The 922,746-nt window shown below is 41.3% G+C and carries 955 protein-coding genes, 1 tRNA gene, 2 other RNA genes, 7 pseudogenes, 5 riboswitches and 1 other annotated feature (2 of these 971 running past the window's edge); of the genes and pseudogenes, 567 read left to right on the top strand and 398 right to left on the bottom strand.

Going from position 1 to position 922,746, the window contains the following annotated elements; all coding sequences use genetic code 11:
- The 4 genes in view from MHB41_RS12165 to udk are tightly spaced (at most 20 nt apart) and all read left to right on the top strand, a layout consistent with a single transcriptional unit that may run on beyond the window.
- Nucleotides 1-146, top strand: partial view of an O-methyltransferase gene (locus tag MHB41_RS12165; RefSeq protein WP_024423109.1) — the 3' end only. Its footprint begins 520 nt before the window's first position; only the last 146 of its 666 coding nucleotides appear in the window; its start codon lies beyond the left edge, outside the window; its stop codon occupies nt 144-146.
- Nucleotides 143-1,072, top strand: coding sequence for a peptidase U32 family protein (locus MHB41_RS12160; RefSeq protein ID WP_034622436.1), 930 nt, complete (start codon nt 143-145; stop codon nt 1,070-1,072). The genes MHB41_RS12165 and MHB41_RS12160 overlap by 4 nt, the downstream gene beginning before the upstream one ends.
- A 20-nt stretch (nt 1,073-1,092) precedes the next feature.
- Nucleotides 1,093-2,361: a U32 family peptidase gene (locus MHB41_RS12155; RefSeq protein WP_216099715.1), complete on the top strand. Its 1,269-nt coding sequence runs from the start codon at nt 1,093-1,095 to the stop codon at nt 2,359-2,361.
- Between the two features lie 7 nt (nt 2,362-2,368).
- Complete coding sequence (gene udk, locus MHB41_RS12150; RefSeq protein ID WP_024423106.1) at nt 2,369-3,001, top strand: uridine kinase; 633 nt, start codon at nt 2,369-2,371, stop codon at nt 2,999-3,001.
- A 52-nt stretch (nt 3,002-3,053) separates the two neighbouring features.
- On the opposite strand, the gene MHB41_RS12145 is transcribed toward udk, so the two are convergent.
- Nucleotides 3,054-3,401, bottom strand: a complete 348-nt coding sequence (locus MHB41_RS12145; protein ID WP_061109401.1) for an Ig-like domain-containing protein — start codon at nt 3,399-3,401, stop codon at nt 3,054-3,056.
- Nucleotides 3,402-4,024: 623 nt separating this feature from the next.
- On the opposite strand from MHB41_RS12145, the gene greA reads away from it, so the two are divergent.
- From greA to MHB41_RS12130, 3 genes are all read left to right on the top strand, one after another.
- Nucleotides 4,025-4,498 carry a transcription elongation factor GreA gene (greA, locus tag MHB41_RS12140; protein ID WP_008358505.1) on the top strand — a complete coding sequence of 158 codons (474 nt, stop codon included), beginning with the start codon at nt 4,025-4,027 and terminating at the stop codon, nt 4,496-4,498.
- Between the two features lie 50 nt (nt 4,499-4,548).
- A complete protein-coding gene (locus MHB41_RS12135) occupies nt 4,549-6,291 on the top strand; it encodes a penicillin-binding protein 2 (protein WP_061109400.1) in 1,743 nt (580 codons plus the stop codon).
- A gap of 67 nt (nt 6,292-6,358) precedes the next feature.
- The gene (locus tag MHB41_RS12130; RefSeq protein WP_025092411.1) at nt 6,359-7,024 is read left to right on the top strand and encodes a YrrS family protein; all 666 of its coding nucleotides are present in this window, start codon (nt 6,359-6,361) and stop codon (nt 7,022-7,024) included.
- Between the two features lie 38 nt (nt 7,025-7,062).
- Here MHB41_RS12130 and MHB41_RS12125 read toward each other — a convergent pair whose 3' ends face one another.
- Nucleotides 7,063-7,266, bottom strand: coding sequence for a YrzA family protein (locus MHB41_RS12125; RefSeq protein ID WP_024423103.1), 204 nt, complete (start codon nt 7,264-7,266; stop codon nt 7,063-7,065).
- A gap of 186 nt (nt 7,267-7,452) precedes the next feature.
- Here MHB41_RS12125 and MHB41_RS12120 point away from each other — a divergent pair, with 186 nt between their 5' ends.
- The 7 genes from MHB41_RS12120 (at nt 7,453) to MHB41_RS12090 (ending at nt 12,135) form a co-directional block, all read left to right on the top strand.
- Nucleotides 7,453-8,094, top strand: a complete 642-nt coding sequence (locus MHB41_RS12120; protein WP_046311888.1) for a class I SAM-dependent methyltransferase — start codon at nt 7,453-7,455, stop codon at nt 8,092-8,094.
- Between the two features lie 15 nt (nt 8,095-8,109).
- On the top strand, nt 8,110-8,805 hold the full coding sequence (mtnN, locus tag MHB41_RS12115; RefSeq protein WP_024423101.1) for a 5'-methylthioadenosine/S-adenosylhomocysteine nucleosidase: 696 nt from the start codon (nt 8,110-8,112) through the stop codon (nt 8,803-8,805).
- Between the two features lie 46 nt (nt 8,806-8,851).
- Nucleotides 8,852-9,775: a cysteine synthase family protein gene (locus MHB41_RS12110; RefSeq protein WP_061109398.1), complete on the top strand. Its 924-nt coding sequence runs from the start codon at nt 8,852-8,854 to the stop codon at nt 9,773-9,775.
- A gap of 1 nt (nt 9,776) precedes the next feature.
- A complete protein-coding gene (locus MHB41_RS12105; protein WP_024423100.1) occupies nt 9,777-10,925 on the top strand; it encodes a bifunctional cystathionine gamma-lyase/homocysteine desulfhydrase in 1,149 nt (382 codons plus the stop codon).
- Between the two features lie 72 nt (nt 10,926-10,997).
- Nucleotides 10,998-11,228, top strand: a complete 231-nt coding sequence (locus MHB41_RS12100) for a YrhC family protein (RefSeq protein WP_034624035.1) — start codon at nt 10,998-11,000, stop codon at nt 11,226-11,228.
- A 451-nt stretch (nt 11,229-11,679) separates the two neighbouring features.
- Nucleotides 11,680-11,814, top strand: a complete 135-nt coding sequence (locus MHB41_RS12095) for a YrzI family small protein (protein ID WP_065214597.1) — start codon at nt 11,680-11,682, stop codon at nt 11,812-11,814.
- A 165-nt stretch (nt 11,815-11,979) separates the two neighbouring features.
- The gene (locus MHB41_RS12090) at nt 11,980-12,135 is read left to right on the top strand and encodes a hypothetical protein (protein ID WP_223251019.1); all 156 of its coding nucleotides are present in this window, start codon (nt 11,980-11,982) and stop codon (nt 12,133-12,135) included.
- A gap of 43 nt (nt 12,136-12,178) precedes the next feature.
- On the opposite strand, the pseudogene MHB41_RS12085 reads toward MHB41_RS12090, so the two are convergent.
- Nucleotides 12,179-12,253, bottom strand: a pseudogene (locus MHB41_RS12085) (YjcZ family sporulation protein); the annotation flags it as partial.
- A 319-nt stretch (nt 12,254-12,572) separates the two neighbouring features.
- Between MHB41_RS12085 and MHB41_RS12080 the strand changes: the two are divergent.
- From MHB41_RS12080 to MHB41_RS12050, 7 genes are all read left to right on the top strand, one after another.
- The gene (locus tag MHB41_RS12080) at nt 12,573-13,175 is read left to right on the top strand and encodes a methyltransferase domain-containing protein (protein ID WP_024427897.1); all 603 of its coding nucleotides are present in this window, start codon (nt 12,573-12,575) and stop codon (nt 13,173-13,175) included.
- A 401-nt stretch (nt 13,176-13,576) separates the two neighbouring features.
- Nucleotides 13,577-14,791: a formaldehyde dehydrogenase, glutathione-independent gene (fdhA, locus tag MHB41_RS12075; protein WP_024423097.1), complete on the top strand. Its 1,215-nt coding sequence runs from the start codon at nt 13,577-13,579 to the stop codon at nt 14,789-14,791.
- 99 nt (nt 14,792-14,890) lie between these two features.
- Complete coding sequence (locus MHB41_RS12070; RefSeq protein ID WP_061109397.1) at nt 14,891-15,664, top strand: class I SAM-dependent methyltransferase; 774 nt, start codon at nt 14,891-14,893, stop codon at nt 15,662-15,664.
- Nucleotides 15,665-15,705: 41 nt separating this feature from the next.
- On the top strand, nt 15,706-16,458 hold the full coding sequence (locus tag MHB41_RS12065) for a glucose 1-dehydrogenase (RefSeq protein ID WP_061109396.1): 753 nt from the start codon (nt 15,706-15,708) through the stop codon (nt 16,456-16,458).
- Nucleotides 16,459-16,829: 371 nt separating this feature from the next.
- Nucleotides 16,830-18,050 (top strand): MFS transporter, encoded by a 1,221-nt coding sequence (locus MHB41_RS12060; RefSeq protein WP_024427902.1) that lies wholly within the window; start codon nt 16,830-16,832, stop codon nt 18,048-18,050.
- Nucleotides 18,051-18,120: 70 nt separating this feature from the next.
- Entirely contained in the window at nt 18,121-19,161 is a 1,041-nt protein-coding gene (locus MHB41_RS12055) for a 2,3-butanediol dehydrogenase (protein WP_024427903.1), read from the top strand.
- Nucleotides 19,162-19,286: 125 nt separating this feature from the next.
- Entirely contained in the window at nt 19,287-20,117 is an 831-nt protein-coding gene (locus tag MHB41_RS12050) for a manganese catalase family protein (RefSeq protein WP_024427904.1), read from the top strand.
- A 35-nt stretch (nt 20,118-20,152) separates the two neighbouring features.
- On the opposite strand, the gene MHB41_RS12045 is transcribed toward MHB41_RS12050, so the two are convergent.
- From MHB41_RS12045 to MHB41_RS12030, 4 genes are read right to left on the bottom strand one after another with little or no spacing between them, the layout of a single operon-like run.
- Nucleotides 20,153-20,866 (bottom strand): amino acid ABC transporter permease, encoded by a 714-nt coding sequence (locus MHB41_RS12045; protein ID WP_024427905.1) that lies wholly within the window; start codon nt 20,864-20,866, stop codon nt 20,153-20,155.
- Nucleotides 20,867-20,878: 12 nt separating this feature from the next.
- Complete coding sequence (locus MHB41_RS12040) at nt 20,879-21,577, bottom strand: amino acid ABC transporter permease (RefSeq protein ID WP_024427906.1); 699 nt, start codon at nt 21,575-21,577, stop codon at nt 20,879-20,881.
- On the bottom strand, nt 21,574-22,434 hold the full coding sequence (locus tag MHB41_RS12035) for an amino acid ABC transporter substrate-binding protein (RefSeq protein ID WP_024427907.1): 861 nt from the start codon (nt 22,432-22,434) through the stop codon (nt 21,574-21,576). Before MHB41_RS12035 ends, MHB41_RS12040 begins: the two co-directional genes overlap by 4 nt.
- The gene (locus MHB41_RS12030) at nt 22,431-23,195 is read right to left on the bottom strand and encodes an amino acid ABC transporter ATP-binding protein (protein ID WP_024427908.1); all 765 of its coding nucleotides are present in this window, start codon (nt 23,193-23,195) and stop codon (nt 22,431-22,433) included. Before MHB41_RS12030 ends, MHB41_RS12035 begins: the two co-directional genes overlap by 4 nt.
- A gap of 144 nt (nt 23,196-23,339) precedes the next feature.
- On the opposite strand from MHB41_RS12030, the gene MHB41_RS12025 reads away from it, so the two are divergent.
- From MHB41_RS12025 to MHB41_RS11920, 22 genes are all read left to right on the top strand, one after another.
- Complete coding sequence (locus MHB41_RS12025) at nt 23,340-24,503, top strand: acyl-CoA dehydrogenase family protein (RefSeq protein WP_034280002.1); 1,164 nt, start codon at nt 23,340-23,342, stop codon at nt 24,501-24,503.
- Nucleotides 24,504-24,628: 125 nt separating this feature from the next.
- Nucleotides 24,629-25,417 (top strand): BPU family class D beta-lactamase, encoded by a 789-nt coding sequence (blaBPU, locus tag MHB41_RS12020; RefSeq protein ID WP_098677047.1) that lies wholly within the window; start codon nt 24,629-24,631, stop codon nt 25,415-25,417.
- A gap of 167 nt (nt 25,418-25,584) precedes the next feature.
- Entirely contained in the window at nt 25,585-32,589 is a 7,005-nt protein-coding gene (locus tag MHB41_RS12015; protein ID WP_098676978.1) for a DNRLRE domain-containing protein, read from the top strand.
- A 12-nt stretch (nt 32,590-32,601) separates the two neighbouring features.
- Nucleotides 32,602-33,450 carry a hypothetical protein gene (locus MHB41_RS12010; RefSeq protein WP_098676977.1) on the top strand — a complete coding sequence of 283 codons (849 nt, stop codon included), beginning with the start codon at nt 32,602-32,604 and terminating at the stop codon, nt 33,448-33,450.
- An 84-nt stretch (nt 33,451-33,534) separates the two neighbouring features.
- Nucleotides 33,535-33,978, top strand: coding sequence for a hypothetical protein (locus tag MHB41_RS12005; RefSeq protein WP_255290961.1), 444 nt, complete (start codon nt 33,535-33,537; stop codon nt 33,976-33,978).
- A 162-nt stretch (nt 33,979-34,140) separates the two neighbouring features.
- On the top strand, nt 34,141-34,800 hold the full coding sequence (locus tag MHB41_RS12000; RefSeq protein WP_098676976.1) for a hypothetical protein: 660 nt from the start codon (nt 34,141-34,143) through the stop codon (nt 34,798-34,800).
- A 69-nt stretch (nt 34,801-34,869) separates the two neighbouring features.
- Entirely contained in the window at nt 34,870-35,226 is a 357-nt protein-coding gene (locus MHB41_RS11995) for a hypothetical protein (RefSeq protein ID WP_255290960.1), read from the top strand.
- Nucleotides 35,219-35,629, top strand: coding sequence for a hypothetical protein (locus MHB41_RS11990; RefSeq protein WP_255290959.1), 411 nt, complete (start codon nt 35,219-35,221; stop codon nt 35,627-35,629). Before MHB41_RS11995 ends, MHB41_RS11990 begins: the two co-directional genes overlap by 8 nt.
- Nucleotides 35,630-35,686: 57 nt before the next feature.
- The gene (locus tag MHB41_RS11985) at nt 35,687-35,863 is read left to right on the top strand and encodes a DNA-binding protein (RefSeq protein ID WP_255290958.1); all 177 of its coding nucleotides are present in this window, start codon (nt 35,687-35,689) and stop codon (nt 35,861-35,863) included.
- A gap of 356 nt (nt 35,864-36,219) precedes the next feature.
- Nucleotides 36,220-36,678: a hypothetical protein gene (locus MHB41_RS11980; RefSeq protein WP_098676975.1), complete on the top strand. Its 459-nt coding sequence runs from the start codon at nt 36,220-36,222 to the stop codon at nt 36,676-36,678.
- Nucleotides 36,679-36,713: 35 nt separating this feature from the next.
- A complete protein-coding gene (locus MHB41_RS11975; protein WP_098676974.1) occupies nt 36,714-37,343 on the top strand; it encodes a hypothetical protein in 630 nt (209 codons plus the stop codon).
- 43 nt (nt 37,344-37,386) lie between these two features.
- On the top strand, nt 37,387-37,992 hold the full coding sequence (locus MHB41_RS11970) for a hypothetical protein (protein ID WP_098676973.1): 606 nt from the start codon (nt 37,387-37,389) through the stop codon (nt 37,990-37,992).
- A 162-nt stretch (nt 37,993-38,154) separates the two neighbouring features.
- The gene (locus MHB41_RS11965; RefSeq protein ID WP_098676972.1) at nt 38,155-38,631 is read left to right on the top strand and encodes a hypothetical protein; all 477 of its coding nucleotides are present in this window, start codon (nt 38,155-38,157) and stop codon (nt 38,629-38,631) included.
- A 191-nt stretch (nt 38,632-38,822) separates the two neighbouring features.
- Nucleotides 38,823-39,170: a YxiJ family protein gene (locus MHB41_RS11960; protein ID WP_098676971.1), complete on the top strand. Its 348-nt coding sequence runs from the start codon at nt 38,823-38,825 to the stop codon at nt 39,168-39,170.
- A gap of 18 nt (nt 39,171-39,188) precedes the next feature.
- Nucleotides 39,189-39,563, top strand: coding sequence for a hypothetical protein (locus tag MHB41_RS11955; RefSeq protein ID WP_098676970.1), 375 nt, complete (start codon nt 39,189-39,191; stop codon nt 39,561-39,563).
- Between the two features lie 55 nt (nt 39,564-39,618).
- The gene (locus tag MHB41_RS11950) at nt 39,619-40,488 is read left to right on the top strand and encodes an alpha/beta hydrolase (RefSeq protein WP_098676969.1); all 870 of its coding nucleotides are present in this window, start codon (nt 39,619-39,621) and stop codon (nt 40,486-40,488) included.
- Between the two features lie 76 nt (nt 40,489-40,564).
- A complete protein-coding gene (locus tag MHB41_RS11945) occupies nt 40,565-40,921 on the top strand; it encodes a winged helix-turn-helix transcriptional regulator (protein ID WP_029708013.1) in 357 nt (118 codons plus the stop codon).
- A gap of 238 nt (nt 40,922-41,159) precedes the next feature.
- On the top strand, nt 41,160-41,792 hold the full coding sequence (gene hxlA / locus MHB41_RS11940) for a 3-hexulose-6-phosphate synthase (RefSeq protein WP_061109390.1): 633 nt from the start codon (nt 41,160-41,162) through the stop codon (nt 41,790-41,792).
- Nucleotides 41,789-42,346: a 6-phospho-3-hexuloisomerase gene (gene hxlB / locus MHB41_RS11935; protein ID WP_034280016.1), complete on the top strand. Its 558-nt coding sequence runs from the start codon at nt 41,789-41,791 to the stop codon at nt 42,344-42,346. Before hxlA ends, hxlB begins: the two co-directional genes overlap by 4 nt.
- Before the next feature lie 140 nt (nt 42,347-42,486).
- Nucleotides 42,487-43,212 carry a DsbA family oxidoreductase gene (locus tag MHB41_RS11930; protein WP_061109389.1) on the top strand — a complete coding sequence of 242 codons (726 nt, stop codon included), beginning with the start codon at nt 42,487-42,489 and terminating at the stop codon, nt 43,210-43,212.
- A gap of 100 nt (nt 43,213-43,312) precedes the next feature.
- A complete protein-coding gene (locus MHB41_RS11925) occupies nt 43,313-43,762 on the top strand; it encodes a MarR family transcriptional regulator (protein ID WP_052470354.1) in 450 nt (149 codons plus the stop codon).
- 6 nt (nt 43,763-43,768) lie between these two features.
- Nucleotides 43,769-44,779 carry a serine hydrolase gene (locus MHB41_RS11920; RefSeq protein WP_061109388.1) on the top strand — a complete coding sequence of 337 codons (1,011 nt, stop codon included), beginning with the start codon at nt 43,769-43,771 and terminating at the stop codon, nt 44,777-44,779.
- A gap of 18 nt (nt 44,780-44,797) precedes the next feature.
- Here the strand turns inward: MHB41_RS11920 and MHB41_RS11915 are convergent, their stop codons facing one another.
- Nucleotides 44,798-45,886 (bottom strand): GntR family transcriptional regulator, encoded by a 1,089-nt coding sequence (locus MHB41_RS11915; RefSeq protein WP_041118056.1) that lies wholly within the window; start codon nt 45,884-45,886, stop codon nt 44,798-44,800.
- 273 nt (nt 45,887-46,159) lie between these two features.
- Between MHB41_RS11915 and MHB41_RS11910 the strand changes: the two genes are divergently transcribed.
- The 4 genes from MHB41_RS11910 (at nt 46,160) to MHB41_RS11895 (ending at nt 51,344) form a co-directional block, all read left to right on the top strand.
- Nucleotides 46,160-47,785, top strand: a complete 1,626-nt coding sequence (locus MHB41_RS11910; protein ID WP_041118055.1) for an FGGY-family carbohydrate kinase — start codon at nt 46,160-46,162, stop codon at nt 47,783-47,785.
- Nucleotides 47,779-48,483, top strand: coding sequence for an L-ribulose-5-phosphate 4-epimerase (locus MHB41_RS11905; protein ID WP_034280028.1), 705 nt, complete (start codon nt 47,779-47,781; stop codon nt 48,481-48,483). Before MHB41_RS11910 ends, MHB41_RS11905 begins: the two co-directional genes overlap by 7 nt.
- A 17-nt stretch (nt 48,484-48,500) precedes the next feature.
- Entirely contained in the window at nt 48,501-49,922 is a 1,422-nt protein-coding gene (gene araA, locus MHB41_RS11900; RefSeq protein WP_061109387.1) for an L-arabinose isomerase, read from the top strand.
- Between the two features lie 81 nt (nt 49,923-50,003).
- Nucleotides 50,004-51,344, top strand: a complete 1,341-nt coding sequence (locus MHB41_RS11895) for a sugar porter family MFS transporter (protein ID WP_034280034.1) — start codon at nt 50,004-50,006, stop codon at nt 51,342-51,344.
- Nucleotides 51,345-51,384: 40 nt separating this feature from the next.
- On the opposite strand, the gene MHB41_RS11890 is transcribed toward MHB41_RS11895, so the two are convergent.
- Nucleotides 51,385-51,597: a hypothetical protein gene (locus tag MHB41_RS11890; RefSeq protein ID WP_024427922.1), complete on the bottom strand. Its 213-nt coding sequence runs from the start codon at nt 51,595-51,597 to the stop codon at nt 51,385-51,387.
- 250 nt (nt 51,598-51,847) lie between these two features.
- On the opposite strand from MHB41_RS11890, the gene MHB41_RS11885 reads away from it, so the two are divergent.
- From MHB41_RS11885 to MHB41_RS11850, 8 genes are all read left to right on the top strand, one after another.
- Nucleotides 51,848-52,141 carry a spore coat protein gene (locus MHB41_RS11885; RefSeq protein ID WP_024423071.1) on the top strand — a complete coding sequence of 98 codons (294 nt, stop codon included), beginning with the start codon at nt 51,848-51,850 and terminating at the stop codon, nt 52,139-52,141.
- Nucleotides 52,142-52,159: 18 nt separating this feature from the next.
- The gene (locus MHB41_RS11880; protein WP_120208245.1) at nt 52,160-52,759 is read left to right on the top strand and encodes a GNAT family N-acetyltransferase; all 600 of its coding nucleotides are present in this window, start codon (nt 52,160-52,162) and stop codon (nt 52,757-52,759) included.
- 16 nt (nt 52,760-52,775) lie between these two features.
- The gene (locus MHB41_RS11875) at nt 52,776-53,330 is read left to right on the top strand and encodes a hypothetical protein (RefSeq protein WP_034280049.1); all 555 of its coding nucleotides are present in this window, start codon (nt 52,776-52,778) and stop codon (nt 53,328-53,330) included.
- 159 nt (nt 53,331-53,489) lie between these two features.
- Nucleotides 53,490-54,884 (top strand): polysaccharide deacetylase family protein, encoded by a 1,395-nt coding sequence (locus tag MHB41_RS11870; protein ID WP_061109386.1) that lies wholly within the window; start codon nt 53,490-53,492, stop codon nt 54,882-54,884.
- A gap of 256 nt (nt 54,885-55,140) precedes the next feature.
- Nucleotides 55,141-55,695 carry a hypothetical protein gene (locus MHB41_RS11865; protein WP_061109385.1) on the top strand — a complete coding sequence of 185 codons (555 nt, stop codon included), beginning with the start codon at nt 55,141-55,143 and terminating at the stop codon, nt 55,693-55,695.
- Nucleotides 55,696-56,502: 807 nt separating this feature from the next.
- On the top strand, nt 56,503-56,694 hold the full coding sequence (locus MHB41_RS11860) for a hypothetical protein (protein WP_061109383.1): 192 nt from the start codon (nt 56,503-56,505) through the stop codon (nt 56,692-56,694).
- A 35-nt stretch (nt 56,695-56,729) separates the two neighbouring features.
- Nucleotides 56,730-57,158, top strand: a complete 429-nt coding sequence (locus MHB41_RS11855; RefSeq protein ID WP_342502600.1) for a hypothetical protein — start codon at nt 56,730-56,732, stop codon at nt 57,156-57,158.
- 2 nt (nt 57,159-57,160) lie between these two features.
- Complete coding sequence (locus MHB41_RS11850) at nt 57,161-57,451, top strand: DUF3986 family protein (RefSeq protein ID WP_227001671.1); 291 nt, start codon at nt 57,161-57,163, stop codon at nt 57,449-57,451.
- 22 nt (nt 57,452-57,473) lie between these two features.
- Here the strand turns inward: MHB41_RS11850 and MHB41_RS11845 are convergent, their stop codons facing one another.
- Both MHB41_RS11845 and sigK read right to left on the bottom strand, forming a co-directional pair.
- Entirely contained in the window at nt 57,474-57,956 is a 483-nt protein-coding gene (locus tag MHB41_RS11845; RefSeq protein ID WP_034280063.1) for a DinB family protein, read from the bottom strand.
- Nucleotides 57,957-58,619: 663 nt separating this feature from the next.
- Complete coding sequence (sigK, locus tag MHB41_RS11840) at nt 58,620-59,348, bottom strand: RNA polymerase sporulation sigma factor SigK (RefSeq protein ID WP_034738387.1); 729 nt, start codon at nt 59,346-59,348, stop codon at nt 58,620-58,622.
- Between the two features lie 221 nt (nt 59,349-59,569).
- Here sigK and MHB41_RS11835 point away from each other — a divergent pair, with 221 nt between their 5' ends.
- The 4 genes from MHB41_RS11835 to MHB41_RS11820 all read left to right on the top strand — a co-directional run bounded on the left by MHB41_RS11835 (nt 59,570) and on the right by MHB41_RS11820 (nt 62,629).
- Nucleotides 59,570-60,691 (top strand): tetratricopeptide repeat protein, encoded by a 1,122-nt coding sequence (locus tag MHB41_RS11835; RefSeq protein WP_061109381.1) that lies wholly within the window; start codon nt 59,570-59,572, stop codon nt 60,689-60,691.
- A 156-nt stretch (nt 60,692-60,847) separates the two neighbouring features.
- Nucleotides 60,848-61,588 carry a polysaccharide deacetylase family protein gene (locus MHB41_RS11830; protein WP_061109380.1) on the top strand — a complete coding sequence of 247 codons (741 nt, stop codon included), beginning with the start codon at nt 60,848-60,850 and terminating at the stop codon, nt 61,586-61,588.
- Nucleotides 61,589-61,672: 84 nt separating this feature from the next.
- A complete protein-coding gene (locus tag MHB41_RS11825; protein ID WP_267542838.1) occupies nt 61,673-62,401 on the top strand; it encodes a GDSL-type esterase/lipase family protein in 729 nt (242 codons plus the stop codon).
- Between the two features lie 78 nt (nt 62,402-62,479).
- The gene (locus MHB41_RS11820) at nt 62,480-62,629 is read left to right on the top strand and encodes a hypothetical protein (RefSeq protein ID WP_162842499.1); all 150 of its coding nucleotides are present in this window, start codon (nt 62,480-62,482) and stop codon (nt 62,627-62,629) included.
- A gap of 135 nt (nt 62,630-62,764) precedes the next feature.
- On the opposite strand, the gene MHB41_RS11815 is transcribed toward MHB41_RS11820, so the two are convergent.
- Nucleotides 62,765-62,905 carry a sporulation histidine kinase inhibitor Sda gene (locus MHB41_RS11815; RefSeq protein WP_003217327.1) on the bottom strand — a complete coding sequence of 47 codons (141 nt, stop codon included), beginning with the start codon at nt 62,903-62,905 and terminating at the stop codon, nt 62,765-62,767.
- A 361-nt stretch (nt 62,906-63,266) separates the two neighbouring features.
- Between MHB41_RS11815 and MHB41_RS11810 the strand changes: the two genes are divergently transcribed.
- The 8 genes from MHB41_RS11810 to MHB41_RS11775 are packed head-to-tail and all read left to right on the top strand — an operon-like array spanning nt 63,267 to nt 68,285.
- Nucleotides 63,267-63,788 (top strand): YqeG family HAD IIIA-type phosphatase, encoded by a 522-nt coding sequence (locus MHB41_RS11810; protein ID WP_008356191.1) that lies wholly within the window; start codon nt 63,267-63,269, stop codon nt 63,786-63,788.
- Nucleotides 63,789-63,790: 2 nt separating this feature from the next.
- A complete protein-coding gene (yqeH, locus tag MHB41_RS11805) occupies nt 63,791-64,891 on the top strand; it encodes a ribosome biogenesis GTPase YqeH (RefSeq protein ID WP_267542839.1) in 1,101 nt (366 codons plus the stop codon).
- Between the two features lie 21 nt (nt 64,892-64,912).
- Entirely contained in the window at nt 64,913-65,755 is an 843-nt protein-coding gene (gene aroE / locus MHB41_RS11800) for a shikimate dehydrogenase (protein WP_217008793.1), read from the top strand.
- The gene (gene yhbY / locus MHB41_RS11795; protein ID WP_008342507.1) at nt 65,749-66,039 is read left to right on the top strand and encodes a ribosome assembly RNA-binding protein YhbY; all 291 of its coding nucleotides are present in this window, start codon (nt 65,749-65,751) and stop codon (nt 66,037-66,039) included. Before aroE ends, yhbY begins: the two co-directional genes overlap by 7 nt.
- A gap of 13 nt (nt 66,040-66,052) precedes the next feature.
- Nucleotides 66,053-66,622: a nicotinate-nucleotide adenylyltransferase gene (locus MHB41_RS11790; protein ID WP_034622820.1), complete on the top strand. Its 570-nt coding sequence runs from the start codon at nt 66,053-66,055 to the stop codon at nt 66,620-66,622.
- Nucleotides 66,612-67,175, top strand: a complete 564-nt coding sequence (gene yqeK, locus MHB41_RS11785) for a bis(5'-nucleosyl)-tetraphosphatase (symmetrical) YqeK (RefSeq protein WP_087975784.1) — start codon at nt 66,612-66,614, stop codon at nt 67,173-67,175. The genes MHB41_RS11790 and yqeK overlap by 11 nt, the downstream gene beginning before the upstream one ends.
- Before the next feature lie 13 nt (nt 67,176-67,188).
- Complete coding sequence (gene rsfS / locus MHB41_RS11780; protein ID WP_003217467.1) at nt 67,189-67,545, top strand: ribosome silencing factor; 357 nt, start codon at nt 67,189-67,191, stop codon at nt 67,543-67,545.
- Nucleotides 67,542-68,285, top strand: coding sequence for a class I SAM-dependent methyltransferase (locus MHB41_RS11775; RefSeq protein ID WP_041106941.1), 744 nt, complete (start codon nt 67,542-67,544; stop codon nt 68,283-68,285). Before rsfS ends, MHB41_RS11775 begins: the two co-directional genes overlap by 4 nt.
- Nucleotides 68,286-68,333: 48 nt before the next feature.
- Here the strand turns inward: MHB41_RS11775 and comER are convergent, their stop codons facing one another.
- Nucleotides 68,334-69,182, bottom strand: coding sequence for a late competence protein ComER (gene comER, locus MHB41_RS11770; RefSeq protein WP_217008794.1), 849 nt, complete (start codon nt 69,180-69,182; stop codon nt 68,334-68,336).
- A 90-nt stretch (nt 69,183-69,272) separates the two neighbouring features.
- On the opposite strand from comER, the gene MHB41_RS11765 reads away from it, so the two are divergent.
- From MHB41_RS11765 to MHB41_RS11755, 3 genes are all read left to right on the top strand, one after another.
- Nucleotides 69,273-69,902, top strand: a complete 630-nt coding sequence (locus MHB41_RS11765) for a helix-hairpin-helix domain-containing protein (protein WP_197172655.1) — start codon at nt 69,273-69,275, stop codon at nt 69,900-69,902.
- Between the two features lie 65 nt (nt 69,903-69,967).
- Nucleotides 69,968-70,537: a ComE operon protein 2 gene (locus MHB41_RS11760; RefSeq protein WP_024423045.1), complete on the top strand. Its 570-nt coding sequence runs from the start codon at nt 69,968-69,970 to the stop codon at nt 70,535-70,537.
- Nucleotides 70,530-72,857 carry a DNA internalization-related competence protein ComEC/Rec2 gene (locus MHB41_RS11755; RefSeq protein ID WP_061109373.1) on the top strand — a complete coding sequence of 776 codons (2,328 nt, stop codon included), beginning with the start codon at nt 70,530-70,532 and terminating at the stop codon, nt 72,855-72,857. Before MHB41_RS11760 ends, MHB41_RS11755 begins: the two co-directional genes overlap by 8 nt.
- Before the next feature lie 39 nt (nt 72,858-72,896).
- On the opposite strand, the gene MHB41_RS11750 is transcribed toward MHB41_RS11755, so the two are convergent.
- Nucleotides 72,897-73,031, bottom strand: a complete 135-nt coding sequence (locus tag MHB41_RS11750) for a YqzM family protein (protein ID WP_012010638.1) — start codon at nt 73,029-73,031, stop codon at nt 72,897-72,899.
- Nucleotides 73,032-73,267: 236 nt separating this feature from the next.
- Between MHB41_RS11750 and holA the strand changes: the two genes are divergently transcribed.
- Nucleotides 73,268-74,287 (top strand): DNA polymerase III subunit delta, encoded by a 1,020-nt coding sequence (gene holA, locus MHB41_RS11745; RefSeq protein WP_034622828.1) that lies wholly within the window; start codon nt 73,268-73,270, stop codon nt 74,285-74,287.
- A gap of 134 nt (nt 74,288-74,421) precedes the next feature.
- On the opposite strand, the gene rpsT is transcribed toward holA, so the two are convergent.
- Nucleotides 74,422-74,688 (bottom strand): 30S ribosomal protein S20, encoded by a 267-nt coding sequence (rpsT, locus tag MHB41_RS11740; RefSeq protein WP_024423042.1) that lies wholly within the window; start codon nt 74,686-74,688, stop codon nt 74,422-74,424.
- A 198-nt stretch (nt 74,689-74,886) separates the two neighbouring features.
- Between rpsT and gpr the strand changes: the two genes are divergently transcribed.
- The 12 genes from gpr (at nt 74,887) to mtaB (ending at nt 88,863) form a co-directional block, all read left to right on the top strand.
- Entirely contained in the window at nt 74,887-76,002 is a 1,116-nt protein-coding gene (gene gpr, locus MHB41_RS11735) for a GPR endopeptidase (RefSeq protein WP_024427949.1), read from the top strand.
- Between the two features lie 66 nt (nt 76,003-76,068).
- Entirely contained in the window at nt 76,069-77,277 is a 1,209-nt protein-coding gene (locus MHB41_RS11730) for a stage II sporulation protein P (RefSeq protein WP_025092944.1), read from the top strand.
- 13 nt (nt 77,278-77,290) lie between these two features.
- On the top strand, nt 77,291-77,623 hold the full coding sequence (locus MHB41_RS11725; RefSeq protein WP_340900143.1) for a YqxA family protein: 333 nt from the start codon (nt 77,291-77,293) through the stop codon (nt 77,621-77,623).
- Between the two features lie 141 nt (nt 77,624-77,764).
- Nucleotides 77,765-79,603, top strand: a complete 1,839-nt coding sequence (gene lepA, locus MHB41_RS11720) for a translation elongation factor 4 (RefSeq protein WP_024423038.1) — start codon at nt 77,765-77,767, stop codon at nt 79,601-79,603.
- Nucleotides 79,604-79,717: 114 nt separating this feature from the next.
- Nucleotides 79,718-80,857, top strand: coding sequence for a radical SAM family heme chaperone HemW (gene hemW, locus MHB41_RS11715; protein ID WP_061109372.1), 1,140 nt, complete (start codon nt 79,718-79,720; stop codon nt 80,855-80,857).
- Between the two features lie 81 nt (nt 80,858-80,938).
- On the top strand, nt 80,939-81,970 hold the full coding sequence (hrcA, locus tag MHB41_RS11710) for a heat-inducible transcriptional repressor HrcA (protein WP_340900145.1): 1,032 nt from the start codon (nt 80,939-80,941) through the stop codon (nt 81,968-81,970).
- Nucleotides 81,971-82,033: 63 nt separating this feature from the next.
- Nucleotides 82,034-82,591 carry a nucleotide exchange factor GrpE gene (gene grpE / locus MHB41_RS11705; RefSeq protein ID WP_024423035.1) on the top strand — a complete coding sequence of 186 codons (558 nt, stop codon included), beginning with the start codon at nt 82,034-82,036 and terminating at the stop codon, nt 82,589-82,591.
- A gap of 24 nt (nt 82,592-82,615) precedes the next feature.
- Nucleotides 82,616-84,454 carry a molecular chaperone DnaK gene (dnaK, locus tag MHB41_RS11700; protein ID WP_041086261.1) on the top strand — a complete coding sequence of 613 codons (1,839 nt, stop codon included), beginning with the start codon at nt 82,616-82,618 and terminating at the stop codon, nt 84,452-84,454.
- A 165-nt stretch (nt 84,455-84,619) separates the two neighbouring features.
- Nucleotides 84,620-85,753 (top strand): molecular chaperone DnaJ, encoded by a 1,134-nt coding sequence (gene dnaJ / locus MHB41_RS11695; protein ID WP_024427952.1) that lies wholly within the window; start codon nt 84,620-84,622, stop codon nt 85,751-85,753.
- Nucleotides 85,754-85,775: 22 nt separating this feature from the next.
- Entirely contained in the window at nt 85,776-86,711 is a 936-nt protein-coding gene (gene prmA, locus MHB41_RS11690; RefSeq protein WP_024423032.1) for a 50S ribosomal protein L11 methyltransferase, read from the top strand.
- A gap of 23 nt (nt 86,712-86,734) precedes the next feature.
- The gene (locus MHB41_RS11685; protein WP_061109370.1) at nt 86,735-87,505 is read left to right on the top strand and encodes a 16S rRNA (uracil(1498)-N(3))-methyltransferase; all 771 of its coding nucleotides are present in this window, start codon (nt 86,735-86,737) and stop codon (nt 87,503-87,505) included.
- Nucleotides 87,505-88,863 (top strand): tRNA (N(6)-L-threonylcarbamoyladenosine(37)-C(2))-methylthiotransferase MtaB, encoded by a 1,359-nt coding sequence (mtaB, locus tag MHB41_RS11680; protein ID WP_061109369.1) that lies wholly within the window; start codon nt 87,505-87,507, stop codon nt 88,861-88,863. The genes MHB41_RS11685 and mtaB overlap by 1 nt, the downstream gene beginning before the upstream one ends.
- A 42-nt stretch (nt 88,864-88,905) precedes the next feature.
- Here mtaB and MHB41_RS11675 read toward each other — a convergent pair whose 3' ends face one another.
- Nucleotides 88,906-89,835: a Na/Pi symporter gene (locus tag MHB41_RS11675; RefSeq protein WP_061109368.1), complete on the bottom strand. Its 930-nt coding sequence runs from the start codon at nt 89,833-89,835 to the stop codon at nt 88,906-88,908.
- 182 nt (nt 89,836-90,017) lie between these two features.
- Between MHB41_RS11675 and rpsU the strand changes: the two genes are divergently transcribed.
- The 25 genes from rpsU (at nt 90,018) to MHB41_RS11550 (ending at nt 113,368) form a co-directional block, all read left to right on the top strand.
- Complete coding sequence (rpsU, locus tag MHB41_RS11670; RefSeq protein WP_003152957.1) at nt 90,018-90,191, top strand: 30S ribosomal protein S21; 174 nt, start codon at nt 90,018-90,020, stop codon at nt 90,189-90,191.
- A gap of 14 nt (nt 90,192-90,205) precedes the next feature.
- Entirely contained in the window at nt 90,206-90,655 is a 450-nt protein-coding gene (locus tag MHB41_RS11665) for a GatB/YqeY domain-containing protein (protein WP_024423028.1), read from the top strand.
- Between the two features lie 141 nt (nt 90,656-90,796).
- Entirely contained in the window at nt 90,797-92,110 is a 1,314-nt protein-coding gene (locus MHB41_RS11660) for a nodulation protein NfeD (protein ID WP_061109367.1), read from the top strand.
- 27 nt (nt 92,111-92,137) lie between these two features.
- A complete protein-coding gene (floA, locus tag MHB41_RS11655; protein ID WP_024423026.1) occupies nt 92,138-93,130 on the top strand; it encodes a flotillin-like protein FloA in 993 nt (330 codons plus the stop codon).
- A gap of 31 nt (nt 93,131-93,161) precedes the next feature.
- Entirely contained in the window at nt 93,162-93,659 is a 498-nt protein-coding gene (locus MHB41_RS11650; protein WP_061109366.1) for a hypothetical protein, read from the top strand.
- A 205-nt stretch (nt 93,660-93,864) separates the two neighbouring features.
- Nucleotides 93,865-94,146, top strand: a complete 282-nt coding sequence (gene yqfC, locus MHB41_RS11645; RefSeq protein ID WP_012010618.1) for a sporulation protein YqfC — start codon at nt 93,865-93,867, stop codon at nt 94,144-94,146.
- 18 nt (nt 94,147-94,164) lie between these two features.
- Nucleotides 94,165-95,355: a sporulation protein YqfD gene (gene yqfD / locus MHB41_RS11640; protein ID WP_041118008.1), complete on the top strand. Its 1,191-nt coding sequence runs from the start codon at nt 94,165-94,167 to the stop codon at nt 95,353-95,355.
- Nucleotides 95,356-95,358: 3 nt separating this feature from the next.
- Entirely contained in the window at nt 95,359-96,318 is a 960-nt protein-coding gene (locus MHB41_RS11635; protein ID WP_046311804.1) for a PhoH family protein, read from the top strand.
- A 138-nt stretch (nt 96,319-96,456) separates the two neighbouring features.
- The gene (locus tag MHB41_RS11630; protein ID WP_170825875.1) at nt 96,457-98,544 is read left to right on the top strand and encodes an HD family phosphohydrolase; all 2,088 of its coding nucleotides are present in this window, start codon (nt 96,457-96,459) and stop codon (nt 98,542-98,544) included.
- The gene (ybeY, locus tag MHB41_RS11625; RefSeq protein ID WP_041106915.1) at nt 98,545-99,024 is read left to right on the top strand and encodes an rRNA maturation RNase YbeY; all 480 of its coding nucleotides are present in this window, start codon (nt 98,545-98,547) and stop codon (nt 99,022-99,024) included.
- Nucleotides 99,002-99,388, top strand: coding sequence for a diacylglycerol kinase family protein (locus MHB41_RS11620; RefSeq protein WP_024423020.1), 387 nt, complete (start codon nt 99,002-99,004; stop codon nt 99,386-99,388). The genes ybeY and MHB41_RS11620 overlap by 23 nt, the downstream gene beginning before the upstream one ends.
- Nucleotides 99,389-99,501: 113 nt before the next feature.
- Nucleotides 99,502-99,900, top strand: coding sequence for a cytidine deaminase (locus MHB41_RS11615; protein WP_008356263.1), 399 nt, complete (start codon nt 99,502-99,504; stop codon nt 99,898-99,900).
- Nucleotides 99,893-100,798, top strand: a complete 906-nt coding sequence (gene era, locus MHB41_RS11610; protein WP_007501305.1) for a GTPase Era — start codon at nt 99,893-99,895, stop codon at nt 100,796-100,798. The genes MHB41_RS11615 and era overlap by 8 nt, the downstream gene beginning before the upstream one ends.
- Before the next feature lie 148 nt (nt 100,799-100,946).
- Nucleotides 100,947-101,090 (top strand): YqzL family protein, encoded by a 144-nt coding sequence (locus MHB41_RS11605; protein ID WP_003217288.1) that lies wholly within the window; start codon nt 100,947-100,949, stop codon nt 101,088-101,090.
- Nucleotides 101,091-101,125: 35 nt separating this feature from the next.
- Nucleotides 101,126-101,896 carry a DNA repair protein RecO gene (gene recO / locus MHB41_RS11600; protein WP_034280128.1) on the top strand — a complete coding sequence of 257 codons (771 nt, stop codon included), beginning with the start codon at nt 101,126-101,128 and terminating at the stop codon, nt 101,894-101,896.
- Nucleotides 101,897-102,224: 328 nt separating this feature from the next.
- Nucleotides 102,225-103,112 carry a glycine--tRNA ligase subunit alpha gene (gene glyQ / locus MHB41_RS11595; RefSeq protein ID WP_012010611.1) on the top strand — a complete coding sequence of 296 codons (888 nt, stop codon included), beginning with the start codon at nt 102,225-102,227 and terminating at the stop codon, nt 103,110-103,112.
- A complete protein-coding gene (gene glyS, locus MHB41_RS11590; RefSeq protein ID WP_034280130.1) occupies nt 103,105-105,150 on the top strand; it encodes a glycine--tRNA ligase subunit beta in 2,046 nt (681 codons plus the stop codon). Before glyQ ends, glyS begins: the two co-directional genes overlap by 8 nt.
- A gap of 167 nt (nt 105,151-105,317) precedes the next feature.
- Nucleotides 105,318-105,956, top strand: coding sequence for a helix-turn-helix transcriptional regulator (locus MHB41_RS11585; RefSeq protein WP_024423017.1), 639 nt, complete (start codon nt 105,318-105,320; stop codon nt 105,954-105,956).
- Nucleotides 105,957-105,981: 25 nt separating this feature from the next.
- Nucleotides 105,982-106,803 (top strand): pyruvate, water dikinase regulatory protein, encoded by an 822-nt coding sequence (locus MHB41_RS11580; RefSeq protein WP_008342399.1) that lies wholly within the window; start codon nt 105,982-105,984, stop codon nt 106,801-106,803.
- Nucleotides 106,804-107,064: 261 nt separating this feature from the next.
- Nucleotides 107,065-107,565 (top strand): YaiI/YqxD family protein, encoded by a 501-nt coding sequence (locus tag MHB41_RS11575; protein WP_034280132.1) that lies wholly within the window; start codon nt 107,065-107,067, stop codon nt 107,563-107,565.
- Between the two features lie 33 nt (nt 107,566-107,598).
- Complete coding sequence (dnaG, locus tag MHB41_RS11570; RefSeq protein ID WP_024423015.1) at nt 107,599-109,428, top strand: DNA primase; 1,830 nt, start codon at nt 107,599-107,601, stop codon at nt 109,426-109,428.
- Nucleotides 109,429-109,634: 206 nt separating this feature from the next.
- Nucleotides 109,635-110,756, top strand: a complete 1,122-nt coding sequence (rpoD, locus tag MHB41_RS11565) for an RNA polymerase sigma factor RpoD (RefSeq protein ID WP_008342392.1) — start codon at nt 109,635-109,637, stop codon at nt 110,754-110,756.
- A 301-nt stretch (nt 110,757-111,057) separates the two neighbouring features.
- Nucleotides 111,058-111,417 (top strand): cytochrome c550, encoded by a 360-nt coding sequence (gene cccA / locus MHB41_RS11560; RefSeq protein WP_034280134.1) that lies wholly within the window; start codon nt 111,058-111,060, stop codon nt 111,415-111,417.
- A 120-nt stretch (nt 111,418-111,537) separates the two neighbouring features.
- Nucleotides 111,538-112,254 carry a tRNA (adenine(22)-N(1))-methyltransferase TrmK gene (locus MHB41_RS11555; protein WP_041118000.1) on the top strand — a complete coding sequence of 239 codons (717 nt, stop codon included), beginning with the start codon at nt 111,538-111,540 and terminating at the stop codon, nt 112,252-112,254.
- Nucleotides 112,247-113,368, top strand: coding sequence for a Nif3-like dinuclear metal center hexameric protein (locus MHB41_RS11550; RefSeq protein ID WP_041117999.1), 1,122 nt, complete (start codon nt 112,247-112,249; stop codon nt 113,366-113,368). Before MHB41_RS11555 ends, MHB41_RS11550 begins: the two co-directional genes overlap by 8 nt.
- 37 nt (nt 113,369-113,405) lie before the next feature.
- On the opposite strand, the gene MHB41_RS11545 is transcribed toward MHB41_RS11550, so the two are convergent.
- Both MHB41_RS11545 and vrrA read right to left on the bottom strand, forming a co-directional pair.
- Nucleotides 113,406-114,350: a 4-hydroxy-3-methylbut-2-enyl diphosphate reductase gene (locus tag MHB41_RS11545; protein WP_034280141.1), complete on the bottom strand. Its 945-nt coding sequence runs from the start codon at nt 114,348-114,350 to the stop codon at nt 113,406-113,408.
- 157 nt (nt 114,351-114,507) lie between these two features.
- Nucleotides 114,508-115,212: a VrrA/YqfQ family protein gene (gene vrrA / locus MHB41_RS11540; protein WP_041117998.1), complete on the bottom strand. Its 705-nt coding sequence runs from the start codon at nt 115,210-115,212 to the stop codon at nt 114,508-114,510.
- A gap of 155 nt (nt 115,213-115,367) precedes the next feature.
- Here vrrA and MHB41_RS11535 point away from each other — a divergent pair, with 155 nt between their 5' ends.
- On the top strand, nt 115,368-116,687 hold the full coding sequence (locus tag MHB41_RS11535; protein ID WP_034280145.1) for a DEAD/DEAH box helicase: 1,320 nt from the start codon (nt 115,368-115,370) through the stop codon (nt 116,685-116,687).
- A 9-nt stretch (nt 116,688-116,696) separates the two neighbouring features.
- Nucleotides 116,697-117,590, top strand: a complete 894-nt coding sequence (locus MHB41_RS11530; RefSeq protein WP_041117997.1) for a deoxyribonuclease IV — start codon at nt 116,697-116,699, stop codon at nt 117,588-117,590.
- Nucleotides 117,591-117,637: 47 nt separating this feature from the next.
- On the opposite strand, the gene MHB41_RS11525 is transcribed toward MHB41_RS11530, so the two are convergent.
- The gene (locus MHB41_RS11525; protein ID WP_024423008.1) at nt 117,638-117,892 is read right to left on the bottom strand and encodes a DUF2624 domain-containing protein; all 255 of its coding nucleotides are present in this window, start codon (nt 117,890-117,892) and stop codon (nt 117,638-117,640) included.
- Between the two features lie 140 nt (nt 117,893-118,032).
- Between MHB41_RS11525 and MHB41_RS11520 the strand changes: the two genes are divergently transcribed.
- The 5 genes from MHB41_RS11520 (at nt 118,033) to MHB41_RS11500 (ending at nt 122,129) form a co-directional block, all read left to right on the top strand.
- On the top strand, nt 118,033-118,914 hold the full coding sequence (locus MHB41_RS11520) for a YitT family protein (protein ID WP_024427967.1): 882 nt from the start codon (nt 118,033-118,035) through the stop codon (nt 118,912-118,914).
- A 135-nt stretch (nt 118,915-119,049) separates the two neighbouring features.
- A complete protein-coding gene (locus MHB41_RS11515) occupies nt 119,050-119,826 on the top strand; it encodes a metal ABC transporter ATP-binding protein (RefSeq protein ID WP_024423006.1) in 777 nt (258 codons plus the stop codon).
- Nucleotides 119,826-120,686, top strand: coding sequence for a metal ABC transporter permease (locus tag MHB41_RS11510; RefSeq protein ID WP_034280150.1), 861 nt, complete (start codon nt 119,826-119,828; stop codon nt 120,684-120,686). Before MHB41_RS11515 ends, MHB41_RS11510 begins: the two co-directional genes overlap by 1 nt.
- The gene (locus tag MHB41_RS11505) at nt 120,664-121,092 is read left to right on the top strand and encodes a Fur family transcriptional regulator (RefSeq protein WP_003217433.1); all 429 of its coding nucleotides are present in this window, start codon (nt 120,664-120,666) and stop codon (nt 121,090-121,092) included. Before MHB41_RS11510 ends, MHB41_RS11505 begins: the two co-directional genes overlap by 23 nt.
- A 119-nt stretch (nt 121,093-121,211) precedes the next feature.
- The gene (locus tag MHB41_RS11500) at nt 121,212-122,129 is read left to right on the top strand and encodes an ROK family protein (RefSeq protein ID WP_254001368.1); all 918 of its coding nucleotides are present in this window, start codon (nt 121,212-121,214) and stop codon (nt 122,127-122,129) included.
- Nucleotides 122,130-122,195: 66 nt separating this feature from the next.
- On the opposite strand, the gene MHB41_RS11495 is transcribed toward MHB41_RS11500, so the two are convergent.
- Nucleotides 122,196-122,774 carry a nucleotidase gene (locus tag MHB41_RS11495; protein WP_041117995.1) on the bottom strand — a complete coding sequence of 193 codons (579 nt, stop codon included), beginning with the start codon at nt 122,772-122,774 and terminating at the stop codon, nt 122,196-122,198.
- 139 nt (nt 122,775-122,913) lie between these two features.
- Here MHB41_RS11495 and MHB41_RS11490 point away from each other — a divergent pair, with 139 nt between their 5' ends.
- Nucleotides 122,914-123,276, top strand: a complete 363-nt coding sequence (locus MHB41_RS11490; protein ID WP_024423002.1) for a DUF308 domain-containing protein — start codon at nt 122,914-122,916, stop codon at nt 123,274-123,276.
- Nucleotides 123,277-123,319: 43 nt separating this feature from the next.
- Here the strand turns inward: MHB41_RS11490 and ispG are convergent, their stop codons facing one another.
- Together ispG and MHB41_RS11480 are read right to left on the bottom strand one after the other, a co-directional pair.
- A complete protein-coding gene (gene ispG / locus MHB41_RS11485) occupies nt 123,320-124,435 on the bottom strand; it encodes a flavodoxin-dependent (E)-4-hydroxy-3-methylbut-2-enyl-diphosphate synthase (RefSeq protein ID WP_024423001.1) in 1,116 nt (371 codons plus the stop codon).
- 105 nt (nt 124,436-124,540) lie between these two features.
- On the bottom strand, nt 124,541-124,843 hold the full coding sequence (locus MHB41_RS11480) for a hypothetical protein (protein ID WP_039180007.1): 303 nt from the start codon (nt 124,841-124,843) through the stop codon (nt 124,541-124,543).
- Nucleotides 124,844-125,043: 200 nt separating this feature from the next.
- On the opposite strand from MHB41_RS11480, the gene MHB41_RS11475 reads away from it, so the two are divergent.
- Complete coding sequence (locus MHB41_RS11475) at nt 125,044-125,589, top strand: GNAT family protein (RefSeq protein ID WP_034280160.1); 546 nt, start codon at nt 125,044-125,046, stop codon at nt 125,587-125,589.
- Nucleotides 125,590-125,661: 72 nt separating this feature from the next.
- Here the strand turns inward: MHB41_RS11475 and MHB41_RS11470 are convergent, their stop codons facing one another.
- Nucleotides 125,662-126,420 (bottom strand): DUF1189 domain-containing protein, encoded by a 759-nt coding sequence (locus MHB41_RS11470; RefSeq protein WP_176966986.1) that lies wholly within the window; start codon nt 126,418-126,420, stop codon nt 125,662-125,664.
- Nucleotides 126,421-126,564: 144 nt separating this feature from the next.
- Here MHB41_RS11470 and MHB41_RS11465 point away from each other — a divergent pair, with 144 nt between their 5' ends.
- The 9 genes from MHB41_RS11465 to pstB (MHB41_RS11425) all read left to right on the top strand — a co-directional run bounded on the left by MHB41_RS11465 (nt 126,565) and on the right by pstB (MHB41_RS11425) (nt 136,164).
- On the top strand, nt 126,565-127,050 hold the full coding sequence (locus MHB41_RS11465) for a DUF456 domain-containing protein (RefSeq protein WP_024427974.1): 486 nt from the start codon (nt 126,565-126,567) through the stop codon (nt 127,048-127,050).
- Nucleotides 127,051-127,232: 182 nt separating this feature from the next.
- Entirely contained in the window at nt 127,233-127,841 is a 609-nt protein-coding gene (sodA, locus tag MHB41_RS11460; protein ID WP_007501264.1) for a superoxide dismutase SodA, read from the top strand.
- A 122-nt stretch (nt 127,842-127,963) separates the two neighbouring features.
- Entirely contained in the window at nt 127,964-129,250 is a 1,287-nt protein-coding gene (locus MHB41_RS11455) for an MFS transporter (RefSeq protein WP_034280166.1), read from the top strand.
- Between the two features lie 122 nt (nt 129,251-129,372).
- Complete coding sequence (locus MHB41_RS11450) at nt 129,373-131,508, top strand: penicillin-binding protein 2 (protein WP_081124582.1); 2,136 nt, start codon at nt 129,373-129,375, stop codon at nt 131,506-131,508.
- 214 nt (nt 131,509-131,722) lie between these two features.
- Nucleotides 131,723-132,640, top strand: a complete 918-nt coding sequence (locus MHB41_RS11445) for a phosphate ABC transporter substrate-binding protein (protein ID WP_075623509.1) — start codon at nt 131,723-131,725, stop codon at nt 132,638-132,640.
- Between the two features lie 79 nt (nt 132,641-132,719).
- Complete coding sequence (gene pstC / locus MHB41_RS11440; RefSeq protein ID WP_024422994.1) at nt 132,720-133,646, top strand: phosphate ABC transporter permease subunit PstC; 927 nt, start codon at nt 132,720-132,722, stop codon at nt 133,644-133,646.
- Nucleotides 133,646-134,530, top strand: a complete 885-nt coding sequence (gene pstA / locus MHB41_RS11435; RefSeq protein WP_046311778.1) for a phosphate ABC transporter permease PstA — start codon at nt 133,646-133,648, stop codon at nt 134,528-134,530. The genes pstC and pstA overlap by 1 nt, the downstream gene beginning before the upstream one ends.
- A 32-nt stretch (nt 134,531-134,562) precedes the next feature.
- Nucleotides 134,563-135,366: a phosphate ABC transporter ATP-binding protein PstB gene (gene pstB / locus MHB41_RS11430; protein ID WP_170825867.1), complete on the top strand. Its 804-nt coding sequence runs from the start codon at nt 134,563-134,565 to the stop codon at nt 135,364-135,366.
- Nucleotides 135,367-135,381: 15 nt separating this feature from the next.
- Complete coding sequence (pstB, locus tag MHB41_RS11425; RefSeq protein ID WP_034280173.1) at nt 135,382-136,164, top strand: phosphate ABC transporter ATP-binding protein PstB; 783 nt, start codon at nt 135,382-135,384, stop codon at nt 136,162-136,164.
- Nucleotides 136,165-136,207: 43 nt separating this feature from the next.
- Here pstB (MHB41_RS11425) and MHB41_RS11420 read toward each other — a convergent pair whose 3' ends face one another.
- Together MHB41_RS11420 and MHB41_RS11415 are read right to left on the bottom strand one after the other, a co-directional pair.
- On the bottom strand, nt 136,208-136,708 hold the full coding sequence (locus MHB41_RS11420) for an endolytic transglycosylase MltG (RefSeq protein ID WP_268413857.1): 501 nt from the start codon (nt 136,706-136,708) through the stop codon (nt 136,208-136,210).
- Entirely contained in the window at nt 136,705-137,052 is a 348-nt protein-coding gene (locus MHB41_RS11415) for a hypothetical protein (RefSeq protein WP_024422989.1), read from the bottom strand. Before MHB41_RS11415 ends, MHB41_RS11420 begins: the two co-directional genes overlap by 4 nt.
- A gap of 413 nt (nt 137,053-137,465) precedes the next feature.
- Here MHB41_RS11415 and rpmG point away from each other — a divergent pair, with 413 nt between their 5' ends.
- The 11 genes from rpmG to MHB41_RS11360 all read left to right on the top strand — a co-directional run bounded on the left by rpmG (nt 137,466) and on the right by MHB41_RS11360 (nt 147,106).
- Nucleotides 137,466-137,615 carry a 50S ribosomal protein L33 gene (gene rpmG / locus MHB41_RS11410; RefSeq protein WP_008360061.1) on the top strand — a complete coding sequence of 50 codons (150 nt, stop codon included), beginning with the start codon at nt 137,466-137,468 and terminating at the stop codon, nt 137,613-137,615.
- A 48-nt stretch (nt 137,616-137,663) separates the two neighbouring features.
- Nucleotides 137,664-138,224, top strand: a complete 561-nt coding sequence (locus tag MHB41_RS11405; RefSeq protein ID WP_034280180.1) for a 5-formyltetrahydrofolate cyclo-ligase — start codon at nt 137,664-137,666, stop codon at nt 138,222-138,224.
- Nucleotides 138,225-138,280: 56 nt separating this feature from the next.
- Nucleotides 138,281-138,613: a hypothetical protein gene (locus MHB41_RS11400; protein ID WP_231294004.1), complete on the top strand. Its 333-nt coding sequence runs from the start codon at nt 138,281-138,283 to the stop codon at nt 138,611-138,613.
- Nucleotides 138,614-138,921: 308 nt separating this feature from the next.
- Nucleotides 138,922-139,095, top strand: coding sequence for a hypothetical protein (locus MHB41_RS11395; RefSeq protein ID WP_162176177.1), 174 nt, complete (start codon nt 138,922-138,924; stop codon nt 139,093-139,095).
- 86 nt (nt 139,096-139,181) lie between these two features.
- Complete coding sequence (locus MHB41_RS11390) at nt 139,182-140,720, top strand: rhomboid family intramembrane serine protease (protein WP_327827632.1); 1,539 nt, start codon at nt 139,182-139,184, stop codon at nt 140,718-140,720.
- Nucleotides 140,721-140,790: 70 nt separating this feature from the next.
- Complete coding sequence (locus MHB41_RS11385; RefSeq protein ID WP_008342322.1) at nt 140,791-140,994, top strand: YqgQ family protein; 204 nt, start codon at nt 140,791-140,793, stop codon at nt 140,992-140,994.
- A gap of 13 nt (nt 140,995-141,007) precedes the next feature.
- Nucleotides 141,008-141,961, top strand: coding sequence for an ROK family glucokinase (locus tag MHB41_RS11380; protein WP_025092968.1), 954 nt, complete (start codon nt 141,008-141,010; stop codon nt 141,959-141,961).
- Nucleotides 141,962-142,174: 213 nt separating this feature from the next.
- Entirely contained in the window at nt 142,175-144,094 is a 1,920-nt protein-coding gene (locus tag MHB41_RS11375; RefSeq protein ID WP_176966988.1) for an LTA synthase family protein, read from the top strand.
- Nucleotides 144,095-144,180: 86 nt separating this feature from the next.
- Nucleotides 144,181-145,305: a M14 family zinc carboxypeptidase gene (locus tag MHB41_RS11370; protein ID WP_340900159.1), complete on the top strand. Its 1,125-nt coding sequence runs from the start codon at nt 144,181-144,183 to the stop codon at nt 145,303-145,305.
- 156 nt (nt 145,306-145,461) lie between these two features.
- Nucleotides 145,462-146,715, top strand: a complete 1,254-nt coding sequence (locus tag MHB41_RS11365) for an MFS transporter (RefSeq protein ID WP_061109350.1) — start codon at nt 145,462-145,464, stop codon at nt 146,713-146,715.
- A 76-nt stretch (nt 146,716-146,791) separates the two neighbouring features.
- A complete protein-coding gene (locus MHB41_RS11360; RefSeq protein ID WP_034280193.1) occupies nt 146,792-147,106 on the top strand; it encodes an MTH1187 family thiamine-binding protein in 315 nt (104 codons plus the stop codon).
- A gap of 23 nt (nt 147,107-147,129) precedes the next feature.
- Here MHB41_RS11360 and MHB41_RS11355 read toward each other — a convergent pair whose 3' ends face one another.
- The gene (locus MHB41_RS11355) at nt 147,130-147,303 is read right to left on the bottom strand and encodes a DUF2759 domain-containing protein (protein ID WP_003217333.1); all 174 of its coding nucleotides are present in this window, start codon (nt 147,301-147,303) and stop codon (nt 147,130-147,132) included.
- 157 nt (nt 147,304-147,460) lie between these two features.
- Here MHB41_RS11355 and MHB41_RS11350 point away from each other — a divergent pair, with 157 nt between their 5' ends.
- The gene (locus tag MHB41_RS11350; RefSeq protein ID WP_024422981.1) at nt 147,461-148,099 is read left to right on the top strand and encodes an MBL fold metallo-hydrolase; all 639 of its coding nucleotides are present in this window, start codon (nt 147,461-147,463) and stop codon (nt 148,097-148,099) included.
- Between the two features lie 45 nt (nt 148,100-148,144).
- Here the strand turns inward: MHB41_RS11350 and MHB41_RS11345 are convergent, their stop codons facing one another.
- Nucleotides 148,145-148,387 (bottom strand): DUF2626 domain-containing protein, encoded by a 243-nt coding sequence (locus MHB41_RS11345; protein WP_003217440.1) that lies wholly within the window; start codon nt 148,385-148,387, stop codon nt 148,145-148,147.
- A 212-nt stretch (nt 148,388-148,599) separates the two neighbouring features.
- Here MHB41_RS11345 and MHB41_RS11340 point away from each other — a divergent pair, with 212 nt between their 5' ends.
- Nucleotides 148,600-148,980: a Spx/MgsR family RNA polymerase-binding regulatory protein gene (locus tag MHB41_RS11340; RefSeq protein WP_007501232.1), complete on the top strand. Its 381-nt coding sequence runs from the start codon at nt 148,600-148,602 to the stop codon at nt 148,978-148,980.
- Between the two features lie 55 nt (nt 148,981-149,035).
- On the opposite strand, the gene MHB41_RS11335 is transcribed toward MHB41_RS11340, so the two are convergent.
- Nucleotides 149,036-149,106, bottom strand: a tRNA-Gln gene (locus tag MHB41_RS11335).
- Between the two features lie 97 nt (nt 149,107-149,203).
- Between MHB41_RS11335 and MHB41_RS11330 the strand changes: the two genes are divergently transcribed.
- The 9 genes from MHB41_RS11330 (at nt 149,204) to MHB41_RS11290 (ending at nt 154,468) form a co-directional block, all read left to right on the top strand.
- Complete coding sequence (locus MHB41_RS11330) at nt 149,204-150,079, top strand: STAS domain-containing protein (RefSeq protein WP_024422979.1); 876 nt, start codon at nt 149,204-149,206, stop codon at nt 150,077-150,079.
- A 177-nt stretch (nt 150,080-150,256) separates the two neighbouring features.
- Nucleotides 150,257-151,327, top strand: coding sequence for a competence type IV pilus ATPase ComGA (comGA, locus tag MHB41_RS11325; RefSeq protein WP_041117979.1), 1,071 nt, complete (start codon nt 150,257-150,259; stop codon nt 151,325-151,327).
- Nucleotides 151,308-152,348 carry a competence type IV pilus assembly protein ComGB gene (gene comGB / locus MHB41_RS11320; protein ID WP_061109349.1) on the top strand — a complete coding sequence of 347 codons (1,041 nt, stop codon included), beginning with the start codon at nt 151,308-151,310 and terminating at the stop codon, nt 152,346-152,348. Before comGA ends, comGB begins: the two co-directional genes overlap by 20 nt.
- Nucleotides 152,349-152,364: 16 nt before the next feature.
- Complete coding sequence (gene comGC, locus MHB41_RS11315; RefSeq protein ID WP_061109348.1) at nt 152,365-152,658, top strand: competence type IV pilus major pilin ComGC; 294 nt, start codon at nt 152,365-152,367, stop codon at nt 152,656-152,658.
- The gene (comGD, locus tag MHB41_RS11310; protein ID WP_046311754.1) at nt 152,651-153,097 is read left to right on the top strand and encodes a competence type IV pilus minor pilin ComGD; all 447 of its coding nucleotides are present in this window, start codon (nt 152,651-152,653) and stop codon (nt 153,095-153,097) included. Before comGC ends, comGD begins: the two co-directional genes overlap by 8 nt.
- Nucleotides 153,081-153,395, top strand: a complete 315-nt coding sequence (gene comGE, locus MHB41_RS11305; RefSeq protein WP_041106865.1) for a competence type IV pilus minor pilin ComGE — start codon at nt 153,081-153,083, stop codon at nt 153,393-153,395. The genes comGD and comGE overlap by 17 nt, the downstream gene beginning before the upstream one ends.
- A complete protein-coding gene (gene comGF / locus MHB41_RS11300; protein WP_259407219.1) occupies nt 153,307-153,834 on the top strand; it encodes a competence type IV pilus minor pilin ComGF in 528 nt (175 codons plus the stop codon). The genes comGE and comGF overlap by 89 nt, the downstream gene beginning before the upstream one ends.
- Nucleotides 153,831-154,214, top strand: a complete 384-nt coding sequence (gene comGG, locus MHB41_RS11295) for a competence type IV pilus minor pilin ComGG (RefSeq protein ID WP_041117969.1) — start codon at nt 153,831-153,833, stop codon at nt 154,212-154,214. Before comGF ends, comGG begins: the two co-directional genes overlap by 4 nt.
- A gap of 59 nt (nt 154,215-154,273) precedes the next feature.
- Nucleotides 154,274-154,468: a YqzE family protein gene (locus tag MHB41_RS11290; protein WP_046311750.1), complete on the top strand. Its 195-nt coding sequence runs from the start codon at nt 154,274-154,276 to the stop codon at nt 154,466-154,468.
- Nucleotides 154,469-154,502: 34 nt separating this feature from the next.
- Here the strand turns inward: MHB41_RS11290 and MHB41_RS11285 are convergent, their stop codons facing one another.
- The gene (locus MHB41_RS11285) at nt 154,503-154,781 is read right to left on the bottom strand and encodes a DUF3889 domain-containing protein (protein ID WP_061109527.1); all 279 of its coding nucleotides are present in this window, start codon (nt 154,779-154,781) and stop codon (nt 154,503-154,505) included.
- 299 nt (nt 154,782-155,080) lie between these two features.
- On the opposite strand from MHB41_RS11285, the gene tapA reads away from it, so the two are divergent.
- Genes tapA through MHB41_RS11270 form a run of 3 tightly spaced genes read left to right on the top strand, consistent with a single transcriptional unit; the run spans nt 155,081 to nt 157,091 of the window.
- Nucleotides 155,081-155,608: an amyloid fiber anchoring/assembly protein TapA gene (gene tapA / locus MHB41_RS11280; RefSeq protein ID WP_061109347.1), complete on the top strand. Its 528-nt coding sequence runs from the start codon at nt 155,081-155,083 to the stop codon at nt 155,606-155,608.
- 52 nt (nt 155,609-155,660) lie between these two features.
- On the top strand, nt 155,661-156,233 hold the full coding sequence (locus MHB41_RS11275; RefSeq protein WP_034280218.1) for a signal peptidase I: 573 nt from the start codon (nt 155,661-155,663) through the stop codon (nt 156,231-156,233).
- A gap of 57 nt (nt 156,234-156,290) precedes the next feature.
- Complete coding sequence (locus tag MHB41_RS11270) at nt 156,291-157,091, top strand: TasA family protein (protein WP_034280222.1); 801 nt, start codon at nt 156,291-156,293, stop codon at nt 157,089-157,091.
- Nucleotides 157,092-157,158: 67 nt separating this feature from the next.
- On the opposite strand, the gene sinR is transcribed toward MHB41_RS11270, so the two are convergent.
- From sinR to MHB41_RS11250, 4 genes are all read right to left on the bottom strand, one after another.
- Entirely contained in the window at nt 157,159-157,494 is a 336-nt protein-coding gene (gene sinR / locus MHB41_RS11265) for a transcriptional regulator SinR (RefSeq protein ID WP_024422969.1), read from the bottom strand.
- A 33-nt stretch (nt 157,495-157,527) separates the two neighbouring features.
- A complete protein-coding gene (locus MHB41_RS11260) occupies nt 157,528-157,692 on the bottom strand; it encodes an anti-repressor SinI family protein (RefSeq protein WP_217008802.1) in 165 nt (54 codons plus the stop codon).
- Between the two features lie 183 nt (nt 157,693-157,875).
- Nucleotides 157,876-158,673, bottom strand: a complete 798-nt coding sequence (locus MHB41_RS11255) for a YqhG family protein (RefSeq protein ID WP_034280228.1) — start codon at nt 158,671-158,673, stop codon at nt 157,876-157,878.
- Between the two features lie 14 nt (nt 158,674-158,687).
- Entirely contained in the window at nt 158,688-160,358 is a 1,671-nt protein-coding gene (locus MHB41_RS11250) for an SNF2-related protein (RefSeq protein ID WP_034280230.1), read from the bottom strand.
- A 253-nt stretch (nt 160,359-160,611) separates the two neighbouring features.
- A riboswitch (glycine riboswitch) is annotated at nt 160,612-160,718 on the top strand.
- A 201-nt stretch (nt 160,719-160,919) separates the two neighbouring features.
- Here MHB41_RS11250 and gcvT point away from each other — a divergent pair.
- Genes gcvT through gcvPB form a run of 3 tightly spaced genes read left to right on the top strand, consistent with a single transcriptional unit; the run spans nt 160,920 to nt 164,836 of the window.
- Nucleotides 160,920-162,020 carry a glycine cleavage system aminomethyltransferase GcvT gene (gene gcvT, locus MHB41_RS11245; RefSeq protein WP_340900162.1) on the top strand — a complete coding sequence of 367 codons (1,101 nt, stop codon included), beginning with the start codon at nt 160,920-160,922 and terminating at the stop codon, nt 162,018-162,020.
- Nucleotides 162,021-162,036: 16 nt separating this feature from the next.
- Nucleotides 162,037-163,383, top strand: a complete 1,347-nt coding sequence (gcvPA, locus tag MHB41_RS11240; protein ID WP_176966993.1) for an aminomethyl-transferring glycine dehydrogenase subunit GcvPA — start codon at nt 162,037-162,039, stop codon at nt 163,381-163,383.
- On the top strand, nt 163,376-164,836 hold the full coding sequence (gene gcvPB, locus MHB41_RS11235) for an aminomethyl-transferring glycine dehydrogenase subunit GcvPB (protein WP_034280236.1): 1,461 nt from the start codon (nt 163,376-163,378) through the stop codon (nt 164,834-164,836). The genes gcvPA and gcvPB overlap by 8 nt, the downstream gene beginning before the upstream one ends.
- A gap of 44 nt (nt 164,837-164,880) precedes the next feature.
- Here gcvPB and MHB41_RS11230 read toward each other — a convergent pair whose 3' ends face one another.
- Nucleotides 164,881-165,261, bottom strand: a complete 381-nt coding sequence (locus MHB41_RS11230) for a rhodanese-like domain-containing protein (RefSeq protein WP_024422963.1) — start codon at nt 165,259-165,261, stop codon at nt 164,881-164,883.
- A 219-nt stretch (nt 165,262-165,480) separates the two neighbouring features.
- On the opposite strand from MHB41_RS11230, the gene MHB41_RS11225 reads away from it, so the two are divergent.
- The 3 genes from MHB41_RS11225 to MHB41_RS11215 all read left to right on the top strand — a co-directional run bounded on the left by MHB41_RS11225 (nt 165,481) and on the right by MHB41_RS11215 (nt 167,817).
- On the top strand, nt 165,481-166,317 hold the full coding sequence (locus MHB41_RS11225; RefSeq protein WP_048239227.1) for a biotin/lipoate A/B protein ligase family protein: 837 nt from the start codon (nt 165,481-165,483) through the stop codon (nt 166,315-166,317).
- 85 nt (nt 166,318-166,402) lie between these two features.
- Entirely contained in the window at nt 166,403-166,837 is a 435-nt protein-coding gene (gene mntR / locus MHB41_RS11220) for a transcriptional regulator MntR (RefSeq protein WP_024422961.1), read from the top strand.
- A 104-nt stretch (nt 166,838-166,941) separates the two neighbouring features.
- Entirely contained in the window at nt 166,942-167,817 is an 876-nt protein-coding gene (locus MHB41_RS11215) for a patatin-like phospholipase family protein (protein WP_061109345.1), read from the top strand.
- On the opposite strand, the gene MHB41_RS11210 is transcribed toward MHB41_RS11215, so the two are convergent.
- Complete coding sequence (locus MHB41_RS11210; protein ID WP_034280242.1) at nt 167,814-168,209, bottom strand: SA1362 family protein; 396 nt, start codon at nt 168,207-168,209, stop codon at nt 167,814-167,816. The two genes, MHB41_RS11215 and MHB41_RS11210, sit on opposite strands and share 4 nt — an antisense overlap.
- Before the next feature lie 38 nt (nt 168,210-168,247).
- Entirely contained in the window at nt 168,248-169,204 is a 957-nt protein-coding gene (locus MHB41_RS11205) for a DUF1385 domain-containing protein (protein WP_041117957.1), read from the bottom strand.
- 223 nt (nt 169,205-169,427) lie between these two features.
- On the opposite strand from MHB41_RS11205, the gene MHB41_RS11200 reads away from it, so the two are divergent.
- The 30 genes from MHB41_RS11200 (at nt 169,428) to MHB41_RS11055 (ending at nt 194,757) form a co-directional block, all read left to right on the top strand.
- A complete protein-coding gene (locus MHB41_RS11200) occupies nt 169,428-169,955 on the top strand; it encodes a YqhR family membrane protein (RefSeq protein ID WP_034280245.1) in 528 nt (175 codons plus the stop codon).
- A gap of 108 nt (nt 169,956-170,063) precedes the next feature.
- The gene (aroQ, locus tag MHB41_RS11195) at nt 170,064-170,507 is read left to right on the top strand and encodes a type II 3-dehydroquinate dehydratase (RefSeq protein WP_034280247.1); all 444 of its coding nucleotides are present in this window, start codon (nt 170,064-170,066) and stop codon (nt 170,505-170,507) included.
- A complete protein-coding gene (locus MHB41_RS11190; RefSeq protein ID WP_041117955.1) occupies nt 170,504-171,565 on the top strand; it encodes a Xaa-Pro peptidase family protein in 1,062 nt (353 codons plus the stop codon). The genes aroQ and MHB41_RS11190 overlap by 4 nt, the downstream gene beginning before the upstream one ends.
- A gap of 25 nt (nt 171,566-171,590) precedes the next feature.
- Nucleotides 171,591-172,148, top strand: a complete 558-nt coding sequence (gene efp, locus MHB41_RS11185) for an elongation factor P (protein ID WP_007501192.1) — start codon at nt 171,591-171,593, stop codon at nt 172,146-172,148.
- A gap of 170 nt (nt 172,149-172,318) precedes the next feature.
- Nucleotides 172,319-172,600, top strand: coding sequence for a YqhV family protein (locus MHB41_RS11180; protein ID WP_024422953.1), 282 nt, complete (start codon nt 172,319-172,321; stop codon nt 172,598-172,600).
- Nucleotides 172,601-172,666: 66 nt separating this feature from the next.
- Nucleotides 172,667-173,590 carry a stage III sporulation protein AA gene (spoIIIAA, locus tag MHB41_RS11175; protein ID WP_034280251.1) on the top strand — a complete coding sequence of 308 codons (924 nt, stop codon included), beginning with the start codon at nt 172,667-172,669 and terminating at the stop codon, nt 173,588-173,590.
- Entirely contained in the window at nt 173,584-174,099 is a 516-nt protein-coding gene (gene spoIIIAB, locus MHB41_RS11170) for a stage III sporulation protein SpoIIIAB (protein WP_024428003.1), read from the top strand. The genes spoIIIAA and spoIIIAB overlap by 7 nt, the downstream gene beginning before the upstream one ends.
- A 19-nt stretch (nt 174,100-174,118) precedes the next feature.
- The gene (gene spoIIIAC / locus MHB41_RS11165; RefSeq protein WP_003153142.1) at nt 174,119-174,325 is read left to right on the top strand and encodes a stage III sporulation protein AC; all 207 of its coding nucleotides are present in this window, start codon (nt 174,119-174,121) and stop codon (nt 174,323-174,325) included.
- A complete protein-coding gene (gene spoIIIAD / locus MHB41_RS11160; protein WP_101676878.1) occupies nt 174,322-174,735 on the top strand; it encodes a stage III sporulation protein AD in 414 nt (137 codons plus the stop codon). Before spoIIIAC ends, spoIIIAD begins: the two co-directional genes overlap by 4 nt.
- Before the next feature lie 19 nt (nt 174,736-174,754).
- The gene (spoIIIAE, locus tag MHB41_RS11155) at nt 174,755-175,948 is read left to right on the top strand and encodes a stage III sporulation protein AE (protein ID WP_061109344.1); all 1,194 of its coding nucleotides are present in this window, start codon (nt 174,755-174,757) and stop codon (nt 175,946-175,948) included.
- A gap of 14 nt (nt 175,949-175,962) precedes the next feature.
- Nucleotides 175,963-176,595, top strand: a complete 633-nt coding sequence (spoIIIAF, locus tag MHB41_RS11150) for a stage III sporulation protein AF (RefSeq protein ID WP_024422949.1) — start codon at nt 175,963-175,965, stop codon at nt 176,593-176,595.
- Nucleotides 176,588-177,259, top strand: coding sequence for a stage III sporulation protein AG (spoIIIAG, locus tag MHB41_RS11145; RefSeq protein ID WP_024428005.1), 672 nt, complete (start codon nt 176,588-176,590; stop codon nt 177,257-177,259). The genes spoIIIAF and spoIIIAG overlap by 8 nt, the downstream gene beginning before the upstream one ends.
- Nucleotides 177,259-177,891, top strand: a complete 633-nt coding sequence (locus MHB41_RS11140; protein WP_024428006.1) for a SpoIIIAH-like family protein — start codon at nt 177,259-177,261, stop codon at nt 177,889-177,891. Before spoIIIAG ends, MHB41_RS11140 begins: the two co-directional genes overlap by 1 nt.
- Before the next feature lie 194 nt (nt 177,892-178,085).
- Nucleotides 178,086-178,568: an acetyl-CoA carboxylase biotin carboxyl carrier protein gene (gene accB, locus MHB41_RS11135; RefSeq protein ID WP_024428007.1), complete on the top strand. Its 483-nt coding sequence runs from the start codon at nt 178,086-178,088 to the stop codon at nt 178,566-178,568.
- Nucleotides 178,569-178,579: 11 nt separating this feature from the next.
- Nucleotides 178,580-179,929, top strand: a complete 1,350-nt coding sequence (gene accC / locus MHB41_RS11130; RefSeq protein WP_024422945.1) for an acetyl-CoA carboxylase biotin carboxylase subunit — start codon at nt 178,580-178,582, stop codon at nt 179,927-179,929.
- Between the two features lie 25 nt (nt 179,930-179,954).
- A complete protein-coding gene (locus MHB41_RS11125; protein WP_034280262.1) occupies nt 179,955-180,362 on the top strand; it encodes an Asp23/Gls24 family envelope stress response protein in 408 nt (135 codons plus the stop codon).
- Between the two features lie 210 nt (nt 180,363-180,572).
- On the top strand, nt 180,573-180,968 hold the full coding sequence (gene nusB, locus MHB41_RS11120; RefSeq protein ID WP_012010530.1) for a transcription antitermination factor NusB: 396 nt from the start codon (nt 180,573-180,575) through the stop codon (nt 180,966-180,968).
- Between the two features lie 11 nt (nt 180,969-180,979).
- Nucleotides 180,980-181,831, top strand: coding sequence for a bifunctional methylenetetrahydrofolate dehydrogenase/methenyltetrahydrofolate cyclohydrolase FolD (gene folD, locus MHB41_RS11115; RefSeq protein ID WP_024422943.1), 852 nt, complete (start codon nt 180,980-180,982; stop codon nt 181,829-181,831).
- A 70-nt stretch (nt 181,832-181,901) separates the two neighbouring features.
- Nucleotides 181,902-183,248 carry an exodeoxyribonuclease VII large subunit gene (gene xseA / locus MHB41_RS11110; protein WP_061109342.1) on the top strand — a complete coding sequence of 449 codons (1,347 nt, stop codon included), beginning with the start codon at nt 181,902-181,904 and terminating at the stop codon, nt 183,246-183,248.
- Nucleotides 183,245-183,505: an exodeoxyribonuclease VII small subunit gene (locus tag MHB41_RS11105; RefSeq protein WP_003215880.1), complete on the top strand. Its 261-nt coding sequence runs from the start codon at nt 183,245-183,247 to the stop codon at nt 183,503-183,505. Before xseA ends, MHB41_RS11105 begins: the two co-directional genes overlap by 4 nt.
- Nucleotides 183,495-184,385, top strand: coding sequence for a polyprenyl synthetase family protein (locus tag MHB41_RS11100; protein WP_061109341.1), 891 nt, complete (start codon nt 183,495-183,497; stop codon nt 184,383-184,385). The genes MHB41_RS11105 and MHB41_RS11100 overlap by 11 nt, the downstream gene beginning before the upstream one ends.
- A gap of 150 nt (nt 184,386-184,535) precedes the next feature.
- The gene (dxs, locus tag MHB41_RS11095; RefSeq protein WP_098677434.1) at nt 184,536-186,437 is read left to right on the top strand and encodes a 1-deoxy-D-xylulose-5-phosphate synthase; all 1,902 of its coding nucleotides are present in this window, start codon (nt 184,536-184,538) and stop codon (nt 186,435-186,437) included.
- Complete coding sequence (locus MHB41_RS11090; RefSeq protein WP_034280266.1) at nt 186,434-187,288, top strand: TlyA family RNA methyltransferase; 855 nt, start codon at nt 186,434-186,436, stop codon at nt 187,286-187,288. The genes dxs and MHB41_RS11090 overlap by 4 nt, the downstream gene beginning before the upstream one ends.
- 163 nt (nt 187,289-187,451) lie before the next feature.
- Nucleotides 187,452-187,901 (top strand): transcriptional regulator ArgR, encoded by a 450-nt coding sequence (argR, locus tag MHB41_RS11085; protein ID WP_024422938.1) that lies wholly within the window; start codon nt 187,452-187,454, stop codon nt 187,899-187,901.
- Between the two features lie 33 nt (nt 187,902-187,934).
- The gene (gene recN, locus MHB41_RS11080) at nt 187,935-189,668 is read left to right on the top strand and encodes a DNA repair protein RecN (protein WP_340900163.1); all 1,734 of its coding nucleotides are present in this window, start codon (nt 187,935-187,937) and stop codon (nt 189,666-189,668) included.
- A 200-nt stretch (nt 189,669-189,868) separates the two neighbouring features.
- The gene (gene spoIVB / locus MHB41_RS11075) at nt 189,869-191,146 is read left to right on the top strand and encodes a SpoIVB peptidase (protein ID WP_120208199.1); all 1,278 of its coding nucleotides are present in this window, start codon (nt 189,869-189,871) and stop codon (nt 191,144-191,146) included.
- Nucleotides 191,147-191,431: 285 nt separating this feature from the next.
- Nucleotides 191,432-192,235 (top strand): sporulation transcription factor Spo0A, encoded by an 804-nt coding sequence (gene spo0A / locus MHB41_RS11070; RefSeq protein ID WP_024422935.1) that lies wholly within the window; start codon nt 191,432-191,434, stop codon nt 192,233-192,235.
- 271 nt (nt 192,236-192,506) lie between these two features.
- Entirely contained in the window at nt 192,507-192,704 is a 198-nt protein-coding gene (locus MHB41_RS11065) for a hypothetical protein (protein ID WP_024422934.1), read from the top strand.
- Nucleotides 192,692-193,792, top strand: coding sequence for a Rap family tetratricopeptide repeat protein (locus tag MHB41_RS11060; protein WP_024422933.1), 1,101 nt, complete (start codon nt 192,692-192,694; stop codon nt 193,790-193,792). The genes MHB41_RS11065 and MHB41_RS11060 overlap by 13 nt, the downstream gene beginning before the upstream one ends.
- 227 nt (nt 193,793-194,019) lie before the next feature.
- Nucleotides 194,020-194,757, top strand: coding sequence for a glycerophosphodiester phosphodiesterase (locus MHB41_RS11055; RefSeq protein ID WP_024422932.1), 738 nt, complete (start codon nt 194,020-194,022; stop codon nt 194,755-194,757).
- A 36-nt stretch (nt 194,758-194,793) separates the two neighbouring features.
- Here the strand turns inward: MHB41_RS11055 and MHB41_RS11050 are convergent, their stop codons facing one another.
- Entirely contained in the window at nt 194,794-195,030 is a 237-nt protein-coding gene (locus MHB41_RS11050) for a DUF2627 domain-containing protein (protein WP_024422931.1), read from the bottom strand.
- Nucleotides 195,031-195,179: 149 nt separating this feature from the next.
- Here MHB41_RS11050 and MHB41_RS11045 point away from each other — a divergent pair, with 149 nt between their 5' ends.
- From MHB41_RS11045 to MHB41_RS11005, 9 genes are all read left to right on the top strand, one after another.
- Complete coding sequence (locus tag MHB41_RS11045) at nt 195,180-197,252, top strand: sigma-54-dependent Fis family transcriptional regulator (RefSeq protein WP_024428014.1); 2,073 nt, start codon at nt 195,180-195,182, stop codon at nt 197,250-197,252.
- A 124-nt stretch (nt 197,253-197,376) separates the two neighbouring features.
- Nucleotides 197,377-198,270, top strand: coding sequence for a phosphate butyryltransferase (yqiS, locus tag MHB41_RS11040; protein ID WP_024422929.1), 894 nt, complete (start codon nt 197,377-197,379; stop codon nt 198,268-198,270).
- A gap of 26 nt (nt 198,271-198,296) precedes the next feature.
- The gene (bcd, locus tag MHB41_RS11035; RefSeq protein WP_003215658.1) at nt 198,297-199,391 is read left to right on the top strand and encodes a branched-chain amino acid dehydrogenase; all 1,095 of its coding nucleotides are present in this window, start codon (nt 198,297-198,299) and stop codon (nt 199,389-199,391) included.
- Between the two features lie 27 nt (nt 199,392-199,418).
- Nucleotides 199,419-200,546, top strand: coding sequence for a butyrate kinase (gene buk, locus MHB41_RS11030; RefSeq protein ID WP_029708028.1), 1,128 nt, complete (start codon nt 199,419-199,421; stop codon nt 200,544-200,546).
- A complete protein-coding gene (gene lpdA, locus MHB41_RS11025) occupies nt 200,536-201,960 on the top strand; it encodes a dihydrolipoyl dehydrogenase (RefSeq protein WP_098677436.1) in 1,425 nt (474 codons plus the stop codon). Before buk ends, lpdA begins: the two co-directional genes overlap by 11 nt.
- Nucleotides 201,961-201,977: 17 nt before the next feature.
- Entirely contained in the window at nt 201,978-202,970 is a 993-nt protein-coding gene (locus MHB41_RS11020) for a thiamine pyrophosphate-dependent dehydrogenase E1 component subunit alpha (RefSeq protein ID WP_024422926.1), read from the top strand.
- A 12-nt stretch (nt 202,971-202,982) separates the two neighbouring features.
- On the top strand, nt 202,983-203,966 hold the full coding sequence (locus tag MHB41_RS11015; protein ID WP_024422925.1) for an alpha-ketoacid dehydrogenase subunit beta: 984 nt from the start codon (nt 202,983-202,985) through the stop codon (nt 203,964-203,966).
- Nucleotides 203,967-203,985: 19 nt separating this feature from the next.
- Nucleotides 203,986-205,242: a dihydrolipoamide acetyltransferase family protein gene (locus MHB41_RS11010; RefSeq protein WP_327831506.1), complete on the top strand. Its 1,257-nt coding sequence runs from the start codon at nt 203,986-203,988 to the stop codon at nt 205,240-205,242.
- A 65-nt stretch (nt 205,243-205,307) separates the two neighbouring features.
- A complete protein-coding gene (locus MHB41_RS11005; RefSeq protein WP_024428019.1) occupies nt 205,308-205,601 on the top strand; it encodes a YesK-like family protein in 294 nt (97 codons plus the stop codon).
- Nucleotides 205,602-205,615: 14 nt separating this feature from the next.
- Here MHB41_RS11005 and MHB41_RS11000 read toward each other — a convergent pair whose 3' ends face one another.
- Nucleotides 205,616-206,509, bottom strand: coding sequence for a YegS/Rv2252/BmrU family lipid kinase (locus MHB41_RS11000; protein ID WP_340900165.1), 894 nt, complete (start codon nt 206,507-206,509; stop codon nt 205,616-205,618).
- A 169-nt stretch (nt 206,510-206,678) separates the two neighbouring features.
- Between MHB41_RS11000 and MHB41_RS10995 the strand changes: the two genes are divergently transcribed.
- From MHB41_RS10995 to MHB41_RS10970, 6 genes are all read left to right on the top strand, one after another.
- Nucleotides 206,679-207,116 (top strand): BrxA/BrxB family bacilliredoxin, encoded by a 438-nt coding sequence (locus MHB41_RS10995; RefSeq protein WP_024428021.1) that lies wholly within the window; start codon nt 206,679-206,681, stop codon nt 207,114-207,116.
- 195 nt (nt 207,117-207,311) lie between these two features.
- A complete protein-coding gene (locus MHB41_RS10990) occupies nt 207,312-208,076 on the top strand; it encodes a transporter substrate-binding domain-containing protein (RefSeq protein ID WP_024422920.1) in 765 nt (254 codons plus the stop codon).
- A 114-nt stretch (nt 208,077-208,190) separates the two neighbouring features.
- The gene (locus tag MHB41_RS10985; RefSeq protein WP_024422919.1) at nt 208,191-208,847 is read left to right on the top strand and encodes an amino acid ABC transporter permease; all 657 of its coding nucleotides are present in this window, start codon (nt 208,191-208,193) and stop codon (nt 208,845-208,847) included.
- The gene (locus tag MHB41_RS10980; protein WP_034280282.1) at nt 208,840-209,562 is read left to right on the top strand and encodes an amino acid ABC transporter ATP-binding protein; all 723 of its coding nucleotides are present in this window, start codon (nt 208,840-208,842) and stop codon (nt 209,560-209,562) included. The genes MHB41_RS10985 and MHB41_RS10980 overlap by 8 nt, the downstream gene beginning before the upstream one ends.
- Nucleotides 209,563-209,682: 120 nt before the next feature.
- The gene (locus MHB41_RS10975) at nt 209,683-210,636 is read left to right on the top strand and encodes an aromatic acid exporter family protein (protein WP_024422917.1); all 954 of its coding nucleotides are present in this window, start codon (nt 209,683-209,685) and stop codon (nt 210,634-210,636) included.
- Nucleotides 210,637-210,688: 52 nt separating this feature from the next.
- Nucleotides 210,689-211,198 carry a L,D-transpeptidase gene (locus MHB41_RS10970; protein ID WP_034280283.1) on the top strand — a complete coding sequence of 170 codons (510 nt, stop codon included), beginning with the start codon at nt 210,689-210,691 and terminating at the stop codon, nt 211,196-211,198.
- A gap of 38 nt (nt 211,199-211,236) precedes the next feature.
- On the opposite strand, the gene prli42 is transcribed toward MHB41_RS10970, so the two are convergent.
- On the bottom strand, nt 211,237-211,329 hold the full coding sequence (prli42, locus tag MHB41_RS10965) for a stressosome-associated protein Prli42 (RefSeq protein WP_149126490.1): 93 nt from the start codon (nt 211,327-211,329) through the stop codon (nt 211,237-211,239).
- A 101-nt stretch (nt 211,330-211,430) separates the two neighbouring features.
- Between prli42 and mce the strand changes: the two genes are divergently transcribed.
- From mce to MHB41_RS10945, 4 genes are read left to right on the top strand one after another with little or no spacing between them, the layout of a single operon-like run.
- Complete coding sequence (gene mce / locus MHB41_RS10960) at nt 211,431-211,853, top strand: methylmalonyl-CoA epimerase (protein ID WP_340900166.1); 423 nt, start codon at nt 211,431-211,433, stop codon at nt 211,851-211,853.
- The gene (locus tag MHB41_RS10955) at nt 211,846-213,309 is read left to right on the top strand and encodes an acyl-CoA carboxylase subunit beta (protein ID WP_101676889.1); all 1,464 of its coding nucleotides are present in this window, start codon (nt 211,846-211,848) and stop codon (nt 213,307-213,309) included. Before mce ends, MHB41_RS10955 begins: the two co-directional genes overlap by 8 nt.
- A gap of 16 nt (nt 213,310-213,325) precedes the next feature.
- A complete protein-coding gene (locus MHB41_RS10950; RefSeq protein ID WP_061109329.1) occupies nt 213,326-214,447 on the top strand; it encodes a tripeptidase T in 1,122 nt (373 codons plus the stop codon).
- 14 nt (nt 214,448-214,461) lie between these two features.
- Nucleotides 214,462-214,926: a chemotaxis protein CheW gene (locus MHB41_RS10945; RefSeq protein WP_024422912.1), complete on the top strand. Its 465-nt coding sequence runs from the start codon at nt 214,462-214,464 to the stop codon at nt 214,924-214,926.
- Nucleotides 214,927-214,962: 36 nt separating this feature from the next.
- Here MHB41_RS10945 and MHB41_RS10940 read toward each other — a convergent pair whose 3' ends face one another.
- Nucleotides 214,963-215,742 carry a membrane protein insertase YidC gene (locus MHB41_RS10940; protein WP_046312291.1) on the bottom strand — a complete coding sequence of 260 codons (780 nt, stop codon included), beginning with the start codon at nt 215,740-215,742 and terminating at the stop codon, nt 214,963-214,965.
- Nucleotides 215,743-215,808: 66 nt separating this feature from the next.
- Nucleotides 215,809-216,090, bottom strand: a complete 282-nt coding sequence (locus MHB41_RS10935; protein ID WP_024422910.1) for a hypothetical protein — start codon at nt 216,088-216,090, stop codon at nt 215,809-215,811.
- Nucleotides 216,091-216,270: 180 nt separating this feature from the next.
- Between MHB41_RS10935 and MHB41_RS10930 the strand changes: the two genes are divergently transcribed.
- The 10 genes from MHB41_RS10930 to MHB41_RS10885 all read left to right on the top strand — a co-directional run bounded on the left by MHB41_RS10930 (nt 216,271) and on the right by MHB41_RS10885 (nt 226,716).
- Complete coding sequence (locus MHB41_RS10930) at nt 216,271-217,263, top strand: carbon-nitrogen hydrolase family protein (RefSeq protein WP_034280773.1); 993 nt, start codon at nt 216,271-216,273, stop codon at nt 217,261-217,263.
- Between the two features lie 298 nt (nt 217,264-217,561).
- The gene (locus tag MHB41_RS10925) at nt 217,562-218,806 is read left to right on the top strand and encodes a DNA polymerase IV (protein ID WP_217008850.1); all 1,245 of its coding nucleotides are present in this window, start codon (nt 217,562-217,564) and stop codon (nt 218,804-218,806) included.
- A 98-nt stretch (nt 218,807-218,904) separates the two neighbouring features.
- Nucleotides 218,905-220,314 (top strand): NADP-dependent phosphogluconate dehydrogenase, encoded by a 1,410-nt coding sequence (gene gndA / locus MHB41_RS10920; RefSeq protein ID WP_034280291.1) that lies wholly within the window; start codon nt 218,905-218,907, stop codon nt 220,312-220,314.
- Between the two features lie 116 nt (nt 220,315-220,430).
- On the top strand, nt 220,431-221,279 hold the full coding sequence (locus tag MHB41_RS10915; protein ID WP_034280777.1) for a GRP family sugar transporter: 849 nt from the start codon (nt 220,431-220,433) through the stop codon (nt 221,277-221,279).
- Between the two features lie 12 nt (nt 221,280-221,291).
- Nucleotides 221,292-222,077 carry an SDR family oxidoreductase gene (locus MHB41_RS10910; protein WP_034280292.1) on the top strand — a complete coding sequence of 262 codons (786 nt, stop codon included), beginning with the start codon at nt 221,292-221,294 and terminating at the stop codon, nt 222,075-222,077.
- Nucleotides 222,078-222,395: 318 nt separating this feature from the next.
- Nucleotides 222,396-222,707 carry a PTS sugar transporter subunit IIB gene (locus MHB41_RS10905; RefSeq protein ID WP_024422905.1) on the top strand — a complete coding sequence of 104 codons (312 nt, stop codon included), beginning with the start codon at nt 222,396-222,398 and terminating at the stop codon, nt 222,705-222,707.
- A 2-nt stretch (nt 222,708-222,709) separates the two neighbouring features.
- Nucleotides 222,710-223,042: a PTS lactose/cellobiose transporter subunit IIA gene (locus MHB41_RS10900; protein WP_041109730.1), complete on the top strand. Its 333-nt coding sequence runs from the start codon at nt 222,710-222,712 to the stop codon at nt 223,040-223,042.
- Nucleotides 223,043-223,067: 25 nt separating this feature from the next.
- On the top strand, nt 223,068-224,414 hold the full coding sequence (gene celB / locus MHB41_RS10895; protein ID WP_034280299.1) for a PTS cellobiose transporter subunit IIC: 1,347 nt from the start codon (nt 223,068-223,070) through the stop codon (nt 224,412-224,414).
- Nucleotides 224,398-225,804, top strand: a complete 1,407-nt coding sequence (locus MHB41_RS10890; protein WP_034280300.1) for a glycoside hydrolase family 1 protein — start codon at nt 224,398-224,400, stop codon at nt 225,802-225,804. The genes celB and MHB41_RS10890 overlap by 17 nt, the downstream gene beginning before the upstream one ends.
- 189 nt (nt 225,805-225,993) lie before the next feature.
- A complete protein-coding gene (locus MHB41_RS10885) occupies nt 225,994-226,716 on the top strand; it encodes a GntR family transcriptional regulator (protein ID WP_034280302.1) in 723 nt (240 codons plus the stop codon).
- Between the two features lie 47 nt (nt 226,717-226,763).
- Here the strand turns inward: MHB41_RS10885 and zwf are convergent, their stop codons facing one another.
- Complete coding sequence (zwf, locus tag MHB41_RS10880; RefSeq protein ID WP_034280304.1) at nt 226,764-228,239, bottom strand: glucose-6-phosphate dehydrogenase; 1,476 nt, start codon at nt 228,237-228,239, stop codon at nt 226,764-226,766.
- A gap of 221 nt (nt 228,240-228,460) precedes the next feature.
- On the opposite strand from zwf, the gene rnz reads away from it, so the two are divergent.
- Together rnz and MHB41_RS10870 are read left to right on the top strand one after the other, a co-directional pair.
- Complete coding sequence (gene rnz, locus MHB41_RS10875; RefSeq protein WP_061109327.1) at nt 228,461-229,390, top strand: ribonuclease Z; 930 nt, start codon at nt 228,461-228,463, stop codon at nt 229,388-229,390.
- Between the two features lie 139 nt (nt 229,391-229,529).
- On the top strand, nt 229,530-230,837 hold the full coding sequence (locus MHB41_RS10870) for an aminotransferase class I/II-fold pyridoxal phosphate-dependent enzyme (RefSeq protein WP_034280307.1): 1,308 nt from the start codon (nt 229,530-229,532) through the stop codon (nt 230,835-230,837).
- Between the two features lie 46 nt (nt 230,838-230,883).
- Here MHB41_RS10870 and MHB41_RS10865 read toward each other — a convergent pair whose 3' ends face one another.
- Nucleotides 230,884-231,648, bottom strand: a complete 765-nt coding sequence (locus MHB41_RS10865) for an alpha/beta hydrolase (protein WP_061109326.1) — start codon at nt 231,646-231,648, stop codon at nt 230,884-230,886.
- Nucleotides 231,649-231,768: 120 nt separating this feature from the next.
- Entirely contained in the window at nt 231,769-232,785 is a 1,017-nt protein-coding gene (gene namA, locus MHB41_RS10860) for an NADPH dehydrogenase NamA (RefSeq protein WP_081124558.1), read from the bottom strand.
- Between the two features lie 140 nt (nt 232,786-232,925).
- Here namA and MHB41_RS10855 point away from each other — a divergent pair, with 140 nt between their 5' ends.
- The 5 genes from MHB41_RS10855 to MHB41_RS10835 all read left to right on the top strand — a co-directional run bounded on the left by MHB41_RS10855 (nt 232,926) and on the right by MHB41_RS10835 (nt 238,176).
- Nucleotides 232,926-234,542, top strand: coding sequence for a M20/M25/M40 family metallo-hydrolase (locus tag MHB41_RS10855; RefSeq protein WP_061109325.1), 1,617 nt, complete (start codon nt 232,926-232,928; stop codon nt 234,540-234,542).
- A gap of 364 nt (nt 234,543-234,906) precedes the next feature.
- Nucleotides 234,907-236,256 carry a radical SAM protein gene (locus MHB41_RS10850; RefSeq protein ID WP_034280314.1) on the top strand — a complete coding sequence of 450 codons (1,350 nt, stop codon included), beginning with the start codon at nt 234,907-234,909 and terminating at the stop codon, nt 236,254-236,256.
- On the top strand, nt 236,256-237,512 hold the full coding sequence (locus MHB41_RS10845; RefSeq protein ID WP_061109324.1) for an MFS transporter: 1,257 nt from the start codon (nt 236,256-236,258) through the stop codon (nt 237,510-237,512). The genes MHB41_RS10850 and MHB41_RS10845 overlap by 1 nt, the downstream gene beginning before the upstream one ends.
- 19 nt (nt 237,513-237,531) lie before the next feature.
- Nucleotides 237,532-238,020 carry a DinB family protein gene (locus tag MHB41_RS10840; RefSeq protein ID WP_061109323.1) on the top strand — a complete coding sequence of 163 codons (489 nt, stop codon included), beginning with the start codon at nt 237,532-237,534 and terminating at the stop codon, nt 238,018-238,020.
- A 12-nt stretch (nt 238,021-238,032) separates the two neighbouring features.
- Nucleotides 238,033-238,176, top strand: coding sequence for a hypothetical protein (locus MHB41_RS10835; protein ID WP_155267113.1), 144 nt, complete (start codon nt 238,033-238,035; stop codon nt 238,174-238,176).
- A gap of 50 nt (nt 238,177-238,226) precedes the next feature.
- Here MHB41_RS10835 and proC (MHB41_RS10830) read toward each other — a convergent pair whose 3' ends face one another.
- Nucleotides 238,227-239,054, bottom strand: coding sequence for a pyrroline-5-carboxylate reductase (gene proC / locus MHB41_RS10830; protein ID WP_061109322.1), 828 nt, complete (start codon nt 239,052-239,054; stop codon nt 238,227-238,229).
- 41 nt (nt 239,055-239,095) lie between these two features.
- Nucleotides 239,096-239,307 (bottom strand) — a binding site (T-box leader).
- 168 nt (nt 239,308-239,475) lie between these two features.
- On the opposite strand from proC (MHB41_RS10830), the gene MHB41_RS10825 reads away from it, so the two are divergent.
- Together MHB41_RS10825 and MHB41_RS10820 are read left to right on the top strand one after the other, a co-directional pair.
- Entirely contained in the window at nt 239,476-240,426 is a 951-nt protein-coding gene (locus MHB41_RS10825; protein ID WP_061109321.1) for an MBL fold metallo-hydrolase, read from the top strand.
- A 12-nt stretch (nt 240,427-240,438) separates the two neighbouring features.
- Entirely contained in the window at nt 240,439-241,215 is a 777-nt protein-coding gene (locus MHB41_RS10820; RefSeq protein WP_061109320.1) for an SDR family oxidoreductase, read from the top strand.
- A 63-nt stretch (nt 241,216-241,278) separates the two neighbouring features.
- Here the strand turns inward: MHB41_RS10820 and MHB41_RS10815 are convergent, their stop codons facing one another.
- A complete protein-coding gene (locus tag MHB41_RS10815) occupies nt 241,279-242,607 on the bottom strand; it encodes a CoA-disulfide reductase (protein WP_061109319.1) in 1,329 nt (442 codons plus the stop codon).
- Nucleotides 242,608-242,795: 188 nt separating this feature from the next.
- Here MHB41_RS10815 and coaA point away from each other — a divergent pair, with 188 nt between their 5' ends.
- Nucleotides 242,796-243,755, top strand: coding sequence for a type I pantothenate kinase (coaA, locus tag MHB41_RS10810; protein ID WP_024428044.1), 960 nt, complete (start codon nt 242,796-242,798; stop codon nt 243,753-243,755).
- A gap of 33 nt (nt 243,756-243,788) precedes the next feature.
- Here the strand turns inward: coaA and MHB41_RS10805 are convergent, their stop codons facing one another.
- The 4 genes from MHB41_RS10805 to MHB41_RS10790 all read right to left on the bottom strand — a co-directional run bounded on the left by MHB41_RS10805 (nt 243,789) and on the right by MHB41_RS10790 (nt 247,419).
- A complete protein-coding gene (locus tag MHB41_RS10805; RefSeq protein ID WP_024428045.1) occupies nt 243,789-245,024 on the bottom strand; it encodes an MFS transporter in 1,236 nt (411 codons plus the stop codon).
- Between the two features lie 200 nt (nt 245,025-245,224).
- Nucleotides 245,225-245,569, bottom strand: a complete 345-nt coding sequence (locus MHB41_RS10800) for a YolD-like family protein (protein ID WP_061109318.1) — start codon at nt 245,567-245,569, stop codon at nt 245,225-245,227.
- A 15-nt stretch (nt 245,570-245,584) separates the two neighbouring features.
- The gene (locus MHB41_RS10795; RefSeq protein WP_061109317.1) at nt 245,585-246,817 is read right to left on the bottom strand and encodes a DNA polymerase IV; all 1,233 of its coding nucleotides are present in this window, start codon (nt 246,815-246,817) and stop codon (nt 245,585-245,587) included.
- Between the two features lie 152 nt (nt 246,818-246,969).
- Nucleotides 246,970-247,419 carry a YfmQ family protein gene (locus MHB41_RS10790; protein ID WP_024422888.1) on the bottom strand — a complete coding sequence of 150 codons (450 nt, stop codon included), beginning with the start codon at nt 247,417-247,419 and terminating at the stop codon, nt 246,970-246,972.
- A gap of 279 nt (nt 247,420-247,698) precedes the next feature.
- Between MHB41_RS10790 and MHB41_RS10785 the strand changes: the two genes are divergently transcribed.
- The 5 genes from MHB41_RS10785 (at nt 247,699) to MHB41_RS10765 (ending at nt 251,372) form a co-directional block, all read left to right on the top strand.
- Nucleotides 247,699-248,178, top strand: coding sequence for a GNAT family N-acetyltransferase (locus MHB41_RS10785; protein WP_024428048.1), 480 nt, complete (start codon nt 247,699-247,701; stop codon nt 248,176-248,178).
- Entirely contained in the window at nt 248,175-249,149 is a 975-nt protein-coding gene (locus tag MHB41_RS10780; RefSeq protein ID WP_061109316.1) for a GNAT family N-acetyltransferase, read from the top strand. Before MHB41_RS10785 ends, MHB41_RS10780 begins: the two co-directional genes overlap by 4 nt.
- Before the next feature lie 79 nt (nt 249,150-249,228).
- Nucleotides 249,229-249,555 carry an iron-sulfur cluster biosynthesis family protein gene (locus MHB41_RS10775; RefSeq protein ID WP_024428050.1) on the top strand — a complete coding sequence of 109 codons (327 nt, stop codon included), beginning with the start codon at nt 249,229-249,231 and terminating at the stop codon, nt 249,553-249,555.
- A 12-nt stretch (nt 249,556-249,567) separates the two neighbouring features.
- Nucleotides 249,568-249,807, top strand: a complete 240-nt coding sequence (locus MHB41_RS10770; protein ID WP_061109315.1) for a YqkC family protein — start codon at nt 249,568-249,570, stop codon at nt 249,805-249,807.
- A gap of 302 nt (nt 249,808-250,109) precedes the next feature.
- Entirely contained in the window at nt 250,110-251,372 is a 1,263-nt protein-coding gene (locus tag MHB41_RS10765; protein WP_061109314.1) for a tetratricopeptide repeat protein, read from the top strand.
- Between the two features lie 26 nt (nt 251,373-251,398).
- Here the strand turns inward: MHB41_RS10765 and MHB41_RS10760 are convergent, their stop codons facing one another.
- On the bottom strand, nt 251,399-252,325 hold the full coding sequence (locus tag MHB41_RS10760; RefSeq protein WP_061109313.1) for an alpha/beta hydrolase: 927 nt from the start codon (nt 252,323-252,325) through the stop codon (nt 251,399-251,401).
- A 123-nt stretch (nt 252,326-252,448) separates the two neighbouring features.
- Here MHB41_RS10760 and MHB41_RS10755 point away from each other — a divergent pair, with 123 nt between their 5' ends.
- Entirely contained in the window at nt 252,449-252,673 is a 225-nt protein-coding gene (locus tag MHB41_RS10755) for a YqkE family protein (RefSeq protein ID WP_061109312.1), read from the top strand.
- 184 nt (nt 252,674-252,857) lie between these two features.
- Nucleotides 252,858-253,265, top strand: a complete 408-nt coding sequence (locus tag MHB41_RS10750) for an antimicrobial peptide LCI (protein WP_267542842.1) — start codon at nt 252,858-252,860, stop codon at nt 253,263-253,265.
- A 118-nt stretch (nt 253,266-253,383) separates the two neighbouring features.
- On the opposite strand, the gene MHB41_RS10745 is transcribed toward MHB41_RS10750, so the two are convergent.
- Nucleotides 253,384-254,307, bottom strand: coding sequence for an aldo/keto reductase (locus tag MHB41_RS10745; RefSeq protein WP_024422879.1), 924 nt, complete (start codon nt 254,305-254,307; stop codon nt 253,384-253,386).
- A 168-nt stretch (nt 254,308-254,475) separates the two neighbouring features.
- On the opposite strand from MHB41_RS10745, the gene MHB41_RS10740 reads away from it, so the two are divergent.
- From MHB41_RS10740 to lysA, 23 genes are all read left to right on the top strand, one after another.
- Entirely contained in the window at nt 254,476-255,033 is a 558-nt protein-coding gene (locus MHB41_RS10740) for an NUDIX hydrolase (protein ID WP_046311676.1), read from the top strand.
- Nucleotides 255,030-256,211: a TIGR00375 family protein gene (locus MHB41_RS10735; RefSeq protein WP_061109311.1), complete on the top strand. Its 1,182-nt coding sequence runs from the start codon at nt 255,030-255,032 to the stop codon at nt 256,209-256,211. Before MHB41_RS10740 ends, MHB41_RS10735 begins: the two co-directional genes overlap by 4 nt.
- Nucleotides 256,198-256,650, top strand: a complete 453-nt coding sequence (locus MHB41_RS10730; protein WP_034280347.1) for a GNAT family N-acetyltransferase — start codon at nt 256,198-256,200, stop codon at nt 256,648-256,650. Before MHB41_RS10735 ends, MHB41_RS10730 begins: the two co-directional genes overlap by 14 nt.
- A gap of 68 nt (nt 256,651-256,718) precedes the next feature.
- Entirely contained in the window at nt 256,719-256,940 is a 222-nt protein-coding gene (locus MHB41_RS10725) for a hypothetical protein (protein ID WP_034280349.1), read from the top strand.
- 110 nt (nt 256,941-257,050) lie between these two features.
- Entirely contained in the window at nt 257,051-258,181 is a 1,131-nt protein-coding gene (locus MHB41_RS10720; RefSeq protein ID WP_081279475.1) for a S8 family peptidase, read from the top strand.
- A 116-nt stretch (nt 258,182-258,297) separates the two neighbouring features.
- Nucleotides 258,298-258,942, top strand: coding sequence for a stage II sporulation protein M (gene spoIIM / locus MHB41_RS10715; protein ID WP_061109310.1), 645 nt, complete (start codon nt 258,298-258,300; stop codon nt 258,940-258,942).
- Between the two features lie 110 nt (nt 258,943-259,052).
- Nucleotides 259,053-259,505 (top strand): ferric iron uptake transcriptional regulator, encoded by a 453-nt coding sequence (gene fur, locus MHB41_RS10710; protein WP_003215577.1) that lies wholly within the window; start codon nt 259,053-259,055, stop codon nt 259,503-259,505.
- Nucleotides 259,506-259,622: 117 nt separating this feature from the next.
- Entirely contained in the window at nt 259,623-259,850 is a 228-nt protein-coding gene (locus MHB41_RS10705; protein ID WP_034280782.1) for a YqzK family protein, read from the top strand.
- A 6-nt stretch (nt 259,851-259,856) separates the two neighbouring features.
- A complete protein-coding gene (gene xerD / locus MHB41_RS10700) occupies nt 259,857-260,747 on the top strand; it encodes a site-specific tyrosine recombinase XerD (protein WP_061109309.1) in 891 nt (296 codons plus the stop codon).
- A gap of 153 nt (nt 260,748-260,900) precedes the next feature.
- Entirely contained in the window at nt 260,901-262,085 is a 1,185-nt protein-coding gene (gene deoB / locus MHB41_RS10695) for a phosphopentomutase (RefSeq protein ID WP_041117869.1), read from the top strand.
- Nucleotides 262,086-262,096: 11 nt separating this feature from the next.
- Entirely contained in the window at nt 262,097-262,909 is an 813-nt protein-coding gene (locus MHB41_RS10690; RefSeq protein WP_041117867.1) for a purine-nucleoside phosphorylase, read from the top strand.
- Between the two features lie 126 nt (nt 262,910-263,035).
- The gene (locus MHB41_RS10685) at nt 263,036-264,223 is read left to right on the top strand and encodes a D-alanyl-D-alanine carboxypeptidase family protein (RefSeq protein ID WP_034280356.1); all 1,188 of its coding nucleotides are present in this window, start codon (nt 263,036-263,038) and stop codon (nt 264,221-264,223) included.
- Between the two features lie 161 nt (nt 264,224-264,384).
- Nucleotides 264,385-264,738 (top strand): anti-sigma F factor antagonist, encoded by a 354-nt coding sequence (gene spoIIAA / locus MHB41_RS10680; RefSeq protein WP_024422866.1) that lies wholly within the window; start codon nt 264,385-264,387, stop codon nt 264,736-264,738.
- The gene (gene spoIIAB / locus MHB41_RS10675) at nt 264,735-265,175 is read left to right on the top strand and encodes an anti-sigma F factor (RefSeq protein ID WP_024422865.1); all 441 of its coding nucleotides are present in this window, start codon (nt 264,735-264,737) and stop codon (nt 265,173-265,175) included. The genes spoIIAA and spoIIAB overlap by 4 nt, the downstream gene beginning before the upstream one ends.
- Nucleotides 265,176-265,188: 13 nt before the next feature.
- Nucleotides 265,189-265,956: an RNA polymerase sporulation sigma factor SigF gene (gene sigF, locus MHB41_RS10670; protein ID WP_024422864.1), complete on the top strand. Its 768-nt coding sequence runs from the start codon at nt 265,189-265,191 to the stop codon at nt 265,954-265,956.
- 114 nt (nt 265,957-266,070) lie between these two features.
- Nucleotides 266,071-266,691, top strand: coding sequence for a stage V sporulation protein AA (locus MHB41_RS10665; RefSeq protein ID WP_034280357.1), 621 nt, complete (start codon nt 266,071-266,073; stop codon nt 266,689-266,691).
- Nucleotides 266,681-267,097, top strand: a complete 417-nt coding sequence (locus tag MHB41_RS10660) for a stage V sporulation protein AB (RefSeq protein WP_034280358.1) — start codon at nt 266,681-266,683, stop codon at nt 267,095-267,097. Before MHB41_RS10665 ends, MHB41_RS10660 begins: the two co-directional genes overlap by 11 nt.
- A 20-nt stretch (nt 267,098-267,117) precedes the next feature.
- Nucleotides 267,118-267,570, top strand: a complete 453-nt coding sequence (gene spoVAC / locus MHB41_RS10655; RefSeq protein ID WP_034280360.1) for a stage V sporulation protein AC — start codon at nt 267,118-267,120, stop codon at nt 267,568-267,570.
- Between the two features lie 12 nt (nt 267,571-267,582).
- Complete coding sequence (gene spoVAD / locus MHB41_RS10650; RefSeq protein WP_034280361.1) at nt 267,583-268,599, top strand: stage V sporulation protein AD; 1,017 nt, start codon at nt 267,583-267,585, stop codon at nt 268,597-268,599.
- Complete coding sequence (spoVAE, locus tag MHB41_RS10645; RefSeq protein ID WP_024422860.1) at nt 268,599-268,949, top strand: stage V sporulation protein AE; 351 nt, start codon at nt 268,599-268,601, stop codon at nt 268,947-268,949. Before spoVAD ends, spoVAE begins: the two co-directional genes overlap by 1 nt.
- A gap of 6 nt (nt 268,950-268,955) precedes the next feature.
- On the top strand, nt 268,956-269,564 hold the full coding sequence (locus MHB41_RS10640; protein WP_034280363.1) for a stage V sporulation protein AE: 609 nt from the start codon (nt 268,956-268,958) through the stop codon (nt 269,562-269,564).
- A complete protein-coding gene (locus tag MHB41_RS10635; RefSeq protein WP_087975842.1) occupies nt 269,509-270,990 on the top strand; it encodes a spore germination protein in 1,482 nt (493 codons plus the stop codon). Before MHB41_RS10640 ends, MHB41_RS10635 begins: the two co-directional genes overlap by 56 nt.
- Before the next feature lie 115 nt (nt 270,991-271,105).
- Complete coding sequence (gene lysA, locus MHB41_RS10630) at nt 271,106-272,431, top strand: diaminopimelate decarboxylase (protein WP_034280367.1); 1,326 nt, start codon at nt 271,106-271,108, stop codon at nt 272,429-272,431.
- A gap of 38 nt (nt 272,432-272,469) precedes the next feature.
- On the opposite strand, the gene MHB41_RS10625 is transcribed toward lysA, so the two are convergent.
- Nucleotides 272,470-273,354, bottom strand: a complete 885-nt coding sequence (locus MHB41_RS10625) for a DUF1002 domain-containing protein (RefSeq protein WP_061109308.1) — start codon at nt 273,352-273,354, stop codon at nt 272,470-272,472.
- A 321-nt stretch (nt 273,355-273,675) separates the two neighbouring features.
- On the opposite strand from MHB41_RS10625, the gene MHB41_RS10620 reads away from it, so the two are divergent.
- Nucleotides 273,676-274,113: a peptidylprolyl isomerase gene (locus tag MHB41_RS10620; RefSeq protein ID WP_008359679.1), complete on the top strand. Its 438-nt coding sequence runs from the start codon at nt 273,676-273,678 to the stop codon at nt 274,111-274,113.
- A 30-nt stretch (nt 274,114-274,143) separates the two neighbouring features.
- Here MHB41_RS10620 and MHB41_RS10615 read toward each other — a convergent pair whose 3' ends face one another.
- Nucleotides 274,144-275,367 (bottom strand): MFS transporter, encoded by a 1,224-nt coding sequence (locus tag MHB41_RS10615; protein WP_240491082.1) that lies wholly within the window; start codon nt 275,365-275,367, stop codon nt 274,144-274,146.
- 320 nt (nt 275,368-275,687) lie between these two features.
- Here MHB41_RS10615 and MHB41_RS10610 point away from each other — a divergent pair, with 320 nt between their 5' ends.
- The 7 genes and pseudogenes from MHB41_RS10610 to MHB41_RS10580 all read left to right on the top strand — a co-directional run bounded on the left by MHB41_RS10610 (nt 275,688) and on the right by MHB41_RS10580 (nt 280,043).
- Nucleotides 275,688-276,269 carry a TetR/AcrR family transcriptional regulator gene (locus MHB41_RS10610; protein ID WP_061109306.1) on the top strand — a complete coding sequence of 194 codons (582 nt, stop codon included), beginning with the start codon at nt 275,688-275,690 and terminating at the stop codon, nt 276,267-276,269.
- A 215-nt stretch (nt 276,270-276,484) separates the two neighbouring features.
- Nucleotides 276,485-276,721: a DUF2164 domain-containing protein gene (locus MHB41_RS10605; protein ID WP_061109305.1), complete on the top strand. Its 237-nt coding sequence runs from the start codon at nt 276,485-276,487 to the stop codon at nt 276,719-276,721.
- Between the two features lie 229 nt (nt 276,722-276,950).
- Nucleotides 276,951-277,295, top strand: coding sequence for a hypothetical protein (locus MHB41_RS10600; protein ID WP_008344451.1), 345 nt, complete (start codon nt 276,951-276,953; stop codon nt 277,293-277,295).
- A 106-nt stretch (nt 277,296-277,401) separates the two neighbouring features.
- Nucleotides 277,402-277,543, top strand: a riboswitch (FMN riboswitch).
- Nucleotides 277,544-277,796: 253 nt separating this feature from the next.
- Nucleotides 277,797-278,447: a riboflavin synthase gene (gene ribE / locus MHB41_RS10595; RefSeq protein WP_024422851.1), complete on the top strand. Its 651-nt coding sequence runs from the start codon at nt 277,797-277,799 to the stop codon at nt 278,445-278,447.
- Nucleotides 278,448-278,458: 11 nt separating this feature from the next.
- Nucleotides 278,459-279,037, top strand: a pseudogene (gene ribB / locus MHB41_RS10590) (3,4-dihydroxy-2-butanone-4-phosphate synthase); the annotation flags it as partial.
- A gap of 74 nt (nt 279,038-279,111) precedes the next feature.
- Complete coding sequence (gene ribE / locus MHB41_RS10585) at nt 279,112-279,576, top strand: 6,7-dimethyl-8-ribityllumazine synthase (protein ID WP_029706184.1); 465 nt, start codon at nt 279,112-279,114, stop codon at nt 279,574-279,576.
- Nucleotides 279,577-279,689: 113 nt separating this feature from the next.
- A complete protein-coding gene (locus MHB41_RS10580) occupies nt 279,690-280,043 on the top strand; it encodes a GNAT family N-acetyltransferase (RefSeq protein WP_024422850.1) in 354 nt (117 codons plus the stop codon).
- 24 nt (nt 280,044-280,067) lie between these two features.
- On the opposite strand, the gene MHB41_RS10575 is transcribed toward MHB41_RS10580, so the two are convergent.
- Both MHB41_RS10575 and MHB41_RS10570 read right to left on the bottom strand, forming a co-directional pair.
- Nucleotides 280,068-280,592 (bottom strand): DUF309 domain-containing protein, encoded by a 525-nt coding sequence (locus tag MHB41_RS10575; RefSeq protein WP_034280377.1) that lies wholly within the window; start codon nt 280,590-280,592, stop codon nt 280,068-280,070.
- 90 nt (nt 280,593-280,682) lie between these two features.
- Complete coding sequence (locus tag MHB41_RS10570) at nt 280,683-280,775, bottom strand: YjcZ family sporulation protein (protein WP_012010430.1); 93 nt, start codon at nt 280,773-280,775, stop codon at nt 280,683-280,685.
- A 209-nt stretch (nt 280,776-280,984) separates the two neighbouring features.
- Between MHB41_RS10570 and MHB41_RS10565 the strand changes: the two genes are divergently transcribed.
- From MHB41_RS10565 to MHB41_RS10495, 15 genes are all read left to right on the top strand, one after another.
- Nucleotides 280,985-281,743 carry a segregation/condensation protein A gene (locus MHB41_RS10565; RefSeq protein WP_034280379.1) on the top strand — a complete coding sequence of 253 codons (759 nt, stop codon included), beginning with the start codon at nt 280,985-280,987 and terminating at the stop codon, nt 281,741-281,743.
- Complete coding sequence (gene scpB / locus MHB41_RS10560) at nt 281,733-282,326, top strand: SMC-Scp complex subunit ScpB (RefSeq protein WP_024422847.1); 594 nt, start codon at nt 281,733-281,735, stop codon at nt 282,324-282,326. Before MHB41_RS10565 ends, scpB begins: the two co-directional genes overlap by 11 nt.
- 113 nt (nt 282,327-282,439) lie before the next feature.
- Nucleotides 282,440-282,919 (top strand): YpuI family protein, encoded by a 480-nt coding sequence (locus MHB41_RS10555; RefSeq protein WP_041117855.1) that lies wholly within the window; start codon nt 282,440-282,442, stop codon nt 282,917-282,919.
- 113 nt (nt 282,920-283,032) lie between these two features.
- Nucleotides 283,033-284,184 carry a D-alanyl-D-alanine carboxypeptidase family protein gene (locus MHB41_RS10550; protein WP_034280381.1) on the top strand — a complete coding sequence of 384 codons (1,152 nt, stop codon included), beginning with the start codon at nt 283,033-283,035 and terminating at the stop codon, nt 284,182-284,184.
- Entirely contained in the window at nt 284,172-284,759 is a 588-nt protein-coding gene (locus tag MHB41_RS10545; protein WP_034280382.1) for a nucleoside recognition domain-containing protein, read from the top strand. The genes MHB41_RS10550 and MHB41_RS10545 overlap by 13 nt, the downstream gene beginning before the upstream one ends.
- A 4-nt stretch (nt 284,760-284,763) precedes the next feature.
- Entirely contained in the window at nt 284,764-285,300 is a 537-nt protein-coding gene (locus tag MHB41_RS10540) for a spore maturation protein (protein WP_024422843.1), read from the top strand.
- Between the two features lie 135 nt (nt 285,301-285,435).
- Complete coding sequence (gene rluB / locus MHB41_RS10535) at nt 285,436-286,170, top strand: 23S rRNA pseudouridine(2605) synthase RluB (RefSeq protein ID WP_024422842.1); 735 nt, start codon at nt 285,436-285,438, stop codon at nt 286,168-286,170.
- 90 nt (nt 286,171-286,260) lie between these two features.
- Nucleotides 286,261-286,791, top strand: coding sequence for a thiol-disulfide oxidoreductase ResA (locus tag MHB41_RS10530; RefSeq protein WP_041085967.1), 531 nt, complete (start codon nt 286,261-286,263; stop codon nt 286,789-286,791).
- Nucleotide 286,792: 1 nt separating this feature from the next.
- Complete coding sequence (locus tag MHB41_RS10525) at nt 286,793-288,472, top strand: cytochrome c biogenesis protein ResB (protein ID WP_061109304.1); 1,680 nt, start codon at nt 286,793-286,795, stop codon at nt 288,470-288,472.
- The gene (gene ccsB, locus MHB41_RS10520; RefSeq protein WP_024428071.1) at nt 288,456-289,634 is read left to right on the top strand and encodes a c-type cytochrome biogenesis protein CcsB; all 1,179 of its coding nucleotides are present in this window, start codon (nt 288,456-288,458) and stop codon (nt 289,632-289,634) included. Before MHB41_RS10525 ends, ccsB begins: the two co-directional genes overlap by 17 nt.
- An 84-nt stretch (nt 289,635-289,718) precedes the next feature.
- Nucleotides 289,719-290,441: a response regulator transcription factor gene (locus tag MHB41_RS10515; RefSeq protein WP_003215596.1), complete on the top strand. Its 723-nt coding sequence runs from the start codon at nt 289,719-289,721 to the stop codon at nt 290,439-290,441.
- Entirely contained in the window at nt 290,438-292,219 is a 1,782-nt protein-coding gene (locus tag MHB41_RS10510; protein ID WP_034280386.1) for an ATP-binding protein, read from the top strand. The genes MHB41_RS10515 and MHB41_RS10510 overlap by 4 nt, the downstream gene beginning before the upstream one ends.
- 203 nt (nt 292,220-292,422) lie before the next feature.
- Nucleotides 292,423-293,031: an RNA polymerase sigma factor SigX gene (sigX, locus tag MHB41_RS10505; protein WP_024422837.1), complete on the top strand. Its 609-nt coding sequence runs from the start codon at nt 292,423-292,425 to the stop codon at nt 293,029-293,031.
- Nucleotides 292,943-294,049: a sigma X negative regulator gene (locus MHB41_RS10500; RefSeq protein WP_144496196.1), complete on the top strand. Its 1,107-nt coding sequence runs from the start codon at nt 292,943-292,945 to the stop codon at nt 294,047-294,049. Before sigX ends, MHB41_RS10500 begins: the two co-directional genes overlap by 89 nt.
- Before the next feature lie 104 nt (nt 294,050-294,153).
- Nucleotides 294,154-294,801 carry a M23 family metallopeptidase gene (locus MHB41_RS10495; RefSeq protein WP_061109302.1) on the top strand — a complete coding sequence of 216 codons (648 nt, stop codon included), beginning with the start codon at nt 294,154-294,156 and terminating at the stop codon, nt 294,799-294,801.
- Between the two features lie 34 nt (nt 294,802-294,835).
- Here the strand turns inward: MHB41_RS10495 and serA are convergent, their stop codons facing one another.
- Nucleotides 294,836-296,410 (bottom strand): phosphoglycerate dehydrogenase, encoded by a 1,575-nt coding sequence (gene serA / locus MHB41_RS10490; RefSeq protein WP_024422834.1) that lies wholly within the window; start codon nt 296,408-296,410, stop codon nt 294,836-294,838.
- Nucleotides 296,411-296,696: 286 nt separating this feature from the next.
- Nucleotides 296,697-296,827: riboswitch (FMN riboswitch) on the top strand.
- Nucleotides 296,828-296,971: 144 nt separating this feature from the next.
- Here serA and MHB41_RS10485 point away from each other — a divergent pair.
- On the top strand, nt 296,972-297,553 hold the full coding sequence (locus MHB41_RS10485; RefSeq protein WP_034280389.1) for an ECF transporter S component: 582 nt from the start codon (nt 296,972-296,974) through the stop codon (nt 297,551-297,553).
- A gap of 34 nt (nt 297,554-297,587) precedes the next feature.
- On the opposite strand, the gene MHB41_RS10480 is transcribed toward MHB41_RS10485, so the two are convergent.
- Complete coding sequence (locus MHB41_RS10480) at nt 297,588-297,836, bottom strand: ferredoxin (RefSeq protein WP_008361239.1); 249 nt, start codon at nt 297,834-297,836, stop codon at nt 297,588-297,590.
- 267 nt (nt 297,837-298,103) lie between these two features.
- Between MHB41_RS10480 and MHB41_RS10475 the strand changes: the two genes are divergently transcribed.
- From MHB41_RS10475 to fni, 17 genes are all read left to right on the top strand, one after another.
- Nucleotides 298,104-299,156, top strand: a complete 1,053-nt coding sequence (locus MHB41_RS10475) for a helix-turn-helix domain-containing protein (RefSeq protein ID WP_034280391.1) — start codon at nt 298,104-298,106, stop codon at nt 299,154-299,156.
- Nucleotides 299,149-300,657 (top strand): ATP-dependent DNA helicase RecQ, encoded by a 1,509-nt coding sequence (locus tag MHB41_RS10470; RefSeq protein ID WP_340900171.1) that lies wholly within the window; start codon nt 299,149-299,151, stop codon nt 300,655-300,657. The genes MHB41_RS10475 and MHB41_RS10470 overlap by 8 nt, the downstream gene beginning before the upstream one ends.
- On the top strand, nt 300,654-301,295 hold the full coding sequence (locus MHB41_RS10465) for a CPBP family intramembrane glutamic endopeptidase (protein WP_340900172.1): 642 nt from the start codon (nt 300,654-300,656) through the stop codon (nt 301,293-301,295). The genes MHB41_RS10470 and MHB41_RS10465 overlap by 4 nt, the downstream gene beginning before the upstream one ends.
- Complete coding sequence (locus MHB41_RS10460) at nt 301,240-302,025, top strand: LysM peptidoglycan-binding domain-containing protein (RefSeq protein ID WP_340900173.1); 786 nt, start codon at nt 301,240-301,242, stop codon at nt 302,023-302,025. The genes MHB41_RS10465 and MHB41_RS10460 overlap by 56 nt, the downstream gene beginning before the upstream one ends.
- A gap of 64 nt (nt 302,026-302,089) precedes the next feature.
- The gene (locus MHB41_RS10455) at nt 302,090-302,545 is read left to right on the top strand and encodes a DUF2663 family protein (protein ID WP_025093048.1); all 456 of its coding nucleotides are present in this window, start codon (nt 302,090-302,092) and stop codon (nt 302,543-302,545) included.
- 87 nt (nt 302,546-302,632) lie between these two features.
- Entirely contained in the window at nt 302,633-303,421 is a 789-nt protein-coding gene (locus MHB41_RS10450; protein WP_034280400.1) for a metallophosphoesterase, read from the top strand.
- Nucleotides 303,422-303,586: 165 nt separating this feature from the next.
- Nucleotides 303,587-304,165, top strand: coding sequence for a genetic competence negative regulator (locus tag MHB41_RS10445; protein ID WP_024428080.1), 579 nt, complete (start codon nt 303,587-303,589; stop codon nt 304,163-304,165).
- 196 nt (nt 304,166-304,361) lie between these two features.
- Nucleotides 304,362-305,636, top strand: a complete 1,275-nt coding sequence (locus tag MHB41_RS10440) for a Glu/Leu/Phe/Val dehydrogenase (protein WP_007500982.1) — start codon at nt 304,362-304,364, stop codon at nt 305,634-305,636.
- 124 nt (nt 305,637-305,760) lie between these two features.
- Nucleotides 305,761-306,732 (top strand): YpdA family putative bacillithiol disulfide reductase, encoded by a 972-nt coding sequence (locus MHB41_RS10435; RefSeq protein WP_034280402.1) that lies wholly within the window; start codon nt 305,761-305,763, stop codon nt 306,730-306,732.
- 155 nt (nt 306,733-306,887) lie between these two features.
- Nucleotides 306,888-307,544: a glutamic-type intramembrane protease PrsW gene (prsW, locus tag MHB41_RS10430; protein WP_024422824.1), complete on the top strand. Its 657-nt coding sequence runs from the start codon at nt 306,888-306,890 to the stop codon at nt 307,542-307,544.
- Nucleotides 307,545-307,677: 133 nt separating this feature from the next.
- Complete coding sequence (sleB, locus tag MHB41_RS10425) at nt 307,678-308,589, top strand: spore cortex-lytic enzyme (protein ID WP_101676905.1); 912 nt, start codon at nt 307,678-307,680, stop codon at nt 308,587-308,589.
- Between the two features lie 16 nt (nt 308,590-308,605).
- Complete coding sequence (gene ypeB, locus MHB41_RS10420) at nt 308,606-309,955, top strand: germination protein YpeB (RefSeq protein WP_340900174.1); 1,350 nt, start codon at nt 308,606-308,608, stop codon at nt 309,953-309,955.
- A 102-nt stretch (nt 309,956-310,057) separates the two neighbouring features.
- A complete protein-coding gene (locus tag MHB41_RS10415; protein ID WP_024422821.1) occupies nt 310,058-310,705 on the top strand; it encodes a flagellar brake domain-containing protein in 648 nt (215 codons plus the stop codon).
- A gap of 63 nt (nt 310,706-310,768) precedes the next feature.
- Nucleotides 310,769-310,951: a DUF5359 family protein gene (locus tag MHB41_RS10410; RefSeq protein WP_024422820.1), complete on the top strand. Its 183-nt coding sequence runs from the start codon at nt 310,769-310,771 to the stop codon at nt 310,949-310,951.
- Nucleotides 310,952-311,022: 71 nt separating this feature from the next.
- Nucleotides 311,023-311,700 carry a (d)CMP kinase gene (cmk, locus tag MHB41_RS10405; protein WP_024428083.1) on the top strand — a complete coding sequence of 226 codons (678 nt, stop codon included), beginning with the start codon at nt 311,023-311,025 and terminating at the stop codon, nt 311,698-311,700.
- A 223-nt stretch (nt 311,701-311,923) separates the two neighbouring features.
- A complete protein-coding gene (rpsA, locus tag MHB41_RS10400; RefSeq protein ID WP_024422818.1) occupies nt 311,924-313,075 on the top strand; it encodes a 30S ribosomal protein S1 in 1,152 nt (383 codons plus the stop codon).
- Between the two features lie 14 nt (nt 313,076-313,089).
- Nucleotides 313,090-314,145: a type 2 isopentenyl-diphosphate Delta-isomerase gene (gene fni, locus MHB41_RS10395; protein ID WP_252049540.1), complete on the top strand. Its 1,056-nt coding sequence runs from the start codon at nt 313,090-313,092 to the stop codon at nt 314,143-314,145.
- A 16-nt stretch (nt 314,146-314,161) separates the two neighbouring features.
- Here the strand turns inward: fni and MHB41_RS10390 are convergent, their stop codons facing one another.
- Nucleotides 314,162-314,293, bottom strand: coding sequence for a YpzI family protein (locus MHB41_RS10390; RefSeq protein ID WP_064497540.1), 132 nt, complete (start codon nt 314,291-314,293; stop codon nt 314,162-314,164).
- A gap of 180 nt (nt 314,294-314,473) precedes the next feature.
- Between MHB41_RS10390 and MHB41_RS10385 the strand changes: the two genes are divergently transcribed.
- The 36 genes from MHB41_RS10385 (at nt 314,474) to ypjB (ending at nt 346,154) form a co-directional block, all read left to right on the top strand.
- Nucleotides 314,474-315,016 carry a hypothetical protein gene (locus tag MHB41_RS10385; protein WP_034280415.1) on the top strand — a complete coding sequence of 181 codons (543 nt, stop codon included), beginning with the start codon at nt 314,474-314,476 and terminating at the stop codon, nt 315,014-315,016.
- The gene (locus MHB41_RS10380) at nt 315,013-315,897 is read left to right on the top strand and encodes a YIEGIA family protein (RefSeq protein ID WP_024422816.1); all 885 of its coding nucleotides are present in this window, start codon (nt 315,013-315,015) and stop codon (nt 315,895-315,897) included. The genes MHB41_RS10385 and MHB41_RS10380 overlap by 4 nt, the downstream gene beginning before the upstream one ends.
- Before the next feature lie 6 nt (nt 315,898-315,903).
- Nucleotides 315,904-316,098, top strand: coding sequence for a hypothetical protein (locus tag MHB41_RS10375; protein WP_008344527.1), 195 nt, complete (start codon nt 315,904-315,906; stop codon nt 316,096-316,098).
- A 159-nt stretch (nt 316,099-316,257) separates the two neighbouring features.
- Nucleotides 316,258-317,568, top strand: coding sequence for a ribosome biogenesis GTPase Der (gene der / locus MHB41_RS10370; RefSeq protein ID WP_034280419.1), 1,311 nt, complete (start codon nt 316,258-316,260; stop codon nt 317,566-317,568).
- A 14-nt stretch (nt 317,569-317,582) separates the two neighbouring features.
- Entirely contained in the window at nt 317,583-318,620 is a 1,038-nt protein-coding gene (locus MHB41_RS10365; protein ID WP_024428086.1) for an NAD(P)H-dependent glycerol-3-phosphate dehydrogenase, read from the top strand.
- A 266-nt stretch (nt 318,621-318,886) separates the two neighbouring features.
- Nucleotides 318,887-319,090 (top strand): DUF2768 domain-containing protein, encoded by a 204-nt coding sequence (locus MHB41_RS10360; RefSeq protein ID WP_041117835.1) that lies wholly within the window; start codon nt 318,887-318,889, stop codon nt 319,088-319,090.
- Between the two features lie 18 nt (nt 319,091-319,108).
- Nucleotides 319,109-319,834, top strand: a complete 726-nt coding sequence (locus tag MHB41_RS10355) for a hypothetical protein (protein ID WP_340900175.1) — start codon at nt 319,109-319,111, stop codon at nt 319,832-319,834.
- 204 nt (nt 319,835-320,038) lie between these two features.
- Entirely contained in the window at nt 320,039-321,517 is a 1,479-nt protein-coding gene (gene spoIVA / locus MHB41_RS10350) for a stage IV sporulation protein A (protein WP_008344534.1), read from the top strand.
- Between the two features lie 374 nt (nt 321,518-321,891).
- Nucleotides 321,892-322,170 (top strand): non-specific DNA-binding protein Hbs, encoded by a 279-nt coding sequence (gene hbs / locus MHB41_RS10345; RefSeq protein ID WP_003215863.1) that lies wholly within the window; start codon nt 321,892-321,894, stop codon nt 322,168-322,170.
- A 190-nt stretch (nt 322,171-322,360) separates the two neighbouring features.
- The gene (gene folE, locus MHB41_RS10340; protein ID WP_003215789.1) at nt 322,361-322,930 is read left to right on the top strand and encodes a GTP cyclohydrolase I FolE; all 570 of its coding nucleotides are present in this window, start codon (nt 322,361-322,363) and stop codon (nt 322,928-322,930) included.
- Between the two features lie 24 nt (nt 322,931-322,954).
- Nucleotides 322,955-323,185 (top strand): trp RNA-binding attenuation protein MtrB, encoded by a 231-nt coding sequence (mtrB, locus tag MHB41_RS10335; protein ID WP_008344541.1) that lies wholly within the window; start codon nt 322,955-322,957, stop codon nt 323,183-323,185.
- Between the two features lie 114 nt (nt 323,186-323,299).
- Nucleotides 323,300-324,067: a heptaprenyl diphosphate synthase component 1 gene (locus MHB41_RS10330; RefSeq protein ID WP_061109295.1), complete on the top strand. Its 768-nt coding sequence runs from the start codon at nt 323,300-323,302 to the stop codon at nt 324,065-324,067.
- A 3-nt stretch (nt 324,068-324,070) separates the two neighbouring features.
- On the top strand, nt 324,071-324,775 hold the full coding sequence (locus MHB41_RS10325; protein ID WP_340900176.1) for a demethylmenaquinone methyltransferase: 705 nt from the start codon (nt 324,071-324,073) through the stop codon (nt 324,773-324,775).
- 24 nt (nt 324,776-324,799) lie between these two features.
- Entirely contained in the window at nt 324,800-325,762 is a 963-nt protein-coding gene (hepT, locus tag MHB41_RS10320) for a heptaprenyl diphosphate synthase component II (protein WP_024422809.1), read from the top strand.
- 129 nt (nt 325,763-325,891) lie between these two features.
- A complete protein-coding gene (gene ndk, locus MHB41_RS10315) occupies nt 325,892-326,338 on the top strand; it encodes a nucleoside-diphosphate kinase (RefSeq protein ID WP_024422808.1) in 447 nt (148 codons plus the stop codon).
- 145 nt (nt 326,339-326,483) lie between these two features.
- Nucleotides 326,484-327,263, top strand: a complete 780-nt coding sequence (locus MHB41_RS10310; protein ID WP_024428089.1) for a protein-glutamate O-methyltransferase CheR — start codon at nt 326,484-326,486, stop codon at nt 327,261-327,263.
- A 73-nt stretch (nt 327,264-327,336) separates the two neighbouring features.
- A complete protein-coding gene (aroC, locus tag MHB41_RS10305; RefSeq protein WP_024422806.1) occupies nt 327,337-328,509 on the top strand; it encodes a chorismate synthase in 1,173 nt (390 codons plus the stop codon).
- Complete coding sequence (gene aroB, locus MHB41_RS10300; RefSeq protein ID WP_340900177.1) at nt 328,509-329,600, top strand: 3-dehydroquinate synthase; 1,092 nt, start codon at nt 328,509-328,511, stop codon at nt 329,598-329,600. Before aroC ends, aroB begins: the two co-directional genes overlap by 1 nt.
- Nucleotides 329,597-329,980, top strand: a complete 384-nt coding sequence (gene aroH / locus MHB41_RS10295; protein ID WP_024422804.1) for a chorismate mutase — start codon at nt 329,597-329,599, stop codon at nt 329,978-329,980. Before aroB ends, aroH begins: the two co-directional genes overlap by 4 nt.
- Before the next feature lie 231 nt (nt 329,981-330,211).
- Complete coding sequence (gene trpE, locus MHB41_RS10290; protein ID WP_340900178.1) at nt 330,212-331,759, top strand: anthranilate synthase component I; 1,548 nt, start codon at nt 330,212-330,214, stop codon at nt 331,757-331,759.
- Nucleotides 331,731-332,753 carry an anthranilate phosphoribosyltransferase gene (gene trpD / locus MHB41_RS10285; RefSeq protein WP_340900179.1) on the top strand — a complete coding sequence of 341 codons (1,023 nt, stop codon included), beginning with the start codon at nt 331,731-331,733 and terminating at the stop codon, nt 332,751-332,753. The genes trpE and trpD overlap by 29 nt, the downstream gene beginning before the upstream one ends.
- Complete coding sequence (gene trpC / locus MHB41_RS10280) at nt 332,746-333,498, top strand: indole-3-glycerol phosphate synthase TrpC (RefSeq protein WP_340900180.1); 753 nt, start codon at nt 332,746-332,748, stop codon at nt 333,496-333,498. Before trpD ends, trpC begins: the two co-directional genes overlap by 8 nt.
- A complete protein-coding gene (locus MHB41_RS10275; protein WP_120208143.1) occupies nt 333,495-334,163 on the top strand; it encodes a phosphoribosylanthranilate isomerase in 669 nt (222 codons plus the stop codon). Before trpC ends, MHB41_RS10275 begins: the two co-directional genes overlap by 4 nt.
- Entirely contained in the window at nt 334,144-335,343 is a 1,200-nt protein-coding gene (trpB, locus tag MHB41_RS10270; protein ID WP_120208141.1) for a tryptophan synthase subunit beta, read from the top strand. Before MHB41_RS10275 ends, trpB begins: the two co-directional genes overlap by 20 nt.
- Nucleotides 335,340-336,143 (top strand): tryptophan synthase subunit alpha, encoded by an 804-nt coding sequence (trpA, locus tag MHB41_RS10265; RefSeq protein ID WP_046311603.1) that lies wholly within the window; start codon nt 335,340-335,342, stop codon nt 336,141-336,143. Before trpB ends, trpA begins: the two co-directional genes overlap by 4 nt.
- Before the next feature lie 11 nt (nt 336,144-336,154).
- Nucleotides 336,155-337,252 carry a histidinol-phosphate transaminase gene (gene hisC, locus MHB41_RS10260; protein WP_024422797.1) on the top strand — a complete coding sequence of 366 codons (1,098 nt, stop codon included), beginning with the start codon at nt 336,155-336,157 and terminating at the stop codon, nt 337,250-337,252.
- 114 nt (nt 337,253-337,366) lie between these two features.
- Nucleotides 337,367-338,482 (top strand): prephenate dehydrogenase, encoded by a 1,116-nt coding sequence (locus tag MHB41_RS10255; protein WP_034280434.1) that lies wholly within the window; start codon nt 337,367-337,369, stop codon nt 338,480-338,482.
- Nucleotides 338,483-338,492: 10 nt separating this feature from the next.
- Nucleotides 338,493-339,779, top strand: coding sequence for a 3-phosphoshikimate 1-carboxyvinyltransferase (gene aroA, locus MHB41_RS10250; RefSeq protein ID WP_340900181.1), 1,287 nt, complete (start codon nt 338,493-338,495; stop codon nt 339,777-339,779).
- Nucleotides 339,780-340,059: 280 nt separating this feature from the next.
- On the top strand, nt 340,060-341,331 hold the full coding sequence (locus MHB41_RS10245) for a tetratricopeptide repeat protein (RefSeq protein WP_267542847.1): 1,272 nt from the start codon (nt 340,060-340,062) through the stop codon (nt 341,329-341,331).
- 75 nt (nt 341,332-341,406) lie between these two features.
- On the top strand, nt 341,407-341,946 hold the full coding sequence (locus MHB41_RS10240; protein ID WP_008344562.1) for a ReoY family proteolytic degradation factor: 540 nt from the start codon (nt 341,407-341,409) through the stop codon (nt 341,944-341,946).
- Between the two features lie 61 nt (nt 341,947-342,007).
- Nucleotides 342,008-342,454, top strand: coding sequence for a YpiF family protein (locus tag MHB41_RS10235; protein ID WP_268481325.1), 447 nt, complete (start codon nt 342,008-342,010; stop codon nt 342,452-342,454).
- 144 nt (nt 342,455-342,598) lie between these two features.
- Nucleotides 342,599-343,105 (top strand): ubiquinol-cytochrome c reductase iron-sulfur subunit, encoded by a 507-nt coding sequence (locus tag MHB41_RS10230; RefSeq protein WP_007500911.1) that lies wholly within the window; start codon nt 342,599-342,601, stop codon nt 343,103-343,105.
- 2 nt (nt 343,106-343,107) lie between these two features.
- Entirely contained in the window at nt 343,108-343,782 is a 675-nt protein-coding gene (qcrB, locus tag MHB41_RS10225; RefSeq protein ID WP_003215804.1) for a menaquinol-cytochrome c reductase cytochrome b subunit, read from the top strand.
- 41 nt (nt 343,783-343,823) lie between these two features.
- Nucleotides 343,824-344,591, top strand: coding sequence for a menaquinol-cytochrome c reductase cytochrome b/c subunit (locus tag MHB41_RS10220; RefSeq protein ID WP_024422792.1), 768 nt, complete (start codon nt 343,824-343,826; stop codon nt 344,589-344,591).
- 100 nt (nt 344,592-344,691) lie between these two features.
- Nucleotides 344,692-345,285 (top strand): DUF1405 domain-containing protein, encoded by a 594-nt coding sequence (locus tag MHB41_RS10215; protein ID WP_024428102.1) that lies wholly within the window; start codon nt 344,692-344,694, stop codon nt 345,283-345,285.
- A 65-nt stretch (nt 345,286-345,350) separates the two neighbouring features.
- Nucleotides 345,351-346,154: a sporulation protein YpjB gene (gene ypjB / locus MHB41_RS10210; RefSeq protein ID WP_024422790.1), complete on the top strand. Its 804-nt coding sequence runs from the start codon at nt 345,351-345,353 to the stop codon at nt 346,152-346,154.
- A gap of 30 nt (nt 346,155-346,184) precedes the next feature.
- Here ypjB and MHB41_RS10205 read toward each other — a convergent pair whose 3' ends face one another.
- Entirely contained in the window at nt 346,185-347,057 is an 873-nt protein-coding gene (locus MHB41_RS10205) for a YitT family protein (RefSeq protein ID WP_024422789.1), read from the bottom strand.
- Between the two features lie 137 nt (nt 347,058-347,194).
- Here MHB41_RS10205 and MHB41_RS10200 point away from each other — a divergent pair, with 137 nt between their 5' ends.
- From MHB41_RS10200 to MHB41_RS10120, 17 genes are all read left to right on the top strand, one after another.
- Nucleotides 347,195-347,530 (top strand): nucleotide pyrophosphohydrolase, encoded by a 336-nt coding sequence (locus tag MHB41_RS10200; RefSeq protein WP_024422788.1) that lies wholly within the window; start codon nt 347,195-347,197, stop codon nt 347,528-347,530.
- Between the two features lie 5 nt (nt 347,531-347,535).
- On the top strand, nt 347,536-348,339 hold the full coding sequence (dapB, locus tag MHB41_RS10195) for a 4-hydroxy-tetrahydrodipicolinate reductase (protein ID WP_034280443.1): 804 nt from the start codon (nt 347,536-347,538) through the stop codon (nt 348,337-348,339).
- A gap of 17 nt (nt 348,340-348,356) precedes the next feature.
- Nucleotides 348,357-348,776, top strand: coding sequence for a methylglyoxal synthase (gene mgsA, locus MHB41_RS10190; protein WP_034280445.1), 420 nt, complete (start codon nt 348,357-348,359; stop codon nt 348,774-348,776).
- The gene (gene bshB1, locus MHB41_RS10185; protein WP_046311596.1) at nt 348,763-349,467 is read left to right on the top strand and encodes a bacillithiol biosynthesis deacetylase BshB1; all 705 of its coding nucleotides are present in this window, start codon (nt 348,763-348,765) and stop codon (nt 349,465-349,467) included. The genes mgsA and bshB1 overlap by 14 nt, the downstream gene beginning before the upstream one ends.
- Before the next feature lie 2 nt (nt 349,468-349,469).
- A complete protein-coding gene (gene bshA / locus MHB41_RS10180; protein WP_081124530.1) occupies nt 349,470-350,615 on the top strand; it encodes an N-acetyl-alpha-D-glucosaminyl L-malate synthase BshA in 1,146 nt (381 codons plus the stop codon).
- Nucleotides 350,608-351,810, top strand: coding sequence for a CCA tRNA nucleotidyltransferase (locus MHB41_RS10175; protein WP_176967033.1), 1,203 nt, complete (start codon nt 350,608-350,610; stop codon nt 351,808-351,810). The genes bshA and MHB41_RS10175 overlap by 8 nt, the downstream gene beginning before the upstream one ends.
- Nucleotides 351,783-352,766, top strand: coding sequence for a biotin--[acetyl-CoA-carboxylase] ligase (locus MHB41_RS10170; protein ID WP_268481320.1), 984 nt, complete (start codon nt 351,783-351,785; stop codon nt 352,764-352,766). Before MHB41_RS10175 ends, MHB41_RS10170 begins: the two co-directional genes overlap by 28 nt.
- A 197-nt stretch (nt 352,767-352,963) precedes the next feature.
- Nucleotides 352,964-353,803 carry a 3-methyl-2-oxobutanoate hydroxymethyltransferase gene (gene panB, locus MHB41_RS10165; protein ID WP_024422781.1) on the top strand — a complete coding sequence of 280 codons (840 nt, stop codon included), beginning with the start codon at nt 352,964-352,966 and terminating at the stop codon, nt 353,801-353,803.
- Complete coding sequence (panC, locus tag MHB41_RS10160; protein WP_065214696.1) at nt 353,800-354,666, top strand: pantoate--beta-alanine ligase; 867 nt, start codon at nt 353,800-353,802, stop codon at nt 354,664-354,666. The genes panB and panC overlap by 4 nt, the downstream gene beginning before the upstream one ends.
- Nucleotides 354,659-355,042 (top strand): aspartate 1-decarboxylase, encoded by a 384-nt coding sequence (gene panD, locus MHB41_RS10155; protein ID WP_230030318.1) that lies wholly within the window; start codon nt 354,659-354,661, stop codon nt 355,040-355,042. The genes panC and panD overlap by 8 nt, the downstream gene beginning before the upstream one ends.
- A gap of 113 nt (nt 355,043-355,155) precedes the next feature.
- Nucleotides 355,156-357,948, top strand: a complete 2,793-nt coding sequence (gene dinG, locus MHB41_RS10150) for an ATP-dependent DNA helicase DinG (protein WP_268481317.1) — start codon at nt 355,156-355,158, stop codon at nt 357,946-357,948.
- A gap of 132 nt (nt 357,949-358,080) precedes the next feature.
- On the top strand, nt 358,081-358,251 hold the full coding sequence (locus tag MHB41_RS10145) for a YpmA family protein (protein ID WP_065214698.1): 171 nt from the start codon (nt 358,081-358,083) through the stop codon (nt 358,249-358,251).
- Nucleotides 358,252-358,263: 12 nt separating this feature from the next.
- Nucleotides 358,264-358,749 carry a cell wall elongation/penicillin-binding protein regulator TseB gene (gene tseB / locus MHB41_RS10140; RefSeq protein ID WP_024422779.1) on the top strand — a complete coding sequence of 162 codons (486 nt, stop codon included), beginning with the start codon at nt 358,264-358,266 and terminating at the stop codon, nt 358,747-358,749.
- A gap of 114 nt (nt 358,750-358,863) precedes the next feature.
- Nucleotides 358,864-360,156 (top strand): asparagine--tRNA ligase, encoded by a 1,293-nt coding sequence (asnS, locus tag MHB41_RS10135; RefSeq protein ID WP_024428109.1) that lies wholly within the window; start codon nt 358,864-358,866, stop codon nt 360,154-360,156.
- Nucleotides 360,157-360,255: 99 nt separating this feature from the next.
- A complete protein-coding gene (locus MHB41_RS10130; protein ID WP_034280461.1) occupies nt 360,256-360,960 on the top strand; it encodes a DnaD domain-containing protein in 705 nt (234 codons plus the stop codon).
- A 17-nt stretch (nt 360,961-360,977) separates the two neighbouring features.
- On the top strand, nt 360,978-361,640 hold the full coding sequence (gene nth / locus MHB41_RS10125) for an endonuclease III (RefSeq protein WP_034280464.1): 663 nt from the start codon (nt 360,978-360,980) through the stop codon (nt 361,638-361,640).
- A complete protein-coding gene (locus tag MHB41_RS10120) occupies nt 361,637-362,146 on the top strand; it encodes a YpoC family protein (RefSeq protein WP_268481316.1) in 510 nt (169 codons plus the stop codon). Before nth ends, MHB41_RS10120 begins: the two co-directional genes overlap by 4 nt.
- Nucleotides 362,147-362,182: 36 nt before the next feature.
- Here MHB41_RS10120 and MHB41_RS10115 read toward each other — a convergent pair whose 3' ends face one another.
- Both MHB41_RS10115 and recU read right to left on the bottom strand, forming a co-directional pair.
- Nucleotides 362,183-364,897: a PBP1A family penicillin-binding protein gene (locus tag MHB41_RS10115; protein ID WP_061109279.1), complete on the bottom strand. Its 2,715-nt coding sequence runs from the start codon at nt 364,895-364,897 to the stop codon at nt 362,183-362,185.
- A gap of 19 nt (nt 364,898-364,916) precedes the next feature.
- Nucleotides 364,917-365,552: a Holliday junction resolvase RecU gene (gene recU, locus MHB41_RS10110; RefSeq protein WP_034280474.1), complete on the bottom strand. Its 636-nt coding sequence runs from the start codon at nt 365,550-365,552 to the stop codon at nt 364,917-364,919.
- Nucleotides 365,553-365,598: 46 nt separating this feature from the next.
- Between recU and MHB41_RS10105 the strand changes: the two genes are divergently transcribed.
- Nucleotides 365,599-366,555: a DUF2515 domain-containing protein gene (locus tag MHB41_RS10105; protein WP_061109278.1), complete on the top strand. Its 957-nt coding sequence runs from the start codon at nt 365,599-365,601 to the stop codon at nt 366,553-366,555.
- Nucleotides 366,556-366,578: 23 nt separating this feature from the next.
- On the opposite strand, the gene sspM is transcribed toward MHB41_RS10105, so the two are convergent.
- Nucleotides 366,579-366,683 carry an acid-soluble spore protein SspM gene (gene sspM, locus MHB41_RS10100; protein WP_024422772.1) on the bottom strand — a complete coding sequence of 35 codons (105 nt, stop codon included), beginning with the start codon at nt 366,681-366,683 and terminating at the stop codon, nt 366,579-366,581.
- 197 nt (nt 366,684-366,880) lie between these two features.
- Here sspM and MHB41_RS10095 point away from each other — a divergent pair, with 197 nt between their 5' ends.
- From MHB41_RS10095 to MHB41_RS10085, 3 genes are all read left to right on the top strand, one after another.
- The gene (locus tag MHB41_RS10095) at nt 366,881-367,114 is read left to right on the top strand and encodes a DUF5446 family protein (RefSeq protein WP_224426684.1); all 234 of its coding nucleotides are present in this window, start codon (nt 366,881-366,883) and stop codon (nt 367,112-367,114) included.
- Between the two features lie 49 nt (nt 367,115-367,163).
- Complete coding sequence (locus tag MHB41_RS10090) at nt 367,164-367,544, top strand: YppE family protein (RefSeq protein WP_224426683.1); 381 nt, start codon at nt 367,164-367,166, stop codon at nt 367,542-367,544.
- Nucleotides 367,545-367,651: 107 nt separating this feature from the next.
- Entirely contained in the window at nt 367,652-368,113 is a 462-nt protein-coding gene (locus tag MHB41_RS10085) for a YppG family protein (RefSeq protein WP_034280480.1), read from the top strand.
- Nucleotides 368,114-368,133: 20 nt separating this feature from the next.
- Here MHB41_RS10085 and MHB41_RS10080 read toward each other — a convergent pair whose 3' ends face one another.
- Nucleotides 368,134-368,553: an Hsp20/alpha crystallin family protein gene (locus tag MHB41_RS10080; RefSeq protein WP_120208132.1), complete on the bottom strand. Its 420-nt coding sequence runs from the start codon at nt 368,551-368,553 to the stop codon at nt 368,134-368,136.
- 169 nt (nt 368,554-368,722) lie between these two features.
- Here MHB41_RS10080 and MHB41_RS10075 point away from each other — a divergent pair, with 169 nt between their 5' ends.
- Nucleotides 368,723-369,229, top strand: a complete 507-nt coding sequence (locus MHB41_RS10075; RefSeq protein ID WP_120208331.1) for a PTS glucose transporter subunit IIA — start codon at nt 368,723-368,725, stop codon at nt 369,227-369,229.
- A gap of 57 nt (nt 369,230-369,286) precedes the next feature.
- Here the strand turns inward: MHB41_RS10075 and MHB41_RS10070 are convergent, their stop codons facing one another.
- Nucleotides 369,287-370,405 (bottom strand): NADH-dependent flavin oxidoreductase, encoded by a 1,119-nt coding sequence (locus tag MHB41_RS10070; protein ID WP_024428115.1) that lies wholly within the window; start codon nt 370,403-370,405, stop codon nt 369,287-369,289.
- Between the two features lie 159 nt (nt 370,406-370,564).
- Between MHB41_RS10070 and MHB41_RS10065 the strand changes: the two genes are divergently transcribed.
- The 12 genes from MHB41_RS10065 to pbuX all read left to right on the top strand — a co-directional run bounded on the left by MHB41_RS10065 (nt 370,565) and on the right by pbuX (nt 383,519).
- Nucleotides 370,565-372,811, top strand: a complete 2,247-nt coding sequence (locus MHB41_RS10065) for a DEAD/DEAH box helicase (protein ID WP_268481314.1) — start codon at nt 370,565-370,567, stop codon at nt 372,809-372,811.
- Nucleotides 372,812-372,835: 24 nt separating this feature from the next.
- The gene (locus MHB41_RS10060) at nt 372,836-374,083 is read left to right on the top strand and encodes a ribonuclease H-like domain-containing protein (protein ID WP_120208128.1); all 1,248 of its coding nucleotides are present in this window, start codon (nt 372,836-372,838) and stop codon (nt 374,081-374,083) included.
- A gap of 316 nt (nt 374,084-374,399) precedes the next feature.
- Nucleotides 374,400-374,636 carry a CotD family spore coat protein gene (locus MHB41_RS10055; RefSeq protein WP_080652975.1) on the top strand — a complete coding sequence of 79 codons (237 nt, stop codon included), beginning with the start codon at nt 374,400-374,402 and terminating at the stop codon, nt 374,634-374,636.
- Between the two features lie 48 nt (nt 374,637-374,684).
- Entirely contained in the window at nt 374,685-375,227 is a 543-nt protein-coding gene (locus tag MHB41_RS10050; RefSeq protein WP_029706022.1) for a DUF1273 domain-containing protein, read from the top strand.
- A 75-nt stretch (nt 375,228-375,302) separates the two neighbouring features.
- The gene (gpsB, locus tag MHB41_RS10045) at nt 375,303-375,608 is read left to right on the top strand and encodes a cell division regulator GpsB (RefSeq protein ID WP_012010336.1); all 306 of its coding nucleotides are present in this window, start codon (nt 375,303-375,305) and stop codon (nt 375,606-375,608) included.
- A gap of 60 nt (nt 375,609-375,668) precedes the next feature.
- An RNA gene (gene rnpB, locus MHB41_RS10040) (RNase P RNA component class B) lies at nt 375,669-376,055 on the top strand.
- Nucleotides 376,056-376,163: 108 nt separating this feature from the next.
- A complete protein-coding gene (locus tag MHB41_RS10035; protein WP_024428118.1) occupies nt 376,164-377,318 on the top strand; it encodes a class I SAM-dependent RNA methyltransferase in 1,155 nt (384 codons plus the stop codon).
- Between the two features lie 105 nt (nt 377,319-377,423).
- Nucleotides 377,424-377,621 carry a hypothetical protein gene (locus MHB41_RS10030; protein WP_024428119.1) on the top strand — a complete coding sequence of 66 codons (198 nt, stop codon included), beginning with the start codon at nt 377,424-377,426 and terminating at the stop codon, nt 377,619-377,621.
- Between the two features lie 75 nt (nt 377,622-377,696).
- Complete coding sequence (locus tag MHB41_RS10025; protein ID WP_061109273.1) at nt 377,697-379,634, top strand: ATP-dependent DNA helicase; 1,938 nt, start codon at nt 377,697-377,699, stop codon at nt 379,632-379,634.
- 125 nt (nt 379,635-379,759) lie between these two features.
- Complete coding sequence (locus MHB41_RS10020; protein WP_024428121.1) at nt 379,760-381,265, top strand: carboxypeptidase M32; 1,506 nt, start codon at nt 379,760-379,762, stop codon at nt 381,263-381,265.
- Between the two features lie 136 nt (nt 381,266-381,401).
- Nucleotides 381,402-381,501: riboswitch (purine riboswitch) on the top strand.
- A gap of 117 nt (nt 381,502-381,618) precedes the next feature.
- Nucleotides 381,619-382,203, top strand: a complete 585-nt coding sequence (gene xpt / locus MHB41_RS10015; protein ID WP_024422759.1) for a xanthine phosphoribosyltransferase — start codon at nt 381,619-381,621, stop codon at nt 382,201-382,203.
- Nucleotides 382,200-383,519, top strand: coding sequence for a xanthine permease PbuX (gene pbuX / locus MHB41_RS10010; protein ID WP_327827564.1), 1,320 nt, complete (start codon nt 382,200-382,202; stop codon nt 383,517-383,519). Before xpt ends, pbuX begins: the two co-directional genes overlap by 4 nt.
- A 190-nt stretch (nt 383,520-383,709) precedes the next feature.
- Here the strand turns inward: pbuX and MHB41_RS10005 are convergent, their stop codons facing one another.
- Nucleotides 383,710-384,564 carry a polysaccharide deacetylase family protein gene (locus tag MHB41_RS10005; protein WP_340900184.1) on the bottom strand — a complete coding sequence of 285 codons (855 nt, stop codon included), beginning with the start codon at nt 384,562-384,564 and terminating at the stop codon, nt 383,710-383,712.
- 573 nt (nt 384,565-385,137) lie between these two features.
- Between MHB41_RS10005 and MHB41_RS10000 the strand changes: the two genes are divergently transcribed.
- The 6 genes from MHB41_RS10000 to MHB41_RS09975 all read left to right on the top strand — a co-directional run bounded on the left by MHB41_RS10000 (nt 385,138) and on the right by MHB41_RS09975 (nt 392,117).
- Entirely contained in the window at nt 385,138-386,232 is a 1,095-nt protein-coding gene (locus MHB41_RS10000; RefSeq protein ID WP_267542851.1) for a 3-oxoacyl-[acyl-carrier-protein] synthase III C-terminal domain-containing protein, read from the top strand.
- A 2-nt stretch (nt 386,233-386,234) separates the two neighbouring features.
- Nucleotides 386,235-386,744: an isoprenylcysteine carboxylmethyltransferase family protein gene (locus MHB41_RS09995; protein WP_061109269.1), complete on the top strand. Its 510-nt coding sequence runs from the start codon at nt 386,235-386,237 to the stop codon at nt 386,742-386,744.
- A 64-nt stretch (nt 386,745-386,808) separates the two neighbouring features.
- A complete protein-coding gene (gene fbpC / locus MHB41_RS09990; RefSeq protein ID WP_306299200.1) occupies nt 386,809-386,916 on the top strand; it encodes a Fur-regulated basic protein FbpC in 108 nt (35 codons plus the stop codon).
- A gap of 134 nt (nt 386,917-387,050) precedes the next feature.
- Nucleotides 387,051-390,647, top strand: a complete 3,597-nt coding sequence (locus MHB41_RS09985; RefSeq protein ID WP_267542852.1) for a dynamin family protein — start codon at nt 387,051-387,053, stop codon at nt 390,645-390,647.
- Nucleotides 390,648-390,688: 41 nt separating this feature from the next.
- On the top strand, nt 390,689-390,952 hold the full coding sequence (locus MHB41_RS09980) for a YpbS family protein (RefSeq protein ID WP_024422753.1): 264 nt from the start codon (nt 390,689-390,691) through the stop codon (nt 390,950-390,952).
- Between the two features lie 277 nt (nt 390,953-391,229).
- Nucleotides 391,230-392,117 carry a 5'-3' exonuclease gene (locus MHB41_RS09975; RefSeq protein ID WP_144496170.1) on the top strand — a complete coding sequence of 296 codons (888 nt, stop codon included), beginning with the start codon at nt 391,230-391,232 and terminating at the stop codon, nt 392,115-392,117.
- Nucleotides 392,118-392,131: 14 nt separating this feature from the next.
- Here the strand turns inward: MHB41_RS09975 and MHB41_RS09970 are convergent, their stop codons facing one another.
- The 3 genes from MHB41_RS09970 to MHB41_RS09960 are packed head-to-tail and all read right to left on the bottom strand — an operon-like array spanning nt 392,132 to nt 393,386.
- Nucleotides 392,132-392,257, bottom strand: a complete 126-nt coding sequence (locus MHB41_RS09970; RefSeq protein WP_003215584.1) for a hypothetical protein — start codon at nt 392,255-392,257, stop codon at nt 392,132-392,134.
- A 42-nt stretch (nt 392,258-392,299) separates the two neighbouring features.
- Nucleotides 392,300-392,695 (bottom strand): reverse transcriptase-like protein, encoded by a 396-nt coding sequence (locus tag MHB41_RS09965; protein ID WP_024428129.1) that lies wholly within the window; start codon nt 392,693-392,695, stop codon nt 392,300-392,302.
- A gap of 1 nt (nt 392,696) precedes the next feature.
- Nucleotides 392,697-393,386 (bottom strand): queuosine precursor transporter, encoded by a 690-nt coding sequence (locus MHB41_RS09960; RefSeq protein WP_024422750.1) that lies wholly within the window; start codon nt 393,384-393,386, stop codon nt 392,697-392,699.
- Between the two features lie 94 nt (nt 393,387-393,480).
- Between MHB41_RS09960 and MHB41_RS09955 the strand changes: the two genes are divergently transcribed.
- From MHB41_RS09955 to MHB41_RS09945, 3 genes are all read left to right on the top strand, one after another.
- On the top strand, nt 393,481-394,152 hold the full coding sequence (locus tag MHB41_RS09955; RefSeq protein WP_120208118.1) for a ribonuclease H family protein: 672 nt from the start codon (nt 393,481-393,483) through the stop codon (nt 394,150-394,152).
- Between the two features lies 1 nt (nt 394,153).
- Nucleotides 394,154-394,336 (top strand): zinc-finger domain-containing protein, encoded by a 183-nt coding sequence (locus tag MHB41_RS09950; protein WP_024422748.1) that lies wholly within the window; start codon nt 394,154-394,156, stop codon nt 394,334-394,336.
- 172 nt (nt 394,337-394,508) lie between these two features.
- A complete protein-coding gene (locus MHB41_RS09945) occupies nt 394,509-394,691 on the top strand; it encodes a hypothetical protein (protein ID WP_008346368.1) in 183 nt (60 codons plus the stop codon).
- A gap of 51 nt (nt 394,692-394,742) precedes the next feature.
- Here the strand turns inward: MHB41_RS09945 and cspD are convergent, their stop codons facing one another.
- On the bottom strand, nt 394,743-394,943 hold the full coding sequence (gene cspD, locus MHB41_RS09940) for a cold-shock protein CspD (RefSeq protein ID WP_003215784.1): 201 nt from the start codon (nt 394,941-394,943) through the stop codon (nt 394,743-394,745).
- Between the two features lie 259 nt (nt 394,944-395,202).
- Here cspD and MHB41_RS09935 point away from each other — a divergent pair, with 259 nt between their 5' ends.
- Nucleotides 395,203-395,904 carry an AIM24 family protein gene (locus tag MHB41_RS09935; protein WP_024428131.1) on the top strand — a complete coding sequence of 234 codons (702 nt, stop codon included), beginning with the start codon at nt 395,203-395,205 and terminating at the stop codon, nt 395,902-395,904.
- A gap of 33 nt (nt 395,905-395,937) precedes the next feature.
- Here MHB41_RS09935 and MHB41_RS09930 read toward each other — a convergent pair whose 3' ends face one another.
- Complete coding sequence (locus MHB41_RS09930) at nt 395,938-397,089, bottom strand: diglucosyl diacylglycerol synthase (protein WP_024428132.1); 1,152 nt, start codon at nt 397,087-397,089, stop codon at nt 395,938-395,940.
- Nucleotides 397,090-397,317: 228 nt separating this feature from the next.
- On the bottom strand, nt 397,318-398,226 hold the full coding sequence (metA, locus tag MHB41_RS09925) for a homoserine O-succinyltransferase (RefSeq protein WP_024428133.1): 909 nt from the start codon (nt 398,224-398,226) through the stop codon (nt 397,318-397,320).
- Between the two features lie 139 nt (nt 398,227-398,365).
- Here metA and MHB41_RS09920 point away from each other — a divergent pair, with 139 nt between their 5' ends.
- The 12 genes from MHB41_RS09920 to MHB41_RS09865 all read left to right on the top strand — a co-directional run bounded on the left by MHB41_RS09920 (nt 398,366) and on the right by MHB41_RS09865 (nt 409,237).
- Entirely contained in the window at nt 398,366-400,048 is a 1,683-nt protein-coding gene (locus MHB41_RS09920; protein ID WP_065214712.1) for a formate--tetrahydrofolate ligase, read from the top strand.
- A 74-nt stretch (nt 400,049-400,122) separates the two neighbouring features.
- A complete protein-coding gene (locus MHB41_RS09915; RefSeq protein WP_024428135.1) occupies nt 400,123-400,605 on the top strand; it encodes a glutathione peroxidase in 483 nt (160 codons plus the stop codon).
- 13 nt (nt 400,606-400,618) lie between these two features.
- Nucleotides 400,619-401,230, top strand: a complete 612-nt coding sequence (locus MHB41_RS09910; RefSeq protein WP_231122788.1) for an HD domain-containing protein — start codon at nt 400,619-400,621, stop codon at nt 401,228-401,230.
- 30 nt (nt 401,231-401,260) lie between these two features.
- Nucleotides 401,261-402,397: a conserved virulence factor C family protein gene (locus MHB41_RS09905; RefSeq protein WP_065214714.1), complete on the top strand. Its 1,137-nt coding sequence runs from the start codon at nt 401,261-401,263 to the stop codon at nt 402,395-402,397.
- Between the two features lie 307 nt (nt 402,398-402,704).
- On the top strand, nt 402,705-404,381 hold the full coding sequence (gene ilvD / locus MHB41_RS09900; protein WP_024422739.1) for a dihydroxy-acid dehydratase: 1,677 nt from the start codon (nt 402,705-402,707) through the stop codon (nt 404,379-404,381).
- 81 nt (nt 404,382-404,462) lie between these two features.
- Nucleotides 404,463-404,897 carry a BrxA/BrxB family bacilliredoxin gene (locus MHB41_RS09895; RefSeq protein WP_024422738.1) on the top strand — a complete coding sequence of 145 codons (435 nt, stop codon included), beginning with the start codon at nt 404,463-404,465 and terminating at the stop codon, nt 404,895-404,897.
- Nucleotides 404,898-404,963: 66 nt separating this feature from the next.
- Complete coding sequence (locus MHB41_RS09890) at nt 404,964-405,752, top strand: class I SAM-dependent methyltransferase (protein WP_211043327.1); 789 nt, start codon at nt 404,964-404,966, stop codon at nt 405,750-405,752.
- 298 nt (nt 405,753-406,050) lie between these two features.
- Entirely contained in the window at nt 406,051-406,668 is a 618-nt protein-coding gene (locus MHB41_RS09885) for a YpjP family protein (RefSeq protein ID WP_267542854.1), read from the top strand.
- A gap of 18 nt (nt 406,669-406,686) precedes the next feature.
- Entirely contained in the window at nt 406,687-407,214 is a 528-nt protein-coding gene (locus tag MHB41_RS09880) for a phosphatidylglycerophosphatase A (protein WP_024428140.1), read from the top strand.
- 103 nt (nt 407,215-407,317) lie between these two features.
- Entirely contained in the window at nt 407,318-408,112 is a 795-nt protein-coding gene (locus tag MHB41_RS09875; RefSeq protein ID WP_024428141.1) for a thymidylate synthase, read from the top strand.
- Entirely contained in the window at nt 408,109-408,594 is a 486-nt protein-coding gene (folA, locus tag MHB41_RS09870; RefSeq protein ID WP_098677482.1) for a type 3 dihydrofolate reductase, read from the top strand. The genes MHB41_RS09875 and folA overlap by 4 nt, the downstream gene beginning before the upstream one ends.
- 19 nt (nt 408,595-408,613) lie before the next feature.
- Nucleotides 408,614-409,237, top strand: coding sequence for an acyltransferase (locus MHB41_RS09865; protein ID WP_034280522.1), 624 nt, complete (start codon nt 408,614-408,616; stop codon nt 409,235-409,237).
- Between the two features lie 41 nt (nt 409,238-409,278).
- On the opposite strand, the gene MHB41_RS09860 is transcribed toward MHB41_RS09865, so the two are convergent.
- Together MHB41_RS09860 and MHB41_RS09855 are read right to left on the bottom strand one after the other, a co-directional pair.
- Entirely contained in the window at nt 409,279-409,917 is a 639-nt protein-coding gene (locus MHB41_RS09860) for a hemolysin III family protein (RefSeq protein ID WP_024428144.1), read from the bottom strand.
- A 14-nt stretch (nt 409,918-409,931) separates the two neighbouring features.
- A complete protein-coding gene (locus MHB41_RS09855) occupies nt 409,932-410,900 on the bottom strand; it encodes a sigma 54-interacting transcriptional regulator (RefSeq protein WP_208946494.1) in 969 nt (322 codons plus the stop codon).
- Nucleotides 410,901-411,080: 180 nt separating this feature from the next.
- Between MHB41_RS09855 and ilvA the strand changes: the two genes are divergently transcribed.
- From ilvA to ypmT, 7 genes are all read left to right on the top strand, one after another.
- Entirely contained in the window at nt 411,081-412,349 is a 1,269-nt protein-coding gene (gene ilvA / locus MHB41_RS09850; protein ID WP_025093104.1) for a threonine ammonia-lyase IlvA, read from the top strand.
- 36 nt (nt 412,350-412,385) lie between these two features.
- Nucleotides 412,386-412,637: a YpmP family protein gene (locus tag MHB41_RS09845; RefSeq protein ID WP_217008837.1), complete on the top strand. Its 252-nt coding sequence runs from the start codon at nt 412,386-412,388 to the stop codon at nt 412,635-412,637.
- A 187-nt stretch (nt 412,638-412,824) separates the two neighbouring features.
- Nucleotides 412,825-413,667, top strand: coding sequence for a DegV family protein (locus MHB41_RS09840; protein WP_024422727.1), 843 nt, complete (start codon nt 412,825-412,827; stop codon nt 413,665-413,667).
- A 59-nt stretch (nt 413,668-413,726) separates the two neighbouring features.
- Nucleotides 413,727-414,281, top strand: a complete 555-nt coding sequence (locus tag MHB41_RS09835) for an SCO family protein (RefSeq protein ID WP_232624221.1) — start codon at nt 413,727-413,729, stop codon at nt 414,279-414,281.
- 69 nt (nt 414,282-414,350) lie between these two features.
- Nucleotides 414,351-415,112, top strand: a complete 762-nt coding sequence (locus MHB41_RS09830; protein ID WP_224426673.1) for an SGNH/GDSL hydrolase family protein — start codon at nt 414,351-414,353, stop codon at nt 415,110-415,112.
- Between the two features lie 10 nt (nt 415,113-415,122).
- The gene (locus tag MHB41_RS09825; protein ID WP_024422724.1) at nt 415,123-415,689 is read left to right on the top strand and encodes a YpmS family protein; all 567 of its coding nucleotides are present in this window, start codon (nt 415,123-415,125) and stop codon (nt 415,687-415,689) included.
- A gap of 24 nt (nt 415,690-415,713) precedes the next feature.
- Complete coding sequence (ypmT, locus tag MHB41_RS09820) at nt 415,714-415,911, top strand: protein YpmT (RefSeq protein ID WP_024422723.1); 198 nt, start codon at nt 415,714-415,716, stop codon at nt 415,909-415,911.
- Between the two features lie 32 nt (nt 415,912-415,943).
- Here the strand turns inward: ypmT and MHB41_RS09815 are convergent, their stop codons facing one another.
- The 3 genes from MHB41_RS09815 to MHB41_RS09805 form a co-directional block, all read right to left on the bottom strand.
- Nucleotides 415,944-416,660, bottom strand: a complete 717-nt coding sequence (locus tag MHB41_RS09815) for a DUF4397 domain-containing protein (protein ID WP_235354762.1) — start codon at nt 416,658-416,660, stop codon at nt 415,944-415,946.
- A gap of 69 nt (nt 416,661-416,729) precedes the next feature.
- Nucleotides 416,730-416,990 carry a hypothetical protein gene (locus MHB41_RS09810; protein ID WP_024422721.1) on the bottom strand — a complete coding sequence of 87 codons (261 nt, stop codon included), beginning with the start codon at nt 416,988-416,990 and terminating at the stop codon, nt 416,730-416,732.
- A 54-nt stretch (nt 416,991-417,044) separates the two neighbouring features.
- Complete coding sequence (locus tag MHB41_RS09805) at nt 417,045-417,476, bottom strand: MarR family transcriptional regulator (protein WP_007500780.1); 432 nt, start codon at nt 417,474-417,476, stop codon at nt 417,045-417,047.
- A gap of 137 nt (nt 417,477-417,613) precedes the next feature.
- Here MHB41_RS09805 and msrA point away from each other — a divergent pair, with 137 nt between their 5' ends.
- On the top strand, nt 417,614-418,147 hold the full coding sequence (msrA, locus tag MHB41_RS09800) for a peptide-methionine (S)-S-oxide reductase MsrA (RefSeq protein ID WP_024422720.1): 534 nt from the start codon (nt 417,614-417,616) through the stop codon (nt 418,145-418,147).
- Nucleotides 418,147-418,578, top strand: a complete 432-nt coding sequence (gene msrB / locus MHB41_RS09795; RefSeq protein WP_024422719.1) for a peptide-methionine (R)-S-oxide reductase MsrB — start codon at nt 418,147-418,149, stop codon at nt 418,576-418,578. The genes msrA and msrB overlap by 1 nt, the downstream gene beginning before the upstream one ends.
- 51 nt (nt 418,579-418,629) lie before the next feature.
- On the opposite strand, the gene MHB41_RS09790 is transcribed toward msrB, so the two are convergent.
- Nucleotides 418,630-419,658, bottom strand: a complete 1,029-nt coding sequence (locus MHB41_RS09790) for an SDR family NAD(P)-dependent oxidoreductase (protein ID WP_217008838.1) — start codon at nt 419,656-419,658, stop codon at nt 418,630-418,632.
- 250 nt (nt 419,659-419,908) lie between these two features.
- Here MHB41_RS09790 and MHB41_RS09785 point away from each other — a divergent pair, with 250 nt between their 5' ends.
- A complete protein-coding gene (locus MHB41_RS09785) occupies nt 419,909-420,631 on the top strand; it encodes an acylneuraminate cytidylyltransferase (RefSeq protein WP_217008839.1) in 723 nt (240 codons plus the stop codon).
- Nucleotides 420,632-420,860: 229 nt separating this feature from the next.
- On the opposite strand, the gene MHB41_RS09780 is transcribed toward MHB41_RS09785, so the two are convergent.
- Entirely contained in the window at nt 420,861-421,823 is a 963-nt protein-coding gene (locus MHB41_RS09780) for a DUF3880 domain-containing protein (RefSeq protein WP_217008840.1), read from the bottom strand.
- Between the two features lie 15 nt (nt 421,824-421,838).
- Entirely contained in the window at nt 421,839-422,240 is a 402-nt protein-coding gene (locus MHB41_RS09775; RefSeq protein WP_024422714.1) for a hypothetical protein, read from the bottom strand.
- 206 nt (nt 422,241-422,446) lie between these two features.
- Here MHB41_RS09775 and cgeC point away from each other — a divergent pair, with 206 nt between their 5' ends.
- From cgeC to MHB41_RS09715, 12 genes are all read left to right on the top strand, one after another.
- On the top strand, nt 422,447-422,767 hold the full coding sequence (cgeC, locus tag MHB41_RS09770) for a spore maturation protein CgeC (protein ID WP_061109256.1): 321 nt from the start codon (nt 422,447-422,449) through the stop codon (nt 422,765-422,767).
- A 17-nt stretch (nt 422,768-422,784) separates the two neighbouring features.
- A complete protein-coding gene (locus MHB41_RS09765; protein ID WP_034280538.1) occupies nt 422,785-424,080 on the top strand; it encodes a glycosyltransferase family A protein in 1,296 nt (431 codons plus the stop codon).
- 146 nt (nt 424,081-424,226) lie between these two features.
- Nucleotides 424,227-425,603, top strand: coding sequence for a sigma 54-interacting transcriptional regulator (locus tag MHB41_RS09760; RefSeq protein WP_217008841.1), 1,377 nt, complete (start codon nt 424,227-424,229; stop codon nt 425,601-425,603).
- Nucleotides 425,604-425,721: 118 nt separating this feature from the next.
- Nucleotides 425,722-427,122, top strand: a complete 1,401-nt coding sequence (gene ablA, locus MHB41_RS09755) for a lysine 2,3-aminomutase (RefSeq protein WP_034280543.1) — start codon at nt 425,722-425,724, stop codon at nt 427,120-427,122.
- A 2-nt stretch (nt 427,123-427,124) separates the two neighbouring features.
- Nucleotides 427,125-427,406, top strand: coding sequence for a YokU family protein (locus tag MHB41_RS09750; protein WP_012010281.1), 282 nt, complete (start codon nt 427,125-427,127; stop codon nt 427,404-427,406).
- Between the two features lie 79 nt (nt 427,407-427,485).
- Entirely contained in the window at nt 427,486-427,710 is a 225-nt protein-coding gene (locus tag MHB41_RS09745; RefSeq protein WP_024422709.1) for a YozE family protein, read from the top strand.
- Nucleotides 427,711-427,852: 142 nt separating this feature from the next.
- Nucleotides 427,853-428,533 carry a hypothetical protein gene (locus MHB41_RS09740; protein WP_024422708.1) on the top strand — a complete coding sequence of 227 codons (681 nt, stop codon included), beginning with the start codon at nt 427,853-427,855 and terminating at the stop codon, nt 428,531-428,533.
- A 250-nt stretch (nt 428,534-428,783) separates the two neighbouring features.
- Nucleotides 428,784-428,954, top strand: a complete 171-nt coding sequence (locus tag MHB41_RS09735; RefSeq protein ID WP_065214722.1) for a YozD family protein — start codon at nt 428,784-428,786, stop codon at nt 428,952-428,954.
- 50 nt (nt 428,955-429,004) lie between these two features.
- Nucleotides 429,005-429,613, top strand: coding sequence for a phosphatase PAP2 family protein (locus MHB41_RS09730; RefSeq protein ID WP_034280546.1), 609 nt, complete (start codon nt 429,005-429,007; stop codon nt 429,611-429,613).
- Nucleotides 429,614-429,667: 54 nt separating this feature from the next.
- On the top strand, nt 429,668-429,985 hold the full coding sequence (locus MHB41_RS09725; protein ID WP_034280548.1) for a hypothetical protein: 318 nt from the start codon (nt 429,668-429,670) through the stop codon (nt 429,983-429,985).
- A 112-nt stretch (nt 429,986-430,097) separates the two neighbouring features.
- Nucleotides 430,098-430,793, top strand: coding sequence for a purine-nucleoside phosphorylase (deoD, locus tag MHB41_RS09720; protein ID WP_012010274.1), 696 nt, complete (start codon nt 430,098-430,100; stop codon nt 430,791-430,793).
- A gap of 68 nt (nt 430,794-430,861) precedes the next feature.
- The gene (locus MHB41_RS09715) at nt 430,862-431,692 is read left to right on the top strand and encodes a M15 family metallopeptidase (protein WP_024422705.1); all 831 of its coding nucleotides are present in this window, start codon (nt 430,862-430,864) and stop codon (nt 431,690-431,692) included.
- A 54-nt stretch (nt 431,693-431,746) separates the two neighbouring features.
- Here the strand turns inward: MHB41_RS09715 and MHB41_RS09710 are convergent, their stop codons facing one another.
- Both MHB41_RS09710 and MHB41_RS09705 read right to left on the bottom strand, forming a co-directional pair.
- Entirely contained in the window at nt 431,747-431,998 is a 252-nt protein-coding gene (locus tag MHB41_RS09710) for a hypothetical protein (protein WP_024422704.1), read from the bottom strand.
- Between the two features lie 92 nt (nt 431,999-432,090).
- Nucleotides 432,091-432,789 carry a class I SAM-dependent methyltransferase gene (locus tag MHB41_RS09705; protein WP_041117718.1) on the bottom strand — a complete coding sequence of 233 codons (699 nt, stop codon included), beginning with the start codon at nt 432,787-432,789 and terminating at the stop codon, nt 432,091-432,093.
- Nucleotides 432,790-432,939: 150 nt separating this feature from the next.
- On the opposite strand from MHB41_RS09705, the gene MHB41_RS09700 reads away from it, so the two are divergent.
- Nucleotides 432,940-434,325, top strand: coding sequence for a S41 family peptidase (locus MHB41_RS09700; protein ID WP_024428321.1), 1,386 nt, complete (start codon nt 432,940-432,942; stop codon nt 434,323-434,325).
- A gap of 40 nt (nt 434,326-434,365) precedes the next feature.
- On the opposite strand, the gene MHB41_RS09695 is transcribed toward MHB41_RS09700, so the two are convergent.
- From MHB41_RS09695 to MHB41_RS09685, 3 genes are all read right to left on the bottom strand, one after another.
- Nucleotides 434,366-435,859: a sodium:solute symporter gene (locus MHB41_RS09695; RefSeq protein ID WP_254001350.1), complete on the bottom strand. Its 1,494-nt coding sequence runs from the start codon at nt 435,857-435,859 to the stop codon at nt 434,366-434,368.
- The gene (locus tag MHB41_RS09690) at nt 435,859-436,062 is read right to left on the bottom strand and encodes a DUF3311 domain-containing protein (protein WP_024422700.1); all 204 of its coding nucleotides are present in this window, start codon (nt 436,060-436,062) and stop codon (nt 435,859-435,861) included. The genes MHB41_RS09695 and MHB41_RS09690 overlap by 1 nt, the downstream gene beginning before the upstream one ends.
- A 238-nt stretch (nt 436,063-436,300) precedes the next feature.
- Nucleotides 436,301-436,918 (bottom strand): nitroreductase family protein, encoded by a 618-nt coding sequence (locus MHB41_RS09685; RefSeq protein WP_024428323.1) that lies wholly within the window; start codon nt 436,916-436,918, stop codon nt 436,301-436,303.
- Between the two features lie 138 nt (nt 436,919-437,056).
- Here MHB41_RS09685 and MHB41_RS09680 point away from each other — a divergent pair, with 138 nt between their 5' ends.
- The gene (locus tag MHB41_RS09680; protein ID WP_024428324.1) at nt 437,057-437,389 is read left to right on the top strand and encodes a winged helix-turn-helix transcriptional regulator; all 333 of its coding nucleotides are present in this window, start codon (nt 437,057-437,059) and stop codon (nt 437,387-437,389) included.
- A gap of 75 nt (nt 437,390-437,464) precedes the next feature.
- Complete coding sequence (locus tag MHB41_RS09675; RefSeq protein ID WP_024422697.1) at nt 437,465-437,683, top strand: hypothetical protein; 219 nt, start codon at nt 437,465-437,467, stop codon at nt 437,681-437,683.
- Between the two features lie 41 nt (nt 437,684-437,724).
- Here the strand turns inward: MHB41_RS09675 and MHB41_RS09670 are convergent, their stop codons facing one another.
- Nucleotides 437,725-438,198 carry an Hsp20/alpha crystallin family protein gene (locus MHB41_RS09670; protein ID WP_034280567.1) on the bottom strand — a complete coding sequence of 158 codons (474 nt, stop codon included), beginning with the start codon at nt 438,196-438,198 and terminating at the stop codon, nt 437,725-437,727.
- A gap of 86 nt (nt 438,199-438,284) precedes the next feature.
- On the opposite strand from MHB41_RS09670, the gene rarD reads away from it, so the two are divergent.
- The 4 genes from rarD (at nt 438,285) to bshB2 (ending at nt 440,587) form a co-directional block, all read left to right on the top strand.
- A complete protein-coding gene (gene rarD, locus MHB41_RS09665) occupies nt 438,285-439,196 on the top strand; it encodes an EamA family transporter RarD (protein ID WP_029705997.1) in 912 nt (303 codons plus the stop codon).
- 78 nt (nt 439,197-439,274) lie between these two features.
- Nucleotides 439,275-439,556 carry a hypothetical protein gene (locus MHB41_RS09660; RefSeq protein WP_024428326.1) on the top strand — a complete coding sequence of 94 codons (282 nt, stop codon included), beginning with the start codon at nt 439,275-439,277 and terminating at the stop codon, nt 439,554-439,556.
- On the top strand, nt 439,553-439,903 hold the full coding sequence (locus MHB41_RS09655) for a YojF family protein (RefSeq protein ID WP_024428327.1): 351 nt from the start codon (nt 439,553-439,555) through the stop codon (nt 439,901-439,903). Before MHB41_RS09660 ends, MHB41_RS09655 begins: the two co-directional genes overlap by 4 nt.
- 18 nt (nt 439,904-439,921) lie before the next feature.
- Nucleotides 439,922-440,587 (top strand): bacillithiol biosynthesis deacetylase BshB2, encoded by a 666-nt coding sequence (bshB2, locus tag MHB41_RS09650; protein ID WP_340900202.1) that lies wholly within the window; start codon nt 439,922-439,924, stop codon nt 440,585-440,587.
- A 45-nt stretch (nt 440,588-440,632) separates the two neighbouring features.
- Here bshB2 and MHB41_RS09645 read toward each other — a convergent pair whose 3' ends face one another.
- Both MHB41_RS09645 and MHB41_RS09640 read right to left on the bottom strand, forming a co-directional pair.
- Nucleotides 440,633-441,994, bottom strand: a complete 1,362-nt coding sequence (locus MHB41_RS09645; protein ID WP_024428329.1) for an MATE family efflux transporter — start codon at nt 441,992-441,994, stop codon at nt 440,633-440,635.
- A 59-nt stretch (nt 441,995-442,053) separates the two neighbouring features.
- On the bottom strand, nt 442,054-442,179 hold the full coding sequence (locus MHB41_RS09640; RefSeq protein WP_008359993.1) for a hypothetical protein: 126 nt from the start codon (nt 442,177-442,179) through the stop codon (nt 442,054-442,056).
- Nucleotides 442,180-442,261: 82 nt separating this feature from the next.
- On the opposite strand from MHB41_RS09640, the gene cdaS reads away from it, so the two are divergent.
- From cdaS to odhB, 7 genes are all read left to right on the top strand, one after another.
- Nucleotides 442,262-442,888, top strand: coding sequence for a sporulation-specific diadenylate cyclase CdaS (cdaS, locus tag MHB41_RS09635; RefSeq protein ID WP_340900204.1), 627 nt, complete (start codon nt 442,262-442,264; stop codon nt 442,886-442,888).
- Nucleotides 442,889-443,290: 402 nt separating this feature from the next.
- Nucleotides 443,291-444,610 carry a peptidoglycan endopeptidase gene (locus MHB41_RS09630; RefSeq protein WP_041117706.1) on the top strand — a complete coding sequence of 440 codons (1,320 nt, stop codon included), beginning with the start codon at nt 443,291-443,293 and terminating at the stop codon, nt 444,608-444,610.
- Between the two features lie 78 nt (nt 444,611-444,688).
- A complete protein-coding gene (locus MHB41_RS09625; RefSeq protein WP_340900205.1) occupies nt 444,689-445,267 on the top strand; it encodes a superoxide dismutase family protein in 579 nt (192 codons plus the stop codon).
- 89 nt (nt 445,268-445,356) lie between these two features.
- Complete coding sequence (locus MHB41_RS09620) at nt 445,357-446,235, top strand: MoxR family ATPase (protein ID WP_034280579.1); 879 nt, start codon at nt 445,357-445,359, stop codon at nt 446,233-446,235.
- An 11-nt stretch (nt 446,236-446,246) separates the two neighbouring features.
- Entirely contained in the window at nt 446,247-448,163 is a 1,917-nt protein-coding gene (locus MHB41_RS09615; protein ID WP_340900206.1) for a VWA domain-containing protein, read from the top strand.
- Nucleotides 448,164-448,387: 224 nt separating this feature from the next.
- A complete protein-coding gene (sucA, locus tag MHB41_RS09610) occupies nt 448,388-451,222 on the top strand; it encodes a 2-oxoglutarate dehydrogenase E1 component (protein ID WP_034280582.1) in 2,835 nt (944 codons plus the stop codon).
- 14 nt (nt 451,223-451,236) lie between these two features.
- Entirely contained in the window at nt 451,237-452,493 is a 1,257-nt protein-coding gene (gene odhB, locus MHB41_RS09605) for a 2-oxoglutarate dehydrogenase complex dihydrolipoyllysine-residue succinyltransferase (protein WP_024422686.1), read from the top strand.
- Nucleotides 452,494-452,528: 35 nt separating this feature from the next.
- Here odhB and MHB41_RS09600 read toward each other — a convergent pair whose 3' ends face one another.
- The 4 genes from MHB41_RS09600 to MHB41_RS09585 form a co-directional block, all read right to left on the bottom strand.
- Nucleotides 452,529-453,479 carry a bile acid:sodium symporter family protein gene (locus MHB41_RS09600; protein ID WP_327826345.1) on the bottom strand — a complete coding sequence of 317 codons (951 nt, stop codon included), beginning with the start codon at nt 453,477-453,479 and terminating at the stop codon, nt 452,529-452,531.
- Between the two features lie 149 nt (nt 453,480-453,628).
- On the bottom strand, nt 453,629-454,450 hold the full coding sequence (locus MHB41_RS09595; protein ID WP_327826347.1) for a superoxide dismutase: 822 nt from the start codon (nt 454,448-454,450) through the stop codon (nt 453,629-453,631).
- Entirely contained in the window at nt 454,443-456,317 is a 1,875-nt protein-coding gene (locus MHB41_RS09590; protein WP_034280590.1) for a prenyltransferase/squalene oxidase repeat-containing protein, read from the bottom strand. Before MHB41_RS09590 ends, MHB41_RS09595 begins: the two co-directional genes overlap by 8 nt.
- Nucleotides 456,318-456,419: 102 nt before the next feature.
- Nucleotides 456,420-457,904 carry an aldehyde dehydrogenase family protein gene (locus MHB41_RS09585; RefSeq protein WP_034280593.1) on the bottom strand — a complete coding sequence of 495 codons (1,485 nt, stop codon included), beginning with the start codon at nt 457,902-457,904 and terminating at the stop codon, nt 456,420-456,422.
- Nucleotides 457,905-458,116: 212 nt separating this feature from the next.
- Here MHB41_RS09585 and MHB41_RS09580 point away from each other — a divergent pair, with 212 nt between their 5' ends.
- The 8 genes from MHB41_RS09580 to MHB41_RS09545 all read left to right on the top strand — a co-directional run bounded on the left by MHB41_RS09580 (nt 458,117) and on the right by MHB41_RS09545 (nt 463,857).
- Nucleotides 458,117-458,329 carry a DUF6501 family protein gene (locus MHB41_RS09580; RefSeq protein ID WP_024422683.1) on the top strand — a complete coding sequence of 71 codons (213 nt, stop codon included), beginning with the start codon at nt 458,117-458,119 and terminating at the stop codon, nt 458,327-458,329.
- Between the two features lie 49 nt (nt 458,330-458,378).
- A complete protein-coding gene (locus MHB41_RS09575) occupies nt 458,379-458,516 on the top strand; it encodes a DUF4025 domain-containing protein (RefSeq protein ID WP_080701155.1) in 138 nt (45 codons plus the stop codon).
- Between the two features lie 278 nt (nt 458,517-458,794).
- Nucleotides 458,795-459,133, top strand: a complete 339-nt coding sequence (locus tag MHB41_RS09570) for a PH domain-containing protein (protein ID WP_024422682.1) — start codon at nt 458,795-458,797, stop codon at nt 459,131-459,133.
- A 175-nt stretch (nt 459,134-459,308) separates the two neighbouring features.
- Nucleotides 459,309-459,956, top strand: a complete 648-nt coding sequence (locus MHB41_RS09565; protein ID WP_046311467.1) for an SDR family oxidoreductase — start codon at nt 459,309-459,311, stop codon at nt 459,954-459,956.
- Between the two features lie 91 nt (nt 459,957-460,047).
- Nucleotides 460,048-460,548 carry a TraR/DksA family transcriptional regulator gene (locus MHB41_RS09560; protein ID WP_111926555.1) on the top strand — a complete coding sequence of 167 codons (501 nt, stop codon included), beginning with the start codon at nt 460,048-460,050 and terminating at the stop codon, nt 460,546-460,548.
- 131 nt (nt 460,549-460,679) lie between these two features.
- Nucleotides 460,680-460,865, top strand: a non-coding RNA gene (gene ssrS, locus MHB41_RS09555) — 6S RNA.
- Nucleotides 460,866-460,998: 133 nt separating this feature from the next.
- A complete protein-coding gene (gene recQ / locus MHB41_RS09550; RefSeq protein ID WP_340900210.1) occupies nt 460,999-462,801 on the top strand; it encodes a DNA helicase RecQ in 1,803 nt (600 codons plus the stop codon).
- 234 nt (nt 462,802-463,035) lie between these two features.
- Nucleotides 463,036-463,857, top strand: coding sequence for a 3D domain-containing protein (locus tag MHB41_RS09545; protein WP_024422678.1), 822 nt, complete (start codon nt 463,036-463,038; stop codon nt 463,855-463,857).
- Between the two features lie 153 nt (nt 463,858-464,010).
- Here the strand turns inward: MHB41_RS09545 and MHB41_RS09540 are convergent, their stop codons facing one another.
- Nucleotides 464,011-464,517 carry a GNAT family N-acetyltransferase gene (locus MHB41_RS09540; protein WP_081338918.1) on the bottom strand — a complete coding sequence of 169 codons (507 nt, stop codon included), beginning with the start codon at nt 464,515-464,517 and terminating at the stop codon, nt 464,011-464,013.
- A 204-nt stretch (nt 464,518-464,721) separates the two neighbouring features.
- Between MHB41_RS09540 and MHB41_RS09535 the strand changes: the two genes are divergently transcribed.
- The 4 genes from MHB41_RS09535 (at nt 464,722) to prpB (ending at nt 468,941) form a co-directional block, all read left to right on the top strand.
- Entirely contained in the window at nt 464,722-465,261 is a 540-nt protein-coding gene (locus MHB41_RS09535) for a DUF420 domain-containing protein (RefSeq protein ID WP_024422676.1), read from the top strand.
- Between the two features lie 168 nt (nt 465,262-465,429).
- Nucleotides 465,430-466,572 carry a citrate synthase gene (gene mmgD / locus MHB41_RS09530; protein WP_061109246.1) on the top strand — a complete coding sequence of 381 codons (1,143 nt, stop codon included), beginning with the start codon at nt 465,430-465,432 and terminating at the stop codon, nt 466,570-466,572.
- 2 nt (nt 466,573-466,574) lie between these two features.
- The gene (locus MHB41_RS09525; RefSeq protein WP_024422674.1) at nt 466,575-468,011 is read left to right on the top strand and encodes a bifunctional 2-methylcitrate dehydratase/aconitate hydratase; all 1,437 of its coding nucleotides are present in this window, start codon (nt 466,575-466,577) and stop codon (nt 468,009-468,011) included.
- A 12-nt stretch (nt 468,012-468,023) separates the two neighbouring features.
- Nucleotides 468,024-468,941 carry a methylisocitrate lyase gene (prpB, locus tag MHB41_RS09520; protein WP_046311457.1) on the top strand — a complete coding sequence of 306 codons (918 nt, stop codon included), beginning with the start codon at nt 468,024-468,026 and terminating at the stop codon, nt 468,939-468,941.
- 232 nt (nt 468,942-469,173) lie between these two features.
- Here prpB and MHB41_RS09515 read toward each other — a convergent pair whose 3' ends face one another.
- Together MHB41_RS09515 and MHB41_RS09510 are read right to left on the bottom strand one after the other, a co-directional pair.
- Complete coding sequence (locus MHB41_RS09515) at nt 469,174-469,836, bottom strand: lysozyme family protein (RefSeq protein WP_041117684.1); 663 nt, start codon at nt 469,834-469,836, stop codon at nt 469,174-469,176.
- A gap of 97 nt (nt 469,837-469,933) precedes the next feature.
- Entirely contained in the window at nt 469,934-471,259 is a 1,326-nt protein-coding gene (locus MHB41_RS09510; RefSeq protein WP_034280617.1) for an APC family permease, read from the bottom strand.
- Between the two features lie 186 nt (nt 471,260-471,445).
- Between MHB41_RS09510 and czrA the strand changes: the two genes are divergently transcribed.
- Complete coding sequence (gene czrA, locus MHB41_RS09505; protein ID WP_024422670.1) at nt 471,446-471,775, top strand: Zn(II)-responsive metalloregulatory transcriptional repressor CzrA; 330 nt, start codon at nt 471,446-471,448, stop codon at nt 471,773-471,775.
- Nucleotides 471,776-471,806: 31 nt separating this feature from the next.
- Here the strand turns inward: czrA and MHB41_RS09500 are convergent, their stop codons facing one another.
- Nucleotides 471,807-472,331, bottom strand: a complete 525-nt coding sequence (locus tag MHB41_RS09500) for a hypothetical protein (protein WP_034280620.1) — start codon at nt 472,329-472,331, stop codon at nt 471,807-471,809.
- 117 nt (nt 472,332-472,448) lie between these two features.
- On the opposite strand from MHB41_RS09500, the gene MHB41_RS09495 reads away from it, so the two are divergent.
- The 7 genes from MHB41_RS09495 to MHB41_RS09465 all read left to right on the top strand — a co-directional run bounded on the left by MHB41_RS09495 (nt 472,449) and on the right by MHB41_RS09465 (nt 478,461).
- On the top strand, nt 472,449-473,381 hold the full coding sequence (locus tag MHB41_RS09495; RefSeq protein WP_061109244.1) for a YafY family protein: 933 nt from the start codon (nt 472,449-472,451) through the stop codon (nt 473,379-473,381).
- A 54-nt stretch (nt 473,382-473,435) separates the two neighbouring features.
- A complete protein-coding gene (locus MHB41_RS09490; protein ID WP_034280626.1) occupies nt 473,436-473,909 on the top strand; it encodes a GyrI-like domain-containing protein in 474 nt (157 codons plus the stop codon).
- 36 nt (nt 473,910-473,945) lie between these two features.
- Nucleotides 473,946-474,665, top strand: a complete 720-nt coding sequence (locus MHB41_RS09485) for an MBL fold metallo-hydrolase (protein ID WP_340900214.1) — start codon at nt 473,946-473,948, stop codon at nt 474,663-474,665.
- 3 nt (nt 474,666-474,668) lie between these two features.
- Nucleotides 474,669-475,241 carry a TetR/AcrR family transcriptional regulator gene (locus MHB41_RS09480; protein WP_041117675.1) on the top strand — a complete coding sequence of 191 codons (573 nt, stop codon included), beginning with the start codon at nt 474,669-474,671 and terminating at the stop codon, nt 475,239-475,241.
- 149 nt (nt 475,242-475,390) lie between these two features.
- Nucleotides 475,391-476,272 carry a hypothetical protein gene (locus MHB41_RS09475; protein WP_340900215.1) on the top strand — a complete coding sequence of 294 codons (882 nt, stop codon included), beginning with the start codon at nt 475,391-475,393 and terminating at the stop codon, nt 476,270-476,272.
- The gene (locus tag MHB41_RS09470; protein WP_034280637.1) at nt 476,235-476,843 is read left to right on the top strand and encodes a DUF4166 domain-containing protein; all 609 of its coding nucleotides are present in this window, start codon (nt 476,235-476,237) and stop codon (nt 476,841-476,843) included. The genes MHB41_RS09475 and MHB41_RS09470 overlap by 38 nt, the downstream gene beginning before the upstream one ends.
- Nucleotides 476,836-478,461, top strand: coding sequence for a YndJ family protein (locus tag MHB41_RS09465; protein WP_340900297.1), 1,626 nt, complete (start codon nt 476,836-476,838; stop codon nt 478,459-478,461). The genes MHB41_RS09470 and MHB41_RS09465 overlap by 8 nt, the downstream gene beginning before the upstream one ends.
- Here the strand turns inward: MHB41_RS09465 and MHB41_RS09460 are convergent.
- Nucleotides 478,458-478,937, bottom strand: coding sequence for a hypothetical protein (locus tag MHB41_RS09460; RefSeq protein WP_024422662.1), 480 nt, complete (start codon nt 478,935-478,937; stop codon nt 478,458-478,460). The two genes, MHB41_RS09465 and MHB41_RS09460, sit on opposite strands and share 4 nt — an antisense overlap.
- A gap of 245 nt (nt 478,938-479,182) precedes the next feature.
- Here MHB41_RS09460 and csaA point away from each other — a divergent pair, with 245 nt between their 5' ends.
- The 3 genes from csaA to MHB41_RS09445 all read left to right on the top strand — a co-directional run bounded on the left by csaA (nt 479,183) and on the right by MHB41_RS09445 (nt 483,051).
- Nucleotides 479,183-479,515, top strand: coding sequence for a chaperone CsaA (csaA, locus tag MHB41_RS09455; RefSeq protein WP_034280640.1), 333 nt, complete (start codon nt 479,183-479,185; stop codon nt 479,513-479,515).
- Nucleotides 479,516-480,027: 512 nt separating this feature from the next.
- Nucleotides 480,028-481,419 (top strand): MFS transporter, encoded by a 1,392-nt coding sequence (locus MHB41_RS09450; RefSeq protein WP_061109241.1) that lies wholly within the window; start codon nt 480,028-480,030, stop codon nt 481,417-481,419.
- Nucleotides 481,420-481,443: 24 nt separating this feature from the next.
- Nucleotides 481,444-483,051, top strand: a complete 1,608-nt coding sequence (locus tag MHB41_RS09445; protein ID WP_061109240.1) for a glycoside hydrolase family 43 protein — start codon at nt 481,444-481,446, stop codon at nt 483,049-483,051.
- A gap of 46 nt (nt 483,052-483,097) precedes the next feature.
- Here the strand turns inward: MHB41_RS09445 and MHB41_RS09440 are convergent, their stop codons facing one another.
- Nucleotides 483,098-484,258: an ROK family transcriptional regulator gene (locus tag MHB41_RS09440; RefSeq protein ID WP_041117672.1), complete on the bottom strand. Its 1,161-nt coding sequence runs from the start codon at nt 484,256-484,258 to the stop codon at nt 483,098-483,100.
- Between the two features lie 210 nt (nt 484,259-484,468).
- Between MHB41_RS09440 and xylA the strand changes: the two genes are divergently transcribed.
- The 3 genes from xylA (at nt 484,469) to MHB41_RS09425 (ending at nt 488,112) form a co-directional block, all read left to right on the top strand.
- Entirely contained in the window at nt 484,469-485,806 is a 1,338-nt protein-coding gene (xylA, locus tag MHB41_RS09435) for a xylose isomerase (RefSeq protein WP_340900216.1), read from the top strand.
- Between the two features lie 35 nt (nt 485,807-485,841).
- Nucleotides 485,842-487,341: a xylulokinase gene (xylB, locus tag MHB41_RS09430; RefSeq protein ID WP_061109239.1), complete on the top strand. Its 1,500-nt coding sequence runs from the start codon at nt 485,842-485,844 to the stop codon at nt 487,339-487,341.
- Between the two features lie 87 nt (nt 487,342-487,428).
- Nucleotides 487,429-488,112 (top strand): glycoside hydrolase family 11 protein, encoded by a 684-nt coding sequence (locus tag MHB41_RS09425; RefSeq protein WP_034280656.1) that lies wholly within the window; start codon nt 487,429-487,431, stop codon nt 488,110-488,112.
- A gap of 41 nt (nt 488,113-488,153) precedes the next feature.
- On the opposite strand, the gene MHB41_RS09420 is transcribed toward MHB41_RS09425, so the two are convergent.
- Nucleotides 488,154-490,196 carry a molybdopterin oxidoreductase family protein gene (locus MHB41_RS09420; RefSeq protein ID WP_075623310.1) on the bottom strand — a complete coding sequence of 681 codons (2,043 nt, stop codon included), beginning with the start codon at nt 490,194-490,196 and terminating at the stop codon, nt 488,154-488,156.
- Between the two features lie 130 nt (nt 490,197-490,326).
- Complete coding sequence (locus MHB41_RS09415; RefSeq protein ID WP_024428362.1) at nt 490,327-491,523, bottom strand: cytochrome P450; 1,197 nt, start codon at nt 491,521-491,523, stop codon at nt 490,327-490,329.
- A 422-nt stretch (nt 491,524-491,945) separates the two neighbouring features.
- Here MHB41_RS09415 and proC (MHB41_RS09410) point away from each other — a divergent pair, with 422 nt between their 5' ends.
- Genes proC (MHB41_RS09410) through MHB41_RS09400 form a run of 3 tightly spaced genes read left to right on the top strand, consistent with a single transcriptional unit; the run spans nt 491,946 to nt 495,224 of the window.
- Nucleotides 491,946-492,791: a pyrroline-5-carboxylate reductase gene (gene proC, locus MHB41_RS09410; RefSeq protein ID WP_080652983.1), complete on the top strand. Its 846-nt coding sequence runs from the start codon at nt 491,946-491,948 to the stop codon at nt 492,789-492,791.
- 27 nt (nt 492,792-492,818) lie between these two features.
- Nucleotides 492,819-493,937 (top strand): glutamate 5-kinase, encoded by a 1,119-nt coding sequence (gene proB / locus MHB41_RS09405; protein WP_024428364.1) that lies wholly within the window; start codon nt 492,819-492,821, stop codon nt 493,935-493,937.
- An 18-nt stretch (nt 493,938-493,955) separates the two neighbouring features.
- Complete coding sequence (locus MHB41_RS09400) at nt 493,956-495,224, top strand: glutamate-5-semialdehyde dehydrogenase (RefSeq protein ID WP_101676945.1); 1,269 nt, start codon at nt 493,956-493,958, stop codon at nt 495,222-495,224.
- Between the two features lie 66 nt (nt 495,225-495,290).
- On the opposite strand, the gene MHB41_RS09395 is transcribed toward MHB41_RS09400, so the two are convergent.
- Nucleotides 495,291-495,863, bottom strand: a complete 573-nt coding sequence (locus tag MHB41_RS09395) for a GNAT family N-acetyltransferase (protein WP_046311408.1) — start codon at nt 495,861-495,863, stop codon at nt 495,291-495,293.
- A gap of 87 nt (nt 495,864-495,950) precedes the next feature.
- Here MHB41_RS09395 and MHB41_RS09390 point away from each other — a divergent pair, with 87 nt between their 5' ends.
- The gene (locus tag MHB41_RS09390) at nt 495,951-496,778 is read left to right on the top strand and encodes a MerR family transcriptional regulator (RefSeq protein ID WP_101676946.1); all 828 of its coding nucleotides are present in this window, start codon (nt 495,951-495,953) and stop codon (nt 496,776-496,778) included.
- A 49-nt stretch (nt 496,779-496,827) separates the two neighbouring features.
- On the opposite strand, the gene MHB41_RS09385 is transcribed toward MHB41_RS09390, so the two are convergent.
- The 3 genes from MHB41_RS09385 to MHB41_RS09375 form a co-directional block, all read right to left on the bottom strand.
- Nucleotides 496,828-498,657 carry an ABC transporter ATP-binding protein gene (locus MHB41_RS09385; protein ID WP_340900219.1) on the bottom strand — a complete coding sequence of 610 codons (1,830 nt, stop codon included), beginning with the start codon at nt 498,655-498,657 and terminating at the stop codon, nt 496,828-496,830.
- Entirely contained in the window at nt 498,650-500,386 is a 1,737-nt protein-coding gene (locus tag MHB41_RS09380) for an ABC transporter ATP-binding protein (protein ID WP_340900221.1), read from the bottom strand. The genes MHB41_RS09385 and MHB41_RS09380 overlap by 8 nt, the downstream gene beginning before the upstream one ends.
- Before the next feature lie 94 nt (nt 500,387-500,480).
- The gene (locus MHB41_RS09375) at nt 500,481-501,383 is read right to left on the bottom strand and encodes a LysR family transcriptional regulator (protein WP_340900222.1); all 903 of its coding nucleotides are present in this window, start codon (nt 501,381-501,383) and stop codon (nt 500,481-500,483) included.
- Between the two features lie 153 nt (nt 501,384-501,536).
- Here MHB41_RS09375 and gltB point away from each other — a divergent pair, with 153 nt between their 5' ends.
- The gene (gene gltB / locus MHB41_RS09370; protein ID WP_034280680.1) at nt 501,537-506,108 is read left to right on the top strand and encodes a glutamate synthase large subunit; all 4,572 of its coding nucleotides are present in this window, start codon (nt 501,537-501,539) and stop codon (nt 506,106-506,108) included.
- A 16-nt stretch (nt 506,109-506,124) separates the two neighbouring features.
- Nucleotides 506,125-507,609 carry a glutamate synthase small subunit gene (gene gltD / locus MHB41_RS09365; protein WP_024428371.1) on the top strand — a complete coding sequence of 495 codons (1,485 nt, stop codon included), beginning with the start codon at nt 506,125-506,127 and terminating at the stop codon, nt 507,607-507,609.
- A gap of 60 nt (nt 507,610-507,669) precedes the next feature.
- On the opposite strand, the gene MHB41_RS09360 is transcribed toward gltD, so the two are convergent.
- Entirely contained in the window at nt 507,670-508,872 is a 1,203-nt protein-coding gene (locus MHB41_RS09360; RefSeq protein ID WP_340900223.1) for a nitrate/nitrite transporter, read from the bottom strand.
- A 168-nt stretch (nt 508,873-509,040) separates the two neighbouring features.
- Between MHB41_RS09360 and MHB41_RS09355 the strand changes: the two genes are divergently transcribed.
- The 9 genes from MHB41_RS09355 (at nt 509,041) to MHB41_RS09315 (ending at nt 521,734) form a co-directional block, all read left to right on the top strand.
- Nucleotides 509,041-511,290, top strand: coding sequence for an FAD-dependent oxidoreductase (locus tag MHB41_RS09355; RefSeq protein ID WP_101676950.1), 2,250 nt, complete (start codon nt 509,041-509,043; stop codon nt 511,288-511,290).
- Nucleotides 511,287-513,446, top strand: coding sequence for a molybdopterin oxidoreductase family protein (locus MHB41_RS09350; protein WP_101676951.1), 2,160 nt, complete (start codon nt 511,287-511,289; stop codon nt 513,444-513,446). The genes MHB41_RS09355 and MHB41_RS09350 overlap by 4 nt, the downstream gene beginning before the upstream one ends.
- A gap of 69 nt (nt 513,447-513,515) precedes the next feature.
- A complete protein-coding gene (gene nirB, locus MHB41_RS09345; RefSeq protein WP_081124488.1) occupies nt 513,516-515,927 on the top strand; it encodes a nitrite reductase large subunit NirB in 2,412 nt (803 codons plus the stop codon).
- Between the two features lie 23 nt (nt 515,928-515,950).
- A complete protein-coding gene (gene nirD, locus MHB41_RS09340) occupies nt 515,951-516,274 on the top strand; it encodes a nitrite reductase small subunit NirD (protein WP_024422642.1) in 324 nt (107 codons plus the stop codon).
- A 66-nt stretch (nt 516,275-516,340) separates the two neighbouring features.
- Nucleotides 516,341-517,042 carry a DUF421 domain-containing protein gene (locus tag MHB41_RS09335; RefSeq protein WP_101676952.1) on the top strand — a complete coding sequence of 234 codons (702 nt, stop codon included), beginning with the start codon at nt 516,341-516,343 and terminating at the stop codon, nt 517,040-517,042.
- An 88-nt stretch (nt 517,043-517,130) separates the two neighbouring features.
- Nucleotides 517,131-518,105, top strand: a complete 975-nt coding sequence (locus MHB41_RS09330; RefSeq protein WP_034280701.1) for a pectinesterase family protein — start codon at nt 517,131-517,133, stop codon at nt 518,103-518,105.
- 126 nt (nt 518,106-518,231) lie between these two features.
- Nucleotides 518,232-519,716, top strand: a complete 1,485-nt coding sequence (dacB, locus tag MHB41_RS09325) for a D-alanyl-D-alanine carboxypeptidase/D-alanyl-D-alanine-endopeptidase (protein ID WP_034280704.1) — start codon at nt 518,232-518,234, stop codon at nt 519,714-519,716.
- 25 nt (nt 519,717-519,741) lie between these two features.
- Nucleotides 519,742-521,109 (top strand): MATE family efflux transporter, encoded by a 1,368-nt coding sequence (locus tag MHB41_RS09320; RefSeq protein WP_029708164.1) that lies wholly within the window; start codon nt 519,742-519,744, stop codon nt 521,107-521,109.
- Between the two features lie 64 nt (nt 521,110-521,173).
- Complete coding sequence (locus MHB41_RS09315) at nt 521,174-521,734, top strand: CatB-related O-acetyltransferase (protein ID WP_034280709.1); 561 nt, start codon at nt 521,174-521,176, stop codon at nt 521,732-521,734.
- A 21-nt stretch (nt 521,735-521,755) separates the two neighbouring features.
- Here MHB41_RS09315 and MHB41_RS09310 read toward each other — a convergent pair whose 3' ends face one another.
- A complete protein-coding gene (locus MHB41_RS09310) occupies nt 521,756-523,714 on the bottom strand; it encodes a collagen-like protein (RefSeq protein ID WP_342502612.1) in 1,959 nt (652 codons plus the stop codon).
- 173 nt (nt 523,715-523,887) lie between these two features.
- Between MHB41_RS09310 and MHB41_RS09305 the strand changes: the two genes are divergently transcribed.
- Nucleotides 523,888-524,907: an LLM class flavin-dependent oxidoreductase gene (locus MHB41_RS09305; protein ID WP_024427753.1), complete on the top strand. Its 1,020-nt coding sequence runs from the start codon at nt 523,888-523,890 to the stop codon at nt 524,905-524,907.
- A 38-nt stretch (nt 524,908-524,945) separates the two neighbouring features.
- On the opposite strand, the gene MHB41_RS09300 is transcribed toward MHB41_RS09305, so the two are convergent.
- Nucleotides 524,946-525,566, bottom strand: coding sequence for a GPR1/FUN34/YaaH family transporter (locus MHB41_RS09300; RefSeq protein WP_024425703.1), 621 nt, complete (start codon nt 525,564-525,566; stop codon nt 524,946-524,948).
- Between the two features lie 142 nt (nt 525,567-525,708).
- On the opposite strand from MHB41_RS09300, the gene MHB41_RS09295 reads away from it, so the two are divergent.
- A complete protein-coding gene (locus MHB41_RS09295) occupies nt 525,709-526,530 on the top strand; it encodes a uroporphyrinogen-III synthase (protein WP_046311372.1) in 822 nt (273 codons plus the stop codon).
- Between the two features lie 38 nt (nt 526,531-526,568).
- On the opposite strand, the gene MHB41_RS09290 is transcribed toward MHB41_RS09295, so the two are convergent.
- Nucleotides 526,569-527,171 (bottom strand): DedA family protein, encoded by a 603-nt coding sequence (locus MHB41_RS09290; protein ID WP_034284052.1) that lies wholly within the window; start codon nt 527,169-527,171, stop codon nt 526,569-526,571.
- Nucleotides 527,172-527,493: 322 nt separating this feature from the next.
- On the opposite strand from MHB41_RS09290, the gene MHB41_RS09285 reads away from it, so the two are divergent.
- Both MHB41_RS09285 and MHB41_RS09280 read left to right on the top strand, forming a co-directional pair.
- Nucleotides 527,494-527,724, top strand: coding sequence for an excisionase family DNA-binding protein (locus MHB41_RS09285; RefSeq protein WP_034284049.1), 231 nt, complete (start codon nt 527,494-527,496; stop codon nt 527,722-527,724).
- A gap of 501 nt (nt 527,725-528,225) precedes the next feature.
- Nucleotides 528,226-528,789 (top strand): hypothetical protein, encoded by a 564-nt coding sequence (locus tag MHB41_RS09280; RefSeq protein ID WP_255290974.1) that lies wholly within the window; start codon nt 528,226-528,228, stop codon nt 528,787-528,789.
- A gap of 6 nt (nt 528,790-528,795) precedes the next feature.
- Here the strand turns inward: MHB41_RS09280 and MHB41_RS09275 are convergent, their stop codons facing one another.
- From MHB41_RS09275 to MHB41_RS09250, 6 genes are all read right to left on the bottom strand, one after another.
- Nucleotides 528,796-529,896 carry a Ger(x)C family spore germination protein gene (locus MHB41_RS09275; protein ID WP_046311370.1) on the bottom strand — a complete coding sequence of 367 codons (1,101 nt, stop codon included), beginning with the start codon at nt 529,894-529,896 and terminating at the stop codon, nt 528,796-528,798.
- A complete protein-coding gene (locus MHB41_RS09270; RefSeq protein ID WP_041117651.1) occupies nt 529,893-530,993 on the bottom strand; it encodes a GerAB/ArcD/ProY family transporter in 1,101 nt (366 codons plus the stop codon). The genes MHB41_RS09275 and MHB41_RS09270 overlap by 4 nt, the downstream gene beginning before the upstream one ends.
- A gap of 12 nt (nt 530,994-531,005) precedes the next feature.
- Nucleotides 531,006-532,490 carry a spore germination protein gene (locus tag MHB41_RS09265; RefSeq protein WP_251232081.1) on the bottom strand — a complete coding sequence of 495 codons (1,485 nt, stop codon included), beginning with the start codon at nt 532,488-532,490 and terminating at the stop codon, nt 531,006-531,008.
- A 72-nt stretch (nt 532,491-532,562) separates the two neighbouring features.
- Entirely contained in the window at nt 532,563-533,903 is a 1,341-nt protein-coding gene (locus MHB41_RS09260; RefSeq protein ID WP_268437421.1) for a (Fe-S)-binding protein, read from the bottom strand.
- Nucleotides 533,900-535,309, bottom strand: a complete 1,410-nt coding sequence (gene glcD, locus MHB41_RS09255; RefSeq protein ID WP_268437433.1) for a glycolate oxidase subunit GlcD — start codon at nt 535,307-535,309, stop codon at nt 533,900-533,902. Before glcD ends, MHB41_RS09260 begins: the two co-directional genes overlap by 4 nt.
- A gap of 78 nt (nt 535,310-535,387) precedes the next feature.
- Nucleotides 535,388-536,521 (bottom strand): sugar diacid recognition domain-containing protein, encoded by a 1,134-nt coding sequence (locus MHB41_RS09250; RefSeq protein WP_326847906.1) that lies wholly within the window; start codon nt 536,519-536,521, stop codon nt 535,388-535,390.
- A gap of 125 nt (nt 536,522-536,646) precedes the next feature.
- On the opposite strand from MHB41_RS09250, the gene MHB41_RS09245 reads away from it, so the two are divergent.
- Nucleotides 536,647-537,225 (top strand): branched-chain amino acid aminotransferase, encoded by a 579-nt coding sequence (locus tag MHB41_RS09245; protein ID WP_224426465.1) that lies wholly within the window; start codon nt 536,647-536,649, stop codon nt 537,223-537,225.
- 17 nt (nt 537,226-537,242) lie between these two features.
- Here the strand turns inward: MHB41_RS09245 and MHB41_RS09240 are convergent, their stop codons facing one another.
- Nucleotides 537,243-538,007 carry a DeoR/GlpR family DNA-binding transcription regulator gene (locus tag MHB41_RS09240; RefSeq protein ID WP_120206904.1) on the bottom strand — a complete coding sequence of 255 codons (765 nt, stop codon included), beginning with the start codon at nt 538,005-538,007 and terminating at the stop codon, nt 537,243-537,245.
- 150 nt (nt 538,008-538,157) lie between these two features.
- Here MHB41_RS09240 and MHB41_RS09235 point away from each other — a divergent pair, with 150 nt between their 5' ends.
- The 10 genes from MHB41_RS09235 (at nt 538,158) to MHB41_RS09190 (ending at nt 550,264) form a co-directional block, all read left to right on the top strand.
- Nucleotides 538,158-538,964 carry a tyrosine-protein phosphatase gene (locus MHB41_RS09235; protein WP_025093168.1) on the top strand — a complete coding sequence of 269 codons (807 nt, stop codon included), beginning with the start codon at nt 538,158-538,160 and terminating at the stop codon, nt 538,962-538,964.
- A gap of 24 nt (nt 538,965-538,988) precedes the next feature.
- Entirely contained in the window at nt 538,989-540,530 is a 1,542-nt protein-coding gene (locus tag MHB41_RS09230; protein ID WP_111927476.1) for a family 10 glycosylhydrolase, read from the top strand.
- A gap of 136 nt (nt 540,531-540,666) precedes the next feature.
- Complete coding sequence (locus MHB41_RS09225; RefSeq protein WP_111927475.1) at nt 540,667-541,809, top strand: acyl-CoA dehydrogenase family protein; 1,143 nt, start codon at nt 540,667-540,669, stop codon at nt 541,807-541,809.
- 42 nt (nt 541,810-541,851) lie between these two features.
- Nucleotides 541,852-543,489 carry an AMP-binding protein gene (locus MHB41_RS09220; protein ID WP_268437423.1) on the top strand — a complete coding sequence of 546 codons (1,638 nt, stop codon included), beginning with the start codon at nt 541,852-541,854 and terminating at the stop codon, nt 543,487-543,489.
- A gap of 8 nt (nt 543,490-543,497) precedes the next feature.
- The gene (locus MHB41_RS09215; RefSeq protein WP_252049464.1) at nt 543,498-544,847 is read left to right on the top strand and encodes an acetyl-CoA carboxylase biotin carboxylase subunit; all 1,350 of its coding nucleotides are present in this window, start codon (nt 543,498-543,500) and stop codon (nt 544,845-544,847) included.
- Entirely contained in the window at nt 544,844-545,059 is a 216-nt protein-coding gene (locus MHB41_RS09210) for an acetyl-CoA carboxylase biotin carboxyl carrier protein subunit (RefSeq protein ID WP_024425681.1), read from the top strand. The genes MHB41_RS09215 and MHB41_RS09210 overlap by 4 nt, the downstream gene beginning before the upstream one ends.
- Nucleotides 545,060-545,070: 11 nt before the next feature.
- Nucleotides 545,071-545,979 (top strand): hydroxymethylglutaryl-CoA lyase, encoded by a 909-nt coding sequence (locus tag MHB41_RS09205; RefSeq protein ID WP_024427768.1) that lies wholly within the window; start codon nt 545,071-545,073, stop codon nt 545,977-545,979.
- Nucleotides 545,980-545,991: 12 nt separating this feature from the next.
- Complete coding sequence (locus MHB41_RS09200; RefSeq protein ID WP_125587023.1) at nt 545,992-546,774, top strand: enoyl-CoA hydratase; 783 nt, start codon at nt 545,992-545,994, stop codon at nt 546,772-546,774.
- Nucleotides 546,775-546,792: 18 nt separating this feature from the next.
- On the top strand, nt 546,793-548,316 hold the full coding sequence (locus MHB41_RS09195) for an acyl-CoA carboxylase subunit beta (protein WP_197172901.1): 1,524 nt from the start codon (nt 546,793-546,795) through the stop codon (nt 548,314-548,316).
- A gap of 13 nt (nt 548,317-548,329) precedes the next feature.
- On the top strand, nt 548,330-550,264 hold the full coding sequence (locus MHB41_RS09190) for an AMP-binding protein (RefSeq protein WP_340900233.1): 1,935 nt from the start codon (nt 548,330-548,332) through the stop codon (nt 550,262-550,264).
- Between the two features lie 28 nt (nt 550,265-550,292).
- Here MHB41_RS09190 and cysI read toward each other — a convergent pair whose 3' ends face one another.
- Nucleotides 550,293-552,011 carry an assimilatory sulfite reductase (NADPH) hemoprotein subunit gene (cysI, locus tag MHB41_RS09185; RefSeq protein WP_252050493.1) on the bottom strand — a complete coding sequence of 573 codons (1,719 nt, stop codon included), beginning with the start codon at nt 552,009-552,011 and terminating at the stop codon, nt 550,293-550,295.
- A gap of 33 nt (nt 552,012-552,044) precedes the next feature.
- A complete protein-coding gene (locus MHB41_RS09180) occupies nt 552,045-553,862 on the bottom strand; it encodes an assimilatory sulfite reductase (NADPH) flavoprotein subunit (RefSeq protein ID WP_252050492.1) in 1,818 nt (605 codons plus the stop codon).
- Nucleotides 553,863-554,122: 260 nt separating this feature from the next.
- Here MHB41_RS09180 and MHB41_RS09175 point away from each other — a divergent pair, with 260 nt between their 5' ends.
- Nucleotides 554,123-554,521 (top strand): DUF3221 domain-containing protein, encoded by a 399-nt coding sequence (locus tag MHB41_RS09175; RefSeq protein ID WP_157834346.1) that lies wholly within the window; start codon nt 554,123-554,125, stop codon nt 554,519-554,521.
- A 71-nt stretch (nt 554,522-554,592) separates the two neighbouring features.
- Here MHB41_RS09175 and MHB41_RS09170 read toward each other — a convergent pair whose 3' ends face one another.
- On the bottom strand, nt 554,593-556,020 hold the full coding sequence (locus MHB41_RS09170) for an aldehyde dehydrogenase family protein (protein ID WP_024427775.1): 1,428 nt from the start codon (nt 556,018-556,020) through the stop codon (nt 554,593-554,595).
- A gap of 211 nt (nt 556,021-556,231) precedes the next feature.
- On the opposite strand from MHB41_RS09170, the gene MHB41_RS09165 reads away from it, so the two are divergent.
- From MHB41_RS09165 to MHB41_RS09155, 3 genes are read left to right on the top strand one after another with little or no spacing between them, the layout of a single operon-like run.
- Nucleotides 556,232-556,657, top strand: coding sequence for a DMT family transporter (locus tag MHB41_RS09165; protein ID WP_024425673.1), 426 nt, complete (start codon nt 556,232-556,234; stop codon nt 556,655-556,657).
- 13 nt (nt 556,658-556,670) lie between these two features.
- Complete coding sequence (locus MHB41_RS09160; RefSeq protein ID WP_024425672.1) at nt 556,671-557,351, top strand: cyclic nucleotide-binding domain-containing protein; 681 nt, start codon at nt 556,671-556,673, stop codon at nt 557,349-557,351.
- 21 nt (nt 557,352-557,372) lie between these two features.
- Nucleotides 557,373-557,858, top strand: coding sequence for a DMT family transporter (locus MHB41_RS09155; protein ID WP_025093180.1), 486 nt, complete (start codon nt 557,373-557,375; stop codon nt 557,856-557,858).
- An 8-nt stretch (nt 557,859-557,866) separates the two neighbouring features.
- On the opposite strand, the gene MHB41_RS09150 is transcribed toward MHB41_RS09155, so the two are convergent.
- The gene (locus MHB41_RS09150) at nt 557,867-559,273 is read right to left on the bottom strand and encodes a phospholipase D family protein (RefSeq protein ID WP_340900235.1); all 1,407 of its coding nucleotides are present in this window, start codon (nt 559,271-559,273) and stop codon (nt 557,867-557,869) included.
- 159 nt (nt 559,274-559,432) lie between these two features.
- Between MHB41_RS09150 and MHB41_RS09145 the strand changes: the two genes are divergently transcribed.
- The 5 genes from MHB41_RS09145 (at nt 559,433) to MHB41_RS09125 (ending at nt 564,029) form a co-directional block, all read left to right on the top strand.
- On the top strand, nt 559,433-560,209 hold the full coding sequence (locus MHB41_RS09145; protein ID WP_024425669.1) for a MurR/RpiR family transcriptional regulator: 777 nt from the start codon (nt 559,433-559,435) through the stop codon (nt 560,207-560,209).
- Nucleotides 560,210-560,339: 130 nt separating this feature from the next.
- Complete coding sequence (gene pfkB / locus MHB41_RS09140) at nt 560,340-561,254, top strand: 1-phosphofructokinase (protein ID WP_098677258.1); 915 nt, start codon at nt 560,340-560,342, stop codon at nt 561,252-561,254.
- Between the two features lie 13 nt (nt 561,255-561,267).
- A complete protein-coding gene (locus MHB41_RS09135) occupies nt 561,268-562,683 on the top strand; it encodes a PTS fructose transporter subunit IIBC (RefSeq protein ID WP_268414592.1) in 1,416 nt (471 codons plus the stop codon).
- 15 nt (nt 562,684-562,698) lie between these two features.
- The gene (locus MHB41_RS09130) at nt 562,699-563,157 is read left to right on the top strand and encodes a fructose PTS transporter subunit IIA (RefSeq protein ID WP_024427781.1); all 459 of its coding nucleotides are present in this window, start codon (nt 562,699-562,701) and stop codon (nt 563,155-563,157) included.
- Between the two features lie 2 nt (nt 563,158-563,159).
- Nucleotides 563,160-564,029 (top strand): class II fructose-bisphosphate aldolase, encoded by an 870-nt coding sequence (locus MHB41_RS09125; RefSeq protein WP_268414591.1) that lies wholly within the window; start codon nt 563,160-563,162, stop codon nt 564,027-564,029.
- Nucleotides 564,030-564,067: 38 nt separating this feature from the next.
- Here MHB41_RS09125 and MHB41_RS09120 read toward each other — a convergent pair whose 3' ends face one another.
- Entirely contained in the window at nt 564,068-565,588 is a 1,521-nt protein-coding gene (locus MHB41_RS09120) for an MDR family MFS transporter (RefSeq protein ID WP_197172895.1), read from the bottom strand.
- A 170-nt stretch (nt 565,589-565,758) separates the two neighbouring features.
- Here MHB41_RS09120 and MHB41_RS09115 point away from each other — a divergent pair, with 170 nt between their 5' ends.
- From MHB41_RS09115 to MHB41_RS09095, 5 genes are all read left to right on the top strand, one after another.
- Nucleotides 565,759-566,178: a MarR family transcriptional regulator gene (locus MHB41_RS09115; protein WP_046312274.1), complete on the top strand. Its 420-nt coding sequence runs from the start codon at nt 565,759-565,761 to the stop codon at nt 566,176-566,178.
- A 318-nt stretch (nt 566,179-566,496) separates the two neighbouring features.
- Nucleotides 566,497-568,167 carry a T7SS effector LXG polymorphic toxin gene (locus MHB41_RS09110; RefSeq protein ID WP_275816964.1) on the top strand — a complete coding sequence of 557 codons (1,671 nt, stop codon included), beginning with the start codon at nt 566,497-566,499 and terminating at the stop codon, nt 568,165-568,167.
- A 19-nt stretch (nt 568,168-568,186) separates the two neighbouring features.
- Nucleotides 568,187-568,546 carry a ribonuclease toxin immunity protein CdiI gene (cdiI, locus tag MHB41_RS09105; RefSeq protein WP_235362245.1) on the top strand — a complete coding sequence of 120 codons (360 nt, stop codon included), beginning with the start codon at nt 568,187-568,189 and terminating at the stop codon, nt 568,544-568,546.
- 143 nt (nt 568,547-568,689) lie between these two features.
- A complete protein-coding gene (locus MHB41_RS09100; protein ID WP_034283531.1) occupies nt 568,690-569,052 on the top strand; it encodes a hypothetical protein in 363 nt (120 codons plus the stop codon).
- 131 nt (nt 569,053-569,183) lie between these two features.
- Nucleotides 569,184-569,603, top strand: a complete 420-nt coding sequence (locus MHB41_RS09095) for a hypothetical protein (protein WP_034283530.1) — start codon at nt 569,184-569,186, stop codon at nt 569,601-569,603.
- A 253-nt stretch (nt 569,604-569,856) separates the two neighbouring features.
- Here the strand turns inward: MHB41_RS09095 and MHB41_RS09090 are convergent, their stop codons facing one another.
- Entirely contained in the window at nt 569,857-570,321 is a 465-nt protein-coding gene (locus tag MHB41_RS09090) for a hypothetical protein (protein WP_061109960.1), read from the bottom strand.
- A 21-nt stretch (nt 570,322-570,342) separates the two neighbouring features.
- The gene (locus MHB41_RS09085) at nt 570,343-570,822 is read right to left on the bottom strand and encodes a GyrI-like domain-containing protein (protein ID WP_061109959.1); all 480 of its coding nucleotides are present in this window, start codon (nt 570,820-570,822) and stop codon (nt 570,343-570,345) included.
- A 107-nt stretch (nt 570,823-570,929) separates the two neighbouring features.
- Between MHB41_RS09085 and MHB41_RS09080 the strand changes: the two genes are divergently transcribed.
- The 16 genes from MHB41_RS09080 to MHB41_RS09005 all read left to right on the top strand — a co-directional run bounded on the left by MHB41_RS09080 (nt 570,930) and on the right by MHB41_RS09005 (nt 590,015).
- Nucleotides 570,930-571,892 (top strand): HTH domain-containing protein, encoded by a 963-nt coding sequence (locus MHB41_RS09080; RefSeq protein ID WP_061109958.1) that lies wholly within the window; start codon nt 570,930-570,932, stop codon nt 571,890-571,892.
- Nucleotides 571,893-571,981: 89 nt separating this feature from the next.
- A complete protein-coding gene (locus MHB41_RS09075) occupies nt 571,982-572,422 on the top strand; it encodes a rhs-associated protein (RefSeq protein ID WP_340900323.1) in 441 nt (146 codons plus the stop codon).
- A 269-nt stretch (nt 572,423-572,691) separates the two neighbouring features.
- A complete protein-coding gene (locus tag MHB41_RS09070) occupies nt 572,692-574,764 on the top strand; it encodes a BglG family transcription antiterminator (RefSeq protein ID WP_340900381.1) in 2,073 nt (690 codons plus the stop codon).
- 15 nt (nt 574,765-574,779) lie between these two features.
- A complete protein-coding gene (locus MHB41_RS09065) occupies nt 574,780-575,046 on the top strand; it encodes a PTS sugar transporter subunit IIB (protein ID WP_024425192.1) in 267 nt (88 codons plus the stop codon).
- A gap of 25 nt (nt 575,047-575,071) precedes the next feature.
- A complete protein-coding gene (locus tag MHB41_RS09060) occupies nt 575,072-576,334 on the top strand; it encodes a PTS ascorbate transporter subunit IIC (protein WP_046311308.1) in 1,263 nt (420 codons plus the stop codon).
- Between the two features lie 17 nt (nt 576,335-576,351).
- A complete protein-coding gene (gene alsE, locus MHB41_RS09055) occupies nt 576,352-577,044 on the top strand; it encodes a D-allulose 6-phosphate 3-epimerase (protein ID WP_034283513.1) in 693 nt (230 codons plus the stop codon).
- A 185-nt stretch (nt 577,045-577,229) separates the two neighbouring features.
- Nucleotides 577,230-578,270 carry a LacI family DNA-binding transcriptional regulator gene (locus tag MHB41_RS09050; RefSeq protein WP_061109954.1) on the top strand — a complete coding sequence of 347 codons (1,041 nt, stop codon included), beginning with the start codon at nt 577,230-577,232 and terminating at the stop codon, nt 578,268-578,270.
- A gap of 218 nt (nt 578,271-578,488) precedes the next feature.
- A complete protein-coding gene (locus MHB41_RS09045; protein WP_061109953.1) occupies nt 578,489-579,745 on the top strand; it encodes an extracellular solute-binding protein in 1,257 nt (418 codons plus the stop codon).
- 30 nt (nt 579,746-579,775) lie between these two features.
- Nucleotides 579,776-580,708 carry a sugar ABC transporter permease gene (locus MHB41_RS09040; protein ID WP_061109981.1) on the top strand — a complete coding sequence of 311 codons (933 nt, stop codon included), beginning with the start codon at nt 579,776-579,778 and terminating at the stop codon, nt 580,706-580,708.
- The gene (locus tag MHB41_RS09035) at nt 580,708-581,538 is read left to right on the top strand and encodes a carbohydrate ABC transporter permease (RefSeq protein WP_340900329.1); all 831 of its coding nucleotides are present in this window, start codon (nt 580,708-580,710) and stop codon (nt 581,536-581,538) included. Before MHB41_RS09040 ends, MHB41_RS09035 begins: the two co-directional genes overlap by 1 nt.
- Before the next feature lie 31 nt (nt 581,539-581,569).
- Nucleotides 581,570-582,910: an alpha-glucosidase/alpha-galactosidase gene (locus MHB41_RS09030; RefSeq protein WP_061109951.1), complete on the top strand. Its 1,341-nt coding sequence runs from the start codon at nt 581,570-581,572 to the stop codon at nt 582,908-582,910.
- A 327-nt stretch (nt 582,911-583,237) separates the two neighbouring features.
- Nucleotides 583,238-584,698 carry a CoA-acylating methylmalonate-semialdehyde dehydrogenase gene (locus MHB41_RS09025; protein ID WP_061109950.1) on the top strand — a complete coding sequence of 487 codons (1,461 nt, stop codon included), beginning with the start codon at nt 583,238-583,240 and terminating at the stop codon, nt 584,696-584,698.
- A 223-nt stretch (nt 584,699-584,921) separates the two neighbouring features.
- Nucleotides 584,922-586,460 carry a glycoside hydrolase family 43 protein gene (locus tag MHB41_RS09020; RefSeq protein WP_061109949.1) on the top strand — a complete coding sequence of 513 codons (1,539 nt, stop codon included), beginning with the start codon at nt 584,922-584,924 and terminating at the stop codon, nt 586,458-586,460.
- 35 nt (nt 586,461-586,495) lie between these two features.
- The gene (locus tag MHB41_RS09015) at nt 586,496-587,761 is read left to right on the top strand and encodes a glucuronoxylanase (RefSeq protein WP_046311292.1); all 1,266 of its coding nucleotides are present in this window, start codon (nt 586,496-586,498) and stop codon (nt 587,759-587,761) included.
- Nucleotides 587,762-587,901: 140 nt separating this feature from the next.
- The gene (locus MHB41_RS09010) at nt 587,902-588,609 is read left to right on the top strand and encodes a response regulator transcription factor (RefSeq protein WP_061109948.1); all 708 of its coding nucleotides are present in this window, start codon (nt 587,902-587,904) and stop codon (nt 588,607-588,609) included.
- 2 nt (nt 588,610-588,611) lie between these two features.
- Nucleotides 588,612-590,015, top strand: a complete 1,404-nt coding sequence (locus MHB41_RS09005) for a HAMP domain-containing sensor histidine kinase (protein ID WP_061109947.1) — start codon at nt 588,612-588,614, stop codon at nt 590,013-590,015.
- 55 nt (nt 590,016-590,070) lie between these two features.
- On the opposite strand, the gene MHB41_RS09000 is transcribed toward MHB41_RS09005, so the two are convergent.
- Complete coding sequence (locus MHB41_RS09000) at nt 590,071-590,379, bottom strand: DUF4870 domain-containing protein (protein WP_034283494.1); 309 nt, start codon at nt 590,377-590,379, stop codon at nt 590,071-590,073.
- A gap of 263 nt (nt 590,380-590,642) precedes the next feature.
- Here MHB41_RS09000 and MHB41_RS08995 point away from each other — a divergent pair.
- The 14 genes and pseudogenes from MHB41_RS08995 to MHB41_RS08930 all read left to right on the top strand — a co-directional run.
- Nucleotides 590,643-590,774: pseudogene (locus tag MHB41_RS08995) on the top strand (MerR family DNA-binding transcriptional regulator); the annotation flags it as partial.
- A gap of 55 nt (nt 590,775-590,829) precedes the next feature.
- Nucleotides 590,830-591,170: pseudogene (locus tag MHB41_RS08990) on the top strand (alpha/beta hydrolase); the annotation flags it as partial.
- A gap of 686 nt (nt 591,171-591,856) precedes the next feature.
- Nucleotides 591,857-592,753, top strand: coding sequence for a myo-inosose-2 dehydratase (gene iolE / locus MHB41_RS08985; protein ID WP_061109946.1), 897 nt, complete (start codon nt 591,857-591,859; stop codon nt 592,751-592,753).
- Nucleotides 592,754-592,775: 22 nt separating this feature from the next.
- The gene (locus tag MHB41_RS08980; RefSeq protein ID WP_024427120.1) at nt 592,776-594,197 is read left to right on the top strand and encodes a sugar porter family MFS transporter; all 1,422 of its coding nucleotides are present in this window, start codon (nt 592,776-592,778) and stop codon (nt 594,195-594,197) included.
- Between the two features lie 16 nt (nt 594,198-594,213).
- The gene (locus MHB41_RS08975; RefSeq protein ID WP_061109944.1) at nt 594,214-595,047 is read left to right on the top strand and encodes a sugar phosphate isomerase/epimerase; all 834 of its coding nucleotides are present in this window, start codon (nt 594,214-594,216) and stop codon (nt 595,045-595,047) included.
- A gap of 37 nt (nt 595,048-595,084) precedes the next feature.
- On the top strand, nt 595,085-595,942 hold the full coding sequence (fba, locus tag MHB41_RS08970; protein ID WP_024427118.1) for a class II fructose-1,6-bisphosphate aldolase: 858 nt from the start codon (nt 595,085-595,087) through the stop codon (nt 595,940-595,942).
- 60 nt (nt 595,943-596,002) lie between these two features.
- A complete protein-coding gene (locus MHB41_RS08965; RefSeq protein WP_061109943.1) occupies nt 596,003-596,767 on the top strand; it encodes a DeoR/GlpR family DNA-binding transcription regulator in 765 nt (254 codons plus the stop codon).
- A gap of 104 nt (nt 596,768-596,871) precedes the next feature.
- Nucleotides 596,872-598,797, top strand: coding sequence for a 3D-(3,5/4)-trihydroxycyclohexane-1,2-dione acylhydrolase (decyclizing) (gene iolD, locus MHB41_RS08960; RefSeq protein WP_024427116.1), 1,926 nt, complete (start codon nt 596,872-596,874; stop codon nt 598,795-598,797).
- Between the two features lie 30 nt (nt 598,798-598,827).
- Nucleotides 598,828-599,655 carry a 5-deoxy-glucuronate isomerase gene (gene iolB, locus MHB41_RS08955; RefSeq protein ID WP_024427115.1) on the top strand — a complete coding sequence of 276 codons (828 nt, stop codon included), beginning with the start codon at nt 598,828-598,830 and terminating at the stop codon, nt 599,653-599,655.
- A 2-nt stretch (nt 599,656-599,657) separates the two neighbouring features.
- On the top strand, nt 599,658-600,668 hold the full coding sequence (iolC, locus tag MHB41_RS08950; RefSeq protein WP_061109942.1) for a 5-dehydro-2-deoxygluconokinase: 1,011 nt from the start codon (nt 599,658-599,660) through the stop codon (nt 600,666-600,668).
- A 25-nt stretch (nt 600,669-600,693) separates the two neighbouring features.
- Nucleotides 600,694-602,154 (top strand): CoA-acylating methylmalonate-semialdehyde dehydrogenase, encoded by a 1,461-nt coding sequence (locus MHB41_RS08945; protein WP_024427113.1) that lies wholly within the window; start codon nt 600,694-600,696, stop codon nt 602,152-602,154.
- A 49-nt stretch (nt 602,155-602,203) separates the two neighbouring features.
- Nucleotides 602,204-603,394: an MFS transporter gene (locus MHB41_RS08940; protein WP_267542740.1), complete on the top strand. Its 1,191-nt coding sequence runs from the start codon at nt 602,204-602,206 to the stop codon at nt 603,392-603,394.
- 28 nt (nt 603,395-603,422) lie between these two features.
- Nucleotides 603,423-604,457 carry a Gfo/Idh/MocA family oxidoreductase gene (locus MHB41_RS08935; RefSeq protein ID WP_061109940.1) on the top strand — a complete coding sequence of 345 codons (1,035 nt, stop codon included), beginning with the start codon at nt 603,423-603,425 and terminating at the stop codon, nt 604,455-604,457.
- Nucleotides 604,458-604,489: 32 nt separating this feature from the next.
- Complete coding sequence (locus tag MHB41_RS08930; RefSeq protein ID WP_061109939.1) at nt 604,490-605,356, top strand: sugar phosphate isomerase/epimerase; 867 nt, start codon at nt 604,490-604,492, stop codon at nt 605,354-605,356.
- An 882-nt stretch (nt 605,357-606,238) separates the two neighbouring features.
- On the opposite strand, the pseudogene MHB41_RS08925 reads toward MHB41_RS08930, so the two are convergent.
- Both MHB41_RS08925 and MHB41_RS08920 read right to left on the bottom strand, forming a co-directional pair.
- Nucleotides 606,239-606,385 (bottom strand): annotated as a pseudogene (locus MHB41_RS08925) (YdhR family protein); the annotation flags it as partial.
- Nucleotides 606,386-606,553: 168 nt separating this feature from the next.
- Nucleotides 606,554-606,742, bottom strand: a complete 189-nt coding sequence (locus tag MHB41_RS08920) for a hypothetical protein (protein ID WP_061109938.1) — start codon at nt 606,740-606,742, stop codon at nt 606,554-606,556.
- Nucleotides 606,743-607,234: 492 nt separating this feature from the next.
- On the opposite strand from MHB41_RS08920, the gene MHB41_RS08915 reads away from it, so the two are divergent.
- The 7 genes from MHB41_RS08915 (at nt 607,235) to MHB41_RS08885 (ending at nt 614,092) form a co-directional block, all read left to right on the top strand.
- Nucleotides 607,235-607,888: a helix-turn-helix transcriptional regulator gene (locus tag MHB41_RS08915; protein ID WP_267542741.1), complete on the top strand. Its 654-nt coding sequence runs from the start codon at nt 607,235-607,237 to the stop codon at nt 607,886-607,888.
- Nucleotides 607,885-608,259, top strand: a complete 375-nt coding sequence (locus tag MHB41_RS08910) for a RidA family protein (RefSeq protein WP_024427108.1) — start codon at nt 607,885-607,887, stop codon at nt 608,257-608,259. Before MHB41_RS08915 ends, MHB41_RS08910 begins: the two co-directional genes overlap by 4 nt.
- Before the next feature lie 72 nt (nt 608,260-608,331).
- Complete coding sequence (locus MHB41_RS08905; protein ID WP_267542742.1) at nt 608,332-609,435, top strand: threonine synthase; 1,104 nt, start codon at nt 608,332-608,334, stop codon at nt 609,433-609,435.
- Nucleotides 609,436-609,463: 28 nt separating this feature from the next.
- Nucleotides 609,464-609,805: a hypothetical protein gene (locus tag MHB41_RS08900; protein WP_176967399.1), complete on the top strand. Its 342-nt coding sequence runs from the start codon at nt 609,464-609,466 to the stop codon at nt 609,803-609,805.
- A gap of 182 nt (nt 609,806-609,987) precedes the next feature.
- Entirely contained in the window at nt 609,988-612,150 is a 2,163-nt protein-coding gene (locus tag MHB41_RS08895; protein WP_267542743.1) for an MMPL family transporter, read from the top strand.
- 101 nt (nt 612,151-612,251) lie between these two features.
- The gene (locus MHB41_RS08890) at nt 612,252-613,436 is read left to right on the top strand and encodes a sensor histidine kinase (RefSeq protein ID WP_267542744.1); all 1,185 of its coding nucleotides are present in this window, start codon (nt 612,252-612,254) and stop codon (nt 613,434-613,436) included.
- A gap of 5 nt (nt 613,437-613,441) precedes the next feature.
- On the top strand, nt 613,442-614,092 hold the full coding sequence (locus MHB41_RS08885) for a response regulator transcription factor (protein WP_034283472.1): 651 nt from the start codon (nt 613,442-613,444) through the stop codon (nt 614,090-614,092).
- A gap of 568 nt (nt 614,093-614,660) precedes the next feature.
- Here MHB41_RS08885 and MHB41_RS08880 read toward each other — a convergent pair.
- A complete protein-coding gene (locus MHB41_RS08880) occupies nt 614,661-615,005 on the bottom strand; it encodes a helix-turn-helix domain-containing protein (RefSeq protein WP_267542745.1) in 345 nt (114 codons plus the stop codon).
- Between the two features lie 122 nt (nt 615,006-615,127).
- Here MHB41_RS08880 and MHB41_RS08875 point away from each other — a divergent pair, with 122 nt between their 5' ends.
- Entirely contained in the window at nt 615,128-615,709 is a 582-nt protein-coding gene (locus MHB41_RS08875) for an NAD(P)H-dependent oxidoreductase (RefSeq protein ID WP_267542746.1), read from the top strand.
- 448 nt (nt 615,710-616,157) lie between these two features.
- On the opposite strand, the gene MHB41_RS08870 is transcribed toward MHB41_RS08875, so the two are convergent.
- A complete protein-coding gene (locus tag MHB41_RS08870; protein WP_034283465.1) occupies nt 616,158-616,745 on the bottom strand; it encodes a TetR/AcrR family transcriptional regulator in 588 nt (195 codons plus the stop codon).
- A 226-nt stretch (nt 616,746-616,971) separates the two neighbouring features.
- On the opposite strand from MHB41_RS08870, the gene MHB41_RS08865 reads away from it, so the two are divergent.
- The 4 genes from MHB41_RS08865 to MHB41_RS08850 all read left to right on the top strand — a co-directional run bounded on the left by MHB41_RS08865 (nt 616,972) and on the right by MHB41_RS08850 (nt 619,808).
- Entirely contained in the window at nt 616,972-617,616 is a 645-nt protein-coding gene (locus tag MHB41_RS08865; protein WP_267542747.1) for an NAD(P)H-binding protein, read from the top strand.
- Nucleotides 617,617-617,770: 154 nt separating this feature from the next.
- Nucleotides 617,771-618,391, top strand: a complete 621-nt coding sequence (locus MHB41_RS08860) for an NAD(P)H-dependent oxidoreductase (protein ID WP_061109931.1) — start codon at nt 617,771-617,773, stop codon at nt 618,389-618,391.
- 89 nt (nt 618,392-618,480) lie between these two features.
- On the top strand, nt 618,481-619,194 hold the full coding sequence (locus MHB41_RS08855; RefSeq protein WP_070325877.1) for a DsbA family oxidoreductase: 714 nt from the start codon (nt 618,481-618,483) through the stop codon (nt 619,192-619,194).
- A gap of 179 nt (nt 619,195-619,373) precedes the next feature.
- Entirely contained in the window at nt 619,374-619,808 is a 435-nt protein-coding gene (locus MHB41_RS08850; RefSeq protein ID WP_046311224.1) for a VOC family protein, read from the top strand.
- 136 nt (nt 619,809-619,944) lie between these two features.
- Here MHB41_RS08850 and MHB41_RS08845 read toward each other — a convergent pair.
- Nucleotides 619,945-620,464: pseudogene (locus MHB41_RS08845) on the bottom strand (sugar O-acetyltransferase).
- A 224-nt stretch (nt 620,465-620,688) separates the two neighbouring features.
- Between MHB41_RS08845 and MHB41_RS08840 the strand changes: the two are divergent.
- The 3 genes from MHB41_RS08840 (at nt 620,689) to MHB41_RS08830 (ending at nt 622,560) form a co-directional block, all read left to right on the top strand.
- A complete protein-coding gene (locus MHB41_RS08840) occupies nt 620,689-621,861 on the top strand; it encodes an MFS transporter (protein ID WP_340900338.1) in 1,173 nt (390 codons plus the stop codon).
- 194 nt (nt 621,862-622,055) lie between these two features.
- Nucleotides 622,056-622,391, top strand: coding sequence for a hypothetical protein (locus tag MHB41_RS08835; RefSeq protein WP_034283456.1), 336 nt, complete (start codon nt 622,056-622,058; stop codon nt 622,389-622,391).
- A 43-nt stretch (nt 622,392-622,434) separates the two neighbouring features.
- Nucleotides 622,435-622,560, top strand: coding sequence for a hypothetical protein (locus MHB41_RS08830; RefSeq protein ID WP_255222231.1), 126 nt, complete (start codon nt 622,435-622,437; stop codon nt 622,558-622,560).
- Between the two features lie 53 nt (nt 622,561-622,613).
- Here the strand turns inward: MHB41_RS08830 and parC are convergent, their stop codons facing one another.
- From parC to MHB41_RS08815, 3 genes are all read right to left on the bottom strand, one after another.
- Entirely contained in the window at nt 622,614-625,052 is a 2,439-nt protein-coding gene (gene parC / locus MHB41_RS08825; RefSeq protein WP_340900339.1) for a DNA topoisomerase IV subunit A, read from the bottom strand.
- Between the two features lie 2 nt (nt 625,053-625,054).
- Nucleotides 625,055-627,022, bottom strand: coding sequence for a DNA topoisomerase IV subunit B (gene parE, locus MHB41_RS08820; RefSeq protein WP_034283454.1), 1,968 nt, complete (start codon nt 627,020-627,022; stop codon nt 625,055-625,057).
- A 417-nt stretch (nt 627,023-627,439) separates the two neighbouring features.
- Complete coding sequence (locus tag MHB41_RS08815; RefSeq protein ID WP_267542750.1) at nt 627,440-627,853, bottom strand: CoA-binding protein; 414 nt, start codon at nt 627,851-627,853, stop codon at nt 627,440-627,442.
- A gap of 154 nt (nt 627,854-628,007) precedes the next feature.
- Here MHB41_RS08815 and plsY point away from each other — a divergent pair, with 154 nt between their 5' ends.
- Both plsY and MHB41_RS08805 read left to right on the top strand, forming a co-directional pair.
- The gene (gene plsY, locus MHB41_RS08810) at nt 628,008-628,589 is read left to right on the top strand and encodes a glycerol-3-phosphate 1-O-acyltransferase PlsY (protein ID WP_024425146.1); all 582 of its coding nucleotides are present in this window, start codon (nt 628,008-628,010) and stop codon (nt 628,587-628,589) included.
- Between the two features lie 97 nt (nt 628,590-628,686).
- Entirely contained in the window at nt 628,687-628,974 is a 288-nt protein-coding gene (locus tag MHB41_RS08805) for a HesB/YadR/YfhF family protein (RefSeq protein WP_024425145.1), read from the top strand.
- A 39-nt stretch (nt 628,975-629,013) separates the two neighbouring features.
- Here the strand turns inward: MHB41_RS08805 and MHB41_RS08800 are convergent, their stop codons facing one another.
- The 7 genes from MHB41_RS08800 to acnA form a co-directional block, all read right to left on the bottom strand.
- Entirely contained in the window at nt 629,014-629,325 is a 312-nt protein-coding gene (locus MHB41_RS08800) for a hypothetical protein (RefSeq protein ID WP_061109916.1), read from the bottom strand.
- Nucleotides 629,326-629,328: 3 nt separating this feature from the next.
- Nucleotides 629,329-629,751, bottom strand: coding sequence for a thioesterase family protein (locus MHB41_RS08795; RefSeq protein WP_061109915.1), 423 nt, complete (start codon nt 629,749-629,751; stop codon nt 629,329-629,331).
- A 107-nt stretch (nt 629,752-629,858) separates the two neighbouring features.
- Nucleotides 629,859-630,101: a small acid-soluble spore protein Tlp gene (tlp, locus tag MHB41_RS08790; RefSeq protein WP_024427090.1), complete on the bottom strand. Its 243-nt coding sequence runs from the start codon at nt 630,099-630,101 to the stop codon at nt 629,859-629,861.
- 14 nt (nt 630,102-630,115) lie between these two features.
- A complete protein-coding gene (locus MHB41_RS08785; RefSeq protein ID WP_008357830.1) occupies nt 630,116-630,259 on the bottom strand; it encodes an acid-soluble spore protein N in 144 nt (47 codons plus the stop codon).
- A 50-nt stretch (nt 630,260-630,309) separates the two neighbouring features.
- Nucleotides 630,310-630,435, bottom strand: coding sequence for an FbpB family small basic protein (locus MHB41_RS08780; protein WP_003211002.1), 126 nt, complete (start codon nt 630,433-630,435; stop codon nt 630,310-630,312).
- A 73-nt stretch (nt 630,436-630,508) separates the two neighbouring features.
- A complete protein-coding gene (locus tag MHB41_RS08775; protein ID WP_024425141.1) occupies nt 630,509-631,012 on the bottom strand; it encodes a TlpA disulfide reductase family protein in 504 nt (167 codons plus the stop codon).
- A gap of 66 nt (nt 631,013-631,078) precedes the next feature.
- Entirely contained in the window at nt 631,079-633,808 is a 2,730-nt protein-coding gene (acnA, locus tag MHB41_RS08770; protein WP_340900341.1) for an aconitate hydratase AcnA, read from the bottom strand.
- A gap of 220 nt (nt 633,809-634,028) precedes the next feature.
- On the opposite strand from acnA, the gene sspO reads away from it, so the two are divergent.
- The 4 genes from sspO (at nt 634,029) to MHB41_RS08750 (ending at nt 635,538) form a co-directional block, all read left to right on the top strand.
- Nucleotides 634,029-634,175 (top strand): small acid-soluble spore protein O, encoded by a 147-nt coding sequence (gene sspO / locus MHB41_RS08765; protein ID WP_034283440.1) that lies wholly within the window; start codon nt 634,029-634,031, stop codon nt 634,173-634,175.
- Between the two features lie 21 nt (nt 634,176-634,196).
- Nucleotides 634,197-634,343 carry a small acid-soluble spore protein P gene (locus MHB41_RS08760; RefSeq protein WP_003211331.1) on the top strand — a complete coding sequence of 49 codons (147 nt, stop codon included), beginning with the start codon at nt 634,197-634,199 and terminating at the stop codon, nt 634,341-634,343.
- A 102-nt stretch (nt 634,344-634,445) separates the two neighbouring features.
- Nucleotides 634,446-634,847, top strand: coding sequence for an Hsp20/alpha crystallin family protein (locus tag MHB41_RS08755; RefSeq protein WP_327831968.1), 402 nt, complete (start codon nt 634,446-634,448; stop codon nt 634,845-634,847).
- Between the two features lie 262 nt (nt 634,848-635,109).
- A complete protein-coding gene (locus MHB41_RS08750; protein WP_024427086.1) occupies nt 635,110-635,538 on the top strand; it encodes a DUF2621 domain-containing protein in 429 nt (142 codons plus the stop codon).
- A 222-nt stretch (nt 635,539-635,760) separates the two neighbouring features.
- Here the strand turns inward: MHB41_RS08750 and MHB41_RS08745 are convergent, their stop codons facing one another.
- Both MHB41_RS08745 and MHB41_RS08740 read right to left on the bottom strand, forming a co-directional pair.
- Entirely contained in the window at nt 635,761-636,243 is a 483-nt protein-coding gene (locus tag MHB41_RS08745) for a CcdC protein domain-containing protein (RefSeq protein WP_024425136.1), read from the bottom strand.
- A 94-nt stretch (nt 636,244-636,337) separates the two neighbouring features.
- Complete coding sequence (locus MHB41_RS08740; RefSeq protein WP_267542751.1) at nt 636,338-637,045, bottom strand: cytochrome c biogenesis protein CcdA; 708 nt, start codon at nt 637,043-637,045, stop codon at nt 636,338-636,340.
- A 214-nt stretch (nt 637,046-637,259) separates the two neighbouring features.
- Here MHB41_RS08740 and MHB41_RS08735 point away from each other — a divergent pair, with 214 nt between their 5' ends.
- A complete protein-coding gene (locus MHB41_RS08735; RefSeq protein WP_008343814.1) occupies nt 637,260-637,427 on the top strand; it encodes an aspartyl-phosphate phosphatase Spo0E family protein in 168 nt (55 codons plus the stop codon).
- 261 nt (nt 637,428-637,688) lie between these two features.
- On the opposite strand, the gene MHB41_RS08730 is transcribed toward MHB41_RS08735, so the two are convergent.
- The 6 genes from MHB41_RS08730 to yneA all read right to left on the bottom strand — a co-directional run bounded on the left by MHB41_RS08730 (nt 637,689) and on the right by yneA (nt 642,104).
- Nucleotides 637,689-637,907, bottom strand: coding sequence for a YneF family protein (locus MHB41_RS08730; protein ID WP_003212379.1), 219 nt, complete (start codon nt 637,905-637,907; stop codon nt 637,689-637,691).
- A gap of 84 nt (nt 637,908-637,991) precedes the next feature.
- On the bottom strand, nt 637,992-638,438 hold the full coding sequence (sirA, locus tag MHB41_RS08725) for a sporulation inhibitor of replication protein SirA (protein ID WP_024425134.1): 447 nt from the start codon (nt 638,436-638,438) through the stop codon (nt 637,992-637,994).
- 198 nt (nt 638,439-638,636) lie between these two features.
- Nucleotides 638,637-640,640: a transketolase gene (gene tkt, locus MHB41_RS08720; protein ID WP_217008612.1), complete on the bottom strand. Its 2,004-nt coding sequence runs from the start codon at nt 640,638-640,640 to the stop codon at nt 638,637-638,639.
- Between the two features lie 187 nt (nt 640,641-640,827).
- Entirely contained in the window at nt 640,828-641,058 is a 231-nt protein-coding gene (locus tag MHB41_RS08715) for a DUF896 domain-containing protein (protein WP_024425132.1), read from the bottom strand.
- A 69-nt stretch (nt 641,059-641,127) separates the two neighbouring features.
- Entirely contained in the window at nt 641,128-641,775 is a 648-nt protein-coding gene (locus MHB41_RS08710) for a recombinase family protein (protein WP_034283427.1), read from the bottom strand.
- 17 nt (nt 641,776-641,792) lie between these two features.
- Nucleotides 641,793-642,104: a cell division suppressor protein YneA gene (gene yneA / locus MHB41_RS08705; RefSeq protein ID WP_024425130.1), complete on the bottom strand. Its 312-nt coding sequence runs from the start codon at nt 642,102-642,104 to the stop codon at nt 641,793-641,795.
- Nucleotides 642,105-642,262: 158 nt separating this feature from the next.
- Between yneA and lexA the strand changes: the two genes are divergently transcribed.
- A complete protein-coding gene (gene lexA, locus MHB41_RS08700; protein WP_034283422.1) occupies nt 642,263-642,883 on the top strand; it encodes a transcriptional repressor LexA in 621 nt (206 codons plus the stop codon).
- Nucleotides 642,884-642,928: 45 nt separating this feature from the next.
- Here lexA and MHB41_RS08695 read toward each other — a convergent pair whose 3' ends face one another.
- Nucleotides 642,929-643,378, bottom strand: a complete 450-nt coding sequence (locus MHB41_RS08695) for a hypothetical protein (protein ID WP_041109226.1) — start codon at nt 643,376-643,378, stop codon at nt 642,929-642,931.
- Between the two features lie 295 nt (nt 643,379-643,673).
- Here MHB41_RS08695 and MHB41_RS08690 point away from each other — a divergent pair, with 295 nt between their 5' ends.
- Nucleotides 643,674-644,216 carry an IseA DL-endopeptidase inhibitor family protein gene (locus MHB41_RS08690; RefSeq protein ID WP_061109912.1) on the top strand — a complete coding sequence of 181 codons (543 nt, stop codon included), beginning with the start codon at nt 643,674-643,676 and terminating at the stop codon, nt 644,214-644,216.
- Between the two features lie 32 nt (nt 644,217-644,248).
- Here the strand turns inward: MHB41_RS08690 and MHB41_RS08685 are convergent, their stop codons facing one another.
- The 7 genes from MHB41_RS08685 to MHB41_RS08655 all read right to left on the bottom strand — a co-directional run bounded on the left by MHB41_RS08685 (nt 644,249) and on the right by MHB41_RS08655 (nt 653,948).
- Nucleotides 644,249-645,097 (bottom strand): STAS domain-containing protein, encoded by an 849-nt coding sequence (locus MHB41_RS08685; RefSeq protein ID WP_061109911.1) that lies wholly within the window; start codon nt 645,095-645,097, stop codon nt 644,249-644,251.
- Nucleotides 645,098-645,242: 145 nt separating this feature from the next.
- Nucleotides 645,243-645,671 (bottom strand): NucA/NucB deoxyribonuclease domain-containing protein, encoded by a 429-nt coding sequence (locus MHB41_RS08680; RefSeq protein WP_034283541.1) that lies wholly within the window; start codon nt 645,669-645,671, stop codon nt 645,243-645,245.
- A 211-nt stretch (nt 645,672-645,882) separates the two neighbouring features.
- A complete protein-coding gene (locus MHB41_RS08675; protein WP_024425124.1) occupies nt 645,883-646,791 on the bottom strand; it encodes a trypsin-like serine protease in 909 nt (302 codons plus the stop codon).
- Nucleotides 646,792-646,984: 193 nt separating this feature from the next.
- Nucleotides 646,985-650,128, bottom strand: a complete 3,144-nt coding sequence (locus tag MHB41_RS08670; RefSeq protein WP_267542752.1) for a bifunctional cytochrome P450/NADPH--P450 reductase — start codon at nt 650,126-650,128, stop codon at nt 646,985-646,987.
- Between the two features lie 21 nt (nt 650,129-650,149).
- Nucleotides 650,150-650,728: a TetR/AcrR family transcriptional regulator gene (locus MHB41_RS08665; RefSeq protein WP_034283407.1), complete on the bottom strand. Its 579-nt coding sequence runs from the start codon at nt 650,726-650,728 to the stop codon at nt 650,150-650,152.
- Between the two features lie 228 nt (nt 650,729-650,956).
- The gene (locus tag MHB41_RS08660) at nt 650,957-651,667 is read right to left on the bottom strand and encodes a DUF421 domain-containing protein (RefSeq protein ID WP_061109909.1); all 711 of its coding nucleotides are present in this window, start codon (nt 651,665-651,667) and stop codon (nt 650,957-650,959) included.
- 64 nt (nt 651,668-651,731) lie between these two features.
- A complete protein-coding gene (locus MHB41_RS08655; RefSeq protein WP_061109908.1) occupies nt 651,732-653,948 on the bottom strand; it encodes an RNA ligase in 2,217 nt (738 codons plus the stop codon).
- Between the two features lie 110 nt (nt 653,949-654,058).
- Between MHB41_RS08655 and MHB41_RS08650 the strand changes: the two genes are divergently transcribed.
- Nucleotides 654,059-654,250 carry a hypothetical protein gene (locus tag MHB41_RS08650; protein ID WP_034283400.1) on the top strand — a complete coding sequence of 64 codons (192 nt, stop codon included), beginning with the start codon at nt 654,059-654,061 and terminating at the stop codon, nt 654,248-654,250.
- A 12-nt stretch (nt 654,251-654,262) separates the two neighbouring features.
- Here MHB41_RS08650 and MHB41_RS08645 read toward each other — a convergent pair whose 3' ends face one another.
- From MHB41_RS08645 to MHB41_RS08615, 7 genes are all read right to left on the bottom strand, one after another.
- Complete coding sequence (locus MHB41_RS08645) at nt 654,263-655,171, bottom strand: DMT family transporter (protein WP_034283398.1); 909 nt, start codon at nt 655,169-655,171, stop codon at nt 654,263-654,265.
- 145 nt (nt 655,172-655,316) lie between these two features.
- Entirely contained in the window at nt 655,317-656,039 is a 723-nt protein-coding gene (locus tag MHB41_RS08640; RefSeq protein ID WP_061109907.1) for a lactate utilization protein C, read from the bottom strand.
- Nucleotides 656,039-657,460, bottom strand: coding sequence for a LutB/LldF family L-lactate oxidation iron-sulfur protein (locus MHB41_RS08635; RefSeq protein WP_061109906.1), 1,422 nt, complete (start codon nt 657,458-657,460; stop codon nt 656,039-656,041). Before MHB41_RS08635 ends, MHB41_RS08640 begins: the two co-directional genes overlap by 1 nt.
- Before the next feature lie 15 nt (nt 657,461-657,475).
- Nucleotides 657,476-658,198, bottom strand: coding sequence for a (Fe-S)-binding protein (locus MHB41_RS08630; RefSeq protein WP_061109905.1), 723 nt, complete (start codon nt 658,196-658,198; stop codon nt 657,476-657,478).
- 190 nt (nt 658,199-658,388) lie between these two features.
- A complete protein-coding gene (locus MHB41_RS08625) occupies nt 658,389-659,240 on the bottom strand; it encodes an SDR family oxidoreductase (RefSeq protein ID WP_061109904.1) in 852 nt (283 codons plus the stop codon).
- 99 nt (nt 659,241-659,339) lie between these two features.
- Nucleotides 659,340-659,753 (bottom strand): Rrf2 family transcriptional regulator, encoded by a 414-nt coding sequence (locus MHB41_RS08620; protein ID WP_034283385.1) that lies wholly within the window; start codon nt 659,751-659,753, stop codon nt 659,340-659,342.
- A gap of 48 nt (nt 659,754-659,801) precedes the next feature.
- A complete protein-coding gene (locus MHB41_RS08615; protein WP_081124435.1) occupies nt 659,802-660,275 on the bottom strand; it encodes a glutathione transferase in 474 nt (157 codons plus the stop codon).
- 160 nt (nt 660,276-660,435) lie between these two features.
- On the opposite strand from MHB41_RS08615, the gene MHB41_RS08610 reads away from it, so the two are divergent.
- Nucleotides 660,436-660,879, top strand: a complete 444-nt coding sequence (locus tag MHB41_RS08610; RefSeq protein ID WP_041117496.1) for a DUF2188 domain-containing protein — start codon at nt 660,436-660,438, stop codon at nt 660,877-660,879.
- 22 nt (nt 660,880-660,901) lie between these two features.
- On the opposite strand, the gene MHB41_RS08605 is transcribed toward MHB41_RS08610, so the two are convergent.
- Nucleotides 660,902-661,750 carry a Ku protein gene (locus tag MHB41_RS08605; RefSeq protein WP_041117494.1) on the bottom strand — a complete coding sequence of 283 codons (849 nt, stop codon included), beginning with the start codon at nt 661,748-661,750 and terminating at the stop codon, nt 660,902-660,904.
- Nucleotides 661,751-661,865: 115 nt separating this feature from the next.
- Between MHB41_RS08605 and MHB41_RS08600 the strand changes: the two genes are divergently transcribed.
- Both MHB41_RS08600 and MHB41_RS08595 read left to right on the top strand, forming a co-directional pair.
- A complete protein-coding gene (locus MHB41_RS08600; protein ID WP_061109902.1) occupies nt 661,866-663,698 on the top strand; it encodes a DNA ligase D in 1,833 nt (610 codons plus the stop codon).
- A gap of 67 nt (nt 663,699-663,765) precedes the next feature.
- Nucleotides 663,766-664,461, top strand: coding sequence for a YoaK family protein (locus MHB41_RS08595; protein WP_061109901.1), 696 nt, complete (start codon nt 663,766-663,768; stop codon nt 664,459-664,461).
- Nucleotides 664,462-664,495: 34 nt separating this feature from the next.
- On the opposite strand, the gene MHB41_RS08590 is transcribed toward MHB41_RS08595, so the two are convergent.
- Together MHB41_RS08590 and MHB41_RS08585 are read right to left on the bottom strand one after the other, a co-directional pair.
- On the bottom strand, nt 664,496-664,729 hold the full coding sequence (locus MHB41_RS08590) for a hypothetical protein (RefSeq protein WP_041117487.1): 234 nt from the start codon (nt 664,727-664,729) through the stop codon (nt 664,496-664,498).
- Nucleotides 664,730-665,184: 455 nt separating this feature from the next.
- Complete coding sequence (locus MHB41_RS08585) at nt 665,185-666,297, bottom strand: tetratricopeptide repeat protein (RefSeq protein WP_061109900.1); 1,113 nt, start codon at nt 666,295-666,297, stop codon at nt 665,185-665,187.
- A 570-nt stretch (nt 666,298-666,867) separates the two neighbouring features.
- Between MHB41_RS08585 and MHB41_RS08580 the strand changes: the two genes are divergently transcribed.
- The gene (locus tag MHB41_RS08580; protein ID WP_024427060.1) at nt 666,868-667,239 is read left to right on the top strand and encodes an iron chaperone; all 372 of its coding nucleotides are present in this window, start codon (nt 666,868-666,870) and stop codon (nt 667,237-667,239) included.
- A gap of 51 nt (nt 667,240-667,290) precedes the next feature.
- Here MHB41_RS08580 and MHB41_RS08575 read toward each other — a convergent pair whose 3' ends face one another.
- On the bottom strand, nt 667,291-667,872 hold the full coding sequence (locus MHB41_RS08575) for an undecaprenyl-diphosphatase (RefSeq protein WP_024427059.1): 582 nt from the start codon (nt 667,870-667,872) through the stop codon (nt 667,291-667,293).
- A gap of 227 nt (nt 667,873-668,099) precedes the next feature.
- On the opposite strand from MHB41_RS08575, the gene MHB41_RS08570 reads away from it, so the two are divergent.
- On the top strand, nt 668,100-668,561 hold the full coding sequence (locus MHB41_RS08570; protein WP_024427058.1) for a macro domain-containing protein: 462 nt from the start codon (nt 668,100-668,102) through the stop codon (nt 668,559-668,561).
- A gap of 64 nt (nt 668,562-668,625) precedes the next feature.
- Here MHB41_RS08570 and MHB41_RS08565 read toward each other — a convergent pair whose 3' ends face one another.
- From MHB41_RS08565 to MHB41_RS08530, 8 genes are all read right to left on the bottom strand, one after another.
- On the bottom strand, nt 668,626-669,108 hold the full coding sequence (locus MHB41_RS08565) for an antitoxin YezG family protein (RefSeq protein WP_024427057.1): 483 nt from the start codon (nt 669,106-669,108) through the stop codon (nt 668,626-668,628).
- Between the two features lie 4 nt (nt 669,109-669,112).
- On the bottom strand, nt 669,113-671,044 hold the full coding sequence (locus MHB41_RS08560; RefSeq protein ID WP_061109899.1) for a T7SS effector LXG polymorphic toxin: 1,932 nt from the start codon (nt 671,042-671,044) through the stop codon (nt 669,113-669,115).
- A 191-nt stretch (nt 671,045-671,235) separates the two neighbouring features.
- Nucleotides 671,236-672,384: an MFS transporter gene (locus MHB41_RS08555; protein WP_051149977.1), complete on the bottom strand. Its 1,149-nt coding sequence runs from the start codon at nt 672,382-672,384 to the stop codon at nt 671,236-671,238.
- 314 nt (nt 672,385-672,698) lie between these two features.
- The gene (locus tag MHB41_RS08550; RefSeq protein WP_024427054.1) at nt 672,699-673,265 is read right to left on the bottom strand and encodes a flavin reductase family protein; all 567 of its coding nucleotides are present in this window, start codon (nt 673,263-673,265) and stop codon (nt 672,699-672,701) included.
- Nucleotides 673,266-673,609: 344 nt separating this feature from the next.
- A complete protein-coding gene (locus MHB41_RS08545) occupies nt 673,610-673,891 on the bottom strand; it encodes a metalloregulator ArsR/SmtB family transcription factor (RefSeq protein ID WP_024427053.1) in 282 nt (93 codons plus the stop codon).
- Nucleotides 673,892-673,959: 68 nt separating this feature from the next.
- The gene (locus MHB41_RS08540; RefSeq protein ID WP_051149976.1) at nt 673,960-675,141 is read right to left on the bottom strand and encodes an MFS transporter; all 1,182 of its coding nucleotides are present in this window, start codon (nt 675,139-675,141) and stop codon (nt 673,960-673,962) included.
- A gap of 193 nt (nt 675,142-675,334) precedes the next feature.
- Entirely contained in the window at nt 675,335-677,671 is a 2,337-nt protein-coding gene (locus tag MHB41_RS08535; protein ID WP_061109898.1) for a molybdopterin-dependent oxidoreductase, read from the bottom strand.
- Between the two features lie 101 nt (nt 677,672-677,772).
- Nucleotides 677,773-678,330, bottom strand: a complete 558-nt coding sequence (locus MHB41_RS08530; protein WP_024427050.1) for an NAD(P)H-dependent oxidoreductase — start codon at nt 678,328-678,330, stop codon at nt 677,773-677,775.
- Between the two features lie 184 nt (nt 678,331-678,514).
- Between MHB41_RS08530 and MHB41_RS08525 the strand changes: the two genes are divergently transcribed.
- Complete coding sequence (locus tag MHB41_RS08525) at nt 678,515-679,393, top strand: LysR family transcriptional regulator (RefSeq protein ID WP_061109897.1); 879 nt, start codon at nt 678,515-678,517, stop codon at nt 679,391-679,393.
- Nucleotides 679,394-679,413: 20 nt separating this feature from the next.
- On the opposite strand, the pseudogene MHB41_RS08520 reads toward MHB41_RS08525, so the two are convergent.
- Nucleotides 679,414-679,698: pseudogene (locus tag MHB41_RS08520) on the bottom strand (aspartate phosphatase); the annotation flags it as partial.
- 152 nt (nt 679,699-679,850) lie between these two features.
- The gene (locus MHB41_RS08515; RefSeq protein WP_024427048.1) at nt 679,851-680,270 is read right to left on the bottom strand and encodes a MarR family transcriptional regulator; all 420 of its coding nucleotides are present in this window, start codon (nt 680,268-680,270) and stop codon (nt 679,851-679,853) included.
- A gap of 112 nt (nt 680,271-680,382) precedes the next feature.
- On the opposite strand from MHB41_RS08515, the gene MHB41_RS08510 reads away from it, so the two are divergent.
- On the top strand, nt 680,383-681,369 hold the full coding sequence (locus tag MHB41_RS08510) for a YhdH/YhfP family quinone oxidoreductase (protein WP_061109896.1): 987 nt from the start codon (nt 680,383-680,385) through the stop codon (nt 681,367-681,369).
- Nucleotides 681,370-681,797: 428 nt separating this feature from the next.
- On the opposite strand, the gene glnA is transcribed toward MHB41_RS08510, so the two are convergent.
- The 5 genes from glnA to spoVK form a co-directional block, all read right to left on the bottom strand.
- The gene (glnA, locus tag MHB41_RS08505) at nt 681,798-683,132 is read right to left on the bottom strand and encodes a type I glutamate--ammonia ligase (protein ID WP_024427046.1); all 1,335 of its coding nucleotides are present in this window, start codon (nt 683,130-683,132) and stop codon (nt 681,798-681,800) included.
- A gap of 60 nt (nt 683,133-683,192) precedes the next feature.
- Nucleotides 683,193-683,603, bottom strand: coding sequence for a MerR family transcriptional regulator (locus MHB41_RS08500; protein ID WP_024427045.1), 411 nt, complete (start codon nt 683,601-683,603; stop codon nt 683,193-683,195).
- 91 nt (nt 683,604-683,694) lie between these two features.
- Complete coding sequence (locus tag MHB41_RS08495; RefSeq protein WP_267542753.1) at nt 683,695-684,975, bottom strand: aminotransferase class I/II-fold pyridoxal phosphate-dependent enzyme; 1,281 nt, start codon at nt 684,973-684,975, stop codon at nt 683,695-683,697.
- A gap of 6 nt (nt 684,976-684,981) precedes the next feature.
- Complete coding sequence (gene hflX / locus MHB41_RS08490) at nt 684,982-686,253, bottom strand: GTPase HflX (protein WP_024427043.1); 1,272 nt, start codon at nt 686,251-686,253, stop codon at nt 684,982-684,984.
- Between the two features lie 121 nt (nt 686,254-686,374).
- Nucleotides 686,375-687,334 carry a stage V sporulation protein K gene (spoVK, locus tag MHB41_RS08485; RefSeq protein WP_024424083.1) on the bottom strand — a complete coding sequence of 320 codons (960 nt, stop codon included), beginning with the start codon at nt 687,332-687,334 and terminating at the stop codon, nt 686,375-686,377.
- A gap of 320 nt (nt 687,335-687,654) precedes the next feature.
- On the opposite strand from spoVK, the gene MHB41_RS08480 reads away from it, so the two are divergent.
- On the top strand, nt 687,655-688,413 hold the full coding sequence (locus MHB41_RS08480; RefSeq protein WP_061109893.1) for an N-acetylmuramoyl-L-alanine amidase: 759 nt from the start codon (nt 687,655-687,657) through the stop codon (nt 688,411-688,413).
- Nucleotides 688,414-688,480: 67 nt separating this feature from the next.
- Here the strand turns inward: MHB41_RS08480 and MHB41_RS08475 are convergent, their stop codons facing one another.
- The 9 genes from MHB41_RS08475 to MHB41_RS08435 form a co-directional block, all read right to left on the bottom strand.
- Nucleotides 688,481-689,098, bottom strand: coding sequence for a hypothetical protein (locus MHB41_RS08475; RefSeq protein WP_024424084.1), 618 nt, complete (start codon nt 689,096-689,098; stop codon nt 688,481-688,483).
- Between the two features lie 88 nt (nt 689,099-689,186).
- Nucleotides 689,187-690,167, bottom strand: coding sequence for a class 1b ribonucleoside-diphosphate reductase subunit beta (gene nrdF, locus MHB41_RS08470; RefSeq protein WP_024424085.1), 981 nt, complete (start codon nt 690,165-690,167; stop codon nt 689,187-689,189).
- Between the two features lie 17 nt (nt 690,168-690,184).
- The gene (nrdE, locus tag MHB41_RS08465) at nt 690,185-692,287 is read right to left on the bottom strand and encodes a class 1b ribonucleoside-diphosphate reductase subunit alpha (protein WP_024424086.1); all 2,103 of its coding nucleotides are present in this window, start codon (nt 692,285-692,287) and stop codon (nt 690,185-690,187) included.
- Nucleotides 692,247-692,639 (bottom strand): class Ib ribonucleoside-diphosphate reductase assembly flavoprotein NrdI, encoded by a 393-nt coding sequence (nrdI, locus tag MHB41_RS08460; protein ID WP_008360380.1) that lies wholly within the window; start codon nt 692,637-692,639, stop codon nt 692,247-692,249. Before nrdI ends, nrdE begins: the two co-directional genes overlap by 41 nt.
- 265 nt (nt 692,640-692,904) lie before the next feature.
- Nucleotides 692,905-693,117 carry a hypothetical protein gene (locus MHB41_RS08455; protein WP_034281933.1) on the bottom strand — a complete coding sequence of 71 codons (213 nt, stop codon included), beginning with the start codon at nt 693,115-693,117 and terminating at the stop codon, nt 692,905-692,907.
- 79 nt (nt 693,118-693,196) lie between these two features.
- Nucleotides 693,197-693,517, bottom strand: coding sequence for a YmzC family protein (locus MHB41_RS08450; RefSeq protein WP_024424087.1), 321 nt, complete (start codon nt 693,515-693,517; stop codon nt 693,197-693,199).
- A 162-nt stretch (nt 693,518-693,679) separates the two neighbouring features.
- Nucleotides 693,680-693,901, bottom strand: a complete 222-nt coding sequence (gene hfq, locus MHB41_RS08445) for an RNA chaperone Hfq (RefSeq protein WP_024424088.1) — start codon at nt 693,899-693,901, stop codon at nt 693,680-693,682.
- A 25-nt stretch (nt 693,902-693,926) separates the two neighbouring features.
- Nucleotides 693,927-694,883: a tRNA (adenosine(37)-N6)-dimethylallyltransferase MiaA gene (gene miaA / locus MHB41_RS08440; RefSeq protein WP_034281931.1), complete on the bottom strand. Its 957-nt coding sequence runs from the start codon at nt 694,881-694,883 to the stop codon at nt 693,927-693,929.
- A gap of 70 nt (nt 694,884-694,953) precedes the next feature.
- Entirely contained in the window at nt 694,954-695,355 is a 402-nt protein-coding gene (locus MHB41_RS08435) for a YmaF family protein (protein ID WP_034281930.1), read from the bottom strand.
- Between the two features lie 104 nt (nt 695,356-695,459).
- Between MHB41_RS08435 and MHB41_RS08430 the strand changes: the two genes are divergently transcribed.
- The 4 genes from MHB41_RS08430 (at nt 695,460) to MHB41_RS08415 (ending at nt 697,082) form a co-directional block, all read left to right on the top strand.
- Entirely contained in the window at nt 695,460-695,723 is a 264-nt protein-coding gene (locus tag MHB41_RS08430; protein WP_025093279.1) for a hypothetical protein, read from the top strand.
- A gap of 112 nt (nt 695,724-695,835) precedes the next feature.
- Nucleotides 695,836-696,378 carry a TetR/AcrR family transcriptional regulator gene (locus MHB41_RS08425; RefSeq protein WP_034281929.1) on the top strand — a complete coding sequence of 181 codons (543 nt, stop codon included), beginning with the start codon at nt 695,836-695,838 and terminating at the stop codon, nt 696,376-696,378.
- Between the two features lie 2 nt (nt 696,379-696,380).
- Nucleotides 696,381-696,698 (top strand): multidrug efflux SMR transporter, encoded by a 318-nt coding sequence (locus MHB41_RS08420; RefSeq protein WP_034281927.1) that lies wholly within the window; start codon nt 696,381-696,383, stop codon nt 696,696-696,698.
- A gap of 15 nt (nt 696,699-696,713) precedes the next feature.
- Complete coding sequence (locus MHB41_RS08415; RefSeq protein ID WP_034281925.1) at nt 696,714-697,082, top strand: multidrug efflux SMR transporter; 369 nt, start codon at nt 696,714-696,716, stop codon at nt 697,080-697,082.
- A gap of 47 nt (nt 697,083-697,129) precedes the next feature.
- On the opposite strand, the gene MHB41_RS08410 is transcribed toward MHB41_RS08415, so the two are convergent.
- Both MHB41_RS08410 and MHB41_RS08405 read right to left on the bottom strand, forming a co-directional pair.
- Nucleotides 697,130-697,579 (bottom strand): OsmC family protein, encoded by a 450-nt coding sequence (locus MHB41_RS08410; protein WP_034281924.1) that lies wholly within the window; start codon nt 697,577-697,579, stop codon nt 697,130-697,132.
- A 76-nt stretch (nt 697,580-697,655) separates the two neighbouring features.
- Nucleotides 697,656-698,390: a poly-gamma-glutamate hydrolase family protein gene (locus MHB41_RS08405; protein ID WP_024427035.1), complete on the bottom strand. Its 735-nt coding sequence runs from the start codon at nt 698,388-698,390 to the stop codon at nt 697,656-697,658.
- A 584-nt stretch (nt 698,391-698,974) separates the two neighbouring features.
- Between MHB41_RS08405 and MHB41_RS08400 the strand changes: the two genes are divergently transcribed.
- Nucleotides 698,975-700,300, top strand: coding sequence for a S8 family peptidase (locus MHB41_RS08400; protein ID WP_340900354.1), 1,326 nt, complete (start codon nt 698,975-698,977; stop codon nt 700,298-700,300).
- 89 nt (nt 700,301-700,389) lie between these two features.
- On the opposite strand, the gene MHB41_RS08395 is transcribed toward MHB41_RS08400, so the two are convergent.
- From MHB41_RS08395 to MHB41_RS08385, 3 genes are all read right to left on the bottom strand, one after another.
- Nucleotides 700,390-701,538: a Rap family tetratricopeptide repeat protein gene (locus MHB41_RS08395; RefSeq protein WP_034281920.1), complete on the bottom strand. Its 1,149-nt coding sequence runs from the start codon at nt 701,536-701,538 to the stop codon at nt 700,390-700,392.
- Nucleotides 701,539-701,700: 162 nt separating this feature from the next.
- A complete protein-coding gene (locus MHB41_RS08390; protein ID WP_034281917.1) occupies nt 701,701-702,450 on the bottom strand; it encodes a poly-gamma-glutamate hydrolase family protein in 750 nt (249 codons plus the stop codon).
- 309 nt (nt 702,451-702,759) lie between these two features.
- Complete coding sequence (locus tag MHB41_RS08385; protein WP_024424099.1) at nt 702,760-703,233, bottom strand: CarD family transcriptional regulator; 474 nt, start codon at nt 703,231-703,233, stop codon at nt 702,760-702,762.
- A gap of 572 nt (nt 703,234-703,805) precedes the next feature.
- On the opposite strand from MHB41_RS08385, the gene MHB41_RS08380 reads away from it, so the two are divergent.
- Nucleotides 703,806-704,210 carry a hypothetical protein gene (locus MHB41_RS08380; RefSeq protein WP_034281914.1) on the top strand — a complete coding sequence of 135 codons (405 nt, stop codon included), beginning with the start codon at nt 703,806-703,808 and terminating at the stop codon, nt 704,208-704,210.
- 123 nt (nt 704,211-704,333) lie between these two features.
- Nucleotides 704,334-704,858, top strand: a complete 525-nt coding sequence (gene bslA, locus MHB41_RS08375; RefSeq protein ID WP_024424102.1) for a biofilm surface layer hydrophobin BslA — start codon at nt 704,334-704,336, stop codon at nt 704,856-704,858.
- Nucleotides 704,859-704,894: 36 nt separating this feature from the next.
- Here the strand turns inward: bslA and mutL are convergent, their stop codons facing one another.
- The 141 genes from mutL to MHB41_RS07670 all read right to left on the bottom strand — a co-directional run bounded on the left by mutL (nt 704,895) and on the right by MHB41_RS07670 (nt 856,975).
- Nucleotides 704,895-706,796, bottom strand: coding sequence for a DNA mismatch repair endonuclease MutL (gene mutL / locus MHB41_RS08370; protein WP_034281912.1), 1,902 nt, complete (start codon nt 706,794-706,796; stop codon nt 704,895-704,897).
- A gap of 21 nt (nt 706,797-706,817) precedes the next feature.
- Entirely contained in the window at nt 706,818-709,394 is a 2,577-nt protein-coding gene (gene mutS, locus MHB41_RS08365; protein ID WP_034281909.1) for a DNA mismatch repair protein MutS, read from the bottom strand.
- 124 nt (nt 709,395-709,518) lie between these two features.
- Nucleotides 709,519-710,064 carry an outer spore coat protein CotE gene (cotE, locus tag MHB41_RS08360; RefSeq protein ID WP_034281908.1) on the bottom strand — a complete coding sequence of 182 codons (546 nt, stop codon included), beginning with the start codon at nt 710,062-710,064 and terminating at the stop codon, nt 709,519-709,521.
- Nucleotides 710,065-710,319: 255 nt separating this feature from the next.
- Complete coding sequence (locus tag MHB41_RS08355) at nt 710,320-710,754, bottom strand: RicAFT regulatory complex protein RicA family protein (RefSeq protein ID WP_217008608.1); 435 nt, start codon at nt 710,752-710,754, stop codon at nt 710,320-710,322.
- Between the two features lies 1 nt (nt 710,755).
- Nucleotides 710,756-712,282, bottom strand: coding sequence for a tRNA (N6-isopentenyl adenosine(37)-C2)-methylthiotransferase MiaB (gene miaB / locus MHB41_RS08350; RefSeq protein WP_024427027.1), 1,527 nt, complete (start codon nt 712,280-712,282; stop codon nt 710,756-710,758).
- Nucleotides 712,283-712,371: 89 nt separating this feature from the next.
- A complete protein-coding gene (locus tag MHB41_RS08345) occupies nt 712,372-713,487 on the bottom strand; it encodes a DUF3578 domain-containing protein (RefSeq protein WP_242026058.1) in 1,116 nt (371 codons plus the stop codon).
- A 103-nt stretch (nt 713,488-713,590) separates the two neighbouring features.
- Nucleotides 713,591-714,769 (bottom strand): glycine C-acetyltransferase, encoded by a 1,179-nt coding sequence (locus MHB41_RS08340; protein ID WP_034281904.1) that lies wholly within the window; start codon nt 714,767-714,769, stop codon nt 713,591-713,593.
- Complete coding sequence (tdh, locus tag MHB41_RS08335) at nt 714,769-715,833, bottom strand: L-threonine 3-dehydrogenase (protein WP_034281903.1); 1,065 nt, start codon at nt 715,831-715,833, stop codon at nt 714,769-714,771. Before tdh ends, MHB41_RS08340 begins: the two co-directional genes overlap by 1 nt.
- A gap of 175 nt (nt 715,834-716,008) precedes the next feature.
- On the bottom strand, nt 716,009-719,056 hold the full coding sequence (locus MHB41_RS08330; protein ID WP_340900356.1) for an efflux RND transporter permease subunit: 3,048 nt from the start codon (nt 719,054-719,056) through the stop codon (nt 716,009-716,011).
- A gap of 202 nt (nt 719,057-719,258) precedes the next feature.
- Nucleotides 719,259-719,519 (bottom strand): stage V sporulation protein SpoVS, encoded by a 261-nt coding sequence (gene spoVS / locus MHB41_RS08325; RefSeq protein ID WP_003211281.1) that lies wholly within the window; start codon nt 719,517-719,519, stop codon nt 719,259-719,261.
- Nucleotides 719,520-719,721: 202 nt separating this feature from the next.
- Nucleotides 719,722-720,516 (bottom strand): TIGR00282 family metallophosphoesterase, encoded by a 795-nt coding sequence (locus MHB41_RS08320; protein WP_024424109.1) that lies wholly within the window; start codon nt 720,514-720,516, stop codon nt 719,722-719,724.
- A 90-nt stretch (nt 720,517-720,606) separates the two neighbouring features.
- Nucleotides 720,607-722,169 carry a ribonuclease Y gene (rny, locus tag MHB41_RS08315; RefSeq protein WP_003211958.1) on the bottom strand — a complete coding sequence of 521 codons (1,563 nt, stop codon included), beginning with the start codon at nt 722,167-722,169 and terminating at the stop codon, nt 720,607-720,609.
- 308 nt (nt 722,170-722,477) lie between these two features.
- Nucleotides 722,478-723,521 carry a recombinase RecA gene (recA, locus tag MHB41_RS08310; RefSeq protein WP_034281901.1) on the bottom strand — a complete coding sequence of 348 codons (1,044 nt, stop codon included), beginning with the start codon at nt 723,519-723,521 and terminating at the stop codon, nt 722,478-722,480.
- Nucleotides 723,522-723,698: 177 nt separating this feature from the next.
- Nucleotides 723,699-724,949, bottom strand: a complete 1,251-nt coding sequence (locus tag MHB41_RS08305; protein ID WP_061109886.1) for a competence/damage-inducible protein A — start codon at nt 724,947-724,949, stop codon at nt 723,699-723,701.
- A 16-nt stretch (nt 724,950-724,965) separates the two neighbouring features.
- Nucleotides 724,966-725,547, bottom strand: coding sequence for a CDP-diacylglycerol--glycerol-3-phosphate 3-phosphatidyltransferase (gene pgsA / locus MHB41_RS08300; RefSeq protein WP_008358030.1), 582 nt, complete (start codon nt 725,545-725,547; stop codon nt 724,966-724,968).
- A gap of 73 nt (nt 725,548-725,620) precedes the next feature.
- Entirely contained in the window at nt 725,621-726,520 is a 900-nt protein-coding gene (locus tag MHB41_RS08295; protein ID WP_061109885.1) for a helix-turn-helix domain-containing protein, read from the bottom strand.
- A 23-nt stretch (nt 726,521-726,543) separates the two neighbouring features.
- A complete protein-coding gene (locus MHB41_RS08290) occupies nt 726,544-727,335 on the bottom strand; it encodes a DUF3388 domain-containing protein (protein ID WP_003211480.1) in 792 nt (263 codons plus the stop codon).
- A gap of 131 nt (nt 727,336-727,466) precedes the next feature.
- On the bottom strand, nt 727,467-727,724 hold the full coding sequence (locus tag MHB41_RS08285) for a DUF3243 domain-containing protein (RefSeq protein ID WP_024424114.1): 258 nt from the start codon (nt 727,722-727,724) through the stop codon (nt 727,467-727,469).
- Between the two features lie 73 nt (nt 727,725-727,797).
- Entirely contained in the window at nt 727,798-728,529 is a 732-nt protein-coding gene (locus tag MHB41_RS08280) for an SDR family oxidoreductase (protein WP_051627347.1), read from the bottom strand.
- 28 nt (nt 728,530-728,557) lie between these two features.
- A complete protein-coding gene (locus MHB41_RS08275; RefSeq protein ID WP_061109884.1) occupies nt 728,558-731,677 on the bottom strand; it encodes an MMPL family transporter in 3,120 nt (1,039 codons plus the stop codon).
- The gene (locus tag MHB41_RS08270; RefSeq protein WP_046311014.1) at nt 731,655-732,131 is read right to left on the bottom strand and encodes a MarR family transcriptional regulator; all 477 of its coding nucleotides are present in this window, start codon (nt 732,129-732,131) and stop codon (nt 731,655-731,657) included. Before MHB41_RS08270 ends, MHB41_RS08275 begins: the two co-directional genes overlap by 23 nt.
- Before the next feature lie 151 nt (nt 732,132-732,282).
- Nucleotides 732,283-733,575, bottom strand: a complete 1,293-nt coding sequence (locus tag MHB41_RS08265) for a pitrilysin family protein (RefSeq protein ID WP_025092606.1) — start codon at nt 733,573-733,575, stop codon at nt 732,283-732,285.
- The gene (locus tag MHB41_RS08260) at nt 733,572-734,852 is read right to left on the bottom strand and encodes a pitrilysin family protein (protein ID WP_061109883.1); all 1,281 of its coding nucleotides are present in this window, start codon (nt 734,850-734,852) and stop codon (nt 733,572-733,574) included. The genes MHB41_RS08265 and MHB41_RS08260 overlap by 4 nt, the downstream gene beginning before the upstream one ends.
- 145 nt (nt 734,853-734,997) lie before the next feature.
- A complete protein-coding gene (locus MHB41_RS08255) occupies nt 734,998-738,114 on the bottom strand; it encodes an MMPL family transporter (RefSeq protein ID WP_081124406.1) in 3,117 nt (1,038 codons plus the stop codon).
- Nucleotides 738,115-738,425: 311 nt separating this feature from the next.
- A complete protein-coding gene (locus MHB41_RS08250; protein WP_170825840.1) occupies nt 738,426-739,658 on the bottom strand; it encodes an MFS transporter in 1,233 nt (410 codons plus the stop codon).
- Nucleotides 739,659-739,757: 99 nt separating this feature from the next.
- Complete coding sequence (locus MHB41_RS08245; protein WP_024424122.1) at nt 739,758-740,483, bottom strand: GntR family transcriptional regulator; 726 nt, start codon at nt 740,481-740,483, stop codon at nt 739,758-739,760.
- A 164-nt stretch (nt 740,484-740,647) separates the two neighbouring features.
- Complete coding sequence (locus MHB41_RS08240; RefSeq protein ID WP_141545648.1) at nt 740,648-743,020, bottom strand: DNA translocase FtsK; 2,373 nt, start codon at nt 743,018-743,020, stop codon at nt 740,648-740,650.
- A 110-nt stretch (nt 743,021-743,130) separates the two neighbouring features.
- Nucleotides 743,131-743,367, bottom strand: a complete 237-nt coding sequence (locus tag MHB41_RS08235) for a YlzJ-like family protein (protein WP_008344712.1) — start codon at nt 743,365-743,367, stop codon at nt 743,131-743,133.
- Nucleotides 743,364-744,092, bottom strand: a complete 729-nt coding sequence (locus tag MHB41_RS08230) for a ClpP family protease (RefSeq protein ID WP_024424124.1) — start codon at nt 744,090-744,092, stop codon at nt 743,364-743,366. The genes MHB41_RS08235 and MHB41_RS08230 overlap by 4 nt, the downstream gene beginning before the upstream one ends.
- A gap of 324 nt (nt 744,093-744,416) precedes the next feature.
- Entirely contained in the window at nt 744,417-746,084 is a 1,668-nt protein-coding gene (rnjB, locus tag MHB41_RS08225; protein ID WP_012010007.1) for a ribonuclease J2, read from the bottom strand.
- 171 nt (nt 746,085-746,255) lie between these two features.
- The gene (gene dapA / locus MHB41_RS08220; RefSeq protein WP_024427012.1) at nt 746,256-747,122 is read right to left on the bottom strand and encodes a 4-hydroxy-tetrahydrodipicolinate synthase; all 867 of its coding nucleotides are present in this window, start codon (nt 747,120-747,122) and stop codon (nt 746,256-746,258) included.
- Nucleotides 747,123-747,152: 30 nt separating this feature from the next.
- Nucleotides 747,153-748,367 carry an aspartate kinase gene (gene dapG, locus MHB41_RS08215; protein WP_024427011.1) on the bottom strand — a complete coding sequence of 405 codons (1,215 nt, stop codon included), beginning with the start codon at nt 748,365-748,367 and terminating at the stop codon, nt 747,153-747,155.
- A 92-nt stretch (nt 748,368-748,459) separates the two neighbouring features.
- Nucleotides 748,460-749,479, bottom strand: coding sequence for an aspartate-semialdehyde dehydrogenase (gene asd, locus MHB41_RS08210; RefSeq protein WP_024427010.1), 1,020 nt, complete (start codon nt 749,477-749,479; stop codon nt 748,460-748,462).
- Nucleotides 749,480-749,618: 139 nt separating this feature from the next.
- A complete protein-coding gene (gene dpaB / locus MHB41_RS08205) occupies nt 749,619-750,212 on the bottom strand; it encodes a dipicolinate synthase subunit B (protein WP_025092602.1) in 594 nt (197 codons plus the stop codon).
- Nucleotides 750,209-751,111 carry a dipicolinic acid synthetase subunit A gene (gene dpaA, locus MHB41_RS08200; RefSeq protein ID WP_340900358.1) on the bottom strand — a complete coding sequence of 301 codons (903 nt, stop codon included), beginning with the start codon at nt 751,109-751,111 and terminating at the stop codon, nt 750,209-750,211. Before dpaA ends, dpaB begins: the two co-directional genes overlap by 4 nt.
- Nucleotides 751,112-751,236: 125 nt before the next feature.
- Nucleotides 751,237-751,506: a YlmC/YmxH family sporulation protein gene (locus tag MHB41_RS08195; protein ID WP_073205208.1), complete on the bottom strand. Its 270-nt coding sequence runs from the start codon at nt 751,504-751,506 to the stop codon at nt 751,237-751,239.
- Nucleotides 751,507-751,577: 71 nt separating this feature from the next.
- Complete coding sequence (locus MHB41_RS08190; protein WP_034623581.1) at nt 751,578-752,498, bottom strand: aminoglycoside phosphotransferase family protein; 921 nt, start codon at nt 752,496-752,498, stop codon at nt 751,578-751,580.
- A 72-nt stretch (nt 752,499-752,570) separates the two neighbouring features.
- Entirely contained in the window at nt 752,571-753,800 is a 1,230-nt protein-coding gene (locus MHB41_RS08185; protein ID WP_025092599.1) for a pitrilysin family protein, read from the bottom strand.
- Between the two features lie 33 nt (nt 753,801-753,833).
- Entirely contained in the window at nt 753,834-754,787 is a 954-nt protein-coding gene (locus MHB41_RS08180) for a polysaccharide deacetylase family protein (RefSeq protein WP_098676889.1), read from the bottom strand.
- Nucleotides 754,788-754,911: 124 nt separating this feature from the next.
- Nucleotides 754,912-757,029 carry a polyribonucleotide nucleotidyltransferase gene (pnp, locus tag MHB41_RS08175; RefSeq protein WP_024424134.1) on the bottom strand — a complete coding sequence of 706 codons (2,118 nt, stop codon included), beginning with the start codon at nt 757,027-757,029 and terminating at the stop codon, nt 754,912-754,914.
- A 181-nt stretch (nt 757,030-757,210) separates the two neighbouring features.
- Complete coding sequence (rpsO, locus tag MHB41_RS08170; protein ID WP_008354438.1) at nt 757,211-757,480, bottom strand: 30S ribosomal protein S15; 270 nt, start codon at nt 757,478-757,480, stop codon at nt 757,211-757,213.
- 140 nt (nt 757,481-757,620) lie between these two features.
- On the bottom strand, nt 757,621-758,586 hold the full coding sequence (gene ribF / locus MHB41_RS08165) for a bifunctional riboflavin kinase/FAD synthetase (protein ID WP_034281843.1): 966 nt from the start codon (nt 758,584-758,586) through the stop codon (nt 757,621-757,623).
- Between the two features lie 17 nt (nt 758,587-758,603).
- Nucleotides 758,604-759,533 (bottom strand): tRNA pseudouridine(55) synthase TruB, encoded by a 930-nt coding sequence (gene truB, locus MHB41_RS08160; protein ID WP_061109858.1) that lies wholly within the window; start codon nt 759,531-759,533, stop codon nt 758,604-758,606.
- 68 nt (nt 759,534-759,601) lie between these two features.
- Nucleotides 759,602-759,952 (bottom strand): 30S ribosome-binding factor RbfA, encoded by a 351-nt coding sequence (rbfA, locus tag MHB41_RS08155; protein ID WP_007499525.1) that lies wholly within the window; start codon nt 759,950-759,952, stop codon nt 759,602-759,604.
- 17 nt (nt 759,953-759,969) lie between these two features.
- Entirely contained in the window at nt 759,970-760,248 is a 279-nt protein-coding gene (locus MHB41_RS08150) for a DUF503 domain-containing protein (RefSeq protein WP_061109857.1), read from the bottom strand.
- Nucleotides 760,245-762,365, bottom strand: a complete 2,121-nt coding sequence (gene infB / locus MHB41_RS08145; RefSeq protein WP_034281840.1) for a translation initiation factor IF-2 — start codon at nt 762,363-762,365, stop codon at nt 760,245-760,247. Before infB ends, MHB41_RS08150 begins: the two co-directional genes overlap by 4 nt.
- A gap of 19 nt (nt 762,366-762,384) precedes the next feature.
- The gene (locus tag MHB41_RS08140) at nt 762,385-762,687 is read right to left on the bottom strand and encodes a YlxQ family RNA-binding protein (RefSeq protein WP_024424138.1); all 303 of its coding nucleotides are present in this window, start codon (nt 762,685-762,687) and stop codon (nt 762,385-762,387) included.
- Nucleotides 762,680-762,964 (bottom strand): YlxR family protein, encoded by a 285-nt coding sequence (locus MHB41_RS08135; protein WP_024424139.1) that lies wholly within the window; start codon nt 762,962-762,964, stop codon nt 762,680-762,682. The genes MHB41_RS08140 and MHB41_RS08135 overlap by 8 nt, the downstream gene beginning before the upstream one ends.
- 15 nt (nt 762,965-762,979) lie before the next feature.
- Nucleotides 762,980-764,095, bottom strand: a complete 1,116-nt coding sequence (gene nusA / locus MHB41_RS08130; RefSeq protein ID WP_024424140.1) for a transcription termination factor NusA — start codon at nt 764,093-764,095, stop codon at nt 762,980-762,982.
- Between the two features lie 32 nt (nt 764,096-764,127).
- On the bottom strand, nt 764,128-764,601 hold the full coding sequence (gene rimP, locus MHB41_RS08125) for a ribosome maturation factor RimP (protein ID WP_003211398.1): 474 nt from the start codon (nt 764,599-764,601) through the stop codon (nt 764,128-764,130).
- A 701-nt stretch (nt 764,602-765,302) separates the two neighbouring features.
- On the bottom strand, nt 765,303-766,124 hold the full coding sequence (locus MHB41_RS08120) for a class I SAM-dependent methyltransferase (RefSeq protein WP_141545647.1): 822 nt from the start codon (nt 766,122-766,124) through the stop codon (nt 765,303-765,305).
- A gap of 25 nt (nt 766,125-766,149) precedes the next feature.
- Nucleotides 766,150-766,824, bottom strand: a complete 675-nt coding sequence (locus tag MHB41_RS08115) for a CPBP family intramembrane glutamic endopeptidase (RefSeq protein WP_081124381.1) — start codon at nt 766,822-766,824, stop codon at nt 766,150-766,152.
- A gap of 4 nt (nt 766,825-766,828) precedes the next feature.
- Nucleotides 766,829-767,638: a SagB/ThcOx family dehydrogenase gene (locus MHB41_RS08110; protein WP_034281835.1), complete on the bottom strand. Its 810-nt coding sequence runs from the start codon at nt 767,636-767,638 to the stop codon at nt 766,829-766,831.
- Between the two features lie 24 nt (nt 767,639-767,662).
- Nucleotides 767,663-769,009, bottom strand: a complete 1,347-nt coding sequence (locus tag MHB41_RS08105) for a YcaO-like family protein (RefSeq protein WP_065214363.1) — start codon at nt 769,007-769,009, stop codon at nt 767,663-767,665.
- Between the two features lie 2 nt (nt 769,010-769,011).
- Nucleotides 769,012-769,992: a TOMM precursor leader peptide-binding protein gene (locus MHB41_RS08100; protein ID WP_034281831.1), complete on the bottom strand. Its 981-nt coding sequence runs from the start codon at nt 769,990-769,992 to the stop codon at nt 769,012-769,014.
- 14 nt (nt 769,993-770,006) lie between these two features.
- Entirely contained in the window at nt 770,007-770,714 is a 708-nt protein-coding gene (locus tag MHB41_RS08095) for a hypothetical protein (protein WP_098676884.1), read from the bottom strand.
- 779 nt (nt 770,715-771,493) lie between these two features.
- Nucleotides 771,494-772,213 (bottom strand): pentapeptide repeat-containing protein, encoded by a 720-nt coding sequence (locus tag MHB41_RS08090; RefSeq protein ID WP_176544436.1) that lies wholly within the window; start codon nt 772,211-772,213, stop codon nt 771,494-771,496.
- A 78-nt stretch (nt 772,214-772,291) separates the two neighbouring features.
- On the bottom strand, nt 772,292-773,062 hold the full coding sequence (locus tag MHB41_RS08085; protein WP_227001718.1) for an ABC transporter permease: 771 nt from the start codon (nt 773,060-773,062) through the stop codon (nt 772,292-772,294).
- A gap of 233 nt (nt 773,063-773,295) precedes the next feature.
- Nucleotides 773,296-774,189, bottom strand: a complete 894-nt coding sequence (locus MHB41_RS08080) for an ABC transporter ATP-binding protein (protein ID WP_034281828.1) — start codon at nt 774,187-774,189, stop codon at nt 773,296-773,298.
- A gap of 21 nt (nt 774,190-774,210) precedes the next feature.
- A complete protein-coding gene (locus MHB41_RS08075; RefSeq protein ID WP_034281826.1) occupies nt 774,211-774,504 on the bottom strand; it encodes a transcriptional regulator in 294 nt (97 codons plus the stop codon).
- On the bottom strand, nt 774,497-775,090 hold the full coding sequence (locus MHB41_RS08070; protein WP_305933642.1) for a hypothetical protein: 594 nt from the start codon (nt 775,088-775,090) through the stop codon (nt 774,497-774,499). The genes MHB41_RS08075 and MHB41_RS08070 overlap by 8 nt, the downstream gene beginning before the upstream one ends.
- 298 nt (nt 775,091-775,388) lie before the next feature.
- Entirely contained in the window at nt 775,389-776,522 is a 1,134-nt protein-coding gene (locus tag MHB41_RS08065; RefSeq protein WP_342502611.1) for a cellulase family glycosylhydrolase, read from the bottom strand.
- Between the two features lie 24 nt (nt 776,523-776,546).
- Entirely contained in the window at nt 776,547-777,776 is a 1,230-nt protein-coding gene (locus tag MHB41_RS08060; protein WP_340900360.1) for an endo-1,4-beta-xylanase, read from the bottom strand.
- 81 nt (nt 777,777-777,857) lie between these two features.
- The gene (locus tag MHB41_RS08055; protein ID WP_211042762.1) at nt 777,858-779,963 is read right to left on the bottom strand and encodes a glycoside hydrolase family 48 protein; all 2,106 of its coding nucleotides are present in this window, start codon (nt 779,961-779,963) and stop codon (nt 777,858-777,860) included.
- A 33-nt stretch (nt 779,964-779,996) separates the two neighbouring features.
- Nucleotides 779,997-781,847, bottom strand: coding sequence for a glycoside hydrolase family 9 protein (locus MHB41_RS08050; protein WP_061109850.1), 1,851 nt, complete (start codon nt 781,845-781,847; stop codon nt 779,997-779,999).
- A gap of 425 nt (nt 781,848-782,272) precedes the next feature.
- Nucleotides 782,273-786,526 (bottom strand): PolC-type DNA polymerase III, encoded by a 4,254-nt coding sequence (locus MHB41_RS08045; protein WP_254114514.1) that lies wholly within the window; start codon nt 786,524-786,526, stop codon nt 782,273-782,275.
- 133 nt (nt 786,527-786,659) lie between these two features.
- Nucleotides 786,660-788,357 carry a proline--tRNA ligase gene (locus tag MHB41_RS08040; protein ID WP_061109848.1) on the bottom strand — a complete coding sequence of 566 codons (1,698 nt, stop codon included), beginning with the start codon at nt 788,355-788,357 and terminating at the stop codon, nt 786,660-786,662.
- Between the two features lie 80 nt (nt 788,358-788,437).
- Nucleotides 788,438-789,703, bottom strand: a complete 1,266-nt coding sequence (gene rseP, locus MHB41_RS08035) for an RIP metalloprotease RseP (RefSeq protein ID WP_101677204.1) — start codon at nt 789,701-789,703, stop codon at nt 788,438-788,440.
- A 6-nt stretch (nt 789,704-789,709) separates the two neighbouring features.
- Nucleotides 789,710-790,861: a 1-deoxy-D-xylulose-5-phosphate reductoisomerase gene (dxr, locus tag MHB41_RS08030; RefSeq protein ID WP_120207043.1), complete on the bottom strand. Its 1,152-nt coding sequence runs from the start codon at nt 790,859-790,861 to the stop codon at nt 789,710-789,712.
- Nucleotides 790,862-790,900: 39 nt separating this feature from the next.
- Nucleotides 790,901-791,695 (bottom strand): phosphatidate cytidylyltransferase, encoded by a 795-nt coding sequence (locus MHB41_RS08025; protein WP_024424148.1) that lies wholly within the window; start codon nt 791,693-791,695, stop codon nt 790,901-790,903.
- Between the two features lie 12 nt (nt 791,696-791,707).
- Nucleotides 791,708-792,490, bottom strand: coding sequence for an isoprenyl transferase (locus MHB41_RS08020; RefSeq protein WP_034281803.1), 783 nt, complete (start codon nt 792,488-792,490; stop codon nt 791,708-791,710).
- Between the two features lie 130 nt (nt 792,491-792,620).
- Entirely contained in the window at nt 792,621-793,178 is a 558-nt protein-coding gene (frr, locus tag MHB41_RS08015) for a ribosome recycling factor (RefSeq protein WP_024424150.1), read from the bottom strand.
- Nucleotide 793,179: 1 nt separating this feature from the next.
- Nucleotides 793,180-793,902, bottom strand: a complete 723-nt coding sequence (gene pyrH / locus MHB41_RS08010) for a UMP kinase (RefSeq protein ID WP_008344767.1) — start codon at nt 793,900-793,902, stop codon at nt 793,180-793,182.
- 134 nt (nt 793,903-794,036) lie between these two features.
- Nucleotides 794,037-794,918, bottom strand: coding sequence for a translation elongation factor Ts (tsf, locus tag MHB41_RS08005; RefSeq protein ID WP_034281801.1), 882 nt, complete (start codon nt 794,916-794,918; stop codon nt 794,037-794,039).
- A 91-nt stretch (nt 794,919-795,009) separates the two neighbouring features.
- A complete protein-coding gene (rpsB, locus tag MHB41_RS08000) occupies nt 795,010-795,744 on the bottom strand; it encodes a 30S ribosomal protein S2 (RefSeq protein WP_024426991.1) in 735 nt (244 codons plus the stop codon).
- Nucleotides 795,745-795,899: 155 nt separating this feature from the next.
- On the bottom strand, nt 795,900-796,439 hold the full coding sequence (locus MHB41_RS07995) for a hypothetical protein (RefSeq protein WP_024426990.1): 540 nt from the start codon (nt 796,437-796,439) through the stop codon (nt 795,900-795,902).
- A 21-nt stretch (nt 796,440-796,460) separates the two neighbouring features.
- On the bottom strand, nt 796,461-797,228 hold the full coding sequence (locus MHB41_RS07990) for a FliA/WhiG family RNA polymerase sigma factor (RefSeq protein ID WP_024424154.1): 768 nt from the start codon (nt 797,226-797,228) through the stop codon (nt 796,461-796,463).
- Nucleotides 797,229-797,252: 24 nt separating this feature from the next.
- On the bottom strand, nt 797,253-797,753 hold the full coding sequence (locus MHB41_RS07985) for a chemotaxis protein CheD (RefSeq protein ID WP_024426989.1): 501 nt from the start codon (nt 797,751-797,753) through the stop codon (nt 797,253-797,255).
- Nucleotides 797,753-798,379 (bottom strand): chemotaxis protein CheC, encoded by a 627-nt coding sequence (locus MHB41_RS07980; protein WP_024424156.1) that lies wholly within the window; start codon nt 798,377-798,379, stop codon nt 797,753-797,755. Before MHB41_RS07980 ends, MHB41_RS07985 begins: the two co-directional genes overlap by 1 nt.
- 12 nt (nt 798,380-798,391) lie before the next feature.
- The gene (locus MHB41_RS07975) at nt 798,392-798,853 is read right to left on the bottom strand and encodes a chemotaxis protein CheW (protein WP_024424157.1); all 462 of its coding nucleotides are present in this window, start codon (nt 798,851-798,853) and stop codon (nt 798,392-798,394) included.
- A gap of 24 nt (nt 798,854-798,877) precedes the next feature.
- Nucleotides 798,878-800,905, bottom strand: a complete 2,028-nt coding sequence (locus MHB41_RS07970) for a chemotaxis protein CheA (RefSeq protein ID WP_041117392.1) — start codon at nt 800,903-800,905, stop codon at nt 798,878-798,880.
- A gap of 5 nt (nt 800,906-800,910) precedes the next feature.
- Complete coding sequence (locus MHB41_RS07965) at nt 800,911-801,984, bottom strand: chemotaxis response regulator protein-glutamate methylesterase (RefSeq protein WP_034281797.1); 1,074 nt, start codon at nt 801,982-801,984, stop codon at nt 800,911-800,913.
- The gene (locus MHB41_RS07960; protein ID WP_217008620.1) at nt 801,981-802,886 is read right to left on the bottom strand and encodes a MinD/ParA family protein; all 906 of its coding nucleotides are present in this window, start codon (nt 802,884-802,886) and stop codon (nt 801,981-801,983) included. Before MHB41_RS07960 ends, MHB41_RS07965 begins: the two co-directional genes overlap by 4 nt.
- The gene (gene flhF / locus MHB41_RS07955) at nt 802,880-803,989 is read right to left on the bottom strand and encodes a flagellar biosynthesis protein FlhF (RefSeq protein WP_046310940.1); all 1,110 of its coding nucleotides are present in this window, start codon (nt 803,987-803,989) and stop codon (nt 802,880-802,882) included. Before flhF ends, MHB41_RS07960 begins: the two co-directional genes overlap by 7 nt.
- Complete coding sequence (gene flhA / locus MHB41_RS07950) at nt 803,989-806,022, bottom strand: flagellar biosynthesis protein FlhA (protein WP_034281791.1); 2,034 nt, start codon at nt 806,020-806,022, stop codon at nt 803,989-803,991. The genes flhF and flhA overlap by 1 nt, the downstream gene beginning before the upstream one ends.
- Nucleotides 806,023-806,051: 29 nt before the next feature.
- Nucleotides 806,052-807,140, bottom strand: coding sequence for a flagellar biosynthesis protein FlhB (flhB, locus tag MHB41_RS07945; protein ID WP_029707677.1), 1,089 nt, complete (start codon nt 807,138-807,140; stop codon nt 806,052-806,054).
- On the bottom strand, nt 807,137-807,916 hold the full coding sequence (fliR, locus tag MHB41_RS07940; RefSeq protein ID WP_024426982.1) for a flagellar biosynthetic protein FliR: 780 nt from the start codon (nt 807,914-807,916) through the stop codon (nt 807,137-807,139). Before fliR ends, flhB begins: the two co-directional genes overlap by 4 nt.
- 6 nt (nt 807,917-807,922) lie before the next feature.
- A complete protein-coding gene (gene fliQ / locus MHB41_RS07935) occupies nt 807,923-808,192 on the bottom strand; it encodes a flagellar biosynthesis protein FliQ (protein WP_003211206.1) in 270 nt (89 codons plus the stop codon).
- Nucleotides 808,193-808,208: 16 nt separating this feature from the next.
- On the bottom strand, nt 808,209-808,874 hold the full coding sequence (fliP, locus tag MHB41_RS07930) for a flagellar type III secretion system pore protein FliP (RefSeq protein ID WP_008354479.1): 666 nt from the start codon (nt 808,872-808,874) through the stop codon (nt 808,209-808,211).
- Entirely contained in the window at nt 808,867-809,487 is a 621-nt protein-coding gene (gene fliZ, locus MHB41_RS07925; protein WP_231293995.1) for a flagella biosynthesis regulatory protein FliZ, read from the bottom strand. Before fliZ ends, fliP begins: the two co-directional genes overlap by 8 nt.
- Before the next feature lie 57 nt (nt 809,488-809,544).
- Nucleotides 809,545-809,907 carry a response regulator gene (locus MHB41_RS07920; protein ID WP_007499584.1) on the bottom strand — a complete coding sequence of 121 codons (363 nt, stop codon included), beginning with the start codon at nt 809,905-809,907 and terminating at the stop codon, nt 809,545-809,547.
- 27 nt (nt 809,908-809,934) lie between these two features.
- Nucleotides 809,935-811,056, bottom strand: coding sequence for a flagellar motor switch phosphatase FliY (gene fliY / locus MHB41_RS07915; protein WP_024426980.1), 1,122 nt, complete (start codon nt 811,054-811,056; stop codon nt 809,935-809,937).
- Nucleotides 811,046-812,044, bottom strand: a complete 999-nt coding sequence (gene fliM / locus MHB41_RS07910) for a flagellar motor switch protein FliM (protein WP_024424167.1) — start codon at nt 812,042-812,044, stop codon at nt 811,046-811,048. Before fliM ends, fliY begins: the two co-directional genes overlap by 11 nt.
- Nucleotides 812,045-812,076: 32 nt before the next feature.
- Nucleotides 812,077-812,505 carry a flagellar basal body-associated protein FliL gene (fliL, locus tag MHB41_RS07905; protein ID WP_024424168.1) on the bottom strand — a complete coding sequence of 143 codons (429 nt, stop codon included), beginning with the start codon at nt 812,503-812,505 and terminating at the stop codon, nt 812,077-812,079.
- The gene (locus MHB41_RS07900; RefSeq protein WP_008344794.1) at nt 812,502-812,717 is read right to left on the bottom strand and encodes a flagellar FlbD family protein; all 216 of its coding nucleotides are present in this window, start codon (nt 812,715-812,717) and stop codon (nt 812,502-812,504) included. The genes fliL and MHB41_RS07900 overlap by 4 nt, the downstream gene beginning before the upstream one ends.
- Nucleotides 812,718-812,754: 37 nt before the next feature.
- Entirely contained in the window at nt 812,755-813,546 is a 792-nt protein-coding gene (flgG, locus tag MHB41_RS07895; RefSeq protein ID WP_024426979.1) for a flagellar basal body rod protein FlgG, read from the bottom strand.
- Between the two features lie 17 nt (nt 813,547-813,563).
- On the bottom strand, nt 813,564-814,010 hold the full coding sequence (gene flgD, locus MHB41_RS07890; RefSeq protein ID WP_024426978.1) for a flagellar hook assembly protein FlgD: 447 nt from the start codon (nt 814,008-814,010) through the stop codon (nt 813,564-813,566).
- Nucleotides 814,010-815,335 carry a flagellar hook-length control protein FliK gene (locus MHB41_RS07885; protein WP_024426977.1) on the bottom strand — a complete coding sequence of 442 codons (1,326 nt, stop codon included), beginning with the start codon at nt 815,333-815,335 and terminating at the stop codon, nt 814,010-814,012. The genes flgD and MHB41_RS07885 overlap by 1 nt, the downstream gene beginning before the upstream one ends.
- The gene (locus tag MHB41_RS07880) at nt 815,336-816,037 is read right to left on the bottom strand and encodes a MotE family protein (RefSeq protein ID WP_024426976.1); all 702 of its coding nucleotides are present in this window, start codon (nt 816,035-816,037) and stop codon (nt 815,336-815,338) included. It abuts the gene before it with no gap.
- Between the two features lie 12 nt (nt 816,038-816,049).
- Complete coding sequence (gene fliJ / locus MHB41_RS07875) at nt 816,050-816,493, bottom strand: flagellar export protein FliJ (protein ID WP_024426975.1); 444 nt, start codon at nt 816,491-816,493, stop codon at nt 816,050-816,052.
- Nucleotides 816,494-816,501: 8 nt separating this feature from the next.
- Entirely contained in the window at nt 816,502-817,818 is a 1,317-nt protein-coding gene (fliI, locus tag MHB41_RS07870; RefSeq protein WP_098676874.1) for a flagellar protein export ATPase FliI, read from the bottom strand.
- A complete protein-coding gene (gene fliH, locus MHB41_RS07865; RefSeq protein ID WP_217008593.1) occupies nt 817,815-818,579 on the bottom strand; it encodes a flagellar assembly protein FliH in 765 nt (254 codons plus the stop codon). The genes fliI and fliH overlap by 4 nt, the downstream gene beginning before the upstream one ends.
- Nucleotides 818,572-819,588: a flagellar motor switch protein FliG gene (gene fliG, locus MHB41_RS07860; protein WP_217008592.1), complete on the bottom strand. Its 1,017-nt coding sequence runs from the start codon at nt 819,586-819,588 to the stop codon at nt 818,572-818,574. The genes fliH and fliG overlap by 8 nt, the downstream gene beginning before the upstream one ends.
- 11 nt (nt 819,589-819,599) lie before the next feature.
- A complete protein-coding gene (fliF, locus tag MHB41_RS07855) occupies nt 819,600-821,192 on the bottom strand; it encodes a flagellar basal-body MS-ring/collar protein FliF (protein WP_024424177.1) in 1,593 nt (530 codons plus the stop codon).
- Between the two features lie 49 nt (nt 821,193-821,241).
- Nucleotides 821,242-821,559, bottom strand: a complete 318-nt coding sequence (gene fliE, locus MHB41_RS07850; RefSeq protein ID WP_340900365.1) for a flagellar hook-basal body complex protein FliE — start codon at nt 821,557-821,559, stop codon at nt 821,242-821,244.
- Between the two features lie 11 nt (nt 821,560-821,570).
- On the bottom strand, nt 821,571-822,023 hold the full coding sequence (flgC, locus tag MHB41_RS07845; protein ID WP_024424179.1) for a flagellar basal body rod protein FlgC: 453 nt from the start codon (nt 822,021-822,023) through the stop codon (nt 821,571-821,573).
- Nucleotides 822,023-822,412 carry a flagellar basal body rod protein FlgB gene (gene flgB / locus MHB41_RS07840; RefSeq protein ID WP_012009952.1) on the bottom strand — a complete coding sequence of 130 codons (390 nt, stop codon included), beginning with the start codon at nt 822,410-822,412 and terminating at the stop codon, nt 822,023-822,025. The genes flgC and flgB overlap by 1 nt, the downstream gene beginning before the upstream one ends.
- A gap of 288 nt (nt 822,413-822,700) precedes the next feature.
- The gene (gene codY, locus MHB41_RS07835; RefSeq protein ID WP_007499612.1) at nt 822,701-823,480 is read right to left on the bottom strand and encodes a GTP-sensing pleiotropic transcriptional regulator CodY; all 780 of its coding nucleotides are present in this window, start codon (nt 823,478-823,480) and stop codon (nt 822,701-822,703) included.
- A 34-nt stretch (nt 823,481-823,514) separates the two neighbouring features.
- Nucleotides 823,515-824,915 carry an HslU--HslV peptidase ATPase subunit gene (gene hslU, locus MHB41_RS07830; RefSeq protein WP_024424180.1) on the bottom strand — a complete coding sequence of 467 codons (1,401 nt, stop codon included), beginning with the start codon at nt 824,913-824,915 and terminating at the stop codon, nt 823,515-823,517.
- A gap of 16 nt (nt 824,916-824,931) precedes the next feature.
- Nucleotides 824,932-825,477: an ATP-dependent protease subunit HslV gene (gene hslV / locus MHB41_RS07825; protein ID WP_034281773.1), complete on the bottom strand. Its 546-nt coding sequence runs from the start codon at nt 825,475-825,477 to the stop codon at nt 824,932-824,934.
- Between the two features lie 14 nt (nt 825,478-825,491).
- Nucleotides 825,492-826,409: a tyrosine recombinase XerC gene (xerC, locus tag MHB41_RS07820; protein ID WP_034281771.1), complete on the bottom strand. Its 918-nt coding sequence runs from the start codon at nt 826,407-826,409 to the stop codon at nt 825,492-825,494.
- Nucleotides 826,410-826,471: 62 nt separating this feature from the next.
- Nucleotides 826,472-827,776 (bottom strand): FADH(2)-oxidizing methylenetetrahydrofolate--tRNA-(uracil(54)-C(5))-methyltransferase TrmFO, encoded by a 1,305-nt coding sequence (gene trmFO, locus MHB41_RS07815; protein ID WP_024424183.1) that lies wholly within the window; start codon nt 827,774-827,776, stop codon nt 826,472-826,474.
- A gap of 70 nt (nt 827,777-827,846) precedes the next feature.
- Complete coding sequence (topA, locus tag MHB41_RS07810; RefSeq protein ID WP_340900368.1) at nt 827,847-829,922, bottom strand: type I DNA topoisomerase; 2,076 nt, start codon at nt 829,920-829,922, stop codon at nt 827,847-827,849.
- A gap of 193 nt (nt 829,923-830,115) precedes the next feature.
- The gene (gene dprA, locus MHB41_RS07805; protein WP_025092576.1) at nt 830,116-831,018 is read right to left on the bottom strand and encodes a DNA-processing protein DprA; all 903 of its coding nucleotides are present in this window, start codon (nt 831,016-831,018) and stop codon (nt 830,116-830,118) included.
- A 63-nt stretch (nt 831,019-831,081) separates the two neighbouring features.
- Nucleotides 831,082-831,984: a succinate--CoA ligase subunit alpha gene (gene sucD, locus MHB41_RS07800; protein ID WP_007499624.1), complete on the bottom strand. Its 903-nt coding sequence runs from the start codon at nt 831,982-831,984 to the stop codon at nt 831,082-831,084.
- Nucleotides 831,985-832,006: 22 nt separating this feature from the next.
- A complete protein-coding gene (gene sucC, locus MHB41_RS07795; protein WP_024426972.1) occupies nt 832,007-833,167 on the bottom strand; it encodes an ADP-forming succinate--CoA ligase subunit beta in 1,161 nt (386 codons plus the stop codon).
- Between the two features lie 176 nt (nt 833,168-833,343).
- On the bottom strand, nt 833,344-833,619 hold the full coding sequence (locus MHB41_RS07790; RefSeq protein WP_003211418.1) for a FlhB-like flagellar biosynthesis protein: 276 nt from the start codon (nt 833,617-833,619) through the stop codon (nt 833,344-833,346).
- Nucleotides 833,616-835,355 (bottom strand): glycosyltransferase, encoded by a 1,740-nt coding sequence (locus tag MHB41_RS07785; protein WP_340900370.1) that lies wholly within the window; start codon nt 835,353-835,355, stop codon nt 833,616-833,618. The genes MHB41_RS07790 and MHB41_RS07785 overlap by 4 nt, the downstream gene beginning before the upstream one ends.
- A 26-nt stretch (nt 835,356-835,381) precedes the next feature.
- Entirely contained in the window at nt 835,382-836,146 is a 765-nt protein-coding gene (locus tag MHB41_RS07780; protein ID WP_340900371.1) for a ribonuclease HII, read from the bottom strand.
- 76 nt (nt 836,147-836,222) lie between these two features.
- On the bottom strand, nt 836,223-837,071 hold the full coding sequence (gene ylqF / locus MHB41_RS07775; RefSeq protein ID WP_024424188.1) for a ribosome biogenesis GTPase YlqF: 849 nt from the start codon (nt 837,069-837,071) through the stop codon (nt 836,223-836,225).
- An 89-nt stretch (nt 837,072-837,160) separates the two neighbouring features.
- On the bottom strand, nt 837,161-837,508 hold the full coding sequence (rplS, locus tag MHB41_RS07770) for a 50S ribosomal protein L19 (RefSeq protein ID WP_008354510.1): 348 nt from the start codon (nt 837,506-837,508) through the stop codon (nt 837,161-837,163).
- Nucleotides 837,509-837,645: 137 nt separating this feature from the next.
- The gene (trmD, locus tag MHB41_RS07765) at nt 837,646-838,380 is read right to left on the bottom strand and encodes a tRNA (guanosine(37)-N1)-methyltransferase TrmD (protein ID WP_024424189.1); all 735 of its coding nucleotides are present in this window, start codon (nt 838,378-838,380) and stop codon (nt 837,646-837,648) included.
- Nucleotides 838,377-838,901, bottom strand: coding sequence for a ribosome maturation factor RimM (rimM, locus tag MHB41_RS07760; protein WP_024424190.1), 525 nt, complete (start codon nt 838,899-838,901; stop codon nt 838,377-838,379). Before rimM ends, trmD begins: the two co-directional genes overlap by 4 nt.
- Nucleotides 838,902-838,909: 8 nt before the next feature.
- The gene (locus tag MHB41_RS07755; RefSeq protein ID WP_024424191.1) at nt 838,910-839,296 is read right to left on the bottom strand and encodes a YlqD family protein; all 387 of its coding nucleotides are present in this window, start codon (nt 839,294-839,296) and stop codon (nt 838,910-838,912) included.
- Between the two features lie 103 nt (nt 839,297-839,399).
- On the bottom strand, nt 839,400-839,645 hold the full coding sequence (locus tag MHB41_RS07750) for a KH domain-containing protein (protein ID WP_024424192.1): 246 nt from the start codon (nt 839,643-839,645) through the stop codon (nt 839,400-839,402).
- Entirely contained in the window at nt 839,645-839,917 is a 273-nt protein-coding gene (gene rpsP / locus MHB41_RS07745) for a 30S ribosomal protein S16 (protein ID WP_008344841.1), read from the bottom strand. The genes MHB41_RS07750 and rpsP overlap by 1 nt, the downstream gene beginning before the upstream one ends.
- A gap of 105 nt (nt 839,918-840,022) precedes the next feature.
- A complete protein-coding gene (gene ffh, locus MHB41_RS07740; RefSeq protein WP_024424193.1) occupies nt 840,023-841,363 on the bottom strand; it encodes a signal recognition particle protein in 1,341 nt (446 codons plus the stop codon).
- Nucleotides 841,364-841,376: 13 nt separating this feature from the next.
- Nucleotides 841,377-841,709 (bottom strand): putative DNA-binding protein, encoded by a 333-nt coding sequence (locus MHB41_RS07735; protein WP_012009935.1) that lies wholly within the window; start codon nt 841,707-841,709, stop codon nt 841,377-841,379.
- A gap of 143 nt (nt 841,710-841,852) precedes the next feature.
- Nucleotides 841,853-842,839, bottom strand: coding sequence for a signal recognition particle-docking protein FtsY (ftsY, locus tag MHB41_RS07730; RefSeq protein ID WP_024424194.1), 987 nt, complete (start codon nt 842,837-842,839; stop codon nt 841,853-841,855).
- 21 nt (nt 842,840-842,860) lie between these two features.
- Nucleotides 842,861-846,421 (bottom strand): chromosome segregation protein SMC, encoded by a 3,561-nt coding sequence (gene smc / locus MHB41_RS07725; RefSeq protein ID WP_340900373.1) that lies wholly within the window; start codon nt 846,419-846,421, stop codon nt 842,861-842,863.
- A gap of 105 nt (nt 846,422-846,526) precedes the next feature.
- Nucleotides 846,527-847,270, bottom strand: a complete 744-nt coding sequence (rnc, locus tag MHB41_RS07720; protein WP_008344850.1) for a ribonuclease III — start codon at nt 847,268-847,270, stop codon at nt 846,527-846,529.
- 181 nt (nt 847,271-847,451) lie between these two features.
- Nucleotides 847,452-847,685, bottom strand: coding sequence for an acyl carrier protein (acpP, locus tag MHB41_RS07715; protein WP_003212028.1), 234 nt, complete (start codon nt 847,683-847,685; stop codon nt 847,452-847,454).
- Nucleotides 847,686-847,766: 81 nt separating this feature from the next.
- A complete protein-coding gene (gene fabG / locus MHB41_RS07710) occupies nt 847,767-848,510 on the bottom strand; it encodes a 3-oxoacyl-[acyl-carrier-protein] reductase (protein ID WP_024424196.1) in 744 nt (247 codons plus the stop codon).
- Nucleotides 848,510-849,454, bottom strand: a complete 945-nt coding sequence (gene fabD / locus MHB41_RS07705) for an ACP S-malonyltransferase (RefSeq protein WP_024424197.1) — start codon at nt 849,452-849,454, stop codon at nt 848,510-848,512. The genes fabG and fabD overlap by 1 nt, the downstream gene beginning before the upstream one ends.
- 16 nt (nt 849,455-849,470) lie before the next feature.
- The gene (gene plsX, locus MHB41_RS07700; protein WP_024426965.1) at nt 849,471-850,469 is read right to left on the bottom strand and encodes a phosphate acyltransferase PlsX; all 999 of its coding nucleotides are present in this window, start codon (nt 850,467-850,469) and stop codon (nt 849,471-849,473) included.
- A gap of 15 nt (nt 850,470-850,484) precedes the next feature.
- On the bottom strand, nt 850,485-851,051 hold the full coding sequence (gene fapR / locus MHB41_RS07695) for a transcription factor FapR (protein ID WP_024424199.1): 567 nt from the start codon (nt 851,049-851,051) through the stop codon (nt 850,485-850,487).
- Between the two features lie 112 nt (nt 851,052-851,163).
- Nucleotides 851,164-853,212 carry an ATP-dependent DNA helicase RecG gene (recG, locus tag MHB41_RS07690; protein WP_024426964.1) on the bottom strand — a complete coding sequence of 683 codons (2,049 nt, stop codon included), beginning with the start codon at nt 853,210-853,212 and terminating at the stop codon, nt 851,164-851,166.
- Nucleotides 853,190-854,092, bottom strand: a complete 903-nt coding sequence (gene sdaAA, locus MHB41_RS07685; RefSeq protein WP_024424200.1) for an L-serine ammonia-lyase, iron-sulfur-dependent, subunit alpha — start codon at nt 854,090-854,092, stop codon at nt 853,190-853,192. Before sdaAA ends, recG begins: the two co-directional genes overlap by 23 nt.
- A 20-nt stretch (nt 854,093-854,112) precedes the next feature.
- Nucleotides 854,113-854,775 carry an L-serine ammonia-lyase, iron-sulfur-dependent subunit beta gene (sdaAB, locus tag MHB41_RS07680; protein WP_024424201.1) on the bottom strand — a complete coding sequence of 221 codons (663 nt, stop codon included), beginning with the start codon at nt 854,773-854,775 and terminating at the stop codon, nt 854,113-854,115.
- 148 nt (nt 854,776-854,923) lie between these two features.
- A complete protein-coding gene (locus MHB41_RS07675; protein WP_120207064.1) occupies nt 854,924-856,597 on the bottom strand; it encodes a DAK2 domain-containing protein in 1,674 nt (557 codons plus the stop codon).
- A 15-nt stretch (nt 856,598-856,612) separates the two neighbouring features.
- Entirely contained in the window at nt 856,613-856,975 is a 363-nt protein-coding gene (locus MHB41_RS07670) for an Asp23/Gls24 family envelope stress response protein (protein WP_008344871.1), read from the bottom strand.
- Nucleotides 856,976-857,246: 271 nt separating this feature from the next.
- On the opposite strand from MHB41_RS07670, the gene rpmB reads away from it, so the two are divergent.
- Nucleotides 857,247-857,435: a 50S ribosomal protein L28 gene (gene rpmB / locus MHB41_RS07665; RefSeq protein WP_003212514.1), complete on the top strand. Its 189-nt coding sequence runs from the start codon at nt 857,247-857,249 to the stop codon at nt 857,433-857,435.
- A gap of 72 nt (nt 857,436-857,507) precedes the next feature.
- Here the strand turns inward: rpmB and spoVM are convergent, their stop codons facing one another.
- The 17 genes from spoVM to MHB41_RS07580 form a co-directional block, all read right to left on the bottom strand.
- Nucleotides 857,508-857,588, bottom strand: coding sequence for a stage V sporulation protein SpoVM (gene spoVM / locus MHB41_RS07660; protein WP_008354550.1), 81 nt, complete (start codon nt 857,586-857,588; stop codon nt 857,508-857,510).
- Between the two features lie 71 nt (nt 857,589-857,659).
- On the bottom strand, nt 857,660-858,304 hold the full coding sequence (locus MHB41_RS07655) for a thiamine diphosphokinase (protein ID WP_034281751.1): 645 nt from the start codon (nt 858,302-858,304) through the stop codon (nt 857,660-857,662).
- Between the two features lie 60 nt (nt 858,305-858,364).
- Nucleotides 858,365-859,015, bottom strand: a complete 651-nt coding sequence (gene rpe / locus MHB41_RS07650) for a ribulose-phosphate 3-epimerase (protein WP_120207066.1) — start codon at nt 859,013-859,015, stop codon at nt 858,365-858,367.
- A 3-nt stretch (nt 859,016-859,018) separates the two neighbouring features.
- The gene (gene rsgA / locus MHB41_RS07645) at nt 859,019-859,915 is read right to left on the bottom strand and encodes a ribosome small subunit-dependent GTPase A (RefSeq protein WP_120207068.1); all 897 of its coding nucleotides are present in this window, start codon (nt 859,913-859,915) and stop codon (nt 859,019-859,021) included.
- Nucleotides 859,916-859,927: 12 nt separating this feature from the next.
- Nucleotides 859,928-861,883: a Stk1 family PASTA domain-containing Ser/Thr kinase gene (gene pknB, locus MHB41_RS07640; RefSeq protein WP_081124366.1), complete on the bottom strand. Its 1,956-nt coding sequence runs from the start codon at nt 861,881-861,883 to the stop codon at nt 859,928-859,930.
- Nucleotides 861,877-862,647 (bottom strand): Stp1/IreP family PP2C-type Ser/Thr phosphatase, encoded by a 771-nt coding sequence (locus MHB41_RS07635; protein ID WP_034281746.1) that lies wholly within the window; start codon nt 862,645-862,647, stop codon nt 861,877-861,879. The genes pknB and MHB41_RS07635 overlap by 7 nt, the downstream gene beginning before the upstream one ends.
- 3 nt (nt 862,648-862,650) lie before the next feature.
- On the bottom strand, nt 862,651-863,733 hold the full coding sequence (rlmN, locus tag MHB41_RS07630) for a 23S rRNA (adenine(2503)-C(2))-methyltransferase RlmN (protein ID WP_024424208.1): 1,083 nt from the start codon (nt 863,731-863,733) through the stop codon (nt 862,651-862,653).
- A gap of 3 nt (nt 863,734-863,736) precedes the next feature.
- Nucleotides 863,737-865,080 (bottom strand): 16S rRNA (cytosine(967)-C(5))-methyltransferase RsmB, encoded by a 1,344-nt coding sequence (gene rsmB / locus MHB41_RS07625; protein WP_120207070.1) that lies wholly within the window; start codon nt 865,078-865,080, stop codon nt 863,737-863,739.
- Nucleotides 865,067-866,020: a methionyl-tRNA formyltransferase gene (gene fmt, locus MHB41_RS07620; protein ID WP_034281743.1), complete on the bottom strand. Its 954-nt coding sequence runs from the start codon at nt 866,018-866,020 to the stop codon at nt 865,067-865,069. The genes rsmB and fmt overlap by 14 nt, the downstream gene beginning before the upstream one ends.
- Nucleotides 866,021-866,025: 5 nt before the next feature.
- On the bottom strand, nt 866,026-866,508 hold the full coding sequence (gene def / locus MHB41_RS07615) for a peptide deformylase (RefSeq protein WP_217008588.1): 483 nt from the start codon (nt 866,506-866,508) through the stop codon (nt 866,026-866,028).
- Nucleotides 866,509-866,523: 15 nt separating this feature from the next.
- On the bottom strand, nt 866,524-868,932 hold the full coding sequence (priA, locus tag MHB41_RS07610; RefSeq protein ID WP_217008587.1) for a primosomal protein N': 2,409 nt from the start codon (nt 868,930-868,932) through the stop codon (nt 866,524-866,526).
- The gene (gene coaBC, locus MHB41_RS07605; RefSeq protein WP_217008586.1) at nt 868,929-870,146 is read right to left on the bottom strand and encodes a bifunctional phosphopantothenoylcysteine decarboxylase/phosphopantothenate--cysteine ligase CoaBC; all 1,218 of its coding nucleotides are present in this window, start codon (nt 870,144-870,146) and stop codon (nt 868,929-868,931) included. Before coaBC ends, priA begins: the two co-directional genes overlap by 4 nt.
- Before the next feature lie 117 nt (nt 870,147-870,263).
- Nucleotides 870,264-870,467: a DNA-directed RNA polymerase subunit omega gene (gene rpoZ / locus MHB41_RS07600; RefSeq protein WP_003211647.1), complete on the bottom strand. Its 204-nt coding sequence runs from the start codon at nt 870,465-870,467 to the stop codon at nt 870,264-870,266.
- A gap of 3 nt (nt 870,468-870,470) precedes the next feature.
- Nucleotides 870,471-871,085, bottom strand: a complete 615-nt coding sequence (gene gmk / locus MHB41_RS07595) for a guanylate kinase (RefSeq protein ID WP_024424214.1) — start codon at nt 871,083-871,085, stop codon at nt 870,471-870,473.
- Nucleotides 871,086-871,094: 9 nt separating this feature from the next.
- Nucleotides 871,095-871,364 (bottom strand): extracellular matrix/biofilm regulator RemA, encoded by a 270-nt coding sequence (gene remA, locus MHB41_RS07590; protein WP_008344898.1) that lies wholly within the window; start codon nt 871,362-871,364, stop codon nt 871,095-871,097.
- A gap of 76 nt (nt 871,365-871,440) precedes the next feature.
- Nucleotides 871,441-872,316: a YicC/YloC family endoribonuclease gene (locus MHB41_RS07585; RefSeq protein WP_034281735.1), complete on the bottom strand. Its 876-nt coding sequence runs from the start codon at nt 872,314-872,316 to the stop codon at nt 871,441-871,443.
- 83 nt (nt 872,317-872,399) lie between these two features.
- On the bottom strand, nt 872,400-875,075 hold the full coding sequence (locus tag MHB41_RS07580; RefSeq protein ID WP_340898729.1) for a calcium-translocating P-type ATPase, SERCA-type: 2,676 nt from the start codon (nt 875,073-875,075) through the stop codon (nt 872,400-872,402).
- A 164-nt stretch (nt 875,076-875,239) separates the two neighbouring features.
- On the opposite strand from MHB41_RS07580, the gene MHB41_RS07575 reads away from it, so the two are divergent.
- Nucleotides 875,240-876,949 (top strand): NFACT RNA binding domain-containing protein, encoded by a 1,710-nt coding sequence (locus tag MHB41_RS07575; RefSeq protein ID WP_024426952.1) that lies wholly within the window; start codon nt 875,240-875,242, stop codon nt 876,947-876,949.
- A gap of 34 nt (nt 876,950-876,983) precedes the next feature.
- On the opposite strand, the gene MHB41_RS07570 is transcribed toward MHB41_RS07575, so the two are convergent.
- The 46 genes from MHB41_RS07570 to MHB41_RS07345 all read right to left on the bottom strand — a co-directional run.
- Complete coding sequence (locus MHB41_RS07570) at nt 876,984-877,487, bottom strand: bifunctional precorrin-2 dehydrogenase/sirohydrochlorin ferrochelatase (RefSeq protein WP_268423187.1); 504 nt, start codon at nt 877,485-877,487, stop codon at nt 876,984-876,986.
- Nucleotides 877,468-878,253, bottom strand: coding sequence for a sirohydrochlorin chelatase (locus MHB41_RS07565; protein WP_056766396.1), 786 nt, complete (start codon nt 878,251-878,253; stop codon nt 877,468-877,470). Before MHB41_RS07565 ends, MHB41_RS07570 begins: the two co-directional genes overlap by 20 nt.
- A 74-nt stretch (nt 878,254-878,327) precedes the next feature.
- A complete protein-coding gene (cobA, locus tag MHB41_RS07560) occupies nt 878,328-879,083 on the bottom strand; it encodes a uroporphyrinogen-III C-methyltransferase (RefSeq protein WP_041108928.1) in 756 nt (251 codons plus the stop codon).
- 29 nt (nt 879,084-879,112) lie between these two features.
- Nucleotides 879,113-879,706 carry an adenylyl-sulfate kinase gene (gene cysC / locus MHB41_RS07555; protein ID WP_024424221.1) on the bottom strand — a complete coding sequence of 198 codons (594 nt, stop codon included), beginning with the start codon at nt 879,704-879,706 and terminating at the stop codon, nt 879,113-879,115.
- Nucleotides 879,707-879,720: 14 nt separating this feature from the next.
- Nucleotides 879,721-880,857 carry a sulfate adenylyltransferase gene (gene sat, locus MHB41_RS07550; RefSeq protein WP_125586826.1) on the bottom strand — a complete coding sequence of 379 codons (1,137 nt, stop codon included), beginning with the start codon at nt 880,855-880,857 and terminating at the stop codon, nt 879,721-879,723.
- Nucleotides 880,858-880,914: 57 nt separating this feature from the next.
- A complete protein-coding gene (locus MHB41_RS07545) occupies nt 880,915-881,979 on the bottom strand; it encodes an inorganic phosphate transporter (protein WP_025092551.1) in 1,065 nt (354 codons plus the stop codon).
- Nucleotides 881,980-881,992: 13 nt separating this feature from the next.
- Nucleotides 881,993-882,694, bottom strand: a complete 702-nt coding sequence (locus MHB41_RS07540) for a phosphoadenylyl-sulfate reductase (protein ID WP_024424224.1) — start codon at nt 882,692-882,694, stop codon at nt 881,993-881,995.
- Between the two features lie 45 nt (nt 882,695-882,739).
- Nucleotides 882,740-882,886 (bottom strand): YezD family protein, encoded by a 147-nt coding sequence (locus MHB41_RS07535; protein WP_073205135.1) that lies wholly within the window; start codon nt 882,884-882,886, stop codon nt 882,740-882,742.
- A gap of 74 nt (nt 882,887-882,960) precedes the next feature.
- Nucleotides 882,961-883,063, bottom strand: a riboswitch (SAM riboswitch).
- A gap of 167 nt (nt 883,064-883,230) precedes the next feature.
- Nucleotides 883,231-883,869 carry an orotate phosphoribosyltransferase gene (gene pyrE, locus MHB41_RS07530; protein ID WP_024424225.1) on the bottom strand — a complete coding sequence of 213 codons (639 nt, stop codon included), beginning with the start codon at nt 883,867-883,869 and terminating at the stop codon, nt 883,231-883,233.
- A 7-nt stretch (nt 883,870-883,876) separates the two neighbouring features.
- A complete protein-coding gene (gene pyrF, locus MHB41_RS07525; RefSeq protein ID WP_340898738.1) occupies nt 883,877-884,581 on the bottom strand; it encodes an orotidine-5'-phosphate decarboxylase in 705 nt (234 codons plus the stop codon).
- The gene (locus MHB41_RS07520) at nt 884,553-885,485 is read right to left on the bottom strand and encodes a dihydroorotate dehydrogenase (protein ID WP_163115164.1); all 933 of its coding nucleotides are present in this window, start codon (nt 885,483-885,485) and stop codon (nt 884,553-884,555) included. Before MHB41_RS07520 ends, pyrF begins: the two co-directional genes overlap by 29 nt.
- Nucleotides 885,479-886,255: a dihydroorotate dehydrogenase electron transfer subunit gene (locus MHB41_RS07515; RefSeq protein WP_328699070.1), complete on the bottom strand. Its 777-nt coding sequence runs from the start codon at nt 886,253-886,255 to the stop codon at nt 885,479-885,481. Before MHB41_RS07515 ends, MHB41_RS07520 begins: the two co-directional genes overlap by 7 nt.
- Nucleotides 886,252-889,467, bottom strand: a complete 3,216-nt coding sequence (gene carB / locus MHB41_RS07510) for a carbamoyl-phosphate synthase (glutamine-hydrolyzing) large subunit (RefSeq protein ID WP_340898747.1) — start codon at nt 889,465-889,467, stop codon at nt 886,252-886,254. Before carB ends, MHB41_RS07515 begins: the two co-directional genes overlap by 4 nt.
- Nucleotides 889,452-890,546, bottom strand: coding sequence for a carbamoyl phosphate synthase small subunit (locus MHB41_RS07505; protein ID WP_340898749.1), 1,095 nt, complete (start codon nt 890,544-890,546; stop codon nt 889,452-889,454). Before MHB41_RS07505 ends, carB begins: the two co-directional genes overlap by 16 nt.
- Nucleotides 890,543-891,829: a dihydroorotase gene (locus tag MHB41_RS07500; protein ID WP_024424231.1), complete on the bottom strand. Its 1,287-nt coding sequence runs from the start codon at nt 891,827-891,829 to the stop codon at nt 890,543-890,545. The genes MHB41_RS07505 and MHB41_RS07500 overlap by 4 nt, the downstream gene beginning before the upstream one ends.
- The gene (locus MHB41_RS07495; protein WP_144496627.1) at nt 891,813-892,736 is read right to left on the bottom strand and encodes an aspartate carbamoyltransferase catalytic subunit; all 924 of its coding nucleotides are present in this window, start codon (nt 892,734-892,736) and stop codon (nt 891,813-891,815) included. The genes MHB41_RS07500 and MHB41_RS07495 overlap by 17 nt, the downstream gene beginning before the upstream one ends.
- Before the next feature lie 130 nt (nt 892,737-892,866).
- On the bottom strand, nt 892,867-894,195 hold the full coding sequence (locus MHB41_RS07490) for a solute carrier family 23 protein (protein WP_025092549.1): 1,329 nt from the start codon (nt 894,193-894,195) through the stop codon (nt 892,867-892,869).
- Between the two features lie 155 nt (nt 894,196-894,350).
- Complete coding sequence (gene pyrR / locus MHB41_RS07485) at nt 894,351-894,893, bottom strand: bifunctional pyr operon transcriptional regulator/uracil phosphoribosyltransferase PyrR (RefSeq protein ID WP_024424234.1); 543 nt, start codon at nt 894,891-894,893, stop codon at nt 894,351-894,353.
- Nucleotides 894,894-895,063: 170 nt separating this feature from the next.
- Nucleotides 895,064-895,978: an RluA family pseudouridine synthase gene (locus tag MHB41_RS07480; protein ID WP_061109813.1), complete on the bottom strand. Its 915-nt coding sequence runs from the start codon at nt 895,976-895,978 to the stop codon at nt 895,064-895,066.
- Nucleotides 895,975-896,442, bottom strand: a complete 468-nt coding sequence (gene lspA / locus MHB41_RS07475; protein ID WP_024424236.1) for a signal peptidase II — start codon at nt 896,440-896,442, stop codon at nt 895,975-895,977. Before lspA ends, MHB41_RS07480 begins: the two co-directional genes overlap by 4 nt.
- A gap of 94 nt (nt 896,443-896,536) precedes the next feature.
- Nucleotides 896,537-896,911, bottom strand: a complete 375-nt coding sequence (locus MHB41_RS07470; RefSeq protein WP_024424237.1) for a hypothetical protein — start codon at nt 896,909-896,911, stop codon at nt 896,537-896,539.
- A gap of 160 nt (nt 896,912-897,071) precedes the next feature.
- A complete protein-coding gene (ileS, locus tag MHB41_RS07465; protein WP_061109812.1) occupies nt 897,072-899,837 on the bottom strand; it encodes an isoleucine--tRNA ligase in 2,766 nt (921 codons plus the stop codon).
- A gap of 355 nt (nt 899,838-900,192) precedes the next feature.
- The gene (locus MHB41_RS07460; RefSeq protein ID WP_008344947.1) at nt 900,193-900,687 is read right to left on the bottom strand and encodes a DivIVA domain-containing protein; all 495 of its coding nucleotides are present in this window, start codon (nt 900,685-900,687) and stop codon (nt 900,193-900,195) included.
- 26 nt (nt 900,688-900,713) lie between these two features.
- Nucleotides 900,714-901,490, bottom strand: coding sequence for an RNA-binding protein (locus MHB41_RS07455; RefSeq protein ID WP_340898752.1), 777 nt, complete (start codon nt 901,488-901,490; stop codon nt 900,714-900,716).
- 53 nt (nt 901,491-901,543) lie between these two features.
- The gene (locus MHB41_RS07450) at nt 901,544-901,825 is read right to left on the bottom strand and encodes a YggT family protein (protein WP_073205111.1); all 282 of its coding nucleotides are present in this window, start codon (nt 901,823-901,825) and stop codon (nt 901,544-901,546) included.
- A 6-nt stretch (nt 901,826-901,831) separates the two neighbouring features.
- Nucleotides 901,832-902,290 carry a cell division protein SepF gene (gene sepF, locus MHB41_RS07445; RefSeq protein ID WP_024424241.1) on the bottom strand — a complete coding sequence of 153 codons (459 nt, stop codon included), beginning with the start codon at nt 902,288-902,290 and terminating at the stop codon, nt 901,832-901,834.
- 1 nt (nt 902,291) lies between these two features.
- Nucleotides 902,292-902,981, bottom strand: a complete 690-nt coding sequence (locus MHB41_RS07440) for a YggS family pyridoxal phosphate-dependent enzyme (protein ID WP_277722989.1) — start codon at nt 902,979-902,981, stop codon at nt 902,292-902,294.
- Nucleotides 902,982-902,987: 6 nt separating this feature from the next.
- Nucleotides 902,988-903,827 carry a peptidoglycan editing factor PgeF gene (pgeF, locus tag MHB41_RS07435; protein ID WP_340898755.1) on the bottom strand — a complete coding sequence of 280 codons (840 nt, stop codon included), beginning with the start codon at nt 903,825-903,827 and terminating at the stop codon, nt 902,988-902,990.
- A gap of 235 nt (nt 903,828-904,062) precedes the next feature.
- Entirely contained in the window at nt 904,063-904,299 is a 237-nt protein-coding gene (locus MHB41_RS07430; RefSeq protein WP_008344958.1) for a YlmC/YmxH family sporulation protein, read from the bottom strand.
- A gap of 79 nt (nt 904,300-904,378) precedes the next feature.
- Nucleotides 904,379-905,155, bottom strand: a complete 777-nt coding sequence (locus MHB41_RS07425; RefSeq protein WP_024424244.1) for an ABC transporter ATP-binding protein — start codon at nt 905,153-905,155, stop codon at nt 904,379-904,381.
- A gap of 129 nt (nt 905,156-905,284) precedes the next feature.
- Nucleotides 905,285-905,641, bottom strand: coding sequence for a PTS glucitol/sorbitol transporter subunit IIA (locus MHB41_RS07420; protein ID WP_224426544.1), 357 nt, complete (start codon nt 905,639-905,641; stop codon nt 905,285-905,287).
- Between the two features lie 26 nt (nt 905,642-905,667).
- Complete coding sequence (locus MHB41_RS07415; RefSeq protein WP_024426936.1) at nt 905,668-906,678, bottom strand: PTS glucitol/sorbitol transporter subunit IIB; 1,011 nt, start codon at nt 906,676-906,678, stop codon at nt 905,668-905,670.
- 13 nt (nt 906,679-906,691) lie between these two features.
- Nucleotides 906,692-907,222, bottom strand: a complete 531-nt coding sequence (locus MHB41_RS07410; RefSeq protein WP_024424246.1) for a PTS glucitol/sorbitol transporter subunit IIC — start codon at nt 907,220-907,222, stop codon at nt 906,692-906,694.
- An 18-nt stretch (nt 907,223-907,240) separates the two neighbouring features.
- Nucleotides 907,241-907,672 (bottom strand): transcriptional regulator GutM, encoded by a 432-nt coding sequence (locus tag MHB41_RS07405; RefSeq protein WP_024424247.1) that lies wholly within the window; start codon nt 907,670-907,672, stop codon nt 907,241-907,243.
- A gap of 12 nt (nt 907,673-907,684) precedes the next feature.
- Nucleotides 907,685-908,929 carry an SAF domain-containing protein gene (locus MHB41_RS07400; protein ID WP_061109810.1) on the bottom strand — a complete coding sequence of 415 codons (1,245 nt, stop codon included), beginning with the start codon at nt 908,927-908,929 and terminating at the stop codon, nt 907,685-907,687.
- Nucleotides 908,930-909,173: 244 nt separating this feature from the next.
- Nucleotides 909,174-910,112, bottom strand: a complete 939-nt coding sequence (locus MHB41_RS07395) for a sugar-binding transcriptional regulator (protein WP_061109809.1) — start codon at nt 910,110-910,112, stop codon at nt 909,174-909,176.
- A 150-nt stretch (nt 910,113-910,262) separates the two neighbouring features.
- On the bottom strand, nt 910,263-911,042 hold the full coding sequence (gene sigG / locus MHB41_RS07390; RefSeq protein ID WP_034317964.1) for an RNA polymerase sporulation sigma factor SigG: 780 nt from the start codon (nt 911,040-911,042) through the stop codon (nt 910,263-910,265).
- Nucleotides 911,043-911,185: 143 nt separating this feature from the next.
- Nucleotides 911,186-911,905: an RNA polymerase sporulation sigma factor SigE gene (sigE, locus tag MHB41_RS07385; RefSeq protein WP_007499746.1), complete on the bottom strand. Its 720-nt coding sequence runs from the start codon at nt 911,903-911,905 to the stop codon at nt 911,186-911,188.
- 58 nt (nt 911,906-911,963) lie between these two features.
- Nucleotides 911,964-912,893: a sigma-E processing peptidase SpoIIGA gene (gene spoIIGA, locus MHB41_RS07380; RefSeq protein ID WP_061109808.1), complete on the bottom strand. Its 930-nt coding sequence runs from the start codon at nt 912,891-912,893 to the stop codon at nt 911,964-911,966.
- A 250-nt stretch (nt 912,894-913,143) separates the two neighbouring features.
- Entirely contained in the window at nt 913,144-917,454 is a 4,311-nt protein-coding gene (locus tag MHB41_RS07375) for a S8 family peptidase (protein ID WP_267542788.1), read from the bottom strand.
- A 308-nt stretch (nt 917,455-917,762) separates the two neighbouring features.
- Complete coding sequence (ftsZ, locus tag MHB41_RS07370; RefSeq protein ID WP_024426931.1) at nt 917,763-918,908, bottom strand: cell division protein FtsZ; 1,146 nt, start codon at nt 918,906-918,908, stop codon at nt 917,763-917,765.
- A 33-nt stretch (nt 918,909-918,941) separates the two neighbouring features.
- Nucleotides 918,942-920,264: a cell division protein FtsA gene (gene ftsA / locus MHB41_RS07365; protein ID WP_034281692.1), complete on the bottom strand. Its 1,323-nt coding sequence runs from the start codon at nt 920,262-920,264 to the stop codon at nt 918,942-918,944.
- Between the two features lie 159 nt (nt 920,265-920,423).
- Nucleotides 920,424-920,792 carry a small basic family protein gene (locus MHB41_RS07360; protein ID WP_003210988.1) on the bottom strand — a complete coding sequence of 123 codons (369 nt, stop codon included), beginning with the start codon at nt 920,790-920,792 and terminating at the stop codon, nt 920,424-920,426.
- Nucleotides 920,792-921,517 carry a DUF881 domain-containing protein gene (locus MHB41_RS07355; RefSeq protein WP_041117315.1) on the bottom strand — a complete coding sequence of 242 codons (726 nt, stop codon included), beginning with the start codon at nt 921,515-921,517 and terminating at the stop codon, nt 920,792-920,794. The genes MHB41_RS07360 and MHB41_RS07355 overlap by 1 nt, the downstream gene beginning before the upstream one ends.
- A 20-nt stretch (nt 921,518-921,537) precedes the next feature.
- Complete coding sequence (locus tag MHB41_RS07350; RefSeq protein WP_024424255.1) at nt 921,538-922,227, bottom strand: DUF881 domain-containing protein; 690 nt, start codon at nt 922,225-922,227, stop codon at nt 921,538-921,540.
- A protein-coding gene (locus tag MHB41_RS07345) for a cell division protein FtsQ/DivIB (protein WP_024424256.1) crosses the window boundary here: on the bottom strand, nt 922,224-922,746 show its 3' portion. The gene runs 257 nt beyond the window's last position; 523 of the gene's 780 nt are visible here — the last part of the coding sequence; the start codon falls outside the window, past its right edge; its stop codon occupies nt 922,224-922,226. The genes MHB41_RS07350 and MHB41_RS07345 overlap by 4 nt, the downstream gene beginning before the upstream one ends.

Raw genomic sequence — 922,746 nt, 5'->3', positions numbered from 1 at the left:
AAATTGAAGATAAACGAAAAAAACAATTAATTGGAAAAATTGATCGATACAATCAATGGCTCATGTCAAACCCTGATTTCCAAACGTGCATTATTCCAGTTGGAGACGGGATCGCCATTAGTACAAAAAGAGGTGACCAATCATGAAGAAACCAGAATTGCTTGTGACGCCAAGCAGCGTGTCAGACGTACTGCCATTAATTGAGGCAGGAGCTGATGCATTCTTAATAGGCGAACAAACATACGGTATTCGTCTTGCAGGTGAGTTTTCAAGAGAAGATGTGAAACAAACGGCTTTGCTTGCACATGCCCATCACAAAAAAGTGTATGTAGCGATGAATGCGATTTTTCATAATGACCGCGTGCAGCTGCTTGGAGATTATTTAACCTTTCTCGATTCATTAAGCGTGGACGGCGTCGTCTTTGGAGACCCAGCCGTGATCATGGCAGCAAAGGAAACAGGAGTGAACCTGAATCTTCACTGGAGTACAGAAACGACTGGGACAAACTATTACACTTGTAACTACTGGGGCAGAAAAGGCGCATCGCGTGCTGTTCTTGCAAAAGAGCTGAATATGGACAGTGTGATCGACATCAAAGAAAATGCTGAGGTGGAGATTGAAATTCAAGTCCATGGCATGACATGTATGTTTCAATCGAAACGTACGCTCATCGGCAACTACTTTGAATACCAGGGCAAACAAATGGATGTCGTAGGCAGAAACATGGAGGAAGGGCTATTCCTGCATGACCAAGAGCGTCAAAACAAATATCCTATTTTCGAGGATGCAAACGGAACACATATTATGAGTCCAAATGATGTGTGTATGATTGACGAATTAGAAGAGTTTGTTGACGCAGGCATTGACTCATTTAAAATTGACGGAATTTTAAAGTCACTTTCTTATATGACAGAGGTGACATCACTTTATAGAAAAGCAATTGATTTACTAACGACTGACAAAGACGCGTATGAAGATCAGAAAGAGGACTGGGTGAAGCGGATTGAAGAGATTCAGCCAGTGAATCGTTCGATTGATACAGGGTTCTTCTTTAAAGAAACGGTTTATTAAGATAAGAGGAGGCAGAGGAAATGGCATTATTGAAAGATGGTATTTCTGAAATGATTGATGGGAAACGTGTCATTACAAAAAAACCAGAACTGCTTGCACCCGCAGGAAACTTGGAAAAACTGAAAATTGCTGTACATTACGGAGCTGACGCTGTTTTTATTGGCGGGAAAGAATTTGGACTTCGCTCAAATGCAGATAACTTTTCAATTGAAGAAATGGCAGAAGGTGTCGCATTTGCAAACAAATATGGCGCACGCATTTATGTGACAACAAATATCTTCGCCCACAATGAAAACATGAACGGGCTGGAGGAATACCTTCAAGGGATCGAAGGCGCTGGAGTAGCAGGCATTATCGTAGCTGATCCATTGATCATTGAAACATGTAAACGTGTTGCACCGAAGCTTGAAGTCCATTTAAGCACACAGCAATCTCTTTCAAATTGGAAAGCTGTTCAGTTTTGGAAGGAAGAAGGGCTTGAGCGTGTGGTGCTCGCACGTGAAACTAGTGCGCTAGAAATTAGAGAAATGAAAGAAAAGGTCGATATTGAAATCGAAACATTCATTCACGGTGCGATGTGTATCGCATACTCTGGCCGCTGCGTGCTCAGTAACCATATGACGGCAAGAGATTCTAACCGCGGAGGCTGCTGTCAGTCCTGCCGCTGGGATTATGATCTTTATAAACTAGAAGGTTCTGAGGAAGCGCCTTTATTTGGTGAGGAAGATGCGCCATTTGCAATGAGTCCAAAAGATTTGAAGCTTGTTGAATCCATTCCTCAAATGATCGAAATGGGAATTGACAGCTTAAAAATCGAAGGACGGATGAAATCCATTCATTATGTTGCCACTGTTGTAAGTGTATATCGCAAAGTGATTGATGCGTATTGTGCTGACCCAGACAATTTTGTTATTCAGCAGGAATGGTTAGATGAATTAGATAAATGCGCAAACCGTGACACAGCACCAGCCTTTTTCGAAGGCGTACCAGGAACGGATGAACAAATGTTTGGCATCCATGGGAAGAAAACGACATTTGATTTCGCAGGTCTTGTTCTTCATTATGATGAAAAAGAACAAATCGTGACATTGCAGCAGCGTAACTTCTTTAAGCAAGGCGACGAAGTCGAATTCTTCGGACCAGAAATTGAGAATTTCACATGCAAAATTGAGACGATTTGGGATGAAAAAGGAAATGAACTAGATGCTGCTCGTCATCCGCTGCAAATCGTCAAATTCAAGCTTGATCAAAAAGTATACCCTAGCAACATGATGAGAAAGGGGAAATAACAGCCACATGAGGAGTAAACCAGTTGTCATTGGTATTGCTGGCGGCTCGGGTTCGGGTAAAACGAGCGTCACCAATTCAATCTATGAAAAATTTAAAGGACATTCCATCCTCATGCTTCAGCAAGATCTATATTACAAAAATCAAAGTCATATGCCATTTGAAGAGCGCCTGCTCACGAACTATGATCATCCGCTTGCATTCGACAATGACCTGATGTTTGAGCATTTGGAACAGCTCTTAAGGTATGAATCCATTGAAAAACCAATATATGATTTTAAACTAAACACACGTTCAGAAGAGACGGTTCATGTTGAGCCGAAGGATGTCATTATCGTTGAAGGTATCTTTGCGCTCGAAGACGAACGTTTGAGAGATTTAATGGATATTAAACTGTATGTTGATACAGATGCAGACCTTCGCATCATCCGCCGTATTTTACGCGATACGAAGGAAAGAGGCCGGTCGATCGATTCTGTGATTGAACAATATGTATCTGTTGTCAGACCGATGCATAATCAATTCATTGAACCGACGAAACGATACGCCGATATCATCATCCCAGAAGGCGGCCAAAACCATGTGGCGATAGACTTAATGGTGACAAAAATTCAAACGATTCTTCAAAACCGAGCAGAGTAAATGGTGGAGAAGAAAAAGACCTTTACAGTGTAAAGGTCTTTTCAGCATCATATTAATAAACAGTCACGAAAACTTGTCCTAAGACAGACGTCCCTTTATAAAGAGTGATAGTGGCTTTGCCAGGTGAATGAGCGGTCACTATTCCATTAGAGCTAACAGAAGCTACACTCTGTTTATCTGTCCAATAACGTGTAGCTGCAGAATTATAGACCGAGTATTGCTCACCAACTCTTAAAGATACACTGTAATCTTGAATCGAAATCACATCTAAAGTTTGAAATCCAGAAGAGCTGCTATTGACTGTGAAATCCGCTGTTTCTTTGGCTGAAGCCATGCCCATTAGTGAAAAAGATAAGGTAGTGATGGATAGAACAGAAACAATTGTTTTCTTCATGTTCATTTAAAACACTCCCTAGCGTGTATTTGGTCTTGCATTGATAAAATTCAATAAAAACCAAATATTTCCTTGTTAATATTTGTTAATTATATGTGAACATTTATTAAAGCAGCATTCTCGGAAAAAATCTTAAGGGTTTGATATGATAAGAAAACAATGAAGAAAAGAAGAGATGGAGAAATCACTACCACATAGCGAAAGAATGAAGTTGAAAAAGTATATTAAAAAAACGACAAACAAATCATCACAAATTTTCAAACAATTCTTGATCAAAATGCAATTTTGTAATAATATAGCATAGACATATCGTACACTGACCATATTATGTATTGGAAGATGGAGAATGGATAAGCTATTCTTCTACATATGATCGAAATGGCCGAACGAGGTACAGGAGCTTCCTGTGCCTTTCCACAGTTTGTGCGATTTTAGACCGCTGCGAGTGGTCCTGTCTAATAAAAGGCATAATAGTTGCATCTAAAAGGGACGCCATGTAAGATGGACTTTTACGAATATGGTACAGAAGGAATGAGGGCCTGAACATGTCCTCATTCTTGTATATTTCAGTCGTCACTCACGTGCAGAAAGTTTGTATGATGAGGATTAATAGAAGGAGTGAATGATTCATGGCACAAGAGAAAGTATTTCCAATGACAGAAGAAGGAAAACGTAAATTAGAAGAAGAGCTTGAATATTTGAAAACGGTTAAACGTAAAGAGGTTGTAGAGCGTATTAAAATCGCTAGAAGTTTTGGAGACCTCTCTGAAAACTCGGAATATGATTCTGCTAAAGAAGAGCAGGCGTTTGTAGAAGGCCGTATTACAACGCTTGATAATATGATTCGTAATGCTAAAATTATCGAAGATGAAGGAAACTCAAATGTGGTTTCACTTGGTAAAACGGTGACATTCGTTGAATTACCAGACGGGGAAGAAGAGTCTTACACAATTGTTGGAAGTGCAGAAGCTGATCCGTTCGAAGGCAAGATTTCAAACGATTCACCTATTGCAAAAAGCCTTTTAGGTAAACAAGTAGACGACAAAGTAACCGTTCAAACACCTGGCGGAGAAATGTTCGTCCAAATTGTAAAAATTTCATAATCACGTTTATCAGGTAAACACCTCGTCCACAATAGGGACGAGGTGTTTTTATGCGCAAAAAAAGAAGAATTCAATGGACAGGTGCGATTATTTTTATACTATTGCTCGGTCTTCTGATGAGACTGGCAGAAATTCAGCTGTTCTTCACAGAATCGTTTTCAAAGCTTGATATCAATTTAATACAAGAAAGTGTCAAACAGCGAACAGAAGAAGTCGTTATTTCAGACGGGCGCGGTGAGTTTTTAGATCGAAACGGCCAAGCACTTCTTACAAAAGAACAGCCTGCGGTTATCTTATTTCCTTTCCTGCAATATGATCTTCCACGCTTGCAGCAAACCGCCTCTATTCTTGAGATGGAAGAGGATGAACTCAAAAAACAGTTAACAGAAACGAAAAAACCTCTCATTTTAAAAGATGACATCACGAAAAAAAAACTGAAAGACATCAATGATATGAAATATTCAGGTGTGTACGGCGTATATATGAAAGAGAAGGACAAAAAAAGACTTGCCCTCCACACATTAGGTTTCACAAGCGAAAATCCAGAACTACTCAGAAAGCGTTATCCTGACAAAAAAGAGCTTTCCATACGTACTGAAATCGGCACATTTGGGCTGGAAAGCACCTTTGACGAATTTCTATTACCCGAGCAAGACACAAAATTGTTATATCATGTGGACGGAAGGGGAAACCCTTTGTTCGGTATGGACGTCAAATATACAGCAGAAGCTCATTCCTTTTATCCACTTCAGGTACAGACAACGATAGATGAAGACATGCAGGCTGAAATGGAGAAGGTGCTCAAAGACCAAGGCGTTGAAAAAGGCGGTGCCGTTCTGCTCGACATTGAAAGCAGCAGTGTACTGGCAATGGCAAGTACCCCAAATGTCACAAGCAAAAATCGGCATGAGGCAAGAAATTACATGCTGACAGCGATTGCTCCAGGCTCTGTCTTTAAAACAGCTGTACTTGCCGCAGCAATCGAAAAAAACCTTGACCAGCCACAAACCATGTATGACTGTCGAAAGAATTTATATGGAGAGCCTGAAGGAAAACAGGAAGTGCTGAATCTGACGGACAGTTTCTCGCAGAGCTGCAATTATACCTTTGCGGCACTTGCTGAAAAGCTCATTCAAACAGATGATCAAATCATCGAAAAGACGGCTGCAAAGCTTGGACTCATAGATCGAGCTGGCTGGGAAGGGGATGTCTATCATAAGCATCACTTCAAACAGTTTGATCGTGAAGAAACAGGCAGTGTGTGGGGAGATAAAAGAGACAAGCATGTCAAAAAAGCCATTGCACAAACCGCAATAGGACAAAAAAATGTCAAAACGACACCTCTGCAAATCGCGAATATGATGGCTGCGATCGCAAGAGGAGGAGAACGAAAAGAAGTGAAAATCGCAGAAAAAGTGCTGTATCAAAACGGAACAACGATGCTGTCCTTTCAAAACAAACGGCCTGAAGGGGGCAGCATTGACCGCTATACAGCTCAAAAGCTGCAAAAATTCTTAAGGCAGGTGGTGACCTCTGACAAGGGAACAGGAAGAAGGTTTCAAGATTTGCCATTCGATGTAGCGGGAAAATCAGGTACTGCCCAAACCGGCAATCAAGACAAAAAGGGGAATCCGCTTTATCATAAGTGGTTTGCAGGATACTTTCCGGTAGAAAAACCAAAATACGCCCTTGTCGTTGTTCACCTTGACGAGACAAGTGGCCGGGCTAAGACAAATGATGCGTTTTATGATATTGTAAAAAAGGTCAATGAAATTGAAAAGAAACAGACATAGAACATCCCTTCATGACATGTTAGAATAGTAACGACTTAGGGAACAGAGGCAAAGGAGTGCAGAGATTTTGAGTAGAAATTCTCGATTTGAACATCGTGATAAGCGCAGAAAGGCAAATATGGTGCTTAACATATTAATTGGTATCGTTGTGGTGCTTATTTTGGTTGTCGCATCGAGTTTGTTAATTTTTAATAAGCCGAAAGATCCTGATGTAGCGGATGCGCCATCAAAAACGGCACCTGCAACAAGTGAAAATAAACAAAACTCACAAGAAGATGTGAAAGATCCAAAGAAAGACACATCCGATGATTCAGATGCAAAAAAAGATGATTCATCTGATCAAGACGACGAAACGAAGAAGACAGATGATGAAGAAAAACCTAATAAAGATGCGTTAAAAGACGCCAAAGAAACAGATGGCGGCAAAACGAGTGATGTAGACAAAACATACGAAAATGATGACTGGGAGCCTGTAGGAACAGAGCAATCCGGTTCACATACAGCAACCTATGATTCCAGCTCAAAAGACTGGAAAGAAATGATCAAAGCCATGTCCTATGCGACAGGAATTTCAGAAGATCAAATGACCGTTCTTTGGTTAGGAAATAACGGAGGTCCTCAAGATGCAAAAGGAACCATCCGTGATAAATCAACAGGTGAACGCTACCGTGTGGAAATTACATGGGTAGATGAAAAAGGCTGGAAACCTGTGAAGGTTGAAAAATTAAGATGAACATGAAAAAAAGATAGCAGATATGCTATCTTTTTTGTTTAAACATTTGCTTTAAAATGAACAACTGCTGTATACAAAATCCGCTCATCGATCACAGTCGTTTGATGACTGACAGAATGAACGGTCAGCAGAATCGCCTGATTATGTTCAATTTGTTTTTGGATCTTTTGTTCAAGTTCTTTTAAAGATGTAGCTTCAAAAAATTCTATTTTATCCTTTAAAAAATCCAGCTGAAAATCCATTTGATTCACCTCTCTATACTCTTCATTCATCTTAATCTCTCTCCCTCAGAAGGGCAAATGTTTTTCTGTCTCTCCCAGTATTTTTTAGTAGGAAAGAAACAGAAGTTGTGGTAGGATAGGAACTGTTCGACGGAATAAAACATACTATACGCATAGGAATAAATAGATAAAGTGGAGGGAAAGAAAATGGGACGCGAATTTCTTTCTTTATTTGATCATTGGGCCGACTCTTATGACGACACGGTAAGTGGTCATGACGAGCAGTATAGAGAAGTGTTTCGCCGGTATCCGGCTATTTTAAAAGAAATTGCCCGCCGTTCAGGCCAAGATGTTCTTGAGTTTGGAAGCGGTACGGGGAATCTAACAGCGCTGCTCCTTGCAGCTGATAAAAACGTGTTTGGTGTTGAACCATCAGATGCCATGAAGAAAGCGGCTCTTCAAAAAGGACTGCCAGATCTATTTCATGATGGGGATTTTTTATCATTTCCAGCGCCGCCTTTTGAGCCAGATACGATCGTCAGCTCATATGCATTCCACCATTTAACGGATGAAGAAAAAAAACAAGCCATTCACACCTATAGCAACATCCTTCACTCAGATGGTAAAATAGTCTTTGCTGATACAATGTTTCAAAATCAAGCAGCACATCAAGCTCAGATCGACAAAGCGAGAGCCGCAGGGTTCGATCAGCTTGCAGAGGATTTAGAAACGGAATATTATCCATCCATTGATGTGCTAAAGCAAATCTTTGAAGAAGAAGGTTTTAGCACGTCCTTTCATCAAATGAATGATTTTGTTTGGATCGTAGAAGCGAAGAAAAGGGAATGAAAGGATGTTTTTGATTTGAAAATCGCAGTTATAGGTGCAATGGAAGAAGAAGTGACGATTTTAAGAGATCAACTAAAAAATGCTACACAAGAAAACATCGCTGGGTGTGAATTTACAACAGGTGTTTATGAAGATAAAGAAGTGATTTTATTAAAATCAGGGATTGGAAAAGTAAATGCAGCGGTCAGCACAACATTACTGCTTGACCGCTTTCAGCCAGATTATGTGATCAATACAGGATCTGCTGGCGGTTTTCACCACTCATTAAATGTAGGTGATATTGTCATCTCTACTGATGTGAGACATCATGATGTAGATGTGACCATCTTTGATTACGAATATGGACAAGTGCCGGGACTTCCAGCTGCTTTCATTGCAGATGAAAAGCTTGTGAAGCTGGCAGAAGAATCTGCTTTAGAAATTGATCATATTCAAGTGGCAAAAGGAACGATTGCAACAGGAGATTCGTTTATGAATGATCCGGATCGTGTAGCGTTTGTGAGAGAGAAGTTTCCAGAGCTGTATGCGGTGGAAATGGAAGCCGCAGCCGTTGCACAGGTCTGCCAGCTCTTTGGTACGCCATTTGTTGTCGTTCGTGCGCTATCGGATATTGCAGGGAAAGAATCCAATATCTCCTTTGATCAATTCCTTGAGCAAGCAGCGATTCACTCAACCGACCTTGTCTTGCGTATGATAAAGCAAACACAATAAAAGAAGGGGTTTCCCCCTTCTTTTCCATGCAAAGGAAGGGAATCATATGGCTGTCATAAAGGATATTACTGAATTAATTGGCCGCACACCGCTTTTAAAGCTGTCAGGGATTGGCGTCCCAAAAGGCGTTGAGGTGTATGCAAAGCTTGAGATGATGAATCCAGGTGGAAGTATTAAGGATCGTTTAGGTGACATGCTCATCAGAGAAGCATTAGCATCTGGCAAACTGCGTCCAGGCGGAACTATTATTGAAGCAACTGCTGGAAACACAGGAATTGGGCTTGCCCTAAGTGCAAGAAAGCAGCAATTGCATACCATTTTTTGTGTACCAGAACATTTTAGTCAAGAAAAACAACAGCTGATGAAGGCGCTCGGTGCAGAAATTATTCATACGCCGAGAAAAGAAGGCATGAAGGGTGCGATTGATCGAGCCCTTGAACTAGAGGCAAGCCTTGACAATGCCTATTGTGTTTTACAATTTAAAAACCAAGTAAATCCATTGACTTACTACAGAACACTCGGTCCCGAATTATGGTCCGACTTAAAAGGGAATATCGATGTATTCGTGGCTGGAGCAGGATCTGGCGGGACTTTTCAAGGGTGTGCCGCCTATTTAAAAGAGCAGCATCAGGCGTTAAAAACAGTGGTTGTGGAGCCTGAAGGATCAATTTTAAATGGAGGGGACCCGGGCCCGCATAGAACGGAAGGAATTGGCCTTGAATTTATCCCAGACTATATGGAGCAGGCTTTATTCGATGAGATTTACACTGTCAGTGATGATGATGCGTTTCGAATGGTGAAAGAAGCAGCTGAAAAAGAAGGTGTTCTCATCGGCAGCTCTTCTGGTGCCGCTTTATTTGCCGCTTTAGAGGAAGCAAAGAAAGCAGCACCTGGGACAGTCATTGTCACCATTTTTCCTGACAGCAGTGAGCGATATTTAAGTAAAGGAATTTATGAGGGAGGAAAATAGCATGAAACCAAAAACAATGATGATTCACAGCGGAACAACGGGTGATGAAAGAACAGGCGCCGTGTCTGTGCCGATTTATCAAGTGAGTACTTATAAGCAGCCGAAAGCAGGCGAACATACGGGGTATGAATACTCCAGAACAGCAAATCCAACAAGAACTGCACTGGAAACAGTCATTCGTGATCTTGAAGGAGGAGCAAGCGGCTACGCATTTGGTTCAGGGATGGCAGCCATTACGGCTGTGATGATGCTGTTTAACAGCGGAGATCATATTGTCCTGACAGATGACGTGTACGGCGGAACCTACCGCGTCATCACAAAGGTGCTAAACCGTATTGGCATTACTGCAACCTTTGTTGACACAAGTGATCCTGAAGCAGTGAAAAAAGCCATTTTACCTGAAACAAAAGCCGTTTACATTGAATCACCAACCAATCCTTTACTCAAAATGACGGATCTAAAAGCCATCGGCGAATTGACAAAGGAAGCCAACATCTTGATGATTGTCGACAATACATTTTTCACACCGTATTTCCAAAAGCCGATTGAATATGGCGCAGACATTGTCTTGCACAGTGCGACTAAGTATTTAGGCGGCCATAGTGATGTTGTAGGCGGGCTTGTCGTCACAGCGACGAAAGAGCTTGGAGAAGAACTGCACTTTGTTCAAAACTCGACAGGCGGAATTCTTGGACCGCAGGATTCATGGCTTCTCATGAGAGGGATGAAAACGCTTGGACTACGAATGGAAGCACATCAACAAAATGCACAGAAAATCGCTGAGTTTTTAAAGCAACATGCAGCCGTCACACGTGTTTATTATCCAGGTCTCGATACACACCCTGGACATGAACTTGCGAAAACACAAGCATCCGGCTTCGGCGGCATGATCTCTTTTGATATTGGAAAAGAAGAACATGTCGATGTATTTTTGAGCCAGCTTAAGCTGTTTACAATCGCAGAAAGCCTTGGAGCGGTTGAAAGCTTAATTTCTGTCCCTGCCCGGATGACCCATGCGTCCATTCCAAAAGACCGCCGGGAGGAGCTTGGCATCACAGATGGTTTAATTCGTATTTCCGTCGGAATTGAAGATGTGGATGATTTACTACATGATATCAAGCAAGGACTAAGCGCACTGGCGAATGGATAGATTTACATGCTCCTCGCTTTCTCTCACTATGTTAAGCTATGAATAGACATTGATAACTGGAAGGTGAAACAAGTGAAGAAAAAGTGGAGTGATTTAGTGACAGATTACAAGCAGTACGCTTTTATTTTGCTTGCTGTCAGCACCTTTTTATATATTGGTACGATCTTACCGAACCAGCACATCGAAGCATCTCCAAAAATGCTGATGATGGGAATAGATTGTGTTTTCTTATTAGCAGCTTTTATTTGTGTTAAACGCGCGATTTTCTTTCAAAAGAAACTGCAAGAATTAGACGAAGATTAATTCGAAAGCCTCCTCATTTGCCTGAGGAGGCTTTTTTTATTGTATTGGATAAATGGACAAGAATAACAGTAGAAATTTAGTCAAAAACACAAAATTCATCTATATTACTAAAAACAGGTTTACAAAATGGTGCTTGCTGGATATACTTACAAAGTAATTAAAAAAAAAACGTAAAGGAGGCTGAAGAATATGTTATTCGTATCTACTTGTGATCAATTCAACCAACAATTTCATCATGTCATCAGCCTGTGGAAGAGTTCGTGTCCTTCCTTTGCCTTATACGGTGCACGCTTCAAAACTGTTTAAGTAAACGAGGATTTCACACGTATCATCCATTGCAGGTTGGAAGACACTGTCTTTTGATCTGCATTTTTGTGTGCCCGCAGGTCAACTGATAAAGAAGATCTGCGGGCTATTTCGCGTGCTGCGAACTGAAGGGAGGTGAGCGTATATGACAATCCATTTATTTTTTATTACTTTGACGATTAAGCGGAAATACAAGGACATTGAGACCGTTCTTTACGAACAAGAAGTCGAAACAATTTATGAAGAAATGAAACAGAAACAACTAAAGTATATGAACTAAAACAGGAAATGAAAAATGTGAAAAGGAGGAGATTGACATGTTTATGATGCTTGCCATGCTTGATTGTTATACGATGGAGAAGGACCAGGTTTAGACACGCTCCACATTGATCACCTGCACATATGATACCGTAAAAGGTGATTGTGAGGTGATCAATGAATGTCGATGTCACCATATATGAGATTTCCGTCTGTGGGGCACGGGTATGCATCTATTCCGCATTCCTTAAAGCACGGATACGGCAATCCATACCGCATGCAAAGAGAGCAAGAGGAAATGCTCAGACGTTATATGTACCAGTACCGGACTTATTGGTATTAAAGAAAAGGAGCAGGAAACCATGACGTTTCCTGCTCCTTTTACGTTAGCAAATCCAGCTTGCACCAATGATGATCAACAAAATGAACAGTACAACAAGCAATGCGAATCCGCCTGCAAAACCGCCACCGTAGCCACCGCAGTAGCCTCCAGAATAACCGCCAAAGCCCATAATCTAGCACCACCTTTATCTAATCAAGATACATTTATAAATTATGCAGCTCATGCAGAAAACGAAATCAATCTGAGCACAAATAATGAAAACGCCTATTCAGGTTAAAAAAATTTTCACTTTCTGCGAAACATTTTCTGAAAAGGAGCGTCTTATAAGAGACAAATAAATTAGGACTAGGTCTTAATTTTTGTAAGGTGAGAGCCGATATGAAAAGTAAGGAAATTTGTAAATAGTTTTATTTACTGGTGAAAAGCAGGTGTTAACATTGATTCAAAGCTGGATTGGAAAACAAATGAGGGAACCAAAAGGCTTGTTCTCAAAATGGGTTGCCCGCTATATGGAAAAAAATCATCATAATATCAATGAATGGACGATTCAACTCTTAAATATACAAGAAAATGACCGAATTTTAGAAATTGGGACTGGAAGAGGCATCACCTTATCAAAGGTAGCTGAAAAACTTGACCGCGGAAAAGTATATGGAGTGGATGCCTCTCGCCATATGATTAAATATGCAAAAAGAAAACATAAGAAGCTTGCGGAACAGGACAAAGCCGTCATTACGCTTGGTAAGGCTGAGCAATTACCTTTTGAAGACAGATCATTCAATAAATTATTTACGGTGCAGACGATCTATTACTTGAAGGATATTGAGCAAGTCATGAAGGAAGTGTACCGCGTCCTTCAAGTGGATGGAGAAGTATTTTTATCTTTCCAAAAGCAGGAGCTGATCAACGAACAAAAACGGTCAACATCTTTTTCATCGTACAGTGAAGAAGAGATCAGCCGTCTGTTTTCAGCATATCACTTTAGAGAAGTCTCGGTTTATCACTATGATACATACATCTGTATCAAAGCCTTAAAATGATGAAAATATTTCCCAGGTAATGAACAAGCACTCAAAAAAGAGGCTCTTCGTCAGAGGAGCCTCTTTGCCTGCTATAAAAAAAGGTTCTTCATCAGAAGAGCCTTTTGTATGTGATATAGGCGCCAGCCAGGTGTGTAAGGAATGATAGTATATATAAGGAATTTGTTTGTCGATTAAGGATACCTGTCTGGCTTATTTCTTATATCGACACCGTTCTGCAAAAGTTTAGCTTTTTTTTCAATATTTTCTTTTTTATTTCGCTGAAAGACACATTTTTCTTTCTCACATAGACATGTGACTCCCTCTTTTTCACATAATGTGCTGTTTGAAGAAGGAAATTGCTTAAGAAATAGAGAAAATTGTAGAGACTTCATTTTTAAACAAAAGGGAGGAATGAAATCATGTCGGGAAACAAAGGTGTCGTTTATAAAGGAGCAGGAAAAGTAGCAGTTGAGGATATTGGATACCCTGATTTGGTCTTAAAAGACGGCCCGGGTGTACCTAAAGCCAATGTGGGGCGCAAATGTGAGCATGGCGTCATTTTAAAAGTAGTGACGACGAATATTTGCGGAAGTGATCAGCACATGGTGAGAGGGCGTACGACTGCACCTGAAGGACTTGTCCTTGGTCATGAAATTACAGGTGAAGTCGTGGAAGTTGGGCGAGATGTAGAGTTTATTCAAAAAGGAGATCTCGTGTCCGTTCCGTTTAATATTGCATGCGGACGCTGCGTCATGTGTAAGGAACAAAAAACCCATGTGTGCTTAAATGTAAACCCGGACCGCCCTGGCTCTGCCTATGGATATGTAGATATGGGCGGATGGGTTGGCGGCCAATCCGAGTATGTCATGGTTCCATATGCAGATTTTCAACTGCTCAAATTTCCAGACAAAGATCAAGCGATGGAAAAAATACTTGATCTCACGATGCTTTCCGATATTTTCCCGACAGGTTTTCATGGTGCTTATACGGCTGGAGTAAAGCCTGGTTCGACCGTATATATTGCAGGTGCTGGGCCAGTAGGTCTTGCAGCAGCACATTCGGCTCAGCTTCTTGGCGCATCTGCTGTGATTGTTGGAGATCTGAATGAGCAAAGACTGGAACAGGCAAGAAGCTTCGGCTGTGAGACGATCAATCTACGAAAACATGATCGAATCGGCGAACAAATCACGAATATTTTAGGGGAGCCAGAAGTTGATTGTGCCGTCGATTGTGTCGGCTTTGAAGCTTCGGGTCATGGAGACCAGGGAGAAGCTCCAGCAACTGTTTTAAATACGATTATGGATATTACCAAAGTTGGAGGCAAGCTTGGAATTCCAGGGCTTTATGTCACAGAAGATCCAGGAGCAGTGGATGCCGATGCAAAAGTCGGTTCTCTGAAAGTGCGAATTGGACTTGGCTGGGCGAAAGCTCATACCTTTGTGACAGGTCAAACCCCTGTTATGCAATATCATCGCAGTCTAATGAAATCCATTTTAAGCGGCAGAGCACAGATCGCCAAAGCCGTCAATGCGACCGTCATTGACCTTGATCAAGCCCCTAAAGGATATAGTGACTTTGATTCGGGTGTGGCGAAGAAATTTGTCATTGACCCGCACGGGATGCTTTCTCGATAATTTTTAACATGAAAGGAGCCGCTCAATAAAATGGGACGGCTCTTTATTGTGGAAAAATCACATAGAATATACAAATCCATTTCAAAGGGGAGGAATCAGATGAATTCAGATCAGGCCAAAAGAAGAGTAGTAGAACAATTTGGAAGAAATGCAGAAAAGTATGTGACGAGTCAAACTCACGCAAAGGGAGCAGACCTTGATCTAATTGTTGAATGGGCAGCCCCAGAAGAGAGCTGGGTCGTACTCGATATAGCAACTGGTGGCGGGCATACCGCAAAAGCACTGGCTCCATATGTGAATCAAGTGTTTGCGACGGATTTAACGAAAGAGATGCTTTCTCATACATCACTTCATTTAAAAGCGTATCCCCAAATTTTTTATGTAGTAGCGGATGCAGAGAGCCTTCCTTTTTTAGATGGCACATTTGATATGGTCACATGCCGAATTGCAGCACACCATTTCCCGCACCCTGAACAGTTTGCCAAAGAGGCATCTCGTGTATTAAAGTCTAATGGTCTGTTTTTCTTTATTGATAATGTTTCGCCAAATGATGAAGAGCTTGCACTATTTATCAATGAGCTGGAAAGATTGAGAGACCCAAGTCATGTGTCCTGTCTATCTACAGAACAATGGCGGGAATTGTTTTATAAAGAGGGAATAAAAGAAGTAAGATCAATGGAACGAAAAAAACGTTACCCTTTTCAAGAATGGGTCAAGCGAACAACGAAAACTTTAAAGGAAGAAGAGATCGTTACAAAATACATGTTAGATGCTAACGAGAAAATAAAGCAATATTATAGATTGAACATGACAGAGGATCAGATAGAATCAATAGAGGTGGATGACTGGATTGCTCTTTTCAGGAAAGAATAAAAATAAATTATTCATACCAGTCATAGAAAGGAATCAATCATATGCTACATTTTCAAGGAAAAACCGTCATCATCACAGGCGCAGCCAATGGTATTGGTGAAGCGATCGCCTGCGGTTATGCAAAAGAAGGGGCGCGTGTGGTGCTTGCGGATATAGATGAAGAGAAGGGGAAGCGTTTGGAGGAGCAGCTGAGAAAGGAGTCCTATGAAGTTTATTTCATTAAAACGGATGTGAAACGGGAGAAGGATATTCAGCGCTTAATGTCGTTTGCTGCGGAGCACTGCAAAACGATTGATATTCTCATCAACAATGCTGGCGTCATGTGCACAGTATCGCCTTATGAGTTAACGGTCGATGAGTGGGATCATGTGCTGCATACAAATGTAAGAGGGGCTTTTTTATGCGCTAGAGAAGCAGCACGTTATATCAAAGAGAATCCAAACGGCGGTTCCATTGTGAACATTTCCTCTACCCGTGCGGCCATGTCAGAGCCTCATACGGAAGCATATGCTGCATCAAAAGGCGGGATTTCCGCGCTTACTCATGCCTTGGCGGTTTCTTTTAGTCAGGATCACATTACGGTGAATAGCATTTCCCCTGGATGGATTGAAACGAAAGATGAGAAAAGTCTTCGAGAAATTGACCATCAGCAGCATCTTTCCAATCGAGTGGGTACGCCAAAGGATATTGTGAAAGCCTGTTTTTATTTAACTGATGAAGACAATCAATTTGTGACCGGCACAGATTTGGTTGTTGATGGCGGCATGACTAGAAAAATGATTTATGCGGATTAACATGAAAAAAATATTGACGCTTTGATCGAGGCGCAGTACAATATGTAACAATTCAGCTGAAGATCGTGATGAAAAAAAGACACAGCGCAAATAGAGAAGAGTACATCATAGCTGCCCCACACAGAGAACTCCGTCAAGCTGAGAAGGAGCTGGGAAGCATGATGGAACCAAGCCTCTTAGCTCTGCACCGGATTCCCTCGGATGGTGGTGCAGCGAACTTCTCCCGTTACAGAGAAGGGTGAATGATCACCCGCTAAGGTTCATCTGGCAACAGATGAATGAACTGAGGTGGCAACGCGGAGTAAATCCCGTCCTCAAGACAGACATGTCTTGGGGGCGGGATTTTTTTATGACAAATAGGGGGGATCATGATGAAAAAACATTGGCGGGATATGAGTATTTTACTTGGAGCCATCGGGATTGCGAACATAGGAGAATGGATTTATATGATTGCCCTCCATTTGCTTATTTTTCAAGAAACGGGCTCTGTACTTGCTGTAACAGCAGTTTATTTGCTAAGACCGGCTGCTGCTCTTTTGACCAATAGCTGGTCCGGCAGTTTGATTGACAGGCTGAATCAGCGGAATGTGATGATCAGTTTAGATATTACCCGTGCTCTGCTCATTGCATGCATCCCTTTTGCCTTATTTTCAGGACATCTGATCATCCTGTATGTCATGGTGTTTTTCATACAGATGGCACAAGCGATGTTTCATCCAGCGTCGATGGTGTATATGACAGGACTAATCCCGGCGGATAACCGAAAACGGTTTAATGCCATTCGCTCTTTATTACAATCCGGTGGATTTTTACTTGGGCCCGCAGCAGCAGGTCTGCTCTTTCTCATCGGGACTCCTGTGCTTTCAATTTATGTAAATGCGATCTGCCTGTTGATATCTGCTTTGTTAACGATGTGTTTACCGAATTTGGTCAAAACAGATGCTGCCCAAAAGCGGTTTTCCCTTTCAATGTTAAAAGAGGATGCAAAGCTTGTTCTGCGTTTTAGTCTGACGTCACGCCAGATCATGACGGTATATTTATTATTTAGTGCCGCAATATCGGTCCTTCCTACGGCCATAGACTCACTTGAAACAGCCTTTGCAAAAGAAGTATTGATGCTGACTGATACACAATATGGCCTTCTTGTCAGTATAGCTGGAGCGGGTATTATCGCAGGGGCAAGTCTTAATTCGGTCATTGTCGAAAGGCTGTCAGTTTCGCTGATGCTTGGAATCGGCAGTTTGTTTGTGGCGTTTGGCTATCTTATTTATGCATTTTCCAGCAGTCTAGTTGCAGCCGCCGGTGGATTTTTTATATTAGCCTTCTTTTTAGCATTTGCGAATACAGGTTTTATGACGTTCTATCAAACAAATATCCCCGTAGAGGTGATGGGGAGGGTAGCCAGCTTTTATGCTTTGGTTGAAGCCATTCTGACGATGACCATGACAGGAATATTCGGCGGACTCGCTCATATTCTATCGATCAGAATTTCCGTCATCATCGGGTGTCTATGTATGCTTCTTATCTGTCTATTGCTATGTTTTGTCATCTTTCGTCCATTGACTGCCAAAAAAATAGTGCATCCTACTTAGAAAATTAAAAAAATTATGTTATCATTATTTAAGTAAGTTAATTAAATTGATGAGAAAAGGAGTCTTACAAATGAAAGCACTACGCTGGCACGATCAAAAGGACATTCGACTAGAGGAAATTGATGAACCAACAGTTGCTCCAGGAAAAGTGAAACTGAAAGTAAAATGGTGCGGCATTTGCGGTAGTGATTTACATGAATATTTAGGCGGACCGATCTTCATTCCTGTGAATGAACCTCATCCACTTACAAAAGAAAAAGCACCCGTTACACTGGGACACGAGTTCTCTGGTGAAGTTGTTGAAGTAGGAGAAGGCGTGAGCAATTACAAAGTAGGCGACCGAGTGGTTGTTGAACCTATTTTTGCAACTCACGGACATCAAGGTGCTTATAACTTAGATGAAAACATGGGCTTTTTAGGGCTTGCCGGAGGCGGCGGTGGATTCTCTGAATATGTATCAGTCGATGAAGAATTACTTCATTTATTACCAGACGAAATCTCATATGAGCAAGGCGCGCTTGTCGAGCCTTCTGCAGTTGCTTTATATGCGGTTCGTTCTAGTAAAGTACAAGCTGGGGATACAGCGGCTGTGTTTGGCTGCGGACCAATCGGTTTACTTGTCATTGAAGCATTAAAAGCAGCTGGTGCTACTGATATTTATGCAGTTGAATTATCAAAAGAGCGCCAAGTGAAAGCAAAAGAGCTTGGAGCGATCATTGTTGATCCATCTCAGTATGAAGATGTTGTTCAAGAAATTGCTCGCCGTACAAACGGTGGCGTCGATGTTTCTTTTGAAGTGACAGGTGTACCTGTTGTATTGAAGCAAGCAATCCAATCAACTAGAATTTCAGGCGAAACAGTGATTGTAAGCATTTGGGAAAAAGGCGCGGAAATTATGCCGAATGACATTGTCATTAAAGAACGTACAGTAAAAGGAATTATCGGCTACAGAGACGTATTCCCATCTGTATTAAACTTAATGAGAAAAGGCTATTTCTCTGCAGACACACTCGTCACGAAAAAAATCAAGCTGGACGATGTGATCGAGGATGGCTTCCATGCATTAATCAATGAAAAAGATCAAGTGAAAATTTTAGTCAGTGCTGAATAAGTAAGATAACAAAGAGGATGGCATAAGCCATTCTCTTTTTTATGTATTCATATCATTTTCATAAAGAGAGCTGCGGTTGAATAGTGATAATTGAAAAGATGTTTAATGATAAGGGAGATGACATCATGTTTTATCACATCAAAGAATTGCAATATGAAGCAAAGCCCTCAAAGCCTGATCCGGTGTATGCAAAGAAATTACAAGAAGTATTAGGCGGTCAATATGGTGAAATCAGCGTGATGATGCAATATTTATTTCAAGGCTTTAATTGCCGGGCAGATCAAAAATATAGGGATTTATTATTTGACGTGGGAACAGAGGAAATTGGTCATGTCGAAATGCTGGCAACGATGATTGCGCGTTTACTTGATAATGCACCAGTTAAGGAACAAGAAGAGGCGTACCAAAGTGATCCTGCACTTGCAGCTGTCATGGGCGGAATGAACCCGCAGCATGCGATTGTTGCAGGTTTAGGGGCAATGGCAGCGGATAGTCAAGGATACCCGTGGAATGCCAAATACATCATTTCAAGCGGAAATTTAATGGCGGATTTCAGAGCCAATTTAAATGCAGAGGCCCAGGGCCGCCTTCAGGTCACAAGACTTTACGAAATGACAGATGACCGCGGCGTCAAAGATATGCTCTCCTTCCTCATTGCTCGTGATACATACCATCAAAATATGTGGCTTGCCGCAATTAAAGAATTAGAAGAGCGAGAAGGGGATGTCGTCGTACCAACCACCTTCCCTCGTTCACTAGAAAAACAGCAAGTATCCTATGACTTGTTTAACTTCTCAAGAGGGGAAGAAAGTAAGCAAGGCAGATGGGCACATGGCCGCAGCATGGATGGAAAAGGAGAGTTCAGATATATTTCTGCACCTGTCGTATTCGGCTCTGCACCAAAGCTCAAACCCGCACCAAAAGAACTATTTAACACACCAAAAAAGGGTGAATAAAAAAGTCGATCAGGTTTTTGGGCCTGATCGACTTTTTAACGTCCGAGAGTTCTTCCGTATACACTGACACGTTTCTCTAATAATGCAAAGGCTAATTCAAAGACAATGCTCAGCAGCCAATAGATCAAAGCAGAGACGAGATAAGTTTCTAAAAACTGATAGCCGTCATTTGCAATGATCCGGGAAATACCCATGATTTCGAGTACCCCAATTGTAAACGCAAGAGATGTCGCTTTTAATAACTGAACGAGCTGATTGCCTAGGTTTGGTAAGGCCACAACAAATGCCTGCGGCAAAATAATGCGTATCATCGCCTGACGTGTGGTCATGCCTACAATTTTTGCCGCTTCAAGCTGCCCTTTGTCTACTGCCAGAAGTGCACTTCGGACCACCTCTGTTAAATGAGCGGCTGAATGCAGGCTGAAGGTAATAAGAGCCACAGCTAAAGGGGAGACCATATCCGGATGAAAGGTCAGTCCGAATGTGCCGCTCATACTGGTTAGAAGAAAAGGGAGCCCATAAAAGAAAGCGAACAGTTGAACAATAAGCGGCGTTCCTCTAAAAAAGGAGACGTATAGCGTAACGAGCTGTCTGAGTACAGGGATGCGAAAGAGGCGAATGAAAGCAAAAACAGATCCGATCACAAGACTCACAGCCATGGAAACAAGAGCAATTAATAAGGTGAGAGGAACACCTTTTAGAATATGTGGTACTTGGTCAATCGCAAATGGAATATCAATGGTTTGCATCAAATCGCCTCCTTAACGTGACAGGCTGGTACGGCCTTTTACAAATTTCTTTTCAAGCAGCATGGTGATTAGTTCAATGCTCATACAAATGAGCCAGTACACAATCGCAATGATCACATACACTTCAAACATGCCGATTCCATAGTTATTTCCTAAGATGATCTTCACCTGTCCCATAATATCGATGAGTCCGATCGTAAAGGCAATCGCCGTGTCTTTCACAAGATCAATGGTGTAATTTCCGAGGTTTGGCAGGGCAATGAGAAAGGCCTGCGGGATAATGATCCTGATCAAGGCCTGTGTATCTGTCATCCCCACAATGTAGGCGGCTTCCAGCTGATCCTTCCCAACAGACGAATACGCACTGCGAAAAACTTCAGATAAATAAGCCCCCGTATGTAAAGAGAACGTCATCATCACAAATAACACACGATCCCAATGATTGATTTGAATTCCTGCCACAAGTAAAAGCTGAGGAAGTCCAAAATAAATTAAGAATAACTGAACAATTAATGGCGTACTTCGTGTAAAAGATAAATAGATAACAGCCAATTGCTTCAGCACTGGGATTTGTTTTATACGAATGCATGCAAATAAGAGCCCTATTATGATGGCGAAAAACAATGACACCGCAATAATGAGAAAAGTGAGTGGCAGGCGTTCAAGCACCTGTAAAAAAATTCGCAGCCAATCTCCAGCTGTAAACGTCATGACGCTTCCTTCCTTTCTTCATATTGATAGCCTTGCTCTGAGATGTAGTCAATATCTTGAAAGAAATCAACCCCAAACCACTTTTTCGCAAGCTTAGGTAGTGTTCCATCATCAATCATCTCTTGTGTGACCCGGTCCAAATCTGCTGCAAGCTGCTTCTCACTCGGCTGTAAGACAAGATAAATCGGCTCCTTTGACACAATGCCGCCAACTTTGACCTTTAGGTTGAGATGCTTTTGTATGGTATCGAAGGTCGAAATATTCATAAAAGCCGCATCAGACCGTCCGCTTTCAACGCGCTTTAAGTTGAGTTCATTTGAAGGGCTTTCAATGGTTGTCAGCGGAATATCTGGATCATGTTCTTCATTATATTGATTTAATATGGAACGCAATCCGCCGCTGGGACTGACAGGAGCGAGCTTTTTTGATGTCATATCATCAAGCGATTGAATATCCCGGTTTGATTCATTCACAATTAATCCTGTCATCGAATAGCCGTACGGAACTTGAGGGTAAAGAAACCGTTTTTCGCGTTCAGGGTTACTGAAAAACCAATTAGCTGCCATTTCAAACTTCCCTGCGCCAACACCAATTAAATTGGATTCTTCCTCGCCAAAGATGTAATCAAAATGTATGTGTGGAAGTCTCTTTTCCACTTCATTTAAATAATCAATGTTATAGCCAATCGGTTCGTTTCGGTCATTTGTGGCTAAAAAAGGTGGATTGACCTCTGCACTCAGTGCGACTTTCACAATTTGTTTTCCATCATCTGTTGTTGTTTTCACACTGCTGCAGCCAATCAGGGAGAGGAGAATCAGAAGGACACCAGCTGTCATGAATGCTGTCTTTTGCTTCATATGTCTTCCTCCGATCCTTGCCACATTCCGCGATGAATCCTAGATAAAAATTGTTTCGTTCGTTCATGCTGAGGCTTCATCAGGACGTCTTCTGGGGAGCCTTTTTCAACGATTTCCCCATCTGCCATAAAGATCACGGTATCCGCTACGTCCTTTGCAAACGAAATTTCATGCGTCACAATGACCATCGTCATCCCTTGGCTCGCAATATCTTTGATCATTTCAAGGATTTCTCCGACCATCTCTGGGTCCAGTGCGGACGTTGGTTCATCAAACAAAAGCACCGCAGGATTCATCGCAAGAGCGCGGGCAATTCCAATCCGCTGCTGCTGACCGCCAGATAATTCACTCGGAAATGCATCCTTTTTATGAAGCAGTCCAATCCGCGCTAAAAATTGCTCTCCAACCTTTTCAGCTTCTTTTTTAGACATGTTTTGGGACACAATCAATCCCTCTGTAATATTTTCAAGTGCTCGTTTATTTTGAAACAAGTGATAATGCTGAAATACCATGGAAGATTGCTGCCTTAGTTTTAAAAGATCTTTTTTATGATATCGTTCAAATTGAATCGTGGCTTCTCCAACAGTCAGCTCTCCTTTGTCTGGAATGTCGAGGCTGTTTAAACTGCGGAGAAGTGTTGTTTTTCCTGATCCGCTCGGTCCAATAATTGCGACCACTTCACCTTCTTGTACGGTGAAATCAATGCCTTTTAACACATGGGTCTGCCCATAAGATTTATGTAGATTAGTAGCTGAGATCATAAAAGCATCACGTTCCTTTGACAGATGTACTTAATATTGATAAAATTTAACACATTAAATCCTATAAGTAAAGTGTGTTTTATTCATTCCGATTGGAAAAATGAGATATCATAGATTGTGAGAAACAGAGGAGTTGGATACGTTTTGTCTAAAGCATTATTTGTCGATACCGATTTTCAAAAAACATGGCTTAATCAGCTGGAATCTCTTCGTGAAACGATTGAACAAAACGCAAAAAAACATGATGAAGGCGCTTATTTTCCTAAACAGAATATCGAATCATTAGTAAACATGGGATATACAGCCCTGTCTCTTCCCGCTGAATATGGAGGCGGGGGTCAATCTGTAACAGATATGGTTCTATTTCAAGAAACGCTTGGCAGCATGGACGGAGCGACTGCCTTATCGATTGGCTGGCACCAAGGAGTTGTTGGTGAAATTTATGAAAAGAAACTATGGAATGAGAAGCAGCTGCAATTTTTTGCGGAAGAAGTGAAGAAGGGGGCCCTTGTCAACCGCGCTGTGAGTGAGGCGCAGACAGGCAGCCCAACAAGAGGCGGCAAGCCTGGGACAACAGCGATGAAATCAGGTGATCGCTGGGTGATCAATGGACGTAAAATTTTCACAACAATGTCACCAGCTCTCACATACTTTTTAGTCGGCGTATGGATCGAAGAAAAAGAGGCGATGGGATTCTTCTTAATTCACCGTGACACAGAAGGTGTTTCTATAGAAGAAACATGGGATGTTGTCGGCATGAGAGGAACAGAAAGCCATGATTTAATCTTAGATCAAGTTGTGGTATCAGATGATATGCTTGTTGAAGTGCAAAAAGGACCTCGGGGCGGTACGTTAAACCCTTGGATCGCCCATATTCCTTCCTGCTATTTAGGAATTGCACAAGCGGCAAGAGACTATGCTGTACAGTATGCCATCACACATTCACCGAACAGTATCAGCGGAACGATTAGTGACCTGCCGAATGTCCAAACACTGATTGGCGAAATTGATTTACTACTAAAGCAAGCACGCCACGTCATCTATTCAACGACAACATTGTATGAAAAGCCTGAGAAAAGAGAGCTGTTAATCAATGAATTCGGTGCTGTGAAGCATACAGTCGTTAATCATAGTCTGCAAGTGGTCGATAAAGCCATGCGTTTAGTCGGTGCAAAAAGCTTAAGCCTCGGCTGTCCGCTTCAGCGTTACTATCGAGATATCCGGGCTGGGCTCCATAACCCGCCAATGGATGATATGACGATTTCAAAAATTGCGAAGCAGGCCATTGAAGAGAAAAAAGAAAGCTAATATGATCAAAAAGCCGGATGAAACCGGCTTTTTTTATTTGGCAGAAAAGAGGACAAGCGTACCTTATGTCTCATCACTCAGGCATGCTACAATCGATACAAATCATAGGAAAAGGAGCGATTTTTTTGAAGAAAAAGCATATGAAATGGCTGTTTTGCACCATCATGCTGATGGCATTTTGTATCGGCCAGCCTTCATCAAGTGAGGGAACATCTCCAGCGTGGTCAGTAGATGAATTCATGAAAGACCGGGAAGGCACATTTGTGATTCAAGAAGTAAAAGAAAAATCGCCATGGGTGTATAACAAAAAAAGAGCGAACAAGCGCTTTGCCCCACAATCGACATTTAAAGTGGCAAATGCCCTCATCGGACTCCAAACAGGCGCAGTGAGAGATGAATACGACATTAAATATTGGGACGGAGTGAAAAGAGAGATTGATAACTGGAATAAGGATCATACACTGGGCTCTGGTATGAGAGATTCAGTCGTCTGGTACTATCAAGCCATGGCGCGTGACATCGGAGAAGAACGCATGAGTCATTGGGTGAAAGCCATTCATTATGGGAACGAAGACATATCAGGCGGAATCGATCAATTTTGGTTAAGCAGTTCGTTGAAAATTTCTCCAGTAGAACAAGTCCATTTTCTCAAACAGCTATATGAAGAAAGTCTTCCATTTGACCTGTCTGTCATGAGAACCGTCAAACGAATGATGATACAAGAAGAAGAGAAACATGCCACCCTATACGGAAAAACAGGCTCCGGTTCAGGCATCGGCTGGTACGCAGGCTTCATCAAACATGAAAACAAAACCTACATTTTCGTCACAAATATCGAAGGCACCGGGCTAGAAGCAAAAGAAATTACCTATCGTATTTTGAAAAAATATCATTTGATTGAAGCATCCGTTTAGGGTGCTTTTTTTATATGAAAAAGGGGATATATTGATAAGTTGATGATATATGGGTTAGTTTGAAAGAATGATATATTTATAGAAATATATTGAAGTATCATTTCAAATGCATTATTATATATGGCGTAATGTTACAAATGTTACAAATATATGATAAGGAGATTAATATGAATCTAAAAAGAAAAGTAAAATGGAAAAGGAATATCGCGGCACTATTAGCCTTTGTGATGCTTTTATCAATGTTTCCTTCTGATATTTTTGCAGAAGAACATGACGAAAATACAAAATCAAGTCATAATCGCTTAGAAGAATTAGATGATTCAAAAGCCCTAGAAATGGCAGGCATTGACGAAGATGAAATTGGAAAAGACGGAGAAGTTCTTTCAGAAAGAACAGAAAACAGTAAGCTTTTTTATGAAGGAGAGGGTGTATTTACACAAGAGGTATATCCTGACCCTATTCATATAAAAGATGCATCAGACGCTGAGTGGGAGGATATCTCTCCTGAATTAAAGACGATCTCGAAAAAAGAAATAGAGACAGAAAATGCAAGATTAGAATCAACTTTTCAAAAGCAAATGAAACAAGGACTATATGCTACATTTGAACACAAGAAGCATCAAATTGAATTTTCAATTTTAAAAGCTTCAGGGAAAAACAAATCAGAAATCAATTCCAAGGATACCTCAGCACAATTTAAAGAGAACACCAATGAGCTTACATATGAAGAGGTATTTCCAAATATAGATTTACGATCATTTACCTTTAATGAAAACATCAAAGAAGATATTGTACTCAATCGATATGATGGCTACAATTCTTTTACATTTAAAATAAAAACAGATCTAACTGGGGAAATTGAGGAAGACGGTTCTATTACATTTTATGATCAGAAAAAGCGGACCATTTTTCAAGTCCCAAAACCATTTATGACCGATTCCAATTTAGATGAAAAGTCAGGTGAAGTGGCTCGCTCAGAAGATGTGAGTTTTAAACTAGAAAAAGAAGACGATGGTTATTTACTTCGTGTGACAGCAGATGAAAAATGGCTCAAAGATCCTGAACGAGTTTATCCTGTGTCTATCGATCCTTCGACTTCTTTGTCTGTGTCAGCAGACACATTTATCATGAGTGCATACCCAACAACAAATTATTCATCCTCTACGCAAAAATGGGATGCTAAACTTAAAAGTTATGTACTGAAAACAGGTTATTATGATAAAACAACTGGGACTAACTATGCGTTTATGAAGTTTAATTCATTCAAGCCAATTCAAAATATGAATGTAACGAAAGCAACGCTCAAAACGTATGTTGCTCATTCATATTACGGGACGAAAGTTACTGGTCTCTGGCTGGATACAGTCAATGCTAACTATGATCATACAAAGCTAACATGGAACAATAAACCAAGCTCAAAAAACATCGGTAAAGCCAATGTATATAAAGGACAATGGGCGACCTATGATGTGACATCGACCATCAAAGCTTGGAATAGTGGAACAGCTAACTATGGATTTAAATTACATGCAAATGGAAATGGGCAAGACCATTGGAAAAAAATAATCTCATCAACAAACTCAACTAATAAACCAGTCATTGAAGTAACATATACAATTCCACAGGCAAATGCACCGACTGTAAAAGGTTTTAGTAATGGGAATGGTACAGGTTACTTAAATTTAAGTTGGGAAAAGGTGTCTGGCGCAAAAGGCTACAAAGTGTGGCTATACAACGGAAAAGAGTATGAAGCCATTTCAGTTGGAAATGTAGCATCATGGAGTACAAAAGGAAAGAATATATGGCCAACAGCGAGTGAGATAGCAGCAAAAAAATATAAACTCCATTTAGATGGGAAAGGTGGCACTGAATTAGCAGTTGATCCTTCTCCAGTTTACAAAAATTCAGGCGGCAATTATGCGACAAGTAAAAATTATTGGGTAGCTGTAAGTGCGATTTTTGACCAAGGTGAAGGCGCAATGTCAGCAAAAGTAAAACCTGTCGTGCCGAATGTTGCTAGAGCAAAAGCACCTAGTACAAAAGGATTCAATAATAATAACGCAACTGGTTACTTTGATCTTTCTTGGAATTCGGTTTCCGGTGCAACCGGTTATAAAATACAAATGTTTAATGGGAAAAGCTATGAGACATTGGATCTTGGGAATCAAACATCATGGTCAACAAAAGGGAAAAAAGTATGGCCGACAGCTGCTGAGATCAAAGCAGGTAAATATGCATTGCACCTCCAAGATGGAAAAGGTGCGGAGCTTCCAATTCATCCAGGTGCGACTTACAAAAATGCTGGAGGAGATGCGGCTCAAAAACACTATTCCTTCAGAGTGATTGCCTACAATAAAGATGGAGAAGCCATTGCTTCACCGCCAGCTGGACCAACTTTACCTGATTTATCTAGACCGAAAGCTTTATCTGGATATGCTTATACCAATACAAAAGAGAGCCAAACAGGTTATATCAATTTACATTGGGACAAAGTGAAAAATGCAAAAGGGTATAAAATTAACATTTATAATGGTAAGGCATATCAATCATTTGATGTGGGTGATGTCGATCATTGGACAACACAAAACAAGAATATTTGGCCAACTCCTGATGAAATTAAAAGTGGGAAATATGTGCTTCATACAGATAGTAAGGGCGGGGAATTAGCGCTAGACCCATCACCAGTATATGAAAATGCGAATGGAAATTATAAAGGACGTAAGAACTACTCCTTTACCCTTTCCGCCTATGATGCAAATGGAGAAACCATTCCGACACCAGCCTTTAACCCGACATTCCATGAAGGGGCCGAATTCCTTGGAACAGAGGATTACTGGTCGATTATTGATATACCAGACGGTCAGCTTAATGGTGCAACTGGGAATGTCATTGTCAGCGAAGAAGAAATGTCAATTGATGGAAGAGGGCCAGGACTTGGAATTGGTCGCACGTACAACAGTCTAGATGCAGCTGACCATTTGTTTGGTCAAGGGTGGTACGCAGATGTAGAAACTAGTATTACGCCAACAAAAGAAGGTGCCATCTATATTGATGAGGATGCCACAACTCATGTTTTTACAAAAAAAGCAGATGGTACGTACCAACCACCAACAGGTATTTTCCTTGAATTAACGGAATCAAATGATGAATACATGTTAAAAACGAAGGATCAAACCTTTGCGCACTTTAGTAAAAACGGTGGGAAGATCACTAAGGTTGTAGATGGACATAAAAATACAACGACATATAAATATAACGAAAACAATCAGCTCACATCAATGGAAGATGCGTCTGGCCGAAAAATAACAATGGAATATGATGAAGATGGTCATATCATCTCCGTTCAAGGACCAAAAGGGAAAAAGCTTTCATATGAGTATGATGCAGGCTTACTAGTGAAAGTCATTGACCCAGATGGAACGAGCATCTCATATGAATACGATAAAGAAGGCAGATTGATTAAACAATTCTCTCAAAACAGCACAGAAGATCAGCCTGTTTTTACAGAATACCAATATGAAAATCACCGTTTAGTTAAGGCAATCAATGCCAAAAAAGAAACCTTTGAGTATGCATATGATATGTCTAAAAAGACACTCATGATGACGCAGCCAAACGGTCGAAAAATACAGTATACGTATAACGAAGCAGCCAATCCAATTCAAGTTGTAGATGATGCGGAAGGTTTGAAGATTACGACCAAAACCAAATATGAAGGAAATCAAATTGTTGAAGAAGCTGACCCGAATGATGTAGAAAAAGGGAAAGCTACAGAAAGCTATTCTTATGATAAGAATGGTAATGTTATTCAAGCAAAAGATGCTTATGGTACAGAAACCTATGAGTATAACAAAAACAATGATGTCACTAAAGTGAAAGATACAGAAGGAGATATCACAGATATCGCCTATGATGGATTAGATGCTGTATCTGAAACGGATCAAAGTGGAAATATGTCTTCAGCAAGTATTTATGATTCTTACGGGAATTTGATACAAACGAGTAAAGAACTTGCTGCAGGCGCGAGTATTTTGAAAAATGGCAGTTTTGAAGATACGCTAACTGGCTGGAAGCTTACAGCATCTAAGGATGACGGGAAATTAGCGCAAATAGCTGGGAAAAGTGGTGCGTTATCGGGAGGCCGAGTATTAGAGATCAGTTCACAATCGACAACTGAAGGAACAGAACTTGGCTATTCTTCTGCTACTCAAGAAGTGACACTAGATCCAAATACGACGTATACACTGAGTGGGAAAATAAAGACAGATCTAACGAAAGCAAGAGCATTTTTTAACATCGATTTAAGAGATACAAACAACAAGCGAATTCAATGGATCAGCAACGGCTACAGCACATTATCAGGCAAAAACGATTGGACAAAACGCCAAGTCACGTTTACGACGCCATCCCATGCAGGCAAAGCTGTGATCTATATGGAAGTGGATCATCGAGATAAGGCTGGAAAAGGAAAAGCCTGGTTCGATGAAATTCAGCTAGAAAAAGGCGAAGTTTCATCAAGTTATAATCCAGTCAAAAATAATTCTTTTACGGATAAAACAACAAGCTGGAGCGGAACAGGTGGTTCATTAGATAATGAAGAAGGCTTTAACGATGACGTTTCGTTAAAAATGACCAGAACATCTTCATCTCAAGCGAATGCCATCTATAAACAATCTGTCCCGATTGAACAAAGTGCAAATGATCAATCTGTGTATGTCACATTGACTGGGATGTCTAAGGCTGAAAATGTCAAAGCTTCAAATGAAAATGACTACTCACTTCAAGCGTCCGTTACGTATACAGATGGCACAACAGGAACGTTTAATGCGAAATTCCCAACCGGTACACAGGAGTGGAACCGAGCGGCGGTTGTCATACCAAAAACAAAACCATTGAAAAAAGTCGATGTACAGATCGTTTTCCAAAAAAGCGCGACTGGAACGGTTTGGTTTGACGATATCCGTCTAGTAGAAGGTAGTCTTTTAACGAGAACGACTTACGACGGAAAAGGGAACTATGCAGTTAAAGAAGAGGATGAGCTTGGTTACTCATCTCAATCTGCCTACGACGAAACAGGCAATAAGCTTTCTGAAACAGATGCGAAAGACGAAAAAACAACATTCGAATACGACCAGGCCGATCAGCTGAAGAAGATCACTTTATCTAACGGTACATCCATTGTGAGAACCTATGATAAAGAGGGCAATGAACGGTCGAAAACCATTCGTGCTGATTCAGATCAGACGTATCAATTTGAATACGACCTGATGGGCAAATTGACAAAAACCATTGATCCATTAGGAAATGTGTTGAAAAGTGAATATGATGCAAATAGCAACTTAATCAAAACCATTTCTGCAAATGGACATGAAGTGTCTCTCACGTATGATGGAACAGACCGAGTGAAATCCAAGTCATACAATGGGACAGAAAAATATAACTTTAGCTATGATAAAAACGGAAACGAAACAACGGTTGTCAACAAAGAACAAAACACAACCAAAAATCGAACGTTTGACCAACAAAACCGCATCACAAAGTTAACAGAGCGTGGCAGCAGCCAAACTTGGACGTATCCAACCGATTCAGATAAACTGAAATCCTTTGAATGGACACACGGAAATCAAAAAGGGACGAACCAATTCAGTTATAATAAGCTTGATCAAATGACGCAGATGAAGGATTCGAGTTCTACGTATTCGTTTGATTATGATGAAAACGGAAATGTCCAGTCCTTTATTACAGGTAACGGCAGTGGTGCTAGCTTTGCTTATGATGAGCGCAATTTAATCAATGATTTGCATATTGGAACAAACCAAGGCACAACGATCTTAAACGAAGCTTATGAATATGATCAAAATGGAAACAGAATAACGGTTGATCAAGGAAGCAACGGGAAGATTCGTTATGAGTATGGAAAATTAGATCAATTGATCAAAGAAACTCATCCAGATGGCACGGTCATTGAGTACACATATGATGGGTTTGGAAACAGAAAAACCGTCACGACTGACAAAAATGGCACTAAAAAAACAATCAACGCATCATTCAACATCATGAACCAACTGACAAAGGTAAATGATGAGACTTTAACTTATGACAAAAATGGCAACCGAACGTCTGACGGGCAATTCCTTTATGAATGGGATGCAGAAGATAACATAACGGCTATCACAAAAAAAGGGGAAGACAAGCCATTTGTCACTTACAAATATGATGAGCGTGGATATAGAATTCAAAAAACAGTGAATGGAAAAGTCACCAATTACTTTTATGACGGCGACAGCCTGAATGTTTTATACGAAACAGATGGAGACAACGAAGTCACAAAAGCATACACATACGGTGAGAGTGGACAACTCCTTGCATTCACGCAAAATGGAAACAAATATTTCTATCACTACAATGCACACGGTGATGTCATAGCCATCACAAATAGTGCAGGAAAAATCGTTGCTGAGTACGAATACGATACATGGGGCGTTCCAACTAAAGTAAAAGAAGATGAAGAAGTAAAAGGAAACCCATATCGCTATGCAGGTTACCGCTTTGACGAAGAAACAGGATTGTACTATTTAATCGCACGCTACTATGAACCAAGAAACGGCGTATTCCTATCACTTGACCCAGACCCAGGAAGCGATGGAGAAGCACTAGATCAAAACGGATATACCTATGGAAACAACAACCCAGTCATGAATGTGGACCCAGACGGCCATTGGGTATGGTTTGTTGTCAATGCAGGATTTGCGGTATATGATGGATACAAAGCACATAAATCAGGAAAAGATTGGAAAGGTGTGGCAGTTGCAACCGTATCAGGATTTTTGGGTGGTGGAAAGTTAAAGGGAGCGAAAAGAGCTTATAATTTTGCGAAAAGTAGCGGGAAACGAAAAGTAAAAAGTGTTGATTGGGATCATATTAAATCAGGTCATTCTGCAAAATCTAAAAAGAAAAATAAGGGAAAATTTAGAAGTAATAAAACATTAAAAAGAACTACACGGGATACCTTGAGGACTGGAAAGCCTAGAGCTGGGAATAAACCTGGATCAATAGTTTATGAGAAAACTTATAAAAAACATGTTGGTGTCAATGGGAAAGGAAAAAAAACAAAGAGAGTTAGAGTGGTAGTCCAAAAAGATGGTACTCTAAGAACAAGCTTTCCATATTAGGAGTTGAGATTATTGATAAGTAAAATAACTACAGAAAAAGTAATTGATTTTCCAAAAGAAGATTTAATTTATTTTAATGTTGGAAGAGATGAGAAAATATATATGGTATTTCTTATTGATGATCAACTAATACTTCAAGTAGTCAAGGATCATAGTATTATAATGAATAAATCATTAAATGAACTTGATTCTGATAGCTATATTTATTTAATACAAGAAATAAACGATACCATTGTCATTGTGTTTGAACAAGAATATATATGTAAAATAAATTTTTTAGATTTAAAACAAAATAATATGGTAGAAATATGTTCTTTTTTACTAAGTGTTAATACACTTCATCTGGATGAAAACGGATTATTATGGATTGGTATGTCAGAAGAGGGGATATTTGATGAATTAAATCCTAAGGGTAAAGGAATTTACTGTATTAACTTAATTATAGGAGAAATGTTATTTGAGGAAGAATTTAAAGGGATAATGTATGAATGTTCTTCAATACAAACTCTAGGTTCAGAACTATACACTAGCTATGAAGAAGAGCAAACAATTGTTATTTCAACTTTTTCTTACGATTTAAACCCTGAAAATCAGTCATGTCAAAAAAAGAAAATGTACCACCTAGATAGAAAAGATTACAGGTACTGTGACCAACTATATGTTTCTGAGAGTCAAATCTTGTTATTTAATAATATGGAAAATAAACAGTATGCTTTTAAAATAGTTGACGATGAAACGTTTATAATGAAATTATTTTTAGATGGGATTGATCCTTCACAGTGTGATCCTACTTACAAAGTAGTTGGAGAATATCTTTATATTTTGGTAGAAAATAAGCTATATAGAAGTAAATTATTGTAGTAGTAAGAATGTCATGAATTACTTTTAGTATTAGATATAAAACCCTCTCTAGGAATTAGGGAGGGTTTTATACTGGAGGAAAAGTTGAAGAAAGTTAAATTAAACACGATGACCAAAGGATCTATCGCAAATATCGAAAAAGAAATAACAAATACCGCACTGAATCTAGTGAATGAAAAACAAGCAAAATTTAAAGATTTAGTTTTAACGATCAAAGCTGAATTTGGACGATTCGTATATGGGAAAAAATCTAGAGGGAGAGAAATTCAAGTCTCAGATTGTTTTACAGCAGGTTATTATTCATCCATATATTTTTCAGTAAATTATCTAAATGGCGAAGAGTTTCATGATGGTGAAGAAGGGGATCAAGGTTATTTTATAGATCATCTCGATATATGGATTTGTGTATCGAATAATCTCGTGAGCAAAAAAGGATATTTAATAGCATTTGAAAATGAATCAGATTTGCGGAGAATGTTTATACCATTAATTGATGAATTGAAGCAACAGAAATTCTTCAAATCCTAGGGAGCTAGAATTTTTTTCAACCGGTCATATCAATTAAATATAAAGAGAGAAAGGGTGTTTCGATGGGAACGAGATAGAATTTTTGTGTTTAAGAAAGCAAAAAAGGAAAAAGAATGAGCAAATATGGATCAACAGGTCATTTAATAAGGAGGAAAATAAGAGGTGTATTTAAAGTATATACAATTAATGTCAGATGAAGGTAGAGGAATATTAGCTAGCCAATCCCTTTGTATAACTGAAATGTTTTTATGGGAATTAGGGAAAAGAATTCAAACAAAGGATTGTGAGGCTATTGTTTTTATATGTGGATCTTTTAAAGACTACAAATTAATTAGTACCTCAAAAGAAGAACCTAACATGTTATTTTTAAAAAATACGTATGAGCTAGAAGTACCCTTTTGTTACAGTGAATTTGAACATGCAATAAATAAGAAAAAGATCTTAGCTGATACTTTAGAAAAAGCGATGCTCTATCTGTGTGAATTAAAAAGCTGGGACAGTCAGCTAGTCAAAGTGGCATTTCAAAAAATGAAAGAAAAGGAATATAAAGCGGAAATAAAAGGAAAACAAACAAAATTAAGTCCTGATAAAACAAAGAAAGCATATCCTCTGATTGAATTAGATTTAAAGCAGTTTACTCTTTATCTTGTAGTTGAAGACAATAAAAGAAATATCTTAGATAAAAAATTAATTGCTGAAACCGATACCTACTTAGAAGACATTTCGTATCACATGAGAGAGCTTAAATGGTTAACGGATAATGAAGTGGCACTTTTCAAACGTGCAAATAAAACAGTTTACACAAGTATACGGTTATCATAATAAAGCAAAATGAGACTAGCATATTACTTGTCGAAATCTAGAAAACATAAATAAGGAGTGTGCTTTCAAATGGGTTTTTGGGAAGAAGAACATAAGAAAAAGAATATCATGATTGGTGATGATGGATTAGATATTTTTGAAGAAGCGATCGAACAATTTTATGAAATGACTGAGGAACATTTGGAAAGAAAGCCAACGATTGATGAGATGCTTTTGACAATCATGACAGTCCTAAACAATGGAGGCAGTCACTATTTTGATGATTTAAATGAGAAAGAAGTAACGGATATTAAAGTAACAACTAAAAAAGCAAAAACTTTAGGTAAAATAGAACCGGGAGCTATTATTGAACTCCCATTAAAAGAAGTTGGAAAATTGAGCTATGCTTTGATCATTTCAGGTGAGGGAAGAAATCAATATGAATGAAATTTTAATCCAATACTATGATTTGTTTGTTGATGAAAGAATTGAAAAAAGAGAGTTAAAACAATTGATGAAAAAAGAGAATGGGCTATTTGTTGCAAGTACAGGTTTGACAGGCTTTTTAAGTGGTTCATGGAAAGTCATCACAAAAATAAATAAAGATTTTATAAAAGAAGAGGATCTTCAAAATCTGAAATTCGTGACATATAGAGATGAAAATTATTACGTAAGCGAGGGAAAAGAAGGTTCCATTGCACCTGTTATGGACTTAGAGGTTGCTGACCCAAAAACGGCTAAAATGATATTTAACCCGATTGGTATACTTGGTGAATACACTATTTTAAGCATTCTTTCTTTATATTTTAAAGGGATGTCAATGGAGGATATTATCAAATATAAAATATAAGCAGTTTACAGCGTGAAGTAAGTTTTGAGAAAAACTTATATAGGAATGATGTAATTAATGGACGAACCAAAAATGCTAGACTGTTTACATAAAATACGAAAAGTCTTAAAGGGGATGATCACCAGAGAACAAGTTTCTGATTGGGCTGAAAATTACGTTTCTGCAGACGATCCAGAAATAGATGATGATCAAGTTTGGGATATGTTGGTTCTTTTGAGTGGAATTGATTTGTAAGATTCATCTAATTCTTACTTACATTCTGTAGATGATTTGAATGACTGGTTAGAAAAATACAAATAGTTCCTATAGATCACCTTGTTATTTTCTTATGGTTGAGCCTCAATCTAAATAAAAGGAGTGAATTTTATGCCTGAAACAGTAATCGCAATTCCATGATTTTGGTCACATCATTTAAAAGAACTTGAAGAATTGAATGATTATATATTTGTTAAATCGAATCATACATAAACTAACTGGAACTTATTACGACCTTGAAGTAGTTGATCATATTGATCAGTTAAGCGAGACTTTCCTTCCAAAAGAACTTCAATTTAGAAAAACTTAAACAAATAAATAAGCATCAAACATGCTTGTATATCATTGGGATGACTGAATCCTTAGAAGAAATAAACGCTCTTGTACAATTTACTACGGATTTACTAAAGATTGATGGCATTGCAATAAAAGTTGAATCATCAGGTCGTTCTTTTATGAAGAAGTCATGGCTAAGTTTAATTGAAGAGTTCAACACTTATCAATATATGACTTCTATTGTTCAAGAAAGTGATGTTGTGTATGTCACCAGTGGTTTTCAACAATTTGGAGAGCCTGAAATGATGTTTGAAGGGTTTCATGCTGACGAAATAGAGCTGCACTTTTTAAATTGGATAAACAAATCTATTCAAGAAAAAAGAGAAACTTTAGAAGAAAAGGTTATCTATGATGAAGGCCAGCAATTAAAGTTAGATCTTATTGAATATGATTTTTATCCTGAATATGATTTGTTTTACAATCCATATGGAGTCGTCGTATTCAAGAGGAAGAATTAAAAAACTATTAGTTCAACAAGAGTGGAGGTAGTTGTTTGAAACGGCTTGAAGACTTATTTATTCGTTCAGAAAAAGAATTCAAATCCTATCATAATTTAGTGGACAATGTGTTTGACCAAAATAAAACGCTGCCACAACAAGTCTTCTGTAAGAATTTTGATTGTTTTTTGTTTCAAGAGTTTGATTGGGCATTGAGTGATGATATTTTACCAACAATAAAAGAGTTATCAAATGTTACACTAGATAGAGAATTTTTGACTGCAGTCCTTCAACCAGATCCAACCGAATACTATTTGAAGGAATTTGGTTATTATAATTGGCTGAAAACGAGTGTGAACATTTCAAATGAGGACTATGTAAATGCACTATGGACGCACCCAAAAGGTTCCATAGCGGATGATATAATCACGAATTCGAACATAGTGGTCTGGTTATCTCATTCTTTACAGTGGGCGATTTGGGGAGATAGAGATATGGAAATTTGTATCATAGGTATGGTGTCAACAAAAGATTCTGTGAAAAATAGGTTATTAAAAGAAGAGTGGAAGCCACTAAACCACCCTGTTTTAGCAAATTGGCTAGAACTAATATTGAAGGATCAAAAAACATTTAATGACTATTTCACTCAAATGCTATCTCATTATGCGTCATGTTACAAGCAATGATGACTGATGATAGACTCACCCAAAGATATGAAAGGAGCATAAAGTGAAAAATTTGTTTATATCCGATCCAAAAGAATTTGAACATGTTCAATCGTTTATACATACGCTCGTTCACAGTACAAAGACATTCCCTGATCAAGTGTTGAAAACAAAAACACCTTATTACTTATTCGAAGAGTTTCATTGGTTGTTATCAGACGATAGCTGGGAGACACTAAGAGATTTAGCTTTGAGCCACAGAGATAAATATATACTAATGGCAGTATTAGATGAGCAGAAGACGATGGATGATTATTATCATGATTTTGGTTATTATCCTTGGGTGAAAATCCCGTTAAACCTCACACCAAGTGATTACCTTGATCTCTTAACGGATTATCCGATAGAGAGTGTAAATGATAGCATGATGGATATTGCTTCACGTGTGGTATGGTTTTCCCCTTCTGCGAAATGGATCATTTATGGCGAAAGAGGTTATGAAATAGGAGTATTAGCGATTCATCAATTAGAACATATGAATAAACAATTGTTAAAAACGTGGAGAACTTTAGATGAGGTTGTATTAGGTTGGATTTCAGTTGTATTTCCGAATCAAAAACTTCCTGATGATTTTAAAAAAGAACTGATTCGAAATTATAAAACTAAATAATAAATTTTACATATATCTACATGTTCTGTGTATTTCAAGATAAGGTTATTCATTGTAAATATAAACACAAATACTGACTGGAAATTATGGTCAGACTTTGATACTGTAGAATATTTTTAAATTAGTAGTCTAATGTTTTAAATTGATGAGGTGGAGCAAGTAATGAGAATCGTATTAGCAAAAGAAATAGATTTATTCGAAGCAAATGAGTTAATAAAGAAAATCAATTTAAACGTAGAAGACTACAACTGGGTCATAAGCGATGTGACACTCACAATGCTTCATGATCGTAAAAATCAATTCCATTCAGAAGTAATGCCAGATTATACGGATTTTTTATTTCTGAAAGGTGAACATTTCAAAAAATTCTTAAATGACTATTCTTATTCATTTATATTCGCTGTTTTGACCGCATTGCCTCGTCATGTAGATCATTTGAATATCAGTTCAATACCTCAAATTGAAGATAATGAACGATATTGGAACATGAATTATACACCCGTTATTCCTCAAGCTGTGTTTGAAATCGGTTTTTTTGATTCGACAGATGTTATTTTTACAGGAGATCAGAAAATCTTAAGCGTATTTCGAAAAAAAGCGGACTTTATATCATTTGAAGAATATATACAAACTCCGTGACATGATTCGTTAGGAGAATGAATGTGATGTTTAGTAGTTTAGAAAGATGAATCTAATGCAGTTACCATCCTCATGGGATATGGCATTTGAACAATGAAATACTTGAAGAATCTGATGCAAATGCAAATTTTCTATTTAACATAAAAGTCTAAATGAGAATTGAGAAACAATGAGAGAAAGGGGAAAGGTCCATGAAGTTCAGCCAAGATAAACAAGGCTTAATCAATGATTTGAAGCAGCGCTATCAATACTTGTTAGATTCCACTTATCCAGATGATATCGTCTCTTTTGAAGAAGAAACTGGTATGCCCTCAGATGATTTTTATTTATTTTTTTCACTTGTTGCAGGCAGTTTGAGTTATGTGGTTGTTCATAAACGAATACCGAAAAAACAGTTAAACGTGTTACGTCAGTCATTTGGAGAGCAATCCCCTCAAATCAAATCGTTTCAACATATCCTTGAATCGTATCCTTTATTGCATTCCTACGTTCAATACCATGAAGAAACAAGAAAACGAATCATTGCATTTATACAATAACGTCTTGGAGGACAAACAATGACATGGTTTCTTGATGGAAAAATCCAGAAGCAAATCCCTGATTTCGATATCAGTCATCTAAAGCAAATCAATGAATTCCACTACTTTAAAGAGTATAATGAACATTACGACTTGATCAATTGTATTGTTCTGCACATCCCATATGAATCCCCGAATCTACAAGCAGACATTCATCTGAAATTCACCAATGTCTCTTCTGTTCAAATCAAAGATTTGGAGTTAACAAACGATGACTATCTTTTCTTGGACATTCAGCTTTTAGATAGGGGATGGGAAAATTTGAATTACTTTGTCGAAGACTTTGAAGAACAATATTTTTCTTTTTATTGTGAAACGGTTCAAGTCATACAAGTAATATCAAATGAATCGTGATAGTCTGCCAACATATGCCCAAATATACTTCCCCATCCCAACATAGAAAGGTGCAATGACATTGAATCGAATCATGAAATGGCTCTCATTTGCGGCGGTCATCGCTGGTTTATTGGTATGCGCATTCTTTGTGTTCCGTTTCAACCAGCCTAAGCCGACAACCAATATCCATTATGCAGACACACAAAACAAACAGCAAACACTCGATATGTATATGCCAAAGGGCAAAGATGAAGACAAAAAGAAGAAGCATCCTGTGATGATCTATCTCCATGGCGGCGGCTGGACAGGTGGCGATAAGAATAGAGTCGCTTCAAAGGCTGATTATTTTACTGGTCAAGGGTATGTGTTTGTTTCAATGAATTACAGGCTTCACCCTGATGCCAACTATGAGCAGATGGCAGATGATACAGCAAACGCCATTAAATGGGTCAAGGATCATGCGGATGAATATCAAATCGATTCATCAAAAATCAACGTCATGGGTCACTCAGCGGGCGGTCATTTGACGGCGCTGGTTGCTACAGATTCGACTTACTTAAAACGTGTGGGGCTGTCGCCAAAATCGATCAATTCCATTGTTGTTCTAGACGGACCGTTAAACCTCAATCAATTTATACAAGCCATCCCATCGTATAAAAAAGTCTTTGGCAAACAAGAGAAAAATTGGACAAAGGCATCACCTGTCACTTATATGAATCAAGCGAATGTACCTCCTGTCTATTTGGTCACGGGCTGGGAAAATCCTGAGGTGTACCGATTTGCAGAAAAACTGAACCATGATAAAGGCTCTCGGTTTGTTTTTCGGGTTCATACGTTAAGCCATAGTGATCTGAACAAATGGTTTGGATCAGACAGAGCGCCAAAAGAAGCACAAAAAATGACAGAGGCTGTGATGGCTTTTGTCAAAAAACAAAATCAATAACGAAGACCGTATGCTTGGCTATTCATTTTGCCGCAGTATATGATAAAGCGTAAATGGTTTGAAATTAAAGGAGTGTATGTTGTTGTCATCACGAATGGAAAATAAAGTGTTCAATTGCGAAAAAGAGCTGACGCTGAATATTATCGGCGGTAAGTGGAAAATGCTGATTTTATGGCACCTTGGCAGAGAAGGGACAAAACGTTTTGGTGAGTTAAAGTCGTTAATGCCTGGGATTACGCAAAGAATGCTTGTCAATCAGCTAAGAGAATTAGAGGAAGATCACATTGTGCACCGGGAGGTTTATCCTGTCGTCCCGCCAAAGGTTGAGTATTCTCTCACAGAACTAGGAGAAAGCTTAATGCCGATTTTAGAGGCGATGTATGATTGGGGAAAACAATATCTCGACAGCAATTTTTTAAAGGATGATAAATAAAGATGACCGATTGTAGGCAAAGGGCTAAAATAACTTTATTTTAGCTCTTTGTCTTTACGCTGAGATACTGGCCAAAAGACAGTATCTTTTTTGTAACCATATGCGGAAAAGTATAGTATGTAAAAAAAAAGTGCGTACTTGGATTGCGTCCATCCTGTTGTTATACTCATTTCATCGTTCAAGAAGCCCTATCCACGGAGCTCTTGAAGATGAGATGAAAAAACGGGAGTGAACGTTCATGAAATTACAATTAGCATTAGATTTAGTGAATATACCAGAGGCAATTGAGCTGATCAAAGAAGTAGAAGCATCCATTGATGTGGTCGAAATTGGGACACCTGTTGTGATTAACGAAGGGCTTCGTGCTGTAAAAGAAGTCAAGAAGGCTTTTCCGAATTTACGTGTACTCGCTGATCTGAAGATTATGGATGCTGCCGGCTATGAAGTGCAGCAGGCATCCGAAGCAGGAGCAGATATCGTCACCATTCTTGCAGCGGCAGAAGATATGTCCATTCAAGGAGCGGTGAAAGAAGCGAAAGCAAGAGGAAAACAAATTTTAGTTGATATGATTGGCATCAAAGATATCGCAGGCCGGGCAAAAGAGCTGGATGCGCTTGGAGTCGATTATATTTGTGTGCATACAGGCTATGACCTGCAAGCGGTTGGTCAAAACTCATTTGCTGACCTTATGACAATTAAACAAGTCGTCAAGCAGGCAAAAACAGCGATTGCAGGCGGAATTAAGCTTGATACGTTACCTGAAGTCGTGAAATTAAACCCGGATTTAATCATTGTCGGCGGCGGTATCGCAAGCCAGGACAATAAAGCAGAAGTAGCGGCAAAAATGAAGCAGATGATCGCACAATCATGAAGACCAGCGACTATGTGAAGGCCATTTTAAATGAGCTTTCTGAGCATTCGCCAGCCATTCAAGACGAACAAGCAGAGCGCCTGGTCACAAGTATTTTATCTGCACAAAAAGTCTTTGTGGCAGGTGCAGGCAGGTCTGGTTTGATGGGAAAATCGTTTGCGATGAGACTTACGCATATTGGCGTCAAGGCTTATGTCATTGGAGAAACGAATACGCCTTCTTTTACCAAAAAGGATCTCTTGATTGTGGGGAGCGGCTCTGGCCGCACAGAGTCTTTGCTTGTCCTTGCAAAAAAGGCAAAAGCAATTGGCGGAAAAGTGGCAGCGTTCACGCTTTCTGCTGAGTCACCTTTAGCTGATCTATCGGATGAAGTCATCTTATTGTCAGGTGCACCGAAGGATCAACAGGAAGGAAGTCATCATACCATTCAGCCAATGGGTTCACTATTTGAGCAGCTACTTCTTTTGACTTACGATGGGGTCATTTTGCGGTTAATGGAAATGAAAGAGCTCGATACACATACAATGTACGGTCACCATGCAAATTTAGAATAGTCATTTTCAACGCCTTTCCTTTCTTAAAAGGAGAGGCTTTTTCATTTCAATCAAGCCCAGAATCTTGACATAACCGATTTGATGTAACTATAATAGTTACATCGTTAAAGAAAAAGCGTAAACACGGAAGGAAGATGAACATGAAAGTACAAATTTGGTCAGATATCGCCTGTCCTTTTTGTTATATAGGAAAAAAACAGCTGGAAACAGCGCTAGAACAATTCCCAGAGAAGGACCAGGTAGAGATAGAGTTTAAAAGCTTTGAGCTTGATCCACATGCACCTGCTCAAGTCGATTATGACGTTCATGATATGCTCGTCAAAAAATATGGCATGAGCCGCAGCCAGGCCATGGCGATGAATGAGCAGGTGAAGCAGGCCGGCAAAGAGAAAGGAATCGATTTTCAATTTGATCCGCTCGTGTTGACAAACACCTTTGATGCTCATCGATTGGCGCAATATGCTGGTCAAATGGGGAAAGGCGATTTTGTCATGGGAGAACTGTTTCAAGCATATTTTACAGATGGAAAGCATGTTGGTGATCGTCAAACCCTTTTACAAATTGCAGAAAAAGCAGGTCTTGATGAGAAGGAAGTACAGCAAGTTTTGGGCAGCGAAGCATTTGCCGATCATGTCCGAAAAGATGAACAAGAAGCGAGACAGCTTGGTATCAATGCTGTTCCGTTTTTCTTGATCAATGACAAGTATTCAGTTGCAGGTGCGCAGCCGGCCGATACGTTCCTGCGCGCACTTGAAACAGCTTGGACAGAGGAAGCAGCTCAAGCAGAGAAAGCGTCTGCCAATTCATTTGAAGCAGCATGTGCAGATGGCGTATGTGCGGTGCCTACCCCTAAAGAAGAAGTGTAATAGGCAAGTTCCCTATCTTTCTAAAAGATGGGGATTTTTTCTTGTTTTAATATAAAGGTTGCTTTATACTTAAGTTATCTTAATTATGAAGGTGATAAAAGTGACATCCAAAACAGCTATGATTCAAGAGCTAAACAATATCGAAGCCCGCATCCATCAAAAGCTCCGATTAGAGTTTGAAGAATTATTTGTAGATGAGTTAACCGATAAGCAGCATATTGTACTGAATTTTATTGAGCAGAAAGGGGGAAGTTCTCCTATTCAAATTGCCCAGCAATTAGGCATCACTCAAAGTGCAGTGAGTCAATTGTTAAACACGCTTGAAAAAAAAGAATGGATTCGCCGCAGCATTAACCCGAATAACCGGAGGGAATTGCATGTTGAACTTTCTGAGAAGGCAAAAACGTACCTTGAGAATATGCGAAAGGTAGAGCTTGCGATTATTGAAAAATATTATTCAGCATTATCCTTCGATGAGATCTCCACATTGACATCGATTTATGAAAAGCTTGATCAATTGATCCCACATCAAAATGAAGAGAAAGGATGAGAATGAATGACGCTCAAACAAGAAGTACAGAGAATCGCTTCCTCTTATACAAAGAAAAAGAAGGAGGCGCTGCTTGTGATCGGACTGATTCATCAAGGGGAAACGCATGTCTTTCATTTCGGGGATCACCCTATACAAAAGCGAGTGCAGCCAGAGGATGTCATTTTTGAGATTGGCTCGATTTCAAAAGTCTTTACGACAAGTATATTGGCAAGCATGATGCAAAAAGGGCAGATGAAACTCGATAATTCGATTTCTCTGTATTGTCCTCACATTCGAAAGAATCACCCCATTCAAATAGAGCAGCTGGCAACCCATACGTCTGGTCTTCCTCCGCATCGTCTTCTTAGAGATTTGCAGCTATGCTTCCTTCCTAAAGTGAGAAGAGATATGTTCTGTCAGTATTCACTCGATGAATTAATGAAACTGTTAAATTCGAAAAAGTGGAATCAGCCAAAAAGCTTTCCATCTCGTTATTCCAATGTGGGTATGGGTCTGCTTGGTTTAATCATGGGCTGGTCTCGTCACAAAACATATGAACAGCTATTGATGGAATATATCGTGGATGAGCTTCATCTATCAAGTACCTTTATTACGATTAAGGATAATGTAGAAGCAAAGATGATCTTAGGGCATCGGGAAAATGGAAAAGAGGTTCCGCCGCTTCATATGCTTGACTATCAAGGAGCTGGCGCTATTCGCTCGACCATCACAGATTTATTGTCATTTCTCTCTAGCCATCTACACGCAGATGCGGATTCTTTTTGGAAAATCACGCATGAACCAAGACGGGATATGGGCAGGAACATGTCAATGGGACTCGGCTGGGTCATCGATGACACAGGACTCATTTGCCATAATGGGGCGACGTCTGGATTCTCCAGTTTCATGGGCTTCCGCCCGCATTCAAAAACAGGCGTGGTCGTTTTATCCAACTACCGTAATCGAATCACGCAAGACTCTCCCGATCGTATAGCGTATGATCTGCTGGATATGCTGGAATCTAAAATAAAATGAGCCACTTGGAGTAGGGGCTCATTTTATTCGTTTGATCGTTTCACCTGGAACCAATTCAGGCTCGTAAAACGTTTGATCAGGGAGATTCTTTTTCCCTTGAACTTTTTTAATCATCCAGTCAGCTGCATCCCGGCCCATTTGCTCCTGAGGATGGGTCAGTGTTGTCAGCTTCACATGGGCATTTTTCTGGGCGATATATGAATTATCCTGTCCAATAATCGAGAGATCATCTGGAATGGACAGCCCGATTTCGCTGCATACGCTGGCTACTTCTAAACCCACCTCATCGTTATAGCAAACAAGGGCGGTCAGCTCATGTCTGTGCGCCATCAGGAATGTGTTAATTTGCTCCCCTAAATGCTGCTTCGATTCTGTATCGAAAAAAAGCACATGCTCAGGCAGGAAATTAAGCTTCGCTTCACCTAGCGCCTGAATATAGCCCTTCATCCGATATTTTCCCTGTAAATCATCTGTTTTTGAAATAAGCCCAATTTGCTGATGTCCAGAGGTGATCAGCTCTTTTGTGGCTAAATAGCTGGATTTTACATCATCCAAACAGAGAAAAGGAACCTCTAACTGCTCATAATAGGCATTGATCATAATGAGCGGTACATCCTGTTCTTTAAAGGATAAATAGTACGAGATGTTTGGGTTATATAAATTGCTTTTCGTCGGCTCGACGATAAGTCCGTCCACACCAAACGACAGCATCATTTCCAGCGCTTTTTTCTCCTGCTCAACATCGTTATTTGTGCTTGCCAGTAATAAAGAATAGTTCTCTTCGTTTAAACGGCTTTCAATGCCTCGAATGATAGAAGGAAAAATGTAATCGGATATGTATGTTGTAATGACACCAATCGTTTTCATATGTGCATGTCCCGCAGGTTTTGTTTGATATTGATTGGTCACAAATGTGCCTGAACCTTTTTCGCTGCGCAAAAATCCTTCGCTGGACAATTCCAAAATGGCTTTTCGAACTGTATGTCTGCTTACTTGATACATGTCTTGCAGGCTTGATTCGGTTGGAATACGCTCCCCGATCCGATAATCCCCTGTGAGTATTTTGCTTTTTATATCATCAATAATGATCTGGTACTTCTTTTTCATCGTTTCACTTCTTTCTCAGTTGATCATCTACTCGGATTGAGAAGAAATTGTATGGACATATTTTAACATGGTTGTCGGATCAAAAACAGGCGCTTCCCTTTTCTGTTATGACCCCTTCAGAAAAAATGAAAGTTTTTGTCGCATTATGTATGTACAACTATATTTATTATTGACATATGTACGTACAAATATTATATTGTGATTGTACCAGAGAATCAATGAATCTAGAAAAAGAAAATTGAAACCGCTATCAAAAATGGGGGTGAACGTAGAGTGGATCACAAAGAGACGGCCAAAGCCTTGAAAGAAGGACGGACATCTTTAGGCATTGAATTTGGCTCAACACGAATTAAAGCGATTTTAATAGATGAGGAATTTCAGCCAATTGCACAAGGTGCATATGAATGGGAAAGTTTTCTCGAGGATGGAATATGGACGTACAACTTAATTGATATCATTACAGGTCTGCAAGTGGCGTATCGAGAGATGAAAGAACAGGCCGAGCAAAAGTATGGTGTGACCATTCAAACCATTGGCTCAATCGGGGTATCAGCGATGATGCATGGCTATGTGGCATGTGATCATACAGGAGAGGTTCTCGTTCCGTTCCGAACATGGCGGAACGGAACGACCATCGAGGCGAGTCAAAAGCTGACAGACGTATTTCAATTTCATATTCCAGAAAGATGGAGCATAGCCCATTTGTATCAAGCGGTATTAGAAGAAGAAAAACATCTATCCCGATTAGAATATATGACCACTTTGTCTGGATATATTCACTGGCTGTTAACCGGAAAGCAGGCCATTGGTATTGGCGATGCGTCAGGGATGTTTCCAATTGATGAACAAACGAAGGACTACAATGAAGAAATGCTCCAGCAATTTGAAGCATTGATTGCAGAAAAAGGCTATCCGTGGAAGCTTCGGCACCTTCTGCCGCGTGTTTATTTAGCAGGCGAAGAGGCAGGCATGTTAACGGCAGCAGGGGCAGCCATTTTGGATCAAGGAAAACATTTGCAGCCAGGCATTCCATTTTGCCCGCCGGAAGGTGACGCTGGAACGGGAATGGTGGCGACAAACAGTGTAGAAAGACGGACCGGGAATATTTCTGTTGGGACGTCGGTTTTTGCCATGATTGTGCTGGAGCAGGATCTAAAAGGTGTGTATCCAGAAGTGGATCTTGTCACGACGCCGGATGGACTGCCAGTTGCCATGGTTCATGCGAATAACTGTACAAGTGACCTAAACGCTTGGATGAATATATTCAGAGAGGCATTTGAAGCACTTGGCCTGCAAGTGGAGTCAGAAAGGTTATACGAATCCTTATTGCAGCAAGCTTTAAAAGCAGATCGAGATGGCGGCGGTCTCTTAAGCTATGGCTATTACTCTGGTGAAAATATTACGAGACTGCCAGAAGGAAGACCTCTTTTTGTCAGGTCTCCTGAAAGCCGCTTTAACCTCGCTAATTTCATGCGAACCCATTTGTTCTCTGCTTTTGGTGCTATGAAAATAGGTATGGACCGGTTAAAGGAACAGGAACATGTAGTGATCGACCGCTTACTAGGGCATGGGGGATTATTTAAAACACCGCTCGTTGGACAAAAAATGGTTGCCGCAGCACTGAATACACCTGTATCAGTCGTTTCAACAGCCGGAGAAGGCGGTGCGTTTGGGATGGCTGTCCTTGCTTCGTATATGGTCCATCAGCAGCAGCAAACATTGGCTGAATTTCTCACCCATCGCGTATTTGCCCATACATCAGAAGAACTCATGGAGCCCGATCCACTCGATGTCAAAGGCTTTAACGAATTTTTAAAGCGCTATCAAAATGGTCTTGCGATTGAAGAAGCAGCGGTAGCGCATCTCATGCCAAAGAAAGGAGTGACGACGGTATGCTAGATCGCTTAAAAGAAGAAGTGTATCAAGCAAATTTAGATTTGCCAAAATACGGACTTGTGAAATTTACATGGGGTAATGTCAGTGCATGTGATCGTGACAGTGGTTTGTTTGTGATTAAGCCGAGTGGCATAGCGTATGACCAACTATCAGCAAAAGATATGGTCGTGGTGAACTTTGATGGTGAAGTGGTGGAAGGAGAATTGAGCCCTTCGTCAGATACAGCTACACATGCAGTTCTTTACAAACACTTTGAGGAAATTGGCGGCATTTCACATAGCCATTCCATGTGGGCAACCGTTTGGGCGCAGGCAGGACTTGATTTACCAGCAATGGGCACAACACATGCCGATACATTTTACGGCGCCGTTCCGTGCGCTCGTTTTCTAACAGAAGAAGAAGTCAATCGGGGTTATGAGGTAGAAACGGGCAAGCTGATCATCGAAACGTTTGAGAAAAGAAACCTAGATGTGATGGCGGTGCCGGGTGTATTGCTTCAAGGGCATGGTCCATTTACATGGGGGAAGGATGCTAAAAGTGCGGTCACAAACAGTGTGATTTTAGATGAAGTCGCCAAGATGAATCTTTTTGCCAAGCAATTGAACGAATTTGCTGAGCCATTGCCGCAGCGAATTTTAGATAAACATTACTTAAGAAAACATGGAAAGCATGCGTATTACGGACAAAAACCTTCAAGATAAAGAAACGAGGGATATTTATGTTAACAAGCCTGAAAAAAGAGTTTTGGTTTATCGTTGGGTCACAGCATTTATATGGTGATGAAGCACTGCAAAAAGTAAAAGCAGATGCACAAAAAATGACGGATGCTTTAAATGAGAGCGGTTTACTTCCTTATCCAGTGATCTTGCAGGACCTGGCTGTCAGTGCCGATCAAATCACAAAGCTTATGAAAGAGGTCAATTATCGCGATGAAGTTGTCGGTGTGATGACGTGGATGCATACTTTTTCTCCAGCAAAAATGTGGATACGCGGCACCAGTCTTTTGCAAAAGCCTCTTTTGCATCTTGCTACACAATATTATGAAAAGATTCCATGGGACACGATCGACATGGACTATATGAATCTCCATCAATCCGCACATGGAGACAGAGAATATGGCTATATTAATGCACGTTTAAATAAACAAAACCAAATTGTGACCGGTCATTGGTCAAAGCCGGAAGTGCAGCAGCAAATTGCGGATTGGATGGATGTTGCGGCTGCCTATCATGAGAGCTTTCACATCAAAGTAGCCCGGTTTGGTGACAACATGCGGCATGTGGCTGTGACAGAAGGCGATAAAATCGAAGCACAGATTCAATTAGGATGGACCGTTGACTACTTTGGAATAGGCGATCTCGTCGAATATGTAAATGCAGTAGATGACGAAGAGGTAGATGCATTATTTGCTGAGTATTTAACGCAATATGATGTGAATTATGGAACGTATTCAGTTGAAGAGTGGGAAAAAAGTGTCAAGGTGCAGGCGCGATATGAGATCGCCATCAAACGTTTCTTAGATGAAGGCGGCTATAATGCCTTTACAACAAACTTTGAAGATTTACATGGGATGAAGCAGCTGCCTGGACTTGCGGTACAGCGACTGATGGCAAAGGGCTACGGCTTTGCTGGGGAAGGTGATTGGAAAACGGCCGCACTGGACCGCTTATTAAAAGTGATGAGCCATCATCAATCCACTGGTTTTATGGAGGACTACACATATGAAATGACGTTTGGAGAGGAAGCAGTGCTGCAATCTCATATGCTGGAAGTAGATCCAGCGCTCGCCCATACAAAACCTGTCATTGTCGTGTCTCCACTTGGAATTGGAAACCGGGAAGATCCAGCACGTCTTGTGTTTGATGGAAAAGCAGGCGAGGGTGTCGTTGTCTCTATAGCGGATTTTGGAACACATTTCAAATGGCTCATACAAGAAGTCGAAGCCTTTGAGCCAGAGGAAGCAGCACCTCATTTACCAGTTGCGCGTGTATTGTGGAAAATCAAACCGAATTTTCAGGATGGCGTCAAAGCATGGATTAAAGAAGGCGGGGGCCATCATACAGTCGTGTCTCTCAATTTAAAGGTTGATCAAATTGTTCACTTTGCAAAGCTAGCCAATGCAGAATATGTGGTTTTATAGAAGGGGGAAAGGTCTTCTACTGGTTACAGTAGAAGCATCGGGTGAAATGAAAGCGGTTAATTAAGTGAGGGGGTCATCCACTTGGAGAAAAAAGTGTCAAGCAAATTTATCTTCTTTTTCGGGTCCTTTGCAGGCATCTTATTTGGATATGATATTGGGATTATTGCAGGGGCAGAGGGACATATTCAGGAAGAATTTCAGCTCAGCCCATTATGGCTTGGAATCGTTGTCTCTTCATTAATGGGCGGGGCCATCATTGGCTCCATCTTAAGCGGTCTCTTAGGGGATAAATTTGGCCGCAGAAAACTCATTTTGGTCTCATCCGTGATCTTTTTTGTCGGGGCGATCGGATCAGCTGTCGCACCAGAAGAGATTTCACTCACCATCGCTCGAATCTTTTTAGGGACAGCAGTAGGAACAGCTTCATCTTTGGTTCCTGCTTACATGTCTGAAATCGCTCCTGCTAAAATCCGCGGGAAATTATCTGGGCTCAATCAGCTCATGATTGTAACGGGTCTATTGCTCAGCTATATTGTTGCGTTTGTGTTTGAGCCCATCCCGGACAGCTGGCGCTGGATGCTGGGAAGTGCCGCTTTATTTGCGATCGTGCTTTATATTGGCATGCTGAAGCTTCCTGAATCTCCGAGATATTTGATTAAACACGGAATGGCTCATAAAGCACGGGAAGTATTAGGATCACTGCGTTCTTCCCGTGAAGAAATCGAATCAGAAATGCAGGAAATTTTAGAAGTCGCCAAAGAAGAACGCTCGGGGATTCGTGAATTGTTTCAAAAGAAATTCCGAATGGCTCTTTTCATTGGGGTTGGAATGGCAACCCTTCAGCAAATTCAAGGCGCGAACTCCATTGTCTATTATGCAACGAGTATCGCTCGGAATGTAGGTCTTGCGCCGCAGGTCGCCGCAGGTTTTACAGTCATTGTCGGTGTCATTTTCGTCGTCACGACCGTGATCTTTTTACAATTTGTTGACCGCTTCGACCGCCGAACGATTCTCACCGTAGGGGGATCGGGCATGGCCCTTTCTTTCTTTGCTCCAGCCGCATTAGGGGCACTTGGCGTTAGTGAAGGAATTTTAAACTGGGTGACATTGATTTCACTTTGCTGCTTTATTTTGTGCTATGCCTTCTCGTGGGCACCGATCACTTGGATCATCATCGGCGAAATCTTCCCGCTTTCTGTCAGAGGCATCGGAGCAGGTATCTCTTCTGCCTTTAACTGGACCGGATCATTAGCAGTTGGACTTGTTTTCCCTATTCTGGCTGATCAATTCAGCTTTGGGGTCATTTTCTCCTCATTCGGAGTCATCTGCTTAATCGGGCTGTTATTCACCCGATTTGTGCTAGTCGAGACAAAGGGAAGAAGTTTAGAGCAAATCGAAACCGATATGGCTGCACGTGTATAAATTTAAGAAAACCATCTATCCCATGTGGGTAGATGGTTTTTTACTCAAGCGTCTGTTTGAGCTCATTTGGCAGTAAATCAATCAATTGATCATAGGAAGACAAATCCAGCACTTCAAGCAGTGCGTAATATTTCGCGTAAATTTCACTCAGCTGATCAGGATGGTTTGTTTGATATTGATTCAGATGTAATTGAGTTAGTTCAAGTGCAATGTCTAGCTTGTTTCGTTCGAATGGCTGTGTCGTGTTGATCATATCGTTCACCTCTTATTTGATAATGAGTGGAAAAAATGCATTGAATAAAAAGAGCTGATGTTTTGTTTTCATGGATGACCTGTCTTCGTAAGATATCATTTGTATAATATGTTAAAATTGTCCTTTTGTAAAGAAAGAGAAAAATAGATAGAAAGTGGATTTTTTTAAAAATAGACATGCATCTAATCACGAAAGGTGCCTCTGACATACGATAGAGTGTAAGTGAAAGACAACTTGAAGGGGTGTTGAGATGAGCCGAAATCGATTAGATGATTTCTTCTTTGGACCTCGCAGAGGAAACCAAGGAGGAGACGAAACGGTTGTTTTCCCCACACGTCAAATTGTCAACACAAGAACGAATGAACAAACGATCAGAAAAATTCATCCAACGCATATCACAAACGTCAATAAAAACATCAAAAGAATCGAAAACTACTATCCGGTCACTGAATCGACTCACAACGAGTATATTGTAGAAGAATACGATTGCGGCAGTGATATTAAAAACCCTTGCTGCCGTCCGGTGAAGCGCTGTAAGTGGTAATGAAGGGGGCATCCTTTTATGGGATGCCTTTTTATATTCAGAAATAAAATTTTGATCAAAATCTCCTTTCAAGATAAAATTAGAAGTATCCATCATTCTTTTGGAGGCGGTTTTCTGAATATTCGATTGTTAACACCAGATGATGCTGAAGAATATGCAGCACTCAGACTAGAAGCACTGCGATTAAATCCAGAGGGTTTTGCGATGAGCTATGAGGAAGAGCAAATCAATACAAAGGACAAATATAAAGCGCGTTTTGCTTCGGCCCAATCTATGTGGACTTTTGGCGCTTTTCATCAAGGGCAGCTTGTGGGGGCAGTCACGCTCATCCAAGAAACCTTGCAGAAGTTAAAGCACCGAGCGAATCTGACAGCGATGTATGTAACACCTAGTGCCCGCGGAGAAGGAGCAGGCCAGGCCTTGATGACAAAAGCTCTTTCCTTTGCGCGAGAACGGCAGGATATCGAGCAAATGTATTTATCAGTGGTGACAACTAATCACTCAGCCAAGCGCCTCTATCGCTCCGTTGGATTTGAGTCGTACGCTGTCGAAGAAAAAGCGCTAAAATGGGCTGATACATATGCAGATGAGGAAAAAATGGTTTTATTTTTATCATAGTCTGGAGGAGATAGAAGTGGATCAACAGGCCATGCGTATCATATTAGCAGCAGGACCCAATAGTGAGCTGGAATCTTTTGCCCTGCGTGCAGCACTTGAAAACTTCGGCGTGAAAGTCGATATGCATTGGATCGGAAGACCGAATGATCTGATTCATGTGTTATCTGGTAGAGCTAGAGGTGAAATAGATTACCTTCTTTTATCGTTTCACGGTGAAGAAGGAGCATTTATCATGCCTGAATTAGGGGAAGATGTTTACGAAGATGAGGAGCCTAGAGATACTGCCTTTGGAGTGGATGAAATCAAGCGGTATGCCTCCTTAAAAGGAGTTCATGTCATCTCTACAGGCTGCACACTAGGAGAGAAAAATTTAGCAGATGCTTTCTTAGAGTCAGGAGCTACATCTTATACGGCACCGGACGATTACATCGATGGGAATGCAGCATTTATTTTTGTGCTGACCATGCTGTACGAGCTCATGAACAATACAAAGACGGTCAGAGCGGCATTTGATCGAGCGCGTTCCATTGATGAAGAAACGAAATTATTTCAACTATATATGCAAAAGTAATCAAAGGACTGAGAAATCAAGTCCTTTTTTTATTCCTCTCTAAAAATGTGTCGAAAATGTGACAGTTATGTGATTTGCAAACTAAAAAGGGTGCATGCAAAGTCTATCCTACAAACACACGTCATTCAGGCATGACGGCATCACGAGAGGAGAATCATTGTGTCAATGAAATGGAAAGTCAGTCTCGTCCTATGCGGACTTGCGATGATCATCGGAATCGCTGCGTTTTATCATAATCAGCAGGCAAGCGGGACAGAGAAGAAGAAGGTAGAACCAGATGCGAGCTATAAAGAAGTTGAAATTGTGACCCTCGTGAATGACGGGAGATACTTGAGATATGCTGTGAACTATCCTGTGTTTCATCAAAAAAAGCTAGATCAAGAGATGAAAAGATTTGCAGAAACAGCGCTGGACAAATTCAAAACATCGTTTAGTGAAGCAAGTGATGTCGATGAAGATCATCGATACGAATTAAACATAGATTACGAGATTACTCATTATGCCAAACAAACTGCTGCGATCAAATTCAATACATATGAATTGAAAGGCGGAGTAAAAGGCGCACAAGAAACGAAGATATTCAATTTTGATTTCAAGAAACAGCAGTTTTTATCAATTGATGATCTATTTTTATCAAAGAAAAAAAGTCTGCAAAAACTGTCTCAAATGACATTTGAGGAGTTGAAAAAAGATCGCTCTCTTACTGAAAACGAGCATTTGCTCAAACAAGGAACGTCTCCTAAGGCAGAGCATTATCAGTATTTTGCCATCAAAGATCGTTTTATTGAATTTTACTTTCCAGCAGGGCAAATTGCACCAGTCAATCAAGGCCCTCAAGTGCTGGCGATTAAGAAAACACTGCTTAAAGGCATGTTAAAGCCAGAATACATCAATAAAGAAAAGAACAAAAACGAGAAAAAAGAACCGATCGCAAAAAGAAAGATCGTAAAACTGCCAAAACAGGGAGTATTCAACCCAAATCAAAAAGCCATTGCCCTTACATTTGATGATGGACCAAATCCATCAACGACCTCAAAAATCTTAACAGCTTTAAAAGAAAACAAAGGACATGCGACATTTTTTGTATTAGGAAGCAGGGTTCAATATTATCCTGATATGCTGGGTGAAATCAGAAAAGGTGGAAATGAAATCGGAAATCATTCCTATAACCACCCTTTACTCACAAGACTGCCATTAAAACAAGCTATCAAACAAGTAGAAGATACACAGCAAATCATTGAAAAAGCAGGCGGGTTCACACCGACTCACTTTAGACCGCCATATGGTGGAACAAACAGTCAGATCAACGCGGCTGTCAACATGAAAGTCACACTTTGGGACGTAGATCCTGAAGACTGGAAATATCGAAACAGCCAATACGTCGCCAACTACATTCTCACACATGCGTCTAGTGGAGAAACCGTCTTAATGCACGATATCTATGACACTTCTGCAAACGCGGCTGTCACGATCATCAAGGAATTGACCAAACAAGGATATCAATTACTAACAGTATCGGAGCTTGAGCAGTGGAAGGAAGCACAAACTGATTAATTTGGAATAAAAATTAGCATTTTTGATGTTTATTAGCTTATATGATTTTGTGCTTAATTATATTTAGTTCAAAAGTTTCTATCAATTAGAACTCCTTTTGAAATAAAATATACTTGTATAAATAAATTTTAAAGATTTATTTTATTCTTACTTTTTTACTTAGAAAACATTTCTAAATTTTGTGTTGTAATTTCATTATAAGATATGTTAAATTGTAATTATATTGAAAAAAATATAAAATATGGGAGTGTTTTCAGTGTTTAAAAAGTTTTTACTTATTTCTTTGAGTTTGTTTATTATGTTTAGTGTTTTTTCTAGTTCACTAGAAGCGAAAAACACTTCAACAAAGACAGTAAATGAACTTTGGGAAGAAAAAGATTTCAAAGCAGCAGAAGTAATTATGAAACACCTAGATACTTATACTGATAAGAATGGATATAAGATTATAAGAGTTTTAAAGAAGAAGACTTTAGACAAAGAACTTGCTAATTTAGATTATCCGATGACTTCTTCTCAATTAGTGTCTTATGTTGAAAATTTCAATGAATTAATTAATGATGATAAAAAATTATCAGAGTTCACTAAGAATGTATCTAATGAACTTTCTAGTTTAATAAATAAAGATACAAATAGCGAAATTAGTGTTAAAGGTGCTATTTCATGCAGTAATGTACTAGGGGCTATTGGATTAATTCATGCAGGCTCATATACTGCTGCTGCTCTTGCTCTAGGAATTACAGGTGGACTTTCTGCTTCTATTCCGTTTATCATATCTACTGCATATTATTTAGGAAGCACGCTTTGTAAATAATATTAAAATTAAAAAAGGGATTGGATATAATGAATTATCTTAAGAAGTTTTATTTTTCTTATATTTTTTTAGGTATAACTATTATATTATTTTCCCGTGCATTCAGTGGTGAAGATAATGGAATGTATTTAACTATTATTTTTCTGTTTCTTGCAAATTTCACATGTTTTGCGTCAGAATATCTTTTAATTAAATATTTTGAAGAAAAAAAACAATTTAAATTTCAAAAACGAAATGAATTTCTGCAACATAAACAAGTGCGGAAAGGGTATGTAATATTTATTGGAAGTCAAATATTCGCTACATTAGTTATATTCTTTGCTTTTAAAATGGTATTCTAAATATGGGTAATAGAGGGGGCTTTTGCCCCTTTTTATTATCTAAATTTTCGATTTAATTTCACTGAAAATTAATAGATTAAAACTCTTTTGTTTTTTCAATGCTTTCCTTCAAACTTTTCCTCATTTTTTCTCCCTCTATAATGACATGAAATATTTCTATAAGCTTAGTTACACAATCGGGTACACATCTTCAAGTTGTCCCAATCTCTTTTCTTTAATTCAAGTGCATATAGGATGTAGATTTATAGCTCAATATTGATTTTGTTTTTCTCAATTCTTCATTTTACTTATCTAAAAAATTTAATTAATTGAAATTAAGTTGCCTCTAAAGTATGACTGAAAGGGTAGAGTATTTGAGGCAGAGGAGCATCCATTTTTTGAGTATTTAAATGTATCAGGTTTGGTTTTCATTATTGTTGTTGGGATCCATGAGGTGAGTGAGAAGCATTAAAAGTATCATAGGCCTATGATGACCTTCTTTGCCGAAATCATTGACGGCCAGATGAACATTCTAGATCCGGATCAGGATATTGAAGAAGTAAAATGGGTCAGCACTCAAACCTTTCAAAAGCTAAACCCAAAGCTATCTCACATGCTAAAATTAAACCAGCAAACACAAGCTTTTTATGATTTTGAGGGGAATAGAACAATTGGTTAAATCCAAATTGATATAGGCATGAAGGAGCGATATTGATGTTTTTATACTACGGGCCTACAGAAGCTCCAGTAGAAAATCCGGGAGGAGAATTCATGAAAAAGATCTTCTTTCAGGAGGGTGAAGAGTATTGGAAACAAGGTAACGGGGAATCTTCCATTGAGATAGAGGAAGATTGGGAATGCGAGACTCTAGTTTTCTTTTATACTGAGCCGTATGGATTCTTTATCATCAGATATCCAGATTGTTTAGTCCCTTTTCAAAAGGTAGAAAAGATCGAAACGATCGAGCATTTCATAGCAGGATCACCATTGCATGTGCCATCATGCAGCTATGTCGACCGTCATCAGGCTTATCAAATCGTCCAATACTTTTTGACGACAAAAACGGTACCTGATTTTGTTGATTGGGTTGAGTTGAGGAATATTGATTTTCAGCAAGATATGAAAGTTAAGGGAGCAAGATAAAAGTGTGTACAGATGAAAGAATACATAGGTTAGATGAGAGTATGCATGTACATGTAGGATATTATGAACAAGGTTGTGATTATGAAGGCGTGTTTTTTAAGAGTTTAGAAACAGGAAAATGGTTATTGTTTTTTGATCAAAAAAGTTACGGGTTGAATCTCTTAAAGAGTTATGAGGAATACAATCATTTAGGCTTATTCATTGGGGAATATCCCATTGAAGATGATCAAATCGAAGAGAAAGGTCAGCAATTATTTGAGTGCTTTTTAAAAGAAAATGGCATTGTGGAATAAATGAATGGATCTTTAACTGACCTTACTTTTCATAAGAATGTACTGATTTTAACTTTCTACCGATAAAATTAGCAGATACAGGTGTTAATTCTTTTTCTCTTGCCCAAACAGAAAGTTGACCGATATGGTGAATTTCGTGGGCAATTATATGATGTAATATTTCATTTTTAGTGTATTCATCTTCATCCCAAGGAACTGTTACTATTCGATCTTGTTTTTCATCTAAATGAAACTTTAAAATTTCAACGATTTCATGTCGTAAAGTAGATGAGAGAGTTTTTACCTTCGTCAGAGACTTGTAATCATCAAAATTCAATACCACGTCTTCTTTACCCTGAATACCACGGAGCCAACTATATTCAACATCGATAATGTGAAAAAGAGTGTATAAAATACTCCCCACTCCACCTATGCGGTCTTGTAACAACTCTTCTGTTGTTAGTTGATGACACCAGTTAACCCATTCGTCTCTAACCTGCCAGTTGTACTCAAAAAACTTAATCATTATGATCACTCCAAAGTTAAATTGTTTCTTTAAGTACTGCTATTTCTTAAAGATATTCTTGTAGAATTAAACGACACAATGTACATGATCTGGTGTCAGTTTAGAACCAATCATACTATCAACCTTGTTTTCATAACATGACCCTTGGAAACTGTTACGTTTATAGGGTCTCTTGCAGCAAGTTGTTCTTTTGGGTAAGCGGTAGTTTATCAATGTGTTTTAACAAATTACTAAACGCCTTCCTCATACTTCTAATATCCCGAATGTTTGTTCCTGTATTGATTATACTAAGCTTTCTGACAGGTATCAAATATCAACATTTACTTTTAACAGAGCCTTTTTCTCTTCAAAAAAATTGATTAGCAAGAATACACGAAGCATCATATTTTATTTTTTCGTATTTAAATTTTTTAAGCATTAATGCAGAATACAATACTTATATGCAAATCGCTTTGCCATCATTTCCTGCAGTACTCTAAATAGTGGAGCATAATAAATTGATTTCCTTCATGCCTTAGTTCATGACCAAAATCTTGCCATTGTTCTTGAGGGCTAAGGCGGCAGCTATTATCAAAAGAAATGCAGAGTGACAGTAGCTTAGCGCCGAAATAAAAAACAGACCTCATGAGGTCTGTTTTTGTTAGAAGTTAGGAAAATTCATTTTCACTTCCCCTTCTCCCGCTTTCGTTTCTCCTTCTCCGCCCGGTAAAACTCATGAAACATCTTCATCAGCGCGCGCTTCTCAATCCGGGATACATAGCTCCGCGATATCCCAAGCTCTTTGGCTATTTCCCGCTGCGTTTTTTCTTTCTTTAAATCAAGGCCAAACCGGCCGACGATCACTTCTTTTTCTCGGCCGTCGAGAATGTCGATATACTCCTTTACTTTTTCAAGCTCCATGTTGAGCTGAATGGTATCAATTACATCTTCATTTTCGGATTTTAAGACATCAATTAATGAAATTTCGTTGCCTTCTTTATCCTGACCGATGGGATCATGCAAGGAGACATCTTTTTTCGTTTTTTTGAGCGCGCGTAAATGCATGAGAATTTCATTTTCAATACACCGCGCCGCATACGTTGCCAGCTTTGTTCCTTTTCCAGAGGAATAGCTTTCGATGGCTTTAATGAGTCCGATCGTCCCGATGGAGATGAGGTCTTCAGCGTCTTCCCCGGTATTTTCAAATTTCTTTACAATATGGGCGACGAGCCGAAGGTTATGTTCAATCAGCATGTTTCTTGCATGTTCATCGCCCTGTGCCATGAGGGCTAAGTATTTTTTTTCATCATCTCCCGAAAGGGGCTGTGGAAAGGCATTGTTTTTGACATAGGACACTAAAAACACCAATTCTTTGACCATCAATCCCATCGCTGTAAATACTCCTGCCACGATTTTCACCTCCACCATGTTTAGGCCGCTGCCTATATCCTCAAATGTATGTGAAGGGGGGATTGTCTGTGTCTGTACGATGAAAAAATCATGTTTTTCGAAAAATGTTCGTCTCTTTTTACAGCTCCCCTCATATGTTTGCGGTTTCTTTGCGGTGCTTGGCGGTCAAGAAGCGTGCTAAAATATGTAATATTAGACCGAAAAGGAAGGGGTTTTTTCGGAACATGGGGAAGGTTCTATCTTCACATGTAGGTATGAAAATTAATGAATGGTATCGAATGATACGGCAGTTCAGTGTTCCAGATGCGGAAATCTTGAAAGCGGAAGTTGAAGCGGAAATTGAACAGATGGAAGAGGACCAGCATTTACTGATTTATTATCAGCTCATGTGTTTTCGGCACCAAATCATGCTTGACTATATACACCCTTCAAAATATCAACCTTTCTCAGTATCTAATCTAGTCGATAAAATCGAAAACTCCAATCATGAGTTATCTGATATGCTGCATTATTACCATGCATTTTTTCGTGGCATGCATGAATTTAGTCAAAAAGAATATTTAGAAGCCGTCAAATATTATCGAGTCGCAGAAAAGCAGCTGTCCATGGTATTTGATGATATTGAGCAGGCAGAGTTTCATTTTAAAGTGGCAGAAGCCTACTATATCATGAAACAAACACATGTCTCCATGCACCATATTTTAAAGGCGCTGGAAATATACGATCAGCATGATGCGTATACCATTCGCATCATTCAATGTCTCTTTGTCATCTCAGGAAATTATCAAGATTTAAAACGAAAAGACCGGGCACTGCCTCATTTAAAAAAGGCAAAACAGCTCGCATCTCAAATTGATCACCCGCGCATATACAGTTCAGCGCTCTATAATTTAGGAAAATGTTATGGTGAGCTTGGCTATAGAGAGGAAGCGGAACGATATTTAACGGAATCTGCTGATCTTGCCCGCAAAGAGCTGCTTCCAACGCTTCCGCATACGCTCTATACGCTGGCGAAGCTGCTTTTTAGACAGAATGAACAAGCGGATGCCCTGCGCATATTAGAAGATGGGAAATTGGCTGCAAAGAAGCATGAAGACCAGCTGTTCTGTCATATGTTTGAGTACCTGGATGCTTTATATGTTCAGGAAATCAATGAAGACCAACTGCAAAAAACCATTGATCATTTGGAAAAACTTAGCCTATACTCTTATATAGAGGATATCTCACTAGAAATTGCGACAGCCTTAGAAGCCTCTCAACAATACAAGAAGTCCAACCAGTATTATCAGAAATTATTATGGGCTCAAAATCAAATCCAAGAAGGAGAGTGTCTGTATGAATTCTAAGCAACGTTCGACAGTTGAAGAGAGAAACCAAACGTGAAACAAAGAGCGGGCCAATATGGCCGGCTTTTTTTATTTAAAAAAAAGCGGATATGAGCATGAATTGATGAGAAAGCGGGCAATTTATCGGTAATGATGTTCGGTGGAGGAGGCGGTCGAATGAGAGAGCTGCATATCTTGATGTGTATATGGCTGCTATGTGCTTTTATTCCTAATAAAATAGAGGCACGTACATTAAAACGAGTCGATCTTGAAAAAACGGGACGTGCCTTTTGGGATGTGAGAGCGGAACGGAAAAAGATTGCGATCACCTTTGATGATGGACCTCATCCAGTGTATACAAATCAAATATTGGATGTGCTGAAGGACCATCAAGTGAATGCAAGCTTTTTTGTGATAGGGAGCCGAATTCATACATATCCAATGATCGCAGAACGGATTGTGGACGAGGGGAATGAACTCGGCAATCATACGATGAATCATACGTATTTTGACCTTTTGTCGTCAAAGGAGATCAAGCGGGAATTAAAAGAATCAGCGGCTCATATCGCTTCACTCCAGCCTGGCGGTCCCTTATTATTTCGCCCTCCTGGTGGACGCTTAACAATGAAATCATTCCGCATTCTATCAAAGCAAGGGTACGATGTGGTCATGTGGTCCTTTACGCAAGATCCGAAGGACTGGTCAAGACCAGGCGCACGTAAAATTGCAAGCCGAATCATTGATCATATTCAAGGCGGCGATATCATCCTTTTACATGATGGCGGAGGAAATCGCAAGCAAACGGTAGAAGCATTGAAACAAGTGATTCCTGAGTTGAAGAAGAGGGGCTATGAATTTGTAAAAGTAAGTGAACTGCTGCACCATGACAAAGCATATATGCCTGTTCAGCTGCAATAGGCAGCATTCGTCAAAAACATTCATTCATTGAAACCAAAAGTCTTGTCGTTTACTATATGAAGAGGGCTTTTGGAGGTGAATGTTGTGAAGAAATATGTTTTCCTTTTTATCCTACTATGTGTTGCTGCTGGGTGCTCAAAGCCAGTACAAGAAAGCGTCATTGCATTTGGTGACAGCAATACAAGAGGATCAAACTGGGACTTTCGAGATTATCCAACATCTGAAAAATGGGTGAATCTCATGAAAAACGTCGAGCGCGGCCAAATTCAAGTGAAGAATGCAGGTATTGGCGGGCAGACGACTGAAGACGCGAAACTTCGCTTTGAGCAGGATATTTTAAAACAGAAACCAACTTACGTCCTCATCATGTTCGGCACGAATGATGCGGCGATTTTAGACGGGAAACATCCCCGAGTGACGAAAAAACGGTTTAAAGAAAATTTAATCTACTTTGTTTCTGAAAGTAGAAAAGAAGGCATAACCCCGATTCTCATGACCTGTGTGCCTGTTGTAGAAGGCGGGAAAAATGGCTTGTATTATTACTCTAGATATAAGTCATCTTATTTTGCCGGGAGAGGCGGGGCAAGAGCCTGGCAAAACTCTTATAATGATATCACCAGAGAAGTAGCGAAGGATGAGCAGGTGCCGCTTGTCGACAACTGGAAAGCTTTCATCCGAGAAGCTGGAGAAGATAGTGATCATGCCCTGATTCAGTCAGGTTTGATCGACCCTTCTGGCAATCATATGACACCAAAAGGGGCGAGAATTATTTATAACGAAATCAAAGAGCGTGATGTCATCAAACATTTTTAAATGATGGCCATCTGCCTAAACAAGACCATCCATCCAGCATATTCTAACAGTATATCTTCCTAGAAGGAGGTAACTGATATGTGGGGATGTCCTTATCCTTACCCTGCGTGTTCGCCTTATCCAGCACAAGGAGCAGGAATCGGTTACGCTTTTCTTGTTGTGTTCCTTGTGGTCATTTTAGTCGTAGGCGGAGGGTTATGGTTTTGGAATGAACAGCCTTGCAATTAAGACACCTCTTCTTTCATCAGAAGGGGTGTTTTTTACGGAAAATAGTAGTAAGCCTATAGCGCAAGTGATATAATATCAGTCACCTGAGTTTAAAAAAGGAGAGTGCTCGGGAGGCATGGTTCCTGTGATATGGAATTAAGAGGAAACAGAGAGCATATGCCCGAGCGAACGTCTTTTCATTTCTGTCTCAATTAATTCAATGAAGTCGCGATTTAAGTTCATTTCATTTGCTTTATAATACGATTCTATAAGTAAATCATCTGACAGCTTTTTCATACTAGAAACCCATATGATGGGAAAAACACCTCCCCTGAAAAAGTTGGCATAAAATTTGAGGAAAAGACATATCATCATAGGTTGATCGACTGTCTTTGAAGTACCTTTAATCTACCATGAATGGGAAACAAGAACAATCGTTCTGTTATCCACATGGTTAAGTGGATAACTTGTGGGTAGAGTGTTTATAATTGAATGAAAGCGTGATGGAATATAGGTGGATAATGTGTGTAAAATTATCCACACCTGTTGAAGGTCCTCATCATATGTCGAAAACTTTTTCATTGTATTCGATAGACAGACAAATTGTGATTTGATTCGACACAATCGCTGAAAACCAATGGAAGAAAGGGTGCAAATTGTGCTAAAGAAGTATTTCTTACCGGATGAATTTGTGAAAAGTATTTTCCACATTTCACCGCAAAAATTAAAAGAACGAAATGTAAAAGGAATTATTACCGATCTAGATAACACACTAGTAGAATGGGACCGTCCAAGTGCGACACCGCGCTTAATTGAATGGTTTCAAGAAATGAAAGATCACGGGATACAAGTGACGATTGTATCGAACAATAATGAAAAAAGGGTCAAGCTTTTTTCTGAACCGGTTCATATTCCGTTTATTTATAAAGCGAGAAAGCCTATGGGAAGAGCCTTTAATAAGGCAGTCGCTGATATGCAGTTGAAAAAAGAAGATGTGGTTGTCATTGGAGATCAGCTCATGACAGATGTTCTTGGCGGGAATCGTCATGGCTTCCATACGATTTTGGTCGTTCCTGTTGCTGCCTCGGACGGATTTTTCACAAAGTTTAACAGGCAGATTGAACGCAGAATTTTAGGAGCCTTAAAGCGTAAGGGCCACATTCAGTGGGAGGAAGAGTAATAATGGAAAAGGTTGTTTGTATTGGCTGCGGTGTAGCCATTCAGACGGAAGATAAAGATCAATTAGGATATGCGCCGGCAGCATCTCTATTGAAAGAAGATGTGATCTGTCAGCGCTGTTTTAGGTTAAAGAACTACAATGAGATTCAAGATGTTTCTTTAACAGAGGACGACTTTTTAAATATATTGCACAGCATTGGAGAGACAGATTCTCTCATTGTGAAGGTCGTTGATATTTTTGACTTTAACGGAAGCTGGATCAATGGACTGAGCCGTATTGTCGGCGGTAATCCGATTTTACTTGTCGGCAACAAAGTGGATATTTTACCGAAATCCGTGAAAAAAGATCGTCTGATTCATTGGATGAAACGGGAAGCAAAGGAAAACGGATTAAATCCTATCGATGTTTTCTTAATCAGTGCAAGCAGAGGCCAGGGTGTGCCTGAGGTGATGGAAGCGATCGATCATTACCGCGAGGGAAGAAATGTCTATGTCGTCGGCTGTACGAATGTTGGAAAATCAACATTTATCAATCGAATCATCAAAGAAGTATCTGGCGAAGAGAACGTTATTACTACATCCCAATATCCAGGTACTACACTTGATGCGATTGAAATTCCGCTTGATGACGGGTCTGCTTTATTTGATACGCCGGGCATCATCAACCGCCATCAAATGGCGCACTATGTCAGCAAAAATGACTTGAAGATTTTAACGCCGAAAAAAGAATTGAAACCGAGAACGTTCCAATTAAATGAAGCACAAACGCTTTATTTTGGCGGACTGGCTCGATTTGATTACGTAAAAGGCGGCAGAACATCATTTGTCTGCTATATGCCAAATGAGCTGAACATTCACCGGACAAAGCTGGAGAACGCAGATGATTTATATGAAAAACATGCAGGGGAACTCTTGTCACCGCCATCAAAAGAGGGAATGGATGATTTCCCGCCGCTCGTTCCGCATACCTTTACCATTGATCAGCCAAAAATGGACATCGTCTTTTCAGGTTTAGGCTGGGTCACTGCAAATGATGCGGGCAAGCAAATCAAAGTTTATGCGCCAAAAGGCGTTCATGTGTTTATGAGACGTTCGTTAATTTAAATGTTCAAAGGGGGAGAGACCTTGAAACCTTTATACGGAGTAATCGGTAACCCTGTTGGCCACTCAATGTCTCCGGATATTCATAATGCAGCATTAAAGGATGCTGGAATTGATGGACATTATCATGGCTTTCAAGTAGCAAATGATGACCTGAAAGATGCGATTAACGGCATGAAGGCGTTAGGAATCAGCGGCATTAACGTCACTGTTCCTCACAAGGTAGAAATCATGCAGTACCTCGACAAAATTGATGTGACAGCTGAACGCCTCGGTGCCGTCAATACGGTGAGGCTCGAAGGGGATCAGCTCGTTGGGTACAATACAGATGGAGAAGGCTTCCTTCATTCATTGCTTGAAGCCTTGGATCAGCCGCTATCAGAGCTGTCATTTCTCTTGATTGGTGCTGGCGGAGCGGCAAGAGCGATTTATACGACAATTGCTCAGTATGCACCGAAGAGCTTTGATATTACGAACCGCACCATTGAAAAAGCTGAAGCTTTAATTGAAAGTGCAGAGGGGAAAATCACATCTCAAGCAATCACATTAAATGCAGCGGAAGAGCGGCTTGGGGAATATGATGTCATCATCCATACGACCTCGATCGGCATGTATCCGAATATTGAAGAAACCCCGATTTCTTTAGCGAACGCAAAAAAAACAGCGGTCGTTTGTGATATTGTGTATAATCCAATAGAAACAAAACTGCTCAGTGAAGCAGCAGGTTTAGGCTTGAAAACAGTGGATGGGGTTGGCATGTTTGTTGGACAAGCAGTAAGAGCCTTTGAACTGTGGACAGGCATTACGCCTGACGCCGGAAAAATGAAGTCAATTGTCATAGAGAAATTAGGAGGAACACCATGTTAAAAGGTAAGCAAAAACGTTTTTTACGTGCACAAGCACATCATTTATCACCTATTTTTCAAGTTGGAAAAGGCGGGGTGAATGACAATATGGTCAAGCAAATTTCCGAGGCGCTTGAAGCAAGAGAACTGTTAAAGGTCAGCGTATTGCAAAATTGCGACGAGGACAAAACGGAAGTTGCGAAAGCACTTGTAAAAGGTGCAAAGGCTGAGCTCGTTCAAACGATCGGAAATGTGATTGTCCTTTACAAAGAATCTAAGGAAAATAAACAAATTAAGCTGCCGTAAAGGTGGATGCGATATGAAAAAAATAGGGTTGTTCGGCGGTACGTTTGATCCTCCCCATAACGGGCATTTGCTGATGGCAAGTGAGGTGCGGATTCAAGTGGGGCTTGATGAAATTTGGTTTATCCCAAACCATATGCCTCCTCATAAAACTGGACGGAAACGAGCAGATAGTCATCACCGCATAAAAATGGTGGAGGCGGCGATTCAATCAAATCCATATTTTCGGCTCGAGCTTATTGAAATGGAGCGGGAGGGTCCGTCTTATACGGTAGATACAGTGAATCTGTTAAAGAAGCGTCATCCAGAAGATCAGTTCTTTTTTATGATAGGAGCAGACATGGTCGAGTATTTGCCAAAATGGCATCGGATCGATGATTTGCTTCAAATGATCACCTTTATTGGGATGAAAAGGCCGGGTTACGTTGGAAGTACGGCATATCCTCTTTTATTTGCAGATGTTCCAGCTTTTGATGTATCATCGACATTGATTAGGCAGCGAATAGAGCAGGGGAACCCTGTCGATTATTTGATTCCGAAAGCTGTTGAGCGTTATATAAAGGAGCATCATTTATATGAATCGTGAAGAAGCATTGAACTGTGTCAAAGAGCAGTTAACAGAGCATAGATATACACATACACTCGGGGTCATGGAGACAGCCATTTCATTAGCGGAACGGTTCGGTGCAGATGTGAAAAAAGCAGAGATCGCCGCTATTTTTCATGATTATGCGAAATTTAGACCAAAAGAAGAAATGAAAGGGATTATCCAAAAAGAACAGATGAACCCTTTATTGCTTGAATATTCGCCCGAGCTTTGGCACGCCCCGGTTGGTGCCTATTTGGTCAAAAAAGAAGCTGGAATTGACGATCAAGATGTGTTAACAGCTATTGAATTTCATACTTCCGGCAGACCAGACATGACCTTACTTGAAAAAGTCATTTATGTCGCAGATTATATTGAACCAGGACGTCATTTCCCTGGTGTCGAAGAAGTAAGGGAATTAGCAGAAAATGATCTAGATCGTGCACTGATCCAATCATTAAAAAACACCATCAGTTTTCTAATGAAAAAGAATCAGCCAGTCTTTCCAGATACGCTTGCTACTTACAATTCGCTTGTGCATAAGAACAACTAAGGAGGAATTTTGGATGGATTCATCATCAATTTTAAACGTCGCAGCAGGAGCATGCGATGATAAACGGGCTGAGGATATTATTGCCCTTAATATGCAAGGAATCTCACTTGTTGCAGATTATTTTCTCATTTGTCACGGAAATTCTGATAAACAAGTGCAAGCCATTGCAAGAGAAGTAAAACATCTTGCAGAGGAAAGCGGAATCGAAGTGAAGAAGATGGAAGGCTTTGATGAAGCAAGATGGGTATTGATTGACCTGGGTGATGTCATTGCCCATGTGTTCCACAAAGAAGAAAGAGGATACTACAATCTAGAAAAGCTATGGGGAGATGCGCCGAGAGAAACGCTTTCACTTGGCATTAACTCATGATTTATCAAGGGTTTGCAGGTGTGTATGACGAGCTCATGACACATGCACCTTATGATGAATGGGTTCAGTGGATCCAGCAGTATATGAAGCCGAATGCTGCCATCATCGATGTAGGCTGTGGAACTGGAGAGATTTCTCTTCGGTTAGCTGAAAAGGGCCACAAGGTCACAGGAATTGACCTCAGTGAAGAAATGCTGGCCTTTGCGCAGCAAAAAGCGCAGGCGAAAAAGCAGTCGATTCAATTTTTACATCAAGATATGAGAGAGGTTACGGGCTTTGAGCAAGCCTTCCAGGCAGCCGTTATTTGCTGTGATTCCTTGAATTACTTAAAAAACGAAAATGACGTCAAAAAAACCTTTAAAAACATGTTTCAGCTTTTAGAGGCAGATGGGGTTTTACTTTTTGATGTTCATACGCCTTATAAAATGGAAGAGGTATTCCCAGGTTCGACTTATGCAGATCAAGATGAAGAGATCAGCTATATTTGGCAGAGTGATAAAGGGGATGACATGTATTCGGTCATACATGATTTAAGCTTTTTTGTAAAAGACGGAGACATGTATCAGCGTTATGATGAGACACATGAACAGCGCACATTTCCATTTGAAACATATGCAGCGTTCCTTGAGTCCGCTGGCTTTGAACAAATAGAAGTGACTGCTGATTTTACAAATGAAGCCCCCGGTGAATTCGCCGAAAGATATTTCATCTCAGCTAAGAAACCAAAAACCATCGTTTAATAGAACGATGGTTTTTTAAAACCCTTTTTTCGTTTGTTGCAAAGATGATTAATTTCTGCGATCATCAGTGAACACACTTGGCGGATATTGATGCGCAACCGCTTCTAGATCTTCATCGAATTTTTCATGGGTATTTTGAAAGAGACGGTGAAACATATCTTGCACACCTGCTTCAAGTGCTTTAATGCCTTCACCAGTGACGCCGCCTTTCACACATACTTTGTCTTGCAGTGTCGGAAGGGTATAGACTCTTTTTTCAATCAAACGGCCAAGACCAACAAGCATATCCTCTGATAAGGTGGTGGCTTCTTCTTTGGAAATATCCGTTTCTTCTACGGCTGCTTCAATCATTTTCTGAACGAGAAAACTGATAAAAGCAGGTCCGCAGCTGACAATATCGGAAGCCGCTCTAGTAATTGAATGATGGATCTCGATAGGTGTTGAAATGCACGAAGCTAACTGTCTTAACGCAGTTTTCATCGCGGCATTGCATGATGAACCAAAAGTTAAAAGTGATGCGCCTGATAAAGCGCGGTTTGTAATGCTTGGGATCAGCCTGGCTGTTTGACAAGGAACGATATCCTGAAGCTGTTCAGGATGAACCGGACTTGTAATGATGACAATGGTTTGCTGCTCCGTTAAAAGAGGGCTCAGTTCTTTTAAAAGTGGATAAATATCAAGTGGCTTGACACAAACAAAAATGAAATCTTTATTCGTGACAGCCCCTGAAAGCTGTTTCGTTACTTCAAGCTCTGGATGGTTCTTTTTTATATTGAACGCTTTTTCAATGGTTCGGTTTGTAATGGTAATCGATGAGGGATTGACTGCCTTTGATTCAATAAATGCCTCAGTAAGTATGGTACCCATGTTTCCTGTACCGATTAACCCTATATTCAAACGTTCTCCCTCCTTAGACGCATAGGATCTGTTATCTTCTAAACAGTATGTTGAGCAGTAGAAAAATATGATTGAAAGAAGCGTGAGTAAGTGAAACGACTCATTTCATTAAAAAAATACAGTCTTTATATCGCCGCTGGACTCATAGTCGTGATCATCTTCAGTTTCTTCTTTTTCACTGGAAAAGGAGAGGGCAGCAGAGAGCCAAGTGTATTGAAGGAAAATAAAGACATACAAGTCACATTAGAAGACAAACAAGAAAAGACAAAAAAAGAGCCATCGACGATTTTTGTAGAGGTCAAAGGAGCTGTAAGGAAGCCAGGTGTTTATACGTTTCAATCTGATGCTCGGGTAGAGGAAGCGATTCAAAGGGCAGGAGGCTTTACCAGCAAAGCAGACTCGATTGAAATCAACCAAGCAGCTAAATTAGAGGATAGTATGATGATTTATGTTCGGAAGCAGGGGGAAGCGGAAAGAGAGAGGCAAACAGCATCAGCTGACGCATCAACGGGCGTTGAAAAGAGTGAAGGTGTGAATGTCAATCAGGCCGATGCAGCCGAATTGCAAACCATTAACGGCATAGGACCAGCTAAAGCCGAAGCTATCATTACGTATAGAGAGGAACACGGAGAATTTCAACAAATTGAAGACTTGCGGAACATTTCAGGTTTTGGGGAAAAGACGATTGAACGGCTGAAAAGTCAATTGACCGTGAAGTAGAATTGACGGTAGAGAAGAAAGGCATGTACACTTAATATCAACCATCATTCTGGAGGGATCAGCTCGTGGAAAGAATTTCATGGAATCAATATTTTATGGCACAAAGCCATTTGCTTGCTTTACGAAGCACTTGTGAGCGGTTAGCTGTTGGGGCGACCATCGTAAGGGACAAGCGCATCATTGCAGGGGGGTATAATGGCTCCATTGCCGGTGATGTTCATTGTGCGGATGTAGGGTGCTATGTCATTGATCATCACTGTGTTCGCACCATCCATGCGGAAATGAATGCTATTTTACAATGTGCCAAATTTGGTGCACCTACAGCTGATGCTGAAATATATGTCACACATTTTCCTTGTTTACAGTGCTGTAAAGCCATCATTCAAGCGGGCATACGAACAGTGTACTATGCAAAGGATTATAAAAATCATCCATATGCGATTGATTTATTCGAGCAGGCGGGTGTTCAAACAGAGCAAGTTGAATTAGATGAAATGATCATCGACTTAAAAAATCAAGAAAAATTGGCCTTTGTTGCAGATTTAATTGGGAAGCTGAGTGAATCAGGACTTAGCGAAACAGAAATTCGCGATATGCATGAGAAGGCAAATCAATTATTTACTTCCTATGTTTAAATATTTGCCGTTTGGGGCAATTTCAGCAGCTGTTGGAATTGCTCTGGCTGCATATCATCTTCATATGTATTTCCTTCTCTTTCTTCTCATCATATTACTTCTAAGCCTACTGAAAAAAATGCCTCAGCTCTTTTTAATGGTCAGCCTATGCGGTGCTGTCTATATACTCATTTTTATGATTCATGAGTCTCTTGAAACGGATCAACCCGTACTAGAAAAATTCCTATCTGGTTCCGTTGTGATTGAAAGTATTCCGAAAACAGATGGCAATCGTTTTTCAGCGACTGTTTCAACAGACCATGAACAACTAGCCACTTTTTATACAATCCAAACAGAGCGTGAAAAGGAGGCATTAAAAGAGGTAGAACCTGGTATGAGCTGTCACATGACAGGTGATGTTCGTCCAGCAAAGCACGCAACCATTCCTAACGGGTTTCAATACGATCAATTTTTAAAATCAAAAGGCATTGACGCCATTTTTCTGCCACAGTCGATCAAAAACTGTACAAAAAAAGACAGTTCTTCCTATTATCTTCAAGTGATAAGGCAAAAGGGGTTGAAATTTTTAGAAGATCATGTGCCTAAACACTCTGTTGGCATTGTACAGGCACTTATTTTTGGCGATCGTGAGTTGATAGACCCTGACACATTAAGAGATTATCAAATGCTTGGGATTATTCATTTACTAGCGATCTCAGGATTGCATGTACAAACGCTTCTTGCATGTTTATTTTGGTGTCTCCTTCGTGCGGGCGTGACAAGAGAGACAGCACGTATTCTTCTATTATGCTTTCTTCCTATTTATGCTTGTTTGACAGGTGCTGCACCATCTGTTTTAAGAGCTTGCCTCATGGCAGGAATCTATTTAGTGATGACTAGTTTGCCAAAAGAAATGAAACAGCCTTCTGCTGTAGTATTAAGTGCAACGTTTTTACTCTTATTAGCAATTCATCCTCTTTATTTATTTGATATTGGATTTCAGCTTTCATTCGCGGTCACGTTTTTTATTTTGTTATCGACTAGGATTTTATCAAAAGCAAAAAGTTCAGTCATGCAATTATTCCTGATTTCCTTTATTGCACAGCTTGCTTCACTTCCTGTTCTTTTATATCATTTTCACCAATTCTCTTTACTGAGCGTACCTTTGAACATGATATTTGTTCCTTTATATACGACGGTCGTTATGCCGCTATCCTTACTCTTTTTTATTCTCACTACTATTTATCTTCCGCTTGGACAAACATTGTTTCAGCTGCTTGATTCGGTGATTCAGCTTAGTCATCAATTGTCAGCCTATATGGCTGTTTTTGATGAATTCAACTTGATTTTTATGAAGTCTGCTTGGTGGCATATTCTTCTTGAGGTGAGCGCGTTAATTGTTCTGTTATTTGTGATGGAGTGCAAAACTTCTGTGAAATCCTATGCACTGCCGATCCTTTTTCTTATTGGTGTCTTGAGTGCACACTATTTCACCCCGAATTTTTTCGAAAAAGGGGAAGTGACGATGCTGGATGTAGGACAGGGGGATAGTTTGTTTATTCAGCTGCCCTATCGAAAGGGGCACCTGCTTGTGGATACAGGAGGCAGACTTTCTTTTGAAGAAGAACCGTGGAAGAAAAGGCGTAAAGTGTCTTCGATCGGTGATCAAACGCTGATCCCGTTTCTGCATTCTAAAGGTATAGCAAAACTTGATGTTCTTATTCTTACACATGCGGATCAAGACCATATGGGAGAAGCAGCTCGTTTAATCAAACGAAATAAAGTAAAGCGGCTGGCTATTCCAAAAGGCTTTGCACGGAGTCCAGAGGATGCGGAGCTGTTAAAAGAAGCAGCTGATCAAGGGATCATGATTGATGAATTAGAGAGAGGAGATCAGCTTCAGATTGGAGAGCAAATATTTAAGGTCCTTCATCCATCGCGTGATCGGGTAACAACTAAGAATAATGATTCACTCGTTTTGACATTTACTCTAGGCGGGAAACGGTTTATGCTCACTGGAGATCTTGAACAAGAAGGGGAGCGAGACATTATAGAAGCCTTTCCTCATCTGCGGGCAGATATCTTAAAGGTTGGACATCACGGGAGTAAAGGGTCAACAAGTGAAGAATGGCTTCAGCATCTCAAGCCCTCACATGCACTCATTTCAGCAGGTGAACGCAATCGTTATCAGCATCCACATCAGGAAGTTTTGAAAAAATTAAAAGACCAGCAAATGAAGGTGTATCGAACAGATACCGACGGGAGCGTGACGTATGAATTTCTCGATGAGGAAGGAACGTTTTATACTCACCCTCCATATGATATCTTACAAACTCAATAAAAAAACTGCCAAAACGGCAGTCATGTAACCTTCATGAAGTTAAGATCCAACGAGGTGTATAATGGTTGCCAAAATAAACATTGAGGCGAAAAATCCGAATGTGACGATAAAACCAACGGCTGAGTCGGTCACATCATTCCGCTTGCTTTGAACATTTTTTTCAAATTCATTCATTTTCATCCCTCCTGGCTAATTTTAGTATACTTGAACTCATTTGGAATTGCTAGAAGGTAAAGTAACCGTTTTCCATTTTATGATCATTTTATGAATATCGTCTGACAGCAGGCTGACCCGGGAGCTTGCGCCGGACGTTTACTATAAATGAGGAGGCGGCACTTTCAGCTTCCTCTTTACTAATGTCTTCACACACTTTAGGATAGAGGAGGAAGTGAAAGAGAGGGATTCAATTGATGGTCTTTGATGTATGGAACAATTTAAAACGAGGGGATATCCATCCCGTTTATTGCTTATATGGGAAAGAAACATATTTACTGCAAGAAACCGCTGCTAAATTGAGACAAGCTGTAGTAGACGAAGAAACGAAGGATTTTAATTACTCCGTCTTCGATATGGAAGAAGTGCCGCTTGAACAGGCTGTAACGGATGCAGAAACATTTCCATTTATGGGAGAAAGACGTCTCGTCGTGATCAAGAATCCTTATTTTCTTACAGCAGAAAAGAAAAAGGAAAAGATTGAGCATGAGCTTTCTGTATTAGAAGCTTATTTAGAAAAGCCAGCGCCCTATACCATTCTCGTGTTATTGGCACCATATGAAAAGCTGGATGAGCGTAAAAAAATCACCAAATTGCTAAAAAAGAAAGCTGCTGTCGTTGAGGCGAAAGAGTTAAACCCAAAAGAAACAACTGATTTCACCATCACACTGGTGAAGACAGAAGGGAAGACGATTACATCTAAAGCGGCTGAGCAGCTTGTGATGCTATGCGGCGGGAGTCTCTCCTCTCTATTCCAAGAGGTTCGGAAGCTAAGTACATATATTGGAGAGCGGGAGGAAATTGAGTTAGCGGATGTCAATCAGCTCGTTGCAAGAAGCTTAGAGCAAAATATTTTCGAGCTGATTAATCAAATTGTAAACAGACGCCGCTCTGAGGCCATGCAGATGTTTTATGACCTGCTGAAGCAAAATGAGGAACCCATTAAAATATTAGCACTCATTTCAACTCAATTTCGATTGATTTTGCAGACGAAGTACTTCGCTCAGCAAGGCTATGGACAAAAACAAATTGCTTCAAATCTAAAAGTCCATCCATTCCGGGTCAAACTTGCGATGGATCAGGCAAGACTGTTTTCAGAAGAAGAGCTTAAGCAGATCGTCAAAGAGCTTTCAACGATTGATTACGAAATGAAAACGGGTAAAAAGGACAAGCAGCTGCTGTTAGAATTGTTCCTGCTTCGTTTGTTAGGCGCTTGAATATAAAAAAACGACCTTCTAAAAAGAGGGTCGTTTTTGTTTAGATGTATAATTGCCAGTCTGTCCTTAAGGCTCGGCCGGTCAGGACGGACGTACAGTTAAACAGGTGCCTCATCACTGAGGCGTTGCAAGCATTATGCAGAAAGTCCGTTTACTTGTTTAGCAAGTCTTGATTTGTAACGCGCAGCTGCGTTTTTGTGTACAAGACCAGTTTTAACGGCTTTGTCAATGCGTTTTGCAGCAGAAGCAAGAGCAGCTTTTGCTTGCTCAGCATCGTTGTTAGCTACAGAAACTTCAACTTGTTTAATCGCAGTACGCATCGCAGACTTGATTGTTACGTTATGTGCACGGCGTTCGTTATTCGTTTTTGTACGTTTGATCGCTGATTTAATATTTGGCATGTGTTTCACCTCCTAAGATACAACCTAAACACAATTGTCTTAAGGTTAAATCTTCACAATAGAACAAATTGTATTCTATCAAACACACCTTTAGAATGCAATATAAATGTAAAGTATTTTTCATTGATGACGTGCTCGAATGTTTCTTTCAAGAGATGGAAAGACTACTGTTAATTACTTGGTGGAAGGAGTCTTTTTATGGAGAAACAGAAACTCGATTTAAGCGTTTATCAAATCCGGACAGACCTCGCTGTTGAAACAAAAGAGATACTAGAACAAGAGAACGATCCGAATGTCGTCAAAAAGGACGGGATCCAAGGGATTGTCGAAAAGGAAAAAGAAGAGCAAGGCATCCGCATACGTACTGTGGAAATCACGAAAGAAGGGGAGGAGCTGACCGGCAAAAAGTCAGGGACATACTTGACGTTTGAGGCACAAGGCATTCGGGAGAAAGACTCTGAGATGCAAGAAAAAGTCGTTGAAGTCTTTGCCCATCATTTTGCTCAGTTTCTAAAAGACAGAGGCATTCAGGCTGATGCAAGCTGCCTTGTAGTAGGGCTGGGAAACTGGAATGTTACGCCAGATGCATTAGGTCCTCTCACAGTTGAAAACCTGCTTGTAACCCGCCATCTCTTTGAATTGCAGCCGGAAAATGTTCAGGAAGGCTATCGCCCGGTTTCCTCTTTGTCTCCAGGGGTGATGGGACTGACCGGTATTGAAACAAGTGACATTATCCAAGGCGTGATCGAGCGGTCTAAGCCTGATTTTGTCATCGCGGTCGATGCCCTTGCTGCTCGTGCGGTGGAACGAGTGAATACAACCATTCAAATTTCTGATACAGGTATCCATCCCGGCTCTGGTGTAGGGAATAAGCGAAAAGAATTAAGCAAAGAAACATTGGGAATTCCAGTGATTGCGATTGGCGTTCCGACAGTGGTGGATGCAGTAACCATTGCAAGTGACACAATTGATTATGTCTTAAAGCATTTTGGTAGAGAACTAAAAGATGATAGACCATCCCGCTCTCTTGTGCCGGCTGGTTTGACATTCGGGAAGAAAAAAGTGCTTAACGAAGAGGACTTGCCAGATGAAGAAACGCGTCAATCATTCTTAGGCATCGTAGGAACCCTTCCTGAAGAAGAGAAAAGGCAGCTGATCCACGAAGTGCTTGCGCCCCTGGGGCAAAATTTAATGGTCACGCCTAAGGAAGTCGATACATTCATTGATGATATGGCAAACGTACTTGCCAACGGATTAAACACAGCGCTTCATCAAAAAATCACTCAAGATAATATGGGTTCATATAATCATTAATCGGTTCTACTTTCTCTAGCTCGCTCATAGTGTAATTACTAGAAAGCGTGCTGGAGGGAGTAAATCATGAAAAAAAGACCCCGCCGTCCTCGACAGTTGGTCGTTGCGATTAATGGAACGAAAGTAGTAAAAAGCATCTTCTTATTTATTGCCTCTCTTGTTGTGGTGTTTGTGATGTCAGGGGCTTTGACCTCTTTAAAACCCGAGCTGAGGCCGCAAGCCTCGTTATATGGTGTAGCAGATGAGCTCTCTGGCGCATTTTTTGCCACATTAATGGGCATGGAAAACCAATATTTCGCCTCAGCAGTTCCAGAAGATCAAAAAGGATTTCATTTCTCTGGGCTGTCATTGAAGCTTGCAACAAGTATTAATTTAGAAGACCCGCGCAGTTTCCTAGGAAGAGAGCTCCCAGGCTTTGAACATTTTGATACAAAAATCATCTTAGCGGGTGAAGGAACAGACTATACCAATATGCCGATGGAATCGCCGCCGCCTAGTGAAGTGATCCAAGATGAAAAAGAAGCAAATTTGGCTGAGCTGGACAAGCTCGATGATGATACGCCGAAAAAGCCTGCCAAAGAACCGGACCGGTCAACAGGAAAACGAAAAGCTGTGTACATTTACCACACACATAATACGGAATCATATTTACCATTTTTAAAAGGAGAAACGAATCCAAATAATGCACGGCACTCAAAAGTGAATGTCACCCTTGTCGGCGACATGTTTGGAAAGGCGCTTGATCAGCAAGGAATCGGCAATACAGTCGACAAAACGGAAATTGAAAAAAGACTGGTGAAAAAAGGATTAAAATATCCGCAGTCTTATAATGAATCAAGATTGGTCGTGAAAGAAGCCTTAGCGAAAAATGATGACCTCGATTATTTAATTGATATTCACCGGGACTCAAGAAGAAAGAAAGATACGACTGTCGAAATCAAAGGGAAGAAATATGCGAGAATTGCGTTTGTTGTTGGGAAGAAGAATCAAAGCTATGAGAAAAACTTAAAGCTTGCGACAGAGTTCCACCATTTGATGGAGAAAAAATATAAAGGTCTTAGTGTCGGTGTGTTTGCCAAAGGAGAAATTGGCGATAATGGAATCTATAATCAAGATTTATCCGACAAAGCCCTTCTTTTAGAATTTGGTGGAGTAGATAATAATATGGAAGAATTAAGAAATGCATCCAATGCGGCAGCTGATGTATTCAGCGACATTTTCTGGGACGCGGAAAAGGTGGACGGCAAAGCAAAGGATGAGAAAAAACGCTCTTAAGGTGGTGACGGGGATGGGCTCATTTATTGGAAAAATCATTATTTTAGGATTGGTCTTGCTGTTTGGTGTCTTTTTAGGAATGCAGCAAGCGAATAATGGCATGCTGCAAATGAAGGGCTACCATGATCCGCAATTAAAAGGAGCTTTCTCCATTCAAATAAACGACAATGAAGAGAAGGAAGCTTCTATCTTAGGAACGGCTGTTACAGAAAAGGATCTTGCCGAAAAACAAAAACAGCTGGAGGAAATAGAGGGCTTTAATGCCTTTTCCAAGGCAGGAAAAGCCCTGTCTGATGGCATGACACATGCAGCCCGTTCTCTTTATGATTGGGTGAATGGGAAATAAACGATTTTCATGAGATATCATCCTTTTGATCAAAGCCGCTGACCGATAAGCGGCTTTTCTTGATTTCGATTGAATCTTTACAGCCCTATTGATATAATCTAACCTAGCGCAACCCGCGTTTTATAGTAGGAGTGATAGATTGTGACAGATAAAGAAAAACGATTAGAGCGGCAATCAAGAATTCGAAATTTCTCCATTATCGCCCATATTGACCATGGGAAATCCACATTGGCAGACCGTATTTTGGAAAAAACAGCGGCGATTACTCAACGGGAAATGAAAGAACAATTGCTTGATTCCATGGATTTAGAGCGTGAACGCGGCATAACGATTAAATTAAACTCTGTCCAGCTGAAGTATAAGGCGAAGGATGGGGAAGAATATATCATGCACCTGATTGATACTCCAGGGCATGTCGACTTCACCTATGAGGTATCTCGAAGCCTAGCTGCCTGTGAGGGTGCGATTCTTGTAGTAGATGCAGCACAAGGAATTGAAGCACAGACACTTGCGAACGTTTATTTAGCTCTTGATAACAACTTAGAAATTCTTCCGATTATCAACAAAATCGATCTGCCAAGTGCAGAGCCTGAGCGTGTAAGAGAAGAAATTGAAGATGTCATCGGGTTGGATGCGTCTGAAGCTGTTCTCACCTCTGCTAAGGCGGGTATTGGAATCGAGGATATTTTAGAACAAATCGTTGAAAAGGTGCCGGCTCCCGCTGGAGATCCAGAAGCACCACTTCAAGCCCTTATTTTTGATTCTCTTTACGATGCGTATCGCGGCGTTATTGCGTACATACGAATTGTCGAAGGAACCGTCAGACCTGGTCAGAAAATTAAAATGATGGCGACGGGGAAAGAATTTGAAGTACTTGAAGTTGGCGTTTTCACACCAAAAGCCATGCCAACAGACGAACTCACCGTTGGAGATGTTGGCTACTTAACCGCTGCGATTAAAAATGTCGGTGATACACGTGTAGGGGATACGATCACAAGCGCGGAAAACCCTGCGAAAGAAGCACTTCCAGGATACAGAAAGCTAAACCCAATGGTATACTGCGGACTTTATCCAATTGATACAGCGAAATACAACGACTTACGTGAAGCGTTAGAAAAGCTTGAATTAAATGATTCTTCACTTCAATATGAGGCAGAGACATCCCAAGCACTTGGCTTCGGTTTCCGCTGCGGCTTCCTTGGAATGCTTCATATGGAAATCATCCAAGAACGGATTGAACGTGAATTTAAAATTGATCTGATTACGACAGCGCCAAGTGTTATTTATGATGTATATATGACAGATGGAGAAAAAATTGTCGTAGATAACCCGTCCAATCTGCCTGATCCGCAAAAGATTGAGCGAATTGAAGAACCGTATGTAAAAGCAACAATGATGGTGCCGAATGACTATGTAGGCTCTGTGATGGAGCTTTGCCAAGGAAAACGCGGGAATTTCATTGATATGCAGTATCTTGATGCGAACCGCGTGAGCATTGTGTACGAAATTCCTTTGGCAGAGATCGTATACGAATTCTTTGATCAGCTAAAGTCCAACACAAAAGGCTATGCGTCCTTTGATTATGAGCTGATTGGCTATCGTCCTTCGACGCTGGTGAAGATGGATATCATGCTGAATGGTGAAAAAATCGATGCCCTTTCCTTTATTGTTCACCGCGATTATGCATATGAACGAGGCAAGATCATCGTAGAAAAGCTAAAAGAACTGATTCCACGCCAGCACTTTGAAGTGCCGGTTCAAGCAGCGATCGGTCAAAAAATCGTTGCTCGTTCCACCATTAAAGCGATGCGTAAAAACGTACTTGCTAAATGTTATGGTGGAGACATTTCCCGGAAAAGAAAGCTTCTTGAGAAGCAAAAAGAAGGGAAAAAGCGCATGAAGCAAGTGGGCTCTGTTGAAGTCCCGCAAGAAGCATTTATGGCTGTGCTGAAGATGGACGACAGCACACCAAAAAAATAACATCCTCAAGGCTACCTGCTTTACAATGTCTGCCTTGACGTTTATAGTCGATAACAAACAAAGACGCCGCAGCGATAAACTGCGGCTCTTTACCTGTAAAGAAGGTGTCATCTAATGAAAGCAGCATACATTCACATTCCATTTTGTGAGCATATTTGCCACTATTGTGATTTCAATAAATTTTTCATCAAAACGCAGCCAGTCGACGAATACTTAGCGGCTCTTGAGAAAGAGATGCAGCACACGCTCGAGCAAAAAGGCGAGCAGGAACTAAAGACAATTTTTATTGGCGGGGGAACCCCGACATCACTGACTGTCAGTCAGCTAGACAAGCTCATGAACAGCATTCACAGCGTATTAAAGCCGACAAAAAACCTGATTGAATTTGCAGTAGAAGCAAACCCAGATGAATTATCGCTTGAGAAGTTGCATGTGCTTAAAGCAGCCGGCGTGAATCGGCTGAGCTTTGGCGTTCAAACTTTTGAAGACGATTTGCTCAAGAAAATTGGACGAGTTCATCAAAAGAAGGATGTCCTTACATCCTTTGAGCGAGCTAGAGCGGTTGGATTTGACAATATTAGCCTTGATCTCATGTTTGGCTTGCCGCATCAAGAAAAGCATCATGTGATGAATTCACTTGAGACGGCTTTCTCACTGGGGGCAGAGCATTATTCGGTTTACTCACTCATCGTCGAGCCGAAAACCGTTTTTTACAACTTAATGCAAAAAGGAAAACTTCATTTACCGCCGCAAGAACGTGAGGCTGAAATGTATGAGCTTGTGATGGATGAAATGGAGCGCCATGGATTAAAGCAGTACGAAATTAGCAATTACGCCAAACCTGGCTTTGAAAGCCAGCATAACCTGACCTATTGGAGCAATGAAGATTACTTCGGTTTTGGTGCAGGCGCACACGGGTATGTAGATGGCATCCGAAATGTGAATGCAGGGCCGGTGAAACATTATTTGGAGCTGATTGACCAAACAGGGTTCCCGTATAAGGAAACACATCAGGTCACAAAAGCAGAGCAAATAGAAGAAGAAATGTTTTTAGGTCTTCGAAAAATCGATGGGGTGAAAAGCGCTGATTTCCAAGCAAAATATGGTGCTGCACCAGAAGCACTTTTTTTCACTGTTCTTGAAGATTTAGAAGAAAAAGGCCTCATTGTAAAAGATGACAAGGGGATACGTTTAACAAGAAAAGGAAAATTGTTAGGCAATGAAGTATTTCAAGCGTTTCTCGGTGAGTTATAATTGACATTTTAATTTGAGTTTGGTAATTTTGTTTATACAATTAGCACTCGTTGAAAGAGAGTGCTAACAGGGGTGATGATGATGTTAACAAATCGTCAGCTTTTGATTCTGCAAGTCATCATTAATGACTTTATTCGTTCGGCGCAGCCAGTTGGATCAAGGACTCTTTCTAAAAAAGAAGACATTACATTCAGCTCTGCGACGATTAGAAACGAAATGGCTGATTTGGAGGAACTTGGTTTTATTGAAAAGACCCATTCTTCATCAGGAAGAATTCCTTCCGAAAAAGGATATCGTTATTATGTAGATCATTTGCTCTCTCCGCGAAAACTGTCGTCTAAAGAGCTTGTGCTCATCCAGTCGGCCTTTCAGGAGAAAATTTTTGAGCTGGAAAAGACAGTTCAAAAATCGGCGGAAATTTTATCAGATCTCACAAACTATACATCGATTGTGCTTGGTCCAAAGCTAAGTGAAAATCGATTAAAGAAAATTCAGCTTGTCCCTGTTCAGCCAAACAAAGCAGTGGCGATCATGATTACAGACAGCGGACATGTTGAAAACAAAACCATTACCTTCTCTGAGCATCTCGATGTCTCCGATATTGAGAAGCTGATGAATATTTTAAACAGCCGCCTAGCCGGAGTCCCGATGGATCAGCTGAAGGACAGAATGTATAAAGAAGTTGTGATACTTCTTCGTACGCATTTAAAAGATTATGATCATATTTTAGATGCGCTCGGCAATACATTTACATCGACTCAAAATGAATCAAAACTTTTCTTTGGCGGGAAGATTAATATGTTGAATCAGCCGGAGTTTCATGACATTGACCGCATCCGTTCACTCATGATGCTTATTGAGCAAAAGAATGATGTCATGCAGCTGTTTCATCCAAATCAGCAAGGAATCACCATTAAAATCGGTTCAGAAAACAATTTGGAAGCGATGGAGAACTGTAGCCTAATCACAGCCACTTATTCGATTGATCAAAAATCACTCGGCTCCATTGCCGTCATTGGTCCAACCCGTATGGATTACGGGCGGGTTGTCAGTCTCTTGCATCATGTATCAAAAGACTTGTCAAACGCACTTTCCAATTTGTATGATGAGTAGGGTGATAAAAGATAGGGGCACAGCCCCTTCGTATTTTTGAATCTTTTGAGGGAGGTGAACACAATGTCAGAAGAAAAACAGACACCTGAGCAAGAAGCAGAGGTTGAAGCACAAGAAGAAGCAGTTCAAGCAGATACTGAGGAAGTAACAAATGATGAACAGTCTGCCTTCCAAGAAAAAATCGATGAATTGCAGCAGCTTCTAGATGAAAAAGAAAACAAAATTCTGCGTGTTCAAGCAGATTTTGAAAACTATAAACGCCGTGCTCGAACTGAAGTGGAGACCGTGCAAAAATATCGTTCTCAACATGTTGTCAGTGATCTTCTCCCAGCTCTTGATAACTTTGAAAGAGCGCTTGGAATTGATCCAGACAATGAGCAGACGAAAAGTTTGTTAGAAGGAATGCAAATGGTTTACCGCCAGCTGGTAGAAGCGTTGAAAAATGAAGGCGTTGAACCAATTGAAGCTGTCGGCAAAGAGTTCGATCCAAACCTTCATCAAGCCGTCATGCAAGTTGAAGATGAAAACTACGATTCAAATATCGTTGTAGAAGAATTGCAAAAGGGCTATAAACTCAAAGACCGAGTTATTCGTCCATCAATGGTAAAAGTAAATCAATAACTACATAATGGGAGGTCATCGAATATGAGTAAAATCATTGGGATTGACTTAGGAACAACAAACTCATGTGTTGCAGTACTTGAAGGCGGCGAGCCAAAAGTCATTGCTAACGCTGAAGGAGCACGTACAACACCATCTGTTGTCGCTTTTAAAAACGGAGAGCGCCAAGTGGGTGAAGTAGCAAAACGTCAATCAATTACAAACCCGAACACGATCATGTCTGTTAAAAGACATATGGGTACTGATTATAAAGTAGAAGTTGAAGGCAAGAACTACACGCCGCAGGAAATCTCTGCGATTATTCTTCAGCATCTTAAATCATACGCTGAAGGCTATCTTGGCGAAGAAGTAACAAAAGCTGTTATCACAGTTCCTGCTTACTTCAACGATGCAGAACGTCAAGCAACGAAAGATGCTGGTAAAATTGCTGGTCTTGAAGTAGAACGTATCATCAACGAACCAACAGCAGCTGCACTTGCATATGGTTTAGATAAAACAGAAGAAGATCAAACGATTCTTGTATACGACCTTGGCGGCGGTACATTTGACGTATCGATCCTTGAGCTTGGAGACGGCGTCTTTGAAGTGCGCTCAACTGCTGGGGACAACCGTCTAGGTGGAGACGATTTTGACCAAGTCATCATTGATCACCTAGTGGCTGAATTCAAAAAAGAAAATGGCATTGATCTTTCTAAAGATAAAATGGCGCTTCAGCGTTTAAAAGATGCTGCTGAAAAAGCGAAAAAAGATCTTTCTGGTGTATCTTCTACACAAATCTCACTGCCATTTATCACAGCTGGAGAAGCAGGACCTCTTCACCTTGAATTAACGTTAACACGTGCTAAATTCGAAGAGCTTTCTGCAGATCTTGTAGAGCGTACAATGACACCTGTACGTCAATCACTGAAAGATGCTGGTTTATCTGCTAGCGAGATTGATAAAGTCATCCTTGTAGGTGGATCAACTCGTATTCCTGCAGTACAAGAAGCAATCAAAAAAGAAACAGGCAAAGAGCCTCATAAAGGTGTAAACCCTGATGAAGTTGTTGCACTTGGTGCAGCGATCCAAGGTGGAGTGATCACAGGAGATGTCAAAGACGTTGTTCTTCTTGACGTAACACCACTTTCTTTAGGAATTGAAACAATGGGCGGCGTATTCACGAAGCTGATTGAACGCAATACAACAATTCCAACAAGTAAATCTCAAGTATTCTCAACAGCTGCTGACAACCAAACAGCTGTAGATATCCATGTCCTGCAAGGTGAGCGCCCAATGGCTGCAGATAACAAAACATTAGGCCGCTTCCAATTGACTGATATCCCGCCGGCACCACGCGGCGTACCGCAAATCGAAGTATCTTTTGATATCGATAAAAACGGTATTGTCAACGTACGTGCGAAAGATATGGGTACAGGCAAAGAGCAAAACATCACAATCAAATCTTCTTCAGGTCTTTCTGATGATGAGATCGAAAAAATGGTCAAAGAAGCAGAAGAAAATGCTGAAGCAGATGCGAAGAAAAAAGAAGAAATCGAAGTGCGCAACGAAGCAGATCAATTAGTGTTTACAACTGAAAAAACATTAAAAGATCTAGAAGGCAAAATCGATGAAGAGCAAGTGAAAAAAGCAAATGACGCGAAAGATGCGCTAAAAGCTGCGATCGAAAAAGGCGAGTTTGAAGACATCAAAGCGAAAAAAGATGAGCTGCAAACAATCGTTCAAGAATTAACGACAAAGCTCTATGAAGAAGCTGCAAAACAAGCACAAGCTCAGCAAGAAGGCGCTGAAGGTGCTCAAAAAGCAGATGACAATGTAGTGGATGCAGAATACGAAGAAGTAAACGACGATCAAGAGAAAAAATAATCACCTTTACTTTTGAAAAAGACTGCTGAAACGTACTCGTCAGAAAGTCAAAGTCAGGATCTCTTGGCTTTGACTTTTTTTCTTTTCAACGCTGAAAGGAATTGAAAAAGGTTAAATCAAAATGATACAATCGTATTTATGTGAGAAAATCGGGAGTGTGAAGAGATGAGTAAGCGTGATTACTATGAAGTGCTTGGCGTAAGTAAGAGCGCCTCAAAGGACGAAATCAAAAAGGCATACCGCAAGCTTTCAAAAAAGTATCACCCTGATATTAATAAAGAAGCTGGCTCAGATGAGAAATTCAAAGAAGTAAAAGAAGCCTATGAAACCCTTTCTGATGATCAAAAACGTTCGCATTATGACCAGTTCGGTCATACCGATCCAAACCAAGGCTTTGGCGGCGGCGGTTTTGGCGGAGGAGGAGACTTTGGCGGCTTCGGCGGCTTTGATGACATCTTCTCTAGTATTTTTGGCGGCGGAGCCAGAAGAAGAGATCCAAATGCACCGCGCCAAGGAGCGGACCTGCAATATACAATGACGCTTTCGTTTGAAGAAGCGGCATTTGGAAAAGAAGCAACCATTGAAATCCCTCGTGAAGAATCTTGCGAGACATGTCATGGATCAGGTGCAAAGCCTGGTACGCAGGCAAAAACCTGTTCACATTGCGGCGGTTCTGGTCAATTAAATGTTGAGCAATCCACTCCGTTTGGTAAAGTGGTCAACCGCAGAGTATGTAACTACTGCAGCGGAACAGGGAAACAAATTGATCATAAATGTTCAACATGCGGCGGCTCTGGCAAAGTGCGTAAGCGTAAGAAAATTAACGTGACGATCCCTGCAGGTGTTGATGATGGCCAGCAGCTCAGAGTGTCTGGGCAAGGTGAACCAGGCGTAAATGGAGGACCTCCAGGCGATCTATTCGTTGTATTCCATGTGCGTGCGCATGAATTCTTCGAACGTGATGGAGATGACATTTACTGCGAGATGCCGCTTACCTTTGCGCAGGCTGCATTAGGTGACGAAATTGAAGTGCCGACATTACACGGAAAAGTAAAATTAAAAGTTCCTGCTGGCACTCAAACTGGCACGAAGTTTAGACTCAAAGGAAAAGGTGTGAAAAATGTACGCGGCTACGGCCAAGGCGATCAGCATATCGTTGTACGTGTCGTCACACCGACAAATTTAACAGACAATCAAAAAGATATCATTAGAAAATTTGCTGAAGTGAGCGGAAATAAACCAGACGAACAAGAAATGAGCTTTTTCGACAAGGTAAAACGCGCATTTAAAGGCGAGTAAGACGGATAAGGAGTTGGTAGTATTGAAGTGGTCAGAAATTAGCGTCCATACAACAAATGAAGCGGTGGAACCGATCACCAATATTTTGCATGAAGCAGGTGCAAGTGGTGTCGTGATTGAGGACCCGCTTGATTTAGTCAAGGAACGTGAAAATGTATACGGTGAGATCTACCAGCTCGATCCGAATGACTATCCAGATGAAGGTGTCATTGTGAAAGCCTATCTTCCAATGAACAGCTTTTTGATGGAAACGGTAGATGAGATCAAAGAAGCCATCAACAACCTTCTTCTATACGATATTGACCTTGGACGCAATACACTGTCAATTTGTGAAGTAAATGAAGAAGAATGGGCCACCGCATGGAAGAAATACTATCATCCTGTGAAAATCTCTGAAAAATTCACCATCGTTCCAACGTGGGAAGAATATACACCCGTTCATTCTGATGAACTGATTATTGAAATGGACCCTGGAATGGCATTTGGAACAGGTACGCATCCAACAACCGTCCTTTGCATTCAGGCGCTTGAGCGCTACGTGAAGGAAAACGATACGGTGATTGATGTTGGAACAGGCTCTGGAATTCTAAGTGTGGCAGCAGCGATGCTTGGTGCAAAGGACATTCAAGCCTTTGATCTCGACACCGTTGCGGTAGAAAGTGCGAAGCAAAACATCGAATTAAATGGTGTAAGTGACCAAGTGACGGTCAAACAAAACAATTTGCTTGATGGAATTTCAGGTGAGCGTGATGTGATTGTCGCCAACATTCTGGCAGAAGTGATTTTGCGCTTTACAGATCAAGCCTATGACCTATTGAAGAAAGATGGCTATTTCATTACATCAGGCATCATTGGACAAAAGAAATTACAGGTCAAAACAGCATTAGAAGAGGCGGGTTTTGACATTGTTGAAGTGCTGTCAATGGAAGATTGGGTCAGCATTATAGCGAAAAAATAAAGCGAGTAGGTGTCAGGACACGTATGCAACGATATTTTATCGACCTCACGAAAGAAGAAGTGACGTTAAAGGGAGCCATCGTTATAAAAGGTGAAGATGTACATCATCTTTCCAATGTCATGCGGATGAAAGCAGGACAGGAAATCCTTTGTCTAACGACAGACGGCTTTGAAGCGCTCAGTAAAATTGATACAATAACAAAGGAAGAAGTGATTTGTCACCTTGAAAGCTGGACAAATCAGGACAGAGAACTTCCGATTAGGGTGACGATTGCAAGCGGTCTTCCAAAAGGAGATAAGCTTGAGCTCATTATCCAAAAAGGCACAGAGCTTGGCGCAAGTGCTTTTATCCCGTTTCAAGCGGCTCGTTCTATTACAAAGCTTGACCAAAAAAAATCCCATAAAAAACGAGAGCGCTGGGAGAAAATCGCGAAAGAAGCAGCCGAGCAGTCCTACCGGAATATCATTCCGCGTGTTTATTCAGTATCAACGTTTAAAGAGCTGACGCAAATAGCTGGTGAATTCGATAAATGTGTCGTTGCATACGAAGAATCATCGAAAGAAGGAGAGCAAAGCCGCTTTCAAACTGTGCTTCAACAGATGAAAGGCGGACAAACCTTGCTAGTGGTTTTTGGCCCTGAAGGCGGTTTGGCAGAAAAGGAGATTGAAGAGCTTGAAACGCTTGGTGCAGTCATTTGCGGGCTTGGACCACGCATTTTAAGAACAGAAACTGCTCCTTTATATGCGCTTTCCGCTATATCTTATCAAACAGAGTTATTAAGAGGTGAATCATGATGGGAACAGTAGCGTTCCATACACTTGGCTGTAAGGTCAACCACTATGAGACAGAGGCGATCTGGCAGCTGTTTAAAGAAGCTGGCTATGAAAGAAAAGATTATGAATCAAAAGCAGACGTATATGTCATTAATACATGTACGGTCACGAATACAGGCGATAAGAAAAGCCGCCAAGTCATTAGAAGAGCCATTCGCCATAACCCGGATGGTGTCATTTGTGTAACAGGCTGCTATGCGCAAACATCACCAGCAGAAATCATGGCGATTCCTGGTGTTGATATTGTGGTTGGAACGCAGGACAGACATAAATTACTAGGCTATATTGAAGAATACCGCAGAGAAAGACAGCCGATCAACGGGGTTGGCAATATCATGAAAGCACGTGTGTTTGAAGAACTTGATGTTCCTGCCTTCACAGACAGAACGCGCGCTTCATTAAAAATCCAAGAAGGCTGTAACAATTTCTGTACATTCTGCATTATTCCTTGGGCGCGCGGACTTCTTCGTTCTCGTGATCCAGAAGAGGTCATCAATCAAGCGCAGCAGCTTGTTGATGCGGGCTATAAAGAAATTGTGCTGACAGGTATTCACACAGGCGGATACGGAGAAGACTTAAAGGATTATAACTTTGCAAAGCTTCTGAGAGAATTAGATGAACGTGTTATTGGCTTAAAACGAATCCGTATTTCATCTATTGAAGCAAGTCAAATTACAGATGAAGTGATTGAAGTGCTTGATCAGTCAGATAAAATTGTCAGACACTTACACATCCCGCTTCAATCTGGCTCAAATACTGTGCTGAAAAGAATGCGCCGTAAATATACGATGGAATTCTTTGCAGAGCGTTTAACAAAGCTGAAAAAAGCATTGCCGGGACTTGCTGTCACCTCTGATGTAATCGTTGGATTCCCTGGGGAAACAGAAGAAGAGTTCTTGGAAACGTACAATTTTGTCAAAGATCATCAATTCTCTGAGTTGCACGTCTTCCCTTACAGCAAACGTACAGGTACCCCTGCTGCAAGAATGGAAGATCAAGTTGATGAGAATGTGAAAAACGAACGTGTCCACCGTTTGATCGCTCTTTCTGACCAGCTTGCGAAAGAGTACGCATCAGCATATGAAGGTGATGTGCTAGAGATTATTCCGGAAGAATCCTTCAAAGAACAAGAAGGAAACCACAATCTTTATGTTGGTTATACCGATAACTACATGAAAGTTGTTTTTGAAGGGACAGAGGACATGATCGGCCGTCTGGTCAAAGTGAAAATTACGAAAGCGGGCTATCCTTATAACGAAGGACAATTCGTTCGCATCAGCGATGATGTGCAGCCAGACAAAGTGAGAATGACCTCATAATAGATAAAAAAACCGGCAGCCAAAAGAGCAAGCCGGTTTCTTTTATTTTGACTGATTCGGCATGAGACACAAGATCAATGCGTGAAAAGGGCGAATGAACGGAAAGAAGAGGAGAGAGCTTGCCACATTAAACAGCAGGCTGAAATGCGCAATCTGCTGGGCAGGAGAGCTTGCGAGAAGGGCGACAACCTCTGTGATCAGGGCGAGAAACGGCAGGCATAAAAGAACCCCAAGCACATTAAACACGACGTGTGCATAAGCCGTTTGACGTGCTGCGTAGCCGCCGGATATCGCAGCCATCACAGCCGTAATACATGTCCCAATATTGGACCCCAACACAAAGCTGATGCCTTCCTGAAGTGCCACAGTTCCTTCATTCATAAATCCCATTAAAATACCGATACAGACTGAGCTCGAATGAACAATTGCTGTGAAAATGGTACCCGAAATCAGCGCTGTCCAGTCTGAATGGTGCATCATTTCAAGAAAACGCAATGTCTCAGGCTGGCTTGTCATCATCCCTGCAATTTTTGAAAAGCCTTGTATGCAAAAAAAGATCATCCCGAGCCCAAATAAACTTTTTCCTGCATGTCTAAAAGATGTCCTGCCAAAAAGAATGCATACAAGACCGGCTATGATCAAAACCCACATGAATACGTCCATTTTAATGGCGATAAATTCTGTCGTAAACGTTGAGCCGATATTGGTTCCAAGAATCATTGGGATCGATTTTTTAAAAGAGAGAATGCCAGTACTGACAAAGCCAATGACGATGACCATAAACGCCGAACTGCTTTGTAGAACCCCTGTAAACACAATGCTGACCAAGAATGCTTTGACCGGGTGATCTGTAAAGAGAAGAAGTGATTTCTCAATACGAGACGACGCAAGCGCCATTAATCCTTTTCTCAGCAAACCCATTGACCATAAAAAAATGAAAATAAGTGCACAAAAATAAATGATCGCCATCATAGAAAAGTCCTCCTCTTACCAATGAATATATGGACTTGTCTACCTGCTCATGACGAAAATATATTTCCAAATCACTTAGTTGACCTCACACTAGGCTTATATTATAATGTCTAGGTACATGTTTTGCATGTATATCTTTTTTTAATGCAGTCGATTGGTGTATTCGGAGGGAGGGAAAGAGAATGTCAAAAACGGTCGTTAGAAAAAACGAATCGCTTGAAGATGCTCTTCGTCGCTTTAAACGCAGTGTATCCAAAACTGGAACATTGCAAGAAGCAAGAAAGCGTGAATTTTATGAAAAGCCTAGCGTAAAGCGTAAGAAAAAGTCTGAAGCTGCTAGAAAACGTAAATTCTAAAGAGGGTGGATTTTATGAGTCTTCTTGAGCAATTAAATTCTGATATGAAGCTTATGATGAAAAACCGTGAGAAAGACAAGCTTGTTGTCATTCGTATGGTAAAGGCTTCGCTGCAAAATGAAGCAATTAAGCTTAAGAAAGACAGTTTGACCGGCGATGAGGAACTAACCGTCCTTTCCCGCGAGATTAAGCAACGTAAAGACTCCCTCCATGAATTTTCGAAAGCTAATCGCTTAGATTTAGTAGATAAAGTTCAAAAAGAGATTGACATATTAGACGTTTATTTACCTGAACAGCTTTCTGAAGAAGAACTGCAAACGATCGTGAAAGAAACGATTACTGAAACAGGTGCTTCCTCGAAGGCTGATATGGGTAAAGTCATGAGCGCTATTATGCCAAAAGTAAAAGGTAAAGCTGATGGAGCTGTCATTAACAGACTTGTCAGCGAGCAGCTATCTCAATAAAAAAGTATCCTTCTATTGTTAGAAGGGTACTTTTTTTATGCCCTCGTGATTCTGTCATATAAAAATGAAACCTATGATACATTTGTAACGTATGTAAAGGAACAGTAAAATGGAAGAAAGAGAGGAGGGATCACCAAATAGATGAAAAAAATAAAAATTTCTATTGCTCTCTTCAGTTGTTTTATAATATGCTTGTTATTAGGGGTTCAATTGACCGCGAAATCAGCAGATCAGAAAGTTCATGTTATCCCAATTGAAGATACAGTAGAAAAAGGACTTTCTAAATTCATTGAACGATCGTTTGAGCAGGCAAAGTCGGAACGGGCGAAGCATATTATTCTCGACATCAATACACCGGGTGGTGCAGTTGATGCAGCGCTTAAAATCGCAGATACGATTCGTGCTTCCGATATCCCAGTGACAGCGTTTGTCAATCATAGAGCGCTTTCAGCCGGGGCCTTCATCGCGCTAAATGCCGATCAAATTTATATGACCCCGAATGGAAAAATGGGGGCTGCTGCGATCATTGATGGAGAAGGCAATGCTGCCGATCAAAAATCTGAATCTCTATGGCTTGCTGAAATGAGTGATGCTGCCGAAAAGCAGGGGCGTGATCCAAAGTATGCTCTTGCCATGGCGGATGTAGATATAGACGCAAAAGAAGCCGGTGCACCAAAAGGAGAATTGCTCACCTTCAATACAGACCGTGCGCTTCAATTCGGGTATGCAGAAGGGGAAGCAAAAAATATGGATGACTTGCTTCAGAAGCTGAAATTACAAGACGCTTCTGTTCAATACGATGAAGTGAGCTTTGCTGAAAAGGTTGCGCGTTTTCTTACGCACCCAATTGTCATTCCAATCCTTTTATCCATTGCAAGCTTAGGGTTAGTTGTTGAGCTCTATTCTCCTGGCTTTGGGGTCCCAGGCACCATGGGAGTGACAGCGCTTCTGCTCTTCTTTTATGGTCATCTCGTGGCAGGTTTTGCAGGATATGAGACGTTATTCCTGTTTTTAGCAGGGATTGCACTCATCATTCTGGAATTGTTTTTGCCAGGGGGAATCGTAGGTGTCATTGGACTGATCTGTGTCGTTGTCAGCTTATTTTTAGCAGCTGGAAGCTTTACAGAAATGGCGATTTCCATCTTGATTGCCACTGCTGTTTCAACCATAGCAGTTATTTTATTGACAAAGGTGTTGGGGAAACGTATGAAATTCTTTAAAAAGTTCATTTTAACCGATTCAACCAATAAGGAAAGCGGTTATGTCTCAAATGAAACAAGAGAGGATCTTGTTGGACAAATCGCAGTGACAGCCACTGCACTTCGTCCATCTGGTACGATCGTACTCGGAGATGAGCGCATTGATGTTGTGTCAGAAGGTGCATTTATCGATAAAGATGAACAAGTAAAAATTGTGAAAGCGGAAGGCTCACGCATTGTCGTGAGGAAAGTATAGATATACTGATTTTAGAGGAGGAATAAAATGGATCCATCTACTTTACTATTATTTGTGATTATCGCAGCAGGTTTGATTGTTCTATCGATCTTTTTCACTTTTGTACCGGTGATGCTGTGGATTTCTGCCCTAGCGGCTGGCGTAAAAGTGAGCATTTTTACACTTGTCGGAATGAGACTGCGCCGAGTGATTCCAAACCGAGTGGTCAACCCGCTCATCAAAGCACATAAAGCAGGTCTTGATGTGACGATTAACCAGCTGGAGAGCCACTATCTTGCAGGTGGTAACGTGGACCGAGTTGTGAACGCATTAATTGCAGCTCAACGCGCCAATATCGAATTGAACTTTGCTCGCTGTGCAGCCATCGACCTAGCAGGCCGTGATGTACTTGAAGCAGTTCAAATGAGTGTAAACCCTAAAGTCATTGAAACACCATTTATCTCTGGTGTTGCGATGGACGGGATTGAAGTCAAAGCAAAAGCACGTATTACAGTTCGTGCAAACATCGACCGACTTGTCGGTGGTGCAGGGGAAGAAACAATTATTGCCCGTGTAGGTGAAGGGATTGTCTCTACAATCGGTTCATCAGATAATCATAAAAAGGTTCTTGAGAACCCTGATATGATTTCTCAAACGGTTCTTGGTAAAGGATTAGATTCAGGTACTGCATTTGAAATTCTCTCGATTGATATCGCAGATGTTGATATCGGTAAGAACATCGGGGCGATCCTGCAAACAGACCAAGCAGAAGCAGACAAAAACATTGCACAGGCGAAAGCAGAAGAACGCCGCGCAATGGCTGTTGCACAAGAACAAGAGATGCGTGCGAAAGTTGAAGAAATGCGCGCGAAAGTCGTAGAAGCAGAGGCTGAAGTACCACTTGCAATGGCTGAAGCATTACGTGAAGGCAATATTGGTGTCATGGACTACATGAACATTAAGAATATCGATGCTGATACGGATATGAGAGATTCATTTGGCAAAATGACAAAAGGTCCATCTGATAATGAAAACAAATAAGCATCCTCTCACGCTTTAAGGAGGGAGCCCATTGGACATTCTATTTGAAAATCCGCTACTAATTGCGATTATCATCGGTATCATCTCTGCCGTCTTTGGGAAGATCGGCAAACAAGAGGAGAACGAAGAGCAGAATCAGCAAAAGAAGCCCGCTCCTCAGCGTAAGCAGGTGCCCCCAAAGCAAACAAAGCAAACAAGTCCAGATCCAGTCGTGACGGATCAGCTGGACGATTTCGGTGATGTACATGATCATGGCGGGATGAAGAAAAAAACTTCTCCGTCCTTACAAGATCGCTATACGGCTACACTTGCCGAAATGGAAGAAAGAAAAAACGAGCTGAACAAAGAGTTCCAATCGCTTGAAAGAGAGCTGACAAGGCCAAAGGCTGCATCTGCTGAAATGAGGCCAAAATTCATTGAGAAGCTGAACCAAGATACAATTGTTCAAGGAATGATCCTTGGAGAAGTATTTGGAGAGCCGCGCGCGAAAAAGCCGCACAGAACGATGAAACGGCCATATAAAAGATAAAGAAGAAAGCCCCCTTTATGAAAAAGGGGGCTTTTTTTGCCTGATGACATTTTTTCTTAAAGAAAATGCTGAAACAGCTGTTTTACAGGATTCATTAGCATGATATGAACCCCTGAGGAATAGGATGATATAGAGGCTTTCTCATCAGTCTCACCATCTTTCAGTTTGATCTCATACACATGAGGTGGGAAGGGGTTCTTATTGAATGGGAAAAAGAAAAAATCGACTTAAAGCATGGCTGACAAGAACACTTGAAATCCCTCCAGACGTGATGATGGATCTTCCCCGTATTACGATGGTTGGCAGACTCCACATTTACATAGAGAACCATAAAGGGCTTTTGCTTTTCAGTGATCAAGAGGTAAGGCTGATGCTCAAACAGGGACAATGCATTATTTCAGGGAAAGATTTTGTGATTAAAACGATTTTGCCAGAAGAGATTTTATTGGAAGGGAAAATCGATGAGGTCCGTTATATTGATTCTTAACTGACGGAGGGGAGAAGCGTGAAGAATAAATGGTTCGCCTATTTTATTGGCAGAGTGGAAGTGGAGATCAAAGGAAATGGCATTGAGCGGCTCATTAATGAGTGCACGAGGCAGGGGATCACAATGTTTCAAGTGAGCCGCCGTCAAGACAGCGTGCGCTTATTTATTCGCTTATCAGATGTACATGCCTTCAGAAAGGTACGCAGACATCATGACGTGACATGTTCATTTCATCAAAAAAAGGGCTTTCCATTTCTACTCCTATGGTCAAGGAAGAATATCGGATTTACCCTTGGGATTGTATGCTTTCTAGTGACGATATTGGCGCTTTCAAACATGGTATGGAAAATCGATATTAAAGGAGCCAATCCAGAAACTGAACATCAAATGAGAAAGCATTTAGACGACATTGGGGTGCAAAAAGGACGTTTTCAGTTTCTAATGGGAACACCTGAAAAAATTCAAAAATCCCTGACAACCAATATTCAAAGCATCACATGGGTCGGCGTAGAACTAAACGGCACAACCTTTCAAATGAAAGTTGTGGAAAAAAATGAACCTGAAAAAGAAAAATACACGAGTCCTCAGCATATCGTCGCCAAGAAAAAGGCTGTCATCACGAGAATGTATGTAGAAAAAGGGGAGCCGCTTGCCGCGGTTGATGAACATGTAAAGAAAGGACAGATGCTTGTCTCTGGACTCATTGGCAGTGAAGATCAGCAAAAAACGGTAGGAGCCAAAGCGAAAATCTATGGTGAAACGTGGTATCGTTCAGAAGTTTCTGTCCCTCTTCGAACATCTTTTGACGTTTTTACGGGTAAAATGAAGACAAAGCACAAGCTCTCCGCATTTGGAGGCTCACTGCCATTTTGGGGCTTTTCTTTTAAAAAGGATGATTTTAAGCAGCCAAAAACAGAAACAGAAGTTCATCCGCTTCATTTCTTAAACATGCAGCTCCCATTCTCTTATGAAAAGGAAATTACACGCGAAAGTGAGAAAATAAATCGCGAATACACAAATAAAGAAGCGGTTCAAGCAGGGATTAAAATGGGTAAAAAAGAATTAGAAGAGAAGCTAGGTCAAACAGGAGAGGTGAAAAGTGAAAAAGTTTTGCACGAGACAACAGGGAATGGTAAAGTTAAGTTAATCATCCTTTACCAAGTAATAGAAGATATTGTTCAACCAACACCTATTGTTCAGGGAGACTAGAGAATGACAGAACATTTACTTGAGATTCAACAAAAATTGGATAGCCCAAACGAAGCGATTGCTTTATTTGGCAATCAAGATGCTTATCTGAAACTAATGGAAAACGAGCTGAACGTCTCCATTATTACGCGTGGAGAAAAAGTGTATGTTTCTGGTGAGGAAGCATCGAGAGATACAGTAAGCCGTTTGATCACATCTCTTTTACATCTCATCCGTAAAGGAATTGAGATATCTGAACGGGATGTCGTCTATGCCATTAAAATGGCGCAAAAAAACAAGCTGAATTATTTTGAAAATATGTATGAAGATGAAATTACGAAAAATGCCAAAGGAAAGTCGATCAGGGTGAAAACAATCGGCCAGCGTGAATATGCTGCGGCGATGAAAAAAGATGACCTGGTCTTTGGAATTGGACCTGCTGGTACAGGGAAGACGTATTTGGCAGTCGTCAATGCGGTACATTCGCTGAAAAATGGACATGTGAAACGGATAATCCTGACAAGACCAGCTGTTGAAGCAGGAGAGAGTCTTGGCTTTTTACCAGGCGATTTAAAGGAAAAAGTAGATCCTTATTTAAGACCACTATATGATGCCCTGCATGATGTGCTTGGCAGTGATCATACGGAACGACTAATCGAGCGCGGCGTGATTGAAATAGCGCCCCTTGCCTATATGAGAGGCCGGACGCTTGATGATGCATTTGTGATTTTAGATGAAGCGCAGAATACAACACCTGCCCAAATGAAAATGTTTTTGACGAGACTTGGGTTTGGCTCTAAAATGGTCATTACAGGAGATATTACACAGATTGATCTGCCAAAGGGCATGCAGTCAGGTCTTGCAGCTGCAAAGGACATGCTTGCAGAGATCAGGGGCATCTCATTTATTGAATTAGACCAGACAGATGTGGTCAGACACCCGCTTGTGGCGAAGATCATTGGCGCATACGAAAAGCAAAAATGAACTGAGTGACCCGATCGTCTTCATCGGGTCATTTTGTTTCGATCGTGGTTTAAAGTAAAAAAGGAGGTACTTTCCTTGAGAAAGAATCAAAAAGGCAGTAAGCGCAAAAGACTGCTGTCTAAAAAAGAACCTCAGAAAATGGAGCGCTCACGTTATTTAAATGTTTTGCTGTACGCTGGTTTAGCAGCCATTTTATTCGTGGTGCTCTTCTTCCATGTAAAGCCTGAATCGCTCGACTTAGATTTATTTTCAGTGAGCGAACAGACCATCTATTCTCCGTCAACCGTTGATGATCAAGAAGCGACAGAAGAAAAGAAACAAGAAGCAACAGATCAGGTAGAAGATCAATATACGCTCAAAAAAGCGTATTCTGATAATCGCGTAGACCTCATCTCATCCCTCTTTGAAGCCATTAAAGAAGAGAAGAAAGCAGCTGATGATAAAGAGAACGCGCCATCAGATCAAGAAATGGTCAAGCGTGTCAAAGAAAAGCTCACAACAGATATGCAGGAAGCTGTTTCGGATCAATCCATCAAAGCACTGCTCCAAGCAAGTGATGAAAATCTCTCATTTACTAAGGATTCCATCATCACAGTGGTGAATTCACTGATGAGTAAAGAAATCACAGCAGCGAAATTACAAGATGAGAAAAAACAAGTCAAAACAGAGCTTAAAAACAATTCGATTCCATCAAAATACTTAAATGCGGCGAAAGAAATCGGTGAATTTGCGATCATTCCAAACTATGTATTTGACCCAGTGGCAACAGAGAAGAAAAGACAGGAAGCGGCTGACAATATTCAGCCTGTGCAAATTAAGCAGGGGCAAATCTTAGTTGAAGAAGGAGAGCTCATTGACCGGGAAGTTTATCGCAAATTAGAACTCACGGGTCTGTTAAACAGCTCAAATTTATTTAAGCCTGTAAGTGGTCTTCTCATATTAATTGGACTTTTCTTAGCAGCGATTGTTCATTCCCTTGAATCGAGGAAAAAATCGCTTGTCCATAAGAATAAGTCGTTACTGCTTTACTCGCTTATTTTCACGATTATATTAATTATCATGGAAGTGTTCAGCCTCTTCCAGGAAACGAAGTATACGACGATAGGCTATGTCGTGCCAGTGGCACTTGGCACGATGCTGATCAAGCTGCTTATTAATGAGCGGCTGGCGATCTTCTCCGGTCTTGTATTTGCTCTTTGCGGCAGTATGATGTTTAATCAAGGAGTAACCGGCGTCTTTAACTATGTGATCTGCGCTTATTATCTGATGAGCGGGATGGCGGGTATTTTATTTTTAAGAAAACATAATGCAAGATCAAAAATATTGCAGGCTGGGCTTTTGGTTGCTTTGGTGAATGTACTTGTGGTTTTATCCATTACACTCATCCAAAACTCTTCACCATCAGGGCTTGAAATCGGTGTGAACCTCATGATGGCGATTGTGTCAGGGTTTGCATCATCTATCTTGGTCATTGGGTTAATGCCTGTTTTTGAGAGCATGTTTGGTATTCTTTCCACAATGAAACTGATTGAATTATCCAATCCAAATCATCCGCTGCTCAAAAAGATTTTAACCGAGACACCAGGTACATATCATCATAGTGTTATGGTGGCGAATTTAGCGGATGCTGCATGTGAAGCAGTCGGCGCAAATGGTCTTTTAGCAAGGGTCGGTGCTTATTATCATGACATTGGGAAAACGAAAAGACCGCAGTACTTTATCGAAAACCAAATGAACATTGATAATCCGCATGACAAGCTTTCTCCTCAGCTGAGTAAAAATATTATTATTGCCCATACGACAGATGGCGCTGATATGCTGAGAGAAAAGAAGTTTCCTGAAGAACTTGTCGACATTGCCGAACAGCATCACGGGAAGTCTCTTTTAAAGTTTTTTTACTATAAGGCGAAAGAGCGTGATGATCAGGTGACAGAAGAAGAATTCCGTTACCCTGGTCCAAAGCCGCAATCAAAAGAAGCAGCGATTATTTCTGTGGCTGACAGCGTTGAAGCGGCGGTTCGTTCGATGCATAATCCAAATCCAGAGCGGATTGAAAAGCTTGTCAAAGGCATTATTTCAGATAAAATGCAGGACGGGCAATTTAGTGAATGTGACCTCACATTTAAAGAATTAAATATTATCAGCCAAACGATTTGTACAACATTAAAGGGGATTTTCCATTCTCGGATTGAATATCCAGATGCCCCGAAGCAGAAGGTGAAGTAAATGACATTGTTAATCGATTTAATAGATGAAACAGGACAAGTATCAAAAGAGCAGCTTGAAGAAGTGGAAAAGCTTCTTCAGTTTGCTGCAGACGAACTTGAGGTCAAGGATCAAGCGGAAGTATCAGTGACGATTGTTTCGAATGAAGAGATTCATCAAATCAATAAAGAATACCGCGGAAAAGACGCACCAACGGATGTGATCTCCTTTGCACTTGAGGAAGAAGGAGAAGGGGAGATTGAAATCATTGGAGCAGATGATATCCCGCCTGTACTTGGTGACATTATCATTAGTGTGGATCGAACGAAAGAGCAGGCAGAGGAATATGGACATTCCTTTATGAGAGAGCTTGGATTCTTAACGATTCATGGCTTCCTCCATTTGCTTGGGTACGATCATATGACAGAGGAAGAGGAAAAAGAAATGTTCGCCAAACAGACAAAAATCCTGGATGATTATGGCCTTTCGAGATCATCGTAAGAAGAGAAGGCCGCTCGCCCGTTTTTTTCGGAGTTTTTACTATGCATTTAGAGGAATATGGCGAACTTTCTTGAATGAACGGAATTTTCGATTTCACACAGTCGCAGCCATCATCGTGGTGATCTGCGGCTTTTGGTTCCGCATAGACCCATTTGAATGGCTGATCGTTCTTCTTCTTTGCGGGGGGATGTTTGCACTTGAACTTGTCAATACAGCCATTGAACATACAGTGGATCTGATGACAGAAGAAAGGCACCCGCTTGCAGAGAGAGCGAAGGACGCTGCGGCAGGCGCTGTTTGCGTTTACGCCGCGATTTCGGTTATGATTGGGTTGATCATCTTCTTACCGAAGATCATGCAATAGAACAATATTACTATTTATTAACATTTTTAGAAATGGGCGTGAAAATGTCACGTGAATTATGTAAAATATAAATGTGACAGTGGTACCATTTCTTCTGAAAGTGGGAACTAGGAATGAACAAACAAGAGTTGATTTCAGAAGCAATCAAAGCAAGAGATTTTGCATATGTACCCTATTCTAAATTCAAAGTCGGTGCAGCATTACTGTCGAATGATGGAAAAGTGTATGGCGGCTGCAACATTGAAAATGCAGCATATGGTATGTGTAATTGTGCGGAAAGAACAGCACTTTTTAAAGCCTATTCAGAAGGCATTACATCTTTTCAAATGTTAGCAGTGGTGGCCGATACAGACCGTCCTGTTTCGCCGTGCGGCGCATGCAGACAGGTCATTTCAGAGCTATGTGCACCTGATATGCCAGTGATTCTAACGAACTTAAAAGGACATATATACGAAACAACAGTAAACGAACTATTGCCAGGCGCATTTTCACCGGAGGATTTAAATGACTAACGAAAGCTTCAAATCAGGATTTGTATCAATTATTGGAAGACCAAATGTAGGGAAATCAACCTTTCTTAATCGTGTCATTGGACAAAAGATCGCCATCATGAGCGATAAGCCCCAAACGACGCGAAACAAAGTGCAAGGTGTTCTAACAACAAACACATCACAAACGATCTTTATCGATACACCGGGGATTCATAAACCTAAGCATAAGCTTGGTGATTTTATGATGAGGGTGGCTCAAAATACACTGAAGGAAGTCGACCTGATCTTGTTTATGATTAACGCACAGGAAGGCTATGGCAAAGGTGATGAATTCATCATTGAACGACTAAAGCAAACATCTACGCCGGTGTTCCTAGTCGTTAATAAAATTGACCAAATTCATCCAGATGAACTATTCCTTTTAATTGATGAATACCGCACACGTTACCCATTCAAGGAAATTGTGCCAATTTCAGCTCTTGAAGGAAACAATATCGACACGCTTCTTCAGCAGATTGAAGGTTATCTTCCAGAGGGCCCTCAATTTTATCCGGCAGATCAAGTAACAGATCATCCAGAACGGTTTATTATTTCTGAATTAATTCGTGAAAAAGTGCTGCATTTAACGAGAGAAGAGATTCCGCACAGTATTGCGGTTGCGATTGAATCGATTAAGCCAGATGAAAATGGCAAGATCCATGTCGCGGCGACCATTGTCGTAGAACGTGATTCGCAAAAAGGGATCGTCATTGGTAAACGTGGCAGCTTGTTAAAAGAAGTGGGACAAAAAGCGCGCAGAGATATTGAAGCACTTCTAGGCTCAAAAGTGTATTTAGAGCTTTGGGTCAAAGTTCAGAAGGACTGGCGTAATAAATCCACTCACCTGCGTGATTTTGGATTTAGAGAAGACGAATATTAAAAAATCGCTGCATTTGTCAGTAAATCTGACAATGGTGCGGTTCGATTAGTAAAAATTGTTTATCATGAAATGGAGGTAGCCTGGTCAAGATAAAATTAATATGTTGGATGTAGCGTTGCTGCTTCTAATAAAGAAAGGTGGGGTTTTTATGTTGAATTTTACATGGAACGTATTTTCACAAACAGGAAGCGTTGACACGTATCTGCTTTTCAAAGAGTTAGAAAAGGAGAACCTGGAAAGACCCGATGTACTTGAAGAAGAAATAGCACGATTTGATTTTCCAATCTTATAATTCTTGACCCCCTCCAGCGCTCGGAGTGTAGACAAATGCTCATTAAAAGTGAAGGAATCGTCCTTAGAACAACAGATTATGGCGAAACAAACAAAATTGTCACGCTGCTCACTAGAGAACATGGGAAAATTGGTGTCATGGCAAGAGGCGCAAAAAAATCAAACAGCCGCCTGTCAGCCATAAGCCAGCCGTTTTTATACGGAACCTTCCTGATCCAATCATCAACAGGACTTGGAACGCTCCAGCAAGGCGAAATGATTGAAAGTATGCGGGCCATTCGGGAAGACTTATTTCTGACCGCATATGCCGCATATATGACGGAATTGATGGATAAAGGGACAGAAGAAAAAAAGCCAAACCCTTATTTGTTTGAGCTTCTGCTTCAATCTCTGCGTCATCTCAACGAAGGTACAGATGCTGATATTATTTTATTTATCGTAGAGGTCAAAATGTTATCAGTGATGGGGATGAAGCCTGAACTTGATCAATGTGTGCACTGTGGTCAAAAAGAAGGGCAGTTCCATTTCTCAATAAGAGATAACGGCTTCATTTGCCAAAATTGTTTTTCGAAAGATCCATATAAACTGCCCTTATCCCCCGCAGCTGCAAGGCTGCTCCGTTTGTTTCATTATTTTGATTTATCAAGGCTTGGTCAGGTTGATGTGAAACAGCAGACGAAACAAGAAATTCGTCAAGTGCTTGATCACTACTATGACGAATATTCCGGCCTCTATTTAAAATCAAAAAAATTCATGAATCAGATGGAATCCATGAAAAAGCTAATGGGCGGGGAAAACAAAAGTTGACATCTCCCATGACTTTTTGTAAGATCATCTAAGATAAAATATGTTGCATTGACAGAAAGAAGTACTTACGTAAAATCCATAAAAGCGACCTTAGGGCGGTGTGAGCTAAGGATGGAGGCGTAACGAAAGGCATTCTTGAGCAACGTAAAACAAAGCGGCTGGGTGCTACTACACCAGCAAATAGGGTGGAACCGCGGGAAAAACTCTCGTCCCTATGTTTGCAAGAACCTTGCGAGCATAGAGACGGGAGTTTTTGTGTTCTCTTACAAGGTTCTCATCCCACCCGCCATACATAGCGGTTGGTCTAGAAAAGATGGAGGTGCGATCATTGAATATTCAAGACATGATTTTGACGCTGCAAAAGCATTGGTCAAATGAAGGCTGCGTATTAATGCAGGCGTATGACACAGAAAAAGGTGCCGGAACGATGAGTCCATACACGTTCCTCAGAAGCATCGGCCCAGAGCCGTGGAAGGTAGCTTATGTAGAGCCTTCAAGACGCCCGGCTGATGGCAGATATGGAGAAAACCCAAATAGATTGTATCAGCATCACCAATTTCAAGTGATCATTAAGCCATCACCTGACAATATTCAAGAGCTATATCTTGAATCATTGAAGGCACTTGGCATTGACCCGCTGAAACATGATATTCGTTTTGTGGAAGATAACTGGGAAAATCCATCTCTTGGCTGTGCAGGACTTGGCTGGGAAGTATGGCTTGATGGGATGGAAATTACGCAGTTCACGTATTTCCAACAAGTCGGCGGCTTAGAATGTAAGCCCGTTTCTGTTGAAATCACATACGGTATTGAACGTCTTGCTTCTTACATCCAGGACAAAGAAAATGTCTTCGATCTTGAATGGACAGACGGATTTACGGTCAGAGATTTATTCTTAATGGCTGAATACGAGCACTCTGTTTATACATTTGAAACATCTAATACTGACATGCTGTTCGAGCTATTTACAACCTATGAGAAAGAAGCACATAGCCAAATGGACAAAGGGCTTGTTCACCCGGCATACGATTATGTCCTCAAATGCTCTCATACGTTTAACCTGCTCGATGCAAAGGGTGCTATTTCTGTGACTGAGCGAACTGGTTATATCGGAAGAGTGCGTCAGTTAGCAAGAAAAGTAGCCAAAACCTATTATGAAGAACGCGAAAAACTGGGATTCCCTATGCTAAAAGAGGAGGCGGCTTCTCATGAATAAACAAGATGTATTACTTGAAATCGGCTTAGAAGAGATGCCGGCTCGTTTCATGCCAGAGAGCACAAAGCAGCTGGGTGAGAAAGTAAAAGCATGGTTTGAAACGCAAAATATTTCATTCGAAGAGACTGCTTTATTTAACTCACCTAGACGTCTTGCTGTACTTGTGAAAGGTGTCGCAGAAAAACAAGAAGACATCAAAGAAGAAGCAAAAGGCCCGGCTAAAAAGATTGCCCAAGATGCTGAAGGCAATTGGACAAAAGCAGCTGAAGGCTTTGCAAGAGGACAAGGTGCTTCAACAGATGATCTCTATTTCAAAGAGATCAAAGGAGTGGATTATGTCCATGTCCAAAAGTTTCAAGAAGGAAAGCAAGTCAAAGACCTTCTGCCAGCGTTAGGTGAAATCGCCGCTTCATTAAGTTTTCCAAAGAACATGAGATGGGGAAGCGAGGATTTACGCTATATCCGTCCGATTAAATGGATTGTTTGTTTATTTGGAGAAGAGATTGTACCTGTTGAAATTGCTGGGGTGAAAAGCGGCCGGGAGACTAGAGGACACCGTTTCCTTGGAACGACAGCCAGCATTGACACACCTGCTTCCTATGAACAAACATTGCGCGATCAATTTGTGATTGCAGACTCAGAGAAAAGAAAACAATTCATTACTGAACAGCTAGATGCGCTATCTTTAGAAAAAGGCTGGGTCATTCCTGTTGATCCTGAACTTCTAGAAGAAGTGAACGATCTTGTAGAATATCCAACTGTGCTGTCTGGTTCCTTTGAAGAAGAGTTTCTTGCATTGCCGGAAGAAGTATTGGTGACGACAATGAAAGAGCATCAGCGCTACTTCCCTGTGAAAAATGAGCAAGGGGAATTATTGCCGCACTTTATTACAGTCAGAAATGGAAACAGTGAGGCGCTCGAAAATGTCGCAAGAGGGAATGAAAAAGTACTTCGTGCGCGTTTATCAGATGCTGCATTCTTCTATAAAGAAGACGAAAAACTAGTGATTGAAGACAATATTAAAAAGCTTGATAAAGTGGTATTCCATGAGAAACTTGGAACAATCGGCGACAAGCTGAAGAGAGTGACAGACATTGCAACCCGTCTAGCGGCGCATGTCGGAGCAGATGACGAAACCACTAAACGTGTGGCGAGAGCAGCAAGTATTTCGAAGTTTGACCTTGTGACTCAAATGGTCTATGAATTCCCAGAATTACAAGGAATCATGGGTGAGAAATATGCAAGAGCTCTTGGTGAACATGAAGAAGTAGCAAGAAGCATCAACGAGCACTATATGCCGCGCTTTGCTGGTGACGAGGCGCCGTCCACTTTGATTGGTGCGATTGTGGCAGTAGCAGATAAGCTTGATTCTATTTGTTCATTCTTCTCAATTGATGTGATCCCAACGGGTTCTCAAGACCCTTATGGACTTAGAAGACAAGCGAGCGGTATCGTTCAAATCCTGCTCGACCGCCATTGGAATATTTCATTTAAAGAGCTGTTTGCACTTGCTCAAGTAAAGGCAGAACATGAAGCTGCTCTGATTGAATTTTTAACGCATCGTTTAAAATATGTTCTTCAAGCAGAGCATATCCGCCATGATGTTGTTGATGCAGTGCTGGATGTTGAAAATATTGAGCCATATGCAGTCGTCAAAAAAGCAGCTGTTCTTGAAGAGAGTGTGAAACAAGAAAGCTTCAAAGAAACGGCTGAAGCATTGGGGCGCGTCATTTCAATCAGTAAAAAAGGGGAAGATGCAGAGATTCAGCCTGAACTGTTTGAAAATGAACATGAGCAAAAGCTGTTTGAGGCGTATCAGCAAGTAGAGAAAGCTGTAAAGGAACATGTAGCAGCAGGACAATACAGCTTGGCACTTGAGGCGCTGGATACGTTAAAAACACCGATTGTTCATTATTTCGATCATACAATGGTTCATGCGGATGATGAAAAACTGAAGCGAAATCGTTTAGCACAAATGGTCAAACTAGCCAAAGTCATTCAATCATTTGCGAATATGAACAATTTAATTGTAAAATAAATACCTAAGAACGGTTGCCTTTTCCGAAGGGCAATCGTTTTTTACTCATTTAATTCACGGTTTTTGAGTGGATTTTTGTTTCATTCGGACAAAGATGCGCTATAATATGATGAGTTATGAAAATGATATACATAAAATAAAGATTTCGCTCTCTCTATTTAAAGGTGGTGAGTACAATCGAGTTAAATAAACGGCAAGAGCAGATTTTACAGATTGTCAAAGAGAATGGTCCGATCACTGGAGAGCATATCGCCGATCGGCTGAACTTAACAAGGGCGACCCTCAGACCGGATTTAGCCATTTTAACAATGTCAGGCTTTTTAGAAGCAAGACCAAGGGTCGGCTACTTTTTCACAGGAAAAACAGGCACGCAGCTTCTCGCAGATAAGCTGAAAAAACTTCAAGTGAAAGACTTTCAATCCATTCCAGTGGTAATACATGAGAATGTTTCGGTTTATGATGCGATTTGTACGATGTTTTTAGAGGATGTGGGCACATTATTCGTTGTGGACGATCACTCTATTTTAACAGGCGTGTTATCCAGAAAAGACCTCCTTCGCGCAAGTATAGGGAAACAGGAGCTTCCATCTATCCCTGTCCATATTATTATGACAAGAATGCCGAACATCACCGTTTGCCGCAAGGAAGATTTCATTATGGATGTGGCGAAGCACTTGATTGAAAAGCAAATAGATGCACTTCCTGTGATAAAAGATACGGATAAAGGCTTTGAAGTGGTCGGAAGAATTACGAAAACAAATATGACGAAAATACTTGTCAGCTTATCGGAGAACGAAATAATCTAATGACAGAAGACTGCGAGGGGATGTTATGAGTAATCGCGTAATTTTTGTGGTATCAGATTCAGTTGGAGAAACGGCAGAGCTCGTGGTCAAAGCGGCACTTAGCCAATTTGATGGCGGCTCATCAGACCATTCAAATATTAGAAGAATCCCGTATGTAGAGGATGTTGGTACGATTAAAGAAGTCATTTCACTGGCGAAAGCAGATAATGGGATCGTCTGCTTTACTCTTGTTGTGCCAGAAATGCGCCAATTCTTAATCGAGGAAGCAGAAGCCAACGGTGTCGTTTATTATGACATCATCGGTCCGCTCATTGATAAAATGGAAACGGCATATGGAAATGAAGCGAAACATGAGCCGGGTCGTGTACGTCAATTAGATGAGGACTATTTTAAAAAGGTAGAAGCCATCGAGTTCGCTGTGAAATACGATGACGGCAGAGACCCTAGAGGTATTCTAAAGGCTGATATTGTGCTCATTGGTGTATCACGCACGTCCAAGACACCATTATCTCAATATTTGGCACATAAGCGGCTGAAGGTAGCGAACGTTCCAATTGTACCTGAAGTTGATCCGCCAGAAGAGTTATTTTCAGTTGATCCGAAGAAATGTATCGGTTTAAAAATTAGTCCAGACAAACTAAATCATATTCGCAAAGAGCGTTTAAAATCTCTTGGTTTAAATGATCGCGCTATTTATGCGAACATTGAGCGGATTAAAGAGGAACTAGAGTATTTTGAAAAAGTGGTTGACCGCATTAACTGTCAAGTCGTTGATGTATCGAATAAAGCAGTTGAGGAAACGGCAAATGTCATTCATCAAATGCTGACCAAAAGAGGTTCCGAATAAACTCAGGATGCTCCTCCTGGGTTTTTCCTATGGTGGGAAACGGGTAAACAAAAACAATGGCATATTTGCTGCATTTGTATTATAATAAAAAATTGTGATAAAATGATTGATTTTAGGTTTAAGTTAAGTCAAGAACGAATAAACTAATATTGGCAGAAGTCAAGTGATTCTGAACATAACTTTTCGACAAAATGAGTTTTACTGTTGATTGCTTTATGGGGGAAAAGTATGGTCTTTTTGCTTCTCTAAAGCAGGAATAAGGTGGAGGGATGGAGAATTAGTCACCTGAATGAACGTAAAAAAGAGAGGACGATTTATGTCGATGCAGATGCTTGTCCTGTAAAAAACGAAATCCTTTCTGTCGCATCTCAATTTCAAGTACCAGTGACATTCATTGCTTCATATGAGCATTTTCAAACCAAAAGATCTCCACTTGAAGATTGGCGGTTTGTAGATACACATAAGGAAGCAGCGGATTTAGTCATTGCAAACTCAGCTGCCGCACATGATATTGTCGTCACCCAAGATATTGGTCTTGCCTCCTTACTGCTTCCGAGACAGGTCATTGTTCTGTCTGAAAGAGGACGAATGTACACAAACGAAACAATTGATTTTGATTTGGAACGCAGGCATGTTTCTAGCAAACAGCGAAGAAAAGGTGTATACGGAAAAGGTCCCAAAAAGCTTTTAGAAGAGGATAAGAAGCGATTTATGGCGCAACTACAAAAAATCCTGTCGAATCATGAAGGATTTTTAAATTAAAAGGCGAATAATGTACGACGGAGTGTTATTAGGATGAGCAAACGTATACCAGATGAACTTTTGGAGCAGATCCAAAAAAACGCAGACATTGTCGAAGTGATTGGAGAATACGTACAGCTTAGAAAGCAAGGTCGAAATTACTTCGGTCTTTGTCCATTCCATGGTGAAAATACTCCTTCATTCTCTGTTTCAGCAGATAAGCAAATCTTCCATTGTTTCGGCTGTGGTGCAGGAGGCAATGTGTTTTCTTTCCTCAGACAAATGGAAGGCTACTCATTTATTGAAGCCGTTTCACATGTGGCTGATAAGTACCATATTGATCTGCCTGATCAGGTAGCGAATGCTCAGATGAGTTCCTCTCAGCAAGAGGACACTGCAGATCATAAAATGATTGAGGCCCATGAGCTTCTTAAGAAATTTTACCACCATTTGCTGGTAAATACAAAGGAAGGTCAAAACGCACTCGATTATTTACGGTCCAGAGGCTTTACGGATGAAACAATTGCCAAGTTTGAGATCGGATATGCTCTTGATTCTTGGGATTTCGTGACCAAGTTTTTAGAAAAACGAGGATTTGATCCTGTGATGATGGAGAAGGCTGGTCTTTTGATTCAACGTGAAAACGGCACAGGCTTTTTTGACCGCTTTAGAGATCGTGTCATGTTTCCCATTCATGATCATCATGGAACGGTCATCGCTTTTTCCGGAAGATCGCTTGGTGATCAGCAGCCTAAATATATGAATAGTCCTGAAACGCCGCTTTTTCATAAAAGTAAGCTGCTTTATCACTTTCATGACGCACGTATGCATATTCGCAAACGCGAACGGGCGGTTCTTTTTGAAGGATTTGCAGACGTCATCTCAGCTGTTACATCAGGTGTCGGTGAAAGTGTTGCAACAATGGGTACGTCTCTTACAGAAGAGCACGTAAAGCTTCTCAGGCGGAACGTAGAAGAGATCATCCTTTGCTATGACTCTGATACGGCCGGATACGAAGCGACCATGAAAGCATCAGATTTGCTTGGAAAAAGAGGATGTAAAGTTCGCGTTGCCATGATACCAGATGGACTTGATCCAGATGATTACATTCGTAAATATGGCGGCGAGAAATTTAGGAATGACATCATAGATGCAAGTGTGACATTAATGACGTTTAAGATGAATTTTTTCCGAAGAGGAAAAAACTTATCAGATGAAGGAGACCGTCTTACTTATATGAAGCAGGTTCTCCGAGAAATCAGCCGGTTAAACGGCTCTTTGGAGCAAGAGATTTACATGAAACAGCTTGCTGGGGAGTTTTCGATCTCACTTGATTCATTAAAAGAACAACTGGAGCTGTTTGAAAAACAGCAGCGGCAAGAAACCAAAAGCACGCAGGAAGAAAACGGGCTTGAAAAACGGCGTGCACATCTGTCAACACAAGTGAGAAGAAAGCGTCTGCGGCCGGCATATGAAAATGCAGAGCGAATGCTGCTTGCTCATATGTTAAAAAGCGATGACGTGATCCGCAAAGTACTTGACAGAATCGGGATTGAATTTAATATAGATTCGCACAGGGCGCTGGCAACGTACATTTATGCCTTGTATGAAGAAGGCAAAGAACCAACGCCGCAGCACCTGATGAACCGGATAGAAGATGATGTCATGAATCAGTTGTTGACGGATATATTGATGATTCAAGTCGGAGACGAGCTAAGTGAAGCTGAATTAAGTGATTATGTAAAAAAAGTGTTGAATCATCGGAATTTGTCAATGATAAAGGAAAAAGAACTAGAACGTGCAGAAGCGGAGAGGCAAAAAGATTTCTTCAAAGCGGCAACACTTGCAAAAGAAATTATTCAGTTGAACCGTTCGCTGAAGTAATACGTCTATTATTAATGACAGGACTTACGGCTGGCAATGAATCCTTTACGGGAGGAGCATAAGACCGCAAGCATCTTGCCTTCATCATTATTTATTTTATTTCCTATTTGCTTCGTCATCTGTTTGATAGAGAGAGAAAAGCAGGGCGGAAGTAAATCGCAAGTTACTTTAGAATTCGTTGCAAGCTTTGGAAGGAGGGATCCATAATGGCTGATAAACAAGCCCACGAAACCGAAACTGAATTAACCTTTGAACAGGTGAGAGATAAGCTCACTGAAACGGGTAAAAAACGGGGCGTTTTAACATACGAAGAAATTGCAGAGCGTATGTCTAGCTTTGAAATTGAATCAGACCAAATGGATGAATACTATGAATACTTAGGCGAACAGGGTGTAGAGCTCATTAGTGAAAACGAAGAGACAGAAGACCCAAATGTTCAGCAGCTGGCTAAAGCAGAAGAAGAATTTGACCTGAATGATTTAAGCGTACCACCAGGTGTCAAAATCAATGATCCTGTTCGTATGTACTTAAAAGAAATCGGACGCGTCAATTTGTTATCTGCTAAAGAAGAAATTACGTATGCTCAAAAGATCGAAGAGGGCGATGAGGAATCAAAAAGAAGATTAGCGGAAGCGAACCTTCGTCTCGTTGTCAGCATTGCGAAACGCTATGTCGGTCGTGGTATGCTGTTCCTTGACTTGATTCAAGAAGGAAACATGGGTCTGATGAAGGCGGTTGAGAAGTTTGATTACCGCAAAGGATATAAATTCTCAACATATGCGACTTGGTGGATTAGACAGGCGATCACACGTGCGATTGCCGATCAGGCGAGAACAATCCGGATTCCGGTTCATATGGTGGAAACGATTAATAAATTGATCCGTGTTCAAAGACAGCTTCTGCAAGACCTAGGCAGAGAACCAACGCCTGAGGAAATTGCTGAAGACATGGATTTAACTCCAGAAAAGGTAAGAGAGATTCTTAAAATTGCGCAAGAGCCTGTATCTTTAGAAACACCTATTGGTGAAGAAGATGACTCGCATCTTGGTGATTTTATCGAAGACCAAGAGGCGACATCTCCATCTGACCACGCTGCGTATGAACTCTTAAAAGAGCAGCTTGAAGATGTATTAGACACGCTGACGGACCGTGAAGAAAATGTGCTAAGACTACGTTTCGGACTAGACGACGGAAGAACTCGCACGTTAGAAGAGGTTGGAAAGGTGTTCGGCGTAACAAGAGAGCGTATCAGACAAATTGAAGCGAAAGCTCTTCGTAAATTAAGACACCCAAGCAGAAGTAAACGATTAAAAGACTTCTTAGAGTAGAAACCGGACGGATCTTGAAAGAGATCCGTTCTTTCTTATCAAAAATGAAAACGCTTTTTTCAATCTGATTATATTTTACTGAATAACAAATGAATTTGCAACGTTCTTAGAGAAAAGATGTATAAAAAATACATCTAAATGTGCTGAAGGCTTCATTTCTCATCTTGAATCATTTTTGTCTAATCTGTGAACTTGACCAAAGTTTTGTATCATAATTCGTTTACTTTTTGTAAAATTAAAGTAGAATTAGAATTGTTTGCATAGTCTCAAAGGGGTTTTCACAAAGGGGAGGATGAAAGAAATGAAACGGAATCCACTTATACCATTTTTATTGATTGCCATTTTAGGTATTGGACTCACTTTTTTCTTATCAATGAAGGGGCTGAAAGATGAAGAAAAAATTGCCTCTGGGGGCAAAGAGCAAAAGCAAGAAGAGACAGCAAATGCAACGCCGGAAGAATTGTATAAGCAGAACTGTCTAAGCTGTCACGGGGAAAACTATGAAGGCGGCGCAGGTCCTGCATTAAAAGGTGTTGGAGACAAGCTTGAAGTAGCTGACATCAAGAAGAAAATCCAAGAAGGCGGCAACGGGATGCCAGGCGGGCTGATTCCAAATGAAAAGCTCGATGAAATGGCGGAATGGGTGTCTAAAATTAAATAATCTTACACAAAAAGCTCTTTTTCAAAAGAAGAGCTTTTTTCATTTGAAAACGACTTTTAAAAAGTCCATAATTTATATAAGATAGACAAGTATGAACATTAAAGAAAAGTAGTGATACGTATGAATGAAATGAATTTATCGAAACGATTAAAAAAAGTCGCAGACTTTTTACCAGATGAGGCAGTCTTCGCTGATATCGGCTCAGATCATGCCTATTTGCCATGCTATGCGATCCTGCATCAAAAAGCAGTGAAAGCCATTGCTGGTGAAATTACCGATGGACCGCTTCAATCGGCGCAGCAGCAAGTACATAGACTTGAATTAGATGAAGAAATTTCGGTCAGAAAAGGAAATGGCCTTGAAGTCATTGAAAAAGGCGAAGTGAATGCAGTGACGATTGCAGGTATGGGCGGGGCACTCATCGCAAGCATTCTAAATGAAGGAAGGCATAAGCTCGCAGGCCATGAGAGGCTCATTCTTCAGCCGAATATCCATGCCCATCATATTCGTTTATGGCTTTATCAAGAGGGGTATGAATTGATAGATGAAGTCATTTTAGAAGAGGACGGCAAAATATACGAAATCATCATTGCAGAAAAAGGCGATAAAGATAAAGCCTATGAAGGAATGTCACTTGAAGCAGGCATGCTGGTTGGACCGTTTCTTGCGAAAGAGCAAAATGACGTCTTCCGGCGCAAGTGGATGCAAGAGCTTCAGCATATGGAGAAGATAGAAAGTCAAATTCAGCAGGCGGCGCGGACAGAAGAAAATAAAGAACGCCTTGAAGAGCTGAATGCGAAAATAAAGATGCTAAAGGAGGTTTTGACTGTTGGCTAAAACAGTAAACGGGCATGAAATCATCCAATTGTTTGAACAATTTTCACCAAAGGCATACGCCATGGAAGGGGATAAAATTGGTCTTCAGATTGGGACTTTAAATAAAAAAGTAACCAATGTGATGATTACCTTGGATGTATTAGAGAATGTAGTAGATGAGGCGATCGAGCGAAAAGTGGATCTTATTATTGCCCACCATCCGCCGATTTTCCGTCCATTAAAACATGTAGCGACGGATCAGCCGGCTGGACGTATCATTGAAAAATGCATCAAACATGATATTGCGGTATATGTGGCACATACGAATTTAGACGTAGCTGATGGCGGAGTCAATGACCTGCTTGCTGAGGCCTTAGAGCTTGAAGAAACAAGAGTGTTAGTGCCGACATACGAAGATCCAATCAAACAGCTTGCTCTGTATGTCCCAGTGGAATTTGAAGAGGCCATCCGGACAGCTTTAGGAAATGCGGGCGCCGGCCATATCGGCAACTACAGCCATTGTGCGTTTTCAAATGAAGGGACAGGCAGCTTTCTGCCATCAGAAGAAGCTGAGCCGTTTATTGGTGAGTCGGGTCAATTAGAATTTGTGAAAGAAGTGCGGATTGAAACCATTTTCCCAGCAAGTATAGAAAAACAAGTGATTCGCGAAATGATCAAAGCACATCCTTATGAAGAAGTCGCCTATAGTGTACACACGACAGACCTTCCTCCTATTCAAAAAGGTCTTGGCCGTATTGGAGAGCTAAATGAGCCAATGACACTGAGAGATTTCACACAATTTGTGAAAACGAAGCTGGATGTGAATGGTGCTCGTTTTGTAGGAGACCAAAACGCTGTTGTGAAAAAAGTGGCGGTGCTTGGCGGAGACGGAAATAAATACATCCATCAAGCGAAAAGAATGGGTGCAGATGTGTATGTGACAGGAGACCTTTATTTCCATGTTGCGCACGATGCCATGATGCTAGGGCTGAACGTTGTGGACCCGGGGCATTATGCTGAAAAAATTATGAAAGAGGGCGTAAAGGCGAAGCTTCAATCGCTGTGTGCGGATAAAAAATATAACGTACAGCTCTTTGTTTCTGAATCAAACACAAACCCATTTCAATTTATGTAAACAAAAAACGTCAGAGCGGATATGCTCTGACGTTTTCTTATTTCTTTGTTTTGACGCGAGGTAAAATTTTAGAAAGGGGAACAGTCCGTTCAATCTTCCAGGTCGTTTCATCATCTGGTTCATAGTTTTCTAAGAAACGAATGACTTCCTTTGTAATAGGTGTTGGTGTTGAAGCACCAGCAGTAACGGCAACGGTTTTGACGCCCTGCAGCCACTCCAGCTTGAGTTCACTTAAGTCGCCAATACGGTAAGCCTGCGTTCCGGCAATCTCCATTGACACTTGTGCGAGACGGTTAGAGTTATTACTTTTTGGATCGCCGACAACAATGGTTAAATCGGCTTGGCCAGCTTGCTGCGATACTGCTTCCTGACGCACCTGTGTCGCAAGACAAATTTCTTGATGATACTCGACGTGAGGGTATTTCTCTTTAATCAGCTCCATCAGGTCGTGGACATCCCATTGAGACATCGTCGTTTGGTTCGTGATAAGCAGTTTTTCTGATGTTAAATCGAGTGCCTCAATGTCAGCTTCTGTTTCGACAAGGTGTACCTTGTCAGGGGCTACTCCGACAGCTCCTTCTGGCTCAGGATGACCCTTTTTCCCAATATAAATAATGTCATAGCCATCGGCTGTTTTCTCTGAAATGAGTTCGTGAGTTTTCGTTACATCTGGACAGGTCGCATCAATGGTGACAAGGCCTTTTTCTTCTGCGATTTGACGAACCTCAGGAGAAACGCCGTGAGCCGTGAAAATGACTGTTCCGCTTTCAACCTGCTTTAAAATGTCTAAGCGGTTTGGTCCGTCCAGTGTGTAAATACCATCTTCCTCGAAGGCATCAGTGACATGTTTGTTGTGCACAATCATACCTAATATATAAATTGGGCGTGGCAAGTTCTTATCAAGTGCGGCATTTTTAGCAATGACCATTGCATCCACAACGCCATAGCAATAGCCACGCGGCGATATTTTAATTACATTCATTTATTCGTCCTCCTGTAGGGAAGTGCTGCTAGAGAAGAACAATATAAAAAGCCGTAAAAAACGGCTTTTTATCATTCTCTTGCTTCCATTATAGCCAAAGTAAGCGTATATATCAAAGATTGTTATACGCAGTGAACACTTCGCCGTTAAAAGATCACTAGACATATAGTTTTGGAACAGAGCTGCCAGATCTTTTTTTCGGTTTTGCTTGAGGAGCAGGTGATGTGTGAGGTGCTGTTTTTTTGACGAGGATGTCTTCTGGTTCTTTATTTTTTTCTATTTCGTCAGTTTGTGCTTCTTCCTCGGGCACTTCTGTTTCTGCGCTGGTCTCCGCTGATTCTGCATCAGCATCATTTGCACTTTCTTCATCATCATCCGCACTGCCAAGCTGGCTGTACAGTTTAATCATCGCCGGCAAATTTCTCACTAAAGGACCGTATTGCTGAATCATTGGCGTAAATTGCTGCGCCATCCCGAGCACTTTTTGAACATTTCCTAACATGCTTGAGAGGGTTGCAGGATTTGTGAAGCTCTGGATTCCTTGTAATCCCGCACCACCTCCAGAGACTCCAGCTCCTCCTGCGCCAGGAAGAAATTTAGAGAGCATGCCTTTAATTCCTGCTCCGCCGCCTAGTGCACGGCTCTCACCTCCTGGAATACCGCCCATCCCGGGTAAACCGCCTCCCTGTACAGACGGGGAGCGAGGCATCATTTGCTGAAATGGATTGCCCTGCCCTTGAAAAGGCTGCTGGATAGGAGGCTGCTGCCCTCTTTGAAACATTCCGGGCTGTCCGCCATTTCCAAGGTGCCGGCGTGAGGGACGGCGCGGCTGAAAATCGCCCATAGGCCTTTGCCCTAACATACTTGTACCTCCCTTACTGCATTCTCTTTCTCTTCATAGGTTATGCAAGGAAGCACTAATTGGTTTCCTGTAGGAAAAGCGGACATGGTTTTTTTACTGAAAATCAGCTATAATGAGGAGATGAGCAAAAAGGCATTGCCTTAAGGAGTGAAAACATGAAAGAAACGAAATTTACGACATATGAATTAAAGCCTTTTATTATAGATGCTATTCATGAACTAGGCTTTTATGAGCCGACTGATATTCAAAAAAGAATCATCCCTGCTGTTTTAAAAGGAGAAAGCGTGATTGGCCAGTCACAAACCGGAACAGGAAAAACTCATGCCTACTTACTGCCGCTGATTCATTCAATTGATCCAAGCAAAGAACAGGTACAAGTAGTGATTACTGCACCTACAAGAGAATTAGCCAATCAAATTTTCAAAGAAGCTCAAACGATTTTAAAGAATGCTTCTCCAGAAGAAGAGATCAAAGCAAAGCTTTACATTGGCGGAACGGACAAGCAGAAATCAATTCAAAAGCTAAAAAACCAGCCGCATTTGGTTGTCGGTACACCTGGACGTATTGCTGACCTCATTCATGAGCAGGCGCTGAATGTTTATAAAGCGACCTCTCTTGTTATTGATGAAGCTGATTTAATGCTGGATATGGGATTTTTAGAAGATGTGGACCGTATTGGTGCACAAATGCCAGAACAGCTGCAAATGCTTGTGTTCTCTGCAACCATTCCAGAAAAACTAAAGCCTTTCCTGAAAAAATATATGGACAATCCAAAGTATGCGCATGTTGAGCCAAAACGGATTACAGCAGAAAACATTCAGCATATTTTAGTTCCGTCTAAACAGCGTGATAAATTAAAATTGCTCCATGAAATGGTGACGAATGTACAGCCTTATTTAGGAATCATTTTTGCCAATACAAAAACAACTGTTGATGAAATCGCAGCATTCCTACAAGAAAAAGGAATGAAAATCGGTGTGCTTCATGGCGGATTAACGCCGCGCGAACGTAAAAAAGTCATGAAACAAATTGAAGATTTGGAGTTCACTTATATTGTGGCATCTGATCTTGCAGCACGCGGGATTGACATCAAAGGCGTCAGCCACGTGATTAACTATGAACTTCCATCTGATCTTGATTTTTATGTGCACCGCGTTGGAAGAACAGCTCGTGCGGGTTCTTCTGGAATTGCCATGACCATTTATGAGCTGGCTGATGAGGATGCACTCATTCAAATTGAGAAAATGGGCGTTGTGTTTGAAAACAAAACCATTGTTCATGGCGAATGGCGAGATGCAGATGACCGTCTGAAGCGTCAAAGACGTAAAAAAGCCCCGAATGAAATTGAAGAAAAAGCAAAACGTCTTGTGAGAAAACCGAAAGCCGTCAAACCTGGATACAAAAAGAAAATGACACGTGAGATGGATAAAATCAAAAGACAGGAACGTAGAAAGTCAAAGCGTAATGGAAAGTAGGGGGAAACATTGTTAAAGATTGGTTCACATGTATCCATGAGCGGAAAACATATGCTTCTTGCAGCGAGTGAGGAAGCTGCCTCTTATGGTTCGAATACGTTTATGATTTATACAGGTGCACCGCAAAATACGCGCCGCAAAAAAATTGAAGACCTGAATATTGAAGCTGGACAAGCGCATATGAAAGAGCATGGCATGACGGATATCGTCGTGCATGCTCCGTATATTATCAATATTGGAAATACAGTGAATCCAGCGACATTTGAGCTTGGTGTAGACTTTCTTCGATCTGAGATTGAGCGTACAAAAGCGCTGGGAGCAAGACAAATTGTTCTCCACCCGGGTGCGCATGTCGGAGCAGGGGCAGAAGCAGGGATTCAAAAAATCATTGAAGGTTTAAACGAAGTCATTGTAAAAGGTCAAGAGGTTCAAATTGCACTTGAAACAATGGCAGGAAAAGGATCAGAGTGCGGAAGAAGCTTTGAAGAGCTTGCCCAAATTATCGACGGAGTGACACATAACGAAGCTCTTTCTGTCTGCTTTGATACGTGTCACACGCATGATGCTGGTTACCCGATTGTGAGTGACTTTGATGGTGTATTAGAAGAATTTGACCGAATCGTCGGTATTGACCGAATCAAAGTTCTTCATATTAATGACAGTAAAAACGTACAAGGCGCAAGAAAAGACCGACATGAAAATATCGGTTTTGGTGAAATTGGTTTCGATGCACTGAGCTATATTGTGCATCATCCGCAGCTTCAAGATGTGCCGAAAATTCTAGAAACGCCTTATGTAGGTGAAGATAAAAAGAACAAAAAACCACCTTACAAATTCGAAATTGCGATGCTGAAAGAAAAGCAATTTGATGAAGGCTTACTAGATAAAATTACGGGTCAGTAAAAAGGATGCAACATGTTGAGGTGCCGCTAAATGCGGCCCTTTTTTGCTTAACTTGTAAACTGGTTAAACAAATCATTCACAGTCTGTGCTGTCTGTTTAGAAGTAATCGCTTCCACTTGCTTAAGAAGCCGGTTACGCTCTGAGTCATTAAAAATATTGATGTTTTTCCCGTTCATGAGTTTGGCAACCTCAGCAGCTTGATGAGACGTTAAACTGACGCCGTACTGTTTCGCATACCTTAACAGATCGTTTGCTGTGATCTGATTGAGCCGCTGCAGGACAATTTTTTGAATTAAAATCAATTCCATTCCTCCCCTCTGTAACAATGTATGGGCGAAAACGGAAAATGTGCAAAAAATTTTATTTTATTCTGTGAAATGATAAAATAGTAAAGTGAATAAAATGTTCATTGAAAATTTAACATGTGTAGAAGGGAGAACGTATGGCAAATAGTAAACAGCATAGAAAGGAATCAGTGCCTCATTTTATTTTGAGAATTTTTCTGATTCTAGTAGGAGCTGCATGTGCAGCAGTCAGCATTGAATTATTTTTAGTGCCAAACAATATTATTGATGGAGGCATCATCGGCATTTCGCTAATTTTGGATTATCTCTTTACAGATAACCCGTTTATAAATTTTGCGACGATTGTTGTCATTTTAAATATTCCATTTATGATATCAGGATACAAGCATATTGGGAAAACCTTTCTGATTTCCACTGTGATTGGGATTGTCAGCTTAGCCGTGATTGAATCTTCACTTCATCATGTGGAGGCATTTACAACACAGCCGATCTTAGCCACTGTATTTGGAGGGCTATTACTTGGATTTGGTGTTGGACTTGTCATCCGTAATGGAGGTTCAATGGATGGAACAGAGATCTTGGGAATTCTTCTGACGAAAAAAATTCCTTTCTCCGTCGGTGAGTTTGTCATGATCGTCAATGTGTTCATTTTTATTTGGGCAGGCTTTGTTTTCGGACCAGAGCAGGCTATGTATTCTGTCATGACATATTATTTGGCAATGAAAACAATTGATGCTGTTATTCAAGGGCTTGATGAAACAAAAGCTGTGATTATCGTATCAGACTATTATGATGAAATTTCAGATGCGATTCTGCATCGACTCGGCAGGGGAACGACAAAGCTGAGAGGAAAAGGCGGCTATACAGATGAAGAAAAAGATGTCATCTACGCCGTTGTCACAAGGCTTGAAATTACAAAGCTGAAATCCATTGTATTTGAAATTGATGACCAAGCATTTATCACGATTATGGATACGCATGAAACAAAAGGCGGTAAGTTCAAAACAGCCATTCATTAGCTTTTATTTTACTTTTTTATCTTTCTTTTATATAATGAAATGTATGTATGGACAGAGAAAATGGCAAAAGCCATTTTCTTTTTGTTGTATAAATCGTAATCATTCTTTTTATATTGATTAAAGGTGGAAAGATTCATGGCAAAGCCAATTATTGAAATGAAGGACATTTCGTACTCGTATGGACAGCGAAATGTCATTGATCACATTCATTTAACAGTAGAGGAAGGAAACTTTCTAGCACTTGTTGGACCGAATGGTTCTGGTAAAACAACCTTATTAAAATGCCTGCTTGGGCTCATTAAACCGCAGCAAGGTGAATTAAAGCTATTTGGCACGCCTGTTTCAAAATTTAGAGACTGGGATCAAATTGGATTTGTTTCTCAAAAGGCGAATAGCTTTAATACGGGTTTCCCTGCTTCTGTATATGAGGTCGTCGCAAGCGGACTGACCGCGAAAATTGGTTTGTTTAAACGAATGAGCAAGCAGGATAAATGGCAAGTAGAAGATGCCATTCGCTCAGTTGGCATACAAGATTTAAAGCATCAAAACATCGGTGAGCTTTCTGGCGGTCAGCAGCAGCGTGCATTTATTGCCCGTGCGCTTGTCAGCCAGCCAAAGCTGCTCATTTTGGATGAGCCCACGGTTGGAGTAGACCAGCGGACAGTAGAAGGCTTTTATCAGCTGCTCGAAACATTAAACAAAGAAAAAGGAATGTCTTTAATTCTCGTCACACACGACGTTGGCACCGTTTCTGATAAAGTCACCCATGTGGCTTGTTTAAATCAGACACTGCATTTCCACGGGGATGCAGAAGCGTTTGATTCAATGGATGATCAGGCGCTATCCCAATTTTACGGGCATGACATTCAAGTGATTCATCACGACCATCACCATCATGGGGGACATGAATAATGCTATTTCCATTTTTTCATTATGAATTTTTACAAAATGCGTTTATCGCAGGTATACTGATTGGTTTTATTGCGCCCTTACTTGGTGTATTTATTGTCGTAAGAAGGCTCTCGCTTATTGCAGATGCCCTCAGTCACGTATCACTTGCCGGTATTGCCGCAAGTCTATTTCTTGATAAAAAGTTTGGCCTTTTGACAGGGGTAAGCCCGCTCTACTTAGGGATGGCTTTTTCTGTTGCGGGTTCATTGTTTATTGAACGCCTGCGCTCAGTGTATAAGCATTATCAGGAGCTTGCCATTCCTATTATTTTATCAGGGGGTATTGGGATCTCCGTCATCTTCATTTCACTAGCGAATGGCTTTAATACAGATTTGTTTAGTTATTTATTCGGAAGTGTCAGTGCGGTTTCAAGACTTGATCTTTGGATTATTGTAGGGATCTCACTCGTTGTTGTGTTAGTTGTTGTGCTTTTATATAAAGAATTGTTTCTGCTTTCTTTTGATGAAGAGCATGCAAAGGCTTCTGGTATTTCAGCAAAATGGATTCATTTTATTTTTATCTTAGTCGTTGCACTTGTCATTGCAGCATCGATGCGTATCGTCGGAACACTGCTTGTGTCGGCGCTCATGACGCTTCCTGTTGCGGCAAGTATCCGCATTGCCAAAGGATTCAAACAGGCGATTTTCCTTTCGATCTTATTTGGTGAATTGTCTGTATTGGCCGGATTGATTTTAAGCTATTATCTTGATTTAGCGCCAGGCGGAACCATTGTGATGCTGTCTATCTTGATTTTAATCGGGTGTATTAGTATTGGGAAATTCAGAAGGGGGAATCAACATGAACGTACAAGAAGCGCTTGATTTATTAAAGGAAAAAGGCTACAAATATACAAGCAAACGTGAAGACATGCTTCAATTGTTTTCTGATTCTGATAAATACTTGACGGCTAAAAATGTGTTGACGGCACTAAGTGAAGACTACCCTGGTCTCAGCTTTGATACGATTTATCGAAACTTGTCACTATATGAAGACCTTGGAATATTAGAAACAACAGAATTGTCAGGGGAGAAACTATTCCGTTTTAAATGTTCATTTTCCCATCATCACCATCACTTTATTTGTCTTACATGCGGGAAAACAAAAGAGATCGATGCCTGCCCTATGGACAAGCTCGACGCCGATTTAGAGGATTATCATATTAGTGGACATAAGTTTGAAATATATGGAACGTGTCCTTCCTGCGAACCGAAGGAAGTTCACTCATGAGAAAGCCAGCCGTGGAGCTGGCTTTTTTGTTTTCTCTTTTGAAAACGTTTTACAAAGGGAGGCTGTTTCATTAAAATGAGATCAAGGTACTACATTTTGAAGTAAAGGGAGGGGTAAAAGTGGCCTATTATGTCGTGTTTGATGTAGGCGGGACGAGAACGAAACATGGATTAATGGATCAGGAGGGAAAGCTGGTCTCTAGCGGTGACTATCAGACGAACTGCCGGCAGCTTGAACCGTTTTTAGAAGCTATGGCAGATGTGGTCAAGGAATATCAAAGGATGACGAATGTCAGCGGTATCGCCATCAGTCTACCAGGCTTTGTGGACAGTGAATCAGGTTATACAGAATTTGCAGGCGCCATCATCGCCTTAAATGGTCAAAATGTAAAAGCACTTTTAGAAGAGAAAACGTCTCTTCGTGTAGAAGTGGAAAATGATGCGAACTGTGCAGCTCTCGCAGAAAAATACAGCGGTCATGCGAAAGATTGTGACAGCTTTATTTGTATGACAATTGGCACGGGTGTCGGCGGGGGTATTTTTGCTAATGGTCAGCTTGTCCGCGGTGCATCCTTCCGCGGTGGTGAATTTGGCATGATGCTGACAGAGACGGAAAATGGCCAGTTTACAACTCTTAACAGCAGCGCTTCAACGGCTGGATTAATTCGGAGCTATAAAGAAAAGCAAGGAATACCGCAAAGTACTCAAATAGACGGTCAAGAAATTTTTGAAAAGGCGAAGCATGATCCGGCCATTGAGAAGCTGTTGGATCAATGGTACAAGCGAATAGCCATTGGCGTTTACAATGTAGCGACTGTTCTTAACCCGGAGAAAATTCTCATTGGAGGAGGCGTAAGTGCGAGACCAGATTTATTACAAAACATTGAAAAACACTTACATACACTGCATGCGTGGAAGAACATTCAGGTGAAGCTGGAAACTTGCTGCTACTTAAATCAGGCAGGCATGAAGGGGGCACTTTACCATTTCCTCATGAAAGAAGGGCAGCTTGCTCCATTAAAAAAGCCGATACATTAAATGTATCGGCTTCGGCGTGTAGACAAATCCTCGAGTTTGATCCGCTTCGGTGCTCGCTCAGTTACATTAATAAGCAGTTTGCAGACGCTGCTCGTATTGTTTGATCCACTTAGATGCTTCCTGCCAGTTGTTTACGCGTATAATTCTGTCGTCGATCGGCATCTGGTTATAAGGGGAGTTAAAAAGGATAACCGGGATGTCAGCCTCTTTTGCAATCATTGTGGCATTGCCATGATGGTCTTCAAAAAATACATCAATTTTGTGCTTTTGAACGGCTTCCAGCTTATGATGACCGCCAACCAGCTCAATAGCATCATAGTGTACGTCATGTTCTTGAAACCACTTGTAGGTGATATCCGAATGCTGCTGCCTTCTTGCGGTAATATAAATCAATCTGTGCTGCTGCTTCATTTGTTCGAGGATCTCTTTTGCACCCTCAGCAGGCTCTGCCTGTTTATAAATAAGAGGCTCGTGCTGATCCATCCAGCCCCAAAATTCTTCTTGAGAAATCTTTAAAAGCTTCGTCAAATCATACTCTGTCATATCTTCTAGTGTCATGGCACATTGGAACGACTCATTTAAGTAGGGGACAAAGGTGTCCTGTGCCGTCACTGTACCATCAATATCAATTCCTAAACGTAACATGCCCACACTCCTCATTTTTATACTCTTAAAGTGTAACATAATCAATTCACAATTCCAGCAAGTTTTAGCAATCATGAAACAGACATATTTGCTCATACTAAAAAAGCTCCTTTCTATTAACCAAAAGGGGGAATTGATCATGGAAAGAGACGAGGATTTCAGAAGAAATGATCGTGAAATCGATACACATTTTAGTAATGATGATGGCTATTTAGAGGAAACAGCTGCTGAAATTGCAGAGCCATATCAAGCTTCAAGAGATCGAGAAGATAGACGAGGACGTGACCAAGCAGGTGACGATTCAGGCAGTAAAGGGATAGGCTATACAGCACTCGCGATTGCGATTATCTCATTATTTGTCTTGCCGGTGCTATTAGGGGTAGCGGCAATCGTCGTTGGTTATATTGCAAGAAGAAAAGGAGCACATGCGCTTGGCGCGTGGTCAATTGGGATCGGAATTGTTTCCGTCATCCTAGGCATATTTATCACCCCGTTCTTTTAATAAGAACAGAAAAACGCCTGACTATGACGTCAGGCGTTTTTTGTTAGGCATTCGCTTGTTTTTCTTTTTCAGCTTCCATTTTCGCATAATGTTCTTCAGCGATTTTATCGATTTCTTTTTTCAGTTCTTCGACCATTGTTTCTTCCGGTACCTTACGAACAATTTCACCTTTACGGAACAATAAGCCTTCGCCTCTTGCGCCTGCGATACCGATATCCGCTTCACGTGCTTCACCTGGACCGTTAACAGCACAGCCGAGAACAGCTACTTTAATCGGTGCTTTGATTTTAGAAATATATTCTTCGACTTCATTTGCAATGCTGATGAGGTCAATTTCAATTCGTCCACAAGTTGGGCAGGAGATCAGTGTTGCTGCATTTGATGCAAGACCAAATGATTTCAACAATTCACGTGCTACTTTTACTTCCTCAACTGGGTCAGCGCTTAATGAGATACGGAGTGTGTTCCCAATTCCCATATTCAAAATAGCGCCAAGTCCAGCTGCACTTTTGACTGTACCTGCAAATAACGTACCTGATTCTGTAATCCCAAGGTGAAGAGGATAATCAAAGGCTTTAGCCGCTTTTTCGTATGCTTCAATTGCAAGGTTTACATCAGATGCTTTCATACTGACGATGATGTCATGAAAGTCTAGGTCTTCTAAAATTTTAATGTGATGCAGTGCACTTTCGACCATACCATCTGCTGTTGGGTAGCCGTATTTATCAAGAATTTTTTTCTCTAATGAACCAGCGTTTACGCCAATACGGATTGGAATGCCTTTTTCTTTTGCTGCTTTGACAACCGCTTCGACTTTTTCTCTTCTTCCGATGTTTCCTGGATTGATTCGGATTTTGTCTGCGCCTGCTTCAATCGCTTTCAGGGCAAGCTTATAGTCAAAATGAATATCCACAACAAGCGGGATGTTAATTTGCTTTTTAATGTCCGCAATTGCATTTGCTGCACGCTCATCTGGACATGCGACACGCACGATTTGACAGCCTGCCTCTTCTAAACGTTTAATTTCAGCGACTGTCGCTTCGACATCATGTGTTTTGGTTGTTGCCATACTTTGAATGACAACCTCATTATTTCCACCTATAGTTAAAGGTCCCACTTTGACGGGACGCGTTTTAGTACGATGTGTGACTTCACTCACTTGTCAATCGCTCCTTAGTGTACAAGCAATCCTTTGCCGTGTACGTCGTGTTTTACAGTTCATATTGTAACAGTCTCTTTGTATGAATGACAAGGAATTAACGTTTTATCTCTTATAGACAGGAAACTTATATGTGCTGCCTGCCCTGATTTCGTTCGCTTTAACACCTTGATTCAGCTCCTCGAAATCTTTAATGACGTCATCAAGCGGCTTGCTTGTATGTACGATGGAGAGGACCGTTTCACCTTGTTTTACAGTGACGTTCTTATATGTCTTTTTCTCAGCTGTTTGAAGGGCACTTGCTGGAACGGCTGGGTTTTCCTCAACAGGAATGGTTCCATTTTTTAAATCAAAAAAGATAATAAAGAGGACAAACAAACTGATTAGTAAAAAAAGAATTCGCCGCATTTTACTCACCGCTTTTAAGAGTTTACTTCAGTCTATGCATGTCCTGAAATGATAGAACCAAAAAGAGGAGAAAAGCTGGAAAGGATGGTTCTAGTTAGTCCTAGTATGTCTTGTAATAAAAACTTCTTGGGTCGTTGGTGTAGTAAATAGGAGAGCAACCTCATATGGCCAGTATGATAAAATAATAATGGGGGGATTTTATGAAGAAGGTTAGTCAGCATATATATGTGAGAACACTAACAGAAAATGATGCAGAATCACTGTTAACATTAGAGCTTGAGAACCGCTCATATTTTCAGGAATTTACACCTTTGGTCAAAGATGATTTCTTCACGTTACCTCGCCAAATTGAGCGAATTCAGCGGAGTAGGCAAAGAAGTGCACAAGATGAATCTTACATGCACGGTATTTTCTTAAATGAAACCGATGCCTTAATTGGGACGATCTCATTAAGTTCTGTCGTAAGAGGTCCGATAGAAGGAGCTTGGCTCGGGTATGTACTCGATCAAAGGCAGGGCGGAAATGGATATATGACAGAAGCCATTCGCTTAATCATTGACTATGCCTTTTTTGAGTTGAATCTCCATCGTATTGAGGCTGGAGTAAAGCCAAGTAATAAAGGTTCCATTCGTGTACTTGAAAAGACAGGTTTTGAAAATGAGGGACTAAATCGTAAAAAAGTAAAGATTAATGGAGTGTGGGAGGATCACTATTTGTTTGCGATCATCCATCCAGATGAGTCCTAGCATGAACATACATAAAAAGCTCCTCCGAGCCGGGGGAGCTTTCATTGTGTAGACAAATCCTTGTTGGATGGATCATTTGCCTTTTTTTGCAGGAATTTCTTTAATAACAAGATATAAAAAGATAAAGTTAATGACCCAATTTAATAAAAATGAGTTTGCAACAGGCGTGTTTAATGCACTCATAATGGCGAAAAAGACCGTTGTTAATGTGAGTGAATAAGCGGAGAGCTTCCAAAGCATTTGGAAGGACAGCTCTTTTTGCTGCATTCGTTTAATAAATGTACCAAGCATCGCAAGGAATGTTGCGCTGATAAACATGAGAGCCGCAGTTGATAGATATAGCAGTACACAGATCACAGGGATGATAATCGCTTGGTTCTGATTTGTGACGCGGGCGAGTTCATCTTTTGTCAGCGTTCCGCCAAGAAGCTGGTAGGGGATATCTGTCATTTGCCCATCAATGGCAATCACTGCTTTTTCCTTTAATAAAGCGATGGCCGTTTGCTTTGATTCTAGCTCACTTGCTTTTATTTTTTCAGCAGGATCAAAGATGATCGTGATGCCGTTTTCTTCTTTTTCTATTGGTTCACTTTGATCCGCTTGAAGCTTTCCTTTTTCGATTGAAAAGTCGGGTAAATCTTTTTTGATCACATGCTGAAATCCTGACATCGCATTCGAGATCTCTTGGCTCATATGAAACCCCTGAGGAACTGCTGCGATAATTGAGAGGATAAAAATGAATAAAATCGCTTTACCGATCCCTGTAAACCGTGCTTTAGCAATATCTTTTGGTGAATAAATTCCTTTTAACAATAGATTAAATACGTTCAATACCCATTCACTTCCTACATTCTTTTCTATTTCTCATATTGTATCAATGTCTATCCATCAAGTACAAGTATGGCCTTCATCACTGGTTAAGATAGAAGGAATGAGGCATAATGTATACAGCATATAAAAGGAGGCGGCAGGGTCTTGGACATTTTGTATTGGATACTGATTGGCTGTGCATTTATCATTGCGTTTGTTGGACTGGTTTATCCAATTATCCCGAGTGTAGTCTTTATGGTTCTCGGATTTATTCTATATGGTTTCTTCTTTAGCTTCGAGCCGCTTACACTGACGTTCTGGCTTATTCAAGCCATGTTTACTGCCGTCTTATTTGCGGCAGATTATGTCTCAAACCTGATTGGGGTAAAGCGCTTTGGCGGCAGCAAGGCAGCTATTTGGGGAAGCACCATTGGGTTATTAGCTGGTCCTTTTGTGATACCCATTGCAGGAATTATTATTGGTCCATTTCTTGGGAGTGTTATTGCAGAGCTCCTTGTTCATCAAAAAGATCTGAAGACGAGTGTGAAAGTCGGATTAGGCTCATTAATTGGATTTGTATCAGGTGTTTTTGCAAAAGGATTGATTCAAGCGCTGATGCTTGGCATCTTTTTATTTTATGTCCTTCGTTAAGTTGAAAAAGGGTGTTTAAAACTTTTTCAAAAGGGCTAAATACAAAATAAACACTGAAATGTTTCAGAACATGAGCAATAACGTTGAAACAAGCTGTTTCTTTTGATACTCTTTGAGTAGGGTGAATTGCTGACTTACAAAGGAAGCATTTCAGTACATACATTTTAAGGAGGAATTTAACCATGGCTTTTAAACTTCCAGAATTACCATATGCTTACGATGCATTAGAACCACATATCGACAAGGAAACAATGACGATTCACCACACAAAACACCACAACACATATGTAACAAACTTAAACAAAGCAATCGAAGGTGTATCAGCTCTTGAAGATCAATCAATTGAAGAGCTAGTGGCTAACTTAAACTCAGTGCCTGAAAACATTCGTACAGCTGTACGTAACAATGGCGGAGGACATGCGAACCACTCATTATTCTGGACGCTTCTTTCACCAAACGGTGGCGGCGCACCAACTGGTGAACTTGCAGATGCAATCGAAAAAGAATTAGGCGGATTTGAAAAATTCAAATCTGATTTCGCTGCAGCAGCTGCAGGACGCTTTGGTTCTGGTTGGGCATGGCTTGTTGTGAACAACGGAAAACTTGAAATCACAAGCACGCCAAACCAAGATTCTCCTTTAACTGAAGGAAAAACGCCAATTCTAGGACTAGACGTTTGGGAGCATGCTTACTACCTAAACTACCAAAACCGTCGTCCTGATTACATTTCAGCATTCTGGAATGTTGTGAACTGGGATGAAGTAGCTCGCCTTTACAGCGAAGCTAAATAAATCATTTGATTTGAAAAGACCTGCTCTTTAGAGAAGCAGGCCTTTTTATATTTTCCCTCCTTTTTTTACATATCTGCCTTTTGATGAGACAGACTATTGTGTAGAAAAGGAGAATGAATGGTATGAGCAGATTAAAGAAAATGTTCGGGGACATGGATGTTACAAAAGATTTATTGCTCCTCCTCACGATTGGCGGGTTATACGCACTTGCCATTGCGCTTTCGAATACGTTTGTAAATGTGTACTTATGGAAACAGTCCGGGAAATTCACAGATCTTGCGATTTATAATTTGGCCATTGTGGTGCTTCAGCCCATTACATTTTTATTCGCTGGCCGGCTCGCAAAAAAAATAGACCGGGCGTTTGTCCTTCGTTTCGGTGTCATCTTTTTAGCCGCTTTTTATTTAATTGTCTTAATGGCAGGAGAACAAGCGGCCGCACGGCTAGTTTTATTGGGAAGTGTCCTTGGGATCGGCTATGGTTTTTACTGGCTTGCTTTTAACGTACTCACCTTTGAGATCACTGAGCCTGAAACAAGAGATTTCTTCAATGGATTTCTTGGGGTGCTTTCCTCAACTGCCGGCATGATCGGTCCGCTCATTGCGGGAATTGTCATTTCTCAGTTAACGGATGATACAGGCTACACCGTCATTTTCACATTATCGCTCTTTTTGTTTTCACTAGCGGTTGTGATGAGCTTTTTCCTCAAAAGAAGGCAGTCAAAAGGCAAATTTATGATCAAACAAATTTGGAAAGAACGTCATGCAGATGAGAATTGGCGTAGGATTACAACAGCTCACTTTTTTCAAGGGCTTCGTGAAGGGGTCTTTGTCTTCTTAATCAGTGTCTTCGTGTTTATTGCAACAAACAGTGAGCTTGCTCTCGGGACGTTTGGTTTAGTGAATTCAGGTGTTGCCTTTTTTACTTATTTCTTCGCTACACGTTTGATTAAGAAAAAGTGGCGGAAGAAGGCCATCATGCTTGGCGGGCTGATTTTATACGGAGCCTTGTTTTTAATCGTTTTCCACTTGTCCTATGTATCACTTCTGATGTATGCGGTAGCCATTGCAATAGGATATCCGCTCCTGCTTGTTCCTTATGTATCCTTAACATATGATGTCATCGGCCATGCAAGGTACGCCAGAAAGGCCCGAATTGAATATATTGTGGTCAGAGAGCTATTTTTAAATGCCGGCCGTATTTGTTCGATTGTTTTGTTCCTGCTGTCTGTCACCTTACTAGGTGATGAGCTCGGAATCCCTGCATCACTTGTTGTGCTCGGAGCGGGGCACACCCTCATTTATTACTTTGTAAAAGATATTCATTTGAAAGAAAAAACAGCTGATATGAAAGAGGCTGACGGTCAAAAGCCAGTTTCTCAAACGAACCTTATTAAGGGAGAAAGGTAAAATTTCTTACCTATGGAACATCAAATTTCTAGATAAATGATAGAAAAACCGCTAAAATGATGATGGCACCTTTTATACATAAAAAGGGGTGCCATTTCTTTCTTGATAGAAAAGGTGATGTGATGAGAAACAAGAAAAACAAAAAAGACGCGAAGGAAGGGCGCAAAACACTTCCGATCCGGCTGAATTTATTATTTTTAGCTGCCTTTATTATTTTTACCGGCGTTGTTGTTAGACTCGGGTTTGTGCAAATTGTCAATGGAGAAGATTATAAAAAGCAGGCAGAAAAACAAGAGGATGTGAATGTCAGCTCATCTGCTCCGCGCGGAAAAATTTATGATCGAAACTACAATACGATTGTCAGCAATAAAGCGCTGAATGCCATTACATATACGAGAACCTCGACGACTTCACAAGAAGAGCGGCTCAAAGTGGCATCAAAATTAGCGGATATGATCCATGTGAGTACCAAAAAAATCACAGATCGTGACAAAAAAGATTTCTGGATCTTAACGCATCCGAATGAAGCGAAAAAGCTTGTTCAAAAAGAATCAGAATTAAAGGGTGACGATAAGGTCTCTGATGATAAACTATATGAGCTTCAGCTAAAACGCATCACAGACAAGGAATTAAATCAACTGACGAAAAAAGATTTACAAGTGCTTGCCATTAAAAGGCAGATGGATGGAGGCTATGCACTGACGCCTCAATTTATTAAAAATGAAGATGTAAAGCCAAGCGAAATTGCTTACGTCTCTGAGCATTTGGACGAGCTGCCAGGTGTTGATGTGACGACAGACTGGTCACGCAGCTATCCGTATAAAGGACTGCTCCGCAGTATGCTCGGCAGTGTGTCTTCGAGTGATGAAGGTCTTCCGCAGTCACTTCTTGAGCATTATCTATCACTTGGCTACAGCCGAAATGACCGTGTAGGAAAAAGCTATCTCGAATATCAATATGAAGATGTCCTGCAGGGCCAAAAGGAAAAAGAACAGAGTACAACTGATAAACAGGGCAATGTCACAAGCTCTAAAGTGTTAACAGAAGGTAAGAGCGGGAAAGACCTTGTGCTTACAATTGATATTCAGCTGCAAAAAGCAGTTGAAAAAATTATTGAAAAGAACTTGAGAAGTGCGAAACAAAGAGGGGGAACTGAGCTTCTTGATCGCGCATTTGTTGTCATGATGGACCCAAGAAATGGAGAGGTTCTCTCTGTTGCGGGTAAGCAGATTTCTAACAAAAACGGAAAATACAAATTCGATGACTACTCATTAGGAACGATGACATCCTCATATGCGATGGGATCAGCCGTAAAAGGGGCCACTGTACTGACTGGATATAAAACAGGCGCTATTCATATTGGAAGTACCCAATACGATGAACCTCTCTATATCGCCCAGTCACCGCCAAAGAAATCCTATCAAAATATGGGACTCATTAATGATTTAACAGCACTAGAGCGTTCATCAAACGTGTATATGTTCAAAACAGCGATCGCCATTGGGAAAAGCGAATATCGTAAGAATCAGCCGCTCCCAATTGATCCGAAAGCATTTGATACGTTCCGCTACAATTTTAGTAAATTTGGCCTTGGCGTCAAAACAGGTATTGACCTGCCAAACGAAGCAACGGGCTACAGAGGAACGTCTACACAATCGGGGCTCTTACTTGACTATGCGATTGGACAGTATGATACGTTTACACCGCTGCAAATGGCGCAATACGTTTCAACCATTGCAAACGGCGGGTATCGTTTACGTCCGCAGCTTGTCAAAGAAGTGAGAGAGCCAGATCCGCAGCGAGGCATTGGAGCTGTAACGGAATCCGTCAAACCTGATGTATTGAATAAGCTAGACATGACAAGTGATGAAATCAAGCGTGTCCAGCAAGGCTTCAAGCTTGTGATGCAGAACCCAAGAGGGACAGCCTATTCAAACTTTGGCAACAAAAAGTATAATCCAGCTGGCAAAACAGGAACCGCTCAATCATTCTATGACGGTCCAATTAAAAGCAAGCGCGGTACACCGACGTATAACACAACTCTTGTTGCGTATGCGCCTGCTGATAATCCAGAAGTAGCCATTTCCGTTGTCGTGCCATGGGTGTATCAAGACTACAACCAGCGCTATCCAATTACAAATGATATTGGTGAACAAGTATTAGATAAGTACTTTGAACTGAAATCAAAACAGGAAAGCAATGATACACAGGCGAAAAACAAAAACAAAATTGAAAATGAAGCAGAAACAAATAACTAGACCTTTCATAGGTAAAAACGCTCACTTTTTGTGGGCGTTTTTTTACGTTTTCTTCAAAAATTTCGATATAAATTGACAAAATTCATAAAAAACGCCGCAATTTCTCTACAAAACTTCGACATTTACAAAACCTTAACATTCCATTTAAACGAAATTAATAAAGAACCTTTAATGTATTACTCGTAGGACAAATTATTCAGGGGGTATTCTTGAAATGAAAAAGAACAAATTATGGCTGCTTACTTTCCTTACTATCGCATTGTTAGCATTCGTCACAGCATGCGGAAACAGCAGCTCAAGCGGAGATTCAAAAGACAGTAAAGGAAATGCTTCAAACAAAGATGAGGCATCAGGTTCCATTACCATCTCAGGATCATCTGCGATGCAGCCTTTAGTTCTTGCGGCAGCAGAAAAATTCATGGATAAACATCCAAAAGCCGATATTCAAGTACAAGCCGGCGGTTCAGGAACAGGACTTTCTCAAGTTTCAGAAGGATCTGTACAAATTGGTAACTCAGATGTATTCGCTGAAGAGAAAGACGGAATCGACGCAAAAGCTTTAAAAGACCACAAAGTAGCAGTTGTTGGAATGGCCGCAGCTGTAAACCCTGAAGTGGGTGTCAAAGACATCACAAAGGACGAATTGAAAAAAATCTTCACTGGTAAAATCAAAAACTGGAAAGAGCTTGGCGGGAAAGACCAAAAAATCACGCTTGTCAACAGACCTGATTCTTCAGGAACTCGTGCAACATTTGTGAAATATGCACTTGACGGTGCAACACCTGCAGAAGGAATCACAGAAGATTCTTCAAACACAGTGAAAAAGCTGATTGCAGAAACACCAGGTGCGATTGGATACCTAGCATTCTCTTATTTAACAGATGACAAAATTACACCGCTCAGCATTGATGGTGTGAAACCAGAAGAAAGCAATGTAGAAAGCGGTAAATATACAATTTGGGCATACGAGCACTCTTATACAAAAGGTGAGCCGGAAGGTCTAGCAAAACAATTCTTAGATTACCTTATGAGTGACGAAGTACAAAAAGAAATCGTCAAAGACCAAGGCTACATCTCAGTCTCTAATATGAAAGTAGAAAGAGACGCAACAGGCAAACAATCAGATAAGTAAGAGGTCTTGAATTGCTGATGAAGGAAAAGTGGAGCATTTCACTTTTCCTTTTATGACATTCATAGGAGTGTAGAAAAAGATGAAGCAGATAGAACATACAGAAGCGAGCGATCGGCTGATCAGCTCGAAGAAAAATAGGCAAATGGATGAAGTAAGAGGAAGTATTTTGGTGAAATTCTGCGCATTCTTAATGATTGCAGTATCCATCGCCATCACCATCTTCCTTGGCATTAAGGGTTTACAATCTTTCATCGTAAATGGTGTAAGCCCAATTGAGTTCTTAACCAGTATCAATTGGAACCCAACAGCAGAAAACCCGGAGTACGGCGCATTTCCTTTTATCTTTGGATCGATCGCCGTCACGCTTCTATCGGCACTTATTGCAGCGCCGCTAGGCATCGCAGGAGCGATCTTTATGACAGAAATTGCACCTGCATGGGGCCGGAAAATTCTCCAGCCAGTCATTGAATTGCTTGTAGGGATTCCATCCGTTGTTTACGGATTCATAGGTCTTACAGTATTGGTGCCGTTTATCGGACATTTCAAGTCAAGCGGCTCAGGGCATAGCGTGTTAGCAGGAACGATTGTCCTGTCTATTATGATTCTGCCAACCGTTACATCCATTGCAACTGATGCTATGGCTTCCCTTCCAAAAAGCTTACGTGAGGGATCGTATGCACTTGGCGCTACAAGATGGCAAACGATTAGACGTGTGCTTGTACCGGCAGCTCTTCCAACATTAATGACTGCAGTCGTTCTTGGAATGGCAAGAGCATTTGGAGAAGCCCTTGCCGTTCAGATGGTCATTGGAAACACGCGTAATTTACCAGAGAGCATTATGGATACAGCTGGTACATTAACAACCATTATTACGTTAAACATGGGTCACACAACGTATGGAAGTGTTGAAAACAATACACTTTGGTCAATGGGGCTTGTCCTTCTAGTTGTATCGTTTATGTTCATACTCATTATCAGATACTTGTCGTCTAGGAGGAAGATTTAATGAATAGCAAAATGACCGATCGTTTTGCCACGTTTGTTTTTGGATTATGTGCTGCCATTATTACGGCGATCCTAGTTGGTTTGTTTTCTTATATCATTTTCAACGGGGCAAAAGAATTAAACTTTGATTTTTTGACAACCCGCTCAAGTGCAATTGGCTCTGGCGGCGGTATTAGGGATCAGCTGTTTAACTCGTTTTACATTTTGTTTATTACAATGCTGATCACAGTACCACTTGGTGTCGGCGGCGGAGTGTACATGGCTGAATATGCGCCTCAAAACAAAGTCACTGATTTTATTCGCACATGTATTGAAGTGTTGTCTTCACTTCCTTCTATTGTCATTGGTATGTTTGGTTTACTCATGTTTGTCAATTTAACAGGCTGGGGCTATACGATCATCGGAGGAGCTCTTGCGCTCACGGTGTTTAACCTGCCAGTGATGGTGAGGGTGACAGAAGACGCGCTTCGCTCTGTACCAAAGGATCAAAAGGAAGCATCACTAGCGCTTGGTGTGACGAAATGGCATACAGTGAAGACGGTCCTGATTCCTGGTGCGATTCCTTCTATTATTACCGGTGCGATTTTAGCATCAGGAAGAGTCTTCGGGGAGGCAGCAGCGCTTCTTTTCACAGCAGGCCTCACCACACCGCGTCTTGATTTTACAAACTGGAGTCCATTTTCTGATACGTCACCGCTGAATGTTTTTAGACCGGCAGAAACATTAGCCGTTCATATATGGAACGTCAATACACAAGGAATCATTCCAGATGCAGAGGCCATTGCAAATGGTGCATCAGCCGTACTTGTGCTTTCAGTTTTAGTATTCAACTTAGCAGCTAGATGGCTTGGTTCATTTATTCATAAAAAGCTTACGTCAAAATAATGTGAGAGAGGTGTGAAGGGGATATGGTTCAAATGCTAGCAGAAAAAAAAGAGATTGCAGCAAAAAAGGCTCCACTTCAAGCGGAACAGATTTTACAGGTGCAGGATTTAAGCATTTATTATGGTGAAAAAAGAGCAGTCAATCACATTTCATTTGAAATTGAGAAGAACGCAATTACCGCATTAATCGGCCCATCTGGCTGCGGGAAATCAACCTTTTTACGCAGCATTAACCGCATGAACGACTTGATCCCAGGTGCGAGAAGTGAAGGGGCGATCATGTACGAAGGGCTCAATATTTTGGATGACCGCATTAATGTGGTGAATTTACGAAGAGAAATCGGCATGGTTTTCCAAAAACCAAACCCATTTCCTAAATCGATCTACAATAACATTACCCATGCGTTAAAGTATGCGGGGGAAAAAAGAAAATCAGTGCTTGATGATGCGGTAGAGGAAAGCTTAACAAAAGCAGCGCTTTGGGATGAGGTCAAAGATCGTCTGCACCGCTCGGCTTTGTCATTATCCGGTGGTCAGCAGCAGCGCCTTTGTATTGCGCGTACACTTGCGATGAAGCCCAGCGTTCTTTTATTAGATGAACCCGCATCTGCCCTAGACCCGATTTCAAATGCAAAAATTGAAGAGTTATTATCAGAGTTGAAAAATGATTATTCGATCGTCATTGTGACACACAACATGCAGCAAGCGTTGCGTGTATCTGATCATACAGCCTTTTTCCTGAACGGTGATCTAGTAGAATATGATGCCACTGAACGTATCTTTACACGTCCTGCGCAGCAAAAAACAGAAGACTATATCAATGGTCGATTTGGATAAGGCGGGTGGATTTTGATGAATGCAATAGCTACTGAAACAGCCAAAAAAGAAGTGTTTCGTGTGAATGATATGAACCTTTGGTACGGACAGCATCACGCACTGAAGCATATTGATTTAGACATTAGAGAGCATGAAGTCACAGCAATTATCGGTCCGTCCGGCTGCGGGAAGTCAACGTTTATCAAGACCTTAAATCTTATGGTCAAAACAGTGCCAGGTGTGAAAATCACTGGAGATATGATGTATAACGGCGACAATATTTTAAAAGGCCGCGTTGATCTAGTGGAACTGCGTAAAAACGTCGGGATGGTCTTTCAAAAAGGGAACCCATTCCCTCAGTCAATCTTTGATAATGTCGTCTACGGACCAAGAATTCATGGCGTGAAGAGCAAGCAGCAATTGAAAGAAATCGCTGAAAAAGCGCTTCGTGATGTTGCCCTTTGGGATGAAGTGAAAGATCGTTTAAGTGCGCCTGCATTAGGTCTTTCCGGCGGTCAGCAGCAGCGTCTTTGTATCGCAAGAGCTATTGCCACAAGCCCAGATATTTTACTAATGGATGAACCAACATCAGCGCTTGATCCTGTCTCAACATTAAAGATTGAAGAATTGATTATGAAATTAAAAGAGAAATACACGATTGCCATTGTGACGCATAACATGCAGCAAGCGGCGAGGGTATCAGATAGAACAGCCTTCTTTTTAATGGGAGAGCTTGTTGAGGTCAATGATACGAATGTGATGTTCTCTGAGCCAAATGATCAAAGAACAAATGATTATATATCTGGTCGATTTGGATAACAAAAACCCCCTGGAGGTCAGCGCCGCCAGGGGGTTTTTGTTGTTATTTTGTTAAGGCTTTGACGATTTGTTTAAACGTCATCCCTGTTTTTAAATTGAACTTGCCTGCACGAATTTCTTTATGGTAGCCAGCGTCAATCACGTAATCATTAAAATCTTTAGACGAATTGATGATTCCGTCCTTTTCAAGCATGTCTGAAACATCACTTGTGCTCATCCCGTTTTTAATAACAAATTTGACCGATTTGCCTTTAGGCTTGTCTGATGTTTCTTTATCATTTTTAGAATCGCCGTCTTCATTTGCCTTCAGTGCTTTTTCTTTATAATTAAGAAGCTGCTGATATGTTTCACGGCTGACGGAGACTTCTTTTTTAGAGTCTAAATAGTTTTTCACATCAGTGTCTGTTACTTTCGCTGCGAGCGTTTCTTTTGTGGTTGTATCAGCCGCCGCTTCATCTTTTCCAGTGAGGAAAAAAACGATCGCCAGAACACCAGTTGCAAGAATCATACCTGCCGCAAACGTTTGGATGCTTTTTTTCGTCATACAAGCACCTTCTCGTTGTCTTTAATGATCATATTGACCTCATCTACAGATACATGCTCAGCGCGCGCAATGGCCTCAGGAGACATGCCATTTTGATGCTTTGAAATGATTTGTCTTGCGATAGATGGATCAATTTCTGAATGTTTGCGGACGACAATGTTTGTTTCAAGCAATTCTTCTTCAAGAACCTTCATTTTCTTTTTCAGTTTATAGATTTCTTGCATTGCAGATAGTTGAAGTGTTTCAAGTTCCTGCTCGACTTCTTTAATCGGCTCTCTTTGAAAATATGAGAATGCGATCAGTACGATACTGACAACAAGCAATCCGATAATTGCAATTTCCATGTTTCATCACCTTTTATTCATATTTTAATGCTGAAAGCCATAAAAGGCTTTCATGATTGTTTCAGACAGTTTTCGACCCTTCTTTTTTATACCATAAAAAAGCTAGTTTCAAAAGGAATTGCTGAAAAAATCACCTTTTTTTCATCTTTTTTCTTTTTATATGAAAAACGAGTATGAAAATCTTGCTCGCTGTCAAAATAAAAGAGGGTTCCTCATGTATACAGTACGACAAAGATTGAGGTTTTATAGGGGAGCAGGCCATTTTTCATGAAATGACCGTGTGATATGGATCAGAACGCGGACGGGATTGACTGAAATTCAAATTGATGAAAAAACATTCTAGCATTCCTAAGCTAGAAGTGGTATTATAGTTAGGTCTGAATGTGAATTGATTTTAGTTTGGAGGGAAAAACATGCGCGTAAATATTACTCTAGCTTGCACTGAATGCGGTGAGCGTAACTATATTACTAAAAAGAATAAGCGAAACAATCCAGATCGCGTTGAATTCAAAAAGTATTGCTCACGTGATAAAAAACAAACTTTACATCGTGAAACAAAGTAAGCAGCAGGGAATTTTCCTGCTGTTTTTTTATGATGGGAGATGATCTGTGTGAAAAAAGAGCTTCGTCTTCAAACATTAGCCAAGCTGGACCAGATGAGTGCCGAGGAATTCAAGCGAAGCACCGCTTTACTTCATGAGCACTTGTTTCAACTGTCAGCATGGAAACAAGCGGATACGATTGCACTCACCATGTCTAGAGGAAAAGAGGTACCAACAATGCCTCTAATTGAAAAAGCATGGCAGGAGGGGAAAACAGTATGTGTACCCACCTGTTTTCCGGAAACAAAAGAGATGACGTTTTATGAATATACACCGGAAACGAAAATGATATCCCGCTACTTTGGGCTAATAGAGCCAGACCCTCTGGCGTCGGCTGCTGCATCTAAAGAATCAATCGATTTGATCATTGTGCCTGGTGTGTGCTTCGATCGACAAGGCTACCGTATCGGATATGGGGGCGGCTATTATGACCGCTACTTAGCTGACTATCACGGCGAAACGCTTGCCCTTTGCTTGACAGTACAGCAAACTGAGCATATTCCGGCTGAAACGCACGACATCCCGGTCTCAATCATGGTCAGTGAGAAAGGTACCATATATCCAAAATAAAAGTCCGCTGCTTATACGTAAGAACGGGCTTTTTGTGTTGAGCGAAGGTCTTGTTTGTGATCAAAAGTCACAAGAAAGATAGCAATCAACATTCTTCATTAAAAGGCATTTTAGCTGACGGGGGATATGTTTTGAAAAAATTTCGCGGAAAGAAAAGATACTTCCGTCATATGTGGGAGGAAGTAAATACTTGTGACTTAAAACTTGTTCGTGATTCATGGTTTTATTTTTGGCATACGCACCTTGATTTTTTTGGAGTCGGGGGAAATAGCTTAAAAATAAGAAGAGAGCATATCAAAGCTCATATCGCTTTATATTATAGGCTGCTAAAACAGCTAGAAGGCTTTGAAAAGCCCATACCAAACTTGGATTTGTATTCACGAACATGACCCTGTTTAGACGCTGTATATGTTTATACACCAAATCCATACGACAGTTACTTTCCGCACAAGGTGGAGGAGTTAGAGCAGAATTGTAAGCTGCCTCATACTTTCATGGGGACTAATCGACCTTCATCAATTTGACGTTTCTTATGATCAATCAGAGTGCGGAGAGGTCTATTATATTCAATCAAAAGAGCAAGGGATTAGATTGTGAAGGCCTGCTTATGAAAGGAACCTTTTAAGCGATAAAAACGATGGTTCATGCATAAACAAATACTATTTAAGCCACGATACGAACATAGGAGGGAATATGGATGAATAAAATGATTTGGAGCATTGTGTTCACACTATTTGCATTCGTTCTCGTGCAAAATCGTTATCGGCTCATGAATTTGGTTTTAGGCCAAAATCAAGTCCGGCACTTTTTGATTAAATGGCTGATGAAAATCCCATATTTTCGGACGAAATTTATTCGCCAAGCATTCTAATCCCGCAAAAGCCGGGATTTTTTTGTTTAGAAATGCGGATAAGAACGATTCTTGCTATAATAATGTAAAAAATGGAGCGCGAATGTATGAATGTCATAGATAGTTTATTTTGGCGAGTTGTTGATGAACTAAGACAAAAAGGATACGAGATGATTCAAAGTCCGTACCCAGAAGATGAAATATTCTTTGAAGCACCACGAAACTCAGGTTATGATCTCATCCGTCTATATAGAAAAGATGTGAATTTCAAGCAGGAGATCGTTCGAGATATCGAGGAGCAAACATATCGGATCAATCAGCTGAGAGAAGCTATGCGTAAACGATCTCTTCATCTCCTACAGCTGCAATTTACAACTGATGTTCCAGTAGATGATTGGGAAGACCTAAACGGTCAGCCGCAAAAAGAGAATAAGGTGACAGTTACTCCTGTATTACTCAATGCAGACACGCTTCAAAACGATGTAAACGAACTGCAAAAATGGCTGAATACATCGCTTGCAGTAAATGTAGAAGAAGCGAAGAAAGACACAGCTGAGGATGCCATGCAGCTGAAAAGGAACGTGCTTCAGGCATTTGATGATCAGGAAAAGCAGCGAGAACGAGAACGGGCCGTGTTTCAAAATGGCAGACCCATTTTTACCTACTTGCTGATCGCTGTCCAAGTGGTGATGTTTCTTTTACTTGAGCTGTCAGGCGGAAGTACCAATACCGCAACTTTAACAGCATTTGGTGCTAAAAATAATGTGCTGATCTTAGAGGGTGAATGGTGGCGCCTGATGACACCAATGTTTTTACATATTGGCTTGACGCACTTACTCTTTAATACTTTTGCTCTTTGGTCCGTTGGAGCGGCTGTTGAGAGAATTTATGGATCGGGAAGATTTTTGCTCATCTATTTCATTTCCGGCATTTTTGGCTCCATAGCGAGCTTTGTGTTTAATACGGCAATTGCAGCCGGCGCATCTGGCGCGATCTTTGGCTGCTTAGGCGCACTGTTATATTTAGCCATCTCAAATCGAAAGCTTTTCTTTCGGACGATGGGGACAAATATTATTGTCATTATCCTCATTAACCTAGGAATAGGCTTCACTGTATCAGGTATTGATAACGCAGGGCATCTTGGCGGCCTGGTTGGCGGTTTTTTCACCGCATTAGCTGTCCGTCTGCCTAAACAGATCCAGCCTGTCAAAATGCTTCTTGCGAGTACTGCTCTGCTCTTTATTGGCGGTTTTGGATTGTATACAGGGTTTCATTCTGACAATCAAAAGGAAGCAGCGGCAGCAAGTGAGGCAGCAAGTTTATTTGATGAGAAAAAGTACAGCGAAGCAAGTGAACGACTAGAGGAATATGTGCACGATAAAGATGCATCAGCTGAGGCACTTCATATCTATGCACTATCGGAAGCGCAGCAGGGCCGACTTGATAAGGCTATTCAATTTTTACAAAAGTCGCTTGAAAAAGATCCAGATGATCCAAATAAACTGTATCATTTATCGCTTTTATACGTAGAAAAAGGAGAGACAGCGAAAGCAGAGGATCTATTAGCGAAAGCGTTAAAACAAGATCCTCAAAATGATCAATTTTTAAAGCTGAAACAATATATCGAAAATAGTCAAACACGTTGAATGACTTGACTGAAAGCGCATTTATGAATACGCTTATCCTAACTGTTGATGAGAAGAAATGGTGGAAACAATGAAAACGTTATATGATGTACAGCAGCTGCTCATGAGATTTGGAAATTATGTGTATTTCGGAGATCGTGAAGTAGAATTAGAATTTATGGCAGACGAATTGAAGGAAATGTATACATCAGGCATCATTGACCGGACCGAATGGTCAAACGCAATGACGATTCTTCAAATGGAGCTAGCCAAATTAAATCGAAAAACAATGTGAAGGTGGAGGGCATATGACAGGGGATTGGTTTGTAGGTATTGATCTTGGCGGTACGACAATTAAGCTTGCGTTCATTAATCTATATGGTGAAATTCAGCATAAGTGGGAGATTCCTACGGATAAATCCGGGCAGACGATCACAGTCGATATTGCCAAATCAATTGACCATAAACTGGTTGAGATCAGTATGCCGAAATCAGCACTTATTGGGATCGGAATGGGTGCACCTGGACCTGTAGATAAAGTATCTGGCATCGTCTATAAAACAACGAATCTGGGCTGGACAAACTACCCCTTGAAAGATCACCTAGAGGCAGAGACGGGACTTCCATCTGTCATTGAAAATGATGCGAATATTGCTGCACTCGGTGAAATGTGGAAGGGGGCAGGCGATGGCGCAAAAAATATCCTGATGGTCACACTTGGAACAGGGGTTGGCGGCGGCATCATCGTCAACGGTGAAGTTGTTCAAGGGGAAACAGGAGCTGGCGGAGAAATTGGCCATATTTGTGCTGTTCCATTTCAAGGTGCACCGTGTAACTGTGGAAGAACAGGCTGTATTGAAACGATCGCATCTGCAACTGGCATCGTCCGGATTGCAAAGGATAAATTAGAAACCGAGCAGCATACATCTTCACTTGGCAAGCTCGCTTCGCTATCGGCAAAGAATGTATTTGAGGCGGCAGAAAACGGAGATGATCTTGCAATGCGTGTCGTAGAAGAAGTGACGACACATCTTGGACTTGTCCTAGCGAATCTTGCTAGTGCTTTAAACCCAACAAAAATTGTGATTGGCGGCGGTGTTTCAAAAGCAGGTGAGCTTCTTCGCAGTAAAGTAGAGCGCATTGTGAAACAACATGCTTTCCCGCCTTGCGCTGACGATGTTGAAGTGGTAATTGCATCCCTCGGAAACGATGCGGGTGTTATCGGCGGGGCATGGATGGCAAAAACCAAATGGCTGTCTTGAACAAAAAAGTCATAATGATGTCATTTTTATTAAAAAAAGCGATAGATAGGCATGAAATTGGATGTTTAGCATATTCATAAGTTTGTCATGAGGAAAAAGACATTGATTTTCCATCATATACAGGATAAGATATACTTTAGTTATTTTTCTAGAAGCACCAATAATTAGGGTATATCCAGAGCCTGGGTGCGCGCTTAGCATAAGGAGGTTACAATGCGAAAGAATAGATTAAAGGCGATTTCATTTTTACTGATTGCGACATTGCTGATGTGGGTCAAAACCTATGTTATCTATAAATCTAGCTTCAATATTAAAATTGAAAATTTCATGCAGGAGTTTATCCTGTTTATTAATCCGCTTAGCTTTCTCTTGTTTATCTTCGGTATCGGTTTATTTTTCAAAGAAAAAAACCGCAATCGATATATCATCGTGACAAGCTTTATCCTAACATTCGTTTTGTTAGCCAACATTGTGTTTTATCGATTCTATAGTGATTTTCTAACCATCCCCGTCCTATTTCAAACAAACAATATGGGTGACCTCGGGTCAAGTATTACCTCTTTAATTGAACCAGTCGATTTACTGATGTTTGTTGATATCATCATTTTAATTTGGCTCTATAAAAAACAGCCTTCCTTTAGAACAGATGTCACAATTTCACGAAAAGAACGAGCGGCCTATTACTTATTTGTGGCAGCTACATTCTTCTTTAACCTTGGTTTAGCTGAAACAGAACGACCAGAACTCCTTACTCGCTCATTTGACCGTGAGATGCTGGTGAAAAATATCAGCTTATATAACTTCCATATTTATGACGGGGTATTGCAATCGAAGCAGTCCGCCCAACGAGCTCTTGCTGACAGTAATAGCTTAACTGAAATTGAAAACTATGTAAGCGCAAATCAAACGGACCGTAATGAAAAGACATTTGGTCAAGCAAAAGGACGAAATGTCATTCTTGTATCACTTGAATCTACACAGAGTTTCGTGATCAATGAAAAATTAAACGGGAAAGAAATTACTCCGTTTTTAAACAAATTGATCAAGAAGAGCTATAACTTTACTAATTTCTATCACCAAACAGGTCAAGGGAAAACATCTGATTCAGAGTTTATTGTAGATAATTCTCTTTATCCACTTGGAAGAGGGGCTGTGTTCTTCACAAATCCAAGCAATGAGTTTACAGCGACACCTGAGCTGTTAAAGGATGAGGGCTACCACTCTTCTGTTATTCATGCGAATAACAAAAGCTTCTGGAACCGTGACCTTATCTACGATAGCTTTGGCTACGATAAGTTTTTTGATATTAAATCATTTGATGTGAATGAAGAAAACTCAGTTGGCTGGGGACTGAAAGATGGTCCGTTCTTTGAGCAGTCCGCTGAATTAATGAAATCGATCCCGCAGCCTTTCTATACGAGATTGATTACATTAACGAACCATTTCCCTTTTGATTTAGATGAAGAAGATAAGCTCATTGATGAATATGATTCAAAGAGCAAAACGCTGAACAAGTACTTCCCTACAGTGCGTTATCAAGATGAAGCCCTTAAGCTTTTCTTTAAAAAGATGAAGGAAGCTGGGTTATACGATAACTCCATTTTTGTTTTGTATGGGGATCACTACGGAATTTCTGAAAACCATAACGAAGCCATGGGACAATTTTTAAATAAAGAGATTACGCCATTTGAAGAAGTACAGCTTCAAAAAGTCCCGTTTGTTGTACACATTCCAGGGGTGACAGATCAACATCCAAAAGAAATTGATACGGTAGGCGGTCAGGTCGATATCCGCCCAACTGTACTCAATCTTCTAGGGATTGATACAAGTAAACAAATTCAATTTGGTCATGACCTTTTATCGAAAGATACGAATGACTTTACAGTACTCCGTGATGGAAGCTTTATTACGAAAGACAGCATTTTTACAGATGGTGTTTGCTACAATAAAGAAACAGGCGAGCCAGTAGATGATAAAAACGTGTGTCAGTCTTATGAAGAGAAGGCGAAGCAGGAGCTTCAGTTCTCTGATCAAATCATCTACGGGGATCTCCTTAGATTTTATGATCGAAACAGCCCGGACCATTCACCATCCAAAAAAGAAGGTGAAACGGAGCTGAAAAAGGCGTCCTAATAGATGAAAAAACCTCTGCTATTTTTAGAAGCAGGGGTTTTCTTTTTTTGCCTTCCGGCTCATATAGTATGAGAGGAGGGATGTAAATGAAGACAACGTCGTTTGGAAAAATTGAATGGCAGCTGGATGAAGCAGGGAGGGATGCTGTGGCAAAGCAGCTTGGCATAGGAAAAGCGGCTTTTCATTTATCAAATCAAACAAGCACTGATGAGCTTCTTTTACCAGGATATAGACTTCCAGAAGGAGTCCATGTATTTGATTCGATAGGTGATGTGCAGAGATTTATTGCACCTTACAGACTGCAGCAATCCGATGATTGGATCAATGGAACATTTGAATATGATAGCGCTCAATTAGAAGAAGAGCTGAGCCGCTTGAAAGCTGTATTTCCTTTTCTTCATATCAGCGTCATTGGCCATTCAGTGCTTGATACACCTATTTATGAGATCCGAACAGAGCCTGTTCAGCATTTACATTCTATTCATCTCAATGCCTCATTTCATGCAAATGAATGGATCACGACGTCTGTTTTATTAAAATGGCTGAAATCGCTTTGCTTAGCAGCGTCTGACCCAGTGCAGGCAAGACATTATGAAGCGGTTCATATCCTGCAGACCACCGCTTTATCCATCGTGCCAATGGTTAATCCAGATGGAGTCGATTTGGTACGTAATGGACCGGAGTCACTAGGTCTTCATCGTGAAGAATTCACACTGCTAAACGAGGGATATTCCGATTACCGGGAATGGAAAGCAAATATTCGAGGGGTGGATTTAAACAATCAATTCCCTGCTTATTGGGAAATCGAGTACTATCGTCATCAGTCGAAAGCACCGTCCTACCGGGATTATCCTGGGCGTGAGCCATTAACAGAACCAGAAGCGAAAGCGATGGCAAATCTTGCGTTGCGAAAACGATTTGACCGGCTGATCGCCCTTCATACACAAGGAGAAGAGATCTATTGGGGTTTTCTTGGCCATGAGCCAGCCATCTCAAAAGAAACGGTCAAACGATTCGAACTAGTGAGCGGCTACAAACCGATCCAATATCTCGACAGTTATGCAGGCTATCGCGATTGGTTTATTTATCAATTTCATAATGAGGGCTATACAGTCGAGCTTGGTCTAGGGAAAAATCCTCTTTCCATGGTTCAATTTGATTCGATCTATGAAAAAACAAAGCGGCTTTTGTGGGAAGCGTGTAAGTGTTAAAAGCACCTGTCTGGTGCTTTTTCATATTCTGAGAAACAATCAATTGCTTATGGTCAATAAAAACAATGTTGAAGCAATTGACGAAGGTCTCCTTGTAAGCTATTGTGAAAGATATGGATGTAAAAAAAAGGATATGATTTAGGGAGATGTCGACTATTGAGTGCGCAAAGCCTGTGGAAAAGAAATTTTACTTATTTATTTGTTTCTAAAATGTGCAAAATTACGGCTGATAGTTTATCTTTCAACACCATCTTGTGGCTTTTAGTACTAGGAGGGAAAGGGGCCATAGGGACAGCTTTTTTTATTGCGGTCAGCTTTGTCCCTCAAGCGATTGTTGGGCCATTTATTTCGCCCATGATGAAGCCGCATCAATTGAAATTCTGGATGTGCTTTGCTGATTTAACAAGAGCAGCGATTATCCTTGTAATTGTGGTTAGTTACTTTTATGGTTTCACGCCATTAGTCCTCATCATTGGCTGTATGCTGCTGCATTCGGCGACAGGAGGCTCCTATGAACCGGCATCTGTATCGATTATTCCAAAGCTTGTCCATGAGGACTTCATACAAAAAGCGAATGCAACCATCCAATCAGCAAGTCATGTAGTAAGACTTGTGACGGTCACGATTTGTGGTGTCATGATTGCATTTGTAGGCGTAGGTTATACAATGCTTGTGATCATTCCACTTTACCTTTTGTCCGCTTTATTGGTGTTCATGATTTCATATCAAACAGACGTCATCATCGATAAAGCCAAAAAAGGATTATCTTACAGCAAAAGATTAATTCGAGGTTTTTCACTTGTTAGAAGCCACCATATTTTGTTTCCATTAGCGATTTTTTGTGTCTGCTCAAACTTTGCTGCGGCACCATGGGAAGCATTGTCTGTTATTTATTTAACGGAAGACTTACATAGTGGACCGGTCGTCTATTCATTCATCAAAGTCACAACTGCACTAGGCGCATTTTTGATGGGGTTTGTTTTGACAAAGATAAAAGTGAATCGGTATGGATTGCTGTTTATAGGCGCTGGGATCGTTGATGGAATCGCCTTCTTCATCACAGGTATGAACGCATTGTTGCCTCTTGTGTTTATATCAGCTTTTGCTTTAGGAGCAGCCATTAGTGCAGTTAACGTACCCGAACATACGATGATTCAATTGTCAGTAAAGGCAGAGGATCAGCCGCAAGTGTATGCGATCATCAACATGATTTCCTACTTAATGATTCCGTTAGGCGCCCTCCTTGGCGGCTATATGGCAACAATATTTGGATCTGGGTATGTCATTGCGGCCGGCGGCATCATTGAAGCTGTTTCAGGTATATGCCTGCTTCTGTTTACAAAGATCGGGAAGGTAGAGAGAGCGGATTTGACGATAGAACGAGACAAACCTGCCGTAAACGTAACGTAAGCATGGCATGATTGAATGAGGATAGGTTACAATGAGGACGAGAAAACATGAGAATTTAATGGAAAGGGGAAAAATTATGGCTATAGCAGACGTCACCATCATTCCGATAGGCACTGAAACACCAAGTGTCAGTGCTTATGTAGCAGATGTACAAAGAATTTTAGAAGGCTTTCAACAAGAAGGGAAAATCAAATTTCAATTAACACCGATGAATACGTTAATTGAAGGCGAATTATCCGTTTTATTTGAGGTCATTCAGCGCATTCATGAAGCCCCTTTTGAAAAGGGATTGCACCGAGTAGCGACCAATATTCGCATCGATGACAGACGGGATCAAACCACAACACTTACAAGCAAATTAGAAAGCGTGAATAAGCATTTAAATCAATAAAAAAGCCTGCTATAAGCAGGCTTTTAATGTGCGGTTGGATAACCGCTATAGATGATGGTCATGACAGTGAACCATCCAAAAACCAAAAATGTAGCGCCTGCAAAAGCGATGGCAAGTACGTTCACTTTTTTTAGTGAGCGATAGATGCCGAGCGCAGCTAAAATCGTGACTAGACCAAAAATAATGACGAGCATCATGTGAAAGTCCCCCTTTGTCATCAATCCCCTTGATTTCCTTTCTTTTCATTTTAACCGTTTTCATAAAGCTTGTCGAGTAGATTCCAGTTGACGATTGTTTGAATTTTTATTGAATAGCCTTCATAATAAAAAAGAATGAATAAAGTAGGTGATGAAAATGAATTGGAGAAGAATGCCACTAGGCTATGTACAAGCGAACGCATATATTTGGAAAAATGAGCAGGGAGAATGCTTAATTTTTGATCCAGGCGGTGAAGCGCAAAAGCTGATTTCCTATGTAAAAGAAAAACAGCTTACACCGCTTGCTGTCTTATTGACACATGCTCATTTTGATCATATTGGCGCGGCAGATGAGGTGCGCGAAGAGTGGGGAGTGCCGCTGTATGTACACGAAAATGAAAAAGAATGGCTCACGAACGCTGAATTAAACGGTTCAGCTCGATTGATTGGGAATGGAATTACGGTCAAAGAAGCTGAAAAATTGATTACGTCAGAAGGAACGCTTCAAATTGGGTCGTTTACATTAGAAATGTTCCATACACCAGGGCATTCACCAGGCAGTGTGTCTTACTATTCGGCGGAAGAGGGCTTTGTTATTTCTGGTGACACGCTATTTGAAGGCGGCATCGGGAGAACAGATTTAGTAGGCGGCAGTCAGGAAGTGCTGCTACAATCAATCCATCAAAAATTATTGTCATTGCCAGAATCAACTCTTGTTTTAAGCGGACATGGCGGGGAAACGACTGTGCTGACGGAGCAGGAGCAAAATCCGTTTATTAATGGATTTTCTCTTTAAACGTATGAAAAAAAGCATCTCTTTTTATAGAGATGCTTTTTTCAATTAATGTCCGGTACCGGGAACCATGATGAAAATCGAATAATATGTAAATCCGGCAAAGAAAATCGTCAAGTACGCTCCGAAAATGTAAATATACATTCTTTCGGATAAATTCAAGTAGGATAAAAATACAAAAAGAACGGTTTGACCGAAGAATAACAGCGATGCATCTTTCATATGTCCTAAATAGAACATGACAGCAAAAATACCCGTCCAAAAGCCAAGCACGCGGAACATGCGATTCATTTCTTTCCCTCCCCTTAAAAACCCCTTTGATTCATATTATAGCTGATCATCACTTGTTATGTAAACATTTACATTTTTGACATCATGTGAACAATTTATTTTGAATGCAGAAAAAATTTTTTTGAAAAAATGATGAAAAAGTGTTTATGCCGAAAAACATGAGGGTACTTACTCCATAAGAGAAAAGGTTAACGACCTAAGGAGGAAGACTAATGAGTGACATTACTTTTTATTCATACCCGAGCTGCACGTCTTGCCGCAAAACAAAACATTGGTTAAAGGCGAATCAAATTGATTTTAAAGAGCGTCACCTTTTCAGAGAAACGCCAACACTAGATGAATTAAAAAAGATTCTTTCTTTAACAACAGAGGGAATGGATGAAATTTTAGCCACACGAAGTCAGGCTTTTAAAAGCTTAAATTTAAATATTAATGACTTAAAAGTAAACGAGGTCTTACAGCTTCTCATTGAAAAACCAAAGCTGCTCCGGAGACCAATCATCATTGATGGGAATAAATTAGTGGTCGGCTATAATCCCGGAGAACTTATGAAAATATCAAAGAAGAAAGCGATTCATCAATCGGTATCCTAATAAAAAACGAAGATCAGCTGAAACAAGCTTCAGCCGTCTTCGTTTTTGTGCTGAACTGGGCTAGCTGGGTTCGAACCAACGATCACGGAGTCAAAGTCCATTGCCTTACCACTTGGCTATAGCCCAATATCAAACGTGTAATGTTATTGTTCACCATCTGCGGTCATTTATACATAAAAGTTGTATGTCACGAGTTTTAGTGAAAAAGGAGCGAAAGAAATAAATGAAAAATGAAAAATCAAAGCAATTATACGAATTTATCCTAAAAGAAGCCCCTGTCATGACCGAAGAATGGCTAAAAACAAGAACAGAAGAAGGCTCATTATATTCTAAACATGCTTCAGAGGAAACGGAAAAGAAGCTGAAGGAACAGAACACAGCGTTTATTCAAACCATTGCAGCCACGCTTGTGACACTGTCTGACAAAGTAGAAAACCATTTGAAAAAGTGGTCTGTTGATATTGCACGTGATCGAGCAGTGCACGAGGTGCCGTTATATGAAATCATTGGACAGTTTAAGATTTTCCGCCACATTTTCTGTTCGAGAATTGAGACATTCACCCAAGAAACAGAGCTTGAAGTGACGCTGCAAGATGTGTGTCAGTGGAATCAGCACTTTCACGCCACATTTGATGACATGATTGAGCGTTTATCAGAAGAATATGACCGCGTGACACTTAGTCAGCTGAATGCACAAAGAGAGATGATTCAAGAGCTAAGTGCCCCAGTTATTCCAGTATCAAAGGAAATTGGGATTTTGCCGCTGATTGGGGAAATCGATACGTACCGGGCCAAAATCATTCTGGAGTCCGTACTAGAACAGGCTTCAAGACTGCGTCTAACACACTTATTTATTGATATTTCTGGTGTTCCCGTTGTTGATACGATGGTGGCTTATCAGCTGTTTAAAGTGGTCGATAGTGCGAAGCTGCTAGGAATTGAGACGATTATTTCAGGCATCCGCCCAGAGATCGCTCAAACTGTAGTGAAACTCGGCATTGATTTCTCAAAAGTAAATACTGAGCATAGCCTTGCAAAAGCGTTAGAAAAAAGAGGATTTCGTATCTTTGAAGAGCAGCCGCAAGAAGCCACATCATGACCAAAAAACCTGTACTTGTAAAAGTCAGGTTTTTTTATATGCTCTTTTCTAAAAAATGATGTAATGCATCGTGAGTTGAGGGTTTTCATCATTGTTTAGTCATTAAAATCATAAATTGCTCTTTTGTCATTCACGTTCCGCCATTCTACAATGTGATCAGAGAAAGGAGTGATCCACTTGTATGGGATTGAATATTTAAGGCAAGAGCTGCTAGAAGAAGCATGCCGCATGAGGGCTTCTGATGTGCATATTGTGCCAAAAGAAAAGGAAGCTTCGGTGTCATTTCGTGTTGATTCAGATTTAATCCAGCAGCGAACCATTGATAAAAAAAGCGGAGAGAGGCTTATTGCACATTTTAAGTTTTTATCTTCTATGGATATCGGGGAAAAAAGGAGGCCGCAAAATGGCTCACTAGCTGTGATGCTAAGAAACGGTCAAGTGTTTATTCGGATGTCTACCTTGCCGACAGTGAATGATGAGAGCTTAGTGATTAGAATTTTACCGCAGGATCATGTTCCGAAAATAAAACATCTATCATTATTTCCGAAAGCCTCAGCCAGATTATTATCCTTTTTAAACCACTCGCATGGACTCATTTTATTTACTGGGCCAACAAATTCAGGGAAAACAACAACACTATATTCATTGATTCAGTTTGCAAAAAAGAATTTTAACCGAAATATTATTACCCTTGAAGATCCTGTCGAAACAAGGAATGAAGAAGTGCTGCAGGTTCAAGTGAATGAAAAAGCCGGCATCACGTATGCCGCTGGATTACGCGCTATTTTAAGACATGATCCAGATGTGATTGTGCTAGGAGAAATAAGAGATGCTGAAACGGCCAGAACGGCGATTAGAGCAGCACTGACAGGCCATTTAGTATTGAGTACGCTCCATGCAAAAAATGCAAAAGGAGCCCTTTACCGCATGCTTGAATTTGGTGTGACGATGAATGAACTTGAACAAACAATGGTTGCGATTGCTGCCCAGCGATTAATCGAGCTCACCTGTCCTTTTTGCGGAGAAAGATGTCAGCTTTACTGTAAATTAAATCGACCGATCAGACGAACAAATGTATTTGAGCTGCTGTTCGGAAAAGAGCTTGGTGAGTGTATCAAGGAGGCTAAAGGAGAATATGCTCACTCGTCATATGAAACACTGCAAAGATTAATTCGTAAAGGAGTGGCACTCGGCTATTTATCAAAAAACACTTACCATCGCTGGGTTTATGAAGAAGCGAGCCTCTAAAGTATGGTCTAAAAAGGATCAAGCTGAATGCCTATCAAAACTGGCTCAATTAATTCAGGCTGGATATACATTGATTGAGGCATTAGTGATGGTGAATATCCAGTTATCAAAACAACAGCGGCAGCAATTAAAACTAGGTATTCAGTGGCTGCACGAAGGCGAGCCTTTTTATGTAGTGCTGGAGAGACTCCATTTTCAGAGGGAAGTCATCGCTATACTATGTTTTTCTGAGAAGCATGGCAGTCTAGCCCGTGCTTTAGAACAAAGCGCCCGTTTTTTAGAGAAAAAAATCAAACAGTTAGACACGTTTAAACGTATGTTACGTTACCCGCTTTTCCTCATCTTCACGGTTTTGGTCGTGCTGGTACTCGTTCAGCAAATGATCATTCCTCAATTTTCTGTTTTGTACTCATCGATGGATACCCGCATGTCTTGGCTGATTCAAGGGATGTTCGGACTATTTCAATTCCTTCATGCTTTTCTGCTCATCACTAGTTGTCTGTGTATCTGTCTTATTGGATATTATGCTGTTTTTTTTAGGAAAAAGTCGACCCTTGAGAAATTGAGGGTGATGAGTAAGCTGCCTTTTTTATATAAAGGGATGCAGCTGATGCATACGTACCTTTTTTCTCTTCAGCTCAGCGGACTGCTTCAGGCTGGGTTATCGATGTACGAAGGTTTGCAAGCTTTTAAACAGCAAAGCTACCTGCCTTTTCTTCAAGAAATAGGTGAACAAATGATGGAAGAGTTAAGAAAAGGAGAAAGCATGGCCCATCAAGTAAGCGTGTCTCCTTTTTTCGAAAAACATTTTGCAGCCATTATCAAACATGGTGAAGCCAGCGGAATGCTTGCGAGAGAAATGTATACGTACAGCCAATTTCTATTAGAGAATGCAGAGCTAAAAATTGAAAAATGGATTTCTTGGCTGCAGCCAGTTATTTATGGGATAACAGCACTTCTTATACTCATCGTGTATTTATCTATTCTTTTACCAATGTATCAACTAATGGAGCAAGTGTAAGAAGGAGGACAGAGACATGAATGATAAAGGATTTACCCTGTTAGAAATGTTAATAGTCATGCTTGTAATATCCATTCTTTTACTCATTACCATACCGAATATTACACGTCATCACCAAGCTATTCAGGAAAAGGGCTGTGAAGGGCTTAAATCAATGGTCAGCACACAAGTGATGGCATATGAATTGGAGCATGATGGGAAGACGCCATCTTTAGCTGAATTAGAAAAAGAAGGTTATGTCAAAAAAGGATTAACTTGTCCTAATGGAAAAGCGATTGTCATTCAAAACGGCAACGTGAAGCATGAATAAATTATTTTTACATGAGAAGGGTTTTACCCTGTTTGAACAGCTGATGATCTTACTTGTTTTATCGATTGTATTGTCGATCATGGGAGGGAAAATCCCTAATATAATAGAAAACGCTGAAGCAAAAAGGCAAGTAAACATCATGAAACAAGATCTTCAATTGGCATCATATACTGCATTTATCAAAAAAACACGTGTGCATGTTGAGATCCATCCGCCGCATGTATCTTATCAGGTAATAGATCAAAAGAGTAACGAAGTCATTGCTTCTTATCAGCATAAAAAGGGCAGCATCAAAACTTCTACATTCTCGCAAGGTATCTATTTTAATGCAAAGGGACATCCAAGCAGCGGTGGATCTCTCATTGTCGAATTTGGCAGTCAATCGTATAAACTGACGATTTATTTAGGAAGCGGGCGAATTCATGTTCAAAAACAATAGAGGATTTAGTACGTTTGAGACGCTGTTTGCCTGTCATCTCTTTCTATTTGCTGCCCTAGTGCTCATGCCAGCCTATGAAAAACTCATGATGGGGAAAAAGGAAGTGAGAGCCAAGCTTGAAGCTTATCAGGTTTTACATGAACAGATGAATGAAGCGTTCATAAATGGGACAACATCTTCCATCAAAAAGAAGAGAGGCGAGATCACATATGTTTTCAATTGGCGTAAACAGAAGGGATGTGTTTCATACAAAGTACAAAAAAAAGAGACCATATGCTTTCGGCATGTGGAGCGATGACAAAGCTTTTACCCTTTTACAAGCTTTGTGGCAGCTGCAGCTATTTCTATTTCTTTCTTTTGGCTGTGGGCTGATCTTTTCAGCAGCTGAGAAAGCTCGTCCATTTGAAGACATCAATCGATTTTCCCAAATGGAATGGAAACAGACTGTCCTGCAATTAGATGAGGAATTAAGTCGTGCAGAAGCTGTCAAATCAGTGAAAGGAGGAAAAGTGTTAGAGTATATTTCTGATCAAGGGCGAGTGGTAACAATTGAGCCATACCAAGAAATGCTTCGAAAACGAACGGATCAGGCTGGACATCTTCCTTTATTGCACAAGGTGAAACAATTTCACGTGAGAACGAGTCAGCATAGAGCGATTCTAAAAGTCACAGATGGATCTGGTAAAGTGTATGAAGCCGTTTTTTTCACATATAAAGGAGTGGTTCGTAAATCGTGAAAAGGGAGGAAGGGTTTATCTATCCGCATGTACTTGCGGCGATTTTATTTTTTCTCTTGATCCTAGGGGCGATAACGATGGGGTTTCAAAAAGAACTGAAAAGTGCAGAGCTTACGATTTCTTTTTATAAAAAACAGCAGCTTTTTAGGGTGGGTGTGAGTGAAGCTGCCAGCACAGTAGAACGTATTTGTGCGGAACAGAAAACCCATATTGATACTGAAGAAGGCCGTGTGACATTGAAGCGGATGAAATGCGATCTTAAGAAAAAACTTGTCCTTGTTTTGGTGAAGGTGAAAACAAAAGATGGTTTATCCGATGAGCGTGAACTGATGCTGGATTGGAAGACCGGTGAAATCATGAGATGGGCAAATCCTGATTAGCCAGTGTATAAAATCATCCTCTTCCTGGTAAGACTTGAAGGAAGAAGAGGTGAAAGTGCTTGAAAACAAATGACTATGTAAAATATATGACGCAGGAAATCATTAAATATATGAATACACCACGTGACGAACGGAAGGAACACAAACAAGAAAAAATAGAAACGAAACCGCCGTTTTCACAGCGTTTATTTGGGGTTCTGCCGTTTGGCTTATCCATGATGCTTAAAAAACGCCAGCGCCATCAACGAAAGTAAAAAGCCGCCCAGCAGGCGGTTTTTCTATGCCGTTTTAGCTGTATTCCTCCACAACAATCACTTTATTCACCTTGTTTGAGTAAGGATTATAGGAAATGGTGACAAACACCCCAAATTCCTTTGTATGGTCTTTTAAGGTAATATGATACTGCTTCACAGATTCCTTATCGCGGTGGCGGTCCCATACTTTTTGTTTAAATAATACTTGCGTTAGCGGGTATCTTTTTTTTGCTTCTTTGACTGCCCGCGTTTCCCATTGATCTGCGGCGGCAGTCAAACCTCTCGCATCAACGGGTTTGAACTCTAGCATCATAGGACTCAGCAGTAAACTGAGCATGATTATGATTTTTCCATATTGCACTTAACATCACCTCACCTCTTCATATCCTGACCAAATCCTACATTTTTATGTAAGTTTTAAGAAGTACAAATGTCACACAAAAAAATATTGAATATGGTGAAAAAATGAGAAAATGGGAGAATTTTCTCGTAATGGTTCTTGTTTAAGAACAAAATGGACTAATTTGACGTTTTGGGTTTTATAGGTATTTCCTTATACTGTATATAATCGTTCTTTTTAAAGAACATAAGTTCAAGGAGTTGAAGGAATGAATGAAACAGTCGCTCTTTGTACTCTTTTGTGCCATTTGTTTGATTTTGACGTCTTCCATCATGACACCAACAAATGCTTCTTTTAACGATGTCGAGCACAAAAACTTTGTCATGAAAACATGTGAAAATTTTGAACAGACAGACCAGCATTGTCAGCCTAAAAAATGGGATCAAAGTCAATTGGAGCTTATCGATCAAACGATGATCGAAGAAACAGTCTGCGCACCTCAAAAACTGAGCATGACACTAAAAAATAGTGGACAGCCTATTGCGTACTCTGAATGGAAGTGGGAATTACATAAAATAGGAAATGATCAGAAGCCATTACAAGATGGTCATATTCTTGAAAAGGGCTCCATAAAGTCCCTGTTGTCGCAAGAAACAGCGACTGTCACGACAGATAAAGCAAAAACAAATGGAAGCTATGCATTTAAAATCTATTATCCTAAAGGGTTTGGCGCATCTGATCAGGCGTACTTTTGGTCTAAACCGATGGTGCTCTCAAAGTGTCAAGAAAAGGCGTCCTGAATGGAGCTGTCTTTTAAAGGGAAAAAATGATAGGCGAAGGGGAGAAGGGGTTATGAAAAAATGGATGAAGATGTCTGGGAGTATTCTTTATGTGATGGTGTTCACGGTGATGATAGCCTCTATTATTGTCGTGTTGTCATCAAGAACAACAGGAGGAGAACCTCAGATCTTCGGTTATCAATTGAAGCAAGTATTATCAGGTTCGATGGAACCAGAATTTTCAGCTGGGTCACTGATTGTCGTAAAACAGGTCGCCTCACCTGAGACGCTCAAAAAAGGAGATATTATTACGTTTCAAACAAAGCAGGATCAGTCCTTTGTGACCCACCGAATTGTTGGGGTGAAGGGAAAGGGTGCATATAAAGCGTTTGAGACGAAGGGTGACAACAATATGTATCAGGACGGCACGCTGGTAAAAGCGGATCAGGTAACTGCGCAGTATATGGGAGTGAACATTCCTTATGCGGGTAAGCTTCTTTCGTATGCAGGGACATCTGCTGGAACTGCTTTACTCCTTATCATACCAGGTGTCATGCTGCTCGTTTATTCAACCATTCATTTTGTGGGCGCAGCGAAACATCGTAGACACACGGCTGATGTACATATGAAAGAGGAACAAGCTTAAATCGTTTGTAACCTAATCAGGTTTCAATAAAACAATAAATTAGGGGGTTTATTATTCATGGCAATGAAGAAATCAATTCGTTTAGGTGTATTATCAGGGGCTTTAGGTCTTGCATTAATTGGCGGGGGAACATGGGCGGCGTTTAATGATATTGAAAAGGCAAACGCGGTCTACTCAACAGGAGAGCTGGATTTATCTGCTAAAGAGAACTCCGGCGCCATCAACCTTGCGAACTTAAAACCTGGTGATCGGATCAAGAAAGAATTTCATTTTGATAATAAGGGATCATTAGCGATAAACCAAGTGCTGATGAGTCTTGATTATAGCCAGTTTACAGATGGATCTTCCGCGAAGAATGGCGGTAAAAATACAGCTGAAGAATTTCTCAGCCAGTTTCAGGTGAGTGTTCTTACGGTTGGAGCCGAAGGTGGAAATGGTTATCCGAAAAATATTATTTTAGACCATGCAAACCTGCTTGACTTGCATCAATTAACGTCAAAACAGGATCAGACCGCATTTGAAAAGCTTCGTCATGCCGTCGATGAGAAGTTTTTACATGAAAGTGGGAAAATTAATGTAGCAACTGTTGATGGAACAGTGGCTCCAGAGTATGACGGCATTCCAAAGAATCCGTTTGATTACGATAAAGTGGAAATGATCATTGAATTTATCAATGACCAGACGAAGGATAAAGCTGGTCACTATATCCAAAATAAATACCAAGGCGATGCGATTCAAATTGATCTTTCCTTCGAAGCGACTCAGTGGAATGGTTTAACGATCAATCCAAAAAAGCATACGGATGAAAAAGGCTACGTGAAAGAAAACGAAAAAGCACACAGCGAAGATAAAAAATAAAGCCAGTCTTTAGGCTGATATCAAGGTCTGCATAGCAATTGGAGGAGTATGCGCTAAAACGTGCGCTTTACTCCTCTTCTTGCTTTTTTCTCCAGATTTGATAATCTAAAAATTCACGAAATTGCTTTTTCGAAACCCCTGATGTCATTGCATCTCGAACTAGTTTTTCCCATTCACTATCTAATTGACCATCGTATTCGGTTTCATCTTTTTCGTTTAAAAGTGTATGAACCGAGACGTCCAGAACAGCGGAGACTTTTTCAAGAAATTGAATGGAGGGGTTTGTTTGCAAGTTTCTTTCTATTGAGCTTAAATAAGACTTCGCTACCCCAGCCTTTTCGGCCAGTTCTGATAGTGAGTAGCCTTTTTCATTGCGGTATTGTTTAATACGCTGGCCAATCAATGTCATCACCTTCCTTTCGATATTATAGCACATTCAGAAAGGTTTGATAGAATGACTTCTTACCAGAGGGGGAGACTCAGAGGACTTTTCATTTGATTTGAGGAAATGACGGACTTCTTCAACTGTTAGTCCTGCCTTGCGAGCTTCGCGTAATAATTGAATCCATTCACTGTCTAATTTTTTCGTTTTCTTTTCCATACAAATACCCTCCTAAAATACTGAATCATGTATTTCAGGCACTTAACGCATGAAATGGAAAGACATAGGTGGTAAGACCTCATAGTTTGCTTGCGTCATGTTTCCGCCCAATACAAACAGACAAACTTTGCTTTAGACTGATCGAAAATTGTATGTCACATAAAAGGGGAGGGGGACCATGAGTCAACCTCCTCTTTTTTGCTGTAAGTAAAAAAGTCCGCCATTTTCAATCGTAAGACTGATTTTTGGTTCATATAAAGTTTTAAGTGCTTGTCTTTCTATTTCATATTCTACAGATGTGTCTGAAGTCCCTTCATAAAATTGGTTTAAAAGTTCGGAGTCTTCCTTCCATTTTTGAACGGCTCGAACTGCCCAGTCATCTGGCTCTTCATGGGCATAACGCTCCATGAGGCTGTAGAGCCGTTTGATTCCGCTTTCTGGCTTAATCATTGTACTCATCGTAAAGCAATAATCGGGAATTTGAGATGACAGCTCACGAGCTTCCAGCTTCTCTTGAAATTGTTCAATGACTTCTCCGCGAATGAGATGAAGGCCTAATGATAAAAGCTTATCCTTCTTCCGGTCTGCCAGATAAGAGATTTTTACATTGAGACCAAGCCATGGCTCAAGGGCGATCTGGTTGTTCGTGAGCGGGCTGACTCGTTCATAAAGCCGGATAAAACGGCCCTGCTCTTTGACCGCCTCAAATATTTGAAATAACCGTGGGGAGCCGAAATGGATAAATTCACCACTGGTCGTATCACCCGCTTTTTTTTGATCTGTGATGAATGTCAACTGCCGCGGTTCAGGTACACCGCCAGTTTTTTCAAGCCAGTGCCAATAAAAAGGACGGTTCATAATTAATTTATCCATTTCGATTGTCAGCTGTACGGTCATATGTCCTGCACTTTCTTCTAATATGCTGCATTGATTCGCCTTGAAAAAACGGAGAAGAAAGGTGTGAATGTCATGCTGCTCCATTGATCAACTCTCCTTTATGAGCCCTGCTGTCTTTTTTCTAAAAGTGGTGTTTGTGCTTCAGTTAAATAAGAAGCAAACTGGGTTAATTTCTTTTTCATGTCTCCGCCTGATTCATGCTGGAAGAGGATTTGATGCAACTTTGTTTCGACATCTTCAATATCAATTCTCGTTAAAATATCATCTAAATCGCCTATGACGTTTTCAAACAGCTGAATTTTCTCATATAAAAGCTTTAAAATATGCTCTTCAACTGTTCCGTTTGTTGACATATTGTAAATGTGCACATCCCGCTCTTGGCCAAGGCGGTGGATACGTCCAATTCTCTGTTCTAAACGCATCGGGTTCCACGGGAGGTCGTAGTTGATGATTTGGTTACAAAACTGAAGGTTGATCCCTTCGCCGCCAGCTTCTGTCGCAATTAACACTTGCGCCCTTTCTCTGAATAAATCTTTCATCCAATCTTTTTTGCCCCGCTTAAAGCCGCCCCGAAATGGCACAGAGCTGATGCCATTTTGCTGTAGAAACCATTGTAAATAAATTTGTGTGGCGCGGTATTCGGTGAAAATAATGACCTTCTCATTTAACTGCTGAATGAGTTTGACCACTTCAAGCGCCTTTGAGTTTTGCTCCACTTGATTAATTTTCTCCATGATTTGCGTTATAGCAGAAGATCCGAGAATATGCTTTTCTTCTTCCTGCATTTTTTTAATCGTCATATAAACTGCTTCACGGCTTGAACAGCATTCTCGTTCCAAGGTCATAATGGAAAACATATGCTTTGTATAAGACGGATTCTCTTTCAGCTTGCAGATTTCATCATACAATGCTTGTTCTGTCGGAGAGAAATCAATGGAAATCGTTTTGACATGCCGTTTTGTCCACTCGATGCCTGTGTCTTGTCTTCGGTTTCGAATCATCACTTTATTGACGAGCTGTTTTAATCGGTCATGGTCTTCAAGCTGCAAGTCCTTTTTGGCAAAGAGATCTTTAAATTGATGTTCATTTCCTAGGTGGCCTGGCTTCAGAAGGGAAACGAGATTAAATATTTCTCCGATCCGGTTTTGAATAGGTGTCGCTGTCAGCAGCAGGCAGAACTTCTTATTCAGGTTTCTCACAAATTCATAGTTTTTCGTTTTATTGTTTTTCAGTTTGTGTGCTTCATCGATAATGACCATATCGTACGCAATCGATAAAATCGTGTCTCGATGCGGTTGTCTTTTGGCGGTGTCAATGGAGGAAACCACAACGTCACACTGCTCCCACACATAGCTCTTTTTTTGTTCAACAGCATCAATATAAAATTTCGTCCGCAGCTCCTGTACCCACTGAGACACAAGGGAGGCGGGGACGAGAATGAGAATCTTTTTGGCAAGTCCACGAATCATGTATTCTTTGATAATGAGTCCTGCTTCTACGGTTTTTCCAAGTCCCACTTCATCTGCTAGAATGGCTTTCCCATTCATTTCTTCTACGACTCTTCTGGCTACTTCGAGCTGGTGCTTTAAAGGTGTGAATGCAGGCAGGTGCGCGGGAGCTTGCAGCCCCTCGAATGAATCAATGGCTGTGACTTTTTGAACCTGCGTCGCTAAACGATACATATCCCAGTTCGCCCAGGGGCCGTCTGCTGAAAGCCGCTGCTGAAATTCATTTGCCCATTCCTGATCAAAAATCGTTTGAATATTCAATGTGGTCGCCTGCCTTTCTTTCTAGTAGGGTCTGATAAAATTGTTCTGTTTTTAAACGCTTCATTTTTTAAGAGGTCTCTAAAAGACTAGATATATGAATAAAAGCGAACGATATCGAAAGGTTGTTTTAAAAATGTTAATGATTTTTCTGTTGCTCTTCATCCATTTCTAATGGTAGGATGTTGATAAGTGATCTAGAAAATAAGTCACCCATTTTGATAGTATGTCCAATAAATGTGAAAAATATGAGCGGATGATGGTATGGGGAGAGACTTGGCGGTTATTTTGCACTGGCAGGCGCCGAAGGAGCAAGCTGAATGATTCAGTGAATCTCTCAGGCAAAAGTACTCTTACCGGACGCAACTCTGGAGAGTGTTTGCTTAAGGGTTTTAGCAAACCACCAAAGGGGAAAACGCACAAGGATATTGTGCTGTAAACTTTCAGGTGCAAGGACAGAGACTTCTTTTTGATAAAAGGGAGCGCTCTGTCCTTTTTTGCTGTGATTTTTTTCTGAAAATTCAGCTTGCATTTGCACTGTAAGAAAAAAGGGGGAAACGATTGATGTTGAAACGAACACCGCTTTTTCATGCGTATGAAACGTTTGGCGCAAAAACCATTGACTTCGGGGGCTGGGAATTACCTGTCCAATTTTCTTCCATTAAAGAAGAACATGAAGCTGTTCGAACAAAAGCAGGGCTTTTTGATGTGTCTCACATGGGTGAGGTGGACGTCAAAGGTCAAGATGCCCTTCCATTTTTACAAAGGTTATTAACCAATGATGTGTCTAAGCTGACAGACGGTAAGGCACTATATACAGCGATGTGTTATGAAGATGGCGGAACGGTAGATGACCTGCTCGTCTACCAAAAAGAAAAGAATCACTATTTACTTGTCATCAATGCATCAAATATCGATAAAGACGTGGATTGGCTATTGAAGCACCAAGAGAAGGATGATGTATTGATCAAAAATATTTCTGATCAAACCGCCTTGCTAGCGCTTCAAGGACCTCTTGCAGCTGACATCATCAAAGAGGTGGCGGGTGAAGAAGTGACATCGCTTAAGCCATTTACGTTTTTATCAAAAGCTGAGGTCGCAAATAAAGAAGTGCTCGTTTCCAGAACAGGCTACACAGGTGAAGACGGCTTTGAAATCTACTGCCAGTCGTCAGAAGATGCGGTCCACCTTTGGTCAGCTTTATTAGAAGCGGGGCAGCCAAAAGGACTCATTCCATGCGGACTCGGTGCACGTGACACCTTGAGATTTGAAGCAAGACTTCCGCTTTATGGCCAGGAGCTGACAAAGGATATCTCTCCATTAGAAGGCGGCATTGGTTTTGCTGTCAAAACGGATAAAGAAGCTGATTTTATCGGAAAAGCTGCACTTAAAAAACAAAAAGAAGAGGGACTGAAACGAAAGCTTGTCGGCATTGAAATGATCGATAAAGGGATACCGCGTACAGATTATCCAGTCTTTTCAGGAGAAAAGCAGGTTGGGATTGTAACAACAGGCACTCAATCCCCAACATTAAAGAAAAATGTCGGGCTTGCTTTGATCGAAACCTCAGTGGCAGAGCTTGGGGCAGAGGTGGAAGTACAAGTTCGCAAAAAACGTCTAAAAGCCAAAATCGTCGCAACACCATTTTATAAAAGAGCCAAATAACGAGGGGGAATAGAGGATGAAGCACAGGTATTTGCCGCAAACAGAGCAAGATCAAAAAGAAATGCTGGATGTCATCGGCGTTCAGTCGATTGATGAGCTTTTTTCAGATATCCCAGAGAAAGTTAGATTCAAAGGAGCATACAACATCAAAGAAGCCGCATCTGAAACAGCGCTTGTCAGGGAATTATCCCGACTAGCTGCAAAGAATAAGGATACAGTTTCCTATGCATCGTTTCTTGGTGCAGGTGTATATGATCATTACCAGCCTGTCATTGTCGATCATGTGATCTCACGCTCTGAATTTTATACTGCGTATACACCTTATCAGCCGGAGATTTCGCAAGGTGAATTGCAAGCGATCTTTGAATTTCAAACAATGATTGCTGAGCTGACGGGTATGGATCTTGCCAACTCCTCGATGTATGATGGCGGGACGGCACTTGCTGAAGCGGCAATGCTCGCTGCGGGACATACAAAGAAGAAAAAAGTGGTTGTTTCTGAAACGGTTCACCCTGAATCAAGAGCGGTGCTGAAAACATACGCCAAAGGACAAAACATTGAAGTTGTTGAAGTGCCTGCGAAAAAAGGGCAGACAGATCTAGCTGCATTGGAAAAGACGGTCTGCGATGATACAGCAGCAGTTCTCGTGCAATATCCAAACTTTTTTGGTGTAGTCGAGCCGTTAAAAGACATTGAACCCATTGCACATAAAGGAAAAAGCCTGTTCATTGTCTCTAGCAATCCCCTCGCACTCGGACTATTGACGCCTCCTGGAAAACTCGGGGCAGATATTGTCGTTGGTGATGCGCAGCCGTTCGGCATCCCGGCTGCATTTGGCGGACCTCACTGCGGATATTTCGCCGTGACGAAAAAGTTGATGAGAAAAGTGCCAGGTCGTTTAGTCGGGCAGACAGAAGATGAAAATGGTGTTCGTGGATTTGTCCTGACCCTTCAAGCGCGTGAGCAGCACATTCGAAGAGATAAAGCGACGTCAAATATTTGCTCAAACCAAGCATTAAATGCATTAGCTGCTTCTGTTGCCATGACGGCACTAGGGAAAACAGGCATAAAAGACATCGCCTATCAAAACGTGCAAAAAGCCCATTATGCCAAGTCGCAGGCAGAAAAATATGGACTGCAGGCGGATGTAGAAGGAGCTCATTTCAATGAATTTGTGATCAAGTTACAGGAGCCTGTGAAAGAAGCCAATAAACGATTGCTTGAAAAAGGAATCATCGGCGGCTACGACTTGGGGCTAGACTACCCAGAGCTTCAGCAGCACATGCTTGTAGCCGTGACAGAGCTAAGAACAAAAGAAGAAATTGATACGTTTATCAAGGAATTGGGGGATCGCCATGAATAAACAAGATCAGCCGCTTATTTTTGAATTATCTAAAGAAGGAAGAATTGGGTACAGCCTGCCTGATTTAGATGTACCTGAACAGGAGATCCCGTCTTTATTTGATGAGACGTACATCCGTGATGAGGAAGCTGAGCTTCCTGAAGTATCTGAGCTTGATATTATGCGTCATTATACAGCATTATCAAGACGCAATCATGGGGTCGATTCCGGATTTTATCCTCTTGGCTCATGCACGATGAAATATAATCCAAAGATTAATGAAAAGGTTGCACGGCTTGCAGGGTTCTCACAGGTTCATCCGCTACAAGAGGCAGACACTGTGCAAGGTGCATTAGAATTACTATACGATCTAGGTGAACATCTTGAAGAAATTACGGGAATGGACGCTGTGACATTACAGCCTGCGGCAGGAGCACATGGCGAGTGGACGGGACTCATGATGATCCGTGCGTATCATGAAGCAAGGGGAGATCATCAGCGTACAAAAGTCATTGTGCCTGATTCTGCTCATGGAACGAACCCGGCATCTGCGACAGTCGCTGGATTTGAAACCATTACCGTCGCATCTGACGAAAACGGGCTTGTTGATTTAGAAGATTTACGCCGCGTTGTTAATGAAGAAACAGCTGCTTTAATGCTTACAAACCCGAATACACTCGGCCTCTTTGAAGAAAATATTTTAGAAATGGCTGAAATCGTTCACGGAGCTGGCGGTAAGCTTTATTATGACGGAGCCAACTTGAACGCTGTTTTAAGCAGAGCAAGACCAGGAGATATGGGATTTGATGTTGTCCACTTAAATCTTCATAAAACCTTTACAGGCCCGCACGGAGGCGGAGGTCCTGGCTCAGGTCCTGTTGGCGTTAAAAAGGAATTAATTCCTTATTTGCCAAAGCCAGTGCTTGTGAAGAAGGAAGGCCGTTTTTACTTTGATCATGACCGTCCAGAATCAATTGGGCGCGTGAAGCCATTCTATGGCAACTTTGGCATTAACGTCAGAGCTTATGCGTACATCCGCTCTATGGGGCCAGACGGTTTAAAGGCTGTAACCGATAATGCCGTGTTAAATGCGAACTATATGATGCGCCGCTTAAGTGCTCATTATGATTTGCCGTTTGATCGTCACTGTAAGCATGAATTTGTTCTTTCAGGTAAACGTCAGAAAAAATTAGGTGTGCGGACACTGGATATTGCCAAACGATTACTTGATTTCGGCTATCATCCGCCAACGATCTACTTCCCGCTCAATGTAGAGGAATGTATCATGATTGAACCGACTGAAACAGAATCAAAAGAAACACTTGATGCATTCATCGAAGCAATGATTCAGATAGCGAAAGAAGCAGAAGAGAATCCTGAAGTGGTGCAGGAAGCGCCGCATACAACGGTTGTCAAACGTATGGATGAAACAAAGGCCGCACGGAATCCAGTTCTCGTTTTTGAAAGAAAATAAAGAAAAAAGACTCAGGGGGAATCATGCTCCCAGAGTCTTTTTAGTTAGTTCTTCGTTTTAATGCGGCCGCCCCATTTTTTAAAGCCGCCTTTTAAATTATAAATCTCACGGCAGCCATTTTTACGTAAAGTTTGGGCTGCTTTTCCGCTTCTAAAATTATTTTGACAATAGAGATAAACAGGCTTGTCAGGACGTATTTCGTTTTTACGCTGCTTTAGCTGGGAAAGGGGGATATTTCTTGCCCCTAAAATATGTCCGCCTTCAAACTCATTTGGCTCTCTCACATCAATGAGCTGGGCTTTGCGGTAACCTTTAATAAATTCTTCTTCCGTCAGCGTTTTCATAATGCGCTGCTGATAAATGTAGCTGCCGATGGAATAAAGAACGAAAAGTCCACAAAGTGAGAGGACGATATAGTTGAATATTGACAATACAACTCGACTCCTTCTTGAGCATCAGCACAGTAGCCTGTCTGATGGTACGTTTTAGACAAATACTATTATAGTAAAGCATAAGAAACTTGTCATCATAAATGGTAAGAATTATTTTCAATTCCGTCCCTATTTGATAGACTGATGAAGAGAGAAAACCGGTGGTCACCACCATCATCTAACATTGACTACGTAAAAGAGAAGGGATTTTATATGCAAAAAGAGAAATGGTGTTTCATTGATTCAGGAAACCAAGACCCTGCCTTTAACATGGCAATGGACGAAGCTTTGCTTTATTGGCATAGTGAGAAGCTCATCCCGCCTGTTATCCGCTTTTATGGATGGGATCCGGCGACATTATCTGTTGGGTATTTTCAGAACGTTGAAAAAGAAATCAACCTAGAAGCCGTCAAGCGATATGGTCTTGGATTTGTCCGCAGACCAACCGGAGGACGGGGAGTACTTCATGACCAGGAGCTGACCTACAGCGTGATTGTGTCAGAGGAACATCCAGAAATGCCAGCGACGGTGACAGAGGCGTACCGCGTTATTTCAGAAGGCATTTTAGAGGGCTTTAAAGAGCTGGGACTCGATGCGTATTTTGCCATTCCTCGTACAGATAAAGAAAAGGAAAGCTTAAAGAACCCAAGATCATCTGTATGCTTTGATGCCCCTTCTTGGTACGAGCTTGTTGTAGAAGGCAGAAAGGTAGCGGGCAGTGCTCAGACGAGACAAAAAGGTGTCATTCTCCAGCATGGATCTATTTTAATTGATCTTGATGAGGACAAATTGTTCGATTTGTTCCTTTATCCAAACGACCGGGTGAGAGAGCGGATGCAGCGAAGCTTTAAAAACAAAGCGGTTGCCATCAATGAAATCTCAGACCGAACATGTACAATAGACGATGCGCGTGCTGCGTTTAAAAAAGGGTTTGAAAAAGGATTAAATATTGAACTTGAGCCTTATGAGCTGACAGATGAAGAATTAGCGTTTGTCCATCATCTCGCCAAAACGAAATATGCCTCAGATGATTGGAATTACAAGCGTTAAGCCGATGGACACTCCTTGTTTTTTAATGAACGATGGTGTAGAATTGGGTTGATTATTAAGTAAAGGTGCATTATGGAGGGGTTTTATGACTACACCTAGTATGGAAGATTACATTGAACAAATTTATATGCTGATAGAAGATAAAGGATATGCCAGAGTCTCTGATATTGCAGAAGCACTCGCTGTCCATCCCTCCTCTGTAACAAAAATGGTTCAGAAGCTAGATAAAGATGAATACCTCATTTATGAGAAGTATCGTGGTCTAATTTTAACCCCGAAAGGCAAAAAAATTGGAAAACGTCTCGTATACAGACATGAACTGCTAGAGCAATTTTTAAGAATCATTGGTGTAGATGAAGAGAAAATTTATGATGATGTAGAAGGCATTGAACATCATCTCAGCTGGAACAGCATTGACCGCATCGGCGATCTCGTTCAATTTTTTGAAGAAAACGATGAGCGATCTGTTCAGCTGAAAGCGATTCAAAAGAAAAACGAACAAACAAATCAAGAATCTTAATTAAAAAGGACACCCTCAGCATGGGTGTCCTTTTTGATTAAAGTTCTAATTGAAAGCAAAAGCTCCTACACTATTATTAGCGTGAAATCAAAGGGGGCTCCTTGATGAAGATAGATGGTGTGTTCTCAGGTGGAGGCATTAAGGGGGCAGCGCTTGCAGGTGCCTATGAAGCGCTTGAAGCGAGAGGATTTCAATTTGTCCGTCTTGCTGGTACAAGTGCTGGAGCAATCATTGCTTCACTCATCGCAGCAGGTTTTACAAGCCAGGAAATTCGCACGCTTTTAGACGAAATGGATGAGCATCAATTGCTTGATAGGAGATGTCAATTCATCCCGTTTAAAATGCTCAGGTGGGTATCCATTTACTGGCGTCTCGGTCTTTATAAAGGAGACCGGCTGGAAAAATGGCTGACCGATGTGCTAAAACGAAAAGGGGTCACCGTGTTTGGAGACCTCAAAAAAGATTCGCTGAAAATCGTTGCGTCCGATTTAACGAATGGAAAAATCCTTGTGCTGCCAGACGACCTTCCTTCATACGGCTTAAATTCAGAGCGGTTTTCCGTTGCGAGGGCCATTCGAATGAGCTGCAGCCTGCCGTATTTTTTCGAACCTGTCAAACTGAAGTCATCAAAAGGCATTTGTACCATTGTAGATGGAGGAGTGCTGAGCAATTTTCCAATATGGCTGTTTGCTGAAGAGAAAAAAAGACCGTTCGTCGGTGTCACATTAACGCCAAACGAAAAAGAACGCCCTCAACACTCCATCCGCAATGCGTTTGAACTGTTTGGCGCTCTTTTTGAAACGATGCGTGGTGCTCATGACGAAAGACATATCGCCACAAAACACGAACGTCATATTATTTTTATTCCTGTAGAACACGTCATTGCCACTGATTTTCAACTCATGACAGAAAAGAAAAAGGCGCTCGTCGATCTAGGCAGACAGAAGGCCGAGCAATTTTTAAAAAGCTGGACATTTTAAAATAAGGCGCGATTCTTCTTTTTGTTTTTCTTGCCTTCAATCACAGTCAAATGTGTTTGGCTTTTCTTTTTGAGAAGGACGGGCTTAGACTTGTGGTCAGTCGGCACGCTTCGCAGATGAGTGACCCGATTTTTCATCTGGCTTTTCGTTTTTGGCTTAGGCTGCTGGTAGCGACGTTTTGATTGTTTGACTGCTTTACGATAAAGATTTCCCTCTGTTCCAGTTCTTCGATTCATCAGCCATCTAAATAGGAAAAATAGAGCCGCTCCAACGATCACAACAGACAGCAGCATGGTAAAAAGTCTGCCTGGGTTCGTTGTGAGTAAGTACACAAACCCCAAAACACCTAAAGCGAAAATAATGGTAAAAGCAGGATGTACTCGGCGATTCATAACTGTCCACCTCCGAAGGAATTTACCGGATTTATAAGTTAGATCACTTGATGAGCAGAATCTGACGCTTGTTTCAGTGACGCTTCCTCTAAACGAAGAAGTTCATTAAAACTTGCAATGGCTACCTCGACTTGATCGTCAGAAGGTTCTTTTGTTGTGAGCAATTGCAGCCAAAGGCCAGGATAGCCAAGCACTTTAAGCACAGGCACTTCTCGGAGTTTGTTCGTGAGCTGAAGCACTTCAAATGAAATGCCCAGAACAACCGGAATAAGTGCCAAGCGGTTCAGAACTCTCACCCATAAAGGATCTGTCGGTACGAGTAAATAGACGAACATCCCGACAATGACAGTGAATAAAATAAAGCTGCTGCCGCATCGATAATGCAGGCGGGATTGCTTTTGGACATTTTCCACTGTGATGTCAAGGTTCTGTTCATAGCAGTTTATGACTTTATGTTCTGCCCCATGATATTGAAATACTCTTTTAATTAAAGGGGTCATGGAAATAAAGTAAATATAGCCTAATAAAAGGATCAATTTGAAGAATGTTTCCACTGCGATTTGTGCGAAATTCCCTGAAAAGATGGGGCGCACAAGCTCTGCTAAAAAGACAGGTACCAGGGTAAAGACAAATTTACTAAAGAGTAGAGAGAGAACTCCGATCACAGCAATGCCGAAGATCATGGATAATTTCGAGCCTTTTTGTTCTTTTTCAAGAGTATGATCTTCAGAAGGATCTAAGTCATATCGCTCACTGGAGAAGTTTAAGTGCTTACTGCCGTTTGCGCTTGCTTCAACAAGTGCAGCAACACCCCTGACAAAGGGGATTTTCTTGAGAAAGGCGGTTCGTTTATTGGAGGTCCGGGGAAGCTTCAAAAACTCAATGGACTGGTCCTTTCGCCGAATCGCTGTCACATAGTTCTTCTTACCACCGAACATGACACCTTCGACAACTGCCTGCCCTCCATAAGCTGGAGGTTTTGTTTGATTGGACATATTTCATCAACCTGCCTGTTTCCTGTAATTTACATGCATTTCCTTATACCTTTATTGTACAGGAAATGAGGGGAAATCACTAGCTCGCAGGTCGATTATCTACTAGAATTCTATCTACCTCTTTTTAGCCAGTATACCCTGTTTTAAAAATTTTACACTCACGCATGGAAATCCTTTTTTTTCATGACATTTTGGACATACTACTTGCTGGAGGTGTTCACAAATGAAACGTGATGAAAAGAAAAACCAAGAAGAAAAAAATCAGTCCGTGCAAACGACATCACTTGTGGCAAGAGCGGCTGCTACAGGCTTTGTCGGCGGTGTTTTTTGGGGCTTTATCGGGTTTCTGACCCATGTGTTTCATTTTTCAGAGGTGAGTCCCAATATGCTGCTTCAGCCATTTGTGCTTGGAGAATGGAAAAAGGGAGGACTTGGTACTTTTATCAGTATTGTGCTGTTAGGAATTTTATCGATTGGAGCCGCCTTTATTTATTTTGGGCTTTTAAAAAGGATCAAAGGCTTTTGGATGGGTTTAGTATATGGCGGGCTTTTATGGCTGCTCGTTTTTTACGTATTTAATCCCATTTTCCCAGATGTAAAGCAAGTACAAGAGTTGCAGCAAAGCACCATTGTCACGACATTTTGCCTATATATTTTATACGGCATGTTTGTCGGGTACAGCATTTCGTTTGAATATAATGAATTGACGAGTCAGAAGCTTGCGAGGGCCCTCGGGAAAAAGACAGAATAAAGTGTAAATCACCTATTCATATGATAAAATATTTTTGGAAACGAAAGGTTTCTAAGGAAAAAGAAACAGATCTCGATATAGATTGAATTAGGGTGAAGGAGTGGTCATATGCCTCATTTTCTTGTACTAAATGGACCCAATTTAAATAGGCTTGGCAAAAGAGAGCCTGCTGTTTATGGAAGTAAGACGCTGACAGATTTAGAGACGGATTTGTTCCAGTTCGCAGAACGAGCAAACATCCAATTAACGTTCTTTCAATCAAATCACGAAGGGGATTTGATTGATGCGCTCCATGAAGCAGAAGATCAGTACGATGGTGTCGTGTTTAACCCGGGTGCATTTACCCACTACAGCTATGCGCTGAGAGATGCCATTGCAAGTATTTCTTTATCAGTCATTGAAGTACATATCTCAAATGTTCATAAGAGAGAGGAATTCCGTCATCATTCTGTACTTGCTCCAGTATGCCAAGGGCAAATCGTTGGGCTTGGCTTAGAAGGGTATAAATTGGCGATTCGTTATTTAGTCAGTGAAGGGGGAGCAGTATCATGAAACTTGAAAAACTAAGAACACTTTTAAGTGAATTAGAGATCGATGGCCTTGTCATTACAAGCAGTTTTAATTTACAGTATATGACCAGTTTTACCGGATCAGCCGGTCTTGCTGTCGTTTCAAAGGACCGGGCAGCTTTTATCACGGACTTCCGCTATACAGAGCAAGCGAAGGACCAAGTCAAAGGCTATGACATCATTGAACATAAAGGAAACATTGTGGAAACGGCTGCTCAAACGGCAAAGGAATTTGGAGTGAAACGCCTTGGGTTCGAACAAAACCATATGACATTTGCCACGTACCAGCAGTACGCAGCCAAAGCAGGCGGTATAGAGCTTGTTCCAGTCTCTGAATCAGTTGAAAAGTTGCGCTTGATTAAGTCTAGTGAAGAGATTAAGATATTAGAGGAAGCTGCGAAGATTGCAGATCACGCCTTTGATCATATTCTCACTTACATCAAGCCGGGCCTGACGGAAATTGCTGTCATGAACGAGCTTGAATTTTTCATGAGAAAAGAAGGTGCTGAAGGATCTTCATTCGATATGATAGTGGCCTCAGGTGTTCGTTCAAGCCTGCCTCACGGAAGAGCGAGTGAAAAGGTGATTGAATCTGGTGATTTAGTGACACTCGATTTCGGTGCTTACTATAAAGGCTATTGTTCTGATATGACAAGAACGATTGCTGTCGGAACACCAAGCGACAAGCTAAAGGAAATTTATCATATCGTATTAGAAGCAGAAAACGCTGGTGTGGATAGAATCAAGCCAGGCTTAACAGGAAAAGAAGCTGATCGCATCACACGAGACATCATTGAAAAGTATGGCTATGGTCAATACTTCGGGCATTCAACCGGGCACGGGCTAGGTATGGAAGTACATGAAGCGCCAGGCCTTTCCTCACGATCAGAGGTCGTCTTAGAAGAGGGAATGGTCGTCACAGTTGAGCCGGGGATTTACTTGCCAGATGTCGGCGGCGTGAGAATTGAGGATGATATTGTCCTGACAGCTGACGGCAATAAACGATTGACCCACTCACCGAAAGAACTTATCATATTATGATGGTGAAATGTAGGAGGATGACAAAATGATTTCAGTAAACGATTTTCGTACTGGCCTGACAATTGAAGTGGACGGCGGTATTTGGAGAGTAGTGGATTTTCAGCACGTAAAACCAGGGAAAGGCGCAGCGTTTGTTCGTTCGAAACTGCGTAACCTGCGTACAGGTGCCATTCAAGAAAAAACATTCCGCGCAGGCGAAAAAGTAGCGAAAGCACAAATCGAAACAAAAACAATGCAATACTTGTATGCAAATGGCGATCAGCACGTCTTCATGGATACAAGTTCTTATGAACAGCTTGAACTAAGTGAAGCACAAATTAAAGATGAGCTGAAATATTTGCTTGAAAATATGTCTGTTCAAATCGTGATGTACGGTGATGAAACACTTGGAGTAGAACTTCCAAACACAGTAGAACTAGAAGTAGTAGAAACAGAGCCTGGTATTAAAGGTGACACAACATCAGGCGGCTCAAAACCTGCAAAAACTGAAACTGGTTTAATCGTCAACGTTCCTTTCTTTGTGAACCAAGGAGATAAACTAGTGATTAATACATCTGACGGCTCATACGTTTCAAGAGCGTAATGAACGAAAAAAGACTGTAAACCTCGTGTTTACAGTCTTTTTTTATTGGAAAAATGACTCCTCAAGACAGGCCTTCTCTCAATTCTCTCATTCATCTCTCTTCCTTCCTGAAAAACAAGACTACTTCCAGCTGGTCAAGCATATAGTGTAAAAAAAGCTGGAGGTTCTATATGAAACAATTTCTCCCAGGTCTACACCCGTCAGTCGCTGCAATGGCAGGCATGAGATTCTTATCCGCCGCCATTGAACTGACGGCAGCCATCCTTATTTTAATCACAAATGATGTACGGAAAGCGGTAGTCATCAATAGTATATTGGCAATCATCGGGCCGCTCATTTTTATTATCACGATGACGATTGGAATCTATCAAATTGCCGGGCAGCTATCCTATGCAAAGCTCGTGTTCATTTTCATTGGTGTCGTGTTTATTCTTGTTGGGATCTATAAGTGAAACGGCTTGGCATAATTAACGGCTCACATCATACATTTTAGAGAAGAAAAAAAGGAGGGGAATTCGTTGCGGAGTTTGTTGGATATTCTCCCGCACTCGATTGGACAAGAACTCAGGCTGCTGAAAGAGGCAGAATGGGCGCAAATAGAAGAAATCCGCATTCGCACGGATCGTCCTATCGAATTGATGCAGGGAGGAAAACCACGTTTCCTTTCTTATCACACCACCTGGGAAGATGCGTCTCAGCTATTAGGCAGGCTGAGCAATTACAGCATGTACACACTTGAGGAAGAGCTAAAACAGGGCTATATCACCATATCTGGCGGACACCGGGTGGGACTTGCAGGAAAGGTGATCGTTGAAAACGGATTCGTCAAAGGGTTAAGAGATATCTCTTCATTTAATATCCGCATTGCCAAAGAAAAAATCGGAATTGCGCTTCCTTTTCTTCCTTATTTATATGAAGAGCACTGGCACAATACACTCATCATCGGTCCCCCGCAAACGGGGAAAACCACACTGCTCCGGGATATAGCACGTCTTGCTAGTACCGGCACAAAGACAATCCCTCCTAGAAAAACAGGCATTATTGATGAGCGTTCTGAAATCGCTGGATGTATCAGAGGGGTGCCGCAGCACCATTTTGGCCACCGGATTGATGTACTCGATGCGTGTCCAAAGGCTGAAGGGTTGATGATGATGATTCGGTCTATGAGCCCAGAGGTCATGATTGTCGATGAAATCGGAAAAAGTGAGGATGTAGAGGCACTTTTAGAAGCGATTCATGCCGGAGTCAGCATCATCGTCTCAGCTCATGGCTATTCACTTGAAGATGTATATAAACGACCTTCATTTAAACCGTTATGGGAGCTTCGTGTGTTTGAACGATATGTTGAATTAAATCGAAACAATGGGCCTGGCACGATCGGGCGGATGTACGGCGGGGACGGCCAAGAGATGAAATGGAGGCGGGGAGTGGACGTATGTTAAAGCTCATTGGCGCTATTTTCATTGTCGCGGCCACGACATGGGGAGGATTCGAGTTTGCCAAACGATATAGCGACAGACCTAAACAAATTCGGCAGCTGCGGTTTGCTCTCCAGTCTCTTGAAGCTGAAATTATGTATGGTCAAACCCCTTTAGCACGGGCGGCAGAGCAAATTGCAGCGCAGGTAGGTCCACCTGTGAATCAGCTGTTTGAACAATTTGCAGAAAAGCTGAAAGTGGGGACCTTTTCTGCACGTCATGCGTGGAACGAAAGTCTTGAGGATGTTTGGAAAAAAACCGTATTGAAAAAAGGCGAATATGAGGCGCTGAAACACTTTGGAGAAACACTTGGCCAGCATGATGTCACTTCTCAGCAAAAGTATATCAAGCTTGCTTTAGGTCATTTGGAATCAGAGGAGAAAGAAGCTGAAATCGCCCAAGCGAAAAATGAAAAAATGGTCAGAAGCCTCGGATTTTTAAGCGGATTACTACTGATTCTTTTATTGATGTGAGAGGAAGGGAGTCGAGAGCATGGGCGTTGATGTAAACGTCATTTTTCAAATTGCCGGAGTAGGCATCGTCGTGGCCTTTCTCCATACGATTTTAGACCAAATGGGGAAGAAAGAGTACGCTCAATGGGTGACGCTGCTTGGGTTTATCTACATTTTGTTTATGGTGGCAACCATTGTAGACGATTTGTTTAAAAAGATTAAAGCCGTATTTCTATTTCAAGGATAGGGGAGGGCTTACAAATCGAAATCATACAAATTGTTGGAATTGGTTTAATCGCTACTTTTTTAGCATTAATCGTCAAAGAACAAAAGCCAACCTTCGCCTTTATGCTTGTTGTGTTTACCGGATGTGTCATTTTTCTTTATTTAATTGATCAAATCTATGCCATTATCTCGATGATTGAAAAAATTGCAGCAAGTGCCGGCGTCAATATGAAGTATGTTGAAACCATATTGAAGATTATTGGCATTGCCTATATTGCGGAATTTGGCGCTCAGCTGACAAAGGATGCTGGACAAGGCGCCATTGCATCCAAAATAGAGCTAGGCGGCAAGATCCTCATCTTGGTGATGGCAGTCCCGATTTTAACTGTCATCATTGAGACGATCTTAGGAATGATCCCGTCCATGACGTAAATGAAAAGAGGTGATGACAATGAAGCAGGTGACCGCTGTAATGGGATTGATGCTTTTCTTTTGGCTGATTGCTCCGCATGCAGGAGCAGAAGAAAAAGAACCTTTATCTAATGAACAGCCAGCAGCACAGGAAGTGGCGAATGGACAGGCTGATGCACTTGAGCTTCATTCCATCAGTGACTTTTGGGAAACCATTTTGGACGAGTATGGCGGCTTTTTGCCAGAAAGCCAAAAGGGCACAGTGAAGGAAATGATTGACGGCGATAAAGAGCTGTCTCCCCAAACATGGCTGAAAGCCTTTGTACATTATCTGTTTCACGAGGTCATTGCAAACGGAAAGCTCCTAGGTACTCTGATTTTACTCACCATCTTTTGTTCGCTTTTGCAGCTTTTACAAAATGCATTTGAACAAAGCACCGTCAGCAAAGTCGCATATGCTCTTGTTTATATGGTGCTGATTATTATTGCACTAAACAGCTTTCATGTGGCGATTTCTTATGCCACAGAAGCCATTCAAACGATGACCAGTTTTATTCTTGCTCTTATTCCTCTTTTACTAGCGCTTATTGCTTCATCAGGCGGGCTTGTCTCAGCCGGATTCTTTCATCCCGTTATTTTATTTTTAATGAACACGAGCGGTGTTTTCATTCAGTATGTCGTTCTCCCGCTGATCTTTTTATCTGCAATATTGAGCATTATCAGTACGCTGACCGAACAATACAAGGTCACCCAGCTTGCCCAGCTGTTAAGAAATGTGGCAATTGGCGGGCTTGCCGTTTTTTTAACCGTTTTTCTCGGCGTCATTTCCGTTCAGGGTGCATCTGCGGCCGTTACGGATGGAATCGCTCTTCGTACAGCCAAATTCATTACCGGAAACTTCATCCCTGTCCTAGGCAGAATGTTTACAGATGCGACCGATACCGTGATCAGCGCCTCTGTTTTACTCAAAAATACAGTCGGACTAGTTGGGGTCGCCATTTTGATTTCAATTGCCGCTTTCCCGGCGATTAAAGTGCTTTCGTTAGCCCTTATCTATAAGCTTGCTGCTGCCATCCTTCAGCCGTTAGGGGGCGGACCCATCATCAGCTGTCTTGATGTCATTTCAAAAAGTGTGCTGTATATATTTGCCGCACTTGCTGTAGTGTCGCTCATGTTCTTTTTAAGCATTACCGTCATCATCACTGCGGGTAACCTGACCATGATGATGAAGTAAGGAGGGGACACCTTTTGAGTTTTCTCACGGAATGGATCACAAGTATTATTCTTTTTATCTTATTTGCGATTGTTATTGATCTTCTGCTTCCCAATTCGAGCATGCAAAAGTATGCAAAAATGGTCGTCAGCCTGCTGCTAATCGTGGTGATGCTCAATCCGATTTTTGCTTTATTTCGAGCAGATCCTGATCAAATTTTTTCAGAATTGATGAAAGGGAAGGAAGAAGCGCAGTCAGAAGAAATAAAAAATCAGATGAATTTAGAAAAAAAAGAAATACAAGCCTCTCAGCGTGCATATATTTTAAAGCAAATGGCTGTCCAACTAGAAAAAAGCGCAAAGGAGCCACTGGAGAAGGAGAGCTATGTAATGAAACACGTAGAAGTGCTGGCTGATGAGGAGCATCTGGATCAGAATATGGAGGCGGATCAATTTCGCATCAAAGCAGTTCTTTCCCCGCTCACAGGTGATGCTGTAGAAACGGTGGCAAAGGTGGACATTGATCTCTCCAAGCAAAAGGAGGAAAGCGCTGGATCTTCTAGCAAAGAGATCACGAGGGTGAAAGAGACACTTGCTGATGTTTGGAATACGAGTCCTGAGCACATCGCGCTGAACATTGAGGGAGGTGACGCAGCAGATCATGAATAACAAGGACTGGAAACAAAAGCTGAAATCATTCTTCCAGCCGCCTGAAAAAGGTGAAGGGAAACCCAAATTAACGAAGCACCATTACTTGCTGCTTGTATTCATTATCGGCGTATCTTTCATGTTAGTCAGTCAAATCTTGTCACCACCATCAAGCAAACAACAAGCTGCGGTTCCTGCTTCTAAAAAAACATCCTCAGAAGAGCAGGAGGTATTCAAACCGGCATCCTCAGGTAAACCAAAAAATTCAATTGAGGACGTGGAGCAAGAATACGAAAATCAGCTGAAAGAAATTTTAGAGACTATCATCGGCGTTGAGGATGTATCCATTGTGGTCAATGTAGATGCAACGTCTTTAAAAGTGTTTGAAAAAAACAAATCCAATAAAAGTACAACGACCGAGGAAACAGATAAAGAAGGCGGCGTACGAAGTGTCACCGATCAAACAAAAGAAGAAGAAGTCGTCATCATCAAAAATGGCAATGAAGAAACACCAGTCGTTGTTCAAACGAAAAAACCAGAAATCCGAGGTGTCCTCGTTGTTGCTCAAGGAGTAGACAACGTTCAAATAAAGAAAACCATCATTGAAGCGGTTACACGAGTGCTTGATGTACCGAGCCATAGAGTGGCTGTTGCCCCTAAAAAAATCAAGGAGGATTCGGAATGATGTTAAAAAAACAAACGGTTTGGCTATTAACGATGCTAAGTTTAGTTGTCGTATTAAGTGTGTACTATATCATGTCTCCACAGGGTGAAAATGCAGTGACAGTAGAAGATACGAAATCAAAAGGCACTGAAGAGAAAAAAGTTGAAACAGAAAAAGGGACGGACAAAGGCATGGAAAAAGGCGCTGATAAGAAATCCACTGACAAAGAAACAAACGGCAAACAAGAGGATATCGAAACAAGCGGTGAAGAAGGAAAGGCTGTGTCAGAGCAAACAGACGATGAGCTTTTTACAACATACAGACTAGAGCTTGAAGATAAACGAAGCAAGCAGCGCGAAGAATACAACGAAATTGTCTCCAGTGACGATGCAACAGCACAAGAAAAAAGTGAAGCATACGATCAAATGACCGCACTTAGTGAGGCAGAAGGAACTGAGCGTCAGCTCGAGACATTGATCAAAACAAAAGGCTATAAAGATGCGCTCGTAAGTGCTGAAGGAGATAAGGTGAGCATCACGGTTCGTTCTGATAAAAAATCAAAATCTCAAGCGGCCGATATTATTGATATGGTCACAAAAGAAATGAGAGGTCTTGATAACGTAGCTGTCACTTTTGAGCCCACTAATCAATAAAAATGAACTGGCGCCCTTTGCGGAAAAGGGCGTTTTTTGATGCGGCTTGACGCCCTCTCCAAGGTGCTTACGCGAGGCGCTTCGCCACAATAGTAGTTGAATTCATCGAAATCCTCCTGTAAGATGGTTATAGTATGTACTTTTAGTACTAGCCTATAATAAAAAGATAAATCCATACATAGGGGTGCAAATCCATGTTAAAAATCGAAGAAATTCATGAACTGATTAAATTAATTGACGACTCTACTATCGATGAGTTTACGTACGAAAACGAAGGTGCAAAAATCAAACTGAAGAAAAATAAAGAAGTCGTTCAGCAAGTTGCGGCACAAGCACCAGTGGCTCCTGTCCAAGCAGCTCCAGCTCAACAAGCTCCTAAAGCACAAGCTCCAGCTCAGACCGAAGCCCCTGCACAAGAGGCAGCTGCGTCTGAAAATCTGCATAAAATCACATCCCCAATGGTTGGCACATTTTATGCTTCCTCTTCACCAGAAGCAGATCCATACGTGACAACAGGTTCCAAGGTGAAGGAAAACACTGTTGTATGTATCGTGGAAGCGATGAAACTGTTTAATGAAATCGAAGCAGAAGTAAAAGGTGAAATCGTCGAAGTATTAGCTGAAAACGGTCAGCTTGTAGAATTCGGACAACCCCTCTTTCTAGTGAAAGCAGAGTAAGGAGTACGATCATGATTAAAAAGCTATTAATTGCAAACAGAGGAGAAATCGCAGTTAGAATTATCCGCGCTTGTAAAGAGCTTGGAATTGAAACTGTTGCGGTATTTTCTGAAGCGGATCGCGATGCGCTGCATGTACAAATGGCTGATGAAGCATATTGCATCGGACCGACTGCTTCTAAAGATAGTTATTTAAATGTCACGAATATTGTCAGCGTAGCAAAATTAACAGGGACAGATGCCATCCATCCAGGATACGGCTTTTTAGCAGAAAATGCAGACTTTGCAGAGCTTTGCGAGGAATGTAATGTGATCTTTGTTGGACCAACTGCGTCAGCGATTTCCAAAATGGGAACGAAAGATGTCGCGCGAGAAACAATGAAGAATGCAGGCGTTCCGATCGTCCCTGGTTCTCAAGGAATTGTAAAAGATCTTGATGATGCTGTTTCAACAGCAGCTAGTATTGGGTATCCTGTGATTATTAAAGCAACTGCAGGCGGAGGCGGTAAAGGGATTCGTGTGGCTCGTACAGAAGAAGAGCTTATTAACGGAGTCACCATCACGCAGCAGGAAGCGGCGCAAAACTTTGGGAACCCTGGTGTCTATTTAGAAAAGTTCATTGAAGACTTTAGACATGTGGAAATCCAAGTGCTTGCAGATCAGCATGGCAATACGATTCATTTAGGAGAGCGTGATTGCTCGATCCAAAGAAGAATGCAAAAGCTTCTTGAAGAAACGCCATCACCAGCACTAAATGCAGACATTCGTGAGCAAATGGGTGAAGCAGCTGTAAAAGCAGCAGAAGCTGTTGAATACACAGGTGCTGGAACAGTCGAATTCATTTATGATTATAATGAAGAGAAGTTCTACTTCATGGAAATGAATACTCGTATTCAAGTAGAGCATCCTGTGACAGAAATGGTCACAGGTGTAGACTTGATCAAAGAACAGATCAAGGTTGCATCAGGTGAGAAGCTTTCTCTTACACAAGAGGATGTCGTATATGAAGGCTGGGCGATCGAATGCCGCATCAATGCAGAGAACCCAGAGAAAAACTTCATGCCTTCAGCTGGTGAAATTAAAATGTATCTTCCGCCAGGCGGTTTAGGTGTACGTGTTGATTCTGCCGCTTATCCGGGCTATGTGATTCCGCCATATTATGACAGCATGATTGCAAAAGTGATCACATATGGTAAGACGAGAGAAGAAGCGATTGCGAAAATGAAACGTGCGCTTCAAGAATTCGTCATTGAAGGAGTCTACACAACGATTCCATTCCACCTTAGATTGCTCGAGCATGAAACATTTGTGAGCGGTAACTTTAATACGAAGTTTTTAGAAACATACCAAATCATGAAATAATCTCAGCTTTCGGAGGTGAATGATCGTGTCAGAAAACAATTTGCTTGAAATGAACCTTGATGAAGATCAATTGGGAAAAGTGCAAATTGCACCAGAAGTGATTGAAGTCATTGCTGGGATCGCCGCTTCAGAAGTCGAAGGCATTGCCGAAATGCGCGGCAATTTCGCTGCTGATGTAGCAGAACGCTTTGGTAAGAAAAATCACCGTAAAGGTGTAAAAGTAGATGTCTCTGATGAAGGCATCACAATCGATGTGTATTGTGTGGTTGAATTTGGCCTATCCATTCCAAAGGTATCCACTGCTGTACAAGAAAATATCCGTCAAACCCTTTTGAACATGACTGCCTTAACAATTAATGAAATTAACATTCATGTCGTTGGCATTCAATTTGATACAAAAGCACCTGAGGCTGAAGTAGATCAAGAAATGTAAAAAAGGGTTCAAGTAAAACCAAGGAGGCATTGCCTCTTTGGTTTTTTAAAGCCCATTTTTGAGTAATTTCCGAATATTGATAACGTCACACGTTGATTGATTCGTTTTTCGTCACAGCTCGCATGGATCTTGGTGCGACCACGGTCAAAATATGTTATGATCTCTGTATGGCTTAACGACAAGCGGATAAAGTGGTTAAAGGAGTAAATAATGAAAAGAAGAACTGCAAGAGAAAAGGCGCTACAAACATTATTTCAAATTGATGTGAGCAATATTGATCCGAAAGAGGCCATTACACATGCGCTGGATGAACAAGAATCAGATCCTTTTTTCGAGGAACTGGTTTTCGGTGTGCTTGAACAAAAGGACAAGCTTGATGACATGATCTCACAGCATCTAGTGAATTGGAAACTCGACCGTATTGCAAACGTAGACAGAGCCATTTTAAGGCTGTCTGTGTACGAGATGGTGTATCAAGAAGACATCCCAGTTAGTGTCTCGATGAATGAAGCGATTGAACTCGCTAAATTATTCGGCGATGATAAAGCACCGAAATTTGTAAATGGTGTACTTTCGAACATTAAAAACGACCTAAAGCAGCAATAGGAGGATTCGACATGACAGCAACAATCATCGATGGGAAAGAAACAGCAAAAGAAAAGCGTGAACAATTAGCAAAAGAAGTAGAAGAGCTAAAACAAAAAGGAGTCACACCTGGTCTTGCCGTTATTCTAATCGGTGATGATCCGGCTTCACTTTCTTACGTACGCGGGAAGAAAAAAGCAGCAGAAGCAATGGGCATGCACTTTCAGCTTGATCATTTAGATGCTTCTTTAACAGAAGAAGAATTGCTTCAGCTGATTGATCAGTACAATGCGAACGATCAATTCCACGGGATTCTTGTTCAACTTCCACTGCCAAAACATATTTCTGAAAAAGCCGTCATTGAACGTATTTCACCTGAGAAAGATGTAGATGGTTTCCATCCATTAAATATCGGGAAAATGCTGCTTGGAGAAGATACATTCCTACCTTGTACACCAGCAGGCATTGTTGAATTACTGAACAAAACGGGTGTCAGTCTTTCTGGAAAAGAAGTGGTTGTTGTAGGGCGCAGCAATATTGTCGGCAAACCAGTTGGACAATTGCTGTTAAACGAAAATGCAACGGTTACTTACTGCCATTCAAGAACGGCGAATATTTCAGAACATACGTTAAAAGCGGACATTTTAGTTGTTGCCGTCGGTCGAGCAAACTTTATTAAAGCTGACCAAATCAAAGAAGGCGCAATTGTCATCGATGTAGGAGTCAATCGTTTAGATACTGGGAAGCTTGTTGGGGATGTTGATTTTGAAGAAGCGAAAGAAAAAGCTTCTTATATCACACCAGTCCCTGGCGGAGTCGGTCCAATGACGATTACCATGCTTGCACACAATACGGTTAAATCAGCAAAACGTACATTAGCATAAGCTTTATCCATTCATCCACCTGCATGCTGCCGGTGGATGAATGTGCGTTTTTGAAGAGGAGGAATACGTCATGAGTGAAAAAGCCTTTGTGACGGTCACAGCCCTTACAAAATACATAAAAAGAAAATTTGATGTTGATCCGCATTTAGAAGATATTTGGATCAAAGGTGAGTTATCCAATGTGAAGATTCATTCAAGAGGTCATGTGTACTTCACCTTAAAAGACGAAAACGCACGCATGCAAGCCGTCATGTTCCAGCGTTCCGCAGCAAAGCTGCCTTTTTCACCAAAAAGCGGAATGAAAGTGTTTGTACGCGGCGGGATTCAAGTATATGAACCAAGCGGCAACTATCAATTATATGCAAAAGAAATGCAGCCTGATGGTGTTGGTGCTCTTCATCTCGCTTATGAAGAGCTGAAGAAAAAGCTGGCAAGTGAAGGCTTATTTGATGCGCGCTATAAAAAAACAATTCCTGAATATCCAGAGGTTGTTGGTGTCATTACATCCCCAACTGGAGCGGCTGTTCGAGATGTCATCACAACGATTAACCGGCGTTATCAGCAGGCGAAAATCATTGTGCTTCCGGCGCTTGTCCAAGGTGAAAATGCCATCCGTTCAATTGTAGAGCGGATCAAAGAAGCAAATGAAAAACAGATCTGTGATGTCTTGATTGTCGGAAGAGGAGGCGGTTCGATCGAAGAACTTTGGGCCTTTAATGAAGAAGCTGTCGCAAGAGCGATCTTCGCATCAGACATTCCAATCATTTCTGCAGTTGGGCATGAAACGGACTTTACGATCAGTGATTTCACTGCAGACATGAGAGCACCCACACCAACAGGAGCAGCTGAGCTCGCTGTTCCAAGCACAGCCGATTTAATAGAACGAATCAAATCCATCGACATTCGGCTTACAAGGGCCGTGAAGAATCGAACATCACAAGCGAAAGACCGTCTTGTGGCGCTGCAATCCTCATATGCCTTCCGTTTTCCAAAACGATTGCAGGAGCAAAAAGAGCAACAATTCGATTTGGTATTTGACCGTTTTCAAAAACAGCTGACGAGACAAATTGAACAAAAACGCAGTCAACTAGACCGCCAGACATACAGGCTGAAGCCGCTTCATCCAAAAGAGCAGCTGCTTCAGGCGAAAAAACGCCATGCCAATGAAACAGAACAGCTCATCCGCAGCATGAATGTGCAAATGAAAACAATTCATTCGCAGTTCCAATCTGTTCTTGGTAAACTAAATGCATTAAATCCACTTCAAGTGATGGAAAGAGGCTACAGTTTAGCCTATAAAGACGATGAACTGATTAAAAGTGTGAACCAAGTCGATACGAAGGATCAATTGGCTATCACCATGAAGGATGGACGTCTGATTTGTGAGGTTATTGAGAAGGAGGGGCAATCATCATGACAGAATCAAATAAACAAAAAGAAGAACAAATGACATTTGAAGAAGCGATGAAAGGTCTTGAGGAGATCGTTGGGAAGCTCGAAGAAGGAGATGTACCACTTGAGCAAGCCATTCATTATTTCCAAGAAGGCATGACACTTTCAAAGCTTTGTCATGAAAAATTACAGCACGTTGAAAAGCAGATGGATTTCATTTTAAAAGAGGACGGTGAACTGGCTCCTTTCTCGGTGAAGGAGGCAGATGCTGGTGACAAGTAATTTGCAGGATTTTTTAACAACACGAAAACAGGCCATTGAAGAGTATTTATTTACATATGTTCAGGAATTGAAGATTCCAGAAGAACTAAAATCTTCGATGCTTTACTCTCTTGAAGCTGGAGGGAAAAGACTTCGCCCTGTTCTCGTTCTTGCTTTATTACATGCTTACGGAAAAAACGAAGAAGATGGCATACCGGTTGGCTGTGCTGTAGAAATGATTCATACGTATTCATTGATACATGACGACCTGCCTTGCATGGACGATGATGACCTTCGCAGAGGAAAGCCGACCAACCATAAAGTATACGGGGAAGCAACCGCGGTTCTCGCTGGTGATGCACTTTTAACGGAAAGCTTCCGCCTGATTACATCGCAGCTATCTAGCAGCGTCTCTCCTGACCAAAAGCTCAGAATCGTAGATGAGCTTGTGCGGTCAGCAGGTGCACTAGGAATGGTAGGCGGTCAATTTGATGACATGGAAGCAGAGCAAAAACAAGTCCCGCTTGCTGAACTAGAATCCATTCATGCCCGGAAAACAGGAAAGCTTCTCACATTCAGCGTCACAGCAGGTGCAATGCTGGCAGGAGCATCAGATGACGATATCGAAAAACTAAGAGAGTTCAGCTATCATATTGGCATTGCTTTTCAAATCCGTGATGACATTTTAGACCTCGAAGGTAGCGAAGAAAAAATAGGAAAACGGGTCGGCTCTGATACAGCGAATGAAAAGTCGACATATCCTTCTTTATTAACGCTTTCAGGAGCAAAAGAAAAGCTGCACGAGCACATCACACGTGCAAAAGAAATTGTCTCAAATCTTGAATTAGAGCAGCAATTGCTGCATGAGTTATGTGATCTGATCGCCTCAAGAGATCATTAAAAACAGCCTAGATTTGAGGGTCTTCGAGCAATTGTGGTAAACTGTAAACAGTTTATCATGATGAGACAACTCTTATTCCCGCTTGGTTTTCATAGGAATAAGGCATTATATATGTAGATAGAAATTTTGTTGAAAGCGAGTTGATCCTGATTGGATCTTTTATCAATAAAAAATCCAACGTTTCTAAAAGGAATGTCAAATGCAGAATTAGAGGAGCTTAGTGCTGACATTCGCATGTTTTTAATTGAGTCCTTGGCTAACTCTGGCGGGCATATCGGTCCGAACCTGGGTGTCGTTGAACTCACGGTTGCCCTTCATAAAGTATTTGACAGCCCGAAAGACAAATTACTTTGGGATGTTGGACATCAGTCTTATGTTCACAAGCTGTTAACTGGAAGAGGGGCGGAGTTTGATACACTTCGTCAATATAAAGGACTTTGCGGTTTTCCTAAACGAAATGAAAGTGAGCATGATGTTTGGGAAACAGGCCACAGCTCAACCTCATTATCTGGCGCGATGGGAATGGCGGCCGCGCGGGATATTAAAGGGACAGATGAATATATCCTGCCGATTATCGGAGACGGTGCATTAACCGGAGGTATGGCGCTTGAAGCTCTGAATCATATCGGTGATGAAAAGAAAGATATGATCGTCATCTTAAACGATAATGAAATGAGTATTGCACCAAACGTCGGTGCAATTCACACCATGCTTGGCAGACTGCGCACAGCAGGCAAGTACCAATGGGTAAAGGACGAGCTCGAATATTTATTCAAGCGGATACCAGCTGTAGGCGGAAAGCTTGCTGCCACAGCAGAGCGTATTAAAGACAGCCTCAAGTATTTACTAGTGTCTGGCATGTTTTTTGAGGAAATGGGATTCACATACTTAGGTCCTGTTGATGGACATTCTTATGAAGATCTTTTTGAAAACCTTGAATATGCAAAGAAAACAAAAGGTCCTGTTCTGCTGCATGTCATCACGAAAAAAGGAAAAGGCTATCAGCCGGCAGAATCCGATAAAATTGGGACATGGCACGGCACAGGTCCATACAAAATTGATACAGGTGATTTTGTAAAACCAGCAGCTGCTGCACCGTCATGGAGTGGTCTTGTCAGTGAAACAGTCAGAAAGCTGGCGCGGAAAGATGAGCGTATTGTTGCCATCACGCCTGCGATGCCTGTTGGCTCAAAACTTGAAGGCTTTGCAAAGGAATTTCCTGAGCGAATGTTTGATGTAGGGATCGCTGAGCAGCATGCAGCCACAATGGCAGCTGGGCTTGCGACGCAGGATATGAAGCCATTTTTAGCGATTTATTCAACGTTCCTGCAAAGAGCTTATGATCAAGTGCTGCATGATATTTGCCGCCAAAACCTCAATGTTTTTATCGGAATTGACCGTGCGGGTCTTGTCGGTGCTGATGGAGAAACGCATCAAGGTGTGTTTGATATTGCCTTCATGCGTCATATGCCGAATATGGTGCTCATGATGCCGAAGGATGAAAATGAAGGCCAGCACATGGTCAATACAGCCATTCAGTATGATGACGGTCCTATTGCCATGCGTTTCCCGCGCGGAAATGGGCTTGGTGTGAAAATGGATGAACAGCTCAAAACCATTCCGATTGGATCTTGGGAGGTTCTTCGCTCAGGGAAGGATGCCGTCATCTTAACATTCGGTACGACTATTAAAATGGCGCTGCAAGCAGCTGAGGAACTTCAAAAAGAAGGGAAATCAATTCGTGTCGTCAACGCTCGGTTTATTAAGCCGCTTGATGAAGCGATGCTAAACGACATTCTATCTGAAGGGATTCCGATTTTAACGATTGAAGAAGCTGTGCTCCAAGGCGGGTTTGGCAGCAGCGTATTAGAATATCTACACGACAAGAAAGCATCACATATCAAAGTAGAACGAATGGGTATCCCAGATCAATTTATTGAGCATGGAAGTGTTGATGCCCTGCTTGAAGAAATTGGACTGACGAAAGCACATGTTGCTGAGACTTTACGTGACCTGCTTCCAGCAGCACCAAGAAAAGGAATTGGATCATGACATCAAAGAAAGAACGACTTGACGTTTTATTAGTCGAACAAGGACTAATGGAAACAAGAGAGAAAGCAAAGCGTGCCATCATGGCAGGGATCGTTTACTCAAATGAAAACCGTTTGGATAAACCAGGAGAGAAAATTGCTCGTGATACGCCGCTTACAGTGAAGGGGAACCCTCTCAAATACGTAAGCCGCGGCGGGTTAAAACTTGAAAAAGCGCTAAAAGAATTTGATCTGACAGTTGAAGGGAAATTGCTGATTGATATTGGCTCATCAACAGGCGGATTTACAGATTGTGCTCTTCAAAATGGAGCAGTCAAATCATATGCTGTAGACGTTGGCTACAATCAGCTTGCGTGGAAATTAAGGCAGGATGACAGGGTCATTGTCATGGAGCGTACCAATTTCCGCCATTCCGTCCCAGCTGATTTTACTGAAGGGTTGCCAGAAGTGGCATCGATTGATGTATCTTTTATCTCACTCAAACTCATTCTGCCGGCTTTAAAGCATATTCTTGTGCCGGGTGGTGACTGTATTGCGCTCGTCAAGCCTCAATTTGAAGCAGGCAGAGAGCTTGTTGGGAAAAAAGGCATCGTGCGTGAGCCCTCTGTCCACCTTGGTGTACTAGAAGAGATGAATCAATTTGCTGCAAAAGAAGGTTATGATGTAAAGGATGTATCATTTTCGCCTATCACTGGTGGAGATGGAAATATTGAATTTCTGCTTCATTTAGTGCTTCATCCTGATCAAGAAGAAAATGCGGCACTTCCTGCTTCACAACTTGAGAAGGTCGTGAAGGAAGCCCATTCTGTATTGAAAGAAAAGAAAAACAGCCCTGAGCCGGCTGACACATGAAATCATTGAAACAAAAGGAATAATAGCTCGCTATTATTCCTTTTTACATGGTCAAAAGACAAGAATTGGCCGTATCTCACGTAATGCTTGTTTTTTGAACTGTGCATCATATAACATAGAACGTAAAGACAAACTGAGAATGAAACGCCTAGGGGGGTCAAATATGAATAAAGGTCAAAGGCATATTAAAATTAGAGAAATCATTGCGAGCCAAGAAATCGAAACACAAGATGAATTGGTCGATATTTTGAAAGCCGATGGATATAACATCACACAAGCGACCGTTTCTAGAGATATTAAAGAATTACATTTAGTGAAAGTTCCGACGAACAATGGAACATATAAATACAGTCTTCCTGCGGATCAGCGGTTTAATCCGCTGTCAAAGCTGAAGCGGTCCCTAATGGATGCATTTATTAAAATGGATGCTGCCAGTCATTTAATTGTTCTGAAAACAATGCCGGGTAATGCTCAGGCGATTGGTGCTTTAATGGATAATTTAGATTGGGAAGAAATTATGGGAACGATTTGCGGGGATGATACGATTTTAATCATTTGCCGCACCCCAGATGATACAGAGACAGTTTCGAGCAAAATTTTAGAGCTTCTATAAAGAATCAGGTTTACTAAAAGAGGTGTCAAATGAGTGTTAGCAGAACTAACCATTAAAAACTTTGCAATCATTGAAGAGTTAACGGTTTCATTTGAAAAAGGACTCACGGTTCTAACGGGGGAAACAGGTGCCGGAAAATCCATCATGATTGACGCTGTCTCACTTCTCGTGGGAGGAAGAGGTTCCTCTGAATTTGTCCGCTACGGTGAAAAAAAGGCAGAGCTGGAAGGGCTTTTTCTTGTACCAGCCGATCATCCTGTATTTGCTCTATGCGAAGAGCAGGGAATTGACGCATCAGATGAAATGATGATTCTCCGCCGTGATATTAACAACAGCGGGAAAAGCATTTGCCGGATTAATGGAAAGCTTGTCACCATCTCACTTTTACGGGAAGTAGGACGGCTTTTGCTTGATATACATGGACAGCACGATAACCAGCTGCTCATGGAAGATGAAAATCATCTGCATTTGCTCGATCAATTTGGAGCAGAAGACATTGCACCGGCTCTCTTGCAGTATCAAGAAGCATATGATCAATATATGAAGACGGCTCAAAAGCTCAGGCAGCTGTCTGAGAATGAGCAGGAAATGGTGCACCGCTTAGATTTACTGCAATTTCAGCTAGAGGAGATTGAGGCGGCACAATTAGAGCCGGGGGAAGATGAGAGGCTTCAGGAAGAGCGACATCAAATCAGCAACTACGAAAAAATCTATTCCTCACTCCAAAACGCGTACAACGCTTTGCGTAATGAGCAAGGAGGACTAGATTGGGTTGGTATGTCCTCAAGCGAGCTTGAGCAAGTGTCTGAAATCAACGATGATTTGAAAAAGTTATCTGAACAAGTGTCGAACTCCTACTACTTATTAGAGGATTCAACTTTCCAAATGCGAAGCATGCTGGACCAATTAGAATTTGATCCGGCTCGTCTTGATTTTATTGAGTCCAGGCTGAATGAAATGAAGCAGTTAAAACGAAAATACGGCACAACCGTTGAGGAAATTTTGGAGTATGCGGCGAAGATTGAAGAAGAAATAGATCAAATCCAAAATCGAGACAGCCATCTGCAGACGCTCAAAAATAAATTAGATGCGATGAGCCGTGATGCTCTGCTGGAAGCACTTAACGTTTCGGAGCTGCGTAAAAAATGGGCCAAAAAGCTAGCAAAGCAAATTCAAACAGAGCTCAAGGATTTGTATATGGAGAAGTCATCATTTGACACAGCTTTTTCTGTTCGATATGCGCCATTTGGCAGCACTGATTGTCCGCTATTAGACGGAAAACCTGTCCAGCTCGGGAAAAATGGAATCGACCAAGCACAATTTGTCATTTCTACAAATACAGGCGAACCGATGAAATCTTTATCGAAAGTAGCCTCAGGTGGAGAAATTTCACGTGTCATGCTCGCTGTGAAGAGTATTTTCTCAGCTAAACAAGACGTCACATCCATTATTTTCGATGAAGTTGATACAGGTGTCAGCGGCAGAGTGGCACAAGCCATTGCTGAGAAAATTTACAAAGTTGCGTCTGGATCACAAGTGCTCTGTATTACACACCTGCCTCAAGTAGCCGCAATGGCTGACACGCATCTCTTCATTTCTAAACGCTCGAAAGCGGGCAGAACACTGACGAGTGTTAAACCATTAAGTCATGAAGAAAAAGTGAGTGAAATTGGCCGGATGATTGCCGGTGTGGAAGTGACTGAGCTGACAAAACAGCACGCAAAAGAACTATTGCACCAAGCAAATGATGTCAAAACAACAGGGTAGCTGAATCATCAGCTGCCTTTTTTTTATGTTGTGTAAAAGCCGGCGTATATACCCATAAAATCGTCTTTTTCTTTTATCAATTTATCCAATCATTTTCTAAAGCTGCCGGTTATAAATCCTCTCGAAGAAGGCAAAAGTAAAGATGTAGCCAAAACATGAGTGTTCTGGTGTGGGTAAGGAGCGAGGAGAGTGAAAAATGAATGCCCGAAAAGATGAGAAAAGCCATTGGTGTGATTCTCCTTGTTTCTTTAATAAGTACAGGGTTTATGAGCATAGTGAAGGAGTACATCAGCATTCCAACAAATGTTGCTGTATTTGAAAAACAAAAGCACTCAATTGACACATCGATTGAAGCGTCAGCCAATGCTTCTTCACCAGCCTTTAGCCTTTCAGAGAAAAAGAATCAGCTGGATATTACAGGACAAAAGGCGGGAAAAGCCGAAATTGTTTATGATTTTAAAGGATTTCCTATTAAGAAAACAAAAGTTGACGTTCTCCCTGAATTAAAAGTCATTCCTGGAGGACAATCCATTGGCGTCAAGCTCCACTCTGTAGGAGTTCTCGTTGTAGGTTTTCATCAAATCACAACAGCAGACGGCAAAAAATCACCAGGTGAAGCCGCAGGCATTCAATCAGGGGATATGATCATTGAAATCAATGGTCAAAAAATGGAGAAAATGAATGACCTCACCCCATTTATTCAGAAAGCAGGGAAAACGGGTGAAACGCTTCGTTTGCTCATAAAGAGAGATCATAAAACCTTTCAAACAACATTAACACCCGCAAAAGATGCAAGTGAAGGCATCTATCGAATTGGTCTTTACATTCGTGATTCTGCAGCAGGAATCGGCACGATGACCTTTTTTGAACCTTTATCTAAAAAATATGGTGCCCTTGGGCATGTGATTTCTGACATGGATACAAAAAAACCAATTGTTGTCGACAATGGTGAAATTGTTAGATCAACCGTGACATCGATTGAAAAAGGCACAGGAGGCAATCCTGGAGAAAAATTGGCGAGATTCTCTTCCGAAAGAAAAACAATAGGAGATATCTCCCGCAACAGCCCTTTTGGTATCTTTGGTACGTTAACCGAAAAGCTTAAAAATCATGTAGCAGATAAACCACTTCCAGTCGCTTTATCTAATGAAGTAAAAGAAGGCCCAGCAGAAATTTTAACCGTTGTGGATCATGATAAAGTGGAGAAGTTTAATATTAAAATTGTCAGCACAACACCGCAGAAATTCCCAGCAACTAAAGGAATGGTATTAAAGGTAACAGATGAGCGGCTCTTAAGCAAAACGGGCGGAATCGTCCAAGGAATGAGCGGAAGCCCCATCATGCAAAATGGCAAAGTCATTGGAGCTGTCACACACGTATTCGTCAATGATCCGACTAGCGGGTACGGCGTACACATTGAATGGATGCTGTCAGAAGCAGGAATCGACCTTTATCAAAAAAACAAAAAAGCAAGCTGATCATCAAACTGCCGCGAATTTTCCGGCAGTTTTTTTCTACCCTTTCTTTCTCTTCCATCATGTTATAAAATAAGGAAAAAGAGATTTTTCGACAAAATGGAAAAAAGCTTGTTGTCAAATTGCAATAATCGTCGATTCGTTAAGAAAAACGTAGAAAAAGCTAGATAATGCTCTATTATTCGGAAAATTAAAGTTTTTTAAAGGGGATAGCATGGTTTTGTCGAATTGAACACTCAGAAGAGAAATGCAAAAGACTAAAGGAATCGACATTGGGGAGGAAAGAACGTGGAGAAAATTAAAGTGTGTGTAGCTGATGACAATCGAGAGCTTGTTGGCCTTTTGACAGAGTACATTGAGGGACAGGAAGATATGGAAGTACTTGGCGTGGCGTATAATGGTCAGGAATGCCTGACATTATTTAAAGATAAAGAGCCCGACGTTCTCCTCTTAGACATTATTATGCCTCATTTAGACGGTCTTGCTGTACTAGAACGCCTCCGTGAAAACAATGAAATGACAAAACAGCCAAGTGTGATTATGCTAACGGCATTTGGACAAGAAGATGTCACGAAAAAAGCAGTTGATTTGGGCGCATCCTATTTCATTTTAAAGCCATTTGATATGGAAAACCTAGTAGGTCATATTCGTCAAGTCAGTGGAAACGGCACACAAGTTACCCATCGCTCTTCATCAATCCAAAACAGTGTTCTTCGTAACAAACCTGAACCGAAACGTAAAAACTTAGATGCGAGCATTACGACCATTATTCATGAGATTGGCGTGCCCGCTCATATTAAAGGCTATTTATACTTAAGAGAAGCGATTTCTATGGTGTACAATGACATTGAGCTTCTCGGAAGCATTACTAAAGTGTTGTACCCAGACATTGCAAAGAAATTTAACACGACTGCCAGCAGGGTAGAACGAGCGATTCGTCATGCCATTGAAGTCGCTTGGAGCAGAGGAAACATTGATTCCATTTCCTCACTCTTTGGTTATACTGTCAGCATGTCAAAAGCGAAACCAACCAATTCAGAATTTATTGCCATGGTAGCTGATCGTTTGCGATTAGAGCATAGAGCAAGCTAGTATCTTTTTCATGAAAAAACGTTTCTTCATTGAGACGTTTTTTTATTTTGAAAGATGTTGTCAAAAATTGGTTAGGTTGATAAAATCATCTTAATGTTTAAATTGGACAAACGGGCTGCTTTATTTTCAGAATAAAATGAAAAATAAAGCATGAAAAAAATAAAAAAGACATAAAGTAGTGGTAATCAGCTGCGCCAATTGATCATGAAGTCTTCAAAATAGAAGAAGAAAACGCTCATTCGTAAGAAAAAGGATGAGAGGAAAAGGTCTCATGGATTTGGTAATTAAAGCAAACGAGATCGAAAGTTCTATTTCTATTGACCTGATTGGTTGGCGTTTTAAAGTCACTGGCTTCTTAGAGATTGTGCCATTTGAACTGAATATTCCCATTGTCGAATTTAATAATTTTCACATTCTTTTACTATGCTATAATAATGAAAAGAAGAGGGTGAGGTTATGGGAAAGCTGAAAATCCACTCTGCTGAGGTAGCGAACGAAATTAGCAAGTGGACGAGGGTCATTTCTCAGAATGACTTAGAAAAATCTGCTGTCTATAAAGAGAAAATTCAGAATTTGCTAAAAAATACAGATGAAGACCGTGAAGTTCTCCTTTATTATCAGCTTGTTGACGGCAGACATGAAATGTTACTTGGAAATATTGAAAAAGCCAATCAAATTATGAAAAGTGTCGGAACGCTCGATGAGAAGGCAGATGACATTATTAATTTTTATTTTTACTTTTACAAAGGCCAATATGCTGCATATGTGAAAAAGTATGATGAAGCCATTAGCTTTTACAAAATTGCAGAACAGCGGCTAAAACGTGTGAATGAAGACCTGGAAGTAGGAACTTTTCACCATAAGGTTGCTTCGATCTATTACGAACTGAAACAAAATTTCATATCCATTAATCATATTAAAAAAGCCATCGATACGTTCAAAGCGCATGAAGAGTACACAGCGCAGGCGATTGACAGCTTAATTTTACATGCAAGTAATTGTATTGATTTGTTCCAATTCGATGAAGCAGAGAAAAAGTATAAAGAAGCACTTGAGAAAAGTAAGCGCATTAACAATGAAGTGCTCATTGGGAAATGCTATCACAATTTAGCGGTTCTTTATTATGCAAAGCATGATTATGAAAAAAGCGCACATTATGCCAAAAAAGGGATGGGCATTCAAATTCACCGTGACAATAGCCATTATTACATCCAATCTTTATATGTTCTGGCGAATGCCTTGGTTCATTTAGGAGATCAAGAGGCGAGGGAATATATTAAAGAGGGTATTTTGTATAGTTGTGATATCCAAAATAATGAATATATAGTAAAATTTGAAATTTTGGATTTGATGTGCGAGAATAGTGGGGCAGCAGACGTATTCTCAGAAAAATTAGACTACATAGAAAAAAATAGATTATATGTGGAGCTTGAGGATTTGTCTGAACAAATATCGAAATACTTCAAGGAACGAAATGATTATCAAAATGCCATTCGTTTTCTTGAAAAGAAATTCGATGCACAAATACTTCAAAAGAAAGTGGAGGTTATCTTATGAAAAAGTTGTTGTTAGGTGTAACCGTTGTTACAGCAGTCGCAGTTGTTTCTTCCCTTTTTGCTCTTGACGCAGAGACGACAGAGCAAGCCATCAGAGCGATTACGTGATCGAATTTATCTGTCAACCTCTTCGTATGAATCAGAAGAGGTTTTTTTATGCGCTCAAAACTGGAAAAACGAAAAAAGACACGTCATAATGTAAGGAAGCATCATATTTAGAGGTGACCTATGACGAAAATTTTTGCACACAGAGGCTTTAAAGGCATTTATCCTGAAAACACCATGATAGCCTTCGAGCATGCACTCCATTCGGGAGCTGACGGAATTGAGCTGGATGTTCAGCTGACGAAAGACGGCAGACTTGCTGTCATTCACGATGAGAAACTGAACAGAACAACGAACATGAAAGGTTTAGTGAAAGACCATACATATGAAGAATTAAAAGCGGGAGATGCGAGTCATTCTTTCTACGAAGAAACCGGTGCTGTATCCATTCCTCTTTTGGAGGAAGTATTAGAGCTAGTGACGCAGCAATCATCATTGATCATCAATATTGAACTAAAAAACTCCATTTATCGATATCCGGGTATCGAAGAGAAAGTAAAAAAACAAATCGAGCATTTTCAAATAGAAGATCGTGTACTTGTTTCATCGTTTCATCACGGCAGTTTAGCTCTTTTTCACAAACTGATGCCACATGTTGAACTTGCGGTTCTCACAATGGATGTGATTCATCAGCCGGAGATGTATATAAAAACAGTACCAGCAAGGGGCTACCATCCAAATATCAAGGGTGCCGGCGTGACCAAAGAGGTTGTGGCAGCTCTCCATGCATCTCAGCAAGTGATCAGGCCGTTTACAGTAAATAGTGAAAAGCAAATGAAAAACATGTTTTCCTTAGGTGTCGATGGCATTTTTACTGATTTTCCTGACCGAGCCGTGAAAATAAGAGAAGAAATGAAATAAAGACCTGCTCTAAATCAGCGGGTCTTTTTTCACGTTTTATCTCTGCTTAAAGCGAGCAGTCACTTTATTTCGTTTACGGTCTCTATATAAAATAAAGCCAGCCACTACATAAAGACCTCCCCCTAAAAATAACAACCCTGCAATTCCTTGCAGCCATAAATATGGAAATGGTGCAATGATGATGCCGAAAACAGTGTCACGCAGCAGCTTAATCCCAAGTGCTGCAAGCGCGCCAGGTATTAAAATAATCACTAGTGCAAGTATTCTCCCCATCAAATGTCCCCTTAAACGTCATTTACTTCCATTGTCTAATTCAAAAAATATTTTGTCAAGAAAGGAAAACGTGGTAATATAAGAGTTGTGCAATTTTTTGCAACGGAAAAATATGGTGTGCAAATTTTTTCATATAAAGGGGTAACGGGATGCAGAGAGTCTTGATTGTCGGTGCAGGACAGGGTGGATCAGCATTGCTTGAAACATTGCTGAAAACAAATATGATTCAAATCATTGCGATCGCCGACCTTGATCTTGAGGCACCGGGGATGGTAGAAGCGAAAAAGAATGGAATTGATACGACAACGGATTGGAAAGAATACATAAAAGATGACATTGATATCATCATTGAAACAACAGGCAGTTCAGCAGTGCTGAAAGAACTAATTGAAAAAAAGCCAGAGCACGCAGTCATTGTTCCAAGTTCAATGGCTTACGTGATATCAGAATTAATGTCAGAAAAACAGCAGCTGATCCAAATATTAAAGGAACAAACCTATAAGCATGACCGCATTTTTAATGCAACGAACGACGGGATGATTTTTATAAACATGAATGAAGAAGTCGTCCTGTTTAATCGATCAGCGGCCAAAATGGTTGGATGTTCGCAAAAAGATGCGATTGGCCGTCATATACGAGAAGTGATCCCAAATACAAAGCTTCCCGACATTTTAAGATCGAGAGAGCCAGAATTTAATCAAAAACAATTTCTGAATCAGCAGATACAAATTGTGACAACGCGTTTGCCAATTATTGATGACGCGGGGAGAATGCTAGGTGCTTTATCCATCTTTAAAGATATTACAGATGCCGTTGAGCTTGCGGAGGAAGTAACCAATCTTAAAGAAGTGCGAACGATGCTGGAGGCGATCATTCAATCGTCGGATGAAGCCATATCAGTTGTTGATGAGCAGGGAAAAGGCATCTTAATCAACCGGGCTTATACGAAAATGACTGGATTAACAGATAAAGAAGTTGTGGGGAAACCAGCAGGTGCAGATATTTCTGAAGGAGAAAGCATGCATTTGAAGGTACTTGAAACAAGAAGACCCGTTCGAGGCGTCAGAATGAAAGTCGGACCGAATAAAAAAGATGTGATTGTCAACGTAGCGCCAGTCATTGTTGATGGTATTTTAAAAGGCAGTGTCGGGGTCATTCATGACGTATCAGAAATTCAATCACTCACAAATGAATTAAATAAAGCAAGGCAGCTCATCCGTACACTTGAAGCAAAGTACACATTTGAAGACATCATTGGAGAGAGTGAGCAAATGCTTGTGGCGCTTGAGCAGGCGAAGCTAGGCGCGAAAACGCCAGCCACGATTTTACTCCGGGGAGAATCAGGTACTGGAAAAGAGCTGTTTGCGCACGCCATTCATAATGAAAGTGACCGAAAATATAATCGCTTTGTACGGGTCAACTGTGCAGCCTTATCTGAGACCCTTTTAGAGTCAGAGCTTTTTGGCTATGAAGAAGGAGCATTTTCTGGTGCAAGGCGAGGCGGGAAAAAAGGGCTGTTTGAAGAGGCGAATCAAGGCAGCATTTTTTTAGATGAAATTGGCGAAATGACGCCAAGTACACAGGCGAAGCTGCTTCGTGTGATGCAGGAGAAAGAAATAGTAAGGGTAGGCGGAACAAAGGCTATACCGGTCGATGTTCGTGTGATCACGGCGACAAATGTCAATATTGAAAAAGCGATGGCGGAAGGAAAGTTCAGAGAAGATTTATATTATCGAATGAACAGATACCCGATCTCCATCCCGCCGCTAAGGCAGCGCCTTGAGGATATTGACTCGTTAAGCAAACGTCTCATCCAAAAGATCAATTTAGACTATGGACGGAACGTGAGCGGGTTAACGGAACAGGCACTTAATAGACTGCGATCATATAAGTGGCCAGGAAACGTAAGAGAGCTTGAAAATGTACTTGGACGAGCCATGATCTTTTTGAACCCGCAAGAAGAATGGATTGATGAAGGGCATATTTCTTTCATGGAGTCAGAAGATCAGGAAGAAAAAGAGCAGCAGGAACTGACTGTCAGTCAATTTGAGGGAGAGACGCTTTCGGATGCTGTTGAGGCATTTGAAGCGCAGCTGATTAAACAAACCCTTGAAAAGCATCAATTCAATCGCACGAAAACAGCGAAAACGTTAGGGATCAGCATTCGGAACCTTTACTATAAAATGGACAAATATCAACTTGCAAAAGATAGCATGCAATAAAATGCATGTAACCTGCAAAAGATTGCACGAATGTCATGCGAATTGCCTCATATTCACTGCATTTCAAACTGGCACGGAACTTGCATATAAAACATGAACCGAGCACAAGGAAAGGTGGGCATATATGAAGCTTGACGATCTGATTATGAAAGCCGCCCAGCTGCAGAACAAAACGGCGGCTGTGGCTCATGCAGAAGACGAAGAAGTGCTTCATGCCATCAAGATGGCAATTAAGCGAAAGGTCGCTCGCTTTCTCCTGGTTGGGAACAAACGCAACCTGAAGGAGCTAGTGAAGCAGCATGAAATCAATGAGGACTGGATAGATATTATTCATTCAGATTCTCCCGAAGAATCTGCCAAGATTGCCGTTCAGGCAGTGAGCGAGAAGCATGCAGATATTTTGATGAAGGGGCATGTCCCGACAGCCGTTCTTTTAAAAGCGGTATTGAATAAAGAATATGGGCTCAGGACGACCAGTGTCCTATCACATGTTGCGGCATTTGAAGTACCGGGCTTTGACCGCTTTATTTATGTCACGGATTCTGCGATGAACATCGCGCCCGATTTAAATATGCTGAAAGAGATTACGATCAACTCTGTTCAAGTAGCGCAAGCTGTCGGAAACGACATGCCGAAGGTTGCAGTGCTCTCTGCGGTGGAGGTCGTGAATCCGGCAATGGATTCAACTTTGACTGCTGCAAGTCTTGCGCAAATGAATCGGCGCGGGCAAATTTCTGGCTGCCTGATTGATGGGCCACTTGCTTTAGATAATGCCATTTCTCAAACGGCAGCTTCTCATAAAAATATTACAAGTGATGTAGCCGGCCATGCAGATATTTTGCTTGTGCCAACAATTGAGGCAGGAAACATTCTTTATAAATCTCTCATCTACTTTGCACATGCGAAGGTGGGAGCTGTGGTGGCAGGAGCGAAGGCGCCGATTGCTTTAACAAGCCGGTCTGATTCAGCCGAAAGTAAGCTTTATTCAATTGCGCTTGCCATCTGTACATCAAATTAAGCGGAAGTAATAGGAGGAATAACACGATGGAACTTTTTAAATATATGGAACGATACGATTATGAACAGCTTGTATTTTGTCAGGATGAGCAGTCTGGCTTAAAAGCGATTATTGCGATTCATGATACAACACTTGGGCCGGCACTAGGCGGAACGAGAATGTGGACGTATGAAAACGAAGAAGCAGCCATTGAGGATGCACTGCGTCTAGCGAGAGGAATGACTTATAAAAACGCGGCAGCAGGACTTAATCTTGGCGGCGGAAAAACGGTCATCATCGGTGATCCGAGAAAAGACAAAAATGAAGAAATGTTCCGTGCATTTGGACGTTATATTCAAGGGCTGAATGGCCGCTATATTACAGCAGAAGATGTCGGTACAACGGTAGAAGACATGGATCTCATTCATGAAGAAACCGATTTTGTCACAGGGATCTCTCCTGCATTTGGTTCTTCTGGAAATCCGTCTCCCGTCACAGCTTACGGTGTATACAAAGGAATGAAAGCCGCTGCCAAAGCTGCATTTGGGACCGATTCATTAGAAGGAAAAACAATTGCCGTTCAAGGCGTAGGAAATGTCGCTTACAACTTGTGTAAACATCTGCATGAAGAAGGCGCGCAGCTCATTGTCACAGATATCAACAAAGACTCTGTCAAACGTGCTGTTGAAGACTTTGGCGCAAAAGCAGTCGACCCTGACGATATTTACGATCAAGCATGTGATATTTATGCACCGTGCGCACTTGGTGCAACCATTAACGATGTGACCATTCCTAAGTTAAAAGCAAAGGTGATTGCAGGTGCTGCAAATAACCAGCTAAGAGAAACGCATCACGGAGACCTTATCCATGAGATGGGAATTGTATATGCTCCTGACTATGTGATCAATGCAGGCGGGGTGATTAACGTGGCTGATGAGCTTTATGGCTATAATGCAGATCGTGCGATGAAAAAAGTCGAAGGCATTTATCAAAATATTGAACGTGTAATTGAAATTTCAAACCGTGATGCCATTCCAACTTATAAAGCGGCAGACCGATTGGCTGAAGAGCGAATTGAAAGAATGCGCAAATCAAGAAGTCAATTCTTGCAAAATGGTCAACATATTTTAAGCCGTCGCTAATTTGAAGAATGAGTTGAAACGGAGGTTTTGTTTTTGCTGACAAAAGAATGGCGTATTCTCACGATTAATCCTGGCTCTACTTCAACAAAAATCGGTGTGTTTCATAATGAACGGTCTATTTTTGAAACGACACTTAGACATACAGATGAGGAATTAAAGCAGTTTCCTCATATTATTGATCAATTCTCATTCCGTAAAGAAACCATTTTGAAAACACTGCATGAACAGGGGATGAATATCTCAAAGTTTGATGCAGTTTGTGCGCGCGGCGGTCTCCTTCGTCCGATTGAAGGAGGCACATATGAAGTCAATGAGCAAATGGTGGAAGACCTAAAAGAAGGATATGCCGGCCAGCACGCATCCAATCTCGGTGGAATCATCGCGAGAGAAATTGCACTTGGCCTGAATATCCCGGCTTTTATTGTCGATCCAGTTGTAGTGGATGAACTAAAACCAATTGCTCGTATTTCAGGGCTGCCAACGATCGAAAGAAAAAGCATTTTTCATGCATTAAATCAAAAAGCAGTCGCAAGAAAAACAGCGGCTTCTTTTGGAAAAAGTTACGAAGATTTGAACATGATTATTACTCATATGGGCGGCGGTATCACCATTGGTGTTCATGAAAAAGGAAAAGTCATCGATGTCAATAACGGTCTGCATGGCGAAGGTCCTTTCAGCCCAGAGCGTGCGGGAACCTTGCCGACAGGTGATCTTGTGAATCTTTGTTTTTCGGGGGAGTATACCCAAGAAGAAATGCTCAAACGCATTATTGGTGAAGGCGGGCTTGCGGGCTATCTTGGCACGACAGACGCTGTGAAAGTGGAACGCATGATTGAAGCGGGTGATGAGCGGGCGGCGCTCATTTATGAAGCAATGTGCTATCAGATTGCCAAGGAAATTGGTGCGGCTAGCGCTGTCTTAAAAGGAGCAGTTGACGTCATTGTATTAACAGGCGGACTTGCATACAGCAAACAAATTACGTCAAGTATTCGCGGCTATATTGACTGGATTTCAGATGTTGTCGTGTTTCCAGGTGAAAATGAGCTGCAATCGTTAGCAGAAGGTGCGCTTCGCATTTTAAAAGAAGAAGAATCACCGAAAGAATACCCAAATGATCAACAGGAAAAGAAAGGAGTGACAAGTCATGGCAACTGAATATGACCTCGTCATTCTTGGTGGAGGCACAGGCGGCTATGTAGCGGCCATCCGTGCCTCACAGCTTGGATTGAAAACAGCAGTTGTAGAAAAAGAAAAGCTCGGCGGAACATGTCTTCATAAAGGCTGCATCCCGTCTAAAGCGCTGCTCAGAAGTGCAGAAGTTTATCAAACCGTCAAACGCGCAGCTGATTTTGGTGTTGAGGCAGGAGGCGTTGCCTTGCAATTTGCCAATGTGCAGAAAAGAAAAACAGAGATCGTCGAAAAACTAGCAGGCGGCGTCAAACATTTAATGAAACAAGGAAAAATTGATGTATATGAAGGAATCGGCCGTATTCTTGGCCCATCTATCTTTTCGCCAATGCCAGGAACGGTCTCCGTAGAAATGGCAAATGGAGAGGAAAATGAAATGCTCATTCCAAAGCAGGTCATCATCGCGACAGGATCAAGACCGCGTGTGCTGCCAGGGCTTGAAGCAGATGGAACACACATCCTCACTTCAGATGATGCACTTGAACTGCCAGAGCTTCCGCAGTCAATGCTAATTGTGGGGGGCGGAGTGATCGGAATCGAGTGGGCTTCCATGCTCAATGATTTTGGTGTGAACGTCACTGTGCTTGAGTTTGCAGACCGCATTTTGCCAACAGAGGATCATGACATTTCTAAAGAAATGGAAAAGCTATTATCTAAAAAAGGCATCACTTTTGTGACTAATGCGAAGGTACTGCCAGATAGCGTAGAAAAGCAGGAAAATCTCGTGACAATTCAAGCGGAAAAGGATGGAGACATTCAGACGTTTGAAGCGGAAAAACTCCTTCTTTCAGTTGGCAGAGTACCTAATATCGAAGGCATAGGTCTTGAAAACACGGACATCCAAACCGAAAAACAAGGCATTGTCGTGAATGAACATTATCAAACGAAAGAATCGCATATTTACGCAATAGGAGATGTCATTGGCGGGCTTCAGCTGGCACATGTCGCTTCACACGAAGGGATGATTGCTGTAGAACATATGGCTGGAAAAGATCCGAAGCCGCTCGATGAAACGCTCGTATCTAAATGTGTTTACTCTCACCCAGAAACTGCTAGTGTGGGACTCACTGAACAGACGGCAAAAGAGCAGGGCTTTGAAGTCAAAATAGGGAAATTTCCATTTATGGCGATTGGAAAAGCACTTGTGTACGGGGAGTCTGATGGATTCGTCAAAATCATTGCCGATCAAAAGACAGATGATATTTTAGGAATTCATATGATTGGTCCTCATGTAACAGATATGATATCTGAAGCTGGATTAGCCAAAGTACTTGATGCAACCCCGTGGGAAGTGGGGCAGACGATACACCCGCATCCGACCTTATCAGAGGCGATTGGCGAGGCAGCCCTTGCTGTTGACGGGAAGGCGATCCATTTTTAATCAAGGAGGGAAACATGATGAGTAACATGCGTCATCAGGAATTAGGATTATCAGATGAACAAGCAATTGATATATACAGAACAATGCTTCTAGCAAGAAAAATCGATGAACGGATGTGGCTTTTAAACCGTTCCGGGAAAATTCCATTCGTTATTTCTTGTCAAGGGCAGGAAGCGCAGCAAGTCGGCGCTGCATTTGCTCTTAATAGAGAAGAAGATTACGTCTTACCTTACTATCGTGATATGGGGGTTGTCCTTGCTTTTGGGATGACAGCAAAAGATTTAATGATGTCTGGTTTCGCAAAACAAGACGATCCAAACTCAGGCGGAAGACAAATGCCGGGGCATTTTGGGCAAAGAGCCAATCGAATTGTGACTGGGTCGTCACCTGTAACAACGCAGGTTCCTCACGCGGTGGGAATTGCCCTTGCTGGACGATTAGAGCAGAAAAACTTTGTCAGCTTTGTCACGTTCGGTGAAGGCTCATCAAACCAAGGTGATTTCCACGAAGGCGCAAACTTTGCTGCTGTTCATAAACTGCCTGTTATTTTCATGTGTGAAAACAATAAGTATGCGATTTCCGTGCCATATGACAAACAAGTAGCCTGTGAACGCATTTCAGATCGTGCGGTTGGATATGGGATGCCTGGTGTCACTGTAGATGGAAATGATCCGCTTGAAGTATATGCCGCTGTCAAAGAAGCAAGAGACCGTGCGGCTAGAGGCGAAGGCCCGACATTGATTGAAACAATCTCTTACCGTTTAACTGCGCATTCAAGTGATGACGATGATTCAAGCTATCGAGAAAAAGAAGAAGTGCTCGAAGCAAGAAAGAAAGATCCGCTCATCCAATATGAAACGTATTTAATCGAAGGAAACGTCATGACTTCTGAAATGAAAGAAGAGATGACAAAAGAAATCATGCAAATCGTAAACGAAGCTACTGATGAAGCGGAAAACGCAGCTTATGCTGATGCAGAAAGCGCACTTCGTTACGTGTATGCGGAGTAAGGGGGAAGAAAAATGCCTGTTATGTCATATATAGACGCTATTACACTGGCGATGAAAGAAGAAATGGAGCGAGATCCGAAAGTGTTTGTGCTCGGAGAGGATGTCGGGAAAAAAGGCGGCGTATTTAAAGCGACAGCGGGTCTTTACGAGCAATTTGGAGAAGCGCGCGTCATGGATACACCTCTTGCAGAATCAGCCATTGCGGGTGTAGGTATTGGGGCAGCGATGTATGGAATGCGCCCAATTGCAGAAATGCAATTTGCGGATTTCATTATGCCTGCAATCAACCAAATCATTTCAGAGGCTGCAAAAATTAGATACCGTTCAAATAATGATTGGAGCTGTCCAATGGTCATCCGCGCACCTTACGGGGGTGGAGTACACGGGGCACTTTATCATTCACAATCGGTCGAAGCTATTTTTGCTAACCAGCCTGGTTTGAAGATTGTGATGCCTTCTACACCTTATGATGTCAAAGGTCTTTTAAAGGCTGCAGTGCGTGATCCAGATCCTGTATTGTTCTTTGAACATAAACGTGCATACCGCCTGATTAAAGGAGAAGTGCCTGAAGAGGATTACACTCTTCCGATTGGAAAAGCAGATGTGAAGCGTGAAGGCGATGATATCACGGTCATTACATATGGCCTTTGTGTCCATTTTGCGCTGCAAGCAGCAGACCGCCTTGCAAAAGACGGCATTTCCGCTCATATTCTCGATTTGAGAACAGTGTACCCGCTTGATCAGGAAGCGATTATAGAAGCGGCTTCTAAAACAGGGAAAGTGCTTCTGTTAACGGAAGATACAAAAGAAGGCAGCATCATGAGTGAGGTTGCGGCAATCATTTCGGAGCATTGCTTATTTGATTTAGACGCACCAATCAAACGCCTGGCAGGACCAGATATTCCGGCAATGCCTTATGCGCCGACAATGGAGAAATTCTTCATGGTCAACCCGGATAAGGTAGAAGCTGAAATGAGAGAGCTGGCGGCGTTTTAAGAAAGAGGAGGGTTTCAAAGTGGCAATTGAACAAATGAAAATGCCTCAGCTAGGTGAAAGTGTAACAGAAGGAACCATTAGCAAATGGCTCGTTTCACCTGGCGATCATGTGAATAAATACGATCCGATTGCGGAAGTCATGACAGATAAAGTGAACGCAGAAGTTCCGTCATCTTTTACAGGAACGATTACAAAGCTATCGGCTGAGGAAGGCGAAACGCTGCAAGTAGGAGAAGTGTTCTGTGAAATTGAGATAGAAGGAAGCGAGCAGCAGAGTGTGAAAGAAGAAGCAGCACCTGAGCTAAGCGAAGCGCCTGAAGCAGATCAAACAAATGAGAATCAAAGTCAAAAGAAACGTTATTCTCCAGCCGTTCTTCGTTTAGCAGATGAGCATAGCATTGATTTAGCGGCTGTTCAAGGTACAGGAGCAGGCGGCCGAATCACTAGAAAAGATTTGCTGCAGCTCATTGAAAACGGCGGCGTCAAAGAGAAGACAGCACCTGTCAATGAACGTGCTGTTCAACCGGAGCCTGCGCAGCCATCTCAAGCAAAAGCGGCACCTGCCGTCCCTTCTATGCCTGGTGATGTTGAGCTGCCAGTCACGCCGATCCGTCAGGCAATTGCAGCCAATATGCTGAGAAGCAAACATGAAATTCCGCATGCATGGACGATGATGGAAGTCGATGTGACAAATCTAGTGACAAGAAGAAATCAGCTGAAGGATCAGTTTAAAGCAAAAGAAGGCTTTAACTTGACGTTCTTTGCGTTCTTTGTCAAAGCAGTGGCTCAGGCCTTAAAGGAATTCCCTGAAATGAACAGCATGTGGGCCGGAGATAAAATTGTGCAAAAGAAAGCAATCAATGTTTCGATTGCTGTCGCTACAGATGACGCGCTTTTTGTTCCAGTCATTAAGGATGCGGATGAAAAGACCATTAAGGGCATTGCCAAAGAAATTCATGAGCTGGCGTCTAAGGTGAGACAAGGAACGCTTAAGCAAAGTGATATGGAAGGCGGTACCTTCACTGTCAACAACACGGGATCATTTGGTTCGGTACAATCAATGGGAATCATTAATTATCCGCAAGCGGCGATTTTACAAGTAGAATCGATCGTGAAGCGTCCAATGATAGTAAACGGAATGATTGCGGCAAGAGACATGGTCAATCTTTGTCTTTCATTAGATCACAGAGTACTAGATGGGCTTGTATGCGGCAGATTCCTTCAGCGAATTAAACAAATCCTTGAAGGCATCGACGAGCAGACATCTGTTTATTAAAACAATATTTTCCCCCTCCCGGCATGAGAGGGGGATTTCCACATCTAGGAGAAAGGAGCGATGATATGTCTGGACTAGATTTTTTTGCTTTTCTAACGATTGGTCTCATGTTTATCACAGCGATTGCCTTCGCTTTTCTGCGGTACATTTCTAAATCACGCAATCATCCTGAACGATTACTGCTTATCATATCGATCGTTTCAATCATTCAAATCGTGTACTGTCTGCTGATTGTCGGCGGATTTAAAGGAGCAGCCAATAGCTTTTTAGGAATATCACTTCTCGCCGGGACGCTTCTTGGATATGCACTTGAATATTTATACAGACGATATATCAAAAAAACGCCCGAATCAAAATGATGTCGGGCATTTTTTTATTCTGCTGGAACAATAAAGGTCAAATGCTGTTTTAACACTTCTAAAGAAGAAGGGGCTGTCATATAAACCTCACCATCTGTATCAGCATCCATTTCCTCTTTTGTGTGGATATAAATACTGGACGCTTGAATGAGAGACAGATCGCCGGTGAAATCCTCCAGCTCTTCACGGTTCATTGAGAAGATTTCTTTTAAAGCAGAGAAACTCGTATTTCTGCAAATTAAGATTTCTGCTTTTCCATCATCAATGGCTGCATGAGGCAAATCAATTCTATTTGTACCGATAAAATGTCCATTCATGACAAGAACGATGACAGCTTCCTCATCCCAGCTTTCCTCTTCTGTCTCAATACGTACGTGAAAAGGATCTGTTTGCTGCAAGGTGCGCAGCGCACTTGTGAAGTAGCTGATTTTGCCGAGAACGGCTTTTTCCTTGTCGTTAATATTGTTGGACGTGTCTGCGATCAGCCCAATTCCCCAAAAGTTTAACACGTATCGATCTTCTGCTTTGATTAAGTCAACCTTTTTCTCTTTGCCGTCTACAATCATTTGAGCGGCTTTCTGCACTTGTTGAGGAATACCTAGTGTTCTAGAAAAATCATTGCATGTCCCGCCTGGCAATATCGCTACAGCGGGCCTTTTTTCTAAGCTGCCAATACCGTTCATGCATTCATGCACGGTACCGTCTCCGCCTAATATGATGAGCAATTCCACCGTTTCATCAATTTGACGGCAGAAATCATAAGCATCATTTGGCTGCTTTGTTGGTTTCAAAATGAGTTCATCAATATGTAGAGAAAGAAGAGGCACTGTTTGACCGAGTGTTTTTTCCATGTTTTTTTGTCCGGCATTTCCATTATAAATGAGCATCGCTTTTTTAAATTGTGCCATCACGCAGTTCTCCCTTTCGTCTCTTTATCATCACTTTTCCCCAATTTGACAGCTCATAAACGATGTTCGGAAAAAGACGCGAAGGAAAAGACAACACATTTGCCCGCAGGCGTTTTCCTTGATATGATGGAGTTAAAATGGTTATGGTACGCAAAAGGAGTGGACGAACTTGAATATTGATTTTAATTTATTTATGAATGATATTGTGAAACAAGCGAGAGAAGAAATTAAGCAGGCAGGTTACACTGAGCTCACATCAGCTGAAGAAGTAGACGAAGCACTGACTAAAAAAGGAACGGCACTTGTCATGGTGAATTCAGTATGCGGCTGTGCAGGCGGTATTGCAAGACCAGCTGCCGGCTATTCTGTTCATTACGATAAGCGTCCAGATCAATTGCTGACAGTATTTGCTGGGCAGGACAAAGAGGCAACAGCAAGAGCGCGTGAATACTTTGAAGGCTTCCCGCCATCTTCACCATCTTTCGCCTTATTAAAAGATGGAAAAATCATCAAAATGGTCGAGCGTCATGAAATTGAAGGGCACGAGCCAATGGAAGTCGTTTCAAAACTACAAGCCGCTTTTGATGAGCATTGCGAAGAAATCTAACATATGACGTTTGAATGAATAAATATAAAGCAGTCCGGTCTTTAGATCGGTCTGTTTTTTGTTTTATAAGACAATAGAATCAAAATAATTTTAGCAAAATACTATTGCATCTTAAAAAGAAAGTGTTTAAAATACATTATAGTGAATAAATATTCAAATCATTACATGATTTTAAATACTGGGAGGCATCATCATATGAAAAAGTGGTTATTATTACTTATGACAGCTGGTCTTGCAGCTGCACTCGCAGCATGCGGAACTTCTTCTAATAATTCAAACGCATCAGGAGATGACAAGACACTCGTTATGGCGACATCAGCAGATTATCCGCCATTTGAATCAAAAGACGGAGATAAAATTGTCGGTTTTGATGTAGATCTTGCAACAGCACTAGCGAAAAAGAACGGCTACAAGCTAGAAATTCAAGATATGGACTTTGCTAGCCTTGTATCAGCCCTTAAAACAAACAAAGCTGATATTGTCCTTGCAGGAATGACACCTACAGAAAAACGTAAAAAGCAAGTTGATTTCTCTGATGTTTATTACAATGCTAAAAACTTGGTTGTATCAAAGAAATCTAGCGGTATTAAGGCAGAGAAAGATTTAAAAGACAAAACAGTCGGCGTTCAATTAGGTTCCATTCAACAGGATGAAGCAAATGGACTGCAAAAGAAATATAACCTAACAGTTGAAGACCGTAATAAAATTTCTGATATCATTCAAGAGATTAAAGCAGGCCGTTTTGATGCAGCAATTATTGAAGATAAAGTAGCTGCTGGTTACTTGAAAAAGGAAAAAGACTTCCAAGCATTTGGGTTGAACAGCTCAAACGAAGGTTCAGCCATTGCATTCAAGAAAAACAGCGACTTAACAGCGAAATTTAATAAATCATTAAAAGAAATGAAAGATAATGGCGAACTTGATAAATTAATTAAAAAATGGTTTGCTGATGAAAAGTAAGTCAGGAAAAGGATCAGCGTCATTCAAGAAAATCAAGTAGAAAAGCGCTGAAAAGTTCAACTCATGTTGAACTTTTTTCCTGTTTTGTATGAAGGCAGAAAAAAGGAGAATGTCATGTTTGATTTTAAAGATGTAATACCTCAGATGCCCTTTATTCTAGAAGGACTTAAGGTCACGCTTTCTATAGTAGTGGTATCCCTTTTACTTGGATTTATCTTAGGAATTTTATTAACGCTTTGTAAAATTAGTGTGTTTAAACCGCTCATTTGGCTTGCAGATTTTTATACGTCAATTTTCCGAGGCACACCGCTTGTGCTTCAATTGCTCATTATTTATTTTGGTCTGCCTCAGCTTCTTGGGTTTCAAATCGACCAATACTGGGCTGCTGTAGCGGCATTTTCACTCAACTCGGCGGCATACGTATCTGAAATTATTCGTGCGGGTATTAATGCCATTGATAAAGGTCAAAAAGAAGCGGCCGTTGCTTTAGGCATCCCTTATGCTAAAATGATGAAGGACTTATTGCTTCCGCAGGCGTTTAAAAATATTTCACCTGCACTTGTGAATGAAACGATTACACTGACAAAAGAATCAGCGATTGTAACAGTCATCGGACTGGGGGATGTCATGAGACGAGCCTATCAAGCAGGGGCCGTTACGTATAATTATCTTGAACCGCTTATTTTTGCGGGTCTTATCTATTATGTCATCGTGCTTGTTCTCACCTTTGTCGGCAAATCGGTGGAAAGGAAGTTAAAATCAAATGATTAAAATAGAGAAACTCACAAAATCTTTTGGTAAAAATGAAGTTTTAAAGGGGATCGACACCACCATTAAAGAAGGGGAAGTTGTTGCGGTCATTGGACCATCTGGTTCAGGAAAATCGACGTTCCTTCGCTGCATCAATTTACTTGAAAAGCCGACTTCTGGTGTCATTACGATTAAGGACACCGAAATCACCAACCCAAAAACGAATGCACTAAAAGTGCGTGAGAACATCGGAATGGTATTTCAGCATTTCCATCTGTTCCCGCATAAAACGGTGCTGGAAAATATCACGTATGCGCCAATGAATGTGAAGAATCAATCGAAGGAAGACAGCATCAAACAAGCTGAAGACCTGCTCAAAAAGGTAGGGCTTTTAGAGAAAAAAGATGATTTCCCGAACCGTTTGTCCGGCGGTCAAAAGCAGCGTGTGGCGATTGCGCGTGCGCTTGCGATGACACCAGACATTATGCTGTTTGACGAACCAACGTCAGCCCTAGATCCAGAAATGGTCAAGGAAGTATTAGAGGTCATGAAAGAGCTGGCTCAATCTGGAATGACACTCGTCATCGTCACACATGAAATGGGCTTTGCAAAAGAAGTGGCTGACCGCGTGATCTTTATGGATGATGGGAAAATTGTAGAGGATGCAAACCCTGTACAATTTTTTGAATCACCGTCTTCACAGCGTGCGCAAGACTTCTTACAAAAAATATTATAAAGAAATAAGAGAAGGAGACTTAACATCTCCTTCTTTTTTTGATTATAATGGGGAAAGTAAAAAAAGTTCATCATTTCACAAAAGTGAATGGAAACAAGACAGAAAAGAGTGAATCACATCATGTTTAAAATCGGCTACCGAACGCTGAAAACAGCATTAGGAACAGCGATCGCTATTTATATTGCACAATTGCTTGGCTTGCAAAATTATTCAGCTGCCGGGATTATTACGATCCTTTGTATTCAGGTGACAAAGAAAAGATCCCTGTTAGCATCGGGAGCCCGCTTTGCAGCTTGCAGTCTTGCCATTTTATTTTCTTATTTATTTTTCGATCTGATTGGGTATCATCCTTTTGTGATCGGTTTGATGCTGCTTGTCTTTATTCCGACAACGGTTCTGCTTCGAATTAAAGAAGGGATTGTCACAAGTTCAGTCATCATCCTCCATTTATACATGTCTGGCGGGATTACCCTGCATCTCATCTGGAATGAACTGCTGCTGATTACCATTGGTGTTGGGGTAGCGCTGATTATGAACCTCTATATGCCAAGTGTTGATAAAAAGCTCAAACGCTACAGCGAACAGATTGAAGCCAACTTTGCTAAAATCTTTGAGGAAATCGAGCAATACTTAATGACAGGGAAACAAGACTGGACAGGAAAAGAAATACCAGAGACACATCAATTGATTAAAGAAGCAAAAGCTCTCGCATATCGTGATGTTGAAAACCATGTATTAAGACATGAAAACCTGTACTATCATTATTTCAACATGAGACAAAAGCAATTTGAAATCATTGAGCGTGTGCTGCCTAAAATTACGTCGATTTCCGTCACAACGGAGCATGGACAAATCATTGCAGAATACATTAGAGACTTACGCGAACATATTCACCCAGGGAACACAGCGCATAAGTTTTTAAGACGTCTCATTGATATGAAAGAAGAGTTCGATGCACTTCCGCTCCCGCAAACACGAGAAGAATTTGAGGCAAGAGCGGCACTCTTTCATTTCCTCGGTGAAATGGAACAATATTTAGTACTGAAAAGCTATTTTAAAGGGATGAAAGAATAGAGACGCATGAGTTCCTCCTTCATTGGTCAATCTAATGAAAAAGGAGGAGCCTATGCGTCTTTTATTTTATACCGTACTGACCATGTCCCTTTCACCAATCTGGCCGCTTGGACAAAACCCGCTGCCAGGTGACCCATTTGTCATTATTAATAAACAAACAAATGAACTTGCCTTTATTGATCAAGGGAAAATTCAAAAAGTATATCCTGCCTCTACAGGAAAAACAGCAGATTTAACGCCAGAAGGTGAATTTACGATTATGATCAAAGCGAAAGATCCCTATTACAGAAGAAAGAATATTGAAGGCGGTGCGAAGAATAATCCTCTTGGGCGAAGATGGATTGGATTCGATGCACGAGGAACAGATGGAAGAACCTACGGAATTCATGGAACGAGTGACGAAACTTCGATTGGGAAATTTATCACAGCAGGCTGTGTAAGGCTTCATAATCAAGATGTAGAGCGATTGTTTGATCAGCTTCCAATTGGTACAAAGGTATGGATTACAACCTCAAGCGATTCTTTTGAAAAGCTTGCCAAAGACAAACAGGCCATTCGTTGATATCGCGAATCACCTGCTTGTCTGCTTTTATTCAAACCTTATAAAAAGGCTGCTGCTCCTGCTAAAAGTGAAGAAACTAACAGCAGGCTAATCATAAGCAATACCATAAATTTCATGAATTTTTGAGACATATCGCACCCCTATAACCGAAGATTTTTGCGACAAGCGCACTTGTCTTTATTTTATCTGGTTTTTTCATATGCGACAAGTGATCAGCAAAGGAAGTGAACGGATGAACCAAATCGATCATATTGCCATTGCCGTCTTTTCTATTAAAGAAACATCTCAAACGCTTCATCAGCTATTTAACTGGCATTTTTCAGACATACAAGAGATTCCTGAGCAGGAGATTAAAGCGTCCTTCGCTTTACTTGATGATCTGCACATTGAATTAATTGAGCCCATCTCAGCCCGCAGTAAACTACATACCTTTTTAACAAAAAGAGGAGAGGGGCTCCATCATATTGCGTTAAAGTCAGATGACATTCAAATGGATCTTAGCCGTCTCGATCACCTTGGCATGCAGCTTCTCCAAAAAACAGCACAGATGGGCGCCAGCGGAAAGCAGATTGCCTTTATTTCACCTAAAGAAACGTCAGGTGTGTTATTTGAATTGTGCGGGTCCTTGAAAGGAGAGAAACATTGCGATGAATGAATCGTTCAATGACTTGACTGAATGGCGGAATAAAGCGTTAATGGGCGGCGGCGAAAAACGAGCAGCCGCTCACAGAAGCAAAGGAAAGCTGACGGTGCGAGAGCGGCTGCATGAACTTCTTGACGAGGGCAGCCTGATGGAAATTCAGTCATTTGCAACAGGCGGTCTGTCAGAGCATGTTGGTGACGGTGTCGTCATTGGAACGGGACTCATTCATGGTAAGCCTGTCTGTGTTTATGCACAAGATGCAACCGTATATGGGGGCTCATTAGGCGAAATGCATGCCAAAAAAATTGTCTCTTTAATGGACCTTGCAGCTGAAAATCAGATGCCGGTCATCGGTCTAAAAGACTCAGGTGGTGCGAGAATTCAAGAGGGTGTGGTATCATTAGAAGGATACGGACAGATTTTTAAACGGAATGTGCTGTACTCTGGTCGAATCCCGCAAATATCTGTTATTTTAGGCTCATGTGCTGGAGGTGCAGTCTATTCTCCTGCATTGACTGATTTTGTCTTCATGACAGAGCAAACAGCTCATATGTTTTTAACTGGTCCGAAAGTAATAGAAAAGGCAACAGGAGAAACGGTCTGTCCTGACCGTCTTGGCGGTGCAAGTGTTCAGCATCAGACAAGCGGGAATGTGCACTATACTGGGAAAGATGAGAAGGACGTGTTAAAAGCAGTTCGCACTCTTTTAACGTACATACAAACAAAACAGCAGGCTGTCATGCACGCTGAAGCACGAAAGCATGATTCCGCCGATCCAGGCAGCATCCTGCCAAAGGATCCATCACGCACCTATGATGTCAAACAAGTGGTGACAGCGATAACCGATCCAGACTCATTCTTTGAAACGCAGCCTTGTTTCTCAAAAAATATTGTCACTGGTTTCGCCAGACTACAAGGAGCCTCCATTGGTGTTGTTGCCAATCAGCCAAAGGTGCTGGCAGGCAGCCTTGATCTTGATGCTGCCGATAAAGCGGCCAGGTTTATTCGATTTTGCGATGCGTTTCATATTCCGATCTTAACCCTTGTGGACGTTCCTGGTTTTTTACCAGGGGAGAAAGCCGAGCATGCGGGAATTATCCGCCATGGGGCAAAGCTTTTATATGCGTACGCTGAAGCAACCGTTCCAAAAATCACTGTGATTTTAAGAAAGGCGTTTGGCGGTGCATATGTCGCAATGAATAGTAAGGGCTTAGGCGCTGACTTTGTTTATGCATGGCCAGAGGCCGAAATTGATGTCATGGGGAAAACGTTCGCAGACGAAATCGTTCATCCTGCTTCGCGCGAGCCTGAGAACAAACCAAGTGTATGGAAAGCGGCTCAGGCAGGTCTGATAGACGATATTTTCATGCCAGCTGAAACGAGAGAGCGATTGATCCGCTCATTTGATGTGCTTCGCAGTAAGGAAGAAGATAGACCGTTAAAAAAGCATGGCAACATGCCGCTATAAGAGGAGGAGCATCATTATGATCAATGAAAAACGCTTACTAGACGAATTTTTAGAATTAGTTCAGATTGATTCAGAAACAAAACACGAAGAGAAAATTGTTGAAGTCCTAAAAGAAAAATTCTCGCAGCTTGGTCTAAAAGTGGTTGAAGACGATTCAAAAGCGGTAACAGGCCACGGCGCAGGCAACCTTATCTGCACATTAGAAGGAAATCAAGAGGCAGATACGATTTATTTCACTTCTCATATGGATACAGTTGTACCGGGGAATGGCGTAAAACCAGTCATTGAGGACGGCTATGTGAAAACAGATGGAACAACCATTCTTGGCGCTGACGATAAAACAGGACTTGCTGCTATGTTTGAAGCGATTCGCGTGCTGAAAGAGAAAAATTTACCGCACGGGACGATTGAATTTGTTATCACAGCAGGTGAGGAATCAGGACTTGTTGGAGCAAAAGCGTTAGATCCGAATTTGATGACAGCGAAATACGGCTATGCCCTTGATTCAGATGGTAAGGTCGGTACGATTATCGTAGCTGCACCAACACAGGCAAAAGTACGCGCAACGATTTACGGAAAAACAGCTCACGCAGGTGTCGCGCCTGAAAAAGGTGTGTCTGCGATTACCATTGCATCTAAAGCAATTGCCAGTATGCCGCTTGGCCGGATTGATGAAGAAACAACGGCGAATATCGGACGTTTTGAAGGCGGAACACAAACGAATATTGTGTGCGATCAAGTTGATATTTTGGCGGAAGCACGCTCTTTAGAACCAGCAAAAATGGAAGCTCAAGTAGCGAAGATGAAAGAAGCCTTTGAAAAAACCGCTAAAGAAATGGGCGGAAGTGCCGATGTACAAATTGACATCATGTATCCAGGCTTCAAATTCTCACACGGCGATCAAGTCGTAGAAGTGGCGAAAAAAGCGGCAGAAAAAATTGGCCGTCCTTCAGAACTGCAGACGAGCGGCGGAGGCAGTGATGCAAACGTCATTGCAGGCAACGGCGTCCCAACTGTCAACCTAGCTGTTGGATATGAAGATATTCATACGAAAAATGAGAAAATGCCGATTGAAGAATTAGTCAAAACAGCTGAAATGGTTCTCGCCATTATCGAAGAAACGACAAATCCATCGTAAAGGCAGGAGACTCTGTGAGCACGCAAAAGATTATTATTTTTCAGGTGGGACAAGAGGAGTTTGGCATCAGTGTAGAGCATATTCGTTCGATTGAAAAGGTCCCTTACTTACAAGAAGTATCGAATCTTCCAAAAGAAATTAAAGGCCTGATGTCATTAAGAGGAGAGGTCATTCCTGTCAGTGATACAGGCGTGATGCTTCACGGAAAGCCTCTTGATGTGAACGAGCAGTCAAAGGTGCTGTTATTTGAAGTTAACGATCAAATGATTGGCTGTCTTGTCTCAGATGCAAAAGATATCATCGATATCGAGCAGAGCGAGATCAAGCCATTTCATATGAACACGAAGGCCTCTGAATATTTCTTCGGCGTTGTGGAGAGAGAAAACAAAATGATTTTGCAAGTGGACCCAAATAAGTTCCTTGGGAAAATTGAGGACCTCGATCAATTGCCAGACCGGTTGAAAGAAGAGTTGGCATAATGAAGAGCCCCTTATCTTTAGATAAGGGGTTTATTTTTATTCAGCAGCTGGTTTGGCTTGTTCGTTAGCCGCAGCTTTCGTTTTTGATTTTTGGTACATGACATTTAAAATAATCGTTTGAATCGTGAGTAGTAGTCCGCTTGTCATCCAGTATAAAGGAAGAGCAGCGGGTGCATTAATTGAAAGAAACAGCATCATGATTGGGAAAATCATGCCCATTACTTTCGCTTGCTTCAGCGCAGCCTCTGTCTGGGTGCCTGATTGCTTCGCATATTTTTGCGTGACATAAAATTGCAAGAAATACATAGCCCCTGCAAAGACTGCCACCAATAAATCGGTTTGTCCTAAGTTAAACCATAAGAACGTATGAGTTGCGATCTCAGGTGTTGAGCGGATTGCTGAGTAAAAGCCAAGAACAATTGGAATTTGAATCAGCATAGGCAGACAGCCCATTGCCAGCGGGTTCACATTGTTCTCTTTATATACTTTCATCATTTCCATTTGCAGTTCTTTTTGTTTTTCAGGATCTTTCGTTTTCTTCAATTTGCTTTGTATTTGGTCAATCTGAGGTTTCACCAGTGCCATTTTTTCCTGCATGACTCTTTGCTTCTTAAATTGATTCGCAAAAAGCGGGAAAATCAGCAGGCGGACAATCAAGGTGACGAACATAATGGATAAACCATAATCATCATGGAAAAAGTTCGCAAGCCAAATGATCAGCTCAGAAAAAGGCTGAACAAAATAATGATGGAAAAACCCATCAGAGCTCGTATTCGTTTGCGCACTCGCTGCAAATGCAGGTGACGCAATCATCATCAAACATAAAGTCGTAAAAACAGTCAATAAACGTTTCAATTCGTTTCCTCCTCATGATTAAAAAATTTAATTAGTGAGAGGAAGCGAATGGTCTTCATCATCATTAGATGATCTTTTCATTCGAATGACTTTACTAATCCAAGTTGTAATGCGATCATATATGATAAACAGAAAGTCTGTTCGATTCAAGCAAGATGCGTCCAACTCTTCCAAACGATGTCCACCAAGGTGTTCGTTCATACGGCAGTCTTTTAGTAAAAACGCAATGCCGATGGCCGTCAGCGCTGGAAGAATAATCGTAAAGAATTCAACAAGGAAAAAGACTTCATTGAATGTATCAATAATCATGATTATCACATCCATTTCATTACTCACAGTGTACTATACACATGGTTAAATGTCTAACAGAACCACGTGTTTTCTCTATTAAATAAAATTCCTTATTTTGTATAAAATAGTAAATGTCATCCAAACTTCATATTTCCTATCCTATAATGAGGGGGATGAAAAGAAATGGAGGTTTTGAATATGACAAGTATTTACCCAAAGTTTCGAGCAGCTGCGGTACAAGCAGCACCTGTCTACTTAAATTTGGAAGCAACCGTTGAGAAATCATGTGAACTGATCGACGAGGCAGCTTCAAATGGTGCAAAGCTTGTGGCATTCCCAGAAGCATTTTTACCTGGTTATCCTTGGTTTGCTTTTATTGGTCATCCAGAATACACGAGAAAGTTCTATCATGAATTATATAAAAATGCAGTTGAAATCCCTAGCTTAGCCATTCAAAAGATCAGTGAGGCAGCAAAAAGAAATGAAACGTACGTTTGTATATCATGCAGTGAAAAAGATGGCGGCTCTCTCTATTTAGCTCAGCTTTGGTTTAATCCGAATGGGGATTTAATTGGAAAACATCGGAAAATGAGAGCTTCTGTAGCAGAAAGACTCATTTGGGGGGACGGAAGTGGAAGTATGATGCCGGTGTTTCAAACTGACATTGGAAACCTTGGCGGATTAATGTGCTGGGAGCATCAAGTTCCACTTGATCTTATGGCGATGAATGCCCAAAATGAGCAGGTACATGTAGCCTCTTGGCCAGGTTATTTTGACGATGAAATTTCAAGCAGATATTATGCCATCGCGACACAGACATTTGTGCTGATGACTTCATCTATATATACGGAAGAAATGAAAGAGATGATTTGCTTAACGCAGGAGCAAAGAGATTACTTTGAAACATTTAAGAGCGGGCATACGTGCATTTACGGGCCGGATGGGGAACCGATCAGTGATATGGTTCCAGCTGAAACAGAGGGAATTGCGTACGCTGAAATTGATGTAGAAAGAGTCATTGATTACAAGTTTTATATTGATCCGGCTGGACACTACTCCAATCAAAGTTTGAGTATGAATTTTAATCAACAGCCCACTCCGGTTGTGAAACAATTATATCCTCAAAAAAATGAAGTATTCACATATGAGGACATTCAATATCAACATGGTATACTTGAAGAAAAAGTGTAAATGAACGTGAAACCCAGCGCGCAGACAAACCCTCGCATTCTTTGTCAGTCCTGCGCTCCGATGCTCGTCCTTCCTAGGGCTGCCAAGGTTTTTGATCACGCTGAAAAGAAGACAAAGGGCTAAAATCAAGATCATTTTAACCCTTTGTCAACAATCTGGAACCTTCTCTTTTTTAGAGAAGGTTTTTTTGAGGAAAGATGAAATAAATCAATGTATAATTGAGCATAAAAGGGATCCATCATGTTTGATATATGAGGAAACAGCTGATCAAAATACAGGTAGACAAGAAAATGGGGTTATGCCAATGTCAAATATTATTTTCCATATAGACATGAATGCTTTTTATGCCAATGTAGAAATGGCGTATGATCCTTCTTTGCGAGGGAAACCTTTAGCCATCAGCGGAAATGCAAAAGAGCGTAAAGGGATTGTTGTGACGTGCAGCTACGAGGCAAGAGCACTAGGAGTGAAGCCCCCGATGCCCTTGTGGGAGGCGAAGCGGCTATGTCCGGGACTCATTGTCCGCACACCGAACTTTGACCGATACCGCAGCTCCTCACAAGAGATGTTTACAATACTTAGAGAATACAGTGATTTAGTCGAACCTGTATCGATTGATGAGGGCTATATTGATTTAACGCATACACCATATGCCGAGCATGCGGTAAAAACGGCTCATGATATTCAAACAAGGCTTGTAGAGGAGCTGATGCTACCTTCAAGTATCGGCATTGCACCGAATAAATTTTTAGCGAAAATGGCGTCTAATTGGAAAAAGCCAATGGGCATCACCATATTGCGTAAACGAGATGTGCCGAACATGCTCTGGCCGCTCCCTGCTGGTGACATGCACGGGGTTGGACAAAAAACGGCAGATAAATTAAAGAAAATCGGAATTCATACTATTGAAGACTTAGCGAAAGCGAATGAGTATACGCTAAAAGAATTGCTTGGCATTAATGGTCCGAGATTAAAGCAAAAGGCGAATGGTGAACATGACGGCATCGTGGACCCAGAAAGAATATACGAATTTAAATCCGTCGGCAATTCATCCACTCTGCCTCATGATTCGGATGATTCAGATGAACTTGTCACGTTAATTGATAAGCTGTCACAATCTGTGAGTGCAAGGTTAAGGAGAAAAGAAGTGATGGCAAATCGGCTGCTCATCATGATTCGGTATGCAAGCTGGAAAAATATCACGCGAAGTGTCATGCTCTCGAATCCAACGGATCGAAAGGAAGATATATTTGAAGCGGCAAAGCAGTTATTCCTTAAACATTGGAATGACCAGCCAGTGAGGCTCTTAGGTGTGACGGGGACAGACCTTGTCGAACGAAAAGCAGCTGTTAAACAGCTTGATTTATTTTCATATACAGAAGATGCAAAAGAAGAGCCCCTCCAAACCATTTTAGATGGACTGAAAGAAAAATATGGAAAGTCATTGGTGCAAAGAGGGATCACCATTAAGGAAAAAGAGAGCAAAACAAGCGGGACAAGTTTTAATAAAGATTTTTTTCAGGACGAAAGAGGAAATGACTAGCCTGAAAACTTGATAAAAGAGGTGATGTTGTGGTAATTTCAAAGGGTACATCATTTCAGCAGTAATCAATATAGTGTGTTAGAAGGGACGTCAGAATTATGTCAAAACAACAAATCGGTGTGGTTGGACTAGCCGTTATGGGGAAAAACCTTGCCCTCAATATTGAAAGCCGCGGTTTCTCCGTATCCGTTTATAACAGATCTAGCAGCAAAACAGAAGAGTTTCTTCAAGAAGCAGAAGGAAAAAACGTTGTTGGCACATACAGCATCGAAGAATTTGTTCAGTCGCTTGAAACACCGCGTAAAATTCTTTTAATGGTAAAAGCTGGTGCAGCAACAGATGCAACCATTCAATCATTACTTCCTCACCTAGAGAAAGGTGACATTTTAATTGATGGTGGAAATACATATTACAAGGATACACAAAGACGTAACCAAGAGCTTGCAGAGAGTGGTATTCACTTCATTGGTACAGGTGTTTCCGGCGGTGAAGAAGGCGCGCTAAAAGGCCCTTCCATCATGCCAGGCGGTCAAAAAGAAGCGCATGAGCTAGTGAAACCAATCTTAGAAGCGATCTCTGCGAAAGTAGATGGCGAGCCTTGTACAACGTATATCGGCCCAGATGGAGCAGGACATTATGTCAAAATGGTTCATAACGGTATCGAGTATGGGGATATGCAATTGATCTCTGAATCATACTTTATCTTGAAGCATGTTGCTGGTTTGTCAGCAGCGGAGCTTCATGAAGTATTCTCAGAGTGGAATAAAGGCGAGCTTGACAGCTATTTAATCGAAATTACAGCTGACATTTTCACAAAAGTGGATGAAGAAACAAACCAGCCGCTTGTGGATGTTATCTTAGATAAAGCTGGTCAAAAAGGAACTGGAAAATGGACAAGCAAAAGCTCACTTGATCTAGGTGTCCCGCTTCCAATCATTACTGAGTCTGTTTTTGCGCGCTACATTTCTGCAATGAAAGATGAGCGTGTGGAAGCAAGTCAATTGATCGAAGGTCCTGAGCCAGCGCAATCAGCTGAGAATAAACAAGAGCTGATCGAAGCGGTTAGAAAAGCCCTATTCATGAGTAAAATCTGCTCTTACGCACAAGGCTTTGCGCAAATGAAAGCAGCGTCTGATGAATATAACTGGGATTTAAAATACGGTGAAATTGCGATGATCTTCCGCGGCGGATGTATCATTCGTGCAGCCTTCTTACAACAAATTAAAGAAGCATATGACCGTAATCCTGAACTGAAAAACCTATTGCTTGATCCATACTTTAAGGATATTGCTCAAAACTATCAGTCATCACTTCGTAAAGTCATTTCACTTGCAGTGGAACAAGGAGTTCCTGTTCCTTCATTCTCAAGTGCACTTGCTTACTTTGATAGCTATCGCACAGCTGTCCTTCCAGCGAATTTAATTCAAGCACAGCGTGACTATTTCGGTGCACATACGTATGAGCGCACAGATAAAGAAGGCGTATTCCATACTGAATGGATGAAATAAATAGAGAACGACTGAAAAACCTTACCTTTGGTAAGGTTTTTTTGTTTGTATCTTTTCGGCTAAAAATGTGAAAAAGAGGGATGCTATGTAAAAAAGACAAGAAAGTAGGGATAGAAGTGGGCATTTTATATGCACTTCTCCCAGCGATATTTTGGGGAAGTATTGTTCTCATCAGTGTCAAACTAGGCGGGAATGCGTATCAGCAAACCCTCGGCATTACGCTCGGCGCATTTTTATTTTCGATTGCAGCGTTTTTCATCAAAATGCCAGAGCTGACACCGCTTATTTTTGCGGTTTCCGTCATTTCAGGCATCTTCTGGAGTATTGGACAAATGAATCAGCTTTCAAGTGTTGCTTTTCTCGGTGTATCTAAAGCGGTTCCTTTATCAACGGGCATGCAGCTTGTGAGCACAACGCTATTTGGTGTCATGGTCTTCAAAGAATGGCAGACGATGACGGTCATACTCATTGGTTCTTGCGCCATTTTACTGATCATTGCAGGTGTTGTGATGACATCGCTCGGTCAAAAAAAGAATGGCGGCGGGGATGGCAGAGGCAATTTTAAAAAAGGGATTATTATTCTGCTCATCTCAACCGTTGGCTACGTCGGATATGTCGTCATTTTAAGATGGTTTGATATTGATGGCTGGTCTGCACTTGTCCCGCAATCCGTCGGCATGCTGCTTTCATCCTTAGCGATTAGTTTAAAGCAGGATCCATTTAGTAAATATACGTTTAGAAATATCATTGCCGGTCTTGTTTGGTCAACAGGAAATCTTGGTCTGCTTTTGGCCATTCCATTAATCGGCGTAGCCGTAAGCTTTTCGATGTCACAAACAGGGATTGTTATCTCAACACTAGGCGGCATTTACTTATTAAAAGAGAAAGCATCTAGAACAAGCTTTGTCATTGCAGGCTGCTTGATGATTATTGCAGGCGGTGTGCTGCTAGGCTTTACAAAATAGGAGGTTACACGAATGTATCCAGATTTAGAAGGAAAAACAGTTCTGATTACAGGTGCAGGTACAGGGATTGGTCAAGCGATGGCCCGCCGATTTGGACAAGAAAAAGCCAATGTGGTGATCAATTACTTCTCCGATAAAGAAAATCCGGATGAAACCATTGCAGATATTCAAAAACATGGCGGACAGGCTGTGAAAATCAAGGGAGACGTATCAAAGGAAGAGGATATGCAGGCGATGATTGATAAAGCTGTTGATACATTTGGCAGTCTTGATGTGATGATCAATAACGCAGGCATTGAAAATGAAGTACCTTCTACCGAAATGACGCTGGATAATTGGAACAAAGTGATGTCTACCAATTTAACAGGCATGTTTCTAGGGTGCCGTGATGCACTGAAGTATATGACAGATCATGGGATAGAAGGTTCGATCATTAATATGTCGTCGGTTCATCAGCAAATTCCTTGGCCTCATTTCGTCCATTATGCAGCCAGTAAAGGAGGCGCAAAGCTTTTGACAGAAACATTGGCGCTTGAATATGCCCCTAAAAAAATCCGTGTAAACAGCATTGCACCTGGCGCCATTGATACCCCGATTAATGCGGAGAAATTCGATGATCCAGCATTGAAAAAAGGCGTGATTGAGCTGATTCCAATCGGTTATATTGGAAAGCCAGAAGAAGTGGCAGCATGTGCTGTCTGGCTGGCATCAAAAGAGGCGAGCTATGTCACAGGCCTGACGTTATATGTAGACGGCGGCATGACAAAGTATCCTGGGTTCCAGGCAGGAAAAGGATAAGACAATGAAGACAAATCAGCGTGTAGACAAACCCTCGCATTCGGTGTCAGGTCTGCGCTCCGGTGCTCACGAATGTCAAATTCGCTCCGCTCCTGTGCTCGTCCTTCCTAGGGCTGCAAAGGTTTTCTATCAGGCTGAAAAGAAGACAAAGGGCTAAAATCAAGCATTTTAGCCCTTTGTCAACAATCTGAACGAGCGTAAAATACGCTCTTTTTTATATTAAATACAGACAAATGAAATTAAATGTCTAGACATTTAAAAATAAAAATATATAATATTAATTGGAAGCGCTTTTATTACAACAATGGGGTGAGAGAAATGAAACGTATTTTATTAGCATGCAGTTCGGGAATGTCTACGAGTTTACTAGTGACAAAGATGAAAGCACATGCCGATTCAATCGGGGACGAAGCAGAAATTTGGGCAGTTGGTCAAGATCAAGCAAAAAAAGAAATGGCGAATGCAGATGTTGTGTTAATCGGACCGCAAATGAGCTTTTTAAAAGGAGACCTTCAAAAAGAAGCAACAAAATACGGGATTGAGGTAGAGGTCATTGATATGCAGGCATACGGGCTTGCCGATGGACAAAAAGCGTATGAACAGGCACTTACATTGATGGGAGAATCTTAAGGATGGAAAAGAAAACACTCGAAGGGCTCACGGAGGAACAAGTGAGCTTTCAATTGATCTTACACAGCGGGAATGCACGCAGCAAATTGCTTCAGGCTCTGAAACAATATCGAGAAGGTCTAGAAGAAGAAGCTTTTGGTCTTATGAAAGAAGCGGAAGAAGATTTACGGCTTGCACATGACATCCATTTTCAACTCGTGCAGAAAGAGGCAGGCGGAGAAAGGGCATCCTTTTCCTTACTGCTCATGCACGCTGAAGATCACTTAATGTCGACCATTACCATCAAGGAGCTTGTGGGAGAGCTCCTGCCGATATTCCAATCGCTTAAACAATAAAGGGTGTAAACAAGGGGGGAAACCAATGTTTGATAAAATAAGTGCCATTTTGGTTCCGATTGCTGGGAGATTGAACAACAACCGCTATTTAGGCGTTTTACGTGATGCCTTTATGCTTGCGTTCCCGCTCACCATCTTTGGTTCCATTATGGTTGTGCTGATGAATTTGCCATTTTTAGATAAAATCATGAGTAAAACCGTACTGGAAGGCGTCCAGTCTGCACTGAATATCGCACCGAGTGCGACCATCAGCATTATGAGTGTGTTTGTTGTATTTGGGATCGGCTACTATTTATCAAAAAGCTATGATGTAGAAGCTGTCTTTGGCGGCGTGATTGCTTTAGCCTCTTTCTTGCTTCTAACTCCGTTTTTACTAGAACAAGAAGGCGGTGCAACGATTGCAGGCGTTATCCCAGTTGATCGTTTAGGTGCAAAGGGAATGTTCCTAGGAATGATCACAGGCTTTTTGTCTGCTGAAATTTATCGTTATTTTGTCCAGAAGAAATTTGTGATCAATATGCCGCAAGGGGTTCCGCCAGCTGTTTCCAAGTCTTTTGCTGCACTGATCCCGGCTACTTTGACACTTACAACCTTTTTGTTTATTAATATCATCATTACACAAGGCTTCAAAACAAATATGCATGATTTGATTTATCATGCCATTCAGGCGCCGCTTGTCGGTCTTGGAAGCGGTATCATTCCGACGTTGATCGCTGTTTTCTTTATACAAATTCTTTGGTTCTTTGGGCTCCATGGCCAAATTATTATCAACTCTGTCATGGATCCGATTTGGAATACATTGTCCATACAAAACCTAGAAAGCTATACAAAAACAGGTGAGGTTCCTAATATCATCAGCAAGCAGTTTATTGAAATTTATACGGTTGGAATGGGTGGAACCGGTATGACGCTTGCTGTTGTGTTTACGATTTTAATTTTCCTGAAAAGTAAGCAATTAAAACAAGTAGCCAAGTTGGGCTTAGGACCAGGATTATTTAACGTCAATGAACCGATTATCTTCGGTTTACCGATTGTTATGAATCCGCTTATTCTCATTCCGTGGATTTTGGCGCCAATGGTCATTACATGTATTACTTATTTTGCGATGGCATCAGGCATTGTACCGCCGCCGACAGGCGTGAATATCCCATGGACAGTACCGATCTTTATTAGCGGAATGATGGCAACAAATTCACTAGCGGGCGGTCTGCTTCAGCTGTTTAACCTGATGATTGTGTTTGTCATTTGGTTCCCGTTCCTGAAATTTATTGACCGTATGAATGTGAAAAATGAAAAAATAACGACAACAGAAAAAACGAAGGCAGCAAATATCAAAGGCGAAGGAGACTCAATACATGTCGATGGAAACTAACAAGCAATCATATACATTCCCAGAAGGTTTCTGGTGGGGATCTTCTGCTTCTGCGACGCAAACAGAAGGGAGCGTCCCCGGCGATGGAAAGGGACCGAACATTTGGGATCATTGGTTTGAACAAGAGCCGACTCGTTTTTTTGATGGCGTAGGGCCGGACGTGACATCTCAATTTTATCGAAAATATAAAGAGGATATCCGTCTCATGAAAGAAATTGGCCACAATTCATTTCGGCTGTCGATTTCATGGTCACGCCTCTTACCTGAAGGAACAGGTGCCGTCAATGAAGAAGCGGTGTCTTTTTACAATGATGTGATCAATGAACTGATTGCACATGATATCGAGCCATTTGTGAACCTATACCATTTCGATATGCCAATGGCGCTTCAGGAGAAGGGCGGCTGGGTGAACAGACAGGTGGTCGACGACTATGTCAGCTATGCGGCATTATGCTTCCAATTATTTGGTGACCGGGTGAAAAAATGGTTTACCCATAACGAACCGATTGTGCCTGTAGAAGGCGGATATATGTATAGCTTTCATTATCCAAACGAAGTCGATTTCCAAAAGGCTGTACAGGTCGGTTTTCATGAACTTTTATCAAATGCGAAGGCGATTGCGGCTTATAAAAAGCTGCAGCAAGGCGGTAAGATTGGCATCATCCTAAACCTGACTCCTTCGTACCCGCGAAGCCAGCATCCGCGCGATGTAGAAGCAGCAGAGATGGCAGATGCTTTCTTTAACCGTTCTTTCTTAGATCCTGCGGTGAAGGGGCATTTCCCGGAAAAGCTAGTAGAAGTCTTAAAGAAAGAAGGCTTTATGCCAAGTATGGAAGAAGGGGACCTTGAGCTCATTCGAGAGAATACGATTGATCTTCTTGGCATCAACTATTATCAGCCAAGAAGAGTGAAAGCGAAAGAGCATATGCCGCACCCTCAAGCACCATTTATGCCGAACCATTATTTTGATTCTTTTGAGATGCCGGGAAGAAAAATGAATGTGTATCGAGGCTGGGAAATCTATGAAAAGGGCATTTATGACATATTGAAAAAAGTCCAAACAGACTATGATAATATTGAATGTTTTATTTCTGAAAATGGCATGGGTGTCGAAGGAGAAGAGCGGTTTAAGGATGAAGAAGGAATGATTCATGACGATTACCGCATTGACTTTATTTCTGAGCATCTCAAATGGGTTCATCGAGCTATTCAAGAAGGAAGCAATGTGAAAGGCTATCATCTATGGACCTTTATGGACAACTGGTCCTGGTCGAATGCATATAAAAATCGTTATGGATTTGTCTCAGTCGATCTTCAAAAAGACGGGAAACGAACGATTAAGAAAAGCGGATACTGGTTTCAATCCGTTTCAAAGAATAACGGTTTTTAATCAAAATACTTGCTCTTTCCTTGAAAAGAGCAGGTATTTTTCTTATGTGACGGGAAGTGGATGAAACAAAAATGGCTGGCACCTTTTAAGCTCACATCCCTTAGTGTAAAATGAGAGGAAGGCTAAAAAACGCCATATTTCCTTCTAGAATAAAGCGCTATGAAAAAACAAGTCAGTTGGTGGTGTGAGATGAAGAAGTATGAACTCATTTCAGAAGAAATCAGAAAACGAATAGGAACAGCATATTATCCAGAAGATCAACCCATTCCAGATGAAAACTCGCTTGCCGCCGAATTTCAATGCAGCAGAATGACAATGAAACGTGCGCTCGATCTTCTCGTTGCAGAAGGCCTGCTCTTTAGAAAAAGAGGCCACGGTACATTTATTGTAAAGGCAGCGCTCAATCAAGGGGCAATCAATGTATCAGGCCATGAAAATAAAGGGTTCACAAAGGTCATGGCAGATAAAAACGTCACGACTCAAATCATTCATTTTGATGTCCATTTTCCAAGCGAAGAGGTGGCAGCCCACTTATCTATTGACTCAACCACACCTATTTATGATATCATCCGGCTCCGTCTTGTGGATGAAGAGCCTTATGTATTAGAAAAAACGTTTATGCCTGTTAATCTCATTAAGGGCATAGATGAAAAAGTTCTACTGGGTTCTATCTATGGCTACATTTCAAATCAGCTTCATTTAAAAATAGCAGGAGCGCACAAGAAAATTAGAGCGGCTAAATCAGATCAGCTGGATCAGCAGTATTTAGGGTGTGACCCCACAGATCCTGTGCTTGAAGTCGAGCAGGTTGCTTATTTAAACGCAGGGCAGCCGTTTGAATATTCATTTAGCCATCATCGCTATGATAAATTTGACTTTTCAACGGTTGAAATAACAAAAACAGGACGTTAAAAAAAGAGCAGAACCCCCAAGGGAGACTGCTCTTTTTTCATATGATTTTATATATTCCACCAATGGTATCCATCTTTTTCTAGAAGCTCATCAGCTTCTTTCGGTCCCATAGAACCAGCAGGATAGTTTGGTTTTAATGTTTTGCTTTCTGCCCATTTCTCAGAAATCGGATCAACAAAGTTCCAAGAAAGTGCCACCTCGTCCCAGTGAGCAAAGTTTGTCGCATCGCCTAGCAAGCAGTCATGAATCAGCTTTTCATATGCTTCTGGTGTATTCATGATGTCGTTATAGTTTGTTTGGTAGTCAAGCTTAATCGGTTTCGCATATGTGCCGCCATCCAGCTTGCGAGCATTTAAGTGAAGGGTGATGCCTTCATCTGGCTGAATATGAATGACGAGTAAGTTTGGATGCATGGCATTTCCGTTTCCATAGTACAGGTTCATTGGAATGTCTTTAAATTGAACCACGATTTGAGTAGATTTCTTTTCTAACCGTTTTCCTGTTCGAATGTAAAATGGCACCCCGGCCCATCTAAAGTTATCAATCAGCAGTTTCCCTGCCACAAATGTTTCTGTGTTTGAGTTCGGGTCAACATTTTGCTCTTCCAGATAAGAAGGAACGACATTGCCATTCATCGTACCAGTATCATACTGACCGCGGACAAAGAATTGATCGACCTCATCTTTAGAGAAAGGACGAAGAGCGCGCAGTGCTTTCCGTTTTTCGCTGCGGATTTCCTCTGTATTCAGTTTAATTGGCGGCTCCATTGCTAAAAGGGCAACCATTTGAAGCATATGGTTTTGGACCATATCTCTTAGTGCACCAGAATTTTCGTAATATCGAGCCCGGTCTTCAACCCCTAAGGATTCACTGGATGTAATTTGAATGTTTGAAATATAGCGGTTTGTCCAAAGTGGTTCAAAGATGGCATTTGCAAAGCGGATGACTTCAATGTTTTGAACCATTTGTTTACCAAGGTAGTGGTCAATACGATAAATTTGATCTTCTGTGAATGCATCACGAATTTCTTCATTTAATGTTTTGGCACTTGGCAGATCGTGCCCAAATGGCTTTTCAATGACAAGTCGTGACCAGCCGGTTGTTTCTGATACGCCCTCACTCTTTAGGAACTTCGCAATCGTTCCGAAAAATTCCGGTGCCATAGCTAAATAGAACATGCGGTTATTTGGAATACTGTACGTATCTTCAAGGCCTGTTAAAAGCGTGTTTAGCGATTGATAGGAAGCAGGGCTTGATACGTCAAAATCGTGATAATAGAAATGTGAAATGAATTCCTCTGTTTTCGCTTCTGCATCATCAGAAGAAACAGATTCCTTTACCACAGCTCTGAGGTCCTCATGAGACCACGGGCGGCGTCCAACTCCGACAACAGCGAATTGATCACCTAGCTTTCCGCTATGGTAAAGTCTATGTATAGAAGGGTAGAGCTTGCGTTTGGCAAGGTCTCCTGTTGCGCCAAAAATGACAATGACTGCTTTAGGGTTGTTAGTTTCTGTATTCACGAGAAGTACCTCACTTTATTCGTAGCATTGTTGTAAAAACCGAGAATGTATGTACATTTTCTTTATTTTAAAGCTTCATTGTTCGTAAAGCAAACATTTGATTCGACTTTTTCTGCTCTCGTTTCACTTTTTTCAATAATTCCGTTGAATTCACATTTACCTTGTCTTCATGTATTCTATATGAATGAAGATATTGTATACCGGCTTTAGGAGGAAAAGTAATGGAACTGCTCTTTTTAGGAACAGGTGCAGGCATACCTGCAAAAACAAGAAACGTCACTTGCACAGCGCTAAAGCTTTTAGAAGAAAGAAATGCAGTGTGGCTTTTTGATTGCGGAGAAGCAACGCAGCATCAAATCTTACATACAACGATTAAACCGAGAAAGATCGAGAAAATATTTATCACACATATGCACGGTGATCATGTATATGGTCTTCCGGGACTCCTTGGCAGCAGATCCTTTCAAGGCGGGGAGGATGAATTGACGATCTATGGACCAAAGGGCATCAAGGCCTTTGTGAATGCAGCACTTTCAGCTACACAAACGCATTTGACATATCCGCTGCATATCATAGAAATAGATGAAGGGATCGTCTTTGAAGATGATACCTTTCAAGTAGAAGCAAGAAGAGTCTCTCACGGGATTCCAGCTTACGGCTATCGGGTTGTGGAAAAAGATATGCCTGGTTCATTAAAAGCCGAAGATCTAAAAGAAATCGGTGTAAAACCTGGACCTTTGTATCAGAAGTTGAAAAATGGGGAAACCGTGACACTCGAAGATGGAAGAGCCATTGATGGAACCGATTATTTGGAACCCCCTAAAAAAGGGAGAATCGTTGCATTTTCAGGAGATACCCGTTTGTGCGAGAATATAACAAGGCTTGCCAAAAATGCGGATGTGTTAGTCCATGAAGCAACATTCGGTAAAGAAGATGCAGATTTAGCCTACAATTATTATCACAGTACAACAGAACAAGCAGCGAAAACAGCACAGGAAGCAGGCGCAAAAAGGCTCATTTTGACCCATATAAGTGCACGTTACCAAGGAGAAGAGGCACTGAAACAACTGTTGAAAGAAGCGCGCGATATATTCCCGCTGACAGAAGCTGCACATGATTTCTCTTCTTTCCCCATTGAACGCACCCTGTAAAAATTGGATGAATCGTCAAAAAAAGTTGTGTGATTTTTTTGATATTTATGATGACGCTCTTTTTCAGGTAGTGGTAAAATGGTGAAGAAAAAACAAATGACGAATTAAACTATGAAGAATACGGGAGGCACAATCAAAGATGAGCGGTTTTACAGCATTAAGTGAAGCAGAATTGAATGACCTATATGTGGCACTACAAAATGAGTATGAAACTTACAAAAGTAAAAACTTGCACTTAGACATGTCTAGAGGGAAGCCTTCACCAAAACAGCTCGATTTGTCTATGGGCATGCTCGATGTTGTGACATCAAAGGATGCAATGACAGCTGAAGATGGCACAGATGTGCGAAACTATGGCGGCTTGACAGGCCTTCCTGAAACGAAGACATTTTTTGCAGAAGTACTCAATTTAAAGCCAGAACAAATCATCATCGGCGGTAATTCTAGCCTGAATATGATGCATGATACCATTGCACGTGCGATGACTCACGGCGTATGTGACAGCAAAACTCCTTGGGGAGAGCTGCCAAAGGTAAAATTCCTTGCACCAAGCCCAGGGTATGACCGTCATTTTGCCATTTGTGAGCTATTTAACATAGAGATGATCACGGTCGATATGAAGGCTGATGGACCTGATATGGATCAGGTAGAAAAATTGGTCGCAGAAGATGAAGCGATTAAAGGCATTTGGTGTGTACCGAAATATAGCAATCCAGACGGCATTACGTATTCAGATGAAGTCGTTGACCGCCTAGCTTCAATGAAAACAAAAGCAGACGACTTCCGCATTTTTTGGGATGATGCATATGCGGTCCACCATCTAACGGATACACCTGATACGTTAAAAGATATTTTTCAAGCAATTGAAGAGGCAGGATACCCGAACCGTGTGTTTATGTTTGCGTCTACGTCTAAAATTACATTCCCAGGCTCAGGTGTTGCACTGATGGCGTCTAGCCCTGACAATGTGAGCTTCACTCAAAAGCAATTATCGATTCAAACGATCGGACCAGACAAAATCAATCAACTAAGACATCTTCGTTTCTTCCAAAATCCAGAAGGTTTGAAGGAACATATGAAAAAGCATGCGGCGATCATTAAGCCAAAATTTGACCTCGTTCTTTCCATTCTTGACGAAAAACTTGGCGGGAAAGACATCGCTGAATGGCACAAGCCAAATGGCGGATATTTCATTAGTTTAAATACACTTGATCATTGTGCAAAAGCTGTTGTGCAAAAAGCAAAAGAAGCAGGTGTCACAATGACAGGTGCAGGTGCAACATATCCATATGGAAAAGATCCGCTTGATCGCAACATTCGCATTGCACCAACATTCCCGGCTCTTGAAGAACTAGAGCAAGCGATTGACATCTTTACATTATGTGTTCAGCTTGTCAGCATTGAAAAGCTGCTTTCTGAAAAAAGTCAATCTGCTCCAACGGCATAAATAGAAGAAACTCCTTGACTCATAACGGGTCAAGGAGTTTTTTATTTTAATTAGCAGTTTGATAATAGGAGACAGGTTGTTTGGCTGCGCACCATACATCATAGATAGCAAGCTGTACAATATGCGGTTCATCATGATGAATATAGTGCGAGCTGTTTTGCGCCTGAATCCATCCGCTTTGGGATGACAAAGACAGCATGCGTTTATGAAGTCTGAGCCAAGCTTCATGAGCTGGGTGAAACAATCGGCTCTTACCTGATGAAATGACAAGAAGCGGCATCATTCCATAATGAGTTTGCTCCTCTTTCATTGTGCTTAACATTTGCTGAAAGTCCTCATGCGTACATTCTGCTGTAAACTGCGCCATATATGAAGTGCGTTCTTCCTTTGATAAAAGCGGCAGGATCATCTGCTCTTGCTCCTCGCTTGCTGGGTCTAACAGCACCATGCCAATGACATCATCTCCTCTGCGGCTTGCCCATAACCGGCTGACAAGAGAGCCAAATGAGTGAGCGACAATAAGAAATGGCGGCTGAATATTGGCTTCTTTCAGCAGCGCATCTAAATCATCAGCGAGGTCATGCAAGGTTCTTCCTTCACCGCTCTCACTGCTCTTTCCATTTCCTAAACGGTCGTATAAGAAAACCCCAAGCTCTGGGTCAATATCACGTGCCATATTCGACCACGTATCACTAGAAATGCCGTAGCCTGCTTCAAAGATAATCGTGGCTTGCCTTTTGCCTTGACGATGTTTTGTATAAAAGTGGTGTCCATCTATATGATACATTTTTTCAATCATTACCGAATTCATTCTTCCATCTCCTCTAAGCAGTTCTTTAGCTAAAAGACGGCACAAAAGGCAGATATGTTTCTCTTAAAAACAAAAAAGATGCCTATTTCGAAAAATAGACACCTTTTTTCCTAAGAGCTTTTACCAAGCGCGATCATATTGACGCGGGCTTTCGATGGATGTACGGAGTTCTTGAGCAGCTGTTTTTGGGAAGTATGGATCCCGTAAAAACTCTCTGCCAATAAAGATCAAATCCGCACGCTGATTTTGTAAAATCTCCTCTGCCTGTACACCAGATGTGATGAGACCGACAGCAGCTGTTTGAATGCCGGCACCTTCTTTTATTTTCTCTGCGAATGTGACTTGGTAGCCGGGGAATGTATTGATTTTCGCCTGTACGACAGCACCTGAGCTGACATCGATTAAGTCGACACCTTGCTCTTTGAGCCAAGTGGCAATCCCAATATAATCTGCAATATCAAGTCCTTTTGTCGTGTAATCAGAAGCCGACACACGGACAAATAAAGGTCCGTCCCATACGGTATTGACTGCATCTACGACTTCTCTTAAGAAACGATAACGGTTCTCTGGTGAACCGCCATAGTCGTCTGTTCGGTGGTTCGCCAGCGGTGAAAGAAATTCATTGATCAAATAGCCATGTGCACCATGAATTTCAATGATGTCAAAACCCGCTTTTTTTGCCCGTACAGCTGCATCCTGAAACGCCTGAACGGTATCTTTGATTTGGTCAACAGACATCTCGACAGGGGTTTTAGATGTTTCATCAAATGGGATGCTTGATGGTGCAAGAATGTCTCCATCAAGTTCAGCCTTACGTCCTGCATGGGCTAGCTGGATGGCTGTCTTCGTTCCGTATGCTTTGATTTGTTCGTTTAATGAAGCGAAACCTTCAATGTGCTCATCGCTCCAAATACCGAGGTCTTGATCACTAATTCTTCCCTCGGGAGATACAGCGCTGGCTTCCACCATGATGAGGCCAGCCTGACCTTGTGCACGGGAAATATAATGTGTGAAGTGGAAAGGCTGTAATTTCCCATCACGGTCATAGGATGAATACATACACATCGGGGACATCACGATGCGGTTTTTCAGTGTAACACCTTTTAATGTCCAAGGTGAAAAGAGTTTTGTTTCCAAATACCTTCGCCTCCTCATGGAATTGTATAGCCGATTATAACAGCCATTCAAACTTTCGTCATAAAAGGTGCTCAAAGAATATAGCTTTTATACACGTTTTTGTATAATGGAGAGATAGAGACATCAAAGGGGGAGAACGGATGAAATGGCAAAAAGAGAGTGAACGAAAGGAGCTCCTGACAGCTCTTATGCAGTATGAAAGCATATCAGGTACAACAGGAGAAGTCGCGTTAGCGGAATATTTATATTATTTGCTGAGGGAGCGGCCTTATTTTGAGCAGAACCCTGATCATTTGGCTTTGCATCCGATGAAAGATGGCCGGTATTATTTAACGGCACTTGTGAAGCGAAGTACGCTGCAGCGTACCGTGCTGCTTCTTAGTCACTTTGATGTAGTCGATACAGAAGATTACGGCGAATTTCAAAACATGGCATGCAAGCCTGAAGAGTTAATGACTTCCTTTTCGCAAAAAAGTGAGCTTCTTCCAAAGAGGGCAAGAGAGGACCTTGCTTCAGGCGATTGGCTGTTTGGAAGAGGGGCCATGGATATGAAAGCAGGTCTCACCGTACAGCTTTCTATGCTGGAAAGAGCGATGACAGAAACATTTGATGGAAATGTCCTGCTCGTCACAGTTCCTGATGAGGAAGTAAATTCACAAGGAATGCTTGAGGCTGTGCCGAAATTAAAAGAGCTTAAAGAAAAACATGACCTTGACTATACCGCGTGTTTAAACAGTGAGCCGATGTTTGAAAAGTATCCAGGGGATGAACATCATTATATGTATACAGGCAGTATAGGAAAGGTATTAGCCGGATTTTTCTGTAAAGGGATCGAAACGCATGTAGGAGAGCCTTTCTCAGGCTTAAATGCGAATTTTATGGTATCTGAACTAAACCGGCTGTTAGAGCTCAATAGTGACTATTGTGAGGAAGTAGATGGTGAAGTAACGCCGCCTCCAACGAACTTAATGCAAAAGGACTTGAAAGAAGCCTATTCCGTTCAAACACCTCACACAGCCGTATCTTTATTTAATGTGCTCATGATGAAACGTTCAAGTGAAGAACTGCACGGACTTCTCTATGAAACTGCGAAACAAGCAGCAGACCAAATCGAGGCAAATCTTCGGCAGAAAACAGCTGACTTTCAGCGCTTTAAACACTTTACACCAATAGACACTCAGGTGACGGTTCTCACATATCACGAGCTGTATCAAAAAGCCGCAGATCGATCTGGTGAACAGGAAGTCGAGCGCATTGTCAACTATGCATTCGCCAACCGAGGTGAACTTGGAGATCGTGATTTTTCAACGAAAATTGTCTCGGAGCTGACGACACTATGTAAGGAAGAAGGGCCGCTGATTGTTCTATTTTATAGTCCGCCATTTTACCCTTCGGTGTCCTCAACAGAAGATACGCATATTCAGAAGACATTCAAGAAGATTCAAAAAGAGGCAAAAGAGGTATATGGACTTGAAGTAGAGGAAGTGAAATATTTCCCGGGATTGTCTGATTTAAGTTACTTACAGCTCGAAAAGCAGGAAGTAGGTCATTATACAACCAATATGCCGCTTTACCAAAAAGGCTATTCTTTACCGCAAGGAGAAAAGGAAGCCCTTTACGTTCCAGTCATCAACGTAGGTCCACTAGGAAAGGACCCGCACAAATGGACAGAGCGGCTGCACGTCCCGTTCTCTTTTGGCATTTTGCCAGAATTATTAGAATCAACGATTCATGCTTTATTAGAGAAAAGTAAGTAGATGTAATGAAGAGCCCTATCTTAATGATAGGGCTTTTGGTTGTGAATGATCAGTCTATATTTTCATGGTTATACCAAAAGTTTCATACGTAAATTGTATATAAAACAATAGTCCTTACAAAAAATAGTGAAAATGATTGAAATATTCAGAAAAGTCTATTATAATCAATTATGTAATTAAGTTACAATTTATCTAATTAAAAGGAGGTGATGAAAATGAAGCGTAACGAGTGGATTGCAATCTAATGAATGGAATCAATACTTACTGAAAAGAGTGTTTCGCAGAGAAGTGATTTTCTTAGCTTCTCTGTGAATTTGTATGTGGGATAAAAATAGACGAGAGTTGGGTGAGAGAATTGTCAAATATGAAAAGTTATTATGATGAGCATCCGTCTTTATGGAATTTTCTTTATCCTTTTTTTGGCCAAGCGAGCCAAGAAGGAGCACAATCTCGTGTGACAGAATTCATTCAGAAAGAACGAACATTTCAAAAAGGGAAAAACGCTTTATATTTACATATCCCTTTCTGCGATACGATCTGTTCGTTTTGTCCTTTTATTAAATCTACGAAATATGAGCCCATTATCGGAAAGTATATAGATGCTTTAATCAATGAGATGCGTATCTTATCCCAATCCCCTAATATCCAAAAAATGACGTTTGATGTGGTGTTCGTTGGTGGAGGTACTCCTTCCATAATGCCCCCAGAACTAATCTATCGACTTTCGACCGCTATAAAAGAAAATTTCTCATTATCTGCTGATTATGAATGGACATTTGAATGTGAAGCAAAAACAGCTACACCAGAAAGAGTGGCTGCTATGGCTGAAGGTGGAGCCAACAGAGGGAGCTTTGGTGTCCAAACATTAAATGAACACTATCGGAAAATGTTCAACTTAACGGCTAGTTTTGATCAAATCTCTCAGACTGTGGACTTAATGAAACGTCATTTCCAATCTTATAACATTGATTTGCTTTATCAGCTGCCTGGACAAACGAAAGAAGAGATGATAGAGGACATAAATGGAGTGATGTCATTAGGAAGCACAAGTATTGATACGTATCCACTAGAATATATTGCTTGTTCGAAGGGATGGTTATCAAAAATTAACAAAGGCAAGGTGCCAATGCCGCCAAATCCTAAAGAAAAATTTGAGTTTAGTGATACATTATATCGTCATTTAAAAAAGAATGGCTGGCATCAAAATTATGTGTATACGTTTATGGCTCCAGAGCATCAGAATAAACGTTTTCAATATGGCGAAGTGATTTACGGGGGATATGAAGATCAATATATTGGTTTGGGAACAGGAGCGATCTCCTACATGCAAGGCATGATATGGTCAAATGAAGGAAATACGCAAAAGTATATCGAAAGCCTGACGAATCAAGAATTACCTATTGTTAAATCTAGAGAATATCATGCTTTTGATAGAAGACTCGTCTTCTTCCCTAAAACAATGAAAATAGAAAAAACGCATCTCAATCGAATGCCAAAGCGTGAGGAAATCTATCGTAAACTACAACTGCTCATAATGAAAGGAGTAGTTGAAGAAGCGGAGCAATATTTTGTAATCAAAGAAGAAGCGAAGCCATGGTATCCAGCGATCTTAGTTGATCTTATCCCAGAAAAAGAGAGAGAAAATTATGATCAAGCCGTGGAGTTTATGCAAAAAGAGTTAGGCTGGTACGAGTCGACTGAGGTGCTCCTCTAATGATTTCAAAGAAAGAAACGACATCGCTATTCAAAGATCAAAATTTTGTCTGTTTCTTTATTGGGCAAAACTTATCTGCTTTTGGAGATTGGTTTAGAACGATAGCGACGATTGGTTTAATTTATGAGCTTACTGGGAAAGCGACCCATCTAAGCATTCTATTTATTTGTTCCATGCTCCCTCTCATTTTAACATCTATGCTTTTGAGCCCAATTATAGATAAGTTTTCTTACAAAAAAGTTGTGATATTCGCAGATGTGGCACGTTTTATCATTGGACTGGGGTTTGTTTTAGTTGTCACAATGAATGTTACACCGTTTATCCTTTATTTATTATTAGCGTTAAATGGTGCTTTCTCTGGTATATATCTGCCTGCTCGTTCATCTATGATACCTGAAATCCTTGATAAGGAGCAGCTTTCTAAGGGGAATAGTATACTGGCCACATCTTTTAGCGCATCGATGCTCATTGCGACAGGATTAGGCGGGTTGGTGACAGAAATTTGGTCAATTTCCACAATTTATTTAGTAGATGCGCTGACATTTTTATTATCAGCTATGCTGTTAATTCCAATTAAAGCGAAAGAAGCATCGGAAAAAAAAGAGTATGTGTCATATGTTCAAAGTTTTAAAGAAGGAATTAAAGAAATCAAGGGATCACCCAAAATTCAAAGCGCCATATGGATATTGATGTCAAGAGAATTTGCTTTAAGCATCGTTTATGTTTTATTTAGTCTGTATATTTTAGAAGTGGCAAGAGAAGGGAATTTTGGCTTGGGGCTTGGTCATACAATTAGTGGACTAGGGCAAATTATCGGTGGATTTACACTTGCAGCGTACTTCAAAAAAGTGAAATTCTCCTTTCAATTTTATAAAAGGTGGTCTACATTAGCGGTTATATTGCTTGCGATATTACATGCATTGTCGTATCAACAAACGACTTTTATTGGATTTTTGATTGTTGTTTTATTAGCCAATCTATTATATAGCCCAATCGAAGTTTTGTATTCTACTAATATTATGACATATGCAAGCAGTCATTTAAGAGCCCGTGTGTTTTCAGCAGGTCTTGCATTATCACGCATATTTTATATTAGTGGGTTTATCCTCATGGCATTTATCGGAGATTTGATTCCTATACATGTCATCGCTATAGGGATGGCAGGGCTTGTGATAGTAGCAGGTTTGATGAACAGCTTACTGCTACTAAAAGGAAAGCATCAAGATAAATCAAAAGTAGAAATGCATTCACTGTAAAGGAGACGTTGATTGCGTAATGGAAACTGGGAAATTAACAAGAACAGACATCATCACATCGCTTCAGGAAAGTATGAGTGAACTAGAGAAGATAGTGAAGGCTTGTGATGATTACACATTGGATCAATCTTTGGGGGAGGGGAAGTGGTCAATCAAGCAGCTTGCCGGGCATTTGTATGACACAGAAGAAGTCTGGTCAGAGCGGATAGAGCAAGCGATATCAGATGATCACACGCCCTTTCAATCGTATGATCCTGAAATATACGTGAAAGAAAGAGCGTATGAATGGTATAACGCTGACGATATCAAAGCATTGATCAAACGGATGAAAGAGAGAAGAAACAACACGCTTCGGCTATTAGAAAAAGATATTTGGGAACAATCAGGCCTGCATCCGGAAGAAGGAGTGATGACCGTCCAAATATTAGCTGAAACTATCGCTTTACATGAACAACATCATCTGGATCAAATCAAAGCCATCATGTCAATGAGTGAATCACCTACATGAGGAGGTGCTAAAGTGAAGCATCAAGAATTATTAGTTGATGTGAATTTTTATCAGGCACGTGATTCTTTATTAGAACAAGCCATTTCTAGTAAAGAACAGAAAGAACCGAAGTGTGAATCACGCAATTCACACCCAGTGGCCAGCGAGAAAAAATAGAGGGTCATATGTGAAAAAGCACCTGTCATCAAAACAGGTGCTTTTCAATTTCATTTATACGTGCTTGCTGAAAACATTTCGTTTAATTCTGCTGCGCGTTTAGTAGCTGTTTTGACACAATCGACAACGGCTTCTTCAAATTGATAGGCAGCCAGTGTGTTCAGGCCGGCTTCTGTTGTACCGCCTTCACTTGTAATTTCTTTGCGCAGTTGGGCAGGCTCTTTTCCGCTGTCTTGAAGCATATTGGCGGCGCCTGCAATCATTTGGCAAATGAGTAATTTCGCAGTTGCTTGGTCCATTCCAAGTTCCGAAGCTCCTCGCTCCATTCCTTCAATCAAATGATAAATGAAGGCTGGGCCGCTGCCTGCGATGGCTGTCACAGCATTTAGCTGCGATTCATCTAATACTGTGACATGCCCGATTGTTTCAAACAGCTCGACGGCTGTTTTCTTTTGCTCCTCTGTCACTTCATGACTTACGGCAATACCTGTTGCTGACTGCTGAATCGCCGCTGATGTATTTGGCATCGCACGAACGACTGCTGTCTTTCCGCCAGCATAGTGTTGAATCGTTTCAATGGAAATACCAGCTAAAATAGAAATGATCAGCTGTCCATGTAAATGAGGCTGGACTTCAGAAATTCCGCTTTCTGCATCCTTCGGTTTTAAGGCAAAAACGAGAATATCCGCTTCTTCATAAATAAAGGACCGAGCGAAATCCGTTTTGACCCCATAACGTACCTGTAATTCTTCTAATCGTTTTTCATTCGTTTTGTTTGTAACAATGATATCTTCATTCGACATCATGCCGCTTTTTAATAAACCTTTGATCATAGACTCTGCCATTGAGCCTGCACCGATAAATCCAATTTTACTCATAAGCTGCTCCTCCTTGTAGAAAATAAAAAAACCTCTCGCCTGAAAAGGACGAAAGGTTTTTCGCGGTACCACCCTCAATTAGCATGCAAACCTGCATACTCAGCTCTAGTCCCTTAACGCGGGAAACGTTTAGGTTTGCCTAACAGCTCAAAGGGCAGGTTCAGCAAATAAGAGGATGGTGAAGTCTTTCAGCCGGCGGACCTCACTCTCTTGCATCGTTATTTTGCTTACTAATCCTTATCATCGCGCATCATATATTTGTTGTTCATTATGCAACGATGGACAAGTTTATGTCAATAGGGCAGTTTAAAAAATTGCCCATCTAAACCGCATGACAGTCTGCCTTTTGCAAGATACAATGAAGTATGAAGGCTTAAGTACCCACAATCATGAGTCAAAAAGCAGGAGATGACGTATAAAAGTGAAAGAAAACATCATTCAATTATCCATCCCGACGCCGTTTGCTGTTGGGGATGTGTATGCATATGTATTAAAAGGAGAGGCCGTCACCTTAGTAGATTGCGGGCCGATGACAGAAGAGGCAGAGCATGCTTTTGTCACGCAATTAAAGGAACATCGTTTATCGATAGACGATATTGATCAAGTGGTGCTGACCCATCATCATGCAGATCATGTCGGTCTGTTAAATCTGATGAAACCTCATGTCCGTGTGATCGGACACCAGCTAAATGAGCCGTATATTAGTCAGGATCCAGTCTTTAAGCAGCGCCAAGTGGACTTTATGATTCCTTTTTTTCAGCAGTTAGGTGTCCCGCTTCGGCAAAATGAGTGTGAAAAAATGGTGAAGCAATCTTATACATATTCTTGTACTTCACATGTAGATGAGATCATAAAAGAAGGTGATCGTTTAAGCGGGCATGAACACTTCTTTGTGATGGAAACACCCGGACACGCACAATCTCATCTTTCTTTTTTAGATGAAAGAACGGGGAATTTTATTGGCGGCGACCTGCTTTTGACGACCATTTCTTCAAATCCGTTAATGGAAGCACCGTATGTAGGCGAGGAACGTCAAAAATCACTGCTTCAATATAAAGCATCACTCAATCGGTTATTGCGTCTGCCAATCAAGACGATTTATCCAGGACACGGTCAGCTCATCACGTCCCACCATGAATTGATTGAAGAAAGATTTAAGAAACAAGAGAAACGAGCAAATACGATGTATCAGCTGCTTAAACAAAAAGAAATGACGGCCTTTCATCTTTGCCGCAAGCTATTTCCTGTGATGTATGAAGAGGCCTTGTTTTTAACGATGTCTGAGACAGTCGGTCAGCTGGATGTGCTCTTAGAGGCTGGGCAAATTGAAGAAATGCCAAAAGACGGAATCGTCTATTACAGAGCAAACTAAGGAGTGAAACGCATGGGGCGATTGACAGGAAAAAGGATTTGGATTACTGGCGCATCTGGGGGCATTGGTGAAAAAATGGCGTACTTGGCAGCAGAAGAAGGCGCAGAAGTCATTATTTCAGCAAGACGAGTGGAAAAGCTTACTAGTGTGAAAGAAAAAATTATGAGTGCTGGCGGGGTGTGTCACATCGCTCAGCTTGATGTCAGCCAGCTTGAGGACATTGATCGCGCGTATGAAGAAGTGGGGCCGGTCGATATTTTGGTCAACAATGCCGGCTTTGGCGTATTCGATCTCGTCGAAGATGCCTCCATAGAGGAAATGGTGTCGATGTTTGAGGTGAATGTGTTTGGCTTAATCGCCTGCACGAAAAAGGTCATCCCTGAGATGAAGCAAAGAGGGCAGGGACATATTATCAATATTGCATCTCAGGCAGGAAAGATTGCGACTCCCAAATCTGCTATTTATTCCGCATCAAAGCATGCCGTTCTTGGATTTTCAAACAGCCTCAGAATGGAGCTGGCAGACTCAGGCATTCACGTGACAACGGTCAATCCCGGACCGATCGCCACAGACTTCTTTACCATCGCTGACCGCAGCGGTGAATATGTGAAGAACGTTGATTTTATGATGCTGAGTGCGGACAAGGTGGCAGGGAAGGTCGTATCTGCCATGATGACGAAAAAGAGAGAGATTAATCTGCCCGGCTGGATGAACGCTGGCAGCAAATTGTATCAGTTATTCCCATTTTTATTTGAAAAAGCAGCACGAAAAGCGATGATGAAAAAGTAACAAAAAAGAAACCGGTTTTGAACTGGTTTCTTTTTTTGAGGTAAGGCTTCATTGTGACACTTTCTATATCCGTCTTGCCGCTTGCTGAAGCGGGTCCCATACACTGTTAAAAGGCGGTGCATAGCTAATATCTAAATCTTCAAGATCTGTTATGGTCAGCTCTTGGTAAAGGGCAGCCGCCACGATATCGATCCGTTTATCTACACCGTTTCTGCCGATGATTTGGGCACCAAGCAAGGTATGGTCATCGCTTCTGTAAATCAGTTTCACTTTCATTTTCTGCGCTTCTGGGTAATACTTCGCGTGATCTGTACTATCAATGGTGATGACGGAGAAAGGAATGTCTGCCTCTTTTGCTTCTTTTTCTGATAAGCCTGTTCGTCCCGCTGTCACGTCCATAAATTTCATGACGGCTGTTCCAGTCACGCCTTGAAATGCCCGGTTTGTTCCTGTCATATGAAATCCTGCGATTCTCCCTTGTTTATTCGCAGTTGTGCCAAGCGGAATATAATCCAGTGATTTTTTGATGCGGTGATAGGTTGCTGCGCAATCACCGGCAGCATAAATGTCTTTTATATTGGTTTGCATGTATTCATTTACTGCAATAGCGCCATTTTGAAGACGCTTGATTCCGGTATGATGTAAAAAGGAGGTTTGCGGAGTGACACCGATGGCCATGATGACCATATCTGTTTGAATGGTTTGTTTGTCTGTGATAACAGCTGTGACATGTGACTTGCCTTCTAATTGCTGTACCGTTTCTCCGAGCGATACGTGAATGCCCTTGGCGTCAGCCTCTTCTTTAAGGTGTTTTGCCATATCGGAGTCAAAGCCCGGGCCGAGTGCTGCTCCCCGCTGAATGATATGTACGTTTTTTCCGAGCGCTTTTAAATTTTCAGCCATTTCAAGACCGATATATCCACCGCCAATGATCGTGACATGTGTGACGTCCTTTTTTAAATGGTCTAAAATGGACAGCGCATGCGGGATGGTTTTTAATACGTGTACGCCTTCTAATGGCTGACTGTCTAAATCCAGTGTGACAGGGCTTGCTCCTGTCGCAATTAAGAGGCGGTCATAGCTTTCTGTAAAGGGTTCTTTTGTTTTCGTATGATGACCCGACACTGTTTTTTGCTCTGGGTCAATAGAGGTCACTTCGTGTAAGCATCTGGCGTCAATTCCATATTTCTCGCGAAAGGTTTCAGCACTGCGTGCGATCAGCTTTCTGTGATGATCAATGAGACCGCCGATCAAATAGGGGAGTCCGCACTGTCCATATGAGAAAATCTCTCCTTTTTCAAAAGCAACAATGTGTGCATCTGGATCCTCTCTATATATTTGCATAGCGCAGCTCATTCCTGCTGCGTCTCCGCCAATCATCACATATTTCATTTGGTTTGCTCCCTTCTATCTATCGTACTGAATACTCTTATTTACCCTCATATTCCTTTTTTTAATGCTTTTTTTTGCAAAAGAAGTAAACTTTCGTTGAAAAATAAAGACAGCGCCTTCATTTTAAGCTACAATCGGATTATCGTCTTTTTGGGTTACGAGTTTAGTGAAGATTGGTGGGAAAGACTTTGAGTGACACGAGACTAGATTTTAATACGCTATACACGCGCCATACGAGAGAGGCTTGGGCAGCTCTTGGAGAATATATGCCGGTATCTGTTTCAGAAGAGGAAGCGAGAGCGCTGCAAGGGTTAAATGACTATTTATCGCTGGAAGAAGTTCGAGATATTTACATACCGCTTATTCGTTTTTTGACATTACATGTCTTTGCAGAAAAACAAAAAAACCAGCATGTGAATGCCTTTTTAAACTACCCGCACCATGCCAAAATTCCCTTTTTAATTGGGATTGCTGGAAGTGTAGCTGTCGGGAAAAGCACAACGGCTCGTATCATTGAAACGCTTTTATCGAGGCTTGGAGATGGGCTGAAGGTGAGTCTTGTGACAACAGATGGCTTTTTATATCCTCAAAAAGAATTAAAGGATCGAGGGCTGATGGAAAAGAAGGGCTTCCCGGAAAGCTATGATGTCAAAGCCCTGCTGTCTTTTTTGAATGAATTAAAATCAGGTAAACAAACTGTGCATGCCCCGGTATATTCGCATCTGACCTATGACCGGCTAGAAGGGGTGTATGAAACAGTAGAGGATGCGGATATTGTCATTATTGAAGGAATCAATGTGCTCCAATCACCAGCGCTGGATGATCTGAAGGATGAACCGCGTGTGTTTGTATCAGATTTCTTTGATTTTTCGATTTATGTAGACGCCGCTGAAACGCAAATTCAATCATGGTATAAAGAACGATTTCGTTTGCTCAGGGAAACAGCCTTCCAAGACCCTGAATCCTTCTTTCATCAATATAAAGATTTGACGGATGAAGAGGCAGATCAAATGGCAAGCACCATTTGGAATACCGTGAACCGCCCAAATTTATATCAAAATATTTTACCGACAAAATATCGGGCTGATCTCATTTTGAAAAAAGGGGATCAGCACAAGGTGGAAGAGATCGCCATCCGCCGGGTATAAAGAAAAAACCGCTCAAACGAAAGAGCGGTTTTTTTAATGATCTCCACTTACTTTAACAGCTATGGCTGCTGCCGATCGCTTTTTTAGACGGTAATATCCAATGAGTAAAAATGGAACGCCTGCGATGGTGATCATTGACAAGACCGTAAAAATGGAGAGGGGATGGGCTGCGCCAAAATAGTCAATGCACAGTCCGCCGACAAATGGTCCGATGACGCTGCCGAGCTGAGAAAATCCCATCGCCCCAAAGTACGATCCCTTCACTTCAGGCTTTGCAATATTGTCTACAAAAAGATCCATCATCGCAAACAGCAGAACCTCCCCAATCGTAAACACGACAATGATGAAAGCAAGCATGCCGAGACTCTGTGAAAAAGCAATGGCAAACAAACTGCCGGCAAGAAGAATATTCCCGGTGGTCAGCGACAAAATGGTGGAGTAGCGCTTCGCAATCATGATGAGCGGATATTGTACAACAATGACAACCACTGCATTTAAAGATAAAAGATATCCAAACAGTTTAGGACCATCCTCAATCATAGGTGACGCTGATAAGTATTGAGGCAGCGTTGAGCTTAAATGCGAATACCCGAACGAACATAAGGTAACGCCGATGAGGATGATGCTAAAGACCGTATCTTTTTGGATAATGGAAAGGGCTTTTTTGACGCTGATTTGTTTCGTACTTTCTGGAGCAGCAACTGGATGCTTCTGAAATTGCCAGGCCAGTGTTAATCCATATAACAAATAAATGAAGGCAGCGACAAGAAATGGAAATGTTGTTTTCGATGATCCTAGATATAAGCCAAGCAGCGGGCCGAAGATCACCCCGATATTAATGGCCGTATACCGTAAATTAAAAACAAACAACCGAATACTTGATGGGGTGACATCGGATAAGAGTGCCTTAGACGTCGGTTCAAACAGTGCCCGGCACAGTCCATTTAAAGCGTTCATGAGAAAGAAGACCCAAATGGCATCTGCAAACGCAAAGCCAACAAAGACAAGTGTCCAGCCGAAGATGGATAGAAGCATGACCTTTTTCCTGCCGATTCGGTCAGAAACATAGCCGCCGTAAAAACTCGCCACGATCCCAATAAGGGAGCTGACGGCAATGATTAACCCAGCTGAAGAAGCTGAAGCCCCTTTGACTTGTGTCAAATAAACGGCCAAAAAAGGAATGCTCATGGACGTCGCCATTCGGCCGAATATGGTGCCGATGATGATCGTCCAACTAAGTGGATGTAAAGTACGTAAGTTATTTTTCATGCTGTTTCTCCCCTGAGTGTTAAGATGTTCCAATCATACATGAAAAATTGTGCAAATTAAATACACAATTTGATGGAGGAGACATCCGCCATAGGACAGAGGAGCCCCAAATAGCTCGCAAATTTGGAGAGCATGTTTTTTTCTGCCGATGCTTCTATGTCTTTTAGATCTTCTGATTCGTATGGTCACTTAAAGACCATTTAATCAAGATCAATCGCGACAATTTGCTGCAAGGACAGGTGGAGAACATCTTCATCATTGACGATTTTTATGCGCTGCGTTTCATAATGAATGGTTTTCACCCAGCCCCAAAACTGCTGTTTCATACCTGCTGCGGCATATGTCACGCAAATCGCTTGGTTCTCTGTAATCGACTGTGTGATCAAAAAATTCATTTCCTCTAGCTGATCAGTACTCAGCGGAGGAGGCGTGTATTCTTTTTTCTTCCGTTTTTGAGCAAGCAGCTGTTCACGGTGCTCTGGGAGCATCATTCGGCTTGATTCCCACATGAGGTTGTATCCAGGTGTTAATTTATTGGGATTCATGGCTGTTCGCCTCCGTTATTTGTAATGTCCACCAATTTTTTCGGCGCGGTGATACGCCTGCCCTGCGCTTGTTAGTGACGAGGCGTGCAAGAGTGCAGCAGGTCCATACTTCATATGGATCGCATCAAATACTTTGCTGAGTCTGTCTTTTTTAAAATGGTGATCAAATAAACTCAGCTGATATTGGCTGTCAGGCTGCAGCTGCGAGAGAGTAATACCTACACTGCGAATGGGCTGGCCGTCCCAGTGCTGCTGGCATAGCTGAATAGCTGCTTCTGCAATATCTGTCCCATACTGTGTGGGTGAATGGAGCTTGATTTGTCTATGAAATCCAGTCGGATGAGAAAAATCAGCACCTCTTACGCCAACAGACACCGTTTGCCCAACATAATGCTTAAAGCGCGCACGTCTTGCCACTTCTTCACTCAATTCAAGAAGGGCGACTTTGATGTCCTCAAAGGACGCATAATCATGGGGAAGGGTCATATGATGCCCAACCGCTTTTTGCTGATCATGTGTGTGAAGAGTGACCGGGGAAGGGTCGTGGCCTAAAGCAGTTCGCTGCAGAAGCTCCCCGTTGATTCCCCAGCGTTTTTTTAGCCGGTCTAACGGATAAGCAGCAAGTGTCCCGATGGTACTGATGCCCATTCGTTTTAAGTGGTGCTCCATCCGTTTGCCGACACCAAATAATTTTCCAATCGGAAGCGGCCATAAATCAGCCGCAACCCGGTCTGCACGAAGTTCATAGATGCCAGATGTGTTTTTTTTAGCAAAATGGTCACAGGCCATTTTAGCGAGCACTTTATTAGGACCAATACCAACACGTGCGTAAATGCCCGTCTGGTTCATAATGGTCGTTTGTATATTTTGAGCGATCTCGCGGGGTGAACCGAGTAGTGTCACACTCCCCGTAATATCGAGAAACTGTTCATCAATTGAATAGGGTTCGACAAGATCTGTGTATTGTTCAAGCAGTTCTGTCATCATGACAGAGACATCAAGGTAGCGCTGCATACGTGGACGTACAACGACGGCTTCAGGGCATTTCTCCTTTGCTTCCCATAATCTTGATGCATTTTGTACGCCCCGTTTTTTAGCGAGCGGGCAGGCCGCAAGTACGACCCCGCTCCGCCGCTCGGGATCTCCTGAAACGATGAGCGGCACATCCTTCAAATGGGGAGCCTCCACTTTTTCGACTGACGCATAAAACGACTGCATATCCACAAGCAGAATGGCTCGTTCATTCATGATTTTCACCTCTTAGAACGTATGTTCTGTATACATTTTAACCGCCAGAAGGTGAAATTGATACTGGTAAATCATTCAAAGAGAAGAGTGTAAATCCATACAAAAAAGACGAAGTGTCTCCACTTCGTCTCATCTGGGTAAAATGAGTCATTTTAAGCATGTGCCAAGTTGTTGGATGTTTGGAGCGGCTCAGAACGCAAACGATAGGCCGTTAGTTTTTTCTTAGGCTTATGGGTAAACTGCCGCACCACATCCACGTGGTCATCGTAATGATACAGATAAAGGGTTACATCATGCTTGCCAAGCTTTGTTTGCATGGTAAGCGGCGCCGGTCCTTCCTGTGGATGAAGAAAACGCTCTTCGTCACCAGGGTAAATATAGTAGCGTTCAATAAAGATCGCATCATTAAAATGTTGAATAATTTCAGATGTTTGCTGATCATCGAGTGGACGTCCTTGAAACGTCATCGTTGTTTGATCACTTGTTACTTTTGCATGCACCGCATAACGACTAAAAAGGCGTTCAACAACACCCGAAGGCAGCGAAGTGACAAGCAGCTTTAAAAGACTAAACACAACAAGTGAAGTAACAATCCAAACCAATATCATCATCTCCAATAAACGTTTGTTCCATTTCCTATATGATCCATCTTAACATAACAAAAGAATAAAACTTTCGCACAAAAAGTGAACTTTTTGAAATAAGTGTGAAGATTTAAAAGGAGATGACAGCGAAAGAACGAAGAACCAACAAAGCTGAAAGGAAAAAAGGCTGATACATCACCTTTACAAACAATTGATCAGACAGGTAGACTATTGAAACAGTTGATTTTTTGTGAAAAAAGAGCGGTACAGCTAAAAACGAAAAGGGGCGAGGTCATCATGATACGTCAAGTAAAACCGTCAGATTTTTATGCGGTCACATCCGTCATTCAAAGCTGGTGGGGAGGCAGAGATTTGCGCGCAAAATTGCCAAAGCTATTTTTCGAACATTTTCAGCAAACAAGTTTTGTTGTTGTTGAAAAAGGTGAACTGATCGGCTTTTTAGTCGGTTTTTTATCGCAATCACATTCAGATGAAGCGTATATTCACTTTGTCGGGGTACATCCAGACCACCGGAAATTAAAGATTGGCAAAATTCTCTATCAAGCGTTTTATGAAGCGGCTGAAAAGGAAGGAAGAACGACGATTAAGGCCATCACAGCTCCTGTCAATAAAGTCTCGATTGCTTACCATACAAAGCTCGGTTTTCAGATAGAAAAGGGAGATAAAACAGTGGATGGCATTTCAGTTTTTTCAGATTACGACGGCATTCATGAAGACCGGGTGCTATTTGTGAAAAAGCTGGAGGCGAAAGCATGATCATCAGACTGGATCAAAAAAATAAAGAAATAGCAAAAGAGCTGTTACATATACAATTAGCCGCATATCAGCGGGAGGCAGAACAAATTGGCTATCAAGATTTACCGCCCTTAAAAGAAACGGTTAAAGACATAATAGAAACAGATGAGATTTTCATAGGATTTGAAAAAGAGGGGCATTTGTTAGGGATCGCTTCATATGAACTACATGACGATCGGATCATCCTCAGCCGGTTAGCTGTGCACCCACATCATGTCAATCAAGGAATCGGGACAGCGCTCCTGCAATCCATTATCCAGCATCAAAAAACAATCGAGCTCACAACAGCAGAGGCAAATACACCAGCAATCAAGCTTTATGAAAAATTAGGGTTTAAACAGAAGGCCCGTTTGCAGGTGGAAAACAATCTGATGTTAACAAAGATGGAACGTTTGATGCTTCGAAAGGTGGAAGTGATTGAATACCAATCGAGCTGGCCAAAACAATTTCAAGATGAGCATGACAAGCTGAAAAAGATAGTTGGCGACAACTGGGTATATGGCCACCATATTGGCAGTACGTCAGTCATAGGAATGGCGGCTAAGCCAATTATTGATATCTTGCTAGAGGTGAAGCATATCAGCAGCTTAGATGAGTGTAACCATCTGTTTCGCCAGCTTGGATATGAACCGCTCGGAGAAAATGGACTCAAGGGAAGACGTTTTTTTAGAAAAGGCGGCTTGAACCGAACACATCACGTTCACGCCTATGAAGCCGGACATGATGATGTAAAAAGGCATTTGGTGTTCCGAGATTATTTAAAAGCTGCACCTGATCGTGCCAAAGTCTATGCAGATAAAAAGCGTCAATTGGCAAAAGCCTATCCTGAAGATATGGCAAGTTATATCAAAGGAAAAGATGAGCTCATTAAAGAAATTGAACAAGAAGCGTACAATTGGTCAGACCAGCTAAAGGCAAATGATCAGACATAAGAGCTGACAGGGCGTGAACATGTTTAATTGATGACTGATATGTTACAATGTAACAATCAACGAAAAAAGGATGTTCGGCATGTATATTCATATAACAGAACCAGCAGCAGCGTTCCTTACAAAACAACAAGCAGGGCATGAAACAAAAGAACTGCTCCTTCGATATGATTCAGATGGGTGCGGCTGTGCGGTAAGCGGTGTCCCAATGATTTGGCTCACAGGCGAAAGAACAGGCGAATGGGAAGAACTCAAGCATAATCAGCTCTTTAAGCTGTACATACACACAGCACAAAAGGTCTTTTTTGACGAGGAAATGACGATTGATTTTAACGAAAAAGCCAACACACTCATGTTGAAAAGTCCTCAACAAATACTCAGCCCGAGAATGGGTATACTTGTAAAGTAAGGTGGAAATGTAGTGGATCAAAAGCTAAAAGCAATACAAAATACGGCACAAAATAAAACATGGGTGTCGTTTTTAAATAACAATCATCCCTATAGCCTTTTGCACTGGTCAATAGGTGGAATGGATTCGGTGAAAAAGGACGTTTGGCTTCTTCAAGATGAAGTCACATTTGAAACAGAAGAATTTCCAACGCTCGATTTAGCTGTCAATTGGATCAAAGAGAATATGGACCAAGTAACAGATGTATTATAAAAGCCCTTTTTCGAAAGGGTTTTTTTCGTGCGTTCATCATCTCATCACACCGCATGGCTGTCTAATCCGGAAAATGAGCTTTTGGGAACGGAAAAACCCGTTTTTCAACAAACAATTCGACAAAATGAGCAAGCTGGAAATAAAAAAATAATGGCTGTAAATGCCGAAAAATAGGCATTTGCAGCGTTTATTGCGGGATACCGAAAACTTTGCGAAAAATGACTTTTCATATTTCTTCCATTCGAGGAAATGTGATAGAATACAACATGTATCGTATATGAGAAGGGAGGTGCTAAAGTGAATTGAAGCTCAAGCTGTCATCGCCTCAGGTTGGAATCAAAATAAACGAATGGTATAGGCAGATTTGCGGATTTCATGTGATGAAAGCAGAGAAGCTGAAGGCGGAGATCGAGCAGGAAATCCTGGAGATGGAGCAGGATCAAAACTTATTATTGTTTTACCAGCTGATGGATTTTCGCCACAAGGTGATGCTTGAATATTTTGAACCGGCAAAGAAAGCCTCGAATGATGAAGAGATTAAGAATTTGCTAGAAACGATTGAACATTCACAAACGAAATTAACGGATATGCTTGAATACTATGTTCATTTTTTCACAGGAATGTTTGAATTTGAACAGAGAAACTATTTAAGTGCCATTGCTTATTACCGCTCAGCAGAAAAAAAGCTCAATCTCATATCAGATGATATAGAAAGAGCAGAATTTTACTTTAAATTAGCAGAAATTTACTACCACATGAAACAAACCCACTTTTCGATGCACTATGCCTTGCAAGCGTTAGATACGTATTCTGCCTACAGAACGTACACGCTGAGAATCATCCACTGTGAATTTGTCATTGGTGCAAACTATGATGATTTGAAATGCTATGAACATGCATTGCCCTACTTTAAAAATGCTCTAAAGCGAGCACGCTCAATTGGAAACCCTCGAGTCATAGGTTCGGCCCTTTTCAACTTAGGTAACTGTTATTATCAAATGAACGATCTTGCGGAAGCAAGGCGTTATCTGAAAGACTCTATTGAAGTGTTTGAAAAGGAGAATTTAACCCATCTTAATCGCTCTCTAGACCCACTATTTATGCTGACACAAATCCTGTTTAAACAAAAACAAATAGAAGAGTCATTAACCCTCTATCAACAAGGTATTATAAAGGCCTGTGAATTAGAAGATGAAATTTACATCTGCAAATTTCAATTCTTAAAAGCATTGTACGTTGATGCAGACATAACAATCATAGACGATACATTAGACCTGCTCGAGGACAAGCGCTTATACCCAGATATTGAGGAATTGGCACTTGATGCGGCTCATTATTACAATGAGCTTGGACTGTTTGAAGTATCTACCCGGTTTTACGAAAGGAAAATTCAAGCCATATCAAAAATTCAAAATGGGGGTCATTTATATGAAAACGAGTTTGATAGTTCTTTTATTGGCAGCAACTGCAGGATTATCGGTCATGAGTCAGCAGCAATCGGAAGAGAGCCATATGGAACTTGCGGGCAGACACCATACAACAGTGGTGACTATCGCATAAGTTAGCTCAAAAAGAGGGGACGAACTGCTGTTCATTCTCCTCTTTTATTTTCATTCAATTCAAATCTTTGAAGAAATGCTTGAATTTCTTGCTCATAAGCTTCCTTATTTTCGCTAAAAGACATTGCATGCGCACCGTGTGGCGCAATAAATAACTGTTTGTCACCCTTTTTTCGAGTATATAACTGCTGACTTTGCTCACAGGGGATATAGTCGTCATGGCGGCTATGAATAAAAAGTACAGGTTCTTTCACCTGATCGATCACATCAAGAGGGGAAACTTGCCGGATGCGGTATCCGTCCCGCCATTTTAACACTTGATCACTTAGTGGAAGAATCCATTTTCCTGAAAGGCGAAAATCTGTTTTTAATCGATAAAGAAGCTGGTCCTCAAAAGAAGCAAAAGGGCAGTCTGCTATGTAAAAATTGGCGTTTGCTTCCGGCTTTGCAGCATATAACAAGGTCGTGACTGCACCCATTGATTCTCCGTGTATCCCAATGATGGCACTTTCTCCGAGTTTTTGTCTGAGCCACTTTACGATCTTTGCTAGATCTTCTTTTTCATAATATCCATAACTTGTGGTTTTCCCGCCGCTCATTCCATGTCTTCTATGATCATAAAGCATCACATTCCATCCGAGCTTTTGGAATAATTTCATATACTTAACGGAGTTAATCAAACTGACTGTAACACCGTGGCAAAGGACGATTGTTCGTGTTGTATGGGGATACGGCACAAAATAGCCATGGAGATCATAACCAAATGCTGAAGGAATACACACTTTCTCTTTTTTAAGCTGTTGAAATTTCTCGTGGTGATAATGGCCTCCATCTGATTCTCGTTTGATGAGCTCTTTATCCGTTAATTTTCGAATATACATCATTTTATTGGTGAAAAAAATACCAATTGCAGCGAGTGGACATAATATGAAGGCAAATATAGCGATCCATTTCTTCATCTAGCCGATTCTTCCTTTCCGGAGTTTTTTCTATGACGATCATACCACATCTTGGGAGATTGGCGTGCCTCTTGCTCAGAAAATAAAACGGATGATACACTAAATCAAAAGGAGAGAAGCACAATGAAAAAGACCAAACAAGATCAAGCAAAATTAAAGGACGGCATAAACGATGATGTCAAACAGCAGCTTCTTCAAATGAAGAAAAACCTTGCCGTCGTGACAGAAAAAAGAGAAGAACAAAAACGACAAGACCTCCTTCGGCAGCAGAAAGAAAAAGAAAAAAACAAAAGTTTTTCAGAGCTGCTAGATGAAAGCCATTTAGACTGGAGAAAGTATAAAAGATAAAAAAGAGGGCGATGATGCTCTCTTTTTTTCTTAAGATAGATCCACAGCAGAAACATAGAAGTGTTTAAAGAGAAAAGCACTTCTTCCCCCTTCACATCACTTCATTTCAGAATCGTGACAGTATGATATTTACAGTCAAACGAAACGAAATCCCATAACTTAAGTTTAAGATAGAAGTAAAAAGGTGAGTATTGAATTATTTAAATTCCTTTTTATTGAAAATATGGATATTAAGACCCTTTTGATAGAGGATCATTCTCCTTATAATGAAGGTGTATTACAAAATTTGGGAATGGAGATGATTCACATGAAATTGAGAAAAACAATGGCTGGAGTCGCTTTATCTTTAGGATTGCTTTTACCTGTTTCTGGACAAGCTCTTGCTACAAATGATTTAACGAATGCTGATTTAAGTACAAAGGCTACTTCAATTGTTGATTGTTCTGAAACTCCTTTTAAAGGTGGAGACAATCGATTATGTATGTATTCAAGTAATGGCGTATTTGCGAATAATTTCCAACGTTTTGGTACTACATTTCACCTTAAAGGCAAAGCCGGAAATTATGCGTATTATGAAAGTGCAAGTAGATAAGACAACGGGGCTTTTAGCCCCTTCTTATTTTTAATAGAGAAAAACACTATGAAAAAGCGTTCATTCATTATACATACAATAATATAAAAAGAGATCACACCATGTGATCTCTTTTATATTATTTAAACCGGTGCGTTTCATACACAGATGGTTTTGTATAGTAAGTTAATGCTTTGACTTCTTGGTCACTTAATGAACGTGCATTTGCTGCTGCTATATTTTCTTTTAACTGATCCACTGAGCTTGCACCAAATACAACGGAACTGACCGCAGAATGTTTCAGTATATACTGAATGGACAGTTCAGTGAGTGATAGGTCATAAGCGACTTTCTTTAAAGAAGGAATGATCTGCTGAAGCTCTTCAAATGAATATTGAAGATAGCCGTTTTTTTGAATCGCTGCACTTGCTTGAGAAAGTGGCTTTTCAGTTAATAATCCTTTCGCTAAAGGACCTCTTGCGACGACGCTAATGCTTTGTTCTTCAAGTAGAGAGAACCATTCTTCTGGGCGGCGGTCGAGTAAACTATATTGCATCATCACGCTTACGATATTGGACTTTTTGGCATATTCTTTAATGACATTTGGACGGATAGATGAAATGCCATAATAGCGAATTACGCCTTCCTCTACCAATTCTTCAAAAGCCTCAATCGTTTCATCAATGGGGTCATCAATCGTGCCTCCGTGCAATTGATATAAATCAATATAATCTGTTTGAAGCCGCTTGAGGCTTTGTTTTACTGCTTCCTTTATGTACGCTTTTGAAGGGTCCCAGTCCCAGCCTGGTTTGCCTTTTTCAAAGCGGTTGCCGCCTTTTGTCGCCAAAATCAAATCCTGACGTCTGTTTTTAATGGCTTCCCCGACAATTTCCTCATTTGTCCCAAAATCATATAAATCGGCTGTATCCAGATAGTTAATTCCGAGATCAATGGCCTCATCTAATAAAGAGAGCGCTTTTTCTTTTTCAGTCCCAAGAGACATGCATCCTAGTGCCGCCTCGCTCACTAAGAGATCTGAGGTGCCAATTCGTCTTTTTTTCAATTCCATCACACTCCTATCCCTTCACATTAAGTGAAAAAAATCAGGAATTCAAGCTAGGTGATTTCAAATGGCGTATTGAAGCAAGCGTTTCGCTTTTCGCTTCTCTTAAATCATCTATGTTAAAATAAATGAAGTAAAAAGTGAAAGTAGAACGAGGAGCTGACAAAATTGAAGGACTTTGAAGAAAAAACATTATCGTCGAAAGAATTATACAACGGAAAAATCATTGATTTGGTTCTTGAAGATGTAGAATTGCCTAACGGAAAACAAGGCAAACGCGAAATCATTAAACATCCTGGTGCAGTAGCCGTCATTGCACGTACAGACGAAAATAAAATCATCTTGGTCAAACAATACCGTAAAGCACTAGAGAGAGCCATCGTTGAAATTCCGGCCGGAAAACTAGAAAAAGGGGAAGAGCCGGCACATACAGCATTAAGAGAATTAGAAGAAGAAACAGGATATACAACCCAGCAGCTTCAAAAGCTGACGGCCTTTTATACATCACCTGGTTTTGCAGATGAAATTGTTCACATCTATCTAGCAGATCAGCTAGTTCCGCTTGAAGAAAAAAGAGAGCTGGATGAAGATGAATTTGTCGAAGTAATGGAAGTTTCATTAGAAGAAGCTCTGCACCTCATTGAAAAGCAGCATATTTATGATGCAAAAACAGCCTATGCCATTCAGTACTTACAACTGCAAGAGGTACTTGAGTCAACAAAATGAAGGAATTTTTTGCAGACATCCATATCCATATTGGCAGAACAAGAACAGGCAGAGCTGTCAAAATTACAGGTGCAAGGTCACTGACAATTGACCAAATTCTTATTGAAGCAGCAGAAAGTAAAGGGATGGGGATGATTGGTGTGATTGATGCACAATCTCCAGAAGTCCTAGAAGAATTAATAGAAGGTGTAGAGGAAGGTAGGTACACGGAACTAAATGACGGCGGTTTATCATTTGGAGAGACAGTGCTCCTTTTAGGCAGTGAATTAGAAATCAATGATGACCATTCAAAGGGTCCGATTCATGTGCTGGCATTTATGCCCACACTACACAAAATGTCTGAGTTTTCCGCATGGCTTTCGCTTCATATGAAAAATGTGCATTTGAGTTCACAGCGCCTCTATGTTGATGGGAAAACACTTCAGCGCAAGGTTAAGGAGCTGGGAGGATTGTTTATTCCTGCTCATATATTCACGCCTCATAAAAGTCTATACGGCAAAGGGGTCAACACTTCTTTGACGGAAGTATTTGATCCTGACCTTATTGATGCTGTTGAGCTTGGTCTTAGCTGTGATACGTCAATGGCGTCCCAGCTGAGTGAGCTGAACCGGTATCCTTTTTTAACGAATTCAGATGCTCATTCTTTAGGAAAAATCGCGCGGGAATATACAAAAATCAAAATGGATCATGCCTCTTTTGCCGAATTCAAGCTAGCTCTTGAAGAAAAAGATGGCAGAGCCGTCACAGGAAATTATGGACTTGCTCCGCGGCTTGGGAAGTATTATCATACGACCTGCGAGAAATGCGGGGTTAGACCTTACGCACCAGATCAAGAAGAGTGCCATGTATGTGGACATACACGGATGACAAAAGGAGTAAGTGAACGTTTAAAAGAGCTTGCTGACCAAGAAAGTGAAAAAGGAACGAGACCTCCTTATGTTCATCAGCTCCCGCTTCAGTTTATTCCGGGTGTTGGACCTAAAACGCTGGAAAAGCTAAAAGCCGTGTTTCACACAGAGATGAATATTCTACATCAAGCAACAGAACAAGAACTAAAAGCCGTTCTGTCAGAAAAGACAGCGGGCTACATCATCAAAGCAAGGAAGGGCGAAGTCGGACTGATCGCTGGTGGAGGCGGAGTGTACGGTAAGGTGGATATCAATCATGAGTCACATTAAATGGACATGTCAAACGTTTGAACAATTGTCAAAAGAGGATCTTTACTTGATTCTCATGGAAAGAGTCAACGTGTTTGTTGTAGAACAAACATGCCCTTACCCTGAAATTGATCACCGGGACCAAGATGCGCTTCATCTCATCGCAAAAGAGAACGGCACGATTGTGGCTTATTGCCGAATTTTCCAAAACGGGATCATGTACAAGGAGGCGTCCATCGGCCGCGTGCTTGTGACGCAGGCCGGGCGGAAAAAAGGCTATGGAAAGCTGCTGCTCATCAAGGCTTTGGAAAAGCTTAGTGAACTAGGTGAAACAAGTGTCAAAATACAGGCGCAAGCCTACCTGAAGTCATTTTACGAATCATTTGGTTTCAAGGCTGTCTCAGATGTTTATGATGAAGATGGGATTCCGCATCTTGATATGGTGAAAACAGAAAGATAGACGTTTTTACGTCTATCTTTTTTATGTAACATCGTGTATCATAACGTCAACGAAAGGGGTTTTGCCAAATGGGAAAAAGCAAAGCAAAGAAAAAACGAGAGCATATCCAAAGGCAGCAGAGCCGTAATCCAGAACTGTCGAGAGGAAACATGCCGCATTTTAGCACACACGAAAGGAAGACAAAAACAAAACAGGAAGCCTTGCAGCATATGATGAAGAAACATAAAGGACGAAATGCTTATGATCACTATCAAGAGGATCATAAGCATTTTTATTTTGCTTTTTTGTGACAACTAGATCAAATAAATGGAAAAATTTAAAAAATAGGACAAACGGTCGTTTCTTTTTGTCTAAATATGTAGTTAAATGACAAAAAGAAACGAAAGGGAGAGTGAGTATCGTGAACGTCAAGTCATTTGGAGCAGGGCTTTGTATGGCAAGTGTGCTTGTGACATCCGTCATGTTTGGCGCGTCAGATATTTCTGCAAAGGAGCAAACAAAAAAAGAGTACATGATCGGCTTTTCTTCTTCCGTTCAAGACAAAACACAAAAACAGCTTGTAGAAGAAGCTGGCGGGCATGTGAAAGAATCAATAGAGCAAATAGATATGATGAAAGTGTCGCTGAATGAGACTTCGAAAAAGAAACTGAATGAAGCAAAAGAAGTGACCTTTATCGAGGAAGACCAAAAAGCAAAAACAAGCGCTCAAACGATTCCATACGGCGTCAAAAGCATCAAAGCACAAAAGGTACATAAACATGGATACGCTGGACAGAATGTCAAAGTAGCCGTTCTTGACAGCGGCATCGACGGCAAACATGAGGATTTACATGTCACCGGCGGGGTGAGCTTTGTACCGGCAGAGTCTGATCCGTTTGTTGATCCGCATAAACATGGAACGCATGTGGCAGGCACAATTGCAGCATTAGATAATAAGGTAGGTGTCGTGGGTGTTGCACCAAAAGCTTCTATCTATGCTGTCAAGGTGGCAGATGAAAATGGTGACGGCTACTATAGCTGGATCATAAAAGGGATTGAATGGGCCATTGAGAATGACATGGATGTCATCAATATTAGTATGGGGGGAGCAAGTGAATCTGAGGCGCTGAAAGAAGCGGTAGATCGAGCGTATGATAAAGGGATTCTCATTGTGGCTTCTGCAGGGAATGAAGGAAGCTATGGCTCTCTCAATACGATTGACTATCCGGCTAAATACAGTTCAGTGATGGCGGTTGCCTCTGTTGACCAAAAAAAGCAAAGAGCTTTTGATTCATCTGTTGGCGAAGAACTGGAAGTCTCAGCACCAGGCGTTTCAACGCTGAGCACCATTCCTCATAACGAATATGGCTACATGAGCGGAACGTCAATGGCATCACCGCATGTAGCGGGCGCTGCGGCTGTCATTCTATCAAAACATCCGAATCTGACAAACGATGAAGTACGCGAGAGACTGTCAAAAACGGCGACAAAGCTTGGAGAACCTTTTTATTACGGTGCCGGGCTTGTGAACGTACAAAAAGCCGCACGATAAATGAAAAAGAGAAAGCAGTGAGCAGGCTGCTTTCTCTTTTTTCTTTCGATAAAACTGTCATGTTTCGTAATCTCTCTCATAGAATCTAGTAACCTTACTATTTGGGAGGAAGACACATGCGGAAAAAGTCTTGGAAGGAGCATCTTCTTCAGCACGTAAAAGATCATCTCTCGATTTATTTATTTGTCTCTGTACTCTTTTTAATGGGTGTGATTTTCGGGGCCATCATTGTCAATAGCATGACATTCAGCCAGAAAGAGGATTTATTCTATTATTTAAATCAATTTTTTGGTCAGCTGACAAATGAGAAAGCAGCAGAATCAAAAGAAATGTTTTTACAAAGCTTCCTGCATCATATGAAATATTTAGGCCTTATGTGGATTCTGGGAATCTCCATCGTTGGTCTGCCGCTCATCTTTCTCATGATCTTTTTAAAAGGAATTGTTGTTGGGTTTACTGTTGGTTTTCTCGTGAATCAAATGGGGCTGAGTGGATTTTTTCTCTCGTTTGTATCGGTGCTTCCGCAAAACATTTTGCTCATTCCAGCCTATTTAGTGATTGGCACTTGTGCGATTGCGTTTTCCATCCGTCTCATTGGACAGCTCTTCATGAAAAAAACCATCAGTCAAGCACCCGTCCAGTGGTTTGGCCGGTATGCATCTGTTCTGCTGATGATTTTAGCGCTTGCTGCACTGTCGTCTTTTTTTGAATCGTACATATCATTCATGCTGATGAAAAAGCTGGCAGGTGTTATTTTATAATTGTTATTAATTAATAATCAATTTATTTATCAATTTAAAATGATTATAGTTGGCTCTCAGCACATCATTTGATATAATGATCAAGTAATGTGGCGTAGGAGGGAAAGTCAATGGAAAATAGGATTGATCGAATTAAGAAGCAGCTTCATTCTTCCAGCTACAAGCTCACGCCACAGCGTGAAGCCACAGTAAGAGTACTGCTTGAGAATGAAGAAGACCATTTAAGTGCAGAAGATGTATACCTCCTCGTAAAAGAGAAGTCTCCTGAAATTGGTCTTGCTACTGTTTATCGGACGTTAGAATTGCTCACTGAACTGAAAGTTGTTGATAAAATTAACTTTGGAGACGGCGTTTCGCGATATGATCTTCGCAAAGAAGGAGCCGCTCACTTCCATCATCATCTTGTCTGCATGGAATGCGGAACAGTCGATGAGATAGAAGATGATTTATTAGAAGATGTCGAAGAGATTATTGAACGTGACTGGAAATTTAAAATTAAGGATCATAGATTGACATTCCATGGTATTTGCCACCGGTGTCATGATGATGAATCCGGCAAATAATCCGAATTGGAACCTTTTCATTTAAGATGAAGAGGTTTTTTGCATTTTCGCTGTATATTCCTTGTCCCACCTGGCATATGCTGAAGTAATGAGAAGGTGAGAAAGGACTTGAAGTTTATGCGAAAATGGCTCAAAACAACAGGTGAAGTGATCAAAGTATTTATCTTGTTCACTGGTTTTACCGTCCTGTTCTATTATGCTATGATATGGATAAATTCAGAATATGAAAGCTACCATCGTTATGATAAACCAGAGGGTGCAGCAATTAAAGTGATGGAAATGGATCAGCCGAACCAAGAAAATTGGCAAGACCGATTGATTTATTTTTATCAAAACGGGGAGTAGAAATCATTGAACGATCAATTATCCGACTTTATTCATTTTATGACCGTAGAGAGAGGACTCTCTGAAAATACCATTGTTTCTTATAAAAGAGATTTACAGAACTACTTGTCTTTTTTAATGACACATGAACAGCTGACGGATATTAGCGATGTCACGCGTCTGCATATCATTCATTATTTAAAGCAGCTAAAAGAGGAAGGGAAATCGAGTAAAACGTCTGTACGGCATCTATCATCGATCCGTTCCTTTCATCAATTTCTGCTTCGGGAAAAAGTGACAACGAATGACCCGTCATGGAACATTGAAACGCAAAAAACAGAGCGGACTTTACCGAAAGTTTTATCATTAGGGGAGGTCGAAAAGCTGCTTGATACACCAAATCAGCACACTCCCTTTGACTACCGAGACAAAGCAATGCTTGAGCTCTTATATGCAACGGGGATTCGCGTCAGTGAAATGCTGGATCTGACCCTTGCCGATGTTCACCTCACAATGGGCTTTGTCCGCTGTTTTGGAAAAGGGAGAAAAGAGCGTATTGTGCCAATCGGTGAAGCTGCTGCAAGCGCAATTGAAGAATATATCGAAAAGGGAAGAAGCAAGCTGTTAAAAAAACAGCCGTCCGATGCCCTATTTCTCAATCATCATGGGAAAAAAATGTCGCGTCAGGGCTTCTGGAAGAACTTGAAAAAACGAGCCAACGAAGCAGGGATTCAAAAGGAACTGACGCCTCATACGCTCAGACATTCATTTGCTACACACCTGCTTGAAAACGGTGCGGACTTAAGAGCTGTACAGGAAATGCTCGGACATGCCGATATCTCAACAACACAAATTTATACACATGTGACGAAAACAAGACTGAAAGATGTGTATCACAAATTCCATCCAAGGGCATAAGTAAAGCATGACACAGTGAACGGGTGTCATGCTTTTTCATGTTTACACCGTTTATGGTTGTCAACTGGCTTGTAAACGGTTTATACTTGAGATGTCTGACCTCTCGCTGTTAGTAAGGTCAAAAGACAAGAATATTGAAGGAGGCGCTTTTTAATGCCTGATTATCAGTATAAACGCATTTTCCTCGTCGTCATGGATTCAGTAGGAATTGGGGAAGCACCAGATGCTGCTGATTTTAATGATGTAGGTGCAGATACACTTGGACATATTGCTGAAAAAATGAACGGGCTTCATATGCCGAATATGGCGAAGCTTGGGCTGAGTCATATTAAAGAAATCAAAGGAATTCCAGCGGATGAAAAACCGCTTGCGTACTATGGAAAAATGCAAGAAGCATCAAACGGTAAAGACACAATGACAGGACACTGGGAAATCATGGGTCTTTACATAGACACACCGTTCAAAGTCTTTCCAGAAGGATTCCCAGATGAACTATTAAATGAACTAAAAGAAAAAACAGGCCGAGGTATTATTGGAAATAAACCAGCATCTGGTACGGAAATTTTAGATGAGCTTGGCGAAGAGCACATGAAAACAGGCGATTTAATTGTTTATACATCTGCGGATTCTGTGCTGCAAATTGCTGCGCACGAAGAAGTTGTGCCATTAGATGAACTTTATCGTATTTGTGAAATTGCCCGTGAACTCACATTAGATGAAAAATATATGGTTGGCCGGATTATCGCTCGTCCGTTTGTCGGAGAGCCTGGCGCATTTGTTAGAACGCCAAACCGTCATGACTATGCGTTAAAACCATTTGACCGTACAGTCATGAATGAACTGAAAGATGATGGACTCGATGTCATTGCGATCGGAAAAATCTCTGATATTTATGACGGCGAGGGTATCACATCATCTCTTAGAACAAAATCAAACATGGATGGAATGGACAAGCTGGTCGATACACTTAAAACAGACTTTACAGGACTAAGCTTTTTAAACCTTGTTGATTTTGACGCTCTTTACGGACATAGAAGAGATCCAGAGGGTTATGGAAAAGCACTAGAGGAATTTGATGCACGTCTTCCTGAAGTGTTTGACCTGTTGAAAGAGGATGACCTTCTTGTGATCACAGCAGATCATGGTAATGACCCAGTTCATCACGGAACAGATCATACAAGAGAATATGTTCCGCTCATTGCTTACAGCAAAAAGCATCAGGAAGCAAATGAACTGCCAACAGCAAAAACGTTTGCTGATCTTGGGGCAACCGTTGCAGATAATTTCAAGACAACGATGCCAAAATACGGAACAAGCTTTTTATCTAAACTCAAATAGGGGGAGATTTCGTGGGAGCACAGTTTTCAGAAGCGGCGGCATACATTAAACAAGCATCGACATATGTACCAACAGTTGGGCTCATTTTAGGATCAGGACTTGGCATTTTAGCAGATGAGATTGAAAATCCAATCAAAATAAAATATGAAGATATTCCTGGATTCCCTGTTTCAACAGTAGAGGGACATGCAGGACAGCTCGTGATCGGAACGCTGAAAGGCACTGTCGTTTGCGCTATGCAAGGACGTTTTCATTTCTATGAAGGATATGATATGAAGCAAGTGACGTTTCCTGTCCGTGTGATGAAAGAAATTGGCATTGACACATGCATTGTCACAAATGCAGCCGGCGGTGTGAATACGTCATTCCGCCCAGGAGATCTCATGCTGATCACAGATCATATCAATATGATGGGAACCAATCCATTAATTGGCCCAAATGACAGTCAAGGCGTTCGCTTCCCTGATATGTCTGCACCGTACGATAAAGAACTGCTGGCACTTGCAGAAGAAACAGCCCAGCGTTTAGGTATATCTGTACAGCAAGGAGTTTATGCAGGGATGACAGGGCCTTCATATGAAACACCTGCTGAAGTTCGTTTCCTAAGAACACTTGGAGCAGATGCGGTCGGAATGTCGACTGTTCCAGAAGTCATTGTTGCGCGTCATGCAGGAATCAAAGTACTTGGCATTTCATGCATTTCCAATGCGGCATCTGGTATTTTGGATCAGCCGCTGTCTCATGATGAAGTGATCGAAGTAACGGAAAAAGTGAAAGCAAGTTTTCTTGATTTAGTAAAAGACATTGTCAAACAACTTTCATAGCATGTGTCCAGAAGCCTTCTGCTACCCAAGCAGAAGGCTTTTTTTATTTGCAATCATACGATCTCTGAATAAAACAGCCTGTATGAGGAAAAAATAGAAAGGATTACGATAATGGAGGTCTGCCACTTGAAACGTCATATATGTGCATTGTTTATTTTAATGATCCTTATCTCAATGGTTTCACCATCAGCGATAGCAAAAGAAAAGATTGAAAAACCAGGAGAAAAACAAACATCAGAATTGGCACACGAAGCCAAATCAGCGATCTTAATAGAACGAGACACGGGAAAGGTGCTTTACAATAAAAACAGCGATGAAAAGCTTGCACCCGCAAGCATGACCAAAATCATGACGATGCTTCTCATCATGGAAGCCATTGATCAAGGTAAACTAAAAATGACAGACAAGGTCAGAACGAGCGACTATGCAGCGTCCATGGGAGGCTCACAAATCTTCCTTGAACCAGGAGAAGAAATGACCGTGAAAGAAATGCTGAAAGGCATTGCGATTGCGTCAGGAAATGATGCTTCAGTTGCCATGGCAGAGCATATTGCAGGATCTGAAGAACAGTTCGTTGAGCAGATGAATAAAAGGGCGAAAGAGCTTGGCCTCACCTCAACGGTCTTTCAAAACCCAACAGGACTTCCTGAAAAAGACCATTACAGCACAGCTCACGATATGGCAAAAATGGCAAAAGAGCTGTTGAAATATGAACAAATCACCAAATTCACAGGTGTCTACGAAGACTATTTACGGCAAAACACAGATAAAAAATTCTGGCTTGTCAACACAAACCGTCTGATTAAATTTTATCCAGGGGTCGATGGGGTGAAAACCGGTTTTACAGGTGAAGCGAAATACTGTTTAACTGCATCTGCTAAAAAAGGCAACATGCGCGTCATTGCGGTGGTCTTTGGCGCAAGCACGCCGAAAGACAGAAACGCTCAGGTAGTCAAAATGTTAGATTACGCATTTAGTCAATATACGACTCATCCGCTTTACAAACGAGGGCAAGATGTGGCGGAGGTCAAAGTGAGCAAAGGGAAAAAGAAAAACATTCAGCTCGTGACTTCTGAACCGATCTCCCTTTTAACGAAAAAAGGCGAAAATGTGGATCAGATCAAAAAAGAAATCAAATTGTCTCATGATGTCAAAGCTCCATTTTCAAAAGGAACGGAACTTGGTACGATCGTCTTGAAAAAAGACGGAAAAGTGCTGCATGAAAGCCCTGTAGAAGCAAAAGAAGGAATGGAAAAGGCAGGCGTTTGGACTTTCTTCAAACGAGCAATGGCTGATTTTGTGAAATGGAAATAAAAGGCGAAAGGCTGCTGTAATTGGCAGTCTTTTTGCTATGAGGAAAAGAAAAGAACATCTAAATGTGACGAATGGTCACTAGTTTTGTCATGGTGAAGGATTTACTTCATATAAAAGAGAAACATTCTTTATCCGAAATTAGAGCAAGGAGGAATAAAAAAATGAGCCTTGGTATTGATTTTCAAGTAAAAGAGAGCGTACTTTGCATTCGGTTAACAGGAGAGCTCGATCATCACTCCGCAGAAACATTGAGACAAAAGGTGACGAATTATTTGGAAACAGAGGACATTCGCCACATTGTGCTGAATCTGGCTGATTTATCGTTTATGGACAGCTCTGGACTCGGAGTGATTTTAGGAAGATATAAAGAAATTAAGCAGCTTGGAGGGGAAATGGTCGTCTGTGCCATCTCGCCAGCGGTGAACCGGTTATTTGATATGTCTGGTTTGTTTAAAATCATTCGGATGGAGCCTTCTGAGCAAACGGCTTTGCAAACATTGGGGGTGGCATCATGAGAAATGAAATGAACCTGACTTTTTCGGCATTAAGCCAGAATGAATCGTTTGCAAGAGTGACAGTCGCGGCGTTTATCGCTCAGCTTGACCCGACTTTAGATGAATTAACAGAAATCAAGACCGTTGTATCTGAGGCAGTGACAAACTCCATCATCCATGGCTATGATGGGAATCCAGATGGAAAGGTGCATATCCATGTCACGCTAGATGACCATGTCGTTTATCTTACCATTCGTGACGAAGGTATGGGTATTACAGATCTTGAGGAAGCAAGACAGCCGCTTTTTACAACAAAACCAGACTTAGAGCGCTCTGGAATGGGCTTTACCATCATGGAGAATTTTATGGATGATGTCATGGTGGACTCATCACCAGAAATGGGCACGACCATCCGTTTAACAAAGCATCTATCAAAAAGCAAAGCGCTTTGTAATTAAAGGAGCTGCTCATATGGATGTGGAGGTAAAAAAGCAAGCTAAAAAAGCCCAGCTGTCAAATGATGAAGTCAAAGAGCTCATCAAAAAAAGCCAAGACGGTGATCAGCAAGCAAGAGACCTCCTCGTAGAAAAAAACATGCGTCTTGTTTGGTCCGTTGTTCAGCGCTTTTTAAATAGGGGATATGAACCAGATGATCTGTTTCAGATTGGCTGTATTGGACTGCTGAAATCTGTTGATAAATTTGATTTGTCATATGATGTAAAGTTTTCAACATACGCCGTTCCAATGATCATTGGTGAGATTCAGCGATTCATTCGGGATGATGGAACGGTCAAAGTCAGCCGGTCACTAAAGGAACTCGGAAATAAAATTCGGCGGGCAAGGGATGAATTGTCTAAGTCTCATGGAAGAATGCCGACCGTTCAGGAAATTGCCGAATACCTTGATATCACACCAGAGGATGTCGTCCTCGCCCAAGAAGCGGTACGCTCACCATCATCCATTCATGAAACGGTGTATGAAAATGATGGGGATCCGATTACATTGCTTGATCAAATTGCCGATCATTCTGAGGAAAGATGGTTTGATAAAATCGCACTGAAAGAAGCGATCAAGGAATTAGAAGAACGGGAAAAACTCATTGTGTATTTAAGGTATTATAAAGATCAGACACAATCTGAGGTTGCAGAAAGACTTGGCATTTCACAAGTACAAGTCTCACGGCTTGAAAAGAAAATTTTAAAACAAATCCAAATGCAAATGGATCAAAAAGACAGCTAGCCAATTCGGCTGGCTTTTTTTGTGTGGTAATTACCGGTAAATCAAGTTCTATCAGTATGAGAACCATTTTTCACCACATACTATTTTTAACCCATCGTATAGGAAGTGACTTGGATGGACGGACAAATCTTTATTCGGCTGCGCCATCGAATCAAAACTGGTATTGATCAGCTCATTTATTTAGAGGATATCGCCCAAATCACTGGTGATGAGTTTGCTGTGCAAAAGCTTAGCAAAATGCCGGTGTATCATGTCAGCAAAAAGGATCGTCACATCGTCGTACTTGATATCATGCATGTCGTCAAAACGATCAAAAAAACGTGGCCGGATATCGACATTCAAACCGTCGGCGGCTCTGAAGCTATTGTTGAAATTGATACAGGCAAACGCCAGCTTTCTCCCGTTTTATTTGTGTTTGTATGGCTCTTATTATTTGTCGGAGCGGCCCTTGCCATTATGAATTTCCACGAGGATGTCAGTATGCGGCTCGTTCATATCCGTCTATATGAAATGATCACTGGAAAAACGGTTGAGCATCCGTATTTATTACAAATTCCATATAGCTTTGGACTCGGCTTTGGCATGATTTTGTTTTTCAATCATGTATTTAAAAAGCGTTTAAATGAAGAACCAAGTCCGCTCGAGGTGGAAATGTTTAAATATCAGCTTGATCTCGATCATTACGTCGCACTCAACGAAAATAAAGAAACATTGAAAGATATCCATGATCGGTAAATGGCTTTTTGTCGTACTCGTTGGACTTGGCGGCGGTTTAACGGTCGGAGCAGGATTTGTGGCATTTCTTACAGTGCTTGGCATCATTCCCCGCTTAATGCAATTAACCAAAACGCAGCGCTTCATACAAGGGTACGAGGCGGCTGTCATTAGCGGTGCAGTCGTTGGCGGCTGGGCCACCTTAAGTCAAATACATCTGCATTTAACCAAATGGCTGGCACTGCCGGTCGGTCTTTTATCAGGTATCTTTGTCGGCATGCTTGCAGCTGCACTCACTGAAGTATTAAATGTACTTCCCATATTAACGAAAAGAATTGGAATGGACGGGAAAATTGTTTTGCTGCTCATGGCCATCGTCTTAGGAAAGGTATTTGGTTCACTATTTCATTGGCTTATTTATATTTAAGAAATTGGAGGGAACAACACGTGTCGAGTTTAAAAGAGAACTATCCATCTAAGGTAAAAACGTATCAGCCCAAACCTCCTTATGTCATCAACTGCATCAAGGCGTTTTTAGTTGGCGGCTTAATCTGTCTGATAGGTGAGGGGCTGCAAAATTTCTATATCCATTTTTTTGATTTTAACGAAAAGACAGCAGGGAATCCGACGGTGGCAACCCTCATTTTAATTTCTTCTCTATTAACGGGTATCGGTATTTACGATAGAATCGGCCAGTTTGCTGGAGCCGGATCAGCTGTACCAGTGACAGGCTTTGCTAACAGTATGACAAGTGCTGCCCTTGAGCATAAAAGTGAAGGGCTTGTTTTAGGTGTTGCCACAAATATGTTTAAACTCGCTGGGAACGTCATTGTGTTTGGTGTCGTTTCCGCATATGTCGTAGGGATCATTCGATACGTCTTTGAAAAGATGTTTTCGTAGGAGGAATGAAAGGTGAAACTAACAGGTAAACAATCTTGGGTATTTGAGCACAAGCTTTATGTCAATGCAGAAGGAACTGCTGCAGGACCGAAAGAAAAAGAAGGCCCGATTGGCCATTTAATTGATAAAACGTACGATGAAATGCACTGTGATCAAAAGAATTGGGAAATGGCTGAAAGGAAGCTCATGGATGATGCGATATCAACCGCTTTATCAAAAGCAAATTTGCAAAAAAGCGATATTGACCTGTTGCTGGCTGGAGATTTACTCAATCAGAACGTCACTGCAAACTATGTGGCAAGAGAGCTGAAAATCCCGTTTCTTTGCTTGTTTGGGGCATGCTCGACTTCAATGGAATCGGTTGCCATTGCGTCAGCGCTCATTGATGGCGGTTTTGCAAATAGGGCTATTGCAGCGACAAGCAGCCATAATGCGACGGCAGAACGCCAATTTCGTAATCCGACAGAATACGGCGGACAAAAGCCCGATACAGCAACAAGTACAGTGACAGGAAGCGGAGCCGTTATTATCAGCCAAGAAATCTCTGACATTCAAATTACAAGCGCAACAGTAGGCAGGGTCATGGATCTTGGCATTACAGATCCATTTGATATGGGATCGGCCATGGCACCGGCAGCGGCAGACACCATCAAGCAGCATTTAGAAGACTTAGGAAGAACAGTAGATGATTACGATCTGATTTTAACTGGTGATTTATCAGGCATTGGTTCACCGATCTTAAAGGATCTTCTGAAAGAAGACGGCATTCAGCTTGGGCGAAAGCACGATGATTGCGGTTTAATTATCTATACACCCGACCAAAACGTTTTCGCTGGAGGCAGCGGCTGTGCTTGTTCAGCTATTGTGACATTCAGTCATATTTTTCAAGAAATGAAAGCAGGGAATTTGCAAAGAGTACTTGTTGTAGCAACCGGGGCGTTACTCAGCCCGATGATGGTTCAGCAAAAAGAGACCATTCCAACCATTGCGCACGGTGTCGTATTTGAGCGTGCAGGAGGAGAGAGCTAATGGATTATCTTATCGCTTTTGTGGCAGGCGGACTTATTTGCGTCATTGGCCAGCTTTTACTAGACGTACTTAAACTCACGCCTGCACATGTCATGACTACTTTTGTTGTAGCGGGTACCATTTTAGATGGATTCGGTATTTATGATAAATTTATTGAATTTGCAGGTGCGGGCGCAACCGTACCAATCGTCAGCTTTGGTCATAGCTTGCTTCATGGGGCAATGCATCAGGCAGATGTACATGGATTCATCGGCATCGGTATCGGTATTTTTGAATTAACCTCTGCTGGAATATCAGCTGCGATTTTATTCTCATTTATTGTCGCACTTATCTTTAAACCGAAAGGATAACCGAATATGGGGCAAAGACGGAAAGTCATTTTAGTGACAGACGGAGATATATATGCTGCCAAAACCATAGAGCTTGCTGCTAAAAACGTCGGCGGACGATGTATTTCCAGCTCAAAAGGAAATCCAAGCAAACGGACAGGACCTGAACTTGTTCAGATGATTTTAAAAACGCCGTATGATCCAGTCTTTGTGATGTTTGATGATTCTGGTCTGACAGGTGAAGGAACAGGGGAGATGGCGATGAAACATGTGGCGCGCCACCCTGAAATCGAAGTTATTGGTGCGATCGCAGTTGCATCCAAGACGCATCAAGCAGAATGGACAAAGGTTCATGTCTCGATTGACCGGGAAGGTGAACTGACAGAATATGGTGTCGACAAACACGGTCTTCCCGAAATGGAGCCCCATAAAATGAGCGGGGATACAGTGTATTGCCTTGATTCCCTCAACCTTCCGTTAGTTGTCGGGATTGGAGATATTGGCAAGATGGGACGAAAAGATGATCTGAGCAAGGGATCTCCAATCACGATGAAAGCAGTGGAATTAATACTAGAAAGGAGTGGTTACCATGAAGAAAGACAAGGTAAACGTGTACCGAGACCCGAAGAAAAATGAAGATTACTTCAAGGAAAATGTCGGGATGGGTCTCAGCTTCGACCTTGGTGTTCGGAAAATTTATATACACGATCAGGAAATCCAGCTTTACTATGTAAACGGATTGTGTGATACACAGTATGTCATCTACTTATTAAAAGAGCTAATCGAAATCAATGACAACGAACCTGAATCAGATGATCTTGCACATGTAGTCGAGAACCGCCTTGTCAATCAGCAGGTGTCCAAGGTAGAAACGCTGGATGAAGCAGTGGATCAAGTACTGTCTGGGCTTGTAGCAGTCGTTGTAGAAGGTGAAAACTACGCCTTTATCATTGATGTTAGAAGCTATCCTGGCAGAATGCCTGAGGAGCCGGATACAGAAAAGGTGGTCCGGGGAGCAAGGGACGGATTTGTTGAAAACATTATTGTAAACACAGCGCTGATTCGAAGAAGAGTACGGGATGAAAAGCTGCGATACAAAATGCTCAAAGTAGGCGAACGTTCAAAAGCGGATGTCTGTGTTTGCTATATTGAAGATATTGCAGACCCTGACTTAGTAGATATTATAGAAAAAGAAGTATCAGGAATCAAAGTCGATGGGCTGACGATGTCTGATAAAACGATTGAAGAATTTATTATTAAGCAAGGATATAATCCCTTTCCGCTAGTGCGTTACACCGAGCGTCCAGATGTCGCCGCTAACCACATATTAGAAGGGCATGTCATCATCATTACGGATACATCCCCTAGTGTCATCATTACACCAACCACTATTTTTCACCACGTTCAGCATGCAGAAGAATACCGCCAGGCACCTGCCGTTGGTACATTCTTAAGATGGGTACGCTTTTTAGGCATTTTATGTTCTACCTTTCTTTTGCCGATTTGGTTTCTTTTTATCCTCGAACCAAATCTCCTGCCAGACAATTTAAGCTATATTGGATTTAACAAACCTTCTCATATCCCTGTGATTCTCCAAGTATTTCTTGCTGATTTCGGGGTGGAATTTTTAAGGATGGCTGCGATTCATACGCCAACCGCATTGTCGACCGCCATGGGGCTGATCGCGGCTGTTTTAATTGGACAAATCGCCATTGATGTTGGTTTATTTACACCAGAGGTCATCTTATACGTCTCGCTGGCAGCGATCGGTACCTTTACAACGCCAAGCTATGAACTGAGTGTCGCCAATAAGATTGTAAGGCTCATCATCCTAGCACTAGTAGCGATCTTTAAGCTGAATGGACTCATCATTGGTTTTACGTTGTTAATCATTTATTTAACATCCATTCGTTCATTGCAGACGCCTTATATGTGGCCGTTCATTCCTTTTAATGGAAAGGCTTTGTGGCAAGTGCTAATTCGGACGTCTGTTCCTGGCTCAAAAGTAAGGCCGAGCATCGTTCACCCTCAAAACAGATCAAAAATTCCGCCAAATTCTTAACGCTCATTGAAAGTGGCTGAAGATTGTGATATTGTATTTTTAACTTTGAGACACGGCAAAAGGCAGCTCACGCAGCTGCCTTTTTTCAGCCGAAGCGGAGAAAGAGGGAATGACATTGTATTTACACGGCACTTGCAGACAAAATGAACTCGGTCATTTAGAAATTGGTGGTGTTGATGCTGTTTCTTTAGCTGAAACGTATGGGACACCACTTTATGTATATGATGTGGCTTTAATACGGGAGCGCGCAAAAAGCTTTCAAAAAGCGTTTATAGAAGAAGAATTAACGGCGCAGGTAGCATATGCGAGTAAAGCATTTTCCTCCATCGCCATGTTTCAGCTTGCCAAAGAAGAAGGATTATCTCTTGATGTCGTATCAGGCGGTGAGCTTCACACAGCCATTTGCGCTGGATTCCCAGTAGAAAAAATTCATTTCCATGGCAATAATAAAAGCAGAGAAGAATTAAAAATGGCTTTAGAGCATGGGATCGGCTGTATTGTTGTGGATAATTTCTATGAAATGAAGCTCATTGAACAGCTTGGTCAAGAGCTGTCAAAAAAAGTCAAAGTATTGCTCCGCATCACGCCTGGTGTCGAAGCGCATACGCATGATTACATTACGACAGGTCAAGAGGATTCAAAATTTGGCTTTGATCTTCACAATGGACAAGCAGATGAAGCGGTGAAACAAGTGCTTGGTTCAGAAGTGATCGAGCTTTTAGGTGTTCATTGTCATATCGGTTCACAAATTTTTGATACGGCTGGTTTTGTCCTTGCAGCAGATAAAATCTTTTTGAAGCTGGATGAATGGAGAGAATCATTTGGTTTTATTTCTACAGTATTAAACTTAGGCGGCGGTTTTGGGATTCGTTATACAGAAGAGGATGAACCACTTCCTGCAACAGAATATGTCGAGAAAATTATCCAAGCTGTGAAAGAGAACGTTGCCCGCTATGAGTTTGATATGCCAGAGATTTGGATAGAACCAGGCCGTTCTCTTGTTGGAGATGCAGGGACGACTCTTTATACGATCGGATCATCAAAACATGTACCTGGCATCCGCGATTATGTGGCGATAGATGGCGGAATGAGTGATAACATTCGTCCAGCTTTATATCAAGCGAAATATGAAGCCGCAAGTGCCAACAAAATGAGCCAAACGCATGATCAAACGGTTTCAATTGCCGGTAAATGCTGTGAAAGTGGAGATATGCTCATTTGGGATATCGATCTGCCAGAATTATCACAAGGGGATTTATTAGCTGTCTTTTGTACCGGAGCTTACGGCTATAGTATGTCAAACAACTATAACCGTATCCCGCGCCCAGCTGTTGTGTTTGTAGAAGACGGGGAAGCGCAGCTTGTGGTTGAGCGTGAAACATATGAGGACATTGTCAAACTTGATTTACCGTATCAATCAAAAGTGAAATCATCTACTTAAAAAAGCCGCCTGGTGTTCAGGCAGCTTTTTTTAATGAATTATTTTCCTCCAGTGAATACAGAAACGATCGCGTTCCAAATGGAGACAAAGAAATCCCAAATCTTTTGAAGAAGGTTTTTCCCTTCATCCGATTCTATGAATTTAGTAATCTTGTCTTTTGCTTTATCAATTTGAGATCCTACTTGATTCCAATCGATATTGATGTTTTTCATTTTATCAAATAGCGAGACAAGCTGATCTTTTTGATCCTGCGTCAGATTTAAGTTCAATTCAGAAGCAGCCTGATCCACTTTTTCTTCTACTTCTTTTGTGGTTTTAGGAACACCATTTTTTGCAATGTCATCTTTGATTTTTGCAATAAGGGCAGAAGCGTTGTCTTTTCCGATAGAGTCACCCAATTTAGAAGTTGTCACAAGCTCTTCGTTTGCCACCTGCTTCACATCTTCTGGAATGGCTTTGTCGCTTGACACCTCATACGCTTTTAGTAAGCCCGTCAGTGCCGCTGTACCAGATACTTCAAATGGAGCAGTCACGACAACCTTGGCATCTTTGACACCTGCTGTCATTAAAGCATTTAAATACATCTCATCTGTAATGGTCTTGATGTTGTGTGTATCCACAGTCAGACCAGTACCTGATTTTTCAATGGTGATCGATGAAGATGATAATGCTCTCGTCCCGATAGAAGAACGAGGGATATACTTTCCTAAATATTCGTGCTCTTCTTTATTGGTTACTTCAATTTTTGTCGCATTTTCAGGTGGGTTCAACTCGTCAAGCACCTTCTGGCGATCAGCCGGTGTTAGGTCTTGCCCGAGTGTGACGATGACATCGCCGACAGCTGCATCCGCTAAGCTGACTTTTGGCGCACCAATTAGGAAAAGGAGCGCTGCCATCATACCAAGCATCATTTTTTTAAACATGTTGACCTCCTTCAAGTCGAAAGCGTTCCTCTTTCAAGAGAAACTCATCTTTTGAGTACACGTGATGAAGTGCACTCCATCATATAGACGTAACAAATTGGCTCGACGTTTCAATTTTCTTTTTAAGTTGTGTTCCTTTTCCAATAAATGAAGACATGTCATTTAGTCAAATATCATTTTATTAGGAAAAAAGAATCAAGCAACCCTATTTTATCAATCATCAGTTAAGAGGTAAATGACAATCGAAGAGCAGGGGATGTTTAACATCACCGAAAATGTGCTATAATGAGCGTTGTTTAACCTGAAAGGAGAATGTGAAAAATGGCGAAAAAAGGATACATACAATTAACGAATGGAAAGAAAATTGAGTTTGAACTTTACCCAGAGGCTGCTCCAGGTACAGTAGCAAACTTTGAAAAATTAGCGAATGAAGGCTTCTACGATGGATTGAAATTCCACCGCGTGATTCCAGGTTTCGTCAGCCAAGGCGGCGACCCAAACGGTAATGGAACGGGTGGTCCTGGTTACACAATTAAATGTGAAACAGAAGGAAATCCACATCAGCACGAAAGAGGTTCATTATCAATGGCGCATGCTGGTAAAGACACAGGCGGCAGCCAATTCTTTATCGTGCATGACCCGCAGCCGCACTTAAACGGTGTTCACACTGTTTTTGGCAAGGTAACATCTGGTATCGAGGCTGTACTTGATATGGAGCAAGGCCAAGGCATGGAAAAAGTTGAAGTTGTAGATGCTTAATCTAAAACACCGCTTAATCGCGGTGTTTTTTTATTTTGTTTCTGATTCTACCGTGATTTGTTTCGTTATGCGGTAGGTGATGAGCCAATACAAAATGGCTAAAGCGCTGATAGAGGCACCAAAAAGACATACTCCGCTCCAGCCATAGGCTGCGTATATGCTGGTTGAAACAATTGAACCGGTCGCACTTCCGATGGAGTAAAAAATCATGTAAGCGGCAGTAAGCCGACTTCTCGCCTCAGGCCGTACTGTAAAAATCATACTCTGATTGGTCACATGTACTGCCTGCACAGATAGGTCAAGAATGATAATGCCAATGACTAATGCAATAAGTGAATATTCAGTCAAACTGATGAAAAACCATGAAATGAATAAGAGGACAAGGGCTATACCGGTTGTGAACTGTCCAAAACCTCGATCAGCAAGGCTGCCAGCCCGAACAGCTCCTAACGCTCCGGCTGCCCCAGCAAGACCAAATGCGCCAATAGCAGTATGTGAAAGAGAGTATGGCGCTGTACTGAGAGGCAGCACGAGTGAAGTCCATAACGTACCAAAGACAATAAAAATCAGAAGAGCCAGAATCCCACGGATGCGGAGAATTCGTTCTTGTATAAACAATGTAAACATTGAACGAAGCAGATCAGCATAGGATAATGATTCTCTTTTGCTGTCATCATGCGGGAGCACTCGGAACAATACGCCAGTCAGGATAAGCATGATGACGGCAGAAACAAGATAAACAAACCTCCAGCCAGCAAAATCGGTTAATACACCAGCAAAGGTCCGGGCGAGAAGAATACCGATTACAATTCCACTTTGCACCAAGCCGACTATACGGCCGCGCTCTTCTGGAGCAGCCCAACTTGCTGCAAACGCAACGAGTACCTGAGTGACTACAGCGAGCAGTCCGACCACTGCTAATCCTAGAAATAGGACGGCAATGATAGGAGCAATGCCGACTAGAATGAGGGCAAGCACAGATAAAAGCATCTGACCAATGATGAGCCGGCGTCGATTCAACAGATCACCAAGTGGTACTATCAGTAGCAGCCCCGCTGCATAACAAAGCTGAGTAATCGTAATGACAATACCGATGGATGAATACGTGATACCGAACTCGTCTGCCAGTGAATCTAGTAACGGTTGTGCGAAGTATATGTTTGCAACAGCCATCCCGCACGATGCTGCAAAAAGTAGTGCCATATAGTGAGTCATTTTTGATCCAGGCTTTATTCGAAAATGAGCCGTTTTCATATCAGGATGATCTCTTGGAGTAATTTTATCTTTAACCATTCACTGCATCCTCTCCTTTTTATACTAAAAAGTATAATATACCGATAAGTATAAATTGATTTCTGTTAAGAATAACCAACAAAATGTTTTAAAGTCAAGAGTTTAATCCAGTTATTCTAAGTTAATTTTGAAAGTAAAAAGGTAGTTTGACAATTTTACATGAATAAAATAAAATTATAATGTACTGATTGGTAATAAAAAAGAAAATGATATCCTTACAAATAAATAAATGAATAGTTGTTTTGGTGAAATGATTTTATTATTGAAAAGAGGAATTGATGATGGTTCGACAGCGTGAGTTTGATGAGGAAAAAGCGTTGGATGATGCAATGGTGCTTTTCTGGGAAAAGGGGTATAGAGCTACAACGTTAAGCGATTTGACTGCAAAAATGGGAATACAGCGGCCAAGCTTATACTCAGCCTTTGGAGATAAAGAGGAGTTATTTGAGGCTGCCTTACGCAAATATACAAAGCAGCATGCAGCCCGTATTCGAACAAAACTTCAAAACAATCAATCTGTAAAGGAAGCATTTCATACATTATTTACAGATGTAGTGGAAGAGGAATACAGGGGTGGCCCGAGTAAAGGCTGTTTTTGCATTAATACGATAGTGGAACTTGCTCCACACGAAGAGAAATTTGAAATTCTGACAAGAGAGCATCAGATGTATCTTTCGGTCATATTTGAAGAAAAGATTGTGCAAGGTATTCGCTCGGGTGAACTCGAAAGCAGCTTGAATGCTAAAGCCTTAGCACAGACACTGGTCGTTTCTTTCATCGGGCTTACCGTCCTCATGAAGTCACGTCCAGAGCGTTCATTTGTAGATCATTCTGTAGCGACGATCCTGTCCATTTTAAAATAAAATGGACAACACGCTATGACAGCTTCCGTGAAAAAATCATACAGCATAGTGAAAGCGTATTTGATCCATTACATCAAAATACGCTTTTTCTTATAGGGCCGTCATGCACAGAATATGTTTTTATGATATGATAAGAGAACAAACATTCGTATTCGTGGGGGTGCCAGCACATCCATAATGCAAATGTAGAAAGCGAAAAGAAAGAAGGGGAGACTTTGAAACCACTCACAAAAGAAGAGAGAAATCAAATGACGATGGCTATTCAGCGTTATTTTGCCGAAGAACGAGAAGAAGAGATTGGTGAATTAGCAGCCATTAATATACTAGAATTTATCACAAAAAACCTTGGAAGCTACTACTATAATCAAGGGGTTCGCGACAGCCGCAGCATCGCTGTTCAGCGGTCACAATTGTTAGAGGAAGACTTATTCGCACTCGAAAAAAGAATATAATGAAAAGCTTGCAGTATGTTGTGTTACGAACTAATAAATAGGAAAAAGACCCCCTTAATAAAGAACGCATATTCGTATCATATGTAATGATTAAGAGGTGGAACCAAAGGGCCATCTGAATCGTTATATAAGTAACCATTAATGAAAATCAGCTTTTTTGGTTTTATTTCAATAAAAGAAGGAATAAAACATACAAATAGGCGAAGCGCAGATGATGGAGGTTCTAAATATGGGGAAAATTAAATTAAAAATTGCGATCTTATTTGTTTTACTGCTTTGTTTAGGCGCAGGTTATTTATACATGAATGGCATGAAAATTGAAGATGTGCCAACAGCTATTGGCGAAAGCTTAACAAATAATGATAAAGATTACACCATCTATGAATATACCATTACGAAAATTGATGGAGATGAATATTACGGTCAAGCGAAGAATGGCACAAAAATCATTTTTAATGGTAAGAAATTTGAAGATGATGTGGCCGATCTGAAAAAAGGAGATCGTATTAAAGCCTACTTTAGTAATGAAAAAAGAATAGATGGGCTGATAAAAGTTGTAAAAGTCGTCAATTAACATGTCTCCTTTCCTATAAGGAGGCTTTTTTTGTGAAGAAATCTTGATTGTTGCATTTGACAACAAGGATCGCTATAATAGCCCCTAAGGACAGCTAAATATCGATTGTATCCTTCGGGGCAGGGTGAAAATCCCGACCGACGGTAATAAAGCAAATGCTTTACAGCCCGTGACCCGTTAATTTATTAACGGTTGATTCAGTGAAAAGCTGAAGCCGACAGTGAAAGTCTGGATGGGAGAAGGATAAAGAAAGCTATGAACGAAAAATATTTGTTGATCATAGTCTTATTTCTGATGCAAAAAAACCACAGCCCCGGAATTTTTTCCGGGGCTTTCTGTATGATTTTGTCGTTAATAGACTGCATGCAGTGTTTATTAGGTGATCCCTCATCTACCTTGTATGGACCATAAAAAGCGACGAAGGTGCTCAATCGATCACATGTCCCTAACATCGCTTTTTTTAAAAGTGAGAAATACAAATGAAACGAAAGGGAGGATCACATGTTTACGGGGATAATTGAAGAAGTTGGCACCGTTCAGTCATTAAGTAAAAAGTCAGCAGATGCCATGGAAATTGTCATTACATGCAGCCGTGTGCTGGAAGATGTTCACCTCGGAGACAGTATCGCCATTAATGGAGTATGTCTCACAGTCACTAGCTTCACAAAAGAACAGTTCGCGGCAGATGTGATGCCAGAGACGGTCAAAGCCACATCGCTGGATCAGCTGACAAAAGGCAGTCCAGTGAATTTAGAGCGAGCCATGTCCTCAAATGGACGATTTGGCGGCCACTTTGTCTCAGGCCATGTTGATGGAACGGCTGTCATTACCCGGATAGAAAAGAAGAGTAATGCCATTTACTATGATTTAAAGATGAACAAGACCCTCACAGATATGCTCACCCAAAAGGGTTCGATCGCAATAGATGGTGTCAGCTTGACCATTTTCGATTTGCGAGATTCACATGTCACAGTCTCTATTATTCCTCACACGCTTGAAGGAACTATTTTCCCGACTAAATCTATGGGGGATATCGTGAATATAGAGTGTGACATGATCGGTAAATACATTTATCGCTTTTTAACAAAAGAGCAGAGCGAAAAACAGCCATCTCGATTGACCCCATCATTTCTAAAAGAGCACGGATTCTAGGAGGCGATTGTATGTATCATTCCGTTGATGAGGCAGTAAATGCCCTTAAACAAGGAGAAATCATTATCGTAGTGGATGATGAAGACAGAGAAAATGAAGGAGACTTTGTGGCACTTGCTGAGCATGCCACACCTGAGGTGATTAACTTCATGGCTTTACATGGAAGAGGCCTCATTTGTACGCCAGTCCATGCGTCGATCGCAAAACACCTGAATCTGCATCCAATGGTTGAACATAATACGGATGCACACCATACAGCATTTACAGTAAGCATCGACCATGTGACAACGACAACTGGTATTAGTGCTTTTGAGCGCTCCACGACCATGCTGGCCATGTTAAATAAAGACGCAAAACCAGACGAATTTGCCCGTCCAGGTCATGTTTTTCCGCTTATTGCAAAAGAGGGCGGCGTACTAGAAAGATCGGGTCATACAGAGGCGGCGGTTGATCTTGCTAAACTGGCAGGCTCAGAGCCAGCGGGTGTCATATGTGAAATTATGAATGCAGATGGATCAATGGCTCGCGTCCCTGAACTAAAGGAGATCCAAAAACAGCATGATTTAAAGATGCTGACAATCGAAGCATTACAGACATATTTAAACAACAATCGAACAGCCGCTATTGAAACAAAATAAAAATCACAAAAAAGGATGATCAACATATGAATACAATACAAGGTCATGTAGTAGCAGAAGGACTAAAATTTGCAATCGTTGTAGCGAGATTCAATGATTTTATTACAAGTAAACTGTTAGATGGAGCGGAAGATACATTACTCAGACACGGAGCAAATGGTGATGATATCGATGTTGTGTGGGTACCAGGCGCTTTTGAAATCCCGTACATGGCAAAAAAATTAGCAGAAACCAAAAAATATGATGCAGTCATCACACTTGGAACCGTGATCAGAGGCGCAACGACTCACTATGATTACGTTTGTAATGAAGCTGCTAAAGGAATTGCTCAGAGTGCTATGTCAACTGGGGTACCGATTATCTTTGGTGTACTCACAACAGAATCTATTGAACAAGCCATTGAAAGAGCTGGTACAAAAGCAGGAAATAAAGGCAGCGAATCGGCTGCTGCTGCTATTGAAATGGCGAATCTCAATCGAACGTTCTCTTAATTTAGTGAAAAAGAGTTTAAAAACGGTATAAAAATGTTTATAATGTGTGATGAGCAAATGAATCATAAGACATTTGCTGGAAATTAGGATAATTTGAATATTGAGGGGTATATATGTTAATTCGTTACAAGAGGTCTTTTGAAAAAATTGCCATGGGACTTCTGTCCTTTATGCCGGGTGAGAAAGACGTCAAACAGCTTCAGCAGACGATGAAGTCATATGAAATGGATGAAGATCGGCAGCTGTTCCTATGGAAAGATGGCGAGGATATTGTAGGTGCTATTGGTGTGCTCAAAACAGACGACCAAGTACAAATTGAGCATATTAGTGTGAATCCATCCCATCGTGATCAAGGAATCGGCAAGGAAATGGTTTTAGCCGTGGAAGAAATATTTAAAACCAAAACACTCATTCCAAATGAATTAACGCAAGGCTTCTTTCATAAGTGTCACAGCGAATCAAATTAAATATCACACATGTAAAAGCAGAGGCTACAGTCCTCTGCTTTTTTTACGTTCAATCTGCTTTTTTCGTTCAAGCAAAACTTCTGTCCGGTCACGGAGTCTATGTTTTTCGATTAAAAATGTATGGGATAAGTTGCTTTCCTGTCCAAAGAGCAGTCCTTCTTTTTGGGCCATTTCTTGGCATAAAGAAAGAAGTGCTTCATCTTTGATCGGCAGCATCACACTCTCATAGGGCATATCTTCATCCATTTTCTTTTTCAGCGTTCTCAGAAGCATCAGAAATGCCTCATCATCCAGACCGAGATTCGATAATACTGAACGGTTTGCTTCTAACAAATGAAGACTGTTAGAAATGAGCCGTTTTGCTCCTTTTCCATTTCCCCGTCTTTGATGATACAAGGCAACAGCGAGCTGAATGAGCCCGACCCAATAGTCTTTGCGCTGCTTAGGGGGATCTTCTTTCCAATATTCCTCTAGAATTTCATGACACTCAAAATAATCTCTTGTCGTATGAAATTCGTGTAAAAAAGCCACGTACGCTTCAGGATACACAGCGGTCATCTCCTTTTCCACTCTCAGTCTAACATATCGAAAAGAAAAGAAGAAAGAGCGTCCCTTTAGTGAAAAGGACGCTCTGTTTCTTTAATAAACCCAAGCCGCGCCAACGATGATCAGCAAGATGAAAAGCACGACAATAAGCGCGAATCCTCCGCCGAAGTTATAGCCATCTCCCATAATGATACGGCCTCCTTTTTCATCAGTTCTGATTACAATGGTATTCTATGTATAAATGCCCTTATTGGTATGGGCGGATCCACTGTTTTTCTTGATTTGCCTAAGGCATTATGGCCGAAATTATATTGGACGAGAGCTTTATCCTGTCTTATACTAAAGGTTAGCCGGTGAAACGGTACTTAGAAGACAGTAGAAATGGTGAGAAAAAGATGCTGGAATATCAGGTGAAAATAGATTCGTTCGAGGGTCCTTTGGACTTGCTTTTACATTTAATTAACCGGTTGGAAATTGATATTTATGATATTCCCGTCGCTAAAATTACGGAGCAGTATTTATTATATGTCCACACGATGAGGGAGCTTGAGCTCGATGTTGCGAGCGAATATTTGGTCATGGCTGCAACCCTCCTGAGTATTAAAAGCAGAATGCTTCTTCCAAAACAAGAGGAAGAGCTGTTTGATGAAGACCTGCTCGAAGAGGAAGAAGACCCTCGAGAAGAGCTGATTGGCAAATTGATTGAATACCGCAAGTATAAAAATGCAGCACAAGAACTAAAGGAACGCGAAGAAGAAAGGCAAAATGCCTTTACAAAACCACCGAGTGATTTAAGCGAATTTGCAAAAGAATCAGAAGCGAAGGACACAAATTTACACGTAACGGTGTATGATATGTTAGGTGCGTTCCAAAAGGTATTAAATCGAAAGAAAATAACGAAACCAGCACCATCAAAGATTACAAGACAAGAAATCCCGATTGAAGACAAAATGAATGAGATTATGAACCATTTAAGAAAAACAAAAAAGCGGACCAATTTCATGACTCTATTTCAACATGATCAAAAGGAGCACCTTGTCGTGACGTTTCTTGCTGTTCTCGAATTGATGAAAAGTCATCAAATCTTGCTAGAGCAGGAAGGGAACTTTGAAGACATTTATATCATAGGGAGTGAAACGATTCATGACGCTTGATATCGTGAATTGGAAAGCCATCTTAGAAGCGCTGCTGTATGCAGCAGGTGACGAAGGCTTAACAAGAAAACAGCTCATGTCTGTTCTTGAAGTAGATGAGTCGGTATTACTCGACATTATGTCTTCCGTAAAGGAAGAATATCAAAAACAAGAACGAGGGATTGAGCTCATTGAATATGCAGATTCATATATGCTGCTGACGAAAAAAGAATACAGCATGTATTTAAAAAAATTAGTCGAGACACCATCCAAGGGTTTGTCGCAGGCAGCGCTGGAGGTGCTTGCCATTGTTTCTTATAAACAGCCGATTACACGCAGTGAGGTAGAGGAGATTAGAGGAGTCAAATCAGAGCGGGTACTTCATAGCTTAGTAGCCAAAGCACTGCTCTGTGAAGTAGGACGTGCCGATGGTCCGGGACGAGCGATTCTTTATGGGACAACCCCTACCTTTTTAGAGCAATTTGGCTTAAAAGCCTTAGATGAATTACCGCCGCTTCCAGAAAATGTGGAAGCAGACGGGGTACAAGAAGAGGCTGATCTATTTTTTGAAAACTTCAATCAAACATTTGAAGACATAAAATAGTTCAAAAGAAGGAAAAATGTATGATAAAATATAAAAAAGATTTTAGGTCTAAAATCTTTTGATGACAGATAAAATGGTGACAAAGCCATGAGGGGAAGGTAAACACGAAACAAATGGCACATATGAATGTAAAGGCTCAAGTTGATCAAGCAGGCGTCTTTTTATCAAAGGTTGCAATTGAAATGAATGGTTTTCTGAACGAAGCCACCTTATCAAGCTTGAAACGATTAAACCCCGAAGCGGAAGCCTATTATTGTGACATATTGAGTACATTACGGAAGCTTGCAGTGTACAGCGAGGATGCAGCAGCCATTTGCAGGAAAATGGGCCAGCAGCAGACATTCCCGCAGCAGGCCGCACAGCAGATGCTTCACCGTATTTATCATCAATGCATTGAAGAATTTTTCACGCCAAAAAAGGATACATGGTATGAAGACAGCCGATCGGCCTATACAGGAAAAAGCAGCATTGTCTTTCACCATGAAGTATCCGCTGATATGAAACAATTATTTTCTTCATTAGAAAAAGACTTTTTAGCGATGAGAGAAGAGCTGGAATATACGGCATCTCATCAGCAAGTGAAAATGGTATAAGCAACTTGAAGAAGCGCCTCTACATGTAGAGGCGCTTTTTTTTATGGACGAGGCATCATAACTTTTTCAGCTGAGCATACACTTGTACAAAACGGACAAGGACGTGAATGAACATGCCCTATTTAAAAATTGGAACAGCAGTCCTTCTTCTATTTACACTCTTACTGCCTTTTTCTTCACATGCCAAAGCAGACATTTCATTATCAGTGAGTGCAAGAAGCGCCATTTTAATAGATGGACAGTCAGGCAGAGTCCTATTTGGAAAGGACGAGCACGAAAAAAGAAGAATCGCCAGTATTACAAAAATCATGACGGCTGTATTAGCCATTGAATCAGGAAAAATGAAAGATACCGTTAAAGTATCAAAACGTGCGATTGGGGCGGAGGGGTCATCCATTTATTTAAAGGAAGGGCAGAAGGTGAGCTTAGAAGATTTGACATACGGGCTCATGCTGCGTTCTGGAAATGATGCAGCTGTTGCCATTGCAGAGCATGTTGGCGGCAGCTTAGAAGGCTTTATTTTTATGATGAATCAAAAGGCGGCTGAACTAGGAATGGAGAATACGAATTTTCAAAATCCGCACGGACTCGATGATCATAAAAATCATTATTCATCAGCCTATGATATGGCGATCCTAACAAAATACGCAATGAAGCATAAACAATATCAAAAAATTGCCGGTACAACTTTCTATAAAGCGAAGACAATGGAAGGCTATTGGAAAAATAAAAACAAGCTGCTCACCGGTTTATACGAATATTCCACTGGAGGGAAAACAGGATATACAAAGCTTGCAAAACGAACACTTGTCTCCACCGCTGCAAAAGGTGATGCCGAGCTGATCGCTGTGACCATTAATGCGCCGGACGACTGGAAGGATCATATCTCTATGTTTGAATATGCATTTGATCACTATAAAACGTATGTGCTTGCTGAAAAAGGAAGGCTTGCTTCGTTAAAAGGGACCTTTTACGAAAAAAAAGCGTTTATCAAGCGTGATGTGGACTATTTTTTAAATGAAGATGAAAAAAAACTTGTGAAAATTGAAACGGAAATGCTCGCTCCAAAAAAGAAATGGAAAAAAAACGCCGAAACCATCCCAGATGTTGTCGGAAAAATGACGATTTTATTAGATGGACAGGTGATCGAGCAATTACCGATTTTTTATGAAAATAAACGAAACCGCATGCCTCAAAAAAGTTTCCAAGAAATGTTTAAGTCTGTCTTTCAGACATCTATAGGCGGATCTTCATGGTCAATCTAATTTGGGTATTTCTCACTGTCATCGGTCTTGTCTATGCGATGTTTAATGGAACGATGCAGGAAGTGAACGAGGCTGTATTTAAAGGCTCAAAAGAAGCGGTTACTATTTCAATTGGTTTGATTAGTGTCCTCGTTTTTTGGCTCGGACTTATGAAGATTGCCGAAGAGGCAGGGCTGTTAAATTTCTTTAGTAAATTGTGCCGGCCCTTTATTTCAAAGCTATTCCCGGATATTCCGCCTAATCATCCTGCAATGGGGTATATTTTGTCCAATCTCATGGCGAATTTCTTTGGTCTCGGGAATGCCGCTACACCGCTTGGAATTAAGGCGATGGAGCAGATGAAATCATTAAACGGCGGGAAAAATGAAGCAAGCCGTTCTATGATTACATTTCTAGCCGTCAACACATCCTCTATCACACTTGTGCCAACAACCGTCATTGCAATAAGAATGACCTATGGGGCAGATCAGCCAACAGACATTGTAGGGCCAACCATTTTAGCAACACTCATTTCAGGAATCGGTGCAATTATCATCGATCGTTATTTCCACTATCGCAGAAGCAGGCGGGGGTGATCTTGTGGCATTTATTAACTGGCTGTCACTTGCTTTGATACCACTGATCATCGCAGGAATTTTGATTGCTGGAACCATTAAAAAGGTACCAACCTATGAAACATTTGTGGAGGGAGGAAAAGAGGGCATTCAAATTGCCTTTTCAATCATTCCCTATTTAGTCGGTATGCTTGTAGCCATTACGATATTCCGTGCGTCAGGTGCGCTTGATTTTGTTATGGGACTATTAAAACCAGTCTTTACAGCGATTGGTTTCCCGCCAGAAGTGGTGCCGCTTGCGTTTATTCGTCCGATATCAGGAACGGCTGCACTTGGAATGACATCAGACTTGATAGCGACGTATGGCCCAGATTCTTTTATTGGCCAGCTTGCAGCTGTCATGCAAGGGTCAACAGACACCACCCTTTACATTTTAACGGTCTATTTTGGAGCAGTCGGTATTAAAAAAATGGGAGATGCGCTGAAAGTAGGTTTGTTAGCAGATCTCATTGGTGTCATTGCATCTGTGATAATCGTCAGTTTGTTATTTAGCGGCGCCTAATCAGGCGCTTTTTTGTATTTCATGGATGGAAAATCGCTTTTTAGCTGAAATTAGACAGACGAAACGCTTATTTTTCCACGAATGCTTGTTTGTTTTAAGTCAAGCAAGTAAGATAGTACATGAGGTGAAAGACAAATGGAACGTTTACAGAAAGTAATTGCACATGCCGGCGTCGCTTCAAGACGAAAGGCTGAAGAATTAATTAAAGAAGGAAGAGTTACCGTTAATGGTCAAACAGTGACAGAGCTCGGAGTGAAGGTGGGCTCTTCAGATAAAATTGAAGTCAATGGATTAAAGCTTGAAAGAGAAGAACCGGTTTACTTTATGCTTTATAAACCGCGCGGCGTCATTTCGGCTGCCGAGGATGATAAAGGACGCAAGGTCGTCACAGATTTCTTTGATGATGTCCCGCAGCGTCTTTATCCAATCGGCCGGTTAGATTATGATACGAGCGGTTTGATTTTGATTACAAATGATGGGGAATTTGCCCATAAGCTCATGCACCCGAAATACGAAATTGATAAAACGTATGCAGCGAAGCTAAAAGGCATTCCTTCAAAGGAACTGCTTAGAAAGCTAGAAAAAGGGATCATGTTAGATCATAAAAAAACAGCACCTGCTCGTGCGAAAATGCTTTCTATTGATAAACGAAAGCAAACTTGTATTGTTCAATTAACCATTCACGAAGGCAGAAACAGACAGGTGCGCCGCATGTTTGAAGCGATTGGACATGATGTGTTAAAGCTAAAAAGGGAGCAATATTCGTTCCTTCATATTGAAGGTATGAGACCAGGAGACCGCAGAGAATTGTCTCCGCATGAAGTAAAGCGCCTGAGAGCAATTGCCGATCATGGGAAAAGCGCTTTTTAATTTTCACATAAACTTCAAAAAATGAAGAAGCATCAAAAGAAGGAGAATGCTATAATTTACCTGAATGTCTATGGGGAAGGGGTACTTCAGATGAAAAAAAGACGGTTTTTCATACGGACGGGCATTCTCCTCGTGATGCTTGCGGCACTATGTTATACAATGTATAACTCAGTATTTGCCAAACAGGATCGAGTCAAAGAAGGATCTATTGCGCCAAACTTTGTCCTTCAATCTGTCGATGGGGATCGGATTGAGTTAAAGGACTTAAAAGGCAAAGGTGTCTTTCTTAATTTTTGGGGTACATGGTGTGGTCCGTGTAAACAAGAATTTCCTTATATGGCGAATCAATATGAAGTGTTCAAGGATCGCGGTGTGGAAATTGTTGCAGTCAATGTTGCGGAATCCAAGATTGCCGTGAAAAATTTTATGGAATCCTATGGCGTGAATTTTCCTGTTGCCATGGACAAAGATCGTCAAGTGACAGAGGCATATGATATTACGCCGCTGCCAACCACATTTTTAATCAATCCTGAAGGCAAGGTAATCAAAGTCATAAAGGGAACGATGACAGAACGTAATGTCTATGAATATATGAATTTGATTAAACCAAAGGGGTCATAGAATGAAAGAGGTAAAGTGCGAGTGTGGACATATTAATCCAATCGGTACTGTTCTATGTGAATCATGCGGGAATCCCATTGCGGCTAAAGAGAAAAACTCTTCAAAGCTGCTTGATATGAGATATGACGGCAGTGCAAGACGCTCGCAAACATACAACAAAACGATTGTTGATAAAGTATGGAACTTTTTTTCTTCCGTTAAAGTGGGTGTGTGGCTGATTGTCATTACACTGCTCGCTTCTTCGCTTGGAACGATTTTTCCGCAGGAGCGATTTATTCCGCCAGGTGCATCTGCTTCCACGTATTATGAAGAGCAATATGGATCGTTTGGCAAGCTGTATTACACACTTGGATTCCATGATCTTTATAATTCTTGGTGGTTTTTAGCTCTTGTCGCATCAATCGGAATCTCCCTTGTCATTTGCAGTCTCGACCGCGTTATTCCTCTTTATCGAGCACTCAAAAACCAAGGGGTTATCAAAAAAGAAGGCTTTATGAGAAGACAGCGTCTGTTTAGCGAGACAGACAAAACATTAGATCAGCATACATATGAAGGCATCATAGGAGCAATGAAACAAAAGCGTTACCGCGTGCGAGAAGAAAATGGGCATATTTTAGCCGAAAAAGGACGTTTTTCACGCTGGGGACCTTACGTCAATCACATTGGACTAATCATCTTTCTCATTGGAGCGATGCTCCGGTTTGTCCCGGGCATGTACGTGGATGAAACGCTTTGGGTCAGAGAAGGGGAAACTGCACCAATTCCAGGTACGGATGGTCAATACTTCTTGAAAAATAATGCGTTTTCAATTGATCGCTATGAAACTGGAAATGAAAAAGAAGTGTTTGAGAATGCCATTGAAAAAGCTGGCGATGGTCAAGTGGTGAAAAGCTATAAAACGGATGCCATTTTATACAAACGTGAAGGAGAAGTTGTATTTGGTGAAAAGCCCAAACTGAAGCAGGTAACAGAACACGATATCAAAGTGAATGAACCGCTCAAGTTTGACAATTTCTCATTATATCAAGTGGATTTTAAACAAAATGAACTCGATCAAATGGTCTTTCAGCTGATTCGTAAAGATACAGAAAAATCTTTCGGTACAGTGAAGATTAATCTGCTGGAGCCTAAGTCAGAATATGATCTTGGTAGCGGTTACAAAGTCAAGGTGATGAGCTATCTGCCTGATTTTTATTTTGACGATGATGGAACGCCAAGTACGAAAACAAGGAATCCGAATAATCCTGCTTTCGTGTTTGAAATGATTTCTCCTGAAAAACCTAAAGGTGAAAAAAGCTTTGTCGCCATTCAAGAGACAGTAGAGGGTTCTGATAACAATCTATATAAAATGAAGTTTGATCGGGTCGAAACGAAAAACGTCACAGGGTTAACAGTGAGAAAGGATTTAACACTTGGCGTGCTCATAGTAGGCGGAATCATCTTCATGATCGGTGTCGTGCAGGGGATGTATTGGCAGCATAGAAGAATCTGGCTGTCGGCAAAGGATGGAAAAGTATTGGTGGCAGGACATACAAACAAAAACTGGTTCGGCTTAAAGTCCGATCTTGGTGTGTTACTGCACGGCAGTGGCATCAAACAGCCAGTTGATCAAAAAGAACTGCCTGATACAACAAGTATCAGCAAAAGCAAGGGGGAAGGATTAGATGGCGGCAGTCAGTGAAAATCTGTTATTTGCAGCTTTTCTATTTTATTTAGCGGCAGTTCCTTTTTTTGGTGGTGCCATTAAGGGAAAAAAGAAAGAAGAAGGACCGCGCAGAAATAAGGCGGCACTCATTGGCATTACGCTTACCATCATCGGTTTTTTGAGCCAGTTGGGTTATTTTATTTCAAGATGGATCGCATCTGGTCATGCACCTGTCAGTAATTTGTTTGAGTTCACAACGGCTTTTGGCATGATGCTGGTGCTTGCATTCATCATTTTATATTTTGTGTATCAAGTGTCTGTACTTGGTTTATTTACACTTCCAATCGCTTTATTGATTATTGCCTATGCAAGTATGTTCCCATCAGATATTTCACCGCTGATTCCTTCACTTCAAAGTAATTGGCTTTATATTCACGTGACAACAGCAGCACTTGGCCAAGCCATTTTAGCCATCAGCTTTGTGGCAGGTGTCATCTTTCTATTAAAGCATGTGGATCAAACAAAGCCAGGGAAGAAGACGTTTGGTTTAGAGCTTGTCATGTTTATGATTGTGGTCACACTTGCATTTATCGCTGTTACGTCTATCTTTAGAATGACAGGATATGAAGCAACATTTAATTGGATTGATAAAAATAAAGAAAAAAGTGAGATGGTCTATGAGCTCCCAGCTCTTGTCGGACCTCATAAAGGGGAGCTTGTGACGGAAGATCGTTTGGAACCGTTTGTTGAACTGCCGCCTGTTTTTTCAGGTAGAAAGGTCAATACGGTGTTATGGTCATTTGGCGTAGGGCTGATCATATACGGACTCATTCGATTGATCATTCGCAAACGGCTGAGCGCACTGCTTCAACCGCTAGTGAAACAGGTGAACCTAGATCTAGTTGATGAAATTGGGTATAGGGCGGTTTCGATTGGTTTCCCTGTATTTGCGTTAGGCGGGCTGATCTTTGCCATGATCTGGGCGCAAATTGCATGGACTAGGTTTTGGGGCTGGGACCCGAAGGAAGTATGGGCATTGATTACGTTTCTCTTTTATGCTGCCTATCTTCATCTTCGCTTGTCGCGAGGCTGGCATGGTGAAAAGTCCGCATGGCTTGCTGTGATCGGCTTCGCCATTATTATGTTTAATCTCATCTTTGTCAACCTTGTCATTGCGGGGCTTCATTCTTACGCATAATCACAAGGAAAGCCAACTTTTATGATTCAATTCGGCTTTTTGTTAAAATGAATGTAACAACGGAGAAAGCAGGAGGACTGTCTAATGGAACACACAACTCAAACGAAAATATTAGTCGTAGATGATGAGGCAAGAATTCGCCGCCTTTTAAAAATGTATTTAGAACGTGAAAATTATGAAATCGATGAAGCGGAAAATGGAGATGAGGCGATTCAAAAAGGGCTTCAAACCGATTACGACCTCATTTTGCTCGATTTAATGATGCCTGGTACAGATGGAATCGAAGTGTGTAATCAAATTCGAGACAAAAAAGCGACTCCAATCATTATGCTGACGGCAAAAGGAGAAGAAGCCAACCGCGTTCAAGGATTTGAGGCAGGAACGGATGACTACATCGTCAAACCTTTCAGCCCGCGTGAAGTTGTTTTACGTGTAAAGGCATTGCTCAGAAGATCGTCTCAAACGTCTTATTTGAATACTGGGACAACAACAAAGGATGTTCTTGTGTTTTCTCATCTTTCTATTGACCATGATGCACATAGAGTGACGGCTGATGGCAAAGAAGTCAGCCTCACGCCGAAGGAATATGAGCTTTTATATTTCCTTGCAAAAACACCAGATAAGGTCTATGACAGAGAAAAGCTGCTAAAAGAAGTATGGCAATATGAATTCTTTGGAGACTTACGAACAGTTGATACTCATGTCAAACGACTTCGTGAAAAATTGAATAAAGTGTCACCAGAAGCAGCGAAAAAAATCGTAACTGTATGGGGTGTCGGGTACAAATTTGAGGTCGGCGCTGAATGAAACTGTGGAAAAGTGTTGTAGGAAAGCTATGGTTAACCATTCTTTTCCTCGTCTTGATCGTTTTATCTATTTTAACTGTGCTTCTTTTAGAGTTCATTGAGAATTATCATGTAGAAGAAGCAAAATCTGATTTAACACAAATGGCAAACAAAGTAGCGGTCATTTTAGAAAGCCATGAGGATCAATCGCTTGCGAGGTCGATTACATCAGAACTCGCTGACAAATTGACGAGTATTGCGATCATCCAAGAGGACGGGCTAGAGTGGTATTCGTCTGAAAAAGACGGGAAGCTTCCTGCGATTACAAAGAAACAAATTGAAGCGGACAACGATTTAAATCAAGCACTGAAAGATCGTAAAAAAATCAGTAAACGTGCAGAACCTGATGCAGGCAATCGAAAAGATGAACGGATTGTAGTCGGTGTTCCATATGAGGCGAACGGAAAAAAAGGCATGGTCTTTCTTTCTCAATCACTCCTCGCTGTAGAACAAACAACGAAACATACGACACGCTACATCTTTTTAGCCGCCGGCATTGCGATTGTACTGACCACTATATTCGCTTTCTTCTTGTCAACACGTGTCACCTATCCTCTCAGAAAGATGAGAGAGGGTGCACAAGATTTGGCGAAAGGGAAATTTGATACAAAGATTCCTATTTTAACGCAAGATGAAATTGGAGAACTGGCAATCGCCTTTAATCAAATGGGGAAGCAGCTTAAATTCCATATCACAGCCTTAAATCAAGAAAAAGAACATTTATCTAATATTTTAAGCAGTATGGCTGATGGCGTCATCACCATCAATATTGATGGAACGATTTTGATGACAAATCCTCCCGCAGAACGATTTTTGCAGGCATGGTATTACGAGCAAAATATGAAGATCAAGGATGGAGATGAACTGCCGCCAGAAGCGCGCGAGCTATTTCATACAGCTGTCAGCACAGAAAAAGAGCAAATGATCGAAGTTACGCTGCAAGGACGTACCTGGGTTCTTCTCATGTCTCCGCTGTATAATCAGCAGGATGTCAGGGGAGCAGTTGCAGTCCTTCGTGATATGACGGAGGAACGAAGACTTGATAAGCTGAGAAAAGACTTCATTGCCAATGTCAGTCATGAACTTCGTACACCAATTGCCATGCTGCAAGGGTACAGTGAGGCAATTGTAGATGATATTGCGGGATCAGAAGAGGAAAAGAAAGAGATTGCGCAAATTATCTATGATGAATCACTTCGAATGGGACGTCTTGTGAATGACCTTCTAGATCTAGCGAGAATGGAAGCAGGTCATATTACACTGAATCTTGAATCAACAGATACGGAAGAGCTGACAGAGAAGATCTACCGTAAGTTTCTCGGGATTGCGAAAGAAAAACAAATCGACCTTACGTATGATATTCAAGTGGATGAACCGCACTTTGTATTCGATCCAGATAAGATTGAGCAAGTGTTTACGAATCTCATTGATAATGCTATTCGTCATACACCAGAGGGCGGCGAGGTTCACTTCTCGGTTCAATCGGTGGAAAACGGACTGAAAATGGATGTAAAAGATTCGGGGAGCGGAATTCCGGAAGAGGATCTGCCCTTTATTTTCGAACGCTTTTATAAAGCCGATAAAGCAAGGACGAGAGGGCGTTCTGGTACTGGACTTGGCCTTGCGATTGTGAAGAACATCATCGAGGCGCATCAAGGCTCTATACATGCTCACAGCAAAGCGGGGGCAGGTACACACTTCACATTCTATATTCCGAGAAAAAAGCAGGAACTCGTCTAATCTTGACGAAGAATCTTGTTACATGAGAAACACTTCTTTTCGTAAAGAAAATGAAGTGTTTTTTCTATTTTAAAATTTTTAAGGAGAAGTTAAACAAAAAGCCCTTTCCAAACTGTCGAACTTGTAATATATTTGTCATAAAGTTGTAATGTAACGTTTTATAAGAGTCACTCGACAAAAATAAGTGAACGGAGGGGTTTCCTATGCATGAAACCTTTCAAAAAATATATGATTCGTACCATCAAGATTTGTACCAGTTTTTATTTTATATGGTTAAAGATAAAAATCAGGCAGAGGATCTCGTACAGGAGGTTTACATTCGGGTACTTCACTCATATAAAACTTTTGAAGGAAGAAGCAGCGAGAAAACATGGCTGTTTTCAATTGCAAGGCATGTGGCGATTGACTGGTTTCGCAAGCAGCAAACCATTAGACAACGGGTACTCGGCACGTTTGATTGGGATAAGCAGGATGTAAAAGACCCAGACTTGCTCCCAGACGAACTGGCTGTACAGGATGAAAATACTAAAGAAATTTATGCCGCGCTTGATCACTGCACGATTGATCAAAGAGCTGTCATCATTTTAAGGTTTATCCAGGGCTACTCAATCATGGAGACGGCAAAGGCGCTAAAGTTCTCGGAAAGCAAAGTCAAAACAACGCAGCACCGAGGCCTGAAAGTGCTCCGAAAACATATGGAGCTTTTGAAGGAGGAGCTAGTGAATGAAAACGAACAGGTCCGATTGGAGCGAAGAACGAATCAAGGTGTTACTAAGTCAGCTTCCAAAGGTGGAGGACAACCGTTCATCTAAGCAGATATACCAGCAGGTGCTGATGGCAAGCGGGAAGAAAAAGAAAAGTGTCAAATGGATCGGTCCAGCGGTGGCAACCGTTGTGGTTTTATTTATGGCGTTTTTAATTTCTCCTCATTTATTTCAGCCGGCTGCTCAAGAACAGCATAAACAGATAAAAATGGACTCAAGTGCTGACAAAGGACAGGCAAATGCCACATTAGAGCCGGTCAAACAGGCAAATGGTACCACACACGTTGTTTCTCATGAAGACAAGCAAAAGTATATGACGGTTGCATACATAGATGAATCAACATCTCAAGTGGTTCCCATTAGTATTGAAAAAGAGAATGAACATGACCATTTGCAGGAAATGATGAACACATATGAACAGGTGCAGCTGCTTGAAATGACAAAGCCACTTCAATCTTATCTTGAGATGGTGGACCTTCGTGAAAATGGGAATACACTTGTTTTTCAGTTAAAAAATGATTTGTCCCTTGATACGATAAAGGAAGCCAATCGATTTAAAGATATGGTAAAAGAAACGCTCAAATGGAGCAGGTATAAACAAGTGGAAGTCAAATCAGTCAAAGGCTCTCATCTTCAATTAGGGGCTAGCAGCATTGGCGCAATATCAATTGATAAACAAACGAAGAAAGCTTATTACGTGTTAGAAAATAAGAGCGGGACTTTTTTGGTGCCCTCCAAAACACATTATTCTTCTTATGAAGAAGCTGTAGAGGCCATGAAACGCACGAGTGATTCTGGACTTGAACCATTAATTAAAGAAGAACCCATTAAAGAAGTGACATCAAAAGGTAAGCATGTAACCATCACGTTTGGAGCATCAGCACAATTATCGGACTCAATTGATCATACTCTACTCATTGAAGGTCTGCTGCTCACAGCGAAAGATTTTGGTTTTACAGATGTCACCATTCAATATGAAGGAACAGATCAAGTAGGACCATATGAATTAAATGAACCAATAGAGGTACCGGCCCTGCCGAATCCAGTTGTCATTAAAGATCGTTAAAGGACGCAAGCATTTCATTGCGTTCTTTTTTGATGTATAGAAAAGGGTCTTCTTGCTGTATACTAAGCTGTCATGAAAAGAACCTCAAAGAAGGGGAGTCACTGATGAAAAGGTATTGCTTCATAGGTGCCAGCTGTTTTTTGCTCTTGATCTTAGCGCCATTTGCACATGCGCAGAAGACAAACGAATGGGTGGAACCAGTGAAAGGAGAAGTCACTGACTTGTTTGGGACAAGGGGCGGCTCGCATAAGGGATTAGATATAGCTGCGCCAGAAGGAGAATCCATTTTTGCTGCAAGTGAAGGTGTGGTCACCCGTTCGTATGTATCGGCTACATATGGAGAAGTTGTATTTATTCAGCATCCAAATGGATACGAAACCGTCTATGCTCATTTACACGAGCGTTTTGTGAAAAAGGGTGACCATGTACAAGCGGGACAGCCGATTGGCATAATTGGCAACACAGGAGCCTCCAGAGGCACTCATTTGCATTTTGAAGTACATCGTGGCAATTGGTCAGTCAGCAAAAAGGATGCGGTAGATCCGCTCAAAATGATTGCTGTGGAACGTTTCCAAGAGCCGGCTCTTCATGTAAATGGACATGAAAAAAATACATATGTCATTAAACAAGGGGATACCCTTTGGTCGATAGCAAAGGCGAATGAAATGACTGTGGAACAGTTGAAAAAGATCAATGAGCTGACGACTCATCTCATTCGAACAGGAGACCGTTTAATGGTTTCAACAAAATAAACCTCATGCAAAGCATGAGGTTTATCACTGTTTTTTATAGGTCAATCAGGCGGACTGAAAGAATATCCTGCACTTCAGTTAATTTTTTCACAATTTCGTCCTCTAGATGCTTGTCGAAAGAAAGCATCATAATGGCTTCGCCGCCTTTTTCTTTACGTCCCACCTGCATTGTGGCGATGTTGACATCATGGTCGCCTAAAATCTGTCCAACCTTTCCAATCACACCAGGTGCATCTGTATGCTGGATATAGACAAGGTGTCCATCTGGATAAAAATCAATATTAAATCCATTAATAGAAACAACGCGCTCCCCTAGATGCGGGATGTAAGTCGCTTTTAGAGTAAAGGTTGAAAGATCACCTTTGACTTCAATAGAAATACTGTTTTCGTAACCAGATTCGCTGGAAGAAATTTTTTCACTAAAGCTAATGCCTCGTTCTTTTGCGACCATTCCAGCATTTACTTCATTCACAGTCGAATCAACACGCTCTTTTAAAAAGCCTGACAGAAGACTCTTTGTGATAAAGGATGTTTCGAGTTTTGAAATAGATCCTTCATAAGAAATGCCTACTTCTTTTACAGGTTCTCTCATTGATTGAGAGACAAGACGTCCAAGTTTTCCTGCAAATTGATGATAAGGCTGAATCTTTTTGAACTCGTCTTTTGTCATCGCTGGTAGATTAATAGATGACATGACAGGAAGACCTTTTGCAAATTGAAGGACTTCTTCAGATACTTGCGCCGCTACATTTAATTGTGCTTCTTTTGTAGAGGCACCAAGATGCGGAGTTGCAATGACATGTGGATGATCCACAAGCGGATTATCAGTTGGCGGTTCTACCTCGAATACATCGAGTGCAGCTCCTGCGACATGGCCGCTTTCAAGTGCCTCAAGAAGGTCAGCCTCGTCAATAATGCCGCCGCGCGCACAGTTTACAAGGCGAACACCTTTTTTCGTTTTTGCAATCGTTTCTTTATTGAGAAGTCCTCTTGTTTCTTTTGTTAATGGCGTATGTACAGTAATAATATCTGATACTTCGAGTACTTCATCAAGTGATTTCGCATTGACGCCAATTTTTTCTGCACGTTCCTTTGTGAGAAATGGGTCAAACACGTTGACTGTCATGCCAAATGCTCTTGCACGCTGCGCGATTTCACTTCCGATTCTGCCTAAGCCGACAATCCCAAGAGATTTTCCGTAAAGCTCAGCACCAACATATGCACCTCTGTTCCATTCTTTTGATTTGACAGAAATGTTGGCTTGCGGAATATGACGCATAAGTGATGAAATCATAGCGAACGTATGCTCAGCTGTCGAGATCGTATTACCGTTTGGTGCATTGATCACAATGACGCCGTGTTTGGTCGCTTCATCAATGTCAATATTGTCTACTCCCACACCGGCACGGCCGACAATTTTTAATGAAGTCATTTTTTCATAAAGCTCTTTCGTTACTTTCGTGGCACTTCTGACAAGTAAGGCATCAAACGTGTGTAATTCATCTTCTGCTTCTGCTACATTTTTTTGAACAATTTCAACAAAATCTGATTCTAAAAGTGGTAGAAGACCATCATTGCTCATCTTATCTGAGACTAATACTCGAAACATCGTAAGATTTCCTCCTAAAATAAACGTCATAAATATCTGATAATTTACCATATTCCTTTTCACTGTGTCAATCAAATTAAAGCAGTAAAGTGAAAAAGAAAACACGAACATTTCTTTGTGTCTTTATAAAGAATGAACACCTTTAAACAAAAGATAACCAATTTTTGCGCATTTGTCATTATAATTTTTGTGTTTTTTACGATTTCTTAAAACTGATGAATTTGCTCAGATTTTTATCTGTACAAATGCTCATATATCATATATAATGATGTCGAATTGAATAATGATCAATCTTCGGGGCAGGGTGTAATTCCCTACCGGCGGTGATGAGCATAGTCTCTAAGCCCGCGAGCCTTTTTGGCAGGATTCGGTGTGATTCCGAAGCCGACAGTATAGTCTGGATGGGAGAAGATGGAGGTTCGTAAACGTTGAAAACATTCATGTTCACACGTTTATTTGTCTAGCCCAATTTCCCCGCTCCTGTTTTCAAGGGCGGTTTTTTTGTGGCTAAAATGGAACAATCCTCTTTTCGAAAGATTTGATCGAAAAGGAGAGAGAATATTGAATCAAAGTAAAGTAAAGCGTTTAGTTGTTACCAGTATGCTCAGCAGTATTTCGTTTGTGTTAATTTTATTGGATTTTCCTTTCCCGGGTCTTCCAGCGTATTTGAAAATTGATTTTAGTGATATCCCGGCAATTATTGCGATTTTAATTTATGGACCGGGTGCAGGGATTGCTGTTGAGGCATTAAAAAATGTACTGCATTACCTCATTCAAGGCAGTATGTCCGGCGTTCCAGTTGGGCAAGTTGCGAACTTCATTGCAGGCACACTATTTATCTTGCCAGTCGCCTTTATGTTTAAAAAAATCAAATCAGCAAAAGGGATGGCATGGTCTATGATTACGGGTACATTGCTTATGACTGTGATGATGAGTATTTTAAATTACTTCTTATTCCTGCCAGCTTACACATGGTTCTTAAACGCGCCAGAACTATCCGATCATGCGCTCAAGACGACCATTACAGCAGGGATCTTACCATTTAACTTTATTAAAGGCATCATCATTACCATCGTGTTTAGCCTCATTTTTGTGAAAATGCGTCCATGGTTTGAAAATAAACGCCGACTTCAAAATAGTTAATATAAAAAAAGCCCCTGCATAAGGGGCTTTTATACTATTCATGCTTAAGCGGGTCACCATCGAAAGATTCGTCCGCAACTTTGATTGAATCTGTTGGACATCCTTCAAATGCATCAAGCATATCTTCTTCAAGTACTTCTGGAACTTCTACAGTCCCTTGGTTGTCATCAAGCGTAACAAATGCAATGCCTTCATCATCATAATCATAAATGTCTGGAGCAGCTGCACCGCATGCGCCGCAAGCAATACATGTGTCTTTGTCTACAATTGTATATTTTGCCATGTTAAAAAAATACCTCCCAGATTGTTCGATGGAACAAATGGTCTAACCTTTTTAGTTTCACCGATAAAAAACAATTTCCTCAAACCTTATTGTAATGATTTTAATTTCACATTTCAACTGTAAAGTGATTGAGAATGCTTATCACATAAGGGTTTGTTCATAACTTTCCCCCACAAATTGAGTTTAAACATTTCTTCTTCGATGAAATCTGTTAAAATAAAGGGAGAAATTATTCGAATTTTGTCAGGAAGACAGGTGCTTTGGCGAATGACTCTTCATTACTTGGATGTCATGTTAATGGACAGTGTACATAAATTGAACGGCGAACGCTCCATAAGTGCTGTCTACCATCTTTTTAAAGGAAAGAAATCATCACAAACCATACAGGATGCCAGTTTGTTTCAGCTTTCAAAGTACTTCGGCTGTTACCCGGGGTTTACGAGGGATCAGCTGAATCGCTCTGCTATAAAGCTTGACGAAAAGCACTACATCGTAAAAACAGGGGAGACATTCACTGTTACAAATGCAGGACAGCGTATGCTAAACCAGTATTTTTCAGAAAAACCGATGCCCGCTTATTTTCATGGTGCCAAATATCATGATAAAGCAAAGGTGCTATGGATGAGGCTTTCGTTACTTGTACAAGTGCTGTCTCACCATCTGGCTGGATCGCATCAATATGTTCCAATACAAAGAGATGTATCTGTACAAAGCTGGACGAAATCCTTCTTAAAACAGCATCACGAGAAGAATAAGCTTTCGGAAGAGCTGCATCATGAACTAGACAAGCTCCTTTCCCGTATAAGTGATCAAGAGGCGCTGATTTTTGTTTACTCATTGACGTCAAATGAAAGAATTGGGCGTACGTATCAGCAAATGGCAGAGTGGCTAAAAGAAGATGTGTGGTATGTGTACCTGCTTTTTTGGAATGTCCTCCATTATTTTATTCATGCTGCCCAAAAAGGTGAAGCGCAGGTCATGCAGCAGCTCGTAGGTGACCTTGAATTCAAACGCGTGCTAACAACCTCTACCCATAAAACGCTCGAGCTTGTGCAAAAAGGCTATGATATTGATCAGATTGCTCACATTCGTTCATTAAAAAAGGCAACGATCGAAGACCATATTGTCGAGCTGTCCATACATGAACCGAGCTTCTCAATAGAGCCGTATGTGAGCGAAGAAGAGCAGCAGGCCATTCATGCAGTAGCCAGGGAGCTTCAAACAAATAAAATGAAGCTGATTAAAGAAAAACTCGAACATCCATTTACTTATTTTCAAATAAGATTGGCTCTGACAAGGATGGTGAAAGCAAATGGATAAGCTTCATCAGACGCTCATGCGATATTTTGGTTACGACTCATTTAAAGCAGGTCAAGAGGACATTATTCAAAGTGTACTGAATCAGAAAGATACGGTTGCCATGCTGCCTACTGGCGGAGGGAAGTCCATCTGCTATCAAATTCCCGGCTATATGACTGAAGGATTAGTTCTCATTATTTCGCCGCTGTTATCGCTTATGGAGGACCAAGTCGAACGAATGAAAATGCGCGGAGAAAAACGAGTGGCGGCACTGAACAGCACATTATCTTTTCAGGAGAGACGGCATATCATTCGGCATTTGCCATCATATAAATTTTTATTCGTCGCGCCTGAGGCATTAATGTCAGAGGTGCTGCTAGAACAGCTCAAATCGATGCATATTGGTCTGTTCGTCGTCGATGAAGCCCATTGTATATCCGAATGGGGGCATGATTTCCGTCCGGAATATTCCAAGCTGGGAGAATGGAGAGAAGCGTTAGGTCATCCTGTCGCCTTAGCACTGACGGCAACTGCAACAAAACAAACGCTAAAAGATACCGTGCAAACGTTAAGATTGCAGCATCCAGACTTTCATATCCATTCTGTCAACCGGCCAAACATCGCATTAGTCAAAGAAGCGCACGAAACGAAAGAAGCAAAAGAGAAACGGGCCATTGAGCTTGTGGAATTCCTGCAAGGCCCTGGCTTGATTTATTGCCCGACCCGGCAAATGACAGAAGATATGGCGCTTATAATGAAACAAAAAACCCATCAGCGTGTAGAGTATTACCATGGCGGAATGGATGCAGGAGACCGCATGCTTATTCAGCAGCAATTTATCAGCGGACAGCTTGACCTCATTTGTTGTACAAGTGCTTTTGGAATGGGAATTGATAAAGCAGATATACGATTTGTTATTCATATGAGCCCGCCGCAGTCTATTGAAGCATTTATGCAAGAAATTGGAAGAGCAGGACGGGACGGGAAAAATAGTGTGAGCATTCTTTTATATACAGAAGAGGACGCGGATATTCAACAGCATTTAATACAAGCAGAGGGCTTTGATGATCCAGAAATTGATTTCTTCTTAGTTAGACTCACACAAATGCAGACAAATGATGAAAAGAAATTACGTGAACAATTGATGGAATTAGGACTTCAGGAGACACGTGCAAGAATGCTGATCCATTATTACAGGATGTATCAATTTGACGAGCCTCGTGTACTCCTGATGAAACTGAAAGAGAAATTGCAGGACAGACAAACTGAAAAACTGAGAAAAGTGTGGCAATTTAAGGAGCGGATCACAGATCATAGCTGCTTTAGACAATCTCTGTTATCATACTTTTACGAACAGCTTGATCAAACGGAGAGCGCATCCTCTGGCAGCTGCTGCTCTTCTTGCGGACTTGACCTGTCTGATTATGAAAAAAAAGATCAACCATTGGAGCTGAATGAAATGAAACACTGGAAGACCGTGCTGGACTGTATGTTTCATCTGACAAAAGAGGCGCAGCATTGATTGAACAACATCGCCGAATCATCGAAAAATTAACCGATCGACAAGTTGTAGAACAGCTGTATTTCACGCAGCTGCTGATGCTGATCATTTCTTTTTTACTAGGTATATTTATGTTCAATCATTGGACAAATTTTACATCCCTTTGGGAGATCCAAGATGCGCGGATACTGACTTATGGAATTGGCGGCGCTGTGCTTGTGATCATTGTGGATGCGATTGTCATGAAGGTGTTTCCTGCTCATATGTATGATGATGGCGGATTAAATGAAAAAATGTTCAAAAATCGCAGCATCCCGCATATTGTTTGGTTAACACTGCTCATCGCCTTTTCAGAGGAAATTCTATTCCGAGGGATCGTCCAGCAGCAATTTGGATTGGAAATTGCCAGTATTGTGTTTGCGCTCCTTCACTTTCGCTACTTATCAAAAATACTCTTGTTTATCCTTGTGGTTTCAATTAGTATTTTTTTAGGACTTTTATACGAGTGGACTGGGAATTTATTTGTTCCTGTCATGACCCATTTTGTCATTGACTTAGTCTTTGCTTGTCAAATTCGTTTGAAATATAGGGGGAGGGATGAACATGGAAGAAATGTCGAGAATGAAGAGAAAGAAGGAGCAGCTGACAAACATCCATGACGATGATGCAGAGAAAATTTTTGAAGAAGAAGTGCAGCCTTCAGATGACTCTCACTTTCCTACACGAGAAGATTTTCATGAATATAAAAAGCAGCGCACGAAAAAGGTGCGTAATCCATTGTTTACAACACTTGCTATTATCTTTCCTATTATCGTCGTCACAGTGTTCTTCCTTTTGATCTACTACACATCAAAGGAAATCAACCATAATAATAATCAAGATGTATATAATATTGATTCTACATCAAGTGCTGACACAGACCCAGTCCCGTCAGCACTTGTCGAAACGAAAAATGACTCAAGCGTTGATAAAGCGGATGCGTCTGATGATGAGAAGCAAAAGAAAGAGAAAGAAAAACAGCGGTCGAAAGAAACAGCTGAACAGCAGAAAAAAGAAAAAGCTACTAAAGAGAAAGAAGAGCGTGAACAAGCAGCGAAAGAAAAAGAACGCGCGAGAGCCGAAGCTGCCAAAAAGCGTGAACAGCAGCAGCTAGCCTTGCAAAAGCAACAGGAAGAGAAAAAACGAAAAGAGGCCGAAGAGAAAAAGAAGCAGGAAGAAAAACCAATTCGTGTCGTGCAGCACACTGTTGGTCCAGAGGAAAACCTGTATCGAATTTCAATGAAGTATTACAAAAACCGTTCGGGTGAAGAGAAAATTAGAGCCTATAATCATTTGAAAGGTAACAGCGTGTATAGTGGTCAAGTGCTGAATATTCCACTAGAAAACTAATCACCTGACATGAATGAAGAAGCACGCACATACATATGTAGAAAAAAGGGACAGGGTGTATGTGATGACATTGCACGCAATCAGCCGATATATGGATCAGCCGACACAGAAAATGATGGAAACATTGATCAAAAGAAAGCACAAATATGAGGGCTTTGCCAAGCAGTGCAAAAGATGGCAATGGACAGCCCTTCTATCGCTGGCCATTCTTTTGTTTTATTTTGTGATCACGGCAAATGCGGGAGGCGGCTCGCTTCAGCCGGAAGCCATGATTGCCACACTGCTTGGTCATGAAGTTTTTCTGTTTTGGATCATGGCTGAAGTCTTTGCTTTTTACGCCTCTTATTACTACAAGAAAAAAGAAGAAAAGGCTGAGGATGAATATCATCGGCTTCGATGTGAAATTATACAAAAAAGCACAGATTTATGGCCGCAATCAAATCAGTGGAAAGAGCGCGAGACGGTTTTTCACTATATGCAGAAGCAATACGACATTAATCTCTATTATGAAAGTAAATAAATGAGAAAAAAAGACGTTTAACAGTTGAAACGTCTTTTTTCATTCAAGCGTCTTATGAAAGAAAGATATGTAAGGGAGCCATTTGTGATGAAATATGCCATCGGATTTACTGCCGCCATTGCGGCTGTTACAACAGGTGTGTGTGTAACGGCAAAAATGGTGAAAACGGCAAAACAAAACAACATCAAAAAGCATTACTTTACAATAGAAGCACTTCAATCAGACCGGCCTGCTGTCATTTTCTTTATTTCTGATACACACAGACGTCTCATCAGTGACACTTTATTAGCAGAAATCAGACAGGAAGAGCCAGATGTGATTATGATTGGCGGAGATTTAGCTGAAAAAGGTGTACCCTATGCAAGGATTGAAGAAAATGTGAAACGTTTATCAAGAATTGCGCCGGTTTATTTTGTTTGGGGAAATAATGATCATGAGCTGCACCAGCAAAGGTTTAAAGAGATTCTTCATGCATACGATGTCACGACTTTGCAAAATGAAACGGCTGTATGGAATTTTGAAGGGCAGCGAATCAAAATTGGAGGAATTGATGATATTCGGCTTGAAAAAGCAGATTATGAAGCGATACGGCCTGAGTTTGTGAAAGATGATGTCAATATTCTCTTATCACACAATCCAGATGTACATCATTTGATGAGTGAAGAAGAAGGAATCGATCTTGTCCTGAGCGGTCATACGCATGGGGGACAGATCCGAATTGGGAAATTTGGACCGTATGAAAAAGGAAGAACAGGCCAGGTCAAAGGTGCGTTCTTTCTCATTAGTAATGGCTACGGAACAACAAAAATTCCCTTGCGTCTCGGAGCAGAACCAGAAACCCATCTGATCTATTTAATGCCTCTAAAAACGCGTTAACTTGCGGCACCCTCAATATTTTCCATAAAAGTCACCGTAAGCGTAGCTTCGTGCTTGTCTTCCGTCTTGACACAGTGTAAACTGAATACAAAATTAAGAACCTATGACTCATCATCTCATATACTACAGTATGATGTGTGTTTAGAAGAGGCAGGAGGGAACGTTATGCGACTGGAGCGTCTGAATTATAATAAAATCAAAATTTTTCTCACACTAGATGACCTGACAGACCGAGGTCTTACGAAAGAAGACCTTTGGAAAGATTCGTTCAAAGTCCATCAGCTGTTTAAAGACATGATGAACGAAGCGAATCAGGAGCTCGGTTTTGAAGCGAATGGACCGATTGCTGTTGAAGTATTTTCTCTTCAGGCGCAGGGGATGGTCGTCATTGTCACAAAGAGTCAGCAGGAAGATGCTGATGATGAGTTTGATGAAGATTACATTGAGATGCAAGTCAAGCTCGACGAGAGTAAGCATGTGCTCTATCAATTTGCCTCGTTTGAAGATGTGATTCAACTGTCCCATAGTTTAAGTCGTATTGGACTTTTAGGGGGTACAGTTTACCATTATGAAGGTCAATATTACCTCAGCCTGGATGATGTTGGAGAATTATCTGCTGATACAGTCATTTCGATTTTAGCAGAGTTTGGTTCACCTACGACACTCACCATTCACCGGCTAAAAGAATATGGAAAAGTGATCATGCAAGAAGATGCTGTGAAAACGATTCAAATGTATTTTTAATCACTTTTTTCTATTATATTTAATACTGTTGTGATGAAACAACAGTATTTTTTTATATCCTTTTTTATATTTATAAACGCTGATATTTTATTTTGATAAAAAACGCTTTTTACCTTTGCTTTACCAGTACGAAGGTGTATACTATTGCTTGAAAGGGAGCAGTAGATCATGAAAGATTTCTAGGGGGTTTATTTTAATGGCAGCCGATCAAAACGCCGCTCATAACGCAGAAGATAAGCTAGATGTTTTAAAGTCAACTCAAACCGTCATACATAAAGCGCTAGACAAATTAGGGTATCCGCAGGAAGTGTATGAATTGCTGAAGGAACCAATTCGTCTATTAACGGTCAAAATTCCAGTACGTATGGATGATGGATCGGTGAAAATTTTCACTGGTTACCGCGCACAGCACAATGATGCTGTCGGTCCAACAAAAGGCGGAATCCGTTTCCACCCGAACGTTACGGAAAAAGAAGTAAAAGCGCTTTCAATTTGGATGAGTTTAAAATGTGGAATTGTGGATCTTCCTTATGGCGGAGGAAAAGGCGGTATTATCTGTGATCCAAGAGAAATGTCATTCAGAGAGCTTGAAAAACTAAGCCGCGGCTATGTTCGCGCCATCAGTCAAATCGTTGGACCAACAAAAGATGTTCCAGCACCAGACGTGTTTACGAACTCTCAAATTATGGCATGGATGATGGATGAATATTCTAGAATTGATGAATTTAACTCGCCAGGATTTATTACAGGAAAACCAATTGTTCTTGGAGGATCACACGGACGTGATACTGCAACAGCAAAAGGTGTGACGATCTGCATCAAAGAAGCGGCGAAGAAAAAAGGAATTGACATTAACGGGGCTCGTGTTGTCGTACAGGGATTCGGAAATGCAGGAAGCTACTTAGCTAAATTCATGTATGATGCTGGAGCAAAAATCGTAGGAATTTCAGATGCGTACGGCGGATTATACGATGAAGATGGTCTAGACATTGACTACTTGCTTGACCGACGTGACAGCTTTGGAACCGTCACTAAACTATTTAACGATACAATTACAAACCAAGAGCTGCTTGAGCTGGATTGTGATATCCTAGTACCTGCAGCCATTGAAAACCAAATCACAGAAGATAATGCGGCAAACATTAAAGCCAAAATTGTCGTAGAAGCAGCAAATGGCCCAACGACACTGGAAGGAACCAAAATTCTTTCAGATCGTGGTGTACTGCTTGTTCCAGACGTACTTGCGAGTGCGGGTGGTGTAACTGTTTCTTACTTTGAATGGGTTCAGAATAACCAAGGGTTCTACTGGACAGAAGAAGAAGTTGAAACCCGTTTAGAAGATATGATGGTGAAATCATTTAATAATATTTATGAAATGGCGCAAAACCGCCGAATTGATATGCGTCTTGCTGCATATATGGTCGGTGTACGTAAAATGGCTGAAGCTTCTCGATTCAGAGGCTGGATTTAAGCGGCTGATTTGCATCGCGCCTTAAAATCTCCTATCCTTAAATAGGAGATTTTTTTATGGAATGGAACAAAGAATCAAACAGCCCAGCAATTGTTATTGCAGTGAAATGACAGGAGTGGAACAAATGAAACAAGAAAAAGCGATCATAATAGGAGGCGGCCCATGCGGGTTATCAGCTGCCATTGCATTCAAGCAAATTGGGATTGATGCACTTGTGATTGAAAAGGGGAATGTCGTGAACAGTATTTATCATTACCCAACACATCAAACCTTTTTTAGTACAAGTGAAAAGCTTGAAATCGGTGATGTTGCTTTTATTACTGAAAACCGTAAGCCCGTTCGTATTCAGGCGCTTTCCTATTACCGAGAGGTCGTCAGACGAAAAAAACTGCGTGTGCATGCTTTTGAAAAAGTAAACGCCGTGACGAAACAAGATGGCCGTTTTACGGTGAATACATCAAAAGACGACTATGCATGTGATTACGTCGTCATTGCGACTGGCTACTATGATCATCCAAACTATATGAACGTCAAAGGAGAAGACCTTCCCCACGTATATCACTATTTTAAAGAAGGACATCCATATTTTGATAAAGATGTGACGGTGATCGGCGGGAAGAACTCCAGTGTTGATGCTGCGTTAGAACTTGTGAAATGCGGAAGCAGAGTCACTGTGCTGTATAGAGGAACTGAATATTCATCCAGCATCAAGCCTTGGATTTTACCAGAGTTTGAAGCGCTTGTCCGTAATGGAACGATTCGAATGGAGTTTGGTGCGCAGGTGAAAGAAATCACAGAAGAAGATGTGATCTTCACAAACCAGCAAAATCAAACGGATCGAGTGAAAAGTGACTATGTATTTGCCATGACTGGCTATCACCCAGATCATTCTTTCTTAGAAAAAATGGGTGTCACGATTGACCAAGAATCAGGCCGTCCAGCATTTGATGAAGAGACGATGGAAACGAATGTTGAAGGCATTTTCATTGCAGGAGTCATTGCAGCTGGAAATAATGCCAATGAAATTTTTATCGAAAATGGAAGATTTCATGGCGGACTCATTGCAGAAGAAATCAAAAAAAGAATTAACGGATAAAAAAAGAACTGAATCCTTCAAAGGGGTTCGGTTCTTTTTTTTATAAATTGGGATTATATAGAAAGGTATTTTTAGAAAAATGGGCCCGAGTCATATAAAAAAAGGGTAAATCATGGTACGATAATGAAGGATAATGTAGGGAAAGAGGTCTGGTTATGATCGCAATCATCTCAGCAGGTTTAGCTCCCGGCATCGCACTTTTAAGTTATTTTTATTTGAAAGATCAGTACGACAATGAGCCGGTTCACATGGTCATCAGATCTTTTATGCTAGGTGTCATACTTGTGTTTCCAACCATGTTTATTCAATATGTCCTTCAAGAGGAAAATATTGCAACAAATCCTATCTTGATTTCATTTGTGACGTCGGGCTTTTTAGAGGAATCATTAAAATGGTTTATTTTAATGGTCAGCGTTTATGCACATGCCCAGTTTGACGAACACTATGACGGAATTGTGTATGGAACGAGTGTCTCACTTGGTTTTGCAACACTTGAAAATATCCTTTACTTAGTCGGCCACGGGGTCGAATATGCGTTTACCCGTGCTTTATTACCTGTATCAAGTCACGCATTATTTGGTGTTGTGATGGGATTTTATATCGGAAAAGCCCGCTTCTCTGATAAAAAAGAGCAGCGCAAATGGCTGATCCTTTCTTTAACGCTCCCTGTGCTGTTTCACGGCCTGTATGATTTCATTCTATTAGGGATGAAAAACTGGGGATATATCATGGTGCCGTTCATGATTTTTTTATGGTGGTTTGGTTTAAGGAAAGCAAAAAAAGCCCGTGCGGTAAAAATGGTGCAAATTTAATTTGGAAAACGTCCTATTTGTTTATAGGGCGTTTTTTTGTCTTTTCCATCCAATTCTCTCCTGTGTTGAATGTATAAAAATAGGGATCGGAAGAAACATATATTCAAACATCAAAAGTACAGGAGGATCAAATATGGATAAAGCTCGTTTCATGAAACAAATTGTTCTTATCTTCTCAATCGTTCTTCTTGCGTCTTCACTTTTGACAGCCAGTAAAAGTGAAGCATTCACCGGCCAAGTCATCCAGCGCGGGGCAACAGGAGAAGATGTAGTCGAGCTGCAAGCGCGGCTCCAATACAATGGGTTTTACAATGGCAAAATCGATGGCGTCTATGGCTGGGGGACGTACTGGGCCGTTCGCAACTTTCAAAGCCAATTTGGCATGAAGAAGGTCGATGGACTTGTAGGTGAGAAAACAAAAAACTTATTAGTTCAAAAGACGAAATACTACAAAGAGTTTGTTCAAAAACAGCTGCAGCAAGGGAACCAGTTTACCCATTATGGCGGAAAGCCTCTTGATCAGCAAACAAAGGCTCCTGCGCAAAAAAGCTCGCAAAAAAAGACAGCCCAAGGTACAAAAGAAAATCAAAAAAGTCAAAGTGGATCATCTGGGAAGTCCGGCAATCAGTCAGGCAGCCAGCAGGGAAATCAAACACCAAAACAAACAGCAGCCAACATGCCTGGTGGTTTTTCTAGTAATGACATTCAGCTCTTGTCGCAAGCTGTTTACAGTGAAGCAAGAGGTGAGCCGTATGAAGGACAGGTGGCCATCGCGTCCGTTATCTTAAACCGCTTGAACAATCCGACCTTTCCAAATACGATCGCAGGAGTCATTTTTGAACCGCTTGCGTTTACTGCTGTAGCAGATGGGCAATTTTATATGACGCCAGATGAAACGGCAAAAAAAGCTGTATTTGATGCAATCAATGGCTGGGATCCATCTGAGAGCGCCATCTATTACTTTAATCCTGATACAGCAACAAGTCCATGGATTTGGGGAAGACCACAAATTAAACGAATCGGGAAACATATATTCTGCGAATAAAAAGGGGTGTAAATAAATGATCAGAGGAATATTGATTGCTATTTTAGGAATTGCTGTCATCTCAACAGGTTACTGGGGCTATAAAGAACATCAAGAAAAAGACGCCGTCCTGCTTCATGCTGAGAACAACTACCAAAGAGCCTTCCACGATTTAACGTATCAGGTGGATCAGCTGCATGACAAACTGGGCGCAACACTTGCGATGAACAGCCAAACATCCATCTCACCAGCACTTGCAGATGTATGGAGAATGTCATCAGAAGCGCATAACAATGTCAGCCAGCTCCCGCTTACATTGATGCCTTTTAATAAAACGGAAGAATTTCTGGCGAATGTCGGAGACTTTAGCTACAAATCATCAGTCAAATCTTTATCAGATGAACCATTAATTAAAGATACACACAAAACCATTACAGCTCTATATAATCAAGCGTCAGATATCCAAAACGAACTTAGACAAGTGCAGCACCTCGTACTTAATAAAAACTTAAAATGGATGGATGTTGAAATGGCGCTCGCTGACGGCGATCGAAAGAACGACAACACCATCATTGACGGGCTGAAAACAGTCGAGAGAAATGCAGATGCATTTGCAGATGTCGATCTTGGGCCTACAAATGTGTCCACAGAAAAAGAAACACAAGGATACAATCATTTAAAAGGCGATAAGATTTCAAAAAAAGAAGCGATCCGCATTGCACAGCAATTCACACCTGACCATAATCAACATTTTAAAGTGAGAAAAAGCGGCAGCAAAACCAATCGCGACGTGTACAGCTTATCGATGTCTGATCCAGACAGCCATGCAAACTTTTATTTAGACTTAACTGAAAAAGGAGGACACCCAGTTTACCTTCTTCAGAATCGTGACGTGAAAAAACAGAAAATCAGTTTAAATGATGCATCAGAAAAAGCACTCAGCTTTTTAAAGAAGCAAGGGTTTGATACAGAATCGTTCCATTTAGATGAAAGTGCACAATTTGATAATATCGGTGTATTTACCTATGTTCCTCTTCAGAAAAATGTTCTGCTTTATCCAGATAGCATACGCATGAAAGTCGCATTGGACGATGGTGAGGTTGTTGGGTTTTCAGCGAAGGATTATTTAACGAATCATAAAACACGTGACATTAAATCACCTAAAATCTCGCAAAAAGAAGCGAAGAAAACATTAAATCAGCATGTAAAGATCGAAGATACTCATTTAGCGATTGTGCAAAATGATATGTCAGAGGAAGTTCTGTGCTATGAGTTCCTCGGAACGATAAAAAACGATACGTATCGCATGTTCATTAATGCAGATACTGGAAAAGAAGAACGAGTAGATAAACTAAAAAACGCAGAACCTATATATAAAGACCTATAGAAAAGGAAACAAGGAAAAGGCTAATAAGTCTTTTCCTTTTGTTTTAGACATGGTTTAATATAGGAGAGGATACGATTTCACAGATGAAAAGAGTGATGAGGAATGTTACAAATAGGGGATGCAATCACAATTGAATATGTCAATGAGAACAAAGAAGTGAAAACAGCAAAATCGAAGGTTTTGGAAAATAATAACGATGATATTTGCATTAATTATCCAGCTGATAAAGAAACGGGACGCACCATCTACTTAAACCAGCAAACAGAAATCACCGTCTTCTTTTTTGACGAAAACCAAATTCCATACAAATGTACAAGCGAAGTCATCGGAAAAAGAAAAGAAGATATCCCGATGATTGTTATTTCCATTCCGCCAAAAGAAGAAATGATTCGGCTTCAGCGAAGAGAATATCTGAGAGTGGATACGATGGTCAAAGCCACCATTATGCAAACGGATGAAGAGGCCTTTGAAACGTTTATTGTGAATATGAGTGCTGGCGGCGTAGCAATTTCTGTTCCTGAGGGCGTGTCATTGAAAGAATATGGAGAAGTGGTCACAGAGTTTGAACTTCCCCTAAAAGAGCCCGTGAAAATAAAAGCGGTTGCAGAGATGAATCGAGTATATCAAGATGAACAGTCTGGCAAAACAAGAGCGATCATGGAGTTTTCAGAGATCACAAATGATCACCAGCAGCACATCATGAAATACTGCTTCCAGCAGCAGCTTTTAACACGTGTGAAAAAAGCATAAGAATAAAGGGTGTAAAAAGCTTCCATACTAGAGAGGAAAGAATCTAGCGTGGAGGCTTTTTGTATGAAGACAATGGAAAGATGGTTATTGAAAGTGGTGCTCATTCAGCTTGTTTTATTGCTAACTGTTCAGATTACACTTCATTTGACGAAAGGAGAGCTTTTTTTGTCAAAAGTCGTGCAGTATGAGGGTGTGAATAACATGAGTATTGAAGAATGGATTGAAACGTTTAAGCAGAAGGATTGATAGAAAATTCCCCCGTTTGAGCGGTGATCGTGTTACAATTCATAAGGGAGATTCAATCAAGGAGAGGTATTATGAAAAAGAAATTATCTATAGCAATTGACGGTCCTGCAGCAGCAGGCAAAAGCACTGTGGCAAAAATTGTCGCAGCCAAAAAATCATATATTTATATTGATACAGGTGCTATGTACCGCGCGATTACACTTGCGGCACTCAATCAAGGTGTAGACCTTGAAGACGAACAGGCACTTGATTCATTACTGAAAAAAACGGTCATTGAACTAGTAACAACAGACGAGGGTCAAAAAGTCCATCTAAACAATACGGATGTCACAGAGGATATTCGCACAGACCGCGTAAGCAACCAGGTATCGGTTGTTGCAAAGCACAGAGCTGTTCGGGAAGAAATGGTCCGCAGGCAGCAAGAGCTTGGCAAACGAGGCGGCGTCGTTATGGACGGAAGAGACATAGGCACTCACGTACTTCCAGATGCTGAAGTGAAAATTTTCTTGCTTGCATCAGTAGAAGAAAGAGCAAAACGCCGCTTTGAAGAGAATCAGAAAAAAGGCTACGATGTCAATTACGATCAGCTGATCGAAGAGATTGCAAGACGCGATAAGCTTGATTCTGAGCGCGAAGTTTCACCTTTGAAGAAAGCGGATGACGCCATTGAAATTGACACCACTTCCCTTTCTATTCAAGAGGTGGCAGGGAAAATTTTAGATGCAGCAGACCGCGTGGAGAAACAGTAAGAAATTTTAGAAAACTTTTATAAGTTAGAGGTTTATCTCTTGACAAACAAGGTCTTTTATTAGAAGTTTATACTAATACTATTTTTATTGATCATTCAAGCAATTATATTGATTTGAATGTTTCTATAATACATATTCGGCTGGCAATCATCATGCTTAAGACACATATTCGCCCAGTCGTTTTAACTAAGCTGTGTAGGTTTGGACCAAGGAGGTTATCGAAATGACAGAGGAAATGAATCAAATCGATGTTCAGGTACCAGAGGTTGGAGATGTAGTGAAAGGGATTGTTTCTAAAGTTGAGGACAAGCATGTCAATGTAGATATCGTCAATGTGAAACAACCTGGTATCATCCCAATCAGTGAATTATCAAGTCTTCACGTTGAAAAAGCATCAGATGTCGTGAAAGATGGCGACGAGTTAGAGCTTAAAGTAACAAAGGTCGAAGACGATGCTTTGATTTTATCTAAACGTGCTGTTGATGCAGACCGCGCTTGGGAAGACCTAGAGAAAAAGTTTGAAACAAAAGAAGTATTTGAAGCTGAAGTAAAAGACGTTGTAAAAGGTGGTCTTGTCGTTGACATTGGTGTGCGCGGATTTATTCCTGCATCTCTTGTAGAAGCACACTATGTAGAAGACTTCACAGATTACAAAGGGAAAACACTCTCACTAGTCGTGGTAGAACTTGACCGCGAAAAAAATCGCGTGATTCTCTCGCACCGTGCAGTCGTTGAGCAAGAGCAATTAGACAAAAAGCAAGACTTCCTGCAAAAGCTTGAAGTAGGCAGTGTGATTGATGGTAAAGTGCAGCGGCTTACTGATTTTGGTGCATTTGTTGACATTGGCGGCATTGACGGATTAGTTCACATTTCTCAACTATCCCATGCGCATGTTGAAAAGCCATCTGACGTAGTAGAAGAAGGACAGGAAGTCAAGGTCAAAGTACTTGCTGTTGATCGTGATAACGAACGTATCTCACTATCTATTAAAGAAACATTACCAGGACCTTGGAGCCAAATTGGTGAAAAGGTAAAACAAGGTGATGTGCTTGAAGGAACCGTTCAACGTCTTGTGAGCTTTGGGGCATTTGTTGAAATTCTGCCAGGTGTAGAAGGACTTGTGCATATTTCCCAAATCTCTCATAAACATATCGGCACGCCGCAAGAAGTCCTTGAAGAAGGGCAGACTGTGAAAGTGAAAGTGCTTGATGTGAATGAAGACGAAGAGCGCATTTCACTAAGCATCCGTGATTTAGAAGAAAATCCTGAAAAACAAATCGAAGAGGATTATCGTCAATATCAGGCGAAAGAAGAAAACACAAGCGGATTCCAACTTGGTGACCTGATCGGCGATAAACTCAATAAACTAAAATAATTTGGTGATCAAAATTGACGCGAGCAGAAAGAAAGAAGCAGCATATTGAGCATGCGTTGTCCACTGGCCAGCATGCAGCAACAGGTTTAGATGATGTTTCCTTCGTTCACGCCAGTTTACCAGATCTTGCGACATCACAAATTGATACACATACGACAATTGGCGGACTGACTTTCGGTTCGCCAATTTTTATCAATGCAATGACTGGCGGAGGCGGAGAATCCACCTATGAGATCAACCGCTCTTTATCGATCGCAGCGAAGGAGACCAATATCCCAGTAGCAGTTGGATCACAAATGGCTGCACTGAAAGATAAAGAAGAAAGACGAACATATGAAGTCGTTCGTAAAGTCAATCCGGATGGAATTGTCTTTGCGAATTTAGGCAGTGAAGCGACAATGAAGCAAGCTCAAGAAGCAGTCAACATGCTCGAGGCGAATATGCTCCAAATTCATCTGAATGTCATCCAAGAGATTGTCATGCCTGAAGGCGATCGCGATTTCAGGGGGGCGCTTGAGCGGATTGCAGCGATCGTTGAATCTGTTGGTGTGCCTGTTGTTGTAAAAGAAGTCGGGTTTGGCATGAGCAAGGAGACGGCAGGAAAGTTGTTCCATACTGGGGTTGCAGCCGTTGATGTAGGCGGATTTGGTGGAACGAACTTCTCCAAGATTGAAAATCTCCGACGCCAAAAAGCACTTCGTTATTTTGATCAATGGGGAATTCCAACTGCAGCGAGTCTTGCTGAAGTACATACAGCCTTTCAGAGTCAAACGATTTTAGCCTCCGGAGGTATTCAAGATGCTCTTGATGTAACCAAATCAATGGCTCTTGGCGCATCTGCTGCTGGTCTAGCTGGATTTTTCTTAAAATCATTGACCAGTGGAGGAGAAAGCGGCCTCATCGAAGATATCATGGAACTTCAAGAAGATATCAAGATGATGATGACAGTGCTTGGCGTGAAGACGATTGAAGAACTGAGACAGGCTCAAGTTGTGATCTCAGGGGAAACAAGTCATTGGCTCAAAGAAAGAGGCGTTGACACAACGTACTATAGTCAGAGAGGCATGTGATATCACATGCCTTTTTTTATTGATTTCTTTTTCGAGCGCTTTCTGGACCTTCTAATGCAGTTGCACCTTTATGATGAATGGATTGATCGCGGTCAGATTCCACTCTTTTTGACGCCTTTAAACGTTTTTCCTGTCTATCTTTTCCCATCATGTATCCCTCCTCAGGTTATTAGGGTGTCACCGCTTGTTTATTTCATACAGAGCCGGTAACGATCCGCATGTTTAAAAATTGGAGATTTTCCCATAATGTAATTGAGGTGATGAGGCGTTGGAGGCTTTGTACTATTATTGGTCTATATGGTTCGTTTGGATTATGGTGACATTTATCATGGAAAAAAGTTTGTGGCGCAGCGTGCTGGGCATCTGTGTACTTGTCCATATTATATTCAGTCATATCATGATATCCGTTTTAGATATGAGCATCAATGCGGGATTCTTGATGACTTTTTTATATGCATGTGCTGCTTTCGTCATATATAGGCCTAGTTACCGAATGATGAGAATCATGCAATTGGGCTCGATGGTGAGCGCGTATGCCTTTTTTATGATGTTTGCATTATATGACCCTGTTTGGTTCACGATAATAAAGGTGGATTGGGTCGTATTTGCCCTGCTGATCTTAATGTGTATGACATATGGACAGCCGTTAACGGAAAGAATCACCTTATGGATGATGTCAGTATGTCTCGGCGAAGCCCTTTATGCGCTGACGATTCACCGCCTCACATCATCAATTGTCCTAGGGGATCTCTCTTTTCTTTCCTTCGTTGTACAAGGAGCGGTCTTCCTATTAGGTGTCGATCAGCTTGAAAAGCTCTTAAACGCCCGTTCATCAAGAAAATCAGTAAAAGGGGCTGCAAAATCAACATGACAGACTATACGTTTCCTGTGATTATTGGTGTCATCTTTGGGATGGCGGCCAGACTTTACATGTTAAGAACGGATTACCGGCAATACCCGACGTATATTCATGGACAAGTGATTCACATTGCACTTGGTTTTATTGCGTCAGGATTAGGTGCGATCATTATGCCTGCACTAATTCAGGAGGAATTTACAGCGATTACCTTTCTCACTTTGGCAGCCACACAATTTCGAGATGTCCGAAATATGGAAAGAAATACGTTAACCCAAATGGATTCGTATGAGCTTGTCTCACGAGGCAGTACATATATAGAAGGCATTGCCATTGCCTTTGAAAGTCGAAATTATATTGCCATTCTCACTGCACTTATTACAACGACAGCCTGTATTTTCTTCTCGCTTGTTGTTGGAACAGTAGTCGGTATTCTTTGTTTTTTCATGGCAAAGCTATTAATGTCAGGCAGTCAATTAAAGGATATCGTCAGCATTCAAAAAGGGGAACTTCGCTTTGATGGGGCAGGGCTTTATGTGAATGATATATACATTATGAATATCGGGCTGCCTGAAAAGCAAAAGCTCATTTTAGAGCATGGGATGGGCTTTATCTTGACGCCGAAAAATTTCAACTCTGCTACAACGATTGCCAACCTTGGACAGCGGCAAGCCATTTTATTTGATTTATCGAACGTGCTTGGCGTGTACCGCGATTCTGGTGAACCATCGCTCTGTCCGCTCGCAAAACGTGATTTGAATACCGGTACACTTGGTGTGTTCATTTTACCGCAATGGCAGCGTGAAGATTTGGCTGTCCGTGTATTAGAAGAGGTGCCTATTTTAGAAAATGCCATAAGAATGCCGACAGATTTCATTAAAAAGAAAGTGAGGTAATAGGGCATGGCGAACACCATTGAACAATTTATATTGGCTGTGGCAACAACAAATAAAGAGCGTGTCATTGGCGGAACAGCGGTTTTTTTCTGTGAAAATAAAGAAGAGCTCGACATGTATGCCATGAATTTAGAGGCCATTTTAGATGGAATTGCACACGGCATTGGAGAAGATCTTTACTTGATTGTCAAACATTTTTAAGTTATTCATTGTGGTCTGATTAAAAATTGATATAATATATAAGTTGAACCCTTCATGTTTGAAGGGTTTATTTCATAAATCTGAATGAAAATTATAAATCCCGGTTGAAACATGATGATGAACATATTGAATCGCGGCTGGATTGAAAGGAAGGGTACTATGGGTAAACCTGTCGTAGCCATTGTTGGAAGGCCCAACGTTGGAAAATCTACAATTTTTAATCGAATCGCAGGCGAAAGAATATCGATTGTAGAAGACACACCTGGTGTAACAAGAGATCGAATCTATAGCTCTGCTGAATGGTTAAATTATGACTTTAATTTAATAGATACTGGTGGAATTGATATTGGTGATGAGCCATTCTTGGCGCAAATTCGCCATCAGGCAGAAATCGCAATGGATGAAGCGGATGTCATTATCTTTATGGTGAATGGCCGAGATGGCGTGACATCTGCGGATGAAGAAGTCGCAAAAATTTTATATCGTACGAAAAAGCCAGTTGTACTTGCTGTCAATAAACTGGACAACCCTGAAATGAGAAGCGATGTGTATGACTTTTATGCACTCGGATTTGGCGAGCCGTTTCCGATTTCTGGAACGCACGGATTAGGTCTTGGTGATCTGCTTGATGCAGTGGCAGAACACTTTAAGAACTTGCCGGATACGCAATATGCTGAAGAAGTTGTTCAGTTCTGCTTAATTGGCCGCCCGAATGTAGGGAAATCTTCTTTAGTGAATGCGATGCTCGGAGAAGACCGCGTCATTGTCAGCAACATTGCTGGTACAACAAGAGATGCTGTCGATACGATGTTTACGTACAATCAGCGTGACTTTGTCATTGTCGATACAGCAGGTATGAGGAAAAAAGGGAAAGTATATGAAACAACAGAGAAATACAGTGTACTTCGTGCATTAAAAGCCATTGACCGCTCTGATGTTGTCGCTGTTGTACTTGACGGCGAGGAAGGCATTATTGAGCAGGATAAACGAATTGCGGGCTATGCACACGAAGCTGGTAAAGCAGTTGTCATCATTGTGAACAAATGGGATGCTGTTGAAAAAGATGAGCGCACGATGAAGGAATTTGAGCAAAACATCCGCGAACATTTTCAATTCCTTGATTATGCACCTGTCTTGTTTATGTCTGCTCTTACGAAAAAGAGAATTCATACATTAATGCCGTCCATTATCACAGCAAGCGAAAACCATGCAATGCGCGTTCAAACCAATATTTTAAATGATATCATCATGGATGCGGTGGCGATGAATCCAACGCCGACCCATAACGGACAGCGCCTAAAGATTTACTATGCAACACAGGTGGCCATTAAGCCTCCGTCCTTCGTTGTGTTTGTCAACGATCCAGAGCTTATGCACTTTTCTTATGAGCGTTTCCTAGAAAACCGCATTCGAGATGCATTTGGTTTTGAAGGAACACCAATTAAAATATTTGCGAGAGCGAGAAAATAAAAAGGGTGAGCAGGATGAAGAAAATTTCAGTACTTGGAGCAGGCAGCTGGGGAACAGCTCTTGCGCTTGTATTAGCTGATAATCATCATGATGTACACATGTGGGGACATAGACAAGAGCTCATTGATCAAATCAATGAGAAACATGAAAATCATGATTACTTGCCAAATGTCGAACTGCCAGCGTCTATTCAGGCGACAACCGATATGAAGCAGGCTTTAGAGGGGACAGAGGCGGTTATTGTCGCCGTGCCAACAAAGGCCATTCGTGAGGTATTGAAGCAGGCAAATGAGTTGATCTCATCGAAGGTGCCATTTGTCCATGTCAGTAAGGGAATTGAACCAGATACACTTCTTAGAATTTCTCAAATGATTGAACAAGAAGTTCCATCTGAGAAAAGAGAGGCTGTCGTTGTCCTATCAGGGCCGAGTCATGCAGAAGAAGTAGGTCTGCGTCATCCGACAACTGTCACTGTCTCGTCAGAAAACATTGAAGCAGCTCAATTTGTTCAAGATTTGTTCATGAACAATCATTTTAGAGTGTACACCAACCCTGATGTGATTGGGGTGGAAATTGGCGGCGCATTGAAAAATATCATTGCTCTTGCGGCTGGTATCACAGACGGACTTGGATATGGTGACAATGCAAAAGCGGCGCTTATCACTAGAGGACTCGCTGAAATCGCACGTCTTGGCACAAAAATGGGAGGGAATCCCCTTACATTTGCCGGATTAACAGGCGTTGGTGATTTGATCGTGACATGTACAAGTGTTCATTCGCGTAACTGGCGCTGCGGGAATTTACTCGGTAAAGGATACAAGCTCGAAGAAGTGCTTGAAAAAATGGGCATGGTTGTCGAAGGCGTCCGCACAACAAAAGGCGCTTATCAGCTCTCCAAAGAATACAAGGTCAGCATGCCGATTACAGAGGCTCTTTACGGCGTCCTGTTTGAAGGGAAAAAGGTTGACGATGCTGTAGAATCATTGATGGCACGTGTGAAAACACATGAGATGGAAGACCTTGTGAACATGTTTGAAAACCAAACAAAATAAAAGGAAAGACTGAACTTAGGCATGTAGAGGATGCAAGAAGGGGAAGACTTGCATAACATAGCAATGAAGTTTGAATAGAGCTTTGCCTCTACAGAATGAGGAAAATAGTCGATCCAATGACTGAAGCAGAGTCCCCCTCTTTGCTTCAGTTTTTTTATGCGCTTTTTTCTGAATGATTGGAAAAATGATTGATATTTACCTTATTTTTGGTTTAAAATGAAATATAAACGCTTACAATTCGTTCGTTTTGAAGGGGGACAGGCACGATGAGTTTTGCTTTAATCAAGATGTGGTTTGCGCTTGGTTCAATGGGGCTCATGTTTTTAGCCGTAGTAACCATTTATTTCAGCAGGTTTAAGCTGAAAAGCAAATTTCTTAAAATAACGGCCTCGACCGTTGCGTACAGCTTGATGCTGATATCAGGTATCATTGTGTTTTTAGTTGTCATTAGCGGACCGGTTAATGAATAAAGAAAAAGGAAGAATGTGATGATCAAAGCAAAAGTCAGTGTCACGCTGTTAGCACTTATTTTATTAACAGGATGTCTGTATCCAGAAAATCGCAAAGCTGAGAACCGGGTGTCATACGAAGAGCAGCTGCAAAGTGTACAGACAGCGATTGAGGAATTTCAAAAAGCAACAAATGGTCTTCTGCCTATAGAAACAAAAGAAGCAGACACGCCGGTTTATCAGAAATATGTCATCGACTTTAAGCGCTTGTCACCAAGATATTTACACGATGTACCGTCTACATCTTATGAAGGCGGGGGCGAATATATTTATGTCCTCACAGACGTCGAAAAGAAACCCACTGTGAAACTGCTTGATGTCAAAATGACGCAGACCATCAATGAATTACGGCTTAGAATCAAGGTGTATCAAGATGAACATACATATCCGCCATACGGCAAAGTCGTATCAGCCAATTTATATACGTTAAATGAAAAAAAACTAGGATTAAAATCGCCGCCTGCGGTGATAAGTCCTGTTACAGGGAATTCCCTCCCATTACTGATTTCATCAAACGGTGACATCTATGTGGACTACCGCAGTGATTTTGCTCATATTTTGAAGAATGCGAAGCAAAAGCTGAAACCAGGTGAAAACATTCAGGATGTATATTGGCAGGAAACCCCGTTTGTACCCGCGTTTTCTGTCCCATATACCATCAACAAAAAAGGTGAGCCTGCCTTTTTAGAAAAAAAGACGTCATAAATAAGAATGAACCTTTTTCCTCTGCATATAAATGAGGAGAAAGGTTTTTTTATGGCTAAACTTACTCTCAAAACAAAAAGGTGTCATATTCAAATAGGACAACGTCATACACATATATTGTCCAGACACCTTTCAAGCACAGTTTGATTGAAGAATAGAGTATTTCATTTGAAAACGAGGATAGCAAGTCCGGGAGGGGATCACTTGGAAAAAGTCGATATTTTCAAGGATATCGCTGAACGAACAGGAGGCGATATATATTTAGGAGTCGTTGGCGCTGTTCGTACAGGGAAATCTACGTTTATTAAAAAGTTTATGGAGCTCGTGGTGCTCCCGAATATCAATAATGAGGCAGATCGTGCAAGGGCACAGGATGAATTGCCGCAAAGCGCAGCAGGAAAAACCATTATGACCACAGAGCCAAAATTTGTACCGAATCAAGCCGCATCAATTCACGTGAGTGACGGCCTTGATGTCAACATCAGACTTGTCGATTGTGTGGGATATACTGTCCCTGGTGCGCGCGGGTATGAAGATGAAAATGGCCCAAGAATGATCAATACGCCGTGGTATGAAGAGCCAATCCCGTTTCATGAAGCAGCGGAAATTGGTACACGCAAGGTCATTCAAGAGCATTCAACAATAGGTGTAGTGATTACAACAGATGGTTCCATTGGAGAAATTCCAAGACATGATTATATTGAATCTGAAGAACGTGTGATTGATGAACTCAAAGAGGTTGGAAAGCCGTTTATTATGGTCATCAACTCTGTGAGGCCATATCATCCTGAAACAGAAGCGCTCCGGCAGGAACTTAGCCAAAAGTATGATATTCCAGTACTCGCCATGAGCGTAGAGAGTATGAGAGAGCAAGACGTACTCAGCGTTCTTCGTGAAGCATTATATGAATTCCCAGTCCTAGAGGTGAATGTGAACCTGCCAAGCTGGGTGATGGTGCTAAAAGAAGATCACTGGCTGAGAGAAAGCTATCAGGATTCAGTAAAGGAAACTGTAAAGGATATTAAAAGATTAAGAGATGTCGACCGTGTCGTTGGTCAATTCAGTGAATTTGATTTTATCGAAAGAGCGGGTTTAGCAGGAATTGAAATGGGTCAGGGGATTGCAGAGATTGACCTGTATGCGCCAGATGATCTATATGATCATATTTTAAAAGAAGTGGTTGGTGTAGAAATTAGAGGAAAAGACCATCTTCTAGAGCTGATGCAAGATTTTGCTCATGCTAAGACAGAATATGATCAAGTATCAGACGCATTGAAAATGGTGAAGCAGACTGGTTACGGGATTGCAGCGCCAGCGTTGTCCGATATGAGTTTAGATGAGCCAGAAATCATTAGGCAGGGATCAAGATTCGGTGTGAGATTAAAAGCGGTCGCTCCATCTATTCATATGATCAAAGTAGATGTAGAGAGTGAATTTGCACCGATTATCGGAACAGAAAAACAAAGTGAAGAGCTCGTCCGCTACTTAATGCAAGATTTTGAAGATGATCCGCTTTCGATTTGGAATTCAGATATATTTGGCCGCTCCCTCAGCTCCCTTGTCAGAGAAGGCATTCAAGCGAAGCTGTCTCTTATGCCGGAAAACGCAAGATATAAGCTGAAGGAAACGCTTGAAAGAATCATTAACGAAGGATCAGGCGGTTTGATCGCGATTATTTTATAGCAAGTGAGACCTCTCATTGATGGGGTCTTTTTTTTGCGTGTAGAATGAGTCATAAAAAGACAATTGTATAAAGATTAGTCAGATTCAGGCTGAAATTAGGAATATTCGTTCGCAAAAGTGCCCTTAATCCTTGACGAATAAGGATTCTTCCCTTTAAAATGCTTGATATGGTATTTCATATGTGTTAATCTACTTACAGAAAATCTTCACTTTGTTGGACAAACATTCCTTCAAAGAGATGTTTTCTAATGAAAAGCCATGTATAACGCTTTCTAGACGCTCTTTTTTTCTGAAAAAGGGTATAGAAAGAAGATGAATTGTGAAGAAATGATAACAATCTACTGAATGCATATTTTTGGGAGGAGGTGAAAGGCATGAACAAGACAGAACTTATTAACGCGGTTGCTGAAGCAAGCGAGTTATCTAAAAAAGACGCGACAAAAGCAGTTGATTCTGTTTTTGATACAATTTTAGATGCACTTAAAAATGGTGACAAAATCCAACTTATTGGTTTTGGTAACTTTGAAGTACGTGAGCGTTCAGCTCGTAAAGGACGTAACCCACAAACTGGTGCAGAGATCGAAATCCCTGCAAGCAAAGTACCTGCTTTCAAACCAGGTAAAGCACTTAAAGACGCGGTGGCAGGTAAATAATCGTTATGTGTAATGATCCTGTTGAAGGAGTTATACATATACAGTTTCACACTGGTCTAGAAAAGCCCCTTTCATAAGGGGCTTTTCCTTTTGAATCAAAAGGTTCGTTTAGAACGCTCTCCTTTGCTTTTAGGATCTGAAGTGTGCTAGAATCTGAATGAAATGTAATCGCCTTTGGAGGATATAATACATGAGTGAAATAAATAAAGAATTAATCGAACACGCAGTACGCGATATATTAAAAGCAATCGGAGAAGATCCGGATCGTGAAGGACTTCTTGATACCCCAAAACGAGTCGCAAAAATGTATGAAGAAGTGTTCTCAGGATTAAATGAAGATCCAAAAGAACATTTTAAAACCATTTTTGGCGAAGACCACGAAGAACTCGTCCTTGTAAAAGATATTGCTTTCCATTCAATGTGTGAACACCACCTTGTGCCTTTCTACGGGAAAGCCCATGTCGCTTATATTCCGCGCGGAGGAAAAGTAACGGGACTTAGTAAGCTGGCAAGAGCTGTAGAAGCCGTGGCAAAACGCCCGCAGCTTCAGGAACGCATTACATCAACGATTGCAGATAGTATGGTGGAAACACTTAATCCGCATGGCGTGATGATTGTCGTTGAAGCAGAGCATATGTGTATGACGATGCGCGGAGTGAAAAAGCCAGGCGCTAAAACAGTGACCTCAGCCGTCCGCGGCACATTTGCAAATGATGCAGCCGCAAGAGCAGAAGTGCTTTCCTTTATTAAAAACGACTAATTCAATAGATGGAAGGTGAACAAAATGAGTGAAAATAAAGCATCTGATTTTGTGGTGATTAAAGCCATTGATAATGGTGTAAACGTCATCGGCCTAACAAGAGGCTCTGATACAAGATTTCACCATTCCGAGAAACTCGATAAAGGTGAAGTGATCATTGCACAATTTACTGAGCATACGTCAGCGATCAAAGTAAGAGGCGATGCTGTCATTCAAACAAGCTTTGGCGAAATTCAAAGCGAAGCAAAGAAATAAAGAACTTGTAGCACTTGATAGCATAAAAGTGAGAGCTGATATGGTATAATAAATCTCTATACAATGTGCAGGTCTACATATGAAACTGTAATTTTTGGGACAAGGGTGATATCTTTGCAAGACATCTACGGAATTTTATCTAATCTAAATATAAAATTAAATAAAAAGCTTTCTCATCCTTATTTGGCGAAGCATTTACGCGCACCACTCATCGATGAAGATAAGCTCCTTCTTTTTCATGCAATGTTTGAAGAAGCTCAAATTGATGCAGAGAAAAAAGAAAATTATATTTTAACGGCGATGCTTGTGCAAATTGCCCTTGATACCCATGACGAAGTCACAACTGCTGCAGCCATCAAGCAAGACGAATTCAAAAATCGTCAGCTGACCATCCTGGCAGGAGACTATTTCAGCGGTCTCTATTATTCTCTTCTCTCTGACATGAAAGACATTTATATGATCCGCACGCTCGCTACGGCGATCAAAGAGATCAATGAACATAAAATTAGACTGTATGACCGGTCCATTCAAGATGCAGCGCACTTTTACAAAAGTGTAGCTACAGTTGAATCTGCGCTTTTCCAAAGGATTTCTGAGCACTTTCAATTAACGCATTGGAATGAGATTGCAAGTCGTTTTCTTGTTTATAAACGCTTTATGAAACAAGCAGAAAATGACAAACATTTAAAACTTTTTTTGAACGATCGTTATACGGACGCCTATTCGTGTTTTGACAATTTTGAGAATGAAGGCTATGAAAAGGCCAAACGACCGATCAAGGAGCATCTTGTGTCATCTCCGGTCGTTCAAAAAGAGCTATTAAATCGCTTGGATCATATGAAAAATGAGCCTGCGTACCATCAGAAAGTGGAAGAAGGGTAAGTCATGCAGCAATCAAAAGAACAGCGAGTACACGGTGTATTTGAAAAAATTTATAAAAACTACGATCAAATGAACTCTGTCATCAGCTTTAAACAGCATAAGAAATGGCGCGATAAAACAATGAAACTTATGAATGTGCAAAAAGGCTCTAAAGCATTAGATGTATGCTGCGGAACAGCCGATTGGACAATTTCGCTTGCAGATGCTGTTGGAGAAAAAGGTGAGGTCAAAGGCCTTGATTTTAGCAAAAATATGCTGAGTGTTGGAGAAACGAAGGTGAAGACTGGGGGCTACAAACAAATTGAATTGCTTCATGGCAATGCGATGGAGCTTCCTTTTGAGGACAACTCATTTGATTATGTCACCATCGGTTTTGGACTTAGAAACGTTCCTGATTATTTAACGGTGCTAAAGGAAATGACAAGAGTAGTGAAGCCTGGCGGAATGGTTGTCTGTCTTGAGACATCACAGCCTGAGATGATCGGTTTTAAACAGGGCTACTACATCTATTTCAAATACATTATGCCGCTCTTTGGTAAACTGTTTGCCAAAAGTTATCAGGAGTATTCATGGCTTCAAGAATCAGCCAAAACGTTCCCTGGCATGAAAGAGCTGGCGGCTCTGTTCGAAGAGGCCGGGTTGTCTGATGTCTCGTATCATCCATTTACAGGCGGTGTAGCAGCAACACATATCGGAAAGAAGCTTTGAATAAACGATATTTGGGTGAAGATAATGAAATTAAAAGCAATGATCTCTTTTTTAAATCATGATATCGATATAATTGAAAAAGAGCTTGAACAAACAGTTCGCTCTGATTATGCATTATTAAGTGAAGCAGGTCTTCATTTGCTGCAAGCGGGCGGAAAACGAATCCGCCCCGTTTTTGTTCTCCTTTCAGGCATGTTTGGTGACTATGACATTAATAAAATTAAATATGTTGCCGTTGCCCTCGAGCTGATTCATATGGCATCACTTGTTCACGATGATGTTATTGATGATGCAGAGCTGAGAAGAGGCAAACCAACGATAAAGGCAAAATGGGATAACAGAATTGCCATGTACACAGGGGATTATATGTTTGCGAGATCACTTGAATACATGACAAAAATCAATCACCCAATGGCACATGAAATTTTGTCAAAAATGGTCGTCGAGCTTTGTCTTGGTGAGATAGAGCAAGTGAAAGATAAATATAATATGGATCAAAACCTGCGTACATATTTAAGAAGAATCAAACGAAAAACAGCCTTGCTCATTGCAGGCAGCTGTCAATTAGGCGCCATTGCAGCAGGTACAGATGAAAAAACACATAAAGCCCTCTATTGGTTTGGATACTATGTCGGCATGTCCTATCAAATCATTGATGATGTCCTTGATTTCACATCAACTGAAGAAGAGCTGGGCAAGCCTGTCGGAGGAGACCTTTTACAAGGGAATGTCACACTCCCAGTCTTATATGCACTGAAAAATCCGACACTAGAAGGTCAATTGAAGCTGATCAATAGTGAAACGACGGAGAAGCAGCTGGAGCCTGTCATTGAAAGCCTCAAACAAACAGATGCGATCGACCGCTCGATTCGAGTGAGTGAAATGTATTTGAAAAAAGCTTTTGAACAGCTCGACAAACTTCCTCGAGGACGAGCGAGAACGTCACTCGCCTCCATTGCAAAATATATTGGGAAACGAAAATTCTAATCAACGTGATGTTGATTGGTTTTTTTGTGAAATTTTTTGTCAAAAATTGATTATTATAAAAAAAAATGATACGATCACTTTGTAACAATGTAAGCCTATACATACATAACGACGGGGTGGAAAACGTATATGGACAAAACATTTCTTATGGTCAAACCTGATGGTGTGGAAAGACAATTAATCGGTGACATTGTGTCAAGATTCGAAAAAAAGGGGCTTCAGCTTGTTGGTGCAAAACTAATGAGTATACCAAAGGAAGTAGCAGAAACCCATTACGGAGAGCATAAAGAAAAACCGTTTTTCGGGGAATTGGTTGACTTTATTACGTCAGGACCTGTATTTGCAATGGTATGGCAAGGTGAACAGGTAGTAGACGTAACAAGACAGATTATCGGCAAAACAAATCCAAAGGAAGCGCTTCCAGGCACAATAAGAGGAGACTATGGATTGACTGTTGGGAAAAACATTATCCATGGGTCAGACTCACCAGAAAGTGCTGAAAGAGAAATTAACTTATTCTTCAAACAAGAAGAACTCACAAGCTGGGATCAAACCATCTCAAGCTGGATTTATTAAGTTTCAAGCCAAGGTGTTCATCTAATGAGCACTTTGGCTTTTTTTATATTGAACTTTCTACACGAAATTTCTCGTGAGAAGATACAAATTTTCGATAAAAACAGCTATACTAGGACAAAGATAGATGAGACAGGAGAGGACATTGATGGATCCATATCAAGTATTTGTTGGAAAATGGAAAAAACTAACCGGGGTTGATCTAAATTTATATAAAGAAGCACAAATGAAACGTAGATTAACCTCACTTTATGATAAAAAAGGATATAAAGATTTTGAAGCATTCGCGGCCGCGCTTGAAAAGGACAAAGCATTATTAGATGAGACGATGGACCGCATGACGATAAATGTGTCAGAATTTTACCGAAACTATCAGCGCTGGGAAGTACTTGATCAAAAAATCCTGCCGCTGCTTTCGAAAAATGGCGGCACCCTAAAGATTTGGAGTGCAGCATGTTCGACAGGAGAGGAGCCATATACACTCTCCATGCTGCTGTCAAGTCATCCTCTTGTGAAAGACTTCCAAATTATTGCCACTGATATTGATGATAAAGTTCTGCAGTCAGCTCAAAAAGGCAGATATCATGAACGCTCTCTGCAAGAGGTGCCAGATCATATCAAGCAAAAATATTTCACAAAAGAAGATTCTTCATTTTACACTGTGAAGGATGAGGTTCGAAAGCATATTCAATTTAAGAAGCACAACCTTTTAGCAGATCCATATGAAAAACAGCTTGACCTCATCGTCTGCCGAAATGTACTGATTTACTTTACTGAAGAGGCAAAAGAAGAAATTTACTTAAAAATGAGCAGCAGTTTAAAACAAAATGGCGTATTATTTGTTGGTTCTACAGAGCAAATTTTTCACCCAGAAAAGTTTGGACTGACATCTGCTGATACTTTCTTTTATCAAAAGAAGGGTATGTAGCTGACTTTTTAGTAGCAAGTGTGTTATTATATTTTTACTTAAAAGCGTTAATGCGATGAAGGGAGATTGAGTCATGAGGTACTTAACAGCAGGTGAATCACATGGTCCACAACTGACCACAATTATTGAAGGAGTTCCAGCGGGACTTTACATAGAGCAGGATGACATCAATTATGAATTGGCTAGAAGACAAAAAGGTCATGGCCGCGGAAGAAGAATGCAGATTGAAAAAGACCAGGCGAAAGTGTTAAGTGGTGTTCGCCACGGGAGAACATTAGGTTCCCCAATCGCACTTGTTGTTGAAAACAACGACTGGAAGCATTGGACAAAGGTGATGGGGGCAGAGCCGATCACGGAAGAAGAAGAAAGTGAAATGAAGCGTCAAATCTCCCGTCCAAGACCAGGACATGCAGATTTAAATGGGGCGATCAAATATGGACACCGTGATATGAGAAACGTATTAGAGCGCTCATCAGCCCGCGAGACAACTGTTCGCGTAGCAGCAGGCGCAGTTGCCAAACAAATCTTGGCACATCTAGGGATTAAAGTAGCTGGCCACGTTCTTGAAATTGGCGGAGTGAAAGCAGCTCATACAGCATATGAGTCTATTGAAGATTTGCAGAAGGTAACAGAAGAATCACCTGTTCGCTGCTATGACAGTGAAGCAGGTCAGAAAATGATGGATGCAATTGATGAAGCGAAGAAAAACGGCGATTCAATTGGCGGAATTGTTGAAGTCATCGTTGAAGGGATGCCGGTTGGGGTTGGCAGCTATGTTCATTACGACCGTAAATTGGACAGCAAGCTTGCGGGCGCTGTACTTAGTATCAACGCTTTTAAAGGGGTTGAATTCGGTATTGGCTTCGAGGCAGCCTCTAAAAACGGCAGTGAGGTCCATGATGAAATCATCTGGGATGAAGAAAAGGGCTATACGAGAAAAACAAATCGCCTAGGTGGTCTTGAAGGCGGAATGTCAACCGGTATGCCAATTGTCGTAAGAGGGGTTATGAAACCAATCCCAACGCTTTATAAGCCGCTTCAAAGCGTTGACATTGAAACAAAAGAACCTTTCTCTGCAAGTATTGAACGATCTGACAGCTGTGCTGTTCCTGCTGCAAGTGTTGTTGCAGAAGCAGTCGTTGCATGGGAAATTGCCAATGCAGTTGTGGAGCAGTTTGGCCTTGACCAAATCGACCGCATTAAAGAAAATGTTGAGAAAATGCGCCAGCTTCAGAGGGAATTTTAATGAAAACACTGGAAGTTAAGACGTCTTCAGCCACTTATCCTGTATTTATCGGTGATGGGATTAAACGCAATATCGTCGACTTGATAACTTCCACTGGGCATTCCTATACGAAGCTCTTAATCGTCACAGATGCAGCTGTTGATGCCATTTATGGGGATGAGATGGTTCGCTTACTTCAGCAGAAGTGGCCTGTGAACAAAGTGGTTGTGCCAAGCGGAGAGCAGTCAAAATCCTTTGCCGAATTTGAGCATATTCATACGAAAGCCATTCAATTTCAGCTTGATCGTTCCTCCTGCATCATTGCGCTGGGAGGAGGCGTGATTGGAGATTTGGCTGGCTTTGCTGCTGCCACTTATATGAGAGGCATTGATTTTATCCAAGTGCCGACGACGCTGCTGGCACATGATAGTGCAGTTGGCGGGAAAACAGGGATCAACCATCCGCTCGGTAAAAATTTAATCGGTGCGTTTCATCAGCCGAAAGCTGTGATCTATGATACTAGTATGCTTGAGACCCTCTCTCAAATTGAACGAAGATCAGGCTTTGCAGAAGTCATCAAACATGCACTGATTTCAAGTGAAGAATTTTTATCAGAACTCATGTCCATTCGTTCTTTGACGGATTTATCAAAAAGCGAGCTGGCACATATGCTGTATCAAGGCATTCAAGTCAAAGCGTCAATCGTTCAAGAAGATGAAAAAGAACAAGGTGTGCGTGCATTTTTGAATTTAGGCCATACACTAGGGCATGCCATTGAAGCAGAGTATGGATATGGCGCTATCACGCACGGAGATGCCATTGCAATCGGCATGCAGTTTGCGCTGTATGTGAGCGAAAAGCAGCTGGGGCTCAGCCTTAATCGTTTGGAACTAAAAGAGTGGATGAAAGAGCTCGGTTTCCCGGTCAAAGTCACAAAAGATATTTCCACGAAAATATTTGTTGACCGGATGATTGGTGATAAAAAAGCAAGAGGCGGCAGTGTTCAATTTGTTTTATTAAAACAGGTTGGAGACGTCACCTTACAGTCTTTCACAAAAGATGAGCTGCACTACTGGCTCGAAGAATGGAAACGGGAGGAGGGATGTCTATGATGTTTCGCGGGATACGTGGGGCTACAACTGTGATAGAAGATACAGAAACAGAAGTGTTAAATAAAACGAAACAGCTGCTAGAAGCGATCATTTCAAGAAACCAAGTAGATCCAGAACGTGTCGTGCAGATCTTAATTTCAGCTACACAAGATATTCACTCCGTTTTTCCGGCAAAAGCACTTCGTCAATTTGAAGGATGGACATATGTACCGGTTACTTGTATGCAGGAACTGGACATTGATGGCGGTTTAAAGCAATGTATTCGTGTCTTAATGACTGTCCAGACAGATACAAAGCAGGAAGACATACAGCATGTATACTTGGAAGAAGCTGTGACGCTTCGCCCTGATTTACAGTTGACAAAAAACAAGGAATTATAATACGATATGAACAGCCGAAGTTTACACACAGGTGTAAACGGCATTGCAAGCTTAGAGAAGATGAGAATGAGACTAGGGTAGTTGAGATGAGTAGAGTTGAGCAGAGATACGATACTTCTATTTAATCATACTGCCTAAAAGAGTAACCCTCTTTTAGGCTTATTTTGTATACTCATACAAACCCTCTATATGTCCCCTCATTCTCCTTAATCCCATTTAAGGAGTGTGCTTATGAATTCCCAATCAAACCTGACCCAATTTTTAAAGGATAGTGAGTCCTACAAAACGATCCCAATTGTTGAAACCATTAAAGTCGATACGCTCTCACCGATTCAAATTGTTGAAAAGCTCAAACAAGATATTGTGTATTTGCTAGAAAGCAAAGATGAGTCTTCCAGCTGGTCGAGATATTCTTTCATTGGATTGCATCCGTTTTTAACCTTACATGATGACCAAAACAAATACGTTGCACGTGACGCTGCGGGGCAGGAAGTCATGCAAAAGCAAGAGCTGAAAAAACTGCTGGATTGGATGAAGGAGCAATATCAAATCAAAACGCCAGATATTGATATCCCATTTACAGGCGGGGCTGTTGGGTACTTAAGCTACGATCTAATCCCAAACATTGAACCTTCTGTCAGGCCTCACCGCAGCGCATCGCTGGCAGAAAATTGCACATTATTTGTCTGCCAAACGATGATTGCTTTTGATCATGAAACAAATCATGTTCATTTTATCCAGTACACCCAGCTAACCGGACATGAAACAGAAGACGAAAAAATACGCGCTTACAAAGAAAATCAAAAACAACTTGAACAGATGATTCACAAGCTTCATTCAAAGGTTGATATGAAAGAACTGATTTTATCAGGGAATATGAATGAGCCGCCGTCCTTTGAACATGTGACGTCAACCTATGAAAAAGCGCAATTTCTAAAAGATGTTGAAAAAATAAAAGAATACATTCGAGCGGGTGACATTTTTCAAGGCGTACTCTCGCAGCGCTTTGATATCCCTGTGTCAGTGAGTTCATTTGAATTATACCGCGTGCTTCGGATTGTGAATCCATCTCCTTATATGTATTTTATGAAATTAAAAGATCGTGATTTAGTCGGCAGCTCGCCAGAACGATTAATCCATGCCAAAAACGGGCATTTAGAAATTCATCCTATTGCTGGCACAAGAAAACGCGGAAGAACGATAGAAGAGGATGCTGAGCTAGCAAAAGAGCTGCTTGAAGATGAAAAGGAAAAAGCCGAGCATTACATGTTAGTGGATCTTGCCAGAAACGATGTTGGCCGTGTGGCAGAATACGGCAGTGTATCCGTACCTACCTTTACAAAAGTAGTGAATTTTTCACATGTCATGCACATCATCTCCATTGTGACAGGAAAGCTAAAGCGGGATACACATCCAGTCGATGCGCTCATGTCCGCATTCCCTGCAGGCACATTAACAGGTGCCCCGAAAATAAGAGCGATGCAATTATTAAATGAAATGGAGCCTGAGCCAAGAGAAACGTATGGCGGCTGTATTGCCTATATTGGATTCGACGGCAATATCGACTCCTGTATTACCATTCGTACGATGAGCGTCAAAAATCAGACCGCTTCTATACAAGCAGGCGCCGGCATTGTGGCTGATTCTGTCCCAGAAAATGAATGGGAAGAGACTTGTAACAAGGCAGGAGCACTTTTGAAAGCCATTCAGCTTGCGGAACATATTTTCTCAGAAAAGGAGAGTGTGCAGGATGAATCACCGACTATCAGCTCTTGTTAATGGAGGCTTTCTATCAGAAAATGAAGCAAATAAACTTATGCATGATATGATGAGCGGCTTTTTAACAGATGCTGAAGTCGCTGCTAGTCTCTCGATTTTAGCGCATAGAGGAGAAACCGCTGAAGAAATGACGGGTTTTGTGAAAGCCATGCGGCAAAATGCAGCACCAATGGAACGATCGCTTGATGTTGTTGACACTTGCGGCACAGGAGGCGATGGACTCTCCACCTTTAATATATCAACTGCCGCCGCCATTGTCGCTTCCGCTGCTGGAGCCAAAATCGCCAAACACGGAAATCGATCAGTTTCTTCTAAAAGCGGGAGTGCCGATGTACTTGAGTGTCTTGGGATTCATATTCAATCCACACCAGAAGAAACAAGAAGACAAATACAAGAGAAAAACATGGGATTTTTATTTGCCCCATTGTATCATTCATCTATGAAACAAGTAGCCGCAGTCCGCAAGCAGCTGGGCTTCCGGACGGTATTTAATCTATTAGGCCCGCTTTGCCACCCAATGCAAGCCAAAAAGCAAATCATCGGCGTTTACTCAAAGGAAAAGGCGAAATTAATGGCAAAAGCCCTTGCACCGTTAGAGCCAGAACATGTGCTGTTTGTTTGCGGAGAAGATGGGCTGGATGAATTAACGATTACAGCAAATTCATATGTGATTGAACTCAAAAAAGATGTCATGACAGAATATACACTCAATCCAGAAGACTTTGGGCTGCAAAAAGGATATTTATCAGATATTCAGGTCCAATCACCGGAAGAGAGTGCTAAAATGATTCAGAATATATTGAATCATCAAACAGGAGGGGCGCCGCTTCATATTACAGCCCTGAATGCTGGAGCGGCTTTATATGTCGCAGGAAAGTCAGAAAGCCTCATGGCCGGAACATTAAAAGCGATTGAAACGATTAAAAACGGCGCAGCCAAAGAACAATTGGCTCGTTTAAAACAAAAAACGAGAGAGGAAGAGATCTATGCTTAATCAAATCATTTCCCGCAAAAAAGAACATATCCAAACATTGCAGTTACCAGTGGATGGACACTTTGAAATACGATCATTTAAAGAAGCACTCATGAATCCTCATCGCTCAATTGGTCTAATTGCGGAGGTGAAAAAGGCGTCTCCTTCCAAAGGAATCATTCAACCGAATTTTGATCCTTTACAAACAGCAAAAGCTTACGAAAAATCAAATGCTGATTGCTTATCTGTTTTAACGGATGAACCGTTCTTTCAAGGAAAAAACGAATACTTATCCCTCATTAAAAAACACGTAGATCGTCCAATTTTAAGAAAAGATTTCATCATTGACTCCATACAGGTAGAAGAGTCAAGACGTATAGGAGCAGATGCCATTTTATTAATCGGAGAAGTACTTGAGCCGCAAAAGCTGCACGAGCTCTATGCTGAAGCGAAAGAGAAAGGCCTAGATGTCCTTGTCGAAGTACATGCAGCAGATACACTGGAAAATATTTTGAAGTTGTTTACCCCTGAAATCATTGGAGTGAACAACCGGAATTTAAATACATTTACAACAACAGTTGAACAAACAAAAGAGATCGCACCCCTCGTTCCAAACGATGTCTTACTAGTGAGTGAGAGCGGTATTCAAACATTTGATGATCTGACCTTTGTGAAGGAACATGGAGCGGGTGCAGTTCTTGTAGGAGAATCATTAATGAGAGAACAATCACAAGAAAAAGCCGTTCAAACATTGTTTGGAGAATGAACAGGATGAAGCCTTACTTAAAATATTGCGGAGCAGTATCACAAGGCGATGTGGAATGTATTGCGCAATCTCACGCAGATGCCATTGGATTTATTTTTGCTCCAAGTAAAAGACAAGTCCAGCCAGATCAAGTGAAACAATGGCTCATTCAAACAAAGTGTGAGAAAAAAATTGCCGGTGTATTTGTAAATGAAAAGATCGAAAAAGTGTGTGAGATCACAAAACATATACCTTTAGATATCGTACAGCTTCATGGAGATGAAACACTGGATGACGCAAAAGAAATTAAACAACAAACAGGAGCTGTCGTTTGGAAAGTGTTCCATCACGAGCCCAATGTCACAAGTACGCTCGAAAAAATGACGGCATTTGCGCCTGTTGTCGATGGCTTCCTCATTGATGCGAAAGTAAAAGGTATGAGAGGCGGCTCTGGAACAGCATTTACTTGGGAGGCGGTGCCTGCATACGTTCAGCACGCAAAACGGCTTGAGAAAACTTGCATAATTGCAGGCGGTATCACACCAGAAACGGTAGCAGAGCTCCTTGCTTATGGTCCAGAAGCGCTCGATCTTTCAAGCGGAATAGAAGAAAACGGGAAGAAAAGCAGCGCTAAGATCGAAGCGCTCGAAGAAAGGATGTTAAATGATGTACGCATATCCAAATGAGATTGGCAGATACGGAGAATTCGGAGGGAAATTTGTCCCGGAAACGCTCATGCAGCCACTTGCAGAAATCGAGCAGGCATTTCGTGAATTAAAAGAAGACCCTGCTTTTCAAGCAGAATATGTATCACTACTTCGAAACTATTCAGGCAGACCAACTGCGCTTACATATGCTGACCAATTATCAGCATACCTCGGCGGCGCAAAAATCTATTTAAAAAGAGAAGATTTAAACCACACGGGTGCTCATAAAATTAACAATGCGCTTGGTCAGGCCCTGCTTGCGAAAAAAATGGGGAAATCAAACATCATCGCGGAAACAGGCGCGGGCCAGCACGGAGTAGCTGCTGCAACGGTGGCCGCAAAGTTCGGGTTATCCTGCACGGTATTTATGGGAAAAGAAGATGTGGAAAGACAATCACTCAATGTCTTTCGGATGAAGCTGCTTGGCGCTGAAGTCATACCTGTCACAAGCGGGAATGGCACACTAAAAGATGCAACCAACGAAGCCATCCGCTATTGGGTTCAGCACTGCAGTGATCATTTTTACATGATTGGCTCCGTTGTAGGCCCTCATCCGTATCCTCAAATCGTCAGTGAGTTCCAGCGGATGATTGGTGATGAAGCAAAAGAGCAGCTGCTTGAAAAAGAAGGAAGGCTTCCTCATAAAGTCATTGCCTGTGTTGGCGGCGGAAGTAATGCCATTGGAATGTACCGGGCATTCTTAGATGAAGAGGTAGATATCATTGGTGTAGAGGCAGCTGGAAAAGGAATCGATACGCCGCTCCATGCTGCAACCATCACGAAAGGAACCAAAGGTGTGATCCACGGGTCTTTGACATACTTAATCCAAGACGAATTTGGCCAAATTATTGAGCCATATTCGATTTCCGCTGGTTTAGATTATCCGGGAATTGGACCAGAGCACGCATATTTACATGCGAGCGGGCGGGTTCAATATGTGAGTGCGACAGATCAAGAAGCACTAGATGCCCTAAAACTGCTGACTGAAAAAGAAGGAATTCTGCCAGCAATTGAAACTGCACATGCGTTAGCCAAGGCGTTTGAGGTAAGCAAGACGATGAATGAAGAGGAAATTGTTCTTGTCTGCCTGTCAGGAAGAGGCGATAAGGATGTGCATACATTAATGAACGTGCTTGAAAGTGAGGGAAAAACAAAATGATCACGTTTCAATTAGAGCAAGGCGAAAAATTATTTATCCCATTTATCACAGCGGGAGATCCGTCACAAGACATTACGATTGATTTAGCTGTCTCTCTTCAAGCAGCCGGTGCACATGCGATTGAACTCGGTGTTCCTTATTCCGATCCATTAGCAGACGGTCCTGTCATTCAAAGAGCCTCCAAAAGAGCTCTAAATCATGGCATGAATATCGTAAAAGCGATAGAATTAGCAGGGAAGATGAAAAAAAACGGAGTAAAAATTCCTGTAATTCTATTTACGTATTATAATCCTGTGTTACAATTAGACACAGAATACTTTTTCGCTTTACTGCGCAAAAATCATATTTCGGGACTCTTAACACCCGACTTGCCGTTTGAAGAGAGCAGCGAGCTGCAAAAGAACTGTCAAACACATGGCATTTCATATATTTCACTCGTTGCACCAACAAGCAAGGAACGATTAGTAAACATTGTAGAGCAGGCAGAAGGTTTTGTGTATTGTGTTTCATCTCTTGGTGTAACAGGTGTCAGGCAATCCTTTGACGCGTCAATTACAGATTTTATTCAACAAGTGAAACAGCTGAGTCACATACCGGTTGCTGTCGGTTTTGGCATCTCAACAAGAGAGCAGGTAGACTCAATGAATAAACTGAGTGACGGTGTTGTTGTCGGAAGTGCACTTGTGAAAAAAATTGAAGAGCTTCAAGAACAATTGCTGGCAAGTGATACACGTCAAGAGGCTTTAAGAGAATTTGAAACATATGCAAAAACATTTAGTCCCCTCTATTCATTCAAATGAGGTGAAACATTTTGCAAATCAAAGATCAATTAAAACAGCTAAAACCGTATCAACCTGGGAAACCAATTGAAGAGGTCAAAAAAGAATATCAATTAGACAAAATTGTGAAATTGGCTTCAAATGAAAACCCTTTTGGATGTTCTGTACATGCAAGAGAGGCAATACAAGCCGAGCTCGAACATCTAGCGATTTATCCTGATGGATACAGCGCAAGTTTAAGAACGGAGCTTGCTGAGTTTCTTCAAGTAAGTGAAAAACAATTAATTTTCGGGAATGGCTCAGATGAACTTGTGCAAATTATTGCGAGAGCATTCCTTGACCAACATACAAATACCGTCATCCCATCTCCATCGTTTCCGCAATACCGTCACAATGCAGTGATTGAACATGCTGAAATTCGAGAAGTGCCTCTTTTAGAAGGAGGAGCTCACGATCTGAAGGGCATGCTGGATGCGATCGATGAAAACACGAAGGTTGTCTGGGTATGTAATCCAAATAACCCGACAGGAAATCATTTGTCAGAATCTGAGATTGTGGCGTTTTTAGATGAAGTGCCAGCTCACGTGCTTGTTGTACTAGATGAAGCGTATTTTGAATACGTTCGTGCAGAAGATTTTCCAAACAGTTTATCTTTATTACACAATTATCAAAATGTCATTGTACTTCGAACGTTTTCTAAAGCATATGGACTTGCAGCGCTTCGAGTAGGCTACGGAATTGCATCAGAAGAGCTGATTACTGCCATTGAACCAGCGAGAGAGCCGTTTAATACCAGCCGTATCGCTCAGGCAGCTGCTCGTGCAGCGATCAAAGATCAAGATTTCATACAATCATGCAGACAGAAAAACGAAGCAGGTCTCAAGCAATATCAAGATTTTGCTGACCGTTTTGGACTATATATCTATCCATCTCAAACAAACTTTGTGCTGATTGATTTTAAAAGAGATGCCGATGAATTGTTCAATGCATTATTGAAAAAAGGTTACATTGTTCGTTCCGGTAAAGCACTTGGTTTTCCGACTTCTTTACGTATTACCGTCGGAACAAAAGAGCAAAATGAAGACATTCTAAGCACACTTGCAGATTTACTGCAAGGCATTCGTGCGTAGCATAACCAGAAAGTCATATCCTAAGGCAGGATATGGCTTTCATTGTACCAACCTCAATACATATAAGCTGTTGAAATAGGTTGTTTAATTTTCGCGAAAAATCAGGTGATGAATATGAATGATGCAAACGAAACAATATTAATCGCTGGACTCGGTTTAATTGGGGGATCCATTGCACTCTCAATTAAAAAAGAGCATCCTCATAAAAAAATTGTAGGATTTGATGTTTCCAAAGAACAAATGGTTGCTGCAACAAAGCTGGGAATTATTGATGCAACAGCTGATTCGTTTTTGGCTGGTTTAGAAGAATCTTCGACCATTATTTTGGCAACTCCTGTCCAGCAAACAATAAAGATGCTTAGTGATATTGCAGACTCTGGAATTGAAAGAGAGCTCACAATCACTGATGTCGGCAGCACAAAGCAAAAGGTCGTCCATTTTGCTGAAAAAGCGCTGCCTGAGCAGTACCAATTTATTGGCGGACATCCAATGGCAGGCTCTCATAAGTCAGGTGTTATTGCAGCGAAAGACTTTTTATTTGAAAATGCGTTCTACATTTTAACGCCTGCAAAGGAAACAAAACGTCAAGCTGTTGATCGGTTGATGGATTTGTTAAAGGGGACACATGCTCATTTCATCGAAATGACACCAGAAGAACATGATGCTGTGACAAGTGTTATCAGCCATTTCCCTCATATTGTTGCAGCCAGCCTTGTGCATCAAGCACATCATTTTGAAGAACAATTCCCACTTGTTAAACGGTTTGCTGCTGGAGGCTTTCGTGATATCACACGAATTGCTTCAAGCAATCCTGCAATGTGGAGGGATATCCTGCTGCACAATAAACACAAGATTTTAGACCGATTCCATGAATGGAAAAAAGAGATTAACCGCATTGAAACCTTCGTAGAGCAAGAAGATGCTGAAGGATTGTTCTCTTATTTTCAAGATGCTAAGGAATATCGCGATGGACTTCCTCTAAGGAAAAAAGGAGCCATTCCTGCTTTTTATGATCTGTATGTCGATGTTCCGGATCACCCTGGGGTCATATCGGAGATTACAGGGCATCTAGCAAGTGAAAACATTAGTATTACAAATATCCGTATTATTGAGACGCGGGAAGACATTAATGGGATTTTACGCATTAGTTTTCAAACAGATGACGACCGCAAGCGTGCAGAAATCTGTATAAAAAATAGAGCGAATTACGATACATTTTATGCTGACTGAGGTGACAAACATGAAAATTCATAAAAATGCTCCTATGAATGGAGAAATTCATATCCCAGGTGATAAATCTATTTCACATAGATCAGTGATGTTTGGTGCAATTGCTGAAGGGACCACAGTAGTGAAAAACTTTCTTCCTGGAGCTGACTGTTTAAGTACGATTGATTGCTTTAGAAAGATGGGCGTTGAAATTGAACAAAAAGGGACAGATGTTGTCATTCATGGTAAAGGACTGAAAGAGCTCAAGGAGCCGTCTGACATTCTCGATGTTGGCAATTCTGGTACAACCATTCGATTAATGTTGGGAATATTAGCTGGTTGTGAGTTTCACAGTACACTAATCGGTGATGAGAGTATTGCCAAAAGACCAATGAGGCGAGTGACGGGTCCGCTTAAACAACTAGGAGCCAAAATAGACGGCAGAGCAAATGGCGAGTTTACACCACTCTCTATTCGTGGCGGTCATTTAAAAGGAATCTCTTATGAGTCCCCGGTGGCAAGTGCACAAATTAAGTCGGCTGTCCTTTTAGCTGGACTTCAAGCAGAGGGAACAACGACTTTAACTGAACCTCATAAATCAAGAGATCATACAGAAAGAATGCTCTCTATGTTTGGTGTAAAACTAGATGAAGATGAACAAAGTGTTTCCATTGAAGGCGGCCAGACATTAACAGCAACAGATATATTTGTTCCAGGAGACATCTCTTCAGCTGCATTTTTCCTTGTAGCTGGATCAATCGTTCCTAACAGCCGGATTGTCTTAAAAAATGTCGGGTTAAACAAAACAAGAACAGGTATTATTGATGTGCTGAAACTTATGGGTGCAAACCTTGAGATCAATGAAGTAGATGCCAAAGGCGGAGAACCGTATGGTGATTTAACGATTTCTACTTCATCATTAAAAGGGATTGAAATTTCTGGTGACATGATTTCAAGACTCATCGATGAAATTCCGATTATTGCGCTTCTTGCGACCCAAGCAGAAGGAACAACGATCATTAAAGATGCTGCTGAGTTAAAAGTTAAAGAAACCAATCGAATTGATACAGTCGTATCAGAACTTAAAAAACTCGGTGCTAATATTGAAGCAACAGATGATGGTATGAAGATTCATGGTAAAACTACGCTTCAAGGCGGCGCAGTCGTCTCAAGCTACGGAGATCACCGTATCGGTATGATGCTGGGAATTGCCGCATGTGTGACAAAGCAAGCAATTGAGATTGAAGATACAGATGCTGTTCGTGTCTCATACCCGAATTTCTTTGAACACATTGAATATTTAACGAAAACAGTCTGAGGAGGTCCTCAGGCTTTTTCTTTCCTTTTGCATATTTGTCAGAAATATAGCATAGCTTGTCTCAAGGTGAAACCTTGAAAAAAAACATTTTGTCCGATAAAAATAGTGTCTGCAGTTTACAAATCATCAGTTTCGTATAGGATGAAATGAAAAACAGTCTTTAAAACACAAAAATGGGTTCATTTTAAAAGAGCAACATATTTGCTGGATGTGTACCTGTCGATTATGATATGAAGTAACAATAGTTTAGGTTTTTGGAAACAGAAAGGAACGGTTTGATTTGAATAGTTCATTACAAGAAGCCATAAAATTAGTTGAGGCGGGTGAGACTGAAAAAGGACTCCAAACACTTGCTCAAGCAGAGAAGCATTTGCATGATGAAGAAAAGGCGCAAGCGGCTCAATTATATTATGATTGGGGAGATATCGATAAAGCACGGAATCTCATCAGTGATTTACATGATTTATATCCAGAGGAAACAGGTTTAACGTGTTTTTATGCAGAGCTGTTGATTGACTCTGATGAAGAAGAGAAGGCGATTGCAGTATTAGAAACGATTCCTGAAGATGATGATGCGTACCCAGAGAGTTTATTGTTAATGGCAGATTTGTATCAAATGCAAGGACTATTTGAAGTCAGTGAACAAAAGCTTTTAAAAGCGAAAGAGCTACTTCCGAATGAAGCCATCATCGATTTTGCATTAGGTGAGTTGTATTTTTCTCAAGGTCTTTCAAAGAAAGCGGCCGATTATTTCTACAAAGTGGCAGATCAACAGCATGAGGTTGGCGGTGTCAATGTGTATCAGCGGCTCGCTGAATCGCTCAGCACAGCTGGAGAATTTGAGGATGCACTTGAATGGTATGAAAAGGCAGTAAAAGATCAAGCAGACCCGAATACTCTTTTTGGCTACGGATTTACAGCAATGAGGGCTGGCAGAACGAAAACAGCCATTCAGCAGCTTACAGAACTGAAAGATATTGATCCCTCCTATTCGTCACTTTATATGCCTTTAGCGAAAAGTTATGAGGAAGAAGGACTATATCACGAGGCTTTAGAGGTAGTAAAAGAGGGTATTAAAGTTGATGAGTATAACAAAGAATTATATTTATATGGTGCCAAGATTGATTTGAAAAATGGGGATTCAAAAGATGCGAAAAAACTGCTTCAAGAAGCACTTGCTCTCGATCCGGGTTATATTGAAGCAGTTCAAACATTGCTGGCGATCTATTTAAATGAAGAGCTGTTTGATGAAATTCTGGATGTTATTAAAGAGGTTAAAAGCTTTGGGGAAGATGATCCAAAATGGAATTGGTATGCTGCATCTGCTTCTGTTGGGCGAGAAGAATACAAAGAAGCTGCCGAGTATTTCAAGCTTGCCCTGCCTGATTTTGATGAGGAACGTGACTTTTTATATGAATACGCTTCGTTCCTTTTAGAAGAGGGCAGACAAAAAGAAGCATTGCCGTTATTACGCAAAGTTCTAGAGAAAGATGGCACGAATGAAGAAATTGAAGAAACGATTTTAAGAATTGAAGACGAAATTTCCTTATAGTTTGCAGGAATGAAGAACTGGTTTGTTGAATAATTCATGTATAGCAATTTAATTTACGATAGAGGAGGGAATAACATGCAGACCCCTGTTTCTGTCAATGAAAAAAAGGAATTTATCCGGTGGTTCTTAAACCATTATCAGCTAAAGCGAAGAGAGTGTGTTTGGATATTAAATTATTTAATGAGTCACGACTCTTTGATGGAAAAGGTTCATTTTGTAGAGCAAGCAGAATTTTGCCCAAGGGGAATCATCATGTCAACACACTGTGTGGATGAAGTTCCCTTTAGATTTTATAAAGAAAACATCATGACGACAGATGCTGAAAAGTCATTTCATGATATTCGTTTGAATAAACAGCAGGATTTGTTTATTCAATTGAATTTCCGTTCTGCTTATCGTTCGCCGGAATATGCAGCTGTTCTTGAAACAAATCCTCATATTCCAAAGGATCTTTATGAGAACGAAAAAGATAAGGATCTTGCTGAGAAAGTGCTTGAGCACTCAATCGCAACTTTCCAAAAAGAACGGCTCATGAAAGAGATAGATGAAGCACTTGACCGTCATGATCAAGAAACATTTAATAAGCTGGCAAAAGAATTAAGCCTATTGTCATAAACTGAACGAATAAGCCTTGCCCTATACAGGCAGGGCTTATGTCATGAAAGAGGGGAATTTGATGAGATTTCAATCAGAGGACGCGGATCGCTTTTTGCAATCTAAAGCTTACATTGATACCGCTATCATTCCATTAGTTGGGATGAATGCGGATCAAATGAAACAAACCGTGTCTTTAGGAGAGTTTACTATTCTTGTAGCAGATGAACTTGAAAGACAGTTAAAAGGGCGGGTTTTTCTTTTTCCGCCACATACATATTTGGAAGTAAGTGACCGGAAACAAGAAGACATACTCACAATGAAGCAGTCGCTCAACGATCATTTTCAGCATGTTGTATTGATCACATCTGATCACCAGTGGAAAGAGCATGCTGAGATCAGTGAATCGCTATTTTTGCTCAAGCCGGTTCCGCTGGAGCATTTGAAGGTTGAATTAAAGCAAAAAGTGATTCAAGACAGTGTAGAACAAATTTTGAACTTTTTGTTACAAAAATGGAACCCTTCATAAAAACCCTTACATTTGCATTGTACATAGCTTTTTAGGATGTTGACCTTGTGAATAGATTGATATATTATGAGGGTGTCCTAGTTTTATGAAATTTTTTCTAATTCAGTTATAAAGTAGCTGACGACCTGAGGGGGGGAGAAAAAAATGAGCGAGAAGAGACATGGAGTGTCCAGGCGTCAATTTTTGAATTACACGTTGACCGGCGTGGGGGGGTTTATGGCCGCTGGAATGCTCATGCCTATGGTTCGCTTTGCGCTTGACCCTGTGCTAAAAGGAACAGAGGATCAGGATATGGTTCAAGTTGTCAGTGTAGATGAACTGACAAAGGAACCGAAGCGCTTTGACTTTAAAATTGATCAAGTAGATGCATGGTACGAGTCAAAGGAATCTAGGTCAGCATGGGTGTACAAAGAAGGGGATGAAATTGTCGCTTTATCGCCAATCTGTAAACATTTAGGATGTACAGTGAACTGGAACAGTGATCCGAAAAATCCAAACAAATTTTTCTGCCCGTGCCATTATGGGCTGTACGACAAGGATGGTACAAACGTACCCGGAACTCCACCGCTTGCACCGCTTGACCATTATAAGCAGCAAGTGAAGGACGGATACCTCTATCTTGGAAAAGCTGTGCCGAAAGGGGAAGGGTAACGATGCTTAACAAGATTTACGATTGGGTAGATGAGCGGCTGGACATTACACCAATATGGAGAGATATTGCAGATCACGAGGTGCCAGAGCACGTCAATCCAGCACATCATTTCTCCGCTTTTGTGTATTGTTTTGGCGGTTTAACGTTTTTTGTGACAGTCATTCAAGTCCTTTCGGGCATGTTTTTAACGATGTATTACGTGCCGGATATTAAAAATGCCTGGGAATCTGTCTATTATTTGCAAAATGAAGTGGCATTTGGCCAGATTGTCAGAGGGATGCACCACTGGGGTGCGAGTTTAGTTATTGTGATGATGTTTTTACATACGCTAAGGGTCTTTTTCCAAGGGGCGTATAAAAAGCCTAGAGAGCTGAACTGGATTGTTGGTGTGCTCATTTTCTTTGTGATGCTTGGACTTGGTTTTACAGGTTATCTTTTACCATGGGATATGAAGGCGCTGTTTGCGACGAAGGTTGGTCTTCAAATAGCAGAAGCAACACCTTTCATTGGTAAAGAGATCAAAACGCTGCTTGCAGGTCATCCTGACATTGTAGGGGCACAAACGCTGACGAGATTTTTCGCTATCCATGTCTTTTTCTTGCCAGCGGCATTATTTGGGCTGATGGCTGCCCACTTTATTATGATTCGTAAGCAAGGAATTTCTGGACCGCTATAAAATGCTGCGTTTGATGAATGTTCAATGAGGAGGGGATGACTTTGCATAGGGGAAAAGGGATGAAGTTTGTCGGAGATTCCAGAATACCGGCAGAAAGAAAACCTAACATACCTAAAGACTATTCCGAATATCCGGGAAAAACAGAAGCCTTTTGGCCGAACTTTCTTTTAAAGGAATGGCTTGTAGGTGCCGTTTTTTTAATTGGATTTCTTGTCCTAACTGTTGTTCATGCGCCTCCGCTTGAGCGGATGGCTGACCCAACAGATACTGGCTATATTCCGCTGCCAGACTGGTATTTCCTATTTTTGTACCAGTTATTAAAATATGAATTTGCTGCAGGAAACTTCACTGTCGTCGGCGCGATGATTATGCCTGGAATTGCGTTTGGTGCACTTTTGCTCGCACCATTTCTTGATTCAGGTCCAGAACGCAGACCGTATAGAAGACCAATTGCAGTCGGGATGATGATTCTTGCAGTCGGCGCAGCAACATATTTAACGTGGGAGTCTGTTGCAACTCATGATTGGGAAGCAGCGGCAAAACAAGGTGAGATTAAGAAAGAAGCAGAGATTGATACTTCAGCTGAAGAATATAAAATTTATCAAGAGCAGACATGTATCTCCTGCCACGGGGATAACATGCAGGGCGGAGCAGCTGGACCGTCACTCGTTGACAACGGTCTTTCGCCTGAGGAGATCGCTAAAATCGCTGTAGAAGGAAAAGGCAACATGCCGAAGGGTGTCTTTAAAGGTAGTGATGAAGAACTTGAGAAGCTCTCTAAATATTTATCTGAGGTCAAATCAAAATAATTCAGTTGTTTAAATGCAAGTACAAGGATATACTCAAAAGAGAAAAAGCTGGCGCTGTCAGCTTTTTTCTGATTTTAACAGATCGTGAGTGAAGAGACATATGAGATGGATTCAATATTTGCTAGCGACGCGCTACATGCTTGTGCTGGTGCTTATGATCAATTTCCTTGGCACTGTGTACGGCTACTATTGGTATATTCCGCAGCTCGTAGAGACACCGGCTGTCTTTTTAGCTTTTGTACCAGACAGTCCAACGGCCAGCTTTTTCTTTTTATTTGTATTACTTGCGTTTTTGATGAAACGAAATGCTCCTTATTTTGAAGCACTTGCTCTTGTGACCTTGATTAAATATGGGTTATGGGCGGTAGGAATGAATATCTTTGTGCTTTTATCTGTTGATGATTTTCCGTGGGAAGGATACATGCTGATTGGGTCTCACTTTGCGATGGCGGTTCAGGCTGTATTGTTTGCGCCATATTATCGTTTTCAAATGCGTCATCTCGTGGTAGCAGGCATTTGGATCTTACATAATGATGTAATTGATTATGTATTTGGTATGATGCCCCGTTATTCTATGCTGTCTGCTTACTCAAACGAGATCGGCTACGTGACGTTTTGGCTAAGTATTGCGGTTCTTCTTGTTTCGTATTATCTCGTTCTATCGAAAAAATCGGTCAAGCTTGAACTCCCTTAACAATGTTGGTCTAACCTTGTCCTTTTCTTCATACGCTGTAAGGAGAAGGGCTAGGAGGGACTTGCATGAAACGAAAGCCAATCGCGATGATTCTATTATTTTTTCTCGTATTACAGCCAGCAGTTGTCAAAGGTGAGGAAACAGCTGCTAACACGCTGCAAGAATTAACGGAACTATCAGATTCCATCTTTCAATTAACGAGACAAGCTAAATATGATGAGGCGTTACAAGTCGCATTGTATGTTGAAAAGACATTTAAAGCTGAGAATTGGCGTGGAACTTTGACGAATACGCAGATTCGGCAAATTACACTTGGCTATCAAGATATGATAAAAGGGCTGCCGCAGGAAGAATTGAATGAGCGCGAAAAGCTTCGTTATGCCTCTCAATTTAGAATGCTGCTTGATGCGATCCAGTCGGATTCTGAGCCTCTTTGGGGTTCGCTGGAGAAGCCTATTATGGGCTCTTTTCCTACTTTGAAAAAAGAAGTAAAAGATCCAGAATCGACGACATTTTATGAAACTTGGAATGAGCTGGTTTCTTTATACGATATGATCTATCCAAGTTTAACCATTGATATTTCGCCTGAAAAGCTGCAGACAATTAAGCAGCACATGGAAGTGATTGAGCAAGGTGAATTTTTAAAAGCATCAAGTGGGACAAAGCTTGAACGTCTCACGAAGCTGGAAGAGGATTTATCGAGTGTGTTTGCTCACGTCGATGAAGATGAAGCGGATCCATCGCTTTTATGGGTCATCTTAACAACCGGGAGTATCATTTTATTAACGTTAACGTATGTTGGATTTCGGAAATATCGTGCAGAAAAAGAAAAGAAGCAAAAACGTCAGGCTGATTATCCTAAATCATAAAAAAAGAAGCCCAAAACTGGTGCTTCTTTTTTAATGCGGATTGAGCGGCTTTTTGTGTTCATCTAATGTAAAGCCTTCACCGAGTACATCATGCACGTCACTGACAGATACAAACGCATGAGGATCGACTGAGGTCACGACGCTTTTAAGGTGGACAAGCTCGTTTTTCGGAACGACGCAATAAAGAACGTTGCGCTCCTGTTTCGTATAGGAACCGACCCCTTTTAAGATGGTGACACCGCGCTCCATTTCATCCGTGATTTTCTTTTGAATGATGTCATCTTTTTCAGAGATAATCATGGCGCCTTTGGCAGCGTAAGCGCCTTCTTGCATGAAGTCAATGACCTTCGCAGCAACAAACACTGCGACAAGTGTATACATCGCTTCTTTATAATTTAAGTAGGTCAGAGAGATGGTGATGACGCATGCGTCGAAGATGAACATTGTTCGTCCCATTGCCACCTGATAATGCTTGTTGATCAGTCTTGCAATGATGTCCACACCGCCTGTTGTACCGCCGAATTTAAAGATGATTCCGAGGCCTGTTCCGATAAATACACCTGCAAAGAGGGCGGCTAAGGCTAAATCGTGCTGGAGAGGCATATGTATTTGAAAGCGCTGGAAGATAGCAAGAAAGACAGAAAGACTCACTGTTCCTACAATTGTATAAGTAAACATCGTTCTGCCGAGCATTTTCCAGCCTATAAAAAAGATCGGAATGTTTAAGACAAGGTTTGAAATAGATGGGTCAATGTGAAATAGAAAATATAAAAGCAGTGTAATACCTGTAAATCCGCCTTCCGCCAAATTGTTCTGCATATTAAAATGAACAAGACCGAAAGAAAAAATCGCAGATCCTATTAAAATAAATACGATATTTTTAAGACGAATTTCTTTTAGCAAGAGACCACTCCTTTTTTTGCTTAGACAGCGATAATATTATATGGTATGGGAGAGAAACAAGCAAACTGAGTCTTAAACATTTGTCAAATATTTATGATTTCGCTAACATGTAAGAGATGGATAGGAGGATGAGCTTCATGACGAAAGAAAAAACGCTGCGTCACGTGCAGCAAGAAGTAGATGATTACATAGGACAATTTAAAGAAGGCTATTTCAGCCCGCTTGCGATGATGGCCCGCCTGACAGAAGAATTAGGGGAGCTGGCAAGAGAGGTTAACCATTACTATGGAGAAAAGCCGAAAAAAACAACGGAAACAGAAAAAAGCATGGAAGAAGAAATTGGCGATGTTTTGTTTGTGTTAACATGCCTCGCTAATTCACTTGATATTTCACTAGAAGAAGCACATGATCGTGTGATGCATAAATTCAATACAAGAGATAAAGACCGCTGGACGAAAAAAGAAGGGAAGTAGAGACGATGACAAACGAAACCATCAAAGTAGTAATCGCTGGAGCAAGAGGAAGAATGGGGATAGAGGCTGTGAAGCTGGCGGAAGAAACAGGCCATTTTGAGCTGGTGGCCGCACTTGATCACACGCATGAAGGAAAAAAATTATCTGATGTGATTCATACGACATCTAATGCACCGATTTATACGGATATTGATGTGTGTCTTTCAGAAACAGCACCAGATGTATTAATTGATCTGACAACACCTGAAATCGGGAAAGTACATACAAAAAAAGCACTTGAACATGGCGTGCGTCCAGTCGTAGGAACAACTGGATTTTCAGAAGATGACCTAAAAGAGCTTCAGCAATTAACAGAAGAAAAGGGCATAGGCTGTATTATTGCACCAAACTTTGCTGTCGGTGCGGTCTTAATGATGAAATTTGCCAAAATGGCCGCGAATTATTTCCCTGACGTTGAAATCATTGAGCTTCACCACGATAAAAAACTAGATGCCCCAAGCGGTACGGGCTTAAAAACGGCTGAAATGATTGCAGAAGTAAGAGAAAGCAAAAAGCAGGGACATCCAGAAGAGAAAGAATTGATCGAAGGGGCACGAGGAGCCGATTATGATGGTATCCGTCTGCACAGCGTGAGACTTCCTGGTATGATTGCACATCAAGAAGTGCTGTTTGGGATGGACGGACAGACGCTCACCATTCGTCATGATTCTTATAACCGTGCATCCTTTATGTCAGGCGTGAAGCTTTCAGTAGAGCAGGTCATGCACATTGATCAGCTCGTTTATGGTTTAGAAAATATCATCGACTAATAAGGAGTGGATTCCTGATGAACATTGCTTTAATCGCTCATGATAAGAAAAAAAGTGACATGATTCAGTTTGCCACCGCGTATCGTGATATTTTGGCAGATCATACACTTTACGCAACAGGGACAACAGGTTTGAGAGTGAAAGAAGCGACGGGGCTTCCCATTCATCGTTTCCAATCAGGACCACTTGGGGGAGATCAGCAGATCGGTGCTTTAATTGCTGATAATGCAATGGATCTTGTGCTCTTTTTTAGAGACCCGCTAACTGCGCAGCCGCATGAACCGGATGTATCTGCACTCATCCGGCTTTGCGATGTGTATACCATTCCATTAGCCACCAATATGGGAACTGCTGAAATTTTAGTCAGGAATTTAAATAAAGGTACGTTTGATTTTCGAGATGTAGCAAAAAACGGAGGAACAAATGAAACGACTTGATATCCTTGCATTCGGTGCCCATAGCGATGATGTAGAGATCGGAATGGGCGGAACGATTGCAAAATACGTAAAAAAAGGGGCGCGCGTCGGGATTTGCGACTTGACCCAGGCCGAATTATCTTCAAATGGAACAGTAGAGAGCCGCAAAGAAGAAGCAAAAGCCGCCGCCGCTATTTTAGGTGTCAGAGCGAGAATCCAGCTTACACTGCCAGATAGAGGGCTGTATCTAAATGACGAAGCGATGAAGGAAATTGCGGGCGTGATTCGAACATATAAACCGAAACTGATTTTCGCTCCGTACCACCAAGATCGGCATCCAGATCATGGCCATGCGGGCTCACTTGTAGAAGAGGCCGCTTTTTCTGCAGGTATACATAAATTTGAAGATTCATACAAGCAGCCAGCGCATAAAATAAGCCAAATGTATTATTACATGATTAATGGGCACCATCGTCCAGATTTTGTGATCGATATTTCTGAGGAAATGCACCAAAAAATTGATAGCTTGCACGCGTATAAAAGCCAATTTGTTAAATCGGCAAACTCAGTAGAGACACCTCTTGTGAACGGTTATATTGATTTTGTCAAAATGAGAGAGTCTATGTATGGAAGAGAAGTCAACAAAGCTTATGCAGAAGGGTTTATCACAAAGAAACCACTTTTGATAGACGATGACTTACTTGGGGGGTAATTATGAAAAAACTGAAGATCGGAATTACTTGTTATCCAAGTGTCGGCGGCTCAGGCATTATCGCCACGGAGCTTGGAAAACGTTTAGCTGAAAAAGGGCACGATGTTCATTTCATTACCTCTAGCATTCCGTTTAGGCTTAATAAAGTATATCCGAATATTTATTTTCATGAGGTGGATGTGAATCAATATGCAGTTTTTCAATATCCGCCTTATGACCTTGCGCTGGCAAGTAAATTGGCAGAAGTCGCAAAACGAGAAAAGCTTGATATTATTCACGCGCATTATGCGGTCCCGCACGCGGTCTGTGCGTTTCTAGCCAAACAAATGACTGGACACTCTGTGAAAGTCGTTACGACGCTTCATGGAACGGATATTACGGTTTTAGGCTATGATCCATCATTAAAAGAAGTGATCCGGTTCGCCATCGAATCATCGGACCGCGTAACAGCGGTGTCGCATTCATTAGCTGCGCAGACGTACGATCTCATCAAACCAGATAAAAAAATTGATACGATTCATAATTTTGTTGATGAACGGGTGTATTTGCGTGAAGATCACGATTTGTTAAAGACACATTATGGTCTTTTACCGAACGAAAAGGTCATCATCCATGTATCAAACTTTCGAAAGGTGAAACGGGTGCATGATGTGATTCATGTGTTTCAAAAGATTTCTGAACAGGTGCAGGCAAAGCTGCTGCTCATTGGTGATGGTCCTGAGAAATCGGTTGTATGTGAACTCGTGAAAAAATTAGGACTGACAGACCGCGTATTGTTTTTAGGCAAGCAAGAGAAGGTTGAGGAGCTTTATTCAATAAGTGATTTGAAGCTGCTTCTTTCGGAGAAGGAGAGCTTTGGGCTTGTGCTTCTTGAAGCAATGGCATGCGGTGTCCCTTGTATCGGTACGGATGTCGGAGGTATTCCAGAGGTCATTACACATGGAGAAACAGGGTTTCTTGTCCCGCTCGGCGATATAGATGGAGCAGCAAAGCACGCAGTGTCTCTGCTCAAAGACGAAGCGCTTCATGAAAAAGTGTCAGCGGCAGCTCAGTCTAGTGTTCAGGCTCATTTCTCCTCTGATAAGATTGTGAGTGAATATGAGAAGCTTTACCTAGAATTGATCGAAGGTGATGATGAAGATGAATGAACCATTCACACATGCGATCCCTATATTACATACACTGCACGAACATGGGCATCAGGCTTACTTTGTCGGCGGAGCGGTGAGAGATGTTCTATTAGGACGGGAAATCGGCGATATCGATATTGCGACAGATGCAACACCTGATAAGGTTGAGTCCTTATTTGAAAAAACAGTAGATGTCGGTAAGGCGCATGGCACTGTCATTGTGTTGCATGATGGTGTCAGCTATGAGGTCACGACGTTTCGAACGGAATCAGAATATGAAGATTTTCGCAGACCGAAAGAAGTGGCGTTTATCACGTCGCTTAAGGAAGATCTTTTAAGAAGAGATTTAACGATTAATGCGATGGCCATGGATATAAATGGGGAAATTATTGATCATGTAGGTGGAAAACAGGATATTAAGCGGAAACGAATTCAAACCGTAGGAGATCCTGCGTGCCGCTTTCAAGAAGATGCGCTTCGCATGATGAGAGCTGTCCGTTTTTTAAGCCAGCTTGGCTTTGAACTCGCTGATGAAACGGCTGAAGCTATGAAAAAGGATAAGCATCTGCTTGCCAACATATCAGTTGAGCGCAAAAAGATTGAAATGGAGAAGCTTTTAAAAGGCCGTCATTGTGAGAAGGCCATTCAAGTACTCATTTCAACCAAATTATATGAAGAATTGCCAGGTCTCAAAGAGGAGCGTCTTCATGAATTCTTTCAAGCCTTTCCATATTACTTACTGGATGGACTAGAAGAGGTATGGGGGGCTTGCATCCATTTGCTAGGTTTAAATGAAGCGGAGGCTGCGGCCTTCTTAAAAGAATGGAAGCTGTCAACGAAGCTTTTGAAAGACGCAGTAGCTATTAGTCAATACGTTGATTGTGACTGGGATGCGGAAAACATGTTTGAAGCTGGTGAACACGTGCTCTTATCTAGTTTGAAGATTACACAGCTAAAACATGAGCGCCGCATTTTCTTTGATGAACTGGAGGCAGCGAAGCGTTCTTATGATGCACTTCCGATTAAAAAGCTCCAAGACCTCGCTGTTTCAGGAAAAGATTTAATGGCCTTTCGGCAAAAGCCGTCTGGGAAATGGATTGCAGAGGAGCTTGATTTTGTGAAAAAAGCCGTTTTGCAAAACCGTTTAGAAAACCGAAAAGAAGCCATAGAGGAGTGGCTTAAAGCATGCGATCCGCAATTAGAAAACGATTAATTGAACTATTTACAGAATCCAGCCATGATTTTGTCTCAAGTCAGCAGATTTGTGATGAGCTTGGCTGCTCCCGAACAGCTGTGTGGAAGCATATGGAGGACTTGCGAAAAGAGGGGTATGAGGTAGAAGCAGTTAGAAGAAAAGGATACCGTCTGCTTCGTAAACCGGACAAAATTAGTGAGGACGAAATTCTGTTTGGTCTGGAAACAGAGAGCTTCGGCAGGCATATTTACTTTCAGAAAGAAGTCGCTTCCACTCAGCTGATTGCCCATGATCTTGTCAATGAAGGTGCGCCCCACGGCACAATCGTTGTCAGCGATCATCAGACAAACGGAAAAGGGCGTCTTCAAAGAACGTGGCATTCACCAAATGGGACAGGCATTTGGATGAGTCTTATTCTCCGGCCTGAGATCCCGCTGCATAAAGCGCCGCAAATGACGCTTTTGGCATCTGTAGCCATCGCAGAAGCGATTGCGCAGCAAACAGGACTCAATCCATCTATTAAATGGCCAAACGATATTTTGTTGAATGGAAAAAAGGTCGTTGGCATTCTGACTGAATTAAAAGCAGAAGCTGACCAGGTTCATGCGGTCATCATTGGGCCGGGCATTAATGTGAACCAAACAGTTGATGACTTCCCGGATGAACTAAAGGATGTCGCCACAAGTCTGCGAATGGAACTGAATGAAAAAGTGGATCGGGCTGCACTCATACAACAGATGATGTCCACTTTTGAAAAAAGGTATGACGATTACATGAAGCAAGGATTTGCGCCGATTAAACAATTATGGGAATCGTTTGCGATGACGATCGGTCAACATATTGTTGCCCGCACCGTCAATGGGCAATATACGGGGAAGGCGCTTGGAATCAATGAAGAAGGTGTTTTATTGCTTGAAACGGAGGACGGTATCCAAAAAATCTACTCCGCAGACATTGAGATCAAGTCAACTTGAGTGGAACACCCGGCACATTTTTGATATACTTCGTGTGGGCAGTATCTGCAAAGAACTGTACCTGTTAGGAAGAAAAATTCGATAAATTTCTGCCTTGATCCTAAGGGACTTGGACAGAGGGATGATTCGCCGCACATGAGAAATCAAAGCATGTGGTGTGAGGCAAGCCATCTCCTCTCCAGAATGAGGAGGAACAAATGAAGACAAAGCTAGATTTTTTCAAAATGAAAGAACAAAACGAACCTATAGTGATGCTGACCGCATACGACTATCCAGCTGCAAAGCAAGCGGAAAAAGCGGAAGTCGACATGATCTTAGTTGGTGATTCACTTGGGATGGTTGTACTTGGACTAGATTCCACAGTTCAAGTCACGATGGATGATATGATCCATCACACAAAAGCAGTGAAAAGAGGCGCAAAAGACACATTTGTTGTGACTGATATGCCATTTATGTCTTACCATTATTCGTTAGAAGAAACAATGAAAAATGCAGCACGCATCATGCAAGAAAGTGGTGCCGATGCCTTAAAGCTAGAAGGCGGAGATGGAGTATTTGAATCCATTCAAGCTTTAACAAGAGGCGGAATTCCTGTCGTCAGTCATTTAGGCCTCACACCTCAATCAGTTGGTGTACTTGGCGGGTATAAAGTGCAAGGAAAAGACCACGAAAGTGCTCAAAAATTGATTGAAGACAGCTTGAAATGTGAGGAAGCCGGAGCGATCGCACTTGTGCTGGAATGCGTACCTGGCGAACTGACAAAACGAATTACCGACATGCTGAAGATTCCTGTGATCGGAATTGGTGCAGGAGCTGAGGCAGACGGACAAGTTCTCGTTTACCATGATGTGGTAGGATACGGGGTGTCTAGAACACCTAAGTTTGTGAAACAATACGCGCAAATTGATACTGTTTTAGAAGAAGCGCTCATTCAATATACGAAAGAAGTAAAAGCACGTACCTTTCCAGAGGACATGCACACGTTTCATATCAAAGAAGAAGTCCTTGATGGCTTATATGGGGGAATCAAAAAATGAACGTTGTCACCCATATTCACGAGCTAAAAGAATTAATTAAGCAGCATCAAGAAAACCAGCATTCCATCGGCTTTGTCCCAACGATGGGCTTTCTTCATGAAGGACATCTGACGCTTGCGAAAGAGGCAAGAGGTCAAAATGACATTGTCGTGATGAGTATTTTTGTCAATCCTTTGCAATTTGGACCAAATGAAGACTTTGAATCCTATCCAAGGGATATGGAAAGAGACCAGCGTCTTGCAGAACAAGCAGGGGTGGATATTTTATTTACACCTGATGTGAAGGAAATGTACCAAAATGAACCATCTATTACGATGACGGTTCAAAAGCGGACGGATGTCTTATGCGGAAAAAAACGTCCAGGACATTTTGACGGCGTTGTCACTGTGCTCACAAAGCTGTTTCATCTTGTGTCACCAACAAATGTCTACTTTGGACTAAAGGATGCACAGCAAGTCGCTGTGATCGATGCGATGATCAAGGATTTCTTCTTTGATCTTCACCTTGTATCTGTACCGACAGTCAGAGAAGAAGACGGTTTAGCGAAAAGCTCAAGGAATGTGTACTTGTCAGAAAAAGAAAGACAAGAAGCACCCGCTTTATACCGCGCATTAAAAAAAGGACGGTCAGCTGTTGAAAAAGGTGAACGTGATGTCAGTCGTGTATACCAGCTGATTGAAGAGGAACTTGTTCAGACGTGCGGAGAAATTGATTATATTGAGATCTACTCATATCCAGAACTTGAGCCGCTTGAGCAGTTAACAGGTCAAGTCATTATGGCGATTGCGGTGAAATTTTCACGGGCAAGACTGATTGATAATGTGATTTTCCATGTTCCTGAAAGCGGTGAAAAACATGTATAGAACCTTTATGACATCTAAGCTTCATAAAGCAACGGTAACAGAAGCAAACTTACATTATGTGGGAAGTATTACAATTGACGAAGATTTACTTGATGCGGCAGGTATGATGGCAAATGAGAAAGTACAAATTGTCAATAATCATAATGGCGCAAGACTTGAAACATATATTATTCCCGGCAAAAGAAAGAGCGGTGTCATTTGTCTAAATGGGGCGGCGGCGAGACTCGTTCAGCCAGGGGATGAAGTCATTATTATCGCTTATGGGATGCTGTCAGAAGAAGAAGCTAAGACACATACACCAAAAGTGGTCGTGTTAAATAAACAAAATCAAATTGAACAAATGATTGGACAAGAGCCTGCGAGAACGATTTTATAACGCAGGCTCCGTGGAAACAGAACAGTTTCAGAAGAGAGGCTGTTCTGTTTCATCTATTTTGTCCAGAGCGTGTTTCACTTTAGGGTGAAACGAGGAATTGAGGTGTCCATTTTATGACCGATCAAAGGTTTGTTGTCGTTGATATTGAAACCACCGGGAATTCACCTAAAAAGGGTGATAAAATCATTCAAATAGCTGCGGTGGTCATTGAAAATGGACAAATTGTCGAACGGTATTCAAAATATGTGAACCCGGGAAAAGCAATCCCAGGATTTATTGAACAGCTGACAGGCATTCAGCAGCACATGGTTGACGATGCGGTGTTTTTTGAGGACATTGCCCAAGAGGTGTATGATCTCATACAGGGTGCTTATTTTGTTGCGCACAATGTTCATTTTGACTTGAATTTTTTAAATGATGAACTAAAAGCATGCGGGAAAAATGAGCTGGATGTGCTAGCAATTGATACAGTTGAGATCTCTAGAATTCTTTATCCTGAGCTTGAAGGTTATAAGCTCACTGAATTAAGTGAAGAGCTCATGCTTCCACATGACCACCCGCATAGGGCGGATAGTGATGCGGAAGTTACTGCCATGTTATTTTTAACTTTATTACATCAATTAAAACATACACCGAAAAATGTGCTGAAGCAGCTGCGCAGATTATCCTCTTATCTCCTAAGTGATATAGGACTTTTAATTAAGCAGCTTGAAACAAGCCATGCTAGCTGGGAAGATTCTTTAGTAGAAGTCGGCTCTTTTGCTGTAAAAAATGTCACCAATCCTATCAGTAGGGCGACACATTCAGTAAGTGAAGATGATGAACAGCTGTTTGAGGAGATCAAAAAGAAGCTTCCGCAAACGGTAGAAGGCTATGAGGTAAGAGAAGGCCAGCTTACGATGATGAATAAAGTGAGAGACGTGTTTCATGAAAGAGCTTATGCATTAATTGAAGCGGCACCGGGTATTGGGAAAACGCTCGCTTACCTCATCCCAGCTGCTCTAGAAGCGAGGAAATCAGGAAAACCTGTCATTATTAGTACATATTCCATACTTTTGCAGCAGCAAATGCTTCAGCGCGATGTGCCGATGTTGAATCAATTGCTTCCGTTTGAGCCTGCTGCCTGTGTATTTAAAGGTCGGGCGCATTACATTTGTTTAGATAAGTTTGAGCATGTGCTTCATGAGGAAGATGATAACTATGATGTCGTCTTAACGAAGGCGCAAATTTTAATGTGGCTCCTTGTAACAGAAACAGGTGATTTATCTGAACTGAATTTACCGTCAGGAGCTGCCAATATAAAAGACCGCATTTCTTGTGTGCATATGCCGTTTACATCGAAAAAGCGCCGTTTTAAAGAGTATTGCTTTTATGAGCGCGCCAAAAAAAGGGCAAGAACAGCTGATTTAATTTTAACGAATCATCGTCTGCTTTTATCACAAACGGAGGCATCGTCTATCTTTCAGCATGCTGACGTATATGTGATAGACGAAGCCCATCAATTTGAGAAAACAGCCAATGAAACACTAGGGGATAGTGCGTCTTATATCCAGCTTCACGCGAAATTAACGCAGCTTGGCTCCTTGCAAGGCGGACTGTTAAAGAAACTGAAAAAGAGATTTCATCATGCAGGGTTACAGACAGACACCTTTATTGAAATGGATGAGTATCTCAATCAGCTTCAAATGGAAAGTGACGCTTTCTTTAGCACCGTCCATTCATTTGTGAAAAGGACAAAACCAAAAGCCGACATCAATCGTCTCATTCATAGAGTACGTCATCATTCAAAGCATGCTCAGTGGAAACGGATTAAAGAAACAGCAAGTAAGCTTTGTTCCTTGTTAATTGCTTGTGAGAAACTGTATGAACAGCAAAAAAATGAGCTTCTTCAAAAAAGTGATCAGCTGACAGAACACTTTGCCTTTGAAGCAGAGGAATACGACCAAGTCATGTTGTTTATGCATACTTTTTGCAGTACACTGTACCGATTTATCTTTGAACCGAAAAATGATGAAACGGTTTGGATTGAAATTGATGCAAAAGGTGCCAAAAACGCAGTCTTTATGCATGCACAGCCGTTAGATACTGGGGAGCTTTTGGCTGATCGTTTCTTTATGAACAAAAAGAGTGTTGTCCTCACATCAGGGACACTCACCATCAATCACCGCTTTGATTATTGCTTGGAACGGTTTGGCCTGCAAGATTTTTACCCTCATCTTGTGCAAATTGATTCACCTTTTGAACTTGAAAAACAGCTTAAGGTCATTGTTCCAGCAGACATGCCGCCGATTACAAACCGTGATGAACGAGATTATGTAAAGCAGGCTGCGCAATATATAAAGGTTATGGAAAAGCAGCAGCATGCAAAAATATTGGTTTTGTTTAATTCACATGAGATGTTAAAAGCAGTCTATGAAGAGCTAAAAACAGAAGGGATGCAGTCAGCCCTTTTTGCTCAAGGTTTGACAGGCGGAAGCCCCGTAAAATTAACGAAAGTGTTCAAATTAGCAAAACAAGCTATTTTACTTGGTACGGGTAGTTTTTGGGAAGGTGTTGATTTTCCAGGCTCAGAGCTGACAACAGTCATCATGGCACGTCTTCCGTTCAGGCCGCCTGATTCTCCTCTCATTGAAGCCAAATGTGATGCAGCTAAAAAACAAGGGAAGAATCCGTTTAAAGCCGTCGCTTTACCAGAAGCTGTGTTAACTTTTAAGCAAGGAGCTGGACGCTTGCTGCGCTCTGAAAAAGACATAGGCACATTGCTGATTTTAGACCGCCGAGTGAAAACAGCTTCATATGGAAAACTATTTTTAGAATCACTCCCTCATGCGCCGGTTCACGAGATGTCAAAAGAGTCACTTGAGGCGTATATAGAAAACCTTAACAACGAAAAGCCGCTGTCATAAGCGGCCTTTAGCTGGTGTGGGTTTGGAGTTAATTTATCGTAACGGCTTTTTGTGTTCCGTTGTAAAAATAGTATCGGTTCCCGTGCAGAAAAGTATGACTAACAATATTTACGTACCGAGGAGGAATTAGAAGTGGAAAGTAAAATAGAGGTACTTTCAACTGTTCAAATTAAGCATTCAGAAGACCTATACAAAATTGTTGATTTATTGAACAGAACGCTTAAAAGAGAAGATCTCATGTTTGGATTAGCATTAGATCAAGAAGACCAAAATCAAGCGGTATTTACGATATATCGCACATAGGGGAAGCTTGACATGAAAAAAATAGTCTGGATTATTTCATCTGTAGTGGCTCTCGTTCTGCTTATTGGCATCATCAGCTTTACGTGGATTTATCAAATTGCCATGGGACAAAGAGAACAAGGGCATGAAGCAGCGATCGAACGAGCAAAAGAACAAGCAAACATCGTACAAGTGGAGCAAGTGGAAACCTTTGTCGGGAAAGAAAAACAATTTATTGTTGAAGGGAAAAACAAACAGAATGAAACGACCTACGTTTGGGTTCCTGCCAGCAAAAAAGAAAAAGTAATCGCAAAAAAAGCAAAAGAAGGCATTACTTCGAATCAAGCAGTACAAGCCGTTCAAAAGGAGAACACGGTCTCTAAGCTAAAAGAAGTCAAATTAGCGAGAGAAGGTGACGTACTCCTTTGGGAAGTGACGTACTTAAATGAGAACAATCAATATAGCTTCAGCTATGTCGACTTCTCGACAGGACACGTGGAAAAAAATTTAACACCGTAGTTTCTCCTGTCTTGCGTTGACCATGCTGATTTAGAACGGTTATAATAAAATGTATGAAAAAAGATTCACACCTGTCTAAAGGTGAGTTTCTTTCTGGCTTTGGAGGGAATTATGTTGAAAACAACGATTAATCAAGTGTTCAAACACGTCGATCAAGAAGTAACCATCGGCGCATGGATTGCCAATAAACGTTCAAGCGGAAAAATTGCATTTTTGCAGCTGCGTGACGGGACAGGCTTTATTCAAGGAGTCGTAGTAAAAGCAGAAGTGGAAGAGGAAGTCTTTAAGCTGGCGAAATCAGTCACTCAAGAAACATCCGTCTATGTAACAGGTCAAGTGACAAAAGATGAGCGTTCACCGCTAGGTTTTGAATTGCAAGTGAAATCCATTGAAGTGATTCATGAAGCGACAGATTATCCAATTACACCAAAAGAGCATGGAACAGAATTCTTAATGGATCACCGTCATTTATGGCTTCGTTCTAAAAAACAGCATGCCATTATGAAAATCCGTAACGAAATTATTCGTGCTACATATGAATACTTCCATCAAGAAGGTTTCGTGAAAGTAGATCCGCCAATTTTAACTGGAAGTGCACCTGAAGGCACAACGGAACTGTTTGCTACGAAATATTTTGATGAAGATGCATACCTTTCTCAAAGTGGTCAGCTTTACATGGAAGCTGCGGCAATGGCACTCGGAAAAGTATTCTCATTTGGCCCAACATTTAGAGCTGAAAAATCTAAAACAAAACGTCATTTAATTGAGTTTTGGATGATCGAGCCTGAGATGGCTTTTGTCGAATTTAATGAAAACCTTGAGTATCAAGAAAATTATGTGTCTCATGTTGTTCAAAGCGTACTTGAAAACTGTAAAGTGGAGCTGCAAACACTAGGCCGTGATACAGCAAAATTAGAAAATATCAAAGCACCATTCCCGCGCATCACTTACGATGAAGCGATTAAATTCTTGCAGGAAAAAGGCTTTGATGATATCGAATGGGGAGATGACTTCGGAGCGCCTCACGAAACAGCGATCGCCGAAAGCTATGATAAACCAGTGTTTATCACTCATTACCCAACATCATTAAAACCGTTTTATATGCAGCCAGCACCGGATCGTGAAGATGTTGTCCTTTGTGCAGACTTGATTGCACCAGAAGGCTACGGAGAGATTATTGGCGGTTCTGAGCGTGTTCATGATTTAGAGCTTCTTGAAGCAAGATTGAAAGAACATGGGCTTGATCAGGAAACTTACAAATGGTATACAGAATTAAGACAATACGGTTCTGTACCGCATTCAGGTTTTGGTCTTGGACTTGAACGTACAGTTGCTTGGATTAGCGGAGCGCCGCATGTGCGTGAAACCATTCCTTTCCCAAGATTATTAAACCGTTTATACCCTTAAGACGTGAAAGCCTCCAACAAATGGAGGCTTTTTCAAACGTCTTTTTAGAGGGGCACGTGAAATAAAACGTGATATACTTAAAATGAAGAGGTGTATCCGATGAATAGACAGCAATTTATTAATATGCAGCAAATGGGGTCGACAAGTTTGCCTAATTTGCTGATTGCTCATTATGAGCAGTTAGGACTGAATGAATCCCAGATGATGGTGATGCTTAAAATTAAAATGAATGAAGAACAAGGCGTTTTCTTCCAAACATTTGAAGAGCTTTCTCAAGGCATGACCATTTCAGCGGAAGAGTGTGCGTATATGGTTCAGCATCTCATTCAAAAAGGATTTATCTCGATTCAGCCATTTGAAGACAGGTCTGGTATTCAGCATGACCGCTATTCAGTAGAACCTTTATGGGGCGTGCTGTATGACTTTTTAGAAGCAAAACAGGCGAAAGAAGCGCAAAAACATCATGTGCAGGCTGAAAAATCTTTATATGCTTTATTTGAAGATGAATTCGGCAGACCGCTGTCTCCTCTTGAAGGAGAAACACTTTCGATCTGGATGGATCAAGACCATCATGATACTGAGATGATTCGGCTGGCGCTAAGAGAAGCCGTTTTATCAGGGAAATTAAATTTCCGTTATATTGATCGAATTTTATTTGAGTGGAAAAAGAAAGGGCTGAAAACAGCGGAAGAAGCAAAAGAGCATAGCCAGCATTTCCGGTCTCAGCAGAAAACGCCGCCTTCAAAAGAAGAGACGTCCACCTATAAACGACAAGTTCCTTTTTATAATTGGCTGGAACAATAACCAATAAAGGAGAAGGCATGTTAACAAAAAAACAAATCAATGAGTGTTTAGATATTATAGGAGATATGTTTCCAGAGGCTGAGTGTGAGCTTGTTCATGACAATCCATTTGAGCTTGTGATTGCTGTTGCACTCTCTGCTCAATGTACAGACGTGCTTGTAAACAAGGTCACCAAAACGCTTTTTCAAAAATATAAAACACCAGAAGACTATTTAAGTGTACCACTTGAAGAACTGCAGCAAGATATTCGCTCGATTGGTCTTTATCGAAATAAGGCTAAAAACATTCAAAAGTTGAGCAAAATGCTGATTGAAGAATATGGCGGTGAAGTACCAAAGGACCGGGATGAGCTTGTTAAGCTTCCTGGGGTTGGCCGGAAAACAGCAAATGTCGTCGTTTCGGTCGCTTTTGGTGTACCGGCAATAGCAGTAGATACACACGTAGAACGAGTCAGTAAACGTCTAGGCATCTGCCGCTGGAAAGATTCTGTGCTTGAAGTAGAGCAAACCTTGATGAAAAAGGTGCCAAAAGAAGATTGGTCTGTGACGCATCACCGTCTGATCTTTTTTGGGAGATATCATTGTAAGGCGCAGCGGCCGCAGTGCGAATCGTGTCCGCTTCTTGATATGTGCAGAGAAGGGCAGAAGAGGCTGAAAAAAGGATTGGTGAAGCTGGCATGAGCGGGGCAGCTGTTTTCACCTCATATGTCGAAAAGCTAAAAGAAAAAAAGGTAGAGATTAAAGGTGATCGAGTAGATATACTGAGGGCCAATCCGCTCGCATATGATCTATCTTCAGAACCTTTAACAGACGAGTTTCCATGGCAGGAAACTGAAGAATTTGTTCCTGTGATGTTTGAGCTGTGGGACGAATTAAAAGAAAAAATGCTTCCTCGTTTCCAAACAAGAAAATCCCGCTGTGAAGAAGATGATATGCTGAAAGGAATCGTCAGTATGATTGCGATGTTTTACTGGATCAAAGGGGAGAGTGTCCAAACGTTTGAATGGGAACATATCAAGCAAGAGACATTTCCTGTTGCTCCGATTAATTGGACGGAACGTTTAGAGTTCATTTTGCTAAAACCAACTCAATATCATTGCTTTATTCAATTGGACGAGCTATACACGGAATTAAAAAAGCAGTATGGAAAATATGAAGCACTTAAAAAAATCAAACAGCAGCGTTAAAAAAAGCACTTGCCATAGGAGGCAAGTGCTTTTTCATTATTCATCTTCTTTTCGAGAAGTAGCATTTGATTGCGAATTGGAACTTTGAGAGTTGGCTTTCTCATCATCTTTCTTTTTATCTTTATTATCAGTTTGCGAGTTGCTGTTCCCATTTGTACTGTCTGAGCCATTATCTGAAGAACCATTATTTCCGTTTTCTGTATTTCCACCTTGGTCCTGATCCTTATCCTTATCTTGATCTTTTTTGTCATCAGGCTTTTGCTCATCAGTGCCAGGGGGCTGATTTTTGTTATCGTCTGTTTGGTCTGTCTGCTCGTCGTCAGGCTGCTGCGGTTCTTCTTCTTCTTTATTCTCATCATCCGCTTTTTCTTCCTCATCTGCGTCATCCTTAATGGTGAGGAAGGTAGATGCCGCTTTACTCGTGACATCATCTACAGTGGCTGTCACTTGGAATTTATATGTGGAGCCAGGCTTCACATCAGAGATGACCGCTTCTTTAGCAGAGCTGTTTTGAATCTCTTTATAGCCGCCATTATCAACCGCTTGCTTGACATTAAATGTAGCATCAGCGTCGTCAGAATAGCCCCAAGTCAGTGTGATGGATTTTTTCTCTTCATCATACACCGCTTTTAAATCAGAAGGCTTATCGGCTTCTTTTTTCTCAAAAGTGTCAGAGACTTTTGTTGGTACCGTTCCTTTAACAAAGTATTCTGTTGTCTTCTTGTCACTTGGTGTATTTGGTCCGGCTAATTTTGCTGGATCGGATCCTTTTTCAACCGTAGCTTCAACGACACTGTCTGGTTTTTCAAATGAGCCGCTTCCATCATCAATTTGAGAAATCAATCGCTGGAAGACGATTTTGGCAACACGCTGCTCGTAATCATTCAGCCATATCTTTCCGTCTGCATCTTTTGAATTACCGATTCCAGTCCAAACGGCTGCTGTATATTGCGGCGTATAACCGACAAACCATGAATCTTTTGCACCGCCAGAAGGGATATTGTGTTTATTAATAACATCTTGTGTGAAGTTCGTTGTACCTGTTTTACCAGCTACTTGAACGTTCGGTACTTGTGCAAGTGTACCAGTACCAGATTGGACAGCAGTTTTCAGCATATCTGTAATCATAAATGCTGTGTAATCACTCATTGCTGCTTTTGAGTCCGGCGTAAGGTCAAGCTTTGTCCCGTCATTAAATTCAACAGATGTAACAGCGTGCGGTTCATTATAGTATCCGTTATTACCGAATGCACTAAATGCACCTGCCATTTTTAATGAAGACACACCATCTTCAAATCCACCGATGGAATAAGATTCTGGAATATCAGAAGGTAAGTCCATGCCTAAATTATTAGCAAATTGAGCGGCATTGGCTGAACCAGCTTCTTGGAATGCTTTAAGTGCAGGGATGTTACGCGATTGTGCCAAAGCACTTCTCATCGACATTTTACCTAAATGTCTTCTGTCAAAGTTATTAATCGGTGTACCATCTGAGTACGTATACGGCGCATCATCAATTTGCTGATATGTTGACCATTTTTTGTTTTCAATGACTGGGCCGTAATCTAAGATCGGTTTAATTGTGGACCCTGGCTGGCGTTTTGCATCCGTCGCATAGTTAAAGCCGCCGGCTGGTACATCACGTCCACCGCCAATGGCGCGAATTTCACCATTTTTCGTATCAAGCAGGGTCACACCCGCCTGCATCCCTTTCGTAAATCCAACTGAATCTCCATTAATGATATCATTTAGGTGATCCTGGGCTTTTCGATCAAGTGATGTATAGATTTTTAATCCGTCAGTTGACGCATCCACTTTAGCTTTTTTCTGAACTTCTTCCATCACTTCTTCAATGTAGGCAGAGTACTTACTAGAGTTTTGGCTCTTATATTTACTAGCTGAAACAACTGTCTTGCTGACAGGGGTTGCTTTTGCAGCGTCATAGTCTTTTTCTGAAATGTAGCCTTGTTTTTTCATAAGGCTTAAAACGATATTACGGCGTTTTTCCGCTGCCTCGGGATGTTTCACTGGGTTATAGGCAGAAGGACTCTGCGGCATACCTGCAAGTGTGGCAGCCTGTGCAACGGTTAGTTTATTTAAATCTGTGACTCCGAAAAATTGTTCAGCTGCTTTCCCAACACCATAAGCATAAGGAGAGAAGAAAATACGGTTTAAATACATTTCTAAAATTTCATCTTTAGAGTATTTTTGCTCAAGCTGAATCGAGAGCCATACTTCCTGTACTTTCCGTTTTAACGTCTTTTGATTGCTCAGGAGGGAGTTTTTCACAACCTGCTGTGTAATTGTACTTCCGCCTTCAGCACCAAAGCCGTCCTCAACGTTTGCGACAAGTGCACCGCCGATACGGATTGGATCAATCCCGTGGTGCTTATAAAAACGTGCATCTTCAGTCGCAATAAACGCGTCTTTTACTACATCGGGTATATCTTTTATCGAGACATACGTTCTTTTTTCTGCACCAACTTCTGCAAACACTTTCTTGTCTTTATCATAAAGCTTTGAAGAGTATGGTGTTTTAAGCTTACTATCATCAATAGAAGGAGCGCTTGATGCAAAAACGGCAAAAGTTGTGATTCCGGCAACTAAACAAAGTAGACCGATCACGAGTAAAGATAAAAATATTTTTTTAAATAGACCTGCTTTCTTTTTGCCTTTTTTGTTCTTTTGCTTCTTATTGTTTTCTTGACTTGCTTTACGTCGCTGTTCACGACTTGTAAATTGATCAGACATCACATCTCAACCTTTCGTGTTAAACCTTTTTCGAACGTAATTGCTGCTTGCTTTCATCCGAAAAATGAAGTGTCTCCACTACTTTAATATAATCAATTCTTGGCGAATATCCAAGTGTCATTATGTGGCCAGCTTCCATTAATTCGTCTTTGCTAATGGATTTACGGCCATTTTTTTTCTGCCGCTCCCAGAAGAAAAAGAGATCTGAAGCGGGCAAATAATAAACGGAGCCAAAAGCGGATATAATAACGAAACAAATACCGCCTTGCTTTTCAACCTGTTTCATATGCTCAATTTGATGGTCGTGGAAATTTTTGAGCGGAAACGAGGTAGTGCTTTTGGTTTCCTTTGCTTCAAAATCGATATAGCGGCCTTTGTAAACCCCGTTATAGTCTGTTGTGGATGATTGTTTAAAATAGGCTTCTTTAATGACAGCAGCACTTCTTTTTGGATAATCCACATTCACAATTTGAACTGGGGTAGGCTTTTTATGAATGACTGCGATCCCGTTGACCAAATAGTATTGGTTTGTTTCATTTAAATCAGCCTCAAGCGTCATCCCGCGGTTACTATAAGAGGATTCGCCGCTGATTCTTTTTTTTGTCCCAATTTGTTGTATGGGCTGATACGATTTTCCGTTTGGATACCGAATCATCAAGTTTCAGCCTCCTTTTAATGCATTTTGTATTGGAGAGATCACCATGTTGTCCCAAGAAGAGCATATCATCACTCAGCAAATTTTGCGTGAAACGAAAGCAAAAAATAAAGACAACCTGACGAGGACAAATGCCTACAAGCGCTTTTATGACCGGCATCCAGAGATGAAATGGTCGCTGCTCGCTTCCTTTGTCTCGAGAAATGCTGGGTGGTCCATGACGGATTTAAAAGGCGAGCTCTTCCATCCAGGTTTAACGGATCAGCAGGGGCACCTTTTTTTCACAGCATATGAAAGAGCGAATTGGCTGATCTTTTCGGATGCTTACCCTCAGCTTCTTTTGTACGAATGGTCTAAGCGATGCAGTAAACCTTTGTTTCATCTGCTTCCTTATTTCTCCGTGTCTCGTTTTATGAGCGCTGAGTGGGAACGCTTCTGGCTAAAGCGTGACACAGAGCGTCTGCTTTATGCACTCATCATAAATGAACAATATACTATACAATCTCCTATTATACAAAATCCTCTTCTGAAAAAGAATGTTTTTCACTCGATTCAATATCTTTTCAGCGAGTGGGGACATTTCCAAACCGTTGTTTTTCCAACGGTGGACGGGCATTTGTACGGCTTAACCATACGGAAGTTTTCCAATGTAAAGGATCGCATTACATTAGGTAAAAAACTAGCGAAACTATTATTTCGAGCCGATTTGTTTTCGGATTTTTATCATTTTTTGCATACCGTTCCGCATACGGGGTCTCGGTTTGATTTTGAACCGTTTTTAGGGATCGCTAGAAGGTCAACACCTTTTCTTCGGACGGTTTATCCGGTGATGACACATTCATTAGACGATCAAAGGGAAGATTGGTTTCAAAAGAAATTGAGTCCATCTTTATTTGAGGCAGAGCCGCTGCCAAAGCAGATTGAGCTGACCGACTGGTATTTTCATAAAAAAAGACAGCTTCGTTTTCTTTTCTCATTAGAGCACTATTTTTTGCATAAATAAAAAGCAGGGGGTGCCTGCTTTTTTTACGTAGATGGACGATTAGGACCGCCGAGCTTTTTATCCAGCTGATCTGGACTGTTTTCTTTCCCTTTTGGCTTTTGCTCTTTTGGTGCTGGCTGCTTTTTCATGAAATCTACCTCCTTTTGTCTTTAGAATTTACACAATCGGACGCAATCATACAAAGAAGGACAAGCATCTGTCGAAAAGGAAGAAATAGCGCTTATCTACACTTAGATTGGCGATTTGCTTCTAGTTTTGTCATGTGTGAAGGAGGGTGAGAAAGAAAAGAGAATGTAACGAGAGACGATAAAGGAGGAATCTGATGATGAGCGAATTTGTATCAAAAGAATCCATTATGCAGTTGTTAGAGGAAATCGAGCGAAAAATTGATGCGGTAGAGGAAGAGCTGTCTCTTGCTGTGAAGCAGACGAAACGTGCAGCGATAGAAGAGCAAGAACAAATGATTGACCGGCTTGAATCAGAAGTAAAGGACTGTGAAGTGAAGCTTCATGCAGCCGAGTATAAACTGGCAGCAAGACCGGCATATCACGCCGGATAGCCTTTCTATTTGAGCAATAGGTAAACGTTTGATAGGATGGTTCATAGAGGTGAACACTTTGGATAATCAAACATTACTTGAACATACACAAAACTTGAGAATATGGATCGAAGAAGCGTATGAGCAGTACCAAAAGGGAAAGGCTGAAGAGGAGTACCCATCGTATGATTTTTATACGGATATTCAGCCGGCCGTTGTTACATTTGATCAGAAAATGGAGGAGTGGCTCACCGCTGCCATCTCGTTTATTGAGCAGGCCAAACCTAGATATTTACACCAAGAACAGCTTGAAGCCGTAAAAGAAAATGGAAAAGAGGTTGTCCTGCAATCTTATTTTGGTAAACAGCACGCACCCCGTGTAAAAAATTTAGTTGAGTCAGTGGTTTACACTCTGAACCTTTTAATAGAAGAAATCAAAAAGCGCAGCTAAAGAATGATGCTGCGTTTTTCTTATGGCTTCTTTAGGCACATCTTCTGCTCTTGGTCATAATATATGAGTGACATCAATATGTGTTGAGAGCGAGAGGAGCGAGATAGATGTTCCCTTATTCAAACCAGCAGCCTTATGAATTCAATCAATTCAAGCAAAGGCCTTTTCCGTATCCAGAGATGCAGCAGCAGCCTCCGCAGCCTCCAGACTATTTCATGCCGCCGTATCAAGGTGGAGGGGGAATGAATCAGGCACCATCTACTGTTTATCAGCCGCCTTATGGATACCAAGAAAACGTGCCGCCTTTACAGCCGCCTGAAGCGATGAATCCACCCCAAATGCAGCAGCCTCCAGGCATGATGCCCATGCAGCCGCCTATGAACCCTTATCCATTGCCAAGGCCGCAAAAACAGCAGCCATCTCAATTTAAAAGTGTGCTGTCACAATTCAAAAAAACGAATGGGCAATACGATTTTAACAAAATGTTTGATACAGCTGGCCAAATGATGAGTACAATGAATCAAGTAGGCTCATTGGCGAAAGGATTTACAAGCATTTTTAAAGCATAGCTAAAACCCAATAGATTGATCTATTGGGTTGTTTGCTTTGGCGCAGACACATGAAGCGATTGATCTTTCCACACACTCTTCATTTTCGTTTCATCTATTTTTGCCGGCATTAAAATGGTTTTGGTAAAGCTTGAATACGAAGAAGTCGTATCTGTTTTGATTTTTTCCTGTACTGATAAGTGTAAATATTGGGCTTTTACTTCTAGCGCAATGTCTCCTTCGACAAAATGGTCTGGAAATTGAATCTCGATATACACATTCTGTTCATCCTCTGTCACACCGGTCATAATGGATGCAAGTGAATGCGATGTGGTCATGAGTGCCTCTGCACTATTTAATATCTTGTGAAACGGGGAGGATGCAAAAAATTGTTCAATCGCTTCATATAGCATATCTTCATTTGCCAGCATTTCATGTTTTTTCTCGCCTTCATGTTTCATCTGAATCACCTCTCATCTACAGCCTATGCAGAGGGGGCTCAGGCGGTTATCAATTGATGAGAGGAAAAAATTATGATTAAATAGTGTTGAATGAAGCAAGGTGTATGGGCGTAAAGTTTCATACACGAAATAGATTTAAGAAGCAAAGCTTGAAGGGAGCAAATTGACATTGCTGAAAAAATTATTCGGTTTCGGAAAAAACCAAGATGATCTAAAGGAAGAAGTCATTTATTCTCCAGTTGATGGAGAGTTAATGGATATGACTGATGTACCAGATCCCGTCTTTTCTCAAAAGATGATGGGAGACGGCGTAGCAGTAAAACCAAAAAGTGGGACGATTGTGTCACCAGTAGAGGGTGAAATCATTCAGCTCTTCCATACAAAACATGCAATTGGCATTCGAACACTCTCGGGGCTTGAGCTTCTGATTCATATCGGACTTGAAACAGTTGGGTTAAATGGTGAAGGATTTGAAGCCCACATGAAAGAAGGGGATAAAGTGAAAATCGGTGATCCTCTTATTACATGTGATTTAGAACTGATTGAAGAGAAAGCATCAAGTACAGTAACACCTATTGTGATTATGAATGGTGACCTTATCGAACGACTTGATAAAGAACCAAAAGGCTCTGTAGAAAAGCAGATGTCCAAGCTCTTTACAGTGAAAATGAAATAATCCATGAATAGAAAAAACTACCCACTGACAGGGTAGTTTTTTATCGTGCTGAGGACATTAATCCTCCATCGGAACCCAGCCTTGACTTGCTTCCATGACAGACCACAATCCTTCTGGAATGAGATACTTGTCTTTTTGGCTGCGTTTAATGACGGTTTCAATCTCTTGTTCTCTGCCTTCTTTAATCTTCTTAGCCCAATCTGGGTCGACGATCAGCTCTCGTGCGACAGCGATGAGAGGAATCCCTTGATTGTAAGCATGGAGTGCATCTTCAGCTGTAATGACACTGCCTACTCCAATAAGCGGAAGAGCATCGCCGCAGCGTTCTTTTAGCAGTTCCATACGAGTTTTATTAGAATCTGCGCCTCGTCTTGCTTTAGAGCCAATCTCCATTAGAGAGATATGCAAATAATCGAGGCTTTTTGTTTTGAGAACATCCACTAATGTAAACGTCTCTGTCATTGTTAAACCAGGTGTTTCTGGTTCTTCAGGAGATAACCGGTATCCAAAGATAAACGGTTTAGCCGCATGTTCTTTGATGGCCTCTTTAACTGCATCTACAACAGCAATAGGGAAAGCTAGACGTTTTTCTTCATTTCCTCCCCATTGATCTGTACGCTGATTGCTATGCGGTGAGTAAAATTGCTGTAATAAATAACCGTTTGCTCCGTGAATTTCCACGCCGTCAAACCCTGCTTGAACCGCTCGTCTTGCCGCTTCTTTAAAGGAGTCGATAATATGCGTAATTTCCTCTTCTTTTAAAGCGCGTGCAATTTGTTTTCCATCTTTAAACACATCACTTGGCGCAACCACATCACCGTTTGGAACTAAATGAGGGAGAGCCTGAGAGCCGCCGTGATGAATTTGAATGATGGCTTTTGTTCCTTTTGCCTGGATAGCTGAAGCCAGTTTTTTCAGGCCTGGGATATCTTCATCTCTTGCGATAGAAGGCTGTCCTTCAAATGCCTTCCCATCTGGAGTCACATTCGCACATGCTGTAATCACCATGCCCATTTCACTTGATCTAGCTGTAATGAAGTCAATTTCGTCTTTTGAAATGGTGCCGTCATCATGAGAACCGAAGTGTGTCATTGGAGCAACGACTAACCGGCCATCAATAGAAGCGCCTCCTGGAAACGTAAATGGTTCAAACAAAGGCTTAAATTCGTTTTTCAATCTGATCATCTTCTTCCTTGATAAAATCATTTCACTTTAGAAGTGTAATAGATATTGTTACAACAGTTCAAAGTATTTGCTCATAAGTCCGCATCAAAAAATTGCCGCCTAGTCATGCAAACAAATATTCGGTACACTAGAATGAGAGGTGGACGCAATATGAAAAAGAAAACAATGAACGAACTGATAGAAGAATTAAAGAAAGACGAACAGGTAGAGCATTGGCATGAAATTGAAGCAAAGCCTGCACAGACCTCTCCCGTTCCTGAAAGAGTGGACGACAGGCTAAAAAAGGCGCTTGAAAAACGAGGCGTTAAAGAGCTGTACATTCATCAAAAAGAAGCCTTTGAACGAGTAATGGATGGTGAGCATGTAGTAACGGTTACACCAACAGCTTCAGGTAAAACGCTTTGCTACAATCTGCCTGTTCTTCAGTCGATCGCAGAAGACCAGACAAACCGCTCTCTTTATTTATTCCCAACAAAAGCGCTCGCGCAGGATCAAAAGAGTGAACTTAACGAGATCATCCGCGAGATGGATGTTCCGATTCATAGTGAAACATATGACGGGGACACCTCCCCGGCCATTCGGCAGCGAGTCAGACAAGCAGGGCATATTGTCATCACAAACCCAGATATGCTGCATTCAGCTATTTTGCCTCATCATACGAAATGGGTCAGCTTGTTTGAGAATTTGAAGTATATTGTCATTGATGAACTTCATACATATCGAGGCGTGTTTGGCAGTCATGTGGCCAATGTGATTCGAAGATTAAAGCGAATTTGTGCATTTTATGGAAGTGATCCGATTTTCATTTGTACTTCCGCAACGATTGCGAATCCAAAAGAGCTGGCGCAGCAGCTCACAGGGAGCAAAGTGCATCTTATTGAACGAAACGGAGCGCCCAGCGGTAAAAAGAATTTTGTGTTTTATAACCCGCCAGTGGTGAATAAACCATTAAATATTAGACAAAGCGCTGCCACTGTCGTCAACCAATTGGCTAAAACATTTTTAAAAGAAAAAATTCAAACGATCGTTTTTGCTAGAAGCAGGGTACGAGTAGAAGTGATTTTAAGTCATATTCAAGAGCTTGTGAAAAAAGAAATCGGTCCAAAATCGATTCGCGGGTATCGCGGAGGCTATTTGCCAAAAGAGCGGCGCATGATTGAAAAGGGGTTAAGAGAAGGAGAAATTCTAGGTGTCGTCAGCACGAACGCACTAGAATTAGGGGTAGATATAGGTCAGCTAAAGGTATGCATTATGACGGGGTATCCTGGCAGTGTAGCGAGTACATGGCAGCAGGCAGGACGTGCTGGAAGGCGTCATGAGGAGGCGCTTATTATCATGGTGGCAAGCTCCTCACCCCTTGATCAATATATTGTCAGACACCCTGAATATTTCTTTAATAGACCGCCTGAAGCAGCCAGAATCAATCCTGAAAATCTCATTATTTTAGTGGATCATCTAAAATGTGCTTCCTACGAGCTGCCATTTCGGACGGATGAACAGTTTGGCGGCATGGAAGTAGAAGACATTTTGCAATACTTACATGAGGAAGGGGTTCTTCATTTTAGCGGGAACCGGTATTATTGGTCGGATCAATCGTTCCCAGCGCATGGGATCAGCCTGAGATCTGCAAGTCAGGAAAATGTGGTGATTGTGGATCAATCCGACGTAGCGAATGTCCGGATTATTGGAGAGATGGATCGATTCAGTGCAATGACATTGCTTCATGATGAGGCAATTTATTTACATGAAGGGGTTCAGTATCAAGTAGAAAAGCTAGATTACGAGCATTTGAAGGCTTATGTGAAACAAGTGGATGTAGAATACTATACAGATGCTAATTTAGCTGTTCAGCTCAAGGTGCTGGAAATCGATCAGACAACAGAGAAAGAAGCGGTATCTGTTCACTACGGTGATGTGACTGTCAACGCAATGCCTACGATATTTAAAAAAATCCGTCTGAGTACTGGTGAAAATATCGGGTCTGGACCGATCCACTTACCGGAAGAAGAAATTCATACGAGTGCGGCTTGGTTTGAATTACACGAGGCAGAGCGGAGATTTGAAGAGAAGACACTTGAACAGCTCCTGCTTGGCATCGCAAATGTTCTTCAGCACATTGTACCTGCTTTTGTGATGTGTGACCGCTCAGATATTCATGTTGTTTCACAAATTAAAGCGGCACATACCGGTAAACCGACAGTCTTTTTATATGACCACTACCCTGGCGGAATCGGCTTAAGCAAAGAAGTCCAAGCTCGTTTCGATGAAATAGCAGGTGCAGCCATTCAGCTGATAGAGCGGTGCCGCTGTGAGAACGGCTGTCCATCCTGCATTGGCATGGAAATGAAAGAGGTGAGCGGAAAAAGCAGCATTGTTGAATTGATGTCTGCATTTTAAGAGGAAGGAGGAAGATACCTACTCATGTCTTTAAAAGGGAAATTAAATCGAATGAAGAAGCACCTATCGCACAACCAGCCAAACGAAAAACGTCAAAAAACAGTGGAAGGGCAGCCTCAGCCTGTGACGGCCGAAAACATTCCATTTTTAAAGGAATGGGAGCAATTGGGTGCAGCTCCTTATCACTTTGAGGATTCCTTTTGTCTCATTCGAGAAGTCACCTATTCATTAGATGATAAGCATGGACTCTACTCGTTTGCGGAACTGCCAAAGGTCATCGAGGCATGGAACAAAAGCAGCATCCAGCATTCTCTATCGGCTAAAGGTTACAAGCCGCATGAACTGTTTTTCTTTGATACAGAAACAACTGGATTATCTGGCGGAACGGGAAATATGATCTTCTTGCTAGGACATGCGCGGGTTTTTACTGACAAAGTAGTGGTGAAACAGCACCTGCTCACAAATCCGGGAAATGAAGCGGCTCTTTATAAAAGTTTTCTCGATGAAGTGAACGTAGAATCACTCGTTACATATAATGGAAAATCATTCGATTGGCCGCAAGTGAAAACGAGACATACTTTGCTGCGAGATCAAATCCCTGCGCTTCCAGAGTTTGGCCACTTTGATCTTCTGCATGGGTCAAGACGATTGTGGAAGCATAAATATGAACGAATGGCGCTGTCTGTGGTTGAAAAAGAAGAGCTGCACGTCCACCGGGAAGGCGACACACCGGGTTTTTTAGCACCGATGATCTATTTTCACTTTTTAAAGGAACAAAAACCGAAGCTCATCGAAGGGATTTTGACTCATAATGAATTAGACGTCCTTTCGTTAATCAGCCTTTACATCCATCTATCCAAAAAAATTCTATCTATGGATGCGGTAAAGGAACATGATGAGAAATATGCGCTGGCTAGGTGGCATCTTGCGCATCGTGATGTACAGGAAGCTACGAAGCATTTGCGGGAATTAACAGGTGCTGATTTTGAACATGCCAATCAGGCGGCTTTTGATCTCTCATTACAATATAAACGGCTAAACGAGTGGGATGAAGCAGTTCGAATTTGGGAAACATTATTTGAATCAAGTGATGTCCATTTGGCATTAAAAGCAGGTATAGAGCTTGCGAAGTGTAAAGAGCATCGCCAAAAAGATGCAAGGTCAGCTCTTTCCATCACGGAATCTTTATTATCTTTCTCATCGTTAAGCGAGCGAGACACAAAAGAGCTTGAGAAGCGGAAAAAACGGCTATTGAGAAAAGCTGGGCAATGAAATAATATTACCCGGGAAAGCGCAAAAAATGACAACGTTCGGCTCTCGGCCGAAAATAAAAATTGTTTAGCACTTTTATTGTAGAAAGTCCGCGAATCCTGTAAAATAACGTTAGATATTGAATGAGGAGCGTATAGCATGTATAAGGGTCTTTTCTACTTGTTTTTTCTTGTGGTCATTTTGGTCGCTTTTGTGTTTTCAAACTATAAAGATATTTTTCTTGCCAACTTTTAAAATAGGTTAATGCATTAGTACATGTACACCTCTTGATTCATACATTGATAATGTAAGAAAATAAAGGAGAGGGGAATGCTACATGTACCATCATCATCATTGCCATCCGAATGTTACACAGCCAATTGTTCATCCGACGAATCATTGCTGTACACACAGCGAGTCAACAACAATTGTGCCGCATATCCACCCGCAGCATGTGACAAATGTTCACCACCATAATTTCAAACATGTTCACTACTTCCCGCATACGTTTTCTCAGGTGGACCCGACAACACATCAACACTTTAACTGCGGTGGACCTTGCTGTAACAGATAAAGTGAATGGGACTTTTATAAGTCCCATTTTTTAAAAGCAGGTGAAAAAATGAAAATTATTGCTGTCACAGGGTACAAGCCGTTTGAGCTTGGGATATTCAAACAAGACGAGCCTGCACTTCAATACATAAAAGCGGAGCTTCAAAAAAGGCTGACAGCCCTTATCGAAGAAGGTCTGGAATGGGTGCTCATATCAGGGCAGCTTGGGGCAGAAATTTGGACAGCCGAAGTGGTGTTTGAGCTTCAGGAGGAATATCCAGCGTTAAAACTTGCAGTCATTACGCCATTTTATGAACAGGAAGAGCGCTGGAATGAACAAAACAAAGAGTTGTATGAAGGAATTCTTGCACAGGCCGATTTTGTAGAAAGTGTCACGCATAGACCGTACGAAAGTCCGGCACAATTTAAACAAAAGAATCGCTTTTTTATTGAAAAAACAGATGGTCTTCTCGTCTTATATGATCCCGAGCATGAGGGATCGCCGAAGTATATGATCAGGGAGGCGGAAGCCTATACCGATTACCCCATTATGTACATCACGATGGATGATCTAAGAGCGCAGGTTGAGGCGGAAGATCCGTTTTTTGATTAAAAGCAAGAGAAAATTTGACAACGTCACGTATTTCTGAAAAAATATACTATGAATTCACGATATGAGGTGAAAAAGATGCTTGCTGATAAAGTAAAGCTTTCTGCGAAAGAAATTTTAGAAAAAGAATTTAAAACAGGTGTCAGAGGGTACAAACAAGAAGAAGTCGATAAATTTTTAGATATGGTCATTAAAGACTATGAGACATTCAACCAAGAAATCGAAAAACTTCAACAAGAAAACCTCCACTTGTCAAAACAGCTTGAAGAAGCTGTTGAACAAGGGAAAAGACAGCCTGCACAGTCTAATACAACAAACTTTGATATTTTAAAAAGACTATCGAACCTTGAGAAACACGTTTTCGGCAGCAAACTTTATGATTGAGTCTTGCTGAAAAAGCTTGTGTCAGATGTCATTGTCGTTTATAATAACGCTTATTGATTAACGTTCGGGTAATCGCTGTAATGCTATTTAGTGCATTGCAGAGGAAAGTCCATGCTCGCACGGTGCTGAGATGCCCGTAGTGTTCGTGCCTGGCGAAAAAATAAGCCAGGGCAGCCTGGGAAAGGCTGACGGCAGGAAAAATGCCTACGTCCTTTTTAGGATATGGCAAAGTATCCTTGAAAGTGCCACAGTGACGAAGTCTCACTAGAAATGGTGAGAGTGGAACGCGGTAAACCCCTCGAGCGAGAAACCCAAACTTGGTAGGGGAACTTTCTCAAAGGAACCAAACGGAGAGAAGGACAGAGAATTCTGTAGATAGATGATTACCACCTGAGTACGAGGCATTTGCCGTTTGCAGTACGATGGAACAAAACATGGCTTACAGAACGTTAAATCCGTTATCATAAACATGATGAAACAAAGCTCTCCTATTTCAACATATGGAGAGCTTTTATCTTGAATACATAAAAGGACGAGAAAACAGGTGATAAATCAATGAAAACCTATACACTCATCGCAACAGCTCCAATGGGAATTGAAGCAATTGTTGCAAAAGAAGTAAGAGACCTTGGCTATGAGTGCACAGTCGACAACGGAAAAGTGATTTTCAAGGGGGATGCTCTTGCCATTTGCCGTGCAAACCTTTGGCTGCGTACAGCAGACCGGATCAAGGTACAAGTTGCTGAATTTTCGGCAAAAACATTTGATGAGCTTTTTGAACAAACGAAAGCGATTGACTGGGCCGCTTTTTTACCAAAAAACAGTACGTTTCCTGTCATCGGGAAATCTGTGAAATCTCAGCTTGCCAGTGTGCCTGACTGCCAGCGCATCGTCAAAAAAGCCATCGCTCAAAAGCTTAAATCCTCCTACAACATTCAGTCTGAATGGCTTGAAGAGACGGGACCTGAATATAAAATCGAGATCGCTCTTTTAAAAGATAAAGCGGTTCTTACGCTTGATACATCTGGTGTAGGTCTTCATAAACGCGGATACCGCATGGATCAAGGCGGAGCACCTATTAAAGAAACGCTTGCTGCTGCGCTCGTCTTATTAACGAACTGGACACCTGACCGTCCGTTTGTTGATCCTTTCTGCGGATCAGGAACAATCGCCATAGAAGCAGCGATGATAGGACAAAACATTGCCCCAGGATTTAACCGGGATTTTGCGTCTGAATCATGGGAATGGATCGGTGAAGACGTATGGAACAAAGCGCGTGTGGAAGTCGAAGAAAAAGCAAACTATGATCAGCCGCTCCGCATTATCGCAAGTGACATCGACCATCGTATGGTGGACATCGCAAAAATGAATGCAGAAGAAGCAGGACTGAGTGAACTGATTGAGTTCAAACAAATGCAAGTAAAAGACTTTCAAACAAAAGAAGAGTACGGTGTGATTGTTGGAAATCCTCCTTATGGTGAACGACTGAGTGATAAACCAGCTGTTGAAAAAATGTATCAAGGAATGGGTGAAGCGTTTAAGAACCTAGATACATGGTCCATTTACATCTTAACGTCACACGAAAAATTCGAAGAGTGCTTCGGAAGAAAAGCGACGAAAAAGAGAAAGCTGTTTAATGGATTTATTAAAACAGACTATTATCAATATTGGGGAAAACGCCCGCCTAGAAAGCAACCAACCGAATCGTAATAAATGGCCGCACCGAAAGAAGGTGCGGCTTTTTTATGCTGAAAAGGTATAACTACTCGCGTGGCGGAATAAACTGAACTTGATTTTAAAAAAAGAGGTGTCTTCATGATTCATTATGATCAAATTCAGTTAATCCAAAAAGCACTCAATTCGACTGCTCAAGAAATAGAAGGGCATGAAGGTGGACAATCTGCTCAGCTTACGGCAGCCATCGAAGATTTGGCGCTGGCTCAGGCATACATAGAACGTTCTGAGCATGCATTTTTAATGAAGGAAAGCTATCAACATCGCCTGCGCTCATAAAAAAAGATTGTTTTTCCCCAGCGTAAATGGTACTATTGAATGTCTGAATGATTCAAAAGTTGGGGGTTGAAGCAGGTGACAGCATCTCGTTTGCCTTTTTCATTATCAAAAGAACACAATTTTTACGAAGAACTGGGCAACTGGATTGGTGATGTGTTTTATGACATTTTGCCAGAAAAGGGCTTTGATCTTCGAGATGAACAAATATTTATGGCTTTTCAACTAGAAAGAGCCTTTAAAGAAAAAAGTGTGATGTTTGCCGAAGCTGGGGTAGGCACAGGCAAAACCATCGTCTATCTATTATTTGCCGTCACATATGCAAGGTATACAGGGAAGCCTGCGATTATTGCATGTGCAGACGAAACGTTAATTGAACAGCTCGTTAAACAAGAAGGTGATATCTATAAAATTGCCAATCACCTTGATATTCAAATAGATGCGAGATTAAGTAAATCGCATGATCAATATTTATGCTTAAAGAAGTTGGAGAAAACGATGCAGCGTGAAGATGATGAAAAGTGGCTCGATATTTATGAATCACTGCCTTCATTTGTTCATGAATCACATGGCATGCAAACCTTTTATCCGTATGGCGATCGAAAAGAGTATCCGGAGTTATCAAATGATGAATGGTCACGAATTGGCTATGACTCGTTTCAGGACTGTCTGACGTGCGATATGCGTCATCGCTGTGGTTTGAATTTATCAAGAGATCATTACCGGAAAGCGACAGACCTCATCATCTGTTCACATGATTTTTACATGGAGCATGTGTGGACGAAGGAATCCCGGAAACGTGAGGGCCAGCTTCCGCTGCTTCCTGAGCATAGCTCCGTCGTATTTGATGAGGGACATCTTCTCGAGTTTGCCGCACAAAAAGCGTTAACGTACCGAGTGAAGCAATCAACGCTCGAAACATTTTTGGAACGTCTTTTGCAAAACGACATACGCGAAGAATTTGCAGAGCTTGTTGAAGATGCACTTGCAACAAACGATGAGTTCTTTTATCTCTTAAAAACACATGCCAAAGAAGTCAAAGGCTCGCACCGGCTTGAAATTGGGCGTGTCGATGAGGTGAAGCGTTCTGCAAGTGAATTGTGTGACTTGCTTGAAAAAATCGGAGAAGCGCTCGTGTTTGAATCTGAGATGTATACGATCGATCAATACGAATTATCTGTTGTGGAGGAATACATTGAACAAATGGCGTATTCTTTATCGCTTTATCAAAAAAATGCCATTAGCTGGCTGGAAAAACAGGAATTAGATACAACATTTGTTGTGATGCCAAAGACGGTTGCAGAGGTGCTTGGCGAAAAAGTATTCTCGCAAAAAAGACCATATATTTTCTCTTCCGCTACATTGTCTGAGAATCAATCCTTTGATTATTTAGCTGAAAGTCTTGGGATTAAAGATTACTTATCAATGAGTGTCGCTTCGCCGTATGATTACGATGAACAAATGAAGATTTATTTCCATGGAATTCAGCAGCTCGCTGAGCAAGAGGCAAAAGCACAGCAAGTGATCACTCAGCTGAAAGAAAATGGAGGACGATCTCTGATATTATTCCCTTCATTTGACGAACTCCATTTCTTTAGAAAACAGCTTGAAGCAGCAAATGAATCACTGCCGTTTGACGTATATTTTGAGGGAGACGAGGAAATCAGCACGATTGTTCAAAAGTTCCAAGCTGATGAGACATCCGTGTTATGCTCAGTTCATCTGTGGGAAGGGCTTGATATTCCAGGTGAATCATTAACGAATGTGATCATCTGGGGACTTCCTTATCCGCCGCATGATCCAGTATTTGAAGCGAAACGGAATGAAGCAAAGGATGCACATGCTGAAGTTGACCTTCCGTATATGCTGCTTCGCTTACGCCAAGGGATCGGAAGACTGATCCGGACAAGCCAAGACGCAGGAAGCATTCATATTTACTTTGATCGTAAAGAAGATACTAAGCTTCAAAGTAAAATTGAATCCGTTCTGCCAGTGAAGCCCATCATCACATCTTAAATAGCTGAAAACTTGCAAATGAGGAGGATACCACGGTGTATCCTCCTTTTTCATTGACAAAAGAACATTCATTGAAGTAGCCTTGAAACGTACATACATATTTTATTGATTGGGGGAACAAACGCATGAGTCTTGAAGCAACTGAGAAAGCGTTTTATCAATTACTAGGGAAAATCGCCCATTATACAGAGGCGCTCCATTTACTTTACTGGGACTCTAGAACACAAGCACCTAAAAAAAGTGCGGATTTTAGAGCTGAAACGATCGGTCAATTATCAAGTGATATTTTTAATATGAAGACTTCTGACGAAATGAGAGATCTTCTTCACGCATTAAACAAACATCGAGATGAGCTGTCAAAAGATACACAGAAGGCGCTCGAATTATCACAAAAAGAGTATGATGAAAACAGTAAAATTCCGAAAGAAGAATTTAAAGAATACTCGATTTTACAATCAAAAGCGGAGCATGTTTGGGTAGAAGCAAGGGAGAAATCAGACTTTTCACTCTTTGCACCATACTTAAAACAGCTTATTGACTTTAACAAGCGTTTCATCCAATATTGGGGCGTGAAAAAAACGCCTTATGATGTGCTGCTCAATAACTATGAGCCAGATATGACGGTTGAACAGCTTGATCAAAAGTTTGGTGCACTTCGTGACGCTATTGTTCCTCTTGTGAAAAAAATCGAAGCCTCACCTAATAAGCCGGATACTTCATTTTTATCGAAAAGCTTCCCAATCGATAAACAAAAGGAATTGAGTCTCTTTTTCTTAAAAGAATTAGGATATGACTTTGACGCAGGCCGCCTGGATACAACAGTTCATCCATTTGCTGTAACGTTAAGCAGAGGCGATGTACGTGTGACGACCCGTTATGATGAGCATGATTTTCGAATGGCGATCTTTGGAACGATTCATGAATGTGGTCATGCGATCTATGAGCAAAACATTGATGAAGCACTGAGCGGAACACTTTTATGTGATGGGACTTCGATGGGAATCCATGAATCACAGTCTCTTTTCTTTGAGAACTTTATCGGCAGACACGAAGATTTCTGGAAAACGTATTATCAAAAGCTGCAAGAAGCTTCTCCTGAGCAATTTAAAGATGTTTCTTTAGAAGACTTTGTGCATGCAGTGAATGAATCGAAGCCTACTTACATTCGAATTGAAGCCGATGAACTGACGTATCCGCTTCACATTATCATCCGCTATGAAATTGAGAAAGCGATTTTCAATGAAGAAGTAGCAGTTGAAGATCTGCCTGCACTTTGGAATGAAAAATATCAAGCGTATCTTGGCATTACGCCTCCTAATGATGCACTCGGTATCTTGCAGGATGTTCACTGGTCTGATGGAAGCTTTGGCTATTTCCCTTCATATGCCCTTGGTTATATGTATGCAGCGCAATTAAAGCAGCAAATGATCAAAGATTTACCAAATTTTGATGAGCTTATTCAAAATGGTTCTTTTGCACCGATAAAAGAATGGCTGACGGAACATGTTCACCAGCATGGAAAACGGAAAAAGCCATCTGAAATCATTCAAGATGCAACAGGCGAAGAATTAAATGTTCAATATTTAATCGACTACTTAACAGATAAATATACAAAACTGTATTTATCATAAAAGAAGGGCACCCTTTCATGAGAGGGGTGCTTTTTTGATGCTTGAATATTCTAAAAACGAACATTTTGTTCTGATCTATTATTTAAGTTCGGTATTTTTCTAGAAAAGTGCTTTCCAAGCGTCTGAAATCTTGTTATAATTTGAACACTATAACACTCATATAATCGCGTGATGATGGCACGCAAGTTTCTACCGGACACCGATAAGGTCCGACTATGAGTGAGCAAAATGAAACAGCTCTTGTTTGAGCTGAAGATCCGTTGATCGTTTTCGCATTGCTTGCTCCTCATGGACAGCAATGCTTTTTTTATGCCAAAAATTGAATGTTTGCCAATATGCTAGGGGGAAGAATGATGGAATTGTTACGTCAAAAAATTGAGAACGAAGGAATCGTTCTGTCAAATCAAGTGTTAAAAGTAGATGCTTTTTTAAATCATCAAATTGATCCTGTGTTAATGCATGAGATCGGGCAAGAGTTTGCTAGATTATTTAAGCACGATGGCATTACAAAAATCATCACAATCGAATCTTCTGGCATCGCACCTGCTGTGATGGCTGGGCTTGCTCTTCAAGTACCTGTTGTGTTTGCAAGAAAACGTCAATCACTCACATTAACGGATAACCTGTTAACGGCCAGTGTGTACTCTTTTACGAAAAAAGTAGAAAGCACGATTGCTGTCTCAAATACGCATCTTAGTGAAAATGATTGTGTGTTAATCATCGATGACTTTTTAGCGAATGGTGAAGCTGCGAAAGGACTTGCTGCAATTGCAAAGCAGGCGAAGGCAAAAGTAGCCGGATTTGGCATTGTCATCGAAAAATCATTCCAGCCTGGAAGAAATGCGCTTGTGCAAATGGGCTACCGCGTTGAGTCCCTCGCACGTATTGAATCACTTGAGGAAGGGAAAGTCACGTTTGTACGGGAGGTACAATCATGAGTGCCGCTAAAAAAGTCAAAACGCTCTCACTGGGTATTCAGCATGTACTGGCAATGTATGCAGGTGCTGTTCTTGTACCGCTCATTGTTGGAGATGCGCTCGGGCTCACGCCTGCACAGCTGACTTACTTAATCTCTGCGGATATTTTCATGTGCGGGGCTGCCACATTGCTTCAAGTATGGAAAAACCGCTTCTTTGGGATCGGTCTGCCTGTTGTATTAGGCTGTACATTTACTGCGGTTTCGCCGATGATTGCGATTGGCTCTAAGTATGGAATTTCGTCTATCTATGGAAGTATTATCGCTTCTGGATGTATTGTCATTCTTCTTTCTTTTTTCTTTGGGAAGCTTGTGAAATTTTTCCCGCCTGTTGTCACAGGTTCTGTCGTCACCATTATTGGTATCACCCTCATTCCTGTAGCGATGAACAATATGGCAGGAGGAGAAGGAAGTGCAGACTATGGTTCTTTTGAAAATCTAGGGCTCGCTTTCCTTGTGCTGTTTATCATTGTACTGCTCTATCGGTTCACGAAAGGGTTTATGAAGGCGATCGCCATTTTAATCGGTATTCTTCTTGGGACAGCAGTTGCTGCGTTTATGGGGAAAGTGGAGACAGCTGAGGTGGCAAAAGCCCAGGTTTTCCGCATGATTGAGCCATTTTATTTTGGGATGCCGACCTTTGAATTTGCACCGATCATGACCATGACGTTAGTTGCGATTGTGTCATTAGTTGAATCAACAGGCGTTTATTTTGCATTAGGTGATTTAACAAACCGGTCATTAAAAGAGATGGATTTGGCTAAAGGCTATCGCGCAGAGGGGATTGCTGTGTTATTAGGCGGAATCTTTAATGCTTTTCCATACACAGCCTACTCGCAAAACGTTGGATTGATCCAGTTAACAGGAGTCAAGAAAAACCAAGTCATTGTTGTAACAGGAGCATTGCTCATGTTATTTGGTCTTTTTCCTAAGATCGCTGCCTTTACGACGATTATTCCAAAGTCAGTCCTTGGCGGTGCAATGGTTGCCATGTTTGGCATGGTCATTGCATACGGTATTAAAATGCTCTCGCGCGTGGACTTTGCAAAGCAGGAGAACTTGCTGATCGTCGCTTGCTCCGTGGGAATCGGCTTAGGAGTTACTGTCGTACCGCAAATGTTTGAGCATCTGCCAGATTCGATTAAATTATTAACAAGTAACGGCATTGTGGCCGGAAGCTTTACCGCTATTTTGCTTCATATTATTTATCACATGATTCCTTTTAAAAAAGAAGCCGGGCATGACCTGGTAGAAGAACCTAAGCAATCTGTTATGTAAACCCCTCTCTTGGAGAGGGGTTGATTATGGACAAAGAGCTAAAATGACCTTTTATTTTAGCTCTTTGTCTTCTTTTTAGCTTGATAAAAAACCTTTGAAGTCCTAGGATCCTAGGAAGGAGCGTGTGAGGGTTTGTCTACAAGCTGAAAGCCCGCATCTTTTGGATACGGGCTTTTTGTGATTAGCACTATTAATGTTGTACCGGCGGCATTGTTTCGTTAATGACTGCAAATGTATAGCCCCTTGCTTTTAGCTGTATAATCAGGCTATCTAAATAGTTTGTGGTAGAGGGTTGATCATGCATTAATATAACTTTTGGTTCCCATGGTTTATTTTTCTCAAACATTTGCAATTGATTCAATACCTCTGGAACATATTGTGAGTTTTTATATCTCCAGTCAAGACTATCAATCGTCCAGTCCCAGTAAATAAAGCCATTTTGGTTTAAACGTACTTTTTGATGATATGTTAAATTTGGAACACTGCCAAAGGGGGTTCTTACAAGACGGCTGTAGACGCCTGTAACAGAGGCAAGAATACGCTGAGCTTCTCTCATTTCATTTGCGGGAGACTCGCTGTTCTGATAAAAGAGGTTTATATCATGCGTCATGCCATGAAGACCTAATTGATGTCCTTCTTGATAAAGTCTTTTCACAGCTGATTGGTGTGCTTGGATTTGCGGTCCAAGCATGAAGAACGTCGCCTTCACGTGATGTGCTTTTAATACATTTAACAGCTGATTTGATGTAGCAGAAGGACCATCATCAAATGTTAAAAAGACTGTTTTATTCGTTGCCTGTTGGTTTGGATTGGTCTTAAAATGTGTATCCAATGTTCTTGTAGACTGATCTTTTGCTTTCAGACTGATGCTTGTGTCACGGAAGTCACTGCTGGCAGCATTTTTTGCTTGCCCATTGGTCGCCTGCAAATGGGGTTTAGACATATCCCAGATAAAAAAGAGAAACAGTGTAAGAAGCACTAAACCAATTACCTTTGAGAGAAGTATCGTGTTGTAGGGTGTCTTTTTTTGGGAAACCTTTTTCATTACAATCACTCCAGTCAATTAAATTTTGAGCCGAACCATGTTGTAGATTCTTTCTTTTTTCACTGTTTTTCCTGGTACTCATATTGATTAAATATATAGTGGAAAAAATCCTTTTTATATAGAAAATTCAAATGAATTGGAAATTTATGGTTGTTACTTTGTATTGATCAGCAAAAAAAGGTGATCCATTTATGTTTAAATAAAATCATTCTGAATAATGATCGAAACGTTAATATTTATACGCTAAGATAGCAGCAGATTTGACCATTAATTCGAAGCGAAAGGGAGATTTTGTATGAAAGTGTTGTATAAGTAAAGGGGGGGTGTCTACGTTCTGAACACTTCTCTTTTAGAGGTGTTTTTTTGCATAAAAAAAGCAGGTTCGCTTGGCTTAGAACGAACCTGTGAAGGAGGAAAACTACATCATGTTTTCACCTATATTATCCAATATTTATCAATTGTCGTCAAGACAAAAAGTTAGCCGGAGGAAAATATTTTGACTGAATTGTGACGTTTTGGCATGTATATCCTTTTTTCGATAGGGGATATTAATCGAAAAAAGAGGTGAAGGCGATGGCGTACATTCTTTCTGTTGGAACGAGTCTGCCAAAACATCATGTGGATCAGAAAAAGGCGGCTGATTTTGCTAGATCCCAATTTAAACGATCGTTTAAAGATATCGACCGGCTGCTGAGAGCTTTTCAAAACGGAGAAATCGAGAGCAGACAGTTTGTGCAGCCAATTGAATGGTATCAGACGCACCACTCTTTTGAGGAGAAAAACAATCTCTATTTGGAAAAAGCATTGGCTCATGTAAAAGAAGCGGTCATACACTGTCTTCATGAGAAGGCGTTCCTGAAAAAACCGATTCCGTTTGAAGAGATCGATGCATTGTTTTTTATTTCAAGCACCGGACTTTCGACACCAAGTCTTGATGCAAAACTGATGAATGTTCTTCCTTTTTCGCCTTATACGAAACGAGTGCCGATCTGGGGATTAGGGTGCGGGGGCGGAGCGGCAGGGTTGTCCCGGGCTTACGAATACATAAGGGCATTTCCAGAAGCAAAGGTGCTGGTTGTCGCCTGTGAACTGTGCAGTTTAACTTTCCAGCCGCAAGATCAATCAAAAAGCAATTTAATCGGGACATCTTTGTTCGGAGACGGGACAGCAGCGGTACTCTTAACTGGAGAAAAAGGTGTATCTGAATACGCCGATCTAAAAACAGTTCCTAGAGTGATTGGTACACAATCCGTCACAATGAAAGAGTCTGAGGATGTGATGGGATGGGAATTTACAAGTGACGGCTTTCGGGTTATTTTCTCCCGTGACATTCCTTCCATTATTTCAGGCTGGTTAAAAGAGCAAGTCGATCAATTTTTAGAGCAGCAAGGGTATTCGGCAGAAGACCTATCAGTTTTTCTTGCCCATCCTGGAGGAAAAAAAGTGATTGATGCCTATATTGAAAGTCTATCCTTACAAGAGGATCAGCTTTTTTCATCAAAAGAAGTACTTAAACAACACGGAAATATGTCCTCTGCCACAGTTTTGTATGTGATCAAACATTATCTTGAACATCAATCCGCTGAAGCGGGAGATATGGGTCTTTGCGGAGCGCTTGGTCCGGGCTTTTCCTCAGAGCTGCTGCTCATGAAATGGGAGGAGGTCTAATCATGATCATTTGGCTCGTCATTGGTTTCTTCGTTTGTCAGCGGCTTATTGAAATGCTTGTGGCTAAAAGAAATGAAAAGAAAGTAAAAGCGATCGGTGCCATTGAATTTGGTGCAAGTCATTATCCTTATATGGTCGCTATGCATGCGGGCTTTTTTCTCTCACTCATGGTTGAGGTATGGGGATTAAACAAGACGCCGTCACGCTATTTTCTTGTGCTGCTCATTGTACTGCTGGCCACACAGGTGATTCGATACTGGGCATTATATTCTCTTGGGACGTATTGGAATACAAAGATTTTAGTTGTACCAAATGCGATGATGGTGAAAAAAGGACCTTATCGCTGGTTAAAGCATCCTAACTATGTAGTGGTGGCAATTGAGCTTATGCTGATCCCGCTATTGTTTAATGCCTATTTTACCGCCATTTTGTTCACATGTTTAAATGCATGGATGATGGCCGTGAGAATTCAAACAGAAGAGAAAGCGCTCAATCAGTATTTGTTAAATTAATATTGAAAATCATTATCAATTGTGATACACTTTCATTAATGATAAGCATTCTCAATCACGAAGGATGGACGGTGATCACATGACAATGGTTTTCTTACTCGGTACGGTCTGTGTATACAGCCTATTAATTGGCTTCGTATTAAAAGGTGTTTCTAAAAAATCTGCTTCCTGATCCCAGTCAATTGCGACTGATCGGGAAGCAGATTTTTTTTTATTTCCTCAGATCAGAAGAAAAATCTCTTCATTTTGTGTAAAATGGTATCACATACATAACTGACTTTTCTAAAAACAAAGGGGTTTATCGTCATGGAAGACTTGTCTATTCGAGATTCGCTCGTTCAAACTACAGGTGCTTTATATCAAAGCCTTCTTAAAAGGGATGATCATGAACGCGCAGCCAAACTTGCATCAATTATCAAAAAGGAAGCAGAAGAAGAAGTGTATATCGCATTTACCGGCCACTATTCAGCTGGAAAGTCATCTCTTGTGAATCATCTGCTTCATGATCACATCCTGCCAACGAGTCCAATTCCAACAAGTGCCAACTTGGTCGTCGTGAGGAAAGGGGAGAGTGAAGTAAAGCTTCACACCTCAGATGGCCGTTTTGCAAAAATGAGCGGTTCTTATGATAAAGAAGCAGTTCAGCGTTTTTGTAAGGATGGAGAACAGATTGAAATGGTGGAAATTAGCGGGGACTATAGAGGACTGGAAGAAAAGGTGGCAGTGATTGATACACCCGGAATTGATTCAACGGATCATGCTCACTTTTTATCTGCTGCGTCTATTCTTCATCAAGCAGATGCTCTTTTTTATGTCGTTCATTACAACCATGTTCATTCTGAGGAAAACATTCGTTTCATTCGCTCCATTAAAGAGAAAGTGCCAAATCTTTATTTCATCGTCAATCAAGTCGATCGACATGATGAGCATGAGACAGCGTTTGAAGACTACAAAAATCAAGTAGTTGATATGCTTCAAAAAGAAGGCATTGAAGAAGAACATCTATACTTTACATCTGTAACCGATGAGTCGCATCCAAGAAACGAAATGATTCGTTTAATCGAGAAACTGCAAGAATTACAAACATTGCCGAAAGCATCGCTTCGCGCCTATACCGAGCAGAAAATAGAGCATGTTTTAAAAGAACATATTGACTCATTAAAAGAAGAGCTGCAGGAAGAGGATCTGGATTTACAGCTTCAAGAAAAAAGAAAAGAAGTGAAGGAACTTGAAGCGAGAAGCAGCTTCATTGAAAATGGAGCAAAACAGTTAGAAGATGAAGTGTCTTCTGAAGTCGAGAACATTTTAAAAAATGCAAATCTAACCCCATTTAAAATGAGGGAGCTCGCAAGTGATTATATTGAATCGAAAGCACCTGGCTTTAAGGTAGGTCTGCTGTTCGCTAAAAATAAAACCGAGCAGGAAAAAGAAAAGCGGGCGAACGAGTTCTTAGCAGATGTCAAAGCAAGAATGAAAGCAGAAGTAGACTGGCATATTGCTGAGCTGCTCAAAAAAGAAGTCAAGAAACATCAGCTTGGTGAAGAGCTATTAAATCAAGTGATGGCATTTGAAACACCTGTAGAAGAATCACTGCTTGAAAACGTGATCCATCACGGTGCGACATTTTCAAATGAATACGTTTTGCAATATGCAAAAGATGCGGGTGAAGCACTGAAAAGACAGACGAAACAGAAAGCAATACCATTGATTGAACAAATGACCGAGATGCTGAAAACCCAGCTCATGAATGAAGAGGGAAAGCACCAAGAAAAATGGGTCCAGGCAGCACAGGAGCTCCAAGCGCTGGAGCAATGCATGGAAAAAAATGATCACATCAGAAAAGATATTGAGCATGTATGGGATATATGGCAAAACGGAACAAATGAGCAGATCGAAGAAGATTGGTTTTATGTGAAAAAACACCGGATGCAGCATGACGAGCTAAATCAGAATCAAACATCAACTCATACCGAAGAAAGAGAAAAAGAAAATCAGCAGCAGACAGAGCTTGATCAAATGCGACAATCACAGCATATCCCGACAGCGCAGTCGATTGACCAGTTTGAGCAGCTTTCTCAAATTTTAATGCCATTAAACGCGCTTGGGTCTCAAAGAAAGTCCTTTGAAAAACGAACAAAGCGGCTGCAAGCGAAGGAATTTACACTCGCCTTATTCGGTGCTTTTAGTTCGGGGAAATCTTCGTTTGCCAATGCCCTTGTTGGGAGAAAGGTGCTGCCATCATCTCCTACACCAACGACGGCCACGATCAATAAGCTGACGCGGCCGACAGAAGACCATCCGCATGAAAGTGTGAAAGTAGTGTTCAAAACCGAGCAGGAAATATTAGAGGAGCTCGATCAAATTCTCGGTTATTCTATAACAGAAGAAAAGGGAGATACGTTTCAAGCGAAACTCGAGCGGACGCTGAAAAAAAGAGTGCTTGAACAGGATCACCGCATCATTGTTGACCATTTTTTAAACGCTCATGAAACGTTCCGTGATTCGATTCAAAAACAAACGCCGCTCAATGTCACCCTGCAAGAATTAAAGCCATATGTGGCTGAAGAGGCTGTTTCTTGTGTGGTGAAGGAAGTGACGGTCTATTTAAGTACACCTTTAACAGATAAAGGACTGACGATTGTTGATACACCAGGCGCCAGCAGTATGAATAAACGTCACACAGAGATTGCCTTTCAATATATGAAGGACGCCGATGCCCTTCTTTATTTAACTTACTACCAGCATTCTTTCTCAAAAGCAGACCGGTCATTTTTACGTAAACTCGGGCTTGTAAAAGATTCATTTAGCATGGATAAAATGTTTTTTATTATCAATGCAGCTGACCTCGCAAAGGATCAAACAGAGCTTGAAACCGTCTTTGACTATGTGAAAAATGAGCTCACAAAAGAAGGCATCAGGCACCCAAACCTTCATCACGTATCCAGCAAGGAAGAGATCGAAGGAAAGGGACAGTCGCCTTATAACCAGTATGCACAGCTTAGAACACAGCTCGACTATTTTATTGAGGAAGAATTAGCGAAAGATGCGATTGAGCTTCTGTATTTTGAAGCCAGTACATTATGTAGAACAGTTGACAAGCTGCATGAGACGCTGCATCAGTCGGAAGATGAAAAGCAAGCAGAAAAGAAAAAGATAAACACATCCTATGAAGCGATCGTTGATCAAATGAGTCATATTAAACGATCTAAGCTAGTGACAGAAAGTGTGAAAAAGGACTTGCACGAACAGCTTTACCACATTGTTCAGCGCTTGTCACTATATGCAAATGATCTGTTAAAGACAGCCTTTTATCCTGGAATATCTCAAGGGGACTTCAGGCAGGAGTTGAAAAAAGCGCTTGAACAGGCGCTAAAGGATTATGAATTTGAATTTGTACAAGAGCTAAAGGCGCTTGATATTCGAATGGAATCGTTTATCACTCAATATTTCAAAGAGGAGTGGGAGAAAGGATTGCAGGCCGCGTGTGCAGAAGATCCTTACTTTTCTCTCCGGCTGTCGCCGCCAGATGAGAAAAATGCCGCGCTGAAACAAATTGAAGTGGAAGCGGACCTGACGCCGTTTGAGCCGCTCTTAAAGAAGCAAAAATCAGCGAAAGCTTTCTTTGAACAGAACGGGAAGGCAGCGTTTATAGAATCGATTCGAGATGTTCTTTTCCAGTTAACGACGAAATGGGCAGATAAAGAAAAAGAAGAACTACAGAGCAGATACGATATGATGGTGAAGACCTTTACTGAAAGATATGAAACAGAAGCGCTCAAGCAGCTGAGTGAACAAAAACAAACATTTATCATGAGCTTAACGACAGATGCGAAAGAGCAGGCGATGATAGAACAAGTATACAAGCAAACAAATGAATGGAAGAACCAGTTGAAAACCATTTGATTCATGATAGACTATATAAAAAAGAAAGCAGTTGATAAAAAATGACGAGCGTACACGAAGAAATTTCCGCACATTCACAAAAACAGAATGCTCATATCAAATCGTTTCTTGCGCTTGAGCAGAAAAGAGAGCAGGCAATAGAGACTGCTGTTTTGAAGTGTGAGCAAAACGAGCCATTTACAACTGACGAGATCAATGAAATTACTTCGAAGATGAATGAGCTTGCACGAGGCGGAATTGTTCCGCTGCGTAAGCATGTCACGATTGATATGGTCAGGGAGTATGTCGAACGAAAACAGAAGTAAAGAGTAACTTTCTCTTTTTTGGTCATCTTAACAAGTGAACCGAGAAAGGGGAATGATGATGGAAAAAAAACAGCATGCAAAAAAGCAGGATGAGCGTCACCCTAAACAAAAAGAGATGCCGTCCTACGCAGAAGCAGAATCGAAAAAAATGCAATACGGTCAAAAGTAATCCCCAGGTGCCACTTCTTTTCCAAAAGAAGAAGGCGCCTTTTTTATGTCGAATTCTATGTTCTATGATAGAATAGGAGTATTGTTTTGAAAAAGGGAGTTTATAAGAATGAATAAACACGTATTGCTTGTTGATGGCATGGCGCTTCTATTCAGATCGTTTTATGCAACGGCTGTCCATCGAAATTTTATGATAAATGATCACGGTGTCCCGACGAATGGAGTAAATGGCTATTTGAAGCATTTATTAACCGCTGTTCAAACATTTGAGCCAACCCATATTGTTTGCTGCTGGGATATGGGAAGCCAAACATACCGAAATGAATTGTTTCAAGATTATAAAGCAAATCGAGGAGAGGCACCTGTCGAGCTCATTCCGCAATTCGATTTAGCAAAGGAAGCGACAGAAGAACTAGGAATTGTAAACGTTGGTATAAAGGGCTTTGAGGCAGATGATTGTATCGGCACGCTGGCGGCAGTCTATCAGAATGAAGCACGTGTGACTGTCCTAACTGGGGACAGAGATTTGCTGCAAATATTGAATGAACAAGTGACGGTTGCTCTAATGCAAAAAGGAATTGGGAACTATAAACATTATACTAAAGCTTTATTTGAAGAGGAAATGGGCATCTCTCCAAAGGCGCTGATCGATATGAAAGCACTTATGGGGGATTCAAGTGATAATTACCCAGGCGTCAAAGGAATCGGCGAAAAAACAGCATTAAAATTTATTCAAACATATCAAACCATTGACGGATTATTAGAAAATGTTCATGAACTAACGGCTGCCCAGCAAAAGAAAATGCAAACAGGATTAGAAGATTTGAAGCTTTCCCGTTTATTGGCAGAGATCAAATGTGATGTCCCGCTGAGCTGTCCAATAGATGAGACGAAGGTGAACATCAATCAAGAACGGGCTGCTGCCATGCTGCGATACCATCAAATCAAAGGAATTGAACCGATGGTGAATCGGTTAAGTAAAATAGAGATCAGCTAAGCTGATCCCTAAATTCATCTTTTTGTATTGCTTTTCTTCGCTCTATTTTCGAGCTGAGATAGTGGCTGCTTATCTTTTGTTTGCGCATCACCTTGAGGCGTTGTCCCATTTGTGACACGACCTTTATTTTCTTTATCCAATCAGTATCACCTCATACATTAGCATAACCGAAAAAAAGCGATTCATCCTTTAGAAAGGTGAATCGCTTTTCTAGCGAGCTGATCAGCTACATGATTTTCCTTGCTTGGAATCCACTTAATGAAAAATAAATCAAACTGGCTTTGAAGCTCGATCATCTCTTTTATAAAATGCTGAAAGGCTGGATTTTTAGCAAATCCTGCATTGGCTGCACGGTCAACTACCTGTGAATCTGTTCGAAACGAAACGGATCGCAGTCCTTTTTCTACGCAGATTTTCATCCCTTCAATGAGAGCGGAAAATTCTGCCTCGTGATTGCTCATTGATCCAAGAGGAATCGAGAAAGATTCTGCCTTTCCATCATATTTAATGAAAATGCCGATGCCAGAAGGACCCGGATTACCTGCGCTAGCACCATCAATGTATATTTCAGCTGGCAATTTATTTCACCCTTTCATCAAGCGGAACCATTTTTTTCGCTGCATACGCGTATGGTGTCGCAATCGCGGCGACGATAAATTTAATCACATAAGTCGTGATGAAGATCTCGATCCATACATGAAATGGATAGGTGCCAAGAAAGGCAATTGTTGTGAAGATCAGTGTATCAAGCAGCTGGCTGATCATCGTACTTCCAGCGTTGCGCACCCAGAGCGCACCATCGGAAGGAAATATCCGGCGAATAAACGAATATACATAAACATCTAACATTTGACTGATGATATAAGCAGCAAGACTGCCAAGTGCGACCCTTGGCATAAAGCCAAAAATGGTTTCCAGGGATGTTTGAGAAATGTCGGATGGAGCGGGATGGAAAAGTAAAGCCTCCTGCATGACAACGGTTAGTGTTAAAAGAGTGGCAAAACCAATCCAGACAGCTTTTCTCGCTTCATTTTGTCCATATTTTTCATTCAATACGTCCGTTGCAAAAAACACACTGCCATATAAAATGTTCCCAAGTGTTGCCGTTAAGCCAAACAATTCAACGGTTTTGACCACTTGTAAATTTGCAGCAACCGTCGCAAAGCCAATCCAGACGAAAAGGCCCATTTTGCCAAATCCTTTATAAAATAGAAGAACAATGATAAAATTAATGATCGCAAATAAGATCCAAATACCTTCATTAAACAAGTGACATGAACTTCCTTTCTCATTGTGAAATGTAACTTTTTGATTATAGCATAACGAACGTTTACCTTAAAAGCACGGGAAGGCGATGTGATCAATGAAATTAAGAGCACACTATACAATGAAAGTGAAATCGATTGGGTCCATTGCTTTTTTCCAAGAAGATTGGATGGAGCTAAAAGAGGCCTTGATTTTAGCCAAACATATCGACAAAAAAGAACCACAGTCACTCCTATCATTTGAAGATGAAAAAGGGGCGATGTGGTCTATTAAAGAACTTGAAAAGCTAAATGAAGAACTAAAGCTTGAACCTGATCAGCTTCAGGTCTATTTTGATGCAAGTTTTCACAAAGAAACAGGCGACTCTGGTCTTGGGGTTGTCGTTTACTATAAGCTCGGAGAAGATGCTTATCGTTTGAGAAAAAATCAGCCCTTCCAAGGAATCACCAATAATGAAGCAGAATATGCGGCTTTATTTGAGGCTGTCAAAGCTTTAAAAGATCTTGGAGCAAGCAGAAATTCTGTCACGATTAGAGGCGATTCACTTGTTGTCATGAATCAGTTAAAAGGAGAATGGCCTTGTTATGATGATATACATAACAAATGGCTCGACCGGATTGAAGCGGCTTTAAGGGAGCTGAGGCTTACGCCAACATATGAAGTCATCGATCGTAAACAAAATGCAGAGGCGGATCAGCTTGCAAGGCAGATGCTTGCAGACGTTCCAATTGAAAGTAAATTGAAATTAGAAGCAGACGGAGCTGAATAATGTGGATAAAAAAACAGCAGTACAAGAATTGACGGATCTCCAAGACACGTATTGTTCAGATTGTTTGATTAAGAAGCACTTTCGAAAAGAATATGGAAAAAAATACGCCCACTCCTTTTGTATTCAGCAATGCACAGTAGGAGAGAAAATAAAAGAATACGGACAGACGCTGCTTAAAAAGTAAGCGGCTGCCGCCCCGGTTTTCCCTGCTCAAACATCCGCTCATGAAAAAAAACGGATAGAATGTGTAAAAAGAGAACATATTCTGAAAAATGAGCCGATATAACTATAGAAAGTTTTGGTTGAGTTACTTTTTGACTAAGTGACGGATAATAGAGGAAAAGGGGAAGGCCGGCATGGATAATAAGGATTTCGAAACGGTATTACATCGAACATTTCAAGAGGTATACAGCGATCTAGAGCAGCTAGTAGATGTAGCAAAGAAGGGAAGACCTTTTCTCGAAAAAGATATTTCTGAAATTGAACAACGACTGAAGCAAAATATTTTAGCAATTGAAATTCAGCTGAAAATCAAATAAGAGAGGCATATGCCTCTCTTTATTTTGTCGTTTCATCATTGATTTAGTTGATTAGATTTTTGTTACGTTTGCAGCTTGAGGTCCACGATTACCTTCAACGATTTCAAAAGAAACTTCTTGTCCTTCTTCTAAAGACTTGTAGCCGTCACCTTCGATAGCTGTGAAGTGAACGAATACATCGTCTCCGCCTTCAACTTCAATGAAGCCGAAACCTTTTTCATTATTGAACCATTTTACTTTACCGTTTTGCATATTGCTTTTTCCTCCTAGTACTGTAGCACACCTTTTGGCATACTAAAAAAAATTTTCATCACCTAACGACTTTGCAGTTGTTAAATGATGGTTCCACTATACACCATCAAAAGTAAAGCGTCAAGCAGGCGAGCCAAATTTTGAGCAGAATGTTTGATTTTTTTGTTTTTTTGGTGAATAACAATGAAATATAAAACGTTTTCGGAACCTCACGTATAGCTTGTCCGTATATAAAAAAAATACAGAAAGAGGTGCAATCATGAATCGTTATACACTTGAAGAATTTGTTCAGAATACGCAGCAAGAAGATAAAGGAGAAGGGGTCTTCGAACTTGAAACACCACGACTTTTAGAAATTAATTTGACTGACACGATTTGGGCAAAAACGGGTTCCATGGTTTCCTATCGAGGGAAAATCAAATTTGAACGTGAAGGTGTTTTTGAGCACGGCGTCTCCAAGATGTTCAAAAAAATGCTTTCAGGAGAAGGCACCTCACTAATGAAGGCGACAGGTGATGGGAAATTATACGTGGCAGATCAAGGTAAAAAAATCTCGATTCTTCGTTTGGCTCAAGGAGAATCCATTTTTGTGAATGGAAACGACCTGCTTGCGTTTGAACCATCTGTCCGCTGGGATATCAAATTGATGAAAAAAGTATCTGGTATGCTTGCAGGTGGATTATTTAATGTCAAATTAGAAGGGGCGGGCTTAGTTGCAATCACAAGTCATTATGAGCCGCTGACACTCATTGTTCAGCCGGGTGATTCTGTTTATACAGATCCGAATGCGACTGTTGCGTGGTCAGGGGATTTAAAAACTGAATTTGTGACAGATGTTTCCTTTAAAACGTTTATTGGCAGGGGAAGCGGAGAGTCCATTCAAATGAAGTTTACCGGAAGCGGCTTTGTTGTCGTTCAGCCGTTTGAAGAAGTATACACAACAAATGGAAATCAAGGGTGAGGAAAAAGGTGTCCGTCAATGACGGACACCTTTTTATGATAATGCGCGAGCATATGTTTTGTTATTCATGATGAGATCTGACTGCTCAACGATATCTTCCAAAATGGTTTGAGAAGATTGTTTTAAGTGCAGTTTTTTCATGTTTTGTTTCATTGTTTCTAATTTTTCTTCGTCCTGCAGCAAGTTGGTCACAGATTCTAAAATGTCTTCATGTCGGTTAATGACAATGGCAGCGCCATAATCCTCAAAGAAAAGAGCATTTTCCTTTTCTTGTCCAGGGACAGGCTTATAAAGAATGACCGGGACACCGATTGCAGTTGCTTCTGTTAAAGTAATGCCGCCTGGTTTTGTAATCATACAATCTGTTACTCTGAACAATTCATCAATTTGTTCCACATATCCAAGCGCCTTCAATTGATCTGGGTGTGCTTGTTCAAGAACGCTAAGCGATTGTTTCAGCGCGGCGTTCTTTCCGCATACAACAACAATTTGTACTTCACTGTCGAGAAGCAGCGCCTCACATAATTCCTTCACATTTTTTAGTACACCGTGAGCACCGGCCATGATGAGAAGAACTTTTTTATCTGATGATAATCCATATTTCTTATAGATCATCGATTGTGGCACGTCTGCTTCAAACTGTGGTCTAATAGGAATACCTGTCACCTTGACATCGCTTGGATGTGTGCCGATTTCCACTAATTTTTGTTTCACATAATCGGTTGCAACATAGTATCGGTCGATGTTTTCATGTACCCAAATCTTATGGAGACAAAAATCTGTCATGACATTAAAAGTCGGAATCACTTTACCGGTTTTGTTTCGGTATTCTGGTACAACAATCATCGGGAATGTAATAATGATGATGTCCGGATTGTGTAACTGAATTAATTCATCGAGACGCTTATTTCCCATCTTTAAATAAATGTTAAATTTGCGTTTATTGTAAATTTTATCTACACCGTAATAAAACAAGCGATAAAATTGTTTCCCAATGGAAAAGCTCTTCAAGTATAAATATTGAGTCACTTCTGACACAATGGGATTCGATTCTTGATACAAATTAGAAACTACAACATGTTCAAACCCTTGGGATTTGCATTCATCATACAGTGTTTTTGCTACCTGCATATGTCCATTTCCATAATTTGCGGTCAAGATTAATATTTTTTTATTGGTATTCAAGAATATTCACCTCAAATGTAATCAACAACAACAAAACTTCGTACGAAAACTATTAATCTCATAGGTCTACATATACATAAAGATAACATATAAACAGTTAGAGCATATCATTCGTTACGAAAGAATTAAACTAATTTTAAAAAACAAACAGATTCAATTGATAATGGAAGACAGAGCCATTTGTATTTTAACACATTTTGACGATTTATCATCAGACCACAGTCTATTTTATTCCCAAACGTATGGTGTTTCTTGATAAACATAATAATTTAGCCAATTCATAAACAATAAGGTTGCATGGGCTTTCCAGCGATTTACTGGGATTAATGTGTCACCATCTTCTATAAAATAGTGGACAGGTTTTTGGACTGTATCATGTTTCAACAAATCTCTTTCATATTCCTGCATCAATGTATCTGTATCATATTCAGGATGTCCAGTTAAAAATACTTGTTTATCATCATCTGAAACAATTAAACAAACACCCGCTTCTTCAGACATACTCAAGACTTTCAAATTCGGCGTGTTTTTTAATTGTTCTGTATTAATATCTGTATGCCTAGAATGTGGGACATAGTATACTTCATCAAAACCTCTGACTAATCTTTCTTTTTTCTCTTTCACAATATGCTCAAATACACCAAATTTTTTCTCGGGAAGCTTGATTTTTTCAATCCCGTAATGGTGATATAAACCTGCCTGTGCACCCCAGCAAATATGAAGGGTAGACGTTACATTGGTTTTACTCCAGTCCAAAATGTCCTGCAGCTCTTTCCAATAAGAAACTTCTTCAAAAGGTAAGTGCTCAATTGGTGCGCCAGTGATGATCATTCCATCAAATTTTTTATGGCGGATCGATTCAAAGGTCGTATAAAATTCATCTAGATGCTCTCTCGACGTATTCTTCGGTGTATGTGTACTTGGAATCAAAAACGTGAAGTACACTTGTAAAGGAGAATTTCCGAGCATTCTCAGCAGCTGCGTTTCAGTTTGTATTTTTTTTGGCATTAAATTTAAGATCACGATATTCAAAGGACGGATATCTTGCTTGAATGCCCTTGTCTCATCCATGACGAAAATATTTTCGCTCTCTAGTATTTGTTTTGCCGGCAGATGAACTGGTATGTTAATAGGCAACTCGCCACCCCCTGAACCAAAGCTAATTTCACTTCATTATAGGAACTTTCTGGCGATATTTCAATGTTTCAATTATGTTACAATGAAAATTAGAGCAAAAAAGAATGCTGTTTCTGTAAAAAAAGGAGGCCATTTTGTTATGATCACAAAGCATTTATCTGATATTGACATTGCCCAAAAGGCTAAGCTGAGACCGATTCAAGACATCGCAGCAAAGCTGCAAATACATGACGAAGAATTAGAATGCTATGGTTTCACAAAAGCGAAAATATCTTTGACTATTTTTGACCGTTTAAAGAAACAAAAAGAAGGACACGTGATTCTTGTCACTTCAATTAACCCTACGCCAGCAGGTGAGGGGAAATCCACCGTAACTGTCGGCCTTGGTCAAGCCTTTGAAAAAATTGGCAAAAAAGCGATCGTTGCGATGCGTGAGCCATCATTAGGTCCTACAATGGGGATTAAAGGCGGAGCAGCGGGCGGAGGATATTCACAGGTGCTGCCAATGGAAGAAATCAATCTTCATTTCACAGGGGATTTTCATGCCATTACATCTGCACATAACGCCTTATCTGCATTTATTGATAACCATATCCATCACGGAAATGAACTCGGTATCGACACGCGGCGCATTGTGTGGAAGCGGGTGCTTGATTTAAACGATCGTGCATTAAGACAGGTCGTTGTCGGACTTGGCGGTCAGTTAAATGGGTATCCTAGAGAAGACGGATTTGATATTACAGTGGCTTCCGAAATGATGGCGATCCTCTGTTTAGCAGAAGACTTAAACGACTTAAAAAAACGTCTTTCTTCTATTGTTGTTGCCTATAATCAAGAAGGCGAGCCAGTCACAGTGGGAGCACTTGGATATGAAGGTGTTCTGACGCTACTTTTAAAAGACGCACTCAAACCGAACCTTGTTCAAACGATTGAAGGAACCCCAGCCCTTGTCCATGGCGGTCCTTTTGCTAATATTGCACATGGATGCAATAGTTTAATTGCAACCAAAATGGCAGCTAAATTAGCTGATTATGTCGTAACAGAAGCAGGATTCGGAGCAGATCTTGGAGCAGAAAAATTCCTCCACATTAAAACAAGAGCTGGTGATTTCAAACCTGGTGCAGTTGTCATTGTGGCGACAGTGAGAGCATTAAAGATGCATGGCGGAATGAAGAAAACCGAACTCAAAGAAGAGAATGCACACGCCGTAATAGAAGGCATACATAATTTAGAAAAGCATATTGAAACCGTGCAAGCTTTTGGTCTTCCATATATTGTGGCGGTAAACCGGTTTATAACGGATACAAAAGAAGAGATTCAAGCGATAGAAGATTGGTGCGGCAAACATGGCCATCCAGTCAAAGCCGTGAATGTATGGGAAGAAGGAGGCGAAGGCGGAACAGCTCTTGCCGAGGAACTAGCAGCACTCATTGAAAAGAAAAAGAACAACTTTACCTATTTGTATGAAGAGAACGATTCCATCGAAGAAAAGTTATCTAAAGTGGCCAAAGTGGTTTACGGTGCAGATGGGGTCACGCTCACAACTAAAGCAAGAAAGCAGCTGGCTGCCATTGAAGAAAACGGCTGGGCTCATTTGCCGGTTTGTATGGCAAAAACACAATATTCTCTTTCAGATGATCCAGCTTTAATCGGCAGACCTAAAGGCTTTACCATTACGATTCGAGAGTTAAAGCCATCTGTAGGAGCAGGGTTTATTGTAGCCTTAACCGGAAGCATTTTAACAATGCCTGGCTTACCTAAAAAACCTGCGGCTCTCGAAATGGATATATTAGAAGACGGCAGTGTGACAGGACTCTTTTAAACGGGAGCATAAAAAGCGATTTTCTAAAAGAAGCATGTTACGATAGGAAAAAGTGAATCCTAGGAGGCTATGAGATGTCAATTTATGATATTCAGGTCAAGACCATTAACGGTCAGGAACAATCGATGGCAGATTATAAAGGAAAAGTGCTCATTATTGTAAATACAGCAAGCAAATGTGGGCTGACTCCTCAATTTAAACAATTACAAGAGTTATATGATCAATATCATGAAAAGGGCCTTGAAATTTTAGGATTTCCGTGTAACCAATTTATGAACCAAGAGCCAGAAGGAGAAGAAGCCATTCAAGAATTCTGTTCTTTGAATTATGGAGTGACCTTCCCTATGTTTGCGAAAGTAGATGTCAATGGCGAAGAGGCGCACCCGCTGTTCAAGCATTTAACAAGTCAAGCGAAAGGTGTGCTTGGGACAAAAACAGTGAAATGGAATTTCACAAAATTTATCGTGGACCAAGACGGAGAAGTTATTGAACGATTCTCGCCGAAAACACCACCAAAAGAATTAGAAAGCTCAATCATCGCTCTGCTCAACAAATAAGATGCTGACAGTCATGCAGCGAAAACAATTGGAGGCAGCTGCCTCCTTTGTTTCAGACAGGCTGAAGGATGAACCGACTGGACACGATGCGGCTCATGTTGCTCGTGTGCGCCAGCTTGCCGTCCGTATTGCAAATCAGGAAGGCGGCTCTCTATTTATCATCGAGATGGCAGCGATTGTACATGATGTCATTGATGAAAAGCTGTCAAGTGAATGGAAGGTCACTGAAAAGCAGCTTGAGAACCAGCTCCTTTTGTGGGAATTGGACACGCGGGATGTCCGCTATATCATGGACATCATTACAACGATGTCTTTTCGTCATCGGCATAAGCAGTTTAAGCCAATGACGTTAGAGGGGGCCATTGTTCAAGATGCCGATAGGCTGGATGCGATAGGAGCAAGCGGTATCGCTAGAGTGTTTACGTATGCTGGCGCTACAGGTGAGCCCCATTATACAGAGGACACGCAGCAGGGCTCTGTGCTAAAGCATATGGAAGAAAAACTGCTCAAATTAAAAGACTTGATGAACACTCATGCAGGAAAGCAGCTTGCTGATGAGCGGCATGAATTGATGAGTTTATTTATCAAGAAGTGGAAAGAAGAATGCGGCCTTACAGATGAGTAGGGTCTTTATGTGTGTAAGGAGGATATATCAATGAAAATAACAGCAATAGAACCAACGCCAAGTCCGAATACCATGAAGGTAATTTTGACAGAAGCACTTGCTGGCGGTAAAAGCAACAACTACAAAAAGGATCAAAAAGACGAAGCGCCAGAAATGATCAAGCGTATTTTAAGCATTGAAGGTGTAAAAGGGGTTTATCATGTTGCAGATTTCTTAGCGGTTGAGCGAAATGCAAAGTTTGACTGGCAGGGTATTTTACAACAGGTTAGAGAAGCCTTTGGACAAGAAACAGAAGGTCTTCAGGAAGGATCGCAGTCAGGCGATGACACATTTGGTGAAGTGAAAGTGTTTGTCCAAATGTTTAATGGGATTCCAATGCAGGTCAAACTGTCAGACGGTGAAAGAGAAGAGCGGTTTGGCATGCCTGAACGTTTTCAAGCAGCCATTTTAAAGCTTAGAAGCAGCTCAGACAATGTCGTGTTTGAACGTGTGTGGAAAGAACACGGCGTTCGTTTTGGAGAATTTGCTGATATCGGTGAGGAAGTCACAGAGGAGCTGCAAGCAGCCTATGATGATGAGCGTTTAGCCCGCTTAACAGAGGCAGTGAAAGAAGGACAGGAAGCTGTAGATAGACAGGTGAACCGAAAGGCATATGATGTAACAGAAGACATGCTGCAAGAGGAAGATTGGAAAAAACGTTTTGCCCATTTAGAGCAAATGCAGCCAGAGCTAAAGGATATACCTGTTTTAATGAAAGCAATGGAGGATCCCAAAACGTCTATTCGCAGACAAGCCGTTGTGAATGCTGGCATGATTGAAGATCCTGCCATTCTGCCTATTTTATATAAAGGGCTCGAAGACAAAACAGTGACGGTCCGCAGAACGGCTGGTGACTGTATTTCTGACCTTGGTGACCCGAGTGCTATCGAAGCCATGATCGCAGCATTAAAGGATCCGAGTAAGCTCGTCCGCTGGCGTGCAGCTATGTTTCTTTACGAAGAAGGGGACGAAACGGCACTTGAAGCATTAAAAGAAGCAGAGCAAGACCCTGAGTTTGAAGTCAGTCTTCAAGTGAAAATGGCGATTGAGCGCATTGAGCATGGAGAAGAAGCAAAAGGCTCTGTATGGAAGCAAATGACAGAAAGTAGAAAGAATGCATCAGAATGATGAGAAAGATGAACAAGCTGCCAATGAAAAGCAGCTTGTTTTTCTAAAAATGATAGACAGAAAAATTTTTTTAGAAAAATTATTTTGAATATTGTTGAAATATGCGAAAAAACTCTATATAGTAGTACCAATATAGAATATTGGAGGTCAGATTTTATGACACGAACCTTGCTGAGCGCTTGCTTCAGCAGCCATGTTAGTCACCGGTCATTCATAGGTGGCTAAATAAACAGAAAATTTGTAAAATAAAATCAACTCAAAATCATGCAGTCAACAAGACTTGTAGTATAGGAGGCTTTTTAAACAGATGGCAGAACTACGCAGTAACATGATTAAACAAGGAATCGACAGAGCACCTCACCGAAGCTTACTAAGAGCGGCGGGGGTAAAGGATGAGGATTTCGGCAAGCCATTTATTGCCGTATGTAATTCCTATATTGATATTGTCCCAGGACATGTCCATCTTCAGGAATTCGGGAAGATTGTGAAGGAAGCCATTCGTGAAGCTGGCGGAGTGCCATTTGAATTCAATACGATTGGCGTCGATGATGGAATTGCCATGGGTCATATCGGGATGAGATATTCATTGCCAAGCCGTGAAATCATTGCGGACTCTGTAGAAACCGTTGTATCTGCTCATTGGTTTGATGGAATGGTTTGTATTCCTAACTGCGATAAAATCACACCAGGAATGATGATGGCAGCGATGCGCGTGAATATCCCGACTGTCTTTGTGAGCGGGGGACCGATGGAAGCGGGTAGAACAAGTGACGGCAGAAAAATTTCTCTTTCTTCTGTATTTGAAGGCGTTGGTGCATACCAGTCAGGTAAAATCAATGAAGAGGAGTTAAATGAATTAGAGCAGTTTGGCTGTCCAACCTGCGGATCTTGTTCAGGTATGTTTACAGCTAACTCAATGAACTGTTTAGCGGAAGCACTCGGGATCGCTCTTCCTGGAAATGGAACGATTTTGGCGACATCACCAGAACGAAGAGAATTTGCGAAGAAGTCTGCAAAACAACTCATGGAGCTCATCAAAAAAGATATTAAACCACGGGATATTGTCACTGAAAAAGCAATTGATAATGCATTTGCATTAGATATGGCACTTGGTGGTTCAACCAATACCGTTCTTCACACATTGGCAATTGCGAATGAAGCAGGTGTTGAATATTCACTTGAACGTATCAATGAAGTAGCAGAACGTGTTCCTCATTTATCAAAACTTGCTCCAGCTTCAGACGTTTATATTGAGGATTTACATGAAGCAGGCGGTGTTACAGCGGCACTAAATGAATTGTCTAAAAAAGAAGGAGCTCTTCATTTAGATACAATGACTGTCACTGCGAAAACGCTTGGCGAGAACATTGCGGGGCATGAGGTAAAAGATTATAACGTCATTTATCCAATTGACAAGCCATTTACTGAAAAAGGCGGCTTAGCCGTTTTATTTGGAAACCTTGCGCCAGATGGAGCCATCATTAAAACGGGCGGGGTACAAGACGGGATCACACGCCACGAGGGGCCTGCGATCGTATTTGAATCCCAGGAAGAAGCCCTTGAAGGTATCATTAATAGAAAAGTAGAAGCAGGACATGTTGTCATCATTCGCTACGAAGGACCTAAAGGCGGACCTGGCATGCCTGAAATGCTTGCACCTACTTCACAAATCGTCGGCATGGGACTTGGACCAAAGGTTGCTTTAATTACAGACGGACGTTTTTCCGGCGCTTCTCGCGGATTGTCTATTGGGCACGTCTCTCCAGAGGCAGCTGAGGGCGGCCCGCTTGCATTTGTTGAAAATGGTGACCATGTCGTTGTCGATATCGAACAGCGCATTTTAAGCGTAGATGTTCCAGAGGAAGAATGGGAAAGAAGAAAAGCAAACTGGAAAGGCTTTGAGCCAAAAGTAAAAACGGGTTATCTTGCTAGATATTCAAAACTTGTGACATCAGCCAATACAGGCGGAATCATGAAAATTTAATCTGATATCGAACATTTGAAAATTGGCTCTCTCTATAGTATCCTTTATTCACAACATAAGGATTATAGAGGGGGCTTTTTTATGTCAATGGCATATGAAGAATACATGCGCCAGCTCGTTGTACCGATGCGTCAAGAGCTGACAAGTGCAGGATTTCAAGAACTAACAACGGAAGAAGAAGTAGAACAAACGATGCAAGAAGCAGAAGGAACGACATTTGTAGTTGTTAATTCTGTATGCGGGTGCGCTGCCGGCTTAGCACGCCCAGCTGCTACTCAAGCTGTGATGAAGGCAGAAAAAACTCCAGATCGAATTGTCACAGTTTTTGCTGGTCAGGACAGGGAAGCAACGGCAAAAATGAGAGAATACTTCACAGGCGAAGAGCCATCGTCTCCATCTATGGCACTTTTAAAAGGAAATGAACTCGTTCATTTTATTCCGCGTGACGAGATTGAAGGTCATGAAATGGAAGACATCATGAACAACGTCTTATCTGCATTTGAAAAACATTGCTAATACACATGTTGAAATGTCCTGTGATCAAGTCAGGGCATTTTTTCTTGATCATGATGGAGGAACCGCATGCTTATCACAACAAGCTTTAGAGCAAATGAACAAACAATTGAAACAGCAAAAGCCCTTGCAGAGGATTTACATGGTGAGTATGTAGAAAGGCGCAAACAATCCGTCAAGCAGCTTGCGATGAAACGAGGAGATGTCCTTGTTGTGGGGAAAGAAAGATTTGAATGGTATCAGCCAAATGGTGAAAAGTTCTTCTTCCATCCAAGCTCAGCGATGTTCAGGGTGAAGCGGCTCATGCGTGGAGAAAAGGATCCTTTAATCGAAGCCACGCAGCTTCAGCCGGGCGATTCCTTTTTAGATTGTACGCTTGGCCTAGGATCAGATGCCATTACAGCAAGCCTGCGAGTAGGTGCGAATGGAAGGGTCGTCGGTATCGAAAAGAGTCCGATGACAGCATTGCTAGTGCGAGAAGGACTAAACACATGGGAGACAGGGGTAAGAGAGGCAGATGAAGCGATGAACCGGATATCTGTTGTAAGTGGAGACAGTATCGAGCATCTAAAAAAGCTCTCTGATGAATCATTTGATGTCGTCTATTTTGATCCGATGTTTGAGGAGACGATTCAAGAATCTTCAAGTATCGCACCGCTCCGTCATGCGGCAGAGCACCACTTTGACCACGAAACAGCCGTCCAAGAAGCGCTGAGAGTGGCGAGAAAAAGAGTGGTTTTAAAAGATCATTGGAAAAGCACCCGATTTCTAGCAGACTCCTATCAATTTCACGTTTTAAAACGAAAAACAGCCCAATTTCATTATGGATATATTGAGAAAGAAAAAAGCCCTCGCTAAAGGTTCAGGTGTGCAGACAATTCTTTTTAATTCCTTGTCAATCATCTAAAAAAGCCCTTATTCAGGGCTTTTAATCTGTAATCTCCATATAGACAAAATAAAATAATGTCAGCAAGGAAGCCGTAATAAAAAAACCTTCAAGCATACCCATTCCTCCCAAATTTTAGTCGTCATTACTGCCATTGTAAACGTTTTATTATGAAAAAGAAAGTCTCAAATCGGTGACCAAATTGAATGACTGAAAATTCATTATATGCTAGAATAGCAGTATGATAACTTATGGAAGGAATTAGATATCATGAAGATGTGGATGAGAAAAACGCTTGTTGCGCTCTTTACGATTGCAACTTTTGGTTTAGTCTCTCCTCCGTCGGCTTTGATGACAGTCAAGCCCTCTGAACTTTCTTCATCTGATAAAACGCCTTATACAGCTGTTTATGATACATCAGATGAAATGCGCAGCTGGGAACTAACGCAAGAGGAAAGCAAAGAACAGTTAGATCCCTTTGAGCAATATAAGCAAGAGGTGCTGTCAAGTGCAGAAAATCAATCCTTTCTCAAATTTGGCCGTAAAATCACACCTGTCATTGAGGACGAGTACAGAGAAGAGATTCAGCCGAAGATTGAACAAGTGTTAACCGACTATTTAACAAATTTCAAAGATGACGAAAAATTTCAAGATGTTGTTTTAACTGATCAGCCTTCAAGCGGAAATGGCGAAAAAATCTTCCACATTTACAACCGCAAGACCGGAGAAGATTTGCTCCGTTTTCATGTCAGAAGAGATCAGCCGCCTCACAGCGGATATTGGTTTAACTTTCATTACCATACAGCAGAAGATGGATTCCAGACGCATCACGAACTCGGTAATATTTACTGGGACAAAAACACCCCGCCGAGCTGGATGAGCCACTAGAAGGAGATGTCATGCCAATTGAAAAAATATACAATGAACGAAATGGTGCAGATTACAAAACAAATGTTAAACGATCGCGGAGTGAAAATTGAAGATATCGCACACATTGTGCTGAAGCTCCAAGAAAAATATCATCCAAACCTTCCACTTAGTGTCTGTATTGAAAATGTTGAAAAAGTGCTGAATAAAAGAGAAATTGTCCATGCAGTTTTAACAGGACTTGCCCTTGATCAGCTGGCAGAAAAAAAGCTCTTGCCAGAACCTTTACAGCACTTAGTTGAAACAGATGAGCCGCTATATGGAATTGATGAGATTATTCCGCTTTCCATTGTCAATGTATATGGATCAATCGGTTTGACCAACTTCGGTTATTTAGATAAAGAGAAATTTGGTATTATTCGTGAATTAGATGAAGGCCGTCCAGGTGAAGTGCATACTTTCCTTGATGACCTAGTCGCTGCACTTGCCGCCGCAGCTGCAAGCCGCATTGCTCACTCACACCAAGATATTAAGGATGAAGAGCAGGAACGAGTGAATCAAGCATAAAAAGAAAAACATGTCTGCTCATCATGCAGGCATGTTTTTTTGGTTTCAAGAAAAGCCGAAATAAGGTAAACTACAACAAGAACATAAATAAAGGATGAAAAAAATGAAACAATACAAAGAGTTATGCCGTCATGTATTACAGCACGGGGATGAAAAAGGTGACAGAACGGGTACAGGTACAATCAGCACGTTCGGTTACCAGATGAGATTTGATTTACAGGAAGGATTTCCTCTTTTAACCACAAAGAAATTACACCTGAAATCGATCATTCATGAGTTGCTTTGGTTTTTAAAAGGTGATACAAATGTCAAATATCTTCAAGAAAATGGTGTCCGCATTTGGAACGAATGGGCAGATGAAAATGGAGAGCTGGGCCGTGTATACGGTGCACAGTGGAGATCATGGGCGAGCGGAGACGGCGAGACAGTGGATCAGATCACAAAGCTGATTCATGATATTGAGCACAACCCGAATTCAAGACGACTGATCGTCAGCGCTTGGAACCCGGGGGAAATTGATCAAATGGCGCTGCCTCCTTGTCATTGTCTATTTCAATTTTACGTATCAAACGGGAAGCTTTCCTGCCAGCTATATCAAAGATCGGCAGATATCTTTTTAGGCGTGCCATTTAATATTGCTTCATATGCCCTTCTAACGATGATGATTGCCAAAGTCACAAATCTTGAGCCAGGAGAGTTTATTCACACACTCGGAGATGCTCATATTTATCAAAATCATCTTCCACAGGTGAAAATGCAGCTAGAGCGCGAGGAACGCACGCTTCCTACGCTTCGTATTACAAGAGATGTAAAGAGCATTTTTGATTTTACGTTTGATGATTTTGTGCTTGAGAACTATGATCCGCATCCGCATATAAAAGGAGAAGTCAGTGTATGATTTCCATGATTGCGGCGACAGGAGAAGACAGAGTCATTGGTCTAGATAATCAAATGCCTTGGCATTTACCAGCAGATTTAGCGTATTTTAAAAAAGTCACAGGCGGTCATACAATTGTCATGGGCAGAAAAACCTTTGAATCCATTGGACGAGCGCTGCCTAACCGCCGAAATATTGTGCTGACCACAAGTTCTTCTTTTAAAGCAGAAGGATGCGAGGTTGTTCATTCAATTGCTGATATTTTGGCAATTGGGGGAAGCGAGACAGAGTTATTTATCATTGGCGGGTCTAAGCTGTATGAAGAAATGATGCCATATGCTGATCGTCTCTATATCACGCACATTCACCATGCGTTTGAAGGAGACCGCTATTTCCCGTATTACAATGAAGATGAATGGACGATTGTATCACGCGAAAAAGGCCATCGTGACGAAAAGAACCCCTACAATTATGAATTTGTCGTATATGACAAAAAAGGATAAGTGAGTAGGAGGAGTACGGTTGTTTCGTTATTGGTTTTTAACGATTTATGTTGTTGTATCCTTTTTAAAAAGTATGAGGCATTTGTACGATCATGAATTAACGGATCCACGCATTTCCTATACGAAACGAATGCATCTCATTCATGAGCATGCAAAAAGGTTTTCCCGGGGATGTATTGATCAATCAGGATCAGTCATGACCATTCATCAGCAAAAGAAGCTGCCAGATGGCCCGGTTATTTATGTCACAAAAGAGCTGAATCCAGTCACGACGACATTATTGATCGGCCACCTTGAGAAGCCATTTGCTTTCATGGCAAAGCCGAAGCTCTTTCGGTATCCGATTTTAAAACAATGGCTCAAAAAAATGGCGGTTATCCATCAGAATCAAACGGATGAGGTCTTATTAGAAGAAGCAAAGGAAAGAATCGTGTCTGGGCAGAGTCTATTGCTTTCAGAAGCGTATCGTCATATTGCAGAGGCGCTTGCTGAAGAATACGATTGTCCGCTTGTACCAATTGAAACTAGCGGAACGGATCGTCTTTTAACTGGGAAGATCGTGAAAAGACTGCGTCCTGTTAATGTCGATATTCATATTAAAGCTCCTGTCATGATCAGTGATTACGCACAAAAACGTGCATAGAAAAAACCAGCATCCGAATAGTGGATGCTGGTTTTTTCATTCTATGCAGCAGGAATGTTTACGCAATAGAATAAAATACAGAAGAACATCGATGCGCTGCCGCCAAGAACAAAGCTGTGCCAAATCGCATGATGATAGGGAATTTTCCGCCAAATATAAAAGATGGTTCCGACTGAATATAATATGCCGCCTAACAGTAAGAGGCCAAATCCTGCACCTGTTAATTGGATATAAAGCGGTTTGATGGCGATGATGATCATCCAGCCCATTAATAAATAGACAAGGGTAGATACGATAATAAAGCGTTTGACGAAAAAGATTTTAAAGACAATCCCACCAGCAGCAAGCGCCCATACAATGGCAAGGAGCGTATAGCCGAGTGCACCTTTTAGTGGTCCAAGTAAAAAGGGTGTATATGTACCAGCAATCAATACATAAATAGCCGAGTGGTCGAGGATTTCAAAAATATCTTTTGTTTTTTTGTGCCGAATGCTATGAAGCAGGGTTGAGCTTAAATAAAGCAGCAGCATGGATGCACCAAATATCGAAAAGCTGATAATGTCTGTGACAGTGCCGTATTGAACAGCGAATAAGACGAGAAACACAATGGCTGGGATGGATAAAATAACACCAATGCCATGTGTAATGGCGTTCGCAATTTCTTCTTTTACAGTAAACAATGGATGTCCTCCTTTTATTGAACCGGTATATAACCATCAAGCGACTTCAGGAATGAAAGACCTTCAAGTGTAATCTTCGTTCCGGCCCTGCCTTTTCCTTTCGTCACGTATGCTTTTTTCTCAAGATCATCTAAGCGGTTTCGCACCTGCTGAGGGGTCAGCGGGATATCTCCTTGTTTGCTTAATTCAGATAAGATGCGCCTGCTGGCTGCTTCTCCTTTTTCATTGAGAGATTTAATGGCTTCCAGCAAGAAAACAAACTCTTGTTTTTCCATTAGTGTGAGCTGGTGTTCTTCCTTTTTACCTTTCACGGCTGAGGGAAGGGGTGCTAACACAAAGGGCGGTAAATGATGTAAAAATACCGTGTGGCCCTCGAGTATGGACGCAGCGTAATGAACAATATTTTTGAGTTCTTGGACATTTCCTTCAAATGGATACTGCTGCAAGGCTTCCCAAACACTTGGATCAATATCAGGCGCCATGTTCAGCTTTTGAAAGAAAGCATTTGTTAACACTGGAATATCTGTTTTTCGTTCGGCTAAAGCTGGAAGGGCCAAATGAAGAACATTCAGACGATAAAACAGCTCGGGTAAAAAGGTAGAAGAAACCCTGAGTGCCTCTATTGATAAAGACGAAGAAGCGATTACTTTTGTTGCAGGTGACGTTTCTAGAAAGTGAATGACCTGGTGCTGCATAGATATACTTAATGCACCGATTTCATCTAAATAAAGAATTTGATTGTTTTTTTCTGTGAAAGCTTTCTGTAAGGTTTCTTCATTCAAGATGGGGCAATACATGTGTGTCAGTGATGCGTGTGGAACAGCTACGTTCGCCATTTCTTGGGCGAATAGCGTTTTGCCTGTGCCGATGTCTCCTGTTATCAAGACCGGCTGTTCGTTTTTCGAAAATTGTTTTGCGAGATGAATTGCATGCTTGATATCTTGATGATCTCCATAGATAGACGCGAATGATTGAGTGGCCATTGGGTGATTCCTTTCTTTGTGGTTCTAATTGGTTCAATTGTAACACCCAATTAAAACAAATGTACAGGAAAACGAAAAAGTTTATAAAATTTATGATGGATCGTGATCTATTGGTTTATTTTTTGAATATTCATGTTATAATGACAAATTAAATAAGGTTAAAGAGAAAGGATCTTGTACATGAAACCGTTGCTCAAAGAAAATACGCTAATTCAAGTGAAAGACATCTTAAAAGCCCATCAAAATTTGAAGGATGTAGTCATTCATACACCACTTCAAAAAAATGAGCGACTTTCTGAACGATATGAATGCAATGTCTACTTAAAAAGAGAGGATCTTCAAGTAGTTCGTTCCTTTAAATTAAGAGGCGCTTTTAATAAAATGAGCCAGCTTCCAAAAGATAAACTAGAAAATGGCATTGTCTGTGCAAGTGCTGGAAATCATGCGCAGGGTGTTGCCTATTCTTGTAAATATTTAGGCATCCACGGGAAAATCTTTATGCCTGCTACGACGCCAAGGCAAAAAGTATCACAAGTGGAGCTGTTCGGAAAAGAATATGTTGAAATTATCTTAACCGGAGATACGTTTGATGATTCGTATCATGAAGCCGTAAAATGCGGAGATGAAGAGAAGCGCGAATTTATCCATCCGTTTGATGATCTGGATGTGATGGCAGGACAAGGAACGACTGCTGTCGAAATCTTAAATGATATCGAAGTGGAGCCTCACTTTTTATTTGCAAGTGTCGGAGGTGGAGGTCTGTTATCTGGTGTTGGTACATATATCAAAAATATCTCACCAGAAACCGAAATCATTGCAGTCGAACCGCTTGGCGCAGCTTCGCTGCATGCCTCGCATGAGAAGGGCGAGGTTGTGACACTTGATTCGATTGATAAGTTTGTAGACGGAGCAGCGGTTCAGCGAATTGGCGAAAAGACGTTTACATCGCTTCAGTCTGTTGTCGATAAAATCAGTCTTGTACCAGAAGGGAAAGTATGTACAACGATTTTAGAGCTGTATAATCAATGTGCGATTGTAGCAGAACCGGCTGGCGCATTGCCGATCGCAGCATTAGATGCTCATCGCGAGGAGATCAAAGGGAAAAATGTTGTCTGTATTGTCAGTGGAGGAAATAATGACATCGGCAGAATGCAGGAAATCAAAGAACGCTCGATGATCTATGAAGGGCTTCAACATTACTTTATTGTCAATTTTCCGCAAAGAGCAGGAGCGCTTCGTGAATTTTTAGATGAAGTGTTAGGGCCAAATGATGATATCTCACGCTTTGAATATACGAAAAAGAATAACCGAAGCAAAGGTCCTGCGCTAGTCGGCATCGAATTGAAAGAAAGAGATGACTATGCAGCGCTGATTGAGCGGATGGATAAAAAAGGATTTCACTATGTTGAAGTGAATAAAGATCAAGATTTATTCCACCTATTTATTTAGGCTTAACAGATAATTGGAAAAGAGGATTGATCGTTTGTGCTGCTCAAAACAATATGTTTTAGACGGATGGATGGAGCTCAGATCAAGGTAACAGAAATCCCTGTTCTAAAGGGAGATGAGACGTATCGTTTCATGCTCACCTTTAGACTTGAAGCTTTCTTGAAAAAAGTCTATGTATCTAAAGGAAAGAGAGCTGTGTACTCTTTCAGAGAGGATGTGAAACGTAACGTCAAGTGGAGCACATATGAACAGATCTATCAGGAGCCTACACTGAAACACAATGCGTAAGCAGAAATCTTTGTCAAAAGGGGGAAGCAGCCATTTTGAAATGGCTGCTGCTCAGTTTGGCAAGGATTTTTTTCGTGACAAGAAGAAAATGTGACAATTTCAAAAACGTTAGGTCAGTTGTTTTCAAGTGTGCAGGAAATAAGGTAATATCATAAGTAAAGACTAAGACAGCAAGGATGAGACGATAGTGAAACAAATTAAAATTGTAACAGATTCAACTGTGGACCTTCCGCAAGAAAAAATCAATGATCTTTCCATTCACGTGATTCCGCTCAATATCTCCATTTCTGGAGTTGATTATATTGACCGAGTGAATATACAGCCAGATGAATTTATTGAAAAAATGGAGGCCGCTGAGGAACTGCCGAAAACGTCTCAACCTGCGATCGGTCAATTCGTCGAATTATATGAAAAGCTGACGGCAGATGGAAGCGAAGTGATCAGTATCCATTTAACTGGTGGAATGAGTGGTACTGTTCAAACTGCTGAAAGCGCTTCGAAAATGGTAGATGGAAATATCACGGTGATTGATTCGAATTTTATTTCCTATGGATTAGGATTTCAAGTCATCAAAGCAGCAGAACTAGCCAAAAAGGGTGCAAGCCGCGAAGATATTATCACAGAATTAGATAAAATCCGTCATCAAACAAAGCTATATGTCACGATCGATACATTAGAAAATCTCGTCAAAGGCGGCAGAATTGGAAGAGGAAAGGCGCTCATCGGCTCACTTCTTCACATCAAACCTATTGCCAGCTTAACAGACGGGGTATATACGCCAGAAGCGAATGTGAGAAGCTACTCTGCGCTTGTCCGCCATCTGACAAAACAGTATGTACAGGCGGTGAAGGGAAAAACAGTTCAAGCCATTGGGATCGCACATGCAGATGCATTAGAACTCGCTGAAAAGCTAAAAAAAGCGCTGCTTGATCACACACCTGAAGCACTGATTGACATCGCCTACACAACACCGATTATTTCGTGTCATACTGGAAAGGGCGCAATAGGCTTTACTTTTTATACCGATTGATAGAAAAAGGGGATGGACATATCATGTATAGAAAAAGGGGAGCCTTACTTGGTGCGCTTATGGTGGTAAGCGTGCTTCTTTTAGTCTCATGTTCAAATGGACAAATCAAGGATGCTTTAAATTATCAAATAGAGCCGTTTGAGTTTGAAAACCAAGATGGCCAAAAGGTGTCATTGGATGATTTGAAGGGGAAAGTATGGGTCGCTGATTTTATTTTCACAAGCTGTGAAACAATTTGTCCGCCGATGACTGCTCATATGACAGAGCTGCAAAAACGGTTAAAAGAAGAAAAATTGGATGCGCATATCATTTCCTTTAGCGTGGACCCAGAGGTCGATTCACCTAAAAAGCTAAAGGAATTTGCAAAAGCCTATCCATTGTCCTTTAAAAATTGGGATTTTCTCACTGGGTATTCACAGTCAGAAATTGAAAAATTCGCAATGAAAAGTTTTAAAACCATTGTAAAAAAACCTGAAGATGAAGACCAAGTGATTCATCAGTCCCTGTTTTTCCTTGTCAATCAAGATGGGAAAGTGATGAAAAACTATGATGGGGTGCAAAACACACCTTATGATGACATCATCAAGGACATCAAAACGCTGAACCGAAGCTAGCATAAGGATGTTCAAATGGGCGAAAACATGATACACTTTTTTAATCAGAAAAAGGAGGGACATCATCGTTTGAAGGCTCGTTTGATTTTGATTGTGATGTCTCTAGCTTTTGTTCTTTCTGCATGTTCCGCGCAAGAGGCTGGCATAAAGGATAAACTAGAAGACACACCAAAAGTAAAAGAACATATTACCATCGCAGCGGTTGGAGATTCCTTAACAGAAGGAATCGGAGATCAAGATAAAAAAGGCTATGCAGGCATGACCCGTGACAAGATAGAAGCAGTGGACGGCGTGCAGTCTGTCACATTAAAAAACTATGCCATTAAAGGCAGTAGAACAGTAGATTTATTAAAAAGATTAAAAGAAAAAAAGGTGCAGGACGGACTGAAAGACGCTGACTATATTTTCTTTACGATCGGCGGGAATGATCTCATGCATGTTGTCCGTCAAAATGTGCTTAATTTGACGTTTGCTCCTTTTCAAAAAGAGCAGGGTCCTTTTGAAGAGCGCTTTAAAACCATTCTTGCTCAACTGAGAGAACAGAATGCTCATGCGAAAATCATGTATGTCAGCATGTACAATCCTTTTAAATTCAGTTTGTCTGAGCTGCGAGATATTGATGAAGTCGTTCAAGACTGGAATGCCGCTGCCAAAAAGGAACTCAAAAAAGACGGCAATGCGGATATGGTCAATGTAGCAGATTTATTTGAAGAAGGTTCTGATGAAAAATTACTGGCAGAAGATGATTTCCACCCAAACCAAAAGGGGTACTCTCTTATGGCAAATCGTTTATTCTCCGAAGTGAAAAAAGAAGGACTGCCGAAGGAATAGGGTGAAACAGATGAAAAAATGGAAAAGCTTATTTTTTATTTTACTTGCAATCAATCTATTGATTGTGATTGGCTGCGGTATTTTGATGCTGCTGCCAGGCGGTCAATCCGCTTCAACCAAAGAAGTGAAAAGCGAATATGCTTTTAATATATCCAGCTCAAAGGAATCACTCACCAGCTTTGTGAATGATTATTTGAAAAATCAAGGATCAAATGATATGCCAGACTTTCATGTAGCAATCGATCAAGATGTGAAAGTAACAGGCGCAATTAAAGCTTTCTCTTCAACGATTGATGCAAACGTCTCATTTACGCCAACTGTTGAAGATAATGGTGATGTGCTTTTGAAAGTGGATGACTTTTCAATTGGACAATTGAGCATTCCGATTAGTTTTGTTTTAAGCTACATGGGTCAGTTCTATGAGCTGCCAGAGTTCGTTCATGTAAAACCGGATCAAAAAACGGTTGAAGTGCGTCTTTCAGAAATGCCGCTGACGAATGATATGTATGTGAAAGCGAACAAAATTGATCTACAGAACGATGAAATTGAATTTTCATATTATCATCCAAAGCAATAGAACGTGTGAGTCAGGAGTGTTATCATGAAGCGAGTCTATCAATATTTTAGTTTACTGTCGTTTTTATTTGCTGCGTACTTCGGCATAACAGCTGCCAATGCTTTAAAAGCAGAAAATATCGATCAGTTTTACTTAAATATTGCCTACTGTGCATTATTTCTTGGCACAATGATTCTTGCTTTTGATTTTCAAAAGCAAGAAAAAGCTGAAGATGTCTCGTAAGGAGCCTTTTCCATTTTAGGAAAGGCTCTTTTTTATAGTTGCCGAGACAAGACCACCTTTGCCATAAGTTCAGGATCTCCGTTAGCAAAACCATGAAGCAGAATCAGGTATGCACGCTTTGTTTGCAGATGAACTTTTGGGATATCAAGCAGTACACTTTGAGTGCCCGCGGCTTTCAATTCAAAATGATATTTGTTCGGGGAGAAATGATGAATGTGGGTGCTGTTTACATAATCAAGTTCTTTCGATAGGATCCCTTGGTCTCGTTCATATATATCTATAGAAGGAAGGTCCGGAGACAGCTGTACAAAAGCAAGTGCTGACAGGTCTTCTTGTTTGATCAAAGTGTCCTGCTGCTCAGTCAGCAGTGCAAAGCCTGCACGGGCACCTGTGATACATAATGTGTAGACCTCGCCGCTCTTAAATCGAATGCGGGAATGAAGAATTCTCTCATTTGTAGCCAGTTTGAACACTTCTATTTCATACATTCCCTCATCCCACTCCATATAAGCGGTCAAATGGCTGTAAGGCATTGGTTTCATTACCTGCTTCCGGTTCACATAAACAGCGAGCTCACTTAGATCTGGTGCAGCGTGAAATAATCGAATAAAGGCTTTTGATGAAGGGCTGCTTTGAAGATGCTCGTAGGTGTCAGCGAATGGCCGATTTGGAAAGTCATGATAAAAGAGCTGCTGCATGTCATCAATCCCTTCTTTCTCATACAATGGTGTTTTTTGTAGCGTATGCATGAAAAAGGCGATCTGTATAGGCAAAAGAAGCATAGAAAAAAGCCTGACGTATTCCGTCAGACCGGCATGTTAAGAAGGAGAAGAATATTGATGATATTCAGCTAGTTTAATGAACGTTTTTTCATCCTCAATTAAACCACAAACGCCGCACTGGACTTTCATTTGAGGACCTTGATAACTCAAGTGAAAAGGAGACAGCTGTTCTCCTTCGTATCTTTCGACAACTGCTCCTGTTGCTGGATCTAGCTTGACAGGTTCTGAAAGCTGCTCAATGAGATTAAAGCGCGTTCTGTTTGTTTTACAGTTTGGACAAAGATAAGGGCTTGTCATGGTTCATTCCACCTCTTTTTATCCGTAGCATGTCCTGAACGCTAAAATCTATGCTTAATCCTTTTGACTTTTATCCAGCTTTTTAAATAATTTGATCATTGTTTTTAGTTCTTCGTCATCAAATGATTCAAATCGCTCCATAAAGTATTCCGTTTTCTTTTTCTCAAAATGCTCAGTAATTTCCTTACCCTTATCGGTTAAGTGGATTTTGATGATGCGGCGGTCCTCTTTTGAGCGGATACGGGTGATCCAGCCTTTTTCTACGAGTGTGTCAGTCACAGCGGTAATATGACTTGCTGACACTCCGAGAATGGAAGCGAATTCCGTTACTTTTTTTGCACCTTGCTCACGCAGCAGATTTAAAATAAGAAATTCATTCCGAGATAATTCGTTTTCGAGCAGGCTGTTAATTTCATAACGGATCTGCTTAAATACGGTTCTCAGTAAAGTGTCCATTTCGTACATCATTTGTTTTCTTTGTTCCAATCATTAAACCCCCATTATATTTTAAAGATACGACGTCATGCTTTCTTTTATTTTGGTATACAAGTCGTATCATTTTCATTATTTTTTATCATGTTATAATATGATGATACCATTTTTTAAATGAAGGGGGCACTAATATGTCTGAAAAACAAGAATTAGCCACATTTGCAGGAGGCTGCTTCTGGTGTATGGTTAAACCTTTTGATGAACAGCCGGGCATTATCAAAGTTGAATCAGGGTATACTGGCGGACATACAGTGAATCCGACCTATGAGGAAGTATGTACAAATACAACGGGACATAGAGAAGCGGTTCAAATTACGTTTGATCCTGACGTCTTCCCATATGAGAAGCTGCTAGAGCTGTATTGGCAGCAAATAGACCCAACAGACGATGGCGGGCAATTTGGCGATAGAGGGGAATCTTACCGTACAGGTATTTATGTTCATCATGACGAGCAGCGAAAGCTAGCTGAAGCATCGAAAGAGCAGCTGAGCCAAAGCGGGATTTTCAAAAAGCCAATCGTTACAGAAATTTTAGACGCAGGTCCTTTTTATCCAGCAGAGGAATATCATCAGCATTATTATAAGAAAAACAAAATGCACTACGAACGATATCATGTCGGTTCGGGCAGAGCCGGTTTTATTGAGTCCCATTGGAGTGATAAATAATGGCAAATGAAAAAGAAAAGCGTATAAAAGAATTAAATCGCATGCAGTACGAAGTCACGCAAAATAATGGCACAGAGCCGCCATTTCAAAATGAATTTTGGGATCATAAAGAAGAAGGTATCTATGTGGATATCATTTCAGGAAAGCCGCTTTTTTCTTCTTTAGATAAGTTTGATGCCCACTGCGGATGGCCAAGTTTTACAAAACCGCTTGAAGAGGAAGAAGTAGCAGAGAAGGTTGATACGAGTCATGGAATGGTGCGGACAGAGGTTCGCAGTAAAACAGCTGATTCTCATCTAGGTCATGTTTTTCCTGATGGACCAGGGCCAAACGGTCTTCGGTATTGTATTAACTCAGCCGCTTTAAAGTTTATCCCAAAGGATGATCTTGAAAAAGAAGGCTACGGGGATTTGAAACATCTATTTGATTGATCCATTTAAAAATCGTCACATGGAAAGCAGCTGCTTCCGTGTGACGATTTTTTATTTTTTATGATGTGTATGATGTAATTGTTCGATGATGTGGAACAGCTTTTCTTTTGTAATGAGCGGTGCTTCTTTTGAGGTGTAATTCGTTAAGTCGACTTTTTGAAAGACAGGGTGCAAATGTGGTCTCGGTAAAATGGCATAAAATTGTTCATGTTCAAACAGTGCATCTGCTTCGTGCGGAAATGTGAGCTCCTCGTGAAGCTTTTCGCCAGGTCTTTTTCCGACTACAAGAATATCCGGAGATTTAGCATTGATTTGAGCGGCATATTCATGAAACGCTTTTAGGAGATCGGCAAGCTGTAAGGACTCCATCTTGAGAATGAAGGTTTCGCCGCCTTTCATCATGATTGCTGCTTGAAGTGTGAGGGAAACAGCCTCTTCAATGGACATAAAAAAACGTGTCATATGAGGATCAGTCACGGTCAAAGGTTTTTCATTTAATAGCTGCTGGAGCATGATCGGAATAACGGAACCTCTAGATCCAAGCACATTGCCAAAGCGTACAGAGCAAAACCTCGTTTTTTGATTCGGAATACTTTCGTTTGCTTGGAAAAATAGTTTTTCTGAAATCAATTTTGTTGCACCCATGGCATTTGTTGGAGAAACCGCTTTGTCAGTGGAGATGTTGACGACATGACTCACTTCATGTTCAATTGCGGCTTCAATGACGTGCTGCCCGCCGATGATATTCGTTTGAACAGCTTCGAACGGATTATCTTCACAAGTGGGTACTTGTTTTAAGGCCGCTGCATGGAAAATGATATCCACACCCTTGACGAGCTGTCTCATGCGGCTTGCATCCCGGACATCTCCTAAAGCGAATACGACCTCTTGATGATCTGCGTACTCATTTTTCATCATGTATTGTTTGCTGTCATCTTTACTGAAGACGATTATCTTCTTTGGAGAGCAACTTGTTAATTTATTCACGATTTGCCGGCCGATTGACCCCGTACCGCCTGTAACCAATATTGTTTTGTCACGAAAAAAGGTCTTCAAAGTCGTTTCTATCTGTTTGGACATATCTAATCCCCCAACTCTCATTTCTCTACTTTGCATCATATGTGAAAGAGCGGCATTCGTTTGAGGAAAAGAACCACTTCATGTATAAATTAGGTGAACAAATTATAACCATCTGCTTGTCGTCTTAATAGAATATGGAGAGATAAGAGATCAACTAGAAAAACGAGAGACCTGAATACTTCAGTACTGCGGTCAGCTCGGGCAGAGAAGAAAATTGTAGGGAGCTGTGCGCGAGGGGAGAAGAGAAGACATGTATAGGGGAAATCGTATTTTAGCCATGATACCTGCATTTAGAAGTCACGACGGCCGGCATGATGAACACATACGCATATTGGCTGAGAGGCCGCTTATCTATTGGACCATTCACCCGTTACTGCAAATGATTGAATTAGATGAAGTCATCGTCTCCTCAGAGGATGTCAATACGCAAATCATTTCATCTCACTACGGAGCAAATGTGATTGAACTGCCAAGCACACATGTGACAGAACAAACGCCGTCACTGTTAGCTGTGAAGCATGCGCTTGCTTATTTAGAGCGGGAGGGAAAAACCTTTGATATTGTGCTGTATCTGCATCCATCGTCTCCTCTAAGACAGCCGGCAGATATCGAGAAGTGCTTGCAGCTTTTAGTGGAGGGGGGATATGACTGCACCGCATCTTTTACAGAGGCGTTAGAAAACCCAAATGAAACTTGGACACTGCATGAAAACAATGAAGCTACTTTATATAAGGACAATCATTACTTTTTCATGCCAAAGCATGAGCAGCCATATACGTATGGCCGGCTAAATGGTGCAATATATGCTTTTCATGCTCATTATGCCAAAGAATGCATTCATTCCTTTTTAGAAGGATCTGTCGGAGCATATATGATGGCTCACACGCAGTCGCTTGTGGTGAAACAGGAGGCAGACCGGAAAGAGGCAGAGAAAATCTTATTAGCTCGCCGAGATGCGGAAGATCATGCATAAGCTGGCATTCAACGAGAAAAAGCGCCCAGTTATAGGGCGCTTTCAGCGTGTAGACAAACCCTCGCATTCGGTGTCAGGTCTGCGCTCCGGTGCTCACGAATGTCAAATTCGCTCCGCTCCGGTACTCGCCCTTCCTACACTGCAAAGGCTTTCTATCACGCTGAAAAGAAGACAAAGGGCTAAAATCAAGAACATTTTAGCCCTTTGTCAACAATTTGAAAGCGCCCAGTTATAGGGCGCTTTTTACAATGTCATAAAGCCTTTGTGGCATCGTATCAAATGTATTCCAGCGAACGGCTTGCTCATAGTTGTTCAGTGCGGCCGCCTTTCTTTCACCTGCATTTGATCCATAGTATACCACCTGTTTTATCAAATCATCCTCATCTTTGTAAAAAGCAAAGCTTGAAAAAGCAGGCGGTGGATGTAGATCCGTCAATTGAAAACTTCCAGTTGCAGCAATGTCAAATGCTCTGTTATTGAGGCTCATATTTTGAATCATGGCTTTGTTTTTGTTATACGCAAATTGAGCCGGCCTATGCGGATTCAGAACAATTGCTGTCTGCTGATAGATGTCCGCCATTTGCTGAGGACTCAGCCAATTCGTTATCAGTGTGAAATCACGATAATGTCTCCGTGATTTATTTAAGTGACGGTGCCATTCCTTACCTGCAACGAGAATACGCCATTTGTTTTGCTGCAAGAGTGTATCGATGGCTTTGATGCGGTTGGGATAAGGGTAGCCAATGAGAGCAATGTCATACGTGCACATCTCTTCTGGCGATTCATTTTTCTGAAAGACACGTGTATTTGCCGGAATGGGAAAGTAGTGCGTATTTAGAGCGCCTAATTGTTTATAAAATGGCAAAACCCCTTCATCAATCGTTAATATAAGTTGAGCTTCATGTGCGCAAGCAGCTGACACATCTGTATAAAAGGGATCTTCTGTCATCCAAAGAACAATCGGGATTTTTTCTTGTTTGAATTGATGAAGCACATCTTTCGGAACATGATCACCAATCATCATCAAAACAAAATCCGGAGAAAATGTCCGGATTTTGTGCATGTTCGTGGGTAGAGATTCTCTATCAATCTTTACACATGAAAAGGGGGAATCAATGAAGCTTTCTTCTACCCATTGATCAAACATGTGATAGATTCCGCCGTAGCCAGAACTGATATAAAGAAGCTTCATGATGATCCTCTCACATTAAGATGTGAATGTAACACTTTCAACTTTATCTACATCTAATAGAGTCGTTGCTGAGCCTGTAGGTGTGACAGAGCTTTCTTGTGTAACAAATACAACGCCTGTTGAAGCATCGAATGATACAAATTGAACTGGCCCAATTAAATCTCCTGAGTCAGTGACAATGCTAATGACTGTTCCTGGTGCAAGTCTTGCAAAGATCCATCTTGCTGGCTGAGATACATCGAGTGTTGTAGCAGAATCTGAAGGTGATGCCTCAGCTGCCACTTCACTTAATAAATCGTTCAATTTTTCTTCCATTTGAACTCCTCCTTCTTCGAGATTAGCTGTTAATGCATGAGTAATTGGTTTGAAAAACACTTTCAATAGTTCCTTTTTTAATTCAGCACGCTTTTCGCTCATTTTTTCCCCATCCTTTCTTCATCAATTCAAACTCACCCCTATGTATATGCCGTTCTTTTTTTTTGGCATAAGCAGAACGCTGATTCCTGATCTTTTTTTCATTTAATCACTTCACACATTTTTAAAAATGTTTTCAAATGCTGAGGCTAAATGAAGTGACGCTCATACTCTAGTAAAGATTAAATGTGAAGAGAGAGGGATTATGAATGGAATTTGAACAATTATTAGATGGTTGGAACGAAGAATTAGTAGAGTCGGAAGGAGTGCTTGAAATCATCTTGATTTTACTTCTTCTTCGTCTTTTAGAAGAAAGTGGGGAAGAGAATGTGTCAGACATCAAAGAATTACTTCGTCCATGGCTTGAGCTTGGCATTCCAGTGCCGCGTGTTCATTTGGTCAATGGAGATGTACTTCAAAACGTGGTTGTCGTGCAATTGTTTGATACAGTTGCAGTCTTTAAAAACGCGACAAATCAGCTAAGAGTGAGTGTTCCTTATGTGAACATTGTCAGCTGGGGGGCTTTTTAATCTAATCAAAAAGGATAATGATCATGAAAGTATCGGTGATTTTAACAAGCTACAATAAACCAGATTTCATTGATCGTGTGCTAAAGAGTATGGTAGATCAAACGTATCCGCATTGGGAGCTTTTGATTATGGATGATGGCTCAGAAGAGGGCACCATTCAAAAGATCCAGCCCTATTTAAGTGATGAACGCATTCAGCTGTATTCGCACACAGTTCATCCAGCAAAACGGCTGTTAACCGCACGATATGCGACGCTTATTAATGAAGCATTAACCCGTATAACAGGTGAGCTCATTTGTTATTTAACCGATGATACCATGTACCATCAAGATCGTTTGCTTAAAATGGTGGATGTTTTTCGGTCGAAGCCTCACATAGATATTGTGTATTCCTCACAGCGGGTCGTGCATGTTGATCAGCATTTAGTGGAAACGATGAGTTTTATTCGAGAAGCAGATCAAATCTTAGAGCATGCGTCCTTTCAAGTGGACCATTGTTCGGTCATGCACAGAAGCTGCTTGCTTCCACTGATCTATGAAAAATACGGACAATATTGGGACGATGAGCCAAAGCACTGGCATCATGCAGATTCTGTATTTTGGATGAGGCTGAATCACTTCGCTGCGTTTTTTCCATTAAAAGATGTACTGGATACAACGTATAAAACGCCCCATTCCTTTCATCATCTGTTTTCGAGTATGCCGTATGATTTAATTGACGGAACGGTCATTGAAAAAGAAGGAGATTATTATCAAATCGCAGACGGGAAACTTCATGGAATTGAAAAACGCTGGATCAATGAAAAGAACAGGCGTGCGATCCGTGTTCCGCTGTTATGTGAGATGAAATATGAAATGAAAGAGAAGCTGGCAGTACCCAATTATACAGTCGTTACCGCAGATAATGGGAAAACGTTCTTTTATATTGAAGATCAGAAAAAAAGACGGTTTGCTTCAAAACGTGACGTGCAATATTTTCAGTTTCACCCTAAGGAGATCTATACGATTTCAAATGATCAGCTTCAGGCATTTGAGGATGGCAGCATAATTCAGGCTTCTCCAGTTTTCAGTCCGCCAAACAGGCGCCTGTTTAAATGGAAACAAGATGTTTATTTACTTGTGCATTATGCCTTTTGCCGTATTGATCCTGAGGTCGTGAAGCGATTTGCTTTTTATCATCAGCCGATTAAGCTGTACCCATCCCAATTTGCGTTTTTTCAGGAAGGAAAGCCGATTGTGCCGCTGTATAGGGAATCGCTGCAAGAATTCGATATGTCTCTTTATCAAACATCCGGACGAAAGCACTCCTCATAAGAGGGGTGCTTTTTTCGCAATGATTGCAGGAAGTAGAAAGGAAAAAGCGAAACATGAAAAGGACAGGAACCTTTAAGAAATGATCAAGCCGCTGAAAACTTGGCAATTGATGCCGGTTTTTTGGCACTGAAAGTGAGGGGGAAAGAATGGGGAAGGTTGTCGAAAGAGCAGATTGGTTTGAATTGATTTTAGAAGCTATTGATGAAGCCATTCACGTTGTAGATGATCGAGGGATGACGATTTTTTACAATCATAATGCCGCTAAGTTTGACTCTTTACAAAAAGAAGAGGTGATTGGCAAGTACATCCTTGATGTGTATCCCTCTTTAACTGAAAAAACAAGTACGCTCATGCATGTGTTGCGAACAGGAAAGCCCATTTATCATTCGCTGCAAACCTATTTGAATAAAAATGGAGAAAGGATTGAAACAGTGAACACGACATTGCCTATTATCGAAGATCACGAGTTAATAGGCGCGGTCGAAGTCGCAAAAGATGTATCAAAGCTGTCGGCTCTTTCCAATCGGTTAGGGCAAAAAAAGCGGACACAAGACGCGGCTGAGGCCGTACAAATGCATGATTTTGCTTCATTTTTAACAAATGATCCGCTTTTAAAAGAAATGCTTGAAAGGGCAAAAAAAGCAGCTGCTTATCCATCATCAGTTGTTGTCTACGGGGAAACAGGGACAGGAAAAGAAGTGCTCGTTCAAGCCATTGTCCATGAATCTGACCGGAAAAATCAAGTGTTCATTCCGCAAAACTGCGCAGCACTCCCAGAATCATTACTTGAAAGTTTATTGTTCGGATCTGTCAAAGGGAGCTATACGGGCGCGCTTGATCGCAAGGGACTTTTCGAATTAGCTGATGGGGGCACACTTTTTCTTGATGAGCTGCAAGAGATGCCGCTCACGCTGCAGACGAAATTATTACGTGTGTTAGAGGATGGCGTTGTCCGCCGCATCGGTGACGCAAAATCCATTCAAGTGGATGTTCGGCTCATTACTGCGCTCAATATGGACCCATTCGAAGCAGTGAAAAAGCAAATTTTAAGAGAAGATTTATTTTATAGACTGCATGTATCATCTTTTCATATCCCGCCGCTTCGTGAAAGAAAGCAAGATATCACGCTGCTATCCCGCTACTTCATTCAAACCTATCATCAGCAGTTTTCAAAAAACGTTACACGCCTTTCTGAAGAAACGGAACGATTGTTTATGGCGCACCACTGGCCTGGGAATGTTAGAGAATTAAAACATACGATAGAGCATGCCGTGTTGATGATGCCAAAGGAAGCGGAAGAGATCATCCCTCTATACCTTCCGGCTCATTTACGTGAGCAAAAGCTGGAAAAAGAAACATCTGAATCCTCCTTAAAAAATCAAGTGTCTTCATTTGAACAAACATTGATTCAAGAAGCTTTACATCAGCATAATGGAAATATTAAAAAAACCGCCGCTGCTTTAAAAATTCCTCGACAAACGCTGCAATATAAATTAAAGAAATATGCAGATGCCGAAATATAGGCACAACATCCAATTGAATATGACGGGTAAAAGCTCCTTTTGTAAAGAATAGGGGCATTTTCCCATGTTGGCACATAACTTGCATAGTATAAAGTGAATGCTGATAGGGGGAATGGATATGAATCAGAAATTGTATGAACCGGCACGTCACTGGAAGGACATTGAGCTTTGGAAGGATGTACCTGAGGAAAAGTGGAACGACTGGATTTGGCAGCTGACGCATACTGTGAAAACGCTTGAGGATTTAGAAAAAATCGTAAACTTAACAGAAGAGGAACGAGAAGGGGTGAAGATTTCCACTAAAACCATTCCACTCAACATTACACCCTACTATGCCTCACTGATGAATCCAGACGATCCAAGATGTCCAATACGTATGCAATCTGTGCCAATTGCAGAAGAGCTTCATAAAACAAAATATGATCTGGAAGACCCGCTGCATGAAGATGAGGACTCACCTGTCCCGGGGCTCACGCACCGATATCCAGATCGTGTACTGTTTCTTGTGACAAATCAGTGCTCCATGTACTGCCGTTATTGTACGAGAAGACGTTTTTCCGGCCAGATTGGTATGGGTGTGCCGAAAAAGCAGTTAGATGCTGCAATTGGATATATTAGAGAAACACCTGAGGTGCGGGACGTGTTAATTTCTGGCGGAGATGGGCTGTTAATCAATGATCAAGTGCTTGAATACATTTTGAAAAACTTACGGGATATTCCGCACGTTGAGATCATTCGGATTGGAACCCGCGCGCCGGTTGTCTTTCCGCAGCGTATTACAGATGAGCTGTGCGAGATTTTGAAAAAATATCACCCAGTTTGGCTGAACACCCATTTCAATACAAGTATTGAAATCACAAAAGAAGCAAAAGAAGCGTGCGAACGTCTTGTGAATGCCGGTGTTCCTGTAGGGAATCAGGCCGTCATCCTTGCAGGTATTAATGACAGTGTGCCGATTATGAAGAAGCTGATGCACGATCTTGTGAAGATTCGGGTCAGACCATATTATATTTATCAATGTGATTTATCTGAGGGCATTGGCCACTTTAGAACGCCGGTATCAAAAGGGCTTGAAATCATTGAAGGCTTAAGAGGACATACGAGTGGTTATGCAGTACCAAGCTTTGTAGTAGATGCGCCAGGAGGCGGAGGGAAAATTGCTTTACAGCCAAATTATTTATTATCGCAAAGCCCTGACAAAGTCGTCCTTCGTAACTTTGAAGGTGTCATCACCTCTTATCCAGAACCAGAGCATTACGTCGCAGGCCAGGCAGATGCGTATTTTAATGAAATTTATGAAGAGAAACAAGAACCGGCAATTGGTATTACCGCACTATTAGAGGATGAAGCGAGATCGTTTACGCCTGAGAATTTAAGCCGAATGAAACGTAGAGAAGCATATGAGACAAATCCTGAGCACGACACACTTAAAAACAAACGTGAAAAACGAGATGAATTAAAAGAGAAGAAATATCAAGCGCAGCTCAAAAAAGAACAAACCGTAAAGGAGGAGAAATAGCCTTGCTGACATGTGATTGGTGTGAGGAAAACAAAGCAAATGCGGAGCAGACAACAGTCTATTGGGAACTGATCACGGGCACACAATCAATTGAAATCATCGAAACGCCGTCCATTTCCTGCACGCACTGCGGGATGACCTATCAAAAGGATGAGACGGTCAAAGAGATTGAAGATCAATTAATTTTAGTGGATCAGACAAAACTTCCAGAAAAAATCTCCTATGAAGAATTAATGAGCATGGAGCGGTTATTAAAGCGAAATTACTTTGACTTTTCATCATAAGTTGTACCTCTGCCTATACAAGTCATCAAATTGCTGTATAATATAACAACAAAATAGTGTGTCGCGGAGGGAAAAACAGGTGAAGTCGTTTTACCATTATTTAATGAAGTTCAGACATCCAAAACCGAAAGATGAAATCAGTCATTTCGCAAATGCTGCGTACGAGGATCACAGCTTTCCTAAAGCTTCCACAGATTATCATGAGCTGTGCGCTTATTTAGAATTAAATGGTGATTATTTAAGCTCAATGACAACATTTGACGAAGCGTTTGAGCAATACGAAGTAGAAGTCAAAAAAAAATAACACGCAACCGCTTATCCGAATGGAGAAGCGGTTTTTTCACGAGAAATAAAATGGCGTTTTGCATGGTGTGGTTGCCCATGCAGAATTCCTTGCGCCGGCATACGATACGTTAAGACCAAAAGTCGGGCAAGGGGGAGACAGAATGAAGGCGAAAGCACCAAAATATCAAGTAGGGGATATTGTCGTCGTTGTCATGTACGGCACAGTCGGAACGATTACAAAAGTCCATCAAATTGACCAGCACTATTTATATGAGGTCAATCATAATGAGGTGCTTTATTTTGAAACATCACTTCAGCTTTACGATGAGTATAGCGGAGTGATTGTCGATACAGAAAAGCTGGACATTGAATATGAGTTCCTCATTGGCGATGTTGTATATGTAAAAGATTACGGAAAAGAGCTATTTAAAATCATCGGTCATCGGACTGAAATTTGGCGCTACCTTGAAGATGGTTGGGAAGATGTCATTTACGAACTCACGAGGCTGAAAGACGGAGAGTGGCTGGAAACAGAAGAGGAAGATTTAACGCTTGTCCTAAGAAAATATGAGATGGACCAGTTTGTTCATCAGCTTCTTTTTGTGCATTACGTCGGAGAAACCTCAAAAGAGTTAGAAGAAGATATGGTCCAAACGGCTCTATTGCAGCTGGAAGAGAAACAAGAAAGCGAATCTTCACTTGAATTTCTGGCTGTATCTATAGTGGATGAGCTTCTTGATATTTATAACGATTATAAAATTCTCTATGAATTTTTCAAAGATCCAGAATATAAGGATATGATGGATTTTATTTTGGAAAGTTTACACGAACATTTTGGTTAAAGAAAGACTTGTCCTAACACGAATAAAAAATAAGGCACACAGAAAAATGCAATCACATAAAACCATCCCCTCAAGATACGGCCCATCACCTGATCAAAAGTTTCTCCATCTAATATGCTTAACCATTTCATTGCCTCAAGCCCCTTTTCTTTTTGTTTACTGCATTTATATGTATGGAATGAGCCATTATGACAAACTGTAATAAAAAACAGCCGGCGTTCATACATCATAAAAAAGGAGGCGGAATGCAATGAAAGAAGCAGATTTGGTGATTGATACAGAGGAAATTGCGGAGTTCTTCTACGTGGAGCTGATCAAAAGAGGGTACATACCTGCTGAGCTTGAAACATTTGAGCTGGCTGACATTACATTTGAATATATGCTGAAAAAAGCAATGATAGTTGAAGAAGAGGCGTGGTAGGTACTATACTTTGAAGAGATTCTGAAGAGAGAGGGAGGGGAATCTTTCGCGTGTACATCCTATATCTTTTCATTTTATTTGGCGCCATTGCTGCGCTCATGGTATCTGGGGCTTTTCAAGATTTGGACAACCAGATCATCTTATGGTTTGAAAGCATCAGACTCCCTTTTTTAAATGATGTCATGCTGGCTTTGACGGACTTAGGCATCAGCGCGCTGCTCGTTCCAATCATGCTCATTTTTAGTGTGGTCTTGTTTATGTATAAGCGCTACTACTCTATCATGATGCTCTTTCTACTATATCTCACAGAAAAAACAATCAATCATGAATTAAAGGGGCTGTTTGCTAGAGAGCGTCCGGCCTTTGATCACCTTGTAGGTGAAACGTATTACAGCTTTCCGAGCGGACATTCGATGAATGCAGCCACCATCTACCCTTTTATGGCTTATCTATTAGTTGAAATGATCCCATGGCTGAAAGAAAGACAAAAAATCGTCTATTTGATCACAGGGCTTTTCGTTCTGGCCATTGGCATCAGCCGGATGTATATCGGGGTGCATTATTTGACAGATGTTGCAGGAGGCTTTGCGATAGGACTCGCTTTATTTCTCATTTGTAAAAAGATTGACGAAAGATTGCCTGTCATTCGACAAAAATAGAAGAAGGAAATTGACAGATCCCAGCCAATTTTATATAAAAGGGGAGGGATTTGAATGCAATTGACGTTGAGATTTTTTCAAAAGAAACCTTCAGCATTTCACTTAACCATTTATCAGACACCTGAATATGGCGCTGCAAGCGGGCATCTGCCTGTGTACCGGACAAAGATTGGCGGCAGAACACACCTTGATGTACTGGAAAAAGCATTCTCGACATTTAATGTACATGATACAGTCCCTAATGATTACAATGCGCGGTTTATCACAACAGGTGATATTGTTGTGATTGATGATAAGAAAAAGGGGAAGTGCTATTATCAGCTCTCTCCGGCAGGGTGGAAACGCAGTGAACGAATGATGACGATAAGTTAAATAGATGATTGATGATGCCAGCTTGAGATTCAGCTGGTATTTTCTTTTTTTAGCTCAATCGTTTATAATAAATAGGATAAAATACATAGTAAACGTAAGTGGAGGCTAAAAAATGAGTGTACATATTGGAGCAGAAAAAGGACAAATTGCAGAAACGGTATTGCTGCCAGGCGATCCGTTGCGTGCGAAATATATTGCAGATACATATTTAGAAGATGTTGAGTGCTATAACGAAGTGCGCGGAATGTATGGCTATACTGGAACCTATAAAGGAAAACGTGTTTCTGTACAGGGCACTGGGATGGGCGTACCGTCTATTTCGATTTATGTGAATGAACTCATTCAAAGCTATGATGTTCAAAACTTAATTCGCGTTGGATCTTGCGGAGCCATCAAAAGAGATGTCAATGTACGTGACGTCATTTTAGCCCAGACATCATCAACAGATTCACAAATGAATCGTGTGGCATTTGGACCGATTGATTATGCGCCATGCGCTGATTTTGGCCTGCTCAAGAAAGCCTACGACACGGCAGAAGCAAAAAATGTCGCTGTACGTGTCGGAAATGTATTTACAGCAGACCAATTTTACAATGAAAAACCACTTGAGCTCATGGCTCAATATGGTATCCTAGCGATCGAAATGGAGACAACCGCTCTTTATTCTCTTGCAGCAAAATTTGATCGAAAAGCTTTATCAATTTTGACTGTGAGTGATCACGTTCTAACAGGAGAAGAAACAACGGCTGAAGAGCGTCAAACAACGTTTGATGAAATGATCTTAATTGCGCTAGACTCCGTTTTATAATAGTATAAAGGGTGTGCTACAATGTAGCGCATCTTTATTTTTTTAGAAGAGCAAAAGGAAGGTATGTCATGAAGAAAAGCTACAAAATACTCTCAATCGCATCGATTCTTGGTTTGACAGCCGCGCTATCAGGCTGCCAGTTGCTGGATCAAAAAAGCGGTACATCTGAATCAAACAAAACTAACGAACAAAAAAACGCAGCAAGTTCATCTCCCCAGCACAACTCAAACGATAAGGCAGATTCATCGAATCAAGAGCTGACGTTAAAGAGTGAATATTTCAATGACATCAAGGTTGTGAGCGGTCTGAAAACCATTCAAAATCCTGAAAATGTGCTAGCACTTGTCAACAAAGAATATGCATTACCAGGAACCTATAAACCTTCTGATCTCGTTGTACCAAAAGTAGAATTCTCTTTTTCGGAAGATATTGAAAAGCGATATATCCGCAAAGAAGCAGCGGAAGCGCTTGAGAAGTTATTCAAAGGTGCAAAAAAGGAAAACTTCGAGCTTGCTGCAGTATCTGGCTATCGCTCCTATGACCGTCAAAAAGTCATTTTTGATAGTGAGGTCAAATTAAAAGGCAAAGAAAAAGCACAAGAAGCAGTCGCTTTACCAGGCGAAAGTGAACATCAAACAGGTTTAGCCATGGACATTTCCTCAAAAAGTGCCGGTTTTGAGATCTCTGAAAAGTTTGGTGAAACACCAGATGGCAAATGGGTGGCTAAAAACGCCTATAAATATGGCTTTATCATCCGTTATCCAAAAGGAAAAGAAGACATTACGAAATACGAATATGAGCCGTGGCATCTGCGCTATGTGGGAAAAGAAGCCGCTAAAGCGATGCATGATCACGATTTAACATTTGAAGAATACATGAACAAAGTAAAGAAAATCTAAACAAGTAAGTAAAAGGCCTCCCAGCTATTCGGGAGGCCTTCTCTTATTCTTCTTTTAAAAAAAGAACAATCCTGCTAATGCGAAGCCGGTAATGAAACCGAGGCCGATGCCATACGCTGCACCCCAGCCATAATATCCGCCCCAATAGCCAAAGCCAAAGCCTCCGCGAGACCCGCCGACTGGACGAATATAAACTTTGCGGTTTGTCACACGCTCAATGCGTCCGACGTGTACTCTGCCATTACGGTCAGTGATTCTAGCGACTTTCCCCATGTGCTGCTGACAAAGCTTGTAGTAGCGCTCCATGTTTTTCCTCCTTATGACAAACTCTTTTCACTCTTATCCTATGCGAGAGACTTCATAGAGTTTGGACAAAACATATAGGAGATTCGCTCATTTTATACGGTACATTCAAATAGAATGTGACTTAGCTGCTTTCGGTGTGCTTGAATGAGATCGTAGTGTGTTTGCAGCGTTTCGTAAAGAGAAGGGGGTATGTGTTCAGATAATTCCATCTCTGTCGGCTCCTCCTGCCCCATATGTTCATCGAATGAGAGGATCTGAATGTCACGGAAGCCCGCTTCGGTTAACTGCTCCTTCCATTCTTCAAGCGACAAGAGCGAGTGGAAGCCGTAAAAATTCCGAACCGCTGCAAGCTCTTCAGGCGTAAGAGGGGCTTTTAACACAGCTTCATTTGCAATCAATTGGCTGCCAGGAGCAAGCACACGTTTGATCTCAGCTAGTGCATCACGCAGCTTGGTAAAGCTTAAAACAGATTCACTGATGAGTAGAGAGAACGCTTGATCTGGAAAGGGCAGCTGCTCAATGGATGCCTCTAAAGCACGGATCGGCAGTTCCTCCCGTTTGAATCGCAGGTTCGCCTTTTCAATCATCAATGGATGCGTATCAATGGCCTCCACCTGATAACCTATATTTCCTAAATAGGCGGCGGTCTGTCCTGTACCGCATCCAGCGTCAAGTATTCGTGCATGAGGCGGCAGTTTTATATGCTCAATCATCGTTTTTGTTAACTCAATTCCGCCAGGATGGGCACCTGATACGCCAAAATAAGCAAGCATTTCTACATAATCACTCATATAATCCCTTCTTTCCTTATCCTGTTCCTCTCTAAAGATTATGCAATAGAGGGGCAAATGGCTTATCTTTTCAAATAGAAGTTGATCCTTTGGTTGACGGATGAAGCATCGTCCTTGATAATAATGAAAGGAGATAAAGGTGGTGTTTTTTTGAAAAAACAAATGAAGTTCGTGGTAGCCATTCTGGTGACTGCTGCACTGTCCTCAGCGATTACATTTGTGATCACAAAACAAGGTGCTGTCAGCGTCTCAGGAGACGAGAAGTTTAGTAAACTCATGGCTGCGTATACGAAGGTAAAGGATGAGTATTACGAAAAAACGGATGATCAAAAACTAGTAGATGGTGCGATCCAAGGAATGATTGCATCACTTGATGATCCATACTCTACATATATGGATCAGGAGGAAGCCGAAGGATTTAACAATACCATTTCTTCTTCATTTGAAGGAATTGGTGCACAAGTAGAAGAGAAGGATGGACAAATTTTAATTGTCGCGCCGATTAAAGGCTCTCCTGCTGAAAAAGCTGGTTTGAAACCTCATGATCATATTTTAAAAGTGGATGGAAAAAGCACCAAAGGAATGTCGGTCAATAAAGCAGTCTCTCTCATTAGAGGGAAAAAAGGAACGGATGTTAAGCTGCATCTCAATCGTCAAGGAGTCGGTAATGTAGATGTGACCATCACAAGAGACACGATTCCGCTTGAAACGGTGTATGCAAAACTCACAAAAGACAAAATAGGAGAAATCCAAATTACGTCCTTTGCTGAAACCACATCGAAAGAGCTGGATAAAGCAATTGATGACCTCGAGAAAAAAGGGGCAAAAGGTTTTGTCATTGACCTGAGAGATAATCCAGGCGGCATCATGACAGAAGCCATTGAAATGAGCAATGACTTTATTGATAAAGGAAAAGTCATCATGCAGGTTGAAGAAAAAGGGAAGAAACAAGTGTACAAGGCTGAAAAAGAACGCAAAGTCCATCAGCCGGCAGTTGTCCTTGTAAATGGAGGATCAGCCAGCGCTGCTGAAATCATGGCGGCGGCTCTGCACCAATCTTCAGGCATTCAAATTGTGGGTGAAAAGACATTTGGCAAAGGAACTGTTCAAAATGCGCAAAACTATAATGATGGTTCTAGTGTCAAGTTAACCATTGCAAAATGGCTGACACCAGACGGTTCTTGGATTCACAAAAAAGGTATCGAACCACAGGTGAAAGCAGCTCTCCCAAGTTATGCAAAGCTGCCGTACTTAAGCCCGAAAAAATCATATGAGCTAAATGACAATGGAGATGAAGTCAAAGCAGCTCAAAAAATGTTCCAAGCGCTTGGCTACAAAGCAAAAGCAAACGGTGAGTACGATCAAGCATTCCAGTCTATCGTCAAAAACTTCCAAACAGACAACGATCTCAAGGCAGACGGTATTCTGACAGGAGATACAACGACCGTTCTGATGACAAAGATCCAAGATAAGCTAAAGAACAACGATACACAAATGAAAAAAGCCATTGAAGTCTTGAAAAAAGAAATGAAATAAAAAAAAGCAGTCCTCATCAGGGGACTGCTTTTTCTTATCCTTACACTTCGTTTGTGATCGCTTCTGTTTTTTCATGATCCTTTTCAAATAGATCATTCATGACAGAATTGGATGTGACCTTGTTTTGGAAGAATGGATTCAAAATCAAGATGACGATGACGTTTGCTAGTAAACCAAGAAAACCTTCATAAAGGCCGAACGTGACTTGTGAGATATTCGCTGTAAAGGTAACGATGATCCCAATGACTAACCCGGCAATCGTTGCTTCTCTCGATTGTTTTTTCCAGAATAAGCTGATGGCAATAGCTGGGAAGATTTGAACCATTCCTGAAACACCAATGAGCTGAAGCGTGACAAGTGCAGTTGGGAACAGCATCCCGAATAAAAGAGCGAGTCCGATGACGATAAACACCATCGAACGTGTAATGATGGTCAATCTTTTAGGTGACACATTCGGATGAATTAAGTCACGGTATAAATTATTGGCAAATAAATTCGATGCGCCAATGGCCATGATGGAGCATGGAATGAGGGAAGCCAGTGCAATCGTAGAATAGGCGAGTCCCTGCATCACGCCGCCATATGATGTTTGAATTAAATGAAGAAGAGCAAATCTCGGATTTGTATCTTCTGGTAAGACTAAAAAAGCAATAAATCCAAGGAAGATGACCAAAATCAATACAATATTATAAAGAGGCAAAAACATGCTGTTTTTACGGATGGCATCTGCGCTTTTGGCTGTAAAAACCCCAGTTGCTGCGTGTGCCCACATAAACAAAGCAAGAGCAGAAACGCCTGAAGCAGTAATAAACCATAAAATGCCTTTAGGACCGCCTTCAGGGATCGTTAGAAGCTGAGGTGCTTCTTTGGCTAACGTATTCATCATCGGTGTCCAGCCGTTAAAATGAATGATCGGCAGTGAAACGACCATAAACAGCATGATCACCCAAACGAGAATATCTTTAATAATGGCTGTATATGTAGGACCTTTAATACCACTGAAAAATGTATAAAGTGCGACTAAAATAAATGAAATAATAACAACTGCATTCACATTAATATAATTAGTTCCAGCGACAGTTAACGTATCTTGAATCCCGCTCAGCTGAAGACAAATATAAGGAATCAGCATAAGTACTCCAACAATCGCAATCAAACTGGATAACAGCTTGCTGTCAAACCGCTCACGTGCATAATCGGCAAGTGTTGTAAGGTTGTGATTTTTCGCAACAGTCCATAGTTTCGGTAAAAAGAAATAAGCAATAAAATAAGCTAGGACGGAATAAGGAATAGCGAAAAAAGCGACGCTTCCAGCTGTATAAGCTGTACTTGTAAGCCCTAAAAAGGTATAAGCTGTATATAAGTCTGCGCCAACGAGGAACCAGACGAGCAGTCCGCCAAATTTTCTTCCGCCGACAGACCATTCTTCTACTGACTGTCTTGATGATTTGTCACGACCAGCGGCAAATCCGATGACCACGACGATGAAAATAATACTTGCAGTAATCAATAAAGCTGTTAAATTTCCTTGCATTAGTCAGTTCCTCCATTTGAATGTTGCATCTTATAAATGATAAATGTGCAAATTGGTGTGAGTACAATCCATAGCAAGAGCCAGAAGTGGAAAAAGGGCAGGCCGATGACAAATGGATGAATGCGATTTGCAAAAGGCAGCAATGCGAGCTGTCCGATGAATGGAATCGCGATAAGTAGTGCCAGCATCAATTTTTTGTTCATGATTTCCTCCTGAATATTTTGTAATTTCATAATAATAGCAGTTGTCAGATTAGATCACAAGACCATTTTCAGAAAAAACAATCATTTTGGTGAATATCATACTAATATAACGCTTTCATTCTTGTCAAAGGAGAAAGAGTGAAGATGTAAAGAGGGGGAAGGTGAAAGAAAGTATGTAGAAATAATATTTAAAGCAAATAAAAAAGCCCCAGCATAAAGGCTGAGGCTTTTCCAATTTTTAAAGGAAATCAGATACTTCTTCGATGTCGAAACGATTGCTTTTATGAGCTTCTTTCGCTGCTTTACCAACTGAAATCAGCATAACCGGCTCGTAGCGGCCGCTTACATTGAATTCTTTGATGTACGCGTCTTTACTGAAACCACCCATTGCACATGTATCATAGCCCATTGCTTTTGCCGCAATCATTAATTGCATAGCAGCTAATGAAGCATTTGAATACGCTGCTTCGCGTGCATATTGCTCGCTTTGGTATGCGCCATTAATTTGAGTCATCAATGTTTCTTTAATGTCTTCAGTAATGAAGCCTTGTTCTGCCAGTTCACTGTAGATTTTTTCGCCATTTTGGTTAGCTTCAAGGTCACCTAGAACTGCAATAACAGCTGATGCCTGTGATACTTGCTTTTGGTTGTAAGCGATTGGAAGTAATTTTGCTTTTGCTTCAGCACTATGGAAAACAGTGAAATGCCAATGCTGAAGGTTCCAAGCAGATGGTGCTTTTGTTGTGATTTCAAGAAGCTCTGTTAACTCTTCTTTTGTCATTTCATGAGAAGTATCATACTCTTTTACTGAAGCTCTTTGTTTTAAGATATCAATTGTTTTTTGATCGGTCGCCATATGGATATTTCCTCCCGTTTTTGCAAATAATATGGTACAATAACTAAAAAGTGAGAAACTTACTTATTGTAACTAGAGTTATTTTAAATTGTACACCGTTAGTTTGTCAAACAATCATGAAAAGAAAGGCTGAAATTTATGGAATTTCAATTATGTCCACACATTCAGCAAGCTTTTTTACTCCTAGGCAAAAGGTGGAACGGTCTCATTATACATGTATTGCTTGATGGACCAAAGCGTTTTAAAGACCTCACAGACACGATCCCGTCGATCAGTCAAAAAATGCTCGCAGAGCGTTTAAAAGAGCTCGAGCAAGAAGGGATTATAGAGCGGACCGTCCTGCCTGAGACGCCTGTCAAAGTCATTTACAGTTTAACTGAAAAAGGGAATGCGTTACATGATGTGTTTCATGAGGTATCTCGGTGGGCAGGGGAGTATACAGACTCTCACGGGAAAAAGGAGCAAGCCTAGTTTTAGGTTTGCCCAAACATTTTGACTCCTGATGAATATGCTGATGTTAGGCACATGACAAAGGAGGAGAAATGCATGTACCCTCATACTCCGTATTTTCGAGGCGGCGCCCCTGGCATTCCGCCATATGAATCCAGAGTCCCTTTGTTTTTTGGTTTTGGCGCTCCTTTAGTCGGCGGACTGCTTGGCGGATTTCTAGGAAGTGCGATTTTTAATTATCCCCGTCCATATTACCCGCCGCCACCACCGCCTGCTCCACCACCTTATGGCGGCGGATATCCACCATATTATTAAGAAAAAAGAGTAAGCCTGCTTCCGTTCTTAAAGCAGGCTTTTTATAATGGAATATCAATTTCAGAAATTCCTGGATCATCATGCTTTAAAAACATAATTTCCAATATACCATCTTGATACGACGCCTTCGTTCCTTTTCGTTTCACAGCAGCAGGGAGGACGACTTTCTTCTGCGTCCCTTCTTCAGGAAAATGATCAATAAACAGCAGATTGGCTGTATGTTTGATTTTGACTTTTTCTGTGTTCGGACGAGCAATTTCAATTTTGACAAACACATGATCAGTCGTCTCGAACACTTCGACTTCTGGCTCTTTTTCTTTTTCGACATCAGTTTCTCTCGTTTTTTGATTTTGAGAAAGGGGGTCCTGAAATGGGAACTGAGCAGGATAATTGGAGCCGAATACACTTTCCATGACTTGATTGACATACTGCTCAACGTCTTTAGGATCTGAATTCTTTAAGGCTTCTTTTGAGAACTGCTTTTGAAAAGGGAATAATCGGTTCCAGTCGAACATGCGAATCATCCTTTCTAAATGCCCTGAATTAGTATATGCCCATTCGCCTGCGTGCGTGCTATAATATACGTTAGATTTAGAAAGGGATGGTTACATTGAACGAACAGCAATCAAAAGGTGTTCTCTACACGGCAGCATCTTTTACACTCTGGGGTTTATTCCCGTTATATTGGAAGCTGATGGAACATATTTCGTCAGGCGAAATTTTAGCACACAGAATTTTATGGTCATTTGTGTTTATGTGCGGTATTCTTTTGTATTTAAAACAAGTCCGCCCAGCGATGCAGACAGTAAAGGGTCTCATACTGGATGGTAAAGCATTTTTTTCATTACTTTTATCTGCTATTTTAATTTCAGTCAACTGGTATGTCTACATTTGGGCAGTCAATCATGGTCTTATGCTAGAAGCAAGTTTAGGGTATTATATTAATCCGCTTGTATCCGTTCTATTAGGGATTATTTTCTTAAAAGAACGACTAAATAAATGGCAAACCATTGCCATTCTTATTGCCGCATTTGGGGTGATCCTTTCAACAGTTCAATACGGGTCATTTCCTGTCGTTGCTTTCTTATTAGCCCTTAGCTTCGGCTTTTATGGTTTGATCAAAAAAAGGATGAGCTTCACGAGCGCGATTGGTTTGACGATTGAAACGCTGCTTCTCGCACCGGCTGCACTTGTGTACTTATTATTTTTCTTAAAAGAACCTGTGGTGACTATGAATCCTAACAGCTTCGGGTCGCTCGGTCTCTTATTTTTTGCAGGCGTTTTTACAGCCGTGCCGCTTCTTTTATTCTCAGAAGGCGCAAAAAGAATTCCACTTTATCAAGTGGGCATTTTGCAATACATTGCACCGACAATTACGCTGTTTTTAGGGCTGTTTGTCTATCACGAACACTTATCCGCAGCTAAAATTGTGACGTTCCTTTGTATTTGGGTGGCGATTTTACTGTTTACCACCTCTCAATTACGCATGAAAAAAACAGCGAATTCTCATTAAGCCAAACGAGCAGTTTGCTTTTTTTTGCAGGCGGATCATGTCATAATAAGTTGTTAACAAAACTGTAGAGGTGATCATATGTCGTCAGCTCATGAGCTTGCAGCCGCCTATCAATCTTTATGGAAAAATCGTCAGCTTGATGTTGATGATATGTCTTCTTTACACGAGGCCATATGTGATGATTTACTCGATGCACGAACACATCCGCGGGCGAGGAAATCCTTACACCAAAAGTATGTGCTTGCTGTGGAGAGAATTTTAGAAAGTGAGCTTAAGCATGATCATCAGCTGCAGCTGATCAGCTTACATACGAAAAAGCTGCGAGAATTAATTCAAAATGAAGGAAGGAACCACTCATGAAACCAATTCAAACGGAAGATGTCACAACACATCTTGAATCGTTTTTAAATCGTCCAGTCTTCGTTCATCTTGAAACGACAACTGGTTCTTATTCAGCTCATGTAAATGAACAAAATATGACGGTTGTGGCGTATATCCGCAACGCGAAAGTCGTCTATTCACAGGCGAAAATAAAAGGACAAGGTCCATACCGTGTTGGAATGAAAACAGAAGATGGCTGGATTTACGCAGAAGGATTAACCGATTATGTGTTTGATGACCAAGGCCGACTGCTATTAGCTGGACACTTGCCAGACGGCAAACTAGCGATCTCATTACAAATTAGTGAAACGCCATTTCAGGTGTAGAAGAAAGGGTGACAAGTCATGAACGAACATGTACTAGTGATGCTGCCTCACCCCGATGATGAATCCTTTGGGGTGGCTGGTCTCATTGCACAAAGCAGAAAACGCGGAATTCCCGTCACATATGCATGCGGGACACTTGGGGAAATGGGCAGAAATATGGGAAGCCCAACATATGCTAACCGTGAAACACTTCCTGAATTAAGAAAACAGGAATTAATCAATGCCTGCAAAGAAATGGATATCACTGACTTACGTATGCTTGGACTGCGTGATAAAACATTGGAATTTGAAGACGACGAGTATTTGGCAGATGTGATGGAAACCATCATTGATGAAGTCAAACCGACACTCATTGTGACGTTTTATCCAGGACACGGTGTACACCCTGATCATGATGCGACAGGTGAAGCTGTGATTCGTGCTCTATATCGCAAGAAAAAAGAAGACCGTCCTGTCGCATACTGCATGGCCATTACGAAAAATAGAGAAGAAGTACTTGGACATGCGGATATTGTGATTGATATTACAGATGTGGCAGATATCAAATTAAATGCACTGAGAGCGCATAGAACGCAAACAGAGGGCATGCTGAGAGAGCTTGAACAAAAGCTGAAAAACAAAGAACCAGTCGTCCAAAAATGGTTTGATGAAGAAATTTTCTGGACGTATCAATGGAATGATTAAACAAAAAAGCAGCTGATCTATGTCAGCTGCTTTTTTGTGTTGTATTTAGTGATTCGATACATGCCTAAGTTGACGTTTTTGAATCAACTTAAGACGGATAAAGAGGACGATGGCACCTGCGGCAAGCCCGGCAATCAGTCCGATCCAATAACCAAACGCCCCAAAGGAGGTATATGTGCCAATGAGATAACCGGCAGGAAGACCGATGACCCAGTAAGAGACAAAAGCAGCAATGAGCGTATAATTCACATCTTTATAGCCGCGCAGAGCCCCTTGAATGGGTGCAGCAATCGCATCTGACAGCTGGAAAAAGATCGCGTAAATCAAAAAGTGCTGTGTCATTTGTAAAACAGCTGATTCAGCTGTATATAAACCAGCGATCTCTGGTCTGAATAGCAAGATGAGGGCGGCCGTACATAATGAGAATAATACCGCCGTTCCAATGCCGATATAGCTGTAGCTTTGCGCGTCTTTATACCTCTTAGCCCCCGCTTCAAACCCAACAACGATCGTTAACGCCATTGAGATGCTAAGCGGTAAAATATAAAGAATAGAAGCAAAGTTCATCGCTGCTTGGTGACTGGCGATAGTAATGGTATCAAAGTGACCCATTAATAGCGTCACTGCTGCAAAGATACTCGTTTCAAAAAAGATCGCAAACCCGATAGGAAGGCCAATTTTCAGTATTTGCCCTATACGGGAGATATTCATTCGAGGCAGTTTTTGAAACAAACGAAATGAGGCAAATGGTTCTGCTTTAATGACAATACAAATACTCATGATGAAAATCGCCCAATACGTCATTGCAGATGCAAGACCGGCACCCGCACCGCCAAGCTTTGGAAAGCCCAAATTCCCAAAAATAAATACGTAATTTAAAACAAAGTTAATAGGAAGTGCTGTGAGCGTGATGAACATCGTCACACGTGTTTTCCCTAATGCATCAATAAATGACCGTAGCACCGAATAACCAAACAGCGGGAGGATGCCAAAAGCAAGAAAGCTGAGAAAATGCCGCGCAATATCCTCTACAGAGTGCTCGAGTCCAAGTCCTCCTAGTATGTAAGGAACGCTGATCGTACCAATCACAATCACAGCGATACTTAAAAGAAAGGACAAATAGATCGCCTGAAAGACAGCCCGGGGAACATCTTCTTTATGCCCAGCGCCCATCAGCTGAGCCACAATCGGAGTAACGGCCATCAAAATCCCGGCAAGTCCCGTATAAACAGGTGTCCAAATACTAGAACCGATCGCAACACCCGCAAGGTCTTCTGCACTCACTTTTCCAGACATCACCGTATCTAAAAAGGTAATAAGCGAAAGACCTGCTTGGGTAATTAAAATCGGAATCAAAATGGTTAAAAATAGTGTCAGCTTTGCTCGAATGCTATTCGTTTCTCTCATTATAAGTTCCTCTCTGAACAGAAATAACGAGAGGAATTATATCATGCTATGTAAAAAAATCAATTCTCCGTCGGATTATTTTTCTTAGATGGCTTCGTTTTTTTAAACATTTGGGCATAAATAAAAGAAAGACTGACAACACCTAAAATGCTGCAAGCATATTGGATGATTTTCTGAATGGTCATATTAAGCTCACCTCCATACAAATAGAATGTGCACAATTTGCTATTTTATAACAACAAGCGAAAGAAGAAGGGAAAAGATCAGATGATCCATCGGACGAACGAAGAAGTGATATTTAAAGCCGGGATGAGAACACATTTGATGAACATTATGAAGGATGCAAGTGACATCATTGATTCTCTTGATGAAACAGAGCAGTGTTTACTTTGTGATCTCGAAGCATTGCATGATCAGTTTAATGAAATGCATGCAGAGGCCTCGGCGTTTTATTTACAAGCGTATATGGAAGAATTCACACCAGGATTTGCTCAATTTTCTTTAGCCATTGAGAATTTATCAAAACAAAAGCATGGAGCACTCATTGTGATCCAAAGACGCGATGAGGTTGAGGATTTTATTCAAAAAGGGACAAACCTTCATGCGAAAATTAGTGCTTCCTTAATAGAAAGCATTTTCTATCCGGGAAATCCACTGCATGACGGTGCTCTTTTAGTCAAAGAAAATACACTTGTCTCTGCTGCAAATGTGCTGCCGCTTACATCGAAAAAAGTGAGTGCTTCGCTTGGCACAAGGCACAGGGCAGCGATCGGACTCTCTGGTATGACCGATGCACTTGTTCTTGTCGTGTCAGAAGAAACGGGAAAAATGTCGTTTGCGAAAGAAGGCGTGCTTTACCCGCTTACCGTAAAAGATCCGGAAATAAGAAAATAATAACGAACGCTGCATTCTTCATTCGGAAGGATGCTTTTTTATTTGCGGAGAAAAATCAGCCAATTAAGTAAAAAGTCATTTGATACAGAAAAATTTGTCATGTAGAATAGAACTATGAAACTAGCAGCGTGCTTGTTTTGACAAATTTCTAAACGTCAACTTAAAAATTCCTTAAAAAATGTTTATAAATACAACAAACAGCCGATAGAAACGATATGGCTTTGTTTTAGCATTTTGAGTTGGCTGCTTTAGCCTATTTGTTATTGCCCAACGTCTTCATGTCGAGTAATATAATAGAAATAAAGATAAAATAGTGCAAGAGAAGCAGAACCATTAAATGCTAAACTCAAAACTAGTACATAAGTCTTATTGAACAAAATCATGAAAGGCGGAGATTCCTCTATGAAGAAAAAAGTAGTAACCGGACTCACAGTTTCAGCGATCGCTGGCTCAGCTGTGTTTGCTGCACCGGCAGAAGCACAGACGATCAAGGTGAAAAGCGGTGACTCACTTTGGAAGATTGCCGAACAGTACAATACAAGTATTTCGGAGCTTCAATCTCTTAATCAATTAAAAACGACAATGATTTTTGCAGGACAAAGCTTGAAAATTCCTGGCGAAAAAAGCAAGAAATCCAGTTCATCAACAGGGTCAAAAGCAACGAAATCAAGTGCTTCAAAGACTTCCAGCTATACTGTAAAGCTTGGCGATTCTTTATGGCTGATTGCAAAAAATCATAAAATGTCAGTTGCGAGCTTAAAAAGCCTAAACAGCTTAAACAGTGACCTGATTCGTCCTGGTCAAAAGCTAAAGGTATCTGGCAGCACGAAGACGAGCGGAAACCAGTCATCAAATTCAAACTCATCTTCAAATTCCAGCTCAAGCAATAAGACAACGAATTCAAATAGTTCATCATCAAGTACATACAAGGTTAAATTAGGGGATTCACTTTGGAAAATTGCGAATTCGCTAAATATGTCGATTGGTGAAATCAAAACATTGAACGGATTAAAATCTGATATGATTTATCCGAATCAAGTATTGAAAGTAAAAGGGACGGCTGCATCAAAACCAAGTCAGCCGAAACCTACTAAACCAAGCAATTCAAACAGTAACCAGTCTTCTAGCGGGAAAACAACCTCTTATACTGTAAAATCAGGTGATTCGTTATGGAAAATTGCGAATCAATTCAAAGTACAGGTTCAATCAATCCGAACAGCCAACAACTTAAAAAGTGATGTGCTTAGAATTGGACAAGTATTAAAAATCAATGGTGCAGCTTCCGGTTCAACTGGATCGAATGGCTCTACGTCTAACGGTTCAACAAAGCCAGTCGACAATAACAAAAATGATGTACCAATGAATGCAAAGATCACGACAATGATTCAAGAGGGGAAAAAGCTGACAGGCGTTCCTTACAGATGGGGCGGTAATACACCAGCAGGATTTGACTGCAGCGGCTTTGTTTACTATCTCATTAACAAAGTTTCATCTGTATCCAGATTAAGCACAGCTGGCTACTGGAATATGATGACTCCTGTAAGCACACCGCAAGTTGGAGATTTTGTTTATTTTACAACGTACAAAGCAGGCCCTTCTCATATGGGACTATACCTTGGCGGAGGAGATTTCCTTCATGCAAGTGACAATGGAGTAGGAATCTCGAACTTAAGCAACCCATATTGGAAAAAAGCCTACTTAGGTGCAAAACGTTTCTTCTAAAAAAAGCCGATTTTCGGCTTTTTTTGTTTGCCTGCTGCTGTGATTGTCCATACTGATAACAAAAGGGGGCAGTCATAAATGAAAAAGTCAGTGTGGATGATCATGATATGTTTGATCTTTACCGCATCAGCATGTCATGCACCGCCGAAAAAAGAAACGACCGAAGAAACAAGCGAAGTTTCAGCACCTAAACAAGCACCAGTCACGACGCCACTCATAAACGAAAGCGGGCAAAAAATAGGAAGCATTGAAATAAGAGAGTCCTCAGAAAATGGGCTGGATCTGCATGTGAAAGCGAAAGGGCTGCCACCAGGTCCTCACGGTTTTCATATTCATGAAACAGGAATATGTGAAACGCCAGATTTTGAAACGGCAGGAGCTCACTTTAATCCAACCCATAGAGAGCATGGTTTTGACAATCCAAAGGGGTACCATGCTGGAGATATGCCTAATTTAGAGGTGGGAGCAGATGGACAAATTGATGTTGTCGTGAATGTACCAGATGTGATGTTAAAGGGAGGCCCGAATCAATTAATCGATCAAAATGGGCGAAGCTTTATCATTCATGCAGAAGCAGATGATTACTTAAGTAACCCTTCTGGTAACTCAGGAAAACGTATCGCTTGCGGAGCGATAACAAAAGAAATGGCAAAATAACAGAAGTCTAACCTTTATGTATTGAGTGCATAAAGGTTTTTTTAGTATACTTGGTGAGGAAAATGATCGAAGAGAGGAATTAATCATACATGTTTAACGAACAATCACTCCCAGAAGAAATTCAAGCAATGATTAAAGCAAAAGCAAAAGTGCTGGAAGAAGAATTTCGTCCACTTATTGGAACAGGCGGCTATGAATCACAGGATACTTCTATCATTCAAGATGCCATGATTGCATTAGCACTAGGAAAAAACGTTCTTTTAAAGGGACCGACCGGCTCAGGTAAAACCAAACTAGCAGAAACATTATCCGCTTTCTTTCAGCAGCCGATGCACAGTGTGAACTGCTCGGTTGATCTTGATGCTGAAAGCTTGATTGGCTATAAAACCATCCACAATGATGGTCAGGTGGCTTCGATTGAATTCATTGAAGGACCTGTGACAAAAGCAATGAAAAAAGGCCATCTTTTATATATTGATGAAATCAACATGGCGAAGCCAGAAACACTGCCTATTTTAAATGGTGTACTCGACTACAGAAAAATGATGACAAACCCATTTACAGGTGAGGTTGTTAAAGCAGAAGAAGGCTTTGGGGTCATTGCGGCAATCAATGAAGGATATGTCGGCACAGTGCCTCTAAATGAAGCGTTAAAAAACCGTTTTGTGGTCATTGACGTTCCATATATCGGCGGCGGTATCCTGAAAGATGTACTGCAATCTCAATCTGTTTTAAAGGATGAGCGGTTAATTGATCAATTCGTTCAGCTCTCATCAGACCTTATTACACAAGCTCATAACGGACAGGTGAGTGAAGAAGCAGCATCCATCCGCGCGCTTCTAGATACTTGTGATCTTGCGCAATACATCCCGCCGCTTCGTGCCGTTGAACGAGGCATTGTTGAAAAGCTGGAAGATGACCGGGAAAAAGCAGCGGTAAGAAATATCGCCCAAACATTATTCGAGTGAGGTTCTAACTTTTGAAATTCATCAAATTTAATGACAGCAGAATCGATTCATTTTTATTTATGGAATTAACGGATTTAGCCAAAACGTTAGCAAAAAGTGATGATGTCGAGCTTGAATACGGTGTGCAGTCCTACTATGAACCGTTTGAAAAGAAAATTTTCATCAGTCATTTTTGGGATGATCGTAAACAAGAAGATATGCTAGCAGGGCTGAAAAGTGATGTGTTCCTTCGTGCAGTAGGCACGGTTTATAGTGATCTTACGGTATTTCAGGAGATCATTCGCTTTGCTCATACATTATCCATTCCTGATGTATGTAAACAATTGTTTATGCTGTTTGAAGATATCCGGATTGAAGAGCGGATTAAGCATGACCGCCCAGGAACAAAAAAGGTATTTAAACGAAGAAGAGAGCTGTACCGGCGTCACTTTAAGACACAATTAACGATTAACCAAGAACGAAGTATTTTAACAGATGCACTCTTTTGTGCGATTTATCTGAAGCTGACAGCTGATTCTCCGCTCGAAGAGATTCCGCCTCTTCATGAGCAGATCAACCCGATGATTCCGTTTATTGAGTCAAGTCTTGAACGTGTATATGATGCGGGTTCAACTGCAGACATCGCAGCTATTGTCAAAGAATTGATGGAAGGGTTCGATGAACTGCTTGAAAAGGATATGCTGAATACGTACTTTTTCTTCCCTGAATTGGACTATGAACAAGCGGCAAAAGAACCGCTGTTCCATGACTTAAAAAGAAAACCTACATTAAGTGAGGACATCAAAGTCGACCGAGAAAAAGAAGGCGATGAAGACATTCACCAAGAGTATATGGAAGTGTGGCATCGAGAAACCGAAGCGCCATCCAAAAGCTTCCTTCAATTTGATTTAGAGCACGGCGGTAAAAGTGATCTTGGTAAGGATGCGGCAAGAGAAGGTGATGACGGAGATCAGGCACTCGGAACTGTCCAAGGTTCTGCAAAGCAAACACACCGAAAAGATTATTCAAAGCTTGAAGCGCTGGAAGAGGCTGAAGGTGAAGAAAGCGGAGCAGATGGTCATGAGAATGGAAAAGAAAACAAATATGCGTTTCCAGTCATGATTTCACCAGATCCTCCTAAGCCAGAACAAATCGATGCCTACAAGCAGCATGCGAAGGAAATTGAGCCTTATCAGAAACGCTTAAAACAAATGATCCAAAAAACACTTGAACATAAAAAATCATGGCCTAAAACAGACCTTCATGCAGGACGTCTCAGCAAAAAGCTGATTCGCTACTTTACAGAGTCTAACCCGCGTCTTTTCTATAAAAAACAGGCACCGACTTCTCAGATTGATGCTGTTTTCACCTTATTAGTAGACTGTTCAGCGAGCATGTTTGACAAGATGGATGAGACGAAAAAAGGCATTGTTCTCTTTCATGAAGCGTTAAAATCCGTGCAAGTCCCACATCAAATTGTTGGGTTTTGGGAAGATACAAACGACGCAACAGAAACAAGTCAGCCAAACTACTTCAACACAGTTGTGTCGTTCAAAGATTCTCTATTTGATGCAGGGCCTTCTATTATGTCTCTTGAGCCAGAAGAGGATAACCGGGATGGCTATGCGATCCGCCAAATGACAAAGATGATTTTAAAGCGAAGAGAAGAGCAAAAGTTTCTGATTGTCTTTTCAGACGGAGAGCCAGCTGCGTTCAGCTACGAACAAAATGGGATTGTCGATACACATGAAGCAGTTCTTGAAGCGAGGAAAAAGGGCATTGAGGTGATCAATGTGTTTTTATCCAATTCGCCGATAGAAGAAGCACAGATGAAAACCATTCAAGATATGTATGGCAAGTTCAGCATTTTTGTACCAGATGTCGATACATTGCCAGATGTTTTATATCCATTACTGAAGAAACTGCTGCATAAAAGCATTGGGGCATAAGGTTTTGCCCCTTTCTTCAAATTATTTTTCGGAATGATTTAAATTTTTTGTTTTTCTGTGAATTTTTTATCTTTAATTGAACAAAGAATGTAGAAAGTAATCCAAAACAGTGGTAGAATATTATTGGAAGCGTTTTATTACATAAATTTGGTCATTGTGTTCTGGAAGTTATATCGAGATAGTGTTCAATCACTTGATGATCAAAGTTGGGGGTAGTGTTCAAAATGTTTCAAAATGATGTGAAACAACCGTTGAGTTGGGAAGAATTTCATGGTCCGAACCTCGGCTATGTGCTCGAGCTCTACGATCAGTATGTCCAGGATCCTACTAGTGTTGATGAAGATCTAAGAGGCATATTTGATGAACTTGGTGCACCACCGAGTGAAATGAAGGAGGAAATTGGGAAAAAAGAAAATAGCGTAGTTACTTCTGAACAAATCCAAAAGATAGCATCAGTCGTTAAACTGGCAGAAGACATCAGAACGTATGGCCATTTAAATGCTTCCGTCAATCCTCTTCGCAAAGAAAAGGAATTACAAGAGCTGTTTCCTTTAAAGGAGTACGGTTTAACAGAAGAAGATGTCAAGAATATTCCGATATCTATTATTAGTCCGGATGCACCAAAACACATTTCAAACGGCATAGAAGCCATTAACCATTTGAGAAATACGTATAAACGTACCATTTCATTTGAGTTTGATCACGTGCATGACTTCGAAGAGCGAAACTGGCTCTCAAAATCAATTGAATCTGGTGAACTATTTAAGAAAAAACCAGCAGATAAATTAGTTTCTGTATTCAAGAGATTAACAGAAGTTGAGCAGTTCGAGCAGTTTCTTCATAAAACATTTGTTGGGCAAAAGCGCTTCTCTATAGAAGGTTTAGACGCACTTGTCCCAGTACTTGATGAAATTATTTCAGAGTCTGTTACACAAGGGACTTCAAATATTAACATTGGAATGGCACACAGAGGCCGTTTAAATGTATTAGCACATGTGTTAGGAAAGCCATATGAGATCATTTTCTCAGAATTCCAGCATGCGCCAAATAAAGAGCTCGTTCCATCAGAAGGCTCTATTGGCATCAGCTACGGATGGACAGGGGATGTTAAGTACCATCTTGGAGCTGACCGTCAAATCAAAGACGAAGATACAAAGAGTGCGAGAGTTACGCTTGCTAATAACCCAAGTCACTTGGAGTTCATTGATCCAATCATTGAAGGAAGCACGCGTGCCGCTCAGGAATCACGTACTCAAAAAGGCTATCCAGTTCAAGACGTTGAAAAAGCGTTAGCCATCTTAATTCATGGGGATGCAGCATTCCCTGGAGAAGGAATTGTGGCAGAAACATTAAATTTAAGCCAACTTGTAGGCTATCAAGTAGGCGGAACCATCCATATTATTGCCAACAATATGATCGGGTTTACAACAGAAAGCAATGAATCCCGCTCGACGAAATATGCGAGTGACCTTGCAAAAGGATTTGAGATCCCTATTGTTCACGTCAATGCAGATGATCCAGAAGCGTGTTTAGCGGCTGTTCAGCTAGCAGTAGAATACCGCAAACGCTTCAAGAAGGATTTCCTTATTGACTTGATTGGTTACCGCAGATACGGTCATAACGAAATGGATGAGCCTTCTACAACTCAGCCAATGCTGTACGATGCGGTTAGAAAGCACAAAACGGTCAAGAATATCTTTGCAGATAAACTTGTCTCAGAAGGTCTTTTGACAAAAGAGCAGCGTGAAGAAATCGAGCAGGCTGTGACGGCAAAAATAGAAGAAGCTTATAAAAAGGTGCCTTCAAAGAAAGAGCATACGATTCAAGAAATCGAGCTGCCAGAGCCTGTATCAAACGGCTTCCCAGCAGTTGATACATCAGTAGAATTTGATGTACTCAGAAAGCTGAATGAAGAATTGATCAGCTGGCCGAATGATTTCCAAGTATTTGGTAAGCTGAAGCGGATCCTTGAAAAACGTGCAAAAGTGTTTACAGATGACCGTAAAGTAGAATGGTCACTTGGGGAAGCACTCGCATTTGCATCTATCTTAAAAGACGGTACGCCAATTCGAATGACCGGACAGGATTCAGAGCGTGGTACTTTTGCTCAAAGAAACCTTGTTCTTCACGACAGTCAAACGGGAGATGAATTTATTGCTCTTCATGAACTAAGTGATGCGAATGCATCGTTTACAGTTCATAACAGTCCACTGTCAGAAGGCTCAGTCATCGGGTTTGAATATGGTTATAATGTCTATTCTCCTGAAACGTTAGTGATTTGGGAAGCTCAATTCGGTGACTTCGCAAATGCGGCTCAAGTGTATTTCGATCAATTTATCTCAGCTGGCCGTGCAAAATGGGGACAAAAATCAGGTTTAGTCATGCTGCTGCCGCATGGATATGAAGGACAAGGTCCTGAGCATTCAAGTGGAAGAACAGAACGCTTCCTGCAATCAGCTGCTGAGAATAACTGGACAGTTGCGAACCTGACTAGTGCAGCGCAATATTTCCATATTCTTAGAAGACAGGCGAAAATGCTGCTTCGTGAAGAGATTCGTCCGCTTGTCATTATGACACCGAAGAGTCTGCTTCGTAACCCGAACACATTGTCTGAAGTCCAAGAATTAACAGATGGACAGTTCCGTCCAGTTCTTGAACAGCCGGGTCTTGTACATGATCACGAAAAAGTATCGCGTCTCGTGCTATCTAGCGGGAAGGTATCCATTGATATTAGTGATCGTTTTACTCAAATGGAAGAGCCGAAAGATTGGCTTCACGTTGCAAGAGTGGAACAGCTATATCCGTTCCCAGCCAAAGATATTAAAGGAATTTTAACAAAGCTGACAAACTTAGAAGAAATCGTATGGGTGCAAGAAGAACCGCAAAATATGGGAGCTTGGGGATACATTGAGCCATATTTACGTGAAATTGCACCTGAAAAAGTAAAAGTACGTTACATCGGCCGAAGAAGACGTTCAAGTACGGCTGAGGGTGATCCAACTGTGCATAAAAAAGAACAAGAACGAATTGTATCTGATAGCTTGACTCGCAAAAACTAAGGGGGAAATGAAAAATGGCGGAAATTAAAGTACCTGAATTAGCGGAATCAATCTCGGAAGGAACGATTGCTCAATGGCTAAAGCAGCCGGGCGATTATGTGGAGCAGGGGGAGTACCTGCTGGAACTTGAAACAGATAAAGTCAATGTAGAACTGACTGCTGAAGAATCTGGTGTATTAAAAGAAGTACTGAAAGATTCTGGTGACACTGTACAAGTTGGAGAGGTCATCGGAACGATTGCAGCAGGTGAAGCTGGCGGAAGCGAGTCCGCAGCTCCAGCACCTGAGCAAGCTTCTGCACCAGCTTCGAAAGAAGAACCGGCAGCTGCTCAAAAAGAAGAAGCAGTGAAAGAAGAGCCGAAAGCTGGTAATGGCAGAACTATCGCTTCTCCTGCAGCTAGAAAACTAGCGAGAGAGAAGGGATTAGACTTATCTGAGATTCCAACCGTAGATCCGCTGGGCAGGGTACGAAAGCAGGATGTCGCTTCTTATCAAAAGAATGAAGCACCTGCAAGTGCACCAAAAGCCGCGCCAAAAGCAAATGCTGCGGTGCAAACTGAACAACCAGGAAAGCCTATTGAACGTGAAAGAATGTCACGCCGCAGACAAACAATTGCAAAACGTTTAGTTGAAGTTCAACAAACGGCTGCGATGCTGACGACATTTAATGAAGTCGATATGACAGCTGTGATGGATTTAAGAAAGCGTCGTAAAGATGCCTTCCTAGAACAAAATGATGTCAAGCTTGGCTTCATGTCCTTCTTTACAAAAGCAGTTGTAGCAGCACTGAAGAAGTATCCGCTGCTTAACGCAGAAATTCAAGGTGATGAGCTTGTCTTGAAGAAATTCTATGACATCGGCATCGCTGTTGCTGCAAACGAAGGACTTGTCGTACCGGTTGTCCGTGATGCAGACAGATTGTCATTTGCGGGAATTGAAAAAGAAATTGGTCATCTTGCGAAAAAAGCAAGAGATAACAAATTGTCTCTTAATGAGTTACAAGGTGGATCATTCACGATCACAAACGGCGGAACATTTGGTTCTCTGCTATCAACTCCGATTTTAAACAGCCCGCAAGTTGGAATTTTAGGGATGCATAAAATTCAGCTTCGTCCGGTGGCGATTGATGAAGAACGTTTTGAGAACCGTCCGATGATGTATTTAGCTCTTTCTTATGACCACCGTATTGTCGATGGTAAAGAAGCAGTTGGATTCCTCGTTACGATTAAAAATCTGCTTGAAGATCCTGAGCAGCTATTACTTGAAGGATAATCTTCAATTATAAAAAGCTAGCACCTGTTAAGGTGCTAGCTTTTTTTCTTTTCACTGTCATGTTGTCCTCGTTTTGACCAATACGTCGCAAGCCAGGAACCAGATAAATTATGCCACACACTAAAAATCGCACTTGGTACGGCTGCGAGCGGTGAGAAGTGTGCTGTTGCTAGCGCTGCACCGAGCCCGGAGTTTTGCATGCCTACTTCGATCGAGATCGCTCTACGAGAAGGGATATCCATTCTGCACCACTTTGCGATCAGGTAACCAAATAAGAGACCAAGTCCATTATGTAATATAACAACGGCAAATATCAGCAATCCAGATTGAAGAATCTGCTCTTTATTTGCACTGACAACCGCTGCAATGATCAACACAATTCCAGCAACAGATACAAGCGGCAATGCTTGAACTGCATAGTTTACTTGTTTTTTGAAAAATACCTTAACGATAACACCTAGGATAATAGGAATTAGCACAACTTGGACAATCGACAAAAATAATGCCTCCGGTGATACAGGTAACCATGATCTTGCAAAAATATAGATAAAGAGAGGCGTTAAAAAGGGAGCAAGAAGGGTCGATATAGTTGTGACCGCTACGGATAATGCCATATTGCCTTTTGCCAAGAAGGTCATGACATTGGATGCTGTACCGCCCGGGCAGCAGCCCACAAGAATAACGCCTACAGCAATTTCAGATGGCAGCCGTAATCCGTAAGCTAATAGAAAGGCGATCAGCGGCATGAGTGTGTACTGCGCCAAAACCCCAATTAACACATAGAGAGGTTTACGAAAAAGCTCCTTAAAATCTTCACCAGATAACGTAAGCCCCATCCCAAACATAATAACACCTAATAAAAAAGGGATATACGGTCCAATCTGAGAAAATACGTTAGGAAAAGTAAATCCAAGACATGCAAAGATAATGACCCAGATTGCAAAGGTTCTTCCTGCAAATTGACTAATGGTTAAAAGAATGTTCATTCATTGCTTCATCTCACTTTCCTCACATATCTTTCCTATTTTAAACGAATTTTCTGAAAAAACAACCCATTCTTTATAAAGGTGTTAATAATAAAATTATGTAAACTAAAAATACCCCATATAAGCATTAGCCTATATGGAGCATCGTTTTAAAAAGGGGTCCATCTCACTTGTTGTGCCTGCTTAAGCCTAGCTTCTGGCTCACGCCAGTCGACCACACTCCACCAACGATCTACGTATTTCGCTTTTTCATTCAGATATTGAAGGTAGTAGGCGTGCTCCCATACATCAAGGACTAGAAGGGGGATCACGTCCCATTGTGACAAAAATTGATGGCGTTCTGCTTGTAAAATCTCTAATCGCTGAGATCTAGGCGCCCATACGAGAATGGCCCAGCCAACACCTTCTACTTGTTTGGCCGCTGCTGAAAATTGAGATTTAAATGCATCATAGCTGTCAAACGATTGTTCAATGAGACGAAGCATTTGTCCAGTGGGCTTTCGTTTTCCTGAAGGACTCATGGAAAACCAAAAAATACAATGTAAATAGTGCCCCGCACCATTGAAGGCAAGCTCCCGTTCCCAATGCTTAATCATTTTAAAATCATTGGTTCTTCTTGCATTTTTTAATGCAAGCTCAGCTTGGTTCAAACCATCTACATATGATTGATGATGCTTCTGGTGATGCAAATACATAATTTCTTTTGAAATAAACGGTTCTAGTGCATCATACCGGTAAGGGAGAGGAGGTAACTTGTGACTTCCAGCTGCTACCTCCCGCATGTCTTCTTGTGGGTTCATGTCCTCAGCAATACGTTCTGCCAGTTCGTACCACTCTTGTTCACTGGAATGTTCATCATCCATTGAGAACCATAAATGGTCTACTTTCTGACGGATGTTGTCATCTTGAATCGCGGGTTGAATGGAGCTAAGCCACTCTTTGAGCTGCAAACGGTACTCTTCCTTATTCATTCTTACGCCTCATTTCTTCTAAAAATGTGGAACAAGCCATCATCGGAAAGACAAATGGGTAGCTATGATAAGTGATGTAAAATTGCTTTGGCAGGCCAATGCCTACTGGATAGTGCAAGGCTTCATTCGTGTGCTGATGATGGATCAAAAATGAGATGGCTTTTAAAATCGTTTTGTCATCGGGCTTCTCATATTGTAAAAGTGCCTCTGCTGCCCAAGCCGTCTGAACCACTGTGCCAAACGGGAGGGGGACATACGTTTTTACCTCTGCACTTTTACATGATTCTCCGAAGCTGCCATCTTCTCGTTGAATCTGCTTTAAAAATCGGCATGCTTTTTGGACAGCAGGATGGGTGGAGGGGATGCCGGCAGCTTTTAGACCTGTTAATGCTGCCCACGTTCCATAAATATAGCAAACACCCCATCTGCCAAACCATGATCCATTTTTCTCTTGATGATCTAGGAGCCACTTGACACATTGGTCTTTTTGCCTGTGAATAGGCGGTGACATGTTTTTCTCTTCAAGACCCATGAGATGAAGCACGCGGCCTGTAATATCAGGAGTCGATGGATCAATTGCTGCATCCTCCGCAGATTCAAGCGGCAGATGTCGAAGCAGGAAGTGATCTTGATTTTTTTCAAAAGCGGAGAATCCGCCATCACGGTTTTGCATGGAAAGAAGCCAATTGAATCCTCGATTCCACTGAACTGGTGCGTACGTTCGAGGAATGGCTTTTAAGACAATTTGCGTATCATCACAATCAGGGTTATTCGTATTGATATCTGAAAAACCAAAGCCTCCCGGAGCAGCATGCCGGTTATGAATCGCCCAGTCTGCTTTCTTCATTTGCTGCCGGTTCAGTAAGTATGAGAAAGACTTTGTGATGACTGGGTCTTCTTGTTTTTTGCCAGCTTTTTGAGAAGCATAACTGACAAGTGCTGTATCCCAAACTGTGGATGTGGAATTTTCTGCATACATTCTGCCCTGACAGTTTGTGACTAGCTTTTTCATGCCTTTGACTGCTTTTAAAATGAGATGATGTCCCGGGGAGTATCCAAGGCTCATCAGTGCATAGACCATAAAAATACTTGCACTTAAATAGCTGTACAGTGTGCCATCTTTTTCGAGGCGGTCAAACATATATCGCTTTGCTGCTTCATATCCGAAAAAGTCCAGCCGGCTGTCGAGTGCTGTATACGATCGCATGTAAGTCAGAAAGTGATGAGTGGAACGTTCTTCTCTTGCCATAAACCAGTCAAATGGATTCTTAGACATGTTTGCATCAAGGTGTGCTAGGCTTGGAAATTTCTCATGAGAAGTATATCGTTTGTTGAGTGCAATCATCATTGGCACAAAGTGAATTCTTGCATATGCACTAAGATGATAGAAGTGAAGTGGAAAGTATGTAGGGATGAGTAAAAAGGAAAGTGGTGCATAGAAGTACGGCCAAGGGTGCATGCCGTTGACGGCGAGCATCCACTTTGTCATAAAGTGAACGTTCTTTAATCCGCCATTTGATCGAATATATTGCGCTGCTTTTTCCATATGAGGCTCATCTTGTTGAAACCTGCCTGAAACGAGCATTCCGCAATAGCCCTGCACAGTAGCTGTTACATGTCCCGTTTGATCATGATACAAAGAAAAAGACCCATCCTCATTTTGCTTTTCGCGTATCGCTTCTGCTAATTGATCAACGAAAGCTTGATCCGTATCGCCGACAGCCTTTAACAGCATAATCAAAAAAGCATTTGTCATCATTGGACCTTCAAAGCAGAAAACAAAGGCGCCATCTTCTCGTTGTCTTCGCTGCATCTCTATGTGCAATTCTTCGATAAATTCATTTACTTTCAATTTAAAATCTTGCATATGCGGCCATGCTCCTTCCCTTTCATACTATATTCAGGAGCCGGCCTGTCACATGCAAACACAAAAAAGCCGATGACACGGTCACCGGCTTTTTTGACGTCATTAGTCTTGGAGATTAATCCATACACTTTTGACTTCTGTATAGTTGTTAAGGGCATATGATCCCATTTCTCTGCCAAGACCTGATTGCTTATATCCTCCAAACGGGGAGGCGGCATCAAAGACATTATAGCAGTTGACCCAAATCGTTCCTGCTTCAAGACGTGCAGCGATATCATGGGCATGCTTTAAGTTTTCTGTCCAAAGTCCTGCTGCTAATCCATATTCAGACTGGTTGGCACGTTCGACCACTTCATCAATGGAATCGTAAGGAATGGCAGATAAGACAGGTCCAAAGATTTCCTCTTTAGCAATGGTCATTTCATCTTCTACATCTTTAAAAATAGTAGGGGAGACGAAATAGCCAGCCTCATAAGGGCAATCGCCCCCGACAACGGCTGTTGCCCCTTCGGATTTACCTTTTTCAATATAGCCTAACACGCGTTCGTGCTGTTCTTTACTTACAAGAGGTCCAATTTGCGTATCTTGATGAAGACCAGCGCCTTGCTTGAGGGATCCTGCATATTTGGCCATTTGATCGACCACTTCATCATATTGGCTCCGATGAACAAAGACTCTGGAACCCGCGCAGCATACTTGGCCTTGGTTAAACATGACGCCATTTAAAGCACCTGGAATGGCTTTCTTTAAATCGGCATCAGGTAAAATAATATTCGGTGATTTTCCGCCAAGCTCTAATGTGACCCTCTTAATGGTTTTAGCCGCTTTCTCCATAATTAATTTCCCAACACTTGTTGACCCTGTGAAGGCCAGCTTGTTCACGTCAGGATGATCAGTTAAGGCTTCTCCGGCTGTTTCGCCAAATCCAGGAACGATGTTAATCACGCCTTCTGGGAAGCCGGCTTTGTCCACTAATTCTGCTAAGTAAAGAGCAGAGAGTGGAGTTTGTTCGGCTGGCTTTAAAACGATGGTGCACCCTGTTGCAAGTGCGGCGCCCATTTTCCACATAGCCATGAGCAGAGGGAAGTTCCATGGGATGATTTGTCCTACAACACCAACCGGCTCATGTCGGGTATAATTAAAATATCCTTGACTGACAGGAAGGGTTTGTCCATTCATTTTTGTCGTCCAGCCCGCATAATAGCGCATGTGCTCTATAGCGAGGGGGATATCTGCATTTGTTGTTTCATTAATTGGTTTTCCGTTATCTAAAGTTTCTAGCTGTGCAAGCTCTTCCTGATTTTCTTCCATTAAATCAGCAAGCTTGAACATGAGGCGGGCGCGTTCAGCGGCAGACATGGAGCGCCAAGGACCATGAAAGGCTTTTTTTGCAGCTTTTACTGCCTCATCAATATCTTTTGCACCTGCTTCATAAACATCAATAAGGGTTTCGCCTGTGGCTGGGTTAGGAGTAGCAAAGGTTTTGTTATCGTGACTTGTGACAAACTGACCATTAATGTAGAGTTTTTTCGTCCCTTGGAGAAAAGATTCGAGTTTTGAACTAATTTGAAGTGTTGTAGAGCTCATAAATAAACAAACCTCCTTAAAGATATGGATTGTTTTCTGCGAGTTCTAGGTGGGAAAAGCGGACATGCAACGAAACTTTATACGCACAAAGATGTAAACGTATACATTAATCATATTACACGACATGTTTGAAAGCAATCCATAACACTCATTGCATTTCGCGAAAATTTGGCTACAATAAATGTATAGATGAAAAAAGGAGTTTTTAAATCATGATCCATCAAAACTGGCAAACGGCTCAAACGTTAAAACAAGTAAAATGTGTACATACAAATGCGAAAAAATATATGGTCGATCGGGCATTAACGGTTGGAAGCACATATGAAGTGAAAAATGAAACAGAAGAATTTCTGTTTGTCGTTGACAATACGGGTAAAGTAGGCGGGTATTACAAGGAGTATTTCGAAGATATTTCAGCTGAATGATTTTGAGGACCATCACTCATACTAAGAAAAACAGTAAAGGGTGATGATGATGAAAAAGCAGCAAAATGACGAGCAGAAAAGTCAACATGCTTGGCATGAACATGAGGACGCTGATATGGCAATTACGCTTGAACAGATTTCCGACGTGTATGCCGAGGGAACCATTGATACACCAAAAGACGAATAGTCATTTAAAAACAGTGATTTGCATAATCACTGTTTTTTTATTGGAATGAAGCAGCATTTTTTCTCGAAAAGAACTGAAACTTTTTTCCTGCTTTAACAGTCTAAATAAGTAGAGGAAAGAGCATCGGATCAAAAAGAAAAAGTTAAATGAAATTTAATCTATTCGTAATGGAATAACGACCATTTATAGCGTATTCTATAAGTGAGAATAAAACGTACCCACAGAGCCGTGTGGCCGTTTTGTCATAAAGGAATTTGATGCAGGAAGAGGGGGTTTACGTGGGTATTTTTTCTGTCAGTAAACAAAATGATAAGAAATTCGAATCCTTATTGATTGAAGGGGAAAGAATTGAGGCTGTTTACAGACTGCGTCACGACCAAATTTGCTTTACCAATAAACGACTGATCTTTGGCGATAACCGCGTATTTTCTAAGAAGAAAGTCAGGGTCTCCTTGCCGTATCGATCAATTGAAAGTTTTGCCATACAAGAAGCTGGCGTGTTTGATCAGGACACAGGTATGCTGCTTGTCACAAGCTCAAAAGTATTTGAACTCGACTTTTCCAAAGAGACGGATTTGAGTGATGTGCAAGCCATTTTGACAAAACATCTTTGCTGATCAATCTTGCGATTACATAGATCATATGCACTTTTCTCATTCTTCGTTCTTATTTTTATAGATCGCACATTGCTAAGTCCTTCCCATCTGATGGGAAGGGCTTTTTTCTGCTTAAGTGTTTGAATGATAGCAAAAAAGGATAAAGATGAAACAGATACAGAAAGGAGAATGAACAATGAAAGTGTTAGTTGCAGGAGCAAATGGACATACAGGCAGACTTGTCGTTCGTTATTTAAAAGAAAAAGGACATGAGCCGCTTGCTCTCATTCGAGATGAAAAACAAGCTGATGCACTAAAGGAACTTGGTGCAGCACCTGTCATCGGTGATCTTGAAAAAGATGTGACAGATGCTGTAAAACAAGCAGACGCTGTCATCTTTGCAGCTGGTTCAGGCTCAAAAACAGGGGCAGATAAGACCATTGCGGTCGATCAAGAAGGTGCAAAACGCCTCGTTGATACAGCGAAAAAAGAAAACATCCAGCATTTTGTTATGCTTAGTGCCTATAATGCAGATGATCCGAACCAAGGAAAAGGGCAAGGAAGTATGGAAACTTATTATGAAGCAAAAAGAAAAGCCGATGAGCACTTAAGACAGTCTGGTCTTTCCTATACGATTGTCCGCCCAGGTGCCTTGCTGCATGAGGAGAAGACAGGAAAGATTGAAGCTGCCGAACATATTCCAGATGATCAAAACATCGAGATTTCAAGAGAGGACGTAGCCATTGTTCTTGTGGAGAGCTTAACAGAATCCAATGTGAAAAATAAGTCCTTCGACTTGATGAAAGGCGGAAAATCAGTAGAAGAAGCACTTCGCCATCTGTAAGAAAAGAAAGCTGCTGCCAAAGAGGCGGCGGCTTTTTTGATGTTTTCTTTTCCCTTTCAGCGGGAAGGTAATGAGAAAGGAGTGATTGACCGTGGGCTTAACGAAAGAACAACAAGCTGATTTATACGAAAGATTGATTCAATTAAAAGAAGATGTGAAGGGATCAAAAAAGAAAGAAGAATCGATGCTCGTTGAATCGAGTGAGATTTCAAATGGTGTTGGAAATCATATCGCTGATCATGGGAGCATCTATTTAGACCGCATGACAGAACAAACGCTGGATCAAGTCGATGATCAGCTTGAAGGTGAAATCGATGCAGCACTGAAACGAATGGAAGACGGAACATATGGGATATGTGAGAAAACGGGGAAAGAGATTCCATACGAGCGTTTAAAAGCAGTTCCATATACACGTTATTCAATCGATGCAAAGAAAAATGAAGAAAACACTCAAGATCCAAACGAATTTGACCGTTCATTCTCCGATCAAATGCGCGATTTAACAAATAGAGAAACAATGGATCAGATGCATTCAGATACGTATGAAAGATTAGAGGAAGAGCAGGATGTTGATGTAGATGAGGAAAAATAGGATCATAAGCGAAGGTTAATTTTTTCAGAATAATTTTTTCTTATGTACACATGAACAAATAACTTGTATACATGAGTATTTCATAGAAAAAAGATCTCTTGAAATTTAATAAACTTTCGTGTAATATAGTTTAAAGGCTGCGATGCGCGTAATGTTAATTAAGTTTTAACCTTTAAGCTGTAATAGGGAGTTTTATATTGAAGCCGGAATGTCATGCCTCCTTAGCGAGGAAGACAGGAACGTTTCTGCAAACACCCACTTTGAGGAGTGGTGGTTTAAAACTTTCTTACTTAGATTACGGCATCCGCAGCTTTTCCTAGGATGATTCAAGCCATTTTCCATTGCGGAAAATGGCTTTTTATTTTGTGAAAAAACGAAATTGCACAGTCGGCCGGAAGAGGCATGAATGTATGTTAAAATAGACAAAACAAAAGACGGAGAGGGAATTGGATGTTAGAACAAGCAGAAGCACTCCTGAAACAATACTTTGGCTTTGACGCATTTAGGCAGGGACAGAAACAAGCCATTGAATCGATTGTAAACATACAGAAGGATACCGTCTGTATTATGCCGACAGGCGGAGGGAAATCGGTTTGCTACCAGATTCCTGCCCTGATGATGGAAGGAACAACGATCGTTGTATCCCCGCTAATTTCTTTAATGAAAGATCAAGTCGATGCGCTAAATGAGATGGGCATACGATCGTCCTTTTTAAACAGCACACTTTCCGCAGCTGAAATGAATAAAAGGCTGAAAAAATGTGAAGATGGGGAATATCAGCTGCTTTATATCACACCTGAACGTTTACAAAATGAGCGTTTTTTTCAGCTGCTTGATCGGTTAACGATCCCTTTAATTGCAATTGATGAAGCACACTGTATATCTGAGTGGGGGCATGATTTTAGGCCGAGCTACCGCTTTATTCAAGAATGCTTAAATCGGCTGACAAAAAGGCCAGTGATTGTCGCATTAACTGCTACAGCCACGAAAAAGGTCCACCGAGATATATGTGAACAGCTTGGCATGAACGAAGAAGAAACCATTTTTACTGGGTTTGCTAGAGAAAATTTATCTTTTCAGGTGGTCAAAGGAGAAAATAGTGACCGCTTTATCACACATTATATGAAGAAAAATAAACTTGAGTCCGGCATTATCTATACTGCTACAAGAAAAGAAGCCGAAAACATTTACAATCGGCTAAAGAAACAAAAGATCAAAGCTGGCATTTATCATGGCGGGTTAGATGACAATGTAAGAGAAGAACAGCAAAACCTGTTTTTAAATGATGACATCCAGGTTATGGTCGCTACATCTGCATTTGGCATGGGAATTAATAAATCAAATGTCCGTTTTGTGATTCATCATCAAATTCCAAGGGATATTGAAAGCTACTATCAAGAAGCTGGACGCGCCGGCAGAGACGGGCTCCAAAGTGAATGCATTTTACTGTTCTCGCCGCAGGGCGTACGAATGCAGCGATTCCTCATTGAACAGTCAACAGAAGATGAAGTGCGCTATCAGCATGAACTGCTTAAACTAAGGCAAATGGTCGATTACTGTCACACTGAGCAATGTCTGCAGCAATTTGTGATGGACTACTTTGATCAATCAGCAAGTACCCCTTGCCAAAAATGCAGCAATTGCCTTGATGAAAGAGAGCGTGAAGAGGTCACTCGAGAAGCGCAAATGGTTTTATCGTGTACGGTTAGAATGAACGAGCGGTTTGGAAAAATGATGATTGCTCAAGTACTGGCAGGCTCTAAAAATAAAAAAGTGCTTGACCTCGGTTTCGACCGTCTTCCTACATACGCTTTAATGAAGCAGCAATCAGCCCAGCAAATCAGTGATTTCATCGAATTTTTAATTACAGAAGAGTATTTGCACATGTCTGAAGGAGCTTATCCAACATTAAAAGTGACACATAAAGGAAAGAAAGTGTTAGTCGGGCAAGAGGCTGTGTATAAAAAACAGGCAGTGAAAAGAGAGGCGATTCAAGAAAACGATGCATTATTTGAGCAGCTGAGAGCGGTGAGAATGAAGCTGGCGAGAGAGCAGGGCGTTCCGCCATTTGTTGTATTTTCTGATCAAACCTTGAAGGAAATGTCAGCCGTTCAGCCTAAAACAGAAGAAGAACTTCTCCATATTAAGGGAATTGGCGCTCAAAAAAGAGAGAAATACGGGGATGTTTTTTTAGAAGAAATCCGTTTATTTATAGAAAAAGAAAAAAATAAAGAGGTTGAAGAAGAAAAATAAATTTTTTTCGCTGCGTTTGGACACGTTTTCAACAGGAGGTTTCTGATCCTTTCAAAACCTTGATATGGCGGGTAATCGAGCTGTTTTGTGGTCTGATTTACCAATGGAGAGAGATGTTTCATGTAAAGGAACTGTAATCTAAAACATATCGTTTTGTTATTGAATTGACATTTACATATGTTACGATAGCACTCGTTAGCCGCCATAAAAAGCTAACAAGGGAGGATTTACTTTATGAAGAAGACTATTATGTCCTTGGTTGCTGTTGCAGCAATCTCTACAACAGCATTTGGAGCACAGCAAGCTTCTGCAAAGGAAATCACTGTGAAGAAAGGTGATACACTTTGGGGAATCTCTCAAAAAAATGATGTGTCTCTAAAGGACCTAAAGGGTTGGAACAATTTATCTACAGACATGATTTATGTAGGTGATAAATTGACAATCTCTTCAAAAGAGAAAACTCAGGAGCAGTATAAAGTCCAGAAGGGGGACAGCCTCTGGAAAATCGCTCAAAAATTCAATGTGTCAATTAGCGATATTAAGTCTTGGAATAACTTAAACTCAGATATAATTATGATTGGTTCAACACTAAGTGTTGCTGGTCAAAGCTCAGCTCCGGTAAGCTCAGAGCCTGTACAAAAACAGGAGCCTGTCCAAAAAGAGCAAACAACACAAAAAGCTGCTCCTAAACAGGAAGCACCGAAAAAAGCTGCTCCTAAACAGGAAACAGCTAAAGCAGAATCATCTTCTGCTAGTCAAAGTGTACAAAAAGAAATGACTGTAACGGCTACGGCTTATACAGCAAATGATGGTGGCATCTCAGGTATCACTGCAACAGGGGTAAACTTAAACAAAAACCCAAATGCGAAAGTGATTGCAGTAGATCCTAATGTCATTCCATTAGGAAGTAAGGTTTATGTTGAAGGCTACGGTGAAGCCATCGCAGCAGATACTGGCGGCGCAATTAAAGGTAACAAAATTGATGTTCATGTACCAAGCAAATCCCAAGCAAAAAATTGGGGCGTAAAATCAGTCAAAGTAAAAGTACTTAACTAGTAACTTATTGTTTTTTGGAAGAAAGCATCAGGTGGCGGCCTGATGCTTTTATTGTACCCTTTTTTTGGTCAAAAAAACACACATTTTTCAGAAAAATTTGCATTTTCGACAAAAACCAGCGTATATTCCATCATACACACTGGTTTTTTGTCGTTAGCTGTCCACCCAATAAATTTCTCCGCTTTGTTCTTTCCAATTGATTTGGACATCAAATTGATGCTTTTCATAAAAATGAATCAAGCGGTCCACATGATTCCAATCTCTTTTGACGAGGTCACCTGTGATGACTGGGATGTTCTGCTCTCTTGCGATTTCTTTTAAATGCTTCATACAGATTGAGCCGTACCCATTATCGGGAGGGCCTTTTATATCAGCAATATGAATCTTTCCTTCTTCAGGATATTCCGCAATTAAGGAAAAGTCAGATTGTCCGCGAAAAGCTTTTTCACAATCGGTCAGCATGATTTTACATGTATCAGCATTTTCAATGGCAGAGACAATCATCCATTCATCTTCTTTCGCCTGATCAATGCCAATGATCTTTGCCTTTTTCGAAATATCTTTCATATTTTCTTGCATTCGATACATTTGGAACTGCAATTGCTGTAATTCTTGCTCTAACGCCTTCACATCTTTGAGTGTTTCCTGTAAGATTGACAAGTCCATTACTCCTTTCATATAAGAAATGATAAAAATCACATAAATTCCAATTTTAAAGGAAGTGGATGAATCTTTCAACCCGTTAGAACGCCAGTAATCGGCAAGTTTGTCTAAAATTCGACGAAGACAGCGAATTCATTGACTTTATAGAGAAAGTTAAATAACATACTCTTAGTCGGAACTAATAAAGAGAGGTTTTCAAACATGAACGAACAGAATCAAAAACCGAAAAATTTCACCGGCATTGTTGTCATTTTAACAATTGCCATAAACGGATTAATCGCTTTATTATTTTTAATGCCAAAAACAGATAAATTTAGTCATCTGGATATTACATTTCTGCCGTTACTGAATGCCGTGATGAACAGCTTTACGTTTATCTTCTTACTTTCAGCACTCATTATGATTAAACAAAAGAACATTAAAGCACATAGACGATTTATCTTTGCTGCATTTTCAACAACACTTGTCTTTTTAATTTCCTATGTCACATATCATTCAATGGCAGCTGATACACACTTCGGAGGAGAAGGGATCATCCGTCCGATTTACTTCTTTATTTTGATTACACATATTGTACTCTCAGCTATTATTGTACCGCTTGCACTGATTACACTATTTAGAGGCGCACAGATGCAGGTCGAGCGTCACCGTAAAATTGCCCGCTGGACGATGCCGCTTTGGCTCTATGTTAGTCTCACTGGCGTCATTGTTTATATCATGATTTCTCCATATTACAGCTAACGTATGTCCAACTGGACATACGTTCTTTTATTTACAAGATGAAGTGCTTTGGATAGAATGGAAATTGGGTATCCGACTAGCACGGTATCTTCCCATCTATAGATTCACATCATTTTTGGCCGTTTGCTCGTTTGGAGATCAACAATTGGACGAAACGGGGGTTATATGATGACTGAACAATTGCAGTATAAACCGGGGCTTGAAGACATTGTGGCAAGCGAAACATCCATATCATACTTAGATGTGGAGCAAGAGGAAATTGTGATTCGCGGGTACGACCTCATTGAGCTGGCACAAAACAAGACATATTTAGAAACAGCCTATCTGCTTATTTATGGAAGATTACCAGATCAGATGGAATATCACCAATTTCAGCAAGATATATCCTCACAAACGAGCTTACATCCAACCATTCAAACCATATTAACGAATCTGCCAAAAACCACTCACCCTATGGATGCGATGAGAACGTGCTTATCTGCTCTTGCAGGGTATGATGACGCATTACATGATCGATCTGAAGCGTGCCAAGTAAGGCGTGCAGTTCGATTATTAGGCCAGCTGCCGGCCATTGTTGCTGGAAGCTATTATATTCTCACAAAAGACGCCGCTATTTCTCCAGATCAGACCAAATCCTACACTGAAAACTTTTTATCCATGTTAACAGGACGCACCCCGGCACAAGACGAAATTACCGCTTTTGACCAAACACTCACATTATATAGCGAACATGAGCTGCCGAATTCAACGTTTGCGGCTAGAGTGATTGCATCCACGCATTCTGACATGTATGGTGCTTTTACTGGAGCGATCTCTTCATTAAAAGGTGACCTCCACGGAGGAGCAAATGAAGCTGTCATGCACATGCTTCTTGAAGGAAAAACAACAGAAGGATTTCTTGCGCTCATTGAACGAAAATTAGCCGCAAAAGAAAAAATGATGGGCTTTGGCCACAGAGTATACATGAGAAAAATGGACCCGCGAGCCGCTCTTTTAAAACGTTCATTGAAAACGCTTACCGAATCAAAGGGAGATACAACGCTATATGACATGTGTGTAGCAGGAGAGGCATACATGAAAGAGCAGAAAAACCTTTATCCAAATCTTGATTATTATGCTGCACCGATTTATTACGTGCTCGGAATTCCTATTTCACTTTATACACCCATTTTCTTTGCTGCAAGAGCTAGCGGATTAGCCGCACATGTGATTGAACAGCATTTGCATAATCGCATTTTTAGACCGAGAGTCCGGTATTTAGGGCCAAGAGGATTAAAGGTTTCAAATGATGATGGAAAAACGGGGGAATGAACATGAACAAAACAGCAGTCGCCAATCAAACAGATCAGCTATTAGAAGAAATCGCTGCCTATGCAGTAGACGGAGAAATTACGAGCAAAGAGGCCATTGAAACCGCGCGGTATGTGCTCATAGACACGCTTGGGTGCGGTATGCTGGCTCTTAATTTTCCAGAATGTACGAAGCACCTTGGACCTATCGTACCTGGAACTGTTGTGCCTAACGGAGCAAGAGTTCCAGGCACTTCGTTTGTGCTAGATCCTGTTCAAGCGGCTTTTGATATTGGCTGTATGATCCGCTGGTTAGATTATAACGATACGTGGCTTGCACAGGAGTGGGGTCATCCGTCAGATAACTTAGGCGGAATATTAGCTGTAAGTGATTATATCAGCAGAACACGCCTTGCAAACGGAGAAGAGCCGCTAACGATGAATGATGTACTGCATGCAATCGTCAAGGCACATGAAATTCAAGGTGTCCTTGCTTTAGAAAATTGTCTAAATCGAAATGGATTGGACCATGTGTTATTTGTCAAAGTGGCAACAAGTGCAGTTGTGTGTGCAATGCTTGGCGGAACAAAGGAAGAGGTCCAGCATGTTTTATCACAAGCGTTTGTTGATAATTCCCCGCTTAGGACGTATCGCCACGCCCCAAACACAGGATCGAGGAAATCATGGGCAGCGGGGGATGCAACAAGCCGCGGAGTGAGGCTGGCCATGATGACACGTAAAGGGGAAATGGGTTATCAAACGCCCCTCAGTGCAGAGAAGTGGGGCTTTGAAGATGTTCTTATGAAAGGAAAACCACTTACGCTCGCCCAGCCCCTTGGGTCATACGTCATAGAAAATGTTCTTTTCAAAATTGCTTATCCTGCTGAGTTTCATGCACAGACAGCTGCAGAGGCGGCTGTGATGCTGCATGACGCTGTAAAAGATCGTTTAGATGAAATTGACCGGGTAGAGATTACGACACATGAGTCAGCAATTCGGATTATTGATAAGAAAGGGCCGCTTTATAATCCGGCAGACCGTGATCATTGCTTGCAGTATATTACAGCCATTGGACTGATCTATGGTGAACTAACAGCTGACCATTATGAAGAAGAAACGGCGCAAAATCCAGCCATTGATCGTCTTCGTGATCGAATGATTGTGAAAGAGGATAAACGTTACACAGAGGATTATTTAGATCCGAAAAAGAGATCGATTGCAAACTGTGTACAAATTTTCTTTAAAGACGGGACGATGACAGACCGAATTGAAATTGAATACCCGCTTGGTCATCGCAGAAGAAGACAGGAAGGCATTCCGCTGCTTGAAAAGAAATGGGTCTATCATTTAAAGACAAGATTTCCACAAAAACAAGTGGATCAAATTGTGTCACTCTGCCAAAATCCAAATCAATTAAAAACAACAACAGTACCAGCATTTATGGACTTATTCGTCATATAAGGGGGAGCTAGCGTGTGGATCGTGAATGAAGAAAGAAGTCAGGCTGATTTAGCCGCAGCCTTTAAAGAACAAATGAACAAATCAGCTTTATTTCAAATTCCAGGCGTTCACGATGGAATGTCTGCGCTCTATGCGAAAAAAATGGGCTTTCAAGGGCTCTATTTATCAGGTGCCGCTTTTTGTGCCAGCAAAGGACTGCCTGATCTCGGCATGATCCATTCAACAGAAATGGCAGAAAAAGCGAAGGAGATCATTCGAGCTTCCCAGCTGCCGCTTTTGGTCGATATGGACACAGGTTATGGCGGTGTTTTAAATGCAGCAAGAGCGGCAAAAGAAATGGTTGAGAGCAAAGTGGCAGCTGTTCAAATTGAAGATCAGCAAATGCCAAAAAAATGCGGGCATTTAAACGGGAAATCACTCGTTCCAGTAGAAGAAATGGTCGCAAAAATCAAAGCCATCAAACAAGCGGCACCAACGCTTTTGGTGATTGCGAGAACCGATGCAAAGTCCGTAAATGGAATGGAGGATGTCATCCGCCGGGCCAATCTTTACGTAGAAGCAGGAGCTGACGCTATTTTTCCTGAGGCACTCATCACAGCGGAGGACTTCACGCATGCGTCAAGTAATATTAAAGGGCCGCTCCTTGCAAACATGACGGAGTTTGGCAAGACCCCTTATTATCATGCAGACGAATTTTCTATGTTTGGCTTTCAAATGGTCATTTACCCTGTGTCATCACTTAGAGTCGCTGCAAAAGCGTATGAGCGTTTATTTACAGAAATCATGGAAAAGGGAACGCAGCAGGGGATACTTGGGGATATGCAAACGAGGAAAGAGCTGTATGAAACGATTCATTATGATGAATATGAGGAAATGGACCAGCATTTAGCAAAAACAATCCTCCCGGAAATTGGGAAAGAACAGCGATAAAATGAAAAGCACTTCCTTTACGGAAGTGCTTCAGCGTGTAGACAAACCCTCGCATTCTTTGTCAGTCCTGCGCGCTGGTGCTCACGAATGTCAAATTCGCTCCGCGCCAGTGCTCGTCCTTCCTAGACTGCAAAGGTTTTCTATCACGCTGAAAAAAGACAAAGTGCTAAAATAAAGATTATTTTAGCACTTTGACAACAATCTGAAACACTTCCTTGACGGAAGTGCTTTTTTACGATGATGGTGTGGATGAAGAAGCCAATTTCATCTTTTCTTCAACTGTTTTCGTTTTTTCTTTTACTTTTTCAGCGTAAGTGAAGTCGCCGTAGCAATACGGATAGCGGAAGTTATCTTTGTTGCCGCCGCACGTATAGACCTTGGGGTTTCGTTTCACTTGCTTTTTGGAGTATTGCTTTGCCAGTTTCTCGGAATGTTTTCCCCCGTTTTTTGCAACAAAATCAATATAGCCGATTCCCATGTTATAGCTTTGAATAATGGTTTCCAAATCAACGCCTTTTTTCTTCCCATGCTTGTACATAGTCGAAAAATGATGGACTCCTTGTTTAATGCTTTTCTGAGGGTCATTGATTTCATTTCGTTTCAAACCAAGAGATTCAGAGGCCTGCATTGGATCTCCGCCTCTGCCTTTTGATTCTTGATACATCATACCGAGGATTAACCCGGTATACTGATCTAAATCTTGATCTCTTAACTCTGTTTCTACAAGCGGTTTGTAATCATCCAATCTCGACAAAACAATTGATTCCGTATCAATCGGCAGCTTTTTTAACTCCTTTTGATTAAACGAGATGGCAATGGCTGCTAATACGAAAACAAAGAGAAAAATCGTGAAACAGCCTGAAATGGCAAAACATCCTGTTTTTTTCTTTTTCAAGGTCAGTTCACCCCTGTTTTGCCCCGCTTTTAAAAGGGAAGTACAGCCTTTTTATTATGCCATATCCTGTGCAGGATACCAAGTGAAAACCTTATAATCAATCATATCCAAACGTAAATTCAGGTCGTGTTTTCAGCCTGAAGCAGAAATAAACAAAACCGATAATCAGCCACATCATGCCAATGATTAATGCATTTGTGCTGATGCTCGTTAACAGCCAAAGACAAAACGCCGTCCCGCATAGAGGGATCACTGCATATCTCAATGTATTCAGCACACCTCTTTGTTTTTGTCTGACGAAAAAGTACGCAAAAACAGACAAATTCACAAAGGTAAATCCAATTAACGCGCCGAAGCTGATAAAGGAATAAATGACTTCAAGTTCGCCAACGACTGCGGTTAAGGAGAAAGCTCCGATTAATAAAATATTAAAAACAGGGGTTTTTAATCTCGGATGAATATACCCGAAGAAACGCTTCGGTAACGATTGATCTCTTCCCATTGCATATAAAAGCCTTGCTGCACTCGCATGTGACGATAAGGAGGAAGAAATGACAGCCACCATTGTGCCGGCTAAAAAGAACGAGTGGAGAAATGCGCCGCCCACAAATTCTGCAATTTCAAGTGAGGCTGCATCAGGATGCTTGAACTGCTGAAAATTTGGAAACACCTGCTGCAAAAAATAAGACGTCAAAGTAAACAGTACGCCTCCAATCGCAACTGTTAAGAAAATGGCAAGCGGAATCGTCTTTTTTGGTTTAATGGTTTCCTCAGACATCGTCGAAATGGCATCAAATCCTAGAAAGGAGAAACATAAAATGGTCGCTCCTGAAAAAATAAGCGCTGGATCTAAGCTCGCTGAATAAAAAGGCCGGGCTGACAATAACTCTCCACTGCCAGTGTTTTGTGTGAGCCCATAAATAACAAACCCAACAAAGGTGACGGCGACAATGACCTGAAACGTCACAAATAGCGCCGTAATGTTGGCTGTAAGCCGTATACCGATGACATTGACAGTCGTTATGGCGATAGCAAGTATGATGATCCAAATGTAATGAGGTACATCAGGAAAGGCTGCGGTTAAATAAGCACTACCGATCGCAAAATTCACCATAGGCAGAAATAAATAATCCAGTAAAAGTGTCCAGCCCACAAGGAAGCCGACATGAGGATGAATACTTTTTTGCGCATATGTATAAGCAGATCCTGCTTTTGGAAAAGCCTTCACCATATTCCCATAGCTAAGCGCTGTCAATAGTAATGCAAGTAACGTAAATATATAAGCTGCAGCGACGTGTCCTTTCGTCAGCTGAGCAACAATGCCGTATGAATCAAATACGACAAGTGGATCCATATAAGCAAGCCCGATCACAACAAGTGGAAAGACAGTCAGGCTGCGTTTTAGTCTTGGCTCTTCAGTCAATTTGCCTATCAGCTCCTCTAAAAAAATGAATAAATAATGCTCATTTTAAAAAGAATGCTACCAAGTGTCAATGCTATTTGAATAAATCTTTTTTCTAAAGTGTGCCCGCTTTGCACGCCGGACGTTTTAGTATATGATGATACATAGAATAAGTCGTGATTTGACTAACAAGAAAGGTGAAGCGAAATGAAGGAAGAACTGAATACAAATCAAGAACAGGAACGGATGGAGCTGGATGAAGAAAGTTTATTTCTTGTCTCCCAAACGTTTAAAGCCTTATCTGATCCGACACGTATTCGTATTCTGCACCTGCTGTCTCAAGGTGAATACTCGGTAAATGATATCGCAGAAACACTGAATCTCATGCAATCAACTGTTTCTCATCAGCTGCGTTTTTTAAAAAACCTTCGTCTCGTGAAATCTAGACGAGCAGGGACATCGATTTTTTACAGCCCTGAAGATCAGCATGTGATGGAAGTGCTTGAACAAATGATTCATCATGCGCAGCATGACTAATAAAAACCTTCCTACTCATATAGGAAGGTTTTTACGCATGATGCGTATGTGCTACTCGTTTACCTGCTTTCATCATTTGATAAGAAAAAACAACATAGTAAGCAGCTAACAGAAAAAAGCTGAGCATGGTCATGGCATCATCACTCACAATATGCTGATACAGTTCAACGACACCAATCTTTGTGAGCGAATGGTTCGTCAGTTCACCCAGCTTAAAACTAAGTCGAGATAAAAATAAGCATAAAATGAAGCTTTCAATCCATTTACTCGTTTTCACATAAAGGCGGCCATTTTCTTCTTTCATGCGGATCGTCTCATAGGCATGAACGGCCAGACTGCTTCCAAAGAGCATACCAATAGCGGCGTAGATGAAAATGCTGTGATTTTGCCAGCCTTCTAATAAGAGAATAAGGGCAGTGAGTCCAAATACATACATTCTCATCAAAAGACTGATCGGGCGCACAAGCTGATAGCGTCTCATTCGGTTCATTCGAAAGATGATGCAGATCAGCATAATGCTCCCAATGATGAATAACTGCCACACGTGATGTGTCATGATGCAACCTCCTCCTGCATGTGCAGGGATGTAAACGATGCTGGCTGTTCCTTATCTTTACCATTCTTTCTTTTTTTATCAAATCAAAACCTACATTTATGAAAAAGAGGAAAAGTCATGAAAATTGATCGTATTTTGTCTATTGTGATGCTGCTCATTAGCAAAAAGCAAGTACAAGCGAAAGACCTTGCTGAACTTCACGAAGTGAGCGTAAGGACGATTTATCGCGATATTGAGACCATCAATCAAGCCGGGATTCCTGTTGTGACAACACAAGGAGCAGGCGGAGGCATTTCGCTTGTTGACGACTATCGTTTAGAGAAAAAATTATTTACCGATGATGACATTGAGCTGATTTTAACAGCCCTTGAAAGCATGACGAGTGCATACTCCTTTAAAGAAAGTGAACATGTACTGAAAAAAATCAAATCTCTCATTCCCCCACATACCGATGAAAGCGAGAAACAGCACCATGTCTTTATTGATTTAAGCTCCTGGGGGAAAGACAGCCAGGCAGAAAAGAAGCTTCAGCTGATCCATACAGCTGCTTCCGCGCATCAATTCATTCAATTCACTTATCGCAACGCAAAAGGTGAAACACTTCAACGTAAAGTGGAGCCTTATACGCTTGTCTTAAAAGGAAGGCATTGGTACTTGTATGCGTTTTGTTGTGTGAAAAATGATTTTCGTCTATTCAAGCTGACCAGAATGACAGACCTCATCACCATTTCAGCATATTTCAGGCCGAAAAGAATCAAAAACGAAGAGAAGCCTTGGAATGACTCTTGGCATGAAGAACCTTCAGTCACAACGCTCACGCTTAGGTTAACGGAAACATCAGTTGGCAAAGTGAAGGAATGGGTGGATGAGAACGAATTGATCATATGTTCAGACGGAACCTATCTGGCAGCATTGACCGTGCCGCAAGATGATTGGCTGCACAGTTTCCTATTCCATTTAGGACCGGACGCCGACATTCTTTCACCTCAGCACATCAAGGAAGCATTTGATCTCCAATTAAAACAATTTATGAAGCGAATAGAAACTTGACACACTGTTGTCAGGTTTCTTTTTATATGATGGGAGAAAAGGAGATGAGAATGTATGTACGATATCGTCACATTAGAGAAACAATGGATCAAAGGGTTGTCTGTTCGAACAACAAACGAAATAGAGAAGACAAAAGAGCGTAAGATTGCACCGCTTTGGCAGGATTTTTTTGCGCAGCAGCTACATGGGGGACAAGCTCCAGTCATAGGGCTGTATTCAGATTATGAAAAAGATGAACATGGTTCTTATTTATTTACAGCTGGAGAGTTCGCGGATCAGCAGATCGAACATGTAAAAGAGATTCCTGCGTCCACCTACGCAAGATTTCAAACGAGAAAAGGACCGATTGAAGAGGTCGTGCTTGAAACATGGCACAAGATTTGGACGTGGGATCAGCGTCAATACCGCACTTATACAGGTGATTTTGAATGGTATGATGAAAGATCTATTGATCCAAAAGAAGCGCAAATTGATATTTACATTGCGGTTGATGAAAAAATGATTGCTAAAACTAATGCTATTAGTTAATATAAAACTAACGATATTAGTTTTAGGAGGGCAATCATGAGATTAACAACTTTTGACCGTCTGCACCAGCTTACATTGATGCCGCGATTATTTCCGATAAATTGCTATGTCTTTGAGGAAGAGGAAGGACTCATCTTAATTGATGCTGCTTTAAAAATGGCGGCGAACTCGATCATCGAATTTGCCCGTAAAAAGAACAAACCAATTCATAAGATTATTCTCACTCATAGCCATATGGATCATATCGGCGCATTAGATGAGGTGAAGAAGGCTTTTCCAGAGGCAGTTGTCTATTTATCAAAACGTGATGCACGCCTTTTTGAAGGTGACTTTTCCTTGCTCCCTGATGAACCTCAGCAAAAAATTAAAGGCAGTTTTATGAAAAATATTCACACAAAACCAGATGTGCTTGTTGAAGAAGGAGATGAGATTGGGCCGCTCAAAGTGATTGCAACACCAGGGCATACACCTGGCAGCATTTCTTTATACGATGAAAGGTCAGGAGTTGTCATTGCAGGGGATGCACTTGTGACAAAAGGCGGCTTATCAGTAACGGGTGAGTTTCGGTGGAGCTTCCCGTTCCCGGCTTTTGCCACATGGGATGCAGAAACCGCACTAAAAAGCGCTGAAAAGTTACTGACATTGCGCATATCCTGTCTTGCTGCAGGACATGGTGACCTTATCATAGAGCCTCATGAAAAGCTTCAAGCTGCCGTTAAAAAAAGACAGTACCAGCTAAAAAAAGGAGGGCAGTAAACCGTGTCTCCAAGAATGGGAATTACACAAGAAAAAATTATGGATACAGCGGCTGCATTTGTTGATGAAGAGGGCTTCTCCGCTTTGACTATTGCTACATTGTCTAAAAGACTGAATATCAGGCCGCCTTCTCTTTATAATCATGTATCCGGCCTTCATGAGATTCAGGCAGCACTCGCAGTAAAAGGGCTCTCCATGCTTTGTGAGGAAGGGATGCAAGTCACAGAGGGGCTGGAAAAAGGAGAAGCTGTTTTAGCCTTTGCCAGACAATATGTGCACTTTGTCCGAGAACACCCAGGTCTTTATGAAGCTGCCTTTTCACATATGAACGAAAAAGAAGTACGTATTGCAGCAGAGCGCCTTGTTCAGTTTGTCCAAACCATCATGTCACGCTTTGGTGTAAAGGAAGAGGAAATGACACATGTCGTCAGAGGACTGAGAAGCTTACTGCACGGCTTCGGTGATATTTCTAATAAAAAGGGATTCCAACGAAAAGAACAGCTTGAAGAAAGTGTGAGCTATGCAGTTCGGCTCTATATCACAGGTGTATTGCAAAAAGAAGATCTGTCTATTTGACAGGTCTTTTTTTTTACAGTGAACCGATATCATAGAGAAGCATCCTTCTGGAACCATTTTTTTGAGAGAAAACGAATAAAGATTTGACAGTTTTGTGAAACATGGTATGCTTATTATGTGAAATAATTCACATAGAGGAGTAGAGGCAGATGAAAAGAAAGCCTGTTTATGTGGAAACAACCATTCATGCACCTTTAGAGAAAGTATGGGAATATACGCAAAATCCAAAGCTTCATGAACAGTGGGATTTGCGTTTTTCAACCATTTCATTAAATGGACCTCAAGATGAACAGCCCCAAACCTTTTTGTATGAAAAGCATCTTGGATTTGGTGTAAGTGTCACAGGGACAGGAGCATATCGAACTAGAATGATGGATGAACGAAATGAAAGGTCATCCTCACTTAAATTCAAATCGTCACACCCGTTGTCTTTTATCAAAGAAGGCGGCGGCTATTGGAAATATGTGAAAACGAATGATCATATTGTGTTTCAAACGCAATTTGATTATGAACCGAAAGAAGGAAAAGGATGGGCGTGGGCAGATCGATTTCTTTTTCGCCCGATGATGGGGCTTATGACGGCCTTTAGTTTTGGCGCACTAAAGACGTGGCTTGAAAAGGGTACGCACCCTCGGTTGTTACTGGAGAGAACACTTGCCCATTATGGAATTTGTTTGCTGTTTGCCATCGTCTGGCTATGCCAAGCGGTTATCCCTTTTTCACATTCTGCTTTTGATCATAGCACCGGATTTCGGTTGTTTTATGCCTTTATAGGCGTATCATGGCTGATACCTAAGCTATCAAAGAAATATCTGTTCATTCTTCAAAGTGTGTTTCTGCTGCTGATGCTTTGTATCGGGATCCTATCCCCCCAAACGACACTCCATGAGCCGCTTGTGATGAGTGCATTTTTGATCCAATCCATTGCAGGAATGATTAATTTAAAAGATTGTATAGACGTATTTTCGATCAAACGAAAAAGGGGAGGTAGACATGGTCGTTCATCGTCATCAAGTAAAGGATTACGATAAGCTTCATCCAAAATTAAAAGAAAGATACAACCGTGCGTTTACCGCTGAAGGCACCATGGAGGAAATAGGCGGCGGAACGAGGCTCATTCGATTTTTCTTCAAAATTGGTCCACTCTTTCGCTGTTTTTTCCCTGAGAGAGGAAAAAACATTCCCTTCCGAATTGTCAATAAACCCTTTATGACAAATAAGGGAGAGGAAGGCATGCACTGGTTCCGTACGTTTTATTTCCCAAAGAAGGAACGTCACTTTGATGCAGATATGATCATTGATCAGAAGAGTCATAAAGTACTAGACTATTTTGGAAAACCTAGACTCCTTATGTCAGAGCTTCATTTTACAGTAACAAAGCATGGGTTCCTTCACATTCAATCCGGCCGGCAGAAGTTGTTGATGTTAGGACGTGAGTGGCCGCTGCCTTCATGGCTTTACGGTGTGTCAGATGTCACAGAAGGCTACGACGAGCACGCGGGTGAGTATACCATTGATGTGCATGTGAAAAATCGACTGTTTGGGACCCTTTTTACATATAAAGGACGGTTTACTGAAAGGGTGATGTCTCATGATGAATAAATGGCATTTGATATCAAGCCTCGTCTTCATGTGCTGTTTTATCGCCACCAGCTTGATGACAGGTCCGGTAGCAGAGTTATTTGTACTGATAGCCATTCTGTTTTTCCTTCCTGCAGTTTTAGCCTTTTTTGTGAAGGAAGAGAGGGAGAGTAAGCCGGGGATACTGCTCGGCTTTTTAATGAAAGCCTTTCCATTAGCTGCTCTTTGTGCAACGGCTGCATTCATCTATCATTCTGCCTTGTTTGCATCGGGATGGTTTTTGTATACGATTCTTTTGGCGTTATATGGTTGTACTCGTTTGCTGAAAAGGGGAATCTTTCCACTTCATGAATTGATGACGGGTGGTGCATGGATGTATCTCGCTTTAGGAGGACTTTGGTTTTGGCTGTACACGGCAGATATACAGGTAATGACCTTTTCACCAATCATCGTGCTTTTGACCGCTATTCATTTTCATTACTCGGCTTTTTTTATCCCGCTTTTCTATGGATTATTAGGGAGAAATCGAGAAAAAGAGACAGCTTTATACAAAGCGGCAGGATGGGTGATTTTGCTGTCGCCTGTGATGATTGCTGTTGGGATTAGCTTCTCCCGTCTCTTTGATACGTTCAGCGTCACGCTATATGTCATTGCCCTCTACTTGTACGGCATTCTTTGTATGAAAACAAGGTTTCGATCGACTGTGGCAAAAGTGCTGATTGTGTTTTCTAGCTGCGTCTTAATGGGAACAATCGTGCTATCTCTTCTTTATTCCGCTGGCATGCTCATGCGCGTGACCTACATCAGCATTGATCAGATGATTTGGTTTCATGGCAGTATTAATGCCTTTTTTGTGATTTTACCAGGTTTGATTGGATGGCTGATCGAAGGGCCAAAGGATCAATTGAAGCAGAAGCACTTTCCGATATCAAAAGTGCATGGCCGTTTTCATTTGGTCTCTTTTCAAAAGGAAAGAATGTATGATCAAGAGAACCTCGGTTTAGTCGATTCACTTGATGATTTAAATGGAACGACATTTTCAGCTGAAAGGGTGTCACCTGTGATTCGAAGGTTTTATGAAAATCCGACGGCCTTTACGTTAAAAGCAGCAGTCTGTTTTCATTGGTGGGTGAGGCCGTTTGTTTTTTTACTTCAGCCAATTTTCAAGAAAATAGGCCAGCTCTATTTGGGAACATCTAGTAAGCCGTATGAAATGAAGGGACGTCTGACTGCATTTCAACATCCTAAAGAAGAGCGAAAGGATGTCAGGGCGTGGATTCGTCACAACGAAAAAGGGGAGCAGGTCTTTTTTGCACTTTATGCTCATCATCACGATGCAGCTGCGGGCTATATGAATATTGCGCTGCCGCTTCCATATTCTCAGCTGACCGCCATTTTAAAACCTTTTAATGAAAAGGAAGACTTTCTATTAAAAAGTGCATGTCCAAAAGGCAGTACCGGTGACGAAGGGTTGTATTTGCATACACCTTTTATCACCATGAAACTGCCAATGGAAGAAAGCTTTCATATGAAGCCGGAGACAGATAAAAGTCTCACAGCGGTTCATCAAATGAAGCTATTCGGTATTCCTTTTTTAACGATTCATTATCAAATTAACAGCGGGAAGCCATCCTGTTAATCAATGATGTCACATGGTTCACCGTGCCGAATGATGTTCACAATTGCTTGCCCATCACTCGGATGATGATCTGCATACTGGACTGGCAGCAGTGCAAAAAATACATAGTAGACTGAGAAGTAAGCAAATTGATAGAAAAATTGATGTTCTGGCAGGATATCATTGGCGATCATTGTATTCAGTATGAGAACACTGAGCAGGTTGCATAATGATCCGCCTAGGTAGACAAGAATGTGCGAGAATCGGTTATTTTTCCTCATTTCTTCATAATGGCAAAATGCATCTAGAAAATAGATTCGTCTAATTTCCACAACACCTATTTTCAATACTTTTTTGCCTCTGCCAAGAGCAAAAGAAACCTTTGCGCCAAACATCCATGCGACCATAATATGGCCAAGCTGATGCAAGATGGCAACGATAGGAAGAATGACGAAAAACGACCAGCAAAATGTCCACATATCTGATAATGTAAACAAGTGTTAACCCCTCCCCAATATATTTGGGAGGAAGCAGTAGGATTATTTGCCATTTTACTGAATTCATTTTCAGAATGCAATCATTTAATACACGACGATAAAAACATTATGTAAACTAAAGGGTGGTTTTTGCCGTGAATCGGCTTTTTGACTCACTTTTTTACGAAATGAATGTGCTACAATGAAAAAAACAATAGATGACTCTAGTAAATGAACTTACCCTTGAAAGAAGAGGAGAGAAACAGATGGCAGATATTGAACAGTTTTTGGCGTTAGATATTCGTGTTGGGACGATCATTGAAGCGGAATTCTTTGCAGAGGCAAGAGTTCCTGCATTGAAACTCAAGATTGATTTTGGTGAAGAGATTGGTTTAAAGCAATCCAGTGCTCAGCTGACAAAACGTTATACGGCTGAGAATCTCACTGGCAGACAAATCGTAGCAGTCGTCAATTTTCCGCCAAGAAGAATTGCAGGGTTCAAATCAGAAGTGCTTGTCTTAGGGGGCATGCCGTCAAAAGAAGACGTGGTTTTACTAGCCACAGATGAGCCTGTTGAAAATGGAACAAAAATAGGATAAGAAAAAAGACATCTTCCTGAGAAGATGTCTTTTGCGTATTGAGGCGGAATAACCACACGCCACATTCGTGTGTGTCTCAAGGAGACATGTTACCCGACTTACACAATTCAGCTCATCGCTTGATAAATATAGCATGGGATGAGCTGAATTGCAACCATTAAATGATTCACTTCAGTTTTTCACGTCATTCAGCCGGAAAAATGACAAGAAATCAATTATTTGGATTATTTTTTCGAAAAATATTGAAAAGTCAGATCAGATTTTATAAAATGAATTCATCTTAGTTTGTTTAGTCGATAAACTAAGATGAATTCCAAGTGATGATCCGACTATTAAAGGGGATGATTCCGTCATTCAAATCATTTGCTGCGTATGTGGGCTAAGCTGAAAGATCAGATGTTCAGCTTCATTTTTACAACAAATTGAAAGCGCTTTATATTCTTCGCATTGACTGCTGCTGCCCTCCATCATCTGTTCGTTAGAAGAGGCTAAGAGAAGAAGGGAGAAAGCTCATGGTAAGTGAGAATTTAAAAAAGATTCGTATGTCTGAAAAAGTGGGATATGCTTCAGGAGATTTCGCATGTAACTTAATTTATGCAACTGTCTCTACGTATCTATTATTTTTTTATACAGATGTGTATGGTTTATCAGCGGCGGCAGCAGGGACGATGTTTTTAGTTGTCCGCGCCATTGATGCGCTTGCAGATCCGTTTATTGGTGCAATGGTGGATCGAACGAACAGCCGTTTTGGCAGGTTCAGACCTTACTTGTTATTCGGTGCGTTTCCTTTTGTGGTACTCGCCATCCTTTGCTTTACAACACCTGATTTTTCTGAAATGGGTAAACTCGTTTATGCCTACATCACGTATGTTGGTTTATCGCTTACATACACATTCATCAATGTTCCTTATGGTGCTTTAACATCAGCAATGACAAGAAATAACCAAGAGGTTGTCAGTATTACGTCTGTTCGTATGCTTTTTGCTAATCTCGGAGGTCTAGTTGTTGCTTTTTTTGTTCCTTTTCTTGCGACTTTTTTGAGTGATAAAACAGGAAATACAGCCCTCGGCTGGCAGATGACGATGGCTTTTCTCGGCGTTCTTGGCGGTGCATTACTTATTTTCTGTTTTAAAAGCACGAATGAACGTGTCACGCTTCAAAAGCCTGAGGAAAAAATTAAGTTCAGTGATATCTTTGTTCAGTTACGTGTCAATCGTCCGCTTGTTGTATTAAGCATTTTCTTTATTATTATTTTTGGTGTGAACTCGATCAGTAATTCAGTTGGGATCTATTATGTGACGTATAACCTTGGCAGAGAAGATTTAGTGAAATGGTACGGACTCATTGGCAGTCTGCCAGCATTAATGGTGCTGCCGTTTATTCCAAAACTGCACAAGCTGTTAGGAAAGAAAAAGCTGCTGAATTATTCATTATTGCTGAATATTGTAGGTCTTCTTGCATTACTTGTGATACCGCCGAGTCAAATCACTTTAATCCTTGTTTTCAGGCTTGTCGCAGCTGCAGGGAGTATTACAGCCGGTGCTTACATGTGGGCGCTCATTCCTGAAACCGTTGAATATGGCGAATATAAAACAGGGAAAAGGATGGGCGGACTCATCTATGCCATCATCGGATTCTTCTTTAAATTTGGGATGGCATTAGGCGGGATTGTGCCAGGGCTTGTACTCGATCGCTTTGGCTATGTTGCCAACCAAATGCAAACACCAGAAGCTTTACTGGGCATTTTAATCACGACAACGGTGATTCCTGTATGCTTACTGATTTTAGCGATGATTGATATTAATTTTTATAACCTAGATGAAGAAAAACATAAAAAAGTCGTACGGGAGCTTGAGAATAGAGACAAGGTATATATCGATCATATGGACGATTTTAAAATGTAGGTCTCTGAAAGAGGAGGAAGTTCAATGAAGATTACCAATCCAGTGCTCAAAGGATTTAACCCCGATCCAAGTATTTGCCGTGTTGGAGAAGATTATTATATGGCCGTCTCTACATTTGAATGGTTTCCAGGGGTTCAAATTTATCATTCGAAGGATCTCGTCCATTGGCGCCTTGCTGCGCGTCCTTTGCAAAAAACGTCGCAGCTGGATATGAAGGGAAATCCTGATTCTGGCGGAGTATGGGCGCCGTGCTTAAGCTATGCGGATGGGCAGTTTTGGCTTATTTATTCAGATATCAAAGTAGTGGATGGTCCATTTAAAGACGGTCATAATTATTTGGTCACGGCAAGCGAAGTGGACGGCGATTGGAGTGAACCGATCCGGCTCAACAGCTCCGGCTTTGATCCATCTTTATTCCATGATCAAAGCGGGAAGAAATACGTCTTAAATATGCTGTGGGATCATAGAGAAAAGCACCATTCCTTTGCAGGTATTGCCTTGCAGGAATATAGTGTGGCTGAAAAGAAGCTCATCGGTCAAAGGAAGGTCATTTTTAAAGGCACACCGATTAAACTGACAGAAGCGCCGCATCTGTATCACATCGGTGACTACTACTATTTATTAACGGCAGAAGGAGGTACCAGGTATGAGCATGCAGCAACGATCGCCCGTTCCTCGCATATTGAAGGGCCTTATGAGGTTCATCCTGATAACCCGATCTTAAGTGCCTTCCACGCGCCTGAACATCCGCTTCAAAAATGCGGGCATGCTTCAATCGTTCAAACGCATACAAATGAATGGTATCTCGCTCATCTCACTGGCCGTCCGATTCAATCAAACAAGGAATCTATTTTTCAACAGAGAGGTTGGTGTCCTTTAGGAAGAGAAACAGCGATACAAAAGCTTGAATGGAAGGATGGCTGGCCTTATGTTGTAGGCGGAAAGGAGGGGACGCTTGAGGTTGAAGCGCCAAAGATCGAAGAAAAGGTTTTTGCACCAACCTATCATACAGTCGATGAATTTAAAGAATCAACACTAAATAGACACTTCCAAACATTAAGAATTCCGTTTACCGATCAGATTGGTTCGTTAACGGAGAAACCTCAGCATTTAAGGTTATTCGGCCGCGAATCTTTAACGTCTAAGTTTACCCAAGCATTTGTTGCAAGACGCTGGCAAAGCTTTTATTTTGAAGCAGAGACAGCTGTTTCGTTCTTCCCAGAAAACTTTCAGCAATCAGCTGGTCTTGTGAATTATTATAATACGGAAAACTGGACAGCACTCCAGGTGACATATGATGAGGAACTTGGCCGCACGCTTGAACTATCTGTCTGTGAAAACCTTGCCTTTTCTCAGCCATTGGCACATAAAATCATCATTCCTGACGAGGTCACTTATGTCTATTTAAAAGTGACCGTTCGGAAAGAGACATATAAATATTCTTATTCTTTTGATCAGAAAGAGTGGAAGGAAATTGATGTACCGCTTGAATCCATCCATTTATCCGATGATTTTATTCGAGGCGGGGGGTTTTTTACAGGGGCATTTGTCGGTATGCAGTGCCAAGATACGAGCGGCGAGCGTCTTCCTGCTGATTTTCACTATTTTCGCTATGAGGAAACAGACGAATAAGAAAGACAACTCGCTACGAGCTGTCTCTAATTGAAAAACAAATAGGTCATGTTGTGAGGGTGGCATCTTGCAGAAAAGCTTCTATGACAAGAGATGTCATCCCCAATACTGGCGCATTGTGTCCTAATGATGAAGGGAGCAGCTCTACATGTGAGCTGAATTGCGTATCCATTCGCGAGGATACCTCCTCCTCAATCACATGTAGAACCGCCTGATGTGATTCGATCACTTTGTTTCTTAAAATAATGGCTTGCGGGTTAAAGGTATGCAGGACGTTTGTGAGACCGACACCAAGGTAAAAGCCAAAGTTGCGCAGGGCATTGAGCGTTTTCATATCATTTAACTTGGCCAGCTGTTCCAGGTCTTGATGGGAGATGTGCTGATCATCTGTTTGAAGAGACTGAAACAAGGCTTTCTCAGAAGCATACAATTCCCAGCATCCACGGTTCCCGCAGCTGCATGTTGGTCCGTTAAAATCGATTGTCATATGTCCCATTTCACCAGAAAAGCCGTACGCCCCTCTGTATAAATGATGATCGATGATGATTCCGATCCCGATGCCAGTGCCGATGCTTGCATAGATCAAATGGTCATAATGTTTAGCGGCACCAAAGATTTTTTCACCATATGCACCGGCATTTGCTTCATTTTCAATGAAGATCGGTACTTGGAATGTCTCTTGCAGCGTGGTTTTCAGATCAACATTTTTCCATTTGGAATGAGGCGTAAACACGATTTGTTCACCTGCATCCACTAAACCATGTATGCATAGGCCAATGCCAATGAGCCCGTATGGGGAAGAGGGCATTTGTGAGATGAGCTGCTGTATTAATTCAATTAATTTACGTATTGTGACCTCAGGAGAGCTGGGTGGGAGCTTGATCTGCTCTTCGTAAAGAATGGACCCTTCAAGATCAGTTAATATGCCATTGACATAATCAACGCCGACATCGATTCCGATGGAGCAGCCAGCACGTTTATTAAACATTAGTAAAACCGGTCTTCTCCCGCCGCTAGACTCACCTTGACCGATTTCATAGACAAGATGTTCTTTCATTAACGTACTTACCTGAGAAGAAACAGTCGATTTATTTAATCCAGTGCGTTCAGATAATTTTGCTCTCGAAATGGGCGCATGCTGGAGAATTTCTTTTAATAATAGTTTTTGATTTATTTTTTTTACAAAGTTCTGATCAGCGATATCCACGTTATCCACTCCATTTGTTTCGTCTTTAGATTAAGTTGAGAAGAGCTGCTTTTTTCAGCATGTTTTTAGTAAGATAAATGATTTTAACTTTATTATAACGAAAATATTTTTAAAAAACTAAAAAATATGGAAAATTCAAAGTGATTTTTTCATAGATTGATCATTAGTTTGTTGAATCAACTTACAAAGTGTACTCAGGAGGAATGAAGAATGACCAAATCAAATATGAAAACGTTATACAGCTTAGAAGGAATCGGCAAAATTCAATATGAAGGAAAACAATCAAAAAATCCACTCGCCTTTCAATACTATAATCCAAGCGAAGTGATTGGCGGAAAAACAATGAAAGACCACCTGCGTTTTTCAGTCGCTTATTGGCATACATTAACTGCTGATGGAACAGACATGTTTGGAACTGGCACGATGCAAAGAGCGTGGGACGCTTATAGCGGAATGGATTTAGCAAAAGCTAGATTGGAAGTCGCCTTTCAGCTTTTTGACCTATTGGATGTTCCGTATTTTTCATTCCATGATCGTGACATCGCGCCAGAGGGGGAGACGCTTCAAGAGACCAATCAACAATTAGACATCATTTTAGAAAGAATGAAAGAATACATGAAGCAAAGCGGAGTAAAGCTGCTGTGGAACACGGCCAATATGTTCAAGCATCCTAGATTTGTACACGGTGCTGCGACATCTTGTCATGCAGATGTCTTTGCCTATGCGGCCGCACAGGTCAAAAAAGGCATTGAAACCGCCAAAGAACTCGGTGCAGAAAATTATGTTTTCTGGGGTGGACGAGAAGGGTACGATACGCTGCTCAATACAGATATGAAAAGAGAGCTTGATCACATGGCGGCTTTCTTGCATATGGCTGTTGATTATGCAAAAGAAATTGGGTACACTGGCCAATTTTTAATCGAACCAAAACCAAAGGAACCAACCACTCATCAATACGACACAGATGCAGCGACATCCATCGCCTTTTTAAAACAATACGGATTAGATTCCCATTTCAAATTAAATATCGAGGCCAATCATGCGACACTGGCCGGCCATACGTTTGAGCATGAATTACGTGTCGCAAGAATTCATGGGCTGCTCGGTTCTGTTGATGCAAACCAAGGAAATTCGCTTCTTGGGTGGGATACAGATGAATTTCCAACCGATCTGTATGCCACAACTCTTGCCATGTATGAAATTCTGCAAAATGGCGGTCTAGGGTCTGGCGGTCTTAATTTTGATGCAAAAGTGAGAAGAGCTTCCTTTGAACTTGAAGATATTTTATATGCCCATATTGCCGGGATGGATGCATTCGCAAAAGGACTGCGGGTCGCTCATAGACTCATAGAAGACCGTGTGTTTGAAGATGTTATAAAGCACCGGTATCGCAGCTTTTCTGAAGGAATTGGACGTGATATTTCAGAAGGAAAGGCAAACTTTCATACATTAGAAGAATATGCGCTGAAACATCCTTTGATCAGAAACGAATCGGGAAGAGAGGAACAGCTGAAAGCCCGTTTAAATCAATACTTGTTAGAAGATTAATTGAAGGGGCTGACCTGTTTTGAAGGAGTGAAAACATGAAATATGTGATGGGAATTGATCTTGGAACAAGCGGGGTCAAGGCGATATTAGTGGATGAGAGCGGGAAGGTGTGCTGCGAAGCCTCTAAGCCGTACCGGCTCATTCAAGAGAAGCCTGGATATTGTGAGCAGCACCCCGAGGATTGGGTAAAGCAGACAATGGCTGCGATGAAAGAACTGATGGCAAAGCAGCCTGTTCATTCAAGACGAGTTGAAGGCATCAGCTTTTCCGGCCAGATGCATGGATTAGTTCTATTAAATGAATCTCGCGAAGTGCTCCGCCCTGCAATTTTATGGAATGATACACGGACGACAGCACAATGTACGCACATGACAAAAAAGCTGGGAGACCGGCTGCAAAAGATCACAAAAAACCAGGCGTTAGAAGGATTCACACTGCCAAAATTATTATGGGTAAAGGAACATGAACCACATATTGATCAGCAAATCGACATGTTTTTACTCCCAAAAGATTATGTCAGATTTCGTTTAACAGGCGCAGTCCATATGGATTATTCTGATGCGGCTGGCACCTTGCTGTTAAATATCGGTGAACAGACGTGGAGTGAGGAGATTTGTCAGGCGTTTGATATTTCTCCTCACATTTGCCCGCCGCTTGTCACATCAGAGGCGGAGGTTGGTACACTTTTGCCGCACATTGCACGTGAAGTTGGGATGAAAGAAGGCGCAAAGGTTTTTGCCGGCGGGGCAGATAATGCCTGCGGAGCAATTGGTGCTGGCATCTTGTCCTCTGACCGCACGTTATGCAGTATCGGCACATCTGGGGTCATTCTTTCCTATGAAGAGGATCATGAAAGGGAGCTTCAAGGGAATTTGCATTTGTTTCATCATGCAAAAAAAGACGCTTTTTACACAATGGGTGTCACCCTTTCAGCAGGATATAGCCTGAACTGGGCAAAACACTTACTGGCTCCTGAGGAATCGTTTCAGTCACTTTTAGAAGGTGCGGCTCATGTTGCACCAGGAGCGAAAGGATTGCTCTTTACACCCTATTTAGTTGGGGAAAGAACACCTCATGCGGATTCGATCATTCGCGGCAGCTTGATTGGATTAGACAGCAGGCATGAAAGGGCACATGTTGTCAGAGCAGTGTTAGAGGGAATTACCTTTTCGCTAAATGAATCTATCGCATTATTCCGGCAGGCAGGAAAAAACATAGATTCTATTGTATCTATTGGCGGCGGTGCGAGAAGCCGGACATGGCTTCAAATGCAAGCAGACATTTTTCAGGCTGAAGTCATCCAGTTAGACAATGAACAAGGGCCCGCTTTAGGTGCAGCGATGCTTGCCGCAGTTGGCTGCGAATGGTATCCATCACTTGAAGTATGTGCACATCAGTTGATCCATCAAGCTGCTGTTTATGAGCCAAATCAGCCGCACGCAGAAGTATATGCCGATCTATTTCATTTGTATCAAAGGATTTATACACAAACAAAAGACATCCATGCAGGGTTAAATCAGTATCGTTCCATCTAGCAGAAAGGGCTGCATGAAAGGAGGTGATGGGTTTTTCATCTTAGGGATGACAGAACAATACGGATGAAAAAAGGAGAGGGATGGAAAATGAAATTGAAAAGATTGAGGCTGTTGTTTGTGATGTGTATTGGATTTGTGCTGACACTGACGGCTGTGCCAGCTCATGCGGAAACGATTTATGATAATAGGATAGGGACACACAGCGGATACGATTTTGAATTATGGAAGGATTACGGAAATACCTCGATGACACTCAATAACGGCGGGGCATTTAGTGCAAGCTGGAACAATATTGGAAATGCCTTATTTCGAAAAGGAAAGAAGTTTGATTCCACTAAAACTCATCATCAACTTGGCAACATCTCCATCAACTACAACGCAGCCTTTAACCCGGGCGGGAATTCCTATTTATGTGTCTATGGCTGGACACAATCTCCATTAGCTGAATACTACATTGTTGAGTCATGGGGCACATATCGTCCAACAGGAACGTATAAAGGATCATTTTATGCCGATGGAGGCACATATGACATATATGAAACGCTCCGTGTCAATCAGCCTTCTATCATTGGAGACGCTACCTTCAAACAATATTGGAGTGTACGTCAAACAAAACGCACAAGCGGAACTGTCTCCGTCAGTGAGCATTTTAAAAAATGGGAAAGCTTAGGCATGCCAATGGGAAAAATGTATGAAACAGCATTAACTGTAGAAGGCTACCGAAGCAACGGAAGTGCGAATGTCATGACGAATCAGCTGATGATTCGATAAAAGCATATGAAAAAAGCCAGCAAAAAATGGCTGGCTTTTTTCTATGATAATTTTTCAACTTCCACTCTGCCAGAAAAGAACGTAGCGCCGCCTCCCATATCTGCCAATCGATCAGGTGTTAATCCATTCACTAAATGCTTTTTGCCTTTTTGATCTGCCCATAATCCTTGACTGACCACAACACCAGATAATACATTTTGACCGACTGACACGACAAGCTCACACTCTCCTCGGTCGTTTAGCACACGCACCATGTCACCATCTTCAATTTTTCTTTCCTTTGCATCCTGTTCATTCATGTGAAGCTTCGGAAATTTCTCAAGCTTTTGATGCTTTTCATGAAGTGAGAAGGTGGAATTCAGAAAATTATGGTTCGGTCCCGGTATAAAGGTAAGCGGATAATCGCTCTCCTGATAAAGGGGCACATAGGTTGGAAGTGCTGGATACCCGTCTTTTTTCATTTGTTCAGAATAAAGCTCAATTTTCCCGCTTGGGGTTTGAAGCTTTAATTCCTGGAAAGGTCCACGTTTCGCTTTGATCCATTTCTTTTCTTTTAATGCTTCGTATGAAATGTCCTCATAATGCGGATTTTCTGGATGATGAAGAGCTTGTTCCATCAGTTCAGCATCTGTCTCGCGGAAGGCTTCATCTTCAAAGCCCATCGCATGGGCAAGCAGGCGGAATACTTCAGTATTGGATTTGCTTTCTCCGTAGCGTTCAATTACGGGCTCCTGAATTTGAATATAATGATGCCAGTATGATGTATAGAAATCCTCGTTTTCAAAGGCTGATGTAGCCGGCAGGACAATGTCTGCATACGCCGCTGTTTCTGTCAGGAATAAATCATGAACCACTGTAAATAAGTCCTCTCTCAGCAAACCTTCTCTGACTTTATTCGCTTCAGGTGTGACAACCGCTGGGTTGCACGAGTAGATAAAGAGAGAATCAACGGAAGGCTCTGCGCTTGTCAGCACGCTGCCCAGCTGATTCATATTAAAGGATCTAGGCGTGCGTTCTTTTAATAAATCCGGCCGCTGAAGGGCTGTTTCATTATAGCTGAGAAAAGAAGAGTTTGATTTCATCGCTCCGCCGCCCTTGTGCAGCCATTGACCAGTCAGGGCAGGGAGGCAGGAGATGGTTCTAATACTCATCCCGCCATTATCATGGTGCTGTAAACCATTCCCGATGCGAATGAGAGAGGGTGATGTCTCAGCGTACATTCTCGCAAGTGTAATGATGTCATCCCTCGGGACACCTGTGATGCGCTCAACTGTGTCTGGATCATACTGCTTTACATGCTCGCGCAGCTCCTTATGGCCGACCGTGTAAGCCTCTAAAAAGGCTTCATCTGTACGTTCCTCTTTAAAAAGGACGTGCATGATGCCAAGGGCAAGCGCACTGTCAGTACCAGGCCGAAGCGGAATGAACCAATCTGCCATCCGGCCGGTTTGGTTCTTGTGAACATCAATTACAACAATCTTCGCTCCTTGCTTTCGTGCTTTTTGTGCCAAGGTGATTTGGTGCATATTGGTCGATACGGCATTGATGCCCCAAAAGATAAATAGTTTCGTATGAATGGTGTCTTCAGGATCTGTCCCAATGCTTGCACCCATTGTATATTTATAGCCAGTCGTTCCCGCAGACTGACAGATCGTTCGGTCTAACTGACTTGAACCAAGACGATAAAAAAAGCGGCGGTCCATTCCTTCTGCGTTGAGATTGCCCATGTTTCCATAGAAGCTGTAAGGCAGAATGCTTTCTGGTCCTTTTTCTTCGATCAACTTTGTCCATTTTTGCCGAATGGTTTCAATGGCTTCTTCCCACGTAATCGGTGCAAACTGACCTTCGCCTTTTTGGCCAACACGTTTTAAAGGAGTGGTCAGTCTTTTTTCATCATATAAACGGGCTGTGACATTACGCACTTTGTTGCATATGTTTCCTTGTGTGACAGGGTGGTCCGGATCTCCCTGCACTTTCACGATCTTTCCATTTTCTTTATGTATTAAAAGACCGCACTGATCCGGGCAATCTAACGAACAAACTGATTTGAATATTCCGTCTTTCATCGCTGTATAATCGGTCATGAGTTTTCGGCTTCCTTTCTGCATTCCGTTATCACTTTGTATGGATTTTATTTTAGCATGTTCGGAGAAGGAAGGTAAGAAAGAGATGATGAATTGAAGAAAATGAAAAAAAGCCCCTGAAAAGGGACTTTTAATAACGGGTGACTTGTACAGGAAATTCTTTTACCCCAAAAACAAACGTGCTTTGTATAGGTTTTAGCTGATCTGTAGCGCAGGTGATGTCTTGAAACGTATGGAGTAAAACGTCAAGCGCAATGTTGCTTTCAAGCCGGGCAAGCGGTGCACCGAGACAAAAATGAATGCCAAACCCAAAGCTCATATGCGGATTTGATTTTCGGTCAAGCCGGAACGTATCTGGATCTTCAAACTTCTGTTCATCTCGATTTGCTGAAGCAACCCAGCTGATGAGGTAGTCTCCTTTTTCAATGTGCGCGCCTGCAATTTCAACATCCTCTGCGGCGATTCGGCCAATGGCTTGAACAGGCGGATAATACCGCAGCGTTTCCTCAGTCAATTGAGGAATAAGAGAGGGGTCCTGCCGAACTGATTCAGCAATATGCGGCTGCTCTGTCAGTAGTCGTACGGCATTGGTTATTAAATTGGTCGTTGTCTCATTGCCTGCAACGAGTAATAGAATACAAAAGCCAAGCAGTTCATTCTCGGTTAAACGCTCTCCATCGATTTCCGCTTGAATGAGAAGCGAGATCAAGTCATTGGCAGGTGTTTCTTTTCTTTTTTTGATCAAATGAGCAAAATAAACGGACAGCTCCTCTTCAGCACGTTTCTGCATATCTACTACAGCCTGAATGGCTTCTTTTGATTCATCCTTAGCACCTGCCACAAGGGCATCAGAATGTTTTTTAATCAGCTCTCTGTCCTGCACCTCTGCACCGAGAAGCTCAGCGATGATCATCACTGGCAGGGGAGCTGCTAAATCTTGCACAATATCAAACGTACGTTGATCCTTAACTTGATTTAATAGATCATGTGTCAAGTCTTTGATCTTATCTTCTAATTGCTTGATCGCTTTTGGGGTGAACGCTTTATTCACAAGCGCTCTCATCTTTGTATGTTTTGGAGGATCCATCGTTAAAATACTTGTTTTAGACGTGCTTCTTCCTCGCTGTGAAGAGAACACTTTAGGCTGCTTTAGAACAGACTGGATATCCGCATATCGAAAAAGATCCCAGCACTTTCTTGTCTCATCATATCTAATATCACTTTCTGCACGCAGCTCATTGTAAATAGGGAAGGGGAAAAGAAGGTCATCGGTAGAACGGATTTCTTTCATTGGAATCACATTGACATAGTTTTCTTTCACTTTCATTATGAACGCTCCTTTTTCACATGATTTCTCTTTCACGGTATCACCAGTAAAATATCATTTCAATGGACATGTTTTCTAAAATATGTCAATAGTCTAATCGAAAGATTCAAGCACATTCACTATATAGGAAAATAGAAAGTCATTAAAATGAGAGCGCTTTCTGAAAAATAGAATTGAAGTCACCGAAACCAAAAATAAAATGGTGAATCTAGTCGAACGAAAGGGCCCTATGATTCAAATGATCATAGTTCTTTTGATCTAAATTACTGTATTTGAAAAACACGGCTAACATACTTGCAGCAAGCTGCCGGCCATGCATTCGGGACTTTTGAAAAGCGCTGGCTCTTTCTTGACACGATTTCTCATCATGTTACGATTACTAACGTGCGAAAAACACGAACAAAAAGCGAACAAGGGAGAGGATCAATATCATTGATCAAAAGAAAGTTGCTTTCATTGGAGCAGGCTCTATGGCGGAAGGAATGATCGCAGGGATTGTACGATCAGGACAGATGCCGCTAGACCAAATTTACGCAACAAACAGACAAAATCAACTTCGATTGGATGAACTAACGAAACGATACGGAATCCAAACAGGCGCAATGGATTCATTTCCTTTTGAAGAAATGGATATGTTGATCCTGGCCATGAAGCCAAAGGATGCTGAAGCAGCCCTTGAATCATTAAAACCTCGTATTCAGCCAGATCAGCTCATCATGTCTGTCCTTGCAGGTGTTAAGCTATCGTATATTGAAGACATGCTGCATGAAGGCCAGCCTGTTATGAGGGTCATGCCAAATACATCAAGTACGATCGGGGCATCAGCGACTGCTTTATCTGCTGGACGTTACGTGAAAAACGACCATATGAGCATAAGCCAGGCTCTTTTATCTGAAATGGGCGAAGTCTATACCATTCAGGAAGAGCAAATGGATATTTTCACTGGAATTGCTGGAAGCGGGCCCGCCTACTTTTATTTCTTAATGGAGAGAATCGAAGAAGCAGGAGAAGAGGCAGGTTTATCAAAGGAATTGTCTCGCCAAATTGGCGCGCAGACACTCCTCGGTGCGGCAAAAATGCTGCAAGAAACAGAGGAAAATCCTTCTGTCCTAAGAGAGAAAATTACGTCACCAAATGGAACAACTGCTGCAGGACTCAATGCATTAGATGATTTTGGCGGAGGAGAAGCGATCAAGCAGGCTGTCAAACATGCTGCCAATCGATCAAAAGAGATAAGCAATCAGCAAAAACAAAAAGTATCTATATAAATAGAGCTCAGGTACAGGAGTGATTAGGTGTACGCAGATAAAGAGAGAAAACGAATTGTTGTGAAAATCGGAAGCAGCTCTCTTACTAGCTTTCAAGGTGAGATTAGTTTGAAAAAACTAGAAAACCTCGTCAATCAAATTGTAAAACTCAAAGATGAAGGACACGAAGTCATTTTGGTTTCATCTGGTGCGGTTGCAGCTGGTTACCGAAAACTAGGATTTATTGATAGACCCAAAACACTGCCGGAAAAGCAGGCATCTGCCTCAATTGGGCAAGGGCTTTTAATGGAATCATATTCTACTTTATTTTTATCACACGGTTATATTGCCTCACAGCTCTTAATTACAAGAAGTGATTTTTCTGATGAAACGCGCTATCAAAATGTGCGTAACACAATGAACGTGTTATTAGATCGAGGCATCATCCCGATTATTAATGAAAATGATACAGTGACGATCAATCGGTTGAAGTTTGGAGACAACGATACATTGTCTGCAAAAGTAGCTGGACTCATTGATGCGGATTTCCTTGCCATTTTATCTGATATTGATGGCTTGTATGAAGATAATCCTCATACAAATCCAAATGCGAAGAGAATTCTTGAAGTGACAGACATCACAGAAGACATCGAAGCAGCTGCTGGAGACGCAGGCAGCAGCGTAGGTACAGGCGGAATGAAATCAAAGCTCGATGCGTTTAAAATATCAATGGCCGCAGGGATCAACGGCTTTTTAGGAAAAGCAGATACGCCTGACATTTTAGACAAAGCGATCAATGGGACAGAGGACGGCACTTATTTTACCGCTGACGAAAATGTAGCGCCGCTCAATTATAAGAAGCAGTGGATTGCCTTTCATTCTGGACCAAAGGGTGAGATCGTGGTTCAAGAGAAAACACAGGAATTCCTCATGCACCGAGAGGGAAGCCTTGATTCTGATGGGATTGTCAACGTAAAAGGTTCGTTTAAAAAAGGCGATGTGGTCCGTATTTTAGATCAAGATGGAAGAGAAATAGGTCTTGGCATTGTGAATTATGCGTCAGATGAACTCGCACGTAAGAGTGATTTGTTACAAGATGAAATCGTGCATGTCGTCGATCTAGAAGCATTTGTTTGTCATTTAGATTTATCGATTCCAGTTTGTTAACCAAAAGGGAGGAATTCCATGACACTGACAGCTGAAGTTGTCACATCGGTCAAAGAAAAAGCGAAGAAAGCAAAGCATGTTTCAAAAAAACTCGGTTTACTTCAGACAGAGGAAAAAAATGACGCGCTTCTTAAAATGGCAGAAGCATTAGAGCAAAACAGCCGCTTTATTTTACAGGAGAATCAAAAGGACTTAGATGCTGGGAAAGAAAAGGGCTTCTCAGAGGCACTCATGGATCGATTAATGTTAAATGAAGAAAGAATTCACGAGTTTGCTGAAAGTTTGCGGCTTGTGACGAGATTAACAGATCCTGTTGGAGAAATATTGGATGAATGGACTCTTGATAACGGCTTACACGTGAAAAGCCGAAGAGTACCGCTCGGTGTGATCGGGATGATCTATGAAGCGAGACCGAACGTCACTGTCGATGCAGCAGGCCTTGCCCTTAAGGCAGGCAACTCAGTGATTTTAAAAGGCGGTTCCTCCGCTATTTCTTCCAACAAAGCCATTGTCAGTGTGATCCATGAAGCATTGGATCAAACAAAGATTCCTCGTGATGCGGTGCAATTGATTGAACAAACAGACCGTTCATCGGTTCAGGCGATGTTTCAACTAAAAGAATGGATCGATGTTTTAATTCCGCGAGGCGGAGCTTCCTTAATCAAAACAGTGGTAGAAGAATCCACTATCCCAGTGCTTGAAACAGGGACAGGAAACTGTCATGTCTATATTGATCAAACCGCGAATGTGAAAAAAGCCATTGAGATTGTGATCAATGCGAAAACGAATCGTCCGGCCGTATGTAATGCACTTGAGACGCTGATTATTCATCGCGATTGGCTGAAAGAGAATGCAGCCTCATTAAATGAAGCTTTGCAGGAGCATCGTGTCACTGTACATGGCGACCAGGCAGCAGAGTCTTACTTCTCAAACGCGGTTCCTGCTTTGGAAGTGGATTGGACAGATGAGTATTTAAGTCTGGATCTTGCGGTAAAGGTAGTCGATTCAATTGAGGAAGCAATCAGCCATATCGATCAGTACGGCACAAAACATTCAGAAGCCATCGTGACAGAAGATGAAAAAAATGCACTCACGTTTCTAAACGAAGTAGATGCGGCGGCTGTTTATCATAACGCATCGACTCGCTTTACAGACGGCGGTGCACTTGGCTATGGAGCTGAAATCGGCATCTCTACTCAAAAACTGCACGCAAGAGGGCCAATGGGACTTCCTGCACTTACGACAACTAAGCTGCTTCTGTGTGGTGACGGTCAGATTAGAAGCTAGAAAGATTCAAGAAACACTACCTTTTTATGAGGTAGTGTTTTTAACTTTATTTAAAAGAAATACACGTTATCCTACGTTTGCACAATTTTTCTTCATGACCTTCTCAAATTTAAAAAATTCAAATTCCTCAGGTGCTAAAGGTTCATTGCCGTGATGTGCTTCATGATGTGCGTTTGGATCTGGATGGTGTAAGTGATAAAATTCAACTATTTGAAAACCGCATTTATTGACATAAAAATGAATGTTGCGTTTTTCAAAGTATGGAGTCACAACCTCCCATACAATCGTTTCTGGATATTGCGCCTCGATGGCTTTCCATGCTGCCTGACCAATGCCCCGGCCGTGAAAGGATGATGAAATGTATAGCAAATCAACCGAGTTGTGATGTGTCTCTTGGTTGATTTTGATCACAACGCCGCCTGCCTTTTCACCATTTAGCATAATATGATAAACAATGTGGTCATTGGAATGAAAAGATTCATCAATCACTTCATCTGGAGGAATCGGTCCATCCTGCGCATCGCCAAATGCGTCGATCACGCCAGCTGTAAAAGCTTTCTGAAGCTCTTTTTTCATAGAAGGGAAGTCCTCTTTATTTGCATGTGCTAATGTCACTTCATGTTGAGTTATTTTGTTCATTTTCTTATCCTTTCCCTGCGTAGTGGTGTTTCTGCATGTTATGATAAAGGATGGAGTTACTCCATAGTCAAGAAAGGAGCCTTCATCATGATCAATGATGTGCAAAAAACGTTTTTCACTGGAGAATTTGCCAAGCTATTTGATGTCAAAAAAGATACGCTTCTGTATTATGATAAAATCGATTTATTTAAGCCGGCTGGTGTGCATAAAAATGGGTACCGTTACTATACACTTGAGCAATTTGACCATTTTATTGCGATTCAATCCTTGCGAGCTGTTCAATTTCCGATCAAAGAGTTAAAACAATATTTCACAGAACCTTCCCGCGAGAGACTGCAAAGCCTAGCGGCCGACCAAATAAAAAAGGTCAAACAAGAGATTGAAAAACTTCAAGACATCCAGGCTTTTCTTATGCGGGTGATGGAGACGACACTTGAATTAGCAAATGTGAAAATAGGGGAGGTCCTGTTTCAAGAGCTGCCAGAAGAACCCGTTGTACTAAGTGCATCAAACCCGATCGACTTCAATACACCTGTAGAAGAAATATCACGTATTGTAGGGGAATTTTTAAAGGGAGTTGGCATAAAAGGGGCTGCGGCAAATGGTTCTGTCTTAAAAAAGGAGCAGTTCCGTAAGCGGCACTATCATCAGTCAGATCAGCTGTTCTGCCGAATGGATGGCCCGGGGGCAGTCAAAAAACCTGGCGGGCTCTATGCGGTGATGTATGATCAAGGAACATTTGATCAGATCGAATCTGCTTATTCGCATTTGTTAGATGAAATCGAGAAAGAGGGCATGATGCTGGATGGAGATGTATTTGAGGAGTATTTACTTCATTCGCTCATGTCTAAAGATGAAGCAGAGTATATAACGAAGCTCAGTGTAAAAGTGAAGAAGCGAGCAGATGACAATTGAAAAGAGGATAGACAGCATGTGACATGCGTGTCTATCCTCTTTTTTGATGTTATCCCACTTGATTTTCGGCAAATTGACTCATATATAAGTCTGCATAGAAGCCTTTTTGTTTTAAGAGTTCGCTGTGCGATCCTTTTTCAATGATGCTTCCATCCTTCATGACTAAAATAAGGTCTGCATCCTTAATCGTTGAAAGTCTGTGTGCAATCACAAAGCTCGTTCTGCCTTTCATCAATTCATTCATTGCTTTTTGAATATGCATCTCTGTCCGTGTATCCACACTGCTTGTTGCTTCATCTAATATCAAGATCTTTGGATCAGATAAAATGGCACGGGCGATGGTTAACAGCTGGCGCTGACCTTGAGACAGGTTGCCTGCATCTTCTGTTAACAGTGTGTCATAACCATCTGGAAGCGTGCGGATGAAATCATCTGCATAGGCATGTTTGGCGGCTTTGATGACATCCTCTTTGGAAACGTGCTGCCTGCCATAGGCAATGTTGTCGTAAATCGTTCCTTCAAAGAGCCATGTATCTTGAAGAACCATCGCAAATAAGTCTCGTACTTGCTGACGGCTGAGGTCAGTGGTTTTGACACCGCCAATGCGTATGGAGCCTTGATCTAATTCGTAAAAACGCATTAAAAGATTAATGATGGTTGTTTTTCCTGCACCTGTTGGCCCAACAATGGCAACCGTCTGACCTTCTTGCACATCTAAATCCAAATCTTTAATAATCGGATGATCTTTTTCATATCCGAATTGAACTTGTTCAAAGCTCACATCGCCTGAGAGTGATGCAAGATCAATTGCCGCATCTTCTTCGGTACTTTTTTCTTCCTCATCAAGGATTTCAAAGACCCTTTCAGCAGAAGCGATCGCTGATTGAACTAAGTTTGCGACGCTTGATGCTTGCACAAGCGGCTGAGACATTTGCTGTGTGTATTGGATAAACGCCTGCACATCCCCGACACGAATATTCCCATTAATGACAAGAATCCCGCCGGCTACACTGACTGCCACATAGCCAAGGTTCCCGATAAAGGTCATCATTGGCATCATTAAACCAGAAATGAACTGTGCTTTCCTTGATGATTCATACAGCTTTTCATTTAATTGATCAAATGTATCGATCGCTTTCTTTTCGTAGCCATACGCACGAACTGTCTGATGTCCTGTGAACATCTCATTAATATGTCCATTGATCGTCCCAAGCTCTTTTTGCTGCGCTTTAAAATGCTTTTGAGAAAATGACGTAATGCCGCGAATCGCAAACAGGCTGAGTGGCAGCGTCAAACAAACAAGCAACGTAAGCAGCGGACTGATGAAGAGCATCATGACGACAATCCCAATGACTGTAATCACAGATGTAATCACTTGGGTGAGCGCCTGCTGAAGCGATGTATTAATATTATCGATATCATTCATCACACGGCTCAGCGTGTCCCCGTGGGTTGTTTTATCAAAATAACGAAGGGGGAGACGTGTGAGCTTGTCATTTGCTTCCTGCCGTAATTCAGCAATGGTCTGTTGAGAGACACCAGCCATGACATATTGCTGAACGAATGAAAAGAGGGAAGCAACGACGTACAGCACGACAAGCAGTAAAAGAATTCGTGAAATGACATCAAATTGAACGTCTGTTCCATTCGTAAAGCTGTCAAATAGGGAAGAGGTGGCATCCCCAAGCAGCTTTGGACTAATGACATTAAAGACAGTTGAACCAATCGCTGCAATAAGGACGATGATCAGCTGAAATTTTCTTGGTTTTAAATAGCCTGTCAAACGAAGCAGTGTTTTCTTAAATTCCTTTGGTTTTGCGGCTGGCCCTTTAGGGTGGCCGCCTTTATGGCCCATGCCGGAAGACATTTTTTTACTCATCCTCGCTCACCTCCTGACCTTCCTGAGATGCGACAATCTCTTGATATACAAGATTATCCTTTATTAATTGTTCATGTGTTCCGATACCTGCAATTTTTCCTTCATCAAGTACAATGATTTTATCACTATGCTTCACTGTACTGATTCGTTGAGCCACAATGATGAGGGCTGCATGAGCTTTTTCTGCTTCTAATGATGCCCGCAGCTTCGCATCTGTTTTGTAATCAAGTGCTGAAAAGCTATCGTCAAACAGATAGAATGATGGTCTTCTCACTAGCGCCCTTGCAATGGAAAGCCGCTGCTTTTGGCCGCCGGATAGATTGGAACCTCCTTGATCAATTCCTGCATCAATTCCTCCATCTTTTTGCAAAACAAATTCTTCGGCCTGCGCAGTTCGCAGCGCCTGCCAGACGTCTTCATCGCTTGCATCCTGCTTGCCAAAGCGTACATTTTCGGCAATGGTTCCGCTGAATAAAACAGCTTTTTGAGAGACATAGCCCATTTGGTTTCTCAGTTTCTCCTGAGGCAGTTCTCTAATGTCTACACCATCTAGTGTAATCCGGCCTTCTGTCACTTCATAAAAGCGCGTCATCAGCTGGAGAAGTGTTGTTTTCCCAGAACCCGTACTTCCGATGATGGCTGTTGTTTCACCAGTTTTGGCTTCAAACGTGATACCTTGAACGGCTGGTTTCTCAGCATTTGAGTAATAAAATGACACATCCTCAAAGCGAATGGATTGGGCGGGCTCGTGAAGCTCAGTCATAGACTCTTCTTTGTCTTTAATCTTTGGTTCCATGTTTAACACTTCATTCATGCGTTTAGCTGACGCTTGTGCTCTTGGGACCATAATAAAGCTCATCGACAGCATAATAAGCGCCATTAAAATCATCATCGCATATTGAATGAAGGCAATGAGATTTCCAACTTCCATTTCTCCGGCATCAATTCGGTTTGCGCCAAGCCAGACAATACCGATATTCGTGAAGTTCATGATGATCAGCATAAATGGAAACAAGTAAGCCATTAATCGGTTGACTTTAAGACCAGTATCCTTATAGGACGTGTTGGCTTCTTGGAATCGCTCCTTTTCATCATCCACACGGTTAAATGCACGAATAACGCGGATGCCTGAAAGAGATTCCCGCATAATTAAATTCAGCCGGTCTGTTTTTTTCTGAAGCTGGCCAAATAGCGGGATCGCTTTTCTTGACACCAAATAGATAAATCCGCCAAGAAGGGGGAGGGCCGCTAAAAAGATAAGAGACAGGACAGCATCCCTGGAAACAGCCAAAATAATTCCGCCTACAAGCATGAGCGGGGCCCGCGTCATCATTTGTAAAATCATAATCGTCACATCTTGGACTTGTTTCACATCATTTGTTGATCTTGTAATAAAGGAAGACGTGCCGATCTTTTGAAATTCTTCTAATGAAAATTGTTCGACATGTACAAACAGCTGTCTTCTCATATCACGCCCGAAGCCAAGTGCTGTTTTTGATGACAAGTAAGACTTCCAAATGGTGAGCAAAATGGCGAGTAAAGAACAAGCCACCATCCAGCCGCCAACCTTCCATATGTAAGCAATATCTCCCTGGACGATACCGACATCAACGATATCTGCTGTTAACGTCGGTAAATACAGCTGGAGCATACTGCTTAAAAAGGTGAGAATGACAATGGACACAACGGACAGCCGATACGGCTTTAAAAACGATAAAATTGATTTCATATGAATACCTTTCTTCCATATAGTCTTTTGTTCTGTAACCCATCATATACAAAGTGGGATTATTTCTACAAATGAAATGTCTTGTTTTAGTGAATTATTTATATTGTTCAATTTTAGAAAAGAAATCCTTCACAAACACATAAAAATCATGGGCAGAAGGAGACATTTCGCGCGTTTTAGATGCAATAATTCCAACCGTTCTTCTCACTTGAGGGAAATCGATCGGAAGTTTCACTGTAAATCGCGGTGTTGTTTCATAAAAGGCGCTTTCGGGTAATAAGGTAACGCCCATACCTGCAGATACGAGACCTTTAATGGCATCCAAATCTTCTCCTTCAGATGAAATGGTAGGCTCATAGCCTGCCTGCTTGCAAGCATCAACCGCAATTTGTCTCAGCACATACCCTTCAGGAAATAACACGAAATGATCCTTTCTTAAATCACTTAAATGAATACTTCTTTGTCCACTAAAGGGGTGGCTAACCGGTAAAAGGGCATAAATGCTTTCGGAAAACAAAATATTTCCTTCTATTTGAGAATCGTTTGTCGGTACGGGTCCTAAAAAGGCGAGATCGATATCTCGATTTTTGACCGCTTCAATGAGAAATTTATAGGATCCTTGACGAAGTAAGAAATCGACCTCTGGATATTCCTGCTTAAAGGCGGAGATGACAGAAGGGAGTACTTGGCTTGCTAGACTTGTAGGAAAGCCAATATTCACTGTTCCTTTGTGCGGATCTAAGTATTCATCAATTTGCTCTTTCGCATAATCAATGGCTTTGAGTGCAGTTCTGACATGATCTAAAAATTGCCTGCCGATCTTCGTTAATTTGATATTTCGTCCTTCTCGTTCGAATAAGGCCACTCCAAGTTCTTCTTCTAAATTCGCAATCTGCCGGCTGATAGCAGATTGGGCAACATGTAAGTTTTCAGCCGCTTCTGACACGTGTTCACGGTCTGCGACTTCTACAAAATAACGTAACTGACGAAGCTCCATTTTTGCACTTCACACCCATCTATCTCAAAAAGAGATTGTTTTGATCTAAATTATATATTGTTTATATCAATTTGAAAACTTAAAATAAGTTACAGAGTTTGTGAGATTTTATTACTGTGAAAAAACGGATCTTTTAAACGGGGGAGAGAAACGATGACTTATAATCAACTACCACAACCACAAGGTCTCTACCGTCCTGAATTTGAACATGATGCATGTGGAATCGGACTGTACGCCCATTTAAAAGGGGAGGCGACACATAGCATCGTCAAAAAGGGATTACAAATGCTGTGCCAGCTTGATCATCGCGGCGGGCAAGGCAGTGATCCGTATACAGGTGATGGTGCCGGTTTAATGGTACAGCTGCCAGACGCTTTCTTTAGAAAGAACTGCAAAGAATTTGCACTTCCTGAAAAAGGCCGTTACGGGGTAGGAATGGTCTTCTTTTCAAAAGATGATGACGAAAAAACGCGTCAAGCCATCGAACAGAAAATCAACGGGTTCATTAAACAAGAAGGCCAAACATTAATTGGCTGGAGAACGGTTCCTGTCGATCCAGGAAAAATTGGTACTGTCGCAGCGAAGAGCTGTCCGGTTGTGAGACAGGTCTTTATCGGAGCAAACGACAAGATCACAGATCGTTTGTCATTTGAACGAAAATTATATGTCATCCGTAAACAGGCTGAGAACTGGGGAACAAGAGAAGAAAAACAATTTTACTTTGTCAGCCTGTCGAGTCAAACCATCGTATACAAGGGGCTTTTAACATCAGATCAAGTCGATGCTTTTTATCTTGATCTACAGGATGAAACATTTGTTTCTGCATTTTCACTTGTCCATTCAAGATTTAGTACAAATACATTTCCTACATGGGAAAGAGCCCATCCAAACCGTTACTTAATTCACAACGGAGAAATCAACACATTAAGAGGGAACATCAATTGGATGAGAGCAAGAGAACAACAATTCGTATCTGAAGCCTTCGGAGACGATTTAGACAAGATTTTGCCAGTGCTGAATGCAGACGGAAGTGATTCATCCATTTTAGACAATGCCTTTGAATTCTTTGTGCTTGCAGGCCGTACACCTGCTCATACAGCAATGATGCTGATTCCTGAGCCTTGGACGGAAAACACGCACATGTCGAAAGAGAAACGGGCATTTTATGAATACCATAGTTCTCTCATGGAGCCGTGGGATGGACCAACAGCCATTTCCTTTACGGACGGCAAACAAATCGGGGCGATCTTAGACCGAAATGGATTAAGACCGGCAAGATATTATGTCACGAATGATGATCATATCATTTTCTCTTCTGAGGTTGGCGTAATCGACACAAATGAAGAAGATGTTAAGTATAAAGATCGACTTGAGCCTGGTAAAATGCTGCTCATTGATCTAGAAGAAGGACGAATTATTTCTGACGAAGAAGTGAAATCGACCATTGCGAATGAACTGCCTTATCAAAAATGGCTCGATGAAGAAATGGTCCACGTCAATCGCTCGGAAGAAAATTCAGAAAATTCTAGTATAATGGATGATTTATTGACGCGTCAGCGTGCGTTCCATTATACGTATGAAGACATTCAAAAGTATTTAATTCCTTTACTAGAGGAAGGCAAGGACCCAATCGGTTCAATGGGAAGTGACACACCGCTTGCTGTGTTATCAGATCGTGCGCAGTCTCTTTTTCATTATTTTAAGCAGCTGTTTGCACAAGTCACGAACCCGCCGATTGATGCCATTCGTGAGCAGCTCGTGACATCAACCATGACTTGGTTAGGTGCCGAAGGCGATATTTTACATCCAAATGAATATTCATGCCGAAGAATTAAACTTTATACACCGGTCTTAACGAGCGGACAATTTAACGGCTTGAAAACGATTGTTCATAATGCCTTTAAAAGCAAAACAATTCATACACTTTTCACCGATGATTTAAAGCGCGGACTGGATGCGATGTTTGAAGAGGCGGAAAAAGCGATCAGAGAAGGTGTCTCTTTATTAATCCTTTCAGATCGTGAAATGACAGAACAAAAAGTACCGATTCCACCACTTCTTGCGCTAAGTGCACTTCATCAGCATCTTGTGCGTCAAGGCCTGCGGACAAAGGTTAGCTTGATCGTTGAATCTGGAGAGGTGAGAGAGGTTCATCATTTTGCCGCACTGATTGGCTACGGGGCAGATGCGATTCACCCTTACCTTGTCTATGAAACGTATAAACAGCTGATTGCAGACGAAGCAATTTCGATCAGCTTTGATGAAGCTGTTACAAAGTTTGGTAAAAGCGTGACAGAAGGTGTCGTCAAAGTCATGTCCAAAGTGGGGATTTCCACTGTGCAAAGCTATAGAGGCGCGCAAATCTTTGAAGCAGTCGGGATTAGTGAAGACGTCATTCAAGCGTATTTCACAGGAACAGCTTCTCAGCTTGGCGGAATTGATCTTGACACCATTGCTCATGAGGCAAAACTTCGCCATGAAGCAGGGTATCAAGCAGCAACTGACCAGACACTTGAATCAGGCAGTGAATTCCAGTGGAGAAAAAATGGAGAGCACCATGCCTTTAATCCAAAAACGATCCATACGCTCCAGTGGGCATGCCGTAATGAAGATTACGACCTATTTAAACAATATACAAAGGCAGCGGATGAAGAAAGAATCGGCTTCCTCAGAAACTTGTTTGCATTTCAGCCAAAACAAAAACCGGTTCGTCTGGAAGAGGTTGAATCTGCTGAATCCATCGTGCGCCGCTTTAAGACAGGTGCCATGTCATTTGGATCTTTAAGTAAAGAAGCGCATGAGGCACTTGCGATTGCGATGAACCGAATTGGCGGTAAAAGTAACAGCGGAGAAGGCGGAGAAGATCCTGCCCGCTTTACAGTAGATGAACACGGTGATGACCGCAGAAGTGCAATTAAACAAATCGCTTCTGGCCGATTTGGTGTGAAAAGTCATTACTTAGTCAATGCAGATGAACTGCAAATTAAAATGGCGCAAGGAGCAAAACCTGGAGAAGGCGGACAGCTGCCAGGAAATAAAGTGTATCCTTGGGTTGCCGATGTACGTGGTTCTACGCCAGGTGTCGGATTGATTTCACCACCGCCGCATCATGATATTTATTCCATCGAGGATTTGGCACAGCTGATTCATGATTTAAAAAACGCGAACCGTGATGCACGCATCAGTGTCAAGCTTGTATCTAAAGCCGGCGTTGGCACGATTGCAGCAGGTGTAGCAAAAGGAACTGCGGATGTCATTGTCATCAGTGGTTATGACGGCGGTACTGGAGCTTCACCGAAAACGAGTATTAAACACACAGGGCTTCCTTGGGAGCTTGGATTGGCAGAAGCGCATCAAACCCTTGTGTTAAATGGTCTTCGCGAGAGAGTCGTTCTTGAAACAGACGGAAAGTTAATGACTGGCCGCGACGTTGTGATGGCTGCGATTTTAGGAGCAGAAGAGTATGGCTTTGCGACAGCTCCACTTGTCGTGCTGGGCTGCGTGATGATGAGAGCATGTCATTTAGATACTTGCCCAGTCGGTGTAGCCACACAAAATCCAGAGCTCCGCAAAAAATTCATGGGTAACCCCGATCACATTGTGAACTTCATGATGTTTATTGCAGAGGAAGTAAGAGAAATCTTAGCGGAACTCGGCTTTACATCAATGGATGAATTAATCGGACGCACGGACGTCCTAGCGGTCAGTGAACGAGCAAAAGCTCACTGGAAAGCAGGGCAGCTAAACCTTGAAACATTGCTTTATCAGCCAGAAGGAGCGCGGACATTCAGAACACCGCAAAATCATAAAATTGATGAATCTCTGGATATGAATGAAATCCTTCCTTATGTGCAAGAAGCGCTGAATCATCAAACACCGGTTGATCTATCATTGAACATTCGCAATATCAACCGTGTGGCCGGAACCATTACTGGCAGTGAAGTGTCTAAGCGCTACGGGGAAGAGGGCTTGCCAGAGGATACCATCACACTAAGGTTCACTGGTTCAGCTGGACAAAGCTTCGGCGCATTTGTGCCAAAGGGCATGTCTCTCTATTTAACAGGTGATTCAAATGACTATATCGGCAAAGGACTCTCAGGAGGCAAAATTGCTGTTAAAACGTCTGATCATTTTGTACAAAATGGACATGAAAACGTCATTGTAGGGAACGTTGCATTTTACGGCGCAACTAGCGGAAAAGCTTATATTAACGGGCGTGCTGGTGAACGATTTGCTGTTCGTAATTCAGGTGTACATGTGGTTGTTGAAGGAATCGGAGATCACGGCTGTGAATACATGACTGGCGGACGTGTCGTTATTTTAGGAGACGTTGGGAAAAACTTTGGTGCAGGTATGTCTGGCGGTGTGGCTTACATCCATACATCGGATGCAAAACAGTTCAAAAGAATGTGCAATATGGAAATGATCATGTTTGAAAAGCTCACAGATCATGAAGAAGAACAAGAAGTGAAACAAATGATCAAGGAACACCTTGATTATACAAACAGCTCAAAAGCAGCAGCACTTCTTGAAAACTGGGAGCAAGAAAAGGATCAATTCATCAAAGTCATTCCGAGAAATTACAAAATGATGCTTCAAAGCATCGAAGAACAAAAACAAGCGGGCCTCAGTCATGAAGAAGCGGTGATGTATGCCTTTGAAGCAAACACAAAACCGAAAAATCAAGAAACGGCAAACGGGCAAAAAGCAGCCCTCGCTCATTAAGAAAGGGGAGAGGACAATGGGCAAAGCAACAGGTTTTATGGATTATAAAAGAGAAAAGCCAAATGAACGTGACCCTCTCACTCGTCAAAATGACTGGAAAGAATATTCAGCTCCTTATACAGATGACGTATTGAAGAAGCAGGGCGCTAGATGTATGGATTGCGGAACACCGTTTTGTCAAATTGGGATGGAGATCAGGGGCGGCGTGTCTGGCTGCCCGATCTACAATTTAATTCCAGAGTGGAATGATCTTGTCTATCGCGGAAGATGGAAAGAAGCTCTCGAAAGACTTCAAAAAACAAATAATTTCCCTGAGTTTACTGGGAGAGTATGTCCGGCACCTTGTGAAGGGTCATGTACAGTCGCTATCAATGATCCAGCTGTTTCGATTAAAAATATCGAACGTACGATCATTGATAAAGGCTTTGAAAATGGATGGATCACACCAAGAATCCCTTCAAGCCGTACAGGGAAGAAAATTGCCATTGTCGGCTCAGGACCAGCAGGACTTGCAAGTGCTGATCAATTAAACCAAGCAGGGCACGCTGTAACAGTGTTCGAGCGTTCTGACCGTCTTGGCGGACTGCTGACATACGGGATTCCGAATATGAAGCTCGATAAAGAAGTGGTCGAGCGAAGAGTCAAACTTCTAAGACAAGAAGGCATTGACTTTGTGACGAACACAGAAATCGGTGTGGATATTACTGCTGATGAACTGAAAGAGCAGTTTGATGCCGTTATCCTTTGTACAGGTGCACAAAAGCAGCGTGATCTATTGATTGAAGGCCGGGAAGCAAAAGGGATTCACCTTGCGATGGATTATTTAACCCTGGCAACGAAAAGCATGCTTGATTCAGGATTTAAAGACAAAAACTTCATTGATGCAAAAGGAAAAGACGTAATTGTGATTGGCGGAGGAGACACAGGTGCAGACTGCGTTGCAACTGCACTTCGCCAAAAAGCAAAAAGTGTTGTTCAATTCGGGAAGCATCCAAAGCTTCCGGATACACGTGTAGGGGATAACATGTGGCCAGAACAGCCTTATGTCTTCTCGCTGGATTATGCTTATGAAGAAGCACAAGCCAAATTCGGAGAAGATCCGCGTCAATATTCAATTCAAACCACAAAAATTGTGGCAGATAAAAATGGGAAATTAAAAGAGCTTCATACCATTCAAATGGAAAAGGTGAAAAACGAACAAGGGAAGTTTGAATTTCATGAGATTCCAGGAACAGAGAAGGTATGGCCTGCTCAGCTCGTCTTTATTGCAATTGGTTTTGAGGGAACTGAACAGCCGCTTGTGAAACACTTTGGCGTGGACAGCAAAAACAATCGCATTGACGCAAAATATGGGGAATATACAACAAATGTAGAAGGCGTATTTGCAGCGGGAGATGCAAGACGCGGGCAAAGCTTGATTGTCTGGGCAATTAATGAAGGCAGACAAGTGGCACACGAGGTAGACCGTTATTTAATGGGGAGTTCGGTTCTGCCAAAATAGGTCAAACAAAGGGTGTTACAATATAAAGAAAAGCCATGACCAACGTGTGGTCATGGCTTTTTATGATTCAGAAATGGTATGGTTGATCAACACTTTTTTACGTTTAAGCTGCGATACGACTAAACAGAGGAAGACAATCAGAACAAAAAGAGAAATGGTCAAAAAGCCAAACGTATATGAGCCAGTCAATTCTTTTAAACTGCCAAGAATATTAGGTAAAAAGAATCCGCCAATGCCTCCAGCAGCCCCAACAATTCCGGTCACAATCCCAATTTCTTTATGAAATACTTGAGGCACCAGCTGAAAAACAGCGCCATTTCCCATCCCAAGGCACATCATCCCGGCAAATAAAAGCGCAATGACCACAGGTAAAGCTGGAAGACTGCTCACTCCCCCTAAGCAGATGCCGATGATTCCGAATAATCCAAGCAGTACTTTCATTCCACCTATTTTATCGGCAATGAGACCGCCCACAGGACGAAAGAAGCTGCCTGCCGCCACACAAAGGGTCACAAAATCACCAGCATGAATCTTCGAAACCCCATATTGATCCACAAAGAAAATACTGAGGAAACTGGAAAGCCCGACAAACCCTCCGAATGTGATCGCATAAAGCAGACAGAAAAACCATGTCGATTTCACTTGAAATACTGAAAAGTACGACCAAATCGGCTGAGGAGCGGGCTGATTTGGTGCATCTTTTGCAGTGAAAATAAAGAACAAAAAGACAAGACTTAACGGAATCAGAGCGAGCCCCATTACGGCATGCCACCCGTAAATCTCCGCAAGCCTTGGACCAAATAATGTGGAGATCAGTGTTCCACTATTCCCGGCGCCTGCAATCCCCATAGCTACTCCTTGTAAGTGAGGAGGATACCAGCGGCTTGCCATTGGCAGAGCAACAGCAAAACTTGCTCCTGCTACTCCAAGCAAAATCCCAATCAGTACGAGCTCTGAAAGGGTTGTACCAGCGATGAACCCCCAAATGAGCGGAATGGTCGTTAAAAGCATTCCCATCACTGCAGTCTTTTTAGGTCCTATTCGATCGGTGAATAAACCGAGCACAATCCGAAAAAAAGAACCAGATAGAATTGGAATGGCCACAATCATGCCTTTCTCTACGGTTGATAAAGCAAAATCTTGCGCAATAAAAGCACCCAGCGCCCCTAACAAAACCCAGATCATAAAGCTCACATCAAAATATAAAAAGGAACCAAACAATGTCTTAGGATGACCACTTGATTTTAATTCTGAGAGTTTCATAAAACGCCTCCTCTATTGAATTTTCTGACTTAAAGATAGCGAGTTCACTTATGTAATGAAAGTATTATGTGAGAAAAATTGACATGAATAAACACTTTTTTACAAGTGTGTGCCATAATCAATCCATACAAAGTGCTCGAGCCAGAGGCTTAGAAAGGTTGATTTCAGATGACAAAACGCAAACTTGTGTTTATCGGAAACGGCATGGCGAGTATGAAATGTATCGAAGAGATCATTCAAAAGCATCCAGAACATTACGCCATAACAGTCATTGGAAAAGAGAAGCACTCTGCCTACAATCGAATAAAACTTTCGCCCATTTTACAAAAAAGCGAATCATTAGCTCAAATTGAACTAAAGGATAAAGAATGGTACACCGCGCATGACATCACATTGTACAAAGGAGAATCAGTTATACATATTGATACAAATCGAAAATGTGTCATGACAGATGCGCGCCGGGAAATTCCCTATGACAAGCTCGTCATTGCAACGGGTTCATCGCCGAATTTTCTTCCTATTCAGGGTGTGTCCAAAAAAGGGATATACGCTTTTCGGACAATTGATGATTATGAGGCCATTTGTGCGGATGCGGTGCATTATCAACAAGCAGCAGTGATCGGAGGCGGCGTGCTTGGTGTGGAGGTGGCAGCTGGTCTGCAGATTGCGGGGCTGGAAACCACCATCATTCATCATACGGAGCGGCTCATGCAGCGACAATTAGATGAAACAGCCGCCGGATTATTACAGCGACAATTTATACGAAAAGGGATTCAGGTGAAAACAAATGCCCATACCATTGCATGCTTAGGCGGTGAGAGGGTAGAAGGCGTTCTATTGAAAAATGGCGACATCGTGGAGGCTGATCTTGTTGTTTTTACAACAGGTATCCGTCCGAATATACAGCTTGCAGAGAATCATGGCATACACACGAGAAAAGCCATTGTTGTCAATGACGTGATGGAGACAAATATCCCAAATATTTATGCGATTGGAGAATGTGCAGAGCACAAAGGGATGGTGCATGGTCTTGTTCAGCCCATTTATGAACAAGCAAGCGTGCTCGCTAAGCATCTTTTAGGGGAAAAAATCACACATACACCCAAGCCCATTTACTCAACAAAATTAAAAGTACCTGATTTGCCGATTTATTCTGCTGGATGTATTGAACATCATTCTCCGTTTATGTCAGCTGTGACTTATTTAGATGAAGAGCAAGAGGTATATAAAAAATTCGTCTTTGAACGTGAGGCGCTGGCAGGCATTTTATTCGTCGGAGAGCTGGAGCATGCCGATCAGCTTTTGCAAGATGTGAAAGTGGGACGTGATAAAAGTGTGGTCATGAAATCCCTTTATGAAAAGCAAGCATCCCCACTAGATTCATTAAAAATGGAAGATCTCGTCTGCCAATGTCAAACCGTTACAAAAGGGACGATTTTAAAAAGCATTTCGGTTCATCAGCTGACAAACTTAGAAGAGGTGAAAAAACAGACAGGGGCAGCAACCGGGTGCGGCGGGTGTCAAGAGCTCGTCCGTGCTTGCTGCCAGTTATCATCACATGAACAAACGGAATCGCAGGCCTTTTATTGTCCATGTACAGAAGCAGATGAGCAGACCATTTTTTCGTTTATTAAAAAGCAGCAGCCGGTGAATGCTGAAGAAATAAGAAGACATTTTCAATGGAAAACGAATCACGGCTGCGGCATCTGCCGGCCGGCCATTCAATACTATCTCGAGCAATTTCAAGGATCGGTGGAAAAAATCGGCGCTGCTGAGCAGGAAGACATGTTGATTCCTCAATTATATGGAGGCCGGCTTGATTTGGATTTTTTGAAAATCATTACGTCTTTGTTAGAGAACAGGCTGATTGAGCAGGCAGAGCTGACAAAGCATAAACGAATACGGCTTATCGGTGTGTCAAAACAGGCGGCACAAATCGTCAAAAATCATTGGCCAATTATGCCCAATGAGAAAAGAAGACTATCTCATATCCTTTCATGCGACTGCAGTGATCCAGCAGTCACGTCACTTGTGATAGAGCTGGAAAGACAAGTGGAAGATACACTTTTACCAGCTGTCACCTCCATTCATATCACCGGTGCTTCCTGCACGTGTAAACTTGCTCCAATTGATGACATCTGTCTGAAAAAGCAGCTGGGTGAATGGAACATTTATATAGGAGGCCAGCTTTTTTACACCTTGGCTCATTCAAGTGAGCTTATCCCTTTTTTTAAAGCGCTGCTTGAAGAGTATAGGAAAAATGCTTACTTTCAAGAATCCATTGGTGATTGGCTTTCCCGGCAAGGGAACATTTCTATTCGAGAAAAGTTGCTTGATGAGGAAATAAGAGAAGAGCTCTGTGCGCAATTTGACCAAAGCAGACAAGAAAATGTAAGTCATAAGGATGTGAAGGTATGAGTCAATCTTTTTTACAATATGCCCAGCAAAAATCAAAGCAGGAAGAACAAAAGCGAGTGTTCCCAGCCCAATGTCCTTTTTGCAGTATGCAGTGCAAAATGCAATTAATCGAGCAGCATGTGGAAGGGCGAACACGCTACCAAACGATTGGTGTACACAATCCAACTACGCACGGAAGACTTTGTATGAAAGGACAGCATGCCCACCAGCACGCGCTCCATAAAGATCGCCTGAATCACCCGCTGATCAAAAGAAACGGACAGTTTGTAAAAGCGACATGGCAGGAGGCTCTTGAGGAAATCAAAACAAACATAGAATCCCTTCAGCTGTCACATGGCCATGATGTGATCAGTGTGTACGGAAGCGCATCAATTACAAATGAGGAAGCGTACTTACTCGGGAAATTTGCAAGAGTGGCGCTGAAAACAAAATACATCGATTATAACGGGAGACTATGTATGTCTTCGGCAGCAACTGCCGCAAATCAAACATTCGGACTTGACCGTGGCCTGACCTTTCCTCTAAGCGACATCAAGCATGCACGAGTGTTGATATTGGTTGGAACGAATATAGCGGAATGTCAGCCAACCTTCCTGCCCTACATCGAAGAGGCGAAAAACAATGGCGCATTTCTCATCGTCATTGATCCGCGCAAAACTCCGACTGCCCAATTAGCCGATTTACATGTCAGCCTAAAACCAGGGTCAGATGCCGCACTGGCAAACGGCATATTGCACATCATGCTGCATGAGCATTTAATCGATGAATCATTTATTCATCAACGAACGTCAGGTTTCCAAGAACTAAAGGAGCATATCTCACGCATCTCCCTGCCAGACATTGCTGAGCAAACCGGCGTGACGATTGATGTGATGCAGAAAATAGCAAGGAAATTCGCACAAGAAAAGACAGGCATGATTTTTACAGCAAGAGGCATTGAGCAGCAAATAGACGGTACAGCTTCTGTGCGTAATTTCCTGAATATTCTGCTTGTTACTGGGAAGATCGGCCGCTTTGGATGCGGCTATGGCGCAATAACCGGCCAGGGAAATGGCCAGGGAGCAAGGGAGCATGGGCAAAAAGCAGATCAGCTTCCAGGATATCGAGATATCTCAAACCCTGGTCACAGAAAAGAAATGGCTGAACGATGGAACATTGATGAAAAAGAACTCCCAGGAAAGGGTGTGTCTGCTTTTGAGATGTTTGAAAAAATGGAGGCAGGTGAGATCAAAGCGCTCTTTTTAATGTGCTCAAACCCTGTCCAGTCAGGGCCGAACGCGCACTTGATTCAGCAAGCCATCAAGAACTTGTCCTTTTTTGTTGCCGTTGATTTATTTATGTCTGAGACAGCTGCGCTGGCAGATGTAATTTTACCGACTTCGTCATATTTAGAGGATGAAGGTACCGTGACAAACATAGAGGGGCGCGTTACGCTTAGAGAAGCAACATATCCACTTAAACACCAAAGAAAGCACGATTGGCAAATCATTTGTGAAATAGCAGCTGTATTAGGCAAAGGCAGCCATTTTTCCTTTTCATCCGCAGAAGAGATCTTTGAGGAAATAAGAGCCGTTACGAAAGGTGCAAAGGCTGATTATTCAGGCATAACCTATGAAAGGCTGAGGAAGGAACAAGGCATAAGGTGGCCTTGTACTCATTTAGAAGATCCGGGAACTGAAAGATTATTTGAACATGCATTCTCACATTCTGACAGTTTAGCGAAGTTTGCCGTTGTCACACATGGAAAAAAGGCTGCAAAGGAACCCGTCAGTCAAGAATACCCTCTTTATTTAACGACCGGCAGGGTGATGGCTCATTACCAAACAGGCGTTCAAACAAGAAGGAGCACCTCTCTTGTTGCCAGACAGTTTGAAGCATATGCAGAGCTTCACCCTGACACAGCGAAAACGTATGGACTTCAGCACGGGGAGCTCGTGACCATCAAGTCAAAAAGAGGAAGTGTCATCATCAGATGCCGCATATCAGACACCATTCGAAAAGATACCGTATTTGTTCCATTTCACTGGAGCAAACATCAATCAATTAATCAATTAATTGATGACCAACTAGATCCGCACAGTAAAATGCCAGGCTTTAAATATTGTCCTGTACAGCTGTCAGCCTGCGTGAATGAAAAACTATGTGAGAAATTTTAACATGTATTTTCCATCTATGTTTAGATTATGGTACTTTCTAAAAAATGATCACATGAGGGGTGTTTTATCATGAAAGAAAAACTCGTATTAGTGGGGAACGGTATGGCCGGCATTCGAAGCCTTGAAAACATTTTAAAAACAGACAGCGAACGTTTCGACATGACGGTATTTGGGACTGAACCGCATCCTAACTATAACCGAATTCTTTTATCGAAAGTGCTTCAAGGGGATACGAAGGTCGAAGATATTACGTTAAACGATTGGAACTGGTATCATGAGCATGATATTCAGCTGTTTACAAACGAGACTATAGTGAAGATCGATACAGAGAACCAAACAGTCACCAGTGATCAAGGACGGACCGTGCATTATGACCGATTGATTTTAGCAACAGGGTCACTTCCATTCATCCTTCCAATTCCAGGGAGTGATAAAAAAGGCGTGACGGCTTTTCGTACATTGCAAGACACTGAGGAAATGGTCAATGCCTCTACTATGTACAAAAAAGCAGCAGTCATCGGAGGCGGACTCCTTGGGCTTGAAGCAGCACGCGGTCTATTAAACTTAGGCATGGAAGTGAATGTCATCCACCTCAGCTCTCATTTAATGGAACGCCAGCTAGACCCTATTGCAGGCCAGCTTCTTCAAAAAGCATTAGAAGAACAGGGGATGAAATTCCTGTTAGGAAAACAGACAAATGAGATTTTAGGAGATACAAGAGTAGAAGGATTATCATTTTCAGATGGCACTACACTTGAGACAGACCTAGTCGTCATGGCTGCGGGAATTAAACCAAGTAAAATGCTTGCAGAAATAAGCGGGCTTGAAGTGAACCGTGGGATTATCGTCAATGATTTTATGGAAACAAGTGTCCCGGGCATTTATGCCGTCGGAGAATGTGTGGAACACAGGGGACAAACGTACGGATTAGTTGCTCCTTTATACGATCAAGCGACTGTACTTGCCAAGCATGTATGCGGCTTGAACCCTGCTCCATATGAAGGCTCTGTTCTGTCAACACAGCTGAAAGTATCAGGAGTTGATGTATTTTCAGCTGGTGATTTTATTGAAAACGATGAGAAAAAAGCGATTAAGATTTTTGACGAACAAAAAGGCATCTATCAAAAACTCGTCTTCCAGCAAAACCGATTAGTAGGCGCCGTCATGTTTGGAGAAACAAGCGACGGACCTCGTTTATTCTCGTACATTAAAGAAGGAATAGATATGTCGGATATGGAGAAGGTATCTGTCTTAACCTCCAATGATCCGGCGCAAGAAAGCACGATTGACAGCATGGCAAACGACCATATCGTTTGCGGCTGTAATGGCGTGTCAAAAGGGCAGATTGTGGAAGCCATTCAGAAAGAAGGCTTAACAACGTTTCAGGAAGTCAAGCAATGTACAAGTGCCTCACGATCTTGCGGAGGCTGTCAGCCTGTTGTCGAAGAGATTCTTTGGCATACGCTAGGTGAGGATGCAAGCCGGACAGCCCAAAAAGAAACCATCTGCGCCTGCACTACCCTTTCACGAGATGAAGTCATTCATGAAATCAAAGAGAAAGGGCTGCAGCATGTCAAAGAAGTGATGAATGTACTTGACTGGAATACAGAAGAGGGCTGTTCAAAATGCCGCCCTGCACTGAATTATTATTTAGGCATGCTTCATCCACTTGAATACAAAGATGAAAAGAGCTCACGCTTTGTAAATGAACGCATGCACGCCAATATTCAAAACGATGGCACCTATTCAGTTGTTCCGCGAATGTACGGCGGCGTCACCAATGCAAATGACTTGAGAAAAATAGCCGATGTCGTCGACAAATATGAAATACCGCTTGTGAAAATGACTGGCGGTCAGCGTATTGACCTTCTAGGTGTCAAAAAAGAAGATTTACCTAAAGTGTGGGCGGATCTAGATATGCCATCGGGTTATGCATATGGAAAATCTTTAAGAACAGTTAAAACATGTGTTGGAGAACAATTTTGCAGGTTCGGCACGCAGGACTCCATGGCTCTTGGAATTGCACTTGAAAAGAAATTTGAAGGTCTTGCGACACCGCATAAAGTAAAAATGGCCGTCTCTGCTTGTCCGAGAAACTGTGCAGAGTCCGGAATTAAAGACCTCGGTATTGTGGGGATAGATGGAGGGTTTGAATTGTACGCCGGCGGAAATGGCGGCACACACCTGCGGGCTGGAGATTTATTAATGAAGGTCAGTACAGCAGAAGAAGTAGAGCAAATGGCCGCAGCATACCTGCAATATTACAGAGAAACGGCAAATTATTTAGAAAGAACCTCTGCTTGGGTTGAGCGACTTGGGTTAGATCATATTCAATCAGTACTCCTGGATGATGAAAAACGAGCAGCCTTAATCGAAAGAATGGACATTGCGCTTTCAACATATGAAGAGCCTTGGCAGGAGCTTCGCGAGAGTCAAAAAGACACGAGACAATTATTTCAAAAAGCGACGGCTTCCGTATAAATCAATTGAAGGGATGAGATCATATGACAGTTTCAGTTGTTAAAGTTCACATTGGCACCCTATCAGATTTTCCGCTACAGCTAGGTAAAACAGTTGAAGCCGGTACACTTGAATTAGCTGTTTTTCAAACCTCTAATAAGCAGTTCAAAGCCATTGAAAATCGCTGTCCTCATAAAGGCGGCGTTCTGGCTGAAGGCATGGTCAGCGGGAATCACGTTTTCTGCCCAATGCATGATTGGAAAATTGATCTTTCATCAGGAAACGTGCAAGCACCAGATCACGGATGCGTTAAAACATATGAAACATTCGTTGAAGGGGACAATGTCTTTATTTTATTGCCTTCATAAATGGTTTAGATCCTTCCTTTCATGTATATGCTGTATATAAATGCAGCAAGAAAGGAAGGAATTTTTGTGCCGTTCGTTAATATTTTGATTGAACTCTTAATCGGATTTTTCGCTTTATTTTTTATTACAAAATTATTAGGGAAAACACAATTTGCACAAATCACACCGTTTGATTTTATTTCTGCACTAATTTTAGGCGAAATGGTCGGAAACGCCATTTTTGACCCAGAAGTCAGGATTCAGCACATTTTATTTGCTGTTGCGGTATGGGGCGTACTTATTTATACAGTTGAATGGCTTTCACAGCGCTTTAAATCCATTCGCGCTTTTTTAGAAGGAAGACCTACTCTTGTGATTGATAAGGGGAAGATTCACTACAATCGGTTAAAGAAGAATATGCTTGATATCAATCAGCTGCAGACACTGGTTCGCGCAAAAGGCCATTTTGCACTGAATGAAATTGAATATGCCATTTTGGAAACGGACGGTTCTGTCAGTGTTCTTCCGAAAATGAAATACGCGCCAGCCACAGCAGAAGATGTGAACGTGAAGGGAAAAGAAGTGAAATTGCCTAGAACATTTATTATTGACGGCGAAATCTTAAAAGATGATTTACAAGAAGCCGGCTTTGATGAATCCTGGCTGAATAAGCAATTAAAAAAGCAGCATATTTCCTCTTATCGAGACGTTCTATTTTGTGAATGGGTTGAAAATGAAGGGATTTATGCGATGCAATATGAAAAGTCTAAAAAAACATCCACAACATAAAAACGTGGGTGTTTTTTTGTGCGTGTATGGAATAGGATCAAAAAGAATGTTTGATGAAAACGTTCACAAAATGAGGAGGAGATATGTGATGAAATATAGAAACGTATGGATTGTTATGGTCTTGTCTTTCTTTCTTTTTGACTTCGCTTCACTTCAAGCAGCAGAAGCCGGGCATAACCGCGTCCTTGTCGTTGATCAAAAGGGAAGCGGGACATACCGCACCGTTCAGTCTGCCATTGATGCGATTCCAGCAAACAATCAACAACCGGCAACGATCTATATTAAAAATGGCGTATATAAAGAAAAAATTTTGCTTCCGCAAAATAAACCACACGTATCCTTTATTGGCGAAAACCAGCACAAGACGATCCTTACGTATGATGATACAAATGCAAGCACTGGGAGTACAACAAACAGCTCAAGCACAATGATTCGTGCAAACGATTTTTATGCAGAAAATATCACCTTTCAAAATACAGCTGGCAGACATGCTGGTCAGGCAGTTGCGCTGTATGTGTCTGGCGACCGGGCTGTGTTCAAACAAATACGCGTGTTAGGCTATCAAGATACACTTTATGCAACAGGCACAGGGCGGCAATATTATGAAAACTGCTATATTGAGGGCACGGTTGATTTTATTTTTGGATCAGCCACAGCTGTGTTTAAAAGAGCTGAAATAAAAAGCCTTGGAAATGGGTATATTACTGCAGCATCCACAACAGAAGCGCAAAGGTACGGCTATGTATTCATGGACTCTACGCTGAAAAAGGGGACGGCAGCTGCGCAATCGGTTTATTTAGGACGTCCGTGGAGACCTCATTCGGCTGTAACATTCCTTCATACAAAAATGGATGATCATGTGAAAGCAGAGGGATGGCATAACTGGGATAACCGTGACAATGAAAGAACGGCCAGATATAAAGAATTTGGATCGACAGGAGCGGGAAGCAGTCCAGCAAACCGCGTAAAATGGTCAACCATTTTAACCCAAAATGAAGCAAGTCAAATCACGGTTCAGGCTGTTCTTCGCGGAACCGATGGCTGGAATCCAGAAAAGAGGTAAGGGGCTTGTCAGTTTTCGTCAAAGAAAGCTGACTTTTCTGTTTAAAAAACCTTTGAGAACAAACGTTCTTTTGTGTATAATGAACATATTCTTCTAAAATTGGCTGCAACAAAAAGGAGGGATTGCGTGAAGCGTTTTTCACAGCTCATGTTTTTACAAATATGTATCCTGTCGATTTTATTTCTCCCTTTTTCAGCGAAAGATGAACAACTCAAAGCTCGTGACGATTCACTTCAATGGATGACAGCTTTAGACGAATTCATACGAACAGCACCTGATTTAGAGGGCGCGATCTCTGGCATCAGCGTCCGCGATACTTCTGACACCTCTCTTCTTTATGAACATCAAGCCGATATTCGTCTTACTCCTGCTTCTAATATGAAACTGCTCACATCAGCCATCGCACTTGATATACTTGGAGAAACACACACATTCCCTACAGACATCTGGATGGATGGTTCCATTCAAAAGAAAACGCTACATGGCAGCCTTTATCTTCGTGGCACCGGCGATCCGACTTTATTAGAGGAGGATTTTGCAGCACTTGCCAAACAAGTCAAAAAGGCCGGAATACATACCATTCGCGGGCAGCTTGCGGCAGATGACACTTGGTTTGATGACACGAGATACTCCATTGACCTGCCTTGGAGTGATGAGGATCAATATTACGGGGCACAAATTTCTGCTCTCACGGCTTCACCGAATCAAGATTATGATGCAGGGACCGTGATTCTCGAAGTAAAACCAGGAAAAAAAGCAGGACAGAAAGCCGCATATGATATGATCCCAAAGACGGATGTCGCTCAAGTCATCAATCAAGTGAAAACAGTTCCAGAAGGTGAAAAAAAGAAAATCTCTTTTAAGCGCTCTCACGGAACCAACAAGATTACGTTGACTGGGACTATTCCTGTTAAAGCGAGCTCATCTAAACAATGGGTAGCTTTATGGGATCCGTCCGCCTATGCTTTAGACTTAATGAAACGAGCGTTAAAGGCGGAAGGGATTCAAGTAAAGGGACCGCTGAAATCAAAACAAGTTCCTAAAAAAGCCAAAAAAATTGCCTCCCATACATCGATGCCATTATCTGAGCTGCTTGTTCCTATGATGAAATTAAGCAACAATACCCATGCAGAAATTTTGCTAAAGGAACTAGGGAAAAAAGTGAAGAACAAAGGGAGCTTTGAAGCTGGGCTGGACGTCATGAATGAACGGCTTCCTGCGTTTGGCATCGATCCTTCGCTTGCAGTGCTGCGTGACGGATCGGGCATATCACCTATTAACCTTGTCTCTGCTAACCAGTTCACTTTATTTTTGACAAACATTCAAAAGGAAAAATGGTTTAAAACCTATGAACATGCGCTCCCTTTAGCAGGGGCAAGTGAACGAATGGTGGGGGGAACGTTAAGGAACAGATTGAAGGAACCAGCTACACTAGAAAAAGTACGTGCAAAAACAGGGTCGTTAACAACGGTCAGCACACTTTCTGGATATATTGACACGCAGGGCGGGAAAACGCTCGCTTTTTCCATCTTATTAAATCACCTTGTTGATGACGAAAATGGGAAAGAGATAGAAGACCGTATTGTCAGCATACTAGCTGAGAATCTTTAGATTTAGAGAGAGAAGGAGAACCATCATGACGTTAGATAATAATCAATCTTTAGTAAAAACCATGTCCATTTTTCTCATCCCGCTTTTGCTAAGTAATATTTTGCAATCGATCGGACAATTAGTGTCTATTGTTCTTGTCGGAAGATGGATTGGAGAGGATGCAGTAGCTGCCATTTCTGCATTCTTTCCGCTTTTCTTTTTACTCGTTTCTTTTTCCATTGGAATTGGATCGGGAAGCTCGATCCTTATTGGACAAGCGTATGGAGCAAAAAATGAACAGAAATTAAAAGAAATTATTGGCACAACGCTTTCATTCACTTTTTTGATCGGAGTATCTTTAGCGATCATTGGAGGTTTTTTCGCAACAGACATCTTAAACCTTATGGGAACACCCGCCAATATCGTGGAGGAAAGTGCGGGCTATGCTAGAATTCTATTCATCTCAATGCCGATCTTATTTCTTTATTTTGTTTATACGACCTTCTTGCGAGGGACAGGGGATTCGAAAACGCCATTTTATTTCTTAATGATTAGTACGGCAACGAATATTTTGATGCTGCCCATTTTATTATTTGGATGGCTGGGACTGCCAGCGTTCGGCTTATACGGCGCTGCGTATGCTTCTGTGATTTCAACAATTGTGACATTTATCATTCTACACATCTACTTATATAAGACAAAGCACCCGCTTCGCATTGATGCATCGGTGAGAAAGCATTTATTGATGAAAGGAGATCTATTAAAAACGTTATTAAAGCTCAGTATCCCATCAAGCATTAATATGATCCTCATTTCTTTATCAGAAATTGCCGTTATTTCTTTCGTCAACGATTATGGATCACAGGCAACAGCTGCCTATGGTGTTGTCAATCAAGTCGTGAGTTATGTGCAGATGCCGGCAGTGAGCCTTGGCATTGCGGTCTCGATCTTTGCAGCTCAATTCATTGGCGCAGGAAATATGAATCGACTGAAAGATGTCATTAAAATTGGGTTAGGGCTTAACTTCGCCATAGGCGGATGCATCATCATTTTCGTTTATATTTTTGCGCCTCAGATTTTATCGATCTTTTTAACAGATCCTGGGACGATAGACATCGCCTATAGTTTGGTCGTCATTACACTATGGAGCTATCTCATTTTTGGAACGGCCCAAATTGTTGCAGCCACAATGAGAGCAAGCGGGACGGTTCTTTGGCCGACGATCTTTAGTATTTGTTCCATTTGGCTTGTAGAAGTACCAGTCGCTTATGTGCTATCACACTATACATCCCTTGGCATTAAAGGAATATGGATTGGCTACCCTGCAGCTTTCTTTGTAAACTTACTCCTCCAATACAGCTACTATCAGCTCGTATGGAAGAAAAAACAAATTGTAGCGCTTGTTCAATCATAATGTAAAGGTGTAAGACAGCATATACATACGAAGATCTCTCACTTTTAAGGAGGCCGAATCTTCTATGTTTTTGAATCAAAGAAATGAACTGAGCTCGCACAATATCGGTGACTTTTCTTATGCCGGACCAGATTTCCAAGTGCTGACGTGGGGGGAAGGAACGACATTACATATTGGAAAGTTTTGTTCTATCGCAAACGAAGTGAAAATTTTTCTAGGCGGGGAACACCGTACTGATTGGGTCACAACGTATCCGTTTAATCAAATTTTTAAAGAAGCTGCCCATATTAAAGGACATCCCAAATCGAAGGGAGATGTTCATATTGGACATGACGTATGGATTGGATATGGTGCGACGATTATGTCAGGAGTATGTATAGGAAACGGGGCCGTGATCGGGGCAAATAGTGTGATCACAAAAGATGTGCCGCCATATGCAATTGCCGCAGGAAATCCCCAGCAGCTCATGAAATATCGATTTTCATCCGAAATAATCGAAAAACTGCAGTTATTAGAATGGTGGAATTTAGAGTTTTCAATCATCCAATCTATTTTTCATCTTTTGCAATCGTATGATATTGAACAGTGTATAAATGTAATAGAAGACATAAAAAAGAAAGGCTGAAAAAGCCTTTCTTTTTTTAGTTTAGCTAAGACGTATGATGGTCAAGGCTGCTCCAGCAGCACCACCTCCGCCAACTAAAATAGCTGTGACAACCGCCCCAAAAAACTGCAGTGAGATGGTATTACCAGCTGTTAAATTAACAATAACAGTGTTGTTGATTAATGAAGTTGAGATAACAGGTGATTGAACAGAACCAGAAATAGTAGTTGTTCCATTTAAAAGCAAACGTGTATTAATCAAAAGAGCTGTAGTGGTGTTGATTTGATACGTAATATAATATTTACCAGTTTGCAGAACGGTAAAAACAGTACTTGTGCCGTTTGCTGTAAAACCAGTAATGTTTTGAAAGTTTGGCAAAGGAATATTCGTTCCTCCTGCTACAGTAACGATGGTAGGGCCAGAACTATTAGCAGCATAAAGTGCTGTATCTGTAAAACCACCTGTTCCAGTAGCCCCAGTGATACCCGTCACACCAGTAGGACCTGTTGGTCCAGTAATACCAGTGACACCAGTAGGACCGGTAGATCCGGTTGAACCGGTGATACCCGTGGCACCAGTAGGTCCAGTTGATCCAGTGATCCCCGTAGCGCCGGTAGAGCCAGTTGATCCAGTTGATCCAGTGATCCCCGTGGCACCCGTAGGACCTGTTGGTCCAGTAATACCAGTAACACCAGTAGGACCGGTAGATCCGGTTGAACCGGTGATGCCCGTGGCACCGGTAGGTCCAGTTGAACCGGTGATGCCCGTGGCACCGGTAGATCCGGTTGAACCGGTGATGCCCGTGGCACCGGTAGGTCCAGTTGAACCGGTGATGCCCGTGGCACCGGTAGGTCCGGTAGCTCCAGTGATCCCCGTGGTCCCGGTAGGTCCAGTTGAACCGGTGATGCCCGTGGCACCAGTAGGTCCAGTAGAACCAGTGATGCCCGTGGCGCCAGTAGGCCCAGTAGCTCCAGTAATACCAGTGACACCAGTAGGACCGGTAGATCCGGTAATACCGGTGGCACCAGTAGGTCCAGTTGATCCAGTAATCCCTGTCGCACCAGTAGGACCCGTAGCTCCAGTGATGCCCGTGGCACCGGTAGGTCCGGTAGCTCCAGTGATACCCGTTACACCAGTAGGCCCAGTAGCTCCGGTAACCCCTGTCGCACCCGTAGGACCGGTAGCTCCAGTGATACCCGTAGCGCCGGTAGAGCCAGTTGATCCAGTGATGCCCGTGGCACCCGTAGGACCTGTTGGTCCAGTAATACCAGTAACACCAGTAGGACCGGTAGATCCGGTTGAACCGGTGATGCCCGTGGCACCAGTAGGTCCGGTAGGTCCAGTTGAACCGGTGATGCCCGTGGCGCCTGCAGGCCCAGTTTCACCTGGTGCTGCTAAAAGTGTGTAATCTGACGACGTATCTGGCGTACCTGAAGGTGGTGCAGAATCCACAATATACGTACCACCACCATAAGTGACCACCTGACCTACTGTATATGTTGGTGCCATAACAGGATCATAGGCTTCAACACCACTTAATCCAATCCCAGTAGGCCCAGTTGGTCCAGTTTCTCCAGAAGCAGCCAAAAGAGTGTAGTCTGGGGAGAGTCCAGGTATTCCTGATGGAGCGTCAACATTGGCAATGTAAGTACTGCCATCAAACGTGACCACTTGCCCTGCATCGTAATCTTGTGATTGTGAGGGATTAAAAGGAAGGGCGCCGGTTAACCCGCCAGCAGGTCCAGTAGGTCCGGTTGGTCCAGGGGGACCTGCCGGGCCTCTTGGTCCAGCTCTTTGATTTTGTTTTGATTGTTTTATTCCTTTTGCATTGTGGCAAGGTTGATTCCCTTGAGATATATTTTGTTTTGAATATTCTTGTTTAATGAATGGACAGTCTCTTTTTCGAGGACGGTCATGACGTGATCTTTTGTAATGAGGCTGTTCATGGTATTTACCGCAAAAGGGACATTTGTGTTCGAATTGATTGTACAAATTGCCCATCTCCTAGAATTGATATTTCATTCTATGTGCAAATTTTCAAATTGGAAGTAAAACCTAGAAAATCATCATTTCGAAAATCATCGAATCAAATCATTTAAATCTTTCATTGATTTGTGTTATGGTGTTGAAAGTATAAAATAGTATGATTTTTGACAGAAATGGGGACATCATATATGAGTCAATCAGTTTTACAAGGCAAAGCCTATTCCGTTTTAAATTTATCCTCAGTGACAGAAGGAGGTACCATTAAAGAATCTTTTGATCGTAGTATGGATTTAGCAAAGAAGGCGGAGAAGTGGGGTTATCATAGATACTGGCTGGCAGAACACCATAACATGGAAGGGGTAGCGAGCTCTGCAACGTCTGTTTTAATTGGATATATTGCGGGAGGAACCGAAAAGATTCGAGTAGGATCTGGCGGGATTATGCTGCCAAACCACTCTTCACTTGTCATTGCCGAACAATTTGGCACACTTGAGACATTGTATCCGGGGAGAATTGATTTAGGTCTTGGCAGAGCACCAGGGACAGATCAGTTAACAGCAAGAGCACTTAGACGTAATCTTCATAACGGAGAAGATTTCCCTGAGCAGCTTGAAGAACTTCGTCAATATTTCAAACCGACAGGTCAGGTTAAAAAACATGTAAGAGCTGTTCCAGGGGAAGGCCTGGACATTCCAATTTGGCTCCTTGGTTCAAGCGGTTTTAGCGCTAGACTTGCAGGAGAACTTGGATTGCCATTTGCCTTTGCAGCACACTTCTCACCTAAAAATACAATTCCCGCATTAGAGTTGTACAGACAGTCATTTAGACCTTCTGATGTATTAAAAGAGCCTTATGCCATGGTCGGTGTGACGGTTTTTGCTGCAGATCAAACAGAACGGGCTGAATATTTGGCAACCTCTCATTATCAGCGGTTTTTAAGTCTCATTCGCAACACACCAGGAAAACTGAAGGCGCCTGTCGACAGCATGGATGGTCTTTGGAGTCCATATGAAAAAGCGATGGTGGATGAACAATTAAGCTCGACTATCATTGGGGATAAAGAAAAGGTGAAAACAGAATTAGAAGCCTTTATAGAAGCTACTCAAGCAGATGAAGTGATGATTAATTCGGATATGTTTGACCATCAAGAAAGAATGCGCTCGTATGAAATCATCGGAGAGATTTTTCAAGAGGCACAAGAAAAATAAACATAAAAAAAGAACTGCACAGAGCAGTTCTTTTTTATTTAAGCTTTTGTAAAAATGCGAAATGGTTGTCCGATTGGCAGAACAATACGGCCAAAATGTGTATTAAGAACAACAGCTGCAGAACCATAAAATGAAAGCAGGGAAATGATCAATTCTGCAATACCAGCCATGGTATGAGTCACATCATACATCACACCAAATGTACTAAGGGAAAGACCAATGAATAAGAAATCAATAAAGACGAAAATCAAAAATAACACTTTATGTGTTTCCATTGCACCAATCGTCATAAACAAGCTGAAAATCAAATAGCCAATAAACGCAAAGCCTAGCTGTTTTGGATCTGCTGCTCCCGCAAGCGTTTTCCCAAAGACGCCGGCTTGAATGAGCCAAGTTGTTCCAACGCCCATCCAGAAAAGACCGAATGCGCCAAAAGCAGTGGCTCCAAAAATATTATGATGCTTTGAATCTTGTATGGACGCGATCAGCTGCGCGATTCCTCCAAGGAAGATAGCCCAAGGTAAAATAAGGGAAGTGCCATCTGTGATTCCTAGTTTTTGTGAGGACGCAACGAGCGTCACCATTGCTAAACCAAACAAACCAAGTGGTGTTGGGTCTGCAATTGATAATCGAATTGCTTGAACATTCTGTTTTTCCATAATGACCTCCTACAATTTGCACTTACAAAAGATACTCGAATTCGATAGAAACGTCAAGCTCTTTTTTAGTAGACACTTGCATCGTCTTCCAAATAAATCTATATTTAATACATATCAAATGTGATAGAAAAAGAGGGATAAAATGAGGAAGGGCTTATCTGGAAAAACGATTGCCATTTGTGGAACGAGAAAAACAGAAGAAATGCGTACACTTGTCGAAAAGCAAGGGGGACAAGCCGTTATTCGTTCTCTTCAAGGAACCGTATTTTTAGCCAAAGAGGAATTAAAGCCAGGCATAGAAACCTTTGTGAAACAAGGGGCCGACTGGGTGATCTTGACAACAGGCATCGGTACAGATACATTGATTGAGAGTGCAGAAGAGCTGCAGCTTGGTAAAGAATTTATGAACATTCTATCAAATGCCCATATTGCTTCAAGAGGGTACAAAACCTTTGCTGCTTTGAAAAAACGCGGAATTCAGCCTGAGCTCTCTGATGAAGACGGTACAGTTCGTGACTTGATTTCAAAGCTTGAAGACAAGGAATTTCAAGGCAAACGTGTGATGGTGCAGCTTCATGGTGAAAATGCACCAGCTCTCATTCAGTTTTTACATGAAAAAGGGGCAGATGTTTTGCCGCTTTTACCATATCAGCACACACCTCCTGAACCAGAGGCAGCTGAAACGCTGCTGAAAGAAATGAAAGATGGACAAGTACATGCCGTTTGTTTTACAACCGCTGTCCAAGTTCACGCCTTTTTCAAACTAGCTGCAGAATGGGGAAGAAAAGAAGAATTGCAAGCATTATTCGAGCAGCACGTGCTTGCAGTAGCAGTCGGGAAAGTCACTGCTGAAGCTTTAAAAGAAGAGGGAATAGACCGAATTCTTGCCCCGTCACTTGAGAGAATGGGTGCAATGATAATAGAGCTATCCCGATATATGGAAAAACAATCAGCACACTCATAAAAAAACGCCTTTCACCAGATCAGTGAAAGGCGTTTTGGTTAGATTGTCCGTTTTCGATTCGTCCGAATTTTTTTGAGTACAAAGTAGAGAACAATCAGGACAATGGCAATGACCATAATAGGGGTTGTATAAGCATGAGCAACACTTTGAATATGATCCCATTTTGTCCCAAGCTGCATGCCAAGATAGATAAATAAGATAGACCAAGGGATGGCAGCTAATCCTGTCAAGAAAACGAATTTCAAAAAAGGCATCTTGGCAATACCCGCTGGAATCGAGATGGCATGACGGACAACAGGGATAAAGCGGGCGGTAAAGACTACACCGGTTCCATACCGGTCAAACCAGCGCTCTGCAGTCGCGATATGATGTTCATGGATGAACAAATACTTTCCATACTTTGTTAAAAAAGGTCTTCCGCCGTACAGACCGATCCAGTAAATAAAACACTGGGCGAGCGTACCACCGATGACGCCGGCAATCACAGCTCCTACAAAACCAATTGTGCCTGTTGACACCATATATCCGCCATAGGCAAGTACAATTTCACTCGGAATGATTTCAATCATCAGCCCTAGTGCTACACCTACATAACCAAGGCTTGTCAGCCAGGTTAAAATTTCATTAAAAAAGGTTCCCATTCATTTCACTCTGCCTTTAAATACGATTTTTCTTCAAGCATCCTTATAAGAGCCTATGCTTGTTTTGCTTTTCTCATGAGTATGCTTTCTATATATGCCAGCATGGCTTGCGGCTCATACAGACACCACTGAACCTGGCTTTTTCATCAAGTCTATGTTAAAAAGCTCTCGTCTAGCAGATTTTATCATACCATATTTGCCGGCATTTAGACGATCTACTTGCTATGTGAAAAATAGTCACCATAAAAGAATAGGCTGCATCCGTTTTTTCAGCAGAACATGATATAATTTGCTAGATGAAACGAACGGGTGGTGCACAAACATGTATTTAACAATTGCAGAAACAGCTGAATACTTGGAAGTATCAGAAGCGTATATTAAAAAATTAATCCAGCAAAAAAAGATCCGTTACGTATTTGACGGGGAATCTTATCTTATTTATCAAGGGCAGTTTCAAACGCATTTAAAGCAGCTCGAACAATATAAAGAGCTCGTCCAAGAGATCTTAAATGAACCGATTCCGGAAGACCCCGATGTAAAGGATGAAGATTAGAATATTGTCATTTTTTCAATTGATTCAACATGGATCAATGTAGAAAGAATAATCTTTATATTAACTTATGCTCAAATGGTTTCCGCTCTTTCTCGAATGACAATCATTAGCAGTAAAAGGAAGTGAAAATGGTGGGGACAACTACTTTATGTGAAGCCTGTCAAAAAAACGAAATGAATGTTGTAGAAGCGTCTGATGAACCGAAACAGCCTTATCACTTAGCCGTTCTCCGTTCTCCATTCTCCTAACCAATTTTTACTGCACGATGATTTTTATGGAGAGGACGGACAGGCTTTCCAATCAGAGAAGGACGTCATCGTCACCAAAAGTGAGAAAGCACCAACATTACACGTCGTTAGGCATGATTTGGCGTCTTTAATAGACTTTTCAATTACTAGATGGTTTCTTGAGGATGATGTCATCGATGCGCTGAAACAGCACGACCGGCAAAAAATCTTGGATTCTGTTCATAGTAGGTTTTATGAAACGGAGCATGCCGAAGTGAAATCACGAATGTTAGAAATCGCAGCTGATGTTCTAGGTACAGTTGCCGCTGAATGGGTAAGAGAACTTTTGGATCAGGCGGACGAAGAATTCCTTTATCCGCTTTTGTGGGCAGCAGCCAGCTGTTTGCCAGAAGATGAGGGATTACACCATATATTGAAAAAAATGAAATCGATCAGTGAAAAAGAATTGCCGTTAGAGGCTTTTATTTGCCTGCACCGTTTCCGTTCTCACAAAATATTGGATTGGATGGAGTCAAATTGCACCCATTTTCACGATCAGTGGGGAAGGCTGGCAGCCGTCAGCTGTCCAACCTGGGAAAGAATGAAATCTTGGCTAAACAAAGGAAGACCTTTCTGCTTCATTGCACTAGATACAATGGCAAACTGTGCAAAAGGGAATGGACCGGCTCTTGTGGAACAATTTTCACCTAAAATCCTTAAAACTGATAAAAATGAAGTAGAGAAGATTTTACATGATGTTAATCAAAAAGATCAGGTTCCACGAGTGAAAATGAAAGTGTCCAAAATCTTGGAGAACAAACAAGACATATTTGAATAAGCCCTTTTATTGGCTGACTCCCGTTTGAACAATTTTCATGCGGCATTTCACTTTTACATCCGCATCAGGATAAATGTCTTGCCATTTTTCTGGTGTCATTGCCTTGTCTTTTGATCTATATCTAAGGCCCAGTCCAAGCGGGTCTATGTTTTGCTTTTTAAAGGACTGTACAAGATCTTCTCCTTGCTGAGTGATACGTTTTTCAACTTCTTTTTCGACTTGGTCCAATATATTCGGTTTATCGATTTTTTTGGACTTCATGAATTCTTTTAATTCGCCTTTTAGTTTGATATCTATCGTGATATGAGGCTTTTTTGTTAGGTTTTTCGTCGGTTTGATCTGGTAAGACACATGTGATTTGATATTTTCAATGACAACATGAGTCTTCGCTCGATCTTGCAATTGAAACTCATAGATGCCATTTTTATGATTTTCAATCATCGCTTTAAATGTGAACGTGTCTTCTCCTGGAATATGACCCACCATTTTTTCTTGATCAAATAGAGCAACGCCCGAGACCTTGATGGCATTGCTTGTTCTTTCAATGTAAGGGAGATAAGCATCGACCCCTTTTGCCATCATCTGATTCATAAAAATATGCTGATTTGTGACTGGCTCATTGCCATTTCGCATATTTTGCGCTAACAGATCAGAGAGATATACACCTATATTTAAGTTCGTTTGATTCATTTTTGTGTATAATAATTCTTCGACTTCTCCGCCAACAATCGCAAACACTTGGCGTGAACCAATAATAGGATCACGATAAATGTAATTCATTAAATCGATCATGCCGACTTCTTTTGCTAACTTTTCACTGACTAAAATAACGAGCACCTGGCCCATAACCACCGGAAAAGGCGATTTTTCTGACACGAGAAATTGGATATTACTAATCGTGTTTGACTTTGCACTTAATATTTGATAGCTGCCTTGCTCTTCACTTTTAAAGACGGGAAAGACAAAAAAGCCCTTCATTTCGCCATCTTCCATTAAATCAAATCCTGCCGCCTGAGAGATATTTAATTCATCTAATAGCCGGGGCTGTGCACAGCTAGTTAACAAAAGACTAAACAACATAAGACCTATGAGTACATACTGTTTCATGTTCGTTTTTTCACCCACCTTTTTTTCAGCATCAGTCCAATGACCATACAGACAATCAATCCATAGATCAGAATGAATCCGCTATATTCCACCCATTGATTAAAGGTTTCAAAAGAAGTTGCACCGGCAAAAAACGAAAACATGATCAGAATGAGAATGCTGAGACCGATTAAATTGACGCGCTGGCTTGTATGAAATACTTGTTTCGCCATTCGGCTCGCAGCCCATAATGGAATCGCGATATTTGGAATAATAAGAAGCAGCCAAAGAGACACTTCAATAAATTCAAAGCGCTGAATGAAGGGAAGTTTCACAATGCTTGTTAACGTCAATGTTGGCCATTTTGTTAATTTAAGCTGAGCACTCGAATAATACGCAATGGATACGAGAAAGACAAGTAAATTTAAGCATGTCGTGAATAATGCTCCCATGTGGGCAAATTTTTGTGACGTTTGTGCTTTTTTAATAAAGGGATAATAGACAAGCAGCGTTCCAAAACCAAACATGGGTAAGGAGGCATCTTTGAGACCCATTACCAGCTGCGAGAATGTATGATCAAACATTGGAAACATAAAGCGAATGTGACTATATTTCATGACGTAAAAGCAAATAAACGTCATCCAATATGTGAGTATAATGCTAAAAAACGCCCATCCTGCAATGGTTCTAAAGCCGCCGGTATGAATGTAATACACTAGCACAAGCAGTACAGCAGCAAACAAAAAACCCGGAATTTCTTTAAACAGCCACACATGGATTACATCCATATAATGGACGAGGACAGTAAGCGACAAACATGAAAAGTATAAGATGTAGAGAATATTGAATAATTGCCCAATCCATTTACCAAATACGAATTTTGTAATATGAACAAATTCATCCGAAGGAGCCTTTTTAAACATCAAGTAAATCAGAAAGATCATCACATTGACACTGATGCCAGAAATTAGAATGGCGATCCATCCGTCATTATTCATGGAACGGACAAGGTTCGTTTGAAAGTTTAAAATGCCGACACCTACTTGATTGGCATTAATGAGAAAAAACACAAAAAAAGGGGATATTTGAAATTTCTCTTTGACAGAAGAAGAGCTCATGCCTTCACTTCCTTATTCATAAAAATCATTTTTCCCCTTCCGGCCTTGCTTAGGCTTTGGCTGGTGAATGGTTCTATTTTGTCCGCGTAAATTATCCGGCCTTTTATTCAAAAAGCGAAGCTGAGGGCGAATCAAACTGCTCTTTAAATCAGCTAGACGAGGTGGATAAATGGGTTCAAGGTATGGCTGCCCAATAGAGGTTAATTTCATCAAATGGGTGATCAGAAAAGCGCCCATCAGTGAAATTCCTAAGGCTCCCCAAACCTGTGCTGCAAATAGAAAAGGGAACCTCAAAAGCCGGATGGCATTTCCCATTTTATAGATCGGGGTGACAAAGGAAGCTAGAGCAGACAATGCCACAATAATCAGCAGGATATTACTTGTTAAGCCCGCTGCCACCGCCGCCTGTCCAATGACGATCCCGCCAACAATCCCGAGTGTTTGTCCTACCTTTGTCGGAAGCCTGGATCCAGCCTCTCTTAGTAATTCAATCGAAATCTCTAAAAATAGTGCCTCAATGATCGGAGGAAATGGCACAAGATAGCGCGAGGACACAATGGTTTCTAATAAATCCTTTGGGATCAGCTCATAATGAAAGGTTAAAACGGCGACATATAAAGGTGTCGCAAAAATGGAAAATATCACAGCAAATATGCGTAACAGCCTAAAGCAAGAAGCCGCAATCCATGACATATTGTAGTCTTCCATCGTGGAAAAATACTCAAGTAAAATAGTTGGGGCAAGCAAGACATGAGGCGAACCATCAACTAATATGGCAATTTTCCCTTCTGATAAGCCTGAAGACACGCGGTCGGGTCTTTCTGTATTCAAAAACAACGGAAAGATCGTATTGGATACATCATAAAGCATTTGAGCGAGGTAATTCGCATCTAAAATCTGATCATAATCAACGTCCTCAATTCGTTGAAGAACCGTTTCGATGTTTTCCGGGTTGGCGATTTCTTCAATATATAACACGGCAACTTTTGTTTGAGAGAGCGTACCAACCGTCTTTTCCTCAACTTTCAGGTTAGGCGTCGGCAGCCGCCGTCTGACCAAATTTAAATTGGTATCTAAAACCTCCACAAATGCTTCCTGTGCACTGATAATCCCAAATTCAATTTCAGGCGGACCTATTTGTCTGCCTTTCTTTTCTTCAATCGGCAAGAGAAGCGTTTTGCCCCAGTCTGTCTCAAGTCTAATCGCAATGCTGCCCCGGTGAAGGGCTTCTTGCACTTTTTGAAGATCGCTCGTGATGACAGCCTTCTCAATGGGAATTCGTTCTTTCAGCTCTTCAAGAGTGGGTGACAGGTGCAGTTGTTTGAGGGAGGGGAGAATTTGTTCATGTAGAAGATGTCCATTAATCAATGAACGAAAAAAGGAAATCCTATACAGAAAGTCTCCATTTCGAGACAGCTCATTTGTAAAATCAGCAGAACGTGACAATGCTTCAAATACTGAATTCGGGTCCTTTTGTTGTTTGTTTTTCTTCAGCATTTGGACCAGCTCCTTCGGCGATTTGCCTCTATTATCTAACCGATTGTCTAAAGATATGCATGAAAAAAGCGTTCAGCTTGATGGGCTGGACGCTTTTTTTCCATATAGAACGGCTTCTAATAATAAATCAGCTAGATGGACGGCACGCATGCTCGGTGAGTGCCCTGAGCGTTTGATGCCTGCTGCCATTTGCAGCTGACAGCCTGGATTAGACGTAACGATGGCAGCGGCCTTTGTTTGAGTGGCTTCTGTCATTTTATGATCTAAAATTTGCATCGACATCTTTGGCTGCAAGATGTTGTAAATGCCAGCTGAGCCGCAGCACCGGCCCGAATCCTTCATTTCTTTAAATGATACACCTTGAATGGCCTTCATCAGCACCCTTGGTGCATGCTGTACGCCCATTCCGTTCCGCAAATGACAAGAATCCTGATAGGTGATGACCTGCTCTGGCAAAGCAAGCGGCATGCGGCGGTGAAATTCCAGCTCCACTAAAATGTCTGATATATCCGTGATTTTCTTTGAGAAGGCTTCACTTCGCTTTTGAAAATCCGGATTATCGCAAAGCAAATGATCATAATCACTTAAAAAAGCACCACAACCGCCTGCATTCATGACTATGGCATCCGCATCTATCTCTTCAAACGCTTCAATATTCCGCTTTGCTAACTGTTTCGCTTGTTCTTTTTCACCGCTATGGCCATGGAGCGCTCCGCAGCACGTCTGAATAGGAGGGACGATGACGTCACAGCCTGCCAGCTGCAAAAGCTGGATGGTCGCTTCGTTTGTGCTGGAAAAAACGGTGTCCATTAAACAGCCAGTAAAAAAGGCGACCCGTATTCTCGTTGGGCCGGCGGCTTTGTATTCCGTCAAACGGCTTTTTCGTTGACGCGGCACCTTTGGGAGCGCCTGTTCCATCAGGCGTAAATGCGGTGGAAGCACCTTCAGCATGCCAGTTTTGCGGGCAGCCGTTTGCAGACCAGATGTTTGATAAAAACGAAGAAGTCCTGCTGCTTTCCGCATTCGGCTTTGTGAAGGAAAAAGACCTTTAAACACGACACGTCTTACAAGTTTGACAGGGATGGATTGTTTTTTGTGCTGCTGAATGATGTCTCTTGCATCTTCAAGTAACCGTCCATATTTAACGCCGGAAGGGCAGACCGGTTCACATGCACGGCAGCCAAGACAAAGATTCAGTGAATGCTCGACATCTTCATCTGGCTCAATGACGCCGTCTCTCACCGCCTTCATTAAAGCAATTCGGCCGCGGGGAGAGTGTGTTTCTTGTTGACCAGATTCAATATAAGTCGGACAGGAAGGAAGGCAGAATCCGCAGCGCATGCAATTGAGCAGCTCTTTTTCGTCCATTTGCTGCTGAAATGCTTGCTGAATCTCTGTTTGTTTAGAACTCATGAGACCACCACCCGCTTTCTTGCGGCTTTTCCGAACACTTTATCAGGGTTCATGATATTTTCCGGGTCTAGCGCATGTTTGATCGCTTTCATTGCCGCAATGCCTTCTTTTTTAACCTTCAGTTCTAAGTAAGGGGCTTTCATAAGACCCACGCCATGTTCACCCGTAATGGTGCCGCCAAGTGAGACTGCTTTTTCAAAAATGGCCTGAAAGGCTTCTTCCACCCGTTTCATTTCTTCTTCATTTCTTGCATCTGTTGCACAAGTAGGATGCAAATTGCCATCACCTGCATGACCAAATGTACAGATTTTCACTTTGTACTGCTTCGCAATGTCTTCGATCGCCCGCACCATGCTGGCAATTTCAGACCGGGGAACTGTGGCATCTTCTAAAATGGTCGTCGGGCTTAAGCGGGCGAGGGCAGATAAAGCGGATCGTCTCGCTGTTAAAAGTGCATTTGCCTCTTCTTCAGAATGTGCGATATTCACTTCTTTTGCACCATGCTGCTGACACACTTTTGCGATGCGCTGCATATCACGGGCAACCGCTTCAGGATGGCCGTCTTGTTCGATTAACAGCACCGCTTGAACGTCAGTCGGCAAACCGATTTTTGCAAAGTCTTCAACGACTTCCAGAGTCGGCTGATCCATAAATTCTAATGTGGCGGGGATGATACGCTCTGCAATAATCGCTGACACTGAAGCGGCGGCTTCCTCTAAACTTTCATATAAGCAAAGTATCGTTTGTTTTGTTTCTGGAAGCGGCAAAAGCTTTAGCGTGGCTTCAGTGACAATCCCGAGCGTTCCTTCTGAACCTACGAACAAACGGGTCATATCATACCCGGCCACGTCCTTTGCAAGCTTGCCGCCTGTTTTGATGATGTCACCGTTTGGCAGAACGACTTCAAGTCCAAGGACATAATCTCTCGTCACTCCATACTTTAACCCCCGGAGACCACCTGAATTTTCATTAATATTTCCGCCTAATGTAGAGATTTTCATAGAGCTTGGATCAGGTGGATAGAAGAGGCCTTTCGCCTCTACTTGGCGAATAAGTTCCTGTGTGATCAAACCAGGCTGCACCGTTGCTGTCAGGTTTTCTTCATCTATTTCTATTAATTGGTTCATTCTTGTAAACAGCAGCACAAGTCCGCCTTGAGTGGGACATGTGCCTGCACAAAGGTTCGTTCCTGATCCTCTTGGCACGATCGGTATGTTATATGAGGCGCAGAGCCGGACAATTTGCTGGATTTCCTCAGCCGTATGCGGGCTTACGATGACATCTGGCATATGCTGAAAATTTGGTGTTGCATCATAAGAGTAGGCAAGCCGATCGGCTTTACTGTCCTGCATGTAAGACGCGCCAACAATCTTTTTTAATTGATTTAAAAATTCAGAATGTAATATACGCATTCAACTCCTATTGATGAGACGTATCGTTTCTTTCAGTATAAAAAAAGAATCGCCTCATGCCTATGGACGATTCTACAAAATATCGGGCTGTTCACTTCGTTTTTTTGGATCATCATCTAATAGCATGAAGGCTAAATAAAAGAGCATGGCATCTTGCATGCGCTTTGGATCAAGTGTCGTTAAATCTTGGATTCGTTTTAGCCTGTAATGCAGTGTATTGATATGGACATGCATCGCTTCTGCGGTATATTTCAATGAACAATCTGAGGTCATGAGTACCCGCAATGTTTTCACTAATTCAGGATAGGGAAGAAGAGGGGCGATCGTTCGATCAAGAAACACTTCTTTTGTTTCCTGACTTACTTCCTCCATAAAAAGTTCGAGCGTTAAATCTTCATCAAATACAATCGGCGTATCAGCATGTGCCATTTTTAATGCTCGAAAGGCTTGTTGAAACGATTGCTTCATCAAATGAGCAGCTGCTGGTTTTCCCGCCCCAATCAAAACCCCGGGAGAGCTCCGCGCCGTAAGGGAGGCATGGATGTGAAACAGGCGCTGCTGCAGGGCTTTACGATCATCTGCTGTTGTTTGCAGCATGAGTAAAAAGCGGCCATGCCCCCAGCGGACGATGATCTCCTGGCTGTTGAGATGCAGCGTTTCCTTCAATTCTTTGTATTGATTCTGCTTCATAAACGATTCAGCCTGACAATCGATCAGAACAACTGCGCGCTCCTTGTTGATATCAAGCTGAAGCCGCGACGCTTTTTCAGTGAGATCAATCGCTGTCTCTGGCAGATGAAGCCAGTCGAATACAAACGCTTCGAGCTGACGTTCATCCGTTTCAGTTTCTTGAAAAAATTCATGTTCATGAATAAGCAGCTCGGTCATTTTTCTTAATATTTCGCCAAAAGGAGACACATGTACAGGATCTCCTGTCATTCCAATGACCCCGATGACCTCTTGCTTAAAATAAATAGGCAGATTGATGCCAGCTTTGACGCCTTTCATGTGCTGCTGGTCATCCTTTGTGAGAATTCGTTTCTGTCCTTCAACAGATGTCAGATACGCTCCTTCATGAAATTGTCCAACGCGCGCTGGATCTGTTGCTGCAATGATGGTGCCGTTTGTTTGTGCGATGATGATTTCCTCAGTCAGCACCTTTTTAACCTCATCTACGATTTTTTCTGCCAGTGTCATTGTGAGCAAAACGTACCCCTCCGAGATGTTTCTTTTGACACTATCATACCATCATATGCTGGGACATATCTTTCTTTTCATGAGTTATGCTAAAATAATAAACACACATGAAGGAGAAGAAAGGAGACATAGCCATGTCACTGCAAAATCGCTTACAAGACTTACTGAAAGAAGGACAGGCGCTGACCGGCTTTGAATATGATGAAGCGGCGCGCCGCAATTGGACATTAGAAGGGGCGAGAATAAAAGAAGAAGCACGTTTTGGCGATGTATATATAGAGCGTGTAGACAAGGAATCAGAGAACATGATTCAAACAGAAAACGCCTCATTTCTAAACACACCGCTTACATATGTGAAAAAACATCAAAAAGAATTCATTTATATCGAATCCAAGTGGTTTGATGTCGTGAAAGTGGATGGCTTGGCCATTGAATGGGATGAAGTGTTTCAAACGTATACCGTCCTATTCGGTTTAAAACGTCCTAAAAAAGACACGAATATTCTAAAGGACATGCTATCGCCATTAAATGGTGCTCAGCTTCAATTTAATGGACAAGATGGCTTATTTGATGTGAATTTGCAGCTTCTTGAGCTTGAGGATATCCACGAAGATACGGCTTTCATTGACGTCATCTCGGCCGTGTATCGATTTTTATTCCGTATGATCATACAGCTTGAAATCAATGAATCAAAAAACGGCTCAAATTCCTGAGCCGTTTTTTTGTCCATCTATTCATTTGATGAAGGCGTGACAAACCGTACATCATGCTCTTTTCCATATTGAAGATAATCTTCATTTGGCTTCTGATTGGTCACGACGATATCAATCTCGTGCAAATCACAAAACGTGGTCAAGGCGTAGTGATCGAATTTGCTATCATCCACTAATAAAAAGGTTTTGGCACTTTTTTGAACAAGCGTCTTTTTAATATCGGTTTCAAGCGGAGACGAATTCGTGACACCGTGATCAATGGATAAACCAGTTGATGCGATAAAGGCTTTATTGACATTGTAAGCTTTTAAGCGCTCAACACTTTGATAACCAACGAAAGAATTCGTTTTCCTTTCAAGCATCCCGCCAGTGGAAAAGATGGTGAGATTTTCATAAGGCATCGCCTGTGTAATGAAATCCACATTATTGGTCACAATGGTCACCTGTTTCTCCGTCAAATAGGGGAGCATCTCAAGCGTTGTCGTACCAGAATCAATAAAAATCATATCCCCGTTTTCCACAAAAGTGGCAGCCGTCTGACCGATCAATTGCTTTTTACTGAGCTGACGGATCTTTCGCTCCTGATACACCACTAACGTTGAGTGGTTCACAGCCACTCCGCCATACACTTTTTTGAGTACGCCGGACTCGACCAATGCCTGTACATCTCGGCGTATCGTGTTTTTTGAGACACCAAAATGCGCCACAAGCTCATCAAGTGAGGCAGATTCCCGGTCAAACACATACTCTTTGATTTGCTGAATCCGTTTTGTTTTTATCATACTTCATATCTCCAATCAATCCGAATGTCCTTTTTCCATTATACCAATAAATTCTCTTACATGGATTAGGTCAATTGATTCTCTTTTCTCCTTTGATATAAAAGCGTATGATAGAAAAAAGAAAGAAACCAGAAAGGAACTTTCACTTCTATGAATCAATCAAACAACCCATTTTCAAAGCTTGCGAATTTTAGAGAAGTAGGGGGGCTTCAAACAACAGATGGGATGGTGATCAAACAGGGAATGATTTATCGATCCGCAGACTTATCCCGTTTGTCGAAACAAGACATCGAGATATTCTCAGCACTCGGAATTCAAACCGTTTGTGACCTCCGTACAGCCTCAGAACGTAAATCACATCCGCCAAAGATCAAGGAACACGACAAAATCGTCCATATTCCGATGCAGCCTGACAGTAAGATGCCAAGTAAATGGACCATGTTTCGTATGCTGGTAACAGAAGGGAAGTCTCTCTCATTTACACCGATCATGAAAGAGTTATATCAAAGCATGCTGACAGAGCGTAAAGAAGAGATTCGGCAGCTGTTCACACTGCTTTCAGATCAAAGCCATTACCCGCTGATGCTTCACTGCACGAGTGGCAAGGACCGTACAGGTTTTTTATCTGCCCTGATTCAGTTGGTGGCAGGTGTACCGCAGGCTGTCGTTTTAAGTGAATACATGCGTTCCAATGAAGGCGTGCAAATGCTCGTCAGAAGGCAGGAACGATTTGTCCGATTGATGAGTTTATACCGGGTGTCAAAAGAACAAATTCAGCCGCTTGTCGGTGTGCAGCAAGATTATCTTGAAGATGTGCTGCACGAAATGCTGGAGACATACGGGAGTGCAGAGCGGTATTTAATTGAAGCCTGCAAAGTCCCTGAAGCTCAGCTCAATGAAATGAAAAACATTCTGCTTACACCATCTGCTGGCATTCCATCACAAAAAGCGGAATAAACTTAAGATGAGGTGATGCAAAACATGCTGAAAAAGATCAGTATGACAGTTTTAACACTGATGTTGATGTTTGTATTTTTATTGATTCCTTCTAGCAGTCTAGCAGCTCGTGCAGTGCCAAAAGGGAAGCTTGAGAGCACAAGAGAGATGCGCGCGGTATGGATTGCATCTGTTTATAACTTAGATTGGCCCTCAAAGAAGGGGCTGCCTGTAGCAGAGCAGAAGCAAGAGTTTATTCGTTTGTTAGACGAAATCAAAGCGATGAATATGAATGCCGTCATTATGCAAATTAAACCAACAGCAGATGCCTTTTATCCTTCAGCATACGGGCCGTGGTCAGAATATTTGACTGGAACACAAGGGAAAGATCCGGGGTACGATCCGCTTGAGTTTATGATCGAAGAAGCTCATAAACGCGGCCTTGAATTTCACGCTTGGTTTAACCCTTACCGAATCACAATGAATCATACTGATCTCAGCCGTTTGTCTGCCGATCACCCTGCAAGACAACATCCTGATTGGACGATTGCGTATGGTAATCAGCTTTATTACAATCCTGGTATTCCTGAAACTCAGGACTTCATTATCGGCGGTATAGAAGAAGTTGTGAAAAACTACGATATTGATGCAGTACATATGGATGATTATTTTTATCCATATAAAATAGCCGGTGTACCATTTCCAGATCAAGAAACGTATGAAACATATGGAAAAAAAGCATTTACTCATATAGAAGATTGGCGAAGAGATAATGTGAATCAGCTGGTGAAGCAAATCAATGACACCATTAAGAAAGAAAAACCGTATGTGAAATTTGGTATTAGTCCATTCGGGGTATGGCGCAACATAAAAGATGACCCGACTGGTTCAAACACCACTGCAGGAATGACCAACTACGATGATTTGTATGCTGATACAAGAGAGTGGATTCAGCAGCACGATATTGATTATGTTACTCCGCAAATTTACTGGAGCATCGGCTTTCAAGCTGCCGCTTATGATGTGCTGACGAAATGGTGGTCAAATGAGGTGAAAGGGGAGCCGGTTCACCTGTACATTGGGCAGGCGGCATATAAAATTAATCAAAACAGTGACCCTGCTTGGTCTGACCCGGAAGAATATTTTAGGCAGATTGAGCTGAACAGGCAGTCACAGCTTGTGCAGGGAAGCATGCATTTCAGCCTGAAGGATCTCAATCGCAACCCTTTGAATGTAAAGGATCGATTGATAGAAGAGTCATACAGCAAACCAGCTCTCATTCCAGAAATGCCTTGGCTTCATCAGAAAGCACCTAAAAAACCAATCATTCAATCTGTGAAAAAGACATCGGATGGTGCGGCTTTACAAATCAAAAATGATCCGCATTCTACCGTATCCTATTATGCGGTCTATCGATTAACAAATAAAGGAACATATGAATTGCTGCAAACGGTTAGAAAAGAAAAAGGCGCCATAACAACGATTAAAGACCTCCCAGTCAATCAAAAGAAAATGGATACTTACAAGATTACGGCTCTGAATCGTCTTCATCACGAAAGCAAGCCTTCTACAAAAATAGTGAAATAACAGAAAAAGCATGAGTGAGATTTTCTTCGTTCATGCTTTTTTTCTATTTTTTAATTTTCTGAATTCAATCAAGCTTGGCATGAAGCAGCTGCTTGATTAATAAATATGATAGAAAAGAGCTAAAGGGGGAAGCAAGATGGATTTTGAATTAACGAAAGAACAACAAATGATCCGCCAGATGGTCAAAGATTTCGCCAAAGCAGAAATTGCACCACTCGCTCAAACCATTGATAAACAGGCCGTATTCCCAGCCAAAACGTTTCAAAAAATGGGGGAGCTCGGCTTTATGGGCATCCCCTTTCCAGAGAAATACGGCGGCTCAGGAGGAGATACGATATCATATGCACTCGCTGTAGAAGAAATCGGAAAACAGTGCGGTAGTACAGGTCTTAGCTATGCTGCAGCCGTTTCCTTAGGCGCAAGCCCGCTTTATTACTTTGGTACAGAGGAACAAAAGATGGACCACCTTGTCCCGCTGGCTTCTGGAACAGCACTTGGTTCCTTCGGATTAACAGAACCAAATGCAGGGTCAGATGCAAAAGGGACGAAAACAAAAGCAGTCAAAGACGGACAAGAGTATGTCATTAGCGGGGAAAAGTGCTGGATCACAAACGCCAATTTTGCCAGAACCATTATCGTCACTGCTGTCTCGGATCAAGATGAAAACGGCCGCCCGATCATCTCCGCCTTCATTGTGGAGAAAGGGCAAAAAGGGCTGACCATTACAAATCCATATGACAAAATGGGCGTGCGCGGTTCAGATACAGCAGAAATCATTTTAGACGGTGTACGTGTACCAGCCCAGAATATTTTAGGAGACCCAGCGAAAGGCTTTAAGCAATTTTTATATACATTAGACGGGGGGCGCATTTCAATTGCTGCGTTATCAGTTGGCATCGCACAAGCTGCACTAGATGCTTCGCTCTCGCATGCAAAAGAAAGAAAGCAATTTGGGCAGACCCTTTCTTCCTTCCAAGCGATTCAATTTAAGCTGGCAGATATGGCGATGCAAATAGAGCTCGCTAGACAAATGGTTTGGAAAGCCGCTTGGCTGAAAGATCACGGCAAGCCGTTTACAAAAGAAGCTGCCTATGCCAAACTCTTCGCTTCTGAAATGGCGACAAAAGCAAGTCTTGATGCTGTTCAAATCCACGGGGGAACAGGCTACATGAAAGAATGTGGTGTAGAACGGCTTGTGAGAGATGCCAAGCTAATGGAAATTGGAGAAGGGACCTCTGAAATTCAGCGTCTAGTCATCGCAAGACAACTGTTAGCGTAATCCGATAATGAAAACGCTTACCATCAATGGAGGAGGAAAGCCATGATGTCGATTCATCCACAGACAATCGGCTCGTTATTAAAAGAGAAAAGGGAGCAGCATCCAGGACATGAAGCCATTGTGTATCCAGAACGTTCTTTACGTTATTCATATGAAGCGTTTTATCGAGAAGTCAAGGAAACCGGAAAAGGTCTTATGGCATTAGGGGTTCAAAAAGGGGATCATATCGCCATCATGGCGCCCAATGTACCCGAATGGCTCATGCTGCAATTCGCCTGCGCGTCGATTGGAGCCGTTCTTGTCACCGTGAATACAAACTTTCAATCACAAGAACTCGCTTATTTACTCAAGCACTCTGATAGTAGCATGCTGTTTATCGTAGACGGGTTTAAAGAGACATCCTATGTCAAAATGCTTGAAGAACTCATACCGGAGCTTCAAAACGCTCATCAAGGAGAGATCACATCCTCATCTTTTCCTTATTTAAAAAGTGTCGTCTATATAGGTGAGCACACGCCAAAGGCCATGCGCAGCTGGAACAGTATTCAAGCAGCTGCCAAAAGAACAGAGGATCATGAGTGGGAGAAACGAATGGATGAGCTTGAACCGGATGACGTCATTAATATGCAATATACCTCAGGCACAACCGGCTATCCAAAAGGAGTCATGCTCAGCCATACAAACATTGTCTGCAATGCCAGCCAAATCGCAGATTGTATGAAGCTCACCCAAAAGGACCGAATGTGTATCCCTGTTCCTTTCTTTCATTGCTTTGGATCCGTCCTTGGCGTGCTTGCATGTCTCACAAAAGGAGGAACGATCATTCCAATTGAATCCTTCCACCCAGAGCGAGTTCTTCAAACCGTAGAAAAAGAGAAGTGCACCGTCCTTCACGGCGTCCCGACAATGTTCATTGCAGAGCTCGACCATCCGAATTTTCACCAATACGATCTGTCCACATTACGAACGGGCATTATGGCAGGATCTCTTTGCCCATCCCATGTGATGAAAGCCGTCATTGAACAAATGGGACTGAAGGAGCTCACGATTGCTTACGGCCAGACCGAAAGCTCTCCTGTCATTACCCAAACAAGAACGGATGATTCATTTGAAAGGCGGGTTCAAACGGTCGGCCGGGCGCTTCCTCACATTGAAGTGAAAATCACCGTTCCAGGCACGCCGGAGGAAGTACCAAGAGGAGAACAAGGAGAGCTGTGTACAAGAGGCTATCATGTGATGAAAGGCTACTATAAAAATGAAGAAGCCACAAATGAAGTGATTGATCAGGACGGCTGGCTTCATACGGGTGATTTAGCAGAGATGGATGAGGACGGCTATGTGAAAATCACAGGACGGCTGAAAGATATGATCATTAGAGGCGGGGAGAATGTTTATCCAAAAGAGATTGAGGATGTTCTTTATACTCATCCGGATATTCTTGATGCACAGGTCGTTGGTATACCTGACGAGACGTATGGAGAAGAAGCCGCCGCATTCATTCGGCTTAAACAAGGTAGGACGGTGACAATTGAGACACTCACCAGCTATTGTCAGTCGCAAATGGCTCGCTACAAAATTCCTAAATATTTTTTCATCACTGACGAGTATCCAATGACCGCATCAGGGAAGATTCAAAAATTTCGTCTGAAAAAGCAGGCGCTTGATCTAATAAAGGAGTGAAGGCAGTGATGTTTCAACAAGTACTGATTGCAAATCGAGGCGAAATTGCTAGGCGAATTATTCGAACGTGTAAAAGGCTCGGGATCCACACCGTCGCCGTTTATTCAGAAGCAGATCAGCATGCACTTCATGTGCAAGAAGCAGACAGCGCCTATCTGATTGGAGGCGCGAAAGTATCTGAAAGCTATTTAAACATGGAAGCCATCATTCGTGTAGCCAAACAGACAAATACAGATGCCATCCACCCAGGATATGGCCTCTTATCAGAAAATGCAGCCTTTGCAGAACGCTGCCGCAGCGAAGGAATCGCCTTTATTGGCCCATCCGCACAAGTCATTCAGCGAATGGGGAATAAAATTGAAGCAAGAAAAACGATGGCTCAAGCAGGTATCCCCATTGTACCAGGCGTTTCAGCTCCGTTGCATGATGCAGAAGAAGGGGTCAGTCAAGCGCAGTCACTCGGTTATCCGATCATGCTCAAGGCATCAAGCGGGGGCGGAGGAATTGGCATGCAGCTCGTGCAAAATGACGAGGAGCTGTACAGGGCTTTTGAAGGGAATCAAAAAAGAGCGCAAAGCTTTTTCAACGATGGGACGCTGTATATGGAAAAGGTCATTGAAAACGCTCGGCACATTGAAATTCAGGTCCTTTTTGATTCCTTCGGCCATGGGGTTCACTTATTTGAGCGCGACTGTTCACTCCAGCGAAGACATCAAAAAATCATTGAAGAAGCACCAGCCGTCTGTCTCGATGAATCGGTGAGACATCAGATGGGGGAGATGGCCGTCAAAGCAGCCAAAGCGATTGGGTATGAAAATGCAGGAACGATTGAATGTTTAGTCGATCAGCATCAACAATTTTATTTCCTAGAAATGAACACAAGATTACAAGTAGAGCACCCTGTCACAGAAGAAATTACAGGCATTGACCTTGTCGAGGAGCAGCTGAAAATCGCTGCATGTGAGCCGCTTTCCTTTAATCAGGAGGATATTCATCAAATCGGCCATGCCATCGAGGTTAGAATTTATGCGGAAGATCCCGTCACCTTTTATCCATCACCAGGAACGATCACTCGGCTTTCCACACCTGAAGCTCCGTATATCCGTCATGAGTCAAGCGTGACAAATGGAAGCATCATTACCCCTTTTTACGATCCAATGATTGCGAAAATGATCGTTTACGGTGATACACGAAAACTTGCAATAGAACGATTAAAAGGGGCATTACAAGCATATGAAATAGAAGGGATCAAAACCAACTTACCGCTTTTAAGGGAAATGGCCGGATCTTCTGCTTTCTTACAAGGCAGCATCACCACCGATTTTCTCATGAAAAAAAGGGAGGAAAACCGTTCATGAAAACTGTCACAATTCAAATGGCCGGAAACTTGTGGAAGCTTCTTGTGAAACAAGGCGATGAAGTGCAAAAAGGACAGGAGGTTGCCATCTTAGAATCAATGAAAATGGAGATTCCGATCGTTGCTGAAGAGGGCGGGATCATCAGTAAAGTGTATAAGGCAGAGGGAGAGTTTGTCGATGAAGGAGAGGTTCTTTTAGAACTATCAGAATAGGAGGGAGCCAGATGGCATTACCAAAGAGTGTGCTTATCAGGGAGGTCGGCCCGCGGGACGGACTGCAAAATGAATCAGTCTGGCTTGACACAGGCGAGAAGCGAACGTGGATTGATCTGCTCGCAGCAGCCCAGCTCCCTTATATTGAAGTCACATCATTTGTTCATCCTAAATGGGTTCCAGCCTTAAAAGATGCCAAAGAACTCACCCAATCCTTTAACAAAAAAGACGACATCACCTATGCAGCACTCATTCCCAATGAAAAAGGCTTAGCTCATTTTTTTGAAGCCAATCTTGACACAGGCGCTATGTTCATCTCTTCGAGTGAAACACATAACAAGAAAAATATGAATCAATCCATCCACGAAACACTTCCTGTTATCAAACAAATGACAGCTGATTTAAAAGCAGCAGGAAAAAACACGCGCGCGTATATTTCCACCGTGTTTGGCTGCCCATATGAAAAACAAGTGCCAATGGATCAAGTCCTCCGGTTAACGGATATTTTGCTTTCTTATGGCATTGATGAAATATCTCTCGGTGACACCATAGGTGAAGCCCATCCGCTTCAAGTAGAAAGACGCTTAGACATTTTACTCGAACGTTTTCCTGCTGATAAAATCGCTCTTCATTTTCATGATACGAAGGGGATGGCTCTTGCGAATATTTATACGGCATTAAAAGCAGGGATCACCATATTTGACTCCTCCAGCGGCGGGCTTGGCGGATGTCCCTATGCACCTGGTTCCAGCGGAAATGTGGCGACAGAAGATGTGGTGCATATGCTTCAAAAACTAGGAATTGAGACAAATATTCACCTTCCTGCATTAATTAAAGCGGCAGAATGGATTGAAGCAAAAGTAGATCGAACCCTGCCTAGTCACTGTTTACGTGCTTTTCACTCTCAGACTACTTCATAAAGGATGAATAACATGACATCATTGGTCCATTTTTCGATACAAGATGAACAGATCGGCATCATGACCTTAAACAGGCCAGAACAAGCGAATTCCCTATCTGCTCCAATGCTGGAGGAGATCAATCAAATCATTCAAGAAATCAAACACGATGAAAGCATTCGCTGTCTTCTCATTACAGGAGCCGGTTCAAAAGTCTTTTGTGCTGGAGCAGATTTAAAAGAACGACGATTGATGACAGAAGCAGAAGCGAAAGGCGCTGTTCTTTCGATTCAGCAAACCTTTATCGAGATTGAATCTATTCCTGTACCTGTCATTGCAGTGATGAACGGACACGCACTAGGCGGAGGACTTGAGCTCGCGCTCGCTTGTGATCTCCGCATTGCACGAGCCGGAGCAAGACTCGGCCTGCCAGAAACAGGACTAGCTATCATACCAGGAGCCGGAGGGACGCAGCGCCTTCCGCGCCTCATTGGACTCGGTAAAGCAAAAGAACTTATTTTCACAGGCGCATCATTACAAGCAGAAGAAGCCATTCAAATTGGGCTGATTGAGCATATCTCTGTAGCAGATTCCCTCATGAACGATGCCATCTCTCTTGCAAAACAAATCATCAAAAATGGCCCGCTTGCCTTAAAAGAAGCGAAACAAGCGATTCAATCAAGCCTTGATCACGATTTGCATACAGGTTTGACAAAGGAATACGAAGCGTATCTACGGCTCATTGAGACAGAAGATCGAACGGAAGGTCTTCAAGCCTTCCAAGAAAAACGAACGCCTCAATACAGAGGCAGGTAGCAAGAAAGGGGAATGGGTATGATCGAAGGATATGAACTAAAAAAACAGCAGATTCTGAAAGGCGGGGCCGACCGATACCATCAAAAAAACAAAGAAAAAGGAAAATTGTTCGTCCGTGACCGCCTCCAGTTGTTATTAGATGAGGATTCTTTCATTGAGGATGCCATGTTTGCCGAGTGTCAAAATGAACATTTACCAGCAGATGGTGTTGTCACAGGGACAGGGCGGATGAATGGGCAGACTGTTTGCGTTATGGCAAATGATTCTACCGTCAAAGCAGGATCATGGGGCGTCAAAACGGTAGAAAAAATCATTAGAATCCAGGAAACAGCCGAAAAGCTCAACTGCCCAATGCTGTATTTAGTTGACTCTGCGGGTGCTAGAATCACCGATCAAATCGCCATGTTTCCAGGCAGAAGGGGTGCAGGCCGCATTTTTTATAACCAGGTGAAGCTGTCTGGACGTATCCCGCAAATTTGTTTACTATTTGGTCCTTCGGCAGCCGGAGGTGCTTACATTCCTGCTTTTTGTGACATCGTCGTCATGGTCGAAGGGAATGCCTCAATGTACTTAGGCTCACCGCGAATGGCCGAAATGGTGATTGGAGAGAAAGTATCACTTGAAGAAATGGGCGGAGCAAAAATGCATTGCAGCATTTCTGGATGCGGCGATATTTTAGCAAAAACAGAGGAAGAAGCCATTCAAATCGCCCGCACTTATTTAACTTACATGCCTGCCAACTATACAGAAAAACCAAAGCGGGCAGCCGCAATCGCACCTAAACCATCAGAGATCACCATCCAAGACCTCATTCCTAAAGGGCAGAATACCCCTTTTGATATGTATCAGCTCATTGATTTACTCATTGATGAAGGATCATTTTTTGAAATCAAAAAACTGTTTGCCGCAGAATTGATCACAGGCTTTGGCCGCATGAATGGTCAGCCTGTCGGTCTTATTGCCAACCAGCCGAGGGTAAAAGGCGGCGTTTTATTCCATGACTCAGCCGACAAAGCGGCTAAGTTTATTCAGCTATGTGACGCCTTTCATATTCCACTCCTTTTCCTTGCCGATATACCGGGGTTTATGATCGGAACAAAAGTGGAACAAGCAGGCATTATCAGGCACGGAGCGAAAATGATCTCCGCCATGTCAGAGGCAACCGTTCCGAAAATATCCGTCATTGTTCGTAAAGCATATGGTGCAGGTTTATATGCAATGGCAGGACCGGCCTTTGAACCGGACTGCTGTCTCGCACTTCCATCAGCACAAATTGCTGTCATGGGGCCAGAAGCCGCTGTAAATGCTGTCTATGCGAATAAAATTGCCGAACTGCCTGCTGAGGAAAGAGCAGCATTTATTCAAGAGAAACGCAAGGAATACCAGGAAGATATGAATATATATGAGCTTGCCTCTGAAATGATTGTCGATGGTGTCATCCCATTTGACCATTTGCGAGATGAGCTTTGTCATAGATTACAAGCCTATACCTCTAAAGAGATGACATTTACAAGACGAAAACACCCGGTTTATCCGGTCTAAAGGGGGCGGACTCATGATGAACCTAAAACCAGCGTGGATACCCGAAGAACAGATGATGAAACAAACACGCCTTTACAAATGGATGCATTCACTTGGTTTTTCTACTTATGATGCGTTCTATCAAGCTAGTATCGAGCGGACCGATTGGTTTTGGAGAGTAGCCGAAAAGGCGGTTGGCATCGTGTGGAAGAAGCGGTATGAAGCCGCATTAGGCCAAGATTCATTCATGTGGCCCAATTGGTATAAAGGCGGCCGGCTCAACGTGGTCGAAACGGCTGTTGACAAATGGGCAGAGAATGAAGAAACCCAGCATCAACCAGCTGTGATGTGGAGAAATGAAGCGGGAGAAGAGAGAAGATGGTCGTTCCTCGAACTTCAAGAAAAGGTCAATCGTCTCGCTGCTGGTTTTTTGAAAAAGGGAATACAAAAAGGGGATGTAGCGGTCATTTATATGCCGATGCTTCCGGAAACAGCTGCCGTCATGCTTGCCTTTGCAAAGATTGGTGTCATCTTTAGCCCGGTTTTTTCTGGCTATGGAAGCGAGCCTCTTGCCGTACGTATTCGTGCATCAGGTGCAACCATTGTCGTCACAGGCTCAAGCGTGACGCGCCGGGGAAAGACAATCAACATGCGTGAATGTGCGGCAGAAGCGATCGACAAAACCAAGACTGTCCAAACAGTCATTGTACATGCTTCCTCTTCTACTGGATATAAAGAGGATATTCAGCTAAACGATTTGTTAAAAGAGGAACCACTGAGTAAAACAACTTATCTTTCAAATGAAGATCCCCTTATGATCTTATACACGTCTGGAACAACCGGTACACCAAAAGGGGCTGTCCATACACACGCAGGCTTTCCTGTAAAAGCGGCTTTTGATGCCGGTCTTTGTATGGACGTTGCAAAAGGAGACCGTTTGTTTTGGCTCACAGACATGGGATGGATGATGGGGCCCTTTCTCGTCTTTGGCGGCTTGATCAATGGAGCTGCAATTGTTTTATATGACGGCGCCCCCGATTATCCAGATGAACACCACCTTTGGTCATTCATCCACGAGCAAAAAGTCACCCATTTTGGACTTTCACCTACTTTTGTTCGTTCTGCGATGCAGCAAAACCTTTCAGACATTGAGCTGCCGCATGTGAAAGCCATCATATCTACAGGTGAACCGTGGAATGAAGCACCATGGCAATGGCTTTTTGACACCATTGGTCAAAAGCACATTCCAATCTTAAATTACTCAGGGGGAACAGAGGTTTCTGGCGGTATTGTAGGAAGTACGCTGCTTCGTCCAATCAAACCGATCCTTTTTAATGCGGCCATCTTAGGAATGGCGGCAGATGTGTATAATGAGGCAGGAGAGAGCGTTCTGAATGAGGTAGGGGAGCTTGTTGTGAAAAAGCCGTGGGTCGGCATGACATGTGGGTTTTGGAAAGATCCGGAGCGATATGAAGACACCTATTTTAAACGATTTGATGGGGTGTGGACGCACGGTGATTGGGTGATGCAATCAGAGGATGGCTCATTCCATATCACGGGCAGATCGGATGATGTCATTAATACAGCAGGTAAACGCATTGGTCCAGCTGAAATTGAATCCATTCTTGTCGGGCATCCAGCCGTACATGAGGCTGCTGTGATTGGAGTAAAGGATGAGGTGAAGGGAGAAGCACTAGTTTGTTTCATTGTGGCCAGTTCACAGACTTTTGAAGAAGCAGCACTCATTCAAGAGCTCAAAATACATGTTGGTTCATATGCGGGAAAAGCGCTCACACCAAAGGAAATTCATCTCATTTCAGCTTTACCGAAAACAAGAAACGGAAAAATCGTCCGGCGTTTATTAAAAGGAGCTTATGAACAGCAGCCTTCACCAGATCTTTCGTCTCTAGATAATCCTGATGTGTATTACAGCATTTGCGAATACTTGAAAAGAAAACAAAGTCCATAAAAAAAGACAGGAGAGCGTCCTGTCTTTTTTATTGCACATGAAAATTCGTGCCATCTGTTGTTTCTTTTACAATACCTGCCCGAATCACAAAATCACCGAAATGTTCATGTTCCTCGCGTTCTTTTGCATAGCGGGGGAGTAGAGAGCCAAGCTCGTTTAAAATGTCTTCTTCTCCTACATTTTCTCGGTACAGTTTACTTAATCTGCTGCCATCAAACGCAGCGCCAAGATACATGTTGTATTTGCCAGGTGATTTCCCGATAAAGCCAATTTCACCAAGCGCATGACGGGCACATCCATTTGGACATCCAGTCATACGAATCGTGATTTCTTTATCACTTAAGCCATTTTCTTCGACAATCTCTTCAATTTTGTCAATTAAGCGCGGGAGGTAGCGTTCTGCCTCTGCCATCGCTAAGCCGCATGTCGGAAGAGCAACACAGGCCATTGAACTGCGGCGAAGTGCAGAGTGCTGCTGTCCATCTGACAAACCAAACTCCTGAATGAGCTGCTCGATTTGTTTCTTTTTATGAGATGTGACGTTTCCAATGATCAAATTTTGATTCGCTGTTAAGCGGAAGTCACCTGTATGAATCTTTGCGATTTCACGAATGCCTGTCATCAGCGGATAATCATCGTAATCCGTGATACGTCCGCCTTCTACAAACATCGTATAATGCCATCTGCCATTAATGCCTTTTACCCAGCCATAGCGGTCACCGTTATGATCGAAGTGATAATCTCTTGCGTCTAATAGGGTAAATCCAAGGCGGCGCTCAAGCTCTTCTTTTACATTCTCAAGACCGAGGCGGTCCACTGTATATTTAAAGCGGGCATTTTTTCTCACCGAACGGTTTCCGTAGTCCCGCTGGATGGTGATCACTTGTTTGGCAATCTCTACAACTTGTTCCGGTGTACAAAAGCCAATTACTTTTGCAAGCTGAGGATAGGTCGCTGTATCACCATGAGTCATGCCCATTCCACCGCCAATCGCGACATTAAAACCGACTAATTGATCATTTTCAATAATCGCAATGAAGCCTAAATCCTGCGAAAAAACATCAATATCGTTAGCAGGAGGGACCGCCACACCAATCTTGAATTTTCTTGGCAAATAAAGTGGACCATACATCGGCTCAACCTCTGTATCAGGCGTTGCTGCTACCTTTTCCTCATCAAGCCAAATTTCATGATACGCTCTTGTTTGCGGAAGCAGGTCATCACTTAATTTTTTGGCAAGCTCGTATACATCATGGTGCACTTCTGATTGATAAGGATTTGATGTACACATGACATTACGGTTCACATCGCCGCAAGCAGCGATCGTATCAAGCATAGTGGAATGAATGTCTTGAATGGTCTTTTTCATGTTCCATTTTAAAATACCGTGAAGCTGAAAGGTTTCACGAGTTGTCAGCTTTAACGTACCGTTTCCATATTTATGAGCAAGCTCATCCATCACAAGCCACTGTTTGGATGTAGCGATTCCGCCAGGCAGGCGGACGCGCAGCATAAATTGATAGGCAGGCTCAAGCTTTTGTTTTTGCCGTTCATTTCTCAGGTCACGATCATCCTGTAAATAACTGCCGTGATGCTTCATCAGACGGTTGTCATCATCAGGAATACCCGCTGAAATCGGATCAAGCATCACTTCTTTTAAAGTACCCCGTAAATAATCACTTTTTTCTTTGATTTCCTCTACGTCGCTCGGAGGTCCATCCGGCGCTGTTAATGCTGTCTTCACCATGTAAGTAAAAGCTCCTTTCTTTCAAGCATTCAATCAATATACGTCACGCTGATAGCGTTTTTGCTGCTGCAAGTTGGCTAGATAGCTTTCAGCTTTCTCTTTGCTCATCGCACCTTCTTCTTGGATGATTGATAGAAGGGTATTATGAACATCATGCGCCATATGTTTTTCATCTCCGCAGACATATACATAGGCACCTTGCTCCAGCCATTCGAATAATTCTTTACTTTGTTTCTTCATTTGGTGCTGGACATATACTTTTTCCTCTGAATCTCTTGAAAAAGCCACATCCATTTTCGTTAACACACCATCTTTTAACCACTTTTGCCATTCGGTTTGATATAAGAAATCCGTCACAAAGTGCTGATCACCGAAGAACAGCCATGACTTTCCGTCTGCACCGACTTCCTCGCGCTCCTGCATAAAGGAACGGAAAGGGGCGATGCCTGTGCCTGGTCCTACCATAATGATCGGTGCTTCAGGGTTTTCAGGAAGCTTAAAGTTTTGATTGTGCTGGATATAAACAGGCAGCTTATCACCTGGCTCTAAGCGCTCCGCACATAAGATTGAGCAGACACCTTGACGTTCTCTTCCGTGAGCATCATATCTCACAGCACCGATCGTCAAATGAACTTCCTCTTCATTTGCTTTCAGGCTGCTTGCAATGGAATAAAGGCGAGCCGGAATTTTTCTTAAAATGGCAGTGAAGTCTGCCGCTGTTCCTTCAAAAGGACCGAAATCACGAGCAGCATCTACTAAATCTCTTCCTGCTATATACTCTTTTAACTTTTCTTCGTTTCCTTCTTCTAAAAGGGCCTGCAAGGCTTCGCTTTTTGTAAAGGACGCCATCTTTTGAAGAAGAGGTTTTGTCAATACGGTAATCTCAAAATGAGAGGTAAGTGCTTCTTTTAAAGGAAGCGTGTCGCCGTTTTTATGAACGGTTACGGCTTCCTCTGCATTCCATCCGCATGTTGTGATCAATTCATCAACAAGCGCAGGATCATTTGTTGGATAAATACCAAGGCTGTCACCCGGCTCATAAACAAGTCCTGATCCTTCAAGAGAAAGCTCTAAATGACGGGTTTCTTTGTTAGAACCGCGGCCATTTAAGTTGATATTTTCAAGCACTTCAGCATAAAAAGGATTTGTTCTTGAGTATTCAGATGCTGCCGTTTGAGTGTTCGCTTCCGCTGATTCCTGCGGGGCTGCGGCTCCGCCTTCGTTAAGTGAAGATGCCACCCCTTGAAGCCATTCAGAAAACGGCTCATCATAATCAAGATCACAGTCCACTCGATCGAAAAGACGCGTTCCGCCAAGCTCTTTTAAGCGCTCATCAAATTCTTTACCTGTTTGACAGAAGAATTCGTAAGAGCTGTCACCAAGTGATAGGACAGAAAAGCTTAAATGATCGAGCTTTGGTGCCCGTCTGCCGTGAACATATTCATGGAAAGAAAGGGCATTATCAGGCGGATCTCCCTCGCCATGTGTGCTGACGATAATCAGTAAATTGTTTATTTTTTTCAGACTATTTGGTTTAAAATCTGACATAGAAGAGAGCGTCACTTGAAAACCTTTCTCTTCAAGATGCTGAGCTGTCTTTTTTGCTAACCCTTCAGAATTGCCTGTTTGTGAGCCATAAAGGACGGTCACATCTTTGCTGACAGGCTGCGCTGGTGCTGCGGCAGAAGGAGAAGGGGCTAAGGCAGTGTTTTCTGATCCGGCTAAAGCTGCCTGTGCTGATAAATAACCGGTAAGCCAAATTTTTTGCTGATCTGTTAAAGTCGGAAGCAGCTGATTAAGCAGTTCTGCCTGCTCCTGACTAAACGGACTGTTCAATACATGAAGTTGCAACGATATCCACCTCACAAGGAATATAAACATAGATTAATTCGATAGGAATTATATATATAGGTTCAATTTGAACTTTACCGAAAGTTTGCCATTAAGTAAAATATATAATATTGATTGTCATGATTAAGATTTCTAATACCTTTGCAAGGAGAAGGAACTTGAAGGTGAATCGTTTAACTGTATAAAGCATCTTTAGAAAAATGGGCCGTTTTGAATGAAGAGACGATCGTAAGGGATTGAAAAGGGGTGTATGAAAGTTGATGCAGATAAAGTTTAAAAATATAAAATGTTTTCGGCTTGTCATCTTGATTTTTCTCATTTTATTAGTAGCGTGCAATTCTCCAAAGGATAATATAAAAGATTCATACAATCAGAATAAAACAACAGCACCTTTTTCAAAAAAAGGCATCCTGCTAAGAAAAGGGGAGACGAATTTACTTCTTATAAACAATAAAACGCCATTAAAAAGCGATGATTCATTGAAAACTCATCTTCTTATTGAAAAGTATAAAAATGATCTCATCGTTATGGATTTAACAAAAGTAGACTCTAAAGAGCTGTCACAGGGTCAAACGATTGAAGTTTGGTTTGATGAGTTACAAGAATCGTTTCCTCCTAAAGCAACGGTCGAAAAATATAAAATCATGATGGATAAGTAGGGGAGCAGGGGGCAGATTCTTTCTATCATGAAAAAAGGAGAAAAACCTTAGAGTTTTTCTCCTTTTTCAAATTATGCTGTTGGAAGTCCCATCACAGCTTTCACTTCTAAATATTCCTCGATACCGAAGTCTCCCCATTCTCTTCCGATACCAGATTGCTTAAAGCCGCCAAATGGGGCAAAGTAATCTGTTTCGGCGTTGTTAATGGTAATTTGACCGGCACGAATATGTTCAGCTACATATTTTAATGTTTTTTCATCTTTTCCAACCACATAGCCAGCAAGACCGTACACTGTATCATTGGCAATCTCAAGGGCATGATCCAGGTCTTGATATGTGATCACACTCATGACGGGTCCGAATATTTCCTCTTGCGCAATGGTCATATCATTCTTCACATTTGTGAAAATAGTATGCTTGGCGAAATATCCTTTGTCTAGTCCGTCCGGCTTACCAGTTCCCCCAGCAAGCAGGTGAGCACCTTCTTCAATTCCTTTTTCAATATAAGACTGCACGGTATCCCATTGCTTTTTGGAGACAAGCGGGCCAGTGGCGTGATCTTCTCTCGGATCACCAACTGTAAACTTCGGCAGGGCATTCAGCAGCGCTTTTTCAAATGCGTCTTTCATTGATTCAGGAATCAGCACACGTGTAGCTGCGGAACATACTTGACCTGTATTCATCGCAATATGATGAACGGCTGTTTCGGCTGCCTCATCCACATCTGCATCATCTAAGATGATAAGAGGGGATTTCCCGCCGAGCTCAAGAGCCACTTTCTTAATATTGTCTGCAGCATTTTCCATTATTTTAGAGCCGACAGCACCTGATCCCGTAAATGAAACAAAGTCAATATCAGGGTGTGAGCTAATGCCGTCACCAATGACATCACCAGTTCCGTTTACTAGGTTGAAGACGCCTTTCGGTACGCCAGCTTCATCAATGATGTCTGCAAGAATCATTGCGGCAAAAGGTGTAATTTCCGCAGGCTTTAAGACAACTGGTGAGCCTGCTGCAATGGCACCCGCGATTTTAAGTGATGTTTGATTTGTTGGGAAATTCCAAGGTGTAATCAATCCGCTGACACCAATCGCTTCTTTTATAATAGTGTGCCCGCCGCGGTCCTCAGTAAATGTATACGATTTAAGTGCTTCCGCTGCTTTAGAAAAATGTTCATGTCCCATTTTGTAATGAACCTCTTCCGATACTTTCAGCGGTGCACCGAGCTCTTGTGTCATGACTTCAATTAGTTCATCCTTACGCTTTTCGTAGCCACGCACAATGTTTTCCAGCATCTTTACGCGTTCATTTCGAGATGTTTTTGAGAAAGAAGGGAAGGCGGCACGAGCAGCTTTGACTGCCTTATCTAAATCTTCTTTTGTTCCTAAACTAATGGTGCCAATGACTTCCTCTGTAGCAGGATTGATGACTTCCGTCGTTTCGTTTCCTGTTGATGCGATCCATTCTCCGTTAATAAAATGTTTCTCTTGATTTCTCATTCTGACATGTCTCCTTTTTATATGTGATTCCATTCAATATTCTGTTTTCAGGTGATATAAAACTGTACCCACTGTGAAAAATCTAAAACGATGCAACTGTAAAAGAAAAAGTTTCTGATATAATACGCAAAGTGGGACATATGTCCTTTTCAACATCAGGGCATCTATCTTTTAATGGAACTAGACTGAAAAAGAAGGAGCATTTGAACGAATGAAAGGTGTTATTTTCGCTTTATTAGGAGGCGCTTGTATTACACTGCAAGGCGTCGCAAACGCAAGAATCAGCCAGGATATCGGGACATGGCAGGCGGCAACCATCACGCAGCTGACCGGCTTTATGATCGCACTGATCATTTTACTGATCGTACGTGACGGTCACTTTCGAGAATATCAAAAGGTGCAGCCGCTTTATTTAGTAGGCGGTGCATTTGCAGCCATTATTATTTTCAATGAAGTGACTGCGATTCAAATGATCGGTGTCACACTGACCATCGCTGCTTTACTCATTGCTCAGCTTGCTTTCACCTTTGCAATCGATGCAAAAGGATGGTTTGGTGTACAGAAGAAGAAAATGAAATGGCAGCATTATGCAGGAATTCTATTGATGATCGCAGGCGTCATCATTTTAAAGCTATAAAGGAGGGCGTCAGATGGAGGAGCTTCATGATGAATCTCTATTTTCCTCTTATCTCAAGGCACATGAATTAGAAAACGTCTTTCATCAGAAACTCATATCACACGTCAGCTTATGGCGCTATGAGCAAGGTGAGCTGATTTGTTCAAAGGGAGATCAGAGGGAGCACTTGTACTTGTTAGTAAAAGGAAAATTAAAGATTTTCACCACCACAAAAGAAGGAAAGACCTTCATTCTTTGTTTTAAACATCCTCTTGAAGCGATTGGAGATATTGAATACGTTCAGCAGACTGATATGGTCAATACAGTGGAGGCTGTCACAGAAGTACATATGCTAAGGATTTCTCATCAAGCGCTCATGCGCCATGCGAAGGATGACCCGCGCGTGTTAACCTTTTTACTAAAGGGCATCACAAACAAATTTTATACGAAATCAAACGATTTGAGCTTCCACCTTTTATATCCTGTAGAGGTCAGACTCGCAAGCTACTTATTGTCTGTGTTAACAGGGGATAACAGCGCGAGCGCACTGCGTCTTACTGATGCGGCGAGCTTAATTGGTACAAGCTACCGTCATATTAACCGGGTGATTCAGCAATTTTGTGAAAAAGGGCTGATAGAGAGGCGAAGAGGGAAGATTACGATTCTTGACCGGGAAGGACTCTTAGAAATAGCGGAGCGAAACATTTATGAATAGAAGAAATGAAGGGATTCAGACATGATCATAGGAATAGGATTAGCCATCACGGCTGGCGCACTCGTCAGCTTACAAACCATTTTTAACAGTAAGGTCAATGAGCAGACAGGCTCTTGGTCAACGACCACTCTCGTTCTAGGTATGGGCTTTATTGCTTCACTTTTGATGGGTCTTTTGCTAGAAGGAACCGGCATGTTTCAATTAAGACATATGGAAGCGTGGTACTGGATTAGCGGAGCCATTGGAGTAGGGGTGGTCATCTGCCTCGTTCAAAGCATCAAACGTCTCGGTCCGACTTATGGAATCTCGATTGTCCTAATTTCACAGCTCGGCTCCGCGCTTTTGTTCGATTCGCTTGGCTGGCTTGGGTTAGAAAAAGTGGAATTTTCTCCCGCAAAACTATTAGGTGTCATTGTGATTGTTGCGGGGATTCTGGTGTTTAAATTGACCAAATTGGAGTCAGCAGAAGAGGATCAATCAGAAGAAAAAGGGCTGCCACAAGAGTAAGCTGCCCTTTAGATCAACCGCCGCCATAGAACAGTTATCGCGGATAAACCATTTAAAAGGAGCCTTTTCATCAAAGGCTTTTTTTTCTGCCCATAGGACTCCGCTTTATAGGCTGCTTTGTCCTTCGCGACAAGTATACTATAGGAAATTTTACGTTCTATTGCCTGAGTAAGTGATAGCGCAAAAGGGGCACTATCAATGACCAAAATTGACTCTGTATTTAAAAAACTAGACCTCGCATCTAAATTATATGTGCCAATAATACTTAAATAATCATCAATGACCATTGATTTCGCATGAATGGAATACGGGCCTTCATATTCGTACAAATGAACGCCTGTTTTCATCAGTTCCTTTTTCGTGCTTAAGTAACCTGCAAAAGCTAACGGATTTGGCGTCGCTGTAAGAGAATTCGTGACAACTGTCGTTTGAATCCCGCTGGCTAAGGGAGTAAGGCCGTCTTTCATGGGTCGTGTGGGGATGACATAAGGCGTCTGTATGAGCACAGAACGCTTTGCCCGGTGGGCTAGATCGTTTAGTTTTTTGAGCACAAGAGGACGCTTATTGAAACGCTCCACAGGATTTGTAAAAAATGCAATCTGCTTTACTGAGGTGCCATCTGCTGCCCAATTAAAAGACGACATCACAAAAGGTTCTTTCGCATGCATTGCCTCCTGATAGGATCTAAGCAGTTTCTTTCTTAGTTTTAAGCCTTTCTTTGCTTTTTGTTTGGAGAACACAGCTTTTGTTCTTTTCGTAAAGTCATGATTCCATAAATAAACGAAGTATTGCTCCATTTCATCTAATACTTTTCCTTTTTTGTCGTTATAAAGCAGCACATCGCGGTCAAATGCAAAATCTTTAGGGGGCTGATCTGCAAAGTATTTATCACCGATATTTCTTCCGCCCATCACAGCCACTCGGCCATCTGCCAGCAGCAGCTTATCATGAAGGCGGTTATGCCACGTCCATGGCTTAAATAACCGAAAGGGCTCATAAAAACGAATGGCCATGTTCGGGTGATTTGCCACGGCATATCGTAAATCTTTTAGCGGTCCACGCAAACTGTGGCAGATGCCGTCTAAAAGCAGCTGAACTTTCACCCCTCGATCAGCAGCTTCAATTAAAGCACCTAGTACCCATTCGGCTGTTTTCCCCTTTTGGATGGAATAATAACTAAGGCGGATCTTCCTCTTTGCCTCACGAATCATTTGGATTCTGGCCTGACCGGACACAAATCCATCGTCAAGAAGCATCACTTGATTTGTGCCCTGATCGTCTCCTGAGATCGAAGAAGCTTTATAGATACAATGTTCTTTGCATGTTTTTTGGATCGGTAAATAAAACAAAACAAATGCGGTCAAAAAGACATAAACGACATAGAGAAGGATCAGATAAAACAAAAGATGAAGCATACGGATCAGCTCCTTTCACATAGACACAACTTTTCTTTAGTTTATGTCAAAAATAAAATTTCACTCATTTTCGCCTTTCATCTAAATACATGACAAAAGAATCATCTTGTTTTTATTGGGCATTTAATTATAGTATGAAATGAATAAGGGGGAATCGATTTGAATGAATCATTATTTAACATCCCAAGTGATGTATATCAAACGTTAAGTGAAACAGAACGATATTTACTCAATTATATTCACCAGCATTTAGAGGATATCTCCACCTTATCCATTGTCACTTTAAGCGAAAGAGCCAATGTATCAACGGCCACGATTGTCAGACTGATGAAAAAAATTGGCTATAACGGCTATACATCCTTTAAATATCGATTGAAACAAGAAAAGAAAATGACAGATGCAAGCGACCAGCTCAAAAATATTGATGAAGACATCAAACTAGCAATTCGGAAAAATGAAGAAGAGGTTTTAAAAACGATACAGCTGCAAAGTATTGGACAAATTGAAGATGCCGTTCAAAAAATACATAATGCAGACAAAATTTATATTTTCGGCAGAGGCTTCTCAGAGATGATCGCCAAAGAAATGACCATCAAATTACAGCTCATCGGGAAAACATGTGAAGTACACGACGATCCGAATATCATTCGGCTGAAATCGCGAGACATTGAAAAAAGTGAGCTTGCCATCTTTGTTTCATTAAATGGCGAAACAGCTGAGCTTGTTGAAGCGTGTCAAAACCTCAGTATGAAGCAAGTCACAACCATTACGGTGACGACAAGAATAGATTCTACATTAAGCAAAATATCAGATATGACACTAGTCGGATATAAAGGGGAACAATCTTTCTTCCCAGATTATGAAGTCAGATCCCGCCTGTCTCTTCATGTCATTGCCCGTATTTTACTTGACGCCTATGTGATCCGAATGAAATAACCAATAAGAAAGCCTTCGAGACTTTGATCTGGAAGGCTTTTTCTCATGAAAACCTTTACACATTCTGAAAACATTTTCACTGAATCGTATGAGATACTTTCTTTAGAGAAAAGAAAGAAGGTGAAACCAATTGATTTATACCTGCACCTTAAATCCTGCTATTGACCTATATATTGCATTAAAAGAAATGCGGGCAAATGCAGTCAATCGCACAGAAGATGAAGATTATCAGCCGAATGGAAAAGGCGTGAACGTGTCAATTATGCTAAAGAAATATGGCTTCACCAGCACTGCACTAGGATTTATTGCTGGATTTTCAGGCTCTTATATTGAACAATCTTTAAAGGATCTCTCCATTCAGACCGATTTTATCTCGGTTGAAGGCATTACACGCATTAATGTTTTTATTAATACGACAGAAGAATACAAGCTCGTGAATCAAGGCCCAGCGATTGAAGAAAAAGCGCTTCACGCCTTTCGTGAGAAAATTGCGGCTATCCCGCAGGGAGGCATCCTCATCATGTCAGGCAGTCTGCCAAAAGGCGTTCCTGCCAGCATCTTTTCAGAAGTAGCAGCTATTTGTCATCAACAGAAGGTCAAGTTCATTTTAGACACAAGCTCAGCAGCTGTTCTTGAGACGCTTCAATACAAGCCGTATTTATTAAAACCGAATGAAGAAGAAATTGCAGCTTTTTTCGGCAAAACACATCCTTTGTCAGAAAAAGAACTCATTCAATCAGGAGAGAAGCTCATTGAGATGGGTGCAGAGCAAGTGCTTATTTCCCGCGGGGGAGAAGGGGCTTTATTCATTACGAAGGACGCAGTGTTTAAAGGAAACGCACCAACAGGCACTGTCGTAAACACAGCTTGTTCTGGAGATGCGATGCTCGCAGCTTTTCTTAGTAAACACCTTGAAGAACATTCACCTGAAGAATGCTTACGCTACGGCATTGCAACGGGAGCATCCACTGCGTTTTCAAAAGGCTTAAGTGATTTACAAGATATTGATTCATTGATTGAGCAAGTACACATTCAGAAGATATAAGGGGGAATAACACATGAGCCGTAAAAAAATTGTCGCTGCAACCGGCTGTCCAACAGGTATTGCACACACATTTATGGCAGCTGAAGCATTAAAAATCGCTGCTGAGCAGCTAGGGGTCGACATTAAAGTCGAAACGCATGGTCAAGTAGGAATTGAAAACGCTTTAACTGATCAAGACATTATGGAAGCAGATGGGGTCATTGTGGCAGCTGACAAAGATGTAAATACAGATCGTTTTCACGGCAAACCACTGATTGAAGTGCCTGTAGCCAAAGGCATTCGCACGCCGGCTGAGCTGATCCAGAGCATTATAAATGGAGATGCTCCCGTTCATCAAGTGAAAGGAAGAGCTTCTGGAACAGAAAAACCATCTGCTCCTTCATCCTCTCAACAAAAGTCGGCAAATAAATGGATACACACCATCTATAAGCACTTAATGAATGGTGTATCACACATGCTGCCATTTGTCGTTGGAGGCGGGGTCTTAATTGCCCTTTCTTTCTTATTTGGTATCTACTCTGCTGATCCTAAGCACGAAACGTATCATCCGTTTGCTGCCTATTTGAAAAGCATTGGAGGACTTGGCTTCAGCTTAATGGTACCAATTTTAGCAGCATTTATCGCTGATTCGATCGCAAAACGCCCAGGGATGGTCGTCGGATTTATAGGTGGTCTCCTTGCAAATGATGGAGGTGCTGGATTCTTAGGTGGTATTATCGCAGGTTTTGCAGCAGGATATATCATTTTATTGCTTCAATTCTTGCTTCAAAAATTACCAGCATCACTTGATGGATTAAAATCAATCTTCATCTATCCTGTCATCGGTATTTTCTTAATTGGGGCTGTCATGACCCCGTTGTTAGTTCCAATCACAGGGCTAAATAATTCCTTAATGGACTTTCTTTCATCTGTACAATCCACAAATCCGCTGCTTTTAGGCTTAATTGTTGGAGCAATGTGTGGATTTGATATGGGCGGACCCTTTAACAAAGCAGCCTATGTCACAGGAACGGCTTTACTTGCAGAAGGTAACCTTTACTTCATGGCAGGTGTGTCAGCAGCATGTATCACACCGCCGCTTATCATTGCGATTGCCACAACGATTTTCCGAAAACATTTCACGCCACAAGAACGAAATGCAGGGGCAATCAACTATATTCTAGGAGCGACACATATTACAGAAGGAGCCATCCCATTTGCGGCCAAAAACCCGGTCGTTGTCCTGCCAATTATCATGTTTGGCTCTGCCATCTCTGCTATATTGACATATTTGTTTGGCGTACAGGTTCCAGCTCCGCATGGTGGATTCCTTGTTCTTCCAGTTGTCACAGGTGCATTCCAATGGGTGCTTTCCATACTAATCGGCTCACTAGTAGGTGCGATTCTCTACGGACTTTACCGTAAAAAAATAGACAACCCCGCAGTTTAAAACGGAGGAGGAGAAATGATGGAACATATCTATATGAATCTTCACGAAACAGCTTCTTCACAGGCTGGCGTGTTCGCAGCCATTGCTGACATTGCCTACAAAGCAGGTATTTGCACCTCACCAGAGGATGTCAAAAAAGGCTTAGCGGAAAGGGAAGCACTTAGTACAACCGGATTTCAAGATGGATTTGCCATTCCGCATACACAAACAGAAGCCATCACGAAACCAGCACTTGTGATCGTCCGCACGGAAACAGGAATTGAATGGGACGCTTTTGATGGGAAGCCTTGCTTTTTCTTCTTATCCTTACTGATCCCTAAAAGTGAAGCAGGGACGACTCATTTAAAAGCTCTTTCAGCCCTTTCACGAGGCTTAATGGATGAAACGAAACGTCAAAAACTGCTGGAAACAAGAACAAATGAAGACATGCTTGCTGTATTAGAAACGGATATTTTAACTAGAGAGGATGTTTGATCATGCCTTTACTTTCAACAACACCAATGCTTGAGGCTGCGAAAAAAGAAAAATACGGAATTGTGGCATTCAATGTACACTCCTTTGACAGTATCTATTGGGTGCTCGAAACTGCTGCAGAATTAAAGTCACCTGTGATTTTGCAAACAACGGTTGGAACGGTTCAATCTCTTGGAGCAAAAGCAATTGCAGATACAGTGAAGGCGGCGGCTGATCAATATCAAATCCCAATCGGTCTTCACCTGGATCACTGCACAGACTTTGATGTGATTCTCACCTGTATCAGGGCCGGATATACATCCGTTATGATCGATGCATCTATGCATTCATATGAAGAAAATGTACGCCGCACAAAAGAAGTCGTGGATCTTGCCTTAAAAGTCGGTGTGAATGTCGAAGCAGAGCTAGGCAAGGTAGGCGGCGTAGAAGATGATATCGTCGTCGATGAAAAAGATGCTGAAAAAGCCGTTCCATCAGAATGCCGTCAATTTGTAGAAGAAACTAGGGTGCCTACTTTAGCGCCTGCGATTGGTACTGCCCATGGCATTTATAAAGGGGTGCCGAATATTGACTTTGCCCGCATTGAACAAATTGCAGCGTTGGTCGATGTACCACTTGTCCTGCACGGTGGTTCCGCTGTACCAGATGAGGATGTCAAGCGATGCGTTGCACTTGGAATGGCAAAGGTGAATGTCTCAACTGAACTGAAAAATGCATATTCCGAAGCGATACGTGATCATTTCTCAAACGAACCTGAAAGCTTAGATCCGCGTATGTATTTACAAAAAGCAAAACAAGCAGCGAAAGACATGGTCCAATCGAAAATACGAATCGTTGGCAGTGAGGGCAAAGCCCATCCGTTATATCAATAAGAAAAAAAGCAGAGCCGCTATCGCTCTGCTTTTTCACATTATTCGTTTTCCTTCATTTCATTAGATGTGCGTACCCGTGCATTTCCCATAAATACGACCGTAATCGCCGCAAGTGCAATCGGGAATAATGCAAGCAAAAATACGTACGTAATACTTTGTGACATCGCATCGATGACTTTATTTAAAATATCAGTCGGAATTTGTGAGCGGGCACCTTCTTGGAAAATAGCCTGTGGATCGCTTATTTGAGAAGGGGCTCCTTTCATTCCGCTAAAGGCATCAGCTAAACGATTTGTCAGCACATTGGTTTGAATCGTTCCGAAAATTGTAACACCGAGCGTCATTCCAAGTGATCTCATAAATGAATTGGTCGAGTTTGCACTGCCTCGGTAACGCGGCTCAAGATCATTCATTGAAGCTGACGGCAGAAGGGAGAAGCTGAACCCGACGCCAAAGCCTGATATCATCATAAAGAGTGTGAGCCACAGTCTTGCTGTATCTGGTGACATATTGGCAAGCAGCAGCATCCCAGCGAAAAATGAAATGACAGAAATAGTCATAAGACGTCTGAAAGGCACTTTCGTCTGCATCGTTCCGCCAATCATACTGCCAATGACTGATCCAATCATCATCGGTGTTAAAATGAACCCTGCACTTGTCGCAGATTCACCGTACACCGCCTGCACGAAAATAGGAATAAAGACAGCAAGAATAATAAATGTCCCGCCATATAAAAACGCCAAAATTTGAGATGTTGCAAATAATCGATTTTTAAACATCCAAAATGAGATAATTGGCTCTTCAGCCTTACGCTCAACAATAAAGAAGATCGTACCGAACACAAGAAACACAGCAAAAAGTGTGAGGATTTGCACCGAATCCCAAGCATAAGATTTACCGCCAAGCTCAAGCGCGAACATTAAGCTGACAACCGCAACGACAAGTGTAATAGCACCTGACCAGTCGATTTTCTGCTTACGATGTTCAAGCGATTCCTGATAGTATCTAGCGATCAAGAAGACACTGACAATACCAATTGGCACATTAATATAGAAAACCCAATGCCAGCCGATCGAATCCGTAATAATAGCACCTAAAAGCGGTCCGAGTACACTTGATAAACCAAAGACTGCTCCAAACATACCAGACATTTTTCCGCGCTTTTCAGGCGGGAAGATGTCGAAGATAATCGTAAATGCGATCGGAAGAAGTGCACCGCCCCCAAGCCCTTGAATGGCTCGGTAAATAATGAGCTGATCCATCGTTTGTGCGATACCGCACAGCGCTGATCCAATTAAAAAGAAAATAAGTCCAAACAGAAAAAAACGCTTTCGACCATACATATCAGAAAGCTTTCCGTAAATAGGCATTCCCGCCATCACTGCCACCATATAAGAAGCCGTCACCCAAGCAAATTTATCAAAACTGCCTAAATCTGCTACGATGCTTCCCATTGCTGTTGCAACAATGGTATTGTCCATCGCTGCCATAAAAATCCCTAACAGCAAACCGATGACAACAAAGCGAGTGGATGCCTTGCCTTTATCCACCTGATTCATTTCATTTACCTCCTGCTTACGTTCTCTCATTATTTTTGCTATGATCAACTTAACCATAAAGTAAGAGAACATTTATCTTGATGATCAAGATAAATTGATTTTAAAGGGAGGAGAACAAGTTGTCAATAAAGAACGAGGCTGAAGACAGAGCAGCCCAGATCATCCATACAATGAGGCGCCTCGCCACACGAACCGTCTTGTTCCACCAAGCGGCCGCTCAATCGCTCGGCCTTTTTCCAACAGATCTCAAATCCGCCGATTTATTAAACGAACTCGGTCCTCTCACAGCAGGAGAATTAAGTGAAAAAACAGGTCTTAGCTCAGGTGCGGTCACAGCTCTTATTGATCGGCTTGAAAAAGCGGGCTACGCCAAAAGAGAAAAGGACCCAAAAGACAAACGAAGAGTCATCATTGTCCCACTAACAGCAGGAAAATCACAAGTGAAAGAACTTTTCCAATCCTTATCAGCATCAACTAAACAGCTTACAAACGAATACAAAGCAGAAGAATTAGATTTAATTATTCAATTTATAACTGAAGCAGCAGATATCATGGAGCAAGAGCTGCAATTGCTGAAGTCTAAATCGTAAAAAGTACACTGATGCGGGTGTGCTTTTTCTAAGTGCATTCCTAATTCATGTAGGGATTGCCTCGACTAGTGACATCTTCCTTACCATGGAATTGCTCTATAACAATTTTATAATGAAGTAGCTTAAAAAAATATTTATTTAAAAGATGTTCTAAATATCGCATCATAATTATTACTGACAAAAGTGGAGCTAAAGTATTCTATTGAAACATTGTTCATTTACATAATAAGTACTGTTTTTTTGTATCAATATTCCTATTTAATGACAAAATTTTTATTGGTAAAATTGACCTTGTCAATGAATAGGAAGGAGTGAATTCTGCTGGGGAAGATACTTGATGCAAAAGCACTAACCAGTGCCATGGACACAAGGGCAAAACACTATCAGGAACTCCGCGAACAAATGATAGATTTAAAAAAGGCATTACAAGGTGTTGCCAACCTCGGTGATGATTTCACTGGGAAAGGTGCAGATAACATTAAAAGTTTCTATAAAGAGCTCGCTGGAAATGTAGACATGTTTATCAGCTTCATTGATAAGCAAAAAGCCTTTCATGAAGGTGTTTCTGGGACACTGGATGATACGAGCTTTGGCGGCGATACCTTTGTAGAAGAACACTTTTTAGACAACGCAGTACATATGGGCATCAAGAATGCCAAAAGCATTGTGAAGGATCAAAAAAAGGCACTCAAAACGATTTTTCAAGACATTGATGACCTCATTTCCCTAGAGGTATTTGATAGCCAAACCTTTGATGAAAAAATAGAAGATGCGGAAGATGAACGAAAAAAGACGGTCAAAGAACTAAGAGAGCTTGATCAAAATTTAAAAGATGAATATGCTTTGTCAGAGACGGAGCAGCAAGCTACAATGGCATTGTATGCTGAAATGATGAATGCGACAAATGACGGAAAAGCGATTTCACCTATGAATTTTGATAAGAAAGCGTATCAAAATAGCGAAATTTACAAGGCAAAAAGCGATATTGAGAAGCAAACTGCTGAATATCTGAAAATCAAAAAAGAACAAGAAGAAGCCCGCAAGACCGCAAAGGAACAAGAAGCCCTCGCCAACCGCCCTTGGTATGAAAAAGCCCTCGATTATGGTGGAAACATCGTGAATGAACTGACTGGCGTGAACGATGCAAAACGTGCCGCAACAGGCGTTGATCCAATCACAGGCGAGGAACTCACCGCAGGCCAGCGAGTCGCGGCAGGCGGCATGGCAGCCGCAGGCTACATCCCAATCGTCGGCTGGGCAGGCCGCATTTTCAAAGGCGGAAAAGCTGTCTATAAAACGACCCAAGCCACATCAGCCGCGGTCAGGGCAGTCGACATTTACAAGACATCACAAAAATCCTTTGACGCCCTAAAGACATCCCAAAAAGGTTTATACGGCCTCACCGCCACCAACGGCTTCAGCGAAGCGATCACTGGCCGAGATATGTTTGGAAATAAAATTTCTAAAGAACAGCAGGAAGCGAGTATGAACGCGGCTCTGGGGATGCTTTTGCCGTTTGGGGCGAAAGGCTTTCGGGGGAAGATGGGAATTACGGGTAGGGAAAAAGTTAAGTTCTCATCTAACTTAGAAGATCATATAAGAAAAGTTGATCCCAATGTTCCAAGGAGAAGAGGAATTGGTGGGGCGCATAACAAAGATGAATTTATGAAAAATGATGTAAATATATTAAATGTTAAGAAGCATGATGCTTTGCCAGGAGTGGAAAAAATAACTTACCAAGTTCCTTCTTTAGATGCTAAAACAGGTCAAAAAATTGGATGGAAAGCAAAGCCATTTGATAAAACTGTTTATGATCCTAAGTTAATTTCTGATGAAGATTTTATTAAACGAGGAAAAGAAGCTGTAAATAATGCTTCTTCAAAAGGTGTTTTAGGGAGAGAATGGGAAGGTTATGATGGACAAGGTATAAAATGGAGAGGTTATACAGATAAGGATGGGGCAGTGACCTCGTTTTATCCTGAATTATAGGTAGGAGGATTCAGATAGTATGTTAAAAAAAATTTTAGAAACTCAAATGTTAAGAGATGAACACTTTCCTGTGGTGGCTTTTTTCAATGCCATTACTGATGATAGCTTTGTAAATATTGTTCAGCATTTATCTACGGGGGTAGGTTATGGAATTAACGATGTGGATTGCACATTTCCAAATGATCTGGAACCCGACGAGGAGCCCTTTCATGGAGTACTATTTGCACTTCATGATGATGAGGTTATTGTTGATTATCAGACATTCTACTATTATCTTGAGCACGCCTGTAACACGTACATTACAGAGTATCCTCAGGATAAGAAAACTATTAGCGAGGTGTTAAGGAAGGTTTTTGAAAAATATAGATTGGCCAATTGACAGAAGCAACCTCTGAAAATAGTTGAGCAACTAAGTATTGAAATTAGTAGAATGATTAAAGACAATTCTAATTGATAATTTATAGGCTAAATAATAAATTAGGACTTAAATTACTATCAAATTTATGAATAAGTTGGAGAATAATGAGAAGAAATATAAAACTCGAAGTCCCTGTATTCAACATTCATCCTTTAAGAATAACTGAAGGTTGGATTGTACGTTATAATAATTTCAGGGAAATTGACCCTAAAAAGTTAGAAACAGAAGATGATAGATGGTTTATGTTCACTGAAAGTTTATTACAACTTTATCATGAGAAATCATCAATAACGTTGGATTTAGGGTGGTATCCCGATTTATCTTCTGATGGTAACTATATTGTTCTAATAGTTAAAAATACAGATTGGGACAATCCTATTCAGGAATTCAGCTCGGATGACTATACCAAAGTGATTGATTTTATAGAATTTCATTTGAAAGAAATTACATCCAACTGGTGGAAATAAAATAGTAGATACTTAATTACTAACAAATTAACATCGCTAGTTTCTTCAGTTTTACTCGTTTATGATCAATTTTTGGGGCTGTAGGTACTCGAATGTGTCCTCAGAGTAATTTCATAATTAGGGGATTCAATATGTTTAGAGAATTAGATAATCTTTTATCTGTTGATACAACAGTAGATTCATGGTATGATGACGGGTGTTTGATTGCTAGTGAGATACTCTCTGATTTTAGCCTAAATGACTGGGAAGAACTATCAAATCAGGTGCTTAATAAACCAATAGAGTGGCAGCGTAAAATTGCTTATTGCCTGGATAATGAGTGCAATGAATATGAGTTAAATATTTTAATAGATTTGTTGAATACTAATGATAAAGAATTATTTGAGATTTGTATTGATACATTGAGAAGTTTCCCAATTGAAGAAGGAAAGAAATTGATATTGAAGCATCCTCAAATTTTAGAACGTGTAAATCATGTAGTGGCTACTACTGAGAATTCACTAGTAAAAGTAATTTTTCAAGACTTTCTTTCAAAGATGAATTCAAATTAGTTCGTTTTTAATGAGATTACGCAAAAAAAACTTGATTGGCTTAATGCCTTACAAGTCTTTTTGTGTTATTGGACTTCAAATTAAAAAAACGACCAAAAGGGGATCGACCTCATCGTATAACTTCTTCATAAGAAAATAAAGTTGGTACAATAAACAGAAAAACATCCTCTAATAATGCATAGAGAATGCTGCTCTGTTTAGAAGGGGGAAATAATTTTAATTTATTTGTTTCATCAGATTCACAAATTCGAGTTCAATATTCCCCTTTAATTTTAAAATATGACCCACGAATCGTTCCAGCTAGTTTAGACTTCTGCCTAGCAAATTTAAATTTCCCTTCTAATTCCTTTGGCACTTCCATCCCTTCAGAAAGCTTAAAACCAACAGCACGTTTTTTCGGGTCATCCACTGTATACAGGACGTTAATTGCAAGACCATCCTCATAAAAGACGTAGGTCCATTTGATATTTTCTACTTGAAAACTTGCCGTTTCTAAAGGTTTGGCTGCAAACTCTAGTTCACGTTCTTCTTTTAACACTCGGTTCACATAATCAAGGGTCTCCTGACTTTCGCTGGCAGGTAATACTGTAAATTCATGCTTATATTTGTTCATAAAGTAACGAGCCTCATTCGCTCGTAAGCCAGCAAGTGCGTCTGCTACAGGTGAAGACTCTAAACCAATCGTAGACACATTTTTAAAATCAACGATATAGGCCATTTCTATCCCTCCATATCCTTCTTATTTTCCTACAACAGGAATCCACATCTCACCAAGTAATAAGTCGTTTCGCTGCCCCATCTCTACCACTGCATTTGGTCCACCAACATAGGCGAAATTCTTTGCTTCAGGCAAGACTTGACCAAATGCAATACCAGTAAGAGTTTGATGCAATTCATCAGCGGTTTTAGCTTCCCCTTTAACGATTAGATATTCCCCTTTAGGAAATTGAATTACTCTGTCCGCTTCTGGTAACGATTCCTCTGTCATGACCCCGACATAATGCATCATCTTGTTATTTACCGCTTCGTTTACGATAAAAATATAGTCATTTGAGGCAATGGCTTTTAAGGTGTCAAGCTTACCTTCTTTTGTGACTGCTTGCCAAAATTCTGCTTTTTCTTTCGTTATGCCCGCATAGTCTGTGTAATGACTCTTAAGTTCAGTTCCAATACCTAACACGTGAAAGCTGTCTTTTTGTTCTAGTATATAATCTGCCATATTCAACACTTCCTTTTGAAAAATTGATCAAATGTTTTTTCTTTTCACTTGATAAATATATAATAGGCTTAAACCATGTCAAAAAATGATACTGTTTAGGGGGCCAGATGAAAAAAGTTGAACGGATTAATACCATCATGCGGTATATCAACAACCGCGCCAACTTTACAATTTCTGAAATCATGAGAGAATTTAATATCTCTCGTTCGACAGCAATTAGAGACATCAGAGAAATTGAAGCTATGGGGATGCCGCTTGTCGCAGAAGTCGGAAGGGACGGGGGATATTTTGTGATGAACAACTCTGTCCTGCCAACTGTTCGTTTTACCGATAATGAGATTAAAGCTCTTTTTATTGCCTTTATGGCTACGAGAAACCAACAACTCCCTTATTTAAAGAGTCGTCAGTCTTTAGCTGAAAAATTACTAGGACTCATCTCAGAAACCCAGCAAGATGACCTTGTTCTGTTAAATCGCCTCTTACTATTTGAAGGGACTAATCCGAATAATCCTGATCTGCTTGATTTGGCAGATCTCCCTCATCCCATGTTAGAAAAATTAATCCAACTGCTTATTTTGGATCGTTATTTACTGATTACCATAAGAGAGGAGAACGTGATGAAGTCCTATCCTATTTACCTCTTGAATCTTTATCGTGAAAAAAGCCTGTGGCTGATCGAAGGCTTTGATTTAAAGGAGGAGAAGAAACGGATTTTGCCTGTCGACCATCTCACAGATGTAGAACCATGCTCTACAAATATTCGATTAAGCAGGAAAAAGATTTTAGAAAAACTAAGTAAACAGGAAGAAGGAATTAACCTTGTCCTTGAACTTGGTCCAAAGGCAATTGCACAGTTCAAAAAATACCATCCTTTCAAAATGTCAATTTCTTATACGAATCCTTACCAAACTACAGCCATTTTAAAGACTTTTATCGATGTTAATCATACAGAAGAAATAACCGAAATAACAAATTGGCTATTTTTCCTAGGCGATGATATCAAGGTCAGGGAAATGCCTGTAGAAATCTTGGAAGGTTTACAAGAGAGACTCCTCCTATATTGTCCATAATCAATGCTGGTTAGACCTCACAGCGATTCCTATGAATTTTGACAAGAAGGTAGTTAAATAAATACATTTAGATAAAGGGGTTCATTTTATTGAATTCTTATGATGAAGATCTAATAAAGGATTTGGAATTAAAAGACCTACTTATATATGTCAAAGTACATGAAAATCCAGAAATTTATTTAGATTTAATAGAACAAAAATTTGATTTTGCTGGTTCAAAAATAAATTGGTTACAAACCAATAAACACCATAGTAAGAGCTCAAATAATGAATCGTTACTTTCTGATGCTCTTCTATTTATAACTGAATTAAAAGAAAAATATTTAGCTAATGACTTACAAGTAATTTACATAGGGGATAACCTTACAGAGTTTGGGTACCAGTTTGAATTAAAACATTTAAAAGAGTTACTAGTCTATTTTTTAGATATCCCACAGCATCACTACTTTATATCATTAGAAGGGGATTGGTGTATCTGTCTTTCATTTGAAAACTATTTGGATTTCGGATTTAGTTTAAACAACAAATAATTTTGATCGTCACGTATAGGAAAAATAAAAGATGATAAGAAGTGAAAAAACCTTGAATGGCTTTATACCAATCAAGGTTTTTTGCTTTTATTGCTCCTTAAACACGTAAAAAAGACAAAGGACTCTTTGTATACAAGCCTTATAGTGTGTTTTTCTTAATGAAAAGAGCACACAATCGCTGCACAGCACGTGCTGAAGACATTTGGGCTTCTTTGATGCATGTGAGTTGATTAGACTTATAACCAAAGGGAAGAAGGGAGGAATTCCAACTGTACTTAACCAAAAGGGGCACGACGTTACTATCTATGCTGCTTCATACGACATCTTATCTATCAATAGAAGATTTACAGAATCGAATGAATGTCTCGACTCGAACCGTTTACGCTGAAATCAAACGAATGAACAGCTGGCTGGAAACTCATCAGCTTAGTGGTGTGCAGCGAAGAAACCAACTTGGCTATTATTTAAACCCTCATGAAAAAGAAGTCATTATTCAAAAAGCTGATACCATTCTTATTGGTCACGATTATGAACCATGTGTAAAGGAACGAAGGGCCATTTTGCTTTTATCCATTGCATGCAGCCAGCATTGCCTAAGAATTGATGATTTTATGAAGATGACAAAGGTGAGCCGAAATACATTGCTCGAGGATATGAAACAGCTAAAAGAAGCGCTTTTAAAGCAGGAGATCACACTTCGCTATCAGGCAGCAAGCGGCTATGTCATTTCAGGAGACGAAAGGGTCATTCGATTGGCACTCAAACCTTATATACATTTCATTCGCACCATGATAAAAAACGAAAAAACGTTTCCGTCGTTTTGGTTAAAGGGACCTATTTCATCCAAACGGGTACACCATCTCCTCCAGCAGTCAGAACAAGAACTTAAGCTTGAATTTGCAGATGAGATGCTGGAACAGCTCTCTTTGGATCTCTTTTTCTACTTCAAGCGGATGAAGCTGGGGCATGCTGTACACATTTCAAACGAAGAAAAGCGAACATTGCAGGAAACAGAGGAATGTTTGGCTGCTATTCGTTTCATGGCGCAGATTCAAAAAGAGGCCAGTCTCATTGTTCATGATGATGAGATCTATTTTCTTAGCACCTTATGGCTCAGTGCCAAAAAACAAAAACTTCCATCAATTAAAAAACCAGAAGAACATCTCATTCGCACCATCGCCAGACAAATGATATTTGACTTTCAGAGATATGCTTGTATTACCTTTCAAGAACCAAAAGCATTGGAGCAAAACTTAACAATGCATTTAATTCCAGCTTATTACAGGCTCATCTATCACATTGGTATCATCAATGAATTGACGGATTCTATAAAAAAGGCACAGCCAGAAGTGTTTGAAATCACTCAAAAAGTTGCTTGTCATTTAGAAAAGGCGGCCTGTTCAAAGTTGAGTGACCATGAAATTGCATATCTCGCCATGCATTTTGGCAGCTGGATGAGAAGAGAAGGAATTTCATCCATTGTCAGGCGTTCTGTATACATTGTCTGCGGAGAAGGAATCGGCACAAGTAACATGCTGAAAACTCAGCTTCTCGAATTAATCGGCTACATTGAAGTACGCGGACTGTTATCAAAGCGTGCATATGAAGAATTAACAGCCGTTGATGCAGATTTCGTTGTGTCCACAACACCTATTTCGTTTAAAGGAAAACCAGTTCATCTCGTTCATCCTATTTTAACTGCCTATGAGAAAAAAACATTACTTCAATACGGGAAAGGCTCAGAAACGAAGATTGAAGAGGGGCATGTAAACGCTTTATTTAACATCATTCAGCAGCATACCATCGTACAAAATAAACAAGCACTGCTTCATGATATTCGGGAGCTGCTTTATCCCACATATGTATCCTATCAGAAAGGGTGGAATCCAGTGTTAAATGATTTATTAACAGAACAAACCATCAAGCTCCACCAAACAGCAGACACATGGCAAGAGGCGATTACAAAAGCGGCGCAGCCTTTACTTAATCAACATGCTATTAAACCAAGTTATGTAGAAGCCATGATACAGTCTGTTCATCAAAATGGTCCTTATATTGTCATTGCACCACAAGTGGCCATTCCACATGCAAGGCCCGAGGACGGCGTGAACAAATTGAGCATGACACTCATGTCATTCAAACAGCCCATTTCGTTTTCAAAGGATGGAAAAAAGCAGGTGCGGCTCGTCATAGTGCTAGCGGCTATTGACAGCATGAGCCACCTGAAAGCACTCAAACAGCTGACCATGCTGTTAAGTGAAGAGAAACGGACGAAACAATTGATTGAAGCAGAAGATTTAGCATCGGTTCAAAAACTAATCGACCAATTTTCACAAGTATAAAGGAGGAGTGAGAAAATGAAAAAAATTCTTGTTGTATGTGGAAACGGGTTAGGAAGCAGCTTTATTGTAGAAATGAATGTCAAAAAAGCATTAGAAGAATTAGGTCTTAAAGCTGAAGTGGATCATACCGATCTCAGTACAAGTAAAAATGAACAAGCAGACCTTTATATCGGAGCAGCTGATATTATTGACCAACTGAATGACGGCACAAGAAATGTGGCTGGCTTAAACAATTTGTTAGACCAGGAAGCCATTAAAGACGTCCTTCGTCAACATATTTAAGTCATGAAAAAGGGGGATTCACATCATGATAGAACTGATCATGAACGATATATTGGGCACACCTGCCATTCTCATCGGTTTGTTTGCACTAGCCGGTTTACTTTTACAGAAAAAATCAGCTGCAGACACTGTGTCAGGCACCTTGAAAACAACCATGGGTTTCTTAATATTAGGGGCGGGCGCTACAGTCGTCTCTGATTCACTTGGGGTTTTTCGAAAGATGTTTGAAGCAGCCTTTCACATTCAAGGGGTTGTCCCAAATACAGATGCTATGGCCGCCATTGCTCAAAAGGAATTCGGTACACAGACAGCACTTATCATGATTTTTGGTATGCTGGTCAATTTGTTACTTGCAAGATTCACACCCTTTAAATACGTCTTTTTGACTGGTCACCACACGTTGTATATGGCGGCTATGCTCGCCGTCGTTCTCTCGACAGCCGGCCTGCACGGATGGCTGCTCATCTCTACTGGCTCAATGATATTAGGTGCAGCTATGGTCATTGCACCCGCAATCCTTCAGCCGTTTACGAGGAAAGTCACAGGAAGCAATGATCTCGCGCTCGGACACTTCAGTACTTTCGGGTATTTTACTGCGGGAATGATCGGCAAATGGGTTGGTTCTCCTGAAAAATCAACGGAAACCATTCAAGTGCCTAAATCACTCGGTTTTCTAAGAGATACATCTGTTGCCATTTCGATTACGATGGCTTTACTGTTCTTTGCAATTGCACCGTTTGCAGGAATTCCTTATATAGAACAAATTAGCGGGGGCACGAACTTCGCTGTCTTCATTCTCATTCAGGCGATTACGTTTGCTGCTGGTGTGTACATTATTTTAGCAGGGGTACGGATGGCCATTGGCGAGATCGTGCCTGCATTTAAAGGGATTGCCGATCGATTCGTGAAGGGGGCAAAGCCGGCACTTGATGCGCCAACCGTTTTTCCATTTGCGCCTAATGCGGTCATTATCGGTTTTTTATGCAGCTTTGCAGGAGGCATCGTATCCATTTTTCTTTTACCTTTGTTTGGTTTAACTGTCATTGTCCCAGGTCTTGTCCCGCACTTTTTTTGCGGTGCTACAGCAGGCGTGTATGGCAATGCAACTGGAGGGGTTAGAGGGGCTGTCGCTGGGGCCTTTGTAAATGGATTGCTTCTTTCCTTTTTACCTGCTTGTTTATTACCTGTGTTAGGAACCCTTGGCTTTGAAGGGACAACGTTTGGAGATACAGACTTTGGTATCATCGGAATCTTGATTGGATTGATCAAGTTTTTATTTCAACTGTAAAAAGGAGGAGCCTGAGAATGACAGCCGTTTTTTCACCTTCACTGATGTGCATGGATCTAACGCATTTCCGTGAACAAATTCATCTTCTCAACACGAGAGCAGACCGGTACCATGTCGACGTGATGGATGGGCATTATGTGAAGAATATTACGTTATCACCCTTTTTCATTGAACAGCTTCGGAAACTGACAAATTTACCGATTGATGTTCATCTAATGGCCGAACATCCGCAGGAATTTTTAATCGATGCATGTATTGATGCAGGCGCAACGATGATTTGTTTACACCCAGAAGTCGTGCAAAAAGATGCCTTTCGAATCATACGCCATATTCACCAAAGAAAATGTGAGGTTGGCTTTGTTCTAAATCCCGCCACACCTGTTGCAGCATTAGATTCCTTTATTCATTTAATAGACAGAGTGACGATCATGACGATCGATCCAGGCTTTGCCGGACAGCCTTTTATTAAAGAAATGCTTCAGAAAATTAAACAGGTGAAAGATATCAAAAAACACGAAGGATACTCGTTTTCAATTGAAGTAGACGGCTCTTGTAATGAGAGCACGTTCCGGCTGCTTGCTGAGGCTGGAAATGAGATCTACATCATCGGCACCTCAGGTTTATTTGGACTTCATAAAGAACTCGACACTGCTTGGGAAAGAATGAAGCAAATATTTGCAAAAGAAACAGCCTCAATCGAATCACGTTAGTAAAAGAGAGGATGAAAACCATCCTCTTTTTTACGCAAATTTTACTAAAACACAATTCATTCACCAAAACTTACCCAAAAACAAAATAAAAATCAAAAATTCATAATTGAAAGCGCTTTATTTATGTGTTATCCTTCAAATATCTTTAGTAAATATTTAGTCAAATAACGATGAGGAGTTTGCCTATGACCACACTCAAAGATATTGCTCATGATGCAAAAGTGTCCGTTTCCACTGTATCCCGTGTGTTAAATGGCGATCAAACGCTTGCCGTTTCACACGCAACGAGACAAAACATCCTCGACATTGCTAAGAAGTTAAACTATACCCCAGTGAGAGCAAGAAAAGCCGATCAAGCAGAAGAAAAAAGCCCATCTGAATCCCCAGTCATCGGTGTCGTTGTCGCTCAATCCATTGACGAAGAATTAAATGATCCCTTTTTTTCATCGATTCGAAAAGGAATTGAAAAAGAATATGCCAAACAAGGCCTGTCCACTCTCCATACCTTTCGCCTAAGAAGCATGGATAAAGGGGCGATGCTAAAGGAAATTGACGGCTTGATCGTCATTGGACGAATCAGCCCCGATACGGTTGAAAAAATGACAAATCGAATGGAACACATTGTTTTTATCAATCATTATGCGGATGAAGATTTGTATGATTGTGTACATGTTGATTTTGTCAGAGCGGCAGATCGCGCCATTCGTCATCTGCAATCTCTCGGCTATACACATCTAGGCTATATTGGCGGGAAAGAGCGAGAGCATTATTTCGAAGGTAATGCTGTGATTGAGGACGAAAGACAAACGACGTTTATGAAAAGAATGCAGGAGGCGGGCGCTCTTCATATGGAAGACATCCACATTGGTGAATACTCCATGCAAGAAGGCTATACGCTTATGCAGCAAGCTATCAAAAAGGGAAAACTGCCGCAAGCCTTTTTCATTGGAAGTGACTCTATGGCAATCGGCGCAATGCGCGCTCTGCATGAAGCCGGTCTACACGTGCCTTCAGATGTATCCATTGTTGGGTTTAATGACATTGAAGCCGCGTCATTTTCAAGCCCGCCGCTTACGACCGTCAAAGTATATACAGAAGAAATGGGGGAAGTCGGTCTGAAGCTTTTGCTTGAGAGAATAAACGGAAGAAAACTTCCTCTGAAAGTCGTCGTACCAACAACACTCATCGAGCGAGGCAGTACATGTCTCATCCATGAAAGGGGGTGAACCATAGATTTCAGCTAACAAAAAAGAGACAAAAAAGCAGAAAGCAAGCTGCTTAGCATGATGGCCAGATCATGCTAAGAACAAGGCAGCCTGCCGCTATGCTCTCTTATCTCTTTGAAAAGAATAGAATTCCAGTATAATGGACTTCCTTTGTTTCCGCAACTGCATGAATTCTACCGATAATCGTCTGAATTTTCAGTGATCAAAAGGAGGAAACCATGAATAAAAAAATCATGCTGCTGACTGCAGCCATTTTCTTGACCATGATTTTGTCTGCTTGCGGTAATAACAGCTCATCTGAAGCAAATGGAAAGGTCACCTTGACGCTATTTTCAACAATGAGCAACAGCGGGGAAAGAAAAGCGTTTGAAGAAGTCATTCGCGAGTTTGAGAAGAAGCATGAGCAGATTCGAATCGATGCTAATTTCCCAGGCAACAGCTATGAAGATATGATCCGCGTCAAAATGGGAGCAAACGATATGCCAGACCTGTTTGATACACATGGCTGGGCCAAACTGCGCTATAGCGAGTATGTGGCTGATTTAAAAGAGATGGATTGGGTCAAACAGCTTGATCCTTCACTCGACCAAATTTTAAAAGACCAAGATGGGAAAGTGTACGCTTACCCGCTGAATCAAGCAAAAGACGGGCTTAGCTTTAATGCCAATCTATTAAAGGAATATGGCATAGAAGTCCCTAGAACACTTGATGAATTAAAATCTGCTTTGCTGACAGTGAAAGAAAAGAGCAAAGGAGATGTTGTGCCGCTCTGGATACCAGGAGGAGATAACTCAAATATTGCCCAAGTCTTTGATGAGCTGGCGACGCCTTTATTAATCACCGATCAAAAGCATCAATACGGAAAGGAACTTGAAAACGGATCATTTGATTGGTCTCTCTATACACCGCTTGCACAATTCATGAAAGATCTGAAGGATCAAGACCTTTTAAACAATGATGTCCTGACAGCGAAACTCTCTCAAGCGCCTGAACTCATGGCACAAAACAAAATCGCCTTCACCTTTGTCGGAGGATCTTTAGGACCTGAAGCAACAGAGCTGAATTCATCGATCAAAGTAGGCACGATGCCTGTTCCAGCCATTCATGAAGGAGATGAACAAAGCTGGATTGGCGGAGAACGTTTTACTGTTGCTGCTTGGAAAGACTCTAAGCATCTAAAAGAAGCAAAACAATTCATCGATTTTTTAGCAAAACCTGAAAACGCAAAAAAAATCGCCGAGGGCACATCCTCTGAAACAGCTCTAAAACAAGTGAAAGCGAAAAACTATTACTCTGCATTTTACGATCAATACGAACAGGTGAAGATTGAACCGTATTTCGATCGAAAATACTTACCAAGCGGAATGTGGGCGGTCATGGCAACAACGGGTCAAGAATTATTAGCAGGCTCCATCACACCAGAACAGTTATCAAAGAAAATGGAAGAGGAATATAAGCGTTTGAAAAAACAATAGCCGATGGATGCTGAAACAGGAGTGAAGCCAATGAATGACATCACAAAAGCAAAGCAGCCAGCCGCATTCACCTCTTTACCAAAACAAAAGATACAAAAACGCCAGAATTCATCACTTTGGTGGATGTACATGCCAGCTGTTCTCGTCGTCAGTACCTTTATCATTTATCCTTTTTTGAACGGCATTCAGCTTTCTTTTACGAATTGGAACGGTTTCTCACAAACTTATCAATGGATTGGTCTTGGGCAATATCAAAGGCTGCTTCAGGATCAAGCGACATGGCTTGTTGTCAAAAACACGCTTCTCTATGGAATTGGGAGCACTGTCTTACAAAATATCATCGGACTTGGGTATGCTCTCTTATTAAATCAAAGATTAAAGATGAAAGCCATCACAAGAACGGTCATCTATTTACCTGTCATGATCAGCCCGATTGCGATGGGCTATATTTGGTATTTTGTGTTTGCTTACCAAGGTGGTGCCTTAAATGATGTGGTGACGCTTTTTGGATTTGATCAAATAAATGCGCTCGGCAACCCGCAATTTAACACATGGATCATTGTGCTTGTCAACACATATCAATTCGTCGGGATTGCGATGATCATTTATTTAGCAGGACTTCAAAGTATTCCTAAGGATTATTATGAAGCGGCTCAATTAGACGGCGCATCGAGCTTCCAGCAATTCAGGCGGATTACATTGCCGCTGCTTATGCCGTCGATCACCATTAATGTTGTGCTGAATGTCATTGGCGGGCTCAAGCTCTTTGATGTCATTGTGGCACTCACGGGCGGCGGACCTGGAGATTCCTCGCAATCCATGTCGACCTTTATGTATGATCTGTACTTCAAACGCCAGGATGCAGGCTATGCAGCGACGCAAGGGGTTTTCATGGCGGTCATTATCCTTGTCATTAGTGTCGCAGCGCTGATTTATTTCAAACGAAAGGAGACCGAGGTGTGATGGATAACGCCTATAAGCGCAAGAAAAAATGGTACTCCTTCCTCGCACTATTGATCACATTGCTGCACCTCATTCCATTTTATATTTTGGTGACGACATCATTAAAGGGGATAGGAGATTTCAGTTCAAAATGGCTGTTTCCGAAAGCACTGCATCTTGAAAACTTCCGCACAGCATGGACAGAGGCTCAGCTTGGCCAGTCCTTTTTGAATACAGTGATCATTACGTTCAGTTCCGCTGTATTGCTCATTATCTTTGGATCTCTTGCAGCCTATCCGCTTGCAAGAAGGAACACAAAGCTGAATAAAGCAGTCTATGTTTTATTTATTGCCATTATGGTCATTCCACCGCTTACAGCCCTTGTCCCGCTCTATAAAATGGTCGTTCAAATCGGGATGATGAACACCTATCAAATTGCTGTTTTAAATTATGTGGCTGCTTTTTTGCCGCTGACAATTTTCTTATACGCAGGCTTTATCCGGTCGACAATTCCAAAGGAGCTTGAAGAAGCTGCCCGTATTGATGGTGCAGGGACACTCAGAGTTTTTTTCACAGTCGTTTTTCCGCTTCTGAAGCCCATTACCGCTTCTGTATTAATTATTGCCTGCGTGTATATTTGGAACGACTATCAATTTGCTATCTTCTTTTTGCAAGATAAAGAGATGCATACACTCACAGTCGCCTTATCCCATTTTTTTGGTCAAAATCAGCATCAGCTTCAGCTCGTTGGGGCAGCTGCACTCATTGCGATGCTGCCAATGGTCACGATGTTTTTACTTTTGCAAAAATATTTTATCGCAGGGCTTTCACAAGGCTCTGTCAAAGGCTAGCCCAATATGGATGTAAAAAGGAGAGTCGTCTATGTCTAAAATTACATTTATCGGTGCAGGGAGTACCGTGTTTGCTAAAAATATATTAGGAGATTGTCTGTTTGTTCCCGCCCTTGCAGGCTTTGAATTCGCATTATATGATATCGACCACAACCGGCTGAAAGAATCAGAAACGATGCTCCGGCATTTAAAAGCAAATTACGGTGCAAATGTGACCATCCAGTCCTATCACAACCGGAAAGAAGCCTTAAAGGATGCGAAATATGTTATCAATGCCATCCAAGTTGGAGGCTACCGGCCAAGTACTGTCATTGATTTTGAAATACCAAAAAAATACGGATTAAGACAAACGATTGCGGATACGGTAGGGATCGGCGGCATCTTCCGCTCCCTTCGAACGATTCCTGTCATGCTGGAATTTGCAAAGGACATGGAAGAGGTTTGTCCAAATGCTTTATTGTTAAATTACACGAACCCAATGGCCACACTGACAGGTGCGATGCTGCGCTATACTCAGGTTCAAACGATTGGTCTCTGTCATAGTGTGCAAGTCTGTACAAAGGACCTATTTGAATCTCTTGAAATGGAACATGAAGGCATTGAAGAAAAAATTGCCGGTATTAACCATATGGCATGGTTATTAGAGGTAAAACGGGACGGAAAAGATTTGTATCCAGAAATCAAAAGACGAGCAAAAGAAAAACAGCAATCCAGGCATCATGATATGGTACGCTTTGAACTGATGGATAAATTCGGCTACTATGTCACAGAATCCTCAGAGCACAATGCCGAATACCATCCATATTTCATCAAATCACGGTACCCAGAACTAATCGGTCAGTTTAACATTCCGCTCGATGAATACCCGAGACGCTGCGAGGAACAAATCAACAATTGGAATACAATGAAGCATGACCTTGTGGGCAATACACAGATCACACATACTCGCTCAAAAGAATATGGTTCACGTATCATTGAAGCGATTGAAACGAACGTTCCCTTTAAATTTGCCGGGAATGTGCTGAACACAGGTGGCCTCATTCACAACCTGCCTGAAAAAGCGTGTGTCGAAGTGCCGTGTGTTGCAGATCGAAGCGGCATCATGCCATGCTATGTCGGAGAGATCCCTGAACAACTGGCGGGACTGAACCGGACCAATATTAGTTCACAGCTCATGACCATCGAAGCAGCAATCAGCGGGAAAAAAGAACACATTTATCAAGCGGCATTACTAGATCCACACACAAGTGCTGAACTGTCGATTGATGACATCATCAAATTATGCGATGAACTCATTGAAGAACATGGTGAGATGCTCTCGCATTTTGCAGATCCGAATCAATATGCCGCATCAACCAATTTACAGAAATAAACCAGCCTCTACCTGATGCAATGCGCATCAGGTTTTTTTATGCTGCAAATAGAGGATTGACTGAAAGCGTTTTTAATATTATGATTTTTCTAAAGTTAATCAAAAGTTAATCAAAAACAAATCATGAGTGAATCACATTCCGAAATCATTTCTCACAAACAAATGGCTGGGCGGCAACCTATCACACGTTAGAGCAAGCTTTTATCACAACGTAAACCAAAACAACAATAATATTTGACAAAGAGTGTATACAGATGGGCGCCCGTTAGATGAGACAATGACAACTAAACAAATCCTACATTTTTTCATAAAAAGGAGAGAGGGAACATGACCAAAACAGATGTACAAATGTTGAAAAATTATATTGGCGGACAATGGATTGAGGCAGAAACTAGTCAAACAGAGGAAGTATATAACCCAGCTACTGGCGAGATCATCGCAGAAGTGCCGCTTTCAACAAAAAAAGATGTCGAACATGCGGTACAGGCAGCACAAGAAGCATTTGCCACTTGGTCGAAAACTCCCGTTCCCCGCCGTGCACGCATTTTATTTAAATACCAACAGTTACTCGTTGACAAATGGGATGAGCTGGCTGAACTCGTAACGATTGAAAACGGAAAAAGCATCACAGAAGCAAAAGGAGAAGTGCAGCGCGGAATTGAATGTGTCGAATTTGCCGCTGGTGCACCAACCTTAATGATGGGAAAACAATTACCAGATATCGCATCTGGACTCGAATCTGGCATGTACCGCTATCCAATTGGCGTCATCGGCGGAATTACACCATTTAACTTTCCGATGATGGTTCCTTGCTGGATGTTCCCGCTTGCCATTGCCTGCGGAAATACGTTTGTTTTAAAACCTTCAGAGCGCACGCCGATTCTTGCCGCACGATTAGCCGAATTATTTGAAGAAGCTGGTCTTCCAAAAGGGGTTCTCAACATTGTCAATGGAGCTCATGATGTCGTCAATGGTCTGCTTGAACACCAAAAGGTCAAAGCCATTTCATTTGTCGGCTCTCAGCCAGTTGCAGAATACGTCTATAAAAAAGGCACAGAGCATGGCAAACGTGTCCAAGCACTTGCAGGAGCAAAAAATCACTCCATTGTCCTCAAAGATGCAGATTTAGACGCGGCAACGAAACAAATCATTGGTGCTGCCTTTGGATCAGCAGGAGAGCGCTGCATGGCCGCGGCCGTTGTCGCAGTGGAAGAAGAAGTGGCAGATGATCTCATTCAAAAATTAGTTGATGAATCGAATAAGCTTGTCATTGGAAACGGAATAAATGAAGAGGTCTTTCTTGGTCCAGTCATTCGAGAGGAACATAAGGAGCGAACGCTTCAATACATTCAGTCAGGGATTGAAGAAGGCGCAAGTCTCATTCGAGATGGCAGGAAAGATAACGAAACAAATGGAAAAGGGTATTTCGTTGGACCAACGATCTTTGACCATGTGACAAATCAAATGAAAATTTGGCAGGACGAGATTTTCGCCCCAGTCTTATCAATAGTTCGTGTCTCTTCACTGACAGAAGCGATCGACCTGTCTAATCAATCAAAATTTGCGAACGGTGCCTGCCTGTACACAGACAGTGCATCAAGCATCAGAGAATTTCGCGAAAATATTGAAGCAGGGATGCTCGGCGTCAATATCGGTGTTCCCGCACCAATGGCATTCTTCCCGTTTTCCGGCTGGAAGGATTCCTTCTACGGAGACTTGCATGCCAATGGAACAGACGGAGTAGAGTTTTACACAAGAAAGAAAATGGTCACCGCTCGTTATATGTAAGCTACATGCAACGAATCATGAAGAAAAAATGCAGCCCCAGCATGGGAGACTGCATTTTTTGTTGTCTTCTAGTCAAAAAGTAAGGGTTTTCATCATGATTACAGCAAGGATTTGCACTAGAAATCATTCTTTCTATTCATTCTTCATCAGTATCTATCAACATATTTTGAAATTGGGCCTAAACCCCAATATTAGGAAGATGAAAACAGGAGGAAATGAAACGATGAGGACGAGGATGAAGTGCGGCGTTGGTTTATTGATTTTTGCTTTGGTACTGAGTTGTTTACCGGTATATGATGCGAGTGCGGCAAGCACAACAATTGCAAAACGTGTAGGAAATGCAAACCCGCTCATAGACCACCACTTGGGCGCTGATCCGTTTGCGCTCACCTATAACGGAAGAGTGTACATTTATATGTCGAGTGATGACTATGAATATCACAGCAACGGTACGATTAAAGATAATTCTTTTGCCAATTTGAATAGGGTCTTCGTCATCTCTTCAGCAGATATGGTGAACTGGACAGATCATGGCGCGATTCCAGTAGCCGGTGCAAATGGGGCAAATGGCGGCAAAGGGATTGCTAAATGGGCAGGTGCTTCCTGGGCTCCATCAGCGGCGGTGAAAAAAATCAATGGGAAGGATAAATTTTTCCTTTATTTCGCAAACAGCGGCGGAGGGATTGGGGTTCTGACAGCAGATTCCCCAATCGGTCCATGGACAGATCCTATCGGAAAAGCGCTTGTCACGCCAAATACACCAGGAATGTCCGGGGTTGTATGGCTGTTTGATCCAGCCGTTTTTGTAGATGATGACGGCACTGGTTATTTATATGCCGGTGGAGGCGTACCAGGCGGTTCTAATCCAACGCAGGGACAATGGGCCAATCCTAAAACAGCAAGAGTCTTAAAACTAGGGCCTGATATGACAAGTGTTGCCAGTAGCGCCTCGACCATTGATGCTCCTTTTATGTTTGAAGACTCAGGGATGCATAAGTATAACGGAACCTATTACTATTCCTATTGCATCAACTTTGGCGGCTCCCACCCAGCAGATAAACCACCTGGTGAGATCGGTTATATGACGAGCTCAAGTCCGATGGGTCCATTTACGTATAGAGGGCATTTCCTGAAAAATCCGGGTGCATTTTTTGGCGGCGGCGGTAACAACCATCATGCGGTGTTCAATTTTAAAAACGAGTGGTATGTCGTGTATCATACCCAAACGGTCAGCTCTGCTTTATACGGGGCAGGAAAAGGCTACAGATCTCCGCATATTAATAAGCTTGTGCATAATGCTGACGGCTCCCTTCGAGAGGTTGCAGCCAATTTTGAAGGGGTCAAACAGCTTTCCAACCTGAATCCTTATCAGCGGGTAGAAGCTGAAACATTTGCATGGAATGGACGCATTTTGACAGAGGCCTCTTCAGCTCCAGGCGGACCGGTCAATAACCAGCATGTCACAAACATTCAAAACGGAGATTGGGTGGCTGCCAGTAACGTCGATTTCGGATCAAACGGCGCAAGAACATTTAAAGCGAATGTAGCATCAAATGCAGGCGGAAAAATAGAAGTACGCCTCGGAAGCCCTGACGGCAGACTCGTCGGAACATTAAATGTCCCTTCCACAGGCGGAACAAACAATTGGCGAGAAGTAGAAACGACAGTAAACGGAGCAGCTGGCGTGCACAACGTATTTTTTGTCTTTACTGGAACAGGTGCAAACCTATTTCAGTTTGATTCCTGGCGGTTTACTCAATAACAAAGGATGAGAAAATGATAGGAGAGTGGAAAAATTTGATGTCAATGATCAAAAAAACAATCTGTACTTTATTGATCTGCTTCACCATGCTGTCTGTCATGTTCATCGGACCTGGCGCAACTGAAGTTTCAGCAGCAGATGCCAATATTAATATCAATGCAGAAAGACAAGTGATTCGCGGCTTTGGCGGAATGAACCACCCGGCTTGGATTGGTGATTTGACCGCACCTCAAAGGGAAACCGCTTTTGGCAATGGGCAGAATCAGTTAGGGTTTTCCATTCTAAGAATTTTTGTAGATGAGAACAGAAATAATTGGCACAGAGAGGTCGCCACAGCCAAAAGAGCAATAGAGCATGGAGCTTTAGTGATCGCTTCACCTTGGAATCCTCCAAGCCATATGGTCGAGACTTTCAACCGTAATGGTACAACTGCAAAGCGGCTGAGATACAATCAATACGCTGCATATGCTCAGCATCTGAACGATTTTGTGACGTATATGAAAAATAATGGAGTCAATCTCTATGCGATATCAGTACAAAACGAGCCTGATTATGCACATGAATGGACATGGTGGACTCCTCAGGAAATCCTGCGTTTCATGAGAGAAAATGCCGGCTCCATTAATGCCCGCGTGATTGCGCCAGAATCCTTTCAATACCTTAAAAATATATCAGATCCTATCTTAAATGATCCGCAAGCGCTTAGAAATATGGACATTCTCGGAGCCCATTTGTACGGAACCCAAATCAGCCAGCTTCCATATCCTCTGTTCAAACAAAAAGGAGGGGGGAAGGAGCTTTGGATGACAGAGGTCTACTACCCGAATAGCGATAACAATTCAGCGGACCGCTGGCCTGAGGCATTAGGGGTTTCAGAGCATATTCACCATTCGATGGTAGAAGGGGACTTTCAGGCATATGTTTGGTGGTACATCCGCAGATCCTACGGCCCTATGAAGGAAGATGGCCTGATCAGTAAACGCGGTTACAACATGGCGCATTTCTCCAAGTTTGTACGCCCAGGATACGTCAGAATTGATGCAACGAAAAGTCCTGAACCAAATGTTTTCGTATCTGCCTACAAAGGAAACAATCAGGTTGTCATTGTCGCGATTAACAAAAACAATACAGGAGTCAATCAGCACTTTGTGATGCAAAATGGAACTGCTTCGCAAGCATCAAGATGGATTACAAGCAGCAACAGCAACCTTCAGCCCGGTACAGACTTAAATATATCAGGTAATCAATTTTGGGCTCATCTCCCGGCTCAAAGTGTGACAACATTTGTAGTCAAACGCTAGAATCAATTGAATCACCAAAAGCCAATTTTCTCATTTCAAAAGAAAATTGGCTTTTTTTATGCAAATAGGAAGTTGATTTTTTCACTATGTTCTTACATTGGGTATAATAATGGCAATGACTTCAGGAGAGTGATCAATGTATGCCAAAGCATCAAAGCAAAGTATTAATGATCGATGACGAAAAAGAAATTTTGGAATTAATCAACACAGTATTAACAAGAGAAGGCATTGATCGCGTTATAACAGCTTCAACTGCCCGTGATGGGCTCACGAAATTCCACCAAGAACAGCCTGATCTTGTCATACTTGATATTATGCTGCCAGACGGTGAAGGCTATGATATTTGCAGACAAATCAGAGAGACCTCCCATGTTCCGATTATCTTTTTATCAGCAAAGGGAGAGGAATCAGACAAAATTGTAGGTCTTGCCATCGGCGGGGATGACTACATTACAAAACCGTTCAGTCCAAAGGAAGTCGCCTACCGGGTGAAAGCGCAGCTGAGACGGCTCTCATACTTGCAGTCATCTCAAGCGGATCCCGTCATCAAAAAAGGGCCGTTTGAGTTAAACGAACAGCAAGCAGAACTGAAGAAAAATGGCGCGGTCATTGAGCTCACACCGAAAGAGCTTCTGCTGATGACCTACTTCTTGCAGCACCCGAACCGCATCATCAGTAAAGAAACGCTTTATCAAACTGTTTGGGGGGAAGACTTCTTCGGTTCTGACAATACGGTAATGGTTCATATCCGAAGACTTCGGGAAAAAATAGAAAATTCCCCGTCAACACCAGAGTTTCTCGTCACAGTCAAAGGGCTTGGCTATAAATTTGTTGTAAAGGATGCGTAAGGATGAAATGGCGATTAACAGGCAGGTATATGGTCTCTGTCATTATCGTGACCATTATCACGGTCTTTATCAACTTATTCGTATTTATGATTTGGCTCGTACTTCAGGCAAACAGCCAGCATAACGAGGAAAATACGCCCGAAACCTTCACAAGATCATTTGAACAATACATCTCTTTTTCTGATCAAGGGATAACCGTAAACAAAGAAGGGCAGAAAGCCTTAAAACAACAGAATGCATGGGTTCAAATTTTAGATGAAAATGGCCAAAACGTGTATCATGCGCAGGCACCTAAAGGATTAAAGAACAAATATACACCGATAGACATCGTGAACTTACATAAATATAAAGATAAGCAATTATTATCGACCATTTATGCTGGCGGAAAAAAAGTAAAGGGCAAAGAATACAGCTACTTTATCGGTTTTAAAGACCCTTCCATCGGAAAATACCTATTCTCGTTTGACACGAAGGATTTAGTAACAAGATTCAATATCGGGACGATGATTTTATTATCAATTGATGCCATCATAGCATTACTCATTGGTTACTTATTCAGCCGGCAGCTCACAAAACCGCTCGGCCGTGCCATTCATAGCATCCAGCGGCTGGCAAACGGAGATTACACGACAAATCTGCCTGCTAAAGGAATTTATAAAGATGTCTTCTATAATGTCAATCACTTATCAGAGCAGCTCGCTTCAAGCAAAAAAGAAAAAGACAAACTAGAGCAAATGCGGGAAGAATGGATCAGCCATATTTCTCATGATATTAAAACGCCATTATCCTCTATTCAAGGCTATGCTGAAATCATGAAGGATCGAAATTATCCTCTTTCAGATCAAGAGATAATGCATTATGCCAGCATCATAGAGAATAAATCACTGTACATTAAAGATGTCATGGAGGATCTAAATTTAACAACAAGGCTGAAAAATAACGACGTGATGCTACATAAAGAGCTTGTGAACATTGTGCCGTTGCTGCGTAAAACGTTAATTGATATCCTAAACGATTCGAGATATGCAGATCAAAGCATTGAGCTGCAAACGAATGTAGACAAGCTCATGCTGAATATTGATACGGTCCTCATACGAAGAGCAGTCACCAATCTCATTTTAAATGCCCTTGTCCACAATGATGCTGATGTGAAAATCATTGTACAGCTTGAGCAAAAAGAACATACCCATATCACAATTAAAGACAACGGCAAAGGAATTGAAGAGGCAGAGCTAGAAAAAGTGTTTGACCGCTACTATAGAGGGACGAATACAGCAGGGACACATGCTGGCTCTGGTCTTGGAATGGCGATTGCAAAAGATATTATCCAAAAACACGGCGGAGATATTACGATACAAAGTATAATTGGAGAAGGAACAACGATTGATATCCAATTACCCACTTGAATAGACATACAAAAAACGGTTCTGCTCAATGACAGAACCGTTTTTTCATCTATTATTATTCTGAAAACACTTTAATGCCTTTCACAATGTTCCAAATGAAGAAGTAAATCGCCACAAGGAATGTCAGAGCATACGTAGCAATTAAGAACGGACCAGCATGACTGATATCGTTCATGCCAAGTAAACCTGAACCGACAATACCAATACCGAAAATCAAATAAGGAATAACATGCGTCCATAGTGACTTTTTCGCATGATATTTCACTTCATCCTTTCCTAAGAAGTAGACGATAATCGGAAACAGAAACGGTGCAAAAAAGATACTGAAGTAACATAATGAAGACAAAATTTTATTTTCTCTCAAAACTTTTCACCTCTATGATTAATTTAGAAGGGAGGAGAATCATTCGACTCATCCCTCACTTCCTTACAAACCCATTGTACAACCTCAACCTTAACCTGTATTAATCCGAACCTTACAGCAACCTTAAAAATGAATAAATAGTGGCATTTCCGTTTCAAAAGGCTAAATTGAAAATCACATATCTATATTTTTGACCTTATTCTTGACCTTGTAGTATACTTCAACCTTTATAATGGAAATATCAACAGGTGACTAACCTATACATGAAAAATACGAACATAGGAATAGAGCTGATGACAAAAGGTGAACTTGCAAAAAGAACAGGAATAAGCGCTGCTGCCATTCGGTACTATGAAGAAAACGGCATTTTACCTGTCCCAATACGCTATTCTAATGGTTATCGATTATATACAGAAGATGACCTATTAAAAATTGAATTCATAAAAGGGGCTAAATCGTTAGTTACTCCCTGAATATGCTGAAAAAAATCAGATGCTGGCTCGTGAAGGAATGGAAGTCATTACAAACATATGGGCTGCTGATAAACACCCAACAGACTCATTGATCAGCCCAATCTACGGAGATTTTAAAGGACTGGGGAAAATCACTCATTTATTGGCACACACGAAGCTTTATATCCAGATGCGATAAAACTTGATGAAAAACTAACAGAGCAAGGAATTGAGATCAACACCTACGTTTATCTGGAAATGCTTCATGTGTTTGTTGTCATGCTAATCCCAGAAGCAAAAGATGCTAAACAAAAAATCATTCAGATCATTAATAGCTAGGTATCGTCCTTTTATGTCACGAAATAAATGAAACACACTCAATTCAATATTTGATGGAAACACCTTTCCCGAATCCTGAAAAAATTAAATCAGTGTACTCCGATAGAATACCGTCACACACTGGCAATTTTAAGTTTTTTATATTCGCCAAGTTGACAAGGCTAAGAACAGATTAGTGATCTTTTTCAATGAATATTCACAAGTAAAGAAAACCTGTAAAAATTGCAGGAAAATGAGACATGCATAAGTTTTCAAGTGTTGTTTGCGTTTTCATGAAGAATGTTGGCGCATACATTGACTTTGCCAAACGAAATCATCATCTTCATAATGAAAAGAGAATGAAGCATAAAGGGGTCATGAACTTTGAAAAAAAATGTTCAAGCTATGCTGAAAGAACTCAATCGTGCCATGAAACAATATGGAGAAGCTATCATTAAAATTAAATCCAATGTATAGCCTTTAATTTTAATAGGTGTCTAGTCTGGTGCAATTGCATCAGGCTTTTTTTCGTGATGAATAGTTAAAATAATGAAAAAATTTCGAAAAACAATTGACTGAAAGCGCTTTTGATATTATGATTATTTCAAAGTTAACCATAAGTTAACCAAAAATATGATTATTTTTTGAAAAACTTATGGTTAACTCTATTTTTCAAGTATTTAGTCATAAAGGAGGCTGACAAACGCGTGACCAACCCGAACTGTATTTCGTGGGGCATTGCTCCGATTGGCTGGAGGAATGATGATATTCCAACGATAGGAGCTGATAATACATTATCTCACTTATTAAGCGATATATGTGTCGCTGGTTTTCAAGGAACTGAAGTAGGTGGTTTTTTCCCCGAACCCAACATTTTAAATAAAGAGCTTCAATTACGTAATCTAAAAATTGCAGGCAAGTGGTTTAGTAGTTACATCATACAAGACGGACTAGAGATGGCGAAAAAAAAATTTACTGATCATTGTCGATATTTACAAGAAGTAAATGCAAGTGTAGCGGTTGTATCTGAACAAACGTACTCTATTCAAAAAAAAGAAGTGAGTGTTTACAAAAATCAACCCACTTTTTCGGATAAAGAATGGGACTTACTCTGCACAGGAATAAATGAGTTAGGCAAAATTGCTAACGCTTTCAATCTGAAACTTGTGTACCATCATCACCTTGGCACAGGGGTTCAAACCTTATCAGATATTACTCGTTTATTAGAAGGAACGGACGAAAAATATGTTCATCTTCTATATGATACTGGTCATATTTTCGTATCAGATGGCGATTATATGCCCCTATTGCATACACATATTGACCGCATACATCATGTTCACTTTAAGGATGTTAGAAAAGAAATAATGGACCTTTGTAAGCAAGAAGATTTGCCTTTTCTACAATCCTTTCTTAAAGGTATTTTCACTGTTCCAGGTGACGGATGTATTAATTTTGAAGAAGTATACCGCGTTCTATTAGAAAATGGTTATAACGGATGGATTGTGGTTGAAGCTGAGCAAGATCCTTCAATTGCACATCCACTTGAATATGCGCTGTTGGCTCGTAAGTATATTGATGAGAAATTAGTGATCCATACTTAAAATAGAACAGGAGAAAACGAGCATGAATAAACAAGTCAACCAACACCAAAATCTTAGGGCGATTATTTTAATTTCGACTTTTGGCGGACTTCTTTTCGGATATGATACTGGCGTCTTAAATGGGGCATTACCATATATGTCACAACCAGGGCAGCTCAATTTAACAGCGCTTACACAAGGTTTAGTGACAAGTGCATTACTTTTTGGGGCAGCATTTGGGGCAGTGATATGCGGTCGGTTATCAGACCGTTATGGCAGGCGTAGAACGATTTTTTCTCTCGCAGCGATGTTCTTTTTTTCCACGATCGGTTGTACGGTTTCACCGAATGCAGAAATTATGATTATTTTCCGATTCCTCCTTGGCCTAGCAGTTGGGGGAGCATCTGTTGCAGTGCCAACTTTCTTAGCAGAAATGTCACCTGCGAATCAGCGCGGAAGAATCGTTACACAAAATGAATTGATGATCGTAACAGGTCAATTACTTGCATTCGTTTTCAATGCTATCATTGGTAACTTATTAGGAGAGAACCCATTTGTATGGCGAATTATGCTACCGATTGCTGCTCTTCCAGCGATCATTTTATTCTTTGGCATGTTGAGAGTCCCTGAAAGCCCAAGGTGGCTTGTCACTAGTGGGAAAAGAGATGAAGCCCTGCAAGTGCTACAAAAGATTCGCTCAAAGGTAGATGCAGAAAGAGAGCTTAGTGAGATTGAAAATGCCTATGAAAAAGAAAAGAACCTTGACAAAGCAACCTTTAAAGATTTCTCTATTTCTTGGGTGAGAAGGCTTGTACTCATCGGAGTAGGGATTGCGATTGTCCAACAAATAACTGGTGTCAACTCTATTATGTATTATGGAACCGAGATATTAAGAGGTGCCGGCTTTGATACAAAAGCAGCGTTGATTGGTAACATTGGAAATGGTATTATTTCGGTTATCGCGACAATTGTAGGAATTGTCTTGCTAGGCAAAATCGGACGCCGCCCTATGCTCATTACAGGATTAATCGGTACAACGACAACATTACTTTTCATCGGAATTTTTTCAAATCTTTTTGCTGGGTCAGAATTACTTCCATATATCGTGTTATTATTAACCATTACCTTCCTTGCGTTCCAACAAGGTGCAATTTCTCCAGTGACTTGGCTCATGTTGTCTGAGATATTTCCACTCCGCCTTAGAGGGCTCGGCATGGGTGTCACAGTTTTCTGCCTTTGGATTGTTAATTTCTTAGTCGGTCTAACGTTCCCTATTCTACTATCTCAACTTGGGTTGTCTGTGACATTCTTTATCTTCGTTGGATTCGGTATCTTGTCAATATTGTTTGTTACTAAATTCTTGCCAGAAACGAAAGGGCTTACATTAGAAGAACTTGAAGCGAATTTCCGAAATCATGGTCATTCAGGCGTTGATGTTACATCAAATAATAAAACAATTTCTTAATGAAAGAGGTATATAAATGAAACTTGCATTTAACCAAGCGACAACTCTCAAAAATTCTAATTTATCAAAAGATTTAAACCTTTGCGAAAAACACGGTTATGATTTTATTGAAATTCGAACAATGGATAAATTACCAGAATACCTTGAGACTGCTTCACTTGAGGATCTAAACAACTATTTTCAATCAACCACAATTAAACCACTTGCCTTAAATGCTCTCGTCTTCTTCAATAATCAATCAAAAGAACAATACGAAGCGACAATTCAAACATTTAAAGACATGCTTGAAACGGCCAAAACAATTGGTGCACCTTACATAGTTGTCGTTCCACTAGTAACAAAAGAAAAATTTCTTAAATCAGAGATTCATAAAAGTTGTGTAAGCGTGTTAAAGGAACTTTCTACGCTCGCTTCTCCTTATGAAGTAAAAATCGCTTTAGAATTCGTAGGTCACCCTGAATGTACTGTCAACACATTGTCTCAAGCATACAAAATCATTGAAGAGGTTAATTGTGACAACGTAGGGCTTGTTCTAGACTGTTTTCATTTCCATGCAATGGGCTCACGTTTAGAGGACTTACAAAAGGTTGATATTTCAAAAATCTTTATCGTCCATATCGATGATACAGAGGACTTCCCAATCGGCTTTTTAACAGATGAAGATCGCGTATGGCCAGGTGAAGGCGCCATCGATCTTCAAGGGATTTTCAGCATCTTAAAAGAAAAAGGATATGACGGTGTGGTATCTGTTGAGCTATTTAGACCCGATTATTACAACCTTGATGCAGAAGTAGTCATTAAAAAAGCCAAACAAACGACAAACAACGTACTTACAAAAATGGGGGTCTAATTGCCATGAAGGAGTGTTCATAATGACTGTAACTGATGTGAAATTAGTTTCAATGAAAGAGATGTTAAAAGAAGCGAAGCAAGCAAAATATGCTATTGGGCAGTTTAATATCAATGGATTGCAATGGACGAAAGCCATTCTACTTGCCGCAGAAGAAGAGAACTCTCCTGTCATTGTTGCAGCTTCTGATCGACTTGTTGATTACCTAGGTGGCTTTCAAACGATTGTTGGAATGGTAGAGGGATTGATGAGAGATTTATCGATTACAGTTCCAGTTGCTTTGCACCTTGATCACGGGGCGAGCGTTGCTAGGTGCCAATCAGCCATTGAAGCAGGTTTCAGCTCTGTCATGATTGATGGTTCATCCTTTTCTTTAAAAGAAAACATCCGTATGACAAACGATGTTGTCAGCTATGCGATGAAAAGAGGTGTATCAGTAGAGGCAGAAGTTGGCTCAGTCGGTGGTATGGAAGATGGGATGATTGGCAACATTGTATATGCTAATCCATTAGACTGTCATCGACTTGTACAAGAAACCAATGTAGACGCACTTGCGGCAGCACTTGGTTCAGTACATGGGCCATACCAAGGTGAACCAAAGCTTGGATTTGAAGAAATGAAAGATATTTCTGAACGCACAGATATCCCATTAGTACTCCACGGTGGTTCTGGGATTCCGGTCGAACAAATTCAGCGAGCGATTTCATTAGGGCATGCGAAAATTAATGTCAATACAGAATGTCTACTAGCTTGGAATCAAGCTATACGCTCTAAATTAAAAGAGGATGCTGACATATACGATCCACAAACCATCCTAACGCCAGGTACAGAGGCTATTAAAAGTGTGGTCAAAATGAAAATGAGGGAATTCGGATCTAGCCAGCGCATCAGATAAAAAACCCATCACATCACATGAAGCCGCCTTCCATAAGCCATGATGAAAAGGAAGATCACGATGTTAAAAATGAAAAGAATTCAACAAATCAAAGAATATATCTTGAAAAATCAGTCTGTATCTTTAGACGACCTTGTCGAGACATTTGACGTTTCCAAAAATACCATTCGACGTGATGTCCAAAAATTAGTAAACGAAGGACATATTCAAAAGGTCTACGGAGGAGTTGCTGCAAATCATGCGAAGCTTGAAGCCTTTCAAGACAGACAAATTAGAAATCAAGCGCAAAAACGTCTGATTGCAAGAGAGGCAGCAAGCTGGGTGAAGGATGGAGATGTGATCTTTATTGATTCTGGTACGACAACACTGGAGCTCATACATTTCATTCACAACAAACAGGTAACAGTTGTGACAAATAACGTGGATTTCATCGTTCAAGCAATGCCTTATAAACAGCTACAAGTGATTTCGACAGGGGGACAATTAGAACGAAAGACGAAATCCTTTTCCAACTATTCTATAGCTGAGGAGTTAAATCTATATAACTTTGATAAAGTATTCATGGCATCTACAGGTGTCTCCATCTCTAATGGTGTCACCAACTCATCACCTGTCGAAACAACTATGAAGGAGCTAGTTGTAAAAAAAGGAAGAGATGTTTTTTTACTTGTCGATCATACGAAGTTCGACAAATATGCAATGGTTACCTACTGCGGTTTGAATGAGATAGACTATTTAATCACTGATGATCCATTAAATACACAGTATGTCAACTTTATTGAACAAAACGATATTAAATTGATTGTAGCGACAGACAAAGAATAAGTATTGACATGATGATTGATACGTTTGAAACAAGCGAGGCTGTTTGGGTAAGAGAGACCCTCTCAAGAGCAGAAATAAATTTATACGATAAGGTAGGGAGTACGATGGAAACAATTAGATTGACAATGAGTCAGGCATTGGTCAAGTTCTTAAATGCCCAATATGTTGAGTTCGATGGAAAGAGAGAACCATTTATTAAAGGAATCTTCACCATTTTTGGTCATGGAAACGTTGTAGGAATTGGTCAAGCACTTCAAGAAAACCCAGGAAGACTCGAAGTCTATCAAGGAAGAAATGAACAGGGAATGGCTCATGCGGCAATGGCTTTTGCAAAGCAAAAACACCGGAAACAAATTATCGCTTGCTCTTCATCCGTTGGCCCGGGCTCAGCCAATATGGTGACAGCGGCAGCAACAGCAACAGCGAACCAAATTCCACTTCTTCTTTTGCCAAGTGACGTCTTTGCTACTCGTCAGCCAGATCCAGTGTTACAACAAATGGAACAAACGCATGATCTGAGCTTATCTACAAATGATACGTTTCGAGCCGTCAGCAAATATTGGGATCGCATTACACGTCCAGAACAGCTGATGAGTGCAATGGTCAGCGCCATGCGCGTGTTAACAAATCAAATGGATACAGGTGCTGTTACCATCTCTTTACCTCAAGATGTACAAGGCGAGGCATGGGATTATCCTATGTCATTCTTTAAAGAACGTACGCATTACTTAGATCGGCAGGCGCCTTCTACCAGAAGCATCGAAGAAGCGGCTGAGCTGATCAAAACGAAGAAAAAACCACTCTTAATTCTTGGCGGAGGCGTTCGCTATTCAGAGGCTGCTGACGAATTCAAACAATTTGCAGAAACGTTCAATATTCCATTTAGTGAAACACAAGCTGGCAAGAGCGGAATTGAAAGCACGCACCCATTAAACGTTGGCGGACTTGGTGTGACAGGAAATAGTTCGGCAAACGAAATCTCACATGATGCTGATCTGATCATCGGTGTAGGCACTCGGTTCACTGACTTTACGACATCATCCAAACGTTTTTACGCAGAAAGAGATGTCCTGACAATTAATCTATCAGACTTCCATGCTTCTAAACTAGAAGCGACAAAAATCATCGCTGATGCGAAACTAGGACTTCGTGCATTAAGAAAAGCGCTAGACGGCTATCAATCTGGTTATACGAACGAGATTAAAGAAGCAAAAGCGAAGTGGGAGCAAGAACTTGAAAGACTCCGCAACATCGAATACTCAGGCGATGACTTTGAGCCAGAGATCAAAGGGCATTTCAAAGAAGAAATGGAAGAATACAAAAAAGAATTAAACACAACACTCCCGCAAACAACCGTTCTTGGTTGCATTAACGAATGGATTCCAAAAGATAGCATCATCACTTGCGCAGCAGGGAGTTTACCAGGTGACTTGCAACGTATGTGGGTCGCAAAAGAGAGAAATACGTACCACTTAGAGTATGGCTATTCTTGTATGGGATACGAAGTCGCATCTGCATTCGGTGCAAAAATGGCTGCACCTGACCAAGAAGTATATGCGATGACTGGAGACGGGAGCTACTTAATGCTACACAGTGAGCTTGTCACGAGTATTCAAGAAGGTTATAAAATCAACATTATGCTTTTTGACAACTCAGGTTTTGGCTGTATCAACAACCTTCAAATGGATAACGGAATCTCCAGCTTTGCAACAGAATTCCGTATGAGAAATAAAAAGACAGGTCAGCTTGATGGCGAGATCATGAAAATCAATTTTGCTCAATCAGCAGCAGCTTACGGTGCAAAAACGTATGAAGTGTATACACTTGATGAGCTAAAAGCAGCGATTGAAGATGCAAAACATCAAACGGTAAGCACATTGATTGATATCAAAGTGCTGCCAAAAACGATGACAGACGGTTACGGTGGTTCATGGTGGCATGTTGGCATCGCAGCTGTATCAGAGCAGGAGTCTGTGCAAAAAGCATTCGAAGCAAAGGAAAATCAACTAAACAAAGCAAGAAGATATTAAAAAGCTAAAAAAACGAAAGGTGTGATCATCATGACTGATCTAATCGTACCAGGACAAAAACGTGATAAAGAGGGAAAGGTGCTGAGCATCACGCCTGAATCTGCAGGCTGGACGTATATTGGATTTGATGTGTATACCCTCTCAAAAGGTGAAACGCTTCATCACGAAACGGGAGACAAAGAGGTTTGTGTTGTCATTCTTTCTGGTAAACTCCACCTTTCAACAACAACAGAAAAATGGGAGAACATCGGAGAGCGCATGGATATTTTTGAAAAGATTCCTCCATATTCTGTCTATGTACCAAATGGTGACAAGTTTGATATCAAGGCAACAACAGATGTAGAAATAGCCATTTGCTCTGCTCCAGGAAAAGGCACATACAAAGCGCGCCTCATTACCCCAGAACATATAGGGGTTGAACATAGAGGAGCAGGCAATATTGCAAGGCAGGTTCATAATATTTTACCAGAGCAAGAGCCTGCAGATCATTTGCTTGTAGTCGAAGTATTTACACCAGAAGGAAACTGGTCGAGTTACCCGCCACATAAGCATGATCAAGATCATTTACCATATGAATCTTACTTAGAAGAAACGTATTATCATAAGGTAAAACCAGATCACGGATTTGCGCTCCAAAGGGTGTATACAGATGACCTTTCTTTAGATGAAACAATGGCTGTCAAAGATGGCAGTGCTGTTTTAGTACCAAAAGGGTATCATCCAGTATCAGCGCCCCCTGGTTATGACATTTACTATTTGAATGTGATGGCAGGGCCTGTTCGGACATGGAAGTTTCATAACAGCAAGGAACATGAGTGGATTATGGAACACAAATTAGCTGCGAGCAAGGAGAAGTGACAATGTCCTATTTAACTTTTGAACAAGATAGAAAACTAGACGTCATTGCGATCGGTAGATTATGTATTGATTTAAATGCAAATGAAATCAACTGTCCAATGGAAGAAACAGTGACATTTACTAAATATGTCGGCGGGTCTCCTGCGAATATTTCCATCGGTCTTGCGAGACTTGGCATGAAGTCAGGCTTTATCGGAAAGGTTGCCGATGACCAAATGGGGCGTTTTGCGACACACTATTTGCAAGAAAACAACATTGATACTGAAGGAATTGTCATTGATCGAACAGGCGCGGTGACAGGCCTTGCATTCACTGAAATTAAAAGCCCTGAAGAATGCAGCATTTTAATGTATAGAGACAATGTCGCTGATCTTAAACTTGAAATCAGCGAAGTGTCTGAAGATTACATCAAACAAGCGAAAGCCATTCTTATCTCAGGAACAGCGCTAGCAAAAAGTCCTTCTAGAGAAGCCGTTTTCGTTGCGCTAGATTATGCAAAAAAACATCAAGTGACCATCATTTTTGATGTCGATTATCGTCCATATACTTGGCAGTCCGAAGAGGAAACATCAATTTATTATAACCTTGCTGCTGAAAAATCAGATTTGATCATCGGGACAAGGGAAGAGTTTGACATGATGGAAAAATTGACAGTTGACGGCCCATCAAACGATGAATCCACTGCAAATAAATGGTTTTCACATCATGCAAAAATTGTCATCATTAAACATGGAGGAGAAGGATCAATCGCCTATACAAAAGATGGTCTTTCCCATCGCGGGGGCATTTTTAAAACGAAAGTACTGAAAACATTTGGCGCTGGCGATTCATATGCATCTGCTCTCATTTATGCACTAATGAATGGGTTGACAATTCAAGAAGCAATGCGCTTTGGCAGTGCTTCAGCATCAATTGTTATTTCAAAACATAGTTCATCTGATGCGATGCCATCTGTAGAAGAAATCAAAGCGTTTATGGCAACAGCAGAAGAATTCATTCTAAATCAACCATAACAGTAGTAGAGGAGAGAGAAAAAACATGGCAAAAACAACCTTAAAAACAGTGAAAAATTATATTGGTGGCAAATGGACCGAAGCTGCAACAACGCAAACAGAAAAGGTTTTCAATCCTGCAACCGGTGAAGTAATTGCAGAAGTACCTTTATCAACAATAGAAGACGTAGATCGTGCTGTCCAGTCAGCAAACGAAGCATTCAAAACTTGGTCCAAAACAGCTGTACCAAAACGTGCGCGTATCCTTTTCAAATACCAGCAATTGCTTGTGGAGAAATGGGAAGAATTAGCTGAGCTTGTGACGCTTGAAAACGGAAAGAGCTTAACAGAAGCTAAAGGAGAAGTACAACGCGGCATAGAGTGTGTGGAATTCGCTGCTGGTGCACCAACCCTCATGATGGGGAAACAACTACCTGACATTGCAACAGGACTTGAGTCTGGTATGTATCGCTACCCCATCGGTGTCATTGGCGGGATTACACCGTTTAACTTCCCTATGATGGTTCCTTGCTGGATGTTCCCACTCGCCATTGCTTGTGGAAACACATTTGTCTTAAAGCCATCTGAAAGAACACCAATCCTTGCCGCAAGATTAGCAGAGCTATTTGAAGAAGCTGGTCTCCCAAAAGGCGTACTTAACATTGTGAACGGTGCACATGATGTGGTAAATGGGTTGCTTGAGCACAAAAACGTCAAAGCGATTTCATTTGTTGGCTCTCAGCCAGTGGCAGAGTATGTATACAAAAAAGGAACAGAGCACGGCAAACGCGTTCAAGCGTTAGCTGGAGCGAAAAACCATTCTATCGTCTTAAAGGATGCTGATTTAGATGGGGCAACAAAACAAATCATCGGTGCTGCGTTCGGATCAGCTGGTGAGAGATGTATGGCAGCTGCTGTTGTGGCAGTAGAAGAAGAGATTGCGGATGAATTCATTGAAAAATTAGTAATTGAATCAAATCAAATTGTCATTGGTAATGGCATTGAGGAAGATGTGTTCCTTGGACCTGTCATCCGTGAAGGTCATAAAGAGCGCACGTTACAATACATTCAATCAGGAGTAGACGAAGGCGCATGCCTCATTCGTGATGGAAGAAAAGACAGTGAGACAGAAGGCGAAGGCTACTTCGTTGGACCAACGATTTTTGATCACGTTACAGAAGAAATGAAAATTTGGCAAGACGAAATTTTCGCACCTGTTCTTTCTGTTGTACGTGTGAAATCACTTGGTGAAGCGATTGACATTGCCAACCATTCAAGATTTGCGAACGGTGCTTGCCTTTACACTGACAGTGCATCAAGTGTCCGAGAATTTCGTGAAAACATTGAAGCAGGTATGCTAGGCGTTAACGTGGGTGTCCCAGCTCCAATGGCATTCTTCCCATTCTCCGGTTGGAAAGATTCATTCTACGGTGATCTTCACGCCAACGGGACAGACGGCGTAGAATTCTATACTAGAAAGAAAATGGTTACAGCTCGTTATATGTAAACGAGCGAACAGGCGGCTGTGTCCCTTCTGATCACAGCCTGCCAAATAAATGGATGTGGTCATCGCGAAAGACAAAGTCCTATTTTCTATCATTTCATTTTTCTTTTGGTTTACACAGTTTCTCTATGTCCCGATTTTATCACCTTATTTAAAAACACTTGGTGGACACTATACCTTTATTGGTATCGTGTTAAGTAGTTACGGGCTGATGCAGCTTTTTTGCAGGCTACCTGTGGGGATCTTTTCCGACTTCTTACACATGAGAAAACCGTTTATTGTCTTCGGCATGATGACGGCCACTTGTAGCTGTCTTTTATTTGCCTTAACGGACGCCTTCATATGGGGGCTTATTGCGAGGTGTCTTGCTGGCTTAGCAGCAGCAACATGGGTTGCCTTCACAATAATGTATGCGAATTATTTCAAAGAAAATGAATCACAGAAGGCAATGAATTACATTTCATTTATCGTTGTCCTCGCGCAGTTGTTAGGTATGAGCTTTAGTGGTTATATCGTCGATATCTTTGGATGGAAAGCACCGTTTTGGATTGGATCCTTCATCGGCTTGATTGGTCTTGTTTTATCACTTTTTATTCTCGAACAAAAAACAGAAAACAAGACCCAATTGAAAATGAAGCAACTCATTAAAGTCGCGAAAGAACCAGCGTTACTAAAGATTTCACTGTTGTCTATTTTAGCGCACAGTATGATTTTTACGACGATGTTTGGATTTACATCAACGTATGCACTCACCATCGGCATGAAACAAAGTGAACTTTTTTACGTTGTCTGTTCTTTTATGATGCCGCACACCTTAGCACCTTTATTACTTGCGAGACTGCTTAAGGAGGCGAATAAAAGAAACATCTTAATCGGTTCATTTACGGTTGCCTCATTTTCGATCTTTATGATTCCTTTTATTCAACAAAAGGTCATCTTTTATATCAACCAAGGAGTAGGTGGACTTGCATTAGGTTTTATTTTTCCAATACTTCTAGGAATGGCCATTGAATCTGTGTCACAAAGTTTTAGAGCGACTGCCATGGGTGCGTATCAAGCATTATATGCACTTGGTATTTTCGGTGGTCCGTTTATTGCAGGAATGGTCAATCATGTATTTGGCATCGCATTTGGATTTTATTTTGAAGCCATCTTAGGGGTATGTGCAGTCGGACTTATTATGACAAAGACTTTTGAAAAGATACAAAATCATGATACACACACGATTAAGCGCCATACATAAAGCGCTTTCATTCAGAGGGGGTTCTCAAATGAAATTAAGAATTGGTGTTATTGGTACTGGAGCAATTGGTCAAGAACATATGAAAAGAATCACAAATACATTGTCAAAAGGAAAAATTGTGGCAGTAACAGATGTGAATCAAGCGCAAGCCCAAGCGATTGTAAACGCATTACATTTAGATGCAACAGTCTACAACGATGGCCATCAACTCATTCAAGCTGATGATGTTGATGCGATTATCGTCACTTCTTGGGGACCAACACATGAAGAGTTTGTATTAGCTGCGATACAAGCAGGAAAACCTGTTTTCTGCGAAAAACCACTTGCGACAACAGCAGAAGGGTGTAAGCGCATTGTGAATGCTGAAATCGAAGCAGGGAAGTTATTCGTGCAGGTTGGATACATGCGCCGTTATGACCCAAGCTATCTAGCATTGAAAGCAACTCTTGATCAAGGAACTGTTGGTGAACCATTAATCATTCATTCTGCACATAGGAACCCAACAGTACCTGAAACTTATACTGGTGATATGTCAATTGTCGATACATTTATCCACGAAATTGATATTCACCGCTGGTTACTAAACGACGACTATGTGTCAGTACAAACAATTGCACCAAAGAAAACAAGTCAAGCAGCCGATCACCTTCAAGATCCAATCATAGTCTTGATGAAAACAAAACGTGGGGCACTCATTAGTGGAGAAATTTTTGTCAATTGTGAGTATGGATATGATATTCAGTGCCAAGTCGTTGGAGAAAAAGGAATTGCCAGTCTTCCTGAGCCTGCTACGGTTGTTTTGCGTACTGATGCAAAACATTCAAAAGATATTTTAGTAGACTGGCAAGCTCGTTTTAAAAGCGCGTATGATGCTGAACTACAAGATTGGATTGATTCTACATTAAAAGGGGAAGTCAATGGTCCAACAGCATGGGATGGTTATGTCGCAGCAGTCACATCTGATGCATGTTTAGAAGCGAGAGTATCTGGTGAAGTCACTCCGATTCACCTTGATGACCGCCCAGCATTTTATGATCAAGCATTAACAACCGTCCAAAAATAAATACTTAGCTGAAAAAGAAAGGGAGATTGAACATGATTTTAGCATACGACCCGTCTCATTACCGTGATCATACAAATTTAAAAGATACAATTGATAACGTTGCAAGACTCGGCTATGAATATGTAGAGCTGTCCCCGCGTAAAGATTTCATTTGGTTTTATGACTATCCAAAAGTTGATAAACATTTGATCAGAGACTTAAAGAGATATTGTCGTGATGCAGGTGTAAAAATTTCTTCTGTACTTCCTGTTCAACAATGGTCTTCACCAAATGAGCAAGAGCGGCAAGCGGCAGTGAGAAACTGGAAAAGATGTATTGAGATCACATCAGAACTTGGTGTTGATCTCATGAACAGTGAATTTAGTGGAGACAAAACACGCCCTTTAGAAAGTGAAGCAGCATTTGTCAGATCAATGGACGAACTGATGCCAATCTTTGAAAAAGAAGGGATTAAGCTAAACCTTCAGTCACATCCACATGACTTTATAGAGTTGAACATTGAAGCGATCCGCATGATTCGTGCACTAGATAAAGAATGGATCAAACTTGTGTATTCTGTTCCCCATGCGTTCTTCTATGACGATGGGATTGGTGATGTAGAGAAGCACCTTGGTGAGGCAGGAGATCTGCTTGCACATGTATTAATCGCAGATACACTAAATCATAAAGCAGCTCACGGGCTACGTTATATCGTGAATCCACCAGATGCCAATGTAACCGTTCACCAGCACTTGAATCCTGGTGAAGGAGAAATTAATTTTGAAGCACTTTACCGGAAATTACGCGAAATGAAATTCGATGGAATTGTTACAAATGCAGTCTTTGCATATTCTGATCGCCCAGAATGGTCGAATGAAATCACGTTAAAGTCCATTAAAGAAGGATTAAACATCAAATAATAAAAAAAACCAGCGTTTATTCTCAAATAAGGGAACGCTGGTTTTTCATATGTGTCGATTGCATATTTTCAGTGCTTGTGCTCGATGCAAAATGTGTCTTTAACACCACGGTCGCGATGGCGCCATTCGACCTTGAGAAAAGTTCCAATGGATTTGTCAAATCGAATAACACAAAAGTCTTTTATCATAAAAAGTGAGAGGTTAAGCAGCCGGGCTTCCCGATTGCTTCGCTTGTTTATAATTGAAAAAGGAGATGATTAAATGAATTACTATAAATTACTTGTATCAATTTGCACCATAGTATTAATCTGCTCAGCATGTTCAAAGAGTAGGATGCAGTGGTAGACTCTCCAAAAAGAGAGTTAAGCAGCTTAAAAGATAGTAAATTTGCTGTAACTTTTTCAGAGGTAATGGACAGGGGTTGCGAAATAGTCAACTATGATAACACAGGGAAGACTTTTTCTAACGTATCAATGAAAGACTGTGTGGGATTCACGTCATCTACTCAGAGCAATAATAACATCTACTTTTCATCTAATAAGTCTAACTTTCACATATCTCTAGATAAGAAAACTGAGGAGTAAGCCCTCTACATACAAAGTCACTTTCAAAATCTACAGATGACGAGGGTGCGTTCTTTATTAATTACTCTAATGGTTATTCTGCATGATATAAACGTTGGTTACACAGGTAATGGCTTAGTAAGAGAGTTGGTCTACTGGAAATAAGATAGGAATGACAAGAAATAGGTTGAACTAGACGGAGAGTTGACATCGCTTTCTCCTCATCATTCAAACGGGGGAATGCCTGATGAAGCAACGTTATGACGAGGGAATAAACAGGTCTTGAACCTATTGTATAGATAATGATTTCACCCTCATCCTCATTTTTTTGAGCATTCTCCGTCCATATTTTCCATATGAATCCGTCTTCCACATTTATACTTTTCGCTAAATCAGAAAACTCTTTTGCCATTTCATCACCGAAAGGACCCTTCATCTTAAAATCTATCTGTAATAAGTGTACTATCGTCATTCTCCTTATGTTGAAGTTGTAAAATAGAGTTCTCCCAGCACTTCTTTCATTTGATACTGCTCTCGCGGAAGTTCCTTCTCCATAAAAAAACGTACATCTGATGGGTCAACTAGCAGGATTAATTGGACTTGTTGTTCTAATGGCGGATTGTGTTTAGGTTTTTTAGCGATTGAATTGTTTTCGAAGAACTAGGCATGAGACAGCGAATACAGCGAAAGCGCCCGCTGATCCAGCAGTAAACACCAGCTCAAATTGTTCTGGTTTGGACTTGAATAACAAAGGGACAGAAAGAATGAGAGCAGCACCACTAAAGCCCAATCCTAATATCAACGTTGCCAATAATTTATTCATAGAAACACCTCTTACACTCAGAATTAGAACAATGGAAACGACTGATTCAAGAATCATCGTTATCACATTCCTAGTTGGAGTGTATCATATGATGGCGGACGATTGGTTTCTTTTCATTAAAACACACAATCGTGAAATAAACTTTTTAAACGAACGGTGTACGTTATAATATAAATGTGATGTACCTTTAAACGATTTCCATAAAGAAGAGGAGATGCATACGATGACGGCATTTCTTTCATCCATAGCCTGAAAGAAGAAATGTTTGCAGGTGATACCGTATCAATGGAACGGTTCAGGTGGGGAATTGAAGTCATTTTGTATGGAATCCAGCAAGAAATCAATTAGAAAGGAGCACGAGCAAAAAGCAGTCAATGGCTGCTTTTTTTATATTTTCTCAACCTTTTCAACATATATAAAAAAATCTATATATTGTTTTTATATATATAAAATTTTATAATCTAGTGGAATAAACAAATGAGGTGCTTAGGCATGGAAAATACGAAGAATTTATTAGAGAGCTATATTCCTTTAGCAAAATCTACGGCAAAAATGTTTGGACCAAATTGTGAAGTAGTGATTCATGATTTAACGAACCCTCAAGCATCTGTCATGTTTACAGTAAATAACCATGTGACAGGAAGAGAAATCGGTCAATCATTTGATCATCTAGTCAAGACTGTATTACAATCAGAAGATTATCTTGCTGGGTATACATTTAAAACAGAAGACAACCGTACCATTCGTTCTTCGACTTCATTAATTCGTGATTCTAAGAAAAAGGTGGTTGGAGCATTCTGTATCAATTTTGATGTTGAAGCATTGAATCAAATGCAGCAATTTATGGATACTTTTCTTTCTACAAAAGTTGAAGTTCAAGAGAATGAAACAACATCAAATGATGATTTTGATAATGTGGAAGGAATAGTAGATCAATTGATTCAACAGATCATTCAAAACAGTGTCCACCCAGTTATGAAACGTCATGAAAAAATTGAATTAATAAGGTTCATGGATGAAAAGGGAATCTTTTTAATGAAAGGTTCGGTTGAGAAGGTCGCATCTATGTTAGGTATTTCTAAAGTCACTGTCTACAGCTATTTGGATGAGATCAAACATAAATCGAATGAAGGGAAAACGAAATGAAAAGTATCCTTGAGGTAGGGAATCTAAAATCCAACGGACACTATGCATTCGCAACCATTCATCAAAACACGGTCTACGTTTCAGGACAATTTGCCATCAATCCAGAAACGAGAGAAAAAGAATTCGGCCCCATTGAAGAAGAGACATTACAAGCGCTTAAGAATGTGGAGATGATTGTAGAAGCAGCCGGAAGTAAAAAAGAAAAGATTTTGCGTATGACATTATACATTTCGGATATTGAACTATGGGACAAAGTAGATGCGGTTTATACTGAATTTTTCGGTGAACATCAACCAGCACGGACTGTTGTACCAACGAATGAATTACATTTTGGTTTCAAAATTGAAATTGATGCTATTTCTTATATTTAGAATATTTTTTTGCCCATGTTATATAAAAAAATATATTTCATATAAAAAATTATTTAAAGGAGCTGATGATTGATGGATCAATTGATTTGCAACCATTGCGGCAAAAAGTATGAGATGACACCAACTTTATGGAAATGTGATTGTAACGGCGTATTAAATCTGGTGAAAGATACCCCTAAAATAGATATAGAGGCTTGGAATCACTACCCAAACTCATTATGGCGTTATGTTGAAACCATGCCATTTTCAAAAGGTTCTAAGACTTGGGAATCTGTGACAATGGGTGAAGGTCAAACTCCGTTAATCGTTTTAGATCCTAATGAGCCAAACACTTATGTAAAAGTTGATTATATGATGCCTACGCTATCCTTTAAAGATCGAGGAGCTGCTGTTTTAATGACAAAAGCAAAGGAATTAGGGGTATCAAAAGTCATTGCGGATAGCAGCGGGAATGCAGGAACGGCGATTGCCGCTTATGCAGCTCGCTGCGAGATTGCATGTGACATCTATCTAAGCGATGAAACTTCACCTAAAAAGGTCGCTCAAATAAAAGCCCATGGAGCAACGATTAAAGAAATTCGCGGTACACGAGAGGATATTGCAGCCGCGGCCCAAAAAGCAGTAGGCGACGAAAACGTTTTTTATGCAAGCCATGTGTATCAACCTTATTTTTTTGAAGGAACAAAAACATACGCCTATGAAATTTATGAACAAATAAAAGGAGCACCTGATGCTATAATCATTCCGGTTGGAAATGGTACTCTCCTCCTAGGTGCGTATTATGGTTTTAAAGAGTTATTTGAAAATGGTTTGATTCATCAAATACCGAAAATCATTGCCATACAAGCGAAAAACTGTGCACCTCTTGTGAAAGCTTATCAAAATGCGAAAGAATCAGCATCGCCTGTTACGAATACAGGAACCTTGGCAGAAGGGATAGCCATTGCTGCCCCGGCGCGCTCCAAACAAATTCTAGAAGCTGTACAAAATACCAATGGCACATTTATAGATATTGAAGAAGAAGAGATATTGAATGCACGCTCTAAGCTAAGTGAGAAAGGATTTTATGTGGAAGTGACATCTGCAGTCAATTTTGCTGGCTACATGAAATATAAAAAGAAATCAAAAGAAACAATCGTCATACCTCTTTGTGGTGCAGGAATTAAATCAAAATAACCCAAACTTGAAATCGGAGGAATGTTTCATGGGTTTGGATTTTACTCATTGCGAAGCACATTGGTCATACAGTGACTTCCATGGTTTTAGAAAAAGATTAGCTGCTTGTATTGGTATGAATTTAGATGATATGGAGGGGTTTGGTGGGGAAATACCCTTTGAAAACTACCAGGATGACATCATCCCATTGCTGGAACAGCCCGATTCTGATCGTTACTTATCACCAGATGTTTGTCAGACCGTTGCAGCTAGATTGCGTCAACTGATCCGCCATTGGCCAGATGATGATATAGATAAAATGAACGCTCTCTATCTAGCAGAGGGAATGGAACTAGCACATCAACAAAATGAGATATTGGGATTTATATAGGAAGAGGATATGTTGTCATATGGCAGATCTTCAATATATATGAAGGGTATCTCAAGAGAGATGCTCTTTTTCTTGCCTGAATGTACAATCCCTTTTGCCCAAAAGTACAATTTTACTTCACTATTTCATTGCGTAGAATAAAGAGGTGAATATCATGAATTCGATGAAAAAGGAGTAAGTGAATGGCTAAATTTTTATATAACTTAGGAAACTTTGCTTTTATGAAGCCTAAACGAATGTTAATCGGTTGGTTACTTATTTTAGTAGCTGTAGTTGCAGCAACAATAGGGACAGGCGTTTCATTTAATGGAGATATGTCGATTCCAGGAACAAAATCTGAAAAGGCGATGGATCTCTTGGAAAAGAAGTTCCCAGCAGGTGATGATGGGGGAACGATTCGTCTGATATTTAAAGCACCTAAGGATGAAACATTAGAAGCAAAGAAAGTAAAACATAAAATAAATGAGACGATGAAAGAAATTAAAAAGGATAAAGCAGTTAAGCAGGTGACCGATTTATATCAAAACTTCACGATAAGTAAAGATAAGAAGATAGGATATGCGGATATTACGTATCGAGTGAAAGCGGATAAGGTAAAGGAATCCTCAAAAGAGAAAGTATTAAATAGCATAAAGATTTCAAGAGATGCCGGCATCCAAACGGAATTAGGCGGCTCCGTCACATTCTCTGAAATTGAAGTAGGTGGGATTTCTGAAATCATAGGGATTGTCTTCGCCTTCTTGATTTTAGTCTTTACATTTGCTTCACTTTTGGTCGCAGGATTACCAATATTGACGGCTGTGATCGGGTTAGTCATAGGTGTTATGGTCATTTTAATCACCTCAAACTTTGTAGAAATGTCTGCATTTAGTCTCATATTAGCGGTGATGATTGGTCTTGCAGTAGGAATTGATTATGCACTGTTTATCATTTCAAGATATCGACAGCTGTTAGCAGAAGGCTACAATTTGAATGAGGCTGCTGCTAGAGCAGTGGGTACCGCAGGAAGTGCTGTATTATTTGCGGGCGTCACTGTTATTGTTGCATTATGTGGACTTGTATTAGTTGACATACCGTTTCTAGGTATCATGGGCCTTGTGGGAGCCTTTATGGTACTATCTGTTATGCTTGTTTCTCTGACGATTGTTCCAGCTATACTAGGGCTTCTTGGAGATAAGGTGAGTCCTTCCAGACAAAATAAGTTATTTTCTAAATTACAGCCAAAAAAAGAGAAAAAAACAATGGGCTGGGGAAGATTTATTCAAAAGCATCCGGGTAAAATAATGCTAGGTGTCATTTTATTGACAGGATTGGTAAGCTGGCCAGCACTTCATATGGAGCTTGGCCTTCCGGATAACGGTATGAAAGGCAAAGAAACAACTGAACGTAAAGGATACGATCTTTTAGCAGAAGGATTTGGCAAGGGATTTAATGGACCACTTGTTGTCATCATAGATGCCTCTCAAGCAGATAAAACGAGGAAGTCCAAGTCCATCGAGGAATCATCAAAATTGTTAGAAAAAATGGATGGTATCAAACAAATCACGCCGGCGATCCCTGATCAATCGGGTGAGTACGCAATGTTAACAATCTTACCTAGAAGTGGTCCGGAGGATAAAGAAACGAAGCAATTAGTAAAAGACATTCGAAATGAATCGAGTGTGACTGACACAAAGTTTCTTGTGACTGGTTCTACTGCCGTGAATATAGATATTTCAGATAGACTCAGTCAAGCATTGCCAAAATTTGCAGGAGTCATTATTGGATTTGCTTTTGTGTTAATGATTCTTGTATTTAGATCATTCCTTGTTCCATTAAAGGCTGTACTAGGGTTTTTAATGACATTAACTGCTACATTAGGTTTTGCTGTCTTTGTTTTACAGGATGGACATCTTGCCCCATTGTTTGGAATACCTGCAGCAGGCCCTCTGTTGAACTTTATGCCTGTACTAGTAACAGGAATATTATTTGGTCTTGCAATGGATTATGAAGTATTTTTAGTTAGTAGAATAAGGGAAGAATTTCTTCTATCTCAGGATGCAAAGAAATCTGTTATTTCTGGATTACAGCATAGTGGCAGGGTTGTAACTGCAGCAGGCTTAATTATGATTTTCGTTTTCGCAAGCTTTATTTTTGCTCAAGACTTGATTATTAAAACAATGGGATTAACATTGGCATTTGGGGTTTTATTCGATGCATTTGTTATTAGAATGACCTTTATCCCCGCTTGTATGATGCTATTAGGGCGTGCAAATTGGTACTTACCTAAATGGCTGGCACGATTGCTTCCGCATATTGATATTGAAGGAGAGTCAATTGCCCAAAAAGAAAAGAAGATTATATAATTTATTCTTCTTTAAATGTTAAAATTCTAATACCGCCATTGCCTCTTTCAAAGGCGGGCGGTATTTTTCGTGTTATGATGGGGTTTGGAAGGTGAACGTTTATGGATAAGAAACGGATAGACCCATTTAATGAAATGATCTATTCCCGAATTCCCACGTTATTATGGGGTATTCTTGTGTATGTTGCAGCGATGATTTTTCAGTTTTTAACAGTATCTCTATCGCTTTCAAGTTTGTTTTTTTCTGGCCTTTTTGCAATACATCTCATTTTTCATTGGTGGTCTTTTTATTTTTTCCAGAAGAAGCCTTGGATTTATTTCTTCATACAAGGAATCGTTATTCTACTTTGTGTTTTAGCTATGCCAGCTGCCTCTCCTGTTATTTTAATTGGTCTTTTACCGGTATTAATTGCTCAGAGCATCGGTGTATACTATCATACATTAAAGATTATTTTGACAGGACTTTGTTTTTATGTGCTTTTTTTTCTAGCTCTTATTTTGGCTAATGATACCGATGATCTGACTGTCTACATTCCGATTTTATTTCTTATCCTTATTGTGGTCGTTGCATACTCTATCTTATTTTTTAGACAAGTAAAGGCTAGAATTCGAACTCAAACGTTTCTAAAGGAACTCGAACTCGCACATCAGCAGGTGGAAGAGTTAACCCTTGCTAATGAGCGTCAAAGAATGGCTAGAGATTTACATGATACCCTTGCACAAGGGCTTGCAGGCATTATTATGCAATTGGAAGCTGTTCAAGCACATTTAGAGAATCAAAATACCCAGCGTGCTCAAAGCATTATCAAGGGCTCAATGAGCCAAGCGCGAAAAACACTAGGTGAGGCACGGATGGTGATTGATGATCTTCGGAAGGATCGTCATGATCAATACGATTTAACCGAAACAGTAAAAAATGAAGTAAATCGATTTACGACAGCAACGAATATCCCAATTCGCACAAAGATCTCTGTACTTCAGAATATGTCGCCTTTTTTTATTGAACATACTGTTTACATAATAAAAGAATGCTTAACGAATGTTTCAAAACATGCCAAAGCAAGCCATGTCGAGTTAGTGATCGTACAACAAGGTGATCACATCCATTTGGAAATAGCAGACAATGGAGTGGGGTTTGATGAGAAAAAACGAGAATCCACTTTTGGACATTACGGCATCATTGGTATATCAGAACGTGTCCGGCTGCTTGGTGGAGAGATCCATTTGAAAAGTAAAAAAAATGAAGGTACACAAGTAATAGTAAACATACCTTTGAAAAAGGAGTAAATACAGTGTCTTATCGAATTGTGATTGTGGATGATCATTATGTTGTGAGAGAAGGATTAAAATTAATTCTTGAAACAGACGAAAGATTTGAAGTTGTTGGAGAAGCAGAAGATGGAGGAAAGGGGTTAGATGTCATAAAAGAAAAATCCCCAGACCTTGTATTACTTGACCTCAACATGCCTATGATGAGCGGGCTTGATATGCTTAGAGAAATGCAGTCTCTTCAAATAAAAGTTCCCGTACTCATTCTGACTACTTATAATGAAGAGAACTTAATGATTCAAGGGTTACAGCTTGGTGCAAAAGGCTACCTCTTAAAGGATACCAGCAGAGAAAACTTATTTAATACAATTGAAGCAGCCATCAGAGGAGACATTTTACTTCAATCAAATGTGGCCTCAAAGGTGTTTGAATCAACCGCACACAAAGAACCTCAAGAAAAATTGAAAACAGACAACCACTCGCTTACCGAAAAAGAGATGCTCGTTTTGCAAGCAGTAGCTAGAGGGTTCCGGAGTAAGGAAATTGCATTCGATATGGGAATTTCTGAAAGAACTGTAAAAGCACATTTAACAAACATATATCAAAAACTAAATGTGACTTCAAGAGCTGAAGCAATTAAAACATCAATAGAATTAGGAATCATTCATTTTTAGATTTCATTCTCTTCATAGGGGCATAGGGGAAGTCGAATAAGTATAAGATTGTGAAAGTGCAATAAGGATTTACCCGAATGAGCTATATATTGATCTGCAAAGCATAACCTCAAGCAGGTACAAGAAAGGAAGGACAAAATGTCCTTCTTTGTTCGCATTGATACAAATTCCAAGTGGTACCGTTGTGCAGCAGCTTCTTAAAAGGCACCCTTCAAGACAAAACTGGTTCATCGTATCCTCAAACAAACTCTTGGGAGAGAGGGGCCTCGAACCACAAAGCCAAGAACGAAATTGGGTGGATTCTTAAATATCCCACATGGAGAACAGGCTTTTCAAAGTCTTAAGATCAACTTTATATGATTAACAATAAGGAGCCAGCAAAGGCTCTTTTTTTGTGCTCATCAATTGCAACACAAAAACTTCAGCCTCTGTTATGCAACCAGAAAGAGATTTGGTCAAACGGATAGCTCAAATTGTCATCGGAACGAGGAAAGATATAGCACGTTTTGAGAGAAATGAACTTAAAATTAAAAAGGATGTGTTTGAGGAGAAAGATTTGCCAGCCTAACTATTTCATTTTCATTTGTTCTTCTCCCCAATAACAAATCTCATCTAATACAGGGATCAATGATAATCCCTTTTCCGATAAACTATATTCTACTTTTGGAGGCACTTGAGGATATTCTTTACGATTAATTAACTGATCTGCTTCAAGTTCTTTTAGTGTATTGGTTAATGTTTTAAAAGAGATTGCCCCAAGCATTCGTTTCAACTGATTATAGCGAATAGGCGCATTGTTTGCATATAAAGCATACAGTACCGTCATCTTATATTTCCCACCAATTAATGATAAAGTGTACCCAAATCCAGTTTCTTTTAGATCAACATGAGCTGTAAAGGATTCTTTAGTCATTTTACACTCTCCTTTAGGTTAGTATCGCACTTTAATTACCGTACTTGTAGTACGTTATAGCATACAATAAAATGAATGTACATCAAAATATGATGAAAATAACAAAAAAGGGTGAATGAATCATGAAAACAATTGTCTATGCACATCCTTGGGACGGAAGCTATAATCATGCCATTTTGACTTCCATTACAGAAAATCTAGAAACAAAGAGAGAACCATTTCAAGTGATCGATTTATATAAAGATGGGTTTAATCCTGTTTTTTCAGCTGAAGAATTGCAATATTTTAATAAAGGAGATACACCTTATCAATTAGTTAAGGATTATCAAGAGAAATTAAATCAGTCAACTGAATTGATATTTATATTTCCTGTCTGGTGGTGGGATTTACCTGCAATTTTAAAAGGATTTATTGATAAAGTCATGTTAAGAGGTTTCGCATTCTTGGAAGATAAAAACACTGGGGCTTTAAAAGGTTTATTGACAAATATAAAAAAAACAACCGTCATCTCAACATCTACAACAGATAAGGATTATATAGAATCTGAAGGCGGGAATGCGATTCAAAGCGTTTTTATTAACAGAACTCTTGCTGACTTGGGAATTAAAAATGAAGACACCAAATGGATTCATTTTTCGGGAGTTAACTTAACAACAGATGAAAAGAGAAAGCAATTTTTAAAAGAAATATCCCAGAATATTTGATTTACAGTACCAACAAATTCGGTAACAAATCAAGGAAGCCCAAAAAGGCCCAACCTCTACGACCGATTTAATTTATTGAGAAGGTCGTAGAAGTTTTTGAAATTTAAAAGAGGTGAGATTTAGACAAACAAAAGGATAGACCTGTACAAGAAGGTAAAGCTTTGTAACTTAAGTTCTATACGTTCAGCAGACTCTTAATCACCAGTCCTTTAAGCAAAAACAAATCGAGCCTGCTCATAACCGGCAGCTAATACTAATTGACCTCTTGCAGGCGATTGATCATTGCTTTCTCCTCTAAATACCCCATTATTTTTAGCTCTGCCAGCTCAAACAGAGTGCTAACAGCAGAATGCCCACTGCCAATTACAGCAACTGTTTTATTCTAATAACGATTTGTTGCGTAATTAATAAAGGCTACTTTAAAATGGCTGAAAATAATTGATATTCATTAAAGAAAATACTTACTCATACCATTTTTAAAGATAGGCAGGGTCTTAGTCACTAGCTCTTCTGATGAAATAGGTCTACCATCCTTATTCCATGTGTATGCAGCTCCGTATATCCCCCAACTTAGCATAGTAGATAGGATTGTTATCAATTGTTTATCCTCTAATTCAATCGTATTTTCAGTTCCTTTTAGCACAAGATCAGCTATGAGCTTCTGTAACTCCTCTTTAATTTTACTTTCTATAATCGTTCCTAAAGAATGATAACCTTTAGGACATAATTCGCTTAGCTCTTTATGGTGATCACACATGGCTAGAAAAATATTTGCAATGACTTTTTCATTGAATCCATCGTGATCATTTAATCTTTTTTTCAATTTGTCTGTAAATGTATTGGTGATTGTAGAATGTAATAAATCAAATTTATCGTCAAAGTGCGCATAAAATGTAGCGCGGTTAATAGTAGCCTTTTCTGTGATATCACGTACCGTTATATTGTTGAAATCTTTTTCACTAGCTAACGAAAGAAAAGAGTCTACAATCAATTGTCTTGTACGAAGTGTTCTTGGATCTTTTTTTGGCATAATCATTTTTTCTTCTCCTTTTAAGGGTTCATATGGTGTTTAAAAACGACAATACAATAGAAGTGTTGCGTAAACAACATATCGGCTATTTTGGTTATTGTTTATGATTCTTTTTCATCTTATCATCAAATTATACAACGCGCGTTGCTTAAATAACACATGTTATTACGAAAAAGTTTTGATCAAGGAAATAATTGTGATCATTCAGAATAACAAAAGGAGATAGAAGACCATGAACATCACTATTTTTGGGGCAACTGGTGCAATCGGTCAACTTTTAACACAGTTTGCATTAGAAAACGGAGATTTCGTTACGGTATATGTGAGAAACCCTGAGAAAATCAAGCAAAAGCATTCGAATTTACGCATTGTAACGGGGGAACTAACGAACAATTCAGCTATTGAAACGGCAGTTTCAGAAGCTGATGTCGTGATAAGCACCTTAGGCCCCGGGATTGATTTGTCGCGAAAACGAAAAGGCACACCGATTGCCGACGGACATAACCGGATTGTCAAAGCGATGAAGAAGTTCACCAAAAAAAGGTTGATTACACTCGCGACGCCAGCCTTGCAATCTAAAGACGATAAGAAAAGCTTATCGACGATACTGCCGAGAATACTGCCTAAACTTTTCATGCCAAATGGTTATGCCGAAATGAAGAAGATAGGAGAACTGATTAAACAATCAAACCTGGATTGGACAGTCGTTCGAATCATTAATCCTAATATCAAATACAAAGGGCAATCTTACGGTTATTCATTCGGCGATCAGCCAGCTAAAATGTCCGTATCAAGGGAAAATGTCGCTAAACTCATGTATGACGCCGCTAGGCAACGCCAATTAATCGGAAAAATGCCCATTGTCTATAATCATTAATTCAGCTTTTTGTGTGAGGGTGTTGATTCAGCAAAAATTGTAGGGATCATACTGAAAATATTGTTTAGATGAAACGTGTAAATTCTTTTAATAAGTATTCAAAAAATGTTTAGGAACAAAAAACATTCATCAAAATCATAAAGGGGAAATGATCATGTCAAAAGTATTATTTGTTAAAGGAACACCCCAAAGTGAGGAACAATCAAGAAGTACGCAAGTTGCTAGAGCATTTATCAATGAATATAAGGAAGTAAATCCAACGGATGAAATAATAGAAGTAGATGTCTATTATGCAAATGTTCCATTAATTGACGCTGATTTTTTAACTGGACAAAAGAAGTTAAGAAGTGGCGAAGCGCTAACAGATGTTGAAGCACAAAAAATAGAAGCAGTGAATGCATTCACAAAGCAATTTATGGAAGTAGATAAATACATCATTCAGTCTTCAATGTGGAATTTAGGAATCCAACCATTATTAAAAGCCTATTTTGATACAATCATGAGTGCTGGAAAAACGTTTAAATATACAGCAGAAGGTCCAGAAGGATTGATGAAAGGAAAAAAAGCAATCCATATTCATGGAATGGGAGGATTTTATTCGCAGGCAATTGGAATGGAACATTCCGATTCTTACGTGAGAGGTGCGCTAAAGTTTGTTGGAATTGAAGTGGAACCAACGATTTTTGTTGAAGGTATTGACTATGATCCAACTAAGAAAGAAGAAGTTGTTGCTGCAGCAATTGAAAAGGCAAAAGCGGCAGCACGAACTTTTTAAAAAAGAGCTTTGGTGGGATTAGTTAAAAAGATGTTTATTAACATAATCCCCCTCGCACATTCATCAAAATCATAAAGGGGGAACATATGATGAAAGTAGAAATTTGGTCTGATTTTGTTTGTCCGTTTTGTTATATTGGCAAACGTCAATTTGAAATAGGGTTAGAACAGTTTGAACATAAAGAAGAGGTAGAAGTCTTATTTCGTCATTTTCAATTAGATCCATATGCGAAAAAAAATACAGGAATGGATATCCATCAAGTATTATCCTCCAAGCATGGTGTCCCATATGAAAAAGCAAAAGTACTGAACAATCAATTGAAACAGAAGGCAAAAGATGTTGGATTAGATTATCAATTTGATACAATGATTCCCACGAATTCATATGATGCACTTCGTCTTTCTTATTATGCAAAAGAGAAAGGGAAGATACGGGAGTTTATGGAGCGTATTTTGAAAGCTCATTTCACGGATTCACTAGATATCGGTGATCACGCAACACTTGCTCAACTTACAAGTGAAATAGGTCTTGATGGCAACGAAGCTTTGGATGTTTTAGCAAATGATAAATATAGCGAGAATATTGCAGCTGATAGAGCCGAGGGATCAAAAATTGGGATTCAGGGCGTTCCCTTTTACGTAGTGAATGATAAATATGTCATCTCAGGAGCACAACCTAGCGAAGTATTTTTAGAAACATTACAACAGGTTTGGAAAGAAGAGTACGCGAATGCTAAGGTTGAAGAGCATAAATTAGAGTCGTCGCTCGATGATTATTGTTCAGATGGAACATGTAAATTTTAATGGATAATCAAAAAAGATAGAAATTACAAAAAAATAATATAGTATCTCAAGGCTCAGGTATTGTTGTTCTAAATCTTGTAGTAGTGCCAACATCATCGGTGCTTGTGTTATATAGCTGCATTAAATACTACTTTATAATTAATCGTTTACTTCCAAAAAAATCAAAGGGGTTTAGCGATATGAAAAATACAATTTTTCAAGGCACAATAGAGCATTCAGGATTTGTAGTACCCGATATCGAAGCAGCAGTTGAATTCTTCACTAATATTTTGGGTTTTGAAGTCTTGTTCCGGCCAGGACGGATGCACTTTGAAGACGATAGTTTTAAAAGATACTTTGGGGTTCACGATCATTCAGTTGTAGAAGGGGCGGCATTTTTGCAATACGGCGGTAGAAAGATCGAACTGGTCCAATGGTCGACGCCAGATCAACAGAATGTTCACCTAAAACCGAGTGATATCGGTGTAGCTCATTTAGCTATTACAGTGACCAATATAGAAGAGGCTTTGAAATATTTTGCAGAACAGCCTGATGTTAAAGTTAGAGAGCTGAGCCCTCTTGGATTTTTCTATATCACAACATCATGGGGGATGGAGATTCAAATAATGGAATGACGCTAATATGTATTCTCATTTCCTAGTTTACATAATATATATTCTAGGAAGTTATCCATTAAACGAATTTCTCTTGTTTCATAATTAAGTATACTTATCTTATTGAGACAAAATAGAAAAAATCAAAATCTGCCGTTTATTCGCCAGATTTTGATTCATCAAGATATTTAATGATTTTCGCAGGATTTCCGCCAACCACCACGTTTGCTGGAACACTTTTTGTCACAACGGCACCAGATGCAATGACAGCATTGTCACCAATTGTGACACCTGGATTAATAATAGCACCGCCGCCAATCCATACATGGTTTCCAATGGTGACTGGTTTGCCGAATTCAATGCCCTTTGCACGTTCTATCGGATCAAGCGGGTGTCCAGCCGTATAAATATGTACATTCGGACCTAATAAACAGTGATGTCCAATGGTAATTTTGCAAACGTCTAAAAATACTGCATCAAAATTTGCAAAAAAATGCTCACCAATCTCGATATTGTATCCGTAATCGCACTGCAGTCTTCCTTCAAAAACGACATCATTTCCGCAAGCGCTGATATGCGTATGTCAATTGTTTCGCTCTTTCACGATCTCCGATCAGTGTTTGGTCACTAGATACATAATGTTCTCCTTGGATCATTTTTTCCTTTTCACTTTTCATGTTGATCTCCTCCTCCCTTCTATTTATACCGATGCGATATGATTACATCCTACCGCCCCTTTATGTTTATTTTACCTTCTCATCAAAAGAATTGGGAAGAAATGATTTCTTTTGACTAGAATTAATCATGTTCCTACAGCAAGTTATTTACGAATCAGCAAGTCTCATTTATAATCGAGTAGATTTGTTCAATAACATATATATCTTTAAATGTGAGGGATTTGATGGAATTAAAGTGGTATATAGCAATTATTGTGATCTTTACGATGTCTGGAATCTCCATTTCTACATGGTTTTCACGGACACCGGAAGTGAGAGATTTATTACAAGCAAACACAGGAACAATGGGACTTATTTTACTCGGTTTATCCGTTGGTTCAATTGTTGGGCTTGTTCTTTCAAATGTATTCGTCCGCAAAAAAGGCGGCCGAGTGGCGATTGTGATCAGTGCTTTTTTGATGTTCCTTGGATTTACTACTCTTGCCATTGGTTCAACGCTCTCTTCTATCTTTGTCGTCACTTCTGGTCTTTTTCTTTTTGGCGCAGGCTCTGGCATGTGCAATGTAGCGATGAACTTAGAAGGAACAGAGATTGAATACAGCATCAAGAAAACCATTCTGCCTATATTGCACGCTTCCTTTAGTATTGGGACTTTAATTGGAGCAGGTGCTGGTATTCTTTTTATCCATCTAGGCATCTCTGTATTGATACACCTTCTCGCTATTGCCCTTCTGCTGTTCCTCAGCATATTGATTTGTACACGGTTTATCCCGCATGGGACAGGAAAGGATCAGCATGAGAAGCAGCCCGATACAGTTGAGTCTAGTCAAACGGCATGGCTGAACAAACGAACGATATCTCTTGCGATGATCGCCTTATGTCTTGCGTTTGTCGAAGGCTCGGCCAATGATTGGATTCCACTTGCAATGGTAGATGGCTACCAAGTTTCACATTCCATGAGTACAGTCATCTATGCTTTGTTTTTGTGCGGCATGATTAGCGGCAGACTGATCAGCGGACGTTTGATCGATCGCTTTGGCAGAGTGTTATTGCTAAGAGTTGCGATTTTATCAGCAGCTGCCGGCCTATTTTTAGTCATTTTAAAAATTTCACTTGTTGTATGTATGATATCGATCTTTTTATGGGGACTTGGCGCATCTTTAGGCTTTCCGCTGACCATTTCTGCAGCTGGCGATGATAGCCGGTACGCTGTCAAACGCGTCAGTATTGTGACCTTATCTGGTTACACAGCCTCCCTTTCCGGTCCTCCTATTTTAGGGCTGCTTGCCAATCAAGTAGGACTGCTTCATGCCTTTATCTTTGTTCTATTTGCCATATGTATTGCAGGAATCTTTACTAAAGCTGTAGCAAAACCGCATTCATTACAAGCTCACTAAAAGTGTCTGATCCATGATCATGGCACTTTTTTTAAATTTAAAAAATAAAATTGAAACCTTTCATGAAGTGAAACAGTCCTATAGATGTCCTGATGTTTATCGCTTTTTTAAAGAGGGAAAGTAAAAAAATAAGACTTTTCAAATAACTGAAAACGTGGTAAGATCATGAAAATAACCAGGAAGGGGTGAGAAAAATGAAAAAAAATATGCTATTAAAATTAGGTGTTTTATGCATAGCACTTGCAAGTTTTCATTTGTTCTCAATGCCTCATTCCGTTCAGGTATACCATCATGCAAAGGTGGTTGCCGATCAAGAATCACATGAAATGAAAATCGTTCAGACAATGGGCGATGAAAAGAAACAAAAACATGTGAGCGCAGTATTTGCCGCATTTACAGCACTGCTGATTATTGGCAGTATGACAGCTGGATTTGCACGCATCACTCATACTGATCGATTTGACCGGAAAAAGAAGCATTTACTTGCAGTGTTCTACCAATCTTCTTATTTCCGACTAGCTCGTGTTTAACCCAACCATCTAAATCAAAACAAAAATTGGGAGGTTTCACACGATGTTATTTTTCTTAAGAATTTTCATTCTAGGTCTATTCTCTGTCACTTCACTTTCTCTTTTCGTCTACCAAGGAATTGAAGTAGTGCACGCCATTTCAAGCATGTTTGGCAACCACGAGAGCTAAAAGACCCGTATATAAAAGAAACCCCCTGCGACTGGCAGGGGGTTTTCGTTTGCTTATTTATTGTCATCTGGCACACGTTCAGGCGTCAGAAGGACATGAGTCACTTCTCCCTGCTCTTCCTCATCTACAATAAACGATCCATTGCTATAACGGTCATTTGCTCTTAGAGTAGAGATTTCAAGCGGAATCGTTGTACCCTTTTCTGTATCTATTTCAAGTGTATCGTGCAGAGATGCAGCGATCACAGCCACAATACGGTGCGGGTTTTTCTTTAATTCTCTCAGCATAAGAACCCCGCGTTTCGCTCTTGATGTTTTATCAAACTCAGAGAGGTTCATTCGCTTTACAGCCCCTCTTTGTGTCGTGAGCACAAGGACATCGTTTTTCGGATCGATGATCTGGCCAGAGACTACCTCGTCCCCTTCCTTCAAATTGATTCCTTTGACGCCGGCCGCTCTCGGTCCAACAACACTTACTTCTTCTTCATCAAACCACAAACCGTAACCATTTTTCGTTGCAATAAACAATTCCTGCTGTCCTGTTGTGACATGAACATCGACGAGTTCATCGTCACCTTTTAGGTTCAAGGCGACAAGCGGTTTCGAATAACGCTGCGCTTTATATTGAAGAAGCTCTGTTTTCTTCACCATTCCGCCTTTCGTAAAGAATAAAAGATATGATGTTTCATCAAATTCTTTTATTGGAATGGCTTTTTGGATTGATTCCTCGCGATCAATCGAAATGATATTCGTAATATGCTGCCCCATGTCTTTCCAGCGTATATCTGGCAGCTGATGAACAGGACAATAAATGTAGCTTCCTTTATTCGTAAACAGCAGAAGAACATCCGTTGTATTCATTTCAAACTGATGAATCAAACGGTCAGTATCCTTCATGCCAAAGTCCTTACCGTTAGAGGCAGCATAGGAGCGCTGGCTTGTTCGCTTGATGTAACCATCCTTCGTGACTGTCACATAAACATCCTCTGATGCGATCATCACTTCAAGGTTAATCTTAATTTCTTCGATTTTTTCCTCAATAACGGATCTTCTCTCATCAGCATATGTCTTTTTGAGCTTTTTCAGGCTGTTTGTAATGACCTTTAGCAGCTTTTTCTCGTTCGCTAAAATGTCTTCAAGCTCTGCTATCTGCACATCTAGCTCTCTTGCTTCGTCTCTTAATTGCGTAATATCTGTATTCGTTAAACGATATAACTGGAGTGAAACAATCGCTTCTGATTGTGCTTCTGTAAAGTCATATTTCGCCATCAAGTTGTTCTTTGCATCACGCTTATCATTAGAGGAGCGGATTGTGGCAATGACTTCATCTAAGATGGAAAGTGCCTTAATTAAACCGTCGACAATATGGTGGCGTTCCTTCGCTTTTCGAAGCTCGTACGCTGAGCGGTTCGTCACCACTTCTTTTTGATGGGCAATATATGCATCTAGTATAGTTGTCAGCGTCATTAAGGTCGGTCTTCGATTATGTATCGCTACCATATTAAAGTTATATGGGATTTGCAGATCTGAGTTTTTATATAAGAAATTCAGCACACCATTTGCATCTGCTTCTTTTTTCAGCTCTACTACGATTCGAAGCCCAGTACGGTCTGTCTCATCTCGGACCTCTGAAATGCCTTCTACTTTTCTTTCAATTCGGAACTCGTCCATCTTTTTGACAAGGTTCGCCTTATTCACTTCGTAAGGAATTTCTGTAATCACGATTTGCTGGCGTCCGCCGCGGATGGTTTCAATCTCCGCTTTGCCTCGAATCATAATCTTTCCTTTTCCTGTTTCATACGCCTTCTTAATACCGTCTACACCTTGAATGATACCGCCTGTTGGGAAATCTGGCCCTTTGATGACCGTCATTAAATCCTCAACCGTACAATGCGGCTGTTCGATTCGTTTAATAACACCATCAATGACTTCTCCCAAGTGATGCGGAGGGATATCTGTGGCATACCCGGCTGAAATCCCTGTTGATCCGTTTACAAGAAGGTTTGGGAACATCGCTGGTAATACAACGGGCTCTTTACTTGTATCATCAAAGTTTGCGACAAATTCGACCGTTTCCTTGTCTAAGTCCTTTAAAAGCTCTGAAGCAATAGCAGACAGCCTTGCTTCCGTATAACGCATGGCAGCAGGCGGATCTCCATCGATACTCCCGTTATTCCCATGCATCTCAATCAGTACATTCCGTACTTTCCACTCCTGACTCATTCTTACCATCGCTTCATAAACAGATGAGTCCCCGTGCGGGTGATAGTTACCAATCACGTTACCGACTGTTTTAGCGGCTTTACGGAAGTTTTTATCCTGCGTATTTCCTTCTGCATACATCGCATATAAAATTCTTCTTTGTACAGGTTTTAGTCCATCACGTGCATCTGGAAGCGCACGGTCTTGGATAATATATTTACTATAGCGGCCAAAGCGGTCGCCGATTACTTCTTCTAATGGTAAATCATGAAATCGTTCTTGTTGTGCCATGTTTAAACCTCCTCAGCTAGCGACAAGTTTTCATTTTCAAGAATGTTGCTTTCCTCATCAAGTCCAAAGGCGACATTCTTTTCAATCCATTTACGGCGTGGTTCTACTTTGTCACCCATTAGAGTTGTGACGCGGCGTTCCACACGTGCAGCATCATCAATTTTGACCCTGACAAGTGTTCTCGATTCTGGATTCATTGTCGTTTCCCATAGCTGGTCGGCATTCATTTCACCTAACCCTTTGTAGCGCTGAATCGTGTACCCTTTTCCAACTTTCTTCAGTACGTCATCCATTTCTTCATCAGACCATGCGTACTCAATAATCTCTTTTTTCCCTGAGCCTTTGCTGACTTTATATAAAGGCGGGAGTGCAATAAACACTTTGCCATGCTCAATCAGCGGCTTCATATAGCGGTAGAAGAATGTTAAGAGAAGTACTTGAATATGCGCTCCATCCGTATCCGCATCTGTCATGATCACAATTTTGTCATAATTGATGTCTTCTACATTAAAGTCGACTCCAACGCCTCCACCAATTGCATGAATAATGGTGTTGATTTCTTCGTTTTTGAAAATATCAGCAAGCTTTGCTTTTTCTGTATTGATGACCTTTCCGCGCAGCGGCAGCACCGCCTGGAATTTACGGTCGCGCCCCTGTTTTGCTGACCCGCCCGCAGAGTCACCCTCTACTAGATATAGTTCGTTTCTTGCTGGGTTTCTAGATTGAGCAGGTGTTAATTTTCCGCTCAGTGTTGCTTCAGACTTTTTCCGTTTCTTGCCGCTCCTCGCTTCTTCACGTGCTCTTCTAGCAGCCTCTCTTGCCTGCTGCGCTTTAATCGCTTTTTTCACAAGAAGAGTGGCTGTTTCCCGGTTTTCTTCAAGGAAATACGCAAGCTTTTCAGAAATAACAGCATCAACAGCTGAACGAGCCTCACTTGTCCCAAGCTTTCCTTTTGTCTGTCCTTCAAATTGAAGCAGCTCTTCAGGAATTCTGACAGAAATAATAGCAGACAGTCCCTCACGAATGTCAGTGCCTTCTAAATTTTTGTCTTTTTCCTTTAAAAGAGCGACTTTGCGAGCATATTCGTTAAAGGCTCTCGTCATGGCCGTTTTGGCACCAGACTCATGTGTACCGCCATCTTTTGTTCTGACGTTATTAACGAAGGAAAGGATATTTTCCGAATAGCCATCATTAAATTGAAAAGCAAAATCTACTTCAATGGACTGATGCTCTCCTTCAAATGAGACGACTTCACTCAGAACATCTTTTTCTTCATTTAAATAAGCAACAAAGGCTTCAATGCCTGTCTCATAATAAAACGTTTCTTGTACATCATGCCGTTCATCGATCAACTCTATTTTTAACCCTTTTAATAAAAAGGCAGATTCTCTTAAACGCTCTGATAATGTATCGAAATTATAGGTCGTAACACTGAACATGGTAGGGTCAGGCTTAAAATGAATCAGTGTTCCCGTTTTTTTCGATTTTCCGACTTTTTCAAGTGATGTGACTGGTTTACCGCCGTTTTCAAAGCGCTGATGATAAATAAATCCGTCACGTTCAATTGTGACAGTGAGCCATTCTGACAGCGCGTTCACAACAGATGCCCCAACTCCGTGAAGGCCACCACTTGTTTTATATCCGCCTTGACCAAATTTTCCGCCTGCGTGCAGGACCGTTAAAATGATCTCAGGTGTCGGTTTTCCAAGCTTATGCATACCAGTAGGCATTCCACGCCCTTTATCTTGGACGGAAATGCTGTTATCTTTATGTATTTTGACAATGATATGATCTCCATGGCCAGCGAGCACTTCATCAACAGAGTTGTCTACAATCTCATAGACAAGGTGATGAAGACCGCGCGAATCCGTAGATCCAATATACATCCCTGGACGTTTACGGACCGCTTCAAGCCCCTCTAGCACCTGAATAGAATCATCGTTATAATCTACTTGCTGCTTTTTAACCAAATGCTTAATCCCCTTTCACTAACAAACATAACCGGCTAATCATCAAATGATCTCTCTAGATTTTAATGATGATCATGCTGCTCATTACTGTCCACTTTAATAAGCTGCATCATCATCATGCATGTGTCATTCACCAATACATGCTCTTTTGCACAGCTATGAGAATCATTCTACATTCTGCAATCAGAACTAGAAGTCCATTATAAACAAGACTGTTTCATAAGCCAAATGCAATCATATGATGGTTTTAGCAAAACAGAACAAATGTTCTATATTTATCTTATCGCTCTTTTTCTCGATATGCAAGGCCGCCGATATGTCCCTGTCGCCTTATTTTATCGCTTTCTTTCAGAATCGCAAATATATTTCTTCAACAAAAAAGCAAAAATCCTTGAAAAACCAAGGATTTTTGACGATTTAATGAGTTTTTGTCATCGCATGAGCCACCTTGATACATAAATTCATGATGGCGACCTTGCCATTTTCCTCAATCAGCCTTTTCGCTTCTTCGTGATATATGCCTTGCTGCGCCCAAAAAACAGGTGCGTCTATTTCGAGAAACTCTTCTGCCACCTCTGGTAAAAACTCTGAACGTCTGAAAACATTGACGATATCAACAGGCTCTTTTATGTCTTTTAAAGAAGCGACTGCTTTCACACCGAGAGCTTCATCGATCGTTGGATTCACTGGAATGATCTCATACCCGGCATCCTGCATCGCTTTAGACACCATATAAGACGTCCGGTGCGGCTGATCTGATAAACCAACAACAGCAATTCGTTTACTGCTCTTTAGTATACGGCCAATTTCTTCTTTCGTAGGATTGTTCATCCAAACACTCCTTTTCCTCTATTTTAGCGAATTTCTGCTTAAAAACAAAGCTGAATCCATCTGCTTTCGATTTTTTCAAAAAAAGTTCCCCATGTTTTTCACAAGATCATGTTAAAATGTAAGACAAGAGGGAGAATATAAAGGAGTTATGCAGATGTTAATTGCTTTGATGTTTATTTTGGCTTATCTTCTCGGCAGTATTCCATCCGGTCTCATTGTCGGGAAAGCTGCAAAGGGAATCGATATCCGTGAACATGGCAGCGGAAACCTAGGTGCGACGAATGCATTTCGTACACTTGGCGTAAAAGCAGGGTCTATTGTGATTACTGCTGATATCCTAAAAGGGACGCTTGCTTCAGCTCTACCGTTTTTCATGCAGCTGGACATCCATCCCTTATTAGCAGGAGTTGCTGCTGTTATCGGTCACAGCTTTCCTGTCTTTGCAAAATTTAAAGGGGGAAAGGCAGTCGCTACATCAGGCGGTGTGCTGCTATTTTATGCCCCATTCCTATTTATCACGATGATCGCTGCTTTTTTCTTATTTTTATACATTAGTAAATATGTTTCACTATCATCTATGCTGACCGGGATCTATACATTCATTTACAGCATATTCACCAAAGACCTTTTCTTAATCATTGTTGTTGCCGTTCTTGCTGGCTTTGTGATCTACAGACACATCGCCAACCTCAAACGAATTCTCAACAAAACTGAACCGAAAATCAAATGGCTCTAGCCGTTTCATCCATTTAAATATGTGGTAAAAGTAAAGAAAAGCTGTTTTTGCATCCTGCATTTTAAAAACAGCATGACTTCAAAAAGGGGCGATCACATTGAAATTAACGATAAAAGAAGATGCACTCAATTGGTACAAGGATGAATTAGATTTAGAAAAAGGTGATCAAGTTCGCTTTTTTGTGAGATATGGCGGGTGCAGTAATGTACAAAAAGGCTTTTCTCTAGGCGTCGCAAAAGATGAACCTCAAAATGCCGGCGCAACCGCTGAAATAGAAGGCATTACTTTCTTTATTGAGGAAAGTGATATTTGGTACTTTGACAACCATGATCTGCATATTGATTATAACGAGTCCGTGAAAGAACCAGAATTTCATTATGAATAAACAAAAAAGATACCTCATCCCTCGGGTATCTTTTTTGTTTTACACTTCAATATACAGCCCATACTCCTGAATGTTTCCTAAAGATCGTTCCTTTTGCAGAATTCTTTTTTGCGGCTCACCGATCAAGTCAAAATGAGGAAACTCTTCGCGGTCATGAATCCATTCTTTTTTTAGTCCATGTCTTTCTCCCCACTCAACTAACCGCTTCATATCCTGACAGGCTGCTTTTGTGACGGTATTGGCATTTGGAAAACGGTCATCAAGCCAGTAGTGTGTTAAAAAAGCAACTTTTCCTTGCTGGACAGCTGTTTTCCAAGCATTTAAATCGCTTCGTTTAATACCAAAAGCCATAAATTAAACCTGCTTCTTCGACTGTTCATATACTTTATGCCAGGCAGGAAAGGCTTTTCTAAATTGAATAGGTCTAAAGGTTTCTTTATCGACACAAATATGTGAGGTTGTCCCTGTAATCGCTGTTTGTCCATCAGGTTTTTGAATTTCATAGCCATACACCGTTTTGACCCCATTATATTCTTCAATCCATGTATGAACGGTTGCTGTTTCACCATACAGCAATGGTTTTTTATATTGAACCTGCAAGTCTATAACAGGTGCAAGAGCGCCGTCTGCTTCTAGCTGTGCATAGGAAAAACCTAATTCTTTTATCAATGCTGTTCTGCCAACTTCCATCCAAATTAAATAATTGGCATGATACACGATACCCATTTGATCTGTTTCTGCATAACGGACTTCTATTTCTTTTTTGGATACATACACGTTTTCATCGCTCTCCTATCAAAACCTAAGGTCTGTCTCTGTCATTTTACCACATTCCAAATGGTTCTTCTAAAAAGAGGCAATAAAATAAACCAGGAATCCCTGGTTTATTCGGTATAGCCATTCTTTCTTGCTGCTTCTTCGTCCTTGATCTCAGAACGCATCGCGTCAATACTCATTTTGCGGTTTTCGTTTTTTTGTTTGATCATTTGCTTTTCTGTCTCTGTTGAAACGGACATCGCTGCTTCAGATTCATCGATATTGTCAAGTGTGTTCTCGATCATATCTTGCAGCTTTTCAACATTATCAGAACGATCATCTGGATTGGATTGATATGACTCGTTATTCATGATGATTCCCCTCCTTATTCGCCCTTCGTCTGTATCACATCAGGCTGTTCATTTGATTTATTATGCATCTTTTTACCTTTATTCCGTTTGTATGCTACAGGTTTTGTCCCTAAATGGTCTGGTGTAAACTGCGCTTGTTTATCATGCTCTCTACCCATTATCATCCCTCCCTCTTCTTTAGGATGAACGAAAACGGATAATTCATAACTTATTTCTGTCTAAATCGCTCTTCCAACTTTTCTTCAAGCTGGTTTAAAAATTCCTCATTGCTTAATAATTCTTTTTTATTTTCAAGCACAAGCTCTTCAAATGTGCGTCGTTTTCTTCTTCTCATTCCACTCACCTCCATATATGTATGATTACATTTTCGCCAAAACATTTAGAAAATAAGCAAAAGAGCTGAATCATTATAGATCCAGCTCTTTTTCAATTTCTTTTTTTGTCAGCATTTGATGCTTCACAGACATGATGCGTCCTTTTTCGTCTAATATGTATGTCGTTGGGTATGAGAGCACCTGATATCTTGCTTGAATGCCTTTTTGGTCCAATAAAACAGGAAAGCTCACCTTTAATTCTTTTGTGAATGCTGCCACATGATCCACACTCTTTTCAGTGGTCGTTAAATTCACCGCTAGTACTTCAACTTGGTCATTTTCGCTCCTAATCGCGTCTAAATCCGGCATTTCCGTCCTGCACGGCTTACACCATGTCGCCCAAAAATTGACGAGCACCTTTTTCCCTCGGTAATCAGATAACGAGGCGGTTTTGCCGTCAAGGGTTTTCAGTTCAAAATCAGGGGCCTGATCGCCTTTTTCAAGACCGATTGCGGGCTCTTTTGGCCCAAATAAATTCCACGCAAGTAAACCAATCAACACAAGTAAAACAGCGCTTGCCATTCCTTTTTTCCACATGATTGATCCTCCACTATTTTAAAAAAGAAGAGAAAGCTGTTGGATCGCCTTCTCTTCTTTGCTGTATTAGTTGCTTGCCAATTTTTCGCGAAGTACCATTTGAAGGATACCGCCATGACGATAGTAGTCAATTTCGACTTCACTGTCAAAGCGAACCACCACTTCAAACGTTTTCTCGTTTCCATCTGTGTCAATTGCTTTCACAGTGACGAGATCACGTGGACGAACTGTTTCGTCAACATGAACTTCAAATGTTTCTGTTCCTGTTAGACCATGAGTTTCTGCACTTTCTCCGTCTTTAAACTGCAAAGGAAGTACGCCCATGAAGACAAGGTTACTTCTGTGGATACGCTCAAAGCTTTCAGCTAGAACAAATTTAATTCCAAGAAGGTTTGTTCCTTTTGCTGCCCAGTCACGTGAAGAACCCATTCCGTAGTCTTTACCTGCTAAAATCGCAAGACCTGTTCCATCCTCTTTATAACGCATGCATGCATCATAAATCGATGTCACTTCACCAGTTGGCCAGTAAGTTGTATAACCGCCTTCTGTTCCTGGTGCAATTTGGTTCTTAATACGGATGTTTGCAAAAGTCCCTCTCATCATGACATGGTGGTTACCACGGCGGGATCCATATGAGTTAAAGTCTCTAGGCGATACGCCTCTTTCTTGCAAGTATTTGCCCGCCGGTGTGTCCTTACCAATCGCTCCAGCAGGAGAAATATGGTCAGTTGTGACAGAGTCACCGAACTTCGCAACGACGCGCAAGCCTTTAAGCGGTTCAACTTTACCAGGTTCAACTGATAGGTTTTCAAAGAATGGCGGGTTATCAATGTATGTGGAATTTTCATCCCATTTGTACAATGCATCATCCGTCGTTTTAATTTCATTCCATCGTTCATTGTTGTCAAAAACAGTTTCATACTCTGAACGGAATAGCTCAGGTGTGACAGTGCTTTTAACGACGCTGTTGATTTCATCCATTGATGGCCAAATGTCATTGAAATAAACGTTCTCGCCATTTTTATCGACACCGATAGGATCTTTTGTTAAATCAATATTCACCGTACCAGCAAGTGCATAAGCCACAACTAATGGTGGAGATGCAAGATAGTTCCCTTTCACAAGCGGATGAATACGACCTTCAAAGTTACGGTTACCTGATAAAACAGAAGTGATCAGCAGGTCATTTTCAGAGACTGCATCTTCAATTTCTTTCTCAAGCGGTCCAGAGTTTCCGATACATGTTGTACAGCCATATCCAACAATGTTAAATCCGAGGTCTCTTAAATATGGAAGAAGTCCCGAATTCACAAGGTACCCTGTTACAACTTTAGAACCCGGCGCTAGTGACGTTTTGACGTAGTTTGGCACTTTCATACCGAGCTCACTTGCTTTCTTCGCAACAAGACCTGCTCCGATTAACACGTATGGGTTCGATGTATTCGTACAGCTCGTAATCGCTGCAATCGCAATCGCACCTGTCTTCATCACAGCTTTTTCACCGTTTGCAAGATTAAATTCGATTTGTTTATCAAGCTCTGATTTATCTAAGCCAAACCCTTGGTTACCAGCAGGGCTTTCAATGTGTTGATGGAACGTTTCTTTCATTTTAGAAAGTGGAATCAAATCTTGTGGACGTTTTGGTCCAGATAAGTTTGACTCAATTTTAGAAAGATCAATTTCCACAACATCAGTAAAAATTGGCTCTTCTGCATCTGGCGTATAGAATAAGCCATTTGCGCGAGAATATTCTTCAACGATATTAATTTGCTCTTCATCACGTCCAGTAAGGCGAAGGTAAGCAAGGGCTTCTTCATCTACTGGGAAGAATCCGCAAGTAGCACCGTATTCTGGCGCCATGTTCGCAATCGTTGCACGATCTGCTAATGGCAATTGTGCAACACCAGGTCCGAAGAACTCAACGAACTTGTTCACTACGCCTTTTTCACGAAGGACTTGTGTGACTTTTAATGCAAGGTCAGTTGCAGTTGTTCCGTTTGGAAGCTCTCCAACTAATTTAGCACCAATCACTTCTGGTACTGGGAAGTATGAAGGCTGACCAAGCATACCAGCTTCCGCTTCGATACCGCCAACGCCCCATCCAAGTACACCGATACCGTTAATCATCGTTGTATGAGAATCAGTACCAACTAATGTATCTGGGTAAGTGATGATCTCGCCATCTTCTTCAATCGCATGAACAACACTTGCAAGATACTCTAAGTTCACTTGGTGAACAATTCCTGTTGCAGGCGGAACAGCTTGGTAGTTATTAAACGCTTTCTTTGCCCAGCTAAGGAAGTTATAACGCTCTGCGTTACGTTCGAATTCTAAATCCATGTTAATGTTTAATGCATCTTCAGTTCCAGCTTTATCAACTTGTACTGAGTGGTCAATCACAAGGTCAACTGGAATTTCAGGGTTGATTTTATCCGGGTCCCCGCCTACATCTGCCATTGCTTTTCTTAAGGAAGCAAGGTCAACGACTGCTGGTACACCCGTGAAGTCTTGTAAAATAACACGAGAAGGTTTAAACGGAACATCAATTTCTTTTACCTCGGCAGTTCCCCATTTTGCCAAGTTTTCAACGTGTTCCTTCTTGATCACTCTACCGTCTACTTGGCGAAGCACTGATTCTAAAAGTACCTTAATGGAATAAGGCAGCTTAGAAACATTTCCGATTCCTTGTTTCTCTAGTGCTTCTAACGAATAATAGTGATACGTTTTCCCATTTGTCGAAAACGTTTTTCTAGATTGAAAAGCGTCTTGTTTAGCGACTTGCTGCTGTTTCGACATGTCCAAAATCCCCCTTTTGATGATCAAGATCAATTTCAATTCTCAGAAAAATCGTCGTATTTCACCACAATTTTCTCACAATTTCATCTTAAAACAAATTCATACATAAGTAAATAACAATGCTTTTATTAAATTCAATAAGTTTAACTTATCATTAGGAAATGATTACTCTTCATAAACGATGCGGGGCGGGCTCATACTACAAATGAGGTGATAAAACATGACAAAACGCAAAGCGAATCATGTCATTAATGGCATGAACGCAGCCAAAAGCCAGGGTAATGGCGCAGGCTATACGGAAGATGATCAGCTCGTTTTAACAGAAGAACAAAGGCAAAACAATAAAAAACGTAAAAAGAATCAATAAGATAAGAAGGAGCCAAACATCATGACGAATAAAAATACAGGGAAAGACATCCGTCAAAACTCTCCTAAGGAGCATCAAGGCGGTCAGCCTGAGCCGTTATCAGGCAGTAAAAAAGTGAAAAACCGCAACCATACAAGACAAAAGCACAATTCTCATCATGATATGTAATGATCCCCCTCTCATCCCGTGACCACACGGGATGTTTTAGGTCTTTCACACATTTCTACTTTCATCATATGATTTATTATGAGATGTGATGGAGGAGTGTTTATGGAGAATGAAAAGCAATCGAATTCCTCTGATTTTATTGAAATAGATGATTGGCTCAATGTTTTAATGGATGATCCATTTGCCTGGTATGATGAACACCTCCCAATTGATCTTTATGAAACAAGCCGTGATTATATTATCGAAATCGATGTCTCCACCTTATCGATCACTGATGTAAAGCTGACCTTCGCTGGACATGAGCTGACGTTGACTTACACAGTACAACATGCAAATGGTGAAGGCGAACAGCCAATTGAAAAAAGCGTGATGCTCCCTTTTTATTTAAACGACAAAGACATTGAAACAGATTATGAAAACCGAATCATATCGATCAAAATTAAAAAATGTTCCGACCATCCAAACGGTGCATTTTCCTTTCAAATCCCGCACTTCAAACATTAAGAGCCCACCTTTATATAGGTGGGCTCTCTTCCCGTTCATTTCAAGTCAATACCTTTTGCGAACCACCATGGCCAAATAGTAGAGTCGCTATATGATAATGTATTCTTTTTCTATTAATTGGTTTGGGTCATTCTAGTAAATGGGCGGCTATCAATGAAAAAGGGCATTTATAGAGATCATAAACATACATTTTTGTTATTTTCTTCTATCCTCTCTTCATGTAATATAAAATAGAGAGATAAGGGGTATAAGGAGTGAGAACATGTTAAGCGGCTGGTTTTTGTGGTTCATTTTATTTTGGGGTACAGTGATGATCGGATTACTCGCAATCGGTGGCTTTTTTATGTTTCGCAAGTTTTTAAAACGATTGCCAAAGGAAGATGGGAAATCAGAGCTTGATTGGCAGGATGAGTATATTCAAAAGAGCCTTCACCTATGGCGGGATGAGGACAAACAGCTGTTAAATGAACTCGTATTACCTGTTCCAGAGCTGTTTAGAGATGTTGCCAAAGAAAAAATTGCAGGTAAAATCGGTGAGCTGGCATTAAAAGAACAGGCTGCCAGCATTAATTTAGACTTAATCATTCGCGGCTACATTATGGCCACACCAAAGCGGGATCATAAGTTTTTACTGAAGCGCCTTCAAGAAAAAAACATTGATCACTCGCCATATGAATCGTTATTAAAATAACCTCCTTTTATAAAGGAGGTTTCAGCGTTTAGACAAACCCTCACATTCTTTGTCAGTCCTGCGCGCTGGTGCTCACGAATGTTAAATTCGCTCCGCGCCAGTGCTCGTCCTTCCTAGACTTCAAAGGTTTTCAATAACGCTGAATAGAAGACAAAGGGCTAAAATAAAAGATCATTTTAGCCCTTTGTCAACAATATGTAACCTCCTTTATTAAAAGGAGGTTTAATTCATTTGAATCTGCTGCGGATCTAATTGTTTAGACAGCTTTCTAAACGATAAATACATGGCAACCCGCCAAGGCACGATCATGCCAAAGGCAAGAATCCAAAACATCCCGCTTAATGAACCATAATCAATAGAAGAACTCAAGATGGTCTTCATCCCGATACGAAGGACAAGAAGTCCAATGAGAATGAACACAAATGCTTTTGACCGTTTTAAGTAGATGTCATTACCTCTAATTTCAAACTTCGATGTTTTGATTAAAAATATGGAGAAAAACATCCCCACTGTGATCGCTTCTAAAAATTCAGCTCCAGTTACCCGAAACATAGGAACAAAAAACATCAGTGCGCCAGTGCTCATGAAAATAGGAGGTAAAATAATTTTTTTCGCAGTTGCAGGTTTTGCAGATGACTTAATGCGAATAAACATGACGGCCACCGCCATACATACCGCAATTATAGAAGAGATCAAGATCATCATATCAAATCATTCCTTTATTCTTTAAGGTCAGCCTATGTATAATATACTCCAATTGACGAAAAAAAACCATTCGCCGCGACTGTAGAAAACGATTTCAAAAGCCTGTAAAGCCGCCAAACAATGATGAGAACATGATGATAATCCATGTCAGAAGATCAAAGAACAGCAAAATCCCTACCACAATCATAATGATTCCGCCAATTCGCATGATGAGCTGCTGGCGTTTTCTGATCCACGCCATTTTCGTAATGAAAAAGGAGAGAATAAAAAACGGGACGGCAAATCCGAATACATACGCAATCATATACATGACCGCCGACTCAGGATTGTTACTCGCCAGTGTGATAACAGCGGATAAAATAGGTCCTGTACAAGGTGTCCATCCAGCGGCAAAGCCCATTCCGATGAGAATGGATCCAAAAAAACCAGCAGGACGGTTTTTGAACTGGATTCTCTTTTCGCCCATGAGGATAGAGGGCTTGAATACGCCAAGAGTCATAAAACCAAAGAAAATAATGAGGATGGCTCCAATTTGACGAATCGCTTGATGATAATCATTAAAAAACTTCCCGACAAACGATGTCCCAAAGCCAATCGCAATAAATATAATAGAGAACCCAACTAAAAAGAATAAAGTATGAAGCAGACTTCTTCTTCTCAGCATCACCTTCTCGGATTTCACTTCATCTATACTAACGCCCGTAATATACGATAAAAATCCTGGATAAAGCGGCAGACAGCACGGTGAAATAAAAGAAAGAAATCCTGCTCCAAATGCTAAAAAGTAATTCAAATCTGTCAAAAGAACACCCCCTTCTTACAATATACAATAAGAGATGACAAAATCATTTCATTTTTTTTACATCACCTCAATAAAGATGGTCTATTCTCTTAAAACCTTATATAATTTAATTTGACATCAAGATAATGAATCCTTTAAATTTGAAAATAAACCTTAAAATGGATATAATAGAATCGATTCTTTTTATCAAGATTTGCATGAAAGGAACATGACTTTGGTAAAAACATCATTATTAACTCAAATCGAAGAAAAAAGAGAAGAGCTGATGAAAGTTGTCTTGCATAATGGGATGACATCAACAGTGACCATCGAACATAGCCAGCAGCTAGATCATCTCCTCTTACAATATCAACGACACTTACACTCAAACTCAGCCAACTAATCATACTTCATGATATCAAACATGCCTCACCATTTTTAGAACAGTTGATATGTGTGACCATAAACGAAACAAAAACCTCTGACATAGGGGTTTTTTGTTTTTTACATACTCTTGACGCCATAATAAAAACCACCTTCCCTGCTTCATTCATGCAAGTACAGTGGTTTTAAGCGTCTGATGAAGGTGAATTGAATAAAGAAAGGACAATGCTTGTCCATTCTTTAAAACCATGTTCCATCTATGATCATAATATCGTACGTATTATTTCGCTTGGTTGTTCATGGCTTTCATCATTTGATTGATTTTCTTCTGGGACGGTTTCATGCCCATTTGCATCATCATCATTCGAAGCATTTGTTCATTAATCGGTGGATTCTTTTTCAAATAGCTCATCATATACTTACGAGCAATAAAGAATCCGAGTGCAACTCCTGCAAGCAGTGCAACAACGCCTACAAGGATGACAACCCATAAATCCATAATTCTTCCTCCTTCATGTTGTCTCGTATAAAGTGTACTAAACAAAAGGCTATTATACAACATTTCACGTTCAATTTTATTTTTTTAAACAAAATTCCTCACTTTTACTGGATTAAGCCACCCATGCTTCTTTGAACTAAAGTCCATCGCAAGAAAACAAGGGCTGATTTTTCTCAGCACTTCAAAAAACACCGCTTCTGCCTCATAACTGCCAGTGGCAGACATTTGAATATACCGGTCTTTAATAATAAATGCTGCAGTTCCTTTTCCATCTGGTAAGGAAGCGCTGTAAATCGAGCCTATTTGTGTATAGTGAATGTTCGTTAAGTTATTCATTAGACGCTGGTGCATATGAAAAGCAGGGATTCGTTTCGTCACATAATCCACTTGCTTCACAAGCATTACAAGCTCATCGTCAGTGCGGTTCGTCCAATGTAACGACTCAAACAAATGAAACAAAATCGATTCTCTGCCAAAATAGTGATGCGCAAATTCATCCTCAATCCAATAAATATAATAATGACGTTCCATGTCTATCCCTTCCTTTCACATTTCGTCAATCTCGTTTATTGCTTGTATTATACAAAAATGTGAAAGAAAGAATTGTCTATCTATGAAGCAAGAAGAAACTAGTTTTGTCAAAAAAACAAGAAAAAAGAAAAAAGTTTGCAGAGCGGATGAAAATGCTCTGCAAACAGATAGCAAAAAAGCATGATGCTTGGAGTTCGTTTATTTATTCAGCTTCGCTTTCACACGGCTGACTACATTGCTGATAGTAAAGCCGTATTTCTCGATAATGGTTTCTCCTGGTGCAGAAGCGCCAAATTTATCAATTGCAATCACGTCACCATCAAGACCAGTGTAACGCTCCCAGCCAAGTGAAGCACCCATTTCAATTGCAATACGTGCACGTACTGCTTTAGGAAGAACGGATTCTTTGTATTCGTCTGACTGCTGATCGAAGCGATCCCATGCAGGAAGGCTGACAACAGATGCTCGGATACCTTCTTTTTCAAGTGCCTTTTGTGCTTCAATGGCTAAACCAACCTCAGATCCTGAAGCGAGTAGAAGTGCTTCTGGCTGTGCATCAGCTGCTTCAACCACAACGTATCCACCTTTCTCTACTCCCTCATATGCCTTCTCTGGTGCCTGGTCAATCGTTGGAAGGTTTTGACGAGTAAGAACTAGTGCTGTCGGTTTATCAGTTGAAGATACAGCTAGTTTCCACGCTGCAGCTGTTTCATTTCCATCTGCTGGGCGGATAACTGAAAGGTTAGGCATCGCACGCAGTGAAGCAAGCTGTTCAACCGGTTCATGCGTCGGACCATCTTCACCAACAGCGATACTATCATGAGTAAAGACGTAAGTGACTGGAAGTCCCATTAAGGCAGCAAGACGAATTGCTGGTCTTAAGTAATCTGAGAAAACAAAGAACGTTCCGCCGAATACACGAAGACCGCCGTGAAGTGCCATACCATTGAGCGCTGCACCCATTGCAAATTCTCTGACACCGAACCAAATGTTTTTGCCGGCATAATTATTTTTCCCGAAATCATCTGTGTTTTTAATCGTTGTTTTATTTGATCCAGCAAGGTCAGCAGACCCGCCAATAAAGAAAGGTACTTGCTTTGCAATGCCATTTAACACTTCACCTGAAGATGCGCGGGAAGCAAGGCTTGAACCTGCTTCATAAACAGGAATTTCTTGATCCCAATTCTCAGGAAGCTTTCCTTCAATCGCAAGCTTCAGCTGTGCTGCCAGCTCTGGATATTCTTTTTCGTATTGCGCAAACAGCTCATTCCACGCTGCTTCTTTTTTCTGTCCAGCGTCTTTGACAGCTTCTTTGAAATGATCGTACACTTCAGAAGGTACATGGAAATCTTCTTCAAACGTCCAAGAGTAAGCTTCCTTCGTCAGCTTTGCTTCCTCACTGCCAAGCGGTGCACCATGCACACCAGACGTTCCCGCACGGTTTGGCGATCCGAAACCGATCGTTGTTTTCACTTCGATTAATGTAGGTCTGTCTGTGCTTTGCTTCGCCTTTTCAATAGCAGCTGTTACTTCTTCGATGTTGTTGCCGTCTTTCACGTAAAGAACTTCCCAGTTCATCGCTTCAAAACGATTCTTCACATTTTCAGAGAATGAACGATCTAAATCGCCATCTAAAGAAATGTCATTTGAATCGTAAAGAACGATTAAACGGCCTAAGCCTAAATGACCAGCAAGTGAAGCTGCTTCAGAGGAAATTCCCTCCATTAAGTCTCCATCTCCGCAAATGCTGTATGTATAGTGGTCTACAACATGAAAGTTGTCTTTGTTATACGTTTCCGCAAGATGTCTTTCTGCAAGTGCCATTCCTACTGCCATAGCAATTCCCTGGCCTAAAGGACCCGTTGTCGCGTCTACGCCTTCTGTGTGTCCAAATTCAGGATGTCCAGGTGTTTTGCTTCCCCATTGGCGGAATTGTTTTAAATCTTCAATGCTCAGATTGTATCCGCTTAAATGAAGCATGCTGTATAGAAGCATAGAACCATGGCCCGCAGATAAAACAAAGCGGTCTCTGTTAAACCAATTTGGATTTTGCGGACTTACGTTTAAGTGATTCGTCCATAAAGCGTATGCCATTGGTGCAGCACCCATCGGCATTCCTGGGTGACCGGAATTCGCTTTTTCAATTGCGTCTATGGAGAGAGTACGTATTGTTGCAATAGATTTCAATTCAATCGTTTCCATATAAATCCCCTTCCGTATCTTGTGTACACCATTATCATAAATCTACTGTCCTTTTTTCACAACTATTTCACGCTGAAAAAGAAGGATTTTGTCACATTTAGTTTATCGATCACCTAAAAAGTTATGCAAATATGAAAAAAGACGAGAATATTCTTCCCATCTTTTCAAAATTCAAGAAATCACAACCTTAATGAAGGTTCTGATCTTTTTCTCTTTTTAATTTTTCTGGTGTGACATCGTTTCCTTCAGGGTCAACGATTTTGACAGTTTTAAGTGTATTTTTCATAGAAGAACGAAAAGCTTTCAAATACTCTTCTCTCAACTGCTTTTGTTCTGTTTTTTCAGCGTCTGATAAACCGGTTTCTTTCGACTTTTTTGAAAGCTCATTTATTCTTGCAAGCTGTTCTTTAGAAATCATGACAAACTCCTTTAAAGCATTTTCTCTACATACTACTAAATATCAATCATTTTGACAACAAATCACGCTTTAGGTGGTAAGGCCTTTTTCATATTCTTGATACCTTCTATGCACTGTTGCTTTTGAAATGTCAAAACCTAATGCCTGAAGAGTTGCGGCAATTTCGGCGAACGTCATGTTATTTTTTCTTAATCGAACAATTTCTGAAATAGGCACTTCAATACGCTCACGGCCAGGTGCATGGTCCTGCTGCCTTAAATTTAGTTCAGGCTGATATCCGCGCTCAACAGCCCTTTTCATCCCCCGCTTGATTTTCAGGTTATGAATTTTCCGTTGGTACTCTTCGACGACTCCTACAATCTCGATGACCATTTCATCTGCTTCTGAAAGCTCAAGCTCTCCTCTATGAAACACGCTGTATACCTTTACGTTCTCTTTAAATAGACAATGAAGAAGCGCAATTTTAGCTTGTCCTCTTCCAAGACGTGTTTCATCTTGGATAAGAACGGCATCGATCGACTCTTCCTTCAGTGCAGCAAGCATTTCAAACACGCCATCACGATCTAGCTCATATCCACTTGCTTTTTCTTTGATGACTTTGACCACATTCATCTTGTGCATGGCAGCTAAAGCCAGCAGTTCTTCTTCTTGTCTTTTCAGCGAGGTTTCCTGCTCTTCTTTCACAGTGCTTACTCTCGCATAAATGATTGCGTTCATGTCTTCAATCGACCTTTCTATTGTACTGTTGCAAGCTGATATACGACTGGATGCTCTTTTTTCACGGGTATGACAAGAATGTCTCCAGGCTGGATTTCTGTTGAAGCAAGATCATTGTGTTCTGTTACCCAGTCAATAAATGCATTTTTGTCGATTGATTTGCTGTCATTTACTTGATCAGCTAATCCCCAAAGAGTATCTCCTGATTGAACCTCTATTTTAACATATTGATTTGAATCATTATGGCTTGTGACTGCAATAAGTGAGAGAAATATGCCAACGATGAATGAGAATACCCCAATAAAAATAATAGATTCTTTTAACCTCATAATGTCATCTCTCCTAATAGAATGTGTGTTCGCTCTTTCTGTCTCTCATTATAAATACGAACAAACGTTTCTGTCAAACGTTTTTTCGAACCTATGTTTGTACTGTTAGGAAAAACATGCTATAATTTCTTTAAAATTGACGTTTTGAGGTGCAAAAGATGACGAAGCTATCAAAAAGACAACTCGATATCCTGAAATTCATCAAAGATGAAGTAAAAAGCAAGGGTTATCCCCCATCCGTCCGTGAAATTGGAGAAGCTGTCGGTCTAGCATCCAGTTCAACGGTCCATGGACATTTAGCTAGACTGGAAACAAAGGGCTTAATAAGAAGAGACCCGACAAAACCTAGAGCGATCGAAGTACTAGATGAAGAGGAAATGAATATTCCAAAGAGTGCTGTAATGAACGTTCCAGTCATCGGAAAAGTAACCGCCGGCCTTCCTATCACAGCTGTTGAGAATGTAGAAGAATACTTCCCTCTTCCAGAGACTTTTGCAGCACCAGACGAACAAGTGTTTATGCTTGAAATTATGGGAGAAAGTATGATTGATGCAGGTATTTTGGACAAGGACTATGTCATTGTGCGTCAGCAAAGCACCGCTAACAATGGAGATATTGTGGTCGCCATGACAGAGGAAGATGAAGCGACAGTGAAACGTTTCTATAAAGAAAATACACACTTTAGATTACAGCCAGAGAATCCATCAATGGAACCGATTATTTTACAGAATGTGAGTATACTAGGTAAAGTGATTGGCGTATTTCGAAATATTCATTAAAAAAAGCCGGTATTTCATCAGCAGCTGATGAAAACCGGCTTTTTCTTATGCACAAGAATATGCAAGAATACTTGAGCTTGGGAAGGAACCAAATGTAAAGTTCGGCCATATAAAGCCAGTTGTTCGGCCAAAAGGCTGTGAGGAAAGAACGAACATTAAAAATACTTGACCGTTTCTCAAAAGCACAATCGTCCATCTTCTATTACATCCCGCTGCAAATTGTACAGTTTGATGGCCTCCGCCAACACCTTGCCCCGATATAAGCGACTGCATACTTTGTGGCTGAGAGAGTGCTTGCTGATACTGGGAAATGATATGCTGCGGCGGTGCCGGCGGTGCTGAGTGTCCGCCTGAACCTTGCCCTGGCCAAGTACCTCCTCCTCCGATCGGAAACCCAGGAAACCCTCCACCTTGAGGAATACCAACAGATGGAAATCCTTGCATCTGCCTATCATATGAGTACCCATTATACACACCTTCATACGGATGATACATATTAAACACCACTTTCTTTAGACATTCATCACGATAGTATATGTCTTAAATAAAAAAGAGTGTTAAACGTCTAAATAGAAATTTTTCCAAAAGACGTTTCGTTCTTCTTTAGAACGGTTAAATAATGATTAAGAAGAAAAATAAAAAAATGAAAACTTTTTGTCTCCCTCAAACGTTATATAATTAGAAACAAAAGAAATAAAAAAACATTTAGATTTAATACTTGTAATATTGCTGTAATTATTGTAACATTTGTAACATAAGAAGTTTTCATTGAGAAAAGGAGGCAATCGCCTTGAAAAAATTATTTGTTTTATTAACTGCTATTTTGCTTATGATCTCATTACAAACAACAACATTGGCCGCTTCCAAGAAATCAGCCGCTTTGACTAATAAAGAAGCGTTACATATTGCCCTTGATGCAAGAGAACATTTTTGGAGTGCAATGTCAGGCTACAAAATTAAAGACCATTCTAATGTCAAATTAAAATCATTTACCTATAAAGATATGACGTACAACTATCTTTCTAAAACATTTGATACAAAGAAAAAATTAAACAGCTACCTATCTCAAGTTTTCACTCAAGATGCCATCAAACATGGTTTAAAAGATTATCAGTTCATTGTTCATAAAGGCAAAATGGCTGTTCCAGTCGGTGATGGAGACAACATGCTCAATTGGGAAAAAGCCACACCTAAACTTGTTTCTAAAAAACAAACGGCCCGCACATATGAATTTACTGTCCCAACACTTGATGGACGCAAAGTAAAACGAACTGTTACGTACGAAAAAGTACAAAAAAATTGGAAAGTCACACAAATTGACGCTGTCATCTAAATTAAAAACCAGGCCATTCATCGGCCTGGTTTTTATATTGGAGAAAATTCAGTCATGCGGTCCAGCGCGTGAGCAAGTGATGATGCCGTGCGAAATTCATTAAAAGGAAGTCCGAGCTGCACTGCTGTTTGGGCAATTTCTGGTCTAATCCCTGAAATGGTCGTCTCTACTCCAATTAACCGAAGTGACGTGACAAGATCAAAGATTTGATGAGCCACCATTGTATCAATAATGACCACACCCGATAGATCAATACATAAATGCTGAACACCTTTTTGCGAGCACTGATTTAGCGTATTTTCTAAAATAATCTTTGCTCTCGCTGTGTCAATGTCACCTACTAAAGGCAATAACGCAATCTGGCTTTTTAAGACAATCACCGGTGAGCTCAATTCGTAAATCATATCTCTTTGAGCCACGAGTTTTTCGGTTGTATTTTTCACATATTGCTGGATAAACACATGGATTGAAATATTAAACGCTTCGGAAATTAAATCATACCAATAAAAGATGCGGTCAATATCAATTTCATCTTGACGCTGTTTGATAAATTCTTTTAAGTAATGCAGAACCACTCTTTGATTGGACATGTATTCTCTCACGACATAATCTAATGGTGTATTTAAATGCTTTGGGTCACTGGCTAATGCCTCAGACCATTTTTTAAATTCAGTATGTAAATACGTCTTATCTTCAATAATAGCTCGTATAAAATGCTGGTAATAATCTTGATTCTGCCGTTTTAGCTCTGATATGATGCTGGAATCTGTTGAACGATATATGGATTCTGGATCATCGTCCTCAATTGATTCATACCATGTTTCGGTCAGCTCCTCTGCATGCTGCATAAAAAAATCGTATAATGCACGGTTCTTATCCATAAGCAAATGTCCCTTCACATTTTCTTCTTGTCAGTCTTTGTACCTTATAGATTGATTGTACCACTGAATCTTTTGTCCCTGCTAGCTCGAATAGGCTCTGATGATAAACAAAAGAGCCCCCCACTCTAGGGAGACTCTTTCCGATTTATTTCACAATGAATAATATTCTTTTCCCATCAGGAAACCTGCTGATTTGGTGTCCGACCCATGAGCCTGCTCCCCTATTATCAGATGGACTGACATATTGAACGCTTGCGCCTTTTCCTCCCTCAAGACAAACCGCCATTGGCCATTCATCCCGGTCAAAGCCAGGTTTTGTCGGAATTCCTTTTAATGATTCTTGCCTGCGGGCATCTGCTCCATTTCGGTCAATGGTACACACATCTGAATGCCCTTTTCGAATGGCTTCTTGAATATGACTGCCTGTTTCAGGGTACCTTTCCTTTGGAAATTGAACGACATGATCATATCGATCAGCCCCTTTTGCTGCCTGCTTCTCTCCAAATCCACCTAACAACGTGCCCATCCATATCACAAAACATAAGGTGACAGCAGCGATCCAGCCTCTTTTCATCTTCAAAAGCGCGTGACCCTCCTCATCCATCTTAAGCATCATCTTGACTGAAAGGAAATGTGTCATTTTAATGTATGAGTGGTGCGCAGATGACATGAGAAAAAAATGATGAGGCTCTCAATCTCAAATCTCTCAGGTTAGAAATATGAATCCTATCAAATCGATTCATACAAAAAAGCTTGTCCCCTATGAAGGAAACAAGCTCTATTTTTTATTGCGCTTTCGCATAGTTTATAAACTCAACAAAAGCAGCTGTCGCTTTCGGACCGCCATTTATCGTTCCGTTTGAATACCCAGCGTTATGAACTCCAACGATTTGCTGGTTCTGATCCAGCATGGCAGAACCTGAATTTCCGCTGAATGTATCAATCGTGTAGTACGCTAGATTCGTATCTTCTCTCGTCACAGGACCTGACATCTCCCACTGTGACACCTTGCCAGTCGATCTCATTTTATCACCAGGATATCCTGAGATTTTAATGGTTGTCCCAGTCAAGTTTGTCACCTGGCGGATTGATCGGTAGCCGACCGTATTGCCAATGTTCGTATCGGTTTTGATCACGGCAAAGTCATATTGGCTTGCTCCAGTATTAATATATCCGCTTGGCACATAGAACTCAGTCATTTTTGCTGAACCATTCACCGCAGTACTATCATTCATACCAGGATATACAGTCCCTTTCTCACTATAGCTTCTCGATGCCGTATTATATACGCAGTGTCCGTTTGTCAAAATTTTGTTAGGAGCAATGAGTGTTCCCGTACAGCTTGAGCCGCCAAATGTAATATAAGCAATCGAATTGTATGGTGCCACTCTTGTATTTGCTACTTTGGTTCTACCATCGTCTCCAATGACGACTTTCGTTTGAAAATCTTTTAAATATTTTGATAGTGGTTTTACTTTTTCGCCAACAGTAGAAGAAAGATCATCCACTTTGTCAAAGGATGAGGGGGCTTTCGTATCATTGTGGAAATCACTTGAAGAAATCACTTTACCATCAGAAGTCACCATGTCATAATCAGACGTTAGTACTGAATCCGATGCGGCATGGGCAAAACTAGGCACACTTAAAGCACCAAAAACGAGAAGAGAAGGGAGTAACATTTTCACCTTTTTCATCATATTCCTCCTTTATGTCCTATATCAAAAATCATACGATTGTTTCATATTGGAGTAAATGAGAGAATATTCTTATTTTTTACAAAATATTTCATTTCCAAATTAGGTGTTTTGTATCTTCCCAATCTTCATTCTATCGATCTCTTTCTATGAGAACAAAAAAAACCGCCTAATAGGCGGTCTTTCCTCTTTGTCAGCTCCACACATCTTTTACATATCTATTGTCATTTGCGAGGGTTGTCAGCCAATTTTCAGCTGCTTCTCTCGAGCATTGTTTCTCGTTTTGATAAAGATCGATCAGTGTAGCCTCTACATCTGGGGCCATGACTTTTCCGTCTCCGCACACGTACAGATAAGCACCTTGATCAAGCAATTCAATCAGCATGCCGCCGTCTTCTTTCAACAAATGCTGGACATATACTTTTTGCTCATCGTAACGAGAATAAGCGCGATGGATATGGACAACTCCGTTTTGCGCTGCAAGCTGCATTTCATCATAATACAGATCATCTTCCTGAGGGTGACGGCAGCCAAAATATAGGTGGGCTTCGCCTAGCTGCTTCCCTTCCTTCTGCCACACTTCTCTTGCCTGAACAAATCCTCTAAATGGAGCGATTCCTGTACCTGGTCCAATCATAATCATCGGTATGTCTGATGAAGGGGGCAGCTGGAATCCGTCTTGCGCTTCATGCAGGAAGCAGGCTACTTCTTCCCCTTCTTTCAAACCACATAAATAGGTTGATGCGACTCCGGCATATTCTCCGCTTCCGCTCCATGCTTTACCTTTGACAACCGCCACTGTGATACTGACTTTTTCTTCATCTACCTTTGGCGAGCTAGAAATCGAGTAATAACGCGGCTTCAAACCTGGTAAAAGCGCCAAAAAGTGCACAAACGGCAGCTCACACGCTTCATATTGATCTAATAAATCCAGCATGGTTACTCGTTTCTTTAAGATGGCTTCTTGATATGCTTCACCAGCCATTTGTTCAAGCTCCACGCGGTGAGGCGGACATACAGTATGTGCTGCGAGCTCTCTTAACTGTGTACGTGTTGCAGGCTCTTGAAGCTCAACATGCGAGGCAAGTAATTCTTTGATTGGAATCGGCTGATCTAATGGTAAATGACTTGCCTCTTTCTCAGATGAAAGCTTAATGTGCTGCTCAGGATCTAGTTTAAAGCGGCGGGTCACACGCTGAACGAGTGCATCACTATTTTTCGGTACAATCCCAATATGATCCCCTTCTTTGTATGCTTTTCCAGCAGGTAATTTTAATTCAATATGTCTTGTCTGCCGTGTGCTTTTTTCTGATTGTAATTCTTCATTTTTCAATACAACAGCTGAAAAGGCATCATATATTTTAGCTACAGGACGTTCCACTAGCTCATTAGTATAAGCAAATGATAGGTTTGGTTTTTCCTTACCTTTTTCTTTGAAGGTGAGCTTAAATTCTTTTGCAAGCTGTTCGAAGACAGTTTTCTGGAAGATTTCTTTATCCTCATCCATATCACCGCCTGCATCGCCTTCACCTATATCCGTTACACGCTTCGCCCCTTTTCTTTCAAGTGCTTCATCAATCAGACGAGGAATACGCTGGTACGTACTCGCCCAATTTCGATCTCCGCATCCAAAGACCGCAAATATCACGTTTGATAAATCCTGCTCCTCATCCTGCGCCAGCCAATCCACAAATTGCTTCGCATTGTCAGGTGGATGTCCGTTGTATGAAGCGGTCACGATGAGGACAGCACCTGTATCTGGCAATTGGCGTGTAAAGTCATCAAGCGGTGCAGTGGTCACATCAAACCCTTTTGCTTTCCCGTCTTCAGCCAATTCGTTCGCTATTTGCTTTGCTGTGCCAAGATTTGATCCGTACAAAACTAGCAGCGGTGTACCGTGACTCGCCACTTTTGACTCACTAGAATTGGTGTTTTTCTTCGGTTCTTCCTTCGGTGGTGCCATAAAGAATTGCTGCTTCCTTGGCCGCACTTTGATTTTAAAATCGTTAGGTTTAATTGTGAGAGATTCTTTTAAATCTAGCTCATAAGATGTGTGATCAATTAACTCTAAATTGTGCAGAACCATCGCGAGAACCATCGTAGCTTCATGCAGGGCGAACTGCATACCGATACATGCACGCTGGCCATTTCCGAACGGTTTATAGGCATGCTGCGGAATTTTCTCAGGGTGCATAAACCGCTCTGGTTTAAAGTCTTCTGCATCCTCTCCCCATACCGCTTGATCACGGTGTAGTTTAGGGAGCAGAACAGAGACACTTTGATTCTTTTGAATCGGATATTTCCCCCCGATTACTGTGTCCTCTTTCGCATAAAGAGAGAACGTAGGCGCTGTTGGCCAGAGGCGGAGAGCTTCATTTAACACCATACGAGTGTAGCTTAGCTTTTGCACCTGTTTAAATGCCGGAAGCCCGCCCTGCAGCACCTCATCTGCTTCCTGGACGGCTTTCTTTAATTTCTCTGGATTCTTCAGTAAGAAATAAATCGCAAATGATAGCAGCCCGCTTGTTGTTTCATGTCCTGCAATTAAGAAGGTGATGATTTGATAACGGATATTTTCATCGGATAAACGTTCACCTGTTTCAGGGTCCTCTGCATGCAGCATAAGAGACAGTAAATCATCGCCCGTTTTATCTTGTTTTCTTCGTTCCTGAATAATGTCATCTACTAATTTCTTCATAAAATCGACATGCTGGTCAAATTCTTTTCTTCTTTTGATCATCAGTTTATCTGCAATTGGCAATCGGCTCGACTGCTCCATTGCTTCATTTAAACCTTTCAGCATGCTGTCGATGAACGGATGCTGATTTTCTTTATAAAAGCTGTTAAAGCGAAAATCAAAACCGCAAAGGCCGATTGTATCTAAAGTCAGCTTTGTCATATCCTCAGCTACTTCAATTTCTTCATCGCGGCCTGTTCTTTGCCATTTTTGCACAAGCTGTGTGGCAATATCGAGCATCATTTCATGATAGCCCTTCATGGCCTGCTGGCTGAATGCAGGCATCAAAATTTGATGAGCCTTTCTCCAGTTCGGTTCTTCTGTCCAGCTTGTAAATAGTCCATCCCCTGAAAATGCTCTAACTTTACTCAGACTAGTCCCAATATATTTATCAAAACGGCTCTCGTCACATACTTCTTTGACAAGTTCATGGCTGGAAACAAAAATACTTGTTGCATTTGAAAATTCAAACTGAAAGATCGGTCCTAATTCATCTGCCAGCCGCCAAAAGGTTTGAGAAAGCTCTCCTTTTTTTATATGGGGAATATTTTTAAAAGGTCCGTATGTTTTTGGTTTTGGAATGATTGATGGTTGCTTCATATGCCCACTCCCTTTATCTCTTTAAGATGCAACGCTGATGGCGCGCCATAAACATTGCTCAATATCCTCTAAAAAATCAATCGTTGGCTCTATTTCTTCTGCAAGAATTTGTTTATGCAGCTGCACGAAGGCACCAAATACAATAGATAAAATGGTTCTGCCTGAGAGATTTGGATGAATTCCATCCTTTTTCCCTTCTTCAAAGATAAGGAAAAGCTCATGTAACAAATGCTGCATTTTCTCTTTGCTCGTCTCGTCTAAGTAATGAGACCGTTTATCAATCTCTAAGAAATACAGCCCGCTTGGATTCTCCTTTGTAAATAAAACCAAGCAATAAAATACATGCTTAAAGTACGCCCGGATACTTAACTTTGGATCTGGACTGTTTGTGTTCATTTTTTCGATAAATGCTGAGAGACTGCGCTGGTACAAAATATTGACGAGCGCCTCCTTGCTGTCGAAATAACGGTAAATGGTGCCCGCTCCGACGTTTGCTCTTTTTGAAATCATCGGCATTGTGGTGCCGTCAAAGCCTCGTTCAATAAATAGTTCCAGCGAAGCCTTCATGATCTGTTCTTGTTTATCAGTCACTGCTGGCATTTCATCCCCTCCTTATAAAAATATAGGAATGAACGTTCATTCCGCTTTCGGTATATTATATTAATATTTTAATTCCATCTATTTATACTTAAACATACTTATTTTAATCCGTCATCACATTTTCTGAAAATAATAATAATTGAGAAATGCTACCTAGTCGTATGACACCCAAAGGACTTATAAAGATTGTCAAATGTGTGTCACACAGGTGTCATCAGCACTACACATTCATTCCTGATCGATTGGAGAATGAATATGGTCGTCATATGTATCAATATATAAGTTTCCATTACTTGAACGAACAGCATAAACAATGTCCTTTAAGGACAGCTGCCTTTTTTTAAGCTCTTCTTCTATCCATTGCTCTGTTAATTGATTTTCTTGTATGTTCTTTTGGATGAGTTTCCCGTCCATGATGACTTCAATCGGCATGTAACGCTCTGCCTCCATGAATAAATGTAGGTCTTTCCGCGTGACTTTTTCAAACGAAGGGTATTTTTTCACTGACATATGCCCATCTGTTTCAATCATCGCAAATTCAACTTCGCTAATATCAAAGATGTCTTTTTCTCTCAGCTGTTGATTTAAATAATCAAGGGTATATCTCATCCCTTTCATATTTCCTTCAAGAATTTTTCCATTTTGTATGACAAGGGTTGGTTTACCAGCCATAAACCCTCTCATCTTCCGGCTTCTTAATGCAAGCAGGGAAATCACATAAATAATCATGACAAGTGACACAAAGGAAATCGTTGTGTGCTGAAGCGGGAGCGTTGTATTAAACGCCAGGTTCGCTGCAATTGAACCTAAGCTGATGGCTGCTATAAAATCAAAAATATTCATTTGCGCAATGGTTTGTTTTCCTAAAAGACGTGCTCCTCCAAATAAAATTGCAAAAGCAAACATCGTCCGAAGAATGACTTCAATATGGTCAGGCATGCAAGTGTCCACCTTTCAATTGCATCAAAAAAAGCCTTTTCCTTAGAAAAGACTCTTTGTTAGACTATGCATTTATCCCACCATTATTCAATTGGGCAGTACCGCTTTGTTCAAATTGTGACCGCAGTTCAATAATTGTGCTATTCCTCACATGATCTGCTTCTTGCTCAAGAAGCCACGTATAGAACCTAGCTTGCTCCGCTGTCTGCAACGCCTGCATAAATTTTTGCGAGGAACGCTTCTCTGCAACGCGCTGCTTCATCCCGCGCATCTGCTTCCAGAATTGATAATAAGGAAGCTTGAGTTTGGTCATAAAGCCGCGAGCATCCTCAATGACATATCCCTCTTCTTTTATTGTGTCATCATGAGAGACCGCCTGATACCATTTATAAAAAGACGTCCAATCATGGAAAACAGCCACTTCCTGCTTACAGGATATTCCCAGCTGTTCACTTAATCTTTTCACTTCAGCGAATGGTGCTTTTTCATAGCTTAACTGCCGCTTCACTATATCGAGTAAAATGAGTTGATCTTGTTCATATGTGATAATATGCGGATCTTTTTCTGGCAAAATGACTTCAAACACAAGAGATACATGGTGGTCACGGACGTATGATTTGATGTAGTCAGCCTGGACATCACTGAAGGTTTTATAAAATAGCTCTTCGACCCAGGAAGCATGCTGATTTTGTTTCACATGTGATGTATACGATTTGGACGTAAACACCAATTCATCTTCCATTTCGTTATACCCAACAGTTCCTAAGTATCCATTTGCTTTATCATATACGGCGACAGGGAATTGAAGATGGTTCACTAAATGCTGCATTCTTGTCTCCGGACGCTCATCAATGTTAAAAAATTTATTATAGCTTCTAGACACAATCTGCTTTGAAACCATATTGACAAACAAACCTCTTGCCTTCACATTCACATCATCCCACTGACGTTCACTAAAAGCCTTTTTCGTAAAATTAAAAGATGAAATATGGTGTGGAAGCTTTAATTCCTGAACGTATTCATGCTGATCTAAATGAGCTAAAAAATCATCCAGTGAAATATCTGATTGAACAGCAGCCAATTGTTTTTTCTCAGAGGCTCTGTAGACTGGATTGTCAATTTCATGAGTCTCAATCCCCTCAGCTGTGATTTTTAACACCCGCAGCTGCCCCCCAAATTCAACCTGGCCTTCTAGGTTATAAGATCTTTCCGCTGCGTGAATAGGCAGTCTGTATAAATTGCGATGCCCGTGAATTTGGATGATATCCAGCCCAGCTGTGTTTTGAACAAATAAGTGATCAATGTCATCTGAATATTCTCCTACGCCGTGAATGAGCTGCTGTGTTGAGACATGAAGAAGCTCTTCCGGCAAATGAGCAAGTCCGCCATGGGTAACAAGAAATGTCTGATCATGGTACGTAAAATAAGTCAGCTGATGAAAGGTTCTGACAAACTTTCGTACTTCCTTCAAATCAAAGTCTGCTGCTTCGATTTCAGGCGCAGTATGCCGGTTAAACATATTGCTTCTGACTTTTTCACCATGTGCAAACCGGTATAAATGCTGATCATGATTGCCTTCAATGACGATGACATTCCGGCATTCTCTATGGGCGAGCATCCAATCTAATACTTCTTTGTTTTCTATTCCCCTATCAAGCAAATCCCCTGTAAAGATATAAAGTTCGTTTTCTTTGATGTCTCCTTGCAAATAGGTGGTAAGTGCGGTGTAACAACCGTGAATATCTCCGAAAACATGAATGGCCTCATATTGATCAAAGGATCGAGGCTGATAGGTCATCACTTGCGGATATTCCTCCGGCTGCAAAACAGTCACCCATGACGGGACCTTTTCTGTTTTTAACCGCTCGTTCATTTGATACAAAACAGATTCCCGCACCACTTTGTGAGATTCACGTGAGCGATTTTGCAAAAGAGCTGTTTCAAGGGGCACCTGCGTGAAATCGACGACATATACCCTGTAACGATACGAAGTCGCTAAAGACTTATATTGAGAAATCGATTTACTTGAAATATGTGTCGCATCAATCACAGTAAAGTCTCCGCGTTCCATACGGGCCGTGAGTAGATCGAATAATAAAGACCAAACTTTGTGGTCATGCTTGCTTGAAATTTCTAGTTTCCCATTGACTGATAGCTGCGGCGGCTGCGTTAACAGCCGGATTTGATCCGCTGATAAAGTGTAAGGCTCTAAGCCTTGTTCTTTGATCCATGTTGATTTACCTACGCCTGGGAGACCTCGTAAAAGGACTAAAGTTCTCATATTGGTTCTCCTTTAATGAGTGATATTTTACCTATTATAGATAAATTATGGATAAATCTCAATCTTTTAATGATTATGGTAATATATAGATAGAAAAGGAGGTTTTACGTATGTCTAATAGAGAGGATATGGCATTCAACATGGGAGATCTTCTATTTCAAATGTTCTCTCTTCTATTCATTGCCTTTATTGTGACAATCATTGTCATCGCGTTTCGCATGATCAGAAGAAAACGAATGGAATTGAAAAAAATCGAGGCAAGATTAAACAAAGTGATTGAAAAAAACGATTTAAAAGAGTAAAAAATCCGGAAGTTAACCGGATTTTTTTGTTTTCATCACGATTCCTTGACGCTGCTGCATCAAAAAGAAAAAGACGCCTAAAAGAACAAGCAGGCCGCCAAGCATTTGAAGCAGAGTGACTTTCTCTCCAAGCAGCCATACAGCAAGGATCGTTGCCCCAACAGGTTCACCAAGAATACTCATTGAAATGGTTGTCGCATTCACATAGGTTAAAAGCCAATTATTAATGACATGAGACATGGTGGGAATGATGGCGAGCAATAAAAAGATTCCCCACTCTTTACCCGGATAGCCTGTGAAAGGGGTTTGCTGAAGCAGGTTGAATAAAATTAAAAAAAGACCGGCAAAACCAAATACACAAAAACTATAAATCCAATGAGATATTTTTCTTACAGCCTGTTGGCCTATTAACAAATAACAAACAACAGCAATCACACTCAAAAAGGATAAAATATCTCCTAAGATGGCTTCCTTGCTATGACCAATATCTCCCCAGCCTATCATGAGGGCACCAACAATCGCTGCACACATCGTCAATAGAGCAGACATTGTTGTTCGTTCACGGAAAATGAGGAATCCGCCTAATAAGGAGACCATCGGCTGAAGGGCGATAATAATGGTAGAGCTTGCCACTGTCGTCAGTTTCAGTGAGCCAAACCACAACACAAAATGGAGCCCTAAAAAGAAGCCTGACATACATAAGAAAAACCAGTCTCTTCGCTTTATCGAGAGAAATTCTTTTTTTCTAGGTAGGATAAACGGCAGCATGAGAGCCGCCGCAAAGATCATTCGATACATACTTAAAATAGCAGCAGGTGCATTTGACCATTTCACAATAATTGCAGAAAACGAAATGGCAATAATTGAAATCACAAGCGGTAGTGCAATTGATTTCGTTTGAGCAGTTGTCTTCATTTCCATTAGCAGCTTCCTTTACATCAGCAGTAGATGAGCAGTTCATCTTGTATGTCGTCATCTTACTATGTCCATTCACCTAGTGGCAAGATGATTTTTTAAAACTGGCGCGAGCTTTCTGGATGAAAAAAAGCTTTCATGACGAAAGCCTTCATTCATCATCTATTAACAGATAAACGGCCTGAACTGGGCCATGAACCCCCACCACTAAATTCATTTCAATATCGGCAGAATTACTTGGACCTGATATAAAATGGATGGCGCCTTTCGCCTGCTCCCCCTCTTCTACTGAGCGATTGAGAGCCGAAACAGCCTGAATCATCCGCGGAACAATTGAGCTTTTCTCTATACACACGATATACATCATCGGTAAAAAATGCAGCGCTCTTCCTTGACCTTGGTGGGATGAAAGGACAACTGTACCTGATTCTGCAAGGGTATAATCACTGAACACAACTGCATATTTCGCTTGTTCTGCCTGCCTTAATTTTTCTTCTCTTGATGCATCTGTATTCCAGCTGGTGATGGAGATTCCTTCCTGTTGCAAGCTGTCAAACATAGGGAGGAAACCATATTGTTCAAAACGCCGATCACGCGATGTCATCACAGCACCCTCACCATATTCTGTTATCAATAATCGTAATACAGAGGGCGCTTCCTCCGGTGTTGTTTCGACCACTCTTGTGTGAATTTGCTGACATTGCTTTTTCAATTGCTCGACTAGCTCTTCTTTAGACAAACTTCCGTTTGTTTCCCACTGGACTTGATGCCTCCATTCCGGACGCTGAATTGCTGCAGTTGGGGAGGAGTTTTTGCCTAATTGCTGCTGGATATGAGATAGAAACGACTCTCGGTGAGATATGGTCCCCTTCATCACTTCTCCTCCCTTTGTCTCTTTTTAAACCAATCCCTGAATCTTTCTTTACTTGGAACTGGCAGGTCACGAATATCTGTCCAATTCTTTAAAGGGCCTATCCCTTTTGAAATTTGTCCGTTTGAAGCCATACGATTCAAGAGCGCAGGGGCTGCTTTTGTTCCAAATTGATACATTCCGGGAGACGATGCCCCCATACCAAACATTTTCATCGCCATCATTTCAGCTTTAGGCGCTCTGCCCTCTTTTTCTACGATCACCTGTCTATGTTTAATCAATAACTCGTGAAGCGGAATCTTCACTGGACAAGCATCCGTGCAGGCTGCGCACAGACTTGATGCAAAGGGGAGCTCTTTATAGTCATCATAGCCGCCAAGAAGCGGCGAAAGAACAGCTCCGATTGGCCCCGGATAAATCGAACCGTACGAATGTCCGCCAACATGCCGGTAAACCGGGCATACATTGATGCAGGCTGCGCACCGGATACATTGGAGAACAGGCTGAAAGGCCGTTCCTAATATATTTGACCGCCCATTGTCCACAATGACCAAGTGAAATTCTTCTGGTCCATCTAGTTCTCCTTCTCCTTTTGGTCCCACGACAGAAATATAACTAGTTAATTTTTGACCGACTGCGCTCCTGCACAAAAGACCCACAAGGACATCCAGTTCCTCCATTGTTGGAACAAGCCGCTCCATTCCCATAACGGCAATATGCGTCTTCGGTATAGCCGTGACAAGATCCGCATTCCCTTCATTTGTCACAAGGCAGATGGACCCTGTGTTGGCCACTGCAAAATTACAGCCGGTCACACCAATATCAGCTTCGAGGAATTTTTCACGCAAGAGGGCTCTCACAAAACTCGTCATTTCTTCAGGTGTGTCTGACATCTCATACCCAAGCCTTTCATGAAATACTTCCCGTATTTGTTCTTTCGTCATATGAAGGGCGGGTGCCACAATATGTGAAGGCGGTTCATGGTCATCCACTTGCAGAATATATTCGCCAAGATCGCTTTCGACCACCTCACAGCCGATCTCTTCAAGCGCTTGATTCATCTCGATTTCTTCTGTGACCATTGATTTTGATTTGACGACCTTTTTGCCTGCTTTCTTCTGTGCCACGTTTTGAATATATGCTGATGCCTCTTCCTTTGTTTTCGCAAAAAAGACATGACCTCCGCGTGCACTTACACTTTCACTTAATTGATATAAGTAATCATCAAGATGCGTCAGCGTATGCTGCCTGATTTCCTCGCCAAGCTCACGCCACTTTTCCCAATTGCCAAGCTCCTCGCTTGCAGTCAGCCTTCTTTTATACAGGCGTTCCTGTGCTGAGGAGACAGCACCTCTCATGACAGCGTCTTCTAAGCCATCCCCGATCCGTTCTTTAAAGGCCTTTTCTCCAATTTTCATACTCATGTGCCGTTCCTCCTCTTAAAGTCCGCGGCTGTTTAATACTTCTGCGATGTGCATGACCTGAATGGGTTTATCAAGACGGTTCAGCCTCCCGCCAATGTTCAGCAGACACCCGCAGTCAGCACCAATGATATATTCGGCGCCTGTCTCCTCTATGCTTTGTACTTTTTCATCAACCATCTGCTCAGAAATAGGGGTCATTTTCACTGAAAAGGTTCCTCCAAATCCGCAGCAATTTTCTGCGCGGGGCAATGGTTTCATCGTCAAATCTTTGACATTTGACAATAGGGTAAAAGGTGCCTCCTTAATGCGCAGCAGTCTCGTCATATGACAAGAGGTGTGATAGGTTGCGTTTCCTTTCAGGCTCGCGCCTACATCTGTCATGTGTAATATATCAACAATAAACTCTGTTAATTCATATGTTTTTGCGGCAAGTGCCTCAGCCTTGGCCGACCACACTCGGTCTTCTCTTAAAAGATGAGGGTATTCTAAAAACATCGCCTTGCACGAACCTGATGGTGTCACAACATATTCAGCTGATTCAAAGGCTTTGATCATGTTTTTCGCTGCTTTGATTGCCTCTTTTGTATAGCCGCTGTTAAAGGCTGGCTGCCCGCAGCACACTTGTGTTTCTGGAAATTCCACTTCAACACCGAGTCTTTCCAATACTTCCACTGTCGCCTTTCCTACATTTGGCTGCATCGTGTCAATTAAACAAGTAACGAATAAATGGACTTTCATCGGCGAACTTCCCTTCTATTGCTGCATTTTGATTCATCATTCTGGTCATCTGATGACTAAATAACTGGCCTTAATTTCATTTTAATCCCAAATTTCTGAAATTTCAACGAAGTGATTTGTCTAAAATTTGACCTTATGGTTCGTGTGACTAAATGAAAAAAACGCCCTTTTCATAGGGCGTTTTTGATGTTTATTTTGAAATCAATTCTCGAATTCTTTCTTCAATAGGTGTTAACGGACGGCCTAGTAATGTTTCGAAATCTTGGCTTTCAACAGCTAAAGCACCATCGCGAATGCCGCTTTGAATGGCTTTGACAAATGGCACTGCTTCTTTTGGTACACCATTTGAAGCTAAAAATTCTCCAAATGTGTCTACATCTATTTTTTCTACTTTGATTTCTTTTCCACTTACCTTACTAACAATTTGTGCAAGTTCACTATGCGTCCGAAGCGGTCCTGACAGTTCATATATCTCCTGATCATGTACGGCAAGTGTTAACGCATTTGCTGCCGCTTCTGCGTAGTCATTTCTTGTTGCCCAGCCAACCTTTCCTTCGCCAATAGGGCTTAAAAATGGTGCGCCGCTGACTGACGCCAGAATCGTATCTTTTTCGTTTTCAACATACCAGTTGTTTCTTAAAAATACATGAGGAATGCCAGAGGCCAAAATGGCTTCTTCTGTTTTAGCATGGTCATTTGCAAGGATAAGCTGACTCTCTCTTGCATTGACAACACTTGTATAAGCAATAAACCTCACATTTGCTGCTTTCGCCGCTTCAATTGCTACTTTATGCTGCTCGACGCGGTCTCCATCAGCTGTTGAAATGATCAACAGACGGTCAATGCCCTCAAATGCTGATGCCAGGGTGTCTGGCTGAGTAAAGTCTCCTTGGCGTACATCCACTCCAGCCTCTTTCAAATGTGCGGCTTTTTGCGGATTTCGAACACTGACTGCAATTTGTTCAGCCGGTACTTTTGTGAGCAAATGCTTGATGACGAGCGATCCGAGTTGTCCTGTTGCGCCTGTTACTAATAACTTCATTTGTTTGACCTCCTCATTTTTCGTTCAACGGTGATGGCATTCGTTATAATCAAAATGGTTACAACAAAGGTATAAAAAAGCTCTGATGTACGAGCTTTTTTATTCCGCCTCTGTTAATAATTGCTGAATTGTCACTTGCTTTAGGTGATTCTCAAGTGCAGCTTGTGCTTCTTTTAGTTCATGCCGCAGTCTCGTATCCATCGCTTGACCAATCGGGCATGCGATGACGGGCTGATGAAAGTTAAATAATTCTTCATCCTCGCTTACATCCACAGCACGGTACACATCTAAGAGTGTGATGTCCTCAGCCGGTCTTTTTAAATAAGCACCGCCTACTCCGCGGCGAATTTCAATGAGACCCGCCCGTTTGAGCATTGCCATCATTTTTCGAACAATGGCAGGATTTGAATTCACGCTCTCTGCAATAAAATCACCTGTACACTCTTTTGGAACACCTGCAATAAATGACACAATATGAACAGCAATCGGATACCTGCTGCTAATTTGTTTCACAATCTTTCACCACCGTTGTAATCACTATAGTTACAATGAGTGATTTTGTCAATCAATAAACGGATTTTTCTTTCGATCCCAGTCCTCATATGTCATGATATCGTAGTCTTCTGCTGTATCAAGTTCAAGCGGCGCAATGCATTCGAGCAGATTCTCATCTGGGTCAAGAAAATAGATCGCTGCATGAAATTGCGGCGGATTATCGAGAACTAAAGGCTGTTTTTCTTCTGAAAAACCAAACATTGGGTGAATGTTGATGCCTCTTTCAATCAGCCAGGTCTTGATCTGTTCGATACTGGACGTTGTAATTTGAAAGGCAACGTGCCGAGTCGAGGGATGGTATGGAAAATTGTTTATATCTACTTTCCACAGGCCAAGCCAGCTTTTTCCTTTCTCAATCCATAAAAAAGCAACTCGTTCATTTTCATGAGCAAGTGTCAATTCCAATTTTTCATAAAACGCAATCGATGCCTTCAAATCACTCACAGGTAAATGTGCTTCATACAAACCTTTCATCATCATCAAAATCACTCCTTTTCTACCTTCTATTCTGCGGGAATTGATGAGATTCTGCCTCAGCAAAACGATGTATTTTATCCCCAACATTGGATTGAGAGAACTTGAATGTTTGATCCATTACAGATGGGGGAAGGTGTTCAAATAAAAGAAAGGAGCGTTTCTTATGCCTTGGACGATGAACGATTATCCAGCTTCATTTCAATCATTAGACAACGTCATTCGAAAAAAAGCGCTTGAGATTGCCAATAAAATGATTCAGGAAGGCTATGAGGAAAATAGAGCCATTCCAATTGCAATCAGTCAAGCGAAAGAGTGGAAAAAGAACGCAACGGAGAAAGAGGTAGAAAATTTCTCCTCTCATGGTTCTGTCAAACCTTCTGAGAACAGCAGCTCCGCAAGACCAGAGCTCATGGATCAGGCGCAGCATGTTGTGAAACACGAGGAAGGCTGGGCGGTTCAAACAGAGAAAGCGAAACGAGCAAGTGAGGTCAAAGAAACAAAACAAGAAGCAATTGACCGGGCCAAGGAGATTTCAGCTAATAAAGGAACATCTGTTGTCATTCACCGAAAAGACGGGACGATTCAGGATGTGTTAAAGCCGCAATAAGACCGCTTGTCAGCGGTCTTTTTTATGCATTCTTTTCTTTTTTCGCTGGTGTTTTTCTTTTCTTAGGTGCTGCTTTTTTCGGTTTGGCTGGTTTTGATCGGTCGATCGAAGCCTGTAGTGCGGCCATTAAATCTGTCACATTGGCTGCAGGATCTTTTTTGCCTGTCGTTTCTGGCTGAACGGTATGTTCTCCAGATATTTTATCGCCAATTAAATTCATCAGCTGTTCTCTGTATTCATCTTGATATGCCGCTGGATCGAATGTCGTGGTCAGCTGCTCGATTAAAAGGAGCGCTGTATCTAACTCTTTCTTTACAATGTTCTCCTCTTGGGGGATATTCGGTACATCTGATACTTGTCTAATTTCGTCAGGGAAATGAATGGTTTCCATAAGCAAAATATGTTCATAGCACCTAACGATCGCTAATTGCTCCTTTGAGCGGATCATAATTTTTGCGACACCAATTTTTCCCGATTCCTCTAAAGCTTTTCTTAATAATGAATAAGCCTTTGCTCCGCCAGTATCCGGTGATAAGAAGTAACTTCTTTCATAATAGATGGGATCAATCTCTTCAATCTTCACAAAATCAATGATTTCAACGGCTTTTTCTTCATTTTCTTTTCGCAGTTTTTCCAGCTCTTCATCGTCCAATTCAATAAATTTATTTTTCGCATATTCATACGCCTTGACGATTTGTTCCGGCGCTACCTCTTCACCGCAATTGGCACATACTTTCTTGTAGTTAATGGGCGTGTGACACTCTTTATGCAGCTGTCTTAATTTAATGTCTTTGTTCTCTGTAGCGGTAAACAGCTTGACTGGAATATTGACCAATCCGAAACTAATGCCGCCTTTCCATACTGTATGCATCGCGCTTCCTCCGTTCTTTTCTCCTTACTATGTAATGTTTTCATCAGACTTATGTATGTGATTGAAAATTTCATCCCACTCTAAGAACACATGATATAAGGAAGTGACATGCACAATGAAACCTATGCGATTAACACCTGCACATGATATACCTGCCGGTGCAGACTGGGTATATGAATTAAAATATGATGGCTTTCGGGCTATTCTTGTATGGGAAGAAGACGAGATTCGTTTAGAAAGCAGGACCGGAAAACGGCTAAATGAGCAATTTCCTGAAGTGATGGAGCAGTGCGAACAATTAAGAGACCAATTTGCTCCTTATTTACCGCTGACGCTTGACGGAGAATTGGTCTTTTTACTGAGTGAACAGCAAAGCGAGTTTGCGAAGGTTCAGCAAAGAGGCAGGCTGAAAAACAAAGAAGCCATCCAAAGACAGGCTGAACGATTTCCATGTCATTTTATTGCATTCGATCTATTAAGCTGCAAAGGGAAACCTATCGTTGATTCACCGTTGATGGAAAGAAAAAATCAGCTGCAGCAATTATTCCAAGAAGCAAAGCTCCCCTCATCAGTTCAGCTTGAGCACCCTTCCCTTTTGCAGGTCATTCATACAGATCCAGACTCTGAATACATGAAAAACGTGATGACGATGTATTTAGCAGAAGGACTAGTAGCGAAAAAAAAGATGAGTAAATGGCATGACAATACTCGTTCAAAAGAATGGCTGAAAATGAAAAACTGGCGGTATGTCTCTGTCATTGTCACCCGTTTTGACAAGGAAAATGGCTATTTCCAAGGTTCCATTTATCAAGATGCGGCTCTCATCGAGGTTGTACAATTCAAGCATGGATTTTCTAAAGAAGAAGAACAAACACTGCGTACGCTATTTCAGACAAAAGGCCAGTTAACAGGAGGATCATTATACGAAATCCCTCCTTCTATCGTTGCCAGCATTGCTTGTATATCCTTTGATGGATCGGCGTTAAGAGAGCCGCGTTTTTCTTCCTTTTTACTAGATGCTGATCCAGCAGCATGTACATTTCAGCACATGCTCAAACAGCTGTATCCACTCCCTGCTGCTATAGACGTCACTCACCCTGAGAAACCGATTGTCCCGGCTCTTCAACTAAACAAGGCAGATTACTTACTTTATTTAAGACAAGCGGCTCCCTACCTTTTGCCCTTTTTACGTGAAAGGCGTCTTACTTTAATTCGGTATCCACACGGCACTGGAGATGAATTCTTTTATCAAAAGTCGACACCTGATTATGCGCCGGATTTTGTTTTGACAGATGAAGTTGATGATATTTCTTACACGGTCTGTAATGATCCTCGTACGCTTCTTTGGCTTGGCAACCAGCTGGCAATGGAATTTCATATCCCTTTTGAAACAAGAGATACGAATCGGCCGACAGAAATCGTCTTTGATCTGGACCCGCCATCTGTAAATGAGTTTCATCTAGCCATAGAAGCGGCTAAACGCATAAAAGCGCTTTTAGACGGGCTTTTTCTCACAGCCTTTATTAAAACAAGCGGAGGTAAAGGGCTTCAAGTCTATATTCCTTTAAAGAAAAACGCCTTCACATACGAAGAAACAAGACAATTCACCGCGTTTATATGCCAATTTTTATGTGAGCAAGCACCGGATCTTTTTACTCTGGAACGTCTTAAGAAAAACCGCGGCAATCGCTTGTATTTAGACTACATTCAGCATGATGCTGGGAAAACAATCATCGCTCCATATTCCCCAAGAGGAAATGAGCTTGGACTTGTTGCGACACCGCTTGAATGGGACGAACTCTATCATGATGAGCTTCATCCTTCTCTTTTTACGATGCCGGCTGTTATAGAGCGTTTAAAGGAAAAGGGCGATCCGTTCCGCCGCATGAGGCACCTTGTGAATGATGATACTTTTAGACAAGTCTTACATCAGCTTGCACACATGTGACCATCTCATCAGATGGACATTCGCGGTCATAAAGCGTTACACTTATTCATTAGAGAGGAAGAAAGGGATGACTATTTTGACCGCACATTCATTTCGAAATACAGCTTTGGTTTTCTTATGTCTTTCCGCAGGAATTGTGGATGTGATTGGCTATTTAAGCCTAGGGCATGTGTTTACAGCCAATATGACAGGTAATATTGTGCTGCTTGGCATTGCAGCAGGAAGCTCCTTGCAGCTAACAGCCCTTCATTCCATCATTGCTCTAAGTGGGTTCGTTTTAGGGGTTTTACTTGCAGTTGTGATAGGCGGAAAGCATGAGAAAACGTTTTGGCCAAAAGCCGTTACACGCATTTTTATCATCGAATTGATGATTTTGCTTCTATTTGCTCTCATGACCGTTTTCCCTCATACACAAGGTGCTTACTTTATGCTGATCATCCTTTTAAGTATGGCTATGGGCATGCAGACAGCAGCCGCTCGTAAATTGAATGTTGCTGGCATTTCCACAACCGTTCTCACGAGTACACTTGCTAACCTATTTGAAGATGCAGCTCAGCGTATATCATACCGGAAAAAAAGAAAGGCCCCTATCCAGCTTGTAAGCTTGATGCGAATAGGCTCTATTGTCTTCTACTGCCTAGGTGCAGCTATTGCTGCATATACAGATCGTTACGATCCATTTATCATCATCTGGCTGCCTATCATCATCCTAGGGGTCATTGTGATAACTGCTGCATTAAAGCACTTTCACCAATTGAAATAGCCTCTCTGGCTATTTCAATTATTGTGCTCTTAAACTAATAACTCCTCACATAAAAACCAGGAGGGCGTCCCATGATGAACGTAGAGCCATACGGATATCCAGAAAATGTCCCGAATCCCCCGTACCCCGGAAAACCTCCCAAGCCAGAGAACACACCTGGGCTCAAATAAGACCCGCCAAAGCCGATATGGGAACCAACCGGCCCAATATGAGCCCCGCCTCCTGTAAATCCGCCTCCATGAAAACCACCATAAACCCGTGGATACATACAATCACCTGCCTTCGAATCAGACCTTATCTCATCATATGCATGACAAATGGGGCGGTGCCCCTGCTTTTTCTTTTCCTTCTATGTACATTAGACCAATTTGATAAAATTTGAATGAAAAGTCCTGCAAAAAATTAAATTAAGCAAAGAAAAGTGACCTTTTTAACTTGTTGCTCTGCCCTATGTTTATTTAGAATAATGGAGCAGGTAATAAATTTGCACACCCCCTTTGTTGCGAATTCTTCTTATTAAACGTTCTTGCAGCGTTTAATAAGAAGAGCCTATTAAAACACAAAAAACCCTTGCTGACGATATCAACAAGGGCGAGAGATAAATGGTATTAACCACCAATGATTTTTTCTGCAACTTCGAAAGAACCTGCAACGTTTTGCGTCAGAACAGTCGCAGCGACCGCTAAACCTACAACGAATAATACTTTTAATCCTGTTTTCATCTTAAATCAACCCCATTCTTTTCATATGTAAATCCGCTTCTAAACTTTTGTTCAAGTAAAAAACAGACTGCTCATAAAGTGCTTGCTTTTCACAATATTTTGCTGCAAATTGTGATAGCTCTTTTACTTCATGATATTCATTCTTCTCTTCTAACTTTCTTAATTTCTCATCAATTTGCTTAAATCTTTGCGGTGCATGCGTTAAGTAAAGATCATGTACGATGCCTATTTTTAGCTGAAACACTTCATGAGAAGCATCTTTCATTCTGGCATATGCAGCCTCTATATATTGGCTTGCACGCTGCTTTTCACCAATCACACAGAGTTCCCGGCTGATCAGATACGTAGAATGGAAAAAGAAATCTGAATCATAATACTCTTGATGGGACAGTGCTTTTTCAAGATGACGTATCGATTCCTTCGGTTTGTTCCAAAATGAATATAAAATGGCCACATTGTGATGATGCTGAGCCAGCATAAAATCATCCTGCTCGCTTGTCAAAACCTCTTCTGCCAAACGATAATTCTCAAGCGCCTCTTCATACCGGCCGATCTCTGTTAGATTCGCTGCTATGAGGGAGTATGAAAGGGCCGTTCTTCTTTCATACTGCTTGTGCCGCTTATAGACGTGCAGCGCTCTGCGGATATAGGTTAATGAGAGCATGATATGACTGAGCCGGTAATAAAGCCATGCCACTTTAAAATCGAAATCAGCACGTTCGATCTCACTTGGAATTTTATCTAAGAGCTTTTCAGCACTTTGATACATTTGCAATGCAACCTCATAATTACCTTGATGCTGCTCATACACACCCTCATAAAAATCAAAATAATAGGCAAGACGGTTAGACAGGTCATCTTCTTTTTTTCCATAATTACCCTCTATGCTTTTCGTTGAAACATTGCCCTTTTGCCCTCTTAAATTGTACATAAGAATGTGATGCCTCTTCTCAAGAAGAGAATAGTAAATGAGAATATCCGCATCGTCAATTTCCTCTACCGCTTGTTTCGCTTTGGCAAATAACCGTTCTGCCTCATCTGCATGATCTTTTTTGATTTCCATGTTCCAGTCATTTAATAGTGATGCCAATTCCGCAACAGGAACTTTGCTCATTCTACACCCCCAATCACCTTCAGCTGCAACACATGATTTCACTAAATATGGAACTTCTATTAGCAATTGCTAATTAGTCCATTTGACATCATTTTAATATGAATCACTTGAATCTTCAATAACCGTTTCCATTGAAAGTGCGTTTCTTTCTCCTAGTCAATGATATTTGCGAAAAAATTCCGCCTTTTTTTAAAATAAACATCTTGAGATGAAATGAAAAAGCCCAATGCTGTGGCTTTCTAATCTTATGATGGTTAATACCGTGTGATTTGTCTAAAGATCATCAGCACAGCTTTTCATTTATCCAGTTTCTTTATATAATATGATCAATAACTTACACGCCTCAGTAGCTCTAGAAGGGAAGAGCGCCGTAAAACAAATTGTAGCTGGCGGGTCGCAAGGCAAGGGTTTCAGAAGCACCGAAAAGCACATGAGCTGAGACAGGTGAAATTCCTGTCGGTGAAATTCCGTAGGGAAGCGTGTTGCCCCTAGCCTATGCTTACGAAAGGAGTGCGGGTTCGAATCCCGTCTGAGGCTTATGAGGTAGATGGATTGGGAGGATAAAATATTATGCATGTGTTTGAAGAATATATCAGCAAAATCGGTAACCCCGAGCTGAAGCAGCGCACTCAAGCCATCTTACAATGGGTAGAAGACACATTCCCTCAATTAGAGCCAAGAATTGCTTGGAATCAGCCCATGTTCACAGATCACGGCACATTTATTATTGGGTTTAGCGTGGCAAAACATCACATTTCTGTCGCACCAGAAGCAAAAGGAATTGATCAATTTTCAGCTGACATTGTACAAGCTGGGTACGATCATGGGAAAAATCTGTTTCGCATGAAAGAAAGCTTGCCAGTTGATTATCCTCTCCTAAAAAAAATCATCGAATTTAATATCGAAGACAAAGCGGATTGTTCAACGTTTTGGCGAAAATAAACAGTACCCCGATCTCAGCTTTACAGATCGGGGTATTTTGCTGCAACAATATTATTTTGTTCTCTTCCCCACCAATTTTTGTTCAAGCCATTCATAACATGACAAGAGGGCATCAACGCTCTTTTGGCATATCGGCAAATATACAACGGCGACGGCTGTTAAACACGCTATAACAGCTCCTGCTAAGACATCAAATGGATAATGAACACCTACCCAAATCCTTGAAAAACCAACAGCACAGGCAATGATTAGCCAATACATATGGCGTTTGTGAAACAGCCAAAAGATCACGCAAATCGAAAAAATAAAGATGGTATGATCACTCGGAAACGAGTTATTCACTTCCTTTTGAATCAAAAGATTGACGCGGCTCATTTCTGCAAAGGGCTGCTGATTAAAATAAAACCCCCCAGCGATTTTCCCAAGTAACTCGGCGAGTACGAAGGTCAGTCCGGCAGAAACAACCATCGCCCTATTGTACCTGCTGCGATTTTGAAACCATACGAACAGACACACGAGCGCTGCCAGCAGCACTGTATATTCAGCTAGTCCAATAAATATTGGATTCAAGTAACCATGATCGATACTGAGTTCATTCACCCACCTAAATAAATCTTCATTAAGTCCCCGCATCTCATTTCATCCCTTTTTACTTGATTTACGATAAGGATAATTGTAATGAGATGTCTGCCTCCATCGATCGAACGAACAAACCATGGAATCATATGACATGTTTGTCACTTTGCTGTCACCTGAACTCATGTACTAACTAAAAACTCATCAAAAGCTATTAAATCACAGGAACAAAACTGTTATAATAGAACATAAGTTTGCATTTTATCAAAAAGGGGTTACTGCATATGATCAAAACGGTAGACGGCAATATATTAGAGGCAAGCGAAGACATCATTTGTCACCAGGTGAACTGTAAAGGAGTCATGGGAGCTGGATTAGCGAAACAGATCAAAAGCAAATATCCGAATGTGTACAAAGATTATAAACAGTTATGTACAGAACAAGGAGATGACTTGTTAAGCTCCGTTCAACTCATCACAACAAAAGACGGAAAAACAATGGCCAACTTATTTGCCCAAGCTGGATACGGAAGAACAAGACAGCAAACAGACTACGATGCCTTACGCAACTGCTTTCAACACCTAAAGGATACAGTGACACAATCACCTGAAGAGAAAAACCCAACGTCCATCGCCATTCCATACGGGATCGGCTGCGGATTAGCAGGCGGCGATTGGACGATTGTGGAAGAGATGATTGAAGAGGTGCTGGGTGATTGTGAAGTGACGGTTTATCGGTTTAGATAATGGAAATGAGATTTTATGAAACATATATGAGAAATACCCTCCTTAAATTGGAGGGTATTGTGCGTTAGTTATCGTCTTTATTTTTTATATAATTTAATACGGCTTCTTTATCTTCCTCATCTTCAGGGAGATATCCCAAATTTTCATATTCCCAAATAGCCATTCGTTGATAGGTATTGTAATGAGAGTTCAATACATCATCATAATTAAAATCAATGGTAAATCGATTCCTATTCTTGATTTTCAGCGTTAAATTTGTCCAAGTTTTTTGCTCATTAATTTTAAATTCATCTCTGAGTTTCTTAAAAGAATCCTGTAAATTAATTAATAAGTCATCATATATATTTTCACTGACCTCAAATATATCAGGAATATCATGAGAATAAATATATTCTTGTTGTTTGTTTGTATTAAAGAAAAAATAAACTTCACGAGAGTCATCCAGAATTTCCGCATATAGCAAAACATTCTCCCAATCAACAGGTATTATTTCATTTATTGTATTCAAAATTTCTTGATAAACTTCATTCGATGGTTCCATTTCCATTGAATTAACCTCCTGGCTTATTTTCAATCGATACCTTTTTAACTCTCCTAGCTCCAATTTTATACTTAATTTTAAATAAAGTTGGTCGCATAGAATCTCCTTCATATCTAATGCTTTCTATGGAAACTGATACTGTCTGAGGTGGATCTTTCCTCAAGGCTGCCAACCATTCCTGCTCCAACTGATACCATTTCCCACCACTACGATTAATCTGTGAACTCATCGGAACAAGGTTATCAATATCCCCGGAACCTTTAAAAATAGACGCTATCAAATGACCTCCATCATCATCCATTAATCGATCCGGCTTCCCTGAATTGGATTGGGCATATTGGTTTCTTTTAACCTCTCCGTATTTTAAATCACTTGCTTCGACTTTGACAATACGTCCGTAGTGGTCGGTTGTGTAGGTGTAGCCTTGCTTTGTTGAATAAACAACATTTGGTTTTAACACTTTTTTACGTTTCCATCTCACATAGTGATCTCCGTAACTGACAACGGTTGGTGGTGATTTTGGTGCTGGTAAGCGTCTGCCTGTCTTAGAGATGCCGTATCCTGAATTGTTGTCTAGACGCTTCGCCATAGAGAGGAGTTTATTTTTGAGATTTTCTCCGTCAAACACGTTATACGGCAGCTTCGGGCCGCCAGCCATTTGAAATTTTGGTGAGTATGGCAATAGATTCGGAATAGAAACTCTGTCTAATGATTTTGCTCCTTGCTCAAGGCCTTTCTTCACCGTCGTTTTGGCTGCTGTTGTTCCCGTTTTTGTTATGGCACCTGCCCCTTTAGAACCAAAGACGATTTCTGCTAGAGAACCGGTCGCATAGGCAAACCAGTGTGATCGAGAATATGCATCACCATCGATAACTTCTTTTTGGAATGAGTCTGAAATCGACTTTCCAATCGCTTTCGACGTTTCAATTGGATGAGAAACAGCCGTTACGACCGATTCAACGGCACCTCCAGGATCTGTCACAAGATCGTAGATGCCAACTACTGTATCTTTGGCCACATCATACAGACCAACTGCTGCTCCTTTTACAACATCAACGAACCCCTCTGATGCTTCTTCCTGCGCTTTGATCTGGAGAAGCTGGCTGTAATACATTTTTTGATCGTAAGAAAGATTTTCATATCCAATTTCGTCTACAATCTCAAAGTATTTCTCTTCTGATATACACGAAGGATCGTTGAGTTTTTCTTTCAATTCTTTGATTCTTCGTTTCTCTTTTTCTTCTTTTTTCACCTTTAAATATGCTTTCACCTGTGCATCGATTTTATCATGATTCTTGTACACATCTGTCTCATGAAATGCTTTTGCATCGTAATACATTGGCTGCGCATTTTTCCCTTTTCCTGTAGCAGCCATCATTTTTGCATAAAAAGTTGAGAGGTGTTTTTCAATCGCTTCTGATTTTGCGTATTCTGTTTTTAGCTCATGGTCTATTTTATGTAAAGCATCAATTGCCTCTTTTCTTTTTTTGTTCGCATCATCTAAATGTTCATTGACCTCTTTACTTGAAAATACATTCAGTTCTATGAGATCACTGATGTCATCAAAAATAGTGGATAGGGCTTCTTTTTGTTCCTTGACCATATCTTTATTATTCTGAATCCCTTGTTTCAGTTGAGCGTCTAAGAAATGCTCATCAATAAATGTACTCCCGCCTAACGATTCATCATCAAGCTTTCCTTTTACCCCATCTAAAAACGCTTTTTGCATATCGATAAAGTCAAGATAAGTGTCTGTGTAAAGCGCAAGATCCTCATAAAAGGCTTTGATATTGTCTGCACCTTTTCCAGTAAATTCATTACCTAATCCCGACACACTTTTTAATGCTTTTTTCACATGCTGCATTTCGTCTCGAAGCTCCTGATAGACTTTTGACCTTTGTTCGACAGCTGACAGTAAAGATGGAGCATCTAATATTTTCATATAAAAAAGACTCCTTTTATGGCGTATTCTTTTACTAGAATACCATAAGGAGTCTTACACTTTAATCCACTTTATCGTTTTTTAACCAATTATCCTCCAGAGCTCCTTCTTGATGCGACGGTTTGGACATCATCATGTTGAGGTTGAATGAAACCACTTTTTATTTTATAAAAAGAGTGCTCTGAGTTTCTTTAAACTGTTTTTCGTTTAGATAGAACCTTGTCAAGAACTGTGACTCCGACAGCAATAGCAAGAGTAAAAGCCCCAATCCAAGGAAGATAATTCAACAAACCATTTTTGACAGCAATACCGCCGATACCAGCTCCACCTGCCATTCCAAGTTGTCCCAAAGCACTGTGCAAACTAAGCACAATGCTTGCCGCAGCAGGGGCAAGGCTTATTAACTGAAATTGTATTGGCGAGCCGGAAGACCAAGCTGCAAGCGCCCAGAAAATAAGTAATACATAGAAAAGAAAAGCAAACTGACCGATAAACGGGAAGAGCAATAGTGCAATAGCATGGAGTAACATTCCTCCAGTTAATGTACGAAATGCCCCCCACTTATCTGTACTAAAGCCTCCTAATTGAGCTCCAATAGCACTAGCAATCCCAAAAATAAAGAGTGCTGTCGTTACCCCATGATTGCTCATGCCGAATATATCTAGGAAATATGGTGAAATATACGTAAATACAACGGAATATGCACCTAACCATAGAAAAGTTATAAGCAAGTATGCTGCGATACGTGGTCTCATAAAAAATTTAAACTGCTCACGTAAAGGTACGGGTTTTTCAGCAACTGTTTTTGGTATAGCAAACAAAGTTAAGACAGAGAAAAGTAATCCTACTGCCCCAATTCCAATGAATATGACATTCCAATCATAATGTGAAGCCACAACTCTTCCTATAGGTACACCTGCAACCAAAGCAGAACTTTGTCCCATAATAACTGTAGCAATCGCACCTCCTTGCTTTCCTGGAGCTGCTAAAACTGCAGCAAGGGTTAGAACTGTGACTTGCATAACACCAGCACTAAGGGCAGAGATTATTCTAGCTGACATTAGCATTTCATACCCTGTTATTATCGCAATAAGAATATTAATGACAGAGAAAACGGTTAAAGCATAGACAAGAAGTTTTTTTCGGTCCATTCGAGCAAACATAGCAATTAGAAAGGGTGTCCCTGCACCAAAAGCTACTGAAAACACAGTGATTAACTGTCCTGCAGATGAAACTGAAATGTGATTAGCCTCAGCAATTTTGTCTAAGATTCCCGCAATAACATATTCTGATGTACCATTAAGAAAACTAATGGCAGCTAATAAATAAATTTTCCACATATTTGACAAAATAATTCACACCTATTTGTTTTATATTTCGATATTTCTAGAAATACAGATTTATTTTCATAAATTAACCGAGCGCTTGAAAAATTAACTGTAAAGAGCTTAAAGTGTTACGCTTCTTATACTTTTGGAGAACTTGCTTTGACAGCCGTTGTTATACTGGCTTTTACAATGTAGACAGGAACAAGTTCCAATTCAGTTACAGGTTCTGAAAAAGCAGTGGTAGTTGAAAATGTAACTCTCAAACAAGATAAGTAAAAGCTATGGGCGCCTTCCTCGGTAGAGAAAAGCCACTTTTTTGCAGATTTTTACTTGTTCTTAAGATACAGTCCATCCTCAAAAGCATCCCCTGCTTTTTCTCCTATTTTATGGTAATTCCTACTTCCCCTATCAAATACAAGTGGGCTGAATTTATCCAGATTGATTTTACCTTTCTCATCTAGTATATCCTCCTCAACACTGATGTTCACGATTTCAGCAATCATGCGCCATTCTTTTTCATTATAACTTTTCACTTTACACTCTAACGCAAATGGAAGTTCCTCAATCAGTGGTGCATCAACAAAGTCCGCCTTAACTGCATGAAATCCAGCTCTTGCAAATTTATCTGGAACCTCATTTCCAGTTTCATTTCCAAGATAATCACATGCCTCAAGAAAAGACGCATCTGACATGCTTACGGTAAATGCACCATGCAGCATAATATTCTTTAACGTCTTTCGTTCTGAACTAATGCAGATTGAAATTTCATTTTCATTACTAATACCGCCCCATGTAGAAGCCATGGCATTCGGAATTCCATTTTCGTCATACGCTGCAATAATAAAAACTGGTTGTGGTAACACGTAAGATTTTGCTCCAATATTTTTTCTCATTATCTTTCTCCTTTTGGTTTTATTTCGGTATTTCTAGAAATTTAGATTTAATTTCATAAATTAACCGAACGTTTGAAAAATTAGCTGTAAAGAGCTGATTTTTGCATGTAGAAAAAGTGATCTTTACAGTTTCTTTAAAAATGTTTTATAAAGGTGACACCCTTGAATTTAACGCACTTATGATAAAGATAGATGGTTCGCTTTAGCTTTTTTATATAAAGTACTAGTAATGGATCTACTCAAAATTTAGATGAGGATACCTATCGAGTAATTTAGCCATAATCCGGACAAGAAAAATCATACCTCTTATTTCTATATTTCCTTAAGTATAGAAATAAGAAAAATTACTCCATCACATATGGAGCATACTTTCCAATCAACTCACGGTCTAGGCTGTAGTATATATATGTGCCTTCTTTATAAGTACTCATTAGCCCGCAATCAGTTAATTGTTTTAAGTGATGGGATAAAGTTGATCCAGCAATTGATTCAAGTTTTATTCCTATATCTGAACAACATAAATTTGCTTCATTAGCAAGCAAACGAGCAATTTTTAATCGGGTTGGTTCACCGAGTGCTTTATATATTTTTGTCGCCTGCTGTAACTTCGAGTTATTCTCCATCATTATCACCCCCTTTCCTGAATAAATACTTCAAATGAGTACTAGCTAACCTTACAGTTATAAGAATAGATTTATTTCACAGATAACCCCTCTTCATTAGCATGAGCTGACTTAGTGATTTTCCATCCCAATAACATAACAATGAAACCTAAAAGTATAAGAAGATATAATGTTGGAACGAAACTGCCTAGAAAATCATGGAGAAAACCGATGATAAACGGGCCCGTTGCACCAATCATGTATCCAATTGCTTGAGTCATTGCTGACCAAGTACTTGCTTCCATAGGGGACGATGCCTTATCTATCGGTAATAATAAAGTGAGTGAGACAAGACCGCCACTGCCAATCCCTAGACATATACTTGAAACAATAGGTGTCACGTTTGTAAAACATAAAAGAGATAATCCAGTCATTACACTAAGGGTAAAGACTAAAATCCAAAGTCTTCTACTTGGCAGCTTCTTCAAGAGACTAGGCAATAAAAGAGTAGCTGGCAATTGTGCAATCATAGCTATTGTACCTACAAGACCACCAAATGCTGACGTCCATCCTTTTTCCTCTACGATGGCTGGTAGCCAAGCTGCAAAACAATAAAACATAAGAGTGACAAGCCCTACAAAAGAGGTTAATAACCACGCCTTTTTATTTTTTAATGGCAAGGAGGCACTTCTCTTTTGTGATGCTGTATGTGTATGAGAATGTTTAATGACCATAAGCCAAAGTGGAACAGCCATTAGAGCAAGAATACTCCAGAACGCTAATCCGTTTTTCCATGAATTATTGAGCCAGTGTTGAAGTGGTGTCGTCAGCCCAATAGAAATGGATGCTCCAACTACCATTGAAGTAGAATATACGCCTATCATGGAGGCTGCCTTCTCCGGAAAGTAACTTTTGATGAAACCAGAGAGCAAAGGACTTACAATCCCAATTCCCGCACCAATGAATAAAGCCGTTATCAATAGATAGATAGACGAATTTGTAAAGACACGCGAAAGCGTTACAATACCTATAAAAGCGATAAAAAATGTGATGGTTTTCTCTGATTGATAGCGATTTGCTAAACGACCAGCGAATAACGAGCAAAAGCCAAAACATAATAAAGGAATAGATGTAAGTAGACTAGCTGAAGCAGAACTCATGCCTAATTCATTTGATATTCCGTGCAAAACTGGACTAACTGAAGTTATACCAGGCCTAAGATTAAATGCAGCTAATATAAGTGCAAATAGAAATAATATATGACGACTGATCAAATTTGTTACCTCCGATACTTTTCTTGATGTGTAATCCTATTTAATGGTACATGAAGCCACAACATAAATAAAATGCATATTAATCATGCAACACATAAACAAATTGATATGACATTTTTAGTATAAAAGCAAAAAGCTGAAGCCTCCACCGCTGGGAGTCATCAGCTTTTTTGCTTTAATTAGGGCAAAGGATCTATCCTATCTTATAAATCTGGCATCGATAAGATTTTAATGGTTCGGAACCTGATATGGGGTCAATCTCATCGGTACCTATTAATTGATTGACATTTGCACCTTCTACTGAAAATGGATCAAATCCAGCTAATTCAAGTTCATCACACTCATCCCACCAGCCCGCTTGAGTATATATTGTCCCCACGGGTATACTTTCTGTCAGTCGAGCGACTGCCTTCATCCTGCCGAAAGGAGAGGCTAAATAAATCCATTCACCTTCATTTAGCCTATACATTTGAGCTGTTTGGGGATGGATTTCAGCAAAAGGATCGGGATGCAGTTTTCTTAGTCTAGCAATATTACGATGCTGGCTATGACAAAAACTTTTTAATTTAAAAGAAGAAAGAACTAACGGAAAATCATTCGATTGATTCTGATATTGCGGAACAGTTAATGGTTTTTCAAATTGAGGCAGTGGAGCATATCCATGCTCTAACAAAAACTCGGAATAAATCTCCAGCTTTCTTGTCGGAGTAGAAAAACCTTTGACTCTTTCATTCATTTTTTCTCTATATTTACAATATTTTATTTTTAAGGGCACAGACAGACCTTCAGGGTGAGATCGAAGTTGGTCTAATGTGACATTCACTGGTTTAAGATAGTCATTAAACGCTTTCTCAATATTTCCATTCCAAAACTCTTCTTGATAACCCATTTCAACCGCTATTTCCATGATTATTTGTAGATCAGGACGAGCTTCCCCAGGAGCCTTTGACATTGCAGGTTTGTATTGAATATGTTGATCCGTTTGTAAATTCCCTTCAAAGCCTGCCAACAAACTTGGGGACTCCCATGCATGTGCAGCTGGTAATACAATGTCTGCAAACTTCGTCATTGGACTATGAAACATGTCAACGTGTACATGAAATTCTAATTTTTTCAAGGCTTCTATCATATTCTTGGTTCCAGGGTTTTGAGTGACCATATTACCCCCAAAACTTAACAAGCCTCTCATATAATACGGAGATTCGTTTAATACAGCATGAACAAAATCATACCCTGAAGCAGATATTTTGGGAGCACCTAAAGGTCTCTGATCTAATCCTAAACGCTTCTGCTCTTGTGAAGTTGGCAGTAAATCTTGACCTTTTATTAAGTTTACTGGTAAAGACGGGAGGATAATATTCCCCCCTTGCTTATCAAAACAACCGGTCAGACTATAAAGGATACATAATGCTCGATTGGTAGATGAACTATTTACATGCTGTTCTAATCCATTCCATGAATAATAGGTTATCGGATTTTCTTGGCTTAATAATTCCCCAAGTTCCGTTAATTTCTCAGCTGGAATACCCGTTATTTTTTCCACATGTTCCATTCTAAATGAAGATACTTGTTTCAATAATTGAGAAAAAACGGTTTCTGAAGAAACGTCCTCATTTTCGTATTCGCCTGAAAGTAAAATATGTTCTGACCATGTCTCAGGATCTGCCCGAGTATCGATTTTAAATGGCTTCTGTTTTTGATCAAGAACTAAAAATTCATATGGCTGATGATGTGCTGGTCGAAGGAATTTTCCTGTTCGCTTATCCACTAAGAAAGGGGCATTGGTCCATTGGAGAAGAAATTGCTCATCATACGAATGGTTCTCAATCAAAAATTGAAGACACCCTAATATTAAAGCGATATCAGTTCCATGATTCGGAGAAATCCATAAATCTGCTGCGGCAGCTGTCGTTGTTCGGCGTGGATCGATGACTACTAGTTTACTGCCTCTTTTTCTAGCTGCCATGAGCCTTTTCCAAGTCTGAAGATTCGTATCTGCTGGATTGTGCCCCCATATCAATATCAAGCTAGCACGTTCAAAGTCGGGTTGAGGCAATCCAACACCATATGTGTATTTTGATCCCTCGTCCCTTGTCCACTGGCAGACATTGGTATGAGAAATATAGTTGGGGGTGCCGTATAGATTCATCAAGCGCTGTAAATATGGCCCCCAGCTAAAACTTCCGCTTGCACCAACTGTTGGAAAAGTGTAAGAAACTGTTTCTGCCCCTGTTTCAGAACGAATCTGTTTTAGTTTACTTGCAATGGTTTGGATGGCTTCTTCCCATGTGATTTTCTCCCATAGTGGATCTTGCCCCTTTGGGTTAGTTCTCTTTAAAGGAAAAACGATGCGATCAGGATGATTGACGATTTGAGGTGCTGCTGCTCCTTTTGGACAGATTCCCCCATTCGGATGATTTTTATCCGGGAGCACCTTTACTAACTGATTATTTTGTGTAACGGATATCACTCCACATTTTGAAACGCATTGCGAACAAAATCCCGCTCTTCTTTTTTCACTAGTACTCATCATCCTTCTCTCCTTTTTAAGATTGAAGTCATTGGTCAAAAACTAGGAATTTTTTCGGGTGAATGGTGAAGCATACATCTCAAATACGGATTTCTGTCATTTTAAGATAAAGAAAATATCTCTTCTAAATGCTGATCCGTCTTTTCAAATACTTTCTCCATGTCAGGCTTGAGCGCCGAATGATTTGAGAGTGTTTTTAATGGTTTCATCCCTATGAATTGCTGTGCTTTGTGCATTGCAACTAGGACCTCGTCTACTTCCTTCCCCTCAAAGAAAGGCTGCTCTATCGGATTATCGAACACCCATTCACCTGCACCCCAAGTAACAGAAAGCATGTAATGACGTCCTTCTAATAAACCTCCTTCACCATAAATATCTGTCCCTCTATAAAAAATTCCGTGCTCATATACAGTATCCATGTACTTCTTAAATGCAGCAGGATAGTGATACCAATAAACTGGTGTTTGAATAATCACAAAATCAGCCCATTTGAATTTTTCCTGTTCTTCTTTTACATCATAGTGATTTGCAACAATTGTGGTTTTAACATGATAAAGTGGGCTTAGCTTGTCTACCATTCTTTCTACTAATGTCTGGTTTAATTGGCCTTTGGCCATCTCATGGTACTCATGTGCGTTAATGATTAAAATATTTTTCACGTTAATCCTCCTATAAAATTCAAACCCAAAATGATAAGGTTATGATGATCATCACCTTAATGAGTATGATTAGCCTCACTTATTGTCTCGGATTATATCTTGAAGTTCTATTTTCTTTTATGGTACATTAAGTTCCAATATAAATGAAATGCATATTAATCATACAGGAGATAACAAAAACGCTATGAATAGATCGCAAATTCAACTAATTGTCCAAATTTCTGAAACAGGAAGTTTTACAAAAGCCGGTGAGGAATTACATATGACACAGCCGGCTGTAAGTCGAGCCGTAGCTACAATTGAATCGCAACTAGGAACAAAGTTAATTGAAAGAGATAAGAAAAATGGCTTATTTTTCACAGATATAGGAGAACGTATATTAGTTATTTTCAGGAAGGTTCTAAGTGAATTACAAAAAGTAGATGAATTAGTTGCAGCTGAACAAGGGTTAGAGATTGGGAAGATACATATAGGAGCTTACCGAACTGCTTGTACTAGATTTATTCCTAAAATCATACGTGCAATGGAGAATCAATATCCAGGCCTAGAAATCAAACTTTCAGAAGGGAGTGTAGATCAAGTTAAAGAGTGGTTACGTTCTAAATACATTGATGTGGGCATTATTATTCCTCCTGATAAAGATTTTGATACCGTACATTTAATGAAAGATCAACTGATTGTACTGATGCATTCAAGCCATCCTTTATATCAGAAAGAAATAATAAGTATTCCCGACTTACAAGGTGAAGATATACTATTGGGGAAAGGGGGTTATGAGGTACAAGTTCATGATTTATTTAAAAAGTATAACGTAACTCCTCACGTTCGGTTTGAAATGGAGTATATAGAGACAGGATTAAGTATGATACAAGAAGGTTTAGGAATAACCATTACAACTAAAAAAAATATTTGGTCACTGCCAGACCAAGTCGTTTTTCGTGAATTAACACCAGATACGTTCAGAGATATCAATATTGCAGTGCTTGATATGAAAGATATATCCAAAGCAACAGATGCCTTTATTCAAACAGCTTTTAGGCTTTTTGCTACCGAAGATGGTTAACTGTCTCTGGATAATTTTTAGTATTGCAGCATACCAGAAAGTTGATGATTCGACTTTTCGATTTTATCAACGAAGTCTGCAATAGATAAAGACCGCTGCTGTGAGGATTTTATATTAACAAGCATAAGCTGATGGCGGAAGCAAATTAATTGATAGTAGATCAGTAAATCCTGGTCTTCTTCTATTTATTCAATCTTTTGTTCTACCTCAGCTTTCAAAATCTCTGCGTCTGGAACACTGAATTGCCGGATCATTTTATACCATTCATTTATTTTCACACCAACATGTGAAAGAACTGTCTCCATGCCTCACTCTCCTTCCACCAAATCTCCTTATGTGACATTTATTATGACTTGCAGAAATTTACAAATCATCGAACAGAAACCGCAAAAAGGCTCCAGTAAAAGAGCTTTTTTGCGGTTATGGATTTAATATGAAGCTTGTTTATAAAAATACATCATTGAAAATTATTTATAATTGTATTCAATGCTTTCTTTAGCACAACCTTATCATGTTTTGACAAGTTTTGAAGCGCTGTTTTGTTCAGCTCAATTGTTGCTGCTTCAACTTTATCTCTAATGACTAAAGATTTTTGAGTAGCATCTACTAAAATATTTCTTCGATTTTTTGGATCTATTGTGCGTTCAATTAAGTCAGCTTTTTGCATTTTATCTAAAATTCCAGAAACTGTTGAGGCTTCTAAATACACAAGTTCTCCAATTTGTTTGGGAGATAGCTGGCCCTCTCTCCACAAACAGTTCAACACACCATATTGAGCGGGTGTCAAATCACATTCCTCTAAAAGCTTACTAAAGTACTTAAACACTTTATTTTGACTAACACTTAGTAAAAAATTTATGCACTCTGATAATTCCATCGTATCTCCCCCACATTGACTTTACCTATAATATCATGGTAGTTTTTTAATTGAAATACTTTTGCACCGGAAATGTTTTGTCATAATATATTTTTAGAGAGGAAGATAAATAATGGATTCATTTAAAGCGATTCTAGTTACAGAAAAAAATGATCAAGTTAGTTACGATCCTCAAAATGTAAGTGTTAATGATTTATCTGAGGGAGAAGTATTAATTAAAGTTGCATATTCTTCAATCAATTATAAAGATATGCTGGCCGTTCAAAAAAATGGAGGTGTTATTCGTAACTATCCAATGATTCCCGGAATTGATCTAAGTGGAACTATCGTTCATACAACAGATAATCGTTTCGTAGAGGGTCAACAAGTTATTGTCACAGGTTTCGCATTGGGCATGAGCCACACTGGAGGTTTTTCAGAATATGCTAGAGTACCTGCGGATTGGATTGTTCCTTTGCCAAATAACTTGACTTTAAAAGAAGCAATGATTTTTGGAACAGCAGGCTTTACTGCTGCTCTTTCGATCATGGCTTTACAGGAAAATGGTATGAATACAAAAAATCAACCTAATATACTCGTTACGGGCTCAACTGGTGGAGTTGGTAGCATCTCTATACAATTATTATCTAAAATTGGGTACAAAAATATCTTTGCTTTAGTGCGTAAAGATAATCAAGTTGACATAGCAAAATCTTTAGGAGCAAATGATGTCATTTTTGCAAACCAGTTAGGAGAGTTAAAAAAACCATTAAACAAGCAAAAATTTGACTTCGTATTAGATACTGTTGGAGGAGATGTAGCTTCTGTATTAATCCCTCAAATTTCTTACGGTGGAAGCATGAGCATGTGCGGAAATGCAGGTGGAATTAAATTAACAACAACTGTGTTACCTTTTATTTTAAGAGGGATCAACCTTCTGGGGATCGATTCTGTAAATGTGCCAATCAATAAACGCAAAGTAATTTGGAACGAGATAGCAAACGAATGGAATATCTCCCAAACGACTCTAGTCAATGAGATTACTCTCGATACGTTACCTGAAAAAATTGAAGCCATTAAAAATGGCCAACATTTAGGAAGAACAATTATTAAATATTAAAATAAAACAAACTTTATTACACAAGACAAAAATTGAATTTATTGATACAGCTACCCCATCCGGTTCAAGATGGGGTACATTTGTTTTAATATCCCGGATAGAAGTATACAGCAACCAGAGTCTTTTACTGATAATTAAAACTCTTGATTTTAGAGCAAAAAATCAAATGATCTATTGAGACCCAAAACCTTTACATCAATACGGCTCATAACATGACGCTAGACTCGTTCTTAATGACGTTTACCTGTATGAGTTGAATTTAGTAACTCTAATTGAAAGATGGATATCCCCTACCGAAATCATTTTTATTCAATGCATATGAACGTATGCTTAAACAAGCAGCCACACCGAAAATGCTCATCTATGCCCTTCGTTATACCCCAAAAAACAAAAACCCCCTGAAGCCAATGGCTCCAAGGGGTTTTTTATTAATACTGAGACATATACTGATCGCGTTCCCATGGGTGTACTTGGGTGCGGAACATATCCCATTCAATTTCTTTTGATTCGATGAAGTGCTCGAATAGGTGATCGCCTAGTGCGTTGATCATGACTTCGTTTGATTTCAGCAGCTCGAGTGCTTCTGCAAGTGTTGCAGGAAGGTCAGAGATGCCGTTTTCAAGACGCTCTTCTTTGTCCATGACATAGATATTTCTGTCGATTGGGGCTGGTGCTTCTAGTTTGTTTTTGATTCCGTCAAGACCTGCTGCAAGTAATACGCTTAGTGCAAGGTATGGGTTTGCAGATGGGTCTACGCTGCGCACTTCTACACGTGTGCTGATGCCGCGTGATGCCGGGATACGGATCAATGGGCTTCGGTTTTGTGCACTCCATGCCACATAGCAAGGTGCTTCATAGCCAGGTACAAGACGCTTGTAAGAGTTAACCGTTGGGTTTGTGACCGCTGTAAAGCTTGTTGCGTGCTTGACGATACCTGCGATAAAGTGTCTAGCAGTCTCGCTTAATTGTAAATCTGCTTTTTCATCAAAGAATGCGTTTTTGCCATTTTTGAATAATGATAGGTTACAGTGCATACCAGATCCGTTTACACCGAACAATGGTTTTGGCATGAATGTCGCATGAAGACCGTGTTTTCTCGCAATGGTTTTGACAACGAGTTTGAACGTTTGAATGTCATCACAAGAACGGATCGCGCCTGCATATTTGAAATCAATTTCGTGCTGCCCTGGTGCTACTTCGTGGTGAGATGCTTCAATTTCAAAGCCCATTTCTTCAAGCTCTAGCACGATATCACGGCGGCAGTTTTCGCCTAGATCTGTTGGCGCAAGGTCAAAGTATCCGCCTTTATCATTTAGTTCAAGCGTTGGTTCGCCTTTTTCATCTAATTTAAATAAGAAGAATTCTGGCTCAGGTCCAAGGTTGAAATCACTAAATCCTAGTTCTTCCATTTCCTTTAAGATACGCTTTAAGTTGTTACGCGGGTCTCCATCAAATGGTGTCCCGTCTGGCTTATAAATGTCACAAATAAAGCGTGCAACTTTACCTTTTTCTGCTGTCCAAGGGAAAATAACAAATGTGTTTAGATCTGGGTATAGATACATATCTGATTCTTCGATACGTACGAATCCTTCAATAGATGAACCGTCAAACATACATTTGTTATCGAGAGCTTTTTCTAACTGGCTCACAGGAATCTCAACATTTTTAATCGTTCCGAGAATGTCTGTAAATTGCAGACGGATGTACTTTACGTTTTCCTCATTTACTAATTTTACGATATCTTCTCTTGTGTACTTTGCCATTTCGTAAAACTCCTCCCCTACAAAAGGTAAAATGTGTATAGCAATGCTTTTGCTAATTGGTTAACGGAAGAACCTTGACATATCCCCCTGCCTAAAGGTCGTTCCTTGTTGGAAACGTCCAGCCTGAATGAGTTCCTTCTTCAGTAGCTTCCTGAGTTCATCATCTGTCAAGTTGTGCTTAGCTGTAGCTTTTTCCTCCGTCTTTGTAGCAGACGATGGATTTTCTGCCTCAGCTTTGGCAAAAAGCTTTTTGATTCCTGCCATGTTTACACCTTGTTCGATGAGGTTTTTAATTTCTAGTAATTTATCAACATCATGAAAAGAAAATAATCGGCGGTTTCCATCACTTCTTGCTGGAAATACTAAACCATTTTCCTCATAATAGCGAATTTGTCTTGCAGATAATTCTGTTAGCTGCATGACAATCCCAATTGGGAATAAAGGCATTGAGCGGCGAATGTTATCACTCATCTCAACTGTCTCCTCCTCTTTGCTTAAATTTATTATATGTCATGTTATATTATGTGTCAACAAGATGTTAGGAATATTAACATGGATTTTTTTATTGAGCAGGCACTTCAACAAAGCCTTGTTCCAATAAGGCATCGACAGCACTGCAAATCGCATTTTTCACATGGGCATACGTGAGACCGCCTTGAACGTAGGCAGTATAAGGCGGTCTGATCGGACCATCGGCTGATAATTCGATACTGGCTCCTTGTACAAAGGTGCCCGCTGCCATAATGACATCGTCTTCGTAGCCTGGCATATAGCTTGCATGTGGTGTGACGTGACTATTAATCGGAGATGCATACTGGATTGCCTGACAGAAAGCAATCATTTTTTTAGGATCCCCAAATTCGACTGATTGAATCAAATCCGTTCTTTTCGCATTCCACGCCGGGTTTGTTTGGAATCCGAGCTTCTCAAGAAAACGAGCCGTAAACACTGCGCCTTTTAAGCTTTGAGCCACAACATGCGGCGCCAAGAAAAAGCCTTGATACATTTCTTGGAGCGCATACAGCGATGCACCCGCTTCACTGCCGATGCCTGGAGATGTCATTCGATAAGAGCAAGCTTCTACCCATTTTTCTTTTCCAACGATATAGCCGCCTGTTTTGGCAAGGCCTCCGCCTGGGTTTTTAATGAGTGAACCGGCCATGAGGTCAGCTCCGACATGACATGGCTCTTTTAATTCAGTAAATTCACCATAACAGTTATCTACAAACACAATGATTTCTTCATTAATCTCTTTCACAAATGAAATCATTTGCTCAATTTCTTCTATAGTAAAGGATGGTCTTGACGCATAGCCTTTTGAACGCTGAATGCCGATGACTTTTGTTTTAGAGGAAATCGACTCTTTTACTTTCTCATAATCGACGGATCCATCTTGTCGTAAATCAATGGCTTTGTAGTCAATCTGGAAGTCTTTTAATGAGCCTGTCCCTCTTTTCCCGCGAATCCCGACAATTTCTTCTAGCGTATCGTATGGTTTTCCCGTCATATAGATCAATTCATCGCCAGGTCTCAGCACACCAAATAAGGCAATGGAAATTGCATGTGTACCGGAAATAATTTGCGGACGCACAAGTCCGCTTTCTCCTCCGAAGACATCCGCATAAATCTTTTCTAATGTGTCTCTCCCCATATCATCGTAGCCATATCCAGTCGTCGGATTAAAGTGAGAGTCACTGACTTTGTGCTTTCGATAGCTTTCAAGCACCCGCCACTCATTTTGTTCGCTCTTTTGATCAATTTGCTGATGCACGTGTAAAATCTCTTGTTCTGTTTCTGCTGCTGCTTTTTCTAAAATACTGCCGTGTTTTAATGTGTGAAACATCTTGATTTAATTCCTTTCCAACATATACTTCTTGATTTGACCTAAAATGGTCTGATCCTCACCACTATATCCGGTGATGTCATATATTTCTGCTTCTTTTTGAAATTCTAGTGATTCCACAAGCGTTTCTGATTTTAATGCGGAAATGAGCTTGCCTTCATGCGCTGGAATCTTTACATGATATGGCTTTAAAAAGGCTTTTTTCAGCTCGGCCATAATATCCGCTTTTAACCTTTTTACATCTTCCTTGCGCTTAGCACTGATTAAGATGTGGCGATGCTTTGAAGATGGGATGAAATCTGGTCTAATTTGATCTTCCTTGTTATAAACAGTCAGCATCGGAATTCGGTCCGCTTCTAATTCTTCTAAAAGCTCATGAACCGTTCGTTCGTGCCCTTCATAATCCTCATTAGAAGAGTCGATGACATGAAGCAAGTAATCGGCTTCCTTCACTTCTTCAAGGGTGGAACGAAATGCGGCAATCAGTGTGGTCGGAAGGTCTTGGATAAAGCCAACTGTATCTGAAATCAGCACACTGTAGCCAGATTCTAATGTCATCTTACGTGTCATTGGATCAAGTGTCGCAAACAGCAGGTCCTCTTCATGACTATCCGCTTCTGTTAATTGGTTAAACAAAGTTGATTTTCCGGCATTCGTATACCCGACAATGGCAATTTGGAACACACCATTTTTCTTTCGGCGCTCCCGGTATCTTGTTCGGTGTTCTTTGACTGCAGATAACTGCCCGTTAATTTCATGAATGCGGTTTCGAATATGGCGTCTGTCTGTTTCAAGTTTTGTTTCACCTGGACCTCTTGCGCCAATTCCGCCCCCTTGTCTTGAAAGGCTGATCCCTTGTCCACTTAGTCTCGGCAAGGCATACTGAAGCTGGGCAAGCTCTATTTGCAGCTTCCCCTCTCTTGTACGGGCTCTTTTTGCAAAGATATCTAAAATCAGTTGCGTACGATCAATAATTTTTACATCTAAAGCAGTCGCCAAAGCTTTTAGCTGGCTTGGAGAAAGCTCGTCATTAAAAATAATGACATCACATTCGAGTTCCTCGCAAAGCACTTCAAGTTCTTCTACTTTCCCTTTCCCGATATACGTTGCACTGTCTTGTCTATTTCTCTTCTGCGTCATCACGCTGACAGCTTCACCGCCAGCGGTTTTAGTTAAGGAAGCTAATTCTTCCATTGAGTATTGAAAGCGTTCATCCGTTACATGCGGCAATTGGCAGCCGACAAGGATCGCTTTTTCAGTCATTTCATGTTCATTCAACGTTAGTTGTTTCCTTTCTGTACTTAAGTTTTCAGTAGTACCATCATACCAAACACATCACACGTATACCACTATTCGGATGGTTTATTTTAGTGACTCTTTATAAAAAGGATACGCCATTTCAAGAAGGCGTATCCTCTTTCATTTGAAGATCGTGACTTTTAATGGTCAGCAGATCTTTTTTATCATAATGATCCACAAGAAGCAGTCTCATCGCCTGGGTTCGTATGGCTTTTTCAATGGTGTTTCGCACAAACCGGCCGTTGCTGAATTTTGCCGGGCTTGTGGTACTTTTAATGTGCATTAAATAATCCCGCAGCTTCCATTCGGCTTCTTGTGTAAATACATATTCTCTGTCTGCCATCATTCGTTTTGCAATATCCATGAGCTGATCGACTGTATAATCAGGAAAGCTGATGTTGATTGGAAATCTTGATTGCAGGCCGGGGTTTAAAGAAAGAAAATGATCCATTTCCTTGGAGTAGCCAGCAAGAATGAGAATGAATTCGTGCTGTTTGTCCTCCATATGTTTTACAAGGGTATCAATCGCTTCTTTTCCAAAATCCTTTTCTCCTCCGCGTGCAAGAGAATAGGCTTCGTCAATGAACAAAATACCACCTAATGATTTTTTAATTAAATCCCTTGTTTTTTGCGCTGTATGACCAATGTACTCTCCAACAAGATCACCTCGTTCTGCTTCAATTAAGTGACCCTTTGAGAGCACATTCATTTCAAAGAAAAGCTTCCCGACAAGTCTTGCAACTGTGGTTTTTCCTGTGCCAGGATTTCCTTTGAACATCATATGAAGCGCTTGTTTTCCTACCTTTAACCCTTGTTCCTGCCGTTTTTGATTAACAAAAATCCAAGCATAAATCTCTTTTATGTTTCGTTTCATTTCATCCATACCGACAAGGCTGTTCATTTCACGCTCTATTTCCCGTAAGATGCTGTGTTTTGCCTCATTTTTCTGCAAGGCTTCTAGGTATTCTGCCTCTGAGTCTGCATCAACCAATACTTGCTTTTGTCCGTTAAGTATAATATTGATTTGGCCGTTGTTTTTATATGTGACAGCTCGCTCCAACGTATTCACCTCTCGCTCTTCTCTCTTTATTCTATTCGGGTGGAGCTGTAATCGTGACAATCGCCCGCTTAAGCCCAAGTTTGCTGTCAAAATGACCCGAGATACCGAATATTGTAGGGATTTCTGCGGTTTCCCAGGAAATGATGTGCTATTTCCATTGTATTCATCCCGTTTGGGCGGACAAACCAACAATTTGCTTTTTCTTAGAAAAATGTAGCTTTTTAATCACAAATGATGCAGAAAAGAGTCTCAATGATTTCCGCATTTTGTACAGGCAATTCTTCTATTTTCTCATAAAATAAAGACGAGGTGATGAATAGATGGTGAAAATTTTTATTGATCCTGGCCACGGAGGAACAGATTCTGGAGCTAGTGCTAATGGACTTTTGGAGAAAAATATAACACTTCAAATCGCGCTTTTATTAAGAGACATTTTGATTAGTGAATATGATGGGGTTTCCGTCCGCTTAAGTCGTTCAACTGACCAATCCGTCACTTTGTCCCAGCGTACGAATGCGGCAAACAGCTGGGGGGCAAACTATTTCGTGTCTATTCATATTAATGCTGGCGGGGGCACAGGGTTTGAAAGCTATGTGTATCCTGGCGTTTCAGCACCGACCACCACGTATCGCAATGCCCTTCATGATGAAATTGTCCGCTCGGTTGATTTTGCGAACCGCGGCAAGAAAACTGCGAACTTCCACGTTCTTCGAGAAACTTCTATGCCCGCTATTTTAACAGAGAATGGTTTCATCGATACGGCAGCTGATGCTAATAAGCTCCGCAACGCAACCTTCCTTCAAGGCATCGCTCGCGCTCATGCGACTGGTCTAGAAGAAGCCTTTCAATTGAAAAAAAAAGCAAGTAATCTTTATAAAGTGCAGGCAGGAGCTTTCAAAGTGAAAGCCAATGCAGATGAATTAGCAGCAACACTTAAATCCAAAGGCTTTGACGCGTTTGTTGTATTAGACGGTGGCATGTTCCGAGTGCAAGCCGGGGCTTTCCGTACAAAGCAAAATGCAGATGATCTCGTCGCAAGATTGAAACAGGCCGGTCACGACGCATTCGTTTTCCAATAAGTTGAAGCTGTTGTAACGAAACAAACCGGCTCAAGTCTTCTGCTGAGCCGGTTTGTTGTGTATTCATTTACGCTAAGATGTTAACGACAAATTGAGACCATGTTTCAAGACGATCGAAGTATTCAGGCTTTTTCAAATCGGCTGCTTTCATCCATTTTCCTGAGATTTGATCTGTTTCTTTTACCTCTACATGAGCACCTGGAGATAGTTCAAGCGCTGATAACAGTCCGATGTGCACACGGCCGACACTGTTGTCATCGTCATTGATTAACCCAAGGGTTTTCATTTCAAGTTTGTCTTCTTCTTGAATTGAAAGTTCTTCGTCCAGCTCACGATCTGTATTTTCTTTTAGAATCTCAGCAAAGTTTTTTCCTTCGATGAAGTTCATATGCCCCCCAAAGCCAAGAGATAACTTATGATGTAAGCGAGTCTCTCCTCCGCCTTGAAGTCTTTCGTATACATACACTTCGTCCTCACGCTTAATCACGACATAAGGAATCGGCTGCTTGAAGTCAGGATTTTCTTCTGCATCGCCTCTTCGCATTTGCTCGAAGTGCTCTTCGATTTCTTTCATAATGGTGCTGATTGTTTTCTCTTCACTGTTCACACCATTAAACGCAAGTGTTTCGTTTTGAAACACGCGTGCGCGTGGTGCTACTAAAATGATTTCGTCCATTTTTCCCATGTTCGGTAACCTCCAGTATGTAACTATCACATTGTTAGAAATGGCAAAAAGCCAAAACGAGTGATGCGTTTTGACTTTTACGCTTTCCTTATGATTCATCTCCAAAGAAGAAATCGTCATCTTTTAACGGCTCAACTGTTGCTTTTTTGTAGCCGTTCCCTTTCATTGAGAAGAAGTCATGCGACTTTGTTTTTGTATTGAGTCCATTCAATACAATAGGGTTGATCTCTTCTTCTTCAAAGTAAGGGGCAAATCCAAGGTTCATTAACGCTTTATTGGCATTGTAACGAATGAACTTTTTCACATCATGCGATAAATTGACTTGGTCATAAATATCTTCAGTGTAATGAAGTTCATTTTCATAAAGCTCGTTTAAAAGGTCAATAGAGAAATCATACAGCTCTTTTTGCACGTCAGGTGTTTGTTTGTTGTAAATTTCTTGTGCTAATAATCCAACGTACACACCATGAATCGCTTCATCACGCAAAATTAAGTTGATGATTTCACCGCTTTGCATGAGCTTTCCTTGCCCATAGAAATATAGCGGGTAGTAAAAACCACTATAAAATAGGAAGCTTTCTAAATAAACAGAAGCAACCATTGCTTTAAAGAGAGAAATAGGATCGTCCTTTTGAATCGAACGGTATAAACTGACAATCATATCTGCTTTCTTTTGCAGGAATTTATTCTTCTTGACCCATTCAAACACTTCACTGATCGTTTCAGTTGGTGCGAGTGTCATGAAGATATTTGAGTATGATTTCGCATGCACCGCATTTTCCATCATTGCCATAAAGTTGAGTACAGCTTTACGCTGATGGCCGTCCACATGTTCAGCAACAATCGGCATCCCTGTATTTCCTTGTTCTGTATCAAGTAAAGTCAGTCCAGCAAGTACCTTCATATACGTATCTCGCTCTTTTTCACCTAAATATTTCCATGTTAAGAGATCTCCGTTTAAGGAAATCTCTTCTGGAAGCCAGAACTGCTTTACATTTTGGTTGTAAAACATTTGTGTAAAATCGTCTTCGTGTTTTGACCAGTTGGCTGCATCATAAATTTTTGTCACGTTAAACTCTCCTTTAATCAAACAACACAAGAAAGACAGCCTTCCTGCCCTGTATCCTTCGTTCTTGCATAATAAAGTGTCTTAATGCCTTTATGGTGTGCATAAAGATCGATGCGGTTTAAATCACGCGTTGTCATCGTATCTTTTAAGAATAGTGTAAAGCTGATTCCTTGATCGACGTGCTGCTGAATTGTTGCGATCATATCGACCACTTTAAACATGTCCATATCGTACGCTTCTTTATAGAAGAACCAGTTTTGCGCTGAAAGACCTGGCATTGGGTAATAGGTTTTGCTGTTGCCGTATGTTCTTTCTTCGATACGTTCCATAATTGGCATAACAGAGGCTGTTGCCGATTGAACATAAGAAATGGAACCTGTTGGTGCAATACATAAGCGATAGCTGTGATACATGCCATGTTCCGCTACAAATTCTTTGAGTGCGGCCCAGTCTTCTTTTGTTGGAATGTGCATGCCTTCAAATAGTGCTGCTGCTTTTTCTGTTTTTGGTGTGAAATCATTTTCCACGTATTTATTGAAGTACTCACCAGTTGCATAGCCAGAGCCTTCATAACGATGGAATGTTTCTCCTTTTTCTTTCGCAAGCTCACTTGAGCGTTTAATTGAATAATAGTTCACCATCATAAAGAACGTATTTGCAAAATCTCTTGCTTCTTCACTTTCATAGGCAATTTGGTTTTGAGCTAAATACCCGTGAAGATTCATCGCGCCAAGTCCAATTGACTTCATCGCTTTGTTCGCTTTTCGAACAGCCGGTGCATTGCGAATGTCCGTTGTTTCAGACACAAGCGTTAGTGAGTCTGTTGCAAGCTTGACTGTTTTTTCGATCGATTTGTTTTTCATGACATTCATGATATTTAATGAACCAAGGTTACAAGAAATATCAAGACCGATTTCATCTTCTTGATCATAGTCCGTGTAAGAAGAAACCTCTGAAGCCTGAAGAACTTCTGAGCAAAGGTTTGAGAATTTCACTCGTGAAATATGGTTCAAGGCATGCTCTCTGTTTACATTATCTTGGAACATGATATATGGATAGCCTGATTCTGAGCGTAGAACAGCCAATTTTTCAAGAAGCTTTCTCGGATTGACTTTTTCTTTTTTGACTTTCGGGTTTTCTACAAGCTCGTCATACATTTCTTCCATGTCCATCTCATCAAGATGCTGTCCATATTCTTTATAGACTGTATGCGGATAGAAAGTGTAAGCTGTTTTATCTTCTCTAGCAAGCTCGATAAATTTATCCGGGATGACGACTCCAATAGACAGAGTTTTCACGCGGACATCTTCATCGGCAGAGATTTTTTTCGTATCTAAGAAATCATTGATATCTCTGTGGAAAATATTCAAGTAGGCACTGCCTGATCCTTGTCTTTGCCCCATTTGATCTGCATATCTGAATGCATTATCAAGAAGCTTCATCACGCCGACGACACCTTTTGTCGCGTTTTCGACATCTTTGATTGCTTCGCCTTTTGCACGAAGTTTTGACAGGTTCAAACTGACGCCGCCGCCTAGTTTTGACAGCTGCATGGAAATATCAATCGCTCTTGAAATATCGTTTAGTGAGTCATTTACTTCAAGCAAGAAGCAGCTCACAAGTTCACCGCGTCTTTTACGTCCAGCGTTCAAGAAGGTTGGTGTACTTGGCTGGTACTCTTGATTGATCATCAGTTCTACAAACTCAAGTGCTTTTTCTTTATCCCCACCTGCAAAGAAAAGTGCTACAACTGAAATGCGGTCTTCATAACGTTCAAGGATTTTCTTTTTATCATTTGTTTTCAGTGCATAGTCATTGTAAAACTTAAACGCACTCATAAATGATGGGAATCTAAATTTTTTGGCATATGCAGCTTCAAAGACTTCTTTAATATCTGCCATGCTGTATTGTCTTAAAAATTCTTCCTCATAGTAGTCGTTTTCTATTAAGTAATCAATCTTCTCTTCTAGATTGTGAAAAAAGACCGTGTTTTGATTAATGTAATCTACGAAATAACTATGTACAGCTTCTTTGTCCTTATCGAACTGAAACTTTCCTTCTTTTTGAATCATAATTTCGTTATTTAATTGTATCCACTTTGGAACCTGATTTTGTGACAATTCTTTCTACCTCCTGTGTAAACAATTCAACATCCCTTTTTGTTCCGCTTAGTTCAAAGGTGTGCAAAATAGGAACTTGATATTGTTTAGAAATCGTATCGGCGCTTTTTGCAAAATTATCTCCCCACACTTTGTTGCCACTCACCGCAACACCTAGTAAAAGGTGAGCATTTTTCTCTAAAAAGGACTGAGTGGTACTAGGGACTTGTCCAAATCCTGTCGTAAAGGTGACGAGAATAAACGGCGTATCCAAAAACTCTTCTCCAGTCAATTTTCGTTTGTCTGTAAAAGGGGTCTTGTCCAAAAAGCGTTGAACATTTCCTGTTTTTGAATCAAATACGATTTGAATCAATTCCATCACGACCTAGTTTTTAGTATTGTTGATCATTTCGTTATTCACTATATATAGTATACTATGTTTTTTCAAAACACAACATATAGATGTTCAAAACGAAAAAAATCAACCAACCCGGCCGAACCTTCACAGCCGAACTCGTACGTTCAAATAAATAGAGCAGAACAGGATCTAAAAATAGACTGCTCTACTCCCTATTCAACTGAAACCGAAATCTATCATAACACGAAAAAAAATCGCTTAGTAGACTAGACTTTTTGTTTTATTTTTTGTAGGCATCGCACTGTAAATCTTCTGACACTTCTGTAATTTCCACGTCAACACCTAATTCTTTTAGCACCGCTTCAAGCGCAGAGACGATTGAAGCTTCTCTCACTAATTCTTTCCCATTTACAGAAACGCTTGTTCCATATTCGAAACAGGAGTCGTCTTCACAAGTTTGTTCCCAATGATTAATTTTAATTTTATGTGTCATGAACTCATCCTTTTCTGTCTAGATGTCTGATGCATGATTATAGTGTAGCGGCTTCACATTCATTTGTAAATTTACGTGCTTACTCTTCTTCATCAAGGTCATCATCATATTCTTCGTCGTCCCATTCATCTATGTATTTCGTTGTAACGAGAGTCAGCTCTCCTTCTTTTTCATCAAACCGGTACACATGTACTTGATCATCTTTCACAACAGCAAAATGATTATTTTTTAGTGCAGCAGATGATGGTAAAACTCCATCTGCATTTTCATGAGAATGGTTATTCCAACTTTCTTGTCTCGTTTCAATGTTTGAGATAGCGCACGATCCAAACAAGACAACAATTCCAATCAAAAGGAGGATCACTCTAATCCTTCTTAATTCAAGCTCTGCATTTTCCATATGAATCCCCTCACCCTTCTAATATCCAATAAGGAATTATACGGAAAATTGGCAGAAAAGTTTCATTGCATACAAAATAGCCCCTCTGCACTGACAAAAAACGTAGCGGGTTCCGGCCGGTTTATTCGCAGAGGCATGGGGCTATTTTAAATACAACATATCCTATTCTAATTCTAGATTTACATTCTTTTGAGGTGCAAATGTAGAAATGGCGTGTTTATAAATAAGCTGCTGCTTCCCTTCTGTTTCAAGCAGCACCGTGAAATTGTCAAACCCTTTCACTTGACCGCGAAGCTGAAAGCCATTCAGCAAGAATACTGTGACAAATGTATTGTCTTTGCGGATCTGATTCAAAAACTGCTCCTGAATATTAATCGGTTTCATGTTTCGTCCTCCTTGATTCTGATAACTACAGTTTCGCTTTAAGTCCAAGCTTTCCTGCTATATATGCGAAAATTTCCTCTTTTTTGTCTGAAAAGTGGCAAGGCGGTGTCATATCAAACCAAGTGACCGCCATTTTATTACGGAACCACGTGAACTGACGCTTCGCATATCTACGGGAATTTTGCTTTAATTGCTGGATGGCTTCATCAAGTGAGCAGTCACCTTGAAAATAGGCATACAGCTCTTTATAACCAATGGCTTGAACAGACTGACAATCCTTCAAGCCAGATTGATAAAGTGCTCTCACTTCTTCAATTAAGCCCTCATCTATCATCATATCAATTCTTTGATGAATGCGCTCGTACAAAACCTCTCGATCCATTTTCAGCCCAATGAAGGCTGTATCATAAAGAGGAACTTCTTGATGCCCGTTTTGCATCTCAGACATTTTCTGACCTGTTGTATGAATCACTTCCAGCGCCCGGATCACGCGGCGGACGTTATTTGGATGAATAGCGTTTGCCGCATCAGGATCTACTGCCTTTAGCTTTTCGTGCAGCAAAAGCGCGCCGTGCTGCTGTTCAAAGAGCGTCATTTCTTCTCTAAAAGCAGGATCACTTTTCTCATCCGTAAATGTGTAATCATATAAAACAGATTGGATATAGAGGCCTGTTCCGCCGACAATCATTGGCGTTTTCCCTCTAGCGGCAATCTCTTTGATCTTCGAACGAACCAGCTGCTGAAATTCAGCTGTCGAAAAAGATTCGTCCGGCTGTTTAATATCAATTAAATGGTGCGGGATGCCATTCATTTCTTCGGGGGTGATTTTAGCTGTTCCGATATCCATCCCTTTATAAATCTGCATCGAATCCCCGCTGATAATCTCTCCATTAAATGCTTTGGCTATATCAATGCTCAATTTGGTTTTGCCGACAGCTGTCGGCCCTACTAACACGATTACTGGCTGCTTCGCTTTATTCATAACATCACTCACTTTTACAAAACTGCCTACAGTATAGCATAACTTTTCTTACTCTCCTATATCCTGCCCATCACCAGCCAAGCGGTTCATTTCCAACCACTTCATATGTTTTTCCTTTTAAACGATGCTTATGGGTTGGCCGCTTCTCATCTGGACTATAGACGACACCTCCATATGGGATGGGTACAGAATCGAGATAGGCTGAATAGGTGACTTCCTCGATCTCGTGATAATGTGTTCCATCCACTCTTGGAATTGCAGGCCCTGTGACCCCGTAGTACCTGTGGAAATGTCCTCTTTCAAAGGAGGTGATTCCGCGATAAAAATGAGTATGCCGGTCGGTATTGCTTCCATTCACAGGCTGAGAAATACCTTCTATTAAATGATAATGCCCCTCTGTTACATCCGTACGTGCTTTATATGCATGAGCATGCGGCGGACACTTTGCCCAATCAGATGGATACAGGCCCATTTCCAACATTCCTCCTTATATTAGGCGTTCACCCAAACATATGTAGGCAACTGGAATACACTGGTGTCAGTTACAGTGATTTTATGAGAAAGGAGCCTTTCATTATGAATTATTTTGACGCACCTCCGTTTATTCAAGAAGACATGAGAAGACCTTTTGGATTTGGGTTTGGCCGCCCTGGTTTTGGATTTGGGAGACCCGGTTTTGGATTTGGCCGCCCAGGCTTTGGCTTTGGAAGACCTGGATTCTTTGGACCTCCATTTTTAGGTGGTTTTGCTGGCGGTCTGCTTGCTGGATCTTTGCTTGCTCCAGGATTTGGATATCCTTATCCGCCATTCCCGCCATATGGACCATACCCTTGGTATTAAATATGACGTTTAAGTGAAAACATCCGTTCATAAAATGAATCGATTGACACACTCTTTTTTCATGGGTTAACATTTACTTTACCGACTGTTCAGTAAAGTAGGTGTTTTTTTTATGTCTAAAACCAAAAAAGAGCAAATTTTTGACGCGGCTGCCAGCACAATTCTAAAAGAAGGAGTCAGCCAGCTCACCCTTCAGCAGGTGGCAGAGCATGCAAATATGACCAAAGCTGGTCTGTTTTATCATTTTTCAAGCAAGGAAGAGCTCATCCAAAAAATGAATGAGCATGCGATTCTTTGTTTTCGTCAGCAGCTCGAGACGTATCAAGAAACATACAAACACGAAAAAGCGCCTTATGTACGCGCATATATATTGGCCACATTACATGATTTAGATATGCAGCATACGACCCAGCTATGTACAAGTATGCTGGCTACGATGTCATTTGATGATGCGCTGCTGCAACCTTGGCGTGATTTTTATGCGGAGTTCAAAGAAAAAGCAGCTGAGGAAATAAGCGATCCTGCACTGAGTCAGCTGATCCGCCTTGCATGTGATGGGATATGGTTTTCAGAAATGTTTCAGCTTGAACCGCTGAAAAGAGAGGAAAAAACCCTTTTACTTCATCGGATTTTACACCTATTAGAGGAGGGATGATCATGATCCTCGGATATCTTTTTTTGGCTGTTGCCATTTTTTCAGAAGCCATTGGCGCCGCGATGTTAAAATTATCAAATGGCTTTACGCGCTGGAAGCCTAGCGCTGCCGTAGTGGCTGGCTATACACTTGCTTTTTATATGCTGTCATTGACGCTGAACATCATTCCACTTAGCATGTCTTATGCAACATGGTCTGGGGTTGGTACGGTCCTCACGGCTATTTTTGGCGTGCTCTTTTTCAAAGAAACCTTGAACCAAAAAGCAGTCATTGGCATGGCGATGCTTGTCTCAGGGGTCGTACTATTGAATATGTCATAAAGGATGTGAGAGATCATAAAAGGAATGCTCTACTTAACAGGAGCCATTTTAACGGAGGTTTTTGGCAGTACAATGCTGAAGCTTTCACAAGGCTTTACGCAGCTGCTACCGAGTATTGGGGTACTGATCGGATTTGGCTGCGCCTTTACTTTCCTCAGTTTGGCACTAAAAACCATTGAGCTTTCGTCTGCCTATGCAACCTGGTCTGGCGTTGGAACAGCCCTTACCGCTCTTGTAGGACTTGTGCTGTTTAACGAAACCATCAGCACGAAAGGCTTCATCGGCCTTGCACTTGTCATCTGCGGCGTGATTGTCTTAAATCAGTCCAAGAAGCAACAGAACGAAACCAAAGCACAACTCGATCAAACCGAATGGACGTCATAAAAAAAGTCATTTTCTCCATATTTCAAGAGAAAATGACTTTTTTGTTTTTAACGGCCGACTTGAATGGTTTCTTCTAAAGAAATGTTCACATTCCCCTGAACAGCTCTTGAGATCATACATGAGCTTTCGGCTTTATGCGCAAGCTTACGAGCAAGCTCAATTTCATGTGCAGAAGCGGACTCTTTAAGGGTGATGACAGGTCGATGAATGATTTCCTCATAAGTAAACACACCATTTGTCACATCTACGACGGCTTCAGAGCTCATCGATAGATCCTCTTTCTCTAATTGACTCCGCTCCATCATGGCTGCAAGTGTAATGATATAACACGTAGCCGCTGCACCTAAGAGCATCTCATCTGGATTGGTTCCAACACCAGGACCGTCCATTTCCTTTGGAATCGAAATCTTTGTTTTTAATTGTTCACATGCGATTGTACCCACATCGTTACGCAGACCAGGCCAGCTTGCCTGAAGATGAAAATGATGACGCGCCATATCCGTCTCTCCTTTTGTTATCACTGTTCATAGTGTAACAAGAATTCCCCTGCTTGTCTTAGCAGGTGCACAGCCATTATGTATATTCTTCATCCAGCACTGTCCGAATCGCCCTGACATAACGATAGAATGTCTCGTTTTTTGTACTTGACCGCCTCCGAAAATCGAAACTGTCAAATAAAGCTTCACGCTGACTTCTACTAATCTCAAGCTGCACACTTTGCCCTGTTTTTGTAAGATTATTAATATTATGATTGCTTGTCCCGCTCAGGGTTGCGTGTGCGACAGCTAGTTCAGCAGAAAATCCGTTCCGCTCTAATGAGTTGACAATTTTCTCTGCACGGTCGTAATCTGTTCCGCCGACGAGAGTATGGTCAATTCCTTCCTCGCCTTTGTATCCATGCACTGCTAAAATGTAATCATGTGCTTTTGCCTGCGCGACGCCGATTGGCTCATCAAAGTTTGTACTTGTAATATGAAGTTCTGATGCATTCTCTCTTAGACCTTCAAATAAATACGTCGAAAAATCGTTGTCAAAAAAATGGACGATCTCGCTCACGCCGCCTTCGATCCTCCCGCCATGAGGTGACATCACAAGAAGGCGGCTGCCGGGCACTGGGTTGGCTGTAATGTTATAGCTGCTCGTTGATTCGTTTTCTTCAAGTTCTTTAAAATTTCGATAAATATCATTTGAACCGCTTTCGTCTTCCCCACCTGATGACACTGGCTCATCATGTTCCTGTGCTTGCATGGTATAATAAACGCCCCATCCGATCGCAAGCAGGAGAAGCAAAGCAAAAAACTTCTTCATTCCCGTTCTCCTTTAACAGATTTCTAAGCCGTTTCTATGATTTATATTGAATCATCATTTCTTATCATTTTTTCCACATTTTCTCTTCACGTTTGATCATAACACTCTAGATCATGAGATTCCTCAAAAATAAGATAATTGCATTTATATACACAGAAACGCCTCTCCTCTTTGAAAACAGAGTTAGAATAGTATGACAAACAAATGACGTTATGTTTAATATGACCTAGTCCTATCCAGTCTGTTTTCTTTAATTCGGCTTTTTTTGATAAGGATTTGATGTTTTCCATCTGTCACGCATCACATTTATATGAGCATTGACCCTGTCCACAGCCCTCCTTTTTCTGCAAAATCCTTTGTTTCACTGGTTCTCTCAGAAGAACTCTCCCACCTATCATCGGCAGATTCTATATGATTTCCACCTTTTTCTATTATTTTACAAAATGTAAGCGCTTTTCTTTTTTGAAAGACATAAGCAAGCCGCCAATATAAAGAAAAGGAGGGACAAGAATCCGAACCAAGCAGTTCTCATTCTCATAACGTAAGAGTGTACGAGAATGGATAGCTGGAATGGAGGGCATCACATGTTTGGATTTTCTATGGTGCAAATGGTCAGAACACATGCTAGTAAACTAGATCAGCCTTTAAGAGAGACCGTTCTTCACCTTTATAAACCTTTTAAATGGACGCCATGCTTTCTTCATCGTTTTTTCGAAGGCAGGCTGAAGAAGAAAAAGAAGCTTCGTGTGATCATTGAATTTAAGGAAGGTGCAGCCGAAGCAGGGATTCAAAGCACAAAACAGCTCATGAAAAAAAGCAGAAAAACAAATATAAAACGGCATTTTTCCCATATCAATTGCTGCGCTGCTGATCTAACGCCTGCTGCTTTAGAGGAGCTATTAGCAAATGGGGAGCATATTCGTAAAATTTATTTAGACCGAAAAGTTCATGCGCTGCTGGATGTAGCCGCACAAGCAAGTCATGCTGAAGAAGTCATCCGAAACGGGACAACTTTAACCGGAGAAGGCATTACGGTCGCTGTCATTGACACAGGAATTTATCCGCATGAAGATTTAGATGGAAGAATTCGAGATTTTGTGGATTTCGTCAAACAAAAAACAAAGCCTTATGATGATAATGGCCACGGTACTCACTGCGCGGGAGATGTCGCGGGAGATGGAGCCGCTTCAGATGGCTTATACAAAGGACCTGCCCCAAAAGCAAATCTGATTGGCGTGAAAGTGTTAAATAAACAAGGCGCTGGATCACTTTCTACTATTATAGAAGGTGTTGAATGGTGCATACAGTTCAACGAAGACCACCCTGATGATCCGATTCATATTATCAGTATGTCGCTAGGCGGTGCTGCGCAGCGTTATGATGACGAACAGGACGATCCAATTGTGCGTGCTGTCAATGCGGCTTGGGATCAAGGCATTGTTGTATGCGTCGCTGCAGGAAACTCTGGTCCTAACAGCCAGACAATTGCAAGCCCTGCTGTCAGCCAAAAAGTCATTACGGTCGGAGCCTACGATGACAGGAATACACCAGAATCAAGTGACGATGTCGTGGCACCGTTTTCCAGCAGAGGGCCAACTGTTTATGGGGAAGCAAAGCCTGATATCCTCGCACCAGGCGTAAACATCGTTTCTCTCAGATCACCAAGATCCTTTCTGGATAAACTCGATAAATCAAGCAGAGTCGATGAGGATTATACAACGTTATCTGGCACATCGATGGCAACACCGATTTGTGCTGGTATTTGCGCTCTACTATTAGAGCATTCACCGGATTTAACGCCAGATGAAGTCAAAACCCTGTTAAAAGAAAATACTGGCAAGTGGTCTGGGGATGACCCGATGATTTATGGAGCAGGTGCAATTGACGCAGAAAAAGCAATCAAAGAATAAAGAAAAAAGCCCTTTACGTTTTGCGTAAAGGGTGTTGTTTGTCTCATTTTTAAGTGTGAAGTCTTTCATCTACTTGAGCAGCTGACATGTTATGCTTCGTTCTCATACATCTCATCTCCTTTTTGAATGTGCGTACGCGCTTCGATCACAATCTCAAAAAAAGTGGAGGATTCCTTGTACATGTCGCGTTCCTTATAATAATTAGCCGCATCAAGCGCTAATTCCTCTAAATCAGCAAACATTTTTTTATTTCTCAGACCAAAAAGGGCCGACCTCAATTGCTCACAGCCGTCTTTCTCTATATAGAGCGCCTGCAAAAATTGGAATTTCAACTGATAAATTTCATCTTCCAATACACAAGCCTCTTTCATTCCTGTAGATATGGCCTCCCCCGCCCGCTGAATATCTCCGAGTTTAAAACAAGTAAGGGCAAGTGAAAACAATGATTTGATCATCGTGGATGCTTGATCTTTCTGATAAAGTGAGATGGCTTGTTCAAAAAAGACAGTCGCTGTATGGTACGTTCCCATACTATAATGGCAAGTGCCTAAGTTATTAAGAGCCATTGCTTTAAAGTAAGATGTGCATTCTTTTTGTTCCATCGCTTCACAGACCTTTAACGCTTTTTCTAAATAAGGAAGCGCTTTTTGATACTGATTAACATCAATCCAATTACCTGCCATGACAAAATCACATTGAATGCTTCTTTTTCCATAAAGCTGATGTTTCTTGTAGATGTCTCTTGCCTTTTTAGCGTAGTGCATGGAGAAATAGGTTTGTTTCATATGATAGTATACTTCTGCGATTTTATAGTAAAATTCTGCTTTTTCAATCTCATCTGTCACTAAAATCAGTTGATGTTCAGCATGCTTGTAATATGAAATGGCCTCGATATAGCGGCGCTGGATAAACGCATACATTCCATGAAAAAAATGAAAATAATAGCCGAGTAAGCCTGTCATCTCATCTTCTGCATCGTCAATTTCTTTAGGAAAGGACACTGCTTGAAGCGTTTCACTCCCTGCATGGACTGGCGCTAAGTGCTGAAGCATCATTTGATGGCGAAAATCCATTAGAGAATAGTATAGGAGTAAATCTTGATCCTCTTCCATATCATGAATTTCTTCTTCAACAAGGCGCTTCATGCCGTTTGCCTGTTCAACTTCAAATTTGCAAATATGCGTGTACCATTGATTGATCTTTACACCTACTTCGGAAGATGGTATTTTGTGTGCCATCCACTTCAGCCCCATTCTATCATATCAAACTGATAACTATTATTTTACATAATTTATGTTTTTAAGGCAAATTGTAAGTTATTACATATTTTATGTTCAAATCGCATATTCCTATCTTTTTTACCAAGTTTAAATAGAGTACTTTTGCCCATCAAAATTTTATTACGAAGAAGGGTCGAATTCTCTGAGCACTTCTTTTAACGCATTAATATAGCGTCTGAATGCTTTTTTCTTTCCCTTTCTCGTATCAAAATTGTCAAAAAAAGCTTCTCTTTGCGCTGTACTAATTTCGAGCTGAACGCTTTCACCACTCGCATTTCGATTATTTATATTTTTGGGATCTGTACCAGAAAGCCGTTCGCCTTTTTGTACCATTTCTGCGGAAAATCCCCGATCTTTTAGTTCTCGTACAACTGCTCTTTGCATTTTTTCATTTGTGCCGCCAACGAGCGTGTGTCTTTTATCACTTTTATAGCCGTGGATGGAAATTGAAAAAGGATACGTTTTAATCATTTGAACCAAAATGGGTTCATCAAAATTGGTACTCGTGATATGCAGGTCCCGGTTATTGTCTTGCTTTGTACCTTCAAACAAATACGTAGAGTAGCTTTCTTGAAAGGCTTCTACAATTTCACTTGTTCCTGGTTCAATGTCACCTCCATGAGGAGAAAATACGAGTAAATCACTTCCGCCCTTTTCGTGAAATTCTATCTCATAACCGTCTCTTTCATATCGCATGAGCTGTTTAAAGTTTTCATATTGATCGCCTTGTTTTCGCTCTTTTTGATACTTTTCTACCTCTTGATGATGCTGCTTTTGCTCTTTTTTTTCTTGAACAGAATGGCTGCATTTCACCATTAAAAGAGTACACAGAATAAGAAAGATGAATCCACATATTAGTAACCTTTTCATTTCACCGCTCCTTTTTTCTCTTAGGTGTCATCTTACCGCAATATTTTACTATCAATGGCTTAGAAAATTCAAAGGTTGTCCGGCTCATTTGAATTAATCAGGAGAAGTTACCTGTTTTTAATGTTATCTAGGTATTTCAGAGGTCTTTAAATTTTTGTTGTGAACGTAAAAACTAAATCGTATGACCTCATTTCAATTTTAGTTAAAACCACCTACAAAAATGGCAATATTACTCTTTTCTTCAAACAAAAAAGCTGTAAACAAAAGGAGTGCCCCCTTCAGTTTACAGCTAGTCTCTGTATATCATCATTACATTCTTAATTCATTCTCTAAAGCTGTCATCACTTCATCTTGCGTCAGTCCCTGTGCAAGTGAAATCTCACTCACTAACATACCTCTTGCATCTTCAAGCATCTTCTTTTCACTTGAATTTAATGCTTTCTTCTGATTTCGTCTCATTAGATCTTTGACAACGTCTGCACCATCTTCGATCGCACCTGTTTTTAGCTTTTTCAGATTTTCATCATATCTTTGCTTCCAAGTAAGCGTGTCGTCGTTTGTTTCTTCTGCAAAATTGTTCATCACAACTTTCAGCGTTGCTTGATCTGCTACCGGACGTATACCTAGTTGATTGATTCTGCCTTTTGGGACCATCATCTGCATATTCGGCATTTGAATCAGGAAATATTCCTGCGTCTTACCTAAAATCTCTTTTTCTTCCATTCCTTCAATCACACCGGCTCCATGCATTGGATAAACAATTTTATCACCTATTTGAAACAAATCCGCCACCTCCGAAAGTATTCACAATATCATTATAACACATTTCATCAGAGGATAAAAATTTATATTTTATCATGTTAATTTAGCACTAGTCAATTCTTTTTATTTGAGTTTTTTCAGAAAAAGGCCTTTTTTTATAAAAGAAGCAAGAGCATCCAGTCCTCATGACTCTTTCTTGCATATACTAGCATTGAGTCACATTTAGGAGGGATGACAATGTGCAAATGCAAGTGCAAACATTCCCACTCACACTGCCATAAAAAGCATGACGATCATTGCCATGAGGATCCATGTAAAGAAAAAAAGTTTTGTCATAAAAAAGATAAATGGTTTGAGAGCGATTTTTGGGATACCTCTCGAAGCTACGATCCCTGTTATTTTCCTAAAAGTGTCTGCAGCAGATGTAAAAAGCGTCGCAGAAGAAGACACAGCTACACAATTTAAGGCTTGACGCTTTACCTGCTTTTCCTTTTACCGGCTGAAAGGCCGGTTTTTTTCTTTTATATGGATAGGCTCATGAAGCAGATCTGTCTCATAGGATATGGCAACCTGACATAAAGGATGAGATATACATGAACGATATGAACAGCCAAATGAATCATTATCACCAAGAAAATCCCTATCACACATTTGAAAATGTGTATACAGCCAATCATGAGCATATGGTCGCGCCAAACATGCATGATCATATGAATATGCCAAACCATTATCATAGCGGCAAAAAAGATGTGTATAACGCGCACCATCCACATCATCATTCAGTTTATTCACCGTTTCCAAATCAGCATGATACCTTTTCAAAGCATGTTCCAATGAAGGACCATCATCATCTAGGCCATTATGGTGGATACGGGATGATGCCACATCATCCATATGGTTATCAAGATATGCATATGATGATGCCAACAAACCAGCAAATGCCAGGCCATTATTACGGAATGAATCAACCAAATGCGCTATTTCCCCGCTATTACTAAAGAATGACAAAATAAGGGTATAATGTCCCATTTAATACCATATGGTAATATGGTAACATTATAGGTAAATAATGGGTGTAATCATCTATTATTTACCTATATTCAACAAGGGGGAAGGAAAAAATGAAAAAAACGTGGACGATTCTTATGATGGGGATGCTCACATTGGTTATGGCACTGTCAGTACCGCTTTCTGCATCTGCTGAGGAAGCCGGCAAAGCAACAACCAATGCAAAACCAGCTGCACTTTACGCAAAAATTACAGGAGCAAGTAAGCAGGAATGGTCTTTTTCTGACATTGAGCTGACGTACAGCCCAAATTCTGTTCTAAGTCTTGGTGCGGTTGAGTTCACTCTGCCAAAGGGTTTCCAAGCAACAACTAAAGACATTATGAACGGTAAAGCATTAAAAGACAGCTACATTTTGAACAACGGACAAACCGTTCGTATCCCGCTCAGATTGGATTTACTTGGAATTTCCAAATATACATTAAAGCTTTCACATAAAGTACTTCCTGCTGCAGGTACATATACGTTCCGTGCAGAAAATCGAGCCATCAGCATCGGTTCCACATTTTATGCAGAAGATACGATTGATATTAATACACGACCAGTTGTGGTCACACCGCCAGATCCTTGCGGATGCTAAATAAAAAAGCGCTCTGATTAGAGCGCTTTTTTTATATCACATCACCCGTTTAAACATTTTCTCCATCTCATATGTCGAGTGATGAATGATGATCGGCCGGCCGTGCGGACAGGTGAATGGGTCCTTCGTTTGCCGAAGTTCATCTAATAAGGCTTTGATTTCATCATGACGCAAATGACGATTTGCTTTGATTGAGCCTTTACAGCTCATCATAATCGCCGCTTCTTCTCTCAGTTTCTTGATATCAACACGTTTTTCATTAAGCACTTGCTCTATAATCTCTTCGATCAGTTCAGCCTCTTCACCTTTTGGAAACCACTGCGGATGCGACCGAACGATGTAGCTACCTGAACCAAAGGGCTCTAAGAAGACCCCCACTTTCGCTAGAATATCCTTATGCTCTTCAATGATCAGCATATCGTTTTTAGAGTAGTGAAATGTTAAGGGGACGAGCATTTCTTGCACTTCCTGCTTGATCTCTCCCACCTTCTCACGATAATACTCATACTTGATTCGCTCTTGAGCCGCATGCTGGTCGATGATATAAAGACCTCGTTCATTTTGAGCCAAAATATATGTGCCGTGCATTTGTCCAATTGGATACATCACAGGGACGCGCTCATTTTCAGGAATTGTTTCTGTCATTTCTTCGTGCAGTACCGTCTCTTCATATTCAAGTGAAGCGGCGGATTCCTCTAAATGAACACGCTCAGATGAGGCTTCTTCATAACATACTGGTGATGATGCTTCTGTCTTCTCTTGTTTAGGCATTCCGTATGCATCGGTATGACTTGTCTCGTATACGATCGATTCGAGCGGCTCCGGCTGATAGGTTAGCGGTGTTTCCGCTGGGCTTTGTTTTCCTTGTTTCGCATCGAAGGTTAAGGATTGCTGCTCATTTTTCACAGCTGGCATTGGTGCTTTTTTTGGTGCTGAAGCACTTGGAATGAGCTGCTGCTTTTGAAATACTTCCTTAATTCCTTGTTTAATCAGCTCATGAAGTTCCTGCTCTTTACTTAGTCTCACTTCAAGCTTCGAAGGATGAACGTTCACGTCCACTAGAATGGGATCCATCTTCATCTCAATAAATGTAATTGGATGGCGGCCAATCGGAAGCAGCGTGTGATACCCTTCATGGATCGCTTTCACGAGCGGAAAATGTTTGACATATCGGCCGTTTACAACAGAAGACATATAATTCCGTGATGCCCTCGTCACTTCTGGTAAGGAAATATATCCTTTCACTTCAAAATCAAGTGATTGTACGTGAAGCGGCAGCATTTTTTTAGCCACAGCTGTCCCGTAAATGGCCGCAAGTACATGACGCACATCTCCGTTTCCATTTGTCTGTAGCAGAACTTTCCCTTGATGACGCAAACGGATCGATACTTCGGGATGAGCTAGTGCAATTCGATTGACCACATCCGATATATTGCCAAGTTCCGTATGAACGGTTTTCATGTATTTTAGGCGGGCTGGCGTATTGTAAAATAAATTGGTGACCACAATCTCGGTGCCGCGGCGGCCAGAGGTTTTTTTCTCTGAAATAATCTTCCCGCCTTGCAAAGCTAAGTGTGTCCCAGCTCCTTCGCCAGTACTTGTTTTCATTTCTAGATGAGAGACGGATGCAATACTTGGCAGCGCCTCTCCTCTGAATCCGAGCGTTCTAACACGAAACAGATCATTTTCATCTTTGATTTTACTCGTTGCATGGCGCTGGAAGGCGAGCTTACAATCTTCAGCATCGATTCCAACACCATTATCAATAATCCTGATAGAAGAAAGACCTGCTTCTTCTACATCGATTTCAATGACTGTACTTTTTGCATCGATCGCATTTTCCACAAGCTCCTTTACAACAGAAGCCGGACGCTCAACCACTTCACCTGCAGCAATTTTATTGGATAGGTCATCGGATAACTGAATAATCTTTGCCATTTCTGCTCACCTCACCTTACATTATAATTTCTTTTGCAATTCATATAGCTTTGTCATGGCGTCAAGCGGCGTCATATCCATTAGGTTGAATGACTTTAATTCGTCGATGACCGCTTGATCCTTCTGTTTTAGGGCAGCTTTGGGCTGCGGTTTTTCTTCTACTTCAAAGAAAGATAGCTGCTGTTTTTCTTCAGCCTTTTCTGCTTTTGGTGCTGCAGATACGGTTGGGGTCAAGTCATGTGATCCGCTCTCAAGCTCCGTTAAAATAGTCTGGGCTCTATTAATGATGGCATCAGGCAATTCCGCAAGCTGCGCTACATGAATACCATAGCTTTTATCAGCTGCACCTTCTTTGATTTGATGTAAGAAAACGACCGTGCCTTCATGCTCTTCAGCTCGCACATGAACATTTTTCAGCTCGCTTAATTGAGATTCAAGGACAGTGAGCTCATGGTAATGTGTAGAGAATAGGGTTTTGGCCCCAATATGATCATGAACAAATTCAATGATCGCCTGCGCAAGAGCCATTCCATCATAAGTACTTGTCCCGCGTCCAATTTCATCAAATAAAATCAAGCTGTTTTTCGTAGCATGCACCATCGCATTTTTCGCTTCGAGCATCTCTACCATAAAAGTACTTTGACCAGAAATCAAATCATCTGCTGCACCAATACGTGTAAAGATTTGATCGAAGATTGGAAGCGTCGCCTTTGACGCAGGCACGAAGCAGCCAATCTGCGCAAGAATCGAGATGAGCGCCATTTGTCTCATATACGTACTTTTCCCTGACATATTCGGTCCAGTGATGAGTAAGGTTTGTCTGCCTTTTCCCATCTGGCAGTCATTCGGTACATATTCCTGGTGATCCAGCACTTTTTCAACGACAGGGTGACGGCCATCTTTGACATCCACATCATCCTCTGAGAATTCCGGCCGGATATAACGGCGCTTTTCACTGACAGTCGCAAAGCATTGAAGCGCATCAAGCTCGCTCATTTGTTTTGCAAGCAGCTGTAATCTAGGAATATAGCCTTTTACTTGCTCCCTAAGAGCTGTAAATAGTTCATATTCCAATTCGTTAATATTTGATTCTGCTTCAAGAATCAGTGCTTCTTTTTCTTTTAATTCAGGTGTGATATACCGCTCTGCATTGGCAAGCGTTTGTTTTCTTTCGTAACGCCCTTCCTCCAGCAGATGTGTATTTGCGCGTGTCACTTCGATATAATAACCAAACACTTTATTAAACCCGACTTTTAAGGAGCGAATGCCGGTATATTCTCTTTCCTGCTGTTCAAGCCGTGCAATCCAGTCCTTTCCGTTTCGGCTGGCATCACGGTATTCATCTAATTTTGCATTGTACCCATCTTTAATCAGATTGCCTTCTTTTATCGTCATCGGCGGATTTTCATGAAGTGCATCTTCTAATAAATCAAGGAGGTCACCACAAGGATCAATCTCATTCGCTCTTGATTTCGCCATTTCCTCTGGTAATGAATGAACGAGTTGTTTAATATCCGGTACTTGTTTTAAGGATTCTTTGAGCTGGATGAGATCACGGGCATTCACGTTGCCAAATGCCACGCGGCCCGCTAAACGCTCAAGATCATATACTTGCTTTAATCGTTCGCGCAGATCCTCTCGCTCAAAGAAATGATCCATCAGAATCTGCACCATTTCCTGACGCTCGTTAATTTGCGAAAGGCGAATGAGCGGCCGGTCGATCCATTGTTTGAGCAGTCTGCCGCCCATCGCTGTCTTTGTTTCATCTAACAGCCATAATAAAGAGCCTTTTTTGCTTTTTGAACGAATCGTTTCTGTTAATTCAAGGTTTCGTTTTGAGTAAAGATCGATTTTCATCGTTTGTTCAAGCTCAAATACTTGAACTTTCTGAAGATGGTCCAAGCTTCTTTTTTGCGTCCTTCTTAAATAGGCATATAGTGTTAAAAATGCTGTTTTTAACTTTTCATCAAGATGGGAAATGAGCTGTTCAGCTTCATCTAATAATTCATCACTATCTTCGTATGAAATGGTCGCTTGGCAGCGTTCTTTAAGGGTTTTGATTGTTTCCTCATCCAGCTGCTTTGACACCACAATTTCTTTTGCACCAACAGAATAAATTTCTGATACGACTTCATCTAATCGATCGATGAATGCCGCCATGTTTTCACCTGTTGATAAATCTGACAGCGCAAGACCGTACCCATTTTGAAAGCTGGTAACAGACGCAATAAAGTTGTTCTCGTTTTCACTTAAACCTTTACCATCCATGACGGTTCCTGGTGTAATCAGTTGAACGACTTCCCTTTTGACTACACCTTTTGCCGTTTTAGGGTCTTCCACCTGCTCACAAATGGCGACCTTGTAGCCTTTTGAAATCAACTGTTCTATGTATGCAGACGCAGAATGATAAGGAACGCCGCACATTGGAATTGTGCCGCCGTCTCTGCTTGTTAACGTAATTTCTAGTTCTTGCGCGGCTTCCTTTGCATCATCAAAAAACATCTCATAAAAATCGCCTAGGCGAAAAAATAAAAAGGCATCTTGATAATCTGCCTTGATCTTTAAATATTGCTGTATCATGGGCGTATAACTTGCCATATTTCTAATCCCTCACTATATTACTTTCGAATTCATACCATCTTTAATTATAGCATAAAAAATCACCTTTTTTCTCCTAGATCAGGCACAAAAAAACTAGGGGGATATGCGCCCTAGTCATTCATTACTCTTCTGGCTCACCTGCTAGGAATTCTGGATGAATATCCTCTAACTCCTCATCCACTTCTTCTTCCCACTCGTGATCATCTTTTTCTTTCCAGCTTGAATTGACCTCTACGACAATTTTTGTTTCACCGACTACCTCAGCAATGAATTCACGCTCTGCCTGAACGATAATTTTATTGCCATTTGGAGAAATGGTCACTTCTAAGCAATTGGGCTGCTGCAATACTTTCGCAATTACTTCGTGCTCATCATCAAGGAAATTCTTATCTTTATATCTCAGTTTAATGATGTCTACATACTTCACACGCTCTGTGACGACTTCTGTTTTCGTGTTGTCGGCGTAAGAGTACCATACGTTAATATCAAATGTTCCTTCGATCTCAACGGTTTTACCGACCTTTTCAGCATCATACTTATGATTAATGATCCAACCACCTAGGATGCTGGTTGGTTTTTGCGATGGAGAAATGGTGTGTGTGCTTTGGGTGAATTTCCTCCCTTTTGCAACCACCGCTTTTGTAATAATTTCTCTGTATTCAGACATTCCGGCATGCCTCCTTGTTCTTGATCGTTTTATCTTATGCTGGGCATTCGTCTAGTGTGTCACGATTTTGAACTTCATGTTCAATTAAATTCATTTCTGTTTCAGTGTATGCATGGTCGCCCATAAACTTGCCTTGAAAATTGGAAAAGTTGGAGAGTGAGAGGTTTGGAGACGATGAAGCATGAAAAAGAATGGGTAGTGCTTTTCAAAAAATGTTAATATGAAAGCAAAAAACCCCGCATCTGCGGGGTTTTCTCATTTAATGGAGCAACTTGGTGATGAGTTTTTCACTTTTGAACCGGTTTCTCCTAATAAGAGGTCACCGCCGGTTGAAAGAATGATTTCATCTGTTACTTGATTCGAAATCGTGTGCGCTACAAGCTGAAGCAGGGCATTGACTTCCATTTGTGATTCTTTGAATTCTTGAATCACTGGGATGTCATCCAGTTCTTCTTGCAGGGCATCGATTTTTTCTTCGACTTGTTTTAAGGCTTCATGTTTGCCGTAATGCTTTAAGTTCACAGCTTGTTTTTGAAGCGCCTTAATTTGATTAATGATCGTTGAAATTTTTGTATTTTCATTGATTTGCGCTTCTGCTTTTTTGAAGAAATCAACTTCTTCCGTTTCAGAAATCATTTTAGCGAGCTCTCTTGCGCGCTCGACAATCTCTTTCTTTGAATAAAGTGTCATTTTAATTCACCTCGATAGCTTCTCCAACCATTTCTCCGTCAAGAGACCAAGTTTTGGCTTGTGTGATTTTCACTTTGACGATGTTGCCAATCGCTTCTTTTGGTGCTTTAAAATTCACAAGCTTACTTTTACTTGTATATCCGGCTAGGATCTCAGGATTGTTTTTACTTTCACCCTCTACTAATACTTCGACAATCTGCCCTTCATATTCCTTCATTTTTTTCGCAGAAATTTCATTCACAAGTGCATTTAGGCGCTGCAGACGTTCTTTTTTCACACGCATTGGCACGTTGTCTTTCATTTTCGCTGCAGGCGTTCCTTCTCTTGGAGAATAAATGAATGTATAAGCAGCATCAAACTCAACCTCGCGATAGAGGGAAAGTGTTTCTTCAAACTGCTCATCTGTTTCATTTGGGAACCCAACAATAATGTCCGTTGTTAATGAAGCATTCGGCATAGCTTCTTTGATTTTGCGCACAAGATCAAGGTAACGCTCACGGTCATATTTTCTCGCCATAAGTTTCAGCACAGAAGAACTTCCGGATTGAACTGGCAGGTGAATATGATCGAGAAGGTTTCCGCCCTTGGCAAGCACTTCAATTAAGTGATCATCAAAATCACGCGGGTGGCTTGTTGTAAAACGGATACGCGGAATATCAATTTTTCGCAGCTCATCCATCAGGTGGCCAAGACCATATTCCATATCTTCAAAATCTTTTCCATATGCATTCACGTTTTGACCAAGAAGGGTAATTTCCTTATATCCTTCTGCCGCTAAACGTCTGACCTCTTGAATAATTTCATCTGGGCGGCGGCTTCTTTCCTTGCCGCGCGTGTAAGGTACGATACAGTATGTACAGAATTTATCACAGCCGTACATAATGTTCACCCAGCCCTTGATTTTACCTTGACGGGCTCTCGGAAGGTTCTCAATCACGTCGCCTTCTTTTGACCAAACCTCAATGACCATTTCTTTTGAAAGGTAGCATTCAGATAACAGCTCTGGCAGGCGGTGAATGTTGTGCGTGCCAAAAATCAAGTCAACAAATGGGTGTTTCTTCAAAATACGGTTCACGACAGATTCTTCTTGTGACATACATCCGCAGACACCTAAAATTAAATCTGGCTTTTCACGTTTTAATGCTTTTAAATGACCAAGCTCTCCAAACACTTTATTTTCTGCATTCTCACGAATAGCACAAGTGTTTAATAAGATGACATTTGCATCTTCCGTTGAGTTTGTTGGTTCATAGCCAAGCGCCATAAAAATACCAGCCATCACTTCTGTGTCATGCTCATTCATTTGACAGCCATATGTGCGAATATAAAACTTGCGGCCGTTTCCTAACCCTTGAAACTGCTCGTCAATTTGAAATTGATTGTATTCAACTTCTTCTTTACCCCGTTTTTTTGCATCTTTTAAGGAAGGCGGAATGTACACAGCTTCAAAATATTTGCTGTAGTCCTTCTCGGATTTTTTGTCCGATGAACTTACTTGTCCGCTCGCTTTTCTCTGCTCTTCATTCATGAATTTGTACTCCTTTCAAACCAAGTTCCACCCTACAGTATAGACTATTTTGTGATGAATTGAAAATAAATCATATGTGTCATCACTTTTCAATCCACCCGGATTCTGCATGAGTATTGAGTAGGTTTTAACAGTATGTTATCTTTCTCCAAAGGATTTTGTATTTCTTTTACAACCTTCATTTGCTGTGTACCGACACTCTCAACTAAAGTAATCACATACGCTTCTTTTTCCTCTTCTGCTACCATTCTTTCTTGTTCAGATAAGAAGAAAGGAAAGTCTTGATGAGCAAGTTTAGAACCCTTCACCTCTATAAGTTTTTCTTTTCCATCAGGGTAATACGATTTGATATCAAATCCATGACCATCTTCCGTTTCGGCTAACCAATTTACTTTTTTCGCCAATTGCTCCTGACCCGCTGCTTTTAATTGCTCTACTTCCATATCATAAACAAATTTCTCTGCTATTCGACCTGTCTCTTCATTTCGCTTGGCTCTTTCTTCTCTTAATTGCTTATAAACGTCTCTATGGATGATTCTTTTTCGTTTTATACTCTTATTAATCTTTGTGTCCATATGAAGATCCGGATTCGAATATATTTCGAAAATAAAATCATAAAAAAATTCATTTAAGTTATATATGTCCTTTAAAAATTCGTATTGATTAAATGTATCAATATTATACCTTTTAAATACCAAAGAACCTGCTGCATATTTTTTAGGTCTATCAGATTCTCCTAAGTAAAAATCACCTATTTCAAATCCTTTTAAATTAGGACTATTCATCAATTGAGGTTTTAGTCGTTCTCGCCAAACACTCGCTTCATATTCAATCTTTTTGAGAGATAGATTTTCAGTACCTAAACCAATCGATAAATAAAAGTCTTTGCCATTATTAGCGAATAAAATGACTATATATAATCCTTTTTGTGTTGTTGTTTTATTTGTTTTTTGATTCTTTGTTAAGAGCTGGTCTAGAAACGCTATCCAAATAGACTCTGAAACTTTTCCATTTCCTGTAGATGCTTTAATATCGATTCTATCCAAATTTTTCATATGACGTTTTTCTAATTCATTTTGAATTTTGTTTGGTATCTCTTTATTAAACATTTTGTGAAAAGGGTGATTCTTATCTGTTATTACATTGCTCTTATAATCTAAATATTGCTTATAAAAATCTTCTTTATTAAATAACATTTGTCTCATCACTTACCCCAATAGATCTTTTTACATACATTATACATAACAAACGGTAGATTTGATGAAAATTGGAAAGAATATCGTCAAAAAAAAGAGAGCCTGCGCTCTCTCAATCAAGTATGTTTAGTTTTTTTGCTTCTTCTTCAATGATTGTCAGTGCCCGGTCTAGTTCTTCTTTTGTGTGCTCGGCTGTGATGATGGCTCTAATTCTTGCCTTGCCTTTTGCTACAGTTGGGAAGGCGATGCCTTGGGCAAACACGCCTCGTTCTATTAAAGCCTTTGAGAAACGAAAAGTAAGTGCTTCGTCTCCAATCATGATTGGGATAATCGGTGTCTCTGTTGGAGCGACTTGAAATCCAAGGCTGATGACTTTTTCTTTAAAATAAGCGGCGTTCTCCCAAAGTGTATCGATTCGCTTCGGTTCATCTAACAGCACTTCAATCGCTTCTTCACACGCTCTAGTCACAGCTGGCGGATGTGAGGTGCTGAATAAAAACGGTCTTGCTTTATGTTTTAGATAATCAATTAAAACCGCTGAACCAGCCACGTAGCCGCCGAGCACTCCGACAGCCTTGCTAAGTGTCCCGACCTGAATGTGCACTCTGCCGTCGAGTTTAAAATGGTTGACCGTCCCGCGGCCATTCTCGCCAAGCACGCCCGAGGCATGCGCATCGTCTACCATCACAAATGCATCATATGCTTCTGCGAGCCTGACGATCTCAGGAAGTGGCGCGATATCTCCATCCATCGAGAACACACCATCTGTAACGATGAGGCGGACGCGGTAATTCATTGATTTCTTCAAAATCTTCTCCAGCTCTTCCATATTAGAATGACTGTATACTTTCTTATCTGCTTTGGTTAATCGGATTCCATCAATAATGGAGGCATGATTCAGTTCATCTGAAATGACAATATCATCTTTTGTCAGGATACTGGATAAGACCCCTTGGTTGGTCGTAAAGCCTGATTGGAACACAAGAGCAGCTTCTGTCTTTTTAAATGAAGCAAGCTTTTTTTCAAGGCGTTCATGCATTGTCATTGTGCCGGCGATGGTTCGTACAGATCCTGTACCCGCACCGAATTCATCAATCGCCTCTTTTGCTGCTTTCATCAGCCTTGGGTGCGAGGTGAGGCCTAAGTAGTTATTTGAGGAGAGTTGTATGACAGATTGTTCATTTAATGTAACAGTGGATGATTGTTTTGAGTCGATCTCTTTCAAAGTTTGGTGGGTGCCTTGCTGCTTCATTGTGTCCAATTCATCTTGTAAATACGTGAATTCTTTCATCATTTCTTCCCCCTTTGATATGATGGCATCATCAGTACGACTTTTCCGCACGTACCGCTTTGCATAAGTTCAAATCCCTTTTGGAACTCTTCAAATGGCAGTGTATGAGTGACAACTGGCTTTACATCAATGGTATTCGTTCTTAACAGCTCAGATACTTGACGCCACGTCTCAAACATTTTTCTCCCCGTGATCCCTTGCACGGTTAATCCCCTAAAAACAATTTGATTCGTAATATCAATTGTCACTGGCCGTTCTGGCAAGCTTAGTATATTGACTTTTCCTCCATTTGCACAAGCTTCGAGTGCTTGATTAATGGCAGCTGGATGACCTGACATCTCACACATCACGTCTGCCCCTTCCATCCGCGTGAGCTGCTTAATCATCGCGACTGGATCATCTTTTCCAATATCTACAATATGATCTGCACCCATTTTTCGGGCAAGATCGAGCCTGTATTCATTTTTATCAACAGCGAACACTTGAACAGCCCCGGAGGCTTTTGCGACAGCAATTGCCATTAAACCGATTGGTCCGCAGCCAAAAATCGCCACTGACTTACCTGAAACAGGTGTGTGCAGTACAGTATGAACAGCATTTCCTAGCGGCTCTTGTATAGAGGCAAGCTCAACCGGCATTTGGGCTGGATTGTGCCACACATTTTGTTCAGGTACTTTGACATATTCAGCAAAACAGCCATCAATGTCTACCCCTAAAATTTTCGTTTCACTGCACAAATGCTGCTGCCCTGTTAAGCACATATAACATTGATTACATACAACATGCGTCTCAGCCGATACAAAGTCCCCTACCTTTGCTCGTGAGACTTGCTTCCCCACTTTAACAACTTCCCCTGTAAATTCATGTCCAAAAATGTAGGGCGCTTTGACTCTTCCCTTAGCCCAGTCGTCCCAATTATAAATATGCACGTCTGTTCCGCATATCGAAGTGGCTTTCACTTGGATCAAAACTTCATGATTTTTGATTTCTGGAATCGGCATCTCCATCAACGCCGCTCCGTAAGCGCTTTCTTTTTTAACAATTGCTTTCATCGTTCCACACATGACGTACAACCCCTTTGTTAAAAAACTTCTCCCAATCAGATTTTAACACGACTTATTTTAGTCGTAAATACCACTGTCCACTAGATAAATACAAATGAACACCCCACATATTTTTTTGGATATTTTTCTAAAAAAAAAAGCAAATCTCCTTTCGATCGGAGATTTGCTTTCCTCGTCAGCGTTTCTTTGAAACGGCAACATATAGGGCTGGCACAATGAATAATGTCAGAATTGTTGAGAAAAACACACCTGATACAATGCAGATTGCCAGCGGCTTAAAGAGTGGATCATGACTTAATGCAACAGGCATTAGTGCAACAAGTGCCGTAAATGCTGTTAAGAGAATCGGCTTCATCCTTGCTCTTCCTGCTTCAATGACAGCTGTCTGTTGATCAAACCCTTGCTTGCGCCGCTGCTCAATAAATTCGAAGAGGACGACCGCATTTCGGACGACAATACCAGCCAATGAGACAATTCCCATTGTTGCCATAAAGCTGAATGGTGTTTGTGTAACAAATAGTCCGATAATGGCTCCTGATAAGGCTAAGTAAACCGTTCCTAGAACTAACAGCGGAAGCATCAATGAATTGAACTGGAATGCGATGGTCACATAAATGAGCAGCAAGACAACTGCAAATAAGAGGCTAATTTCAATAAAGAACTGGGTCTGATTTTCATTTTCTCCACCTTGTGAAATGGTCAAATCCTTCGCTGCAGAACTTTTTCCTACTTGATTGACGACTTCTTTCATATCGTCTTTAAACGAATCTGATGCACCGGGATACGCCTTCAGCGTAATGGTCGGCACTCCATTTTCATGTGGAATGCTTTCGTACTGCTCTGTTTCTTTTTCTTTTACATATCGGCTAAGCGGCTCAAGTTGAGGCATACCCCCTTCATTTGTCTTCACAGGCACATTCATTTCTTTTAGCTTTAAACCATTTTGATGTGTGCCTGTATCCTGTTTCACCACTAAATCGATATCATTTGTTCCTTGTTGAAAGGTACCTAATGGAATCCCTTCTGTCACAAGACCAAGCTGTCTGCTGACAAATTGAGCACTGAGCCCATCCTCTGCCATTCGCTCGCGGTTTAATTCAAAGGAGATCGTTTTCACCGGCTGATTGACATCGTCCGTAATCAAGCTTGCCCCTTTGTCTTTCATTTCATTTGTCAGCGTTTCTTTGACATCAATGAGCTTTGAAAAAGATTCACCCGCAACCGTTACTGTCACTGGTGCTCCAGCTGGCGGCCCTTGAACAATGGTTTTCATAAAGATTTCTGCCTCATTGAATTTCTCTCGCAAAGGCTCAGTCATACGATCTATCAATGCCTTACTAGTTATCTGATCATTGTCTACTCTCACAACAACTTGACCGGTGTGGTCACTTGCATTTGAAATACTTTCATTAAACAGGTTCGGCACACCGCCGCCTGCAAAAATCGCCGTTTCTTCAATGCCTTTTTGCCGTTTGATCTCTTGTTCTATTTTCTTTAGTGTTTCATTTGTTTTGTCTAGTGTTGTTTCACTTGGAAGTGTGACAGTGACGACCACTTCTTTCTTATTCGCCGCAGGGAAAAATTCAAATGGTGTGACGAAAATAAGTAAAAAAGCAAGCGTTGCAACGAGCAAACCACTTAGTCCAATAACGAGCGGCTGCTTCACAATGTTTGTCAGCACACGGTCTGCATAGAAATCAGCCAGCCTTTTTAATGGTTTCCCTAGGAATCCCGGCTCTTTTTGACTGTTTTTGTTCTTTCTTTTCCGGTTGTTCACAGTATATTGATAGACCGGTACAAGTGTCAGAGAAATCACCATGGATGCAAGCACAGTCGTAACTAGAACAGACGGTAATGCCCGAATAAATGAACCGTTTGCACCTGATAGGAAAACAAGCGGCAGGAAGGCAAATACAACAGCTAGTGTTGATGTCAAAATGGATCCTGCGACTTCTTTCACTCCTGCAATTGTTCCTTTAAGCGGACTTTCGTATTTTTTCATTTGTCTTAAAATATTATCATTGACGACAATGGCATCATCGACAAGTATCCCTAAGGCAATAATAAAGCCGATGATCGAAATTTGATTGAGGTCCACTTGTAAAAATGGCAGCGGAATCGTTCCAATTGTAATCGATAGCGGAATGGCTAGTGAAACGATAAACGCCCCGCCAATCGTGAGTCCAAGTGTGGTAACAATTATGACAGCAATGACCGCAACAATGGCTTCTTTTATTAAATCATTGAAAATGGTATCCACTTCACTTTTTTGTGAATAGTAGTCTACCCACTCCACCCCGTTTGGCAGCTGCTTTTCTTTCTCAATGACATCACTGACTTTGTCATACATTTTAGGAATATCAAGCCCTGGTTTAATATTCACAGTAAATGAATAAGCGGGCTTTCCGTTATACGACACAATATCACTTTTCTGTTTTTCAACTTCTTTTAAACTGCCAAGCTGACTAATTGTGACCGGCTCTCTTTTCGTTTTAGAAAAAAGCTCAATCTTTTTAACCTGATCTAAGCGGTCATATGTATCGATGGACAGCTTCACCTTCTCTTTGCCTGCCCGAATATCGCCTAGCGGAGATGTGTCAAATTCCTGATTGATGGCATTTGTGACATCAGTTACATTGAGCCCTTCACCCTCCAGCTTGTTTGAATCTAAGTTTAATATCGCTTGTTTGTCATTGAAGCCTTTGATAACGACACTGTCTACCCCTTTGATGTCCTCCACTTTTTCCTTCAATGCACGCAGCGATTTCTGACTCTTTGCTAAGTCCGATGATTCACTCGACACAATCATATAAGAACCAACCGGCACGCTGCCAAATTCATCCTTTACTTCCGGCTCCATCACCCCATCAGGAAAAGACGACGCAGCACTTGTGGTTTCATTCTTAATTTGACTTGCCGTCTTTTGAAAGTCGGCTTGGTCCTCAATTTCAATCACAATATTTGAGAAACCAACGGCTGAAACCGAGCTCGTTTTCTCTACACCGTTGATATCAGATAGGGCTGATTCCAGTTTATTGGTGACATCTCTTTCCACCTGTTTTGCATCTGCACCAGGAAAAACGGTAGAAATCGTGACTAGATTCGCCTCGAATTCTGGCAGTTCTCGTTTAGGAAGCTGCGCGAATAAATAGCCGCCAGCAATGAGAACGATAAAAAATAAAATAAAAACTAGCTTTCCTCTTTTCAAAAAAGCTTCGAACATTATTTCACCTACTTAAATATTTATTTTTGATGAAGTAAATTCAACTTAATCTTAATTTATCATCATGGTGAAAAAATGCAAGCTCTAATATGTCATTTTTATCTATTTCACGAACTGAATATGTTATATAAGAAATGTATAGCGGTAAACAAAAACAACCTGCTTACATGATGTAAGCAGGTTGAAAATAATAAAATTAGAATTATCGTGGCTCAACAATCAATTTGATGGCTGTTCTTTCTTCTCCATCGATCAGAATGTCAGTAAAGGCTGGAATGCATATCAAATCCACTCCGCTTGGCGCGACAAATCCCCTTGCAATGGCGACAGCCTTAACCGCCTGATTCAGTGCTCCAGCGCCGATTGCTTGTATTTCCGCTGCACCGCGTTCACGTAAAACGCCGGCTAATGCTCCTGCTACTGAATTCGGATTTGACTTTGCTGAAACTTTTAAAATTTCCATTTCTGCTCCCCCTTAAATTTACAATGGATAAGTGAGTGTTCATTAGAACAATCTTTGTTAGATGATGCTATTTTTTTGAAAATCCATCCCCAAAATGTTTTTCAAAAATAGCAGGCTACCTACCATTTTTACTATATTCACGATAGAGGGCGCATATTCCTTCTTTCTGATTAATATTTTTCTGAAATAAATATGTGAACATTTATTCAAAGAAAATATGGTCATCATTTATCAAAATTCGATCAATTTTGACAGCTTTTTTCGACTGTTCGTCAATTTCTACGATTACTGCACTTAACGTCGTGCGGCCTTCTGCAATTTCAAACCGGACTGGGAGACTTGTTTTGAATCGTTTAATGATCGTTTCTCGGTCAACACCTAAAATGCCATCATAAGGTCCTGTCATCCCGACATCTGAAATATACGCAGTTCCTTTAGGCAATACGCGGTTATCTGCTGTTTGAACATGTGTATGCGTTCCAACGACACATGATGCACGGCCGTCTGTATACCAGCCCATCGCCTGCTTTTCACTTGTGGCTTCACCATGAAAATCAATAAAAATAAACGGTGTCCGTTTGGATGCTTCCGCAATTAATTCATCTACTTTTTGAAATGGGCAGTCAATTGGCGGTAAAAACGTACGTCCTTGCAGGTTGATGACAGCCAGTTCTTTTCCTTGTTTTTTAATAAAGGTGAGACCTTTTCCAGGTGTGCCTTCTGGGAAGTTAGCAGGTCGGACCATATTTGCTGCATCATCGATGAAATCGAAAATGTCTCTTTTATCCCATGTATGGTTACCCATTGTGAGCACATCAGCTCCTGCTTGCAGCAGCTCATGATAGATTTTTTCAGTTAGACCTTTCCCGTGAGCAGCATTTTCTCCGTTGACAATAGTAAAGTGCGGCTGATATTTTTTCTTCAGCTTTGGCAAGTATTCTTTCAGTGTGTCTCTGCCAGGTGAACCGACGATATCTCCAACAAATAATATTTTCATGCGCTTTTGAACCCTTTCTCTTTTAAATTGATCTTCTTATCAGTGTTGCATATTTACACAAAAAAATAAAGCGGCGCTAAGCGCACCGCTCTATTTTGCATACTCTACTGCGCGAGTTTCTCGAATGACTGTCACTTTAATGTGACCAGGGTAATCGAGCTCGTCCTCAATTCGCTTACGAATATCCCTTGCTAGACGGTGAGCTTCAAGATCATTAATTGAATCTGGCTTCACCATAATACGTACTTCACGTCCAGCCTGTATCGCAAACGATTTTTCAACACCTTCATAAGATTCAGAGATATCTTCTAATTTCTCAAGTCTCCGAATGTAATTTTCAAGTGTCTCACTTCTTGCACCAGGGCGTGCTGCAGATAATGCATCAGCTGCCGCAACAAGAACAGCGATAATAGATGTCGGTTCTTGGTCACCGTGGTGAGAGGCAATACTGTTGATGACAACAGGATGCTCTTTATATTTCGTCGCAAGCTCAACGCCAATTTCTACGTGGCTTCCTTCTACCTCATGATCAATGGCTTTTCCAATGTCATGCAGAAGACCTGCTCGTTTTGCAAGCTTTGCATCTTCTCCAAGCTCTGAAGCCATGAGACCTGCAAGATGTGCAACCTCAATTGAATGCTTCAGGACATTTTGTCCATAACTTGTACGGAATTTTAAGCGGCCGAGAATTTTGATCAGATCCGGATGCAGACCGTGAACTCCGACTTCGAATGTCGTTTGCTCACCCATCTCGCGGATATAATCATCGACTTCACGGCGTGATTTTTCCACCATTTCTTCAATTCGTGCAGGATGAATGCGGCCATCCTGGACTAGCTTGTCCAGAGCTATCCTCGCTGTTTCACGTCTAATCGGATCAAAGCCCGATAGTATAACAGCTTCAGGTGTATCATCTATGATCAAGTCAATACCTGTTAACGTTTCTAACGTACGGATATTTCGTCCTTCACGTCCGATAATACGACCTTTCATCTCATCATTTGGAAGATTGACTACAGATACCGTTGTTTCAGCCACATGATCAGCTGCACAACGCTGTAACGCAAGTGAAAGAATGTTTTTCGCCTTTTTGTCAGCCTCTTCTTTCGCTCGGTTTTCAGATTCTTTCGTCATGACTGCAATGTCGTGGGAAAGCTCATTTTCAACTTGATCCAGAATGATTTGTTTCGCTTCATCTCGAGTTAGACTTGAAATACGTTCCAACTCGGCTTTCTGCAAACGAATCATATCATCCACTTTGCTTTCCATCTCTTCAATATGTTGTTGTCGTTCATTCAGAGAATGATCTCTCTTCTCCAACAGGGACTCCCGTTTATCTAAAGATTCGTCTTTGCGATCAAGATTTTCCTCTTTTTGAAGTAAACGGTTTTCTTGTCTTTGAAGCTCATTTCGTCTTTCACGAACTTCTTGCTCCGCCTCTACACGAAACGAATGAATTTCATCTTTCGCTTCCAAGAGCGCTTCTTTCTTCAATGCTTCCGCATCACGCTTTGCATCCTCAACAATTTGTTCGGCCATGTTTCTTGCGCCGGATATTTTTGCTTCTGCAATGGTTTTACGAACAAAGTAGCCAACAACTAAACAGATTAGGCTCAGCAAAATGGAGATGATCGTAAACATCGTAGGCGACATATTTTCACCTCCTCTTGCTATGAACTTGGTTTTACAAATAAAGTGTCGGCATGTACATTGTTTTGTGTCTCAACATACAGGGCCTTCACAGGGAATGAGATCCTCACTGCCCTTGTCAAGTTTAAATTAGTTATCAATCATGTTAAGAAAAACAAGTGATACATTCCCATTGTAATTGTGTCGGAAATACTTGTCAAGCTAGTCAGACTGAGGCGTAAGTCGTTATTTCAAGCAAAGACAGAACTTTTGACCTGCCAGCTGTCATGTAAATGTAAAAAAAAGACGCTTTTCAGCGTCTTTTAGTCTTTTTAGTCATTAAACTCCAATTCTTCTTGTCCTTCTTCTTCAGCTGCTTTCACTCCGTTTGTATCCAAACCGTAGTGTTCGCGAATTTGCTCCTGGATCATCAGCATGATATCTTTATTTTCTTTTAGGAACTGTTTCGCATTTTCACGCCCTTGTCCAAGACGTTCCTCTTGGTAAGAATACCAAGCACCGCTCTTTTGTACGATATCCAGCTCGCTTCCAAGGTCGATGATTTCTCCCTCTTTTGAGATCCCTTCACCGTACATAATGTCTACTTCGGCAATACGGAATGGAGGTGCTACTTTGTTTTTGACCACTTTAATTCTCGTTTTATTCCCCATAATGTCATTGCCTTGTTTCAGCTGTTCAGCACGGCGCACTTCTAAACGAACAGACGAATAGAACTTCAGCGCACGTCCACCAGGCGTTGTTTCAGGGTTACCAAACATGACACCAACTTTTTCACGAATTTGGTTGATAAAGATGGCAATTGTTTTTGATTTGTTGATGGCACCTGATAGTTTACGGAGCGCTTGGGACATCAAACGTGCTTGAAGACCAACGTGTGAATCACCCATGTCTCCTTCAATCTCTGCTTTTGGTACAAGAGCAGCTACAGAGTCAATAACAACAATATCAACTGCCCCGCTTCGGACAAGAGCTTCTGCAATTTCAAGTGCTTGCTCTCCTGTATCCGGCTGAGAAAGTAACAGTTCATCAATGTTGACACCTAGTTTTTGAGCGTAAACTGGATCGAGTGCATGCTCTGCATCAATAAATGCAGCTTGTCCTCCCTGCTGCTGAACTTCAGCAATGGCATGAAGGGCTACTGTCGTTTTACCAGAACTCTCTGGACCATATACTTCGATAATACGGCCGCGGGGATATCCGCCTATTCCAAGCGCAGTATCAAGTGCTAACGAACCACTAGGTACTGTTGAAATACGTGTATCTGTTTGCTCTCCTAGTTTCATAATAGAGCCTTTACCAAACTGTTTTTCTATTTGTTTAAGAGCCATATCTAAGGCTGCTTGACGATCACTCATTCTATTGTTTCCTCCTTTATCAATTCCACTATCTATACTATACCTTGTTTTACGTCATTTGCCAAGAAAAAAACGAACACATATTCGATTTTTTCTTGGCAGATTTTTTAAGAAAAGAGTATTTTCTATTAGAAAAAACGCTCTTTTATAAAGGAGTAAACCTAACAAAAAACAAAATTAACTCTCTTTTAATAAGTTGAGTAAGTGATGCAGACCATATTTCACAGCACGCTTTCGAATGCCCGACCGGCTGCCTGTAAACATCCATTCAAACACGTCCGTCTGGTCTTTCGTAGATAGTCCAATGAACACTTTTCCAACAGGCTGACCCTCTTGGGTATCAGGTCCTGCTACACCCGTAAAGCTAATGCCAATATCACTTCCGGTCAGCTTTCTAACTCCTTCAGCAAGCTCTAAAGCACACTCTTTGCTGACAGCACCATGGGAAGACAATGTTTCCTCCCGGCAGCCAAGCACCTGCTGCTTGACTTGGTTTGTATAACAAACCACACTTCCGTTCAAAATGGATGATGCTCCTTCGAGATCTGTCAGCCATTCGGAGAACATTCCGCCAGTCAGGCTTTCTGCTGCTGCTACTGTTTTTCCGTGCTCGTGCAAGGCTTTGGATGCTTCGCGGACAAGTGATGTATCCTCATATCCGTAGAAGTACTCACCTACCCGCGCCAAAATTTGCGCTTCTGTTTCTTTTAACAGACGCTCTGTTTCTTTTTCATCCTCATGCTTAGCAGTCAGCCTTAGCGTCACTTCACCGTCAGATGCGAGTGGTGCAATTGTCGGATTCGTTTGAGCGTCAATTAAATCTTCTAGGTCTGTTTCAAGCTGCGATTCACCGATTCCGAAGAAGCGCAGAACAACAGACACGATCTTTTCCTTTAAGCCAAGCTTCTCAGAAATCAGCGGCTTTGCCTCGTTTTCAAACATCGGGTGCAATTCACTTGGCGGTCCAGGAAGAAGCATATAAAACGTATCGTCTTCTTGAACAAACATACCCGGGGCCATCCCGAAACGGTTCACGAGCACATCAGACCCTTCTAGAACGAGTGCCTGCTTACGGTTGTTCGGTGACATAACGCGTCCGGTCTTTCGAAAGTAGTCTTGAATCGATTCAAATGCTTCTTCATTTAGTACAAGCTCTTTCCCAAGCGAGCTCGCAATGGTTTCTTTTGTTAAGTCATCTTTGGTTGGTCCAAGACCACCTGAGAAGATAATAAAATTAGATCTTTCCTGCGCCACCTGAATGGCCTGTTTTAAACGCTCTGGATTGTCACCAACTGCTGTGTGGTAATAAACATTCACACCAATTTCAGCTAGTTGTTTGCTGATGAATTGTGCATTCGTATTCGTAATTTGCCCTAGCAATAGTTCGGAACCGACTGCAATAATTTCTGCTTTTCTCTCTGACTTCAAAGCGTACACGTCCTTTTTAGTTAGAATTCTTTAAAGCTTCCCAGTTTTTTGCAAAGTAATCCCAGCCTGAGACAACAGTGAAGAACACCGCTACCCACATCGCTAGATCACCAAACGGGAATGACACTAGTTCAAACGGCAGGTTATGCAGTAAAAGTGCTGAAATCGCAATGATCTGCGCCCATGTCTTCACCTTTCCAAGCATATTCGCTGCCACTACTTCACCGCCTCCGGCTAATACAAGCCTTAGACCTGTTACAGCAAATTCACGGCTGATGATCACAATCGCCATCCATGCCGGTGTGAGGTTGTATTGAACAAGTATAATTAAAGCAGCTGAAACAAGCAATTTATCTGCAAGCGGATCTAAAAATTTACCAAAGTTCGTCACTAAATTAAGCTTACGTGCGTAGTATCCATCAATCCAGTCAGTTGTTGAAGCGACGATAAACAAGATCGCTCCAACAAGGTGCGTCACTTCGATGCTGACGTCGCCAAAGCGCGCAACACCCCAATCTAGCGGTGCAAGCATAATAATCATAAAAACAGGGATCAAGGCGATCCTAGAAAGGGTTATTTTATTCGGTAAGTTAAACATGAAATCCAATCCTCCAATAATGCAATTTTTTATGTATATAATAGTAGGAACAAAAGAAAAGTCATCTACTTGCTTAAGATGACTTTTCCTTTCCTTTATTCACAATCACAATGTTTTGTGTCATGGTGTTCTTAGGGTCTAATTCGTACTTAAGTGTCTCGTCATTTACCTTGATATCTATTCCAGACGCATTGCCTAGACGGATATCGACCTGAGAAAGCTCAGACAGGTCTGTTTTAAACGATTCGCCATCTTTTAGTTCACCCATCTTCAGCACTTTTCCAGATTCGTCTCTTACGCGCAGCCATGAAGCTTGCGAGGCAGAAATGGTTAACTCCATTTCGTCTGCACCTGATACTTCATACGTTGTTGTCGAGCCTTCTGTATTCGTCGCCTTTAAAGAAACAGTTTCATCGTCTTTTGATGAATCGTCTTTTTTAGAAGATTTTTCTTTATCATCTGACGAAGCTTTTTCTTTTTTCTTTTGATCTTTTGCAAGAGATGAATCCTCAGATACTTCATATTTAGATTCTGATTGCTGAGGGGCCGCCTGATTATTCTTCTGTCCGCTATCATGATTGACCGCCTGCACGATCACATAGATGATGGCGATGACCACAATGATGCCTCCAATAATTAAAATTGTCGGCAATAGTTCAAGCACTTTCGAGGCAGGCTTTGGCAGCTCTCTTTGCGGCTTAATATTCGATAATTTATCAGATACTTCATCGTTATACGTGCTTGGAACATCTTTACGAAATTCTTCGAACAATTGTTCAGGATTCAGTCCAACGGCTTCGGCATATTGTTTAATAAACGCTCTGACGTAAAATTTACCTGGAATAATATCATAGTTTCCTTGTTCGATTGCTAGCAAATAGCGCTTTTGGATCTTGGTAGCCGCCATCAGATCCTCCAGCGACATCCCTTTTTCCTCTCTGGCCTCAACGAGCCGTTTTCCCAATTCAGTCAAAACAAACACCTACCATTACCATATTAAAAATCGAAGCCGGAAAAACCAGAATGATCAAACACTTGTGGTTCTTCAGCGTGTTCATATGTAATCTCTTCGTCTGCGCTATTCCGCAATTCAATGATATAGTCGAAATCATCCATTGTATATTCTGAATTTTGAATAAAGATGTCTGGATGCTCGACCACCTTCGTTGCCGGCAGTCTCATAATTTCCCTTAAAAGCTGCAAATGCTTCTCAGAACCTCTTCTTGTCGACACAATCCCATCAATAATAAAGACGTTATCTGGGCTGTATTCATCTGCGATCAGCTGACTTCGGATCGTCTGTTTCAAAAGAGTTGATGATACAAACAGCCATCTCTTGCTTGCACAAACACTTGAAGCCACAATTGATTCTGTTTTTCCGACACGCGGCATTCCGCGAATCCCAATCAATTTATGTCCTTCTTTTTTAAAGAGTTCAGCCATAAAATCAACAAGAAGACCGAGCTCGTCTCTTTCAAAACGGAACGTCTTTTTGTCATCCGCATCACGCTGTATGTATCTTCCATGACGAACAGCTAAGCGGTCACGAAGCTTTGGCTGTCTTAATTTCGTTACTTTTATCGTTTCCATTGTATTTAAAATTGATTCAAGCCGCTTAATTTGATCTGTGTGGTCACAGCGTAAAAGCATTCCGCGTCTTGATACATCAACACCATTGATTGTCACAATATTAATTGAAAGCATCCCCATTAGAGAAGAAATGTCTCCTAAAAGTCCGGGACGGTTTACCTGTATCTCATATTCAAAATACCATTCGAGCTTTGCCAAATGATATTACCCCCTTCATTGTGGCAAATTTTTACCTTCCTTTATCATAAAGCATTTTCACATTTTTAGAAAGCACAATGTTGTGAAACGGTTAAAATAAAAAGAGAGGCACAAACGACCTCTCTTTTTGTTTAGTGCGAGCTATTATTTTCAACCAGCTTGACCATCATATTTGCAATGGCACGCTGCTCATCTTCTGATGCAACGCTCCAAAGGTCAGCAAGTACTCTTTCCTGCTCGTTCTTTGCCTCAACTTCGTTAGCTAGATATCCGCCAATTTCATACGCAAGGTTATTGATGGTCTCATCCTCTAAACCTTTATCCTGCGCATGATTTAAGCGATCACCTAAAAAGTTTTTCCAATGGTCCCAGTTCTCAAGTACAGACATGTCGATTCCTCCATTCGAAAAGATGAATTACAGCCATAGCTTTTGTCATGGAGAGACGAATTATACACGTTTTTTAACAGTACCAGCCGCCATTGACAGATAAAATTTGACCGGTGATATAACTTGACTGTTTTGAGGCGAGAAACCAAATGACATCTGCAACCTCCTCAGGCGATGCAAGCCGGCCAAGCGGAATTTCTTCTTCCAGCATCGCGATGTCTTCCTGCGTAAAACGATTCATCATGTCTGTTTTGACAGCACCTGGCGAGACAGCATTTGCTCTAATTCCACTTGGAGCAAGCTCTTTTGCTAATCCTTTTATAAATGCATTTTGCGCACCTTTGACCATGCTGTACAGCACTTCACACGATGCTCCCGTTTCTCCCCATATCGAGCTGACCGCAATGATATGGCCTGCTTTCTTTTGAATCATGGCAGGTAAAAGGGATTGGGTAAGCTCATATGGACTTGTGACATGAAGCTGCACCATACTGGCTAATACGTCTTTTTCTGTGTCTGTCACCAATCCGACATGGCTCCTGCCGCTATTTAAAACAAGAATATCTGGACAGAGCGGCAGACGGCTGACAAGCTCATCTGCTCCTCCCGTTTTAGATAAATCTGCTTGAACGACATGCGTTTGAATGGAATATACCTCATCCAAATGAGCGGCGAGGCGCACAGCTGCCTGTTCATTTTTATAATAATGGAGCATCACATGGCAGCCTTCTTGGGCAAGCTTTTTGGCAACTGCCTGCCCAATCCCGCCACTGGCACCTGTTATCAGCGCCCAACGACTCGTCACATTGATTCCTTCTTTCTATATAGAATACCTATTCTTTTCGTTTAAATGGGAACCAGTTGGCTGATCCGAACAATTTCACCATCACAGGTACGAATAATGGTAGCACAACGAGTGCGTACAGTAAAAGTCCTGTGAGGACAAGTGTTGCAATCTGCAGGAGAGACAGCACACCGGATGGAAGCATTGCGGCAAATGTACCTGCCAAAATAACAGCAGCAGACATAATGACAGATCCCATATTTTTCATTGATTCAGTCATGGCAAACTGGATGTCTTTTGTTTTATATTCATTGAACCGCTCCATTAAGAAAATCGAATAATCGACTCCGAGCGCCATTAATATGACAAATCCAAAGAATGGTACTGCCCAGTTAATGCCAGGATATCCGAAGAAATGGGTGAAAATAAATTCTGTTACACCGATTGCTGTAAAGTAAGTCAATATGAGTGAACCTACCAAGTAAAGCGGCATGACAAGCGAACGGAACAAAATCACCAAAATAAGGAAAATACCAATCATCATGTAAAGAACTGTCTTATTGAAATCTTGGTCTGACAGCTGTTTTAGATCAGCGTTCATACTTGATACACCTGAGACGCCAAATGACGCATCTTTTAGGTTTGTTTCAGGAAGTGCCCGCTCGACAGAAGCTTCCACTTGTTTAATTATCGACAAGGCGTCATTTCCATATGGATTTTTCTCTAAAATGACATCAATTTTTGTCATCTTGCGGTCATCTGACATGTATGAATCAAATACTTGCTTGAATGCTTTATTTTTTAAGACGTCTTTTGGAATAAACCAGCCGGTCATATCTTGATCTGGTGCATTTTTCAGTTCGTCTAAGTAGTCACCTGCACCCATTAAGCCGCTTGAAATTTTCTCCAATCCTTTCACACTTTTGTTCAGACCGTCTGTCAGCTTGGTCAGGTTATCCCCAAAGCCGCCAATCTTTTCTTTCATTTGCTTTTGGCCATTCATGATGTCGCCCGCTCCATTTGCAAGCTTTGGCATATTATCAGCTAATTGTCCTTGACCTTTAGACGTTTGATCCAGTCCATTTTCAACTGCATCTAAGCCAGCAATGAGTTCATCGATTTGATTTGTCAAGACTTTTTGCTGCTCAGAAGCTTTTGCGATAAAGGCATCAGCTGCTTCAAGCTGCTTTCTAGCTTCTTTCGCTTGTTTGGCATAGCTGTCTGCCTGTTTCGCCCCTTCTTGCAAAGTCGCAGAAAGTTCATTGTACGAAGCTTTAATCGCTTGATACGATTGATTTTCTTTTACCTGCGGGATTTGCTTTTCAAGGGTACTAAATTGTGTATTTGCTTGTTTGATTAACGCTTTTACATCTGCTGCGGCAGAGGATGACGTATCCACTTGCGCTAATGCTGCCTTTAATTCTTTGGAAATGCTTTTATACAGTGAAACTTGCTGATTCACTTGTGCGACTTGAGCCATTAATTCCTTTTTTGCACCTTTGATTTCATCTTTAATGGCTGCTACACCTTTTTTATTTTGGTCGATGCCGTTTTGCAATTTTCTTAAGGATTTTTCAACATTTTGAATCCCTGTTTGCACAGATTCTGTACCAGAAATCAATTTGTTAATGCCTTTTCCTGATGATTTGATTTGCGGCGTTTGATCCTCAATGGATTGACTCATTGTCGTCAGTGCATCTTGGATGTTTTTCAAGCCTTCATTGCTTTTATCAAGTCCTGTGTTCAGTTCTTTGGCTTGTGATTTTACGTACAGATCACTCAGCCCTTTACCGACAGGACGGGTGGCACTTCTGACTTTGCTGACGCCATCTGTTTGTTCAATTGCACGGCTGAGTTTTTCGATGGCAATCAGCCCTTCATTGTTGTCTAAAAGGTCAGATGATTTCACAACCACTGTTGCCGGAAGTGCTTCACCCGGTCCAAACTTATCAGAAATGGTATTGAATGCGTTAACCGATTCGTATTTATTACCAATTTCATCTAAGCTGTTATAAGAAAGAGTTCCTTTATACATGAGAATTGGCGGAAGCGTAATGATTCCTACAATTAATAAACTGAAAAGCGGTTTCTTAAATGAAAAACGGCCTGCTGTTTCCCACATTTTTGACTGCGGGTGGGCAATATCGCCTTTAATCGGCCAAAATAACACCTTTCCTAAAACTGCCATAAAGAACGGCACAATCGTGAGAAGAGCCACAATGAGCACAGCAACCCCAACTGCTACTGCAACAGCTGATTTATAAAGCTGGAATTGTGCCAAGCCAATACATGTAAAACCGATCAGAACCGCAATTCCGCTGAATAAGACGGTCTTTCCTGCTGTTTTATACGTAATCAGAATCGCCTCAATTTTATCTTTACCGTGTGCGATCTCTTCCTTAAAACGGCTGAGAAGCAGTATGCAGTAGTCCGTTCCAATTCCAAACATGATCGCGACCATAAAGATCTGAGTAAAGGTCGAGAGCGGAAAGTCTACATATTTCACTAAATAAGCTACGATTGATTGACTCACCAAGTAAGACAGTGCCACTGCGACTAACGGAACGAAAGGCGCCACAGCTGACCTAAAGACAAGAATAAGGACAACGAGAATAAACCCAATCGTAATGAATTCTGTTTTCTTCAGGCCTTCCTGCGAACTTGTAATAACATCATCATCAATTAACGGCTGCCCTGTCATTTCAAATTTCAGATTTAAGCTTTTCAGCTTTTCATTGACTCTTTCTTTAAAATCGGACGCTTTGATTTTGTTTGAGTCATATGTAACTGGAACAAGGAGTGTCGTTTGATCTTTAGAGAGCATTTGTTTTTTGATATCTTTATTGGCTTCAAAGTAAGAAGTAATGTCCTCTATGTGGAGTTCTTGATCCTTTTCTAAAATATCCATTGCCTTTTTTAAAGATGTTTCTCTTTCTTTCACAATGTTCTTTTCTTGAAAGACAATGACGATTGATTTTTCTGTATCGCCGTTTTCAGACATTTTCTTTAATAACTGATTGGCATATGAGGACGGATAGCCGTCTGGTACAGAAATTTGCCCCTTTTCTTTTGTTAATTGCGCCATATTAGGAGCGGTGATGAGTAACACTGCCGCTAATACGACCCACAGGATCGTGATCAGCCATCTACCCTTTATGATTGCTCTCATTAGAACTTTGTGCCTCCTCTTCGATGATCACTTGATAGATCTTTTCATATGTTTGAATAAATGATTCCATTTCTTTTTCTTCAAGCTTTTCAAAATAAGACCGAACTAAGTCTTGAAGCTGCTTTTCCATTCGGCTGACCACTTCTTTGCCCTCTGGCGTGACGTACAGGTGAACATTCCTTCTGTCAGCTTGATCATGTTCACGAAAAATATAGTTTTTCGTAAAAAGACGGTTGGTCATGGATGTTACAGCACTTTTGTTTACATTACATACATAAGCAAGGTCCGTAGATGTACACCCTGGATGTAAATTGATGTATCGAAGCGAGTAATATTGATCAAGTGTCAGCTCTTTATCAAGCTTTTCGGTGATCATACTCGAGACTTTTTTCTCCATCCAGAGATAGACATCTGCATACCTCTGGATGAGCTGGGCAATTTTATTTTGTTCCATACGCTACTCCTTTTTAGTTTAAGTGTTTAACTATTAAAGAGTTTAACTAATATCCAAAACAAATGTCAATGAATATCCTCGTAAATAAAGCGGCTTTTTCAATGAACATAAAAAAGACAAACTCTGCCGATATGAGTTTGTCTTTTTAAATTTATTTTGTTTTTGGGACGACTTTGAAAACAGACATCCGTTCTTCATCAATTTCTTCATCTAAAATTTGCTGAATATCAGCTAATTGAATTTGTTCCAGCATTGTGACGACATCAAATAAGCTCATGTCTAAGAATGCATATCGAGTAAATTGGTTCGCGATATATTCTGGAGAATTCATGGCTTTTAAAAAGCTGCCGATTTTTTTCTTGCGTGCAAGCTCAATTTTCTCTTCTGTCATGAGGCTTTTTGCTTGAAGAAGGGTTTCTTTTAATACCTTTGCGAGTTGATCAGGATCATTTGTATCCCCGCCAACTGAAGTGAAGCCAAAACCGCCTTCTTCGGTATAATCGTAGCTGAATGTTTCATCAATTAAGCCCTTTTCATACATCTGTTCATATTGTAAGGAGCTTTTGCCAAACAGCGTCTCTAAAATGAGATTCATCCCAAGCTCATGCTTTAGCAGCTGATTTCCTTTTTTATGCGGATTCTTTGTTTTCAAACCGAACATACATTTAGAGCCTTGTACGTTCATTGGAAGTTCGTATTCTTTCCGGTATACACCTTCAGGCTCATTGATGTCTTTTCGTTTGATCTCCGGCTGGTCTGTAAATGGCTTTTTCGCCTGATTCGCTCTGACTTGATCTAAAATTTGCTTCGGATCAACAGGCCCGACAACGAATAGAAGCATATTGCTCGGGTGATAGAACGTTTCATAGCATTCATATAAATGATCTTTTGTAATAGGGGCAATGCTCTCTACTGTTCCAGCAATATCTATTCTCACAGGATGCTCTTGATATAAATTTTCAATCAGACCAAAGAATAAACGCCAGTCCGGATTGTCATCATACATGTTAATCTCTTGACCAATGATGCCCTTTTCTTTTTCGACTGTTTTTTCAGTAAAATAAGGCTCTTGAACAAAATCAATGAGTGTCTCAAGGTTTTGTTCGACATTTGAGGTGCTTGAGAATAAATAAGCCGTTCTTGTAAACGTTGTAAAAGCGTTTGCGGATGCTCCTTGTTTACTAAAAGTATGAAACACGTCTCCATCTTCTTTTTCAAACAGCTTATGCTCTAAGAAATGGGCAATTCCGTCAGGCACTCGAATCATGTCTTCTTTTCCAAGCGGCACAAATTCGTTATCGACAGAGCCATATTTTGTTGTAAAGGTCGCATAGGTTTTGTTAAACCCTTGCTTTGGCAGCACATAGACGTCAAGTCCGCTTTCCATTTTTTCGTGATAGACCGTTTCTTGCAGCTGATCGAATTGAATTGTTTTCACTGTCATGAAGCACCCTCCGTTCCTTTAAGAAAATAGGTCGTATCCCATTGGATTTTCTGACCCACTTTGATGATGTCCTCTTTTGTCACTCGGTCTAATGCTTCTATAAAGGAATCAAGGGTTTCCCCAGTTGGCACAACGGCATGCTGATACAAATATTCTGCTGTTCCATAAGACGTATCGATCGTTTCAAGCAGCTGGTTTTTGACGACTGCTTTTGTTTGATCAATTGCTTCATCTGAAAAATCACCTTTTTGCATCGCTTCAAATTGTTCTTTGATGATGTCTACTGCCTGCTGGTAGTTGCCGACTTCAATTCCTGACATGACCATCATCAAGCCTTTAAAGCTCTCAAGTCTAGACACAGCATAGTACGCAAGACTTGCCTTTTCACGAACATTAATGAATAGCTTAGAATGCGAGAAACCGCCGAATATACCATTAAACAAATGCAGCGCCGGATAATCTTTATCTGCAATCGTTGTATGTGTACGAAAGCCGATATTCAGCTTGCCTTGTTTCACGTCCTCTTCATCAATGACTTCTTTTGGTTCATTTTGAGGTCTTGCTGATTCAGCCTGCTGTTTGACTGGTTCTCTTTCACTTGTTTTAAAGTACTGGGAGACCATTCGGCTGATGTCTTCTTCGTCAACATCTCCGACAACATAAAGATCAAGCTGGTTTGATTGAAGCGCATGCTCATAAGCTGCAAAGAGCGAGTGAGCTGTGATGGCGTCAATGTCTTCCATTTCACCATTGACGTGCAGTGCATATGGTTCTCCTTTACACATTTCCTGCACGAGTCTTAAGTTCGAATAACGCATTTTGTCATCATAAACTGCCTGAATTCGCTGTTTTAAAGTGCGTTTTTCTTGATCCACATATAATTGACTAAACACCCCATCTTCAACATACGGGTGGAATAATAGGTCGGATAGTAAGGCAATCCCTTTTTCTAGTAAAGGAGTTTGATCCTTTAAATATTTTTCATTCGCCATTTCTAGGCGGAAGGTAATGATGTGATTCTCACCTTTTTTTGCCATGTCTGCCGAAACGGTTGCTCCATAGAGCTCATCAAAATAGGCACGCAGTGCTCCTGTTTTGGGCATCTTTTCTGTTCCTCTTAACAGCACATGCGGGAAAAGAGAACGCATGGTGACGTCATCTTTGGATAGCGGTGCAAGCATTTTAAAAAGGATTGTCACAGTTTTAAATTTTTCTGTTTTGACAATATGAGTATGAAGACCGGGTGTGTCCAGTGTCTTCTCTTGTAAGTACGTCATGAGAAACCTCCTTTGTTCATCCTATTTATTATGTATTAGAACATGGCTGATATATACGTGAAACAGCCATTTAATAGACATTATATCAATCAGAGGAAAGGATAGGAAATAAAAACGCCTCTGCTCATAGCAGAGACGCCAGTCGTTATTTCATTCTAAACGGCCACCAATTCCATTTACCAAAAATACGAACCATGACCGGAATAAAGAGGGGCAATACAACAAAAGCATATAATAAAAGACCAATGAGTACGACCGTTGCAATTTCAACAAGCGATAATACTCCTGATGGCAGCATAGCAGCGAACGTACCTGCTAAAATGGCAACTGCAGAAATAATAACAGAACCCATATTTCTCATCGCTGATATCATCGATGCTTGTACATGCTCTCCCTTCCATTCATTAAAACGATCCATGAGGAAGATGGAATAATCGATCCCGAGCGTCACAAGGATGACAAAGCTGAAAAATGGAACAGCCCAGCTGACACCATCGTAGCCAAAAAATGTTTTAAAGATCCATTCTGTTAACCCGATTGATGTAAAATACGTTAAAATCAGTGAAAGTGTTAAGTATATTGGCATGACGATTGACCGTAATAAAATAATTAAAATAATAAAAATACCAATTAACATGAAGATAACAGTTCGAATAAAGTCACCGTCAGACGTTTCTTTTAAGTCCACATTTAAGCTTGAGATACCAGATACACCGTATTTGGCATTTTTGAGTCCACTTACAGGTAAATATTGATCAAGGGTTTCCTCAATTTTCGCGACACCTTTCATCGCTTCATTGCTGTATGGATTCACATTTAAGATGACTTCAAAAGTCGTTAATTTACGATCTGGAGACATATACGTATGAAAGATTTGCTTAAATTCTTGGCGTTTCAGCACTTCTTCTGGAATAAACCAGCCCGTTACTTCTTCATCTGGCGCTTGCTGAAGCTGCTTTAAGTAGCCGTCAGCCTCGGTGAAGCCGCTTTTGACCTGCTCAAGCCCTTCAATACTTTCATCTAATCCATCTGTTAATAACGTAAGTTTCGATGAAAGCTGGCTAAATCCTTTTTTGATGGCTTTTTGGCCTTCTGTCAGCTGATCTGCACCATCTTCGATTTTAGGCATTTCTTTAATCAATTGTTTTTGGCCCTCATTTGTTTGGTCAAGGCCGTCATAAATTTGATCAAGCCCGTCCATGAGTGCTTGCACTTGGCGTTTTACTTCTTTTTGCTTGCTTGATAAGGTTTGAATCACTTGATCTGCCTGCTTGATCTTTTGCTTAAAATGAGCGGCTTCCTCTTCATATACACTCATTTGATCCCCTGCTTGATCAAGCATTCCTTTTGTTTCTTTGAATACTTTCTTGATTTCTTTATATTCATCCATGTCTTTTACTTCTGGAAGACGATTTTCTAGTGCTTCAAATGATAGATTTTCATAGGATGCTTTTACTTTCTTAATGGTTGTCATCAGCTGCTGATTCGATTTTCCATGGCGTTCAAGTGTATTCACCACACGCTCTAGCTCTTGAATCATCGTTTCGCTGCTGCGATATTCTTGCTCTAATTCTTTTTTCGCTTTTTTGATTTTACTTCGAATGGTGCCGACGCCTTCCTTACTGCGTCTCACCCCATCTTCTAAAGAGATTAGGGATTCCCTGACTTCTCCGACACCGCTTTTGATTGCTTTTGTTCCATCAATCAGCTGGTCAATGCCTTGAGCGGATTCTTCAATTTTTGGTTTTTGTTTGAGAAGAGCGAGGTTTGTTTCGGTCAAGCCATCTGAAATTTTCCCGATTCCTTCATGGCCTTTGCCAAGTTCTCCTCCCAGCTCTTTCGCTTGAGAGGTGACATAAAGCTGGCTCAGCCCGTCCCCAACAGGACGCGTGACACTGCGGACTGTTTTGACTTCGTCAATGTCATTTAATTTACGAGTCAGTTTTTCAATCATGACAATCTTTTCTTGATTATCTAGCTTATCATCATTTTCGACAAGCACATTCAGCGGCAGCGCTTCACCAAAGCCAAATTGCTCTGATATCGTATTAAATGCAGACACCGACTCATACTTATTCCCAATTTCATTTAAACTGTTATAAGACAGGGTGCCGTCGTACATCAGAATAGGAGGTACCGTAATAAGAGCGACTAACCCTAAGCTGATGAGCGGCCTTTTAAATGAAAAACGCCCAGCCCATTCCCACATTTTACTTTGCGGGTGCCGAATGTTTTCTCTTTTAGATGGCCAGAATAGAGATTTTCCGAAAACAGACATAAAAAAGGGAACGATGGTGACAAGGGCAATCAGCAGAATGCCCACTCCAACGGCAACACTAACGGCTGATTGATACAATTGGAATTTAGCAAATCCAATACTTGAGAAGCCGACTAACACGGCTAAGCCGCTGAAAAATACCGTTTTCCCTGCACATTGATATGTGACGATAATCGACTCTTTGACATCACGGCCTTGACCGATCTCCTCTTTAAAACGGCTTAACAGCAGGATGCAATAATCCGTTCCGATACCGAACATAATGGCTACCATAAAAATCTGAGTAAAATTAGATAGAGGAAATTGTGTATATTCTACGAGAAAAGCTACAATACACCGGCTGACAGCGTAAGAAATGCCTATCGTAATGAGCGGAACAACAGGTGCCAATATCGATCTGAAAACAATGATTAAAATAAAGAAAATAAAAATCATCGTGATAAGTTCAGTTTTCTTCAGACCTTGTTGAGAGCTTTGAATGACATCTGAATCCACAAATTTTTGGCCCGTTATTTCATATGAGACATGATAGGGCTTTAAAACTTCCTCAATTTGTTCTTTAATCTTCACAGCTTTTGTTTCGTAGTGGTCGAATTTGAATGGAACAAGAAGTGTACTTTTATCCTTTGATAAAAGTTGTTTTTGAATGTCCGGATCTACATGAAAATACGAAGTAATTCCGTCAATGTGGAGTTCTGGGGCATTTGACATGAGTGCAGCTAAAGCCTTTTTTAATTCCTGCTCTTTCGCAGGGAACAGATGTTGTTCGGAGAATACAAGCACACCTGTATCTTTTTTCCCGTTCTTATCTGACAGCTTATCCAATAGGTGAAGTGCCTCAGCTGTTGGTGTCCCCTCCGGAACCTTTAATTGCCCTTTTTCTCTTGTTAATTCCTCTAAATCGGGCGCAGTAATAAACAGAATCACAGCTGTTATCATCCACACCACTAATACAATCCATCTTGCTTTAATTATTTGCAACATAGCTGCTTCAAGCTCCTTCTAGTTCTTCAATCAATTTGCTGTATTTGAGCGTGTCTGAAGTGCTGACTGCGTCTCCTTCAAATGGCAGGATGACTTATTCAATTGTCCTTTCGTGTTGAAGAAGCATATCTCCATCATCAGCACGCGAGCTCAATTTCTGCCTAAAGAAAGACAGAAAATGAATGTTTTTGAACACCTCCAATTTGGGATAATTTAAAAGATATTACTATACATTAGTTTAACTATCAAAATTTTACATGTCAATTTATAAAAAAGAAAAAAGATGGCAAAATACCATCTTTTTTCTATATTTAAACCGTTTTTAATTGTTCACTCTCATCCTCTTCATCTGGCTGGATGAAAAAGAGGACCAAAAATAGTGAAATGAGACTGCAAATGGTCGAGAGAATAAAGACTATGGAGTCCCCTTTATCCATTAGATAGGCAAAAATCGGAGGTCCTAAAGCAACACCGATAAAACGCATACTGCTATAAAATGACGTAATGGTACCGCACTGCTCTTTTTCAATTCCTTCTGTAATCAGCGCATCAAGTGCAGGCAGCACAATACCGATGCCCACTCCGCCAATGCTTAAACAGATAAACAATACGTAAAAGCTGTGATTCCACCATAAAAAAATATAAGAAAGTGATAACAAAGCCATCCCTACAATTAAAAAGATTCTCATTTTTCCTTTTTCTTTTCCAATCGTTTTTCCAGCAATGTAGGAACTGATTGATAGAAAAAGGAGCGGAATACTCAGCAAGAGCCCTTTTTTGACGCCCTTTATTTGATAAGCCGCCTCTAGGTTATCGGATAGGTAAAAAAGCACACCAAAAAGAAGAAACATAATAAAACCGCCAATAGCAAAAATGGCATAAAGCCAGCGTCCCTCATGCTTAAAAATGGTCTTTGTTGATTTTAAAAATTCTTTAAATGTAGGCGGGTCCTCCTCTTTTTTCGCCGACTCTACCATGAACAGTACCATGAGAAAGCTGATGATCGAAAAGAACGGGATGAACCAAAAAGGCACAAACCAAAACCATGAAGCAAGAAGTGCCCCAATAATAGGGCTTAGTACCTTACCTGCTGTATTAGAGGTTTCAATGGCGCCAAGTCCTGCACTGACCTCTTCATCATCATGAAACAAATCTCCAATAAACGGCATAACGACAGGTGCGGCTCCAGCTGAACCAATCCCTTGAAGGACCCTTCCAAACAGAATCCACATATAAGGTTCTTTCATGATCGTTGAGGCGACTGCTGCCACAGCTCCTCCAAGTCCGGCGATTAAAAGACACGGCAGCAGTACCTTTTTCCGCCCAATCCGGTCTGATAAGTAACCGGCGATTGGAATACATAAGATGGCTACAACCGAATATACCGTAATAATGAGAGAGACTTGAAAGGAAGTAATCGAGAGTTTCTTTTCTATCTCTGGCAATACTGGTATTAACATCGAGTTCCCTAGTGTCATGATTAGAGGGACTGATGATAATGCAATGATATTCTTTTTACTGACTGTTTTCTCGCCCAACATCATTCACCCAATTCTATATACTGTTACGTATTAGTGTGGCAAGTTTGACGAGTATTATGTATGGGCAAACAAAAAGCAGACGCCTATGGAAGCGACTGCTTGTTAAAATCGTTTGCGTATGACATGAAAGCTGAATTTATCCGCTCGAAAATAATTGAGGGAGTATAAGACCGGCTGATCATCCTGATCATAGTGCATTTGTTTCAGTAATAATAACGCCGTTTCAGGGTCACAATCTAGAATCGGTGAGACCTGATCGTGGTAGCCAATTGGTTCAATGTCAGCAACTGCATATTTAATCCCGCTGTGCGGTTCTCTTCCAAACAGCTCAAAAAGAGACTCTTCTTCATGTGTAAAAGAAGCGGGAAGATGTTTGACCGGAATTTTATCTAAACAATAAACAACTGGCTGCCCATCTGCCGTTCGAACGCGTTCCATTGAAAAAATCCCATCAGATTTATCACACTGAAAACGAATGACATCATTCTCTGTTGGCTCCCCTTCTTGCGAGGATAAAAAGATGGTGCCAGGCGTCATATTGACCTGCTCAATCATTTTCGTGACACTTGTCAGCTGTTCTATGCCTGTCGAAAAAAGCGGTCTTGAATTGACGAAAGTCCCTACCCCATGCCTTCTAATTAAATACTTTTCTTCTTCTAATATACGAAGGGCCTCACGCAGTGTCGCTCTGCTCACACCTAAAAGTTTTGAGAGCTCAAACTCAGAAGGCAGCTTTTCTTTTTCGGCATATACACCTGTTTGAATATCTTCTTTAATACGGTCAATCACTTTCAAATATAAATGGCGATTGTCTGTTTTGGTCGACATGTTTTCCCTCCGTCTAATCAATGCAAATGATAAGATGAGAAATCTCTATTCCGAGATAAGTTGAACATAACTATATCATGTTTTTGCAAATAAATAAATAGTCTGACATCCAGTTAACATAATCATACTATCGTTTACTATTTTTTCAGGAAAGCTCTCTTCAATTATGAAGAGAGCTCGTCATATTGTTCTTTTGAGAGAAGAACTTCTCTCGGTTTACTTCCTTCATATGGGCCTACCACGCCCCGCTCTTCCATTGCGTCAATGAGACGTGCCGCCCGGGTATAACCGATGCGGAATCTTCTTTGCAGCATAGAAACAGAAGCCGTCTGCATGCCGATAATCAATTCAACTGCTTCATCATACAGATCATCTTCCACAGCCGCAAGCTGATCCTGCGTTTCTTCGCTCGGAATCATTTCCTCTTGGTATTGAGCTTTTTGCTGTGTGATCACGTGATCCACAACATGCTCCACTTCTTCATCTGATAAAAAGGCGCCTTGCACACGAACCGGCTTGTTTGCACCAACAGGTAAAAACAGCATGTCCCCTCTGCCCAGAAGCTTTTCTGCGCCTCCCATATCAAGGATCGTCCTTGAATCGGTTTGAGAGGATACGCTAAAGGCAATGCGGGACGGGATGTTGGCCTTAATGACACCTGTAATGACATCGACAGAAGGTCTTTGTGTGGCGATAATCAAATGAATTCCCGCAGCACGAGCCATTTGAGAAAGTCTTGTAATGGAATCCTCCACATCAGAGGAAGCGACCATCATTAAATCTGCAAGCTCGTCTACTATGACAACAATATAAGGAAGCTCTGGCTGTTTAGCATCTTCTGTTTGATTCATCCGTTTAATGTAATCATTGTATCCTTCAATATTTCTTGTCCCCGTATGCGAAAACAATTCATAGCGGCGTTCCATTTCGCTGACTACTTTTTTCAGTGCCTGCGATGCTTTCTTAGGGTCTGTTACGACAGGAGCCAAAAGGTGCGGAATACCGTTATACACATTTAATTCAACCATTTTCGGATCAATCATCATCATTTTCACTTCATGAGGCTTCGCTCTCATGAGAATGCTTGTGATAATACCATTGATACACACACTTTTTCCGCTTCCAGTCGAACCTGCTACAAGCAAATGCGGCATTTTGTTCATTTCAGCAAGCACGGCTTCACCCGAGATATTACGGCCGAGTCCAATGAGGAGCTTGGCATTTGGACGGTCATTTTGCTTCGATTCTAATACCTCTTTTAATGAAACCATAGCAATTTCTGCATTCGGAACTTCGATGCCGATGGCTGATTTGCCAGGAATCGGAGCCTCAATTCGAATATCCTTTGCTGCAAGGGCAAGGGCTAAATCATCACTTAGATTGACGATTTTGCTGACCTTCACGCCAACATCTGGATATACTTCATATTTGGTCACAGCTGGACCTAAATGAACCTGTGTGACTTTTGCTTTCACACCAAAGCTTTGAAATGTTTTTTCAAGCTTTCTGGCATTTTCATAAATATTTTTCTTATCTGTTTGCTGACCTGAATGCTGGGGCTCTGCCAAAATATCAAGTGACGGCAATTCGTAATCTTTGTTTTCAAGTTCTGTAAATGTCATCGGCGGTGCCTCTTTTGGTTCATCGGCTGTATCTGATTGAACTGGTGCACTTTGCACAGAGTCCTGAAGAGGCGCTGTCTCTTTTGCCGCCTGCTTTTTTTGAACCGTCGGGGTGAGAATGTCATCTCTATCTGCAAAGCTTGAAATAATCGGCTGGCTATTATCAGAAGACGGTGTTTCCTCTTCGATCAAGATCAGATCATCCTCGTCTTCTTCTTGAATGCGTGAACGTTTTTTCTTTTCACCTGTTTTCTGAGAGGACGCGCTCTTTTTCGCCTGCCTGATTCCTTTCATATCTTCAACAAACGCTTTCCACTGCTTCACCATAAATTGTGATAGAGGAATCGTCACTTTTTTCACCATTTCCTGAAGGGATCGGTTTGTAATCAGGACAATTCCAATCAGCATCAGAACAATCGCCATGATTTGCGAGCCTGCTTGTGCAAATAAGAAATAAGAAGCAGCAAACAAGACGGCGCCGATCATGCCGCCCCCTAAATCAGGCGATCCTGTTTCACCTTTCATATCCATCAAGAAAAGCTCAAATGTATTTCTAATCACACTTTGAGAGCCAATGACACCAGCAGATGAAAGATGCTGAAAGAGCTTCACATGTGACAAAAGCAAGATGCTCGCAATGATGCAGTAGAGACCTGCTTTTCTTCTTGTTAAAATATCTGGGATTTGTTTTTTCCAGAAAATCGTCACACCAAAAAGAAATAATCCGATAAGGCAGAGAATGAACCATTCACCTGCAAAGAATCGGAATAGATGTACAAAGGTTTGTCCAACAACGCCCAGCTGTAAAATGGCAATGATCGCTATGGCAATACAGACTAACCCATTTAATTCATATTTCAGTTTTAGCTGTTTATTTTGTTTTTTTCTCGTTTTCCGTTTTCTCTTTTTAGCCATACTCATCACCTTACTACGAAAGAAAATATAACCTACCGAAAGATCAGAAAGAAAGCAGCCTGGTTTTGGCTGCATCTTGTTGTAAGTTTTCCCTTTATTATAGCATAGAATCATTCATATGAGTCGGTTTGATTGGTGCCTAAATGTAACTTCAATCGCTTGCCTGGTGCAAGCTCTTGATTGAGAAAATCCATTGGATTGGTGCTCATGACTTGAACGATTTCTGCTTCATCTTCTTTCATTTCAACCATCACTGGCACACCTTGAATGTTTACCTGCTGGAGTTTGCGTTCTCCCTGTTCCTCAGCGTAAATGGCTTCATATGGCATAGGCGTATATAAAATCATTGGATCAGCCCCTCGTTTTGAGATGCCCTGTCTCCGATAAGTTCGTTCAACTTTTTAATCGCTTGTCCTACACCGCCCACTTCATTCATGAGTCCGTATTCTGCTGCCTCATGACCAACGACATTTGTTCCGATGTCTCTCGTCAAATTGCCTTTTGAGAACATAAGCTCTTTAAACTTCTCTTCTGTAATGTTGGAGTGGCTTGTGACAAAGTTAATGACTCTTTCCTGCATTTTATCTAAGTATTCAAAGGTTTGCGGAACGCCAATCACAAGACCTGTTAAACGCACAGGATGAATGGTCATCGTAGCTGTTTCTGCAATATACGAATAGTCACACGATACAGCAATCGGGACACCTATGGAGTGGCCGCCGCCAAGCACAATCGAGACAGTTGGCTTTGATAAAGAAGCAAGCATTTCTGCAATCGCAAGTCCCGCTTCAACATCTCCTCCTACTGTATTTAAGATGATCAGAAGACCTTCTATTTTAGGGTTTTGTTCAACGGCTACGATTTGTGGAATGACATGTTCGTATTTGGTTGTTTTATTTTGCGGTGGAAGCTGCATATGGCCTTCAATTTGTCCAATAATGGTGAGGCAATGGATATTTGTATCTTGCGGCAGCTGCGGAACGGCTGTTTCACCAAGCTGCTGTATTTTGCTCATAATACTGTCTTTTTCTTCTGGCTTTCGCTCAGGCTGCTGTTCATTCTTTTCGTCCATTTGTCTCCATCCTTTCCTCAAACTCTTCTCCTATTATGAACAAATAGGGCATATTCCATCCGCATTCCTCATGCCACATCAAAAAAGCCCAAAGAGCTTATACTCCTTGGGCTTAGCGTGTAGACAAACCCTCGCATTCGCCCGCAGTCCTACGCTTCGGTGCTCACGAATGTCAAATTCGCTCCGCTCCGGTGCTCGTCCTTTCTAGACTGCAAAGGTTTTCTATCACGCTAAAAAGAAGACAAAGTGCTAAAATGAAGTTCATTTTAGCACTTTGTCAACAATCTAAAGCCCAAAGAGCTTATACTCTTTGGGCTTTTCTCATCACACTTCCATAATAATTGGAATGATCATCGGCTTACGTTTTGTTTTTTCATATAGGAATTGATTTAGCACATCGCGCATGGATTGTTTCAATGTTGACCATTCAACAATTGAGTTTTCCGTTTGCTCTTTGACAATCCCTTTGACCATTTCTGTTGCTTTCACAATCAGCTCTTCGGATTCTCTTACATAGACAAATCCTCTTGTGATGATTTCAGGTCCAGAAATTAATTGTTTCTTTTGCTTATCGAGCGTAATGACAACAATCAAGATGCCGTCTTGAGACAATAGACGTCTATCGCGTAACACGATGTTTCCGATATCACCAACGCCAAGACCATCGATCAAAATGTTTCCTTGGTGAACTTTTTCACCGATTTTGACATTCTGTCCTCTAAACTCAACAACATCGCCTTTATCAATCAAGAAAATGTCACTGCGTTTCATGCCTACTTCTTCAGCAATACGAGAATGTGCTTTTTGCATACGATATTCGCCATTCACCGGAATTAAATACTTCGGTTTTAGTAAGTTCAGCATTAGCTTTAACTCTTCTTGGCAGCCATGTCCAGATACATGTACACGTTTTTGCGCAAAAATGACTTGTGCTCCGCTTCTTGTAAGGAAATCCACTGTTTTAGAATATGTGAGTTCTTGTCCAGGAAGAGGTGTAGATGCAATCACAACTGTATCATCTTTTTCAATATGAAGCTGTTTGTGATTTTGCTTCGCCATTTTTGTTAAAGCAGCAAGCGGCTCTCCGTGGCTTCCAGCGGTCAGAATAACTACGTCGTTTTTCGCCATTTTCTTCACTTCTTGAACGGGTACAAATAATTCTTCGTCTGCTGTAACATAACCAAGCTTGATCGCCAGCTGTAGGGTTGTCATCATATTTTTCCCTGCAACTGCAAGCTTACGGCCATTTTGATTTGTTGCATTAATGATTTGCTGCACGCGGTTAATATTAGATGAAGACACAGCAACAATCACACGATTTTCAGCATTGTACATCGCATTTGAGATTTCGTCTTGGACGAGCGCCTCAGAAGGTGTATAGCCTGGTTTTTCAGCATTTGCACTGTCTGAAAGTAGTGCTAAAACGCCGTTGTTCCCAATTTTCGCAATCTCTCCGATGTCACAGGCTTGGTTAAGCGCTGGGGTTTGATCAAATTTAAAATCACCTGTGCATACGATTGAACCAAGAGAGGTTTTGAAGCTGATCCCAACTGAATCAGGAATGCTGTGATTCGTTCTAAAGAACGATACTTTTGTTGTTTCAAAAGTAATGACTGATTTTGCATGTACCTCACGCAAATCAGCTTTTTGATTGAAGCCATACTGCTTTAATTTTTCTCGAAGTAACGCAAGGGTCAGCTTCGTTCCGTAGACTGGTACAGACAATTTGCTCAAGCAATGGAATACGCCTCCGATTGCTTCATCATGTCCGTGGGTAAGAAAAATTGCTTTCACCCGATCAGCACGCTCTGTTAAATAAGAGATATCAGGAATGACGACGTCAATGCCCAGCATTTCATTTTCTGGATGCATTAAACCTGCATCTACTACATATATGTCCGAATCAATCTCAATGACATATAGGTTTTTTCCGATTTCTCCAACGCCTCCGAGTGCAATAATTCTTACGTTCTCTGTATTTTTCTTTTTCAAAATTCTTATCCTCCTAGTCTCAAGCCCGTCCATCATCGCTTAATGCTATTATAACTGAATCTAATTTTAGAAAACAAGATGAAGTCACATTTTAAGAAAGTGTTTATGTATAAAAAACGGTCATACTCAGGGACATCTGAGAATGACCGCTTACGAAATCTTTTGTTTTGATCAGCTGTTTAAAACGCTGCTTAAATCCAGTCTCTCTTCTTCTGACAAAGGCAAAAGCGGAAGACGAACAGATCCGACGTCTAGTCCTTTCAGCTGAAGGGCTGTTTTGACAGGCGTTGGATTTGGTGCTGAGAAAAGCTGTTTCATGATTGGAAGCAGCTTTTGATGGATCAATGCTGCATTCGCTGTTTGGCCTGAAGCATAGCTTTTCAGCATTTGCTGCATATCCAGTCCTACGATATGAGACGCAACCGAGACAACTCCTTTTGCACCAACAGATACAGCTGGAAGTGTTAAGCTGTCGTCCCCTGAATATACGTCGAAATCTTCTGGCGTCTCTGCAATGATTTTTGTCATAGCATCAAGATCGCCGCTTGCTTCTTTAATGGCAACAATGTTAGGTATTTGCGCAAGCTTAATCGTTGTTTCTGGTGCTAATGAAGCTGCCGTTCTTCCTGGTACATTGTAAAGCATGACAGGAAGAGATGTAGACTCGGCAATGGCTTTAAAGTGTGCATACATGCCTTCCTGTGATGGCTTGTTGTAATAAGGTACGACAAGCATCACTGCATCAACGCCCGCTTCTTCTGCTTTTTTCGTTAGTTTGATAGACGCATTTGTATTATTACTGCCTGTTCCTGCAATGATTTTACAACGACCATTTGCTAATTTGACCGATTGCTGAAAAAGAGCGACTTTTTCTTCATTCGATAAAGTTGGCGATTCGCCTGTTGTCCCTGCAACGACTAAGGAGTCACTGCCGTTTTTTAACAAGTAATCAATGAGAATTGATAGCTTTTGGAAATCGATGTTGCCCTTTTTATCAAAAGGTGTAATCATAGCTGTTGCGATATTTCCGAAATTCATTTTTTTCACCTCATCATGATTCAATCACATTTATCTTGAAAGTTCAAACACTTCATGCAGGGCATTGACAGCCGCTCTCATGTTTTCTTCGTTCACTAACACCCAAATGGTCGTATGACTGTCAGCCGATTGTAAAATCGGAATGTTTTGCTCGGATAGAGCCGTTACAATTTTAGATGTGACACCTGGTACACCCATAATGCCTGCGCCAACAGCTGATACTTTCGCACAATTTGTTGTCACAATTGGTGTATAGCCAAGTTCTTTTAGGATCGACGTTGCCTTTTCAGTCATTGCACCTGTCACTGTATACACAATTTCACTCGGTGTGATGTTGAAGAAGTCGACACTGATTTGTGCGTTTGCCATTGCTTTGAAGACCTCTGTTTGTACGCTGTACTGACCTTCTTTTGCAGGGACTTTGATTTGTGTCACATCATTGACATGTGCAATACCCGTAATGAGGCGGTCATACACATCATGGCTCATTTTATCGGAGTAATGTGATGTAACGAGTGTGCCCTCATCATCAGAGTATGTTGAACGCACCCTCATTGGTACTTTTGCCTGCATCGCAATTTCAACAGCTCGCGGGTGAATGACTTTTGCCCCTTGATATGCGAGGTTGCAAATTTCCGTATATGTCACGACTCTCAGCGGTTTTGCATTTTCAACAATGCGGGGATCTGCTGTCATAACGCCTTCTACATCTGTAAAAATATCAATAAAGTCTGCCTGCAATGCAGCGCCTAAAGCTGCTGCGGACGTATCACTGCCACCTCGTCCGATTGTTGTCACGTCTCCATTTTTCGCGGCTCCCTGGAACCCAGCGACAACGACAACATCATGTTCAGACAGTGCTGCTTCCAGACGTTCGCACTTCATGTCAATAATTTTCGCACTTGTATGCTCCTTATCTGTCACAAAGCCCGCCTGAGCTCCAGTCATCGCTACAGCCTTTAGGCCGTTTTCATTCAGCATACTTGAAAACACAACAGCTGAGATATTCTCCCCGCAGGAAACAAGTAAGTCTTTTTCTCTGTTTGTCATATGCTGCGCGCTGCCGTAAAGCAGACCGAGCAGCGTATCTGTCGCATAGGGATCGCCTTTTCGTCCCATTGCAGAAACGACAACAACCGACTTATAGCCTTTCTCTTTTGCAGATAAGATATGTGCAAGTGCCCTTTTTCTACCTTGATCATCTTTGACAGATGTACCGCCAAATTTTTGGACAATTATTTTCACTGTTTTCACTCCAAGTTCATTCTGACGTAACAGAAGAGAGCAGGCGAAAGATGCCTAACTCTCTTCTGTTCGTCCTCATCATCCATTGAATGTTAAACTAATTTTAATGCTTTTAAGCTTTCTGCAATTTGAACTGAGTTCCATGCAGCGCCTTTAAGCAGGTTATCAGATACAATCCACATATGGAACCCGTTTGGACGGTCCAAATCTTTCCGAATGCGGCCGACAAATACGTCGTTTTTCCCAACAGCATCTGCAGGCATTGGATAAATTTGCTGAGACGGATCATCTTGCAGCGTAATTCCTGGTGCATCTTTTAGAATTGATTTGAGGTCTTCCACTGTTGCATCATTTGATTCTAGTTCGACGTAGACAGATTCTGAATGACCTGTTTCAATTGGAAGCCTTACGCATGTTGCCGCTACTTCCAGCTCAGGCATATGCATGATTTTTTTCGTTTCATTGATCATTTTCATTTCTTCGAATGTATAACCGTTGTCTTGGAATTTATCAATTTGCGGGATCGCATTAAATGCAATTTGATAAGGCATGACTTCTGGTGTTACATCCTCTTTATTTAAAATGGCTTGTGATTGGCTGTATAGTTCGTCAATGGCTTCATGTCCCGCACCTGATACTGCTTGATACGTAGAGACAATGACTTTTTTCATTCCATATGCCTGACGAAGCGGTTCTAATGCCGCTACCATTTGAATCGTTGAACAGTTAGGGTTTGCAATGATCCCTTGATGATCATGCAAATCTTTTTCGTTTACCTCTGGTACGACAAGAGGGATGTTTTCGTCCATACGAAAAGCACTTGTGTTGTCAACAACAATCGCACCTCGTTTGACTGCTTCAGGAGCCAGCGCTTTAGAAACATTTCCTCCAGCACTGAATAATGCGATGTTCACTCCTTCAAAGCTTTCAGGTGTTGCTTCCTGAACAGTGTACTCTTGACCTCTGAATGTCACTTTTGTTCCAGCAGAACGTTTTGAGGATAGTAGAGTAAGTGTATCCATTTCAAAATCTCTGTCAGCTAGTGTTTTTAACATTTGTTGACCGACAGCTCCAGTCGCTCCAACTACAGCTACATGCAATCCTCTTCCCATCAGTAAAACTCCTTCCGACCCATCCATGATTCTTTTCTTTCGGATGGCCATCCTATGACTTTTTACATTTTATTTTACCATAGAAAAGCAAGGCTTGAAGCATCTTTTTTGAATCTTTCTTGATTTTCTAGTGAATCTATTATTCGTTTGGTCCAATTAAAATTGGTTGAATTTGTCTATGCTGGAGTGCCTCTTCTACTGTTTGAGATAGCAGATCCATGTTCGCGACCATAGAGGTCGGTTTTTTGAATGGATCATCCTGACCAAACGGAATAAAGAAAATATTCTTTGTCGACATCAGCCTCATCAGATTTGTACCATTTAAACCTAACGCATCATTTGTTGAGATACCTAAAACGACAGGTCGATGATTCCGTATGGTTGCTTTAGCAGCCATTAAAACAGGACTGTCTGTCATGGCATTTGCAAATTTCGCCATCGAGTTACCAGTTAGAGGAGCAATAACCATACAATCAAGCGGCAGCTTAGGCCCGAGCGGCTCTGCTTTCACGATTGAGTCAATCGCTTGAAAACCAGTCAGCTTCTCAATCCGGTCGATCCACTCGGCTCCATCTCCAAATCTCGTATTCGTGCTCTGCACCGTGTACGACACCACTGGACGCACCTCTGCCCCTTCTTTTACAAGCGCTTCGATTTGCGGAAAAACAGCTTCATACGTACAGTGGGAACCTGTTAAACCAAAGCCGATTCTTTTCCCTTTTAATGTTGTCATGATTCCATCCCCCTTTTTTCCTCCGCAAGTTCACATAAAAGCCCGGAAAGCACTTTTGCAATGATTTGTCCTGCTGTTTTTGGTGCAACAATCCCCGGGAGTCCTGGTGCAAGAAGTGCCTTCACTCCGTGCTTTTGTGCAAAGTCAAAGTCTGTTCCGCCTGGGCGTGAGGCGATATCCAAAATGAGTGTCTTTGGTGTCATGCTGACGATGACAGATGAATCTAATACAAGACTTGGAATGGTATTGATGATAATATCAACATCCGTTACTTCCTCTTTTAACTGGTCCATTGAAAATGGATTAAGCCCCATCTCAAATGCCCGCGCTAAATGTGCTGTGTCTGCCGCCCCTACTTTTACGTCTGCCCCTAGTGCCCGAAATGTGCGGGCAATGGTGAGTCCTGTTCTTCCAAGTCCGAGAACAGCGACATGAGACCCGTGAATCGTATAGTCCGTTTGCTGAATGGCCATCATGATAATTCCTTCAACTGTTGGAATAGAGTTATATATGGCAATATCATCTCGCTCAAACAGCTTCACAAGCTTCCGGTTCACCTGCTTTGTCAGATTGTCTAAGTACGTATTTGAAATACCTGAGTACAAGATACAATGGGCAGGGGTTCTTTCTAAATATTTAGCTTCCAGCAAGACCTGCTCGTTTGAAAAAACGGTAGCAACAGCGCCTTCATCCGTTGTCCCAGATACTGGCAGGATCATACTGTCTACTTGTTCGAATGGAAGTTCAGACATTTTCAGCTTTTCAGCACCGATAAATCCATGATCCAGCTGGTCAAATCCAACCAAAAATACTTTGGCATGCTGCTGTGACAACTTGCGAATAATTTCAAGCTGCCTTGCATCTCCCCCGATCACCGCAACCGTTAAACCGCTCAACATACTGACCGTTCACCTTCTTTATTTAAAAAAGTCTGTAATATTTTCTGAATCTCCCTTTCAGCATATGAGGAGAGGATTCAGCCTGTGAACGAATCAGAGAGAGAAAAGAAAAAGAGCACCCATTATTATGGGTGCTCTTTTTCTCCGTGCGGCTGAAGTTCTTCAGGCACATCGAGAATGATCATATCTGATCCTATTTTTTGAATGTGATTCCACGGGACGCGGATGTCATTTCCTTGTTTTCGAAAGCCAAACCACTTCACGGAAGGTATAATGAGTGCTGTAATTTGACCGTCCTGTTCATTGATTTCAAGGTCGGTTTGTCCAAGCACGCCAAGCCGCTCCGCTCTTTTAATATCGACGATCTCTTTTCCTGACAGTTCACTCAGCCTCAAAATCGCATCACTTCCCTTCCGTATCATATATGCAGCAAAAGGAAGAAATAGACCATCCTGCTCTTTTCAAGTTATGTATGATGTGAGTTGGTATACCAAACAGGCTTAAGTTGATGAAAGCAATTATGATCTTTTAGCATTCTCTCCACTCGTTTCACCATGTCTTTTACATGTCCCGGATCATAGGAAAGCGTCCAGATGATAGATGAAAAGCAGCTCATTGCTGTATAGATGGAAAAAAGAAGCCAAAAATCGTTTGTAGACTGCGTACTCACGTATTGATCCAGTTGTCCAGCTGAGAACGGAATGCTGCTTTCTCGACTAAATAAGGACAATTTATAAAAGTCATGAACCGGGTCGCCCCAGTCGGATTGATCGAAATCAATCACACCGGCATATTGATTACCTTGTATGATGATATTCCCTAAATGAAAATCATCATGCTGGAACTGGTTAGGCCTCTCTTTTACCGCATCAACATTCGACTTGATAAAATCTAATACAAACTGATCATTGGAAAACGTCACGCCACTTGATTGATAGGCATGTACATACCGTTCATGTTTTGCCATGACTTTCTCATCCCACGGACGAACATGAGAAGGTGCACGGCATGTATGCATCAAACTTAGCTCTCTCGCTGCCCGCCTCCCGATTTCATACTGCTCTTCATTTGTAAGTAGATGGATGGAGTCTCTAGCATTCTCGCCTTCGATAAAGGAGAAAATACGATAGGTACAGTTTAGTTCAGCACTCATTCCAATCTCAATCACTTCAGAACAAAGAATCCCTCGATCTTTTAACTTCCGCTGAAATGATGCTTTTCTTTTATAGCGCGAATACGTTTGAATGTCTGATAACTTAAGCACCAGCTTTTCACTAGATGATATTGTAACCAAAAAGGTGCGATCTCCCGAAAAACCAGATGTCATGGCTTGGAAAGAAGCTTGTGTCAGAAGTGGAGAGAGCTGTTTCAGCTTTTCATGTTCCATGAAAGCAGAACCCCTTTCTTCTTTACCTACAATAAAACGGCAGACTTTTTTGAGTCTGCCGTGTTGTTTACATTATGATGGCTGATCACCCGTCGGACTAATAAGCGAGAGCGCATAATCTTCTGTAAAGATGCGTTTAGATAAGTTATTCACGCCGTCTAATGTGACGCTGTTGATTTCATCAATAATTTCATCGAGTGTCCGATGTTTGCCAAGGAGCAGTTCATTTTTACCGTTTCGGCTCATTTTGCTGTTTGTGCTTTCAAGGCTGAGCATAAGGTTGCCTTTCATTTGCTCCTTAGAGTTCTCTAGTTCTTTCTGCGTGATTCCCTCACGCTTTAAGACGTCTAATGTTTGTAAGATGGTCTCAGAGAGCAGGTTTAGCTGCTTCGCTCCAGTCCCGCCGTAAATCGTCAGCATTCCATTATCTGCAAATGAACTGTGATAGCTGAAGACGGAATAAGCAAGTCCTTTGTCCTCTCTTACATCTTGGAATAATCGGCTGCTCATGCTTCCGCCAAGAACATTATTTAAGACGATTAAGTCATAGATGCCCTTATCTCCAGCTGGAAGGCCATTAAAGCCCAGGCATAGGTGCGCTTGTTCCGTTTCCTTTTTGCGTGTGAGCTTGTCATAATGAAATGCTGGAGCTTCTACAGGCTGCTTCTTCCCTTTTCCTTCATAAGAACCGAACAGCTTTTCAACTTCACGAATAAAGGTCTCATCTACGTTCCCTGCAACAGAGATCACGACGCGGTCCGGTGTGTAGAATTCATCCATATATTTTCTAAGTGAATCTCCGTTAAAGGTAGAGAGTGTTTCCTCTGTTCCTAAAATCGGATATCCTAATGAATGATCACCATAAATGGCTTTGCTTAATAAATCATGAACGATGTCATCAGGAGTATCCTCATACATTTTAATTTCTTCGTACACCACATTTTTTTCTTTTTTCAGCTCTTCTTCATCAAAAGCTGAGTGAAAGAACATGTCGCTTAATACATCGAGGGCGTAGCCAGCATGTGAATCAAGCACCTTCGCATAGTAGCAAGTGTATTCTTTTGATGTAAAGGCATTCACTTGACCACCAATGCGGTCAAAGGATTCTGCGATATCACGTGCAGATCTTGTCTTTGTCCCTTTAAAAAACATATGCTCTAAAAAGTGTGAGATCCCATTAATTTCAGGTGTCTCATGTCTAGAGCCTGTTCCAATCCAGACGCCAATTGCGACAGACCTTACAGTGGGATTGTTTTCGAGTACAATTCTTACTCCGTTTTGGCATGTATACGTTTTGACCAAGTTTTGCTCCTCCTATTCAACAAACAGATCGCATCACGGATGTCTTTTTTCACTTAGGAGGTCAGAAACCGTCCCTAATTCATATCCTCTTTCCTTGATTTGAGTGATAAGTGCGTCAAGACTTTTCGCTGTTGCATCTGTTGGATGCATTAATATCATCGCCCCATTGTGAGTTTTCCCAAGCACCCGCTTTTGTAAAATAGCCGGGGATGGTTTTTGCCAGTCGATGGTGTCTACTGTCCACATAATGGTTTCCATGCCTTCTTGTTTGGCAAGCTTGACTGTTTCTTCTTTAAAGCTTCCGCTTGGAGGCGCAAACCATTTTGGTTTCTTCCCAAGGGATTCTTCAATTTGGCGATTTGTTTTCGTTATCTGCTCTAATGCTCGTTCTCTTGTCAGTGTGCGCATATCTGGGTGATTGTATGAATGATTTCCAATTTCATGACCATCTGCCACGATTTTTTTAGCAAGCTCTGTGCTTTTTTTCACCCATTTGCCTTCTAAGAAAAAGGTCGCCTTGACTTGATGCTTTTCCAGCGTTTTTAACATGTTGATTAAATGCTCGTCACCCCAAGCTACGTTGATGAGGAATGCATTCATTTTTTTATCTGGATGCCCTTTATAAATGGGCTCTGCACCAAGCTCATGTAAATGAATAGATGGTTTTGTTTCATTAAAAACAAGCAGCTTTTCATCGAATGACCCCTGTTTCTTCATTTTTTCATAAGAGGCATCGATATCAACTGTCTGTCCATTTAAGCCAGGCATCTTTTTCCACACTTTATCAATCTTAGCATTTTGCGCCTTTACTTCATAGTCAGAAGACTTCGATTCAATTTCCTGAAATAAAATATCTTTTGAAACAGATGCAACTTCGGCATGCTCTTTCATTGATTCAATATATGTAACAGCAGCCGGCTGCTTCATCGTTTGATATGACACGAGCAGTAAAAATACAAACACAATGAATGGTAACGTTTTTTTCAATGGTTGTCCCTCCCCTATATCACAAATTATGATGGGGAGAAACAAGCTAGAACTATTGTTAGCGCAAGAAAAGAAAGAAGCCTGGCACGGATACCTGGCTTCTAACACATTTTATTTGATCTCATTAAGACTGCTTTTCTTCTTTTTCCTTCTCTTCACGTAAAACAGCTTTCCGAGAAAGGTTCACACGGCCTTGTTTATCGATTTCAGTGACTTTGACAAGTAATTCATCGCCAAGTTTCACGACATCTTCTACTTTGCCCACACGCTCAAGCGCAAGCTCAGAAATATGAACAAGTCCATCTTTTCCACTGAAGATTTCAAGGAAGGCACCGAATTTTTCAATGCGTTTGACTTTACCTAAGTAAAGCTGTCCTACTTCAACTTCTCTCACAAGATCTTCAATAATTTTCTTCGCTTTTTGGTTCATATCTTCTTCTGTAGAAGAAATAAAGATTGTACCATCTTGTTCAATATCGATTTTCACACCGGTATCTTCAATGATTTTATTGATTTGTTTACCGCTTGGTCCAATGACATCGCGAATTTTATCCGGATTGATTGTCATCGTTAAGATTTTAGGTGCATAACGAGACAATTCTCCTCTAGAAGCAGGAATTGTTGACAGCATACTGTCTAAAATTTCCATTCTTCCTTTTTTCGCTTGTTGAAGAGCCTCTTCTAAGATGTCTTTTGATAGACCATCGATTTTGATGTCCATTTGAAGGGCTGTTACACCTTTTGATGTACCTGCAACTTTAAAGTCCATATCTCCAAGTGCATCTTCCATTCCTTGAATGTCTGTCAGCACTGTGTAGTATTCACCAGATTTCACAAGTCCCATTGCAATCCCTGCAACTGGTGCTTTAATTGGAACACCGGCATCCATCATCGCAAGTGTGCTTGCGCAAATACTTGCTTGTGAAGTAGATCCGTTAGATTCTAATACCTCTGAAACGAGGCGAACCGTATAAGGGAAATCTTTTTCGGATGGAATGACTGGTTCTAGTGCACGTTCACCTAGTGCACCATGTCCGATCTCACGACGGCCTGGACCACGCATTGGACCTGTCTCGCCAACACTGAATTGCGGGAAGTTGTAATGGTGCATGAAGCGTTTTGATTCTTCAACACCTAAACCATCAAGAATTTGCACATCACCAAGTGCACCTAATGTACAAATACTGAGCGCCTGTGTTTGTCCTCTTGTAAATAGGCCTGAACCGTGCGTTCTTGGCAGAAGTCCTACTTCTGAAGAAAGTGGACGGATTTGATCTACGCCGCGTCCATCTGGACGTACTTTCTCTTCAGTGATCAGACGGCGAACTTCGTTTTTGACAAGCTTGTTTAATACATCTTTCGCTTGTTTAATCGTTGCTTCGTCACGTTCTTCTGCTTCAAACTTCTCAACTACAGCTTTTTTCACAGCACTGATTGCATCCTCACGCGCATGCTTCTCATGTACTTGAATCGCTTTCAGCAGGTCAGCTTCAGCAAGTGCTTTTACTTCGTCTGCTAACGTTTGATCTACTTCATATAAAGGAATATCGATTTTTTCCTTACCGACTGCCTTCACAATTTCTTCTTGGAATTCGATTAAGCGTTTGATCTCTTGGTGACCGTACATGATCGCTTCAAGCATTGTTTCTTCCGGTACTTCATCAGCACCAGCTTCTACCATGTTGATCGCATCTTTTGTTCCGGCAACCACAAGATTGATGTCACTTTGTTCAAGCTGCTCCACATTCGGGTTAATAATCAGCTTTCCATCCACTCGTCCTACTGTAACGCCGGCGATTGGTCCCTCAAATGGAATGTCAGACACACATAAAGCTAAAGATGAGCCAAACATTGCAGCCATTTCAGATGAGCAATCTTGATCCACACTCATGACGATACTAATGACTTGTACTTCGTTTCTAAATCCATCTGCAAACAGCGGACGAATTGGTCTGTCAATTAAGCGGCTGGCAAGGATCGCCTTTTCACTTGGACGGCCTTCTCTTTTAATGAAGCCGCCAGGAATTTTACCTACTGCGTATAGTCTTTCTTCGTAGTTCACAGTGAGCGGGAAGAAATCAAGTGGTTTTGGTTCTTTAGAAGCTGTTGCTGAGCTAAGCACAGCCGTATCTCCGTAGCGTACGAGGACCGCTCCGTTTGCTTGCTTTGCAAGCTGGCCAGTTTCAACTGTCAGTTGACGTCCAGCCCAGTCTATGGTGAAGACATGTTTCTCTTGTCCCATTCTGAGATAAACTCCTCTCTTATCGTAAAGTTTTAGTTAGTTCTTATTATGAACAAAATGATTTTCACATATCAATGTGAAAGCTGTATGTAGAAGGGTTTTTGCCATTCTTTCAACATTTTAACCATAAAATATTAGTGATTATACGATAAAAAAGCGGGAATCCTCCCGCTTTTTACGATTATCGACGTAAGCCTAGTTTGTTAATTAACTCACGGTAACGAGTTACGTCTTTATTACGTAGATACGTAAGAAGATTACGACGTCTACCTACCATTTTCAAAAGACCGCGACGTGAGTGGTGATCTTTCTTATGAGTACGTAAATGCTCGTTCAAGTTGTTAATTGATTCTGTTAGGACAGCGATCTGAACTTCTGGAGATCCAGTATCAGATTCGTGTGTTTTGAACTCATTAATTAATTGCGTTTTACGCTCTTGAGTAATAGCCATCCTGTTTCACCTCCAAATCATGTTAGCCCCATCTACCTCGCAACCGTCGGTGAAGTCGGCCTGCCAAGTAAGTGGTTTTAAAGCTACAGGAATAATCATACTAAAAATATGCTGAATTTGCAAATGGTAGAGCAGTTTTTCTATGATTTTTTTGTTTGCTTGAGCTGATCTTGAAAAAACTGAATCGCTTCTTCTTTATCTTGACTGATTTGAGCCGTCAGCTCCTGGATTCCGTTAAATTTTCGTTCACTGCGAATGCGCTTGAACCATTGTAATTTAATCGGCTGGCCATATATTTCTTCGTTAAAATCAAAAAGGTTTACTTCAATGGCAGGCTGATCAGGACGTTTTTCATAAAATGTTGGTTTATAGCCGACATTACAAACGCCGTCATATACTTTACCTTTTACTTCTGCTCTTACTGCATATACCCCTGTTGGCGGAATAATGTATTCAGCAGATAAGCCGACATTAGCTGTCGGAAATCCGATCGTCCGTCCGCGTTTGTCTCCATGGATGACAATGCCGCGAAGCTGATAAGGTTTTCCTAAAAGCTCGCTCACATATTCAACATCCCCATTTTTTAATGCGGAACGGATGAGAGTGGAACTGACTTTTCGGTCTTGATTGGACAGCTTAGGTACGATGGTTGCATTGATACGGCCTTTTCCGTATTCATCGAACGTTTCCATTGTGCCTGCACCAAAACGGCCAAACGTAAAATCAAACCCCGCTACTGCGTGCTTCACATTCAATTCATCCAAATATTGATCCACAAACTCTTGAGGAGATAGAGCTGCAAAGCTCTCGCTGAATTGTACGATGTATAAATAGTCAGCGCCCAGCTGTTCGATAAAATCAATTTTATCCTCAAGCGGTGTAATTAAGTCTTTTGGTTCCCGTGCCTTTTGCAAAACATGTGATGGATGCGGATGAAAGGTCATGACTGCTAAGGCCAATCCTTCTTTTTTCGCAATGCTTTTCGCTTCGTCAATGACTTTTTGATGCCCGAGGTGAACACCGTCAAAGTACCCTAAAGCCATGACAGACGGGACTTGATCTTTTTGATTCAATGTATGTGGGTGTGAAATATGTATAGTCTTCACGAGATGTCACCTTTTCTTTAAGATTGCTTGTCCTGAGATAAGATCTTCGCCGGCTTCATCAGGTTCTGTTTGGTCGGGTGCTTCATATATATTGCCAGACAACGACCTGAAGGAGCAAAAACAGCGACACGATCCGCCTCTGCGAAATGAGCAAATTCATCAGGCATTGGCAGGACTGCACCGTTTTCCACTTTACTTGCTAATGTATCATTTATCTCCCATTTCGGCAAATGATTGAGCGCGCGCTCGATCGGGACAAGGTGCTCATCTACAGTTCCTTCCTCGCTTATATCTCGCAGCTCATCCAGCGTAATACATTCATCAAGTGTAAAATCACCAGACCCTGTACGAATAAGATGTGACATGTGGGCTGGAAACCCTAGTTTCTTCCCGATATCAACCGCTAAGGTCCTCACATACGTTCCCTTTGAGCATAGAACAGTAAACCTAAATGACACGCTGCCATCCTCATATGTGACAGGTGTAGTCCGCTCGATACGGTGAATAGTAATTTCTCGGCTTGGCCGCTCAATTTCGATGCCCTCTCTTGCATACTCATAGAGCTTTTTCCCGCCAATTTTCACAGCAGAAAACATGGGAGGAATTTGTTCAATGGTTCCTTCAAACTGCTTCAGCGCCGCATCAATTTCTTTTTCTGAGATCGGTTTTTCCACCTTTTTTTCTTCTACGATCTCACCTGTTTGGTCTTCTGTTGTTGTAGAAAAGCCAATCGTGATTTCTGCATCGTATGTTTTCGATTTATCTGTTAAGTATTCTACAATCTTCGTTGCTCTTCCGATACAAATAGGCAGAACACCTGAAACCTCTGGGTCGAGGGTGCCTGTATGGCCGACTTTTTTTGTGTGTAAAATTTTTCTTACTTTAAACACACAGTCGTGTGAGGTCATGCCTCTTTCTTTATGTAATAAAAGAACACCATTTATCATATGCGTTCTCTCCTTTCATAAACGATGAAAAAGGACAGACGATCATCGCCTATCCTTATTTCAACGTCTTATTCGTGATCTTTTGTGTTTAACTCAGCAATCAGGCTTTCAATTCGGTTTCCGTAGTCTACGGATTCGTCGAATTCAAAATGCAGTTCTGGTGTTTTGCGAAGTCTGATTCGATTGCCAATTTCAGAGCGGATATACCCTTTAGCCTTTGCAAGGCCTTTTAAGGTTTCCTCTCTTTTCTTCTCGTCGCCAAGAACAGAAATGTAGACTTTGGCAATTTGCAAATCACCGGATACTTCGACATCGGTTACAGTCAAAAAGCCGATTCTTGGATCTTTTAGCTTTCTGCCTAAGATGTCGCCCAATTCTTTTTTCATTTGCTCACCCACACGGGTTGCTCTCATACTCATGATCTTATCACCTCTAATTAAAACCACTCAGTTTTCGTGATCGTTCGTTCAATTTCAGGAAAAGAATCGATAAAGCCTAATACACGCTGAAGCTCCTTTTCCACTTGAACCCGAGATGAGGAAATCACGGCGATTCCAATTGATGTACGCTGCCATGTATCCTGGTAATCCATTTCAGCAATGGTTACATTGAATTTATGACGCGTTCTTGTCAAAATACGCTGAAGAACCGCACGTTTTTCCTTCAGTGAGGATGCATCATAGATCATACACTCACATTCGGTATAACCGATCATTTTCTTTCGATTTCTTGCATAACGAATGATTCCATGACATCACCTTCACGGATATCATTGTATTTCTTAATGGTAATACCACATTCATAGCCTTGTGAAACTTCTTTCACATCATCTTTAAATCGTTTTAACACGTCAACTTCGCCTTCAAAAATAACGACGCCGTCACGGATTAAGCGGATTCCGCTATCTCTTGTAATCGTTCCTTCAGTTACATAGCCGCCCGCAATTGTACCGATTTTAGATACTTTGAACGTTTGACGAACTTCAACTTGACCGATGACTTTTTCTTCATATTCAGGGTCAAGCATTCCTTTCATCGCAGCTTCAATTTCATCGATGACTTTATAGATAATGCGGTGCAAGCGGATATCAACGTTCTCAGTCTCAGCTGTGCTTTTCGCATTTCCATCAGGACGTACGTTAAAGCCAATTACGATGGCATTAGAAGCACTTGCTAAAATGATGTCTGATTCTGTAATCGCTCCAACACCCGTATGGATGATTTTCACTTTTACGCCTTCGACTTCTATTTTTTGAAGAGCTGCTGTTAATGCTTCAGCAGAGCCTTGTACGTCTGCTTTCACGATCAAGTTGATATCTTTTACGTCACCTTGTTTGATTTGCTCAAATAGGTCGTCTAGAGATAATTTTGCTTTATCTGAACGCTGTTCGTCCAGCTGTTTAGAAGCACGCGCCTCACCGACTTGACGAGCTGTTTTTTCATCTTTGAATACGAGGAACTGATCCCCTGCATTCGGTACATCGTTTAAACCAGTGATTTCAACAGGTGTAGATGGTCCTGCTGTTTTCACGCGGCGGCCGATGTCATTGACCATTGCACGTACACGGCCAAATGTATTTCCGACAACGATTGGGTCACCTACTTGAAGTGTACCTGTTTGAACAAGAAGGGTTGCAACAGAACCTCTTCCTTTATCAAGCTCAGCCTCGATGACAGTCCCTTTTGCCGCACGATTTGGGTTGGCTTTCAGTTCTGCAACTTCGCTGACAAGAAGGATCATTTCGATCAATTCGTCGATGCCTTCACCTGTTTTCGCAGATAGTGGAACGAAAATGGTTTCGCCGCCCCAAGCTTCTGGTACAAGACCATGCTCAGTTAATTCCTGCATCACGCGGTCAGGGTTCGCTGTTGGTTTGTCAATTTTGTTCACAGCGACAATGATTGGCACTTCTGCCGCTTTCGCATGGTTAATCGCTTCAATTGTTTGCGGCATGACGCCATCATCTGCTGCAACGACTAGAATTGTTGTATCCGTTACTTCGGCACCACGTGCACGCATCGTTGTAAATGCTGCGTGTCCAGGTGTATCAAGGAACGTAATTTTTTTGCCATTTTCTTCGATTTGGTATGCACCGATATGCTGCGTGATTCCACCTGCTTCGCCTTCGACGACTTTTGTCTTACGGATGCTGTCAAGAAGAGTTGTTTTCCCGTGGTCAACGTGTCCCATGATCGTTACAACTGGAGGGCGTACTTGCATATCTTCTTCTTTATCTTCAACTTCATACTTTTCAAGTTCAGTTTCTTCTAAAATGATGACTTCCTCAACTGGAACACCATATTCAGAAGCGATTAATTCAACTGTATCTTTATCAAGTTCTTGGTTGATTGTTGCCATGACACCAAGCATCATCAGCTTTTTAATGATTTCAGCTGATTCTTTTCCAAGCTCATCAGCCAGCTGGCCGACAGTCATTGAATTTGTAAATTCAATTTTTTCAGGAAGCTCTTTTTTAGGCTTCACAGGTCTAGCTTGCTGATGCTGCGGTTTGTTATTTCCACCGCGTTTGTTTTTGTTTTTATTTTGGTTGTTGTTTTTTTTGTTTTTATTAAATTGATTATTCTGCACGTCATTCTTCTTTCTATCATTGTTTTTGTTAGATGATTGTTTTTTTTGTTCTGCGGGTTTCTCGTTAGCTGTCTCTTTTGCTTTGGCTTTTTTATAGATAGCGTCTAGCTTTTTCACAGTGTCGTCTTCAAGCGTCGCCATGTGGTTGTTCACTTCCACGTTCATATCCTTAAGCGCTGCTATAATATCTTTACTTGAAACATCTATGGCTTTTGCGTATTCATATACTCTCACTTTAGCCATTCGTTCACCCCCAAATAAATTAATCGAGCAAGCTTATGAGCTTCTTAGCGAAGCCTTGGTCAGTGACAGCGACAACTACGCGAGCTTCTTTCCCAATAGAACGTCCGAGAACGGAACGGTCTTCAACTTTTCTAACCGGAACATTATAAAATTTGCATTTGTCAGATACCTTTTTCTCTGTGTTAGATGAGGCATCTGCTGCAAGAAGAACCAGCTTAGCACGCGCATGTCTAATTTCTTTGATCACCAGATCTTCTCCTGACACGACTTTACGAGCTCGATTTGCTAGACCAAGCAAAGGATACCATTCAGATTCATTCATTAGGTTTTTTCACCTTTTCAGCTAGTTCTAGTAATTCTTCAAATATGTGTTCGTCAATCTGTGTCTGAAATTGCTGCTGTAAACTGCGTTTGTTCTTTGCCGCAAGAATGGTTTCTTTATCGAGAGAAAGGTAAGCTCCGCGTCCGTTCATTTTTCCGGTAGCGTCAACAGACACTTCTCCTTCTTTAGAACGAACAACACGGATCAGTTCTTTCTTTGGTTTCATTTCTCCCGTCACGACGCATTTTCTAAGCGGGATTTTTTTTCGGCTTTTCACCTTTAATATCACCTCTTATTCGTCAGATTCCTCAGCTACTGGTTCAGCCTCTAAGAAAAGAGATTCAGAGTCTTCAGTTCTTGGGAAAATACCGAGTTCCCTTGCATCTGTTTCGCTTTTAATGTCGATTTTCCAGCTGGTCAGCTTCGCTGCAAGGCGGGCATTTTGACCTCTTTTACCAATCGCTAATGACAGCTGATAATCAGGGACAATAACTGTTGTCGCCTTGTCTTCTTCATTCACAATGACATCAAGTACTTTTGATGGACTCAGCGCATTGGCAACAAATTCAACCGGGTCATTAGACCAATGAACAATGTCAATCTTTTCGCCTTTTAGCTCGTTGACAATTGCTTGTACACGCTGGCCCTTTGGACCAACACAGGAGCCAACTGGATCAACATCAGGATCATCTGTACGAACAGATATTTTAGAACGGTCCCCAGCTTCTCTAGCAACCGATTTAAGCTCTACAGTACCATCATAAATTTCTGGCACTTCAATTTCAAATAAACGCTTTAAAAGACCTGGATGTGTTCTAGACACATAAATTTGTGGTCCTTTTGTTGTTTTTTCTACTTTTGTAATGAACACTTTAATGCGGTCATGCGGTTTGTATTCTTCATTTGGCATTTGTTCATTGACAGGAAGAAGGGCTTCAATTTTGCCAAGTGACACGTAAATAAATTTACTGTCAATCCGCTGAACGATTCCCGTCATAATGTCTTCCTCGCGGTCGATGAACTCAGTGTAGATAACACCACGCTCTGCTTCTCTCACACGCTGCGTCACAACTTGTTTCGCTGTCTGAGCTGCAATACGTCCAAAGTCTTTTGGTGTGACTTCAATCTCAACGACGTCACCAACCATGTAATTCGGGTTAATATTGGCTGCATCATCTACAGAGATTTCAAGGCGAGAATCATACACTTCATCTACAACATCTTTTCTTGCGAACACACGAATCGTTCCCGTTTCGCGGTTTAAATCAACACGAACATTTTGTGCTTGATTAAAATTACGCTTATATGCAGAAATGAGTGCAGCTTCTATCGCTTCAATTATAATTTCTTTACTAATACCCTTCTCTTTCTCAAGAACAGTCAGGGCATCTAACAACTCACTACTCATTTTTATGGTTCCCCCTTATATCAATGAAAAGGTTAATTGAACGAAACTGCTAATCTTGCGTTAGCTATTTTCTCGTATGGAATATTGATCTCTTTCTTTCTTGTCTTGATCTTCACTGTCACTGTTGCAATCTCACCATCAAAGCTTGTAAGCTCACCTTCAAATGCTTTTTCACCATCAATTGGTTCATATGTTTTCATGAAAACATTTTTTCCAAGTGCTTTTTCAAAATCAGCTTTTTTCTTTAATGGGCGCTCCGCTCCAGGAGAGGACACTTCAAGAAAGTAGTTTTGGCTAATCGGATCTGCCTCATCAAGCTTTTCGCTCAAGGCTTCGCTCACTTTGGCACACTCTTCGATATCGACACCTTTATCAGAGTCAATAAACACACGAAGGAACCAGTTTTGACCCTCTTTGACAAATTCAACATCAACGAGTTCAAGCTGTAAGCCATCTAAAATTGGCTGCACCATTTCGCTTACGACATCCACTACTTTTTTGCTCATTCTCTTCCTCCTTGTGCTTTCGATAAACGCTCTTATCAATCATTCTGCATAAAAACCCTGCTTTATGTGAGCAGGGGGAGCAGAAAACGGATGAATAATGTCGAGACAAAAATTGCCTGTTCAATACAAAAGAGCGGGTTTCCCCACTCTTGTCTCGGTAATCGTTAGCATTTCCATAAAGACTATACCATATCCAATTTTTTTATGCAAATGAAGTTCCTCCTTATAATAGGTACTCGCTTATCGATTAATGCAGCATGTTCAGTACCATTAATACCTCTCTCTTCCTTTATATATAAACGGAAAGCCACTATGAACAGAGCGGACTGATAATAATGCACCTGAATACAATGAGCGAACAACAGAGCTCCCTATGAAAGAAAGTAACATCTACACTAAGTCATCTCTAATTCCAAAAAACTTTGTATGACACAGTATGGTTATTCATATAGAAGCAAAGAGTGTATCAGTAAACAGCCTTCACTTTCCACTTTCTCAAAACCCCCTAATGGATAAGTACTTCAACGTTAAAGAAATAAGCAGTTCAATTTTAATCACACTGCCATTCTCCTTCACTTCAGAGAAACGCGTTCTCATTTTTAGGGAATCGCAATTTAAAAATCATTCATATTGAACTCCCCGAAAAGCAGGCAGAGACTAAACGGATAACCTTCATATTATACATAGAGAAAGAATCATGTTTATATGGAATGAATGTATCCAGACTGTTTAATCAGCCATGCATGTAAAAGTAAAGGTGTCTTCTGTGCTGAACTGCTATGTTCATCTGGAACCTGCCTTAAGGTGTGCTGTAAATTTTCATTTCCTATTAACGATAAAAATTCCATACTAAATGGGCTGAATCCTCCAATTATAGAAGTACCAATCTTATACTTTACATCTTTTCTAGGTTGGGTTATATAGGTGAGTAACTGCTCGAACTCAGATAATGTCAATGAGGCGTGATATTGATCATATAAATACAGTTCTTCTTCTTTGTTCTGAACTGAACTCATTCCACTTTCTATACTATCTCGATTTAAATCAACTATATAAATAATAGATTCATTTGATAAATAAGGAAGGAACTGTTCTAATAATGCTACAGGATCTTCAAATAGCCCAAAACACAGATGTATTAAAATCGCATCATAACTTTTCGCATGTGATGAAAAATTTTCGATATCTGTACAAATAAAATTAGCTTTTATATTCAATTGATTTGCACAATGTATGGCTTCCTCTGATGAATCAATTCCTGTCAAATCAGCTAGAGGTAATTGCTTAGATAAATACTCAAGCATCTGCCCTTGTCCACATCCTATATCTAAAATAGAGGCAGGCTTTTTTTTGAATGTTAGTTGATAATAAGAAATGAAAGTTTCAGCTGATAGACATCGAGTAAATGGCGTTTCTCGATTATCATAATTTGAACTTATTTTTCTTTTTTCTGGATCCAAAAACCATGACTGAGCCAGCGCTCTTTTTCCTTTAAGCTCTTTCATCTTTTCTAGTATTATCACAGGGTTTACCACCTTTATAAAAGCCTCACCAATCAGTTTCAGATAATACGGGAGGTTTCGTTTTGAAGTTGTTTATTTTGAGAGGTTGAAAAAAATGAATGAACAGATTATGTGAAATATGAAATGCTATCGCTGCTAGAATACCAAATGTTAAGTATGAAATAACTGTGATGAATGTAAAAAGCGACATATAAGCAATAGACTTAACACCGCCTATTGGTATATGCAGCAAGATAAATCCTATTGAACTGATACAAATCGATACCGCCACAGATTCCACAGAATTTGTTAGTAATAATAACGGAAGAAAGAACCGCCAAATCAATTCTTCTGATAGAGCAGTTAATGGAAGAAAAAAGATTGAATCAACATTGACAGCATATCTGCCTCTAAATGCAACAACTTTGTTTTTTAATTTCCATAGAACTGACGGTAATAGGACACCTAATAAAAAGAAGAATAAAATACCATACACATTTTTATTATTAGAAATTTCAACTAAGAGCTCTTGAGAAAATGCTCCACAGCATATAGAAGCTCCGATTATCGTGAATCCATCATAGCTCCTCTGAGGAGTGATATATGTTATTAACTTTCGATCGGATATTGGTTTATCTCTCTTGATTTTGATAACCATTTTAGAGCTTAAGGGACCCAAAAAGTGAAGGAGGATCCCTAAAGCTGCTACCATTGAAATCATCTATTTAAGTACCCGCAATCAATGTATAAATTGGAGCGTCATCTACTCCATTAAATCCACCGATCAGTTCCATTAACTCATCATCGATAAACCCTCCGAATGGTCGGCTATTAATCTTCTGTGCAGTAGATAGCAAAATCATATTTTGCATGACATGTCCTGCCTCCATAAAAACGAAGCGATAAGAACGATGTCCATACTTAAATCGAGAACGCCAAAAATTCGCTGAAATGACTACGGCAAATGCAAAATCTTGAACGGATTCTTCTTGTAACATTATTTTCTCAAATTCTTTTTCAGAGTAATCACCCATTTTAGTCAATCCTTTTCTATACGGATCGAAATGATAAATACCTTTGTCTAAAGAATCCACTTTGTTGGCTACAATAAATAGATCTAGAGGATAAAGTGCCCCGCCAGATGGTATAGGGCGTCTAGGTCCTTCTTTACGCTCTACCAATCCATAACTCTTCTGTAAAACTGTTGAGAGTTGTTCTAATGAAACACTCCCCCCGCTAAAATAATCTGCACTTCTTCGTTCCTGAATGACATCGTCTAAAGATATATTTGTATTTAATGGTTTAGGTAGTAAAATTAAAGGCAGGTCATCAAATCTTTTACTTGCATGTGTAGCAATCTTTTGCAAAGTTTGAGATCGCAGCAGCCCTGCAACACCGGGTGCGTCCCATGCCATTGAACCCCTATAGATTTTTGTTGCCTCAAACCAATTTTCAGAAGGATCATCAAACCGTAATGCTTCGTTTCCATACACAACATCAGCCAAATTAGTAGCATGTCTTTCAATACTATTCATATATTTAATCACCTTTCTACGATATTAAGGAAATGGATGCGGAATTGGATTCAGTTCTTCTAACTTAAAAGGTTTATCTACTAAACCTAAATGATAAGAATGTTTTAAAATTCGTTCTCCGCCCAACATTCTACCTCTATAAAGAACGTCAATCGGTTTATATCCAGGAATAATTGATTTTACGACATAGGCACCAGCATCTTTTATATCAGGGCTGGTTAAATCAAAAGTTGCCACATGATATCCTTGTTTTGATAAATGACTGACAAGGTTAGTCCATAGAATGTCTGGAGAACGATCATCAAACGGTGCATAGTCTTTAACGTCCACTAATTTCTCACTTGCTGTTAAAAAATCAGCTTCTTTCACAATAGCTGTTCCCGCATAGAGTTTAATATGATCTTCAAAACTGTTAATATCTCGATGATAATCTACATCCACTAAGGCGTTCCCTAATCGTTGTTCTGTTTTTACCCAAGTTCTTGTATACATTCCCTCTATCGCAGCTTTCTCACATGCTCTTTCAATTGAATGAGCAGAGGCCGCGCCAATAGCAAATGGAGCTAAATCTGTATGAGGATTTCTTATCACTGCCAAAATAGTAGGAACACCAGAAAAAATGCTCATGTCTACTAAATGCAAATCAAGAGAAGTAGGTTTAATATATCTTTCATAGAAGTGTTTTAATCTAGGTGAGGTATTAATATCGATCTGCGGTAAACTTAACTTATTGTACCAAGTAAGCATAAATGCATCTCTTTCAATTGTTTCAAATAAACCTGAGATTGCCGCTTCTTGATATGTAATACCACAAGCTAGTCCATTACTAGTTGCATGACCAATATTGGGGTCTCCTGGCCACTCAGTATAGTTTGCAATATGAATTAATTGAGCAGGCGTCCAAACTTCTTCATTATTTTCAGCAATATGACCTTTTCTCCACCATAATTTTGTATCTTCATTCCATCTATCATGAGGAAAATTCGGGTCTTCATATTGAGTGACAGCATACATCTCCCACTTATCAAAGCCAATTACTGATTTGCCTTCATTGATTAAGTCCTTTTGAGTACCAAAACATACAATATCAGAGTTTAAAGGTAAATAAGCGGCACTATATCTTTCCACCGTTTCACCTATAGCTGCTAATCTGGCTGCAGCTGGATTAGCAGATCCTCCCCCATTATATGAATTAGACGGTACCCCAAATAAAATATTGCTGTCTGTACCATGCGCTCCATATGAATGACCCCATATATCATCAACGTCTCTGAGTTTTCTATACTCTCTACGGACTATCCCAACATAAGGATCTGCCAATTGGTCGAGTATTTCCCATGACTCTTCTAACGTTGTCCATTTATTAGCCATAATTAATTATTCACCTCACCATGAAACCAAACTTGAGGAAAACCTGTATCTGCAGCTGGGGAACACTTCGGGCATCTAGGTACTCTATAGACACGATGATGATTAAATGAGACACCTTTATCATCTAAATTAATTGTTGTAAATCCACCTGGTATTGCACTTGGTGCGTAATCTTTTAGTGTGAGCCATTCTAAAATTAAATTACTTGCAATTCCGATTTGAACTAAATGAATCGGCATATGATAAACCGGTTTCTTTTCAGGATTTATAGGCTTTATTTTCATTAAGTCTGAACGCAATACTTCGTCAGAAAAGTTTGCTGACTTTCGAAGGTTATAGCAATGTAAACAAGCTGATTGATGTGGTATGAAAAATGGACCTACCCAAGATGTCTGTCCATCATATGGCACAATGCTCAACCAAGGTATGTGGTCTTCTAATGCTAGATCATTTATTTCTTCAAAAATCGGGTCTAAATGAGAGTTGCCAATAGCAACCCTGATATCCGGCTGCTTATTTAATTCTCCTTTAAGCACTACATGTAGCCCTGCCTCTTGCAAATGACGAATAAATTCAGCAGCAACTGGATTATGATCTCGCGTAATAACTTCAACAATTCCTGTTTTTAAACGATCTAGTATATCTTCAACCAATACTTGTCCACCGGCTCTTTCATAAGACAAAAGCGCCGTCAAATCAAAGTTCATATCCGTCTTAACACACATTCCGTTTGTAACTAAAAATTCGAGGACATGTTTTAATTGATCACTCTCTACTTCGAAATTCTCCTCTAGTTCTTTAATCGAAACCCCATTATCTTCCGTGAGATAATTAGAAATTTCTTGAATAAATTCAATAATTCCGTCACCTTCAATTTTGGTGACAGTTTGCGCTTTTAAACCAATCAAACTGTCTTCTAGTTTACCTAGCGTAATGTGTGGTGCTAATTTATACCTCGTCATTTCTTGGTCTTTGACAAACATATATTATTCCTCCTTTAAGAATAATTAATTTGTATTTTAGATAATTGGGCCCGAGTTGGGGGGTGACCAATTATTTGTTCAAGCGTGTTCGTAAATGGCTGTAAATGTTTTGAAGAAGAAGCTTCTTGAAAACCGACTAACCATTCTAATACGTCTAAAGGCATATTGTTCTGGGACAATATTGATATGACCTCTTCTTTACTTTTACAATATAATTCAATTTTCATATTTAAATCCTCTTCAAAAATATCCTTCAGCCTACTCATACTTACTAACTCTGGTCCTGTTAAATCATATGCCTTTCCAGCACGATTCCTAACATCTTTTTTAGGGATTAAACATGCCTTTACAACATCTTTTGTATTGATCCAATTAACTCCCTCGGGAGAAAATGCAGTTATTAATTTACCAGTAGCACCTGCCCATCCTCTATAAAGTTCTATATTGATATCAAGCGGTGAAGTCCTATAAAGTATGCTATTCTGATAGATTTTCAATAATTCACTTTCAAGAGAACCTAGTTCATCCTCAACAGTATGCCTTCTATTAGATAAAATAATCGTTTCCGTTTGAAAATCAGTATTATTTATAAAGTATTCTTTGTCATAACTAACAGCCCCGCCCAAATCGATTACTTGAGCAGGATAGTCTTCATACTCAACTTTCATCTTCTCTAAATAGGCTTTGATTGGTTCTCTAATACCGACATAATGAATACTCATAAAGAGCCCCCTCTTCCCCGATCACATTGGGATAAAATGGTTAAAATCTAAGTGAATCAACTTATAATAGAAAAAGTAATCTTCTATTCGAGTTCTTCATAACATAGTAACCTCAACTTTTTTCATACATTTAATTAACTTAATATCTAAATACCCAAAATATTTGATCCAAAATAACGCCGCCCTTCAATCAAAAAAACAACATTAAGACCATATAAACCCTTTAAATACATAAAATTTTAAATATAGTATTATTTTCCATAGTCATATTAAACCACACTTTTTCAGGGTTATCAACGGACTTTTCAGAAAATATAAAACTTTCACACTTAATCATTGACAAATAAAGACTTATGAACCATCATATGTAATATATCAACTACATATCTATGTTGATAAATTTTAAATAAGGAGGTCTAAAGATGACTAAAATTACAATCCCAACTGCTTTGGCCGCTAAGGTACATGGGGAAGGTCAACATTTATTCGAACCAATGGCTGCGCGCTGCACTTGCACAACAATCATCTCAAGTTCTTCAACTTTCTAATCAACTTTAGTTTTTCGACATATCATTGAAAAGATCGCTCGCCCACCTAGCAAAGAAGACTTAGCTGGGTGGGTGGGCATCTTTTATTTTAAAATAGAAGTTCTCCACATTTATTTTGCTTAACGAAAACCTTGCATTAAACTTTCATATCATGTTATTGGGGCAGCAAGAGATAGTGAATAAAACAAAAATAAAAGGCTATTGAGATTTTTCTCAATAGCCCCTGCTGTATTAAATATCGATTACTTCCACACCCCTTAAATCTGCCCCTTCTCCTTCTAAAATATGATAAGTCATTTTATCCATTGTCACTCCAATAAAGTTTAATTTTTTAATCGTACATGATTTAAAATTAACATTGATTAATTTAGAATTCTCAAAAGAAATGTTTTTAAAATAACAATTTTCAAATAAAACATTGATTAAAGATGATTCATCCATACTAATGTTGGGTAAATGACAGCCATATAAGGATGAATTCGTTATCTCACAATGTTCAAAATGAGATTGAGTCAAATCACTCTTTTCAAAGGTAGTTGAGGAAATTTTAGAATGGCTAATATTAACTTTTCTCAGATAACACCCATTAAAATCTGAATGGCTCATTACTTTTTGTACAATCGATAGTCCTTTAAAATCGCACAACTTATATTTAACATTTATAAATGTTAACCATTCTAAATCAGCATTAACAAATATTTTTTTCACGTGCTCTACGCGGTTATGATCATCAATTACTAATGTATGGTTATCAATGCTTATTTCGCCTGATTTCAGCTTTTCAATAAGCATATCCTGAACCTCTGCATCTTTTAATCCATCATTTTCGAGTTTTAATTTAACATTTCCAAGCAGCTCTAATAATTCTTTTTTCTTTTCTTCATATGTTTTGTCTTTTTTATATGGGCGAAAACAACTTTCAACATACAGTTCTAACTCTTCACTTAACATTGCCTCACTCCTTTTTTTACAGACAGCATACATGCATTGATTTGGCGGCGCATAACATTTAGCTGAAATTTTTAGTGACTAGCCTCTGGCTCTCTTTATATATTTTTTATAGCCAACCAACGAAAGAATAAACCCTAACAGTGTATAGCCTATAAGGACTGCTGTTACTAAGATCAAATTCTCTCCTCCTGGTAGTGTTGATACTGATTGCACTAAGCCTTGATGTGCCCAATACTGCGGGAAGAGCATACCAATTATTTTGAGATAACTAGGTAATTGATCAAATGGAGTCCATAAACCACAAGCAACTGCTGTCCCTAAAGCAATCATGTTTGTCATCACTAAGCCTGTATTCTCAGTTTTAGCAAATGCAGCGATGGCAACTCCCCATGAAGTCACTTGCATTGATAATAGGACAACTACTAAGAAATACGAGCTGTATTGTGTTATTTCAATACCATATAAATAAACCCCTAAAATGGTTAACAACAAAACTTGAAATAAGATAATGATAAAAAACGGAACGCACTTTCCAAGAAAAAAATGATGCGGCTGTAAAGGAGTACTTGCCAGCCTTGCCACAATTCCTTTCTCACGATCTTTTACAAAACTAATGACAATTGAAATAATGACAAATGTGGAGAAAAACACGCTCATCCCTGTCACTGATTGAGAAGCAACCAATGTTTTTTGTGCTTGAGAACTACCTGATGTAAATAATTCTATTAAAAGAATAATTGAAGCAACTGGTAATAAAATGGTCCAGAACAACAATGATCGATCTTTCACCTGTTTTATAGATTCGATGCGGACTAGTGGCCACATAAAAATCACTCCCGTTATATTCATTTGATTCCCTTCTATACAACTCTTAAATAATCACATTTTTTATTTATTTTACCATTTGCGGATGTGGCGAATTAGAATTAGTCAAATAATGTTGACTAATTACTTATGATTTTAAATCTACGGTACACACAAATTAATTCTGTTCGTTAGATTTATGCTCTTTCTACATCAGTCACTCTTTTAAGTTATTTTCATTGAAATACGAGAGTGGTTTTCATTCATAAAGGGCATTTTTATTGTAATTGATCACGTAAATCTGTTCCTGTTAATTGAAAAAAGACATCTTCAAGTCTCGGTCTGTACAAAGATAATTGTTGGGGAACCAATGATTCCTTCTTACTCAGTTTAGCCAAATCTTCTAAAGTATCTAATGGTTTTGTAGTTTTAACTAACACTCCACCTTGATAAGTTACAAAATCATACCCGAGATTAGTTAATGTTTTATTAGGAATCTTAGATTCAAAAAAGACTGATGTTTCTGCGTAACGATTCAAAAGCTCATCTATTTTGCCTTCTTCAACAATGTTCCCTTTATCAATGAAAGCCACATAATCACATAAACTCTCTATTTCCTCCATATAATGACTAACATAGATAATAGTTCTTCCCTCTTCCTTCAATTTGTTAATGATGTCGAAAATATAACGTCTTGATTGAGGATCTACCCCCACTGTCGGTTCATCTAAAAGAATTAACTTAGGAGCATGCATTAAAGCGCAGCCAATATTCAAACGGCGTTTCATTCCTCCTGAAAAGCTTTCAACGATATCATTTGCTCTTTCCCACAATCCTACATCTTTTAGTGTTTTTTCTACTCTTTCATCTAATGTTTTCCCTTTTAAACCATAAATTTGTCCAAAAAACTCCATATTTACTTTAGCTGTTAATTTTTCCTCTAAGCTGATGTCTTGCGGTATGTAGCCGAGCGCACTTTTAGATTCACCAACATGCTCAACTTTGCCTTCATATGATTTAATGATGTGAGATATAATTTTCATCAAGGTTGATTTACCAGACCCATTTGGACCTATTAATCCATAACAAACTCCTTCTGGAATCGTTAATGTAACACTTCTTAACGCTTGGGAAGTTCCATATTTTTTACTGACGTTTTCTATTTGCAACATTCGGCACCCTTTCCTTTCATCTCATTTATTTTTTAAAATGGCTTCAATAACACTCAAATATTCTTTGTAGGCGTGCTCTCCCAAATCTGTTATACTCACGATTGTTTTTGGTTTTTTATCCACAAAGGTCTTTGTAATTAGCACATAGCCTGCTTCCTCTAATTTTTTTAAATGCGAGCCCAAATTACCATCTGTTACAGATAAAGAACCTTTTAAGAAGCTAAAATCACATTTTTCATAAATCATTAATAAACTCATAATCCCTAACCGAACTTTTGGATGGATTAAATCATTTAAACTATTGACATTACTCATTTCCTTGTCCTTTTCTTTTTAAAATCACACCAGTTAATAACAAACTTCCTCCACCTATAAAAGCGAAGATAATGTTCATTAAACTAGGAAATAATAAAAATGTAGTTACACCTAAAACACTTAGCCAGAACCCCATAATAAAGATCTCTTTAGCCAGAACAATACCTAAGAGTAAATACATGATGGAAACCAATAAAACAACATAGAAGGGTAAATTATTTAATGTATATGGTAATAAACCAACACATATTAAAAAAATAAAGATACCTAAAATGATTCCAATACCAAGCCATGTGTATTGCAATTGAGTTCTTAAAAACAAGGGCATCGGTATCATTTTCTTTTGTTTAAAATAAGTAGTTAAAGTGATAACCCAGCCAGCAATGCCTAAAATAAGCCAAAAGACAGCTGCAGTTATAGAATGAGCAAAAAGGAAAGGTATTGAATATCCCATTATCCAAATAAGGCCCCAAATGATAAAATAAATACTGGTTTGTTTACAATACTCTGTTTTATAGTTTGTAATCGTCTTGATATGAGATAAATTCTCTAATATTTCTGAATTATTAAATTTTTCATTAGACATAAATAAACTCCTCTTCCACAAAGAACTCTGTACTACAGAGTATAGAATTAAATTTCCATTTAGTCAAGTTATTGGAAATACCTTTTTATGAATTAAAATAAATATAACCACCCCCTTCCTTTCAACGAAATCTCATAAATACCTTCTGCTTCTTGATCGTTTCTGGAACTTGGTCTCATAACCGCTTCATATTTCAAGAAATTTAAATATAGAAAAAGTGATAAATATTCTGTCTGAAAAGTAAGAATTACTAATTGGAGTGAGCGGTATAAACAGTTCCTTATTCAGCAGGCATTCGTCATCGGTTCTTTTTATTCATTCTTTTCGCATGTTCACTGATAAGTGCTGCCTCCCTGCTCCCTTTTATGATGCGGAAACCGTCATAATCCGGATAGAGCGAATCATCGTCCTGAATGCTTGTTAAAATCCAAAATTGACTGCCAGCCCCTCCGAGCCGCTCAACTGCTGACAGCCAGCTTTGGTATACGTCAGGACGAGCTGATTGATTTTGATAGCCAAACTCTTCTAGCACAACTGGCTTTCCGATTGAATTCCCGCGGGTGATATGGTCTTCGATCCATTTCACTCCCCAGGCAGCAGACTTGCTCCAGTGATCTGGGTACAGATGATAGGTTCCATAATCGATATTAGGAAGAGATGTTAAACGGTCCCAATCGACGCCTTCTCCTCCACCGTAAAACCAATCTTCATGTCCTGGTATGCGAAAGAATCCTTCATCTCCTACTGCAACAAGATGGTGACGATCCAGCGATTTGATCCATGTACTCATTTCATCTGCCCATTTGACTAGTACATTTCCCGTGGGATCTGACTGCATCCACGGCTCGTTGGCTAATTCCCAAGTCATAATAGCTGGATCGTCTTTATATTGAACACCTGTATACGTATTGGTTCTTTCTAATACATAACGCACATAATTTTTGTATGCTTTTTGAATACGAGGATCTGTATAAAAAGCATCATGCGATTCTGCCCCGAACCACTTCACGTATTGATTCATCCCGCCAAAGTCATCCCAATTGTTCACTAGTGGGATCACAAGCTTTATTCCTTCCTGTCCTGCTTTATAAATCGCATAATCTAGTTTTTGAAAACCAGATTCTTCATAGACGCCTGGACTAGATTGTAAGACTGAGTTTTCTTGAGGGGCCCCGTCGTGAAAGCCCCAAATTCGTATGACCTTTAAATTCATTGCTTTCATATCATCGAACACAGCATCTACCATTTTTTTAGATTTGTAATGGAAATAGTAATTATTTGTGCCGGCGAAGTAAAATGGTTGATTGTTCAGCGTAAATTGTGTACCAGACGTCTGCACATAAGCGGCGGCCTTCATCGTAAGCGAAAACCAGCCAGACCATATAGCGGCTACAAGTATGAAGCAAGACACTCTTTGAGCCAACTTTTTCATTTACATTCTCCTCACAATCTATCTCTATCCTTCTTGAGGCAGGATCACATCTAGTTGATACGGTGTTTGTTCATTTGAATCAAGTGCAATCGTCTGCTGTTTCAACATTTTACTTTCTTTACCGATTCGAATTTCATATGTTCCGTGAAATGCTGGACATTTCACATGGCCATTAGCATCTGTTTTTTCAACTCTTTGGGTCGTCCACTCATTTAGAAGCTTTTCATAACGTCGGCCTGCTTCATTTAAAGACCAATCATAATTCACGATGGCTGCATGTTCACCTCTCCAATGGGCACCTGCCCAAAATCCCCACATCAGCACTCCTTTTACGGCTGGATGACTAAATGCGACACGATATAAAGCCTCCAGGTTATCCGCTCTTCTATTAGGGTCAGGGTGAACAGAATCGTACTCTGTGACCCATATTGGAAGACCAAGCTCAGCCAGCACATCGAGCCTCTCTTTGACAATGACTGGATCGACCCGTTCTTCAAAATGGCCTTGAACCCCAATCGCCTCAATAGGTGCACCTAACTGACGCAGTTCATTGATATGCGCTTTATAGGCATGGTGTTCTCCATAAGAGATCACATTATAATCATTCACAAACAATAGTGCTTGAGGGTCAATTTTTTTCGTTTCTTCATACATCCACTTCCAAATAGTTTTCCCAAAGCGATCTTTAAAAAATGAACCATGCATCATTTCATTGTTTACATCCCAATGACGGAACCTTCCCTTAAAGTGATTGCCCGCATGCTCAAGCCGGTTTTTCATGGCTTCATATACTTCGTGATTCGGCAGTGACCTTAGCCAGCTTGGATTCGCATCCTCTACCTCCCAAAATAAAGCGTGCCCCCTCACTGGAAGCTGATGTCGATCTGCAAAATTCAACATCGCATCTGCTTTTTCGTAGGTGATTTTCCCTCTTTCTGGCTCATTCGCATACCATTTTGCTTCATTTTCAAAAACAGCCCAATTAAAATGCTTCACGAAAAAATCAGCATATTGTTGATTAAATAACACTTGATCATTCATCACTGAACCAAAGGCGAATTCATGTCTGATTTGCTTTATTTCAACCTCTATTCCTGCTATTGGCTTTTTTTCGCCGTTTGTCACGTTGATCACAAGATCTCTTTGTCTATGCTCTGAGATTCGATCATCCGCCTCTTTTTTCCACATCAGATTTCCCTGCCCGTTTTCGCCCCTATTGAATGAATGATGAAGAAAGCTTCTTTCTTTGACCATGTGAAATCACCCTTATCTTCATTGGATTCATATTACCTATTCAAACTGCCGGCCAGAAGCCGGCAGCTTGCTTTTAACCTCTTAGTTTATCAGACGATGGTATTCAGCATAGGCAGTGGCCATATCCACTTGAGACCAGAAGCGGTGATAAGTGAAAACTGGTGCGCCATTCTCCCATTTGCCTGTAGCTTCATTAAATGAAGACTGATATTTACTTTCGAGTGAAGACCATGCTGGATCTTGTTTAATCTTCGGACGAAGATCAGCAAAACTCGTATAGACCCCATTCCCTCCTCGCTGCGGGTCAGAAGGAATGGTGCTGGCTCCAGGAATTTGATTTCCTTGACCAAATGTCCCGTTCCATCCATTTGGGAAATACACTTCTTTTCTAAAGAAACGGTCATAGTCTTCTCTATCTTCCTCTGTCACTATGCCGACGCCATCATTGTAATTCCATGCAACCTCTAGGAGCTGCGCGGCTGCATCTTTCGCTCTTGCACCAAGCGCTGTATAATCACCTGTTTCCTGCTTTGTGGCTGCAGCAAAGAATATCAAAGCTTTGGCTAGACTTCCTAATACGCCCGTATCCTGAGTCGGATCTTTAGTTACAGCTGTTAAATTTGGATTTCCTGTTGCAGACTGGAACCCGTTCCAAGTATCAGGCTGTCCGCTCCAAGCAATATTTCCAGGAAGCCAAAACTCTCCAGGCGCACTTGTTGTAGCAACCGAAACATTCGTTCCTCCTAGAATTCTCTGTCCTTGTTCATCTAAGAAATAACCCTCTTCATCTGACACAGGACGGCTGCCGATAAAAATGTAATCTAAGGCATAGCTGACCCATTTTGTTATGACAGATTTGGCCATTTGGACATTTTCAGATGTTTTGTCGCCATCTTTTACAAAAATATAATAAAGCTCTGCTACGCGCTCCATTGGCCACGCCTGCATTCCAAACCAGTTATTTGAAGGCGGGTCAAGGTAAACAGGTGCATCTTCATATGCCATATCATAAAAAGTACTTCTTCCTGCTGGATAAGCGCTATAGTCTCCATTCCAGCTATTGGTTGCGCCTCCTGCTATGGCTCCTTCTTTCGATTGAAGCCATACGTAAAATTCAAGCTGTCTCTTTAGTGTTTTTTCCCAATCGCTTGCCCCTGTTGCTGAAGATGGCTTTAAGCCTCCTTTATCTGAGGATAAAGCATAAGCAGCGACAGGATTTTGATATCCTTGATGACAATGGCTCGCTCCGATACGCCATGACCAGTTTGCATACTCCCCAAGTCCTCCGCCCCAAGAGGTATACCATGCCATTAAGTAATGACAGGCACCCTTTCCGTTTCCAGGATACGGATTCCCCTGCTTCCCGCTTCCAATCGTTTGAAAATATTTATCGTACATGCCGTAACGGAGGAAATCCCCCATTTTTTTCGCTTTATCAAGATAAGTTGACTGATTATAGCCGAGCTCCTTTGCCCAATACATCGCTTGTATCGCACGCGCATCAGCATCCGTTGCATTCGTATAGCGCCACTGGGCAGCTGGAGCTTGATTTTCTTTTGTGAACAAGCTCATAAAGCCTTCATTCGGCTTACCAAAAGATTTATCGTCCTGTGATGGATGAGGGATGGACTCCCATACAGATTCTTGCGGACCACGCTGGAATGTGTTCACATAGGCGGCTGTATGTGATGGGTTGAGCAAGTTGCCATAGCCATACCAGTTATCTACGTCAAGGAGCCAGTGCATTAAATACGTTTCATTCGTCCCATAGGTTGATTTCAATTCACTATCAATTGGATCTTGACCAGCAGGACGAGCACCGGTCAGCTGGCTTGGGTATTGATCCGGAAATGGTTTCTCTGCTGCGTATGTGGCTGGGCTGGACGGATTATAAGCGTTCATATGCGGCTGCTCATCATGTCCATCTTCATTGACTGGGATGATGTACTTCTCCATATTGTCCCAAGCTGCCTCTAATTTGCTCCAGTCCCCTGTGTAATGTCCGTACAGCACCTCAAGCCACAGCCAATAGCTATACGCTTCTGAAGTTGTCATATGTCCGTAATCAGGTGCTTCACAAATGAGCGTCTCGATTGAATGATACGGAATTCCTTCTGGTGAAAAATATCCATTCGCATCGCTTTTGATTTGATGATAAAGCGTTAAAAACCGTTCTTTGTTTGACAAGTCCTTCACCCTTTCAATAAAATCATTGTTTTTTTATTTGTCTGGAAGTGTGCCAAATACTAAAACACCATCGTCAAAGACAGGAATCTTCGTTGTTTTTTGCATATTGGATGTTAATCCTTGATAGGAATAATCATTTGAGGCATCCCATATATTCAATCCATTTGGAGCAGATAATCGAAATTGTATTTCCTTCTTATGCTCAGATTCTCCCCTAGGAGAAATAGCTACGCCCGTAAAATCGATTTCTGCAAAATAGACGCGGCTTGATGCGTCATATACTTTTAAAGGTGATAAGGAAGCGCCTTCATTGTAGGCTGCTGTCACTTGAATATCCTTTTCAGTGAATCCCTTTGAAAAGACCTCACTCAGATTGACGTAATATCTAAAGGACAGTGTTTGACTGCTTCTTGCCGGCCAGCCTGACCGGTTGTATAGCACTGCTTTCACTTGAGTAGATGTTGTATCGTTATGCATCACAGCTGCCTCTACAAAAAACTCATCCTCCACCTGTTCTTTAGGCGGGAAATTTGGCAGCTTTGATTGCCCTTGACCAAACAGCTGCACCATTTTGGCGATATTTCCAGTGAAGGCGGCATTATAATCGGTCGCCACCTCGTTTGATACATAATCCGAGATGTCATCGTCATATTGATCCTGTGCATCAGGACCTCCAACAAGCGCTCCATAAAGTGTGTGCCGATGAACTGGAGGATTTGTCAGCTGGTTCGACCATGAGCCATGTGCAGTACGGTGGTGCGGGTGCTTCGGAGGATTCTGGCCAAAACCAACGACATAGCTTCTATTCAGCGGATTATCCCCTAGCATATAGTGAGTTTGCTTGATCGCAAACGATTGGTATCGATTTTTCTTTTCTTGATCAGATACCCAATCAGCATAGACAAAGGCTAAAAATGCTGCATTGGCGGCATAACGAAGTGAACCCCATTGATCAAGCCATGCCAAACCGCCAGGCGTATAGTTGATTCTTTCTACTTTTCCATTTTTAACAAGACCTGTAGTCCAGTAATCAAGATTGCGCTCTGTCGATTCTATAAATCTGTTTTCTTTCGTGATTCTTGCTAGTAAGATTTGTGAGGCAAAAAAAGTATTGTCCCATGACATGGTAAACGTATAATCCCAATCCTTCGGCCATTCCTCTACCGCTTTTAATGCTTTGTTTAAATAGGTTTCTTCATTTGTCGCCAAGTACAGCCAGATCCCGCCCCAAATAAGTTCGTCAACATAGCCGCTCCAGGAGTTGTAAAATGGCTGCGCATTGGTGACACAATCTGTATATTTGCCGCGATACCTGTCAGCAAATGCATATAGCTGTTTGGCGTGCGTTAAAAGCTTTGCTGCATAGGACGCATCTGTTTCTTTAAAAATGATAGAACCTGCTGCTAAAGCCGCCGCAGTTTGTGCAGCTACTTCTGTGCCAGGACAATGTTCATCAATTTTAAAAGCTGGCCGGTTCATCGGCATCACTTCTGCTGGACCCCACCAAGCATGATCGGCGTTTCCATCACCTACTTGCGCCCAAAATTCATTCGGTCCTGTATGTGCTTTCAAAAAATAATCCGTTGCCCACTTGATTTGATCTAAGATCTCATCAAGCAATTCTGCTTCTTCATAAGCTTCCCGGTATTCATATACTGTCCATGCAAGCACGGCTGCTGAATAAGCCATCGGAAGTCCAAATTTCACATGATCTCCTGCATCATACCAGCCGCCAGTTAAGTCATGCCCAACATCCTTCCCGTCCTCTAGTCCAGAATCTCCCCGCCAGTTAAGACGATTACTTTCCGGAAGCCGGCCTGACCGCTGCGCTTCATAAAACAGCATGGATTTTTGGAGAACCTCTACATAGTTGTAAGATGCCATTTCTCTATTGCTCACCCCTTCTTTTTAGTGAAACATTGATCAATAGACGCGACCGCCTCCTTTCTATCCTTCATTTCGTGATCTGTACAGTTTTGAAAAGAATCAAATATGTTTCAAAAATAAGCATAGTAAACAGCAATCAGCTTTACGCTCATCGAAGGTTTTCTCTTGATTCTCCTTCTGACTGTACCCAGAATGATCATATGTCGCTTGAGAACATTTCAGACGGCGAAATTCTCTTTTGAGCTCTATTTGGGTAGAAAGAATGACATACAATCTCTTCTCTTAAAACATCACGCTAAATCAAGATATATGAATGAATAAGTAAATAATTCCAATTGATGAGAAATCTTTATTAGTTAACATAATAAAATTATTGTATATAGAGAAAAGAACGCCCTTTTAGGGCGCTCTTATTTATCACATTAAAATAAAGAAAGCTGGTTTTGATCAGGAAGTGCTTCTAAACAGCCTTGACGATCTAAATATTCAAGGATGGTCTTCGACACTTTTCCGCGTTTTTGTAAATCTTCTTTTGAGAGAAATTCCCCATCTTGCCGCGCGCGGACAATATTTAACGCAACGTTTGTACCAAGTCCGGGGATTGAGTTAAATGGCGGTATTAAACCGTCTCCATCAATGATAAACTCCGTTGCACTTGAGCGGTAAAGGTCAACTTTTTTGAAGTGGTAGCCTCTTTCACACATTTCAAGTGCAAGCTCTAGTACAGTTAATAGGTTCTTTTCTTTCGGTGATGCATCTAGACCTTTAGAGTTAATGTCATCCATAACAGCTCGTATCGCATTCGATCCTTTTGTCATCGTTTCAATATCAAAGTCATCCGCACGAACGGTAAAGTAAGCTGCATAGTACAGGAGTGCATGATGCACCTTGAAATAAGCAATCCGAACAGCCATTAACACATAAGCAGCCGCGTGGGCTTTAGGGAACATGTATTTGATTTTTTTACAAGAATCAATATACCAGTTTGGTACATTATTATTCTTCATTTCTTCTTCCCATTCAGGAGGAAGTCCTTTTCCTTTACGAACAGATTCCATGATTTTAAAGGCAAGGGACGGCTCTAAGCCTTGATAGATGAGATAGACCATAATATCATCACGGCACCCAATTACTTCACTTAATTCACACGTTTTATTGTGAATGAGCTCTTGCGCATTTCCGAGCCAAACATCCGTACCGTGTGATAGTCCAGAAATCTGAACAAGCTCTGAGAAGGTCGTTGGTTTTGTATCCTCTAGCATTTGCCGAACAAATCTCGTCCCAAATTCTGGGATACCGAGTGTACCTGTTTTACAGCCAATTTGCTCTTCTGTTACACCTAGTGGCTCTGTCCCTTGGAAAATCTTCATGACTTCAGGGTCATCTGTTGGAATCGTTTTTGGATCGATTCCGCTTAAATCTTGAAGCATACGAATGACCGTTGGATCATCGTGCCCAAGAATATCCAGCTTGAGCAAGTTATCGTGGATCGAATGGAAATCAAAATGTGTCGTCTTCCAATCGGAACCTGTCGCATCTGCTGGGTATTGAATAGGTGAGAAATCGTAAATGTCCATATAATCAGGCACAACGATAATCCCGCCTGGATGCTGGCCTGTTGTTCGTTTTACCCCTGTACAGCCTTGTACAAGCCGGTCGATTTCAGCGCCTCTCATATGAAGGTTATGATCTCCTGCATAGCCTTTTACGTAACCATATGCTGTTTTTTCTGCAACGGTACCAATCGTACCTGCTCTGTATACATAATCTTCACCGAACAGCTCTTTCGTATAGTTATGTGCGATCGGCTGATATTCGCCTGAGAAGTTTAAGTCAATATCAGGTACTTTGTCTCCTTTAAAACCTAAGAACGTTTCAAACGGAATATCATGTCCATCTTTTTTATACGGCGTTCCACATTCTGGACAGTCCTTATCAGGAAGGTCAAAGCCTGAACCAACAGATCCGTCATTAAAGAACTCAGAGTGCTTACAGCTTGGGCATACATAATGAGGTGCAAGTGGATTTACTTCAGTAATCTCTGTTAATGTTGCAACAAGAGATGAGCCGACAGATCCCCTTGAACCAACAAGATATCCATCATCAAGTGATTTTTTTACGAGCTTATGAGAGATTAAGTAAATAACGGCGAAGCCATGACCGATAATACTTTTTAATTCTTTCTCAATGCGGTCTTCTACGATTTTCGGCAAATCATCTCCGTAGATGCTGCGCGCCATTTGATAGCTCATTTCCCGTATTTCTTCATCTGCACCTTCAATTTTTGGTGTGTAAAGATCATCTTTGATAGGTTTAATGCTTTCGACCATCTCAGATACCTTTTGCGTATTTGTTACGACGATCTCTTTCGCTTTTTCGTCTCCTAGGAAGGAGAAGGCTTCGAGCATTTCATCTGTCGTTCTAAAATGAACTTTTGGCAGTTCATGGCGGTTCAGCGGATTCGCTCCACCCTGTGATGAAATTAAGATTTTACGATAAATTTTGTCCTCTGGATGCAGGTAATGTACATTTCCAGTCGCCACAACTGGTTTATTCAGCTTTTCGCCAAGCTTGACAATGTTTGTGATGATTTCTTTTAACGCACGCTCATCTCGAACTAGCTCAAGCTGCAGCAGGTGCTGATACACTTCTGGCGGATGTACTTCTAAATAGTCATAAAATGCTGCAATGTCTTCCACCTCATCAGGTGACTTTTGCATCATTCCTTCAAATACCTCACCCTTATCACAAGCAGACCCAACAATTAAACCTTCTCGATATTTCTCAAGCTGAGAGCGCGGAATACGCGGGACCCGGTAGAAATAATGAATATGAGAAAGTGAAACAAGCTTAAATAAATTCTTAAGGCCAGTCTCATTTTGAGCGATCAAAGTCGCGTGGTAAGGACGTGAGCGCTGGTAAGCATTCGACTGCCCCATGTTTTCATTCAATTGATCGTGATAGACAATCTCTTTTTCAGCCGCATCTTTTAGCATCTTCAGCATGAGATAGCCTGTCGCCTCTGCATCATAAATCGCCCGGTGATGCTGCGTCAGTTCAATATCGAACTTTTTACAAAGAGTGTTCAGCCGGTGATTTTTAAATTCTGGGTAAAGGAACCGGCTAAGTTCAAGTGTATCAATGACAGGGTTTGACGCTTTATCTGTTTTTAGCAGGCGTTTATATGCTGCATTTAAAAAGCCCATATCAAAGCTCGCATTGTGCGCAACAAGGATATCTTGTCCAATCCATTCTTTGAAATCCCGCACGACGTCGACGACATCTGGTGCATCTCTCACCATATCATCGGTGATACCTGTTAATTCGATGGTGGTCGCTGATAACGGGTGATGGGGATTAGCAAATGCCTCAAAGCGGTCAATGATTTCCCCGCCTTTTATTTTCACTGCTGCCAGCTCAATGATCGTGTCATAAACGGCTGAAAGTCCAGTTGTCTCTACGTCGAATACGACATACGTCGCATCCTCTAACAAGCGGTGCTCTGGGTTATATGCAATCGGTACCCCGTCGTCTACTAAGTTGATTTCCACACCGTACATCATTTTGATGCCATGCTTTTTACTTGCTGCATACGCATCTGGGAAGGATTGTACAACGGCATGATCTGTCAGGGCAATTGCTTCATGTCCCCATTTTTTTGCTTGTTCAACAAGTCTGCCAATGCCAGTGACAGCATCCATTTGGCTCATAGGAGAATGTAAATGAAGCTCCACACGCTTTTCACCCTCAGGTGCTGTATCTTCTTTCAGCTGCGGTTTCATTTCATTGACATCATTAGCGATCATGACAAGATCTCTGACAAACGTATCATTTTGAATGCTTCCTCTTGCTTTCACCCACATGCCTTTTTTCAATGATTTCATCAGCTGAGCATCTTCTTTTTCTCTTGCAAACATTTTGATCAAAATACTGTTTGTATAATCTGTGATCTTAAAGATACAAAGCGTTCTCCCGCTTTTCAGCTCACGCGTTTCTGCATCGAATACGTAGCCTTGAACGGTAATTCTTCTTTCCTCGTCCATGATACTATCAAGCGTACGAATTTCTTCATTGTCTTTGATTTGATAGCCAATCATCAGAGGGCCTGACGGAGCTTCATTCTGCTCCTCACTTTCTTTCTTCTCCATCTCAGTGAGGGCTTGCATGGCTCTTTCTTGATCTTCAGCAAGCTTTTGTTCTCTGAACTTCTGAATCTCTTGATCTGATACAAAAATTTCTGTATCGAATTGCAGCTCTGGAAAGCCCACTTGTTTAAATGCGGCCTGAAGCATCGGGCTGTACTTCTTCTTAATAGCGAGTGCCTCTGTTTCGCTTTTTGTTTTAATGATGATTTTATGTCCAGACAGCGATGGTTTTTGCTGCTGAAGCAAGCTGATGATTGGGGGAGAAATTCCTTGAAGTTCTTCCACACAATGTGACCAGTACGATTGCACGAGTTCTTCAGATATGTGCGGATCACTCACTTCAATCGTACAAGTGATTTGTGCAATATGTGAAAATGCATTTGTCAGCCTGCTGAGAAACATGGCGTATACTTTGTAAGGCAAAAGCGCTTTAAATTTAAAAAGGAAATGCCATGTTTTCGTCGCCTTATGCACCGTCAATTTGACGATTTCTCCTTCTTCAAAGTAACGACTGAGGTCATCATCTGTCATTTGAATCTGATTGAGTAATATATGAAATTGCCGCCGTGTGATCGGTAATTGTTCATCCAAGACAGGACCCTCCTTTTGTCAATCAGAAAGGTACCTCTTTTCTACAGGAGGTACCTTCATTTTTTTGTTCGCTTTATGCTTGGCGTATAAATGAAATCAGATCATCAACAGATACTTCATGTGATTCACCTGATTTTCTAAACTTCACTTCTACTATACCTTCTTCTGAACGTTTTCCGCAGCTAATACGAATTGGCAGTCCAATTAAATCACTGTCTGCAAATTTTACTCCTGCACGCTCCTGGCGGTCATCGAAAAGTACGTCAAAGCCTTCATCTTCTAAGCGCTCGTACAACGTTTCAGCCAGTTCTTTCTGCGCATCGTTTTTCATATTTAATGCAAGGAGGTGAAGGTCATATGGTGCCACTGTTTCCGGCCAAATGATTCCTTTCTCATCGTGATGCTGTTCAACAATCGCTGACAGCGTTCTAGAGATGCCGATGCCATAGCAGCCCATAATCATTGGCTGCGCACGACCATTCTCATCGAGGTACGTTGCATCCATCGACTCAGAATAACGAGTGCCCAGTTTAAAGACTTGTCCTACTTCAATCCCTTTTGCAAATTGGATTGTGCCTTCCCCATCTGGAGAAACATCTCCTTCTTGAATCAAGCGAAGATCTGTGAATTCTTTTACTGACACGTCACGTGCAGGATTGACATTGACATAATGATAATCCGCTTCGTTTGCACCAGCGACAGCATTTGTCATTCCCTTCACAGCAAGGTCAGCATAAATATCGACTTCTGCTTCCAGTTTAACAGGTCCAACAAATCCAGGCTCAGTTCCAATAACTTTCAGCACTTCTTCGCGTGAAGCAAGCTCGACAAGCTGTGCTCCTACCAAGTTTTTCACTTTCACATCATTTACTTCATGATCGCCTCTAGTTAGGATCAGAACATACGCATCATCTGCTTTAAACAAAACAGATTTAATGCAAGCAGAAGGTTCAACTTCTAAAAAGCCAGCCACATCTTGAATGGTTTTCATTTGCGGCGTATGGACTTTTTCAAGCTCTTTGAAGTCCGCAGGATTTGCTTCTTTTCCGTGATATACAGCCTCAGCCATTTCGATATTAGCGGCATATGAGGACGTATCAGAATAAGCGATGGTATCCTCTCCGACTTCTGAGAGCGCCATGAACTCATGCGTATCTTTTCCACCCATTGCCCCTGAATCTGCAATGACTGGTCTAAAATTGAGACCCACTTTTGAGAACACATTAGAGTAAGCCGTAAACATTTTGTTGTATGTCTCATCAAGGCTTTCTGGTGAAGAATGGAATGAGTATGCATCCTTCATGATAAATTCACGTCCGCGCAGCAGTCCAAAGCGTGGTCTCTGTTCATCACGGAATTTTGATTGAATTTGATATAGTGTTAAAGGTAGCTTCTTATACGATTTCACTTCGCTGCGTACTAATGATGTGATCACTTCTTCGTGGGTTGGGCCAAGCGCAAATTCGCGTCCGTGGCGATCCTTCATACGCATCAGTTCTGGACCGTATGTATACCATCTTCCTGACTCTTGCCACATTTCTGCCTGCTGCAGCACTGGCATTAGCAGCTCAGCCGCGCCTGCCTTTTCCATTTCCTTGCGGACGATCGATTGAATATGCTGAATGACTTTATGCGCAAGCGGCAGATAATGATAGATTCCACTTGTATTTTGTCTAATAAACCCAGCTCTTACTAAGAGTTGATGACTTTTTGCCTCAGCATCTGCCGGCACCTCTCGAAGAGTTGGAATAAAAGTCAGGGATTGTCTCATGTCGTTACACCTCATTTATGAAATAGGACTTCTCACAAAAACTCTTGTTTCCCGGAATGAGAAACAAGAGAGAATGGTTTTTATAAAAATAACCGCTGAATGTCATTCCACGTTACCACTAACATTAACAGCATGAGGAAAGCAACACCGATAAAGACAACAAGTGCTTCCTTCTCACGATTAATTGGTTTACCGCGAATGGCTTCAACAAATAAGAATAGTAAACGTCCTCCGTCTAATGCAGGAATCGGTAACAAATTCACGATGCCTAGGTTGATACTGAGGAACGCCGCAAACTGCATTAATGTTAACACACCTTGTTTGGCTACTTCTCCTGTCATGTCATAAATTCCAACAGGACCTGCTAACATGTCTAGTGAAAATTGTCCTGTGACAATTTTTTGCAAGTTCGTTAAGATCAGACCTGCCGTTGAAACGACAGTTGTTCCAGAGGATGAAATAACTTTCAAAAATCCATTTTCCGTTGGCGGATATGATCCGAAACGGCCAATGCTTTTCCCATCTGCTTTCACAGCTTCTGGTACAACCTGCACAGTGCTTTCCTTGCCGTCTCGGTCAATGACGACATTCATTTTTTTCTCAGGGTTCTTTTGAACTGTTTGAACGACGTCTGTCCAAGAATTCATTTTCTCGCCGTTAATGGACACGATGTGATCTCCCTGCATGAGTCCAGCCTCAGCCGCCCGGCCGTCTTTCGTCAGCTTACCGAGTACAGGATCATCAACGGTTACCCCTTGAATAAAACCTAAAGCAACCAAAATCACATACGCTAGAATAAAGTTCATAATCGGTCCAGCTGCGATAGCTTTAATTCGCTGCCAAACCGTTTTTGAACCGAATTGACGATTGTATGGTGCGATTTGAATTTCTTCACCATCTGCAATATAGAAGCTTGTTTGACTGACATTGTAGCCAGTCAGAATATCTTCATTTCCAGCTTCATATCCCGAGATTCTCATAGCATGATCTAAATCAATCTGCTCAACTTCGATGACAAGTGCATCAGGATATTTTTCTTTATCATTTAAAATGATCTTTTCTACTTCATTTTGCTCATTGAATAAGAGCCCCACTGTATGACCTGGTTTAATTTCGATAACTTCAGGGTCCTCTCCAGCCATTTTAACAAATCCGCCAATAGGGAGAAGTCTAATGGTATAAACGGTTTCTTTTCGTTTAAAGGAGAAAATCTTCGGCCCAAAACCAATTGCGAACTCGCGGCATAAAATCCCCGCGCGCTGCGCCATAATTAAATGGCCAAGCTCGTGGAAAAAAACGAGCGTTCCAAAAATAATAATAAACGCAATCACTGTATTCACGAACATACCACCTTATGTGAGGATTGATTGAACAAAGTCTCGTGTATCTTTGTCCACTTCATGGATATCTTGCAAACTAGGCGTTGAAATCACATGATGTCTGATTAGTGCCTTTTCAATCAATTCTTCAATTTGCAGGAACGTTACTTTGCCTTTCAGAAATGCATCGACTGCCATTTCATTTGCTGCATTAAGTACAGCAGGCATTGTCCCTCCTATTTTACCTGATTCATAAGCAAAATGTAAGCAGCGATACCTGTCAAAATCCGCTTTCTGGAAATTCAATTGTCCAATCTCCCAAAGGTTCAATGATTTCGCTTCTTGTAACGGCGCCCGGTCAGGGTATGTGAGTGCATATTGAATAGGCACTCTCATGTCAGGTGTCCCTAACTGAGCCATGACGCTTTTGTCGTGAAATTCCACCATCGAATGGATAATGCTCTCTTTATGTAGCAGCACATCAATTTGTTCATAAGGGATATCAAACAACCAATGTGCCTCGATCACCTCGAGCCCTTTATTCATCATCGTCGCTGAATCAATGGTGATTTTCGCTCCCATCGACCAGTTCGGGTGGTTCAGCGCTTCTTCAACCGTAACACCTTCAAGTTCAGTTCGTTTTTTATCTCGGAAACTACCACCTGAAGCTGTCACGATTAAGCGTTCAATATTTTTAGCTTGTTCACCTTGCAGGCATTGAAAAATAGCGGAATGCTCACTATCGACAGGAAGTAAAGGTACATCATATGTTTTAGCGTACTCTTTTACTATATGACCAGCTGTCACAAGTGTTTCCTTATTTGCGAGAGCAATCGTCTTTTTTTGTTCAATGGCCTTTAATGTTGGAACAAGTCCAACACTCCCTACAAGTGCATTGACCACTACGTCCACTGCATCATAGGTCGCTGCCTCGATGTTGGCTTCATCATCAGCAGCCAGCTTCACATCGTATGCAAATGAATGATTTTTTAGCGTGTGATAGGTTTCTTCGTCTACACAGCCGACGAATTCAGGCTGAAAGCGCTCAATGATCGGAATCGCCTTTGCTATATTTCTGCCAAATGTCATGGCTTTCAGCTTAAACTTGTCCGGGTGCTGACTGATCACATCTAACGTTTGTTCTCCAATTGATCCTGTTGCGCCTAATAGCGAAATATATTTCAAATTGCCACTCCTTCTCTCGTTCAATAAGTTTCTATGAGGTTAGCTGGCAAACGTTGCGAGCAGTAAGTATAAAAACGGCAGAACGAATAAAAAGCTGTCAAACCTGTCCAAAATCCCGCCATGGCCAGGGAGAATTGTCCCTGAATCCTTCACGTGATAATGACGCTTTAAAGCAGATTCCACAAGGTCGCCTAGCTGTCCAAAGATACTGAGTAAAAGAGTAATAAACATCACAAGCAGATATGATGGCAAAAATCCTGTAACCGCCTGAAACACAAGTGACAACACGACCGCTGTGACGATTCCGCCGATAAATCCTTCTACTGTTTTGTTTGGGCTGATTTCTGGCCAAAGCTTTCGTTTCCCCATAGATTTCCCAATAAAATAGGCTCCTGAGTCAGTAGACCAAATAATCACTGCTGCGAAGAAGATCGCACTCATGCCATATAAGCCTCTAATTTGGATAAAATAATAGAAACTAACGCCAATATATAATGTGGCTAATACAACAAAAGCAACCTCATCGAATGTGAAAGAGTTTTTGCTCAAAACTGTATAAGTTAAAAGTATTAAGACTGCAAATAAAGCAATCTGCATTTTTGATGCGTCCACGTTTGGGAAGAAGCTGTTGTCTCCGCCCATTAAAAGCCAAAGCAATATTAAGCTGACAATACCAGGAAAGCTGAAAATCGAGATCTTTTTCATTCTTAAAAGCTCAAAGAGAGCGACACTTCCCATTAAATAAATCAGCAGGGTAAATGGCATCTGTCCATATATAACTGCAAGCAAAAAGACTGCAGCTGCCAAAACACCCGTCAAAATTCTTTGTTTCATCTGCACCACCCTCTAAATTCCACCGAACCTCCGGCCGCGGCGCTGGTACTCCCCGATAGCGCCTATAAGGTGCTCATCAGAAAAGTCAGGCCAAAGCACATCCGTAAAGACAAACTCGCTGTACGCAATTTGCCAAAGCATAAAGTTGCTTAATCTAATTTCTCCACTCGTGCGAATGAGCAAATCCGGATCTTGAAGAGATTCTGTCATTAAATAAGCTGAAAACATCTCTTCTGTGATGTCTTCTGCTCGAAGCTTACCTTCTTTGACCTTTTCAGAAATTTGTCTGCATGCGGAGACGATTTCTGTGCGCCCACCATAGTTGAGCGCAAAGTTCAAAATGAGTCCGTCGTTGTTCGCCGTACTCTTTACTGCGTTCTCTACCGCTTTTTTCGTATGCTGCGGGAGGCCGTCTGGATCACCTGTTAAACGCACACGGACATTTTCTTCGATGAGTTCAGGCAGGTAGATGTTTAAAAATTCTTCAGGAAGTTTCATTAAAAAGTCTACTTCTAATTTTGGACGTTTCCAATTTTCCGTAGAGAAAGCATACAAAGTCAGCACTTTGACATTCAGCTCATTTGCAAGCTTTGTCATGCGCTTGACGACTTTCATTCCTTCATGATGACCTGCTACCCGTGGAAGAGCACGTTTTTTCGCCCATCTTCCGTTCCCATCCATGATAATGGCGATATGTTCAGGAATTTCTCCATTTAATATGTCTTCTTTTGTCAGGCTTTCTAAGTTGGAAGCTGCTGTTTGCTGATTCTTCCAATTTTTGAGTATATTGAGCATGAGATTCCTCCATCACCCAAAAAGGTTGCGTTCCCGCTAAATAATATAGTCATCAACAGTATTAACAAAAAAACCCCCTGTAAACATGAAGAGGGTCTTTTCACTATTATCTATTGTACATAGTTTTTTCTTAAACTTCCATGATTTCTTTTTCTTTATCTTTCGTCACGTCATCAATTTTAGCGACATATTCATCTGTCAATTTTTGAACATCCTCTGTCGATGATCTTAATTCATCTTCAGTGATCTCCCCATTTTTCTCAAGCTTTTTCAAATCATCGTTTGCATCACGACGCACGTTACGAACAGCTACTTTTGCTTCTTCTGAGTATTTTTTCACGACTTTCACAAGCTCTTTACGTCTTTCTTCTGTCAGCGCAGGAATCGCAATGCGGATCACATTTCCGTCACTTGTTGGCGTGATGCCAAGGTCAGACTTTTGGATCGCTTTTTCGATATCACCGATTGCTGTTTTATCGTAAGGTGTGATAATCAGCATACGTGCTTCTGGCACTGTGATCGACGCAATTTGGTTAAGCGGTGTTTGTGCACCGTAATAATCCACTGTCACTTTATCAAGCAGTGAAGCATTTGCACGGCCAGCACGAACAGTTGCAAGCTCACGTCCGTAGGCTTGTACGGCTTTTTCCATTTTTTCTTTCGTTTGGTTCAACACTTCTTTTGACACGTTATTTCCCCCTCACGATCGTTCCGATTGATTCGCCGTTTACGGCACGTTTAATATTTCCTTCTTCCATAATGGAGAATACGATTAATGGAATGTCATTGTCCATACATAATGAGGACGCAGTAGAATCCATTACAGCAAGCCCTTCTTTAAGTACATCAAGATATGAAAGCTTATCATATTTTACTGCATCCGCATCTGTACGAGGATCAGCACTGTAGACACCATCTACATTATTTTTCGCCATTAAAATGACATCTGCTTCAATTTCTGCTGCACGAAGTGCTGCCGTAGTATCTGTAGAGAAATAAGGGTTTCCTGTTCCTGCAGCAAAAATGACGACACGTTTCTTTTCAAGATGACGGATCGCTTTTCTTCTTATGTATGGTTCTGCAACCTGTCTCATTTCGATAGAGGTTTGCACTCTAGACTGAATGCCAAGCGTTTCTAGGCTGTCCTGTAACGCCAGTGAGTTCATCACTGTTGCCAGCATCCCCATGTAGTCTGCTGTTGCACGGTCCATTCCTAGATCACTGCCTGTCTTTCCGCGCCAAAGGTTTCCTCCGCCTACAACGACTGCAACTTCAACATCGAGCTCTGCAATTTCTTTTACTTGCTTTGCAATTGATTGAATGACAGTTGGGTTAATTCCATTTCCAGCATCACCCGCTAGTGCTTCGCCACTTAGCTTCAGTACAATGCGATTATATTTCGGTTTGCTCATGATAACCTCCAAGTGTAAACTATACCGTCTCTTATTATGCGTAAGAAACTGTCTTTTGTAAATCAATATCCTCTAAAAAATAGGGAACACAGTGCTTGTGCTCCCTAAAAAAGCCCCAGAGAGCTTTTCATACATTATTTTTTCACTTGGCTCATAACTTCTTCAGCAAAGTTGTCTTGACGTTTTTCGATACCTTCGCCCACTTCATAGCGAACATAAGTTTGAACAGTTGCGTTTTTCGCTGCTACAACTTGTTTCACTTTTTCATCTGGGTTTTTAACGAACGCTTGGTCAAGTAAGCAAATTTCTTCGAAGAATTTGTTTAGACGGCCTTCTACCATTTTAGCTACGATGTTTTCAGGCTTTCCTTCTTGAAGAGCTTGCTGTGTTAATACTTCACGCTCACGGTTTGCTTCTTCTTCTGACACTTGGTCACGAGAAATGTATTTAGGGTTTACAGCTGCAACGTGCATTGCGATGTCTCTTGCAAGTTCTTCGTCAGTTGTTCCGTTAAGAACAGCTAACACACCGATACGTCCGCCCATGTGCAGGTAAGAACCGAATGCAGCATTATCTTCTTTTGTGATGACAGAGAAACGGCGTAGAGTGATTTTCTCTCCGATTTTCGCAATTGCAGATGTGATATGCTCTTCAACTGTTGAACCGTTTTCCATTTTAGAAGCATGAGCTTCTTCAATTGTTGCAGGTTTAGCAGCAAGCAAATGATCAGCAAGTTCGTTAAGAAGTGCTTGGAATCCTTCGTTTTTCGCAACGAAATCAGTCTCAGAGTTCACTTCTAGGATCACGCCTGTGTTGCCGTCAGTTTTGATAAGAGTTAATCCTTCTGCCGCAATACGGTCTGCTTTTTTCGCAGCTTTTGCGATTCCTTTTTCTCTTAGAAGGTCGATTGCTTTCTCGATGTCACCATCAGTTTCTGTTAACGCTTTTTTACAGTCCATCATACCTGCACCAGTTTTTTGACGCAGTTCTTTAACTAATTGAGCAGTAATTGCCATTTTACATTTCCTCCTTCTATGTTAAAACACGGATTACTAGGTGAAAAAAAGGTGATAAAAGGCATTTCCCTCTTATCACCTTTTGAATAGGTTACGCAGTTGTTGTTTCAGTTTCTGTCGTTTCTTCTACAACAGCTTCTTCTTCGCCTTGTTTAGACTCAAGAATCGCATCTGCCATTTTAGCAGTTAGAAGTTTTACAGCACGGATTGCATCATCGTTTGCAGGGATCACAACATCAATTTCGTCTGGATCACAGTTTGTGTCAACGATACCGATGATTGGGATATTCAATTTACGAGCTTCTGCAACTGCAATACGCTCTTTACGAGGGTCGATAATGAAAAGTGCATCCGGAAGACTCTTCATGTCTTTGATTCCGCCTAGGAATTTTTCAAGACGCTCTAATTCTTTTTTCAGTTGAACGACTTCTTTCTTAGGAAGAACTTCGAACGTACCGTTTTCTTGCATTTTTTCAATATCTTTTAAACGTTTAATACGTTTTTGGATTGTTTCAAAGTTTGTTAAAGTTCCACCAAGCCAGCGTTGGTTCACATAGAACATACCAGAACGGATTGCTTCTTCTTTCACTGAATCTTGTGCTTGCTTTTTCGTACCAACGAAAAGGATTTTTCCTCCGTCAGCAGCAAGGTTTTTCGTGAAGTTGTAAGCTTCTTCTACTTTTTTCACCGTTTTTTGAAGGTCGATGATGTAGATACCGTTACGCTCTGTAAAGATGTAACGCTTCATTTTTGGGTTCCAACGGCGAGTTTGGTGACCGAAGTGAACACCAGCTTCTAGCAATTGTTTCATAGAAATAACTGACATTTTGTTGCCTCCTAATATAATGGTTTTTTTTCCTCCGCTTAAGTCATGTTCACATAAAACTGCGCCACGGCAGCACCTTCATACGAATCATTAAGCGTGTGTATTTAACACCAAGAAATAATATAACACATGATGGACTGACAATCAAGAATCCTTTACAGCTTTCCGCTAAATTTTAATAAAAGCTCGATTTCTGTCTTGCCAGTTTTCATTTCTTTCGCTATTTCTTCTAGTGACCGCCCTTCATCATATAGGGTCTTCACTTGGTCCTCGAATGTTTCTTCTATTTCACTTTTAGAGGGCATAGAAGCCTCTGTTTCGAGTTGTGGAACGGGTTCGTTTACCTTCTCTTCCTGGACCTCAACTTCGCTAAGGAGAGCCGACAGGTGCTCTGGTACGGGATCTTCACTTTCGACCGATTGCTGGGATTCAATTGGTGGTTGTGGCTGCTTTGGTGTCTGAAGATCCGATTTCAGCTCTTCAGCAGAAAAATCAGGGGAAGCGGCTGCCACTTTTGATAGTTTGTCATTCTCTTCTTTGACCTCCATCAAAAATGCAGCCAGGGTATTTTCCGTTTCTTCTAGAAGTTCTCGCTGCTTTTGTTCTGTTGCCTTCAGCGAATTCATTCTCGTATATAAAATAATCACAAAATAAATAAGTGCAGCATGAAGCATGAAGCTAATCAGCCATAACATATTTTTTCACTCACTAACTCTTTAAGATTGAATGGCTTTATCAAGCAGATGCTTAAGCTTGAACAAGGCCTTTGAATGAATTTGCGAAATGCGCGAGGTAGATAAATTGAGCACTTGACCGATTTCTGTTAATGTCAGTTCTTCTTTATAGAAAAGACTGATCACAAGCTTTTCTTTTTCTGAAAGCTCTGTGATTTTTTCAGAAAGCTGTTCAATTAATTCATCTTTCAGCATTTTCTCTTCTGGAGTCACAGACTTCTCGTCGCGAATCATGACTTGGACGTTCTCTCCGTCTTCTTGATCATGCAGCTTCTCATCAATTGAGAGCAGATTTGCAAAGAATCCTTCATTCATCGTTGTGACGACATCCTGTTCACTCATGCCGAGTTCCTCAGCCACCTCTGTCGGCGTCACATTACGCAAATACCGCTGTTCAAGCTTTTCAATAGCCGCTTCTACTTTTTTTGTTTTTTCTCTTGATGTACGAGGCAGCCAGTCCTCTTTACGAAGACCGTCGATAATGGCCCCGCGGATTCTGAAGGATGCATATGTATCAAACTTCAGATCTCTTCCGGGATCAAATTTTTCAAGGGCATCATATAAACCGAGCATCCCTAGACTGATCAAGTCTTCTTTATGCACTGACTTCGGGAGACCGATGGAAATTCTTCCAACATGATATGTGACGAGCGGCATATAGCGGCGCATAAGATCATCTCCAGCAGCTGGGTCTTTCCACTCTTTCCATCTAGCCCATAGCGCCTGATCTTCGTAATTTAAGGATTGCATCTTTATCCCCCTATACTTCCTTAGTTATATCTTCATAATGCCTTGCTTCACAGTACGGATCTCAAGCTCTGCCGTAAGCGGATCGAATTCAATTGTACGGCCACTGTTTCCGCCTGTATCCTCACTAATAATCGGGATATGATGAAGAGACAGATGTTCTTTTACAGCTGAAACGTTTCTAGGTCCAATTCTCATTAGATCATTGGTTGACTTAAACTTAAACATTTCCGCCCCGCCAGCAAGTTTTGCCTTTAGCGCATGTTTGCGTGCGCCTGCTTTTAGGAGCAGATCAATTGTATGCTTGACACCTGTATCTGCATATTTAGCCAAGTTCTCCACCGCCCCTTTTGAAAGAGAGGAGTCTGGAAGCATAACATGGACAAGGCCTGCCAGCCTTTTGTCTTGATCAAACAAGACAAGCCCTACGCAGGAACCAAGACCGGATGTCCGAATGCGGTCCGGTGATTTAACAAGCTGAACATCCGCAATACCAACCTTTACAACTGCCGGAATTTGCACGTTCATTATAGGTTACCTAATGCTTTGAATAGTTTTTCAAACGATTCAAAGTCTGGTAATAGAAACATATTTCCTTTCAGCTCTTGCTTATTTTGATCATCAAAAATAGATGTATCAATCACAATCGCCTGATCGCCAAGAGGACTGAATTGCATCAACCCTTCACTAATGACAGCCCCGAACATATCGAGCGTCACATCTGGAACACTTGGGTAAAGCTGCAATTTTGTTAAATCGGCAAGGGCTGATAAATAAGAGCCCGCTAAAATATTTCCCAGTTCATGAAGTGCTGACGTCCCCATCTCATGTTCATGAATCGTATCAATATCAAATGCAGGGTCCTGGACAAGCTCTCTTACAAATTGCTCCGCTTGCTCAAACGGCATAATGAAAAAGATTGAGCCGGTTAAATCCCCTTCCATTCGCAGGAAAATGCTTGCAACAGGAAGGTCTGCACCGCCAAAGAAATCCATTAAATCTTCAAACGAGAGAACCTTGACAAAAGGAACAGCCATATCTATTTTGCGATCCAATAGGTTGGCAAGAGCAGACGCTGCGTGGCCTGCCCCGATATTCCCAACCTCTCCTAAAATATCTAGCTGTTCATCTTTAATTTCGTTGAAAATGCTCATTTCACATCCCCCTTAATGAACAGGTGCACCTTGAACGCTCTTGTCGAGGACAGCACCGGCATGAATAATATTGAAAAGACGCTGATCATGCTTAATAATACCTGTCACCCATGACTGTCCTTCTTTTTCAGCTGATTCAGGAGAAGATTCTACTTCTTCCTGATGGACGGTAATAACATCATTTGCTTCGTCAACAATCCAGCCGACTTCAATGTCACCAACTTGTACAATGATCATTCTTGTTTCATCTGTAATCTCGTTGTCAGTAGAACCAAGTCTGACTCTCAGGTCAATGACAGGCGTCACGACACCGCGTAAATTAATAACACCGCATATATAAGGGGCAACGCCAGGAACTCTTGTCGGCTGCTGCCATTTTTCAATGGACTTTACTTCTGATACTGAAATGGCGTATTCTTTTTTGTTTACGATAAACACAATCATCTTTTCGCCAGTTTTGATATCTGTACTCATTTCAGACCGCTCCTCTATTGTTTTTTACTTGATCAGTGCATTACAGTCAACGATGAGTGCAACTTGACCGTCACCTAGGATCGTTGCGCCGGATATCGCAAATACGTTTGGCAGATAATCTCCTAGTGATTTCAATACAACCTCTTGCTGACCAATAAATGAATCGACCACAAATGCTGTCAGCTTGTCTCCTTTACGAACAACAATGATGTGCAGTTCTTCCTCTAATTCATTCGCATTTGGTACGTGGAATTGTTTCTTCAAGTACACGACCGGTACGATAAATCCGCGGAAATCAATCACTTCACGATCATGCGTTTGCAGGATGTCACTTTTTTTAATGACCGCCGTTTCAATAATAGAAGAAATCGGAATCGCAAATGTTTCCTCTTCTAGTTTTACAAGAAGAACGGAAATAATCGATAATGTAAGCGGAAGCTGGATCGAAAATAGTGAACCCTGTCCTTCTGTTGAGTTAATGCTCACAGATCCGCCAAGTGATTCCAGCTTGTTTTTCACAACGTCAAGACCTACACCGCGGCCTGAGATGTCAGAAATCGTATCAGCTGTAGAGAATCCTGCTGCAAAGATCAATGAATCAATTTGATGATCTTCAAGCGTTTCTGCTTCTCTTTCTGTAATAACCCCGCGCTCTAACGCTTTTTCAAGCACCTTTTTACGGTTAATCCCGCCTCCATCATCTTCTACTTCAATGAAGACATGGTTTCCGCTATGATACGCTTTTAATAGAACCGTACCTTTTTCCGGCTTGCCTTTTTTCACACGTTCTTCTGGTGATTCAATCCCGTGATCTAGACTGTTTCTAAGTAAGTGCAACAGCGGATCTCCAATCTCGTCGATCACTGTTCGATCAAGCTCCGTCTCAGCACCCTCAATAATCAGTTCAATTTTCTTATTAAGCTCTTTCGTCAATTGACGAATCATACGCGGGAATCTGTTAAAGACAGTTTCCACAGGTACCATTCTCATGTTCAGGATGATTGATTGCAGGTCTCCAGAAATACGAGTCATTCTTTCGACTGTGTCTGTGAGTTCGTTATTTTCTAGTTCTTTAGCAATCTGTTCCAATCGGCCTCTATCAATCACAAGTTCTTCAAATAGATTCATAAGAGAATCAAGACGGTCGATGTTGACACGAATTGTTTTCGTTCCGCCGGCAGCTGCACCGTTATTGCCATTTGCTTTTGGCGCATCATTTGCTGGCGCTTTTACAGCAGGAACGGATGTTTCTTCTTTTTTCTGTTCAGGCTGCACCTCTTGCTTTTCAGCCGGAGCTGCTTCTTCAAATGCGGAGACTTCAGAGATCTCAACCTTCTCAACCTCTGAGATCGCCGTGACGATTTTCTGCACTTCGTCCATCGGCTGTTTAGAAAGATAAGAAATGCTGAATTCAGATTCAAAATCTTCTGATTCTAACAGTTCTGCATTTGGAACGGTTTTGACAACCTCGCCTGCTTCATTTAGTCTTTCAAAAATCATATAGACACGAACAGCTTTTAGTAAGCACGCTTCGCTTAATGTCACGTTAAGTTCATAGCATTTGAAGCCTTGCTCTCTCGCTTCATCAAGAACCGTACGTTCAAATTCGTTATAATCTAAGTCATTAGCAGCAGCTGATGCATCTGCTGTTTCAACGCTAGAAGCTGCTTCAGCATGGCTTCCTGTCACATCTAGCTTTTTACTAATCTCTGTGACATCACGTTTCCCGTCTCCTCCTTCTGCAATCGATTGAACCATTGCTTCAAGATGATCGAGTGCTTCGAACATCGTATCCATTGACTCAGGAGTGACAATCATTTGTTCATTACGGATAGCATCAAACATGTTTTCTAAATGATGCGTTAAATGAGCCATATCATCAAAGCCCATCGTTGCACTCATTCCTTTCAATGTATGAGCCGCTCTGAATATATCATTCACTAGCTGCAAGTCGGTTGGGTTCTTTTCTAAATCAAGAAGTTTTTCATTACAAGTTTGTAAGTGTTCTCTGCTTTCATCTAAAAAGATATCTAAGTATTGGTTTACATCCAACGTGTTCACGCCCTCTCTTTTTTCATGGAGCTAATAATTGCATGTGCGATGTCATCCACATGCCTTGTTTCATGTGCAAGGCCTGCTTTAATGACTGATTTAGGCATTCCGAAAACAACACATGATTCTTCTTTTTCTGCAATGACTTTCGTATGACCGCTTGCGACCATTTTTTTGACACCTTCAGTACCATCACTGCCCATACCTGTCATAATGACAGCGATTTTCTCGTAACCCTTTATGCTGCTGATGGATTCAAATAAATAGTTAACAGATGGTTTGTGCCGGCTTTCCGTGTCTTCAGGGGACAGCCTGATGACAAGTGACCCCCCTTGGTCATGAAGTGACATATTCATTCCACCAGGAGCTATGTAAGCCACTCCATTTTTCGCGATGTCTCCATCTTGCGCTTCTTTAATCGTAATTTGTGATAAATGATCTAACCTAGTAGCAAGTGATGCCGTGAATCCTGCTGGCATATGCTGCACAATCAATATAGGGGCCTCGATGTCCTTAGGCAGCTTCGTTACGACTCGTTGAAGTGCCCTTGGTCCCCCTGTAGATGTTCCGATAGTAATAATCTTTCGGAGTGAGCTGCCTTTTACAGATGGCAGCCGGGGTGCAGCCACTGGACTTGGCGGCTTTATCACCGGCTTAGGAGACACCTTCTCTTCAGTGCGTTTCCTTGACAGTCCTGCCGCAAGTACCCGCTCTACAATTTGCCCCCTCACTTTGTGCAAATCGAGAGAAATACTTCCCGAAGGCTTTGTCACAAAGTCAAAAGCACCGAGTTCTAAGCAATGGATGGTTAAATCTTTTCCTTGCTTTGTCTGGCTTGACACCATAATCACGGCAAGGTCGTGTTCAGCCAGAATTTGTTTTAATGCTTCTGTTCCATTTAAAACAGGCATTTCCACATCTAACGTGACAACATCTGGATTCAGTTCCTTGATCCGTTTTAAGGCATCTTCCCCATTTCGCGCCGTTCCGACGACTTCTATTTCTTGCTCGGCACTTAGAAAATCACTAATGAGCTTTCTCATAAAGGCCGAGTCATCTACTACTAGCACTCTAATCATGAGTCCACCTTCCTCCTTTTAAAAAAAGAGGACAACTTATCTATAAACGTATGCTGTTCTCTCCGTGCCTCTCTTATCTGCTGATGATATAGTGTTTCTGCCAGCATCTTAATGGTTTTACTCAGCCTTGAATGAGGCTGTTTCATATAAAATGGAATTTGTTCTGATACTGCTTTAGGAACCGCAGGATCATCAGGCACAGCGCCAGCAAATACAAGTTTTCTGTGAAGAAAAGATGTGACCACTCCTGCTAATTTCCGGTAGGTTTCAGACCCTTCTGACGGGGTTTTGCACCGATTGACAATGATTTGCACAGACCGTTCAAACTGATGAATGGCTAAGTGTTTAATCGCGCTGTAGGCATCCATGATGGATGTTGGCTCTGGCGTAGTCACAACGACCACTTCTCCTGCCGATAAGACAAAAGGCAGCTGATCTTTTGACAAGCCGGCACCCATATCGAAAAAGATACAATCGAAGTCCTGCATGATTCTTTCCATCTCTTCCAAAAAGAACGACCATTGATCTTTATCTAAAGAAAACAGCTGTTCAAGCCCGCTTCCGCCAGAAATGTAATATAGATTGTCCGTTCCTTTTGTCATGGCTGCTTGGAAGGATTTTTTTCTAACGAGAACATCTAATATAGAACTAGTCGATGTTTTCCCTAGTAAAATATCAATATTCCCCATCCCAAAATCAAGATCAATCACTAACACTCTTCTCTCTGTACTTGCGATAGACAGTGCCATATTCAGGGTCAAATTCGATTTACCTACCCCGCCTTTACCGCTCATGACGGCAATGGTCTTTGCCTGTCCGCTGGCGTTAAAAGGAGAAGGTGTGATGATTTGACTCTGCTGAACTAGTTTTCTTAACCCTTCTGCTTGGTCAGGCTTCATGATTGTAAAACCATCCTTGTAAGTTCAAGAGGAGAACCTTCAAGAATATCCTCAGGCACATTTTGACCATTTGTTAAAAAACCAAGTTTGATTTGAGAGTCAGCAATGATTTGAAAAATGGTTCCCATCGTGTCCGTTTCATCTACTTTTGTAAAAATGAATTGATTGATTGGAACGTGCTCAAAGCGTTTGACCATGGCTTTCATGTCTTGATACTTCGATGTGGCACTCATCACGAGAAAACTTTGAATGCTCTCATCAAATGGAATAATGTCGGTCAGCTCTTTGATATACGCTTCTTCTTTAAAGTTACGGCCTGCTGTATCGATGAAAATATGATCATATTCTTTAAAGGTCTCTTGGGCTTTTACAAAATCCTCTCTCGAATAACAAACCTCAAGCGGTGCATTCAGCAGTTCAGCATATGTTTTCAGCTGTTCGATCGCTGCAATCCGGTACGTATCGGTTGTAATAAAAGCGATTTTCTTTTGCTGCTGAATAGCCGTTTTAGCAGCCAGCTTTGCAATCGTTGTCGTTTTACCAGCTCCGGTTGAACCGAACAGTACAATGTATTTTGACGAAATCATCGGCTCATCAGAGGTTTTAGCTGGCAGCATATTTGTCAGCAGTTGTTCAAGCTCTTTATTTATGTGATCATCTTTAACTGCGCCCTTTGTTAAAAGACCCTTCAGGCATTCGTCTCGAATGGCATCATCAAGCCCTTGATCCTTTAGCTTTTGATCGATTGCCATAAGAGGATCAGGCAGAATACCCGCATGCCGTTCATTCCTCACATATTCTAAAGGCTGGGTATGAGAAGGCGCTGGTTTCGACGCCTTGGGAACAAATGAAGGCTCTTCGGGGAGCTTTTCCTTTTTTGGCAACACTGGAAGAGGCGGTGCAGGGTTTAACCCTTTACCAGCTCTTTCCTCGAAATCTTGATCCAGCACTGCAATCACTTCGACCATTTGCTGTTTCTTCAAACCGAACAGTTTGCGTTTGACAACGGTTTTAGAATTTAAAATAACGGCATCTTTCCCAAGCTGCTGCCTGATTTGAATCGTTGCCTCCTGCATAGAATTTGCTGTGATTTTTTTCATTTTCATTAGATATCCACCACTCCGATGCTCTGTACTTCCACATTCGCTTCTAGTTCGTTATAAGATAGTACCGGTAAATCTGGGAAATATCTTTCTAACAACTGCTTAACGTACATTCTTATAGGAGGTGAGCATAATAGAACCGGCGTTTCCTGACGAAGCGAAAGCTGTTCAATTTCTCTCGCCACTGATTGAATCACACTTTCAGAGGATTCTGGATCTAACGATAAGTAGTTGCCATGCTCTGTCTGCTGAACGCTGTCTGCAATCACCTTTTCTACTCGGCCTGAGCATGTCACGACTTTGAGTGATTCATTTTCTCTTGCATACTGTGCGGTAATCTGTCTTGCCAGCGCCTGTCTCACATACTCTGTTAATAAATCTGTATCAGTCGTTAATTTTCCGTAGTCTGCAAGCGTCTCAAAAATGGTGACAAGGTTTCGGATAGAGACCTTTTCTTTCAGCAGCTTCGCCAGTACTTTTTGAATATCACCGACTGCCAGCGGATTTGGCGTTACCTCATCCACTAAGACAGGGTAACTTTCTTTCAGATGATCGATTAATTGCTTCGTTTCTTGGCGTCCGAGCAGCTCGTGTGTGTTTTGTCTAATCTTTTCTGTGATGTGAGTAGACACAACAGACGCTGGATCCACAACCGTATAGCCTAGCATCTCAGCCTGATCTTTTTCTGCTTCTGATATCCATTTAGCCGGCAGGCCAAAGGATGGTTCGATTGTTTCAATTCCTTCAATCGGATCATCATCAGGCGTTGGGGACATCGCTAAGTAATGATCAAGCAGCAGCTCTCCTTTTGCTACTTCGTTCCCTTTAATTTTCAACCGGTATTCATTTGGGTTCAGTGCAATATTGTCCCGGATTCGGACGACTGGAATGACGAGACCAAGTTCAAGGGCAAGCTGCCTTCGGATCATCACAATCCGGTCTAACAGGTCACCGCCCTGGTTTGCATCAGCGAGCGGGATGAGGCCGTAGCCAAATTCAAATTCAATGGCATCCATTTGCAGGAGATGAATGACACTTTCTGGACTTTTCATCTCTTCTACCTCTGCCTGTTCCTCCAGTACCTCTTCAATTTCTTCTTGGTCTTGTTTGTTTTTCGACATCAAGTATGCGCCGAGGGCAAGTAAACCTGCGATCGGTCCTGTCAAAAGTACGCCGATTGGCGTAAACAGCCCAAGAAGGAAGATCGTGCCTGCTGTGACGTAAAGCATAGCAGGGAATGCAAACAGTTGTTCAGTGATATCTGAACCAAGGTTCCCATTAGAAGCAGCCCTTGTGACGACAATCCCTGTTGCTGTTGAAATGAGAAGTGCAGGAATTTGTGAAACAATCCCGTCTCCTACCGTTAATAGCGTAAAGTGGGAAGCTGATTCTTGAATCGACATTCCTTGCTGAAGCATCCCAATAATGATTCCAAAAATAATATTAATAATGACGATGATAATACCTGCGATGGCATCCCCTTTAACGAACTTACTTGCACCATCCATCGCTCCATAAAAGTCTGCTTCTCTCGCTACTTTTTCACGGCGGTTTCTTGCTTCACTTTCTGTCAGCATACCTGCATTTAAATCTGCGTCAATACTCATTTGTTTACCTGGCATCGCATCGAGAGTAAATCTTGCCGCAACCTCTGATACACGCTCTGCCCCTTTTGTGATAACAATAAACTGAATGATAATCAGGATAAGGAAAACAACGAGACCCACGAGGATATTTCCTCCAACAACAAATGAACCGAACGTTTCTACAACCTTTCCAGCATCTCCTGTTGAAAGAATAGAACGTGTTGTAGAGATGTTAAGCCCTAAACGAAACAGCGTTAAGAGCAAAAGCAATGATGGAAAAATCGAAAATTGCAGTGGTTCTTGCATGTTCATTGTGGTGAGAAGCACGATAAGCGCAAGAGAAATATTAATAATGATTAAAATACTTAATAGCATTGGCGGAAACGGTATGACCAGCATCGCCACAATTAAAATAACACTGAATAAAACAGATAAATCTCTTGCTGACATGCCTGTTCTCTCCTTTTAAAACCAAAAATTCATAAAATCTTTTGTTTCGTTTTATAGACGTAAGCTAAAATTTCTGCGATGGCCTTAAAGTATTCTTCCGGCACCGCTTGGTCTATGTCGACCTGATCATAGAGCGCGCGGGCGAGCGGCCGGTTTTCTACGGTCATGATATCGTGCTCTTTCGCAATCGTTCTAATTTTCAAAGCCAAAATATCCGTTCCCTTTGCCACAACAAAGGGCGCGTCCATTTTTTCTTCATCATACTTTAAAGCAATGGCATAGTGGGTTGGGTTTGTAATGATGACGTCCGCTTTAGGGACTTCCTGCATCATCCGTCTCATGGCCATTTCCCGCTGACGCTGTTTAATCTTTGATTTGATGAGCGGGTCACCCTCTGATTTTTTATACTCATCTTTGATGTCTTGTTTGGACATCCGCAAGTTTTTTTCATAATCAAATTTCTGATACATATAATCAAGCCCTGCTAAAATCAGAAGAGCACCAGCAGCATACAGCCCCATAATTAAGGTCATATTTGCAACGAAATGAAGGGTTTCCTCTGCTGTTAATAAAGGAAGCCGCAGAATTTCGTCAAAGTGCATCCAAAGAGCAATAAATGTCGCAAAGCCTACAAAGCCAATTTTCAAAATGGATTTTAATAGCTCTACGAGGGCTCGAATACTGTATATCCGTTTAAACCCTTTGATTGGGTCAAGCTTTTCTAATTTCGGTTTGATCACTTCTGGTGAAAAGAGAAAGCCGACTTGTAAATAGTTACTGATAATGCCCGCCAGCATACCAACACCAAGGATTGGCATGAGGAGGAGCCCTGTTTCCTGAAGCAATTCCAAGAATAATTGATGAATATTAGATGTGCTAACCTTCATTAGCATGGTTGTTGAATAAAAACGTTCTATGAGCGCGATAATCCGCTCTTTCATAAAAGGCCCAATAAAAAAGAATGATAAAAAGATTAATAGAAATGAGATGGCTGTATTGACGTCGGTGCTTTTGGCAACCTGTCCTTTTTTACGTGAATCCCGCCTTTTTTTCGGCGTTGCTTTTTCTGTTTTTTCACCTGCGAAAAATTGCAAGTCTAGTCTAAGCCTTGTCATCATGACGAACCACCGACCAATGCTAAGAAATTCCTCATGGTGAGTACAATCGTTTCAAATGTATTTTGGACAACACCGAAGATGACGCCCATACAGATGATGATCATAATAAAACTCACACCCATTTTAATAGGAAGTCCAACCACAAATACGTTCATTTGCGGAACTGTACGTGCCACAATCCCCAGCGCCAAATCGACTAAAAACAGACTTGCCACGACAGGTGCCGAGATTTGAAAGGCGATGATAAACATTTGGTTGAAGCTCTTTGCGATAAAGTAAGCAAAGGATTCACTGCCGAAATTCAATGCGTATTGATCAACTGCAATGTATTGAAAGCTGTAATAGATTCCATCAAGCAGCAGGTGATGTGCGTTTGTTGCCAGCATCAACAGCAATGTGACCGTATAAAAAAACTGTCCCATCAGCGGCGTCTGCGCCCCTGTTTGCGGATCAATAATATTGGCAATCGCAAAACCCATTTGAAAATCAATGAATGAGCCGGCAATTTGAACAGCGGACACCATGATGTATGCAATCAGCCCAAGCAGAAGTCCGACCATTGCTTCTTTCACCGCAAGCATCATATAAAGACCGTCTATGTCGAGTGCTGGCGGTTCTTTTATGGTGCTAAAACTAATGACAGCTAAAAACAGTGAGAATCCAACTCTGTGTACAGCCGGGATCGTTCTATGCGCTAAAAGCGGTACTGTCACAAAAAAAGCGGTGATCCGAATAAAAACTAAAAGAAAAGCAGGGAATAATTCTATAATTGACATCGCTTATTAACCTGCAAATCGATCTAAATTCGAGAACAGCTCTGTCGTAAAGGACACGATTGTTGAAAGCATCCATGGACCAAACACAACAAGTCCAATGAGTACTGCAACAATCTTAGGAATAAACGCAAGCGTCTGTTCTTGAATTTGGGTTGTCGCCTGAAACACACTGACAATCAGTCCCACAATGAGTGCAAGCGCTAGAAGCGGCCCACTCACAAGCAATACCACATACACTGATCTTTCAGCCATCGTAATGACAAATTCTGAACTCATGTTTTAAGCACCTACTCTAAAAGCTTTGCAGCAAAGATTTAACGATCAAATACCATCCATCGACTAAAACAAATAACAATATTTTGAAAGGGAGCGATATCATAACCGGCGGAAGCATCATCATCCCCATTGACATCAGAACACTTGCGACCACCATGTCAATAATTAAAAATGGAATAAAGATCATAAAACCAATTTGAAATGCCGTCTTTAATTCTGAAATGGCAAAAGCGGGAACCATCGCCGTTAAAGGAATATCTTTAATCGATTCAGGTGTATCCATTTTTGCGTAGCTAAGAAATAAAGCCAAATCTTTTTGTCTTGTATGTTTACTCATAAACTCTTTAATAGGCACTTCGGCTTTTTCATACGCCTGATTTAACGTGATGTCATCATTTAAAAGCGGCGTCAGCGCCTCTTTATTAATCTGTGAGAACGTGGGTGCCATGATAAAAAATGTGAGAAACAACGCAAGTCCAACAAGCACTTGGTTTGGCGGCATTGAGTTGGTTGCAAGTGATGTTCTGACGAATGAAAGAACAATCACAATCCGTGTAAAACACGTCATTAAAATGAGAATGCCCGGTGCAACCGAAAATACTGTTAAAAGTAAAAGAAGACGGACAGATGTGCTGATGTTTCCTGCACCGCTGGAATTAAATAAATCAATAAACTCATTCATTTTGTTTCGGGCCTTTCTTTCTGACTTCTGATTGGGTCTTTTTCAATTCGGCTAGCTGCGCCTTTAAATTGGCTGAAAAAGAAGAAGTGGTCGGCTGATCATGTTTCTTTATCTGCGATGTGAATTTTTGAACCATTTTTGGTAAATCGGTTTTGCTTTCCATCGCTTCTTCATATTGTTTCACGATCGCTTCACATTCTTGTTCATCATCAATTTCTTTTAGCAGCTGGATTGAGTCTGCTACGCCGACAACTAATACTCGTTTTCCCACTTTGATCAGCTGGACTGAACGGTTTTGTCCGACTGTCGTTCCGCCGATATTTTCAACATAGCGAAATGGTTTGAGTAAGCGGTTTTGCTTACCAACAAATCTCACTAAACCATAAATAAGCAGGATGACAAAAAGTAAGGCACCAATCATTTTGACAAAATCCATAATGGAGACAGAAGAAGAGGGAACTTCTTCTGCCGGATTCGTTTGATTGTCAGTGGTTTTCTTCTCTGTATCCTTTTTGCTTTCTTTCTCACCTTTGAGCCAGTCATTCACTGTGCCATTCTCAGGATCTTTCGTTTCGGCAAACAGTGAGGCAGGCTGCATCGTCAAGAAAAGCATAAAACTGATCATTGCTATACATATCAAACGTTTTTTCAACAAATCTTACACCCTTTTTTAGCCTAACGTTTTATTAATTGCTTCAAGTACGCGGTCTGCCTGGAATGGCTTCACGATAAAGTCTTTTGCACCTGCTTGGATCGCGTCAATAACCATTGACTGCTGCCCCATTGCAGAACACATGATGATTTTTGCAGAAGCATCGATTTGTTTAATTTCTTTTAGTGCAGTGATTCCGTCCATTTCTGGCATTGTGATATCCATTGTGACAAGATCAGGAGATGTTTCCTTATATTTTTCAACTGCTTGTGCGCCGTTTTCTGCTTCTCCTACTACATCAAATCCGTTTTTTACAAGAATATCCTTGATCATCATTCTCATGAATGCTGCATCATCTACGATTAATACCTTAGTAGCCATTTACTTATTCTCTCCCTGTATGTTTGTTTATTTTAAATTAGAAAGTCTTTCTGACTGGCTTAAAATGTCAGTCACACGAACACCAAAGTTCTCATCAATGACAACGACTTCCCCTTTGGCGACGATTCGTTTGTTAACTAGGATGTCTACTGGCTCACCAGCAAGTTTGTCCAGTTCAATGATACTTCCTGCTGAAAGCTCAAGAACTTCTTTTACACTGCGCTGAGTTCTTCCAAGTTCCACCGTAATGGAAAGCGGAATGTCCATCAGCATGTCAAGGTTTCCAAGCTGGTTTGTTGTATGCTGAGGCTCACTGAACGATTCAAATTCAACTGGCGCCACATTTACAGGTGCTGCCGGCTTTGGCTTCGCCTGTCTTTTCGGCGGTGCTGCTTGCTGCGCTGGGGCAGACTGCGTTTGCGGAGCTGCCGGCTGAGGTTCAGGTGCACTCACTTCTTCTTGAACCGGCTCTTCTCCTTGCGCAGGATCTGTTAATTCTGCGATTAAATCCTTCGCAAATGTAATAGGATAAAGCTGCATAATATTTGAATCGATGAGTTCACCTATTTTTAATCTGAAGGATACTTTGACAAGCATTTCTTCAGCTGGAATGCGGTCTGTCCCTTCTCCTTCTTTCACATCAAGTAATTCGACGCGCGGCGGAGAAATATCAATCTTTTTATTAAAGACAGTCGACATGGATGTCGCAGCAGAACCCATCATTTGGTTCATTGCTTCTTGTACTGCACTTAAGTGAATTTCGCTTAAAGAAGGGTCAGCATTTGTCCCGTCTCCGCCCATCATTAAGTCCGCAATAACTGCTGCATCTGTTTGCTGGACGACAAGCAGGTTACTTGCGCTGAAGCCTTCCGTATAATTCACTTCAATAGCAACATACGGATGAGGAAATTCCTCATTCAGCATACTTTTTTGAATCACTGTAACAGTTGGAGTTGTAATCTCCACTTTTTGATTTAATAGGGTTGAAAGTGCTGTTGCAGAGCTGCCGAATGAAATATTTCCGATTTCTCCAATAGCATCTTGCTCCATTGCAGAAAGGACTGTATCAGGCTCTATATCGTCATTGCTGCCTCCTTTAAGGAGCGCATCGATTTCGTCTTGTGATAATTTACTTCCGTTATTCTCCATCTTCTTCACCTCTTATGTCGTGATCTAGAATTTGAATCGCCTGTTTCCGATTCACGCGGCCGGCCTGTCCCAAGAATTTCGGTTTATTTCCGACCATAACAGTAAGAGGCGCATTTACTGGTTTGTCCAAGGCAATACAATCACCAATTTCCAAATTCAAAAACTCTTCCACCGTCATTTCCGATTGTCCCAGCTCTGCGACTACCGGTATTTTTGCCTTCATAATCCGTTTTTCAATGGCCTTTGTTTCTTGCTGTTTTGGTTCATTTCGTTCAGACTGCATCCAGTAGTGTACAGACAGCTTCGGAATAATAGGCTCTAATACAACGTGAGGAATACATAGGTTAATAACCCCGCTTACCTCGCCAATCTGTGTATTAAGAGAAATGACGACAACTGTTTCGTTTGGTGACACCATTTGAACAAACTGGGGATTTACCTCGAAATCTGCCATTTCAGGCTCGATGTCGGTTATGGACTGCCACGCTTCTCTGTAATTTTCCAAAGCTCCCTCAAACATGTTTGAGATAATCTTTGTTTCAATTTCTGTAAGTGATTCTGTCTTATTATGACTAATGCCAATCCCGCCCATCAGCCTGTCCATCATCGCATAGCCGATTGTTGGGTTTACTTCAAGCATGATTCTTCCTTCAAGCGGGCTGACATAAAATAAGTTTAATAATGTCATATTAGGAATCGAACGAATAAATTCTTCGTATGGTACTTGGTCAACCGAGCTGACAGTAATTTGAATATATGATCTTAGCTGCGCTGAAAAATGCGTGGTGAGCAGTCTAGCGAAGTTATCATGAATCCTTGTTAAACTTCGAATCTGGTCTTTTGAAAAGCGCAGTGCACGTTTAAAGTCATACACCTTCACTTTTTTCGTCGTTTCCTCTTTTTTCAGCTCTTCTGCATCCATTTCGCCTGTTGAGATGGCGGATAATAATGCGTCGATCTCATTCTGGGAAAGCACTTCTCCTGACATTTCTTCACCTCCATCGCGTTAATTAATCGCCTCTATTGCAGATTAAAGGAGGTTATATATACTTCTTTCACCTTGCCATCTTGCAAATAGTTATTCACTTTGTTTTTGACTTGTGTTTTAAAATGTTCTCTGCCTTTTTTGCCATCAAGTTCATCTGCATTCGTGTCTGATAAAATGTCGATTACAGCATCTTTTACCTGGAAACTTCTTTTCTCAAGCTCTGATTTTGCTTTTTCAGAGTCCGTTTCAATATTCAGGACAAGTTTGACAGCATTTCCTTCAGACTTTAAATTGGTGATAATCTCAGGAATTTCAACAGAAGCTTTTACGACTTCATCTGCTGTTGGCTCTTTTTCAGCTTTTGCTTCGTCTGACCCATTCAGCAGAAAAAAGATGCCTGCTCCAATTCCGACGATGGCAATAATCATGATTAGCATTACTACGACTAATTTCTTCTTCATTCAAACTCCTCTATTCCTTGATTCAATGAAATGACTTGGATTTTTCTGTAGAAAGAAATGATTTTCTCTTGAAGCTGCTCTTCATCTTCTTTCACAACGAATTTCTTTCCATTGGCCAAAGTAATGGTCGTGTCTGGAAAACTTTCGATTTGCTCGATATGGAGAGCGTTCAGCATAAATCCTTTGCCATTTAATCTTGTCACTTCAATCATATTAAGCAGAGAAGCGAGCATCCGCTCCCCCTACCTCCTATCGTTTCAGATTCACAAGCTCTTGCAGAATTTCATCAGATGTTGTAATCGTCTTTGCATTCGATTGGAATCCACGCTGCGCGATAATCATTTCGGTAAACTCGTCTGTTAAATCAACGTTTGACATTTCAAGTTTCCCTGTTTGGATCACGCCAGTTCCTTCTTCACCAGGTACGATAGGATTACTTGGTGCACCTGAGCTTAACGTTTGGCGGTAAAGGTTGTCACCAACTTTGTCTAATCCTCCAGCGTTACGGAAAGATACGAGTGAAATCTGTCCAACATTTCTAGATACGTTGTTTTCAACAACCGAAACCGTTCCATCTGGACCAACACTTACACTTGAAACGCCATCTGGAATCGTTATCTTTTGTCCATTCATTCCAAGTAGATAATTTCCATCAGGGGTGACTAAGCTTCCCTCTGAATCAGTGTCGAAATTCCCTGTTCTTGTATAAAGAATTTCTCCTTGACTTTCAATACGGAAAAACCCATCACCATTGATATAGAAGTCGTAAGGTTCATTTGTATTTTGAGAAGATCCCGCTGACATGATTTTATCAATAGAAGATAAAGATGACCCTAAACCAATTTGTTTTGAGTTGATTGAACCAGAGTTGTTCGTTGGTCCACCTGAACTTCCAATGGTTTGGCTGACCATATCTTTAAACGTGATACGGCTCTTTTTGTATCCGTGTGTATTGACGTTGGCTACGTTGTTGGCTACCACATCTAATTTTGATTGGAAGTTTTTCATTCCGCTAATTCCTGAGTAAAGTGAGCGTAACATTTATTTTCCTCCTCGAATTACTTCGTTTTTTCTCCAACTGCTGTAACATCCCAAGGGCTGATTTTCGTTCCATCTTCTAAAACAAGTAAGTATTCATTGTCTATGTTTTTAACAGACTTCACAGTGCCCGATATCTCTTTATCATCCAATTTGCCCGATACTTCTTTACCAATCCAGCCTACATACGTCGTAAACGGATCTTGGTGTGCAACAAATGTAGACATGAGCTGATTTAGTTTAGTGATCGAATCGTTCATATTGGTTTGCTGTTCTAAAGATGAAAATGTCGCCAGCTGCGTGACAAACTCACGGTCATCAAGCGGGTTTGTCGGATCTTGGTTTTGAAGCTGCGTGAGCAAAATTTTCAAGAATTGATCTTTGCCAAGCGTATCTGTTTTCTTTTCTGCTTTTGAAGAAGTGTCTGCTTGTGCGGCTGTTCTATTCGTAGCATCAACTGTTGCCATTAGATCTCCTCCTCTTCTTCATCTGACCCAACAAGAGCATCCAGTACATCTTGGAATTCTGTTTCCTGTTCATCAGTCTGCTGGAAATTCTGTCCTTTTGGCTGCTGCTGCTTGTTTTCTTCACTAAACTGTCCAAATAACGGCTGCTCATTTGATTGAAGCGGTATATGGAAACGGTCCACTTGAACCGACATATTCGGAAGCGCCTGCTTGAGCTGCGGCAGATGATGCTCTAACAGCTCTTTCGCTGCTTGCGTTGAAGCTGTAATTTTACTCGCATACATCCCGTTTTGCTTTGTTAGCTGAATGGTAATGAATCCAAGATTTTCCGGATTTAACCGAACGGTAAAGCGTCCGCTTGAATTGCCAAACGGCGTGAATTTCATTTGCTTCCACGTGTTTAGAATTTGCTGATCAACCGTTCCTGGCTTTTCATCAGTCGTTTGTGTCTGCTGAACAGGAGCCGCTGACTGCAGTTGGAAAAACTGCTTATGACCTGGCAGAAGCGAGTGGGTCATTATTTTTTCAGAAGCTGGTGCAGCAGCGCTTTGTCCTTTAACGACTTCTTTTTTGATGAGCCACTCAAGAGATGCATTCCCTTTTGCCGGAGAAGCGAGTGTAGATTCTTGTTTTGGAGAGATTAGTTCCTTCAACTCTCCTAGTGAAATTTTCCACTCTTTGTCAGACCCTTTCGCATTCGCCATCATATGGTCGATTAGCTGATTAAAGTGCTTTAGCTCACTTTGAGTCATCGAATTCAGCTTTGGCGCTGAACCCTGCGAGAAGAACTGCTCTTTTACTTGCTGAATGAGTTTTTCATCTACCCCGTTTTTAGAAAGAAAGTGGATAAAGTCTTGACCTTTCCCTTCAATATCCTGCACAAGTTTCGCATCAAAGCTGAGCGGCTGTTGATTGAGCAACTGATAGATGAAAAAGTGGACTTGTATGAGCTGTTCACTATGCTCAGAACCTGGCTTTTCAGCTTGATCACCGTAAATGGAAGATTCCATTTTTTGAAATAGTTCTTCAAGTGACTTGAGATCAGATAATTCAAGCGTTTGACCTTGTAGTGTTTGAAGCGCACTGAGTAAGTCTGCGCTCATTCCTTCTTCAGGTGATTGCATCCATTTTTCAACAATTTGCATCGCATCATTGATAGAAAGAGAGGCAAGAGCGGCTGTTTCAGCATGAACAGGGCCGCTTTGAGCGCCTGCTCCGCTAAGCAATTGTTTAAACAAACCGCGTGCAGATGCAGCGCCGTCTCCTTTTAGCCCTGAGAGACCTTGAGAAGATTGCTGTAAGGCTCCAATATCCAATAGCTTCACTTATTGTCCACCCCCATTTTCACTTTCTTCTTTTTTGGCAAGCTCTTTTGTAAACGTTGCTGCCTTCTGAGGTGTCAATTTTGCTAATATGTCTGTCAGTTTATTTTTGCTCAGCTCTTCAAGGATTTTTAACGCCTCTTTATCACTTAATTCTGATAAAATTTTGGCGGATTTCCCTGGGTCCATGCTTTCATAAATGCTGGCGACCTTTCCTTTTGTCTGCTGATTAGAGGAAGCCGCTGCATCAGAGGACGCCCCTGCTGAGTTATTACCTGACGTGTTATTTGATGAGCCGTTATTCGATGAACTGTCATTGGCTGACGTATTCTTTGCATCATTTTCAGATGTTTTTTCAAGTGAGTTGATTTTTTGATTCAATCTTTTAATCTCTTCATCACTTGTTTTCAAATCTTTTTGTGCAATTTCGAGCTCATTTTTTTGCTCTTTAATGGTCTTTTTCAGTTCTTTCAACTCTGCATCGCTTTGATCATTAGGTGAAGATGACGTTTTTGAGGTGTCATCTGAACCAACCAAACTGCTGATCCCAGGAATGTTTTGAAGCGGTTTTTTTAGATCAAAACCTGCCATATAAAGGATCGTGCCAGTGACAATCACAAGCACAATCAATGGGATGATGACAATAAACAAGATCCATTGAAATTTTCCGCCGCCTGATTCCTTCGTTTTTTCCTTCTTAGGCATTCATCTCGACTCCTAATGTCCTTGAAACATGAATTGGCTGATAGAGATATCATCCATTTCTTTCATTTCAATTGCCTTATGTTCAAGGGAGAACTTTTCAAATTGCTTTTCTTTCATTTTTTCAAACTTTTTAAACTCAATGTTTTTTTCAGTTAAATCAGATTGTTTTTCATTCATTTGGTGACGTTTCATGATCACAAGCTGCTGATAATGCTGAATGGTGTTATCTAAGTTGGTCACAAATTGCTGGTAATGACGCATTTCTTGAACACTCATTCCACTTCTCAGCTTTTCTTCTTTGCTTTTTTCCATCAGCTCTTTTTTACTCATATTTTCAAAGAGTTTTTCAGCGACTTGCTCAAATGCCGAAACGGATTGTTGGTACGCTGCGAGTGACTTGTCTTTTTCACTTTCTTTCAGTTCTAAGAGCTTTTGAAATTTGTATTGATATCTCACTGTTTTTGTCAATCCTCTCTATTCATCAAACTGAGCAATAAACTCACACTGTCTTCAATAGATACAGCCTCTTCTACATCCTGCTTCAAAAATGAAATCAGATGAGGATAAGCCTGCATGGCCTCATCAATATCTTTGGAGGAGCCTTTTTTATATGCTCCAATATTAATGAGGTCTTCAGCGTTTTGATAAGTGGACAAAAGCTGGCGGAACCGGTTAGCCGCTTCCTTGTGATCATGACTTGCGATATTACTCATGACACGGCTGATACTTTTCAAAATGTTAACAGCGGGAAATTGTCCTTTGTTGGCTAAAGCACGATCAAGTACAATGTGCCCGTCAAGGATCCCCCTCACTGTATCAGCGATCGGCTCGTTCATATCGTCTCCATCAACAAGCACTGTGTAAAACGCTGTGATGGAACCAAGCTGATTTGTCCCAGTTCGTTCGAGCAATTTTGGCAGTATAGCGAACACTGAAGGCGTATATCCTTTTGTTGTTGGCGGCTCGCCAGTTGCGAGTCCTATTTCCCTTTGCGCCATGGCGATCCTCGTAACAGAATCCATCATGAACATGACATTTTTGCCTCTGTCTCTGAAATATTCCGCAATGGCTGTTGCAGTATACGCAGCTTTCAGTCTCGTCAGTGCAGGCTGGTCAGAAGTAGCAACGACAACAATTGATCGCTTCAGTCCTTCAGAACCTAAATCCTTTTCAATAAACTCACGAACTTCACGGCCACGCTCTCCAACAAGGGCAATGACATTCAGGTCTGCTTCTGTCTGCTTTGCAATCATCCCCATTAAGGTACTTTTTCCAACACCACTTCCGGCAAAAATCCCGATCCTTTGACCAGTGCCAACTGTGAGCAGACTGTCGATGACTCTAACACCAACACCCATCTTTTCTCGAATAGGCGGCCTGTCCATTGGATTTGGGGGTGACTGATCTGTCGAAACAGGTGCAAGTCCCTTTGGAAGCATACTGCCATCAAGCGGATGACCGAAGGCATCAACGACTTCACCTATTAATCCAGTTCCTACTTTGACCTTCAGCGACTCACCCGTCGCTTCAACAAGACTTCCTGGTGAAATATTGGATGCTTCTACATAAGGCATGAGCAGAATGTTTTCATCTCTAAACCCTACGACCTCTGCTTTTATTGGATGGTGCTTGCTCCCTTTTTTATGAATGAGACAAACATCTCCGATCGAACTCTCTGGCCCCTTAGATTCAATCATGAGCCCAACCACTCGATTGACTTTACCAAATCGTTTATAAGGATCGGCAGTTTCAATCGTTTCTTTTAGTACATCCATTTTCATTTGTGATCACCTGAATCAATGACTTCTAATAATTTTTCTTTCAACTGATTCATTTGGGTATCAACACTCGCTTCCACTTTTCCAAAACTTGTTTCTACGTAACAAGTTCCTTTTGGCGCTTTTTCATCCGAGTAAATGGCAAGGTGTGTATCCTTCTGAAGGATTCTAATCAATTCGTCTTTATATTCCATCACATGCTCGTAATGTCCAGGGTCAACATAGATGGAAATATCATCATATTCTTTCACTTCTGAAATGACCTGCTTCACAAGAGCCAAAAATTGATCTTTCGTGTCCTCAGCTGCATTCCAAACGCGTTTGGCGAGTTCAAAAGCGAGTTCTACAATTTGCTCAGCAGAGCTTTCAATTTTTTCTTCGTAATCCTGCCTTGCAAGACTGACGATGTCATTTGCTTGATCAAGAATAGCTTGGTACTGCATATTCGCATCTGCTTCGCCCTTTTGGAAGCCTTCTTGATAACCTGCTTGTTTCGCTTCTTCAATGAGCTGCATTCTTTCCTCTTCAAAATCAGTCCGGCGCTGATTGATTTCAGCCATTGTTTTTTCCAGCTCACTGTTTGCTTGTTCTAATATGCGGCTCGCTTGATCTTCTGCATCACTGAGTACTAGCTGCGATGCTTCAGTTTCATTGACAAGCTCTTCTTCGTGATGTTCTCTTTTAAAGTTTACTTGCTGTAAAGGAATCGTTTGCCGCCCTTGTTCAGGAATAACAGATGTTTCATGTTTGATAATCCTAGACAATGATATCGTCTCCTCCGCCTCGAGCTATGACGATTTCTCCAGCTTCCTCAAGTCGTCTTACGATGCTGACAATACGGGTTTGTGCTTCCTCGACATCTCTAAGCCGGACAGGCCCCATAAACTCCATTTCTTCTTTGAATGTTTCGACCATCCGCTGTGACATGTTGCGGAAGACAATTTCTTTGACTTCTTCGCTTGCCACTTTGAGTGCGAGCAATAAGTCATCATTTGCAACATCTCTGATGACACGCTGAATCGCTCTGCTGTCAAGAGTGACAATATCTTCAAAGACAAACATACGTTTCTTAATTTCATCAGCAAGCTCTGGATCTTGAATTTCAAGTGTGTCTAAAATGGTTTTCTCAGTTGCACGGTCTACACCATTTAGCACTTCTACAACCGCTTCGACTCCGCCCGTTTGCGTATAGTCCTGCGTAAAGGTTGAAGAGAGCTTTTGTTCAAGAATACGCTCCACCTCATTGATGATCTCTGGAGATGTACGGTCCATTAAGGCAATACGTCTCGCAACCTCAGTTTGTACTTCCTCGCCTAACTCAGATAAAATTTGCCCAGCCTGCACTGGATCCAGGTAGGAAAGGATAAGTGCTATCGTTTGTGGATGCTCATGCTGGATAAAGTTTAAAATTTGTTCTGGGTCAGCCTTTCGAGCAAAATCAAATGGTTTCACTTGAAGAGAGGATGTTAGCCTGTTTAAGATGCTGTCCGCTTTATCCTCACCAAGCGCTTTTTCAAGCACTTGTCTTGCGTACATAAGACCGCCCTGCGATATGTAGTCCTGCGCGATGGCAATGCTGTGAAACTCTTCGATGACTTCATCTTTTTTAGCAGTATCTACACTTCGTACATTGGAAATTTCTAATGTTAATTTTTCTATTTCGTCTTCAGACAGATGTTTGTATACAGATGCTGACACGTCTAGCCCTAAGGAAATCATTAGGATTGCTGCTTTTTGTCTGCCTGTTAGTCGATTTGGATCTTTTCTCGACATGTGTATTCCTCCTAATCCTCGGACAGCCAGCTGCGTAGCAATTTAGCAAAGTCTTCTGGTTTTTCTTTTGCCATTTTTTCAAGCTGATTTTTTCTCACCATTTCTTCTGTTTCTGGTTCAGTGTCGATATCAGGAACATCGATTGGTGTACGTTCATCAAACTCAAACTCTTCTTCCTCATCTCTTCTACGCTTGCGTACAAGAAGAATGATAAGAGCGATAATTGCAAGTAGAAGCACACCGCCTACAATATAAACCCAAATTGGAATATTGTTTGAAGGGTTATCTGCCGCAGTTTGCTGTTTACCGTCTAATTTTGATACAGATAAAACGATTTTGTTATCTAAGTCGGCTTGAGTGAGCGCTTGACCATTTGTGTATTCTTTATCAATCGATGTGCTAATGATCGTTGAAAGAATCTTTTTGATATCATCTTGTCTTTCAGCCGTTAAAGAGTTTACATCGTTTGCAGTTGGTGGTTCGACCAATGCTTGAATGCCAACATCTCTAATTTTATAAGGGCTTTCTTTGATATCTTTATGAATGCGGTTGACTTCATAATTGATGCGATCTTCGCTCTTTTCGTAATCTCCGCTTCCATTCGCTCCATCGGCACCTTGATAATTTGTGACATCATCGTCACCTGTTCCAGCGGTGCCTCCAGCTGCTGCGCCGTTACCTGAATAAGTTTCAGCAATCTTTTCAGCGCTGACAGCAATCCCCTGCATGTTTTCTTTATCAACAGGTTCTACTAGGTCTTCTTTTCTTTTTTCTTCAGTAAAATCAATGTCTGTTGTGACCGATACAGCCACTTTATCTTGACCCATCATTGTTCCGAGCAGCTGCTGAATTTTTCTTTGAAGATTCTTTTCGATTTCCTCTTTTTTCTGCTGCTGTGCATCCATTCCACTTGCATAGGAATCGGAGCTGGTGTTTAAGTCGTAGTAGTTGGAATCTTGGTCCATAATGACAATGTTTTCTGTTTTTAAATTCGGCACACTTTTTGAAATAAGATGATAAAGGCCTTTTACTTGCTGCGGTGTGAGCGTGTAGCCCGGCTCAACTTGCAGCACTATGGATGCTGATGCATTACTTTGCTCTTCTCCAACAAAAACGGAATCTTTTGGCAGGTTAATCATCACTTTTGAATCTTTAATCCCATCAATTGTGTTGATCAGATTGGATAGTTCTGTCTGAGTTGCGTCTACTTTCAGAACATCAAATTCATTATCTGTTAAACCGAAGCCTGAATTGTTTGCAAAGAAGGAATAATCAATGTTGCCTGTCTTAGGGAGCCCTTCGGATGCGAGTGTTACTTTTAAAGAATCTGCTTGCTTTTCTGGAACGAGAATCGTTGTTCCATTGTTTGCAAGTTCCGATTTAACGTTTTTGCCATCTAGTTCCTGTTTGATTTGTCCAGCTTCTGCCTCAGACAAGTCTCTAAAGAGCGGAACCATTTTTTCAGAAGAAGCAAAGATGCTAACAACCGTAATAATGATTGCTAGGGCAGCAACGCCGCCAATCATGAGTATTTTTTGTAATTTTGATCGATTTCGCCAAAACTCAACTGTTTTTGTTCTTAATTGCATTAAAGTACGATTCATCTTAACCCCCGGTCATTCCATTCAGTCTTTTTTTGTCCACCAGCACCTCCTACATCTGCATTCTCATAATCTCTTGGTACGCTTCGACTGCTTTATTTCGAAACTCTGTTGCAGCTGTGAGTGTGACACTCGCTTTTTGCGCGGCAATCATGACTTCATCGAGATTGACATCTTTTCCTTGTGCAAGCGCATTTGTATACTGGTCTGATTTCAGCTGTGATTGATTTAATGCCTCAATGGAATTCTTCAGCACATCAGAGAAATTCGTTTGACTTTTAGGTGCAGCCGCCTGAATGGGCGTTGCATTCGTCAATTCACTTGCTTGCTGAGCAGTTTGAAGCTGGAAAGGAGATATTGCATTAACCAATTGTTTTCACCTTACTTTCCTATTTCTAAAGCTTTCATCAGCATGCTTTTATTCGCATTTAGAGCAGTTACGTTTGCTTCATATGATCTTGAGCTGCTGATGAGGTCGACCATTTCTTTTAATGGATCGACATTTGGTGTTTGAACATATCCATTTTCATTGGCATCGGGATTTGTAGGATCATATTGAAGGTTGAATGGAGTTTCGTCTTCAGTAATCTTTGTTACTTTGACGCCGTTTCCTAATTTGCCGCTCGAATTCATACTTGAGTTCAATATAGATGAAAACGATTCACCTGACGGCTGTAATGTGACAAGCTTACGTCTATAAGGCTCCCAGTTGCCATCAACCTGTTTAGCTCTTGTCGTATCCATATTTGCAAGGTTTGAGGATACAACGTCCATTCTGAGCCTCTGTGCCGTTAATGCTGAGGCCGAAGCGTTCACTCCTGAAAAGATCGACATCACTTACCTCCTGTCAAAACTGTTTTAAGAGAATTGAATTTCCCGCTCATTCTTTCCACCAGCGCATTATACTGAATTTGGTTTTTAGCGAGTTCACTCATCTCTTGATCAATATCGACATTATTTCCGTTTTCTTGATAAGAAGTACGGTTGCTCGAAACAACTGAATAATTAGACCCTGTTTTTGAAAAATCAATGTGACCTTGGTACGTTTTTTTAGCATCTAATTTGATTGACGCATCATTTAGCATGTCATGGAATGCGACGTTTTTCGACTTGTAGTTCGGTGTATCTATATTCGCGATATTATTACTTATGACTTTTTGCTTAACATTCGCTCTGCCCAAGGCATTCTCAAGGTTGCTTATCGTTCCAGAAAATATATCCAAAACCATATACCTCCAATCATATGTATTTCATTCCATTTAATCATGTCGAGATTTGTAAAACCATATGTTCATTGTAAGAAATAATAGGATTAAAGTCTATGATGTATATGTAAAAAAAACTCGTAATATATATCTATTTTACGAATAGGTATAAAGGCCTAGATTCAAAGCACTACAGATTTGTAAGGGGTTTCTTGGAAAAAAGAGTGACATTTTTCGGACAAATCCTCATTTTTTCACATAAAAAAACCCTTTTCAGCATTTATTTCGGCCAAAAAGGGTTTTTGATTAATGAGATTTTAAATTTTCGAGTTCAATTAAAAATTTGTTGTTTAACACTTTGATGTACGTTCCCTTCATTCCAAGAGAACGAGATTCGATTACGCCTGCACTTTCTAACTTACGTAAGGCGTTTACGATCACTGAACGCGTAATCCCTACACGATCTGCAATTTTACTTGCGACAAGAAGACCTTCGTTTCCATCCAGCTCTTCAAAAATGTGCTCAATCGCTTCAAGCTCACTATATGAAAGAGAGCTGATCGCCATTTGGACAACCGCTTTGCTTCTTGCTTCTTCTTCGATTTCTTCTGCTTTCTCGCGAAGAATCTCCATTCCAACAACTGTTGCCCCGTATTCAGCAAGAATTAAATCATCATCTGTGAATGTATCTTGTAAGCGGGACAGGATTAACGTACCTAAACGATCTCCTCCGCCGATAATTGGGACAATTGTTGTTAAGCCTGATTGGAATAAGTCACGGTTCTCAATCGGGAAAGCTGTATATTCACTGTTAATATCAAGGTTTGAAGACGTTTCAGGGACATTGAATAGACTCTTTGTATATTCCTCAGGGAACTGACGATCTTCAAGCATTTTTTTCATACGTGCATTTTCGATCTGCTGATTAATGGAGTAGCCAAGAAGCTTTCCCCTTCTGCTTAATACGAAAATGTTTGAATCAATGACATCTCTCAGTGTTTCTGCCATTTCTTTAAAATTAACTGGTTTCCCCGCTGCATCTTGCAGCATTGAGTTAATAATCCTTGTTTTTTGTAGTAACGCCATAATAATGATCCTCCTAGATTACTTTATTCATTTGTTAAAGTATAAATTGACTTAAATCTTTGTTATTTGCAATCTTTCCTAGCTTCTCTTCGACATACTGAGGGGTAATGGTCACTGTCTCCATCGTAATATCAGGCGCCTCAAATGAAAGCTCTTCAAGCAGCTTCTCAAGTATGGTATGAAGCCTTCTTGCACCGATGTTATCTGTCTCCTGATTGACATGATAAGCCACTTCGGCAATCTTATGAATAGCATCGTCAGAAAATTCAAGAGATATACCTTCTGTTTCAAGTAAAGCTTTATATTGCTTTAATAATGCATTATCTGGTTCCGTTAAGATTTTCACAAAGTCTTCTATACTTAATTTATCTAATTCTACACGGATTGGGAAACGTCCCTGAAGCTCCGGAATCAAATCTGATGGCTTTGCCATATGAAATGCACCTGCTGCAACAAACAGCACATGATCAGTTTTAACGGCACCATATTTCGTCATCACAGTTGAACCTTCTACAATCGGTAAAATATCACGCTGAACCCCTTCACGAGAAACATCTGCAGATGATGCACCACCGCTTTTGGCAATTTTGTCGATTTCATCGATAAAAATAATTCCTTGCTGCTCTGCTTTGTAGACCGCTTCCTGACTGACTTCATCCATATCAATCAGTTTTGAAGCTTCCTCAGCCGTTAACGCCTTTCTTGCTTCTCTGACAGTCAGCTTTCTGCGTTTTTTCTTTTTAGGCATGAGATTGCCGAGCGCATCCTGCATGTTCATACCCATTTGCTCCATACCCGAGCCTTGAAGCATATCAAACATGGAAGGCTGCTGTTCTTCTACTTCAATCGTGACGTAATGATCTTCAAGTTCTCCCATAGCCAGCTGATGAGCGATTCGCTTTCTTGTCGATTCGAGTTCCACTTCTTCATTTGAATGATCTCGATCACGGTCATCTTCATCAGAACCGCCAAACAGCATCTCAAAAGGATTTTTCACAGACTGGCTCTTTTTCTTACCAGGAACAAGTAAATGAACAAGACGTTTATTTGCTTGTTTTTCTGCTTCTTCTTGAACATCTTTCATCTTTTCTTCTTTGACAAGTCTAATCGCTGTTTCAACTAAATCTCTCACCATGGACTCTACGTCACGGCCGACATAACCCACTTCAGTAAACTTCGTCGCTTCCACTTTAATAAAAGGCGCACCAGAAATTCGAGCAATTCTGCGGGCAATTTCTGTTTTCCCCACACCTGTTGGGCCAATCATTAAAATGTTTTTAGGAACGACTTCATCCTTTAGCTTATCATGTAAAAGACTTCTTCTGTAACGGTTTCTTAAAGCCACCGCCACTGCTTTTTTCGCATCAAGCTGACCAATGATGTATTGATCAAGCTTTTCAACTATCTCTCTTGGGGTAAACGGCTTTTTCTCCATACGTCTCATGTCCTTTCTATTCAAGCTCTTCTAAAGTGATTTGATCGTTCGTGTAGACACAGATTTCTCCGGCCGTTTCAAGAGCGGCCTTTGCAATTTCTCTCGCTGTGAGATGATCACCTGCATGGGTTTTGAGAGCTCTCCCGGCGCTAAGCGCATAGTTGCCGCCTGAGCCAATTGCCAAAATCCCATCATCTGGTTCAATGACCTCTCCAGTTCCAGAGACGAGCAAAATACTTTCTTTATTCATGACGATGAGCATAGCCTCAAGCTGCCTTAGCATCTTGTCACTTCGCCATTCCTTCGCTAGTTCTACGGCTGCCCGCTTTAAGTTACCACCATATTCTTCAAGCTTTGTTTCAAACTTTTCAAAGAGTGTAAAAGCATCTGCTACTGAACCTGCAAAACCTGCAAGCACCTTGCCTCCGAAAAGACGGCGCACTTTTTTTGCTGTGTGTTTCATCACGACAGCCTGCCCGAAAGTAACTTGACCGTCGCCAGCCATTGCACTTTTTCCTTTATGTTGAACGGCAAAGATGGTTGTTGCATGAAATGATGACATGAAAAAACCTCCTTTTAGGATCGTTTAAAAGCCCTTGGGTGATGAGACATGTACGTGTTTCTTAAAGAATCTTTTGATACATGCGTGTACACCTGTGTAGATGATAAATTTGAATGACCGAGAAGTTCTTGAACACTTCTCAAATCTGCTCCCTCGTTTAAGAGATGCGTGGCAAAGGTGTGCCTCAACATGTGAGGATGGATATGTAATGTACCTGACGCCTTTTTCATTAATTCAGTGAGAATGAATCGAACACCTCTGTCTGTAAGAGGCGTCCCGCGCTGATTCAAAAACACATGAGTATCAGCACGGTCTTTCCCCTTAGCTTTCAGCTTCTGCCTTCCATCCTCTAAATAAGTAATGAGCGCTTCATGAGCATATGACCCGAAAGGAACATACCGCTGCTTGCTGCCTTTCCCATGAACAAGCACTGTATCCATCGATAAATCAAGATCAGATTCTTTTAATGAACATAACTCACTGACCCTCATACCTGTTGCATAAAGAAGTTCTAAAATGGCTTGATTTCTTTGCCCAAGTGGTGTGCTGACATCAGAAACTGTAAAAAGCTCTTTTAGTTCCTCTTCATACAAAAATGAAGGAATCCGCTTATCCTGCTTTGGTAAGCTAACGAGTAAAAAAGGATTTTCTTTCACAAGCTGTTCTCTTAATAGAAATTTATAAAAGCTGCGAAGCGCAGAGACTTTCTTACTAATCGTTCTTCTTGTCAGGCCTTTTTCATAAGCTTCTGTTAAATAAATTCTCGTATCTTGATAGGATACCTCTTCAAAACCGTCTATTCCTTGAATGTTCATAAATCTGACAAACTCTTCAATGGCTTCTGTATATCCTGAGATCGTTAAAGCTGAATAGTTTTTTTCAATTTGCAGATATTCAATGAATAAGTGGACAAGACGCTGTTTATTCGTCATTTTTACACCTCTTTAAGGCTTTTAAATGGTATCACATATCTTGCTTTCCGTGCAATGTTTTACTACAGAGATTTCGAAATAGTTTGAATAGTTTCGATTGCACGCTTAGCGTACTCTGCATAACGTTCTTGTTTGTTTTTAATTCGAACTCCTAGATCTTTCAGCAAACCAAAATTCGCATTCATCGGCTGGAAGCTTTTCTTGTTTGTCGATGTGATGTAGTGAGCCATACTGCCAATCGCTGTTTCCTCCGGAAGTGTCACAAGCTCTTCTCCTTTGACAAAACGAGCGGCGTTAATACCAGCCACTAGTCCCGACGCTGCGGACTCGACATACCCTTCAACGCCTGTCATTTGTCCGGCAAAGAATAGATCATCTCTATTTTTAAACTGATAAGTCGGTCTTAAAAGGCTTGGCGAGTTAATAAATGTATTACGGTGCATCACGCCGTAACGGACAATCTCTGCTTCTTCAAGACCTGGAATCAAACGGAATACTTCCTTTTGATCGCCCCACTTCAGATGTGTCTGGAAGCCAACGATGTTATATAAAGTACCTGCTGCATCATCCTGTCTTAATTGAACAACAGCGTAAGGTCTTTTGCCTGTTTTCGGATCTTCAAGTCCTACTGGCTTCATCGGACCAAACAGCATCGTTTTCTTTCCTCTTTTCGCCATGACTTCAATTGGCATACAGCCTTCAAAGAAGATTTCTTTTTCAAATTCTTTTAATGGTACAGTTTCAGCAGAAATGAGCGCCTCATAAAAACGATCGAATTCTTCTTCTGTCATTGGACAGTTTAAATAAGCAGCTTCTCCTTTGTCATAGCGAGATTTCAAGTACACCTTATCCATATCAATGCTGTCTTTCTCTAGAATAGGTGCTGCTGCATCGTAGAAATAGAGATATTCTTCTCCTGTTAACGATTTTAATTCTTTGGAAAGTGCTTCAGATGTCAGCGGGCCAGTCGCGATAATTGTCGGACCTTCTGGAATGCTCTGCACCTCTTCTTGAAAGACAGTAACATTCGGATGATTTTTCACGCGGTCTGTCACGTTTGCTGCAAATTCATGACGGTCTACTGCAAGCGCGCCGCCAGCAGGAACTGAGCTTTCATCTGCTGCTGCGATAATAGCTGAATCTAAATGACGCATTTCTTCCTTTAATACACCTACTGCATTCGTCAAAGCATTCGCACGCAGTGAGTTGCTGCATACAAGCTCCGCAAATTTATCTGTGTGGTGAGCCGGCGTTTGTTTCACAGGTCTCATTTCATATAAATTGACTTTAATGCCTCGTTTAGCGATTTGCCATGCTGCTTCACTTCCAGCTAAACCGGCTCCGATCACATTTACAAATTGACTCATTGTACAACTCTCCTATTTCGTAAGGTCTGTTTGATGACATAAAAAAGCAGGTGAACAAGGCTGCTCACCGCTATTTTTGTTGTTCCTCTTTATAATCACAGTTCACACATTGAACTTGAACGCCTTTTTTCAGCTTTTTCTCTACAAGCATATTTTCGCATTTTGGACACTTTCTTTCAATTGGTTTGTCCCAAGAGACGAATTCACACTCAGGAAAACGATCACAGCCGTAAAAAATGCGGCGTTTCTTCGATTTTCGTTCAACAATGTTTCCTTCATGACATGACGGGCATTTGACACCGATATCTTTGACAATTGGTTTTGTGTTACGGCAGTCAGGAAAGTTAGAGCAAGCCATGAACTTACCGTATCGACCCATTTTGTACACCATCGGATGTCCGCACTCTTCACAATCAACACCTGCGTATTCCGGCTCAATCTCAACTTCTTGCATCTCTGCTTCAGCTTTTTCTACCCGTTTTGCAAAGTCTTGATAGAAGCTGTCGATAATACGAACCCATTCGATCGTACCTTCTTCAACACTATCAAGTTCCTTTTCCATTTTCGCTGTAAATTCAACGTTAATGATTTCAGGGAAGAATTCAATGATTAAGTTGAGTACAATCTCTCCAAGCTCTGTCGGAGTAAATCGTTTATTATCAAGTGCGACATAGCCGCGCTTTTGAATCGTATCTAATGTTGGTGCATACGTAGATGGACGGCCTATACCGAGCTCTTCAAGTGTTTTGACCAATCTTGCCTCAGTGTAACGCGGAGGCGGCTGTGTGAAGTGCTGTTCAGGTTCGATATCTTTTGAAAGAACTGTATCCCCTTCTTTGAGATCAGGAAGCATTTTGTCCTTTTCCTCTAGCTGGTCGTCCTTTCCTTCCACATAAACCTTCATAAACCCAGGAAATTTCACTTTACTGCCATTCGCACGGAAAGTAAGACCGTTATGATCAAGATCCACACTCATTGTATCAAGAACAGCCGGCGCCATTTGGCTTGCCACGAATCGTTCCCAAATCAATTTATACAGACGAAGCTGATCGCGGCTTAGCACATGCTTGACATCTGCCGGTTTTCTTAACGTAGAAGTCGGGCGGATGGCTTCGTGAGCATCTTGTGCATTTTCATTCTTTTTGGCCGGTCGTTTTGTTGTGTTTAAGAAATTCTTGCCGTACGTCTGATCAATGAAAGCAGATACTTCTTCAATCGCCGTATTGGAAATACGTGTTGAGTCCGTTCTCATATATGTAATGAGACCGACTGTACCTTCTTTACCAAGATCAATTCCTTCATATAATTGCTGTGCAATCATCATTGTTTTTTTCGCACGGAAGTTTAATTTTCTTGCAGCTTCCTGCTGTAAAGTAGAAGTCGTAAACGGAACGGCTGGATTACGTTTCCGCTCTTTTTTCGTTACTTTCTCTACAGAGAATTTGCTTCCTTTTAATTTCGAAAGGATTTCTTTTACATCTTCTTTTGTTTTCAATGGATGTTTTTTGCCATTGAGGTCAAAGAAACTCGCTTCGAAGCTTTCTTTTCCTTTAAGGAATGTACCGTCAATTGTCCAGTATTCTTCTGGTTTAAATTCATTAATTTCATTCTCGCGATCAATAATCAGGCGGAGTGCAACTGATTGAACACGTCCGGCACTTAAGCCCTTTTTCACTTTCTTCCATAAAATCGGACTGATTTTATACCCAACGAGACGATCTAAAATCCGTCTTGCCTGCTGCGCATCAACTAAGTCCATATTGATCATACGTGGATGCTTAAAGGAATCCTTAATCGCATCTTTTGTAATCTCGTTAAAAACAACGCGGCAGTCAGAAGAGAGGTCAAGGTCAAGGCTGTGTGCTAAATGCCAAGCAATCGCTTCTCCCTCTCTATCGGGGTCAGCTGCGAGATAGACTTTTTTTGCTTTTTTCGCCGCTGTTTTTAATTCTTTTAAAACTGGGCCTTTCCCGCGAATCGTAATATATCTCGGTTCGAAGTCATGCTCAGTGTCAACACCGAGCTGACTTTTCGGTAAATCCCTTACGTGCCCCATTGAAGCTTTTACTTTATACTTTTTTCCTAAATAACGCTCAATCGTTTTCGCCTTTGCTGGCGACTCAACGATGACTAAATAATCAGCCATACTCAAAATCCCCCTTAAGAGGTGTTCTCTCTTTATACATTTCACAATTCATATTTATGTTAATTGCACCTATCTAACAGGCAATCATTAAAAATTCTTTATGATGAACATCATTATAAACACGAAAAACAAAGTGTAAACTTAAATCCTCACTATTATTAAATATTCCGATGTCTTTTGTCAAACGATATTTTTATGAGAGTTCAGTATATTGAACGCTGTGGAAGGAGAATTCCTCTAAAATATCCTTTGTGGAATGAACAAGCTTTGCCCCCTGCTGAATGAGTCTTGCCGGACCTGTGGAATTAGAATCAAAGATGGATCCGGCAACCGCAAATACTTCTTTGCCTTGCTCAAGTGCTTGATAGGCTGTAATAAGAGAACCGCTCTTTTCTTTGCACTGAATCACGATGGTCCCTTTCGTCAATGCACTAATTAAACGATTTCTCATTGGAAAATGCCACTTTTCTGGTTTGACATAAGGCGGGTGCTCTGACAAAAGCAAATGATGTTCGCCCATGTATTGAGCCATTTGTGCATGTTCTTTTGGGTATACATGCTGAAAGCCGCCTGCTATAATGCCGATTGTTTTCCCTTTTTTCCTGATGCACTCTTTATGTGCCAGTCCATCGATTCCTTTAGCTAAACCACTGACAATCATCCACTCTTCCTTGACAAGCTCACCAACAATTTTCTTCACACATGCTTCTCCATAAGACGATGGAACTCGCGTGCCGACTACACCTAAACTTTTTTCTTCATTTAAATATGATACGTTTCCTTTTAGGAATAACACAGGGGGAGGATCATAAATATTTTTTAGTGTGCTGGGATATAAGGGTGATGTGATGGGAATCATGTGAATGTTTTGCTTTAAATAGGCTTGAACGATGTGTTGAAAAATGGGGAATTCATTTTCTTCAGCTTGTTTTAAGCGGGTAAAGTCGATCGTTTGTAATGCTCGATCCTGTTTAAAATGATGTGTTTCTTCATTTATATATAGTTCAGGATCGACTTTCCACCATTTTGTTAATAATGAGGGTGAGATGAGGCCTTTTAAGCGGTGAAAAATCATTCTTTCGGACACGTTGTACATACCATTCCTCCAGTTTAAGATAGAAAGAAGAAGACTTGTCAAAGAACAAGTCTTCTTGTGTCATTAATGCGTTTTACAAGCTTCGAAGAGATTCTTCTCTTTTAATACTTTAATCAACGTTTCTCCCATGACAGATGGTGTTTCTGCCACTTCAATTCCACATTCACGCATTGTTTTTACTTTTTCATCAGCTGTTCCTTTACCACCAGAAATAATAGCACCAGCATGTCCCATACGTTTTCCTGGAGGCGCCGTTTTACCGCCAATAAAGCCAACGACTGGTTTAGTCATATTTGCTTTTACCCATTCAGCTGCTTCTTCTTCAGCCGTACCGCCGATTTCACCGATCATTATTACAGCATGTGTTTCAGGGTCTTCATTGAATGCTTTTAAAACATCAATAAAGTTTGTCCCATTTACCGGGTCCCCCCCGATTCCTACAGCTGTCGATTGACCAACGCCAGCTTCTGAAAGCTGATGTACCGCTTCATATGTAAGCGTTCCAGAACGAGAAACAACACCCACATGACCTTTTTTATGAATGTAGCCAGGCATGATACCAATTTTACATTCTTCAGGTGTGATGACACCTGGGCAGTTTGGTCCAACTAGTCTTGTCTTTTTCCCTTCCATATACCGCTTCACTTTGACCATGTCAAGCACTGGAATATGTTCTGTGATACAAATGACGAGATCGACTTCTGCGTCAACAGCCTCTAAAATGGCATCTGCCGCAAATGGTGCTGGTACATAGATAACAGAAGCGTTCGCTCCAGTAGTCTGAACTGCTTCAGATACAGTATTAAATACAGGAACTCCTTCTACTTCAGTTCCACCTTTTCCAGGTGTGACACCGCCAACGATATTAGTTCCGTACTCAATCATTTGTTTTGTATGGAACAATGCGGTTGAACCGGTAATCCCCTGAACAATTACTCTCGTATTTTTATTAATAAATACACTCATTTAGGTTCCCTGCCTTTCTGCTCTACTTGACTAAAGATACAATCTTTTCTGCCCCGTCAGCCATAGACTCAGCAGAAGTGATATTTAAGCCTGAATCACTCAGGATTTTCTTCCCTAATTCAACGTTTGTTCCTTCAAGACGTACAACAAGTGGTAATGTTAAGCCGACTTGTTTCGTCGCTTCAACAACACCTTCTGCAATCACATCACATTTCATGATGCCGCCAAAAATGTTCACGAAAATCCCTTTGACATTTTGATCAGATAAAATGATTTTAAATGCTTCCGTTACTTTTTCAGCTGTTGCACCGCCGCCAACATCTAGGAAGTTTGCAGGGTCCCCGCCGTAATGCTTGATGATATCCATTGTAGACATCGCAAGACCTGCTCCATTGACCATACAGCCAATATTTCCATCTAAAGAAATGTAGCTTAAGTCATATTTAGATGCTTCAATTTCTTTTGGATCCTCTTCATCAAGGTCACGGTATTCTAATATATCTTTTTGTCTATATAAGGCATTGCTATCAAAGTTTAATTTTGCATCAAGTGCCATGACTTTTCCATCGCCTGTTACAACAAGTGGATTAATCTCAGCAATTGAACAATCTTTTTCAATAAACGCATTGTAAAGGCTTGTCATAAACTTAACAGCTTGGCCAACTAATTTTGTTGGAATATTAATTTTAAATGCCACTTCTCTCGCCTGATAGCCTTGCAGACCAATTGCTGGATCGATGACCACTTTGACGATTTTTTCTGGCGTTTTTTCTGCTACTTCTTCAATTTCAGTACCGCCTTCTTCAGATGCCATCAATACAATTCTTGATGTCGCTCTGTCCAAAACTAGTCCAACATAGTATTCCTTTTGAATATCGCAGCCTTCTTCAATAAGTAAGCGTTTTATTTCGCGCCCTTCAGGCCCTGTTTGATGTGTGACAAGTGTCTTGCCGAGCAATTCCTCTGCAAACCCTTTCACTTCATCTTTCGTTTTTGCAATTTTTACCCCGCCTGCTTTACCACGGCCGCCTGCATGAATCTGTGCTTTTACGACATATACAGAGCTCCCTAGCTCTTCTGATGCTTTCACTGCTTCATCAGGTGTAAATGCTACTTTACCATTTGGAACTGAAACCCCATATTTTCTTAGGATTTCTTTTCCTTGGTACTCATGGATATTCATTTCCCATCCTCCCAACATATGTAGAAACAAAAATTATAAAATAGACTGCGCTTTCATTTTAAAGAATAAAAAAGAGAATGTCTAGGGTTCTATGTAAAATCGTAAAATCCTTCTAAACATTCAAACTTTTATTTTATTAAAAATATAAATTTTTCAGCCAAATCATTTATTTTACCTTATTTTTTCATTTTTTGATCTAACCTGTAGATAAACGAAAAAATTTCTGCTACAGTATCGTATAACGCTTCAGGGATCTCCTCATCTAATGTTAAGTGGCGCATGAGTTCGACTAAATTACGGTCTTCCTGGATTGGGACTCCCGACTTTTTTGCTTCTTCAATAATATGATCTGCCACATAGCCGCTGCCTGTTGCAACGACTTTTGGCGCTTTTTGTTTTTCTTCATCGTAATGCAGAGCGACCGCTCTTCTAAGCGGTTTTGAATCCTTCATACTCGTAAGTCCAGCCCTTTCTCGCTGATTTTATGAAAGTGTTCATCTAGAAATTGAGACGGATCTACTGGCTCTTGTCTCTTTTTTGCTGTAATTCCCGTTAAACTGTATCCTAGCGCATTTAAATTCTCTCGAACAGCCGGAATCATTGGATTAATGGTGCCTTGCAGTTCATGGGCTGTCTCGACTGTAATGGACATGACCTTTTGCTGAATCGTACAGTCTATCAAGGTTTCTTCAAGGTTTTCCATGTTTAAATAAAACATGAGGCGGCACTGAGAAATATCAATAGAGCCATCCTTTTTCTTATGTCCTTTTAGAATAAAGGTTAAATCTTGAACACTATGTTTTGAGAAAAGCGGATAGGAAATCATCATTTGACTGACGGTTTGGTTCTCCTGCTGCACAAATAACTGTCCATTCAATCTATGAAACAATTGATCCACTTCTTTTTTAACGGGCTCTGGTAAATCCGCCTGCCTCACATCATTTAAGGTGAGCTTTAATTGGTGCAGCTCCTGACTTTTGACATCCTGGCTGCCTTTTTCAAGCAGTTTCAGCATACCAATTTCATCACGTACACCTATTGCCTTTTTCATCGTCATAAGTAAATCGAGCACATCGGTTTTATTACTTAATGTTGGTTCTGTCTGCTGCACTACCTGGGCCAAAGCTTTTGCCTCTGCTTTTGACAGGAAGGGAAACTCTTTTTGAAGCACAGCTGCTTTTGCGTCAGGCTGAGATCCTGCCTGCTGGAGCCCGTGCAGCAATGCTGTGAGCTGTTTTAAGTTAGGTTCTTGCTGCCCGTCTGCACCTTGTTTCATCAAACTTGCCAGTATCCGCTCAATTTGCTGATGCGGGATTTGCAGCTCTTCTTTTGGACTTGTTGACTGCTGCACGTTTGTCTGAGGAACTTGGGACGGCTGACGCTCTTGAACGATTGCGGCATGGCTATTTTCTTTTTGCTGAGAAGGATTGAGCTGAGTCGTTACTGGTGAATTGCCACCTTGCTTCGCCTCGCCTTCTCTCGCTGCTAGAAGGACCGATAAGAGCTTTTCTGCATGGACGGCTGTCTCTGCATCTACAACTGACCGAACGGCTTGTATAAGGGTCTGTGTGGCATCTGTGTGCTTCGGAAGCTGTGTTAATTGATTTAATAGCGCTGTTATATCCTGATGAAGGGCAGAGGGTGATTTTACGGCTAAAATAGATTGAAGCACCCCTTGCTGGATCGGTAAATCTTTCTTTAAAGCAAAGAGGAGGGCCTGGAGCCCTTTCTTCACATCAGCTCCTTGAAGCTGTTCGATCCACTTCACTGCCGTTTTTAACTCTCCTTCGTTGATGACGGACTTTTCCTTTAAAAAAGCTGTAGCTGTCAGCATGTTTTCAAGCCCATTTTTCAGTGAGAGACCTTCTAATAGTTTGGCTGCTGCATCCTTTAATGTCTTAGGATCTTGATCAAATTGCTGAACGGGTCTTAGTTTATTGAGGCTGCCTCCACCCTCTTGTTCAAATTGGAACCAATAAAATGCGTCTGCTTTAAGCTGAGCCGCCAGCTGTGCTTTTATTTTCGTTGAACCTATTTGAACAAGGGCTGTATCATCTCCAAGCATTTTTAGTACTTTACCGAGAATCAGCCGATGAACATTATCCTTCCCTTCGGTGTTTAATGGAACCGATTCGGCCGTATTCAGCCGGCTATTCAGTGCTGTATGTATGTCCTCAACTCTTGTCATCACAGGCAGCCTCCTTAGATTAAAATTTATGATATAACAGATTTCACCGGCGCAAACGATAACCGGTGGATGGGGGTAGCACCATGTGTTTGAATCGCAGCCAGGTGCTCTTTCGTTCCGTACCCTTTATGTTTTTCAAATTGATACTCAGGATACTTACGCCCGTACTCTTCCATCATCTGATCCCTTGTCACCTTCGCAATACATGCACCTGCTGCAATGGATGCACTTTTTGCATCTCCTTTGATGATCTTCTCTTGGTGAGTAGAAAGCGGGAGTGTCATGGCATCTATGAGTAGATAATCAGGTGTATGAGTTAACTGCTCTACAGCTCTTACCATCGCCAGTCTTGATGCTTCATAAATATTGATTTCATCAATCGTAGCCGCATGAACAATGCCGATTCCGATATCAAGTGCTTCTTTTTGAATTAAATCATAATAAGCCAATCTTTTTTTCTCAGATAATTGCTTTGAGTCGTTTAAACCGAGCAGGACTGTATTTTCCTTTAATATAACGGCTGCTGCCACAACTGGGCCGGCAAGCGGTCCTCTTCCTGCTTCATCTATTCCAGCAATACATGTGTATCCCTGCGCCTTTGCTTTGTTTTCAAATTGCAGCATGTCATCCCATGCCGCGCGAAGTGCTTGCTGCTTTTCTCTATCTTTGTGCCACTTTTCTATCAGTTTTTGGACACTTTTTCTCGTATCATCTTTCACAAGCTCTCGAATGTAGGACTCGTCGCCTGCATGCTTTTCTATAAGTTCTTTTATTTGTTTCACCGTGTACATAGGCTTTTTCGCAGCCTCCTTCTTTATATCGGCAGTTTTTCGCAAAAAATAAAGACCCGCATGAGCTGCGTGTCTTTTAGCTTTCAGGCTTCTCAAAAGTGAGGGGACCAAATTTTTCTGTTCGAATATCCCGAATAATGATTTCGGTGGTTTTATCATAGTTTATGAATCCCCCGCTCATTAGACAGCCTCGCTTAGTGCCAATTGCATCAAACAGCTCAACCGTATCTTCAGGTATCTCCGCTAGGTCATAGCGTTTTTTTAATCGCTCTGGGTAGTTCTCTTCTAGAAAACGAAGTGCATACACAGCGACATCCTGTAAATTGATGATCGAATCTTTGATCGCTCCAGTCACCGCAAGTCTGAGTCCTACTTGCTCATCTTCAAACTTCGGCCAGAGGATTCCAGGGGTATCGAGCAGTTCTAGTTCTTTCCCTACCTTTACCCATTGCTGTGATGTCGTAATCCCAGGCCGGTCTCCTGTTTTGGCAATGTTCTTTTTTGCTAAACGATTGATTAAGGTCGATTTGCCGACGTTGGGAATTCCGATAATCAGTGCTCGAATGGCACGTGGTTTGACGCCTTTTGCTTTCATGCGGTCGAATTTTTCTTTTAAAATTTCTTTTGAAGTCGTGATGATCTGATTTAACCCTTGTCCATCGACAGAGTTAATGGCAAGTGACCGAACGCCTTGCTGCTCAAAATGCGCCTGCCACTCCTTTGTCATACGAGGATCTGCTTTATCTGCTTTGTTTAAGAGCATGATTTTGGGTTTGTTTTGAAGGATTTCTTCGATCATTGGGTTTCTAGAGGACATCGGAATTCTTGCATCGGTTAATTCAAATACGATGTCGATGAGCTTTAATTTTTCTGTGACTTCACGTCTTGCTTTTGCCATATGGCCTGGAAACCATTGAATCGTCATATGTGCACCTTCTTTCTTCTACCATTATCTTTATACATTGTACAAAAAAAGAGCCTGTTACAGGTAACAAGCTCTTTCCTTTGATATCATTATCGTCTGATTTCTTTGATACGAGCCGCTTTACCGCGAAGTTCACGTAGGTAGTAAAGTTTCGCACGACGTACCTTACCGTGACGTACCACTTCGATCTTAGCGATTTTTGGTGTGTGTACAGGGAATGTACGCTCAACGCCTACACCGTAAGAGATCTTACGAACTGTGAAAGTTTCGCTGATTCCACCACCACGACGCTTAATTACAACACCTTCAAAGATCTGGATACGCTCACGAGTACCCTCGACAACTTTAACGTGTACACGTAAAGTGTCACCAGGACGGAACGCAGGAAGATCAGTGCGTAATTGTTCTTTTGTGATTTCTTCAATCAAATGTTGCATCGTTTTCAACTCCTTCCAACAGATGCTCATGTCCTCTTTCTTCATTGCAGCGGAACATCGTTTTCAAACTTGGATCAGCAAGCCGTCCAAGTCACAAGTAGTATCATACCATACCTCTATGCCGTGTGCAATACAATCTAGTCATTATGAAGCTGCCAAAGCCATCTTTTTTCTTCATCCGTTAATGTTTTGCAAGAATCGATCAAATCTGGTCTTCTTGTATAGGTTCGCTTCAAGGATTCTTTGCGCCGCCACTCTTCAATTTTGGCATGATTTCCAGAGAGAAGCACATCCGGCACTTTTAGTCCTTTATAATCAGCTGGCCTTGTATAGTGCGGGTGCTCAAGCAGACCTGTACTGAATGAATCTTCGATGTGAGACGCTTCTTTTCCAAGCACATGAGGCAAAAGCCTGACAACACTGTCTGCAATCATCATCGCTGGCAGCTCTCCGCCTGTGAGGACGAAATCTCCGATTGAGATCTCATCTGTGACAAGATGCTCCCTGATGCGCTCATCGTAGCCTTCATAGTGGCCGCAAATGAACATAAGATGCTCTTCTTTTGCAAGTTCTTCTGCTTTCTTTTGTGTATACCTTTCCCCTTGAGGACAGACAAGAATGATTCGGGGTTTCGTGCTTGCTTTTTTCGTTAAATCTTCTACCGCATCAAATACGGGCTGCGCTTTCAGTACCATACCAGCACCGCCGCCATACGGATAGTCATCCACTGTTTTATGCTTATGATCCGAGTACTCTCTAAAATTGACGACTTGAAATGAGACAGCTTCTTTCTCCTGTGCTTTTTTTAAGATCGATGAGTGAAGTACACCTTCGAACATTTCAGGAAAAAGGGTTAAGAAATCGATTTTCATTCGTCAATAAGTCCTTCCATCACTTCAATGTGTACGGTTTTGGATGAGATATCGATCTTTTTGACGACAGATGGTATATATGGAATGAGGGCATCTTTTTTGCCTTTTCTTCCAACCACCCACACATCATTTGCCCCTGGCGTAAGGATTTCTTTGATTTGGCCGATCAGCTTGTCCTCTTCATCGTATACTTCACAGCCAATGATTTGGTGGAAATAAAATTCTCCTTCGTCTAATGACCCAAGATGTTCTTTTTCTACCTTTAAGATTGATTCTTTCAAATGCTCTGCTTCATTTAATGAGTTGATTTCTTCAAATGTGAGCAAATCAAACTGTTTGTGCTGGCGATGTGATGCGACAGTCACTTTCAGCGGCTCGCTTTGACCTTGCTTAAAAATATAGAGGACGCTTCCCTTTTTGTAGCGCTCTTCTGGGAAATCCGTCTTTGACACGACGCGTACTTCTCCGCGCACTCCGTGTGTATTGACGATCTTTCCAACATTCAACCATTCTAGCTCCATGTTCTCAATCACCCCTGACGTATTTCCACAATGGTGCCGTCTTTCACGACGATGACATTATCTTGCATCTTGTCATCCCATTTATCACCTATTTTTACTTCAACCAATGCATCCACTTCTGTTTCTTTCATTTCACTTCCAAGCGGCAAAATATGCAGCTGCTCTACTTGAAAATCAATTTGCCGGATCTTCTCTTGCCTTTTATCGATCGCTTTTTGAAATTGAGGGATGGCTTCTTGCTGATGTGGTTCTTTTTCATGTTTTTTTAGTTGAAAATATAGTTGATTGCATTCACGTTCTAGTCTTTCTTTTTTCTCCAAAAAAGTCGTTAACAGTTTGTCCTTACTGCTTTCAGTTAATACTTGCATCACGGTGACATGTTGAATGATCTGCATCTTCCTTTTTGTCCCCCTATCCGAAGGCATTTGTCCTCTACAGTATAACGAAAAATAGATTTAAACGTGTAAAAAAAGGGGAGGTCCTAAGCCCTCTCCCTTTTTAGTCAGCAATCTCAAGTTGAACTTTCTTAGAAGACTCTGCACTTGCTGCAAAAATGACTGTTCGTATCGCTTTTGCTGTACGTCCCTGCTTTCCGATCACTTTTCCGGTATCTTCAGCATTGACAGACAGTGTGTAAATCACCTGTTCATCTTTTTCTAATGAAGATACGTGAATATCTTCTGGGAAATCAACAAGTGGCTCGACGATGGACACAATCAATTCTTCCAAGGACAGCTCATTCATTATTTGCTGTTTTTCGCATTATGAAATTTTTCAAGAATTCCTTGGCTTGAGAAAAGGTTGCGAACTGTATCAGATGGTTTCGCACCATTTTGAAGCCATTTAAGCGCTAATTCTTCGTTGATTTTCACCTCAGCTGGTGATACCACTGGGTTGTAAGTTCCAACTGTTTCGATGAAACGACCGTCACGTGGTGAACGAGAATCTGCTACAACAATACGATAGAAAGGAGATTTTTTTGCTCCCATACGTTTTAAACGAATTTTTACTGCCATTTTACTAGCACCTCCGAAAATATTTCAACAAGATAGTATATTAACAATGATAAAAGGGTTTGTAAAGTGTTTTTTCTTAACAACGGTTTTATCATGTATAACCAATTACATAAATGGTAATTTAAAGCCCTTTTTCTTTCCTTTGGACATGTTGGTCATTTGCTTCATCATCTTTTTCATTTCATCAAATTGCTTTAAAAGGCGATTGACTTCCTGTACAGATGTTCCGCTTCCCTTTGCAATCCGTTTTCTTCGGCTTGCATTGATGACCTCTGGCTGTTCTTTTTCCTTGGTCGTCATTGATTTAATGATCGCTTCGATGTGATTGAGCTGCTTTTCGTCCACTTGGACGTTTTTGAGCCCTTTCATTTTACCGGCTCCCGGCATCATTTGGATCAGTTCATCAAGTGGACCCATATTTCGAACTTGGCCAAGCTGCTCGAGGAAATCATCGAGCGTGAAGCTCATTGTCCGCATTTTTTGCTCAAGCTCTTTCGCTTTATCTTGGTCGACGTTTGCCTGTGCTTTTTCAATCAGCGTGAGCACATCTCCCATGCCAAGAATTCTTGATGCCATCCGCTCTGGATGGAATGGTTCAATTGCGTCAAGCTTTTCTCCTAGTGCAGCGAATTTAATCGGCGTATTGGTGACAGCTCGAATAGAAAGTGCTGCACCGCCTCTTGTATCACCATCTAGTTTTGTGAGAACGACACCTGTTAAACCAAGCTGTTCATTAAAGCTTTTTGCGACATTGACCGCATCTTGACCTGTCATAGAGTCAACAACTAGGAAAATTTCTTCTGGATTCGCTACTTCTTTTACTTTCTGAAGTTCATCCATTAATTCTTCATCGATATGAAGACGTCCTGCTGTATCTAAAATGACATAATCATGGTGTTCTTCTTTCGCTTTTTCAATTGCCTGTTTGGCAATTTCGACAGGGCTGACTTGATCACCTAATGAAAACACCGGCATATCAAGCTGTTTCCCGAGCGTTTGAAGCTGCTGGATCGCTGCTGGTCTGTAAATATCAGCAGCTACCATCATCGGCTTGCGATTATGTTTTTTGCGAAGTAAATTGGCAAGCTTCCCAGTTGTGGTTGTTTTACCTGCCCCTTGAAGACCAACCATCATAATGACGGTCGGAGATTTTTTCGCTACAGCGATCTTACTCTCTTCTCCGCCCATTAATTCAGTGAGTTCTTCTTTTACAACTTTAATGACCTGCTGTCCAGGGGTAAGGCTTTTCATGACCTCTTGTCCAACTGCCCGCTCACTTACTTTTTTCACAAAGTCTTTGACTACTTTAAAATTGACGTCAGCTTCAAGAAGGGCAAGGCGTACCTCGCGCATCATTTCTTTTACATCTTGCTCTGACACTTTTCCTTTGCCGCGGATTTTTGAAATCGTCTGCTGCAGTCGGTCGGCTAATCCTTCAAATGCCATACTGTGCCGCCTCCTAATCTAATTTCTCAAGCGATTCAATTAAAGCTTCTGCTTCTTCTGTTTGCGCAGAATCAGCTACAAGCTCTCTCATTTTTTTGAGAAGTTCTTTACGCTCTTTAAATTTCTTAAACAAGAGCAGCTTTTCTTCATATTGTTCAAGCATCGCTTCAGTCCGTTTAATATTATCATAAACAGCCTGCCTTGATACTTCATATTCATCCGCAATTTCACCGAGGGAAAAATCGTCTAGGTAGTAAAGCGACATGTAGCTCTTTTGCTTTGCGGTCAACAACGATTGATAGAAGTCAAACAAGTAGTTCATTCTCGTTGTTTTTTCAAGCGTCATGGGCTCTCTCCCCTTTGTTAAGTTCATTCCCTTTACATCAACTAAGTTTACACGGTTCTCTTCTGTGTGTCAAGTTTTTATCTTGTCACTTCATGAAGCGGCGTATAAATAAAAATGCCAGCAGTTTCGCCGGCATTTTTTTGTTAGTCTTGTTGATCAATTACGTCTGAGAATAATCCATACACATACGATTCTGCATCAAACTCTTGCAGATCGTCCACTTTTTCACCTAAACCGACAAGCTTTACAGGGATGTTCAGCTCATTTCGAATCGCTAGAACGATCCCGCCTTTTGCAGTTCCGTCAAGCTTTGTTAAAGCAATCCCTGTCACATTTGTCGCTTTAGAAAATTCCTTGGCTTGTGCCATCGCGTTTTGACCCGTTGTCGCATCAAGAGCGAGCAATACTTCATGAGGTGCATCTGGAACCTCGCGCTCAATGACTCTCTTGACCTTCTCCAGCTCTTTCATCAAGTTGACTTTGTTTTGAAGTCTTCCTGCTGTATCGCAGATGAGGACATCCGCATTTTTCGCTTTTGCTGATTGAACGGCATCATAGATCACCGCTGCTGGATCAGAGCCTGCTGTTTGTTTGACGACAGGGACACCTGAACGCTCTCCCCACACTTCAAGCTGCTCGATCGCACCGGCACGGAACGTATCACCTGCTGCTAAAATGACGGATTTCCCTTCATTTTTCAGCTTGTTTGCAAGCTTGCCGATCGTCGTTGTTTTTCCAACACCGTTGACGCCTACAAATAAAATGATATTCAAACGCCCGTCTTCAATATTCAGTGCAGAGATTTGTTCCTCTCCGCTATTGTAGATATCAACCAGTTTTTCAGAAATGACCGCTTGTACTTCGCTTGGGTCTTGAATGTTTCTTAATTTCACTTCTTTTTTCAGCTCATCAATCAGTTCCATCACAGTTGTGAAACCGACATCAGCTCCGATCAGAACCTCTTCCAGCTCTTCAAAAAAGTCTTCGTCGACTTTGCGGTAGCGGGAAATCAGTTCATTTACTTTTCCTTGGAAGGAGTTTCTCGTTTTTTCGAGTCCATCTTTAAACTTTTCTGATACTGAATCGGTTTGCTGCGTAAATTTTTCTTTTAATTTCTTAAAAAAGCTCATTGGTTCAAAAACCTCCTTTAATTACTGGACAAGCTCTTTCGTTTCTTCTAGTTTGACAGATACAAGCTTTGAAACACCTGATTCCTGCATGGTCACGCCGTAGAGCACATCGGCTTCTTCCATTGTTCCCTTGCGGTGCGTAATGACAATGAACTGTGTTTCCTGGCTGTATTTCTTTAAATATTGCGCAAAACGGAAAACATTTGCTTCATCAAGTGCCGCTTCTACCTCATCTAACACGCAGAATGGAACAGGTCTCACTTTTAAAATAGAGAATAGTAAAGCGATCGCTGTTAAGGCTCTCTCTCCGCCTGAAAGAAGGCTTAAGTTTTGCAGTTTTTTCCCTGGCGGCTGCGCGACAATATCAACGCCAGAGTTGAGTAAATCATTTGGATCTGTCAGCTTAAGATCTGCTCTTCCACCGCCAAATAATGCTTGGAAAACAGATTCAAAGTGACCGCGGATTTGAGAGAATGTCTCAGAGAAACGCTTTGTCATCTCTTGATCCATTTCTTCGATGACTTGGAATAATGTATTTTTCGCTTCTGTCAGATCATTTCGCTGTTCTGTTAAGAAGAGATAGCGTTCATTCACACGTTCATACTCGTCAATGCTGCCTAAGTTTACGGTTCCAAGCTCTTCAATGGCTAGTTTGATCAGCTTCACTCGTTTTCTTGCTTCATCTGGCGATAACGTCAATTGATACATCTCTTTTGCTCCTTCAAATGAAAGAGCATATTCATCGTTCAAATAAGCGATCAGGTTATCGAGCTCGACTTCCATACGGCCAAGCTTAATCTCTTCATCTTTTAAGCTTGTGGTGAGCTGCTTATACAAACGTTTTTGTTCTTTAAGCTCACGTTCAGCGAATTCTAATGTTTCAGAAAGAGCGAGGCGCTGCTTACGACGCTCTGAAATGAGGGCGGTTGTTTTGTTTTTGTTTTCCAGCTTCTCTTTCGCCGCTTCTTCCAGCTGTTCGGCTCCGCTTGAACTAGATGACATTTCACTTGTTAAGAGTGACAGATCTTCTTTTGTTTCCATCAGCGTCTGTTCAGCTTCTTCTAATTCAGCCATTAAGCTCGAAAGCTTTTCTTGTTCATTCGCTAAGGACTGCTCTTTTTTGGCAAGCGAGATTTTCAGCTCTGTTAATTCAGCTGAAATGGTTTCCTTCGTTGAGCTTTGCGTCTGCTTACGCTTTGTTAATGTATTGATCTCTTGATCAAGAGCCGTCAGTTTCTCACCTATAGAGGTTTCAAGAGCGACCTGCTTTTTGTCCTTATCCGCGAGTTCAGTAGAACGCTGCTGCAACTCTTCTTTTTCTTGATCATAGAGCTCAAGATGAGCATTGATATTTTTTTCTGCAACTTGCAGTTCGTATAGCTTCCCTTTGAGATCTTGCTGCTTTTCACGAAGCGTTTCGCCGCGCTGACGCAGTTCGTTTAATTGGCTTTCGTTAACTCCGATCAATTGCTTCGTTTCTTTTGTTTCTTTTTCAAGGATCGTTGTTTTCTCTTCCATTTCAACGAGCTGCTTTGTTAACGTTTCGATCTCCCGGTTTCTTGAAAGAAGAGAGTTGTTCTTTTTCTTTACGCCGCCACCAGTCATTGAACCGCCGGGGTTTACGACATCTCCATCAAGGGTCACGATGCGGTAACGATGTCCAAGCATTTTCGCCAGTTCATTGGCACCTTTTAAGTCTCTAACGATCAGCACAGTTCCAAGCAAGTTCTGAATCACCTTTTGATACTTTTCGTCAAAGGAAACGAGGTGACTCGCTACGCCGATAAATGCAGCATGCTGCTCTGCTGTTTGAACATCTCTGAGCTGAATGGTTCTGTCTTTGATCACGTTCATTGGAAGGAAGGTTGCACGTCCAAAGGAGTGCTGCTTTAAGTATCCAATCGCTTGTCTCGCAGCTGCTTCATTTTCTGTAACGACGTGCTGCGTGGCTGCACCCAGCGCAATTTCAATCGCTGTCTCATACTGCTGATCCGTTTGAATCAGCTCTGCAATGGCACCATGAATACCGCCTAACCGTTCTTTTGCCTTTAAGACCTCTTTCACTCCTTGGAAAAAGCCTGAGAAGTCTTCCTGCATGGATTCAAGCATCTCTTTTTTTGATTTTGCCTGCTGTACGTATTGATAGGCTTGGTAAAGAGCCGTTTCTTTTTTCTCGTATTGACGTCTCATTTGCTCAAGTTTTTGTTCTGCTTCTCTAAAGCGTTTGACTTGAGCCAGAATGTCTTCTTCCAGTGCTGAAAGCTGCTGCTCAGCTTCTGTTTTCTTTTCTTTAACAGACACTCGTTCTTCGATATGTTTTTGGTTATTTTGCGTCAGCCGCTCTAGCTGAATCGCCGCCTGGCGCTGCTGTTCTTCTAGTAATTTACGTTCATTACGGATGGAAGCCTGTTCATTGAGCAGATCAAAATAATCGCTTTTCAGCTGTTCAATTTGACCTTCCACATCTTCACTATGAAGCGACAGTTGATGCTGCTTTGTTTTCACTTCATCTTTTAGCTGGTGCACTTCTTTTTGCAGGCTGTCCCGCGTGATTTTCTGCTGCTCAATCTTTTCGGTTAACAGCGACTGCTTTTCAGTTAAACGAATGAGCGTTTCTTCAAGCTGTCCTTGGTTTGCGGCCGCATTTTTTTTCCGTTCTTTTAGCACTTCTTTTTTTCCTTCAAGCTTTTCTAATTCTTCACTTGTGAAAAGAAGAACTTCTTGCAGGTCATTAATTGATTCGTCAAGCGCTTGAATGCGGTCTCTCGACTCTTCAATTTTGGCTTCTTTTGCTTGGATATCTGTAGACTGCTTCATTTCATCTTGTTTGAAGCGCTCGACTGCTTCACCAAGTGTTGTCCATTTTTCATGAAGTGCTTCGATGTCATGGACAGTTAGGGCAATTTCGACATTTTCAAGCTCTTCTTTTTTTTGCAAATAGTCCTTTGCAATGGATGCTTGCATTCTTAATGGCTCTACTTGATCTTCTAGTTCATGCAGAATATCTTCTACTCGGTTTAAGTTGTCCTGCGTTTCAAACAGTTTGTTTTCGGCTTTTTTCTTTCTTGTTTTATATTTTAAAACGCCAGCCGCTTCTTCAAAAATACTTCTTCTCTCTTCTGCCTTGCTTGATAGAATTTCCTCTACCTTTCCTTGGCTGATGATTGAAAAAGCTTCCTTTCCAAGACCTGAATCCATGAAAAGATCAATAATATCCTTTAAGCGGACAGATTGATTGTTTATGAGAAATTCACTTTCTCCTGAGCGATAGACCCTTCTTGTCACACTGACTTCGTGAAAATCAATCGGTAAAAAATGATCTTCGTTATCTAACGTTAAAGTCACCTCTGCTAGATTGACTCTTTTTCTTGAGTCACTTCCTGCAAAAATGATATCTTCCATTTTTCCTCCGCGGAGGCTTTTCGCTGATTGTTCTCCAAGTACCCAGCGGATGGCATCGGTAATATTACTTTTGCCGCTTCCGTTTGGTCCAACAACAGCTGTGACCCCTTTAACAAAGTCCACGGTCACTCGCTGTGCAAATGATTTGAATCCTATCACGTCTAAACGTTTGAGGAACATGAGAGTGATCCTCCTTATGTATTTAAAGTACTATCATCTTACCATATGAAGTGAAAAAAGATGATGGAAAACAGAGTGAAATCCCCCTGAATAACGAGGGGGATTTTATTGGTTCATATGATGTTTCTGCAATTTAGCAAGTGCTTCCTGTGCAGCGTGCTGTTCTGCTTCTTTTTTAGAGCGTCCATTTCCAATTCCGAGCACTTCACCTCGAAGGGATACATTTGCTTCAAATTCCCGGTTATGTGCAGGCCCTTTTTCATGCAGGATACGGTATTCAAGCACACCTTTTCCATCGCGCTGTACAAATTCTTGCAGCTGGCTTTTAAAGTCCATGACGTGCGAGAATGCTCCATCGTTAATTTTCGGATAGACGTACGCTTCTAGGAACCTTTCAACCGGCTCAAGCCCTTGATCTAAATAAAGTGCACCGATAAACGCCTCGAATACGTCCGCTAAGAGTGCTGGGCGTTTTCTGCCGCCTGTCATTTCTTCGCCTTTTCCTAAAAGAACAAGGTCTCCGAAGGACAGCTCGTGTGCTAGTGATACAAGTGACGGTTCACATACGATCGCCGCTCTTAGTTTCGTTAAATCTCCCTCGCTCATCGCTGGATATTTTGCAAATAAGAATTGAGAGATGGTCAATTCTAAAACAGCATCTCCTAAAAATTCAAGTCTTTCATTATCCTCGTATGGCTTTTTCCGGTGTTCATTCACATAAGAGGAATGGGTAAAGGCTTGATATAGAAGCTTTTCATTTTTAAAGTGTACAGAAATGCGCTGCTGGAATTCTCTAAATTGCTCTAGTTTTTTGCTCTGTTTCTGTTTGTCTTTATATTGTTTTGGCATAGCAACCTCCAGGTAGGCGTAATCGCCTTTAAGGATACTGATTATATGGAGTCTCTCTTTCTACATGCAGGGAAACATTGCTCCCAGCATCTGAAAAAGGCTGACAATTGATCAGCTGAATGTGTTGAAACTAACATAAATTTTCAAAGTCCCGTCGAAAGTAGACGGGACTTTGTTACGCTTATTGCTGGCTATTTATGTAGTTCACAGCGTCACCGACTGTTGCAATTTTTTCAGCATCTTCGTCAGAAATTTCCATATCGAACTCATCTTCAAGTTCCATAACTAGCTCAACTACATCAAGGGAATCAGCGCCTAAATCTTCTTTAAATGAAGCTTCCATTTTCACGTCAGCCTCATCAACGCCAAGGCGGTCTACAATAATTTTTGATACACGCTCTAATACGTCTGCCATTGCCTTTCACCTCCCCTCAAAGTATTATAGTTGAATTGTTTTTAAAAAACTAGAGAAAACCTAATGAAATTTTGATATTTCTTAGGACATGACCATTCCGCCATCTACTTGGATGGTTTGGCCTGTAATATAACCTGCTCCTTCTGAAGCTAAAAAGACAACGACGTTGCTAATATCTTCAGGTGCACCAAAGCGTGCGAGCGGAATTTGCTTGAGCATTTCCGTCTGTACATTTTCATCAAGCTTGTCTGTCATATCTGTTGAAATAAAGCCTGGTGCTACTGCATTAACAGTAATATGACGGGTTGCCAGCTCTTTTGCTGTTGTTTTCGTTAATCCGATGACACCAGCCTTTGCTGCAACATAGTTTGCTTGTCCAGGGTTTCCACACACACCAACGACTGAAGCCAAATTGATGATTCTTCCGCTTCTTTGCTTCATCATTTGACGTGTCACGGCTTTTGTACAGTTAAAGACACCTTTTAAGTTTATGTTAATGACATCATCCCATTCATTCTCTTTCATTCTCATGAGCAGGTTGTCCTTTGTGATCCCTGCATTATTCACAAGAATGTCAATTGAACCAAAGGTATCAATTGCTTGTTTCATCATGGCTTGTACTTCTTCAGCATTTGAGACATCAGCTTTCACAGCAAATGCCTGCTGGCCGAGTGCTTTGATTTCATCTACAACTTCATTTGCTTTTGCTTCGTTTCCAGAATAGTTCACGACAACATTTGCACCACTTTTCGCTAGATCGATCGCGATGGAACGGCCAATCCCGCGTGATGCTCCTGTTACAACGGCTGTTTTATTTGTAAGCATCAAGAATCCCCCTTGAGTGTTTGAATGGCTGCTTCAATTGTTTCTTGATCTGAAACGGAAATCGTCGTCAGGCGGCGATTCACTTTTTTCACAAGACCTGAAAGCACTTTGCCAGGACCAATTTCAATAAATGTTGTGACGCCTAAATCAATAAGGCGTTCCACACTTTCTTCAAAACGAACTGGAGAATACAGTTGTTCAATGAGCTTTGTCTCAATTTCATCACGAGAAGTCACGATGTCTGCTGTTACGTTTGAGATGACCGGAGTTTTGGCATCCGCAATATCCAGCTTTGACAAAACATCTGTAAATTTTTCAGCGGCTGGTTTCATTAATGCAGAATGGAAAGGTCCGCTTACTTCAAGGGCAATTGCACGTTTTGCGCCTTTTTCTTTCGCTTTCTCTGAAGCAAGTTCTACTCCTTTTGCTGTACCAGAGATCACGATTTGACCAGGACAGTTTAAGTTAGCGAGCTCTACAAGGTGACCGCTCTCTGTCACTTCTTTTGTCACTTCTTCAAGTGCCGCTTTGTCTAAGCCAAGAATTGCTGCCATAGCGCCTTCTCCTGCTGGAACAGCTTCATTCATTAATTCTCCGCGCTTTCTGACTGCATAAACAGCATCTTTAAACGAAAGTGCGCCTGCTGCAACGAGGGCAGTGTATTCACCAAGGCTGTGTCCTGCTGCATAATCTGCTTTGATTCCGCTCTCTTCAAATTTCTTTAAGATGGCGATACTTGTCGTTAAAAGAGCTGGCTGCGCGTTAAAGGTGAGCGTCAGTTCTTCTGCATCCCCTTCAAAAATCATAGAAGATAAATCAAACCCGAGGGTATTGTCTGCTTCTTCAAAAACAGCTTTAGATACTGCTTCTTGGTCAAATAAATCTTTTCCCATGCCAATTTTTTGAGAGCCTTGGCCTGGGAATAAAAATGCAATTTTAGTCATGCTGCTTTACCTCCAATTAAGACTCTTTCGTCGTTTCTTTTTGGACTTCTTGATGAATGATAGCTGAAACATCTTTTTCTACAATATCACGCGCCTGACGAATTGCATGGAAAATGGCATTTTCATCAGAGGAGCCGTGCGCTTTAATAACAGGTGCCTTTAAACCAAATAAAGCAGCACCGCCATATTCAGAGTAATCCATTTTAGATTTCATCTGCATTAATTTCGGCTTCATCATGCCTGCTGCTATTTTTGCTGTGAAGCTTGATGTTAAGGTTTCTTTCAGCATTTTAAAAACAGAAAGGGCTGTGCCTTCAATTGTTTTAAGCGCAATATTTCCTGTGAAACCATCTGTGACAACAACGTCAGCAACACCTTCTAATAAGTCACGGGACTCTACATTTCCTACGAAATTCAAGTCGGAAGCTTTTAATAATTCAAAGGTTTTTTTCGTTAAATCGTTGCCTTTTTTATCTTCTGTTCCTACATTTAACAGTCCAACACGCGGATTGCTCTTTGGGAAAACACGCTCTGCGTAGATGGATCCCATCATGGCATATTGCACGAGATGTTCTGGTTTAGCATCAACGTTGGCACCAACATCTAGTAATAAGAAGCCGCTGCCATCCAGTGTTGGCAAAGTTGGGGCAAGGGCTGGTCTGTCAATACCGTCAATTCTGCCTACGATAAACAGTCCCGCTGTCATGAGGGCGCCAGTATTTCCTGCTGAGATGCAGGCATCTGCTCGTCCTTCAGATACTTCCTGCGCCATTTTCACCATAGATGAATCCTTTTTACGTCTGACTGCACGCACTGGTTCATCCGTCGGTTCAATGACTTCTTTTGCATCTAAAATTGTGATGCGGTCGTTGTTTGTTATGTATGGTTTGATTTTGTTTTCATCGCCGACAAGTGTAATCTCGATATCTGAAAATGCTGTTAAGCTTTTTTGCACACCGTCAATAATGGCTTTAGGGGCATGATCTCCCCCCATTGCATCGACTGCAATTCTCATATTACGTGCCACCTTTTACTTTTGTTTTGAGCGATACATGACGAAGTCACCTGAGAAGACAACTTCCTCACCAACATAGCTGTTTACTTCAACTACGGTTCTTCCTTTTTCTTTATCATGTGAGGCTACTTTGGCTTTAGAGACGACTCTTTCGCCTTGTTTCACCTGCCTTGTAAACCTGATATTCGCTTTTGCTGTCAAAGCCAGTTCATCGTCAATGACGGCAACTGCCAGCGAATTTGCCTGGGCGAAGAGATGATGTCCCCTGGCAATTTGGTTTCGGCTGAATACATGCTCTTTTCTCACTTCTAAAATGGAAATGGCTTGGTCATCAAGTTCTACATCAATCATTTCTCCAATCACTTCATCCAGTGGAAGTGACTTTACTTCATCCTCTAATGTCTTTTCGGCCACATGCTTAATTCTTTCGCGTAATTCAGGGATCGACAGCTCTAAACGATCAAGACGAACCGTTTGTATGCTGACACCGAATTTACTTGCCAATTCTTCATCAGTAATGAATGGAGTCGAGCTGATCGTTTGCTGGAGAAGCTTTTGACGTTCTTTTTTATTTAGTTTCATATGCAGACACCATCCGTACATTTATGACTAGGTACTAATAGTAGTATATAATCTCATAGATGATAAATCAATCCTTGTTTCAAAAAGACAAGAAAATTCCTCCAGCGTTTGATCAGCTTAATTTATCTCCTCCCAGCACACCGCTGTCTATCAGCGTTTGCCGAAGTTCTTTGTATTCGGGATCAGTCCAAAAGGCGTCCGATTGGACAAGATCTGCTGCATCTTTTCTAGCTGTTTCCAGCGCTCTATAGTCGTGAACCATATCTGCTACCTTAAATTCTGGCATCCCGCTTTGTTTTTTACCGAAGAAATCGCCGGGTCCTCTTAGTTCTAAGTCCTTTTCAGACAGCTCAAAGCCATCGGTTGTTTCGGACATGATCCGCATCCGCTCTTTCCCCGTTTCTGACTTCGGATCAGCCATTAAAATACAAAATGATTGATGCTCTCCTCGTCCGACCCGGCCTCTTAGCTGATGAAGCTGAGACAGTCCGAAGCGGTCTGCATCATAAATGACCATGATGGTTGCATTCGGCACGTTGACCCCGACTTCAACAACTGTGGTTGAAACGAGAATTTGTACTTCATTTGCGGTAAAGGCTCTCATGACCTGATCCTTTTCATCACTCGCCAGCTTCCCATGCATTAAGCCGATCGACCACTTGCCGCGGTATGCTTCAGTGAGCATGCTATGGACATCAAGCGCATTTTGGACATCAAGCTTGTCTGATTCTTCAATGAGCGGACAAATGATATATGCCTGTCTTCCTTTTCTCAGCTCTTTATCCACAAAAGCAAGAATTCTCTCAAGCATGTCATGCTTCACCCAATACGTTTCGATTTGTTTTCTGCCAGCTGGCAATTCATCAATGACGGATACGTCCATTTCTCCAAAGACAGTGATCGCAAGTGTTCGCGGAATAGGTGTGGCCGTCATAAACAAGACATCTGGGTCCTGTCCTTTACTTCGCAGTTTTTTCCGCTGCTCTACGCCAAACCGGTGCTGTTCATCTGTAATGACAAGACCGAGCTGCTGAAATTCGACTTCGTCTTGAATGAGTGCGTGCGTGCCGACTAATATGTCAATCTCGCCTTCTTTTAAACGTTCAAGCAATTCTCTGCGTCTCTTTCCTTTCACAGAGCTTGTCAAAAGGGCGATATTCAGCCCCCATTTTTCAAACAGCTGGTAAAGTGAATCGGCATGCTGCTCTGCCAAAATTTCTGTTGGGACCATTAATGCACCTTGAAAACCTGATAAATGAGCGGCATAAAGCGCAATGGCTGCAACAGCTGTTTTCCCTGAACCTACATCTCCTTGAAGCAGCCGGTTCATTCGATATGGAGACGCCATGTCCGACATGATTTCATCAAGTACTCTTGATTGTGCCTTCGTCAGCGGAAATGGCAGGCTGTTAACAAACTCAAAAACAGCCTCTTTGGAAAACGGATGCTGGATGCCTGATGTCCTCTCTCGTTCTTTTTTTCTAATCGCCTGCATCTTCAGCTGAAAAATGAGAAATTCCTCGTACACAAAACGGCGTCTTGCTTGCTTGAGCGAGTCTCTTGTTTCTGGAAGATGAATGGCTTTTAATGCTTCCTGATAGGACATGAGTTTATAGGCAGAAACAAGCTGCTTTGGCAATGGATCTTCAGCTTTGTCTGCATAAAGTGACAAGGCCTGCTTTACAAAGCGTCTCATCATTTTCACGGTCACATTTTCTTTTACTGAATAAACGGGCTCTATACTGCCATCTTGCTCGTGCGTCCCTTTTTTAAATTCCTGCACCATGATAGATTGACGGTTTTTATCCCATTTTCCTGTAACGGAAACTGTATCACCTAACACAAGGCTTCGTTTTAAATATGGGCGATTGAAACAAATCGCTGTAATGAGAAAACGCCCGACAAGCAGCCTGAATGTCAGCCTGCTTCGTTTTTTTCCATAATAGGTGAGAACGGGCTCACTATGTACTTTTCCTTCAACTGTGACACGTTCGTCATGTTTGACTTCTTCTAAGTTACGAAGCTCATAGTCGTCATATCGATAAGGAAAGTAGCCGAGTAAATCGGCTACTGTGTAGATTCCAAGTTCATTGAGTGTTTTTTCGGTTTCCTCTCCAATCCCCTTCAGGACAGAGACATTATCTTGCAGTTTCTGTATCACGAGATGAGGTCACACCTCCGAAAATCTTCTTTTCAAGCTCTCTTGCTGTCGGTGTCGCTGCGAGACCGCCTTGGGCTGTTTCGCGAAGAGCCGTTGGCATCGTTTGACCGATTTTGTACATCGCATCAATGACTTCATCACATGGAATGCGGCTTGTGATGCCGGCAAGAGCCATGTCTGCTGCAATCATGGCGTTAGATGCACCCATTGCATTTCGTTTCACGCACGGTACCTCGACAAGTCCCGCTACAGGATCACAAACAAGTCCAAGCATATTTTTCAGTGTAATCGCCATCGCTTCTGCAGATTGCTGCGGTGTCCCGCCTGCCATCTCGACAATAGCTGCTGCCGCCATCCCTGATGCAGAACCTACCTCTGCCTGACAGCCGCCTGCTGCACCGGAAATGCTGGCGTTATTCGCCACAACAAAACCAAATGCGCCAGAAGTAAATAGGAATCTGACCATTTGTTCCTTTGTTGGCTTTAATGTTTCTTTTACTGCAAATAACGTACCTGGTACAACACCTGCTGAGCCTGCTGTAGGCGTGGCACAAATGGTTCCCATTGCAGCATTGACTTCATTTGTTGCAACTGCTTTACTGACAGCATCTAATATCGTATGACCAGACAGTGTTTTGCCTGATGCGATATAGGCTTGAAGTTTGACTGCATCTCCGCCTGTTAAGCCTGATAATGATTTCACACCCTTCAGCCCGTTTTCAACGGCCTGCTCCATCACTTCTAGGTTGCGGTACATCTGGGAGAAAATTTCCTCACGTGACTTCCCTGTCACTTCCATTTCTTGCACAATCATAATTTCTGAAATGGAGGTATTCCGTTCTTCTGTTAGCTGCACGAGTTCTTTGACGTTTTTAAACATCATTCATAACCTCCTTGTTGTTACTCTGCAATTTGTGTGACTTGAATAATGTTTGGCAGCGTTTCTAGCTCTGATAGGACAGCTGGGTCAATATTTTGATCTACTTCAATCGTCATCAGTGCCTCTTGCCCGACATCTTTACGCGCCACTTCCATATGACCGATGTTGATGGCGAATTTCGCTAAGACATTGGCAACTGCCGCAATCGTCCCGTAGCGATCGTTATGAACCACAAGAATGGCAGGATGATTCCCTGAGAGCCTGAGCTCAAAGCCATTTAATTCTGTGATTTCAATTTTACCTCCGCCGATGGAAATCCCGATTAGTTCAAGGCTTCCGTTCGCATCTGAAATCTCTACTTTTGCTGTATTCGGATGCGCCGGCACCGCCTCTTCTTCTTTAAATTCAATGTCAATCTCTTTGCTTTTTGCAATATCAATCGCTGTTTTGATTCGTTCATCAAATGTATCAAAGTCAAGAACACCGCCGATAATGGCGACATCTGTACCGTGTCCTTTATACGTATCTTTAAAAGAACCATAAAATGAAACGACAATTCGTTTCGGTTCTCTTCCAAATAAGCTGCGGGCTACTCTCCCTATACGAGCCGCACCCGCTGTGTGCGAACTTGATGGCCCAATCATGACGGGTCCAATAATATCAAACACACTTCTAAATTTCATAGGTCTTCCCCTCTCATCACCACTCGCGTATGGTTTGGTTCTTTCTTTAGACTAATGGATTCATTCGTTTCCCGCAACTCATTTCACCGTTGAATGGCTAGTAAAAAATTGCAAAAGAAGAAGAAGGGCTTTATTTGCCCTTCTTTCGTTATTCAACCGCCAAAATATATGAATAAAGCGGCTGTTTTCCATCGTGAACTTCAACTTCTACATCTTCAAATGTTTCTTCAATAAAGGCTTGTAACGCATCCAGCTCATCAGATGATGCATCTTCCCCTTTAATGATGGTGACAATCTCATCATCTTCTGTCACCATTTTGGTTAGAAGTTCTTTTGCTGCATCTAATTGATTTTTCGCTGTTAACGTGATTTTCCCGTTGAACAGACCCATATAGTCACCTTTCGCAATGTCGATTCCATCAATTTGAGTATCTCTTACTGCAAAGGTAATTTGCCCGCTTTTCACATGGTCAATCGCTTCTAGCATCGCTCTTTCATTGTCTTCATTTGAAGCTGCTTCATTGAGAGAAAGAAGTGCCGACATTCCTTGAGGAACGGTCTTCGTCGGAATGACAACGACCTCACGACTTGAGACAGTTGCCGCCTGTTTAGCTGCCATGACAATATTAGAATTATTAGGTAAGATAAAGACGGTTTCGGCATGTACGCTTTCTATTGCTGTGACAATGTCTTCTGTGCTCGGATTCATCGTCTGTCCGCCTTCAATGACGACGGAAGCTCCGATGCTTTTGAACAAGTCAGCAATTCCTTCTCCCATTGCGACACTGACGACGCCAAAGCGCTGTTTTTCAGCAGCAGGTGCTTTTGGTGCAGCAGGCACATGTTCTCTTTCTTCGTTCACGATTGAGCTATGCTGCTCTCTCATGTTTTCAATTTTCATATTAATCAAGCTGCCGTAGCGCTGTGCATATGATAAAACATCTCCTGGCTGCTCGGCATGAATATGAACTTTCGCCAGTGTATCGTCAGACACCACAAGAAGTGAATCTCCGAATTCACTTAAGTCTTCTCTGAAGGCATTCTCATCAAAGGACTGTTTGTCTTCTTCAAATTTCACCATAAATTCAGTACAGTAGCCAAATTCGATATCTTCTGTGTTCATATGACTTTGTGCACTTTTATGATGCTCTGCACTAACGAGTTCTTTTAGCGTAGGTAAAGAAGCCGATTTAGGAGGAAGCTCTTCTCCTCTTAATGAAGCAAGGAAACCTTCATATACGCATAGAAGTCCTTTACCTCCACTATCAACAACACCCACTTCTTTTAAGACAGGAAGCAGATCTGGCGTTCGATCAAGTGATGCTCTTGCTTCCTCAATCGTTAACTCTAGAACGCGGTCAATTTGATCCTCTGCTGCCGAAACAGCAACCGCTTTCTTTGCTGCATCCTTTGCAACTGTTAAGATCGTTCCTTCAATCGGTTTCATCACGGCTTTATATGCTGTATCAACACCCGCCTGTAAGGCAAGAGCAAATTCTTTTGCATCAATTGTTTCTTTTTGTTCAATATGTTTACTGAAACCTCTAAAGAGCTGTGACAGGATCACGCCAGAGTTTCCTCTTGCGCCCATCAATAACCCTTTTGACAGGGCCACGCCGACCTTCCCAATATGATCGGTGTTTGTTTCTTCAACTGCTTTTGCCCCTGAAGTCATCGACAAATTCATATTTGTCCCCGTGTCTCCGTCTGGCACTGGAAAAACATTTAACGCATCCACAATTTGTGCGTTTTGAGAAAGATGGTGAGCACCTGCAAGAATCATTTTTGCAAATGAGCGGCCATCAAGATTTCTAATAGACAATATATTTCCTCCTTACTACGGGTTCGTAACTTTTACTCCTTGTACATAAATGTTGACCGAGTCAACAGAAAGTCCAATTGTGTGATGAATCGTGTATTTGACTTTCGTTTGAACATTATGTGCGACTTCTGATATTTTTGTACCGTAGCTGACGATGATGTACATATCAATATGAATGCGGTCTTCTTTCTGACGCACAAGAACACCCCGGCTGAAGTTCTCTTTGCGGAGAATATCCGTCAAGCCGTCCTTAATTTGATTTTTGGACGCCATGCCAACAATACCATAGCAATCGATCGCAGCGCCTCCTGCCACCATTGCAATGACTTCATTTGATATATCAATTTGTCCGTATTTCGTTCTAAGTTCAATGGACACATTGGTTCCCCCTTTTTGAGAAATTGCCCTGAGTTATCACTATTTTACTATAAGACCCTTCTTTTTAAAAGAAATCATTCAATCCGACCCAATCCTACTTATACTATAGCCTTGATTTTTTATCAAGATGTCAAGGTATTTTTCTTGAAAGAGGAGTAAACAATCCTTGCAAACCCCTTGAAGCTGTGGTAAATTATTAAAGTATCTTGAGGCATCTCTAAGTACGTATATGAAGAATATGATGATGTTTTCGCAGTTAGGAGGGAAACAAATGGCACGTAAATGCGTTATTACAGGCAGAAAAACAAAAGCTGGGAACAACCGTTCTCACGCAATGAACTCTACAAAACGTACATGGGGCGCGAACCTTCAAAAAGTTCGTATTCTAGTGGACGGTAAGCCTAAAAGAGTATATGTATCAGCTCGAGCTTTGAAATCTGGTAAAGTTGAGCGTGTATAAGCAAGAAGAGTAAACGCCTGCTACAATAAACTGTAGCAGGCGTTTTTATGTGGAAATAAAGGAGATTACTCATTAATCTTTTTTAAATGAACCAAGCATCGCACGGACAATGCCGCCAAGAAATCTAGGCAGTTTGATTGTATAAAATTTCATTTTGTCCCCCTCCTAAAAGTACCGCTTGCAGCACAATTGAGCTTAATCAGCCATCCACATTGATAGGTTGGTCAATCTTTGCTTCTTACCATTATTAATATGCCTTCATGAAAAGAAAAAGTACCATTTGAGTGGATGAGTTCGTTACTAATACATAGTGTGGAACCAGGCTCAATATGACAATTTTTCAGAGGATATTTGAAACCTTTTAATGTCAGCTTTTCAACCGATGTACCAAAGGGCAGAAACGACACATATTTTTTATCAGGGTCTTCTTTTATTTCGTATGTACCAGGTCCAAACATTTGAATGATATTTTGCTTATCTACAAGAGTGATGTTCTGCTTGTGCTGAATGCCTTGATATAGAAGGTGAATATTTCCTAGAAAGTGATCAGCCCTTCCTCCTGTAATGCCGTAAATGTGAATATGCGCAGGGTGCTGGCGCATGGCCCAGTTCAGCGCAAGCTCTAAATCGGTTTCATCTTTTTCAGCCTGAAATACATTCAAGGCAGGCAACTTCTTTTTCAGCTCGCAAAGCTCTTCTTCTGTCACACTGTCAAAATCACCAAAAGCCTTGGCAGGCATGATGCCGTGCTCTAGTAAAAAGAGCGTCCCCCGGTCTACACCGACCCAGAGAATATCGTCCTGTGATGCTTCATGTTCAAGGGGCGGGATGTAATCAAAAGGACCGCCGGCTACGATATGTATGTGCATGATATACGCTCCTCTCCATGTAAAAAGAACCAAAGATCAGAGTGACTTTGGTTCCTTTTTTTACGCTTCTCGAATGGCCTGAATGGCTGCTGCACGGTTGTCTTTACCGTATACCGCTGAGCCGGCCACAAGTAAGTTAGCGCCCGCCTCTTTACAGCTCTTTGCAGTCTCTACATTGACACCGCCGTCTATTTCTATGAGTAAGTCTGATAAGCCCTTTTGTTCGCTAAGGGTCTTCATTTCTTTTACCTTCGTGAGGACAGATGGAATAAACGCCTGTCCGCCAAAACCGGGATTTACCGTCATGAATAAGACAAGGTCTACGTCCTCTAATACATGCTCAATCTGAGAAACAGGTGTGTGCGGGTTCAAGACGACACCTGCTTTTACGCCTTGTTCTTTTATGTGCTGTATCGTGCGGTGCAAGTGCGGACAAGCTTCTACATGGACAGAAATAATGTCAGCACCTGCTTTTGCGAATGCAGGAATATACCGGTCTGGCTGCTCAATCATTAAGTGAACATCGAGCGGCAGCTTTGTATGCGGTCTGATCGCTTCCACAACATTCGGACCAAATGTAATATTCGGTACAAAATGGCCGTCCATCACGTCGATATGAATGTAATCCGCTCCGCCTTGTTCCACATCACGGATATCTTTCTCCAAATTGGCGAAATCTGCTGATAAAATGGAAGGGGCAATATAAACCATGAGTTAGTACCTCGGCTTTCTGTCTTTGATTTCAGTTAAAAACTCTAAATAATGCTGATAGCGATACGCTCTGATTTGCTCTTGTTCGACCGCGCCTTTTACCGCACAGCCAGGCTCTTTCACGTGCAGACAGCCTCTAAACTTACAATCTGCACTCCGCTCTTTGATTTCTAAAAAGTAAAGGCCTAAATCTTCCGCTTCGATGCCGGTAAATTCGAGCGAGCTAAAGCCAGGTGTATCTGCAATGAGCCCTTCTGCTGTACGAATGAGTTCGACATGTCTTGTCGTATGCTTCCCCCTTCCAAGATGAGAGGAAATATCATTGGTTTTCAGCGCCAAATCAGGACTCATCGCATTTAAAAGAGAGGACTTACCTACACCAGACTGACCAGCAAATACAGTGATTTTATTGTGAAAATGCGGGGTCAGCTTTTCAATTCCGTCTCCCTCGATCGTGGATGTTACATGAACATCATATCCAATTTGCCGATAGTCCTCTGCATAGCCTTGAATACTTTCACGCTCTTCATCTGTTTTCAATAAGTCCACTTTTGTGATACAGATAATCGGCTTAATATCATTTGCTTCCACCAGCACTAGAAATCTGTCTAAAAGCGATGTGCTAAAGGTCGGTTCTGTCGCAGAGAAAACGAGCACCGCTTGATCGACGTTACTAATAGGCGGACGAACAAGTTCGTTTGTCCGCTCTTTTACTTCTAATAAGTAGCCTTCTTTATCGTTGTCCGCTTGATATACAACATAATCTCCAACAAGAGGTGTGATTTTGTTTTTCCGAAAAATGCCTCTCGCTCTGCACTGAATCACTTTTCCACTTTCTAGAGACTCATCGAGCACATAATAAAATCCGCTTAATGCTTTAATAATTTTGCCCTCAGGCATAAAGTCCCTCCTTTATTCATCGTCAGGGTATTCGATCGTTTTAGAGCTTACGACCTTATCATCAACTGTCACTTGATAGTATCCTTTTTGACCTGGTTCAATCTTAAATTTAATGGTCCGTTCAGTTGGTGCAGTGATGTTAAAGGTTTCATATGAATCAGAAATGCTATGCTCAGCATCGTCAATGGAAATCTGAACGGTCATCTCTTGCCCTTCAGTGACTGGTTCATACGGGATGGCAATCTTCTCAGTCACCGTTTTAGCCGGTTTTTTCTTCGGTCCAAGTGAGAAGGTGATTTTAACCGTATCCCCTGGTTTCACAGCAGTACCAGCTCCTGGTTCCTGCTTCATCACCTCACCTTTTGGCACATCATCAGAATACGCTTCTTTTTCATCAAGCTTTAATCCGTTATCCTCTAAATAATTCGATGCAGCCTGTTTACTATATGTCGTTAAATCCCGCAAAGTAATATCGGCAGGACCTATGCTGACCGTCAACGTCACTTCTTCATCTGCTGCCACAAGCTCAGTACTCGCTGAAGGTTTCTGTTCCATGACAATCCCAGATTCGGTGTCATTATCATTTACTTCCTCCACAACAACTTGCTTAAACCCTTTTTTCTCTAATAATTCTTTTGCTTTATCAACCTTTTCACCTGTTACATCAGGTAATTCGGTCTTTTCTTTGCCAGTACTTTGGTAAAGCTGAATCTCGGTTCCTTCTTTTACCTTTGTGCCGATTTTCGGGTCTGTTTTGACGACAAGCCCTTTTTCAATTTTTTCATCAGCAATCTCAATTGGTTCAGAGGCGACGGTAAAACCGGCTTTCTTCAAGGTGTCCTCTGCTTTTTCAATCGTCATGCCAGATACATCAGAGACCTCAACATCTTTTGGAAAGAGCAGTCCGGGAAACACAGTGATAGCTAAAATGGTCGCAGCAGTTAGAATAAACAGGATGGATGCCACAACCCAAGGCCATTTTTTTCGTTTCTTTTTCGGCTTTTGTTTCTCTTTTTTCTTCGGTTTTTTCACCGGATGGACAGCTGTTTTTTCATTGTCTTGATCGACTTGATGATCTTGAATGATTGGGATCGCTTTCGTTGCTTCATGATCCTCTTCAATGACAAAGCGTTTTTCTTTTAGTCTTGAAGGGTCGAAAGCAGTTTGCAGATCTTTTTGCATTTCAGATGCATCTTCATATCGATAAAATGGATCTTTGGCCATTGCCTTTAAAATGATGTTTTCCACGCTTTGTGGAACAGAAGGATTCCACCTTCTTACAGATGGCGGCTCTGATTGCAAATGCTTCAGCGCAACACTGACAGCTGATTCCCCTTCAAATGGCATGCGTCCAGAAATGAGTTCATAGAGCACAATTCCAAGTGAATAGATGTCTGACTTTTTCGTCGCAAGACCTCCGCGGGCTTGCTCTGGAGACAAATAGTGCACGGATCCTAGAACCGAATTTGTGTGGGTGATGGTCGCTGAGCTGAGTGCAATGGCAATCCCAAAATCAGTGACTTTAATATTCCCCATGTTGTCTATTAATATATTGTGAGGCTTAATGTCCCGGTGGACGAGCTGCTTTGCATGGGCTTCTTCCATTGCCGCAACGACTTGCTCCATAATGCGAACGGCTTCTTTCGGATGAAGCGGGCCATTGGCATGTATGTATTCTTTCAGCGTCATCCCCTCGACATATTCCATGACAATATAATAAATGTCATCTTCTTCCCCTACATCGTAGATGCTGACAATATTTGAATGATCTAAACTTGCGGCTGACTGCGCCTCGCGCCGGAAACGTCTAATAAAATCATCATCGCTTGCAAAGTCAAAGCGCAAAATTTTAATCGCGACTTCGCGATCTAAAATCATATCCTCCGCCAAATAAACGTTTGCCATTCCGCCTCCGCCTATGACGCGAAGAATCTGATAACGGCCGCTGATCCGTTTTCCGATCAACACTTGCTGTCACCCTCCTCTGGCTGGGAGGAGATTTCTAACAATACTGCTGTAATGTTATCTTCACCGCCGTTGTCATTCGCTGTTTGGATTAATGCTGTTACTTTTTCATCTGGTGCGGTCGTTTGCGTTAAAATATGAATCAAATTCTCTTCTTCTACTTTATTGGATAAACCATCTGAGCAAAGCAGGATTTGATCTCCTGGGTCTACTTCAAAAGTATGTGCATCAATTTGAACGTGCTTATCTGTTCCTAATGCTTTCGTGAGCACATTTTTTCTTGGATGATATTCTGCATCCTCTTTAGAAATTTCACCTGTTTTCACAAGCTCATTTACAAGTGAATGGTCATCCGTTAGCTGGGTCAGTGCTCCTTCTCTCAGCAAGTAGCAGCGGCTGTCGCCAATATGGGCAATTGTGACCGTTTGCAAATGAACGAGCGCACAAACAATGGTTGTCCCCATTCCTTGGCACTCCTCATTGTTTTTCGCATGTTCATATACTTGATCATTAATGTCACTAATTTTTGAGATTAACCAGCTTTCTTGCTCTGCTGGTTTTGCTGGAATTGAAGATGTTTCTTCCCAGTATTCTTTTAAAGAAGAGACGGCCATCCTGCTGGCGACATCACCAGCAAGATGACCTCCCATTCCATCTGCTACAACAGCTAGAAGGGTGTCTTCTTTTGCTTCAAAAATACCTGCATCATCTTCATTATGCTGACGGACTTTTCCTGTATCGGTTTGAAAGGCTGCCCTTATCAACATTCGTCACCTCGTCTCTTCCTGACGCTCCTTCGCTCTTAGCTGACCGCAAGCAGCATCAATATCATGGCCTTGCTCTCGTCTAATCGTTACGTTTACGCCGCGTTCTTTCAACGTTTTTTCAAATAGGAAGATTTGTTCTCTCGGTGTTCTTACATAATCCCTTTCCGGTACATAGTTCACCGGAATGAGGTTCACGTGGCACTTGATTCCTTTTAATAAGTCTGCAAGCTCTTCTGCATGATGAACTTGATCATTTACTCCGCCAAACAGGCCGTATTCAAAGCTGACACGTCTACCCGTTTTTTGAATATAGTATTCGATGGCTTCCATTAATTTTGGCAGCTTATATGCCTTATTGATCGGCATCAGACGGCTTCTGATCTCTGTGTTCGGTGCATGCAGGGAGACAGCAAAATTGATTTGCATTTGCTCATCAGCGAATTGATAGATCTTTGGAATGATTCCGCTTGTCGACACTGTAATATGACGCGCACCAATATTTAAGCCGTTGTCATGGTTGATGATTTTAAGGAAAGCAAGCATTTCGTCAAAGTTATCAAACGGTTCGCCAATTCCCATGATGACAACCGAGCTGACTCTCTCATCTGTTTCGTCAAGTGCCTGCTGCACTTTCAATACTTGAGCAACGATTTCTCCTGCTTCAAGATTTCGTTTTAACCCGCCAAGTGTAGATGCACAGAATGTACAGCCAATTCGGCAGCCAACCTGAGTTGTGACACAGACAGAGTTGCCGTATTCGTGGCGCATCAGCACTGTTTCAATCGTATAGCCATCATGTAATTCAAATAAAAACTTGATCGTTCCGTCTTGAGACGTTTGTTTGATCACGGTTTTTAATGTGGTGATCGCAAATTGATTTTTTAATTTTTCTCTTAAATCCTTTGAAAGGTTAGACATATCGTCAAAGGATGTCACACGTTTCTCATAAAGCCACTCGAAAATTTGGGCTGCGCGGAAAGGCTTTTCGCCTTGTTCTTTTAACCATTCTTTCATTTCGTGAAGCTCAAATGAGTAGATCGACGGCATTTCTGTCTTCAGTTCTTTTCTTACTTTTTGTTCTGTCATTTTTTATCCCTTCTTTCTCATGCTGCAAATAAAGAAACCATCTGTTCCGAAATAATGAGGAAGAATTTGTACACTTCCGTTTTGAACAAACGGAGCAACCTGCTCAGGCAGCCGTTCATTAAGAGATAGATCGGGTTCGAAGTCTTGGTGTTCTTGTAAAAACGCATGAATCACTTGTTGATTTTCTGTTGGGTCCATTGTACACGTACTGTATACAAGGGTTCCGCCCGGTTTTAAAAGCGGGGCCGCTTCCTTTAAAATGGCCTGCTGGATAGCTGCAAGCCTTGCTGAGTCTTCTTTAGACTTTGTATATTTCATATCTGGTTTTCGTCTAATGACGCCAAAACCGGAACACGGTGCATCAATGAGAATACGGTCAAACGAAGCTTCGCTGTAATAGTCTGCCGCTTTCCTTGCATCAAGTGCTTTTGCCTCAATGTGAGTAAGGTTCAGACGTTTTGCTGCTTGTTTGATGAGTTTCACTTTATGTTCATGTAAATCAAGTGAAACAATTTTGCCCTCATCATTCATACGTTCTGCAATATGTGTTGATTTTCCGCCAGGAGCCGCACAGGCGTCAAGCACCGTTTCTCCCGGCTGAGGGTCGAGCGCTCTTGCGACAAGCATCGAGCTTTCATCTTGTATCGTCACATAGCCTTCTTGAAAAGAAGGGGTTGAGACGATGGACCCTTTCATGAGCTTAAGTGCATCTTCAGATAAGTCGCCAAGCTCCGTTTCAATACCTGCATCCATTAGTTTTTGCTGCAGTGCCGTGCGGTCAATTTTCATTCGATTGACACGAAGGGTTTGCTTTGGCGGGACTAAATGAATGCGGCACATGCTTTCTGCCGCTTCAAACCCGTACGCCTGAACCCACTCCTGCACAAGCCATAATGGGTGGCTTGTCTCAATGGACAGCCGCTTTACGGGATCTTTGATCGCATCAAATGACGGAACGCCTTCTCTTTGCACGGAACGAAGAACACCGTTCACAAGTGAAGAAATCCCTTTGTGCCCGCGTTTTTTCGTCAGCTCGACAGCTTCATGAATCGCTGCACGATCTGGAATTTTTTCAAGGTACACCATTTGATAAAGGGACATCCGCAAAAGCTGCATCACCCATGGAGCGACCTTTTGCGGTTTTTTCACAAAGGGCGTCAGCATATAATCTAATGCCAGCTTATTTTGCAGTGTACCATATACAAGCTCTGTTAACAGCGGTTTGTCCTGATCAGCTAAGTCTTTATCTTTCATGACTGACTGCAACAGCAAATTACTGTAAGCCTGGTTTTGTTCGAGTTTGATTAAAGCGTCCAGCGCTACTTCTCTCACATTACTTTTCTTCATTCATTAACCCTAATTTCTGTCCAATTTCGATATTTGCGCCTCTTAAGAAGTCTTCGCCGCTCATTTTTTTCTTACCAGCTGGCTGCACACCTGTTAATAAAAGGCCTTGCTCATTCCCAGTTCCAATGACCGGACCTTCTTTTTGAAGCTCAATCACTTTCCCGGGTTCTTCTTGCGCTTGAAGCGGAACCTTTTTCGCTTCCCATACTTTTAGATGAGCGCCGTTCCATTCAGTATAGGCAACTGGCCAAGGATTTAGCCCGCGAACTTGGTTGTAAAGCTCTTCGCCGGTTTTTGTCCAGTCTAATCTTTCTTGCTCCCGCTTAATATTTGGTGCATATGTGGCCGCTTCTTCATTTTGCGGAATCGGAGAAATAGACCCGCTCAGAACATTTGGCACCGTATCTTTTAGCAGCGCGGCACCTGCAACACTTAATTTGTCATGCAATGTTCCGACATTGTCTAATTCATCGATTTCTACTTCTACTTTACTGATCATGTCACCTGCATCAAGTCTTTCCACCATGTACATGATGGTAACGCCTGTTTTCTTTTTGCCTTGAAGGATCGCATAATGGATCGGCGCGCCGCCTCTTAGTTCTGGCAGCAGCGAGGCATGAACATTGATACAGCCAAACTTAGGTTCATCGAGTAATCGTTTTGGTAAAATTTGTCCAAATGCCGCTGTGACGATTAAATCCGGCTGTAATGCAAGCACCTTATCAATTTCTTCATCAAGGCGCACCTTTTCAGGCTGCAACACAGGAATGCCGTGCTTTAAGGCTTCCACTTTCACAGGAGGCGGTGTGAGCACTCGTTTTCTTCCTTTTGGGCGGTCTGGCTGCGTGACAACCCCTACCACTTCGTATCCTTCTGTTATCAGTGTTTGCAGCACAGGTACTGAGAAATCAGGGGTTCCCATAAATACGATACGTGCCATTTTCTTCACCCTTCCATTTCCGCAAGTTCTTTTTCTGTATAGGTTTCAATGATTTTTGACGTAAATAAAATGCCGTCTAAATGATCAATTTCGTGCAATAAAGCTCTTGCTAAAAATCCGTCTGCTTCTATTGTAAATGGTTTGCCTTTCTTATCAAAGGCTTTTACCTTCACATAGTTCGGTCTCTCTACAGTGCCGTATAAAGATGGAAAGCTCAGGCAGCCTTCAATATCTGTCTGGCTTCCTTCTACTTCAAGCACCTCGGGGTTCACTAAGTCAATTCTGCCAGATTCTTCTCCGATATCTACAACAGCGATTCTTTTTGAAACACCGATTTGTGGTGCTGCTAGTCCAACTCCATCCAGCTCAAGCATTGTATCATACATATCATCCAGCAGTTTTTTAAGCTTTTTATCGAACGTCTCGACGCGCTCTGTCATTTGTTCAAGCACTTCTGCCGGATGTATGACTATTGGTTTTACTGCCACTTACAGCCCTCCGTTTTACATCATCATATATGGATTCATATCTATTGAAATCATCAATTGTTTTTGTTCCATTTCCTTTTGATAATGGTCTTGTATTTTCCGTAGTAAACTTGCCAGTTCATTTTCCCTTTTGTATTTTATCACGCATTGATACCGATATCTATCTTTGATCTTAGCGATTGGCGATGCGGCCGGACCAAGAATTCGAGTATTCGGTGCACAGTTCATTTTTAGGAACTGGACAATTTGATCAGTGACATGTGCTGCCTTCGTCACTTCTTCGTGTGACACTGTCACCATCGCCAAAAAGTAATAAGGCGGATAGGACTGGTGGCGGCGATGCAGCATCTCCTGTTCATAAAAGGCTTCATAGTCATGCTGCTTCGTTAATTCAATACTATAGTGAGAAGGCGTATACGATTGAATAATAACCGAGCCCGCTTTTTCATGGCGCCCTGCTCTGCCGCTGACCTGTGTGAGAAGCTGAAATGTTTTTTCACTTGAACGAAAATCAGGGATGTGAAGGGATGTATCCGCACTGAGAACACCAACAAGTGTGACATCTGGGAAATCCAGCCCCTTTGCAATCATCTGCGTCCCGAGCAAAATGTCCGCTTCTTTATTGCCAAAAGACGTAAGAAGCTTTTCGTGAGCACCTTTACGAGACGTTGTATCCACATCCATTCGGATCACACGCGCCTCAGGCAATACCTTTGTCAGTTCTTCTTCTACTCGCTGCGTGCCAGTTCCAAAATAGCGAATATGCTCACTGTGGCATTCTGGACATTCAGAAGGTACTGGAGCTTCGTGACCACAATAATGGCACTTCAGCCGTTTTTGATAGCGGTGATAGGTGAGAGAAATTTCGCAATGAGGACATTGCTCCACATATCCGCAATCACGGCACATCACAAAGGATGAATAGCCTCTTTTGTTCAGAAATAAAACGGCTTGTTCTTTTCTTTCAAGCACTTCCTTTAACCTGATCATTAACTCTTCTGAGAACATGGAGCGGTTGCCATTTCTTAGTTCTTCTCTCATATCAATTAACGAAACGTGCGGCATCTGCTGCTGGTTGACGCGGTGCTTGAGCGGCAGCAATGTATAGACGCCTTTTTTTGCACGTGCATAGGTTTCAAGTGAAGGTGTTGCACTGCCTAATACGACTGGACATTGATGCCGCACTGCTCGTTCAATGGCGACATCCTTGGCATGGTAACGAGGCATTTCTTCTTGTTTATAAGAGGATTCATGCTCTTCATCTATAATAATCATGCCTAAATTTTCAAATGGAGCGAAAACAGCAGATCTTGCGCCAACGACAAGCTTGACTTCCTTGCGATGAATCTTCCGCCATTCATCATATTTTTCTCCTGTCGATAAGCCGCTGTGAAGAACGGCTACATTTGAGCCAAATCGTTCTTTAAATCGCTGCACCATTTGAGGGGTTAACGAGATTTCAGGAACTAAAACGATCGCTTCTTTGCCTTTTTGAAGAACATGATCAATTGTCTGCAAGTAAATCTCCGTTTTGCCGCTTCCTGTCACTCCGTGCAGCAAAAAGGTTTCGTGCTGATCCTCACTGACTGCTTGATGAATATGTTTTGCCGCCTCTCTTTGCTCAGGCGTGAGATCAAGTGATGCAGATGGTGTAAATTCCCGGTCACGATAAGGATCCCGGTAGACCTCTTCATAGCTTTCTGTTAACAGCCCTTCTTGAATAAAGGTTTTAAGCGTTTGAGAACTCGCGCCTGTTTGCTGCTGCAAGTCTTTCGCTAAAAAGGCTGTCTCTCCCGCTTGAAGCAAATAGGAGATCAGTGCCTTTTGTTTCACCGCATTTTTCTTTAGCTGCTGCTGCTTTTCTTCAAGTTTTTCTTTCGATACAGCCAGATGGAGCATGCGGACCTTTTTCTTTCCAGATTTTTGCGAGACATGGTATCTCACCTCTAGATGACCTTTTTGGACATGCTTTTGAATCTGTTTTAATTGTTCAGACGGGATGTCAGCATAAAGAATGCTCTCTCGCTGACCGAAAAGCTCTTTCAATGACTGCGGAAGTTCTTCCTCTGATAGCACCTGTATTTCTTTTTCATACTTTGCCTTCATGGCTGCGGGCAGCATCGATTGAAGTGCCGTAATATGATAGGACAATGTTTTTTCCGTCAGCCAGTGAGAAAGCTCCAGTAGCTCATCTGTCAGAACAGGTGATAAATCAAATAAATCGACTATCTCTTTAATGCTTCCTGTCTTGATGTCTGTTTCCTCTTTGACTTTTGTCACAAACCCTTGAATCTTCCGCGGGCCAAAGGGAACGACCACCCTCATTCCCGCTTTGACGAGATCTTTGAATCGATCTGGTACACGGTAATCAAATGGCCGGTCAATGGCTTTCGTTGTGACATCTACGATGACTTCAGCAATCATGCGCGATCACGCTCTTTTGGAAGCAGCATTATTGCCTCCTTTAAAATTTCAAAAGCGAGGTCTTTTTTGCTCATCATCGGCAGCTCTTTTTTCGTTCCATCTGCTTTGATGATCGCTGCCACATTGGTATCTGTGCCAAAGCCTGCACCTTCTTTAGTGACGTTATTGGCCACAATCATATCTAGATGCTTGGATTCAATTTTCTTTTTCGCATAATATTCTACATCCTGCGTTTCAGCTGCAAATCCGACCAGCACTTGATGCTCTTTTCTTTTCCCCAGCTCTTTTAAAATATCTTTTGTCCGGGTGAATTCAATGTCCAGTGCGCCGTCCTGTTTTTTCATTTTATGAGTATATGTCGTGACAGGGGTGTAATCGGCGACAGCTGCTGATTTAATGACAAGATCAGCTTCTCCGTATACATCTAGCGCAGCTTGATACATCTCTTCAGCTGATTCAACGTGCACTACATGCACATGGTCAGGTTCAGTTAAAGAAACAGGCCCAGAAATCAGCGTAACATCTGCACCCATTTGCTGAGCAGCCTCTGCAATCGCATAGCCCATTTTTCCACTAGAACGGTTTGTAAAGAACCGGACAGGATCGATCACTTCACGTGTAGGACCTGCTGTAACCAAAACTTTTTTACCTGAGAGCGGTAAGCTTTTTGGCTCTTCAAAAAAGGCCCGGATGTGTTCCACAATTTTTTCAGGCTCTTCTAATCGCCCTTTTCCAATGTACCCGCAGGCTAAATAACCTTCACTCGGCTCAATAAACCGGTAGCCGTCTTCATATAATGTGCGAATGTTCCGTTTCACAGCCGGGTGATCATACATATGCACATTCATCGCTGGTGCGACCCATACAGGCGCTGTAGAAGCAAGCAAAGTCGTTGTGAGCATATCATCTGCAAGTCCAGCGGCCATTTTACCAATCGTATGTGCTGTTGCAGGGGCAACAAGAATGAGATCGGCCCAGTCAGCTACGTCAATATGTGCAATGACTTTTGGATTGTTTTCTTTGAATGTATCTACATATACCTCATGCCGAGACAGTGCTTGGAAGGTAAGCGGAGACACAAACTCACGAGCAGATTCCGTCATAATCACTCTTACATTTGCGCCTGCTTGTACGAGTTTACTAGTAAGTGCTGCTGCTTTATATACGGCGATTCCTCCGCTGACACCAAGCAATATATTTTTTGACTGTAACATTTGTTTGTCCCCCTTAACGGCCTTTTTCACAAATTCGTCTACAATTCAAAAAAGTCAAAACCAATCATAGTTTTGACTTTTTTGAACGTATCGTATCTGCATTGCAGAAGCGATGTGTTATTCTTGATCCTCTTTTTCAAATGTCAAAAGACCAGCGTCAATTTCTTCTAGTGCTTTGCCTACGAATTTGTAAGACTTTGTGTTTTCAATCTGCTGATCTTGATGGATCTGCATTTCACGTGCACGGCGTGCCGACACTGTTACAAGTGTATATTTTGAATCAAGTTTGTTCATCAATGAGTCAATTGAAGGATCTAACATGGTTTATTCTACCCCCAGCATTTTTTTATATCTTGGTGCGACTCTGTCTCTGCGCAGGTGTTCTGCAAGGACGATCGCTTTGATTCTTTCACAAGCAAGCTCGACATCATCGTTTTCAACGACATAGTCGTAAGCATCCATCATTTCAATTTCTTCTTTCGCAGCAGCCATTCGGTTTCGAATGAGCTCCTCAGATTCTGTACCGCGAGTAATGATACGGTTTTGAAGTTCTGAAAGACTAGGCGGTGCAAGGAAAATAAAAAGACCTTCCGGGAATGCTTCTCTTACTTGAAGTGCACCTTGCACTTCAATTTCAAGGAAAACATCTTTTCCTTCGCTTAATGTCTGTTCTACATAGTCAACAGGCGTGCCGTAGTAATTCCCGACGTACTCTGCCCATTCTAACAGCTTTTTGTTTTCAATCATATGTTCAAATTCTTCCCTGGTTTTAAAGAAATAATCGACACCATTTCTTTCACCTTCACGCGGTTTGCGTGTCGTCACAGAAATAGAGTATTCAAATTTCGTATCTTCCTGGGAGAAAATGGCTTGTCTGACCGTTCCTTTTCCAACTCCCGAAGGTCCAGAGAGAACGATTAAAAGTCCTCTTTCTTTCATAATGACGTATTACCCCTGCCCTTCATCTATGATTTCTTCTTTTACAGAAAGTCTTTGCGCGACAGTCTCAGGCTGAACGGCAGATAAGATGACATGGTCACTGTCCATAATGACAACAGCACGGGTTCTTCTTCCGTATGTAGCATCTATGAGCATGCCTCGATCTCTTGCGTCTTGTATCATTCGTTTAATCGGTGCTGATTCCGGACTGACGATCGAAATCATCCGATTCGCTGAAATGATGTTTCCAAATCCGATATTGATCAACTTTATGGTCATCTTCTTTCGTCCCCCTGTAATATAAACGTCTCTAGTCTCGCCGAAAGAGACGCACTGTAAACAGCATACACAATGACTATTCTATATTTTGCACTTGTTCTTTTATTTTTTCAATAGCACTTTTCATTTCAACCACCAGCTTTGTTAAATGGTGATGGTTCGCTTTTGATCCAATGGTGTTCACTTCACGGTTGAGCTCCTGTACAAGGAAGTCAAGTTTTCGGCCGGCAGCACCGCCTTGCAGCAAGATTTGCTGAAACTGCTGAAAATGACTTTTCAGTCTCGTAATCTCTTCTGTAATGTCACACCGGTCAGCAAAAATGGCAGCCTCTGTCGTTAGTCTGCTCTCGTCAAGCGCCTCTCCGATCCATTCTTGCAATCGCTGATTCAATCGTTCTTTGTACTGACTCACAACCTCTGGTGCAAAGACTTTGATTTCTTCTGTATAGGCCTCTAGTTCAGAAAGCCTCAGTTCACAGTCTTTTTGAAGTGATGCGCCCTCTTGCTCTCTCATGAAGCAAAGCTCCTTGACAGCAGCCTCGCAAGCTTCCATCAGCAGCTGCTCTAACTGTTCATTTCGGCTGGCTGACTCTTCCACCTGAACGGCAAGCTCCAGGCCCAATAAGTCATGTGCATGCTGAATGCCTGAAATGTGATAGCGTTCTTCGAGGTCTTTTGCGGCTTTCATGTATTCATCAAGCAGCGGCCAGTCGATCTGTAAGGACCGGCTTGCTAGTTTACCGCCTTCAATCGTGACAAACAGCTCAATTCTACCGCGCTGCACGTGACGAAGAATGATCTTTTTTAATGTATCTTCGAAATATAAAAGCGGCCTCGGCAAACGGGCATGAACCTCTTTAAAACGGTGATTGACCGATTTTAGCTCAACTGACACTGTCAGTTCTCCATCCGTTTTACTCGCTTGGCCGAATCCCGTCATACTGCGTATCATGTCAAAACACCCAATTCTTTCATATTAATAAAATGAAAAAGGTAATAGCAGACACTATTACCTCAAAATTATACCATAATCAATTATTTTTTTCTTGTCAAAAGTGATCCTGCCAGTAAAAAAGTTGGCAGTGCAGACATCCCAATGATCAGCAGCCAATCAATTGGTGCAACCGCCACCGTTTTGAAAATCGGCTGAAGCGGCGGGTAATAAATGACCACAAGCATGAGTAAAAGTGATGACAAAACCGCACCGATCAAATAAAGATTCCCAAATGGATTACGTTCAAAAATGGACCGCTCACTGCGGCAGTCAAATACATGAATGAGCTGCGCCAAAACAAGCGTACTAAATGCGACAGTCTGTGCATATTGCAGGTTGTTTGGATCGCGGTGATACACAAATATAAATGCCAATAGGGTCGCAAGTCCGATGAGGAAGCCTCTTGAGATGACCTTCCAGCCAAGCCCTCTAGCAAAAATGCCCTCTTTCACATTCCGCGGCTTTCTCTTCATGACATCGCCTTCTGGCTTATCCATGCCAAGTGCCATTGCCGGCAGACCATCTGTGACAAGGTTGACCCATAAGATTTGTATAGGAACGAGCGGCAGCGGTAGCGCGAGGAGCATCGCAAACAGCATGACCAAAATTTCTCCGACATTTGATGCCAGCAAATAACGGACAAACTTACGAATGTTTTCATAAATATTCCGGCCTTCTTTAATGGCGGATTTAATGGTCGCAAAGTTGTCGTCAAGTAAAATAAGAGATGACGCTTCTTTGGCTACGTCTGTTCCAGTGATGCCCATGGAAATGCCGATATCTGCTTGTTTAATGGCAGGCGCATCATTGACCCCGTCACCTGTCATCGCCACAACATGCCCATTTTTTTGATAGGCTTTGACAATTCTCAGTTTATGCTCAGGGGAAACCCGGGCAAAGACGTATACATTTTCAGCCGTTTGCTCAAGCTCTTTGTCGCTCATCTGATCAAGCGCTTTTCCGTCGAGCACCTGTCCTTGTTTCGGTAAAAGGCTCAAGTCTTTGGCGATCGCTTTGGCCGTTTCGATGTGGTCCCCTGTAATCATGACCGTTTTAATCCCGGCATCCCGGCACTCTTTAATCGCTCGTCTGACTTCAGGACGCGGTGGATCGATCATGCCCTCTAACCCGATAAATGTTAAATCGGTTTCAGCCTGCTTTACAGAGGTGATTTTTTCTGTCAGACCGACTTTTTTATACGCAATGGCAATGGTTCTAAGCGCCTGTCTTGCCAACCCTTGAATCGCAGCTTCTGCTTCTTGCCTGTGAGTCGCTGAAAAAGAAGCTGTGCGTCCGCCGTGCATGATATGACTTGAACGGTTCATTAGTACATCCGGCGCACCTTTTGCAATGACATACCGCTCTTTTTGATTCGTTTCAACGACGACTGACATCATCTTTCTTTCTGAGTCAAAAGGAAACTCCTCAATGACATGAAATCCAGCTTCAATGAATTGCTCTGTAAAACCCGCTTTACGTGCTGCGGTAAGAAGCGCCCCCTCTGTCGGATCGCCATCAAGCCTCATCTCCCCGTCTTTTTCAACGATGGTCGATGTATTACAAAGCGCCCCGTATAATAACACCTTTTGCAGGCTTGGGTGCTTGTCGGCATGGACGATTTCTCCGTTTAAGGTAAAGTCACCGGATGGCTCGTAGCCTGTGCCAGAAATATTCCACGTTTTCCCCTCTGCCCATACATGGGTCACGGTCATTTTATTTTGCGTCATCGTTCCTGTTTTATCTGAGCAAATGATTGACGCGCAGCCGAGTGTTTCCACCGCCGGGAGCTTTCTGACAATCGATTTTTGTTTGATCATCCGCTGCACCCCAAGGGAAAGTGCAACAGTGACAATCGCCGGCAGTCCTTCTGGAATTGCCGCAACAGCAAGAGATACTCCCGCTAGGAACATATGATACAATTCATGTCCTTGCACAACACCGAGAACAACAACGAGCACCGTTAAAAATAAAGCAGCCACAATCAGAATTTTCCCGAGCTGCTCGAGACGCCTTTGCAGCGGCGTTTCCATATTACCTGCTGCATCCAGCATACCGGCAATTTGCCCCATTGCCGTATTCATTCCTGTACCAATGACAACCCCTACGCCGCTTCCTCTAGTAACAAGCGTCCCCATAAAGGCCATGTTCGTCAAATCTCCAAGTGAGACATGGCTGCTTGAAAGAGGACTTGCGTGTTTGACCGCTGGGATAGACTCGCCAGTGAGAGCGGACTCCTCAATTTCTAAGCTCTTTGTTTCTAGTAATCTAATATCTGCCCCAATCCGATCTCCGCTTGAAAATTTCACAATATCCCCTGGCACGAGATGTTTAGACGGGATCTTGACCCATTCATTATTTCTCCTTGCATATACATGCGGAGTTGATAATTCTTTTAACGCTTGAAGGGATTTTTCCGCCCGGCGCTCTTGATAAAAGCCGAGTACACCATTAATCAAAACAATGGCTACAATCGCAACAGCATCAATGTATTCTCCTAAAAAGGCAGAAATGATTGTTGCTGCAAGCAAGATTAACACCATGAAATCTTTAAACTGTGCTAAAAAAATGATCAGAGCCGACGCCTTTTTTCCTTCCTGCAATTCATTTGGCCCGTGTTTTTCAAGCCGCTTTTGTACATCTTTTTCTGACAGTCCGTCACCTATCGATGTATTCATTGTTTTTAATAAATCGGTTTGGTTCAGTTCATGCCAATTCATTTGACCTCGTCCACTCCTCTTTTGTTCTCTCTCATATGCAGTGTTCTATAAGCCAGTTTATTCAGACTCGTCCTAAATCATGCTATAATAATAAGACTGCCTAAAGAACGAGAAAACGGAAGTTCTTTCAGTAGATTTGTGTGAAAGAAGAGGGTGTATCCAACATGTCATTTGACGGCATTTTTACATATGGTATGACAAATGAATTGCAAGAGACATTAACTGGCGGAAGGATTTCTAAAATCCATCAGCCATATAAGCACGAGCTGATTTTTCATATTCGGGCAAACGGAAAAAATCATAAGCTCCTTTTATCGGCTCATCCGAGCTATGCGAGAGTGCAGCTCACTGAGCATCAATACGACAATCCAAGCGAGCCGCCAATGTTTTGTATGCTCCTCAGAAAGCATCTTGAGGGCGGCTTCATTGAACGTTTTGAACAGATTGGATTTGACCGGGTGATCGTGCTTCATGTGAGAAGCCGAAATGAAATTGGCGATGAGCAGACGCGTAAGCTTTACATTGAAATCATGGGACGTCATAGTAATTTCATTCTGGTAGAGGATGGAACGCAGCAGATCATTGATGGTTTGAAACACCTTTCTCCATCTGTGAACAGCTATCGAACGGTGCTTCCTGGTCACGAATACCTTCTGCCGCCTGCGCAGCAAAAATTGAATCCTTTTGACGTGACAAAAGATGATATTTTGAAGCATTTACGCTTTCAAGAAGGAAAGATCGCAAATCAAATTGTCGATACCTTCTCTGGGGTTTCCCCGCTGTTTGCAAAGGAAGTTGTACACCGGGCCGGTCTTGCCAATCAAGAAACGATTCCAAATACACTGCTCGACATGTTCCAGCTCATTCGCATGCATTCTTTTACACCGCAGCTCACAAGAAAAGACGGAAAAGAGTATTTCTATTTATTAGAGCTTCAGCATGTCCATGGCGAGATGAAGACATTCGACTCACTCAGCCAGCTGCTTGACCGCTTTTATTTTGGAAAAGCTGAGAGAGATAGAGTCAAACAGCAGGCAGCGGACCTTGAACGGTTTGTCGTCAATGAAAAAAAGAAAAATGAAAACAAGCTGAAAAAGCTAAAAAGAACCCTTGAAGAATCTCAAGATGCACACAAATATCAGCTCTATGGTGAGCTGTTAACAGCTAATTTATATGCGATTAAAAAAGGGGATAAAGAAGCGACTGTCATCAATTATTACGATGAAGACGGCGGAGAAATCACGATTCCGCTCAAAACAAACAAAACCCCTTCTGAAAATGCCCAGGCATATTTTACAAAATATCAAAAGGCAAAAAATGCTGTAGAAGCTGTAAATGAACAAATTAAGCGGACACATGAAGAGATTGCTTATTTTGAAGAGCTGATTCAGCAGCTGTCCTCTGCTTCACCGAAGGATTTAGAGGAAATGAGAGAAGAGCTTGTTGAAGGAAAATATTTGCGCGCCAAACAAAAGCGTCTCGCCAAAAAGAAAAAACCGGCGGCCATTCAGCTCGAAACGTATGAATCATCCCAAGGCATACCAATTTTAGTCGGAAAAAACAACAAACAAAACGAGTATTTGACTACAAAGGCAGCTGCTCGTGATGATATTTGGCTGCATACAAAGGATATTCCTGGATCACATGTCGTCATCCGCCACCAAGCACCTGATGAACAAACCCTGCTTGAAGCGGCTCAAATTGCCGCCTATTTTTCAAAGGCAAAAGAGTCCAGCTCCGTACCTGTCGACTATACAAAAATCCGGCATGTGAAAAAACCAAACGGAGCAAAGCCTGGCTTTGTTACGTATGATCAGCAGCAAACATTATTTGTCACGCCTGACGAAGATCTTGTGCTCAAGCTGAGAAAATAAATAAAAAAAGCCGATAAAATCTCCTGTAAGGATTTTATCGGCTTTTTCTTTGTCGTTTTTTTCTTTCGATGTAAAGGGCATCAAGTGCGTCAATATCCTCTTGTTCAAGCAAGGATTCAATTGCCGCAGCCAGCTGTTTTGTCCGGGCGGGGCTTGCACCGCTTGTAGAGACTGAAATCGTCACTTTTCCTGCTTTGACAACCTTCGGCATCATCACATTGCCGAGCTCAGATTGGCTCACACAATTCACGAGCTGGTGAGGCTGCGCTGTTTGTGCAATCCATTCATTTACCGAAGGGTCGTTTGTAGCAGCTACAATGAAAAACGCATCCTTCAAATCTTCAGCGCCCACCTTCTTTTCCTTCCAATTCAATGCGTATGTATCAATGAGGCACGCCATCTCTTCAGAAAGATCAGGACTCACAACAGTTATATGGCAAGACTCCGTACACAATGCCTTTGCTCTTCTTAATGCGACAGATCCGCCGCCGGCGATGACCACTTGTTTATTGGTTAAATCAAGATGGACTGGAAGCATGGCTTTCTCCTCGGAAACGAAACGCATCGTCTTTGTTTAAAATGGTTTCTTGCACGCGTTCAATATAAGCCGCTTTGACATGCGGATGAAAGCCAATATACCGGCATACCCGGACATCTTTCAGCCGCTTTCTCGCCTGAGCGGCCTCACTTTCAATTTCTTTCATTAAAATCCCCGTAAACAGTAAGTAAGGAACGATATAAACAGGCCCATCGTCATCTTCTGATAACTGCGCGAGAACATCTCGATAATTTGGCTCACATGCTGTAATAAAACACGGAAGAACCTCTGCATGTGGAAGCAGGCTTCGGACATCGTCTGCAATGCCAAACACATCTCGCTTCACCTCCGGATCAGAACTCCCGCGGCCAATTAAAAGAATCCGCGCGCGCTCGCCTTGATATCCTGCTTCTTTAATTCTTGCGGCAACCGCTTTTGTTACTTCTTGATTCACCCCGATCGGCTTTCCATATGTGACCTTCACTTGCGGGAAACGCGCACGCACTTTCTCAATTTCGACCGGGATATCCGATTTGGCATGCATGGCAGTTAATAGGAGGAGCGGGACGATTGCAATGTGTGTCGCTCCTTTTTTCACACAGGCCTCAAATCCTTCTTCTATAGAAGGGTCCGTCAGCTCTAAAAAACAAATTTCTTGTATATCTGCTTTCACTAACGGCATACAGCTTTTCATAAAAGAAATGGCCTTATCTTGTGCTTCTTTCACCCTGCTTCCATGCCCAACATAAAGGACAGCTTGTTTCATGCGGCTCCTCCCTCTCACTTGTTTTCATCAGACGAAAAGACACGATGTATGCACGTGTCTTTTCTCTACCATTCTCATTTCTCGATTAATGCGGGTTCAAACCAGTTCAGCTTTTGATGAAAATGAACGACATCTCCAACAACAATTAAACTTGGATGCTCGATCCCTTCTTTTTCAACAGTTTCAGACAGTGTCGCAACCGTGCAGCAAGTTGTCTTTTGCCTTGTTGTGGTTCCCCAGTGTATAAATGCAGCGGGCGTTTCTGGGTCCCGTCCATTTTTTAAAAGCAGGCGCTGCACTCTTTCCACGTTTTTGACACCCATGTAAATCACAAGAGTATCAATCCCTGTAGCCAGCGCCTCCCACTTTTCTTCAAAATGTTCATCCTTTTGATAGTGGCCCGTGACAAAAGCAACATTTGAGCTGAATTCACGATGTGTCACAGGGATGCCCGCATAAGCAGCCGCTGCAATCCCAGAAGTAATTCCTGGGACGACCTCATACGGAATTCCGTGCTCAGCTAAGCATTCGATTTCTTCACCGCCGCGGCCAAAGACAAAGGGGTCGCCGCCTTTCAGCCGAACGACAACGTTCCCTTCCTTTGCATGAGCCACAAGCGCTTCATTGATGGCTTCCTGCCTCATTGTATGATGATTTGGCAGCTTGCCGCAATAAATCAATTCCGCCTCCGGTTTGGCATGGGCGAGAATTTCTTGATTGACAAGACGATCATATAAGATGACATCTGCCTGCTGTATCGCCTTATGGGCCTTTAATGTGATTAAATCTGGGTCACCGGGTCCAGCACCCACAATGTATACTTTCCCCATCTTGCTTTTCTCCCCCTGCCATCAGGCGATTATTTCGTTGTTCCTTTTACATAATCAACAAGACGCTGTTTAGATTCCTCACGGGATAATTCCCCTGTATCTAATACGAGCTCAGGCGCAGCAGGCTCTTCATACGGTGAATCGATTCCAGTGAAAAATGGAATTTCACCGTTTCTCGCCTTTTTATATAACCCTTTTGGATCACGCTCTTCACACACGTTCAGATCACATTTGACAAACACTTCGTGAAATTCTCCCTCTTCGACCAACTGTCTGACAGTGTGGCGGTCTTCCTGAAATGGAGAAATAAAAGCAGTGATGACAATCGTTCCTTGCTCCACAAATAATTTCGCCACTTCTCCGATCCGGCGGATGTTTTCTTTTCTGTCATCATCTGAAAACCCTAGATCTTTATTGAGTCCGTGCCGCACGTTATCGCCGTCAAGAACTGTGACTTGGTAGCCTTGTTCAAACAGCTCTCTTGCAGCTGCATTCGCGATCGTTGATTTACCTGACCCGCTTAGACCTGTAAGCCAGATAATGCCGCTCGTATGATTGTTTTTTTGTTGATATTCTTTTTTTGTAATAGATGAATCATGCCACACGATATGTTCGTTGCTCATGTCATACCCTCCCGTTAAGATACCGTCGTTTTTAATCCTTCGATTAATGTTTCAATGACTTCTTTTCGGCTGAACGTGCTTGGTGGTAATTCACCGTTTCTCAGCATTGTTCGAACCTTTGTACCTGAAAGAATGACATGCTCGCTTTTGTCGTGAGGACACGTTTTTGGAGTGGCCATCGCTTCACATGTATTACAGTAGAAGCTGTGTTCAAATTTTAATGGAGTAATGCCGATTTCTTCGCTTGTAAATTGATCAAATAGTTCCTGCGCCTCGTATGTGCCGTAATAGTCACCAACACCTGCATGATCTCTTCCGACAATAAAATGGGTGCAGCCATAATTTTTCCGTACTAGCGCATGAAAAATGGCTTCCTTTGGTCCAGCATAACGCATTGCAGCAGGAAAAACACCTAAAAAGACGCGGTCTTTTGGATAATAACCGTCCAATAACACTTGATAGCTTTTCATTCTTACATCTGCCGGGATGTCGTCAGATTTTGTTTCACCGACAAGAGGATTTAAAAATAAACCATCGACTGTTTCCAGTGCTGTTTTTTGAATATATTCATGAGCACGGTGAACCGGGTTTCTCGTTTGGAAACCAACAATGGTTTTCCAGCCGTTTTCTTGAAAATGACGTCTTGTTTCTTCTGGCTCATACGTAAATTGAGGGAATGGTTTTTCACTGCGTTTCGTCAGTGTAATTTTCCCGCCAATGTAAGTATCGCCGCGTTCAAATAATTTTTTCACGCCTGGATGATTGCGGTCATCTGTTTTATAGACATTCACCGCTTCTTTTTCCTTATCTGGTGTGTATTGATCCTCTACTTCAATGACCCCATATACAGTTCCATTGTAGGATAAGCGCACGATATCGCCTTGATGGATTTCCGCAGCCTTTTCTTTTGTCACTGGCAGTGTAATAGGAAGAGACCAAACGACACCACTTGCTAGCCGCATACTGCTTACAACTGCTTCATAATCAGCTTTTGTTAAAAACCCTTCAATTGGACTATATCCGCCAATTGCAATGAGTTCAAGGTCTGCAAAGGAAATCGCATCTAGTTCAATTTCCTTCGCAGCCGTGCTGAGATCATATTCTTCATTTACTCGATTAATTAATACGCCACCATGTGGTGTTAAACTCATTTGTTCATCTTCCTCTCAATGTTCATATTTATTAGATGTTAATAGTCGGATTTATGGTTAAATCCCGCCGCCCTGTTCATGAATAGAGCTGCTTTCATTTTTGACTGCTTTCATCAGACTCAGCGCACCAAGTGAGGCAAGCAGTACACTCATCATGATAAAGATAGAGTAATAGTCTCCTTTTAAGAAAAGGCTCACAAGCAAATACGATAGGCTGAGTGATAAGAAAGGTGAGACCACCCATACTTTCAGCATTTTTTTCACCACATGTTTGTGAAAAATGTTAGGCCCGCCTTTTGCCATTCCAAGCCCGATAATAGACGAGGAGGTGATTTGCGTAAGTGGAACGGGCAGCCCAAAAATAGAGCTGACGATGACAAGCCCGGCACCGGTACTCGAAAGTAAAATCCCTTCGCCTGTTTGATAGCGGGTAATTTTCTTTCCGTTTGTTTCCAGTACTCTTCTACCTAGCAAGAGGGCCCCTGCTGCGACAAAGATTCCGCCGTAAAGTGTTCCCTGCCCAACTGACAAAACGCCTGAAGCGACGAGCGGGCCGACGGCATTTGCCACATTGTTCATACCGGCTGAAAATGCCTCTAAAAATCCGCTGAGAATTAATACGATAGATAAAATAGCTGTGCCTTTTTTAGACAGCTTCCGTTTAGGGAACATTCTGATGATTTTGACGACAGCAAAGGTAAAAAGAAAGGCGAAAAGCGGGATGATGACCCAAAATGCCACAATCACTAAAATGGATTTCACAAACAAAACTTTATATGCGACTGCCACACCAACTACAGCCCCTACTGTGACCTCACTTGTTGATAAAGGAATCGCCATCAGATTTGCTATGAAAAGTGATAGTGCAGCAGAACCAATGATAATACAAACGATTTCAAGTGTAATGACTGATTCTGGCATAATACCAGAGCTGATCGTTTTGACGACCTCACCGCCGCCAATCACTGAACCTGCTAAAATCCCAACTGCACAAAAACTGAGCGCATAAATGGGCTTTTGAATGGCACCTGATCCATACGCAATGCCCATAGAAGCAGCTGCTCCGCTTGCGCCTATGTTTAAAGCAAAGAATAGACTAAATAAAATTGCGGCGATTTCCATACATTATGCTCCCTTACTCATGTAATCCGCACTCTGTCTTTGCTGTGCCTGACCATCTGCCAGAACGCAGATCATCTGCAGTAAATGCTGGCTGTGTACACGGTGCACAGCCGATACTTGGATATCCTTGGTCATGCAGCGGATTATAAGTAAGTTCCTCTCTAGATGCATATCTCCATATGTCCTTCCACGTCCAATGGATGAGCGGACATACTTTCACTGATTTGAATTTTTCATCCTTATTTAAGAAATTCGTCCCTGCTCGTTTTGGTGACTGCTCTCTTCTTAAACCAGAAAGCCATGCTGGATAACCAGATAGCGCTTCTTGCAAAGGAATGACCTTACGCATATGACAGCAGCTTTGAGGATCTGTTTTCCATAATTGATCACCGTGCTGCTCATTTTGCTGTTCAACCGTCAGCTCAGGCGTTTTCAGTACAATATCTAAGCCCGGATATCTTTCCTTTACCGCATCAATTGTGTCGTAAGTTTCTTTAAAATGCAGACCTGTATCTAAAAAGACAATTCTCGCATCTTTTTTTACTTTTGCAATCAGATCAATTAGAACGATGCCCTCAATCCCAAAGCTGCACGCATATACGAGCTGGTCACCATAATGACCGTACGCCCATTTCAGTACAGACAGGGCTCCTTTATACAAATCATCCTCTTGAAATGTAATGGACGGCTCTTGCCAATTTTCATAAGTTAACATGATTTCTCCCCTTCCGGAGTACCGCTCATATTGCTATTTTCCGCACTACTTTAATCTAATTTTTTCGTTTTTTTCCACTTGAATCACTTGACCGTCCTGAACAATTAACGTAATTGAACCGAATTTCATATCCCCAATCAGTTCTTGCATATGCTTTACTAAGTCCTCATCCTGATTTTGTTTCACTTCCATCTCCTCTTCCTCCTCACCGTTAAAATAAAAAAACTTTCTTTCAGTCCGAAAGAAAGATGAGGAAGCTCGCAATTTCCTTATCTTTCAAAATAGAATCATTTTGCAGGAAGTAGCACCTTGCGAATCGCAGGTTGCCGGGTTTCATCGGGCCAGTCCCTCCACCTCTCTGGATAAGAGTTTCAATTTGTCTTAAATATTAACACAATTCAAACAAAAGTCAACCCGACTTTATTGATAGGATTAGTTTTTATTAAAATTTGAGTCTATTTTACTATTTTTACCCAAATAAAAAAGCCGTGCGGGCAGGCACAGCTTTAAAATTGTTAACGATGGACTTTGACTTTTCAGACCGTTTCTTCCATCCAAGATTCAGAGGAAGGGTCTTGTCTCCAGCGTTTTAGTTTGTTCATCGCAGACGGCTCAATCGCTTTCAGTTCAAGTGCCACATCTGTCAATGTGTCATAGTCTGTCAGGGTGACATATGGAATATTTTTTTCTTGAAAAGCGGCCGCTGCTTTTGGCAGTCCGTATGTGAAGATTGCGGCAACTCCTAGTACCTCGCAGCCCTCAGCTTGAAGAGCAGCAACCACTTCCAGCACACTGCCTCCTGTGGAGATAAGGTCTTCGACGACGACAACCTTTTGGCCTTTCGATACGGCCCCTTCAATTTGATTTCCTTTGCCGTGTGCTTTCGGCTTACTTCTGACATAACACATCGGGATGTTCAAGCGGTCTGCTGCTAATGCCGCATGCGGAATGCCTGCTGTTGCAGTACCCGCGACAACCTCTGCTCCCTTGAAATGAGTGAGAATCAAATCTTTTAGACCTTCCGCAATGTCGTGTCTGACTTCTGGATATGATAATGTGAGGCGGTTATCACAATAGATCGGTGATTTTATACCGCTCGCCCATGTAAACGGTTCGTCTGGTTTTAATGAGACCGCTTTGATTTGTAATAGATGTTTCGCGATTTTTGATTTCATCTGGCAGTCACTCCCACTCTTTCAAAATTTGATGATAGGCTTCTAATGGTTTATCAGCTTTTGTGATTGATCTTCCGACAACAATTTGTGAAACACCTTGCTCTTTTGCATAGGCAGGTGTCGCCACACGCTTTTGGTCATCGGTTTGATCATTCGGTAAGCGAATCCCTGGCGTTACAGTGAGAAAAGAGGGTGAGATATGTTCATGAAGTGCTTTAGATTCATGAACAGAGCAAACAACCCCGTCCAGCCCACTTTCATATGCTAATTGTCCGTACCGGATCACAGTCTCTTGCAGCGGACGGTCAATGAGTAATTCTTTTCTCATCATGTCTTCTGACGTACTAGTCAGCTGGGTCACTGCAATAATGCCCGGACGGCTTTGTCCAGCAGGAGTCCCGCTTTCAAGTCCCTCTAATGCAGCCTGCATCATTCGTTTCCCGCCAGCAGCATGCACATTGACCAAGTCAACGCCAAGTGCGGCAAGCCGGTTCATCGCTTTTTGCACCGTTGTTGGAATGTCATGTAATTTTAGATCGAGAAAAATGCGGCAATTTTTTTCTTTCAGCGCTTCAAGGATGGCAGGTCCTTCTTGGTAAAACAGCTCCATGCCGACCTTCACAAATAATGGTGTCCCTTCAAAGGGATCTAAAAAGGCAAGAGCGTCCTGCCCTGATGGAAAATCAAGCGCGATGATGGGCAAGTGCTTCATGTTTCCAGCTCCTTCCGATACATTCCTCTACAGATGAATAACCATATGCTGCTAACACATTTGGCAGCTCTTCAATGATTTCCGGGCAAATAAATGGATTCACAAAATTCGCTGTACCGACAGCGACTGCACTTGCACCTGCTAGTAAAAATTCAAGTACATCTTCAGCACTTTGCACTCCGCCCATCCCGATAATTGGAATAGAAATCGCTTGGCTCACCTCATGCACCATACGTACAGCGACAGGTTTGACAGCTGGTCCTGATAATCCGCCTGTTTTATTGGCAAGGATGGGTTTCCCCGTTTTTAAATCTAAACGCATCCCAATTAATGTGTTAATCATGGTGAGTCCATCCGCTCCAGCAGCTTCAATCGCTTGAGCAATTTCTACAATATTGGCTACGTTAGGTGACAGCTTGACATAGACAGGTACGGAAGAGACTTTCTTGACTGCTTTTGTCAATGATGCTGCCATATTTGGATCTGTACCAAAGGCGATTCCGCCGGTTTTAACATTTGGGCAAGAAATATTCAGTTCAAGGGCATGAACATTTTTTGCTTGGCTGATTTGCTTGGCTACTTCAACATAATCTTCAACCTGTGAGCCAGCAACATTCGCAATGATAGGCGTATCAAACTGCTCGAGCCAAGGCAATTCATTTTCAAGCACGCCTTTTAGACCTGGGTTTTGAAGGCCGATTGCATTGAGCATACCGGCCCCTGTCTCGGCTACCCTTGGAGTCGGATTGCCAAATCTCGGTTCAAGGGTTGTGGCTTTGATCATGATACCTCCCAACAATGACAGGTCATATAAGGATGCAAATTCTCTCCCGAATCCAAAGCAGCCTGATGCAGGGATAATTGGATTCTTTAAAGATAATCCCGGTAACTCAACGTTTAGCATGACAATGCCACCTCCTCTGCTTTAAAAACAGGTCCATCAAGACACACTTTGACGTAAGGTTTGTCGAGCTGATCGGTATGACAGACACATGCAAAGCAGGCACCAATCCCGCAGCCCATTCGTTCTTCCATCGAAATGTAGACAGGCTTATCAGGATACGTGTCTTTCAGCGCTTTTAGCATAGGTGTTGGACCGCAGGAAAGCAGCACATCAAAGCTCAGGTTTTGCTCTTTTATCACATCTGTTACAAAGCCTTTAGCAGCGTATGTGCCATCAACCGTTGCAATAAACGTATCGCCGAGTGCTTGAAATTTTTCCTCGTAAAATACATCCTTTTTCGATTGAAAGCCGAGGACATGCTTCACGATAACGCCTTTTTTCGTTAAACGCTTGGACAGCTCATATAGAGGTGGTACGCCAATTCCGCCGCCGACTAGTAATGCCGTCTCTCCGCGCTTGACGACGGAAGGATCATACCCGTTTCCAAGCGGCCCTAATACATCGACTGATTCTCCCTCCCGCTTTTGGGAGAGGAGCTTTGTGCCCTCTCCCTCTGCGCGGTAAATGATGGTTGCTTCTTTTTGCTCGGCATGAATGTTGGCAATACTGATCGGTCTTCTCAGCAGCGGTGTCATGGATTCACTGACCTTTAGATGAAGAAATTGTCCAGCCGTTTGAAAGGAGTCCACAAGGTCACCTTTTAATGTCATTTCGTAAATATGATCAGCGATCTCTCGGTTCGAGACGACCGTCAAGTATGCTTTTTTCATATCGTTACTGTCACCTCAGCATTCGTTTTCACTTCTGGCATTTCATCCGCTCTAAATGTCATGCTCTCAAGCACTCTTAAAATGGCTTCTGCTGTATCTAGTGACGTTAAGCAAGCCACTCCGTTTTCAACAGATTCACGTCTAATTCTAAAGCCGTCTCTTGCCGGCTGTTTTCCTTTTGTTAATGTGTTGATCACGAATTGGGCTTCCCCGTTTCGAATAACATCAAGGAGATTTTTGCCTTCTTCTCCAATTTTGCCGACCACACTTGATGGAATGGAGGCTTGTTTTAAATAATTCGCCGTTCCTTCTGTTGCTAAAATATGATAGCCGATCGAATGGAATCTTCTTGCGATCTCAAGTCCTTCTTCTTTATCCTTATCAGCCACTGTCAGAAGAACTGTTCCGTCATTAGGGATTTGGATGCCTGATGCAATCAATCCTTTATAAAGGGCTTTTTCGATCGTGACATCTTTCCCCATGACTTCACCTGTTGATTTCATTTCAGGCCCAAGTGTAATATCCACTCTTCTTAATTTTGCAAAAGAGAAGACTGGAACTTTGACGTACACCCCTTCTTGCTCTGTGTGAAGGCCTTCTTCGTAGCCATAATTTTTGAGCTTGTCTCCTAAGATGACTTTTGTCGCAAGGTTTGCCATCGGAATGCCCGTAATTTTACTTAAGAAAGGAACCGTCCGGCTTGATCGCGGGTTCACTTCAAGGACATACACTTCACCTTTTGATAGGACAAATTGTATGTTCAAAAGCCCAATAATGTTGAGTCCTTTTGCAAGCTTGATCGTGTATTCTGCGATCTTTGCTTTGATGTCCTCAGACAATGTTTGCGGCGGATAGACCGCAATTGAGTCACCAGAGTGAACTCCGGCTCTTTCAATGTGTTCCATAATGCCTGGGATTACGACAGTTTCTCCATCAGACACGGCATCTACTTCAATTTCTTTTCCTGTCAAATACTTATCAATTAACACTGGATGCTGCGGGTTAACCTTCACCGCATTCTCCATGTAGTGAAGAAGCTCAGCTTCTTGATACACAATTTCCATCGCGCGGCCGCCTAATACATAGGAAGGACGGACAAGGACTGGGTAGCCGATTTGATTGGCAATCGCTACAGCTTCAGGCACAGACGTTGCTGTTTTCCCTTTCGGCTGGGGCACGCCGAGTGTTTCTAACGTTTGTTCAAACTTGTCCCGGTTTTCTGCGCGGTCTAGGTCTTCTAGAGAAGTTCCAAGAATTTTAACCCCTCTATTTGATAATTCATCTGCTAGGTTGATCGCCGTTTGTCCGCCGAACTGAACGACGACTCCTTCAGGCTGTTCAAGGTCGATGATGTGCATGACATCTTCTACAGTGAGTGGTTCAAAGTAAAGCTTATCTGAAATACTAAAGTCTGTTGAGACCGTTTCAGGATTGTTGTTAATAATGATCGCTTCATAGCCTGCTTGTTTAATTGCCCACACAGAGTGAACAGTCGCATAATCAAATTCAACCCCTTGTCCAATTCGGATAGGACCTGAACCTAATACGATAACGCTTTTCTTGTCTGTACGTTCTGATTCATTTTCATCTTCATACGTGCTGTAGAAATATGGTGTCTCTGATTCAAATTCTGCCGCACATGTATCTACCATTTTGTATACAGGTACAATGCCTGCTTCTTGTCTTAGCTTGTAGACATCCGCTTCGTTCATCTCCCACTCGCGGCTAATGTAGATATCTGAGAAGCCTTTTTCTTTTGCTTCTTTTAATACGTCTGTATTGCCTTTGTTTTCTTTTAATGTCTTCTCAAAGGCAATGATGCCTTCCAGCTTATGAAGGAAGAAGAAATCAATTTTTGAGAATTCATGTATTTGTTCGACTGTATAGCCTCTTCTAAGCGCCTCAGCGATATAAAATAATCGTTCGTCTCCCGCTTTGATAATCCGTTTTTCAAGCACTTCATTTGTGATGTCTGCTTCATCTTTTAATTCAATGTGATGCACATCGGCTTCAAGTGAACGTACAGCCTTTAGAAGAGACTCTTCTAATGTGCGGCCGATTGCCATGACTTCACCAGTTGCCTTCATTTGCGTACCAAGACGTCTGTTCGCAGATTCAAATTTATCGAACGGCCAGCGCGGTATTTTTGAAACGATATAGTCAAGTGCCGGCTCGAAGGCTGCATAGGTTTTACCTGTGACTGGGTTCATCATTTCATCAAGCGTTAAGCCGACAGCAATTTTCGCTGCCAATTTGGCAATTGGATAGCCTGTCGCTTTTGACGCAAGCGCAGATGAACGGCTCACACGCGGGTTTACCTCGATGATATAGTATTGAAAGCTGTTTGGATCAAGTGCCAGCTGAACGTTACAGCCGCCTTCAATGCCAAGTGCACGGATCAGCTTAAGCGACACATTTCGAAGCAGCTGATATTCACGGTCACTTAACGTTTGGCTTGGGGCTACAACAATACTGTCACCAGTATGGATGCCGACAGGGTCAAAGTTTTCCATGTTACAAACAACGATTGCATGGTCACCGCTGTCTCGCATGACTTCATATTCAATTTCTTTAAAGCCTGCAATGCTTTTTTCAAGTAAGCATTGTGTGACTGGGCTTAGCTTCAGACCGTTTTCAACGATTTCCTTCAGTTCTTGCTCGTTTGTACAAATTCCGCCGCCTGTTCCGCCTAATGTATAGGCTGGTCTGACGATGACAGGGAAACCGATTTGATCTGTAAACGCCATTGCTTCTTCCAGGTTATGAATGATTTCACTTTCTGGTACAGGCTCATTTAGTTCATTCATTAAATTACGGAATAAATCTCTATCCTCTGCTTTTTGGATGGCTGACAGCTTTGTACCGAGTACTTCAACGCCGCATTCAGCTAATACGCCAAGCTCTGACAATTCAACAGCAAGGTTTAATCCAGTTTGCCCGCCAAGTGTTGGCAAGATCGCATCAGGGCGTTCTTTTCGAATGATTCGTGTTAAAAATTCTGGTGTCAGTGGTTCGATGTATACCTTATCAGCCATTTCTGTATCTGTCATGATGGTCGCAGGGTTAGAGTTCACAAGAACGACTTCATAGCCCTCTTCTTTTAGCGCTAAGCAAGCCTGTGTACCTGCATAGTCAAACTCCGCTGCCTGACCGATGATGATAGGACCTGATCCGATTACTAAAATCTTTTTGATGTCTACGCGTTTTGGCATACTTCTTCCCCTTCTTTCTCAGTCGTATGAATCATTTCCATGAACTGGTCAAATAAGTAGTTTGCATCTTCTGGACCCGGTGATGCTTCTGGGTGGTACTGAACAGTGAAAGCTGGTGCTTCTTTATGTTTTAATCCTTCAATCGTATTGTCGTTTAGGGCAATATGTGTGACTTCGAGCACGTTTTCGTTAATACTGCTAACCGTGTAGCCGTGGTTTTGAGACGTCAGTGTCACCTTGCCAGTTGCTAGTTCTTTCACCGGATGGTTTGATCCTCTGTGGCCAAATTTCATTTTTTCTGTGCTTGCACCGCATGCTAGAGCAAATAATTGATGTCCGAGGCATATACCAAAGAGCGGCACCTTTCCAATCAATTGCTGAATCATCTCAACGGCTTCCGGTACATCCACAGGATCTCCAGGTCCGTTTGAAAGCATGATGCCATCAGGCTTTAGCTGCAGCACTTCATCTGCAGTGATGTTGTACGGCACCACAATGACGTCGCAGTCACGTTTATTGAGCTCGCGCAAAATGCCGTGCTTCATGCCGAAATCGACAAGGACAATTCTTTTTCCTCTGCCTGGGCTTGGGTACGCATTTTTCACAGATACTTGACTCACTTGATCTGTTGGCAGCTGCAATGTTTGAAGGCGGCGGACAACGTCTTCTACTTGTTCATCAGGTCCTGCAAATGCCCCTCTTAAAGTTCCTGCACTTCGAATCATTCTCGTCAGCTTCCGTGTATCGATTCCGCTCAGCCCCGGAATGTTTTTCATTTTTAAATATTCATCGAGTGAATATGAAGAGCGCCAGTTTGAGGGCTTTTCACAAAGCTCTTTCACAATCAGCCCTTTCACAAACGGTGTGATCGATTCAAAATCGTCACGGTTAATGCCATAGTTGCCGATAAGCGGGTAAGTCAGTGTGACAATTTGTCCGCAGTATGATGGATCAGATAAAATTTCTTGATAGCCCGTCATCCCTGTATTAAAGACGACTTCTCCGACTGATGGTTCTAAGCTGCCAAAGCCTGTTCCTTCGAATACTGTTCCGTTTTCTAGCACTAAGCGTCTCTTCATTTTACTAGTCTCCCCTCTTCATAAACGACTTTCCCAGATGCAAGTGTCATGACCGGCCATCCTGATACAGTCAATTTGTCAAACGGTGTATTTTGCCCTTTAGATAAGAAGCTTGTTTTATCGATTGCCATTTCTTTGTTTAAATCAATAAGTGTGATATCAGCTATGTGCCCTTCTTCAAGCTTTCCGTATGGAAGGGAAAATGCTTCTGCTGGTTTGATTGTCATATAATCAACGAGTTCTTTTAATGTCCATTCGCCTGTTTTGACAAATCGTGTATACAGAAGCGGGAACGCTGTTTCAAGTCCCACAATTCCAAACGGGGCACGCTGCATGGTTTCGTTCTTTTCTTCTTCTGTATGCGGCGCATGGTCTGTTGCGATGAAATCAATCGTTCCATCTAACAGTCCCTCGATCAATGCCTCGCGATCCTCTTTTCCTCTGAGCGGCGGGTTCATTTTATAATTTGTATCAAGACCTGGAATGTCCGTATCACACAACAGCAGGTGATGCGGTGACACCTCAGCTGTCACACGGATGCCTGCTTTTTTTGCATCGCGTACGACCCGCACAGATTCTTTCGTACTGATATGACATACATGATAATGACAGTTCGCTGCTTCTGCTAAAAGAACATCTCTTGCAATATGCACCGATTCACAAATGGACGGTATTCCGTTTAACCCATTTGCTTTTGAAAATTCTCCTTCATGAACGCACCCGCCGTAAATGAGCGAGTTATCTTCACAGTGCGCCACAATCGCTTGATCAAGACTTGCTGCCTGTTTCATCGCTTCGTACATCATGCCTGCTGTTTGGATGCCGACACCGTCATCTGTAAAAGCAAAGGCGCCTGCTTCTTTTAGTGCTGCAAAATCCGTCATCTCTTCCCCAATTTGTCTCGTTGTGATGGAGGCGTATGGCAGCACTCTCACAGATGAGGTCTCTTCGATTCGATTCATCAGCCATTCCATTTGCTCTTTTGTATCTGGAACCGGCCTTGTATTCGGCATCGCTGCAATCGTCGTATATCCGCCTCTTGCGGCTGCTTTAGAGCCTGTTTCAATCGTTTCCTTTTTCTCTCCGCCCGGCTCTCTTAAATGCACATGCAGATCGATCAAGCCTGGTGACACAAATAGCCCTGCTGCATCAATAACCTCTTCTCCGTCTTCTCTTTCTAGGTGACCAATCGCTTGAATCACTTTTCCTTTTACCCTAATATCCTGCTGCACTCTTTCACCTGTGCTTGTTAAGATAAAACCGTTTTTAATGAGATATGACATAGACAGAATCTCTCCCTTTTTGATGTAGTGTGCTATTTTGAAAAGCTCTTTTTAATACGGCCATTCGGATATAAACACCATTTTCCATTTGTTTGAAAATCCTTGACTGCTTGGACTCTACTAATGAATCATCTATTTCAACACCTCTGTTTACTGGTGCTGGATGCATAATAATCGCGCGTTCTTTCATTTTGTTTGCTCTGTCTACTGTTAATCCATAAGTTGATAAGTAATCTTCGCTGCCCATTTTTTCAGCGTGCCGTTCATGCTGGATTCTAAGCAGCATCACCACATCAGATTGTGCGATGGCTTCATCTACTTGGACATACGTTCCGTGAGGGTTTTGTTCATCCTGGAAGGAAGCAGGTCCTGAAAAGAGGACTGTCGCTCCCAGCCTTGAGAGAACCTCAGCATTTGATCTTGCCACCCTGCTATGTTTGATGTCTCCATGAATCGAAATCGTTAAGCCTTCAAAGCCGCTAAACTCTTCAAAGATGGTCATGAGGTCAAGCAGTGATTGGGTTGGATGCTGTCCGCAGCCATCTCCTGCATTGATGATGGGAATTCCAACCTTCCCAATCAGCTCGTTATAATATTCATCGGTGCTGTCTCTGATCACACATGCCTTTACTCCGATCGATTCGAGAGTTTTTACCGTATCGTAAAGTGTTTCGCCCTTTTGAACGGAGGTGCTAGCCGCATCTAAGCTCAGGACATTCATCCCAAGTTTCTTCTCGGCTACTTCGAAGCTAAAACGTGTTCTTGTGCTTGGTTCAAAGAAGAGGTTTGCCACAAATTCTCCGGCTAATCCATGTTCTTGTTTCCCCTTTTTGAGTGCAGCTGCTTCTTCAATCAGCTGTAATATCTCTTCTTTTGATAAGCTGCTCATTGTCGATAAATCATTCATTTTTTCTTCCCCCTCTAGTTTTTCATCACTTTCAGGTTCAAAAAAACCCTAAGCCTCGGCAGCTTAGGGTTCTCCAAAAGAAGCAGCGGCACTTTCGTGCATTCTGCTCCATTTAGAACCCTTGTCAGCCTCACTGGACTTCTTTTAAAAGGTTTTCTGTATTTGATTCATTTGAGTTGTCATCTTCTGCTTTTTGATGCGGCAGGATCAGATTTAACAGGACACCCGTAATCGCAGCAAGTGCCATTCCAGATAGGGTAAGATTGATTTGTTTCACCTCAATGAATGCCCCGCCAATTCCAATGACTAGGATGACTGATGCGATAATGAGATTACGCTTTTCTTCAAAATTCACCTTATGATCAATCAGAATTCTCAGACCGCTTGAAGCAATGATTCCAAAGAGCAGAAACGAAACGCCTCCCATCACCGCGGACGGCACTGTACTGATTAATGCTGATATTTTTCCTACAAAACCGAAGCAGATCGCAAACACCGCTGCTCCGCCGATGACGAAGATACTGAACACTCTTGTGATGGCTAGTACGCCAATGTTCTCTCCATAAGTTGTTGTTGGCGGTCCGCCAATAAGTGAAGCGAAGATCGTTGCCGCACTGTCTCCTAAAATGGAGCGGTGAAGACCTGGTTTTTTAATAAAATCTTGTCCTACGACCTTACTTAACACCACTTGGTGGCCGATATGCTCAGACATTGTGACAAATGCAACCGGCACCATCACTGTGAGAATGCTTAATGTCACAGCAGGTGTATAGTCGACAAATGGCACGACGAAGTCTGGTACAGCAAACCATTTTGCGTCAATGACCGGCTGGAAGTTCACAATGCCTTGAGTTAAGGCAAAGAGATAGCCGCTGATGATGCCGATTAATACTGGGATTAAGCTAAGGAATCCTCTTAGGAAAATCATACTGATAATGGTCACAGCCAGTGTGAAGCCAGCAACCATTAAGTGCTTGAGGCTGTAAACAAGCTCGGTTGCATTCGGATCAACATACATCGCCATGTTGACTGCTGTTCCAGCGAGTCCGAGTCCGATGACCATAATGACTGGACCTACGACAACCGGCGGCAGAAGCTTCATCAGCCAGCCTGTGCCGAGCCATTTAATGAATAGGGCGATGAGTGCATAAGCGACACCCGCCATGAAGGCGCCAACCATTGCGGCTCCAGGGCCGCCCGTTGCTTTAACATTCAGTATGGGGGCGATGAAGGCAAAGGAAGATCCAAGATACGCCGGAATTTGTCCTCTTGTGATAATTAAGTAAACAATCGTTCCCACACCGCTTGAGATGAGCGCGACGGCTGGACTCATATCAATGATTTTTGGTACAAGAATGGTCGCACCAAACATCGCAAACAAATGCTGCAGGCTAAGTGACAGCCATGTGAATGGTTTTGGGATATCTCGAATGCCTAAATTGGCTTTTTGCTGACTCATGATTTTCCTCCTAGATGTGTCCTTTTTCATTAAAAAAGCCTCTTTGCGAGTATGCGCAAAGAGGCCTAGATAAACCGGACACGTCATGTTAGCCGTGTGCTCGGTGTCTCTGTTATTGCCCTCTTTGCAAACTCTCTGGAATGCATTTAAAAAGGTTATTTTTCATATATAGCGACAAGGTCGTTTTGATCTACTTCATTGAGCTGAACCATGACTGTCTCTGCTTTTGAAGTCGGAATGTTTTTCCCGATGTAATCCGCTCGAATCGGCAGCTCCCGGTGTCCCCGGTCGACGAGCACAGCCAGTTGAATGGAAGATGGTCTTCCTACATCCACAAGGGCATCCATAGCTGCTCTCACGGTTCTGCCTGTAAATAGGACATCGTCAACAACAATGAGTGTTTTGTCATTAATGTCAGCTGGTATGTCTGCACCCTTTACAAGCGGGTCTTGGTTGTCTGTCTTTTTTGTCAGGTCATCACGGTATAGCGTAATATCAAGTTCACCCACAGTGACTGGATTCCCTTCAATTTGCTCGATGCGCTCTGCAAGGCGCTTAGCAAGATGTATGCCTCTTGTCTTGATACCGGCAAGGATGACATCCTTCATCCCTTTGTTGCGCTCAATCATTTCATGTGCAATTCGGGTAAGCGCTCGTCTAATCGCTTGTTCATCAAGAATGACTGCTTTTTGTTCCATCTATTACACCTCTTTTTGACAAATAAAAAGCCCCTTCTGCAAAGGGCAGAGAGGGGCGTTCATTTGTGCATACGCGTGCACAAATTGATCCGTTATCCTTCTCAGCCTCTCTGGACTGTTTTAAAGAATCTCAATTTCTTCGTTTATTATTTCAAAAAAAGAACGGCCTGTCAATCGTTATTTCTTAATGAATCGATAAAGCCCCGCATATCAGCTGGAATTGGTGCTGTGAACTCGATATATTCTCCTGTTCTAGGATGATCAAATCCTAAAACACCTGCATGCAGCAGCTGTCCATTAAAATCGACTGTTTTTCTCGGCCCATATTTCGGATCTCCTGCAAGAGGGTAGCCGATATATTTCATATGAACACGAATTTGGTGTGTTCTTCCCGTTTCAAGACGGCATTCGACAACCGTAAAGTCTTTAAAGCGTTCAATCACATCAAAGTGAGTAACGGCCTGTTTTGCATTTTCTTTTGTGACCGTCATGCTTTGGCGGTCTTTTTTGTCTCTGCCAATTGGTGCATCAATTGTGCCTGTATCATGCTGGATAATACCGTGGACAACAGCCGTATACTTTCTAGTGACAGTTTTAGCCACCAGCTGATTAACGAGTGACTCATGTGCCATATCGTTTTTTGCGACCATTAACAGCCCAGACGTATCTTTATCAATTCGGTGGACAATTCCAGGACGCATCACACCGTTAATCCCTGATAAGTCTTTGCAATGTGCCATCAGTCCATTTACAAGTGTTCCTGACACATGACCCGGCGCTGGATGAACGACCATTCCTCGTGGTTTATTTACGACTAACACATCTGCATCCTCATAATAAATATCAAGATCCATTGGTTCTGCTTCTACATCTAGCGCTTCCGGATCTGGAATCTCCACTTTGATTTGATCCCCAGCTTGTACTTTGTAATTGGCCTTTACTTGTTTCCCGTTTACTTCGATCAGCCCATCTTTTACCCATTGCTGGACTTGGGTTCTTGACCATTCTGGTTCTGTCGTGCTTAGAAATTTATCTAGCCGTTCACTCGTTTGTTCTTCTGAAACGGCAATATTTACTTGATTCATGTAGTTGACTCCTTATTTTTCTTTCCATCTAACAGCATTTGAATGAAGAGCAGAATAACCCCTACACAGAGAGAAGAATCTGCAATATTAAAGATTGGGTAGTGATAATCCCCAAATACGAAATGAGCAAAATCAACCACTTCCTGACGGAAAATACGGTCGATAAAGTTTCCGATCGCTCCGCCAAGCATTAAGGCCAGCGCAACTCCCAGCAGCTTGTCCTTTTGTCCATGTTTTTGTAAGTAATAAACAATTCCCGCAATAACAACGAGTGTGATCACATAGAAAAACCACATTTGCCCTTGGAGAATTCCCCATGCGGCTCCTGAATTTCGGTGAGACGTGATATAAAAGAATCCATCAATGACTGGAACAGAATCACCGAGCATCATATTTTTGACAATGAGCCATTTTGTTAATTGGTCTAAACAAATGATAACGAATGCGATTATGTAATAGAACACACACGTTCCTCCATCTTCATACTTTGATCTTTAAGCATTTTATCAAGAAAACAGGAAGGAGTAAAGAAACTTTAGTTGACAGACAAAAACCTCCCTACATGTGGAAGGCTTCAAAATGAGAATCATTTGATTCGTAAGGATAAGGAGTGAATGCTTTTTTCTCGTATTGCTTATGATATAAAAAGTCGTCAGCCGTGCGGGCGGTAGGAAGAATACTCATTTGTTCAAGCGGAATCACATCTCCTGTTGCCTCACATATGCCATAGGTTCCTTGTTCGATTTTTGCAATAGCGAGAGACACATCTTGCAGCTCTTCTTTGATGTGATAAAGAAGTGTGGTCGTTTTGACCTCATTCAATGTGACATGCTCAGCGGGTGAACGAAATGATGCGTATTCAAACAGTTTAGATTGCAGCTCTTCTTTCATTTGAAGGAGTTCCGTGTAAATCGTCTCTAGATCGCCATTCATGTCGCTATTTCAACTCCTGCCCTGTCGTGATAATCATATTGTTGCCCCGCCTGGTTACTTTAAAGCCATAAGATTTTTCCTTTCGTTCTAAACGCTGTCATTTTCTCATAAAAGAAAACGCCCCGCATATGACGGGGCGCCAGCTTGTGATATCGCATTGTTAATTTTGGTAATATTTCTCCACGATTTCAGCATTTTTCAGCGACAATGTTGGGTATTTCGGATTTGCACCAACGTCTTTTGAAATAATGCGGGAACGCTCGCATAGTTCTCCTTCTGCTTTTTGAACCACAATTCGTCCTGATGTATATTCAGGCGCTGATGCATCTGCATGCTGCTCATCTTCTACCGTTAATTCAGAGATGATAAAGAGCTGCTTCACATCTTCTTTAATGGATGCAATAAGGTTTTTCACTTCATCTGTCGCATAAAGCGTCACACTTGCTTCAAGTGAACGTCCGATGACTTTCTCGTTACGCGCAATCTCCAGCGCTTTTAGCACATCGTCACGTACTTCCATAAAGCGGTCAAACTTCGCTTCTGTCGCTTCAGCTTGAGGAACTAGCACACCTTCTGGCATATCTGTTAACTGAACACTTGGCTCTTCAACAAAGCTTAAGTGGCTCCATAATTCATCTGCGGTATGCGGAAGAATTGGTGCAGTCAGCTTCACTAAAGCCATTAATGTTTCGTAGAAGACAGTCTGCATGCTGCGGCGGTCTGGATGATCGGCATGCTCAATGTAGACGACATCCTTTGCAAAATCGAGATAGAAAGAGCTGAGCTCAATCGTACAGAAATTGTGAATCGCATGATAGACGACCGCAAATTCGTAATCATCATAAGCTTTTTTCACTTTATCAATCAATTTGTTTAATTTGATCATGATGTATTGATCCACTTCGCGAAGCTCTTCTACCGGCACGGCATTAACTGCTGGGTCAAAGTCAAATAAGTTCCCATGCAGGAAGCGGAAGGTGTTACGGATCTTACGATAGACTTCTGCTACTTGTTTCAAAATATCATCAGACACTGGATGATCGGCTTGATAGTTGACAGAAGATACCCAAAGTCTAAGAATCTCTGCACCAAGCTGCTTCGCGACCTTCGTTGGATCAATCGTATTGCCTAATGATTTACTCATCTTACGTCCTTCTTTATCAAGCGTGAAGCCATGGCTTAGGACACCTTTATATGGTGCTTTTCCAGTGACAGCAACTGCTGTTGATAAAGAGGAGTTAAACCATCCGCGATATTGGTCAGAGCCTTCAAGGTAAAGATCTGCCGGACGGACTAGGTCGTCTCTTTCTTCTAAAACAGCTTGGTGAGAAGAACCGGAATCAAACCATACATCCATGATGTCCTGCTCTTTTGTGAATTCACCATTCGGGCTGCCTGGATGTGTAAAGCCTTCTGGCAATAGCTCTTTTGCTTCTTTTTCAAACCAAATATTTGAGCCATGCTCTCTAAATAATTGAGATACATGCTGAATGGTTTCGTCCGTGATGATCGGCTCACCATTTTCCGCATAAAAGACCGGAATTGGAACGCCCCATACACGCTGTCTTGAAATACACCAGTCACCTCTGTCACGCACCATATTGAACAGGCGTGTTTCTCCCCATGCTGGAACCCATTTTGTTTCTTTAATATTGTCTAATAACGCTTCTCTAAAATCTTTAATGGATGCAAACCACTGAGCTGTCGCACGATAAATCGTTGGTTTTTTCGTTCTCCAGTCATGCGGGTAGGAGTGCGTGATAAAGTCGAGCTTTTTCAGCGCACCTTTTGCTTCTAGCTGTTCTGTGATGGCTTTATTAGCATCCTCATAGAATAGTCCTTCAAAACCAGGCGCCTCATCTGTCATCACACCTTTTTCATCTACTGGACAGAGCACATCAAGACCGTATTTCATACCGACAATAAAGTCATCTTCCCCGTGGCCTGGTGCTGTGTGAACACAGCCTGTTCCCGCATCAGTTGTGACGTGATCGCCAAGCATCACAAGAGAATCTCTATCGTAAATTGGATGTGCTGCAACGATTTTATCTAATTCTTTACCTTTTAATGTTTTCACAACTTCGCATTCTTCAAAGCCGAGTGTTTTTACTACTTGTTCAACTAGTTCAGATGCAACGACATAACGCTCAGCACCGACTTGAAGAACACTGTACTCTAAGTTTGGATGAACACAAATGCCAAGGTTTGCAGGAAGCGTCCAAGGTGTTGTTGTCCAGATAATGAATTGTTCGCCGTTTTCAAGAACGCCTTTGCCATCTTTTACTTTAAACGAAACGTAAATGGATGGTGAACGTTTGTCTTTATATTCAATTTCCGCTTCAGCGAGGGCTGATTCACTTGAAGGAGACCAGTTAACAGGCTTTAATCCTTTATAGATATAGCCTCTCTTCGCCATTTCACCAAAGACAAGAATTTGCTGCGCTTCGTATTCAGGCTTTAATGTGACATATGGATTGTCCCAGTCTGCTCTGACGCCTAATCGCTTAAACTGGCTGCGCTGACCTTCAATTTGTTTCCAAGCATACTCCTCGCATAGTTTGCGGAATTCTGCTGTAGACATTTCTTTGCGTTTGACTTTTTTATTTTTAGTGAGAGCTGTTTCAATTGGCAACCCGTGTGTATCCCAGCCCGGTACGTACGGTGCATGGTATCCGTTCATTGATTTAAAACGGACGATAAAATCTTTTAGGATTTTATTAAGTGCATGCCCCATATGAATGTCACCATTCGCATATGGAGGTCCATCATGCAAAATAAACGTCGGGCGTCCTTTCGTCCGCTCTAAAACCATTTGATAGATGTCTTTCTCTGCCCACTCCTCTTGGATTTCAGGCTCTTTGTTCGGCAAGTTCCCTCTCATCGGGAATTCTGTTTTCGGCATTAATAAGGTGTCTTTGTAGTTCATACCCATTCCTCCACATGCAAATTCTGATTAAAAAACAATAAAAAAAGCCCTCTCATCCCATAAGGGACGAGAAGGCTTGTCTCGCGGTACCACCCTTTTAGACAAGCGATATGAAAGAGCCGCTTATCCACTCAAAAATCGTAACGTGATCAGACGCCTTTTCTTACTGGTTTTTTCAGAAAAGGAACTAAAGGGGTGATCTCATTGCAGCGTCTCGTAATGTCAGGCTTCCACCATCCCTGATTCGCTTTATTACGCATGTGACAGCTGCGAGTGTCCCTTTCAAACGTTTATCTCTTGTTAATTTATGATGGTATTATATGCAACATGAGCACGTCATGTCAAGATGATGCGCTTATTCTTTTTCGTCAAAGACAGCGTCTACTTCATATTCCAGTAAATGATCCCAATCGTCATTTTTCAGAAGATCAAGCTGTGCTTCGATGAGCATTTGGAAACGAGTTCTAAAGACCTTCGACTGTTTCTTCAGCTCTTCGATTTCCATCGCAATTTTTCTTGATTTTGACAGCGCTTCGTTGATAATACGGTCTGCATTTTTCTCTGCTTCACGAATAATCAATTTTGCTTCTTTATCAGAATGACGCTTTACGTCTTCTGCTGCTTCCTGCGCCACAAGAATCGATTTGTTTAATGTCTCTTCAATTGTTGCAAAATGACCTAGTCTTTCGTCAAGCTCGTTTACTTTGTCTTCAAGCTCATTCTTTTTACGAAGTACGATCTCATAGTCTTTACGTACTTGGCTTAAAAACTCGTTTACTTCGTCTTCGTCATAGCCGCGAAAGCTTTTTGTGAACGTTTTATTATGAATATCATTAGGTGTTAATGGCAACCTCGCCACCTCCAGATTCAAGTTCGTTATGTCAGAAGCTCAAATGTTACTTTGAATTTATCTTTTTTGGTCTTCCCATCAATCGCTTTGAGGCTAAAGCGGCCAAATCCCCGAACAGAGAGCTGATCGCCTACACCGATTGTAAAGGAAGGGTCCTCAGTGACTTTCCAATTGACTTTGACAAGCCCATTTTTGACTAAAAGCTGTGCTTTTTGCCGAGACTGACGGCTGACAGCAGCACATACTGCATCAAGCCGAAGTGAAGAAATGGTATCTTCTTTGATATCAGTCTTCGTGATCACTGGCTTTATTTCTGCCTGCGTGATTTCCTCTAATGAAACGGCTGCTCTGCCGACATGTGTCAGCTGCGCCCGCACAAAATCGGCGACATCACTTGTACAAATAAACTGCACATCTTCCTCTGAAAATAATAGATCTCCGAATTTTTGACGCTTCAAGCCTGTCCCAATCAATGAGCCGAGAAGCTTCGGGTGTTCTAAGGAAATAAACTTTTTCGCATAGTTCACCTGAAAATATGACAGCTCAACATCTTGAATAGAAGGTTCTAAATAATCAGGATAAATGAGGGCTCTTTTGCGCTCCGCTCCCTCATACCCGCCAAAAAACATGATCCCAAGTTCTTCGCCATGCTGGATGACGGACTCAGTAATAAATTGCTCACGCGGATCAAGGAAATCTGTTAATTTCATTCGATATTGGTCGAGTGCGATTTTTTTCCAGCCTAACACTTGGTCGACAAATGGCTGTTCGTCTTTTCTAAAATGCTGATAGATATCGCTCATTTTGTTCCCCTCTTATGTAAAAGAGCCTGGCAGTGCCAAGCCCGGCAGCCTGTTTACATGAAGCGCACAATCATATTGTAAAGACCCGTTAGTCCATATGATGATGCAAAACGAATCACAAGCAATGCCACAATCGGCGAGATGTCAATCATGCCGATTGGCGGAATAATTTTACGAAATGGTTCTAAATACGGTTCGCAAATATTTGTCAGAAAACGGCCAATCACAGTTTCTCTTGCAGATGGCACCCATGACATAAAGATGTAAATAATAATTGCGAATGAGTAAATCGTTAATACAGTCTGTAAAAACTGGAAAATGTAATATAGAATCACTATGATTTACCACCTCTGAGGTTCTTCCTCTGTCAATAGCTCTGATATTGTACCAGATACATCTACATTATCAGGTGTGCAGAGGAATATATTCGAGCCAATACGCTGGATGTCTCCACCGATTGCATAAACGGTTCCGCTTAAGAAGTCAATGATTCGCTTTGCTTGATCATGCTGAATGCGCTGCAAATTCACGACGACTGCACGTCTGTTTTTAATATGGTCTGCAATCTCCTGCGCCTCTGCATAAACACGCGGCTCACTTAACACCACTTTAGAGGATTTTTGCACGCTTTGCAAGCTGACGACATTTTGTTTTCCTGTCTGCGGGCGATCTTGAAATGCTGCTTTGTCCTTCGTTCCTTTTTCTTCTTGAACGGGTTCTCTTTCTTCATCAATATATTCGTACTCATACTCTTCATCGTCGAGAGTGAAAAAGCTTTTAAACTTATTTTTTATGCTCATGTCACGCACCTCCTGTTTCATTTCCAACAAGTGAAGAGCCAATCCGAACGAATGTCGCACCTTCTTCAATTGCGATTTCAAAATCATTTGACATGCCCATCGATAAATGCTGACAAGGTGCATTTACTTGGTTAAGATGTTTTACTTCTTCTTGAAGATTTTTTAATGTTTTAAAACAGTTGCGAATCACAGTGTGATCATCTGTAAATGGAGCCATCGTCATCAGTCCAGCAATTTCAATCTGTTTGAAATCAGCTAGCTGCTTTACAAATGGAATGACGTCTTCACTTTTCAAGCCGTGTTTTGACTCCTCAAGTGATGTGTTCACTTGTACAAAACAGCGAACTGTGTGATCCGCTCTTTTTTCAATTTCATTCGCAAGAGACATCCTGTCGAGCGAATGTAAGTAGTCAATTGACTGAATGACAGATTTCACTTTTCGCGTCTGTAAACTGCCGATGAAGTGCCAGCTAATGTTTTCATCGGTTATGGCCGCCTGCTTTTCAAGTAACCCTTGGTCGCGATTTTCACCAAAGTGCATAATTCCTGCTTCTTTGGCTTCTTGTGCTCGTTCAATGGAGACATACTTTGTCACAGCGACGACCGATACATCTGCTGGATGTCTACCGGCTCTTTTACATGCTTCGTTTATTTGTTCATTTATTTGTCTGAGATTCTCTCGTACATTCAATTGCACTTATGCCTCCTTAAACCCGACAAAAGACATCATACGTCCTGTTTTCCCTTGATCACGCCGGTGTGAGAAGAAAAGCTGATCATTGCAGCTTGTGCACATCGAACTGACATGTATGTTTTCTTCCTTTATTCCTGCATGAAGCAATACGTTTTTGTTTAATGTTTTCAAATCAATTTTATATTGTCCTGATGAAATCTCGGAATACACATCCTCTGTTGAAAAAGGAAGCTGTTTCACTTGATCCATGACTGCGTCATCGACTATGTAGCAGCAGCTGCCAATGGATGGTCCAATGACGACTTGAATATGATCGGCCTTGGCATCTTCTTGGCTGACCCATACATCAACCATCTTTGCACCAATTTGCTTGACGGTTCCTTTCCAGCCGGCATGAGCCGTTCCAATTAATCCGTTTTGCGGAGCTAGAAAATAAAGCGGAACACAATCAGCGAAACAAAGAGCGAGCATCATGTTCGTCTCAGACGTATATAAACCGTCTGTACCAGGCAGTGCCTCATGATAATGAAGACTTCCTCTTCCTCTTTGCTCCTTGGTGACTTTCAGGATGCGATCCTCGTGTGTTTGGTCTGCAAACACCCAATCAGAGAGCGGCACAGCAGCAGCATCTGCTATGACTTGACGATTCATTTGAACACTAGAAGCATCATCTCCTACATGGAGTCCAGTGTTCAATGATTGATATGGAGGTAGGCTGAAGCCGCCGTTTTTTGTGGTAAACCCGGCCAATACCTCTTTACCAGAACATGTCATGTTCGTCCAATCATGAATGGTCATTGCATATGGTGATTTCTGCTGAAAGGGGTCATATTTGTATGTCAAAGCTGCCTCCCACCTTTCATTCATCTCTCTTTATTTCGCTCCTATTTTACCACAAGACATGCATAGACAGTTAGTGGGATTCATTAAATATTACACTCAAATGTGCCCTTTCTGCAGTTTTTTTTACAAATTGATATGAAAACGTAATCTTTTTACCCGAAAAAGACATTGTTTGCTAAGAATAAAGAGTTTGTTTTAAGGAAAAATTGAATGATTCATTGAGGAATTATACGAATTAAGAAGACAAGCGGACAAGTATCACATCTTCGCCAATTTTTACTATATTTCGCCATGGGACAATCATTTCCTCTTCTTTTCCGAAAAATCCCATCATTTTACCTGTGCCGCCAATAATAATCGCTTGGATTTTGCCGCTTGTGACATTAATATCAATGTCCCCAATGGTGCCTAGTTTTTTCCCGCTGGATACATCGACGACATCCTTGATTTGGAATTCAGAAATACTGATCATCTGTCCTTCCCCGCCTTTCGTTTTCTACTATAATATGTATGATGGAAAAGCAGGGAAGCAGACCAATAGTTTCTTTTATCTACAATTTGCTTAAATGCGGACGGCCATTTCTCCACATGACATCTACCGGACATTCAAAAAAAGAAGAAAGCAGGCCGCTTGTCATCATCTCTTTTGTTTCTCCTTGATCAAAAACCGATCCATTTTTTAATAATAAGGTATGCTGAAAAACAGGCAGAATCTCCTCTGCATGATGGGTCGTATAGAGCAAAGTAGGCGCATCAGGCTTAGCTGCAATAAATGAGATGGTCTCCAGCACTTGCTCTCTTGCTAAAAAATCAAGACCCGTCACAGGTTCATCTAAAATCAAGAGCTGGGGATCATTCATTAAAGCCCTCGCAATCAAGACTTTTTGCTTCTCTCCCTGTGAGAGGGTTTCATATGTTCTGTTGGCATATTTGAATGAACCAAACGCTTTTAATAGATCAATGGCTTTCTCTCTCATTTCATCTGTCGGGGTTTCATAAAGCCCGATAGAAGCAAATGCGCCGCTCAAAACAATTTCAAAAGCATTGTCGTCTCTGTGCAATTTCTTTTCAAGTCCCGCTGAGATGAGACCAATTTTCCTCCTGAGCTTTTCACCAAGAGCTTCCTTGCCAAAGACATGCCCCAGCACTGTCATCTCGCCTGACGTAGGGAAATAATAGGAGCAGAGCATATTTAATAAAGCGGTTTTTCCCGCACCATTTAAACCGTAAAGCACCCAGTGTTCCTGCTTATTTACCTGCCAGTCAACAGACTGCAGCAGCCATTTCCCATTTCTTTTTAATGAAACATTCTTCAATTCAAGTGACACCATAACTTCCTCCTGAGTAAAAATTCTGAATATACAAATAATGAATGTTTACAGCATATCGTAAATGCTCTTTCTGGTAAACCTCATATAAAAAAGCTGCTCCAATTTAGGAACAGCTTTTTTACAAGGTTACGAAATTTCAATTCGTACGCCTTCTTTTATATCAGGAAACGTGTGCGGGGATGCAAATACAGCTCCTGGTAATACTTCATCAAACGGCTCTTGGAAGTAGATCGAAATATGGCCGAGCTCTTTAAAGTTGTCATTTGCTTTATTGCCTAGGGCTGTGATCGTGTACGTTTGATCGCCCACTTGAATGGTTCCGCCTAGCTTCAGCGGCTCTTCTTCTAGATGTTCGAACTCATGAATGACAGACATATCTTTTAATTCCTGCGGCGCTGCGGGTCCAAATAAAACAATCAGCTTATCTTCTTTAAATTGCGGGACTAAGATCCCAATTTCTTTTACAACAGATTGTGTTACCATGTATCTCGATTCCTCCTTTAATACGTTTAATACATACCGAAGCTGGCAACGTATGCGATCACAACAGATAGAACCCCTGTAATAAGACGGCTATACAAAACAGCTGGTACCCCATATTGTACCGTTTCCGGCTTCGCTTCACCAAGTGACAGCCCCACTGGAATAAAATCACACCCTACTTGACCGTTGATGGCAAATAGTGCAGGAAGTGCAAATTGAGGCGGAATGTTTCCTAGTGCAATTTGACTACCAATCAGAACACCGATGACTTGGGCAATGACTGCTCCAGGTCCTAAGACAGGTGATAGGAACGGCAGTGTACAGACCACAACGAGCAGTAAGAGCCCCCAAAGAGATCCTGCCAAAGGTGATAGAAAATGGGCAATCAGATCACCGATTTTTGTATAATTGATAATTCCAATTAACATACTGACAAATGCCATGAATGGAATAATGTTTTTCAAAAGCATATCAACAGAATCACGGCCAGCCTGGTAGAACGTACCGGTGACTTTCCCGATTCCGCGTGAGAATCTCATCAGGAAATTGCCTTTTTCCTGCCGCTCAATATTTTCCTCTTTCAGCTTTGCATACGTTTCTTTGAAATTCTCTTTATCAATCGACTCACTGTTTTCCTGACCTTCTGCTTTCGCCTCACCATCAGATGCTTCTGCATAGGAAATATCTTTTTCTGTTACGCCTGATACGAAGATATCTTCTGTAATATGTTTAGCAAGCGGCCCAGAAGGAGAGGATGCCAAAACGTCTACAGTTGGAATGCGTTTCATTGGATAAAGTCCGATTCGCGCTGTTCCCCCGCAGTCAATGACAACACACATCATTTCATCTTCTGGTATAGAGTTTTTAAAGCCGTCACATGCCTCTGTCCCTGTCATTTCTGCAATTTTACGTGCAACCGGGTGAATGCCTCCCCCTGTAATGGAAACGACCTTTCTTCTTTTACCAGTTGGTTCAAGCTCTAAGCCTTCTCCCCATCCGCCAGCACCTTTTGCAACAAATACTTTGTGGTTTGTCATGTCTAACCCTCCCCTATTGTGAATTCGCTTTCATTTTTCCTGCTAAATATTTTGTAATCCATTCAGTAATGATTCCGCGTAGCAAAATGACGACGATCCCGACTAAGAAGTAACGAACAGCAAGCTCTGACATTGAATATCCAGCTTCTTTAATCCCGTTCGCAATTCCTAAGTAGACAAATAGTTCTCCTGCGTTGGCATACGGGAACAGTGATGTCACCGGATGAACAAATGAAACAGCTGAATCATAGAATGCTGGTTTTTGTTTTTCAGGTAAGAAGCGGCCAAACGTATAAGCCATTGGGTTTGTCAAAATAAGAACAGATAAGATCGGCATTAACGTGTAGCGCAAAATGGTATATTTCGCTGCAAACTGAATGGCTCTATTCACTCGCTCTTCTCCAATAAATTTCATGACAGCATAAGTGAAAGTAAGTAACACAACAAGCGTTGGAACGATACCTGTAATCAGACCCATGAACTGCTTTCCGCCGGCTTCAAACATTCCGATAAAGTGCTCTCCAAACCATTGAATCCATTCCATGTTTCATCTCCCCTTTCTTTAGTTCACATTTGTTATATTTTTTTTCGAAATTGAGACAAGTGCCTGCTCAGCCGCCATGGAAAGAGCTTGCATGACAGCTGGCGCTTTTTTGCGCTTTTTCAACGTCTTCTTCATCATATGGTGCTCGTCCAGCACAGCCCCTACATGCTTGCCTTCATATGCAGGGACTTCTTTAAATTTAGATAAGATCGACACGCCGCCAAGCACATGGCATTTTTGAATGATATACGATTCATCCACAATGATGAGCGCAATGGCCCCAGGGCCAACTTTGCGCCGTTCCATTCCTGAAAATAAGTGATAGCCCTGTTTCCCTCTGTAGTCATCAATCAGTGAGTCCATGCTTTTGCGGTAATACTTGATTTGAATAAAAGATAACCCATACTGCACAATGAGAATGATACAAAGTACGATTGCTAATTTTTCCATAGCTTCACGTCCTTATGATTGAAATAAGTGATCTTGTAATGAACGCAGCTTCCAGACGGTTGTGTTTGAATCAAGCTCTACATCATCATGAGTAAGGAACTGTCCTAATTTGATGTCTTTTTTCGCTACAACTTTTCCGCTGATTAAGCCAATTGGAATGTGACCGTTCGTTTTCATGTCTTGATGCGTTTCAAGTACACCTCTTACGGAGTATCCGCCAATTCCGTCAAGTGATTCCCCTGCTTTAATATCTCTTTTCGCAACAGCGACTGTTTCTGACACTGGTACACCAATCGGGTGGATCGATGAATCATGCTGTAAGACCGCTTTTGCGATGGTAACAGGTGTTTCAAGACTCGCTAAGTGGAAAGGACGGTAAAGCGTGTAGTGAGGACCTTTTCCAACTTTTAAGTAACGAAGCTCTTCATCTACTGGCTCTAGATCACTCTTGACGATAACGAATACGCCTGGAGCAAGTCCATTTACATATTCAACGACTCCGAAGTGATCGAGCACGCCGCCTTGTTGTTTTTGATTCAATTTATCTGCTACATTCTCTAAATTTGCTTCGACTCCGTGCATACCGACTTTATCTGGCAAAAGCCCTGTCGCGTTACTTAATAAGTTCATTTCTGCCATTGTTTTTGTTCCGTCTTGGAAGGCAGCGAGCATATGTGCACTCATATGTTTACTATCTGCTTCTGCTTTACACGTATCTGGATTTGCTTCTGGGAAGAATGGGTTGTTCTTGCCTTTCCCAGCAACGAGCACCTCAAGTCCCATTGTTTTTGCAAATTCATATAATTCTAGTGTTGCTGCCGGTTCGTCTCCAGCTGATCCAGAATAAACAAGTCCTGCATTTGTGAATAATTTATGCATCACCAAACCGATGGTAATATCAACTTCTACATTTAAAAGAACGAGATGTTTCTTTGAATTAAGCGCTTCCAAAGAAATGTTTGCTCCGACCTCTGGCACTCCTGTTGCATCTACGACAACTTCCACAGAATCTGATTGAATCACTTCTCTATAATCATTTGTGACGACCATTTGATGCGGCTTCGCATGCTGCTTGTAAAAATTCGCTGCCTTCTCTGCTGCACTAAGGTGAATATCACAAACACCTGCTACAATCATGCCTGGAATTTTAGAAATTTGTGAAATAAGTCCAAAGCCCATTTGGCCTGCCCCAATAATTCCTACTTTGATTGGATCTCCACTGCGTTCTCGAGCTAACAACTGTTGATAGATTGACATCTAAATCATCCTTTCAGGTTTTCTTGCTTCTCGGGAAGATTGCTAGAAAAATAATCTGAAACTTTTAACAAATGTTATAAAAATTAACAAAAATCTGTTTCTTGTAACATTTGTTATTTTATTTATCATTTGTTATGAACTTAGTTTATATGATGTGTCAACTTTGTGTCAAGCTAAAATCGATAAAATTTTCAATCTTTTTGAGTCTAAAGACTCAAAAAAACTACCTAATCATATTAGGTAGTTACTTTAATAAGGCATCTCCTGTTCGTTCATCCGTAATTAATACATGTATTAATCCACCTTCTAATGCTGCCCGGATCGCTTCAACTTTTTCTTCTCCTCCAGCGACACCAATGACAAGCGGGATTTCTTTCAGCTTTTGCGGGCTTATGCCCATTACCCTGTCGTTCCATGGGTGAGGATACACTTCCCCTTGGTGATCAATAAAGTTATAGCAAATGTCACCCGCTACATCCTTCGCTTGAAGAATATCCTCCTCACCGCTTGTCATATAAGATTTCACCATCGTTGAATGCTGCGGAACCCCGCCAATCCCGACAACCGCAATATTTGATGATTCTCCTAGTTCAATCACTTTTTTGATTGACGGCTGCCGAATTAGTACATCCTTCGCTTCTTTCGTATCAAGCATGACAGGCACATGTAAAAACTCACATTTAGATTTGAGTGCCTCTGTGCATCTCGCAATAATATAATTGGCATGGATATCAACATCTTCGTTTCCCACACCCCCGACAAGCGGAACAAATGTCACAGATGGGTAATGCTGAACTGACGTAAGCGCTTTCGCCATTTCATGCAAAGTGGTTCCTGAGGAAAAACCGATGACTTGTCCATCCTTCATGACTTTTAATAAAAAGCCAGCCGCCGCAGCGCCGATTCGGCTTTTTGTTGTTTCTTGGCTGAGCGTTTCCACACAGACGACTTCTCGCAGCCCGTATTTCCGCTCTATTTTTCTTTCTAAAGATCCATATTGTTGATTCATTTCATCATGAATAATGATTTCCACGATTCCTGCTTCACGTGCTTTTGCCAAATATTTCGATATGAGCGAACGGCTAACCCCAACCGCTTCTGCTATTTTAGATTGAGTGGCGCCTTCTTCATAATACATATGCGCAACCTTAATGAGCAGCCTTCTTTCATCATGGAATGTCATAATAACCCTTCTTTCCGCTTAAGTGTTTCCTAACAAATGATATCTTAAATAACATTTGTTAAAAACAGATTAAATGAAAAAAATAACAGAGTCAATACTAGAGACGTGCTCTTTCCAAGAATGAAAAAAGCCGCACATGAAGCGGCGGCTTTAAAAGATGTTTTTATTCATTTGTTTGATGGCTGCTTTTTCAAGTCTTGAGACTTGTGCTTGAGAAATCCCGATCTCTTCAGCGACTTCCATTTGCGTTTTTCCTTGGAAGAAGCGTTTGCGAAGAATCATTTTTTCTCGATCATTCAGTCGGCGCATTCCCTCTTTTAAGGCCAATTCCTCTACCCATTGTGTGTCTTTGTTCCGTTCATCACTAATTTGATCCATCACATAAATCGGATCTCCTCCGTCATTATAGATCGGTTCAAACAAAGAAACAGGATCTTGAATCGCATCTAGGGCAAAGACAATTTCCTCATGAGGCACTTCCAGCACTTTGGCAATGTCTTCTGCCGTTGGCTCCTTGCTTGTCTCACTAATCAGCCTCTCACGAACCTGAAGCGCTTTGTAGGCAATATCTCTTAGTGAACGAGACACCCGAATTGGGTTGTTATCACGCAAGTATCGACGGATTTCTCCTATGATCATAGGGACCGCATAAGTTGAAAATCTGACATTGTGGCTTAAATCAAAATTATCAATTGATTTCATTAATCCGATACAGCCTACTTGGAAGAGATCATCCACATACTCGCCTCTGTTGTTAAAACGCTGAATCACACTTAAAACCAACCGCAAATTGCCATTGACTAGCTTTTCTCTTGCTGTATCGTCACCCTCATCTTGCAGCTGTCTGAACAATTTTCTCATCTCTTCGTTTTTCAGAACAGGCAGTTTGGAGGTGTCGACTCCGCAGATTTCCACTTTATTTCTGGACACTTTTTTCCCTCCCTACAGGAGCTGTTGTACAAAGTTCAGTATCTCCTTGGGATGGAAAAATATGCACGAGTGATGACGAGAATCATGAGAAAAGAAGTTGATTCCTTTGACAGCAGAGGGACAGAGCTTTTTAAAAATTTTTTTTAGACCATTTTGTTAAATTCTTTTTGTAATCGTTTAATAATTCTTTTTTCAAGCCTTGAAATATACGACTGGGAAATGCCTAGCATGTCAGCGACATCTTTTTGGGTTTTTTCCTCACCGCCAACCAAGCCGAATCTGAGCTCCATGATCTGTTTTTCACGGTCATTTAATTGCTCCAGCGCTTTTTTCAAAAGTTTTTTATCTACATTTGCTTCAATATCCCGTGTGATAATATCATCATCTGTTCCAAGTACGTCTGATAAAAGCAGTTCATTTCCGTCCCAATCAATGTTGAGCGGCTCATCAAACGACACTTCTGAACGAATTTTATTATTTCGGCGCAAATACATCAAAATCTCGTTTTCAATACATCTCGAAGCATACGTCGCAAGCTTGATCTTTTTTTCTGGGTTAAATGTATTGACTGCCTTAATTAGACCAATAGTTCCAATACTAATTAAATCCTCAATATTAATCCCTGTGTTTTCAAATTTTCTTGCGATGTAGACCACCAACCGCAAATTTCTTTCAATCAGGATGGCCCTTGCTGTTTGATCACCTTTTGGTAATTTGACAAGCAGTTCCTGCTCTTCATCCTTTGATAATGGCGGCGGCAGCGCCTCACTACCACCAATATAATAAATCTCATCACTCTTAAGACCTAGCTTCATGAGGAGTTTATACCAGTAGTAAGTGAGTTTAAATTTTAATTTTTTCATCTTCTTCTCCCTTCTAAATGTCAAGTTGACCTCGTAAGATAAAAGACATCACCAAAACTTAAGACACCCCTTGGATTATTTTTCCATCTAACATATCTGGATGAATGATGGATTGAAATTCCTGATCTGCTGATAAACCGCTCAGACTCATGCCTACAAAACACTTGGCTGGCTGGATCATATGCGTTTTTGAATAAATGATGACCGTATCTGGTTTTAAGCATAGAAGAAACCCGTGATCATGACCGACCGCTCGATATGGAACAAGTCTTAAACGATCAAGAAGCGGAAATTGATCATCGAGCTTTTGCATCACTTCAACAGGATGAGACTGCTTCATAAGCTCTATAAAGGGCTCTCCGCAAATGGACATGAGCTCATCTGCCTGAACGATCATCACAGGTGTTTTCGTCATAGGATCATACAGCTGATTGCCAGAATCGACGAGTCCCTTTAAGCGGATGGTCTCTCCTTGAATGTGTATCTCCGCAAGGACTTGTTCATCAAACTGTCTTTTTTTCGCACCGACCTCTCCTAATCGTTTCTTTGAAAACAGCCAAATCGCTGGAAAGCCGGTTAAAACAAAAAGCCAGCTAATGGGATCACCAAAGCCATCATTTTGTGAAATCAGCAGCCCGTCTTGAATAACAGTATTGGTTTGTAAAAACGAATGAACCCCGATCATGCCTCCTCCCATCAAAAATGTGATAAAGTAAAAAGCAAACAGGTTTTGAAAAAAGGATCGAAATCTTTGAAATCCAAAAGTGGCAAGCACGATCAAGACAGAAAAAAGCAGTTTGCCCAAAGGGTGTGACACAAACATTGCAAATGGTGTAAAGAGCAAGAGAACAATGCTCGATCCAATCAGAGCTCCTAACATATATCGCCGTTTTTTTACTTGTCGTTTGAGAATAAATGCAGTGAGTAAGAGAAGCAATAGATCAAAACAAAAGTTTAACAGCCAAATCACATCTAAATAAATGACCACCTTCTGCTCCTTTCATCTGAAACAAAGAATCAAAAGCAGTACTTGCACTTGTTTGTACCAGTATAAAACAGCCAAGAGATGGAAGTCTGTCAATTCTTGTTGGGGATGATAGAGAACTTTTGGTGGATTGTTATTGTTTTTGTCGAGGAATGAGAGCACAAAGAAAGAGAGTGTGCTTCCGGACAAGCATACAAACAATTATTCGAAACGAAAAAAGACACGCTCCAAGGAGTCGTGCCTTTTTTAAGGATTATTTTTCATTGATATTTAATGTGCCTGGAGCCTTTTGTCGAGTAACATTTCCATAATCATCCCGCACAATCACTTCAATGACTGCACCTTTTGCTTTAGCGGTAGAAGTAGCTGTCCAGTAGCCTTCATATGTTCCGCCGGCTACCTCACGAAGCGGCAGCTCTGTTGTATTTTGCAGCTTTGATCTCGCGTTTGTCAGCGGCATGTGAATGACAAACGTTGCGTCTAGCTTTTCACTGCTGTTAAATGAAATTTTAACAGACTCACCTGATGATAGATTGACATTCTCTGCTGGTGTCAGCTTAGAAATCTCAGGCGCTTCGTATTGAACATCGATATCGACTTTTTTAGTCGTTTTGTTTCCTGCTGCATCTTTTGCTGTTACTTTGATCGTATTTTTCCCGTTTTCAAGCAGGATTCTTGCAGAATATTTCCTATCTTTTATTGCTGCTTTTTTTCCATTCACAGTGACTTGATCAAGATGATCATCCGTTACCTTTCCTTCTACAGTGAGTGATTCTTTGTTAGACTTTTCCCCTTTTTTTGGTGTATCTATCGTTAAAACTGGGGCTGTTTGATCAATGATCACCTTGACCGATTTGGATTTTTTCGTTGCGCCTTTATCCGTAACAGTAGCAGCCGTGAATACATGCTCTCCGCTTGACACTGTAACCTTCTCTTTGAAAGCACCCGACTGATCTGCTTTCACTTTGGCAATCTCTTCATCGTTTTGATAGATCGCTACATCAAGCCCTGGAGAGGCTTTACCTTCAATCTCCAGTTCATCTTTGTTCGTGATCGTTCCAGCCTTTGGAGATGTTATTTCTGGTACATCTGCTTCATATTGGACAAGCGCACGAATCATATAATTTCCCTCTTCTTTTGGGGAAGGAGAAAAGGCACCGCTTGTCAGCTGCCAGCTTCTTTCAGCATTTGGTCCATCTTCATCTGTTGCAAGGCCTGGAGATTCCGTATTCTTTTTCGTTTGAATATAGACAAGATAGAAATCTCCATCCACCGTAATGGCTTGATCTTCTAAATCTACTTTTGTCCATTCTCCATTACGCAGCGCATTCGCTTTGAAAGGTCCAGCAAGTTTCTCACCTGGAGCGCCGTCCTTCCCAGAAGCATCATACACTTCAACCGCAAATTCATTCCCGCCAGGGGCTGGCCACTCTGTTGTCCAGAAACGAAAAAGCCCCCCTGTGACCTGTGCTTGTTTCTTCCCTTTTTCTAATGAAAATTTCACCGCCCAGCCATTACCAGGATCATAGAACGCCCGTGCATTTTCAGGTGTTCCGTCATCGTAGCCAATTTCGCCAGCAAAACCGATGAAAGGTTCCAGCTTGATTGCTTTTTCAAGCGGCTTTTCTGTCACATCGGCTGTAAACGAATATCCTTTAAACCCTTTCGCAAATACTTTGACTGTATACACACCGCTCAATGCCTCTAGAGAAAACTCGCCAGATTCATCTGTTTTCACCGGCTCAATTTTCGCATCCTCTACAAGATAAACCGTAGCATCCTTTACTTTTTCACCCGTTGTTTCATTGACAATTGTGCCAGATATCGTTCGTTTTTCTAGTGGCTGCAGGGAGAAATTTGCCTCTGCTTGATCATTTGCAGGAATATTGACTTTTTGTGTGCGTGATTCAAAGCCATATGCTTCAGCTTTCACTGTAAATTCCCCTGCACCATGAGAAAGCTGATATCTCCCTGTCGCTTCATCTGTGTACGTGGACTTGCCGCTTTCAAGCACACTGATTTCTGCCTTCATCGGAAGAGCTTTGATAGATGGGGCATCTAAGCTTTTTTCCTTTTTCATCTGGACATGCTTTTCTTTTATTTTAGCAGGCTTTGCACTTTTCGGATCGACGGGTTTCTTCTGCTCCTGTGCTGACTTTTCTTTTTTGATGACGCCAAGTTGTTTCTTTGCCTTTTGAGGCAAGGCTTGATCTGTTATTTTCACATCATCTAAATAAAAACCGTCTTTTGTCACACTGCCATCCGTTCTTAGCTGAAAAATAACTCTCACGTTCTGACCTTTGTAGGCAGATAAATCAACTTCTCCTTTTGTCCATCCACTTGTTTTGCCTGTGTAGGCTGCCACTTGGACAGCATCTTCCCCCTCAGGCTGCACATGAATATGCACATAGTCATAATTTGCTTCAAGGTCATGCCAGTATTGAAATTGTAAAAAGGAGGATCCTGACTCAGGTACAGCAATCATCGGCATAGATAAATGAGCATCTGTTTGATTTTCATAAGGACTGTCTAGGTTTGTAGCGTAGACATGATCTCCAGTAAAGGCCTGTTTCGGACCTGTGGTCGGCTTCCCCCACTGCCAAGGATCTTTTGTTCCACCACTGAACCATCCACTTGGCCAAGCTTCAAAATCTTGCGAGTAGCCAGTCGTGATGGATGTTTTAATCGGAAGCGTATACGGTTCTGATGCGGCTTCATTTTCTCCAAAATCTTTCACAATCCATCGGTACGTGACGTTTTCCCCCTCAAGTTCTGGGAGCTGGACAACATATGTCCCTTTTAAATGATTTCCATCCGTTCGTTTTGCTTGAAGCGTCTCCCTTTTCCCTTGATCCACTTGATAGCTCAAGGAGACATTTGTCACAGCTACTTCATCTTCTGCTGTAATACTAAGAGGTGTTGGCGTAGAGGCAAAAATTTCATTCGGTCCTTTATGAGAAAATACAGGTGGTTCTGTATCTTCTCCTTCTTTTGTTACCTGCCCTTCAATCTTGCCAATTCCATCTGTTAATGCTGTAATCGCTTCTTTTGCATCAACTAATCCTGCCCCATAGCCATTGTTAGGGGATTCCGGGAATTGTTGATCTGTCAGTGGTTTTGCAGTATCAATGAGAATTTCTTCAATCTCTTCAACAGACAGATCTGACTGTACTTGGCGCAGAAGAGCCACAACAGCTGAAACATGCGGACCTGCCATCGAGGTTCCATTCCAGCCATCCTCATATCCTTTCCCTGGAATAGAAGAACGAATGTTTACCCCTGGGGCCGCAATATCTGGTTTCATGACCCCATATGGAGAGGGACCTTGCAAAGAGAAAGAACCCAGTTTGTTGTTTTGATCTGTTGCACCCGTCGCAAAGGCTTCGGGATAGTTCGCAGGATTTGCAATAGATCCCTCACCGCCAGGGTTAAATAAATCCGTATTACCAGCTGAAAATTCTGGGAAGATGTCCGCTGCTCTCCAAGCATTGACCACATCTTTATACCAATCATCAAGACCAGGCCCACCGCCCCAAGAATTATTGACCACATCTGGCGCCTTTTCTGGATGAGGGGTTCCGTTTTTATCTTTTGGAGCTAAAATCCATTCACCTGCGTCAAGCAGATCAGCATCTGATCCACCATCTTCTGAGAAAGCTTTCACCGCGATCCATTTTGCACCTGGTGCGACTCCAATTTGATTCTCTCCATTTGGCTCAGAGCCAACCATCGTTCCCGTTACATGTGTACCATGCTCTAAATCATCGTATGGCGCTTCAGAACCTGTCGTTGCATCGTACCAATTGAATTCATGAGAAGGTTCATTCGGACGTGCAGGATCAAATCCACGGTATTTTTCTTTTAATGCAGGATGATCCCATTCCACACCTGTATCAATACTTGCCACAACGGTACCAGTTCCGTCATAGCCTAAAGCCCACGCTTCTGGGGCATGAACTTGAGAAATGTTCCACTCGATTCCATCTGCTGCTTTGATTTGTTTGTTTTTCTTTGAAGTTTTCAAATCAACAGGACGATGGATTTGACGGATTTCATTTGGCAGCACTTGATCTACTTCTGGGAAGGAAGCCACCTTTTCCATGACTTCTTTCGTTCCCGTCACAGCGAGACCATTTACAATATAGTACGAATGAATATCCTTCACTTGCTTTTTCTTTTGTGCCTTTTGTAAATAAGCAAGCAGCGCTTCTTGCGTCTCTTCAGACGTCGCTCTTAGTTCTGATACGACAGCTGATCTTTTTGTGTACTGCGTTTTAGCTGCTGTTAACTTCTGTTTTTTGGCCTTTGACACAGCATCCTTCGCCACTTTTTTGACATTGGTTTGTTCCTTCATTTTGACTAAAAAGGTCACCTTGTCTTCTTGTTGAAACTGTTTCATTAATCTAGATGAGATCTTTGCTTTTGTTTTCTTGGAGGAAACAGCTTCCTCTTGATATGAGGTAGAAGTCGATTTTGCTTGAACCATCCCAAAGCTTGTCATCGTTAAAGTACCAATCACCAAAAGACTCATCAAACGATAGCCGGCGGTTTTGCGAAACTTCACTTTCAATCAAATCCCTCCTCCTCAAATGGTCAAACAGTGTATGGGTTTAACTCCTCCCTTTCCTTTGTTCATGACAAGATTCATGGTGTTCTATTTAATGTAGTCAAATAAAGTTCATCATTTTGTCGCTTTTTGTAATAGGATTTAAAAATGATTCTTTTTACTTAATCACTCTAAGTCGAAATACATATGTTGGATAAAGTAATCCAGACACATTTAAGACTTTTTGATTAGTAGTGATGCGGGTTTCTTTATATATTGGACATGAAAAAATCCCCTTCCGGTGGAAGGGGATGAGTGATACTCGATTAACGTTTATTACGGTTGCGCAAGAACGTTGGGATATCCAGCGTATCATCGCTTGATTGTGTATTTTGTCTCGGCTGAGATGATGACTGCTGATGTTCCTCACGTTTTACTTCACGTTTTTGAGGAATGGATTGATTTTGCTTTAATCCTTGCCCTAATGGATTTCTTTGTGGTTTTGACACCTCTGGCTCTTGCTCAATAAATCCAGTTGCGATCACGGTTACCACAATCTCATCCTTCAAGTTATCATTAATGACAGAACCGAAAATCATGTTTACATCTTCATCAGATGCAGAAGCCACAATGTCCGCTGCTTCTTGTACCTCATAAAGACTTAGGTTCGTACCACCAGTAATATTCATGATGACACCTTGTGCACCGTCGATTGCCGTTTCTAGAAGTGGTGAAGAAATAGCTTTCTTCGCAGCTTCAGCGGCACGATTTTCACCAGTCGCAACACCGATACCCATAAGAGCAGAACCTTTATTGGACATGATCGTTTTCACGTCAGCAAAGTCAAGGTTAATTAAACCTGGTGTGGCAATAAGATCTGAGATCCCTTGAACACCTTGTCGTAGCACGTTATCTGCTGCACGGAATGCTTCAAGCATTGGCGTGTTTTTATCAACAATTTCAAGCAAGCGATCGTTTGGAATCACAATTAAAGTGTCAACTGCTTCTTTCATAGAAGCAATTCCTTCAACTGCTTGAAGCTGACGCTTTCTTCCTTCAAATGTGAAAGGACGAGTCACGACTCCAACTGTCAATGCACCAGAATCTTTTGCGATTTTTGCAATGACAGGTGCAGCACCCGTACCAGTTCCACCGCCCATACCAGCAGTAACAAAGACCATGTCTGCGCCTTTTAATACTTCTTCAATCTGTTCTTTGCTTTCCTCAGCAGCTTTTTTACCGACTTCAGGATTCGCACCTGCTCCAAGCCCTCTTGTCAACTTAGCACCGATTTGCATTTTCGTTTCTGCTTTTGATAGATTTAAAGCCTGTGCATCTGTGTTGACTGCAATGAAATCGACACCTTGTACGTCATTTTCGATCATTCGGTTGACAGCGTTATTTCCGCCTCCACCTACTCCGATTACTTTAATTGATGCTAGGCCGTCTATATTTGTTTCAAACTCCAACATGCTGAATCCTCCTAATCCGTCGAAAATCTAATTCTATTCCCAGAACATATTAAATAGTTTTTTCATTTTGCCCGGTTTTTTATTTGTCTCTTCTTGTGCTTTTTGTTTTACTTTCGGTCTTGGCTGCGCTTCTTTCACTTGTGGTGCAGAAGAAACCGGCTCCATGGATGCGCCTACTTCATGAAACGCCTCATCCGGCATTTGGAATCCAACCTGTCTGCCCTGAATCTTTGCATTGCGATAAGCAAAGTGGATCAGACCCACTCCTGTCATATACTGAGGTTCTCTCACCCCAATATAATTCGGACTTGCAATTCTAACATTGTTTTGCAAGACCGTTTGTGCAAGAGAAAGGATACCTGGTATAGCTGCCTGTCCACCTGTTAAAACGAATCCTCCAGGCAAATCATGGACACCCATATTTCTTAATTCCTCTGCCACAAAGAGCAAGATTTCTTCCAGCCGCGCCTCGATGATATTAGCCGCTTCAAGCTGTGTATACGTCTGTTTCTGATCGGTACCGATGACAGAAACTTCAAATGTTTCCTCAGACGATGCCTCATCATAAAACGCATGTCCAAATTGTTTTTTGATTCGTTCAGCTTCTTCAGTAGAAGTTCTAAGTCCTATAGACAAATCTTTTGTAATGTTCTCTCCGCCCAAAGGGATACTGTGAGTAGAATAGAGATGCCCGTTTTCAAATACGGAAATCGTTGTAGATCCGCCGCCAATATCGACGAGAGCTACCCCTAGATTTTTTTCATCTTTCGATAATGCTGCTGAGCCCGATGCGAGCGGCTGCAAGCAAATATCCATAATTTCAATTCCAGCTCTTTCTACACATCGGAGCCAGTTATGTAGAATCGTCTTAGAACCTGTAATTAACGTTCCATCCACCTCTAGCCGAACACCAAGCATTTTTTTCGGATCAGTGATCTCATCTCTTCCGTCGACGATAAATTGTCTCGGGATGACGTCTACGACGAGATGTTCTTGAGGAATAGATACTACCTGTGCAGCATCTAAGACACGTCTCACATCTTCAGCATGTATTTCTTTGTTTTCACTAGATACTGCGACCACGCCGCTCGTGTTCTGAATATGAATGTGGTTTCCGTTAATTCCGACAATCGCCTTTTGTAAAGGAAAACCTACCATTCTTTCAGCCTGTTCAAATGCTTGTCTAATAGAATGAACTGTCTCATCTATATCAACAATCGATCCTTTTTTTAACCCTTCTGAAGGGACATTTCCAACACCTATAATGTTAAGCGAATCATCCGCCATTTCTCCGACGATGACTTTTATATTGGATGTACCGATGTCAAGGCTGACGTAAATTTCATTGTTGTTCATTCTATGGCACCTCCTCACATATCAATACTTTCTATTCTATTATTTGCTGAACAACAATACAATGAATGTGTTTTTACAAGTGTGTAACAAAACTTAAAAAATCAACATTTTTTATTAGGATTACTGAAAATATTCGTTACATCATATGTATATCCTTTTTTATGACTCACTTTTTTTCTTTTTTTCTCTAGAAATTGTCCATTTTGTTAGTAGAATTCTGCGAATAACTGCTATATTTTGAAACAATCTAACGCCGAAAGCAAACATTCCGACTAAATACAAGTCTACACCAAGATGGACGCCCAGAAAAGCTAAACTTATTGCAAGTATAATATTAAAGAAAAAGCCTGATACAAACACTAGTTCATCGTATGCCCCTTGCAGATGTGCCCTGATTCCACCAATCAATGTATCAAGCGCAGCAAGTACAGCGAGGGAAAGATAATTAGAATACTCATTCGGTATCGTAAAATTTGTTAAGAAACCGATCGCAACTCCTATGATTAAGCCAAGTACAGGAAGCCACATTAAGATTTTCCCTCCTTTACATCGTCAAGAGGCTTCAACTCGTTTAACTGAATTGCACCGTCATATGCTTTTAATTGAATTTGCTGCTTCGGCTGGCTAATACTTAAGCCGAAATTTTCCTGAGCAAACAAATCACCAATATCTGATACATTTAAACGGCTGTATAATTTGTCGGCCTGGTCGCTGATCATCTTGATGGTCACTTCATCACCATCTAAGCTGTAGCCATCCATTTTCGTCGTACCATTAATATCTCGAATCACACTTGTATTAATCACACGGTGGTCATTAATAGAAATATGTTTTGCTCCATACATATTGGCTTCGTTGATTAGCTTTTTCAGAAGATCAGGGGGGATATTTTTCACTTCTTCCCCGGTCAGATCCTTGGAGAAGAGCTGAGAGATGTCAACTTCAATTCCCTCCCCTGTCACTTCTGTAAAACCAGCCTTTTCTTTTAAATCTTTTAATGTTTTAGTTAGTTGAGCTTCTTTTGATTGATCTCCTTGACGACCATACTTTTTCAGCATTTCATCGTATTTATCAATTTCTTTCAGTAAATCCAATTCTTTACTTTTAGATGCAGATAAATCCTCTCTTAGCTCCCACACATCGCGAGTATCACGAACTTTGGGCTTTTGCAATGAATTAAATTGGATGGAGACCATGATGCCGAATATCACCATTAAGGCTGTCAAACTAAGTAAAGGCTTCTTTTTCCTCAACACCACTCACCTTTTCACTTTTAATCTTTGTGTTTTAAAAGAGGATTCATACGAATATCCTTTTTTTCAATCGTCATCGAAATGTGATCACTTGTCAGCTGATCGACCACTCCTCCTGCAATATTTAATGCAGGTATTAACACAGCCGGATCACCAATAGCAGAAATAACAAATGGCGCTGGATGCTGAACACCGTCAACTGTGACAACTGGGCCGTTACAATGTATGTATGATTGGTGTGTAATTCTCTGTCCATTAATAGATACGGCAGAGGCCCCTGATATAAACAGTTCGTTTATCACATGAAAAATGTGGCTCTCATGAACAATGTAATTATTGACATTTTGTCCACTCGGGATATAAGATGCATCTTCAAGGGATACTTTTACCCCTTTTCCTTTTACACCGATCTCTCCTGTAAACATCCTGTATTTCTCAACATCTTCCAATACATTAAAATACTGCTCTTTTTCATTTTTCAAATTGGACTCAGTGGCTTGAACCTGTGATTGAAGACTGTATAATTCTTTTTCAAGTTTCTGATTCGCCTTTTCTTGCTTTGTCAGCTGACTTTTCAAGGAGTATTCTTTTTTCCATTGCTCTGTTCGAATGACATCTGCCTGATGCTGCTTAGTATATTGGTATGAAAAAGAAATCAGAAAACCAAGAACAAGCATGACAATTGAGAATATAACTGTTTTGCCTCTCAACGTTCATCTTCCTTTTTCTTAGATTTAAACGCTTCAAAATACGTCGCGACTTCCATATGGATTGTGCCTTTTTCTGATGGCGAAAGTTCTTTTACAATGGCAGGATAGGTTTTCATTTTATCAGCGAATGTTTTAATTGATGCAATCACGGTGTTCCCGTCATTCATATAAAATTTAACGAGCCACTGGTTTGAGCTTGTTGGCACATAATATATTTCTGAGATGAGTTCCTGAATAGAGGCTGGCAGCTGATTTAAAGATCTAACCGTTTGCTTCAGCTTCTCTTTATTGTCCCAATCAACAAAAATAGGTCCTGCATGACTTGGTGTGACTTCTTCTGGTAATGCTGTCCCATTTTCAAGAAGCTCATAGTATAAATTTCCCTTTTGAAGATACGCAATATTGGCATATTCCTTGACAGCAATACTAACCTTATTTGGAAAATGTTTTTTGATACTGACACTTTTAATCAGTTTGTTTTGCTTAATATGATCTGCTGTTAAATCTTTATTTAAATTC

This window comes from Bacillus sp. FSL H7-0578, from assembly GCF_038630855.1.
Taxonomy (GTDB): Bacteria; Bacillota; Bacilli; order Bacillales; family Bacillaceae; genus Bacillus; species Bacillus safensis.
Note: the sequence above shows the minus strand (reverse complement) of the source record. Positions and strands in the feature narration are given on the sequence as shown.

Excerpts from the sequence above, each read along its gene's own strand:
- codY (WP_007499612.1), bottom strand. The coding sequence starts at position 823,480 with ATGGCGTTACTACAAAAAACAAGGATTATTAACTCAATGCTGCAAGAT.
- MHB41_RS11480 (WP_039180007.1), bottom strand. The coding sequence starts at position 124,843 with ATGCGGCGAATTCTTTTTTTACTAATCAGTTTGTTTGTCCTCTTTATT.
- hbs (WP_003215863.1), top strand. The coding sequence starts at position 321,892 with ATGAACAAGACAGAACTTATTAACGCGGTTGCTGAAGCAAGCGAGTTA.
- fliY (WP_024426980.1), bottom strand. The coding sequence starts at position 811,056 with ATGGAGAATAACGGAAGTAAATTATCACAAGACGAAATCGATGCGCTC.
- MHB41_RS08755 (WP_327831968.1), top strand. The coding sequence starts at position 634,446 with ATGGAGAATGAAAAGCAATCGAATTCCTCTGATTTTATTGAAATAGAT.
- MHB41_RS07750 (WP_024424192.1), bottom strand. The coding sequence starts at position 839,645 with ATGAATGAGCTGTCCTTGGAAGAATTGATTGTGTCCATCGTCGAGCCA.
- MHB41_RS10030 (WP_024428119.1), top strand. The coding sequence starts at position 377,424 with ATGATTCATTATGATCAAATTCAGTTAATCCAAAAAGCACTCAATTCG.
- MHB41_RS07535 (WP_073205135.1), bottom strand. The coding sequence starts at position 882,886 with ATGGAAGTGAAACAAAATCAGGATGAGGACTTAGTAAAGCATATGCAA.
- MHB41_RS09445 (WP_061109240.1), top strand. The coding sequence starts at position 481,444 with ATGAAGATTACCAATCCAGTGCTCAAAGGATTTAACCCCGATCCAAGT.
- hemW (WP_061109372.1), top strand. The coding sequence starts at position 79,718 with ATGAAAGCAGCATACATTCACATTCCATTTTGTGAGCATATTTGCCAC.
- MHB41_RS08665 (WP_034283407.1), bottom strand. The coding sequence starts at position 650,728 with ATGCCAGCAGTGACTGATAAACAAGAACAGATCATGAAGGCTTCGCTG.
- MHB41_RS09630 (WP_041117706.1), top strand. The coding sequence starts at position 443,291 with ATGAAGAAAAAAGTAGTAACCGGACTCACAGTTTCAGCGATCGCTGGC.
- MHB41_RS11845 (WP_034280063.1), bottom strand. The coding sequence starts at position 57,956 with ATGATTAAGTTTTTTGAGTACAACTGGCAGGTTAGAGACGAATGGGTT.
- trmFO (WP_024424183.1), bottom strand. The coding sequence starts at position 827,776 with ATGAGTCAATTTGTAAATGTGATCGGAGCCGGTTTAGCTGGAAGTGAA.
- cmk (WP_024428083.1), top strand. The coding sequence starts at position 311,023 with ATGAAAAAGAAATTATCTATAGCAATTGACGGTCCTGCAGCAGCAGGC.
- pyrF (WP_340898738.1), bottom strand. The coding sequence starts at position 884,581 with ATGAAGCACTTGCCCATCATCGCGCTTGATTTTCCATCAGGGCAGGAC.
- MHB41_RS09220 (WP_268437423.1), top strand. The coding sequence starts at position 541,852 with ATGATGTCGATTCATCCACAGACAATCGGCTCGTTATTAAAAGAGAAA.
- era (WP_007501305.1), top strand. The coding sequence starts at position 99,893 with ATGACTAACGAAAGCTTCAAATCAGGATTTGTATCAATTATTGGAAGA.
- xylB (WP_061109239.1), top strand. The coding sequence starts at position 485,842 with ATGAAATATGTGATGGGAATTGATCTTGGAACAAGCGGGGTCAAGGCG.
- MHB41_RS09130 (WP_024427781.1), top strand. The coding sequence starts at position 562,699 with ATGATGGAACATATCTATATGAATCTTCACGAAACAGCTTCTTCACAG.
- MHB41_RS08260 (WP_061109883.1), bottom strand. The coding sequence starts at position 734,852 with ATGACGTACTTACAAGAGAAGACACTGGACACACCCGGTCTTCATACT.
- MHB41_RS11835 (WP_061109381.1), top strand. The coding sequence starts at position 59,570 with ATGGGGAAGGTTCTATCTTCACATGTAGGTATGAAAATTAATGAATGG.
- odhB (WP_024422686.1), top strand. The coding sequence starts at position 451,237 with ATGGCGGAAATTAAAGTACCTGAATTAGCGGAATCAATCTCGGAAGGA.
- MHB41_RS11545 (WP_034280141.1), bottom strand. The coding sequence starts at position 114,350 with ATGAATGTAATTAAAATATCGCCGCGTGGCTATTGCTATGGCGTTGTG.
- MHB41_RS10665 (WP_034280357.1), top strand. The coding sequence starts at position 266,071 with ATGGACGGACAAATCTTTATTCGGCTGCGCCATCGAATCAAAACTGGT.
- pstC (WP_024422994.1), top strand. The coding sequence starts at position 132,720 with ATGAAGCAGATAGAACATACAGAAGCGAGCGATCGGCTGATCAGCTCG.
- bshB2 (WP_340900202.1), top strand. The coding sequence starts at position 439,922 with ATGAACGAACATGTACTAGTGATGCTGCCTCACCCCGATGATGAATCC.
- MHB41_RS10940 (WP_046312291.1), bottom strand. The coding sequence starts at position 215,742 with ATGATGATTGCGTCACCTGCATTTGCAGCGAGTGCGCAAACGAATACG.
- MHB41_RS09600 (WP_327826345.1), bottom strand. The coding sequence starts at position 453,479 with ATGAACATTCTTTTAACCATTAGTCAATTTGCAGGAAGAACCTTTGCA.
- MHB41_RS11090 (WP_034280266.1), top strand. The coding sequence starts at position 186,434 with ATGACATCAAAGAAAGAACGACTTGACGTTTTATTAGTCGAACAAGGA.
- gmk (WP_024424214.1), bottom strand. The coding sequence starts at position 871,085 with ATGAAAGAAAGAGGACTTTTAATCGTTCTCTCTGGACCTTCGGGAGTT.
- pnp (WP_024424134.1), bottom strand. The coding sequence starts at position 757,029 with ATGGGACAAGAGAAACATGTCTTCACCATAGACTGGGCTGGACGTCAA.
- MHB41_RS09905 (WP_065214714.1), top strand. The coding sequence starts at position 401,261 with ATGAAAATAACAGCAATAGAACCAACGCCAAGTCCGAATACCATGAAG.
- MHB41_RS08425 (WP_034281929.1), top strand. The coding sequence starts at position 695,836 with ATGTCTAAAACCAAAAAAGAGCAAATTTTTGACGCGGCTGCCAGCACA.
- MHB41_RS10215 (WP_024428102.1), top strand. The coding sequence starts at position 344,692 with ATGAGATGGATTCAATATTTGCTAGCGACGCGCTACATGCTTGTGCTG.
- spoIVB (WP_120208199.1), top strand. The coding sequence starts at position 189,869 with ATGCCCGAAAAGATGAGAAAAGCCATTGGTGTGATTCTCCTTGTTTCT.
- MHB41_RS09200 (WP_125587023.1), top strand. The coding sequence starts at position 545,992 with ATGACATCATTGGTCCATTTTTCGATACAAGATGAACAGATCGGCATC.
- dnaJ (WP_024427952.1), top strand. The coding sequence starts at position 84,620 with ATGAGTAAGCGTGATTACTATGAAGTGCTTGGCGTAAGTAAGAGCGCC.
- MHB41_RS11455 (WP_034280166.1), top strand. The coding sequence starts at position 127,964 with ATGAGCAGATTAAAGAAAATGTTCGGGGACATGGATGTTACAAAAGAT.
- dpaA (WP_340900358.1), bottom strand. The coding sequence starts at position 751,111 with ATGTTGAGCGGTTTAACGGTTGCGGTGATCGGGGGAGATGCAAGGCAG.
- MHB41_RS10780 (WP_061109316.1), top strand. The coding sequence starts at position 248,175 with ATGATCATCAGACTGGATCAAAAAAATAAAGAAATAGCAAAAGAGCTG.
- MHB41_RS07785 (WP_340900370.1), bottom strand. The coding sequence starts at position 835,355 with ATGACAAGAGTTGAGGACATACATACAGCACTGAATAGCCGGCTGAAT.
- MHB41_RS11520 (WP_024427967.1), top strand. The coding sequence starts at position 118,033 with ATGGCAAATAGTAAACAGCATAGAAAGGAATCAGTGCCTCATTTTATT.
- MHB41_RS08635 (WP_061109906.1), bottom strand. The coding sequence starts at position 657,460 with ATGAGTATGAAAATTGGAGAAAAGGCCTTTAAAGAACGGATCGGGGAT.
- MHB41_RS09775 (WP_024422714.1), bottom strand. The coding sequence starts at position 422,240 with ATGAGCGAAAAGCGTGCTGAATTAAAAAAGGAACTATTGAAAGTGTTT.
- MHB41_RS08815 (WP_267542750.1), bottom strand. The coding sequence starts at position 627,853 with ATGAACAATCCTACGAAAGAAGAAATTGGCCGTATACTAAAGAGCAGT.
- MHB41_RS09585 (WP_034280593.1), bottom strand. The coding sequence starts at position 457,904 with ATGAGCTCTACAACACTTCAAATTAGTTCAAAACTCGAATCTTTTCTC.
- MHB41_RS08190 (WP_034623581.1), bottom strand. The coding sequence starts at position 752,498 with ATGGAACATGAAAAGCTGAAACAGCTCTCTCCACTTCTGACACAAGCT.
- MHB41_RS09320 (WP_029708164.1), top strand. The coding sequence starts at position 519,742 with ATGACGTTAGATAATAATCAATCTTTAGTAAAAACCATGTCCATTTTT.
- MHB41_RS09045 (WP_061109953.1), top strand. The coding sequence starts at position 578,489 with ATGAATAAAAAAATCATGCTGCTGACTGCAGCCATTTTCTTGACCATG.
- scpB (WP_024422847.1), top strand. The coding sequence starts at position 281,733 with ATGACGCTTGATATCGTGAATTGGAAAGCCATCTTAGAAGCGCTGCTG.
- comGC (WP_061109348.1), top strand. The coding sequence starts at position 152,365 with ATGAATGATAAAGGATTTACCCTGTTAGAAATGTTAATAGTCATGCTT.
- dnaG (WP_024423015.1), top strand. The coding sequence starts at position 107,599 with ATGAGCAAACGTATACCAGATGAACTTTTGGAGCAGATCCAAAAAAAC.
- MHB41_RS08455 (WP_034281933.1), bottom strand. The coding sequence starts at position 693,117 with ATGACACATAAAATTAAAATTAATCATTGGGAACAAACTTGTGAAGAC.
- MHB41_RS07540 (WP_024424224.1), bottom strand. The coding sequence starts at position 882,694 with ATGTTAACTTATGAAAATTGGCAAGAGCCGTCCATTACATTTCAAGAG.
- cgeC (WP_061109256.1), top strand. The coding sequence starts at position 422,447 with ATGGAATTTGAACAATTATTAGATGGTTGGAACGAAGAATTAGTAGAG.
- fliG (WP_217008592.1), bottom strand. The coding sequence starts at position 819,588 with ATGTCGAGAAAAGATCCAAATCGACTAACAGGCAGACAAAAAGCAGCA.
- MHB41_RS10845 (WP_061109324.1), top strand. The coding sequence starts at position 236,256 with ATGATTTCAAAGAAAGAAACGACATCGCTATTCAAAGATCAAAATTTT.
- rpsP (WP_008344841.1), bottom strand. The coding sequence starts at position 839,917 with ATGGCAGTAAAAATTCGTTTAAAACGTATGGGAGCAAAAAAATCTCCT.
- MHB41_RS11750 (WP_012010638.1), bottom strand. The coding sequence starts at position 73,031 with ATGAATGAATTTGAAAAAAATGTTCAAAGCAAGCGGAATGATGTGACC.
- MHB41_RS08910 (WP_024427108.1), top strand. The coding sequence starts at position 607,885 with ATGAAAAGTATCCTTGAGGTAGGGAATCTAAAATCCAACGGACACTAT.
- spoVAE (WP_024422860.1), top strand. The coding sequence starts at position 268,599 with ATGGATTATCTTATCGCTTTTGTGGCAGGCGGACTTATTTGCGTCATT.
- MHB41_RS07500 (WP_024424231.1), bottom strand. The coding sequence starts at position 891,829 with ATGTCATATCTCATTAAAAACGGTTTTATCTTAACAAGCACAGGTGAA.
- MHB41_RS09080 (WP_061109958.1), top strand. The coding sequence starts at position 570,930 with ATGAAAAAAGTTGAACGGATTAATACCATCATGCGGTATATCAACAAC.
- MHB41_RS10495 (WP_061109302.1), top strand. The coding sequence starts at position 294,154 with ATGAAAAGGTATTGCTTCATAGGTGCCAGCTGTTTTTTGCTCTTGATC.
- MHB41_RS08785 (WP_008357830.1), bottom strand. The coding sequence starts at position 630,259 with ATGGGTAGAGAGCATGATAAACAAGCGCAGTTTACACCAGACCATTTA.
- MHB41_RS08235 (WP_008344712.1), bottom strand. The coding sequence starts at position 743,367 with ATGATTTTATATACGCCTATGCCATATGAAGCCATTTACGCTGAGGAA.
- MHB41_RS09920 (WP_065214712.1), top strand. The coding sequence starts at position 398,366 with ATGATCACAAAGCATTTATCTGATATTGACATTGCCCAAAAGGCTAAG.
- MHB41_RS12055 (WP_024427903.1), top strand. The coding sequence starts at position 18,121 with ATGAAAGCACTACGCTGGCACGATCAAAAGGACATTCGACTAGAGGAA.
- MHB41_RS07585 (WP_034281735.1), bottom strand. The coding sequence starts at position 872,316 with ATGATACGCAGTATGACGGGATTCGGCCAAGCGAGTAAAACGGATGGA.
- spoIIIAC (WP_003153142.1), top strand. The coding sequence starts at position 174,119 with ATGGGCGTTGATGTAAACGTCATTTTTCAAATTGCCGGAGTAGGCATC.
- pyrE (WP_024424225.1), bottom strand. The coding sequence starts at position 883,869 with ATGAAATCAAAAATCGCGAAACATCTATTACAAATCAAAGCGGTCTCA.
- MHB41_RS08115 (WP_081124381.1), bottom strand. The coding sequence starts at position 766,824 with ATGATTTCAATGGTAGCAGCTTTAGGGATCCTCCTTCACTTTTTGGGT.
- sspM (WP_024422772.1), bottom strand. The coding sequence starts at position 366,683 with ATGAAAAAGCAGCCAGCACCAAAAGAGCAAAAGCCAAAAGGGAAAGAA.
- rimM (WP_024424190.1), bottom strand. The coding sequence starts at position 838,901 with ATGGAGCTAGAATGGTTGAATGTTGGAAAGATCGTCAATACACACGGA.
- MHB41_RS08285 (WP_024424114.1), bottom strand. The coding sequence starts at position 727,724 with ATGTCTGTACTTGAGAACTGGGACCATTGGAAAAACTTTTTAGGTGAT.
- gltB (WP_034280680.1), top strand. The coding sequence starts at position 501,537 with ATGACTTATAATCAACTACCACAACCACAAGGTCTCTACCGTCCTGAA.
- fur (WP_003215577.1), top strand. The coding sequence starts at position 259,053 with ATGGAAAATAGGATTGATCGAATTAAGAAGCAGCTTCATTCTTCCAGC.
- MHB41_RS11355 (WP_003217333.1), bottom strand. The coding sequence starts at position 147,303 with ATGATGCTCGTCATTATTTTTGGTCTAGTCACGATTTTAGCTGCGCTC.
- dprA (WP_025092576.1), bottom strand. The coding sequence starts at position 831,018 with ATGTACAACGTGTCCGAAAGAATGATTTTTCACCGCTTAAAAGGCCTC.
- MHB41_RS09035 (WP_340900329.1), top strand. The coding sequence starts at position 580,708 with ATGGATAACGCCTATAAGCGCAAGAAAAAATGGTACTCCTTCCTCGCA.
- MHB41_RS09350 (WP_101676951.1), top strand. The coding sequence starts at position 511,287 with ATGAGTCAATCTTTTTTACAATATGCCCAGCAAAAATCAAAGCAGGAA.
- MHB41_RS08580 (WP_024427060.1), top strand. The coding sequence starts at position 666,868 with ATGCATGTGTTTGAAGAATATATCAGCAAAATCGGTAACCCCGAGCTG.
- hxlA (WP_061109390.1), top strand. The coding sequence starts at position 41,160 with ATGAAATTACAATTAGCATTAGATTTAGTGAATATACCAGAGGCAATT.
- MHB41_RS09980 (WP_024422753.1), top strand. The coding sequence starts at position 390,689 with ATGACGAGCGTACACGAAGAAATTTCCGCACATTCACAAAAACAGAAT.
- infB (WP_034281840.1), bottom strand. The coding sequence starts at position 762,365 with ATGGCTAAAGTGAGAGTATATGAATACGCAAAAGCCATAGATGTTTCA.
- MHB41_RS09910 (WP_231122788.1), top strand. The coding sequence starts at position 400,619 with ATGCAGCGAAAACAATTGGAGGCAGCTGCCTCCTTTGTTTCAGACAGG.
- MHB41_RS11065 (WP_024422934.1), top strand. The coding sequence starts at position 192,507 with ATGGATTTGGTAATTAAAGCAAACGAGATCGAAAGTTCTATTTCTATT.
- MHB41_RS10755 (WP_061109312.1), top strand. The coding sequence starts at position 252,449 with ATGAAAAAGACCAAACAAGATCAAGCAAAATTAAAGGACGGCATAAAC.
- MHB41_RS10900 (WP_041109730.1), top strand. The coding sequence starts at position 222,710 with ATGGAAAAGAAAACACTCGAAGGGCTCACGGAGGAACAAGTGAGCTTT.
- fabG (WP_024424196.1), bottom strand. The coding sequence starts at position 848,510 with ATGCTTACAAATAAAACAGCCGTTGTAACAGGAGCATCACGCGGGATT.
- MHB41_RS11495 (WP_041117995.1), bottom strand. The coding sequence starts at position 122,774 with ATGTTACGTTTAGGAATTGATATTGATGGTACAGTGACGGCACAGGAC.
- deoB (WP_041117869.1), top strand. The coding sequence starts at position 260,901 with ATGCCTGATTATCAGTATAAACGCATTTTCCTCGTCGTCATGGATTCA.
- ftsY (WP_024424194.1), bottom strand. The coding sequence starts at position 842,839 with ATGAGCTTTTTTAAGAAATTAAAAGAAAAATTTACGCAGCAAACCGAT.
- msrA (WP_024422720.1), top strand. The coding sequence starts at position 417,614 with ATGTCTGAAAAACAAGAATTAGCCACATTTGCAGGAGGCTGCTTCTGG.
- panC (WP_065214696.1), top strand. The coding sequence starts at position 353,800 with ATGAACGTTGTCACCCATATTCACGAGCTAAAAGAATTAATTAAGCAG.
- fliR (WP_024426982.1), bottom strand. The coding sequence starts at position 807,916 with ATGTCAATTATAGAATTATTCCCTGCTTTTCTTTTAGTTTTTATTCGG.
- MHB41_RS08855 (WP_070325877.1), top strand. The coding sequence starts at position 618,481 with ATGAAAGTAGAAATTTGGTCTGATTTTGTTTGTCCGTTTTGTTATATT.
- MHB41_RS07360 (WP_003210988.1), bottom strand. The coding sequence starts at position 920,792 with ATGTGGCTTCCTGTACTTGGCTTAATCATAGGAGTTGCGATCGGTTTC.
- MHB41_RS07755 (WP_024424191.1), bottom strand. The coding sequence starts at position 839,296 with ATGCAGATCATTCAACATGTCACCGTGATGCAAGTATTAACTGAAAGC.
- MHB41_RS10615 (WP_240491082.1), bottom strand. The coding sequence starts at position 275,367 with ATGAAAACGGCTCATTTTCGAATAAAGCCTGGATCAAAAATGACTCAC.
- MHB41_RS09270 (WP_041117651.1), bottom strand. The coding sequence starts at position 530,993 with ATGAGCTCTTCTTCTGTCAAAGAGAAATTTCAAATATCCCCTTTTTTT.
- gndA (WP_034280291.1), top strand. The coding sequence starts at position 218,905 with ATGTCAAAACAACAAATCGGTGTGGTTGGACTAGCCGTTATGGGGAAA.
- MHB41_RS09815 (WP_235354762.1), bottom strand. The coding sequence starts at position 416,660 with ATGCATACGCTACAAAAAACACCATTGTATGAGAAAGAAGGGATTGAT.
- sspO (WP_034283440.1), top strand. The coding sequence starts at position 634,029 with ATGACAAAACGCAAAGCGAATCATGTCATTAATGGCATGAACGCAGCC.
- argR (WP_024422938.1), top strand. The coding sequence starts at position 187,452 with ATGAATAAAGGTCAAAGGCATATTAAAATTAGAGAAATCATTGCGAGC.
- MHB41_RS08080 (WP_034281828.1), bottom strand. The coding sequence starts at position 774,189 with ATGTTGCAAATAGAAAACGTCAGTAAAAAATATGGAACTTCCCAAGCG.
- MHB41_RS09535 (WP_024422676.1), top strand. The coding sequence starts at position 464,722 with ATGAACGAACAGAATCAAAAACCGAAAAATTTCACCGGCATTGTTGTC.
- MHB41_RS10610 (WP_061109306.1), top strand. The coding sequence starts at position 275,688 with ATGGTTCGACAGCGTGAGTTTGATGAGGAAAAAGCGTTGGATGATGCA.
- MHB41_RS07990 (WP_024424154.1), bottom strand. The coding sequence starts at position 797,228 with ATGCAATCCTTAAATTACGAAGATCAGGCGCTATGGGCTAGATGGAAA.
- MHB41_RS11930 (WP_061109389.1), top strand. The coding sequence starts at position 42,487 with ATGAAAGTACAAATTTGGTCAGATATCGCCTGTCCTTTTTGTTATATA.
- MHB41_RS08660 (WP_061109909.1), bottom strand. The coding sequence starts at position 651,667 with ATGCCTGACCATATTGAAGTCATTCTTCGGACGATGTTTGCTTTTGCA.
- coaBC (WP_217008586.1), bottom strand. The coding sequence starts at position 870,146 with ATGTTACAGTCAAAAAATATATTGCTTGGTGTCAGCGGAGGAATCGCC.
- rpsT (WP_024423042.1), bottom strand. The coding sequence starts at position 74,688 with ATGCCAAATATTAAATCAGCGATCAAACGTACAAAAACGAATAACGAA.
- MHB41_RS10865 (WP_061109326.1), bottom strand. The coding sequence starts at position 231,648 with ATGAATTCGGTAATGATTGAAAAAATGTATCATATAGATGGACACCAC.
- MHB41_RS10735 (WP_061109311.1), top strand. The coding sequence starts at position 255,030 with ATGAAGGAATTTTTTGCAGACATCCATATCCATATTGGCAGAACAAGA.
- folE (WP_003215789.1), top strand. The coding sequence starts at position 322,361 with ATGAGTGAAATAAATAAAGAATTAATCGAACACGCAGTACGCGATATA.
- MHB41_RS07570 (WP_268423187.1), bottom strand. The coding sequence starts at position 877,487 with ATGCTTCCAGTCCATCTTGATTTAACCAATAAACAAGTGGTCATCGCC.
- MHB41_RS07985 (WP_024426989.1), bottom strand. The coding sequence starts at position 797,753 with ATGAACGTGCAAATTCCGGCAGTTGTAAAGGTTGGTATTGCGGATGTT.
- MHB41_RS08510 (WP_061109896.1), top strand. The coding sequence starts at position 680,383 with ATGGATTCATTTAAAGCGATTCTAGTTACAGAAAAAAATGATCAAGTT.
- MHB41_RS12160 (WP_034622436.1), top strand. The coding sequence starts at position 143 with ATGAAGAAACCAGAATTGCTTGTGACGCCAAGCAGCGTGTCAGACGTA.
- MHB41_RS10440 (WP_007500982.1), top strand. The coding sequence starts at position 304,362 with ATGGCAGCCGATCAAAACGCCGCTCATAACGCAGAAGATAAGCTAGAT.
- MHB41_RS11995 (WP_255290960.1), top strand. The coding sequence starts at position 34,870 with ATGGGTTTTTGGGAAGAAGAACATAAGAAAAAGAATATCATGATTGGT.
- MHB41_RS08940 (WP_267542740.1), top strand. The coding sequence starts at position 602,204 with ATGGATGTGGTCATCGCGAAAGACAAAGTCCTATTTTCTATCATTTCA.
- cspD (WP_003215784.1), bottom strand. The coding sequence starts at position 394,943 with ATGCAAAACGGTAAAGTAAAATGGTTCAATAATGAAAAAGGTTTCGGC.
- MHB41_RS10850 (WP_034280314.1), top strand. The coding sequence starts at position 234,907 with ATGAAAAGTTATTATGATGAGCATCCGTCTTTATGGAATTTTCTTTAT.
- MHB41_RS09120 (WP_197172895.1), bottom strand. The coding sequence starts at position 565,588 with ATGAATCAGGTGGATAAAGGCAAGGCATCCACTCGCTTTGTTGTCATC.
- MHB41_RS09400 (WP_101676945.1), top strand. The coding sequence starts at position 493,956 with ATGACACTGACAGCTGAAGTTGTCACATCGGTCAAAGAAAAAGCGAAG.
- MHB41_RS08830 (WP_255222231.1), top strand. The coding sequence starts at position 622,435 with ATGTTATTTTTCTTAAGAATTTTCATTCTAGGTCTATTCTCTGTCACT.
- MHB41_RS09245 (WP_224426465.1), top strand. The coding sequence starts at position 536,647 with ATGTCACTGCAAAATCGCTTACAAGACTTACTGAAAGAAGGACAGGCG.
- MHB41_RS08625 (WP_061109904.1), bottom strand. The coding sequence starts at position 659,240 with ATGAAGTTATTAGTAACAGGCGCAACAGGACAACTCGGATCGCTCGTC.
- MHB41_RS12040 (WP_024427906.1), bottom strand. The coding sequence starts at position 21,577 with ATGACGTTTACAGCTGGAGATTGGCTGCGAATTTTTTTACAGGTGCTT.
- MHB41_RS08230 (WP_024424124.1), bottom strand. The coding sequence starts at position 744,092 with ATGGACGAAAAGAATGAACAGCAGCCTGAGCGAAAGCCAGAAGAAAAA.
- MHB41_RS07520 (WP_163115164.1), bottom strand. The coding sequence starts at position 885,485 with ATGCTAAACGTTGAGTTACCGGGATTATCTTTAAAGAATCCAATTATC.
- MHB41_RS10450 (WP_034280400.1), top strand. The coding sequence starts at position 302,633 with ATGAAATATGCCATCGGATTTACTGCCGCCATTGCGGCTGTTACAACA.
- MHB41_RS10255 (WP_034280434.1), top strand. The coding sequence starts at position 337,367 with ATGAATGATGCAAACGAAACAATATTAATCGCTGGACTCGGTTTAATT.
- czrA (WP_024422670.1), top strand. The coding sequence starts at position 471,446 with ATGAAGGAAGAACTGAATACAAATCAAGAACAGGAACGGATGGAGCTG.
- MHB41_RS10545 (WP_034280382.1), top strand. The coding sequence starts at position 284,172 with ATGGTCAATCTAATTTGGGTATTTCTCACTGTCATCGGTCTTGTCTAT.
- MHB41_RS10795 (WP_061109317.1), bottom strand. The coding sequence starts at position 246,817 with ATGAATGAACGAGCCATTCTGCTTGTGGATATGCAGTCGTTTTATGCG.
- MHB41_RS09100 (WP_034283531.1), top strand. The coding sequence starts at position 568,690 with ATGAGAAGAAATATAAAACTCGAAGTCCCTGTATTCAACATTCATCCT.
- MHB41_RS12125 (WP_024423103.1), bottom strand. The coding sequence starts at position 7,266 with ATGGATTTTCAGCTGGATTTTTTAAAGGATAAAATAGAATTTTTTGAA.
- nirD (WP_024422642.1), top strand. The coding sequence starts at position 515,951 with ATGACAGTTTCAGTTGTTAAAGTTCACATTGGCACCCTATCAGATTTT.
- MHB41_RS09165 (WP_024425673.1), top strand. The coding sequence starts at position 556,232 with ATGAAAGGTGTTATTTTCGCTTTATTAGGAGGCGCTTGTATTACACTG.
- tkt (WP_217008612.1), bottom strand. The coding sequence starts at position 640,640 with ATGGAAACGATTGAATTGAAATCTATTGCAACAATACGTACTCTCTCC.
- grpE (WP_024423035.1), top strand. The coding sequence starts at position 82,034 with ATGTCAGAAGAAAAACAGACACCTGAGCAAGAAGCAGAGGTTGAAGCA.
- MHB41_RS10885 (WP_034280302.1), top strand. The coding sequence starts at position 225,994 with ATGAAGAAGTATGAACTCATTTCAGAAGAAATCAGAAAACGAATAGGA.
- hfq (WP_024424088.1), bottom strand. The coding sequence starts at position 693,901 with ATGAAACCGATTAATATTCAGGAGCAGTTTTTGAATCAGATCCGCAAA.
- rpoD (WP_008342392.1), top strand. The coding sequence starts at position 109,635 with ATGGCTGATAAACAAGCCCACGAAACCGAAACTGAATTAACCTTTGAA.
- MHB41_RS12035 (WP_024427907.1), bottom strand. The coding sequence starts at position 22,434 with ATGAAGCAAAAGACAGCATTCATGACAGCTGGTGTCCTTCTGATTCTC.
- MHB41_RS07405 (WP_024424247.1), bottom strand. The coding sequence starts at position 907,672 with ATGGAAAAATTAGCAATCGTACTTTGTATCATTCTCATTGTGCAGTAT.
- MHB41_RS11060 (WP_024422933.1), top strand. The coding sequence starts at position 192,692 with ATGGGAAAGCTGAAAATCCACTCTGCTGAGGTAGCGAACGAAATTAGC.
- MHB41_RS11475 (WP_034280160.1), top strand. The coding sequence starts at position 125,044 with ATGAAGAAGGTTAGTCAGCATATATATGTGAGAACACTAACAGAAAAT.
- MHB41_RS09195 (WP_197172901.1), top strand. The coding sequence starts at position 546,793 with ATGATCGAAGGATATGAACTAAAAAAACAGCAGATTCTGAAAGGCGGG.
- MHB41_RS10985 (WP_024422919.1), top strand. The coding sequence starts at position 208,191 with ATGTTTGATTTTAAAGATGTAATACCTCAGATGCCCTTTATTCTAGAA.
- MHB41_RS08060 (WP_340900360.1), bottom strand. The coding sequence starts at position 777,776 with ATGGTCAAAGAAAGAAGCTTTCTTCATCATTCATTCAATAGGGGCGAA.
- MHB41_RS10815 (WP_061109319.1), bottom strand. The coding sequence starts at position 242,607 with ATGAAATATGTGATGATTGGCGGAGACGCAGCAGGAATGAGCTGCGCT.
- trpA (WP_046311603.1), top strand. The coding sequence starts at position 335,340 with ATGATCACGTTTCAATTAGAGCAAGGCGAAAAATTATTTATCCCATTT.
- ilvD (WP_024422739.1), top strand. The coding sequence starts at position 402,705 with ATGGCAGAACTACGCAGTAACATGATTAAACAAGGAATCGACAGAGCA.
- asd (WP_024427010.1), bottom strand. The coding sequence starts at position 749,479 with ATGGGAAGAGGATTGCATGTAGCTGTAGTTGGAGCGACTGGAGCTGTC.
- nusA (WP_024424140.1), bottom strand. The coding sequence starts at position 764,095 with ATGAGTAGTGAGTTGTTAGATGCCCTGACTGTTCTTGAGAAAGAGAAG.
- MHB41_RS11960 (WP_098676971.1), top strand. The coding sequence starts at position 38,823 with ATGAAGTTCAGCCAAGATAAACAAGGCTTAATCAATGATTTGAAGCAG.
- MHB41_RS10200 (WP_024422788.1), top strand. The coding sequence starts at position 347,195 with ATGACGAAAGAAAAAACGCTGCGTCACGTGCAGCAAGAAGTAGATGAT.
- MHB41_RS11210 (WP_034280242.1), bottom strand. The coding sequence starts at position 168,209 with ATGAATCGCCGAGTACATCCTGCTTTTACCATTATTTTCGCTTTAGGT.
- MHB41_RS09810 (WP_024422721.1), bottom strand. The coding sequence starts at position 416,990 with ATGACAAGCCCTTATCTTTGTCCAAACTGTAAAACAAACAGAACGCGC.
- MHB41_RS09620 (WP_034280579.1), top strand. The coding sequence starts at position 445,357 with ATGTTTAACGAACAATCACTCCCAGAAGAAATTCAAGCAATGATTAAA.
- MHB41_RS08380 (WP_034281914.1), top strand. The coding sequence starts at position 703,806 with ATGAACGATATGAACAGCCAAATGAATCATTATCACCAAGAAAATCCC.
- MHB41_RS08140 (WP_024424138.1), bottom strand. The coding sequence starts at position 762,687 with ATGAATGAATCTGAATGGTATCCTTTGCTTGGTCTAGCAAATCGAGCT.
- rpsB (WP_024426991.1), bottom strand. The coding sequence starts at position 795,744 with ATGTCAGTTATTTCTATGAAACAATTGCTAGAAGCTGGTGTTCACTTC.
- mce (WP_340900166.1), top strand. The coding sequence starts at position 211,431 with ATGAACCAAATCGATCATATTGCCATTGCCGTCTTTTCTATTAAAGAA.
- MHB41_RS08680 (WP_034283541.1), bottom strand. The coding sequence starts at position 645,671 with ATGAAAAGAGGCTGGATCGCTGCTGTCACCTTATGTTTTGTGATATGG.
- MHB41_RS11005 (WP_024428019.1), top strand. The coding sequence starts at position 205,308 with ATGTCTGGACTAGATTTTTTTGCTTTTCTAACGATTGGTCTCATGTTT.
- MHB41_RS10050 (WP_029706022.1), top strand. The coding sequence starts at position 374,685 with ATGAAAATTATTGCTGTCACAGGGTACAAGCCGTTTGAGCTTGGGATA.
- flhF (WP_046310940.1), bottom strand. The coding sequence starts at position 803,989 with ATGAAAATGAAAAAAATCACAGCAAATTCTATGCAGGAGGCAACGATT.
- yhbY (WP_008342507.1), top strand. The coding sequence starts at position 65,749 with ATGTTAAAAGGTAAGCAAAAACGTTTTTTACGTGCACAAGCACATCAT.
- MHB41_RS11675 (WP_061109368.1), bottom strand. The coding sequence starts at position 89,835 with ATGATGGCGATCATTTATTTTTGTGCACTTATTTTCATTTTTTTATGG.
- sleB (WP_101676905.1), top strand. The coding sequence starts at position 307,678 with ATGGATAAAGCTCGTTTCATGAAACAAATTGTTCTTATCTTCTCAATC.
- MHB41_RS07505 (WP_340898749.1), bottom strand. The coding sequence starts at position 890,546 with ATGAAGAGACGCTTAGTGCTAGAAAACGGAACAGTATTCGAAGGAACA.
- MHB41_RS09275 (WP_046311370.1), bottom strand. The coding sequence starts at position 529,896 with ATGAAACAGTATGTACTCATAGGTCTTATGTTGTTTAGTCTTTTGTTA.
- MHB41_RS08420 (WP_034281927.1), top strand. The coding sequence starts at position 696,381 with ATGATCCTCGGATATCTTTTTTTGGCTGTTGCCATTTTTTCAGAAGCC.
- yqeH (WP_267542839.1), top strand. The coding sequence starts at position 63,791 with ATGGAAAAGGTTGTTTGTATTGGCTGCGGTGTAGCCATTCAGACGGAA.
- MHB41_RS10925 (WP_217008850.1), top strand. The coding sequence starts at position 217,562 with ATGCCAATGTCAAATATTATTTTCCATATAGACATGAATGCTTTTTAT.
- prli42 (WP_149126490.1), bottom strand. The coding sequence starts at position 211,329 with ATGTCTCAAAAATTCATGAAATTTATGGTATTGCTTATGATTAGCCTG.
- MHB41_RS08070 (WP_305933642.1), bottom strand. The coding sequence starts at position 775,090 with ATGTCTAATGAAAAATTTAATAATTCAGAAATATTAGAGAATTTATCT.
- pyrH (WP_008344767.1), bottom strand. The coding sequence starts at position 793,902 with ATGAGCAAACCGAAATATAATCGCATTGTACTGAAGCTAAGTGGCGAA.
- aroH (WP_024422804.1), top strand. The coding sequence starts at position 329,597 with ATGATGTTTCGCGGGATACGTGGGGCTACAACTGTGATAGAAGATACA.
- fapR (WP_024424199.1), bottom strand. The coding sequence starts at position 851,051 with ATGAAACTAAATAAAAAAGAACGTCAAAAGCTTCTCCAGCAAACGATC.
- MHB41_RS08340 (WP_034281904.1), bottom strand. The coding sequence starts at position 714,769 with ATGAAAGAATTCACGTATTTACAAGATGAATTGGACACAATGAAGCAG.
- MHB41_RS11445 (WP_075623509.1), top strand. The coding sequence starts at position 131,723 with ATGAAAAAGAACAAATTATGGCTGCTTACTTTCCTTACTATCGCATTG.
- MHB41_RS08495 (WP_267542753.1), bottom strand. The coding sequence starts at position 684,975 with ATGTTTCACACATTAAAACACGGCAGTATTTTAGAAAAAGCAGCAGCA.
- MHB41_RS09580 (WP_024422683.1), top strand. The coding sequence starts at position 458,117 with ATGATCCATCAAAACTGGCAAACGGCTCAAACGTTAAAACAAGTAAAA.
- msrB (WP_024422719.1), top strand. The coding sequence starts at position 418,147 with ATGGCAAATGAAAAAGAAAAGCGTATAAAAGAATTAAATCGCATGCAG.
- MHB41_RS09305 (WP_024427753.1), top strand. The coding sequence starts at position 523,888 with ATGAGTCAATCAGTTTTACAAGGCAAAGCCTATTCCGTTTTAAATTTA.
- MHB41_RS11855 (WP_342502600.1), top strand. The coding sequence starts at position 56,730 with ATGTTTTTATACTACGGGCCTACAGAAGCTCCAGTAGAAAATCCGGGA.
- MHB41_RS09420 (WP_075623310.1), bottom strand. The coding sequence starts at position 490,196 with ATGACCGATTATACAGCGATGAAAGACGGAATATTCAAATCAGTTTGT.
- trmD (WP_024424189.1), bottom strand. The coding sequence starts at position 838,380 with ATGAAAATCGATTTCTTAACCCTTTTTCCTGAAATGTTCGAAGGTGTA.
- proC (WP_061109322.1), bottom strand. The coding sequence starts at position 239,054 with ATGAGTAAAATTGGATTTATCGGTGCAGGCTCAATGGCAGAGTCTATG.
- bslA (WP_024424102.1), top strand. The coding sequence starts at position 704,334 with ATGAAAAAAACGTGGACGATTCTTATGATGGGGATGCTCACATTGGTT.
- MHB41_RS10705 (WP_034280782.1), top strand. The coding sequence starts at position 259,623 with ATGCGAAAATGGCTCAAAACAACAGGTGAAGTGATCAAAGTATTTATC.
- MHB41_RS08090 (WP_176544436.1), bottom strand. The coding sequence starts at position 772,213 with ATGTTAAGTGAAGAGTTAGAACTGTATGTTGAAAGTTGTTTTCGCCCA.
- hrcA (WP_340900145.1), top strand. The coding sequence starts at position 80,939 with ATGTTAACAAATCGTCAGCTTTTGATTCTGCAAGTCATCATTAATGAC.
- MHB41_RS11490 (WP_024423002.1), top strand. The coding sequence starts at position 122,914 with ATGGAAAGAGACGAGGATTTCAGAAGAAATGATCGTGAAATCGATACA.
- MHB41_RS09355 (WP_101676950.1), top strand. The coding sequence starts at position 509,041 with ATGACAAAACGCAAACTTGTGTTTATCGGAAACGGCATGGCGAGTATG.
- fdhA (WP_024423097.1), top strand. The coding sequence starts at position 13,577 with ATGTCGGGAAACAAAGGTGTCGTTTATAAAGGAGCAGGAAAAGTAGCA.
- MHB41_RS10130 (WP_034280461.1), top strand. The coding sequence starts at position 360,256 with ATGAATAGACAGCAATTTATTAATATGCAGCAAATGGGGTCGACAAGT.
- MHB41_RS09025 (WP_061109950.1), top strand. The coding sequence starts at position 583,238 with ATGACCAAAACAGATGTACAAATGTTGAAAAATTATATTGGCGGACAA.
- deoD (WP_012010274.1), top strand. The coding sequence starts at position 430,098 with ATGAGTGTACATATTGGAGCAGAAAAAGGACAAATTGCAGAAACGGTA.
- MHB41_RS07470 (WP_024424237.1), bottom strand. The coding sequence starts at position 896,911 with ATGAATGGCGATCTAGAGACGATTTACACGGAACTCCTTCAAATGAAA.
- iolD (WP_024427116.1), top strand. The coding sequence starts at position 596,872 with ATGGAAACAATTAGATTGACAATGAGTCAGGCATTGGTCAAGTTCTTA.
- MHB41_RS09545 (WP_024422678.1), top strand. The coding sequence starts at position 463,036 with ATGAAGAAGACTATTATGTCCTTGGTTGCTGTTGCAGCAATCTCTACA.
- floA (WP_024423026.1), top strand. The coding sequence starts at position 92,138 with ATGGATCCATCTACTTTACTATTATTTGTGATTATCGCAGCAGGTTTG.
- MHB41_RS08905 (WP_267542742.1), top strand. The coding sequence starts at position 608,332 with ATGGATCAATTGATTTGCAACCATTGCGGCAAAAAGTATGAGATGACA.
- MHB41_RS08685 (WP_061109911.1), bottom strand. The coding sequence starts at position 645,097 with ATGGATAAGAACCGTGCATTATACGATTTTTTTATGCAGCATGCAGAG.
- MHB41_RS08395 (WP_034281920.1), bottom strand. The coding sequence starts at position 701,538 with ATGGCACACAAAATACCATCTTCCGAAGTAGGTGTAAAGATCAATCAA.
- MHB41_RS08915 (WP_267542741.1), top strand. The coding sequence starts at position 607,235 with ATGGAAAATACGAAGAATTTATTAGAGAGCTATATTCCTTTAGCAAAA.
- MHB41_RS08730 (WP_003212379.1), bottom strand. The coding sequence starts at position 637,907 with ATGGATTTATGGGTTGTCATCCTTGTAGGCGTTGTTGCACTGCTTGCA.
- MHB41_RS09260 (WP_268437421.1), bottom strand. The coding sequence starts at position 533,903 with ATGAGTTCTAAACAAACAGAGATTCAGCAAGCATTTCAGCAGCAAATG.
- cysC (WP_024424221.1), bottom strand. The coding sequence starts at position 879,706 with ATGAGCAACGAACATATCGTGTGGCATGATTCATCTATTACAAAAAAA.
- MHB41_RS09450 (WP_061109241.1), top strand. The coding sequence starts at position 480,028 with ATGGTAAGTGAGAATTTAAAAAAGATTCGTATGTCTGAAAAAGTGGGA.
- MHB41_RS11390 (WP_327827632.1), top strand. The coding sequence starts at position 139,182 with ATGAATGTCATAGATAGTTTATTTTGGCGAGTTGTTGATGAACTAAGA.
- rsgA (WP_120207068.1), bottom strand. The coding sequence starts at position 859,915 with ATGCCTGAGGGCAAAATTATTAAAGCATTAAGCGGATTTTATTATGTG.
- yqfC (WP_012010618.1), top strand. The coding sequence starts at position 93,865 with ATGGGAAAAAGAAAAAATCGACTTAAAGCATGGCTGACAAGAACACTT.
- MHB41_RS10930 (WP_034280773.1), top strand. The coding sequence starts at position 216,271 with ATGACAAGTATTTACCCAAAGTTTCGAGCAGCTGCGGTACAAGCAGCA.
- MHB41_RS09030 (WP_061109951.1), top strand. The coding sequence starts at position 581,570 with ATGTCTAAAATTACATTTATCGGTGCAGGGAGTACCGTGTTTGCTAAA.
- lpdA (WP_098677436.1), top strand. The coding sequence starts at position 200,536 with ATGGCAACTGAATATGACCTCGTCATTCTTGGTGGAGGCACAGGCGGC.
- MHB41_RS09715 (WP_024422705.1), top strand. The coding sequence starts at position 430,862 with ATGAAGAAAAGCTACAAAATACTCTCAATCGCATCGATTCTTGGTTTG.
- MHB41_RS09115 (WP_046312274.1), top strand. The coding sequence starts at position 565,759 with ATGAGGCGCCTCGCCACACGAACCGTCTTGTTCCACCAAGCGGCCGCT.
- der (WP_034280419.1), top strand. The coding sequence starts at position 316,258 with ATGGGTAAACCTGTCGTAGCCATTGTTGGAAGGCCCAACGTTGGAAAA.
- glnA (WP_024427046.1), bottom strand. The coding sequence starts at position 683,132 with ATGGCAAAGTACACAAGAGAAGATATCGTAAAATTAGTAAATGAGGAA.
- MHB41_RS07490 (WP_025092549.1), bottom strand. The coding sequence starts at position 894,195 with ATGAGTCAGCAAAAAGCCAATTTAGGCATTCGAGATATCCCAAAACCA.
- MHB41_RS10035 (WP_024428118.1), top strand. The coding sequence starts at position 376,164 with ATGAAAACCTATACACTCATCGCAACAGCTCCAATGGGAATTGAAGCA.
- MHB41_RS11660 (WP_061109367.1), top strand. The coding sequence starts at position 90,797 with ATGAAAAAAATAAAAATTTCTATTGCTCTCTTCAGTTGTTTTATAATA.
- flhB (WP_029707677.1), bottom strand. The coding sequence starts at position 807,140 with ATGATGACAAGGCTTAGACTAGACTTGCAATTTTTCGCAGGTGAAAAA.
- MHB41_RS09765 (WP_034280538.1), top strand. The coding sequence starts at position 422,785 with ATGATCATGAAAGTATCGGTGATTTTAACAAGCTACAATAAACCAGAT.
- pstA (WP_046311778.1), top strand. The coding sequence starts at position 133,646 with ATGAATAGCAAAATGACCGATCGTTTTGCCACGTTTGTTTTTGGATTA.
- sat (WP_125586826.1), bottom strand. The coding sequence starts at position 880,857 with ATGAGTTTAACACCACATGGTGGCGTATTAATTAATCGAGTAAATGAA.
- MHB41_RS07900 (WP_008344794.1), bottom strand. The coding sequence starts at position 812,717 with ATGATTGAAGTGACAAGATTAAATGGCAAAGGATTTATGCTGAACGCT.
- MHB41_RS09645 (WP_024428329.1), bottom strand. The coding sequence starts at position 441,994 with ATGAGAGAAACGAATAGCATTCGAGCAAAGCTGACACTATTTTTAACC.
- cccA (WP_034280134.1), top strand. The coding sequence starts at position 111,058 with ATGAAACGGAATCCACTTATACCATTTTTATTGATTGCCATTTTAGGT.
- MHB41_RS08345 (WP_242026058.1), bottom strand. The coding sequence starts at position 713,487 with ATGAGACAAATGTTATTTAATAAAGAAGATTTTTATAAGCAATATTTA.
- araA (WP_061109387.1), top strand. The coding sequence starts at position 48,501 with ATGTTAACAAGCCTGAAAAAAGAGTTTTGGTTTATCGTTGGGTCACAG.
- MHB41_RS10905 (WP_024422905.1), top strand. The coding sequence starts at position 222,396 with ATGAAACGTATTTTATTAGCATGCAGTTCGGGAATGTCTACGAGTTTA.
- MHB41_RS10955 (WP_101676889.1), top strand. The coding sequence starts at position 211,846 with ATGAATGAATCGTTCAATGACTTGACTGAATGGCGGAATAAAGCGTTA.
- miaB (WP_024427027.1), bottom strand. The coding sequence starts at position 712,282 with ATGAATGAAGAGCAGAGAAAAGCGAGCGGACAAGTAAGTTCATCGGAC.
- MHB41_RS10510 (WP_034280386.1), top strand. The coding sequence starts at position 290,438 with ATGAAACTGTGGAAAAGTGTTGTAGGAAAGCTATGGTTAACCATTCTT.
- ndk (WP_024422808.1), top strand. The coding sequence starts at position 325,892 with ATGGACAAAACATTTCTTATGGTCAAACCTGATGGTGTGGAAAGACAA.
- MHB41_RS11350 (WP_024422981.1), top strand. The coding sequence starts at position 147,461 with ATGAATTGGAGAAGAATGCCACTAGGCTATGTACAAGCGAACGCATAT.
- MHB41_RS09290 (WP_034284052.1), bottom strand. The coding sequence starts at position 527,171 with ATGGGAACCTTTTTTAATGAAATTTTAACCTGGCTGACAAGCCTTGGT.
- MHB41_RS07980 (WP_024424156.1), bottom strand. The coding sequence starts at position 798,379 with ATGAGCATTTTCAACGAAATTAAAGATGAACAGCTAGATATTTTAGGA.
- MHB41_RS08920 (WP_061109938.1), bottom strand. The coding sequence starts at position 606,742 with ATGAATAAATTATTGGCAACGTTGATATTAGGATTGGGCTTTAGTGGT.
- MHB41_RS10415 (WP_024422821.1), top strand. The coding sequence starts at position 310,058 with ATGTTACAAATAGGGGATGCAATCACAATTGAATATGTCAATGAGAAC.
- flgD (WP_024426978.1), bottom strand. The coding sequence starts at position 814,010 with ATGGCAACAGTTGATGCTACGAATAGAACAGCCGCACAAGCAGACACT.
- MHB41_RS08255 (WP_081124406.1), bottom strand. The coding sequence starts at position 738,114 with ATGTTGCAAATAATTAAAGCAAGATGGATTGTATTAGTGGTGTGGATG.
- MHB41_RS08405 (WP_024427035.1), bottom strand. The coding sequence starts at position 698,390 with ATGAAGAAGTTTTTTGCTTTGCTTCTCCTGCTTGCGATCGGATGGGGC.
- MHB41_RS08655 (WP_061109908.1), bottom strand. The coding sequence starts at position 653,948 with ATGAGAACTTTAGTCCTTTTACGAGGTCTCCCAGGCGTAGGTAAATCA.
- sucA (WP_034280582.1), top strand. The coding sequence starts at position 448,388 with ATGTTTCAAAATGATGTGAAACAACCGTTGAGTTGGGAAGAATTTCAT.
- MHB41_RS11340 (WP_007501232.1), top strand. The coding sequence starts at position 148,600 with ATGAGTGACATTACTTTTTATTCATACCCGAGCTGCACGTCTTGCCGC.
- fbpC (WP_306299200.1), top strand. The coding sequence starts at position 386,809 with ATGGACGGTGATCACATGACAATGGTTTTCTTACTCGGTACGGTCTGT.
- MHB41_RS10470 (WP_340900171.1), top strand. The coding sequence starts at position 299,149 with ATGGATAAGCTTCATCAGACGCTCATGCGATATTTTGGTTACGACTCA.
- MHB41_RS08430 (WP_025093279.1), top strand. The coding sequence starts at position 695,460 with ATGAATTATTTTGACGCACCTCCGTTTATTCAAGAAGACATGAGAAGA.
- MHB41_RS08410 (WP_034281924.1), bottom strand. The coding sequence starts at position 697,579 with ATGGCGCGTCATCATTTTCATCTTCAGGCAAGCTGGCCTGGTCTGCGT.
- MHB41_RS08065 (WP_342502611.1), bottom strand. The coding sequence starts at position 776,522 with ATGAAAAAGTTGGCTCAAAGAGTGTCTTGCTTCATACTTGTAGCCGCT.
- MHB41_RS09005 (WP_061109947.1), top strand. The coding sequence starts at position 588,612 with ATGAAATGGCGATTAACAGGCAGGTATATGGTCTCTGTCATTATCGTG.
- MHB41_RS10565 (WP_034280379.1), top strand. The coding sequence starts at position 280,985 with ATGCTGGAATATCAGGTGAAAATAGATTCGTTCGAGGGTCCTTTGGAC.
- yqiS (WP_024422929.1), top strand. The coding sequence starts at position 197,377 with ATGAAGCTTGACGATCTGATTATGAAAGCCGCCCAGCTGCAGAACAAA.
- MHB41_RS11415 (WP_024422989.1), bottom strand. The coding sequence starts at position 137,052 with ATGGAAATTGCAATTATCGGATTGCTTGTTGTCAGTATCGTACTGATC.
- MHB41_RS11730 (WP_025092944.1), top strand. The coding sequence starts at position 76,069 with ATGAAAAAAAGACCCCGCCGTCCTCGACAGTTGGTCGTTGCGATTAAT.
- aroA (WP_340900181.1), top strand. The coding sequence starts at position 338,493 with ATGAAAATTCATAAAAATGCTCCTATGAATGGAGAAATTCATATCCCA.
- MHB41_RS07880 (WP_024426976.1), bottom strand. The coding sequence starts at position 816,037 with ATGCCTAAGAAGGAAAAAACGAAGGAATCAGGCGGCGGAAAATTTCAA.
- MHB41_RS11140 (WP_024428006.1), top strand. The coding sequence starts at position 177,259 with ATGTTAAAAAAACAAACGGTTTGGCTATTAACGATGCTAAGTTTAGTT.
- MHB41_RS11105 (WP_003215880.1), top strand. The coding sequence starts at position 183,245 with ATGACAGAATCAAATAAACAAAAAGAAGAACAAATGACATTTGAAGAA.
- MHB41_RS09175 (WP_157834346.1), top strand. The coding sequence starts at position 554,123 with ATGCAGATAAAGTTTAAAAATATAAAATGTTTTCGGCTTGTCATCTTG.
- iolC (WP_061109942.1), top strand. The coding sequence starts at position 599,658 with ATGTCCTATTTAACTTTTGAACAAGATAGAAAACTAGACGTCATTGCG.
- MHB41_RS10525 (WP_061109304.1), top strand. The coding sequence starts at position 286,793 with ATGAAAGAGGTAAAGTGCGAGTGTGGACATATTAATCCAATCGGTACT.
- MHB41_RS07580 (WP_340898729.1), bottom strand. The coding sequence starts at position 875,075 with ATGAATTGGCATGAACTGAACCAAACCGATTTATTAAAAACAATGAAT.
- MHB41_RS11020 (WP_024422926.1), top strand. The coding sequence starts at position 201,978 with ATGAGTAACATGCGTCATCAGGAATTAGGATTATCAGATGAACAAGCA.
- MHB41_RS09425 (WP_034280656.1), top strand. The coding sequence starts at position 487,429 with ATGAAATTGAAAAGATTGAGGCTGTTGTTTGTGATGTGTATTGGATTT.
- sucC (WP_024426972.1), bottom strand. The coding sequence starts at position 833,167 with ATGAATATCCATGAGTACCAAGGAAAAGAAATCCTAAGAAAATATGGG.
- MHB41_RS11360 (WP_034280193.1), top strand. The coding sequence starts at position 146,792 with ATGGCTATAGCAGACGTCACCATCATTCCGATAGGCACTGAAACACCA.
- mgsA (WP_034280445.1), top strand. The coding sequence starts at position 348,357 with ATGAACATTGCTTTAATCGCTCATGATAAGAAAAAAAGTGACATGATT.
- MHB41_RS07545 (WP_025092551.1), bottom strand. The coding sequence starts at position 881,979 with ATGGAAATCGCCGCAATTTTATTTAGTCTATTCTTTGCTTTAAACATA.
- rseP (WP_101677204.1), bottom strand. The coding sequence starts at position 789,703 with ATGTTCGTGAATACAGTGATTGCGTTTATTATTATTTTTGGAACGCTC.
- MHB41_RS08695 (WP_041109226.1), bottom strand. The coding sequence starts at position 643,378 with ATGTATCATCCGTATGAAGGTGTGTATAATGGGTACTCATATGATAGG.
- pstB (WP_170825867.1), top strand. The coding sequence starts at position 134,563 with ATGCTAGCAGAAAAAAAAGAGATTGCAGCAAAAAAGGCTCCACTTCAA.
- fabD (WP_024424197.1), bottom strand. The coding sequence starts at position 849,454 with ATGACTAAAATTGCATTTTTATTCCCAGGCCAAGGCTCTCAAAAAATT.
- mmgD (WP_061109246.1), top strand. The coding sequence starts at position 465,430 with ATGACTGAACAATTGCAGTATAAACCGGGGCTTGAAGACATTGTGGCA.
- MHB41_RS08975 (WP_061109944.1), top strand. The coding sequence starts at position 594,214 with ATGAAACTTGCATTTAACCAAGCGACAACTCTCAAAAATTCTAATTTA.
- recQ (WP_340900210.1), top strand. The coding sequence starts at position 460,999 with ATGTTAGAACAAGCAGAAGCACTCCTGAAACAATACTTTGGCTTTGAC.
- MHB41_RS10785 (WP_024428048.1), top strand. The coding sequence starts at position 247,699 with ATGATACGTCAAGTAAAACCGTCAGATTTTTATGCGGTCACATCCGTC.
- MHB41_RS12095 (WP_065214597.1), top strand. The coding sequence starts at position 11,680 with ATGACAATCCATTTATTTTTTATTACTTTGACGATTAAGCGGAAATAC.
- MHB41_RS10105 (WP_061109278.1), top strand. The coding sequence starts at position 365,599 with ATGTTGTCCCAAGAAGAGCATATCATCACTCAGCAAATTTTGCGTGAA.
- MHB41_RS10840 (WP_061109323.1), top strand. The coding sequence starts at position 237,532 with ATGGAAACTGGGAAATTAACAAGAACAGACATCATCACATCGCTTCAG.
- MHB41_RS08670 (WP_267542752.1), bottom strand. The coding sequence starts at position 650,128 with ATGAAGCAACCATCAATCATTCCAAAACCAAAAACATACGGACCTTTT.
- rpe (WP_120207066.1), bottom strand. The coding sequence starts at position 859,015 with ATGGTTTATATTGCCCCTTCCATTTTATCAGCAGATTTCGCCAATTTG.
- miaA (WP_034281931.1), bottom strand. The coding sequence starts at position 694,883 with ATGAATAAAGCGAAGCAGCCAGTAATCGTGTTAGTAGGGCCGACAGCT.
- pyrR (WP_024424234.1), bottom strand. The coding sequence starts at position 894,893 with ATGGAACAAAAAGCAGTCATTCTTGATGAACAAGCGATTAGACGAGCG.
- MHB41_RS10570 (WP_012010430.1), bottom strand. The coding sequence starts at position 280,775 with ATGGGAGATGGCTATAACTTCGGCGGAGGATTCGCGCTTATTGTCGTG.
- MHB41_RS10325 (WP_340900176.1), top strand. The coding sequence starts at position 324,071 with ATGCAGCAATCAAAAGAACAGCGAGTACACGGTGTATTTGAAAAAATT.
- MHB41_RS09525 (WP_024422674.1), top strand. The coding sequence starts at position 466,575 with ATGAACAAAACAGCAGTCGCCAATCAAACAGATCAGCTATTAGAAGAA.
- MHB41_RS09310 (WP_342502612.1), bottom strand. The coding sequence starts at position 523,714 with ATGGGCAATTTGTACAATCAATTCGAACACAAATGTCCCTTTTGCGGT.
- MHB41_RS11620 (WP_024423020.1), top strand. The coding sequence starts at position 99,002 with ATGGCCTTTCGAGATCATCGTAAGAAGAGAAGGCCGCTCGCCCGTTTT.
- MHB41_RS09760 (WP_217008841.1), top strand. The coding sequence starts at position 424,227 with ATGGGGAAGGTTGTCGAAAGAGCAGATTGGTTTGAATTGATTTTAGAA.
- trpE (WP_340900178.1), top strand. The coding sequence starts at position 330,212 with ATGAATTCCCAATCAAACCTGACCCAATTTTTAAAGGATAGTGAGTCC.
- spoVM (WP_008354550.1), bottom strand. The coding sequence starts at position 857,588 with ATGAAATTTTATACAATCAAACTGCCTAGATTTCTTGGCGGCATTGTC.
- MHB41_RS08400 (WP_340900354.1), top strand. The coding sequence starts at position 698,975 with ATGTTTGGATTTTCTATGGTGCAAATGGTCAGAACACATGCTAGTAAA.
- MHB41_RS08615 (WP_081124435.1), bottom strand. The coding sequence starts at position 660,275 with ATGATGATGAAAGGTTTGTATGAAGCACATTTACCTGTGAGTGATTTG.
- rpsO (WP_008354438.1), bottom strand. The coding sequence starts at position 757,480 with ATGGCTATTACTCAAGAGCGTAAAACGCAATTAATTAATGAGTTCAAA.
- MHB41_RS08775 (WP_024425141.1), bottom strand. The coding sequence starts at position 631,012 with ATGTGGAAAAAAGGAATGGCAAGCGCTGTTTTACTTGTGTTGATTGGT.
- MHB41_RS09135 (WP_268414592.1), top strand. The coding sequence starts at position 561,268 with ATGAGCCGTAAAAAAATTGTCGCTGCAACCGGCTGTCCAACAGGTATT.
- topA (WP_340900368.1), bottom strand. The coding sequence starts at position 829,922 with ATGGCTGATTATTTAGTCATCGTTGAGTCGCCAGCAAAGGCGAAAACG.
- rsmB (WP_120207070.1), bottom strand. The coding sequence starts at position 865,080 with ATGAAGAAAAGTAATGTGAGAGAAGTAGCGCTGGACGCTTTAATCAAA.
- MHB41_RS11420 (WP_268413857.1), bottom strand. The coding sequence starts at position 136,708 with ATGACGAAAAAAAGCATCCAAACGTTTGCGGCAGGTATGATTCTTGCA.
- fliF (WP_024424177.1), bottom strand. The coding sequence starts at position 821,192 with ATGAATCGTACTTTAATGCAATTAAGAACAAAAACAGTTGAGTTTTGG.
- gltD (WP_024428371.1), top strand. The coding sequence starts at position 506,125 with ATGGGCAAAGCAACAGGTTTTATGGATTATAAAAGAGAAAAGCCAAAT.
- ybeY (WP_041106915.1), top strand. The coding sequence starts at position 98,545 with ATGACATTGTTAATCGATTTAATAGATGAAACAGGACAAGTATCAAAA.
- MHB41_RS10555 (WP_041117855.1), top strand. The coding sequence starts at position 282,440 with ATGGCACATATGAATGTAAAGGCTCAAGTTGATCAAGCAGGCGTCTTT.
- MHB41_RS09150 (WP_340900235.1), bottom strand. The coding sequence starts at position 559,273 with ATGCTTCATCTTTTGTTTTATCTGATCCTTCTCTATGTCGTTTATGTC.
- ablA (WP_034280543.1), top strand. The coding sequence starts at position 425,722 with ATGAATCAGAAATTGTATGAACCGGCACGTCACTGGAAGGACATTGAG.
- fliZ (WP_231293995.1), bottom strand. The coding sequence starts at position 809,487 with ATGCTTTTCTTGACGATGCAGCCTGCCTCACTGTTTGCCGAAACGAAA.
- MHB41_RS08840 (WP_340900338.1), top strand. The coding sequence starts at position 620,689 with ATGGAATTAAAGTGGTATATAGCAATTATTGTGATCTTTACGATGTCT.
- MHB41_RS11045 (WP_024428014.1), top strand. The coding sequence starts at position 195,180 with ATGCAGAGAGTCTTGATTGTCGGTGCAGGACAGGGTGGATCAGCATTG.
- priA (WP_217008587.1), bottom strand. The coding sequence starts at position 868,932 with ATGATTGCTGAAGTCATCGTAGATGTCACAACGAAAGCCATTGACCGG.
- MHB41_RS08880 (WP_267542745.1), bottom strand. The coding sequence starts at position 615,005 with ATGACTAAAGAATCCTTTACAGCTCATGTTGATCTAAAAGAAACTGGA.
- MHB41_RS07495 (WP_144496627.1), bottom strand. The coding sequence starts at position 892,736 with ATGAATGATTTATCGACAATGAGCAGCTTATCAAAAGAAGAGATATTA.
- MHB41_RS10475 (WP_034280391.1), top strand. The coding sequence starts at position 298,104 with ATGACTCTTCATTACTTGGATGTCATGTTAATGGACAGTGTACATAAA.
- MHB41_RS09565 (WP_046311467.1), top strand. The coding sequence starts at position 459,309 with ATGAAAGTGTTAGTTGCAGGAGCAAATGGACATACAGGCAGACTTGTC.
- nusB (WP_012010530.1), top strand. The coding sequence starts at position 180,573 with ATGAAAAGAAGAACTGCAAGAGAAAAGGCGCTACAAACATTATTTCAA.
- MHB41_RS08675 (WP_024425124.1), bottom strand. The coding sequence starts at position 646,791 with ATGAAAAAGGTGAAAATGTTACTCCCTTCTCTTCTCGTTTTTGGTGCT.
- spoIIAA (WP_024422866.1), top strand. The coding sequence starts at position 264,385 with ATGAGCCTTGGTATTGATTTTCAAGTAAAAGAGAGCGTACTTTGCATT.
- MHB41_RS10455 (WP_025093048.1), top strand. The coding sequence starts at position 302,090 with ATGACATTGCACGCAATCAGCCGATATATGGATCAGCCGACACAGAAA.
- gcvPB (WP_034280236.1), top strand. The coding sequence starts at position 163,376 with ATGAATAAACAAGATCAGCCGCTTATTTTTGAATTATCTAAAGAAGGA.
- MHB41_RS10435 (WP_034280402.1), top strand. The coding sequence starts at position 305,761 with ATGAAACAAGAAAAAGCGATCATAATAGGAGGCGGCCCATGCGGGTTA.
- MHB41_RS07480 (WP_061109813.1), bottom strand. The coding sequence starts at position 895,978 with ATGAATCAAGTAAATATTGCCGTTTCAGAAGAACAAACGAGTGAACGG.
- MHB41_RS12090 (WP_223251019.1), top strand. The coding sequence starts at position 11,980 with ATGTCACCATATATGAGATTTCCGTCTGTGGGGCACGGGTATGCATCT.
- MHB41_RS11180 (WP_024422953.1), top strand. The coding sequence starts at position 172,319 with ATGAAACAATTTCTCCCAGGTCTACACCCGTCAGTCGCTGCAATGGCA.
- MHB41_RS09975 (WP_144496170.1), top strand. The coding sequence starts at position 391,230 with ATGAATAAACACGTATTGCTTGTTGATGGCATGGCGCTTCTATTCAGA.
- rarD (WP_029705997.1), top strand. The coding sequence starts at position 438,285 with ATGGTTACATTGAACGAACAGCAATCAAAAGGTGTTCTCTACACGGCA.
- rpoZ (WP_003211647.1), bottom strand. The coding sequence starts at position 870,467 with ATGTTAGATCCTTCAATTGACTCATTGATGAACAAACTTGATTCAAAA.
- MHB41_RS09380 (WP_340900221.1), bottom strand. The coding sequence starts at position 500,386 with ATGAAATCAATTTTATCGTTTTTAAAGCCGTATCGGCTGTCCGTTGTG.
- MHB41_RS10500 (WP_144496196.1), top strand. The coding sequence starts at position 292,943 with ATGAAAACGAACAGGTCCGATTGGAGCGAAGAACGAATCAAGGTGTTA.
- MHB41_RS07565 (WP_056766396.1), bottom strand. The coding sequence starts at position 878,253 with ATGAAACAAGCTGTCCTTTATGTTGGGCATGGAAGCAGGGTGAAAGAA.
- MHB41_RS11200 (WP_034280245.1), top strand. The coding sequence starts at position 169,428 with ATGAAACGTGATGAAAAGAAAAACCAAGAAGAAAAAAATCAGTCCGTG.
- MHB41_RS09495 (WP_061109244.1), top strand. The coding sequence starts at position 472,449 with ATGAAAATTGATCGTATTTTGTCTATTGTGATGCTGCTCATTAGCAAA.
- MHB41_RS07420 (WP_224426544.1), bottom strand. The coding sequence starts at position 905,641 with ATGGTAACACAATCTGTTGTAAAAGAAATTGGGATCTTAGTCCCGCAA.
- MHB41_RS12155 (WP_216099715.1), top strand. The coding sequence starts at position 1,093 with ATGGCATTATTGAAAGATGGTATTTCTGAAATGATTGATGGGAAACGT.
- MHB41_RS09485 (WP_340900214.1), top strand. The coding sequence starts at position 473,946 with ATGAGATTAACAACTTTTGACCGTCTGCACCAGCTTACATTGATGCCG.
- MHB41_RS11860 (WP_061109383.1), top strand. The coding sequence starts at position 56,503 with ATGATGACCTTCTTTGCCGAAATCATTGACGGCCAGATGAACATTCTA.
- fmt (WP_034281743.1), bottom strand. The coding sequence starts at position 866,020 with ATGGCACGTATCGTATTTATGGGAACCCCTGATTTCTCAGTACCTGTG.
- fliM (WP_024424167.1), bottom strand. The coding sequence starts at position 812,044 with ATGTCAGGAGAAGTGCTTTCCCAGAATGAGATCGACGCATTATTATCC.
- comGD (WP_046311754.1), top strand. The coding sequence starts at position 152,651 with ATGAATAAATTATTTTTACATGAGAAGGGTTTTACCCTGTTTGAACAG.
- MHB41_RS09855 (WP_208946494.1), bottom strand. The coding sequence starts at position 410,900 with ATGGCCACTCAATCATTCGCGTCTATCTATGGAGATCATCAAGATATC.
- MHB41_RS11790 (WP_034622820.1), top strand. The coding sequence starts at position 66,053 with ATGAAAAAAATAGGGTTGTTCGGCGGTACGTTTGATCCTCCCCATAAC.
- MHB41_RS08875 (WP_267542746.1), top strand. The coding sequence starts at position 615,128 with ATGAAAACAATTGTCTATGCACATCCTTGGGACGGAAGCTATAATCAT.
- MHB41_RS10355 (WP_340900175.1), top strand. The coding sequence starts at position 319,109 with ATGATCAAAGCAAAAGTCAGTGTCACGCTGTTAGCACTTATTTTATTA.
- spoVS (WP_003211281.1), bottom strand. The coding sequence starts at position 719,519 with ATGGAAATTTTAAAAGTTTCAGCAAAGTCAAATCCGAATTCAGTAGCA.
- mtaB (WP_061109369.1), top strand. The coding sequence starts at position 87,505 with ATGGGAACAGTAGCGTTCCATACACTTGGCTGTAAGGTCAACCACTAT.
- MHB41_RS12120 (WP_046311888.1), top strand. The coding sequence starts at position 7,453 with ATGGGACGCGAATTTCTTTCTTTATTTGATCATTGGGCCGACTCTTAT.
- MHB41_RS10080 (WP_120208132.1), bottom strand. The coding sequence starts at position 368,553 with ATGAAACATGAAGGCGAGAAAAAACATGAAATGCTGGCAAATGAAGAT.
- MHB41_RS10775 (WP_024428050.1), top strand. The coding sequence starts at position 249,229 with ATGTATATTCATATAACAGAACCAGCAGCAGCGTTCCTTACAAAACAA.
- spoIIIAG (WP_024428005.1), top strand. The coding sequence starts at position 176,588 with ATGAATAACAAGGACTGGAAACAAAAGCTGAAATCATTCTTCCAGCCG.
- MHB41_RS08435 (WP_034281930.1), bottom strand. The coding sequence starts at position 695,355 with ATGGGCCTGTATCCATCTGATTGGGCAAAGTGTCCGCCGCATGCTCAT.
- MHB41_RS08020 (WP_034281803.1), bottom strand. The coding sequence starts at position 792,490 with ATGCTCAATATACTCAAAAATTGGAAGAATCAGCAAACAGCAGCTTCC.
- MHB41_RS08650 (WP_034283400.1), top strand. The coding sequence starts at position 654,059 with ATGTCTAATAGAGAGGATATGGCATTCAACATGGGAGATCTTCTATTT.
- ypmT (WP_024422723.1), top strand. The coding sequence starts at position 415,714 with ATGAAGCGAGTCTATCAATATTTTAGTTTACTGTCGTTTTTATTTGCT.
- comGE (WP_041106865.1), top strand. The coding sequence starts at position 153,081 with ATGTTCAAAAACAATAGAGGATTTAGTACGTTTGAGACGCTGTTTGCC.
- hxlB (WP_034280016.1), top strand. The coding sequence starts at position 41,789 with ATGAAGACCAGCGACTATGTGAAGGCCATTTTAAATGAGCTTTCTGAG.
- MHB41_RS08605 (WP_041117494.1), bottom strand. The coding sequence starts at position 661,750 with ATGCATACAGTATGGAAAGGCGGCATTAGTTTCGGATTGGTCAATATT.
- MHB41_RS11635 (WP_046311804.1), top strand. The coding sequence starts at position 95,359 with ATGACAGAACATTTACTTGAGATTCAACAAAAATTGGATAGCCCAAAC.
- udk (WP_024423106.1), top strand. The coding sequence starts at position 2,369 with ATGAGGAGTAAACCAGTTGTCATTGGTATTGCTGGCGGCTCGGGTTCG.
- dapA (WP_024427012.1), bottom strand. The coding sequence starts at position 747,122 with ATGAATTTCGGAAATATCGCAACAGCTATGATTACACCTTTTGATAAA.
- MHB41_RS08045 (WP_254114514.1), bottom strand. The coding sequence starts at position 786,526 with ATGACAGATGATGACCTCAGTCGTTACTTTGAAGAAGGAGAAATCGTC.
- plsY (WP_024425146.1), top strand. The coding sequence starts at position 628,008 with ATGTTAATTGCTTTGATGTTTATTTTGGCTTATCTTCTCGGCAGTATT.
- MHB41_RS11965 (WP_098676972.1), top strand. The coding sequence starts at position 38,155 with ATGAGAATCGTATTAGCAAAAGAAATAGATTTATTCGAAGCAAATGAG.
- truB (WP_061109858.1), bottom strand. The coding sequence starts at position 759,533 with ATGATAAATGGTGTTCTTTTATTACATAAAGAAAGAGGCATGACCTCA.
- rluB (WP_024422842.1), top strand. The coding sequence starts at position 285,436 with ATGGAACGTTTACAGAAAGTAATTGCACATGCCGGCGTCGCTTCAAGA.
- MHB41_RS08750 (WP_024427086.1), top strand. The coding sequence starts at position 635,110 with ATGTTAAGCGGCTGGTTTTTGTGGTTCATTTTATTTTGGGGTACAGTG.
- MHB41_RS08355 (WP_217008608.1), bottom strand. The coding sequence starts at position 710,754 with ATGACACTTTATTCAAAGAAAGAGATTGTCGAGCGCGCAAGAGAGCTC.
- spoIIM (WP_061109310.1), top strand. The coding sequence starts at position 258,298 with ATGCGGAAAAAGTCTTGGAAGGAGCATCTTCTTCAGCACGTAAAAGAT.
- MHB41_RS08535 (WP_061109898.1), bottom strand. The coding sequence starts at position 677,671 with ATGAGTACTAGTGAAAAAAGAAGAGCGGGATTTTGTTCGCAATGCGTT.
- MHB41_RS09395 (WP_046311408.1), bottom strand. The coding sequence starts at position 495,863 with ATGAACAAAATAACTCAACATGAAGTGACATTAGCACATGCAAATAAA.
- rnc (WP_008344850.1), bottom strand. The coding sequence starts at position 847,270 with ATGCCAAAACAATATAAAGACAAACAGAAACAGAGCAAAAAACTAGAG.
- MHB41_RS10460 (WP_340900173.1), top strand. The coding sequence starts at position 301,240 with ATGGAAGAAATGTCGAGAATGAAGAGAAAGAAGGAGCAGCTGACAAAC.
- MHB41_RS11385 (WP_008342322.1), top strand. The coding sequence starts at position 140,791 with ATGAAAACGTTATATGATGTACAGCAGCTGCTCATGAGATTTGGAAAT.
- MHB41_RS12050 (WP_024427904.1), top strand. The coding sequence starts at position 19,287 with ATGTTTTATCACATCAAAGAATTGCAATATGAAGCAAAGCCCTCAAAG.
- MHB41_RS10410 (WP_024422820.1), top strand. The coding sequence starts at position 310,769 with ATGAAGACAATGGAAAGATGGTTATTGAAAGTGGTGCTCATTCAGCTT.
- MHB41_RS08025 (WP_024424148.1), bottom strand. The coding sequence starts at position 791,695 with ATGAAACAAAGAATTTTGACGGGTGTTTTGGCAGCTGCAGTCTTTTTG.
- MHB41_RS08525 (WP_061109897.1), top strand. The coding sequence starts at position 678,515 with ATGAATAGATCGCAAATTCAACTAATTGTCCAAATTTCTGAAACAGGA.
- MHB41_RS10530 (WP_041085967.1), top strand. The coding sequence starts at position 286,261 with ATGAAAAAAAGACGGTTTTTCATACGGACGGGCATTCTCCTCGTGATG.
- MHB41_RS08710 (WP_034283427.1), bottom strand. The coding sequence starts at position 641,775 with ATGAACGCAATCATTTATGCGAGAGTAAGCACTGTGAAAGAAGAGCAG.
- MHB41_RS11515 (WP_024423006.1), top strand. The coding sequence starts at position 119,050 with ATGGCAAAGCCAATTATTGAAATGAAGGACATTTCGTACTCGTATGGA.
- MHB41_RS09780 (WP_217008840.1), bottom strand. The coding sequence starts at position 421,823 with ATGAAGCTTCTTTATATCAGTTCTGGCTACGGCGGAATCTATCACATG.
- fliQ (WP_003211206.1), bottom strand. The coding sequence starts at position 808,192 with ATGAGTTCAGAATTTGTCATTACGATGGCTGAAAGATCAGTGTATGTG.
- sodA (WP_007501264.1), top strand. The coding sequence starts at position 127,233 with ATGGCTTTTAAACTTCCAGAATTACCATATGCTTACGATGCATTAGAA.
- MHB41_RS10625 (WP_061109308.1), bottom strand. The coding sequence starts at position 273,354 with ATGTTTAAAAAAATGATGCTTGGTATGATGGCAGCGCTCCTTTTCCTA.
- MHB41_RS10055 (WP_080652975.1), top strand. The coding sequence starts at position 374,400 with ATGTACCATCATCATCATTGCCATCCGAATGTTACACAGCCAATTGTT.
- xseA (WP_061109342.1), top strand. The coding sequence starts at position 181,902 with ATGAGTGAAAAAGCCTTTGTGACGGTCACAGCCCTTACAAAATACATA.
- MHB41_RS08575 (WP_024427059.1), bottom strand. The coding sequence starts at position 667,872 with ATGCGGGGACTTAATGAAGATTTATTTAGGTGGGTGAATGAACTCAGT.
- MHB41_RS10085 (WP_034280480.1), top strand. The coding sequence starts at position 367,652 with ATGTTCCCTTATTCAAACCAGCAGCCTTATGAATTCAATCAATTCAAG.
- dapB (WP_034280443.1), top strand. The coding sequence starts at position 347,536 with ATGACAAACGAAACCATCAAAGTAGTAATCGCTGGAGCAAGAGGAAGA.
- MHB41_RS09670 (WP_034280567.1), bottom strand. The coding sequence starts at position 438,198 with ATGTTCGACTGGAACCGATTATTCCCTTTTCAAAAGCAGTTCTCAAAA.
- MHB41_RS10760 (WP_061109313.1), bottom strand. The coding sequence starts at position 252,325 with ATGAAGAAATGGATCGCTATATTTGCCTTCATATTATGTCCACTCGCT.
- MHB41_RS10970 (WP_034280283.1), top strand. The coding sequence starts at position 210,689 with ATGCGTCTTTTATTTTATACCGTACTGACCATGTCCCTTTCACCAATC.
- MHB41_RS08780 (WP_003211002.1), bottom strand. The coding sequence starts at position 630,435 with ATGAGAAGAAGAAAACGACGCACATTTGAAGAGCTTGTGCTTGAAAAT.
- MHB41_RS08265 (WP_025092606.1), bottom strand. The coding sequence starts at position 733,575 with ATGACAGTGAAAACAATTCAATTCGATCAGCTGCAAGAAACGGTCTAT.
- MHB41_RS11580 (WP_008342399.1), top strand. The coding sequence starts at position 105,982 with ATGAGTAATCGCGTAATTTTTGTGGTATCAGATTCAGTTGGAGAAACG.
- MHB41_RS10380 (WP_024422816.1), top strand. The coding sequence starts at position 315,013 with ATGACAGACTATACGTTTCCTGTGATTATTGGTGTCATCTTTGGGATG.
- MHB41_RS10065 (WP_268481314.1), top strand. The coding sequence starts at position 370,565 with ATGAAAAAGAAAACAATGAACGAACTGATAGAAGAATTAAAGAAAGAC.
- MHB41_RS11905 (WP_034280028.1), top strand. The coding sequence starts at position 47,779 with ATGCTAGATCGCTTAAAAGAAGAAGTGTATCAAGCAAATTTAGATTTG.
- MHB41_RS09740 (WP_024422708.1), top strand. The coding sequence starts at position 427,853 with ATGAAGGCGAAAGCACCAAAATATCAAGTAGGGGATATTGTCGTCGTT.
- hslU (WP_024424180.1), bottom strand. The coding sequence starts at position 824,915 with ATGGAGAAAAAGCCGTTTACCCCAAGAGAGATAGTTGAAAAGCTTGAT.
- MHB41_RS10550 (WP_034280381.1), top strand. The coding sequence starts at position 283,033 with ATGCCCTATTTAAAAATTGGAACAGCAGTCCTTCTTCTATTTACACTC.
- accB (WP_024428007.1), top strand. The coding sequence starts at position 178,086 with ATGTTAAAAATCGAAGAAATTCATGAACTGATTAAATTAATTGACGAC.
- MHB41_RS08900 (WP_176967399.1), top strand. The coding sequence starts at position 609,464 with ATGGGTTTGGATTTTACTCATTGCGAAGCACATTGGTCATACAGTGAC.
- bcd (WP_003215658.1), top strand. The coding sequence starts at position 198,297 with ATGGAACTTTTTAAATATATGGAACGATACGATTATGAACAGCTTGTA.
- sigX (WP_024422837.1), top strand. The coding sequence starts at position 292,423 with ATGCATGAAACCTTTCAAAAAATATATGATTCGTACCATCAAGATTTG.
- MHB41_RS08860 (WP_061109931.1), top strand. The coding sequence starts at position 617,771 with ATGTCAAAAGTATTATTTGTTAAAGGAACACCCCAAAGTGAGGAACAA.
- fliI (WP_098676874.1), bottom strand. The coding sequence starts at position 817,818 with ATGAAAATGGATGTACTAAAAGAAACGATTGAAACTGCCGATCCTTAT.
- MHB41_RS10990 (WP_024422920.1), top strand. The coding sequence starts at position 207,312 with ATGAAAAAGTGGTTATTATTACTTATGACAGCTGGTCTTGCAGCTGCA.
- MHB41_RS09725 (WP_034280548.1), top strand. The coding sequence starts at position 429,668 with ATGCAATTGACGTTGAGATTTTTTCAAAAGAAACCTTCAGCATTTCAC.
- xylA (WP_340900216.1), top strand. The coding sequence starts at position 484,469 with ATGACCAAATCAAATATGAAAACGTTATACAGCTTAGAAGGAATCGGC.
- MHB41_RS11370 (WP_340900159.1), top strand. The coding sequence starts at position 144,181 with ATGAAGACAACGTCGTTTGGAAAAATTGAATGGCAGCTGGATGAAGCA.
- MHB41_RS07400 (WP_061109810.1), bottom strand. The coding sequence starts at position 908,929 with ATGTCAATCTATCAACAGTTGTTAGCTCGAGAACGCAGTGGAGATCCA.
- alsE (WP_034283513.1), top strand. The coding sequence starts at position 576,352 with ATGACAGCCGTTTTTTCACCTTCACTGATGTGCATGGATCTAACGCAT.
- MHB41_RS09475 (WP_340900215.1), top strand. The coding sequence starts at position 475,391 with ATGAAAAGAAAGCCTGTTTATGTGGAAACAACCATTCATGCACCTTTA.
- MHB41_RS11510 (WP_034280150.1), top strand. The coding sequence starts at position 119,826 with ATGCTATTTCCATTTTTTCATTATGAATTTTTACAAAATGCGTTTATC.
- recA (WP_034281901.1), bottom strand. The coding sequence starts at position 723,521 with ATGAGTGATCGTCAAGCAGCCTTAGATATGGCTCTTAAACAAATAGAA.
- MHB41_RS11015 (WP_024422925.1), top strand. The coding sequence starts at position 202,983 with ATGCCTGTTATGTCATATATAGACGCTATTACACTGGCGATGAAAGAA.
- MHB41_RS10005 (WP_340900184.1), bottom strand. The coding sequence starts at position 384,564 with ATGAAAAAGGTTTCCCAAAAAAAGACACCCTACAACACGATACTTCTC.
- mntR (WP_024422961.1), top strand. The coding sequence starts at position 166,403 with ATGACTACACCTAGTATGGAAGATTACATTGAACAAATTTATATGCTG.
- csaA (WP_034280640.1), top strand. The coding sequence starts at position 479,183 with ATGGCAGATATTGAACAGTTTTTGGCGTTAGATATTCGTGTTGGGACG.
- rlmN (WP_024424208.1), bottom strand. The coding sequence starts at position 863,733 with ATGACAGAACAAAAAGTAAGAAAAGAACTGAAGACAGAAATGCCGTCG.
- MHB41_RS09835 (WP_232624221.1), top strand. The coding sequence starts at position 413,727 with ATGGTGGTAAGCGTGCTTCTTTTAGTCTCATGTTCAAATGGACAAATC.
- MHB41_RS07995 (WP_024426990.1), bottom strand. The coding sequence starts at position 796,439 with ATGTTATGGCTGATTAGCTTCATGCTTCATGCTGCACTTATTTATTTT.
- cotE (WP_034281908.1), bottom strand. The coding sequence starts at position 710,064 with ATGTCTGAATACAGAGAAATTATTACAAAAGCGGTGGTTGCAAAAGGG.
- comGB (WP_061109349.1), top strand. The coding sequence starts at position 151,308 with ATGAAGAAGCGAGCCTCTAAAGTATGGTCTAAAAAGGATCAAGCTGAA.
- rpmB (WP_003212514.1), top strand. The coding sequence starts at position 857,247 with ATGGCACGTAAATGCGTTATTACAGGCAGAAAAACAAAAGCTGGGAAC.
- mutS (WP_034281909.1), bottom strand. The coding sequence starts at position 709,394 with ATGGCAAGTTATACGCCCATGATACAGCAATATTTAAAGATCAAGGCA.
- MHB41_RS10890 (WP_034280300.1), top strand. The coding sequence starts at position 224,398 with ATGTCGATGGAAACTAACAAGCAATCATATACATTCCCAGAAGGTTTC.
- gpr (WP_024427949.1), top strand. The coding sequence starts at position 74,887 with ATGGAGAAACAGAAACTCGATTTAAGCGTTTATCAAATCCGGACAGAC.
- bshA (WP_081124530.1), top strand. The coding sequence starts at position 349,470 with ATGAAAAAACTGAAGATCGGAATTACTTGTTATCCAAGTGTCGGCGGC.
- pgsA (WP_008358030.1), bottom strand. The coding sequence starts at position 725,547 with ATGTTTAACTTACCGAATAAAATAACCCTTTCTAGGATCGCCTTGATC.
- MHB41_RS08760 (WP_003211331.1), top strand. The coding sequence starts at position 634,197 with ATGACGAATAAAAATACAGGGAAAGACATCCGTCAAAACTCTCCTAAG.
- MHB41_RS11255 (WP_034280228.1), bottom strand. The coding sequence starts at position 158,673 with ATGGAGCAGCATGACATTCACACCTTTCTTCTCCGTTTTTTCAAGGCG.
- MHB41_RS08390 (WP_034281917.1), bottom strand. The coding sequence starts at position 702,450 with ATGAAAAGGTTACTAATATGTGGATTCATCTTTCTTATTCTGTGTACT.
- MHB41_RS09300 (WP_024425703.1), bottom strand. The coding sequence starts at position 525,566 with ATGGAAAAACAGAATGTTCAAGCAATTCGATTATCAATTGCAGACCCA.
- tlp (WP_024427090.1), bottom strand. The coding sequence starts at position 630,101 with ATGAATAACGAGTCATATCAATCCAATCCAGATGATCGTTCTGATAAT.
- MHB41_RS11505 (WP_003217433.1), top strand. The coding sequence starts at position 120,664 with ATGAACGTACAAGAAGCGCTTGATTTATTAAAGGAAAAAGGCTACAAA.
- MHB41_RS12015 (WP_098676978.1), top strand. The coding sequence starts at position 25,585 with ATGAATCTAAAAAGAAAAGTAAAATGGAAAAGGAATATCGCGGCACTA.
- MHB41_RS11285 (WP_061109527.1), bottom strand. The coding sequence starts at position 154,781 with ATGATGCTAGAGTTCAAACCCGTTGATGCGAGAGGTTTGACTGCCGCC.
- MHB41_RS09945 (WP_008346368.1), top strand. The coding sequence starts at position 394,509 with ATGGATAATAAGGATTTCGAAACGGTATTACATCGAACATTTCAAGAG.
- aroB (WP_340900177.1), top strand. The coding sequence starts at position 328,509 with ATGAAAACACTGGAAGTTAAGACGTCTTCAGCCACTTATCCTGTATTT.
- MHB41_RS09595 (WP_327826347.1), bottom strand. The coding sequence starts at position 454,450 with ATGAATAAGGAAGAGTACCGTTTGCAGCTCAAAGAGTGGCTTAGCTCC.
- MHB41_RS11890 (WP_024427922.1), bottom strand. The coding sequence starts at position 51,597 with ATGATCAACACGACACAGCCATTCGAACGAAACAAGCTAGACATTGCA.
- MHB41_RS09360 (WP_340900223.1), bottom strand. The coding sequence starts at position 508,872 with ATGAAACTCTCAGAATTAAAATCAAGTGGTCATCCTAAGACATTGTTT.
- MHB41_RS09235 (WP_025093168.1), top strand. The coding sequence starts at position 538,158 with ATGAATCAATCAAACAACCCATTTTCAAAGCTTGCGAATTTTAGAGAA.
- MHB41_RS11050 (WP_024422931.1), bottom strand. The coding sequence starts at position 195,030 with ATGGGGAGAATACTTGCACTAGTGATTATTTTAATACCTGGCGCGCTT.
- MHB41_RS10120 (WP_268481316.1), top strand. The coding sequence starts at position 361,637 with ATGAGCGGGGCAGCTGTTTTCACCTCATATGTCGAAAAGCTAAAAGAA.
- MHB41_RS10980 (WP_034280282.1), top strand. The coding sequence starts at position 208,840 with ATGATTAAAATAGAGAAACTCACAAAATCTTTTGGTAAAAATGAAGTT.
- MHB41_RS10170 (WP_268481320.1), top strand. The coding sequence starts at position 351,783 with ATGCGATCCGCAATTAGAAAACGATTAATTGAACTATTTACAGAATCC.
- MHB41_RS09330 (WP_034280701.1), top strand. The coding sequence starts at position 517,131 with ATGAAATATAGAAACGTATGGATTGTTATGGTCTTGTCTTTCTTTCTT.
- MHB41_RS11270 (WP_034280222.1), top strand. The coding sequence starts at position 156,291 with ATGGCAATGAAGAAATCAATTCGTTTAGGTGTATTATCAGGGGCTTTA.
- MHB41_RS08870 (WP_034283465.1), bottom strand. The coding sequence starts at position 616,745 with ATGATTATGCCAAAAAAAGATCCAAGAACACTTCGTACAAGACAATTG.
- MHB41_RS09735 (WP_065214722.1), top strand. The coding sequence starts at position 428,784 with ATGAAAGAAGCAGATTTGGTGATTGATACAGAGGAAATTGCGGAGTTC.
- MHB41_RS07655 (WP_034281751.1), bottom strand. The coding sequence starts at position 858,304 with ATGCACATACATATCGTAGCCGGCGGTCCTTTTGATTACATCCCGCCC.
- MHB41_RS08800 (WP_061109916.1), bottom strand. The coding sequence starts at position 629,325 with ATGGCTTTTGGTATTAAACGAAGCGATTTAAATGCTTGGAAAACAGCT.
- MHB41_RS09685 (WP_024428323.1), bottom strand. The coding sequence starts at position 436,918 with ATGGCGACCGATCAAAAAACAATTGATATCTTAAAACAAAGAGCTTCA.
- aroC (WP_024422806.1), top strand. The coding sequence starts at position 327,337 with ATGAGGTACTTAACAGCAGGTGAATCACATGGTCCACAACTGACCACA.
- MHB41_RS08895 (WP_267542743.1), top strand. The coding sequence starts at position 609,988 with ATGGCTAAATTTTTATATAACTTAGGAAACTTTGCTTTTATGAAGCCT.
- spoIIIAB (WP_024428003.1), top strand. The coding sequence starts at position 173,584 with ATGTTAAAGCTCATTGGCGCTATTTTCATTGTCGCGGCCACGACATGG.
- MHB41_RS10365 (WP_024428086.1), top strand. The coding sequence starts at position 317,583 with ATGAAGAAAATTTCAGTACTTGGAGCAGGCAGCTGGGGAACAGCTCTT.
- MHB41_RS08085 (WP_227001718.1), bottom strand. The coding sequence starts at position 773,062 with ATGAATATAACGGGAGTGATTTTTATGTGGCCACTAGTCCGCATCGAA.
- MHB41_RS12065 (WP_061109396.1), top strand. The coding sequence starts at position 15,706 with ATGCTACATTTTCAAGGAAAAACCGTCATCATCACAGGCGCAGCCAAT.
- rbfA (WP_007499525.1), bottom strand. The coding sequence starts at position 759,952 with ATGAGTATGAGAGCAACCCGTGTGGGTGAGCAAATGAAAAAAGAATTG.
- lexA (WP_034283422.1), top strand. The coding sequence starts at position 642,263 with ATGACGAAGCTATCAAAAAGACAACTCGATATCCTGAAATTCATCAAA.
- gcvPA (WP_176966993.1), top strand. The coding sequence starts at position 162,037 with ATGAAGCACAGGTATTTGCCGCAAACAGAGCAAGATCAAAAAGAAATG.
- flhA (WP_034281791.1), bottom strand. The coding sequence starts at position 806,022 with ATGTCAGCAAGAGATTTATCTGTTTTATTCAGTGTTATTTTAATTGTG.
- yneA (WP_024425130.1), bottom strand. The coding sequence starts at position 642,104 with ATGAGGTTAAAAGAATCTATTATTTTTATTGGGGTATTCTCATTCATC.
- MHB41_RS11535 (WP_034280145.1), top strand. The coding sequence starts at position 115,368 with ATGAAAGAAACGAAATTTACGACATATGAATTAAAGCCTTTTATTATA.
- MHB41_RS11205 (WP_041117957.1), bottom strand. The coding sequence starts at position 169,204 with ATGTCCAATCAAACAAAACCTCCAGCTTATGGAGGGCAGGCAGTTGTC.
- MHB41_RS12070 (WP_061109397.1), top strand. The coding sequence starts at position 14,891 with ATGAATTCAGATCAGGCCAAAAGAAGAGTAGTAGAACAATTTGGAAGA.
- fliP (WP_008354479.1), bottom strand. The coding sequence starts at position 808,874 with ATGAATGAGTTTATTGATTTATTTAATTCCAGCGGTGCAGGAAACATC.
- MHB41_RS10935 (WP_024422910.1), bottom strand. The coding sequence starts at position 216,090 with ATGATTATTGATACATTCAATGAAGTCTTTTTCCTTGTTGAATTCTTT.
- MHB41_RS11880 (WP_120208245.1), top strand. The coding sequence starts at position 52,160 with ATGGGATGCCTTTTTATATTCAGAAATAAAATTTTGATCAAAATCTCC.
- MHB41_RS10730 (WP_034280347.1), top strand. The coding sequence starts at position 256,198 with ATGAGTCACATTAAATGGACATGTCAAACGTTTGAACAATTGTCAAAA.
- MHB41_RS12030 (WP_024427908.1), bottom strand. The coding sequence starts at position 23,195 with ATGATCTCAGCTACTAATCTACATAAATCTTATGGGCAGACCCATGTG.
- MHB41_RS08545 (WP_024427053.1), bottom strand. The coding sequence starts at position 673,891 with ATGATGGAGAATAACTCGAAGTTACAGCAGGCGACAAAAATATATAAA.
- MHB41_RS08110 (WP_034281835.1), bottom strand. The coding sequence starts at position 767,638 with ATGAATAGTATTGAAAGACATGCTACTAATTTGGCTGATGTTGTGTAT.
- MHB41_RS08745 (WP_024425136.1), bottom strand. The coding sequence starts at position 636,243 with ATGATGATCTTGATCTCTTCTATAATTGCGGTATGTATGGCGGTGGCC.
- spoIIIAE (WP_061109344.1), top strand. The coding sequence starts at position 174,755 with ATGAAGCAGGTGACCGCTGTAATGGGATTGATGCTTTTCTTTTGGCTG.
- MHB41_RS09010 (WP_061109948.1), top strand. The coding sequence starts at position 587,902 with ATGCCAAAGCATCAAAGCAAAGTATTAATGATCGATGACGAAAAAGAA.
- ilvA (WP_025093104.1), top strand. The coding sequence starts at position 411,081 with ATGAAACCGTTGCTCAAAGAAAATACGCTAATTCAAGTGAAAGACATC.
- sigF (WP_024422864.1), top strand. The coding sequence starts at position 265,189 with ATGGATGTGGAGGTAAAAAAGCAAGCTAAAAAAGCCCAGCTGTCAAAT.
- MHB41_RS11605 (WP_003217288.1), top strand. The coding sequence starts at position 100,947 with ATGTTGAATTTTACATGGAACGTATTTTCACAAACAGGAAGCGTTGAC.
- MHB41_RS11215 (WP_061109345.1), top strand. The coding sequence starts at position 166,942 with ATGAAGATAGATGGTGTGTTCTCAGGTGGAGGCATTAAGGGGGCAGCG.
- ffh (WP_024424193.1), bottom strand. The coding sequence starts at position 841,363 with ATGGCATTTGAAGGATTAGCCGACCGACTGCAGCAGACGATTTCAAAA.
- MHB41_RS08630 (WP_061109905.1), bottom strand. The coding sequence starts at position 658,198 with ATGAAAGTCCATTTATTCGTTACTTGTTTAATTGACACGATGCAGCCA.
- MHB41_RS11380 (WP_025092968.1), top strand. The coding sequence starts at position 141,008 with ATGACAGGGGATTGGTTTGTAGGTATTGATCTTGGCGGTACGACAATT.
- holA (WP_034622828.1), top strand. The coding sequence starts at position 73,268 with ATGGTCTTTGATGTATGGAACAATTTAAAACGAGGGGATATCCATCCC.
- MHB41_RS10950 (WP_061109329.1), top strand. The coding sequence starts at position 213,326 with ATGATCAATGAAAAACGCTTACTAGACGAATTTTTAGAATTAGTTCAG.
- sigE (WP_007499746.1), bottom strand. The coding sequence starts at position 911,905 with ATGAAAAAATTAAAATTTAAACTCACTTACTACTGGTATAAACTCCTC.
- MHB41_RS08640 (WP_061109907.1), bottom strand. The coding sequence starts at position 656,039 with ATGAAGGGGACCATATCTCACCGAGAGTCGTTTCTATCTCATATCCAG.
- trpD (WP_340900179.1), top strand. The coding sequence starts at position 331,731 with ATGAATCACCGACTATCAGCTCTTGTTAATGGAGGCTTTCTATCAGAA.
- spoIIAB (WP_024422865.1), top strand. The coding sequence starts at position 264,735 with ATGAGAAATGAAATGAACCTGACTTTTTCGGCATTAAGCCAGAATGAA.
- MHB41_RS09060 (WP_046311308.1), top strand. The coding sequence starts at position 575,072 with ATGATAGAACTGATCATGAACGATATATTGGGCACACCTGCCATTCTC.
- MHB41_RS10375 (WP_008344527.1), top strand. The coding sequence starts at position 315,904 with ATGGCGAACACCATTGAACAATTTATATTGGCTGTGGCAACAACAAAT.
- qcrB (WP_003215804.1), top strand. The coding sequence starts at position 343,108 with ATGCTTAACAAGATTTACGATTGGGTAGATGAGCGGCTGGACATTACA.
- MHB41_RS07515 (WP_328699070.1), bottom strand. The coding sequence starts at position 886,255 with ATGAAAAAAGCATACTTGACGGTCGTCTCGAACCGAGAGATCGCTGAT.
- MHB41_RS08865 (WP_267542747.1), top strand. The coding sequence starts at position 616,972 with ATGAACATCACTATTTTTGGGGCAACTGGTGCAATCGGTCAACTTTTA.
- MHB41_RS08240 (WP_141545648.1), bottom strand. The coding sequence starts at position 743,020 with ATGGCTAAAAAGAGAAAACGGAAAACGAGAAAAAAACAAAATAAACAG.
- MHB41_RS11615 (WP_008356263.1), top strand. The coding sequence starts at position 99,502 with ATGAACAAACAAGAGTTGATTTCAGAAGCAATCAAAGCAAGAGATTTT.
- iolB (WP_024427115.1), top strand. The coding sequence starts at position 598,828 with ATGACTGATCTAATCGTACCAGGACAAAAACGTGATAAAGAGGGAAAG.
- prsW (WP_024422824.1), top strand. The coding sequence starts at position 306,888 with ATGATCGCAATCATCTCAGCAGGTTTAGCTCCCGGCATCGCACTTTTA.
- MHB41_RS10445 (WP_024428080.1), top strand. The coding sequence starts at position 303,587 with ATGCGACTGGAGCGTCTGAATTATAATAAAATCAAAATTTTTCTCACA.
- rpmG (WP_008360061.1), top strand. The coding sequence starts at position 137,466 with ATGCGCGTAAATATTACTCTAGCTTGCACTGAATGCGGTGAGCGTAAC.
- rnz (WP_061109327.1), top strand. The coding sequence starts at position 228,461 with ATGGAACTGCTCTTTTTAGGAACAGGTGCAGGCATACCTGCAAAAACA.
- acnA (WP_340900341.1), bottom strand. The coding sequence starts at position 633,808 with ATGTCGAAACAGCAGCAAGTCGCTAAACAAGACGCTTTTCAATCTAGA.
- MHB41_RS07790 (WP_003211418.1), bottom strand. The coding sequence starts at position 833,619 with ATGAAGGATTCAAAACCGCTTAGAAGAGCGGTCGCTCTGCATTACGAT.
- MHB41_RS09955 (WP_120208118.1), top strand. The coding sequence starts at position 393,481 with ATGAAATTAAGAGCACACTATACAATGAAAGTGAAATCGATTGGGTCC.
- efp (WP_007501192.1), top strand. The coding sequence starts at position 171,591 with ATGATTTCAGTAAACGATTTTCGTACTGGCCTGACAATTGAAGTGGAC.
- xerC (WP_034281771.1), bottom strand. The coding sequence starts at position 826,409 with ATGACGAATAAACAGCGTCTTGTCCACTTATTCATTGAATATCTGCAA.
- MHB41_RS07965 (WP_034281797.1), bottom strand. The coding sequence starts at position 801,984 with ATGATTAGAGTGCTAGTAGTAGATGACTCGGCCTTTATGAGAAAGCTC.
- MHB41_RS09230 (WP_111927476.1), top strand. The coding sequence starts at position 538,989 with ATGCTGAAAAAGATCAGTATGACAGTTTTAACACTGATGTTGATGTTT.
- MHB41_RS09985 (WP_267542852.1), top strand. The coding sequence starts at position 387,051 with ATGGAAGACTTGTCTATTCGAGATTCGCTCGTTCAAACTACAGGTGCT.
- MHB41_RS10820 (WP_061109320.1), top strand. The coding sequence starts at position 240,439 with ATGGGGCGATTGACAGGAAAAAGGATTTGGATTACTGGCGCATCTGGG.
- MHB41_RS08475 (WP_024424084.1), bottom strand. The coding sequence starts at position 689,098 with ATGGGAAAAATGGACGAAATCATTTTAGTAGCACCACGCGCACGCGTG.
- MHB41_RS07635 (WP_034281746.1), bottom strand. The coding sequence starts at position 862,647 with ATGTTGATAAGGGCAGCCTTTCAAACCGATACAGGAAAAGTCCGTCAG.
- MHB41_RS07975 (WP_024424157.1), bottom strand. The coding sequence starts at position 798,853 with ATGAGTACAGATATCAAAACTGGCGAAAAGATGATTGTGTTTATCGTA.
- MHB41_RS11225 (WP_048239227.1), top strand. The coding sequence starts at position 165,481 with ATGCAAAAAGAGAAATGGTGTTTCATTGATTCAGGAAACCAAGACCCT.
- MHB41_RS11000 (WP_340900165.1), bottom strand. The coding sequence starts at position 206,509 with ATGGCACAATTTAAAAAAGCGATGCTCATTTATAATGGAAATGCCGGA.
- MHB41_RS11920 (WP_061109388.1), top strand. The coding sequence starts at position 43,769 with ATGACGCTCAAACAAGAAGTACAGAGAATCGCTTCCTCTTATACAAAG.
- MHB41_RS10600 (WP_008344451.1), top strand. The coding sequence starts at position 276,951 with ATGGGGAAAATTAAATTAAAAATTGCGATCTTATTTGTTTTACTGCTT.
- MHB41_RS08550 (WP_024427054.1), bottom strand. The coding sequence starts at position 673,265 with ATGAGAAAAAATATTGGAGCAAAATCTTACGTGTTACCACAACCAGTT.
- MHB41_RS11190 (WP_041117955.1), top strand. The coding sequence starts at position 170,504 with ATGAAACTTGAAAAACTAAGAACACTTTTAAGTGAATTAGAGATCGAT.
- sirA (WP_024425134.1), bottom strand. The coding sequence starts at position 638,438 with ATGGAACGTCATTATTATATTTATTGGATTGAGGATGAATTTGCGCAT.
- MHB41_RS11450 (WP_081124582.1), top strand. The coding sequence starts at position 129,373 with ATGAGAAACAAGAAAAACAAAAAAGACGCGAAGGAAGGGCGCAAAACA.
- MHB41_RS09465 (WP_340900297.1), top strand. The coding sequence starts at position 476,836 with ATGAATAAATGGCATTTGATATCAAGCCTCGTCTTCATGTGCTGTTTT.
- MHB41_RS11275 (WP_034280218.1), top strand. The coding sequence starts at position 155,661 with ATGAAAAAATGGATGAAGATGTCTGGGAGTATTCTTTATGTGATGGTG.
- MHB41_RS09895 (WP_024422738.1), top strand. The coding sequence starts at position 404,463 with ATGTCAATGGCATATGAAGAATACATGCGCCAGCTCGTTGTACCGATG.
- plsX (WP_024426965.1), bottom strand. The coding sequence starts at position 850,469 with ATGAGAATTGCAGTCGATGCAATGGGGGGAGATCATGCCCCTAAAGCC.
- MHB41_RS09040 (WP_061109981.1), top strand. The coding sequence starts at position 579,776 with ATGAATGACATCACAAAAGCAAAGCAGCCAGCCGCATTCACCTCTTTA.
- MHB41_RS08515 (WP_024427048.1), bottom strand. The coding sequence starts at position 680,270 with ATGGAATTATCAGAGTGCATAAATTTTTTACTAAGTGTTAGTCAAAAT.
- MHB41_RS09265 (WP_251232081.1), bottom strand. The coding sequence starts at position 532,490 with ATGCTGAAGAAAAACAAACAACAAAAGGACCCGAATTCAGTATTTGAA.
- mtrB (WP_008344541.1), top strand. The coding sequence starts at position 322,955 with ATGAGTGAAAATAAAGCATCTGATTTTGTGGTGATTAAAGCCATTGAT.
- dpaB (WP_025092602.1), bottom strand. The coding sequence starts at position 750,212 with ATGACAACATTAAAAGGGAAAAGAATCGGCTTTGGTTTAACAGGTTCC.
- MHB41_RS09315 (WP_034280709.1), top strand. The coding sequence starts at position 521,174 with ATGTTTTTGAATCAAAGAAATGAACTGAGCTCGCACAATATCGGTGAC.
- MHB41_RS09210 (WP_024425681.1), top strand. The coding sequence starts at position 544,844 with ATGAAAACTGTCACAATTCAAATGGCCGGAAACTTGTGGAAGCTTCTT.
- MHB41_RS08595 (WP_061109901.1), top strand. The coding sequence starts at position 663,766 with ATGACTATTTTGACCGCACATTCATTTCGAAATACAGCTTTGGTTTTC.
- MHB41_RS09240 (WP_120206904.1), bottom strand. The coding sequence starts at position 538,007 with ATGATAAAAACAAAACGGATTCAGCAAATCAAAGAGTATGTGTTTGAC.
- MHB41_RS09225 (WP_111927475.1), top strand. The coding sequence starts at position 540,667 with ATGGATTTTGAATTAACGAAAGAACAACAAATGATCCGCCAGATGGTC.
- dnaK (WP_041086261.1), top strand. The coding sequence starts at position 82,616 with ATGAGTAAAATCATTGGGATTGACTTAGGAACAACAAACTCATGTGTT.
- MHB41_RS10580 (WP_024422850.1), top strand. The coding sequence starts at position 279,690 with ATGTTAATTCGTTACAAGAGGTCTTTTGAAAAAATTGCCATGGGACTT.
- MHB41_RS11955 (WP_098676970.1), top strand. The coding sequence starts at position 39,189 with ATGACATGGTTTCTTGATGGAAAAATCCAGAAGCAAATCCCTGATTTC.
- recU (WP_034280474.1), bottom strand. The coding sequence starts at position 365,552 with ATGATTCGGTATCCAAACGGAAAATCGTATCAGCCCATACAACAAATT.
- MHB41_RS09675 (WP_024422697.1), top strand. The coding sequence starts at position 437,465 with ATGTACCCTCATACTCCGTATTTTCGAGGCGGCGCCCCTGGCATTCCG.
- MHB41_RS08250 (WP_170825840.1), bottom strand. The coding sequence starts at position 739,658 with ATGATGTTGGGCGAGAAAACAGTCAGTAAAAAGAATATCATTGCATTA.
- MHB41_RS11555 (WP_041118000.1), top strand. The coding sequence starts at position 111,538 with ATGAATGAAATGAATTTATCGAAACGATTAAAAAAAGTCGCAGACTTT.
- MHB41_RS08645 (WP_034283398.1), bottom strand. The coding sequence starts at position 655,171 with ATGGAAATGAAGACAACTGCTCAAACGAAATCAATTGCACTACCGCTT.
- recO (WP_034280128.1), top strand. The coding sequence starts at position 101,126 with ATGCTCATTAAAAGTGAAGGAATCGTCCTTAGAACAACAGATTATGGC.
- MHB41_RS11630 (WP_170825875.1), top strand. The coding sequence starts at position 96,457 with ATGGAGCGCTCACGTTATTTAAATGTTTTGCTGTACGCTGGTTTAGCA.
- MHB41_RS09125 (WP_268414591.1), top strand. The coding sequence starts at position 563,160 with ATGCCTTTACTTTCAACAACACCAATGCTTGAGGCTGCGAAAAAAGAA.
- MHB41_RS08600 (WP_061109902.1), top strand. The coding sequence starts at position 661,866 with ATGAAACCTATGCGATTAACACCTGCACATGATATACCTGCCGGTGCA.
- glyS (WP_034280130.1), top strand. The coding sequence starts at position 103,105 with ATGAATAAACAAGATGTATTACTTGAAATCGGCTTAGAAGAGATGCCG.
- bshB1 (WP_046311596.1), top strand. The coding sequence starts at position 348,763 with ATGAAACGACTTGATATCCTTGCATTCGGTGCCCATAGCGATGATGTA.
- MHB41_RS10310 (WP_024428089.1), top strand. The coding sequence starts at position 326,484 with ATGGATCCATATCAAGTATTTGTTGGAAAATGGAAAAAACTAACCGGG.
- nirB (WP_081124488.1), top strand. The coding sequence starts at position 513,516 with ATGAAAGAAAAACTCGTATTAGTGGGGAACGGTATGGCCGGCATTCGA.
- MHB41_RS08890 (WP_267542744.1), top strand. The coding sequence starts at position 612,252 with ATGGATAAGAAACGGATAGACCCATTTAATGAAATGATCTATTCCCGA.
- MHB41_RS08275 (WP_061109884.1), bottom strand. The coding sequence starts at position 731,677 with ATGAGAGCAATCATAAAGGGTAGATGGCTGATCACGATCCTGTGGGTC.
- MHB41_RS11945 (WP_029708013.1), top strand. The coding sequence starts at position 40,565 with ATGTTGTTGTCATCACGAATGGAAAATAAAGTGTTCAATTGCGAAAAA.
- MHB41_RS09170 (WP_024427775.1), bottom strand. The coding sequence starts at position 556,020 with ATGAGAAATCAAGAGAAACATTTTATTAACGGAGAATGGATCGCATCA.
- MHB41_RS09215 (WP_252049464.1), top strand. The coding sequence starts at position 543,498 with ATGTTTCAACAAGTACTGATTGCAAATCGAGGCGAAATTGCTAGGCGA.
- folA (WP_098677482.1), top strand. The coding sequence starts at position 408,109 with ATGATTTCCATGATTGCGGCGACAGGAGAAGACAGAGTCATTGGTCTA.
- MHB41_RS09190 (WP_340900233.1), top strand. The coding sequence starts at position 548,330 with ATGATGAACCTAAAACCAGCGTGGATACCCGAAGAACAGATGATGAAA.
- MHB41_RS10240 (WP_008344562.1), top strand. The coding sequence starts at position 341,407 with ATGCAGACCCCTGTTTCTGTCAATGAAAAAAAGGAATTTATCCGGTGG.
- MHB41_RS10390 (WP_064497540.1), bottom strand. The coding sequence starts at position 314,293 with ATGGGAAAAGATAGACAGGAAAAACGTTTAAAGGCGTCAAAAAGAGTG.
- MHB41_RS10230 (WP_007500911.1), top strand. The coding sequence starts at position 342,599 with ATGAGCGAGAAGAGACATGGAGTGTCCAGGCGTCAATTTTTGAATTAC.
- MHB41_RS08330 (WP_340900356.1), bottom strand. The coding sequence starts at position 719,056 with ATGTTCGAAGCTTTTTTGAAAAGAGGAAAGCTAGTTTTTATTTTATTT.
- MHB41_RS10910 (WP_034280292.1), top strand. The coding sequence starts at position 221,292 with ATGTATCCAGATTTAGAAGGAAAAACAGTTCTGATTACAGGTGCAGGT.
- ileS (WP_061109812.1), bottom strand. The coding sequence starts at position 899,837 with ATGAACTACAAAGACACCTTATTAATGCCGAAAACAGAATTCCCGATG.
- accC (WP_024422945.1), top strand. The coding sequence starts at position 178,580 with ATGATTAAAAAGCTATTAATTGCAAACAGAGGAGAAATCGCAGTTAGA.
- pstB (WP_034280173.1), top strand. The coding sequence starts at position 135,382 with ATGAATGCAATAGCTACTGAAACAGCCAAAAAAGAAGTGTTTCGTGTG.
- MHB41_RS11755 (WP_061109373.1), top strand. The coding sequence starts at position 70,530 with ATGTTTAAATATTTGCCGTTTGGGGCAATTTCAGCAGCTGTTGGAATT.
- MHB41_RS08930 (WP_061109939.1), top strand. The coding sequence starts at position 604,490 with ATGATTTTAGCATACGACCCGTCTCATTACCGTGATCATACAAATTTA.
- MHB41_RS10975 (WP_024422917.1), top strand. The coding sequence starts at position 209,683 with ATGTTTAAAATCGGCTACCGAACGCTGAAAACAGCATTAGGAACAGCG.
- MHB41_RS08610 (WP_041117496.1), top strand. The coding sequence starts at position 660,436 with ATGCCTTGGACGATGAACGATTATCCAGCTTCATTTCAATCATTAGAC.
- MHB41_RS10660 (WP_034280358.1), top strand. The coding sequence starts at position 266,681 with ATGATCGGTAAATGGCTTTTTGTCGTACTCGTTGGACTTGGCGGCGGT.
- MHB41_RS08560 (WP_061109899.1), bottom strand. The coding sequence starts at position 671,044 with ATGAAAATATTAGATGCTCCATCTTTACTGTCAGCTGTCGAACAAAGG.
- hslV (WP_034281773.1), bottom strand. The coding sequence starts at position 825,477 with ATGTCATCATTTCATGCAACAACCATCTTTGCCGTTCAACATAAAGGA.
- MHB41_RS09885 (WP_267542854.1), top strand. The coding sequence starts at position 406,051 with ATGAAGATGTGGATGAGAAAAACGCTTGTTGCGCTCTTTACGATTGCA.
- MHB41_RS11815 (WP_003217327.1), bottom strand. The coding sequence starts at position 62,905 with ATGAAAAAGCTGTCAGATGATTTACTTATAGAATCGTATTATAAAGCA.
- greA (WP_008358505.1), top strand. The coding sequence starts at position 4,025 with ATGGCACAAGAGAAAGTATTTCCAATGACAGAAGAAGGAAAACGTAAA.
- MHB41_RS11665 (WP_024423028.1), top strand. The coding sequence starts at position 90,206 with ATGAGTCTTCTTGAGCAATTAAATTCTGATATGAAGCTTATGATGAAA.
- MHB41_RS10020 (WP_024428121.1), top strand. The coding sequence starts at position 379,760 with ATGAGTCTTGAAGCAACTGAGAAAGCGTTTTATCAATTACTAGGGAAA.
- MHB41_RS10060 (WP_120208128.1), top strand. The coding sequence starts at position 372,836 with ATGTCTTTAAAAGGGAAATTAAATCGAATGAAGAAGCACCTATCGCAC.
- MHB41_RS10805 (WP_024428045.1), bottom strand. The coding sequence starts at position 245,024 with ATGAAAAATAACTTACGTACTTTACATCCACTTAGTTGGACGATCATC.
- MHB41_RS08965 (WP_061109943.1), top strand. The coding sequence starts at position 596,003 with ATGTTAAAAATGAAAAGAATTCAACAAATCAAAGAATATATCTTGAAA.
- MHB41_RS11885 (WP_024423071.1), top strand. The coding sequence starts at position 51,848 with ATGAGCCGAAATCGATTAGATGATTTCTTCTTTGGACCTCGCAGAGGA.
- MHB41_RS08150 (WP_061109857.1), bottom strand. The coding sequence starts at position 760,248 with ATGATCGGTTATACCGAATGTGAGTGTATGATCTATGATGCATCCTCA.
- cobA (WP_041108928.1), bottom strand. The coding sequence starts at position 879,083 with ATGGGGAAAGTATACATTGTGGGTGCTGGACCCGGTGACCCAGATTTA.
- MHB41_RS09285 (WP_034284049.1), top strand. The coding sequence starts at position 527,494 with ATGTATTTAACAATTGCAGAAACAGCTGAATACTTGGAAGTATCAGAA.
- MHB41_RS12045 (WP_024427905.1), bottom strand. The coding sequence starts at position 20,866 with ATGCAAACCATTGATATTCCATTTGCGATTGACCAAGTACCACATATT.
- pbuX (WP_327827564.1), top strand. The coding sequence starts at position 382,200 with ATGAGTGCCGCTAAAAAAGTCAAAACGCTCTCACTGGGTATTCAGCAT.
- ftsA (WP_034281692.1), bottom strand. The coding sequence starts at position 920,264 with ATGAACAACAATGAAATTTACGTCAGCCTTGACATCGGTACATCCAAT.
- hepT (WP_024422809.1), top strand. The coding sequence starts at position 324,800 with ATGAAATTAAAAGCAATGATCTCTTTTTTAAATCATGATATCGATATA.
- MHB41_RS11950 (WP_098676969.1), top strand. The coding sequence starts at position 39,619 with ATGACATTGAATCGAATCATGAAATGGCTCTCATTTGCGGCGGTCATC.
- ypeB (WP_340900174.1), top strand. The coding sequence starts at position 308,606 with ATGATCAGAGGAATATTGATTGCTATTTTAGGAATTGCTGTCATCTCA.
- MHB41_RS09575 (WP_080701155.1), top strand. The coding sequence starts at position 458,379 with ATGAAAAAGCAGCAAAATGACGAGCAGAAAAGTCAACATGCTTGGCAT.
- MHB41_RS09050 (WP_061109954.1), top strand. The coding sequence starts at position 577,230 with ATGACCACACTCAAAGATATTGCTCATGATGCAAAAGTGTCCGTTTCC.
- MHB41_RS11685 (WP_061109370.1), top strand. The coding sequence starts at position 86,735 with ATGCAACGATATTTTATCGACCTCACGAAAGAAGAAGTGACGTTAAAG.
- MHB41_RS09160 (WP_024425672.1), top strand. The coding sequence starts at position 556,671 with ATGGAGGAGCTTCATGATGAATCTCTATTTTCCTCTTATCTCAAGGCA.
- MHB41_RS08270 (WP_046311014.1), bottom strand. The coding sequence starts at position 732,131 with ATGGAACAAAATAAAATTGCCCAGCTCATCCAGAGGTATGCAGATGTC.
- remA (WP_008344898.1), bottom strand. The coding sequence starts at position 871,364 with ATGACCATAAAGTTGATCAATATCGGATTTGGAAACATCATTTCAGCG.
- yqeK (WP_087975784.1), top strand. The coding sequence starts at position 66,612 with ATGAATCGTGAAGAAGCATTGAACTGTGTCAAAGAGCAGTTAACAGAG.
- trpC (WP_340900180.1), top strand. The coding sequence starts at position 332,746 with ATGCTTAATCAAATCATTTCCCGCAAAAAAGAACATATCCAAACATTG.
- MHB41_RS07575 (WP_024426952.1), top strand. The coding sequence starts at position 875,240 with ATGTCATTTGACGGCATTTTTACATATGGTATGACAAATGAATTGCAA.
- MHB41_RS10175 (WP_176967033.1), top strand. The coding sequence starts at position 350,608 with ATGAATGAACCATTCACACATGCGATCCCTATATTACATACACTGCAC.
- MHB41_RS07455 (WP_340898752.1), bottom strand. The coding sequence starts at position 901,490 with ATGAGCGATATCTATCAGCATTTTAGAAAAGACGAACAGCCATTTGTC.
- tdh (WP_034281903.1), bottom strand. The coding sequence starts at position 715,833 with ATGTGTGGAACGATGAAAGCAATTGTTAAAAAAGAAAGCGCTTACGGA.
- MHB41_RS07415 (WP_024426936.1), bottom strand. The coding sequence starts at position 906,678 with ATGACAAACCACAAAGTATTTGTTGCAAAAGGTGCTGGCGGATGGGGA.
- MHB41_RS09470 (WP_034280637.1), top strand. The coding sequence starts at position 476,235 with ATGGTCGTTCATCGTCATCAAGTAAAGGATTACGATAAGCTTCATCCA.
- rny (WP_003211958.1), bottom strand. The coding sequence starts at position 722,169 with ATGTCGCCTACGATGTTTACGATCATCTCCATTTTGCTGAGCCTAATC.
- MHB41_RS08245 (WP_024424122.1), bottom strand. The coding sequence starts at position 740,483 with ATGTCGACCAAAACAGACAATCGCCATTTATATTTGAAAGTGATTGAC.
- MHB41_RS08040 (WP_061109848.1), bottom strand. The coding sequence starts at position 788,357 with ATGAGACAATCCCTGACTTTTATTCCAACTCTTCGAGAGGTGCCGGCA.
- MHB41_RS11725 (WP_340900143.1), top strand. The coding sequence starts at position 77,291 with ATGGGCTCATTTATTGGAAAAATCATTATTTTAGGATTGGTCTTGCTG.
- MHB41_RS09705 (WP_041117718.1), bottom strand. The coding sequence starts at position 432,789 with ATGAGTGATTATGTAGAAATGCTTGCTTATTTTGGCGTATCAGGTGCC.
- MHB41_RS10640 (WP_034280363.1), top strand. The coding sequence starts at position 268,956 with ATGGGGCAAAGACGGAAAGTCATTTTAGTGACAGACGGAGATATATAT.
- MHB41_RS08500 (WP_024427045.1), bottom strand. The coding sequence starts at position 683,603 with ATGAGTGATAACATTCGCCGCTCAATGCCTTTATTCCCAATTGGGATT.
- xpt (WP_024422759.1), top strand. The coding sequence starts at position 381,619 with ATGGAATTGTTACGTCAAAAAATTGAGAACGAAGGAATCGTTCTGTCA.
- MHB41_RS09085 (WP_061109959.1), bottom strand. The coding sequence starts at position 570,822 with ATGGCAGATTATATACTAGAACAAAAAGACAGCTTTCACGTGTTAGGT.
- MHB41_RS11395 (WP_162176177.1), top strand. The coding sequence starts at position 138,922 with ATGAATAAAATGATTTGGAGCATTGTGTTCACACTATTTGCATTCGTT.
- MHB41_RS09205 (WP_024427768.1), top strand. The coding sequence starts at position 545,071 with ATGGCATTACCAAAGAGTGTGCTTATCAGGGAGGTCGGCCCGCGGGAC.
- cdiI (WP_235362245.1), top strand. The coding sequence starts at position 568,187 with ATGTTAAAAAAAATTTTAGAAACTCAAATGTTAAGAGATGAACACTTT.
- MHB41_RS09710 (WP_024422704.1), bottom strand. The coding sequence starts at position 431,998 with ATGGAGCGCTACTACAAGCTTTGTCAGCAGCACATGGGGAAAGTCGCT.
- MHB41_RS11915 (WP_041118056.1), bottom strand. The coding sequence starts at position 45,886 with ATGAAAAAGAAGTACCAGATCATTATTGATGATATAAAAAGCAAAATA.
- gcvT (WP_340900162.1), top strand. The coding sequence starts at position 160,920 with ATGTTGAAACGAACACCGCTTTTTCATGCGTATGAAACGTTTGGCGCA.
- rplS (WP_008354510.1), bottom strand. The coding sequence starts at position 837,508 with ATGCAACATTTGATTGAAGAAATCACAAAAGAACAATTACGCACTGAT.
- rimP (WP_003211398.1), bottom strand. The coding sequence starts at position 764,601 with ATGAGCAAAAAAGTAGTGGATGTCGTAAGCGAAATGGTGCAGCCAATT.
- MHB41_RS09095 (WP_034283530.1), top strand. The coding sequence starts at position 569,184 with ATGTTTAGAGAATTAGATAATCTTTTATCTGTTGATACAACAGTAGAT.
- ccsB (WP_024428071.1), top strand. The coding sequence starts at position 288,456 with ATGGCGGCAGTCAGTGAAAATCTGTTATTTGCAGCTTTTCTATTTTAT.
- cysI (WP_252050493.1), bottom strand. The coding sequence starts at position 552,011 with ATGGTGAAGACAGCATTAACAGCGCCGGATGGACCTCCGAGCGACGTA.
- aroQ (WP_034280247.1), top strand. The coding sequence starts at position 170,064 with ATGCCTCATTTTCTTGTACTAAATGGACCCAATTTAAATAGGCTTGGC.
- MHB41_RS10360 (WP_041117835.1), top strand. The coding sequence starts at position 318,887 with ATGAGTTTTGCTTTAATCAAGATGTGGTTTGCGCTTGGTTCAATGGGG.
- gpsB (WP_012010336.1), top strand. The coding sequence starts at position 375,303 with ATGCTTGCTGATAAAGTAAAGCTTTCTGCGAAAGAAATTTTAGAAAAA.
- MHB41_RS07410 (WP_024424246.1), bottom strand. The coding sequence starts at position 907,222 with ATGGAATGGATTCAATGGTTTGGAGAGCACTTTATCGGAATGTTTGAA.
- MHB41_RS07735 (WP_012009935.1), bottom strand. The coding sequence starts at position 841,709 with ATGACGCTTGAAAAAACAACGAGAATGAACTACTTGTTTGACTTCTAT.
- MHB41_RS10000 (WP_267542851.1), top strand. The coding sequence starts at position 385,138 with ATGGCGTACATTCTTTCTGTTGGAACGAGTCTGCCAAAACATCATGTG.
- nth (WP_034280464.1), top strand. The coding sequence starts at position 360,978 with ATGTTAACAAAAAAACAAATCAATGAGTGTTTAGATATTATAGGAGAT.
- MHB41_RS07430 (WP_008344958.1), bottom strand. The coding sequence starts at position 904,299 with ATGATCAGTATTTCTGAATTCCAAATCAAGGATGTCGTCGATGTATCC.
- MHB41_RS11830 (WP_061109380.1), top strand. The coding sequence starts at position 60,848 with ATGAGAGAGCTGCATATCTTGATGTGTATATGGCTGCTATGTGCTTTT.
- MHB41_RS11055 (WP_024422932.1), top strand. The coding sequence starts at position 194,020 with ATGACGAAAATTTTTGCACACAGAGGCTTTAAAGGCATTTATCCTGAA.
- MHB41_RS11985 (WP_255290958.1), top strand. The coding sequence starts at position 35,687 with ATGGACGAACCAAAAATGCTAGACTGTTTACATAAAATACGAAAAGTC.
- MHB41_RS10870 (WP_034280307.1), top strand. The coding sequence starts at position 229,530 with ATGAGCGGTTTTACAGCATTAAGTGAAGCAGAATTGAATGACCTATAT.
- MHB41_RS09385 (WP_340900219.1), bottom strand. The coding sequence starts at position 498,657 with ATGAGTAAAAAAATGTCTTCCGGCATGGGCCATAAAGGCGGCCACCCT.
- MHB41_RS09415 (WP_024428362.1), bottom strand. The coding sequence starts at position 491,523 with ATGAAAGTGAAAGAAAACTATGTCAATGTGATTCCAATGAAAGAAATC.
- tseB (WP_024422779.1), top strand. The coding sequence starts at position 358,264 with ATGAAAAAAATAGTCTGGATTATTTCATCTGTAGTGGCTCTCGTTCTG.
- MHB41_RS09640 (WP_008359993.1), bottom strand. The coding sequence starts at position 442,179 with ATGACCATTCAGAAAATCATCCAATATGCTTGCAGCATTTTAGGTGTT.
- MHB41_RS09660 (WP_024428326.1), top strand. The coding sequence starts at position 439,275 with ATGTCGTCAGCTCATGAGCTTGCAGCCGCCTATCAATCTTTATGGAAA.
- MHB41_RS08565 (WP_024427057.1), bottom strand. The coding sequence starts at position 669,108 with ATGGAAATGGAACCATCGAATGAAGTTTATCAAGAAATTTTGAATACA.
- MHB41_RS09390 (WP_101676946.1), top strand. The coding sequence starts at position 495,951 with ATGATCAATGATGTGCAAAAAACGTTTTTCACTGGAGAATTTGCCAAG.
- MHB41_RS09155 (WP_025093180.1), top strand. The coding sequence starts at position 557,373 with ATGATCATAGGAATAGGATTAGCCATCACGGCTGGCGCACTCGTCAGC.
- MHB41_RS08100 (WP_034281831.1), bottom strand. The coding sequence starts at position 769,992 with ATGTTTGTCAAAGACCAAGAAATGACGAGGTATAAATTAGCACCACAC.
- MHB41_RS09790 (WP_217008838.1), bottom strand. The coding sequence starts at position 419,658 with ATGTCCAAACAGATAGAAACGACTTTGAAGACCTTTTTTCGTGACAAA.
- sepF (WP_024424241.1), bottom strand. The coding sequence starts at position 902,290 with ATGAGCATAAAAAATAAGTTTAAAAGCTTTTTCACTCTCGACGATGAA.
- MHB41_RS10385 (WP_034280415.1), top strand. The coding sequence starts at position 314,474 with ATGGAAAAAAGTTTGTGGCGCAGCGTGCTGGGCATCTGTGTACTTGTC.
- MHB41_RS08570 (WP_024427058.1), top strand. The coding sequence starts at position 668,100 with ATGATCAAAACGGTAGACGGCAATATATTAGAGGCAAGCGAAGACATC.
- MHB41_RS09090 (WP_061109960.1), bottom strand. The coding sequence starts at position 570,321 with ATGGCCTATATCGTTGATTTTAAAAATGTGTCTACGATTGGTTTAGAG.
- MHB41_RS09695 (WP_254001350.1), bottom strand. The coding sequence starts at position 435,859 with ATGCAAGGAAATTTAACAGCTTTATTGATTACTGCAAGTATTATTTTC.
- MHB41_RS08050 (WP_061109850.1), bottom strand. The coding sequence starts at position 781,847 with ATGGCATCTTACAACTATGTAGAGGTTCTCCAAAAATCCATGCTGTTT.
- comGF (WP_259407219.1), top strand. The coding sequence starts at position 153,307 with ATGTTTTCAATTGGCGTAAACAGAAGGGATGTGTTTCATACAAAGTAC.
- MHB41_RS10855 (WP_061109325.1), top strand. The coding sequence starts at position 232,926 with ATGAAATGGCAAAAAGAGAGTGAACGAAAGGAGCTCCTGACAGCTCTT.
- MHB41_RS09020 (WP_061109949.1), top strand. The coding sequence starts at position 584,922 with ATGAGGACGAGGATGAAGTGCGGCGTTGGTTTATTGATTTTTGCTTTG.
- MHB41_RS08935 (WP_061109940.1), top strand. The coding sequence starts at position 603,423 with ATGAAATTAAGAATTGGTGTTATTGGTACTGGAGCAATTGGTCAAGAA.
- MHB41_RS11375 (WP_176966988.1), top strand. The coding sequence starts at position 142,175 with ATGCGAAAGAATAGATTAAAGGCGATTTCATTTTTACTGATTGCGACA.
- MHB41_RS11260 (WP_217008802.1), bottom strand. The coding sequence starts at position 157,692 with ATGGAAAAGAAAACGAAAAAATTAGACAGTGAATGGATTCAATTATTA.
- flgG (WP_024426979.1), bottom strand. The coding sequence starts at position 813,546 with ATGTTACGCTCACTTTACTCAGGAATTAGCGGAATGAAAAACTTCCAA.
- fliL (WP_024424168.1), bottom strand. The coding sequence starts at position 812,505 with ATGAAGAAGAAATTAGTCGTAGTAATGCTAATCATGATTATTGCCATC.
- flgC (WP_024424179.1), bottom strand. The coding sequence starts at position 822,023 with ATGTCGATCTTTTCAGGAGTGAACGCTTCGGCCTCAGCATTAACGGCA.
- tapA (WP_061109347.1), top strand. The coding sequence starts at position 155,081 with ATGAAACAGTCGCTCTTTGTACTCTTTTGTGCCATTTGTTTGATTTTG.
- MHB41_RS09785 (WP_217008839.1), top strand. The coding sequence starts at position 419,909 with ATGTATAGGGGAAATCGTATTTTAGCCATGATACCTGCATTTAGAAGT.
- MHB41_RS08105 (WP_065214363.1), bottom strand. The coding sequence starts at position 769,009 with ATGGCTAATAAATGGACAACGTTAGAAGAGTCATGGGAAATACTCGAC.
- panD (WP_230030318.1), top strand. The coding sequence starts at position 354,659 with ATGTATAGAACCTTTATGACATCTAAGCTTCATAAAGCAACGGTAACA.
- MHB41_RS09995 (WP_061109269.1), top strand. The coding sequence starts at position 386,235 with ATGATCATTTGGCTCGTCATTGGTTTCTTCGTTTGTCAGCGGCTTATT.
- tsf (WP_034281801.1), bottom strand. The coding sequence starts at position 794,918 with ATGGCAATTACTGCTCAATTAGTTAAAGAACTGCGTCAAAAAACTGGT.
- MHB41_RS08980 (WP_024427120.1), top strand. The coding sequence starts at position 592,776 with ATGAATAAACAAGTCAACCAACACCAAAATCTTAGGGCGATTATTTTA.
- MHB41_RS10480 (WP_008361239.1), bottom strand. The coding sequence starts at position 297,836 with ATGGCAAAATATACAATTGTAGACAAAGACACATGTATTGCTTGCGGC.
- MHB41_RS07920 (WP_007499584.1), bottom strand. The coding sequence starts at position 809,907 with ATGGCTACTAAGGTATTAATCGTAGATGATGCAGCATTCATGAGAATG.
- MHB41_RS08585 (WP_061109900.1), bottom strand. The coding sequence starts at position 666,297 with ATGAGCAAAGTTCCTGTTGCGGAATTGGCATCACTATTAAATGACTGG.
- MHB41_RS08480 (WP_061109893.1), top strand. The coding sequence starts at position 687,655 with ATGGTGAAAATTTTTATTGATCCTGGCCACGGAGGAACAGATTCTGGA.
- MHB41_RS10235 (WP_268481325.1), top strand. The coding sequence starts at position 342,008 with ATGAGATTTCAATCAGAGGACGCGGATCGCTTTTTGCAATCTAAAGCT.
- MHB41_RS10800 (WP_061109318.1), bottom strand. The coding sequence starts at position 245,569 with ATGAATCCCAATAAATTAACACCTGGATACAACCTCATGTGGGAATCA.
- parC (WP_340900339.1), bottom strand. The coding sequence starts at position 625,052 with ATGGCACAACAAGAACGATTTCATGATTTACCATTAGAAGAAGTAATC.
- MHB41_RS12135 (WP_061109400.1), top strand. The coding sequence starts at position 4,549 with ATGCGCAAAAAAAGAAGAATTCAATGGACAGGTGCGATTATTTTTATA.
- rpsU (WP_003152957.1), top strand. The coding sequence starts at position 90,018 with ATGTCAAAAACGGTCGTTAGAAAAAACGAATCGCTTGAAGATGCTCTT.
- celB (WP_034280299.1), top strand. The coding sequence starts at position 223,068 with ATGTTTGATAAAATAAGTGCCATTTTGGTTCCGATTGCTGGGAGATTG.
- ftsZ (WP_024426931.1), bottom strand. The coding sequence starts at position 918,908 with ATGTTGGAGTTTGAAACAAATATAGACGGCCTAGCATCAATTAAAGTA.
- MHB41_RS10725 (WP_034280349.1), top strand. The coding sequence starts at position 256,719 with ATGGGAAAAAGCAAAGCAAAGAAAAAACGAGAGCATATCCAAAGGCAG.
- MHB41_RS08450 (WP_024424087.1), bottom strand. The coding sequence starts at position 693,517 with ATGGAAAATGCAGAGCTTGAATTAAGAAGGATTAGAGTGATCCTCCTT.
- MHB41_RS09875 (WP_024428141.1), top strand. The coding sequence starts at position 407,318 with ATGAAACAATACAAAGAGTTATGCCGTCATGTATTACAGCACGGGGAT.
- MHB41_RS12110 (WP_061109398.1), top strand. The coding sequence starts at position 8,852 with ATGGCTGTCATAAAGGATATTACTGAATTAATTGGCCGCACACCGCTT.
- MHB41_RS09295 (WP_046311372.1), top strand. The coding sequence starts at position 525,709 with ATGAGGAAGGGCTTATCTGGAAAAACGATTGCCATTTGTGGAACGAGA.
- MHB41_RS08555 (WP_051149977.1), bottom strand. The coding sequence starts at position 672,384 with ATGTGGAAAATTTATTTATTAGCTGCCATTAGTTTTCTTAATGGTACA.
- MHB41_RS09915 (WP_024428135.1), top strand. The coding sequence starts at position 400,123 with ATGTCAATTTATGATATTCAGGTCAAGACCATTAACGGTCAGGAACAA.
- MHB41_RS09655 (WP_024428327.1), top strand. The coding sequence starts at position 439,553 with ATGAAACCAATTCAAACGGAAGATGTCACAACACATCTTGAATCGTTT.
- ylqF (WP_024424188.1), bottom strand. The coding sequence starts at position 837,071 with ATGACGATTCAATGGTTTCCAGGCCATATGGCAAAAGCAAGACGTGAA.
- MHB41_RS11330 (WP_024422979.1), top strand. The coding sequence starts at position 149,204 with ATGAAAAATGAAAAATCAAAGCAATTATACGAATTTATCCTAAAAGAA.
- MHB41_RS07780 (WP_340900371.1), bottom strand. The coding sequence starts at position 836,146 with ATGTACACGGTGAAACAAATAAAAGAACTTATAGAAAAGCATGCAGGC.
- vrrA (WP_041117998.1), bottom strand. The coding sequence starts at position 115,212 with ATGTTAGGGCAAAGGCCTATGGGCGATTTTCAGCCGCGCCGTCCCTCA.
- MHB41_RS08075 (WP_034281826.1), bottom strand. The coding sequence starts at position 774,504 with ATGAGTAATGTCAATAGTTTAAATGATTTAATCCATCCAAAAGTTCGG.
- folD (WP_024422943.1), top strand. The coding sequence starts at position 180,980 with ATGACAGCAACAATCATCGATGGGAAAGAAACAGCAAAAGAAAAGCGT.
- MHB41_RS11820 (WP_162842499.1), top strand. The coding sequence starts at position 62,480 with ATGTGGGGATGTCCTTATCCTTACCCTGCGTGTTCGCCTTATCCAGCA.
- MHB41_RS09935 (WP_024428131.1), top strand. The coding sequence starts at position 395,203 with ATGAATCGTTATACACTTGAAGAATTTGTTCAGAATACGCAGCAAGAA.
- MHB41_RS11775 (WP_041106941.1), top strand. The coding sequence starts at position 67,542 with ATGATTTATCAAGGGTTTGCAGGTGTGTATGACGAGCTCATGACACAT.
- MHB41_RS11990 (WP_255290959.1), top strand. The coding sequence starts at position 35,219 with ATGAATGAAATTTTAATCCAATACTATGATTTGTTTGTTGATGAAAGA.
- MHB41_RS08095 (WP_098676884.1), bottom strand. The coding sequence starts at position 770,714 with ATGAGTATTCATTATGTCGGTATTAGAGAACCAATCAAAGCCTATTTA.
- rpsA (WP_024422818.1), top strand. The coding sequence starts at position 311,924 with ATGACAGAGGAAATGAATCAAATCGATGTTCAGGTACCAGAGGTTGGA.
- carB (WP_340898747.1), bottom strand. The coding sequence starts at position 889,467 with ATGCCAAAACGCGTAGACATCAAAAAGATTTTAGTAATCGGATCAGGT.
- MHB41_RS09890 (WP_211043327.1), top strand. The coding sequence starts at position 404,964 with ATGCTTATCACAACAAGCTTTAGAGCAAATGAACAAACAATTGAAACA.
- MHB41_RS12060 (WP_024427902.1), top strand. The coding sequence starts at position 16,830 with ATGAAAAAACATTGGCGGGATATGAGTATTTTACTTGGAGCCATCGGG.
- MHB41_RS09065 (WP_024425192.1), top strand. The coding sequence starts at position 574,780 with ATGAAAAAAATTCTTGTTGTATGTGGAAACGGGTTAGGAAGCAGCTTT.
- MHB41_RS09625 (WP_340900205.1), top strand. The coding sequence starts at position 444,689 with ATGAAAAAGTCAGTGTGGATGATCATGATATGTTTGATCTTTACCGCA.
- MHB41_RS08715 (WP_024425132.1), bottom strand. The coding sequence starts at position 641,058 with ATGATTTCTAAAGAACAGCTTGCAAGAATAAATGAGCTTTCAAAAAAG.
- MHB41_RS10115 (WP_061109279.1), bottom strand. The coding sequence starts at position 364,897 with ATGTCTGATCAATTTACAAGTCGTGAACAGCGACGTAAAGCAAGTCAA.
- sdaAB (WP_024424201.1), bottom strand. The coding sequence starts at position 854,775 with ATGAAATTTAGAAGTGTGTTTGATATTATTGGACCCGTCATGATTGGG.
- MHB41_RS10275 (WP_120208143.1), top strand. The coding sequence starts at position 333,495 with ATGAACAGGATGAAGCCTTACTTAAAATATTGCGGAGCAGTATCACAA.
- MHB41_RS12105 (WP_024423100.1), top strand. The coding sequence starts at position 9,777 with ATGAAACCAAAAACAATGATGATTCACAGCGGAACAACGGGTGATGAA.
- smc (WP_340900373.1), bottom strand. The coding sequence starts at position 846,421 with ATGTTCCTCAAACGTTTAGACGTGATAGGATTCAAATCATTTGCACAG.
- MHB41_RS08945 (WP_024427113.1), top strand. The coding sequence starts at position 600,694 with ATGGCAAAAACAACCTTAAAAACAGTGAAAAATTATATTGGTGGCAAA.
- MHB41_RS09680 (WP_024428324.1), top strand. The coding sequence starts at position 437,057 with ATGGAATTTCAATTATGTCCACACATTCAGCAAGCTTTTTTACTCCTA.
- dinG (WP_268481317.1), top strand. The coding sequence starts at position 355,156 with ATGACCGATCAAAGGTTTGTTGTCGTTGATATTGAAACCACCGGGAAT.
- ypjB (WP_024422790.1), top strand. The coding sequence starts at position 345,351 with ATGAAACGAAAGCCAATCGCGATGATTCTATTATTTTTTCTCGTATTA.
- sdaAA (WP_024424200.1), bottom strand. The coding sequence starts at position 854,092 with ATGTTTAAAAACGTCAAAGAACTCGTGCAGCTAACAGAAGAACGGAAT.
- ribE (WP_024422851.1), top strand. The coding sequence starts at position 277,797 with ATGTTTACGGGGATAATTGAAGAAGTTGGCACCGTTCAGTCATTAAGT.
- MHB41_RS09825 (WP_024422724.1), top strand. The coding sequence starts at position 415,123 with ATGAAAAAATGGAAAAGCTTATTTTTTATTTTACTTGCAATCAATCTA.
- acpP (WP_003212028.1), bottom strand. The coding sequence starts at position 847,685 with ATGGCAGACGTATTAGAGCGTGTATCAAAAATTATTGTAGACCGCCTT.
- MHB41_RS08835 (WP_034283456.1), top strand. The coding sequence starts at position 622,056 with ATGAAAAAAAATATGCTATTAAAATTAGGTGTTTTATGCATAGCACTT.
- MHB41_RS09490 (WP_034280626.1), top strand. The coding sequence starts at position 473,436 with ATGTACGATATCGTCACATTAGAGAAACAATGGATCAAAGGGTTGTCT.
- serA (WP_024422834.1), bottom strand. The coding sequence starts at position 296,410 with ATGTTTCGAGTATTAGTCTCAGATAAGATGAGCAATGATGGTCTTCTA.
- MHB41_RS07395 (WP_061109809.1), bottom strand. The coding sequence starts at position 910,112 with ATGACATTCCATGATGAAAGAAGGCTGCTCATTAAGGTTGCGCATATG.
- MHB41_RS09590 (WP_034280590.1), bottom strand. The coding sequence starts at position 456,317 with ATGCAAGATTTTAAATTGAAAGTAAATGAATTTATCGAAGAATTGCAC.
- MHB41_RS10095 (WP_224426684.1), top strand. The coding sequence starts at position 366,881 with ATGAGCGAATTTGTATCAAAAGAATCCATTATGCAGTTGTTAGAGGAA.
- MHB41_RS12145 (WP_061109401.1), bottom strand. The coding sequence starts at position 3,401 with ATGAACATGAAGAAAACAATTGTTTCTGTTCTATCCATCACTACCTTA.
- MHB41_RS08850 (WP_046311224.1), top strand. The coding sequence starts at position 619,374 with ATGAAAAATACAATTTTTCAAGGCACAATAGAGCATTCAGGATTTGTA.
- MHB41_RS11345 (WP_003217440.1), bottom strand. The coding sequence starts at position 148,387 with ATGAATCGCATGTTCCGCGTGCTTGGCTTTTGGACGGGTATTTTTGCT.
- MHB41_RS10620 (WP_008359679.1), top strand. The coding sequence starts at position 273,676 with ATGGCGAAAAAAGGATACATACAATTAACGAATGGAAAGAAAATTGAG.
- MHB41_RS08320 (WP_024424109.1), bottom strand. The coding sequence starts at position 720,516 with ATGAAAATATTATTTGTTGGAGATATCGTCGGTTCACCTGGCAGAGAC.
- MHB41_RS08590 (WP_041117487.1), bottom strand. The coding sequence starts at position 664,729 with ATGTATCCACGGGTTTATGGTGGTTTTCATGGAGGCGGATTTACAGGA.
- rsfS (WP_003217467.1), top strand. The coding sequence starts at position 67,189 with ATGGATTCATCATCAATTTTAAACGTCGCAGCAGGAGCATGCGATGAT.
- MHB41_RS09500 (WP_034280620.1), bottom strand. The coding sequence starts at position 472,331 with ATGACACATCACGTGTGGCAGTTATTCATCATTGGGAGCATTATGCTG.
- panB (WP_024422781.1), top strand. The coding sequence starts at position 352,964 with ATGAAGACAAAGCTAGATTTTTTCAAAATGAAAGAACAAAACGAACCT.
- mutL (WP_034281912.1), bottom strand. The coding sequence starts at position 706,796 with ATGGCAAAGATTATTCAGTTATCCGATGACCTATCCAATAAAATTGCT.
- sucD (WP_007499624.1), bottom strand. The coding sequence starts at position 831,984 with ATGAGTGTATTTATTAATAAAAATACGAGAGTAATTGTTCAGGGGATT.
- MHB41_RS10515 (WP_003215596.1), top strand. The coding sequence starts at position 289,719 with ATGGAACACACAACTCAAACGAAAATATTAGTCGTAGATGATGAGGCA.
- trpB (WP_120208141.1), top strand. The coding sequence starts at position 334,144 with ATGTACGCATATCCAAATGAGATTGGCAGATACGGAGAATTCGGAGGG.
- MHB41_RS09690 (WP_024422700.1), bottom strand. The coding sequence starts at position 436,062 with ATGAACAAAAAATTGATGCTGGCACTACTTATCGCGATTCCATTCATC.
- MHB41_RS09375 (WP_340900222.1), bottom strand. The coding sequence starts at position 501,383 with ATGGAGCTTCGTCAGTTACGTTATTTTGTAGAAGTCGCAGACCGTGAA.
- ribE (WP_029706184.1), top strand. The coding sequence starts at position 279,112 with ATGAATACAATACAAGGTCATGTAGTAGCAGAAGGACTAAAATTTGCA.
- cdaS (WP_340900204.1), top strand. The coding sequence starts at position 442,262 with ATGATCCATCGGACGAACGAAGAAGTGATATTTAAAGCCGGGATGAGA.